The sequence below is a fragment of the Streptomyces sp. GL_148 genome, assembly GCF_057834205.1.
The window spans coordinates 2660766-3583511 of sequence record NZ_CM174396.1 but is presented as its reverse complement, the minus strand read 5'-3'; the positions used below and the strand labels follow the sequence as shown (position 1 = coordinate 3583511).

Annotated in this window: 750 protein-coding genes, 17 tRNA genes, 3 rRNA genes, 1 other RNA gene, 12 pseudogenes and 2 riboswitches (2 of these 785 running past the window's edge); of the genes and pseudogenes, 447 read left to right on the top strand and 336 right to left on the bottom strand. The window is 71.8% G+C overall.

Annotated elements, in window-relative coordinates; all coding sequences use genetic code 11:
• Both AC3IYI_RS16180 and AC3IYI_RS16175 read left to right on the top strand, forming a co-directional pair.
• Positions 1-304, top strand: partial view of a TetR/AcrR family transcriptional regulator gene (locus AC3IYI_RS16180; RefSeq protein WP_489410833.1) — the 3' portion only. 287 nt of this gene lie to the left of the window's left edge; the window shows 304 of its 591 coding nt (coding positions 288-591); the start codon falls outside the window, past its left edge; it ends in the stop codon at positions 302-304.
• Positions 305-447: 143 nt separating this feature from the next.
• Positions 448-2655, top strand: a complete 2208-nt coding sequence (locus AC3IYI_RS16175) for an MMPL family transporter (RefSeq protein WP_489410832.1) — start codon at positions 448-450, stop codon at positions 2653-2655.
• A gap of 123 nt (positions 2656-2778) precedes the next feature.
• On the opposite strand, the gene AC3IYI_RS16170 is transcribed toward AC3IYI_RS16175, so the two are convergent.
• Positions 2779-3231 carry an SsgA family sporulation/cell division regulator gene (locus AC3IYI_RS16170; RefSeq protein ID WP_489410831.1) on the bottom strand — a complete coding sequence of 151 codons (453 nt, stop codon included), beginning with the start codon at positions 3229-3231 and terminating at the stop codon, positions 2779-2781.
• A 183-nt stretch (positions 3232-3414) separates the two neighbouring features.
• On the opposite strand from AC3IYI_RS16170, the gene AC3IYI_RS16165 reads away from it, so the two are divergent.
• Genes AC3IYI_RS16165 through AC3IYI_RS16145 form a run of 5 tightly spaced genes read left to right on the top strand, consistent with a single transcriptional unit; the run spans position 3415 to position 7729 of the window.
• Positions 3415-4470 (top strand): energy-coupling factor ABC transporter permease, encoded by a 1056-nt coding sequence (locus AC3IYI_RS16165; RefSeq protein WP_489410830.1) that lies wholly within the window; start codon positions 3415-3417, stop codon positions 4468-4470.
• Between the two features lies 1 nt (position 4471).
• A complete protein-coding gene (gene cbiQ / locus AC3IYI_RS16160; RefSeq protein ID WP_489410829.1) occupies positions 4472-5233 on the top strand; it encodes a cobalt ECF transporter T component CbiQ in 762 nt (253 codons plus the stop codon).
• A complete protein-coding gene (locus AC3IYI_RS16155; protein WP_489410828.1) occupies positions 5221-6003 on the top strand; it encodes an energy-coupling factor ABC transporter ATP-binding protein in 783 nt (260 codons plus the stop codon). Before cbiQ ends, AC3IYI_RS16155 begins: the two co-directional genes overlap by 13 nt.
• Before the next feature lie 28 nt (positions 6004-6031).
• Positions 6032-7198 carry a serine hydrolase domain-containing protein gene (locus AC3IYI_RS16150; protein WP_489410827.1) on the top strand — a complete coding sequence of 389 codons (1167 nt, stop codon included), beginning with the start codon at positions 6032-6034 and terminating at the stop codon, positions 7196-7198.
• A 54-nt stretch (positions 7199-7252) separates the two neighbouring features.
• Entirely contained in the window at positions 7253-7729 is a 477-nt protein-coding gene (locus AC3IYI_RS16145) for a YbaK/EbsC family protein (RefSeq protein ID WP_489410826.1), read from the top strand.
• Between the two features lie 78 nt (positions 7730-7807).
• Here AC3IYI_RS16145 and AC3IYI_RS16140 read toward each other — a convergent pair whose 3' ends face one another.
• Together AC3IYI_RS16140 and AC3IYI_RS16135 are read right to left on the bottom strand one after the other, a co-directional pair.
• Positions 7808-9454, bottom strand: coding sequence for a penicillin-binding transpeptidase domain-containing protein (locus tag AC3IYI_RS16140; protein ID WP_489410825.1), 1647 nt, complete (start codon positions 9452-9454; stop codon positions 7808-7810).
• Positions 9455-9602: 148 nt separating this feature from the next.
• Positions 9603-11384 carry a dolichyl-phosphate-mannose--protein mannosyltransferase gene (locus tag AC3IYI_RS16135; RefSeq protein WP_489410824.1) on the bottom strand — a complete coding sequence of 594 codons (1782 nt, stop codon included), beginning with the start codon at positions 11382-11384 and terminating at the stop codon, positions 9603-9605.
• Positions 11385-11580: 196 nt separating this feature from the next.
• On the opposite strand from AC3IYI_RS16135, the gene rsmI reads away from it, so the two are divergent.
• From rsmI to AC3IYI_RS16070, 13 genes are all read left to right on the top strand, one after another.
• Positions 11581-12405 carry a 16S rRNA (cytidine(1402)-2'-O)-methyltransferase gene (rsmI, locus tag AC3IYI_RS16130; RefSeq protein ID WP_489411557.1) on the top strand — a complete coding sequence of 275 codons (825 nt, stop codon included), beginning with the start codon at positions 11581-11583 and terminating at the stop codon, positions 12403-12405.
• Positions 12406-12715: 310 nt separating this feature from the next.
• On the top strand, positions 12716-13084 hold the full coding sequence (locus AC3IYI_RS16125; protein WP_489411556.1) for a hypothetical protein: 369 nt from the start codon (positions 12716-12718) through the stop codon (positions 13082-13084).
• A 10-nt stretch (positions 13085-13094) separates the two neighbouring features.
• Entirely contained in the window at positions 13095-13973 is an 879-nt protein-coding gene (locus AC3IYI_RS16120; RefSeq protein ID WP_489410823.1) for a TatD family hydrolase, read from the top strand.
• A 495-nt stretch (positions 13974-14468) separates the two neighbouring features.
• A complete protein-coding gene (locus AC3IYI_RS16115; RefSeq protein WP_489411555.1) occupies positions 14469-15926 on the top strand; it encodes a resuscitation-promoting factor in 1458 nt (485 codons plus the stop codon).
• Entirely contained in the window at positions 15923-16861 is a 939-nt protein-coding gene (gene rsmA / locus AC3IYI_RS16110; protein ID WP_489410822.1) for a 16S rRNA (adenine(1518)-N(6)/adenine(1519)-N(6))-dimethyltransferase RsmA, read from the top strand. The genes AC3IYI_RS16115 and rsmA overlap by 4 nt, the downstream gene beginning before the upstream one ends.
• Positions 16858-17754, top strand: coding sequence for a 4-(cytidine 5'-diphospho)-2-C-methyl-D-erythritol kinase (locus tag AC3IYI_RS16105; RefSeq protein ID WP_489410821.1), 897 nt, complete (start codon positions 16858-16860; stop codon positions 17752-17754). The genes rsmA and AC3IYI_RS16105 overlap by 4 nt, the downstream gene beginning before the upstream one ends.
• A gap of 428 nt (positions 17755-18182) precedes the next feature.
• Positions 18183-19565 carry an acyltransferase family protein gene (locus AC3IYI_RS16100; RefSeq protein WP_489410820.1) on the top strand — a complete coding sequence of 461 codons (1383 nt, stop codon included), beginning with the start codon at positions 18183-18185 and terminating at the stop codon, positions 19563-19565.
• Positions 19566-19593: 28 nt separating this feature from the next.
• Positions 19594-21393, top strand: a complete 1800-nt coding sequence (locus tag AC3IYI_RS16095) for an ABC-F family ATP-binding cassette domain-containing protein (RefSeq protein WP_489410819.1) — start codon at positions 19594-19596, stop codon at positions 21391-21393.
• 163 nt (positions 21394-21556) lie between these two features.
• Positions 21557-23239: an outer membrane protein assembly factor BamB family protein gene (locus tag AC3IYI_RS16090; protein ID WP_489410818.1), complete on the top strand. Its 1683-nt coding sequence runs from the start codon at positions 21557-21559 to the stop codon at positions 23237-23239.
• Between the two features lie 70 nt (positions 23240-23309).
• Entirely contained in the window at positions 23310-25049 is a 1740-nt protein-coding gene (locus tag AC3IYI_RS16085) for an outer membrane protein assembly factor BamB family protein (RefSeq protein ID WP_489410817.1), read from the top strand.
• 153 nt (positions 25050-25202) lie between these two features.
• A complete protein-coding gene (locus tag AC3IYI_RS16080; RefSeq protein WP_489411554.1) occupies positions 25203-25892 on the top strand; it encodes a response regulator transcription factor in 690 nt (229 codons plus the stop codon).
• A 95-nt stretch (positions 25893-25987) separates the two neighbouring features.
• Positions 25988-26962, top strand: a complete 975-nt coding sequence (gene galE, locus AC3IYI_RS16075; RefSeq protein ID WP_489410816.1) for a UDP-glucose 4-epimerase GalE — start codon at positions 25988-25990, stop codon at positions 26960-26962.
• Between the two features lie 477 nt (positions 26963-27439).
• The gene (locus AC3IYI_RS16070; RefSeq protein ID WP_489410815.1) at positions 27440-28225 is read left to right on the top strand and encodes a LuxR C-terminal-related transcriptional regulator; all 786 of its coding nucleotides are present in this window, start codon (positions 27440-27442) and stop codon (positions 28223-28225) included.
• Here the strand turns inward: AC3IYI_RS16070 and AC3IYI_RS16065 are convergent.
• Positions 28184-28681, bottom strand: coding sequence for a MarR family winged helix-turn-helix transcriptional regulator (locus tag AC3IYI_RS16065; RefSeq protein ID WP_489410814.1), 498 nt, complete (start codon positions 28679-28681; stop codon positions 28184-28186). The genes AC3IYI_RS16070 and AC3IYI_RS16065 overlap by 42 nt on opposite strands.
• Positions 28682-28842: 161 nt before the next feature.
• Here AC3IYI_RS16065 and AC3IYI_RS16060 point away from each other — a divergent pair, with 161 nt between their 5' ends.
• Together AC3IYI_RS16060 and AC3IYI_RS16055 are read left to right on the top strand one after the other, a co-directional pair.
• Positions 28843-29721, top strand: coding sequence for a trans-aconitate 2-methyltransferase (locus AC3IYI_RS16060; RefSeq protein ID WP_489410813.1), 879 nt, complete (start codon positions 28843-28845; stop codon positions 29719-29721).
• Positions 29722-29723: 2 nt separating this feature from the next.
• On the top strand, positions 29724-30143 hold the full coding sequence (locus AC3IYI_RS16055) for a VOC family protein (RefSeq protein ID WP_489410812.1): 420 nt from the start codon (positions 29724-29726) through the stop codon (positions 30141-30143).
• A 75-nt stretch (positions 30144-30218) separates the two neighbouring features.
• Here the strand turns inward: AC3IYI_RS16055 and AC3IYI_RS16050 are convergent, their stop codons facing one another.
• From AC3IYI_RS16050 to AC3IYI_RS16040, 3 genes are all read right to left on the bottom strand, one after another.
• The gene (locus AC3IYI_RS16050; RefSeq protein WP_489410811.1) at positions 30219-31949 is read right to left on the bottom strand and encodes an FG-GAP repeat domain-containing protein; all 1731 of its coding nucleotides are present in this window, start codon (positions 31947-31949) and stop codon (positions 30219-30221) included.
• 256 nt (positions 31950-32205) lie between these two features.
• Positions 32206-32877 (bottom strand): TetR/AcrR family transcriptional regulator, encoded by a 672-nt coding sequence (locus AC3IYI_RS16045; protein WP_250737780.1) that lies wholly within the window; start codon positions 32875-32877, stop codon positions 32206-32208.
• Positions 32877-33857 carry an acyl-CoA desaturase gene (locus AC3IYI_RS16040; protein WP_489410810.1) on the bottom strand — a complete coding sequence of 327 codons (981 nt, stop codon included), beginning with the start codon at positions 33855-33857 and terminating at the stop codon, positions 32877-32879. Before AC3IYI_RS16040 ends, AC3IYI_RS16045 begins: the two co-directional genes overlap by 1 nt.
• A gap of 404 nt (positions 33858-34261) precedes the next feature.
• Between AC3IYI_RS16040 and ppc the strand changes: the two genes are divergently transcribed.
• Positions 34262-36985, top strand: a complete 2724-nt coding sequence (gene ppc / locus AC3IYI_RS16035) for a phosphoenolpyruvate carboxylase (RefSeq protein WP_489411553.1) — start codon at positions 34262-34264, stop codon at positions 36983-36985.
• Positions 36986-37049: 64 nt separating this feature from the next.
• Here ppc and AC3IYI_RS16030 read toward each other — a convergent pair whose 3' ends face one another.
• From AC3IYI_RS16030 to AC3IYI_RS16005, 6 genes are all read right to left on the bottom strand, one after another.
• Positions 37050-37820 (bottom strand): hypothetical protein, encoded by a 771-nt coding sequence (locus AC3IYI_RS16030; protein ID WP_489410809.1) that lies wholly within the window; start codon positions 37818-37820, stop codon positions 37050-37052.
• Between the two features lie 199 nt (positions 37821-38019).
• A complete protein-coding gene (gene pth / locus AC3IYI_RS16025) occupies positions 38020-38610 on the bottom strand; it encodes an aminoacyl-tRNA hydrolase (protein WP_489410808.1) in 591 nt (196 codons plus the stop codon).
• A 91-nt stretch (positions 38611-38701) separates the two neighbouring features.
• Positions 38702-39277 (bottom strand): 50S ribosomal protein L25/general stress protein Ctc, encoded by a 576-nt coding sequence (locus tag AC3IYI_RS16020; protein WP_489410807.1) that lies wholly within the window; start codon positions 39275-39277, stop codon positions 38702-38704.
• 206 nt (positions 39278-39483) lie between these two features.
• A complete protein-coding gene (locus tag AC3IYI_RS16015) occupies positions 39484-40461 on the bottom strand; it encodes a ribose-phosphate diphosphokinase (protein ID WP_112451977.1) in 978 nt (325 codons plus the stop codon).
• A 133-nt stretch (positions 40462-40594) separates the two neighbouring features.
• A complete protein-coding gene (glmU, locus tag AC3IYI_RS16010) occupies positions 40595-42043 on the bottom strand; it encodes a bifunctional UDP-N-acetylglucosamine diphosphorylase/glucosamine-1-phosphate N-acetyltransferase GlmU (RefSeq protein ID WP_489410806.1) in 1449 nt (482 codons plus the stop codon).
• 109 nt (positions 42044-42152) lie between these two features.
• Positions 42153-42224 (bottom strand) — tRNA-Gln (locus AC3IYI_RS16005).
• Positions 42225-42378: 154 nt separating this feature from the next.
• Here AC3IYI_RS16005 and AC3IYI_RS16000 point away from each other — a divergent pair.
• Positions 42379-43644, top strand: a complete 1266-nt coding sequence (locus AC3IYI_RS16000) for a sensor histidine kinase (RefSeq protein WP_489410805.1) — start codon at positions 42379-42381, stop codon at positions 43642-43644.
• Positions 43645-43688: 44 nt separating this feature from the next.
• Here the strand turns inward: AC3IYI_RS16000 and AC3IYI_RS15995 are convergent, their stop codons facing one another.
• Entirely contained in the window at positions 43689-44213 is a 525-nt protein-coding gene (locus tag AC3IYI_RS15995) for an SUKH-3 domain-containing protein (protein ID WP_489410804.1), read from the bottom strand.
• A 5-nt stretch (positions 44214-44218) separates the two neighbouring features.
• A complete protein-coding gene (locus AC3IYI_RS15990; protein WP_489411552.1) occupies positions 44219-44686 on the bottom strand; it encodes a YwqJ-related putative deaminase in 468 nt (155 codons plus the stop codon).
• A gap of 419 nt (positions 44687-45105) precedes the next feature.
• Here AC3IYI_RS15990 and AC3IYI_RS15985 point away from each other — a divergent pair, with 419 nt between their 5' ends.
• From AC3IYI_RS15985 to AC3IYI_RS15975, 3 genes are all read left to right on the top strand, one after another.
• The gene (locus AC3IYI_RS15985) at positions 45106-46167 is read left to right on the top strand and encodes an SMI1/KNR4 family protein (protein ID WP_489410803.1); all 1062 of its coding nucleotides are present in this window, start codon (positions 45106-45108) and stop codon (positions 46165-46167) included.
• Positions 46168-46174: 7 nt separating this feature from the next.
• A complete protein-coding gene (locus tag AC3IYI_RS15980; protein WP_489410802.1) occupies positions 46175-48685 on the top strand; it encodes an SUKH-4 family immunity protein in 2511 nt (836 codons plus the stop codon).
• Between the two features lie 159 nt (positions 48686-48844).
• On the top strand, positions 48845-49717 hold the full coding sequence (locus AC3IYI_RS15975; protein WP_489410801.1) for a DivIVA domain-containing protein: 873 nt from the start codon (positions 48845-48847) through the stop codon (positions 49715-49717).
• Between the two features lie 127 nt (positions 49718-49844).
• Here AC3IYI_RS15975 and AC3IYI_RS15970 read toward each other — a convergent pair whose 3' ends face one another.
• Complete coding sequence (locus AC3IYI_RS15970; protein ID WP_489410800.1) at positions 49845-50408, bottom strand: CGNR zinc finger domain-containing protein; 564 nt, start codon at positions 50406-50408, stop codon at positions 49845-49847.
• Between the two features lie 96 nt (positions 50409-50504).
• Here AC3IYI_RS15970 and AC3IYI_RS15965 point away from each other — a divergent pair, with 96 nt between their 5' ends.
• Positions 50505-51374, top strand: coding sequence for an alpha/beta fold hydrolase (locus tag AC3IYI_RS15965; protein ID WP_489410799.1), 870 nt, complete (start codon positions 50505-50507; stop codon positions 51372-51374).
• Between the two features lie 298 nt (positions 51375-51672).
• On the opposite strand, the gene AC3IYI_RS15960 is transcribed toward AC3IYI_RS15965, so the two are convergent.
• The 3 genes from AC3IYI_RS15960 to AC3IYI_RS15950 all read right to left on the bottom strand — a co-directional run bounded on the left by AC3IYI_RS15960 (position 51673) and on the right by AC3IYI_RS15950 (position 55850).
• Positions 51673-53232, bottom strand: a complete 1560-nt coding sequence (locus AC3IYI_RS15960; protein ID WP_489411551.1) for an IS1182 family transposase — start codon at positions 53230-53232, stop codon at positions 51673-51675.
• 90 nt (positions 53233-53322) lie between these two features.
• On the bottom strand, positions 53323-54132 hold the full coding sequence (locus AC3IYI_RS15955) for a hypothetical protein (RefSeq protein WP_489410798.1): 810 nt from the start codon (positions 54130-54132) through the stop codon (positions 53323-53325).
• Positions 54133-54209: 77 nt separating this feature from the next.
• A complete protein-coding gene (locus AC3IYI_RS15950) occupies positions 54210-55850 on the bottom strand; it encodes an MFS transporter (protein ID WP_489410797.1) in 1641 nt (546 codons plus the stop codon).
• Between the two features lie 345 nt (positions 55851-56195).
• Between AC3IYI_RS15950 and AC3IYI_RS15945 the strand changes: the two genes are divergently transcribed.
• From AC3IYI_RS15945 to AC3IYI_RS15930, 4 genes are all read left to right on the top strand, one after another.
• Positions 56196-56972 carry an ABC transporter ATP-binding protein gene (locus tag AC3IYI_RS15945; RefSeq protein WP_279345861.1) on the top strand — a complete coding sequence of 259 codons (777 nt, stop codon included), beginning with the start codon at positions 56196-56198 and terminating at the stop codon, positions 56970-56972.
• Complete coding sequence (locus tag AC3IYI_RS15940; RefSeq protein ID WP_489410796.1) at positions 56969-59542, top strand: ABC transporter permease; 2574 nt, start codon at positions 56969-56971, stop codon at positions 59540-59542. Before AC3IYI_RS15945 ends, AC3IYI_RS15940 begins: the two co-directional genes overlap by 4 nt.
• A gap of 245 nt (positions 59543-59787) precedes the next feature.
• A complete protein-coding gene (gene mfd / locus AC3IYI_RS15935; RefSeq protein WP_489410795.1) occupies positions 59788-63348 on the top strand; it encodes a transcription-repair coupling factor in 3561 nt (1186 codons plus the stop codon).
• Between the two features lie 180 nt (positions 63349-63528).
• On the top strand, positions 63529-64245 hold the full coding sequence (locus tag AC3IYI_RS15930) for an HNH endonuclease family protein (RefSeq protein WP_489410794.1): 717 nt from the start codon (positions 63529-63531) through the stop codon (positions 64243-64245).
• Positions 64246-64382: 137 nt separating this feature from the next.
• Here the strand turns inward: AC3IYI_RS15930 and AC3IYI_RS15925 are convergent, their stop codons facing one another.
• Positions 64383-65105 (bottom strand): Rv1352/Rv1906c domain-containing protein, encoded by a 723-nt coding sequence (locus AC3IYI_RS15925; RefSeq protein ID WP_489410793.1) that lies wholly within the window; start codon positions 65103-65105, stop codon positions 64383-64385.
• A 142-nt stretch (positions 65106-65247) separates the two neighbouring features.
• Between AC3IYI_RS15925 and AC3IYI_RS15920 the strand changes: the two genes are divergently transcribed.
• The 3 genes from AC3IYI_RS15920 (at position 65248) to AC3IYI_RS15910 (ending at position 69796) form a co-directional block, all read left to right on the top strand.
• On the top strand, positions 65248-67467 hold the full coding sequence (locus tag AC3IYI_RS15920) for an N-6 DNA methylase (protein WP_489410792.1): 2220 nt from the start codon (positions 65248-65250) through the stop codon (positions 67465-67467).
• 182 nt (positions 67468-67649) lie between these two features.
• Positions 67650-68291, top strand: coding sequence for a hypothetical protein (locus AC3IYI_RS15915; RefSeq protein WP_489410791.1), 642 nt, complete (start codon positions 67650-67652; stop codon positions 68289-68291).
• Positions 68292-68347: 56 nt separating this feature from the next.
• On the top strand, positions 68348-69796 hold the full coding sequence (locus AC3IYI_RS15910; protein WP_489411550.1) for a protein kinase domain-containing protein: 1449 nt from the start codon (positions 68348-68350) through the stop codon (positions 69794-69796).
• Here the strand turns inward: AC3IYI_RS15910 and AC3IYI_RS15905 are convergent.
• Complete coding sequence (locus AC3IYI_RS15905; protein ID WP_489410790.1) at positions 69784-72267, bottom strand: YfhO family protein; 2484 nt, start codon at positions 72265-72267, stop codon at positions 69784-69786. The genes AC3IYI_RS15910 and AC3IYI_RS15905 overlap by 13 nt on opposite strands.
• Positions 72268-72443: 176 nt before the next feature.
• Between AC3IYI_RS15905 and AC3IYI_RS15900 the strand changes: the two genes are divergently transcribed.
• Positions 72444-73064 carry a SurA N-terminal domain-containing protein gene (locus AC3IYI_RS15900; protein WP_489410789.1) on the top strand — a complete coding sequence of 207 codons (621 nt, stop codon included), beginning with the start codon at positions 72444-72446 and terminating at the stop codon, positions 73062-73064.
• Between the two features lie 42 nt (positions 73065-73106).
• Complete coding sequence (locus AC3IYI_RS15895) at positions 73107-74096, top strand: nucleoside triphosphate pyrophosphohydrolase (protein WP_489410788.1); 990 nt, start codon at positions 73107-73109, stop codon at positions 74094-74096.
• A gap of 67 nt (positions 74097-74163) precedes the next feature.
• Here the strand turns inward: AC3IYI_RS15895 and tnpB are convergent, their stop codons facing one another.
• Together tnpB and AC3IYI_RS15885 are read right to left on the bottom strand one after the other, a co-directional pair.
• Positions 74164-75621, bottom strand: a complete 1458-nt coding sequence (tnpB, locus tag AC3IYI_RS15890; protein WP_489410787.1) for an IS607 family element RNA-guided endonuclease TnpB — start codon at positions 75619-75621, stop codon at positions 74164-74166.
• A gap of 172 nt (positions 75622-75793) precedes the next feature.
• On the bottom strand, positions 75794-76978 hold the full coding sequence (locus tag AC3IYI_RS15885; RefSeq protein ID WP_489410786.1) for a globin domain-containing protein: 1185 nt from the start codon (positions 76976-76978) through the stop codon (positions 75794-75796).
• A 199-nt stretch (positions 76979-77177) separates the two neighbouring features.
• Between AC3IYI_RS15885 and AC3IYI_RS15880 the strand changes: the two genes are divergently transcribed.
• The 9 genes and pseudogenes from AC3IYI_RS15880 to AC3IYI_RS15840 all read left to right on the top strand — a co-directional run bounded on the left by AC3IYI_RS15880 (position 77178) and on the right by AC3IYI_RS15840 (position 85558).
• Positions 77178-78455: a cytochrome P450 family protein gene (locus AC3IYI_RS15880; protein ID WP_489411549.1), complete on the top strand. Its 1278-nt coding sequence runs from the start codon at positions 77178-77180 to the stop codon at positions 78453-78455.
• A gap of 511 nt (positions 78456-78966) precedes the next feature.
• Entirely contained in the window at positions 78967-79167 is a 201-nt protein-coding gene (locus AC3IYI_RS15875; protein ID WP_489410785.1) for a hypothetical protein, read from the top strand.
• Positions 79168-79243: 76 nt separating this feature from the next.
• Positions 79244-79417, top strand: a pseudogene (locus AC3IYI_RS15870) (cytochrome P450); the annotation flags it as partial.
• 143 nt (positions 79418-79560) lie between these two features.
• Positions 79561-80664, top strand: coding sequence for a transglycosylase family protein (locus AC3IYI_RS15865; RefSeq protein ID WP_489410784.1), 1104 nt, complete (start codon positions 79561-79563; stop codon positions 80662-80664).
• Between the two features lie 276 nt (positions 80665-80940).
• Positions 80941-81113: riboswitch (cyclic di-AMP (ydaO/yuaA leader) on the top strand.
• A gap of 2 nt (positions 81114-81115) precedes the next feature.
• The gene (locus tag AC3IYI_RS15860) at positions 81116-81808 is read left to right on the top strand and encodes a transglycosylase family protein (RefSeq protein ID WP_489410783.1); all 693 of its coding nucleotides are present in this window, start codon (positions 81116-81118) and stop codon (positions 81806-81808) included.
• Between the two features lie 312 nt (positions 81809-82120).
• The gene (eno, locus tag AC3IYI_RS15855; RefSeq protein WP_356513069.1) at positions 82121-83407 is read left to right on the top strand and encodes a phosphopyruvate hydratase; all 1287 of its coding nucleotides are present in this window, start codon (positions 82121-82123) and stop codon (positions 83405-83407) included.
• Positions 83408-83506: 99 nt separating this feature from the next.
• Complete coding sequence (locus AC3IYI_RS15850; RefSeq protein ID WP_489410782.1) at positions 83507-83995, top strand: FtsB family cell division protein; 489 nt, start codon at positions 83507-83509, stop codon at positions 83993-83995.
• Positions 83996-84035: 40 nt separating this feature from the next.
• Positions 84036-84620 (top strand): DUF501 domain-containing protein, encoded by a 585-nt coding sequence (locus AC3IYI_RS15845; protein ID WP_489410781.1) that lies wholly within the window; start codon positions 84036-84038, stop codon positions 84618-84620.
• Entirely contained in the window at positions 84617-85558 is a 942-nt protein-coding gene (locus AC3IYI_RS15840) for a Ppx/GppA phosphatase family protein (protein WP_489410780.1), read from the top strand. Before AC3IYI_RS15845 ends, AC3IYI_RS15840 begins: the two co-directional genes overlap by 4 nt.
• Before the next feature lie 73 nt (positions 85559-85631).
• On the opposite strand, the gene AC3IYI_RS15835 is transcribed toward AC3IYI_RS15840, so the two are convergent.
• Positions 85632-86753, bottom strand: coding sequence for a DNA polymerase III subunit beta family protein (locus AC3IYI_RS15835; RefSeq protein WP_489410779.1), 1122 nt, complete (start codon positions 86751-86753; stop codon positions 85632-85634).
• Positions 86754-87206: 453 nt separating this feature from the next.
• On the opposite strand from AC3IYI_RS15835, the gene AC3IYI_RS15830 reads away from it, so the two are divergent.
• Together AC3IYI_RS15830 and AC3IYI_RS15825 are read left to right on the top strand one after the other, a co-directional pair.
• Positions 87207-88589 (top strand): NAD(P)/FAD-dependent oxidoreductase, encoded by a 1383-nt coding sequence (locus tag AC3IYI_RS15830; RefSeq protein ID WP_489410778.1) that lies wholly within the window; start codon positions 87207-87209, stop codon positions 88587-88589.
• Between the two features lie 161 nt (positions 88590-88750).
• Positions 88751-90064: a class I SAM-dependent methyltransferase gene (locus tag AC3IYI_RS15825; RefSeq protein ID WP_489410777.1), complete on the top strand. Its 1314-nt coding sequence runs from the start codon at positions 88751-88753 to the stop codon at positions 90062-90064.
• Between the two features lie 97 nt (positions 90065-90161).
• Here AC3IYI_RS15825 and AC3IYI_RS15820 read toward each other — a convergent pair whose 3' ends face one another.
• Positions 90162-92714 carry an ABC transporter permease gene (locus tag AC3IYI_RS15820; RefSeq protein WP_489410776.1) on the bottom strand — a complete coding sequence of 851 codons (2553 nt, stop codon included), beginning with the start codon at positions 92712-92714 and terminating at the stop codon, positions 90162-90164.
• A 55-nt stretch (positions 92715-92769) separates the two neighbouring features.
• Positions 92770-93534 (bottom strand): ABC transporter ATP-binding protein, encoded by a 765-nt coding sequence (locus tag AC3IYI_RS15815; RefSeq protein ID WP_243335608.1) that lies wholly within the window; start codon positions 93532-93534, stop codon positions 92770-92772.
• A gap of 453 nt (positions 93535-93987) precedes the next feature.
• Between AC3IYI_RS15815 and AC3IYI_RS15810 the strand changes: the two genes are divergently transcribed.
• Both AC3IYI_RS15810 and AC3IYI_RS15805 read left to right on the top strand, forming a co-directional pair.
• Positions 93988-94069 (top strand) — tRNA-Leu (locus AC3IYI_RS15810).
• A gap of 194 nt (positions 94070-94263) precedes the next feature.
• On the top strand, positions 94264-95121 hold the full coding sequence (locus AC3IYI_RS15805; protein WP_489410775.1) for a Bax inhibitor-1/YccA family protein: 858 nt from the start codon (positions 94264-94266) through the stop codon (positions 95119-95121).
• A gap of 133 nt (positions 95122-95254) precedes the next feature.
• On the opposite strand, the gene AC3IYI_RS15800 is transcribed toward AC3IYI_RS15805, so the two are convergent.
• Positions 95255-95485 (bottom strand): DUF4287 domain-containing protein, encoded by a 231-nt coding sequence (locus tag AC3IYI_RS15800; protein WP_250736957.1) that lies wholly within the window; start codon positions 95483-95485, stop codon positions 95255-95257.
• A 106-nt stretch (positions 95486-95591) separates the two neighbouring features.
• On the opposite strand from AC3IYI_RS15800, the gene AC3IYI_RS15795 reads away from it, so the two are divergent.
• On the top strand, positions 95592-95969 hold the full coding sequence (locus tag AC3IYI_RS15795; RefSeq protein ID WP_489410774.1) for a hypothetical protein: 378 nt from the start codon (positions 95592-95594) through the stop codon (positions 95967-95969).
• A gap of 19 nt (positions 95970-95988) precedes the next feature.
• On the opposite strand, the gene AC3IYI_RS15790 is transcribed toward AC3IYI_RS15795, so the two are convergent.
• From AC3IYI_RS15790 to AC3IYI_RS15780, 3 genes are all read right to left on the bottom strand, one after another.
• Positions 95989-96807, bottom strand: coding sequence for a hypothetical protein (locus AC3IYI_RS15790; protein ID WP_489411548.1), 819 nt, complete (start codon positions 96805-96807; stop codon positions 95989-95991).
• A gap of 314 nt (positions 96808-97121) precedes the next feature.
• A complete protein-coding gene (locus tag AC3IYI_RS15785; protein WP_489410773.1) occupies positions 97122-98342 on the bottom strand; it encodes an acetyl-CoA C-acetyltransferase in 1221 nt (406 codons plus the stop codon).
• A 67-nt stretch (positions 98343-98409) separates the two neighbouring features.
• Entirely contained in the window at positions 98410-99489 is a 1080-nt protein-coding gene (locus tag AC3IYI_RS15780) for an SGNH/GDSL hydrolase family protein (protein ID WP_489410772.1), read from the bottom strand.
• A 167-nt stretch (positions 99490-99656) separates the two neighbouring features.
• Between AC3IYI_RS15780 and AC3IYI_RS15775 the strand changes: the two genes are divergently transcribed.
• A complete protein-coding gene (locus AC3IYI_RS15775) occupies positions 99657-101042 on the top strand; it encodes a cystathionine beta-synthase (protein ID WP_489411547.1) in 1386 nt (461 codons plus the stop codon).
• Between the two features lie 394 nt (positions 101043-101436).
• Here AC3IYI_RS15775 and AC3IYI_RS15770 read toward each other — a convergent pair whose 3' ends face one another.
• Entirely contained in the window at positions 101437-101826 is a 390-nt protein-coding gene (locus AC3IYI_RS15770; protein WP_489410771.1) for a hypothetical protein, read from the bottom strand.
• A gap of 9 nt (positions 101827-101835) precedes the next feature.
• Entirely contained in the window at positions 101836-103098 is a 1263-nt protein-coding gene (locus AC3IYI_RS15765; RefSeq protein WP_489410770.1) for an MFS transporter, read from the bottom strand.
• Positions 103099-103342: 244 nt separating this feature from the next.
• Here AC3IYI_RS15765 and AC3IYI_RS15760 point away from each other — a divergent pair, with 244 nt between their 5' ends.
• The gene (locus AC3IYI_RS15760) at positions 103343-104185 is read left to right on the top strand and encodes a MurR/RpiR family transcriptional regulator (protein WP_489410769.1); all 843 of its coding nucleotides are present in this window, start codon (positions 103343-103345) and stop codon (positions 104183-104185) included.
• 760 nt (positions 104186-104945) lie between these two features.
• Here AC3IYI_RS15760 and AC3IYI_RS15755 read toward each other — a convergent pair.
• On the bottom strand, positions 104946-106310 hold the full coding sequence (locus AC3IYI_RS15755) for a type III PLP-dependent enzyme domain-containing protein (RefSeq protein ID WP_489410768.1): 1365 nt from the start codon (positions 106308-106310) through the stop codon (positions 104946-104948).
• A gap of 104 nt (positions 106311-106414) precedes the next feature.
• On the opposite strand from AC3IYI_RS15755, the gene hutU reads away from it, so the two are divergent.
• The 8 genes from hutU to AC3IYI_RS15715 all read left to right on the top strand — a co-directional run bounded on the left by hutU (position 106415) and on the right by AC3IYI_RS15715 (position 116646).
• The gene (hutU, locus tag AC3IYI_RS15750) at positions 106415-108079 is read left to right on the top strand and encodes a urocanate hydratase (protein ID WP_489410767.1); all 1665 of its coding nucleotides are present in this window, start codon (positions 106415-106417) and stop codon (positions 108077-108079) included.
• Between the two features lie 35 nt (positions 108080-108114).
• Positions 108115-109305, top strand: a complete 1191-nt coding sequence (locus tag AC3IYI_RS15745) for an allantoate amidohydrolase (protein ID WP_489411546.1) — start codon at positions 108115-108117, stop codon at positions 109303-109305.
• Positions 109296-110654, top strand: a complete 1359-nt coding sequence (locus AC3IYI_RS15740; RefSeq protein ID WP_489410766.1) for a formimidoylglutamate deiminase — start codon at positions 109296-109298, stop codon at positions 110652-110654. Before AC3IYI_RS15745 ends, AC3IYI_RS15740 begins: the two co-directional genes overlap by 10 nt.
• A gap of 277 nt (positions 110655-110931) precedes the next feature.
• Positions 110932-112110: an imidazolonepropionase gene (gene hutI / locus AC3IYI_RS15735; protein WP_489410765.1), complete on the top strand. Its 1179-nt coding sequence runs from the start codon at positions 110932-110934 to the stop codon at positions 112108-112110.
• A gap of 231 nt (positions 112111-112341) precedes the next feature.
• Positions 112342-113064, top strand: coding sequence for an LPXTG cell wall anchor domain-containing protein (locus AC3IYI_RS15730; RefSeq protein ID WP_489410764.1), 723 nt, complete (start codon positions 112342-112344; stop codon positions 113062-113064).
• A gap of 17 nt (positions 113065-113081) precedes the next feature.
• Positions 113082-114131: a COG1470 family protein gene (locus AC3IYI_RS15725; protein WP_489410763.1), complete on the top strand. Its 1050-nt coding sequence runs from the start codon at positions 113082-113084 to the stop codon at positions 114129-114131.
• Between the two features lie 89 nt (positions 114132-114220).
• Entirely contained in the window at positions 114221-115330 is a 1110-nt protein-coding gene (locus AC3IYI_RS15720; RefSeq protein ID WP_489411545.1) for a neocarzinostatin apoprotein domain-containing protein, read from the top strand.
• On the top strand, positions 115327-116646 hold the full coding sequence (locus AC3IYI_RS15715) for a hypothetical protein (RefSeq protein ID WP_489410762.1): 1320 nt from the start codon (positions 115327-115329) through the stop codon (positions 116644-116646). The genes AC3IYI_RS15720 and AC3IYI_RS15715 overlap by 4 nt, the downstream gene beginning before the upstream one ends.
• Positions 116647-116740: 94 nt before the next feature.
• On the opposite strand, the gene AC3IYI_RS15710 is transcribed toward AC3IYI_RS15715, so the two are convergent.
• Positions 116741-118237: a peptide MFS transporter gene (locus tag AC3IYI_RS15710; RefSeq protein ID WP_489410761.1), complete on the bottom strand. Its 1497-nt coding sequence runs from the start codon at positions 118235-118237 to the stop codon at positions 116741-116743.
• A gap of 493 nt (positions 118238-118730) precedes the next feature.
• Between AC3IYI_RS15710 and AC3IYI_RS15705 the strand changes: the two genes are divergently transcribed.
• Positions 118731-119408 carry a response regulator transcription factor gene (locus AC3IYI_RS15705; protein WP_243335168.1) on the top strand — a complete coding sequence of 226 codons (678 nt, stop codon included), beginning with the start codon at positions 118731-118733 and terminating at the stop codon, positions 119406-119408.
• Positions 119409-119466: 58 nt separating this feature from the next.
• Positions 119467-120732, top strand: a complete 1266-nt coding sequence (locus AC3IYI_RS15700; RefSeq protein WP_489410760.1) for an ATP-binding protein — start codon at positions 119467-119469, stop codon at positions 120730-120732.
• Between the two features lie 37 nt (positions 120733-120769).
• On the opposite strand, the gene AC3IYI_RS15695 is transcribed toward AC3IYI_RS15700, so the two are convergent.
• Entirely contained in the window at positions 120770-121318 is a 549-nt protein-coding gene (locus AC3IYI_RS15695) for a GtrA family protein (protein ID WP_489410759.1), read from the bottom strand.
• 223 nt (positions 121319-121541) lie between these two features.
• Here AC3IYI_RS15695 and AC3IYI_RS15690 point away from each other — a divergent pair, with 223 nt between their 5' ends.
• The 4 genes from AC3IYI_RS15690 to AC3IYI_RS15675 all read left to right on the top strand — a co-directional run bounded on the left by AC3IYI_RS15690 (position 121542) and on the right by AC3IYI_RS15675 (position 125717).
• Positions 121542-122681, top strand: coding sequence for a 5-(carboxyamino)imidazole ribonucleotide synthase (locus AC3IYI_RS15690; RefSeq protein ID WP_489410758.1), 1140 nt, complete (start codon positions 121542-121544; stop codon positions 122679-122681).
• Complete coding sequence (gene purE, locus AC3IYI_RS15685) at positions 122678-123214, top strand: 5-(carboxyamino)imidazole ribonucleotide mutase (protein ID WP_351376099.1); 537 nt, start codon at positions 122678-122680, stop codon at positions 123212-123214. Before AC3IYI_RS15690 ends, purE begins: the two co-directional genes overlap by 4 nt.
• Positions 123211-124431, top strand: coding sequence for a dipeptidase (locus AC3IYI_RS15680; RefSeq protein WP_489410757.1), 1221 nt, complete (start codon positions 123211-123213; stop codon positions 124429-124431). Before purE ends, AC3IYI_RS15680 begins: the two co-directional genes overlap by 4 nt.
• Positions 124432-124637: 206 nt before the next feature.
• On the top strand, positions 124638-125717 hold the full coding sequence (locus tag AC3IYI_RS15675) for a membrane dipeptidase (protein ID WP_489410756.1): 1080 nt from the start codon (positions 124638-124640) through the stop codon (positions 125715-125717).
• Between the two features lie 7 nt (positions 125718-125724).
• Here AC3IYI_RS15675 and AC3IYI_RS15670 read toward each other — a convergent pair whose 3' ends face one another.
• Together AC3IYI_RS15670 and AC3IYI_RS15665 are read right to left on the bottom strand one after the other, a co-directional pair.
• Positions 125725-127023 (bottom strand): glycosyltransferase 87 family protein, encoded by a 1299-nt coding sequence (locus AC3IYI_RS15670; protein WP_489410755.1) that lies wholly within the window; start codon positions 127021-127023, stop codon positions 125725-125727.
• 156 nt (positions 127024-127179) lie between these two features.
• Complete coding sequence (locus AC3IYI_RS15665; protein WP_489410754.1) at positions 127180-128523, bottom strand: UDP-glucose dehydrogenase family protein; 1344 nt, start codon at positions 128521-128523, stop codon at positions 127180-127182.
• Between the two features lie 261 nt (positions 128524-128784).
• Between AC3IYI_RS15665 and AC3IYI_RS15660 the strand changes: the two genes are divergently transcribed.
• Both AC3IYI_RS15660 and AC3IYI_RS15655 read left to right on the top strand, forming a co-directional pair.
• Complete coding sequence (locus AC3IYI_RS15660) at positions 128785-129957, top strand: acyl-CoA dehydrogenase family protein (RefSeq protein WP_489410753.1); 1173 nt, start codon at positions 128785-128787, stop codon at positions 129955-129957.
• A 141-nt stretch (positions 129958-130098) separates the two neighbouring features.
• Entirely contained in the window at positions 130099-130749 is a 651-nt protein-coding gene (locus AC3IYI_RS15655) for a hypothetical protein (RefSeq protein ID WP_489410752.1), read from the top strand.
• Positions 130750-130942: 193 nt separating this feature from the next.
• Here the strand turns inward: AC3IYI_RS15655 and AC3IYI_RS15650 are convergent, their stop codons facing one another.
• Entirely contained in the window at positions 130943-132301 is a 1359-nt protein-coding gene (locus tag AC3IYI_RS15650; RefSeq protein WP_489410751.1) for a hypothetical protein, read from the bottom strand.
• 262 nt (positions 132302-132563) lie between these two features.
• Positions 132564-134633: a calcium-binding protein gene (locus AC3IYI_RS15645; RefSeq protein WP_489410750.1), complete on the bottom strand. Its 2070-nt coding sequence runs from the start codon at positions 134631-134633 to the stop codon at positions 132564-132566.
• 249 nt (positions 134634-134882) lie between these two features.
• On the opposite strand from AC3IYI_RS15645, the gene manB reads away from it, so the two are divergent.
• Positions 134883-135965 (top strand): mannose-1-phosphate guanylyltransferase, encoded by a 1083-nt coding sequence (gene manB, locus AC3IYI_RS15640; protein ID WP_489410749.1) that lies wholly within the window; start codon positions 134883-134885, stop codon positions 135963-135965.
• Between the two features lie 47 nt (positions 135966-136012).
• On the opposite strand, the gene AC3IYI_RS15635 is transcribed toward manB, so the two are convergent.
• On the bottom strand, positions 136013-137362 hold the full coding sequence (locus AC3IYI_RS15635; protein ID WP_489410748.1) for an LCP family protein: 1350 nt from the start codon (positions 137360-137362) through the stop codon (positions 136013-136015).
• 170 nt (positions 137363-137532) lie between these two features.
• On the opposite strand from AC3IYI_RS15635, the gene AC3IYI_RS15630 reads away from it, so the two are divergent.
• On the top strand, positions 137533-138075 hold the full coding sequence (locus AC3IYI_RS15630; RefSeq protein WP_489410747.1) for an acyl-CoA thioesterase: 543 nt from the start codon (positions 137533-137535) through the stop codon (positions 138073-138075).
• Positions 138076-138095: 20 nt separating this feature from the next.
• On the opposite strand, the gene AC3IYI_RS15625 is transcribed toward AC3IYI_RS15630, so the two are convergent.
• Positions 138096-139634 carry an LCP family protein gene (locus AC3IYI_RS15625; RefSeq protein ID WP_489410746.1) on the bottom strand — a complete coding sequence of 513 codons (1539 nt, stop codon included), beginning with the start codon at positions 139632-139634 and terminating at the stop codon, positions 138096-138098.
• 141 nt (positions 139635-139775) lie between these two features.
• Here AC3IYI_RS15625 and AC3IYI_RS15620 point away from each other — a divergent pair, with 141 nt between their 5' ends.
• A complete protein-coding gene (locus AC3IYI_RS15620) occupies positions 139776-140816 on the top strand; it encodes a glycosyltransferase family 2 protein (RefSeq protein WP_489410745.1) in 1041 nt (346 codons plus the stop codon).
• Positions 140817-140917: 101 nt separating this feature from the next.
• Here AC3IYI_RS15620 and AC3IYI_RS15615 read toward each other — a convergent pair whose 3' ends face one another.
• The 4 genes from AC3IYI_RS15615 to AC3IYI_RS15600 form a co-directional block, all read right to left on the bottom strand.
• The gene (locus AC3IYI_RS15615) at positions 140918-142594 is read right to left on the bottom strand and encodes an LCP family protein (RefSeq protein ID WP_489410744.1); all 1677 of its coding nucleotides are present in this window, start codon (positions 142592-142594) and stop codon (positions 140918-140920) included.
• A 102-nt stretch (positions 142595-142696) separates the two neighbouring features.
• Positions 142697-144433: an LCP family protein gene (locus tag AC3IYI_RS15610; protein WP_489410743.1), complete on the bottom strand. Its 1737-nt coding sequence runs from the start codon at positions 144431-144433 to the stop codon at positions 142697-142699.
• A gap of 222 nt (positions 144434-144655) precedes the next feature.
• Entirely contained in the window at positions 144656-145936 is a 1281-nt protein-coding gene (locus AC3IYI_RS15605) for an LCP family protein (protein ID WP_489410742.1), read from the bottom strand.
• A gap of 179 nt (positions 145937-146115) precedes the next feature.
• Positions 146116-146865 (bottom strand): TIGR03089 family protein, encoded by a 750-nt coding sequence (locus AC3IYI_RS15600; protein WP_489410741.1) that lies wholly within the window; start codon positions 146863-146865, stop codon positions 146116-146118.
• Between the two features lie 150 nt (positions 146866-147015).
• Here AC3IYI_RS15600 and AC3IYI_RS15595 point away from each other — a divergent pair, with 150 nt between their 5' ends.
• Positions 147016-148461 (top strand): peptidoglycan recognition protein family protein, encoded by a 1446-nt coding sequence (locus AC3IYI_RS15595; protein WP_489410740.1) that lies wholly within the window; start codon positions 147016-147018, stop codon positions 148459-148461.
• 1108 nt (positions 148462-149569) lie between these two features.
• Positions 149570-150469 carry a DNA-3-methyladenine glycosylase family protein gene (locus tag AC3IYI_RS15590; protein WP_489411544.1) on the top strand — a complete coding sequence of 300 codons (900 nt, stop codon included), beginning with the start codon at positions 149570-149572 and terminating at the stop codon, positions 150467-150469.
• A 199-nt stretch (positions 150470-150668) separates the two neighbouring features.
• On the opposite strand, the gene AC3IYI_RS15585 is transcribed toward AC3IYI_RS15590, so the two are convergent.
• Genes AC3IYI_RS15585 through AC3IYI_RS15575 form a run of 3 tightly spaced genes read right to left on the bottom strand, consistent with a single transcriptional unit; the run spans position 150669 to position 153532 of the window.
• Positions 150669-152003 carry a coenzyme F420-0:L-glutamate ligase gene (locus AC3IYI_RS15585; protein ID WP_489410739.1) on the bottom strand — a complete coding sequence of 445 codons (1335 nt, stop codon included), beginning with the start codon at positions 152001-152003 and terminating at the stop codon, positions 150669-150671.
• Positions 152000-152959, bottom strand: coding sequence for a 2-phospho-L-lactate transferase (cofD, locus tag AC3IYI_RS15580; protein ID WP_489410738.1), 960 nt, complete (start codon positions 152957-152959; stop codon positions 152000-152002). Before cofD ends, AC3IYI_RS15585 begins: the two co-directional genes overlap by 4 nt.
• Before the next feature lie 30 nt (positions 152960-152989).
• On the bottom strand, positions 152990-153532 hold the full coding sequence (locus AC3IYI_RS15575) for a cysteine dioxygenase (RefSeq protein ID WP_489410737.1): 543 nt from the start codon (positions 153530-153532) through the stop codon (positions 152990-152992).
• Between the two features lie 671 nt (positions 153533-154203).
• Here AC3IYI_RS15575 and AC3IYI_RS15570 point away from each other — a divergent pair.
• The 3 genes from AC3IYI_RS15570 (at position 154204) to AC3IYI_RS15560 (ending at position 159924) form a co-directional block, all read left to right on the top strand.
• Complete coding sequence (locus tag AC3IYI_RS15570) at positions 154204-154467, top strand: WhiB family transcriptional regulator (RefSeq protein WP_112450237.1); 264 nt, start codon at positions 154204-154206, stop codon at positions 154465-154467.
• 334 nt (positions 154468-154801) lie between these two features.
• Positions 154802-158437 (top strand): glycosyltransferase, encoded by a 3636-nt coding sequence (locus tag AC3IYI_RS15565; RefSeq protein WP_489410736.1) that lies wholly within the window; start codon positions 154802-154804, stop codon positions 158435-158437.
• The gene (locus tag AC3IYI_RS15560) at positions 158434-159924 is read left to right on the top strand and encodes a DUF5719 family protein (RefSeq protein WP_489410735.1); all 1491 of its coding nucleotides are present in this window, start codon (positions 158434-158436) and stop codon (positions 159922-159924) included. Before AC3IYI_RS15565 ends, AC3IYI_RS15560 begins: the two co-directional genes overlap by 4 nt.
• A 425-nt stretch (positions 159925-160349) precedes the next feature.
• Here the strand turns inward: AC3IYI_RS15560 and AC3IYI_RS15555 are convergent, their stop codons facing one another.
• Positions 160350-160844: a metallopeptidase family protein gene (locus AC3IYI_RS15555; protein WP_403719044.1), complete on the bottom strand. Its 495-nt coding sequence runs from the start codon at positions 160842-160844 to the stop codon at positions 160350-160352.
• A gap of 114 nt (positions 160845-160958) precedes the next feature.
• Between AC3IYI_RS15555 and AC3IYI_RS15550 the strand changes: the two genes are divergently transcribed.
• From AC3IYI_RS15550 to AC3IYI_RS15525, 6 genes are all read left to right on the top strand, one after another.
• Positions 160959-161333 carry a DUF3499 domain-containing protein gene (locus AC3IYI_RS15550; RefSeq protein WP_489410734.1) on the top strand — a complete coding sequence of 125 codons (375 nt, stop codon included), beginning with the start codon at positions 160959-160961 and terminating at the stop codon, positions 161331-161333.
• A 78-nt stretch (positions 161334-161411) separates the two neighbouring features.
• Positions 161412-162782 carry a phosphomannomutase/phosphoglucomutase gene (locus tag AC3IYI_RS15545; RefSeq protein WP_489410733.1) on the top strand — a complete coding sequence of 457 codons (1371 nt, stop codon included), beginning with the start codon at positions 161412-161414 and terminating at the stop codon, positions 162780-162782.
• Between the two features lie 254 nt (positions 162783-163036).
• On the top strand, positions 163037-163222 hold the full coding sequence (locus tag AC3IYI_RS15540; protein ID WP_243342091.1) for a Trm112 family protein: 186 nt from the start codon (positions 163037-163039) through the stop codon (positions 163220-163222).
• A gap of 95 nt (positions 163223-163317) precedes the next feature.
• Positions 163318-164451: an SIS domain-containing protein gene (locus AC3IYI_RS15535; RefSeq protein ID WP_489410732.1), complete on the top strand. Its 1134-nt coding sequence runs from the start codon at positions 163318-163320 to the stop codon at positions 164449-164451.
• A gap of 41 nt (positions 164452-164492) precedes the next feature.
• The gene (gene manA, locus AC3IYI_RS15530; protein WP_489410731.1) at positions 164493-165665 is read left to right on the top strand and encodes a mannose-6-phosphate isomerase, class I; all 1173 of its coding nucleotides are present in this window, start codon (positions 164493-164495) and stop codon (positions 165663-165665) included.
• Between the two features lie 93 nt (positions 165666-165758).
• The gene (locus AC3IYI_RS15525; RefSeq protein WP_489410730.1) at positions 165759-166703 is read left to right on the top strand and encodes a cation diffusion facilitator family transporter; all 945 of its coding nucleotides are present in this window, start codon (positions 165759-165761) and stop codon (positions 166701-166703) included.
• 69 nt (positions 166704-166772) lie between these two features.
• Here the strand turns inward: AC3IYI_RS15525 and lepB are convergent, their stop codons facing one another.
• Together lepB and AC3IYI_RS15515 are read right to left on the bottom strand one after the other, a co-directional pair.
• Positions 166773-167471, bottom strand: coding sequence for a signal peptidase I (gene lepB, locus AC3IYI_RS15520; RefSeq protein WP_489410729.1), 699 nt, complete (start codon positions 167469-167471; stop codon positions 166773-166775).
• Between the two features lie 119 nt (positions 167472-167590).
• Positions 167591-169645 (bottom strand): fructose-specific PTS transporter subunit EIIC, encoded by a 2055-nt coding sequence (locus AC3IYI_RS15515; protein ID WP_489410728.1) that lies wholly within the window; start codon positions 169643-169645, stop codon positions 167591-167593.
• A gap of 390 nt (positions 169646-170035) precedes the next feature.
• Here AC3IYI_RS15515 and ahcY point away from each other — a divergent pair, with 390 nt between their 5' ends.
• Both ahcY and AC3IYI_RS15505 read left to right on the top strand, forming a co-directional pair.
• Entirely contained in the window at positions 170036-171487 is a 1452-nt protein-coding gene (gene ahcY / locus AC3IYI_RS15510; protein ID WP_489410727.1) for an adenosylhomocysteinase, read from the top strand.
• Positions 171488-171584: 97 nt separating this feature from the next.
• A complete protein-coding gene (locus AC3IYI_RS15505; protein WP_243342097.1) occupies positions 171585-172205 on the top strand; it encodes a hypothetical protein in 621 nt (206 codons plus the stop codon).
• Here the strand turns inward: AC3IYI_RS15505 and AC3IYI_RS15500 are convergent, their stop codons facing one another.
• Complete coding sequence (locus AC3IYI_RS15500) at positions 172206-173135, bottom strand: RDD family protein (RefSeq protein ID WP_489410726.1); 930 nt, start codon at positions 173133-173135, stop codon at positions 172206-172208. It lies immediately after the preceding gene.
• A 115-nt stretch (positions 173136-173250) separates the two neighbouring features.
• Here AC3IYI_RS15500 and AC3IYI_RS15495 point away from each other — a divergent pair, with 115 nt between their 5' ends.
• The 6 genes from AC3IYI_RS15495 (at position 173251) to AC3IYI_RS15470 (ending at position 180728) form a co-directional block, all read left to right on the top strand.
• Entirely contained in the window at positions 173251-174258 is a 1008-nt protein-coding gene (locus tag AC3IYI_RS15495) for a stage II sporulation protein M (protein WP_489410725.1), read from the top strand.
• A gap of 604 nt (positions 174259-174862) precedes the next feature.
• Positions 174863-176387: ribosomal RNA gene (locus tag AC3IYI_RS15490) — 16S ribosomal RNA — on the top strand.
• Between the two features lie 286 nt (positions 176388-176673).
• Positions 176674-179797: ribosomal RNA gene (locus AC3IYI_RS15485) — 23S ribosomal RNA — on the top strand.
• A 74-nt stretch (positions 179798-179871) separates the two neighbouring features.
• Positions 179872-179989: ribosomal RNA gene (gene rrf, locus AC3IYI_RS15480) — 5S ribosomal RNA — on the top strand.
• The 16S, 23S and 5S rRNA genes sit together here, the layout of an rRNA operon.
• A gap of 92 nt (positions 179990-180081) precedes the next feature.
• Positions 180082-180327, top strand: coding sequence for a hypothetical protein (locus tag AC3IYI_RS15475; protein ID WP_489410724.1), 246 nt, complete (start codon positions 180082-180084; stop codon positions 180325-180327).
• A gap of 14 nt (positions 180328-180341) precedes the next feature.
• Positions 180342-180728: a PIN domain-containing protein gene (locus tag AC3IYI_RS15470; protein WP_489410723.1), complete on the top strand. Its 387-nt coding sequence runs from the start codon at positions 180342-180344 to the stop codon at positions 180726-180728.
• Between the two features lie 13 nt (positions 180729-180741).
• Here the strand turns inward: AC3IYI_RS15470 and AC3IYI_RS15465 are convergent, their stop codons facing one another.
• The 5 genes from AC3IYI_RS15465 to AC3IYI_RS15445 are packed head-to-tail and all read right to left on the bottom strand — an operon-like array spanning position 180742 to position 186433.
• Positions 180742-182052: a DUF58 domain-containing protein gene (locus tag AC3IYI_RS15465; RefSeq protein ID WP_489410722.1), complete on the bottom strand. Its 1311-nt coding sequence runs from the start codon at positions 182050-182052 to the stop codon at positions 180742-180744.
• A complete protein-coding gene (locus AC3IYI_RS15460; RefSeq protein ID WP_243337432.1) occupies positions 182052-183014 on the bottom strand; it encodes an AAA family ATPase in 963 nt (320 codons plus the stop codon). Before AC3IYI_RS15460 ends, AC3IYI_RS15465 begins: the two co-directional genes overlap by 1 nt.
• Complete coding sequence (locus AC3IYI_RS15455; RefSeq protein ID WP_489410721.1) at positions 183011-184531, bottom strand: DUF4350 domain-containing protein; 1521 nt, start codon at positions 184529-184531, stop codon at positions 183011-183013. The genes AC3IYI_RS15460 and AC3IYI_RS15455 overlap by 4 nt, the downstream gene beginning before the upstream one ends.
• Positions 184528-185196, bottom strand: coding sequence for a DUF4129 domain-containing protein (locus tag AC3IYI_RS15450; RefSeq protein WP_489410720.1), 669 nt, complete (start codon positions 185194-185196; stop codon positions 184528-184530). The genes AC3IYI_RS15455 and AC3IYI_RS15450 overlap by 4 nt, the downstream gene beginning before the upstream one ends.
• A 7-nt stretch (positions 185197-185203) precedes the next feature.
• Entirely contained in the window at positions 185204-186433 is a 1230-nt protein-coding gene (locus tag AC3IYI_RS15445; RefSeq protein WP_489410719.1) for a hypothetical protein, read from the bottom strand.
• Positions 186434-186678: 245 nt separating this feature from the next.
• Between AC3IYI_RS15445 and mtrA the strand changes: the two genes are divergently transcribed.
• The 6 genes from mtrA to AC3IYI_RS15415 all read left to right on the top strand — a co-directional run bounded on the left by mtrA (position 186679) and on the right by AC3IYI_RS15415 (position 194328).
• Positions 186679-187368: a two-component system response regulator MtrA gene (gene mtrA, locus AC3IYI_RS15440; protein ID WP_274552971.1), complete on the top strand. Its 690-nt coding sequence runs from the start codon at positions 186679-186681 to the stop codon at positions 187366-187368.
• A gap of 1 nt (position 187369) precedes the next feature.
• Complete coding sequence (gene mtrB, locus AC3IYI_RS15435; protein WP_489410718.1) at positions 187370-189466, top strand: MtrAB system histidine kinase MtrB; 2097 nt, start codon at positions 187370-187372, stop codon at positions 189464-189466.
• On the top strand, positions 189456-191297 hold the full coding sequence (locus tag AC3IYI_RS15430) for an LpqB family beta-propeller domain-containing protein (protein ID WP_489410717.1): 1842 nt from the start codon (positions 189456-189458) through the stop codon (positions 191295-191297). The genes mtrB and AC3IYI_RS15430 overlap by 11 nt, the downstream gene beginning before the upstream one ends.
• Positions 191298-191476: 179 nt before the next feature.
• Positions 191477-192259 carry a ComF family protein gene (locus AC3IYI_RS15425; protein WP_489411543.1) on the top strand — a complete coding sequence of 261 codons (783 nt, stop codon included), beginning with the start codon at positions 191477-191479 and terminating at the stop codon, positions 192257-192259.
• A 363-nt stretch (positions 192260-192622) separates the two neighbouring features.
• Entirely contained in the window at positions 192623-193330 is a 708-nt protein-coding gene (hpf, locus tag AC3IYI_RS15420; RefSeq protein ID WP_374323639.1) for a ribosome hibernation-promoting factor, HPF/YfiA family, read from the top strand.
• Between the two features lie 269 nt (positions 193331-193599).
• On the top strand, positions 193600-194328 hold the full coding sequence (locus AC3IYI_RS15415) for a response regulator (RefSeq protein ID WP_266878018.1): 729 nt from the start codon (positions 193600-193602) through the stop codon (positions 194326-194328).
• 243 nt (positions 194329-194571) lie between these two features.
• Here AC3IYI_RS15415 and AC3IYI_RS15410 read toward each other — a convergent pair whose 3' ends face one another.
• Both AC3IYI_RS15410 and AC3IYI_RS15405 read right to left on the bottom strand, forming a co-directional pair.
• The gene (locus AC3IYI_RS15410; protein ID WP_489410716.1) at positions 194572-195762 is read right to left on the bottom strand and encodes a winged helix-turn-helix domain-containing protein; all 1191 of its coding nucleotides are present in this window, start codon (positions 195760-195762) and stop codon (positions 194572-194574) included.
• Positions 195763-195771: 9 nt separating this feature from the next.
• Positions 195772-196353 (bottom strand): GNAT family N-acetyltransferase, encoded by a 582-nt coding sequence (locus tag AC3IYI_RS15405; protein WP_489410715.1) that lies wholly within the window; start codon positions 196351-196353, stop codon positions 195772-195774.
• Positions 196354-196580: 227 nt separating this feature from the next.
• On the opposite strand from AC3IYI_RS15405, the gene secA reads away from it, so the two are divergent.
• A complete protein-coding gene (secA, locus tag AC3IYI_RS15400) occupies positions 196581-199355 on the top strand; it encodes a preprotein translocase subunit SecA (protein ID WP_489410714.1) in 2775 nt (924 codons plus the stop codon).
• Between the two features lie 111 nt (positions 199356-199466).
• On the opposite strand, the gene AC3IYI_RS15395 is transcribed toward secA, so the two are convergent.
• The gene (locus AC3IYI_RS15395; RefSeq protein ID WP_489411542.1) at positions 199467-199808 is read right to left on the bottom strand and encodes an Rv3235 family protein; all 342 of its coding nucleotides are present in this window, start codon (positions 199806-199808) and stop codon (positions 199467-199469) included.
• Positions 199809-200533: 725 nt separating this feature from the next.
• Here AC3IYI_RS15395 and AC3IYI_RS15390 point away from each other — a divergent pair.
• The 3 genes from AC3IYI_RS15390 (at position 200534) to AC3IYI_RS15380 (ending at position 207196) form a co-directional block, all read left to right on the top strand.
• Positions 200534-201034, top strand: coding sequence for a DUF6912 family protein (locus tag AC3IYI_RS15390; protein ID WP_489410713.1), 501 nt, complete (start codon positions 200534-200536; stop codon positions 201032-201034).
• Positions 201035-201138: 104 nt separating this feature from the next.
• A complete protein-coding gene (locus AC3IYI_RS15385) occupies positions 201139-201816 on the top strand; it encodes an HAD family hydrolase (protein WP_489411541.1) in 678 nt (225 codons plus the stop codon).
• 397 nt (positions 201817-202213) lie between these two features.
• Positions 202214-207196 (top strand): NAD-glutamate dehydrogenase, encoded by a 4983-nt coding sequence (locus AC3IYI_RS15380; RefSeq protein WP_489410712.1) that lies wholly within the window; start codon positions 202214-202216, stop codon positions 207194-207196.
• Positions 207197-207441: 245 nt separating this feature from the next.
• Here the strand turns inward: AC3IYI_RS15380 and AC3IYI_RS15375 are convergent, their stop codons facing one another.
• Together AC3IYI_RS15375 and AC3IYI_RS15370 are read right to left on the bottom strand one after the other, a co-directional pair.
• Positions 207442-208224: an ABC transporter ATP-binding protein gene (locus AC3IYI_RS15375; RefSeq protein WP_489410711.1), complete on the bottom strand. Its 783-nt coding sequence runs from the start codon at positions 208222-208224 to the stop codon at positions 207442-207444.
• Positions 208217-209158, bottom strand: coding sequence for an ABC transporter permease (locus AC3IYI_RS15370; RefSeq protein ID WP_489410710.1), 942 nt, complete (start codon positions 209156-209158; stop codon positions 208217-208219). The genes AC3IYI_RS15375 and AC3IYI_RS15370 overlap by 8 nt, the downstream gene beginning before the upstream one ends.
• A 128-nt stretch (positions 209159-209286) precedes the next feature.
• On the opposite strand from AC3IYI_RS15370, the gene AC3IYI_RS15365 reads away from it, so the two are divergent.
• Positions 209287-209925 carry a TetR/AcrR family transcriptional regulator gene (locus AC3IYI_RS15365; RefSeq protein WP_489410709.1) on the top strand — a complete coding sequence of 213 codons (639 nt, stop codon included), beginning with the start codon at positions 209287-209289 and terminating at the stop codon, positions 209923-209925.
• A 210-nt stretch (positions 209926-210135) separates the two neighbouring features.
• Here the strand turns inward: AC3IYI_RS15365 and AC3IYI_RS15360 are convergent, their stop codons facing one another.
• The 5 genes from AC3IYI_RS15360 to AC3IYI_RS15340 all read right to left on the bottom strand — a co-directional run bounded on the left by AC3IYI_RS15360 (position 210136) and on the right by AC3IYI_RS15340 (position 220549).
• Entirely contained in the window at positions 210136-212385 is a 2250-nt protein-coding gene (locus AC3IYI_RS15360; RefSeq protein ID WP_489410708.1) for a bifunctional glycosyltransferase/CDP-glycerol:glycerophosphate glycerophosphotransferase, read from the bottom strand.
• A gap of 144 nt (positions 212386-212529) precedes the next feature.
• The gene (locus AC3IYI_RS15355; RefSeq protein ID WP_489410707.1) at positions 212530-213459 is read right to left on the bottom strand and encodes a carbohydrate ABC transporter permease; all 930 of its coding nucleotides are present in this window, start codon (positions 213457-213459) and stop codon (positions 212530-212532) included.
• Positions 213456-214721 carry a carbohydrate ABC transporter permease gene (locus AC3IYI_RS15350; RefSeq protein WP_489411540.1) on the bottom strand — a complete coding sequence of 422 codons (1266 nt, stop codon included), beginning with the start codon at positions 214719-214721 and terminating at the stop codon, positions 213456-213458. The genes AC3IYI_RS15355 and AC3IYI_RS15350 overlap by 4 nt, the downstream gene beginning before the upstream one ends.
• Before the next feature lie 209 nt (positions 214722-214930).
• A complete protein-coding gene (locus AC3IYI_RS15345; protein ID WP_489410706.1) occupies positions 214931-216310 on the bottom strand; it encodes an ABC transporter substrate-binding protein in 1380 nt (459 codons plus the stop codon).
• A 162-nt stretch (positions 216311-216472) separates the two neighbouring features.
• Positions 216473-220549 (bottom strand): FHA domain-containing protein, encoded by a 4077-nt coding sequence (locus AC3IYI_RS15340; RefSeq protein ID WP_489410705.1) that lies wholly within the window; start codon positions 220547-220549, stop codon positions 216473-216475.
• Between the two features lie 507 nt (positions 220550-221056).
• Between AC3IYI_RS15340 and AC3IYI_RS15335 the strand changes: the two genes are divergently transcribed.
• Positions 221057-222844, top strand: coding sequence for a serine/threonine-protein kinase (locus tag AC3IYI_RS15335; protein WP_489410704.1), 1788 nt, complete (start codon positions 221057-221059; stop codon positions 222842-222844).
• Positions 222845-223040: 196 nt separating this feature from the next.
• Positions 223041-224288 carry a serine/threonine-protein kinase gene (locus tag AC3IYI_RS15330; protein WP_489410703.1) on the top strand — a complete coding sequence of 416 codons (1248 nt, stop codon included), beginning with the start codon at positions 223041-223043 and terminating at the stop codon, positions 224286-224288.
• Positions 224289-224601: 313 nt separating this feature from the next.
• Here AC3IYI_RS15330 and AC3IYI_RS15325 read toward each other — a convergent pair whose 3' ends face one another.
• A complete protein-coding gene (locus AC3IYI_RS15325) occupies positions 224602-225660 on the bottom strand; it encodes an isopenicillin N synthase family dioxygenase (protein ID WP_489410702.1) in 1059 nt (352 codons plus the stop codon).
• A gap of 313 nt (positions 225661-225973) precedes the next feature.
• Between AC3IYI_RS15325 and prfB the strand changes: the two genes are divergently transcribed.
• Positions 225974-227083, top strand: a complete 1110-nt coding sequence (gene prfB / locus AC3IYI_RS15320; RefSeq protein WP_243337363.1) for a peptide chain release factor 2 — start codon at positions 225974-225976, stop codon at positions 227081-227083.
• 123 nt (positions 227084-227206) lie between these two features.
• Here the strand turns inward: prfB and AC3IYI_RS15315 are convergent, their stop codons facing one another.
• Positions 227207-227401, bottom strand: coding sequence for a hypothetical protein (locus AC3IYI_RS15315; RefSeq protein WP_489410701.1), 195 nt, complete (start codon positions 227399-227401; stop codon positions 227207-227209).
• Positions 227402-227626: 225 nt separating this feature from the next.
• Here AC3IYI_RS15315 and ftsE point away from each other — a divergent pair, with 225 nt between their 5' ends.
• The 5 genes from ftsE (at position 227627) to ssrA (ending at position 231571) form a co-directional block, all read left to right on the top strand.
• A complete protein-coding gene (gene ftsE, locus AC3IYI_RS15310; RefSeq protein ID WP_243337359.1) occupies positions 227627-228316 on the top strand; it encodes a cell division ATP-binding protein FtsE in 690 nt (229 codons plus the stop codon).
• A 17-nt stretch (positions 228317-228333) separates the two neighbouring features.
• Positions 228334-229257: a permease-like cell division protein FtsX gene (gene ftsX, locus AC3IYI_RS15305; RefSeq protein ID WP_489410700.1), complete on the top strand. Its 924-nt coding sequence runs from the start codon at positions 228334-228336 to the stop codon at positions 229255-229257.
• A 67-nt stretch (positions 229258-229324) separates the two neighbouring features.
• On the top strand, positions 229325-230551 hold the full coding sequence (locus AC3IYI_RS15300) for a S41 family peptidase (RefSeq protein ID WP_489410699.1): 1227 nt from the start codon (positions 229325-229327) through the stop codon (positions 230549-230551).
• Between the two features lie 18 nt (positions 230552-230569).
• Complete coding sequence (gene smpB, locus AC3IYI_RS15295) at positions 230570-231055, top strand: SsrA-binding protein SmpB (RefSeq protein WP_489410698.1); 486 nt, start codon at positions 230570-230572, stop codon at positions 231053-231055.
• 127 nt (positions 231056-231182) lie between these two features.
• Positions 231183-231571, top strand: a transfer-messenger RNA (tmRNA) gene (gene ssrA, locus AC3IYI_RS15290).
• Between the two features lie 73 nt (positions 231572-231644).
• Here ssrA and AC3IYI_RS15285 read toward each other — a convergent pair.
• From AC3IYI_RS15285 to AC3IYI_RS15275, 3 genes are all read right to left on the bottom strand, one after another.
• Positions 231645-231995 carry a type II toxin-antitoxin system PemK/MazF family toxin gene (locus AC3IYI_RS15285; protein WP_489410697.1) on the bottom strand — a complete coding sequence of 117 codons (351 nt, stop codon included), beginning with the start codon at positions 231993-231995 and terminating at the stop codon, positions 231645-231647.
• Entirely contained in the window at positions 231992-232252 is a 261-nt protein-coding gene (locus AC3IYI_RS15280) for a hypothetical protein (protein ID WP_489410696.1), read from the bottom strand. Before AC3IYI_RS15280 ends, AC3IYI_RS15285 begins: the two co-directional genes overlap by 4 nt.
• Positions 232253-232351: 99 nt before the next feature.
• Complete coding sequence (locus AC3IYI_RS15275) at positions 232352-233611, bottom strand: MFS transporter (protein ID WP_489411539.1); 1260 nt, start codon at positions 233609-233611, stop codon at positions 232352-232354.
• A gap of 285 nt (positions 233612-233896) precedes the next feature.
• Between AC3IYI_RS15275 and AC3IYI_RS15270 the strand changes: the two genes are divergently transcribed.
• The 8 genes from AC3IYI_RS15270 to AC3IYI_RS15235 all read left to right on the top strand — a co-directional run bounded on the left by AC3IYI_RS15270 (position 233897) and on the right by AC3IYI_RS15235 (position 244018).
• Positions 233897-234889, top strand: coding sequence for a LysR family transcriptional regulator (locus tag AC3IYI_RS15270; protein WP_489410695.1), 993 nt, complete (start codon positions 233897-233899; stop codon positions 234887-234889).
• Between the two features lie 167 nt (positions 234890-235056).
• Positions 235057-236427, top strand: a complete 1371-nt coding sequence (locus tag AC3IYI_RS15265; RefSeq protein ID WP_489410694.1) for a nitrate/nitrite transporter — start codon at positions 235057-235059, stop codon at positions 236425-236427.
• A 168-nt stretch (positions 236428-236595) separates the two neighbouring features.
• Positions 236596-237750, top strand: coding sequence for a uroporphyrinogen-III synthase (locus tag AC3IYI_RS15260; protein ID WP_489410693.1), 1155 nt, complete (start codon positions 236596-236598; stop codon positions 237748-237750).
• An 83-nt stretch (positions 237751-237833) separates the two neighbouring features.
• Complete coding sequence (locus AC3IYI_RS15255; protein WP_489410692.1) at positions 237834-238376, top strand: GNAT family N-acetyltransferase; 543 nt, start codon at positions 237834-237836, stop codon at positions 238374-238376.
• 138 nt (positions 238377-238514) lie between these two features.
• Positions 238515-239084 (top strand): CGNR zinc finger domain-containing protein, encoded by a 570-nt coding sequence (locus tag AC3IYI_RS15250; RefSeq protein WP_489411538.1) that lies wholly within the window; start codon positions 238515-238517, stop codon positions 239082-239084.
• Between the two features lie 128 nt (positions 239085-239212).
• The gene (locus AC3IYI_RS15245; protein ID WP_489410691.1) at positions 239213-241534 is read left to right on the top strand and encodes a HelD family protein; all 2322 of its coding nucleotides are present in this window, start codon (positions 239213-239215) and stop codon (positions 241532-241534) included.
• Positions 241535-241980: 446 nt separating this feature from the next.
• On the top strand, positions 241981-243405 hold the full coding sequence (locus AC3IYI_RS15240; protein ID WP_489410690.1) for an NAD-dependent malic enzyme: 1425 nt from the start codon (positions 241981-241983) through the stop codon (positions 243403-243405).
• Between the two features lie 331 nt (positions 243406-243736).
• The gene (locus AC3IYI_RS15235; protein WP_007264399.1) at positions 243737-244018 is read left to right on the top strand and encodes an HU family DNA-binding protein; all 282 of its coding nucleotides are present in this window, start codon (positions 243737-243739) and stop codon (positions 244016-244018) included.
• A gap of 196 nt (positions 244019-244214) precedes the next feature.
• Here the strand turns inward: AC3IYI_RS15235 and murA are convergent, their stop codons facing one another.
• Complete coding sequence (gene murA / locus AC3IYI_RS15230; RefSeq protein ID WP_243337326.1) at positions 244215-245558, bottom strand: UDP-N-acetylglucosamine 1-carboxyvinyltransferase; 1344 nt, start codon at positions 245556-245558, stop codon at positions 244215-244217.
• Positions 245559-245842: 284 nt separating this feature from the next.
• Between murA and AC3IYI_RS15225 the strand changes: the two genes are divergently transcribed.
• From AC3IYI_RS15225 to AC3IYI_RS15170, 12 genes are all read left to right on the top strand, one after another.
• Positions 245843-246403 carry a YqgE/AlgH family protein gene (locus tag AC3IYI_RS15225; protein WP_489410689.1) on the top strand — a complete coding sequence of 187 codons (561 nt, stop codon included), beginning with the start codon at positions 245843-245845 and terminating at the stop codon, positions 246401-246403.
• A 79-nt stretch (positions 246404-246482) separates the two neighbouring features.
• Positions 246483-246767: a DUF3039 domain-containing protein gene (locus AC3IYI_RS15220; protein WP_112448118.1), complete on the top strand. Its 285-nt coding sequence runs from the start codon at positions 246483-246485 to the stop codon at positions 246765-246767.
• 159 nt (positions 246768-246926) lie between these two features.
• Entirely contained in the window at positions 246927-248564 is a 1638-nt protein-coding gene (locus tag AC3IYI_RS15215; protein WP_489410688.1) for a beta-N-acetylhexosaminidase, read from the top strand.
• A gap of 414 nt (positions 248565-248978) precedes the next feature.
• On the top strand, positions 248979-249911 hold the full coding sequence (locus AC3IYI_RS15210) for an FAD binding domain-containing protein (RefSeq protein WP_374323622.1): 933 nt from the start codon (positions 248979-248981) through the stop codon (positions 249909-249911).
• Positions 249908-251959 carry a (2Fe-2S)-binding protein gene (locus AC3IYI_RS15205; RefSeq protein ID WP_489410687.1) on the top strand — a complete coding sequence of 684 codons (2052 nt, stop codon included), beginning with the start codon at positions 249908-249910 and terminating at the stop codon, positions 251957-251959. The genes AC3IYI_RS15210 and AC3IYI_RS15205 overlap by 4 nt, the downstream gene beginning before the upstream one ends.
• Positions 251956-254289, top strand: coding sequence for a xanthine dehydrogenase family protein molybdopterin-binding subunit (locus tag AC3IYI_RS15200; RefSeq protein WP_489410686.1), 2334 nt, complete (start codon positions 251956-251958; stop codon positions 254287-254289). Before AC3IYI_RS15205 ends, AC3IYI_RS15200 begins: the two co-directional genes overlap by 4 nt.
• A gap of 146 nt (positions 254290-254435) precedes the next feature.
• The gene (locus AC3IYI_RS15195; protein WP_489410685.1) at positions 254436-254936 is read left to right on the top strand and encodes a DUF2563 family protein; all 501 of its coding nucleotides are present in this window, start codon (positions 254436-254438) and stop codon (positions 254934-254936) included.
• Positions 254936-256441 carry a WXG100 family type VII secretion target gene (locus AC3IYI_RS15190; RefSeq protein WP_489410684.1) on the top strand — a complete coding sequence of 502 codons (1506 nt, stop codon included), beginning with the start codon at positions 254936-254938 and terminating at the stop codon, positions 256439-256441. Before AC3IYI_RS15195 ends, AC3IYI_RS15190 begins: the two co-directional genes overlap by 1 nt.
• A gap of 21 nt (positions 256442-256462) precedes the next feature.
• Positions 256463-257641: a type VII secretion-associated serine protease mycosin gene (gene mycP, locus AC3IYI_RS15185; RefSeq protein WP_489410683.1), complete on the top strand. Its 1179-nt coding sequence runs from the start codon at positions 256463-256465 to the stop codon at positions 257639-257641.
• 55 nt (positions 257642-257696) lie between these two features.
• Positions 257697-258122 (top strand): hypothetical protein, encoded by a 426-nt coding sequence (locus AC3IYI_RS15180; RefSeq protein WP_489410682.1) that lies wholly within the window; start codon positions 257697-257699, stop codon positions 258120-258122.
• A gap of 16 nt (positions 258123-258138) precedes the next feature.
• Positions 258139-260421 (top strand): hypothetical protein, encoded by a 2283-nt coding sequence (locus AC3IYI_RS15175; protein ID WP_489410681.1) that lies wholly within the window; start codon positions 258139-258141, stop codon positions 260419-260421.
• The gene (locus tag AC3IYI_RS15170) at positions 260421-260969 is read left to right on the top strand and encodes a hypothetical protein (RefSeq protein ID WP_489410680.1); all 549 of its coding nucleotides are present in this window, start codon (positions 260421-260423) and stop codon (positions 260967-260969) included. The genes AC3IYI_RS15175 and AC3IYI_RS15170 overlap by 1 nt, the downstream gene beginning before the upstream one ends.
• A 59-nt stretch (positions 260970-261028) precedes the next feature.
• On the opposite strand, the gene AC3IYI_RS15165 is transcribed toward AC3IYI_RS15170, so the two are convergent.
• Positions 261029-261100 (bottom strand) — tRNA-Cys (locus AC3IYI_RS15165).
• A gap of 201 nt (positions 261101-261301) precedes the next feature.
• On the opposite strand from AC3IYI_RS15165, the gene AC3IYI_RS15160 reads away from it, so the two are divergent.
• From AC3IYI_RS15160 to AC3IYI_RS15130, 7 genes are all read left to right on the top strand, one after another.
• Positions 261302-262774 carry an MFS transporter gene (locus AC3IYI_RS15160; RefSeq protein ID WP_489410679.1) on the top strand — a complete coding sequence of 491 codons (1473 nt, stop codon included), beginning with the start codon at positions 261302-261304 and terminating at the stop codon, positions 262772-262774.
• A gap of 222 nt (positions 262775-262996) precedes the next feature.
• The gene (locus tag AC3IYI_RS15155) at positions 262997-263194 is read left to right on the top strand and encodes a plasmid mobilization protein (RefSeq protein WP_053702279.1); all 198 of its coding nucleotides are present in this window, start codon (positions 262997-262999) and stop codon (positions 263192-263194) included.
• Positions 263191-263562, top strand: a complete 372-nt coding sequence (locus AC3IYI_RS15150; RefSeq protein WP_489410678.1) for a type II toxin-antitoxin system death-on-curing family toxin — start codon at positions 263191-263193, stop codon at positions 263560-263562. Before AC3IYI_RS15155 ends, AC3IYI_RS15150 begins: the two co-directional genes overlap by 4 nt.
• 10 nt (positions 263563-263572) lie before the next feature.
• Entirely contained in the window at positions 263573-263749 is a 177-nt protein-coding gene (locus AC3IYI_RS15145) for a hypothetical protein (RefSeq protein WP_243337306.1), read from the top strand.
• On the top strand, positions 263746-265530 hold the full coding sequence (locus AC3IYI_RS15140; protein WP_489410677.1) for a DEAD/DEAH box helicase: 1785 nt from the start codon (positions 263746-263748) through the stop codon (positions 265528-265530). The genes AC3IYI_RS15145 and AC3IYI_RS15140 overlap by 4 nt, the downstream gene beginning before the upstream one ends.
• Before the next feature lie 404 nt (positions 265531-265934).
• The gene (locus AC3IYI_RS15135; RefSeq protein ID WP_489410676.1) at positions 265935-266576 is read left to right on the top strand and encodes an IclR family transcriptional regulator; all 642 of its coding nucleotides are present in this window, start codon (positions 265935-265937) and stop codon (positions 266574-266576) included.
• Between the two features lie 91 nt (positions 266577-266667).
• Positions 266668-267465, top strand: coding sequence for a S16 family serine protease (locus AC3IYI_RS15130; protein WP_489410675.1), 798 nt, complete (start codon positions 266668-266670; stop codon positions 267463-267465).
• Here the strand turns inward: AC3IYI_RS15130 and AC3IYI_RS15125 are convergent.
• The 8 genes from AC3IYI_RS15125 to AC3IYI_RS15090 all read right to left on the bottom strand — a co-directional run bounded on the left by AC3IYI_RS15125 (position 267395) and on the right by AC3IYI_RS15090 (position 274039).
• On the bottom strand, positions 267395-268738 hold the full coding sequence (locus tag AC3IYI_RS15125) for an MFS transporter (RefSeq protein ID WP_489410674.1): 1344 nt from the start codon (positions 268736-268738) through the stop codon (positions 267395-267397). The two genes, AC3IYI_RS15130 and AC3IYI_RS15125, sit on opposite strands and share 71 nt — an antisense overlap.
• Positions 268687-268941 carry a hypothetical protein gene (locus AC3IYI_RS15120; protein ID WP_489410673.1) on the bottom strand — a complete coding sequence of 85 codons (255 nt, stop codon included), beginning with the start codon at positions 268939-268941 and terminating at the stop codon, positions 268687-268689. The genes AC3IYI_RS15125 and AC3IYI_RS15120 overlap by 52 nt, the downstream gene beginning before the upstream one ends.
• A gap of 50 nt (positions 268942-268991) precedes the next feature.
• On the bottom strand, positions 268992-269588 hold the full coding sequence (locus tag AC3IYI_RS15115) for an ArsR/SmtB family transcription factor (RefSeq protein ID WP_489410672.1): 597 nt from the start codon (positions 269586-269588) through the stop codon (positions 268992-268994).
• 90 nt (positions 269589-269678) lie between these two features.
• Entirely contained in the window at positions 269679-270674 is a 996-nt protein-coding gene (locus AC3IYI_RS15110; RefSeq protein WP_489410671.1) for a glycine betaine ABC transporter substrate-binding protein, read from the bottom strand.
• A complete protein-coding gene (locus AC3IYI_RS15105) occupies positions 270675-271541 on the bottom strand; it encodes an ABC transporter permease (protein ID WP_489410670.1) in 867 nt (288 codons plus the stop codon).
• On the bottom strand, positions 271538-272749 hold the full coding sequence (locus AC3IYI_RS15100; RefSeq protein ID WP_489411537.1) for a betaine/proline/choline family ABC transporter ATP-binding protein: 1212 nt from the start codon (positions 272747-272749) through the stop codon (positions 271538-271540). Before AC3IYI_RS15100 ends, AC3IYI_RS15105 begins: the two co-directional genes overlap by 4 nt.
• Before the next feature lie 91 nt (positions 272750-272840).
• Entirely contained in the window at positions 272841-273488 is a 648-nt protein-coding gene (locus AC3IYI_RS15095; protein WP_489410669.1) for an ABC transporter permease, read from the bottom strand.
• Positions 273489-273568: 80 nt separating this feature from the next.
• Positions 273569-274039: an Lrp/AsnC family transcriptional regulator gene (locus AC3IYI_RS15090; RefSeq protein WP_112448141.1), complete on the bottom strand. Its 471-nt coding sequence runs from the start codon at positions 274037-274039 to the stop codon at positions 273569-273571.
• A gap of 133 nt (positions 274040-274172) precedes the next feature.
• On the opposite strand from AC3IYI_RS15090, the gene hppD reads away from it, so the two are divergent.
• Positions 274173-275324, top strand: coding sequence for a 4-hydroxyphenylpyruvate dioxygenase (gene hppD / locus AC3IYI_RS15085; protein ID WP_489410668.1), 1152 nt, complete (start codon positions 274173-274175; stop codon positions 275322-275324).
• 141 nt (positions 275325-275465) lie between these two features.
• Here the strand turns inward: hppD and AC3IYI_RS15080 are convergent, their stop codons facing one another.
• Positions 275466-276896 carry a tetratricopeptide repeat protein gene (locus AC3IYI_RS15080; RefSeq protein WP_489410667.1) on the bottom strand — a complete coding sequence of 477 codons (1431 nt, stop codon included), beginning with the start codon at positions 276894-276896 and terminating at the stop codon, positions 275466-275468.
• 183 nt (positions 276897-277079) lie between these two features.
• Between AC3IYI_RS15080 and AC3IYI_RS15075 the strand changes: the two genes are divergently transcribed.
• On the top strand, positions 277080-278498 hold the full coding sequence (locus AC3IYI_RS15075; protein ID WP_489410666.1) for an FAD-binding oxidoreductase: 1419 nt from the start codon (positions 277080-277082) through the stop codon (positions 278496-278498).
• A gap of 1 nt (position 278499) precedes the next feature.
• Here the strand turns inward: AC3IYI_RS15075 and AC3IYI_RS15070 are convergent, their stop codons facing one another.
• Positions 278500-278979, bottom strand: coding sequence for an SsgA family sporulation/cell division regulator (locus tag AC3IYI_RS15070; RefSeq protein ID WP_266908420.1), 480 nt, complete (start codon positions 278977-278979; stop codon positions 278500-278502).
• A 277-nt stretch (positions 278980-279256) separates the two neighbouring features.
• On the opposite strand from AC3IYI_RS15070, the gene AC3IYI_RS15065 reads away from it, so the two are divergent.
• Both AC3IYI_RS15065 and AC3IYI_RS15060 read left to right on the top strand, forming a co-directional pair.
• Positions 279257-280912, top strand: coding sequence for an RDD family protein (locus AC3IYI_RS15065; RefSeq protein ID WP_489410665.1), 1656 nt, complete (start codon positions 279257-279259; stop codon positions 280910-280912).
• An 87-nt stretch (positions 280913-280999) separates the two neighbouring features.
• A complete protein-coding gene (locus AC3IYI_RS15060) occupies positions 281000-281770 on the top strand; it encodes an RDD family protein (protein WP_489410664.1) in 771 nt (256 codons plus the stop codon).
• A gap of 364 nt (positions 281771-282134) precedes the next feature.
• On the opposite strand, the gene AC3IYI_RS15055 is transcribed toward AC3IYI_RS15060, so the two are convergent.
• Positions 282135-282434 carry a hypothetical protein gene (locus AC3IYI_RS15055; protein WP_489410663.1) on the bottom strand — a complete coding sequence of 100 codons (300 nt, stop codon included), beginning with the start codon at positions 282432-282434 and terminating at the stop codon, positions 282135-282137.
• A 427-nt stretch (positions 282435-282861) separates the two neighbouring features.
• Here AC3IYI_RS15055 and AC3IYI_RS15050 point away from each other — a divergent pair, with 427 nt between their 5' ends.
• Both AC3IYI_RS15050 and AC3IYI_RS15045 read left to right on the top strand, forming a co-directional pair.
• Positions 282862-285267 (top strand): immune inhibitor A domain-containing protein, encoded by a 2406-nt coding sequence (locus tag AC3IYI_RS15050; protein WP_489410662.1) that lies wholly within the window; start codon positions 282862-282864, stop codon positions 285265-285267.
• A 111-nt stretch (positions 285268-285378) separates the two neighbouring features.
• Positions 285379-285714: a hypothetical protein gene (locus AC3IYI_RS15045; RefSeq protein ID WP_489410661.1), complete on the top strand. Its 336-nt coding sequence runs from the start codon at positions 285379-285381 to the stop codon at positions 285712-285714.
• 91 nt (positions 285715-285805) lie between these two features.
• Here the strand turns inward: AC3IYI_RS15045 and AC3IYI_RS15040 are convergent, their stop codons facing one another.
• Together AC3IYI_RS15040 and AC3IYI_RS15035 are read right to left on the bottom strand one after the other, a co-directional pair.
• Complete coding sequence (locus AC3IYI_RS15040; RefSeq protein ID WP_489410660.1) at positions 285806-286405, bottom strand: isochorismatase family protein; 600 nt, start codon at positions 286403-286405, stop codon at positions 285806-285808.
• A 262-nt stretch (positions 286406-286667) separates the two neighbouring features.
• Positions 286668-287996 (bottom strand): nicotinate phosphoribosyltransferase, encoded by a 1329-nt coding sequence (locus AC3IYI_RS15035; protein WP_489410659.1) that lies wholly within the window; start codon positions 287994-287996, stop codon positions 286668-286670.
• A gap of 81 nt (positions 287997-288077) precedes the next feature.
• Between AC3IYI_RS15035 and clpS the strand changes: the two genes are divergently transcribed.
• The 7 genes from clpS (at position 288078) to AC3IYI_RS15000 (ending at position 292858) form a co-directional block, all read left to right on the top strand.
• Positions 288078-288392, top strand: a complete 315-nt coding sequence (clpS, locus tag AC3IYI_RS15030; RefSeq protein WP_243337276.1) for an ATP-dependent Clp protease adapter ClpS — start codon at positions 288078-288080, stop codon at positions 288390-288392.
• A complete protein-coding gene (locus tag AC3IYI_RS15025) occupies positions 288392-289006 on the top strand; it encodes a DUF2017 domain-containing protein (RefSeq protein ID WP_489410658.1) in 615 nt (204 codons plus the stop codon). Before clpS ends, AC3IYI_RS15025 begins: the two co-directional genes overlap by 1 nt.
• A 378-nt stretch (positions 289007-289384) precedes the next feature.
• Positions 289385-290806 (top strand): amino acid permease, encoded by a 1422-nt coding sequence (locus tag AC3IYI_RS15020; RefSeq protein ID WP_489410657.1) that lies wholly within the window; start codon positions 289385-289387, stop codon positions 290804-290806.
• Between the two features lie 99 nt (positions 290807-290905).
• The gene (locus tag AC3IYI_RS15015) at positions 290906-291328 is read left to right on the top strand and encodes a M67 family metallopeptidase (protein WP_489410656.1); all 423 of its coding nucleotides are present in this window, start codon (positions 290906-290908) and stop codon (positions 291326-291328) included.
• A gap of 99 nt (positions 291329-291427) precedes the next feature.
• Complete coding sequence (locus AC3IYI_RS15010; RefSeq protein WP_385372366.1) at positions 291428-291535, top strand: putative leader peptide; 108 nt, start codon at positions 291428-291430, stop codon at positions 291533-291535.
• A gap of 85 nt (positions 291536-291620) precedes the next feature.
• On the top strand, positions 291621-291908 hold the full coding sequence (locus AC3IYI_RS15005; RefSeq protein WP_243337269.1) for a MoaD/ThiS family protein: 288 nt from the start codon (positions 291621-291623) through the stop codon (positions 291906-291908).
• Entirely contained in the window at positions 291908-292858 is a 951-nt protein-coding gene (locus AC3IYI_RS15000; RefSeq protein ID WP_489410655.1) for a PLP-dependent cysteine synthase family protein, read from the top strand. The genes AC3IYI_RS15005 and AC3IYI_RS15000 overlap by 1 nt, the downstream gene beginning before the upstream one ends.
• A 421-nt stretch (positions 292859-293279) precedes the next feature.
• On the opposite strand, the gene AC3IYI_RS14995 is transcribed toward AC3IYI_RS15000, so the two are convergent.
• Together AC3IYI_RS14995 and AC3IYI_RS14990 are read right to left on the bottom strand one after the other, a co-directional pair.
• Positions 293280-293567 carry a DUF488 domain-containing protein gene (locus AC3IYI_RS14995; RefSeq protein ID WP_489410654.1) on the bottom strand — a complete coding sequence of 96 codons (288 nt, stop codon included), beginning with the start codon at positions 293565-293567 and terminating at the stop codon, positions 293280-293282.
• Positions 293568-293611: 44 nt separating this feature from the next.
• A complete protein-coding gene (locus tag AC3IYI_RS14990) occupies positions 293612-294040 on the bottom strand; it encodes a hypothetical protein (protein ID WP_489410653.1) in 429 nt (142 codons plus the stop codon).
• A gap of 238 nt (positions 294041-294278) precedes the next feature.
• Here AC3IYI_RS14990 and AC3IYI_RS14985 point away from each other — a divergent pair, with 238 nt between their 5' ends.
• Complete coding sequence (locus AC3IYI_RS14985; protein ID WP_489410652.1) at positions 294279-295031, top strand: MBL fold metallo-hydrolase; 753 nt, start codon at positions 294279-294281, stop codon at positions 295029-295031.
• Between the two features lie 82 nt (positions 295032-295113).
• On the opposite strand, the gene AC3IYI_RS14980 is transcribed toward AC3IYI_RS14985, so the two are convergent.
• Both AC3IYI_RS14980 and AC3IYI_RS14975 read right to left on the bottom strand, forming a co-directional pair.
• Positions 295114-296379 (bottom strand): PTS transporter subunit EIIC, encoded by a 1266-nt coding sequence (locus AC3IYI_RS14980; protein WP_489410651.1) that lies wholly within the window; start codon positions 296377-296379, stop codon positions 295114-295116.
• Positions 296380-296807: 428 nt separating this feature from the next.
• Complete coding sequence (locus AC3IYI_RS14975) at positions 296808-298109, bottom strand: PTS transporter subunit EIIC (protein WP_489410650.1); 1302 nt, start codon at positions 298107-298109, stop codon at positions 296808-296810.
• A gap of 165 nt (positions 298110-298274) precedes the next feature.
• On the opposite strand from AC3IYI_RS14975, the gene AC3IYI_RS14970 reads away from it, so the two are divergent.
• From AC3IYI_RS14970 to rdgB, 4 genes are all read left to right on the top strand, one after another.
• Positions 298275-298628, top strand: a complete 354-nt coding sequence (locus AC3IYI_RS14970) for a PTS sugar transporter subunit IIB (RefSeq protein WP_489410649.1) — start codon at positions 298275-298277, stop codon at positions 298626-298628.
• A 154-nt stretch (positions 298629-298782) separates the two neighbouring features.
• On the top strand, positions 298783-299514 hold the full coding sequence (rph, locus tag AC3IYI_RS14965) for a ribonuclease PH (RefSeq protein WP_250741140.1): 732 nt from the start codon (positions 298783-298785) through the stop codon (positions 299512-299514).
• Between the two features lie 146 nt (positions 299515-299660).
• The gene (locus AC3IYI_RS14960) at positions 299661-300047 is read left to right on the top strand and encodes a hypothetical protein (RefSeq protein ID WP_489410648.1); all 387 of its coding nucleotides are present in this window, start codon (positions 299661-299663) and stop codon (positions 300045-300047) included.
• A gap of 40 nt (positions 300048-300087) precedes the next feature.
• Complete coding sequence (gene rdgB / locus AC3IYI_RS14955; protein ID WP_489410647.1) at positions 300088-300732, top strand: RdgB/HAM1 family non-canonical purine NTP pyrophosphatase; 645 nt, start codon at positions 300088-300090, stop codon at positions 300730-300732.
• A 55-nt stretch (positions 300733-300787) separates the two neighbouring features.
• Here rdgB and AC3IYI_RS14950 read toward each other — a convergent pair.
• From AC3IYI_RS14950 to bcp, 4 genes are all read right to left on the bottom strand, one after another.
• Positions 300788-300863, bottom strand: a tRNA-Leu gene (locus AC3IYI_RS14950).
• Between the two features lie 12 nt (positions 300864-300875).
• Positions 300876-301745 (bottom strand): HNH endonuclease, encoded by an 870-nt coding sequence (locus AC3IYI_RS14945; RefSeq protein ID WP_489410646.1) that lies wholly within the window; start codon positions 301743-301745, stop codon positions 300876-300878.
• Positions 301742-302365, bottom strand: coding sequence for an HNH endonuclease family protein (locus tag AC3IYI_RS14940; protein WP_489410645.1), 624 nt, complete (start codon positions 302363-302365; stop codon positions 301742-301744). The genes AC3IYI_RS14945 and AC3IYI_RS14940 overlap by 4 nt, the downstream gene beginning before the upstream one ends.
• Before the next feature lie 143 nt (positions 302366-302508).
• Complete coding sequence (gene bcp / locus AC3IYI_RS14935) at positions 302509-302976, bottom strand: thioredoxin-dependent thiol peroxidase (protein ID WP_422522673.1); 468 nt, start codon at positions 302974-302976, stop codon at positions 302509-302511.
• A gap of 138 nt (positions 302977-303114) precedes the next feature.
• Between bcp and AC3IYI_RS14930 the strand changes: the two genes are divergently transcribed.
• The 3 genes from AC3IYI_RS14930 (at position 303115) to AC3IYI_RS14920 (ending at position 304302) form a co-directional block, all read left to right on the top strand.
• Complete coding sequence (locus AC3IYI_RS14930) at positions 303115-303411, top strand: DUF3618 domain-containing protein (RefSeq protein WP_489410644.1); 297 nt, start codon at positions 303115-303117, stop codon at positions 303409-303411.
• A 46-nt stretch (positions 303412-303457) separates the two neighbouring features.
• The gene (locus AC3IYI_RS14925) at positions 303458-303799 is read left to right on the top strand and encodes a GroES family chaperonin (RefSeq protein WP_250741151.1); all 342 of its coding nucleotides are present in this window, start codon (positions 303458-303460) and stop codon (positions 303797-303799) included.
• 57 nt (positions 303800-303856) lie between these two features.
• A riboswitch (guanidine-III (ykkC-III) riboswitch) is annotated at positions 303857-303950 on the top strand.
• A gap of 31 nt (positions 303951-303981) precedes the next feature.
• On the top strand, positions 303982-304302 hold the full coding sequence (locus AC3IYI_RS14920) for a DMT family transporter (protein WP_030026576.1): 321 nt from the start codon (positions 303982-303984) through the stop codon (positions 304300-304302).
• A gap of 15 nt (positions 304303-304317) precedes the next feature.
• Here the strand turns inward: AC3IYI_RS14920 and AC3IYI_RS14915 are convergent, their stop codons facing one another.
• Positions 304318-306789: a transglycosylase domain-containing protein gene (locus AC3IYI_RS14915; protein ID WP_489410643.1), complete on the bottom strand. Its 2472-nt coding sequence runs from the start codon at positions 306787-306789 to the stop codon at positions 304318-304320.
• Positions 306790-307003: 214 nt separating this feature from the next.
• Here AC3IYI_RS14915 and AC3IYI_RS14910 point away from each other — a divergent pair, with 214 nt between their 5' ends.
• The 5 genes from AC3IYI_RS14910 to AC3IYI_RS14890 all read left to right on the top strand — a co-directional run bounded on the left by AC3IYI_RS14910 (position 307004) and on the right by AC3IYI_RS14890 (position 312102).
• Positions 307004-307828, top strand: a complete 825-nt coding sequence (locus AC3IYI_RS14910; protein ID WP_489410642.1) for an ABC transporter permease — start codon at positions 307004-307006, stop codon at positions 307826-307828.
• Between the two features lie 172 nt (positions 307829-308000).
• On the top strand, positions 308001-308768 hold the full coding sequence (locus AC3IYI_RS14905) for an ABC transporter permease (RefSeq protein ID WP_489411536.1): 768 nt from the start codon (positions 308001-308003) through the stop codon (positions 308766-308768).
• 2 nt (positions 308769-308770) lie between these two features.
• The gene (locus tag AC3IYI_RS14900; RefSeq protein WP_489410641.1) at positions 308771-309748 is read left to right on the top strand and encodes an ABC transporter ATP-binding protein; all 978 of its coding nucleotides are present in this window, start codon (positions 308771-308773) and stop codon (positions 309746-309748) included.
• 91 nt (positions 309749-309839) lie between these two features.
• A complete protein-coding gene (locus AC3IYI_RS14895) occupies positions 309840-310562 on the top strand; it encodes a DUF1707 SHOCT-like domain-containing protein (RefSeq protein ID WP_489410640.1) in 723 nt (240 codons plus the stop codon).
• Positions 310563-310692: 130 nt separating this feature from the next.
• Positions 310693-312102 carry a DUF445 domain-containing protein gene (locus AC3IYI_RS14890; protein WP_489410639.1) on the top strand — a complete coding sequence of 470 codons (1410 nt, stop codon included), beginning with the start codon at positions 310693-310695 and terminating at the stop codon, positions 312100-312102.
• An 18-nt stretch (positions 312103-312120) separates the two neighbouring features.
• Here the strand turns inward: AC3IYI_RS14890 and AC3IYI_RS14885 are convergent, their stop codons facing one another.
• The 3 genes from AC3IYI_RS14885 to AC3IYI_RS14875 all read right to left on the bottom strand — a co-directional run bounded on the left by AC3IYI_RS14885 (position 312121) and on the right by AC3IYI_RS14875 (position 313807).
• Complete coding sequence (locus tag AC3IYI_RS14885; RefSeq protein ID WP_489410638.1) at positions 312121-312834, bottom strand: class I SAM-dependent methyltransferase; 714 nt, start codon at positions 312832-312834, stop codon at positions 312121-312123.
• Positions 312835-313261: 427 nt separating this feature from the next.
• Positions 313262-313561, bottom strand: coding sequence for a hypothetical protein (locus tag AC3IYI_RS14880; RefSeq protein ID WP_328298863.1), 300 nt, complete (start codon positions 313559-313561; stop codon positions 313262-313264).
• Positions 313562-313630: 69 nt separating this feature from the next.
• Positions 313631-313807 carry a hypothetical protein gene (locus AC3IYI_RS14875; RefSeq protein ID WP_489410637.1) on the bottom strand — a complete coding sequence of 59 codons (177 nt, stop codon included), beginning with the start codon at positions 313805-313807 and terminating at the stop codon, positions 313631-313633.
• 202 nt (positions 313808-314009) lie between these two features.
• On the opposite strand from AC3IYI_RS14875, the gene AC3IYI_RS14870 reads away from it, so the two are divergent.
• The 5 genes from AC3IYI_RS14870 (at position 314010) to AC3IYI_RS14850 (ending at position 318162) form a co-directional block, all read left to right on the top strand.
• Complete coding sequence (locus tag AC3IYI_RS14870; protein ID WP_489410636.1) at positions 314010-314552, top strand: GNAT family N-acetyltransferase; 543 nt, start codon at positions 314010-314012, stop codon at positions 314550-314552.
• Between the two features lie 500 nt (positions 314553-315052).
• Positions 315053-316189 carry a hypothetical protein gene (locus AC3IYI_RS14865; RefSeq protein WP_489410635.1) on the top strand — a complete coding sequence of 379 codons (1137 nt, stop codon included), beginning with the start codon at positions 315053-315055 and terminating at the stop codon, positions 316187-316189.
• A gap of 20 nt (positions 316190-316209) precedes the next feature.
• Complete coding sequence (locus AC3IYI_RS14860; RefSeq protein WP_489410634.1) at positions 316210-316713, top strand: YDG/SRA domain-containing protein; 504 nt, start codon at positions 316210-316212, stop codon at positions 316711-316713.
• Entirely contained in the window at positions 316710-317561 is an 852-nt protein-coding gene (locus AC3IYI_RS14855; protein WP_489410633.1) for an IS5 family transposase, read from the top strand. The genes AC3IYI_RS14860 and AC3IYI_RS14855 overlap by 4 nt, the downstream gene beginning before the upstream one ends.
• Positions 317562-317589: 28 nt before the next feature.
• A complete protein-coding gene (locus tag AC3IYI_RS14850; protein WP_489410632.1) occupies positions 317590-318162 on the top strand; it encodes an HNH endonuclease in 573 nt (190 codons plus the stop codon).
• A gap of 36 nt (positions 318163-318198) precedes the next feature.
• On the opposite strand, the gene AC3IYI_RS14845 is transcribed toward AC3IYI_RS14850, so the two are convergent.
• The gene (locus AC3IYI_RS14845; protein WP_489410631.1) at positions 318199-319194 is read right to left on the bottom strand and encodes an SEC-C domain-containing protein; all 996 of its coding nucleotides are present in this window, start codon (positions 319192-319194) and stop codon (positions 318199-318201) included.
• Between the two features lie 47 nt (positions 319195-319241).
• On the opposite strand from AC3IYI_RS14845, the gene AC3IYI_RS14840 reads away from it, so the two are divergent.
• From AC3IYI_RS14840 to AC3IYI_RS14825, 4 genes are all read left to right on the top strand, one after another.
• A complete protein-coding gene (locus tag AC3IYI_RS14840) occupies positions 319242-320054 on the top strand; it encodes a class E sortase (RefSeq protein ID WP_489410630.1) in 813 nt (270 codons plus the stop codon).
• A 161-nt stretch (positions 320055-320215) separates the two neighbouring features.
• Positions 320216-320551, top strand: a complete 336-nt coding sequence (locus AC3IYI_RS14835) for a DUF6412 domain-containing protein (protein WP_489410629.1) — start codon at positions 320216-320218, stop codon at positions 320549-320551.
• Between the two features lie 118 nt (positions 320552-320669).
• The gene (locus AC3IYI_RS14830) at positions 320670-321557 is read left to right on the top strand and encodes a hypothetical protein (protein ID WP_489410628.1); all 888 of its coding nucleotides are present in this window, start codon (positions 320670-320672) and stop codon (positions 321555-321557) included.
• A 122-nt stretch (positions 321558-321679) separates the two neighbouring features.
• Positions 321680-322537: a fumarylacetoacetate hydrolase family protein gene (locus tag AC3IYI_RS14825; RefSeq protein ID WP_489410627.1), complete on the top strand. Its 858-nt coding sequence runs from the start codon at positions 321680-321682 to the stop codon at positions 322535-322537.
• 97 nt (positions 322538-322634) lie between these two features.
• On the opposite strand, the gene AC3IYI_RS14820 is transcribed toward AC3IYI_RS14825, so the two are convergent.
• A complete protein-coding gene (locus AC3IYI_RS14820) occupies positions 322635-323735 on the bottom strand; it encodes a Gfo/Idh/MocA family protein (protein ID WP_489410626.1) in 1101 nt (366 codons plus the stop codon).
• A 55-nt stretch (positions 323736-323790) separates the two neighbouring features.
• Here AC3IYI_RS14820 and AC3IYI_RS14815 point away from each other — a divergent pair, with 55 nt between their 5' ends.
• The 13 genes from AC3IYI_RS14815 to AC3IYI_RS14755 all read left to right on the top strand — a co-directional run bounded on the left by AC3IYI_RS14815 (position 323791) and on the right by AC3IYI_RS14755 (position 337367).
• Positions 323791-324903 (top strand): ROK family transcriptional regulator, encoded by a 1113-nt coding sequence (locus AC3IYI_RS14815; protein ID WP_489410625.1) that lies wholly within the window; start codon positions 323791-323793, stop codon positions 324901-324903.
• A gap of 692 nt (positions 324904-325595) precedes the next feature.
• Entirely contained in the window at positions 325596-326351 is a 756-nt protein-coding gene (locus AC3IYI_RS14810; protein WP_489410624.1) for a hypothetical protein, read from the top strand.
• Positions 326352-326375: 24 nt separating this feature from the next.
• Positions 326376-327149 carry a GntR family transcriptional regulator gene (locus AC3IYI_RS14805; protein WP_489410623.1) on the top strand — a complete coding sequence of 258 codons (774 nt, stop codon included), beginning with the start codon at positions 326376-326378 and terminating at the stop codon, positions 327147-327149.
• 148 nt (positions 327150-327297) lie between these two features.
• Positions 327298-328419, top strand: coding sequence for a TIGR03364 family FAD-dependent oxidoreductase (locus AC3IYI_RS14800; RefSeq protein WP_489410622.1), 1122 nt, complete (start codon positions 327298-327300; stop codon positions 328417-328419).
• Between the two features lie 5 nt (positions 328420-328424).
• Complete coding sequence (locus AC3IYI_RS14795) at positions 328425-329171, top strand: phosphonatase-like hydrolase (protein WP_489410621.1); 747 nt, start codon at positions 328425-328427, stop codon at positions 329169-329171.
• Positions 329168-330217, top strand: coding sequence for an ABC transporter ATP-binding protein (locus AC3IYI_RS14790; protein WP_489410620.1), 1050 nt, complete (start codon positions 329168-329170; stop codon positions 330215-330217). The genes AC3IYI_RS14795 and AC3IYI_RS14790 overlap by 4 nt, the downstream gene beginning before the upstream one ends.
• Positions 330210-331253, top strand: a complete 1044-nt coding sequence (locus tag AC3IYI_RS14785; protein WP_489410619.1) for a 2-aminoethylphosphonate ABC transporter permease subunit — start codon at positions 330210-330212, stop codon at positions 331251-331253. The genes AC3IYI_RS14790 and AC3IYI_RS14785 overlap by 8 nt, the downstream gene beginning before the upstream one ends.
• Complete coding sequence (locus tag AC3IYI_RS14780; protein WP_489410618.1) at positions 331240-332037, top strand: ABC transporter permease; 798 nt, start codon at positions 331240-331242, stop codon at positions 332035-332037. The genes AC3IYI_RS14785 and AC3IYI_RS14780 overlap by 14 nt, the downstream gene beginning before the upstream one ends.
• 59 nt (positions 332038-332096) lie before the next feature.
• Positions 332097-333185: a 2-aminoethylphosphonate ABC transporter substrate-binding protein gene (locus tag AC3IYI_RS14775; protein ID WP_489410617.1), complete on the top strand. Its 1089-nt coding sequence runs from the start codon at positions 332097-332099 to the stop codon at positions 333183-333185.
• 200 nt (positions 333186-333385) lie between these two features.
• Positions 333386-334951, top strand: a complete 1566-nt coding sequence (locus AC3IYI_RS14770) for an alkaline phosphatase family protein (RefSeq protein ID WP_489410616.1) — start codon at positions 333386-333388, stop codon at positions 334949-334951.
• A 197-nt stretch (positions 334952-335148) separates the two neighbouring features.
• On the top strand, positions 335149-335928 hold the full coding sequence (locus AC3IYI_RS14765) for an HAD-IIA family hydrolase (protein ID WP_489410615.1): 780 nt from the start codon (positions 335149-335151) through the stop codon (positions 335926-335928).
• Between the two features lie 92 nt (positions 335929-336020).
• A complete protein-coding gene (locus AC3IYI_RS14760; protein ID WP_489410614.1) occupies positions 336021-336692 on the top strand; it encodes a hypothetical protein in 672 nt (223 codons plus the stop codon).
• Positions 336693-336704: 12 nt separating this feature from the next.
• Complete coding sequence (locus AC3IYI_RS14755) at positions 336705-337367, top strand: class F sortase (RefSeq protein WP_489410613.1); 663 nt, start codon at positions 336705-336707, stop codon at positions 337365-337367.
• An 85-nt stretch (positions 337368-337452) separates the two neighbouring features.
• Here AC3IYI_RS14755 and AC3IYI_RS14750 read toward each other — a convergent pair.
• Positions 337453-337526: transfer RNA gene (locus tag AC3IYI_RS14750), tRNA-Lys, on the bottom strand.
• A gap of 249 nt (positions 337527-337775) precedes the next feature.
• Between AC3IYI_RS14750 and AC3IYI_RS14745 the strand changes: the two genes are divergently transcribed.
• The 5 genes from AC3IYI_RS14745 (at position 337776) to AC3IYI_RS14725 (ending at position 345064) form a co-directional block, all read left to right on the top strand.
• On the top strand, positions 337776-339137 hold the full coding sequence (locus AC3IYI_RS14745; protein ID WP_489411535.1) for a peptidoglycan-binding protein: 1362 nt from the start codon (positions 337776-337778) through the stop codon (positions 339135-339137).
• A complete protein-coding gene (locus tag AC3IYI_RS14740; RefSeq protein ID WP_489410612.1) occupies positions 339134-342268 on the top strand; it encodes an SPFH domain-containing protein in 3135 nt (1044 codons plus the stop codon). Before AC3IYI_RS14745 ends, AC3IYI_RS14740 begins: the two co-directional genes overlap by 4 nt.
• A 256-nt stretch (positions 342269-342524) precedes the next feature.
• Entirely contained in the window at positions 342525-343160 is a 636-nt protein-coding gene (locus tag AC3IYI_RS14735) for a lytic polysaccharide monooxygenase auxiliary activity family 9 protein (RefSeq protein WP_489410611.1), read from the top strand.
• A gap of 58 nt (positions 343161-343218) precedes the next feature.
• Positions 343219-344892, top strand: a complete 1674-nt coding sequence (locus AC3IYI_RS14730; protein ID WP_489410610.1) for an AMP-binding protein — start codon at positions 343219-343221, stop codon at positions 344890-344892.
• Positions 344893-344990: 98 nt separating this feature from the next.
• Positions 344991-345064 (top strand) — tRNA-Lys (locus AC3IYI_RS14725).
• Positions 345065-345151: 87 nt separating this feature from the next.
• Here the strand turns inward: AC3IYI_RS14725 and AC3IYI_RS14720 are convergent.
• Positions 345152-345910, bottom strand: a complete 759-nt coding sequence (locus AC3IYI_RS14720) for an IclR family transcriptional regulator (protein ID WP_243337173.1) — start codon at positions 345908-345910, stop codon at positions 345152-345154.
• 239 nt (positions 345911-346149) lie between these two features.
• Between AC3IYI_RS14720 and AC3IYI_RS14715 the strand changes: the two genes are divergently transcribed.
• Positions 346150-347298 carry an LLM class flavin-dependent oxidoreductase gene (locus tag AC3IYI_RS14715; protein WP_489410609.1) on the top strand — a complete coding sequence of 383 codons (1149 nt, stop codon included), beginning with the start codon at positions 346150-346152 and terminating at the stop codon, positions 347296-347298.
• A 261-nt stretch (positions 347299-347559) separates the two neighbouring features.
• The gene (locus tag AC3IYI_RS14710) at positions 347560-349251 is read left to right on the top strand and encodes a glycosyl hydrolase family 18 protein (protein WP_489410608.1); all 1692 of its coding nucleotides are present in this window, start codon (positions 347560-347562) and stop codon (positions 349249-349251) included.
• Positions 349252-349327: 76 nt separating this feature from the next.
• On the opposite strand, the gene AC3IYI_RS14705 is transcribed toward AC3IYI_RS14710, so the two are convergent.
• Complete coding sequence (locus tag AC3IYI_RS14705) at positions 349328-350494, bottom strand: serine hydrolase domain-containing protein (RefSeq protein ID WP_489410607.1); 1167 nt, start codon at positions 350492-350494, stop codon at positions 349328-349330.
• Between the two features lie 87 nt (positions 350495-350581).
• Entirely contained in the window at positions 350582-351160 is a 579-nt protein-coding gene (locus tag AC3IYI_RS14700) for a TetR/AcrR family transcriptional regulator (protein WP_489410606.1), read from the bottom strand.
• A gap of 120 nt (positions 351161-351280) precedes the next feature.
• On the opposite strand from AC3IYI_RS14700, the gene AC3IYI_RS14695 reads away from it, so the two are divergent.
• The 4 genes from AC3IYI_RS14695 (at position 351281) to AC3IYI_RS14680 (ending at position 354096) form a co-directional block, all read left to right on the top strand.
• A complete protein-coding gene (locus tag AC3IYI_RS14695) occupies positions 351281-352210 on the top strand; it encodes an NmrA/HSCARG family protein (RefSeq protein ID WP_489410605.1) in 930 nt (309 codons plus the stop codon).
• A 207-nt stretch (positions 352211-352417) separates the two neighbouring features.
• A complete protein-coding gene (locus AC3IYI_RS14690; RefSeq protein ID WP_489410604.1) occupies positions 352418-352921 on the top strand; it encodes a hypothetical protein in 504 nt (167 codons plus the stop codon).
• A 106-nt stretch (positions 352922-353027) separates the two neighbouring features.
• The gene (locus tag AC3IYI_RS14685; RefSeq protein WP_489410603.1) at positions 353028-353846 is read left to right on the top strand and encodes a helix-turn-helix domain-containing protein; all 819 of its coding nucleotides are present in this window, start codon (positions 353028-353030) and stop codon (positions 353844-353846) included.
• Entirely contained in the window at positions 353836-354096 is a 261-nt protein-coding gene (locus AC3IYI_RS14680) for a DUF397 domain-containing protein (protein WP_489410602.1), read from the top strand. Before AC3IYI_RS14685 ends, AC3IYI_RS14680 begins: the two co-directional genes overlap by 11 nt.
• A 1-nt stretch (position 354097) precedes the next feature.
• Here AC3IYI_RS14680 and AC3IYI_RS14675 read toward each other — a convergent pair whose 3' ends face one another.
• Positions 354098-356050, bottom strand: coding sequence for a putative bifunctional diguanylate cyclase/phosphodiesterase (locus AC3IYI_RS14675; protein WP_489410601.1), 1953 nt, complete (start codon positions 356048-356050; stop codon positions 354098-354100).
• Between the two features lie 441 nt (positions 356051-356491).
• Here AC3IYI_RS14675 and AC3IYI_RS14670 point away from each other — a divergent pair, with 441 nt between their 5' ends.
• Positions 356492-357685 (top strand): M6 family metalloprotease domain-containing protein, encoded by a 1194-nt coding sequence (locus AC3IYI_RS14670; RefSeq protein ID WP_489410600.1) that lies wholly within the window; start codon positions 356492-356494, stop codon positions 357683-357685.
• Positions 357686-357745: 60 nt separating this feature from the next.
• Here AC3IYI_RS14670 and AC3IYI_RS14665 read toward each other — a convergent pair.
• From AC3IYI_RS14665 to AC3IYI_RS14655, 3 genes and pseudogenes are all read right to left on the bottom strand, one after another.
• Positions 357746-357819 (bottom strand) — tRNA-Lys (locus AC3IYI_RS14665).
• Positions 357810-358392: pseudogene (locus AC3IYI_RS14660) on the bottom strand (bifunctional DNA primase/polymerase). The gene AC3IYI_RS14665 and the pseudogene AC3IYI_RS14660 overlap by 10 nt, the downstream one beginning before the upstream one ends.
• A gap of 123 nt (positions 358393-358515) precedes the next feature.
• Complete coding sequence (locus tag AC3IYI_RS14655; RefSeq protein WP_489410599.1) at positions 358516-358863, bottom strand: hypothetical protein; 348 nt, start codon at positions 358861-358863, stop codon at positions 358516-358518.
• A 169-nt stretch (positions 358864-359032) separates the two neighbouring features.
• Here AC3IYI_RS14655 and AC3IYI_RS14650 point away from each other — a divergent pair, with 169 nt between their 5' ends.
• Positions 359033-360295: a M20 metallopeptidase family protein gene (locus tag AC3IYI_RS14650; protein ID WP_489410598.1), complete on the top strand. Its 1263-nt coding sequence runs from the start codon at positions 359033-359035 to the stop codon at positions 360293-360295.
• Here the strand turns inward: AC3IYI_RS14650 and AC3IYI_RS14645 are convergent.
• Positions 360285-360848, bottom strand: coding sequence for an NADPH-dependent FMN reductase (locus AC3IYI_RS14645; protein WP_489410597.1), 564 nt, complete (start codon positions 360846-360848; stop codon positions 360285-360287). The two genes, AC3IYI_RS14650 and AC3IYI_RS14645, sit on opposite strands and share 11 nt — an antisense overlap.
• Before the next feature lie 114 nt (positions 360849-360962).
• Here AC3IYI_RS14645 and AC3IYI_RS14640 point away from each other — a divergent pair, with 114 nt between their 5' ends.
• On the top strand, positions 360963-361469 hold the full coding sequence (locus AC3IYI_RS14640; protein ID WP_489410596.1) for a MarR family winged helix-turn-helix transcriptional regulator: 507 nt from the start codon (positions 360963-360965) through the stop codon (positions 361467-361469).
• 9 nt (positions 361470-361478) lie between these two features.
• Here AC3IYI_RS14640 and AC3IYI_RS14635 read toward each other — a convergent pair whose 3' ends face one another.
• The 3 genes from AC3IYI_RS14635 to AC3IYI_RS14625 all read right to left on the bottom strand — a co-directional run bounded on the left by AC3IYI_RS14635 (position 361479) and on the right by AC3IYI_RS14625 (position 366574).
• Positions 361479-362822, bottom strand: a complete 1344-nt coding sequence (locus AC3IYI_RS14635; RefSeq protein WP_489410595.1) for an AAA domain-containing protein — start codon at positions 362820-362822, stop codon at positions 361479-361481.
• Positions 362819-364411: a hypothetical protein gene (locus AC3IYI_RS14630; protein ID WP_489410594.1), complete on the bottom strand. Its 1593-nt coding sequence runs from the start codon at positions 364409-364411 to the stop codon at positions 362819-362821. Before AC3IYI_RS14630 ends, AC3IYI_RS14635 begins: the two co-directional genes overlap by 4 nt.
• A gap of 1146 nt (positions 364412-365557) precedes the next feature.
• Positions 365558-366574: a phosphatase PAP2 family protein gene (locus AC3IYI_RS14625; protein ID WP_489410593.1), complete on the bottom strand. Its 1017-nt coding sequence runs from the start codon at positions 366572-366574 to the stop codon at positions 365558-365560.
• 167 nt (positions 366575-366741) lie between these two features.
• Between AC3IYI_RS14625 and AC3IYI_RS14620 the strand changes: the two are divergent.
• Together AC3IYI_RS14620 and AC3IYI_RS14615 are read left to right on the top strand one after the other, a co-directional pair.
• Positions 366742-367448 (top strand): annotated as a pseudogene (locus AC3IYI_RS14620) (RNA-guided endonuclease InsQ/TnpB family protein); the annotation flags it as partial.
• 134 nt (positions 367449-367582) lie between these two features.
• Entirely contained in the window at positions 367583-368179 is a 597-nt protein-coding gene (locus AC3IYI_RS14615; RefSeq protein ID WP_489410592.1) for a histidine phosphatase family protein, read from the top strand.
• Positions 368180-368266: 87 nt separating this feature from the next.
• On the opposite strand, the gene AC3IYI_RS14610 is transcribed toward AC3IYI_RS14615, so the two are convergent.
• Positions 368267-369880 (bottom strand): MSCRAMM family protein, encoded by a 1614-nt coding sequence (locus AC3IYI_RS14610; RefSeq protein ID WP_489410591.1) that lies wholly within the window; start codon positions 369878-369880, stop codon positions 368267-368269.
• A gap of 104 nt (positions 369881-369984) precedes the next feature.
• Between AC3IYI_RS14610 and AC3IYI_RS14605 the strand changes: the two genes are divergently transcribed.
• Positions 369985-370836, top strand: coding sequence for an IS5 family transposase (locus tag AC3IYI_RS14605; RefSeq protein ID WP_489409039.1), 852 nt, complete (start codon positions 369985-369987; stop codon positions 370834-370836).
• A gap of 265 nt (positions 370837-371101) precedes the next feature.
• Here AC3IYI_RS14605 and AC3IYI_RS14600 read toward each other — a convergent pair whose 3' ends face one another.
• On the bottom strand, positions 371102-372457 hold the full coding sequence (locus tag AC3IYI_RS14600) for an NsdA family TPR-like regulatory protein (protein WP_489410590.1): 1356 nt from the start codon (positions 372455-372457) through the stop codon (positions 371102-371104).
• Between the two features lie 303 nt (positions 372458-372760).
• Here AC3IYI_RS14600 and AC3IYI_RS14595 point away from each other — a divergent pair, with 303 nt between their 5' ends.
• On the top strand, positions 372761-373198 hold the full coding sequence (locus AC3IYI_RS14595) for a hypothetical protein (RefSeq protein ID WP_489410589.1): 438 nt from the start codon (positions 372761-372763) through the stop codon (positions 373196-373198).
• Positions 373199-373244: 46 nt separating this feature from the next.
• Positions 373245-374129, top strand: a complete 885-nt coding sequence (locus AC3IYI_RS14590) for a spermidine synthase (RefSeq protein WP_489410588.1) — start codon at positions 373245-373247, stop codon at positions 374127-374129.
• A gap of 7 nt (positions 374130-374136) precedes the next feature.
• Here the strand turns inward: AC3IYI_RS14590 and AC3IYI_RS14585 are convergent, their stop codons facing one another.
• Both AC3IYI_RS14585 and AC3IYI_RS14580 read right to left on the bottom strand, forming a co-directional pair.
• Positions 374137-375630, bottom strand: coding sequence for a class I adenylate-forming enzyme family protein (locus AC3IYI_RS14585; RefSeq protein WP_489410587.1), 1494 nt, complete (start codon positions 375628-375630; stop codon positions 374137-374139).
• Between the two features lie 56 nt (positions 375631-375686).
• Positions 375687-376223: a hypothetical protein gene (locus tag AC3IYI_RS14580; protein WP_489410586.1), complete on the bottom strand. Its 537-nt coding sequence runs from the start codon at positions 376221-376223 to the stop codon at positions 375687-375689.
• A gap of 79 nt (positions 376224-376302) precedes the next feature.
• On the opposite strand from AC3IYI_RS14580, the gene AC3IYI_RS14575 reads away from it, so the two are divergent.
• The 6 genes from AC3IYI_RS14575 (at position 376303) to AC3IYI_RS14550 (ending at position 380451) form a co-directional block, all read left to right on the top strand.
• Positions 376303-376992, top strand: coding sequence for a response regulator transcription factor (locus tag AC3IYI_RS14575; protein WP_489410585.1), 690 nt, complete (start codon positions 376303-376305; stop codon positions 376990-376992).
• A gap of 7 nt (positions 376993-376999) precedes the next feature.
• Positions 377000-378391 carry a sensor histidine kinase gene (locus tag AC3IYI_RS14570; protein ID WP_489410584.1) on the top strand — a complete coding sequence of 464 codons (1392 nt, stop codon included), beginning with the start codon at positions 377000-377002 and terminating at the stop codon, positions 378389-378391.
• Between the two features lie 68 nt (positions 378392-378459).
• A complete protein-coding gene (locus AC3IYI_RS14565) occupies positions 378460-378624 on the top strand; it encodes a DUF5993 family protein (protein WP_243337114.1) in 165 nt (54 codons plus the stop codon).
• Positions 378625-378635: 11 nt separating this feature from the next.
• Positions 378636-379277: a disulfide bond formation protein B gene (locus AC3IYI_RS14560; protein WP_489410583.1), complete on the top strand. Its 642-nt coding sequence runs from the start codon at positions 378636-378638 to the stop codon at positions 379275-379277.
• A gap of 124 nt (positions 379278-379401) precedes the next feature.
• Positions 379402-380076 carry an NADPH-dependent F420 reductase gene (locus AC3IYI_RS14555; protein WP_489410582.1) on the top strand — a complete coding sequence of 225 codons (675 nt, stop codon included), beginning with the start codon at positions 379402-379404 and terminating at the stop codon, positions 380074-380076.
• Positions 380077-380154: 78 nt separating this feature from the next.
• Positions 380155-380451: a hypothetical protein gene (locus AC3IYI_RS14550; protein WP_489410581.1), complete on the top strand. Its 297-nt coding sequence runs from the start codon at positions 380155-380157 to the stop codon at positions 380449-380451.
• Here the strand turns inward: AC3IYI_RS14550 and AC3IYI_RS14545 are convergent.
• Together AC3IYI_RS14545 and AC3IYI_RS14540 are read right to left on the bottom strand one after the other, a co-directional pair.
• Positions 380399-381724, bottom strand: a complete 1326-nt coding sequence (locus AC3IYI_RS14545) for an MFS transporter (protein ID WP_489410580.1) — start codon at positions 381722-381724, stop codon at positions 380399-380401. The genes AC3IYI_RS14550 and AC3IYI_RS14545 overlap by 53 nt on opposite strands.
• Before the next feature lie 131 nt (positions 381725-381855).
• Positions 381856-382356 carry a MarR family winged helix-turn-helix transcriptional regulator gene (locus AC3IYI_RS14540; protein WP_489410579.1) on the bottom strand — a complete coding sequence of 167 codons (501 nt, stop codon included), beginning with the start codon at positions 382354-382356 and terminating at the stop codon, positions 381856-381858.
• A 102-nt stretch (positions 382357-382458) separates the two neighbouring features.
• Here AC3IYI_RS14540 and AC3IYI_RS14535 point away from each other — a divergent pair, with 102 nt between their 5' ends.
• Together AC3IYI_RS14535 and AC3IYI_RS14530 are read left to right on the top strand one after the other, a co-directional pair.
• Positions 382459-383346, top strand: coding sequence for an NAD(P)H-binding protein (locus AC3IYI_RS14535; RefSeq protein ID WP_489410578.1), 888 nt, complete (start codon positions 382459-382461; stop codon positions 383344-383346).
• Positions 383347-383440: 94 nt separating this feature from the next.
• Complete coding sequence (locus tag AC3IYI_RS14530; RefSeq protein WP_489410577.1) at positions 383441-385159, top strand: FG-GAP repeat domain-containing protein; 1719 nt, start codon at positions 383441-383443, stop codon at positions 385157-385159.
• Between the two features lie 50 nt (positions 385160-385209).
• Here the strand turns inward: AC3IYI_RS14530 and AC3IYI_RS14525 are convergent.
• The 4 genes from AC3IYI_RS14525 to AC3IYI_RS14510 form a co-directional block, all read right to left on the bottom strand.
• A tRNA-His gene (locus tag AC3IYI_RS14525) sits at positions 385210-385282 on the bottom strand.
• A 95-nt stretch (positions 385283-385377) separates the two neighbouring features.
• A complete protein-coding gene (orn, locus tag AC3IYI_RS14520) occupies positions 385378-385980 on the bottom strand; it encodes an oligoribonuclease (protein WP_489410576.1) in 603 nt (200 codons plus the stop codon).
• 82 nt (positions 385981-386062) lie between these two features.
• Entirely contained in the window at positions 386063-387232 is a 1170-nt protein-coding gene (locus AC3IYI_RS14515) for a helix-turn-helix domain-containing protein (RefSeq protein WP_243337100.1), read from the bottom strand.
• Positions 387233-387608: 376 nt separating this feature from the next.
• Complete coding sequence (locus tag AC3IYI_RS14510) at positions 387609-387884, bottom strand: hypothetical protein (protein ID WP_489410575.1); 276 nt, start codon at positions 387882-387884, stop codon at positions 387609-387611.
• Positions 387885-388419: 535 nt separating this feature from the next.
• Between AC3IYI_RS14510 and AC3IYI_RS14505 the strand changes: the two genes are divergently transcribed.
• Both AC3IYI_RS14505 and AC3IYI_RS14500 read left to right on the top strand, forming a co-directional pair.
• Positions 388420-388950 (top strand): universal stress protein, encoded by a 531-nt coding sequence (locus AC3IYI_RS14505; protein ID WP_214951587.1) that lies wholly within the window; start codon positions 388420-388422, stop codon positions 388948-388950.
• A gap of 99 nt (positions 388951-389049) precedes the next feature.
• Positions 389050-389616: an acetate uptake transporter gene (locus tag AC3IYI_RS14500; protein WP_489410574.1), complete on the top strand. Its 567-nt coding sequence runs from the start codon at positions 389050-389052 to the stop codon at positions 389614-389616.
• A 77-nt stretch (positions 389617-389693) separates the two neighbouring features.
• Here AC3IYI_RS14500 and glmS read toward each other — a convergent pair whose 3' ends face one another.
• The 3 genes from glmS to AC3IYI_RS14485 all read right to left on the bottom strand — a co-directional run bounded on the left by glmS (position 389694) and on the right by AC3IYI_RS14485 (position 392892).
• A complete protein-coding gene (gene glmS / locus AC3IYI_RS14495) occupies positions 389694-391511 on the bottom strand; it encodes a glutamine--fructose-6-phosphate transaminase (isomerizing) (RefSeq protein WP_489410573.1) in 1818 nt (605 codons plus the stop codon).
• A gap of 62 nt (positions 391512-391573) precedes the next feature.
• Complete coding sequence (locus tag AC3IYI_RS14490) at positions 391574-391849, bottom strand: hypothetical protein (protein WP_214951593.1); 276 nt, start codon at positions 391847-391849, stop codon at positions 391574-391576.
• Positions 391850-391956: 107 nt separating this feature from the next.
• Positions 391957-392892 (bottom strand): DUF4429 domain-containing protein, encoded by a 936-nt coding sequence (locus AC3IYI_RS14485; RefSeq protein ID WP_489410572.1) that lies wholly within the window; start codon positions 392890-392892, stop codon positions 391957-391959.
• A gap of 52 nt (positions 392893-392944) precedes the next feature.
• Here AC3IYI_RS14485 and AC3IYI_RS14480 point away from each other — a divergent pair, with 52 nt between their 5' ends.
• Positions 392945-394546 (top strand): beta-N-acetylhexosaminidase, encoded by a 1602-nt coding sequence (locus tag AC3IYI_RS14480; protein ID WP_489410571.1) that lies wholly within the window; start codon positions 392945-392947, stop codon positions 394544-394546.
• A gap of 199 nt (positions 394547-394745) precedes the next feature.
• On the opposite strand, the gene AC3IYI_RS14475 is transcribed toward AC3IYI_RS14480, so the two are convergent.
• The 6 genes from AC3IYI_RS14475 to AC3IYI_RS14450 all read right to left on the bottom strand — a co-directional run bounded on the left by AC3IYI_RS14475 (position 394746) and on the right by AC3IYI_RS14450 (position 402837).
• Complete coding sequence (locus tag AC3IYI_RS14475) at positions 394746-395669, bottom strand: siderophore-interacting protein (protein WP_489410570.1); 924 nt, start codon at positions 395667-395669, stop codon at positions 394746-394748.
• A gap of 89 nt (positions 395670-395758) precedes the next feature.
• On the bottom strand, positions 395759-396793 hold the full coding sequence (locus AC3IYI_RS14470) for an ABC transporter substrate-binding protein (RefSeq protein WP_489410569.1): 1035 nt from the start codon (positions 396791-396793) through the stop codon (positions 395759-395761).
• A 126-nt stretch (positions 396794-396919) separates the two neighbouring features.
• On the bottom strand, positions 396920-398080 hold the full coding sequence (locus AC3IYI_RS14465; RefSeq protein ID WP_489410568.1) for an acyl-CoA dehydrogenase family protein: 1161 nt from the start codon (positions 398078-398080) through the stop codon (positions 396920-396922).
• Positions 398081-398088: 8 nt separating this feature from the next.
• The gene (locus AC3IYI_RS14460) at positions 398089-399021 is read right to left on the bottom strand and encodes a hydroxymethylglutaryl-CoA lyase (RefSeq protein WP_489410567.1); all 933 of its coding nucleotides are present in this window, start codon (positions 399019-399021) and stop codon (positions 398089-398091) included.
• Positions 399018-401204: an acetyl/propionyl/methylcrotonyl-CoA carboxylase subunit alpha gene (locus tag AC3IYI_RS14455; protein WP_489410566.1), complete on the bottom strand. Its 2187-nt coding sequence runs from the start codon at positions 401202-401204 to the stop codon at positions 399018-399020. The genes AC3IYI_RS14460 and AC3IYI_RS14455 overlap by 4 nt, the downstream gene beginning before the upstream one ends.
• A gap of 16 nt (positions 401205-401220) precedes the next feature.
• The gene (locus AC3IYI_RS14450) at positions 401221-402837 is read right to left on the bottom strand and encodes a carboxyl transferase domain-containing protein (protein ID WP_489410565.1); all 1617 of its coding nucleotides are present in this window, start codon (positions 402835-402837) and stop codon (positions 401221-401223) included.
• A 100-nt stretch (positions 402838-402937) separates the two neighbouring features.
• Between AC3IYI_RS14450 and AC3IYI_RS14445 the strand changes: the two genes are divergently transcribed.
• Positions 402938-403516, top strand: a complete 579-nt coding sequence (locus tag AC3IYI_RS14445) for an SACE_7040 family transcriptional regulator (protein WP_243337072.1) — start codon at positions 402938-402940, stop codon at positions 403514-403516.
• A 74-nt stretch (positions 403517-403590) separates the two neighbouring features.
• A complete protein-coding gene (locus AC3IYI_RS14440) occupies positions 403591-404388 on the top strand; it encodes a phosphatase (protein ID WP_489410564.1) in 798 nt (265 codons plus the stop codon).
• Between the two features lie 577 nt (positions 404389-404965).
• On the opposite strand, the gene AC3IYI_RS14435 is transcribed toward AC3IYI_RS14440, so the two are convergent.
• Genes AC3IYI_RS14435 through AC3IYI_RS14425 form a run of 3 tightly spaced genes read right to left on the bottom strand, consistent with a single transcriptional unit; the run spans position 404966 to position 408017 of the window.
• Positions 404966-405934 carry a cation diffusion facilitator family transporter gene (locus tag AC3IYI_RS14435; protein WP_489410563.1) on the bottom strand — a complete coding sequence of 323 codons (969 nt, stop codon included), beginning with the start codon at positions 405932-405934 and terminating at the stop codon, positions 404966-404968.
• A gap of 27 nt (positions 405935-405961) precedes the next feature.
• A complete protein-coding gene (locus tag AC3IYI_RS14430; protein WP_489410562.1) occupies positions 405962-406840 on the bottom strand; it encodes an acyl-CoA thioesterase in 879 nt (292 codons plus the stop codon).
• Between the two features lie 19 nt (positions 406841-406859).
• Positions 406860-408017, bottom strand: coding sequence for an acyl-CoA dehydrogenase family protein (locus tag AC3IYI_RS14425; protein WP_489410561.1), 1158 nt, complete (start codon positions 408015-408017; stop codon positions 406860-406862).
• A gap of 246 nt (positions 408018-408263) precedes the next feature.
• Here AC3IYI_RS14425 and AC3IYI_RS14420 point away from each other — a divergent pair, with 246 nt between their 5' ends.
• A complete protein-coding gene (locus tag AC3IYI_RS14420) occupies positions 408264-409136 on the top strand; it encodes a hypothetical protein (RefSeq protein WP_489410560.1) in 873 nt (290 codons plus the stop codon).
• Positions 409137-409158: 22 nt separating this feature from the next.
• Here the strand turns inward: AC3IYI_RS14420 and AC3IYI_RS14415 are convergent, their stop codons facing one another.
• The gene (locus tag AC3IYI_RS14415) at positions 409159-410634 is read right to left on the bottom strand and encodes a helix-turn-helix domain-containing protein (protein ID WP_489410559.1); all 1476 of its coding nucleotides are present in this window, start codon (positions 410632-410634) and stop codon (positions 409159-409161) included.
• A 130-nt stretch (positions 410635-410764) separates the two neighbouring features.
• Here AC3IYI_RS14415 and speB point away from each other — a divergent pair, with 130 nt between their 5' ends.
• The 4 genes from speB to AC3IYI_RS14395 all read left to right on the top strand — a co-directional run bounded on the left by speB (position 410765) and on the right by AC3IYI_RS14395 (position 416707).
• Positions 410765-411733, top strand: coding sequence for an agmatinase (gene speB, locus AC3IYI_RS14410; RefSeq protein WP_274553215.1), 969 nt, complete (start codon positions 410765-410767; stop codon positions 411731-411733).
• A gap of 46 nt (positions 411734-411779) precedes the next feature.
• The gene (locus AC3IYI_RS14405; protein ID WP_489410558.1) at positions 411780-413447 is read left to right on the top strand and encodes a thiamine pyrophosphate-binding protein; all 1668 of its coding nucleotides are present in this window, start codon (positions 411780-411782) and stop codon (positions 413445-413447) included.
• Between the two features lie 460 nt (positions 413448-413907).
• Complete coding sequence (locus tag AC3IYI_RS14400; RefSeq protein WP_489410557.1) at positions 413908-416055, top strand: hypothetical protein; 2148 nt, start codon at positions 413908-413910, stop codon at positions 416053-416055.
• Positions 416027-416707 carry a hypothetical protein gene (locus AC3IYI_RS14395; RefSeq protein ID WP_489410556.1) on the top strand — a complete coding sequence of 227 codons (681 nt, stop codon included), beginning with the start codon at positions 416027-416029 and terminating at the stop codon, positions 416705-416707. Before AC3IYI_RS14400 ends, AC3IYI_RS14395 begins: the two co-directional genes overlap by 29 nt.
• On the opposite strand, the gene AC3IYI_RS14390 is transcribed toward AC3IYI_RS14395, so the two are convergent.
• On the bottom strand, positions 416697-417104 hold the full coding sequence (locus AC3IYI_RS14390) for an ATP-binding protein (protein WP_489410555.1): 408 nt from the start codon (positions 417102-417104) through the stop codon (positions 416697-416699). The two genes, AC3IYI_RS14395 and AC3IYI_RS14390, sit on opposite strands and share 11 nt — an antisense overlap.
• 12 nt (positions 417105-417116) lie before the next feature.
• Between AC3IYI_RS14390 and AC3IYI_RS14385 the strand changes: the two are divergent.
• Both AC3IYI_RS14385 and AC3IYI_RS14380 read left to right on the top strand, forming a co-directional pair.
• Positions 417117-417560, top strand: a pseudogene (locus AC3IYI_RS14385) (GntR family transcriptional regulator); the annotation flags it as partial.
• Between the two features lie 75 nt (positions 417561-417635).
• On the top strand, positions 417636-421505 hold the full coding sequence (locus AC3IYI_RS14380; protein ID WP_489410554.1) for an ABC transporter ATP-binding protein: 3870 nt from the start codon (positions 417636-417638) through the stop codon (positions 421503-421505).
• 133 nt (positions 421506-421638) lie between these two features.
• Here AC3IYI_RS14380 and AC3IYI_RS14375 read toward each other — a convergent pair whose 3' ends face one another.
• Positions 421639-422073 carry a hypothetical protein gene (locus AC3IYI_RS14375; protein ID WP_489410551.1) on the bottom strand — a complete coding sequence of 145 codons (435 nt, stop codon included), beginning with the start codon at positions 422071-422073 and terminating at the stop codon, positions 421639-421641.
• Between the two features lie 230 nt (positions 422074-422303).
• Positions 422304-422738 carry a hypothetical protein gene (locus AC3IYI_RS14370; RefSeq protein ID WP_489410553.1) on the bottom strand — a complete coding sequence of 145 codons (435 nt, stop codon included), beginning with the start codon at positions 422736-422738 and terminating at the stop codon, positions 422304-422306.
• A 426-nt stretch (positions 422739-423164) separates the two neighbouring features.
• Between AC3IYI_RS14370 and AC3IYI_RS14365 the strand changes: the two genes are divergently transcribed.
• Entirely contained in the window at positions 423165-423932 is a 768-nt protein-coding gene (locus AC3IYI_RS14365) for a hypothetical protein (RefSeq protein WP_489410552.1), read from the top strand.
• A gap of 144 nt (positions 423933-424076) precedes the next feature.
• On the opposite strand, the gene AC3IYI_RS14360 is transcribed toward AC3IYI_RS14365, so the two are convergent.
• From AC3IYI_RS14360 to AC3IYI_RS14345, 4 genes are all read right to left on the bottom strand, one after another.
• Positions 424077-424511, bottom strand: a complete 435-nt coding sequence (locus tag AC3IYI_RS14360) for a hypothetical protein (RefSeq protein ID WP_489410551.1) — start codon at positions 424509-424511, stop codon at positions 424077-424079.
• 59 nt (positions 424512-424570) lie between these two features.
• The gene (locus AC3IYI_RS14355) at positions 424571-425005 is read right to left on the bottom strand and encodes a hypothetical protein (RefSeq protein WP_489410550.1); all 435 of its coding nucleotides are present in this window, start codon (positions 425003-425005) and stop codon (positions 424571-424573) included.
• Between the two features lie 298 nt (positions 425006-425303).
• A complete protein-coding gene (locus AC3IYI_RS14350) occupies positions 425304-425708 on the bottom strand; it encodes a hypothetical protein (protein ID WP_489410549.1) in 405 nt (134 codons plus the stop codon).
• 153 nt (positions 425709-425861) lie between these two features.
• Complete coding sequence (locus AC3IYI_RS14345) at positions 425862-426416, bottom strand: EF-hand domain-containing protein (RefSeq protein ID WP_489410548.1); 555 nt, start codon at positions 426414-426416, stop codon at positions 425862-425864.
• Positions 426417-426515: 99 nt separating this feature from the next.
• Between AC3IYI_RS14345 and AC3IYI_RS14340 the strand changes: the two genes are divergently transcribed.
• From AC3IYI_RS14340 to AC3IYI_RS14330, 3 genes are all read left to right on the top strand, one after another.
• Positions 426516-428102: an aldehyde dehydrogenase family protein gene (locus AC3IYI_RS14340; RefSeq protein WP_489410547.1), complete on the top strand. Its 1587-nt coding sequence runs from the start codon at positions 426516-426518 to the stop codon at positions 428100-428102.
• Between the two features lie 71 nt (positions 428103-428173).
• A complete protein-coding gene (locus tag AC3IYI_RS14335) occupies positions 428174-428587 on the top strand; it encodes a hypothetical protein (RefSeq protein WP_489410546.1) in 414 nt (137 codons plus the stop codon).
• A gap of 84 nt (positions 428588-428671) precedes the next feature.
• Positions 428672-430141 carry a S28 family serine protease gene (locus tag AC3IYI_RS14330; RefSeq protein WP_489410545.1) on the top strand — a complete coding sequence of 490 codons (1470 nt, stop codon included), beginning with the start codon at positions 428672-428674 and terminating at the stop codon, positions 430139-430141.
• A gap of 42 nt (positions 430142-430183) precedes the next feature.
• Here AC3IYI_RS14330 and AC3IYI_RS14325 read toward each other — a convergent pair whose 3' ends face one another.
• Positions 430184-432055, bottom strand: coding sequence for a glycoside hydrolase family 3 protein (locus tag AC3IYI_RS14325; protein WP_489410544.1), 1872 nt, complete (start codon positions 432053-432055; stop codon positions 430184-430186).
• 10 nt (positions 432056-432065) lie between these two features.
• Positions 432066-433020 (bottom strand): annotated as a pseudogene (locus AC3IYI_RS14320) (LysR family transcriptional regulator).
• Between the two features lie 144 nt (positions 433021-433164).
• Here AC3IYI_RS14320 and AC3IYI_RS14315 point away from each other — a divergent pair.
• The gene (locus AC3IYI_RS14315) at positions 433165-434124 is read left to right on the top strand and encodes an EamA family transporter (RefSeq protein WP_489410543.1); all 960 of its coding nucleotides are present in this window, start codon (positions 433165-433167) and stop codon (positions 434122-434124) included.
• 40 nt (positions 434125-434164) lie between these two features.
• Positions 434165-434929: a hypothetical protein gene (locus AC3IYI_RS14310; protein WP_489410542.1), complete on the top strand. Its 765-nt coding sequence runs from the start codon at positions 434165-434167 to the stop codon at positions 434927-434929.
• 6 nt (positions 434930-434935) lie between these two features.
• Here AC3IYI_RS14310 and AC3IYI_RS14305 read toward each other — a convergent pair whose 3' ends face one another.
• Positions 434936-435523 carry a DUF937 domain-containing protein gene (locus AC3IYI_RS14305; protein ID WP_489410541.1) on the bottom strand — a complete coding sequence of 196 codons (588 nt, stop codon included), beginning with the start codon at positions 435521-435523 and terminating at the stop codon, positions 434936-434938.
• Between the two features lie 316 nt (positions 435524-435839).
• On the opposite strand from AC3IYI_RS14305, the gene recD2 reads away from it, so the two are divergent.
• Together recD2 and AC3IYI_RS14295 are read left to right on the top strand one after the other, a co-directional pair.
• The gene (gene recD2, locus AC3IYI_RS14300; RefSeq protein WP_489410540.1) at positions 435840-438086 is read left to right on the top strand and encodes an SF1B family DNA helicase RecD2; all 2247 of its coding nucleotides are present in this window, start codon (positions 435840-435842) and stop codon (positions 438084-438086) included.
• Between the two features lie 183 nt (positions 438087-438269).
• Positions 438270-439559 carry a citrate synthase gene (locus tag AC3IYI_RS14295; RefSeq protein WP_489410539.1) on the top strand — a complete coding sequence of 430 codons (1290 nt, stop codon included), beginning with the start codon at positions 438270-438272 and terminating at the stop codon, positions 439557-439559.
• A 299-nt stretch (positions 439560-439858) separates the two neighbouring features.
• Here AC3IYI_RS14295 and AC3IYI_RS14290 read toward each other — a convergent pair whose 3' ends face one another.
• Positions 439859-442183 (bottom strand): heavy metal translocating P-type ATPase, encoded by a 2325-nt coding sequence (locus tag AC3IYI_RS14290; protein ID WP_489410538.1) that lies wholly within the window; start codon positions 442181-442183, stop codon positions 439859-439861.
• Between the two features lie 135 nt (positions 442184-442318).
• Complete coding sequence (locus tag AC3IYI_RS14285) at positions 442319-442552, bottom strand: heavy-metal-associated domain-containing protein (protein WP_489410537.1); 234 nt, start codon at positions 442550-442552, stop codon at positions 442319-442321.
• Positions 442553-442727: 175 nt separating this feature from the next.
• On the opposite strand from AC3IYI_RS14285, the gene AC3IYI_RS14280 reads away from it, so the two are divergent.
• Positions 442728-443975 carry a cation:proton antiporter gene (locus tag AC3IYI_RS14280; RefSeq protein ID WP_489411534.1) on the top strand — a complete coding sequence of 416 codons (1248 nt, stop codon included), beginning with the start codon at positions 442728-442730 and terminating at the stop codon, positions 443973-443975.
• Here the strand turns inward: AC3IYI_RS14280 and AC3IYI_RS14275 are convergent.
• Positions 443953-444663 (bottom strand): TetR/AcrR family transcriptional regulator, encoded by a 711-nt coding sequence (locus AC3IYI_RS14275; RefSeq protein WP_489410536.1) that lies wholly within the window; start codon positions 444661-444663, stop codon positions 443953-443955. The genes AC3IYI_RS14280 and AC3IYI_RS14275 overlap by 23 nt on opposite strands.
• A gap of 141 nt (positions 444664-444804) precedes the next feature.
• Between AC3IYI_RS14275 and AC3IYI_RS14270 the strand changes: the two genes are divergently transcribed.
• Positions 444805-447051, top strand: coding sequence for an MMPL family transporter (locus tag AC3IYI_RS14270; protein WP_489410535.1), 2247 nt, complete (start codon positions 444805-444807; stop codon positions 447049-447051).
• 45 nt (positions 447052-447096) lie between these two features.
• Here AC3IYI_RS14270 and AC3IYI_RS14265 read toward each other — a convergent pair whose 3' ends face one another.
• Together AC3IYI_RS14265 and AC3IYI_RS14260 are read right to left on the bottom strand one after the other, a co-directional pair.
• On the bottom strand, positions 447097-447297 hold the full coding sequence (locus AC3IYI_RS14265; protein ID WP_030297784.1) for a helix-turn-helix transcriptional regulator: 201 nt from the start codon (positions 447295-447297) through the stop codon (positions 447097-447099).
• The gene (locus tag AC3IYI_RS14260) at positions 447294-447572 is read right to left on the bottom strand and encodes a hypothetical protein (RefSeq protein ID WP_489411533.1); all 279 of its coding nucleotides are present in this window, start codon (positions 447570-447572) and stop codon (positions 447294-447296) included. The genes AC3IYI_RS14265 and AC3IYI_RS14260 overlap by 4 nt, the downstream gene beginning before the upstream one ends.
• On the opposite strand from AC3IYI_RS14260, the gene AC3IYI_RS14255 reads away from it, so the two are divergent.
• Positions 447486-447695 (top strand): hypothetical protein, encoded by a 210-nt coding sequence (locus AC3IYI_RS14255; RefSeq protein WP_489411921.1) that lies wholly within the window; start codon positions 447486-447488, stop codon positions 447693-447695. The genes AC3IYI_RS14260 and AC3IYI_RS14255 overlap by 87 nt on opposite strands.
• Here AC3IYI_RS14255 and AC3IYI_RS14250 read toward each other — a convergent pair.
• Together AC3IYI_RS14250 and AC3IYI_RS14245 are read right to left on the bottom strand one after the other, a co-directional pair.
• A complete protein-coding gene (locus tag AC3IYI_RS14250; protein ID WP_489410534.1) occupies positions 447686-448699 on the bottom strand; it encodes a Gfo/Idh/MocA family protein in 1014 nt (337 codons plus the stop codon). The genes AC3IYI_RS14255 and AC3IYI_RS14250 overlap by 10 nt on opposite strands.
• Before the next feature lie 43 nt (positions 448700-448742).
• Positions 448743-449657 carry a sugar phosphate isomerase/epimerase family protein gene (locus AC3IYI_RS14245; RefSeq protein ID WP_489410533.1) on the bottom strand — a complete coding sequence of 305 codons (915 nt, stop codon included), beginning with the start codon at positions 449655-449657 and terminating at the stop codon, positions 448743-448745.
• A gap of 66 nt (positions 449658-449723) precedes the next feature.
• Here AC3IYI_RS14245 and iolC point away from each other — a divergent pair, with 66 nt between their 5' ends.
• From iolC to AC3IYI_RS14225, 4 genes are read left to right on the top strand one after another with little or no spacing between them, the layout of a single operon-like run.
• Positions 449724-450698, top strand: a complete 975-nt coding sequence (gene iolC, locus AC3IYI_RS14240; RefSeq protein WP_489410532.1) for a 5-dehydro-2-deoxygluconokinase — start codon at positions 449724-449726, stop codon at positions 450696-450698.
• 7 nt (positions 450699-450705) lie between these two features.
• Positions 450706-451584, top strand: a complete 879-nt coding sequence (gene iolB, locus AC3IYI_RS14235) for a 5-deoxy-glucuronate isomerase (protein ID WP_489411532.1) — start codon at positions 450706-450708, stop codon at positions 451582-451584.
• Positions 451581-453467, top strand: coding sequence for a 3D-(3,5/4)-trihydroxycyclohexane-1,2-dione acylhydrolase (decyclizing) (gene iolD / locus AC3IYI_RS14230; protein ID WP_489410531.1), 1887 nt, complete (start codon positions 451581-451583; stop codon positions 453465-453467). Before iolB ends, iolD begins: the two co-directional genes overlap by 4 nt.
• Before the next feature lie 11 nt (positions 453468-453478).
• Positions 453479-454978, top strand: a complete 1500-nt coding sequence (locus AC3IYI_RS14225) for a CoA-acylating methylmalonate-semialdehyde dehydrogenase (protein WP_489410530.1) — start codon at positions 453479-453481, stop codon at positions 454976-454978.
• 108 nt (positions 454979-455086) lie between these two features.
• Here the strand turns inward: AC3IYI_RS14225 and AC3IYI_RS14220 are convergent, their stop codons facing one another.
• The 6 genes from AC3IYI_RS14220 to AC3IYI_RS14195 all read right to left on the bottom strand — a co-directional run bounded on the left by AC3IYI_RS14220 (position 455087) and on the right by AC3IYI_RS14195 (position 462217).
• Positions 455087-456301: a hypothetical protein gene (locus AC3IYI_RS14220; protein ID WP_489410529.1), complete on the bottom strand. Its 1215-nt coding sequence runs from the start codon at positions 456299-456301 to the stop codon at positions 455087-455089.
• 73 nt (positions 456302-456374) lie between these two features.
• Entirely contained in the window at positions 456375-457394 is a 1020-nt protein-coding gene (locus AC3IYI_RS14215; RefSeq protein ID WP_489410528.1) for a WxL protein peptidoglycan domain-containing protein, read from the bottom strand.
• Between the two features lie 158 nt (positions 457395-457552).
• A complete protein-coding gene (locus AC3IYI_RS14210; RefSeq protein WP_489410527.1) occupies positions 457553-458845 on the bottom strand; it encodes a hypothetical protein in 1293 nt (430 codons plus the stop codon).
• Between the two features lie 311 nt (positions 458846-459156).
• Positions 459157-460413, bottom strand: a complete 1257-nt coding sequence (locus AC3IYI_RS14205; protein ID WP_489410526.1) for a S8 family peptidase — start codon at positions 460411-460413, stop codon at positions 459157-459159.
• Positions 460414-460503: 90 nt separating this feature from the next.
• Entirely contained in the window at positions 460504-460917 is a 414-nt protein-coding gene (locus AC3IYI_RS14200) for a GNAT family N-acetyltransferase (protein ID WP_489410525.1), read from the bottom strand.
• A 139-nt stretch (positions 460918-461056) separates the two neighbouring features.
• Positions 461057-462217, bottom strand: coding sequence for an RNA-guided endonuclease InsQ/TnpB family protein (locus AC3IYI_RS14195; RefSeq protein WP_489410524.1), 1161 nt, complete (start codon positions 462215-462217; stop codon positions 461057-461059).
• Positions 462218-462242: 25 nt separating this feature from the next.
• Between AC3IYI_RS14195 and tnpA the strand changes: the two genes are divergently transcribed.
• Together tnpA and AC3IYI_RS14185 are read left to right on the top strand one after the other, a co-directional pair.
• Positions 462243-462659 carry an IS200/IS605 family transposase gene (gene tnpA / locus AC3IYI_RS14190; protein ID WP_489410523.1) on the top strand — a complete coding sequence of 139 codons (417 nt, stop codon included), beginning with the start codon at positions 462243-462245 and terminating at the stop codon, positions 462657-462659.
• A gap of 372 nt (positions 462660-463031) precedes the next feature.
• On the top strand, positions 463032-463802 hold the full coding sequence (locus AC3IYI_RS14185) for a nucleoside deaminase (RefSeq protein WP_489410522.1): 771 nt from the start codon (positions 463032-463034) through the stop codon (positions 463800-463802).
• Here the strand turns inward: AC3IYI_RS14185 and AC3IYI_RS14180 are convergent.
• A complete protein-coding gene (locus AC3IYI_RS14180; protein WP_489410521.1) occupies positions 463709-464254 on the bottom strand; it encodes a YbbD-related protein in 546 nt (181 codons plus the stop codon). The two genes, AC3IYI_RS14185 and AC3IYI_RS14180, sit on opposite strands and share 94 nt — an antisense overlap.
• 324 nt (positions 464255-464578) lie before the next feature.
• Here AC3IYI_RS14180 and AC3IYI_RS14175 point away from each other — a divergent pair, with 324 nt between their 5' ends.
• The gene (locus AC3IYI_RS14175) at positions 464579-465004 is read left to right on the top strand and encodes a phospholipase (protein ID WP_489411531.1); all 426 of its coding nucleotides are present in this window, start codon (positions 464579-464581) and stop codon (positions 465002-465004) included.
• A gap of 166 nt (positions 465005-465170) precedes the next feature.
• Here the strand turns inward: AC3IYI_RS14175 and AC3IYI_RS14170 are convergent, their stop codons facing one another.
• From AC3IYI_RS14170 to AC3IYI_RS14135, 8 genes are all read right to left on the bottom strand, one after another.
• Entirely contained in the window at positions 465171-466502 is a 1332-nt protein-coding gene (locus AC3IYI_RS14170; protein ID WP_489410520.1) for a metallophosphoesterase, read from the bottom strand.
• A 25-nt stretch (positions 466503-466527) separates the two neighbouring features.
• Positions 466528-468810, bottom strand: a complete 2283-nt coding sequence (locus tag AC3IYI_RS14165) for an MMPL family transporter (RefSeq protein ID WP_489410519.1) — start codon at positions 468808-468810, stop codon at positions 466528-466530.
• Positions 468811-468910: 100 nt separating this feature from the next.
• Positions 468911-470086 carry an alpha/beta hydrolase gene (locus AC3IYI_RS14160; RefSeq protein ID WP_489410518.1) on the bottom strand — a complete coding sequence of 392 codons (1176 nt, stop codon included), beginning with the start codon at positions 470084-470086 and terminating at the stop codon, positions 468911-468913.
• Positions 470083-471183 carry an NAD-dependent epimerase/dehydratase family protein gene (locus tag AC3IYI_RS14155; RefSeq protein WP_489410517.1) on the bottom strand — a complete coding sequence of 367 codons (1101 nt, stop codon included), beginning with the start codon at positions 471181-471183 and terminating at the stop codon, positions 470083-470085. The genes AC3IYI_RS14160 and AC3IYI_RS14155 overlap by 4 nt, the downstream gene beginning before the upstream one ends.
• The gene (locus AC3IYI_RS14150) at positions 471158-473467 is read right to left on the bottom strand and encodes an MMPL family transporter (protein ID WP_489411530.1); all 2310 of its coding nucleotides are present in this window, start codon (positions 473465-473467) and stop codon (positions 471158-471160) included. The genes AC3IYI_RS14155 and AC3IYI_RS14150 overlap by 26 nt, the downstream gene beginning before the upstream one ends.
• Positions 473467-475239: an FAD-dependent oxidoreductase gene (locus AC3IYI_RS14145; RefSeq protein WP_489410516.1), complete on the bottom strand. Its 1773-nt coding sequence runs from the start codon at positions 475237-475239 to the stop codon at positions 473467-473469. The genes AC3IYI_RS14150 and AC3IYI_RS14145 overlap by 1 nt, the downstream gene beginning before the upstream one ends.
• Complete coding sequence (locus AC3IYI_RS14140) at positions 475236-475913, bottom strand: HAD family hydrolase (protein WP_489410515.1); 678 nt, start codon at positions 475911-475913, stop codon at positions 475236-475238. The genes AC3IYI_RS14145 and AC3IYI_RS14140 overlap by 4 nt, the downstream gene beginning before the upstream one ends.
• A complete protein-coding gene (locus AC3IYI_RS14135) occupies positions 475910-476893 on the bottom strand; it encodes a ScbA/BarX family gamma-butyrolactone biosynthesis protein (protein WP_489410514.1) in 984 nt (327 codons plus the stop codon). Before AC3IYI_RS14135 ends, AC3IYI_RS14140 begins: the two co-directional genes overlap by 4 nt.
• A gap of 291 nt (positions 476894-477184) precedes the next feature.
• Between AC3IYI_RS14135 and AC3IYI_RS14130 the strand changes: the two genes are divergently transcribed.
• Positions 477185-478096, top strand: coding sequence for an AfsR/SARP family transcriptional regulator (locus tag AC3IYI_RS14130; protein ID WP_489410513.1), 912 nt, complete (start codon positions 477185-477187; stop codon positions 478094-478096).
• Positions 478097-478179: 83 nt separating this feature from the next.
• Here the strand turns inward: AC3IYI_RS14130 and AC3IYI_RS14125 are convergent, their stop codons facing one another.
• From AC3IYI_RS14125 to AC3IYI_RS14110, 4 genes are all read right to left on the bottom strand, one after another.
• Positions 478180-480333, bottom strand: coding sequence for an MMPL family transporter (locus tag AC3IYI_RS14125; protein ID WP_489410512.1), 2154 nt, complete (start codon positions 480331-480333; stop codon positions 478180-478182).
• A 100-nt stretch (positions 480334-480433) separates the two neighbouring features.
• Positions 480434-481039 (bottom strand): NADPH-dependent FMN reductase, encoded by a 606-nt coding sequence (locus AC3IYI_RS14120; protein ID WP_489410511.1) that lies wholly within the window; start codon positions 481037-481039, stop codon positions 480434-480436.
• A gap of 52 nt (positions 481040-481091) precedes the next feature.
• Entirely contained in the window at positions 481092-481886 is a 795-nt protein-coding gene (locus AC3IYI_RS14115; RefSeq protein ID WP_489410510.1) for an ABC transporter permease, read from the bottom strand.
• A complete protein-coding gene (locus tag AC3IYI_RS14110; protein WP_489410509.1) occupies positions 481883-482878 on the bottom strand; it encodes an ATP-binding cassette domain-containing protein in 996 nt (331 codons plus the stop codon). The genes AC3IYI_RS14115 and AC3IYI_RS14110 overlap by 4 nt, the downstream gene beginning before the upstream one ends.
• Before the next feature lie 288 nt (positions 482879-483166).
• On the opposite strand from AC3IYI_RS14110, the gene AC3IYI_RS14105 reads away from it, so the two are divergent.
• On the top strand, positions 483167-483739 hold the full coding sequence (locus tag AC3IYI_RS14105) for a hypothetical protein (protein WP_489410508.1): 573 nt from the start codon (positions 483167-483169) through the stop codon (positions 483737-483739).
• A gap of 20 nt (positions 483740-483759) precedes the next feature.
• On the opposite strand, the gene AC3IYI_RS14100 is transcribed toward AC3IYI_RS14105, so the two are convergent.
• The gene (locus AC3IYI_RS14100; protein WP_489410507.1) at positions 483760-484503 is read right to left on the bottom strand and encodes a thioesterase II family protein; all 744 of its coding nucleotides are present in this window, start codon (positions 484501-484503) and stop codon (positions 483760-483762) included.
• A 321-nt stretch (positions 484504-484824) separates the two neighbouring features.
• On the opposite strand from AC3IYI_RS14100, the gene AC3IYI_RS14095 reads away from it, so the two are divergent.
• Positions 484825-485400, top strand: coding sequence for a hypothetical protein (locus AC3IYI_RS14095; protein WP_489410506.1), 576 nt, complete (start codon positions 484825-484827; stop codon positions 485398-485400).
• Positions 485401-485414: 14 nt separating this feature from the next.
• Here the strand turns inward: AC3IYI_RS14095 and AC3IYI_RS14090 are convergent, their stop codons facing one another.
• On the bottom strand, positions 485415-486497 hold the full coding sequence (locus AC3IYI_RS14090; protein WP_489410505.1) for a MupA/Atu3671 family FMN-dependent luciferase-like monooxygenase: 1083 nt from the start codon (positions 486495-486497) through the stop codon (positions 485415-485417).
• A 248-nt stretch (positions 486498-486745) separates the two neighbouring features.
• On the opposite strand from AC3IYI_RS14090, the gene AC3IYI_RS14085 reads away from it, so the two are divergent.
• The 4 genes from AC3IYI_RS14085 (at position 486746) to AC3IYI_RS14070 (ending at position 525271) form a co-directional block, all read left to right on the top strand.
• On the top strand, positions 486746-501046 hold the full coding sequence (locus AC3IYI_RS14085; RefSeq protein ID WP_489410504.1) for an amino acid adenylation domain-containing protein: 14301 nt from the start codon (positions 486746-486748) through the stop codon (positions 501044-501046).
• 32 nt (positions 501047-501078) lie between these two features.
• Positions 501079-512112: a non-ribosomal peptide synthetase gene (locus AC3IYI_RS14080; protein WP_489410503.1), complete on the top strand. Its 11034-nt coding sequence runs from the start codon at positions 501079-501081 to the stop codon at positions 512110-512112.
• A complete protein-coding gene (locus AC3IYI_RS14075) occupies positions 512109-523853 on the top strand; it encodes an amino acid adenylation domain-containing protein (RefSeq protein ID WP_489410502.1) in 11745 nt (3914 codons plus the stop codon). Before AC3IYI_RS14080 ends, AC3IYI_RS14075 begins: the two co-directional genes overlap by 4 nt.
• 173 nt (positions 523854-524026) lie before the next feature.
• Positions 524027-525271, top strand: coding sequence for a cytochrome P450 (locus tag AC3IYI_RS14070; protein ID WP_489411529.1), 1245 nt, complete (start codon positions 524027-524029; stop codon positions 525269-525271).
• A gap of 133 nt (positions 525272-525404) precedes the next feature.
• Here AC3IYI_RS14070 and AC3IYI_RS14065 read toward each other — a convergent pair whose 3' ends face one another.
• The 15 genes from AC3IYI_RS14065 to AC3IYI_RS13995 all read right to left on the bottom strand — a co-directional run bounded on the left by AC3IYI_RS14065 (position 525405) and on the right by AC3IYI_RS13995 (position 539228).
• A complete protein-coding gene (locus AC3IYI_RS14065; protein WP_489410501.1) occupies positions 525405-526100 on the bottom strand; it encodes a 2-hydroxychromene-2-carboxylate isomerase in 696 nt (231 codons plus the stop codon).
• A complete protein-coding gene (fabG, locus tag AC3IYI_RS14060) occupies positions 526097-526855 on the bottom strand; it encodes a 3-oxoacyl-[acyl-carrier-protein] reductase (RefSeq protein ID WP_489410500.1) in 759 nt (252 codons plus the stop codon). Before fabG ends, AC3IYI_RS14065 begins: the two co-directional genes overlap by 4 nt.
• On the bottom strand, positions 526852-527334 hold the full coding sequence (locus AC3IYI_RS14055) for a 3-hydroxyacyl-ACP dehydratase FabZ family protein (protein WP_489410499.1): 483 nt from the start codon (positions 527332-527334) through the stop codon (positions 526852-526854). The genes fabG and AC3IYI_RS14055 overlap by 4 nt, the downstream gene beginning before the upstream one ends.
• Positions 527331-527732, bottom strand: a complete 402-nt coding sequence (locus tag AC3IYI_RS14050; RefSeq protein ID WP_489410498.1) for a 3-hydroxyacyl-ACP dehydratase FabZ family protein — start codon at positions 527730-527732, stop codon at positions 527331-527333. Before AC3IYI_RS14050 ends, AC3IYI_RS14055 begins: the two co-directional genes overlap by 4 nt.
• Entirely contained in the window at positions 527729-528841 is a 1113-nt protein-coding gene (locus AC3IYI_RS14045; RefSeq protein WP_489410497.1) for a beta-ketoacyl synthase N-terminal-like domain-containing protein, read from the bottom strand. Before AC3IYI_RS14045 ends, AC3IYI_RS14050 begins: the two co-directional genes overlap by 4 nt.
• Positions 528838-529845, bottom strand: coding sequence for an acyl-CoA thioesterase family protein (locus AC3IYI_RS14040; RefSeq protein ID WP_489410496.1), 1008 nt, complete (start codon positions 529843-529845; stop codon positions 528838-528840). The genes AC3IYI_RS14045 and AC3IYI_RS14040 overlap by 4 nt, the downstream gene beginning before the upstream one ends.
• 39 nt (positions 529846-529884) lie before the next feature.
• Entirely contained in the window at positions 529885-530646 is a 762-nt protein-coding gene (locus AC3IYI_RS14035) for an alpha/beta fold hydrolase (RefSeq protein ID WP_489410495.1), read from the bottom strand.
• A complete protein-coding gene (locus AC3IYI_RS14030; RefSeq protein WP_489410494.1) occupies positions 530643-531497 on the bottom strand; it encodes a beta-ketoacyl synthase N-terminal-like domain-containing protein in 855 nt (284 codons plus the stop codon). Before AC3IYI_RS14030 ends, AC3IYI_RS14035 begins: the two co-directional genes overlap by 4 nt.
• Positions 531494-532621 carry a beta-ketoacyl synthase N-terminal-like domain-containing protein gene (locus tag AC3IYI_RS14025; protein WP_489410493.1) on the bottom strand — a complete coding sequence of 376 codons (1128 nt, stop codon included), beginning with the start codon at positions 532619-532621 and terminating at the stop codon, positions 531494-531496. The genes AC3IYI_RS14030 and AC3IYI_RS14025 overlap by 4 nt, the downstream gene beginning before the upstream one ends.
• Positions 532618-533871 carry a beta-ketoacyl-[acyl-carrier-protein] synthase family protein gene (locus AC3IYI_RS14020; RefSeq protein ID WP_489411528.1) on the bottom strand — a complete coding sequence of 418 codons (1254 nt, stop codon included), beginning with the start codon at positions 533869-533871 and terminating at the stop codon, positions 532618-532620. The genes AC3IYI_RS14025 and AC3IYI_RS14020 overlap by 4 nt, the downstream gene beginning before the upstream one ends.
• 33 nt (positions 533872-533904) lie before the next feature.
• Positions 533905-534162: an acyl carrier protein gene (locus AC3IYI_RS14015; protein ID WP_489410492.1), complete on the bottom strand. Its 258-nt coding sequence runs from the start codon at positions 534160-534162 to the stop codon at positions 533905-533907.
• A 76-nt stretch (positions 534163-534238) separates the two neighbouring features.
• Complete coding sequence (locus tag AC3IYI_RS14010) at positions 534239-534457, bottom strand: MbtH family protein (RefSeq protein WP_489410491.1); 219 nt, start codon at positions 534455-534457, stop codon at positions 534239-534241.
• A gap of 626 nt (positions 534458-535083) precedes the next feature.
• The gene (locus tag AC3IYI_RS14005; protein ID WP_489410490.1) at positions 535084-535338 is read right to left on the bottom strand and encodes a LysR family transcriptional regulator; all 255 of its coding nucleotides are present in this window, start codon (positions 535336-535338) and stop codon (positions 535084-535086) included.
• A 100-nt stretch (positions 535339-535438) separates the two neighbouring features.
• Positions 535439-537544: an ABC1 kinase family protein gene (locus AC3IYI_RS14000; protein ID WP_489410489.1), complete on the bottom strand. Its 2106-nt coding sequence runs from the start codon at positions 537542-537544 to the stop codon at positions 535439-535441.
• A 73-nt stretch (positions 537545-537617) separates the two neighbouring features.
• Positions 537618-539228 (bottom strand): tryptophan 7-halogenase, encoded by a 1611-nt coding sequence (locus AC3IYI_RS13995; RefSeq protein WP_489410488.1) that lies wholly within the window; start codon positions 539226-539228, stop codon positions 537618-537620.
• Positions 539229-539335: 107 nt separating this feature from the next.
• Between AC3IYI_RS13995 and AC3IYI_RS13990 the strand changes: the two genes are divergently transcribed.
• Entirely contained in the window at positions 539336-539560 is a 225-nt protein-coding gene (locus AC3IYI_RS13990; protein WP_489410487.1) for a DUF6269 family protein, read from the top strand.
• A gap of 110 nt (positions 539561-539670) precedes the next feature.
• On the opposite strand, the gene AC3IYI_RS13985 is transcribed toward AC3IYI_RS13990, so the two are convergent.
• A complete protein-coding gene (locus AC3IYI_RS13985; protein WP_489410486.1) occupies positions 539671-541611 on the bottom strand; it encodes an AfsR/SARP family transcriptional regulator in 1941 nt (646 codons plus the stop codon).
• 253 nt (positions 541612-541864) lie between these two features.
• Between AC3IYI_RS13985 and AC3IYI_RS13980 the strand changes: the two genes are divergently transcribed.
• Positions 541865-542053, top strand: coding sequence for a hypothetical protein (locus AC3IYI_RS13980; protein WP_489410485.1), 189 nt, complete (start codon positions 541865-541867; stop codon positions 542051-542053).
• 6 nt (positions 542054-542059) lie between these two features.
• Here the strand turns inward: AC3IYI_RS13980 and AC3IYI_RS13975 are convergent, their stop codons facing one another.
• From AC3IYI_RS13975 to AC3IYI_RS13960, 4 genes are all read right to left on the bottom strand, one after another.
• Complete coding sequence (locus AC3IYI_RS13975; protein ID WP_489410484.1) at positions 542060-545044, bottom strand: AfsR/SARP family transcriptional regulator; 2985 nt, start codon at positions 545042-545044, stop codon at positions 542060-542062.
• 207 nt (positions 545045-545251) lie between these two features.
• Positions 545252-545470 carry an acyl-CoA carboxylase epsilon subunit gene (locus AC3IYI_RS13970; RefSeq protein WP_489410483.1) on the bottom strand — a complete coding sequence of 73 codons (219 nt, stop codon included), beginning with the start codon at positions 545468-545470 and terminating at the stop codon, positions 545252-545254.
• Between the two features lie 11 nt (positions 545471-545481).
• Positions 545482-547023 carry an acyl-CoA carboxylase subunit beta gene (locus AC3IYI_RS13965; protein WP_489411527.1) on the bottom strand — a complete coding sequence of 514 codons (1542 nt, stop codon included), beginning with the start codon at positions 547021-547023 and terminating at the stop codon, positions 545482-545484.
• A gap of 38 nt (positions 547024-547061) precedes the next feature.
• Positions 547062-548135, bottom strand: a complete 1074-nt coding sequence (locus AC3IYI_RS13960) for a polyprenyl synthetase family protein (RefSeq protein ID WP_489410482.1) — start codon at positions 548133-548135, stop codon at positions 547062-547064.
• Positions 548136-548412: 277 nt separating this feature from the next.
• Here AC3IYI_RS13960 and AC3IYI_RS13955 point away from each other — a divergent pair, with 277 nt between their 5' ends.
• Positions 548413-549141, top strand: coding sequence for a hypothetical protein (locus tag AC3IYI_RS13955; RefSeq protein ID WP_489410481.1), 729 nt, complete (start codon positions 548413-548415; stop codon positions 549139-549141).
• 36 nt (positions 549142-549177) lie between these two features.
• Here AC3IYI_RS13955 and AC3IYI_RS13950 read toward each other — a convergent pair whose 3' ends face one another.
• From AC3IYI_RS13950 to AC3IYI_RS13935, 4 genes are all read right to left on the bottom strand, one after another.
• Complete coding sequence (locus tag AC3IYI_RS13950; protein ID WP_489410480.1) at positions 549178-549588, bottom strand: hypothetical protein; 411 nt, start codon at positions 549586-549588, stop codon at positions 549178-549180.
• A 19-nt stretch (positions 549589-549607) separates the two neighbouring features.
• Entirely contained in the window at positions 549608-550363 is a 756-nt protein-coding gene (locus AC3IYI_RS13945; RefSeq protein WP_489410479.1) for an IclR family transcriptional regulator, read from the bottom strand.
• 209 nt (positions 550364-550572) lie between these two features.
• Positions 550573-551421, bottom strand: a complete 849-nt coding sequence (locus AC3IYI_RS13940) for a LuxR family transcriptional regulator (RefSeq protein WP_489410478.1) — start codon at positions 551419-551421, stop codon at positions 550573-550575.
• 173 nt (positions 551422-551594) lie between these two features.
• Positions 551595-552407, bottom strand: a complete 813-nt coding sequence (locus tag AC3IYI_RS13935; RefSeq protein WP_489410477.1) for a helix-turn-helix transcriptional regulator — start codon at positions 552405-552407, stop codon at positions 551595-551597.
• A gap of 431 nt (positions 552408-552838) precedes the next feature.
• On the opposite strand from AC3IYI_RS13935, the gene AC3IYI_RS13930 reads away from it, so the two are divergent.
• The 4 genes from AC3IYI_RS13930 to AC3IYI_RS13915 all read left to right on the top strand — a co-directional run bounded on the left by AC3IYI_RS13930 (position 552839) and on the right by AC3IYI_RS13915 (position 558011).
• Positions 552839-553618, top strand: a complete 780-nt coding sequence (locus AC3IYI_RS13930) for a 4'-phosphopantetheinyl transferase family protein (protein ID WP_489410476.1) — start codon at positions 552839-552841, stop codon at positions 553616-553618.
• Positions 553619-553720: 102 nt separating this feature from the next.
• On the top strand, positions 553721-556597 hold the full coding sequence (locus tag AC3IYI_RS13925) for an AMP-binding protein (RefSeq protein WP_489410475.1): 2877 nt from the start codon (positions 553721-553723) through the stop codon (positions 556595-556597).
• Between the two features lie 14 nt (positions 556598-556611).
• Positions 556612-557538, top strand: a complete 927-nt coding sequence (locus AC3IYI_RS13920) for an NAD-dependent epimerase/dehydratase family protein (RefSeq protein ID WP_489411526.1) — start codon at positions 556612-556614, stop codon at positions 557536-557538.
• On the top strand, positions 557535-558011 hold the full coding sequence (locus AC3IYI_RS13915; RefSeq protein WP_489410474.1) for a nuclear transport factor 2 family protein: 477 nt from the start codon (positions 557535-557537) through the stop codon (positions 558009-558011). The genes AC3IYI_RS13920 and AC3IYI_RS13915 overlap by 4 nt, the downstream gene beginning before the upstream one ends.
• Before the next feature lie 60 nt (positions 558012-558071).
• Here the strand turns inward: AC3IYI_RS13915 and AC3IYI_RS13910 are convergent, their stop codons facing one another.
• Complete coding sequence (locus AC3IYI_RS13910; RefSeq protein ID WP_489410473.1) at positions 558072-558428, bottom strand: hypothetical protein; 357 nt, start codon at positions 558426-558428, stop codon at positions 558072-558074.
• A 240-nt stretch (positions 558429-558668) separates the two neighbouring features.
• A tRNA-Arg gene (locus tag AC3IYI_RS13905) sits at positions 558669-558741 on the bottom strand.
• A gap of 332 nt (positions 558742-559073) precedes the next feature.
• Between AC3IYI_RS13905 and AC3IYI_RS13900 the strand changes: the two genes are divergently transcribed.
• From AC3IYI_RS13900 to AC3IYI_RS13880, 5 genes are all read left to right on the top strand, one after another.
• The gene (locus tag AC3IYI_RS13900) at positions 559074-560696 is read left to right on the top strand and encodes a dynamin family protein (protein WP_489410472.1); all 1623 of its coding nucleotides are present in this window, start codon (positions 559074-559076) and stop codon (positions 560694-560696) included.
• Positions 560697-560700: 4 nt separating this feature from the next.
• On the top strand, positions 560701-562527 hold the full coding sequence (locus AC3IYI_RS13895; RefSeq protein WP_489410471.1) for a YfjP family GTPase: 1827 nt from the start codon (positions 560701-560703) through the stop codon (positions 562525-562527).
• 135 nt (positions 562528-562662) lie between these two features.
• Positions 562663-563070: a single-stranded DNA-binding protein gene (locus AC3IYI_RS13890; RefSeq protein ID WP_489410470.1), complete on the top strand. Its 408-nt coding sequence runs from the start codon at positions 562663-562665 to the stop codon at positions 563068-563070.
• A 68-nt stretch (positions 563071-563138) separates the two neighbouring features.
• Positions 563139-564536: a thioester domain-containing protein gene (locus tag AC3IYI_RS13885; RefSeq protein WP_489410469.1), complete on the top strand. Its 1398-nt coding sequence runs from the start codon at positions 563139-563141 to the stop codon at positions 564534-564536.
• Positions 564537-564608: 72 nt separating this feature from the next.
• Entirely contained in the window at positions 564609-566099 is a 1491-nt protein-coding gene (locus AC3IYI_RS13880; RefSeq protein WP_489410468.1) for a bifunctional phosphatase PAP2/diacylglycerol kinase family protein, read from the top strand.
• A 93-nt stretch (positions 566100-566192) separates the two neighbouring features.
• Here the strand turns inward: AC3IYI_RS13880 and AC3IYI_RS13875 are convergent, their stop codons facing one another.
• Entirely contained in the window at positions 566193-566786 is a 594-nt protein-coding gene (locus tag AC3IYI_RS13875) for a hypothetical protein (protein WP_489410467.1), read from the bottom strand.
• A 195-nt stretch (positions 566787-566981) separates the two neighbouring features.
• Here AC3IYI_RS13875 and ettA point away from each other — a divergent pair, with 195 nt between their 5' ends.
• Genes ettA through AC3IYI_RS13860 form a run of 3 tightly spaced genes read left to right on the top strand, consistent with a single transcriptional unit; the run spans position 566982 to position 569854 of the window.
• The gene (ettA, locus tag AC3IYI_RS13870; RefSeq protein ID WP_489410466.1) at positions 566982-568646 is read left to right on the top strand and encodes an energy-dependent translational throttle protein EttA; all 1665 of its coding nucleotides are present in this window, start codon (positions 566982-566984) and stop codon (positions 568644-568646) included.
• 18 nt (positions 568647-568664) lie between these two features.
• Positions 568665-569144, top strand: coding sequence for an acyl-CoA thioesterase (locus tag AC3IYI_RS13865; RefSeq protein ID WP_489410465.1), 480 nt, complete (start codon positions 568665-568667; stop codon positions 569142-569144).
• A complete protein-coding gene (locus AC3IYI_RS13860; protein ID WP_489410464.1) occupies positions 569141-569854 on the top strand; it encodes a DUF8010 domain-containing protein in 714 nt (237 codons plus the stop codon). The genes AC3IYI_RS13865 and AC3IYI_RS13860 overlap by 4 nt, the downstream gene beginning before the upstream one ends.
• Positions 569855-569884: 30 nt before the next feature.
• Here AC3IYI_RS13860 and AC3IYI_RS13855 read toward each other — a convergent pair whose 3' ends face one another.
• Entirely contained in the window at positions 569885-570289 is a 405-nt protein-coding gene (locus AC3IYI_RS13855; protein ID WP_243334938.1) for a globin, read from the bottom strand.
• A 117-nt stretch (positions 570290-570406) separates the two neighbouring features.
• Here AC3IYI_RS13855 and AC3IYI_RS13850 point away from each other — a divergent pair, with 117 nt between their 5' ends.
• Genes AC3IYI_RS13850 through AC3IYI_RS13840 form a run of 3 tightly spaced genes read left to right on the top strand, consistent with a single transcriptional unit; the run spans position 570407 to position 572650 of the window.
• A complete protein-coding gene (locus AC3IYI_RS13850) occupies positions 570407-571396 on the top strand; it encodes a methyltransferase domain-containing protein (protein ID WP_489410463.1) in 990 nt (329 codons plus the stop codon).
• A gap of 43 nt (positions 571397-571439) precedes the next feature.
• The gene (locus AC3IYI_RS13845) at positions 571440-571778 is read left to right on the top strand and encodes a PadR family transcriptional regulator (protein ID WP_489410462.1); all 339 of its coding nucleotides are present in this window, start codon (positions 571440-571442) and stop codon (positions 571776-571778) included.
• Positions 571775-572650 carry a hypothetical protein gene (locus AC3IYI_RS13840; protein WP_489410461.1) on the top strand — a complete coding sequence of 292 codons (876 nt, stop codon included), beginning with the start codon at positions 571775-571777 and terminating at the stop codon, positions 572648-572650. The genes AC3IYI_RS13845 and AC3IYI_RS13840 overlap by 4 nt, the downstream gene beginning before the upstream one ends.
• Before the next feature lie 86 nt (positions 572651-572736).
• On the opposite strand, the gene AC3IYI_RS13835 is transcribed toward AC3IYI_RS13840, so the two are convergent.
• From AC3IYI_RS13835 to AC3IYI_RS13820, 4 genes are all read right to left on the bottom strand, one after another.
• Entirely contained in the window at positions 572737-573807 is a 1071-nt protein-coding gene (locus AC3IYI_RS13835) for an FHA domain-containing protein (RefSeq protein ID WP_489410460.1), read from the bottom strand.
• A gap of 90 nt (positions 573808-573897) precedes the next feature.
• On the bottom strand, positions 573898-575223 hold the full coding sequence (locus AC3IYI_RS13830; protein ID WP_489410459.1) for a vWA domain-containing protein: 1326 nt from the start codon (positions 575221-575223) through the stop codon (positions 573898-573900).
• 26 nt (positions 575224-575249) lie between these two features.
• Positions 575250-577109, bottom strand: coding sequence for a PP2C family protein-serine/threonine phosphatase (locus tag AC3IYI_RS13825; RefSeq protein ID WP_489410458.1), 1860 nt, complete (start codon positions 577107-577109; stop codon positions 575250-575252).
• A 288-nt stretch (positions 577110-577397) separates the two neighbouring features.
• Positions 577398-579722, bottom strand: a complete 2325-nt coding sequence (locus AC3IYI_RS13820) for a serine/threonine-protein kinase (RefSeq protein ID WP_489410457.1) — start codon at positions 579720-579722, stop codon at positions 577398-577400.
• Between the two features lie 10 nt (positions 579723-579732).
• On the opposite strand from AC3IYI_RS13820, the gene AC3IYI_RS13815 reads away from it, so the two are divergent.
• Positions 579733-579954: a hypothetical protein gene (locus AC3IYI_RS13815; protein ID WP_489410456.1), complete on the top strand. Its 222-nt coding sequence runs from the start codon at positions 579733-579735 to the stop codon at positions 579952-579954.
• Between the two features lie 187 nt (positions 579955-580141).
• Here the strand turns inward: AC3IYI_RS13815 and AC3IYI_RS13810 are convergent, their stop codons facing one another.
• The 10 genes from AC3IYI_RS13810 to AC3IYI_RS13765 form a co-directional block, all read right to left on the bottom strand.
• Complete coding sequence (locus AC3IYI_RS13810) at positions 580142-581479, bottom strand: hypothetical protein (RefSeq protein ID WP_489411525.1); 1338 nt, start codon at positions 581477-581479, stop codon at positions 580142-580144.
• A gap of 116 nt (positions 581480-581595) precedes the next feature.
• Positions 581596-582531, bottom strand: a complete 936-nt coding sequence (locus tag AC3IYI_RS13805; RefSeq protein ID WP_489411524.1) for a glutamate ABC transporter substrate-binding protein — start codon at positions 582529-582531, stop codon at positions 581596-581598.
• Positions 582532-582683: 152 nt separating this feature from the next.
• On the bottom strand, positions 582684-584087 hold the full coding sequence (locus tag AC3IYI_RS13800; RefSeq protein WP_489410455.1) for a hypothetical protein: 1404 nt from the start codon (positions 584085-584087) through the stop codon (positions 582684-582686).
• A 156-nt stretch (positions 584088-584243) separates the two neighbouring features.
• On the bottom strand, positions 584244-585257 hold the full coding sequence (locus tag AC3IYI_RS13795) for an N-acetylglucosamine kinase (protein ID WP_489410454.1): 1014 nt from the start codon (positions 585255-585257) through the stop codon (positions 584244-584246).
• Positions 585248-586513 (bottom strand): 6-phospho-beta-glucosidase, encoded by a 1266-nt coding sequence (locus AC3IYI_RS13790; protein WP_489410453.1) that lies wholly within the window; start codon positions 586511-586513, stop codon positions 585248-585250. Before AC3IYI_RS13790 ends, AC3IYI_RS13795 begins: the two co-directional genes overlap by 10 nt.
• Positions 586514-586518: 5 nt before the next feature.
• Positions 586519-587448: a carbohydrate ABC transporter permease gene (locus tag AC3IYI_RS13785; protein ID WP_489410452.1), complete on the bottom strand. Its 930-nt coding sequence runs from the start codon at positions 587446-587448 to the stop codon at positions 586519-586521.
• 5 nt (positions 587449-587453) lie between these two features.
• Entirely contained in the window at positions 587454-588404 is a 951-nt protein-coding gene (locus AC3IYI_RS13780) for a carbohydrate ABC transporter permease (protein WP_489410451.1), read from the bottom strand.
• Between the two features lie 4 nt (positions 588405-588408).
• Positions 588409-589743: an ABC transporter substrate-binding protein gene (locus tag AC3IYI_RS13775; protein WP_489410450.1), complete on the bottom strand. Its 1335-nt coding sequence runs from the start codon at positions 589741-589743 to the stop codon at positions 588409-588411.
• Positions 589744-589945: 202 nt separating this feature from the next.
• Positions 589946-591193 carry an ROK family transcriptional regulator gene (locus AC3IYI_RS13770; protein WP_489410449.1) on the bottom strand — a complete coding sequence of 416 codons (1248 nt, stop codon included), beginning with the start codon at positions 591191-591193 and terminating at the stop codon, positions 589946-589948.
• Positions 591194-591382: 189 nt separating this feature from the next.
• On the bottom strand, positions 591383-592480 hold the full coding sequence (locus tag AC3IYI_RS13765) for a mechanosensitive ion channel family protein (protein ID WP_489410448.1): 1098 nt from the start codon (positions 592478-592480) through the stop codon (positions 591383-591385).
• Positions 592481-592741: 261 nt separating this feature from the next.
• Between AC3IYI_RS13765 and AC3IYI_RS13760 the strand changes: the two genes are divergently transcribed.
• Entirely contained in the window at positions 592742-593296 is a 555-nt protein-coding gene (locus tag AC3IYI_RS13760; protein ID WP_243334920.1) for an HNH endonuclease, read from the top strand.
• A gap of 294 nt (positions 593297-593590) precedes the next feature.
• On the opposite strand, the gene AC3IYI_RS13755 is transcribed toward AC3IYI_RS13760, so the two are convergent.
• Positions 593591-596629, bottom strand: a complete 3039-nt coding sequence (locus tag AC3IYI_RS13755) for a glycoside hydrolase family 84 protein (RefSeq protein WP_489410447.1) — start codon at positions 596627-596629, stop codon at positions 593591-593593.
• 396 nt (positions 596630-597025) lie between these two features.
• Between AC3IYI_RS13755 and AC3IYI_RS13750 the strand changes: the two genes are divergently transcribed.
• The 6 genes from AC3IYI_RS13750 to AC3IYI_RS13725 all read left to right on the top strand — a co-directional run bounded on the left by AC3IYI_RS13750 (position 597026) and on the right by AC3IYI_RS13725 (position 602840).
• Positions 597026-597292, top strand: a complete 267-nt coding sequence (locus tag AC3IYI_RS13750) for a hypothetical protein (protein WP_489410446.1) — start codon at positions 597026-597028, stop codon at positions 597290-597292.
• Positions 597293-597307: 15 nt separating this feature from the next.
• Entirely contained in the window at positions 597308-599365 is a 2058-nt protein-coding gene (locus AC3IYI_RS13745) for a 4-alpha-glucanotransferase (RefSeq protein WP_489410445.1), read from the top strand.
• Between the two features lie 20 nt (positions 599366-599385).
• Positions 599386-599625, top strand: coding sequence for a hypothetical protein (locus AC3IYI_RS13740; RefSeq protein WP_489410444.1), 240 nt, complete (start codon positions 599386-599388; stop codon positions 599623-599625).
• 364 nt (positions 599626-599989) lie between these two features.
• Positions 599990-600949 (top strand): EamA family transporter, encoded by a 960-nt coding sequence (locus AC3IYI_RS13735; RefSeq protein WP_489410443.1) that lies wholly within the window; start codon positions 599990-599992, stop codon positions 600947-600949.
• Between the two features lie 42 nt (positions 600950-600991).
• Positions 600992-601927, top strand: coding sequence for a DMT family transporter (locus AC3IYI_RS13730; protein ID WP_489410442.1), 936 nt, complete (start codon positions 600992-600994; stop codon positions 601925-601927).
• Positions 601928-601937: 10 nt separating this feature from the next.
• Complete coding sequence (locus tag AC3IYI_RS13725) at positions 601938-602840, top strand: LysR family transcriptional regulator (protein WP_489410441.1); 903 nt, start codon at positions 601938-601940, stop codon at positions 602838-602840.
• 219 nt (positions 602841-603059) lie between these two features.
• Here the strand turns inward: AC3IYI_RS13725 and pepN (AC3IYI_RS13720) are convergent, their stop codons facing one another.
• On the bottom strand, positions 603060-605630 hold the full coding sequence (pepN, locus tag AC3IYI_RS13720; RefSeq protein WP_489410440.1) for an aminopeptidase N: 2571 nt from the start codon (positions 605628-605630) through the stop codon (positions 603060-603062).
• Between the two features lie 140 nt (positions 605631-605770).
• Between pepN (AC3IYI_RS13720) and AC3IYI_RS13715 the strand changes: the two genes are divergently transcribed.
• Positions 605771-606268 carry a DUF1203 domain-containing protein gene (locus AC3IYI_RS13715; protein ID WP_489410439.1) on the top strand — a complete coding sequence of 166 codons (498 nt, stop codon included), beginning with the start codon at positions 605771-605773 and terminating at the stop codon, positions 606266-606268.
• Positions 606269-606331: 63 nt separating this feature from the next.
• On the opposite strand, the gene AC3IYI_RS13710 is transcribed toward AC3IYI_RS13715, so the two are convergent.
• The gene (locus AC3IYI_RS13710) at positions 606332-607363 is read right to left on the bottom strand and encodes an aspartate-semialdehyde dehydrogenase (RefSeq protein ID WP_489410438.1); all 1032 of its coding nucleotides are present in this window, start codon (positions 607361-607363) and stop codon (positions 606332-606334) included.
• A gap of 251 nt (positions 607364-607614) precedes the next feature.
• Here AC3IYI_RS13710 and AC3IYI_RS13705 point away from each other — a divergent pair, with 251 nt between their 5' ends.
• Entirely contained in the window at positions 607615-609102 is a 1488-nt protein-coding gene (locus AC3IYI_RS13705; RefSeq protein WP_489410437.1) for a M28 family metallopeptidase, read from the top strand.
• A 115-nt stretch (positions 609103-609217) separates the two neighbouring features.
• Here AC3IYI_RS13705 and AC3IYI_RS13700 read toward each other — a convergent pair whose 3' ends face one another.
• Together AC3IYI_RS13700 and AC3IYI_RS13695 are read right to left on the bottom strand one after the other, a co-directional pair.
• Positions 609218-612535, bottom strand: coding sequence for a S8 family serine peptidase (locus tag AC3IYI_RS13700; protein WP_489410436.1), 3318 nt, complete (start codon positions 612533-612535; stop codon positions 609218-609220).
• Positions 612536-612808: 273 nt separating this feature from the next.
• Entirely contained in the window at positions 612809-613369 is a 561-nt protein-coding gene (locus AC3IYI_RS13695; protein WP_489410435.1) for a CGNR zinc finger domain-containing protein, read from the bottom strand.
• A gap of 119 nt (positions 613370-613488) precedes the next feature.
• Here AC3IYI_RS13695 and AC3IYI_RS13690 point away from each other — a divergent pair, with 119 nt between their 5' ends.
• The gene (locus AC3IYI_RS13690) at positions 613489-613947 is read left to right on the top strand and encodes a VOC family protein (RefSeq protein ID WP_489410434.1); all 459 of its coding nucleotides are present in this window, start codon (positions 613489-613491) and stop codon (positions 613945-613947) included.
• Positions 613947-614852, top strand: a complete 906-nt coding sequence (locus AC3IYI_RS13685) for a pyridoxamine 5'-phosphate oxidase family protein (RefSeq protein WP_489410433.1) — start codon at positions 613947-613949, stop codon at positions 614850-614852. Before AC3IYI_RS13690 ends, AC3IYI_RS13685 begins: the two co-directional genes overlap by 1 nt.
• Before the next feature lie 35 nt (positions 614853-614887).
• Here the strand turns inward: AC3IYI_RS13685 and AC3IYI_RS13680 are convergent, their stop codons facing one another.
• Both AC3IYI_RS13680 and pepN (AC3IYI_RS13675) read right to left on the bottom strand, forming a co-directional pair.
• Positions 614888-615847, bottom strand: coding sequence for a hypothetical protein (locus AC3IYI_RS13680; protein ID WP_489410432.1), 960 nt, complete (start codon positions 615845-615847; stop codon positions 614888-614890).
• 337 nt (positions 615848-616184) lie between these two features.
• On the bottom strand, positions 616185-618743 hold the full coding sequence (gene pepN / locus AC3IYI_RS13675; RefSeq protein WP_489410431.1) for an aminopeptidase N: 2559 nt from the start codon (positions 618741-618743) through the stop codon (positions 616185-616187).
• A 110-nt stretch (positions 618744-618853) separates the two neighbouring features.
• Here pepN (AC3IYI_RS13675) and AC3IYI_RS13670 point away from each other — a divergent pair, with 110 nt between their 5' ends.
• On the top strand, positions 618854-619501 hold the full coding sequence (locus AC3IYI_RS13670; protein ID WP_489410430.1) for a mycothiol-dependent nitroreductase Rv2466c family protein: 648 nt from the start codon (positions 618854-618856) through the stop codon (positions 619499-619501).
• Between the two features lie 15 nt (positions 619502-619516).
• Here AC3IYI_RS13670 and AC3IYI_RS13665 read toward each other — a convergent pair whose 3' ends face one another.
• Entirely contained in the window at positions 619517-621526 is a 2010-nt protein-coding gene (locus tag AC3IYI_RS13665) for a zinc ribbon domain-containing protein (RefSeq protein ID WP_489410429.1), read from the bottom strand.
• A 204-nt stretch (positions 621527-621730) separates the two neighbouring features.
• On the opposite strand from AC3IYI_RS13665, the gene AC3IYI_RS13660 reads away from it, so the two are divergent.
• Positions 621731-622459 carry a hypothetical protein gene (locus tag AC3IYI_RS13660; RefSeq protein WP_489410428.1) on the top strand — a complete coding sequence of 243 codons (729 nt, stop codon included), beginning with the start codon at positions 621731-621733 and terminating at the stop codon, positions 622457-622459.
• Positions 622460-622497: 38 nt separating this feature from the next.
• On the opposite strand, the gene AC3IYI_RS13655 is transcribed toward AC3IYI_RS13660, so the two are convergent.
• Together AC3IYI_RS13655 and AC3IYI_RS13650 are read right to left on the bottom strand one after the other, a co-directional pair.
• A complete protein-coding gene (locus AC3IYI_RS13655; RefSeq protein WP_489410427.1) occupies positions 622498-623154 on the bottom strand; it encodes a superoxide dismutase in 657 nt (218 codons plus the stop codon).
• A gap of 184 nt (positions 623155-623338) precedes the next feature.
• Positions 623339-624775: an amino acid permease gene (locus AC3IYI_RS13650; protein ID WP_489410426.1), complete on the bottom strand. Its 1437-nt coding sequence runs from the start codon at positions 624773-624775 to the stop codon at positions 623339-623341.
• 285 nt (positions 624776-625060) lie between these two features.
• Between AC3IYI_RS13650 and AC3IYI_RS13645 the strand changes: the two are divergent.
• Positions 625061-625642: pseudogene (locus tag AC3IYI_RS13645) on the top strand (biotin transporter BioY).
• 81 nt (positions 625643-625723) lie between these two features.
• Here AC3IYI_RS13645 and AC3IYI_RS13640 read toward each other — a convergent pair.
• Positions 625724-627163 (bottom strand): amino acid permease, encoded by a 1440-nt coding sequence (locus AC3IYI_RS13640; protein ID WP_489410425.1) that lies wholly within the window; start codon positions 627161-627163, stop codon positions 625724-625726.
• A gap of 220 nt (positions 627164-627383) precedes the next feature.
• Here AC3IYI_RS13640 and AC3IYI_RS13635 point away from each other — a divergent pair, with 220 nt between their 5' ends.
• The gene (locus tag AC3IYI_RS13635; protein WP_470750401.1) at positions 627384-627869 is read left to right on the top strand and encodes a ribose-5-phosphate isomerase; all 486 of its coding nucleotides are present in this window, start codon (positions 627384-627386) and stop codon (positions 627867-627869) included.
• A gap of 78 nt (positions 627870-627947) precedes the next feature.
• On the top strand, positions 627948-628757 hold the full coding sequence (locus AC3IYI_RS13630) for an Fpg/Nei family DNA glycosylase (RefSeq protein WP_489410424.1): 810 nt from the start codon (positions 627948-627950) through the stop codon (positions 628755-628757).
• Between the two features lie 28 nt (positions 628758-628785).
• On the opposite strand, the gene AC3IYI_RS13625 is transcribed toward AC3IYI_RS13630, so the two are convergent.
• Entirely contained in the window at positions 628786-630021 is a 1236-nt protein-coding gene (locus AC3IYI_RS13625) for a GNAT family N-acetyltransferase (RefSeq protein ID WP_489410423.1), read from the bottom strand.
• Positions 630022-630138: 117 nt separating this feature from the next.
• Here AC3IYI_RS13625 and AC3IYI_RS13620 point away from each other — a divergent pair, with 117 nt between their 5' ends.
• The 3 genes from AC3IYI_RS13620 (at position 630139) to AC3IYI_RS13610 (ending at position 635068) form a co-directional block, all read left to right on the top strand.
• A complete protein-coding gene (locus AC3IYI_RS13620; RefSeq protein WP_489410422.1) occupies positions 630139-631284 on the top strand; it encodes a SpoIIE family protein phosphatase in 1146 nt (381 codons plus the stop codon).
• Positions 631285-631652: 368 nt separating this feature from the next.
• The gene (locus AC3IYI_RS13615) at positions 631653-632648 is read left to right on the top strand and encodes an ABC transporter ATP-binding protein (RefSeq protein WP_489410421.1); all 996 of its coding nucleotides are present in this window, start codon (positions 631653-631655) and stop codon (positions 632646-632648) included.
• A complete protein-coding gene (locus AC3IYI_RS13610) occupies positions 632648-635068 on the top strand; it encodes an ABC transporter permease (protein WP_489410420.1) in 2421 nt (806 codons plus the stop codon). The genes AC3IYI_RS13615 and AC3IYI_RS13610 overlap by 1 nt, the downstream gene beginning before the upstream one ends.
• On the opposite strand, the gene AC3IYI_RS13605 is transcribed toward AC3IYI_RS13610, so the two are convergent.
• Positions 635055-635657: an AAA family ATPase gene (locus AC3IYI_RS13605; protein WP_489411523.1), complete on the bottom strand. Its 603-nt coding sequence runs from the start codon at positions 635655-635657 to the stop codon at positions 635055-635057. The genes AC3IYI_RS13610 and AC3IYI_RS13605 overlap by 14 nt on opposite strands.
• 252 nt (positions 635658-635909) lie before the next feature.
• Here AC3IYI_RS13605 and AC3IYI_RS13600 point away from each other — a divergent pair, with 252 nt between their 5' ends.
• The 3 genes from AC3IYI_RS13600 (at position 635910) to AC3IYI_RS13590 (ending at position 638087) form a co-directional block, all read left to right on the top strand.
• Complete coding sequence (locus AC3IYI_RS13600) at positions 635910-637310, top strand: pyridoxal phosphate-dependent decarboxylase family protein (RefSeq protein WP_489410419.1); 1401 nt, start codon at positions 635910-635912, stop codon at positions 637308-637310.
• Complete coding sequence (locus tag AC3IYI_RS13595; protein ID WP_489410418.1) at positions 637307-637762, top strand: HD domain-containing protein; 456 nt, start codon at positions 637307-637309, stop codon at positions 637760-637762. Before AC3IYI_RS13600 ends, AC3IYI_RS13595 begins: the two co-directional genes overlap by 4 nt.
• A gap of 130 nt (positions 637763-637892) precedes the next feature.
• A complete protein-coding gene (locus tag AC3IYI_RS13590; protein WP_243334860.1) occupies positions 637893-638087 on the top strand; it encodes a hypothetical protein in 195 nt (64 codons plus the stop codon).
• A gap of 164 nt (positions 638088-638251) precedes the next feature.
• Here the strand turns inward: AC3IYI_RS13590 and AC3IYI_RS13585 are convergent.
• Positions 638252-638322: transfer RNA gene (locus AC3IYI_RS13585), tRNA-Gly, on the bottom strand.
• Positions 638323-638523: 201 nt separating this feature from the next.
• Between AC3IYI_RS13585 and AC3IYI_RS13580 the strand changes: the two genes are divergently transcribed.
• The 5 genes from AC3IYI_RS13580 to clpX all read left to right on the top strand — a co-directional run bounded on the left by AC3IYI_RS13580 (position 638524) and on the right by clpX (position 643308).
• Positions 638524-638600, top strand: a tRNA-Pro gene (locus AC3IYI_RS13580).
• 188 nt (positions 638601-638788) lie between these two features.
• On the top strand, positions 638789-640183 hold the full coding sequence (tig, locus tag AC3IYI_RS13575; protein ID WP_388500445.1) for a trigger factor: 1395 nt from the start codon (positions 638789-638791) through the stop codon (positions 640181-640183).
• 309 nt (positions 640184-640492) lie between these two features.
• Entirely contained in the window at positions 640493-641110 is a 618-nt protein-coding gene (locus tag AC3IYI_RS13570) for an ATP-dependent Clp protease proteolytic subunit (protein WP_250739480.1), read from the top strand.
• Positions 641111-641196: 86 nt separating this feature from the next.
• Complete coding sequence (locus tag AC3IYI_RS13565; RefSeq protein WP_371615876.1) at positions 641197-641868, top strand: ATP-dependent Clp protease proteolytic subunit; 672 nt, start codon at positions 641197-641199, stop codon at positions 641866-641868.
• A 153-nt stretch (positions 641869-642021) separates the two neighbouring features.
• On the top strand, positions 642022-643308 hold the full coding sequence (clpX, locus tag AC3IYI_RS13560) for an ATP-dependent Clp protease ATP-binding subunit ClpX (protein ID WP_327252747.1): 1287 nt from the start codon (positions 642022-642024) through the stop codon (positions 643306-643308).
• 80 nt (positions 643309-643388) lie between these two features.
• On the opposite strand, the gene AC3IYI_RS13555 is transcribed toward clpX, so the two are convergent.
• On the bottom strand, positions 643389-644369 hold the full coding sequence (locus tag AC3IYI_RS13555) for a hypothetical protein (RefSeq protein ID WP_489410417.1): 981 nt from the start codon (positions 644367-644369) through the stop codon (positions 643389-643391).
• 127 nt (positions 644370-644496) lie between these two features.
• On the opposite strand from AC3IYI_RS13555, the gene AC3IYI_RS13550 reads away from it, so the two are divergent.
• The gene (locus tag AC3IYI_RS13550) at positions 644497-647118 is read left to right on the top strand and encodes a valine--tRNA ligase (protein WP_489410416.1); all 2622 of its coding nucleotides are present in this window, start codon (positions 644497-644499) and stop codon (positions 647116-647118) included.
• A gap of 89 nt (positions 647119-647207) precedes the next feature.
• Here AC3IYI_RS13550 and AC3IYI_RS13545 read toward each other — a convergent pair whose 3' ends face one another.
• Positions 647208-647771 (bottom strand): vitamin K epoxide reductase family protein, encoded by a 564-nt coding sequence (locus tag AC3IYI_RS13545; RefSeq protein WP_489410415.1) that lies wholly within the window; start codon positions 647769-647771, stop codon positions 647208-647210.
• A gap of 153 nt (positions 647772-647924) precedes the next feature.
• Here AC3IYI_RS13545 and AC3IYI_RS13540 point away from each other — a divergent pair, with 153 nt between their 5' ends.
• Positions 647925-649076: a sensor histidine kinase gene (locus AC3IYI_RS13540; RefSeq protein WP_489410414.1), complete on the top strand. Its 1152-nt coding sequence runs from the start codon at positions 647925-647927 to the stop codon at positions 649074-649076.
• A gap of 41 nt (positions 649077-649117) precedes the next feature.
• Here AC3IYI_RS13540 and AC3IYI_RS13535 read toward each other — a convergent pair whose 3' ends face one another.
• Positions 649118-650167: a rod shape-determining protein gene (locus AC3IYI_RS13535; RefSeq protein ID WP_489410413.1), complete on the bottom strand. Its 1050-nt coding sequence runs from the start codon at positions 650165-650167 to the stop codon at positions 649118-649120.
• A gap of 118 nt (positions 650168-650285) precedes the next feature.
• Between AC3IYI_RS13535 and folC the strand changes: the two genes are divergently transcribed.
• From folC to galE (AC3IYI_RS13430), 21 genes are all read left to right on the top strand, one after another.
• Positions 650286-651800: a bifunctional tetrahydrofolate synthase/dihydrofolate synthase gene (gene folC, locus AC3IYI_RS13530; RefSeq protein ID WP_489410412.1), complete on the top strand. Its 1515-nt coding sequence runs from the start codon at positions 650286-650288 to the stop codon at positions 651798-651800.
• Positions 651801-651803: 3 nt separating this feature from the next.
• The gene (locus AC3IYI_RS13525) at positions 651804-652145 is read left to right on the top strand and encodes a DUF4233 domain-containing protein (protein WP_489410411.1); all 342 of its coding nucleotides are present in this window, start codon (positions 651804-651806) and stop codon (positions 652143-652145) included.
• Between the two features lie 22 nt (positions 652146-652167).
• A complete protein-coding gene (locus tag AC3IYI_RS13520; protein ID WP_489410410.1) occupies positions 652168-652308 on the top strand; it encodes a hypothetical protein in 141 nt (46 codons plus the stop codon).
• Positions 652309-652357: 49 nt separating this feature from the next.
• Positions 652358-652768, top strand: coding sequence for a nucleoside-diphosphate kinase (ndk, locus tag AC3IYI_RS13515; protein ID WP_489410409.1), 411 nt, complete (start codon positions 652358-652360; stop codon positions 652766-652768).
• Between the two features lie 296 nt (positions 652769-653064).
• The gene (locus AC3IYI_RS13510; protein ID WP_069923827.1) at positions 653065-654084 is read left to right on the top strand and encodes a rod shape-determining protein; all 1020 of its coding nucleotides are present in this window, start codon (positions 653065-653067) and stop codon (positions 654082-654084) included.
• Positions 654085-654279: 195 nt separating this feature from the next.
• A complete protein-coding gene (gene mreC / locus AC3IYI_RS13505) occupies positions 654280-655227 on the top strand; it encodes a rod shape-determining protein MreC (RefSeq protein ID WP_489410408.1) in 948 nt (315 codons plus the stop codon).
• Between the two features lie 12 nt (positions 655228-655239).
• Positions 655240-655944 (top strand): rod shape-determining protein MreD, encoded by a 705-nt coding sequence (gene mreD, locus AC3IYI_RS13500; RefSeq protein WP_243334831.1) that lies wholly within the window; start codon positions 655240-655242, stop codon positions 655942-655944.
• Positions 655945-655957: 13 nt separating this feature from the next.
• Positions 655958-658138, top strand: coding sequence for a penicillin-binding protein 2 (mrdA, locus tag AC3IYI_RS13495; protein WP_489410407.1), 2181 nt, complete (start codon positions 655958-655960; stop codon positions 658136-658138).
• Positions 658139-658153: 15 nt separating this feature from the next.
• Positions 658154-659356 carry a rod shape-determining protein RodA gene (gene rodA, locus AC3IYI_RS13490; RefSeq protein ID WP_250739465.1) on the top strand — a complete coding sequence of 401 codons (1203 nt, stop codon included), beginning with the start codon at positions 658154-658156 and terminating at the stop codon, positions 659354-659356.
• A gap of 81 nt (positions 659357-659437) precedes the next feature.
• Positions 659438-660958 carry a CYTH and CHAD domain-containing protein gene (locus AC3IYI_RS13485; RefSeq protein ID WP_489410406.1) on the top strand — a complete coding sequence of 507 codons (1521 nt, stop codon included), beginning with the start codon at positions 659438-659440 and terminating at the stop codon, positions 660956-660958.
• A gap of 73 nt (positions 660959-661031) precedes the next feature.
• Complete coding sequence (locus AC3IYI_RS13480) at positions 661032-662957, top strand: TIGR03960 family B12-binding radical SAM protein (protein ID WP_266877609.1); 1926 nt, start codon at positions 661032-661034, stop codon at positions 662955-662957.
• Between the two features lie 166 nt (positions 662958-663123).
• The gene (locus tag AC3IYI_RS13475) at positions 663124-663354 is read left to right on the top strand and encodes a type II toxin-antitoxin system VapB family antitoxin (protein WP_243334822.1); all 231 of its coding nucleotides are present in this window, start codon (positions 663124-663126) and stop codon (positions 663352-663354) included.
• A complete protein-coding gene (locus tag AC3IYI_RS13470; RefSeq protein ID WP_489410405.1) occupies positions 663342-663773 on the top strand; it encodes a PIN domain nuclease in 432 nt (143 codons plus the stop codon). The genes AC3IYI_RS13475 and AC3IYI_RS13470 overlap by 13 nt, the downstream gene beginning before the upstream one ends.
• Before the next feature lie 51 nt (positions 663774-663824).
• Entirely contained in the window at positions 663825-664904 is a 1080-nt protein-coding gene (locus tag AC3IYI_RS13465) for a hypothetical protein (protein WP_489410404.1), read from the top strand.
• A 136-nt stretch (positions 664905-665040) separates the two neighbouring features.
• Entirely contained in the window at positions 665041-665832 is a 792-nt protein-coding gene (locus AC3IYI_RS13460) for a TIGR03936 family radical SAM-associated protein (protein ID WP_489410403.1), read from the top strand.
• A gap of 240 nt (positions 665833-666072) precedes the next feature.
• Positions 666073-670134, top strand: coding sequence for an Rne/Rng family ribonuclease (locus AC3IYI_RS13455; protein ID WP_489410402.1), 4062 nt, complete (start codon positions 666073-666075; stop codon positions 670132-670134).
• A gap of 437 nt (positions 670135-670571) precedes the next feature.
• Positions 670572-670892 carry a 50S ribosomal protein L21 gene (rplU, locus tag AC3IYI_RS13450; RefSeq protein WP_489410401.1) on the top strand — a complete coding sequence of 107 codons (321 nt, stop codon included), beginning with the start codon at positions 670572-670574 and terminating at the stop codon, positions 670890-670892.
• 13 nt (positions 670893-670905) lie between these two features.
• Positions 670906-671160 carry a 50S ribosomal protein L27 gene (rpmA, locus tag AC3IYI_RS13445; protein ID WP_048480572.1) on the top strand — a complete coding sequence of 85 codons (255 nt, stop codon included), beginning with the start codon at positions 670906-670908 and terminating at the stop codon, positions 671158-671160.
• Positions 671161-671340: 180 nt separating this feature from the next.
• Entirely contained in the window at positions 671341-672783 is a 1443-nt protein-coding gene (gene obgE, locus AC3IYI_RS13440) for a GTPase ObgE (RefSeq protein WP_489410400.1), read from the top strand.
• A gap of 131 nt (positions 672784-672914) precedes the next feature.
• Complete coding sequence (locus tag AC3IYI_RS13435) at positions 672915-674537, top strand: glycosyltransferase family 2 protein (protein ID WP_489410399.1); 1623 nt, start codon at positions 672915-672917, stop codon at positions 674535-674537.
• A gap of 45 nt (positions 674538-674582) precedes the next feature.
• Complete coding sequence (galE, locus tag AC3IYI_RS13430; RefSeq protein WP_489410398.1) at positions 674583-675572, top strand: UDP-glucose 4-epimerase GalE; 990 nt, start codon at positions 674583-674585, stop codon at positions 675570-675572.
• A gap of 111 nt (positions 675573-675683) precedes the next feature.
• Here the strand turns inward: galE (AC3IYI_RS13430) and AC3IYI_RS13425 are convergent, their stop codons facing one another.
• Together AC3IYI_RS13425 and AC3IYI_RS13420 are read right to left on the bottom strand one after the other, a co-directional pair.
• Positions 675684-676859, bottom strand: a complete 1176-nt coding sequence (locus AC3IYI_RS13425; RefSeq protein ID WP_489410397.1) for a glycosyltransferase — start codon at positions 676857-676859, stop codon at positions 675684-675686.
• The gene (locus AC3IYI_RS13420; RefSeq protein WP_489410396.1) at positions 676856-679735 is read right to left on the bottom strand and encodes a bifunctional glycosyltransferase/CDP-glycerol:glycerophosphate glycerophosphotransferase; all 2880 of its coding nucleotides are present in this window, start codon (positions 679733-679735) and stop codon (positions 676856-676858) included. The genes AC3IYI_RS13425 and AC3IYI_RS13420 overlap by 4 nt, the downstream gene beginning before the upstream one ends.
• 153 nt (positions 679736-679888) lie before the next feature.
• Between AC3IYI_RS13420 and AC3IYI_RS13415 the strand changes: the two genes are divergently transcribed.
• The 7 genes from AC3IYI_RS13415 (at position 679889) to AC3IYI_RS13385 (ending at position 686385) form a co-directional block, all read left to right on the top strand.
• Positions 679889-680890 carry a glycosyltransferase family 2 protein gene (locus AC3IYI_RS13415; protein ID WP_489410395.1) on the top strand — a complete coding sequence of 334 codons (1002 nt, stop codon included), beginning with the start codon at positions 679889-679891 and terminating at the stop codon, positions 680888-680890.
• On the top strand, positions 680890-681348 hold the full coding sequence (locus AC3IYI_RS13410) for a GtrA family protein (RefSeq protein ID WP_489410394.1): 459 nt from the start codon (positions 680890-680892) through the stop codon (positions 681346-681348). The genes AC3IYI_RS13415 and AC3IYI_RS13410 overlap by 1 nt, the downstream gene beginning before the upstream one ends.
• A gap of 115 nt (positions 681349-681463) precedes the next feature.
• A complete protein-coding gene (gene proB / locus AC3IYI_RS13405; protein ID WP_489410393.1) occupies positions 681464-682591 on the top strand; it encodes a glutamate 5-kinase in 1128 nt (375 codons plus the stop codon).
• Between the two features lie 82 nt (positions 682592-682673).
• On the top strand, positions 682674-683087 hold the full coding sequence (locus AC3IYI_RS13400; RefSeq protein ID WP_489411522.1) for a hypothetical protein: 414 nt from the start codon (positions 682674-682676) through the stop codon (positions 683085-683087).
• A 114-nt stretch (positions 683088-683201) separates the two neighbouring features.
• Positions 683202-684479 (top strand): glutamate-5-semialdehyde dehydrogenase, encoded by a 1278-nt coding sequence (locus AC3IYI_RS13395; protein ID WP_489410392.1) that lies wholly within the window; start codon positions 683202-683204, stop codon positions 684477-684479.
• 77 nt (positions 684480-684556) lie between these two features.
• Positions 684557-685117, top strand: a complete 561-nt coding sequence (locus AC3IYI_RS13390; protein WP_489410391.1) for an SCO2584 family spore wall biosynthesis protein — start codon at positions 684557-684559, stop codon at positions 685115-685117.
• 68 nt (positions 685118-685185) lie between these two features.
• Positions 685186-686385 carry an SCO2583 family membrane protein gene (locus AC3IYI_RS13385; RefSeq protein ID WP_489410390.1) on the top strand — a complete coding sequence of 400 codons (1200 nt, stop codon included), beginning with the start codon at positions 685186-685188 and terminating at the stop codon, positions 686383-686385.
• On the opposite strand, the gene AC3IYI_RS13380 is transcribed toward AC3IYI_RS13385, so the two are convergent.
• On the bottom strand, positions 686369-687493 hold the full coding sequence (locus tag AC3IYI_RS13380; RefSeq protein WP_489410389.1) for a M48 family metallopeptidase: 1125 nt from the start codon (positions 687491-687493) through the stop codon (positions 686369-686371). The two genes, AC3IYI_RS13385 and AC3IYI_RS13380, sit on opposite strands and share 17 nt — an antisense overlap.
• 141 nt (positions 687494-687634) lie before the next feature.
• On the opposite strand from AC3IYI_RS13380, the gene AC3IYI_RS13375 reads away from it, so the two are divergent.
• The 14 genes and pseudogenes from AC3IYI_RS13375 (at position 687635) to AC3IYI_RS13310 (ending at position 702398) form a co-directional block, all read left to right on the top strand.
• Positions 687635-687802 (top strand): hypothetical protein, encoded by a 168-nt coding sequence (locus AC3IYI_RS13375; protein WP_266877591.1) that lies wholly within the window; start codon positions 687635-687637, stop codon positions 687800-687802.
• Positions 687803-687891: 89 nt separating this feature from the next.
• A complete protein-coding gene (nadD, locus tag AC3IYI_RS13370; protein ID WP_243334788.1) occupies positions 687892-688509 on the top strand; it encodes a nicotinate-nucleotide adenylyltransferase in 618 nt (205 codons plus the stop codon).
• 24 nt (positions 688510-688533) lie between these two features.
• A complete protein-coding gene (locus AC3IYI_RS13365) occupies positions 688534-690285 on the top strand; it encodes an LCP family protein (protein WP_489410388.1) in 1752 nt (583 codons plus the stop codon).
• A 140-nt stretch (positions 690286-690425) separates the two neighbouring features.
• Positions 690426-690872 (top strand): ribosome silencing factor, encoded by a 447-nt coding sequence (gene rsfS / locus AC3IYI_RS13360; protein ID WP_250739445.1) that lies wholly within the window; start codon positions 690426-690428, stop codon positions 690870-690872.
• A gap of 32 nt (positions 690873-690904) precedes the next feature.
• Positions 690905-691603 carry a histidine phosphatase family protein gene (locus tag AC3IYI_RS13355; RefSeq protein ID WP_489410387.1) on the top strand — a complete coding sequence of 233 codons (699 nt, stop codon included), beginning with the start codon at positions 690905-690907 and terminating at the stop codon, positions 691601-691603.
• A gap of 111 nt (positions 691604-691714) precedes the next feature.
• Positions 691715-691787 (top strand) — tRNA-Ala (locus AC3IYI_RS13350).
• Positions 691788-691923: 136 nt separating this feature from the next.
• Positions 691924-692157, top strand: coding sequence for a hypothetical protein (locus AC3IYI_RS13345; protein WP_007264019.1), 234 nt, complete (start codon positions 691924-691926; stop codon positions 692155-692157).
• A 211-nt stretch (positions 692158-692368) separates the two neighbouring features.
• Positions 692369-692441 (top strand) — tRNA-Ala (locus AC3IYI_RS13340).
• A gap of 257 nt (positions 692442-692698) precedes the next feature.
• Positions 692699-695587: a leucine--tRNA ligase gene (leuS, locus tag AC3IYI_RS13335; protein WP_489410386.1), complete on the top strand. Its 2889-nt coding sequence runs from the start codon at positions 692699-692701 to the stop codon at positions 695585-695587.
• Between the two features lie 149 nt (positions 695588-695736).
• Positions 695737-696417, top strand: coding sequence for a hypothetical protein (locus AC3IYI_RS13330; protein WP_489410385.1), 681 nt, complete (start codon positions 695737-695739; stop codon positions 696415-696417).
• A gap of 549 nt (positions 696418-696966) precedes the next feature.
• A complete protein-coding gene (locus AC3IYI_RS13325; protein WP_489410384.1) occupies positions 696967-697812 on the top strand; it encodes a DegV family protein in 846 nt (281 codons plus the stop codon).
• 539 nt (positions 697813-698351) lie between these two features.
• Positions 698352-698918, top strand: a complete 567-nt coding sequence (locus tag AC3IYI_RS13320; RefSeq protein WP_489410383.1) for a ComEA family DNA-binding protein — start codon at positions 698352-698354, stop codon at positions 698916-698918.
• A gap of 248 nt (positions 698919-699166) precedes the next feature.
• Positions 699167-701380: pseudogene (locus tag AC3IYI_RS13315) on the top strand (ComEC/Rec2 family competence protein); the annotation flags it as partial.
• A gap of 136 nt (positions 701381-701516) precedes the next feature.
• A complete protein-coding gene (locus tag AC3IYI_RS13310; RefSeq protein WP_489410382.1) occupies positions 701517-702398 on the top strand; it encodes a YceI family protein in 882 nt (293 codons plus the stop codon).
• 18 nt (positions 702399-702416) lie between these two features.
• On the opposite strand, the gene AC3IYI_RS13305 is transcribed toward AC3IYI_RS13310, so the two are convergent.
• The gene (locus AC3IYI_RS13305) at positions 702417-702659 is read right to left on the bottom strand and encodes a hypothetical protein (protein ID WP_489410381.1); all 243 of its coding nucleotides are present in this window, start codon (positions 702657-702659) and stop codon (positions 702417-702419) included.
• A 74-nt stretch (positions 702660-702733) separates the two neighbouring features.
• On the opposite strand from AC3IYI_RS13305, the gene holA reads away from it, so the two are divergent.
• Positions 702734-703726, top strand: a complete 993-nt coding sequence (holA, locus tag AC3IYI_RS13300) for a DNA polymerase III subunit delta (protein ID WP_489411521.1) — start codon at positions 702734-702736, stop codon at positions 703724-703726.
• 553 nt (positions 703727-704279) lie between these two features.
• Here the strand turns inward: holA and AC3IYI_RS13295 are convergent.
• Complete coding sequence (locus AC3IYI_RS13295; protein WP_489410380.1) at positions 704280-705671, bottom strand: MFS transporter; 1392 nt, start codon at positions 705669-705671, stop codon at positions 704280-704282.
• Between the two features lie 92 nt (positions 705672-705763).
• Between AC3IYI_RS13295 and AC3IYI_RS13290 the strand changes: the two genes are divergently transcribed.
• Positions 705764-706396, top strand: coding sequence for a TetR/AcrR family transcriptional regulator (locus AC3IYI_RS13290; protein ID WP_489410379.1), 633 nt, complete (start codon positions 705764-705766; stop codon positions 706394-706396).
• A gap of 1073 nt (positions 706397-707469) precedes the next feature.
• Here AC3IYI_RS13290 and rpsT read toward each other — a convergent pair.
• A complete protein-coding gene (gene rpsT / locus AC3IYI_RS13285) occupies positions 707470-707736 on the bottom strand; it encodes a 30S ribosomal protein S20 (RefSeq protein WP_489410378.1) in 267 nt (88 codons plus the stop codon).
• A gap of 244 nt (positions 707737-707980) precedes the next feature.
• Here rpsT and lepA point away from each other — a divergent pair, with 244 nt between their 5' ends.
• From lepA to hemW, 3 genes are all read left to right on the top strand, one after another.
• On the top strand, positions 707981-709846 hold the full coding sequence (gene lepA, locus AC3IYI_RS13280; RefSeq protein ID WP_489410377.1) for a translation elongation factor 4: 1866 nt from the start codon (positions 707981-707983) through the stop codon (positions 709844-709846).
• A gap of 324 nt (positions 709847-710170) precedes the next feature.
• A complete protein-coding gene (locus AC3IYI_RS13275; RefSeq protein WP_489410376.1) occupies positions 710171-712063 on the top strand; it encodes an AMP-dependent synthetase/ligase in 1893 nt (630 codons plus the stop codon).
• A gap of 69 nt (positions 712064-712132) precedes the next feature.
• Positions 712133-713365 carry a radical SAM family heme chaperone HemW gene (gene hemW / locus AC3IYI_RS13270; protein ID WP_489410375.1) on the top strand — a complete coding sequence of 411 codons (1233 nt, stop codon included), beginning with the start codon at positions 712133-712135 and terminating at the stop codon, positions 713363-713365.
• A 316-nt stretch (positions 713366-713681) separates the two neighbouring features.
• On the opposite strand, the gene AC3IYI_RS13265 is transcribed toward hemW, so the two are convergent.
• Positions 713682-714479 carry a DUF3097 domain-containing protein gene (locus AC3IYI_RS13265; protein ID WP_489410374.1) on the bottom strand — a complete coding sequence of 266 codons (798 nt, stop codon included), beginning with the start codon at positions 714477-714479 and terminating at the stop codon, positions 713682-713684.
• A gap of 28 nt (positions 714480-714507) precedes the next feature.
• Entirely contained in the window at positions 714508-715233 is a 726-nt protein-coding gene (locus tag AC3IYI_RS13260) for an MBL fold metallo-hydrolase (RefSeq protein WP_489410373.1), read from the bottom strand.
• A 151-nt stretch (positions 715234-715384) separates the two neighbouring features.
• Between AC3IYI_RS13260 and hrcA the strand changes: the two genes are divergently transcribed.
• From hrcA to AC3IYI_RS13230, 6 genes are all read left to right on the top strand, one after another.
• Positions 715385-716401, top strand: coding sequence for a heat-inducible transcriptional repressor HrcA (hrcA, locus tag AC3IYI_RS13255; RefSeq protein WP_489410372.1), 1017 nt, complete (start codon positions 715385-715387; stop codon positions 716399-716401).
• Complete coding sequence (gene dnaJ, locus AC3IYI_RS13250) at positions 716402-717538, top strand: molecular chaperone DnaJ (protein ID WP_489410371.1); 1137 nt, start codon at positions 716402-716404, stop codon at positions 717536-717538.
• Positions 717539-717729: 191 nt separating this feature from the next.
• Positions 717730-718821, top strand: coding sequence for a nitronate monooxygenase (locus tag AC3IYI_RS13245; protein WP_489410370.1), 1092 nt, complete (start codon positions 717730-717732; stop codon positions 718819-718821).
• Positions 718818-719561, top strand: a complete 744-nt coding sequence (locus AC3IYI_RS13240; RefSeq protein WP_489410369.1) for a 16S rRNA (uracil(1498)-N(3))-methyltransferase — start codon at positions 718818-718820, stop codon at positions 719559-719561. The genes AC3IYI_RS13245 and AC3IYI_RS13240 overlap by 4 nt, the downstream gene beginning before the upstream one ends.
• 81 nt (positions 719562-719642) lie before the next feature.
• Complete coding sequence (locus AC3IYI_RS13235; protein ID WP_489410368.1) at positions 719643-720002, top strand: histidine triad nucleotide-binding protein; 360 nt, start codon at positions 719643-719645, stop codon at positions 720000-720002.
• Positions 720003-720005: 3 nt separating this feature from the next.
• The gene (locus AC3IYI_RS13230) at positions 720006-720914 is read left to right on the top strand and encodes a ribonuclease Z (RefSeq protein ID WP_489410367.1); all 909 of its coding nucleotides are present in this window, start codon (positions 720006-720008) and stop codon (positions 720912-720914) included.
• 321 nt (positions 720915-721235) lie between these two features.
• Here AC3IYI_RS13230 and AC3IYI_RS13225 read toward each other — a convergent pair whose 3' ends face one another.
• Complete coding sequence (locus AC3IYI_RS13225) at positions 721236-722630, bottom strand: MFS transporter (RefSeq protein WP_489410366.1); 1395 nt, start codon at positions 722628-722630, stop codon at positions 721236-721238.
• A 248-nt stretch (positions 722631-722878) separates the two neighbouring features.
• Here AC3IYI_RS13225 and AC3IYI_RS13220 point away from each other — a divergent pair, with 248 nt between their 5' ends.
• The 6 genes from AC3IYI_RS13220 to AC3IYI_RS13195 all read left to right on the top strand — a co-directional run bounded on the left by AC3IYI_RS13220 (position 722879) and on the right by AC3IYI_RS13195 (position 728235).
• Positions 722879-723979, top strand: a complete 1101-nt coding sequence (locus AC3IYI_RS13220) for a carbohydrate kinase family protein (protein WP_489411520.1) — start codon at positions 722879-722881, stop codon at positions 723977-723979.
• A 415-nt stretch (positions 723980-724394) separates the two neighbouring features.
• Positions 724395-725441, top strand: coding sequence for a PhoH family protein (locus AC3IYI_RS13215; protein WP_489410365.1), 1047 nt, complete (start codon positions 724395-724397; stop codon positions 725439-725441).
• Between the two features lie 13 nt (positions 725442-725454).
• A complete protein-coding gene (gene ybeY, locus AC3IYI_RS13210; RefSeq protein ID WP_489410364.1) occupies positions 725455-725952 on the top strand; it encodes an rRNA maturation RNase YbeY in 498 nt (165 codons plus the stop codon).
• A complete protein-coding gene (locus AC3IYI_RS13205; protein ID WP_489410363.1) occupies positions 725949-727256 on the top strand; it encodes a hemolysin family protein in 1308 nt (435 codons plus the stop codon). Before ybeY ends, AC3IYI_RS13205 begins: the two co-directional genes overlap by 4 nt.
• A complete protein-coding gene (locus tag AC3IYI_RS13200; RefSeq protein WP_489410362.1) occupies positions 727253-727615 on the top strand; it encodes an MmcQ/YjbR family DNA-binding protein in 363 nt (120 codons plus the stop codon). Before AC3IYI_RS13205 ends, AC3IYI_RS13200 begins: the two co-directional genes overlap by 4 nt.
• A gap of 263 nt (positions 727616-727878) precedes the next feature.
• Positions 727879-728235, top strand: coding sequence for a cytidine deaminase (locus AC3IYI_RS13195; protein ID WP_267753294.1), 357 nt, complete (start codon positions 727879-727881; stop codon positions 728233-728235).
• Positions 728236-728692: 457 nt separating this feature from the next.
• Here the strand turns inward: AC3IYI_RS13195 and AC3IYI_RS13190 are convergent, their stop codons facing one another.
• Positions 728693-730039, bottom strand: coding sequence for an MFS transporter (locus AC3IYI_RS13190; protein WP_489410361.1), 1347 nt, complete (start codon positions 730037-730039; stop codon positions 728693-728695).
• 71 nt (positions 730040-730110) lie between these two features.
• On the opposite strand from AC3IYI_RS13190, the gene AC3IYI_RS13185 reads away from it, so the two are divergent.
• From AC3IYI_RS13185 to era, 4 genes are all read left to right on the top strand, one after another.
• The gene (locus tag AC3IYI_RS13185) at positions 730111-731151 is read left to right on the top strand and encodes a GlxA family transcriptional regulator (protein ID WP_489410360.1); all 1041 of its coding nucleotides are present in this window, start codon (positions 730111-730113) and stop codon (positions 731149-731151) included.
• 132 nt (positions 731152-731283) lie between these two features.
• Positions 731284-732315 carry a hypothetical protein gene (locus AC3IYI_RS13180; RefSeq protein ID WP_489410359.1) on the top strand — a complete coding sequence of 344 codons (1032 nt, stop codon included), beginning with the start codon at positions 731284-731286 and terminating at the stop codon, positions 732313-732315.
• Complete coding sequence (locus AC3IYI_RS13175) at positions 732291-732722, top strand: WxL domain-containing protein (RefSeq protein WP_489410358.1); 432 nt, start codon at positions 732291-732293, stop codon at positions 732720-732722. The genes AC3IYI_RS13180 and AC3IYI_RS13175 overlap by 25 nt, the downstream gene beginning before the upstream one ends.
• Before the next feature lie 1328 nt (positions 732723-734050).
• Positions 734051-735001, top strand: coding sequence for a GTPase Era (gene era / locus AC3IYI_RS13170; RefSeq protein ID WP_374213701.1), 951 nt, complete (start codon positions 734051-734053; stop codon positions 734999-735001).
• 18 nt (positions 735002-735019) lie between these two features.
• Here the strand turns inward: era and AC3IYI_RS13165 are convergent, their stop codons facing one another.
• The 5 genes from AC3IYI_RS13165 to AC3IYI_RS13145 all read right to left on the bottom strand — a co-directional run bounded on the left by AC3IYI_RS13165 (position 735020) and on the right by AC3IYI_RS13145 (position 738663).
• Entirely contained in the window at positions 735020-735712 is a 693-nt protein-coding gene (locus AC3IYI_RS13165) for a class I SAM-dependent methyltransferase (RefSeq protein WP_489410357.1), read from the bottom strand.
• A 107-nt stretch (positions 735713-735819) separates the two neighbouring features.
• The gene (locus tag AC3IYI_RS13160; RefSeq protein ID WP_489410356.1) at positions 735820-736482 is read right to left on the bottom strand and encodes an SMI1/KNR4 family protein; all 663 of its coding nucleotides are present in this window, start codon (positions 736480-736482) and stop codon (positions 735820-735822) included.
• A complete protein-coding gene (locus tag AC3IYI_RS13155; protein ID WP_489410355.1) occupies positions 736479-737300 on the bottom strand; it encodes a GNAT family N-acetyltransferase in 822 nt (273 codons plus the stop codon). Before AC3IYI_RS13155 ends, AC3IYI_RS13160 begins: the two co-directional genes overlap by 4 nt.
• A gap of 27 nt (positions 737301-737327) precedes the next feature.
• Positions 737328-737597, bottom strand: coding sequence for a protealysin inhibitor emfourin (locus AC3IYI_RS13150; protein ID WP_489410354.1), 270 nt, complete (start codon positions 737595-737597; stop codon positions 737328-737330).
• Positions 737598-737607: 10 nt separating this feature from the next.
• Entirely contained in the window at positions 737608-738663 is a 1056-nt protein-coding gene (locus AC3IYI_RS13145; RefSeq protein ID WP_489410353.1) for a M4 family metallopeptidase, read from the bottom strand.
• Positions 738664-739039: 376 nt separating this feature from the next.
• Between AC3IYI_RS13145 and leuA the strand changes: the two genes are divergently transcribed.
• On the top strand, positions 739040-740803 hold the full coding sequence (gene leuA / locus AC3IYI_RS13140) for a 2-isopropylmalate synthase (RefSeq protein WP_489410352.1): 1764 nt from the start codon (positions 739040-739042) through the stop codon (positions 740801-740803).
• A 63-nt stretch (positions 740804-740866) separates the two neighbouring features.
• Here leuA and AC3IYI_RS13135 read toward each other — a convergent pair whose 3' ends face one another.
• On the bottom strand, positions 740867-741193 hold the full coding sequence (locus tag AC3IYI_RS13135) for an SDR family NAD(P)-dependent oxidoreductase (protein ID WP_489410351.1): 327 nt from the start codon (positions 741191-741193) through the stop codon (positions 740867-740869).
• Complete coding sequence (locus tag AC3IYI_RS13130) at positions 741133-741630, bottom strand: SDR family NAD(P)-dependent oxidoreductase (protein WP_489410350.1); 498 nt, start codon at positions 741628-741630, stop codon at positions 741133-741135. Before AC3IYI_RS13130 ends, AC3IYI_RS13135 begins: the two co-directional genes overlap by 61 nt.
• Positions 741631-741836: 206 nt before the next feature.
• Here AC3IYI_RS13130 and AC3IYI_RS13125 point away from each other — a divergent pair, with 206 nt between their 5' ends.
• Complete coding sequence (locus tag AC3IYI_RS13125; protein WP_489410349.1) at positions 741837-742532, top strand: TerB family tellurite resistance protein; 696 nt, start codon at positions 741837-741839, stop codon at positions 742530-742532.
• A gap of 84 nt (positions 742533-742616) precedes the next feature.
• Here AC3IYI_RS13125 and AC3IYI_RS13120 read toward each other — a convergent pair whose 3' ends face one another.
• Complete coding sequence (locus AC3IYI_RS13120; protein ID WP_489410348.1) at positions 742617-742979, bottom strand: alpha/beta fold hydrolase; 363 nt, start codon at positions 742977-742979, stop codon at positions 742617-742619.
• Here AC3IYI_RS13120 and AC3IYI_RS13115 point away from each other — a divergent pair.
• The 5 genes from AC3IYI_RS13115 (at position 742978) to AC3IYI_RS13095 (ending at position 747744) form a co-directional block, all read left to right on the top strand.
• Positions 742978-743493, top strand: a complete 516-nt coding sequence (locus AC3IYI_RS13115; protein ID WP_489410347.1) for an LmrA/YxaF family transcription factor — start codon at positions 742978-742980, stop codon at positions 743491-743493. The two genes, AC3IYI_RS13120 and AC3IYI_RS13115, sit on opposite strands and share 2 nt — an antisense overlap.
• A gap of 502 nt (positions 743494-743995) precedes the next feature.
• Positions 743996-745504, top strand: coding sequence for a nucleobase:cation symporter-2 family protein (locus AC3IYI_RS13110; RefSeq protein ID WP_489410346.1), 1509 nt, complete (start codon positions 743996-743998; stop codon positions 745502-745504).
• A 98-nt stretch (positions 745505-745602) separates the two neighbouring features.
• Complete coding sequence (gene recO / locus AC3IYI_RS13105) at positions 745603-746349, top strand: DNA repair protein RecO (protein ID WP_385381583.1); 747 nt, start codon at positions 745603-745605, stop codon at positions 746347-746349.
• Positions 746350-746360: 11 nt separating this feature from the next.
• Positions 746361-747185 (top strand): isoprenyl transferase, encoded by an 825-nt coding sequence (locus tag AC3IYI_RS13100; protein WP_489410345.1) that lies wholly within the window; start codon positions 746361-746363, stop codon positions 747183-747185.
• A gap of 28 nt (positions 747186-747213) precedes the next feature.
• Positions 747214-747744, top strand: coding sequence for a YcxB family protein (locus tag AC3IYI_RS13095; protein ID WP_489410344.1), 531 nt, complete (start codon positions 747214-747216; stop codon positions 747742-747744).
• On the opposite strand, the gene AC3IYI_RS13090 is transcribed toward AC3IYI_RS13095, so the two are convergent.
• The 4 genes from AC3IYI_RS13090 to AC3IYI_RS13075 are packed head-to-tail and all read right to left on the bottom strand — an operon-like array spanning position 747741 to position 750899.
• A complete protein-coding gene (locus tag AC3IYI_RS13090) occupies positions 747741-748172 on the bottom strand; it encodes a Fur family transcriptional regulator (RefSeq protein ID WP_327252681.1) in 432 nt (143 codons plus the stop codon). The genes AC3IYI_RS13095 and AC3IYI_RS13090 overlap by 4 nt on opposite strands.
• A 59-nt stretch (positions 748173-748231) precedes the next feature.
• Entirely contained in the window at positions 748232-749098 is an 867-nt protein-coding gene (locus AC3IYI_RS13085; RefSeq protein ID WP_489410343.1) for a metal ABC transporter permease, read from the bottom strand.
• Positions 749098-749889 (bottom strand): metal ABC transporter ATP-binding protein, encoded by a 792-nt coding sequence (locus AC3IYI_RS13080; protein WP_489410342.1) that lies wholly within the window; start codon positions 749887-749889, stop codon positions 749098-749100. Before AC3IYI_RS13080 ends, AC3IYI_RS13085 begins: the two co-directional genes overlap by 1 nt.
• 35 nt (positions 749890-749924) lie before the next feature.
• On the bottom strand, positions 749925-750899 hold the full coding sequence (locus AC3IYI_RS13075; RefSeq protein WP_489410341.1) for a metal ABC transporter substrate-binding protein: 975 nt from the start codon (positions 750897-750899) through the stop codon (positions 749925-749927).
• A gap of 157 nt (positions 750900-751056) precedes the next feature.
• On the opposite strand from AC3IYI_RS13075, the gene AC3IYI_RS13070 reads away from it, so the two are divergent.
• A complete protein-coding gene (locus AC3IYI_RS13070) occupies positions 751057-752439 on the top strand; it encodes a glycine--tRNA ligase (RefSeq protein WP_489410340.1) in 1383 nt (460 codons plus the stop codon).
• A 70-nt stretch (positions 752440-752509) separates the two neighbouring features.
• Here AC3IYI_RS13070 and AC3IYI_RS13065 read toward each other — a convergent pair whose 3' ends face one another.
• The 6 genes from AC3IYI_RS13065 to AC3IYI_RS13040 form a co-directional block, all read right to left on the bottom strand.
• Positions 752510-753238 carry a VC0807 family protein gene (locus tag AC3IYI_RS13065; protein ID WP_489410339.1) on the bottom strand — a complete coding sequence of 243 codons (729 nt, stop codon included), beginning with the start codon at positions 753236-753238 and terminating at the stop codon, positions 752510-752512.
• A gap of 123 nt (positions 753239-753361) precedes the next feature.
• Complete coding sequence (locus AC3IYI_RS13060) at positions 753362-753955, bottom strand: TetR/AcrR family transcriptional regulator (protein ID WP_489410338.1); 594 nt, start codon at positions 753953-753955, stop codon at positions 753362-753364.
• A 21-nt stretch (positions 753956-753976) separates the two neighbouring features.
• Positions 753977-755017, bottom strand: a complete 1041-nt coding sequence (locus AC3IYI_RS13055; protein ID WP_489410337.1) for an aldo/keto reductase — start codon at positions 755015-755017, stop codon at positions 753977-753979.
• A 125-nt stretch (positions 755018-755142) separates the two neighbouring features.
• Complete coding sequence (locus tag AC3IYI_RS13050) at positions 755143-755571, bottom strand: MarR family winged helix-turn-helix transcriptional regulator (RefSeq protein ID WP_489410336.1); 429 nt, start codon at positions 755569-755571, stop codon at positions 755143-755145.
• Positions 755571-755987: an SRPBCC family protein gene (locus AC3IYI_RS13045; protein ID WP_489410335.1), complete on the bottom strand. Its 417-nt coding sequence runs from the start codon at positions 755985-755987 to the stop codon at positions 755571-755573. Before AC3IYI_RS13045 ends, AC3IYI_RS13050 begins: the two co-directional genes overlap by 1 nt.
• A gap of 92 nt (positions 755988-756079) precedes the next feature.
• On the bottom strand, positions 756080-756424 hold the full coding sequence (locus tag AC3IYI_RS13040) for a DoxX family protein (RefSeq protein WP_489410334.1): 345 nt from the start codon (positions 756422-756424) through the stop codon (positions 756080-756082).
• Between the two features lie 90 nt (positions 756425-756514).
• On the opposite strand from AC3IYI_RS13040, the gene AC3IYI_RS13035 reads away from it, so the two are divergent.
• A complete protein-coding gene (locus AC3IYI_RS13035; protein ID WP_489410333.1) occupies positions 756515-756970 on the top strand; it encodes a MarR family winged helix-turn-helix transcriptional regulator in 456 nt (151 codons plus the stop codon).
• Between the two features lie 98 nt (positions 756971-757068).
• On the opposite strand, the gene AC3IYI_RS13030 is transcribed toward AC3IYI_RS13035, so the two are convergent.
• Positions 757069-758541: an MFS transporter gene (locus AC3IYI_RS13030; RefSeq protein WP_489410332.1), complete on the bottom strand. Its 1473-nt coding sequence runs from the start codon at positions 758539-758541 to the stop codon at positions 757069-757071.
• A gap of 63 nt (positions 758542-758604) precedes the next feature.
• Here AC3IYI_RS13030 and dusB point away from each other — a divergent pair, with 63 nt between their 5' ends.
• The 3 genes from dusB (at position 758605) to AC3IYI_RS13015 (ending at position 764431) form a co-directional block, all read left to right on the top strand.
• Entirely contained in the window at positions 758605-759747 is a 1143-nt protein-coding gene (gene dusB, locus AC3IYI_RS13025) for a tRNA dihydrouridine synthase DusB (RefSeq protein ID WP_489410331.1), read from the top strand.
• Positions 759748-760122: 375 nt separating this feature from the next.
• Entirely contained in the window at positions 760123-762831 is a 2709-nt protein-coding gene (gene ppdK, locus AC3IYI_RS13020) for a pyruvate, phosphate dikinase (RefSeq protein WP_489410330.1), read from the top strand.
• Between the two features lie 505 nt (positions 762832-763336).
• Positions 763337-764431: an ArsR/SmtB family transcription factor gene (locus tag AC3IYI_RS13015; RefSeq protein ID WP_489410329.1), complete on the top strand. Its 1095-nt coding sequence runs from the start codon at positions 763337-763339 to the stop codon at positions 764429-764431.
• A 207-nt stretch (positions 764432-764638) separates the two neighbouring features.
• On the opposite strand, the gene AC3IYI_RS13010 is transcribed toward AC3IYI_RS13015, so the two are convergent.
• On the bottom strand, positions 764639-765799 hold the full coding sequence (locus tag AC3IYI_RS13010) for an alkaline phosphatase PhoX (RefSeq protein ID WP_489410328.1): 1161 nt from the start codon (positions 765797-765799) through the stop codon (positions 764639-764641).
• A 278-nt stretch (positions 765800-766077) separates the two neighbouring features.
• On the opposite strand from AC3IYI_RS13010, the gene AC3IYI_RS13005 reads away from it, so the two are divergent.
• Entirely contained in the window at positions 766078-766551 is a 474-nt protein-coding gene (locus AC3IYI_RS13005) for a group III truncated hemoglobin (RefSeq protein WP_489410327.1), read from the top strand.
• Between the two features lie 113 nt (positions 766552-766664).
• The gene (locus tag AC3IYI_RS13000) at positions 766665-767072 is read left to right on the top strand and encodes a VOC family protein (RefSeq protein WP_489410326.1); all 408 of its coding nucleotides are present in this window, start codon (positions 766665-766667) and stop codon (positions 767070-767072) included.
• Between the two features lie 3 nt (positions 767073-767075).
• Here AC3IYI_RS13000 and nirD read toward each other — a convergent pair whose 3' ends face one another.
• From nirD to AC3IYI_RS12985, 3 genes are read right to left on the bottom strand one after another with little or no spacing between them, the layout of a single operon-like run.
• Positions 767076-767411, bottom strand: a complete 336-nt coding sequence (nirD, locus tag AC3IYI_RS12995; RefSeq protein ID WP_243334654.1) for a nitrite reductase small subunit NirD — start codon at positions 767409-767411, stop codon at positions 767076-767078.
• The gene (nirB, locus tag AC3IYI_RS12990) at positions 767408-770008 is read right to left on the bottom strand and encodes a nitrite reductase large subunit NirB (RefSeq protein ID WP_489410325.1); all 2601 of its coding nucleotides are present in this window, start codon (positions 770006-770008) and stop codon (positions 767408-767410) included. Before nirB ends, nirD begins: the two co-directional genes overlap by 4 nt.
• A 2-nt stretch (positions 770009-770010) precedes the next feature.
• Positions 770011-771411, bottom strand: coding sequence for an NAD(P)/FAD-dependent oxidoreductase (locus tag AC3IYI_RS12985; RefSeq protein ID WP_489410324.1), 1401 nt, complete (start codon positions 771409-771411; stop codon positions 770011-770013).
• 177 nt (positions 771412-771588) lie between these two features.
• Here AC3IYI_RS12985 and AC3IYI_RS12980 point away from each other — a divergent pair, with 177 nt between their 5' ends.
• From AC3IYI_RS12980 to AC3IYI_RS12965, 4 genes are all read left to right on the top strand, one after another.
• Entirely contained in the window at positions 771589-772890 is a 1302-nt protein-coding gene (locus AC3IYI_RS12980; protein ID WP_489410323.1) for a ferredoxin reductase family protein, read from the top strand.
• A 571-nt stretch (positions 772891-773461) separates the two neighbouring features.
• A complete protein-coding gene (locus AC3IYI_RS12975; protein ID WP_489410322.1) occupies positions 773462-774238 on the top strand; it encodes a sulfite exporter TauE/SafE family protein in 777 nt (258 codons plus the stop codon).
• 49 nt (positions 774239-774287) lie between these two features.
• Complete coding sequence (locus tag AC3IYI_RS12970) at positions 774288-775286, top strand: class I SAM-dependent methyltransferase (RefSeq protein WP_489410321.1); 999 nt, start codon at positions 774288-774290, stop codon at positions 775284-775286.
• On the top strand, positions 775283-775795 hold the full coding sequence (locus AC3IYI_RS12965) for a hypothetical protein (protein WP_489410320.1): 513 nt from the start codon (positions 775283-775285) through the stop codon (positions 775793-775795). Before AC3IYI_RS12970 ends, AC3IYI_RS12965 begins: the two co-directional genes overlap by 4 nt.
• 185 nt (positions 775796-775980) lie before the next feature.
• Here AC3IYI_RS12965 and AC3IYI_RS12960 read toward each other — a convergent pair whose 3' ends face one another.
• Complete coding sequence (locus tag AC3IYI_RS12960; RefSeq protein WP_489410319.1) at positions 775981-777390, bottom strand: MFS transporter; 1410 nt, start codon at positions 777388-777390, stop codon at positions 775981-775983.
• Between the two features lie 115 nt (positions 777391-777505).
• Here AC3IYI_RS12960 and AC3IYI_RS12955 point away from each other — a divergent pair, with 115 nt between their 5' ends.
• The gene (locus tag AC3IYI_RS12955) at positions 777506-778102 is read left to right on the top strand and encodes a helix-turn-helix domain-containing protein (RefSeq protein ID WP_489410318.1); all 597 of its coding nucleotides are present in this window, start codon (positions 777506-777508) and stop codon (positions 778100-778102) included.
• 40 nt (positions 778103-778142) lie between these two features.
• Here AC3IYI_RS12955 and AC3IYI_RS12950 read toward each other — a convergent pair whose 3' ends face one another.
• The 4 genes from AC3IYI_RS12950 to AC3IYI_RS12935 all read right to left on the bottom strand — a co-directional run bounded on the left by AC3IYI_RS12950 (position 778143) and on the right by AC3IYI_RS12935 (position 781867).
• Positions 778143-778775, bottom strand: coding sequence for a class F sortase (locus tag AC3IYI_RS12950; protein WP_489410317.1), 633 nt, complete (start codon positions 778773-778775; stop codon positions 778143-778145).
• Positions 778776-778916: 141 nt separating this feature from the next.
• Positions 778917-779480, bottom strand: coding sequence for a GVDTG sorting domain-containing protein (locus AC3IYI_RS12945; RefSeq protein WP_489410316.1), 564 nt, complete (start codon positions 779478-779480; stop codon positions 778917-778919).
• A 363-nt stretch (positions 779481-779843) separates the two neighbouring features.
• Positions 779844-781154, bottom strand: a complete 1311-nt coding sequence (locus tag AC3IYI_RS12940) for a sensor histidine kinase (RefSeq protein WP_489410315.1) — start codon at positions 781152-781154, stop codon at positions 779844-779846.
• The gene (locus AC3IYI_RS12935) at positions 781151-781867 is read right to left on the bottom strand and encodes a hypothetical protein (protein ID WP_489410314.1); all 717 of its coding nucleotides are present in this window, start codon (positions 781865-781867) and stop codon (positions 781151-781153) included. Before AC3IYI_RS12935 ends, AC3IYI_RS12940 begins: the two co-directional genes overlap by 4 nt.
• Before the next feature lie 202 nt (positions 781868-782069).
• Between AC3IYI_RS12935 and AC3IYI_RS12930 the strand changes: the two genes are divergently transcribed.
• On the top strand, positions 782070-782552 hold the full coding sequence (locus AC3IYI_RS12930) for a gamma-glutamylcyclotransferase family protein (protein WP_489410313.1): 483 nt from the start codon (positions 782070-782072) through the stop codon (positions 782550-782552).
• Positions 782553-782792: 240 nt separating this feature from the next.
• Positions 782793-782939, top strand: a pseudogene (locus tag AC3IYI_RS12925) (response regulator transcription factor); the annotation flags it as partial.
• Positions 782940-782989: 50 nt separating this feature from the next.
• Here AC3IYI_RS12925 and AC3IYI_RS12920 read toward each other — a convergent pair.
• From AC3IYI_RS12920 to AC3IYI_RS12900, 5 genes are all read right to left on the bottom strand, one after another.
• On the bottom strand, positions 782990-783775 hold the full coding sequence (locus AC3IYI_RS12920) for a hypothetical protein (RefSeq protein ID WP_489410312.1): 786 nt from the start codon (positions 783773-783775) through the stop codon (positions 782990-782992).
• Between the two features lie 299 nt (positions 783776-784074).
• Positions 784075-786015 (bottom strand): DNA primase, encoded by a 1941-nt coding sequence (dnaG, locus tag AC3IYI_RS12915; RefSeq protein ID WP_489410311.1) that lies wholly within the window; start codon positions 786013-786015, stop codon positions 784075-784077.
• 35 nt (positions 786016-786050) lie between these two features.
• Positions 786051-787325: an NAD(P)/FAD-dependent oxidoreductase gene (locus AC3IYI_RS12910; protein ID WP_489410310.1), complete on the bottom strand. Its 1275-nt coding sequence runs from the start codon at positions 787323-787325 to the stop codon at positions 786051-786053.
• A 93-nt stretch (positions 787326-787418) separates the two neighbouring features.
• Positions 787419-788762, bottom strand: a complete 1344-nt coding sequence (locus AC3IYI_RS12905) for a deoxyguanosinetriphosphate triphosphohydrolase (RefSeq protein WP_489410309.1) — start codon at positions 788760-788762, stop codon at positions 787419-787421.
• Between the two features lie 77 nt (positions 788763-788839).
• On the bottom strand, positions 788840-789589 hold the full coding sequence (locus AC3IYI_RS12900) for a sirohydrochlorin chelatase (protein WP_489410308.1): 750 nt from the start codon (positions 789587-789589) through the stop codon (positions 788840-788842).
• Between the two features lie 389 nt (positions 789590-789978).
• Here AC3IYI_RS12900 and AC3IYI_RS12895 point away from each other — a divergent pair, with 389 nt between their 5' ends.
• From AC3IYI_RS12895 to AC3IYI_RS12875, 5 genes are all read left to right on the top strand, one after another.
• Positions 789979-790935: a hypothetical protein gene (locus AC3IYI_RS12895; RefSeq protein ID WP_489410307.1), complete on the top strand. Its 957-nt coding sequence runs from the start codon at positions 789979-789981 to the stop codon at positions 790933-790935.
• 128 nt (positions 790936-791063) lie between these two features.
• Entirely contained in the window at positions 791064-791798 is a 735-nt protein-coding gene (locus AC3IYI_RS12890; RefSeq protein WP_489411519.1) for a SanA/YdcF family protein, read from the top strand.
• Between the two features lie 45 nt (positions 791799-791843).
• Entirely contained in the window at positions 791844-792635 is a 792-nt protein-coding gene (locus AC3IYI_RS12885; protein WP_489410306.1) for a glucose 1-dehydrogenase, read from the top strand.
• A 239-nt stretch (positions 792636-792874) separates the two neighbouring features.
• On the top strand, positions 792875-794986 hold the full coding sequence (locus tag AC3IYI_RS12880; RefSeq protein WP_489410305.1) for a molybdopterin oxidoreductase family protein: 2112 nt from the start codon (positions 792875-792877) through the stop codon (positions 794984-794986).
• Between the two features lie 95 nt (positions 794987-795081).
• Positions 795082-796203 (top strand): IS630 family transposase, encoded by a 1122-nt coding sequence (locus tag AC3IYI_RS12875; RefSeq protein WP_489410304.1) that lies wholly within the window; start codon positions 795082-795084, stop codon positions 796201-796203.
• A gap of 45 nt (positions 796204-796248) precedes the next feature.
• On the opposite strand, the gene cpt is transcribed toward AC3IYI_RS12875, so the two are convergent.
• From cpt to AC3IYI_RS12860, 3 genes are all read right to left on the bottom strand, one after another.
• Positions 796249-796782, bottom strand: coding sequence for a chloramphenicol phosphotransferase CPT (gene cpt, locus AC3IYI_RS12870; RefSeq protein ID WP_489410303.1), 534 nt, complete (start codon positions 796780-796782; stop codon positions 796249-796251).
• A gap of 105 nt (positions 796783-796887) precedes the next feature.
• The gene (locus tag AC3IYI_RS12865; protein ID WP_489410302.1) at positions 796888-797862 is read right to left on the bottom strand and encodes a nucleotidyl transferase AbiEii/AbiGii toxin family protein; all 975 of its coding nucleotides are present in this window, start codon (positions 797860-797862) and stop codon (positions 796888-796890) included.
• Entirely contained in the window at positions 797859-798461 is a 603-nt protein-coding gene (locus AC3IYI_RS12860; protein ID WP_489410301.1) for a hypothetical protein, read from the bottom strand. The genes AC3IYI_RS12865 and AC3IYI_RS12860 overlap by 4 nt, the downstream gene beginning before the upstream one ends.
• Positions 798462-798573: 112 nt before the next feature.
• Between AC3IYI_RS12860 and AC3IYI_RS12855 the strand changes: the two genes are divergently transcribed.
• Positions 798574-799731 (top strand): RNA polymerase sigma factor, encoded by a 1158-nt coding sequence (locus tag AC3IYI_RS12855; protein WP_489410300.1) that lies wholly within the window; start codon positions 798574-798576, stop codon positions 799729-799731.
• 223 nt (positions 799732-799954) lie between these two features.
• Entirely contained in the window at positions 799955-801928 is a 1974-nt protein-coding gene (locus AC3IYI_RS12850) for a transposase (protein WP_489410299.1), read from the top strand.
• A gap of 91 nt (positions 801929-802019) precedes the next feature.
• On the opposite strand, the gene AC3IYI_RS12845 is transcribed toward AC3IYI_RS12850, so the two are convergent.
• Together AC3IYI_RS12845 and AC3IYI_RS12840 are read right to left on the bottom strand one after the other, a co-directional pair.
• Complete coding sequence (locus AC3IYI_RS12845; protein WP_489410298.1) at positions 802020-803945, bottom strand: ABC transporter ATP-binding protein; 1926 nt, start codon at positions 803943-803945, stop codon at positions 802020-802022.
• Positions 803942-805675 carry an ABC transporter ATP-binding protein gene (locus tag AC3IYI_RS12840; RefSeq protein ID WP_489410297.1) on the bottom strand — a complete coding sequence of 578 codons (1734 nt, stop codon included), beginning with the start codon at positions 805673-805675 and terminating at the stop codon, positions 803942-803944. Before AC3IYI_RS12840 ends, AC3IYI_RS12845 begins: the two co-directional genes overlap by 4 nt.
• Positions 805676-805891: 216 nt before the next feature.
• Here AC3IYI_RS12840 and AC3IYI_RS12835 point away from each other — a divergent pair, with 216 nt between their 5' ends.
• Entirely contained in the window at positions 805892-806257 is a 366-nt protein-coding gene (locus AC3IYI_RS12835) for a cupin domain-containing protein (protein WP_489410296.1), read from the top strand.
• Between the two features lie 41 nt (positions 806258-806298).
• Here AC3IYI_RS12835 and AC3IYI_RS12830 read toward each other — a convergent pair whose 3' ends face one another.
• Complete coding sequence (locus tag AC3IYI_RS12830; RefSeq protein WP_489410295.1) at positions 806299-807738, bottom strand: FGGY family carbohydrate kinase; 1440 nt, start codon at positions 807736-807738, stop codon at positions 806299-806301.
• A gap of 160 nt (positions 807739-807898) precedes the next feature.
• On the bottom strand, positions 807899-808207 hold the full coding sequence (locus tag AC3IYI_RS12825; protein WP_489410294.1) for a YtxH domain-containing protein: 309 nt from the start codon (positions 808205-808207) through the stop codon (positions 807899-807901).
• Between the two features lie 146 nt (positions 808208-808353).
• Here AC3IYI_RS12825 and AC3IYI_RS12820 point away from each other — a divergent pair.
• From AC3IYI_RS12820 to AC3IYI_RS12760, 13 genes are all read left to right on the top strand, one after another.
• Positions 808354-808426, top strand: a tRNA-Asn gene (locus AC3IYI_RS12820).
• Between the two features lie 5 nt (positions 808427-808431).
• Positions 808432-808504 (top strand) — tRNA-Asn (locus tag AC3IYI_RS12815).
• A 188-nt stretch (positions 808505-808692) separates the two neighbouring features.
• A tRNA-Ile gene (locus AC3IYI_RS12810) sits at positions 808693-808769 on the top strand.
• A gap of 499 nt (positions 808770-809268) precedes the next feature.
• Positions 809269-810213 (top strand): hypothetical protein, encoded by a 945-nt coding sequence (locus tag AC3IYI_RS12805; protein ID WP_489410293.1) that lies wholly within the window; start codon positions 809269-809271, stop codon positions 810211-810213.
• 41 nt (positions 810214-810254) lie between these two features.
• Entirely contained in the window at positions 810255-811133 is an 879-nt protein-coding gene (locus AC3IYI_RS12800) for a diiron oxygenase (RefSeq protein ID WP_489410292.1), read from the top strand.
• The gene (locus AC3IYI_RS12795; RefSeq protein WP_489410291.1) at positions 811130-811378 is read left to right on the top strand and encodes an acyl carrier protein; all 249 of its coding nucleotides are present in this window, start codon (positions 811130-811132) and stop codon (positions 811376-811378) included. Before AC3IYI_RS12800 ends, AC3IYI_RS12795 begins: the two co-directional genes overlap by 4 nt.
• Complete coding sequence (locus AC3IYI_RS12790; protein ID WP_489410290.1) at positions 811375-812211, top strand: class-II aminoacyl-tRNA synthetase family protein; 837 nt, start codon at positions 811375-811377, stop codon at positions 812209-812211. Before AC3IYI_RS12795 ends, AC3IYI_RS12790 begins: the two co-directional genes overlap by 4 nt.
• Positions 812211-813194, top strand: a complete 984-nt coding sequence (locus AC3IYI_RS12785; RefSeq protein ID WP_489410289.1) for an NAD(P)H-dependent flavin oxidoreductase — start codon at positions 812211-812213, stop codon at positions 813192-813194. The genes AC3IYI_RS12790 and AC3IYI_RS12785 overlap by 1 nt, the downstream gene beginning before the upstream one ends.
• A gap of 7 nt (positions 813195-813201) precedes the next feature.
• Entirely contained in the window at positions 813202-814068 is an 867-nt protein-coding gene (locus AC3IYI_RS12780; RefSeq protein ID WP_489410288.1) for an alpha/beta fold hydrolase, read from the top strand.
• Entirely contained in the window at positions 814061-814312 is a 252-nt protein-coding gene (locus AC3IYI_RS12775) for a phosphopantetheine-binding protein (protein ID WP_489410287.1), read from the top strand. The genes AC3IYI_RS12780 and AC3IYI_RS12775 overlap by 8 nt, the downstream gene beginning before the upstream one ends.
• A gap of 80 nt (positions 814313-814392) precedes the next feature.
• Positions 814393-814899, top strand: a complete 507-nt coding sequence (locus tag AC3IYI_RS12770; RefSeq protein ID WP_489410286.1) for a 4'-phosphopantetheinyl transferase superfamily protein — start codon at positions 814393-814395, stop codon at positions 814897-814899.
• 128 nt (positions 814900-815027) lie between these two features.
• Entirely contained in the window at positions 815028-816482 is a 1455-nt protein-coding gene (locus AC3IYI_RS12765) for an NsdA family TPR-like regulatory protein (RefSeq protein WP_489410285.1), read from the top strand.
• A gap of 55 nt (positions 816483-816537) precedes the next feature.
• Entirely contained in the window at positions 816538-817869 is a 1332-nt protein-coding gene (locus AC3IYI_RS12760; RefSeq protein WP_489410284.1) for a hypothetical protein, read from the top strand.
• Between the two features lie 8 nt (positions 817870-817877).
• Here AC3IYI_RS12760 and AC3IYI_RS12755 read toward each other — a convergent pair whose 3' ends face one another.
• Entirely contained in the window at positions 817878-819368 is a 1491-nt protein-coding gene (locus tag AC3IYI_RS12755) for an MFS transporter (RefSeq protein ID WP_489410283.1), read from the bottom strand.
• Positions 819369-819470: 102 nt separating this feature from the next.
• Here AC3IYI_RS12755 and AC3IYI_RS12750 point away from each other — a divergent pair, with 102 nt between their 5' ends.
• A complete protein-coding gene (locus AC3IYI_RS12750) occupies positions 819471-820100 on the top strand; it encodes a TetR/AcrR family transcriptional regulator C-terminal domain-containing protein (RefSeq protein WP_489410282.1) in 630 nt (209 codons plus the stop codon).
• Here AC3IYI_RS12750 and AC3IYI_RS12745 read toward each other — a convergent pair.
• The 3 genes and pseudogenes from AC3IYI_RS12745 to AC3IYI_RS12735 form a co-directional block, all read right to left on the bottom strand.
• Positions 820090-820947, bottom strand: a pseudogene (locus tag AC3IYI_RS12745) (ent-pimara-9(11),15-diene synthase). The gene AC3IYI_RS12750 and the pseudogene AC3IYI_RS12745 sit on opposite strands and share 11 nt — an antisense overlap.
• A 68-nt stretch (positions 820948-821015) precedes the next feature.
• On the bottom strand, positions 821016-822527 hold the full coding sequence (locus AC3IYI_RS12740; protein WP_489410281.1) for an ent-copalyl diphosphate synthase: 1512 nt from the start codon (positions 822525-822527) through the stop codon (positions 821016-821018).
• A 37-nt stretch (positions 822528-822564) separates the two neighbouring features.
• Positions 822565-823932 carry a cytochrome P450 gene (locus tag AC3IYI_RS12735; protein ID WP_489410280.1) on the bottom strand — a complete coding sequence of 456 codons (1368 nt, stop codon included), beginning with the start codon at positions 823930-823932 and terminating at the stop codon, positions 822565-822567.
• Between the two features lie 285 nt (positions 823933-824217).
• On the opposite strand from AC3IYI_RS12735, the gene AC3IYI_RS12730 reads away from it, so the two are divergent.
• Both AC3IYI_RS12730 and AC3IYI_RS12725 read left to right on the top strand, forming a co-directional pair.
• On the top strand, positions 824218-825297 hold the full coding sequence (locus AC3IYI_RS12730; protein WP_489410279.1) for a polyprenyl synthetase family protein: 1080 nt from the start codon (positions 824218-824220) through the stop codon (positions 825295-825297).
• Between the two features lie 140 nt (positions 825298-825437).
• Complete coding sequence (locus AC3IYI_RS12725; protein WP_489410278.1) at positions 825438-826037, top strand: GNAT family N-acetyltransferase; 600 nt, start codon at positions 825438-825440, stop codon at positions 826035-826037.
• Here the strand turns inward: AC3IYI_RS12725 and AC3IYI_RS12720 are convergent.
• Complete coding sequence (locus AC3IYI_RS12720; RefSeq protein WP_489410277.1) at positions 826015-826722, bottom strand: alpha/beta hydrolase; 708 nt, start codon at positions 826720-826722, stop codon at positions 826015-826017. The two genes, AC3IYI_RS12725 and AC3IYI_RS12720, sit on opposite strands and share 23 nt — an antisense overlap.
• Before the next feature lie 438 nt (positions 826723-827160).
• Here AC3IYI_RS12720 and AC3IYI_RS12715 point away from each other — a divergent pair, with 438 nt between their 5' ends.
• Genes AC3IYI_RS12715 through AC3IYI_RS12705 form a run of 3 tightly spaced genes read left to right on the top strand, consistent with a single transcriptional unit; the run spans position 827161 to position 829704 of the window.
• Positions 827161-827382 carry an MbtH family protein gene (locus AC3IYI_RS12715; protein ID WP_489410276.1) on the top strand — a complete coding sequence of 74 codons (222 nt, stop codon included), beginning with the start codon at positions 827161-827163 and terminating at the stop codon, positions 827380-827382.
• Positions 827379-827879, top strand: a complete 501-nt coding sequence (locus AC3IYI_RS12710) for a winged helix-turn-helix domain-containing protein (protein ID WP_489410275.1) — start codon at positions 827379-827381, stop codon at positions 827877-827879. The genes AC3IYI_RS12715 and AC3IYI_RS12710 overlap by 4 nt, the downstream gene beginning before the upstream one ends.
• Before the next feature lie 55 nt (positions 827880-827934).
• The gene (locus AC3IYI_RS12705; protein ID WP_489410274.1) at positions 827935-829704 is read left to right on the top strand and encodes a non-ribosomal peptide synthetase; all 1770 of its coding nucleotides are present in this window, start codon (positions 827935-827937) and stop codon (positions 829702-829704) included.
• A gap of 49 nt (positions 829705-829753) precedes the next feature.
• Here the strand turns inward: AC3IYI_RS12705 and AC3IYI_RS12700 are convergent, their stop codons facing one another.
• The 6 genes from AC3IYI_RS12700 to AC3IYI_RS12675 form a co-directional block, all read right to left on the bottom strand.
• Positions 829754-830977: a cytochrome P450 gene (locus AC3IYI_RS12700; RefSeq protein WP_489410273.1), complete on the bottom strand. Its 1224-nt coding sequence runs from the start codon at positions 830975-830977 to the stop codon at positions 829754-829756.
• Positions 830978-831116: 139 nt separating this feature from the next.
• Positions 831117-831617 carry a winged helix-turn-helix transcriptional regulator gene (locus AC3IYI_RS12695; RefSeq protein ID WP_489410272.1) on the bottom strand — a complete coding sequence of 167 codons (501 nt, stop codon included), beginning with the start codon at positions 831615-831617 and terminating at the stop codon, positions 831117-831119.
• Positions 831614-832162, bottom strand: coding sequence for a flavin reductase family protein (locus AC3IYI_RS12690; protein ID WP_489410271.1), 549 nt, complete (start codon positions 832160-832162; stop codon positions 831614-831616). Before AC3IYI_RS12690 ends, AC3IYI_RS12695 begins: the two co-directional genes overlap by 4 nt.
• A 6-nt stretch (positions 832163-832168) precedes the next feature.
• Complete coding sequence (locus AC3IYI_RS12685) at positions 832169-833422, bottom strand: pyridoxal phosphate-dependent aminotransferase (RefSeq protein WP_489410270.1); 1254 nt, start codon at positions 833420-833422, stop codon at positions 832169-832171.
• A gap of 41 nt (positions 833423-833463) precedes the next feature.
• Positions 833464-834210 (bottom strand): SDR family NAD(P)-dependent oxidoreductase, encoded by a 747-nt coding sequence (locus tag AC3IYI_RS12680; RefSeq protein ID WP_489410269.1) that lies wholly within the window; start codon positions 834208-834210, stop codon positions 833464-833466.
• Positions 834207-834941 carry a thioesterase II family protein gene (locus tag AC3IYI_RS12675; RefSeq protein WP_489410268.1) on the bottom strand — a complete coding sequence of 245 codons (735 nt, stop codon included), beginning with the start codon at positions 834939-834941 and terminating at the stop codon, positions 834207-834209. The genes AC3IYI_RS12680 and AC3IYI_RS12675 overlap by 4 nt, the downstream gene beginning before the upstream one ends.
• Positions 834942-835093: 152 nt before the next feature.
• Between AC3IYI_RS12675 and AC3IYI_RS12670 the strand changes: the two genes are divergently transcribed.
• From AC3IYI_RS12670 to AC3IYI_RS12645, 6 genes are all read left to right on the top strand, one after another.
• A complete protein-coding gene (locus AC3IYI_RS12670) occupies positions 835094-836716 on the top strand; it encodes a (2,3-dihydroxybenzoyl)adenylate synthase (RefSeq protein WP_489410267.1) in 1623 nt (540 codons plus the stop codon).
• On the top strand, positions 836713-837462 hold the full coding sequence (locus AC3IYI_RS12665) for a tryptophan 2,3-dioxygenase family protein (RefSeq protein ID WP_489410266.1): 750 nt from the start codon (positions 836713-836715) through the stop codon (positions 837460-837462). The genes AC3IYI_RS12670 and AC3IYI_RS12665 overlap by 4 nt, the downstream gene beginning before the upstream one ends.
• A 79-nt stretch (positions 837463-837541) precedes the next feature.
• Positions 837542-839062: a tryptophan halogenase family protein gene (locus AC3IYI_RS12660; protein ID WP_489411518.1), complete on the top strand. Its 1521-nt coding sequence runs from the start codon at positions 837542-837544 to the stop codon at positions 839060-839062.
• A 13-nt stretch (positions 839063-839075) separates the two neighbouring features.
• Positions 839076-843632 carry a non-ribosomal peptide synthetase gene (locus tag AC3IYI_RS12655; RefSeq protein WP_489410265.1) on the top strand — a complete coding sequence of 1519 codons (4557 nt, stop codon included), beginning with the start codon at positions 839076-839078 and terminating at the stop codon, positions 843630-843632.
• Complete coding sequence (locus AC3IYI_RS12650) at positions 843629-847951, top strand: non-ribosomal peptide synthetase (protein ID WP_489410264.1); 4323 nt, start codon at positions 843629-843631, stop codon at positions 847949-847951. The genes AC3IYI_RS12655 and AC3IYI_RS12650 overlap by 4 nt, the downstream gene beginning before the upstream one ends.
• Positions 847948-849018: a Gfo/Idh/MocA family oxidoreductase gene (locus AC3IYI_RS12645; protein ID WP_489410263.1), complete on the top strand. Its 1071-nt coding sequence runs from the start codon at positions 847948-847950 to the stop codon at positions 849016-849018. Before AC3IYI_RS12650 ends, AC3IYI_RS12645 begins: the two co-directional genes overlap by 4 nt.
• Positions 849019-849155: 137 nt before the next feature.
• On the opposite strand, the gene AC3IYI_RS12640 is transcribed toward AC3IYI_RS12645, so the two are convergent.
• A complete protein-coding gene (locus AC3IYI_RS12640) occupies positions 849156-849302 on the bottom strand; it encodes a hypothetical protein (protein ID WP_489410262.1) in 147 nt (48 codons plus the stop codon).
• Positions 849303-849314: 12 nt separating this feature from the next.
• Between AC3IYI_RS12640 and AC3IYI_RS12635 the strand changes: the two genes are divergently transcribed.
• The 3 genes from AC3IYI_RS12635 to AC3IYI_RS12625 are packed head-to-tail and all read left to right on the top strand — an operon-like array spanning position 849315 to position 853386.
• On the top strand, positions 849315-850865 hold the full coding sequence (locus AC3IYI_RS12635) for an ABC transporter ATP-binding protein (protein WP_489411517.1): 1551 nt from the start codon (positions 849315-849317) through the stop codon (positions 850863-850865).
• Entirely contained in the window at positions 850862-852577 is a 1716-nt protein-coding gene (locus tag AC3IYI_RS12630; protein ID WP_489410261.1) for an ABC transporter ATP-binding protein, read from the top strand. The genes AC3IYI_RS12635 and AC3IYI_RS12630 overlap by 4 nt, the downstream gene beginning before the upstream one ends.
• Positions 852578-852585: 8 nt before the next feature.
• Positions 852586-853386, top strand: a complete 801-nt coding sequence (locus AC3IYI_RS12625; protein ID WP_489410260.1) for a thioesterase II family protein — start codon at positions 852586-852588, stop codon at positions 853384-853386.
• Positions 853387-853412: 26 nt separating this feature from the next.
• Here the strand turns inward: AC3IYI_RS12625 and AC3IYI_RS12620 are convergent, their stop codons facing one another.
• Complete coding sequence (locus AC3IYI_RS12620) at positions 853413-854096, bottom strand: TetR/AcrR family transcriptional regulator (protein ID WP_489410259.1); 684 nt, start codon at positions 854094-854096, stop codon at positions 853413-853415.
• Between the two features lie 167 nt (positions 854097-854263).
• Here AC3IYI_RS12620 and asnB point away from each other — a divergent pair, with 167 nt between their 5' ends.
• The gene (asnB, locus tag AC3IYI_RS12615; RefSeq protein ID WP_489410258.1) at positions 854264-856108 is read left to right on the top strand and encodes an asparagine synthase (glutamine-hydrolyzing); all 1845 of its coding nucleotides are present in this window, start codon (positions 854264-854266) and stop codon (positions 856106-856108) included.
• A 71-nt stretch (positions 856109-856179) separates the two neighbouring features.
• Here asnB and AC3IYI_RS12610 read toward each other — a convergent pair whose 3' ends face one another.
• The 3 genes from AC3IYI_RS12610 to AC3IYI_RS12600 all read right to left on the bottom strand — a co-directional run bounded on the left by AC3IYI_RS12610 (position 856180) and on the right by AC3IYI_RS12600 (position 860068).
• A complete protein-coding gene (locus tag AC3IYI_RS12610) occupies positions 856180-857490 on the bottom strand; it encodes a cation:proton antiporter domain-containing protein (RefSeq protein ID WP_489410257.1) in 1311 nt (436 codons plus the stop codon).
• 161 nt (positions 857491-857651) lie between these two features.
• Positions 857652-858257 carry a response regulator transcription factor gene (locus AC3IYI_RS12605; RefSeq protein WP_489410256.1) on the bottom strand — a complete coding sequence of 202 codons (606 nt, stop codon included), beginning with the start codon at positions 858255-858257 and terminating at the stop codon, positions 857652-857654.
• A 629-nt stretch (positions 858258-858886) separates the two neighbouring features.
• A complete protein-coding gene (locus tag AC3IYI_RS12600) occupies positions 858887-860068 on the bottom strand; it encodes a carboxylate-amine ligase (protein ID WP_489410255.1) in 1182 nt (393 codons plus the stop codon).
• Positions 860069-860230: 162 nt separating this feature from the next.
• Between AC3IYI_RS12600 and AC3IYI_RS12595 the strand changes: the two genes are divergently transcribed.
• Positions 860231-861565, top strand: a complete 1335-nt coding sequence (locus tag AC3IYI_RS12595) for an MFS transporter (protein ID WP_489410254.1) — start codon at positions 860231-860233, stop codon at positions 861563-861565.
• Positions 861566-861577: 12 nt separating this feature from the next.
• On the opposite strand, the gene AC3IYI_RS12590 is transcribed toward AC3IYI_RS12595, so the two are convergent.
• Both AC3IYI_RS12590 and AC3IYI_RS12585 read right to left on the bottom strand, forming a co-directional pair.
• Positions 861578-861874, bottom strand: a complete 297-nt coding sequence (locus AC3IYI_RS12590; RefSeq protein WP_489410253.1) for a hypothetical protein — start codon at positions 861872-861874, stop codon at positions 861578-861580.
• Between the two features lie 140 nt (positions 861875-862014).
• Positions 862015-862413: a cupin domain-containing protein gene (locus AC3IYI_RS12585; RefSeq protein WP_489410252.1), complete on the bottom strand. Its 399-nt coding sequence runs from the start codon at positions 862411-862413 to the stop codon at positions 862015-862017.
• Positions 862414-862462: 49 nt separating this feature from the next.
• Between AC3IYI_RS12585 and AC3IYI_RS12580 the strand changes: the two genes are divergently transcribed.
• Both AC3IYI_RS12580 and AC3IYI_RS12575 read left to right on the top strand, forming a co-directional pair.
• Positions 862463-863299: a helix-turn-helix transcriptional regulator gene (locus tag AC3IYI_RS12580; protein ID WP_489410251.1), complete on the top strand. Its 837-nt coding sequence runs from the start codon at positions 862463-862465 to the stop codon at positions 863297-863299.
• 140 nt (positions 863300-863439) lie between these two features.
• Complete coding sequence (locus AC3IYI_RS12575) at positions 863440-864522, top strand: esterase-like activity of phytase family protein (RefSeq protein WP_489410250.1); 1083 nt, start codon at positions 863440-863442, stop codon at positions 864520-864522.
• A 77-nt stretch (positions 864523-864599) separates the two neighbouring features.
• Here the strand turns inward: AC3IYI_RS12575 and AC3IYI_RS12570 are convergent, their stop codons facing one another.
• The 3 genes from AC3IYI_RS12570 to AC3IYI_RS12560 all read right to left on the bottom strand — a co-directional run bounded on the left by AC3IYI_RS12570 (position 864600) and on the right by AC3IYI_RS12560 (position 868875).
• Positions 864600-865952: a carboxyl transferase domain-containing protein gene (locus AC3IYI_RS12570; RefSeq protein ID WP_489410249.1), complete on the bottom strand. Its 1353-nt coding sequence runs from the start codon at positions 865950-865952 to the stop codon at positions 864600-864602.
• A gap of 293 nt (positions 865953-866245) precedes the next feature.
• Positions 866246-867841 carry a GAF domain-containing protein gene (locus AC3IYI_RS12565; RefSeq protein WP_489410248.1) on the bottom strand — a complete coding sequence of 532 codons (1596 nt, stop codon included), beginning with the start codon at positions 867839-867841 and terminating at the stop codon, positions 866246-866248.
• On the bottom strand, positions 867838-868875 hold the full coding sequence (locus AC3IYI_RS12560) for a rod shape-determining protein (RefSeq protein ID WP_385375603.1): 1038 nt from the start codon (positions 868873-868875) through the stop codon (positions 867838-867840). The genes AC3IYI_RS12565 and AC3IYI_RS12560 overlap by 4 nt, the downstream gene beginning before the upstream one ends.
• Positions 868876-869117: 242 nt before the next feature.
• On the opposite strand from AC3IYI_RS12560, the gene AC3IYI_RS12555 reads away from it, so the two are divergent.
• Positions 869118-869822 carry an esterase/lipase family protein gene (locus AC3IYI_RS12555; protein ID WP_489410247.1) on the top strand — a complete coding sequence of 235 codons (705 nt, stop codon included), beginning with the start codon at positions 869118-869120 and terminating at the stop codon, positions 869820-869822.
• Here the strand turns inward: AC3IYI_RS12555 and AC3IYI_RS12550 are convergent.
• Positions 869819-870424, bottom strand: a complete 606-nt coding sequence (locus AC3IYI_RS12550) for an RNA-binding protein (RefSeq protein ID WP_489410246.1) — start codon at positions 870422-870424, stop codon at positions 869819-869821. The genes AC3IYI_RS12555 and AC3IYI_RS12550 overlap by 4 nt on opposite strands.
• A gap of 79 nt (positions 870425-870503) precedes the next feature.
• Here AC3IYI_RS12550 and AC3IYI_RS12545 point away from each other — a divergent pair, with 79 nt between their 5' ends.
• Positions 870504-871262, top strand: a complete 759-nt coding sequence (locus AC3IYI_RS12545; RefSeq protein ID WP_489410245.1) for an SCO2400 family protein — start codon at positions 870504-870506, stop codon at positions 871260-871262.
• 34 nt (positions 871263-871296) lie between these two features.
• Here the strand turns inward: AC3IYI_RS12545 and AC3IYI_RS12540 are convergent, their stop codons facing one another.
• A complete protein-coding gene (locus AC3IYI_RS12540) occupies positions 871297-871719 on the bottom strand; it encodes a MarR family winged helix-turn-helix transcriptional regulator (RefSeq protein ID WP_489410244.1) in 423 nt (140 codons plus the stop codon).
• A gap of 104 nt (positions 871720-871823) precedes the next feature.
• On the opposite strand from AC3IYI_RS12540, the gene AC3IYI_RS12535 reads away from it, so the two are divergent.
• The 3 genes from AC3IYI_RS12535 (at position 871824) to AC3IYI_RS12525 (ending at position 874325) form a co-directional block, all read left to right on the top strand.
• Positions 871824-872846, top strand: a complete 1023-nt coding sequence (locus tag AC3IYI_RS12535) for an NADP-dependent oxidoreductase (RefSeq protein ID WP_489410243.1) — start codon at positions 871824-871826, stop codon at positions 872844-872846.
• A 66-nt stretch (positions 872847-872912) separates the two neighbouring features.
• Positions 872913-873335 carry an organic hydroperoxide resistance protein gene (locus AC3IYI_RS12530; RefSeq protein ID WP_489410242.1) on the top strand — a complete coding sequence of 141 codons (423 nt, stop codon included), beginning with the start codon at positions 872913-872915 and terminating at the stop codon, positions 873333-873335.
• Between the two features lie 126 nt (positions 873336-873461).
• On the top strand, positions 873462-874325 hold the full coding sequence (locus AC3IYI_RS12525; RefSeq protein ID WP_489410241.1) for an EI24 domain-containing protein: 864 nt from the start codon (positions 873462-873464) through the stop codon (positions 874323-874325).
• Here AC3IYI_RS12525 and AC3IYI_RS12520 read toward each other — a convergent pair.
• Positions 874315-874785: pseudogene (locus AC3IYI_RS12520) on the bottom strand (imine reductase family protein); the annotation flags it as partial. The gene AC3IYI_RS12525 and the pseudogene AC3IYI_RS12520 overlap by 11 nt on opposite strands.
• 466 nt (positions 874786-875251) lie before the next feature.
• On the opposite strand from AC3IYI_RS12520, the gene AC3IYI_RS12515 reads away from it, so the two are divergent.
• Positions 875252-875617 carry a winged helix-turn-helix transcriptional regulator gene (locus AC3IYI_RS12515; protein ID WP_489410240.1) on the top strand — a complete coding sequence of 122 codons (366 nt, stop codon included), beginning with the start codon at positions 875252-875254 and terminating at the stop codon, positions 875615-875617.
• Positions 875618-875731: 114 nt separating this feature from the next.
• On the opposite strand, the gene AC3IYI_RS12510 is transcribed toward AC3IYI_RS12515, so the two are convergent.
• Positions 875732-876553, bottom strand: coding sequence for a carbon-nitrogen hydrolase family protein (locus AC3IYI_RS12510; RefSeq protein ID WP_489410239.1), 822 nt, complete (start codon positions 876551-876553; stop codon positions 875732-875734).
• A 35-nt stretch (positions 876554-876588) separates the two neighbouring features.
• The gene (locus AC3IYI_RS12505) at positions 876589-877164 is read right to left on the bottom strand and encodes a TetR/AcrR family transcriptional regulator (RefSeq protein ID WP_489410238.1); all 576 of its coding nucleotides are present in this window, start codon (positions 877162-877164) and stop codon (positions 876589-876591) included.
• A gap of 186 nt (positions 877165-877350) precedes the next feature.
• Between AC3IYI_RS12505 and AC3IYI_RS12500 the strand changes: the two genes are divergently transcribed.
• Positions 877351-879810: a beta-glucosidase family protein gene (locus tag AC3IYI_RS12500; protein WP_489410237.1), complete on the top strand. Its 2460-nt coding sequence runs from the start codon at positions 877351-877353 to the stop codon at positions 879808-879810.
• A gap of 102 nt (positions 879811-879912) precedes the next feature.
• Here AC3IYI_RS12500 and AC3IYI_RS12495 read toward each other — a convergent pair whose 3' ends face one another.
• Positions 879913-880824, bottom strand: a complete 912-nt coding sequence (locus AC3IYI_RS12495; protein WP_489410236.1) for an SGNH/GDSL hydrolase family protein — start codon at positions 880822-880824, stop codon at positions 879913-879915.
• Between the two features lie 250 nt (positions 880825-881074).
• On the opposite strand from AC3IYI_RS12495, the gene AC3IYI_RS12490 reads away from it, so the two are divergent.
• Positions 881075-881569: a DUF3145 domain-containing protein gene (locus tag AC3IYI_RS12490; RefSeq protein WP_243329390.1), complete on the top strand. Its 495-nt coding sequence runs from the start codon at positions 881075-881077 to the stop codon at positions 881567-881569.
• Positions 881570-881644: 75 nt separating this feature from the next.
• On the opposite strand, the gene fabF is transcribed toward AC3IYI_RS12490, so the two are convergent.
• The 5 genes from fabF to AC3IYI_RS12465 all read right to left on the bottom strand — a co-directional run bounded on the left by fabF (position 881645) and on the right by AC3IYI_RS12465 (position 886561).
• On the bottom strand, positions 881645-882910 hold the full coding sequence (gene fabF, locus AC3IYI_RS12485; protein ID WP_489410235.1) for a beta-ketoacyl-ACP synthase II: 1266 nt from the start codon (positions 882908-882910) through the stop codon (positions 881645-881647).
• A 76-nt stretch (positions 882911-882986) separates the two neighbouring features.
• Positions 882987-883235, bottom strand: a complete 249-nt coding sequence (locus AC3IYI_RS12480) for an acyl carrier protein (RefSeq protein WP_489410234.1) — start codon at positions 883233-883235, stop codon at positions 882987-882989.
• Positions 883236-883297: 62 nt separating this feature from the next.
• The gene (locus tag AC3IYI_RS12475; protein WP_243329396.1) at positions 883298-884302 is read right to left on the bottom strand and encodes a ketoacyl-ACP synthase III; all 1005 of its coding nucleotides are present in this window, start codon (positions 884300-884302) and stop codon (positions 883298-883300) included.
• Positions 884303-884321: 19 nt separating this feature from the next.
• Complete coding sequence (locus tag AC3IYI_RS12470) at positions 884322-885254, bottom strand: ACP S-malonyltransferase (RefSeq protein ID WP_489410233.1); 933 nt, start codon at positions 885252-885254, stop codon at positions 884322-884324.
• Positions 885255-885343: 89 nt separating this feature from the next.
• Positions 885344-886561 (bottom strand): PucR family transcriptional regulator, encoded by a 1218-nt coding sequence (locus AC3IYI_RS12465; protein ID WP_489410232.1) that lies wholly within the window; start codon positions 886559-886561, stop codon positions 885344-885346.
• Positions 886562-886642: 81 nt separating this feature from the next.
• Here AC3IYI_RS12465 and AC3IYI_RS12460 point away from each other — a divergent pair, with 81 nt between their 5' ends.
• Positions 886643-887332, top strand: coding sequence for a pirin family protein (locus AC3IYI_RS12460; protein WP_489410231.1), 690 nt, complete (start codon positions 886643-886645; stop codon positions 887330-887332).
• A 14-nt stretch (positions 887333-887346) separates the two neighbouring features.
• Here the strand turns inward: AC3IYI_RS12460 and AC3IYI_RS12455 are convergent, their stop codons facing one another.
• Positions 887347-888174: a serine hydrolase domain-containing protein gene (locus AC3IYI_RS12455; RefSeq protein WP_489410230.1), complete on the bottom strand. Its 828-nt coding sequence runs from the start codon at positions 888172-888174 to the stop codon at positions 887347-887349.
• A 51-nt stretch (positions 888175-888225) separates the two neighbouring features.
• On the opposite strand from AC3IYI_RS12455, the gene AC3IYI_RS12450 reads away from it, so the two are divergent.
• Positions 888226-888654, top strand: a complete 429-nt coding sequence (locus AC3IYI_RS12450) for a MerR family transcriptional regulator (RefSeq protein WP_489410229.1) — start codon at positions 888226-888228, stop codon at positions 888652-888654.
• Entirely contained in the window at positions 888651-889673 is a 1023-nt protein-coding gene (locus AC3IYI_RS12445; RefSeq protein ID WP_489410228.1) for an aldo/keto reductase, read from the top strand. Before AC3IYI_RS12450 ends, AC3IYI_RS12445 begins: the two co-directional genes overlap by 4 nt.
• An 83-nt stretch (positions 889674-889756) precedes the next feature.
• On the opposite strand, the gene AC3IYI_RS12440 is transcribed toward AC3IYI_RS12445, so the two are convergent.
• The 3 genes from AC3IYI_RS12440 to AC3IYI_RS12430 all read right to left on the bottom strand — a co-directional run bounded on the left by AC3IYI_RS12440 (position 889757) and on the right by AC3IYI_RS12430 (position 892736).
• Positions 889757-890602, bottom strand: coding sequence for a DUF4429 domain-containing protein (locus AC3IYI_RS12440; protein ID WP_489410227.1), 846 nt, complete (start codon positions 890600-890602; stop codon positions 889757-889759).
• Between the two features lie 74 nt (positions 890603-890676).
• Complete coding sequence (locus tag AC3IYI_RS12435) at positions 890677-891816, bottom strand: alpha/beta hydrolase (RefSeq protein ID WP_489411516.1); 1140 nt, start codon at positions 891814-891816, stop codon at positions 890677-890679.
• A gap of 260 nt (positions 891817-892076) precedes the next feature.
• The gene (locus tag AC3IYI_RS12430; RefSeq protein WP_489411515.1) at positions 892077-892736 is read right to left on the bottom strand and encodes a TetR family transcriptional regulator; all 660 of its coding nucleotides are present in this window, start codon (positions 892734-892736) and stop codon (positions 892077-892079) included.
• 91 nt (positions 892737-892827) lie between these two features.
• Between AC3IYI_RS12430 and AC3IYI_RS12425 the strand changes: the two genes are divergently transcribed.
• Positions 892828-894444, top strand: a complete 1617-nt coding sequence (locus tag AC3IYI_RS12425) for an MFS transporter (protein WP_489410226.1) — start codon at positions 892828-892830, stop codon at positions 894442-894444.
• A 261-nt stretch (positions 894445-894705) separates the two neighbouring features.
• Complete coding sequence (locus AC3IYI_RS12420) at positions 894706-895218, top strand: peptidase inhibitor family I36 protein (RefSeq protein ID WP_489410225.1); 513 nt, start codon at positions 894706-894708, stop codon at positions 895216-895218.
• On the opposite strand, the gene AC3IYI_RS12415 is transcribed toward AC3IYI_RS12420, so the two are convergent.
• Together AC3IYI_RS12415 and aceE are read right to left on the bottom strand one after the other, a co-directional pair.
• Positions 895199-896056 carry a potassium channel family protein gene (locus tag AC3IYI_RS12415; RefSeq protein ID WP_489410224.1) on the bottom strand — a complete coding sequence of 286 codons (858 nt, stop codon included), beginning with the start codon at positions 896054-896056 and terminating at the stop codon, positions 895199-895201. The genes AC3IYI_RS12420 and AC3IYI_RS12415 overlap by 20 nt on opposite strands.
• Before the next feature lie 71 nt (positions 896057-896127).
• Positions 896128-898860, bottom strand: a complete 2733-nt coding sequence (gene aceE, locus AC3IYI_RS12410; protein ID WP_489410223.1) for a pyruvate dehydrogenase (acetyl-transferring), homodimeric type — start codon at positions 898858-898860, stop codon at positions 896128-896130.
• A gap of 437 nt (positions 898861-899297) precedes the next feature.
• Between aceE and AC3IYI_RS12405 the strand changes: the two genes are divergently transcribed.
• From AC3IYI_RS12405 to AC3IYI_RS12380, 6 genes are all read left to right on the top strand, one after another.
• Positions 899298-899723 carry a DUF3052 domain-containing protein gene (locus tag AC3IYI_RS12405; RefSeq protein WP_214957128.1) on the top strand — a complete coding sequence of 142 codons (426 nt, stop codon included), beginning with the start codon at positions 899298-899300 and terminating at the stop codon, positions 899721-899723.
• 184 nt (positions 899724-899907) lie between these two features.
• Positions 899908-900366: a peroxiredoxin gene (locus AC3IYI_RS12400; protein ID WP_243329422.1), complete on the top strand. Its 459-nt coding sequence runs from the start codon at positions 899908-899910 to the stop codon at positions 900364-900366.
• 158 nt (positions 900367-900524) lie between these two features.
• Positions 900525-901100 carry a TerD family protein gene (locus AC3IYI_RS12395; RefSeq protein WP_489410222.1) on the top strand — a complete coding sequence of 192 codons (576 nt, stop codon included), beginning with the start codon at positions 900525-900527 and terminating at the stop codon, positions 901098-901100.
• Between the two features lie 178 nt (positions 901101-901278).
• Positions 901279-901854: a TerD family protein gene (locus AC3IYI_RS12390; RefSeq protein ID WP_489410221.1), complete on the top strand. Its 576-nt coding sequence runs from the start codon at positions 901279-901281 to the stop codon at positions 901852-901854.
• Positions 901855-901879: 25 nt separating this feature from the next.
• A complete protein-coding gene (locus AC3IYI_RS12385; protein ID WP_489411514.1) occupies positions 901880-902992 on the top strand; it encodes a DUF475 domain-containing protein in 1113 nt (370 codons plus the stop codon).
• Between the two features lie 136 nt (positions 902993-903128).
• Positions 903129-903869 carry a TerD family protein gene (locus AC3IYI_RS12380; RefSeq protein WP_250745558.1) on the top strand — a complete coding sequence of 247 codons (741 nt, stop codon included), beginning with the start codon at positions 903129-903131 and terminating at the stop codon, positions 903867-903869.
• A gap of 43 nt (positions 903870-903912) precedes the next feature.
• On the opposite strand, the gene AC3IYI_RS12375 is transcribed toward AC3IYI_RS12380, so the two are convergent.
• Complete coding sequence (locus tag AC3IYI_RS12375; RefSeq protein ID WP_489411513.1) at positions 903913-904689, bottom strand: TerD family protein; 777 nt, start codon at positions 904687-904689, stop codon at positions 903913-903915.
• 193 nt (positions 904690-904882) lie between these two features.
• Here AC3IYI_RS12375 and AC3IYI_RS12370 point away from each other — a divergent pair, with 193 nt between their 5' ends.
• The 4 genes from AC3IYI_RS12370 to AC3IYI_RS12355 are packed head-to-tail and all read left to right on the top strand — an operon-like array spanning position 904883 to position 910296.
• Positions 904883-906049, top strand: coding sequence for an HpcH/HpaI aldolase/citrate lyase family protein (locus AC3IYI_RS12370; RefSeq protein WP_489410220.1), 1167 nt, complete (start codon positions 904883-904885; stop codon positions 906047-906049).
• 8 nt (positions 906050-906057) lie between these two features.
• Positions 906058-908790 (top strand): phosphoribosyltransferase, encoded by a 2733-nt coding sequence (locus AC3IYI_RS12365; protein ID WP_489410219.1) that lies wholly within the window; start codon positions 906058-906060, stop codon positions 908788-908790.
• Positions 908787-909617, top strand: a complete 831-nt coding sequence (locus AC3IYI_RS12360) for an HAD family hydrolase (RefSeq protein WP_489410218.1) — start codon at positions 908787-908789, stop codon at positions 909615-909617. Before AC3IYI_RS12365 ends, AC3IYI_RS12360 begins: the two co-directional genes overlap by 4 nt.
• A gap of 19 nt (positions 909618-909636) precedes the next feature.
• Complete coding sequence (locus tag AC3IYI_RS12355; protein ID WP_489410217.1) at positions 909637-910296, top strand: O-methyltransferase; 660 nt, start codon at positions 909637-909639, stop codon at positions 910294-910296.
• A gap of 15 nt (positions 910297-910311) precedes the next feature.
• Here AC3IYI_RS12355 and AC3IYI_RS12350 read toward each other — a convergent pair whose 3' ends face one another.
• The 3 genes from AC3IYI_RS12350 to AC3IYI_RS12340 form a co-directional block, all read right to left on the bottom strand.
• Positions 910312-910524, bottom strand: a complete 213-nt coding sequence (locus AC3IYI_RS12350; protein WP_489410216.1) for an FmdB family zinc ribbon protein — start codon at positions 910522-910524, stop codon at positions 910312-910314.
• A gap of 246 nt (positions 910525-910770) precedes the next feature.
• Positions 910771-911307, bottom strand: a complete 537-nt coding sequence (locus tag AC3IYI_RS12345) for a DUF4383 domain-containing protein (RefSeq protein ID WP_489411512.1) — start codon at positions 911305-911307, stop codon at positions 910771-910773.
• A 239-nt stretch (positions 911308-911546) separates the two neighbouring features.
• The gene (locus tag AC3IYI_RS12340) at positions 911547-912797 is read right to left on the bottom strand and encodes a hypothetical protein (RefSeq protein WP_489410215.1); all 1251 of its coding nucleotides are present in this window, start codon (positions 912795-912797) and stop codon (positions 911547-911549) included.
• A 112-nt stretch (positions 912798-912909) separates the two neighbouring features.
• On the opposite strand from AC3IYI_RS12340, the gene AC3IYI_RS12335 reads away from it, so the two are divergent.
• Positions 912910-912984, top strand: a tRNA-Val gene (locus AC3IYI_RS12335).
• Between the two features lie 63 nt (positions 912985-913047).
• Here the strand turns inward: AC3IYI_RS12335 and AC3IYI_RS12330 are convergent.
• Positions 913048-913437 (bottom strand): annotated as a pseudogene (locus AC3IYI_RS12330) (tyrosine-type recombinase/integrase); the annotation flags it as partial.
• Between the two features lie 56 nt (positions 913438-913493).
• On the opposite strand from AC3IYI_RS12330, the gene AC3IYI_RS12325 reads away from it, so the two are divergent.
• Positions 913494-914665, top strand: a protein-coding gene (locus tag AC3IYI_RS12325; RefSeq protein ID WP_489408176.1) for an IS3 family transposase whose coding sequence is annotated in 2 segments (ribosomal slippage) — positions 913494-913746 and positions 913746-914665 — 1173 coding nt in all. Because the reading frame shifts where the segments join, the coding sequence is not laid out codon by codon here.
• 42 nt (positions 914666-914707) lie between these two features.
• On the opposite strand, the pseudogene AC3IYI_RS12320 reads toward AC3IYI_RS12325, so the two are convergent.
• The 5 genes and pseudogenes from AC3IYI_RS12320 to AC3IYI_RS12300 form a co-directional block, all read right to left on the bottom strand.
• Positions 914708-915463: pseudogene (locus tag AC3IYI_RS12320) on the bottom strand (site-specific integrase); the annotation flags it as partial.
• The gene (locus tag AC3IYI_RS12315) at positions 915463-915660 is read right to left on the bottom strand and encodes a helix-turn-helix domain-containing protein (protein ID WP_489410214.1); all 198 of its coding nucleotides are present in this window, start codon (positions 915658-915660) and stop codon (positions 915463-915465) included. The pseudogene AC3IYI_RS12320 and the gene AC3IYI_RS12315, both read right to left, overlap by 1 nt.
• A gap of 166 nt (positions 915661-915826) precedes the next feature.
• Positions 915827-917077 (bottom strand): DUF3631 domain-containing protein, encoded by a 1251-nt coding sequence (locus AC3IYI_RS12310; RefSeq protein ID WP_489410213.1) that lies wholly within the window; start codon positions 917075-917077, stop codon positions 915827-915829.
• The gene (locus AC3IYI_RS12305; protein WP_489405701.1) at positions 917077-917430 is read right to left on the bottom strand and encodes a hypothetical protein; all 354 of its coding nucleotides are present in this window, start codon (positions 917428-917430) and stop codon (positions 917077-917079) included. Before AC3IYI_RS12305 ends, AC3IYI_RS12310 begins: the two co-directional genes overlap by 1 nt.
• Positions 917427-918347 carry a bifunctional DNA primase/polymerase gene (locus tag AC3IYI_RS12300; RefSeq protein ID WP_489405702.1) on the bottom strand — a complete coding sequence of 307 codons (921 nt, stop codon included), beginning with the start codon at positions 918345-918347 and terminating at the stop codon, positions 917427-917429. The genes AC3IYI_RS12305 and AC3IYI_RS12300 overlap by 4 nt, the downstream gene beginning before the upstream one ends.
• A gap of 137 nt (positions 918348-918484) precedes the next feature.
• Here AC3IYI_RS12300 and AC3IYI_RS12295 point away from each other — a divergent pair, with 137 nt between their 5' ends.
• Positions 918485-919483, top strand: a complete 999-nt coding sequence (locus AC3IYI_RS12295; RefSeq protein WP_489405703.1) for an SRA domain-containing endonuclease — start codon at positions 918485-918487, stop codon at positions 919481-919483.
• A gap of 30 nt (positions 919484-919513) precedes the next feature.
• Here AC3IYI_RS12295 and AC3IYI_RS12290 read toward each other — a convergent pair whose 3' ends face one another.
• From AC3IYI_RS12290 to AC3IYI_RS12270, 5 genes are all read right to left on the bottom strand, one after another.
• The gene (locus tag AC3IYI_RS12290; protein WP_489405704.1) at positions 919514-919693 is read right to left on the bottom strand and encodes a hypothetical protein; all 180 of its coding nucleotides are present in this window, start codon (positions 919691-919693) and stop codon (positions 919514-919516) included.
• Between the two features lie 11 nt (positions 919694-919704).
• A complete protein-coding gene (locus tag AC3IYI_RS12285) occupies positions 919705-920190 on the bottom strand; it encodes a hypothetical protein (RefSeq protein ID WP_489405705.1) in 486 nt (161 codons plus the stop codon).
• A 25-nt stretch (positions 920191-920215) separates the two neighbouring features.
• Positions 920216-920404 carry a hypothetical protein gene (locus tag AC3IYI_RS12280; protein ID WP_489405706.1) on the bottom strand — a complete coding sequence of 63 codons (189 nt, stop codon included), beginning with the start codon at positions 920402-920404 and terminating at the stop codon, positions 920216-920218.
• A gap of 231 nt (positions 920405-920635) precedes the next feature.
• Positions 920636-922705 (bottom strand): hypothetical protein, encoded by a 2070-nt coding sequence (locus AC3IYI_RS12275; RefSeq protein WP_489410212.1) that lies wholly within the window; start codon positions 922703-922705, stop codon positions 920636-920638.
• On the bottom strand, positions 922705-922746 hold the final stretch of the coding sequence (locus AC3IYI_RS12270; RefSeq protein ID WP_489410211.1) for a hypothetical protein. Its footprint extends 1563 nt past the window's final position; the window shows 42 of its 1605 coding nt (coding positions 1564-1605); its start codon lies off the right edge, out of view; it ends in the stop codon at positions 922705-922707. Before AC3IYI_RS12270 ends, AC3IYI_RS12275 begins: the two co-directional genes overlap by 1 nt.

Sequence of the window (922746 nt, the reverse complement as noted above, 5' to 3'; positions counted from 1 at the left end):
CGCCCAGATGGCGAAGGACACCGCGCTGATGCGGGGCCTGACCCACGCGGTGCACGAGAGCCCCGAGCTCCACAAGGCGCTGCGGGACCTGCTGGTCGATCCGGAGATCAACGGTCTGCAGCAGATGCTGCAAAGAGCGGTGGACCGGGGCGAGATCGCCCCGGACTGTCCGGCCGTGGCCTTCGTGCCGCACATGCTGATCGGGGCGTTCATCGCCCTTCCGCTCATCGAGGACCGGTCCGTCGACCGGACCTTCCTCGGTGACTTCATCGACGCCGTGGTCTTCCCCGCCCTCGGCGTCTGATCCCGCCCGGCTGCTCACCCGGCAGCCGCCGCCCGCGCTGTCCCCGCGCTCGATTCCTGCCTCTCCTGACACGCCGCTCTCGTCGTCGGAACGGCATTCCATGCCCTGATCCATCCCACGACCCGAACGGGAGAACCACCGACGTGGCCACCTTCCTTTACCGCCTCGGCAGAGGCGCCTTCCGGCGCCGCCGATTCGTCGCCCTCGTCTGGGTGGCGCTGCTGTTCGTCGCCGGCTTCGGCGCGGCAACCGCGTCCGCGCCCACCTCAGGCTCCTTCTCCATACCCGGTACGGAGGCCCAGAAGGCCTTCGACCTGCTGGACCAGCGCTTCCCGGGGATGGCCGCCGACGGCGCCACCGCCCGCATCGTGATCAAGGCCCCGGCCGGCGAGAAGGTCGACTCCGAGGCCGTCAAGCCCCAGGTCGAGAAGATCGTCAGCGAGCTGAAGGACGGTCCGGGCAAGGACCAGATCTCCTCGGTCACCAGCCCGTACGAGGCCAAGGCCGTCAGCCAGGACGGCTCCACCGCCTATGTGAGCGTCAAGTACAAGGTCAGCGGCATGGAGCTGACGGACGCCACGCGCGAGGCCCTTAACGAGTCCGCCACGGCGGCCAAGGCCGACGGCCTGAACGTCCAGATCGGCGGCGACGCCCTGCAGGCCGCCCCCGAGACGGGCTCCGGCGAGATCATCGGCATCGCGATCGCCGCGATCGTCCTCGTCATCACCTTCGGCTCGCTCATCGCCGCGGGGCTGCCGCTGCTGACCGCGCTGATCGGCGTGGGCATCGGCATCTCGTCCATCACCGCGCTGGCCAACGTGCTGGACCTCGGCTCCACCACCTCCACCCTCGCGATGATGATCGGCCTCGCGGTCGGCATCGACTACGCCCTCTTCATCGTCTCCCGCTACCGCGCGGAGCTCGCCGAGGGCCGCGAGCGCGACGAGGCCGCCGGACGGGCCGTCGGAACCGCCGGTTCCGCCGTGGTGTTCGCCGGTCTGACCGTGGTCATCGCCCTCGTGGGCCTGGCCGTCGTCAACATCCCGATGCTCAGCAAGATGGGCTTCGCCGCCGCCGGCACCGTGGTCCTCGCCGTCCTCGTCGCCCTGACCCTGGTCCCGGCCCTGCTCGGGTTCGCCGGCAAGAAGGTGCTGCCCGCCGGTACGAAGTCCCGCTTCCTCGGCAAGGCCAAGCCGGTCGCCGAAGGCGCCGAGCCCAAGCCCAACGGCGGTACCCGCTGGGCCCGCTTCATCCTGCGCCGCCCCGTCATGGTGCTGCTCGCGGGCGTGATCGGCCTCGGCATCATCGCGATCCCGGCGAGCAAGCTGGAGATGGGCCTGCCGGACGACGGCGCCCAGCCGGTCTCCACCACCCAGCGCCAGGCGTACGACATGCTCTCCGAGGGCTTCGGCCCCGGCTTCAACGGCCCGCTGATGGTCGTCGTGGACGGGGACAAGGCGCTCGCCGACCAGACGGTCGAGCGGATCAAGGGCCTGGACGGCGTGGCAGCGGTCATGCCGGCCACCCAGAACGAGGCCAAGGACGCCGCCGTCATCTCGGTCATCCCGAAGGACCGCCCGTCCTCCGTGCAGACCGAGGACCTGGTCCACGAGATCCGCGAGGGCAGCGACAGCGGCAAGGTGTTCGTCACCGGCGCGACCGCGATGAACATCGACTTCTCGCAGAAGATGAACGACGCGCTGCTGCCCTACCTGGCACTCGTCGTCGGCCTCGCCTTCCTGCTGCTGATGCTCGTCTTCCGCTCGATCCTGGTCCCGCTCAAGGCGGCCCTCGGCTTCCTGCTCTCGGTGGTCGCCGCCCTCGGCGCCGTCGTGGCGGTCTTCCAGTGGGGCTGGCTCGGCTCGCTCTTCGGGGTGGAGCAGACCGGCCCGATCATGTCGATGATGCCGATCTTCATGGTCGGCGTGGTCTTCGGCCTGGCCATGGACTACGAGGTCTTCCTGGTCACCCGCATGCGTGAGGCGTACGTCCACGGGGAGCGGCCGGGCCAGGCCGTCGTCACCGGGTTCCAGTACAGCGCCCGGGTGGTCGTGGCCGCGGCGGTCATCATGATCGCGGTGTTCTCCGGCTTCATGGGCGCCAGCGACCAGATGGTGAAGATGATCGGCTTCGGCCTGGCCATCGCCGTCTTCTTCGACGCCTTCGTCGTCCGCATGACCATCGTCCCGGCCGTCCTCGCGCTGCTCGGCCACAAGGCCTGGTGGCTGCCGAAGTGGCTCGACCGGATCCTGCCGAACGTGGACGTGGAGGGCGAGAGCCTGCGCAAGCACCTCGGGGAGTCCGACGGGGGCTCCGGTCCCGACAAGGACCGCGAGCTGGCCAACGTCTGACCTTTCTGACCTTTCGGTCGCCAGTAGCAGGCACGCAGTACGTACGCAGAACGGCCCCGCACCGAGAGGTGCGGGGCCGTTCCGCGTGACCGGGCCGCCCGGATCGGGCGGGCCCGGCTGGGCCTAACGGGTGGCCGCGGGCGCGGGCGCGTACGTACGGCGCAGGAAGCGGCGCAGCGCGGCGATGTCGAACTGGACCACCGCGACACCCTCCGGGGAGTGGAACTCGACGACGGCCTGGACGCGCCCGCAGGGCCAGACGCGTACGTCGCCGGTCCCGGTCGGGGCCTGGAGGCCGGCCTCCAGGAGGGCGCGGGGGAAGACCCACTCGTTGTCGGTGCCCTCGGGGGAGAGGTCGGCGGGGAAGACGATCCGTACGGCCAGCGGCTCGGCGGGGACGAAGCGCAGGACGACCGGGATGGCCCGGTAGAGCGGGTCGTCGGTGATCACTCGGGCGCGCACACGTTCTTCGACGAAGGGGGCCTCGGGGAAGGGGGCCTCGCGGAGGGGGGCCGTGGCGGTCGCGGCCCGGGTGGCGGTGGCACCTGCGGATGGATTCTCGGCGGCGGCTGACATCGACAAGACTCCTCGAATCGGAACATTTGCGTCCGTATTGCCCCCAGCCTCGCACATTCCCATGAATCCGCACGGAGCTACTTCTGTTCACACCGCTCTTGCCAACCATTCGCAAGAAGGCCCTATTCTTAAACGGTTAAAGACTTTTGCAGGTCAACGGACCGCAGGAAGCGGAGCAAAACCATGCATGTGCCCGACGGCTTCATCGATGCCCCCGTCTCCATCGCCGCAGGCGTCGCCGCAGCCGGAGCCGTGGCGGTCAGCCTCCGCGGCGCCCGCCGGGAGCTCGACGAGCGCACCGCGCCGCTCGCCGGCCTCGTCGCCGCCTTCATCTTCGCCGTGCAGATGCTCAACTTCCCCGTGGCCGCCGGAACCAGCGGCCACCTGCTGGGAGGCGCGCTCGCCGCGATCCTCGTCGGGCCCTACACAGGTGTGCTGTGCGTGTCCGTGGTCCTGCTCATGCAGGGCCTCCTGTTCGCCGACGGCGGCCTGACCGCCCTCGGCGTCAACATCGTCACCATGGGCGTCGTCACCGTGGTCGTCGCCTACGCCGTCTTCCGCGGGGCGGTCAAGCTGCTGCCCGCCGGCCGCGGCTCGGTCACCGTCGCCGCCTTCGCCGGAGCCCTGCTCTCGGTGCCCGCCGCGGCCGCCTTCTTCACCCTCCTCTACGCCGTCGGCGGCACCACCGACGTCCCGCTGGGCAAGGTGTTCGGCGCCATGGTCGGAGTCCACGTCCTCATCGGCATCGGCGAGGCCGTCATCACCGCCGCCACCGTCGGCGCCGTGATCGCCGTCCGCCCCGACCTCGTCCACGGCGCCCGCGGCCTGTCCGCCCCGCTGAAGCTGCGCGTCGGCGGCGAGCTGGTCGACGCCCCCGCCGCCCCGGTCGCCGTGCCGGTCGCGGCCCGCTCCACGAAGCCCGTGTGGATCACCGGCCTGGTCGCTGCGCTGGCCCTGGCCGGCATCGTCTCCTTCTACGCCTCCGCCAGCCCCGACGGACTGGAGAAGGTCGCCGCGGACAACGGCATCGACCAGAAGGTCACCGAGCACGCGGCCGCCGACTCCCCGCTCGCCGACTACGGCGTCAAGGACGTCTCCGACGCCCGCCTCTCCGGCGGCCTCGCCGGAGTCATCGGCGTCGGCGCGACCGTCCTCGTCGGCACCGGCGTGTTCTGGACCGTCCGCCGCCGCCGCGGCGCCGACCTGACGGCCGCCTCCACGGCCGTACCGGCCGCCTGACATGGGCGCGGGCCACGCACACAAGCTCTACCGGGCCGGGGACTCCCCGGTCCACCACCTGCCGCCGCACTGCAAGCTCGCCGCGACCTTCGGCTTCGTGATCGTCGTCGCGTCCACACCGCGCGAGGCGGTGTGGGCCTTCGGCCTGTACGCCGTCCTCATCGCGGCGGCCGCGGCCGTGGCCCGGATCCCGGCCGGCTTCCTGCTGCGCCGGCTCCTGATCGAGGTGCCCTTCGTCGCCTTCGCCGTCCTGATGCCCTTCGTGGCCCAGGGCGAGCGGGTGGAGGTTCTCGGCATGTCGCTCAGCGTCTCCGGCCTCTGGGGCGCCTGGAACGTCCTGGCCAAGGGCACCCTCGGCGTGGCCGCGTCCGTGCTCCTGGCCTCCACCACCGAGCTGCGGGCCCTGCTGCTGGGCCTGCAGCGGCTCAAGCTGCCCCCGCTGCTCGTCCAGATCGCCTCCTTCATGATCCGGTACGGGGACGTCATCAGCGACGAGCTGCGCAGGATGTCCATCGCCCGGCGCTCCCGCGGCTTCGAGGCGCGCGGGATCCGGCACTGGGGGGTCCTCGCGAAGACCGCCGGAGCCCTGTTCATCCGCTCCTACGAGCGCGGCGAGCGGGTCTACCTCGCGATGGTCAGTCGCGGCTACGCCGGCTCGATGCCGGTGATCGACGAGGTGACGGCCACCCGCACGCAGTGGGCGTACGCAGCCGCACTCCCGGTGACGGCGCTCGCCGTCTGTCTGATGGGATGGTCCTTGTGAACGCAGCCCCGGCTTCGGCCCCGATTCCGCCCTCGCTGGAAGTCTCCGGCCTCGCCTACGCCTACCCCGACGGCCACCAGGCCCTCTTCGGGGTCGACCTCGCCGTCGGGCGCGGGGAGCGGGTGGCGCTGCTCGGTCCCAACGGCGCCGGCAAGACCACCCTGGTGCTGCACCTCAACGGCATCCTGACCGGCGGCGTCGGCTCCGTGAACGTGGCCGGGCTGCCCGTGGAGAAGCGCAACCTCGCCGAGATCCGCCGCCGGGTCGGCATCGTCTTCCAGGACCCCGACGACCAGCTGTTCATGCCCACCGTCCGGGAGGACGTGGCCTTCGGCCCGGCCGCCGCCGGAATGCGCGGCGCCGAGCTGGAGGAGCGGGTGCGCGAGGCTCTGGAGCAGGTCGGGATGGCCGCCTTCGCGGACCGGCCCCCGCACCACCTCTCCTTCGGGCAGCGCCGCCGGGTCGCGGTGGCGACCGTACTGGCCATGCGGCCCGAGATCCTCGTACTGGACGAGCCGTCCTCCAACCTGGACCCGGCCTCGCGCCGCGAGCTCGCGGACATCCTGCGCTCGCTGGACGTCACCGTGCTGATGGTGACGCACGACCTGCCCTACGCGCTGGAGCTCTGCCCGCGCGCGGTGATCCTCAGCGAGGGGACCATCGTCGCGGACGGCAGGACCCAGGACGTGCTGTGCGACGAGGCGCTGATGCGGGCGCACCGGCTGGAGCTGCCCTTCGGCTTCGACCCGCGCTCGGTATCGGTGGCATAAGCACCGGTCGGAGGTTGTTGCACACCCCGTGGACATCAAGGGTGTGGTGGCGGAGGGCTTCGAGCCCGTCAGGGACGCGTTCGTGCGCAACTTCCAGGTGCTCGGGGACCGGGGCGCGGCGGTGGCCGTGTACCGCGACGGGCGCAAGGTCGTGGACCTCTGGGCCGGCACCAAGGACGCCGACGGCGGCGAGGGTACGGAGCCCTGGGCCGAGGACACCGTGCAGATCGTCCGCTCCGCGACCAAGGGCGTGGCCGCGGCCGTACCGCTGCTGCTCCAGCAGCGCGGACTGCTGGACCTGGACGCGCCGGTGAGCTCGTACTGGCCGGAGTTCAAGGCGGGCGGCAAGGAGCGGACCAGGGTGCGCGACCTGCTCGCGCACCGCGCGGGAGTCCCGGCCCTGGACCGCGGGCTGACGGTGGCCGAGGCCGCGGACGGGGTCTCCGGAGCGCGCGCGGTCGCCGCCCAGCAGGCCTTCTGGGAGCCCGGCACCGAGCACGGCTACCACGCGCAGACCTTCAGCTGGCTGCTCTCCGAGCTGGTGCTGCGGGCGACCGGCCGTTCGCTGGGGGGCATCCTCGCCGAGGAGATCGCGGAGCCGCTGGGCCTGGACTTCTGGATCGGCCTGCCGGAGTCCGAGGAGCACCGGGTGGGCCGGGTGGCGCCGGTCGATCCGCCGGAGAGCGCGGGCACGCTCAGGACCCGGCCGAAGCGAAACGTTTCCGCGGCCTACGCCGATCCGGACTCCCTCACCCGCCGCGCCTTCGCGGCCATCTTCCCGCTGCCGGACGAGAACGACCCCGCCTACCGGGCGGCCGAGCTGCCGGCCTCCGCGGGCATCGGCACGGCCCGCGCCCTGGCCCGCTTCTACGCGGCCACCATCGGCGTGGTGGAGGACGGCGCGCGGATCTTCACCCCGGCCACCACCGCGCTGGCCGGCAAGGAGTTCTCCTCGGGCCCCGACCGCGTGCTGGTGGTCAACACCCGCTTCGGCCCCGGCTACATGCTGCACGGCCCGGCCTCCCCGCTGCTGTCCCCGGCCTCCTTCGGGCACCCCGGCCGCGGCGGCTCGCTGGCCTTCGCGGACCCGGAGGCGGGCATCGGCTTCGGCTACGTCACCAACGCCCACGCCAAGTCGGTCACCGCCGACCCGCGCGCCCAGGCCCTGGTCCGGGCGGTCCGCTCGGCGCTGTAGCCGGGCCGCGAAAGGGCGTCGCGAAGGCCGGGCCGGGAGCGTTAGCGTGCCTCCATGACGACCACCACCGCGCACCCCCTCTTCGCCGAAGCCCTCGCCGCACTGGGCCTGGAGCCGGACGTACGGAGCTTCCCCGACGGGACCCGGACCGCCGCCGACGCGGCCGCCGCGATCGGCTGCGAGCTCAGCCAGATCGTGAAGTCGCTGATCTTTGCAGCCGACGGGGTTCCCGTCCTGGTGCTCATGGACGGGGCGTCCCGGGTGGACGTGGAGGCGGTGCGCCGCGAGCTCGGCGCGGGCGCCGTGACCCGGGCGGACGCGGCCCTGGTCCGGGAGACCACGGGCTACGCCATCGGAGGGGTGCCGCCCTTCGGGCACCGCACGCGCACCCGGGTCCTCGCGGACCGCTCCCTGCTGGCCCACGAGGTGGTCTGGGCGGCCGCGGGGACCCCGCACACGGTGTTCCCGATGGACCCGCGCGAGCTGATCCGGCACGCGGGGGCCGCGCTGGCCGACGTACGAGAGGGCTGACCGGGGCGGATTCCCCCGGTCAGCCCGCGCCCGTTCGGCCCGCGTTCGGTCGGCCCGCGCCGGCCCGCCCGCCTTCGGTCAGCCCGCGTTCAGGACGGCCGCCACGATCGGGCCCGCCGCGTCGCCGCCGTGGCCGCCGCCCTCGACCATCGCCGCGGCCGCCACGTCGCCGCTGAAGCCGGTGAACCAGCTGTCCGGGTTCTGCGCCCCGTCGACCTCCGCCGAGCCGGTCTTCGCGCCCTTGTCGGAGCCGTGGACCGCGGACATCGCGTTCTGGGCGGTGCCCGAGGTGGCCGTCAGCTTCATCATCCGCACCAGCTGCGCCGCCACCGAGGGCTTCATCTTCCGGGTGGCCCTGGCGAGCGTGCGGCCGTCCAGCGAAGCCTTCACGACGACCGGCTGGCGGAACACCCCGGTCCGGGCGGTCGCCGTGATCGAAGCCATCGTCAGCGGGTTCATCTGGATCTGGCCCTGGCCGATGTACGCGGCGGCCGCCGCGGGACCGGTCGCGGCCGGGACCTTGCCGTCGACGGTGGGCACGCCGACCTTCCACTCGACGCCCTCGCCGATGCCGAAGACCTCACGGGCCTCCTTCGGGAGCGCGTCGTCGTCGTCGACCGGCTTGATCTGCTTGATGAAGGCGGTGTTGCAGGACTGGGCGAAGCTCGTCGCGAAGGTCTTCCCGTCGAGCTTGAAACCCTTCAGGTTCGTGAAGGTCTTGCCCTCCCACGTCACCTCCGCCGGGCATTCGGCGACCTTGTCCGCCGCCACCAGACCCCGGTCGAGCAGCATCGCGCCGGTCACGATCTTCATCGTGGAGCCGGGTGCGCGGGCTCCGCTGAGGGACGCGGGGAAGCCGTCCCCGCGGTGGTCGGCGACGGCCAGGACGTTCCCGGTGCTCGGCTGGACGGCGACCACCGAGGCCTGCGGGAACTTCAGGACCGCCTTCTCGGCCGCCGCCTGGACGTCCGCGTCCAGGACGGTCTGGATCTCCCCCGCCTTCCCCTCGACCAGCGTCAGCAGGGTCCGCCGGGGTGCCTCCTGGGCGGCCGGCTCGATCCACAGCTCGGCGCCGACCTTGCCGCCCTGCCGCTCCCCGTATGTCGCGCGCAGGCTGTCGAGCACCGGGCGCAGTGACGGGTACTTCTCGGCCGTCAGCTCCCTGCCCTTGCGGTCGACGGCCTTGACCGGCGGGTTGGCCGGGGCGCCGCCGCGCAGCTTCTCGCCCTTCTGCAGCTCCGGGTGGAGCACCGAGGGCTCCCAGTCCACGAGCGGCAGCCCGGTGGTGTTGCCGCGGACCACGGTCAGCTTGGACGCGTAGGCGAGGGGCTTGGTGACCCCCTCGTAGGTGACCTCCGCCGCGACGGAGTACGCCACGGTGGTCCCGGTCTGGGTGCCGGGGGTGATCGCGACCTTGGACACGTAGGCCTTGGCCGTGAAATCACCGAGGGCGCCCTGCGCCTCCGCCGGATTGTTCGTCAGGTCGGCCCCCGCCCGGGAGTCCCCGGCCGCCCACGCCGCGAAGAACGCCTTGGCGGTCGCCGCGGCGTCCTTGTCGCTGACCGGCCCGCTGCCCTTGGCGGGCACCGCCGGTCCGGTCGCGCTCGTGCTCTGGCCGTCACTGTCGCCGGCGTCCCCCACCAGCGCGTACACCCCGTATGCGGCCCCGCCCATCATCGCGAGGAACGCCCCGCCGACGATGGCACCCTTTGCAGCCCCGTTCATCCCTCTCCCCGTTCCCGTGTGTCCCGCCCCCGGCCTTGAACGTTGAACGCGTTCAAGGAGGTCATGGAGTAGACCTTACGTCGAACAGACAAACGGTTCAGGGGTTTGGTTGTCTTGGCGACCGGGTTCACACCCGCCCCCGTCCGACCTACACCCAGGTGTCCAGCCACATGCGGTTCTGCCAGGAATCCATCGGGATGGTCTGGCCGGTGTAGATGGGCCAGAAATAGATGAAGTTCCACACGATCAGGAGCACCAGCACGCCCGCCGCCACCGCCCCCAGGGCGCGGCGGCGTTCCGAGGAGCCGGCCGGGCCCAGCAGGGCGCCGATCATCATGGCCACCGCCAGGCAGAGGTACGGGACGAAGACCACCGCGTAGAAGAAGAAGATGGTCCGCTCCTGGTAGTTGAACCAGGGCAGCAGGCCCGCGCCCAGCGCGCACGCGATTGCGCCCGCCCGCCAGTCGCGGCGGAAGAACCACCGCCACAGCACGTACAGCAGCGCGAAGCAGCCCGCCCACCACAGCAGAGGCGTGCCGAGCGCCAGCACCTCGCGCGCGCACTTGGCGGTCTCCGTCGCCGGGCAGCCGTCGGTGCCGGGCGCGGGGGACTCGTAGAAGTAGGAGACGGGACGGCCCAGGACCAGCCAGCTCCACGGGTTCGACTCGTAGGTATGGCCCGAGGTCAGGCCCACGTGGAACTTGTAGACCTCGGTCTCGTAGTGCCACAGGCTCCGCAGCCACTCCGGCAGGAAGGACAACGAGCTGTGCTGGTCGTTCTTGGCGGCCCAGTCGCGGAAGTAGCCGCCCTTGCCGTTGTCGGGGGAGAGGATCCAGCCGAGCCACGAGGCCACGTAGACGGAGATCGCCACGGGGACGAGGGAGAGGAAGCCGGGCCAGTTGTCGTGGCGCATCATCGCCGCGTGCGGGGTGCCCGCGCCCGCCGTGCGGCGCGCGGCCACGTCCCACATGACCATCATCACGCCGAAGAAGGCCAGCACGATCAGGCCGTTCCACTTCGTGCCGAAGGCGAGGCCCAGGCTGACCCCGGCCAGGATCCGGTACGGGCGCCAGCCCAGCTTCAGCGTCTCCGCGATCCGGGCGTCCGGGCGGGTCCGCCCCTCCTCGTCCACCGGTAGCGCCGCCGCGAGCCGGGCCCGCACCTTGTCCCGGTCGATCACCAGCGAACCGAAGGCGCCCAGCACGAAGAACATCAGCACCAGGTCGAGCAGCGCGGTGCGGCTCATCACCAGGTGCAGGCCGTCCACCGCCAGCAGGAGACCGGCCAGACAGCCCAGGAAGGTGGAGCGGAACAGCCGCCGCCCGATGCGGCACAGCATCAGCACGGACAGGGTGCCGAGCAGCGCGGTCATGAACCGCCAGCCGAACGGGTCGAAGCCGAACATCCACTCGCCCAGGCCGATCACCCATTTGCCGACCGGCGGGTGCACGACGTAGCCCGGGTCCAGCGGGAGGGAGACCCCGTCGGGATTGGCCAGGATCGACTTGTCGATGTCCTTGGGCCAGCTCGCCTCGTAGCCCTGCTTGACCGTGGCCCAGGCGTCCTTGGCGTAGTACGTCTCGTCGAATATCACCGCCTTCGGGCTGCCCAGATGGGCGAACCGCAGCACCCCGGCGACCAGCGCCACCAGCAGCGGACCGGCCCACGCCAGCACCCGCTCCCAGCGCTCCGCCGCGGCCGGCCCGATCCCCAGCTGCGCCCACAGCTGGGCGGAGGGCCGTGCGTACGGGGGCACCAGGCGGGTGCGCACGTCCGACTGCCGCTTCGCCCCGGCGGGCGGAACGTAGCCGAAGCCGCGCAGACGGCGCAGCCAGGCGGACGGCTGGTCGGCGGGGTCCGGGCCGGGCCCGTCCTCGGTGGCGGGCGGGGCCCCCGCAGGGCTGGGCGGCGGCGTCGCGGTACTGGTCACCGGCACATGGTAGGGAACGACCCTGTGCCGGACCCAGGGGGACGGGAGTGTGGGGCGCGGCGGTTGGGGCGGCTGAGAGGATGGGGCGGTGACCACTGACCAGCCCCGCTCCGCCGAAGCCCCCGCCCCGGCCCCCTCCACGGCGTCATATTCCGATGGGAACGGGGCGGGCGTCCTCGTCCTCGCCGGGACGCCCATCGGCGACCTCGCCGACGCCCCGCCGCGGCTCGCCTCCGAGCTGGAGCGGGCCGACGTGATCGCCGCCGAGGACACCCGGCGGCTGCGCAGGCTGACGCAGGGGCTCGGCGTGCACACCACCGGGCGGGTCCTGTCGTACTTCGAGGGCAACGAGTCCGCGCGGACCCCCGAGCTGGTCGAGGCCCTGGAGGCCGGCAAGCGCGTCCTGCTGGTGACGGACGCCGGCATGCCCTCGGTCTCCGACCCCGGCTACCGGCTTGTCGCCGCCGCCGTGGAGAAGGACATCAAGGTCACGGCCGTCCCCGGGCCCTCCGCCGTCCTCACCGCGCTGGCCCTCTCCGGGCTGCCGGTCGACCGCTTCTGCTTCGAGGGCTTCCTGCCGCGCAAGGCCGGCGAGCGCCTCGGCAAGCTCCGCGAGCTCGCCGCCGAGCGCCGCACCCTCGTCTACTTCGAGGCCCCGCACCGGCTCGACGACACCCTGGCCGCGATGGCCGAGGTCTTCGGCGCCGACCGGCGCGCCGCCGTCTGCCGCGAGCTGACCAAAACCTACGAGGAGGTCAAGCGCGGCGGGCTCGGCGAGCTGGCCGCCTGGGCCGCCGAAGGCGTGCGCGGGGAGATCACCGTGGTCGTCGAGGGCGCCCCGGCCGCGGCCCCCGGCGACGTGGACCCCGAGGAGCTGGTGAACCGGGTACGGGTGCGCGAGGAGGCGGGGGAGCGGCGCAAGGAGGCCATCGCGGCGGTCGCGGCCGAGGCCGGGGTACCCAAGCGCGAGGTGTTCGACGCGGTCGTCGCGGCAAAGAACGCGGCACAAAAGTCGCCGTGAGACGGTAAAGGGCTAACCTGAAAAGCAAAGCTCAGACCGCGCACCGGGCGCTTTGGGCATGACTCGCCCAAGGACCGTCCAACACTAGACAGGGCCTGATGCGCTCCCGCCCGAAGAGGCGTCCACTGGCAATGGCAGCAGTGGAACAAGAGGAGCTGGCATGAGTGAGATCGCCGAACCCCGACCCCGCCCCCAATCCGCCGGACCCATCGCTTCGACCGTCGCCGCACCGCCCGGCCCGGCCGTCCCCGTGACGGGCCCCGCTCCCGAGGCCGTGCCGACCGTGCACGAGGCGTACTCCTTCGCCTGCATGAAGTGCGGCTACGGCTGGGAGCAGGGGTACGAGATCGAGCACCACACCGACGGCAGGGGCCTGCCGTTCATCGTCTACACGGCGGACGGCGAGCGGGTCCCCTCACCCCTGTCCAACCCGACCTGCCACAACTGCGGCGGCCACGTGGTGCGGATCATGCGGGAGGGCCAGGTCAAGTCGGTCATCGGCATGCTCGACCAGCTCTACCACCACCGCGCGGCCCCCGGGATCGCCGGCCCGGTGCCCGCCGGGTACACCGAGAGGGCGCCGAAGCCCCGCAAGGCCGACCACGACGCCCCCGGGCCGGTCCATGTGGACCCCCCCGGCCTGATGGCCCGGCTGCTGGGGTTCTTCCGCCGGTCATAAGATCGGCCGCATGAGCCGTAGTACGTCGAACGACGCGCCGCCCCCGCTGCCCGAACCGCTCCGGGTGGCGGTCGCCGACTCCCACACCCACCTGGACATGCAGTCCGGCACCGTCGAGGAGGGCCTGGCCAAGGCCGCCTCCGTCGGGGTGACCACCGTCGTCCAGGTGGGCTGCGACGTGAAGGGCTCCCGCTGGGCCGCCGAGACCGCCGCCGCGTACGACAACGTCCACGCGGCCGTGGCCCTGCACCCCAACGAAGCCCCCCGGATCGTGCACGGGGACCCCGACGGCTGGTCGCGGCAGGGCGCCCGGACGGGCGGCGGCGAGGCCGCGCTCGACGACGCGCTCGCCGAGATCGAAGCCCTGGCGGCGCTCGCGCACGTGAAGGCGGTCGGCGAGACCGGACTCGACTACTTCCGGACCGGCCCGGAGGGCATGGCCGCGCAGGAGCGTTCCTTCCGCGCGCACATCGAGATCGCCAAGCGGCAAGGCAAGGCGCTGGTCATCCACGACCGCGAGGCGCACGCCGACGTGCTGCGCGTCCTGCGCGAGGAGGGCGCCCCCGAGCGGACCGTCTTCCACTGCTACTCCGGCGACGCGGAGATGGCCCGGGAGTGCGCCGCCGCCGGCTACTACATGTCCTTCGCCGGGACCGTCACCTTCAAGAACGCGGCGCCGCTGCGCGAAGCCCTCGCGGTGGCCCCGCTGGAGCTGGTGCTCGTGGAGACGGACGCCCCGTACCTCACCCCGGCCCCGTACCGCGGACGGCCCAACGCGCCGTACCTCATTCCGCTGACCGTACGGGCGATGGCCGCGGTCCGCGGCATCGACGAGGACGCCATGGCGACGGCACTGGCGGCCAATACGGCTCGCGCCTTCGCCTACTGAGGGCCCACGGGCGGCCGGCCGGGCCGTCGTCGATCCGGCTCACCCGTTCGCCACGTTCCGTAGCCATCCGGCTTTGTAGCGTGATGACCGCTCCGCTAGGGTGCCGTGCCCGAAGCAGCCGGACGGACCAGTGGAGCGAGCGCGATGAGCGATGTGGCCTGGCCGGCCGGTGGCCGCGACCCCTGGGCCGAGGCCCCGGACCCGACCACGGAACCGGGCCCCGGCCCGGACCTGGACCCGTACCGGGGCCCGGGCGTGGGCCTGGACCCGTACCCGGACCCGGGCGTGGATCCGGGCGTGGATCCGGCCCCGGAGCCGGGCGTGGAGCCGTACGGGGGCCCGTACCGGGGCCAGGGCGTGGATCCCGACCTGGACCTGGACCTCGACCTGAACCTCGACCCGTACCGGAGCCCGGGCCTGGACCCGTACCGGAGCCCGGACACGGACCCGTACCGGGGCCAGGGTGCGGACACGAACCGGGGCCGGGGCCCGGGCATGGACACGGACCTGCACCGGGGCCCGGCTGCGGACCCGGACCCGTACCGGGGTCAGGGCGTGGACGCGGACCCCTACCCGGCCTCCCCGGGCGCGCGCCCGGAGCCCGGGGTGCCGGCGCCCAGGGGCGGCGGCCGACGGCGTCGCAGCGTGCCGGTGGCGTCCTCGGACACCGACGCCGCCGCGGCCGGAGCGGCCCCCGCGGGGACCGGGCGGCGCAGGGGAGGGGGCGGACTCGGCACGGTGCCCGCACCGGCCGGCCCCGGCCCCGGCCCCGGCCCCGGCGTCGGCCCCGGCCCCGGCCCCGGCGTCGGCCCCGGCCCCGGCCCCGGTCCGAGGCGGCGCAGGAGCGCCGTCCCCGCCCCGCGCGACACCTGGCGGCGCATCGTGCCGCAGGCGCTGGTCGTCGCGTTCCTGGCGGGCGGCACCACCGCCTTCGTCGCCGCCGACAAGGCCGTACGCCTCACCGTCGACGGAGTACCGCGGACCCTGCACACCTTCGCCGACGACGTGGACGAGCTGCTCGCCGCCGAAGGGCTCGGCGTCGGCCCCCACGACCTCGTCGCCCCGGCCGGGGCGGAGGTCCTCGACGACGGGGACGAGATCGTCCTGCGCTACGGCCGCCCGCTGAGCCTGACCCTCGACGGACAGCGGCGCGAGGTGTGGACCACCGCCCGCACCGTGGACGGCGCACTGCGCCAGTTCGGCATCCGCGCCGAAGGCGCCTACCTCTCCGCACCCCGCACCGCCCCCGTCCCCCGGACCGGCCTGACCCTCGCCGTCCGCACCGAACGCAGCATCACCTTCATGGCCGACGGCCGCGAGCGGACGATCCGCACCAACGCCGCCACCGTCCAGGAGGCCCTCGACGAAGCCGGGATCACCCTCCACGGCCAGGACACCACCTCCGTGCCCGCCGGCTCCTTCCCGCGCGACGGCCAGACCGTCACCGTGCTCCGCATCACCGGCACCCGCGAGATCCGCGAGGAACGCATCCCGTACGCCACCGAGAGGGTCAAGGACCCCGCCCTCTTCGCCGGCACCGAAGTCGTCGAGCGCTCGGGGCGGCCCGGGGCGCGCAGGGTCACGTACAGCCTGCGCACCGTCAACGGGGTCCGGCAAAAGCCCCGCAGGCTCGCCGAGGAGACCGTCCGCGAGCCCGTCAGCCAGCTCGTCAAGGTCGGCACCAAGCCGCTGCCGACCTCCGTCCAGGGCGCGGACGGACTCGACTGGGGCGCGCTGGCCCGCTGCGAGTCGGGCGGCCAGCCCGGCGCCACGGACCCCTCGGGGACCTACGGGGGGCTCTACCAGTTCGACGTACAGACCTGGCAGGCCCTCGGCGGCAGCGGCCGCCCGCAGGACGCTCCGGGCCAGGAACAGACGTACCGGGCGAAGAAGCTCTACGTACAGCGGGGGGCGAGTCCGTGGCCACACTGCGGCCGTACCCTTTATCGGTGAGCACCGCAGAGCAGCAGCCCGAAACCTCCGCGCCGGAGACTTCCCCGTCCGAGACCTCCCCGCCCGAGACCTCCGCCCTCCTCGGCGCGGCCGACATCCGGGAGCTGGCCGCCGTACTCGGCGTACGGCCGACGAAGCAGAAGGGCCAGAACTTCGTCATCGACGCCAACACGGTGCGCCGCATCGTGCGCACCGCCGCGGTCCGGCCGGACGACGTCGTCGTCGAGGTCGGGCCCGGCCTGGGCTCGCTGACGCTCGCACTGCTGGAGGCCGCGGACCGGGTCGTCGCCGTGGAGATCGACGACATCCTGGCCGCCGCGCTGCCCGCCACCATCGAGGCGCGGATGCCGGAGCGAAAGGACCGCTTCGCGCTGGTCCACTCCGACGCGATGCTGGTCAAGGAGCTGCCCGGGCCGCCGCCGACCGCGCTCGTCGCGAACCTCCCCTACAACGTGGCCGTGCCGGTCCTGCTCACCATGCTCGACCGCTTCCCGAGCATCGAGCGGACCCTGGTCATGGTGCAGGCCGAGGTCGCCGACCGGCTGGCCGCCGAGCCCGGCAACAAGGTGTACGGGGTCCCCTCCGTCAAGGCCAACTGGTACGCGGACGTCAAGCGGGCCGGTGCCATCGGCCGCAAGGTCTTCTGGCCCGCGCCGAACGTCGACTCCGGACTCGTCTCCCTGGTCCGCCGGGCCGAGCCGGTCAAGACCACCGCGACCAAGGCCGAGGTCTTCGCGGTCGTCGACGCGGCCTTCGCCCAGCGCCGCAAGACGCTGCGCGCGGCGCTGTCCGGCTGGGCCGGATCCGCGGCGGGCGCCGAGGCGGCGCTGGTCGCCGCCGGTGTCTCCCCGCAGGCCCGCGGCGAATCCCTCACCGTCGAGGAGTTCGCGGCGATCGCCGAACACAAGCCCCCTGCGGAGAGGCCCGCGCTGTGAGCGGGACGGTCACCGTACGGGTCCCCGCGAAGGTCAACGTCCAGCTGGCGGTGGGCGCGGCCCGGCCGGACGGCTTCCACGACCTCGCGAACGTCTTCCTGGCCGTCTCCCTCTACGACGAGGTCACCGCGACCACCGCCGACGAGCTGACGGTGACCTGCGCCGGCCCGGACGCCGGCAAGGTGCCGCTCGACCGCACCAACCTGGCGGCCCGGGCCGCGGAGATCCTGGCGGAGCGGGCCGGGCTGAGCCCCGACGTCCACCTCCACATCGAGAAGCGGATCCCGGTGGCGGGCGGCATGGCCGGCGGCAGCGCCGACGGGGCGGCCGCCCTGCTCGCCTGCGACGCGCTGTGGGGTCTGAAGACCCCGGCCCCGGAGCTCCTCGCCCTCTGCGCGGAGCTGGGCAGCGACGTGCCGTTCAGCCTGGTCGGCGGGGCGGCGCTGGGCACCGGGCGCGGGGAGATCCTGACCCCGGTGGCCGCCGGAACCTTCCACTGGGTGTTCGCGGTGGCCGACGGCGGGCTCTCCACCCCGGCGGTGTTCCGCGAGTTCGACCGGCTCACCGCCGGTACGCAGGTGCCCGCTCCGCAGGCCTCCCCGGCCCTCCTCGCGGCCCTGGCCTCGGGTGACCCGGACGAGCTGGCCGCCACCCTGGCCAACGGGCTCCAGCCCGCGGCCCTTTCGCTGCGGCCGTCGCTGGCCGACACCCTCGCGGCGGGCACGGAGGCCGGGGCCCTGGCCGCGCTGGTTTCCGGCTCCGGCCCCACGACGGCCTTCCTGGTCCGCGACGCGGAGTCGGCGGCCAAGGTCGCGGCCGCCCTGGAAGCCTCCGGCACCTGCCGCAGCACCCACCTGGCCACGAGCCCGGCCCCGGGCGCGACCCTCCTCTGACGGCCCCGGGCCGCCCGGCGGGGCTTGCGGTGGCCGCTGTCGGCCCTGCCCGTGCGGGCCGGTGGCTCCGGGTGTGCCGCTGAGCGGTGCCGAGTCCCCTACCCGCCCTTCCCCCGTTCCCCGGGGCTCCGCCCCGGACCCGCTGCCGGGTGCGGCGCCGCTCCGGGGGCCAGCCCCCGCACCCCCGCTCCTCAAACGCCGGAGGGGCTGGATGCACCCAGCCCCTCCGGCGTTTGAGGAGCGGGGTCTGGGGCGGAGCCCCAGGAGGGGTCCGGGCGCAGCCCGGGGAACGGGCGAAGGGCGGGTAGGGGACTTCGCCCCGCGCAGCGGCACACGACAGGGGGCTCGGGGCGGAGCCCCGGGTACCTAGGGCGGACTGAGTATCCGCGCCCTGTTGCCGCGGCGGCCCGCGCGGGAGCGTAGGCACCATGGGAGCCAGCGCAAGCGACATCGCCGCCGTCACCCCCGCCACGCGGGACCGCTACGTCGACCTGCTCCGGGTCGCCTCGCTCGGGACCGTCATCGCCGGGCACTGGCTGATGGCCGCCGTCAGCGGCGACGGCATAGGGAACCTGCTCGCCGTCGTGCCGCCGCTCCAGGTGCTCACCTGGGCGCTGCAGGTGATGCCGGTGTTCTTCTTCGTCGGCGGGTTCTCGCACGCCCTGTCCTACCGGTCCCTCGCGCGGCGCACCGACGGCCCCGTCTACGCCGCCTTCCTGCGGGCCCGGCTCCGGCGGCTGCTGCGGCCCACCCTCGTGTTCGTCGCCGTCTGGACCGCGCTCGCCCTCGGCGCGCAGCTCCTCGGCGGGGGCGGCGGCCGGCTCTCGGGGGCCGCGTTCCGGCTGGTCACGCAGCCGCTGTGGTTCATCGGGATCTACCTCGCGATGGTGGCGCTCACCCCGCCCCTGCTGAAACTGCACGAGCGCTACGGCTGGGCCGCCTTCGGGGCGCTGGCAGCGGCCGCCGCCGCCGTCGATCTGCTGCGCTTCGCGGGCGGAGTCCCGTACGCCGAGTTCCTGAACTTCGCCTTCGTGTGGCTCGCCGTCCACCAGCTCGGCTTCCTGCGCGCCACCGGCCCTGGCCGTGGGCAGCTCCGCCGTCCCGGCGCCCTCGCCGCCGCCGGGCTCGCCGGGGCCGTCCTGCTGGTGGCGTACGGGCCGTACCCGCTGTCCATGGTCGGGATGCCCGGGGAGAAGGTCTCCAACATGGCCCCGCCCACCCTCGCCCTGCTCGCGCACGGGATCTGGCTCGTGGGCGCCGTGGAGCTGCTCAGGGGCCCCGCCGCCGCCTGGCTGGCCCGGCCCCGGGTCTGGCGCGGCGTGGTCGCCGCCAACGGGGTCGCCATGACGGCCTTCCTCTGGCACCTCACCGCGATGCTGGCCGTGTACGCCGCCCAGCTCGGGCTCGGCATCGCCCTGCCCGAGCCCGCCGGGGCGGCCTGGTGGGCCCAGGTCCCGGTCCGGTTCCTCGCCGCCGCCGCGCTGACGGGCGTACTCGTCGCGGTCTTCCGGCGCTTCGAGGCGCCGCCCGTCGCGAGCAACGCGCGCCCCGGCTCCGAGCCCGGCTCCGGGCCCGGCTCCGAGCCCGGCTCCGAGCCCGGTTCCGGCCCCCGCGCCGCCCTCGGCACCGCGCTCTGCCTCCTCGGCGTCCTCGGGCTCTCCACGACCGGCCTCGGCGGGCTCCTGGAGGGCCACAGCGCCACCCTGATCGCCCTCCCGGTCACCGCGCCCGCCGCGATCGGCATGGCGCTGGGCGGCTGGCTGCTGGTGGAACGGTCCGGCACTTCGCGGAGGGTTAGGCTGAGGGGCTGATCCACACCCCTTCCCTGGAGCGCTCCTGATGGCCGTCAACCTGGTCAATGTCGAGGCAGTCAGCAAGGTGTACGGCACACGTACCCTGCTCGACGGCATCTCCCTCGGCGTATCCGAGGGGGACCGGATCGGTGTCGTAGGCCGCAACGGCGACGGCAAGACCACCCTCATCCGCATGCTCGCCAAGCTGGAGGAACCCGACACCGGCCGGGTCACCCAGAACAGCGGTCTGCAGATGGGCGTGCTCACCCAGCACGACTCCCTCGACCCCAAGGCCACCGTCCGCCACGAGATCATCGGGGACATGGCCGACCACGAGTGGGCCGGCAACTCCAAGATCCGCGACGTGCTGACCGGCCTCTTCGGCGGGCTCGACCTGCCCGGCTTCGGGCAGGGCCTCGACACGGTCATCGGCCCGCTCTCCGGTGGCGAGCGGCGCCGCATCGCGCTCGCCCAGCTGCTCATCGCCGACCAGGACCTCCTCGTACTCGACGAGCCCACCAACCACCTCGACGTCGAGGGCATCTCCTGGCTGGCCAAGCACCTCCAGGAGCGCCGCTCCGCGCTCGTCTGCGTCACCCACGACCGGTGGTTCCTCGACCAGGTCTGCACCCGCATGTGGGACGTGCAGCGCGGTGACGTCCACGAGTACGAGGGCGGCTACAGCGACTACGTCTTCGCCCGCGCGGAGCGCGACCGCATCGCCGCCACGGAGGAGTCCAAGCGGCAGAACCTGATGCGCAAGGAGCTCGCCTGGCTGCGCCGCGGCGCCCCGGCCCGGACCTCCAAGCCGCGCTACCGCATCGAGGCCGCCAACGAGCTGATCGCCGACGTGCCGCCGCCGCGCGACAAGTCCGCGCTGATGAAGTTCGCCAACGCCCGCCTCGGCAAGACGGTCTTCGACCTGGAGGACGTGACCGTCCAGGCCGGCCCCAAGACCCTCCTCAAGCACCTCACCTGGCACCTGGGCCCCGGCGACCGCGTCGGTCTCGTCGGCGTCAACGGCGCCGGCAAGACCTCCCTGCTGCGCGCCCTCGGCGAGGCCGCCCGCACCCAGGGCGAGGTCCAGCCGGCCGCCGGCACCGTGACCGTCGGCAAGACCGTCAAGCTGGCCTACCTCTCCCAGGAGGTCGGCGAGCTCGACCCGTCCCTGCGCGTCCTGGAGGCCGTCCAGCGGGTCCGCGACCGGGTCGACCTCGGCCAGGGCCGCGAGATGACGGCGGGGCAGCTGTGCGAGCAGTTCGGCTTCACCAAGGAGAAGCAGTGGACGCCGGTCGGCGACCTCTCCGGTGGTGAGCGGCGCCGGCTGCAGATCCTGCGCCTGCTGATGGACGAGCCCAACGTCCTGTTCCTCGACGAGCCCACCAACGACCTCGACATCGAGACCCTGACCCAGCTGGAGGACCTCCTCGACGGCTGGCCCGGGTCGATGATCGTGATCTCGCACGACCGGTTCTTCATCGAGCGCACCACCGACACGGTCATGGCGCTGCTGGGCGACGCGAGCCTGCGGATGCTGCCGCGCGGCCTCGACGAGTACCTGGAGCGCCGCCGGAAGATGATCGACGCGGCCGCTCCGGCGCCCGCTCCGGCCGCCGCCGGAAAGTCCTCGGCCTCCGGGGACGCGCGCGCCGCGAAGAAGGAGCTGCAGAAGATCGAGCGGCAGCTCAACAAGATGACGGACCGCGAGAGCAGTCTGCACGCGCAGATCGCCGAGAACTCCACCGACTTCGACAAGGTCGCCAAGCTCGACGCCGAGCTGCGGGAACTCATCTCGGGCCGGGACGAGTTGGAGATGCGCTGGCTGGAGCTCGCCGAGGAGGCGTAGGGCACGCCGCGCCTTCGGGGCCCGCGCGGCCCAACTGGCCGATAATGGCGGCATCACGGGCCGGTCCTCCCTTGGGAACAGGGGTCGGACCGGCCCGGCGCGGTTCTCGTCGTCAGTGATAGAAAGGGCTTCCTCCCACACCCGAAGCCGAAGGTATGCGCTGATGACCGAGCCGCCCCAGCCGCCGAACCAGCCGCCGAACCCCTCCGGTTACGGGCACCTGCCAGGGCCCCCGCAGCCCGGTTACGGCTTCCCGCCGCAGGGCGAGAACCCGTACGCGCAGCAGCCCCAGCCGCAGCCCCAGCCGCAGGGGCCGTACGGCCAGCAGCCGCAGGGCCCGTACGGCCAGCAGCCGCCCGGGGGCTACGGCTTCCCGCCCCAGCCCCCGCACATGGCCCCCGGCATGCCGCCGGTTCCGCCCTCCGGGCCGAAGAAGAAGCTCACCGTGCTGATCGCGGCCGCCGTCGCCGGGGTCCTCGTCCTGGGCACCGGCGGGTACTTCCTGCTCTTCTCCGACAAGGACAAGGGCTCCGACAAGGTGATCGGGCAGGACACGACGCCGCCGCCCGCCGACGACAAGGCCTCGCCCTCCGCCTCCGTGGACAAGGGCGACGGCAGCGGCAACGGCGATGAGGAGGAGCAGGACCTCAACGCAGGCCGCAAGCAGGGCGAGGACAAGGTCCTCTGGCTCAAGAGCAGCAAGATCAACGGCCCCGGCTCGGGCGTCGACTCCAAGGGGCAGTGGATCGTCGGCGACACCGTCGTCAAGACCGTCTGGAAGTCGGTCACCGGCTACGGGGTCAAGGACGGCAAGGAGAAGTGGACCCTCACCCTCCCCACCATGATCTGCGGGGTCACCAACGACATGACCGCGGACGGCAAGACCGTCGTCATGTACAAGAACGGCGAGTCCGACACCGCCGACTGCAACCAGATGCGGATGATCGACCTCAAGGCCGGCAAGGAGGGATGGTCGAAGGAGGTCCCGAAGGAAGGCCTCTTCGACATCTTCTCCAACCCGGACCTCGCCCTCGCCGGTGACTCCCTCGTCGTCAACCGGATGGGCATGAGCAGCGCCTTCAAGGTCAGCACCGGGGACAAGCTCTTCGACAGCAAGGTGGAACAGGGCTGCCAGCCCGGCGACTTCGCCGCCATGAACGGCAAGATGCTCGCCATCGCGACCTGCCAGGACACCGACAAGACGGTCCAGGTCATGGACGCCGACCCGGCCACCGGCAAGACCACCTGGATCTACAAGCTCCCCAAGGGCTTCGAGGTCAAGAACGTCTACTCGCTGGACCCGATCGTCCTCGACCTCGGCAACGGGGCCAAGGAGCGCTCCATCGTGGTCCTCGGACCCGACGGCAAGCAGCGCGCCACCGTCTCCGGCGAGGGCAGCTTCCTGGTCGGCTGCGGCGGCCTCTTCAACCGCTCCATCCAGAGCTGTGGTTCCTCCTACGTGGACGCGAACACCCTCTACCTGCCCACCAAGGCCGACATCGGCCAGCCGAACGAGATCGTCGCCTTCGACCTCGGCACCGGCAAGGTGAAGTGGCGCACCCCGGCCGGCGAGGGCCGCACCCTGACCCCGCTGAAGGCGGCGGGCGGCCAGGTCGTCGTCTACCGCGAGGCGGAGAGCGAGAAGGGCGGCGAGGTCCTCACGATCCCGGCGGGCGGGGGCACGCCCACCGCGGTCCTGCGCAACCCCTCCGGCCCCGCCGCCCCGGTGGAGAGCTCCTTCTTCTCCCCGATCGTGGACTACGCGGACGGCCGGCTGTTCGTCTCCGCCTCCCATCTGAAGGCCGAGGACAAGAGCGAGAAGTTCCTGATGGTCTTCGGCAAGTGAGGGACCGCCCCGAGAACGAGCAGTCCGCCCAGCAGTCCGCCGAACCGCCCACCGAGAGGCAGTAGCACCGATGAGTACCCCGCCGCCCCCCAGCCAGCCGCCGTCCGGCGGTTTCGGCGCGCCGCAGGACCAGCCGCCGGGCGGCTTCGCCGCGCCCGCGCCCCCGGCCGCGCCCCCGGCCATGCCGCCCCTGCCGGCCGGGCCCCCGCCGCCGCCCCCGGCCCAGCCGCCGACGGTCCCGGCCGGGCCGCCCGCCGGGCAGGCCTCCTACGGCTACCCGCAGGAGCAGGCCTACGGCTACCCGCAGCAGCAGCCCGTCACCGCGCCCATGTACGCGGCCCAGGGCCCGGCGGTCCCCGCCGGCGGCAGCGGCGGCGGCAACGACGTACGCACCCAGCTGATGATCGTCGGCGCGGCCCTCCTGGCCATCGTCCTCATCGTCGGCGGCGGCATCTGGTACGTCTCCGGCGAGGACGAGGGCTCCGGCAACCAGCCCGTGGCCGGCGGCAGCGCGAGCCCCGACGGCGACAAGGCCCCGGGCGGCGGAGGCACCGAGAAGGTGCCGGCCAAGACCAAGTCGAAGACCCTGGTCAACGTCCCGATGCCGGAGTCGGCCGAGATCGTCCAGATCCCCGGCTCCTGGCTCACCGACACCACCTACGCCAAGTCCGACATGGGCAAGGTCGTCGGCTACAACCTGGCCGACGGCGCCAAGAAGTGGGAGATCCCGCTCGGCGCCAACGTCTGCGGGGCCAGCCGCTGGGTCTCGGACAACAAGACGGCGATCCTCTTCGACGAGGCCCTGCCGACGGCCGAGAAGAAGTACCAGCCGTGCAACCAGGTCGGCGTCATCGACCTGAACACCGGCAAGCTCCTGTGGAAGGCCAACGGCAAGTCCCAGAACGGCGGCGACAAGCCCATCACCTTCGGCGAGGTCACCGTCAGCGGCCAGACGGTGGCCGCGGGCGGCACGGGCGGCGGCGCCGCCTGGAACCTCGCCGACGGCAAGGTCCTGTGGTCGGCCAAGACCGACGCGGACCAGTGCGAGGACCTCGGCTACGCGGGCGGCCCGGCCCTCGCCGTGATCCGCCGGTGCGGCCAGTACAAGGGCTACACGCTGTCCGCCCAGTCCCTCGACCCGGTCACCGGCGCGCAGAAGTCCTCGTACAAGCTCCCCGCGGGCCTGGACTTCGCCCAGATCGTCTCCACCAAGCCGCTGATCGTCGCGGCGGACGTCAACGACACCTCCAAGAACGCCACCGGCGTCAGCGACCTCTTCGTCCTCGACGACGCGGGCCAGCTCAAGGCGCGCATCCCGCTCACCTCGGGCAACTACGACCCCGAGTGCGGGGCCACCGAGGTCGAGGACTGCGTCAACATGGTCGTCGGCAACGGCAAGCTCTACCTGCCGACCGAGGAGCACAAGGGCTCGACCGACTCCGGCCGCACCAACGAGATCGTCTCCTTCGACCTGGAGACCGGCAAGCTGACCGCCGACCGCGCCGACGCCGGCGAGCGCTACACCATCTACCCGCTGCGCATGGACGGCTCCAACCTCATCGCCCACAAGGTCCCGCCCTACGACGGCGGCGGCCAGATCGTCTCCATCGACGGCAAGACGATGAAGGAGACCGTGCTCATGCAGCACCCGGCGACCAAGGAGTCGCAGCGCGCCGAGACCCAGTTCCTGCCGGACTCCGCCGAGTACCGCTACGCCAACGGCAAGCTCTTCATCGCCCGCACCGCCGTGATGAGCAGGTCCTCGGGGTCCGACCCGTACTACTCCTTCGTCTCCTTCACGACGGGCTGACCCGTGGCGGGCTGACCCGCGGCGGCAGACGCCCAGAACACCCCGAAGCCCCCGGAAGGTCCGTCCTTCCGGGGGCTTCTGCGCGGTATCCGCACCGCGCCGTCGAACAAGCGTGTAGCTTGCCGGGTCAGAAGGGCGGGGGTGGGTGCCTCAATGGGCGTACGGGTCATGGTGGTCGACGAGCACCGGCTGCTGGCCGAGGCGCTCGCCTCGGCCCTGAAACTGCGCGGCCACCGGGTGCTGGCGGCCGCCGCCCCGGCCGCGGGCGCCGCCGAACTGGTCATCAGCCGCGCCCCGGAGGTCTGTCTGCTGGGCACCGCCACGCCCGCCGAGCCCGGGGTCTTCGAGCCGATCGTCCGGATCAAGCGGGAGCGTCCGCAGATCGCCGTGGTCGTCCTGGGCCCGGTGCCGAGCCCGCGCGGGATCGCCGCCGCCTTCGCGGCCGGCGCCTCGGGGTACGTACGCCACGACGAGCGCATCGAGGGCGTGGAGCGGGCCCTGGCCAAGGCCCGGGCGGGGGAAGTGGCCATCGCGCCGCAGCTGTTGCAGGGGGCCTTCGCCGAGCTGCTCAACCCCGCCGCCCAGCCCGACGACGAGGGCAGCCGGCTGCTGCGGATGCTCACCCCGCGCGAGGTGGAGGTGCTGGTCCGGGTCGCCGAGGGCGAGGACACCCGGCTCATCGCCGCCGGCATGGCCATCGCGCCGAGCACCGCGCGCACGCACGTCCAGCGGGTGCTGATGAAGCTGGGCGTGGGCTCGCGGCTGGAGGCGGCCGCGCTGGCCGCCCGTACCGGTCTGCTGGACCGGGCCGCACTGCCGCTGTCCGGGGGCGCCCGGCCCTGATCCGGGCCGGGGATTTCCCCGGCGGCGCGGATTCGGGTATGCCGGTGACCAGCACGCGCACGGTGCGTGCGTTCCCGGCGAGAGGCAGTAGGCACGTGAGCGAGACGGCGTCTTCGAAGTACCTGGTCACCGGCGGAGCCGGATACGTGGGCGGGGTGGTCGCCGCCCACCTCCTGGAGGCGGGCCACGAGGTCACCGTCCTCGACGACCTCTCCACCGGCTTCCGTTCGGGGGTGCCGGCCGGCGCCGCGTTCATCGAGGGCCGCATCCAGGACGCCGCCGAGTACCTGGACCCCTCCTACGACGGGGTCCTGCACTTCGCGGCCTCCTCGCAGGTCGGCGAATCCGTGGCGAACCCCGGCAAGTACTGGGAGAACAACGGCGGCGGCACCCTGGCCCTGCTGGCCGCGATGCGCGGGGCGGGCGTGCGCAGGCTGGTCTTCTCCTCCACCGCGGCGACCTACGGCGAGCCCGGCGACGGCCCGTTGACCGAGTCCTCGCCGACGGCCCCCACCAACCCGTACGGGGCGTCGAAGCTGGCCGTCGACCACATGATCGCGGGGGAGTGCGTGGCGCACGGCCTCGCGGCGGTCTCGCTGCGCTACTTCAACGTGGCCGGGGCGTACGGGCCGTTCGGCGAACTGCACGACCCCGAGACCCACCTGATCCCGCTGGTGCTGCAAGTGGCCCTCGGCGAGCGGGAGTCGATCTCCGTGTTCGGCGAGGACTACCCCACCCCGGACGGCACCTGCGTACGGGACTACATCCACGTCGCCGACCTGGCCGAGGCCCACCTGGCCGCGCTGCGGGCCGCCGCCGAGGGGGAGCACCTGGTGTGCAACCTCGGCAACGGCAGCGGGTTTTCCGTCCGCGAGGTCATCGAGGCGGTCCGCAAGGTCACCGGGAAGGAGATTCCCGAGATCGTGGCCCCCCGCCGGGCCGGCGACCCGGCCTTCCTCGTCGCCTCCGCCCGCACGGCCCACGAGCGCCTCGGCTGGACCCCGACCCGCTCGGACCTCACGGGCATCGTGACGGACGCCTGGAACTTCACCCGCGCCCGGCGCGGCTGAGCCCGCAGGCACCTCCCGCACCACCCCTGCCCCGCGCGCCCCCGCTCCTCACCAGAGCGGGGGCGCGCGTGCGTTCCGGGCGCGCCCCCGCCGGGCGCTGCGCGCGGGCGCCCGGCGTGCGCACGCCGAGTGAAATACCCCTCGTGCAACTGCCCGCGGCACACGACCGCACGGAACGGGACTTCCGGGGGCGGGAAGCAGTCGATTTCAAGCCACCCCGGAGCCACTCGGGAAGCGCCTCGCCGGAAAATCGCTCGGAAAACTTCTGCAATTCGGCCAACCACGAGCCGACCCCGGCCCTACGCTGATGCGTGACACCGGTGGGGGCCGGTGTTGATTCAGGGGTCGAGACAAGTCGGGTACGACGTCCGGTCCGGGGTAGTGCAGAGATGTCACGGCGGCGGCCGCGGCGCCTGCGGATCACCCGGTCCGGGCGTCGTACCCGCAGTCGTCCGTTCCCCGACCCTTGGGGGTTTTGTGGTCCGTATCCGGGTACTCGTGGTCGACGATCACCGCATCTTCGCCGAATCTCTCGCCGCTGCGCTCGCGGCCGAACCGGACGTGGACGTCTCCGCGGCCGGCAGCGGCCCCGCCGCGCAGCGCTGCCTCGAACGCGCGGTGGCCGAGGGCCGCCGCTTCGACGTCCTGCTGGTCGACTCCGACCTGGCCGCCGTCGCCGCGGGCGTTCCGGCCCAGCGGGAGTCCGGCTCCGCCCCACCCACCGCCGACGGGATCGCGCTGGTGGCAGGCGTACGGGTATCCCATCCCGAGCTCCGTACGGTCGTACTCGCCGAGCGCGACGACGCACGCCGGGCCGCCCTCGCGCTCCAGGCGGGAGCCTCGGGCTGGGTGGCCAAGGACAGCTCGCTCTCGCGGCTCCTGGCCGTCATCCGCGGAGTCCTGCGCGAGGAGACGCACCTGCCGCCCGCGCTGCTCACGGGAGTGCTCCGCGAACTGACCGCGGCGCGCAAGCACCGTACCGACAGCGAACGGCTGGTGGAGTCCCTCACGCCCAGGGAGCACGAGGTGCTGCGCTGCATGGTGGCGGGGCTGGGCCGCAAGGACGTGGCCGCGCGGCTGTTCCTCTCCCCGCACACCGTCCGCACCCACATGCAGAACGTGCTGGGCAAGCTGGGCGTGCACTCCACGCTCGCGGCGGTCGCCCTGGCCCGCCGGGCCGGCGTACGGCCCGCCGACCTGCCGGGACTGCCGGGGCAGGGGCTAGCCGGGGACGTTGTCGAACGGAGCGGTCAACTGGCGTAGCAGCCCGGCGAGATCGCCGCGCTGCGTCCGCGAGAGCTGGGCCAGGATCGCCCGTTCCTGGGCCAGCAGCCCGGCGAGCGCCTGGTCGGCGCGGTCGCGGCCCTCGGGGCTGAGGCGCACCAGGACCCCGCGGCGGTCGTTGGGGTCCGGCAGCCGTTCGACGAGGCCCTTCTTGGCGAGCCGGTCGATGCGGTTGGTCATGGTCCCGGACGTCACCAGGGTCTGCGTCAGCAGCTGGCCGGGGGAGAGCTGGTAGGGCGCGCCGGCCCGCCGCAGCGAGGTCAGGACGTCGAACTCCCAGGGCTCCAGGCCGTGCTCGGAGAAGGCCAGTCGGCGGGCGCGGTCGAGGTGCCGCGCGAGCCTGCTGACGCGGCTGAGTACCTCGAGTGGTTCCACGTCGAGGTCAGGGCGTTCCCGCCGCCATGCCGCGACCAGTCGGTCGACCTCGTCCTCCATGCGGATCAGTGTAAAGGGTCTGTCGATGTGAAGTCTCTTTAAATCGAGCATCTCGATCTCAAGTATCTTGACGTCGAGATATATTTTCCGCCACCATGGGGCATGGAGGGGGCCGGAGCAGCTTCCGATTCCGACCGCACCGCCAGCAGGGAGGCTCGAACATGCATTCCGATACCGCGCCGGCCAGGATTCCGGCGTCGCACACGACCACCACCACGACGACGGCGCCCCCAGCCCCCACCTGGGACCCGCAGCAGTACCTCCGGCACGCCGGCCACCGCGCCAGGCCCTTCCTCGACCTCCTGGCCCGCATACCAGAGCTTCCCTCCCGGGCCGCCCGGATCGCCGACCTCGGCTGCGGCCCCGGCAACGTCACCGCGCTCCTCGCGGACCGCTGGCCCGAAGCCCACATCACCGGGTACGACCTCTCCCCGGAGATGCTCCACCGCGCCGACGCCGAGTACTCCGGCCCCACCGGCGGCGGCGGCCGGCTCGACTTCCGCCACGGGAACCTCGCCGACTGGCTCCCGGAGGAGCCCTACGACCTGATCGTTTCCAACGCCGCCTTCCAGTGGGTCCCCGGCCACGCCGGCTCCTTCGCCCCCTGGATCAACGGACTGCGTCCCGGCGGCACCTTCGCCTTCCAGATTCCCGGCAACTTCACCGCCCCCAGCCACCGGATCCTCGCCGAGCTGTGCGACACCCCGCGCTGGCGGGCCCGGCTCGCCGGACACGGAGCCCGCTACATCCACATCCTCGAACCCTCCGGATACCTGGAGCGGTTCACCGAACTCGGCTGTGCCGCCGACGTCTGGGAGACCACCTACCACCAGCTGCTCCAGGGACCCGACCCGGTGCTGGACTGGGTCAAGGGCACCGCGCTGCGGCCCGTGCTCACCGCGCTGGCCGACGACGACGAGGCCGCGGAGGCCTTCCTCGCCGAGTACCGCACCCTGCTGCGCGAGGCCTACCCCACGGGCCCCCGCGGCACCGTCTTCCCGTTCCGCCGGATCTTCGCCGTAGCCCGCAGGGAGGCCTGAGCATGCCCGTCGGGCTCGCCGCCGTCGACCACGTCCAGCTCGCCGCCCCGCCCGGCTCGGAGGAGCGGCTGCGCGCCTATTACACCGAGGTCCTCGGCATGACCGAGATCCCCAAGCCGCCGGTGCTCGCGGCGCGCGGGGGCTGCTGGTTCGCCGCCGGGCCGGTCCAGCTCCACCTGGGCATCGAGGAGGACTTCCGCCCCGCCCGCAAGGCCCACCCGGGACTCCGGGTCGACGGCATCGAGGCCTACGCGAGCAGACTTCAGGAGCGGGGCGCGAAGGTCGTCTGGGACGACGGCCTGCCGGGGCACCGCCGCTTCTACTCCGAGGATCCGGTGGGCAACCGGCTGGAATTTTTGGAACAACACGGCTTGGAACCGCACGGCCTCTCACCGCACACCCCGGAACGCGTCGGCCGCTGAACCGCCACGGCGCACACGAAGGCGCCCCGCCACCGGAGATCCGGTGACGGGGCGCCTTCGTGCGTGCGGGACCGGTCAGAGCAGGTTCACGTAGGCGTTCCAGCCGCCACCGAGGGAGGTGCTGCCCTTGAAGGTGCTCAGGCCCTTGAGGCCCGTCGCCTTGTACAGGTACGCGGTACCGGCGGAGTTGACGCCGACGAGGTCGGTGCGGCCGTCACCGGTGATGTCGCCGACCGCGGCCAGCTTCTTCAGGGTGTTCCAGCCGCCGTCGCCGATCTTGACGCGGTCGCCGAAGCCGGCGGTGCCGTTGCCCGGGTAGGCCCACAGCGTGCCGTCCGTACCGCGGGCGAGCAGGTCGGCGCGGCCGTCGCCGGTGATGTCGCCGGCGCCGAAGAGCTTGTTGTAGGAGCCCCAGCCGCTGCCGAGGCGGACACGGTCACGGAACTGGTAGCCGTTGCCGTAGCTCGGGTAGAGCCACAGCACGTTGTACTTGTCGCGGGCCAGCAGGTCGCCGTAGCCGTCGCCGTTGATGTCGCCCACACCGACGAGGGAGTTGTAGATGCCCCAGCCGGCGCCCAGGTCGTGGTCGCCGATGTAGAGCTTGCCGCCACCCCAGAAGAGCCAGCTGGTCTCGTTCTGGGAGTCGAACGAGGACGCCACGGCCATGCCGACCTGGTCGACCGGCGCCTGGCCGTTCCCCAGAGCCTCCCGGCGGTCGCCGAAGCCACCGTCCTGCCTGCCGTAGTAGTAGTAGACGGCGCCGCCGCTGGTGCGGGCGACCAGCTCGGAGCGGCCGTGCGCGGGCACGCCGCCCTGGCCGGAGATCAGGTCGACGGAGCCCCAGCCGCGACCCATCTCCACACGGTCGCCGAGACCGGCAGCACCGTTCGAGGGGTAGCTCCACTGGGTGCCGGCCGCGTCACGGCCCACGACCCAGGTGCCGCCGGTGTTGTTGGTCAGCACCTGGAGCTGGTTGTACATGTTCCAGCCGGTGCCGCGCTTGACCCGGTCGCCGAAGCCGCCCGCGCCGTTGCCCGGGTAGACGTAGAGCGAGCCGCCCGGCGTGGCCACCAGGAGGTCGGACTTGCCGTCCTCGTTGAAGTCGCCGCCGCCGACGATCTGGGAGTAGATGTCCCAGCCGCCGCCGAGCGCGATCCGGGAGCCGTACGGGCTGCTCGTACCGGCCGTGCCCTTGCCCGGGTACAGGTACAGGGCGCCCGAGTACGTGCGGGCCAGCAGGTCCGCCTTGCCGTCGCCGGTCAGGTCGCCGACGCCGGTGACCTTGTTGTAGATGTTCCAGCCGCTGCCGGACCAGCCGGTGCGCGAGGCGTCGACCTTGCCCGCCGTCAGCAGCGACAGCCTGCCGGTGACGGAGAGCGTCAGAAACTCCGGGTGCCCGCTGCCGTCGAGGTCGCCGGCCGGGATGACGTCCTTGAAGTCCTCGCCGTAGGCGGGGCCCTCGCCGGCGTCGGCGCCGGGTACGGCGTACACCGGGTCCTGCTCTTCGTGGAAGGTCTTCAGGAACGTCCTGCCGCTGAGGCCGCGGTACAGGATGTCCGACCAGCCGTCACCGTCCACGTCGAGCAGCGGCGCCACCGGGGCCGCCGCACTGCGGGTGCTGTTCTCGGCCTTGGGCGCCGGGGCCTGCGGGCGGGTGCCCGTGGCGCGCTCGTCGGTCGTGGGCCGCTCGGCCTTGGCCGTGGGGAACGGCTTCTCGGCGGCCGAGACCGGACCGGAAAGGAGCATGCCCGCCGCGACGGCGAGGGCGGTGCAGGCCGCGATGCGGCCGGAGCGCGTGGAGCGCATGAAAGACAAGAGGTCTCCCTGGTAGTCAGGCGAAACCGGGTTGAACGATCTCGTCTCAGGGCGCGCGGCAGTACTGCGCTGCACGTGAGACGGCATTCCCCCCCGGGAGTCACCGAAGACTACCCGTGTGGCGCGCGTTGTCTAGACATTAAGCAAGCCGTTTTGATCACGTTCAGAACGCAGCGGTGCCCGGGGCCTGTGGCCCCGGGCACCAGGTGCGACGTACCGCTCACGCACCGCGAACGGACGGGCGCACTCACTTCTTGCGGTGGCCCACCAGTCGCGGCTTCGCTTCCAGGTTCTCCAGTCCGTGCCAGGACAGGTTCACCAGGTGCGCCGCCACCTCGGCCTTCTTCGGCTGGCGCGTCTCCAGCCACCACTGCCCGGTCAGCGCGACCATCCCGACCAGCGCCTGCGCGTACAGCGGGGCCAGCTTCGGGTCGAAGCCGCGGGCCTTGAACTCCAAACCGAGGATGTCCTCGACCTGCGTGGCGATATCGCTGATCAGCGAGGCGAAGGTGCCCGTCGACTGGGCCACGGGGGAGTCACGGACCAGGATCCGGAAACCGTCCGTGTAGTTCTCGATGTAGTCCAGGAGCGCGAACGCCGCCTGCTCCAGCAGCTCCCGCGGGTGCCCGGCCGTCAGCGCGCCCGTCACCCCGTCCAGCAGCTGGCGCATCTCACGGTCCACGACGACCGCGTAGAGGCCCTCCTTGCCGCCGAAGTGCTCGTAGACCACCGGCTTGGAGACTCCGGCCTTCGCCGCGATCTCCTCCACCGACGTGCCCTCGAACCCCTTCTCGGCGAACAGGGTGCGGCCGATGTCCAGCAGTTGCTGACGCCGTTCGGCGCCCGTCATCCGGACCCGGCGGCTGCGCCTGGGCTTCTCGCTGCTGGAACTGCTGCCGTCGTTTCCCACACCCCCCATCATGCCGCGTTCGACACTTCTTCCTTGCGCCGGGCGTCGATGCGGGCCTCGGACGGCCAGCGGACGTCGGACGCCCAGCCCAGCTGTTCGAACCAGCGGATCAGCCGCGCACTGGAGTCGACCTGGCCGCGCAGCACACCGTGCCGGGCCGAGGTCGGGTCGGCGTGGTGCAGGTTGTGCCAGGACTCGCCGCAGGACAGCACCGCCAGCCACCACACGTTGCCGGAGCGGTCGCGCGACTTGAAGGGGCGCTTGCCCACCGCGTGGCAGATCGAGTTGATCGACCACGTCACGTGGTGCAGCAGCGCGACCCGGACCAGGGAGCCCCAGAAGAACGCCGTGAAGGCACCCCACCACGACATCGTCACCAGACCGCCCACCAGCGGCGGCAGCGCCAGCGAGAACATCGTCCAGAAGACGAAGTCGCGCGAGATCCGGCGGATCGCCGGGTCCTTGATCAGGTCCGGGGCGTACTTCTGCTGGTCGGTCTGCTCCTCGTCGAAGAGCCAGCCGATGTGCGCCCACCACAGGCCCTTCATCAGGGCCGGGACCGTCTCGCCGAAGCGCCACGGCGAATGCGGGTCGCCCTCGTGGTCGGAGTACTTGTGGTGCTTGCGGTGGTCGGCCACCCAGCGCACCAGGGGTCCTTCGACCGCCATCGAGCCCATGATCGCCAGGACGATGCGCAGCGGCCGCTTCGCCTTGAAGGAACCGTGCGTGAAGTAGCGGTGGAAGCCGATGGTGATGCCGTGGCAGGCCAGGAAGTACATGAACACCATCAGGCCCACGTCCAGCCAGCTCACCCCCCAGCCCCAGGCGAGCGGAACGGCCACCAGCAGTGCGAGGAAGGGCACGGTGATGAACAGCAGCAGCGCGATCTGCTCGACGGACCGCTTGCTCTCACCGCCGAGGGTCGCGGACGGCACGGACGCGCCGGAAGACGCCGAGGCGTCCTCGATCACGTCGGGACTGATGGTCATAGGTGTGTCCCCTGAGGGTGAGGGAGTCGGCAGGCGCGCCGCCCGGCCACACATCCCTACGGGTGCGTAACCTACGGCAACGTAAGTATGGCAAAGGTCCCCCGCGGGGCAAGAGGAGCGCGCCCGCGGCAGGGTCCATCGGCCCGAGCCGCACGGCCGTCGTCCCGCCTGGTGACACACGGGCCTGGTCACCGGTACAGGCCGCCTATCCTGGTGTCGTCGGACAGCGCGGTCCGCACGGGCAGCCCGGGCTGCGCATCAGGAGCGGTGGCACCGCCGGACCCAGGTCCGGGAGGGCACCACCGCGCGCAACCGGAGCCCACCTCCCAGTAGCGCTCGAAACACTGCAAGGAGCCGCACCTGTGAGCAGTGCCGACCAGGCCCACTCGACCACCGCCACGGCGATGTCCCCCGCCGGCGCCGCCAACGCCGAGCTGCGCGCGGACATCCGCCGCCTCGGCGACCTCCTCGGCGAGACCCTCGTACGTCAGGAGGGCCAGGACCTCCTCGACCTGGTCGAACGCGTCCGAGCCCTCACCCGCACCGACGGCATCGCGGCCGCCGAGCTGCTCGGCGACACCGACCTGGAGACCGCCGCCAAGCTGGTGCGTGCCTTCTCCACCTACTTCCACCTCGCCAACGTCACCGAGCAGGTGCACCGCGGCAAGGAGCTGCGCGCCCACCGCGCCGCCGAGGGGGGCCTGCTGGCCCGCACGGCCGACATGCTCAAGGACGCGGACCCCGAGCACCTGCGCGAGACGGTCAAGAACCTCAACGTCCGCCCCGTCTTCACCGCGCACCCCACCGAGGCGGCCCGCCGCAGCGTCCTGAACAAGCTGCGCCGCATCGCGGCCCTCCTGGAGGAGCCCGTCGCGGGCGCCGGCGAGCGCCGCCGCCACGACCTGCGCCTCGCGGAGAACATCGACCTCGTCTGGCAGACCGACGAGCTGCGCGTGGTCCGCCCGGAGCCCGCCGACGAGGCGCGCAACGCCGTCTACTACCTCGACGAGCTGCACGCCGGCGCCGTCGGCGACGTCCTGGAGGACCTCGCCGCCGAGCTCCAGCGCGTCGGCATCGAGATCCCGGCCGGCACCCGCCCGCTCACCTTCGGCACCTGGATCGGCGGCGACCGCGACGGCAACCCCAACGTCACCCCCGAGGTGACCCGGGACGTGCTGATCCTCCAGCACGAGCACGGCATCACCGACGCCCTGGAACTCATCGACTTCCTGCGCGGACTGCTGTCGAACTCCATCCGCTACACCGGCGCCACCGAGGAACTCCTCACCTCCCTCCAGGCCGACCTGGAGCGCCTCCCGGAGATCAGCCCGCGCTACAAGCGGCTGAACGCCGAGGAGCCGTACCGCCTCAAGGCCACCTGCGTACGGCAGAAGCTCCTCAACACCCGCGAGCGCCTCGCCAAGGGCATCCCGCACGAGGAAGGCCGCGACTACCTCGGCACCGCCGAGCTGCTCACCGACCTCACCCTCATCCAGACCTCCCTGCGCGAGCACCGCGGCGCGCTCTTCGCCGACGGCCGCATGGACCGCACCATCCGCACGCTGGCCGCCTTCGGCCTCCAGCTCGCCACGATGGACGTACGCGAGCACGCGGACGCCCACCACCACGCGCTGGGCCAGCTCTTCGACCGGCTCGGCGAGGAGTCCTGGCGCTACGCGGACATGCCCCGCGACTACCGCGGCCGGCTCCTGGCCAAGGAGCTGCGCTCGCGCCGCCCGCTGGCGCCCACCCCGGCCCCGCTCGACGCGGCCGGCCTGAAGACCCTCGGTGTGTTCGGCGCCATCAAGGACGCCTTCGAGAAGTTCGGCCCCGAGGTCATCGAGTCCTACATCATCTCGATGTGCCAGGGCGCCGACGACGTCTTCGCCGCCGCCGTCCTCGCCCGCGAGGCCGGTCTCATCGACCTGCACGGGGGCTGGGCCAAGATCGGCATCGTCCCGCTCCTGGAGACCACGGACGAGCTCAAGGCCGCCGACGTCATCCTCGACGAGATGCTCGCCGACCCCTCCTACCGGCGCCTCGTCTCGCTGCGCGGCGACGTCCAGGAGGTCATGCTCGGCTACTCCGACTCCTCCAAGTTCGGCGGCATCACCACCTCCCAGTGGGAGATCCACCGCGCCCAGCGCCGGCTGCGCGACGTGGCCCACCGCTACGGCGTGCGCCTGCGCCTCTTCCACGGCCGCGGCGGCACCGTCGGCCGCGGCGGCGGCCCCTCGCACGACGCGATCCTCGCGCAGCCCTGGGGCACCCTGGAGGGCGAGATCAAGGTCACCGAGCAGGGCGAGGTCATCTCCGACAAGTACCTCGTCCCCTCGCTGGCCCGCGAGAACCTGGAGCTGACCGTTGCGGCCACCCTCCAGGCCTCCGCCCTGCACACCGCCCCGCGCCAGTCCGACGAGGACCTGGCCCGCTGGGACGCGGCCATGGACACCGTCTCGGACGCCGCGCATGACGCGTACCGCGAGCTCGTCGAGGACCCGGACCTGCCGGCGTACTTCTTCGCCGCCACCCCCGTGGACCAGCTCGCCGACCTGCACCTGGGCTCGCGCCCCTCGCGCCGCCCCGACTCCGGCGCCGGCCTCGACGGCCTGCGCGCCATCCCGTGGGTGTTCGGCTGGACCCAGTCCCGCCAGATCGTCCCCGGCTGGTACGGGGTCGGCTCGGGCCTGAAGGCCCTGCGCGAGGCCGGCCAGGGCGACGCGCTGGCCGAGATGGGCGAGCGCTGGCACTTCTTCCGCAACTTCCTGTCCAACGTCGAGATGACGCTGGCCAAGACGGACCTGCGGATCGCCCGCCACTACGTCGACACCCTGGTGCCCGACGAGCTCAAGCACGTCTTCGCCCGCATCGAGGCGGAGCACGAGCTCACCGTCCGCGAGGTCCTGCGGATCACCGGCGGCGAGAAGCTCCTCGACTCCAACCCGGTCCTGCAGCAGACCTTCTCGGTCCGCGACGCCTACCTGGACCCGATCTCCTACCTCCAGGTCTCCCTGCTGGCCCGCCAGCGGGCGGCCGCCGAGCGCGGCGAGGAAGCGGACCCGATCCTGTCGCGGGCCCTGCTCCTCACCGTCAACGGCGTCGCGGCCGGCCTGCGCAACACCGGCTGACCCACCCGGACGACGAGGAAGCCCCCGCACCGACGACGGCGCGGGGGCTTCCTCATGCGCGCTCCTACTGGGCGGCGCGACGGCGACGCATCACCAGGAAGCCACCCGCGGCGATCAGCGAGGCGGCCAGCACCGAGAGCAGCGCCACCGGCATGCTCGAACCGGTCGTGGCCAGGCCACCACCGCTCGTACCCCCCGACACCGGAGCCGAGGAGCTCACGGACGGGCTCGGCGTACCCGAACCCGACGGCGAGGCGCTGCCGCTCGGGCTCGCCGACACCGACGAGCTCGCGGAGGCCGACGCGGACGCCGAAGCCGACGCGGACGCCGAGGCGCTGGTCGACGGGGAGGCCGACGTGGACGGGGAGGCCGACGTGGTCACCGACGCCGACGGACTCGGGCTCGTCACCGGCTTGGCGGGGCAGACGTGGGACAGGTTGAACCAGTCCTGCTTGCCGCCCTCGACCACGGCCTCGGCCGCCTTCAGCGTGGCGCCGGGCGCGGAGCCGACGTAAGCGTGGTTGTCGTTCGGAACATCGAAGACCGAGATGGTCTGCGTCCCGCCGGGCTCGAAGGTGACCTTCAGCTCCACGAACCTGGCTTCAGCGGGGTTCCCGGGGAAGATGAAGTGCCAGCCGTCCTGCGTCGCGGGGATGCCGGTGCACGACTTCTCGACGTCGACGCCCGCGTTCGCGACCGTGAGCGGCAGAGTCTGGTGGATCGGGACGGTGCGGGTGTCGCCCGCGGCGAAGGCCGGACCGGCACCGGCGAGGAGAACGAGAGAAACCGCCGTGGGAACCACGGCAGCGGCCCAACGGGATCTGGAAACGAGCATGGTGATACCTCTGACGCTGATGAGGGGACGATGCCGTGGGGGTGGCGGCTCAGCATGCTGACGCCCGGCCGTCAAGGTCAAGAGGTACTCCGTAGTATTCGTACGGACTTGAGAACTGACGCTCCGTTTGTCCTGTATAGCGATCCCCGCGCGCAAGCGCCCCAGAGCGGATCCGCTACGGGGATCGCCGTACGCGCCGTCAGGAGTTGTACGTCGACTGGGCGCGCTCCAGACCGTCCGCGATCAGGCACTCCACCGCGTCGGCCGCCCGGTCCACGAACCAGTCCAGCTCCTTGCGCTCCGTGGAGGAGAAGTCCTTCAGCACGAAGTCGGCGACCTGCATCCGGCCGGGCGGGCGGCCGATGCCGCAGCGCACCCGGTGGTAGTCGGGGCCCATCGACTTGGTCATCGACTTCAGGCCGTTGTGGCCGTTGTCCCCGCCGCCCAGCTTCAGCCGCAGCGTCGGGTAGTCGATGTCCAGCTCGTCGTGGACCGCGATGATCCGGTCCAGCGGCACCTTGTAGAAGTCCCGCAGCGCCGTCACCGGGCCGCCGGACAGGTTCATGAACGACATGGGCTTGGCCAGCACCACGCGCCGGTTCGCCGGTCCGGGCGGTCCCATGCGGCCCTCGACCACCTGCGCGCGGGCCTTGTGCGCCTTGAACTTGCCGCGCATCCGCTCCGCCAGCAGGTCGGCCACCATGAAACCGATGTTGTGGCGGTTGCCCGCGTACTCCGCACCCGGGTTCCCGAGACCCACGATCAGCCAGGGCGCCGCGTCGTCCGACATCAAAAGCTCCTTATACGAAGACGACCGCCGTCCCGCTCCAGTGGAGCCGGACGGCGGTCGTTCAGCAAGTGCTGAGGGGGAGGGGCGAGGCTCAGGCCTCGGCGCCCTCGGCGGCCGGCTCCTCCGCCGACGCGCCGATGACCTGCAGGACGGCGATGTCGCCGTCGACGGCCAGGGTGGTGCCCGCCGGGAGGACCAGGTCCTTGGCGGTGATGGTGGCACCGGCCTCCAGGCCCGCGATCGAGACGGTGACCTCGGTCGGGATGTGCGTGGCCTCGGCCTCGACGGAGATGGTGTTCTGGAGGGTCTCCAGCATGTTGCCGCCCGGGGCCAGCTCGCCCTCGGTGACGATCGCGACGTCGACGGTGACCTTCTCGCCCTTCTTGACGATCAGGAAGTCGACGTGGGAGATCGAACGCTTCAGCGGGTGCTTCTGAACGGCCTTCGGGATGACCAGCTCGGTGCCGGCGCCCTCGATGTCCAGGGAGAGCAGGACGTTCGGGGTACGCAGCGCGAGCTGGAGCGCGTGGGCGTCCACGTTGACGTGCTTCGGGTCGGTGCCGTGGCCGTAGATGACCGCGGGGGTCAGGGCGTCACGACGGGCCTGGCGGGCAGAGCCCTTGCCGAAGTTTTCGCGGACCTTCGCGGCAAGCTTGATCTCGGACATGCTCACTCCTCGTGGGGTGACGGAAATGGACGACAGTCACCCGGCCGGAACACGGCCTGCTACGAAGAGCGCGTCGATAACGGAGCATCCATACCCGTGAAAACAGGTACGGCCTCCCTCGCCGAGCAACTCAAGGAGTGTACCCGGCGGGGAGGCCGTACCCAAAAATGATCTAACTCCAGGGAGTCAGCGCAGTGCGGACGTGCTTACTGCTGCTCTTCGAACAGGCTGGTGACCGAGCCGTCCTCGAAGACCTCGCGCACGGCGCGGGCGATCATCGGGGCGATGGAGAGCACCGTGATCTTGTCGAGCTCCAGGTCGGACGGGTCCGGCAGGGTGTTCGTGAACACGAACTCGCTGACCTTGGAGTTCTTCAGACGGTCGGCTGCCGGGCCCGACAGGATGCCGTGCGTGGCCGTCACGATGACGTCCTCCGCGCCGTGCGCGAAGAGCGCGTCGGCGGCGGCGCAGATGGTGCCACCCGTGTCGATCATGTCGTCGACCAGGACGCAGACGCGGCCCTTGACCTCACCGACGACCTCGTGGACGGTCACCTGGTTGGCGACGTCCTTGTCGCGGCGCTTGTGCACGATCGCCAGGGGGGCGTCCAGGCGGTCGCACCAGCGGTCGGCGACGCGTACGCGGCCGGCGTCCGGGGAGACGATCGTCAGCTTGGAGCGGTCGACCTTGGCGCCGACGTAGTCCGCGAGGACCGACAGGGCCGAAAGGTGGTCGACCGGGCCGTCGAAGAAGCCCTGGATCTGGTCGGTGTGCAGATCGACCGTGAGGATGCGGTCCGCACCCGCGGTCTTCAGCAGGTCCGCGACCAGGCGGGCCGAGATCGGCTCGCGGCCCTTGTGCTTCTTGTCCTGGCGGGCGTACCCGTAGGACGGGACGATCACGGTGATGGAGCGTGCCGACGCGCGCTTGAGCGCGTCGATCATGATCAGCTGCTCCATGATCCACTTGTTGATCGGAGCCGTGTGGCTCTGGATCAGGAAGCAGTCCGCGCCACGCGCCGACTCCTGGAATCGGACGTAGATCTCGCCGTTCGCGAAGTCGAAAGCCTTGGTCGGCACGAGGCCGACACCGAGCTGGTGCGCGACCTCCTCGGCCAGCTCGGGGTGGGCGCGGCCGGAGAAGAGCATCAGCTTCTTCTCGCCGGTCGTCTTGATCCCGGTCACAGCACTGTCTCCTCAGACGTGGGAAAGCTGCTCGCCCCCATGTGCGTCCGTCCCGCACACGGTGAGCCAGCCGAATTGCGTTCACCTATCACGGTACGCGCTCTCGGGCGTAGCCGTTTCCGGTCAGTTCACCTCAGCGTTCGTCGGAGTCCTCGTGGACCGCCGACTGAGCCGCCGTTGCGGCTGCGCTTCCCGGACGCTTGCGGGCCACCCAGCCCTCGATATTCCGCTGCTGGCCACGGGCCACGGCCAGGGCGCCGGGCGGCACGTCCTTCGTGATCACGGAGCCGGCGGCCGTGTAGGCGCCGTCCCCGATGGTGACGGGAGCCACAAACATGTTGTCCGAACCCGTCTTGCAGTGTGAGCCGACGGTCGTGTGGTGCTTGTGCTCACCGTCGTAGTTCACGAACACGCTGGCCGCGCCGATGTTCGTGTACTCGCCGATCGTCGCGTCGCCGACGTAGGACAGGTGCGGGACCTTGGTGCCCTCGCCGATCGTGGCGTTCTTCATCTCCACGTACGTGCCGGCCTTGGCCTTCGCGCCCAGGTTCGTGCCCGGACGCAGGTAGGCGAAGGGGCCCACACTGGCCGAGGCGCCGACGACGGCGGTGTCCGCCACCGTGTTGTCCACGCGGGCGCCGACGCCGACGTGCGTGTCCTTCAGGCGGGTGTTGGGGCCGACCTCGGCCTGCTCGGCGATGTGCGTGGTGCCGAGCAGCTGGGTGCCGGGATGCACGATCGCGTCCTGGCCGAAAGTCACCGTCACGTCGACGAGGGTGCTCGCCGGGTCGACGATGGTCACGCCGGCGAGCATGGCGCGCTCCAGCAGACGGGCGTTCAGCAGTGCGCGGGCCTCGGCGAGCTGGACCCGGTTGTTGATCCCGAGGATCTGCCGGTGGTCCGCGCCCACGGCGGCGCCGACGCGGTGGCCGGCCTCGCGCAGGATGCCGAGCACGTCGGTGAGGTACTCCTCGCCCTGGCTGTTGTCGGTGCGGACCTTGCCGAGGGCGTCCGTGAGGAGGGCGCCGTCGAAGGCGAAGACCCCGGAGTTGATCTCGCGGATGGCGCGCTGGGCGTCGGTGGCGTCCTTGTGCTCGACGATGGCGGTGACCGCCCCGTCGGCGCCGCGGATGATCCGGCCGTACCCGGTGGAGTCGGGGACCTCGGCGGTCAGCACGGTGACGGCGTTGCCGTCGGCCTCGTGCGTGGCCGTCAGCGCGGCCAGGGTCTCGCCGGTCAGCAGCGGGGTGTCGCCGCAGACGACGACCACGGTGCCGGCCGGGCGGTCGCCGCCCAGCTCTTCGAGGGCCATCCGGACGGCGTGCCCGGTGCCGTTCTGCTCGTACTGGACTGCCGTGCGGACGTCGGCGTCGATCGCGGCGAGGTGCGCGGTGACCTGCTCGCGGGCGTGCCCGACGACGACGACGAGGTGGGTGGGGTCCAGCTCGCGGGAGGCGGCGACGACGTGACCGACGAGCGAGCGCCCGCTGATCTCGTGCAGAACCTTGGGTGTGGCCGACTTCATGCGGGTGCCTTCACCCGCTGCGAGTACGACGACGGCTGCCGGGCGGTTGGCGCTCACGGGTGTGCCCTTCGGCTTCGGGTGGTGGACCCGTGAAGGATACCGGTGGGTTTCAGGCCCTAAACGAGGGTGGGTCCCGACTGTGAAAGTCAGGACCCGGACCGTGGAGCTCCCCTGTCAGGACTCGAACCCGAACATAAGGCACCAAAAGCCTCAGTGCTGCCAATTACACCACAGGGGATTAACCGGCTAAACCAGACATTACGCCCTGGCGGTTGAGCCGACGGCACCTACTATGCCGCACCAGGTGCCCTGAATGCGACGGTACAAATCCGAGCCCTTCAGCGGGATTTCCGGTCGCCTCCCGACCGGGGCCGCTGCGTAGGCTGGACCGTATGACCAGTACGGGGGAAGAGCAGGGAGAGGCGGGGGCCGGGCGGGACGGGCCCCTGTGGTGGGAGCGGCGCAGGTCGGCCGTGTGGGACGTGGGGCTCGGCGCGCTGTCCGCCGCCGAGTGCGGGGTGCTGGGCGTCGGGTTCGCCCACGAGGCCGGGATCCCGGTCTTCGCCGGGGTGCTGTTCGGGGTGCTGGTCGGGTCGGTACTCGTGCTGCGGCAGCGCTGGCCCATCCTCGTGGTGCTGGTCGGCATCGCGGTGTCGCCGGCGGCCATGGGCTTCCTGCTCGGCGTGGTCGGGCTCTACACGCTGGCCGCCTCCGAGGTGCCCCGGCGGATCACCGCGACCCTGGCGTCGATGTCGCTGGCCGCGACCTTCGTGGTGATGTACATGAGGACCCGGGCGCAGGACCCCGAGGTCACCCTCACCCTCGCCATCACCCTGTCCGTGTTCGTGGCGGTGGCGCTGACCGTGCCGCCGGTGCTGTTCGGGCTGTACACGGCGGCCCGCAGACGGCTGATGGAGAGCCTGCAGGAGCGGGCGGACTCGCTGGAGCGGGAGCTGTCGCTGCTCGCGGACCGCGCGGAGGAACGGGCCGAGTGGGCCCGTACGGAGGAGCGGACCCGGATCGCGCGGGAGATGCACGACGTCGTGGCGCACCGGGTGTCGCTCATGGTGGTGCACGCGGCGGCGCTCCAGGCGATCGCCGCCAAGGACCCGGTGAAGGCGGCGAAGAACGCCGCGCTGGTCGGGGACATGGGACGCCAGGCGCTGACGGAGCTGCGCGAGATGCTCGGGGTGCTGCGGGCGCAGTCCCCGAAGCCGGCGGCCGTGGCCGCGCCGGCGGCGCTGGTGGGGAGCTTCGACGACGGGCCGACGCTGGGCGAGCTGGAGGCGCTGGTCGGACAGTCGCGGGCGGCCGGGATGGCCGTGGAGCTGGATGTGCGCGGCGAGTACTCCGCGTACGTGGCGGAGGTGGAGCAGACCGCCTACCGGGTGGTGCAGGAGGCCCTGACCAACTGCCACAAGCACGCCGCGGGCGCACGGGTCGTCGTACGGCTGGCGCACCGGGAGGGGGAGGTGGCCATGCAGGTGGAGAACGGCCCCTGCGACGGCAAGGCGGCCGAGCCGGGGCTGCCGAGCGGCGGCAACGGCCTGGTCGGGATGCGCGAGCGGGTGCTCCGGCTGGGCGGGGTGTTCGTGTCCGGCCCGACGGACGGGGGCGGCTTCAAGGTGTCGGCGGTCCTGCCCGGCGAGCGCGGGTAGGGCCGCTGCCCGCAGGGCGGGGAGCGGCTCCCGGAGCCGGCGGGTCAGCCCGTCGTCAGGCGCGTCGGCTGGAGGCCGGTGAGGAGGAGGGTGAGGGCCTCGTCCAGGCTCGCGCCCAGGTACCAGTCGCCCGTGTGGTCCACGCAGTAGACGCGGCCCTCGCGGTCCAGGGCGAGGTGGGAGCCGCCCCCGGCCTGGTCCGTGTCGGCCTCGACGCCGAGCGGGCAGAGCTGGGTGGACAGGGCCCGGCCGAGGTCCGCGAAGGTGCGGGCGAGGTGCAGGCCCGTGAGGGGGTCCAGGCGTATCGCGACGGGCGCGATCTGGCGGCCGGGGCCCGGGGCGGTGACGGTGAGGTTCCCGAACTCCGCCCAGGCTTCGACGGCGGCCGGGAAGACGGTGTGCCGGTGCCCGGCGGGGGTGGTGTGGTCGCGCAGGGCGTCGGCCCAGTACTCGGCCTGCTTGATGTCCCAGCGGCCCGGCTCCCAGCCGGCGGTGCGCAGGGCGGAGTCCACGGCGACGGGGAAGCGGGTCGCCGAGGAGCGGGCGTACGAAGCGGAGGTGGTGGTCATGGCGGCTACTCGGGGTGGGTGAGGTCGACGGGGCGTACGCCGAAGTGGGCGAGGAGGGCCTCGCAGGAGCGGCAGGGAGGTGCGTAGCTGCCGTGGAGCGGGTCGCCGTCCTCGCGGATGCGGCGGGCGGTGATCTTGGAGTGCTTCAGCGAGCGGCGCGCCTCGCTGGGCGTCAGGGGCTTGCGCGAGGCGCGCTTGCTGCGGGCGCCCTCGACGGTGGCGAGGTGGCGGGAGAGCAGGATCGCCTCCGGACATCGGCCGGTGAAACGTTCGCGCTGGCCGCTCGTGAGGGTGTCGAGGAAATCCTGTACGAGGGCGTGCAGTACGGGGGGCAGGTCGGCCTTGCCGGCGGTCCCGGTGAGGGTTTCGCCGCGCACGGACAGGGCGGCGGCCACGGTGGGCAGGATCCCGTCCCGGCGGAAGCGGAGCGTGGGCACGGCGGGGCGGCCGTCCCCGCCGCCGCCCCAGCGCAGCCGGGGATCGCCGGGGCCCTGCTCGGACGTGGCGCGGGCCTGCGCGGGGACGGCCGCCGGGCCACTGGTTCCCGTAGGACCGGCGGGATCCGCAGGTCCGCGGGCGCCCGCGGGGCCCGCGGACCCCTGGGCTCCCGCGCCTCCTGAGTGGGCGTCGGCCGCTTCTGTGCGTGTTGCCGTGTTCTGCATGGTTGCGCTTTCCCTCCCGTGGCCGCGGCGCCGGCCGCTGTCGCGCACGCCCCCGTGCTGTGGGGACAGCCTGTCAAATGTCCCGTGGCATGTGGAAGCGGGGTCGAATATTCGTATCAATTCGGATCTTCCCGGCCGTCCCGCGGGGTCCCCACGCGCGGGCGGGTGACGCCCTTGCCGGAACGCATAGGCTGTGGTGAACCAGCCAGATCCAGCAGGGGGCTACCGCCATGACGACAGGTCGGCTCGGGCATCAGGCCGCGCCACCCAACGCCGCTTATTCGGGGCAGGTCGTGCATTTCCCGGACCCCGTCCGGGCCGCGCGCCATCCCCACGGAGTCCGCATCGACGCGAACGGACACCCCGACTTCGCGCTGTACGCCCGTGCGGCCGTCGAGATCGCCGAACCCCCGGAGGGCTTCGGCGTGGACGAGCTGCGCCTGACGGACTGCGTGTCCGCGAACGCCGCCATGCGGGCCACCGGCCACGAACTGTGGGACACGGTCGGCCCGGTGTCGACCCCGCACGGCTGGACCTGGCACCACGTGTCCGGGACGCGCCGGATGGAGCTGGTCCCGGTCGAGGTGAAGTCGCTGCTGAGGCACCACGCCGGTCTGGCGACGGCGGCGGTGGACCACAACAAGCGCGGGACGCGGTCGTTGCAGGAGGTGCGCCCGGTGCACCTGGGGCTGCCCAAGACGGTGGTCTCGGTGTCCGAGCAGCAGGTCCAGGGCGTCGAGGAGGACCTCGGCTACCGGCTCCCGGAGGCGTACCGCTCCTTCCTGAAGGCGGCGGGCGGCTGCGCGCCGGTGGGCACGGGGCTCGACGTGGAGCTGGGACTGCTGGTGGACCAGCCGTTCTTCACGGTGCGCGAGGAGGCGGCGGTCAACGACCTCGTCTACGTCAACAAGTGCCTGCGGGACCACCTGACGAAGGACTACCTGTGCGTGGCCTTCGTGCAGGGCGGGCTGCTCGCGGTGAAGGTGCGCGGTGAGGCCGTGGGTTCGGTCTGGTTCTCCCCGTACGACGATGCGCGCGACCAGGACGGCTGGTCGGTACAGGAACGCGTGGAGCGGTTGCTGCTGCCGTGCGGTGCGGATTTCGACGCCTTCCTGGAACGGCTGGCGGGCAATCCGCCGGAGCTGGAAACGGTGGCCGGTCTGATGGTGGACGGCGGATTCGCGCGCTCGGTTCCCGTGACCGGTCAGGGTTCGGGTACGGGTTCGAGTGCGGGTTCGGCGGAGCGTTCGGTTCCGGGTGCCGGGCAGGCATCGGGACCGGTGGAAGGGTGACGGCGCGATGGTGACGTTTGCGCAGGCGCAGGAGCGCGCCGAAGAGTGGATCAACGGGGACGTGCCCGCGTACCAGCACCGCGAGGTGCGCGTACGGGAGTTCGGACTCGGTTTCGTGGTGTGGGCGGAGGACCGCCCGGCGGGTCCGGTGTCCGGGGGTGGCCGGCAGCGGCTCGTCATCGCGCGGGACAGCGGGGAGGTGACGCTCTGGCCCGGCCTGCCGGTGGGTGAGGTGATCCGCCGCTACGAGGAGGAGTACGGGGCGTCGGCCGCGCAGGCCGAGGCTTCGGTGCCGGTGCCGCGCATCGACTCGGAGCAGACCTCGTTCATGCTGAGTCCGCCCGAGTGGCTCCAGGAGGCGGCGGACCGGGCGGGGATCCCGGCGGCTCCGGCCTCTCCGGCGGCTCCGGCGGCTCCTTCGGCTCCGGTGATGTCCGCCGCCGTGGAAGCCCCGGCGGCGGCTCCGGCCGCTTCTTTCGATGCGGGCGCTTCGGAGCCGGCGGCGCAGCCGGTGCCGCTGCGGCGCGGGGGAGAGGTCCCCTACGAGCCGACCGCGAACGACGGCGTGCCCGCCGCGGTCCCGGCCGGGGCCACGCCCTGGGCCGGTACCGACGTGAACCCCGGTGCGGACTCCGTGTCCGTACCGCTGCCGGCGACGGTGTTCGCCCCGCCGCTGTCCGGGACGGACCTGGACGACGCCCCGGCGCCGTCGGGGCCGGGCCCGGAGGCGCGCACGACCCTGATGCCCAGGGGCAGTGAGCTGCCGAAGACCGCCGTCGTGCCCGCGCTGGACCCGGAGTCTTCCGGGGCGGGGCAGGGTGCGGCCTGCGGTCCCGGGCCGGCGTCCCGTGGGGACATCGCCGACGCGCCGACGAGCAAGGCCCGGGTCAACCGGCCCGGGGCCCCCGCGCCCGTGAATCCGCCGGGTCCGCCCGGTGCGCCCGGTGCGCCGGGTGCGCCGGGCGGCGGCGAGTCGCCTTCGTACGCCGCCACCATGCTGGCGGGCCCCGGCGGTCCGCAGCAGCCGGGTCCGCCCGGTCCGCCTGGAGCTCCCGGCGGCGGGCTGGATCATGCCGCGACGATGCTGGCGGGTCCGGCCGTGACCGGGCAGCCGCCCGCGCCTCCCGGTCCGCCGGGGGCTCCCGGGTCCTCCGGCGGGCGCGGAGACGCGTATGCCGCCACCATGCTGGCCGGTCCCGGTGGACCGCAGCAGCCCGGCCCGCCCGGACCTCCCGGGGTTCCGGGTGCCGGGCAGCCGCCCGCGCCGCCCGGTCCCCCCGGCGTGCCCGGGGGCGGGCTGGACCACGCCGCCACGATGCTGGCGGGTCCGGCCGTGACGGGACAGCCCGCGCCTCCCGGCCCGCCGGGAGCTCCCGGGGCCTCCGGCGGGCGCGGAGACGCCTACGCCGCCACCATGCTGGCCGGTCCCGGCGGACCGCAGCAGCCCGGCCCGCCCGGTCCGCCCGGGGCGCCGGGTGCCGGGCAGCAGGCACCCGTACACGCGCCGCAGGCACCCGCGCCGCAGGCCTCCGCTCCCGGGGCGCCCACGGTCGGCCCCGGCTACCAGGCCGTGCTGCGCTACCGGGCTCCCGACGGCTCCGAGCAGCAGCTCATCCGCCGTTCCGCGCCCGGCACCCCGCACCCGGAGTGGCAGATCCTGTACGAGCTGCGCGCGATGAACGTGCCTCCGCAGCAGGTGCTGGAGCTGCACACCGAGCTGGCCTCGTGCGAGCTGCCCGGCGGCTACTGCGCCCGCATGATCCGGGAGACCTGGCCGCAGGTCCGGATCACGAGCGTGGCCCCGTACGGGACGGACCACGCGGGCCGGCAGCAGGGCATGCGGCACCTGCTGACCCACCAGGGCGAACTGCACCAGGTGGCGGACGGTCCGGCGCGGCCCGCGCCGGTGCGCGCACCGCTGCCGCAGGTGCCGTTGCAGCCGGCGATCCCGCTGGACGCGATCGCGCAGGAACTGGCGGGCGCGTTCGGGCCGCAGGGGGTGTTCCGCTTCGAGCAGCGCGCGGTGTCCCGGCAGGGTGTGCCGGAGATCGTGGCGCAGACGCTGATGTGGTCGGGTCTGCCGGTGGACTTCGGGCCGTTCTTCTGGGCCCAGGCCGTACCGGGTGCCCCGCTGCCGACGCTGGCCGAGATGGCGGCGCAGCGGCAGGTGCAGCCTGCCTCGGACGCGGGCTCGTACCTGGTGGTGGGCAGCGACTTCGGCAAGGCGCTGTGCGTGCAGTACGGGACCGCGCACATCGTGGCGGTGCCGGTGGAGAGCGGTCCGGGCGGGGCGCCGGTGCCCCCGCAGTTCGTCAACTCCTCGCTGCCGCAGTTCGTCCGGTCGCTGGCGATGCTGGGTCACATGTGGCGGCTGCGCCAGCATCTGACGCCGGAACAGGCGGGCCGCTGGACCGTCGATTTCCAGGCGAATCTGGCGGGCCTGGACAGTGCGGCGCTGGCGTCGCCGGAGAACTGGTGGTCGGTGCTGCTGGAGCAGATGTGGGACGGGCTCCTCTGACCGGTTTCTGCTGATCTCGCGCGGATCCTCCATGGGTTCACCGCTCATCCGGATGGCCGGGTCGTGACCCCCGAACGGGGTCTCGGCCCGGCCATTCGGGCTTCTGGGAGCAAATGACGCATCCTTGACAGGAACCCCCGCGAGAGAGGCGCTTCCAGGATGAGTGCACCCTTTACGACCGTGCGTGGCCGTGGCTACCGGGCGGAAGAGGTGGACCGGTACCTCGCCCGGCTGTCGGGCAGCCGGGACGAGGCCTGGGAGCGGGTGGCCCGGCTGACCGTCCTGGCCAGGGACATGGAGGCGGAGGCGGAGCAGCTGCGCGTGGAGGTCTCCGGACTGGCCCCGCAGACGTACGACGAACTCGGCGAGCGCGCCCGCCGGATCCTGCTGCTGGCCGAGGAGGAGTCCGAGACCCTACGGGGTGACGCGCGGGCGGACGCGCTGGCGGCGGCGGGAGCCGCCGAGGCACACGCCGACCGGGTGACGGAGCTGGCGCGCGGCGACGCGGAGGCGGTGCGCGAGCAGACCGAGGTCCGGGCCCGGCAGGGGCTGCTGCGGGCGGGGCGCGAGGCGGACGACGCGCGGACGGCGGCGCGGGACGACGCGGCGGCGTGGCGGGCGGAGGCGCAGGCGGCGCTCGCGGACACGGCCCGCCGGGCGGACGCGCTGCTCGCTGAGCGCGAGCAGGAACACGCGGAGCGCTGGGACGCGGCGGAGCGGGAACTGGCGGCGCGGCAGGCGGAGCTGGAGTCCCGGCACGCCGAGCTGGAGCGGTACGCGGAGTCCCGGCTGGCGGAGGCGAAGCGGGGGTTCGCGCAGGCCCAGGAGATGGCGCGGCACGGTCAGGAGGACGCGGAGGCGAAGGCGGCGGAGCTGATCGCGGAGGCGCGGGTGCGGGAGGAGCGGGTCGGGCGGGAGACGGAGCGGATCCTGCGGGAGCACGGGGAGTCCCAGGACGAGATGCGGGCCCATATGAACCACGTCCGCTCCAGCCTGGCCGCGCTGACGGGCCGGGCGCCGGCGGAGGGTTGACACCCCGGGGCCCGCGGTCCGGGGCCGGCCTCGCGTACCGGCCCCCGGCCTCGCGTACCGGGCCCCCGGCCTCGCGTACCGGGCCCCCGGCCTCGCGGTCCGCAGCCCCGCGGAGCCCCGGCCCGGGCTACGGGGTGGGCTTGTGGCGGGCGTAGTAGCGGGCGACGCGTGCGCGGTTGCCGCAGAGCGAGGCCACGCACCACCGGCGCCGCGGGTGCGCCGGGAGGAACATCAGCGTGCACCCCGCGCCCTCGCAGTCGCGGAGCTCCTCGACCCGCCCCCCGAGCAGCAGTTCCGCCACGGCCTCCGCGAGTTCTGCCGCGAGCCTGCGGGCCGCGGGCGCCGCCTCCGGCCGGACGGTGGCCGCCGTCAGCCCGGCTTCAGGGGTCCAGGCGAGCTCCTGGTGGGCCGGGGCGCCGGCCAGCGCGGAGTTCAGCACGCGCATTGCCGCCGCCGGGGGCTCCGCGCCGTTCCGGGCGGCGGTCAGCGCGGCGCGCGCGGCCTCCCGTACGGCATGCACCGCGGCCACCTCCGCCGCGCCGACCGGCGGTACGTGCGCGAGCCGGCCCTCCTGCGTCGCCAGCCAGTCCGCGAGGCCGGCCGGGTCGGCGACGAGGTCGCCGACCGCGCAGTCGGTGTTGAGGAGGTCCAGTGCGAGGGGCTCGCCGGTGAGCGGGAAGAACGCTGTCATGCCCTCACATTACCCGTGGCTAATGGGAGTTGGGACCCTTGACACGTTAGTGATCTTCGGTGAAGCTAATGGAAACAATGCCACAGGGGGAATGTGATGACCGTCGTACCCGCCATCCGGCACAACAGCGTCGACGTAGCCGGCGTCCAGGTCGCCTACCGCGAGAGCGGCCCGGCCGACGCCCCCGTCCTGCTCCTCCTGCACGGCTTCCCGACCGCCTCGCACCAGTTCGCCCGGCTGATGGAGGCCCTTGGCTCCACCCCGTACCGGCTGATCGCCCCGGACTACCCGGGCTTCGGCCGTACCCAGGCCCCGGACGGGTTCACGTACACCTTCGACCGGCTCGCGGACGTCGTGGAGGGCTTCACCGACGCCCTCGCCCTGGAGAGCTACGCCCTCTACGTCTTCGACTTCGGCGCCCCCGTCGGCCTGCGCCTCGCCGAGCGTCGCCCGGACCGGGTGAGCGGCCTGATCGTGCAGAACGGCAACGCGTACGAGGAGGGCCTCTCCGACATGGCCCGGGAGTTCTCCGGGCTGCGGCGCGAGGTCCCGGGCAACGAGGAGCAGGTGCGGGGGCTGTTCGGCGAGGACGGCACCCGCTTCCAGTACGAGGCCGGAGTTGCCGACACCTCCCTGATCTCCCCGGACGGCTGGACGCTCGACGTCCACTACCTGGGCCTGCCCGGGCGCGCCGACGCCCAGGCCGACCTCGCCTTCGACTACCACTCCAACTTCGCCCACTACCCGGCCTGGCAGGCGTGGCTGCGCGCCGCGGACATCCCGGTCCTCGTCGTCTGGGGCGAGGGCGATCCCTTCTTCCTCCCGGCGGGCGCGAAGGCGTACCAGCGCGACGTGCCGGACGCCGAGGTCCACCTCTTCGCGGGCGCCGGTCACTTCGCGCTGGAGACCCACCTCTCGGAGATCGCCCCGCTGATCGAGGACTTCCTGGCGAAGCTCGGCCAGTAGGTGGGCGCCTGAGGGGCGGGGTGCTCGTCGCACCCCGCCCCTTCGGCGTGCCAGACGCCCTAGGGCCTGTCGTCAAACTCCCGTCTGCCTCGCGACGCCTGGCACGCGCTCTCGCCGCACCGGGCGAAAGCCCGAGTACGTCCAGTACGCGTACTTTCGCCCGGCGCGCCGAGAGCACGCACCAGACGCCGCGCGGCCGCCCTTCGGGCGACGACGGGAGTTTGACGACAGGCTCTAGAAGGCTGATGAAGATCTTGTTGAGGGGCTGTCCGGCCGGAGGCCGGGCAGCCGCTCGCGTTCATGTGCCGGCTGGGGCGAGGTGCCAGGTGCCGTTGGTGTTGGTGAGTCCGAGGTTGATCAGTCTGCGGAGGTTGAGGGCGGCTGCTCGGGTGTGGAGCCAGGTGTCGTTCTTAATGGTGCCGATGTATCGGAGTCGGCGGTTGCCCCGGTGGACGATCCAGGCGACGGCGCGTTCGACGGGTGGTCGCCAGCGGCGGTAGGCGGCTTGCCAGTCGGGATCGGTGGCGGCCTGGTGGCGGGCAGCCGCCTGCTGGTCGTGGTGGGGGCGGATGGTCAGGATCCGGCCTGCTTTGGCTTTGGTGCACCGCTCGCGCAGGGGGCATCCGGTGCACAGATCCTTGAAAGTGGCTCTGCGCTGATGGTGCTGTCCGCCGGGATCGGAGAGCGGGACGGTGTGTCCTTGGGGGCAGGTCACGGTCGCCGAGGTGGTGTCGATGGCGAAGTCCTCGAGGGTGAAACCGCCGGGAACGGCCGCCCGCAGCGGGGCGGGTTTGAGGAACAGCCGGTGACCGGCCCCCTCCAGAACCTTGCAGGCGTCGCCGGTGGAGTAGGCGGTGTCGCCGAAGGCGTGAACCGGCTGTTCCTCATCGGCGAGCAGATCCAGGCCGACGGCTGCCTCGTGGTTTTCGGCCCCCGAGCCGGGACGCAGTGCGACGGCGGTGAACAGGCCGGTCTCGGGCTCGACCGCGAGGTGTGCCTTGTATCCGTCCTGCTGATGACTGCGGGTCTTGTGGACGTGGCGGGCTTCGGGATCGACGGTGGAGACGATGCGGCCCGGGGCGGTCCCTCGCGTGATGCGCCACCGTCCGTCGCGGCCGTCGGAGCCGTCGGCGGGCTCGACGTCCTGCCCGGCGACCAAGGCCAGCAGGCCGACCGCGCCGGCGGCCTTCTCGCCGAGCTGCTGCTCGGGCAGGTGCCCCAGCAGCCGCAGTGCGTCCGCGACCAGGCAATCCACCAGGTCGGCGCGGGCCTGGACGTCGTTCCAGGCGATGCGGGGTTTGCCCGGGTCGGTGTAGTCGTGGGCCGTGCACTGCACCGCGGCCACCTCGGCGGCGCCGGGGACCGCCCGGATCACCGCCCGGATCGCAGAGACGATCTGGGTGACGGTGTCCTGGGTGGCGACCGCGTCGTCCAAAACCGTGGAGTCCAGTGCCCGGCGGTGCTTGCCCTTCAGTGCCCCGGTGGCCTTCACGACCTCGCGGACCGCTTCGAACACGCGGTTCGGGCGGGCCGAGCGGGCCAGCCGGCGGCGGAAGTACGCCAGAAGCGACGGATTGAACGCCATGTCGTGCAGACCGAGCCCGCACGCGGCCTTCCACCGCAGGTCACAGCGTAATTCCTGGACCGTCTCGAAGTCCGACAGGCCATGCAGGGCCTGCACCGTGATCGCGGCGGCCAGGATCTGCGGCGGCATGGACGGCCGCCCGTTCGCCGACGGATACATATCCGCGAACATCTCCGCGGGAAACAACCGGCCACGGTGCTCGGCCAGGAACGCGAACACACTCCCAGCCGGAATCAACTCCCGGCACGTCGCCCACACATCGGGCCCGACCAGCTCTCCGACCCACTCCCCTTGAACCACAACAACGAGTCTGGCCCCGCCGCTGACGCGGCGGGGCCAGAACCCAACATCTTCATCAGCCTTCTAGGCGGCGCTTGTGTATCGGTAGGGGTCGCTGCGCAGGCCGCGGGTGGTGACCACCACAGTGAACGCGGCCGGCGCCGGTGTCGGGAGGGGAGCCGTCAGGGCTCCCGTCGGGTCGGCGGACGTCGAGAGCGCCGTTCCGTCCAGTTCGACGCGCGGGTCGTCGCCGAAGCCGCCGCCTTCGATGGCCAGGAGCCCTTCGGTCACGGATACGTGCGTGATCACCGGGTTCGCGCGCGTCGCCATCTTGTTCACCAGGTACGCCCCGGCCGGCGCCCCGGTCAGCGCCCACATCTCGGCCGGCAGCTTCGGCAGCCCGCCGCCCACGTCCGTCAGGAAGAACGCCACCACGTACAGCATCGTGACCGCGCTCAGGGCGACGTACTGCAGGTCGACCAGGTCGGTCCGCCCGCCGTCGTTGGAGATCAGGTCGTACATCGGGCGTCGCTCCGTGCCCTTCGGCGCCGGTTTGGCCATGGAGCCCCGCTCCACCCGCATGCCGACGACCGCCTTCGCCGCGATCAGGGCGGCGTACGGGCCTCCGAGCAGCGGGAGGTAGACGGTCGTGAGGGAGGAGAGCGGGCCCTCGGGGCCCTGGAACCAGTCGACGCCGCCGCCCGCGGTGAGCCCGTAGCCGAGGGTCGCCAGGAGCAGCCAGACCAGGATCACCGTCCAGGCCAGGGCGAGCGTGGTCGAGGTGGAGAGGCGCCCGTCGCGGCCGGTGACGAAGCCTGGGTGGCGGAGCAGGCGCAGGGTGATCGGGCCCGCCAGGGCGGCGAGTAAGGCGAGGGTGAGGAGTGCGGACGTCATGTGGGTCCCCCCGGGAGAGTGTGTGGCGTCTCCGAAGAGGGTTACCTTCTCGGCCCGAGCATGACAAGCGCCCGCCCTCAGCCCTCCCGCTGTTCCGGCAGCAGCGGGAACCGCCGCGGCGCCACCAGCAGCAGCACCAGCGCCGACGCGACCGCCGCCAGGGTCGCGCCGAGGAAGATGTGGTCCCCGGCGGCGGCCACAGCACGGCGCAGGTACTCGCCGGCCTCCGGGGGGAGGAGGCCGGGGTCGGTCAGGGCCTTGGAGACGTCGTCCAGGGTCGTGGGGAGCCCGGGCACCGGGGCCTGTGCCAGCCGGCCGGCGATGGTGGCGTTGGCCACGGCTCCCAGCAGCGCCGCTCCGACGCTCTGCCCGACGTTGCGGCAGAACAGCACCGAGGCCGTCGTGGTTCCGCGTTCCTCCCAGCCCACCGTGGACTGGACCCCGACGATCAGCGGGAGCTGGAACAGGCCGAGGGCCGCGCCCAGGAGCAGCATGATCAGTACGGGCTGCCAGACCGGGGCGGGGTAGGGGAGCAGGGTGAAGGAGCCGAGGATGAGGGCGGCCAGAGCGACCCCGGTGGCGGCGGTGTTGCGGAAGCCGATGCGCCGGTAGACGTGCTGGGCGCAGGCGGCGCTGATCGGCCAGCTCAGGGTCATCGCGGAGGTGACCAGGCCGGCGCCGGTGGGGCCGAGGCCGAGCACGGACTGGGCGTACGTCGGCATGAACACCATCGGGGCGACCATCAGCAGGCCGAGCCCGGCCATGGCCAGGTTGACGGCGGCGATGGTGCGCCGGCGCCACACCCAGCCGGGCAGGATGGGCTGCTCCGCCCGGCGTTCGATCCAGACGACGAGCACGCCCAGCACGGCGGCGGCTGCGAACAGTCCCAGCGAGGGCGCCGAGAGCCAGGGCCAGGCGACCCCGCCCTGGACCAGCGCGAAGAGCAGCAGCCCCCCGCAGGCGAAGACGGCGAGGGCTCCCGCCCAGTCGACGGGGCCGGTACGGCCGGGGGCCCGGGTGGGCTCGACCAGGTGGCGGCTGATGATCCACAGGGCGGCGGCGGCCAGTGGCAGGTTGATCAGGAAGATCCAGCGCCAGTCGGTGTACGTGGCGATCAGCCCGCCGAGCGCGGGGCCGGCCAGTGCCGCGGTGGCCCAGACCGTGGACATCCGGGCCTGGATGCGCGGCCGGTCCTTGAGCGGGTAGAGATCGGCGGCCAGGGTCTGGACGGTGCCCTGCAGGGCACCGCCGCCCAGGCCCTGGAGGATCCGGAAGGCGATGAGGGCGGCCATGTTCCAGGCGGCCGCGCACAGCAGCGAGCCGAGCAGGAAGAGGCTGATGCCGAGGAGCAGGACGGGCTTGCGGCCGTAGGTGTCGGAGAGCTTGCCGTAGACGGGCAGGGTGACCGTTGCGGCCAGGATGTAGCCCGAGAAGATCCAGGAGAAGACGGCGAAGCCGCCGAGGTCGCCGACGATCTGCGGGACGGCGGTGGCCACGACGGCGCTGTCGAGGGCGACGAGGCCCATGGTCAGCATCAGGGCGGCGACGACGGCCGTCCGGGGCCGGCCGGGCGGGGAGGCCGCCTGTCTACCCGTACCCGTACCCGTACCTGTACCCGGCTTGGCGGAGGCATGGCCTCCGGGTCCTGCCGGGGCGCTCCCGGGTATGCCTCCGGCGCTGTCGTCGGTACTCGCGCCCGTGCTTTCCCCTGAGCCCATGAAAAACCCTTCCCCCCGTCCGTACCTGCGCGGACACCATCTCACTGCGGCATGCCGGGGTGGTATCCCCTCAGGGCGCCTCGTCCCAACGGGCGAGATCCCCTAGGGGTTGGTCCTCACAAGGATCCAGGGACGCTTCGTCCTGGGGGAGGAGGAGGAAGGGCCGCGGAAGTCCTTAACTGGTTTCTACAGGGCGGGAGTCCGGGGGGGTGGGGCTAGCACCCCTATGGATACGGCGATTGGCACCAGGGCGCCGCGGCACCCCCGGCCAGCAGACTTCGGATGAAGCGCATCACGTGCTTCGCACCACGCATCGACACGAGGGGAAACACCGTGACAACGGCTATGACCGAAACCAGGCACGGGGGTACTGGAGGGCATGAGGCCGTCGCGGCGCGGGCGCGGAAGGTCGTCAAGGCCTACGGCTCCGGCGAGACGCGGGTCGTCGCCCTCGACGCGGTGGACGTGGACATCCAGCGCGGCCAGTTCACCGCGATCATGGGGCCCTCGGGCTCCGGCAAGTCCACGCTGATGCACTGCCTGGCCGGTCTGGACACGGTCACGAGCGGCCAGATCTTCCTGGACGACACCGAGATCACCGGTCTGAAGGACAAGAAGCTCACGCAGCTGCGCCGCGACCGGATCGGCTTCATCTTCCAGGCCTTCAACCTGCTGCCGACGCTCAACGCCCTGGAGAACATCACGCTCCCCATGGACATCGCCGGCCGCAAGGCCGACGCGGAGTGGCTGAACCGGGTCGTGGAGACCGTGGGTCTGGCGGGCCGCCTCAAGCACCGTCCGACCGAGCTCTCAGGCGGCCAGCAGCAGCGCGTGGCGGTCGCCCGCGCACTGGCTTCCCGGCCCCAGATCATCTTCGGTGACGAGCCCACCGGAAACCTCGACTCCCGGGCCGGCGCGGAGGTCCTCGGCTTCCTGCGCCGTTCGGTGAACGAGCTGGGCCAGACCATCGTCATGGTCACCCACGACCCGGTCGCCGCCTCCTACGCGGACCGCGTCATCTTCCTCGCCGACGGCCGGATCGTGGACGAGATGCACAGGCCCACCGCCGACCAGGTCCTGGACCGCATGAAGGACTTCGACGCCCGTGGGCGGACGTCATGACCGTCATGAAGACCGCGCGGCGCAACTTCGTCGCGCACAAGGGCCGCATGGCGCTCTCCGCCGTGGCCGTCCTGCTCTCCGTCGCCTTCGTCTGCGGGACGCTGGTGTTCACGGACACCATGAACACCACCTTCGACAAGCTGTTCGCGGTCACCAACTCCAATGTCACGATCACCCCGAAGGAGGCCGAGAACAGCGGGGAGACCCCGGACACCGGCAAGCCGCCGGCGCTGGCCGGCTCGGTCGTCGACCAGGTGAAGAAGGCGGAGGGAGTGAAGTCCGCGGAGGGCGGCGTCTCCTCCATGGCGGTCACCGTCGTCAACTCCAAGAACGAGAACCTCGGCTCGTCCACCGGAGCCCCGACCTTCGCGGGCAACTGGACCGAGAACGAACTGCGGTCGATGAAGATCATCGAGGGGCAGGCCCCGCGCGGCCCCACCGACGTGATGATCGACGCCGACACCGCGAAGAAGCACCACCTGAAGCTCGGTGACGACATCCGCACCATCGCCGTCACCGGCGACATCCGCTCCAAGATCACCGGCATCGCCGCCTTCACCGTCACCAACCCGGGCGCGACCGTCGTCTACTTCGACACCGCCACCTCGCAGCAGAAGCTGCTCGGCTCCCCGGACGCCTTCACGCACGTGAACGTCACCGCCAAGAACGGGGTGAGCGACGCCCAGCTCAAGCAGAACGTCGCCAACGCCGTCGGCGCCGACACCTACAAGCTGCAGACCGCCAAGGAAGCCGCGGACGCCAACCGCAAGAGCATGGACTTCCTCGACATCATGAAGTGGGTGATGCTCGGCTTCGCCGCGATCGCCTTCCTCGTCGGAATCTTCCTGATCTTCAACACCTTCTCGATGCTGGTCGCCCAGCGCACCCGTGAGATCGGCCTGATGCGGGCCATCGGCGCCGACAGCGGCCAGGTCCTGAAGTCGGTGGTCATCGAGGCCCTGCTGCTCGGCGTGGTCGGCTCGATCCTCGGCGTCGGCGCCGGCATCGGCCTGGCCGTCGGCCTGATGGAGCTCATGAGCGGGCTCGGCATGAGCCTGTCCACCGAGGACCTGACCATCGCCTGGACCACCCCGGTCATCGGCATCGTCCTCGGCGTCGTCGTCACCGTCGTCTCCGCCTTCATACCGGCCCGGCGGGCCGGCAAGGTCTCGCCGATGGCCGCCCTGCGCGAGTCGGGCACCCCCGGCGACAAGAAGGCCGGCCGGATCCGCGCCGCCCTGGGCCTGGGCCTCACCGGCATCGGCGCCGCGGCCCTGTACCTCGCCGGTACCGCCGACGCCGCCGGCACCGGAGCGCAGTGGCTGGGTCTGGGCGTGCTGTTCACCCTCATCGGGTTCATCGTGATCGGCCCCCTCCTCGCGGGCGTCGTGGTGCGTGCCCTGTCCGCCCCGGTGCTGCGGCCCTTCGGCTCCATAGGCCGCCTCGCCGAGCGCAACGCGCTGCGCAACCCGCGCCGCACCGGTGCCACCGCCGCCGCGCTGATGATCGGCCTCGCGCTGGTCGCCTGCCTGTCGGTGGTCGGCTCCTCGATGGTGGCCTCGGCCACCGACGAGCTCGACAAGTCGGTCGGGGCGGACTTCATCGTCCAGTCCCAGACCGGGCAGCCGGTCGTACCGCAGGCCGAGGACGCGCTGCGGGCAACCCAGGGCCTGGCGCACGTCACCGCCTACCGGGAAGTGGACGCCAAGATCACCGCCCCCGACGGCACCACCGAGATCGACGGGCTCGGGGTCCAGGACCCCACCTACGCCAAGGACATCCGCCGCAAGATGATCGCCGGCGAGCACGCGGACGCGTACAAGCCGGGCTCGATGTCGGTGGGCTCCGACTTCGCCACGAAGCACCGGGTGAAGCTCGGTGACGAGCTGACGGTCGCCTTCACCGGCGGCAAGACCACCAAGCTCAAGGTCGCGGCGATCACCAGCGACGAGGGCAACCTCGACAAGGACATGAAGTACGTCAGCACCGCCGTCGCCGAGGCGAACCTGCCCGCCGACAAGATGCCCAGGCCCTTCATGGTCCTGGCCACCGCGAAGGACGGCCAGGACGACGCCGCCTACGCGGCGGTCAAGTCGGCGCTGGCCGAGTACCCGCAGTACCAGGTGCTCAACCAGACGGACTACAAGCAGGCGCTGAAGGACCAGGTCGGCCAGTTGCTGAACGTGGTCTACGCACTCCTCGCCCTCGCGATCATCGTCGCGGTCCTGGGCGTGGTGAACACCCTGGCCCTCTCGGTGGTCGAGCGGACCCGCGAGATCGGCCTGATGCGCGCCATCGGCCTCTCCCGCCGCCAGCTGCGCCGCATGATCCGCCTGGAGTCGGTGGTCATCGCCCTGTTCGGCGCCCTGCTCGGCCTCGGCCTGGGCATGGGCTGGGGCGCCACCGCCCACCAGCTCCTCGCACTGCAGGGCATGAAGATCCTCGAGATCCCGTGGCCCACCATCCTCGGCGTGTTCGCCGGCTCCGCCCTGGTCGGCCTGCTGGCCGCACTGGTCCCGGCCTTCCGGGCGGGCCGGATGAACGTCCTGAACGCGATCGCCAGCGAGTAGTCGCCGGGCGGTCGTACGGGGGAACGCCACGGCCCCGCCTCACCCGTTCGGGTGGGGCGGGGCCGCGGTCGTCCCGGGGAGGACCGGGTGCCGCGCCGCCGCCGCCACCGACGTCCCGCATCCCACGCGCGGCTGTCGGACCCGCGTCGTAGGGTGGGAACCCCCGGCCCGTTCGACGTGTCGGGTCCTTCGCGTTGCCGCCCCGCGGGAACTCGCCGCACCTCACCGGACGGAAAGCCGACTTCATGAGCCTGCACGGACTGCTCGACGCCGTCACCCGGGACCCCGCACTCGCAGAGGCGGTCACCGCGGCCGGGGACGGCAACCGCATGCACGTGGACCTCGTCGGCCCGGCCGCCGCGCGGCCCTTCGCCATCGCCGCGCTGGCCACCCGCACCGGGCGCACCGTGCTCGCGGTGACCGCCACCGGGCGGGAGGCCGAAGACCTGGCCGCCGCGCTGCGCTCGATGCTTCCCCCCGACGAGGTCGCCGAGTACCCGTCCTGGGAGACGCTCCCCCACGAGCGCCTCAGCCCGCGCAGCGACACCGTCGGCCGCCGCATCGCCGTGCTGCGCCGCCTCGCGCACCCCAGCAAGGACGACCCCGCCACGGGGCCCGTGTCCGTGGTCGTCGCGCCGATCCGGTCCGTTCTCCAGCCGCAGGTCAAGGGGCTCGGGGACCTGGTCCCAGTGAGCCTGCGCCAGGGCGAGAGCGTGGACCTCGGCGCGGTGACGCAGGCACTCGCCGCCGCCGCGTACGCCCGCGTGGAGCTCGTCGAGAAGCGCGGCGAGTTCGCGGTGCGCGGTGGGATCCTCGACGTGTTCCCGCCCACCGAGGAGCACCCGCTGCGCGTGGAGTTCTGGGGCGACGAGGTCGAGGAGATCCGGTACTTCAAGGTCGCCGACCAGCGCTCCCTGGAGATCGCCGAGCACGGCCTGTGGGCCCCGCCCTGCCGGGAACTGCTGCTCACCGACGAGGTGCGCGAGCGCGCCGCGGCCCTCGCCGAGCTCCACCCCGAGCTCGGTGAACTGCTGCACAAGATCGCCGAAGGGATCGCCGTCGAGGGCATGGAGTCCCTGGCCCCGGTCCTGGTCGACGACATGGAGCTGCTGATCGACGTACTGCCGACCGGTTCGATGGCCGTCGTGTGCGATCCGGAGCGGGTGCGGACGCGGGCCTCGGACCTGGTGGCGACCTCGCAGGAGTTCCTGATGGCCTCCTGGGCCGCCACCGCCGGCGGCGGCGAGGCCCCCATCGACGTGGGCGCGGCCTCGCTCCGCGGGATCGCCGACGTACGGGAGCACGCGCGCGAGCTCGGCATGATGTGGTGGTCGGTGTCCCCGTTCGCCGCCGACGACACGCTGACATATGCCGGTGCCGCGGCGGGGGCAGTGGGCCGCGACACCCTCACCCTCGGCATGCACGCCCCCGAGGCCTACCGCGGCGACACCGCCCGCGCCCTCGCCGACACCAAGGCCTGGCTCGCCGACGGCTGGCGCACCGTCTTCCTCACCGAGGGCCACGGCCCGGCCGCCCGTACCGTCGAGGTGCTCGGCGGCGAGGGCATCGCGGCCCGCCTGGAGGCCGATGTCACCGCGCTGGAGCCGTCGCTGGTCCACGTCTCGTGCGGCTCCCTCGACAACGGCTTCGTCGACCCGGTGCTCAAGATCGCGGTCCTCACCGAGACCGACCTGACCGGCCAGCGCACCGCCACCAAGGACCTGGGCCGGATGCCGACCCGGCGCCGCAAGACGATCGACCCCCTCACCCTGGAGGTCGGCGACTACATCGTCCACGAGCAGCACGGCGTCGGCCGCTACATCGAGATGGTGCAGCGCACCGTGCAGGGCGCCACCCGCGAGTACCTCCTCGTCGAGTACGCGCCGGCCAAGCGCGGCCAGCCCGGCGACCGCCTCTACATCCCCACCGACCAGCTGGAGCAGGTCACCAAGTACGTCGGCGGCGAGGCCCCGACCCTGCACCGGCTCGGCGGCGCCGACTGGACCAAGACCAAGGCGCGCGCGAAGAAGGCGGTCAAGGAGATCGCCGCCGACCTGATCAAGCTCTACAGCGCCCGCATGGCGGCCCCCGGCCACACCTTCGGCCCCGACACCCCCTGGCAGCGCGAGCTGGAGGACGCCTTCCCGTACGCGGAGACCCCCGACCAGCTCACCACCATCGCCGAGGTCAAGGAGGACATGGAGAAGTCGGTCCCCATGGACCGCCTGATCTGCGGAGACGTCGGATACGGAAAGACCGAGATCGCGGTCCGCGCCGCCTTCAAGGCCGTCCAGGACGGCAAGCAGGTCGCCGTCCTCGTCCCCACCACGCTGCTGGTGCAGCAGCACTTCGGGACCTTCTCCGAGCGGTACGCGCAGTTCCCGGTCAAGGTGAAGCCGCTGTCCCGGTTCCAGAGCGAGTCCGAGTCCAAGGCCACCCTGGAGGGCCTGCGCGAGGGCTCCGTCGACATCATCATCGGCACGCACCGGCTGTTCTCGCAGGAGACGAAGTTCAAGGACCTGGGCCTGGTCATCGTCGACGAGGAGCAGCGGTTCGGCGTCGAGCACAAGGAGCAGCTGAAGAAGCTGCGCGCCAACGTCGACGTGCTGACCATGTCCGCGACCCCCATCCCGCGCACCCTGGAGATGGCGGTGACCGGCATCCGTGAGATGTCCACGATCACCACCCCGCCCGAGGAGCGCCACCCGGTCCTGACCTTCGTCGGCCCCTACGAGGAGAAGCAGATCGGCGCCGCGATCCGCCGCGAGCTGCTCCGCGAGGGCCAGTGCTTCTACATCCACAACCGGGTCGAGTCCATCGACCGGGCGGCCGCCAAGCTCCGCGAGATCGTGCCCGAGGCGCGCATCGCGACGGCGCACGGCCAGATGTCCGAACAGGCCCTGGAACAGGTCGTGGTGGACTTCTGGGAGAAGAAGTTCGACGTCCTCGTCTCCACGACGATCGTCGAATCCGGCATCGACATCTCCAACGCCAACACCCTCATCGTCGAGCGCGGCGACAACTTCGGCCTCTCCCAGCTGCACCAGCTGCGCGGCCGCGTGGGCCGTGGCCGCGAGCGCGGGTACGCGTACTTCCTGTACCCGCCGGAGAAGCCGCTGACCGAGACCGCGCACGAGCGGCTCGCGACGATCGCCCAGCACACCGAGATGGGCGCGGGCATGTACGTGGCGATGAAGGACCTGGAGATCCGCGGCGCGGGCAACCTGCTCGGCGGCGAACAGTCCGGCCACATCGCGGGCGTCGGCTTCGACCTCTACATCCGGATGGTCGGCGAGGCCGTGGCCGACTACCGGGCCCTCGTCGACGGCGGAGTGGAGGAGGAGCCGCCGCTGGAGGTCAAGATCGAGCTGCCGGTCGACGCGCACGTCCCGCACGACTACGCGCCGGGCGAGCGGCTGCGCCTGCAGGCGTACCGGTCCATCGCGGCGGCCAACTCCGAGGAGGACGTCAAGGCGGTCCGCGAGGAGCTCACCGACCGCTACGGCAAGCTGCCGGAGCCGGTGGAGAACCTGCTGCTGGTGGCCGGACTGCGGATGCTCGCCCGCGCCTGCGGGGTCGGCGACATCACGCTCCAGGGTCCCAACATCCGCTTCGGACCGGTGGAGTTGCGCGAATCGCAGGAGCTGCGGCTCAAGCGGCTCTACCCGGGTTCGGTGATCAAGCCGGCCGCCTCGCAGGTGCTGGTGCCGCGGCCGAAGACGGCCCGGGTGGGCGGGAAGCCGCTGGTCGGCCGGGAACTGCTGGGCTGGACCGGGGAGTTCCTCGCCACGATCCTCGGCTCGTAGGTGCGGCGCCCGTAGACACGGCGACGGACACGGCGACGGCCGCGGCGGGGGACCTTCCCGGTCCCCGGCCGCGGCCGTCCTTCCTTAATCCCGTTTGCGACGGGTGCGCGCGTTGATGGCGATTCGCCCGCTGGAGGGTCGGAACGTCCCGTAAGGGCATGGAGTTTATGATCTTGTCCTATGCGTCCCCACCTGCCGCTTCCCGCCCTCCTGCTCGCCTCGGCCGTCGCGCTCTCCGGCTGTACGGTGCTCCCCGAGCCCGGCTCCGGTGCGGTTGCGAACGCCCCCGGTCCGGCGAACGGGCCGGTGGCCCTGGCCTCGGTGGACGGGCTCGCGGTCAAGGGGCGGGCGCCGAAGACGGGTTACGCGCGCGAGCAGTTCGGCAAGGGCTGGCTGGACACGGACGGCAGCGGCTGCGGGACCCGCGAGGACATCCTCAAGCGGGACCTGGCCAAGGCCACCTTCAAGGACGGCTGCAAGGTGCTGACCGGGGTGCTGGAGCAAGACCCCTACACCGGCGCCCGCATCACGCACGAGCGGGGCCGCACCGGCGTGGACATCGACCACATCGTGGCCCTGTCGGACGCCTGGCAGAAAGGGGCCGGAGACTGGGACAAGGGCAAGCGGATCGCCTTCGCCAATGATCCGCTGAACCTTTTGGCGGTCGACGCGGCGGCCAACCGCAAGAAGGGGGACGGTGACGCGGCCACCTGGCTCCCGCCCGACCGCGGGTACCGCTGCCGCTACGTCGCGGCCCAGATCGCGGTGAAGCAGAAGTACGGCCTGTGGGTCACGGCCGGCGAGCGCGACGCGATGAAGCGGGTACTGGCCGTCTGCCCCGGGGAGCGCCTGCCGACCGGGGGGAACCCCACGCGCCCGCCGGAGAGGCTGCGCTGATTCCACCCCCTGGGTCGGGTCCCGGGCCGCCGCCGTTCGGGCAGGGCCCTGGACCACCCCCCTGCATCAGGTCCTGGGCCACCCGTGGGGCCGGGCCCGGACCACCCCCTGCATCAGGCCTTTGATCAGGCCTTTGATCAGCTCTTCTTCCAGTCCTGGCAGTCGGCGGTCTTGAAGAAGCCGTCCCCGGCGGCGATCGTCACGACGGCCTGGCCCTCGGGGTTGTCGTTGGCGATGATCGTCTCGATGCTGCCGGTCGCGTCCTTGGTGCGCTCCCAGTAGCAGCTGCCGTCTTCGGTGGAGCCGGCGGACTTGTAGGTGCCCGGGGCGACGTCGACGCCGACCTTGAGCATGCCGGCCTTGCCGGAGATCTCGGCCTTCGGCGTGCCCTTGGCCTTCGGGTCCACGAGCTGCCAGCCCTTGCAGCCCTCGGTCTTGAAGATCTTGTCGGTTGCGGCGATCGCAGCGTACGTGGAGCCGACGGCGTTGTCGTTGTCGATGATCGAATCGGCCTCGCCCTTGGAGTCCTTGGCGCGCTCCCAGTAGCAGTTGTCGTCGGCCGTGTTGCCCGTCGAGCGGTAGAGGCCCGGCTGGACGTCGGAGCCGACCTGGAAGGTGCCGCTGCCCTTGATGGCCGACTTCGCCTTGCCCGCGTCGGCGGCGGGGGCGCTGCTCTTCCCGGCCGGGGCGCTGCTCGCCGCTGCCGGCTTCGAGGCGCCCGCGGCGGCGCCCTTGTCGGTGGTGGTCTCGGCGCCGCTGCACGCGCTGAGGGCCACGAGGGCGATGGCCGCGCCGCAGCCCGTGAGGACCTTGTTGCGGGAGTTGCGGGCGATCCAACTGGTGTGCGTGGTCTGGGACATGTGTGGCTCCTGCCTGATCTGACGTCCTGGTCGGTGCGATCATCACAGCAGAGCTTGTGAACCGAGTCAACGAGTTTCTGAGAGATTGTTAAATTCACACTGTGAATGGGTCTCTCCTCTTTGCAGCGGTATGCTCGCGCACATGCCGGAGCAGAAGCCCCCCACCAAGGCCCCAGCCACCCCATCCACCCCTGACACCCCATCCGCCCCCGACGCCCCCACTCCCGACGCCGTCACTCCCGAAGCCACCGCCCCCGAAGTCACCGCCGCCGAAGTCACCGCCGCCGAGATCGCCCGCCTCGCGGGAGTCGGTCGCGCCGCCGTGAGCAACTGGCGCCGCCGGCACGCCGACTTCCCCCGCCCCGTCGGCGGCACCGAGACCAGCCCCTCCTTCGCGCTGACCGACGTCACCGACTGGCTCCGGGCCCAGGGCAAGCTCGCTGAAGTCCCGCTGCGCGAACGCGTCTGGCAGTACGTCGCCGCCCATCCCGGCGGTTCCGTGGCCGCGCTCGTCCAAGCCGGGAGCGCGCTGCTCCTCGTACGGGACCGGCCCATGGAGTGGCTGGAGGCCTCGGCCGTCTCCGACGCGCGGATGGTCACCCTGCTGGCGCCCGCCATCGACCGGGTGCTCGCCGTGCGGTTCGGGCCCGCGCACCCGCTCGGAGCCACCGGCCCCCTGCGGCCGGCCTCGGTGCCCTTCCTGCGGGCCGCCGCCGAGCTCGCCGCCGAACTCGGCACCAGGGGATCCTTCGAGTTCCTGCTCGGCCGCCACCTCGAAGCCAACCCCCGCCAGTACACGCTCACTCCCGACGGACTCGCCACCCTCATGGCCGCCCTCGCCGGGCCCGGTCCCGGTGCGGGCACCGGCTCCACCGGAGCGGCCGGCGCCGCGCCCTTCACGGTCCTGGACCCGGCCTGCGGTACCGGCACCCTGCTGCGGGCCGTCCCCGGAGCCACCACCCGCTACGCGCAGGACAGTTCGCCCGAGCTCGCCTCCCTCGCCGCCCTGCGCCTCGCCCTGCAGTCGGACGCGCCGGTCCGCGCGGCGGCCGCCGACAGCCTGCGCGCCGACGCCTTCGCGCGCCCCGCCGCCGAACCGGTCGACGCCGTGCTCTGCCACCCGCCGTTCAACGAACGCAACTGGGGCCACGAGGAGCTGGCCTACGACCCGCGCTGGGAGTACGGGCTGCCGGCCCGCGCCGAATCCGAACTCGCCTGGGTCCAGCACGCCCTGGCCCACCTGCGCGAGGGCGGCACCGCCGTCCTGCTCATGCCGCCCGCCGCCGCCGCCCGTCGCTCCGGCCGCCGCATCCGGGCCGACCTGCTGCGCCGGGGCGCGCTGCGGGCCGTCGTCGCGCTCCCCGCCGGCGCCGCGCCGCCGTACGGGATCCCGCTGCACCTGTGGGTGCTGCGCAGGCCCGTCCCGCACGCGGCGCCCCCCTCCGGGCTGCTCCTCGTGGACACCGCCGCACTCGCCGACGGGCCCGGTCCCGGGCAGGGACCCGGGCGGGCCGGGTGGGCCGCCGTGCACAGCGCGGTGGAGGAGGCCTGGACGGCGTACGAGCGCGGCGGCCCGGCCCCGGACGTCCCGGGCGTGCGCCGCGTGGTGCCCGTCGTGGACCTGCTCGACGACGACGTGGACCTGACCCCGGCCCGTCACCTGCCACCGCCCGCCGCGGGCGGCGGCGTGGCCGAGCTGACCGCCGTACGGGACCGGCTGGACTCGACGCTGACCCGCGCGGCCCGGCTCACCCCGCCGGCCCCGCCCGCCGGCTCCCCGGACCGGCCCGCCGCGGCGCCGGCCCGGCCGCCCATGACCACCGTCGGCGAACTCGCCCGCGCCGGAGCCCTGCTCCTGTACACGGGCACCGGCAGCGGCACCGGCCGGGCCCCCGTCCTGACCGAGTACGACGTGAGCGCCGGCACCGGACCCTCCGGCACCCTGGCCGCCGCCACGGAGCCGGCGCTGCTCACCGCACCCGGCGACGTGGTCGTCCCGCTCACCGGAGGCGCGGGCGTGGCCCGCGTGGTCGACGCGGCCACCGCCGGGGCGGCGCTCGGCCGGGGCCTGCAGCTGCTGCGGCCCGATCCGGCCGCGCTGGACCCCTGGTTCCTGGCCGGCTTCCTGCGCGCCACCGCCAACAACCGCCGCGCCAGCAGCCACGCCTCCACCACGACGCGGCTCGACGTGCGCCGCCTCGAACTGCCCCGGCTGCCACGGACCGAGCAGGAGGTCTACGGGGCGCGCTTCCGGGCGCTCGCCGAGTTCGAGGACGCCCTCAGGCTGGCCGCCCGGCTCGGGGAGCAGCTCGTGCAGGGGCTGTACGACGGGCTGTCGGACGGTACCGTCCGGCCGGAATGAGCGCGCGGCGGCCCGGCCGGGCTGCGACCGTACAACGGTTGAGCGCATCCCCTCACTCCCGGCCGGGAACGCTGTATACCCTCAGACCCGGAATCCTCCGCACGTCTCAGCCCCACTCAGCCCCACTCAGTCCTTCTCCGCCCCTCTCCGCCCTTCCTCCGCACGGCCCGTCAGGAGCAGCGATGCACGGCCCCGGCACCCCGCCGCCCCACGGCCACCAGCCCAGCACCGGGGGCGTGGTGGCGCTCCGCGTGCTGTTCGCGCTGCTGCCCATCCTGAGCTGCGGGTTCCTCGCCTGGGGGACGATGCTGCGGCTCGCGCTGGTGACCCGTAAAGCCCGGGACTGGTGGCTGTTCGGGGCCTCCGGCGCGGCCGAGGTCCTGTCGCTGGCGCTGATCGGCGCGGACCCCACGCCCGACGCCAGCGGCTGGCAGGGCAACGCGGGGGCCTTCGGCACGCTCCTGAACGGCCTCGTGGTGTGCATCTACTACCTCGTCGCCGAGATCCGGCACTTCGAGGCGCTCAAGGCGCAGCCCGCCGCGGCCGGCTGGTACCCGCCGCCCGCCTCCTCGTACGTACCGCCCCAGCAGCAGGCCGGGCCCGCCTACGGATACCCGCCGGTGGCCCAGACCGCCCCGCAGCAGCAGCCGCAGCACCAGCAGCAGCCGCAACAGCCCCAGCAGCCCGTCCCGCAGCAGGCCCCCGAGTCCGCGCCCGCCCCGACCCCGCCCCCGCGCATCGGGCAGGTCCGCGCCGAACTCGACGAGCTCAGCGAGCTCCTGCGCCGCCAGCAGCCGCCCCACAACGAGGGCCCCCGCCCGTGACGGACCGGCTCATCGGCGACCGCTACCAGCTCGCCACCATCCTCGGCCAGGGCGGCATGGGCCAGGTCTGGACGGCGTACGACCGGCGCCTGGACCGCCGCGTCGCGGTCAAACTCCTGCGCCCCGACAAGGTGGCCGGCCCCGGCTCCGTGGCCGAGGAGCTGCGCCGCCGCTTCGTGCGCGAATGCCGGGTCACCGCGCAGGTGGACCACCCCGGGCTGGTCACCGTCCACGACGCGGGCAGCGACGGCGACGAGCTCTATCTCGTCATGCAGTACGTCGAGGGCGCCGACCTCGCCGACCACCTCGCCGAGCACGACCCCTACCCGTGGCCCTGGGCGGTTTCGGTGATCGCGCAGCTGTGCTCGGTGCTGTCGGCCGTGCACGCGGTGCCGATCGTCCACCGGGACCTGAAGCCGCGCAACGTCATGGTCCGCCCCGACGGGACCGTGCTGGTCCTGGACCTCGGTGTCGCCTCCGTGATGGACACCGACACCACCCGCCTCACCAGCACCGGTTCACCGATCGGCAGCCCCGCGTACATGGCACCCGAACAGGCCATGGGTGGGGCCGTCGGCCCGCACACCGACCTCTACGCGCTCGGCGTGGTCCTGTACGAGCTGCTGTCCGGCAACGTCCCCTTCGCCGGCTCCACCGCGCTCGGGGTGCTCCACCGCCACCTGTACGAACCCCCGCTCCCGGTGCGCCAGTTGCGTCCCGAGGTCCCGCAGCAGCTGGAAGCCCTCCTGCTGAACCTGCTGGCCAAGGACCCGCAGGACCGGCCCGCCTCCGCGCAGGCGGTGTACGCGTCCCTCGCGCCCCTGCTGCCCCACCACGGCTCGGGCGCCCCCACCGGCCCCCTCGACCCGACCCGGCCCTTCCTGCGCCCGCAGGCCCCCTGGCCCGACCGCGCCACCGTGATCCCGCCCCGGCCGGCCACCCCGCCCCCGCCGGCGAGGCCGGACGTCCCGGCGGCCGTGGAGGAGGCCAAGAAGCTCCTCGACCAGGGCATGCTCACCCAGGCCGTGGACATCCTCGGCGGCATCCTCCCGGCGGCGGCCGAGCAGCACGGCGCGCACTCGCCGGTGGTCCGCTCCCTGCGCAAGCAGTACGCGGCCACGCTGATGGACGACGGCCAGTACCGCCGCGCCCTGCCCGAACTGCGCCGGCTCGCGGAGGAGTTCCCGGCCGGCGACCCGCAGTCCCTGCGCTTCCGCTACGACGCGGCCCAGTGCCTGGAACAGCTCGGCGAACCGGCGGCCGCCCTCGCCGAGTACCGCGCGCTGCTGCCGCTCTTCGAGAACCACTACGCGAACCCGGACCCGGGCCTCCCGCTGGAGGTCCGCCGCCGGATAGCGCACCTGCTGCTCTCCCTCGGCGACCGCCCGGCGGCCCACGACACCCTGGCCCGCCTCCTCTTCGACGCGGAGCGCCTGCACGGCCCGAACCACCCCTTCTCCGAGGAGGTCCGCCGCACCCTGCTCTGGCTGGGTCAGGTGCGCTGACGCTCCGGCCGGGGCAGGTCCGCCGCCGACGCCGGCCGGGGCAGGTCCGCCGACGCTGCGGCCGGGTCGGGCCGCCGAGGCCGTCGACGCCGCCGAACCCGCCGACGCGGCCGGCCCGTCGCGAGCGGGCCGGGCCGGCCGGGCAGTCCCAGCAGGGCGGCCAGGACCAGCAGGGCCGCCCCCGCGACCGCCGCGCCCGCCGCGAGGCCCGGGGGCCGGAAGGTGCACGTCAGGCTGGTGGTGCGGCCGTCCAGCGGGACCGAGACCAGGCCCAGCCGGCCGGCGGCCGGGCGGCCGTTGCAGGTCCAGCCCGCGATCGCGGGGGCGGCGAGCACCGCCGTGCCCGTGCTGCCCGGCGGGAGCACCGCGCGGACGCCCGAGGAGCCGACCCGTACGGACACCGCCGCCGTGGCGCGCAGCCGGGTGACGGCCTCCGCCAACAGGGAACGGTCCAGGCAGGACAGCTGCCCGTGCGCCGCCGGAGCCGCCTGCTCGAAGACCAGCGCCGAGGCCGGGCCGCGGGAGACCCCCAGGGGCTGCAGGGCGGCCCTGTTCCGCGGCGGGTTGGCGTTCAGCCGGAAGGCCGGTCCGTCCGCGAGGCGGGCCGTCCCGTTGTACTCCGGGGCCCACAGGAAGGCCTCCGTCCCCGCCCGGCAGACCCCGGGGGAGAGCGGATCCTCGTACACCCGCGCGCCCAGCAGCAGCTCCTGGTTGGCGAAGGGCGAGGCCCCGTACGCCGGTTCCGGGCCCCCCGGGCGGACGGTGACCAGCGGCGGGACCTCGGCCCGCGCCACCGTGCCGTCCGGCCGCAGCCGGGCGCCGACGGAGAACACGGCGTCCGTCACCGGGTTGTCCAGGCTCTGCACGTTGCGGCCGCGCGAGGTCCAGCCCGCCCCCAGGGCCACCATGGTCCGCGTGAACAGGTCCGGGGTGTGGCTGCTGTAGTACGCGCCGCCCTCCCCGCCCAGCAGCATCGGGTCGTTGCCGGTCAGCGCCGGCCGCCCGGCGTCCGTGCGGTACGCGGGCCAGCCCTCGGCGCCCCGCAGGGCCCCGGCGCGCGCGGTGTGCGCCGCGCCCCACACCGGGTAGTCGTCCAGGCCCGCCAGCTTGCCCCGCTGCCCGTGGGCGGTGGTCGCCGCCGCCTGGGCCAGCAGGACCAGCGCCAGCACGGCCGCCGCCGGCAGGACCAGGCGCGGGTGGCGCAGCGCCCACCAGGCGGCGCCCGCCAGGGCCAGGCCGCCGCCGAAGAGGGCGAGGCCCCACGGGGTCGAGAGCGTGCTCCCGCTCGCCGCGAGCAGTACGGCCGCCAGGACGGCGGCGCCGCCCGCCAGCGCCCACGGCCGGGGCGGACCGGCCGACAGCCCCGCCCAGGCGGCCATCACCACGATCCCGGCCAGCACGAAGGTCTGGCGGTACGGGCTGCCGTTGGGCGTCGCGAAGAGGTGCCAGGCCAGGTGGGTCGGTGTCCACTGGAAGGACAGCAGGACCAGCAGCACGAGCCCCGTCCACACCAGCCGCTCCCGCCCCGCCACCGCCCGGTGGAAGGGCAGGGCCGCCGCGAGCAGCAGGGTCCCGGTGCCGATGAACAGGGCGGGGGAGGAGAAGGAGTAGGTGGCGGGCAGCACCCGGGCCAGCAGGTCCTCGGTCGCCACCGGCCGGAACGGCTTGAACCACCCCGGGTAGGCCTGCTTCGAGCTGAGGAAGAGGGGGACGAGCACCGGCGCCGACAGGGCGACGCCCAGCGTGGTGGTCAGGGCCGCCCGCAGGAGGACCCGTAGCCGATCCCTCGCGCCCTCCCTCGCGAGCAGCAGCCGGACCAGCAGCACCAGGACCGCGCCCAGCGTCGCCATGTAGGCGGTGTAGAAGTTCGCCGTCCAGCAGAGCGCCACCACCACGACGGCCGCCACCGGCCGGCGCGAGCGCAGCGCCCACTCACCCGTCAGACACAGCAGCGGGAAGGCGATCAGGCCGTCCAGCCACATCGGGTTGTAGGAGGCCTCGATCACCGACCAGCCGCACAGCGCGTACGAGGCCCCGAGCAGCCCCGCCGCCCACGCCGGCCCGCGCCGCTGGGTGCGCAGCAGCCAGGCCATCGCCGCCGCGGCGGCCGCCGTCTTGAGCACGGTGACCACGTACACCGCGAGGTCGATGTCCTGGCGCGGGAACAGCCCCACCAAGGCCGCGAACGGGCTGGCCAGGTAGGTCCCGAAGTCGGGCAGGAAGCTGGTCCCGTACCCGGACTGCCAGTTCAGCAGCAGCCCGCCCCCGGCGCGCCCGTGCAGCAGGTCCCACAGGTGCGCGTGGAAGGGCACGAACTGATTGCCGAGGTCGTTGATGCTGCGGTGGCGCGGACCGTACGGGAAGACGCGCGCCACGGCGTCTCCGGCGCACACGGCCACCACCGTGACAAGGGCGGCGAGCGCCGAGCCGGACAGACCGGGGCGGCGCGGGGAGCGGTGCGGTGTCGACATGGTGGGCCGACCCTGGCACTCCCGGTGGGCCGAAGGGTGGCCATCGGTGGACGCGAACCCCAACACCCCCGGAATCGTTGGTCGAACCGGTGGCTCTGATCACCTCGACTGCATAACATCGATCACCGCACGGCCCTTGTGCACCGAAGCACAATCTCCCGGCCCTGGAGGCTCCTTTGCACCGTCGCACAGCGCTCTCCGTTTCCGCCGCCCTGCTCCTGGCGGCCCCTCTGCTGTCCGCGTGCTCGGGCGAAGCCCGCCCCGGCACCGCGGCCGTGATCGGCGGCGAACGGATCACCACCTCCGCGCTCCAGGCCCAGGTGAACGACGTCCGCACCGCACAGAACCGCTCCGAACACGCGGCCGAGCTCATCGCGGCCGTCCCTCAGCTCGACCGGGTCAAGCTCAGCACGATGCTGCAGAGCCGGATCCTCGACCGGATGGCGAAGGACGCCGACGTCACCGTCACCCCCAAGGAGCTCCAGGAGGCCCGCAAGGCCTACGACGAGGGCAACCGCGGGGCCGCGGCGTTCGAGGAGGCGATCCTGCAGAAGGCCGCCGTCGCCCCCGACCAGATCGAACGCTGGGTCCGTGACCAGGTGCTCTTCGAGAAGCTCAACGCGAAGTACGGCGAGGGCAAGCTCGCCGAGCCCGCCGCGAAGGCCGCGGCCGGCCTCGGCATCGAGGTCAACCCGCGCTACGGCGTCTGGGACCCCCAGCGGGTCACCCTCGGCGAGCACACCACCCCGTGGATCACCCAGGTCACCCGGCCCGAGCAGCCGCCGGCCGGCGCCTAGGCCGACGGCCCGGGCGGTCCCGCCGGGAGGTAGGTTCGGAGGGTGACTGACGACGTGTCCTCCGAGCCCACCGGCCGCATCGTGCTGCTGACCACGAGCCACCGGGTCGCCCCCGGCATGCTGTCCTGGCCCGCCTGGCAGACCCTGCACGCCGCGGACCGGGTGCTGTGCGCCGACCCGGGCCACGTCCAGCTCCCCTACCTCCGCGAGGCGGGCGTCGACGTGGCCCTGGAGACCCCCGACGCCCAGGCGCTGATCGAGGAGTGCGCCGGCGGCCATACGGTCGTCGTCCTCCTCAGCGGCGAGGGCGACCGGCGGCTCACCGACGGGCTGGCCCGCTTCGCCGGCTCGGGCCGCGTCGCCGTACCGGACCTGGAGCTGCTGCCGGGCTCGTACGACCTGCCGGGCGCACGCCTGCTCGACCTCGTCCAGGTCATGGACCGGGTCCGGCGCGAATGCCCCTGGACCTCGGAGCAGACCCACGAGGGACTGGCGAAGTACGCCATCGAAGAGGCCTACGAGCTGGTCGAGGCCATCGAGGCCGGGGACCGCGAAGAACTGCGCGAGGAGCTCGGCGACGTCCTGCTCCAGGTGGTCTTCCACGCGCGCATCGCGGAGGAGGGCGGCCCCGGTGAAGAGGACGAACCGTTCTCCATCGACGACGTGGCGGGAGCCCTCGTCGAGAAGCTGATCCACCGGCACCCGCACGTCTTCGGCGACGCGACCGCGGAAACCCCGGAGGACGTGCACGCACACTGGCAGCGCACCAAGCAGGTGGAGAAGCAGCGGGAGTCGGTGACCGACGGGATCCCGCTCGGCCAGCCCGGTCTCGCGCTCGCGGCCAAGCTGGCGGGCCGCGCCCGTGCGGGGGCGGTGCCCGTGGAACTGCCCCGCGGGGAGGGCGTCGGATACGAACTGCTGGATCTGGCGGCGCGCGCCGAGGCGGCGGGGACCGACCCCGAGACCGCACTGCGCGCGGCGGCCCGGACCTACCGGGAGGCCATCCGTACGGCCGAGGGCGTCGGCGAGTAGCCGTTGCTTTGATCATCAAGTGATCTCAGCAACCCCGGCGTTTCCGCCGGGATGGTCCGTAGCGGTGTCACCAGAGTGCGAGTTGCGCGCCGGCGTCCTGTTGACGGTCTCCCGTTTCCTTCCCTGCCCGGGGGCTGGGGATTGTGCCACCTGCCCGCCCCGTCCCGGCCTTGCGGCGCGGGAGGGTGGTACGGGTCTTGCGGTCGGCTCCACGGGGTTTCGGCTCCGCCTCGGCGGGGTCCAGGTCTCCGGCCACTCCGGTACCTGTCGTGCGGGCCGCGAGGGCGACCAGATTATGTCCCGCGTTCGCGTCCCGGTCAAGGACCAGGCCGCAGTTGTTGCACTCGAAGACGCGCATGCTGAGGGGCAGCTTGGCTTTCACCACACCGCAGCGGGAGCAGATCTTCGAGGAGGGGTACCAGCGGTCGGCCACGATGAGTCGCGTGCCGTGCCGACGGGTCTTGTAGGTGAGCTGGCGTCGGATCTCGCCGAACGCGGCGTCCGTCATGCGGCGGGACAGGCGGCGGTTGCGGCCCATGCCGGCGACGTTGAGGTCTTCGACGACGATCGTGCCGTACTGGCAGGCGAGGCGGGTCGTCATCTTGTGGAGGGTGTCCTCGCGGAGGTTCGCGACCCGGTGATGGATCTTGTTCCGAGCCTGGTTGGCCTTCTCCCAGCGCTTCGACGCCTTCTGCCCGGTGTGCCGGTCGGGGCCGCGCCGGCGGGAGGAGATCCGACTGGCGCGGCGCAGCTGTTTTTGTACGCGGTCGAGGTGGCGTGGGTTGGGTTCCTCGCTGAGGACACCATCGCTGTCCGCGAGGACGGCCAGCGTTTTGATGCCGAGGTCGATACCGACCGCCGTGTCCGGACGGGCCACTTTCACCGGTTGGTGCTTCTGCTCGACCTGGAGGGAAACGAACCAGCGGCCCCTGTCCAGGCATGCGGTCGCTGACAGGATCCGCATGTCCCCCGTGTCGATGAGGGCCCGCAGGTCAGCCCGGTTCTCGTGGAGGCGGACGGTGCCGATCCTGGGCAGGGTAACGTGCCGGCCGTCAGGCTCGATGCGGATCGTGCCAGTGGTGAACCGGCAGGTCAGGCGTGCTTTCCGTTTCGATTTGAAGCGGGGGATACCCATCTTGGGGCCCCTGCGCTTACCGCTCTTCGACCTCGCGTAGTTGTCGAACGCCGCCGATGCGTTGGCCAGGCCGGTGTTGTACGCCTCCTTGGAGTTCTCCTCCCACCAGCAGGTGAAGCGCGCGTTGGTGCGCTTGTCCTCGTTGAACGCCTTCCGCAGCGAGGGCAGCGACCATGATCGCCACGGAGTCAGCTCGTCCTCGGGGATGCCGTACGACTGCTCGGCCTTGCGCTGCCACCACACGGCGGTGATGTGTGCGACCGCCCAGTTATACGCGGTCCGCGCCCCACCTCCGTGCGAGTACAGGTGACGGTTGGTCGTGGCATTCGGGTCTAGCGCGATCTTGTGTGCGAGGACGGTGAAGCCCGGACGTGGCTCGAACGTCTTCATCCGGCCGTCTCCAGGCCGGTGGCGGTCCACGCGGTCTGATCGTGCGCACGGTTGCGTGCCGCCCACTCGGAAAGCTTCACCATGTCAGGTTATTCACTGAAGATATGAGATATCTACTGAAAGAAATAGGAACTGTTGTTCAGTTCTCGTCGCGCTGGGAAGCGTCCGCCGCTCAGTGTTCCCGGGGCGCCCGGCCCGACGGGTTGTGCCAGTGCGGGTCGGGGCGGTTCAGGAACCACTCGCCGAAGCCCATCGGGCGGCTTCCGTCCTCGTGGCTCTTGCCACTGGCAGGTACGGAGTCGTAGAAAATCCGGTCGGGGCGCGCGCCGAGCCCTTCCAGGAGGTGCGAGGTCTCCCGGATGAACTGCGGCGGACCGCTGAGGTAGACGTCCTGGTCGGGCCAGAGCCCGCGGTTGCTGAGCGCGGTCGCCAGCCGGTCGGTGGCCTGGTTGCGGTGCTGGCCGGGGGCGGGGGTGATGTAGGTGACGCTCAGCCAGCCGAGGCAGGCCGCGTACTCGTCGATGAGCGGGCGGTCGTAGAGGTGGGCGGCGTCGCGTGCGACCACGAAGAGCCGTACGTCCTGATCGGGAGGGTGTTCCGCCAGGTCCTCCAGCATGGCGCGGACCGGGGCCCAGCCGGTGCCGGCGGCTATGAAGCTGACCGGTCGGTCCTCGCGGCGGAAGGTCATCTGCCCGCCGGCCGCGCCGAGCCGCAGCACGTCCCCGGGCTGCGTCTCACGGATCAGGGCGGTGCTGAGGCGGCCGCCCTCGATCCGGCTCACGTGCAGGTCGAGCGTTCCGTCGGCGCGTGGCGCGTTGCCCAGGGAGTAGGTGCGCCAGGTCGTCGGCACCCGGTCGCTGCTCACGCTCGTGTACTGGCCGGGGAGATGGGGGAAGGGGATCTGCGGGCGGAGGGTGAGGACGCCGATGTCCTGCCCGTACAGCAGGTGGCGTACGACTTCCGCGTCCCACCAGGGTGGGTCGTCGCTGGCGGCGGCGCCGGCCATCATCGCGTCGGCGATCACCTGGTACGCCTCTGACCAGGCCTTTTCTGCCTGGTGATGCCAGGCGGACCCGGAGGCCTCGGCGAGCGCGGCGATGAGGCTGGCGCCCACGGCCGCGTAGTGCTCGGGTCCCGCCAGGAACTTGCGGTGGTCGCGGCCGAGGTCGCGGAGATAGGGGACGAGCGTTTCGTTCTCCAGGTGGGCGATCACATGCGTGAGCGCGGCGAAGAGCCGGTCCCGCTGTCGTTCCATGTCTTCGGAAGAGGCCGGGAAGAGATCACGGACTCCGGGGTTGTGCCAGAACAGGTGGGTGTAGAAGAACTTGACCGCATGCTCGGCCCGTCTCTCCACCACCGCGAAGCTGCTTTTCAAGATCCTCACATCCACAAAACCGAAAGTAGGAACGCCGGGGAACGTGAGGTCAAGCCAGAGCCGATCTACGGACAGCCGCGATAAATAGCCCATATGGGGTGATGGGTGGCGGGCGGGATACGGTCTCCGGGTGCACGAGCAGACCCCCGCAGCCCCCGAAGAGCCCGCCGCCGACCAGTCCGTGGACGGATCCGTGGACGGATCAGCCCCACCGCCGACCCTGTTCGACTGGGAGTTCGCGACCGACCCGTACCCGGCGTACGCCTGGCTGCGCGAGCACGCGCCCGTGCACCGCACCACGCTCCCCAGCGGGGTCGAGGCCTGGCTCGTCACCCGGTACGCCGACGCCCGCCAGGCCCTCGCCGACCAGCGGCTCAGCAAGAACCCGGCCCACCACGAAGGCTCCGCGCACGCCAAGGGCCGGACCGGGATCCCGGGGGAGCGCAAGGCCGAGCTGATGACCCACCTCCTCAACATCGACCCGCCGGACCACACCCGGCTCCGGCGCCTGGTGTCGAAGGCGTTCACCCCGCGCAGGGTCGCCGAGTTCACCCCGAGGGTCCAGGAACTGACCGACCACCTCATCGACCGGTTCTGTGAGAAGGGTGAAGCCGACCTCATCCACGAGTTCGCCTTCCCGCTCCCCATCTACGCCATCTGCGAGATGCTCGGCGTACCGCGGGAGGACCAGGACGACTTCCGCGACTGGGCGGGCATGATGATCCGGCACGCGGGTGGCCCGCGCGGCGGGGTGGCTCGCGCGGTCAAGCAGATCCGCAGCTACCTCGTCGAACTGATCCACCGCAAGCGCGACGATCTGGGCGACGACCTGATCTCCGGCCTGATCCGGGCGAGCGACCACGGCGAACACCTCACCGAGAACGAGGCCGCCGCGATGTGCTTCGTGCTTCTTTTCGCAGGTTTTGAAACGACGATCAACCTCATCGGCAACGGGGCCTACGCCCTGCTGCAGAACCCGGACCAGCGTGAACGTCTCCAGTCCTCCCTTGCCGCCGGAGACACCGACCTGCTGGAAACGGGCATCGAAGAGCTGTTGCGCTACGACGGCCCCGTGGAAATGGCCACCTGGCGGTACGCGACGGAGCCGCTGACTCTGGGGGGCCAGGACATCCCCGCCGGCGACCCGGTCCTCGTCGTGCTCGCCGCTGCCGACCGCGACCCGGAACGGTTCAGCGATCCGGACACGCTCGACCTTGCCAGGACCGACAACCAGCATCTCGGGCTCGGCCACGGCATCCACTACTGCCTGGGAGCCCCCCTGGCCCGCCTTGAAGGCCAAACGGCCCTCGCTGAGCTGCTGACCCGGCTGCCCGACCTGGAACTTGCCGTGGACCCCTCAGAGCTGCGCTGGCGGGGCGGTCTCATCATGCGGGGCCTGCGCACCCTCCCGGTCCGCTTCACCCCGATCCCTGCCCCGGACGCGAGGAAGGCCACCTGACGGGTTCTTGCTGAGCTGCCGGTCGGCGGTGGCCTGACGGGCATTGGCGCACAAGGCGGGCGAAGGGCCGATTTCCCTCACGGACACCTTCAGAGGGGGGTCTTCGCGGAGGGCTCGTCCGGGCCGGAAAGGTCGATCTGGCCATCGCACAGAAGCTGGACCGGTACGGCCGCACTGCCCGGGTCATCAGTGACTGGGTTCGGGAGATGGTCGACAAGGGCACTCGCGTAGTCACCTCAGACGGCCGGATCGACTCGGACGACGCTGATCGATCTCGAGCTGAACTACTCCGCAAGTACGGAGATGCCGTCAAGATCCCCATGCCGGAGGCCTTCGACGCGGCACGTCGCGCGCAGCTCCGTTCCGCCGAAACGTCCGTGGATGTGACGACGTATATCTGAACGCAGACGAGGTCGAGAACGAGGTCTGGGAACTCCTCACTGAGTTCCTCGGTGAGGAGTGCTCCCAGGAGCGGCTTCTCGGTACGCGACTGCGCCCGGGGACTCCCGGCTTGGAAGAGAAGGCGGAACTGTTCAGCCTGTTCGCGGTCCGGGTCGAGACGGAGAGCCACCGCTTCAAGAAGAAGGCCGGCACGCGCTGCCCAGTGACGCAATGGCACGTGGCCGCGAAGCAGGATGTACCCGCCGACGTGGCGGAGGAGGAGCGGACCGGCGTGCGGAGCGTCAGCAGGGGGCATGGCCGCTGCTGGTGACGCGGCTGAACGAGCAGCGCGCGGGGACACCGGTGTACGTCAGGCCGACGATCCCGCCGCTGCGAGTGACGGTGCGTGTGGCGGAGACCCTGAGAGTCGTCTCCGGCTCGCGACGCTGCTGACGCGGCTGCCCGATCTGGAACTGGCCGTGCCTGTCGAGGAGCTGCGGTGGCGCGGGGGGCTCATCATGCGGGGGCTGCGGACGCTTCCGGTCCGCTTCACGGCCGAATCAACCGCCCAAAACGCCTGAAACCCGCCTGACCGGAAGTCAGTTCGCTGCCCAAACTTGTGACTGGCGTTCGAAGGCCGCTAGGTTCTGCCGTTACCCCGCCGTTATGCGAAAGGTGCAGCCTCATGCGTTCCGGGAACGGCCGCCACAGACGCCCCCGACAAGTGCCCGCACTTGTCGTCACCGCCGGAATCACCGGCACCGCACTCGCCCTGCCGCTGCTCGCGGCCACCGGCGCGAGCGCCGCGGAGACCTCCACGTGGGACAAGGTCGCCGAGTGCGAGAGCGGGGGTACGTGGAGCGCCAACTTCGGCGGCGGCGCGTACGGCGGGCTGCAGTTCAGCCAGGAGGAGTGGAAGAGCGCCGGCGGGCTCGACTTCGCCGAGCGCGCCGACCTCGCCAGCCGCTCCCAGCAGATCGCTGTGGCCGAACGGGTCCTGGCCTCCCGGGGCCCCGTGGCGTGGCCGCTGTGCGCGGTGCAGGCCGGTCTGACGCAGGACGCGCCCGCCGCCGAGGTGGACCCGGGCCTGCCCGGCGGTTCCGGATCCGCCGCCCCCGCCCCGTCCCGCCCGGACGACTCCGTGCCGCACACCGGCTCGGGCAAGCCGTCCACGGACTTCGGGGCCCCGTCGCAGAAGGGTCCGGGCCCGTCGGCCTCGGTGCTGCCCGACTATCCGATCGGCGTGCCCGGCGAACTGCCCGTCATGCCCCCGCCGGACCCCCAGACGTCGCCTCCCGGCCTCCCGGGCGACCCGACGCCTCCCACGAGCCCGACGGACCCCACGGCGCCGGCGGACCCCACCACTCCCGCACCGCCGTCCGCGGATCCGACCCTGCCGGTGGGTCCGACCCTGCCGGTGGACCCGACGGCTCCGGTGACCCCGTCCGACCCGGGGAACTCGACGAAGCCGACGAACCCGGGCAATTCGGGGAACCCGTCAAACCCGGTCAACCCGGTTGATCCCACGGCCCCGACGACTCCGGCCGCACCCGGCGAGTCCGCCTCCCCGACCGCTCCGGCGACCCCCGGTGCGTCCGAGGGCGGCGGCAAGCACCGCGGCCCGGCCGCCGTCGAGACGCCCGCCGCGCCTGACGCCGCGTCGGACCCGACGTACACCGTGAAGGCGGGCGACAGCCTGATCGCGATCGCGGACGCCAACGGAGTGAAGGGCGGCTGGAAGGGTCTCTATGAGGCCAACGAGCAGGTCATCGGCGGCGACGCGGACCTGATCAAGCCCGGCCAGAACCTGGATCTAACGCATCAATAAGGACACTTGAGGCGCCCGGAACCAGCTGATTGTCCGTTTTCTGTAAGTGAGACATGTGTCTCTTCAGGTCAACTGGCGTGTCCCGCCCGCAGGGTTCCGCAAACCCCGCCCTCACCTGCGCAAACGCCCTTCCGGGGAGCGCAAGTAGGCACCGTCTCCCCCCGATGTCGCTCGTTGAACATCGGGGGGAGACCTGTCTACCTTCTGAATCGCTCGCCACCGCGGGCTCCTTCGACCGCATCGCCGAATCCTGCCGGCGGACGGAGGGAACACTCGTCGCGTAAAGCGCCGAAGGCAGGAGCGGGGGAACCAAGGTAGGCGCCGGTGGCGGCCGTTGAGAGACGGTCACTTCAGCCGGCTAGGGGTTAAGCCAAGCGCTAGGTCGCTCGGCCGGGCACTCACTCGCCCGAACCCGACAGCTCACCTCGTAGGCGTCGGTGAGGAGAACTCCATGCTGCTTTCCGGCAAGGGCAAGCACCGTCGCGGCTCCAAGGCCGTCCGCATCGTCACGCTGGCCGGTGTCGCGGGTGTCGCCGTCGCGGCTCCCCTGATGGCTGCGGGCACCGCTTCCGCCGCGACCGCTGGCGAGTGGGACCGCGTCGCCTCGTGCGAGTCCGGCGGCAACTGGTCCATCAACACGGGCAACGGCTACTACGGTGGCCTGCAGTTCTCGTCCTCCACGTGGGCCGCGTACGGCGGCAAGACGTACGCCGCGCAGGCCAACCAGGCCTCCAAGTCGCAGCAGATAGCCATCGCCGAGAAGGTCCTCAAGGGCCAGGGCAAGGGCGCCTGGCCGCACTGCGGCGTGGGCCTGTCGAACTCCTCCTACACCGGCGGCTCGGCCCAGACCCCCACCAAGCCGAAGACGCAGCCGAAGCAGGAGAAGAAGACCGAGGCTCCGAAGAAGGAGACCAAGCGCGTCGAGGCTCCGACCACCCGCTCCGAGCGTCCGGCCGCCGCGCCGAAGACCGAAGCCCCCAAGACGGGCAACGGCTCCTACGCGGTCAAGTCCGGCGACACGCTGGGTGCGATCGCCGACGCGAACAACGTGTCCGGTGGCTGGGAGAAGCTCTTCGAGCTCAACAAGGACATCGTCTCGGACGCCGACCTGATCTTCCCGGGCCAGAAGCTGAAGCTCAGCTGAAACCTGTGAGAACGGTCGTGGCTACTTTCGCGACGACACGCAGTAGTTCCACCACGTAATTCCACCGCCCGGCGCGCAACACCCTGCGTGCCGGGCGGTGCTGTGTGCAGGTGTCTCCGGCCTGACGGACCCTCCGGAACGACCGGTGATCAAGAGCCCTATGTCCTGTAAGAGGGGCATTCAGGCCCTTTTTCGTCCCAGGACCCGGGCGGTCGGCTGGCCGAGTGCCCCGAGGCGGTTAGGCTCTAAGCGGCAAGGCCATCCCACGGCCTGACATGCCACCGCACACCCAGCGTCACATCCCAGAAGGAGATGCTCGTGCCGTCCATCGACGTCGTCGTAGCCCGGGAAATCCTGGACTCCCGAGGCAACCCCACGGTCGAGGTCGAGGTGGGCCTCGACGATGGCAGCACCGGCCGTGCTGCAGTCCCGTCCGGCGCCTCCACCGGAGCGTTCGAAGCCGTAGAGCTCCGTGACGGTGACCCCAACCGCTACATGGGCAAGGGCGTGGAGAAGGCCGTCCTCGCCGTCATCGAGCAGATCGGCCCGGAGCTCGTCGGCTACGACGCCACCGAGCAGCGCCTGATCGACCAGGCGATGATCGACCTGGACGCCACCGAGAACAAGGGCTCCCTCGGAGCCAACGCCATCCTCGGTGTCTCCCTCGCCGTCGCGCACGCCGCGTCCGAGGCCTCGGACCTGCCGCTCTTCCGCTACCTCGGCGGCCCGAACGCGCACCTGCTGCCCGTTCCGATGATGAACATCCTGAACGGTGGGTCGCACGCCGACTCCAACGTCGACATCCAGGAGTTCATGATCGCCCCGATCGGCGCGGAGTCCTTCTCCGAGGCCCTTCGCTGGGGTGCCGAGGTCTACCACACCCTCAAGAAGGTCCTGCACACCAAGGGCCTCTCCACCGGCCTGGGCGACGAGGGCGGCTTCGCGCCGAACCTGGAGTCGAACCGCGCCGCGCTCGACCTCATCGTCGAGGCCATCAAGCAGGCCGGCTACGTCCCGGGCACCCAGATCGCGCTCGCGCTCGACGTCGCCGCGTCCGAGTTCTACAAGGACGGCAACTACGAGTTCGAGGGCAAGTCCCGCTCGGCCGCCGAGATGACGGACTACTACGCCGAGCTCGTCGAGGCGTACCCGCTCGTCTCCATCGAGGACCCGCTGTTCGAGGACGACTGGTCGGGCTGGAAGACCCTCACCGACCGCCTGGGCTCCAAGGTCCAGATCGTCGGCGACGACCTCTTCGTCACCAACCCCGAGCGTCTCGCCCGCGGCATCGAAGAGGGCTCGGCGAACGCCCTGCTCGTCAAGGTGAACCAGATCGGTTCGCTGACCGAGACCCTGGACGCCGTCGAGATGGCCCAGCGCAACGGCTTCAAGTGCATGATGTCGCACCGCTCCGGTGAGACCGAGGACGTCACCATCGCCGACCTCGCCGTCGCCGTGAACTGCGGCCAGATCAAGACCGGCGCCCCGGCCCGCTCGGACCGCGTCGCCAAGTACAACCAGCTGCTGCGCATCGAGGAGATCCTCGACGACGCCGCGGTGTACGCGGGTCGCAGCGCGTTCCCGCGCTTCAAGGGCTGATCAGTCCTTCAGGGCGCAAGCCTCCCTACGTCCCCGCACTCGGTCCCGTACCGTGTGCGGGGACGTAGTGCGTCGTGCGCATATAGGGGAGGCGGATCAATGGCCGGGAACCGGGACCGGTTCGCCACGTTCTCGACCGCGACCAGGCTCAAGCAGCTGGGTGAGCGGACCGCGGCGCACGTGTACCGCTCGCAGTCCCGCCGGCAGGTCCGCCGCAGCCGGCTCACCGGCCGGGCCGCCCTGCTCGTCCTCGTCCTCTGTACCCTGGTCGTCGCCCTCGCGTATCCGATGCGCCAGTACGTGTCCCAGCGCTCGGAGATCGCGAAGCAGCAGAAGGACGCCGTCACCGCGCGGGACCGGCTGGAACGACTGCGCGACGAGAAGGCCCGCTGGCAGGACAACGCGTACGCCGAGCAGCAGGCGCGCAAGCACCTGCACTTCGTCCGGCCGGGGGAGATCAGCTACATCATGACCGACCCCGGAGCCGGCGGCGCCGAGCAGCGCCGCAGCGGACAGGCCGCCACCGACCGGCCCTGGTACTCCAACGTCTGGGACGGCGTCGACAAGGCCGACCGCCCGGGCGACTGAGTCCCACCCATCCACGAGAACGAAAAGACTTCCTCCAGGCATGCAGACGCCCCCGCCCCAGACCGACCGGACCGAGCCGACCGCCGCCGACATCGAGGCGTTCGAACAGCAGCTCGGCCGCCCCCCGCGCGGGCTGCGCGCCATCGCGCACCGCTGCCCCTGCGGGCAGCCGGACGTGGTGGAGACCGCGCCGCGGCTCCCCGACGGCACCCCCTTCCCGACGCTGTACTACCTGACCTGCCCGCGTGCCGCCGGTGCGATCGGCACGCTGGAGGCCAACGGCGTGATGAAGGAGATGCAGGCCCGTCTCGCGGTGGACCCGGAGCTGGCCGCCGCCTACCGGGCCGCGCACGAGGACTACATCACCCGCCGCGACGCCATCGAGGTGCTCCAGGGCTTCCCGAGCGCCGGCGGCATGCCGGACCGGGTGAAGTGCCTGCACGTGCTGGTCGGCCACTCCCTGGCCGCGGGCCCGGGCGTGAACCCGTTCGGCGACGAGGCCCTGGCGATGCTGCCCGAGTGGTGGGCCAAGGGTGCCTGCGTCACCCCGTGCGGCGAGAAGAAGGCGGACGAGAAGGCCGCCGAGAAGGCCGACGAGAACGTCGCAGAGGAGGCGGGCGCGTGACCCGGGTCGCGGCCGTCGACTGCGGTACGAACTCCATCCGGCTCCTCGTCGCGGACCTCGACCGCGCCACCGGCGAGCTGATCGAGCTGGACCGCCGGATGATCGTCGTCCGGCTCGGCCAGGGCGTCGACAAGACGGGCCGGCTGGCCCCGGAGGCCCTGGAGCGCACCTTCGCGGCCTGCCGCGAGTACGCGGCGGTCATCAAGGAGCTCGGCGCGGAGCGGGTGCGCTTCGTGGCGACCTCGGCCTCCCGGGACGCCGAGAACCGCGACGAGTTCGTCCGGGGCGTCCTGGACATCCTGGGCGTCGAGCCCGAGGTGATCAGCGGCGGCCAGGAGGCCGAGTTCTCCTTCACCGGCGCCACCGGTGAGCTGACCGCCCACACCGGCCTGGAGCGGCCCTTCCTGGTGGTGGACATCGGCGGCGGCTCCACGGAGTTCGTGGTCGGCACCGAGCACGTCCGGGCGGCCCGCTCCGTCGACGTGGGCTGTGTCCGGATGACCGAGCGCCACCTGACGGTGGACGGGGTCGTCACCGACCCGCCGACCGGGGAGCAGGTGGCCGCGATACGGGCCGACATCGAGGCGGCGCTGGACCTGGCCGCCGAGACCGTCCCGCTGGCCGAGGCGCGCACCCTGGTGGGCCTGGCCGGTTCGGTGACCACGGTCGCCGCGATCGCGCTGGGCCTGGAGGCGTACGACTCGGCGCGGATCCACCACTCCCGGATCCCGTACGAGACGGTCCGCGAGATCAGCGAGCGGATGCTGACGCTGACGCACGCCGAGCGCGCGGCCATCCCGGTGATGCACCCGGGCCGGGTCGACGTGATCGGCGCGGGCGCCCTGGTCCTGCTGGCGATCATGGAGCGGGTCGGCGCCTCGGAGGTCCTGGTCTCGGAGCACGACATCCTCGACGGAATCGCCTGGTCCATCGCCTGACGACCGACTCGAACGCACGGCACGGTGCCCCCGGCGGATCCATCCCGCCGGGGGCACCGTCACGTCCGGATGGTCACCCGTCCAGCCGGACCGGCATCAGGATCGAGAACGACTCCTCGTCGTCGGGCCGGCGGACCACCACGGGGGCCTTCGGGGCGCCGAGCTCCAGGATCAGCCGGTCCCGGGCCCCGGCGGCGAGCGCGTCCAGCAGGAACGCGCGGTTCAGGCCGACGTCGGCCGGATCGTCGTCGCCGTCGGCGCCGAGGGACACCGCGCCCTCTCCGGTCACCCTGAGCACGCTGAGCTCACCGGTCGCGCCGCCCTCCTCGCGCTCGGCCGGGCGGACCGGGCCGGTCTCCAGGGCCTCGCGGAAAGCCGGTACGTCGACCAGGACCCGGCGCCCCGCGGGCAGGCTGACCAGGCGGCGGTAGTCGGGGAACTCGTGGCCCAGGCAGCGGCCGGCCGCCTGGCGCTCCCCGGTCTGCGTCTCCAGGGCCACGCGGTCGCCGTCCACGATCATTAGGACGGGTGCGTCGTCGCTCAGCAGCGCGCGCATCGCGTCCGCGAGCGGGGCGGGTACGAGCAGCTGGAGGCGGGGTCCGGTGTGTCCGGTGGTCCAGGCGCGGGCGACGGCCAGGCGGTACCGGTCGGTGGCCACGACCCGCAGCGCCCCGTCCTCGATGTCGAAGAGGATGCCGCCGAGCACCGGCAGCCCGGGGTCGGAGCCGACGGCGAACCGGACCGCGTCCAGCGCGGCGGCCAGCTCGCGCGCCGCCAGGGTGAGCCGGGCGGTCGTGACGGTGGTGGCGGCGAGGGTGGTGGCGGGGGCGGTGGCACGGGTCGTGCTCATGGGGTTCTCCCTGCGTTCGAGTAGGGCGCGGATCGCGGAGAGCTCGCTGCGGGCATCGGACAGGCCCTGTTCCAGCCGGAGCAGGTGCGCCCGGAGCAGGCCGCGGACCAGATCGGTGTCCGCGCCGGCCCAGCCGGCCAGCACGAGCCGGATGTCCGCCAAGGGCATGCCGGTACGCCGGAGCCGGGCCAGCAGCCGGGCCTCCTCGACCTGCTCGGCCCCGTACCAGCGGTACCCGCTCGCCGGATCCACCCGGACGGGAACCAGCACGCCGGCCCCGTCGTAGAACCGCAGGGCACTCACGCTCAGGCCGCTGTCGAGGGCCGTCTCGCCGATACTGCGCATCTCGTTCTCCACGCCCTGAACCCTGGGCCCTCGACCAGGTCGAGGGTCAACAACGGGGGTCGACGGCGGTCTCGGAGGGCCGTTCGGGGGTCTTAGGTCCCGTCGTCCACATGAACTTCGTGAAGTTCTTCACAAGGAAAAGATGCCTGTGAGGGCTCTGGAGGAGCCTTTTGGGCGAGTCCGGAGCCTCATGGACCTTCTTTTTGCTCGCGTTCGTGCGAATGGCGGACTCAGCGAGCCTCTGGCGGTAGGTATCCACGAAGCCGGTGGTCTACTCCGCTTAAGGGCTTGGAGGCCAGTTCAGGACTGGTGTTCAACGACTCCCGTTACACCCTGGTTCCCGCTTCGCGCCATGACCTCGATCACGTGGGCCGCGGAGTGTAGCAGAGGGTCTCCAGGTCCTTGTGAAGGGGCTCACGAGCGTCACCCCTTGGGGTGCTGGATACTCGTTCCATGAGCACCACGGAGCGTCCCAGGATCCTCGTTGTAGGAGGTGGGTACGTAGGCCTGTACGCAGCCAAGCGCATCATGAAGAAGATGCGTTACGGCGAGGCGACCGTCACGGTCGTCGACCCGCGCTCGTACATGACCTACCAGCCCTTCCTCCCTGAAGTGGCCGCAGGCAGCATCTCGCCTCGGCACGTCGTCGTACCGCTGCGACGCGTGCTGCCCAAGGCTGAGGTTCTCACCGGCCGGGTCACGAACATCGACCAGGACCGCAAGGTCGCCGTCGTCACGCCGCTGGTCGGCGAGGCGTACGAGCTGCCCTTCGACTACCTGGTGATCGCGCTCGGCGCCATCTCCCGCACCTTCCCGATCCCCGGCCTCGCCGAACAGGGCATCGGTATGAAGGGCGTGGAAGAGGGCATCGGCCTGCGCAACCACGTACTCGAGCAGCTCGACAAGGCCGAGTCCACGACGGACGAGGACGTCCGCCGCAAGGCCCTCACCTTCGTCTTCGTCGGCGGCGGCTTCGCCGGCGCCGAGACGATCGGCGAGGTCGAGGACATGGCCCGCGACGCCGCGAAGTACTACACCAGCATCAAGCGCGAGGACATGCGCTTCATCCTGGTCGACGCGGCCGACAAGATCCTTCCCGAGGTCGGGCCCAAGCTCGGCACCTGGGGCAAGGAGCACCTCGAGTCGCGCGGCATCGAGATCTACCTGAACACCTCCATGGACTCCTGCGTGGACGGCCACGTGGTGCTGAAGAACGGCCTCGAGGTCGACTCCAACACCCTCGTGTGGACCGCCGGCGTGAAGCCCAACCCGGTGCTGGCCCGCTACGGCCTGCCGCTGGGCCCCCGCGGCCACGTGGACGCCGAGCCGACCCTCCAGGTCAAGGGCACGGACTACATCTGGACCGCCGGCGACAACGCCCAGGTGCCCGACCTCGCCGCCCGCAAGGCCGGCGTGGAGAACGCCTGGTGCCCGCCGAACGCCCAGCACGCGCTGCGTCAGGCCAAGGTCCTCGGCGACAACGTCATCTCCGGGATGCGCGGCTTCCCGCAGAAGGAGTACGCGCACGCCAACAAGGGTGCGGTGGCGGGCCTCGGCCTCCACAAGGGCGTGGCGATGATCGTCATGGGCGGGATGAAGATCAAGCTCAAGGGCCGGCTCGCCTGGTACATGCACCGTGGCTACCACGGCATGGCCATGCCGACCTGGAACCGCAAGATCCGCGTCTTCGCCGACTGGACCCTCGGCATGTTCCTCAAGCGCGAGGTCGTCTCCCTCGGCGCCCTGGAGACCCCCCGCGAGGAGTTCTACGAGGCCGCCAAGCCGGCTCCGGCCGCCGTCGCCCCGGCCCCGGCCGAGAAGGCCAAGGCTTCCTGACCCCGTAGGACCAGCAGGACCAGCAGGACCGGTACGACCCAGCGTGTCCCCGAAGGGGCCGCCCGCCATCCGTGGTGCGGGCGGCCCCTTCGGCATATTCGGGGCCGGAACCGGGTATGCCGTGCGGTCGGAACTTGTCGGAGCTGGTTGGAGGGTCCTGCATGAACGACGCCGCGCCGCGGCTGGCCGCTCTCACCGAAACCCTGCTGGGGGTCCCCCTCCCCGTCCGGATCCGGGCCTGGGACGGCAGCGAGGCCGGCCCGCTCGGTGGTCCCGTCCTGGTCCTGAACAACCGGCGCGCCCTGCGCCGGATCCTGTGGAAGCCGGGCGAGCTCGGCCTGGCCCGCGGCTGGGTCGCCGGGGACCTCACCGTCGACGGGGACCTGTTCGAGCTGCTGGACCGGGTCGGCGGGCTGCTCTGGGAGCGGGACCGCGAGCCCGAGCCGGCGGCCGCCGAGGACGCCCGGCCCGCCGCCCTGCTGCGCGATCCCCGCGCCCGGGCCGCCGTACGCAGCCTCGTGGGCCTGGCGCGGCCGTGGACCAAGCCGGCCCCGCCGCCCGAGGAGGCCGGCCGCCGCGGGGGCCCGCGGCACACCAAGGGCAGCGACCGGCGGGCCATCAGCCACCACTACGACGTGGGCAACGCCTTCTACGAGCGGGTGCTCGGCCCCTCGATGGTGTACTCCTGCGCCTACTGGACCCCCGGCGGGAGCCTGGAGGACGCCCAGCGGGACAAGCTGGACCTGGTCTGCCGCAAGCTCGCGCTGGGCCCCGGGGACCGGCTCCTGGACGTCGGCTGCGGCTGGGGCTCGATGGCCCTGCACGCGGCCCGGGAGTACGGGGCCAAGGTCACCGGGATCACGCTCTCGCGCGAACAGGCCGCCTACGCCCGCAAGCGGGTCGCGGAGGAGGGCCTGGCCGACCTCGTCGAGATCCGGGTCCAGGACTACCGGGACGTCAAGGACGGTCCGTACGACGCCATTTCCTCCATCGGGATGGCCGAACACGTCGGCGCCGACCGCTACCGCACGTACGCCCACACGCTGCAAGGCCTGCTGCGGCCGGGCGGGAGACTGCTGAACCATCAGATCGCGCGGCGCCCCGAGCCGGACGAGGAGGCCTACCGGATCGACGCGTTCATAGACGCCTACGTCTTCCCCGACGGCGAGCTGTCCCCGCTGGGCACCACCGTCGGCGAGCTGGAACGGGCCGGCTTCGAGGTCCGCGACGTGGAGGCGCTGCGCGAGCACTACGCGCTCACCCTGCGGGCCTGGGTGGCCCTGCTGGAGGAGCACTGGGAGGAGGCGGTACGGCTGACCTCGCCCGGTCGGGCCCGCGTCTGGCAGCTGTACATGGCCGCCTCGGCGCTCGCCTTCGAGCACAACCGGCTCGGCGTCAACCAGGTGCTCGCGGTGCGCACCGGGACCCGCTCGGCCTCCGGGATGCCGCTGCGCGCCCGGGAGTGGCCGCAGTAGCCCGTAGGGGCAGGGGCAGGGCGGGGGGACGGCGAAGGGCCCCGTGACCGGGGAGGTCGCGGGGCCCTTGGCGCTTCGTACGGGTGGGGCCGTACGGCTACTCCGTCTTGATCGCGGTCAGCATGTTCAGCCGGGCCGCGCTGCGGGCGGGCCACATGGCCGCCAGGGCGCCGACGACGCCGGCCAGCAGCATGAAGATCGCGATCCGGTCGAAGGGGATCACCAGGGCGTAGTTCGGGATCGAGCCCTTGACGGTCTCGCCCACGGCCCAGGCGACGAAGGTGCCCAGGGCCACGCCGATGACCGCGCCGAAGAGCGAGATCACGATGGCTTCCAGCCGGATCATGTTCTTGACCCGGCCGCGGTCCAGGCCGATGGCCCGCAGCATGCCGATCTCCTGCGTCCGCTCGTACACCGACATCGCCAGGGTGTTGACGACGCCGAGGACCGAGATGATCAGCGCCATGGCGAGCAGGCCGTACATGATGTTCAGGGCGGTGTTGATCATGCCGCCCATCTCGTTGCGGATGTCCTGCTGGGTGGCGAAGGTGATCGCCGGATTCTTGCCGAGGGCGTCGACGAGGGACTGCTCGGCCTTCTCGGAGGGCCCGCCGTCCATCTTGACGAGGACCTCGCGCAGGTACGGCTTCTCGCTGTGCTTGTCGAGGATGCCGGAGTCGATCACGTAGGGGGAGAGCATGCCCTCCATGTCCTTGTAGACCGCGCCGACCTTCAGGTTCGCCTTCTTGTTGTCCGGGAAGGTGACCTTCAGGGTGGAGCCGACGAGAAGGCCCTCCGTCTTCGCGGTCTTCTCGGAGACCGCCACCTCGCCCTTGGCGAGGCTGGTCAGCTGCCCGCTGACCACGTCGAAGTTGAGGAGCTGGCCGATGGTCGCCGGGTTGACGCCGGAGACGGAGCGGTAGGAGTCGCCGTCGCCGACCCGGAAGTCACCGGCCTGCTGCGGGGAGACCGCCTTGACGCCCGGGGCCTTCTCCAGGGCCGGGATCACGGAGGCGTCCAGGCTGCCGAAGCTCTGGCCCATGGAGACCGTGTAGTCGGCCTTGAGGTTGTCCGTCGTCATCCGGTCGATGGCCTTGCCCATCGTGATGCCGAGCACGGACAGGGCGGTGACCAGGGTCAGGCCGATGGCCAGCGAGGCGGCGGTGACGGCGGTGCGGCGCGGGTTGCGGACCGCGTTCTGCGCGGCCAGCTTGCCGGCGACGCCGAAGACCTTCTCCAGCAGCGGGCGGACCGCCGCGATGACCGGGCGGGAGAGGGCCGGCAGCAGGATGATGATGCCGATCATCGTGAGGAAGGCGCCGGCGCCGATCAGCATCTTGCCCTCCTTGCCGGTCATCGCGCCGCCGAGGATGCCCAGCAGACCGAACAGGGTGATGGCGCCGCCGATGCTGTTGCGCAGCACCAGGGACTTCGCGGTGGCCGGCAGGTGGGCGCTGCCCATGGCGGCGACCGGGGAGATCTTGGCGGTGCGGCGCGCGGGCAGCCAGGCGGCGAGCATCGTGACGACGATGCCGATGCCGATCGCCGCGGCGATGGTGACCGGGGCGACGACCAGCGGACCGGCCGGGATCTTGACGTCGAAGGCGTTCATCGCGGAGCGCATGCCGACGGCGAGCCCGACGCCGGCGAGCAGGCCGATGGCGGAGGAGATCACGCCGACGACCAGGGCCTCGGCCAGGACCGAGCGCTTGACCTGACCGCGGTTGGCGCCGACGGCGCGCAGCAGGGCCAGCTCCTTGGTGCGCTGGGCGACCAGCATGGTGAAGGTGTTGTAGATCAGGAAGATGCCGACGAAGAGCGAGATCAGCGCGAAGGTCAGCAGCATCTGGTTCATGTTGCCCATGCCGGCCTCGATGTCCTTGGCCTGCTTGGCGGCGAGCTGTGCGCCGGTCTCCGCCGTGACGTCCTTACCGACGAGCGGCTTGATCTCGGTGAGCAGCTGGTCGGCGGAGGCACCGGCCTTGGCGCTGACCGCGAGCTCGTCGTAGAAGCCGGGCTCCAGGTAGAGCCGCTGGGCGGTCGGGGTGTCGAACAGGACGAGCGAGCCGCCCGCGTTGACCGCGCCGTCCTCGGTGGTGAAGACGCCGGCGAGGGTGTACTCCTTGGCCGGGCCGTTGTCGGCCACCCGGACCTTGTCGCCCACCTTGTACTTGCCGCGCTCGGCCGTCTCCTCGTCGAGGGCGATCTCGCCGGCCTTGGCCGGGCCGTTGCCCTCGGTGAAGGTGTAGCGGGGGTCCTTGCCGTCCTTGTGGGGGACGAAGTTGGCGCCGGTGTTGGACCAGCCGTTGCCGATCAGTTTTCCGTCCTGATCGCCCACGGCGGCGAAGCCGTGGACGCGGCCGGAGACGGCGTCCACGCCGCCGAGCGCCTTGACCTTGTCGAGGGTCCGCTGGCTGATGCCCGGCTCGCCCTCCTTGACGCCCTCGTCGTTGCGGGCGGGGCCGTAGGAGGTGACCGAGACGGCCACGCCGTCGAAGCTCTTGGCTGACTGGTTCGACATCGCCTTGCCGACGGTGTCGGTGAAGACGAGCGTGCCGGAGACGAAGGCGACGCCGAGGACGACGGCGAGCACCGTCATCAGCAGCCGGGCCTTGTGCGCGAGCACGTTGCGCAGGGCGGTACGGAACATGGTGGAGGAGTCCAGGTCTAAGGGGTCAGCGGGGACGGGGGGCGAGGGGCGTCCCTCAGCTGGTGCGGCCCTTGGCGTCGAAGGCCTTCATGCGGTCGAGCACGCCGTCCGCGGTGGGCTGGATCATCTCGTCGACGATGCGGCCGTCGGCGAGGAAGATGACGCGGTCCGCGTAGGAGGCGGCGACCGGGTCGTGGGTGACCATGACGACGGTCTGGCCGAGCTCGCGCACGGAGTTGCGCAGGAAGCCGAGGACCTCGGCGCCGGAGCGCGAGTCGAGGTTTCCGGTGGGCTCGTCACCGAAGATGATCTCGGGGCGGGAGGCCAGGGCGCGGGCCACGGCGACGCGCTGCTGCTGGCCGCCGGAGAGCTGGGTGGGGCGGTGGGAGAGGCGGTCGGAGAGGCCGACCATGGTGATCACCGAGTCCAGCCACTGCTTGTCGGGCTTGCGGCCGGCGATGTCCATGGGGAGCGTGATGTTCTCCAGGGCCGTCAGGGTCGGCAGCAGGTTGAAGGCCTGGAAGATGAAGCCGATCTTGTCCCGGCGCAACTGCGTGAGCTGCTTGTCCTTCAGGGTGGACAGCTCGGTCTCGCCGATGCGGACGGACCCGGCGGAGAAGGTGTCCAGTCCGGCGACGCAGTGCATCAGCGTGGACTTGCCGGAGCCGGAGGGGCCCATGATCGCGGTGAACTGGCCCTGCGCGAAGTCCACGGAGACGTTGTCCAGAGCGACCACCTGGGTCTCGCCCTGGCCGTACACCTTCGAGAGGCCGGAGGCGCGCGCGGCGACGGCCTGGGCGGTGTGCGGGGCGTAGTTCATGGTGGTCACGGGGGCGACTCCTCGGGGGGCGGACCGGGCTCACGGTCCGCGGTTGGCGGGACTCCTCCATGGTTGCCGCGCCCGCCCCGCTCCGGATCAGCCGCGATGCCCGTTCTCCTGACCACTGGAGTCTGACCACGGAGGGCCGCGCCTCCTCCTTTGGTATGACAGCCGCCCGGAGGCCGGAGGCCGGACGGGGGCGGAAACGGAGCCGGGCCGAGGGGGTGGCGCACGGGGTGGCGTGCGGGGTGGCGCGGGCCATCGAAATCCCGTCAATCCCGCGGCGGCCATGATCGACGCCCGGAACGTGCCGACCGTGGCTTCTGTCCACTGACGGGTCATCAAGCGCCAATAAAATAAGACAACATCGGTGAGACGCCCAGGTGAGGGGGCAAGTGTTCCGGATAGGCTCGGCGCAGCGTTCAAGGCTTTTCCACGGGGCCGCTACGCCCTGCCCGGATGGTGGAATGCAGACACGGCGAGCTTAAACCTCGCTGACCCTCGGGTCGTGCCGGTTCAAGTCCGGCTTCGGGCACGCTGATGTTGAGGACGTTCCGTTTCAGGCCGGAACACGTGGACGGCGGGGGCGCCACGGGTACCCCCGCCCGTCCCGCGCAGCGGGCCCGTACCGGCGGGGAAAGATCCTCCTCCAGCAGTAGGGCGATTTCTTTGCGTTCGCATTACTCTTGACTCCAAGGCCGCGCACGGTGGCCGCCATGGAGGAGTGAGATGAGGAGCAGCAACCCGGTCTTCTCGCGACGGGGATTCAGCCGCGACAACGGTGCTTATGCGGGCTTCGGCACGCAGCAGCCCCAGGCCCAGGCCGGGACCGCCACCAACCCGTACGCGACCAACCCCTACGCGACCGACCCGGCCACGGGTATGCCGCAGGCGCCGGTCCGCGGCAACGCGATGACCATCGACGACGTCGTGAGCCGTACGGCCATGACGCTCGGCACGGTCGTCCTGACGGCGGCCATCTCCTGGATCGCGCTTCCGGTCGACCCGGCCAACATCAACAAGTCGTACGGCATCGCCTTCGTCGCCGGACTCATCGCGTTCGTCTTCGCGATCGTCCAGTCGTTCAAGCGCAAGCCGGTCCCGGCGCTGATCCTGGCCTACGCGGCGTTCGAGGGTGTCTTCCTCGGCGTCATCAGCTCGGCCGTCAGCACCTACGTCAGCCCCGGAACGGTCGTCCAGGCCGTCATGGGCACGATGTGCGTCTTCGCCGGCGTGCTGATCGCCTACAAGATGCGCTGGATCAACGTCAACCGGCGCTTCGTCGGCTTCGCGACGGCGGCCGGCATCGGCTTCATGCTGCTGATGGTCGTCAACATGCTGTTCTCCGTCTTCGCGGGCGGCGACGGCCTCGGCTTCCGCAGTGGCGGCCTCGGCATCCTCTTCGGTGTCATCGGCATCCTCATCGGTGCCGCCTTCCTCGCCATCGAATTCAAGACGGTCGAGGACGGCGTGACCTACGGCGCCCCGCGCGAGGAGTCCTGGCTGGCGGCCTTCGGCCTCACCGTGACCCTGGTGTGGATCTACATGGAGATGCTGCGCCTGATCTCCATCCTCAAGGGCGACTAGTTCGCCCTGGCGCCCACGCGCTGAGGTGAGGAAGGCCCCGCGAGCACACGCTCGCGGGGCCTTCCCGCATGTCGGGGGTCAGCAGATCGGGTGGTCGTGGAGTCGGGGGCTACGGACAGGGGCAGGGGCCGGCTCAGCCGAACTTGCGGGCGGCCCTGCGCAGGTCGTACTCGTGGATGATCGCCTTGGCCTGGCCGTACGACAGCTCGTGCGCGCCGAGCAGCCAGCTGACCTTCTCTTCGAACCGGACGAGGGAGGGACCGTCGTCCACGGCCCTGAGCCAGTCGGAGAGTTCACGACCGGTGGTCTGGGGGATTCTGTCGATCATGTTGCGGTGGGTCTGCTCGGAGAACTCTACGGACATGGGCGCCTCCGGAGGTATCGCCTTGCTGTGCTGTTCTCTTCACGCCACCGTGCCGGAGAGTTCGCCCGTTGGCAATGGCGCCGCGGCGGCGCGTAAGGTCGGCCGGGTGCTCGATACCTCACCCTTGACCGCCGCCGTGGAACGTTTCGCCGACCGGCTGCGGGCGGCTCCGCAGAGCCGGCTCCAGCAGGGCGCCGCCGAGGTGGCGCTGGACCTGGCCCGGGAGCTCTCGCTGCGGGCGCAGCGGCTGGAGGCGGCCGCTGAAGGCGCCGCGGGCGGCACGGGGGCGGCTCCGGCGCGGACGATGCCCGACGCCGGGATCTTCGTCGTCGGGGACCAGCTGGCCGTGGCCGGGCTGGACCTCGCCGAGGCCCTGCACGCCGCGACGGACACACGGGGCGAGGACATGGCGAAGGCCCCGTCCGAGATGCTGGACGAGGCCGTTCGACTGGTGGATCAGGCGGAAGCCAGGGCGCTGCGATGACTCAGGGCGCTCTGACGGCTCAGAGCGATGCGATGACGCGGTCGGCGAGGATGTAGACGTTGCTGTCCGGGTCCTCGGAGTCGCCGCAGGAGAAGGTCAGGGCGTAGGCGCCGGAGATGCCCGAGCCGCCCAGCAGGACCGGTGCGCTGCCCGAGCGCAGGGCGTCGGCGAGCCGCTCGGCGGTCTCCCGGTGGCCCGGGGTCATGCAGAGCGTGGTGCCGTCGGTGAAGACGTACACGTCCAGGGTGCCCAGCGGGCCGGGGCGGACGTCCGCGAGGGCCGTACGGGCCTCCGCGAGCTCCTCCAGGCGGTTGACCGTGCGCTCGTGGTCGGCGCCGGGGTGCGAGGCCTGCACGGGGACGAAATCGGGGTGCGAGGGGTGGCGTCGGCGGGCGGCGGCCAGCTCGGCCGAGTCCTCCGGGTATGCCGGGTATTCGTCGGCCCCCTCGGCGCCGTCGCCCAGGAGCGGCTCCAGGCCGACCATGTCCGCCTGCCGGGGCAGGAAGACGGGGCTCTCCTCGCCGAGGCCGGACAGGCCGCCCAGCAGCGAGGGGGCGTCGGCGGCGTCACGCGCCTCCTGAGCGGCCCAGAAGGCACGCGCCTCGGCGAGCTCGCGCTCGCGCTCCTCGGCGAGGGCCTCGGCGACGGCGGCTCGTATCTCGGCGGCGGGGGACTCCACGGCGCTGCGGGCGTGCGGGACGGTGACACCACGGGGGTGCGAAACCGTCAGGTCACCGCGCAGTGCGGTGACCTGCTTGCGCAGGCCGTGGACGGCGTGCAGCGCAGCAGCGCCGACGGCCGTGGCAGCGGCCGTGGTCAGCAGTAGGGCAAGAGACATGGCGCTCACTGACTAACTCCTGATTGATTCGATCCCCCGACTTCCTACATCAGCTTGTCCCGTCCTGGGAATGGGCAGCAGTGCATTACGTCATGAATTGGACAGGCCTTTCGTCCCGATCTCCCCGCTGGGAACCGGCCTGACCTGCGAAAACAATGATCCCCCAGGACGAAGGTCACATCCTGGGGGACATTTGGTCACAGAATGGCCGCGACAGGATTAGATTCGGTGTCAGTACGCCGTACGGGATCAAGCGGATCCCGTACGGCGTCTGGCCTCGGCTCTTGATCCCGACGGCCCCGCTCGCTTCGGACCTAGCTGAGGCGCTCGATGACCATCGCCATGCCCTGGCCGCCGCCGACGCACATCGTTTCGAGGCCGAACTGCTTGTCGTGGAACTGCAGGCTGTTGATCAGCGTGCCGGTGATGCGCGCGCCGGTCATCCCGAACGGGTGACCGATGGCGATGGCCCCGCCGTTGACGTTCAGCTTCTCCAGCGGGATCTCCAGGTCCCGGTAGGAGGGGATCACCTGGGCCGCGAAGGCCTCGTTGATCTCGAACAGGTCGATGTCGCCGACGGTCAGGCCCGCCCGCTTCAGCGCCTGCTTGGAGGCCTCGACCGGGCCCAGGCCCATGATCTCGGGGGAGAGGCCGGTGACGCCGGTGGAGACGATCCGGGCCAGCGGGGTCAGGCCCAGCTCGCGCGCCTTGGTGTCGCTCATGACGACCAGGGCCGCGGCGCCGTCGTTCAGCGGGCAGCAGTTGCCGGCCGTGATCAGGCCGTCGGGGCGGAAGACGGGCTTGAGGCCCTGGACGGCCTCCAGGGTGACCCCGGCGCGCGGGCCGTCGTCCTGCGAGACGACCGTGCCGTCCGGGGTGGTGACCGGGGTGATCTCGCGGGCCCAGAAGCCGTTCTTGATGGCTTCCTCGGCCAGGTTCTGCGAGCGCACGCCGAACTCGTCCATGTCGGCGCGGGTCACGCCCTTGAGCCGGGCCAGGTTCTCTGCGGTCTGCCCCATCCCGATGTACGCGTCGGGGGTCCGGCCGTCCTCGCGCGGGTCGTGCCAGGAGGACCCGGTGGACTGGGCGACCTCGAGGGTGCGGGCCTCGGAGTCGGCGAAGAACGGGTTGTGGGTGCCCGGGATGCCGTCGGAGGAGCCGTTCACGGACCGGGAGACCATCTCGACGCCCGCGGAGATGAAGACGTCGCCCTCGCCCGCCTTGATGGCGTGCAGCGCCATCCGGGAGGTCTGCAGCGAGGAGGCGCAGTAGCGGGTGATCGTGGTCGCGGGCAGGTGGTCCATGCCCATCTGCACCGCGACGATCCGGCCCAGGTTGTGGCCCTGCTCGCCGCCCGGGAGGCCGCAGCCCAGCATCAGGTCGTCGATCTCGCGCGGGTCCAGCCCGGGGACCTTGGCGAGGGCGGCCTGGATGACCGTGGCCGTCAGGTCGTCCGGGCGTACGTCCTTGAGGGATCCCTTGAAGGCGCGCCCGATCGGCGAACGGGCGGTCGAAACGATGACGGCTTCGGGCATCGGGGCTCCAAGGGAGGTGGTGTCGTACCGGGACCGCATGCGAAGTTACCGCCCCGTACCGTCGAAATCACTGCCCATGCGATGTGACTCCGGTCGCTCTGGACGCGTCCGCGGCGGCGCCCGCCGCGCCCGCCGCGCCGGCAGGCGCCGCTTCTCCAGTCTGCTCCGTGAGGTCCTCACCCGGCACCCGGCGCCTGCGCCGGTACTTGAGCAGCGCCCAGGCGCCGCGGGCCCCGGTCACCTCCGTGCCGGCCTGGCCCGCCGCCGCCGAGGCCGCCTTGGCCAACGGGAGCATGTCCTCGTTGCGCGACACGTCCAGCCGGTCCGACTCGGGCCAGACGCCCAGGGCCGCGCACAGGGTCGGCAGTATGGCCATCGCGGCGGTCGCGTACCCCTCCGCCGACGGATGGTAGGAGTCCGGCCCGAACATCTCGCGGGGGTTCGCCGCGAACTCCGTCCCCATCAGGTCGCCGATCGAGACCGTACGGGCGCCCAGCGCGAGCACCCCGATCGTCTGGGCGGCCGCGAGCTGGCGCGAGACCCGGCGGGCCAGCCACCGCAGCGGCTGGTACACCGGCTCGATGGTGCCGAGGTCCGGACAGGTGCCGACCACCACCTCGGAGCCCGCGAGCCGCAGCCGGCGTACGGCCGCGGTCAGCAGCCGCACCGACTGGGTCGGCGGCATCCGGCGGGTCACGTCATTGGCGCCGATCATGATCACGCACACGTCGGGGGCCGGGGCGTCACCGTCCAGCAGCAGCCCCGTCTGGCGGTCCAGGTCGTCCGACATGGCACCCGAGAGCGCCACGTTGCGCAGCTCGACCGGCCGCTCGGCCACGGCCGCCAGCCCCGAGGCCAGCAGGGCGCCCGGAGTCTGTCTGGCCCGCCGCACCCCCAGCCCGGCGGCCGTGGAATCGCCCAGCACGGCGAACCGCAGCGGGCCCGGACTCAGCTCCGGGCCGCCGAACTCGCTCCCGTACAGCCCGTCCGCGCGCGGCGGATCCGGCAGGCCGGTACCGACCGTCCGCTTCGCGAACTGCATCTCCGCCACGACCAGCCCCACCGCGGCGGCCCCGACGAGCCCGATCCCGCCACCGCCGTACGCCGCTCCCGCCGCGATGCGGCGGGCCGTCCTCGCCCTGGACACCTTTCAAGCCACCTTCTCGGTCCCGTGGCCGGATCCCTGCGCCGTCCTTGCAGACCCCGCCGTCCTGTTGACCTACCTGCCCCGTACGGCCGGTCGGCCAATCCCTTTCCGCATAGTCTGGCGGTGCCTCCCGGAGAACCCGTGGAGTCCCCTCCTTGGAGAACATGGTGCAATTCCACGACTCGATGATCAGCCTCGTCGGCAACACCCCGCTGGTGAAGCTCAACCGTGTGACCGAAGGCCTCCAGGCCACCGTCCTGGCCAAGGTCGAGTACTTCAACCCCGGCGGATCCGTGAAGGACCGGATCGCCGTGCGGATGATCGAGGCCGCCGAACAGAGCGGAGCACTCAAGCCCGGCGGCACCATCGTGGAGCCCACGAGCGGCAACACGGGTGTAGGACTCGCCATCGTGGCCCAGCAGAAGGGTTACAAGTGCATCTTCGTCTGCCCTGACAAGGTCTCGGCGGACAAGATCAACGTCATGCGCGCGTACGGCGCCGAGGTCGTGGTCTGCCCGACCGCTGTCGACCCCGAGCACCCGGACTCGTACTACAACGTGTCCGACCGCCTCGTCCGCGAGACCCCGGGCGCCTGGAAGCCCGACCAGTACAGCAACCCGAACAACCCGCGCTCGCACTACGAGACCACCGGTCCCGAGCTCTGGGAGCAGACGGCCGGGAAGATCACCCACTTCGTCGCCGGCGTCGGCACGGGCGGCACGATCTCGGGCACCGGGCGGTACCTCAAGGACGCCTCCGACGGCCGCGTGAAGGTCATCGGCGCGGACCCCGAGGGCTCGGTCTACTCCGGCGGCTCGGGCCGCCCGTACCTCGTCGAGGGCGTCGGCGAGGACTTCTGGCCCACCGCCTACGACGCCACCGTGACCGACGAGATCATCGCGGTGTCCGACAAGGACTCCTTCCAGATGACCCGCCGCCTCGCGAAGGAGGAGGGCCTGCTCGTCGGAGGCTCCTGCGGCATGGCGGTCGTCGCCGCACTGCGGGCGGCCGAGGGCCTCGGCCCGGACGACGTGGTCGTCGTCCTGCTCCCGGACAGCGGGCGCGGCTACATCAGCAAGATCTTCAACGACGAGTGGATGGCCGGACACGGCTTCCTGGAGGACGCGGGCCCCTCCGCCCGCATCCGGGACGTGCTCGCGGACAAGTCGGGCGGCATCCCCTCGCTGGTCCACATGCACCCCGAGGAGACGGTCGGCGAGGCCATCGAGGTCCTGCGCGAGTACGGCGTCTCGCAGATGCCGATCGTCAAGCCGGGCGCCGGCCACCCCGACGTGATGGCGGCCGAGGTCATCGGCTCCGTCGTCGAGAAGGAGCTGCTGGCGGCGCTGTTCGCGGGCGGCGCCTCCCTCGGCGACCCGCTGGAGAAGCACATGAGCGCGCCGCTGCCGCAGGTCGGCTCGGGCGAGCCGGTCGCCGAGCTGATGGCGGTGCTCGGCGAGGCCGACGCGGCGATCGTGCTGGTCGAGGGCAAGCCGACCGGTGTGGTGAGCCGTCAGGACCTGCTGGCGTTCCTGGCCAAGGGCGCCAAGTAGCGCGGACGGGGCTGCGTACGGGACTGCGTGCGCGGCTGTGTACTGGGCCGGGTGACGGGCCGGGTACGTGGCCGCGTGCGCGCGACGCGCAAACGGTACGGGCCCGACACGTGAGCGCAGCACCGGCTTAACACGGCTCCGGCACAGTGGTGGTTGTCGGCAGGGAACCCCGGGAAACCGGGACCCGGCCGGCAACACGAACGGCGTCGGCGCACCTCCGGAGCGGCTCCCGGACTGCGTTGGACGCCACGGACGCGCGGACGGCCCTGACCCGGCCCGTGTCCTGCGCGGGGACCGCCGTCGTCCCGCCCCCGGGAAACCGGGGTGCGGCGGTCCCCGCGCATGTTCGTGTGTGCACGCCCGCGGGCGACCCGCCGGCCCTCCTGCCCGACCGTCAGTCCAGCGGATCGGGGCGCTGCTCGCCCCGGTGGCCCCGGCGGAACTTCGCCGCGTGGACGTAGTTGACGCCCAGGATGCCGAGCCAGGCCACGACCAGGCCGCTGAGATGGGCCTGTGCGGCGCCGATCGCGGAGAGCGGGATCGCCAGCACCAGGGTGATGATCGCGAAGCCGAAGCGCTCGCCGAAATTGCCGTCCGGGGAGTCCGCCGCGCCCGGGTGGGTGCCGCGGGCCGCGGAGAGCCGCTCCTCGGCGAGGCGCCGGCGCACCTGCGTGTCGACCTTCTCCACGAACGAGTCCACCAGCGCGGCCTCGTACTCCGCCCCCAGCTCCCGCCGGGCGTCCAGCGTGGCGGAGAATTCCTTCTTCAGCTCCTGGGACTCCATCCCGCCACCCTAGGAGCCGTCGTCCTCGCCGGCACTGGGGCTAGCCCCCGTATCGCGCCGCACGAGTCCGCGGACGGGGCGGACGACGATCAGGGCGAGGGCGCAGCCGAGGCTGATCGCGGCGCCGGCCAGCAGGAGCGGGCGGACGCCGAAGAGGCTGCTCGCCGGGCCCGAGAGGACCTGGCCGAGGGGGATGGCGAGGATCGAACCGCCCACCTCGTACGCGGTCACGCGGTTGAGCCGGTCCTCGGGGATCTGGGTCTGCACCGTGGTGGACCACTGGACGCCCCAGAACGCCCAGCCCACGCCGCTGATCGCGTAGCCGAGCATGAGCAGCGGCAAGGCCGGGACCAGGGCCGCGGCCAGCGGCATCATCGGGAACAGGAACATCGCGAAGCCGCCGCCGAGCAGCGGGCGGGCCGGGCGGATCCGGAGCGCGACGAGGCCGCCGAGGACGCAGCCGGCCCCGAAGGCGCCCTCCGCGTACCCGAAGGCGGCCTTGCCGTGCTCCTCGATGATCGAGGCCGCGCCGAGGGGGGTGAGCGGGCCCCAGACGAAGACCCCGAGCACCCACCAGATCAGGATCACGGCCCACAGCCAGGACCTGGAGCGGAACTCGTCCCAGCCCTCCCGCAGGTTCGTCAGCGTGGACTGTGAGCGGTCGGGTGCGAAGCGGGGGAGCCGCAGCGCGAGCAGGCAGATCCCGCTGATCGCGAAGGTGGCGGCGTCGATCACGAACACCCAGGCCGTCGAGGTGGCGGCGACGAGGACGCCGGCGAGCGCCGGCCCGGCCATCGTGGCCATCCCCTGGCTCACCCGCAGCACCCCGTTGGCCTGGGTGGGGTCGGTGGAGACCTGGGGGACGAGGCTGGAGGTGCCCGGCTGGAACATCGCGGTCGCGATGCCGCCGAGGACCGATCCTGCGATGACGAACCACAGGCCGGGGTGGCCGAGCCAGAGGTAGACGGCGAAGGAGCCCTGCGCCACGCACCGGACGGCGTCGGCGCCGATCATCTGCGGCAGGGGGTGGAAGCGGTCCGCGATCACCCCGCCGAAGACGATGAAGAGGGCGAAGGACCCCATCCAGGCGCCCAGCGCGTACCCGATGCCGCTCACCCCGTAGCCCAGCGAGATCATGGCGACGGCCAGGGCGACCGGCATCATCATGTCGCCCAGCATCGACACGATGCGGGCGGTGAAGAACAAGCCGAAGTTCCTGGTCCACAGGCGGGTTCCGGGCAGGGGCGGGGCGGAGACGGACGTAGACACCATGGGGGCCAATTCGCTTGAACTCGGCGGGGGTTGGCCGGGCGGATCCCGGCGGCCGGCCCTTGAGGATCAAGCGCCGGCCGAGGGCCGGTCAAGCGAATTGATCCGGGTCCGCGGCGGCGGGGGGAAGGTCTCGGATCGCGGGCGCGGGTTGCCGTCCTGCATAACCGCATGCAGAGTGCTCGGTGACTGAATATCCCGTCGGTGGCCGCCCGGCCGCCCGGCGGAGGGGACGGAGGGGAACGGGATGAGCGAGAGCCCTGCGGCCCGGCTGCAGAAGCTGTTCGAGGGGCACCGGCTGACGCCGACCCAGCGGCGCATCGCGCACTGCATGGTGCGCGGGGCGGCGGAGGTGCCCTTCCTGTCGAGCGTGGAGCTCGCCGAGCTGGCCGGGGTGAGCCAGCCGTCGGTGACCCGGTTCGCGGTGGCGCTGGGCTTCGACGGCTATCCCGCGCTGCGCCGGCACCTGCGGGAGGTGGCCCCCGCCGAGCGGGCCGGGGGCGGGGACGAGGACGCGTACAACGAGTACCAGCAGGCCGTGCAGGGCGAGATCGAGAACCTGCGGCAGCTCTCCTTGATGCTCGCCGACCCGGCGCCGGTGCGGGAGGCCGGGCGGCTGCTGGCCGGGTCCAGCCCGCTGCCCGTACTGGGGCTGCGCGCGGCGTCCTCGCAGGCGCGCGGGTTCGCGTACTTCGCCGCGAAGGTCCACCCCGACGTACGGCTGCTCGACGAGGGCGGCTCGATGCTCGCCGACCGGATCGACGCGGCCGCGGGCGCCGGGGCCTCGGCCCTGCTGTGCTTCGCGCTGCCCCGCCATCCGAAGGAGGTGGCGGAGGCCCTGGAGCACGCGCGGGGGGCCGGGCTGACCGTGGTGACGGTCGCCGACTCGGCCTTCGCGCCGGTGGCCCGCAACTCCGACCTGCTGATCCCGGCGCCCGTCGGCACCGGCCTGGCCTTCGACACGGCGTGCGCGCCGATGCTGCTGGGGCGGGTGCTGCTGGAGGCCATGGCTGACGCGCTGCCGGACGCGCAGGCGCGGCTGGAGGCCTTCGACGCGCGGGCCGCTGCGCGAGGGCTGTTCGTGGAGTAGCCGGGGGCGGCGGCCGGTCCTAGCGGGTGCGGCGCCGTTGCCGGGGAACGGTCCCCGGGCCCCTGCGCCTCAAACGCCGGCGGGGCTGGATTTTGGCTGGCGTCGGCCTGTACGTGGCGGTGTGTGGGCCGGGGCTGCGGGGGTGGGCCGGTGCCGGGGTCGGGGTGGGGTGTCGGCCTGGACTGCATGATTTAGGCGCCCTCTGCTCTGCTCCGACAGGGCGCGGGGTGTACCTGCGCCACAAATCACGCTTTACGTCCAGGCCAACACCCCACCCCGCCCCCGTCCCCGGCCCGGGCCGCCTCTCCGGCCCCGCCGACGGGCCGCCTCTCCGGCCCCGCCGACGGGCCGCCTCTCCGGCCCCGCCGACGGGCCGTCTCTCCTGCCCCGACGATGGGTGGGCTTTTCAACTCCGTCGGCGGATGGGCTTTTCAGCTCCGTCGACGGGTGGGCCTTCAGCTCCGCTGGCGGGTGGGCTTTCAGCTCCGCCGGGGTTTGGTCTTTCAGCCGTCCGGCGTTTGAGGACCGGGGTCCGGGCGGAGCCCGGGGCCTCTTCCCGGGCGGAGCCCGGTGGTGTCCCCTCAGCCTCGCCGGCGTTTGAGGCGCGGGTCCGGGCCGGCCCGGGGAACGGAGGAAGGGCGGGTCGGGGACTTCGCCCCGCAGGGCCGCGCCTCCGCGCAGCGGGTTCGGGGGACTTCGCCCCGGAGGGCCGGGCCTCCCGCATCTGCGCACGGCTTCGCGCAGCGGGTTCGCGGGGGTGCTAGAGGAGGGCGTTCGGGGTGGCTGCGCCGGCTTCTGCCGGGATCGTGGAGACGGGCTGGGCCGCGCGGGCCAAGGCGAAGCGGACCCCGCCCGAGGGGTCGACGGTGTAGCCGTGCACCGCCGGCCGCGGCAGGCTGTTGTACCCGTAGTGCGCGGTGAAGGCGTACGCCCCCGTGTCGGGCACGCAGACCAGGTCCCCCGGGGCCAGTAGCGGCAGCTCCCGCGCCACCGCCAGCAGGTCACCCGCGAAGCAGGCCGGCCCGGCGATGTCCTGGGCGACGACCGGCCCCGTCAGTGGAGCCCCCTTCGCGGAGTACGGCAGGATGCGGAGCGGCCAGGCCGCCGGGGCGTACACCGTGCGGGTGGCCAGCTGGACCCCCGCGTGCGTGAGCGCGATCGCCCGCCCGCCGGTGGTCTTCGTGTACTCGACGCGTGACAGCGCCAGCCCGTGCTTGGCCGTCAGGGACCGCCCGAACTCCGTGACCAGCCCGTACGCCCCCGAGAAGAGCCCCGGGGCGGCCGAGCGCAGCGCGCTCACGTACTCCGTGTAGGTGGGGGTGACCTCGTCCGAGGTGAAGTTCACCGGCAGGCCGCCGCCGATGTCCAGGGTGTCGACCTGTCGCCGCCCGGCCGCCTCGTTGATCTCCTCGGCCAGGGTGTACAGCTCCCGTACTCCTTCGGCGATGAGGGGAAGCGGCACCCCCTGGGACCCCGAGTGGGTGTGCAGCCGGGTGAGCCACGGCCGGTCCAGGTACGCCCGTACGAGCCACTCGCGCGCGCCCGGATCGCGCAGCGCGATGCCGAACTTCGAGGTGGCCGTGGCGGTGGAGAGGGCGTCGATGGTGCCGGCGCCGGTCTGCGGGTTGATCCGTACGCCGATCGGGGAGGCGGTGGCCGCCGTCGTGAGGAGCGCGTCGAGGCGTTCCAGCTCCTGGCGGTTGTCGGCGTTCAGCGCGACGCCCAGGGCGAGGGCCTCCCGCAGTTCGGCGGCCGTTTTCGCGGGGGAGTCGAGGACGATGCGGTCCGGTGATACCCCGGCCGCGCGGGCCAGGGCCAGCTCGCCGGGGCTGGCCACCTCGCAGCCGAGCCCGGCGTCGGCGAGCAGCCGCAGCACCGGGACCAGCGGGGCGGCCTTGACGGCGAAGGCGTGCAGGACGGGGGTGCCGGGGGCGAGGGCCGCCGCGAAGGCGCTGGTCAGGGCGGCGGCGGAGGCGCGGATGCCGGCCGTGTCGAGCAGGCAGAGGAGGGGCGAGTCCTCGTCGATCAGGCCCTGCTCCACGGCGGCCCGTACGGCCAGGTCCCGTCGCCCGGCGGGGATCGCGGCGGAGTCTGTGGCGGCGTGCGCGTGTGCGTCGGATGCCATGTCCGCCATCCCATCATCCGGCGCGCCCGCCCGCAGCTGTTGACTGAACCTATTCAGGGAGTGAAGATGTGAATAGATTGACCAACACCGGAGGAGGCACCGCCATGTCAGGACCCCGCCCCGTACGTGCCGCGCGAGGTAACGAGCTGAGCACCCTGGGATGGCAGCAGGAGGCCGCGCTGCGGATGCTCCAGAACAACCTCGACCCCGAGGTCGCCGAGCACCCCGACAAGCTCGTCGTCTACGGCGGCACCGGCAAGGCCGCCCGCGACTGGCGCTCGTACGACGCGATGGTCCGCACCCTCCAGACCCTCAAGCAGGACGAGACGATGCTCGTCCAGTCCGGCCGCCCGGTCGGCGTCATGCAGACGCACGAGTGGGCGCCGCGCGTGCTGCTCGCGAACTCCAACCTGGTCGGCGACTGGGCCAACTGGGAGGAGTTCCGCCGCCTGGAGAACCTGGGCCTGACCATGTACGGCCAGATGACGGCCGGTTCGTGGATCTACATCGGCACCCAGGGCATCCTGCAGGGGACGTACGAGACCTTCGCCGCCGTCGCCGCCAAGAAGTTCAACGGGACGCTGGCGGGCACCATCACCCTCACCGCCGGCCTCGGCGGCATGGGCGGCGCCCAGCCGCTGGCCGTGACGATGAACGACGGCGTCGCCATCTGCATCGACGTGGACCCGCGCGCCATCGACCGTCGCATCGAGCACCGCTACCTGGACGTCAAGGCCGACAGCCTGCGGCACGCGCTGCAGCTCGCCGTCGAGGCGCGCGACGCCCGCAAGCCGCTCTCCATCGGCCTGCTCGGCAACGCCGCCGAGCTGCTCCCGCAGATGCTCGCCGAGGGCGCGCCGATCGACATCGTGACCGACCAGACCTCGGCCCACGACCCGCTCGCCTACCTGCCGGTCGGCGTCGACTTCGACGACATGGCGGACTACGCGGCCAAGGACCCGGCGGGCTTCACCACCCGCGCCCGCGAGTCCATGGCCACGCACGTCGAGGCCATGGTCGGCTTCATGGACGCGGGCGCCGAAGTCTTCGACTACGGCAACTCCATCCGCGGCGAGGCCCAGCTCGCCGGCTACGACCGCGCCTTCGCCTTCCCCGGCTTCGTCCCCGCCTACATCCGGCCGCTGTTCTGCGAGGGCAAGGGCCCCTTCCGCTGGGCGGCCCTGTCCGGCGAGGCCTCGGACATCCACAAGACCGACAAGGCGATGCTGGAGCTCTTCCCGGAGAACGAGTCCCTGCACCGCTGGATCAAGATGGCCGGCGAGCGCGTCCACTTCCAGGGACTGCCCGCCCGCATCTGCTGGCTCGGCTACGGCGAGCGCGACAAGGCCGGCGAGCGCTTCAACGAGATGGTCGCCGACGGCACCCTGGCCGCCCCGCTCGTCATCGGCCGTGACCACCTGGACTGCGGCTCGGTGGCCTCCCCGTACCGCGAGACCGAGGCCATGCTCGACGGCTCCGACGCGATCGCCGACTGGCCGCTGCTCAACGCCATGGTCAACGTGGCCTCCGGCGCCTCCTGGGTCTCCATCCACCACGGCGGCGGCGTGGGCATGGGCCGCTCCATCCACGCGGGTCAGGTCACGGTCGCCGACGGCACGAAGCTCGCGGGCGAGAAGATCCGCCGCGTCCTGACCAACGACCCCGGCATGGGCGTCATCCGCCACGTCGACGCGGGCTACGACATCGCCGAGACGGTCGCCGACGAGCGCGGCGTCCGCATCCCGATGCGCGAGGGCGACGACGCGTGAGCGAGGACGCCGCCGCCGGAGCCTCGTTCCACTCCATGTGGGCCGAGCTCCGGCCCATCGGCCGCCACGCGGACTCCGGCGGCTACCGCCGCTACGCGTGGACGGGCGCCGACGCCGACTGCCGGACCTGGTTCCAAGCGCAAGCGCAAGCGCGCGGGCTCGCCTACGAGACCGACCGCAACGGCAACCAGTGGGCCTGGCTCGGTGACCCCCTGGCCGGTGACGCCGTCGTCACCGGCTCCCACCTGGACTCCGTCCCCGACGGCGGGGCCTTCGACGGCCCCCTCGGGGTGGTGTCCTCCTTCGCGGCCCTGGACGAACTCCGCAGGAGGGGAGCGGAGTTCTCCAGGCCCCTGGCCATCACCAACTTCGGCGACGAGGAAGGGGCCCGCTTCGGCCTCGCCTGCGTCGGCTCCCGCCTCAGCGCCGGGCAGCTGACCAAGGAGAAGGCGTACGAGCTCCGCGACGCGGACGGCGTCAGCCTGCCCCGCGCCATGGAGACGGCCGGCTACGACCCCGAGACCATCGGGGCCGACCCCGAACGCCTCGCCCGCATCGGTGCCTTCGTCGAACTGCACGTGGAACAGGGCCGCGCCCTCGACCTGTCCGGGGACCGGGTCGGCATCGCCTCCGCGATCTGGCCGCACGGCCGCTGGCGCTTCGACTTCCGGGGCGAGGCCAACCACGCCGGCACCACCCGGCTGGCCGACCGCCGCGACCCGATGCTCACCTACGCGCAGACCGTGCTCGCGGCCCGCGCCGAGGCGGCCCTCGCCGGGGCCGTGGCCACCTTCGGGAAGATCTCCGTCGAGCCCAACGGGGTCAACGCCATCCCGTCCCTCGTACGCGGCTGGCTCGACTCCCGCGCCGCCGACCAGGCCACCCTCGACACGGTCGTGACCGCGATCGAGAAGGCCGCACGCGAGCGCGCGGACCAGGAGGGCATCGACCTGGACGTGGTCCGGGAGTCCTTCACCCCGGTCGTCGAGTTCGAGCACGCCCTGCGCGAGGAGATGAACCGCATCCTCGGCGGTTCCGTCCCCGTGCTCGGCACGGGCGCGGGACACGACGCCGGAATCCTCTCGGCGGCCGTCCCGACCGCCATGCTGTTCGTACGCAACCCCACCGGGGTCTCCCACTCCCCGCGGGAGTTCGCCGCCGAGGACGACTGCGTGGCAGGCGTCCTCGCCCTCGCCGACGTACTGGAAGGCCTCGCGTGCCGCTGAAGACGTACTGGCTGGAGCACGCCTGGCTCGGCACCCATGTCGAGCCGGGCGTCGCCCTGGACGTAGGAACGGACGACGGGCGGATCTCCGCCCTGCGGACCGGGGTCGAGACCCCGCCCCCGGGAGCGGAGGTCCTGCGCGGCCTGACGGTCCCGGGCCTGGCCAACGCGCACAGCCACGCCTTCCACCGGGCCCTGCGCTCCACCGTGCAGGTCGGCAGCGGCACCTTCTGGACCTGGCGCGACTTCATGTACAAGGTCGCCCAGAACCTCACCCCCGACAGCTACTTCGCGCTCGCGCGGGCCGTCTACGCAGAGATGGCGCTGGCCGGCATCACCGCGGTGGGCGAGTTCCACTACGTCCACCACGCCCCGGGCGGAGCCCCGTACGCCGATCCCAACGCCATGGGCGAGGCCCTGATCGCGGCCGCCGCCGAGGCCGGCATCCGCATCACGCTCCTCGACACGGCGTACTTGTCCTCGGGAATCTTGAATGAGCACAGCGGGAAGGCCCCCGAGCCCCACCAGCTGCGCTTCTCCGACGGCACCGCGGACGCCTGGGCGGAGCGGGTCTCGGCCCTCAAGCCCCGCGAACACGCCCTGATCGGCGCCGCGATCCACTCGGTCCGCGCCGTACCGGCGGGGCAACTGGCCACCGTGGCCCGCTGGGCCGAGGAGCGCCGGGCTCCGCTCCACGTCCACCTCTCGGAGCAGACCGCCGAGAACGAGGCCTGCCTGGCCGCCCACGGCCGCACCCCGACCGAGCTGCTCGCCGACCACGGGGTGCTCGGCCCGCGCACCACCGGGGTGCACAACACGCACCTCACCGACGGGGACATCGCCCTCCTGGGCTCCACCACCACCGGCACCTGCATGTGCCCCACCACCGAACGCGACCTCGCCGACGGCATCGGCCCGGCCGTACGCCTCCAGCGCGCGGGCAGCCCGCTCTCGCTGGGCAGCGACAGCCATGCGGTGATCGACCTGCTCGAAGAGGCGCGGGCGATGGAGCTCAACGAGCGCCTGAGCAGCCGGACCCGGGGCCACTGGACGGCGAACGCCCTGCTCACCGCCGCCACGGAAGACGGGCACGCGGCCCTCGGCTGGTCCGATTCCGGACGCCTGGAGGCGGGCGCGCTCGCGGACTTCACCACCATCGCCCTGGACTCCGTCCGCACGGCGGGCGCGCTGCCTCGCCTCGGCGCGGAGACGGCCGTCTTCGCGGCGTCCGCCGCCGATGTCCGCCACACGGTGGTGGGCGGCCGCCACATCGTCCGCGACGGGTCGCACACCCTGATCGAGGACGTCCCGTCCGCCCTGGCCACCACCATCGCCGCCCTCCGCGGCTAACGACTCCGCCTGCGGCGGGCCTTCCCCCACCCCGCCCCTTCCCGAAACCGGGGCCTGGCGGCCCCGGCCCCCGCCCCCGGGGCTCCGCCCCGGACCCGGGCGGGGGCTCCGCCCCCGAATCCAGCCCGCGCGGCGTTTGAGCGCACCGGGCGCGCAGCGCCCGGAACGGGGCCGGGCGAAGCCCGTGCCCCGGCGGGGGCCGGGGCCGCAGGCCCCGGTTTCGGGAAGGGGCGGGGTGGGGTGGGGAAACGAACCGTCCCGACCACCCCGAGGAACCATGTCCACGACCACGATCACCAACATCGGCAGCCTCGTCACCAACGACCCCGCCCTGGGCGACGGCACCCCCCTCGGCCTGATCCAGAACGCCGCAGTCGTCATCGAGGACGACCAGATCACCTGGGTCGGCCCCGCCGACAAGGCCCCCGCCACGGACACGGCGTACGACGCCGAGGGCCGCGCCGCGATCCCCGGCTTCGTCGACTCCCACTCCCACCTCGTCTTCGCGGGCGACCGCACCGCGGAGTTCAACGCCCGCATGTCCGGCCACAGCTACTCCGCCGGAGGCATCCGCACCACCGTCGCCGCCACCCGCGCCGCCTCCGACGCCGAGCTCGAGGCGAACCTGCTGCGCCACCTCCACGAGGCCCGCCGCCAGGGCACCACCACCTTCGAGACCAAGTCGGGCTACGGCCTCACGGTCCAGGACGAGGCACGCGCACTGCGCATCGCCTCCGCGCACACGGAGGAGGTCACCTACCTCGGCGCGCACATCGTCTCCCCGGACTACGCCGACGACCCGGCCGCCTACGTGGACCTGGTCACCGGCGAGATGCTGACCGCCTGTGCCCCGTACGCCCGCTGGGTGGACGTGTTCTGCGAGAAGGGCGCCTTCGACGGCGAGCAGGCCCGGGCGATCCTCACCGCCGGCGCCGCCGCCGGGCTGATCCCGCGCGTCCACGCCAACCAGCTCTCCCACGGCCCCGGCGTGCAGCTCGCCGTCGAGCTGGAGGCCGCCTCCGCCGACCACTGCACCCACCTCACCGACGCCGACGTGGACGCCCTCGCCCAGGCGGCCGGGACGACCGTCGCCACCCTGCTGCCCGGCGCGGAGTTCTCCACCCGAGCGCAGTGGCCCGACGCCCGTCGGCTCCTCGACGCGGGCGTCACCGTGGCGCTGTCGACCGACTGCAACCCGGGCTCCTCCTATACGAGTTCGATGCCGTTCTGCATCGCCCTCGCCGTCCGTGACATGGGGATGACCCCGGACGAGGCCCTGTGGTCCGCCACCGCCGGCGGCGCCCGCGCCCTGCGCCGCTCCGACATCGGCACCCTCACCCCCGGCGCCCGGGCGGACCTGGCCCTGCTCGACGCCCCCAGCCACGTCCACCTCGCCTACCGGCCGGGCGTTCCGCTGGTCTCGGCCGTCTGGCAGAAGGGCCGCAAGACGGCCTGAAACAGCCGGAATCCGGACGCCGCAGACCGCCCCGGGTGCGGATCGCGGCCTAGGGGCGGCCTGCGCACGGCCTAAGGACGGCCTGCGGACGGCGTGCGCACGGCCTATGGACGGGCTGTTGATACGGCGCTGTCCTTTGTCTTCCCTCCGTAAGGCCCCGGGGCTACCTTGAGCCACCAATCTGATGTGCCGTCAGTAACTTGTGGCCCAAGGTTCGAGGGGAAGACGAAGGTGTCCGACCGGAAACGCTCCACCGCGCTCGCGCTGGCCTCCGCGCTGGCGGGGGCGGCGGTACTGCTGGCCGCCCCTGCAGCCCATGCGGCCGTTGTCGACGTCCAGTACGACTGCAAGACCCCCATCGGGGACAAATCGGCGGTCTCGCCGATCGAAATCAAGGGAGTCAAGGAGGGCAACGGGTACAAGCTGACGATGTCCTTCCAGAAGGGCGTCTCCTCCAGCCCCATCGAGCTCGGCAAGGGCGCGATGACGCCCAGTGCCGTGATCATGGTCGGCGGCGCGGAGAAGGTGTCGGTGCCGGTCTCCGGTCCGCCCAACCCCGAGGCCATCCCGGCCAACACCCCCATCAAGATCACCGACCTCGCGGGCACGTACACGCCCAAGAAGTCCGGCAAGGTCACCCTGACCGCGGGCGTTCTCACGATCAAGGCGATGGGGACCACCACCACCTGCACCCCGGGCAACAGCCCGGGGCCGTCCCTCGAACTCGATGTGACGGCCCCCGGCGGCGGCAGCGCCACCGGATCGACCGGATCGACCGGATCGACCGGGTCGACCGGATCGACCGGCTCCACCGGCTCCACCGGGGGCAGCCTCCCGCAGACCGGCCCCGAGGACTCCGCCATAGCCCTCGGCACCCTCGGTGCCACCGTGATCCTCTCCGGCGCCGCCGGCGTGCTCTGGCTGACCCGGCGCGGCCAGCGGGCCCGGTCCTGAACGGAGCGCACCCGGTCATGCCCGTGCTCCACTCGCCCCGAAGGTCCGGCGGGCTGCTCCTCGCCACCGTCGCCGCCGTGGCCGCCGCCGTGCTCTCCTGCACGATGGCGGCCCCGGCCGCCGCCGACGGGCCCGGCTGGACCGCCGAGCCCGTCGCCGGGAGCGCCCCGGCGGCGGCGAAGGCCGGGGCCCGCCCGTACGTCGCCCGCCCGTACTTCTACGTCGCGGGTCCCTCCGGCACGGTGCTGGAGGACCGCCTCGCCCTGGCCAACACCAGCGACCAGGAGCACACCATCACCCTGCGCGGCGCCGACGCCTACAACACGGCGGCCGGCGCCTTCGCGGTGCGCTCGGACAAGGAGTCCACCGGCGCGGGCCGTTGGATCAGCTTCGGCGCGGGTGCCACGGTCAAGGTCCCGGCGCACACCCGCGCCGTGGTCCCCTTCACCGTCACCGTGCCGCCCGGCTCCCCGCCCGGCGACCACCCGGCCGCCGTCGTCGCCACCGAGGCCGGCCGTGAGGTGGGCGTACGGGTCCACCTGCGCGTCGGGGGCCCGGCGCTGGCGGCGCTCACGGTCGAGGACGTCTCCGTACGGGGCAAGGGCGCGACCGCGCGCGTCGCGTACACCCTGGTCAACCGCGGCAACGTGGCCCTGGCCCCCGAGCTCGTCATCCGCGCCGAGGGCGCCCTCGGCAAGGTCGCGGGCCGCAGCGCCCGCACGCTGCCGGTCGAGGTGCTGCCCGGCCAGCGCGTGGAGCTGACCGAACCCTGGCCCGGCGCGCCCGTGTTCGACCGGGTCGCCCTGACCCTCACCGTCACGGCCCCCGGCGGCGCCCGCGCCACGGGGAGCGCCTCGGCCTGGTTCGTGCCCTGGGGGATCGCGGGTGCGACCGGCCTCGGGCTGCTGGGCCTCGGCGCCGTCGCGGCGGCCGCCCTGCTCCTCGAACGCAAGTGGCGGATCCGGTCCGGCAGGTCTGGACCGGGGTCCGGGCCCGCGCCGCACGGGAGCGCCGTACCCGAAGAAGCCCCAGCGCCGGAACACGAGTTGACGGGAGCACCCAGGTGAGCGCCAAGGCCGGTGGGAGAAACGGCGGCAAGGTCAGGGCCCTGGTCGCGGCGGGACGCGCGGGCCTGGCAGCAGGTCTGACGGCGGGTCTGGTGGCGTGCGCGCTGGCGCTGTCCGCGGCAGCCCCGGCCGCCGCGGACGACGGGGTGAAACCCGCCGTGGCCCTCTCGCTCAAGGAAGCGGCCAAAGGCACGGAGATAGCCGTCACCGGCACGGGCTGGCGGCCCAAGACCATGGTGATGCTGCTGGTCTGCGGACAGAACATGATCGGCGGCACCAACAGCTGCGCCAACGCCGACGGCGTGGCCGTCTCGGTCGCCGACGACGGGCACTTCTCCGCCCAGGTCCCGGTGGTCGCCCCGCCCAAGCCCTGCCCCTGCGTGGTCAACGTGACCTCCGTCAACGGCGACCAGTCCACCGTCGGGGCCCCGCTGAAGATCACCGACCACCCGGTGGCCGACCTGCCCGCCGAGGGCGGCACGGCCCGGCTCGCCCTGCTCACCGGGGTCCAGCTCAAGGGCGAGGACGGGGTGCTGACCTGGTTCGGGGCCCCGCCCGGCCGGAAGTTCACGGTCACCGTCGGCAATCTCGGCTCCGCCGCGGTCAAGGACCCGGTCTTCCAGCTCGGCACCGCCCAGGGGGTGTTCGCGCCGACCTGGGAAGAGGTCCGCTGGAAGGGCACCATCCCGCCCGGGGGCAAGGCGGAGATCTCCCTCGACGCCACCCTGACGGCCGGCGCCCACGGCGACTACGCCCTCTCCCTCAAGTACGGGGAGACGGTCCTGGCCACGCAGCCCTGGGGCGTCGCCCGCCCGTACGGGGTGCTGCTGTTCTGGGGCCTGCTCCTCCTGGTGATCCCGGCCGGGATCTTCCGGATCGGCATGGCCGTCGTCGACAAGGTCCGCCCGCGGGAATCGGGCCGCCACCGCGGCCACCGCCCGCAGCCCGACCCGGCGGCGGCGGTGACCGCCCGGCTGCCGCGGATCCCGGCGGTACGGGGGCCCGCGCGAGGTCCCGTACGAGGACCGCTGGCCCGCTCCGCACCGGCGGCCGAACCCCCACAGACCACCACGGCGGTACTGCCGTGGTTCACCCCGGACAGCGCGCCGGGGACACCGGAAACAGAAACAACAGAAACATCCGCACCACAGACGTCCGCACCGTCTGAGAACAGTCCGACGACGAAGGGACCTCAGTGAATACCCAACGGAGGGCGAGCGCGGCCGCGGTCGCGCTGCTGCTCGGCGGCGCGGGCATCGCCATGGGGGCCACGCCCGCTCAGGCGGACGTGGTCGACGTGAAGTACGACTGCAAGACGCCGATCGGGGACAAGTCGGCGGTCTCGCCGATCGACATCAAGGCCGTGAAGGAGGGCAGCGGGTACAAGCTGACGATGTCCTTCCAGAAGGGCGTCTCCTCCAGCCCCATCGAGCTCGGCGCGGGCGCGATGACCCCGAGCGCGAAGATCGTCCTGGGCGGCGCGGAGACCGGCGCGGTCGACGTGACCGGCCCGGCCAACCCCGAACCCATCCCGGCCAACACCCCCATCAAGATCAGCGACCTGTCGGGCACGTACACGCCCAAGAAGTCCGGCAAGGTCACCTTCACGGCCGGCGTCCTGCTGATCAAGGCGATGGGGACGACCTCCACGTGCACCCCGGGCAACAGCCCGAAGCCGTCCCTGGAACTGGACGTCACGGTCGGCGGCCCCACTCAGCCCCCGACGAGCCCGCCGCCGAGCAGCAAGCCGCCGACGAGCGCGCCGCCGAGCAGCCAACCGCCGACGAGCGCGCCGCCGAGCAGCCAACCGCCCACCAGTCAGCCGCCCACCAGTCCCGCGCCCTCCCCGTCCCCGTCCGGCGGCGGCCAGAGCGACTTCCCGGGCCAGACCGTCGACGTCACCTTCGACTGCGGGGCCTTCATCCAGGGTGGCCCCCTGAAGGGCAAGGTGACGATCAACGCGAAGAAGAACGGCGGCAGCTACGACCTGACCGCCACGACCGCCAAGGGCGTGATGAACAGCCCCATGGACCTCCCGGCGGGGGCCCTCCAGCCCGCGATGGACATCAAGCTCGGCGGCGCCGACAGCGGCATCGTCAAGGTCAGCGGCCCGGGCAACCCCGAGGCGATCAAGGGCGGCGCGCCGGTCAGCCTCAGTGACATGAAGGGCACCTACAAGCCGGGCAAGACCGGCAAGACCACGCTGACCCCGGGCCAACTGACGATCAACGTGGTCATGGCCCCGGGTGCCAAGCCGATCGTGGTGCCCTGCGTCGCGACCAGCAGCGCGGTGTCGCTCACGCTCGACACCGCCGCCCAGCCGGGCGGCTCCGGCACCTCGGGCTCCGGCACCTCGGGCAGCACCTCCGGCAGCACCTCGGGCGGCCTCGCCCAGACCGGAGCCTCGGACGACGGCGGCATCAAGGCCCTGGCCCTGGTCGCCGGCACGGTCATGCTGCTCGGCGCGGCCGTCTTCACCTTCACCCCGTGGCGCCGCCTGCGCGGCCAGCGGTAACGGCACCCCGCAGGAACAGCAGCGGCCCGCAGAAACGGCAACGGCCCGGCACACCTCGCGGTGTGCCGGGCCGTTCGCCCTGTCGGGGGGTGCGTCAGTGCACGCCGCCCATGAGGGGCTGGACCTTCTTGCGGTACATGTAGATCGCGATACCGGCGAGGACCGCGAGCACGCCCTGGGTGGCGAACCAGCCCTGGGTGTCCGTCGGGGCGCCGAGCAGCTGGAGCAGCGCGATCGTGGAGTCACCGGCGGTGACCGCGAGGAAGAAGACACCCATCATCTGGGAGCCGTACTTCTGCGGCGCCAGCTTGGTGGTCAGCGACAGGCCGACCGGGGAGAGGGTGAGCTCGCCGACGGTCTGGATGAAGTAGACGCCGACCAGCCACATCGGGCTGACCTTCGTGTCACCGGTGGCCAGGCCCTGGGCGATCATCATGACGCCGAAGGAGACGCCGATCATGACCAGCGCGAAGGAGAACTTCGCGAGGGTGGTGGGCTCCTTGGAGCGACGGGCCAGCGCCACCCACAGCATCGCGAAGAGGGGCGCGAGCGCCATCACGAACAGCGGGTTGAGCGACTGGAACCAGCTCTCCGGGAAGTTGAAGCCGAACAGCGTGCTGTCCGTGCTGTCCTTCGCGAACAGGGCCAGCGTGGAGCCGGTCTGGTCGTAGATCGCCCAGAAGATCGCGGCGGCGGCGAAGAACCAGACGTACGCCGACATGCGCGAGCGCTCGACACCCGAGAGGTCCTTGTCGCGCTTGATGCGCAGGATCGCCCAGGCGGGCAGGACCAGACCGGCGATGGTCAGCGGCCACAGCGCGTAGTTGATCGTGAAGATGCCGGCCAGGCCGATGATCGCGTAGGCGGCGGCGGCGACGCCGAGCCAGATCAGGCCCTTCTTGAGGACGGAGGACTTCTCGGCGGCGCTCAGCGGGCTCGGAACCTGGTTCGAGACCGGGTTCAGGTGGCGGAAGCCGAAGAAGTAGAAGGCGAGGCCCAGGGCCATGCCGACACCGGCCATGGCGAAGCCGAGGTGCCAGTTGATCTCCTGGCCGACGTAGCCGATGGTCAGCGGCGCGACGAAGGCACCGAGGTTGATGCCCATGTAGAAGATCGTGAAGCCGCCGTCACGGCGGGGGTCGTTCTTGTCGGTGTACAGCTGGCCGACCATCGTGGAGATGTTGGCCTTGAGGACACCCGAACCGGCGGCGATGAGCGCCAGGCCGATGAAGAACGAGATGGACGAGGGCACCGCCAGCAGGAAGTGACCCGTCATGATCACGACGCCGGCGACGGCGACGGCCTTGCGGGCGCCCCACACGCGGTCACCGAGCCAGCCGCCCGGGAGGGCGAGGAGGTAGACCATCGCGTTGTAGACGGAGTAGATCGCGACCGCGGTCGCGTCGTTCATCCCGAGACCACCGTCGGCCACGTTGGTGGCCAGGAAGAGCACGAGGAGCGCGCGCATGCCGTAGAAGCTGTAGCGCTCCCACATCTCCGTCATGAAGAGGAAGGCGAGGCCGCTGGGGTGTCCGAGGAAGGTCTTCTCGGTCGAGGTACCGGCCGAGTCCTTCGTCAGGCTGGAAGCCATGGTCGATCCTTGCTTGCTCGGGACGCGCGGCTTCGTGAGCTCAACGGCGCCCGGGGAGGGGTGGCCGGTACCGGCAGCGGGTGTTCCGGACCCCACGCCCGGGGGTCTCGCTCCGCGGGGGCGAAGACGAAAGGAACATCCGTAACCGGGATCCACGCCCGTCGCGCTCCATCGCGCGAAGGGCCCGGCCCATAGGTCATTCACTGTCATCCGGCCCGGAACGGGCGTCCGACAACAATGCCTGCCCGATCAGGGCAGAAATAGAGACTTTCGGCTGGTTTTCGCTCGAAAGTCTCGTGGAGGTAGTGCATCAGGCGTCTCGACACCATACGACACGACAGTGCCGCATATGAAAGCACTTGAGATATGGATCACAGGTTGCAGTGGAACCAACTGGGTACATTCGAAGGCCGTTAGTAGTTCATGAGCCCAGATAGACAGGGGTCTGCAGGCAGGCCTCTTCTTTCCCCCGCCGCGGACTACCATCACCCACATGACGCGTGTACTGCTCGCCGAGGACGACGCATCCATCTCGGAACCCCTGGCCCGCGCCCTGCGCCGGGAAGGGTACGAGGTCGAGGTCCGGGAGGACGGCCCCACCGCCCTGGACGCGGGACTGCAGGGCGGCATCGATCTCGTCGTCCTGGACCTGGGCCTGCCGGGCATGGACGGTCTGGAGGTCGCCCGCCGGCTGCGCGCCGAGGGCCACGGCTTCCCGATCCTGGTCCTGACCGCCCGCGCCGACGAGGTCGACACGGTCGTGGGCCTGGACGCCGGCGCCGACGACTACGTGACCAAACCCTTCCGGCTCGCCGAGCTGCTCGCCCGCGTCCGGGCCCTGCTGCGGCGCGGCGCCACCGAGGCCTCCCAGGCCCCCGCCACCCACGGGGTGCGCATCGACGTCGAATCGCACCGCGCGTGGATGGGTGAGGAGGAGCTCCAGCTCACGGCGAAGGAGTTCGACCTGCTGCGGGTCCTCGTCCGCGACGCCGGCCGGGTCGTCACCCGCGACCAGCTCATGCGCGAGGTCTGGGACACCACCTGGTGGTCCTCCACCAAGACCCTCGACATGCACATCTCCTGGCTGCGCAAGAAGCTCGGCGACGACGCGGCCAACCCCCGCTACATCGCCACGGTCCGTGGAGTCGGCTTCCGCTTCGAGAAGAGCTGAAACCGCCCCGCACCACCCCGACCACCCCGGACCGCACATCTAGGGCACCCTCGGAGCCATGCGCCGCCGTCTGATCAACTCCACGCTCGCCGTGGTGCTCGTCGTCATCGCCGTCTTCGGGGTCTCCCTCGTCATCGTCGAGACCCGCACCATCACCAGCAGCGCCCAGGACCGCATCGAGTCCGAGGCGCTGCGGCTGGTGGGCATCGTCGAGAGCGACGTCCTGGAGAAGAAGCCGGTCGACCCCGGCGCACTCGCCGAACAGCTCGACCCCGGCCGGTACGCCCGGATCACGATCCCGGGCCGGGAGCCCGTCGAGATCGGGACGCGGATCACCGACAGCGTCATCCGGGGCACCGCCCGCGGGGAGCAGGGCGAGACCGTGGTCGTCGAGGAGTCCCGCTCCACCGTGACCCGCGAGGTCGGCCGGACCCTGGCCGTGGTCGGCGCCGTCGCCCTGCTCGCCGTCGTGGCGGCCGTCCTGCTCGCCGTACGCCAGGCCAACCGGCTGGCCTCCCCGCTGACCGACCTCGCCGAGACGGCCGAGCGCCTCGGATCGGGCGACCCGCGCCCCCGCCACAAGCGGTACGGGGTCCCCGAGCTGGACCGGGTCGCGGACGTACTGGACTCCAGCGCCGAGCGGATCGGCCGCATGCTCACCGCCGAGCGGCGCCTGGCCGCGGACGCCTCGCACCAACTGCGCACCCCGCTCACCGCCCTGTCGATGCGGCTGGAGGAGATCACCGTCACCGACGACCTGGAGACCGTACGCGAGGAGGCGACGATCGCCCTCACCCAGGTGGAACGGCTCACGGACGTGGTCCAGCGGCTCCTGACGAACTCGAGGGACCCGCGCACGGGCTCCGCCGTCCCCTTCGACCTGGACGAGATCGTCAAACAGCAGCTGGAGGAGTGGCGACCCGCCTACCGCAGCGCCGGCCGGGCCGTCGTCCGCTCCGGGAAGACCGGCATCCGCGCCGTGGGCACCCCGGGCGCCGTCTCGCAGGTCCTGGCGACCCTGGTGGAGAACTCCCTCATGCACGGCGGCGGCACCGTGGCGCTGCGCACCCGTGTCATCGGCAACCAGGCCGTACTGGAGGTCACGGACGAGGGGCCGGGCGTCCCGCCGGACCTCGGCAACCGGATCTTCGAGCGGGCCATCAGCGGCCGCAACTCCACCGGCATCGGCCTCGCCGTGGCCCGGGACCTCGCGGAGGCCGACGGCGGCCGCCTGGAACTGCTCCAGACCCGGCCGCCGGTGTTCGCCCTGTTCCTCAGCCGGACCGCGCCCGAGCGCTCCGAACCGGAGCAGACGGTCCGCTGAGGAGACGTCCGTCGAGAGCAGCCGGAGGCGAGAAGCCTCAGTTTGCTGCGGTCTCCGGGGTCCGCGCCGGCGGGGCCGGTATGTCCGCCGGGACCTGCCCGTCACGCTGCTCGACGACCAGGGAGGCCGCGGCCGGCACGGGCAGGGCCTTGAAGACCCAGGTCCGGTAGGACCAGAAGCGGAACACGGTGGCGATGCCGATGCCGGTGAACTTGAAGAAGTTCGAGGCGAGCGGCCCGTCCCAGTGGAAGCCGTAGGTGGCCGTGAACAGGATGCCGTTCTCGATCACGAGCCCGATCGCGCTGAACGCGAGGAAGAGCACGAGCTCACGGGTGCGGCCCGCTCCGGTCCGGTCGGCCCGGTCCCGGTAGGCGAAGTAGCGGAAGCCCAGGTAGTTCGTGACGATGGCCACCAGGGTGGCTATCACGCTCGCGCGCACCACCTGGAGGTCGGTGACCTGCCTGATCAGGTTGAAGACACCCAGGTTGACCAGGACTCCCAGCCCGCCGACGGCCCCGAACCTGGCGATCTCGCGCGCGAGCCCGCGCACGCGATCGAGGACGGATCCGTTCTCCGGCTTGCTCATATGAGGCTCAGTCCTGTCTTCGGGGCCCCCGTATGAGGCGTCACACGTTTCCATCACACGTTTACCTGTGCGCGCCCATGCTAAGTGTCGCCCCATCGGTACGTCTGCGCCTTCGGACACCGTGCGACACACGGCACACCCGCCACCGGCGAGCACCGGGTACCGGCCAAGGGCGTCCCCATGCGGGTCCAGATGGCGGAATACCGCCGGATACCCTGGAGGAGTGACGTTCCCGGTAGTCGGCATGGTCGGCGGCGGACAGCTCGCCCGCATGACCCACGAGGCGGGTATCCCCCTCGGCATCAGATTCAAGATCCTCAGTGACACCCCACAGGACTCGGCGGCCCAGGTCGTGAGCGACGTCGTCATCGGCGACTATCGCGATCTGGAGACCCTGCGCGCCTTCGCGCGCGGCTGTGACGTGATCACCTTCGACCACGAGCACGTGCCCATCGCGCACCTGCGGGCCCTGGAAGCCGACGGCATCCCCGTCCGCCCGGGGCCCGACGCGCTGGTGCACGCCGCGGACAAGGGGGTGATGCGCGCCAAGCTCGACGAGATCGGCGCGCCCAGCCCCCGCCACCGGATCGTGAGCGATCCGGCGGACGCGGCGGCCTTCGCCGAAGAGGTCGGCGGGTTCCCCGTCATCCTCAAGACGGTGCGCGGCGGGTACGACGGAAAGGGCGTGTGGTTCGTCCGTACGCAGGCGGACGCCGAGGCCCCGTTCAAGGCGGGCGTCCCGGTCCTGGCCGAGGAGAAGGTGGACTACGTCCGCGAGCTCGCGGCCAACATCGTCCGCTCCCCGCACGGCCAGGCCGTGTCCTACCCCGTCGTGGAGTCGATCCAGGTGGACGGGGTCTGCGACACGGTCATCGCGCCCGCCCCGAACCTCTCGGAGGCCCTGGCCGGCGAGGCGCAGGCCCTGGCCCTGCGCATCGCCAAGGAACTCGACGTGACCGGCCACCTGGCCGTGGAGCTCTTCGAGACCACCGACGGCCGGATCCTGGTCAACGAGCTGGCGATGCGCCCGCACAACAGCGGCCACTGGACCCAGGACGGTGCCATCACCTCCCAGTTCGCCAACCACGTGCGGGCCGTCCTGGACCTCCCCCTCGGCGACCCGCGCCCCCGCGCCCGCTGGACGGTCATGGCGAACGTGCTCGGCGGGGACTACCCCGACATGTACGGGGCGTACCTCCACTGCATGGCCCACGACCCCCAGCTGAAGATCCACATGTACGGCAAGGACGTGAAACACGGCCGCAAGGTCGGCCACGTCAACACCTACGGCGACGACCTGGACGATGTGCTGGAGCGAGCACGTCACGCAGCCGGCTATCTCAGAGGATCCATCACCGAATGAGCACCTCCGCAGCAGCTCCCGTCATCGGCATCGTCATGGGCTCGGACTCCGACTGGCCCGTCATGGAGGCGGCCGCCCAGGCACTCGACGAGTTCGAGATCCCCTACGAGGTGGACGTGGTCTCCGCCCACCGGATGCCGCGCGAGATGATCGCGTACGGGGAGCGGGCCGACGGGCGCGGCCTCAAGGCGATCATCGCGGGCGCGGGCGGCGCCGCCCACCTGCCCGGCATGCTCGCCTCCGTCACCCCGCTGCCCGTCATCGGCGTTCCGGTCCCGTTGAAGTACCTCGACGGCATGGACTCCCTGATGTCGATCGTCCAGATGCCGGCCGGGATCCCCGTCGCCACCGTCTCGATCGCCGGTGCCCGCAACGCCGGTCTGCTCGCCGTACGGATGCTGGCCGCGCACGACCCGGAGCTGCGGGCCCGCATGAACGACTTCCTCCAGGACCTGAACGACCAGGCCACGGAGAAGGGCAAGCGGCTGCGCAGCAAGGTCGCGGGCCAGGAGTCGTTCGGATTCGGCAAGTGAGCACGGCGGGCACGGCGGGCACGGCGGGCGGGACGGGCGCCGTCCGGCACCTGGACGCGGCGCGCGAACTGCTCGCCGAGCACCCGGTCGTCGACGGACACAACGACCTGCCCTGGGCCCTGCGCGAGACCGTGCGCTACGACCTGGACCGGCGCGACATCGGCCGCGACCAGAAGGGCCACCTGCACACCGACATCCCCCGGCTGCGCGCCGGCGGGGTCGGCGCGCAGTTCTGGTCGGTCTACGTGCGCTCCGACTACGCGGGGGACGACGCGGTCAGCGCCACCCTGGAGCAGATCGACGTCGTCGCCCAGCTGATCGACCGTTACCCGCGCGATCTGGTGCGGGCGCTGACGGCCGACGACATGGAGGCGGCGCGCGCCGAGGGCCGGATCGCCTCGCTGATGGGCGCCGAGGGCGGGCACTCCATCAACAATTCGCTCGCCACCCTGCGCGCCCTGCACCAGCTCGGCGTGCGGTACATGACGCTCACCCACAACGACACCATCGACTGGGCGGATTCGGCGACCGACGAGCCCCGGCACGGGGGCCTCAACGAGTTCGGCCGCGAGGTCGTCCGCGAGATGAACCGGATCGGCATGCTCGTCGACCTCTCGCACGTCGCCGCGACCACGATGCGCGACGCGCTCGCGGTCACGGCCGCGCCGGTGGTGTTCTCGCACTCCTCGGCGCGGGCGGTCTGCGACCACGTACGCAACATCCCCGACGACGTGCTGGCGCTGCTGCCGGCCAACGGCGGGGTCGCGATGGCCACCTTCGTGCCCAAGTTCATCCTGCCGGCGGCCGTCGAGTGGACGCTGGCCGCCGACGAGAACCTGCGCGCGCACGGCCACCACCACCTCGACACCACCCCGGCGGCGATGGCCCTGCACCGGGCCTTCGAGGAGGCGCGCCCGCGCCCGGTGGCCACGGCCGCCACGGTCGCCGACCACCTCGACCACATGCGCGAGGTCGCCGGCGTCGACCACATCGGCATCGGCGGGGACTACGACGGCACGGCCTTCACCCCGGCCGGGCTGGACGACGTGGCCGGGTACCCCAACCTGGTCGCCGAGCTGCTGGCACGCCGCTGGTCCAAGGCCGACCTGGCCAAGCTGACCTGGTCGAACGCGGTACGGACGCTGCGCGACGCCGAAGCGGTGGCGCGCGAGCAGTCGGCCTCCCGGGGGCCGTCCAACGCGGTGCTCCCGGTGTGAGGTCGAGGAGCCCCGCCCCTTCCTGACCGGCCCCGCCCGGCGGATCCGGTGCGCGGGCTGTGACCAGCGAACACCTGCTGGTTACACCCGAACGCCACATCCGCCGGGCGCCTCCGGCGTCCCACATGTCACGGTGGCAACATCTTTCCTGCTTCTCTCCCGCTGCTTTTCGCAACGACACAGCCGCCGAGACCGGAGCGCACGCCATGGCCGACCTGCAGGACGAACCGAACACGAACCCGGTGACCCCCGTGGGCCCCGGCTCCCTAGGAGTCGAGGATCCCACCGGCACATTGCTCCCGGGCGCCCTGGACCGGGCCGCCGCACTGCTTTGCGTCCATCCCGTCGCGGATGGCTGCAACACCCTCGTCTGGACCCTTCGGACCAGTCCGTACCACGACATCGACACCTCGGACACGGGCGTCGACACCGACATCCCGCGGCTGCGCGCCGGGGGAGTGGGTGCCCAGTTCTGGTCGCTGCTCATGCCGCGCGAGGCCGGGGCCACCGACCAGGTGGTGTCCGACACCCTCGAACAGATCGACGCGGCGCTGGCCCTGATGCGCCGCTACCCCGACAGCCTCACCCTCGCGCTGACCGCCGACGACCTGGCGGACGCCCGCAACCGGGGCCGCATCGCCTCCCTCCTCGGCCCCGTCCCCGGCCGCACCCTGACGGACTCGCTGGGCACGCTGCGCGCCTTCCACGCGCTGGGCGTACGGATCCTCGCGCCGGCCGGGGCCCCCTGGGCGATGGAGGGACTGACCGCCTTCGGCCACGAGGTGGTCAAGGAGATGAACCGGCTGGCGATGCTGGTGGACCTCAAGGGCTGCACGCCGGCGGCGGCCTGCCAGCTCGCCGCGGCCTCCAAGGCGCCGGTGATCATCTCGCACACCGGGGCGACCGCCCTCAATGCGCACCCGGACAACGCGACCGACGAGGTGCTGCTCGCGCTGCGCGCGGCGAACGGCCTGGCGATGGTCAGCTTCGACACCGCGCTGACCGGGGACTCCCTGCACGCGGTCGCGGACCACGTGGACCACGTACGAGCCGTCGCGGGCGTCCACTGCGTGGGCCTGGGCGCCGGCTTCGGCGCCGAGCCGGGAGTCCCGCGGCCGGCCGGCCTGACGGACCCCTCGGGCTATCCGCGGCTGATCGCGGAACTGATGGAGCGGGGCTGGCCGGAGACCGACTTGGCGCTGCTGACCTGGGGGAACGCCCAGCGGGTGGTGCGCGACGCGGAGTTCACGGGCCGCGCGGCGCAGCACCGTAGGGCAGCGTCCTGAACGGGAGTCAGACGCGCGCCGGCACTTCGGAGCCGGCCTTGGGCGCCGGGGCCGTCGCGGTCCCGGCGTCCTTCCCGTTCCCGGTGTCGGGTACGGGGCTCACGCTCGCCCGCCACAGGCGCAGGCAGGACCAGACGGCGGCCCAGCCCAGGAGGCCGTTGCGGAGCACCAGGAGGAACGTGCCGAAGCCGGTGCCCGGGAGGATCTCCGAGCCGTAGGTCAGCGGGTAGATCATCGTGCTGAGCGCAGTGGAGGCCACGATCAGCCAGGCCACCGGCCGCTGCGTGGTGTGCTTGCAGGTCAGGCAGACGGCCGCGAGGCCGACCAGCCAGATCAGGTACTGCGGGCTGAGCACGCGGCTGGTGATGGTGAAGACGAGGATGGCGCACAGCGCGGCGTCCAGCGGGGTCGCGGTCGTCCAGCGCCGGGCCTTCACCCGCCACAGCAGCAGCCAGGCGAACCCGACGACCGTGAGGCCGACGGAAAGCAGGGCGACGCTGGAGACGTACGGGCCGAGGTACTCGTAGGCGCCGTAGCGGACTTCGACCTTCCCGGACCAGGCGCCGACGAGCTTGCCGAGCATCAGGGCGGAGCCGCCGAGGGACTCGACCTGGATGCCGCGGTTGCCCTGGTTGCCCAGGAAGCCGAGGGTGTCGCGGAAGAACAGCGCGAGCACGGCGAGCAGGACGGCCCCGGCCGCGACGGCCGACAGGACGGCGTCGCGGGTGGTGCGACCGCGCGGGGTGCCGATCAGCGTGAGCAGCGGCCAGACCTTGACCAGGGCGCCGACTCCGGCGAGGACGCCGCCGAGCTTGCGGCGGAAGCGCAGGCACAGCAGCGAGCCGACGGCGAGCAGGGTGACCTGGAGGTCGTAGCGGCCGAAGGGCAGCGACAGCAGCAGCGGCAGCGTGGTCAGCCACAGCACGGCGCCGGCCAGGCTGCCGTCGGCGCGGCGGGCGGCGCGGACCAGGCCGATGGCGATCAGCGCGTCGCAGATGACGGTCAGGGCGACGAAGGCCTGGAAGTAGCTGAGGAAGGGGAGCAGGTCGGGCGACAGGAAGATCGCCGCCGCGGCCGGCGGGTACTGCCACATGACGTCGTCGTGCGGCATGGTCCCCGTGACGAGGACGTCGTACCAGTTGTTGTAGGTCTGGGTGATCTCCACGCGCACCGAAGAGGTGCCGTGCAGGTTCACGACGAGGAGGACCACCATCAGCGTCCGGGTGGCCAGCCAGAAGCCCGCCATGGCCAGGCGGCCGGCGCGCCCCCGGAGTGCGGAGTCGATGGTCGTGCTCGTACTGGTCATCGGCCGTGAGTCTAGCGATCGCTTGTGCGCGGTCCCGGCTGCTCTGGCCAACGATCAGGTGACGAGATGTGAAACCACGCATTCCGCAACGAAGCGGATCAAGGGCTGCCGGGGGGCGGGGCGGAGGGTCGCGGTTCGGCGGTCGCGGGTCGCGCGTCAGGCGCGGGGGCGGCCCATCGCGCGGTAGGTCCAGCCGGCGGCGCGCCACCGGTCGGGGTCGAGGGCGTTGCGGCCGTCGAGGACGAGCCGGTCGGTGACGACCTCGCCCAGGGCGGCGGGATCCAGGTCGCGGAACTCCCGCCACTCGGTGAGGTGCAGGACGACTTCGGCGCCGCGGGCGGCGTCCAGGGCGGTGTCGGCGTACCCGAGGGTGGGGAAGACGCGGCGGGCGTTGTCCATGCCCTTGGGGTCGTAGACGGTGACCTGGCCGCCCTGGAGGTGGATCTGGCCGGCCACGTTCAGCGCGGGGGAGTCGCGGACGTCGTCGGAGTCCGGCTTGAAGGTGGCGCCCAGGACGGCGACGCGCTTGCCGAGGAAGGAACCGCCGACGGCATCGCGGGCCAGCTCGACCATGTGGCCGCGGCGGCGCATGTTGATGGAGTCGACCTCGCGCAGGAAGGTCAGGGCCTGGTCGGCGCCGAGCTCGCCGGCCCTCGCCATGAACGCGCGGATGTCCTTGGGCAGGCAGCCCCCGCCGAAACCGATGCCGGCGCGCAGGAACTTCTTGCCGATGCGGTCGTCGTGTCCGATGGCCTCGGCCAGCTTCGCCACGTCTCCGCCGGCGGCCTCGCAGACCTCGGCCATGGCGTTGATGAAGGAGATCTTCGTGGCGAGGAAGGAGTTGGCGGCGGTCTTGACGAGCTCGGCGGTGGGGAAGTCGGTGACGACCAGCGGCGTGCCCTCGCCCATGGGGGTCGCGTAGACCTCCCGCAGGACCTTCTCGGCGCGTTCGCCGTCGACCCCGATGACGATCCGGTCCGGGTGCAGGGTGTCCTGGACGGCGAAGCCCTCGCGCAGGAACTCCGGGTTCCAGGCGAGCTCGATCTCCTCGCCGGCCGGGGCGAGGTCGGCCAGCTTCGCGGCGAGGCGCTCGGCGGAGCCGACGGGCACGGTGGACTTGCCGACGACCAGGGCGGGCCGGGTCAGGTGCGGGGCGAGCGATTCCACGGCGGAGTCGACGTAACTCATGTCGCAGGCGTACTCGCCGTGCTTCTGCGGGGTGTTCACGCAGACGAAGTGGACGTCGCCGAAGGCGCCGACCTCCTCCCAGGAGGTGGTGAAGCGCAGCCGGCCCGTTGAGCCCGGCAGTCCGGCCACGTGCGAGGCCAGCAGTTCCTCCAGCCCCGGCTCGTACATGGGCACGCGCCCGTCGGCCAGCATGGCGATCTTCTCCGGCACCACGTCCAGTCCGAGCACCTCGAACCCCAGCTCGGCCATTGCCGCGGCGTGCGTGGCGCCGAGGTATCCGGTGCCGATCACAGTGATCTTGAGGGGGGCCATGAGTGCTCCTGGAGGTGCGGGGCCGTTCGCGGCAACCGAGCATAGTCGGGCCGGTGGCCGGGGATGCATTCCGGAGTCCGTCACCGGGCAGCCGCCCCGCGGTCACCCCGTCGGCGCCTGCCCGACGCGTGCCCGGCGCCCGCACCGGCCCCGCTGTCACGCAACTCACGTGCGACGGCCGTGTCGCGGTCGGCGGCCGGACACTAAGCTGGGCTACTTAACGGTAGTTAACACCACGCACCACCTGGGGAGTGAGAGATCTTGGCGGGTTCTGCCGACTTCGACCTGTACCGCCCGGCCGAGGAGCACGACATGCTCCGCGAGTCCGTCCGCGCGCTCGCCGAGGCGAAGATCATGCCCTTCGCCGCCGCGGTCGACGAGGAGTCCCGCTTTCCGCAGGAGGCCCTGGACGCCCTCGTCGCCAGCGACCTGCACGCCGTCCACGTGCCCGAGACCTACGGCGGCGCGGGCGCCGACGCCCTCGCCACCGTGATCGTGATCGAGGAGGTGGCCCGCGTCTGCGCGTCCTCCTCCCTCATCCCGGCGGTCAACAAGCTCGGCTCGCTCCCGGTGATCCTCTCCGGTTCCGAGGAGCTCAAGGCCAAGTACCTCGGCCCGCTGGCCAAGGGCGACGCGATGTTCTCGTACGCCCTCTCCGAGCCCGACGCGGGCTCGGACGCCGCGGGCATGAAGACCCGCGCCGTGCGCGACGGGGACTTCTGGGTGCTCAACGGCGTCAAGCGCTGGATCACCAACGCCGGCGTCTCCGAGTACTACACGGTGATGGCCGTCACCGACCCTTCGATGCGCTCCAAGGGCATCTCGGCCTTCGTCGTCGAGAAGTCCGACGAGGGCGTCTCCTTCGGCGCCCCGGAGAAGAAGCTCGGCATCAAGGGCTCCCCGACGCGCGAGGTCTACCTCGACAACGTCCGCATCCCCGCCGACCGCATGATCGGCGCCGAGGGCACCGGATTCGCCACCGCGATGAAGACCCTCGACCACACCCGCATCACCATCGCCGCCCAGGCGCTGGGCATCGCCCAGGGCGCCCTGGACTACGCCAAGGGCTACGTCCAGGAGCGCAAGCAGTTCGGCAAGCCGATCGGCGACTTCCAGGGCGTGCAGTTCATGCTCGCGGACATGGCCATGAAGATCGAGGCCGCCCGCCAGCTGACCTACTCGGCCGCGGCCCGCTCGGAGCGCGTCTCCGGCGGCGGCCCGCACGAGGACCTCACCTTCTTCGGCGCCGCGGCCAAGTGCTTCGCCTCCGACGTGGCCATGGAGGTCACCACGGACGCGGTCCAGCTCCTCGGCGGCTACGGCTACACCCGGGACTACCCGGTGGAGCGCATGATGCGCGACGCGAAGATCACCCAGATCTACGAGGGCACGAACCAGGTCCAGCGCATCGTCATGGCCCGCAACCTGCCGTAACGCACCGCTGACCTGCACGAACACGCGCCCCCCGGCATATGCCCGGGGGTGCCGCGTGGGCCCCGCACGGCGTGGCTAGGCTGTGCGCCCGGCCGGTTCTCGGTACGGGATTCTGTGCGGGGCTCTGGGCAGGGAACAAACGTGTTCGAAGAACGTGACATAGCGGGACTGCTCAAGCAGATCGCCCGGCAGGACGTCATCGAGATCGGTGCCGAGGGCGCCACCGGGGCCGCGCGGGGGGCCGCCCTGGCCCACATCGCCGAGAGCTACGGCTTCGAGTACTACGAGACGCTGCGCACCGGGCACAAGAAGGCGTGCGTCCTGGTCCGGATGTACCGCGACCCGCGCCCCGAGGCCCGGGCCCGCGAGGCGGCCACCATCGCCGCCCACCCGCAGGCGGGCAACGGCGGGACGGTGCCGGGGATGCGGCAGGGCTCGCTCAAGCCCCTGCCCGAAGCGGCCGAGGCCGTCGCCCGGATGAAGGACCGGATCCTCTTCGACACCATGGCCGCCGCGGCGGACAAGCGCCAGCAGATGACCGCGTACGGATCCTGCGCGTTCCTCGTCCTCTTGATGCTGGTCGTCGGAGAGCCGGTCCTCGCGCTGGTCGTCGGCGGCGCCCTCACCGCCTTCCTGGTCGGCGCCTTCCGGTTCGGCGCGGTCCGCCGGACCCGGATCGCACAGCGGCTGCAGGACGCCGGGTACTTCCACGTACGGGACGAACAGGGAACGCAACGCTTCCTGCGCCCCGGCCAGCAGCTGCCCGGCCACGCCAACCCCTTCGCCTCCTGACCGCCCTGAGCAGCGCCCCAGACGGCCGCACACATCGCGCACCGGCCCCCGAGGACGTACGTCCCCTTCGCGGGAACCGTCCCGGGGCATGGCCGATCTCTGCATCGGCGGCCCGCTGAAACCGGCCGTGTCACGACCCCCGGCATTCCGCCGGGGGTCGTTGGCGTGCTCGGTCAGGGTTGCTGATGCGGGGCTACGGACGGGCCAGGATGTCGCTGACGCGGTGGGCGTAGACCACCCGGCCGCAGGGGGAGCCCGTGTCGGTGCAGCCGGGGGCCGTGGGGTCCGCGCGGTGCTCGGTCAGCGACCAGAGGTACTGGGTGCCCGTCCCCGCGGGGAGGACGCTCTGGGCGTGCTCGAAGGACAGGTCCTCGGGCCCGACCGCGTTGGTGATGTTGGCGCCGTAGTCCACTAGGCGCCCGCCGGAGACGTTGGCCCGCCGCAGGCTGCCGCTGTTGTCGAGCCAGCTGCGGTTGAAGTAGTACATGCCGTTGTAGCGGGCCGCGCCCTGGGTGAGGTCGCGCGGCAGGTAGTACGCGCTCGTCGCGCCGACCACGCCGTTGGTCGCCTTCAGGAGTCCGGTGACGTCGTCGATGGGGAGTGCCCCGACCCGCCCCTTCTCGGGGTGCGTGGGGTCGGAATCGCAGTACTCGCCCATGATCAGCGCCGGAGCGGCGGTGTCGCTGCGGTCGATCGAGATGTAGGACGCCTTGGGGGCTCCGGTCGCGACGCAGGTCCCGGCGGACGAGTTGCCCTGGGCGCTGACGAACTTGTACGAGGCCACCTGCGGCATCACGTAGCGGTACGTGTGGGCGTAGTAGACGTTGTCCTGTCGGCCGATCTTGGTTTCGTCCCTGACGTTGCTCTTCAGGCCGTCGAGCGTGGTGTCGTCCACCGAGGCGTCCTGGTCCGGGTTGAGGTCCAGGATGGATCGCATGTCGAAGACCCGCAGGCCGTTCATGGTGTCCGTGACGTACAGGTAGTACTTGTACCAGGCGATGCCGCCGGCGTGGACGTTGATCGCCTTGTAGGAGATGTGGCCGTACGTGTTGTAGTACGGCTCGACCAGGAGGACGTGACGGTACCGCCGACCATCGGGGTCGCCCGGTACCGCGGTCTCCGGGTCGAGGAAGGACAGCCGCACGCCCTTGTCGGCCGTGTCGTACCAAGCGGTGACCAACGGCTTCCGGGTACCCCAGAGTTCGTCGGCCTGGGCATCCGAAACGCCGGTGATGCCCTGCGGTATCCATTCCCGGGTGTCCGAGTCGCCGGGGTCCCAGCAGAACTTCTTGGCGGGCGCCAGCACGTTGTCGTTGTCGCCGGTGCCGAAGGGGTCCGTGGTGCAGGAAGTGCCCGTCTTCGCAATCCGGTTGCCCTGGTCGAGCAGGTCCTGGACGCCCTGTGCCGGCAGGGCCGCCTTCAGGTCGGCCACGTGCCCGCTCAGGTCCGGTCCGGACTTGAGGTTGAAGGAGGACGCGGTCGCCGGGTCGCCGGGAGCCGCCTGCGCGGGGGCGCCGAGTGCGGGGATCGAGAGCACTGCCGTGGCGAGCACGGTGGCGATCCGACAGGCACGCCGGAAGAGGGGTGTACGAGATGGAGTATGAGATGTCGTCATTTCTGACCCTTACTCACGGGGGAGGGGGAAACCCGTGATCATCTCAATGCGCCTGCCGTCGCGTCCAGGGCGGTGGGCGTCTTGGCGTACTTCGTCACCGAGTACGCGAATTGGGCGTGTCGGGATGTCGACACGCCCAACGCCGAGGCCCGGCTCCGTACGGCGGAGCCGGGCCTCGGCGGTGTGAGAAGAGGGTCGGTCAGGGGCAGCTGATGCGGATGTCGCCCAAGTCCGTGGTGCAGGTGTCGGTGTTGTAGCCGCCGTTGGCGGTGTCGTTGGCGGAGACGCCGTCGACGGTGTTGAGGCGGTCGTTGCCGAAGTTGCCGATGAGGTTGTCGGTGCCGGGACCGCCGATGAGGTGGTCGTCGCCGTAGCTGCCGTCGACGCGGTCGTTGCCGGGGCCGGCGTGAACCGTGTCGTTGCCGAAGGAGGCGTTGACGGTGTCGTTGCCGCTCAGGGCGCAGATGACGTCGTTGGCGTAGCCGCCGTTGATCGTGTCGTTGCCGCTGGTGCCGATGATCGTGCAGCCGCGGGTGTTGTTGACGGTGGTGGTGACGCTCGCCGTGTTGTCCGCGGGAGTCGGGTCGCTCTGGGGTGCGCTCGCCTTCGCCGTGTCGGTGAGGGTGCCGACGCGTGAGGGCTCGGCAGTGATCGTCACCGTGGCCGAGGCGTTGGGGGCGAGGCTGCCGAGGGCGCAGGTGGCCTGGGACGGGGTGGTGGTGCAGCTGCCCTGGGTGGTGGTGGCGGAGAGGATCGTGCCGTTACCGGTGCCGGTGAGGGAGTCGGTCAGCTGGACGCCGGTCGCCGCAGTGGTCGACGTGCTCTTGTTGGTCACCTGCACGGTGTACGTCACCGCTTCACCGAGGGCGACCATGGTGGGCGCGCCCGTCTTCGTTACCAGCAGGTCCGCGGTCGCCGGGGGTGGCGGCGGAGGCGGGGTGATTCCCGAGACCTCGTAACGGATCACACCGCGCGCGGTGCTGTCCTCCGTGACGCCGGCCACGACGAGCTTTCCGTCCGGCTGGATGACGAGGGCCTGGCCCTGCTCCCAGTCGTCGTCGTAGAACGGGCCCACGTCGGTCGTCACCTTGCCGTCGCTGCTGAAGGTGCTGTCCAGGCTGCCGTCGGTGTTGTACCGGACCACTGCGAAGTCGTGGGGGTCCCCGGTTCCGGCCCCGCCTCCGGCGGCGACGATCTTGCCGTCCGACTGGAGTGCCACGTCATTGGCGGTGCCGGAGCCGGCCTCGAAGGTCGCGCCCACCCGGCCGTCACCGCCGAAGGTGGTGTCCGGAGTGCCATTGGTGTTGAAACGGGCCGTCGTGAAGCCCTCCGAGCTGTAGCCCGACACCACGATCCTATTGTCCGCTTGCAGCACCACGCCGTTCGCGGCGTCGATCGAGGTTCCCCAGTCGAGGAGCAACTGCCCGTCGCCGTCGAAGCCGGTGTCGGGGCTGCCGTCCGGGGTGTAGCGGGCCAGGACCGCGTCGGTGCTGTAGGCGGGGGGCACGTACCCCGCCGTGCCCACGGCGACGATGGTCCCGTCGGACTGCAGCGCCAGGTCCTGGACCGATGCCCCGCTGGTCGCGAACGTGCTCGTCACCCGGCCGTCCCCGCCGCCGAAGGTGTTGTCCAGGCTGCCGTCGGGCATCAGGCGCGCCAGCGCGAAGCCGCCCTGGGCCCCTCCGCCGGCGAGGATCCTGCCGTTGCCCAGCACCCGCACCGCGGAAGCCGAGGAGCCCTGACCGAAGTCCGGGAACGCCCGGCCCGCGTCGCCGAAGGTCAGGTCCAGGGTGCCGTTCGGGAGGTAGCGCAGCAGTGTGAACTGGCCCCAGGCGATGCCGTTCTGCTCGACGATGCTGGAGCCGGCCACGACGATCTTCCCGTCCGGCTGGAGCGCCAGCGCCTGGCCCGAGTCGCCGGAGCTGATGGTCGTCGCCACCGCGCCGCCGTCGCCGAAGGTGGTGTCCGGGGAGCCGTCCGCGTTGTAGCGGAGCAGCGAGAAGGCGCTGTCGCCGCCCTCGGCTGGTGTCAGGGTGCCGACGGTGAGGATCTTGCCGTCGGGCTGCAGCACCATGTCCGGGCTGTCCTCGTAGTAGGCGAGGTCGGTGATGACGATCCCGTCGCCCTGGCCGAAGGTCGGGTCGAGATCGCCCGACGCTCCCAGTGCCGTCCCCGGCCCGGCGACCGTGAGCGCCACGGCCGCGACGGTCGCCGTACAGGCCAGGCGGAGTCTTCTTCGCAAACCGGGGAGGGAAGTGGGCATGCGCATGCGGCGACTCCTTCAGGTGGGGCCGGAGGGTGGTCGCGGTCCGCTCCCGGACGGTCTGGTCGGGGGCCCGCGCGAAGGATCGTAGGAGTCAAGATCGACGACTGGGCCAGGTCATTTCGTGACACGCCGGGCGCTACGGCTGTACGGGTGCACGCGCCACCGGCGCCGGTCCGCCTCGGGCGTTTGAGTGCCACCCGGATGGGCTAAATTTGGACCTTCGTACGCCGGAACCGGTTGGGGAGAACGCAAATGACGGAAGCGATCCTGCTGGTCGGTGGACAGGGGACGCGGCTGCGCCCCGTCACGGTGAACACGCCGAAGCCGATGGTCCACACGGCAGGTGTTCCCTTCCTCGCCCACCAGATCGCCCGCGCCGCCGCCGCCGGCGTCACGCACATCGTGATGGCCACCTGCTACCTCGCCGAGGTCTTCGAGCCCTACTTCGGGGACGGGTCCGACTTCGGCGTCCACCTGGAGTACGTGGTCGAGGACGAGCCGCTGGGCACGGGCGGCGCCATCCGCAACGCGGCGCGGCTGCTCACCGGCGGCCCGGACTCCTCCGTGCTCGTCTTCAACGGAGACATCCTCACCGGCCTGGACATCGCCGGGCTCGTCGAATCGCACAAGGCGGCCGACGCCGACGTCTCCCTGCACCTGGTGCGGGTCGACGACCCGCGCGCCTTCGGCCTGGTCCCCACCGACGCCCACGGGCGGGTGCTGGCCTTCACCGAGAAGCCGCAGACGCCCGAGGAGATCATCACCGACCAGATCAACGCCGGCTGCTACGTCTTCAGGCGCAGCGTGATCGACACCATCCCGGCCGGCCGGTCCGTTTCCGTGGAGCGCGAGACCTTCCCCGGGCTGCTCGCCTCCGGGGCCACCCTGCACGGGGTCACCGAGAACACGTACTGGATGGACCTCGGGAAGCCGGAAGCCATCATCCAGGCCTCCGCCGACCTGGTCCGCGGCGTCGTCCCCTCCCCGGCCGTCCCCGGACGCCGCGGCGAGTCCCTCGTCCTGCCCGGCGCCCACGTGGCGGCCGGAGCCAAGCTGTCGGGGGGCACCGTCGTGGGCGCCGGAGCCCGCGTCGAGGCCGGCGCGGTCGTCCAGGGCTCCATCGTGCTGGCGGACGCGGTCATCGGCCCCGACGCACAGGTGTCCGCCAGTCTGATCGGCGCCGGCGCCTCGGTGGGCGCGCGGACCGTACTGGACGCCGCCGTCATCGGTGACGGAGCCGCCGTGGGGGCCGACAACGAGCTCCGCGCCGGCGCCCGGGTCTGGTGCGGGGCGCAGCTGCCCGACGCGGCGATCCGGTTCTCCTCCGACGCCTGAGCCGGGCGCCGGGTGCCCCGGCGAGGGGCGCCCGGCGGCGCGCGTGATCAGTTCCCGCGGACGGTGACCTTCTCGTCCTTCTGGATCTGCTGGACCAGCTGCTGCACCTTCGCCTTGTCCCAGACGAGGTTGCCGCCGCGCTGACCGGAGATCGGCATGTTCATGGACACGCCGTCACCGCCGCTGATGCCCTTCATCGCGAAGAACATCGACCCCATGTCGTACAGGCCCATGTCCTTGTCCACGATCAGCGTGTCCAGACCGGCGCCCAGCACCGGGTACAGCGCGAACGGGTTCAGGATCGTCGACGGGGTCGCCGCCTGGCTGGCCAGCGCCGACAGGAACTTCTGCTGGTTCTTGGTCCGCTGCAGGTCCGACTCGGCGAAGGCGTACCGGGTCCGTACGTAGGCCAGCGACTGCTCGCCGTTCAGCGTCTGGGTGCCCTCCTTGAAGTCGGCCCCGGACTTCTCGTCCTTGAACCCCTTCTCGATGTTCAGCTCCACCCCGCCCAGCGCGTCCACGATGTTCGCGAAGCCGGCGAAGCCGATCTCCGCGTAGTGGTCGATGCGCAGGCCGGTGTTGAACTCCACCGTCCGCACCAGCAGCTCCGGGCCGTCCTGCGCGTACGCCGCGTTCAGCTTGGTCCGCTTGCCGGTGCCCGAGAACGTCTTGCCCGACTCGGAGCCGACGAAGGACGGGATCTCCACGTCGGAGTCGCGCGGCAGGGAGATCATCGTGTTCCCGCTGGAGCACTTGGCGAGGATCATCATCGAGTCGGTGCGCTTGCCCTCGGCCGAGCCGGTGTGGAGCTTCTTCTTGTCCTCGGCGGACATGCCCTCACGGCTGTCGGAGCCCACGATCAGGTAGGTCGTGCAGTCGCCCTCCTTCGGGCGCTCGATGACCTTGGAGAGGTCCACCTCGCGGCGCACGTTGGAGTCGGCCCAGAAGTACGTGCCGATGCCCGTCACGAGCAGGCCCGAGACCAGCACGATCGAGCCGATCTTGATCCGCTTGCGCCAGTCCGGGGCCGGTCCCGCCGGCCGGGCCGTGCCGCCGGGGCCACCCGGTCCGCGCCCGCGCGGCCCGGCCGGCGGGTGGCCGCTGCCGCCGCCGTAGACCTGGCCGGTGTTGTAGCCGCTGTCGTAGCTGCCGCCGCTGTACGAGCCGTCCTGCTGCGGAGGCACGTAAGCGGGCCCGGCCGGCGGCTGAGCCGGGCGGCGCGGGGGCTGCGGCGGCTGCTGCGGCTGCCGGGACGCCTGGGGGCCGGGGCCGGGCCGCTGGACGTGCCTCATCCGCCGTGCGCCTTCCGGCTCCGCCTGGCCGCTGCCGCGGCCGTACCCGTCATCGCGGCGCCCGCGCTGGTCCTGCTCGCCGCTCCACCCGTCCCAGTCACTCATGTGCCCAAGAATGCCTGGCAGGCAGGGTCGCCCAACACCCCCGGCGGCTGTTCGTACCGGTGCTGTTGCAGAGCTGACACCGCCGGGCCGCACTTAGGCTTGCGATGCACGGCACCGGGCACCGCGGGCTGACCCGGCCTGATCCAAAAGACACGCCCTAAGCTGTCTCCATGACAGAGATACCGGGCGAGCTGCGGGGGAAGCCGATCTCGGCTTCCCGCACCACCCTGAGCCACATCATGACCGCCAACGACACCAACCTCCTCGGCACGGTGCACGGCGGCGTGATCATGAAGCTGGTGGACGACGCGGCGGGCGCCGTGGCCGGCCGCCACTCCGAGGGCCCGGCGGTCACCGCCTCCATGGACGAGATGGCCTTCCTCGCCCCCGTCCGCGTAGGCGACCTCGTCCACGTCAAGGCGCAGTGCAACTGGACCGGCCGCTCCTCCATGGAGATCGGCGTACGCGTCCTCGCGGAGCGGTGGAACGAGTCCACCCCCGCCACCCAGGTCGGCAGCGCCTACCTCGTCTTCACCGCGGTCGACGCCGAGGGCAAGCCCCGCGAGGTCCCGCAGGTGATCCGGGAGACCGAGCGGGACGAGCGCCGCTACCAGGAGGCCCAGATCCGCCGCACCCACCGGCTCGCCCGCCGCCAGGCCATCCGCGACCTGCGGGAAGAGCGGTCCGCACAGGGACTGGACGCCGACGTCTAGGCGGTCCACGCCGGGTCCGGTCAGGAGCCGCCGCAGACCACCTGGTCCCCGGTGACCACACCGAATTCGCCCTGGTACGGGTCCTCCGCGCGCACGGCCACCACCTTGCGGTAGTCGGCGCCCGCGATCACCACGACCGTCCGCCCCTGCCCCCGCACGGCCCGCATCTCACTGCCGGGCAGCGCGGTGGACACCGTACGGGCCGACCGGTCCCAGCGCGGGTCGTACGTGATCACCGTGCGCTTGACCTCCCGGCTCGCGCCGTTCCCCGGAGCCCGGGTGGTGTCGAAGCCGGTGGCGCGCAGCGCCGAGTCCACCCGGGTGCCCAGCCCGTCGATCCGGGTGCCGTTCTCCACCTGGACCCGGACCTGCCCCGGGGGCACGTCCACCGGCACCGCCGGCTGCCGGCGCACCGGCTTGCCGGGTGCGGGGGCCGGGGACAGCGGGCGGTCGTCGCGCAGCGCCTGGAAGAGCTTCGCGGCCTTCCCCTCGTCCCACTTCACGGTGGAGCCGATGCCCTTGACCGGGAAGGAGGGGTTGCCGACCGGCACGGAGGCGAACTCCGAGGAGGACGGGGTGAAATCGCGCATCGCCTGCCCGAGCGCCAGCATCTGCTCCGAGCCGAAGCCCCTGTCGGCCCGGACCGAGCTCAGCAGGGTGGAGCTGACCTGCTTGAACTTGACGGGGTTGAGCAGCACCCCGCCCCCGGTGGCCTGCTTGATCAGGGCGGCGATGAACCGCTGCTGGCGCTGCATCCGGCCCAGGTCCGAGGCCCCGTCGACATGGCGCGAGCGCACGTACTGCAGGGCCTGGCCGCCACTGAGCCGGTGGGTGCCGGGGAGCAGGTCGAGGCCGGTGTTGGGGTCCTTCATGGTCTTGGCGGTGCAGATCTCCACGCCACCCATGGCGTCGACCGTCTTCATGAAGCTGGTGAAGTCGACCTCCAGGTAGTGGTCGATCTTCACGCGGGTCATGCTCTCCACGGTGCGCACGGTCAGCTGGGGCCCGCCCTCGGCGTAGGCGGCGTTGAGCTTCACAGGGTGGGCCCCGTGCGGTTTGCCGCTGGAGCCGTCCACGTGCGCGGGCAGCTCCACGAAGCTGTCTCGGGGGAGGCTGACCACACTCGCCCGCGTCCGGTCCGCCGAGAGGTGGACCAGCATGACGGTGTCGGTGCAGTGGCAGGGCGCACCGCCCAGGCGGTACTCGCGCTTCTCCTCGGCGGTGATCTTGTCGCGGCCGTCGGTGCCGACGAGCAGGAAGTTCACCCCGTGCCCGGCCTGCGGGCGGTTCTTCATGTCCTTGAAGGGGTCCACGCGCTGGATCCCGGTGTCCAGCCCGGTCATCACCGCGTGCCCGAGGGCTCCCGAGCCCAGGACGAGCACCGACAGCCCCGCGGCGAGCCGGACCCCCCAGCGGGGTCTGTCCGCAGGCCGGTTCCCGCCGGACGGCCGGATCCCGCTGGGGGGTCCGGCCGGACCGCCTGGCCGCGGCGCGCGCTGCGACGGCCGGGCGGACCGGGCGGGCAGGGCGGGTCGGGTGGGACGGTGCGGCTGGGGCACGGGGGACACCTCGCACGTTCGGCAGATTCGTCAGAACAGTAGGTCCATACGATCAGCCGCTGTCCGTACTGCTGATCCGGCGCGCACCCGGTTCCCCCGTACGCGGTAACGTGACACCGATACCCGACCTTGAAGGACCACATGCCCGTCCAGCAGCCCGCAGTCTCGGTGATCATGCCGGTACTCGACGAGGAGCGCCATCTGCGCGACTCGGTCCACCACATCCTCGGACAGGAGTACGGGGGTGAGATGGAAGTGGTGATCGCCCTCGGGCCCTCCAAGGACCGTACGGACGAGATCGCCGCCGAGCTGGTGCGCGAAAATGCGTCCAATGACCGAGCCCGGGTGCACACCGTCCCGAACCCCACCGGCCGCACCCCCGCCGCCCTCAACGCGGCCATCCAGGCCTCGCGCCACCCGATCGTGGTGCGCGTGGACGGCCACGGCATGCTCTCCCCGAACTACATCGCCACCGCGGTCCGCCTCCTGGAGGAGACCGGCGCGCAGAACGTCGGCGGCATCATGCACGCCGAGGGCGAGAACCCCTGGGAGGACGCCGTCGCCGCCGCGATGACCTCGCGGATCGGAGTCGGCAACGCCGCCTTCCACACCGGTGGCAAGGCCGGCCCCGCCGACACGGTCTACCTCGGGGTGTTCCGGCGGGAGGCCCTGGAGGCCGCCGGCGGGTACAACGTGGAGTTCATCCGCGCGCAGGACTGGGAGCTGAACTTCCGCATCCGCGAAGCCGGCGGGCTGATCTGGTTCTCGCCGGAGCTGAAGGTCCAGTACCGGCCGCGGCCCTCGGTGCGCGCGCTCGCCAAGCAGTACAAGGACTACGGGCGCTGGCGCCACGTGGTGGCCCGCTACCACGCGGGCTCCATCAACCTGCGCTACCTCGCCCCGCCGGCCGCCGTCTGCGCGGTCGCCGCCGGCCTGATCGCCGGAGCGGCGCTCACCCCGTGGGCCTTCGTCCTCCCGGCGGGCTACCTCGCGGCGATCACCGCCGGCTCCGTCCCGGCCGGCAAGGGCCTGTCGCTGAAGGCCCGGCTGCAGATCCCCGTCGCCCTGGCGACCATGCACATGTGCTGGGGCTACGGCTTCCTGACCAGCCCGCGCTCCCTCGCGGCCAAGGTCATCGCGAGCCGCCGCCCGTCGGTGAGCCGGGACGCCGCCGAGCTCTGAGCCCGATTGCCCGAAAGGGGTGACCCGGTCCTCGTCGGACCAGGTCACCCCTTTCGGTGTGTGGAGGCGTCAGCCCGTCGGCGAGCCCGTGCTTCGGTCTCTCACTTCCATTGGTACGGCCCGTAGATGTCCATGCAGCTGGTGTCCGTGCCGTTGAGCACGTCGGCGGTCTCCGGGACCGAGCCGGCCTCGGGCGGTGCCTGCTGCGGGTAGACGGTGCCCTCGCGCCAGTCCGCACCCACCAGGACCGTGATCTTGGCTGCCGCGGCCGACTTCTGCACGGAGGTGCCCGGGATCCCGAGCGCCGCGGCCACGCTCTGCGCGTCGGCGGCCTGCGCGTCCGTGGCGTAGCGGACGACCGTCGCCTTCTCCGGGATGAGGGCGCTGTCCGCCTTGGCCAGCGCGAACCCCTTGGCGACCAGCTGGCCGGCGATGGCCGTGGCCCGCTTGCCCACCGGCTGCGCCCCGACACCCGTGCCGTTGATCACCTGTACGGCGATCTTCGCGGGGTCGGAGGCCGGCTGCGAGCTCGGCGCGGACGAGGGCGCGGGCGGCGAGGGCGATCCGCTCGCGGCCGCCGCCGGGGCGCCGTTCTTGTCCATGGCGACGTCCTCGCGGATCAGCTTCCACACCTTCGGGGCGTCCGTCGGGTTGAGGATCAGCCGGTCCTTGTCGCTCGGGGCCTGCAGCACCGGGATCGTGGCCGTCGTGATGCGGTTGACCGGCACGTCCTTGAGCAGCAGGGCGAGGTCGAGGAGCTTCTTGACCGACCCGATCTCCTCCGAGACCTTCAGCGCCTTCGTGGCCGCCTCGGCCAGGCCCGTGAGGCGGGGGAGGTCGGTGAAGGCGTTCTGGCTCTTGAGCCCTCGCATCATCGAGTTCATGTACATGTGCTGCGCCTTGGCCCGGCCCATGTCACTGCCGAAGGCGTGCCGCGTTCGCAGCCACTGGAGCGCCTGCTTGCCCTGGATCCTGGTGGTGCCCGCCTCCAGCTTGAGGCCCGAACCGCCTGTCCCCGACCCCGGCTTCGACTGGTCGAAGACGTTCTGGTTGACGCAGACGTCGACGCCGCCGATCGCGTCGGCCATGCTCACGACACCGACGAAGTCGATCAGCATCCAGTGGTCGATGTAGACGTTGGCCATCTTCTCCCAGGTGGCCAGGGTGCAGCCGGCACCCCCGCGCGCGAAGCTCTCGTTGATCATCATCTTGGTGGCTTTGTACTTGGTGCCCGTCGCGGGATCGGTGCACTCCGGGATGTCCACGATCGTGTCGCGCGGAACAGTGGTGATCGAGGCGTTCTTCCGGTCGGCCGATATATGGACCAGCATCTGCACGTCGGCCCGCACGGGGCCGCCGATCATGTCCCAGCCGCCGCCGAGTTTCGCGTTCGCCTCGTCGCGCAGGTCGGAGCCGAGCATCAGGATGTTGATCGGGCGCCGGCCCGCTGCGTCGGCCTCGCTCTTGGCGACCCCGCTGTCGCCGCTCAGGCGCTGGCCGCTGCGGATGTTGCCGTTGAGGTGGCGGTAGTAGAGGTAACCGGCCGCCGCCGTCACGAGTATGAGCAGCGCCACGATGGAGGCCGTCCAGCGCAGGACGCGCCGCCCGCGCCGGTTCGGGCGTCTGCCGCCGCCGCTCCCGCGGCCGGCGCGGCGGTGGCCGGAACCCGACCTCGGCGCCGGTACGGAACCGGTGGCCTCCGGACGGGTGCCGGCGCCGGATATGCCGTCGCCGGCCCGGCCCGGCGCCCCCTCCCCTTGCACGCTGCTGTGCCTCACGCGTCCCCCATCACGATCACTTTGTGTCGGTATTGTGCCGGTCCGACACGTTCCGGCATGTCATTTCGTGACCGTGGAGGGCCGGTCGGCCCGCCTGTCGGGTCACTTGGCGCAGACGGCCTTGTCCGCCTCGACCCGCTGGACGCCTTCGGGCGCCTGCTGAGGCGCGGTCATGGAGACCCCCGCCCCCTTGAAGTCCGCGCCGAGCGTCAACTTCATCGGCGTCTTGGGCGCGGCGTCGGCCGTGCCCGGCTTCAGAGCCGTCGCGGGAAGCCCCATCATGTCCGCCAACGCCCTGGCCTGATCGGCCTGATTGGGTGCGTACTCCAGCTGCGTGGCCTCCACCTTGGCGGGCGCGTTGCCCAGGTTGCTGGACTTGAGCACCCCCTTGGTGTTCTGCAGCCAGTTGAGCGTGCCGGACGCGGATCCGGCCGGGCCGCCGCCGTTGAGGACGTCCACCCGGACGTCATGGGCCGCCGCGCGGGGGCCCTGCAGCAGGGCGTCCAGCTGGGCCTTCGCGTCCGAGGCCGCCGCGTCCTTCGCGGCCTGTTCCTTCTTCTCGACCTCGGTGAGCGAGACGTCCCCGCGGATCATCTGCAACAGCGGTTCGGCCTGAGCCTGGTTGACCACCACGGTGGCCTTGACCTTCTCCGCCGGATTGTCGAGCACCGGAAGCGTGGTGAAGGTGATGTTCTTGAGGTCTATGCTCTTCAACTCGCCCGCGAGATCGGTGAGTTTCCTGATCGAACCTATCCCCGAATCCACGCTCAGCGACTTCGTGGCGGCTTCCGCGAGGGACAAGAACTTCTTCGGACTCGTCAGCGTTTCCTTGGACTTCATCTCGCGCATCATCGAACCGAGGAACTGCTGCTGGGTCTTGATGCGGTCGAGGTCGCTCTCGTTGCCGAAGGCGTGCCGGGTCCGTACGAAGGCCAGCGCCTGCTCGCCCTGCAGCCGGTGCTCGCCCGCCGTCAGCTTGAGCTTGGAGTCCTTGTCGTTGACGTCCTTGGCCACGCAGACCGGCACCCCGCCGACCGCCGTGCTCAGGTTCTTCACCGCGTTGAAGTCGGCCATCATGAAGTGGTCGACCTGGATCCCGGTGAGCTCCTTGACCGTGCGCATCGTGCAGCCCGCGTCGCGGCCCGACTGCCCGAGACTGGTGTTGAAGCGGGCCCCGCGCTCGCCGGGGATGTCCTTCGTCGAACCGTCCGGCTGCTTCGTGGGACAGACCGGCAGATTGGTGATCAGGTCGCGCGGGATGGACAGCGCCGTGGCGTTGGAGCGGTCCTTCGAGACGTGGAAGAGGATCGTCGTATCGGCGTGGCCGACGCTGCCGGCGTCCCCGTACCCCTCGTTGCCCGCGCCGCTGCGCTTGTCCGTGCCGATGACCAGGATGTTGATCGGCTGGTCCTTGCGGAAACCGCCGCTCGTGCCCGCGTCCCCGACGTCGGTGACCACGATGTTGTCGTTCAGGTGCTGGTAGTAGAGGTATCCCGTCACCGAGCCGCCGATCAGCAGCACGGCCAGGGTCCCGCCGGTGATGGTCAGGGCCCGTTTGCGGCCCCCGCCGCCGACTTTGCGCGAACGCGCGCCGCGCCGGCCGCCGCCGGGCGGAGGACCGTCACCGCGACGCGGTCCGGGGACCGCGGGGGACGGGGCCGCGGGGGAGCGGGGCGGAACGGGAGCCCTACGGGGCGCCGCGCGGGGGACGGACCGCTGCGAGGGTGCTTGCGCAGCGGAATCTTCCAGTCGCAGCTCGTAGTTGCCGGTGCGGGGGTTGAGTACCCACTGGTCTGCGGGGTCGATCTCGTCGGCCCGTCCACGGCTTTGCGCATCCACGGTTTGCTCGAATCCTCCGTCGGTGCTTCGCGACGCGCCTCCCCCAGGCGCACGGTCAACGATCCGGCTGCTGGCACACGGCCTCTGTGCTGGCCGGGCGCCGGATCGCTCACCTTATCCGGACACGTTCGCCGCAAACCATGCTGGTGATGAATTCCACGCACTTACAACGGGGCAATCGCCCCAACAAGCTCGGCCCGGGCACCGGCTTTTGAGATTGCTTTACCGGCAGTCGGCCACACCGGCCGTGGTGCCGGTGAAAGTGGGGGCGGGAGTGGAGGGCTGCTCCGCGGTTCCCGGGCCGTCCGCCGTGGCGCGCGCCGCGTCGCCGGCCGCCGCCTCGTCCCGCTGCCCGTCCCGTTCCCCGTCCCCGTCCCCGTCCCCGTCCGGCCGGGAGGCCGGAGCGGGCGTGGGCGTGGGCGTGGGCGTGGCCGCGGGCGGGGCGATGGTCAGCGGCTGGTCCGCCCGCAGCCGCTGGAAGAGCTGGGTCGCGTCCGGCTGGCTCAGTTCGTCCCGGTTGCGGTCGGCGGCGTACGGCCGGCGCGGCACCGTGAGGAACTTGATCTGGTCGGTCGGGATGTCGCGTACGCCCCGGACCAGTTCGTACAGCCCCCGCAGCGAGGCCAGCCCCGGGTCGGTGGTCACCGAGGAGGTCGCCGCGTCCAGCAGCGGGTACAGCCGTGCCGGATTGAGCAGCACCCCGTTGCTCTGCACCTTCTTGACGAGCGACCCGAGGAACGCCTGCTGGCGCTCCATGCGCTCGGTGTCGCTGCCGTTGCCCAGGCTGTAGCGGGCCCGTACGAAGCCCAGTGCCTGCTCACCCTGCAGGGTCTGCCGGCCCGCCGGCAGCTTCAGCTTGGCCTCGGTGTCGTCCACCGGCCGCCGCAGGCACACCTCGACCCCGCCGATGGCGTCCACCATCTTCTTGAAGCCGTTGAAGTCCAGCACCATGTGGTGATCGACCCGGATCCCGGTCAGCGCCTCGGCCGTGCGGATCGTGCACGCGGTCCCGCCCCACTCGAAGGCCCAGTTGAACTGGGCGAACTGCTCCCGGGTGCGGCTGCCGTCCGGCGTCAGGCACGCCGGTATCTCCGCCATCAGGTCCCGCGGTATCGACACCGCCGTCGCACTCTTCCGGTCCGCCGGCAGGTGCAGCAGGATCGTGGTGTCCGAGCGCTGGGTGCCCTCGTCCTGTCCGTACGGGGCGTTGCCCGCGCCGGTGCGGGAGTCCGAGCCGATCAGCAGGATGTTCTGTGCGCCGCCCGCCAGGTGTGCCGGGCGCTCCTTGTCGTAGCGCCGCAGCTCGGCGGCGGCCGAGGTGTCCTCGGCGATGTTCCCGTCGAGCTTGGAGTAGATCCACCAGCCCGTGCCCGCCCCGACGGCGACGAGCAGGCCGGTCCCGAGCCCGGCCCAGCGCAGCAGCCGGCGCCGCCTGCGGCCACTCGGAGGCTTCTCGCCTCCGGCCGCATCGGTGCCGCCCGGTATGCCCGCGCTGTCCGTCACTCGAGTTCCGTCCCCTCACCCGAACCGGTACGGGCCGTACGGGTGAGTACGGCCTGTGCCGATACTGCCCCCGGGTGATCGATGCGGCCCGGGGGCGCGACCGTGTATAGGGCCATGTGGGTGACAAATGGCCGATATCCGGCATTGGGCGGTGTGGGTGACGGCGGGGTGGGGCCGGGTCAGGCCGTGTGGGTGACCCGCTCGCTCTCGATCCGCTGCGCCAGGGCCCCCTCGGCCAGCCCCTCGGCGTTGCGGCACAGCACCACGGAGCCGCCCGTGGCCAGGGCCGCGTAGAGCCCGGCCGAGAGCCCCTCCCAGCTGTCGTAGCCCTGCCGGGACAGCACCCGCGCCCCCTCGCCGAAGCCGAGCTTCGCCGCGTCCTCGCGGGCCCGCTCGCAGATCCGCGCGTACGAGAGCTCCTCGCCGCCGACCACCAGCCCCGGGCCGTCCGCGTCCACGGGCTGGAAGGGCGCGAACCGGTCGCCCTGCCCCGGCACCTCGACGGCGTAGTCGGCGAACCCGGCCGGCGGCTGCGGGAAGCGCCCGCCCAGCGGCCGCAGCGCGAGCGCCACCCGCTCGCCGGAGCACGCGGAGGCCTCCTGAAGCGTGTCCGGGCCGCTCACCACGAGATCGGCGCCGCCCGGATCCCCGCCCACCTCCACCACGACCCCGACGGAGGCGCAGGCGAGCAGCCACACGGCGCTCTGCCAGTGCGCGGGCAGCAGCAGGGCGAGCCGGTCGCCGGGCTCGGCGCCCAGGTCGCCCTGGAGCAGATTGGCGGTCTTGGCCACCCAATTGGCGAAGGTCGCGACGGACAATTCGACGCGCTCGCCCGTGGCGTCGTCGTAGAAGGTGACGAGCGGGCGGCCGGGATCGGCGGCGAGCGCGGATCGCAGCAGGTCGGCAGGGGTGCGGTCAGTGGCGTTCACGGACCAGAGCCTACGCGGGGCAGCCCGCGCCCCTCCTCCGTACGGCCGCAGCACGATCCCCCGTACGGAGGAGGGGTATCGCCGCCCGGACCGGACGGCGCGTCAGTTCTCGGATGGCGCCGGCCCCCGGCAGTCCCCAGCATCCTTTCCATGCGTGCATTCCTTGCTTCCTCGATCGGCGTCGCGACGGCTGCCGCACTGGCCCTGCCGCTCGCGCTCTCCTCCACGGCCCTCGCCCACCCGGCAGCGACGCAGCCATCGGCCGCGGCGGGCTCGGCAGCCCCCGCGGCCCCCGCCGGATCCACCCAGTCCCTGCCGCTCGCCCCCGTGGGACCCGCGGCGGACCGCACCACCGGGGTCCCCGGCATGAGCACCTCGCCCCGGCTGCCCGAGACGCGGGGCCTGTCGGCGCGCGAGGTCAAGACCTTCTCGCTGGTCGGCGTCGTCTGGGACGACGCGAGCACCCAGCTCGACGGCCGCGTCCAGGTCCGCACCCGCTCCGTGGACACCTCGGCCTGGTCCGAATGGCAGGACGTCGACACCCACAACAGCGAACACGCCGCCGACCCCGACACGGTCGAACGCGGCTCCGGCCGGGTCCGCGGCAGCACCGCCCCCCTGTGGGTAGGGCAGTCCGACGGCATCGAGGTCCGCGTCCAGGCGGAACCGGGCGGCCGCGTGGTGAGCAGCGGGCTCCCGACGGGCATGCGCATCGAACTGGTGGACCCGGGGGGCTCGTCCCGCCCCGGATCGGACGCCAAGAACGCCAACACGTCCGAAGAGGCCACCCCGGACCGCCCTTCCCCCGTCGATGACGACGACAAGGGGGAGCTGGCCCTCCTCCCCGGCATGACGATGGAGATGGCGGAGTCCTCCTCCGTCAACGTCCCGATGGCCCCCCTGGGCGCCCAGGAGATCCCCGCCCTCAACAAGGCCGACTCCACCGCCGACGCGGTCCTCGCCGACGAGGCGCTCGCGGCCGCCCCGTACATCGGCCCCCGCCCGAAGATCGTCACCCGGCTGGGATGGGGCGCGGACGAGAGCCTGCGCGAAAAGGGCTTCGTCTACACGAACAAGGTCAAGGCCGCCTTCGTCCACCACACCGCCTCGGGCAACAACTACGCCTGCAAGGACGCCCCGGCGGTCCTGCGCAGCCTGTACCGCTACCACGTGGTCAGCAGCGGCTGGCGCGACATCGGCTACAACTTCGCCGTCGACAAGTGCGGCACCGTCTACGAGGGCCGGGCGGGCGGAGTCGCCAAGGCGGTGCTCGGCGCGCACACCATGGGCTTCAACACCGACAGCATGGGCGTGGCGGTGATCGGCACCTTCGCGTCCACCTCTCCCCCCAAGCCCGCGGTCGACGCGGTGGCCCGCCTCACGGCCTGGAAGCTGGGCCTCTTCGGAGCGGACCCCCGCGCGAAGACCACCCTCCGCTCGGGCGGCGGCAACCTCTACGCGAAGGGCAGCAACGTCCGCCTGAACGTCATCTCGGGCCACCGGGACGGCTTCGCCACGGAATGCCCCGGCCGCCACCTCTACACCCAACTCCCCCCCACCCGAACCGCCTCAGCCAAACTCCAGGGCCGCCCGTAGCCGCACTCCCTTTTTTGACGCGCCGCTCGCGCGGTGCGGCCCTGGCGGGCCTTACCGGCTTCGCGCCGCTGCGCCGGACTCCGTCCGGGCGGTGGCCGGTCGGGGTGCCCGCCACCGCCGTCCCGGCGTGGGGCCGGTGGGCGGGTGCGGCTGATTGGGCCCTGCGGGGCGAAGTCCCCTACCCACCCTTCGCCCGTTCCCCGGGCTCCGCCCGGCCCCGTTGCCGAGTGCGGCGCCGCTGCACGGGGGCCCACCCCCGGCCCCCCGCGCCTCAAACGCCGGCGGGGCTGGAATGACCCTCCGGTCCCTCCAGCCCGTGGGCGTGCAGGTGCCGGCTGACGCTGCCCCAATCCAGCCTCGCCGGCGTTGGCGGCGCGGGGTCTGGGGCTTTTCAGCCGTCCGGCGTTTGAGGACCGGGGTCTGGGGCGGAGCCCCAGGGAGTCCGGGCGCAGCCCGGCACCCCTCCAGCCAGTCCGGCGCTTGAGGACCGGGTCCGGGCGGCGCCGGGTGGTATCCCCAGCCCCCGCCGGCGGAGGACCGGGTTCGGGCGGCGCCGGGTGGTATCCCCAGCCCCCGCCGGCGGAGGACCGGGTCCGGGCAGCGCCCGGTGGTATCCCCAGCCCCGCCGGCGTTTGAGGCGCGGGTCCGGGCCGGCCCGGGGAACGGTGGAAGGGCGGGTAGGGGACAGCCCCCGCAGGGCTACGCTCAAGGCATGCCCGGCCGCTACGACCCCCTCACCCGCACCGCGATCCGCGGCGGCCGCACCACCGTGCCCGAACCCACCGGCCAGGGCTCCGGCCCGGACACGGGCCCGAGCGGCGGCCCCGCCTCTGGCCCAGTCTCCGGTCCGGCCCCCGCTTCGGGCGCCGCCCCGGATTCCGCCCCGGACTCCGGCTCGGGCGGCGGCCCTGCTTCCGGCCTAGCCGCCAGCCCGGCACCCGCCTCGGGCGTCGGCCCGGTCTCCGGCTCGGGCGCCGGCCCGGCACCCGCTTCGGGCGCCGGCCCGGACTCCGACACGGGCGTCGGCCCAGCCCCCGGCACGGGCACACGCACCGCCCCCACCCCCGGCACCCCCCGAGCCCGCTCCTGGACGCCACCCACCGGCACGGTGGACCTGGGCCTCACCCTCGGCCCCCTCAGACGGGGCCCCGCCGACCCCACCTTCCGCGCCACCGCGGGAGCGGTCTGGCGAGCGACCCGGACCCCCGCCGGCCCGGCCACGCTCCGCGTCACGCGGGACGGGTCCGGGGTGACCGCCACCGCGTGGGGCCCCGGCGCCGACTGGATCCTCGACGGCCTGCCGGAACTGCTCGGCTCCGCCGACGACCCGGCCGCCTTCGTCCCCCGCCACCGCCTCCTGCACGCCAGCCACCGCCGCCGCCCCGGCCTGCGCCTGACCCGCACGGGCCTGGTCCTGGAGTCCCTGATCCCCACGGTCCTGGAACAGAAGGTCACCGCCGACGAGGCGTACCGCGCCTGGCGCCGCCTCGTACGCCAGTACGGCGAACCGGCCCCGGGCCCGGGCCCGGGCCCCGACGAAGGCGGCAGCGGCCGCGACCGCGCCCTCTACGTGATGCCCGACCCCCGCACCTGGACCCTCATCCCGTCCTGGGACTGGCACAAGGCCGGGGTCGACTCCAAGCGCTCCGCCACCATCGTCCGCGCGGCCCGCCTCGCAGCCCGCCTCGAAGAGGCCGCCGCGATGGACCTGCCGGCGGCCACCGCCCGCCTGGAGGCGGTCCCCGGCATCGGCCCGTGGACCTCCGCCGAAGCCCTCCAGCGCAGCAACGGCGCCGCGGACGCCGTCACCACCGGCGACCTCCACCTACCCGGCATCATCGGCTACGCCCTGGCCGGAGACCGGGACGCCGACGACGCCGCCATGCTGGAGCTCCTCGCCCCGTACGCCGGCCAGCGCCACCGCGCGGCCCGCCTCATCCTCCTGGCCGGCGCCGCCCCGCCCCGCCGAGCCCCCCGGATGCCCCGGAGCGACATCGGCAGGCTCTAGGGCCTGTCGTCAAACTCCCGTCTGCCTCGCGACGCCTGGCACGCGCTCTCGGCGCACCGGACGGAAGCCAAGTACGTCCAGTACGCGGGCTTCCGCCCGGCACACCGAGAGCACGCACCAGACGCCGCGAGGCCGCCCTTCGGGCGACGACGGGAGTTTGACGACAGGCCCTAGGCCCAAGCCGGGTCACCCCGCAGGGTCACCGCACCTCGATGAACGCCTCCGCCGCCCGCCCCGCCCGCTCCGCCGGAGCGACCGCGGCGTGCCCCACGGCCACCGCCCCCATGGGGTCCCAGTCCTCCGGAAGCCCGAGCACCTTGCGGACCACGTCCCGGCAGAACATCGTCGAGGACACCCACGCGGAGCCCAGCCGTTCACCGGCCAGCGCGACCAGGAAGTTCTGTACGCCCGCGCCCATCGCGACGACGAACATCTCCCGCTCCGCCGCGTCCCGCCTCGCGTGCCCGTAGTCGTGCGCGCCGTCCGTGACCAGGCAGGGCACCACCAGATAGGGCGCGGCCCGCAGGACGTCGCCCCGCCGGACCCGCTTCGCGATGGACTCCTCGGACTTGCCGTCCCGCCGCAGGTCCTCGATCCAGGCGTCCCGCATCGCGTCCAGCAGTTCCAGCCGGGCGCCCGCCGACTCCAGCAGGACGAACCGCCACGGCGTCGTGTGGTGCGGGGCCGGGGCCGTCACGGCCGCCGCCACCGCGCGTCGCACCGCGCCCGGGTCCACCGGCTCGGCCGTGAAGGCCCGTACGGTACGCCGCTGCGTCACGGCTTCCCGTACCGCCTCCGAGGTGCCCAGCCGGAACATGTCGTCGGCCGGCGAGCGGACCAGGTCGGCCGCCGAGGACCCCTCGCCCAGTACGTGCTGCAGCCCGCGCACGATCGCCACCGGCAGGCCCAGGGCCTTGCCCTTGACCAGGTCGCCGGCGGCGGCCAGCTCGTCGGCGGTCGCGACGACCGTCGCGCTCAGCGGGTTCCCGTGGGCGTCGGCGCCTCCGCGCAGGTCGTCCAGGACCTGTACGCCGGCCGAGCCGATCGCCACGTCCGTGAGCCCGGTGCGCCACGGCCGTCCGAAGGTGTCCGTCACGATCACGCCCACGTCCACGGAGCGCAGCTCCCGCAGCCGGGCCCGGATGGCGGCGGCCGAGGCGTCGGGGTCCTCGGGCAGCAGCAGGACGGTGCCGGCCTCGGTGTTCGAGGCGTCGACCCCGGCGGCCGCCATGACCAGCCCCTGCCGGTTCTCCACGATCCGCAGCGTTCCCCGGCGCGCGACGACCCGTACGGTCTCGGCGTCGATCGCCTCTTCGCGCGAATCGGCGCGGACGATCCGGCCCTCCGCCTTGGAGACGATCTTCGAGGTGACGAGCAGGATGTCGCCGTCCCGCAGCCGCGAGTGGGTGCCGGATCCGGCGGGGACGTCCGTCGCGGTGGCGATCAGCGCCGCCAGGTCGTCGCCGGGCCGTACCTCGGGGATCCCGCGGACTGCCTGCACCAGGTACTGGTGCAGGGGGTTCTCGGGGATCACCGGGAGGCCTCCGCCAGTTCCAGCGCGGCCCGCGCCATCTCCGCGGTGGCGGCCAGGTCGGTCATCATCAGCGGCACCGCGCGGCAGGTGATGCCGGCGGCCTCCACTTCGGCGACGGCGTCCGCGTCGGCGGTGTCGACGAGCCAGCCGTCGAGCAGTTCGGTGCCGTAGTGCCGGGCGACGGCCGCGGCGGTCGACTCGACGCCGACGGCGGCCAGCACCTTGTCGGCCATCCCGCGCACGGGAGCTCCCCCGACGATGGGGGAGAGGCCCACCACGGGGGCCGCGGCGGCGGCCACGGCCTCGCGGATGCCGGGTACGGCGAGGATGGTCCCCACCGACACCACCGGGTTCGACGGTGGGAAGAGGATCACGTCGGCGGCCTCGATGGCCTCCAGGACGCCGGGCGCGGGCTTGGCCTGCTCGGCGCCCACGGGGACGACGGCCTCGGCGTCCACCGCGGCGCGCATCCGCACCCAGTACTCCTGGAAGTGGATGACCCGGCGCTCGCCGCTCTGGGAGTCGGTGATCGCGACGTGGGTCTCGACCCGGTCGTCGGACATGGGGAGCAGCCGGACCCCGGGCTGCCAGCGGTCGCAGAGGGCTTCGGTGACGGCGCTGAGCGGGTAGCCCGCGCCGAGCATCTGCGTACGGACGATGTGGGTGGCGAAGTCGCGGTCACCGAGGCCGAACCAGGTGGGTCCGACCCCGTACGCGGCGAGTTCCTCCTTGACGGTGAAGGACTCGTCGGTGCGGCCCCAACCCTGGTCCTCGTTGATGCCACCGCCGAGGGTGTACATCACGGTGTCCAGGTCGGGGCAGACCTTGAGCCCGAACAGGTGAATGTCGTCACCGGTGTTGCCGATGACCGTGATCTCCGCGTCGGGAACCGCGGCCTGGAGACCGCGAAGGAAACGGGCGCCGCCGATGCCGCCGGCCAGAACAACAATGCGCATACCGCGAAGTCTGTCAGGCGGCGTCGGGGATCAGACGGACAGGGCCTCGGGCCGGGCCGGAGAGCAGCTGTGCATCGGCATCTCGGTCAGGCCGGGGAAGTACACGTGCAGGCTGACGGCCCCGTCGAGGCTGTCGTTCTGCACCTCGTGGGCGTAGCCGGGGGCGAAGACGCGCTGGGAGCCGGCGCCGAGGGCGAGCGGGCCGCGAGCGGTGTGCTCGGTCAGTTCGCCGTCCAGGACGGTCAGCACGCCGGAGGAGGCGCCGTGGTCGTGCAGGCCGCTGCCCTGGCCGGGGACCCAGCTGAGCAGCCAGACCTCGTAGCCGGGGCCGGTGCGCAGCCGGTGGTACCAGCGGGTCGTGGCGTCGTACCGGACCAGGTGCTCCCACTCGGAGCGGTCGGCGGCGATGGAACGCGCGAGGCCCACGAACTCGGCGACGGTGGCCGGGTGCTCGCGGGCGGGCTGCAGGAGGTGCTGGACGGAGAGGATGTCGCCGGCGATCTGGAGGTCGCTCTCGACCCTCGCCGGGGCGGTGGCTGCGGGGGTGGCGTTCAGGGTGCTGGTGCTGTTCATCGGGGGGTTCCTCGACAAATGTCAGTCGTGCGGCGGTTGCTGTGGGGGGCGAGCTGGAACTCAAGGGAGCCGGAGCTCCCGAGTTGCATCAACAGCTGCAACAGCAACAGCGAACCTGGGCAGCGCACAGGAACCCACGAATGGGGGTCCGGGTGGCGGCTGAGGGCGCTGACATGGCTACAAGAAGACCGGGTGGGGGGCCGGACTGTCAACCCAATGTCCGATTTGATAGAAAAGTTTCACCTCATCCGGTTAACGTGCCCGGAGAAAGGTTTGTGCAGTCGGCACCAGGGGATGTGGCGCTTCGAGTCGCGCTGCAGACCGCTGTGGCGGCTCTCAAACCCGTAGAGCCGTGCGATGTCTCTCTGTGGCTGAAATGTGATCTACGCCGCTCCTTCGGCTGGATCGGAACCCCACCACAGAGTGACGCGTCGACCACGGGGGAGGGGGTCCCACAAGCGGTACGTGTGGCATGTGTGGCATGTGTCACGATTTTTGGCGATATGAACACTTTCTGCATAGGCTTGGTTCCGCAGAGTGAATAAGGGGCCCAATAGCAGATCTCGGCTTGACTGCGCTGGAGCCCCGCACTTGTAATTTCACTCGTGTCGTTACGTAGCGATGAGTGACGGCATGACCACGGGGACGCACAGACAGAGCGAGGGGCGCACATGACCGAGCTGGTTCAGGAACTGCTGGTCGAGGAGGCGGACGAAGAGCTCGGATGGCAGGAGCGAGCTCTCTGCGCCCAGACCGACCCCGAGTCCTTCTTTCCCGAGAAGGGCGGCTCGACCCGCGAGGCCAAGAAGGTCTGCCTCGCCTGCGAGGTCCGCTCCGAATGCCTCGAGTACGCCCTCGCCAACGACGAGCGATTCGGCATCTGGGGCGGCCTGTCCGAGCGCGAGCGACGACGCCTGAAGAAGGCCGCCGTCTGAAGCGCCCTCGGCGCGCACCGAACGGCGCCCACGGCAGGGCCCGCGGCACGGCCCGCGGCACGGCCCACGACATATCCGACGGCCCACCCGAAGGCATAGCCGCCTGTGCACCCGGCCTCACGCACGGCAGCGGCCGCAGTGCACGCATCGGCACAAAACGCAGTACAGCGAACGGCACGAACAGCACGGCATCGAGCAGAGCAAACGGTCCGCCTCCCGCACCTTCCCCGCAGGAGGCGGACCGCTGTGTTCCCAGCCGTTAGGGTGGGGCGCTGTCCAGCAGCCTCCGAGGGCACACCACCCCCGGACCCCCGGCCGGAGGGCCCGTACCGCGATGTCCCTGCACAGCCAGTCGAGCGCCTCCTACCAGGCTGCCGCCGCACCAGAGTTCCCCCGGCACGTCGTCACCGCGGTCCTCGTCGCCCACGACGGCTCCCGCTGGCTGCCCCGGACCCTCGCCGGTCTCCTCGGCCAGGAACGCCCCGCCCAGAGCCACATCGCCGCCGACACCGGCAGCGCCGACGACTCCGCGCGCCTGCTCGGCGAGGCCCTCGGTGAGGACCGCGTCCTGCACCTCGCCCGCCGCACCGGCTTCGGCGCCGCCGTCGACGAAGCCGCCCGCACCGCCGGCACCCTGACCCCCGAGGAACTCCCGTACCTCAAGCGCCCCTCCGGCTGGGATCCCGTCAGCCGCACCTGGCGCGACGACACGTACGACCTCCCCGACCTGCCCCACGGCGAACCCGTCCAGTGGCTCTGGCTGCTCCACGACGACTGCGCACCCGAGCCCGACGCCCTCGCCGAACTGCTGCGCGTCGCCGACGAGAACCCCGAAGCCGCCGTCATCGGCCCCAAACTGCGCGGCTGGTACGACAAGAAGCAGCTCCTCGAAGTCGGCGTCACCATCGCCCGCAGCGGCCGCCGCTGGACCGGCCTCGACCGGCGCGAACAGGACCAGGGCCAGCACGACCAGGTCCAGCCCGTCCTCTCCGTGTCCAGCGCCGGCATGCTGATCCGCCGCGACGTGTACGACGCCCTCGGCGGCTTCGACCGCCGCCTGCCCCTCATGCGCGACGACGTCGACCTGTGCTGGCGCGTCCAGAGCGCCGGCCACACCGTCCTCGTCGCCCCCGACGCCGTCCTGCGGCACGCAGAGGCCTCCGCTCGCGAACGCCGCACCGTCGACTGCGTCGGCCGCTCCGCCGCCAGCCCCCACCGCGTCGACAAGGCCGGCGCCGTCTACACGATGCTGGCCAACAGCCCCGGCCGCGCCCTCCCGTACGTCCTGCTGCGCATCCTCTTCGGCACCGTCCTGCGCACCCTCGCCTACCTCGTCGGCAAGGCCCCCGGACAAGCCGTCGACGAGATCACCGGCCTCCTCGCCACCCTGCTGCGCCCCGGCCGGATCCTCGGAGCCCGCCGCCGCAGAGGCCGCGCCGCCGTCACCGCCAAGGAACTGCGCCCCCTCTTCCCGCCGCCCGGCGCCAGCCTGCGCGCCAACGCCGAACAGCTAGCCGGCTACTTCGGCGCCGACGGCGACACCGAGACCAACACCGCCGGCCGACACGGCGGCGCCGTCGAATCGGGACCCGGCGGAGACGACGCCGACTACCTGGACATCGAACAGTTCGCGCGCCTCAAGCGGATCGCCCGCAAGCCCGCGCCCGTCCTCTTCGCCCTCCTCCTGCTCGTCTCCGTCATCGCCTGCCGCTCCCTCCTCGGCGGCGGCTCCCTCATGGGCGGAGCCCTGCTCCCCGCCCCCGACGGCGGACTCGACCTCTGGCGCGTCTACGCCGACGACTGGCAGCCCGTCGGCACCGGCACCACCGCCGGAGCGCCGCCCTACCTCGCCGTCCTCGGCGCCCTCTCCACCCTGCTCCTCGGCTCCACCGACGCCGCCCTGACCCTGCTGCTCGTCTGCTCGGTCCCGCTCGCCGGCCTCACCGCCTACTTCGCCTCCCGGCCGCTGGTGGAATCCCGGCTGCTGCGCGCCTGGGCCGCCGTCGCCTACGCCTTCCTGCCCGCCGTCACCGGGGCCCTCGCCGGCGGCCGGCTCGGCACCGCCGTCCTGGCGATCCTGCTCCCGCTCATCGCACGCTCGGCCGTCACCGCCTTCGGATTCGGCGAGGGGGAGGGCAGCTGGCGCTCCGCCTGGACCCACACCCTCCTGCTGACCCTGGCCACCGCCTTCACCCCCGTCGTCTGGCCGCTCGCCGCCGTCCTCGGAACCACCGCGCTGGTCCTGCACCGCGCGCAGTGGAAGACGTACGGCCCGCGCCTCCTCGCGACGCTCGGCGTCCCCCTCCTCGTCCTCGCCCCCTGGTCGCTGAGCCTGCTCACCCACCCGGCGAGCTTCCTGCGCGAGGCCGGACTGCCCTACGGAGCCGGCTCGGCCACCGCCCTGGACCTGCTCGGCATCAGCCCCGGCGGCCCCCGCACCGCCGGCGGCCTGATCCTCCTCGGCGTCGTCCTCGCCGCCCTGGCCGCCCTGCTGCGCGCCGACCGGCAGTTCGCCGTACGGGCCGCCTGGGCCACCGCGCTCGCCGCGCTCGTCCTTGCCGTACTCGTCAACCGCACCACCTGGGCCGGCCCCGCCACCCTCGTCTACGGACTCGCCCTGCTGTCCGCCGCCGTCATCGGCGCCGACGGGGCCAAGGAACGCGTCGCGGCCCGCAGCTTCGGCTGGCGCCAGCCCCTCGCCGCCCTGATCGCGCTCGCCGCCGCCGTCGGCCCGCTCGTCGGCGCGGCCGGCTGGATGCTCAGCGGAGCCGCCGGACCGCTGGAGCGCCGCGACCCCGTCCAGGTCCCCGCCTTCGTCGCCGAAGAGAGCGGTACCCGCGACCAGGCCCGGACCCTCGTCATCGGCGCCGACACCCCGGCCGCCCTCTCGTACAGCCTGGTCCGCGGTTCCGGCGGCCGCCTCGGCGACGCAGAACTCGCCGACCGGGCCGGCAGCGACGCCCGCCTCGACAAGGTCGTCTCCAGCCTCGTCGCCGGCTCCGGCGCCGACCAGACCGACCAGCTCGGCGGCTTCGCCATCCGCTACGTCCTGGTCCGCGACGGCGCCCCGCAGGAGATCGGACGCGTCCTCGACGCCACCCCCGGCCTCAGCCGCCTCAGCAAGCTCGAAGGCAGCGCCCTGTGGCGCGTCGACCGGCAGGTCGCCCGCACCGTCATCGTCTCCGGCAAGCCCGGCGAGGCACCCATCCCCGTCGCCTCCGGCCCCGTCGAGGCCCGCACCAAGATCCCGGCGGGCGAGGCCGGACGCGTCCTGCGCATCGCCGACCGGGCCGACCCCGGCTGGCGGGCCACCCTCGACGGCAAGCCGCTCAAGGCCAAGACGCTCGACGGATGGGCGCAGGGCTTCGAACTGCCCGCCGCCGCCGGCGAGCTCGACCTCGTCCACGACGACGCCCTCACCCGGACCGCCTGGCACTGGGCCCAGGGCCTGCTCGCCCTGGTGCTCCTGGTGATGGCCCTGCCGGGCCGCCGCGCCCGCCTGGACGACGACCTCCCCGAGGACGAGGCCCCCGCCGCCGAGGAGCCCGGCGCAGGCCGCCGGGCCCGCCGCCTGCGCGAGCAGTCCGAGCCGGAAGCCCAGACCGGGTCCGCCCCCGCCGAGGCGGCCGTCGCGGCCGACCCGTACGCGCAGATCCCTGCGCAGCAGGCGTACGGGGAGGACGCGTACGCCTACCAGCAGCCGGCGTACGGAGACCAGAGCGGCTACGCGTACGGCGGCCAGGAGCAGCAGCCGCCGCAGCAGCAGTACGACCAGTACCCGTACGAGCAGCAGCAGTACACCGGCCACGACCCGGGCACGCAGTACGAGCAGCCGTACCCGCCCCACCAGCCGTACGAGCAGCCGTACCCGTCCTACGAACAGCAGCCCGACCCCCACAACGGCTACGACGCCTACGGCCAGCACGACGGACAGCACGCCCCGCGTCCGGACGGGAGCCCCCACCAGTGAAGCAGCGCGTACCCCTCACGCTCGCCGCGGTCACGGCCGCCCTGGCCGCCGTCACCGGCCTGGCCGCCCTCACCGCACCGGCCGCCGACGGGGCCTCCAAGGCCGCGGCGGGCAAGCCGGCGGCCCGGATGCCGGTCGAGCGGTCCCTGCTGGTGTGCCCCGCGCCCAGCACCTCCGACATCGCCGAGACCCTGTACACGGCGATCACCCCGGGTGCGGCCGTCGCGGGAGGCAAGGGCACGGCCCGGCTGCTGGGCGCGACCAAGGAAGCCAAGCCCGTCCTGGAACTCAAGGAGCCCGGCAAGCCCGTGGCCGCCAAGGCCTCCGGCGCCGGGGCTCCGGCGCTCACCGGCGTCGCCGACGGAGTCCTGGCCCCCGGCTGGAGCGCGCAGCAGACCACGGTCGTCTCCGTCGGCCGCATGCGCGGCATGCTCGGCACCGGGTGCACCTCACCCGGCACCGACTTCTGGTTCCCCGGCGTGAGCACCGCCAAGGGCCGCGAGGACTACGTCCACGTGACCAACCCCGACGACACCGCGGCCGTGGTGGACATCAAGCTGTTCGGCCCGGACGGCGCGGTCAAGGCCGAGGCGGGCACCAGCGAGAACATCCGCATCGACCCGAAGTCCAGCAAGGCCATCTCCCTGGCCTCCCTCGCCCCCGGCGCACAGCTCGCGGACGTCACCGCCCACGTGACCACCCGCGCGGGCCGGGTCGGGGCCACTGCCCAGGCGGGCGAGGAAGGCGTCGGCGCCGACTGGCTGCCCGCCTCCGTGGACCCGGCGGGGACCCTGGTCCTGCCCGGCATCCCGGCCGACGCCACCTCCGTCCGGCTGGTCGCCTTCGCCCCCGGCGACGAGGACGCGGACCTCCAGGTGAAGCTGGCCGGGCCGACCGGCTCGATCAGCCCCGCGGGCAGCGAGCAGCTCCACGTCAAGGCCGGCATGACCGCGAGCCTCGACCTCAAGGACGTCACCCGCGGCGAGCCGGGCTCCCTCGTCCTGTCCCCGGCCGACGTCAAGAAGTCCGTCGTCCCCGTGGTCGCGGCCCTCCGGGTGGTCCGCGGCAGCGGCGCCAAACAGGAGATCGGCTTCATCCAGGCCTCCGCCCCCGTCGGCGCGCGGGCGACCGTCGCCGACAACCGCCCCGAGGCGAACGCCACCCAGCTGTCGCTGACGGCCCCGCCCGGAGCCGACGCGACGGTCAAGGTGACGGCCTCGCCCGGCACGGAGGGCGGCGAACCCGCCTCCCAGGACGTGACGGTCAAGGGGGGCACCACACAGACCCTGACCCTCGCCCCGGCCGGCGGCAAGGGCGCCTACGCCCTCACGGTGGAAACCGTCTCCGGCGGCCCCGTCCACGCGTCCCGCACCCTGACGATCCCGCGCGACGGCATCCCGATGTTCACGACCCAGACCCTCTCGGACGACCACTCCACGGTCTCGGTCCCCAAGGCGGCCCAGGACCTCTCGGTCCTCACCCAGTAACCCACCGACGGAGCCTTTCCCAGCCGTCCGGCGTTTGAGGACCGGGGTCTGGGGCGGAGCCCCAGGTCCTTTCAGCCCGTCCGGCGTTTGAGGACCAGGTCCGGGCGGAGCCCGGGGAACGGTGGAAGGGCGGGTAGGGGACGGCCCCGCAGGGCCCGCCTCCCGCACCGCCGGCGCACGCCGTAACGATGCGGGCGGGCCGGGACGCCCCGGGGACCTAATCCGACCCGGGACCTGGTCCGACCGGGACCTAGGGCCTGTCGTCAAACTCCCGTCTGCCTCGCGACGCCTGGTGCGTGCTCTCGCCGCACCGGGCGAAAGCCCGAGTACGTCCAGTACGCGGACTTTCGCCCGGCGCGCCGAGAGCACGCACCAGACGCCGCGCGGCCGCCCTTCGGGCGACGACGGGAGTTTGACGACAGGCCCTAGTCCGACCCGTACCGCGGATCCACCGTCTCGGGCGACAGCCCCAACAACTCCGCGACCTGCTCCACCACGATCTCGTGCACCAGCATCGCCCGCTCGTCCCGAGACTTCGCCCGGATTTCCACCGGCCGCCGGAACACCACGATCCGCGCCGGCCGCCCACCACCGGCCTCCGCCAGCGCACCCAGCGGCACCGCCTCATCGTTCCAGCCGGTCTCCGCACCCCCCGGCGGGCCGGGCACGTCGCCGATCATGAACTCCACCTCGGCCAGCTGCGGCCAGCGCCGTTCCAGCCGCTCCACGGAGTCCCGTACGAGGTCCCCGAAGAGCTCCCCCCGGCTCGCCGACAGCGGTACCTGCGGAGGGGCCACCGGCCCGCGCATCCCGCGCCCGTGCCGGTCGCGCCGCCGCACCCGTGGCTCACCGGCGGGGGAGCCGCCGGGCAGGGAGGCGGCAGGGGGCACGGGAGGGGGAGGCAGAGTGCTGTCCGTCACCCCCGCAGGGTAGCCCGCACATCCGCACCGGGGCGGGGGAGATCCGACGACACGGGGGAGCGGCCGGGGGAGAGTCGTCGCGGCCCGGTCAAGAGTGCGGTACCGTCCAACGTCGTGAGCCTTGTACGTCGCTGTTCGCGCACCGCGTGCGGCCGCCCTGCCGTCGCGACTCTGACGTACGTCTACGCCGATTCGACCGCAGTTCTCGGCCCGCTCGCCACCTACGCCGAACCCCACTGCTACGACCTCTGCGCCGAGCACTCGGAGCGCCTGACCGCCCCGCGCGGCTGGGACGTCGTACGCCTCACCGATGGGTCGGCGCCCTCGCGTCCCACGGGTGACGACCTCGAAGCCCTCGCCAACGCCGTTCGCGAGGCGGCCCGTCCGCCGGAGCGCGCGGCCGGGGCCGGCCGCGCCGGTCAGGGCGGTCCCACCACCGGGGAGACCCGTCGTGGACACCTGCGCGTCCTGCGTTCGCCGGATTCCTGACATTCGGTTGATCTGAAAAGCCACGCTGTGTCCACGGTAGGTTTGCCTCACCGCACATCACCTTCAGGGGGGCAGGCAGTGGCCACCGATCTTTCGAACATCGTCAAGGCGTACGACGTACGGGGCGTCGTGCCGGACGAGTGGGACGAGCACCTGGCCGAACTGTTCGGTGCCGCCTTCGTCGAGGTGACCGGTGCCCCGGCCATCGTCATCGGCCACGACATGCGGCCCTCCTCCCCGGCCCTGTCGGGCGCCTTCGCCCGCGGCGCGGCCGCCCGCGGCGTCGACGTCACCCTCATCGGGCTCTGCTCCACCGACCAGCTGTACTACGCCTCCGGCAAGCTGAACCTGCCCGGCGCGATGTTCACGGCCTCGCACAACCCGGCGCAGTACAACGGCATCAAGCTCTGCCGGGCCGGCGCCGCCCCGGTCGGCCAGGACACCGGCCTCTCCACCATCCGCGAGCTCGCCGAGAAGTGGAGCGACGAGGGCGCCCCGGCGATCCCCGCCGGCACCGTCCCGGGCGCCGTCACCGAGCAGGACACCCTCACCGGTTACGCCGACCACCTGAAGGGTCTGGTCGACCTCACCGCCATCCGCCCGCTCAAGGTCGTCGTCGACGCGGGCAACGGCATGGGCGGGCACACGGTCCCCACCGTCTTCACGGGCCTCCCGCTGGACGTGGTCCCCATGTACTTCGAACTGGACGGGACCTTCCCGAACCACGAGGCCAACCCCCTCGACCCGAAGAACATCGTCGACCTCCAGGCCCGCGTCCTGGCCGAGGGCGCCGACCTCGGCATCGCCTTCGACGGCGACGCCGACCGCTGCTTCATCGTCGACGAGCGCGGCGAGGGCGTCTCCCCGTCCGCCATCACCGCCCTGGTCGCCGCCCGCGAACTGGCCCGCAACGGCGGCACCGGCACCGTGATCCACAACCTGATCACCTCCTGGTCGGTGCCCGAGGTCGTCCGCGAGAACGGCGGCACCCCCGTCCGCACCCGCGTCGGCCACTCCTTCATCAAGGAGGAGATGGCCAAATCCGGCGCCATCTTCGGCGGCGAGCACTCGGCGCACTACTACTTCAAGGACTTCTGGAACGCGGACACCGGCATGCTCGCCGCGCTCCACGTCCTCGCGGCCCTCGGCGGCCAGGACGGCCCCCTCTCCGACCTGGTCTCCTCCTACGACCGCTACGCGGGCTCAGGCGAGATCAACTCGACCGTCGCCGACCAGACGGCCCGCCTCGCCGCCGTCAAGGCCGCCTACGGCTCCGCGGAGGGCGTCACCCTCGACGAACTGGACGGCCTCACCGCGACCACCGCCGACTGGTGGTTCAACGTCCGCGCCTCCAACACCGAGCCCCTCCTGCGCCTGAACGTGGAAGCCCGCGATGAGGCCACCCTCGCCAAGATCCGCGACGAGGTCCTGGCCCTCATCCGCGCGTGAACGCCGCGGGCGGGGCCGGACCGCGCTCCGCGCAACCCCGGCCCCGCCCGCGCCCTCGGGTCCCGGCCGGCAAAATCCAGCCCCGCCGGCGTTTGAGGCGCGGGGTCCGGGGCGGAGCCCCGGCAGCGCCGCTGCACCCGATGTCCGCCGTGCCGCCGTCGACCCCTCACCAGAGGTCCTCCTCCACCCGTCACCAGAGATGACTCGGCGGTAGGCTGACCTGGCCCGATCCACATCCCGAAGGGAAGCACCCCATGCCGCTCGAAGCCGGCCTGCTGGAGATCCTCGCCTGCCCCGCCTGCCACTCGCCCCTGGAGGACAAGTCGGCGGACGAGACCACCCCCGAGCTGATCTGCACCGGCCAGGACTGCGGTCTCGCCTACCCGGTCCGCGACGGCATCCCGGTCCTCCTCGTCGACGAGGCACGCCGACCCGCCTGAGCCTCCTACCGCCACCCCGCGCAAACGCTGAGACTGGTTCCGTCACACACGTTCCGTCACCGCTGGACACGTCACAGACCTAGCCGGAGGCCGCCATGCTCGACGAGTCACTCCTCGACGCACCTGACGATCTGGCCCGCGCCGACCGCCGCGGCCTGCTCCGCGGCGCCGCCGATGCCGGCGCACGGGTACGCACCGCGGCCCGGCACGCCGCCGAGGCCGGTCTCGCCGACCTGCGCCCCGACGGCCGCCCCCGCGCGGTCCTCATCGCCGGGCCCGGCACCGCCGCCACCGGGGTAGCCGACCTGCTCGGCGCGCTCGCGGGTGCCTCCGCGCCCGTCATCCGGCTGCACCCGACCGGCGTCGCGCACGCCGCCGGGGCGCTGCGCTGGGCCCTGCCCGGCTGGGCCGGCCCCGTCGACCTGCTGCTCATCGCCACCACCGACGGAACCGAGCCCGGCCTCGCCGTCCTCGCCGAGCAGGCCTACCGGCGCGGCTCCACCGTCGTCGCCGTCGCCCCCGAGCGCTCGCCGCTGAGCGAAGCGGTGGACGGCGCGCACGGGCTCCTCGTACCGATGGCCAAGGCCCCGTACCAGGAGTACGACGAGTCGGCCGCGGCCGGCCCCGGCGCCCTCTGGGCCCTGCTGACCCCGCTGCTGGTGCTCCTCGACAGGGTCGGCCTGATCACCGCCGCCCCGCAGACCCTGCAGCTCGTCGCCGACCGGCTGGACCGCACGGCCGAGCGCTGCGGCCCCGCCATCGCCACCTACTCCAACCCGGCCAAGACCCTCGCCTCCGAGCTCGCCGACTCCCTCCCGCTCATCTGGAGCGAGGGCGCCGCCGCGGGACCCGCCGGGCGCCGCTTCGCCGCCACCCTCGCCGAACTCGCCGGCCGGCCCGCACTCGCCGCCGACCTTCCCGAGGCGCTCCCGGCCCACGGGGTCCTGCTCGCCGGCGGTTTCGCCGCCGGCGCCGACCCCGACGACTTCTTCCGCGACCGAGTGGAAGAACCGCAGGCCCTTCGCGCACGCATCGTCCTGTTGCGCGACAGGCCCGCAGGCGGACTGACAGCCGCCCCTGCCGCACGAGAGCTCGCCCTCAGCCACGACACGGCCATCAGCGAGCTCGAACCGGAGGAGGGCACAGAGCTGGAACAGCTCGCCGAACTCCTCGCCGTCACGGATTTCGCCACCGCCTACCTGGCGTTGGCCTCCGGGGGACACAGCTGAGGCGCACGCACGCGCGCGCCTCTCACCCAGGAAGACGACCGATGGACCGCCTCACGAACACGATCCGCCCCTACGCCTGGGGATCGACCAACGCGATCCCCGAACTCATCGGAGTGCCGCCCACCGGCGAACCCCAGGCCGAGCTGTGGATGGGCGCCCACCCCGGCGCCCCCTCCCGCCTCGACCGCGGAGCAGGCGAGGGCGCCCTCTCGGACGTCATCGCCGCCGACCCCGAAGGCGAACTGGGAGTCGCCGCCGTCCGCAAGTTCGGCCCCGGGCTCCCCTTCCTCTTCAAGATCCTCGCCGCCGGCGCCCCGCTCTCCCTCCAGGTCCACCCCGACCTCGCCCAGGCGAAGGCCGGGTTCGAGGACGAGGAGCGCCGCGGCGTCCCGATCGACGCACCGCAGCGCAACTACAAGGACGCCAACCACAAGCCCGAGTTGGTCTGCGCCCTCACCCCCTTCGAGGGCCTGTCCGGATTCCGCCCGCCGCTGGAGGCCGCCGCCCTGCTGGAGGGCCTCGGCGTCAACTCTCTGAAGCCCTACGCCGACCTCCTGCGGGCACATCCCGAGGAGGCGGCCTTGCGCGAGGTGCTCACCGCCGTCCTGACCGCCGACCGCGCCGAGATGGCCCGTACGGTCACCGAGGCCGCGGCCGCCGCCGAGCGGCTCGGGGGGCCGTACGCCCCGTACGCCGGACTCGTCCACCACTACCCGGGCGACCCCGGCCTCATCGCCGCGATGCTCCTCAACCACGTGCAACTCCAGCCCGGCGAAGCCATGTTCCTCGGCGCCGGCATTCCGCACGCCTACCTCGATGGCCTCGCCGTCGAGCTCATGGCCAACTCCGACAACGTCCTGCGCTGCGGACTCACCCCCAAACACGTCGACGTGCCGGAGCTGCTGAAGGTCACCCGCTTCGAGCCCGGCGACCCCGGCATCCTGCGCCCGGAGGGCAACGGCGAGGAGGTCTACGAGACCCCCATCGACGAATTCCGGCTCTCCCGCTTCGTCCTGGCCCCCGGCGGCGCACCTCGGGCGGTCCCCGACACCACCGCGCAGATCCTGCTGTGCACGGCGGGCTCCCCGAAGGCGCAATCCGCGAAGTCGGGCGAACTGGCGCTGGCACCCGGCGAATCGGTCTTCGTACCGGCAGGCGAAAAGGTCGAACTGTCCGGAACCGGCACCGTCTTCCGTGCCACTGTGGTGGTCTGACGTACCGTCCCTCTCGGTGGCTGTGAGAATCTGCGGCCGTAGCGCGGCGTCCCGGCCCGGGGCGCCGCACCGAGGAAGGGACACATCGCAACCATGAGCGCGTCGGGCGGTACCAAGGCGATCGTGGCGGCACTCGCCGCCAATCTGGCCATCGCGGTAGCCAAATTCGTGGCCTTCGCCTTCAGCGGCTCGTCGTCGATGCTCGCCGAAGGCGTCCACTCACTGGCGGACTCCGGAAACCAGGGCCTGCTCCTCCTCGGCGGCAAGAAGGCCCAGCGCGAGGCGACTCCGCAACACCCCTTCGGGTACGGGCGCGAACGCTACATCTACGCCTTCCTCGTCTCCATCGTGCTGTTCACCGTCGGTGGCATGTTCGCCATCTACGAGGGCTACGAGAAGATCCACGACCCGCACGAGATCACGCACTGGTACTGGCCGGTCGGCGTCCTCGTCTTCGCGATCATCGCGGAGTCCTTCTCCTTCCGCACCGCGATCAAGGAGTCGAACGAGATCCGCGGCAGCCTCACCTGGGCCCAGTTCATCAAGCGCGCCAAGGCCCCCGAGCTCCCCGTGGTCCTCCTGGAAGACCTCGGCGCCCTCATCGGCCTCGTCCTCGCCCTCGCGGGCGTGGGCATCGCCCTGCTGACCGGCAACGGCGTCTGGGACGGCATCGGCACCCTGTGCATCGGCATCCTGCTGATCATCATCGCCATCGTGCTCGCCGCCGAGACCAAGTCCCTGCTGCTCGGCGAGGCCGCCGGCACCGAGGACGTCGAGAAGATCAAGGCCGCGTTGGTCGACGGAGACGTCGTGACCGGCGTCATCCACATGCGCACCCTGCACCTGGGCCCCGAGGAGCTCTTGGTCGCCGCGAAGATCTCCGTCCAGAGCGACGACACCGCGACGGAGGTGGCCAACGCCATCAACGCCGCCGAGGCCCGCATCCGCGAGGCGGTCCCGATCGCCCGCGTGATTTACCTCGAGCCGGACATCTACAACGCCGAGGCCGCGGCCAAGGGCACCAACCCGGGCCACTGACCGCGTAACGCACCGAGGCCCCCCTGCGCCTGCGCCGGGGGGCCTCGTCGTGCCGCCGGACCGGCCGGGTCAGTCGTTCGCGGCCTCGTACGTCCACGTCAGCTGTCCGGGCCCGGAGCCCACCGCGTTCCGCGCCGCCTTCGCCGCCCGCCGCCGCGCCACAAGCGAGCCGATGCCGAGCCCGCCACCGACGAGGAAGGCCGGCACGCCCAGGAAGGCCGTCAGCCCGGCAACGGCCGCCGCGTCGGGCAGCTCGGCCAGCGGGACCCCCCATACGGCCGACACCGGCACGGTTCCCTGGCCCTGGTCGCGGGCCCGCAGATGGGAGTCGAAGGAATTCCAGCGGTTGTCGCCCATCAGGAACATCCGCCCCTCGGGCACCGTGACATCGAAAGGAACCGTCGCCGGCACGGCAGGGTCTTTGAGGTACGGCTCGACGAGCGGCTTCCCGTTCAGCATCAGACTCGCCTGACCCGCTGCCCACGAGATGCGGTCCCCACCCAGGGCCACCACCCGCTTGAAGACCTGCTGGCCCTCCTTCATCCCTGCCCCGTTCACCCACGAGGAAGGGGCCGCGAAGACCACGGCGTCCCCGTGCCGGACCTCCTGCGGAGCGACCCGAGCGAACCAGACCCGGTCCCCGGGGGAGTATGCGGGCCTCATCGACTCCGACGGGATGACCGTCATCCGGTAGTCGTCCGCGAGGACGTACCTGGTCCAGCTCGCCGCCCCCGCGAACAGCACCGCGCCGAGCACGACGAGCACCACCGCCCAGATCCCTCTTCCCCACCCGACACCGTCTGGAGCGCGAAGCGTACGCAGCGCCCTCGGGCCCCGTACCACCGAGGTGGAGTACGGGGCCCGAGGGTGCTGTAAGGGGGCCGGGGCTACTGGATCTCGCGCAGCACGTCCAGGATCGCGGCCTTGCCGGGCGCGGCCTGCAGCCGCTCCCGGAAGCCGGTGTCCATCAGCTTGCGCGACAGCAGCGCCAGGATCCGCAGGTGCTCGTCCCCGGCGGCGGCCTCCGGCACGGAGATCATGAAGACCAGCCGGGCCTTCGTCCCGTCCAGGGCGCCCCACTCGATGCCCTCGTCGGACCGGGCGAAGCCCACCGTCGGGCGGGTCACCGCGTCCGTCTTGGCGTGCGGGATGGCGATCGACTCGCCGAGACCCGTCGTGCCCTGCGCCTCCCGGGCCAGGGCGACCCGTACGAGCTCGTCCACGTCGGTGACGTTGCCGGTCGTGGCCAGCATCTCCGCCATCTCGCGGATCGCCGCCTCCTTGGAGTCCGACGCCAGCTCCGTCTTCACCGTCTGCTCGGTGAGGTACCCGGACAGCACCTCGGGCGGCCCGCCCGCGGCCACCGGAGCCGCGGCCGCGGGCTGCCGTGTCCGTACGGCCGTCCCGGCTGCTCCCGCACCCACGGCGGCAGCCGCACCGCCGCCACCGGCGCCCACGGCGGCACCCACGCCGACCAGGGCCGGCTCGGGCGCGAGGACCGCGGCGGACCCGCCGCCGGTCCCGCCCTCCCGGCGCAGCTTGAACTCGATCAGCGCGTTGGTCGTCAGCGCGGTCACGACCGCACCGGCGGCGATGGCCACGAAGAACATCGCGACGCCGCTGATCGCACCGAACAGCGAGACGATCGGACCGCCGTGCGGCACCGAGTCCTGGACCCCGGCCACACCGGCGATCGCACCGGCCACCGCGCCACCGAGCATGTTCGCGGGGATGACCTGGGCGGGCCGGGCCGCGGCGAAGGGGATCGCTCCTTCGGAGATGCCGAAGAAGCCCATGAACAGGGCCGCGAGGCCGGTTTCCTTCTCCTCGTCGCTGTAGAGCTTGCGGCGCAGCAGCGTGGCCAGACCCTGGCCGAGCGGCATGACGGGGATGGCCGCGGCGGCCATGCCCATGACGTGGTTGTTGGTGCCGATGAGGCCGACGGCGACGAGGAAGGCGGTCTTGTTGACCGGACCGCCCATGTCGAAGGCGATCATCAGGCCGATCAGGGTGCCCAGCACGATCGCGCTGGAGCCGGTCATGCCGTTCAGCCAGTTGGTCAGGTTCGTGAAGACCCAGGAGATCGGCTTGCCGATCACGTAGATGTAGAACAGGCCCAGGGCCACGGTCGACACGATCGGGATCACGATGATCGGCATGATCGGCTGGATGACCTTGGGGACCTTGACCTTCTTGATCCACATGACCAGATAGCCCGCGATGAAGCCCGTCGCGATGGCACCCAGGAAGCCGGCGTTCGCGTCGGCCCCGTAGATGTGCACGGCGTCCGCGGCGAGGAAGCCGCCGATCATGCCGGGTACGAGGGCCGGCCGGTCGCCCAGCGAGTAGGCGATGTAGCCGGAGAAGATCGGCAGCATCAGGGAGAAGCCGGTCACGCCGAGCTTGTTGACGTAGAACCAGAAGGTCCCGTCGGGAATGACCAGCCCGCCCTTGGCGTCCGCGTGCCCGCCGAGGGACAGCGAGACGGCCAGCAGCAGACCGCCCACGACCACGAACGGGATCATGTGGGAGACGCCGTTCATCAGCGCCTTGTACGCCTGACTGCGCTGCCCGCCGCCCCCGCCGGCGCCGCTGCCGGCGGCCGCCACGGTCCCGGCCTGCACCGGAGCGCTCTGCGCGCGCCGGATCAGCTCCTCCGGCTTGTGGATGCCGTCCGCGACACCGGTGGACAGCACCCGCTTGCCGGCGAACCGGTCGAGGTGGACCTCCTTGTCGGCGGCGATGATGACGGCGTCCGCCTGCCTGACATCGTTGTCAGAGAGCACGTTCTCGGCCCCGATGGAACCTTGGGTCTCCACCTTGATCGTGACGCCGAGGCGGTCGGCGGCCTGCTGCAGCTTCTCCGCGGCCATGTACGTGTGCGCGATACCGGTGGGGCACGCGGTGACGGCGACGATCCTCACGGGCTGCCGCCCGCTCATGTCCCCGCCTTCGGGAGGGCCTGCCGGACTGGTCACTGGAATCTCCTCACGACACATGCGTTGTCCTGCGGGATCGCGCGTACTACCCGACCCACCGGCATCCTTCCGCATGTAAGGGGTGGATCAAAAGTCCGAAAGGCCCCCAATTCTCCGCCGGAGGCCCCGAACTCCAGCCGAGACTTGCCCTCAGGTCACCTGGGCCGCGCTCCGCCGATCGGTGTAGATTCGTCATCAGTGTCAGGCGTCGCTGCTGATGGCGGTCGGGCGGTCTTCGAGACCGGCCGAGGGGAGAGAGGACCCCCGACGGACTGAGCGCCATGTGCGCCGTCTTGACGACGGTGCGCGGCTCAGCCGTACCCACCTCTCCACATCACGAGGAGCAGCACCCACATGACTGCCGCTTTCACCGACTTCAAGGTCGCGGACCTCTCCCTCGCCGTCTTCGGACGCAAGGAGATCACCCTCGCCGAGCACGAGATGCCGGGCCTCATGTCGATCCGCCGGGAGTACGCGGCCACCCAGCCGCTCGCCGGCGCCCGCGTCACCGGCTCCCTGCACATGACCGTGCAGACCGCCGTCCTCATCGAGACCCTCGTCGCCCTCGGCGCCGACGTCCGCTGGGCCTCCTGCAACATCTTCTCCACCCAGGACCACGCGGCCGCCGCCATCGCGGTGGGCCCGAACGGCACCGCGGAGAACCCGCAGGGCGTCCCCGTCTTCGCCTGGAAGGGCGAGACGCTGGAAGAGTACTGGTGGTGCACGGAGCAGGCGCTGACCTGGCCGAACACCCCCACCGGCGGCCCGAACATGATCCTCGACGACGGTGGCGACGCCACCCTCCTCGTCCACAAGGGCGTCGAGTTCGAGAAGGCCGGCGCCGCTCCGGACCCGTCGACGGCGGACTCCGAGGAGTACGCCAACATCCTGACCCTCCTCAACCGCACCCTGGGCGAGAACCCGCAGAAGTGGACGCAGCTCGCGTCCGAGATCCGCGGCGTCACCGAGGAGACCACCACCGGCGTCCACCGCCTCTACGAGATGATGGCCGAGGGCACCCTGCTCTTCCCGGCGATCAACGTGAACGACGCCGTCACCAAGTCGAAGTTCGACAACAAGTACGGCTGCCGCCACTCCCTCATCGACGGCATCAACCGCGCCACCGACGTCCTCATCGGCGGCAAGACCGCCGTGGTCTTCGGCTACGGCGACGTCGGCAAGGGCTGCGCCGAGTCGCTGCGCGGCCAGGGCGCGCGCGTCATCGTCACCGAGATCGACCCGATCTGCGCCCTGCAGGCGGCGATGGACGGCTACCAGGTCGCAACCCTGGACGACGTCGTCGAGACGGCCGACATCTTCATCACGACCACCGGCAACAAGGACATCATCATGGCCGCCGACATGGCCAAGATGAAGCACCAGGCCATCGTGGGCAACATCGGCCACTTCGACAACGAGATCGACATGGCCGGCCTCGCGAAGATCGAGGGCATCGTCAAGGACGAGGTCAAGCCCCAGGTCCACACCTGGAAGTTCCCCGACGGCAAGGTCCTCATCCTCCTGTCCGAAGGCCGCCTCCTGAACCTGGGCAACGCCACCGGCCACCCGTCCTTCGTGATGTCGAACTCCTTCGCGGACCAGACCCTGGCCCAGATCGAGCTCTTCACCAAGCCGGCCGAGTACCCCACCGACGTCTACGTGCTCCCCAAGCACCTCGACGAGAAGGTGGCCCGCCTCCACCTCGCCGCCCTCGGCGTCCGCCTGACCACCCTGCGCCCGGAGCAGGCCGCCTACATCGGCGTGGACGTCGCGGGCCCGTACAAGCCGGACCACTACCGCTACTGATCCCCACGGATCAGCGGCACCCACGCGTCAGGTCAGGCCCCCGGCATCCGTGCCGGGGGCCTGCCCCGTACCCGCCCGAAACCCAGGAAGACGCCCCATGCCCCGAGGCCGCTACGCGCTCCACGACCCGCACGACCACACGCCCCTCGGCGAGGAGCACTTCCACTGCGCCCCGGGCCCCTCAGGCTGGCGCTACGTCTCCCAGCTCACCGCACCCGACGGTGCGCACCGCGGCTCCGTCGACCTGGCCGTCGACGAACTGGGCCGCCCCATCCGCCTCGAGGTCAACGCCTCCAGCTGGCAGGTCCGCGGCGCCGCCATCGACGGGATCACCTGGGTCCGCACCGATCCCGCCGGAGCCGAAGCCACCGAGGGCAACGTCCCCGGGGCCGCCGGCTTCACCGGCACCTCCCCGGCCTTCCTCGTCGCCACGGCCCGGCTGCTGCGCCTGGCCCCCGGCGCCCCCGCCACCCGCGTCCGCCTGGTCGCCCTGACCGACCCCGTCCTGGCGGCCCGTACGACCGACCAGGCCTGGGCCCTGCTGCACCGCGCGGAGCACCCCACGGACAGCGGCCCGCTCCTGGTCGACGAATACCGGGTCACCGCCCTGGACACCGGCGAGGTCCACACGGTCCACATCGCCGGGGACGTGGTCCTCTCGGCCCCCGGCATCGAACTCGAACACCTGGAAACCCCGCCCTCCGCCTTCACCGACTAGCTAGGCGGGCGGCGCGAACCCGGTCGCCTTCGGCGGCTCCGGGGGTACGGGTACGGGCACGGGCGCCACCGGAACCACGGGAGCCGCGACGGGCATCACCACCGCCGGCGCCGCCACGGCCGGCATCACCACGGGCGCGGGCTGCTGCCCGTACGCAACCGGAGCCGCCCCGGGAGCGGGCTGCTGCCGGAAGGCCCGCGCGGCGTCCCGCGACTGCCGCTCGTGCACCACGGCCATCAGGAACGCGGCGGCGGGCACCCCGACCGGCGGCTGAGCCCCCGTACGCGCCACCAGATCGTCCGCGAGCCGGGCCGCCATCGAGGCGCCCACCTGCGGATCGAGCTGGTCCATGCGCGTCAGGTACTGCCGGATCGCCAGCCACAGCCCGTCCGGCACCGCGGACAGGTCCAGCCCGCCGAACCGCCCGGCCAGCCATGGAGGCGGCGGCGGCACCGGCATCACCCGCGCCCCCGGTACCCGCTCCCGGATGACCAGCGTCCCCGCGAACACGTCCCCGAGCCGCCGCCCCCGCTCGGAGAACAGCGACGCGATGCAGGCCACGGACCCGAAGGTCATCAGCAGTTCGAAGACCCCGAAGGCCCCGCGCACCATCGCGTGCCGGAAGCGGATCGGCCCGCCGTCGTCGCGCACCACGCGCAGCCCGCACGCGAGCTTGCCCAGCGAGCGCCCGTGGCTCATCGTCTCCACCGCGATCGGTACGCCGACCAGGACGAGGACGAAGGAGGCCACCGACACGGCCGCCCGGGCCGCCCCGTCCATCGAAGCGGTGGCCAGCACCAGCCCGACGGTGATCAGCACGTACCCGGCGACGTACACGACCAGGTCGAGCAGGATCGCCAGCGCCCGGCTCGGCAGTCTCGCCGGCCGCAGCCCCAGGACGACCGCGTCCCCCGTCACCAGATCGCTCACCGCTGCACACCCTTCACCTGACCTGCCCCGCCCCATCGGCCTCCAGTCTGCCAAGCTGACGAAGCAAGCAGTAGGAGAAACCGGTAGGGACCAGGGGCAGGGGAGCGCCAACCGCATGGATCTCGACGTCTTCGTTGCGGCCCACCAGACCGAGTGGGCCCGCCTGGAACAGCTGCTGGGCCGGGGCCGGCGCCTCACGGGGGCCGAGGCCGACGAGCTCGTCGCGCTCTACCAGCGCACGGCCACCCACCTCTCCCTCGTCCAGTCCAGCACCCCCGACCCGATGCTCACCGGCCGCCTGACCCAGCTCGTCGCCCGCGCCCGCGCCACGGTGACGGGCACCCGCCGGTCCGGCTGGCGCGACGCTGCCCGCTTCTTCACGTCGGGCTTCCCTGCCGCCGTCTACCTCAGCCGCCGCTGGTGGATACCCACTGCACTGATCTCCACCGCAGTCGGCGTGCTCGTCGGATGGTGGATAGCCACCCACCCGGAGATCCAGAACGCCATCGGGGCCCCGGAGGACCTGAAGGCGATGACGAAGCCGGGTGGCGGGTACGAGACGTACTACTCCAGCCACCCCGCGGCCTCCTTCGCGGCCCAGGTCTGGACGAACAACGCCCAGGCGGCCGCGATCTGCCTGGTCCTGGGCGGCTTCCTGGGCCTGCCGGTCCTGTACATCCTGTGGCAGAACATGCTGAACCTGGGCGTCGGCATCGGCCTGATGTCCTCGGCCGACCGCCTCGACGTCTTCCTGGGCCTGATCCTCCCGCACGGCCTGCTCGAACTGACCGCCGTCTTCGTGGCCGCCGGTACGGGCCTGCGCCTGGGCTGGACGGTCATCGACCCCGGCCACCGCACCCGCCGCGTGGCCCTGGCCGAACAGGGCCGCGCCGCCCTCGGCATGGCCATCGGCCTGGCGGCGGTCCTCTTCCTCTCCGGCCTGATCGAAGGCTTCGCCACCCCCTCCGGCCTGCCCACATGGGCCCGCATCAGCATCGGCGTGGCCGCCGAGGCGGCCTTCCTGCTCTACGTCTACGTCCTGGGCGGCCGAGCGGCCCGAGCCGGCGACGTGGGCGACGTGGAGCAGGCAGACCAGACGGCGACGCTCCCTACCGCGGCCTGATGTGCGTACGACCCTGCTGAGCTGCTAGTCTCCTCGTCGTCCCGCAAACACCGTTGACACGGCGGCTGTGGGGAGGTAGATTCGAACGGTTGCCTCGAACTGGACAAGTTCGGCAGTGATGGTTTAAAATCTCTCTCGCCCCAGGAATTGAATTCCAAGCGGGCACAACCGACTCTTCATTCAGGAAACTGACCCCGGGAAATCCGGTGGAAATCTTCTGATAGAGTCGGACTCGCCGGAAAGGGAAACGCGAAAGCGAAGAACTGGAAAGCGAAACCCGCTGACTGGGAATCGGACACGAAAGAGTCTGATAGAGTCGGAAACGCAAGAACAGAACGAAAGCCCGGAGGAAAGCCCGAGAGGGTGAGTACAAAGGAAGCGTCCGTTCCTTGAGAACTCAACAGCGTGCCAAAAATCAACGCCAAAAAGTTGATACCCCGTCCATTTCGGTGGATGAGGTTCCTTTGAAAAAAGACCTGTGAGGTCGCGGCTTCGGCCCTGACACTTGCAGGCAATTACACAGCGAGGACGCAGTGGACGGTCGGTCTTATTCCGACATGACTGTCCCGCTCTAAGTGCGTGTGCACCGGATAACCGGTAAACATTCATGGAGAGTTTGATCCTGGCTCAGGACGAACGCTGGCGGCGTGCTTAACACATGCAAGTCGAACGATGAAGCCCTTCGGGGTGGATTAGTGGCGAACGGGTGAGTAACACGTGGGCAATCTGCCCTTCACTCTGGGACAAGCCCTGGAAACGGGGTCTAATACCGGATAACACTCCTGCCTGCATGGGCGGGGGTTAAAAGCTCCGGCGGTGAAGGATGAGCCCGCGGCCTATCAGCTTGTTGGTGGGGTAATGGCCCACCAAGGCGACGACGGGTAGCCGGCCTGAGAGGGCGACCGGCCACACTGGGACTGAGACACGGCCCAGACTCCTACGGGAGGCAGCAGTGGGGAATATTGCACAATGGGCGAAAGCCTGATGCAGCGACGCCGCGTGAGGGATGACGGCCTTCGGGTTGTAAACCTCTTTCAGCAGGGAAGAAGCGAAAGTGACGGTACCTGCAGAAGAAGCGCCGGCTAACTACGTGCCAGCAGCCGCGGTAATACGTAGGGCGCAAGCGTTGTCCGGAATTATTGGGCGTAAAGAGCTCGTAGGCGGCTTGTCACGTCGGATGTGAAAGCCCGAGGCTTAACCTCGGGTCTGCATTCGATACGGGCTAGCTAGAGTGTGGTAGGGGAGATCGGAATTCCTGGTGTAGCGGTGAAATGCGCAGATATCAGGAGGAACACCGGTGGCGAAGGCGGATCTCTGGGCCATTACTGACGCTGAGGAGCGAAAGCGTGGGGAGCGAACAGGATTAGATACCCTGGTAGTCCACGCCGTAAACGTTGGGAACTAGGTGTTGGCGACATTCCACGTCGTCGGTGCCGCAGCTAACGCATTAAGTTCCCCGCCTGGGGAGTACGGCCGCAAGGCTAAAACTCAAAGGAATTGACGGGGGCCCGCACAAGCAGCGGAGCATGTGGCTTAATTCGACGCAACGCGAAGAACCTTACCAAGGCTTGACATATACCGGAAAGCATTAGAGATAGTGCCCCCCTTGTGGTCGGTATACAGGTGGTGCATGGCTGTCGTCAGCTCGTGTCGTGAGATGTTGGGTTAAGTCCCGCAACGAGCGCAACCCTTGTCCTGTGTTGCCAGCATGCCCTTCGGGGTGATGGGGACTCACAGGAGACCGCCGGGGTCAACTCGGAGGAAGGTGGGGACGACGTCAAGTCATCATGCCCCTTATGTCTTGGGCTGCACACGTGCTACAATGGCCGGTACAATGAGCTGCGATACCGTGAGGTGGAGCGAATCTCAAAAAGCCGGTCTCAGTTCGGATTGGGGTCTGCAACTCGACCCCATGAAGTCGGAGTTGCTAGTAATCGCAGATCAGCATTGCTGCGGTGAATACGTTCCCGGGCCTTGTACACACCGCCCGTCACGTCACGAAAGTCGGTAACACCCGAAGCCGGTGGCCCAACCCGTAAGGGAGGGAGCTGTCGAAGGTGGGACTGGCGATTGGGACGAAGTCGTAACAAGGTAGCCGTACCGGAAGGTGCGGCTGGATCACCTCCTTTCTAAGGAGCACAGTACCGATTGCAGACAAACGTTCTGCACGGTCAGCTCAGGGTGGAACGTTGATTAGTTGGCACGGTTTCCTGGATGGATCACAAGTACTGCTTCGGCGTGGAAAGTGACTCACTGACGGGGGATCGTGCTTGGCACGTTGTTGGGTATCTGAGGGTACGGCCGTAAGGCTTTATCTTCGTGATGCCGGCCCCAGTGAACTCGCCAGCTTGTCTGGTGGGGTGATGGGTGGCTGGTCGTTGCTTGAGAACTACACAGTGGACGCGAGCATCTGTAGGCCAAGTTTTTAAGGGCGCACGGTGGATGCCTTGGCACCAGGAACCGATGAAGGACGTGAGAGGCCGCGATAGGCCCCGGGGAGCTGCCAACTGAGCTTTGATCCGGGGGTGTCCGAATGGGGAAACCCGGCAGTCGTCATGGGCTGTCACCCGCTGCTGAACACATAGGCAGTGTGGAGGGAACGCGGGGAAGTGAAACATCTCAGTACCCGCAGGAAGAGAAAACAACCGTGATTCCGGGAGTAGTGGCGAGCGAAACCGGATGAGGCCAAACCGTATGCGTGTGATACCCGGCAGGGGTTGCGCATGCGGGGTTGTGGGAATTCTTTTGATCGGTCTGCCGGCCGGTCGGCGAGTCAGAAACCGTTGATGTAGTCGAAGGACATGCGAAAGGTCCGGCGTAGAGGGTAAGACCCCCGTAGACGAAACATCAGCGGCTTGCTTAAGAATCTCCCAAGTAGCATGGGGCCCGAGAAATCCCGTGTGAATCTGGCGGGACCACCCGCTAAGCCTAAATATTCCCTGGTGACCGATAGCGGATAGTACCGTGAGGGAATGGTGAAAAGTACCGCGGGAGCGGAGTGAAATAGTACCTGAAACCGTGTGCCTACAAGCCGTGGGAGCGTCGCCGTTATTCTTCGGAATAACGGTCGTGACTGCGTGCCTTTTGAAGAATGAGCCTGCGAGTTAGCGGTGTGTAGCGAGGTTAACCCGTGTGGGGAAGCCGTAGCGAAAGCGAGTCCGAATAGGGCGATTGAGTTGCACGCTCTAGACCCGAAGCGGAGTGATCTAGCCATGGGCAGGTTGAAGCGGAGGTAAGACTTCGTGGAGGACCGAACCCACCAGGGTTGAAAACCTGGGGGATGACCTGTGGTTAGGGGTGAAAGGCCAATCAAACTCCGTGATAGCTGGTTCTCCCCGAAATGCATTTAGGTGCAGCGTCACGTGTTTCTTGCCGGAGGTAGAGCACTGGATAGGCGATGGGCCCTACCGGGTTACTGACCTTAGCCAAACTCCGAATGCCGGTAAGTGAGAGCGTGGCAGTGAGACTGTGGGGGATAAGCTCCATGGTCGAGAGGGAAACAGCCCAGAGCATCGACTAAGGCCCCTAAGCGTACGCTAAGTGGGAAAGGATGTGGAGTCGCAGAGACAACCAGGAGGTTGGCTTAGAAGCAGCCACCCTTGAAAGAGTGCGTAATAGCTCACTGGTCAAGTGATTCCGCGCCGACAATGTAGCGGGGCTCAAGCGTACCGCCGAAGTCGTGTCATTGCAGCAATAGGGCCAACGCCCGCTGTGATGGGTAGGGGAGCGTCGTGTGCCGGGTGAAGCAGCAGCGGAAGCTAGTTGTGGACGGTTCACGAGTGAGAATGCAGGCATGAGTAGCGATACACACGTGAGAAACGTGTGCGCCGATTGACTAAGGGTTCCTGGGTCAAGCTGATCTGCCCAGGGTAAGTCGGGACCTAAGGCGAGGCCGACAGGCGTAGTCGATGGACAACCGGTTGATATTCCGGTACCCGCTTTGAAACGCCCAATATCGAATCAGGCGATGCTAAGCCCGTGAAGCCGTTCCGGACCCTTCGGGGAAAGGAAAGTGGTGGAGCCGGTGACCCAGACTTGTAGTAGGTAAGCGATGGGGTGACGCAGGAAGGTAGTCCAGCCCGGGCGGTGGTAGTCCCGGGGTAAGGGTGTAGGCCGAGGGGTAGGCAAATCCGTCCCTCATATAAGGCTGAGACCTGATGCCGAGCCGATTGTGGTGAAGTGGATGATCCTATGCTGTCGAGAAAAGCCTCTAGCGAGTTTCATGGCGGCCCGTACCCTAAACCGACTCAGGTGGTCAGGTAGAGAATACCGAGGCGTTCGGGTGAACTATGGTTAAGGAACTCGGCAAAATGCCCCCGTAACTTCGGGAGAAGGGGGGCCATCACTGGTGATCGGATTTACTCCGTGAGCTGGGGGTGGCCGCAGAGACCAGCGAGAAGCGACTGTTTACTAAAAACACAGGTCCGTGCGAAGCCGTAAGGCGATGTATACGGACTGACGCCTGCCCGGTGCTGGAACGTTAAGGGGACCGGTTAGTCACATTTCGGTGTGGCGAAGCTGAGAACTTAAGCGCCAGTAAACGGCGGTGGTAACTATAACCATCCTAAGGTAGCGAAATTCCTTGTCGGGTAAGTTCCGACCTGCACGAATGGCGTAACGACTTCTCGACTGTCTCAACCATAGGCCCGGTGAAATTGCACTACGAGTAAAGATGCTCGTTTCGCGCAGCAGGACGGAAAGACCCCGGGACCTTTACTATAGTTTGATATTGGTGTTCGGTTCGGCTTGTGTAGGATAGGTGGGAGACTTTGAAGCGGCCACGCCAGTGGTTGTGGAGTCGTCGTTGAAATACCACTCTGGTCGTGCTGGATGTCTAACCTCGGTCCGTGATCCGGATCAGGGACAGTGTCTGATGGGTAGTTTAACTGGGGCGGTTGCCTCCCAAAAAGTAACGGAGGCGCCCAAAGGTTCCCTCAGCCTGGTTGGCAATCAGGTGTTGAGTGTAAGTGCACAAGGGAGCTTGACTGTGAGACCGACGGGTCGAGCAGGGACGAAAGTCGGGACTAGTGATCCGGCGGTGGCTTGTGGAAGCGCCGTCGCTCAACGGATAAAAGGTACCCCGGGGATAACAGGCTGATCTTCCCCAAGAGTCCATATCGACGGGATGGTTTGGCACCTCGATGTCGGCTCGTCGCATCCTGGGGCTGGAGTCGGTCCCAAGGGTTGGGCTGTTCGCCCATTAAAGCGGTACGCGAGCTGGGTTTAGAACGTCGTGAGACAGTTCGGTCCCTATCCGCTGTGCGCGTAGGAATATTGAGAAGGGCTGTCCCTAGTACGAGAGGACCGGGACGGACGAACCTCTGGTGTGCCAGTTGTCCTGCCAAGGGCATGGCTGGTTGGCTACGTTCGGGAGGGATAACCGCTGAAAGCATCTAAGCGGGAAGCCTGCTTCAAGATGAGTATTCCCACCTCCTTGAGAGGGTAAGGCTCCCAGTAGACGACTGGGTTGATAGGCCAGATGTGGAAGCCCGGTAACGGGTGGAGCTGACTGGTACTAATAGGCCGAGGGCTTGTCCTCAGTTGCTCGCGTCCACTGTGTTAGTTCTGAAGTAACGAACTGTGTCATATCCGGTTTGGTTAACTTCATAGTGTTTCGGTGGTCATAGCGTTAGGGAAACGCCCGGTTTACATTCCGAACCCGGAAGCTAAGCCTTTCAGCGCCGATGGTACTGCAGGGGGGACCCTGTGGGAGAGTAGGACGCCGCCGAACAATCATTGTAGAGAGCCCCGTACCAGGGAACTGGTACGGGGCTTTTCTGCGTTTACCCTCACGCGGTGTTTACGCGGCCGTATACTCGGAGCATGTCTGATGCCATGATCCGTGTGCCGGCCGAGGTGAGAGACCGCCTTGCCGTCATCGCTGAGTCCCGTGGGACGTCCATCCGGTCTCTGGTGCAGGAGTTTGCGGAGACGACGCTGACCGCAGAGGAGCGGCGGGAGAGGGCAGAGCGCGCTCGGGTCTACATGGCTGAGCACTTCGGGGTTGAAGTGACCGACGAGGAGAGCGAGGCCATGGGGCGCAAGCTCCGTGAGGCCTTCGCTCAGTAGCAGGACGCTGCCGCGTGATCCAACACCACCTCATCCTGGACACGCCATCCTTGCTTGCGCTGTCTGGGAATCGGCAGGTGTCCGCACTGATTCACCGCGCCTATCTGGATACCGACACGCGTCTGTGGGTGCCGGTCCTGTCGGTCCTTGAGGCTGACGTGGTTCTCGCGGGGATCGCCGAGCATATCGGCCAGCTCGACGTCATCCACATGCTCGACCTCGACTATCCGGCCGTGCTGGCTGTGGCGCGGATGTGCCGTGACGGGGTTCCGGCCGGTATCGCGGCGGCCGTCCATGCCGCGCGTCATCTTCCCGAGTGGGGCTCCCAGGCACTGGTCGCCACGGTCGAGCCGAAGGCCTATGCGGGTCAGGACGTAGGTGTCCTCGATCTGAATCGCTGAGCCTCGCGTTTGCTTAGAGGCGGCCGGCGGCTTTGAGGGCGAGGTAGGCGTCGGCCAGGGCGGGGGCCAGGGTGTCCGGGGTGGCGTCGACCACGTGGACGCCGTGGCGGGTGAGCTGTTCGGCCGTGCGGCGGCGGGCCGACTGGGACTGGGTGCCTGCCGCGGCTTCGTAGACGGCTTCCACGGTGCCGCGGGACTTCGTCATCTCCGCCACGTGGGGGTCCGCGACCGAGGCCAGCAGGACCGTGTGGCGCTGGGTGAGGCGGGGGAGGAGCGGGAGCAGGCCCTCTTCGATGGGGGCGGCGTCCAGGCTGGTTAGGAGGACCACCAGGGAGCGGCGCGGGGCGCTGCGCAGGATGGTGGAGACCAGAGTGCGGGAGTCGGTTTCGACGAGCTCCGGCTCCAGGGTGGCCATCGCGTTGACGAAGGCCGGGAGGGTGTCGGCCGCCGAGCGGGCCTGGACCTGGGCGCGGAGGCGGCGGTCGTGGGCCAGGAGGTCCACGCGGTCGCCCGCGCGGGTGGCCAGGGCGGTGAGGAGCAGGGCCGCGTCCATCGCCGAGTCGAGGCGCGGGGCGTCGCCGACGCGGCCGGCCGCGGTGCGGCCGGTGTCGAGGCAGATCAGGATGTGGCGGTCGCGTTCCGGGCGCCAGGTGCGGACGGCGACCTTGTTCTGGCGGGCGGTGGCCCGCCAGTCGATGGAACGGGTGTCGTCGCCGGGTACGTAGTCGCGCAGGCTGTCGAACTCCGTGCCCTCACCGCGGGTCAGGACGCTGGTGCGGCCGTCGAGTTCGCGCAGGCGCGCGAGGCGGGAGGGGAGGTGCTTGCGGCTGGTGAACGGGGGGAGGACGCGGACCGTCCAGGGAACCGTGTGGTGGCCCTGGCGGGCCAGCAGGCCGAGCGGTCCGTACGAGCGGATCGTGACGCGGGCCGCCTGGCGGTCGCCGCGGCGGGTGGGCCGCAGGCGGGTGGTGAGGCGGCGGCGTTCGCCGGGGGGAACCTTCAACGCGTGCCGGGAGCCCGTGACTTCCGTTCCCGGGATCCAGCTGCTGGGGGGCCAGGCGTCGCGGATCCGGGCGCGGAGCGTACGGGGGGAAGGGTTCGTGATCGTCAGGTGGACGTCGGCGGATTCGCCGAGGCGCAGTGACGTGTCGCCGGAGCGGGCCAGTTGGAGCGTGCGGACCGGGGCCGCGAGGGCGTAGTCGACCGCGCAGGCCAGGGCGATGGGGGCGTTGACCGCCAGCATCCCCGCCCAGCTCGGTCCGAGGATGCCGACGGGGATGCTGCCGAGGGCCGCGAGCAGGGCGGCGCGTCCGGTGAACGCCATCAGCGCGGGACGGGGACGTGGGTGAGGATCGCGGTGATGACCGCGTCGGCCGTGACGCCCTCCATCTCGGCCTCGGGGCGCAGTTGGACGCGGTGGCGCAGGGTCGGCAGGGCGAGGGCCTTCACGTCGTCGGGGGTGACGTAGTCGCGGCCCACGAGCCAGGCCCAGGCGCGGGCGGTGGCCAGCAGGGCGGTCGCACCGCGGGGGGAGACGCCCAAGGTGAGGGAGGGGGATTCGCGGGTGGCGCGGCAGATGTCGACGACGTACGCGGTGATCTCCGGGGAGACGCTGGTGGCCTCGACGGCCTTGCGGGCGGCGTCGAGCTCGGCGGGACCGGCGACCGGGCGGATGCCGGCGGAGTGCAGGTCGCGGGGGTTGAAGCCGGCCGCGTGGCGGGTCAGTACACCGATCTCGTCCTCGCGGGAGGGGAGGGGCACGGTGAGCTTGAGGAGGAAGCGGTCGAGCTGGGCCTCGGGGAGGGGGTACGTGCCCTCGTACTCGACCGGGTTCATGGTGGCGGCGACGAGGAACGGCTCCGGGAGCTTGCGGGGGGTGCCGTCGACGGTGACCTGGCGCTCCTCCATCGCCTCGAGGAGGGAGGACTGGGTCTTGGGGGGCGTGCGGTTGATCTCGTCGGCGAGGAGCAGGTTGGTGAAGACCGGGCCGTTCTGGAACGAGAACTCCGCGGTGCGGGCGTCGTAGACGAGGGAGCCGGTGACATCGCTCGGCATCAGGTCGGGGGTGAACTGGACGCGCTTGGTGTCGAGTTCGAGGGAGGCGGCGAGGGCCCGTACCAGGAGGGTCTTCGCGACTCCGGGGACGCCTTCGAGGAGGACGTGGCCGCGGCAGAGGAGGGCGACGACGAGACCGGTGACGGCGGAGTCCTGGCCGACCACGGCCTTTCCGATCTCGGTGCGGAGCGCCTCCAGGGCGGAGCGGGCGCTGTCCGTGGTGGCCGTCATGAGGTGCGGACCTCCCTTTCGAGGGCGTCGAGGTGGTCGGCGAGCGCGATGAGCGCCGCGTCGGTGGTGGGGGCGGTGCCGAAGAGCAGGGTGTCCGGGTCGTGCGGGGGCCGCCCGGCCGTGAGGCGGGCCGCGACCGCGGGGACCAGGGACGCCGGGTCGTGGGCCCGGGCGGCCGGTACGCCGACCAGCGCGGCCAGGCGTTCGCGGGAGGCGGCGCGCAGCACCGTGGCGGCGCGGTCGCGGGCGTCGGCCTTGCGGTACAGGCGGGCGCGGCCCTCGGTGGCCTCGGAGGCGCGGACGAGGACGGGCAGCCGTTCGGTGACGAGCGGGCCGAGGCGTTGGGCGCGCCAGAGGGCGGCGACGGCGGCCGCGAGGAAGAGCTGGAGCAGGGCCCAGCTCCAGCCGGCGGGGATCAGGTCGAGGAAGCTCTGCTCCTCGCCGCTTCCTTCGGCGTCGGGGTTGCCGTCGGCGAGGGACGGCAGGTACCAGACGAGGGTCGGGCGGGAGCCGAGGAGCTGGAGCGCGAGGGAGGCGTTGCCCTCCTTGGCGAGGGTCTTGTTGAGGAAGATGCCCTCGGAGCCGAGGAGGACGGTGTCGCCGCCGCGGATGCCGGTGGGCAGGACGAGGAGGGTGAGGGTGGGGTCGCCGGAGCTGGGGTAGCAGCCGGTGGCTCCGGGGGTGCCGGTGGTGTAGCGGAGGCCGCCGCCGGTCGCGGCGCGGCCCGCGGTGGTGGCGGCGGGGAGGGTGCAGGTACTGCCCGGGTCGAGGTTCGTGTCCGGGGCGGCGGAGTCGTCGGGGGTGCGGGTGCGGGTGCCGGGGGCCAGAGCGGGGAGGCTGAGGGCGCTCGGCGCGAGCAGGACGGTCCGGCCGCCGGAGAGGTCGATCGCGGAACGGATGTCGCGGAGCTGGGTCTCCCCGAGCCGGTCGGGGTCGGTGACCAGCAGGGTCGTGTCGGGGCCGGCGGCGTCGGCGGCCTGCTCGGCGGTGGTGACGACCCGGGTGGTGACCCCGCGGGCCCCGAGCAGCTCGGCCACGGCCCGGCTGCCGTAGGGATCGGCGGAGCGGGGGTCGAGGTAGCCGTGCCGGGCACCGGAGTTCAGGGCGGCGAGGGCCAGCCCGGCGGCGAGGAGCACGGCGAGCGCGACGAGGAACCCGCGGGCGCGGGTCCAGAGGTCCCGGGGTGAAGTGCCTCCGGCGGTTGTACGGGGAGGGGTGGCGGGCTCGCCCGACGCCGTGGAGGGGGCTCCGCCCGGGGCTGCGGGTGCCGTGGCCCCGGCGGAGCCGGGCGTGCCGGTCGCTGCCGCGTGGACGGGGGGCGTGGGGGCTGCGCCCGGGCCCAGGGTGGGGTGACCCGTGCCGGGGGCTGCGCCTGCGCCTGGCGGTGCCGTGGGCCCGGCGGGGTGGTTCGTGCCGGGGGCCGCGTACCCGGTGGGGGGCTGCGTGCCGGGGACGGGGGCCGTGCCGGGGGGCTGCGTGTCGGGGGGGTTCTTTGGGTTCGGGGGGGTGTGGGTCATGGGGTGGGGCCTGTCAGGAGGGGCTTGGTGCGGGACAGGGCCTGGTCCAGGGTGGTGAGGGTCGCGTACATCTCGGGGGTGGCCGGGTGGGCGCCGTAGGTGACGTCGTCGAAGGTGCGGGCCGCCGTGCGCAGGGCCGTGGCGTGGGACGGGAGGGAGACGGCGGCTTCGGCCGCCGCCTCGTCCGCGGTGCGGCCGGGGCGGGGGTCGAGGAGGGTGCGCTCCTCGAGGGAGCGGACGACGGCGCGCATGCGCTCCTGGACGGCTTCGCTCCAGCGGCCCTCGCCGGCCAGGGTCTCGGCGGCGGCGCGGTGGTCGGCGGCGCTGCGGATGCCGTCGTCGAAGAGCGTGCCCGGGGAGCGGGAGGACGTGCGGCTCGGGGCGCCCAGGCGCCACCACAGGGCGGCGATGAGGAGCAGGGCGAACAGGGCGATCGCCAGCAGGCCCAGCGTGCCGCCCGGGGTCGCGCCGGAGGCACGGTCGAAGAGGTCCCCGACCCACTCCCAGAAGCGGTTCAGGGCCCTTTGGAGCAGCCCCGGGTCGTGTCGGTGGTAGGCGGGCTTGGACAGCTCGCGGCGGGCCGCCTCGCGGGCGGCCTCACGGCCGATGGTGATCTGTGGCGTGGGCGGTGGTGTGTGGGTGAGCAGGCCCCCCGTGCTCCTCATTCCCGCGTCAGCCTCCGGTCGGCGCAGTGGTGGTGCCGTAGTTCTCGATGCCCGCCGCCCGCGCGAGCTCCAGGTCGAGGGCCTCGCGGCGGATGCGCTGGTCGACGTAGAGCAGGACGGTGACGCCCGCCTGCATCGGCATGGTGATCGTCAGGCCGATGACCCCGCCGATGGCCACCACGATCAGGAAGCCCCAGCTCGTGGGCCCGGTGCCCTCGGCCATGCCGGCGAGGCCGCCGCCGAACAGCAGCGCGCCGACGAGGGTGAGGGGGAAGACGATGAGGGCGGCCACGAAGCCGGTGATGATCTGCGTCAGGAGGGTGATCCCGAAGATCCGCCACCAGGAGCCCTTGACCAGCTTCGAGGAGCGGACGAGGGACTTGCGCACCGTCGCCTTCTCCAGCATCAGCGCGGGCGAGGCCAGGGAGAACCTGATCCAGAGCCAGAGGACCAGGCCCAGGGCGATGAATCCGCCCAGGACGGCGAGGCCGATCTGTCCGGCGAGGGCGCCCGGCAGGACCAGTACGGCGAAGAGGAGCGCCGCGCCGATGCCCAGGAGGAGGGTCAGGCCGAACAGCCGGGCGAGCTGCGGGCGGGCCTCGCGCCAGGCGGCGCCGATGGAGGAGCCGTGGCCGAGCACCGCGCGGCTGAAGATCATGGTGAGCATCGCGGTGGCCACGATGGCTCCGATGAGCTGGATGAAGCCGTCCGCCGCGGACAGGCCCACGAAGGAGCCGAGGGCGTCGATCTGCTCGTCCAGGGGCGCGTCGCTCGACTGGTCCAGTACGACGTCGTCGAACGCGTACTTCTGCATGAGCACGCTCGCCAGCTGTACGACGACGGCCACGACCAGGGTGATCGGCAGTACCGCGCGCCAGTGCTTGCGCATGGTGGTGACGGCCCCGTCGAGGATCTCGCCCATGCCGAGGGGCCGCAGCGGGATCACGCCGGGCTTCACCGCCTGGGTGTGGTGGCCCCAGCCGCCCTGGCCGCCGTTCGGGGTCGGGTAGCCGCCGCCACCCCAGCCCGCGCCCGGCTGCGGAGCCGCGGGCGGCTGCTGCTGCGGGTTCGGCGGGGTCTGGCCCGGGGTCGGGCTCGACCACTGGCCGGGGGGCGGCTGCTCGGCGGACCACTTGGAGTCGCCGGTGCCGCCCGCGGGCGGCTGCGTACCGTGGGAGCTGTCCTCACCGTCGGACGGGGAGGATCCGGGCGTAGCCCAGCCCGGAGAGTCGTTCATCGTCGCTCCTTCACGTGCACGCGGGGTGCTTGGTCCGGCTGCCATCGTGCCATGTGACAACCTCGAACGGACCAGCCGTCCCGAACGGACCAGGGGCCTCCTGGATCCCGGGCCGTTCGCGCCTTCGTGCGCCGGGCGGATCCGGGGCACACTGGGCGCCCTGATCTCCACGCAGGTCCGAGGGACGATTTCCAGCCCCTTTGGCTGTGGGACAGCTCACCGCCGGGTAACGATTAGCTAATGGGATGATGTCAACCATGAAGGGACGCGTCCTTGTCGTCGACGACGACACCGCGCTGGCCGAGATGCTCGGCATTGTGCTGCGTGGAGAAGGTTTTGAGCCGTCGTTCGTAGCGGACGGCGACAAGGCACTGGCTGCCTTCCGGGAGGCGAAGCCGGATCTCGTGCTGCTCGACCTCATGCTGCCCGGTAGGGACGGCATAGAGGTGTGCAGACTGATCCGCGCCGAGTCGGGCGTACCGATCGTCATGCTCACCGCCAAGAGCGACACCGTGGACGTGGTCGTGGGCCTGGAGTCCGGGGCCGACGACTACATCGTCAAGCCGTTCAAGCCGAAGGAGCTGGTGGCCCGCATCCGGGCCCGCCTGCGCCGCTCGGAGGAGCCCGCGCCCGAGCAGCTGACCATCGGTGACCTGGTCATCGACGTGGCCGGGCACTCGGTCAAGCGGGAAGGCGCCTCGATCGCCCTGACCCCGCTGGAGTTCGACCTGCTGGTCGCGCTCGCCCGCAAGCCCTGGCAGGTCTTCACCCGCGAGGTGCTGCTGGAGCAGGTCTGGGGCTACCGCCACGCGGCCGACACCCGCCTGGTCAACGTGCACGTCCAGCGGCTGCGCTCCAAGGTCGAGAAGGACCCGGAGCGCCCCGAGATCGTCGTGACGGTGCGCGGGGTCGGCTACAAGGCCGGACCGAGCTGACATGACACCCGGCAAGCCCCGTGGCCGCTCCCGCTGGGGAGCGCTGCGGGGCGGCCGGCTGCTCCCTGATGGAGCACCCGGCGGCCCCGTGCTGCGGCTGTTCGTGCGCCTCGTACGCCGGCCGCTGCTTCCGGCTGTCCGGCTGTGGCGGCGCAACATCCAGCTCCGGGTGGTCGCCGCGACCCTGCTGATCTCCCTCGCCGTGGTCCTCGCCCTCGGGTTCGTGGTCATCGCGCAGGTCAGCAAGGGCCTCCTCGACGCCAAGGAGGAGGCAGCGCAGAGCCAGGCCGCGGGCGGCTTCGCGGTCGCACAGGAGAAGGCCAACACGCCCTATACGGCGGACGGGCCCGACGCCTCCGACAACAAGGTCGGCCGGGATGCCAGTACCTGGATGAACTCCCTGGTCAAACAGCTCGCCAGTGGCGGGCAGAGCGCCTTCGAGGTGGCGGCGCTGGGCGCCGGCACCGGAACCGGTGAGGAACAGCCGGCCCGTGGCGCCATCGGCGGCGTCCGCGGAGCCCGCGCCTCCGGCAACGTGGACCCGACCGCCAGCGTCCCGCCGGCGCTGCGCCGCAACGTCAACCACGCGACCGGCGCCTTCAAGACCTTCTCGCAGATCCGCTACACCGACGCCGGGGACAAGCTGCCCGAGCCCGCGCTCGTCATCGGCAAGCGGCTCACCGACATCAACGGCGACCCGTACGACCTGTACTACCTCTTCCCGCTCACCCAGGAGGAGGAGTCCCTCAACCTGGTCAAGGTCACCATCGCCACCGCCGGGCTCTTCGTGGTGGTCCTCCTCGGCGGGATCGCCTGGCTGGTCGTGCGCCAGGTCGTCACGCCCGTCCGGATGGCCGCGGGGATCGCCGAGCGGCTCTCGGCGGGGCGGCTCCAGGAGCGGATGAAGGTCACCGGCGAGGACGACATCGCCCGTCTGGGCGAGGCCTTCAACAAGATGGCCCAGAACCTCCAGAACAAAATCCAGCAGCTGGAGGACCTCTCCCGGCTGCAGCGCCGCTTCGTCTCGGACGTCTCCCACGAGCTGCGCACCCCGCTGACGACGGTACGCATGGCGGCGGACGTCATCCACGACGCCCGCGCCGACTTCGACCCGGTCACCGCGCGCTCCGCCGAGCTCCTCGCCGGGCAGCTGGACCGCTTCGAGTCCCTCCTCGCCGACCTGCTGGAGATCAGCCGGTTCGACGCGGGCGCCGCCGCCCTGGAGGCGGAGCCGATCGACCTGCGGGACGTCGTGCACCGGGTCATCGGCGGGGCCGAGCCGCTCGCCGAGCACAAGAACACCCGGATCCGCGTCCTCGGAGACACCCAGCCGGTGATAGCCGAGGCCGACGCCCGGCGCGTGGAGCGGGTCCTGCGCAACCTGGTCGTCAACGCCGTCGAGCACGGCGAGGGCCGCGACGTGGTGGTGCGGCTCGCCTCGGCGGGCGGGGCCGTCGCCGTGGCCGTACGGGACTACGGAGTCGGGCTCAAGCCCGGCGAGGCCACCCGGGTCTTCAACCGCTTCTGGCGGGCGGACCCGGCGCGGGCGCGCACGACCGGCGGTACCGGCCTCGGCCTGTCCATCGCCGTCGAGGACGCCCGGCTGCACGGAGGCTGGCTCCAGGCGTGGGGCGAGCCCGGCGGCGGCTCGCAGTTCCGCCTGACGCTGCCGCGCACCGCCGACGAGCCGCTGCGAGGATCGCCGATCCCGCTGGAGCCCGAGGACTCCCGGGCCAACCGGGCCAGGGCCGCAGCGGAGGCCGCGGGGGCCGCGGCGGGCTCCGCGGCGGCCGGGCAGCGGGCGCAGCAGGCGGGGCGCGGCGACCGGTCGCCGATACCGCCGAGGTCCCCCGTCGCGGGTGCGGTGCCGGTACCGGCCGACCCGACGGCGCTGCCGGGCAACGGGGCGCGGGTCGTGACCCGGCCGGGGCCGGCGGAGCAGGGGTACGGTTCCGGCGGCGGGGCGGCGAACACGCGGTCCGGCGGGACGGCGGGAGCAACCGACCGAGAAGGTGGAAGCAGCGGTGGAGAGGGCCGGACGGGCGGGACGGGCGGGACGGGTGGAACCGGCGGAGCGGGTGGGTCGCGTGGGCGCTGAGCCGGGCCGGGCGCGGTCGCGACGGCGCACGCCGCGCGCCGTCAGGGGCTTCGCCCTCGGCGCGGCCGGGCTGCTGCTCGCCGGCTGCGCCTCCATGCCCGACCACGGCGAGGTCCGTCCCGTGGAGGCCTCCCAGGGCGTCGACTCCCAGGTCCGCGTCTTCGGCGTGCCGCCGGCCGACAAGGCCAGTGCGCAGGAGATCGTCGACGGCTTCCTGGAGGCCATGACCAGCGATGATCCGCAGCTCCAGACCGCCCGCAAGTACCTCACCGAGGAAGCGGCGAAGAACTGGAAGCCCGGAGCGGCGGTCACCGTGCTCTCCGCCGGCCTCGACCGGGGCTCCGTACCGGGCGAGAAGGACCCGGCGGCCCCCCGGTTCAAGATCGCGGGCAAGATGCTGGCCACGGTGGACGAGCGCAGCGCGTACCAGCCGGAGACCGGGGACCGGCGCTACGAGGAGTTTCTCCAGCTGGTGAAGAAGGACGGCCAGTGGCGGATCGCGACCCCGCCCAGCAGCCTGGTCCTGAGCGAATCCGACTTCCAGCGCATCTACATGCCGGTCAACAAGTACTACTTCGCGGGCGCCACACTCGTGGCCGACCCCGTCTACGTGCGTCAGCGCAGCGACCCCGACTCCCGGATGGACCCCACCACCCAGACCGTCACCTCGCTGCTGGCCGGCCCTTCCAAGTGGCTCGGGCCGGTGGTAACTTCCAGCTTCCCGACCGGTACGGAACTGCGGGAAGGCACCAAGTCCCTCTCGATCGACGGTCAGAACACGCTGCGCGTGCCCCTGAACAAGAACGCGGACGACGTCGAAGAGCGGCAGTGCCAGCGGATGGCGACCCAACTCCTGTACACGGTCAAGGATCTGACGGGTTCCCGGGTCGACCGGGTCGACATCGTGCGCTCCGACGGCACCACGCGCTGCCAGGTGTCCGAGGTGGCCGCGGCCGTGCTCGCCAACCGGCCGCTCTCGCCCGGCCACCAGTACTACGTGGACGCGGAGAACCGGCTGCAGCGGTTGAACCTCGACCCCAACCGCGAGGACCAGCAGAACCCGCCGACACCGGCGCCCGGGCCACTGTCCGGGAACCCGGCCTTCAAGGTGGGCTCCGCCGCGGTGTCCTACGACGAGAAGCGTGCCGCGGTCGTCTCCGAGGACGGGCACGGGCTGTACGTGGTCAACCTGACCACCGCCGGAGCGATGCCGCAGCCGCTGCTGACGGGCAAGGGGGGCAAGCCCAACGGGCTCGCCACCCCGACCTGGGACGCGGCGGGCGATCTGTGGGTCGCGGACCCCGACCCGCAGGACTCGAAGCTGTGGCGGCTGCCCGGCGGCACCGGTACCCCCGAACGGGTCGAGGTGTCCGGGCTGGGCGGCGGGCGGATCACGGGGCTGAAGGCCTCGCCCGACGGGGTGCGGATCGCGCTGCTGGTGCAGCGGGAGAGCCGCAAGTACTTGTACATCGGGCGGATCGAGCGGCCCGACGCGAAGGGCGACGTCTCCGCGGTCTCGGTGCGCGAGCTGCGCCCGGCCGCTCCGCAGATGGCGGACGTGACGGCGATGAGCTGGGCGCCGCGGGGCCGGCTGCTGGTGGTGGGCCGGGAGAGCGGCGGGGTCGTACAGGCCCGCTACATGCTGGCCGACGGCTCGATGGTCGGGGCCGGGCTGCCCGGGGCGACGGGGCTGGTGGCGGTGGCCGCGAGCGAGGACGAGAAGAAGCCGGTGGTCGCCGAGTCGCTGGAGGACGGGATCGTGTGGCTGCCGCCGGGGGCGCAGTGGCGCACGGTGGTGGCCGGCGGGCGGGCTCCGGTCTATCCGGGCTGAGGGCTGGCTGAGGGTTGGCTGAGGGTTGGTTCAGGGCGGGCTGAGGGCTGGCTGGAGGTTGGCCGAGGGTGGCCGACCGGGGCCGGTCGGCCGGCCCGGGCCGGGTGGTGTGACCTGCTTTTTTCGTGGTTGTCCACAGGGGTGGTGGAGTGCTGTCCCCGCCCGGCAGAGTGGACGTCATGCGGGAGTGGTGGTGGCGTGGGCTGACCGGTGAGCTTGCCGGGCTGGTGCTGCCGGTCGGGTGCGCCGGCTGCGGGGCAGGCCGCGCGGTGCTGTGCGCAGCCTGCCGGTCGGCGCTCAGCGGGGCCGGGGCGGGCCTGGTACGGCCGTCTCCGTGCCCCGAGGGGCTGCCCGCGGTGTATGCGGCCACCGTGTACCGGGAGGCCGTACGGGCCGTCGTGCTGGCCCACAAGGAGCGCGGCGCGCTGCCGCTGGCCGGAGTCCTCGGCGGCGCCCTGGCGGCGGCGGTCCGCGCGGGCGGGGCGGGGGGCGGGGGAGTGGCCCTGGTTCCCGTGCCCTCGGCGCGGCACCGGGTGCGGGCGCGCGGGCACGACCCGGCGCGCAGGATCGCGCTGGCCGCCTCGGCGCGGCTGCGGCGGGAGGGCGTGCCCGCGCGCGTGACGCCCGTACTGCGGCTGCGGCGTGCGGTGGCCGACCAGGCGGGCCTGGGGGCGGTGCAGCGCCGGGAGAACCTCGCGGGGGCCCTGGAGGCGCGGCCCGGCGCCGGGCGGGTGACGGTGGGGGCGGCCCGGATCGTGCTCGTGGACGACCTCGTCACCACCGGATCCACCCTGGTGGAGGCGGCGCGGGCGCTGCGTGCGGCCGGGATCGGGGTGCCGGGCGGGGCGGCCGGGGCGGCGGCTCTGGCGGCGGCCGTGGTGGCCGCGCCGGCGGACTCCTTCGTGCGGTCCGGCGGCGGCCCGGTGTGGCGGCGCAACTCGTGCAGAGCAAAAAAATCGTGAATAGATTTGGAACTGGAAGGGAAGGCGCATCGTTGCAGGTAGTAAGAGGGAACGGCCACCTGAACGGAGGTAGGTGCCGGTAGCGGGTGCCGACAACCGGCATAGAGGGATATGTTCGGTTGTAAGGAATTGGCGAACCTTGGGCCCCACGCATCGGAGCGCAGGTTTCGAGCGTCGTGACGTTTCGGAAACTTCGTGTCAGAGGTTGTCCCTCGACTCCGAAGTCGGTGGGGTGTAGATCTTGCCGATGGGGGAGGAGGAGGTGGAAGTCGCCAAGTCCGAGGCTCCGGTGTTCACCGGGGTCTGGTGCGAAAGGGAGACGCTTCGCCCCTGAGGCGGAGCTATCCGGGAACGGAGTTCTGCGTGGACATCGTCGTCAAGGGCCGTAAGACCGAGGTGCCCGACCGGTTCCGCAAGCACGTGGCCGAGAAGCTGAATCCGGAGCGGATCCAGAAGCTCGACGCCAAGGTGATCAGCTTGGACGTCGAGGTGTCCAAGGAGCACAACCCGCGCCAGGCCGACCGTTCCGACCGCGTGGAGATCACCCTGCGTTCGCGGGGCCCGGTGATTCGTGCCGAAGCCGCCGCCGCCGACCCGTACGCGGCGCTCGACCTCGCTCAGGACAAGCTGGAGGCCCGGCTGCGCAAGCAGCACGACAAGCGCCACACCCGTCGTGGCAGTGGACGGCTCTCGGCGGCAGAGGTCGCCGACGTGGTCCCGAACGCCGCGACCCTGAATGGCAACGGAGAGCCGGTCAACGGGGAGAAGGCGGACGCGGACGCGATTCCGACCACCCGGATCGGATCGCTGGAAGTGCAGGGCGAAGGCCCGCTCATCGTTCGCGAGAAGACCCACTCGGCCGCACCCATGTCGCTCGATCAGGCCCTGTACGAGATGGAACTGGTCGGTCACGACTTCTATCTGTTCGTCGATTCCGACACCAAGATGCCGAGCGTCGTCTACCGGCGCCACGGTTACGACTACGGCGTGATCCACCTCGACTCCTCTGACGCCGCCTCCAGCTCGGGTGAGCTCGACGGCGCGGGAGCGGGTGGCGCGCTCGGAGGCTGAGCCGCTGATTCCGGCCTGATTTCGGACTGATTCCGGGCCGGATCCGGACGGTCGTGCGGTGCCGGTGTGGTGCCCCCGCGTTCGCCCAGGCGGGCGCGGGGGCACTCGTATGAGGTCATGGCTGCGAAACGGTGGCTTGTATGGGTCGGCCTGTAATCGTCGGCCCCCGTTCGGCCGCGTGGGCATGGAATCATGTCGGGCAGTCAGCCGGCGGCCGCTCTCGTCGGATTGACCCAGCAGCTCAGCACCGTGGTGCAGGGGGAGGAACGATGGCGGACAGCTTCGGGCCGGTGCGTGATGACAACGGTGCGGGCTGCCGTGACGAGGACCGGGTGGCAGAGCCGATCCGGGTGCTCGTGGTCGACGACCATGCGCTGTTCCGGCGCGGGTTGGAGATCGTCCTCGCGCAGGAGGAGGACATCCAGGTCGTCGGCGAGGCGGGTGACGGGGCGGAGGCCGTGGACAAGGCGGCGGATCTGCTGCCGGACATCGTGCTGATGGATGTGCGGATGCCGCGGCGCGGCGGGATCGAGGCCTGTACCTCGATCAAGGAGGTGGCGCCCTCCGCGAAGATCATCATGCTGACGATCAGCGACGAGGAGGCGGACCTCTACGACGCGATCAAGGCGGGCGCCACCGGGTACCTGCTGAAGGAGATCTCCACGGACGAGGTCGCGACGGCGATCCGGGCGGTGGCGGACGGGCAGTCGCAGATCAGTCCGTCGATGGCGTCGAAGCTGCTGACGGAGTTCAAGTCGATGATCCAGCGGACGGACGAGCGGCGGTTGGTGCCGGCGCCGCGGCTGACGGATCGGGAGCTCGAGGTCTTGAAGCTGGTGGCCACCGGGATGAACAACCGCGATATCGCGAAGGAGTTGTTCATCTCCGAGAACACCGTGAAGAACCATGTGCGGAACATTCTGGAGAAGCTGCAGTTGCACTCCAGGATGGAGGCGGTGGTGTACGCGATGCGGGAGAAGATTCTCGAGATCCGGTAGGGGACCGTCCCTGTCCCTGTCCTGTCCTGTCCCGGGTGCGGGTGGTCTGCCCTGCGGGGCGAGGTCCCCTACCCGCCCTTCCTCCGTTCCCCGGGCCGGCCCGGACCCGGTCCTCAAGCGCCGGACGGGCTGGAGGGGTGCCGGGCTGCGCCCGGACCCCCTGGGGCTCCGCCCCAGACCCCGGTCCTCAAACGCCGGACGGCTGAAAAACGCCGGCGGGGCTGGGTGCGGCGGCGATGGGCTTCAGAGGGTGGAGAGTTCTGCGGTTACCGCTGCCGCTTCCGCGGGGGACGTCGCGCGGTCGATGCGGATCGTGTCGCAGCCGACCCAGGAGGCGGCCTCGCGGAGGGCTTCGGCCATGGGGCGGGCTGCCTTCGGGGTGGTCAGGGAGAGCTGGCGGGCCACCAGGGTGGTGCCCTCGCGGGCCGGGTCCACGCGGCCCTGGAGGCGGCCTCCGGCCAGCAGGGGCATCGCGAAGTAGCCGTGGATCCGCCGGGGCTTGGGCACGTAGGCCTCCAGGCGGTGGGTGAAGCCGAAGATCCGCTCCGTGCGCGGGCGCTCCCAGACCAGGGAGTCGAAGGGGGACAGGAGCGTCGTGCGGTGGCGGCCCCGGGGGACGGAGGCGAGGGCCGACGGGTCCGCCCAGGCCGGCTTGCCCCAGCCCTCCACCTCCACCGGGACCAGGCCCGAGTCCTCGACCACCGCGTCGAAGTCGGGGCCCTTGAGGCGGTGGTAGTCCGCGATGTCGGAGCGGGTGCCCACGCCCAGGGACTGCCCCGCGAGGGCCACCAGACGGCGCTTGCACTCGCGGTCGTCCAGGTCGTCGTGGAGCAGCGCCTGGGGGACGGCCCGCTCGGGGAGGTCGTAGACCCGCTTCCAGCCGCGCCGCTCGGCGCAGACCACCTCGCCGATGTCGAGGAGCCACTCCACCGCGATCTTCGTCTCGGACCATTCGAACCACTCGCCGCCGTTCTTGGCGCCGCCCAGTTCGGTGGAGGTCAGGGGGCCTTCGGCGGCGAGGCGGTCCAGGACCGTCTTCGTCGAGCGGTGCTTGTCTTCCAGGACGTGCCAGCGGTGGCCGCGGGCCTTGTTGGCCCGGCGGCGGAAGGCGAAGTGCGGCCATTCCTCGATCGGCAGGATGCAGGCCGCGTGCGACCAGTACTCGAAGGCGTGGTTCTGCGACCAGTACGAGGCTTCGACCTCGGAGCGCCCCACCGCGCCGAGGCGCGCGTACGGGACGAGCTCGTGGGAGCGGGCCAGGACGGAGATCGTGTCGAGCTGGACGGCGCCCAGGTGGCGCAGGACGCCGCGGACACCGCCGCGCCGGTCCGGGGCGCCCAGGAATCCCTGCGCGCGCAGCGCGATGCGGCGGGCCTCGTCGGCGGACAGGGTCACGGTCGGCCGCGGCCGCGGCTCGGGTGTGGCGGTCGTCATGACCGCACCCTAGGGCGTGGCACTGACAGCGGGCAGGTACGGAAGTGAGGATGCCAGGCCGAGGTCGCTCGGGAGCAGGGAGCCGATCCAGGAGTCGCGCACGGTGCCGTTCTTGTGCACGGCGGCGCGCAGGAGGCCCTCGACGCGGAATCCGGCCTTCTCCGCGACGGCTCGGGAGCCCGCGTTGCCGACTTCGGCGCGCCATTCCAGGCGCACGGCGCCGACCTCGGTGAAGGCCCAGCGGGCGACGGCCTCCACGGCCTCGGTCATGTAGCCGTGACCGCGGTGTTCCTTGGTGGCCCAGTAGCCGATCTCGTATTCGTCCGTCCCGCGGACGTGGATGCCGAGGGCCGCGACCAGCGGGCCGTCGGCGCCGAGGCGGGCGGCGAAGCTGTATCCCGTGTCCTCGCGCCAGCCGCTGGGGACGATCTCGCCGACGAAGCTCCGCGCGTGCCCGCGCTCGTACGGGGAGGGCACCGTCGTCCAGCGCTGGATGTCGGGGTCTTGGGCGGCCGCGTACACCTCGTCCTCGTCGGCCGGGACGAAGGGGCGCAAGGTCAGCCGGGCCGTGTGCAGCGTGCTGGGTTCCATGAACGAATACTGGTGCCACCCCACCCGGCGGGGTCAACAGTTTTCCGGAGCACCGGCACCTTCGGTGCCCCCCGCACGTTCTCATTTCGGGCACTCGTGCCCCGACGACAGTCCGGACCTCCCGACGCGACCGCGTCCTCGCTTACGATGGCCGTTGCGGTGGGGCCCACCCTCCGTGCCCGTGCACGAAACAGTGCCAGGCCCGACCGGCAAGGAGACAAACCTCGGTGTCCGTCTTCAACAAGCTCATGCGTGCAGGCGAAGGCAAGATCCTCAAAAAACTGCACCGCATCGCGGACCAGGTCAACTCCATCGAAGAGGACTTCGTCAACCTCTCCGACGCCGACTTGCGTGCGCTCACGGACGAGTACAAGCAGCGCTTCCAGGACGGCGAGAGCCTGGACGACCTGCTGCCCGAGGCCTTCGCGACGGTCCGCGAGGCCGCCAAGCGCGTCCTCGGCCAGCGTCACTACGACGTCCAGATGATGGGCGGCGCAGCCCTGCACCTCGGCTACGTCGCCGAGATGAAGACCGGTGAGGGCAAGACCCTCGTCGGCACGCTGCCGGCGTACCTGAACGCGTTGTCCGGCAAGGGCGTCCACCTGATCACGGTGAACGACTACCTCGCCGAGCGCGACTCCGAGATGATGGGCCGGGTGCACAAGTTCCTCGGCCTGGAGGTCGGGTGCATCCTGGCGAACATGTCTCCGGCGCAGCGCCGTGAGCAGTACGCCGCCGACATCACGTACGGCACGAACAACGAGTTCGGCTTCGACTACCTCCGCGACAACATGGCGTGGTCGCAGGACGAGCTCGTCCAGCGCGGCCACAACTTCGCCGTGGTCGACGAGGTCGACTCGATCCTCGTCGACGAGGCCCGTACCCCGCTGATCATCTCGGGCCCGGCCGACCAGGCCACCAAGTGGTACGCGGACTTCGCGAAGCTGGTGACGCGCCTGACCAAGGGCGAGCCCGGCCAGCCCCTCAAGGGCATCGAGGAGACCGGCGACTACGAGGTCGACGAGAAGAAGCGCACCGTCGCCATCCACGAGACGGGTGTCGCGAAGGTCGAGGACTGGCTCGGCATCGAGAACCTCTACGAGTCGGTGAACACCCCGCTCGTCGGTTACCTCAACAACGCCATCAAGGCCAAGGAACTCTTCAAGAACGACAAGGACTACGTCGTCATCGACGGCGAAGTCATGATCGTCGACGAGCACACCGGCCGCATCCTGGCCGGCCGCCGCTACAACGAGGGCATGCACCAGGCGATCGAGGCGAAGGAAGGGGTGGACATCAAGGACGAGAACCAGACCCTCGCCACGATCACCCTCCAGAACTTCTTCCGCCTGTACTCGAAGCTGTCGGGCATGACCGGTACGGCCATGACCGAGGCCGCCGAGTTCCACCAGATCTACAAGCTCGGTGTCGTCCCGATCCCGACCAACCGGGACATGGTCCGCAAGGACCAGGCGGACCTGATCTACCGCACCGAGGTCGCGAAGTTCGCCGCCGTCGTCGACGACATCGCGGAGAAGCACGAGAAGGGCCAGCCGATCCTCGTCGGTACGACGTCGGTCGAGAAGTCCGAGTACCTCTCGCAGCAGCTCTCCAAGCGGGGCATCCCGCACGAGGTGCTGAACGCGAAGCAGCACGACCGTGAGGCGACGATCGTCGCCCAGGCGGGCCGTCGCGGCGCTGTCACGGTCGCCACGAACATGGCCGGCCGCGGTACCGACATCAAGCTCGGCGGCAACCCGGACGACCTCGCCGAGGCCGAGCTGCGCCAGCGCGGTCTGGACCCGGAGGAGCACATCGAGGAGTGGGCGCACGCCCTTCCCGAGGCGCTCACGCGGGCCGAGGCGGCCGTGAAGGCGGAGTTCGAGGAGGTCAAGGACCTCGGCGGGCTGTACGTGCTGGGTACCGAGCGCCACGAGTCGCGCCGCATCGACAACCAGCTGCGCGGCCGCTCCGGCCGACAGGGCGACCCGGGCGAGTCCCGTTTCTACCTGTCGCTCGGCGACGACCTGATGCGGCTGTTCAAGGCGCAGATGGTCGAGCGCGTCATGTCGATGGCGAACGTGCCGGACGACGTGCCGATCGAGAACAAGATGGTCACGCGGGCCATCGCGTCGGCCCAGTCGCAGGTCGAGACCCAGAACTTCGAGACGCGCAAGAACGTCCTGAAGTACGACGAGGTCCTCAACAACCAGCGCACGGTCATCTACGCCGAGCGCCGGCGGGTCCTGGAGGGCGAGGACCTCCAGGAGCAGATCCGTCACATGATGGACGACACGATCGACGCGTACATCACGGCCGAGACGGTCGAGGGGTTCGCGGAGGAGTGGGACCTGGACCGGCTGTGGAGCGCCTTCGGGCAGCTCTACCCGATCAAGGTCACGGTGGAGGAGCTGGAGGACGCCGCGGGCGACCGCGCCGGCATCACCGCCGAGTTCATCGCGGAGTCCGTCAAGGACGACATCCACGAGCAGTACGAGGCCCGCGAGGCCACGCTCGGCTCGGACATCATGCGCGAGCTGGAGCGGCGCGTGGTGCTGTCGGTGCTGGACCGCAAGTGGCGCGAGCACCTGTACGAGATGGACTACCTGCAGGAGGGCATCGGCCTGCGGGCGATGGCCCAGAAGGACCCGCTGGTCGAGTACCAGCGCGAGGGCTTCGACATGTTCAACGCCATGCAGGAGGGCATCAAGGAGGAGTCCGTCGGCTACCTGTTCAACCTGGAGGTCCAGGTCGAGCAGCAGGTCGAGGAGGTCCTGGTGTCGGACTCCGGTCCGTCGCTGACCAAGCCGGAGATCCGGGCGAAGGGTCTGGACGCCCCGCAGCGGCCGGACCGCCTGCACTTCTCCGCGCCCACGGTGGACGGTGAGGGCGGCGTCGTCGAGGGCGACTTCGAATCGGATTCCGGTGACGACTCCGGGATGACGCGCGCGGAGCGCCGTAAGGCCGCGAAGGCCACGGGCGGCCGTCGCCGCAAGAAGTAACCCGCGGGCTGCTCGCGGTATCGCCGCCGGGGCCGGACACCACGCCGTGCGTGGGGTCCGGCCCCGGCGGCGTTCGCGTGCGCGGGCAGGGGCGGTGTCCCGTGGCGGGGGTCACGGGCGGGGGCCGTGGAGTTCCACGGCGGCGCAGCGCCAGCGCAGGTCGGGGCCCTGTTCCAGGCGGAAGGCCAGCGCGGTGAGGCGGTCGCCCGTGGCGATGCGGGCGAAGGCCTCGATGACCCCCGGACCGGGGGTGAAGCGGCCGCATCCGTGCAGGACGGGGCTGAGCCGGCGGGCGTCGTACGCGCGCTCCTGCGGGGGATCGGCGGGGGCGAGGGTGATCAGCTGGTCGTAGGCCGGGCCGATGGTGTGGCCGATCAGGGAGTGCACAGGGCGGCGCCCGCTGAGGACGGCGAGCAGCCGTTCGGCGAACCAGTGGTGGGGGCCGCGGTGGATCCCGGCGGACGGCCGGCGCCGGTCGTGGCGGCGGCCGGGCCCCGCGGCGGCGGGCCCGGTGCTTGCGGGCCTCGCGGTGCCGCGGCCGGGGCCGGTGCCGGCCCCGGCGCTGCCGGCCGTTCGGGGGGTCCCGCTTCCGGTGGCGCCGGTGGCGGTGGTCCCGGCCGCGGTGGTGGTTCCGAGGCGCCCGGTGCTTCCGGTGGTTCCGGTGGTTTCCGTGGTGCGGGGGGTGCTCGTGGTCATGGTGGTCGTCCCCGGGGGCCGGGCCCGGCGTGAGTACCGGGCAGTAACTTGGTAGGGGACCTTCTACGGGGCTGCGAACACGCTCCGCAACGGCGCCGCGGGGCCGCCCCGGACCCGGCGCGTCTTCACCTATCCGGGTCGCTCACCGGCCGCCCCGGGCCCCCGGGGGCGCCCCGACGGGAGCGGAGTGGACGCCGCCGGGCCTCGTCGCGGCACCCCGAAAGGGGACGAGGGCCGTCACGGACGGAGTCCGTGGCCCCGCCCGGACCCCGCGTCACGGCTCCGGGTCGGCCCCTGGGCACCCGCGGGTCCCCCGGGGCGATCCGCCCAGCGCCCCGGGGGGTCACCGGACGGAGTCCGGTGCAGCCCGCCGAAGGCCGCGCAGGCCCCTGGGGCCGAGGCGTGCGAGGGGGGCGTCGCGAAGGAGTGGCGGCGGCCCGGTCGTATCCTGGGGGCGTTTCCGACTACCGAAAGCAGCGGCCATGCGCGTGTATGTCCCCCTGACCCTCCCCGGGCTCGCCGAGGCGCACCAGGCGGGTGAGCTGGGCCCGGCTCCGCTGCGGGCGTACGCCGTCACGCCCGGGCTGCGCGAGTGGTACGTGTCGGACGACATCGAGGAGCTGGAGTACGCCGCCCTGACCAGGGCCGCCGCCGCCTCGCTGCGGATGATCGCCGAGGACGGGTCCGCGCCCCGCAAGCGGGTCGTGGTGGCCGTCGACGTGGACGACAACGCCGCCACCGCCACCCCCGGCGCCGACGAGGCCACGCTGGGCCAGGTGGCCCTCGCCGGGGCCGTACGGCTCTCGGTGGCGGCCGCGGTGCACGTGGACGCGGAAGAGGCCCTGGAGGACGTGAGCGCCGCCGTGGCGGCCGTCGCGGCCGCGGACGGGGGCGACGAGGACGCGCGGTTCACCGTCGACGGAGCCGAGGACCACGAGCTGCTGTGGTTCGGGGTCCAGGAGATTGAGGGGCTGCTGAAGTGAGCGCGGCACCCGGGAACCCGGCGCCCCAGGGCACCCCGCTCGTGGTCCCGACACCCGAGGGCCCCGCGCTCGCGGCGGCGGCGCCGGCGGTCGCGGCAGCCCCGGTGGCCGTCCCCGCGCCCGCGGCCCCGCACATCGTCTGGGACTGGAACGGCACGCTGCTCCACGACATCGACGCCGTGATAGCCGCCACCAACGCCTCCTTCGCGGAGCTCGGCCTCGCGCCGATCACCCTGGAGCGGTACCGCGAGCTGTACGTCGTACCGGTGCCGAAGTTCTACGAGCGCCTCATGGGCCGCCTCCCCACGGACGCCGAGTGGCTGGTCATGGACGAGGCCTTCCACCGCCACTACTGGGTGGCCGCCGAGGACGCCGGGCTCGCCGAGGGGGCCCGCGAGCTCCTGCGGGGCTGGCAGGCGGAGGGGCTGACGCAGTCGCTGCTGTCCCTCGCGCCCCACGAGCAGCTCGTGCCACTCGTACAGGCGCACGGGATCCACGGGCACTTCCTGCGCGTCGACGGGCGTACCGGGCCCTCCCACACCACCAAGGCGGGACACCTCGTACGTCATCTGGCGGCCCTGGACGGGACGGGAGTGACGGCAGGCCGTACGGTCCTCATCGGAGACGCCGTGGACGACGCGCTGGCCGCCGCGCACGTGGGCGCGCGGGCCGTCCTCTACACGGGCGGTTCGCACAGCCGCGGCAGTCTGGAATCAGCCGGTGTCCCCGTCGTGGACAGCCTGGCGGAGGCCGTACGCACTGCTCGCGAGCTGGCCGGATAGCGACCGTCCGGATGAGCGGAGAGCGACTGCACCCCGGTCCGGCACGCACGGCCGGGCCAGTCGCTATCCAGAGTGTCAAAGTTACCCCCCCTCTTTTGTACACATACAGCTCATGACGAGCCGGGGGTGGAGCGAGATAGCCTGGTACCCGTGATCAGCGCGATAGTTCTCGGAGGCACTGAAGCCTCCACCCCGCGCCCGGCGCACCACCGTGCCCGGGCCGTCGCTGATCCCCGCCCCCGGGACCTCCTGCCGATCATGGCCGATTTCCTCCCGGTGGCCTCTCTCGACGGCATAGCGTCGATCCCGAACGGAAACCGACATCCCGCCTCGCGGTGCTATGCCATTCCTTCCTTCACCTACGTCACGCAATGGCGCGCGACAGGAGCCAGAGGACATGCAGACCAAGCTGGACGAAGCAAAGGCCGAGCTGCTCGCGCGGGCGGCACGGGTAGCTGAGAACAGCCCGGCCGGGGGGCTACTTCCGACTGGGGCCGAGCAGGGGGAGCGTCCCGACCGGGACACGACTCTCGCCTACCTCCAGCGCTACTACCTGCACACCGCCCCGGAGGACCTCCTCGACCGGGACCCGGTCGACGTGTTCGGGGGCGCGCTCTCGCACTACCGGCTCGCGGAGAACCGTCCGCAGGGCACGGCGAACGTGCGGGTGCACACGCCCACGGTGGAGGAGAACGGCTGGACCTCCAGCCACTCCGTCGTCGAGGTGGTCACCGACGACATGCCGTTCCTCGTGGACTCCGTGACGAACGAGCTGTCCCGCCACGGGCGCGGCATCCACGTCGTGATCCACCCGCAGGTCGTCGTCCGCCGCGACGTCACCGGCAAGCTGATCGAGATCCTCGGCCCCGACTGCGACGCGCACGGTCCCCGCACCGCACGCCCCCACGACTCCCTCGTCGAGTCCTGGATCCACGTCGAGATCGACCGCGAGACCGACAAGGCAGACCTCAAGCAGATCACCGCCGATCTGCAGCGCGTCCTGTCCGACGTACGCGAGTCCGTCGAGGACTGGGAGAAGATGCGCGACGCGGCGCTGCGCATCGCGCAGGAGCTGCCCGAGGAGCCGACCGCCCCCGACCTGCGCGAGTACGAGCTCGAAGAGGCCCGCGAGCTGCTGCGCTGGCTCGCCGACGACCACTTCACCTTCCTCGGCTACCGCGAGTACAACCTCGTCGACGGCGACTCCCTGGCCGCCGTGCCCGGCACCGGCCTCGGCATCCTGCGCTCCGACCCGCTGCACCACGGCGACGGCGAGGCGCACCCCGTCTCGCCGTCCTTCAACCGGCTGCCGGCCGACGCCCGCGCCAAGGCCCGCGAGCACCGCCTGCTGGTGCTGACCAAGGCCAACAGCCGCTCCACCGTGCACCGCCCCTCGTACCTCGACTACGTCGGCGTGAAGAAGTTCGACGCCGAGGGCAACGTCGTCGGCGAGCGCCGCTTTCTCGGCCTGTTCTCCTCCGCGGCGTACACCGAGTCGGTGCGCCGGGTCCCGGTCATCCGCCGCAAGGTCGCCGAGGTCCTCGAGGGCGCCGGCTTCGCGCCGTCCAGCCACGACGGCCGCGACCTGCTGCAGATCCTGGAGACGTACCCGCGCGACGAGCTGTTCCAGACCCCGGTCGACAAGCTCCAGGAGATCGCCACCTCCGTGCTGTACCTGCAGGAGCGCCGCCGGCTGCGGCTGTACCTGCGCCAGGACGAGTACGGGCGCTACTACTCCGCGCTCGTCTACCTGCCGCGCGACCGCTACACCACCGGTGTGCGGCTGCGGCTGATCGCGATCCTGCAGGAGGAGCTCGACGGCATCAGCGTCGACTTCACCGCCTGGAACACCGAGTCGATCCTCTCCCGCATCCACTTCGTGGTCCGCGTCCCGCAGGGCACCGTGCTGCCCGTGCTGACCGACGCCGACGTCGAGCGGATCGAGGGCCGCCTGGTCGAGGCCGCACGCTCCTGGGCCGACGGCTTCGGCGAGGCGCTCGTCGCGGAGCTGGGCGAGGAGCGCGCCGCCGAGCTGCTGCGCAAGTACACGAACTCCTTCCCCGAGGGCTACAAGGCCGACCACTCGCCGCGCTCCGCCGTGGCGGACCTGGTCCACCTGGAGCGGCTGTCCGCCAGCGACCGCGAGTTCGCGCTGTCGCTGTACGAGCCGGTCGGCGCGGGCCCCGGCGAACGCCGGTTCAAGATCTACCGCACGGGTGAGCAGGTCTCGCTCTCCGCGGTCCTGCCGGTCCTGCAGCGCCTGGGCGTCGAGGTCACCGACGAGCGGCCGTACGAGCTGCGCTGCACCGACCGCACCAACGCGTGGATCTACGACTTCGGTCTGCGGATGCCGCTCGCGAGCGGCAACGGCGACTTGGCCGGAACCGCCAGCTACCTCGGCGACGACGCGCGCGAGCGGTTCCAGGACGCCTTCTCGGCGGTCTGGCAGGGCGACGCCGAGAACGACAACTTCAACACCCTGGTGCTGAGCGCCGGACTGACCTGGCGTCAGGCCGTGGTCCTGCGCGCGTACGCCAAGTACCTGCGCCAGGCCGGTGCCACCTTCAGCCAGGACTACATGGAGGACACCCTCCGCAACAACGTCCACACCACCCGGCTGCTGGTCTCCCTCTTCGAAGCCCGGATGTCGCCGGGCCGCCAGTCCGCGGGCACCGAGCTCGTCGACGCGATGCTGGAGGAGCTGGACGGGGCCCTGGACCAGGTCGCCTCGCTGGACGAGGACCGGATCCTGCGTTCCTTCCTCACCCTCATCAAGGCGACGCTGCGCACGAACTTCTTCCAGCTCAACGCGGCGGGCGAGCAGCACTCCTACGTGTCGATGAAGTTCGACCCGCAGGCCATCCCCGACCTGCCGGCGCCGCGCCCGGCGTTCGAGATCTGGGTCTACTCCCCGCGCGTCGAAGGCGTCCACCTGCGCTTCGGCAAGGTCGCCCGCGGCGGCCTGCGCTGGTCCGACCGCCGCGAGGACTTCCGTACGGAGATCCTCGGCCTGGTCAAGGCGCAGATGGTCAAGAACACCGTCATCGTGCCCGTGGGCGCCAAGGGCGGCTTCGTCGCCAAGAACCTCCCCGACCCGTCGGTGGACCGCGACGCGTGGCTCGCCGAGGGCATCGCCTCGTACAAGATCTTCATCTCGGCGCTGCTCGACATCACCGACAACATGGTCGGCGGCGAGGTCGTGCGGCCCAAGGGCGTGGTCCGCCACGACGAGGACGACACCTACCTCGTCGTCGCCGCCGACAAGGGCACCGCGACCTTCTCCGACATCGCCAACGGGGTCGCCGAGTCCTACGGGTTCTGGCTGGGCGACGCCTTCGCCTCGGGCGGCTCGGCGGGCTACGACCACAAGGGCATGGGCATCACCGCCCGCGGCGCCTGGGAGTCCGTCAAGCGGCACTTCCGCGAGCTCGGGCACGACACCCAGACGCAGGACTTCACCGTCGTCGGCGTCGGCGACATGTCCGGCGACGTCTTCGGCAACGGCATGCTGCTCTCCGAGCACATCCGCCTGGTGGCGGCCTTCGACCACCGGCACATCTTCATCGACCCGAACCCGGACGCGGCGACCTCCTTCGCCGAGCGCCGGCGCCTCTTCGAGCTGCCGCGCTCCTCGTGGGGGGACTACGACACCTCGCTGCTCTCGCAGGGCGGCGGGATCCACCCGCGCAGCGCGAAGGCGATCCCGGTCAACGCGCAGGTCCGCGCGGCCCTCGGGATCGACGCGGGCATCTCCAAGATGACCCCCGCCGAGCTGATGCAGGCCATCCTCAAGGCCCCCGTGGACCTGCTGTGGAACGGCGGCATCGGTACGTACGTCAAGGCGACGGCCGAGACGCACGCCGACGTCGGCGACAAGGCCAACGACGCCATCCGCGTCAACGGCTCCGACGTGTGGGCCAAGGTCATCGGCGAGGGCGGCAACCTGGGCCTGACCCAGCTCGGCCGCATCGAGTTCGCGCGCAGCGGCGCCGGCGGCGAGGGCGGCAAGGTCAACACCGACGCCATCGACAACAGCGCGGGCGTGGACACCTCCGACCACGAGGTGAACATCAAGATCCTGCTGAACTCGGTGGTCGCCGACGGGGACCTGACCGTCAAGCAGCGCAACAAGTTCCTCGCCGCGATGACCGACGAGGTCGGCCGTCTGGTGCTGCGCAACAACTACGCGCAGAACGTGGCACTGGCCAACGGCGCCGCCCAGGCGCCCAGCCTGCTCCACGCCCAGCAGCGCTTCATGCGCCGCCTGGGCCGTGACGGCCTGCTGGACCGCGCCCTGGAGTTCCTGCCCAACGACCGGCAGCTGCGCGAGCTGCTGAACAACGGCAAGGGCCTGACCCAGCCGGAGCTGGCCGTCCTGTTCGCCTACACCAAGATCACGGTGGCGGAGGAGCTCATCCACACCGGGCTGCCGGACGACCCGTACCTCGACCGCCTGCTGCACGCCTACTTCCCGGGCGCGCTGCTCGCGAAGTTCCCCGAGCAGGTCGACGGGCACGCGCTGCGCCGCGAGATCATCACCACGGTGCTGGTCAACGACACCGTCAACAGCGGTGGCTCGACCTTCCTGCACCGCCTGCGCGAGGAGACCGGAGCCTCCCTGGAGGAGATCATCCGGGCGCAGCTCGCGGCCCGCGAGATCTTCGGCCTGGCCGGGGTGTGGGACGCGGTCGAGGCCCTCGACAACGAGGTCGCCGCCGACGTCCAGACCCGGATCCGGCTGCACTCGCGGCGGCTGGTCGAGCGCGGTACGCGCTGGCTGCTGAACAACCGGCCGCAGCCGCTCGAGATCACCGAGACCATCGAGCTCTTCACCGAGCGGGTGACGCAGGTCTGGTCGGACCTGCCGAAGCTGGTGCGCGGCGCGGACCTGGAGTGGTACGAGGCGGTCATGGCGGAGCTGATCGGCGAGGGCGTGCCGGAGGAGCTGGCGGCCAAGGTGGCCGGCTTCTCGTCCGCCTTCCCGACGCTGGACATCGTCGCGATCTCGGACCGTACGGACGTCGAGCCGCTGGCCGTCGCCGAGGTGTACTACGACCTCGCCGACCGGCTCGACATCACCCAGCTGATGGACCGGATCATCGAACTGCCGCGGGCCGACCGCTGGCAGTCGATGGCCCGCGCGTCCATCCGCGAGGACCTCTTCTCGGCGCATGCGGCGCTGACCGCGGACGTGCTGGCGGTCGGGAACGGGACCTCGACTCCCGAGGAGCGCTTCAAGGCGTGGGAGGAGAAGAACGCGGCGATCATCGGGCGTGCGCGGACGACTCTGGACGAGATCCAGGGGTCGGACGACTTCGATCTGGCGAACCTGTCCGTCGCCATGCGGACGATGCGCTCGCTGTTGAGGGCGCACGCGTAGCCCTGCGGGCGGCTGTACGAGTACGGGCCGGGCCCGGGACCCTCTGGGGGGTTCCGGGCCCGGCCCGTACTCGGTGCGGTCCGTCGTGGGCGGGTGCGGCGCCGTTGCCGGGGGCGCTGCCCCCGGACCCCCGCTCCTCAAACGCCGGAGGGGCTGGATTTGGCCCGGCTGCGTTGGATTGGGCCCGGCGGCGTTGGATTGGGCCCGGTGGCGACGGATTGGGCCGGCGGCGGTGGTCCGGGAGCTCAGTGCTTGTTGGTGAATGCTTCGTACGCGTCGCAGACCTCTTTCGAGGGGCCGTCCATGCGCAGGACGCCTGATTCGAGCCAGATCGCGCGGTCGCATGTTTCGCGGACCGTGCCGATGCCGTGGCTGACGAGGAAGACGGTGCCGGCCCGTTCGCGGAGTTCCTCGATGCGGGCCTGGCTGCGGCGCTGGAAGGCGGCGTCGCCGGTGGCCAGGGCCTCGTCGATCATCAGGACGTCGTGGTCCTTGGCGGCGGCGATGGAGAAGCGCAGCCGGGCACCCATGCCGGAGGAGTAGGTGCGCATGGGCAGGGAGATGAAGTCGCCCTTCTCGTTGATGCCGGAGAAGTCGACGATCTCCTGGTAGCGCTCGCGGATCTGCCGCTTGGACATCCCCATGGCGAGGCCGCCGAGGACCACGTTGCGTTCGCCGGTCAGGTCGTTCATCAGGGCGGCGTTCACGCCGAGCAGGGACGGCTGGCCGTGCGAGAAGATCCGGCCGCGCGCGACCGGCTGGAGGCCGGCGATGGCGGACAGCAGGGTGGACTTGCCGGAGCCGTTGGTGCCGATCAGGCCGATGGCCTCGCCCTTGTAGGCGGTGAAGCTGACGCCCTTGACGGCGTGCACCTCGCGGATGCCGGTGGCGGGCTTGCGGGAGAACATCCGGCTCAGGGCCGCGGTCGCGCCGCCCTTGCGGCCGCCCGAGCCGTGCACCTTGTAGATCACGTGGACGTCGTCGGCGATGACGGTCGGGGTCCGGGTCTCGGTTGCGGTGTCAGCCACGGCCGTACTCCTCCTCTGCCTTCCAGAAGAAAACGAACCCGCCGACGCCGGCGAGCAGCGCCCAGCCCAGGGCGACCGGCCAGACGTGGGGCGGGAGCTGGTGCGCCGTGTACGAGTCGATGAGCGCGAAGCGCATCAGGTCGATGTAGACGGCGGCGGGGTTGAGCTTGAGGGCCATCGAGACCCAGCCCGGCAGGTGGTCCGTCTTGAGCATCTGGTCGATCGACCACATGACGCCCGAGGCGTACATCCAGGTCCGCAGGATGAACGGCATCAGCTGGCTGATGTCCGGGCTCTTCGCTCCGACCCGCGCCATGACCATGGCGCAGCCGGCGCAGAAGACGGCCATGAGCGCGAGGGTGGGGAGGGCGAGCACCCAGCTCGGGGCGGGGGTCTGGCCGAAGACCAGCAGCAGGATGATCAGCGCGCCCATGGTGATCAGTAGCTGCTGGAAGAGCTGGACGACGGTGGACAGCGGCAGCGAGGCGCGGGGGAAGTGCAGGGCGCGCACCAGGCCGAGGTTGGACTGGACGGCGCGCGTGGAGGCGTTGATGCAGCTTCCGATGAAGTCCCAGACAAAGACACCTGTGATCAGGAACACGATGTAGTCCGGTACGCCGCGCTGGGCGTGCATGACGATGCCGAAGATGAAGTAGTAGACGGCCGCGTTGAGCAGTGGGGTCATCAGGTGCCAGACCTGGCCGAGGCTGGCCTGGCTGTACTGGGAGTGCATGCGGGCGGTGGCGTACGCGGTCACGAAGTGGCGCCGGCCCCAGAGCTGCGCGATGTAGCGGGGGAGGGTGGGGCGGGCCCCGCTGAGGGTCAGGTCGTGGGCCGTCGCCAGGTCGGCGATGGGGTCCGGGGCCTTGCCCTTGGCCCTGACCTGGTGATTCGTCGGGGCGGGGGCCGGGGGTGGCGCGGTGGTCGCAGTCACTGGGTCGCTTTCGACGGGGTGCGGGGCGTCGGCGGGCGATGGAACGGGTCCGTATCGTCGCTACGGTGAGGTTAGGTCGTTCGACGTCGGAACGCAACCGTATCGTCGTCGCGGGATATGCTCTGCGTATGACTCGTGAGCCTGCCGCCGCCCCCGCCCCCGCCCCCGCCGCCGCCCGAAGAGCCCCCGCCGGGGCCGCCGTTCTGCGCGAGGACGTGACCGAGGCGATCCGGGCGGCCGTCGTCGAGGAGCTGGCCACCGTCGGCTTCGCACGGATGTCGATCGAGGGCATCGCACGGCGGGCCGGCGTGGGGAAGACGGCCGTGTACCGCCGGTGGAAGTCGAAGCTGCACCTGGTGCTGGACCTGGTCGGCGCCTTCGCTACGGACGGCCTGCCGGTGCCGTCGACGGGGTCGCTCTACGGGGACGTACGGGCGCTGCTGGAGGTGATGACGCACGTGCTGCGGCATCCCGTGGCCTCGGCGGTGATCCCCGACCTGCTGGTGGAGGCGGCGCGGAATCCCGAGATCGCGGACGCGGTGCGGGGGGCTCTGCTGGAGGGGCAGCGGCGGATGGCGGAGGGGATCATCTCCGAGGCGGTGTCGCGCGGCGAGCTGCCCGTGGGGGTGGATGCGGGGAGGGCGCTCGATCTGGCGATCGGGCCGCTGTACTGGCGGCAGGTGGTGGTGCGGGACGCGGTGTCGCGGGGCTACCTGGACGACCTTGCGCGGTCGGTCGTCGCCGGGTTGACGGCCGGGCCGGCCTAGGGGCTTCCCCTGCGGGGCGGAATCCCCTACCCGCCCTTCCTCCGTTCCCAGGGCTCTGCCCTGACCCGGTCCTCAAACGCCGGACGGGCCCCAGGGGTGCCGGGCTGCGCCCGGACCCCCTGGGGCTCCGCCCCAGACCCCGCGCCTCAAACGCCGGCGAGGCTGGATTTGGCTCCGCCCCGGGCTGGATGTGCCGACGGGTGAAAAGGGTTACGGCCAGCGGGACGTGGCCAGGTGGGCCAGGGTGGGTTCCGGGGTGGCGGAGGGGGCCGCGGGGGTGGGGCGGCGGTCTTCCAGGGGGGTGATGGGGGCGGTCGGCTGGCTCAGGAAGACGTGGCGAACCACCCGCTCCGCCGCCTGGCCGTCGTCGTGCGTGCAGAACCGGGTCCGGAAGGACGCGCGGAGCTGCGCCGAGCGCGAGCCCTGCCAGTGGCCGGTGGAGAAGATGTCCACCAGCTCGTCCTCGGTGCGGGCGATCGCCCCCGGGGGGAAGGCCCGGAGGTCGAAGTACGTGCCGCGGGAGGCCTCGTACGCCTCCCAGTCGTCCGCGTGGATGACGATCGGACGGTCCAGGGACGCGTAGTCGAACATCAGGGACGAGTAGTCCGTCACCAACGCGTCTGAGGCCAGGCAGAGTTCCTCGACGGAGGGGTGGGAGGAGACGTCGAGGAGGCGCGGGTGCGGCTCGGGGGAGGGCGAGCCCGCGTAGGTGAGGTGGGTGCGGGTCAGGATCGTGTAGCGCGGGCCCAGGTCGCGCAGGATCCGGTCGAAGTCCGGGTGGGCGGGGCGGCTGCGGCGGTAGTCGCGGTGGGTCGGCGCGTACAGGATCGCCGTGGAGCCCGGCGGGATGCCGAGGCGTTCGCGCAGCTCCAGGACGTCCGCCTGGGTGGCCCGGTGGAACACGTCGTTGCGGGGGTAGCCGTATTCGAGGGTGGTGTACGAGGAGGGGACCGCCTTTTCCCAGACGAGGGTCGAGTGGCGGTTCGAGGAGAGCAGGTAGTCCCACTGGTCCGCGCCCCGCAGTAGGCCCGCGAAGTCCGTCGTGGGGGTGGCCGCAGGGCGGTCCTGGAGGTCGAGGCCGACCCGCTTGAGCGGGGTGCCGTGCTGCGTCTGCACGAGGATCTGGCCGGGACGCTTGACCAGCGCACGGTCGAAGTTGACGTTCGTGACGAGGTAGGTGGCGCGGGCCAGGGCCGTCCAGTACGCCGCCGAGCCCGGGCGGAGGGGGGTGGTGCCGCGGGGGAGGGTCGAGGCGTGCGCCGGGTCGCAGATCCAGGCCGTCCGCATGCGCGGGGCCAGTTCGCGCAGCTTGGCCTCGATCGCCGCCGGGTTGCAGGCGTAACCGCCGTGCCAGTACGCGGAGAAGACCGCCAGCTCCGGGCGGAGCGGGAGCAGGCGCTGCGCGCGGTAGTGCAGGCGCAGGCCGGTCTCGCGCAGGCCCCGCCCCAGGACGACCCCGGCGCGGCCCGCCGCGAGCGCGGCCGAGCGCAGGAGGGAGAGGAGGCGGTACGTGCGCCTCGTGCCCAGGCGCATCAGGAGGTGGCGGGTGCGGTCCGTGCGGCTCAGGGACAGCGGCCGGGGGCCCGGCACCCGGTAGCGGCGCAGCAGGGCCGAGGCCCGGGCGAAGAACTCGGACCGGGCGGCGCGCGGGAGCCGGCGCGGGTCCGCGTACAGGGCGCAGAAGTGCTCGGCCATCCGCCGGTGCACGGCGGGCCGCCAGCGCTCCAGCTCGGGGCGGGTGGCGAGGTAGCCGAAGACGCGGTCGTACTGGTCGAAGACGTCCAGGTGCCGGCGGGTGGACGTGGTCAGGATCGAGCCCGTGCGGCGCTGGCGGTAGTGCACGCAGACCCGGTCGAGGACAGCGACCGACTCCGCCGCCAGCAGGGCCGGGTAGGTCCAGGGCGTGTCCTCGTAGAAGCCGGGCGGGAAGGAGAGGCCCTCGCGCTCCACGTACTCGCGGCGGTAGGCCTTGTTCCACACCACCATCAGCATGCCGAGGAGGGCGGGGCGGTCGGCGAGCCGGAAGCTGGCCGGTCCCTCCTCGCACAGGCGGTGGGAGAGGCTGTTGCGGACCGTCTCGCCGCTCCAGTAGGTGCGCGCGTAGTCGTAGACGAGGACGTCCGGGGAGCCGGTGGCCTTCAGCCGGTCGGTGATGGCCTGCAGGGCGCCGGGGGCCAGGGTGTCGTCGCCGTCGAGGAAGAGCACGTAGTCGCCGGTGGCGCGGGAGAGGCCAGCGTTGCGGGCCGGGCCCAGCCCGAGGTTGTGCGCCAGGTGCACGGCGGTGACCCGGGGGTCGCGGGCTGCGCAGTCGTCGATGATCGGACCGCAGGCGTCCGGGGAGGCGTCGTCGACCACGATCAGTTCGAGATCCGGATACGACTGGGTCAGGACCGAGTCCAGACTCTCCTGGAGGTACGCCTGGACCTTGTACGCGGGCACGATGACGCTGAACCGGGGCACGGCACATCCAGGGGTCGGCGCGGGCATATGGCCCAGGAACCCCCGGCGTGGTGATCGGGTTACGCAGGGTGCGGCATTCGGGTTACGGAGCGTCAACCCGGCACGTCAACACCATGATCAGGGGCTGATGCCCTGCCCGATCGACTACTTGATCGCTCCCGCCATCACCCCCGAGACGAACTGCCGCTGGAAGGCGAAGAAGACGACGAGCGGCACCACCATCGACAGGAAGGCGCCGGGCGCCAGCACGTCGATGTTGTTCCCGAACTGCCGTACCTGCTGCTGGAGCGCGACCGTCACGGGCGGATGCGCCGAGTCCGCGAAGACCAGGGCGACCAGCATGTCGTTCCACACCCAAAGGAACTGGAAGATGCCGAGCGAGGCGATCGCCGGACCGCCCAGCGGGAGCACCACCCGGGCGAACAGCCGCAGTTCGCCCGCTCCGTCGAGGCGGGCCGCCTCCAGCAGCTCGCGCGGGATCTCCGCGAAGAAGTTGCGCAGCAGGAACACGGCGAACGGCAGCCCGAAGGCGGTGTGGAAGAGGACCACCCCCGCCGTGGTCTCGAACAGGCCGATGGAGCCGAAGAGTTCGGAGACCGGGATCAGCGCCACCTGGACGGGTACGACGAGCAGCGCGACCACGATCAGGAACAGCCAGTCGCGGCCCGGGAACTCCAGCCAGGCGAAGGCGTATCCGGCGAACGCCCCCAGCACCAGGACGAGCAGGGTCGCCGGCACGGCGATGGCCGCCGTGTCGATCAGCGACCCCGTGACGGTCTCGTTGGCCAGCAGCCGCTCGTAGTTGTCGGCCGTCAGCCGGGAGGGCGCCGTCAGCACCTGCCACCAGCCGCGGTCGTTCAGCGCGGTGGGGGAGAGGAAGGAGGAGATCAGCAGCCCGAGCGTGGGCAGCAGCCAGAACAGGCCCGCGAGGACCAGGAAGACGCGCAGCGCCCCGCCGGCCGCCCGGGCGGAGAGGGACCGCGCGGTGGGCGGGATGCGGGGAGGGGCGGGGAGCGAGGCGGGGGACGGGGTACGGGAGTGCGTACGGGACGGGGTGCGCGGCGCTGTGCTCATCGGCGGGCCTCCCGGCGCATTCGGCGGATGTTGTAGGCCATGACGGGAGCCACCAGCACCAGCAGCAGCACCGCGATGGCGCTGCCCAGCCCCGGATCGGCGTCGGTGCCGAAGGACGTCCGGTACAGCTGGAGCGCCAGGACGTTGGCGTCGTCCTGCACCGCGCCCGGGGCGATCACGAAGACCAGGTCGAAGACCTTCATGACGTTGATGACGAGGGTGACCAGCACGACGGCCAGGACGGGCGCCAGCAGCGGCACCGTGATCCGCCGCAGCACCTGCCACTCGCTCGCCCCGTCCACCCGCGCCGCCTCCAGCAGCTCGCGCGGTACGGCGGCCAGCCCGGCCCCGATCAGCACCATCGCGAACCCGGCCCACATCCATACGTAGGCCCCGATCACCGCCGGGGTCACCAGGGTCGGGCCGAGCCACTCGACGCCCCCGTACGCCTCCCGGAAGTTCGAGGCGGGCAGCCGCAGAGTCGCGCCGTCGGCCGCGGCGGACAGGGTGAAGGTGCCGTCGGCCCGCGTCCTCGCCGAGTCGACCACCCGGCCGTCCTTGACCGCCTCGACGCGCAGCCCCGACAGCGCGGACTCGGTGGCGTCGACCGTGTTCGTCGTGCCGCCCCCGCCCCGGGTGAAGTCCTGCCAGGCGGTGCCGGTGACCTTCCCGGGCTCGGTGGCGGCCGGCCGCGCCGTGCGCGTTCCCGGGGGGAGGGCCTCGGGGGCGATGCCGACCAGCGGGAGCGGCGCGGGCACGCCCGCCCGTACCGGATCGCGGGTCACGTACGCGCCCCCGTCCGCCGGGACCAGCGGTGAGTCCCGGCCGGGGCGGGCCTTGGGGAAGGCGGAGGACTCGGCGAAGGTGTCGTGGACGCCGACCCAGACGGCGTTGGCCACGCCCCGGTCGGGGTCGGCGTCGTAGACGAGCCGGAAGATGATGCCCGCGGCGAGCATCGAAATGGCCATCGGCATGAAGACGATCAGCTTGAAGGCCGTTCCCCAGCGCACCCGTTCGGTCAGCACGGCGAAGAGCAGGCCGAGCGCGGTGGCTGTGACCGGGGCCAGCACCACCCAGATCGCCGTGTTTCCCAGCGCGGTGCGGATCGTGTCGTCGCGCAGGATCTCCCCGTAGTTCCCGGCGCCCACGAACTCCTCGCCGGAGCGGTCGAAGAAGCTGCGGTAGAGCGAGTAGCCGATGGGGTGCACGACGAGCGCGCCGAGCAGGACGAGGGCGGGGAGCAGGAACGCCGCGGCGGTCAGGCGGCGGCGCCGGGTCTCCTTGCTCCTCGGGGAGCCGGGGCCCGTGGCCGGGCCCGTGGCGAGGCCCGCGGCCGGCCCCGTCGCCGGGGAGGCCGACGGGCCGGTCGTGGGGCCGGTCGTGGGGGAGGTCGCGGGGGAGGTCGCGGGGGATCCCGTAGGGGGTCCCGTAGGAGAACCCGCGGGGGATCCGGTGGGGGACGCCACCGGGATCAGTTCCCGTAGGCCTTGGCCGCGTCCGCCTCCAGCCTCGCCTGTGTCCCCGCCACGTCGGCCGGGTTCGCCAGGAAGTCCTGGAGCGCCTTCCACTCGCCCGCGCCCGGGGTGCCGCCGAAGGCCGCCGGGGCCTGGTCCGACATGTCGAAGCGGAAGTTGTCGCCCGCCGCGATCAGGGCCTCGGCGATGCCGCGCTGGATGTCGTTCGGGTACGCGGCCGGTTCGAGTGCCTTGTTCGGGGAGAGGAAGCCGCCCTCACGGGCGTGGATCCGCGCCGAGTCCACCGAGGCCAGGAACGTCAGCAGCGCCTGCGCGCCCTTCGAGTCCTTCAGTGCGACCGCCACGTCACCGCCCGAGACCACCGGGGCCGTGGAGCCGACCGCCGGGAAGGGGAAGACCAGCGCGTCCGTGCCCACCTTGGCCTGCGTCTGCGCGATGTTCACCGCCACGAAGTCGCCCTCGAAGACCATCGCGGCCGCCGGCCGGTCGCCGCCGGTGAAGGTCTGCGTCACCGACTTCGGGAACTCGGTCGCCAGCGCCCCGCTCTGGCCGCCCGCCAGGAAGTCCTTGCGGCCGAACAGCTCGGCCAGCGTGGTCAGCGCCTGCTTGACGCTGTCGTCCGTCCACTTGATCTCGTGCTTCGCCAGCTTGTCGTACTTCTCCGGGCCCGCCTGCGAGAGGTAGACGTTCTCGAACCAGTCGGTCAGGGTCCAGCCGTCGGCCCCGGCCACCGAAACCGCCGGGGTGCCGGACGCGGACAGGGTGTCGGCGGCCGTGAGGAGTTCCTTCCAGGTCGCCGGGGGCCGTACGCCCGCCGCCTCGAAGGCCTTCGCGTTGTACCAGATCAGCGACTTGTTGGCGGCCTTGTAGTACACGCCGTACTGGGTGCCGTCGACCGCGCCCAGCGTCTTCCAGCCGGGCGAGAAGTTCTGGTCGAGCTGGGCCTGCGCCTCGGCGCCCACCGGCTTCGCCCACTTGTTCTTGACCGCCGAGACCAGCGCCCCGACCTGCGGGAGCAGCGCCACGTCCGGCGGGGCGCCGCCCGCGATCTTCGAGCCGAGGAAGGTGACGATCGGGTCCTGCGCCGGGACGAAGGTGACCGTGGCGCCCGTGCGCCGCTCGAACTCCTTCAGGACCTTGAGGAAGTTCGCCTGCTCCGCGCCCGTCCAGACGGCCGCGACCTCCAGCTTCTCCCCGTCGAGACGGGGTAACGCGACGACCGGCCCGCCCGAGGTGGTGGGGCCGTCCGTGCCCTTCGCGGGCTCCTTGCCGTCGCTGCCGCAGGCGCTCAGCGCGAGCGCGCCGGCCACGGCCAGAGCGGCCCACGTGTGGTGCGTACGAAGGGATGTCGTGCGGCTCGTTCCGTGCTTGCGCATGGCGGTGCCCCCGATGCCTCGCTGGCGATGGTGTGTCCCGTGCCACAAGGTCTACGCCGACCCGCGCACCCCCGCAATACCGCCTCGCGGGGTACGGGGGTGTGCGCTGGGCCGCTCGGGGGTCTGCCCGAGGGTCGGTCAGGGGTCGGTTCAGTGGTCGGTTCAGGGGGCCGGCGGGAAGAGCACCGGGACCGCCGACACCAGGTGCGAGGCCCGGTCCAGGGCGCTGGCCAGCAGCGCCAGGTCGGTCGGGCCGTTGCCCAGCTCGCGGACCGGGCGACGGGCCGGCGGATCGCCCATCCGCTCCCACTCCACCGGCACCACCGTCGGCCGCAGCGTCGCCGTCCGGGGGATCCGGCCGGTGACCCGGCCGCCCTGGAAGGGGACCGTGCGCCCGTCGGCGTACCGGAGCACGCCCCGGCCGGGGCCCGGCTGGTCGGGGGCGTCGAGCTCCACGCGCAGGGTCGTGAGCCGGGCCAGCTCGGTGTCGGCCGTCCGGTCAGGGCGGGCGCTGGTGGCCACCAGGTGCACCCCGAGGCGGGCTCCCTCGCGGGCCACCGCCTCCAGCGCGCGGACCACCGAACCGGCGGCGGGCCGGCCCGTGCTGCCCAGGCCCGGCGCGACCAGCGCGTCGAAGTCGTCCACGAGCACGACGAGGCGGGGCAGCGGGCTGGGCCCGGCCGCCGGATCGGTGCGGGTGGCCGAGGAGCGCAGCCGCAGGGTGCCGGAGCGCTGGGGTTCGAGATCGCCGCGCAGCTCGCCGGGGGTGGGCTGGCGGGGCGAGACCATCCGGTCGGAGACCTCGCGCACGGCGTGCCACTCGGAGAACGGCACCCCGTCCAGGAGCTCGGCCCGCCGCTTCAGCTCCGCGCCCAGCGCCTGCGCGAACTCCCGCATCCGCAGCGGGTCCGAGGCGACCAGGTGCGCCGAGACGTGCGGCAGCTCCGTGCAGGGCAGCAGGCCGTCGCCGCGCTCGCCGCCGGCCCCGTCGAGCAGGACCAGGCCGAGCCGGTCGGGCCGGGCGGCGGCCGACAGGGAGGCCGCCACGGAACGCAGCAGCTCCGTACGGCCGCTGCCGGCGGGCCCCTCGATCAGCACGTGCGGCCCGTCGGTGACCAGTTCGGCGCCCACCGGCCCGCGCCGGCCGGTGCCGAGGACTATCTCCGCGAGCCCGCCGACGCGCTGCCCCTGGTCGGTGGCGGCGGCCCAACGGGCCATCAGGGACGCCGGGGTGGCCCGGGCCAGCCCCAACTCGTCCAGCAGCCGGGAGGTCTGGGGCAGGTTGGCGGCGGCCGGCCGGTAACCGCCCTCCACGGCGGGGGAGTCGGCCTTGAGGGGGGCCAGGGCGCGGGCGAACCGCTCCGCCCAGGCCGCCGACACGGCGTCCGCCGTGGCCGTACCGCCGGAGGCGGCCGGTTTGCCGCCCGAGACCGCGAAGGTCCGTACGGCCGTGGCCACATCACCGCTGAGCAGGGCGACGGCCCCGCAGTCCCGGAAGGCGGGGGCGGCCGCGCAGGCCGCCTCGTAGGTCTCGGTGACGGGCGAGGCGGGCGTCGCGGCGGGCGCCTCGGCCAGGGCCAGCACGTGGATCCCGGCGGCCGGCCCGTGCGAGGCCAGCCGGCTGGTGACGTCCCGGAGCGGCCCGGGACCGGGGTCCCCGTCGAGCACCAGGAGGGTGAACGGGCCCCGGTAGCCGTACGAGGCCTCGCGGACCGCGTCCGGGCCGGCGGCGGCCCAGTGCGTGCCGAGGGGGCCGTCGTCGAGCCGCCGGGTCAGCTCCCCGGCGCGGGCGGCCGCCTGATCGCGGTCGTACGCGAGCAGCAGCCGACAGTCCTGACCATGCGCGGGGCGTACGTGGGGCAGCCAGCCGAGCCAGCCCCAGTCGCGGCGGCGTTCGGCGAGCGGGCGGGCCCGGTCGGTGGAGATCAGCACGATCTCCAGGCGCTGGCCGGGGGCGTGCAGGGCCGCGAGCCGCGCGATGACGGAGCGGGCCACACCGGTCAGCCGGGCCCGGGGGCCGGCGATGCCGAGCGCGCCGGTCTCGCGGAGCGCGACCTCGCTGCCCGCGCCGAGCGTGACGTCGAGCCCTGCGGGCCCGGCCCACAGCCGCGGGGCCGGCCCGAGGGCGGTGAGCAGCAGGGTCGCGGGATCGTCGGAGCCGGGCCGCACGGCGACGGCGGCCGCGGTCTCGGCGACGACCTCCACCTCGGCGGCCTCCGCCCCGCGCACCCACTTCCGCGCCCAGGCCCCGATCCCGCGACGCGCTCCGCGGCGGGGTTCGCCCCCGGTCCCGGCCGAACGGGCCGGCTCGGGCTCCTCCCAACCGGCCGCGCCGTGGTGCTCGACCCCGGTCCGCGGCGACGATCCCGACCCGGCGTGCCCGTACGGCCCGGCGGCTCCGCCGCCGGCTCCGTGCTCTGCTCCGGCGTGGGGGCTTGAGGCTCCGCCTCCGGCGTACGGCCCGGCGGCTCCGGCTCCGGCTCCGGCGTAGGGGTCTGAGGATCCGGCCTGGTGCGGCGGTCCGGAGTGCCGGCCGGGGGCCGAGCCGGGGTGTGCCGGTTCCCCGTACTGGGCGGGCGTGCCGCCGGGGTGCGCTGTTCCGTCGTACGGGCGCGGGGCTGCGGCCGGGCGTGCCGCTCCGGCGGGCTGCCCGGGGGCGCCGCCCCCGTGTGCCGCTCCGGGGTACGGGTCTGAGGCCCCGCCTCCGTGTGCCGCTCCGCCGTACTGCCCTGCGCCGGGCCGGTCGGGGAGCGAGTGGTGTCCGGCACCCGGGGCGCCGGGTCCTGACCCGGGCCCGGGCCTGGCGATCCGGCCGGTGCGGCGCGGGTCGGCGTCGCCGTTCTGGCCGGCCTCGCCGTACGGCCAGGGGTCCGGGGAAGCTGAGGCGGCCCGGCCGCCTCCGGTGTGATGCTCGGTGCCCCGGGCGGCGGGGGCCGCTCCGGCGCTGCCCTCCCAGTGCCCCGCGGGCGCGCCCGGGGTTCCGTAGCCGGGGCGGACGGGGTCGAGGGCGGAGCCCCCGTTTCGGGAAGGGGCGGGGTGGGGGATCTGTCCCTGCGCTCCCCGGTCCCCCGCGTCGGGGTACGCCCCACCGGCCCGGGCTCCGCCGGAGCTACCGCCCTCGGGGTACGACCCGGCCGCACTGCCGGGCGTAGCGCCGCTCCAGGCCTGGCCGGAGGCGCCGCCGCCGGGGTGTGATCCGGCCGGGGTGCCGGGCGTGGCGCCGCTCCAGGCTCCGCCGGAGGCGCCGCCGCTGGGGTGTGACCCCGTCGGAGTGCCGGGCGTAGCGCCGGTCCAGGCCTGGTCGGAGGCTCCGCCGCTGGGGTGTGACCCCGTCGGGGTGCCAGGCGTGGCGCCGCTCCAGGCTCCGCCGGAGGCGCCGCCGCCGGGGTGTGACCCCGTCGGGGTGCCGGGCGTGGCGCCGGTCCAGGCTCCGCCGGAGGTGCCGCCCTCGGGATGCGACCCCGCCGGGGCACCCGGCGTAGCGCCGGCGCGGACGGGGTCGGGGTGGCCGGGGGCCGCGTCGGGGTGGGGTCCCGGGAGGGGGACCGAGAGGTGGCCCTCCAGGTCAGGGGTGAGGGGGAGGGGGGCGGGGGCCGGGCCCACGGCCAGGCGGAGCGTGGATTCGCCGACCCGCAGCAGCGCCCCCGGCGCGAGCGCCACCCGCTCCGCGCCGACCACCGCGCCGTCGAGCGTCGTACCGTTCGTCGACCCGAGGTCGGCCACCGCCACCCGCCCGTCGGGCAGCACCGTCACGGTGCAGTGCAGGCGCGACACGTCAGGATCGTCCAGCGGGACGTCCGCGTCGGCCGAGCGCCCGATCCGGATCGCCCCCGGGTGCAGCAGGTGCACCCCGCCGGCGTCCGGCCCGGCCACGACGTGCAGTTGGGGGCCGTCCCCGATCCCGGTGCCGGTCCCGTCCGTCCGGACGTCGGGGCCGGGCACGTTCAGCGACAGCACCGCCCCGTCCACGAGCGGCGGCTCGCCGAGCGCGCACCGCGCGGGGTCCAGGCGCTCCGTACCGGCGTACAGCACGACCGTGCCCCCGGTGTCGGGTCCGCCGACGGTCGCCGCGAGCCCGGAGGCCACCGCGGACAGCGCGGTACCGGCGGGCGCGGTGACGAGTACGTCACAGCTCGCCGGCGCGCCTCCTCCGCCGGTACCCCCGCCGGAGGCGGTCGCGGTGGCGGTCTGGTGGCCGCTGCGCGACCCCGACCCAAGGACGGTCAGCCGGATCTGCATCGCCGTCAGCGGTCCCTTCTGCGCGGTGCGCGGTGAGTGCGCCCGGCAGGGACCCGCGGGACGCTCACCCACATGCCGTTCGCATGCCGTGCCCGTCCGCCCGCCCCCACCCGGCACGGACGCGTCGTCCGGTCAGGTCTGCCCGGAAGGCGGGGCTCCCGTCCCGGCCGTTCCGTACGGGTGCATCCTCGCACCTGTCGTCCTCAACACGCCCGCCACCCACCGGCAAGTGATCTTGATCGGTCGCGGACCGGCACCGGACCTGCAAGCGCGCCGATCGGATATCGACATGATGGCCGGGAAAATCGCCCCCGGCATACGCCGCAAACATCACCCTTCGCGCATATGTGCGGCAACCAACCTCCCTCACCCCGCGTCTTCCCTCGGGACAAGCCCTAGAGTGGGCCGGAAAACCATTTCGCAGATCAGGCGTGAAACAAACGTGGACCAGGCGTGGATCACGCGCGGACCACACGCCGGAATCGACGACAGCAGGGAGCGCGAGACGTGCGGCCAGTCGGCAGCAAGTACCTGCTCGAGGAGCCGCTCGGGCGCGGCGCCACGGGCACCGTCTGGCGCGCCCGCCAGCGTGAGGCGGCCGGTGCGGAGGCGGCGGTGGCCGGCCACCCCGGCGAGACCGTGGCCATCAAGGTCCTCAAGGAGGAGCTGGCCCAGGACCCGGACATCGTCATGCGCTTCCTGCGCGAGCGCTCCGTCCTGCTGCGCCTGACCCACCCCAACATCGTCCGCACCCGCGACCTCGTCGTCGAGGGCGATCTCCTCGCCCTCGTCATGGACCTCATCGACGGCCCGGACCTGCACCGCTACCTGCGCGAGAACGGCCCCTTCACCCCGGTCGCCGCGAGCCTGCTCACCGCCCAGATCGCGGACGCGCTCGCCGCCAGCCACGCCGACGGCGTGGTCCACCGCGACCTGAAGCCCGCCAACGTCCTGGTCGACGAGCGCGACGGCCAGATGAAGCCGATGCTCACCGACTTCGGCATCGCGCGCCTGGCCGACTCCCCGGGCCTGACGCGCACGCACGAGTTCGTCGGCACCCCGGCCTACGTCGCCCCCGAGTCCGCCGAGGGCCGCCCGCAGACCTCCGCCGTCGACATCTACGGCGCCGGCATCCTGCTCTACGAGCTCCTCACCGGCCGGCCGCCCTTCGCCGGCGGCACCGCGCTGGAGGTCCTGCACCGCCACCTCAGCGAGGAGCCGCAGCGCCCGCCGAACGTGCCCGAGCCGCTGTGGACGGTCATCGAGCGCTGCATGCGCAAGGAACCGGGCGAGCGCCCGAGCGCGGAGACCCTGGCGCGCGGCCTGCGCGTCGTCGCCTCCGGCATCGGCGTGCACTCCACGGCCGCCGAGGTCGAGGCCGCCCTCGGCGTCGGCGCGCTCCTCGCCCCCGACCCCTCGCCCGCGCCGGTGCCCGAGACCCCGGGCGCCGCGGACGCCACGCAGATGCTGCCCGGCACGGCCGGGGCCTCCCCGATGGGGGCCTACGACCCCAACGCCATGACCAGCGTGATGCCGCCGGTCGGCGCGGCCGACGCCACGTCCGTGCTCCCGAGTACGGGGGCGGCCGGGGCCGACCCGACCTCCGTGATGCCGCCCGTGCAGCGGCCGGACCAGCCTCACCCGTGGCAGTCGCAGATGCAGGCCGCCCGCGACCGCAACGAGCAGACGCAGGTGCACTACCTGGACCCGAGCGAGGACCCCCTGCGCCGCCGGCCGCAGCGCCAGGGCCCGCCGCAGCAGCAGCAGTACCAGCAGCCGCAGCAGTCGCAACGGCCCCAGCAGCAGCCGCAGCGACCGCAGCAGCCGCAGCCGTACCGTCAGGCTCCGCCGCCGCAGCAGTACCAGCAGCCCCAGCAGTACCCGCAGCAGCAGTACGCGCCGCAGCCCCCTCCGCAGCACTACCAGCCGCAGCAGCAGCCCCAGCAGTACCAGCAGCCGCAGGGGCAGCCCCAGTACCGCCAGCCCCAGCAGCAGCCCCAGCAGCAGCCCCCTCAGGGTCCGCCGCCGCGTCAGCAGCCGCCGCAGCGGGAGCCCCGTGAGCCGCGTCGCCGCAGCGCGAACCCGGTGAGGATCCCGGGGCTGGGCTGCCTCAAGGGCTGCCTGGTCATGATCCTGCTGTTCTTCGTCGCGGGCTGGCTGATCTGGGAGTTCACCGGACTCCAGGAGTGGGTCGGCACCGGCCGGGGCTGGTGGGACCAGGTGTGGACCTGGGGCTCGGACGTCGTGGACTGGGTCACCACGATCGGCGACGCCGCGGGCGGTACGGGCTCCTGAGCCTTTCCGCCCCAACCAGGCGCGCTGCACCGGCGCAATCCGCCCGAACCGGGCCTTGTACCGGTGACTTCGTGGATTTGTCGACTTCCAGGACGTGATTTCGCCCGCAGAAGTGAAGGTCGCCGCGATCCGTGGACTCCAACACCCACCTGGCCGCGTAGCTTTGGTGCGTACGCCAGCCGCTGAGGGAGCAGTTGTGGCACGGAAGATCGGCAGCCGGTACACCGCGCACCAGATCCTGGGACGCGGCAGCGCGGGCACGGTGTGGCTGGGCGAGGGGCCTGACGGCCCCGTCGCCGTCAAACTGCTGCGCGAGGACCTCGCGTCCGACCAGGAACTCGTCGGACGGTTCGTCCAGGAGCGCAGCGCGCTCCTGGGCCTGGAACACCCGCACGTCGTCTGCGTCCGCGACCTCGTCGTGGACGGCAACGACCTCGCCCTCGTCATGGACCTCGTCCGCGGTACGGACCTGCGCACGCGGCTCGACCGCGAGCGGCGGCTCGCCCCCGAGGCGGCCGTCGCCATCGTCGCGGACGTCGCCGACGCGCTGGCCGCCGCGCACGCGGCCGGGGTCGTCCACCGGGACGTGAAGCCGGAGAACGTCCTGCTCGACATGCAGGGCCCGCTCGGGCCGGGCGGCGCGCATCCGGCGCTGCTCACCGACTTCGGCGTGGCCAAGCTCATCGACTCGCCGCGGCGGGCCACCGGCGGCCGGGCCTCGGCCCCCACCACCCGGATCATCGGCACGCCCGACTACCTGGCGCCGGAGATCGTGGAGGGGCTGCCGCCGCGCGCGGCGGTGGACATCTACGCCCTGGCGACCGTGCTGTACGAACTCCTCGCCGGTTTCACGCCGTTCGGCGGCGGGCATCCCGGGGCGGTGCTGCGGCGCCACGTGACGGAAACCGTCGTCCCGCTGCCCGGCATCCCCGACGAGCTGTGGCAGCTGATGGTCCAGTGCCTGGCGAAGGCCCCCGCCTCGCGGCTGCGGGCCTCGGAGCTCTCCCTGCGGCTGCGGGACCTGCTGCCGCTGCTGGCGGGGATGCCGCCGCTGGACGTGGACGAACCGGACGAGCCGGAGCAGGCGGAGTTCCCGGAACCGGAGGCGGTCGCCGCCGATCCGGTGCGGCGGCGGGGCGTGGTTCCGCTGGTCCCCGGCTCCTCCACCGACTCCAACCGGGACACCCACACCTCGATGCGGGTGCCGGGGCCGGACGAGCTCGCGGGCGGGGCACTGGGTACCGCCCGTGTGCCGCGGCCCGCCGGCGGGCACCGGCCGGGCTCGGCGCGGCACCGGGCGGAGACCGTCCGCAAGCGGCGGCTCGCGCTGTCCGCGGCCGCGGTCGCCCTGGTCGCGGCCGTCGGTGTCGGCGGCTGGCTGGCCGTCTCCTCCGACTCGGCGCCGCCCCAGGACAGCAAGCAGTCGGGCTCCACGGCCCCGTAGCCGGGGGCGCGGGTGGGTTGCCCTGCGGGGCGAAGTCCCCGACCCGCCCTTCCCCCGTTCCCCGGGCTGCGCCCGGACCCCCTGGGGCTCCGCCCCAGACCCCGCGCCTCAAACGCCGGCGGGGCTGGATTTTCGCCGGCGTCAGCCATATCCAGCCCCGCCGGCGTTTGAGGCGCGGGGGCGCGGGGGCTGGCCCCCGGAACGGCGCCGCACGCGGCAACGGGTCCGGGGCGGAGCTCCGGGGAACGGTGGAAGGGCGGGTAGGGGACAGGCGCCGCGCAGCGGCCCGGGGTCGACCCGCAGGGCTGCGCGCCTACGCCCCAGCCAGCTCGGGGTGCCAGCGCCGCGCCACCGCCGGGTGGGCGCGGACCCAGCCCTTCAGTTCGTTGCGCCCGTACTCCGCGTGCAGCGGGTTCGACGCGTCGTGCGCTATCCCCGGCGCCGCGTCCAGGTAGTCGCCCGGGACCGTCTCGATGACGGCGTCCAGGCGCGGGTTGTAGAAGAACGGCACCGAGAACCGCTCCACGGCCCCCGCCGGGCTCACCACGCGGTGGTCCGTCGCCGTCAGGTACCCCTCCGTAGCGATCTCCAGCAGCTCGCCCAGGTTGACCACGAAGGCCCCCGGCATCGGAGGGACGTCCAGGAAGGCCCCGTCCCGGACCACCTGGAGCCCGCCCACCGAGTCCTGGAGGAGGAGGGTGAGGAAGCCGTAGTCCTTGTGCGCACCGACCCCCTGGTCGGTGCCCGTCGGGGCGGATCCCGGGTAGCGGATCAGCTTCGTGTGCAGGTGGGGCCGGTCCGCGAAGGCCGCGTCGAAGAAGTCCGGCGGGGCGCCGATCGAGGCGAGCAGCTCCTGGAGCAGGCGGTGGGCCACCGCCGCCAGCCGGGACTGCCACTCCAGCACCACGTTCCGCAGTTCCGGCAGCGCCGCGGGCCACTGGTTCGGGCCTTCCAGCCACAGGTACGCCGGGTCGTCCGGTCCGACCTGCGGCGCAGCCCGCTCCGCACCCACGTCGAGCTGGTCGCGCCAGTCGGAGGCGCCGCCGGTCAGCTCGTGCCCGATGCGGGTGTAGCCCCGGAAGTGCGGGGAGTTGAGATTGCTCACGGCCAGCCGGTCCGCCTCCGGGAGGGCGAAGAACTCCCTGGTCAGCTCCAGCATGCGGGCGGTCTCGGCGCCGGTCACCCCGTGCCCGGTGAGGTGCAGGAAGCCGCTGTCCCGGGCGGCCGCGTGCAGCTCCTTGCGGAAGGAATCGCGCAGCGCCGGATCGTCGGCCTGGGAGAGGTCCAGGACCGGGAGCGAGGGCGCCTCGGGCGCAGCTGAGGAGAAAGGAGAAGAAGAAGCAGCAGAAGAAGAAAGGTGCGCGGACGGCATGACGGCTCCGTTTCGGGATGTCACGGGGTCCTGTCCCCAAGGGTGGCGGGGGCCGCGGCTGGGGAGGGCCGCCGGCAGGGTTGGCGCCGGGACCGCGAGACCGCGTACAGGACCAAGTCGGATCGGGGTGGATCAGGCTTGGAGATGGTCCGGCGGCAAACAGCTCGTTGTCGTGACACGCATGTGGTCCACATGGCGGCGCTTGACGAGGAAGACGGTCATAGCGTGAGCGTACGCCCGTACGACCCGCCATTAGTACGGGTGATTCGGCCTGGCCGGAGAGCGCCCCCCGGGGACCGGCTACGCTGGACCCGTGGCAGTCGTCGATGTTTCCGAAGAGCTGAAGTCCCTCTCCTCGACCATGGGGTCGATCGAGGCCGTCCTGGACCTCGACAAGCTGAGGGCAGATATCGCCGTGCTCGAGGAGCAGGCCGCCGCGCCGTCCCTGTGGGACGACCCGGAGGCCGCCCAGAAGATCACGAGCAAGCTTTCGCACCTCCAGGCGGAGGTCCGTAAGACCGAGAACCTGCGCGGGCGCATCGACGACCTCGCGGTGCTGTTCGACCTCGCCCAGGAGATGGACGACGCGGACACCCTCGCCGAGGCGGAGATCGAGCTGGTCTCCGTGCGCAAGGCGCTGGACGAGATGGAGGTCCGCACCCTGCTCTCCGGCGAGTACGCCGAGCGCGAGGCGCTGGTCAACATCCGTGCCGAGGCCGGCGGCGTGGACGCCTCCGACTTCGCCGAGCGCCTCCAGCGGATGTACCTGCGCTGGGCCGAGCGCCACGGCTACCCGACGGAGATCTACGAGACCTCGTACGCGGAAGAGGCCGGCATCAAGTCGACCACCTTCGTGGTCAAGGCTCCGTACGCCTACGGCACGCTCTCCGTCGAGCAGGGCACGCACCGCCTTGTCCGAATCTCGCCCTTCGACAACCAGGGCCGCCGCCAGACCTCCTTCGCGGGCGTCGAGGTGCTGCCGGTCGTCGAGTCCAGCGACCACGTCGAGATCGACGAGGGCGAGCTGCGCGTCGACGTGTACCGCGCCTCCGGCCCCGGCGGCCAGGGCGTCAACACGACCGACTCCGCGGTGCGCATCACGCACCTGCCGACCGGCATCGTGGTCTCCTGCCAGAACGAGCGCTCGCAGATCCAGAACAAGGCCAGCGCGATGAACGTCCTCCAGGCCAAGCTGCTCGAGCGGCGCCGCCAGGAGGAGAAGGACAAGATGGACGCCCTCAAGGACGGCGGAAGCTCCTGGGGCAACCAGATGCGCTCCTACGTCCTGCACCCGTACCAGATGGTCAAGGACCTGCGGACGGAGTTCGAGGTCGGCAACCCGCAGGCGGTGCTCGACGGTGAGATCGACGGCTTCCTGGAGGCCGGGATCCGCTGGCGCAAGCAGCAGGAGCAGACCGCCTAGGCACGCAGCGGGTACGTAGGAAAACGCTGGTCAGAGCAGTCGGAAGGGCCCGGACGCCGTCAAGGTGTCCGGGCCCTTCCGTATGTGCTTCTGTCGCCTGATCGGGACGTGGCGGCTGAGGAACTACGCCGTCTGCTGAGCCACCAGTGCCAGCGCGGCCACCAGGATCACCAGCAGCGCGATGAGCGCCGCCGGGTTGAAACCGCCGGAGAAGGGGTCCTCCTGCTGGAGGCGCCCCCGGTTCGCCCGGCACACTCGGCAGCGGCCCTGGCTGACGGGTCCGGCGCAGTTCGCGCACACGAGCCGGTCATATGTCATGCGCTCCTCCTTTCGTCCCCTCGGTTACAACGGTCGCGGGAACCGGTCCGTTCCCCCTCCCACTGTGCCAGCTTCGATGACATTCGGCGCGGCCCCTCCGGGCAATCGCGGTCGCGCACCTCTCGGACCAGGGGATATATCGGGCAACTCCGGACGCCGGGTCCACACCTCGCGCCTGTTCGCGTATGGTCACGCACACCTACTCCCGGCGACCGTGGTGCACCCGTGATCCGATTCGACAACGTCTCCAAGTCCTACCCGAAGCAGAGCCGCCCCGCACTCAGAGATGTCTCCCTGGACATCGCGAAGGGCGAGTTCGTCTTCCTGGTCGGCTCCTCCGGCTCCGGCAAGTCCACCTTCATGCGGCTCATCCTGCGCGAGGAGCGGGCGAGCCACGGCCAGGTGCACGTCCTGGGCAAGGACCTCGCCAAGCTCTCCAACTGGAAGGTCCCGCAGATGCGGCGCCAGCTGGGGACCGTCTTCCAGGACTTCCGCCTGCTGCCCAACAAGTCGGTGGCCGACAACGTGGCCTTCGCCCAGGAGGTCATCGGCAGACCGCGCGGCGAGATCAAGAAGGCCGTTCCCCAGGTACTGGAACTCGTCGGCCTCGGCGGCAAAGAGGACCGGATGCCCGGCGAGCTCTCGGGCGGTGAGCAGCAGCGCGTGGCCATCGCCCGTGCCTTCGTCAACCGGCCGGCGCTGCTGATCGCGGACGAGCCCACCGGCAACCTGGACCCCCAGACCTCCGTCGGCATCATGAAGCTGCTGGACCGGATCAACCGGACCGGCACCACCGTGATCATGGCGACCCACGACCAGCAGATCGTCGACCAGATGCGCAAGCGCGTCATCGAACTCGAGCAGGGCCGTCTCGTCCGCGACCAGTCGCGCGGCGTCTACGGCTACCAGCACTGAAAGGCTCCTGAGACGCGATGCGCGCCCAGTTCGTCATGTCGGAGATCGGGGTCGGTCTCCGCCGCAATCTGACCATGACCTTCGCGGTCATCATCTCCGTGTCCCTGTCGCTGGCCCTGTTCGGCGGTTCCCTGCTCATGCGCGACCAGGTGAGCAAGATGAAGGGGTACTGGTACGACAAGGCCAACGTCTCCATCTACCTCTGCAACAAGAACGACGCGGAGGCCGAGGGAGGGTCCGCCTGCTCCAAGGGAGCGGTGACCCCGGAGCAGAAGCAGGCCCTGGAGACCGAGCTCAAGGGCATGGACCTCGTCAAGGGCGTCACCTACGAATCCTCCGACGAGGCCTTCAAGCACTATCAGGAGCAGTTCGGCAAGACCGCCCTGGCGGCCTCCATCACCCCGGACCAGATGCAGGAGTCCTTCCGGGTGAAGCTGAAGCAGCCCGAGAAGTACAAGGTCATCACGACCTCCTTCTCCGGCCGTGACGGCGTCCAGTCCGTCGAGGACCAGCGCAGTGTGACGGACAACCTCTTCAAACTCCTCGGCTACCTCAACTGGGCCGCCCTCGGCATCATGCTGATCATGCTGATCGTGGCCCTGCTGCTGATCGTCAACACGGTGCGCGTCTCGGCCTTCAGCCGTCGGCGGGAAACCGGGATCATGCGCCTGGTGGGCGCCTCCAGCTTCTACATCCAGGTGCCGTTCATCATGGAGGCGGCCTTCGCCGGCCTGATCGGCGCACTGCTCGCCTGCGGGATGCTCGGCGCGGGCCAGTACTTCGTGATCGACCACGGCGCCGCGCTGCGCGAGAAGATGGAGCTCATCAACTTCATCGGCTGGGACTCGGTCCTGACCAAGCTGCCGCTGGTCCTGGTCATCGGCGTACTGATGCCCTCGCTCGCCGCCTTCATCGCGTTGCGCAAGTACCTGAAGGTGTGACGAGCGCCCCGCGAGCGGTACGGCCAACCACCCGTGCCGCCGCGGGCCTTGTCCTAGACTCGGCGCCATGCCGGGACTGCCCGCCCTCTGTCTCCGGCCCCGCGACGTCCGTCGCGGGGCCGTTTTGACGCTGGCCTTCCTCGCCGCCGTGGGCGTCGGCGCGTGCACCGGGAGCTGGGACCACTCCGGCCCCGGGCGATCCGCGGACGCCGCCGCCCTGGTGGCGCGTACGGAGCCCTCCGCACCCGGGGCCGTCCCCGGGCCGCGGGCATCGGCGCCGCCGCACCGCGAGGCGGGCACCGCCGACCGGGACGCGGTGGCCCGTGCGGCCGCCGAGGCCGTCGCCGAGGGCAAGTCCGGCAAGTCGGCGGCCCAGGACGTCGTCAGCCGCAGCGGGGACCGCTGGGCCTCGGTGTACGACCAGGGCGAGTACGAGGCCTTCGCCGACGACCTGGACGGCCACTGGACGGGCGTCGGCCTGTGGGCCGGGCGGCTGCGCGACGGCCGCATCGAGATCGACCGGGTCCAGCCCGGCAGCCCCGCGGCGCGGGCCGGGATGCGCGCCGGGGACCGGCTGCTCAGCGTCGACGGGCAGGGCGTGACCGGGCTCAGGGTCGCCGAGGTGGTGGCCCTGCTGCGCGGCGAGGCCGGCACCCCCGTGGTCCTGAAGGTGACCCGCGGCGGGGCCGACCTCACGCAGACCGTGCGGCGCGAGCAGCTGCGCAGCGAGCCGGTGACGGTACGCGAGCTGCCCGGCGGGATCACGGTGATCAAGGTCGCCTCCTTCACCCGGGGTTCCGGCGACCGGGTCCGCTCCGCGGTCCGCGCCGCTCCGCCCGGCGGCGGGGTCATGCTCGACCTGCGCGGCAACACCGGCGGCCTGGTCACCGAGGCGGTGACGGCCGCCTCCGCCTTCCTGGACGGCGGGCTGGTGGCGACGTACGACGTACGCGGAGCGCAGCGCGCCCTCTACGCGACCCCGGGCGGCGATACGGCCCGGCCGCTGGTGGCGCTGATCGACGGCGGCACGATGAGCGCGGCCGAGCTGGTCACCGGCGCCCTCCAGGACCGCGGCCGCGCGGTGGCGGTCGGCACCCGCACCTTCGGCAAGGGCTCGGTGCAGATGCCCACGGAGCTGCCGGACGGATCGGTGGCGGAGCTGACGGTGGGTACGTACCGCACTCCGGCGGGCCGCAGCCTGGACGGCGCGGGCATCACACCGGACCTGGCGGCGGCGGACCGGGTCGAGGAACGGGCCCGCACGGTATTGAGTGGCATCGGGGTGGGTCCGTAGTGCGAAAATGACCGCACTATGGCTAAGGAAACAGGGCGCAAGCTGATCGCCCAGAACAAGAAGGCGCGGCACGACTACACGATCATCGACACCTACGAGTGCGGCCTCGTGCTCACGGGTACCGAGGTCAAGTCCCTGCGTCAGGGCCGTGCCTCGCTGGTGGACGGCTTCGTGTCGATTGAGAGCGGCGAGGCCTGGCTCTACAACGTGCACGTGCCGGAGTACAGCCAGGGCACCTGGACGAACCACAGTGCGCGGCGCAAGCGCAAGCTCCTCCTGCACCGCGAGGAGATCGACAAGCTGGACTCGAAGACGGGGGAGACGGGCAACACGATCGTGCCGCTCGCCCTGTACTTCAAGGACGGCCGGGCGAAGATCGAGATCGCGCTGGCGAAGGGCAAGAAGGAGTACGACAAGCGGCAGTCGCTGCGCGAGAAGCAGGACACGCGCGAGACGAACCGGGTGATCTCGGCCGTGAAGCGCAAGGAGCGCGGCCAGCTTTAACCTCCTGGCACACCGTGGTCCACTTCGCGTACCATGGCGTCAGCACCACACGCTTGCGGGTGGCGCCGGTCGAGCAGGACGCATGGAGAGCGCCGGCTGGATCTCATAACTGAACAGCGTGAAACATGGGGATGATCGGTTTCGACAGCGGATGTCGATGTAGGGGAAGCGAGCCGAGAAAGCGGCAATGATCTCGTTAACCATATGTCGCAAACAATAATCGCCAACTCCAAGAGCGATAACTCCCGCTTCACCCTCGCTGCCTAATAACAGTGAGCTGAAGCCTCTGTGAGGAGCGTCAGCCCGGAAGTGGTCCCGGTCCGGATCCTGGCGTCAATTAGGGATCTAAACCTCTAACTCCGGTCACGGGGGATAGAGGGAAATCAAACAGTGACTGAGCCCGTCGGAGACTTGTCCGTGTGATCTCCGGGGCTGAGAAAAGCGCAGCGGAATGCGCTCGGAGAAGCCCTACTTCTGCACCGTTGGACGCGGGTTCGATTCCCGCCATCTCCACAACCCCATGTTGAGCAAAGACCCTCTGACCTGCGAGCACATCGCCAGGGCGGGGGGTCTTTCTCATGTCGGGGATTCAGAGGTCGAGCATGAGTCGCAAGTAGAGGCGGACCTCGTTGCGTTCCTTGTCGCTGACGATGCCGACGGGGGTGCGGCCGACGAGTCGTTGCTCGGAGATGGAGCGGATGTCGTCGGTGCGGGCCCAGCTCGGCCGGTCGAGACCGGATTCGGGTGAGTTGATGGGTACGTGGTGGTCCAGGCCCCGGGTCTTGGTGGTGAGCGGCACGATGATCGTCATGGGGATCGGGAAGGCCGCGTGAGTGGGGGAGGCGACGACGAGGACCGGGCGGCGGCCTGCCTGTTCGCTGCCGATTACGGGGGAGAGATCGGCGAACCAGACCTGCCAGGGACGTGCGAGACGACTCACTTGCCGGCCTCCCAGGAGTCGCCGGAGAGGCCGTCGCCTGCGAGACCGTCCCACTCGCCCAACTCGGCCATGTAGTCCGACCATGTGTCCGGGTCGGCCTGGAGGCGGGTGTACTGGTCGAGGATGCGCTGGCGGCGGTGGTCGTCGAGGAGGCGTTCCAGGGCGGAAGCCATCGTCCCGCCTATTTCGGCTGCCACCTCGCTGATCCTGTCGCGGAGGTCTACGGGGACTTTCATGGTGGTGATCGCTGTGGCCATACGCGCAGCATACCTGGGAGGTATCCCTAAAGGTATCCCGTCAAGGGTCCCTTGTTGGGATCCGCCCGCCCTCGCCCAGACGGTCGCTGACGGTACGGCCTATCGTGCCGAGCTCGTGCCCCAAGCTCGTACCGTTGCTGTCGTGCTCAGGAGCAGGGCCAGCAGCGCCGCCGCCGCCGGGAGGGCGTACGGGGCCGTCGTGCCCCAGTGGTCGATCGCGGAGCCGGCCGTCGCCGAGCCCGCCGCGATGCCTGCGAAGAGGGCGGTGACGGCGAGGGTCATGCCCTCGTTGAGGCGGCCCGGCGGGGTCATCGCGTGGACCCGGGACATCGCGGTGACCATGACCGGGGCCGTGGCCATGCCGGCCAGCAGCAGGGCCAGGGCCAGCGGGAGCAGGGAGCCGGTGGCGGCCGCCGCCCAGGGCAGTGCCATGGCGGCGGCCAGGACGCCGAGGCAGGCCGGGAGCGTGCGCGGGCGCAGGGTGCCGTAGAGCAGGCCGGCCGCGAAGGAGCCGGCCGCCTGGAGGGCGAGGACCGGGCCCGACAGCGCGCCGAGGCCGTGGGCGCCGAGGTGGGCGATGGAAGTGATCTCCATGGAGCCGAACATCGCGCCGAGGGCGAGGAAGAGCGGCAGCATCCCTCCCAGGGCGCGGAGCGGGGACGGCCCCCGGACCGCGGGCGCCGACGGGGGCTCGGTGGCGCGGTGGGCCGTGAAGACCAGCATCCCGGTGAGGAGCAGTACGGCCCCGGTGAGCGTGCCCGCCTCCGGGAAGGCGGCGGTGCACAGGAAGGCGGCGGCCACCGGCCCGAGCATGTACGCCAGTTCGTCCGCGGCCTGCTCGAAGGACATCGCGGTGTGCCGGGAGGCCGGGTCGTCCCGCAGCAGGTGGGTCCAGCGGGCGCGGGACATGCCGCCGATGTTGGGGGTGGTCGCGGTGGCGGCGTAGGAGGCGAAGAGGGTCCACGCGGGGGCCCCGGTACGGACGCACGCGATCAGGGAGAGCGAGCCGAGGACCGCGATCAGGGCGGCGGGCACGGCGACCCGGGCCTGCCCGTGCCGGTCGACCAGCCGGGCCGTCCAGGGCGCCACGAGGGCGGTGGCGGCCAGGCCCACCGCCACGATCGCGCCGGCGAGGGCGTAGGAGCCGCGCTGCCCGGCGATCATCATGACGGCGCTGACTCCGAACATGCCCATGGGGAGCCGGGCGATGAGGTTCCCGGCGGTGAACCCGCGGGTGCCGGGGAGCGCGAAGAGCCGGCGGTACGGGCCCGGCGCGCGGGTCGGCTGCGCCGCGCGGGCCGGGTGCTCCTGCCGCGCCGGGGCGGCGGCGAGCACCAGTGTGGCGCCGGAGACGGCCATGAGCGGGCCGCGCGCGGCGGGCGCGGCGCGGCGCGCGCCGCCGCCGGACCGGGCAGACGACGGGGTGCCCGCGACGGGGACGGCGGACGGAACGGCAGACGGCGGGGCGGCGACGGCCGGGCCGGCGGACGGGGTGGCGGCGGCCGGGCCGGCGGACGGGGTGGCGGCGACCGGGCCGGCGGACGGCGGGGTGGTGGGCATGGGTCAAGGCTCGGGCCGGGGGCCGTCGGCGGTCCAACACCTGTTCGGGGGTGATTCACCGCTCCGTGTTGTTAGTCTCCGCAGGTGACGCCCCGAGACGTGGAACCCCGCCTGCTGCGCGCCTTCCTCGCCGTCGCCGAGGAACTGCACTTCACCCGTGCCGCCGCCCGGCTCTACGTGGCCCAGCAGGCCCTCAGCCGTGACGTGCGCCGGCTCGAACAGATATTGGGTGCGGCCCTCTTCGTCCGTACCACCCGCGCCGTGGAGCTGACCCCGGACGGGGAGCGGCTGCTGCCCCTGGCCCGGGGCGTGCTGCGGGCGCACGAGGAGCTGGCCGGGGTGTTCGCGGGGCCCCGGCCGCTGCTCGTCGACCTCAACACCGACGGCCCCGGCACCGCCCGCAGCGTCCTGGACCGGGCTCGCGAACTCGCCCCCGACTGCGAGCTGATGGCCCGCTTCGAGTCCGGGCTCACCCACGCCGCCGCCGAGATCGCCGCGGGCCGCCTCGACGTCTCCTTCGGGTACGCCGACGGCCTCGACCCGGCCCTGCGGGCCCGCCTCGCGCGGTTGCCCGTACGGTACGAGCCGCTCGCGGTGCTGCTGCCCGAGGGGCACGCGCTGGCCGCGCTGGACGCCGTACCGCTGGACGCGCTGCGCGGCGAGACGGTGTACACCGGGGCCGGGAACCCGCGGACCGTGGAGTGGACCGGGCTGGCGCGCGAGCTGTTCGCCGGGCGGGGCATCGAGCCCGCGCCGCCCGCGCCGGTGGCGGTGGGCAAGGAGGAGTTCCGCCGGGTCATGGTCAAGACGGGCCGTCCGGTCCTGGCCACCGTGGGCTTCGTCGACATGCCCGGCTGCGTCAAACGGCCGCTGACCGCCCCGGTGCCGCTGTCGCCGCTCTCGATGGTGTGGCGGAAGGGAATGAGCCATCCCGGGCTCGACGCCCTGCGCCGCGCCGCCGCGGAGCTCGGGGCGGGGCGCGGCTGGCTGGAGGTGCCCCCGGACAGTTGGCTGCCCGCGCTCACACCGACTGCGCTCACACCGACTGCGCTCACACCGGACGTGGGCGGCGGGTGAGTGCAAGGTTTCCCGCCGGTCATCCGGCGGGGACCGGGGCTGAAACGAGCCCTTCCTACGGTCGTCACCACGGACGAGACGCGGCGAGCCCGACCAGGCCGACGAGCGCGGCAAGGCCGACGAGCGCGACGAGCGCGACGTGATCGCAGCAGCTGTGGAGGCGTGTGATGACCAGTACGACCGCACCGCGCAAGGGTGGCCGCTGGATCGAGCGGTGGGATCCCGAGGACGAGACCTTCTGGCGGGAAACGGGTGAGAAGACCGCCCGCCGCAACCTGATCTACTCGGTGCTCTCCGAGCACATCGGGTTCTCGATCTGGTCCCTGTGGTCCGTGATGGTGCTCTTCATGGGCCCGCAGTACGGGATCGACCCCGCCGGGAAGTTCTTCCTCATCGCCACCGCCACCTGCGTGGGCGCCCTGGTCCGCGTGCCCTACACCTTCGCCGTGGCCCGCTTCGGCGGCCGCAACTGGACGGTCGTCAGCGCCCTGCTGCTGCTCGCGCCGACGGTCGCCGCCTGGCTGGTGATGGAGCCCGGGACCTCGTACAACACGTTCCTGCTGGTGGCCGCGCTGACCGGGGTCGGCGGCGGGAACTTCGCCTCGTCGATGACGAACATCAACGCCTTCTTCCCGCTGCGCAAGAAGGGCTGGGCGCTCGGCCTCAACGCGGGCGGCGGCAACATCGGCGTCCCCGTCGTCCAGCTCGCCGCCCTGCTGGTCATCGGTACGGCCGGGGCCGGCCACCCGCGGCTGCTGCTCGGCGCCTACGTCCCGCTGATCGTGATCGCGGCGGTGCTCGCCGCGGTGCGGATGGACAACCTGGCGCCCGTGCGCAACGACACCGGAGCCGTCCGCGACGCGGCCCGCGACGGGCACACCTGGATCATGGCGTTCCTGTACATCGGCACCTTCGGCTCCTTCATCGGCTACAGCTTCGCCTTCGGGCTGGTGCTCCAGACGCAGTTCGGCCGCACCCCGCTCCAGGCGGCCTCGCTCACCTTCATCGGACCGCTGCTCGGCTCGCTGATCCGGCCGGTCGGCGGGGCCCTCGCGGACCGCTTCGGCGGCGCGTGGATCACCCTGGGCACCTTCGTGGCGATGGCGGCGGCGACCGGAGTGGTGATCCTGGCCTCCGTACGGGAATCCCTGCCGGTGTTCCTGGTCGGCTTCGTGGGGCTGTTCGTCCTCAGCGGGCTCGGCAACGGCTCCACCTACAAGATGATCCCCGGCATCTTCCAGGCGAAGGCGCTGGCCCGCGGGATGAGCGGCGAGGACGCGGCCGCGTACGGTCGGCGGCTGTCCGGCGCCTCCATGGGACTCATCGGCGCGGTCGGCGCGCTCGGCGGGCTCGGCATCAACCTGGTGTTCCGGGAGGCGTTCTTGAGCTCCGGCTCGGGCACGGCGGCCTTCGTGACCTTCCTCGGCTTCTACGCGGTGTGCTGCGCCGTCACCTGGGCGGTATACCTTCGCCGGCCCGCCCAGGTGATGATCCCTACGGCCGGTGCGGAGGCGAAGCCGCAGCTCACCTCGGTGTAACGACGAGCACACGCCGGTTAACGGCACCGAAATACGCGTGAACCGAGCCTGATACGCCCCCAGGGCAGGCTCGGTTCACGCGACCGTCACGACTGCGTGTGACCGCGACACCGGACCCCGATATCGGACCCCGACACCGGACCCGACCACTGCGCGAGGCAGGTCACCATGCACGACACCCACCCCGGTCCGCCGGCCGGCCCGCTCGCCGGATTCACCGTCGGGGTCACCGCCGCCCGGCGGGCCGACGAGCTCATCGCCCTGCTGCGCCGCCGCGGGGCCACCGTGCTGCACGCGCCCGCCCTGCGGATCGTGCCGCTCGCCGACGACGCCGAACTGCTGTCCGCCACGAAGGAACTGATCGGCTGCGCGCCCGACGTGGTGGTGGCGACCACCGCCATCGGCTTCCGCGGCTGGATCGAGGCCGCCGACGGGTGGGGGCTCGGCGAGGAACTGCTCGGGCGGCTTCGGGAGACCGAACTGCTGGCGCGCGGACCCAAGGTCAAGGGTGCGATCCGGGCCGCCGGGCTCGTGGAGACCTGGTCCCCGCGCTCCGAATCGCTCGCCGAGGTACTGGACCGGCTGCTCTCGGCCGGGGTGGCCGGCCGGCGCATCGCCCTCCAGCTGCACGGGGAACCGCTGCCCGGGTTCATCGAGGCCCTGCGGGCGGGCGGGGCCGAGGTGGTCGGCGTACCCGTCTACCGGTGGATGGCGCCGGAGGACCTCGGGCCGCTGGACCGGCTGCTCGACGCGGTGGCCGCGGGCGGAGTGGACGCGGTGAGCTTCACCTCCGCGCCGGCGGCGGCCTCCCTGCTGACGCGGGCCGCGGAGCGGGGCGTACGGGAACCCGTGCTCGCGGCACTGACCGGCGGGTCGGTCCTCTCCGCGTGCGTGGGGCCGGTGACGGCCCTGCCCCTGCAGGCGGAAGGGGTGTCCACGGTGCAGCCCGAGCGCTTCCGGCTCGGACCCCTCGTGCAGCTCCTGTGCCAGGAGCTCCCCGGCCGGGCCCGCGTGTTCCCGGTGGCCGGACACCGGCTGGAGCTGCGCGGCCACGCGGTCCTCGTCGACGCCGAGCTGCGCCCCGTCCCGCCCGCCGGCATGGCCCTGCTCAAGGCCCTGTCCCGGCGCCCGGGCTGGGTCGTGGCCCGCTCCGAACTCCTGCGCGTCCTGCCCGGCGCGGGCCGCGACGAGCACGCGGTGGAAACGGCGATGGCCCGCCTGCGCGTGGCCCTGGGCGTCCCGAACCTCATCCAGACCGTCGTCAAGCGCGGCTACCGGCTGTCCCTGGACATGGCCGCGGACACGAAGTACGCGGACGCCTGACACCCCCCTTGCGGCCGGACCGGGCCGGAAGCCGGCGGGGCACTGGTCTGGCCGGGGCCGGGTCCGTCCGTTAGCGTTCCCGGATGATCATTGACGGTGTGGAGATGAGGGAGATCCGGGAGGCGGACGCCGCCGGGCTCGCCGAGGTGCTGGACCGGAACCGGGCGTACATGGCCCCCTACGAGCCCCTGCGGGCTGCGCGCTTCTACACCGAGGCCGGGCAGCTGGAGCGCATCGGGACGCTGCTCGCCGACCGGGACGCAGGGCGGGTGCGGCCGTACGTACTGATCGGGGACGGGGCGCCGATCGGGGCGATCAACCTGGGCTCCATCATGCTCGGGCCGCTGCGCAGCGGCGGCATCGGCTACTGGGTGGACCAGGCCTGGGCCGGCCGGGGGGTGGCCACCGCCGCGGTGGAGGAGATCTGCCGGATCGCCCGCGACGAGGTCGGGCTGCACCGGGTCGAGGCGGGGACCCGGGTCGAGAACCTGGCCTCGCAGCGGGTGCTCGCGAAGGTGGGCTTCGAGCAGTACGGGCTCGCGCCCCGCTACCTGCACGTCGGCGGGGACTGGCAGGACCACCGCCTCTTCCAGCGGCTGCTGGGCGACGACCCGCCCGCCTTCTAGCCGCCCGGCCTCTAGGGCCTGTCGCCACCTTCCCGTCTGCCCCGCGGGCGACGATGGGAATGTGGCGACAGGCCCTAGCCGCCGGCCCGCGGGACGGGCACTCTGGGGGCACGCCCCGACAGGGAGGCGGTGACGGGTATGTGGTTCGACTCCGGGCGGGTCTGCCTGGACCTGGTGGCTACTTTTGCGCCTCTCGCGAAGACCGAGGGCATCCGGGACGGGGACGGGCTGCGGCTGTGGCTCACCGGAGCCGGGCTGGTGCCCGACCGGACGCCGCTCAGCCGCGTCGGGGACGACTGGGTGCGGGCCTTCCGGGTGCTGCGCGCCGACGTCGAGAGCCTCGTACGGGCCGAGCTCGCCGGAGCCGCACCGCCCGCGGCCGCGCTGGCACGGGTCAACGCGGCGGCCGCCGGTCCACCCCCGGGACTGTGTGCAGTGCAGGACCAAGAAGGGCACCTCGTGCGGGAGTTGTGCGGCGGCGTCGAATGCGCCGGACTGCTCGCCGCCGTGGCCCGGGACGCAGTCGAACTGCTCACCGACCCCGGCGAACGGGAGCTGCTGCGGGCCTGCGAGGGCGACGGCTGCGCCCGCGTCTACCTCGACACCTCGCGCGGACACCGCCGCCGCTGGTGCTCCAGCGAGCTCTGCGGCAACCGCGAGCGCGTGGCCCGCCACCGGCGGCGCGTCCTGGAATCCCGCCCCGGCTGACCCCGCCCGCGGCGCCCGCCGGGCGTGATCTTCGTCCTGATCCGCGAGCCGTCCCGGAAGGGGCGTGCGCGGACGGGCCCCTTGGCGTACGGTTGACGGCTGCCCATGCACGTCAGAAAGGGGCCTTGGTGGCCGCGCAGAATGCCGCTGTCGACAGCACGGCGGATTCCGTCCGCGATCGGGAGATCGCGGTCGAGCAGACGCATCTCGATCACGTGTACCGACGCCTTGAGGAGAAGATCCACGAGGCGGAGTTCCTGATGAACGACGCCGCCAAGCGTGGCCAGGTCGGCACGCCCGGCGCCCTCGCGGAACGGGACGCGCAGGTGTTCCGTGCCGGGATCCACCTCAACCGTCTCAACAACGAGTTCGAGGACTTCCTGTTCGGCCGCGTCGACCTGGTCCTCGGCAAGGACGGGGAGCGGGGCCCCGACGGCGCCTTCACCTCCGTCGAACCCGCCGACGACGCGATCCGTACCGACCTCACGGCCGATATCGCCGAGACGCTCCACATCGGCCGCATCGGGGTCCTCGACTCCGACTACGCGCCGCTCGTCATCGACTGGCGCGCCCCCGCGGCGGCGCCGTTCTACCGCTCCACCCCCAAGGAGCCCGGCCGCGTCGTGCGCCGCCGGGTCATCCGCTCCAAGGGCCGCAAGGTGCTCGGCGTCGAGGACGACCTGATGCGCCCCGAGGTGACCGCCTTCCTCGACGGGAACGAGCTGCCCGTCATCGGCGACGGCGCGCTGATGGCCGCCCTCGGGCGGGCCCGCACCCACTCGATGCGCGACATCGTCTCCTCCATCCAGGCCGAGCAGGACCTCGTCATCCGGGCGCCCGCCGCCTCGGTCGCCGAGGTCGCGGGCGGGCCGGGCACCGGCAAGACCGCCGTCGCCCTGCACCGCGCCGCCTACCTGCTCTACCAGGACCGCCGGCGCTACTCCGGCGGCATCCTGATCGTCTCCCCGACCCCGCTCCTGGTCGCCTACACCGAGGGCGTACTACCCTCCCTCGGCGAGGAGGGACAGGTCGCCATCCGGGCGCTCGGCTCGCTCGTCGACGGCGCGGAGGCGACCACGTACGACGACCCGTCCACCGCACGCATCAAGGGCTCGTCCCGGATGCTGAAGGTGCTGCGCAAGGCCGTACGGGGAGCCCTGGAGTTCGGCGGCCCCGGCGGGGCCCCCGCCCCCGACCGGCTGCGCGTGGTGGCCTTCGGGCGCCGCCAGGAGCTGGAGGCCCCCGACCTCGACCGGATCCGGCAGAACGTCCTGTCCGGCACGGCCCCGGTCAACCTGCTGCGCCCGCGCGCCCGCAAGCTCCTGCTGGACGCGCTGTACTCCAAGTCCGGCGGGGCGGGCCGGCACAGCGACCCGGAGCTCGCCGCCGAGCTGCGCTCCGCCTTCGACGAGGACATCTCGACGGAGGACGCCTTCATCGACTTCCTGAACGCCTGGTGGCCCGAGCTGACCCCGCGCGGGGTGCTGGCCTCCATGGCGGACGAGCGGCGCCTGTCGCGCTGGTCGCGCCGGGACCTGAACCCGCGCGAGACCCGTCAGGTGGCGCGCTCCCTGCGCCGGGTGGGCCCGGACGGCAAGGGCGCCCTGTCGGTGCACGACGTGGCGCTGCTGGACGAGCTCCAGCAGCTGGTGGGCGCGCCCGCGCGGCCCAAGCGGAAGCGGGAGCACGGCCCGCTGGACCAGCTGAGCGGGCTGGAGGAGCTGATGCCCACCCGCGAGGAGACCCAGTGGGAGCGGGCCGAGCGGCTCGCGGCGGAGCGCACCGAGTACGCGCACGTCATCGTCGACGAGGCGCAGGACCTGACGCCGATGCAGTGGCGGATGGTCGGCCGCCGCGGCCGGGGCGGCACGTGGACGGTGGTCGGAGACCCGGCGCAGTCCTCGTGGACCGATCCCGAGGAGGCGGCCGCCGCGCGCGACGAGGCGCTGGGGACGCGGCCGCGGCGCAAGTTCACCCTGACGGTGAACTACCGCAACCCGGCCGAGGTCGCCGAGGTCGCCTCGCGGGTGCTGAAGCTGGCGGCGCCGGGCACGGAGCCGCCGACGGCCGTGCGCTCCACGGGCCTGCGGCCGCGCTTCACGGCGGTGGCCGGCGATCTGCGCTCCACGGTCGTGGAGGAGACCCGGCGGCTGCTGGAGCAGGTGGACGGCACGGTCGGCGTGGTCGTGGCCATGGACCGGCGGGCGGAGGCCGCGGGCTGGCTCGCGGACCTGGGGGAGCGGGCGGTCGCGCTGGGCAGCCTGGAGGCGAAGGGCCTGGAGTACGACGCCACGGTGGTCGTCTCCCCGGCGGAGATCGCGGACGAGTCCCCGGCCGGTCTGCGGGTGCTCTACGTGGCCCTGACCCGTGCGACGCAGCAGCTGACGGTGATCTCCACCGACCGGGACGCCCCGGACGCCGAGGGGGTCGCGGCGCTGCTCCAGCCCTAGGAGCGTCATAGGGCCGGTTGGTCGGCGGCCAAGGGTGTGGTCCCCGCAACCGGTCACCGGTGGGGGGATCACTTCCGGCGAACCTTTGTTAGCCTGGGTTACGGCACCGACTCGATCCAAGCCCCCGGGCCCAACCTTAGTCGCCTAGAGCGACCACTTGCCGCGAGGCGAGCATGGCGGGTCGGTGTCATAGACGTATGAAGCACCAGGTCCGCGCCCTCCACCCAGTGGAGGGCGCGGACCTTTTTTGTAGGGGCCACCCATTCCCCAGGCACCACTTATCTCGTATGGTGGAAGAGTTCTTCCGAAATTTGTAGCTGGTTACCTTGTACTGGCTGGTAGGTGGGACGATCGGACAACAGGTCCTGCCAGTCCTGCCATGTTCTCGGCGGCGCAGCGCGGGGCCCTGTGTGTACAAGAACCAGGGACAGAAGAGGAACACGGCCATGGCAACGGCGCCCAGCGTCTCGTACTCGATGACGGTCCGCCTGGAAGTGCCCGCGAGCGGTACCGCGGTCTCCCAGCTCACCACCGCCGTGGAGTCCTCCGGTGGCTCGGTCACCGGCCTCGACGTGACCGCATCCGGTCACGAGAAGCTCCGTATCGACGTCACCATCGCCGCGACGTCCACGGCACACGCGGACGAGATCGTCGAGAAGCTCCGCGGGATCGAGGGCGTCAGCCTCGGCAAGGTCTCCGACCGCACCTTCCTGATGCACCTCGGCGGCAAGATCGAGATGGCGTCCAAGCACCCCATCCGCAACCGCGACGACCTCTCGATGATCTACACCCCGGGCGTGGCCCGGGTGTGCATGGCGATCGCCGAGAACCCCGAGGACGCCCGCCGTCTGACCATCAAGCGCAACTCCGTCGCAGTCGTGACGGACGGAAGCGCCGTGCTGGGCCTCGGCAACATCGGCCCGATGGCCGCGCTGCCCGTCATGGAGGGCAAGGCCGCCCTCTTCAAGCGCTTCGCCGGCATCGACGCCTGGCCGATCTGCCTGGACACCCAGGATCCCGACGAGATCGTCGCCGTCGTCAAGGCGATCGCCCCGGGCTTCGCGGGCATCAACCTGGAGGACATCTCCGCGCCGCGCTGCTTCGAGATCGAAGCCCGGCTGCGCGAGGCCCTCGACATCCCCGTCTTCCACGACGACCAGCACGGCACCGCCATCGTGGTCCTCGCCGCCCTCACCAACGCACTGCGCGTGGTGGGCAAGGCCGTTGGCGACGTCAAGGTGGTCATGTCGGGCGCCGGCGCCGCCGGTACCGCCATCCTCAAGCTGCTCCTCGCCGCCGGCGTCAAGAACGCCGTCAGCGCCGACATCCACGGTGTGGTGCACGCGGACCGCCCCGACCTCGTCGACGCGGCCGCGGACTCCCCGCTGCGCTGGATCGCCGACAACACCAACCCCGAGGGCTACACGGGCACCCTGAAGGAGGCCGTGGTCGGCGCCGACGTGTTCATCGGCGTCTCGGCCCCCAACGTCCTCAGCGGCGAGGACGTGGCCGCCATGGCGGAAGGCGCGATCGTGTTCGCGCTCGCGAACCCGGACCCCGAGGTGGACCCGGCGATCGCCCGCCAGACCGCCGCCGTCGTGGCCACCGGCCGTTCCGACTTCCCGAACCAGATCAACAACGTGCTGGTCTTCCCGGGCGTCTTCCGCGGCCTGCTGGACGCCCAGTCGCGCACGGTGAACACCGACATGATGCTGGCCGCCGCGAGCGCCCTGGCCGACGTGGTCGGCGAGGACGAGCTGAACGCGAACTACATCATCCCGTCGGTCTTCAACGACAAGGTCGCGGGCGCGGTCGCCGGAGCCGTCCGCAAGGCGGCCTCCGCGGCTGTGACGCCGCCCACCTCCGCCTGATCCCCGGCGCGTCGCGGGATGCGGGCCCCCCGGGCCGCCCATAGGGTTGCGGGGATGCCCGCGTGGCCCGCGGTCCGCGCCTGCGGAAAGCATTCCGGACACCATCCGGACGCCTTCCGGTGCGGACGGAGCGTCACCGCGGCGTGACTGTGGCGCTTTTCGTGTGACCCCGGCGGGTGCCGGATTGGCTTTCCCGCCGGTGGTGGGGGCAGGATGCGTAACCGGGCGAGAGGGTCTGACGTCAGACCCGGGTCCGGGGACTGTCCTAGGGCCCTGGCAGCATCGGCTTCGATCTCACGCCTCTAAGGCACGTTGAACACGGGAGTACAACATGAACCGCAGTGAGCTGGTGGCCGCTCTGTCCGAGCGCGCCGAGGTGACCCGCAAGGACGCCGACGCCGTTCTGGCCGCGCTCGCCGAGACCGTCGGCGAGATTGTCGCCAAGGGCGACGAGAAGGTCACCATCCCCGGCTTCCTGACCTTCGAGCGCACCCACCGTGCCGCTCGCACCGCGCGCAACCCGCAGACCGGCGACCCCATCCAGATCCCGGCCGGCTACAGCGTGAAGGTCTCCGCGGGCTCCAAGCTCAAGGAAGCCGCCAAGGGCAAGTAGTCCGCCCTTGTGCCGAGGGCCGCACCGGCCCCCGGGACGGCAGTAGTACGTAGTACGCCAGAGGCGGCCACCCGGCACCGGGTGGCCGCCTCTCGGCGTTCCCGACGCCCCGGTGGCTCCGGGAGCCAGAACGCCCCCACAGGCCCTGTACGGGGCCTGTGGGGGCGTTCTGGGACGGTCTGGGTGGATCTCTCGGTCAGACGAGGTCGCCGCCGGGGAGTTCGACCTTGGCGCCCAGTTCCACGAGCTTCTCCATGAAGTTCTCGTAGCCCCGGTTGATCAGGTCGATGCCGTGCACCCGCGAGGTGCCCTCGGCGGCGAGCGCCGCGATGAGGTACGAGAACCCGCCGCGCAGGTCGGGGATGACCAGGTCGGCGCCCTGGAGCTTGGTGGGCCCCGAGACGACGGCCGAGTGCAGGAAGTTGCGCTGCCCGAAGCGGCAGGCGCTGCCGCCCAGGCACTCCCGGTAGAGCTGGATGTGCGCACCCATCTGGTTGAGCGCGGAGGTGAATCCCAGACGGGATTCGTAGACCGTCTCGTGGACGATCGACAGGCCCGTGGCCTGGGTCAGCGCCACGACCAGCGGCTGCTGCCAGTCGGTCTGGAAACCGGGGTGGACGTCCGTCTCCAGCGCGATGGCGTTGAGCGGGCCGCCCGGGTGCCAGAAGCGGATGCCGTCGTCGTCGATCTCGAACGCCCCGCCGACCCGGCGGAAAGTGTTCAGGAAGGTCATCATCGAACGCTGCTGCGCGCCGCGCACGTAGATGTTGCCGCCGGTGGCCAGCGCCGCGGACGCCCAGGAGGCGGCCTCCAGCCGGTCCGGGAGCGCCTTGTGGTTGTAGCCGCCGAGGCGGTCGACACCGGTGATCCGGATGGTCCGGTCGGTGTCCATGGAGATGATGGCGCCCATCTTCTGCAGTACGCAGATGAGGTCCTCGATCTCCGGTTCGACGGCGGCGTTGCTGAGCTCGGTGACGCCCTCGGCCAGGACGGCCGTCAGCAGCACCTGCTCGGTCGAGCCGACCGACGGGTAGGGCAGGCGGATCTTGCAGCCGCGAAGGCGCTGCGGGGCCTCCAGGTACTGACCGCCCTCGCGCTTCTCGATGGTCGCGCCGAACTGGCGGAGCACCTCGAAGTGGAAGTCGATCGGCCGGCCGCCGATGTCGCAGCCGCCCAGGCCCGGGATGAAGGCGTGGCCGAGGCGGTGCAGCAGCGGGCCGCAGAACAGGATCGGGATCCGCGAGGAGCCCGCGTGCGCGTCGATGTCGGCGACGTTCGCGCTCTCGACGTGCGAGGGGTCGAGCACCAGCTCGCCCGGTTCGTCACCGGGGCGGACGGTCACCCCGTGCAGCTGGAGCAGCCCGCGCACGACCCGGACGTCCCGGATGTCGGGAACGTTGCGCAGCCGGCTGGGCTCACTGCCGAGCAGGGCCGCGACCATCGCCTTGGGTACGAGGTTCTTCGCGCCGCGGACACGGATCTCGCCCTCGAGCGGGGTTCCGCCGTGGACAAGCAGTACATCGTCACTGATGCCGGTCATGAATCTCGCGTTCCGGAGAGGGGTGGGCAGGGGGCCAGTGAAAAGGGTAAGGGGCATGACCCCCCTGTTCGTAAGGCTCACGGGGCCATAGGACTGTCATGAATTCGGTACAACACCCTGGGTGCCCGCCAGGTGGCGGAGCGTCTCCTTCCGGCTGGGTTCCGGCCGGGGGCCGGCCGGTGGCCCGTGCGCGCCCCGTACTGCCGCCGTGCGCCCTGAGCTGCGTACGGTCCGGACGTGCCGCCCACTCCCCCTCGCGGGCGAATGTGCGAGATCATGTGGCCATGACCGAGGTGTCCTCCCTCACAGGGCGGCTGCTCGTGGCCACCCCCGCCCTCGCGGACCCGAATTTCGACCGCGCGGTGGTGCTGCTGCTCGACCACGACGAGCAGGGCTCGCTCGGCGTCGTCCTCAACCGCCCCACCCCGGTGGGCGTCGGTGACGTCCTGCTGCCCTGGGCTCCACTGGCCAAAGACCCCGGAGTCGTCTTCCAGGGAGGCCCGGTGGCGATGGACTCCGCGCTGGGCCTGGCCGTCATCCCGGGCGAGGAGGGCCCCCTGGGCTGGCGCCGGGTGCACGGGGCGATCGGCCTGGTGGACCTGGAGGCGCCGCCCGAACTCCTCGCGGCGGCCCTGGGGGGCCTGCGCATCTTCGCCGGGTACTCGGGCTGGGGCCCGGGGCAGCTGGAGGAGGAACTGGGCGTGGGCGCCTGGTACGTGGTCGACTCCGAGCCGGGCGACGTCTCCTTCCCGGACCCCGAGCGGCTCTGGCGCGCGGTGCTGCGGCGCCAGCGCAGCGAGCTGGCCATGGTGGCCACGTACGCGGACGACCCGTCGCTGAACTGAGCCCGGGGCCGGGGCGCCCGGGGCCGGGGCGGCCGCCGCGGAGTCCCTCGCGCGCGAGGGACTCGGTACCCTGGCAGTCATGAGCACTCTTGAGCCCGATCGCGGGACTGGTACGGGGACCCTCGTAGAGCCGACGCCGCAGGTGTCCCACGGCGACGGCGACCACGAGCGCTTCGCCCACTACGTCCAGAAGGACAAGATCATGGAGAGCGCGCTCGGGGGCACCCCCGTCGTCGCGCTCTGCGGCAAGGTCTGGGTTCCGGGCCGGGACCCGAAGAAGTACCCGGTCTGCCCCATGTGCAAGGAGATCTACGAGTCCATGGGCCCCGGCGGGGACAAGGACAAGGGCGGCAAGGACAAGTAGTCCGGCCCGCTGCGAGCAGGACCAAGGCCCTCGGTGCGCTGAAATGCGCCCGGGGGCCTTTGCCGTGCCTTCGGGGCGGGCTAGGGTCGGCCCGACGAGCGCTCTGCGGAACAGGTGTTGCGCAGAGCGCAACGATCTGTCGCGAAGGACTGCCGCCACATGGACCTGATCCCCGTACCCCAGGTTGCCGTCTTCGACGAGGGCGGGCGCCGTTACTCGTTCGGGCCCGAGCCTGTCCTCGCGGCCGGACCCGGCACCGAGGGCGTGGCGCTTCTGCTGCGCCGGGAACTGGGTGCGGCCACCGGCTGGAGCCTGCCGGCCGCCGGGCCCGGCGCGACCGCGGACGTCAGGCTGCGCCTGGAGGCGGAGTACGGGGAGCGGCTGGGGCCCGAGTCGTACGGGATCACCGTTGACGCCACGGGAGTCGAGCTGGTCGGCGCGAGCGCGGCCGGGTTGTTCTGGGGCTTCCAGACGCTGCGGCAGCTGATGGGGCCGGACGCGTACCGCAAGGCGCCGCTGCCCGGGCGCGCTTGGAACCTGCCGTACGCGGGGGTCGCGGACAGCCCGCGCTTCGGCTGGCGCGGGCTGATGCTCGACGTGGCCCGGCATTTCGTGCCCAAGGACGGGGTGCTGCGGTACATCGACCTGCTCGCCGCCCACAAGCTCAACGTGCTGCACCTGCACCTGACGGACGACCAGGGCTGGCGCGTGCAGATCGAGCGCTACCCGAAGCTCACCGAGGTCGGCGTCTGGCGGGCCCGCAGCCGGTGGGGCCACCGGTCCTCGCCGCTGTGGAACGAGACCCCGCACGGCGGCTTCTACACCCGGGACGACATCCGCGAGATCGTCGCCTACGCCGCCGAGCGGCACGTGCGGGTGGTGCCCGAGATCGACGTACCGGGGCACTCGCAGGCCGCGATCGCCGCGTACCCGGAGCTCGGGAACACGGACGTGGTGGACACGGCCGCGCTCGGGGTGTGGGACGACTGGGGCATCAACGAGAACGTCCTCGCGCCCACCGAGGCCGTCCTGCGGTTCTACGAGGGGGTCTTCGAGGAGCTGCTGGAGCTGTTCCCGGCCGAGGTCTCGCCCTTCGTGCACATCGGCGGCGACGAGTGCCCCAAGGCGCAGTGGAAGGCGTCCGCGGTCGCGCAGGAGCGGATCCGCGAGCTGGGGGTCGACGACGAGGACGGTCTGCAGTCCTGGTTCATCCGGCACTTCGACGGCTGGCTCGCCGAGCGCGGCCGCCGGCTGATCGGCTGGGACGAGATCCTGGAGGGCGGGCTGGCCCCGGGAGCGGCCGTGTCCTCCTGGCGCGGCTACGCGGGCGGCATCGCCGCCGCCGAGGCCGGCCACGACGTGGTGATGTGCCCCGAGCAGCAGGTGTACCTGGACCACCGTCAGGCGGGCGGCGAGGACGAGCCGATGCCCATCGGGTACGTACGGACATTGGAGGATGTGTACCGGTTCGAGCCGGTACCGCCGAAGTTGTCCGACGAGGCCGTCGCCCATGTGCTGGGCGCGCAGGCCAACGTGTGGACCGAGGTGATGGAGGACCAGAGCCGCGTCGACTACCAGGTGTTCCCGCGCCTCGCCGCCTTCGCCGAGGTGGTCTGGTCCCGGCTGCCCCGGCCCGAGGAGCGGGACTACGCGGACTTCGAGGCGCGGATGACGGCGCACTACCGGCGCCTGGACGCCCTCGGGGTCGAGTACCGGCCGCCGGGCGGCCCGTTGCCTTGGCAGCGCAGGCCCGGAGTGCTCGGACGCCCGATCGAGGGAGCGCCCCCGAACGTGTGACGAGCCCCCCGCGGGGATGAGCCCCGGCGGGGGCGCTGCGGGGGTGCCGCGGTGGCGCTGCGTCGGCGCCGGGGCGGCGCAGCGGCGGCGCACCGGCGGGAACGCGGCGCCGTCGGCGCGGGATCGAGGCCGCGGCGTTGCCGGAGCGAGACCCGGTCACGGCCGGATCGCAGCGGGGTCGCGGCCGGATCACGGCGGGGTCGCCGTGGGATCGCGCGGGTGGTGCGGGGGCCGTACGGGGGGCGGTTCGGGGGGCTTTGCGGGGGTGGTGCGCCGGTGGTGCGCGGGCGGTGGACCCTCGCGTCCGGTGCTCCGGAAGATGTGCCAGAGTTGCCACGTCCCGGCGGTGAGGACGTACCGTACGGCGGACAGGCGTGAGCGCCGGGACCGGGACATCGGGAAGGGGCAGCTGGGTTGACCACGCACGCACCGCACGCACCGCAGGCACGGGACTCGTCCCAGGGGCCCCGCAGCGACCCGCGGGCGGGGAACGCGGAGCAGTCCGTGACGCTGCCGGCCTCGCTCGACGAGGCCGTGGCGGCGCTCGCGGCCATGCCCGCCGCCGTCCCCGTGGCGGGCGGCACCGACCTCATGGCCGCCGTCAACGCGGGACTCCTGCGCCCCGCCGCCCTCGTGGGCCTCGGCCGGATCAACGAGATCCGCGGCTGGCAGTACCAGGACGGCCACGCGCTGCTCGGCGCCGGCCTCACGCACGCGCGCATGGGCCGGCCCGACTTCGCCGCCCTGATCCCGGCCCTGGCCGCCGCCGCGCGCGCCGCGGGCCCGCCGCAGATCCGCAACGCCGGCACGCTGGGCGGCAACATCGCCACGGCCGCGCCGACGGGTGACGCGCTGCCCGTGCTGGCCGCGCTGGAGGCCGTACTCGTCATCGTCGGGCCCGGCGGATCGCGGCGCGAGATCCCGGTCTCGCACCTGCTGGCCGGCCGGGAGATGCTCCGCCCCGGAGAGCTCATCGGCTTCGTGCGGGTGCCGTTGCTGCACGCGCCGCAGGTGTTCCTCAAGGCCACGGGCCGTACGGGACCGGGGCGCGCGGTGGCGTCCGTAGGGCTCGTACTGGACCCCGCGCGCCGGGGTGTGCGCTGCGCGATCGGCGCGGTCGCCCCGATGCCGCTGCGGCCGCTGGAAGCCGAGCAGTGGGTTGCTTCGTTGATCGACTGGGACGGGGACCGCAGTCTGGCCCCCGAGGCGCTGGAAGCCTTCGGCGAGTACGTCGCGGCGGCGTGCGTGCCCGACCAGGGGGAGCCGGTGGCTCCCGCAGTACTGCATTTGCGGCGGACGGTGGCCGTGCTGGCACGGAGGGCCCTGGGGAGGGCGCTGAGCTCATGAGTGAGAACGAGAACACGGGTGCGGCGGATCCCACGGGATCCGCGGGACCCCATTGGGGCTGGGAGCCGGTGCCGCACGGCGGCGAGTACGACTCCGACGCGACGGCCTTCGTGAAACTGCCGCAGGACATGCTGGACGCGCTCGGAACCGGGGAGCCCCTCGCCGCCCCCGGGCACGGCTACGTGCCGCCGCCGATGATCGTGCCGCTGGGTACGGGCAGTACGGATCCGGCGGCCACGGGCACGTGGACGATCCCGGTGCAGTGGCCGGAGGCGGGTGCGGCGGCTCCGGCGGACGCCGGTGCCGGTGCCGGTGTCGGTGCGGGAGCTTCGGGGGCCGCGGCGCGGGCGCCGATCCCGGCGTCGGTGCCGATTCCGGCTTCGGTGGCCGCCGCGTTCGCGGATCCGGCGGCGGATCCGGTGGCCGAGCCCGTCGTGGAGCCCTTCGGGCAGCCCCACGCGGAGCCTTTCGCGGGGTCCTACGCGGAGCCCCTCGGCGAGTCCTACCCGGAGTCCTTCGGTGAGTCCTTCGGCGAACCCTTCGCGGGGGGCCGGACTGCCGGGCACGAACCGGGGTCCACCGCCGAGTGGCGGTTCCCGGAGGCGGTGGCGAGCGACGTGTGGACCCCGGGCGGCGCAGGCGACACGGGCAGCTTCGGGCAGCTCGCGGCCTCGGCCGACTGGAGCCAGGCCCCCGCGACGCTGCCCGGCGGGGCGGCGGCCCCGTGGGCGGCCCATCCGGACTTCGAGGGTGCCCGCGGGTACGTGGCGCAGCAGCCGGGCGGGGACGGGACGGGCTCCGACGGGCTCGGCTTCGACCCGCTGGGCTCCGGGGTGCTTCCCGGGGTTTCCGCACCGGCCGGCGCACCCTTCGGCTCCGGCTCGGCTCCGGGGCGCGGACCGCGCGTGCTGGGCGGCCCGGGGGTCGGCACGCCGCTGGACGGGGAGCCGGGCTACCCGGCCCCGCACGACATCGAAGCCGCCCACGGTCCGGCGCAGGTCCCGGACTCGGGGGAGCGGCCGCATCCGGGGAACGAGGGTGACGCCCGGGGTGCTGACGAAGCCGACGCTGCCGACGGGGCCGGGGCTGCGGGCGAAGCCCGGGGCGTTGCGGCGGAGCAGGGGTTCGGCGCGGGCGTGCCGGGCCCGGGCGGAGCCGCGGACCAGGACGGGGCCGGAGCCGCGGAGCACGCCGGAGCCGGGGCCGTGGGGGCGGAGCAGGGTGACGGCGCAGCCGTGCCGGCCGCCGGCGGAGCCGGGGCCGCGCCCGCGCCGGGTACGGACGGCGCCGACCCGGCTGTCGAGACGGCTGCGGCGGTCACGGCCGAAGGGGCTCCGGGCGAGGGGGCGACGTACGAGGAAGAAGCCGCCGACGGAGCGGACGCCGCGGCCGTCGCCCAGCACGAGCACCCGTCGGCCTCCTACGTCCTGCGCGTCAACGGGGCCGACCGCCCCGTCACCGGCGCGTGGATCGGCGAGTCCCTCCTCTACGTACTGCGCGAGCGCCTCGGCCTCGCCGGCGCCAAGGACGGCTGCTCGCAGGGCGAATGCGGCGCCTGCGCCGTGCAGGTCGACGGCCGGCTCGTCGCCTCCTGCCTCGTCCCGGCGGCCACCGCGGCGGGCAGTGAGGTCCGCACCGTGGAAGGTCTCGCGACCGACGGGGAACTGTCGGACGTGCAAGAGGCGTTGTGCAGGTCGGGTGCGGTGCAGTGCGGGTTCTGCGTGCCCGGCATGGCCATGACCATCCACGACCTGCTGGAAGGCAACCACGCCCCCAGCGAGCTGGAGACCCGCCAGGCACTGTGCGGCAACCTCTGCCGCTGCTCCGGCTACTCGGGCGTCATCGACGCCGTGCGCGAGGTCGTGGCCGAGCGCGGGTCGGCGGCGGAAGCGGCCGCCACGGCCTCGGCCGAAGCCCGGATCCCGCACCAGGCCGCGCCGGGCGAGGGCGGCGTCCACGGGATGCAGGGCCATCAGGGGAACCAGGGGAACCACGGGATGCAGGGGATGCAGGGGATCCACGGCGACCACGACGGAGGCACGGCGTGAGCGCCCACGACGCGGCGACGGTCCCGGCAGCGGTCACGACACCGCTCCCCGAGGGCGCGGAGCCGTCGGAGCCGGCGGTCCCGCGCGGCATCGGCGCGTCCGTCCCGGCCACCGACACCCGGGCCAAGACCGAGGGCACCTTCCCCTACGCCGCCGACCTGTGGGCCGAGGGCCTCCTGTGGGCCGCCGTGCTGCGCTCCCCGCACGCCCACGCCCGCATCCTCTCCATCGACACCTCCGCCGCCACCGACATGCCCGGCGTGCGGGCCGTCGTCACCCACGCCGACGTCCCCGGCGCCACCACGCACGGCCGCCGCATTGCCGACCGGCCCGTCTTCGCGCACGACGTGGTCCGCCACCACGGCGAGCCCATCGCCGCCGTCGCCGCCGACCACCCGGACACCGCACGCCTCGCGGCCGCCGCGATCGCCGTCGAGTACGCGCTCCTCGACCCGGTCACCGACCCCGAACAGGCCTTCGGCGCCCCCGACCTGCACCCCGACGGCAACCTGATCCGGCACATCCCGCTGCGCTACGGCGACCCCGAAGCCACCGGCGAGGTCGTCGTCGAGGGCCTCTACCGCATCGGCCGCCAGGACCCCGCCCCCATCGGGGCCGAGGCCGGGCTGGCCGTGCCACGCCCCGACGGCGGCGTGGAGATCTACACCGCTTCCACCGACCCGCACACCGACCGCGACCTGGCCGCCGCCTGCTTCGGCCTCGAACCGGACCGCGTACGGGTCGTGGTCACCGGGGTCCCGGGCGCGACGGCCGACCGCGAGGACGCCGCGTTCCAGCTCCCGCTGGGCCTGCTCGCCCTGCGCACCGGCTGTCCGGTGAAGCTGGCCGCCACCCGCGAGGAGTCCTTCCTCGGCCACCCCCACCGCCACCCGACGCTGCTGCGCTACCGCCACCACGCGGACGCGGACGGCCGGCTGGTCAAGGTCGAGGCGCAGATCCTGATGGACGCCGGCGCCTACGCCGACGCCTCCTCGGAATCCCTCGCCGCGGCGGTGGCCTTCGCCTGCGGCCCGTACGTCGTCCCGCACGCCTTCGTGGAAGGCTGGGCGGTACGCACCAACAACCCCCCGTCCGGCCACGTGCGCGGCGAAGGCGCCCTGCAGGTCTGCGCGGCCTACGAGGGCCAGATGGACAAGCTGGCGGCCGCCCTCGGCATCGACGGCGCCGAACTTCGCCTGCGCAACGTCCTGGCCACCGGCGACCTGCTCCCGACGGGCCAGACCGTCACCTGCCCCGCCCCCGTGGCGGAACTCCTGCGCGCGGTCCGCGACCACGAGCTGCCCGCCCTCCCCAAGGACACCCCGGAGGAGGAGTGGCTGCTCCCGGGCGGCCTGGAGGGCGCGGGCGAGCCGGGCGCGGTACGGCGCGGGGTCGGGTACGGGGTCGGCATGGTCCACATGCTCGGCGCGGAGGGCACCGACGAGGTGTCCACGGCCACCGTGAAGATCGTCGGCGGCGCGGCGACCGTCATCTGCGCGGCCGTCGACACCGGCCAGGGCTTCTCCACGCTCGCCCGCCAGATCGTCCAGGAGATCCTGGGCGTGGACGAGGTCGTCACGGCCCCGGTCGACACCGACCAGCCGCCGGCCGGCCCCTCCGCCCACGGCCGCCACACCTGGGTCTCGGGCGGCGCCGTGGAACGCGCCGCGAAGATGGTCCGTACGCAGCTCCTCCAGCCGATGGCCCACAAGCTCGGCATGTCCACCGAACTCCTCCAGATCGCGGATGGCCGGATCACGTCGTACGACGGAGCCTTCTCCACGACCGTCGCGGAGGCGATGGAGGGCAAGGAGCTCTGGGCCACGGCCCAGTGCCGCCCCCACCCGACGGATCCGCTGGACGGGGACGGCCAGGGCGACGCCTTCGTGGGCCTCGCCTTCTGCGCGATCCGCGCGGTGGTCGACGTGGACATCGAGCTCGGCTCGGTACGCGTCGTGGAACTCGCGGTCGCCCAGGACGTCGGCCGCGTCCTCAACCCCCGCCAGCTGGCGGCCCGTATCGAAGCGGGCGTCATCCAGGGCGTGGGCGCGGCCCTGACGGAAAACCTCCGCACGGCCTCCGGCCTGATCCGCCACCCCGACCTCACGGGCTACGCCCTGCCCACCTCCCTGGACGCCCCGACGGTCCGCATCGTCAAACTCGTCGAGGAACGCGACGTGGTGGCCCCCTTCGGTGCCAAGCCGGCGAGCGCGGTCCCGGTGGTCACGGCCCCGGCGGCGATCGCCTCGGCGGTCCGGGCGGCCACGGGCCGCCCGGTCAACAGGCTCCCGATCCGGCCATCGGCGGCAGTGGCGGCGCCCAACTCGTGACCTTGTGACCCTGATTGCACCTGCAACCCGGAACTTGGGCCTGTCGGCGTCTCTCGATAGAGTGTTTGTGGACACTGGCGACGTGCGTGTGCGAATGCGCGCGAAGCGGGTGTAAACGGGGATGACGGGGAGTCGGGGAGGCCATCGTGGCAGTGGACTATGGGCCGGGCGTGTTCGGAGTGGACTTCGGCGTGGGCGTGGCCTCGCCGGCGGCTCTGGGCGCGCTCCAGATCGAATACGAATCGCTGACGGACTACAAGAAGCGGGTCGACGGTCTGCTGGCGAAGCTGGACGGCTCTCCGGCGAGCGACAAGAAACTGGCCGACGGCACCCTCCCGGAGACCTCCCTCGGCGAGGGCTTCGCGGAGGCCAAGCGGCTGTTCACGGCCTACTCGAACGTGCACACGCAGTTGCTCGCGCTGTCGAAGGGGCTGGCTGACCAGATCGAGGGGCTGGGGATCGCGATCCAGACGGCGGGACGGGGCTTCGGGGGCGTGGACGAGGACACGAAGCGGCGGATGCTGGCTATCAGCGAGCAGGCGAAGGCCAACTACGTCCCCGAACGGGACCCGCTCGCACCCCCGCCGCCGCACAGTTCTGCCTCGCAGGGTGCAACTCCCGGTGCGACGCAGGGCGGTGGCTTCTGATGGCGACGAACTTCGAGAGCCACACGCACCAGCAGCTGCTGGCCATGCTCGCCTCGGCCAACGCGGAAACCCTCAAGGCGCGCGGCGCCCAGCTGACGGACGCCGCGGCGATCATCAAGGAGATCGGCGAAAGCCTCAAGGACCACCGGGTGACCGGCTGGGAAGGCGAATCGGCCACGGCCTTCCAGGACTGGGTCAGTCGTACGGGCAATGCGACGCTGCGCCTGAGCGAGTACAGCGCCGAGGGCGGCAAGCAGCTGACACAGGCCAGCCAGGTCGTGATCGAGGTCAAGGCCAACATGCCGACCTACGACTCGTCGGCGGCCGCCAACCTCGAAGCGGCCCGTGAGTACCACAACGACCCGGACGCGCAGCAGATCGGCCAGCAGGCGCACTCGAAGCTGAGCGGCGACCGGCAGCAGGCGATCCAGCAGATGACGAAGCTGGCGCAGGGGTACGAGGCTTCGGCTACTGGGATGGAGATGGCGGAGATCCCGACGTTTCCGGCGCCGCCCAAGGCGTTCATTCCGCCGAAAGTCTCTGAGTATGGGGATGACGAACGCTCTGGAGGAGCTCCTCAGGGGGCAACCGGCGGGGCTGCTCAGGGGGTAGCTGGAGGAGCCTCGCAGGGGGTAATTGGGGCAGGCGGCTCGTCGTATGCCCCGTCACCAGCGGGTCCTGGCGGTTCGCCGCCTGGCTCCGGTTCTGCGCCCGGCCCGCAGCCGTCGCCGGTACCCATTCCTACGCCCCCGGACCGCAACATTGGTACCGGTCTCGACACCGTGGGCCCGGCGCCGAGTACGACCCTTCCCCCGGCCCCGGGAGTGCCCGGAGGCCCCGGTCCGGTCGGACCGGGCGGTGGCGGTCCGGGTGTTCCCCCCGGTGGGTTCGTCCCGCCCCTGACGCTGCCGCCGGGCGGTGGCGCACAGAAGCCGATCGGTGGTGTCGGCCCGGGCGGCTTCGGTCCCGGCGGGCCCCTTCCCGGTGCGGGCGGGGTCGGCGGGAAGGGCGGCGGACTAGGAGGTGTTGCCGGGCTGCCCCCGCGCGACAGCGGGATCTCGGGCGGCCGGCCGGTGACGCCCAGTGGGCCGGGCGCGAGCATTCCCCGTGGCACGGTCATCGGTGGCGAGGGTGCGCAGACGGCTGGGCGCGGTATGGGCATGGGCGGCGGTATGGGTATGGGTGGTGGCGGAGCGCAAGGCGGTCTCGGCAGTCCCATGGCCGGTCGTCGTCTCGCCACCGAACCGGGCGGCGTCGTCGGTGGGCGCCAGCCGGGTGTAGGTGGTCGCTCGATCGCTGGTGGGCAGCCGTTTACCCAGGGCGGTTCCGGCCTGGTTCGTGGTGGAGCGGGCTCTGGTCCGATGGGTGGTCCCATGGGTCACGGTGGCGCGCAGGTTCCAGGTCGACGGGGTGATGGCCGGCAGGGTGAGCGCCCCGACTACCTGGCTGAGGACGAAGAGACGTGGCAGGGCGATGGTCGTGTCGTCCCGCCGGTGATCGACTGAGTGGAGCGGACGTTGCACGGGATGCGTATGCGTAAGGCGACGGCGACCTTGGCAGGATTTCTGCTGGTCGGGATTGCCGCAACCCCAGCCCATGCGGAGAGCATCAGGTCCCGGCAATGGCATCTCACTTCAATGAAGGCCGAAGAGATCTGGAAGGCCAGCACGGGGGCAGGTGTCACCGTTGCGGTCATCGACGGTGGTGTGGCGCGCATTCCTGAGTTGGAGGGGCAGGTAGTCCCCGGCAAGGATTTCGCCACGACGTACAGTGGGGATGAGCGGACAGACTCGAATCAACACGGCACAGCGATTGCTGCGTTGATCGCGGGGACAGGGAAACATCCCAGTGGCGATGGCGCGTTTGGGCTCGCGCCAGGGGCCAAGATTCTTCCGATCCGTGTACCGGAAGCTGTAGACGTCAAAAACGCAGCCTGGACTGCGGCGATTCGCTACGCGGCGGATTCAGAGGCGAAGATCATCAATATCTCTTTGGCTTCGTCTCCTGACGATCCAGAGCGGCTTGATGCGGTGAGGTATGCCCTTTCTAAGGGGAAGTTGATTTTTGCTGGTGTCGGTAACGATGGGGAAACCACAAATGACGTTCTCTACCCGGCTGCAACACCTGGAGTGGTGGGCGTTGGTGCTGTGGATCGTGACGGCAAAGCTGTCGCGGAATCGCAGCACGGCACGCAGGTCGATCTGACGGCACCTGGTGGTGACATCGTCACGGCTTGTTCTGGCAAGACGGGGGTCTGTAAGGGCACGGGCACAAGCAACGCCACCGCCCTCGCCTCCGCCTCTGCCGCGCTGATCTGGTCCGCACACCCCGACTGGACCAACAACCAGGTACTCCGGGTCATGATGAAGACGGCGGGCAAGCCCGTCGACGGCGCCGAGCGCAGTGACTTCATCGGCTACGGCACTGTCCGCCCCCGCATCGCGGTGCCCAACCCCGGCGACCCCGGCCCCGCGGACGTCTACCCGCTCCCCGACCTCGCCGCAGCCGGCGGCGGTACCGGGACCAAGGCCCCATCGGCGCCCTCCTCCACCGCTCCCTCCGGCCAGGCCGCGGCCCCCGCTCCCCAGGCCGAGGCGAAGGCAGAGGACAGCGGCAGCCTCCCCTGGCTGGCCCTCGGCCTCGGTGCATGCCTGCTCATCGGCGGAGCCGTCACCGCCGTTGTCGTCCGGCGCCGGAGCCGCTGACTCGCGCGAAACTGCGGAACCGCACACCACCAGAGTCAGATGGGAAGCCCACGGCATGTCGTTCGACGAGGAATGGTCCACGGCCCGGAGCGCTGCCGCCGCCAACGTCTCCACGCGACTCAACAGCGTCCCGGCCGCGCCCGGCCCGGGCACCGGCAGCGCCGATCTCGAGCTCGACCAGGACCGCATCGGCGAGGTCGGCTCCGAGGCCTACAAGCTCCATACCCGGCTCTCCGCCGACGGCAAGCACGCCGCCGCCTCCACCACCGAAGCGGCCGGCGCGCTCACGCGCGAGGGCTTCGCCAGTGGCGCGGCCCTGCTTAAGGTCAACACCCGCTGGGAGAGCCAGCTCAAGACGCTCGTTGCCGCCTGCGCGAACATCTCCAACGGCCTGAACTACTCCCTCTCCTCGCACAGCAAGGAAGAGCAGCAGCTTCACGCCGATTTCACGGCCTCCAAGATCGACCAGCTCCTCAAGTAGCGAAGGCAGCGGACACGTGCTGACGTACGAGAACGTGATGAACGCGCCCCTGGGCCCGCTCCAGACCGCGATCAACGACTGGGCCGCGATGGTCAAGAAGCTGGATGAGCTGGCGGAGTCGGCCCGCAACGGGATGAAGGCCAAGTCGGACAAGGCCCAGTGGAACGGCGTCACGGCGGGTGTCGCCCGCCCGCTCGTCGACAAGACGGCCAAGGAATTCGACGACGCGGCCCGGCAGGCCAAGGGCATCCACCTCCTGCTCACCGACGGCCACGCCACCCTCAAGGCGGTCCAGGAGCAGATCAAGAAGCTGGTGGCGGACGCCCCGGCCGCCGGTTTTCGGATCGACGAGAGCGGGCGGGTGTCCGCGATCCCGCTCGCTGATGCGCAGGACAGATACGCGGCCCAGCACGATCCGGACTACCAGGCCTCGCTCCGCAAGAATCAGGGCCTGTGGCAGGACCGGGTCAACCGGGCCGTCGAGGACGCCCAGGACGCGGACGACTCCCTCGTCCGCGCGCTCCAGGCCAATGTCACGGACGACAACAACTTCACCGCGCCGAAGTACGGCACGCTCGACGCCGAACAGGCGGATCGGGCGGCCGCGTTGATGAAGCAGGTCGCGGGCGCGGGCGGCACGGCCCGCAACCCTGGGGCGCTGCGCGAGCTGGAGGACCTGCTCGACGACAACCGGGAGGACCCCGAGTTCGCGACGGGCTTCTACCGGACGGTGGGCGCCGAGGGCACGTTGGAGATGTACGCCACCATGTCCCTGGACGCCACGAGCCTCGGCGTCGCGGGCAGGGACCGTGCGCTGATGGTCGCGAACATCCAGAGCGACATGGGCGCGATGCTCGGCCTGGCCACGCACAAGGACGTGCCGAACCACCTCGACGCCGCGTGGACGACCCAGCTGATGAAGGCCGGCCGCAAGGAGATGCAGGTCACCGGCGGCGTGACGACGATCTACGGCTACCAGGCGCTCGGTGCGTTGATCCGCGAGGGCACGTACGACACGGAGTTCCTGACCTCGGTCGGCCGCGACATGGTCGCCATGGACCGCAAGGATCCGAAGGCCTGGGAGTACCACACCCCGTACGGCCTGGACCCGGTCCTCAACCAGGGCGAGGGGGGAGGGCGCGGCTTCTACCCGCTGACGGGTCTGATGGAGGCGCTCGGCAACAACCCGGACGCGGCGACGGCCTTCTTCAACGAGCCGGTCCGCGAGGACTCCAACGGCGACGGCATCGTCACCAAGGACGACAAGCCGGTCAAGGGCCAGCACGGCAAGGAACAGGGCATGGTCGACTACATGCTCGACAAGAAGCCGTACATGGACAGCTTCGACTTGGCGAAGGCGGGCGACCCGCACGCGGCCCAAGAGGCGCTGGGCGGCGCCCTGGAAGCGGCGGTGTCGGGTCGCGCGGCGGGCGACGAGGAGGCGAAGCCCGTACCGCACACGGGCCCGATGACGGACGTCATGGAACGCGTCGTCGAGAAGATCGGCGACAAGCCGGAGCTGGTCGTGGCGAAGCCGGGCGAGGACGGACCGCTCAAGGGCCTGTCCGGGCACTTCGGGCAGATGGCGGCCGAGTACATGCCGGACCTTCAGGCCTCGGCGGAGAACGGCAGCCGGACGATCAAGGTGAACGGCGAGATGGCCGAGTTCCACAAGGCCGACATGTCGGCCTTCATCGGGGTCGTGGGCCAGGACCCGGACGCCTACGGTGCGATCACCAACTCTCAGCGGGCGTTCACGACCACGCTCATCCACGATGTCATCGCGCACCGGAGCGAGTACGAGGACGTGGATGCGGCGATCAAGGTTGCCGTGCACCCGGGCGGCCAGATCGCGGGCATTCTCTCCGAGGCCAGGGCCGAGGGCAGTTTCGCGGAGAGCGGCCACAAGGCCGAGGAGTACGTCAAGGGCGTCGAGGACAACGCCAAGTGGATCAACCGCGGCATCAGTGCGGTGGGCGGCAAGTACCTGGAGCTGGTGCCGGTGGCCGGAGACATCGTGGAGTGGCTCCAGGAAGACATTACGGAGGGCGTGGTCGAGCGGGCGACGAAGGATCAGGCGGAGAAGAAGGGCGAGGTCGATCACAAGGCGGTGATCGACTATACGGATGCACAAAGCCAGGCCGGTGAGTCCGCGGCCCAGTCGGTGCGCAAAGCCGTGGAAGGTACCGGCATGAGCCAGAGGAGTATCGACGCGCTTGCCGGTGTGGCATCGACCGAGACGGCGAACGCCCATGCGGTCGGCCGAGGCCAGGTCGCCACGTCCAACGGAGGCTCCTGATGCGGAACGCCCTCAACTTCCTCGTGCTCACCGTCACGCTGGTCGCGGTTGGAGCGCTGGCGGGCTGCTCCGAAGAGAAGGAGTCGGCGGCCGCGAAGCTGCCGGAACGCTCCTGTTTCGGGGTCTTCAGCCGATCCGACCTGGCGCCTCTGATGGGTCCCGGCGAAGAGGTGAAAGACGCCTCGCCGACCGATCTCCGGCTGAACGCGGTGCGCCGTGGGGCCACGTGCAACATCTACGTGGACGGTCAGGGACGGGTTCTCGTCTCTGCCACGCGCCAGCCTCTGGGGCAGAGCTTCTTCTGGCTCCCCAACGACGCGATTCAGCCCGCGCCGGAGCCGTTGGCCCTTGGGGACAAGGGGCGTGTGTGGGACACGGGTGCCGAGGTCGTCCTCACCTGCAGGGGATCCACGGACTCCTTCGAGCTCCAGCTGACGATCGGCGGCTCCGTGGAGCACATGAAGCCCGCCGCCTGGCGCCCGCTGTTCACCGAGCTCATGAAGAAGTACTTGGAAGTCGCCAAGCAGCAGACCCAGTGCGGCGTGTAGCGCGGACATGGCGAAGGCCGCTCAGGGGAGTGTTCTCCCCTGAGCGGCCTTCCGCGTAGAAGCCGTGACCGGAATCGAACCGGCGTAACTCGCTTTGCAGGCGAGTCCCTCAACCACTCGGGCACACGGCTGGGTGGTGGTGATGTGCACACCGTACGAGGGTGCGGGAGGGCGGGGAAGGCGTGCGGGGGCGGTGCAATGTGACTGCCATGCCGCGTTCACAGAGGGAGGGGGAGGCGGCGGGCAGGACCTTTGGCCTAGGGCTGGAGGAGGGGGTGGGATCGGTCGGAATGACAGGGTCGAAAGAGCAGTACGGGCCTTACTCTTGGGCGATGAGCGTCCTCCCACAGCGAGCTGCTGCACCGGCTGCCCCGATACCCGACGACCCGAAGGGCGGGATCCTCGGGCCTGCGTACCGGACGCTCAGCATCGGGATCATCTCCGTCGTTTTTCTGATCGCCTTCGAGGCGACCGCCGTCGGGACCGCCATGCCCGTGGCCGCCCGGGAGCTGGACGGGATCGGGCTGTACGCCTTCGCCTTCTCCGCCTACTTCACGACCAGCCTCTTCGGGATCGTGCTCTCCGGGCAGTGGGCCGACCGGCAGGGGCCGCTGCGGCCGCTGACCGTGGGGATCGGGTCCTTCGCCGCCGGGCTGGTGTGTTCCGGGACCGCCGGGGCGATGTGGATGTTCGTGCTCGGCCGGGCCGTCCAGGGGTTCGGGGGCGGGCTGGTCATCGTCGCGCTGTACGTGGTGGTGAGCCGGGCCTACGAGGAGCGGCTGCGGCCCGCGATCATGGCGGCCTTCGCGGCGAGCTGGGTCGTGCCCTCGATCGTCGGACCGCTGGCCGCGGGCACGGTGACCGAGCACCTCGGGTGGCGCTGGGTCTTCCTCGGGATTCCCGCGCTGGTCTTCGTACCGCTGGCGGTGGCGCTGCCCGCGATACGGCGGAGCGCCTCCGGGCCGGTGGATCCCGAGGCCCCACCCGTGGCGTTCGACCGGCGGCGGATCCGGCTCGCGCTCGGGATCTCGGCCGGTGCGGGGCTGCTGCAGTACGCCGCCCAGGCTGCGTCCAATCCAGGCGCGAGGTGGCTGTCGTTGCTGCCGGGGCTCGCGGGGGCGGCCCTGCTGGTGCCCGCCGTGCTGGGGCTGCTGCCGCGCGGGACCTACCGGGCACGGCGCGGGCTGCCGTCGGTGGTGCTGCTGCGGGGCGTGGCGGCGGGGTCGTTCATCGCGGCGGAGAGCTTCGTACCGCTGATGCTGGTCACCCAGCGGGGGCTGAGCCCGACGCTGGCCGGGTTCTCGCTCGCGCTGGGCGGGGTGACGTGGGCGGCCGGCTCGTGGGTGCAGTCGCAGGGGCGGGTGGAGCCGTACCGGGAACGGCTGATCGTGCTCGGCATGATCATGGTCGCGGCGGCCATCGCCGGGGTGCCGGCGGTGCTCGTGGAGTGGGTGCCGGTGTGGATCCTGGCGCTGGTGTGGGCGGTGGGGTGCCTGGGGATGGGGCTCGTCATCGGCTCCACGAGCGTGCTGCTGCTGAAGCTGTCGGCGCCGGAGGAGGCGGGGGCGAACTCCGCGTCGCTGCAGATCTCGGACGCGCTGGCGAACGTGGTGCTGCTGGCGGCGGGCGGGGCGGCGTTTGCTGCGCTGGGCGGGGGAGCGGTGGGTGCGGCGCACTCCGTGGCGGAGGGGGTCGGGGCTTCGCACCCCGGTGCGTTCGTCGTGGTGTTCCTGCCGATGGCCTGCGTGGCCCTGGTGGGGGCGTGGGTGGCCACTCGGCTGAATGCGGAGCCCCGGCGAGGCTGAGGGTGGTGGTCCGGCGCGGCGCCGTTGCCGGGGGCCAGCCCCCGGGCCCCCGCTCCTCAAACGCCGGAGGGGCTGGATTTGGCTGCGCCGGGCCTGTGTGTGCGGGCCGGTGGAGCACGGAGCAGCCCGGTGGTGCCGGGGTGTCCAGTGGGGCGGCTTCCCGTCGCGGGCGGGGTGGGGAGAGGGCTGACACCGATTGGTACCGCGCGGTACCATCGAGTCATGGCTGGTCTCAACGTCAGGTTCACCGAAGAAGAGCTGGATGCCCTGCGCGAGCGCGCCGAGGCGGAGGGCCGCAGCATGCAGTCCTTCGCGCACGAGGCGGTGATCAGGGCCATAAACGAACATTCCCGGCTGTTCAACGAGGCGGCCGAGCACGTCCTGAAGGTCAGCGGTGAGCTGAACCGGAGGCTTGCGTGACCCATTACCTGACCCTGCCCGAGGTGCTGAACCTCGCGGAGCGGATCGGGACCAGTGAGGTGCGCGACTACGGGCTGCTCGATTCGGCGCTCGCGCGCCCCCAGTCGAGCGTGTTCGGTCAGGACGCCTATCCGGACATCTGGGAGAAGGCTGCGGCCCTGATGGAATCGCTGGCCCGCAACCACAGCCTGGTGGACGGGAACAAGCGCATCGCCTGGTACGCGACCTGGGTCTTCCTGCACATGAACGGCCACCCGCTGGATGCCGGCTTCGACGTCGACGAGGCCGAACGCTTCGTGCTGGACGTGTGCCAGGGCGCGCTGGACGTCCCCAAGATCGCGGCTCAACTGCCGAGGTTCGCGCGCTGACCCGGCGAATGTGACGCTCGCCGCACGCGCCGAGGTCACGGGCCTGTCCCTCCGCGAGGGGTGGGCCCGGGCCGGTAAGGTGGCCCGGTTGTCCTACGTACGACTGCCCGTACCGCTGGCCGTACCGATGCCCGGAATGCACGCCCGGAACGGATACGCCGCCGAGAGCCCGAACCGGAGACCGTGACTACTACCGCCTCCCACCACCTCTCACCCGCCTTCCCCGGCCGCGCGCCGTGGGGTACCGCCAGCGCCCTGCGAGCTTGGCAGCAGGGTGCGCTGGACCGGTACCTGGAGACCCAGCCGCGCGACTTCCTCGCCGTCGCGACCCCCGGCGCCGGAAAGACCACCTTCGCCCTGACGCTCGCGTCCTGGCTGCTGCACCACCACGTGGTGCAGCAGGTGACCGTCGTCGCGCCGACCGAGCACCTGAAGAAGCAGTGGGCGGAAGCGGCCGCCCGGATAGGGATCCGGCTCGACCCGGAGTACTCCGCCGGCCCGCTCAGCAAGGACTACCACGGGATCGCCGTCACCTACGCGGGTGTCGGCGTGCGCCCGATGCTGCACCGCAACCGGTGCGAGCAGCGCAAGACCCTGGTGATCCTCGACGAGATCCACCATGCCGGTGACTCGAAGTCCTGGGGTGAGGCCTGCCTCGAGGCCTTCGACCCGGCGACCCGGCGGCTCGCCCTCACCGGCACGCCCTTCCGGTCCGATACGAATCCGATTCCCTTCGTGGCTTACGAGGAGGGGAACGACGGGATTCGGCGGTCCTCCGCCGACTACACGTACGGCTACGGGAACGCCTTGGGTGATGGGGTCGTGCGGCCCGTCATCTTCCTTTCCTACAGCGGCAACATGCGCTGGCGCACCAAGGCGGGCGACGAGATCGCCGCCCGCCTCGGCGAGCCGATGACCAAGGACGCCATCTCGCAGGCCTGGCGCACGGCGCTCGACGCGCGCGGCGACTGGATGCCGAACGTGCTCCGCGCCGCCGACCAGCGCCTGACCGAGGTCAGGAAGGGCATCCCGGACGCGGGCGGGCTGGTCATCGCCGCCGACCAGGACTCCGCGCGCGCCTACGCCAAGCTGATCCGGGAGATCACGGGGAGCAAGGCCACCGTCGTACTGTCCGACGACACCGGGGCCTCGAAGCGGATCGACGAGTTCGCCGCGAGCAACGACCGGTGGATGGTCGCCGTCCGCATGGTGTCCGAGGGCGTCGACGTACCGCGCCTCGCGGTCGGCGTGTACGCCACCACCATCTCGACCCCGCTGTTCTTCGCGCAGGCCGTCGGGCGCTTCGTGCGCTCGCGCCGGCGCGGCGAGACGGCCTCGGTGTTCCTGCCGACCATCCCCTACCTGCTGGGCTTCGCCAGCGAGATGGAAGTCGAGCGCGACCACGTCCTCGACAAGCCGAAGAAGCAGGGCGAGGAAGACCCGTACGCCGACTCCGAGAAGGAGATGGAGGAGGCGAACAAGCAGGAGGACGAGGACACCGGCGACGAGGAGCAGATGTCCTTCGAGGCGCTGGAGTCCGACGCCGTCTTCGACCGGGTGCTGTACGACGGCGCCGAATTCGGCATGCAGGCACACCCGGGCAGTGAAGAGGAGCAGGACTACCTCGGCATCCCCGGGCTGCTGGAGCCCGACCAGGTGCAGATGCTGCTCCAGAAGCGGCAGTCGCGGCAGATCGCGCACAGCAAGCGCAAGCCGGACTCGGAGGCGGACCTGCTGGAGCTGCCGGCCGACCGGCGGCCGGTGGTCTCGCACAAGGAACTGCTGGAACTGAGGAAGTCGCTGAACACGATGGTGGGCGCGTACGTCCACCAGAGCGGCAAACCGCACGGGGTGCTCCACACCGAACTGCGCCGAGTGTGCGGCGGACCCCCGAGCGCGGAAGCCACGGCGGGACAGCTGCGCGAGCGGATCAAGAAGGTCCAGGAGTGGGCCACCCGGATGCGGTGATTTCATACGGAATCCGGCGCGGGGGGCGGGGGGAGTTTCGTACGGTCCCCGCCCGCCCGGGCCGTCGTAGCGGTGTCGCCGCACCCATGGTGGGAGGCCCTGCGGGGCCGTACGGGGCCGTGCGCAGACATGAGCCGCCGTCAGGGGCCGAAGGTCACGAATTGACAGCGATGCGCGTTTTCAACCGGCATAAAACGGCAGTCGGCGCCCGGATTCTGGACGAGCCCTTCCGCTGAGCGAACCCGCTCGCTACTGTCCCCGCATCGAACGCCCCGTGGCAGCGCCGCCGCGGGAGCGCAGCCGGTGCCATGGCCGCTACCGGCGGCCTCTCCGTGCGTCGCCGAGGGACCGGCGGCGCTATCCCCAGAGAGTCACCGCCGCCCACCGAAAGAGGGAGAGGCGTCGTGACCGCGGAAACCTCCCAGACTCTCGACCGAGGACTCCGAGTTCTCAAACTGCTCGCCGACACCGACCACGGTCTGACCGTCACCGAGCTCTCCAACCGCCTCGGTGTGAACCGCACCGTGGTCTACCGCCTCCTGGCCACCCTCGAACAGCACGCCCTGGTCCGCCGTGACCTCGGCGGCCGCGCCCGCGTCGGGCTCGGAGTGCTGCGCCTGGGCCGCCAGGTGCACCCGCTCGTGCGCGAGGCGGCGCTGCCCGCGCTGCGCTCCCTCGCCGAGGACATAGGCGCCACCGCGCACCTGACCCTCGTGGACGGAACCGAAGCGCTCGCCGTGGCGGTCGTGGAGCCGACCTGGACCGACTACCACGTGGCCTACCGGCCCGGCTTCCGCCATCCGCTGGAGCGCGGGGCAGCCGGCCGGGCCATCCTGGCCGCCCGCCAGGGCACGCTCGTCGAGCCCGGGTACACGCTCACCCACGGGGAGCTCGAAGCGGGCGCCAGTGGTGCCGCGGCGCCGCTCGTGGGCATCACCGGGCTGGAGGGCAGCGTGGGCGTCGTCATGCTGGCCGACGCCGTGCCCGAGCGGGTCGGACCGCGCGTCGTGGACGCCGCCCGAGAGGTTGCCGACGCCCTGCGCTGAGCCGCCGAGCACCTGTGGACACCGAGCCGCGCCCCCGACCACAGGGGGCGCGGCTCGACCCGTTCGGGGGCGCCCGCGCTAGATTGACCCGGTGCTCTCTCGCCTCACACGTCTGCCGCGCCCCGCCGCCCTCGCCGTCTGCGCCGTGCCCGTGCTCGCGCTGTTCGCCGTCGCGGCCCTCGCCCCGCTGCCCTTCGTGATCGCGCAGCCGGGCCTCACGGCCGACGTGCTCGGCTCCCGTGACGGCAAGCAGGTCATCTCCATCACCGGGGCCCCCACCCGCGAGACCACCGGGCAGCTGAGGATGACCACCATCCAGGCCACCGGCCCCTCCACCTCCGTCACCCTCCCCGCGCTGGTCGGGGACTGGTTCGACACCACCCGGGCGGTCCTGCCCAGGGAGTCGGTGTACCCCTCGGGCGGAAGCGACAAGGAGATCGCGGAGCACAACCTGGAGGAGATGACCACGTCGCAGGACATGGCCTCCGAGGCCGCCCTCGGCTACCTCCACAAGGACCCGAAGGACGTCAAGGTCGAGCTGAACCTCGCCGACGTCGGCGGCCCGAGCGCCGGACTGCTCTTCTCGCTGGGCATCGTCGACAAACTCGACGGGAACGGCAGCGGCGGCGATCTCACCGGCGGCAAGACCATCGCCGGTACGGGCACCATCACCGCGGCCGGCGAGGTCGGCGCGGTCGGCGGGGTGGCCCTGAAGACTCAGGCCGCGCGGCGCGACGGGGCGAGCGTGTTCCTCGTACCGGCGAAGGAGTGCTCGGACGCCGAGTCCGAACTCCCCGAGGGGCTCCGGCTGGTCCCCGTCACTTCGCTGACGGATGCGGTGAACGCGCTGCGGGCTCTGCAGAAGGGCGAACCGGTTCCGTCCTGCTGAGCCCGGAGGCCGACTCCATGCTCCGCCAGGACGGGAACACCAGCGGGGAGAGCGTGACGAGGAAGTACACGCCGTCGAACGCCAGCAGCGCCCGCGTCGCCCCGAAGCCGTCGACCAGCAGCCCCGCGGCCAGCCCGCCCAGTGGCATCGTCAGCTCGCAGCCGGCCGTGGTCACGCCCGCGACCCGGCTGCGCAGGGCGTCGGGGACCTTCTCCAGCATCACGGTTGTCAGGATCGGGTTGAGCACGCCCGCGCCCAGCCCGGACAAGGCCATCGTCACCGCGAGCGGCAGCGGGGTGTCGGTGAAGGCGGCGACCACGAAACGCGGTGCCCCACACAGCAGGAACGCCGCGGCGAACACGGCCCTACGGGAGAACCGCTCGCCCCAGGCTCCGTAGAGCAGGGCACCCAGCAGCGCGAACCCGCCGAAGAGGGCGATCATCAGGCCGAGCGCGGCGGCTCCGCCGAGGACGTCACGGCCGTGCACGGGCAGCAGGACCGAGGCCCAGCCCTGGTCGAGGCCGTTGGTCATCATCACCATCACCGTGATGCCCAGCAGCAGCCGGGCCCGGGTCAGGAACCGCCAGCCCTCGGCGAGTTCGGCCCGGTAGCCGGCCAACGACACCTTCCCGGCGGCGCGCTGCGGCTCGGCCGCGGGTATGCCGCGCAGGAACGCGGTGACCAGTAGCGCGGAGGCGCCGAAGGTGGCCGCGTCGAGGAGCAGGACCGACTCGGCGCCGATCGTGGCGATCAATACGCCGGCCAGCGCGGCCCCGATCATGCGGGCTCCGCGCGAGACGGCGTCGTAGAGGCTGGCGGCGCGGGCGACGGTGGTGCCGGCGTGCTCGGCGAGATGGGGGAGCAACACGTAGCGCGCGGTCAGTCCGGGGGTGTGCACGAGGCCGCCGACGGCCATCAGCGCGCACAGCATCCAGAACTCCAGCAGCCCGGCGTAGTGCAGCAGCGGGATCGCGCCCACGGACAGCCCGCAGACCAGATCGGAGACGGCGGAGACCCGGCGGCGGCCGAGCCGGTCGATGACCGGGCCCCCGACCAGGGCGGCCACCACGACGGGCAGGGTGGCGCAGAATGCGACGATCCCGGCCCGGCCGGCACTGTCCGTGGTCTTGAGCACGAACCACGGGACCCCGATGAGGGTCAGCGAACTCCCGGCTATCGAGATGGTGTTGGCGAGCAGGACGGCGATGAAGGGGCGACGGCTCACGCGATGCCGCCGTGCGGGCGCGAGGTTCGGGTGGTGCGGCTGATGCATGCGTGCAGGTGCGCGGGCTGGATCAGGCGGATGCCGAGCGCGATCAGGCTCTCGCCGAGCCGGTTGCGCAGGGCGGGGGCGCGCAGGTGGGGAACGTAGGAGACGTGAGGTGCGGCCTCCCTCGCGAGGCGCCAGGCGGCGACCTCGGCGGTGCGGGTGGCGTGGATCTCGGCGTGGTTTTGGGCATGGCTGAAGGCGTGCACGGCAGGACTCCTTCTGCGAAAGGTGGTGTGGAGGGTGCTGCTGGGTGGCGCTACTTGGTGTGGACCGGGAAGGCGTGCGTGTGGAAACGGACCGTCTCGGTGCCCTCCGAGGCCGGCAGATCCCGGTAGCTGTTGATCAGCTCGTGGACCTTGTTGACCAGTTCGAGGTTCTGCCCGGGGGTCAGGTGCAGGGTGAAGTCGCTGAGTTCGGAACTCCGGCGCCACTCCACCGACCAGGTGTGTGCTTCGCCGAGCCAGGAGGACAGCTCCTGTTCGTGGATCTTCACGATCTCCGCGAGGAAGACCTCCGCGGCGCCGCGCGTGGCGGGGTCGGTGTCGTAGATCAGCGCCTCGTCGGCGATGGTGCCGTCCTGGGACGTCCGCCACCAGCGCTCACGGCCCTTGCCGTGCTCGGGGGCGTCCTCGACGAACCCGTGCGCGGCGAGCTGGCGCAGGTGGTAGCTGGTGGCCCCGCTCGATTCCCCGAGCCGCTCCGCGAGTTGCGAGGCGGTGGCCGGCCCGTGCAGGCGCAGGCTGCTCAGCAGGCGGATGCGCAGCGGATGGGCCAGGCCGCGCAGGGAGTGCGGGTCGAGCTTGCGGACCTTCGGTTCGGTCGGGTTCTGGGAATCTGCGTTCTCATCGGGCATGCCCCAACAGTAGAGTTGCAAAGAAGCTTATGCAAGAGGTTCTTTGCAACTACTTCTTTGCATCCACTCCTTTGGAATGATGCCCGTGCGTCACCCCTCCTTGATGAACCCCTCCGCCACCAGCCAGTCCTTCGCCACCTCGTGCGGATCCTGCCCGTCCACATCCACCAGTGCGTTGAGCCGCTGCGCCGTCTCCGTCGTCAGCCGCTTCGACAGGGGGTCCAGCAGGCCGGCGATCGCCGGGTACTTCTCCAGCGTTTTCGCGTGCAGTTCCGGCGCCGCGTTGTAGTTGGGGAAGAAGTGCCGGTCGTCGGTGAGGGTGTCCAGGTCCATGGCCTTGATCCGGCCGTCCGTGGTGAAGGCCTCGCCCAGCAGGCAGGAATCGGACTTCGAGACCTGCGTGTAGATGATCCCGGCGTCCATCTTCATGACGTTGCCCGCCGGGATCTTCATCCCGTAGGCCTTCTCCATCCCCGGCAGCCCGTCCTCCCGCGAGGCGAACTCGTTCTCCACGCAGACCGTCACCGCCTTGGGGTCGCGCTGCGACAGCGCCGCCACGTCCGACATGGTCTTCAGCCCGTACTTGGCGTTGTTCTTCTTGCTGATGGCGAGCGTGTAGGTGTTGTTGAGCGTGGACGCGGGCAGCCAGGCCACGCCGTTCTTCACGTCCGCGTCCCGGACCGCCTCCCACTGCGCGTACGGGTCCGTGATCGGCTTGTCGTTGCCCAGGTAGGTGATCCACGCCGTGCCCGTGTACTCGTACATGGCGTCCGCGTCGCCCTGGACGATCGCCTCGCGGGCGCTGATCGAACCGGGCAGGTTGGTGCGGTCCAGCACCTCCGCGCCGGCCGCCTTGAAGATCAGGCCGATCATCTGGCCGAGCACGATGTTCTCGCTGAAGTTCTTCGAGGTGACCGTGAGCGAGGCGCCCTTGAGGGGCTGCCCCTGGCCGACCGAGCCCGGCAGGACGTCGTCGACCATCGGGGACCCGCTCTTGAGCCCGCAGCCCCCGAGCGCGAGCAGGGGCAGCAGGGCCGCGCAGGCCGCGGCCGTCCGTACGGCGGGGGAGAGGGAGAGCTTGGCCATCTACGCCTCCAGCCCGCGCGGGGTCAGGACCGTCTCGGCCAGGGAGGCCAGCCAGTCCATGAACAGCGCCAGCTCCACCGTCAGTACCGAGCCCAGCACCAGCACCGGCATCCGCTGGGTCTGGATCCCGGAGGTGATCAGGTCGCCCAGGCCCCCGCCGCCCCCGAAGGTGGCCAGGGTCGCGGTGCCGACGTTGAGGACGAGGGCCGTCCGTACGCCCGCCAGGATCAGCGGGACGGCCAGGGGCAGTTCCACCTTCATCAGGGTCCCCATGGAGGACATCCCGATCCCGCGCGAGGCCTCCACCAGCTGCGGGTCGATCCCGCGCAGCCCCGCGACGGTGTTGGACAGCACGGGCAGGGCGGCGTAGGCGACCATGCCGATGATCGCCGTCGAGGGACCGATGCCGAGCCAGATGACCAGCAGGGCCAGCAGTCCGATGGCCGGGGTGGCCTGGCCGATGTTGGCGACGGCGGTGACCAGCGGGGCCGCCCGGCGCAGGCCGGGGCGGGTCAGGGCGATGCCGAGCGGGATCGCGATGACCAGCACCCAGAAGGTGGAGATCGCGGTGAGCTGGACGTGCTGCCACAGCCGGAGCTGGACGTTGCCGTCCTTGAGGGAGTTCTCGGCGATCGTGTCGAGGGTGGCGTTGGTGATCCACAGGTACGTGGCCAGCAGCATCAGCGCCAGCACGATCGGCAGGGTCACCAGCCGGGCCCAGGTGAGGCGGCGCCCGGGGCGGGGCGGCGCGATGGAGGTCATCACCTCCTCGCCGGGCTCGGGCTCCTCGGGATCGCGGAAGACGTGGCCCCCCAGCTCGTGCTCGCCGGGCGGGCGTTCGGGGGAGACCGGGTTGCGCGGGCTCATGAGCCCTCCGCAGGGTCCCGGAGCCCCTCAAGGTCCCGCTCGACGCGGTGGTGGCGCAGCTCCTCCAGGTCGTGCGCGTGCTCGGCGGCCGTCAGCCGGTCGGCCTCCAGCATCTCGTGCACGGAGTTCATCAGGGTCTCCATGTCCACGACGCCGATGTACTCGCCGCGCCGCCCGGTGACGGCCACCCGGCCTCCGCTGTCGGTGAGTACCGCCTCCAGGGCGTCGTGCAGGGTCGCGTCCCGGGTCACCGTGTCGTGCACGAGCTGGCCGACCCGGGCGAGGGAGCCCTTGGCGCGCATCAGGTCCCCGCGGCGCAGCCATTTGTACGGGCGGCCGCGCCGGTCCAGCATCAAGAGCTCGTTGCCCTGACCGGCGCGCAGGGTGTTGAAGATCTGCTGGAGCGGGTCGTCCACGGACACGGTCGGGAACTCGGCGATCTCCACGTCCCGCACCCGGGTGAGGTTGAGCCGCTTGAGTGCCGCTCCGGCGCCGACGAAGCCGGAGACGAAGTCGTCGGCGGGGTTGGTGAGGATCGCCTCGGGGGTGTCGAACTGCGCGATGTGCGAGCGCTCCCGCAGGACGGCGATCCGGTCGCCCAGCTTGATGGCCTCGTCGAAGTCGTGGGTGACGAAGACGATCGTCTTGTGCAGCTCGTGCTGGAGCCGGATCAGCTCGTCCTGGAGGTGGTCGCGGGTGATGGGGTCGACGGCGCCGAAGGGCTCGTCCATGAGCAGGACGGGCGGGTCGGCGGCGAGCGCCCGGGCCACGCCCACGCGCTGCTGCTGGCCGCCGGAGAGCTGGCGCGGGTAGCGGCCGTGGAACTCGCGCGGGTCCAGGCCGACCAGGTCGAGCATCTCCTCCACCCGGTCCTTCACCCGGGACTTGGACCAGCCGGTCATCTTCGGGACCAGGGCGATGTTCTCGGCGACCGTCATGTGCGGGAACAGCCCGGAGGACTGGATCGCGTACCCGATCTTGCGGCGCAGTTTGACCGGGTCCATGTCGGTGACGTCCTCGTCGCCGATGCGGATCCGGCCCGAGGTGGGCTCGATCAGCCGGTTGATCATCTTGAGGGTGGTGGACTTCCCGCAGCCGGAGGGGCCGACGAAGACCACCAGCTCGCCCGCCTTGATCTCCATCGAGACGTCGTCGACGGAGGGGTTGGGGCTGCCGGGGTAGCGCTTGGTGAGGTTCTCCAGCTGGATGGTGGCGCCGGAGGCGGCGGCAGGCTGAGGGCTCGCTGCAGGCTGAGGGCTCGCCGCGGGTAGCGGGCTGTGCGTCGGCTCGGACGTCGGCTCAGACACGGATTCCCCTCGGGATGGTGAGACGGCCGAGCAGGACGTACGCGGCGTCGAAGAGCAGGGCGAGGATGACGACGCCGAGCGTCCCCGCCAGCACCTGGTTGATGGCGTTGGCGCTGCCGAGCGAGGCGATCCCGCGGAAGATCTCGTTGCCCAGGCCCGGCCCGGAGGCATAGGCGGCGATGGCCGCGATGCCCATCAGCATCTGCGTGGAGACCCGGATGCCGGTCAGGATCGGCGGCCAGGCGAGTGGCAGTTCCACCTTCAGCAGCTGGGCGGTGCGCGACATCCCGATGCCCTTGGCCGCGTCGACCAGGGCCGGATCCACTCCGCGCAGCCCCACGATGGAGTTGCGGACGATGGGCAGCAGTCCGTACAGCGTCAGGGCGATCACGGTCGGCGCGACGCCGAGGCCGACGATCGGGATCAGCAGGCCGATCATGGCGAGGGAGGGGATGGTCAGCACCGTGGAGGTGGAGGTGACCGCGAGGTTCCCGGCCCAGCCGCTGCGGTAGGTGAGGACGCCGATGGCGACGCCGAGGGCGGTCGCGATCACCATGCACTGGAAGACGATGCTGGCGTGCTGGAAGGCGTCGGTGAGGAGCTGCTGGTGGCGGTTGGACAGGTAGGCCCAGAAGCTCACGCCACGTCACCTCATCCGTCTCATCCGTCTCGTCCGCCGTTTCCGCGGGTCGGTCGGCGCATCAGTCGGCGCATCAGTCGTCAGTCGTCCTCGGCTGCCTGTTCGACCAGGGGGATGATCCGCAAGGGCACGGGATTCTCCATGACAATCGCCGTCGAAGCCCGAACAATGCCATCAAACGCGACAACTCGGTCGATCACCCGTTGAAGGTCCGCGTTCGACCGGGCCACCAGCCGGCACAGCATGTCCCCGTGCCCGGTCGTCGTGTGCAGTTCCAGCACCTCCGGCACCCCGTCCAAGTGGGCCCGTACGTCCGCGCCTTGCCCCTGTTTGATCTCCAGCGTGGCGAAGGCCGTCACCGGGTATCCCAGGGCCGCCGGATCCACCTGCGGACCGAACCCCCGGATGACTCCGTTCGACTGAAGCCGGTCCAGCCGGGCCTGCGCGGTACCGCGCGCCACGCCGAGCCGGCGCGAGACCTCCAGGACCCCGATCCGGGGCTCGCGGGCGAGCAGGACGATGAGCCGGCCGTCGAGTTCGTCGATTCCCATGGGTGCCTCCGGGGTGGTCGATCGGTGGTCATAGTGCACAGATATCCCAGCCATGGTCGGCTCAGAGTGGGCAGTCTGTACAGCGGAAATGGAAACTATTGCGCAGCTTGTGGAACGGCGGGACTCTGCCGTCATGACTGAGACCCAGCCGCTCGACGCCGCACCCAGCACCGCCGCCAAGGCCGATCCCTTCCCCGTGAAGGGCATGGACGCGGTCGTCTTCGCCGTAGGCAACGCCAAGCAGGCCGCGCACTACTACTCGACCGCCTTCGGCATGAAGCTCGTCGCCTACTCCGGACCGGAGAACGGCACGCGCGAGACGGCCAGCTACGTCCTGACCAACGGCGGCGCGCGGTTCGTCCTCACCTCCGTCATCAAGGCCTCCACCGACCGAGGCCGCTTCCTCGCCGAGCACGTCGCCGACCACGGCGACGGCGTCGTCGACCTGGCCATCGAGGTCCCGGACGTGAAGGCGGCCTACGCCTACGCCGTCGAGCACGGCGCGCGCGGCCTGGACGAGCCGTACGAGCTCACCGACGAGCACGGCACGGTGCGGCTGGCGGCGATCGCCACCTACGGCCAGACCCGGCACACCCTCGTCGAGCGCGGCGACTACACCGGGCCCTACCTGCCCGGCTTCGTCTCCGTCGCCCCGATGGTCGAGCCCCCGGCCAAGCGCACCTTCCAGGCCATCGACCACTGCGTGGGCAACGTCGAGCTCGGCCGGATGAACGAGTGGGTGGCCTTCTACAACAAGGTCATGGGCTTCACGAACATGAAGGAGTTCGTGGGCGACGACATCGCGACCGAGTACTCGGCGCTGATGTCGAAGGTCGTCGCGGACGGCACCCTGAAGGTGAAGTTCCCGATCAACGAACCGGCGATCGCGAAGAAGAAGTCGCAGATCGACGAGTACCTGGACTTCTACGGCGGCGCCGGAGTCCAGCACATCGCGCTCGCGACGAACGACATCGTCAGCACGGTCCGGGCGATGCGGGCGGCCGGTGTGGAGTTCCTGAACACCCCGGACTCCTACTACGACACCCTCGGCGAGTGGGCGGGCGAGACCCGGGTCCCCGTCGAGACCCTGCGCGAGCTGAAGATCCTCGTCGACCGCGACGAGGACGGCTACCTGCTGCAGATCTTCACCAAGCCGGTCCAGGACCGCCCGACGGTCTTCTTCGAGATGATCGAGCGCCACGGGTCGATGGGCTTCGGCAAGGGCAACTTCAAGGCCCTGTTCGAGGCGATCGAGCGGGAGCAGGAGAAGCGGGGCAACCTGTAGGTTGCGGAGCTCGGGCTCCCGGCCCGGCGGAGCCGGGGTTCCTGGGGCTCCGCCCCAGACCCCGCGCCTCAAACGCCGGCGGGGCTGAAATGGCGCTGCGCGCCATCCAGCCCCGCCGCAGGGCACGGGAAGCACCTACGGCTACGGCTTCGGTTTCGGCTTGGCGACCGGCTTCGCCTTCGGGAGTTCCGGGGCCACCCACGGGCTGGTGGGCTGCATGTTCTCCGGGCCGCCCGCCGCGGGCTTGCCGATCGTCGCCAGGGCCTCCTTCGCCAGCGGCGCCCGTACCGGGGAGAACCGCGGGTTCGTCCGCAGCGCCTCCTCCAGGTGCCGCCGCGCCCCGGCCACGTCGCCCAGGCCGCGCTCGATGACCGCCCGGTGGTACGAGAACTCCGCGAGCCGCAGTCCCTGCTCGGTGGCCTTCTTCGCGTACTCCAGCGCCGCCGCGTCGTCGCCCGTCTTGTGCAGCGCCCATCCCAGCGCGTCCGCCACCGGCAGGCTCTTGTGCCGGGCCCACTCCGCCGTGAGGCGCCGTACGGCCGCCGTCGGGTCGCCGTGGTCCGCCTCGAACCGGCCCAGGAGCAGCTCCTCGTTCACCCCGCTCCGGGCGGCCTGCGCCGCGAGCCCGTCGTACACCGCCTTCGCCTCGTCGCCCCGGCCCAGCGACTCCAGCAGCTCGCCCAGCTCCAGCGACAGCGCCGGCACCGCGGCCCGCCCCAGTGCCATCCGGTAGTCCCGTACGGCCTCCCCGCCGCGGCCCAGCGCCGCCAGCACCCGCGCCCGGCCGCCCAGCGCCTGCGCCTGCGCCGGATCGGTGCGCAGCGCGGCCTCGTACTGCTTCAGCGCCTCCGCGTCGTCGCCGCGCTCCCACGCCAGCTCCCCGAGGCGGAACAGCACGTACGCCTTCTCCGCCGGGGCCTTCGCCGCGCCGCCCGCGTGCTCCATGGACATGGCCGCGTCCTCGCGCCAGCCCCGGTCCCGGTACACCTGCGAGGCCTTCATGAAGGCCGCCAGCCCCGGCCGCAGGTCCACCAGGCGCTCCATCGCCTTCTCCGCGGCCTTGTAGTCGCCGAGGCCGCCGTACGCGTCCACGAGCACCGGGTACGCCGTCCACCGCTTCGGCGCCTGCGCCCGTACGAGCTCGCCCCACTTCTTCCCGGTCCCGAAGTCCCGCCGGGCGTTGGCCAGCGTGCCCATGCCCGTCATCGCGTCGAAGTTGCCCTTCTCGGCCGGGCGCAGCTCCAGCGAGCGCTTGAGCGCGCCCTCCGCCTTCGGGTACCAGGCGGGGTCGGCCGTCCGCCGAGCCTGCTCCAGGTACGCCGATCCCAGCACCGCCCACGAGGCCTCGTCGTCCGGGTGCCCCGCGACCCAGTCCTCCCGGTCGGCGACCAGCGCCGACAGGTCCACCGCCGCCACCGGCGCCCCCATGCCGACCGCCGCCCGGGCCCGATCGCTGGGCCCCGGCGGGCGCGCGTCGTCGCCCGTGCGGGCCGGCCGGATCAGCAGGGCCCCGGCGATCAGGACCACCAGGGCCGCCGCCGCCACGAGCGTCTTGCGGCCGGTGAAGGTCACGGGCGGGGCAGCCTGCTGATGCCTCTCATGGGAGAGGGGGGCCTGGGAGAGGGGGGCTGCCTCACGCAGAGGGTCCATAGGGTCCATGGGGTCACTGTGCGTCAATATGAAGAGCGCGCCGAGGTGTCCGAAGAAGGTCGCGGGCGTGTTCACACCGATGGCCCCGACTGTCACGCTGGCACCATGGCTGACGATGTTGACGACGTTTCCGCCCCGCCCCGCGCCGCGCTGGACACCTCCCGGCTCCACGCGCTGCTCCTGGAAGGCCTCCCGCCCGAGGCCCTGCTCACGGACCCGCAGGTGACCGCCTCCTACGCCACCGACATGGCCAGCTTCTGCGCCGCGGGCACCCCGGCCGCCGTGGTCCTGCCCCGCACCGTCGAACAGGTCCAGCACGTCCTGCGCACCGCCCACGCGCTCCGCGTGCCCGTGGTCCCCCAGGGCGCCCGTACCGGCCTGTCGGGCGCGGCCAACGCCTCCGACGGCTGCGTCGTGCTCTCCCTGGTGAAGATGGACCGGATCCTGGAGATCGACACCGTCGACCGGATCGCCGTCGTCGAACCGGGCGTCGTCAACGCCGTCCTCTCGCGCGCCGTCGCCGAGCGCGGACTGCACTACCCGCCGGACCCCTCCAGCTGGGAGCAGTGCACCATCGGCGGGAACATCGGCACCGCCGCCGGCGGTCTGTGCTGCGTCAAGTACGGGGTCACCGCCGAGTACGTCCTCGGCCTCGACGTGGTCCTCGCCGACGGCAGGCTCCTGCAGACCGGCCGACGCACCGCCAAGGGCGTCGCGGGGTACGACCTCACCCGCCTGTTCGTCGGCTCCGAAGGCAGCCTCGGCGTCGTCGTCCGGGCCGTCCTCGCACTGCGCCCGGCCCCGCCCCGCCAGCTCGCGCTCGCCGCCGAGTTCCCCTCCGCCGCGGCCGCCTGCGCAGCCGTCTGCGCCGTCATGGAGGCCGGTCTGACGCCCTCGCTGCTGGAGCTGATGGACCGTACGACCGTCCGCGCCGTCAACGCGCTCGGCAAGATGGGCCTGCCCGACACCACCGAGGCCCTGCTGCTCGCCGCCTTCGACACCCCGCACGCGCCCGAGGACCTGGCCGCCGTGGGATCGCTCTGCACCGCCGCCGGGGCGAGCGCCGTCGTACCGGCCGAGGACGCGGCGGAGTCCGAACTGCTCCTCCAGGCCCGCAGGATGGCCCTGCCCGCCCTGGAGGCCCTGCGGCCCGCGACGATGATCGACGACGTGTGCGTCCCGCGCACCCGGCTCGCCGAGATGCTGGACGGGACCGCCGCCATCGCCCGTACGCACGACCTGCTCATCGGGGTCTGCGCGCACGCCGGCGACGGGAACACCCACCCCATCGTCTGCTTCGACCCGGCCGACGAGGACGAGACCCGGCGGGCCCGCGCGTCCTTCGAGGAGATCATGGCGCTGGGACTCGAACTGGGCGGGACCATCACGGGCGAGCACGGGGTCGGCGTCCTGAAGAAGGACTGGCTCGCCCGCGAACTCGGCCCGGTGGGCCTGGAGATGCAGCGTGCCGTCAAGCACGCCTTCGACCCGGAGGGACTGCTGAACCCGGGCAAGCTCTTCTGAGTCACAGCTCTCCGTCCGCCGACTCGTCCGACGGCCACGGGTCGCGCATCCACAGCTCGTCCGCCGGCGTCGGGGCGAGCAGCTCGGCCAGCGCCGCGTCCAGGCCGAGCCGGTCCGCCTCGGTGCCGGGCGGCACGATCCGCAGGGTCCGCTCCAGCCAGGCCGACACCGACACGGCGGGGGCCTCCAGCAGGGCGTCGCCGTCGGGGGAGCTGAGCGCCATGCACAGGACGGCCTGCTGGCCGACCTTCGTGGGCCAGATCCGCACGTCGCCGTGGCCGCACGGGCGGAACACCCCCTCGACCAGCAGCTCGCGGGCGAAGGTCCAGTTGACCGGGGTGCTGGAGCCGGTGTGGAAGGTGATGTGCACGGCGTACGGGTCGTCCGTCAGGTACAGCAGGCGGGCGGGGACGGGGACGCTGCGCTCGGGGGACAGGACCAGCTTCAGTTCCAGCTCGCGCTCGACGACGGGGTGCTGCATGGCGGCCTCACTTCGGTACGGGGTACGTGTTCGGGTGGTGCGCGGGGCCGGAGTGCCGGCCCACACCCGCAGAGAGCGCCGAAGTGCCCGGGTATGACGCGACTTCGCGAGGCACATCGAGGATTGGCCGAAATCAATCGGCTGACCGAAATCTTCCGTACGGGACCGCGTTCGCCCGAACGCTTGGATTCTCCCGTTACCGGACCTGTCGGGGGGCGGTTCTTGGCTATGGTCCACCCCTGCAAGAAGCCTCAAGCCACGATCGGAGTTGGGGACATTGACGGCCTCCCCTGGTGACGGCGAGCACGCGGCCCGCGAGGGCTACTACCCCGATCCGTCCATCCCCGGGTACGTCAGGTTCTGGAACGGCCTGAACTGGGTTCCCGGTACGAGCCGCCCCGCGGCCCCTGCCGACGAGACGGGTCCCGTGTTCCTCGACCAGACGGGCATGAGCGAGGCGCTGCGCGAGCCGGAGCGATGGCCGCAGCCCGAGCCGCGGCCTGCTCCCCGCCCGGCCCCCGAGCCCTGGCCGGAGCCGGCGGCCTCCGGGCCGGAGACCACCTCGTGCCCGCAGCCGGGGACCTGGCCGGAGCCCGCCGCTTCCCGGCCGGAGCCCGCTTCCCCGTCGGGGGTCGAGTCCTGGGCCCAGTCCGTTTCCCGGTCGGAGCTCGAGTCCTCCACGGAGCCCGTTCCCCCCGCGGGGTCCGGGCAGCAGTCGTGGGCGGAGCCCGATGCCGAGGCCGCGGGATGGCAGGCCGACCCGCTCCACCAGGCCGGTTTCGGCGGGCCGCGCGACCGGCGGGTGTCCTGGGGCCACGAGCCGGCCGCCGCGCCCCGCCCCGCCGGGATCTCCCTGGCCCGCACGCCGGCCCCGGCCCCCGCTCCCCACCCGGTGCAGGCGCACGGCCAGGCGCAGGCTCCGGCCCACCACTCGGCCCAGGCGCAGGCCCAGGCGCAGGCCCAGGCGCAGGCGCAGGCTCACCACTCGGCCCAGGCCCAGGCGCAGGCGCCGGCTCACCACTCGGCGCAAGCTCCGGCCCCGGCTCACCACTCGGCCCCGGCCCAGGCCCAGGCGCAGGTCCCTGCCCCGGCCCGGCACTCGGCCCCGGCCCCCGGGTCGGCGGTCCTGCCCGGGCAGGTGTCCGGCTCCGCCGCCCCGGGCGGGCTCGGCATCCTGTCGGCGCCCTCCCCGGTCGGCGCGGCCGCGGCCCGTGCCGCCGCTCCGGCCCCCGTGCGGCCCGCCGCCCCGGCTTCGCCCGGCTCGCCGGGCCGGGACGCGGACCCGGCGCAGCGCGTGCGGCCGGCGGAGCGCCCGGCCCCGGCCGCCGCGGCGGAGCCCGCCCGGCGCGTGGCCCCCGTAGAGCCGGCGGACCGTGCGGAGCAGGCGGAGGCCGCCCTGCCCCCGCACCGTGCGGAGCGTCCCGCGAGGACCGGACGCGCGGTGTTCGAGCGGATGGCGGAGCGGGCCGTGCGCCCCGCCGGGCTCGTGCGGCGCGGGGTGGCCCGGCTGCTGGACTGCCTCGTGTACGCGGCCGTCGCGACCGGGGTGGCGCTGCCCCTGGTGCCCGCCTCGACCGCGCACGTCCAGGCCAAGGTGGACGCCGCCCGAGCGGCCGGCCGGACCACCACCGTGTGGCTGCTCGACGGGACCACCGCGGGCTCGCTGGGCCTCGTACTGGGCGCCGTCCTCCTCTTCGGCGTCTTCTACGAAGCCCTGCCCACCGCCCGTTGGGGCCGCACCCCGGGCAAGAAGCTGCTCGGCGTACGGGTCCTGGCGACCGCCACGCTGCGCCCGCCACGCTTCGGCGCGGCGCTGCGCCGCTGGCTCGTGTACGCCCTCCTGGGCCTTCCGGGGGCCCTGTGGGCCCTCGCGGACCGCCCGCGGCGCCGGACCCTCCACGACCGCGCCGCGGGCACGTACGTGGCCCGCTAGGCCGTCTCTGCCTGTCGTCACTCCCGTCGTCCCCCGAATGGACGCGTCCCCGTTGCGGGCCGCTCCGGGCCGGGTTCGACTCGGGCCATGAGCACCGACCAGCCGCCGCCGGGCCAGCCGCCCGAGGACGACCCGTTCCTCAAGAAGCCCCAGGAACCGACGCCTCCGCCGTCGGGTGGTTCGCCGTACGGCTCACCGCCCGCAGGCGCCGGCGGAGGCTTCCCGCCGCCCCCGCCCGGAGGGGGAGGGGGCTATCCTCCGCCGCCCCCGCCCGGGGGAGGGGGCTACCCGCCCCCGCCGCCCCCGTACGGAGGCGCGGGCGGTGGTGACCCGTACGGCGGTGGTGGTGGCTACGGCATGCCCGACCCGCTCGCCGGGATGCCGCCGCTGGCCGACTTCGGCAAGCGGCTGGCCGCCCGTGTCATCGACCTGCTGATCATCGCCGTCCCGCTGTTCCTCATCCAGCTGGCCGTCGGCGACCGCAACCGGTACACCGTCGAGACGAACAACGGCGAGGACGTCACCGAGGTCATCACCAAGTCGTACAGCGGCAGCGGTCTGATCATGACGCTGATCTCGATCGTCGCCTACGTGGGCTACGACTGGTGGTTCGTCAAGAAGAACGGCCAGACCCTCGGCAAGAAGTGGATGGGCCTGCGCGTCGCGATGCTCAACGACGGCAGCGTCCCGCAGTCCAACGCCGCCCTCAGCCGTTCGGCCGTGCTCTGGCTGCCGACGCTGATCTGCTGCTTCTGCCTGTGGCCGATCGCGCTCGTCATCTCGATGCTCGTCGACAAGCCCTACAAGCAGGGTCTGCACGACAAGGTGGCCAAGACCGTGGTGGTCCAAGCCGCCTAAGAGTCGTTCCGTAATTCCGGTACGATCGTCAAGTCCCGCAAGGGATAGGGCGAGAAGACGCCCTGTGGGAGTCAACCGCATCGTGTCTGTCCCCGGTTTTCCGGTACGGATCACGCGGCAGCACAACGTCTGACCTGTGCCTCTGCTCCCCGAATGCCGGACCAGCGCCCTGAGCGACCCCGGATGAGCCGCCCCCGGGCGACCACGCCGGACAGCCCAGGAACCGCCCCGGCTGCAATCCGTCATCCCTGCGGGAATAACGGATCAAGTCTTAGAGGTACTCGGTCCGGTGCGCGCGGGCGGTCTCCCCACGGGGGAGGCCGCCCGCGCACCTCTGTGCGCGGGCCGGGTCGGTGGCGCCGGGTCAGTGGTGCACGGGGTGTTCGACCGGGGCCGGGGCCTGCGCCGGGGCGCCCGCCGCCACGTCCTGTGGCACGGTGTCCGGCACCGGCGATGCGGTCCTCGTACGGGTCGCCGCGTGCCGCCCGCGCCGGCGGGGCAGCGGGACGGTGAGTGCGACGAGGAGCCCGAGGGCGAGGGCGGCGGCGGAGATGACCGCGACGCCGAGTCCCGTACTCGTCTGCGAGAGCAGCAGCATGGCGATCGTCGACACGATGACGGTGGCGGACCCGTAGGCGAGCTGTGCGGCAGTCGGACGCGGCATGGCGATATCCGTCCTCGAAGCGGGAGGGGGAGTCGGCTCGGACCAGGTCTGGCGCCGAGTGACTCTACGACGGTGGATGCCCGAGCGGAACTGTCGGTAAGCGTGACCTCACTCATGCGACGGGAAGCAGCGGAGCACAGGGGGCGCACAGGGGGCATCCCCGGGGCCCGGGGGCGGGGAGGGGCGGGTGGGCCGATGGGGTGCGCCGGGGGCCGTAAGTGCGGTTCGTCCCTTATGGCTGCGGAACGTCCGAATAGCGGAACTGGGTGACCGCATAGTGCAGTTGTAAGGAACAAGTCAAGGTCTGTCTTTTCTTGCGACTCTCCGGTCAAATGTCGTCACTTGAGACGCGCGCCGCACGGAACCCCCCACTCCTACGGAGAAGTTCCGCACCACCTTCGCGGCCGCGGGAGGGGAACGACATCAAGTGACCAGCAACTCGGCCAGAAGACGAGCGCTTCGCGCCGCCGCAATCGGCGTGACCCTGGCAGCGACGGCGGCCACCGGCGCCGCCTTCACGATGGCCACGGCAGACCCGGGTGCGAAGGTGTCTGCCGCGGACCGCCAGGACCCGACCGCTCCCTCCAAGGAGCAGGTCAAGCACAACCTCGAAGGCCCGTACAGCAAGCAGCAGGAGCAGGCCCGCAAGGCCGCCCTGGAGCAGGTGCTGAGCGGCAAGAAGGACGTCGAGCAGCGGGGCGCCTCCAAGGTCGTCAAGCTCGACGACAAGAAGTACGTCGAGCTCGGCCGCGAGAAGACCGACAAGATCTTCACGATCCTCGTCGACTTCGGCGACCAGGTGGACAACACCACCACGTTCGACCCGGACGGCCCCGGCCCCAAGCCGCCGGTGCCCAAGTACGGCGGCAACCCGGGCCCGATGCACAACCAGATCGCCCAGCCCGACCGTGCGGTGAACAACAGCACGGCGTGGCGCAAGGACTTCAACCGCGCGTACTTCCAGGACCTGTACTTCGGTACCGGCAAGGGCAAGAACTCGCTGAAGACCTACTACGAGAAGACCTCCTCGGGCCGTTACTCGGTCGAGGGCGAGGTCGCCGACTGGGTCAAGGTCCCGTACAACGAGGCCCGTTACGGCTCGAACTACTGCGGCCAGACCAACTGCGGCAACGTCTGGGACACGGTCAAGGACGGCGTGACCGCCTGGGCCGAGGCCCAGAAGAAGGCCGGCAAGACCGACGCCGAGATCAAGGCGCAGATGGCCCAGTACGACCTCTGGGACCGCTACGACTTCGACGGCGACGGCAACTTCAACGAGCCCGACGGCTACATCGACCACTTCCAGATCGTCCACGCGGGCGAGGACGAGTCGGCCGGCGGCGGCGTGCAGGGCACCAACGCCCTGTGGGCCCACCGCTGGTACGCCTACGGGACCGAGGCCGGCAAGAACGGCCCCGCGAACAACAAGGCCGGCGGCACCCAGATCGGCAACACCGGCATCTGGGTCGGCGACTACACGATGCAGCCCGAGAACGGCGGCCTCGGCGTCTTCGCGCACGAGTACGGCCACGACCTGGGCCTGCCCGACCTCTACGACACCTCCGGTGGCGGCGAGAACTCGGTCGGCTTCTGGTCCCTGATGTCGGCCGGCTCCTGGCTCGGCAACGGCAAGGACTCCATAGGCGACCTCCCGGGCGACATGACCGCCTGGGACAAGTTCCAGCTGGGCTGGCTGAACTACGACAAGGCCAAGGCCGCGACGAAGTCCACCCACAAGCTGGGCGTCTCGGAGTACAACACCAAGGACAAGCAGGCGCTGCTCGTCGACCTTCCGAAGAAGAAGGTCACCACCGACATCGTCGCTCCCGCCGAGGGTGCTTCGCAGTGGTGGAGCAACATGGGTGACGACCTCAAGAACACCCTCACCCGCTCGGTCGACCTGACCGGCAAGTCCTCCGCGGCCCTGTCCCTCAAGGGCTGGTGGGACATCGAGGCGGAGTACGACTTCCTGTACACCGAGGTCTCCACCGACGGTGGCGCCACCTGGACCGCGCTCGCCGGCACCGCCGACGGCGTGGCCATCCCGGTCGACGCTTCCAACAGCCCGTCGCTCACCGGCGTCTCGGGCAGCTGGAAGAACCTGAACTACTCGCTGGACGCCTACGCGGGCAAGAAGGTCGACCTCCGCTTCCGCTACCAGACGGACGGCGGCGCGGGCGGCAAGGGCTTCACGGGTGACGCCCTCGCCATCACGGCGGACGGCGCCACGCTCTTCACCGACGGTGCGGAGAACGGCGACAACGGCTGGACCGGCAAGGGCTTCTCCCGCGTCGGCGCCGGCTTCACCAAGGAGTACGCCCAGTACTACCTGGCCGAGAACCGCCGCTACGTCTCGTACGACAAGACCCTCAAGGTCGGTCCGTACAACTTCGGCTTCGCCAACACCAAGCCGAACTGGGTCGAGCACTACGCCTACCAGGACGGCCTCCTGATCTGGCAGTGGGACACCTCCCAGAAGGACAACAACACCAGCCAGCACCCCGGCTCCGGTCTGATCCTTCCGATCGACGCCAACGCCAAGCCGATGAAGTGGTCGGACGGCACCCTGCTGCGCAACAAGATCCAGCCGTACGACGCCGCCTTCAGCGCGTACAAGACGGACGCGATCACCCTGCACAAGAACGGCCAGGAGCTCTTCCTGAAGCCGAAGCCCGCGCAGCTCGTCTTCGACGACCACAAGGGCACGTACTTCTACGACGAGAACCCGACCGGCTCGGTGAAGGTCACTGACACCAACACCAAGATCAAGATCGTGAAGGAGACCTACGACGGTCTCGTCATGACGGTCGAGGTCGGCCCCTCCGTTAAGTAATTCAGTAAAATCGCAGGTCAAAGCATGATCGGCCGTCGCCCTCTAGCGGGCGGCGGCCGATCGCGTTTAGATGCGTGGGCTGAGTTTCTTATTGACGGGGGAGATGAAGACATGCCCGGTGGAGGTTTCGTCCGATTGCCAGGCGGCAGCGTGGTCGTCGCGCTCACGCTGCCCAGACCGTCCGTGGAAGGTGCCGTCGAGGGCGGCATCGAAGGCGGCACCGACGGTGGAAACGTCCGCGTGCTGGTGCACGCGGCGAACCGGGCCCGCGCCCTGACCAGGCTGCGGAACCTCGGACTGCGCGCCGTCTACCTCCGCGGCAACGCCCAGCCGCCCACCCCGGACGAGATCACGGCCGTCCTGCACCACCCCGACGGCCTGCTCTGGCGCTGCGCGCCGGACCGGGCGGCGGAGCTGTGGCACCCGATCCGGGCCCTGCTGGGGTGAGCGGGCGGGGCCGAGCCGCCCGGCGGCGCCCCGCAGGAGCCCCGTAGACGGCCCGTAGGTGGCCCGTAGGCGGCCCCCAGGTGCCCGGCTGTCAGCCGGCCACCACCGGGGTCCCGCTCAGCTCCACTCCGGCATCCCGGAGCTCGGCCAGCGCACGCGTCGTGGTGTGCGGGGCCACCCCGGCCGTCAGGTCCAGCAGCACGTGGGTACGGAACCCCGCGCGAGCCGCGTCCAGGGCGGTGGCCTTGACGCAGTGGTCGGTGGCGATGCCGACCACGTCGACCTCGGTGACCTGCCGGTCGCGCAGCCACTGCGTGAGCCCGAGGCCGTTCTCGTCCGCGCCCTCGAAGCCGCTGTACGCCGCTTCGTACGCCCCCTTGTCGAAGACGGCGGCCACGGCCCCCGAGGCGACGGCGGGCGCGAAGTTCGGGTGGAAGCCCACGCCCTCGGTCCCGGCGACGCAGTGCACCGGCCAGGAGGTCTCGTAGTCCGGCCGGGCCGGGGGGTGCGCGAAGTGGGACCCGGGGTCGATGTGGTGGTCGCGGGTGGCGACGACGTGCCGGTAGCCGGCGGTGGCCTGGCCGATGAGCTCGGTGATGGCGGCGGCGATGTCGGCTCCGCCGGTGACCGCGAGGCTGCCGCCCTCGCAGAAGTCGTTCTGTACGTCGACGACGATCAGTGCGCGGTGCATGACGATGTCCTTCGGCTCGGTGGTGCGGTGCGGCGGCGGGGCCCTGCGGGGGCTTTTCCCCCACCCCGCCCCTTCCCGAAACTGGGGCTGCGCCCCAGACCCGCTACGGGCGCTGCGCGCCCAGGCCTCTGCGGGCGCTGCGCGCACGTGCAGGCTGACGTCGGCCAAATCCAGCCCCGCCGGCGTTTGAGGCGCGGGGTCTGGGGCGGAGCCCCAGGGGCCCCGGCTGCGCCGGGCTTGCGGCCCCGCCCCGCCCCCGGAGCTACGCGTACTCGGTCGGGATCACGGCCTCGCCGCGCGAGAGCTGCGTCGCGGAGAGCGGGAGACCCGCCAGGGCCTCGCGGTGGCGGTCGCGGACCGCCTCCAGGGACTCGCGGGCCACCACCTCGCCCGCCTTGACCAGCTGGACCAGGAGCTGCGTGTCGGCCAGCGCGGCCGGCACCGGCCCGGTCCCGAGGACCTCCGCCTCCGCGACTCCCTCGGAGTCGGTCCGCCGGGCCGCCCACTTGCGCCCCCCGACGGAGGTCTTGCCGCCCGAGGACTTCTTCGCCACCGACACCAGCGGCGCCTTCGGATCGGCCGAGGCGGCCCGCGCCACCAGCTTGTAGACCATCGAGCACGTCGGGTGCCCGCTGCCCGTCACCAGCTGGGTGCCGACCCCGTACGCGTCCACCGGAGCGGCCGCCAGCGAGGCGATCGCGTACTCGTCCAGGTCCGAGGTCACCACGATCTTGGTCTCCGTGGCTCCCAGCTCGTCGAGCTGCTGGCGCACCCGGTGCGCGACCAGCAGCAGGTCCCCGGAGTCGATCCGGACGGCGCCGAGGCCCGTCCCGGCGACCTCCACGGCCGTGCGGACCGCCTCCGCCACGTCGTAGGTGTCCACCAGCAGCGTGGTGCCGCTGCCCAGCGAGGCGACCTGGGCCGTGAAGGCGTCCCGCTCGCTGTCGTGCAGCAGGGTGAAGGCGTGCGCGCTGGTGCCGACCGTCGGGATCCCGTACCGGAAGCCGGCCGCCAGGTCCGAGGTCGAGGTGAAACCGCCGACGTACGCGGCGCGCGCCGAGGCGACGGCCGCCAGTTCGTGCGTGCGCCGGGCGCCCATCTCGACCAGCGGCCGGCCGCCTGCCGCCGTGGCCATCCGGGAGGCGGCCGCGGCGATCGCGGAGTCGTGGTTGAGGATCGACAGGATCACGGTCTCCAGCAGCACGCACTCGGCGAAGCTGCCCTCGACGCGCAGGACCGGCGAGCCGGGGAAGTAGACCTCGCCCTCCGGGTAGCCCCAGATGTCGCCGGAGAAGCGGTACGAGGCGAGCCAGTCGAGGGTGCGGGCGTCGATGACGCTGCGCTCGCGCAGGAACTCCAGTACGGCGCCGTCGAAGCGGAAGTTCTCCACCGCGTCGAGCACCCGGCCGGTCCCCGCGATCACCCCGTAGCGGCGCCCCTCGGGGAGCCGCCGGGTGAACACCTCGAAGACCGAGCGGCGGTCGGCCGTGCCGTTGGCCAGCGCGGCCTGCAACATCGTGAGCTCGTAATGGTCCGTGAAGAGCGCTGTCGACGGCACGTCCACCGGCAGGCCCAGGTCCGCAGGGTTCATGCGACGGATGCTAGCGTACATCTCGTCAAAGTGACGAGATGTAGGGGCCTGTTTGTGCGACAGGCCCCTGTCAGTGGCAGCATGGGACAAGTGAGTGTTGCTCCCATTGAGATCGAACGCACCGAATCGGCCGAAGAGACCTTCGCGGTCCCCGAACCCGACGTCCCGTGGGTGACCCTGGTGCACAACGACCCGGTCAACCTCATGAGCTACGTGACGTACGTGTTCCAGGCCTACTTCGGCTACTCCAAGGACAAGGCGAACAAGCTGATGATGGACGTCCACCACAAGGGTCGGGCGGTCGTCTCCAGCGGCAGCCGCGAGGAGATGGAACGGGACGTGCAGGCCATGCACGGCTACGGCCTCTGGGCGACCATGTCCCAGGACCGCAACTGATGGGCGGCGTGTTCGAGCCCCTGAAGGGCGGCGGCGCCGCCATCGCGCTGGACGAGATCGAGATCTCGATCCTGCGCTCCCTGGCCGTGCAGCTGCTGGAGCTCATCGGCCCCGGCGAGCCGGAGCCCGATCCGGACGCCGACCCGCTGGCCGCGCTCTTCGCCGCCTCCGACGGCCCCACCGAGCCTCCGTCCGACCCGGCCCTGGCCCGGCTCTTCCCCGACGCCTACGGCGGCCCGGAGACCCCGGCGAACGCCGACACGGAGGAGCTGCGGGCCCACTCGGCCGAATTCCGCCGCTTCACCGAGAACGACCTGCGCAGCCGCAAGCGGGAGGACGCGCTGGCCGTCGTACGCAGCCTGGACGGGCTGAGCCCGGCAGCCGACGGCTCGGCCGTCCTGGAGGTCGACGGGGAGCTGCGCCTGCGCTGGCTGGGCGCCCTGAACGACCTGCGGCTCACCATCGCGGCCCGCCTGGACATCACGGAGGACGACGAGAGCGCCGTGCTGTTTCGGTTGCCGGACGACGATCCGCGCAAGCCGATGGTGATGGCGTACCTCTGGCTCGGCGGTCTCCAGGAGACCCTCATCGAGACGCTCGCCGGGACCCTCTGAGGGGTGCTCCGCGGGGTGCTCTGAGGGGTGCTCCGCGGGGTGCTCCGCGGAACCCTCTGAAGATCCTCAAGCCGGTCGCCCGTTCGCTCAGCGGACGCTCAAATCCGGATAACGATCAGATCACCGCGATGTGGTGATCTGATCCATTTCAGGACCTCTGTCCTGATTTTTTTATGCCCTGGGTCACATTTTCTTCCCTCAGGGACCCGTAGGCACGTGATAGATCTTCACGACCGCCGACGGGGCGCCACCCATGCCCCCGGCCTGCTTGAACCGGCTGACCGCCGGCGTGCAACTCCATCCGTATCCGGGGGGATCGAGGACCCGATCCGCAGCCAGTCATGGCGCGGGTCGGCGTGGAGAAAGGCGCACCAAGACATGACCTCCGTACAGGTCGACGAGCAGCAGCACGACACCACCGAGGGCGACGGCTACCACCGCGCGCTCGGAGCCCGCCAGATCCAGATGATCGCGATCGGCGGCGCCATCGGCACCGGCCTCTTCCTGGGCGCCGGCAAGGCCATCTCCAAGGCCGGCCCCAGCCTGATCCTGGCCTACGCCATCGCGGGCCTGGTCATCTTCTTCATCATGCGGGCCCTGGGCGAACTGCTCATGTACCGCCCGGTGTCCGGCTCCTTCTCGGACTACGCCCGGGAGTTCCTCGGCCCCTTCTGGGGATACGTGACCGGCTGGACCTACTGGCTCTTCTGGGTGGTCACCGGCATCACCGAAGTCACCGCCGCGGCGCAGTACATGTCGTACTGGACCCATGACAGCTTCCCGCAATGGGCCTACGCGCTGATCTTCACCGTCATCCTCTACGGCGCGAACCTGATCTCCGTGAAGCTCTTCGGTGAGCTGGAGTTCTGGTTCTCCATGGTCAAGGTCACCGCCATCGTCGGCATGATCCTGATCTGCGCCGGCATCCTCACCATCGGCTTCTCCGACGCCGCGGACACCGCCACCGTCTCCAACCTGTGGAACGACGGCGGCTTCTTCCCCAAGGGCATCGGCGGCACGCTGATGACCCTGCAGATCGTGATGTTCGCCTTCCTCGCCGTCGAGCTGGTCGGCGTCACCGCCGGCGAGTCCAAGGACCCCGAGAAGACCCTGCCCAAGGCCATCAACACCGTGCCGTGGCGCATCGCCGTCTTCTACGTCGGCGCGCTCATCATGATCCTGTCGGTCGTCCCGTGGCACGAGTTCCAGCCCGGCGTCAGCCCCTTCGTCGCCGCCTTCGAGAAGATGGGCCTCGGCGTCGGCGCCGCGATCGTCAACTTCGTCGTCCTGACCGCGGCCCTGTCCTCCTGCAACTCGGGCATGTACTCCACCGGCCGCATGCTGCGCGACCTCGCCCTCAACGGCCAGGGCCCGAAGTTCTTCACCAAGCTCACCAAGAGCGGCACCCCGCTGATCGGCACCACCTTCTCGGCGGCCCTGATGCTGGTCGGCGTCTGGATCAACTACGTGGCCCCCGGCAAGGCCTTCGACTACGTCGTCTCCTTCGCCACCATCTCCGGCATGTGGGCCTGGATCATGATCCTGGTCTGCCAGATCCGCTACCGCGCCGCCTCCGACCGCGGCGACCTCCCCAAGTCCCCGTTCCGCGCCCCCGGCGCCCCGTACACGAGCTACTTCGCCCTCGCCTTCATCGGCATGGTCATCGTGATGATGGGCGTCGACAAGGACGCCCGGGTCTCGCTCTACTGCGCGCCCCTGTGGGGCCTGCTGCTGGGCGTCTGCTACCTGGTCATGAAGTCCCGCGACCCGCGCGGCGCCGCCTTCACCAAGGCCTCCTAACGACCACGAGCCCCTGCACGCAGGGGCTCGTGTCCATCATCCGGGCCCTCCCGTACCAGCCCTCGGTACGGGAGGGCCCGTCTGCTTATCCTGTCGCTCATGCTGACCATCACCCAGGCTCTCCACGACCAGATCGTCGCGCACGCCCGTCAGGACCACCCCGACGAGGCCTGCGGCGTGGTGGCCGGCCCGGCGGGCACGGACCGCCCGCAGCGGTTCGTACCGATGCTGAACGCGGCCCGGTCGCCCACGTTCTACGAGTTCGACTCGAAGGACCTGCTCAAGCTCTACCGCGAGCTGGACGACCGGGACGAGGACCCCGTCGTCATCTACCACTCGCACACCGCGACCGAGGCCTACCCCTCGCGCACGGACCTCACGTACGCGAACGAGCCCGGCGCGCACTACGTGCTGGTTTCCACGGCGGACAAGGACGGCCTGGGGGAGTTCCAGTTCCGGTCATACCGGATCGTCGAAGGCGTGATCACGGAGGAAGAAGTGCAGGTCGTAGCGGCCTACTGAGGCACGCCAAGAGGGCTACTTCTCAGTATGTGAGCGATATCCGTCCACGATGCGGGATCACACTCCAAACCAGGGACCGGGAATCGTTAACATGACCGCATGGTTTCCCACGACGTGAGCATCGAGACGCCCAGCAGGCTGCTGCTTGTGGCGCGGCTGCACGTCGATCTGTGCCGCCTCGCCAGCGCCATCTGTACTGCCGCCTGAGCCCCGACGGCCCCCTCGCGGGGCCGCGTGCTCACGCCCGCTCCGCATCCCCGCCTTCCCTTCACCATCCTGACTGGAGCCCGCCATGGCCATCGAGGTCCGCATCCCCACCATCCTCCGCACCTACACCAACGGCGAGAAGGCCGTCACGGGTGAGGGCGCCACGCTGGCCGACCTCTTCACCGACCTGGAGACCCGCCACAAGGGCATCCAGGAGCGCATCATCGACGAGGCCAAGGGCGGCGAGCTGCGCCGCTTCGTCAACGTCTACCTCAACGACGAGGACGTCCGCTTCCTCGACGGCATCTCCACCGCGCTCAAGGACGGCGACAACGTCACCATCCTCCCGGCCGTAGCCGGCGGATCGAAGTAATGCGCTACGACTCCCCCCTGGCCGCGGTCGGCAACACGCCGCTGGTACGCCTGCCCCGGCTCTCGCCCTCGGACGACGTCCGCATCTGGGCGAAGCTGGAGGACCGCAACCCGACCGGCTCGATCAAGGACCGCCCCGCGCTCCACATGGTCGAGCAGGCCGAGAAGGACGGCCGGCTGTACCCCGGCTGCACGATCCTGGAGCCCACCTCGGGCAACACGGGCATCTCCCTCGCGATGGCCGCGAAGCTCAAGGGCTACAAGATCGTGTGCGTCATGCCGGAGAACACCTCTCAGGAGCGGCGCGACCTGCTGGCCATGTGGGGAGCCGAGATCATCCCGTCGCCGGCGGCGGGCGGCTCGAACACGGCCGTCCGCGTCGCGAAGGAACTGGCCGCGCAGAACCCCTCCTGGGTGATGCTCTACCAGTACGGCAACCCCGACAACGCGGGCGCCCACTACGCCACGACCGGCCCGGAGATCCTCACGGACCTCCCCTCGATCACCCACTTCGTGGCGGGCCTGGGCACCACCGGAACCCTCATGGGCGTGGGCCGCTACCTGCGCGAGCACGTCCCCGGCGTCAAGATCGTCGCGGCGGAACCGCGCTACGACGACCTCGTCTACGGGCTGCGCAACCTCGACGAGGGCTTCGTCCCCGAGCTGTACGACGCGTCGGTCCTGACGACCCGCTTCTCGGTGGGCTCGGCGGACGCGGTCACCCGCACCCGGGAGCTCCTCCAGCAGGAGGGCATCTTCGCGGGCGTCTCCACCGGCGCGGCCCTGCACGCGGCGATCGGCGTCGGCCGCAAGGCCGTGGCGGCGGGCGAACCGGCCGACATCGTCTTCGTCGTGGCCGACGGCGGCTGGAAGTACCTCTCCACGGGCGTCTACACGGCGGCCACCACCGAAGAAGCCATCGAAGTCCTCCAGGGCCAACTCTGGGCGTAGCCCCCGGCGACGGAGGCGACACGATCCCAGCGGCCCGACCGCCCCGGGGCGCCGCTGCGCGGCACGGAGCCCCGGCCGCGGCGCCGCTTCCGGGGACCAGCCCCCGGACCCCCGCTCCTCAAACGCCGGAGGGGCTGAATTTTCCGGACCGTTGGCGTTCACGTGCAGGCTGACGTCGGTCAAATCCAGCCTCGCCGGCGTTTGAGGCGCGGGGTCTGGGGCGGAGCCCCAGGGGGGTCCGGGCGCAGCCCGGTAACCCTTCCAGCCCGTCCGGCGTTTGAGGACCGGGGTCCGGGCGGAGCCCGGGGAACGGCGGAAGGGCGGGTAGGGGACAGCCCCGCGAAGCGGCACCCCGGCGGGCACCCGCAGGCGGGCCGGGCCACCCCCGCGGCCGCGCCCCGGCGAGCAGCCCAGACGGGGGTCAGGCCAAGAGCGAGGCCAGCACGCCCGCGTGACTGCTCCCCGGATCCTTGACGGCAGTCAGCAGGGTGACCGGCCCGGCCGCAGCCACGGCCCGCAGCCGCGCCAGCTCCGCCTCCGCCTCCTCCGAGCGAAGCTCCACCGCATACCGCTCCCGGAACTCCGCCACCGACCCACCCCCGTGGAACCACTTCCGCAGCTCCCCCGACGGGGCAACCGCCTTCGCCCACTCGTCGACCCCCGCCGCCTCCTTCGACAGCCCCCGCGGCCACAGCCGGTCCACGAGCACCCGGACCCCGTCCAGCCCCGGCTCCGGGGGATCGTAGACCCGCTTCAGCCGGACGACCCGGGTCCCCCGAGCCCCCCGAGCCCCTTCACCTCGTCCCACACCGCCGGATCCACCGTCCCCAGCGGCCGCGCCCTCGCGAACTCCCATACCGACACCTCCACCACCCGGTCCGCCTCCAGGAACGCGCCCCGCGCCCCCACCACCCCCGGCGGCAGCGGGATCACCCCGGCCCGCCGGTCGTCGTACTTCCCGGTGATCCGCGCGATCCGCGCCCGGTGCCCCCGTACGCCCAGCACCAGGACGGGCCGCCCGTCCTCCAGGGACCACAGCTCTCCGGCCTCCGGCCGCGGCAGCGGTCCCGGTCCGTGCGGCGGATCCGCGGCCCGCCCCACCCGCCGCGCCCGCCGGGGGAGGAGCACCAGCAGGATCACGACCACCACCGCGGCGACCGCCGGCCACCACGACGTGTCCATACTCCGACCGTAGCCCCGCCCGGCGCCCCCGGCATGGCAGCAGCAGCACGGCAGCAGCACGGCAGCGGCACGCCGAACGGCAACGCGAGTCCACCCCGTCGCTCCCCCGGGTGACAGCTCAGGTGATTCGCCCCACAACGGCCCGCCGCGGAGGAGCGACCGGACGTTTCGCGCCTTACGCTCGACCCACGCACGGCCCGCATTCCGTCCACGGACCGTCCACGGAGGTTCACGCTCCATGAAGCTCACCGTCGTCGGCTGTTCGGGCTCGTTCCCGTCCGCGGAATCGGCCTGTTCGAGCTACCTCGTCGAGGCCGACGGCTTCCGGCTGCTCCTCGACATGGGCAACGGCTCCCTCGGCGAGCTCCAGCGGCACATCGGGCTCTACGATCTCGACGCGATCTTCCTCAGCCACCTGCACGCCGATCACTGCATCGACATGTGCGCGTACTTCGTCGCCCGCTTCTACCGCCACGAGGGCGGCCGCTGCGGCACCATTCCCGTCTACGGCCCCGAGGGCACGGAGAAGCGGCTGTCCACCGCCTACGAGGACGTCCCCGACGAGCGTTCCATGAGCGAGGTCTTCGACTTCCGGACCCTGAAGTCCGGCACCTTCGACATCGGCCCGTTCCAGGTCCGCACCGAGAAGGTCTGCCACCCCGTCGAGTCCTACGGGATCCGCGTCGAGCACGGCGGCCGCTCGCTGACGTACTCCGGCGACACCGGCGTCTGCCCCGAACTGGGCTTGCTCGCCGAGGACACCGACCTGTTCCTGTGCGAGGCCTCCTTCACGCACGGCAAGGAGGACATCCCGGACCTCCACCTCAACGGGCGCGAGGCCGGAGAGTTCGCCGCGGCCGGCCGCGCCGGCCGGCTCGTCCTGACCCACATCCCGCCGTGGACGGACGCCGAACGCAACCTGGCCGACGCCCGCGCGGTCTACGACGGCCCGGCGGAGCTGGCGTACACGGGCGCGGTGTACGAGGTCTGAGGCCCGGAACCCGGCACACGAAGAAGCCCCCGCTCTCCCTTCCGGGAGAGCGGGGGCTTTCTCGTGGTGTGGGGCGGGAGACCTACTTGGCCTCGGCCTTCTCCATCTCGGCGAGCTCCTCGTCGGACTCGCGGCCCGGCGTCGGAAGGTTGAACTTGGTGATCGCGAAGCGGAAGCCGAAGTAGTAGACCGCCGCGAAGACCAGGCCGATCGGAAGGATCATCCAGGGCGAGGTCGCCTTGTTCCAGCCGAGGCCGAGGTCGATCAGGCCGGCGGAGAAGGTGAATCCGGCGTGCACCCCGAGCGCCCAGGTGACGGCCATGGACACGGCGGTCAGGACCGCGTGGATGGCGTACAGGACCGGGGCGATGAACATGAAGGAGAACTCGATCGGCTCGGTGACACCCGTGACGAACGAGGTGAGGGCGAGCGAGACCATCATGCCGGTGACCGCCTTGCGGCGCTCCGGACGGGCGCTGTGGGCGATGGCCAGGGCGGCGGCCGGCAGACCGAACATCATGATCGGGAAGAAGCCGGTCATGAACTGTCCGGCGCTCGCGTCACCGGCCCAGAAGCGGTTCAGGTCACCGTGCACGACCGCGCCGGCGGCGTCGGTGAAGTCACCGATCTGGAACCAGGCGACGGTGTTGACGAACTGGTGCATGCCGATCGGGATCAGCGCGCGGTTGATGAGGCCGAAGAGGCCCGCACCGATGGAGCCGAGGCCGGTCATCCACTCGCCGAAGTTGGCGATGAGCTCGCCGATCGGCTCCCAGGCCAGGCCGAAGAAGACACCGACGAGGACGCCGACGAAGGCCATGATGATCGGGACCAGGCGGCGGCCGTTGAAGAAGCCGAGCCAGTCCACCAGCTTGGTGCGGTGGAAGCGCTGCCACAGGACCGCGGCGAGCAGACCCATGATGATGCCGCCGAGGACGCCGGGGTTGTTGTACGTCGCGGCGACGTCCACACCCTTGTTCTCGGTGGTGTTGACGATCGTCTCGGTCACCGGGAAGGCGGTGAGGACGTTCTTGTAGACCAGGAACCCGACCAGCGCGGCGAGGGCGGTGGAGCCGTCCGCCTTCTTGGCGAAGCCGATCGCGACACCGATGCAGAACAGCAGCGGCAGGTTTGCGAAGACGGCGTCACCGGCGGTGGCGAACACCGTGGCGACCTTGCCCCAGCCGAGGCCGTCCTTGCCGAAAACGTCGGGCTGGCCGAGGCGCAGGAGGATACCCGCGGCCGGCAGGACGGCGATCGGCAGCTGAAGGCTGCGGCCGACCTTTTGCAGACCCTGGATCAGGCCGGAGCCCCGCTTCTTGGCGGGAGCGGCGGTGGCCGTACTCATCAACTTCCTCCAGTGGACAAGACGCTGCCTGGGGACATGGCAAAGGGGGGTGGCGGCGTCTCAGGAAAGGGGAGGACCCCGGGCCGAAAGGCCTACGTGGTCTACACCACTCAGTGGTGTAGACCAGTTGTAGCACGGTGAGGTCCGCGTAAGGAACCCACCAATTCAGTGGTGGAAGACACACTGGGGCATACACGGCAAAGGCCTCCGGACCCTGTGGGTCCGGAGGCCTTCGTCTCGTATTCATCTGCCCTGACCAGGGCTTATGGCGCCAAGCGGGAGGACGTTCGACGGGCCCCGGAAGGGGGCCGTCGGCGGGGTCCGGCAGGGCCCTTCGGCGGGTCCGAGCAGGGCCTTCGGCGCGGTTCAGAGGCGCTTCGGGCCCCTTCCCGCCCGCGGCTCGCACGGGTCGGAAGTCCCTGCGCGGCTCACGCCTTGGTGTTCTCCGCCTGCATCACCGCGATCTCCTCGTCGGACTCCCGGCCGGGCGTCTTGATGTCCCACTTGGTGATCGCGAAGCGGAAGATGCCGTAATAGATGACCGCGAAGCAGAGGCCGATCGGAACGATCAGCCAGGGCTTCGTCGCCAGGCTCCAGTTGATGACGTAGTCGATCAGGCCTGCCGAGAAGCTGAAGCCGTCCTTGGCCCCGAAGGCCCAGGTCACCGCCATCGACACACCGGTCAGCACCGCGTGGACCGCGTACAGCATCGGCGCCAGGAAGAGGAACGAGTACTCCAGCGGCTCCGTGATGCCGGTGACGAAGGAGGTCAGGCCGACCGACAGCATCAGACCGCCGACCTCCTTGCGCCGGGCAGGCTTCGCGCAGTGCGTGATGGCCAGCGCCGCCGCCGGCAGGGCGAACATCATGATCGGGAAGAAGCCGGTGAGGAACTGTCCGGCGTTCGGGTCCCCCGCCAGGAACATCGGGATGTCACCGTGCACGGTCTGGCCGCCCGGCTTGGTGTAGCTGCCGAACTGGAACCACACCGGCACGTTCAGGAACTGGTGCAGGCCGATCACCAGCAGTGCGCGGTTCGCGATGCCGAAGATGCCGGCGCCCACCGAGCCCAGGCCCACCAGCCAGTCCGAGAAGCTCTCCAGCGCGTCGCCGATCGGCGGCCAGATCCACAGGCAGAGCACGGCGAAGGCGATCGCCACGAAGGTCATGATGATCGGGACCAGGCGGCGGCCGTTGAAGAAGCCCAGCCAGTCCACCAGCTTGACCCGGTGGTAGCGCTGCCAGAACCAGGCGGCCAGCAGGCCCATGATGATGCCGCCGAACACCCCCGGGTTCTGGAACGTGTACTCGGCGAGGGTCTGGTCGGGCCCCAGGCAGCCGCCCCCGATGTCCTTCGTCCCCGTCGGGCAGGGCTGGGGGAAGGCGCGCAGCACGCTGCGGTAGACGAGGAAGCCGACCACCGCCGCGAGCGCGGTCGAGCCGTCCGCCTTCTTGGCCATGCCGATCGCGACGCCGACACAGAAGAGCAGCGGCAGGCCGAGGTCCGCGTTGAGCAGGGCGCCGCCCGCGGCGGCCATGACCCTGGCGACGTTCGTCCAGCCCAGGCCGTCCTTGCCGAACACGTCGTCCTGGCCCAGCCGGTTCAGGATGCCGGCCGCCGGCAGTACAGCGATCGGCAGTTGCAGGCTCCGGCCCATCTTCTGCAGCCCTTGGAACAAGCCGTTCCACCACTTCTGCTGTGGCACTGCTGCGGCGCTGCTCGCGCTCATCCGCGTCCTCCCTGACCGGCCCGTTTTTGGCAGTCGCGACACTTGCGGCACACTGGTGTAGACCACTTGTGTTGCGGTCGCATTTCACCTGTCCTGAGGGCAGGTTGGTGCTGATCGTCATCATTCGACAGATACCGGGCATGTGCCCGTGTAACTGGGCCAATCGTGGGCTACCGTGACGAAACGGACCGCCCTGGTTGGTCGGTCGGTCAGGCGGCAGGCGTCTCGACGCCGGACGCCGGATGTCAGTCGGACTCGTTCTTCGTAGAACTCAGGGAGAAACACATGGCCACCAAGGCTGAGAAGATCGTCGCCGGGCTCGGCGGCATCGAGAACATCGAAGAGGTCGAGGGCTGCATCACCCGCCTGCGCACCGAAGTCATCGACCCGAGCAAGGTCGACGAGGCCGCGCTCAAGGCCGCCGGCGCCCACGGCGTCGTCAAGATGGGCACCGCGATCCAGGTCGTCATCGGCACCGACGCCGACCCGATCGCCGCCGACATCGAAGACATGATGTGAGCTGAGCCCACCGGCTCACACGCGCGCCCGTACGTACAAGTACGCATACCCGCACGCGCACCCGTACGTACGACAGGACCCCGACCGGACGCACCCGGACGGGGTCTTCTCGCAGCGACACGGGCCTGCGCCCGCACCGGATAGGCTCGGTGCCATGTCTCGCATCGACGGCCGTACGCCCGAACAGCTCCGCCCGGTCACCATCGAACGCGGATGGAGCAAGCACGCAGAGGGCTCCGTCCTCGTCTCCTTCGGAGACACCAAGGTCTTCTGCACCGCCTCCTTCAGCGAAGGCGTCCCGCGCTGGCGCAAGGGCAGCGGCGAAGGCTGGGTCACCTCCGAGTACTCGATGCTGCCCCGCGCCACGAACACCCGCGGCGACCGCGAATCCGTACGCGGCAAGATCGGCGGCCGCACCCACGAGATCTCCCGCCTGATCGGCCGCTCGCTGCGCGCCGTCATCGACTACAAGGCCCTCGGCGAGAACACCATCGTCCTGGACTGCGACGTCCTCCAGGCCGACGGCGGCACCCGCACCGCGGCCATCACCGGCGCCTACGTGGCCCTCGCCGACGCCATCTCCTGGGGCCAGGGCAAGAAGCTCATCAAGGCCGGCCGCAAGCCCCTGACCGGCACCGTCGCCGCCGTCAGCGTGGGCATCGTCGACGGCGTGCCGCTCCTCGACCTCTGCTACGAGGAAGACGTGCGCGCCGAGACCGACATGAACGTGGTCTGCACCGGCGACGGCCGCTTCGTCGAGGTCCAGGGCACGGCCGAGGGCGAGCCCTTCGACCGCAAGGAACTCAACGCCCTCCTCGACCTGGCCGCCGGCGGCTGCGCCGACCTGGAGGCCCTCCAGCTCGGCGCCCTGGAGCTCACGCTCTAAGCGCCGGCTGCGGCAACCGCGCGGCCCGTCCGCGCGTCTCTCGTTGTACGGGTGCACGGCGTCGAAGCCGTGCGCCCGTCCACGTATCCGCGCATCCGAACGTTCTGCATCCACATCCTCTGATCCACATCCTCCTGGGGGCCGAAGTGAAGCCGAAGTACCGCCTGGCAGCCGTCGCCCTGACGGCAGCGCTCGCCATACCCGCGATCACCTCCTGCGACGCCATCTCGACGGCGATGGACTGCGCGAGCACGGCGGTCGCCATCACGGACGGCGCCAACGACCTCCAGCAGGCCGTCTCGCAGGCCGGCAACAGCCCGCAGGACGCCCAGAACGCGCTCAACGCGATCGAGGAGAACCTCAAGAAGGTCGGCGACCAGACGGACAACGCCGACCTGAGCAAGGCCATTTCCTCGATGAACACGGCCGTCCAGAACGTCCGCACCTCCATCGAGAGCGGCACCACGGCCCCCGACGTCACCCCGGTCGCGGACGCGGCGAAGGAAATCTCGAAGGTCTGCACCCCGGGCTGACCCCGGCCGGGGCCCGAGCCAGGCCCGGGATAATGACGTCATGACCTCGACGACGACGCCGACGACGCCCTCCGCCAGCTCTCCCAGCCGCCTGATCCTCGCCACGCGCAACGCGGGCAAGGTCACCGAACTCCGCGCCATCCTGTCCGCCGCCGGCCTGCCGCACGAGCTGGTCGGCGCGGACGCGTACCCGGAGATCCCGGACGTCAAGGAAACCGGCGTCACCTTCGCCGAGAACGCCCTCCTCAAGGCCCACGCCCTCGCCCAGGCCACCGGCCTGCCGGCCGTCGCCGACGACTCGGGCCTCTGCGTCGACGTACTGAACGGCGCCCCGGGCATCTTCTCGGCCCGCTGGGCCGGCGCCCACGGCGACGACGCCGCCAACCTGGCGCTGCTGTTGTCCCAGCTCGGCGACATCGACGACGCCCACCGAGGCGCCCACTTCTTCTGCGCGGCCGCCCTCGCCCTCCCGGACGGCACGGAACGCGTGGTCGAAGGCCGCCTCCTGGGCACCCTGCGCCACGCCCCGGCCGGCACGGGCGGCTTCGGCTACGACCCGATCCTCCAGCCCCTGGGCGAGTCCCGCACCTGCGCGGAACTCACCCCGGCAGAAAAGAACGCCATCTCCCACCGAGGCCAGGCCTTCCGAGCCCTGGTCCCGGTGGTACGGGAGCTGCTGGGCTGACGCCGCCGACATACCGACGGCCGGTGTCCATCAGGATGGACACCGGCCGTTGCTGTGGGCCCGGTGGGACTCGAACCCACGACATACCGGATCTAAACCGGCATCCTCTTTACCAGCTGGGATACGGGCCCGTTGCGCCTACCTTACTGGTCGATGGCAGTTCGTTGCGATGGGATGGCCGTCCTTGATCGCTTGGCAAAGGTCGGAGTCTGGCTGTGGCAGGAGGGGCACAAATAGCGGAGGTTCTCCCGGCGGTTGTCCAGCCAGTCACCGTTCACGTGGTCGATCTCCAGGACAAGCCTCCGGCCGCGCCAGACGTCCCCGACGCCGCACTCCGTGCATGCGTGCGGCACTCCGAGATCGTCGAGGGCCCGGCGCAGCGTCGCCGTCTTGGTGCGAGAGGAGCCGACTTCAAGTCGCCTCAGGATCTCTGGCGACGACAAGCGTGCAGGTGAGGGGCGGCCGATGGTGTGGCCCTGGCCCGTGAAGTGGTCTGTGGACAGCTCGTATTCCTCGATGCTCCGCCTGGCCTTGGCGCGTGCGGCACCGTCGAAGGGGTGGTGGCCGAGTGCGCGCATGACCCCCGCCATGCTCTTCGAGTCGGCGACCGCCGGTGTGATCTCCTCACGGACGAAGAGGCGGCGCGACGAGGGAGTACCTCGGCGGGGGAAGTGCGACGTTTCTATCCCGAACCGTTCGAGGAGCTTGGCGATGTGGACTTGGGCGCTGTTGTACGGTTCGACGCCCATGTAAGCGAGCATTCCCGCGATGCTGTCCGAGTGGGCGGCCGCTTCGCGGAGCCGCTCCTCCGTGTAGCGCTGCCGGACTCGTTCAGGGAGTGGTTCGTCGGCGAAGTGGGACGTATCGATGCCGTAGTGAGCCAGCCTGTCGCGCAGATATTGGCGAGGGCCGGCCAGCAGCGGGGTGTCCAGGAGTCTCATGAAGTCGACCAGACTGGTGGCCAGTGGCGCGGTTCGGCTCAGCAGGTCACGCGTGTACCTGACCTCGCTCATGCAGCCCTCCTCGCCTTGCGGCCCCGGTATGTGTCCGTAGCTGCATGGCAGTTGGGGCAGAGGATCCGAAGGTTCTCCTGCCGGTTGTCCCACCACTCGCCATTGATGTGATCGACCTCGTGTCGGAGCGGTTTGCCGTTCCACACCGTGCCGACGCCGCACTCGGCGCATTCCTCGGGAACGCCGACCTTCAGCAGCTCTCGTCGCAAGCGCTGCCCAGGGACCCGGCCGTCCTGCGGATCCCTCAGCGAGAGCGCCGGTCCGAGAGAACCCTTGGGGCGCCTCCGGGTGGCGACGAAGTGCGATGTGTCGATGCCGAGAGCCGCGATCCGCCGCGAGATGCGTGTCTGGTTGCCGCCGACGTTGCTGATGCCGAGCCGGCTGACCACCTCCGAGATGGATGTGGACTCGGCCACCAGCTCCCGGAGCAGCTCCTCCGTGTGCCGTGCCCATTTCGTGGGGAAGTGAGAACAGTCGATTTCCGCTTCCCGCATCTTCGTCCGCAGATAGCGCCTGCTGCCACTGCTCGGCGTGCCGCCGCACCATCGGACTGCGTCGTCCCAGTTGCTTGTCTCGCGGGCCGCTGCTTCCAGTAGCTCTCGCGTGTATCGGACCGCCATCACTTCCCCCTATCGGCCGCGTGTGCGGCCCTCGCATGGAGTAACGGACCGATAGTCGGACAGTTACGGCCGATTCCGTCCGATAAACGGAACGGCCCGCACCGTTTGTGGGGTGCGGGCCGTTCCGGAAGGAGGGGGCGGGGTCAGATGCCCAGGTCCTTGATGATCTTGGCTACGTGGCCCGTGGCCTTGACGTTGTACAGGGCGCGTTCGACCTTGCCCTCCTCGTCGACGATCACCGTGGAGCGGATGACTCCGGTGACGGTCTTGCCGTACAGCTTCTTCTCGCCGAACGCCCCGTACGCCGTCAGGACCTCCTTGGAGGGGTCGCTGACCAGGGTGACCTTCAGGTGCTCCTGCTCGCGGAACTTCGCCAGCTTCTCCGGCTTGTCCGGGGAGACGCCGATGACGTCGTAGCCGGCCGTGGCCAGGACGGCCAGGTTGTCCGTGAAGTCGCAGGCCTGCTTGGTGCAGCCCGGCGTCAGGGCGGTCGGGTAGAAGTACACGATCACCTTGCGGCCCTTGTGGTCGGCGAGCGAGATCTCGTTGCCGTCCGCGTCGGGCAGGGTGAAGGCGGGGGCGATGTCGCCCGGCTCAAGTCGCTCGCTCATGTCAGGAGGCTCCTCGGGAGGGGATCGGTACGGTGTCGAGACTAAGCTGCTGACTGACTGTTCATGGCGGGCTACACCCGCCATGGGACCGACCATGACGACGGAGGCAGCGCGGTGCCGGAAGCCAGGACCCCCGCAATGATCGAGGCGGACATCGTCCGCCGCCGCGAGCAGCTCGCCGAGACGCTCGACGAGATCGGGGTGCGCCTGCACCCCAAGACGATCGTCGGGGACGCCAAGGCGAAGGTGGTCAGCAACGTCGACCACGTCGTCGGCCGTGCGGTGGCGACGGTGAACCGCCTCGTCACCGACGCCCGCGACGGGCTGCGTCACTACGACGGCACGCCGCGCGTCGAGCGGATCGTGCCGGTCGCGCTGCTCGCGGTCGGAGTCGTGGGTCTGGTGGTCGTGTCGGCGGCGCGACGCAAGCGCTGATGACCCTGCGGGGTGCGGGGCGGGTGTGGGCGGGTAGGTTCGGGGCGTGAGCGAGAACACCACCACCCACGACAAGCTGCCCATCCGCATGCTGCACGACCGCGTGCTCGTGAAATCCGATTCGCCGGAGGGTGAGCGCCGCTCGGGCGGCGGCATCCTGATTCCTGCGACGGCCGCGGTCGGCAAGCGGCTGGCCTGGGCCGAGGTGGTCGCGGTCGGGCAGAACGTACGGACGGTCGAGCCGGGGGACCGGGTGCTGTACGACCCCGAGGAGCGGGCCGAGGTGGAGGTGCGCGGGGCGACGTACCTGCTGATGCGGGAGCGGGACCTGCACGCCGTGGCCGCCGAGCGGCTGGGGTCGGAAGACTCGACGGGGCTTTATCTCTAGCCCCCGCAGAGAGCGGGGAAAGGGCCGGTGACCATCGTCACCGGCCCTTTTCGTTCTGTTTTGCTACGGTGGTGGGGAACCCCCGACGAGACGCGCCGTACCGGGTCGCCCTTGGCCAGTGGCCAGTGGCTGCATGACAAGACGACGCACCCCGTTCCGCTCTCGTTCCGGAGGTGCCTGTCATGGCCTGGGTTCTGCTTCTTCTCGCCGGTCTGCTCGAAGTCGGCTGGTCGATCGGTATGAAGTTCACCGAAGGGTTCACGCGGCTGTGGCCGAGCGTGTTCACGGGTGCCGGCATCGTGGCGAGCATGGTGCTGCTGTCGTACGCGGCCAAGACCCTGCCGATCGGTACGGCCTACGGTGTGTGGGTCGGTATCGGCGCGGCCGGGGCGGCGGTGCTCGGTATGGCGGTGCTGGGTGAGCCCGTCACCGCCGCCCGGATCTTCTTCATCTGTCTGCTGCTGGTCGCCGTGGTGGGGCTGAAGGCGACCTCCGGTCACTGAGACCGGGGTGTCGTCCTACTCCAGTAGGTCCGCCGGTGGGCGTAGGCCCTCGGTGGCGCCGCCGCCCTGTGTGCCCGTCGTGGTGCCGGTCGTGGTGCCGGTCGTGGCGCCGCCGTCGGTCTGGCCGCCGGTGTTCTGGCCTCCGTCGGTCTGGCCGCCTGTGGTGTCACCGCCGGTGGTTTGGCCTCCCGTGTTCTGACCCCCGTTCGTCTGGCCCCCGTTCGTCTGCCCGCCGTTCGTTTGGCCTCCGTTCGTTTGGCCTCCGTTCGTCGACGGGCTCCGCGTCGGGCGGCCCGGCCGGTTCGAGGGGCGGTCGCCCGGGGTTTCCTCCGGGGAGGGGGTCGGGTCCGGGTTCACGGTCGGGGGCGGCGGGGGCTGGTTGGCGCCCGGCATGAGTTCCAGGTCGAAGTCGACGGGGTCGCTGTCGGTCAGAGCCGTCTTCGTGTATTGGGCCCAGATCCGGGCCGGGTAGCCGCCGCCCCCGATGCGGGCCTCGCCCAGGGCTCCGTAGAGGGATTCCAGGGCGCCGGTGTCCGGGTCCTGGCCCATCATCGAGACGACCGTGACCAGGTCCGGGGTGTACGCCGCGAACCAGGCCGAGCGGTCCAGTTCGCCGGTCCCCGTCTTGCCGGCGGCCGGGTGGCCGGCGGCCAGGGCGGCCGTACCGGTGCCGTTGTCCACGACGCTGACCAGCATGGACGTGGTGGTGTCGGCGGCTTCGCGGCTGACGGCCTGGGCCGGGTCGCGCTTCGGGAGGGGGACGGTGTCCCCCTCCTTGGTGATCTTCTCGACGAAGGTGTACGGGGTGCGGCGGCCGTGGTCGGCCAGGGTCGCGTAGGCCTGGGTCATGTCCAGGACGCTGGCCTGCATGGTGCCCAGCGCCATGGCCGGTCCCGGGTCGAAGTTCGGGGTGTTCGCGGGGATGCCGAGGGCGATGGCGGTCTGCTTGACCTTGTCGGTGCCGACGTCGACGACCATCTGGGCGAAGACGGAGTTGACGGAGAGGTCGGTGGCGGTGTTGACGGTGATGTTGCCGTAGCTGAGCTGTCCCTCGTTCTCGGGGTTGTAGGGGATGCGGCTGCCGACGACGGGCCGCTTGTTGTCGCCGTTGTAGATCGTGTACGGGGTGATCGTGCGGCCGTCCTGGGTGTGCGAGCCGTTCTGGACGGCGGAGGCGAAGACGAACGGCTTGAAGGTGGAGGCCACTTGGTAGTCGTGCCGGGTGGCGTTGTTGACGTACTGCTTGGTGTAGTCGATGCCGCCGTACAGGGCGACGACCTTGCCGGTGGCCGGGTCGATGGAGACGGCTCCGGTGCGGACGTTGCGGTCCGCCTTGTTCTTCGCGGGGTCGAGCTTGCTGACCATCTTGTCGTTGACGGCGTCGACCATGGCGGTCTGGCGGGTCTTGTCGATGGTGGTGGTGATGCGGTAGCCGCCCTCGGCGAGGGTCTTGTCGTCGAGGATCTTGTTCTCGGCGATGTAGTCCTTGACGGCCTCGACGAGGTATCCGCGCTGTCCGGAGAGGCCGGCGGCCGGGCGGATCTTGCCGGGCTCGGGGAACTGGGTGGCCGCGCGTTCGGCGGGCGTCATCCAGCCCTTCTTGACCATGCCGTCGAGCACGTAGTTCCAGCGGGCGAGGGCGCGGCCGCGGCCCTGGGGGTGGGCGACCACGTCGAAGGCGCTGGGGGAGTTGAGGAGGGTGGCGAGGTAAGCGCCCTCGGCGGGGTTAAGTTTGCCGACGTCCTTGCCGTAGTAGGCCTGGGCGGCGGCCTGGATGCCGTAGGCGTTGCGGCCGAAGTAGCTGGTGTTCAGGTACCCCTCGAGGATGTAGTTCTTCGACTTCTCACGACCGAGCTTGATCGCGATGAAGAACTCCTTCACCTTCCGCTTGATCGTTTGTTCTTGGCCCAGGTAGTAGTTCTTGACGTACTGCTGGGTGATGGTCGATCCGGACTGGGTGCCCTTGCCGGTCGCGGTGTTCCAGGCGGCGCGCAGCATCGCCGCGGGGTCCACCGCCCGTTCGGAGTGGAAGTCGCGGTCCTCGGCGGCCAGTACGGCTTCCTGGACGCTCCGGGGGATCTGGGAGAGCGGCACGTTGACGCGGTTGACCTCGCCGTCGCGGGCGAGCTGGGTGCCGTCGGTGTAGAGGTAGACGTTGGACTGCGCCGTGGCGGCCGCGTTGGCGGGCGGGATGTGGACCAGCAGGTAGCCGGCCACGAGGGCGCCGCCGATGAGCAGGGCGAGCAGGAGGAGGGCGCCCAGGACCATGCGCCAGGTCGGGAGGAGGCGGCGCCAGCCGGTGCGCTTGCGATTGGCCTTCTTGGCCGCCTTCGCCCGCTGCTTCTCCGCCTTGTCCGCCTTCTTCGCATCCTTGGCCGTGGGTGGGGTTCCGGGTTGCGGGGCCGCGCCGGCGCCGGTGGCCTGCTGCCCGTCGGGGGTGTCGGGATCGCGAGGCGTCCAGCCGGGCGGTGGTGACGGGTCGCTCATCTCCGGGACTCCTCGGCGCCGTACGAAATATCCACATCTGTACCTCATGCTGTCTACCCGATGGCCGCCGGTTCCGCTCCGGACGGGCGTAATTCGTTCGCGTGGATCGCCCCTCCGCACTAAGCTCGCGCGCTTTGGCCGACGTAGGAACGACGCAGCAACGGAACGACGCAGCAACGATTCGGGAAACGGAGGGGATGGGGTGCGCCAGCCGATGGCCGGGCGAGCAGGGCTCTACGGGGCGGTCGCCGCCGGGGGGTTTCGCAGGTACGCCACCTACGGGACGGCCACCGCGGCCGGGGTGTTCACCAACACCGTGTTCGGCTTCATCCTGGCCTATACGTACATCGCGCTCTGGGACGAGCGGCCCGGGCTCGGGGGCTACGACCAGTCCGAGGCCCTCACGTTCATGTGGGTCAGTCAGGCGCTGCTCGCCGCCGGGGCGCTGATCGGCGGCGGCTTCCAGGAGGAGTTCCAAGAGCGCGTCCGTACGGGTGACATCGCCGTCGACCTGTACCGTCCGGCCGATCTCCAGGCGTGGTGGCTCGCGGGTGACTTGGGCCGGGCGGGGTTTCAACTCCTGGGCCGCGGCGTAGTACCGCTGGTCGTCGGCGGGCTCGCCTTCCAACTGGCGCTGCCCACCGCCCCGCTGCGCTGGCTGCTCTTCCTGGTCTCCGTGTTCCTCGGGCTGGTGGTGAGCTTCGCGCTGCGCTACCTGCTGGGGCTGGCGGCCTTCTGGCTGATGGACGGGGCGGGGATCAACCTGATGGCCACGGTCGTCTCCATCTTCTTCTCCGGGATGCTGCTGCCGCTGACCGTGTTCCCGGGCGCTTTCGGGGAGTTCGTCCGCGTCCTGCCCTGGGCGGCGATGCTCCAGGTGCCGGTGGACGTGCTGCTCGGCCGGGGTGGGGGCGTCGCGGGGGCCGCGGGTACGGCGGGGGCGCTGGGCTTCCAGGCCGCGTGGGCGGTGGTGCTGCTCGGGCTGGGGCGGCTGGTGCAGTCGGCGGCGACGCGGAAGGTGGTGGTTCAGGGTGGCTGAGCGGGTGGTGGAGGGCGGGGCCGGGGGAGCGGCCGGAGGCGCGGCCGGCGGAGCGCCCGGGGGAGCGGCCCGGGGGACTGCGTTGGCTGAAAGGGCGGTGGAGCCCGGGCTCCTCGTCCCGCGGCGCAGCCGCGTCCTGGAAGGGCTGCGCGGCTACGGGCTGATCGCCGCGATGTGGATCCGGTCGACGATGACGTACCGCACGTCCTTCTTCCTCTCGACCTTCGGCAACGCGGCCATCACGCTCCTCGATTTCGTCGCGATCACGATCATGTTCTCGCACGTGGATGAGCTGGGCGGCTTCACGCTGCCCGAGATCGCCCTGCTGTACGGGTCCTGCTCGGCCTCTCTGGGCCTGGCCGACCTGCTGCTCGGCAACACCGACCGGATCGGCACCCGGATCCGCGACGGCTCCCTCGACACCATGCTGGTGCGCCCGGTCCCGGTGCTCGCCCAGGTGGCGGCCGACCGGTTCGCGCTGCGCCGGCTGGGTCGGATCGTGCAGGGGCTCGCCGTGCTGGGGTGGGCCGTCTCGGAGCTGGACCAGCTGCACTGGACCGTCGGGAAGGTGCTGATGGTGCCCGTGATGATCACGGCCGGGGCGGCGATCTTCGGCGCGGTGATGGTGGCCGGGGCGGCCTTCCAGTTCCTCGCCGGGGACGCCGCGGAGGTGCAGAACAGCTTCACCTACGGCGGCTGCACCATGCTCCAGTACCCGCCGACCATCTTCGCGAAGGACCTGCTGCGCGGGGTGACCTTCATCGTGCCGCTCGCCTTCGTCAACTGGCTGCCCGCCCTGTACGTGCTGGGCCGGCCCGATCCGCTGGGGCTGCCGGGGTGGGTGGCGTACGCGAGCCCGCTGGTGGCCTTCGTGGTGTTCCTCCCCGCGTCGCTGGCCTGGCGCGCGGGGGTCCGTTCGTACCGCAGTACGGGGAGCTAGCCGTGTCGGATGCACTCGTTTCATTGCACGAGGTCGAGAAGGTCTTCGACGTACGGCGCCGGGTGGGCCTGGTGCGCCGGGAGAAACGGCAGGTCAGAGCCGTGAACGGGATCAGCTTCGAGGTGGCTCGGGGCGAGATGGTCGGCTACATCGGCCCCAACGGCGCCGGCAAGTCGACCACCATCAAGATGCTGACCGGCATCCTGACCCCGAGCGGCGGCCGGCTGCGGGTCGCCGGCATCGACCCGGCGCGGGAGCGGATGCGCCTCGCGCACCGGATCGGCGTGGTGTTCGGGCAGCGCACGACGCTGTGGTGGGACCTGCCGCTGAAGGACTCGTACGCGCTGATGCGGCGGATGTACCGGATCCCGCCTGCGCGGTTCGCGCAGAACATGGAGCGCTGCGTGGACCGGCTCGACCTCGCCGAGCTGCTCGACGTACCCGTACGGCAGCTGTCGCTGGGGCAGCGGATGCGCGGGGACATCGCGGCGGCGCTGTTGCACGACCCCGACGTGCTGTACCTGGACGAGCCGACGATCGGGCTGGACGTGGTGAGCAAGGCGAGCGTACGGGGCTTCCTGCGGCAGCTGAACGAGGAGCTCGGCACCACGGTGCTGCTGACCACGCACGACCTCCAGGACATCGAGCAGCTGTGCGAGCGGGTGATGGTGATCGACCACGGGCGGCTGGTGTACGACGGCTCGCTGGGCGGGCTGCACACGGCGGGCGGCGCGGACGGTGCGGCGGCGAGCGAGCGGACGCTGGTGGTGGACCTGGAGCGCGAGCTCCCGCCGATCGAGGTGGCGGGGGCGCGGGTGGTGAAGGTGGAGGGTGCGCGGCAGTGGCTGGCGTTCCCGGCGCGCGCTTCGGCGGCTCCGCTGGTGGCGGCGGTGGCGGCGGAGTATCCGCTGCTGGACCTGTCGGTGCGGGAGCCGGACATCGAGGACGTGATCGCGCGGATGTACGCGGGGCGGGGGTGAAGCGGGGGCGGGGATAAATCAGGGACAACCCTGAGCAGGAGCGGGGTCGAAGCCGTACAACTCCTCGGGGCTACTGCTTAGGCTGGTCCGCATGAGTGACGAGCGGCCCGAGAAGCCCTTGCCTGAGAAGAACGTGCTGCCGGAACTGAGGGCGTCGGACGCCGACCGGGAGCGGGTGGTGGACCGGCTGCGGGACGCCGTCGCCGAGGGCCGGCTCGACATGGAGGAGTTCGAGGAGCGGCTGGACGCGGCCTACCGGTCCCGGACGTACGCGGAGCTGGAACCGCTGACGCGAGATCTGCCCGCGGTCGGCGCGACGGCCCCGATCGCGGCCGCCCCGGTGGCTCCGGTCGGGCTGACGAAGGCGGCGGCGACGGGATCGGAGGCCGACTGGCCGGCCCGGATCGTGGGCGGCGGCGGGGCGGCGGGCGGCCCGGCCATGGCCGTGGCGGTCATGTCGGGTTTCCAGCGCAAGGGCAACTGGACCGTGCCCGCCCGGTTCCACGCGGTGGCGTTCTGGGGCGGCGGTGAGATCGACCTGCGCGAGGCGAACTTCGCGGAGCGGGAGGTGGTGATCAACTGCGTCGCCATCATGGGCGGCATCCAGATCACCGTGCCGCCGGGCATCGAGGTCGACGTACGCGGCATCGGCGTGATGGGCGGCTTCGACCAGCGCGACAGCCCCGGCCCGGTGGAGCCGGGGGCTCCGCGGGTGGTCGTGACGGGCCTCGCCTTCTGGGGCGGGGTCGAGGTGAAGGTGAAACCGCCGAAGCAGCGGGCGGTCTCGAAGCGGAAGCCGCGCAAGGAGCTGTAGGGCGACGCGGTCCAAGGGGGCGCGGTCCACGGGCCGCGGTTCACGAGACGTGTCCACAGGCCGCGGTCCACGGCCGGGGGACGAGTACGGCGCGCCGGGAACTCCCCGGGCGCCCCGGGAGTCGGATGCTATGAAGTCGGACGCTTTGCGGACGAAACCGTCGCCCGGGGGAAGGCAGGAGCACGTGGAGCAGGGCAGCACGACGGCTACGGCGGAGGCTTCGTCGGCATCGGCATCGGCATCGGCGCCATCGCCGTCGTCATCGACCGGACGGGGCGGCTTCGTGTTCAGCGAGGCGGACGAGGAGCGCCGGCGCGGCGTCCGCCGGATGAAGCGGACCGCCACCGGCCTGCTGGCCTTCGTCGCGCTGGTCTACGTAGCGGCGAAGTGGGCGGAGCACGCGGGCGCGGGCGGCTGGGCCGGGTACGTCGCGGCCGCGGCCGAGGCGGGCATGGTCGGCGCGCTCGCGGACTGGTTCGCCGTCACCGCGCTGTTCCGGCGGCCGCTCGGCCTGCCCATCCCGCACACCGCGATCATCCCGACGAAGAAGGACCAGCTGGGCGTCTCGCTCGGAGAGTTCGTCGGGGAGAACTTCCTCTCCGCCGACGTGGTGCGTACGAGGCTGCACGCGCTGGGCATCGGCGGCCGGCTCGGCGCCTGGCTGGCCGAGCCCGCGCACGCCGACCGGGTCACCGCCGAGCTGGCCACGGCCCTGCGCGGGGCGCTGACGGTCCTGCGGGACTCCGATGTGCAGGCCGTCGTGGGCGAGGCGATCACGCGGCGGGCAGAGACGGCGGAGATCGCGCCGGGGATCGGCAAGACGCTGGAGAAGGTCGTCGCGGACGGCGGCCACCGCCGGGTCGTGGACCTGGTGTGCGCGCGGGCGTACGACTGGCTGGTCACCCACGCCGAGTCGGTGGAGGCGGCGGTGCAGGGCGGGGCGCCGGGCTGGACCCCGAGGTTCGTGGACCGCAAGATCGGCGACCGCGTCTACAAGGAACTGCTCCGCTTCGTCCAGGAGATGCGGGACATGCCGGAGCACCCGGCACGCGGGGCGGTGGACCGCTTCCTCGCGGACTTCGCGGCGGACCTCCAGTCGGACACGGAGACGCGGGCGCGGGTGGAGCGCCTGAAGTCGGAGCTCTTGCAGCGCGAGGAGATCCAGGACGTGATCGCCTCCACCTGGACGGCGGTCCGCTCGATGATCATCTCGGCGGCGGAGGACGAGCGGAGCACGCTGCGCCTGCGGGTCCGTTCCTCGCTGATGTCCCTGGGCGCCCGGCTGGCCACGGACGGCCGCCTCCAGGACAAGGTGGAGGGCTGGATCGAGGGCGCGCTGGTGTACGTGGTCACCACGTACCGAGCGGAGATCACCTCCCTCATCACGGACACGGTGGCGGGCTGGGACGCGGAACACACCTCGCGCAAGATCGAGGCCCACATCGGCCGCGACCTCCAGTTCATCCGCATCAACGGCACGGTGGTCGGCGCGCTGGCGGGCCTCCTGATCTACACGCTGTCGCGGGCCTTCGGCGCGTAGCGGCGCTGCTTGGCGGTGCTACGCCTCGTAGCGCCGACGTGCGAGATGGGCGGTGATGTCGGCGACGATCTCGACCCTCGCCGGCAGGACCTGCATGATCTGGCGGAACACCCGCTGCCTCGCCGAGGCCGGCAAGACGAGATAGGCCGAGACGGTGGAGAGGTGGCCGATGTAGTCGCTGGCACTCATTGTCAGGCGGCGTTCGATCACAGCCTGTTGAACACCGGTGAACCAGTCGGACCGTTGGAGTTCGGTGCCCGGCCACTGCACGTCGTACTCGGGTGGCGTCCCGTCCGGGGAGGGAATCTCGTCGCTCTCCAAGAACGGTGCCCGCGCCGCACGGACGACCTCCTCCACGGCCGGATCGGCCAACCGAACCGGCCCGCCGAACGAGGCGAACACGCCACCGGGCTCCAGCAGCGAGGCCACCCGCGCCCACCGCCCCTCCGGGGCGGTCCAATGCAGCGCCGCTGCCGCGTAGACCAGCCCGTACCCCCGGCCGTACCGTCGGCCGGGTCGCACGTCCTCGAAGGCGGCTTGCACCGTCCTGACGCCGGCTGCCGGCACGTGCTTGCGCAGCTCGGCGAGCATGGCTCCATCAGGCTCGGTCGCGGTGACCGCGACCCCCTGCAGGGCGAACAGGCGGGTCGCTTTGCCCGTCCCGGCACCGATTTCGAGGGCGGTCCGAACCGGACGGCCCGCGTACTCCCTCACCAGGTCGACGAGCTCCACGGGATACCCCGGCCGGAACCGTTCGTACGCTTCCGCCATCGCTCCGAAGCTCAGCGCGCGATCAGACATACCGCAGATCCTGGCACGAACCGCGAACCGCGAACCGCGAACCGCGAACCGCGAACCGCGAACCGCGAACCGCGAACCGCGAACCGCGAACCGCGAACCGCGAACCGCGAACCGCGAACCGCGAACCGCGAGCCGCGAGCCGCGAACCGCGAACCGCGAGCCGCGAGCCGCGAGCCGCGAACCGCGAACCGCGAACCGCGAGCCGCGAGCCGCCGGGGTTCGGGCTCCGTGGGCGCGGCCGTCCGTTCATGGGCTTCGTACTTGGTCCGGGGCCACGCCAGGGCCCACCTCACGGCCCACGCCAGGGCCCAGGGCTGAGGTGGGCCCTGGGTTCCGATCCGCGGCCCGGGGAGGGGAGTCAGCCGCGGTCGGCGACGGCCCAGGACGCCGCGGCGACCACACTCGCGGCGCCGATGACCGCCGGCCAGGCGCCGACCTTCTTCGCCAGCGGGTGCGCACCGGCGAACCCGGCGAGGTACAGCGCACCGAGCCCGGCCGCGGCGGGGGCGCCGCCGCGCTTGTGCCACTCGCGTCCGGCCACGACGCCCGCGGCGCCGAGGACGACACCGCCGAGCGGCCGCTTCTTGGTCCACCGCGCGACGGCGTAACCCCCGACCAGACCGGCGGCCGCCACCACAGAACTCGGTACCCGTGCCATGCTGTCCAACTCCCTCACCTCATCGGTTCATCGGTTCATACGCGCACACCTACTCGCCCCCGAGGCTAACTATCCAGACCCCTTGACCACCCGTCGGGCCCCCACCGCGCCCAACACCAGTACGGCGCCGCCGATCACCGGATCCGGCACCGCGTCCCGTATACCGCGCGGCAGCAACGCCACCACGCCCAACACGAGCAGAAACGCGAGCCCGCACCAGCCGGCGGCCCGAATCAGTCTGTCCACGTGCTGCTCAACGCGGCCGCACGGCCGCCCGACACGGACCGTGCCGAGGGGATTTGTCGCACACTCGCCGGATCCGTGCGATGTCTGCTCAGGGAACCGGATGGGCATAAATTCAATCTCCCACCCAAAGGGGCAAACCACCTCGCCCCCTTCCGCCCACCCCGCCCCACCCCTCCCATCCCACATCAGGAGCCAGGACATCGTGATCTGCTACGGACAGGCCGTCCTCGACCTCGCGGACGAACTGGTCGACGCCTACGCCGACGTCTTCTCCGCCCCGCCGTGGAACGAAGACGAAGAAACCATTCGTCAGTTCGCCACCCGCCTCCCGGCCGACGCCCGGCGCCGTGGTTTCCGTACGGCCTTCATCCAGTCCGCCACCGGCATCGACGGCTTCGCCACGGGTTGGATCACCCCGGCGACCTTCCCGAAGAACCGCGCGTACGCCCAGGTCGCGGCGCAGCTCGGCTCGGCCCGGGTGAAGGAACTCCTCACCGGGGCGCTGGAGATAGACGAACTCGCGGTACGCCCTTACGCGCGCGGCCGCGGCACCGCCCGGGACCTCCTCACCGAGATCACCACCGACGCCCCGGACCGCCGCGCCTGGCTGCTGACCAGCCGGCTGGCCAAGAACACGGTGGCTACGTACCGCCGCCTGGGCTGGCACGAGGTCGCGGCCCTGCCCGGCACGGAGACGGGCGTCATCGTCTTCTTGTCCCCGGACCACCCGAACCGGTCGGCGTAACCGGGCCTGCCCTCCGGGGCCTCTTCTGGACAGCCCCCGCACCCCCGCACGCCGCGCCCTGCGCGGCGCGGAGACGGGCCCCGTCGACTCCGGGTCCCCGCCTGTCCCGGACCGGGCGGCGTAGCCCCGCCGCCCGCCGGGAACGGCACGCATCCGGACGGCGACCGCCGAGAGGTGCCCCCTGCCTTCACGAGCACCCGAGCACGTCCCTCACGCCTGGCTGACCGCCTGACCGCCTGACCGACCAACAGGCGCACAGTCACAGGCACAGGCACAGGCACAGGCACAGGCCCACCGGCCGGGGATCCGGGGAGACTCGGGGCCTCGTTCGCGTTCCTCTTCCTCCAGCGTGACCGGACCCGTCCGCCACGCGAGCGACGGGTCTCGCGATGCGAAGCGTCAATGGACGGTGCAGGACACACCGTGAGAGCGCCCAAAGGCTGCTCCGAAACATCGCCCAGAGGGGCGTCCGAGCCACGCGGGCGGGGCATACCGCGCCCATGAACCCCACCACACGCGCCACACGCACCACACACGCCAGGCACGCCCCGCACGCGGGGCACACGGCGCGGGCCACAGACCAGGCACACCCGGCGCACGGCACGCACCAGGCGCACTCGGCGCAGCCCAGGCCGGCCACCCGGCCCAGGCATGCCTCCGAGGCCACCGCGCGCCGCCAACTCAACCTGGCCACGCGCCACCAACTCACCACCACCGCCGGCATCCCACCCGGCACGATCACCTCCCGCACCCGCCCGGGCGGCCCCTGGCAGCGGCTGCTGCCCCGGGTCTACCTCCTCCAGACCGGCCCCCCGGACCAGCGTCAACGCGCCCTCGCCGCCGTCCTCTACGCCGCCGAGCCCGGCTCCGACCCGCTCTCCGGCGACACCGCCGCCCTCACCGGCGGCGCGGCCCTCGCCCTGCTCGGGATCCGCGAAGCCCCGTACACGCCGGCCGACGTCCTGATCCGCGCCCCGCGCCGGCTTGCCGGCTCCCCGGACGTACGCCCGTACCCCACCACCCGCTGGCCCCGCACCATCACCGTCTCCGGCATCCCGAGCACCCGCCCGGTGCGCGCGGCCGCCGACTTCGCGGCCCGGACCGACGAGCCGGCGGACCGGATCCGTTCGGTCCTGGCCCAGGTCGTCCAGTCCGGCTGGTGCCACCCGCAGGACCTCCACACCGAACTCCGCGCCGCTCGCCTCCTGACCCGCCCCGCGATCCGCGCGGCGGCGGCGGAACTCCTCGCCGGAGTCCGCTCCGTCGCCGAGGCCCTGGCCCGCGACACCCTCTCGGTCACGGATCTCCCGACGCCCCTGTGGAACGCCCGCCTCCACACCCCGGACGGCACGTTCCTGGCGAGCCCGGACGCCTACTGGCCCGACGAGGGCGTGGCCCTGGAGATCGACTCGGCGGAGTACCACTACAACCGCGACTCCTGGCACGCCACCCTCCACCGCCGCCTCCGCCTGGAGTCCCACGGCATCCTGGTGGTCAGCGCCACCCCATCGATGATCCGCGACACCCCGGCCGAGGTGATCGCAGCCCTCCGCACCCTCCTCACCCTGACCACCACCCGCCCCGCCCCACCCAAAGTCCTCGCCCGCGGCCATCAACAGCTCCTCCTGCCGCTGTAGTTGGTGATAAAAGACGACCGGTGTTGATCGAGCACGACTATGCTGACCTGATGACAGTTGAGCGAGTTTTGGGTCATATTGTCGGAACTGAGCTCGGTTCTGTGCTTCGGCGTCGTCGGGACGTCTTTGATGCGCGTCTCCACAGCAATCTTCAGCGGGGAATCTCGACGCTGAAGGATTCGGACGGCGCCTACGTCTCCGATGCGATCGTCCTCAATGGTGGATATCTCGACGACGACGATTCTTGGCACGAGATTCTCTATACGGGAGCCTCGCCCGGTGTGGATCGTGATCCGCAGACTAAGCAGCTCAAGGCGGATCAGAGTTGGGACTATGAGGACAATGCCGCGTTGAAGCTCAGCTATGAGCGCGGGTATCCGATCAGGATCCTTCGTGGATACGAGGGTGATGATCGGTACTCTCCTCGTGAGGGATATCGATACGACGGCCTTTATCGGATCACTCAGACCGCGTTTGAGATCTGGCGTTGCGGCGGCGGGACTGGCTCGTTGAGTGGTGCATGAGCGCTGTCGGGGAGGGCTACCCGTCGGATCTGACGGATGAACAGTGGGCACTGATCGATGAGTTGCTGCCGCCGCCGCGGACCGGGCCGAAGGGTGGACGGCGGGAGAAACACCCCAGACGCCGGGTCGTGGACGCGATCTTCTACGTGGTGCGGACGGGCTGCTCCTGGAGGCAGTTGCCGAAGGACTTTCCCCCGTGGGAGACGGTGTACTGGTACTTCAGCAGGTGGCATGACGGGGGCACGGTGGAGAAGATCCACGACACGCTGCGTGCAAAGGTTCGCGAGGCGGACGGTCGGGACGCGGAACCGTCGGCCGCTCTGATCGACTCGCAGTCCGTGCGGGCCGCCGACACCGTGCCGAAGGAGACCAGCGGTTACGACGCGGGCAAGAAGACCAAGGGCCGCAAGCGGTTCATCGTCACCGACACCCTCGGCCTGCTGCTGGCCGTGCACGTCGTTGCAGCGAGTGTCCAGGACCGGGACGGCGCCAAGCGGCCATTGCTGTGGACCCGCCTGGACCACCCGACGGTACGGCTGATCTGGGCAGACCAGGGATTCGCCGGCCGCCTCGTGGTCTGGGCCCAGGAGATCCTCGGCCGCACCGTGGGGATCGTCCGTAAACAGCCCGGACAGCGCGGCTTCCAGGTCCAGCCCAAGCGGTGGGCGGTAGAGCGTACGTTCAGCTGGATCACCATGCGCCGGCGCCTGGCCTGCGACTACGAACGCAGCCCGGCCCACTCCGAAACCATGATCCGCTGGGCCATGACCGACGTCATACTGCGACGGCTCACACGCGGCAGGCCCGTCGTCCGGACCGGACGACGACCACTGCAACGCATCCGCTGACAGATCTCAAACGCGGTCTCAGGCACGCATGGCCACTTCCGGCATGCCGGGCCTGTCCGGTGAGCCGATTGCCATTTGCCAGTTCATTCTCGAGCGTCTTCCGGAATCCGATCAGGAACCCACGGTGCTGGAACGCGCTTTGGACGAACTGCCTGGATTCGGAGATGCAGAAGAGCGAGAGCCGGAGACGCGGACGCTGGAGGTTCAGCGCACGATTCGTGATACGGCGGCCGCCCGCCGCATCAAGGATCTGTACGGCGGGCAGTGTCAGATCTGCGGTCTCCAACTAGTGGGCGCTAACTCGCAGCCCTATTGCGAGGGGGCTCACCTCAAGCCCCTGGGTGCACCGCACAAGGGCCCCGATGTCGAGCGCAACATCTTGTGCCTCTGCCCGAACTGCCACGTTCGATTGGACATCGGGGCGATCTCGATCGGTGATGACTGGAATGTGATCGAGCGCGTTTCTTCAGCTGGACCGCGCGCGACCCTGCCACGGATCCTGCTGAAGAAGGGCCACGGCCTGCACCCGGCCTATGCCACGTACCAGCGCGACTGGTGGGACTCTGTCGAGCGAGACCGTGCAGGAAATCAGCCCGACTAGGCCCCTGGGCCCCGACGTCGGCAACCGAGCCCCTTCCTAGCCGTGGCACTCCCCGTACGGACGGCCCGACGTGCACCAGCACGGGTTTGTGGGGGTTGGGGGCCAAGGGGTGGCTTTGCCTCGGGCGGCCAGGGTGGTGGCGTATTCCGCCAGGAGGGACGGGGAGGACGGGGAGGTCTTCTCCGAGGCTGCGAAGGCTTCGTAGGACGGGACGCTGGCCGTGACGATGCCGAGGTTCGTCGTGCCCGAGGCGGCCAGGGCGCGGAGGGAGGCTTCCACCTGGGCCAGGTGGGCGTCGTGGGAGGGGTACTCCGCCGAGAGGGTGGGGTAGCTGGTGAGGAGCTCCGCCAGCTCGCGCGCCGGCCAGTGGAGGATGGCCACTGGGAAGGGGCGGGAGAGGGCGGCGCGCCGGTCGCCGAGTTCGGCGCGCAGGCGGGCGATCTCGGCGCGGAGTTCGGCGGGGTCGTCGGAGCCGAGGGCCCAGATGCGCTTGGGGTCGTGGAGTTCGTCCAGCGGGATCGGGCCGATGTGGCGGGTGTCCGCGACCATGTCCCAGTCGTCGTGGGGGAGCCCGAGGAGGCGGCGTACGCGGTGGCGGCCCGTGAGGAGCGCCGTCGTGGCCGGGGTGAGGGGGGCGTTGTCCGGGGCCAGGAGGGTGGCCGCCTCCGTGAAGCACGCGTGGGAGGCTTCGAGTTCGTCGTGGGCTTCCAGGGCCTCGGCGATGACCTCCCAGGGGGCGGGGTCCGAGGGGGCCGCCGCGCGGATGCCCTGGATGAGGGCGCGGGCCTCGGGCTCGTGGCCGTACTCCCAGAGGTTGGCCGCCTGGAGGGCCTTGATGAGGGAGGGGTCGTCCGTCGTGTCCGCGGCCAGGAGTTGGTCGTAGAGGGCGCTCGCCCGTTCGCGTTCGTCGGCCAGTTCGAGGTGGGCCGCGGCCTGGAGGAGCAACGGCTCCTGGTCCTCGGGGTAGCGGGTCGCCGTGCGGATGAGGCGCTCGGCTTCGGCGATGTGCTCGGCAGGCGTGTCGGGGCGCATGGTTTGCAGCGTACTGCCGCTGGTCAGTTGAGGGGGGAGGACTTAGGGTGCCGCCCGTGCGAGATCGCGTGCGGGTCGTGGTGCAGGGGCAGGGCCGGCGGTCGCGCCGGGCCGGTATCGCGGGGGCGTTGTGGGCGGCCGGTGAACTGGCGGTCACCGTAGGCGTGGTGGTGATGTTGCTGGTGGTGCACCAGGTGTGGTGGACCAACCGGCAGGCGCTGAGTGCCGCGCACGAGGTGGTCCGGGAGCTGGAGGGTGGCGGGTGGCCCGCCATGCCCGCGGCGGGGGATCAGGAGGGGGCGGACGGCGAGGATTCCGTCGGGCCGTCCGATGGGCCGTCCGATGGGCCGGACGGTGACGGGGCCTCGGGCGATGCAGCCGCGGGGAACTCCGGGCCGCGCACCGCCAAGCCGCCGCCGCGGGAGTCCGCGTACGGCGTCCTGCGCATTCCGCGTCTCGGTGTCGCCGTGCCCGTCGCGCAGGGCGTGGGCAAGCGGTCCGTGCTCGACAAGGGGTACGCTGGGCATTACACCGGGACCGCGCAGCCCGGCGCCGAGGGGAACTTCGCGCTCGCCGGACACCGCAACACGCACGGGGAACCCTTCCGGTACATCAACCGGCTCAGGGCCGGGGACGAGTTGATCGTGGACGTGCGGGGGAAGAGGTACGTGTACCTGGTCGGGCAGACGCTGGCGGAGACGACCGAGCGCGACACCGGGGTGATCGCGCCCGTCCCGCGCAGCACCGTCACGCCTGGGGCCGGGTACAGCGAGCCCGGTGCGTACATCACGCTGACCACCTGCACGCCCGAGTACAGCTCCAAGTACCGGCTCGTGGTGTGGGGGACCCTCAAGCGCTGACGCGTGGACCGTACGGGTGGGGCGGTGTGTCTCGGGGATCAAAACGAGGTCCCGTCCGTTGTCGGTGTGCGCGGTTAGTATCGATCGCGAGTACGAGTACGAGTACGAGTCAGGGTGCGAGTACGGGAGTTCGTGCGCCGGAGCGGGAGGGGGCGGTTCGTATGGCAGAGCACAGCGGGCTTCGCCCCGTGCGCTTCGCGGTGCCGTCCGTGCGGCTGTTGGCCGTGCTGGCCCCGCTCCTGCTGCTCGGCGGTTTCCTCGGGCTGTTCGCCGGGGAGGGCGGGCTCGGCTCGGTCGTGGTGGTCCTCGCGGCGAGCTTCGCCGTGGGCGCCTCGGCCCTGGCCGCCCGGCTGGTCCGGCCGGTGCCGCCGCACCGAATACGTACCGCGATCCGTGATCGCGAGCAGCGCACGGCGTTCTTGCCGCAGCGCGATCCCGACGCTTCGGGCCGGTCGCGGCCCAGGGCGCCCGGCTGTCCCCTTCCGGCGGCCGCGTAGGGGCGCGCAGCTCCTTCCTCCTGATCACTTCTGATCGCTTCACCTTGCCGCCCCTCGCGGGTCGTCACGCCGAAACGCATCTCTTTCGACGTTCGACGAGTCCCTTCGGAGGGCCCACGTGTCCGTTTTCATCGATCTCGTTTCTGGGCTGGGCCGGCTCCTGGAGCCGGTGCTGGCCGAGTCCGCGACCGCTGCCGCGATCGTGCTGTTCACCGTGCTCGTGCGGCTCGCGCTGCACCCGCTGAGCCGGGCCGCCTTCCGCGGGGCGACCCCGGTGGCGGGCCTGCTGCCGGTGCTGCTCCAGTTGCCGGTGTTCTTCCTGATGTACCGGGCGTTCTCCTCCGCGGAGATCGGCGGGGCCGCCAACGGGCTGCTCGGGCACCGGCTGTTCGCCGCGCCGCTCGGGGACCGGTGGGGCGACGCCCTCGGGGAGGGCGGTCTCTTCGGGGAGCGGGGGCTGGTGTTCCTCGGGCTGTTCGCGGTCGTCGCGGTGGTGGCCGCGTGGAGTGCGGTGCGCGGACGCAAGGCGGTGGCGCTGGCCGCTGCGACGGGCGGAGTCGGGGCTTCCGCGGCCGAGGCGGGCAGGGCCGGCGGGGCGGGCAAGGCTGGCGGGGCTTCCGGGGCCAAGGCGGGCGGGCTCAAGGCCGGCCGGGCCAAGGTTGGCGGGGGTACCGGCGGCCGGGCCAAGGCCGACACGGGTAAGGGTGGCAGGGCCAAGGTCGGTGGGGGTGTGCCCGGGGGCAAGGGCTTGGGGGTCGGTGGGGTCGGGGCGGTTGCCGGGTTGAGTGCCGAGCAGCAGGAGGTCATGCGCAAGTTGGGCGGCGTACTGCCCCTGCTGTCCTTCGGGACGCTGATCACGGCTGCCCTGGTGCCGCTGGCGGCCGGGCTGTACCTGGTCACCACCACCGCGTGGTCGGTGGCCGAGCGGGCCTGGCTCCAGCACCGGAAGGACCGGGCGGCGCGTGCCGGGCGGGCGGTCAGCGGAGCTGAGCGTTCCGCCATGTGAACAGGGTCTTGCGGATGAGGTCGAGATCTTGGAGGATCGACCAATCCTCCGATGGCCGCAACCCATCGTCCGGCCCGGGGCATGCCCATGGGCCGACCACCCTCGACCACGGGAGAATGCCCATGAAGCTGCTGCGTGTAGGACCCGTCGGGTCGGAGCGCCCCGCGCTGCTCGACCAGGACGGGACCCTGCGGGACCTGTCCGGCCTGATCACGGATGTGGACGGCGCGCTGCTCGCCGACGACTCCGTGCTGTCCCGGGTACGGGACGCGGCCGGGTCCGGTGAGCTCCCGGTGCTGGACGCCGAGGGTCTGCGGATCGGGTCCGCCGTCGGCCGCATAGGCAAGGTCGTGGGCATCGGCCTGAACTACCACGGGCACGCGGCCGAGGTGGGCGCCGAGGCGCCGGCCGAGCCGATCGTGTTCCTCAAGGCCCCGGACACCGTGGTCGGCCCCGACGACACCGTGCTGATCCCGCGCACCAGCGTCAAGACCGACTGGGAGGCGGAGCTCGGCGTCGTCATCGGCGCCACCGCCCGCTACCTGGCCTCCCCCGAGGAGGGTCTCGCGCACGTCGGCGGGTACGTGCTGGTCAACGATGTGACCGAGCGCGCCTTCCAGAACGAGCGCGGCGGCACCTGGGACAAGGGCAAGAACTGCGAGACCTTCACCCCGCTCGGCCCCTGGCTGGTCACCGCGGACGAGCTCCCGGACCCGCAGGTGCTGGACGTCAAGCTGTGGGTCAACGGTGAGCTCAAGCAGGACGGCAACACCTCCGACCAGATCTTCGCGGTCGGCGAGGTCGTGCGGTACGTCAGCCAGTTCATGACCCTGTACCCGGGCGACGTCATCGTCACCGGCACCCCGGCCGGTGTGGCCGCGGGCCAGGCGGAGCCTAAGCCGTTCCTGCGGGCGGGCGACGTCGTGGAGCTGGAGATCGACGGGCTCGGCCGTCAGCGCCAGGAGTTCAAGGACGCTTAGCAGGTCCTCGCGGATCGACAGGGAGGGGCGGTGCCGTCGTCGACGGCGCCGCCCCTTTCCCTTTCCCGTTCCCGTTCTCCGGTAGAGCCCGGCCGGGTCAGACCTTCACCGTGCACCCGTCCCTCGACGACCGGCGGGCCGCCTCCAGTACGTCCAGGCAGTGCGCCGCCTCCAAGGCCGTGACGGGGGCCGGGCCGCCGTCGCGCAATGCCGCCGCCACGGCCGCGTAGTACGCCGGGTAGTCGCCCGGCGCCGTCCGTACGGGCGTGCCGCCGCCGGTCAGCGGTGATTCCCCGGAGCCCAGCCGGCCCCACAGGTGCTCGGGCTCCTCGCCCCAGGTCCGGTCGGCGTCGCCGGGGCGCAGGCCGTCGCGCAGTGCCCCTTCCTGCGGGTCAAGGCCGTACTTGACGTAGCCCGCGCGGGAGCCCAGTACGCGGAAGCGCGGGCCCAGCTGGGCCGTGGTCGCGCTGACGTAGAGGTGGGAGCGGACCCCGCTCGCGTGGGTGAGGGCGATGAAGGTGTCGTCGTCCGCCTCGGCGCCCGGGCGGCGTACGTCGGTCTCCGCGTAGACGCGTACGACCGGGCCGAAGAGCACCAGCGCCTGGTCCACCACGTGGCTGCCGAGGTCGTACAGCAGGCCGCCGATCTCCTCGGGGGCGCCGGACTCCCGCCAGCCGCCCTTGAGCTGCGGACGCCAGCGCTCGAAGCGGGATTCGAAGCGCTGGACCTCGCCCAGCTCGCCGTCGGCGAGGAGGCGGCGCAGGGTGAGGAAGTCGTTGTCCCAGCGGCGGTTCTGGAAGACCGAAAGGAAGGTCCCGGTCCGGTCGGCGAGCGCGGCCAGCTCGCGGGCTTCCGCGGCGGTCGCGGCGAGCGGCTTGTCCACGACGACCGGGATGCCGGCGGTGAGGGCGGCGGTGGCGAGCGGGACGTGCGTCCTGTTCGGGGAGGCGATGACGACGAGGTCCGGGGCGGGGCTCTGGGCGAGCAGCTCGGTGGCGGTGGCGGCGATCCGGACGTCCGGGTAGGCCTCGCGGGCCTGGGCGGCGCGGCCCGGGTCGGAGGTGACGACGGTGTCCAGGACCAGGCCCTCGGTCGCGGAGACGAGCGGGGCGTGGAAGACGGAACCGGCCAGTCCGTAGCCGACGAGTCCGACGCGGAGGGGGGTGGGAGGGGTGAGGGGGGAGGCGGGGGCGTTCATGGGTCCACTTTGGCAACAGTGTTGCTTAAGTGCAAGGAGGGTGGACAATGGGCAGGTGGACAGGGGTAGCAGGGGCGACACGGGTGGCGGCAGCGGCGTGAACCTGCCGGTGCTGCGCGGGCACAACGACGCACTGGTACTGGACCTCCTGCGCGGAGCCGGCCCCGCAGGGCTCGGCCGCGGTGACCTCGCCGCGCGTACGGGACTCACCCCGCAGGCCGTCAGCAAGATCGCGGCGCGGCTCCGGAGCGAGGGCCTGGTGGCCGACGCCGGACGCGAGGCTTCCACGGGCGGCAAACCGCGCACGCTGCTGAGGCTGGTACCGGAGGCGCGGTACGCGGTGGGGGTGCACCTGGACCGCGACGAGCTCACGGCGGTACGGGTCGACCTGGCGGGCCGCGTCGTCGCCGACGGGCGGGTCCCGCTGGACTTCGGGGCCGGTCCGGACGTGGTGGTGGAGGAGGTCGTACGGGCCGTCGCGCGGGTGTGCGGTGACCGCGGTGGCGGTGACCGGCCCGTCGTAGGCGTCGGCGTGGCCGCGCCGGGGCCGCTGGACTGGCGGACCGGGGTGCTGGGGCGGGTGACGGGGTTCCCGGAATGGGAGGGGTTCCCGTTGCGCGAGGTGCTGGAGGGGCGGTTGGGGGTTCCCGTGCGGGTGGACAAGGACACCAACGCGGGGGTTTCGGCCGGGGCCGGCTTCGGAGAGGCCGCCTTCGGGGAGGCCGTGGCGTACGTGCACGTCGGCACCGGACTGGGGGCGGGGCTCCGGCTGGCCGGCGGCGGAGAGGTCTACCGGGGGCGGCGCTCGGCGGCGGGGGAGTTCGGGCACCAGGTGCTGCGGCTGGACGGGCCGGCCTGCCGGTGCGGGGGGCGCGGGTGCGCGGAGGTGTTGTGCCTGGACGCGGTGGCCGAAGGCCGGCTGGAGGAGGCGGCGCGGATCGTGGGGGAGGCGGCGGCGAACCTGGTCGCGCTGCTGGATGTGGACCGGGTGTTGCTCGGGGGGCGGGTGGTGGCGGCTGCGCCGGGGGTGTTCCTGGCGGGGGTGCGGAAGGTTTTGGGGGCGCGGGCGTTTGTGGGGGGTGCGGTGGGGGTTGAGCTTGCTGAGGGGGGTGTGGCGGAGGGGGCGGCGGAGTTGGTGCTCGGCCCGTTGTTCGGGCGGGGGGTGTGAGGGGCCCTTGGCCTCCGGCCCCGGCTGGGGGTGTGGCTTGTGGCGTGCCGTCGGGCTGGCCGCTCTGCCCTCCTGGCTGAGGCGCGGCTGCGGGTGTGCCGCTGCGCGGGGCGGAGTCCCGCAGCAACCCTTGCCGCTGCGCGGTGCGGAGTCCCCGCAGTAACCCTTGCCGCTGTGAGGGGTGAAGTCCCCTACCCGCCCTTCGCCCATCCCCCAGACTCCGTCCGGGGGGACCCCCAGCCGGGCGCTGCCCGGACCCGGTCCTCAAGCGCCGGACGGGCTGGAGGGCGGTGCCGGGCTGTGCCCGGACCCGCTGGGGCTCCGCCCCAGACCCCGGTCCTCAAACGCCGGACGGCTGAAGAGCCAGACGCCGGACGGCTGGGGAGGCGGACCCCGGAGGGCTGGAGAGGTGGACCCTGCACGGCTGGAGAGCCAGACGCCGGACGGCTGGAGAGGCGGACCTCGGACGGCTGGAGAGGCGGACCCCGGCTTCGAGTTTCGGCGGGTTCGGTGTCCGCCGAATGGGGGGAAATGGGGAGAACTTGGGCGTGGTGCTGGACATGGGGTCGGGCGTGCGTGGGAGGGTGCGGGCAAGGCCGGGGTGATTGTCGGCTTGTACGGCAATCGGTTTTGAGTCGTTCGGTTGGTCGTTCGTTGTTCGTTGTTCTGTCATCGGCGAGTAGGGGTTCTCCATGCGACTGCGCAAAGCCCTTGCCCTCGCAGCCGTCTTCCTGGCCACCACCGCACCCACCGCGTCCGCGGACATCGGTACCGGTGGCGGAGCCCGTCCCGCGCCCGCGTTGCCCTCGCGGGTGGAGGCCGTCTGCGGTGACGGGAAGAGCACGCAGTTTCCGATCGGCGCCCGGATCCGCGGTGGACCGGCCGTCTACCGGATCGGCGGCGCGGCGCAGACCTGGTACCTCGACCTGACCAACACCACCGCCGCCGCGTGCACGGCGATCCACCCCGTCGTCGTCTTCACCGACCCGGCCCGCGCCCTGCGACCCGCCCATTTCCGGATGGAGTTCGACGCCCCGGGCGGCACCTTCCCCGTCAGCCTGGAGCGCACCGACCGGGACGAGATCGTCGCCGTCTTCGACGGTGGCGACGCCTTCTCCGGCTTCGCCGTCGGCCCCGGCGGTTCGGTGACCGTCACCGTCCGGCTCGCCTTCGCCCCCGGCGCCCCGCGCGGCGAAGTCGTCGCCGACGCCGCGCTGGTGCAGCGCAAGGGTGACGACGGCGACTGGATCGGCGAGGCGGGCGGCTACCGCTTCGAGGTCCAGGGCCCGGACGCGCAGACCGGCGAGGCCGGAGCGCTGGCCGAGACCGGCCGCACGGCGGGGGCCTGGGCGTACGGGGCCGGCGCCGCGGCCGCCCTGGCCGGCGGCGGCGGACTCCTGCTCGGGGCCCGCCGGCTGCGCAAGGGGCCCGGGCCGCAGTCCACGTAGGGCCGGTCCACGTAGAGTCCGAGGGTGGAAGAACCGACCGCCTACGCGCACCACCACCAGCCCGGCCTGCCCGTCCGCTCCGGCATCCCCGAGCACGGCCGCATCCCCAAGTACTACGCCGTCAAGGCCCGCATCGCCGGGCTGCTCGACGAGCTCAGCGAGGGGGGACTGCTCCCCACCGAGCGCGATCTCGCCGAGCAGTACGAGGTCTCCCGCGAGACCGTCCGCCAGGCCCTGCGCGAGCTGCTGCTGGAGGGCCGGCTGCGCCGCTCGGGCCGCGGCACCGTCGCCGCCGGGCCCAAGCTCGAACAGCCCCTGTCGCTGGCGAGTTACACCGAGGGCGTACGCCGCCAGGGGCGGACGCCCGGCCGTCACCTGATCGGCCTGGAACGCTTCCCCTGCCCGGCCCCCGTGGCCCCCGGCATCGGCGCCGAGCCCGGCGAGCCGGTCTGGCACCTGGAGCGGGTGCTGCTCGCCGACGAGGAGCGGGTCGGGCTCGAGAGCACGTACGTCCGGGTCGCCCGCGCACCCCGCCTCGACATCGATTTCCAGCCGGACTCCTCCTTCTACGGGTACCTCCACGACAGCCTCGGCATCTCCTTCGGCGACGCCGACGAGAAGCTGGAAACGGTCCTCGCCACCCCTCGCGAAGCCCTGCTGATCGGCACCCCGCCCGCGCTCCCGATGCTGCTCATCCACCGTTTCTCCCGGGACCGGGACGGCAGGCCGCTGGAGCGGGTGCGTTCTCTCTACCGTGGTGACCGGTTCAGCTTCACGACCCACCTGCAGCCCGAATAGTCTCGCCCGAAACCCGCCGTAGGCACTGAAAGAGGACGAATGAGCATCACGGAATGGTAACGGGTCTAGTCCAAGCGTTGGAGGCTGTTCACCGGAGCGTTGCCCGGGGGATCCTCCCGGGTCACGGGCCGCCGTCACCTTGGAGCACGTGAGAGTCATAGTCGTCGGAGGCGGCGTGGTAGGCACCATGCACGCCTGGCAAGCAGTGGAACGCGGCCACGAGGTCGTCCAGATCGAGCGAGAGGCGGAGGCCCGCGGAGCGTCGTTGCGCAATTTCGGCCAGATCTGGGTCAGTGGACGGGCCGGGGGCGAGGAGCTCGACACCGCCCTGCGGGCCCGCGAGCTCTGGGAGGCGATCGGTGAGCGCGTGCCCGGCCTGGGCTTCCGCGCCATCGGCTCCCTGACCCCGGTACGCAACCCCCGCGAGCACGCCGTCGCCGAGGCCGCCGTGGCCCGCGCCGACGCCGCCGCCCGCGGCTACAAGCTGGTCACCGCCGCGGAGGCCAGAGCGATCAACCCCGCCCTGCGCGGCGCGTTCGAGGCCGCCCTGTGGTGCGAGCGGGACGCGGCCGTGGAACCGCGCACCGCCCAGCTCCACCTGCGCGAAGCCCTGGGGGCGTCGGGCCGCTACACCTTCCTCCCCGGACGGGAAGTGCGCGAGGTCGTCGGGAACGGAGCCGTCCGCGACGACCACGGAGACGTCCACCAGGGCGACGCCGTGATCCTGGCCACCGGCGCCTGGCTCTCCGGCCTCGTCCGCGAACTGGTCCCCGACCTGCCCGTACGCCGTGTCCGGCTGCAGATGATGCAGACCGCCCCGCTCGGCGAGACCCTGACGACCTCGGTCGCCGACGCCGACAGCTTCCGCTACTACCCCGCCTACAAGAGCGAAGCCCTCGACGAGCTCAACGCCGAACAGGCCCAGGCGCCGATCGCCGCCGCGCACAAGATGCAGCTCCTGATGGTGCAGCGGCAGGACGGCGGACTGACCATCGGCGACACCCACGAGTACGAGCACCCCTTCGCGTTCGACACCCTCGAAGACCCCTACGCGCACCTCACCGAGGTCGTCGAGTCCTTCCTGGGCCGCCCGCTGCCGCAGATCCGGCGCCGCTGGGCGGGCGTGTACGCGCAGTGCACCGACACCACCCGCGTCGTCCACCGCCAGCAGGTGGCCGACGGCGTCTGGCTGGTGACCGGGCCCGGCGGCCGGGGCATGACCTGCTCGCCCGCCATAGCCGAGACCACCGCGAACGAACTGGGCTGGTAAGCGCCATGACCGACACCAACACCCCCCACACCAACACCCACGCCCCCCGCACGCACCGGCTGATCGTCCTCGACATGGCCGGCACCACCGTCGCCGACGGCGGCCTCGTCGAGCGCGCCTTCGAGCGGGCCGCCGAGCGCCTCGGCGTCGAGCCGGGCAGCGCCGACCACGCCACCAAGCTCCAGTACGTACGCGACACCATGGGCGAGTCGAAGATCTCCGTCTTCCGCCACCTCTTCGGCGCCGAGGACCTCGCCCAGCGCGCCAACTCCGCCTTCGAGGAGGCCTACGGGGAACTCGTGGACGGCGGCCTCATCGCCCCGATCCCCGGCGCCCGCGAGGCCATCGAGAAGCTCCGCGCCGACGGCCGCACCGTGGCCCTCACCACCGGCTTCGCCCGCATCACCCAGGACGCCATCCTCGACGCCCTCGGCTGGCAGGACCTGGCCGACCTCACCCTGTGCCCCGCCGACGCGGGCGGCCGCGGCCGGCCCTACCCGGACATGGTGCTGGCCGCCTTCCTGCGCACCGGCGCCGTGGCCGACGTACGCGACACCGTGGTCGCCGGCGACACCTCGTACGACATGCTCAGCGGCGTCCGCTCCGGCGCCGGGATCGTGGCGGGCGTCCTCACCGGCGCCCACGACCGCGCGGCCCTGACCGAGCACGGCGCCACCCACGTCCTGGCCTCCGTCGCCGACCTCCCCGCACTCCTGGAGCACGCGGACCAGGAGCGGGAGCCCGGCGCGTGAGCGGCATCCGCTTCGACTCCGTCTCCGTCGCCTACGGCGGCAACACCGTCCTGGACTCCCTCGACCTGACCGTCGAGCCCGGCGAGGTCATGGCGCTGCTCGGCCCCTCCGGCTCCGGCAAGACCACGGCCCTGCGCGCGGTCGCCGGCTTCGTCCGGCCCGCCTCGGGCCGGATCCTGATCGGCGGCCGGGACGTCACCGCGCTCCCGCCGCACAAGCGCGGCATCGGCATGGTCGTCCAGCAGTACGCGCTCTTCCCGCACATGCGCGTCGCGGACAACGTCGCCTTCGGCCTGCGGGCGCAGAAGGCGCCCAAGGCGGAGATCCCCGGCCGCGTCGCCGAGGCGCTGGAGATGACCGGGATGGCGGCCTACGCCCAGCGCTACCCCCGCGAGCTCTCCGGCGGGCAGCAGCAGCGCGTGGCCATCGCCCGCGCCCTCGCCATCCGCCCCGGGGTACTCCTCCTGGACGAGCCGCTGTCCGCGCTCGACGCGCAGCTGCGCTCCGGGATGCTCGCCGAACTGGCCCGGCTGCACCGCGAACTGCCCGACGTGTCCATCCTCTACGTCACCCACGACCAGGTCGAGGCGCTGACCCTGGCCGACCGGATCGCCGTCATGGACCAGGCCCGCCTCCAGGACTGCGGCACCCCGCAGGAGCTGTACCGGGCCCCGCGCACCGAGTTCACCGCCTCCTTCGTCGGCAACGCCAACCTCCTGCCGGTCACCGTCGCCGACGGGGGCGCGCTCTTCGCCGGGCACCCCCTCACCCTCGACCCCGGCCGGGCGGCCGTCGGCGCCGGCGCCACCCTGTGCGTACGCCCGCACCTGCTCGGCCTCGGCGCCGGCCCCAACGCGCTGAGCGGGACCATCACCGAGGTGCAGTGGCGCGGTTCGACCCACCGGCTCTACGTGGACATCGAGGGCCACCGGGTCAAGGCGGACCTGCCCGAACTGCGCGAGACCCCGGCGCTGGGCGACCACGTCACCCTGCACTTCGAGCCGCGGGACGCGGTGCTGCTGGCCGCAGGGGTGTCCGATGCCTGAGGCCGCGCCGCGCACAGGGGCCATCCCGGCCCAGAGCGCCGCCGAGTCAGCCGGCTCCGCCGAGTCAGCCGGCTCCACCGGCTCCGCCACGCGCGGAACCTCGCGGAGCGGGCCGCACGAGCCCGGGCAGGGCGCCGGCCCGGCCGGCGACTCCGGCTGGGCGGACCGTGCTCCCTCCGTGCGCCCCACCCCGGAGGGGCCCACACGTGAGTCCGGTAGCGTCCCCCGCTGGCTGTGGACCGTGCCTCCCGTCGCCGTCCTCGCGGTGGTCTTCCTCTACCCCCTCGCGCTGGTCGTCCAGCAGTCCCTGTCCCCCGAGAACGGGGGCGGCACCTTCGACGCCTACGCCTCCGTCTTCGCCTCGCACTCCTTCCGCGAGGCCCTCGGCACCACCGTCTGGCTGGCCGTCGGCGCCACCGCGGGCTGCCTGGTCCTCGGCTTCGCGCTCGCGCTGGTCATCGCCTTCGTCCCGTTCCCCGGGGCGCGCGCCGTGGCCAAGTTCATCGACGTCTTCCTCTCCTTCCCCTCCTTCCTCATCACCCTCGCCCTCCTCTTCATCTACGGCACGGTCGGCATGGCCAACGGCCTGTGGACCGACACCTTCGGCGTCCGGGAAGGGCCCTTCCACTTCCTGACCACCCCGTGGGGCGTCCTCCTCGCGGAGATCACCTACTTCACGCCCTTCGTGATGCGCCCGCTGCTCGCCGCCTTCTCCCAGCTGGACACCGCCCAGCTGGAGGTGGCCTCCTCGCTCGGCGCGAAGCCCGGCCGCATCATCCGGCGGGTGATCCTCCCCGAGGCCCTCCCGGCCCTCGCCGCCGGCGGCAGCCTCGTCCTGGTCATGTGCCTCAACGAGTTCGGGATCGTCCTGTTCACCGGAGCCAAGGACGTCACCACGCTCCCGATGCTCATCTACGGCAAGGCGATCCTCGAATCCGACTACGCCGCCGCCTGCGTGGTCGCCGTCGTCAACATCGTGATCTCCGTCGGCCTGTTCGGCCTCTACCGGGTGGTGAGCAAGCGTGCTGGTGCATAGCAAGAGCGGCCGCTGGGCCGCCTGGAGCCTCTTCGGCATCCTCTTCCTGCCCCTCTTCGCCCTGCCCCTGCTCGTCGTGGTCGCCGCGTCCTTCTCGACGCACTGGTCCGGGGCCTTCCCCTCCGGCCCCACCACCGAGAACTACGCCGCCGCCGTCCGGGGCGAGTCCCTCCAGGCGCTGACCACCTCGCTGCTCACCGCACTGGCCGCCAGCGTGATCGCGCTCACCGTCGGGACCTGGGCGGCGCTCGCCGCCGCCGGGCTCCGCAGGCGCGCAAAGAGCTCCCTGGACGCGCTGTTCATGCTGCCGGTCGCCGTGCCGTCCGTGGTCGTCGGCCTCGCCGTGCTCGTCGCCTTCAGCAAGCCGCCGCTGCTCCTCAACGGCACCAGCTCGATCGTGATCCTGGCGCACACGATTCTTGTCACGGCGTTCGCCTACCAGTCGGTTTCGGCTGCCATCGTGCGTCTCGACCCCGCGTACGAGCAGGCCGCGGCTTCCCTGGGCGCCCGCCCCGCGTACGTGCTGTGGCGGGTCAAGCTCCCCCTCCTGCTGCCGTCGCTCACCGCGGCGGCCGGGCTCTGCTTCGCCCTGTCCATGGGCGAGCTGAGCGCCACGATGATGCTCTACCCGCCGGACTGGATGCCCCTGCCCGTCCGCATCTTCACCGCCACCGACCGCGGTTCGCTCTTCAGCGGATCCGCCGTCGCCGTGGTCCTGATGGCCACCACCCTGCTGGTCCTGCTGGCCGTCTCGCGTGTCCGCACCAAGGCCACGTACCGCTAGACCCGCTGCCAGACCCCGCTGATTCCCCTGCTGACTCCCTTTCCCCGTGAGGAAGTTCCATGCCCAGCAACAAGTACCTCCGTCTCACCGCCGCCGTCACCGGCAGCCTCGCCCTGGCCGCCGGCCTCACCGCCTGCGCAGGCTCCTCCGACGCGGCCGACGCCTCCGGCGGCAAGGGCGGCGGCGAGAAGGTCGTCACCGTCTACAGCGCCGACGGCCTCAAGAGCGACAAGGGCGACGGCTGGTACGACAAGGTCTTCGCCGACTTCACCAAGAAGACCGGCATCGAGGTCAAGTACGTGGAGGGCGGCTCGGGCGAGATGGTGCAGCGCGCCGTCCGCGAGAAGACCAACACCCAGGCCGACGTACTGATCACGCTGCCCCCGTTCATCCAGCAGGCCGACGGCAAGGGCCTCCTCCAGGCGTACACGCCGCAGGGCGCCGACAAGGTCAACGGGGCGAACAAGTCCTCCGACGGCAAGTGGACCTCGGTCGTGAACAACTACTTCGGCTTCATCTACAACAAGAAGGAGCTGGCCGCGGCCCCCAAGACCTGGGAAGAGCTGCTGGACCCGAAGTACAAGGGCAAGCTCCAGTACTCCACCCCCGGCGTCGCGGGCGACGGCACCGCCGTGCTCATCAAGGCGATGCACGACTTCGGCGGCAAGGAGCCGGCGAACGAGTACCTGAAGAAGCTCCAGGCCAACAACGTCGGCCCGTCCTCCTCCACCAGCAAGCTCGCGCCGAAGACCGACAAGGGCGAGCTGCTCGTCGCCAACGGCGACGTCCAGATGAACTTCGCGCAGTCCAAGTCCATGCCGAACATCGGCATCTGGTTCCCGGCCAAGGACGGCGGCAAGCCCACCACCTTCTCCCTCCCGTACGCGGCCGGCCTCGTCGAGAAGGCCCCGCACACCGAGAACGGCAAGAAGCTCCTCGACTACCTGCTCAGCGAGGACGCCCAGAAGCTCGTCAGCGGTGTCGGCGGCGGCTTCCCGGCCCGCACGGACGTCAAGCCCACCGACGCCAACGCCGTCGAACTCACCAAGCTCATGACCGGAGTCGAGATCTTCGAGCCGGACTGGGCCGACATCGACAAGAACCTCACCGGCTACGTCGACGCGTGGAAGTCGGCCACCGGAAGCTGACTGGTCGCCTCCCGGTCACCCACGACCGGGATAGTGACGCACAGATAACGGGTCTGGACCGAGTCTCGCCTTCGGTCCGGACCCGCCGTACGCTCGCACGCGCTGCCGCACGACCGTACGCCCGCACCACGGCATGCCCGCACGACCGCATGCCCCGTACGTCCCCTGCGCCTTCCCCACGATTACTCCCGGAGGAGTACGTGCCCACTGTCCTGTCCGGACGGACCCTCGCCGTGGCCGCCACCGCCACCGCCCTGCTCGCCACCGGCCTCGCCGCCCACGCCGCGACCGCCGACGAAGCCGCTGCCCCCGCTGCAAGCAGCGGCTCCACCGGAGCGGCCGCGCCCCTTTCTGTGAACAAGGTGCTCGTCATCGGCCTCGACGGCGCGGTCCTGGACCGCGTCAAGGTCGCCAACGCCCCGAACCTGAACGGCCTGATGGCCCAGGGCCTGACCGCCAAGAGCACCCTGTACGCGAACCCGATGGCCGCCACCTCCTCGGGCCCGGGCTGGTCCACGATCGCCACCGGAGTCTGGCCCGACAAGCACGGAGTGAAGGACAACTCCTTCACCGGCAAGAACTACACGGCCTACCCGGACTTCCTGACCCGCATCGAGAACGCCAAGCCGGCGCTCAACACGTACGCGGCCGCCGACTGGGAGCCCATCACCTCCACCGACCAGAACGGCCCGATCTTCTCGGCCAAGGTCGACAAGCGCCTCTCCCTCAAGGGCGACCGCGACGGCTACCACACCGAGGACCCGAAGATCGCGGCCGCGGCCTCCGCCGAACTGCAGGGCCAGAACCCGGACGCCGCCTTCGTCTACTTCGGCGACATCGACCACGCCGGTCACTCCTACGGCGCGGCCAGCCAGCAGTACCTGGACACCATCGCCGAGTCCGACGCACTGGTCGGCAAGCTCCTCGCGGCCGTCCAGAACCGTCCGACGTACGCCCAGGAGAGCTGGAAGATCCTGGTCACCACCGACCACGGCCACACCAACACCGGTGGCCACGGCGGCTCCAGCATCCAGGAGCGCGGAACCTTCGTCCTCGCCAAGGGCGCGGGCATTCCCGCTGGTTCGGTCCGGGGCGACGTCAAGCTCGTCGACGTCGCCGCGACCGCGCTCGCCCACGTCGGCGTCGCGGCCGGCTCCGCGATCGACGGCCTGCCGCTCGACGCTCCGGACGACGACCCCTTCGACACCCTGCGCCCGAACCTCCAGGCCCGCGTGGACGAGACGGGCATCCCGGTCGCGACCAAGGGCTTCACGCACTCCCCGCCGGCCGGCTGGTCCGTCGACAACTCCAAGATGGGCACGGGCGGTGTCACCGAGTGGGCCGGATGGGCCTTCGCGACCGACGAGTTCTGGACCCAGGCGCAGCGCGACCAGTGGCGCGAGCTGAACGTCCGCTCCCGTGACGTGTTCGCCGTCGCCGACTCCGACGAGTGGGACGACAAGAGCCACACCGGCTCCTACGACTCCACCCTCATCACCCCCAAGTGGGCGGTCACCGGCGGCACCACGCGCAACCTGACCTTCCAGACCCACTACCACCACGAGGCCGGCCAGAGCGCCCAGGTCCTGGTCTCCTACAACGGCGGTACCCCGGCGGTCGTCAAGAGCTACACCGCCGACGCCGTCGCCCGGTCCGAGTCGATCGCGCTCCAGGTCCCGGCCGGCGCCACCGACGTCCAGATCCGCTTCCGCTACGCCGGCAGCAACAACTGGTACTGGACCGTGGACAACGTCAAGCTCGGCTGAGGTCGCTTTCGGCGGGTACGGGACCTTTGGTGCGGGGCCCCGACGGGCCTTCGCGGCGACCCGTTCCGCCGTACGGTCCGGGCCGTGGACGCCCCACGCGTCCACGGTCCGGCCCGGATAAGGTGGTAGAGACCAGAGGTCGCGGACGTCGCAGACGTCACAGACGTCAGACGCCACCGAGAGCGGAGAACAGTCCAGTGGCAGAGCGCAAGCCGATCGAATCCTGGCTCACCGACATGGACGGGGTCCTCGTCCACGAGGGCATCCCGATCCCCGGCGCCGACGCCTTCATCAACCGGCTGCGCGAGTCCGGCAAGCCCTTCCTGGTGCTGACCAACAACTCCATCTACACCCCGCGCGACCTTCAGGCCCGCCTGAGCCGGATGGGTCTGGAAGTGCCGGTGGAGAACATCTGGACCTCGGCCCTGGCCACCGCGAAGTTCCTCGACGACCAGCGCCCCGGCGGCACCGCGTACGTCATCGGCGAGGCCGGCCTGACCACCGCCCTGCACGACATCGGCTACATCCTGACGGACCACGAGCCGGACTACGTGGTCCTGGGCGAGACCCGGACGTACAGCTTTGAGGCCATGACCAAGGCGGTCCGCCTGATCAACGCGGGCGCCCGCTTCATCTGCACCAACCCGGACGAGACCGGCCCCTCCGCCGAAGGCCCGCTGCCGGCCACCGGCGCCGTCGCCGCACTGATCACCAAGGCGACCGGCAAGCAGCCGTACTTCGCCGGCAAGCCCAACCCGCTGATGATGCGGACCGGCCTGAACGCCATCGGCGCGCACTCCCACAGCAGCGCGATGATCGGCGACCGGATGGACACCGACATCCTCGCCGGGCTGGAGGCGGGCATGCAGACCTTCCTCGTGCTGACCGGTCTGACGTCGGTCGAGGACACCGAGAAGTTCCCGTACCGCCCGACCCACACGTTCGACTCCATCGCTGATCTGGTCGATCTGGTTTAGCGCGTACGGCTGACACGTACGGGCCAAGAGGGCGCCGCTCCGGATGCGGAGCGGCGCGCCGCGCGTGAATCTCCTTGTTGAGGAGGTTCACCATGCGCAGTGATGTGCTCGCTCTCCGTGTCACCGGGGTGGCCGTCGCCCTGACGGCCCTGTCCGCCGTGACCGCCCCCTTCGCCTTCGCGGAGGAGGACCGGAACCGTGACCGCGGCAGCGTCTCGGCCGACCCCAATCCGGCGGAACCGGGGGCGCAGGTCAAACTGCGCGTCCGTGGCTGTGAGGACGACTGGGCCGTCGCCTCGTCCGTCGTCTTCGTCTCCGAGGTCCGTCTCTCCACCGGCCGCGACGACCGCCGCACCCTGTGGGGCGACGCGATGATCCGGTCCTGGGCCGAGCCCGGCCGCCACGACATCAAGATCAAGTGCGGCGGCCGCGGCGGCGAACGCGAGTGGGGCACGATCGAGATCGAGCGCCGCCGGGAACACCGCCCCAACCCCCACCACACCCCCGTCTGGCCGGTCCACGCGGGCGGCGGCGGCATGTCCGAGGAGATCGCCGCGAAGTCGAAGGCGGCGGGCGCGGCCGAGGCCGCCAAGGCCGCCAAGACCGCCGATTCCGCGCAGCTCGCCGCGGCGGCGAAGAAGAGCGGCGCGGGCGACGGCCCGGGCCTGCCGCACACGGTGATCGGCGCGGTGCTCGCCGCCGCAGCCACTCTCGCGGTCGCCGGCCGGGCGCTGGCCCTACGCCGCCGCCGCAGCGGCGAGTGACCGGGTGATCGGGTGAGCGGCGAGCCGAGGAGCTCCGGCGGCTCCCGGCTGCTGACCTTCGCCGCCTGGTCGGTGCTGGTCCTCGGCCTGTGGCTGTGGGGCCGCGAGATCACCGGCGTCGCGATACCCCCGCCCGGCCAGGCCGGTGGACCGGCCGCCCCGGGCATGCCCGCGGCGCACACCCCGCTGGGGCCGGCCGCGCCCGCGCGGGTGGACGTACCGTCCCTGGGCGTCCAGGCCCCGGTGATGGTCCGGGACCTCGACGCGCAGGGGGCGATCGAAGCGCCCCCGTACGAGAACCCGGGCACGGTCGGCTGGTGGCGCGGCGGCGCCCAGCCCGGCGCGGCCGGGACCGCGCTGCTGGTCGGGCACGTGGACACGCGGTCCAAGCCCGCGGTGTTCTACGGCCTGAGCTCGGCGAAGAAGGGCGACAAGGTGCGCGTGCTGCGGGCCGACGGCTCGGTGGCGGAGTTCACGATCGAGGACGTACGGGTCCACGAGCGCGCGGACTTCGATCCCGCCAAGGTCTACGGCCCCAAGGTCCGCGGCCGGGCCGAACTGCGGCTGGTGACCTGCGGCGGCAGCTACGACAAGGCGGCCAAGCAGTACTCGGCGAACGTGGTCGTGTCGGCGTACCTGACGGGCGTCGGAGTCCGCCCCGGAACGGCGGTCTGAACGCACCCCGCACCCTGCTGCCCGCGCCGGGCGCACACGAAGAAGCCCCTCGCAGTTCTCACTGCGAGGGGCTTCTTTGCGTCTGTGCGCCGCCAGGGACTCGAACCCCGGACCCGCTGATTAAGAGTCAGCTGCTCTAACCAACTGAGCTAGCGGCGCTTGGTGACAGGGAAAACTCTACCGCACCGCTGCAGGTGCTCGTGACAAGCCGCGCGCGTTCTGTCCGATTAACCCATGTTTAGGGGTTATGTCGTGCACGATATGTCTGGGCCGTGCCGGATCTGATGCCCCGCCAGATGCGGTCCCGGGCCGACCAGTGACGAGCAGGGGAGTGGACGGAACCGCATGACGATGCAGCCTCCGACGCATGTGTACGAAGTGAAGCCGACGGCCGAGGCGATGCCGCCGATGCCGCTGCCCTCCTTCGAGGAGTACGAACCCGCCGGCGACTGCCCGTGCCGAGGCTGCGCCCAGCGTCGTCGCACGCTCGCGCGCGCTCGGGCCATACCGCTGCGCGACGGCGGACACCCTGCCGCGCGCGGAGCCCGCCGGGCGCTGGTCCTGGCCACGGCTGCGGGGGTGGTCCTCGGCGGCGGGGGAGCGGCCGTGGCCACGGCCGCGCCGGGCCCCGGCGGCCGGGTGGCCCTGGACGACCCCGGCTCCCCGCAGGGCGGCCGGGCCCCGCTGCACGGGCCGAAGGGAGCGAAGGGAGCGAAGGGCACGCCGGCCAAGCCGGCCGGGCTGCCGGGAGCGCCCTCCGCGGTGAAGCGGACCGACCGGGCGACGATCATCAACCGGGCGAAGCTGTGGCTGGACGCGCAGGTCCCGTACAGCATGTCCGAGTACTGGTCGGACGGGTACCGGCAGGACTGCTCCGGCTTCGTCTCGATGGCCTGGAACCTCGGCACGAACGAGTGGACCGGCAGCCTCGACAAGTTCGCGACCCGGATCACGAAGGAGGAGCTGCTCCCCGGAGACATGCTGCTCTTCCACAACCCGGCCGACCCCAACAAGGGCTCGCACGTCGTCCTCTTCGGCGGGTGGGGGGACGAGACGCGCACGCACTACGTCGCCTACGAGCAGACGCGGCCCACGACGCGGAAGCTGGCCACGCCGTACGGCTACTGGAACAACGCGGTGAAGTACATCCCGTACCGGTTCAACGGGGTGGCGGGCGGAGTCGTTCCCGAGCCCCCGGTCACGGGCGAGCCGCCCGCGCCGGGCGGCACGCCGGCCGTCTCGGCCACCTTCCCCGGTACGTCGAAATTCGGGCCGGGCAAGGACAACGCCCACGTCGCGCAGCTCGGCCGGATGCTGTCCGACCGCGGCGGGCTGCGCTTCTACCCGAAGGGCGTCAGCACGAAGTGGTCCGACGCCGACCGGCAGGCGACCGAGGCCTTCCAGCGCGCCCAGGGCTGGACGGGCGCGGACGCCGACGGCGTCCCGGGCGCGCAGACCTGGCGGCTGCTCGCCCGCCACCAGGGCAAGGACATCCCGCCGCTCACGGACGGCGCACCGGGCCCGGCGGGCAAGCCCGCCTTCCCCGGGGCGTCCGTCTTCCGGCCGGGCGCGTCCCACCCGTCCATCACCGCCCTTGGCCGCCAGCTGGTGAAGAAGGGCTTCGGCAAGTACTACACGGCCGGACCGGGCCCCCGCTGGGGCGAGGCCGACCGCCGCAACGTCGAGGCGTTCCAGCGAGCCCAGGGCTGGCGCGGCGCCGAGGCCAACGGCTACCCGGGCCCGGAAACCTGGCGCCGGCTGTTCGCATGACGGAGGCAACGATGTACCCCACGCGCACGACATCGACCACAGGCACCTTCGAGATCCCCCCGCACCCGACCCCCCGAGCGACGCCCCCGCCTCCCGCCACCCCCGCCCCGGCCGAACCGGCACGCTCCACGCCGTTCCAGCCCGAGGCCGCCGCACCGGGCGGTGCCGTGTCGGCCGGGGCCGCAGCAGGCGGTGCCGTGTCGGCCGGGGCCACGTCGGCCGGCGCCGCACCGGCAGCTGCCGCGCCCCGGTGGGTTGTTCCGGCCGAGGCCGAGGCCGCGCCGACCGAGGCCGGGTGGGCAGGTGCCGGGTCCCGTACCGACCGGGGCTCGCACTTCTCGGGCGCGCCCGGAACCACGTCCGTGCCGGCTGCCGCAGGGTGGGCGGCGGCCGACGCGGGTACCGAGCGGGGCTCGCACCTGTCGGCCACGCCTGACCCGGCCACGCCCGCACCGGTCGCAGCCGTGCCGAACACCGCCGGGCGGGTCCCGGCCGCCGCTGACGCCGAACGGGGCTCAGACATGCCGGCCGAGCACGACCGGGCCACGTCCGTACCGGCCGCCGCAAGGCGGGAGCCGGCCGAGGTCGGCGCCGAGCGGGGCTCGCGCAGGGCGGCCGGGCACAACCGGGCTGCATCCGCGGAGTCCGCGCCCATGCCGGACGCGGCAGGGCGGGCACCGGCCGAGGTCGGCGCCGAGCGGGGCTCGGACCTGCCGGCCGCGCCCGCCCAGGCCGCAGCCGTGACGGCTGGCGCAGGGTGGGCGGCGGCCGAGGCCGGTGCCCAGTGGGGCTCGCGCAGGGCGGCCGGGCACGACCGGGCTGCATCTGCGCAGGCCGCGCCCATGCCGGACGAGGCAGGGCGGGTCCCGGCCGAGGTCGGCGCCGAGCTGGGCGCACACCTGCCAGCCTCGCTTGACGGGGCCGCGCCTGACAGGGTCGTGCCCGCCCCGGCCGCAGCCGTGACGGCTGGCGCAGGGTGGGCGGCGGCCGAGGGCGGCACCGAGCGGGGCTCGCGCAGGGCGGCCGAGCACGACCGGGCCGCATCCGCGCAGGCTGCGCCCGCGCAGGCCGCGCCCGTGCCGGTCCCTTCGGGGCGGGCCGGGGCCTCCGTGGCCATGGCTTCCGGCGCGGGGCCTGCCGCAGCCTCCGTGCCCGCGGCGGCGGCTACCGAGTGGGCCGCGCCCACCGGCTGGGCCCTGGCGGCCGAGCCGTCGACCGGGCCCGCGCACGACGGGGCCGCCCCCCGGCCGACTCCGGCAGGGGCCCACCCGGACACGGGCGGGCTCGTCGCCGTGGGTGCGGCGGCGCAGCCCACGGCCGTCGCCCCGCACGGGCCCGCCGGACGGGCGGGCGAGGCCGCGCGCAGCGACGTACCGGCGGCGCGGGCCCAGGCCGAGCCGGGGGTGGACATCCCGCATCCCCTGGACGAGGCGACCCACGCCGGTGCGGCCCAGGCCCGGCTGCGGAACCCCGACACCGAATCCGCCCGCCCGCACCCGCAGGACGAGGCCTGGCCCCCGGCTGCCTCCCTCGCCGCCGTGGTGCGGACCCCGTCGGGCGAGGGCCCGTACGCGGCAGCGGACCACGCTCCACGGCACGCGGGTCCGCCCGCCGCCTGGGACCTGCCGGGACAGGGCGGCTCGTCCGCCGAGCAGGGCCGCGCTCCGCAGCACGCGGTCCCGGGCCCCGCCCCGGAGGCCGAGTACGTGGATCGGTACCCCGTACTGGACCTGCCCGAGCCCGAAGACGCCGATCCGGCCGACCCGACCGGCGGGCGGGAGGTGACGTGGTCCGTGCCCGCCCCGGGCGGCGCCGGTGACGGTGGCTCCCTCGGCAACGGCCCCGTCGGTGACGGCCCCGTCGGCGACGGCGGACCCGGACGGGAGGCCGCGGACGGCGAGGCCACGGACGGCGAGGCCGCCACCGCCCCGCAGCCCGCGACCAGCGGCGGCGGCGCCGTGCCCGGGCCCGAGGCCGCCGAGGTCGCCGAGGTCGTCGCGCGGGCCGTGGCGCGGATCGCGGAGGACGATACGCAGGACCTGCCCCTGGTCACTGCGGTGCGCGGGGTCGCGGTGACCGAGGTGCCGGTGCACCTGCCGTTCCGCGGCGCCGCCCAGCCCCAGCCCCAGCCCGAGCCCCAGCCCGAGCCCCAGCCCGAGCCCGAGCAGCCGACGCCGACCCCGAAGTCGCCGAAGGCCACCGCCCCCCGGTCCGCCCCCGGCCGCCGCGTGCCCCGTGGCGACGACCGGCTCCACGAGCACCGCGGCCCGGTGCTGCCCGGCTGGATCGCGGTGGCCGTCGGCGGGATCGCACTCGCCGGCTGCGCGGTCGTGCTCTGGCGGGCAGGGGCCGTCCCCGACTCCCTCGCGCTGGCGTTCGGCGCGGAGCCCCGCCCCTACCGGGGACTGCAGGCGCGCTTCTGGCCGCCGCTAGCCTTCCTCGGGATCGTCGCCCTCCTCGCCCTCGGCGGGCTGGGCCGCGGCCGGGCCGGCCACGCCTGGGTGCTCACCCTCTTCGGCCGCTACCGCGGCACCGTCCGCCGCTCCGGCCTGACCTGGATCAGCCCCCTGCTGCTGCGCCGCCGGGTCGACGTCCGGCTGCGGCACTGGCGCAGCGACCCGATGCCCGCCGTGGACTCCGGCGGGCTCGCCCTCCAGGTCGTCGTCCAGGTGGTCTGGCAGGTCAAGGACACCGCCCGCGCGACCCTGGCCGTGGAAGACCACGTCGACTACCTCGCCGAGCAGGTCGAATCGGCGATGGCCCGGGTCCTGTCCCAGCTTCCCGCCGACGCCTTCCACGAGGCCGCCCCGACCCTGCGCGACGCCGAGGCCGTCGGCGACGCGCTGACCCGGATGCTGGCGGCCGAGACCGAGGCGGTCGGTGTGGAGGTGTTCTCGGCGCAGCCCACCCGGATCGAGTACGCCCCCGAGGTCGCGGACGCCATGCGCCGGCGCCGGGTCGCGGCGATCGACGCCAAGCACCGGGACACCGTGCTGACCTCGGTGGTCGACGCGGTGGACGACACCGTCCACCGCCTCACCTCGCGCGGGCTCGTCGAGCTCGACGACTACGAGCGCAAGACCCTGGTGAAGGACCTGACCGTGGCGTTCTACACGGGCCGCGCCGAGTAGCCCCCACCGGCCGATGCCGGGCCGATGGCCCGCCGACGCCGGGCCGACGGGAGAACGGGTGGAATCCGGATGGTCCGGACCACCCGTTCTTCCGTTGGTCTGGACATGGCCAACTCCCGTCAATACTGTGGAACTTGGTCTAGACCTAAAACCAGAACTCGCGAACGGGCCGTACCGCCGACACCGGTACGGCCCATCCCCACGCGTGCGCACGCGCTCTCCGGACATCCCCCCACGTTCAAGGAGCAACAGCATCATGCGTTCCTTCCGCATGCCCAGAACCACCGGAACCAAGCGGGCCGCCGCCACGGCCACCGCCACCACCGTCGGCCTCGGCGTCGTCGCCGCACTCGCGCTCGTCACGGCCCCCACGGCCAGCGGCCACGGGTACACCGACACCCCGATCAGCCGCCAGAAGCTCTGCGCCAACAGGACCGTCTCCGACTGCGGCCCCATCCAGTGGGAGCCCCAGAGCGTCGAGGGTCTCAAGGGGTTCCCCGCCGCCGGTCCCGCCGACGGCCGCATATGCGCCGGCAACCACACGGAGTTCGCCCAGCTCGACGACCCGCGCGGCGGCGCCTGGCCGGCCACCCCGGTGACCAGCGGTCAGAGCTACGGCTTCCGCTGGCAGTTCACCGCGAACCACTCCACCACCGACTTCCGGTACTACGTCACCAAGAACGGCTGGGACCCCACCAAGCCCCTCACCCGCGCCGCCCTCGACCCGCAGCCCTTCCTCACGGTCGCCTACAACGGCGCCCGCCCCGCCATGACCACCGTCCACCAGGGCGCCATGCCGAGCGGCAAGACCGGCCGGCACCTGATCCTCGCCGTGTGGACCGTCAACGACACCCCGATGGCCTTCTACTCCTGCTCCGACGTCCAGTTCTGACGGCTGCGGCCCACCGCGGCGTTCATTTCTGACGGAACGTCAGCTATTCTCCGGCGGCATGCGGACGACGACACCCGAAACCGTCGCGGAGCTCATCGCGAGCCAATGGGGCGACCACCGGCCCGGTCTGAAGTACGCCGACGGCGTCCTCAGTCACCACCGGACCGCCCGGGAGGCCGCGGCGCGCGCCGCGCTCCTCGTCGACCTGCTGCCGCCGGGGGCGGAGCCGCACATCGGGGTGCTGCTCGACAACACCCCCGAGTTCCCCTTCTGGCTCGGCGCGGCGGCCCTCGCCGGGGCCGCCGTCGCCGGGATCAACCCCACCCGGCGCGGTCCCGAACTGGCCCGCGACATCCTGCACACCGACTGCCGGATCCTGGTGACCGAGCGGACCCACCTGCCGCTCCTGCGCGGCCTCGACCTGCCCGGCGTGCGCCTCCTCGTCACGGACACGGAGGAGTACGAGGCCCTGCTCGCCCCGTACGCCGGCGCGAAGCCCGGCGACGCGACGCTCGGCCCCGGCCCGGCCCCGGCCTCCCGGCTGCTCCTCTACTTCACCTCCGGCTCCACCGGCGCCCCCAAGGCCGCCATCTGCACCCAGGGCCGTCTGGCCGGCGCCGGCTCTTCGCTCGCACGTCACTTTTCGGTCACCCCGGACGACGTCCACTACATCTGCATGCCCCTCTTCCACGGCAACGCCGTCATCGCCGACTGGCTCCCCGCCCTCGCGGGCGGGGCCGCCGTGGCCCTGCGCCGCCGCTTCTCGGCCTCCGCGTTCCTGGACGACGTACGGGCCTACGAGGCGACGTACTTCAGCTACGTGGGCCGGGCCGTGCAGTACCTCCTCGCCACCCCGCCCCGCCCCGACGACCGCGCGCACACCCTGCGCCTCGGCTTCGGCACCGAGGCGGGTGCGGTCGACGCGGCGCGCTTCGCCGAGCGCTTCGGGGTCCGCCTCGTCGAGGGCTACGGGGCCACCGAGGGCGGCGCCTCCGTCCAGCGCACCCCCGACACCCCGCCGGGCGCCCTCGGCCGCGCGGGCGCGGGCGACGACCTGGCCGTCATCGACCCGGAGACGGGCCGCGCGTGCCCGCCGGCCGTGCTCGACCCGCGGGGCCGGCTCCTCAACGGCGCCGAAGCCATCGGCGAGCTGGTCAACAAGGGCAGGAACCTCTTCGAGGGCTACTGGCGCAACCCCGACGCGGAGGCCGCCCGCACCCGCGACGGCTGGTACTGGACCGGGGACCTCTTCTTCCGCGACCCCGAGGGCTTCCTCTACTTCGCCGGCCGCACCGACGACCGGCTGCGCGTGGACAGCGAGAACCTGGCCGCCGCGGTGATCGAGAACATCCTGGCCCGCTGGACCCGGGCGGCCGCGGTGGCCGTCTACGCCGTACCGGACGAAGTGGCGGGCGACCAGGTCATGGCCGCCGTGGCCCTGCGCGAGGGGGCCGCCTTCTCCCCGCAGGGGTTCGCGGCCTTCCTCGCCGCCCAGCCCGACCTCGGCACGAAGATGGCCCCGCGGTACGTGCGCATCGTCGACGCCATGCCGACCACGGCGACCAACAAGGTCCACCGGGTCTCCCTGCGCGGCGCGGCCTTCCGCACCACCGACCCGGTCTGGTGGCGGCCGCCGGGCGAGGACGCGTACCGGCGGCTGGAAGCGGAGGATCTCGCGGGGCTCCTGGCCGCCTACGAGGCCCAGGGGCGGGCCGACCTGCTGGGCCGCTGACCGGGGCGCCGACCGGGCCGCCGAGGGGGCGCCGCGTGCGGATCCGGAAGCGGTTTTGAGCACTCCGGAGGAGCAGGTAGTATTTTCTCTGTCAGCAGGCGCCGCTAGCTCAGTTGGTTAGAGCAGCTGACTCTTAATCAGCGGGTCCGGGGTTCGAGTCCCTGGCGGCGCACCTGTCCGTCGGGCGGTTTCCGGTTCACCGGGAACCGCCCGAAGTGTTTTCCGGGCCCGTCCGGGGTCGGGCCGCCCACCCCCCCCGTCAGAGGGTGAGCGAGAGCAGCAGCGGCGCGGCCTTGCGGTTCAGCACGTCGGCCGCGGCCCGCAGCCGGTGGGCGTGCTCCACGGGCAGGGACAGGGCCAGGCAGCCGACCGAGGCTCCCGCCGTGATCGGGACGGCGGCGCAGACCGTGCCGACGGCGTACTCCTGCAGGTCGAGCGTGGGCACCGTGGCCGGCTGGCTGTCCAGCTTCGAGAAGAGGATCCGCTCGTTCACGATGGTCTTCGACGTCAGCCGGGCGATCTTGTGCCGGGACAGGTGGTCGCGCCGGCCGTCGAGGTCGAGCTGGGTCAGCAGGCACTTGCCGACCGCGCTGGCGTGCGCCGCCGAGCGGAAGTCGACCCACTCGTGCACCTTGGGCGTGCGCGGGCTGTCCGCGAACTGCGTGATCCGGACCTCGCCGTCCACGTACCGGCTGATGTAGACCGCGGCGCCGACGGAGTCCCGCAGCCGGTCCAGGGTGTCCTGGAGCTTGTCCTGCAACGCCTGCTGGCGGTCGACGCCGGAGCCCAGGAGGACGAGGGAGTCCCCTATGGCATAGGCGCCGTCGGACACCTGCAGGACGTACCCCTCACGGCGCAGCATGAGGAGCATGGGGGCGAGATGGACCGCGGGCAGGCCGGTCTCACGCGCGATCTGCACATCGGTCACGCCGCCGGTATGGCGGGCGACCGTTTCGAGTACGCGCAGGGCGTACTGCACCGAGTGGAACGGCGCGGTCGGCTCGGGCTTCAGCGCCACGGTTTTCCCCCTAGCAGGTTGTTACCGCTTGCTCTCACACGATAGCCATCAAGAGGCCCGTGTGGAGCGCCTGTTGATGAGATTGATGGCTCGATCACACCGCGCTGCCTGGATCTAATCCACTGGCATATGCCTAGGTCATGGGCGGTGTCCGAGAGTGCCGGGAATGCCCGGACCGGCCGCGCGGTTCGGGTTCTTCGTACGGACGGGACGGACGGACGAGCGGAGCGGGAGAGACGATGAGTGACATCGCGGACGCGGGGGACGCTGAACGCCGGGGAGGCGACCGTCCGGACGGCGGACCGGGCGGCGGAGGGATCCGCGGGACGGCACTCGGCCGGGCGCCGGTGCCGCTCTCGGTGCTCGACCTCGTCACCGTCGGCGCAGGCAGCACGGCCCACGCCTCCCTGCGCACCAGCGTCGCCATAGCCCGGCTCGCCGAGTCCCGTGGCTACCACCGTCACTGGGTCGCCGAACACCACTCCATGCCCGGGGTCGCCAGCTCCTCCCCGGCGGTGATCCTGGCCCACCTCGCGGCCCACACCTCCCGGATCCGGCTCGGCTCCGGCGGGGTCATGCTGCCCAACCACGCCCCGCTCGCCATCGCCGAGCAGTTCGGCACCCTGGAGGCCCTGGCCCCGGGCCGGATCGACCTCGGCCTCGGGCGCGCCCCCGGCACCGACGGGCAGACCGCCGCCGCGCTGCGCGGACCCGGGCGGCGCGACGAGGCCGTGGACGAGTTCCCCCGGCAGCTCGCGGAGCTGATCCGCTTCCTCGACGACGACTTCCCCGACGGGCACCCGTACGCCCGCGTGCACGCGGTGCCGGGCCCCGTGCAGGGCCCCGCCGGGCGGCCGCCGGTGTGGCTGCTCGGCTCCTCCGGCTTCAGCGCACGCCTCGCCGGCGGACTCGGGCTGCCCTTCGCCTACGCGCACCACTTCGCCCCGGCCGGAACCCTGCCCGCCCTCGACCTCTACCGGCAGTCGTTCCGCCCCTCGGCCGTCCTGGACGCCCCGTACGCCGTCATCGGAGTCGCGGCCCTCGCCGCCGACACGGCCGCGGAGGCCCGCGCGCAGGTCCTGACCGGCGCGCTGTCGATGCTCCGGCTGCGCAGCGGGCGCCCCGGACTGGTCCCGACGCCCGAGGAAGCGGCCGCGTACCCGTACACGCCGCTGGAGCGGGAGTTCGTGGACGACCGGCTCGCGAGCGTGGTCCACGGCACCCCCGACGAGGTCACCACGGGCCTGGACGACCTGGCGAAGCTGACGGGCGCGGACGAGCTGATGCTGACCGCCAACGCCCACGACGGGCAGGCCCGGTTGCGCTCGTACGCCCTCGTCGCGGATGCGTACGGCATGCCGGCCGCGGACGGGCAGGCCTCCGCCTGAGCTTGATCGGCCGGCATCCGGAGATTGGCTGGTTTGTTGCCGAAACCTTGCCGGAGAGTGAATGAAGGCAGCCTTAAATCGCTCGTCACCAAGGGTGGCGGGCGATTTTTGGTGTGGTCCCACGCCCCTGACGTGGGCTTCTGGGCGGCGACTGGTCTAGTCCTTCTTTGGTCCAAACCATTGACTCGGGACCGGAGTGATCGCTATCACTATCCCCACCTGAAGTCTTGCCTTCCCCTCCCACTTCCCCGGAGGCAGTTCATGCACATCCGTAAATCCCTCATCGCGGCCGCCGCCACGGCCGCGCTGGCCGGCGGGACGCTGGCCGCCTTCGCGGGACTCACCACCGCCTCGGCCGCCGAGGCCGGGACCACCGCGTCGGCCGGCAACGTCAAGATCGCTTACTACGACCAGTGGAGCGTGTACGGGAACGCGTTTTATCCCAAGCACCTCGATACCCGTGGCATAGCGGGCAAGCTGGACGTCATTAACTACTCGTTCGGCAACATCCACCCCACCAACCTCACCTGTTTCGAGGCGAACAAGGCGGCGGGCGACGACAACAACCCCAGCGCCGGTGACGGTGCGGGCGACTCGTACGCCGACTACCAGAAGTCCTTCAGCGCGGCCGACAGCGTCAGCGGCGTCGCCGACAAGTGGGACCAGCCGATCGTCGGCGTGTTCAACCAGTTCAAGCAGCTCAAGGCGAAGTACCCGAACCTGAAGATCAACATCTCGCTCGGCGGCTGGACCTACTCGAAGTACTTCAGCGACGCGGCCAAGACCGACGCTTCCCGCAAGAAGCTCGTCTCCTCCTGCATCGACCAGTACATCAAGGGCAACCTGCCCGTCGAGGGCGGCTACGGCGGCGCGGGCAGCGCGGCCGGCATCTTCGACGGCATCGACATCGACTGGGAGTACCCGGGCTCGTCGGGCGGCCACCTCGGCAACCACTACGCCCCCGAGGACAAGCAGAACTTCACGCTCCTGCTCAAGGAGTTCCGCACCCAGCTCGACGCCCACGGCGCGGCCAACGGCGGCAAGAAGTACCTGCTGACCTCGGCCCTCCCGGCCGGCCAGGACAAGATCAAGTACATCGAGACGGACAAGATCGGCGCGTACCTCGACTACGCGAACATCATGACGTACGACATGCACGGCGCCTGGGACTCGGACGGTCCGACGTACCACCAGTCCCCGCTGCTGCCCTCGTCGGCCGACCCGACCGACGCGATCGCCCCGGGCACCGAGAAGTACAGCATCAAGAACGCCATCGACTCCTGGCTCGACGGCAACGCGGCCTACGGGATCACCGGCGGCTTCCCCGCCAACAAGCTGGTCCTGGGCTACGAGTTCTACTACCGCGGCTGGAAGGGCGTGCAGCCCGGCACCACCAACGGTCTCGCCCAGCCCGCCACCCTGGCCTCCGCCGCCCGTCCGACCAGCCAGCAGGCCGGCATCGCGCTCTACAAGGAGCTCGGCGGCATCGTCGACAACCCGGCGACCACCTTCTGGGACGACCAGGCCAAGGCCTCGTACTTCTTCAAGGACGGCGAGTTCTTCACCGGCCTGAACCAGAAGTCCATCCAGGCCCGGGTCGACTACGGCAAGCAGCGCGGCCTGGCCGGCGCGATGATGTACTCCCTGCTCGGCCTGGACGCCAACGCGACCCTGCTGAACCAGATCTCGGACTCCCTGGGCGGCACCACGCAGCCTCCGGTCACCCCGACCGCCACGCCCACCGCGACCCCGACCGCCACCCCGACGGCGACCCCGACCGCCACGCCCACCGCGGGCTGCACGGCTCCGGCGTACGTCGCGGGCACCGTCTACACCGGCGGCAGCGAGGTCTCGTACAACGGCCGCACGTACAAGGCCCAGTGGTGGACGCAGAACGAGGTGCCCGGCACCACCGGTGAATGGGGTGTCTGGAAGGACCTCGGCGCCTGCTGATTCCCCCCACCCCGCGCCGAGCGCCGGCAGCCCCCGCACCCCTCTCCCAGGGTGCGGGGGCTGCTGTGTTGCCTGGTCAGCAAAGGGCGTGGTCGATGAGGTCGCGCACCGCCTCCTCCTGGCGGGCTGCGGTCTGCGGGTCCGCGGAGCGGCTGTGTGCGGAGACGGTGACGGTGCGCAGACCGTCGGTGGTCGTCGCCGCCCGGATCTCGTACCCGAAGCCGTTTCCGCCGTGCCCGAGGTAGCCGCCACCGCAGGACAGGGGCGTGAAGAACAGGCCCAGGCCGTCCCCGCTGCCTTCCGGGTGGCCGCTGTCCGGCGTCACCGGCACGGTGTCGCGCATGGCGGCGAGTTCGGCGGGCTTCAGCAGCCGTCCACCCGCCAGTGCGGCGAAGAAGCGGTTGAGGTCGCGGGCCGTGCCGGTCATCGAGCCGTCGGCCCCGCTGTCGAAGGGGCGGTAGGGGATCGTCGTGTCGACCAAGGGGCCGTTCGCGGTGAACTGCTGGTAGTTGGACGTGTGTGGACGCGGAAGGAAGGGCCACGTGCCGGGGGTTGCGGTCTGCCGGAGGCCGAGCGGGCGCAGGATGCGGTCGTGGACCTGCTGTTCCCAGGTGCGGCCCGTGACCTTCTCGATGATCATTCCGGCCAGCACGTAGTTCGTGTTGGAGTACGCCCAGCCGGTGCCCGCCGGGAAGGCGGGTTCATGGCGCATGGCCAGGGCGACCAGCTCTTCGGGCGCGTAGGCGCGCCACCGGTTGGACAGGTAGGTCCGGGCGCTGGGGTCGGGGAAGACGTCGGAGATGTACTCGGGCAGGCCGCTGGTGTGCTGGAGCAGATCTCGGAGCGTGATGGTCCGGCCGTCGTTGCCGGCTCCGGACACGACTCCGGGCAGCAGCTCCTCCACCGTCTGGTCGAGGGAGATCCGCTTCTCGCCCACCAGTTGCAGCACGACGGTGGCGACGAACGTCTTGGTGGTACTGCCCAGCCGCAGGTGGCCGTCCTCCGGAACCGGGCGGCGAGTGGCGATGTCCGCCACCCCGGAGCGGGCCGTGACCGTCCCGCGCGGGGTATCCAGCCGTACCGCCACCCCGGTGACCCCGGTGTCCCGCAGCGCGTCGGCGTCACGCTGCACGGACCAGGCCGTGTCGGAGGGGCGTGGCGCGGCCGAAGCCGCGACGGACGGCAGGGAGGACACGGTCAGCGCCAGCACGGCAGTTGATAACCAGAAGCGACGAGAGATCATCAACCGAGGCTAGGAACAGCCGAGGGCTGCCAACCATCCGGCACGCGCCCCTTGTCGAACGGGTGCCAGCCGGATGGACGACCCGGGTCAGCGCGTGCGTACGCCGTCGATGGCGATCGCCAGCAGCAGGTCGGCCTCGGCCGGTCCCTCGGCCATGTGCTCGGTGGCCAGCGCGATGGCGCCGACGAGCGTCAGTAGCTGGGCGATGGTGATCCCGGCTCGTACGGCGCCCGCCGTCCGGGCGCGTGCGAGGAGCGCTTCTCCGGCATTGGTGATCATGTCGTGGCAGCTCTCGCCCAGGGCCGGGTCCCCGTCCTGTACCAGCGAAGCCCCCAGCCCGCGGTTGGTCACGGCGTGCGCACCGACGGCGTGAAGCCAGGTGGCCAGCGCCCGGCCCGGGTCCGGTTCGGCGAGGAGGTCCTCCGCCTTCGCGCACAGGGCCGCCACCCGGTCCTTGAAGACCGCCTCCAGCAGCGACTGCCGGGACGGGAAGTGCCGGTGCAGGGTGGCCGAGCCGACCCCCGCCCTGCGGGCGACCTCCTCCAGGGAGGCTTCGGCGCCGTGCTCGGCGATCAGGGCGCCGGCGGCGGCCACGATCTTCTCGACGTTGCGGCGGGCGTCGGCGCGCAGCGGCCGACGGGGCGGGGTGGCGGCGTCCTTCGGCACGGGTGGCTCCTGAGGGCTTGATAAGTGGGGTGGTCCTCCATATCGTAGCGAACGAGAAATGGGGGGCCACCCCACTTAGGTTTGGCTCCGCTTCCGCATGCACGCGATGGAGGAGAACACGTGACGCCGACGCACCGGAAGACCGTCGTGGTGGTGGGCGCGACCGGCCTGCAGGGCAGGGCGGTGACCCGTCACCTGCTCCGCGACGGCTGGCAGGTGCGCGCGCTGACGCGCGACCCGGACGGGCCGCGGGCCGCGGCGCTGGCGCGGGCCGGCGCGCAGGTGGTGCGGGCGCGGATGGAGGACGTCGAGTCCCTGACCGCCGCGGCCGAGGGCGCCTGGGGCCTGTTCAGCGTCCAGCCCACCGTCGGATCGCCCGGAACCGGGCCCGACTTCACCGCCGACGAAGAGGTGCGCTGGGGGGTGAACGTCGCCGAGGCCGCGCACGCCGCGGGCATCGGGCACTTCGTCTTCACCTCGGTCGCCGAAGCGGACCGGCACCTCGAGGAGAACCTTCCGGTGAATCTGGTCAGCAAGTGGCGCATCGAGCAGCACATGGCCTCCCTGGGCCTGCCCGCGACGATCCTGTGGCCGGTCTCCTTCATGGAGAACTTCACCGGTGGATACGCCCTGCGGAACGGAAACCTGTCCACCGGCCTCGCCCCGGAGGTCCCCCAGCAGATCATGGCCGTGGACGACGTCGGCGCCGTCGCCGCACTGGCGTTCTCCCGGCCCGGGGAGTGGATCGGACGGGCCGTCTCCCTGGCCGGGGACGAACTAACGCCGGTCCGGATCGCGGCAGCCATCGGCCGGGCGCTCGGCATACCGCTGTCCTACGTTCAGATCCCGATCGACGCGATCCGGGCCCTGAGCGAAGACTTCGCCCACGCCAACGAGTGGCTCAACGAACACGGCTACCGTGCGGACATCCCCGCCACCCGCAGGATCCACCCCGGCACGATGGACCTCCCCACCTGGCTGGAGCGAACCGGCGCCGCCCGGATCGCCGCGTTCCTCGACTCCGCTCGCACCGCCGTGCAGGACGCGTGAGCGCCCGTACCCACGGTCTCGGCCGCGTCGGGATCTGGGCGACGCACTTCGACGACCTCTCCGCGACCGAGGTCCGCAAGGCTGCCGCCGCGGTCGAGGGCCTCGGCTTCGGCGCCCTGTGGTTCCCCGAGACCACGGGGCGGGAGGCCATGGCGCAGGGCCGCGTTCCTCCTGGCGGCCACCCGGCGCATCACCGTGGCCTCCGGCATGACCGACATCTACGCCCGCGACCCGGTCACGGCGGCCGCCGCACAGCGCACCCTGGAGGAGGCGACCCCCGGACGGTCCCCCGACATGCTCGCCCTCGCGGCCGAACGCGCCCTGGGCGCAACGGTTCTGGGCATGCCCGTCGAGTACACCCGCGTAGCCAGGACCGTCCTCGGAGACGACGCCCTGTTGGCCGTCACACAGCTCTGCGTGCTCGGCCACGACCACGCGGACACGACCGAACCGGCCCGCACCACGGCCGCGGCCGCCCTGCCGAACCGCCGCGACCTGCTGCGTGGACTCGGATACGAGAACCCGGACGCGCTCGGCAGCCGGCTGGTCGACGCGCTGGTGGTCCACGGCGGAGCCGAGAGCATCGCTGACCGGGTCCAGGAGCACTTCGACGCCGGAGCCGAACACGTCAGCCTCCACCTGGTGACGACCGGGTCCGACTCCCCGTCCGAACGGCAGTGGGAGCAACTCGCCATGCACCTGATCGACTGACCCGGCGCGTCTGCGCATTGCCGGATTTTCCGTACCGGAGCGTGCGGAGGTCGTTACGCTCGGCGATGAGTTGGATCCGTACGCGTTCTCACAGGGGTGGCCGCCCATGGTCAACGTCCGTGCTCTCGATCCCAGCGCCTCGCCGCTGGACTACTACGCCTACGAACTGTGCCGCCTGAGGGAGGCCGCTGGGCTGAAACAGGCGCAGCTGGGCGACATCATCTATTGCTCGGGCTCGCTGATCGGCATGATCGAGAACACGAAACGGGTGCCGACCCGGGACTTCTCGGAACGGCTCGACGCTGCGCTGGGTACGGATGGGCACTTCTCCCGGCTGGTGGGGTTGGTCCTACGGAGCCAGCTGCCCCACTGGTTCCAGGCGTACGCGGAGATGGAGGCCCGGGCGACATATATCTCCACGTTCCAGTGCCAGTTGGTGTACGGGCTGCTCCAGACGGAGGCCTATGCGCGAGCGGTGCTGGGCGTCGAGAACCCCGACGCGCTCGATGCTGGCGTTGCTGCTCGCATGGACCGGCAGCGCATTCTGGCCCGCGAGGGGCCGCCTGTGCTGTGGGTAGTGCTGGACGAGGCCGCTCTCCTCCGGGAGATCGGAGGCCCCAAGGTCATGCGGGAGCAGCTCGCCCACCTGCTCAGCCTCCGAGACCGGCCGTGGTTGGAGATCCAGGTGCTGCCGTTCAAAGTCGGCCAGCACACGGCAATGATGGGGTCGTTCAATCTCCTGCGCTTCGACGGTGACCCGGACCTCCACTACAGCGAGAGCTACGACTCAGGGCACATGACCGCCAATCCCCAAGTGATCAAAGAGCGTTCGGTCGGTTACGCTCGCCTGCAAGCCGAGGCCCTCTCTCCCCGGGCATCGGCAGAGCTGATCGCTCGCGTGATGGAGGAACGCTATGGGAAGTAACCAGGACCTGGCGGGCGCGCAGTGGCGTAAGTCCACTTACAGCGGCGGAACCGGCGGCGACTGCGTCGAGTGCGCCCCGCTCGGCACCGCCGCCTGGCGCAAGGCTTCGTACAGCGGCTCCAGCGGCGGCGACTGCATCGAGATCGCCGCCCAGCCCTGCCGCGTGGCCGTCCGGGACTCCAAGCGTCCCGACGGCCCTGCCTTCACCGTCGCCCCTGAAGCGTTCGGCGTCTTCGTCCGGAGTCTCTGACTCAGATCTCGGGATGCGGCGCGGGTCCCTCCGGCTGGTCGGGGCCCGCGGCCGCTTGGCGGCTGATGATGGCTGCGATCGCCTCCGGGGCCACCGCCCGGGAGTACAGCCAGCCCTGGCCGGTGTCGCAGCCGACGCGCCGCAGGCGGGCCGCCTGGCCGGCGGTCTCCACGCATTCGGCCGTCACCGTCAGGCCCAGCCGGTGCGCGAGCTGCACCAGGGCCTCGACGATGGTCTCGTCGGCCGGGTTCGGGTGGGAGCCCTCCTCGTAGCGGAAGCCGCGGACGAAGGAGCCGTCCAGTTTGAGGACGGAGACCGGCAGGCGGCTGAGGTAGGCCAGGTTCGAGTAGCCGGTGCCGAAATCGTCGATGGCGATCCGCACCCCCATGTCGCTCAGCGCCTGGAGGGCCTGGAGCGGGCGGCCCGCCGAGCCCATGACGGCCGACTCCGTCAGTTCGAGCTGGAGGAGCTGGGGGGCCAGGCCGGTCTCCGCGAGGATCTCGGCGACGTCGCCGACCAGGTCGGAGTCCCAGACCTGGCGCACGGCCACGTTGACGGAGACGAAGACGGGGGAGTCGCTGGGCTGCTCGATCTGCCAGCGCCGGGCCTGCCGGCAGGCGGTCTGGAGGACCCAGCGGCCCAACTGGACGATGGAACCGTCCTCTTCGGCAATTCCGATGAACCGATTCGGCGTCAGCAGGCCGAACTGCGGGTGGTTCCAGCGCACCAGGGCCTCCACCCCGCGCACCGCACCGCTCTCCAGGTCCACCAGCGGCTGGTACTCCACGGTGAACTCGCCGCGCTCCACGGCCGGCCGCAGCGTCGAGGACAGGGCCTGGCGGGTCATCCGGTGCGCGTTGCGCTCCGGGTCGAAGAGGGTCCAGCGGGCCTTGCCGTCCGCCTTGGCCCAGTAGAGGGTCGTGTCCGCGGCCTGCATCAGGCAGGTCGCCGAGGTCCCGGCCGCCGCCCGCTCCACCACCCCGATCGACGCGGAGACCGACAGCCGCTGACCGGCCAGGTCGAAGGGCTCCTGTACGGCGGCCAGGACGCTCCGCGCCAGGTCCGCGAGCTGCTCGGTGCCGGTGGACTCCTCGACCAGCAGGGCGAACTCGTCGCCGCCGAGACGCGCCACCAGGTGCCCGCCGGTGCGCCCGTAGCCGGACTGGTCGGCGCACTGGGTGAGCCGCTGGGCGACAGCGGTCAGCAGCCGGTCGCCGACCCGGTGGCCGAGGGTGTCGTTGACGGCCTTGAAGCCGTCCAGGTCCAGGTAGCACAGCCCGATCCGGCCCGTGCCGCTCTGCCCGTACGAGGAGGCCTCCAGGGCGGCGGAGAGCCGCTCGAAGAACAGCGCGCGGTTGGGCAGCCGGGTCACCGGGTCGTGCATCTGGAGGTGGCGCAGCCGGGCCTGGAGGTCGCGCCGGTCGCTGATGTCGGCGACGGAGAGCAGTACGTCACCGGTGTCGGTGCCGGGTACGGGGCCGAGGGTGATCTCGGTCCACAGGGAGTGTCCGTCGGGGTGCTTGAGGCGGCGGGTGCAGCGGAGCCGGGCCTGCCGGCCGCGCAGCACCTCCTGGTAGGCGTGCCAGGTCCGGGCCTCGGAGGCCAGGTCCACCAGCTCGGCGGCGGACTGCCCGGCGAGGAGGTGCGGCTCGGAGCCGAGGAGTGCGGCGAGGGCCTCGTTGGCTCCGGCGATGTGGCCGGTGCGGTCGACGACGGCCATGGGGAGATGGGCCGCGTTGAAGGCGGCCCGGTAGTCGGCCCGGTAGCCGGCGGCCTGGCTACCGGCGGCCTGATGACCGGCGGCCTGGCTACAGGCGGCCTGGTGACCGGCCCGGTGGTCGGCTTCGTGGCCGGCTTGCTGGTCCGCTTGGTGGCCGGGCCCGTACTCGGCCCGGCGATCGGCACGGTCCGGGGTTGCCGTCGTCGCCGGCGCCGCCGGGTGACGCTGCGTCATGGCCGGTCGGATGCTGTCGGCCGCCGAACCGGTTCCATCTGGGGTTCCGCTCACCGTTGGCTCCCGCAGTGCGTGTGAGTGTCCGTGCAGGAAAGTGTGCCGATCATAGAGGCTGCCGGACGGCCCTATCCAGCGGCGACGCCGTGCGGGGCGCGGGAGTTCGGCGTGATGACGGATCGTCGGCCTGACGGCGACTGATCGTTTCCGCACGGCTGTGAACATCCGGCGCCCACCACTGATCCGACCTGATCGGTCGTGACTTTCCGTAGGCGAATGTGCGAAACCCGGCGTCACCGGCTTGCCCTAGTGCTCACTCGTGTGGGGCAGCGGAACAGGGCATTAGTAAGACAATCGCCCCAAGGTGGATGAAGAGGTACTAATCCACCACCGGAGGTCGATGTGCCGCGACAGCAGACACCCGGGGGAGTGGACCGCTCCCGCATGCGAACCACGGCGGCGGCGCTCACTTCCCTGACGGCGCTCGCCGCCATGTCGCTCGTCGCGGGACCCGCGGTCGCCGCCCCCGGAGCCGGACCCTGCGCGCTGACCCGTACCACGGCCCACCACTCCCTGGGCCTGGACAGCTGGAACGGCGCCTATCCCAAGCCCGAGCGCACCCTCAACGCGGTCATGGTCTTCCTCTCCTTCCCCGACCACCGCCCCACCCTGACCACCGAGGAGCTCACCGCCGACTACTTCCCGGCGACCAGCGAGTTCTTCGAGCGGGCCTCCTACGGCCGCTTCCGCCTGGTCCCGCACCCGCAGAAGCGGTGGATCCAGATGCCCAAGCCGTCCGCCGCCTACGGGATACAGCGCGACTGGGCCCCGGCGGACCGGGCCGCCTACCTGCGCGACGCGGTGGCCGGGGCCGACCCGGCGCTGGACTTCGGCCGGTACGACGTCGTCTACTTCGTCGCCGACCCTGACGCGCCCGGCGTCGACTCCGATGCCACCAAGGTCGTCAACTTCGAGCAGCCGATCCGGGCCGACGGCGCCGACCTGCGCCGCATCGTCACGGTCTTCGAGAAGCACCCGCCGGACCGCAACGTGCTCGCCCACGAGACCGGACACGTCTTCGACCTGCCGGACCTCTACCACCGGCCCTCGGACGGCAAGGGGGACTGGGACACCTACGTCGGGGACTGGGACGTCATGGGCAGCCAGTTCGGCATGGCCCCGGACCTCTTCGCCTGGCAGAAGTGGAAGCTCGGCTGGCTGGACGCCTCCCAGGTCGACTGCGTGGGATCCGGCTCCTCCCTGCACACCCTCCAGCCGCTGTCCGAGGCCCCGCGCCCGGGCGGTACGGGGGGCACCCGGCTCGCGGTGATCCGTACGGGCGCCGGCAGCGCGATCGCCGTCGAGGCGCGGGGCTCCGCGGGCAACGACGGGGACACCTGCACCGAAGGGGTCCTCGTCTACCGGGTCCGCAACGAGGCGGCGTCGGGCGGCGGGCCGATCGAGGTCGTGGACGCACACCCCGACACCGAGGCCTGCTGGGACCGGTCGGTGTACCCGCCGCTGGCCGACGCCCCGCTGGAGGTGGGGGAGGCCTTCACCGTCCCGGGTGAGGGAATCACCGTAGAGGTGGCGGACCGCACGCAGTCGGGCGCGTACACCGTGAAGATCACGCGGTAGCCGAGAGGTGCGAGGCGTACGAAAAAGACCCCCACTCGCGTGGGGGTCTTTCTCCGTCTGTGCGCCGCCAGGGACTCGAACCCCGGACCCGCTGATTAAGAGTCAGCTGCTCTAACCAACTGAGCTAGCGGCGCTTGGTGACGAGGAAGACATTAGCACCCCGACCGGCGATCGGAAAAATCGATATCCGCAGCTCGGGTGGCACGGACGAAGGCCCACAGCAGCGCCTCCGGTCCGGGCAGCCAGGGCAGCCGGGTGTCGGGCGCCACGAGCCAGCGCGAGGGCCCCCCGCCGGCGGCCAGCGGGGGCACGGTGACGGCGTCGCCGCGGCCGTGGCAGAGCGGGGCCGGCACGGGGGTGGCCCACTCCTCCCAGGCCAGCAGGGCGGGGAGTCGATGGGCGGTGCCGGGGGCGGCGAAGAGCAGGGTCCGCCCGCGGTGCACGGCGGCCGGCCCGGAGCCGGGGCCTTCGGCCCAGAGCAGGTCGAGCATCCGGCGTCCGAGGACGAGGGGAACGTTGACGACGTCGAAGGCGGTCCCGCAGGGCAGCACGGCGGGCGCGGTGGGCCGGGCCTGCCAGGCGGCCAGCGTGCCTCCGGGCTGGGCGGAGGCCGAGGCCAGCCAGGCGGCGCCGGCCGGGGTGACGTGGGTCGCGGAGGCGGTCGTCGTCCGCAGGTCGAATGCGGGACAGCCGGTCAGGGTCGTCATGCGTTCAGGTCTACCTGGGGTAGCGGACCGGTCTCCGGGAGTTACGGGAAACCGGGACAGGCCGGGTGGGACTGGGGTATGTTGCGCCCCGCATATGCCAGTGGTCGCGGCCCGGGCGTGTCCTCAGGCGCCCTCGGGGGTGGTGCCGCGCAGCAGGGACTCGCCGAACTCGATCATCTTGCGGGCGTAGTCCTCGGTCCATTCCGCCTGCTCCGCGATCGCCGCCGCCGACAGCCGGTCGAAGCGCCGGGGATCCGCGAGCTGCGCCGCCGCCACCGCCTGGAACTCCACCGCCCGCTCCTGGGCGGCACGGAAGGCCAGCGTCAGCTCCGTCGCCCGGACCAGCAGTTCCCGCGGGTCGTCGATCGATTCGAGGTCGAAGAAGTGCTCCGGGTCCGTGACGGTCTCCGACGGCTCGAAGAGCAACTGCGCGGGCCGCAGCCTCCGCTCGGTCCGCTCGGGCTCTGCCATGCGTGTCCTCCTGCTGGACGTGGGGGGAGCTTCCGGGCCGGAAAGCCCCCGGGGTGGAAAGCCTCCGGGTCGCAAAGCCCCCGGGTCGAAAAGCTTCCGGGCCACCGTCCATTGTCCAGCTTCACGCAAGGGCGCCCGAGGGTCCCGGTCCATGGGTTAGAACGTGCGTATGACCGATGGTGTGCACGAGGAGCTGGACAAGCTCTGCGACGAGGGCATCGAGCAGGTGATCGGCTGGCGCCGTCACCTCCACCGGAATCCGGAGCTGCCCAACCGTGAGGCCGCCACCGCGCGGCTCGTGGCGCGGGAGCTCGGCGCGTTCGGACTGGACGAGGTGCGGACCGGCATCGCCGGGCACGGCGTGGTCGGGGTGCTGCGCGGCGGCCTGCCCGGGGACCGGGTGGCGGCGCTGCGGGCCGACATGGACGCGCTGCCCGTCCCCGACCGCTGCGGCGCGGACTTCGCCGCCACCGGCCAGGCCTCGCACGCCTGCGGCCACGACTGCCACACCGCGATGCTCCTCGGAGCGGCGCGCGCACTGGCCGACGTACGGGTACGGGAGCGGCTGCCCGGGACCGTGCTGTTCGTGTTCCAGCCCGCCGAGGAGGGTCCGCCCGTAGGCGAGGAGGGCGGGGCGCGCCTGATGGTGGCCGAGGGGGCCTTCGCGGACCCCGTCCCCACGATGGCCTTCGGCATGCACGTCACCCCGCACCCCAAGGGCTGGGTGGGCTACAAGTCCGGCCCGATGTACGGGGCCTCCTGCCTGGTCCGCGTCACCGTCACCGGCCGGCAGTCCCACGCCTCGTCCCCCTGGCACGGCATCGACCCGATGCCCGCCGTCGGGGCGCTGCTGACCGGGATCGGCCAGCTCTACCGGCAGGTGTCGGCGTTCTCCCCGGTCACGGTCTCCATCGGCCACATCGAGGACGTCGGCCGGTACAACGTCATCGGTGAAACCGTCACCCTGTGGGGCACGATCCGCTGCGCCGAGGAGCGGGACATGCCCGTGGTGAAGCGCCGGCTGACGGTGCTGGCCGAGCACACGGCCGAGGCCTACGGGGCCTCCGCGACCGTCGAACTGCTCCAGGACGTGCCCGCCGTACGCAACGACGCGGCCTGGGTCGAGGCCGCACTGCCCACCCTGCGCCGGGTCGCGGGCGCGGACCGGGTGGTGGAGGTCGGCGGCACGCTCGGCTACGACGACGTCTCCGAGCTCATCACCCGCTTCGGCGGGCTGTACGTGATGCTCGGCGTCCAGGACACCGCCCTGGACCCGGCGAGCGGCGAACCCGTGGCCGTCCCCGGCGGCCGGGGCCTGGTCGGCAACCACCACCCCGGCTTCTACGCCGACGACGCCACCCTGATCACAGGCGTACGGCTGCACGCGCACGCGGCGTACGACCACCTGACCGGGGCGCTCCTCACGCGCTGACCGGAGTCCTCGCCAGGGCGGCGAGCTCGTCCAGTACGGCCGCGAGCTCGCCCGCCAGGCCCTGCGGGGCCCGGAATCCGTCCGCGGTGACCAGCCCGGTGATGCCCGGGACGGCCGCCGAGGCCTCGGTGGGCACCATGCCGACGGCCTCCAGCACCGGCCGCAGCATCCGGCCGGCCGGGGCGCCGCCGGAGCCGCCCGCGCTGTAGGAGAGCAGGCCGGCCGGCTTGCCCTGCCATTCGCGGTAGAGGAAGTCGATGGCGTTCTTGAAGGGGGCGGTGAAGCCGCCGTTGTACATCGGCAGGACGAAGAGGAAGGCGTCGGCCGAGTCGACCAGGGCGCTCCACGCGCGGGTGTGGGGATGGGTGTAGATCCCGGTGGAGGCGTATTCGGGCTCGTCCAGGAAGGGCAGGGCGATCTCGGCGAGGTCGACGGGGGTGACCTCGAAGCGTCCCTGCGCCTGGCCGGCGGCCCAGCGGGCGAGGGGGCGGGCGGCGGAGGTGGGGCGGACGGAGGCGGAGATCACGTGCAGGCGGATCGGGTGCGGGTTCACGGGGGCTCCTCGGGGCCGGGGCGGTTTTGTTGACGTGTCACCCATGAGAACGCGAGAGTGGGTGACGTGTCAACTAGGTAGGTGACGTGTCACGTACCGGTCTAGACTTCGACCATGACCGCGAACGAGGCCGCGAACGAGGCCGGGAACGAGAGCGGGCCGCGCTGGCTCAGCGAGCCCGAACAGCAGGCCTGGTACGCCTGGCGTCGGATGTTCCCGCTGGTCAACGCCGATATCGCGCGCGACCTGACCCAGGACAGCGGGCTCTCCGAAGCCGACTACGACGTCCTGTCCGTCCTCGGCTCCACCGACGGCCACCGCATGCGCATCAGCGCCCTCGCCGTCCTCATGCAGTGGTCCCGCAGCCGGCTCTCCCACCAGCTCACCCGAATGGAGCAGCGGGGCATCGTCCGCCGCGAAGAGGTGGCCGACGACGGGCGCGGCGCCGAAGTGGTGCTCACCGAGCAGGGCGTCACCGCGATCATGACGGCCGCCCCGCTCCACGTGGAATCGGTGCGCCGCCACCTGATCGACATCCTGACCCCGGAGCAGCTGCGCACCTTCGCCGAGGTGGGCGAACTGCTCCGCACCCGCCTCGGCGTCGAGCGCAAGACCCGCTGAGCCGCCGGGCTACGGCCGCCAGACCACCCGGTGCTCCGCCAGGTGGGCCAGCACCGAGTGGTTGGCCTCCCACCCGTCCGGGAACTTCATGGTGACGCCCAGCTGCACCGGTTCCGAAGACGGGTGGGCGTCCAGGAGCTCCGCTATCCCCGCCCGGGCCACCACCACGCAGGCGTGCCGGTGCCGTGAGGCCAGGACGCAGAGGCGGCCCGTCTCCAGGTGGAAGGCGGTCGCGTCCGGGCGGCCCGACAGGGGGTGCAGGACCACGGTGAGGTCGTACTCGCGGCCCTGGAGCCGGTTGGCCGTGTCCACGGTGACCCCCGTGACCCCGAGCGCGGACAGCGCCGCCCGGACCGCCGCCGCCTGGTCCCGGTGGGCGGTACCCACCGCGATGCGGTCCGCCGTCAGCGGGGACGGGCCGCCCGCCTGCTCGTCCACCGTCACAGCGCCCCGGTCCAGCGCCCGGCGCACCACCAGGGCCACCGACCGGACCGCCTCCGGGTCGGTGCGCGGGGTGTGCCGGGCGGGCAGCTCCAGCAGCCCCCACCCCGACTCGGCGGCCTCGTCCAGCACCCGGTCGGGGCCCGAGCCGTCGCCCGCGACCCCGTAGGACATCCGCCGCTCGCCCGGGCCCGTACCGCTGCGGAACCGCGTGTACGGGTAGAAGGCGCGGGAGACCAGGGGCGCGGCCGAAGCCGGCAGCCGCCAGGACACCGGCAGCCGGTGCTGCGGCAGGTCCGGGTTGTGCGCGAGGAGGGTGGACACCGCCGAGGCGGAGGGATCGTAGGACAAGCCCGCCCACTGCTCGGCCCCGACCACGCTGAAGGGATCGAGCTGCCCCGGGTCGCCCACGAACAGCGCCCGGTCGAACAGCCCGGCCACGGCCAGCAGCGCGTCCGAGCGCATCTGGTACGCCTCGTCCACGATGGCGTGCTCCCAGGGCTCCACGTCCTTGACCCACGCCCACTTGGCCGCCGTCGAGATGGTCACCGGCAGCCCCGCGAGGTCCGCCGGCTTCGCCGAGAGGACCACCGAGTCCAAGTCGCGCAGCGCCGGATCGTAGGAGTCGCCCTCGCTGCTGTGCAGCCGGCCCACCTTCAGCTCCGGGTCCTTCGCGTGCAGCCGCAGCACCAGGTCGTCGACCTGCGCGTTGGTCTGCGCGACCACCATCAGCCGGCGCCCCGCCGCCGCCAGGTCCCGGGCCGCCCGCACCACCAGCGTGGACTTCCCGGCCCCGGGCGGGGAGTCGACGACCACGCCCCGGGCCCCGCCGTGCAGGGTGTCGCGCAGGATGGCGTCGGTGGCCCGGCCGGCGGCCGCGCCCGGATCGAAAGCGGTGCTCGCGGTGCTCACAGGAGGTCCTCGGCGGTCACGGGGTCGGGCAGCGGCAGCATCGGGGCGTCACGCGTCAGGTGCTCGGGCGGCCCGCCGTGGGTCCACGGCGTCTGCTCGGCGTCCGGCAGCTTGGGGCCGCCGCGCGCATCGTGCTCGAACAGCGTCCAGCACACCCGGTCGCCCTTCTCCGGCACCGAGCCCGGCTCCGGATCCCTGCCGCGGCCCATCTTGTCGAGGACGCGCAGCACCAGCCGGCCGTCCTCCTCCCGGCGTACGAACTGCGCGCTCTGCGGGCGCCCCTCCAGGGAGCGGTACACCTTCGGGCCCCCGCCACCGCCGTCCTCGGTGAGCTGTGGCCGGTCCTCCGTGGCCACCCACACCAGCGGGCGCGGGCTCGGCCGCTTCGACTCCGTCCACTCCATGACCACCTCGGTGACCTCACCGGCGAAGGCCTCGCCCGCGAGCCGCCGGCCCGCCATCACCAGCAGGTCGTCCAGCGCCTCCTGGGCGTCGAGCCGTACCTGCTCGGTCTCCCGCGTCGCGAGCTTGCGCGCGGCCGTCACCGCGTCGTCGCGGCGCGGCTGCGGGCCCTCGCCCGCCCGGACCCGGTCCCGGTGGCCGGTGTACGACCAGCGGTCACCGGTCCAACGGTCCTCGGTGCGCTCGCCCGCGGGCAGTTCGCGCATCAGGTCCAGCGCGTGCCACACGGCCCCCCAGGTGCTCTGCATCTGGTCCACGACCAGCCGCCGCAGCGCCCGCTCGGCGAACCGCGGACCGTCCCCGTCCCCGGGCTCCGCCGCGCGCGCCGCGTCGAACTTCGCGATCGCCGGGGCCAGCAGCTTGTTGTCGAAGGCCGGATCGGTGGCCGGACCGGCGGGCGGGAGCAGCAACTGGCCGTCCTCGCCACGGCCGAGCTCGGCGCGCAGCGCCAGCTCGGCGCCACAGGCCCCCTCGGGCGGGTCGATCCACGCCAGCAGCGCCTGCAGGTGCTGGTCCTCCAGGTTGCTCTGGCCGGTCGCCCAGTGCCGGGACAGCAGGTCCGTCGCGGACAGCAGCATCGAGGACCCCGGTACCCGCGAGCGCTCGGCGAAGTGGGTGAACCAGCGGCCCAGCAGCGGCACCTGTGCGGGCACCGGATACGGGTTCTCGGGGTCCTCCTCGGCGGTCCGCCGGAACCGCATGGACCGCCCCAGCAGCCGGACGTACTCGATGCCCGCGCGGCTCGGCACGATCAACTGCGGTGCGTCCAGGCAGAGCTCGGCCTCCACCTTGACCCGCTTGCCCGTCTCCGGGTCGGTCTCGGTGCGCTCCACCGGCTCGACGGCGTCCGCGTAGCCGTCGATGTACGGCATCAGGTTCCGGGCGAGCTCGGCCAGGAACTCCCACCGCAGGTCCCGGTCGCGCGGCTGCGGAACGACCAGGATCCGGGGGTCCTGCGGGTCGGTGCCGAACATCGCGCCCAGTGGGGCCCCGGCCTCACCCGCAGTCGTCAGCGGTACGAAGACCAGCGGCTGCTCACCGAGATGCCGGTGCCGTACGGTCGCCAGCGGCTGGGCTCGCCCGGCGCGGACGGCCTCCAGTCGGGCCAGGGTGTTCAGCAGGGACATTCGACGGCCTTCGGGCGGATGCGGGCAGGGGCTTGCTCCAGCGCCTCGGCGCGCAACCGGGCGGCGTACCGCAGTGCGACCGCGGTGGGGTCCTCGAAGGCGACGTCGGAGGCCGGGCCGGTGCCGGTGCCTCCGGTGCCGCCTGGGGCTCCGCGACCCGCGGCGGCCGCGAGGGCGGCCTCGACCGTGGTCAGCCCGCCCAGCTCACCCCGTACGGAGCGGCCGAGCGCGGTCACCTCGTCGGCCCCGCGCGCCCGGTCCCGGCAGTGGAAGGCCAGCTCGCAGGCGGCCAGGCACTCGGGGGCGTAGGCGGCGGACACGGCCGACACGGCCTCGGTCAGCTCCTCGCAGGAGCGCGCCGGATCGAAGCTGAGGCCTTCGGGCAGGGCCCCGGCCAGCTCCTCGACCCGGGTGAGCCGCTCCAGCTGGCGCCGGGTCACCGAGCGCTCGCGGCGGATGTCGACGGGGGCCGCGGTGGGCAGGTTGGAGAAGTCCTTGGGGCAGACGAGCAGCACGGTGTGCCCGACCTCGGCGCCGGCCACCTTCGCGGCGGTCGTCTCCAGGGCCAGGACGTAGACGGCGGCCTGGCGGGCGGCGGCGCCCACCTTCGCGGCGTCGGCGGCCCCGTCGATCATCGGGAACGACTTGATCTCCACCACGGTCCAGCGCCCGTCGGGGTGCACGACGACGGCGTCCGGCTCCAGATAGGCGGGGGAGCCGGCCACCTCCAGCGCGAGCATGGGGTGGTCGAGCAGGGTCCAGGCCCCGGCGGCGGTCGCCTCGCGCAGTGCGAGCGCGGTGCGGGCGGCGCGGCCCTGGGGGCCGGCGGCGGTGAGGTCGGGGGTCAGGGCGTCCGGTCCGGGCGGGCCGGCCGCGCCGCCGGATCCCGCGCCGAGGTGCTCGTACACCAGCCGCAGCAGCTCGGCTCCGCCGTCGCCCTTGACCTTGGCCTCGAAGGAGTTGCCGCGCACTATGGCGAACTGCGACTGGCCGAAGGCGGCGGGGGAGCCGAGGGCCGCCGCGAGGACGGTCTTGTCCACGCCGGCGCCGTCGAGCAGGGCGCGTCTGCCGCAGCCGGGGTTGGCGGCGAGGGCCGCCAGCGCGCGGGCGTCGAGCGGGCGCGGCGCGACGTCGGGGCCGCGTAGATCAGCGAGCCGCTGCCGGAGAGTCTTCGGGGGCGTCGTCGGCTGAGTGGCCTGCCATGCCGCCGGCTGCGCCGTCGGCGCGGGGGACCGCGGCGGGGTCTGCGGCGGCTGACCGCTGGACGGGTAGGAGCTCACCCGCGGAAGTCTCCCATCCGCCACTGACAATCGTGGACTTACCGCGGAAACCGGCTGTTCGGGTGGTGTGCGGGGCGGGCTCGGCGGACCCGCCGGACGCGGGGAGTCCGGCCCCGGCGATCCCGGCGATCCTGGTGATTCCGGCGATTCCGGCGATTCCGGTGATCCCGGCGGGCAGGGCGCGGGCCGCGAGGTAGCCGGCCCCCATCACGGCGGCCCCGGCGGCGGCGTCGAGGAAGTAGTGGTTGGCCGTGCCCATGACCACCAGGGTGGTGACGGCGGGGTACGCGGCCCCCAGCGCCCGGACCAGCGGCCGGCGCGCGCAGCACCACAGCACGACCCCGCACCACAGGGCCCACCCCACGTGCAGGCTGGGCATGGCCGCGAACTGGTTGGTGAAGGAGCCGAGCCCGCGCGGCGCGCTGGCCTCCCCGCCCCACCAGCCGTAGGAGCTGTACCGGGCCATCGTGTCGGTGAACCCGTACGAGGCGTCGAGCAGCCGGGGCGGGCAGGTGGGCACCAGAGCGAAGCCGACGAGTCCGAGGAGGGTGGAGAGCATCAGCCAGGTGCGGGCGAATCGATACTGCTGGGGGCGGCGCCGGTAGAGCCAGACCAGCACCGCGGGGGTGACGAGGTAGTGCAGGGAGGCGTAGAGGAAGTCGGCGGATATGCCGAGGACCGCCTGGCCGGTGAAGAGCCGGTTGAGCGGCCGCTCCAGGTCGATGGCCAGGAGCTCCTCCAGGCGCAGGATCGCGAGCCCGTGGTCCACCGCCAGCCCGACGTCGCCCCGGGCGAGGAGTCTGCCACCGGAGTACGCCGCGTAGACGAGTCCCAGGAGCAGCAGTTCTGCCCACCATCGCGGAGGCTGCCGCCTATTAGTCATACGGCGTATGACGTGTGTGAAGACGCAAGGGTTGCTTGGAGTTCATCGGAGGTTTCCGAGAAAACCTGCCCTTCAGGGCGGGGAGGAATCGGACTTCTGCGGTCCGGGGCAAGGCTGGGATTCGGTGCCAGGGCGGATCGCAGTGCACTGACCCGCAGGTTTGGTGCTTCAAGTCGCGGAAGAAGTCCCGCAAGTCCGCCGAATACACCTCCAGCGCGTTCCGCTACCGGGATGGTGCGCTGACCTTGGCGAAGATGGCGGACCCGCTGGCGATCGTGTCGTCGCGACCGCTGCCCGAGGGTGCGACGCCCACCACGGTGACCGTGTCGCAGGACGCGGCCGGGCGCTGGTTCGTCTCCCTGCTGTGCGACGACATCCCCGCGCCCATGCCCGCGACCGCCAAGGCTGTCGGGATCGACGCCGGTATCACCAGCCTGGTGACGCTCTCCACCGGGGAGAAGGTCACCAATCCGAAGTTCGAACGCGAGGACCGCGCCCGTCTGGCCAGGGCTCAGCGGATCCTGTCCCGTAAGGCCAAGGGCGACGGCGCCAACCGGGCCAAGGCCCGGCGCGAGGTCGCCAAGATCCATGCCCGGATCGCCGACCGCAGGTGTGACCACCTGCACAAGCTGACCACTCGGCTCGTTCGTGAAAACCAAACGATCGCGGCACCATCGCGGGCAAGATGCCGCTGCACGTCCGTGAGTGGACGTGCGGCTGCGGTGTGACCCACGACCGTGACGTGAACGCGGCGAAGAACATTCTGGCGGCCGGGCTGGCCGTGTCTGCCTGTGGAGCCGGTGTAAGACCTCAACGGAGTTCTCCGGGCGGGCAGTCGGCGACGAAGCAGAAAACCCCACGGCGCGAGCCGTAGGAACCCCCTCCCTCGAGGGAGGGGAGGATGTCAACTGATGGATGATGGAGCGGCGACGTAACCCCGCAAAGCAGTGCGAATGGTCGGGTCCGTCGGTGTTGGCCCCACTCGCCCCCTCGACCGGGAGAACTCATATGGCCCCCCGCATCCTCCTGGCCCGCCACGGCCAGACGGCGTGGTCCCAGCTCGGCAAGCACACCGGACGCACGGACGTGCCCCTGCTGGAGGAGGGGAAGCGGGGTGCGAAGCTGCTCGGCGAGCGCCTCGCCCGCGACCCGTGGGCGAGCCTGCGCGGGCTGGAAGTGCGCACCAGCCCCCTGGTGCGGGCCAGCGAGAGCTGCGACCTGGCCGGCTTCGGCATGCAGGCGGAGCCGTGGGACGCGCTGATGGAGTGGGACTACGGCGACTACGAGGGCATGACCCCGGCCGAGATCCAGGCGATCCGGCCCGGCTGGCTGATCTGGCGCGACGGGGTCCCGGGCGGCGAGTCCGTCGCGGACGTCTCGGCCCGCGCGGACGAGGTCGTCACCTGGGCCCGCTCGGCCGAACGCGACGTCCTCGTCTTCGCGCACGGACACATCCTGCGCACCCTGGCCGCCCGCTGGCTCGGCTTCGACGCCTCCTTCGGCGCCCGCATCCGGCTGGAGCCGACCTCGCTGTCGGTCCTGGGCTGGGCGTACGGGGCCCCCGCGCTGGAGCGCTGGAACGACACGGGGCACCTGGACGGCTGACTCGACGGCGGGGCAACGACACAGCGCCCGACGCGTGGTTCGCGTTGGGCGCTGTCGGCTGTGGGTCAGCTCACGGGAGCATCAGGCTCACGGGTCGATGACGACCGTGCACGTGTACGTACCGGGCTGCAGGTCCGAGAACACCTCGGTGTTGTCGTCGTACGCGGCCGGCGTGCCGTCGGGGGTGTCCGCCGTCTGTCCGGTGCAGCTGATCTTGGCCGCGGTGGCGTCCGGGTCGGTCACCTGGGAGTCGAAGTCGACCGTGATGCGCGACAGGGGCGTGTTCGTGAAGGTGATCCGCTCGCCTGCGAAGCCGTTGATCGGGCCGTTGGGGGCCGGGCACGATGCCGCGTTGTTCACCGTGAGCGTGTCGTCGGCGTCGTCGCTCACGGACGTGTAGTTGGCGGGGGTGTTCTCGGTCACCAGGTAGTCACCGAACAGCAGGCCGTCGAAGCAGGCCTGGCCGTGGGAGTCGGTCGTCTTCGTCACGCCGTTGACCGTGAACTCGATACCCACGTGGGGCTCGGAGACCTTCGACTCGCCCATGGGCGGGTGGCGCAGCTTGTTCTTGGTGACCAGGATCGCGCCCGTCTGGCGGGGGTTGACGAGCGGGACGTCGACCCTCTCGTTGGCTACGACCTCGATGGCCGTCTCGGGCGCCGCCGTGTGGCCCGCCGGGACACCGGTCTCGACGACCCAGTAGAAGCCCTTCGGAACGTTGGGGATGGTGCAGGTGCCGTCGGCGGCGGTGGTGCACGTGAAGGTGGTGATCGGGTCTTCCGAGGCGGGACCGCGGGTGCCGCCGACCGGAGTGCCGTCGGTGTAGAGCGTGAACGTCGCCCCGGCCAGCGCCCTGTCGGCGTCGTCGGTCTTGATGATCTTGACGCTGCCGCAGTTGGTGATGTTGATGTTCGCCGGCGCGATGAAGTCCTTCATCGTCGACGTGAACGAGTCCGAGGCGCGGCTCTTGACGAAGGCCGAGCCGAGCGAGGTGCAGCCGCTCGTGCCGAAGATCGCCCGCAGGTCGATCGAGGCCTCGCCGAAGGTGCGGGCGTTGAGCGCGCCCAGGCCGTCGGAGTCGCCGACGAGGATGGGGCTTGTGTTGATCGAACCCGTGGCCAGGCCCGCGTCGGTCAGGTTGGTGGGCGTGCCCCAGGAGCCGGAGGTCGCGTTGCCCACCCACCTCCGCAGGCGCAGGACGGGACGGGTTCCGCCCCGGGTCAGGTCGTAGCTGATCAGCAGGTCGCCGGCCGAGCGCAGCGGCGTGACGCCGTTGGTGCCGGGCGTCTGGCTCTTGTTGAATTCGAAGTCGTAGTTCGTGGTGCCCGTGTCGTTGTCCTGGCCACGTGTCCAGTACATGTGGAGGAATCCGCCGTTGGCGCCGGTCTCCTGGAACACGCCGAAGTTCTTCAGGTCGCTCTTGTCCGGGACGCCGCCGAAGCCGACGGTCGTATTGACGTCGTCTTCCTTGCTGCCCCCGCTGAACGAGCTGTCCGTGGCGTTGCCGGACGGGGTGTCGGCCCTTCTCACCTGCGCGACGTTCGCCCAGTCGAGCTCCCCGGCGTTACCGGGGAAGTCGACGCGCAGGTTGGCGTCAGTGTCGATCTCGAAATTGCTGCCCGTCAGGCTGGGCGGCGGGGCCTGGGCCGACGCGAAGGCCGGAATCAGGCCGACGGAGATCACTGCGGCTGCCGCCGCCACTCGAATGCCTACGGACGTTCTGCTGCTTCGACGCTTTCCCGTTTGCCTGAGACCGCGTTTGAGATCTGGCGTTGCGGCGGCGGGACTGGCTCGTTGAGTGGTGCATGAGCGCTGTCGGGGAGGGCTACCCGTCGGATCTGACGGATGAACAGTGGGCACTGATCGATGAGTTGCTGCCGCCGCCGCGGACCGGGCCGAAGGGTGGACGGCGGGAGAAACACCCCAGACGCCGGGTCGTGGACGCGATCTTCTACGTGGTGCGGACGGGCTGCTCCTGGAGGCAGTTGCCGAAGGACTTTCCCCCGTGGGAGACGGTGTACTGGTACTTCAGCAGGTGGCATGACGGGGGCACGGTGGAGAAGATCCACGACACGCTGCGTGCAAAGGTTCGCGAGGCGGACGGTCGGGACGCGGAACCGTCGGCCGCTCTGATCGACTCGCAGTCCGTGCGGGCCGCCGACACCGTGCCGAAGGAGACCAGCGGTTACGACGCGGGCAAGAAGACCAAGGGCCGCAAGCGGTTCATCGTCACCGACACCCTCGGCCTGCTGCTGGCCGTGCACGTCGTTGCAGCGAGTGTCCAGGACCGGGACGGCGCCAAGCGGCCATTGCTGTGGACCCGCCTGGACCACCCGACGGTACGGCTGATCTGGGCAGACCAGGGATTCGCCGGCCGCCTCGTGGTCTGGGCCCAGGAGATCCTCGGCCGCACCGTGGAGATCGTCCGTAAACAGCCCGGACAGCGCGGCTTCCAGGTCCAGCCCAAGCGGTGGGCGGTAGAGCGTACGTTCAGCTGGATCACCATGCGCCGGCGCCTGGCCTGCGACTACGAACGCAGCCCGGCCCACTCCGAAACCATGATCCGCTGGGCCATGACCGACGTCATACTGCGACGGCTCACACGCGGCAGGCCCGTCGTCCGGACCGGACGACGACCACTGCAACGCATCCGCTGACAGATCTCAAACGCGGTCTGAGTGGTTGCACGGATTCCATCACTGAGGGTCCTCCCGTGGGTGCCAGCCGCTGCTGAATGCGCGAACCGGCCGAACGACAATGTCGGACGGCGGTTGCTGCGCATCAGAAATAACACACAGAAGAGGGCTTTTCGGGCATTTATCGCGCGTGGCGGTTCGATGGCATGAAGCATTCTCCGGCAGATTATTAGCGCGTTATTCGGATGATCTGCGGGGGCTTTTCATGTTTGCATTTATCGCTCGATTACGCCTCACTGAGCGTGTGGCGCGTCAGGAACGCGCCCACGCGCGGGGAGCGCTGGTGCGGGACCAGGGTGCGGGCGGTCGCCGCCAGCATGGACTGGATCCGGGTGGACTGGACCTCCTCCAGCAGCTCCAGCACCCGGCCGCCCGCCCATGCGGCCTCATCGGGGGCGCCCGCGTGGGCCAGGTTGTCGGCGAGCTCGGCGGTGTAGAGGGCGACGTTGCGGGCGAAGTGCGGATCCTGGAGGTCGGCCGCCCGGCGGGCGTGCCGGGCCGCCCGGGCGTGCTCGCCGAGCGCGGCCCAGCAGCGGGACTCCAGGGACTCCAGCTCGGCCTCGCCGAAGAAGGACATCCACTCCGGGTCCGCCCCCGCCTCACCGCGCGAGAACTCCGTGTGCGCCCGGGTCAGCGCCTCCTCGCAGGCCTTGCGGTCGGACAGGCCCGCCCAGCCGCCGGCCTCCCGCAGGGCGAGCAGCGACAGGAGCCGCGGGGAACCGAGCGAACGGGCGGCCCGGCGGCCCGCCTGGGCCGCCCGTACCGACTCGCGGGGGCGCCCGCAGTCCCGGGCGAGGAACGCCATGTTGCTGAAGGCGTGCGCCTCCAGGCCGGAGTCCCCGGAGACCCGGGCCGTGGCGAGGGCCTCCGCGTAGTGCGAGCGGGCGTCGTCGAACCGGCCCGAGTCGTGCGCGAGCCAGCCGACCGAGATGGCGAGCTCGCCCGCGCCCGCGTGCAGCCGGTCCTCGGTGGACTGCCGGGTCGCCCCCGCGTCGAGCAACGCGTAGGCGGTGCGCAGGGGTTCGGCGGCCCGCCGGTACAGGGCGTCGGCTCCGTGCCGGTCGTCCAACAGCCGGATCTGGCGTACGGCGTCCTCGACGGCGGCCGCCTCGGACTCGCCGGCGCGGGAGGGGAGCCGACGGGTGTCGCCGAGCAGGGTGAGGCTGAGGGTCGCGGCCGCCACGGTCGCGGAGCCCCCCGCCATGAACGCGCGACGCAGCACGTCGCTCTCCTTGGAACGCGAAGGGGCAGGGGAGCCGGTGGGGTGGGGTCGCTTGGCGAAGGCGGAGAAGGACGCGGCCTGTTCGCGCTGCGCGAGCCGGCCCCGTACCGTCTCGCGCGGCGAGAACCCCAGGTCGGCCAAGGTGCGGCCGGGGAACATGTGGAGGAAGACCCGCTCGTAGGCGTAGTTGGGGCAGCGGATCTCGCCGGACTCGACCCGGCCGATGTAACGGGCGTCGCAGGAAACCGTTTCTCCGATTTCCTTCGCCGCCCTGCGCACCAACGCGGCGAACTCGGCCGGGGAGTGCTGACCGCGCAGCCGCCGGAAGGGGGTGTTGGGTGAGTGGGGGGACGCCGCCATGGACGTGGCCTCTCTGGGCAAGTGATTGCGCTGCCGGTGACTGTGTGGTGCCTGTGACGCGCTGCCCGGCGGGCATGAACGTACCGCCAGCGGTGGAGGGTTGACTCGGTGTTTGGCTACAAAACGGATATCTCACCCGCGATCCGCCATGAACTGCCATCCTTTGCAGCGTCTTGCCACCGCACCTGTTGACGTTCCCGTGCGTTGAACTTATGCGGAGTGGGAGGAAGCCCGCCGGCTTCGGGACCGCTCACGCGATGCTCGTACGCGGATCGAGGAGGGGTTCCCTTGGTGGAGGGCGGCATGGAGAGCACGGATACGAACACCGCGCCCGAGCCCGGAGCGCCCCTGATGACGGGTGGAGCGTCCCTGGCCCTGGGCGCCCCCGACCTGGTCACCGTGCCCACCCGGCAGGGGCTGGAGGCCGTCGACATCATCCAGCGGGCCGCCGGCCAGGCCAGTCACGCGTGCGGCGTCGGCCCGGTCCTGCACGACGGCTCCGGCAGCACCCTCGGCTTCCTCGTCCCGCCCGGTACCGCCGACGCCTGGGACCTCCCGGGCAGCGCCTGTACGCACACCAACGGGCGCGGCATGCGCTTCGGCGACACCTCGCCCACCGCGGGCGACACCGGCTGGCTGCTGCCGCCGGAGGCCGTCGGGCCGGTCACCGACCCGGAGGTGCTGCGGGCGGCGCTCGGCGAGGCGGCCCGGCTGATCGAGGCCGCCGACAACTGCCGGTAATGCCTGCCGGACCCCGCCCCCGGCCCTGACCAGCCATAATGAGGGCGTGGCGAGTAAGGGCAAGGGCAAGGGAAATGACAAGCGGCGCGGGCGCGAGACCTCCGAGGCGCCGGCCGGGCCGGTGGACGGCGGTCACGCCGCGCTGGAGCCCGACCGGGAGCGGCCCGGCGCCTGGACCCTGCTGATCGACGGAGCCCCGCAGTCCCACGTGGACCTGGACGACCCAGGGCACCTGGACTTCTCCTACCAGCGCCGGATCGGTCACCTGATCGACCTCTTCGCCCCGGCCCGCCAGCCCCTGAACGTGCTCCACCTCGGCGGCGGCGCCTTCACCCTCGCCCGCTACACGGCCGCCGCCCGCCCCCGGTCGACGCAGCAGATCGTCGAGATCGACGCCGGGCTCGTGGCCTTCGTACGCGAACACCTGCCGCTGGACCCGCAGGCCCGGGTCCGGGTCCGCGCGGTCGACGCCCGGGCCGGGCTGGCGAAGATCCCGGACGGCTGGGCCGACCTGGTGATCGCCGACGTGTTCAGCGGGGCCCGCACCCCGGCGCACCTGACGAGCGCCGAGTTCCTGGACGACGTACGCCGGGCCCTGGCGCCGGGCGGCTGGTACGTGGCGAACCTCGCGGACGGTCCGCCGCTCTCCCATCTGCGGGGCCAGATCGCCACGGCCGCGTCCCGATTCGCGGAACTGGCGCTGGCCGCCGACCCCGTGGTGTGGCGGGGGAAACGCTTCGGCAACGCCGTGCTGGTGGCCGCCGACCGGGAGCTCCCGGTGGCGGAGTTCACCCGACGGGTGGCGAGCGATCCGCACCCCGGCCGGGTCGAACACGGCCGGGCCCTCGTCGACTTCGCGGGCGGCGCCGTCCCGGTCTCGGACGCCTCGGCGGTGGCCTCGCCGGAGCCCCCGCCGTCCGTCTTCCGCTGACCCGCGGCTACTCCTGTGAAGCCGCGGCCAGCTCCCGCAGGCGCCGCTTGTCCGGCTTGCCGCGGTCCGTCAGCGGGAGCGCCGGCAGCCAGAACACCGCCGCCGGGCGCTGCCCCGGCGCCAGCTCCGCCGCGACCAGCGCGCACGCCCCGTCCGCCGCCTCCTGTGTCGGGGCGTGCCCGGGGGCCGCGACGAGGAAGGCGCAGACCGCTTCCCCGGTGACCGGGTCGGTCCGCCCCACGACGGCCGCCCGGGCCACGGCGGGGTGCCGGGTCAGGGCCGTCTCGATCGGGCCGCAGTAGATGTTGGCCCCGTGCACCATGACCACGTCCTTGACCCGGTCGTCGAGGTACAGGTACCCGTCGGCGTCGACATGCCCGACGTCGCCCGTGCGCAGCCAGCCGTCGTGCAGGACCTCGGCCGTCAGGGCGGGCCGGCCCAGGTAGCCGGCCATCACCATCGGGGAGCGCACCCACACCTCCCCGGTCGCCCCGGGCGCGGAGCCCCGTACCTCGACCTCCACGCCGGGCGCCGGACGGCCCACGGATCCGAGCAGGTGGGGGCGGTCGGCGGCCGCCGCGTCGTGGTCGGCCGGGGAGAGCCGGCTGAGCACCCCGGCCTCGTTCATCCCGTAGCCCTGCGTCCAGCGCACCTGCGGACCCCACCGGGTCAGCGCCCGCCGCAGCCGCTCCGGGTGGACGGGGGAGTCGCCGTAGGAGATCCGTACCAGGCCGGGTACGCCGTCGGCGGTCTCCGGGTCGTCGAGCAGCCGGTACAGCATCGAGGGCGTCAGGTACGTGGACGCGGGCCCGAGTCGCAGGCAGGCCTCGGCGAACTCCCGGGTGCCGAAGGGGTGCAGGATCTCGGAGCGGCCGCCGGCCCGCAGCTGCTCCAGGCACCGGCCGCCCGAGCGCTGGGAGAGGGAGTCGGTCGATACGAACGTGAGCGGCGCCGGGTCCGGGGAGTCGGTGCGACTGGCCGTACGGGCCGCCATGGCGGCGAAGGTGGAGGCCACCCCCTTCGGGCGGCCCGTCGTCCCGCCCGTGTAGGTCACCCGGGCCACGTCCCCGTCGCGCGCCGCCACCGCGACGGGCAGGGCCTCCCGGGCGGAGGCCAGCTCCAGCAGTGCGGCCAGCCCGATGCGGGCCGCGGGGCCCGGCGGCACCGGGGTGTCGTGGACGACCAGGGCGGGCTCGCAGTCCCGTAGGAGGTGGTCGAGTCCGTGGGTCGTGGGGCCGACGCACACCTGGGTCAGCCGGGCCCCCAGCACGTGCGCGGCCAGCCGTACGAGCAGGGTCTCGGGCGGATTGCCCGCCGATACGCAGGCCAGCCCGGAGCCGCGCCGGATCCCCAGGTCGGCCAGGGCGCCCGCCAGCCGGTACGTATGGGCCAGCACCTCGGAGTGGGTCAGGACCCAGGGGCCGGATCCGAAGGCGGGCCGGTCGCCGTACCGCTCGCAGGCGTCGATCAGGTCGGTGACGTACCGCGCGCCGGTGCTCATGGCGCCACGGTATCCGGCGGGCCGGGCCGGGAGGACGGGCCCTACGGGGCGGCCGGCTACGGGTCGACGATCTCCACCAGCGGCGGGTGGTCGTGCCAGGTGCAGAACACCGACACCTCGCGGCCGTCACGGGTGAAGGTGACGCGGATCCAGGACGGCTGCTTCCAGACCTGCATCCGCCAGCCTGCCAGCGGGGTCGCCGAGACCAGCTCGGCGGAGGTGGCGCCGAGACTGAAGACGACCCGGCCGCCCGAGACGCTGTACGCCTTCACGTTCGCGCTCGGGGGACCCTGCCGCTGCGAACGGGGGGTGGGCGGCCCGGAGGGCTTGGCGGAGGCGGAGGGGGATGCCGACGCGGTGGACGCGGACGGGGAGGAGGACGGCGACGGCGAGGGCGTCGGCTCCGGCGGCTGCGCCCGGTGGGTCGAGGAGGAGAGGGGCTGCGTGGCCAGCGGCACCGCGAGCGGTGGATCGTAGGCGGTACCGGACATGACCGAGTGCACGCCCCACCACGACAGCGTCACCGCCGCCCCGGTCGCCAGGGTCCAGGCCCCCGCATGGCCGACTGCTCTACCGACAAGTCCTCGTCGCATCGGGGGACATACTGCACCACCCGTCCCAGAGCAGGCCCGGCACCCCTCGGCGTCCCCCGAATGGGCTACGGTGCGGGCCATGGCTAGTGTGCTCGTGGTCGAGGACGACCAGTTCGTACGTTCCGCCCTCATCCGGCACCTGACCGAGGCCTCGCACACCGTGCGCAGCGTCGGCACCGCCCTGGAGGCGCTGCGCGAGGTCGCCCACAACCGCTTCGACGTGGTGATCCTCGACCTCGGACTGCCCGACCTGGACGGGGCCGAGGCGCTCAAGATGCTGCGCGGGATCACCGACGTGCCCGTCATCATCGCGACCGCCCGCGACGACGAGGCGGAGATCGTCCGGCTGCTCAACGACGGCGCCGACGACTACCTGACAAAACCTTTCTCCGTGGAACACCTGTCCGCCCGGATGGCCGCCGTCCTGCGCCGCGCCCGCTCCGCGGCCGGGGCCGAACCGCCCTCCCGCGTGCTGCGCGTCGGCGGCCTCGCCATCGACCCGCTGCGCCGGCAGGCCGAGCTGGACGGGGCGGTACTGGACCTCACGCGGCGGGAGTTCGACCTGCTGGCCTTCCTCGCCGGGCGGCCGGGCGTGGTCGTGGCCCGCCGGGAGCTGCTCGCCGAGGTCTGGCAGCAGTCGTACGGCGACGACCAGACCATCGACGTCCACCTGTCGTGGCTGCGCCGCAAGCTCGGCGAGACCGCCGCCCGCCCGCGCTACCTGCACACGTTGCGGGGTGTGGGCGTCAAGCTGGAGCCGCCGCAGTGACGCGCCGATGAGGTGGGCGCTGGTCAAGGTGTGCCTCGCGGTCACCGTGATGGTGGTCGTGGCCTTCGCCGTACCGCTCGGGCTGGTCGTCCAGGAGATGGCCAGCGACCGGGCGTTCTCCAACGCCGAACGGCAGGCCGCCACCATCGGGCCGACGCTGTCCATCACCACCGACCCGGTGCAGTTGCAGAAGGCCGTGGAATCCACGCAGATGGGCGCCGACCGGCGGATGGCCGTGCACGTGCCGGCCGTCGGGGACACCCCGCGCGTGGACATCGGCGACGGCTGGGCCGGTGAGCGCGCCGTCTCCGAGACCCGGCGGATCGGGCGGGCCGCGACGGTCCCGGTGGCGGGCGGCGGCTCCGCACTGCTCCAGCCCGTGGCGCTCGGCTCCGGGGACATCGCCGTGGTGGAGATCCTCGTTCCGGAGAGCGAGGTCAGCAATGGCGTCGCCACCGCCTGGGTGGTCCTCGCGGGCGTCGGCCTCGCCCTGGTCGTGGGCTCGGTGGCGGTCGCGGACCGGCTCGGCGCCCGCCTGGTGCGGCCGGCCGAGCGGCTCGCGGACGCCGCGCACCGGCTGGGCGAGGGGCGGCTGGGGGCGCGGGTCCCGGAGGAGGGGCCGAAGGAGCTTCGCTCGGCCGCCGTCGCGTTCAACTCCATGGCGGACCAGGTGGTGGAACTCCTGGCCAACGAGCGGGAGCTGGCCGCCGACCTGTCGCACCGGCTGCGGACCCCGCTGACGGTGCTGCGGCTCAACGCGGCCTCGCTCGGCGACGGCCCGGCCGCGGAGCAGACACGGGCGGCCGTGGAGCAGCTGGAGCGGGAGGTCGACACGATCATCCGTACGGCCCGCGAGCAGCGGCCCGCCGCCGCGCAGGGGCCGGGCGGCGTGCAGGGGGCGGGCGCCGGCTGCGACGCCTCCGAGGTGATCCGCGACCGGATGGCCTTCTGGTCGGCGCTGGCGGAGGACGAGGGCCGCGAGGTGCGGCTCGCGGGGGTCGACCGTACGGTACGGATCCCCGTGGCCCGGCCGGAGCTCGCCGCGGCGCTGGACGCCATGCTGGGCAACGTGTTCCGGCACACCCCCGAGGGCACCCCCTTCGCGGTGGACGTCCACGACGCCGGGGACGCGGTCATCGTGCTCGTCTCGGACGCGGGGGGCGGCATCGCCGATCCGGACGCGGCCCTGCGGCGCGGCAACGACGGCGGCCGCGACGGGTCCACGGGCCTCGGGCTGGACATCGTCCGGCGGGTCGCGGAGTCGACGGGCGGGGACGTGCGGCTGGGGCGTTCGGTGCTCGGCGGCACCGAAGTGCGGGTGTGGATCGCGCTGGACGGGCGGGGGCGGGGCGAGTCCGCCCGCGCCGGACGCGGCCGACGCAAGCGGCGACGCAACTGACGTAACCCTGAGGCCGGCGGGGGCGCGCCGCGCGCCCGGCATGTCCCCCTGTCGGTACGGTCCGCGCCATGGACACCCTCATCTTCGGCGGCCTCCTCGCCACGCTGATCGCGATGTACCGGGACGCCCCGCGGTTCGTCGTGCTCGGCGCCTGGTGGCTGATGCTCTTCGCCGTGATCCTGCTGATGGCGCACCACATCACCAGCAGCCTCGCCCTCACCTTGAGCTACTGACCGTGGCCGCGATGTCCAGCCTCCTCCCGGAGGCGCCGCTGGAGGGCGGTCTGCTGGGCCGGGTCCAGTTCTGGTTCGCGTGCGCCTTCGCCATCGGCTGGACGGGGGTGGTGTGCGGCGGGCTCTTCTACCAGTTCGGCATGTGGGAGTACCCGTGCCCGCTCTGCATGGTGCAGCGGATGTTCATGCTGATGGCGGCGATGGGGGCGGCCCACATCATCCGGACCGCGCTGTCGCGCGGGGCGGTGACCGGGCGCGACTACATGATGGGCTGGGGCCTGTCCCTGGTCGCGGTGATCGCCGGCTCGTTCGCCTCGTGGCGGCAGACGATGCTGCACGTCCTGCCCGGCGACAAGGGGTACGGGAGCGAGGTGTTCGGCCTGCACCTCTACGTCTGGGCGTGGATCCTCTTCCAGGCCTCGGTCGTCGCCGTCGGCATCGTCCTGGCCTTCGCCCACGCCACCGCGGACCGGGCCGTCCCGGCGGAGGGCCCGGGGGCGTACCGCACGGTGGGGATGGTCGCGCTGTGGTTCCTGGGGCTGGTGCTCGCCGTGAACATCGTGGCCGTCTTCCTGGAGGAGGGCTTCCACTGGTTCCTGCCGGACGACCCGACGCGCTATCAGTTCTTCTACGACGTGGGGATCCTGGACTAGCTGAGGTTGGCGCGGAGTTGACGCCTCCCGCGCGAGAATCCGTACGACCTGCTTGAGTGGGTCCGCCCCTCCCCTCTCGTTGATTCCTTTCCTTGATTCCTTCCGTATGCGATGGGAAGCCGTCATGCGCTACGCAGTTCTCGGCACCGGGATCGTCGGCCGTACGGTGGCCGCCCGGCTGCTCTCCCTCGGACACGAGGTCGTCATCGGCACCCGGGACCCCGGGGCCACCCTCGAGCGCAGCGAGTACGCCGCGTGGCAGCAGGCGCATCCGGCGGTGGGCCTCGCCCGCTTCGCGGAGGCGGCGCGGCACGGCGAGACCCTCGTCAACGCCACGGGCGGGCAGGTCAGCGTGGCCGCGCTGACGGAGGCGGACGCCGCGCACCTGGACGGCAAGATCCTGATCGACATCGCGAACCCGCTGGACTTCTCCCGCGGCTTCCCGCCCGGGCTCGACCCGGTCGACAGCGACAGCCTGGGCGAGCTGATCCAGCGGACCTTCCCGGGGCTGCGCGTGGTCAAGACGCTGAACACGATGAACTGCCAGGTCATGGTCGACCCGGCCAGGGTCCCCGGCGACCACACCGTCTTCCTCTCGGGTGAGGACGCCGAGGCCAAGAAGGCCGTACGGGAGCTCCTGTACTCCTTCGACTGGCGCGAGCACACCGTCATCGACCTGGGCGGCATCGAGACGGCGCGCGGTACGGAGATGCTGCTGCCGATCTGGCTCCGGCTGATGGGGTCCCTCGGGCACACGGACTTCAACTTCCACATCCAGGGTGCGAACCGGACGGAGTAGCGCGCGCCCGGACGGAGGCGGAGATGTTGCCGCCTCCCGCACCCGCGCTCAGGGTGGCCGTGACGAAAGGAGCCGCGCATGAGAGTCATGCTCAGGGCCCATCTGGACACGGCGACCACCAATGAGGGCATCAAGAGCGGGGCCCTGACCCAGGGGATGCAGGGGCTGCTGGAGAAGGTCAAGCCGGAGGCTGCCTACTTCGGGCTGCATGAGGGCGTGCGCTCCTGCTGGATCGTCTTCGACCTGAAGGAGAACACCGATGTGCCGGCCATCGTGTGGGATCTGTTCATGCTCTACAACGCTGAGATCGAGGTCGCTCCGGTCATGAACGCGGCGGAGATGCAGAAGGCGCTGGGAGCGCTGATGTCGGGGTAGCCGAGGGTGGGCCGAACCAGCCCTTGCCGACGGCCGCCCACACCAGCACGGCGGAGGCGGCCGCCGCGCCGCAGGACAGGGCGAAGGCCGCCCGGTACCCGTAGGCCGCGGCGAGCGGACCGGCGGCCGCCGCTGCCAGCGCCTGGCCGATGATCAGACCGCTGCCGACCAGGGTCATGGCCTCGCCCATCCGCCGCGCGGGACCGGCCCGTTCCACGAGGCCGAACAGCGCGATCAGGTGCGGGGCGACGGCCAGTCCGATGCCGGCGAGGGCGAAGGCCGCGCCCCACAGGCCGGAGACGGCCAGCAGCGGAAGCGTCAGCAGTGCCTGGGCGGCGATGCTCCAGCGCAGCCGGACGGTCAGCCCGGCCGACCCCGGCCGGGCCACGGTCACGAAGCCGGCCACCGAGCTGGTCACGGCCATGGCGGGCCATACGAGCCCGGCGGCCCCGGGGGAGCCGACCGCCACGGCGAGCGCGTTGACCCCGGTATTGGCCCCGCTCCACGCGGCGCCCTGCAGGACGGCCACGACGAAGAGCAGCGCGAGCCCCGGAGACCACAGGCGTACGTCGCCCCGCGCTGCGGCGCCGGGTCCCGTGGGGCCGGGCGCGGTGGGGCCGGGCGCCGTGGGATGCAGGGCGAAGAGCGTCCCGAACACCAGGCCCAGGGCGGCCGCGAGGAGCAGCGCCGACGCGGGATGGACGGTCACCGCGAGGATCCCGGCCAGCGCGGGCCCCACCATGAAGCCGACCTCGTCGAGGGTGGCGTCGACGGAGAGCGCGGCCCCGACCAGGGCCTTGTCCTCTCCGGCCAGCCGCGCCCACCGGGCCCGGGCCAGCGGCCCGACCTGCGCCGCCGTGAGGCCGGCGGCGACGGCGAGCGCGATGCGGGCGGCGAGCGGCAGCCCGCCGAGGACGGCGGCGACGAGGGCGAGGAGCACGGCGGCGTTCGCGGCGCCGGCGACGAGCAGGACGGGCCGGTGTCCGCGCCGGTCGGCGAGCCGGCCGATGACCGGGCCCCCGAGGGCCTGGCCGAGCCAGAGGGCGGCGGCGATGGTCCCGGCGTCGCCGATGCCGTCGCGTTCGTTGATGAGCAGCAGCGTCCCGATGGGGCACAGCGCGGCGGGGAGCCGGGCGAGGAAGCCGTAGACGGGAAGGGCCGGGCCGCCGAGGGCGAACACCGCGCGGAAGCCGGCGGGGGTGGGGGCGGGGGCGGACGTGGGGGTGGACGTGGGGGTGGACGTGCGGGCGGACTTGGGGGACGGCATGGGCATGGACAACCTCCAGCCGCACGCCGACCCTCCCGTTTCTCCGGCGCGCGCTGTTGCCCGTTGGGCCGGAGGCTAATGCCGGAGCGCCCGGTTCGGTAGTCGTTCCGGCCGTTCTCGGGAGGCGTGGGCCCGTCTCAGCCGGTTTCGCCGGAGTTCAGCCGCTTGGCCTGGGCGCGGCCGACTTCAGCGGCGCGGTGCAGGTAGTCGGCGATGACGGCCAGTTCGGTGTCGGAGTAGCTCACCAGCACGGCGCCGAAGGCGCGGCCGGGGGTCTCCCAGGCGGCGCCGATCCGGTCGCGGGCGGAGGGGGAGAGGGCGACGAGGGAGCGGCGGCGGTCGTTCGGGTCGGCGTGCCGCTCGACGACGCCGGCCTTGACCATGCGGTCCACGAGGCGGGTGGCGGATCCGGAGGTCAGGCCGGTGAGGCGGGCGATGTCACCGGTGCTGACCGGGTCGGGCTCCATGTCGAGGAGGGCCACACACTGCATGTCGGTGGGGTGCAGGCCGACGTGGTCGGCCATGGCCTGGTTGAAGAGCGAGTAGTCGGCGTAGTGCCGCTGGCTCTCGGTGACGATGCGCGCGAGCAGCTCGGCGCGGGTCCACTCATCACTCGAACGAGCGTAATCGGTTGACATCGGCTTCTCCGTGGTCCAAATTTATCTGTGTGGCGCAGAGAGTGCGCCACACAGAATCTGCGTCACGTATTCAGTCTAGAACAGGAAGAGCAGGAATCCGCCATGTCGAACATGTCGAAGGTGCCGAACATCTCGAACATGCTGAACGTCTCGAAGGTGCCGAACGTCTCGAAGGTCCTCGTCACCGGTGGCCGCGGCTCCGTCGCCCGAGGTCTCTCGTCCCTCCTCACCGCCCACGGCGTCCCGCACCGCCTCGCATCCCGCGAGCCGGACACACCCGGCACCGCCCACTGCGACCTCACCGACCCCGCGACCTTCCCCGAAGCCCTCGCCGGCGTCCGCTCCGTCTTCCTCTATGCCGAGGCCGCCGCCATCGATGCCTTCGTGAAGGAGGCCGTCAGCGCCGGAGTCGAACACGTCGTCCTCCTGTCCTCCTCCTCGGTCCTCGCCCCCGACGCCGCCGACAGTCCCCTCGCCGCCTCCCACCTGGCGGTGGAGCAGGCCCTCCTCGCCTCCCCGCTGCGGACGACTCTTCTGCGCCCCGGATCCTTCGCGAGCAACGCCTTCGGCTGGGCCTGGCCGATGAAATCGGGCCGCCCGGTCCATCTGCCGTACCCGGGTGCGTACAGCGACCCGGTCCACGAGACCGACCTCGCCGAAGCCGCCTTCGCGGTCCTCACCGACCCCTCGCTCGGGGGGCGCGCGTACACCCTGACCGGTCCGCGGACGCTCACCTTCGCCGCCCAGCTGGTCATACTGGGCGACGCTGTCGGCCATCCCATACCCTTCGAGGCCGTCTCGCGCGAGCAGTGGAAGTCCGAGGTCGACGGCTACATACCGGGCCCGTACGCGGAGGCCCTGCTCGATTTCTGGTCCGCCTCGGACGGCCTCCCGGTCGGCCTCACCGACGACCTCGAACGCCTCACCGGCCACGCGCCGCGCACATTCGAGACGTGGTCAGCGGACCATGCGGACGCCTTCCGGGCCTAGCGACTCAGAGGGGCCCCGACCACGTCCACTGGCCATGGTGCGTGCTAGCGTCCGCCGGTTGATCGATTTGCCAGGGGGGAATATGCGAAGGTTTTTGGGTGCTGGTGTCGCGGTTGCGACGCTCGTCGCCGGCGGCGTCGCGAGTGCGGGAACGGCCGTGGCGGCCGGGGACCCGACGTTCTACTTCGACCCGGTCAGAGATGTGGCTCTGATGCCGGGTGAGGGGTGGGCCGAGCTGGCGCCGCGGAGCACCGGCGGACAGAACGACGGGCAGCCGGACGGCACGTACGTCTACGCGCTGAGCAAGAAGCCGCTCACGGATGCCGGCTGGTCCGGCGCGGGGGTGCCGGCCGGGCTGAAGGTAACCCTGACGGAGAGCTGCGCGCCGAAGGCCGGCATTGCCGGTGTGTACCTGTGCGACGTGAAGGAATGGAACAACCCGGGGCCCGAGATATCGGCGGCGAGCACCGCGGCGAACGGCACGACGGTCTACTACGGCCTCGTCTACGTGCCGCGCGGGGCGAGCATCAGCGCGGGCATCAAGGAGGCGCAGACCGCGGGATCGAAGTCCATAGGCCCGCGGCGGTCGCACGCGACGGTCACCGCGAAGACCAAGGCCCACGTCGCGCAGAACACGGTGACGTTGTCGACGCCCACGCTGCCGGCCGGTGGTTCGGTGAAGCACACGGTGAAGCTGCACGCCGTCGACAAGGGGTGGCTCAAGGTAGGTCTGGACAGGGCGCCGGACTACCGGCGCTGGGACGAGGGTGAGCTGAAGGTCGTCGTCGAGGGTGCGGAGGCGTTCGGCACCGTCCCTGTCGACTGCAGCCACACGCTTGGCGAGCTCGGCTACGGTCAGGACGTGACGTGCGAGATCGCGACGCCGGGCGACTACACGATCACCTACAAGCTGGCGGCCGAGGCTGCTGCGCCGGCATGGAAGCTCCGGAGCACCGCGACCTACGAGGTCTACGAATGGGGCACGGGTAACCCGGAGAAGGCATCCGACTTCGCGGTCAGCAGCACGATCCCGGTGACCCAGCGCTTCCGGCTCGTGGGCCGGGACGCCGCGGGCGAGCTGTGGGACTTCAAGGGCACGGGCAAGACCGCCCGGCTGTTCGATCCGGTCGATCCGGTCGGCGGCAGCTTCGACTGGAACCAGTACACCGCGCTGACCCGGCTGGGGCCGGTGACCGTGCAGAGCACCGGGCGGGGTGCGGTGGGCCGGGACAGGGCCGGGGTGCTGTGGCTCCACCCGACGTCCGGTGACGGCTCCATCTACAAGGACCGGATACGGGTCGGCGGCGGCTGGAACATCTACAACACGCTGGTCGGTGTCTCCGACGTGACCGGCGACAAGAGGGCGGACCTGCTGGCGCGGGACGCCGAGGGCGGCCTGTGGCTGTATCCGGGCACGGGCCTGAACGCGACGCCGTTCGGGAGCAGGGTGAAGGTCGGCACCGGCTGGAACATCTACGACCAGCTCGTCGGCGGCGTCGATCTGACCGGTGACGGCAAGGCCGACCTGGTGGCCCGGGACAAGGACGGCAAGCTGTGGCTGTACCGCGGCACGGGGTCGGCGACGAACCCGCTGGCGAGCAGGCAGCAGATAGGCACCGGCTGGCAGATCTACAACTCGATCGTCGCGCCGGGTGACCTGACGTCCGACGGCAAGGCCGACATGGTGGCCCGGGACAAGTCCGGCGTCCTGTGGCTCTACAAGGGCACGGGAACCGCGGCGCAGCCGTTCGGCTCGCGGGTGAAGGTCGGTGTCCTCGGTACCGGCTTCGGCACGTACAACCTGCTGTTCTGAGAAACGCGGAAGGCCCCGGTCCGCTTTCGCGGATCGGGGCCTTCCCACAGGGTGAGTGACGGGACTTGAACCCGCGGCCACCTGGACCACAACCAGGTGCTCTACCAACTGAGCTACACCCACCATGTCCGGTCGGAGAACCGACCGGCCGAAGAAAAGGGTACAGGGTCCGGGAGGGTGCTCGCTCCCCCCTTTTCCCGCACCCCTCTCCGGTGGTGTCAGGCGCCGGGGACGACGTACTTGGCGGCGATGGTGCGCGCCGTGTCCGAGTCCGGACCGGGCTGCGGTACGAAGACGGCCTCCCGGTAGTAGCGCAGCTCGGCGATGGACTCCTTGATGTCCGCGAGCGCCCGGTGGTTCCCGTTCTTCGGCGGGCTGTTGAAGTAGGCGCGCGGGTACCAGCGGCGTGCCAGCTCCTTGATCGAGGACACGTCCACGATCCGGTAGTGCAGGTAGCCCTCCAGTGCGGCCATGTCGCGCAGCAGGAATCCGCGGTCGGTGCCGACCGTGTTTCCGCAGAGCGGGGCCTTGCGGGGTTCCTTCACGTGTTCCCGTACGTAGGCCAGGACCTGTGCCTCCGCATCCGCGAGGGTGGTCCCGCCGGCCAGCTCGTCGAGCAGGCCGGACGCCGTGTGCATCTGGCGCACCACGTCGGGCATGGTTTCCAGGGACGCGTCCGGCGGGCGGATCACAATGTCCACGCCTTCGCCGAGCACGTTGAGCTCCGAGTCGGTGACCAGTGCGGCCACCTCGATAAGTGCGTCGTCCGTCAACGAGAGCCCGGTCATCTCGCAGTCGATCCACACCATGCGATCGTTCATGCGCCCCACCTTATGCGGAAGGTCCCCCGCATCGGTGACCACCGAGGTGACCACTGGTACGGGGGACCTTCCCGGGACCTTGTTACGCGTGCTCGCGCAGCACCCGGCCCGGGGCGTACAGCTCCGTCACCGTGGGACCGGACGCGGCCAGTGCCGCGGCCGCCCGCTGCGGCTGCGGAGTGCGCTGGTGCGGAACCGGCGAATCCGACAGCTGTGCCACCTGGACCACGTCCGCCTGCGGGCGGCGGGCCCGGTAGGCGGAGCGGTAGGCGGCCGGGGAGGACCCCAGCTGGCGGCGGAAGTGCCCGCGCAGCGCCACCGGCGAGCGGAACCCGCAGCGTCCGGCGACCTCGTCGACCGAGTAGTCGGAGGTCTCCAGCAGCCGCTGCGCCTGAAGCACCCGCTGGGTGATCAGCCACTGCAGCGGCGCACTGCCGGTGAGCGAGCGGAACCGCCGGTCGAACGTGCGCCTGCTCATGTAGGCGCGCGCGGCCAGCGTCTCCACGTCGAACTGCTCGTGGAGGTGCTCCAGCGCCCAGGCGACGACCTCGGCCAGCGGGTCGGCGCCGATCTCCTCCGGCAACGACCGGTCGAGGTAGCGTTCCTGGCCACCCGTGCGGCGCGGCGGGACGACGAGCCTGCGGGCCAGTGCTCCCGCCGCCTCGCTGCCGTGGTCCGTGCGCACGATGTGCAGGCACAGGTCGATTCCGGCCGCGGTGCCCGCGGACGTCAGCACGTCGCCGTCGTCAACGAACAGCTCGCGCGGATCGACGTGGACGGACGGGTAGCGCTTGGCCAGCGTCGGCGCGTACATCCAGTGCGTCGTCGCGGGCCGGCCGTCCAGCAGACCGGCGGCGGCGAGCACGAATGCCCCCGTGCACAGTCCGACGATCCGGGCCCCCTCCTCGTGCGCCAGACGCAGTGCGTCGAGCGCCTCCGGCGGCGGCGGCGAGGTGATGGAACGCCACGCGGGAACGACGACCGTGCCTGCCCGGGCGATCGCCTCCAGCCCGTATGGCGCGGTCAGTTCGAGTCCGCCGGTGGTCCGCAGCGGACCGTCCTCACCGGCGCACACGAGCAATCGGTAGCGTGGAACTCCCGCGTCCTGCCGGTCAATGCCGAACACGGAAAGTGGAATGGAGCTCTCGAAGATCGGTCCGCCGCTGAAGAGCAGCACCGCGACGATCTCCCTGCGGCGACGCCCCGCGAGCTTCCTGCCGTCAACGACGACGGCGGTGGAATCCTGGCTCATGGCGCTAAGCCCCCCTTGGGTGTCGCGACTCCTTGGTCTGGTCGCACCTGCACGTATCCCCTCGGCCTTGCACGTGGCTCCCCCGCCGTAAATACATGATCGAATCTACTGCGTCCCGTGGTGTCGGCGTGACAAGTTCAGCACGCAGCGCTATGTCGACTTGGCAACTTGGCGAAAAGCATTCGATCAGGAAGCGTTCCACTCCGCTACCCGGGTGGAAAGCGCACTGTCCGGCCATGGCCAGTACTCGTAGGGTCAAAGACGCCCTGTGGTGCCGTAGTCGCTGATGGTGAGGGGGTCGGGGGGACATTCCGGCAAGGGGGGTGACCTGCCGGGAAGTTGGCCGAAAACATGCGGGTGTGGGTGTGCGAATAAGTCAGTCTTGCGGGGACATCCCTGAGGAAACCTGGCATCCGCGCCGGCCCCCGGCCCCGCCGCGCGAGTGCCGGCCCCGATGCGTGGGCGTCAACCGGTCCTCCGTGAGGACCCGGGCGGCATTCCGCTCCGTCTGCTCGGAGTGGCGCAGCAGCGCCCGGCAGGCCGCCGTGACGGCCGCGAGGCCCAGGGTGGCGACGGCGGCCCCGCCGAAGGAGGTCCCGTAGACGACGAGGACCACGGGGACGAGCAGGCAGCTGAAAGCCGCCCAGCGCACCACGTCACCCGCGGGGTCCTCGTGGGGCCGTCGGGCGGCCTGCCCGGACGAGTGAAGAGGAGGGGGTGGCATGTGGACGGACTGCGTCGACTGAGCGGGCGACTGAGCGGGCTGGACGGGGCCAAGACCTCGATGGCCTCGCGGATGACCGGGCACGGTGTGCTCCCTGCGGGCTCTTCCTGGACGGTCGGACTCGTGTCCAACGGTGTGCGACGCGGCTCGGTCACTGCGCGCACGGGTGGCGCACACCCGATGGGGTGCTCCTCGTCACTGGCTGTAGGGGGCAGCGGACATTGCCAAGGAGGCGTGGCTGCGGCATGCTCCCTGGGACGCTCTCCAAGGGCGGCATGACCTGTGCAGTGCAGGAGTGTCGCCGTACCCTGGTGGGTATGGGCTTGGGAAGATGCTTCCCGGACAGAGCTCGGTCACACTGAGTTGTCGTTTTCTGGAATCGTCCCGCTTGAATCGTCGCTTCCGCCTACTGGCGCCCCGTCCCCTTGTCCCTTCCCCTGAGGACCTCTTCGCCGAGACACCCATGGCCGGTCACGAATTCTCCGAACCCGCGGACCGTAAGCGCAAACGCCTCGCCGACCCCGAATCGGCCGACCTGCGCGCGGTGGAACAACCACGCCATCCCTGCGACCCGGCCTTCCGGCACGGGGTCGTGGTGGGCTTCGACGGATCCACGTCCAGTGAGCGCGCTCTCGCGTACGCGATCGGGATGGCCCGTCGCTCAGGCTCCGGTCTGATCATCGTCCACGTCGCGAACCGGCTGCCCACCACCGTGTGGGCGGGCTGCGAGCCGCCGGTCTTCGTGGACGTGCCGGACCACCGCACCGAGGTGCTGGGGCTGGAGCTGGCCTGCGCGGACTACCTCTCCGAGGTTCCGTGGATCCTCGTCGAGCGGGGCGGGGACATCTGCCACGAGCTGGAGGAGGTCGGCCGGGAGTACTCGGCGGACGCCATCGTGGTCGGCTCCACGCACGGCATCGTCGGCCGGATCTTCGGATCGGTGGCGGGCCGGCTGGCGAAGCGGGCGCAGCGACCGGTCGTTGTCATCCCGTAACCGACTGTATGTCGATTGTGCGGTTGTGCACCCCCATGTAAGGGGTAGATAAAGGCTGCTGGGACGCAGCAAACAACTGCAGATCGAAGGGAGCCCGCCGTGGACAATGGTGTCTCTGCGGGAAGCACGGCCTCGACTTCGACCCTCGGGCACATCGCCCTGGGTCTCACCCTTCTCGCGTTCGGTATCGGCAACACCGGCATCATCGACGGTGTGACCGCGGCCAACTCCGTGTCGCTCGCGATGTACCTCGGCGGGCTCGCCCTGTTCGTCCTCGGAGTCCTCGAGTACCGCGGCGGCAACGGCTTCAACGGCACGGCCTTCGCGGGCATCGGCACCTTCTGGTTCACCTGGGCCAACGGGGCCGACGGAAAGGTTTCGGCAGACGCGGCCGGAATGTTCCTCGTGCTGTTCGCCATGCTGGCACTGACCCTCACCGCCGCGGCCTCGGGCGGACTGTTCGGTCAGGGCGTGTACGGCCTGTTCACCCTCTCCCTGCTGCTCCTGGCGATAGGCACCTTCGCCGAGAGCGACGGGCTGGCCAAGGCGGCCGGCTGGGTGGCGGCGCTCTCCGGACTGCTGGCCTGGTACGGGGCCACCGCGGCGCTGGCGAGCTGGCCGATGGCCTTCGGCAAGGGTTCGCGCGGCGCGGTCGCCGCGAGCTGACGGATCACGCACGCAGCACCACGCACCGCACGAAAAGGCCCCCGGGGGATCCCCGGGGGCCTTTTCGTGCGCGAGACCTACTCGACCGTGACGGACTTCGCCAGGTTGCGCGGCTTGTCGATGTCCCGGCCCATGGCCAGGGCCGTGTGGTACGCCAGCAGCTGCAGCGGGATGCCCATCAGGATCGGGTCCAGCTCGTCCTCGTTCTTGGGCACGAGGATCGTGTGGTCGGCCTTCTCCTGCTTGGTGTGGGCGACCGCCAGGATCCGGCCGCTGCGGGCCTTGATCTCCTCCAGCGCCGCGCGGTTCTTCTCCAGCAGGTCGTCGTCCGGGACGATCGCGACCGTCGGCAGCGAGGGCTCGATGAGGGCGAGCGGACCGTGCTTGAGCTCGGAGGCCGGGTAGGCCTCGGCGTGGATGTAGGAGATCTCCTTGAGCTTCAGGGAGGCCTCCAGGGCCACCGGGTAGCCCCGGACGCGGCCGATGAACATCATCGACTTGGCCTCGGCGTACTCCGCGGCCAGCTTCTTGATGTCCTCCTCGCCGTCCAGGATCTCCTGGATCTGCGCGGGCAGCTTGCGCAGGCCGTCGATGATCCGCTTGCCGTCGGTGACGGACAGGTCGCGGATGCGGCCCAGGTGCACGGCGAGCAGCGCGAAGGCCACGACCGTGTTGGTGAAGCACTTGGTGGAGACGACGCAGACCTCGGGGCCGGCGTGCACGTACACGCCGCCGTCGGCGGCGCGGGCGATCGCGGAGCCGACCACGTTGACCACGCCGAGGACGCGGGCGCCCTTGCGCTTGAGCTCCTGCACGGCCGCCAGCACGTCGTACGTCTCACCGGACTGGGAGACCGCGATGTAGAGGGTGTCGGGGTCCACGACCGGGTTGCGGTAGCGGAACTCCGAGGCCGGCTCGGCGTCGGCGGGGATGCGGGCCAGGCTCTCGATGAGGCCCGCACCGATCAGGCCGGCGTGGTACGAAGTGCCGCAGCCCAGGATCTTGACCCGGCGGATGCCGCGCGCCTCGCGCGGGTCCAGGTTCAGGCCGCCCAGGTGGACGGTGTTGAAGCGGTCGTCGATCCGGCCGCGCAGGACGCGGTCGACCGCGTCGGCCTGCTCGGAGATCTCCTTGTGCATGTACGTGTCGTGGCCGCCCATGTCGTAGGAGGCGGCCTCCCACTCCACGGTCTCGGGCGTGGCGGTGGTCGTCGTACCGGAGGTGGTGTAGGTCCGGAAGTCGTCGGCCTTCAGGGTCGCCATCTCGCCGTCGTCGAGGGTGACGATCTGGCGGGTGTGGGCGACGAGCGCGGCGATGTCCGAGGCGACGAACATCTCCTTCTCGCCGATGCCGAGGACGACCGGGGAGCCGTTGCGGGCCACGACGATGCGGTCGGGGAAGTCGGCGTGCATGACGGCGATGCCGTAGGTGCCCTCGACGACCTTGAGCGCCTCGCGGACCTTCTCCTCCAGGGTGTCGGCCTGGGCGCGGGCGATGAGGTGGACGAGCACCTCGGTGTCGGTCTCCGAGAGGAAGACGACCCCGTCGGCCTCCAGCTTGGAGCGCAGCTCGGAGGCGTTGTCGACGATGCCGTTGTGGACGACGGCGACCTTGTTGTCGGCGTCCAGGTGAGGGTGGGAGTTGAGGTCGCTCGGGGCGCCGTGGGTGGCCCAGCGGGTGTGGGCGATGCCGGTGGTGCCGGCGAAGCGCTTGGGTACCCGGGACTCCAGCTCGCGTACGCGGCCCTTGGCCTTGACGACCTTCAGGGCCGCGGCCTTCGGGCTGTTCACGACGATGCCCGCGGAGTCGTATCCGCGGTACTCCAGTCGCTGCAGTCCCTCCAGCAGCAGCGGTGCCACGTCACGCTTGCCGATGTAACCCACGATTCCGCACATAAGGTCTTTCCCCTCCTGAAGTTCGGTTGCTCTTGCCGCTGTCCGGATCCCCGGCAGGTGTCTCAGCCGTAGACGATGCGGCGCAGTTGCCGGAGCGAGAGCTCCGGCGGTGCCACGGCGCGGTGCGGCAGTTCGGCCGCGATCCGCTCGAAGATGTCCGCGTTGACCGCGCCCCCGGACTGGAGCTCTCGGTGGCGCCGGCGGACGAACTCCTCGGTGCTCTCGTCGAAGTACGCGAGAACGTCGAGCACCACTCGGGCGGCTTCGCCCCGCTGGAGCGAGGTGCTGCGCACCAAGTGGTCGACGAGGTCGTCGTGCGACGGGCGGCGGTCGGGCATCCGTCGATATTGGCGGTACGAGCCGCAGAACGCAAAAATCCTGCCCGAAATCGGGCAGGATCGTGCTGGTCTGGACCAGAGGAGGGGTTAATTCCGGTCTTTGGTGCTCAGAAACGTCCCAAAACTGCCGCTTTAGCCGTCATGAACTCCTCGGCCGTGAGGATCCCCGCCTGATGCAGCTCTCCCAGCTCGCGCAGCCGGCGCAGCAGGGCGTCGTGGTCCTCCGCCGGGTCGGTGGCAGGGGCCGGGGCCGGAGCAGGGCCCGGCACGGCCCCGGGCTGGAGCGGGAGCGGGGGCGGGAGCGAGGGCGAGGGCGGGAGCGAGGGCTCGGGCGCGATCGCCGCCGGGTGCGGCATGCGGACCGCGACGGCAGCCGCGACCAGCGCCATCAGGTGGGACTTCTTGGCGCTGAACTGCACCACCGTGTACGGGTCGTACTTCGGCGGCGCGCTCTGGGCGGGGGCACCCGCCAGGGCGAAGCGGATCCACCCATTCTCCAGCCCCCGGGCCGGGGTCCACTCCACCGACCGCAGGTCCGCAACCCGGAACTCCCGGGCCCCGCCGGACCGTTTCGCCTCCTCCGCCGTCCAGTTCCACTCCAGGGACACCCGGTCCCCGTCGAAGGCCACCGTCCCCTCGCCCGAGTCGACCGTGATCGGCACCGCGGGACCCGGCAGGAGGTAGGAGTCGGCGGGCCCGGCATCCACCTGGTCCAGCAGCAGGGCGCGCCGCACCTCGTCCACGAAGTACTCCGCCACCCCGCCGCGGTCCGGCTCCACGGTCAGCCGGTACGGATCGGAGGCCTCCGGCAGCCGGCCGCCCGTCACCTGGAGCAGCGGGTCGGCGCCGTCACGCAGCCGCAGGCGCAGCCGGCCCGCCTTGCGCCCCGGTTCGTAGGAGATCCCGGCCAGCGCGCGCAGCGGGACGAGCACCTCGCCCAGCGTCTGGTGCAGCGGCCCCACCCCCTTGTCGCGGCCCGGCACGATGCGCACCGCGTCCCCGTCGAAGGTCCATGTGCCGTCCTTCTGGATGATTTCCGCCATCCTTGGATTCTTGCATCGGCCCCACGAGCCCGGTTGGCCTATACCTATGCCCATGAGAGTCCCGCGACGCACGCTCGCCGCCCTCCTCGTCCTCGCCGCCGTCCCCGCGGCCGCTTCCTGCGGCGGAGCCGCCAGAGGGGACGACGCCCGCCCCCGTCGGGCAGCCGCCGAGCCCTCCGTCGCGCTCGCGCCCTACGAACGGCTCCTGCCGGCGCCCGTCTCCGCGCACGCCGAAGGCCCGGGGTACGCCTTCGGCCCGGGCACGGTCATCCGTACCGGCCCGACCGACGACGAGGAGGTCCGCAAGGTCGGCGAACTGCTCGCCGAGCAGCTGCGCGGCCCCAGCGGGCTGCCGCTGCCCGTGGTCGACGGCGTGGCGGGCGACGGGATCCGGCTGCGGATCGACGGGGAGACCGAGGGGGCGGGGGAGGAGGGCTACCGGCTGGAGTCCGGGCCCGGCGGGGTCACCCTCACCGCCCGCACCCCCGAAGGCCTCTTCCACGCCGGTCAGACGCTGCGCCAGCTCCTGCCGGTGTCCGGTCCGGGGACGGTGCCGGGCGGTACGGTCACCGACGCGCCGCGCTTCGCTTACCGGGGGGCGATGGTGGACGTGGCCCGCCACTTCTTCACGGTGGAGCAGGTCAAGAGGTACGTCGACCAGCTCGCCCAGTACAAGGTCAACACCCTGCACCTGCACCTGACCGACGACCAGGGCTGGCGCATCGCGATCGACTCCTGGCCGAGGCTGACGGAGTACGGGGGCGCGAGCGAGGTCGGCGGCGGACCCGGCGGGCACTGGACGAAGGACGAGTACCGGGACCTGGTGGCGTACGCCTCGGAGCGGTACGTGGACGTGGTCCCGGAGATCGACATGCCCGGCCACGTGAACGCCGCGCAGGCCGCCTACGCGGAGCTGAACTGCGACGGCAAGGCGCGCGAGCGCTACACCGGGATCAAGGTCGGCTTCAGCTCGCTCTGCGTGGGCAAGGAGCGGACCTACGAGTTCATCGACCAGGTGCTGGGGGAGATCGCGGAGCTGACCCCCGGCACGTACCTGCACCTCGGCGGCGACGAGGCGCACTCCACGCCCGCGGCGGACTACGCGGCCTTCATGGACCGGGCGCAGGCGGTGGTGGCCAAGCACGGCAAGACGGTGGTGGCCTGGCACCAGCTCGCCACGGCCCGGCCCGCCCCGGGGACGGTGCTCCAGTACTGGGGCCACGACCGCACGGCGGCCTCCGAGAAGGCGGCCGTGGCCGCTGCGGCCAAGGCCGGCAACCCGGTGATCCTGTCCCCGGCGGACCGGCTCTACCTGGACATGAAGTACGACAAGGAGACGAAGCAGGGGCTGGCCTGGGCCGGGTACGTGCCGGTGCGCCGGGCCTACGACTGGGATCCGGGGTCCTACCTGACGGGTCTCCCGGAGTCCTCGGTCCTCGGGGTGGAGGCCCCGCTGTGGACGGAGACCATCGCGACGCGCCCCGACCTGGAGCACATGGCCTTCCCGAGGGTCCTGGGCCTCGCGGAGCTGGGCTGGTCCCCGGCCGCCACCCGCGACTGGACCTCGTACCGGCTGCGCCTGGCCGCCCAGGGCCCGCGCCTGGACGCCCAGGACGTCGCCTACCACCGGGCGCCGGACGTGCCCTGGCAGTAGGACCGCCTCCGGGCCGGGCGGGAGTCGGCGGGGGGTCGCTAGTGCTGTGACCGGAAAGGTTCACCGGGTCGCGACGCCCGGCACGGCACCTCGCCGCGTTGTCGGACCACGCCGGTACGTCCAGTACGAGGCGCGGTCCTCCGCCTTGCGATGCACCGCACCGAACGCCGCGACCCGGCAAACCTTTCCGGCCACAGCACTAGAGCGCCGCCGTCGGCTCCTCGCTGGGCGCCCGGCCCGCGTAGGCCTCCGCGAGGAGTTCCTCCTCGCTGGCGCCGAGGCGCCAGTAGCCCGTGAAGCGCACCGCGCGCCGGTCGACGCCGCAGTCCTGGACGAAGTGCCTGCGGACCGCGCGGATCGTCGCGGACTCGCCCGCGATCCAGACGTACGGGGCTCCGGCGGCGGGCCGTCCGGCCGCCCGGAGCGCCTCCAGCACCCGGCCGGTGCGTTCCCGGCCGGCGCCCGGCTCCCGTACGACCCAGGTGACGTCCGCGTCGGCGGGCGTCGGCAGGTACAGCCGGTCCTCCTCGTGCGGGACCTCGAACCAGGCCCTGACCGGGGTGCCCCCGGGGAGCCGGTCCAGGATCGCGGCGGCCGCGGGCAGGGCGGTCTCGTCGGCGTACAGCAGGATCGCGTCGGTGGCGGCCGGTGGCTGGAAACGTACGGACTTGTTCTCCGCGACGGCCGGGCCGATGGCCATGATCCGGCGGCCGGTCACCGCGCGGCCCGCCCAGGACGAGGCGGGGGAGGAGGATCCGTGCAGGACGAAGTCGATGTCCAGCTCGTCCACGCCGCCCGGGGTCCGGCGCTGTTCGCGGACCGTGTACGAGCGCATGACCGGGCGTTCCTCGTCCGGCATCGCGCGCCAGTGGGCGAACCAGGTGTCCTCGCCCGTGGACGGCAGCACCGTGTGCTCCCGGCCGGCGGGCGGCAGGAAGAGGGACAGGCTCTGGTCGTAGCCGCCCGAGCGGAAGTCCGTCAGGGACGCGCCGCCGAAGGTGATCCGCAGGAAGGAGTGGCCCAGGCGCCGCGTGCGGAGCACTTCGAGCGCGAAGAACCGGAAGTGAGGGATCGATTCCTCGGGTGCGGTGTCGGCGTCGGCGTCGGCGGCGTTGGCGGTCATGCGGAGGGTCCCCCCGGGCTCGGTGCGGTGACGGGCGAAGCAGAAGGCCCCGGCGCCTGGGTGAGGCGCCGGGGCCGGACGGTCAGGGGTCAGCTGACCTTCTTGGCGTTCTGGATGGCCTTGGTGAGCTCTTCGACGATCTGCGCGCACTTCTCGTAGGAGTAGATCGGCTCGGTCACGCGGGGGGTGATCTGACCGGCCTTGACGGCGGGCATCTCGGCCCAGGTCGGCTTGGCCTTCAGCTCCTGCGGCTGGAGGGTGCCGGTGCGGTTGTCGAGGAGGACCACGTCGGCCTTGTACTTGCCGGCGTTCTCCCAGCTGAGGCTCTCGAAGAAGCCGCCCTCGACCTTGTCCGGGGTGACGAACTCGACGCCGAGCGACTGGAAGTACTTCAGGTCGGCGGAGGTGGCCGGGGTGGAGACGTAGAACAGGTCGGCGGCGCCGGAACCGACGAGCACCTTGATGCCGGGGTTCGCCTTCGTGGCCTCGCGGAGCTTCGCGGAGGCGGCCTCGAAGCGGGCCTTGGCGTCGACGGTCTTCTTGGTGTTCAGGTCGGCGCCCAGGGTATTCGCGAGGTCCGCGGTGCGGGCCAGGGCCTTGTCCATCGTGACGTCGCCGCCCACGCCGATCGCGGCGGCCGGGGCCAGCTTCAGGATCTTGTCCTTGGAGGCCTCGGGCAGGTACCAGTAGCTGTCCTTCTCCCAGGTGTTGGTCACCAGGAGGTCGGGCTGGAGGGACGCGTACTTCTCGACGTTGAACTCGTCGTAGACGTTGCCGATGATCTCGACCTTGGAGATGTCCATGGAGCCGGCCTGCACGTCGGCCTTGCCGTCGGCGGTCTTCGTCGGGCCGAACACGCCCTTGACGTTCACCCCGTAGTCGTAGAGCGCGGCCGCGGTGCCGGTGAAGGCGACGATGTTCTTCGGCGTGGACTCGGCGGTGACGTTCTTGCCCATGTCGTCCCTGAAGCTCCACGCGCCCGAAGCGGAGCCCGTGCCCTTGTCGCCCGAACCCTTCGCGGAGTCGCTGCCACCGCAAGCGGTGAGCGCGGCCACGAGGCCGAGGGCGCCGCCTGCCGCGATGAGACCGCGGCGGGTGAGGAGGGAGGAACGGGACTTGGGCATGGGGATGTCCACTTTCGTACGTACCGGGGCGACTCGGGTGTTCGATAGGAAGGTTAGCCTAACCTTGGCTGAAAACGACAAGGGGCCCTCCTCGCGGAAGGCCCCGGACCGCACCACCGACTGCCGCTAGGAGGAAAGCCCCAGCTCACGGGCGATCAGCATGCGCTGCACCTCGCTCGTGCCCTCGCCGATCTCCAGGATCTTGGAGTCGCGCCACATGCGGGCCACCGGGTACTCGTTCATGAACCCGTAGCCGCCGTGGATCTGCGTGGCGTCGCGCGCGTTGTCGACCGCCACCGTCGAGGAGTACAGCTTCGCGATGGCCGCCTCCTTCTTGAAGGGCTCCCCGGCCACGAGTCGGGAGGCCGCGTCGCGCCAGCCGATCCGGGCCATGTGGGCGCGCATCTCCATGTCCGCCAGCTTGAACTGGATGGCCTGGTTGTCGCCGATCGCCTTGCCGAAGGCGTGCCGCTCCTTGGCGTACTTCACCGACTCGTCCACGCAGCCCTGCGCCAGGCCCGTCGCGAGCGCCGAGATGGCCACGCGGCCCTCGTCGAGGATCCGCAGGAACTGGGCGTAGCCGCGGCCCTCTTCGCCGACCAGGTTGGCCAGGGGGACCCGTACGCCGTCGAAGGACAGCTCGCGGGTGTCCGAGGAGTTCCAGCCGACCTTGGAGTAGGGGGCGGCCACCGTGAAGCCGGGGGTGCCCGACGGGACGATGATCGAGGAGATCTCCGGGCGGCCGTCCGCCTTGCGGCCCGTCACGGCGGTGACGGTGACCAGGCCGGTGATGTCCGTACCGGAGTTGGTGATGAAGCACTTGGAGCCGTTGATCACCCACTCGTCGCCGTCCCGGACGGCGGTCGTGCGCGTGCCGCCCGCGTCGCTGCCCGCGCCGGGCTCGGTCAGGCCGAAGGCGCCGAGGATCTCGCCGGAGCACATCTTCGGCAGCCACTGCTGCTTCTGCTCCTCGGTGCCGAAGAGGTAGAGGGGCATCGCGCCGAGCGAGACGCCGGCCTCCAGGGTGATGGCGACCGAGGAGTCGACGCGGGCCAGCTCCTCCAGGGCGATGCCGAGAGCGAGGTAGTCGCCGCCCATGCCGCCGTACTCCTCCGGGAAGGGCAGGCCGAACAGGCCCATGCGGCCCATCTCGCGGACGATCTCGTACGGGAACTCGTGCCGCTCGTACAGGTCGCCGATCTTGGGCGCCACCACATCGTGCGCGAACGCCTCGACGGTGCGGCGGAGTTCCTCGTGCTCGGGGGTGAGCCGGTGGTCGAGGGCCATGGTCTTCGTTACTCCTTGTGGGAGAGGGCGCGGACGGTACGGGAGGGGCTGGGACGCCCCAGCTGTTCGGCCATCCACACGCTCGTGGCGGTGAGGGCGGCCAGATCGACCCCGGTCTCGATGCCGAGGCCGTCGAGCATCCAGACGAGGTCTTCGGTCGCGAGATTGCCGGTGGCGCTCTTGGCGTACGGGCATCCGCCGAGGCCGCCCGCGGAGGCGTCGACGGTGGTCACGCCGTGCTGGAGCGCGGCGAGGGTGTTGGACAGGGCCTGGCCGTAGGTGTCGTGGAAGTGCACGCCGATCAGGTCGGTGCCCACGCCCTCCTCGTTGAGCGCGGACAGGAGGGTCCGCACGTGCCCCGGGGTGGCGACGCCGATGGTGTCGCCGAGGCTCAGCTCGTCACAGCCGAGGTCCAGGAGGGCCTTGGCGACGCCGACCACCTGGTGGACCGGGACCGGCCCCTCCCAGGGGTCGCCGAAGCACATGGAGATGTAGCCGCGGACGTGTGCCTTGTGCTCCTTGGCGCGGGCCACGACGGGCTCGAACATCGCGAGGGACCCGGCGACGGTGCGGTTGAGGTTGCGGGAGGCGAACGTCTCGGTGGCCGAACCGATCACGGCCATCCGGGTGGCACCGAGCGCGAGCGCGCGGTCGAGGCCGCGCTCGTTGGGGACGAGGACGGGCAGCGCGGCCGGCACGTCGGCGAGGAGGGGGAACAACTCGTCGGCGTCGGCCAGCTGGGGGACCCACCGGGGGTGCACGAAGCTGGTGGCCTCGATGGTGGTGAGCCCGGCGGCGGCCAGCCGGTGCACGAACTCGGCCTTCACGTGGGTCGGGACGGCCGTCTTCTCGTTCTGCAGCCCGTCGCGGGCGCCCACCTCGTGGATCCGGATCCGGGCCGGGAGGCCCTCGTCCGCGAAGCTCATCGGAAGCCCGTTCATGCGCCTTCCTCCTCCTCGTCCGGGGTGACCACGGCCAGGACCTGGTCCATGGCCACCGTGGTGCCGGGACGGACGTCGAGTTCGGTGACGGTGCCGGCGTGCGGGGCGGAGATGACGTGCTCCATCTTCATGGCCTCGACGACGAGCAGGCTCTGGCCGGCGGTCACCTTCTCGCCGACGGTCACCTTCACCACCGTGACGGTGCCGGGCATCGGGGCGGCGAGGGTGTCCGCGCCGCCGCGGCCCGCGCCGCGGAGGTTGGCCTCGACCGGGTCGTGCGCCTGCACGTGCCAGGAGTCGCCGTCGCGGCCCAGCCAGGTCCCCTCCGGGGAGGCGGCGTGGCTGAACCGGTGGGTGACCCCGTCGAGTTCCACGGTGAGGTGCTCGGGGGTGAGCTCGACGATCCGGCCCCGGGCCGGGGTGCTGGGGCTCCGCCCCAGACCCCGCGCCTCAAACGCCGGCGGGGCTGGATTTCGGCCGGCGCCGCCGTCGGGTGCGGGCACGGGATGTGGCTGCGTCGCGGAGGCGGCCGGAGCCGGCGAGTCCGTCCGCGTCGCGGATTCGGCCGAGTCCAGGAGAAGCTCCGTGTCCGATCCCGTCCCGGCCGGCCGGGTGCGGACCGTCACCGGGTCCTGGCCCGGGAGGCGGAAGTGGTGGACCGTCCAGGCGGGGGTACCGCCCAGGCGCCAGCCGTTGGCGGAGTCGAAGGGGTCGATCCAGCCCCCGGCGGGGTTTCGGGAAGGGGCGGGGTGGGGGAACGAGCCACCGGCCAGCAGCGCAGCGGCCGTGTACACCTCGTCCGGGACCCCCTCGGGGAGGAGCGCGGCCAGGTCCCGCTCGACCAGGCCCGTGTCCAGGTCGCCCGACACGACATCCGGGTGCGCGAGCAGCCTCCGCAGGAAGCCGGTGTTGGTCTGGACGCCCAGGATCACGGTGTCCGCGAGCGCACCCCGCAGGACACGGAGCGCCGCCGCCCGGTCGGGACCGTAGGCGATGACCTTCGACAGCATCGGGTCGTACGTGGACCCGGTGTCGACCCCCGCCGCCAGCCCGGAGTCCGTACGGACGGAGCCGCCGGACGGCTCCGACAGGGCCAGGACGGTGCCGCCGGACGGCAGGAAGCCCCGCGCCGGATCCTCCGCGCAGACGCGGGCCTCGATCGCGTGCCCGGTCAGCCGGACCTCCGACTGGCCGAAGCCCAGCTCCGCGCCCGCCGCGACCCGGAGCTGCTGCTCCACCAGGTCCAGTCCGCCCCCGGCGATGGACACGACGAGCTCGGTGACCGGGTGCTCCACCTGGAGCCGGGTGTTCATCTCCATGAAGAAGTACGAGGAGGGATCCCCGCCCGGGACGATGAACTCCACCGTCCCCGCGCCGACGTACCCGCAGGACCGCGCCGCCTCCACCGCCGCCGCGCCCATCGAGGCCCGCAGCTCCGGCGTCAGCAGGACCGACGGCGCCTCCTCGATGACCTTCTGGTGGCGCCGCTGGAGCGAGCACTCGCGCTCCCCGAGGTGGACCACGTTCCCGTGGGCGTCCGCCAGCACCTGGATCTCGATGTGCCGGGGCCGGTCCACCCAGCGCTCCACGAGGAGGGTGTCGTCGCCGAAGGAGGACTTCGCCCCGCGCCGGGCCGACGCGATCTCCTCGCCGAGCAGCGCGGAGTCCCGTACCAGCCGCATGCCCTTGCCGCCGCCGCCCGCCGAGGGCTTCAGCAGCACCGGCATGCCGATCTGCTCGGCGGCGGCGACCAGTTCGGCGTCGGACAGCCCGCTGCCCGAGGAGCCGGGGACCACGGGCACGCCCGCGGCCCTGACGGTCTCCTTGGCGCGGATCTTGTCGCCCATCAGGGAGATCGCCGAGGCGGGCGGCCCGATGAAGGCCAGGCCCGCGTCCGCGCAGGCGGCCGCGAAGGCGGCGTTCTCCGCGAGGAAGCCGTAGCCGGGGTGGACGGCTTCGGCGCCCGTCCGGCGCGCCGCGTCGAGCAGCCGCTCCACCGACAGGTAGCTCTCGGCGGCCGCCGCCGGGCCGATGCGGACGGCCGTGTCGGCCTCCCGTACGTGCCGGGCGTCCGCGTCGGCGTCGCTGAAGACGGCCACGGAACGGATGCCGAGCTCCCGCAGCGTGCGGATGACGCGGACCGCGATCTCGCCCCGGTTGGCGACCAGAACAGTGCTGAACATCAGTGAGGTCCTCACGTCACATACGGAAGATGCCGAAGCCCGAGTCGCTCAGGGGAGCGTTCGCGCATGCGGTCAGGGCCAGTCCCAGCACCTGCCGGGTCTCCATCGGGTCGATGACCCCGTCGTCCCACAGCCGCGCCGTGGCGTAGTAGGCGTTGCCCTGTTCCTCGTACTGCGCCCGGACCGGGTCCTTGAAGGCCTCCTCGTCCTCGGCCGGCCAGTCCTGGCCCGCGCCCTCGATCTGGTCGCGCTTGACCGTCGCCAGGACGGAGGCCGCCTGCTCGCCGCCCATCACGGAGATCTTGGCGTTGGGCCACATCCACAGGAAGCGGGGGCTGTAGGCCCGCCCGCACATCGAGTAGTTGCCCGCGCCGTACGAGCCGCCGACCACCACCGTGAGCTTCGGGACCCGGGTGCAGGCCACGGCCGTGACCATCTTGGCGCCGTGCTTGGCGATGCCGCCCGCCTCGTAGTCCCGGCCGACCATGAAGCCGGAGATGTTCTGGAGGAAGAGCAGCGGGATGCCGCGCTGGTCGCACAGCTCGATGAAGTGCGCGCCCTTCTGGGCCGATTCGGAGAACAGGATGCCGTTGTTGGCGACGATCCCGACCGGGTGGCCGTGGATCCGGGCGAAGCCGGTGACCAGGGTCTGCCCGAACTCCGCCTTGAACTCCTGGAAGCGGGAGCCGTCCACGATCCGGGCGATGATCTCGCGGGCGTCGTAGGGGGTGCGGGAGTCGACGGGGACCGCGCCGTACAGCCCGTACGGGTCCACCTTGGGCTCCTGCGGCGCCTCGACCGACCAGGGCAGCGCCTGGCGCTCGGGCAGGGTCGCCACGATGTTCCGTACGATCCGCAGCGCGTGGGCGTCGTCCTCCGCGAGGTGGTCGGTGACCCCGGAGGTCCGGGAGTGGACCTCGCCGCCGCCGAGCTCCTCGGCCGTGACCACCTCGCCGGTGGCGGCCTTCACCAGCGGCGGGCCGCCGAGGAAGATCGTGCCCTGGCCGCGGACGATGACGGCCTCGTCGCTCATGGCCGGTACGTACGCGCCGCCCGCCGTGCAGGAGCCGAGGACGGCGGCGATCTGCGGGATGCCGGCCCCCGACATGCGGGCCTGGTTGTAGAAGATGCGGCCGAAGTGGTCCCGGTCGGGGAAGACCTCGTCCTGCATGGGGAGGAAGGCGCCGCCCGAGTCGACCAGGTAGAGGCAGGGGAGACGGTTCTCCAGTGCCACCTCCTGGGCGCGCAGGTGCTTCTTCACGGTCATCGGGTAGTACGTGCCGCCCTTGACGGTGGCGTCGTTCGCGACGATCACGCACTCGCGGCCGCTGACCCGGCCGATGCCTGCGATCACCCCGGCGGCCGGGGCCGCGCCCCCGTACATGCCCTCGGCGGCCAGCGGGGCCAGCTCCAGGAAGGGGGACCCGGGGTCGAGGAGGGCGTCCACGCGGTCGCGCGGCAGCAGCTTCCCGCGGGCGGTGTGGCGGGCGCGGGCCTTCTCGCCGCCGCCGAGCCGGGCGGCCTCCAGCCGGGCCCGCAGGCCCTCGGAGAGCTCACGGTGGGCGGCCTCGTTGGCCCGCCAGGCATCGGACGCCGGGTCGGCGGCGCTCGTCAGCACTGGTGCCTGCTGCATCGGTCGAGCTCCCTTGCTCGGTGCGCTCGTGTTAATGAGCGTTAACGCATGTGGGACTTAGGTTAACGACCGCTAACGGCCCTGTCTAGAATGGATTCCCATGAGCACCAGAGCGGCCGCCCCGACCCGGCGCGAGCAGATCCTCGGCGAGGCTGCGCGCCTCTTTGCCGAGCGCGGTTTCCACGGCGTGGGCGTGGACGAGATAGGGGCCGCGGTGGGCATCAGCGGCCCCGGCCTGTACCGGCATTTCGCGGGCAAGGACGCGATGCTCGCCGAGCTGCTCGTCGGCATCAGCGAACGGCTGCTCACGGGCGGCCGCCGCCGGGTCGAGGAGGCGGCCGGCGACCCGTCCGGCGTACTGGCCTCCCTCATCGACGGCCACATCGACTTCGCGCTCGACGACCGGGCGCTGATCACCCTCCACGACCGGGAGCTGGACCGGCTGCGCGAGGCCGACAGGAAGCTCGTGCGGCAGCTGCAGCGCAAGTACGTCGAGCTGTGGGTCGACGTCGTACGGGAGCTGCACCCCGAGGTGGGCGAGGCGGAGGTACGCGTCTCCGTACACGCGGTCTTCGGCCTGCTGAACTCCACCCCGCACCTGGCGGCGCTCGGCCGGGACGCGACGGAATCGCTGCTGCGCCGGCTCGCGAACGGAGCCTTCGGGGCGCTGTCGGGATGACGCGGCGCGGCCGGGGTGTCCGGGGGGCGGGATGGAAGGGACGGCTCCGGGCGCGCGGCGGCAGAATGGGCCGCATGCCGAAGCCGATAGAGACGCCTGTCCCCAGCCGAGCCGAACTCATCGACCACTTGGTCCGCACGCGGATCGCGGGGGAGGTGGCCACGCCGCGCGACAATAACCTGTCTCATTATCGAAAGCTCGCCAACGGTGACCGGCACTACTGGCTGGGCCTGGAGCTGGGCGACCGCTGGACGGACGAGCAGGACGTGCTCGCGGTGATGGCCGAGCGCTGCGGTGTCGTGGACGACCCCGCGCACCGCGTCGGCCAGGACACCATCGACCCCGAACTCACCGTGTCCGCCCTGGACCGGATGGCCGCGCGACTGCGCAAGGCCGCGCTCGACCGGCAGAGCGTGCTGCTGGCCACGGGGCACCCGGGCGGGCTGCTGGACGTGCACCGGGCCACGGCCGACGCGTTGCGCGCGGCGGGCTGCGAGATCGTGGTGATCCCGCCGGGGCTGGTCGCCGACGAGGGCTCGGTGTGGCAGTTCGCGGACGTCGCGGTCCTGGAGCGGGGTGCGACGCTCTGGCACACCCACTCCCCGGAGCCGATGGCGGCGATCCTGGACGCCCTGGCCGCGTGTGGCCGCCCCCAGCCCGACCTGGTCGTCGCCGACCACGGCTGGGCGGGCTGCGCGGCGCAGCGCGGGCTGGACGCGGTGGGCTACGCCGACTGCAACGACCCCGCGCTCTTCCTGGCCGAGGCCGAAGGCACCCTCCAGGTGGCGGTCCCCCTGGACGACCACGTCCGCGACCCGCGCTTCTACGACCCGATGGTCGCGTACCTCCTGGCGGCGGCGGGGCTGCTGTAGCCCCGGAGGGTGCGGCGCCGTTGCCGGGGACCGGTCCCCGGGCCCCTGCGCCTCAAACGCCGGCGGGGCTGGGGTGTGGCCGGCGTGGGCTGTGGCTGCGGGGGTGGGCCGGTGCCGGGGTCGGGGTGGGGTGTCGGCCTGGACTGCATGATTTAGGCGCCCTCTGCCTTGCGTTCGACAGGGCGCGGGGTGTGCCTGCGCCACAAATCACGCTTTACGTCCAGGCCAACACCCCACCCCGCCCCCGTCCCCGGCCCGGCCGAGTCGCCGGGTGCTTTCAGCCGTCCGGCGTTTGAGGACCGGGGTCTGGGGCGGAGCCCCAGGGGTCCGGGCGCAGCCCGGGACCCCCTTCCAGCCTGTCTGGCGCTTGAGGACCGGGTCCGGGCAGCGCCCGGGGAACGGTGGAAGGGCGGGTAGGGGACTTCGCCCCGCAGGGCCGACCCAGCCGCACCCGCCCACCGGGCCTCACGCCGGGGCGGCGGTGGCGAGCACCCAGCCAGGCCACCGCCGGACGGAGTCCGGCGCAGCGGCGCGACGCCGGTAAGGCCCGCCAGGGCCGCACCGTGCGAGCGGCGCGTTAAGAAGGAGTAGGAGTAGGAGTCGGGTCCAAGTAGACCCGGCGGACAGCCGGGAAGCGGTCGCGGAGCTGCGCCTCGGCGACCTCGCACGCCGCCTCCACCTGCGCAGCAGACGCCAGATCGTGGAAGTCGATCTTCGCGGCGATCAGCACCTCCGACGGCCCCTGCACCAGTGTGGTCAGCTCGAGCACGCCCTCGATGTGCAGGACGGACAGCAGCTCCTCACGGACCTCCGCCCGCATCCGCTCCGGCAGCGGCCGCCCGATCAGGTACTGCGCGTTCGAGCGCCCCAGCTCCCACGCCACCCACACCAGCAGTAGCCCGATGAGGAGTGAGGCCACCCCGTCGTAGACGCCCGATCCCGTGAGCTGCGCGCCGAGCAGGCCGCCGGCCGCCAGTGCCAGCCCGATCAGTGCGGCCACGTTCTCCAGGAGGACGGCCTTCACTGCCGTGTCCGGAGTGTGTTTCACGTACAGCCCCAGCGGCGCCCGCATCCGCGCCGCCTCGCCCTTGACCTGCCGCCAGGCGACCAGGAGGGAGTAGCCCTCCAGGAGGGCGGCGACGGCCAGGATGATGTAGGAGAGCGTCGGGTTGCCGGGGTCCTCCCCGTGGACCAGTGTGTGGATGCCGTCGTAGACGGCGAACACCGCGCCGCCGACGAAGGTGGCGATCGATGCGAGGAGTGCCCAGATGTAGCGCTCCGGCCCGTAGCCCAGCGGGTGCGCCTCGTCCGCCGGCTTCGCGCTCCGCTTGAGGGAGGCCAGGAGCATCACTTCGGTCACCGTGTCGGCCACCGAGTGCGCCGCTTCGGAGAGCATCGCGCTCGATCCGCTGACGATCCCGCCCACCGCCTTGGCGGCGGCGATGCCGAGGTTCGTGACCACGGCGGCGATGACCGTGCCGACGCTCTCGTCCTCACCCTGGCCGCCGGTTCCGCTTCCGCTCACCATCGCATCGCTGCTGGACATGGTGTGACGTTACGTCGGACGGCCGTACTACGCGCGCGGGACGCGCACCACGCCCTCCTGGATGACCGTCACGGCGAGCCTGCCGTCCTGGGTCCAGATCCGTGCCTGGCCCAGGCCCCGGCCGGCGGCCGCCGAGGGCGACTCCTGGTCGTACAGCAGCCATTCGTCGGCGCGGAACGGCCGGTGGAACCACATCGCGTGGTCCAGCGAGGCGCCGACCACGTCGCCGACCGCCCATCCGCCCTTCCCGTGCGCGAGCAGCACCGAGTCGAGCAGGGTCATGTCGGAGACGTACGTGGCCAGGCAGGTGTGCAGGAGCGCGTCGTCGCTCTCCAGCTTGCCGGCGGTACGGAACCACACCTGCGAGCGCGGTTCGACCGGTTCGCCGACGCTGCCCCAGGGCGGGACCGTCGCGTACCGCAGGTCCACCGCGCCGCGCGCCTCGATGAGCCGTTCCACCGTGCCGGGGTCGCGGAAGATCTCCCGGTAGAGCGGGAGGGATTCGGCGGCCGTCGGGAGGGTCTCCGGATCGGGGGCGTCGGGCATCGCGGTCTGGTGGTCGAGGCCCTCCTCGTACGTCTGGAAGGACGCGGAGAGGTGGAAGATCGGCTGGCCGTGCTGGACGGCGACGACGCGGCGCGTGGTGAAGGAGCGTCCGTCGCGGATCCGGTCGACCGAGTACACGATGGGCGCGCCGGGGTCGCCGGCGCGCAGGAAGTACGAGTGCAGCGAGTGCGCGGTGCGGTTCGCGGGGACGGTCCGGCCCGCCGCTACCAGCGCCTGGGCCGCGACCTGGCCGCCGAAGACCCGCGGTACCAGCGCCGAACGGCTGGTACCGCGGAAGATGTTCTCCTCGATCTGCTCAAGGTCGAGCAGGTCGAGGAGAGTTGTGAGTGCCTCGTTCATGGAGTGAAGGCTAGGTGCCTTACAGGCCCATCGACTTGGCGATGATGGACTTCATGACCTCGCTGGTGCCGCCGTAGATGCGGTTCACGCGGTTGTCGGCGTACAGGCGGGCGATCGGGTACTCGTTCATGTAGCCGTAGCCGCCGTGCAGCTGGAGGCACTTGTCGATGACGCGGTGCGCGACCTCGGTGCAGAACAGCTTCGCGGAAGCGGCCTCGGCGGCGGTGAGCTCACCGGCGTCCAGGGCCTCCAGGGCGCGGTCGGCGACGGCCTCGGCGGCGTCCACCTCGGCCTGGCAGGCGGCCAGTTCGAACTTGGTGTTCTGGAAGTGCGCGACCGGCTTGCCGAAGACGGTGCGGTCCGTCACGTACTGCTGGGCGAACCGGACGGCGGCCTTGGACTGCGCGTACGCGCCGAAGGCGATGCCCCAGCGCTCGGACGGCAGGTTGGCGCCGAGGTAGTAGAAGCCCTTGTTCTCCTCGCCGAGCAGGTCCTCGACCGGGACCTTCACGTCGACGAACGCCAGCTCGGCGGTGTCGGAGGTGCGCAGGCCGAGCTTGTCGAGCTTGCGGCCGATGGAGTAGCCCTCGGACTTGGTGTCCACGGCGAAGAGGGAGATGCCGAAGCGGCGGTCGTCCTCGCTGGGGGCGGAGGTGCGGGCGCAGACGATCACGCGGTCGGCGTGCACGCCGCCGGTGATGAAGGTCTTGGAGCCGTTGAGGACGTAGTGCGTGCCGTCCTCGGAGAGCTTGGCGGTGGTCTTCATGCCCGCGACGTCGGAGCCGGTGCCGGGCTCGGTCATCGCCAGGGCCCACATCTCCTCGCCGGAGACGAACTTCGGCAGGAAGCGCTTCTTCTGCTCGATGTCGGCCAGCATCTTGATGTAGGGCAGGGCGAGCAGCACGTGCACGCCGGAGCCGCCGAAGTTGACGCCCGCGCGGGAGGTCTCTTCGTAGAGGACGGCCTCGAACTTGTGGGTGTCCAGGCCGGCGCCGCCGAATTCCTCGGGGACGTTGATCCCGAAGATGCCGAGCTCGCCGAGCTTGTAGTAGAAGTCGCGCGGGGCCTGGCCGGCCGCGAACCAGTCGTCGTAGACCGGGACGACCTCGGCCTCGATGAAGGCGCGGATGGTCTCGCGGAACGCCTCGTGGTCCTCGTTGAAAACGGTACGGCGCACGGCCGGCTCCCTTCGGTCGCGGCGGTCCGCCGCTTTCATAGCTAAGCGCTTGCTCATACCTAAGTTACCCGGCGGTCACTCGGGCTGTCCAGGGCGGGGCGGTGTGACCCGGGACCCTTCCGCTCAGCGGGCCCGGGGTGAGCGATGTGGCCAATGGCGACTGGCCGGATACCCCCTTCTGCCGCCACCGCTCCCGCGGCTTGACTCGTGCCTCCAGAGCGCGCCCCCGACAGAACAGGAATCGACATGATCAGGAGGCTGTTGAGCCTTACGGCGGCTCTCGCCGCCACCGCGGTGCTCGGCGCGGGTACGGCAGGCGCCGCGGTGCGGGAGCCGGTGGCGGCGCCCCGGCAGGAGAAGCGCGTGCACAACGCGATGCAGATCGCCTTCGACCCCGCCCGCCCCGAAGCCTTCTGCACCATCGGGGCCGTCGGCAACGACGACTACGGGCGGAAGATCGCGATCTCGGCCGGGCACTGCATATCCGGCGCCGCCTACGCCGACCGGGAGATCCGCGAGGACGTCATCCCCGTCTACCACCGGCAGGACATCGGCTACGGACCCATCGGGTACGTCCGCTGGTTCAAGGACGCGGAGGGCTCCATGACCGGACACCTCACCAAGGACTACATGGTCATCGAGCTGGCGGCGGACGTGACGCTCTCGTCCCAGGGGCCGCACCTGAAGCAGACCGGCGTGATGGAGGTGCCCGGGGGGAACCCCAGTCCCAACGCGCTCACCCCCGCACTGGACAGCGAACGGCTGCTCGGCGCGGCCTGGTTCAACAACAACGAGCTGCTCGTCTCCGGCCAGCTGGGCGTCTGGTACGGCCGGATCACCAACAACGACCGGGGCATCTACCAGGCCCACACGCGGCACAAGGCCGGCGACTCGGGCGGTCCCACGATCTGGCACGTGCCGGGTTCGGCCTACCCCTCCGAGGCCAACGGGTTCCAGGCCGAGGGGCCCTGGGCGGGCATCACCAAGGCGATCATCATCGGTTTCCCCGCATACGTGTACACCAGCTCGGCGAACATCATGGCCGACCTGCGCGCCCGTGACGCGGCGGACCCCGCCGACGTCTTCGGCGCCGGCTTCGAGGTGACCGCCAACCCGTGACGGGTCCCCCCTGACGACAGGCTCAGGGCAGCAGGCGCAGGGCGAACCACAGCTCCATCCGGGTGTCCGGGTCGTCCAGGTCGGCCCCGCCCAGCAGGTCGGCGGCGCGGGCGATGCGCTGGCGGACGGTGTTGCGGTGGATGCCGAGGGCGGCCGCGCTGCGGTCCCAGCTGCCGTGGTGGGCCAGCCAGCCGCGCAGGGTGTCCCGGAGCGCGGGGGAGAGGGGGCCGAGGAGGGCCTCGGCGTGGGCGCGCGCCTCGGCCGCGCCGACCAGGCCCGCGAAGCCGGGGTCCGTGTGGTGGGCTAGCGGGGTTCGGGCCGCCTCGGCGCGCTCCAGGGCCCGCCCGGCCTGCGCGTCCGCGCCGGGCAGGCCCCCGGGCAGGGTCGCGGCGCTCACCCCGAGGCGCCAGCCGGGCTGCGGGGTGGGCTCGCGGTCGGTGAGCAGGCGTACGGATTCCCCGCGCGGGTCCAGCAGTACGGTGCCCAGCGCGGCCGCCAGGGCCCGCGGGTCCCCGGTGCCGCGGGCGTGGACGGCGTACCAGGGCCCGGGGCCCAGTGCCCCGGCCGGGTCCCCGCCCAGCAGCAGCCGGGTCAGGGCGGCGGCCTCCGCCCCGGCCGGGCGGTGCACGGTGAGCAGGGTCAGCAGTACGGCCGCCACCGAGGCGACGGTGTGGTCCCCGGGGGCCCGTGAGGGGGTCGCCAGGGCCAGGACCCGGCCGCCGCCGAGGGCGTGGACGCCGAGGTGGAACTCCCCGTGGGCCCCCGTGGCGGTGACCGCGGCACCCTCCCCGACCCGCCGCGCGAGCGCCCCGAGCGCGTCCAGCACCCCGGCATCCGGCACGGGCCCGGCCCAGTCGCCGGGGTCCGCCGGGCCGGCCGGTGCGGGTGCCTGCGGCGGGTCGGCGGGCAGGAGGCCGGCCCAGCCGCCCAGGGTCGCCGCGAGTCGGCGCAGCACCGCCGGGACCGGGTCCGGGCGGGCGGCGGCCGCCGCGAGGGACTGCTGGGCCTCGGTCACCCGGCGGAGCTCGGCCGTCCGGGCCCGGGCCATCAGCCGCCAGACGCTCCGGCCGACCGCCGTGAACGGGGTCCCGGGCGGCACCTCGACCAGGGGCAGCCCGTACTGCTCGCAGGCCTCGACGAGGGATCGCGGCACGGTCGTGTACACCGGGGTCACCCCGAAGCCGACGGCGCCGACCCCGGCCCGGACCAGCCCGGCGACGTAGGGCCCGGCGTCTGCCTCCGGCGCCTGCCCGGCCTCCGGGGCCTCCCGGGCCTCCGCGCCTGCGAGGCCCGTGCCCGCGACACCCGCCCCCGCGAGGCCCGCCCCCGCCGTCAGGAGGAGTTCGCCGCCCAGCAGGTACGGGGACGGGTCCGCCATCTCGGAGGCGTGCACCCCGTGCAGTTCGGCCTCGGCGGGACCGGCCAGGTGGCGCAGCCCCAGCTCGTGGTCGGCGAGCAGCCGGCCGAGCGCGACCGGCGGGGTGGGAGGGGCTTCCATGGGTGGATGCTCCGTACACATCGGGGGAGTCTGATGGATGAAACGTACACTTCGCCCTCCCGGGGTGTCCGTTTACGCTCGAAGGACCGCACCAGCAGACCCAGCAGGACCTCCGGAAGGGCACCCCCTCATGAGCACGCAGCCGCGCGGCCCCGTCGACTCCTCCCGCATCCCGCGCTACGCGGGCCCCGCGACCTTCGCCCGGCTGCCCCGCCTCGACGAGGTCGGCGGCAAGGCCGACGTGGCCGTCGTCGGCGTGCCGTTCGACTCCGGAGTCTCGTACCGCCCCGGCGCCCGCTTCGGCGGCAACGCCATCCGCGAGGCCTCCCGCCTGCTGCGCCCGTACAACCCGGCGCAGGACGCCTCCCCGTTCGCGCTCGCGCAGGTCGCCGACGCCGGCGACATCGCGGCGAACCCCTTCAACATCAACGAGGCCGTCGACACGATCGAGGCCGCCGCCGACGAGCTGATCGGCAACGGCTCCCGCCTGATGACCCTCGGCGGCGACCACACCATCGCGCTGCCCCTGCTCCGCTCGGTGGCGAAGAAGCACGGCCCGGTCGCGCTGCTCCACTTCGACGCCCACCTGGACACCTGGGACACCTACTTCGGCGCCGAGTACACGCACGGCACCCCGTTCCGCCGCGCCGTCGAGGAGGGCATCCTCGACACCGAGGCCCTGTCCCACGTCGGCACGCGCGGCCCGCTGTACGGCAAGCAGGACCTGGACGACGACGCCAAGATGGGCTTCGGCATCGTCACCTCGGCCGACGTCTACCGCCGCGGCGCCGACGAGGTCGCCGACCAGCTCCGTCAGCGCATCGGCGACCGACCGCTGTACATCTCCATCGACATCGACGTGCTGGACCCGGCGCACGCCCCCGGTACGGGCACCCCGGAGGCGGGCGGCATGACCTCCCGCGAGCTGCTGGAGATCATCCGCGGGCTTTCCTCCTGCAACCTGGTCTCGGCGGACGTCGTCGAGGTCGCCCCGGCGTACGATCACGCGGAGATCACCTCGGTCGCGGCCTCGCACACCGCGTACGAGCTGACCACGATCATGAGCCGCCAGATCGCTGCCGCCAGGCAGGGTCGATAAGCACAGTGCTGCGGCGAAGGCGAACCCGAAGGGCGAGTAAGCGCACGTGACGCACGACCACGACCTGGTACTCCGTCCCACCGAAGCCCAGAAGGCGGCCGCGCTCGCGCCGCCGCCGGGGCGCACGGGCGGGGACCTGGTCGTGGAGACGCTGCGCTCGCTCGGCGCGACCACCGTCTTCGGGCTGCCCGGCCAGCACGCGCTCGGCCTCTTCGACGCCGTCGGCCGCTCGGACCTGCGCCTCGTGGGCCTGCGTACGGAGAACAACGCCGGGTTCGCCGCCGACGCGTACGGCCGGATGACCGGCGAGGCGGCGCCGCTCCTCCTGTCCACGGGCCCGGGCGCGCTCATGGCGCTGCCCGCCCTCGCCGAGGCGGCGGCGGCGTCCGCGCCCGTCCTCGCGATCTCCTCGCAGGTCCCGACCCCGGGCCTGGGCGGCGGCCGGCGCGGTCACCTGCACGAGCTGCGCGACCAGTCGGCCTCCTTCCGCGACGTGGTCAAGTCCGTGCACGCGGCCCGGACCCCCTCGCAGATCCCGTCCGTGATCGCCGAGGCCTGGGAGTCGGCGCTGACCGCCCCGCACGGGCCCGTGTGGGTGGAGATCCCGGAAGACGTCCTGCGCGCGGAAACCGTCGTCCCGCAGGTCACGGGCATGGACGCGACCCCGCACGAACTGGCCCCGCGCCCGGAGCTCACCGCCCTGGCCGCGCACTGGCTGGAGAACGCCGAGCGGCCAGTGATCATCGCCGGCGGCGGGGTGATCCGCTCGGACGCGGCGGGCAAGCTCAAGCAGCTCGCGGAACGCCTGAACGCGCCCGTCGTCACCACCTTCGGCGGCAAGGGCGCCTTCCCCTGGACCCACCCCCTCTCCCTCCAGTCCTGGCTGGAGGACCGCCACATGACGGACTTCCTGGAGGACGCCGACGTCGTGCTGGTGGTCGGCTCGGGCCTGGGCGAACTGTCCTCGAACTACCACACGTTCTTCCCGGAGGGCCGGGTCGTCCAGATCGAGGCGGACCTCGGCAAGCTGGAGTCCAACCACGCGGGCCTCGGCATCCACGCGGACGCCCGCCTCGCCCTGCAGGCACTCCTGGAAACGGTCGCCGAACGCCCCGACCCGCAGGCCCCCGAGCGCGTCGCCCTGCTCCTCGCCGACATCGCGGCCCGCCTGGCCTCCCAGGACCTGACCCTGGAGCAGCAGCTCCTGACCTCGATCCGCCAAGCCCTCCCGCCCCGCTCCCCGTGCTTCTGGGACATGACGATCCTGTCCTACTGGGCCTGGTCGGCCTTCGACGCCAAGCACCCCAACACCATGCACTCGGCGCAGGGCGCGGGCGGCCTCGGCTACGCCTTCCCGGCGGCCCTCGGCGCGGCCGTGGCGGAGCCGGACTCCCCGGTCCTCGCGGTCTCCGGCGACGGCGGCGCGATGTACTCGATCGCCGACCTCGCCACCGCCCGCCAGCACGACCTGGACGTCACCTGGCTGATCGTGGACGACGGCGGCTACGGCATCCTGCGCGAGTACGGCTGCGAGACGGGCACGACCCTGACCCGCCCCGACTTCGTGGCCCTGGCGGCCTCCTTCGGCATCCCGGCGACCACGACCACCCCGGAAACCCTCCGCGAGGACCTGGCCAAGTCCCTGAAGACTCCGGGCCCTTCACTCCTGCTACTTCCGGCCGAGCTGAAGATGTTCGCACCCACCCACGTCTGAGGGGTGCGCGGGCCGGGTTGGGTTGGTGCCGATCAGTCCCGGTCGCAAATCTTTGGTCGCAGATCTTTGGGGGAGCGGTGTCGTTCGAGCAGCAGTGGGCCCAGCAGAGGCAGTCCGCGACGCCGCCGGGCACCGGAGTCCTCGCAACGGCCCCGCCCGAGAAGAAGAAGGCGGCCGACACCATCGAGAACGTCCTCCAGCCCGGGACGACGAAGGCCGCCGACGCCGCCGACGAGCGCGGCGGTCAAGGCCTTCGCGGGCTGGGAGACGGCGACCGGTCTGGCGAAGGCGCACACGCACTGGGACGACCAGGTCAAGCGACTGATGGGGCGGCTGAGCTCGGAGAAGACGGCCCTGCGCGGCGCGTCGAACCTCTTCACCGGAAACGACCAGCTGACGGGCCAGGGCTTCCAGCCGGTCACGTCCAAGCTCTCGGGCCTGTAGGGGAGACGGAGACGCGATGCCGAACTACCAGGAGATCGTCACCACCGACCTCGGGGCGCTCGTCACGGCCGCCGACGGCTGGAAGTCGATGGCGACGCAGTTCAAGACGCTCGAGGACGTCTACGAGAAGGAAGTCCAGAGCGTCTCCACCGGATCCGGCTGGATGGGCAGCAGCGCACAGACGGCGAGCAACAACGCCGCCATCACGCGTCGGGAGTTCGACGCGGCGCAGACGCAGGCGCTTGCCATGGAGTCGCTGCTCCGCGACGCGCACGCCCGCTTCACGGACCTCAAGGGCCGGGTCACCTCCGCCGTTGCGGACGCGGTGAAGGCCGGCATGAAGGTCTCGGACGCCGGCATCGCGAGCTACGACTTCTTCAAGGAGGACGCGGCCACCGCGAACGCGATCCGCCACGACCCCGACCTCCCGGAGGTCGAGCGTTCCTGGACGCAGCGCATCGCGGACACCGTCAAGGCGGTCACGGAGTTCGACGAGGACGTACGGATCGCCCTCCTCAACGCGTCCGGAGCCGACGGCACTTCCCTCTTCGGCTTCAACTCCCAGGCCGTCGGCGACGTGGAGGCGGTGGAGGCCCTGGCCCTCACCCACAAGATCCAGTCGGGCGACGCCTCCCCGGACGACCTCAAGCACTACGACGAGCTGCTCCGCCAGAACGCGAAGGACAGCCACTTCAGCCAGGCGTACCTGCACTCGCTGGGCGCGAAGGACACCCTGCACCTGGCCGACCAGCTCAACCTGGCCTCCAACGAACGCGGCGCCTCGGCGGCCGACAGGAAGCTCTACGAGTCCATCAGCACGGGCCTCGCCGGAACCATCGCCTCGGGCACGAAGGACCCGGAGAGCTACGCGTACAAGCCCTTCATGGCGGGCCTGAAGGAACAGGGCCCGGAACTGGTCGCCAAGGGCCTGCGCCCGACGTACGGCTACCAATCCCTCGTGACCCTGATGCAGCAGGGGGACGGCTACGGCAAGCAGTTCCTCAACGACCTCGGCGACGGCATGATCGAGGCCGAGAAGTCGAAGCCCCACATGTACGACCACGCCTACGACTCCCAACGCCCGAACCTGGTCTCGGACCCGCTGGACGGCCTGCTGGGCATCATGGCCAAGGACCCGGACGCGGCGACGCACTTCCTCGACCCCGAGGCCCCCGGCAATAAGAACGAGCACCTGAAGTACCTCCTCACCGACCGCGACATGCCGGACCCCTGGATCTCGACGGGCGTAGGCCCGCCGATCGAAATGCAGGGTGACAAGACGGCCGGCCTCGGCGCAGCCATCCAGGCGGCGGCCACGGGCCACGTCGACGGCGAGAAGCTCGGCCCGCCGGGCCCGCACACGGAGGGCCAGGCCCGGGTGATGCACGACGCGATCCGCCTCCTGGACAAGGAAATGGGCGGCGACGAGTTCCCGAAGGACCTGGAAGGCCTGCGCCAGCCGATGGCGAAGGCGCTGGTCGACTACGTCGCGGACACGCACGAGATCCTCGGCGGCCAGAACAGCAACCTTGGTGGCACTGGCGGCCAGGACTCCATTCACGGCTCGGGTGACCAGGCCCAGGTCGCGGTCGGCCAGAGCAGCCTGATCCGCGTGATGCGCGGCGTCGCGGACGACGGCCCGGCATTCGCCCTGCTGGTCGAGGCGGAGCGGTCGTACTCGGCGGAGCAACTCGCGAACGCCGCTCCGTACAAGGGCGACCTGCATGGGGCGAGCGCGGACTGGGACAACCGCGCTCACGACATCGGTGTGGCCAACGGCGCGCTCAACGGTATCGGGGCCGACGTCTACAAGGACAAGGAAGACGACAAGGTTGAGTGGGCGGAACGCACATCCGAGCACACGTCTTCCGTCGCGAACGGGCTGATCGGTGAGATCCCGGTGGTGGGCACGGTCGGTGGCTCACTGATCGACTCGGTCAAGTACGAGTGGGTTGAAGACATCAAGAGCGAGGCCGAAGCAACGAGCAAGAAAGATTCCAGCAACAACTACGGGGCGGGCGTGGGGGGAACCAACCGCTTGTTCGATGAATGGGGCAGGCAGCGGGAGATCGGCGCTGATCCTGCTTTCGACCACGCGAAGGACGCGGCGGGCAATGGGTACACCACCGGACGGGATGCTGCTCGTGCATACCTCAGGCCTTGACGTGCTGAAAACTCTTGGACATTCGGCGGCTGCGTTCACCTGCGTGCTCATGCTGGCGTCGTGCACCTCGGGCGGCTCCGAGGCGAAGGCTGCGAACGTGTGCGGGATTAGCGCCTCCTCCGAGGAGGAAGCGCTCGTGCGGGAGATCCTCGCCACCGAGGACTTCGAGACGAAGGCCTCCAGGTCCACGAGCGCGCTGGTGGAAAAGATGAAGTGGGCATTGCAGAACATGCAGCCTGGAAAGAACTCGTACTCCAGCCAGGCATGCCGGTACAGCACGGACGAGGAAGAACGAGGAGCCCACGCGACCTTCCAATTCGGTTGGTCCCCTCGGGCCGCCTCCGCGGTGCCGCCTCGCGCGGGTGAGTCGGCCTACGAATTGAATGGTGCGCGTGGAGTGACGGACACAACCGGGTCTACGCTGCTGGCCCAGTGTGATGTGCCTGGCGAACTCGGTGCGCAGTCGCGGGACGTGTGGCTCTCGGCCGATGTCTCCTGGTCCAGTCCGTCCGAGTCACCCTTGCGCCAGGCGGCCAAGGGCCGGCGCATGACCCTCACCTACCTCATGGGGCAGCGCGTCGCCGAAGCCCTCGGCTGCGAGAACAAGCCGCTGGCTCAGCCCCCCGTGGTGAAGGCGCTGCCTACTCCCTGACCTCGGCCCAGATCGCCTTGCCGATGCCGTGCCGCCGGGGGCAGCTGCCCCAGCGTTCGGCCAGGGCGGCGACGATCGCGAGGCCGCGGCCCCGCTCGTCGGTGTCCGCCACCACCTGTGGCGTGAGTTTCACGGCGGGGCCGGCGTCGGCGACCTCTACGCGCAGCAGCCCCTCGTAGCGGGCGAGCCGGATGCCGATGTCCCGGCCCTGCGGTGCGCGGGAGTGCCGTACGGCGTTGGTGACCAGCTCGGAGAGCAGTAGCTCCGCCGCCTCGGCGGGCTGCGTTCCGATGCCCCACTCGGTGGCCTGCTCGCGCAGCAGCGCGCGGGCCCGGCCCGGTGCGCGGGTGTTGCGGGGCACGAGCCAGTAGATCTCGTCGGCAGAGGACAGTGTCATGGCGGCAAGGGGCGGGAACCCGTCGTCGAGTTCATCGGGGTCACCGAAGAGCCCGCCCCCGGCCCCGTCGCCGACGTGCTCGGGCTCTCCGACGGCGCGCCCGCGTGCGTCCGGCGCCGCAGGTTCCTGCTCGACGGGAAGCCCGTCATGTTCGCGACCTCCTATCTCGACGCCGCACTCGTGGCGGGCACGCCCATCGCCGAGCGCGACACCGGTCCCGGCGGGATCTACGCACGCCTCGCCGAGCTCGGCCACAAGCCCGCGCGGTTCCGGGAGGAGGTCCGGTCGAGGATGCCCGCCTCCGACGAGGCCGCGAGCCTCGGGCTGGCTGCCGGGACGCCCGTCGTGCTGGTGGCCCGTACCGCCTTCGACGCCGACGGGCGGGTCGTCGAGGTCAACGAGATGGTGCTCGACGCCTCCGCCTACGTACTGGAGTACGAGTTCGACGCCCCGTAGGTCCCCCGTAGACCCCCCGTAGGCCCAGCACCGCGCGCGGGATGCGCGCAACCCAGTTCGAATTGTTGCGGCGGGATGAAATCCGCCGGTCGGAGCGTTGGCGCTTCCGGTAGGGCAGGACGAACGGGGAGGCAGTACGTGGCTACGGCGACGGCGGAAACGGCGGCTGGAAGCAAACAGGGGTGGGGGAGGCGGCTCGCCGCCTACACCTGGCGGTACAAGGCCAACGTGCTGCTGGCCCTCGGGTCCTCGCTCGGCGGCATGGCCGTCATGGCGCTCGTTCCGCTCGTCACCAAGGTGATCCTCGACGACGTCATCGGCGACCGGAGCAAGCCCATGGGGCCCTGGGCCCTGATGCTCATAGGCGCCGCGGTCCTCGTGTACGTGCTGACGTACATCCGCAGGTATTACGGCGGGCGGCTCGCCCTCGACGTGCAGCACGACTTGCGCACCGACATGTACGACACCATCGCCCGGCTCGACGGCCGCCGCCAGGACGAGCTGTCCACCGGGCAGGTCGTGGGGCGGGCCACCACCGACCTCCAGCTGATCCAAGGGCTGCTCTTCATGCTGCCCATGACCATCGGCAACTTCCTGCTCTTCGGGATATCCCTCGGGATCATGCTGTGGCTCTCGCCGCTGCTGACCGTCGTCGCGCTGCTCATGGCCCCGGCCCTCTGGTTCATCGCCAAGCGCAGCCGCAAGAAGCTCTTCCCCGCCACCTGGTACGCCCAGAGCCAGGCCGCCGCCGTGGCCACCGTCGTCGACGGGGCCGTCACCGGTGTCCGCGTCGTCAAGGGCTTCGGCCAGGAGGAGCAGGAGACCGGCAAGCTCCGCGAAGCCGGCCGCCGGCTGTTCGCCGGGCGGATGCGCGGTATCCGGATGAACTCCCGCTACACCCCGGCGCTGCAGGCCGTACCGGCCCTCGGCCAGGTCGCCATGCTGGCCCTCGGCGGCTGGATGGCCACCAAGGGGCAGGTCACCCTCGGTACCTTCGTCGCCTTCTCCACCTACCTCGCCCAGCTCGTCGGCCCCGTCCGCATGCTCGCCATGGTGCTCACCGTCGGCCAGCAGGCCCGCGCCGGCGTGGAGCGGGTCTTCGAGCTCATCGACACCGAGCCGGTGATCCAGGAGGGGAAGCAGGTGCTTCCCGCGGACGCGCCCGCCACCGTCGAGTTCGACGGCGTGCGGTTCGGGTACGACCCCGAGCGGCCCGTGCTCGACGGGTTCAGCCTGTCGATCGCCGAGGGGGAGACCGTCGCCCTCGTCGGTTCCTCGGGCAGCGGGAAGTCCACCGTGTCGCTGCTGCTGCCGCGGTTCTACGACGCCGACCGGGGCACCGTCCGCGTCGGCGGCCATGACGTGCGCGAGCTGACCTACGATTCCCTGCGCGACGCCATCGGGCTCGTGCCGGAGGATTCGTTCCTCTTCTCCGACACCATCCGCGCCAACATCGCCTACGGACACCCCGGCGCCACCGACGAACAGGTCCGCGCCGCCGCCCGCGCCGCCCAGGCCGAAGGGTTCGTCGAGGCGCTCCCCGCCGGCTACGACACCACGGTCGGCGAGCAGGGCCTGACCCTCTCCGGCGGCCAGCGCCAGCGCATCGCGCTCGCCCGCGCCATCCTCACCGACCCCCGCCTGCTGCTCCTCGACGACGCCACCTCCGCCGTCGACGCCCGCGTCGAGCACGAGATCCACGAGGCGCTGCGCGCCGTCATGGCCGGCCGCACCACCCTGCTCATCGCCCACCGCCGCTCCACGCTCGGGCTCGCCGACCGGATCGCCGTACTGGACCACGGGCGGCTCTCCGACGTCGGTACGCACGAGGAGCTGGAGCGCCGCTCCGCCCTGTACCGGCGGCTCCTCACCGACCCCGACGCGCTCGGGGCGGGCTCCCCGCGGACGCCCGAGGCGCCTGCCATGGAGGAGTTCGAGCGAGCTCTGGACCGGGACATGGAGCGGGGCATCGAGCTCGAAGCCGAGATCGACTCCGAGCCCGTCAACGCCAAGCGCCGGGTGGCCGGCGGGATCACCCCCGAACTCTGGCAGCGCCAGGAGGAGGCGGACGAGAAGAGCACCGCTCCCGCGGGGATGTCCGCCACCCCCGAGCTGCTCGCGCAGGTGGCCGCGCTGCCGCCCGCCGACGACACCCCCGACGTGGACGAGACCCGCGCCGCGTCCGCCGAGGACAGCTACAACCTGGGCCGCCTGCTGCGCGGCTTCTGGGCCCCGCTCGCGATATCCCTCGGCCTCGTCGCCCTCGACGCCGGCTCCGGACTGCTCCTGCCCATCCTGATCCGGCACGGCATCGACCAGGGCGTCGAAGCGGCCGCCCTCGGCGCCGTCTGGGCGGCGTCCCTCCTGGCGCTCGGCGTGGTCCTGGCCCAGTGGGCCGCGCAGTTCGCCGAGACCCGGATGACCGGCCGCACCGGCGAGCGCGTGCTCTACGCCCTGCGCGTCAAGATCTTCGCCCAGCTCCAGCGCCTCGGCCTCGACTACTACGAGCGCGAGCTGACCGGCAAGATCATGACCCGGATGACCACGGACGTGGACGCCCTGTCCAGCTTCCTGCAGACCGGGCTCGTCACCGCCGTCGTCTCCGTCCTCACCTTCTTCGGCATCCTGGTCGCCCTGCTCGTCCTGGACGTGGAGCTGGCGCTGATCGTCTTCGCCACGCTGCCCGTGCTGATCATCGGCACCGTCTTCTTCCGCCGGAAGTCGGTGGCCGCCTACGAGCTCGCCCGCGACCGGGTCGGACTGGTCAACGCCGACCTGCAGGAGTCCGTGGCCGGACTGCGCATCGTCCAGGCCTTCCGCCGCCAGCGCGCCGGCGCCGTCCGGTTCGCCGAGCGCAGCGACTCGTACCGCGAGGCCCGGGTCCGCGGCCAGTGGCTGATATCCGTCTACTTCCCCTTCGTCCAGCTGCTGTCCTCCGGGGCGGCCGCCGCCGTGCTGATCGTCGGCGCGGGCCGGGTGGAGGCCGGCACGCTCACCACGGGCGCGCTGGTCGCGTACCTGCTGTACATCGACCTGTTCTTCGCTCCCGTCCAGCAGCTCTCGCAGGTCTTCGACGGCTACCAGCAGGCCACCGTCTCCCTCGGCCGGATCCAGGGCCTGCTGCGCGAACCCACCAGCACGCCCCGCCCGGCCGACCCCCGCCCGGTCCCCGAGCTGCGCGGCGAGATCGCCTTCGAGGGGGTCCACTTCTCGTACGGCACGGCCGAGGAGCGCGGGGAGAAGGAACCGGCGCTCACCGGGATCAGCCTGCGCATCCCCGCCGGGCAGACCGTCGCCTTCGTCGGCGAGACCGGAGCCGGCAAGTCCACGCTGGTCAAGATGGTGGCCCGGTTCTACGATCCGACCTCCGGCCGGGTCACCGCCGACGGGGTGGACCTGCGCGAGCTGGACCTGTCGGGCTACCGCCACCGCCTCGGCGTCGTCCCGCAGGAGCCGTACCTCTTCCCGGGGACGGTCCGCGACGCCATCGCCTACGGGCGGCCCGAGGCGAGCGACTCGGAGGTGGAGGCCGCCGCGCACGCGGTGGGCGCCCACGCCATGATCGCCACGCTGGACGGCGGCTACCTGCACACCGTCACCGAGCGGGGCCGCAACCTCTCCGCCGGCCAGCGCCAGCTGATCGCGCTGGCCCGCGCCGAGCTCGTCGACCCCGACGTCCTGCTGCTCGACGAGGCCACCGCCGCCCTCGACCTGGCCACCGAGGCCCTGGTCAACCAGGCCACCGACCGGCTCGCGGGCAAGCGCACCACCCTGGTCGTGGCGCACCGGCTGACCACGGCCGCACGGGCCGACCGGGTCGTGGTCATGGACCGCGGCCGGGTCGCGGAGGACGGCACGCACGCCGAGCTGCTGGCGCGCGGCGGCCGGTACGCCGAGCTGTGGCGCACCTTCGCCGGCGAGGACGAGCCGGTCGCTGCGGCGTAGGGCGGACGGGTCCGACCGCATAGGAGGGCGGCGGAGGGGCTCTGGGCCCTCTCCGGCGCTCGTGGCACGCGACGGCGCCCCCGGGATTCCCGGGGGCGCCGTTCTGCTGGGTGGGGACGGGTGTGTGCTGGGTTCACTTGCCGAGCTGGGCCTTCAGGTCCTTCTTGAGCTGGTTCTTGACCGTCTGCTTGTTGACCTTCTTCAGGTTTCCGCCCTTGCCGTTGCCGTCGCCGCCGACTGCGGTGGCGTCGCCGGTGTTGATGGCGTCGGCGCTGGAGTCGCCGCCCGTGGCGTCTCCGGTGGTGATCGTGCACTTGCCCTTGCAACTACCGACGCCGCTGGTGGCGTCGCCGCCGCGGGAGTCGCCGCCGACGGTGGTGTTGTCGGCGGTGGCGTCGCCGCCGGTGCCGATGCCGTCGGCGCTGTCGTCCTGGAGGAGGGACACCGCGTGGTGGGGGGCGGTGGTGGGGGCGGCCATGGCGGTGGCGGGGAGGGCTATGCCACCACCGAGGAGGGCGACGGAAGCGGAGGCGAGGACGATGCGGCGGGTCGAGAGGATCTTGAACATGGTCGTTCTCCATTCGGAAAGGAAAGGGGATTCGAGGATCTTCCGGTGAAATGATCCGGGGTGATTCTCTGTCTTCTGGATTCTTCGGGTGAGTCCCGGTGAGGGCGTACTTCAAATAAACCCGATGGCGGGATTCACGTCACGCCACTCACTTTCGGGGCTTGACGCAGATGGTCGATCTTGGTAATTCCCGTGGGTGGCCGGGAACGCACAGGGGACGCGTGCTGGGTTCACTTGCCGAGCTGGGCCTTCAGGTCCTTCTTCAGCTGGTTCTTGACCGTCTGCTTGTTGACCTTGTTCAGGTTTCCGCCCTTGCCGTTGCCGTCGCCGCCGACTGCGGTGGCGTCGCCGGTGTTGATGGCGTCGGCGCTGGAGTCGCCGCCCGTGGCGTTGCCGGTGGTGATCGTGCACTTGCCCTTGCAGTTGCCTACGCCGCTGTCGGCGTTTCCGCCCTGGGAGTTGCCGCCGACGGTGGTGTTGTCGGCGGTGGCGTCGCCGCCGGTGCCGATGCCGTCGGCGCTGTCGTCCTGGAGGAGGGACACCGCGTGCTGCGGGGCGACGGACGGGGCGGCCATGGCGGTGGCGGGGAGGGCGATGCCACCGCCCAGCAGGGCGACGGAGGCGCTGGCGAGGACGATGCGGCGGGTCGAGAGGATCTTGAACATGGTCGTTCTCCATTCGGAAAGGAAAGGGATTGGAGAATCTTCCGGTGAAATGATCCGGGGTGATTCTCTGTCCTCTGGATTCTCCGGGTGTTTCCCGGTGAGGGCGTACTTCAAATAAACCCGATGGCGGGATTCGCGTCACGCCACTCACTTTCGGGGCTTGACGCACATGGTCGATCTTGGTAATTTCCGGTCGCCCCACCCGTGATACCCGGGGCGGCCCGGCGAGTCATCGAGGGTGTGACAACACGCCGTGTGTAGACGAATCCGTACGGTGGCGGGATCGGCGCGATAGCGTCGGCCCCGACCAAACCCCAGGGGATCCCCGCGTCCGTATGTCAGCGGACGTATCTGACCGGCGGCCTCGGCGCGCGCACGCTTGGCCACAGTCGAATTGCTCCGCACGAGAATCCCGGAGAATTTCCGATGAACGAGCGTTCCTGGACCCGTCGCATCGTGCTGGCCACGGCTTCCGTGGCACTGGCCGGCGGCATCGCCCTGCCCGCGACCGCGATGGCCGCGCCGGCAGTCCCGAACTATGGCCACAGCGGCATCAGCGCCCTCCTGGGCAGTACTTCTCCCGGAGCCTGTGAAGGGTTCTGCACGGGGAGCAACAACATCGCCACGGGCGAGGGCGCCTCCGGCAGCTGTACGGGCCTGTGCCGCGACAGCACCAACACCGCCGTGGGCGACCATGCCTCCGGCCTGTGCACGGGCCTATGTGGCGACAGCGCCACCACCGCGGTCGGGGCGGGTGCGTTCAACGAGTGCACGGGCCTCTGCGGCACCAGCACCAACACCGCCGTGGGTGACGGCGCCTCCAACCGTTGCAACGGCCTCTGCTTCGACAGCGTCAACACAGCCGTGACCGCCGACGTGCTGAGCCGTAGCAGCCACGCGGCCGCGAGCTCGACCGGGAAGACCGTGCGGGGCGGGGACGGGGGCGGGGGCGATCAGGGCGACCGCAGGGGCGGTGACGCCAGCGCCGTCAGCGGCTCCGCCACCGCCACGAACACCACCACCGGCGGCACGGCCACCTCGGGCTCTGCCGCCTCCGGTGTGGGCACCTGTATCGGCCGGTGCACGATCACCACCGGGAACGCGACGAGCGGAAACGCGAGTGCCGACGCGCTCAACACCGGTGACGCGACCGCAGTGAGCGGTAACGCGACCGCCACGGGCGGCAACGCCTGATAGCGGGGGCGAACGCCCGACGCTACGGAAACACGACGCGGACGCCGGAGAGGCTGGGCCTCTCCGGCGTCCGTGGCACGCGACGGCGCCCCCGGGATTCCCGGGGGCGCCGTTCTGCTGGGTGGGGACGGGTGTGTGCTGGGTTCACTTGCCGAGCTGGGCCTTCAGGTCCTTCTTGAGCTGGTTCTTGACCGTCTGCTTGTTGACCTTCTTCAGGTTTCCGCCCTTGCCGTTGCCGTCGCCGCCGACTGCGGTGGCGTCGCCGGTGTTGATGGCGTCGGCGCTGGAGTCGCCGCCCGTGGCGTCTCCGGTGGTGATCGTGCACTTGCCCTTGCAACTACCGACGCCGCTGGTGGCGTCGCCGCCGCGGGAGTCGCCGCCGACGGTGGTGTTGTCGGCGGTGGCGTCGCCGCCGGTGCCGATGCCGTCGGCGCTGTCGTCCTGGAGGAGGGACACCGCGTGGTGGGGGGCGGTGGTGGGGGCGGCCATGGCGGTGGCGGGGAGGGCTATGCCACCACCGAGGAGGGCGACGGAGGCGCTGGCGAGGACGATGCGGCGGGTCGAGAGGATCTTGAACATGGTCGTTCTCCATTCGGAAAAGAAAGGGATGAGAAAGGGGGAGGGGCGGTGTGCTGGGTTTACTTGCCGAGCTTCGCCTTCAGGTCTTCCTTGAGCTGGTTCTTGACCGTCTGCTTGTTGACCTTGTTCAGGTTTCCGCCCTTGCCGTTGCCGTCGCCGCCGACTGCGGTGGCGTCGCCGGTGTTGATGGCGTCGGCGCTGGAGTCGCCGCCCGTGGCGTTGCCGGTGGTGATCGTGCACTTGCCCTTGCAGTTGCCTACGCCGCTGTCGGCGTTTCCGCCCTGGGAGTTGCCGCCGACGGTGGTGTTGTCGGCGGTGGCGTCGCCGCCGGTGCCGATGCCGTCGGCGCTGTCGTCCTGGAGGAGGGATACCGCGTGGTGGGGGGCGGTGGTGGGGGCGGCCATGGCGGTGGCGGGGAGGGCGATGCCACCACCGAGGAGGGCGACGGAGGCGCTGGCGAGGACGATGCGGCGGGTCGAGAGGATCTTGAACATGGTCGTTCTCCATTCGGAAAGGAAAGGGGATTCGAGGATCTTCCGGTGAAATGATCCGGGGTGATTCTCTGTCCTCTGGATTCTCCGGGTGTTTCCCGGTGAGGGCGTACTTCAAATAAACCCGATGGCGGCATTCGCGTCACGCCACTCACATTCGGGGCTTGACCTGTGGAGCCCCTTCGCGTAAAAGCGCGGCCCGGGTGTCCTCGTACACGCACCGGAGCCCCGGGTCCGTCGTGCGGACCCGGGGCTCCGGTGTAGGTGTCCCCCTCGGGTGGCGTGGATCGCGGTCGGATCCTCACGTCCTCGCATGCTGGGAAACGACCGCGTCTCCCTCGGTCCCTCCGTCGGGGACCCCTTCGGGCGGCCCGCAGGGGGCGGTCACGCACTGCCACTCCGGCTTGCCGGGAGCCTGGAAGACCGGGCCCTCGGGAGAGCCGTGCTTGCCGGGGCCCTTGCCGTGCTTTCGGTTGCCCCACTTGCCCGGGCCGTCCTTGGCGGGCCGGTCCTTGCCGATCACGGTGTCGTCGGGGCCGGTGCGGAGCAAGAGGGTGGACTCGTTGCCGGTGTCGTCCGCCCTGACCGCGTGCGAACTGGCGGGGGTGGCGGCGAGTGCGGTCGCGGGCGCGAGCACGCCGCCCGCGACGATGGCTGCCGATGCGGCGAACAGGACGAGGCGCGGCTTCCTGGAAACCTGGTTCATGACGGCTCTCCTCTGGTGAGCGAGGCGGATGGGGGTTCGCCCCAGTACGCCCCGCCACCCGCGCGGTGTCACGACCCGAAATCTCGCGGCTTGACGGAATTCGGCTCCCCGGTTACGCCGCTCCTCATGCCGGGGCCGGGGTGGGAGCCAGGGCTAGAGCTCGCCGAAGAGCAGGTTGCCCGGGGCGTCCTCCTCGGTGCCGGTGTAGTACTCCCGCACCGCGCCGAGGAGCTCGTCCACGGACAGGAACCCGTCGTGGTCCGCGTCGATCCGGGCGAAGAGCGCCTCCGCGTCCGCGTGGCTCAGCTTCGTGTCGAAAGCCGTCTGGGCCTTCTGGAACTCCTCGGGGCTGATCCGGCCGTCGTCGTCCTTGTCGACGACCAGGAGCATCGCGTGCGCCATCGGCCGGAACGACTTGTCGTACGCCGCGCTGTCGTCCTTGAAGAGGCGCGTCATGCCCTGCCTGTACTCCTGCGGCGTGACCTTCCCGTCCCGGTCCATGTCGAGCTCGGTGAAGAGCTCCTGCCAGAAGTCGACCAGCCCGCCCATCACCTGGGTCGCTTTGGGAGAGGTCGCAGGCTCGCCGAGGGCCGCCAGCAGGCGGGAACCGAGCCCGATGATGTCGTGCTCGTCGATCACCTGGTCCTCGTTGACGTCGAGGTGGGCGAAGGCGCGGTCCAGCTTGCGGTCGAGCAGGTCGTTCGTCATATCGGTTGCCTTTCACGGCTACGGTGCGAGGCCTCTCGCTCACCTAGCGTAATCTCCGGCGTGATCGCGAAATCCCGTTATCCCGTTAGGAAGTTGTGGATGCACTCTTACGAGGTATGGGTCAACGGCGTCGAGGAGCCGGGCACCCGATGGATCTACTGGCCACGGGTGGGTCAACTCCTCCGAGAGCCCTTCGAGGTGCTCGGGCTCAAGGCCCGGCTGGAGCGTGGCGAGGACCTGCCGTACGACGACCGGCTGCTGGCCGGCCGCGTCGCCATGTCCACCCCCGAGCAGGGTCTGCGCGCCCTGGCCGCCGCCCGCGCCGCCCAGCCGGGATGGGCGGGGGTCCCGCTCGCCGACCGGCTGGAGCTGCTGAACGGTGTCCACCGGGCCGTCGTCGAGCGCCGCGAGGAGCTGACCGGGCTGCTCGTCGCCGAAGGCCACCCCGTACGGCTGGCCGGCTGGGAGCTGGACTCAGTGGCCGCCTCCTTCCATCCGGACTCCGTCGCCGACTTCGCCGGCCGGCTGCGGGAGCCCGAGCGCACCGCGGCCGGCCGGCGGACCCGCATGGTGCGCAAGCCGGACGGGGTGGTGTGCCTGAGCCCGCCGCGCAACGCCCCCACCTCCAATTCCTTCTACGGGGCGCTGGCGCTCGCCGCGGGCAACAGCCTGGTCGTCAACGCGCCGCCCACCGCCCCGCTGGGTGTCGGCTTCGTCTACCGGGAGATCGTGGCCCCGCTCCTGGAGGGGCTCGGCGCGCCGCGCGGCACCCTGAACGTGGTCTGCACGCACGCCCGCGCCGTGGTCCGCCAGTGGCTGGACAGCCCCGACTGCGACGACCTGGTCTTCTTCGGCGGCTCCGAGCAGGGCCTCAAGCTGGAGCGGGAGTGCGTGGCCGCGGGGAAGAAGCCCGTACTCGAGCTGTCGGGCAACGACGGGGTGCTGGTGTGGCACGACGCCGAGGCCGGTCTCGCCGCGCGAGCCCTGTGCGAGCGGTACTACGGCTCCGGGCAGATCTGCATGACCCCGAAGTTCGCCATCGTCCACCCCGAGGTGGCCGACCGGCTGCTGAAGGAGCTGATGGAGCAGGTGCGGGAGATCCGGCCCGGTCCGCCGGAGGATCCGCGCACGGTGCTGAGCCCGGTGGTCAAGCGGGCGGAGTTCACCGAGGTGCTCGGTGAGGTACTGGCGGCCGGCGGGCAGCTGCTGTGCGGCGGGGAGTTCGTGGACGTGGACGACGAGCCCTCGGCGGCGGGGCCGTTCATCCGCCCGGCGGTCGTCCGGGTGGACGGGCTGGCCGAGGCCGCCCGGCTGCGCGCCTTCCGCGAGGAGACCTTCTTCCCGCTGCTGTGCGTGGTCGTGCCCGAGGCGCCGGTCCGGCTGGAGGAGGCCATCGGTTTCCTGAACGCCAACCGCTACGGCCTGCGCAACTCCCTGTGGGCCCAGGACGAGCGGGTCGTCGAGCGGTTCTGCGAGGAGGTGGTCAACGGCGGCATGCTGAAGGTCAACGACTCGCACATCGGCTGCCTGCCGGGGATTCCGTACAACGGCGGCACGGGAGCGACGGGCGGGATCTTCGGCGAGGCCAACCTGCCCGCCGTGCGCACCACTCACCTCCAGTCGATCGCCGTGGCCACCCTGGTCCGGCCGCGGGAGTCCGTCTTCGATCACGGCTCCACGGGCTGAGTTCTTGTTCCACGCAACCAATCGAGGGGGCGGGGCGTCGTACGAACGTACGCACGTTGTACGTACGGCCGATGGGGGACAGGGTGTTGAAGGCGCGGAACCGGCAGGGGCGATGGGCCGCCCGCACGGTGGTGGTCACGGTGACGCTCTGGCTGGGCGCCGCCGGACTGCTGACGGCGCAGCCGGCGCAGGCGGCGACCGGCGGGTGCGCGGGGAACCTGGTGCGGACGCTGCCCTTCTCCACGGGGGAGGTGCGCGTGTACAAGACCCGCGACCGGGCCTGTGCGGTGACGGTCGCCCGGGAGCCCGGTCCGCGGCGGCCGATGTCGGTGAGCATCCAGCCGCGCGGCGGCTACCCGGTGCCCGATGCGGGGCGATTCACCCGGTACGCCGGACCCGTCAGCGTCCACGCGATCAACCGCTGCGTGTATGTAAAGGGGAGCGTGGGGGCCGGATCCGTCGATTCCGGCTGGATCCTTTGCTGAGGGAGCGGCCCAACTAGGTCTGTTCAGCTGCGTGTTCTCCCGGCTAGGTTCACGGCGACCGATGTGAACTCATGGGGAGTGTGAATGCGCAAGAAGCTCGGATGGCTGCTGTCGCTCGCGGTGCTGATCGGCACCGCGGGTGCGGCCGGCACCACGGCGCAAGCGGCCACCGCCGCGGAACCGTCCGCCGTCACGGATGCCACCGCCACGGATGCCAGGGCCGCCACGGAAGACATCAAGGACCGGATCCTCGCGATCCCGGGGATGAGCGTGATCGAGGAGAAGCCGTACCCCGGCTACCGCTTCTTCGTACTGACCTACGAGCAGCCGGTCGACCACCGCGCGCCGTGGAAGGGCACCTTCAAGCAGCGCCTGACCCTGCTGCACAAGGACGTCACGCGGCCCACGGTGTTCTTCACCTCCGGCTACAACGTCAACACCAACCCGCGCCGCAGCGAGCCGACGACCATAGTCGACGGCAACCAGGTGTCGCTGGAGTACCGTTTCTTCACCCCGTCCCGGCCCGACCCGGCCAACTGGGCGAACCTCGACATCTGGCAGGCCGCCAGTGACCAGCACCGCGTCTTCACCGCCCTGAAGAAGGTCTACAAGAAGAACTGGCTCGCCACGGGCGGCAGCAAGGGCGGCATGACCGCCACCTACTTCGAGCGCTTCTACCCGCGCGACATGGACGGCGTCGTCGCGTACGTCGCCCCCAACGACGTGGTGAACAAGGAGGACTCGGCCTACGACCGGTTCTTCGCCAAGGTCGGCACCAAGGAGTGCCGCGACAAGCTGAACGGGGTGCAGCGCGAGGCGCTCGTACGCCGGGACGCGCTGGAGGCCAAGTACGCGGTCGCCGCCGCCGAGAACGGCTGGACCTTCACCACCGTCGGCAACCTCGACAAGGCCTACGAGGCCGTCGTGCTCGACTACGTGTGGGCCTTCTGGCAGTACAGCCTGCTCGCCGACTGCGCCTCCATCCCAGCCGCCGCCACTGCGACCGACCAGGAGATCTGGGACACGATCGACGCGATCTCCGGCTTCTCGGCCTACGCCGACCAGGGCCTGGAGACGTACACGCCGTACTACTACCAGGCGGGCACCCAGCTCGGTTCCCCCGACATCAAGCAGCCCCACCTGGACGGCCTGAGCCGCTACGGCTACCAGGGCCCGCGCAACTTCGTGCCCCGCGACATCCCGATGACCTTCCAGCCCGCGGCGATGCGGGACGTGGACACCTGGGTGAAGAACAACGCGAACCAGATGCTCTTCGTCTACGGGCAGAACGACCCGTGGGGTGCCGAACCGTTCCACCTCGGCTACGGGGCCCGCGACAGCTACGTGATGACCGCTCCGGGCGCCAACCACGGGGCCAACGTCTCCAAGCTGATGGAGGCCGAGAAGGCGCTGGCCACCGAGAAGATCCTCAAGTGGGCCGGAGTGGCCCCGGCCACCGCGCCCACCGGCGCCGCGAAGGCCACGCCGCTGGCGACGCCGGACGCGCAGCTCGACCAGCGCGACATCGAGCGCGAGCCGATGCTGCGCCCGTAGTGCCGTAGGAGGACCCGAGGGGCCGCGGGAGGGTTACGGGGACTACCCGTACGCCAGCCCGTGGCCCAGCGGGTACCGGCCCGGCACCGGGACCGGCAGGCGCCCCGTGGGGCGTACGGTCCCGGTGACCACCCGGGCCGCCGCCCGCAGCTCCACGTCCGTCCAGGTGTAGGTGGCCAGTTCGGCCGCGCAGACCGGCAGCCGGGCCGGGTCGTAGGGGTTGCGGATCGCCACCAGGACCACCGGCACCCCCGTGGCCAGCAGCCCGGTCACCAGCTCGCGCTGCGGGCTCTCCCCTTCGGGGACGTTGTACGTGCACACGAGCACGGCCGCGTTGCCCGGGGCGGCCGCCACCGCACGCGCGGGCGGCAGGGCCGTCGCCCGGCAACCCAGCGCCGACAGCTCCCGGGCCAGTACCGCGGTAGGGGGCCCCGTCGTACCCGTGGGGGAGACCGGGTCGGTCCCGGTGACCAGGAGCAGCGGCCGGTCCGCCGGATCCAGCGGCAGCAGCCCCACCGGATTGGCCAGCAGGGTCGTCGTACGGTCCGCGATCTCCCCGGCGGCCGCCAGGTGCGCCGGGATGCCGACGGCCGCATCCACCGCGTCCGCGGCCCGCGCCGGATCCTCGGCCCGCGCCGGTGCGTCGAACAGGCCCCGGCGGGCCTTCAGTTCCAGGATCCGCAGCACCGACTCCTCGATCCGGGCCCGCGTCAGCTCGCCCGACTCCACGGCCGCCAGCACGCTGCGGACGGCCAGCCCCAGGTCCGGCGGGTTCAGCAGCTGGTCGCAGCCCGCCTTCAGGGCCAGCACCGGGACCCGGTCGTCCCCGTACTTCTGGCGGACCCCGGCCATGTCGAGGGCGTCGGTCACCACCACCCCGCCAAAGCCCAGGCGTTCGCGCAGGATCCCGGTGACGATCGGCCGCGAGAGCGTCGCCGGATCCCCCGAGGGGTCGAGCGCGGGGAAGACGATGTGCGCCGTCATCACCACGTCCACGCCCGCCTCCACGGCCGCCCGGAACGGCGGCTCGTCCAGCTCCTCCCAGCGTGCGCGCGTGTGGGTCATCAGCGGCAGCCCGACGTGGCTGTCGGTGCCGGTGTCCCCGTGCCCCGGGAAGTGCTTCGCCGTGGCGGCCACCCCGGCGCCCTGGTAGCCGCGGACCTGGGCGGCGACCAGGGCCGCCACGGCCTGCGGGTCGGCGCCGAAGGACCGTACGCCGATGACCGGGTTGGCGGGGTCGGTGTTCACGTCGGCCACCGGGGCGTAGTTGTGCCGGATGCCCATGGCCGCCAGCTCGGCGCCCGCGATGCGCGCGGCCCGGCGGGCCTCGGCGGTGGAACCGCCGGTCCCCAGGGCCAGGGCCCCCAGCGCCATGGCCCCCGGGAGCAGGGTCGCGGGCCGGCCCACGCGGGCCACGGCGCCGTGCTCCTGGTCGATGGAGAGCAGCAGCGGGATGCCCGCGACTCCGTTCACGGGGGCCGTGGCCGCCCGCTGGAGCCCGGCCGACAGCTCGGCGATCTGGCGCGGGGAGCGGGTGTTGTGCGCCCAGCCGAAGTAGACGATCCCGCCGAGGTGGTAGCGGGCGACCAGCTCGGCGGGGGTGCGGACCCCGAACAGCTGCTGGTTGAGTGCGGCGTCCCCGGGGTCGGGCTCGGTCGCGGAATGCCCGTACGCCCGCGACACGAAGAGCTGCCCGACCAGTTCGGCCAGGCTCATCCGCGCCATCGTCTCGCGCGGCCGGACCCGGGGGGCCGGGGTGTGGCCCGGTGCGCGGTCGCCCGGCCGGGCGTCGTCGGGGGCCGGGCCGCCGGGGTCCCGGGAGGGGCCCACCGAGGCGGACGCGGCCCCCGCGGCGGTGACGGCGGCCACGGCGGCCACGGTGAGCAGGGTCCGGCGGGAGGCGTGGTTCGGCACGCGCCGGACGCTACTGCGGGGCGGGGCCTTCGGAGCGGGGGACACTCGCGGGGTCCCCCGTACGGGGGGAGACCCGGGGCCAGTGCTCGCGCAGGGTCCGTACGGCCTCGGTGATCGCCGGCCGGCGGGCCGCCCCGGTCCGCCACAGGGCGTACAACCGGCGTACGGGGCCCGGCTCGAGCGGTACGGCCACCGCGCCGGGTGGCAGCGTCCCGGTGCCCAGCCGCGGTACGACGGCCACCCCGAGCCCGGCCGCGACCAGCGCGACGAGGGTGTGGTTCTCCTCGGCGACGTGCGTGATGTCCGGCTCGAACCCGGCCGTGCGCAGGGTTCGTACCAGCCAGTCGTGGCAGACCCGGCCGGGCGGCTGGCAGACCCAGCGCTGCCCGCTGGTCCGATCGGTGGATGACGGTGCGGGAGGTGAAGGGGTGCCCGGCGGGCACGAGGAGGTCGCAGCGGTCGTCCCCGATCACCGCCTGCTCCACGCCCTCGGGGGCGGGCAGCGGGGCGATGTCCCAGTCGTGGGTCACGGCCAGGTCGGTGACCCCGCGCGTGACCAGGTCCATCGAGAGGTGCGGATTGATCTCGGTGAGCCGTACCTCCAGGGCCGGGTGACGGTGGGCCAGGTCCGCGAGGACCCCGGGGAGCAGGCCGCGGGCGGCCGAGGCGAAGGCGGCGACCCGCAGCCGGCCGATGGGCTGGCCGCGGGACTCCTCCAGCGCGGTCTCGGCCTGCTCCGAGATGTCCATCAGCTGCTGGGCCGTCGTGGCCAGCAGCTTGGCCTCCTCGGTGAGGGCGACCCCGCGGCCGTGGCGTTCGAGCAGGGTGGTGCGGGTTTCCCGTTCCAGCTTGGCGATCTGCTGGGAGACGGCGGAGGGGGTGTACCCGAGGGCGGCCGCGGCCGCGCCGACCGAGCCGTGGACGGAGACGGCGTGCAGGGCGCGCAGCCGGGAGAGGTCGAGCATGCCGGTCAGCTTAGGGGCGTGCCGTTCGGATCGGGCCGGGCCCGCGTCGGCTGGCACGGCGGATCGCTGGATGAAGCATTGCTACATCCGACCCTGAAGACATCTGTGCTGGTGCTAAACGGTTGATGAGCCGATGCTCGGATCATGCGCCCCGTCCACACAGCCCTCGCGGTCCTCGTAGCCGCGGTCTGGGGCTTCAACTTCGTCGTCATCGAGTTCGGGCTCGGATCGTTCCCTCCGCTGCTGTTGTCCGCCCTGCGCTTCCTCGTCGCGGCCCTGCCGGCGGTGTTCTTCGTCGGGCGGCCCAAGGTGGCCTGGAAGTGGGTGATCGCGGTCGGCGTGGTCCTCGGCATCGCCAAGTTCGGGCTGCTGTTCTCCGGGATGGACAACGGGATGCCGGCCGGGCTGTCCTCGCTGGTCCTCCAGGCGCAGGCCGTGTTCACCGCCGTGTTCGCGGCCGTCGTGCTGGGGGAGCGGCCGGGCCGGCTGCGGATCGCGGGCATGGCCGTGGCCTTCGCGGGGATCGCCGTGGCCGCCGTGGACGAAGGCGCCTCCGGGCCGGTGCTGGGCTTCACCATGGTGATCGCGGCCGCCGCGTGCTGGGGCGTGTCCAACGTGCTGACCCGCAAGGCCTCCCCGCCCGACGCCCTGAACTTCATGGTGTGGGTGAGCGTGGTGCCGGTGCTGCCGCTGGCGGGGCTCTCGCTCCTGCTGGAGGGCCCGGAGCGGGACGTGGCGGCGCTGCGCGGGCTCGACTGGAGCGGGGCCGGGGTCATCCTGTACCTCGCCTGGGTCACCACGGTGTTCGGCTTCGGGGCGTGGGGGTTCCTGCTGCGCACCTATCCCGCTTCCTCGGTGGCCCCCTTCTCGCTGCTGGTGCCGGTCTTCGGCATGAGCTCCGCGGCCCTGGTACTGGGGGAGGGCGTGAGCGGGCTGCGCTGGGTGGCGGCCGTGCTCCTGGTCGGCGGGGTGGCGGTGACCTCGCTGGTGCCCTCGAAGCCCCGGCCCGCGGCGGCGCGGGAGGCCGACGCCACGGAGGTGCCCGTACCCGGCCCCGGCTCGGCTCCGCTTCCGGCCACAGCACTAGCGGGAAGCCCTGAATGAGCAGTTGGACGATGGCTCCACGAACGTGAGGACACAGAACATGACCACGGGAACGAACAGCGGCAGCGGTCAGTGGCGGGTCGACTTCGACGCGGAGGTCGTCTTCAGCAACGGAGGCGCCCTGCAGATGCAGGGGTTCCGCCTGGACATCCCCGGAGACGACATCGCCGACGGGGAACTGGGCGAACTGATCGTCCGCCACCTCGGACTGCTGATGGTCGGCAGTACGAAGATCACCCGCCGGGAGCTGATCCAGGAGCCCCACAAGGGCTCGCGGAACACCGGCTCTGGGAACCCCGGATCCCGGAACCCAGGCTCCCGGAACCCCGGCTCCGCCGGCTCGGGCCGCACCGCGACGGACCTGACCGGCCCCGCGACCCGGGCCGCCTGGCCGACGGGCGCGGCCGGCGGCGCACCGGGCCTGGCCGGCCTGGTGGACCTTCCCGTGGTCCTGGTCCGGCTCCTCGGAGCCGGACAGCCGGTCGCCGACCGGCTCGCGCTGGCGCCCTTCGACCTCGCGGGGCACGCCGTCGTCGTGCAGACCGGCCGCGCGGCCGGCCCGTACCTCACCGAGGACGCCGTGGCGCTGCTCGCCGGGCAGGGTGCGCTCCTCGTGGCCACGGACAGCCCCGAGGGCGCCGGGCCGGTGGCGGCGGCGCTCGCCGCCGCCGGCCTGCCCGCCCTCACGGGCCTGACCGGTCTGGAAGCCCTCCCGGCGACCGGGGTCCGGCTGCACGCCGTGCCCTTCCCCGGCCGGGACGACTCATTGATCAGGGTCTACGGAGTGATTCGTCCGAACGGGTGAGGGGCGCTACTTCTTGCCGCCGCCGAGGATCTGGCCGAGCAGGTCGCCGAGGCTGCCGCCGGCCGCCGGGGCCGCGCCCGTGGGGGCGGCGCCCGCCGCACCCGGTACCGCTCCCGGCGACGGGATCGGGGACTCGCCGCCGGCCGCCGTCGGGGCTCCGCCGCCGCCCTTCCGGGAGGCCGCGCGCTTGGCGAAGACCGCCAGCAGGACCGGGATCAGCAGCTCGATGACCCGGGCGACGGTGGGCGCGGGGATGCCGGTCTTCTTCGAGACGGCGTTGGCCACGGGCTTGCTCACCTTGGCGAGCACGCCGGCCATCATTCCGCCGCTGAGCATGCCGCCGAGGCCGCCGCCGAGGGTGGCCACGCCTTCCAGTGGGGCCTGGGTGACCTCGGCGAAGGCCTGGCGGACCTCGTTGCCGTCGTCGTCATCGGCGTCGGCCTTCTGCTGGAGGTCGCCGGTCATCGCCCCGACCGTGGTCGCGACGGTGTCACGGGCGCCGTTCGTGTCGGTGCCGAGGAGGCCGGCGATCTCGGTCAGCCGGTCGTCGCCGAGTTCGTTCAGCACGTCGTCCTGGAGGGAAGGTTCGCTCATGCCCGAAACGCTACTTCCGTGCCGATTCGGCGGCACCTCGGATGGCGTCCGGAACCCCCTTGAGTAATGGAAAGGTAAAGTTCCGGATCTGCGTGCAACCACGGGCAGGGGCCGCGGGTCGTATGGTGCGTCGGGACTTCCGGGGGGGATCCGGGGGGATCGGGAAGTCCGATGAGGGAGGGGTAACCGTGAGGGGGTCCGGCCGAAAGGCGGGACCCCCTTTTGGTTGTCCCCTTGGGGTCGGCCGCTCCCGGTCGGCCGCCTGTTTTTCCACAGGCCCTGCGGGCCTGTCGCACCCGGGCTGTAGCTTCGGGCCATGACGACGAACGCGGCCGTGGCGCCGGCGGTGGTCGAGGGGGTGCTGGAGCGCATCACCTACGCCAACGAGGAGAGCGGATACACGATCGCCCGGGTGGACACCGGCCGTGGCGCCGGCGACCTGCTCACGGTCGTCGGATCCCTCCTCGGGGCGCAGCCGGGTGAATCGCTGCGCATGGAAGGCCGTTGGGGCTCGCACCCCCAGTACGGCCGCCAGTTCACCGTGGAGAACTACACGACGCTGCTGCCCGCGACCATCCAGGGCATCCGGCGCTACCTCGGCTCCGGCCTGATCAAGGGCATCGGCCCGAAGATCGCCGACCGGATCGTGGAGCACTTCGGCCTCGACACCCTCGACGTCATCGAGGAGCAGCCGAAGCGGCTGATCGAAGTGCCCGGCCTCGGCCCCAAGCGCACCAAGCTGATCGGCGCGGCCTGGGAGGAGCAGAAGGCCATCAAGGAGGTCATGGTCTTCCTCCAGGGGGTCGGCGTCTCCACCTCCATCGCGGTGCGCATCTACAAGAAGTACGCCGACGCCTCCATTTCGGTGGTCCGGAACCAGCCCTACCGGCTCGCCGCCGACGTCTGGGGCATCGGCTTCCTGACCGCCGACCGCATCGCGCAGGCCGTGGGGATCCCGCACGACAGTCCGGAGCGGGTCAAGGCCGGGCTGCAGTACGCCCTGTCCCAGTCCACCGACCAGGGGCACTGCTTCCTGCCGGAGGACCGGCTCATCGCCGACGGGGTCAAGCTGCTCCAGGTGGACACCGGGCTGGTCATCGACTGCCTGGCCGAGCTCGCCGCCGATCCGGAAGGGGTCGTACGGGAATCCGTGCCGGACCCGCAGGGCGGCCCGGACCCCCTCACCGCCGTGTACCTGGTGCCGTTCCACCGCGCCGAGCTGTCCTTGGCCGGTCAGGTGCGCCGCCTCCTGAACGCGGACGAGGACCGGCTGCCCGCCTTCCGGGACGTGGACTGGGACAAGGCCCTGAGCTGGCTCGCCGGCCGGACCGGAGCCACGCTGGCCCCCGCGCAGCGGGACGCGGTCCGCCTCGCGCTCACCCGCCGGGTCGCGGTCCTCACCGGCGGGCCCGGCTGCGGGAAGTCCTTCACCGTCCGCTCGATCGTGGAGCTGGCCCGCGCCAAGAAGGCCAAGGTCGTCCTCGCCGCCCCCACCGGCCGGGCGGCGAAGCGGCTGGCCGAGCTCACCGGGGCCGAGGCCTCCACCGTGCACCGGCTCCTGGAGCTCAAACCGGGCGGGGACGCGGCGTACGACCGGGAGCGGCCGCTCGACGCGGACCTGGTCGTCGTGGACGAGGCCTCGATGCTCGACCTGCTGCTGGCGAACAAGCTGGTCAAAGCGGTGGCACCGGGTGCACACCTGCTGCTGGTCGGGGACGTGGACCAGTTGCCCTCGGTCGGGGCGGGCGAGGTGCTGCGCGATCTGCTCGCCGAGGGCGGGCCGGTCCCCGCCGTCCGGCTGACGACCATCTTCCGGCAGGCCCAGCAGTCGGGCGTGGTCACCAACGCCCACCGGATCAACACCGGCCTGCCGCCGATCACCGACGGTCTGCCCGACTTCTTCCTCTTCGCCGAAGAGGACACGGAGGAGGCCGGAAAGCTCGCCGTCGACGTCGCCGCACGGCGCATTCCGGCCAGATTCGGCCTCGACCCGCGGCGGGACATCCAGGTCCTCGCCCCCATGCACCGCGGCCCGGCCGGCGCCGGAAACCTCAACGCGCTGCTCCAGCAGGCCATCACCCCGGCCCGGCCGGGCCTGCCGGAGAAGCGGTTCGGCGGCCGTGTCTTCCGGGTCGGCGACAAGGTCACCCAGATTCGAAACAACTACGACAAGGGGGCCAACGGGGTCTTCAACGGCACCGTCGGCGTGGTCACCGGCCTTGACCTGGAGGAACAGCGGCTGACGGTGCGCACGGACGAAGACGAGGAAGTGGCCTACGAGTTCGCGGAGCTCGACGAGCTGGCCCACGCGTATGCCGTCACCATCCACCGCTCCCAGGGGAGTGAATATCCGGCGGTGGTGATCCCGGTCACGACCGGCGCTTGGATGATGCTCCAGCGGAACCTGCTCTACACGGCGGTCACCCGGGCGAAGAAACTGGTCGTCCTGGTCGGGTCCCGCAAAGCCTTGGGGCAGGCGGTGCGTACGGTTTCCGCAGGCAGGAGGTACACGGCTGTCGCACCCAGGCTGTCCGGCCGTATACCGGTGGGAAACATCACCTAGATGATCGATCATTTGGGGTTCCTACAAGGTTGCGGAGCGGGCAGGATGTGCAGGCTGGGCGGCACTGAGTGCCGTCAAAAACACCAAAGCTCGACCCCGAGTGCACTCACCTGCGCCAAATGGGGGAAGGTAGAGGCAGTCAGGGCACCTCGAAGAAGAGGCACTACGTCGGTGAGGGATGACGTGAGCGACAACTCTGTAGTACTGCGGTACGCGGACGGTGAATACACCTACCCGGTGGTCGAGAGCACCGTCGGTGACCAGGGCTTCGACATCTCGAAGCTCAGGGCTCAGACCGGGCTGGTCACCCTGGACAGCGGCTACGGAAACACCGCCGCCTATAAGTCCGCCATTACTTATCTCGACGGTGAGCAGGGCATCCTGCGCTACCGCGGTTACCCGATCGAGCAGCTGGCGGAGCGCTCGACCTTCATCGAGGTCGCCTACCTGCTGATCAACGGGGAGCTGCCGACCGTCGACCAGCTCGCGTCGTTCCGCAACGAGATCACCCAGCACACGCTGCTGCACGAGGACGTCAAGCGTTTCTACGACGGCTTCCCGCGTGACGCGCACCCGATGGCGATGCTGTCCTCCGTGGTCAGCGCGCTGTCGACGTTCTATCAGGACAGCCACAACCCGTTCGACGAGAAGCAGCGCAACCTCTCGACGATCCGGCTGCTGGCCAAGCTCCCGACGATCGCGGCCTACGCGTACAAGAAGTCGGTCGGCCACCCGGTGGTCTACCCGCGCAACGACCTCGGCTACGTCGAGAACTTCCTGCGCATGACCTTCTCCGTGCCGGCCCAGGAGTACGACCTGGACCCGGTCGTGGTCGCGGCGCTCGACAAGCTGCTGATCCTGCACGCGGACCACGAGCAGAACTGCTCGACCTCCACCGTGCGTCTGGTCGGCTCCTCGCAGGCGAACATGTTCGCCTCGATCTCCGCCGGCATCTCGGCCCTGTGGGGTCCGCTGCACGGTGGCGCCAACCAGTCGGTTCTGGAGATGCTCGAGGGCATCAAGAACGACGGCGGCGACGTCGACGCCTTCATCCGCAAGGTGAAGAACAAGGAAGACGGCGTCCGCCTGATGGGCTTCGGGCACCGCGTCTACAAGAGCTTCGACCCCCGGGCGAAGATCATCAAGGCGGCGGCGCACGATGTCCTCTCGGCGCTCGGCAAGGACGACGAGCTCCTCGACATCGCGCTGAAGCTGGAAGAGCACGCGCTGGCCGACGACTACTTCGTCGAGCGCAACCTCTACCCGAACGTGGACTTCTACACCGGTCTGATCTACCGGGCCATGGGCTTCCCGACCGAGATGTTCACCGTGCTCTTCGCGATCGGCCGCCTGCCCGGCTGGATCGCCCAGTGGCACGAGATGATCAAGGAGCCCGGCTCCCGCATCGGCCGCCCGCGCCAGATCTACACCGGCGAGGTCCTGCGCGACTTCGTTCCGGTCGAGTCCCGCTGACCCGAGGGTCGAGCCGCAGTACCCGCAGGACTCGTAGGACTTGTAGGACCCGTAAAGGAAAAGCGCCCCGCCATCGATCCCCCCACGGGTCGAAGGTCGGGGCGCTTTCCTTGCCCCGGAACGGATTCCCCCCACGGGACCCGGACCGGGTGTCTGCGTGCCGGCGAAACGTGTAGTCGTCCCAACACGTTTCCGGCATCGCCCCATTAGACCCACGCGCCTGCCCGAAGGTTACGTCGGGGTCGCTGTGATCTGCGTCTCGTGTGAAGGTGGTGTGCGCGAGACGTGAAGGGTGATCACTAGCGGAAGGAGCGCAGCCGCAGGCTGTTGGTGACCACGAAGACCGAGGAGAAGGCCATCGCGGCCCCCGCGATCATCGGGTTGAGCAGTCCGGCGGCGGCCAGCGGCAGCGCCGCGACGTTGTAGCCGAAGGCCCAGAAGAGGTTGCCCTTGATGGTGGCCAGGGTCCGGCGCGAGAGCCGGATCGCGTCCGCCGCGACCCGCAAGTCGCCCCGTACGAGGGTCAGGTCGCTCGCCTCGATCGCCGCGTCGGTGCCGGTGCCCATGGCCAGCCCCAGGTCGGCCTGGGCCAGTGCGGCCGCGTCGTTGACCCCGTCGCCGACCATGGCGACGGTACGGCCCTCGGCCTGCAGCCGGCGTACGACGTCGACCTTGTCCTGCGGGAGGACCTCGGCGATGACCTCCTCGATGCCCACCGCGCGGGCCACCGTCTGCGCCACTGCCTTGTTGTCGCCGGTCAGCAGGACCGGGGTCAGACCCAGGGCCCGCAGCCGGGACACGGCCTCGGCGCTGGTCTCCTTGACGGCGTCGGCCACGGTCAGGACCCCGCGGGCCTCCCCGTCCCAGGCGACCAGGACGGCGGTGGAACCCTCGGCCTCGGCGGCGGCCTTGGCCTCGGCGAGGGCGGCGGGCAGCACGATCGACCAGTCGGCGAGCAGCTTCTCGCGGCCCACCAGGACCGCGTGTCCGTCGACCAGGCCCTGGACGCCGAGGCCGCCGTGGTTCGCGAAGTCCTCCGGGACCGACAGGCCGCCGGGGAGCTCCGCGGCGCCGGCCGCGATGGCCCGGGCGATCGGGTGCTCGGAGGCGTGTTCCAGCGAGCCGGCCAGGCGCAGCAGTTCGGCCCGGTCCACGCCCTCGGCGGGGTGGGCGGCGGTCAGGGTCATCCGGCCGGTGGTCACGGTGCCGGTCTTGTCCAGGACGACGGTGTCCACGCGACGGGTGGACTCCAGCACCTCGGGGCCCTTGATCAGGATGCCGAGCTGCGCGCCCCGGCCGGTGCCGACCATCAGCGCGGTCGGGGTGGCCAGGCCCAGGGCGCACGGGCAGGCGATGATCAGGACGGCCACGGCGGCGGTGAAGGCGGCCGTCGGGTTGTCGGTGATCAGCAGCCAGGTGACCCAGGTGCCCAGCGCCAGTACGAGCACGATCGGGACGAAGACCCCGGAGATCCGGTCGGCGAGGCGCTGCACCTCGGCCTTGCCGTTCTGCGCGTCCTCGACCAGCTTGGCCATCCGGGCGAGCTGGGTGTCCGAGCCGACGCGGGTGGCCTCGACGACGAGGCGGCCCGAGGTGTTGACGGTGGCTCCGGTGACGGTGTCGCCCACGGTGACCTCGACCGGGACCGATTCGCCGGTCAGCATGGCGGCGTCCACGGCGGAGCTGCCCTCGACGACCGTGCCGTCGGTGGCGATCTTCTCGCCGGGCCGGACGAGGAAGCGGTCGCCCACGGCGAGCGCGCTCACGGGGATGCGCACTTCGGTCCCGCCGCGCAGGACCGCCACGTCCTTGGCGCCGAGCCGCATCAGGGCCTTGAGGGCCGCGCCGGCCTTCCGCTTCGAGCGGGCCTCCAGGTACCGGCCGAGCAGGATGAAGCTGACGACTCCGGCCGCCACCTCCAGGTAGATCGCCGAGGAGCCGTCGGTGCGGGAGACGCTGAAGTCGAAGCCGTGCCGCATGCCGGGCATTCCGGCGTGGCCGAAGAACAGGGCCCACAGAGACCAGGCGAAGGCGGCCCCGGTACCCACCGAGACCAGGGTGTCCATGGTGGCGGCGCCGTGCCGGGCGTTGGTCCAGGCGGCCTTGTGGAAGGGGAAGGCGCCCCAGACGACGACGGGGGCGGCGAGGGTCAGCGAGAGCCACTGCCAGTTGTCGAACTGGAGGGACGGGACCATCGCGAGCAGGACGACGGGCAGCGACAGCGCCACGGAGACCAGGAGGCGCTGGCGCAGCGCGGCCAGTTCCGGGTCGCGGGCTTCCTGCGGTGCGGCGTCCTGCGTCTCGGGCCCGGTCTCGGGCTCCGGCTCCGGCGGCGGGGGCTCCTCGGCGGTGTAGCCGGTCTTGACGACCGTCGCGATGAGGTCGGCGACCTGCACGTCGGAGCCGTAGGAGACCTTGGCCTTCTCGGTGGCGTAGTTCACCGAGGCGGTGACCCCGTCCATCCGGTTCAGCTTCTTCTCGATGCGGGCCGCGCAGGAGGCGCAGGTCATCCCGCCGATGGTCAGCTCGACCTCGGCCGTGGGCTCGGCGGCGGCGGTGGTGCCGGTCGCGCCGGTCGCTCCGGCCGCCGCTATGGGTCCGTCGTGCACAGTGCTGCTGGTCATGATCCTGGCTCCAGGGGGTGGGCCGGGCCGTACGGAACCAGTATGAGCTGGCCGGTACGGCCCGGCGGGGCTGTGCCTGAGAGATGCGTGCCTGAGAGATGCGTGCCGCTAGATGCCTGCCGAAGGGGAGGGTGCTCAGGCCTGGCCGGCGAACTCGTAGCCGGCCTCGTCGACGGCGGCGCGTACGGCGGCCTCGTCGAGCGGGGCGGCCGAGACCACGGTGACCTCGCCGGTCGCGGCGACGGCCTTGACCGAGGTGACGCCGGCCAGGGCGGAGAGCTCGGTGGTCACCGCACCCTCGCAGTGTCCACAGGTCATGCCGGTCACCCGGTAGACGGTGGTGGTCTGGGTGTCCGTGTCGGCGCTCATGTCGTTCTCCTCTTCAAGGGCGTTTCCGGGGGGCCGGAAGGCAGCGGATCGCTCGTGGAGGGTCCACCGTTCATCCCGACACTTCGAGACTATACCCCTAGGGGGTATCAATGCGAGCGCTCGACGAGATCTTTTGCGGTGGACAATCGCCGCGAACCATATGTAAATGGCACGCATGGCGCACTCGGGGACCACTCTCATCCTGATCATGTCGATCGCCGTGCTCGCGCCCCTGCTGGCGTACGGGGTCTCGCGCTGGCTCCCCGTCCCGCTGGTGATCTTCGAGATCGTCCTGGGCGTCCTGGTCGGGCCCGACGTCCTCGGCTGGGCGCACTCCACCGAGGTCATCGACGTACTCAGCGAGCTCGGCCTCGCGATGCTGATCTTCCTGGCCGGCTACGAGATCCAGTTCGCCCAGGTCAAGGGCGACACCCTGAAGCGGTCGGTGTGGGCCTGGGTGGCCGCCCTGGCGCTGGGGCTCGGGCTCGGCCTGCTGCTGTCGGGCGGCGGCTTCGAGAAGGGCGTCTACATCGGCACCGCACTCACGAGCACCGCCCTCGGCACGATCCTGCCGGTCCTGCGGGACTCGGGGGACCTCCAGAGCCGGTTCGGCTCGGTGATGATGGCGATGGGCGCGGTCGGCGAGTTCGGGCCGATCATCGCCATGTCCCTGCTGCTCAGCGGGCGGGCGCCGGGGCAGTCGGCGGCGCTGCTGATCGGCTTCGCCGTGCTCACGGCCGCCGCCGTGTTCTGGGCGATGCGGCCCAAGCCGCCCTGGTTCGCCCGGGTCATCTCCAAGACCCTGCACAGCAGCGGGCAGTTCGCGGTGCGCCTGGTGGTGCTGATCCTCGTGGCGTTCCTGGCGCTGTCCGAGGTGCTCGGCCTCGACGTCCTCCTCGGGGCCTTCGCCGCCGGGCTGATCACCCGGCTCGTGCTGCACGGGGCCGCCCCGGAGAGCAGTGAGGCCGTGCTGTCGAAGGTGGAGGCCATGGGCTTCGGCTTCCTGGTGCCGCTGTTCTTCGTGGTCACCGGGATCGAGTTCGACCTTGCCGCACTGCTCGGGGGCGGGCGGGCGCTGCTGTTGCTGCCGGTGTTCCTGCTGCTCTTCCTCGTGGTGCGGGGGCTCCCGATGTGGCTGCTGGCCCCCCGGGACCTCGGACGCCGGGACCGGTCGGCGCTGGTGCTGTTCGGCTCCACGGCGCTGCCGCTGGTGGTGGCGATCACCACCCTGGGCGTGCAGGAGGGAAAGCTGGGGTCGGGGGAGGCGGCGGCGCTGGTCGGGGCCGGGATGGTGTCCGTACTGGTCTTCCCGCTGGTGGGGCTGCGGTTGCGGGCGGGATCCGGAGACGGGTCCGGCCCGGGTGCCGGCTCCGGCGGACCCGGGGGCGTCGGGGAGATGGTCAGCGAGGAGGAGGCGTGGTGATCATCGGGTCCAGGTAGCGGAACAGGACGGTCTTCAGCTCCGCGATGTACGCGGCCCGTTCCGTGCCCTCGCTGGCCAGGATCAGTTCGAGCGAGGTCTGCACGATCCCGAGCACCATGTGGGCGACGTGGGTGAGCTCCGTGTCGGTGGCGGGGGCGCCGGAGGCGGCCGGGGTGACGCAGGTGCGCAGCAGCCCCTCGACGCGGGTCTGCATGCCGACGTGCAGCTCGTCGTGTTCCTGGGCGATGCCGGGGACGCCGGAGCCGTGCATGAGCGCCCAGAAGGCCGGATTCTCGCAGTTGAAGGCGATGACCGGATCCAGGACGGCGTCGAGCAGCTCGGGCAGCGGCCGGTCCAGGTTCTCGGGGAGGAAGGCCCGGCCGTGCGCCTCGTGGGCGCGCTGGAGGAGGTGGCCGCCCAGCTCGACGGCGATGGCCTCCTTGTTCGGGAAGAACTGGTAGAGCGTGCCCGGGGACACGCCGGCCTCGCGGGCGATGGCGTTGGTGCTGGCCGCCGCGTAACCCGTACGGCAGAACACCCCGGCGGCGGCTGTCAGGAGCTGGGCGATCCGGCGCTCGCCGCGGGCCTGACGGCGGCGGGGGGCGGTTTCCGTCACGGCTCCCGGCGCTGCCTCCGTGGTGAATTCACCCGCTTCGTCCGCGCTCTTCGTCCGAGAGGTCTCCTGCATGTCCAATCCCTTGCTTCCCGTTGATCCCCGTGGGTGATTGACAAACACGAGAGATCGCTCGCATTCTTGAGGAACGCGAGCGACTGCTCGTGTTTGCCAGTCTAAGTGGCCTGGCAACCACGGTGAAGGGGACACCGAGACATGTCCGAAATCAAGAAACCGCCGTCGCCTGGGGAGGGCGGCCGGTGGACCGGGTTCGTCACCACACGGCCGAGGCTCTCGCTCCTGCTCGCCCTCGTGGTCACGGCCCTGGCCGTCTTCGCCGGCGGAGACGTCGCCGACCGCCTCGGAAGCGGCGGCTTCGAGGATCCCGCTGCCCGCTCCACCTATGCCACCAAGGCGCTGGAGCGCGAGTTCCCCGGCTCCCAGCCCAATCTGCTGCTGCTCGTCGACGCCGGAGCCGCCGCCGGGACGGCCGGGGTGGACGACCCCGCCGTCGCCGCCGAGGCGGAGCGGCTGACGGTGCGGCTCGCAGCCGAGCAGGGGGTGACCGGCGTGGGTTCGTACTGGCGGACCGGGCTGCCCACCCTGCGCTCCAAGGACGGCCGGCAGGCCCTGATAGCCGCCCGGGTGCTGGGCGACGAGAAGGCGGCCAATGCCGTCCTGGACCGGATCGTCCCGAGCTACCGCGGCGAGCACGGACCGGTGAAGGTCTCCCTCGGCGGTCCGGCAGCCGTCCAGCGCGAGGTGACCTCCACCATCCAGGAGGACCTGCTGCTCGCCGAGCTGATCGCCCTGCCCGTGACGCTCGTCCTGCTCGTCCTCGTCTTCGGCAGCGCCGTCGCGGCCCTGCTGCCCCTCGGTGTCGGCATCGTCGCCATCATCGGAACCAATGCCGTGCTGCGCGGGCTCACCGAGATCACCGACGTCTCCGTCTTCGCGCAGAACCTGACTACCGCCCTCGGGCTCGGACTCGCCGTCGACTACGCCCTGTTCATCGTGCGGAGGTTCCGCGAGGAGCTGGCCGCCGGGCGCGACCCGGTGGCGGCCGTCGGAGTCACCCTGCGCACCGCCGGGCGGACGGTCCTGTTCTCGGCACTGACCGTGGCCGTCGCCCTCTCGGCCATGCTCTTCTTCCCGATGTACTTCCTGCGCTCCTTCGCCTACGCCGGAGTCGCGGTGGTCCTGCTCGCCGCGGCGGCCGCGCTGATCCTGCTGCCCGCAGCGCTGGTGCTGCTGGGTGAGCGGGTCAACTCCTTCGACCTGCGCCGGCTGTGGCGCCGTGCCGGGCCGGCCGGGAGCGACCCGGGCCGGGCCGGGGGCGGGCGGGGCTGGGCCCGGCTGACGGACCTGGTCATGCGCCGCGCCCCGGTGTTCGCCGTGGCCACCACCGCCGGCCTGCTGCTCCTCGGACTGCCCTTCCTCGGATTGAAGTTCGGCACCGTGGACGACCGGCAGCTGCCGGCGACCGCCGAATCGCACGTCGTGCAGCAGCACATCCGCGAAGGCTTCCCCGGCAGCCCCGGCGGAGCACTGACCGTACTGACCGAGGGAGCCTCCGGCGCCGCCGATCTCGACGCCTACGAGCGGCGGGTGGCAGCCCTGCCCGGAGTGCTGGGGGTGGAAGGGCCGGTGAGTTCGACCACCGGCACCGGATACGCCTACTTCTCGGTGCTCACCGAAGGCGAGGAGGTGGGGGAGCAGGCCCAGAACCTGGTGGGCCTGGTCAGAGCGGTGGACGCGCCCTTCGACACCGCCGTGACCGGACAGGCCGCAGTGCTCGTCGACGCCCGCGACGCCATAGCCGAGGAACTGCCCCTGGCCCTGGCCGTCGTGGTGCTGGCCACGCTGCTCCTGGTCTTCCTGCTCACCGGGAGCCTGCTGATACCCGTTCAGGCCGTGCTGCTCAACGCGCTGAGCCTGACCGCGATGTTCGGAGCGGTGGTGTGGGTCTTCCAGGAGGGTCACCTCTCCGGACTGCTCTCCTTCACCTCCACCGGAGACATCGAGACCACCCTGCCCGTGCTGATGTTCTGCATCGCCTTCGGACTCTCCATGGACTACGGGGTGTTCCTCATATCCAGGATCAAGGAGGAGTACGACCGGACCGGAGACCACGAGGGGGCGGTGCGCACCGGGCTGACCCGCACGGGCGGACTGATCACCGCGGCGGCCGTGATCCTGGCGGTGGTGATGGTAGCCATCGGCAGCTCGCGGGTGACCAACACCAAGATGCTCGGCCTGGGGATCGCGCTGGCCGTGCTGATGGACGCGATGGTCGTGCGGAGCCTGCTGGTGCCGGCGGTGATGAAGCTGACCGGGAAGGCCACCTGGTGGGCGCCTGCGCCGCTGCGCAGACTGCACGAACGCTTCGGGCTGAGCGAGGGGGAGCCGGCGCCGGCCGCCGAGCGGGCCGAGCCCGAGGCGGTGACTGCCGGGAGCCGCTAGCGGACGGGGCCCCTGGAGGGTCCCGTCCCTGGACCGGACGCCGTGTCAGTCCTCGCGGCGTCCGCGGTTGCCCGGCCGGCGCGCCACCCAGGTGCGGATGGTGTCGGCGTACCAGTAGGGCTTGCCGCCCTCCACGTGGTCGGGTGCGGGCAGCAGCCCGTGCTTGCGGTAGGAGCGCACCGTGTCCGGCTGGACCCGGATATGAGCGGCGATCTCCTTGTACGACCACAGCTGTCGGTCGCTCATCCTCGACACCTCCTTGTCCACGCCGCGGGGCCGGCCGGGAGGCCGTCGGGGGAGCCGGCGCGTGGACACTGACGATCACTCGGTTCTGCCCGGGGAACGACGCAGGGTGAGGCCAGGGGAGGGGCTGTCGTCCGCCTGTGACGGAAGACCCGCGTATTGCGGACACCCGTGACACAAGGGCGACCCCCGTGACACGGGTGGCACAGGGGGAGCAGGCGGAAGGCGTGGTCGAGTGCGGCCGCGACGACGAGCCGGGCCAGACCGCGCCCCCGCACGTCGGGTGCGACGGCCACTCCTCCGACGCCCACCACCTCCGCCTCGGCGGCGCCGATCGCCACGGGCAGCCGGAGCGCGGCCGAGGGGTGTGCCCCGCGGCCGGTCGGGCGGATCAGCGGTAGAGGGCCGGGCGTTGGGCCAGCTCCACCGGGGTCCGTACGCCGCTGCGTGCCGCGGTGAGGCCCGCCTCGGAGACGGCCGCAGCCGCGTAGCCGTCCCACGCGTCGGGACCGTCCACCCGGCCCAGCGCGGCGGCGGCGACCCAGCGGCGGAGCTGGCGGTCGTAGGCGTCGGCGAACCGCACCGTGAAGTCCTGGTCGATCTCCCCGCCCCACCGGCCCGCCGACTGGACGACCATCGCGTGGCCGTCGCCGATCCGGGCAGTGCCCCACTCGCCGACCGCCTCGCACTGCACTTGGTAGCCGAAGCCGCAGTTGACGAAGATCTCCACGTCGACCACGGCACCTCCGGAGGTCTCCATGAGGACGAACCGGGGATCGCGCAGCCCCTCGGGGGCGGCCGAGGCGGGCGTCGGGGAGAGCACGGTCACCGCGGTGATCTCCTGGCCCAGCAGCCAGCGGGCCGCGTCCACCTCGTGCACCACCGAATCGCTGATCAGCATGTCGCTGGTGAAGAACGACGGCGAGGCGGCGTTGCGGTGCCGGCAGTGCAGGAACAGCGGCCGCCCGATGCCGCCCGCGTCGAGCAGCTCCTTGAGCCGCGCGTACTCGGCGTCGTAGCGCCGCATGAAGCCGACCTGGACGAGCCGACGGCCCAGCCGCGCCTCCGCCTCCATGATCCGCAGGGCGCCCGCCGGATCGGGGGTCAGCGGCTTCTCGCAGAGCACCGGAAGCCGCCGCTCCAGTGCGTGCAGGATCGCTTCCTCATGGGCGGGCCCGGGCGAGGCGATCAGTACGGCGTCCACCCCGGGCGCCGCTATCGCGGCCGCCGGATCGGTGTGCGCGCTCGCCCCCTCCAGCCCGGCCGCGACCTCCTTGACCCGGTCCCCGTCCGGGTCGGCCACGGCCACCACCCGGGCCCCGCCGACCGTCCGGCCGAAACGGCGGACGTGGTCGGAGCCCATCTTCCCGGTACCGATGACGGCGATGCCGAGCGTGCTGGTCATGTTGTGTTCCTCCACGAGGGTTCGTACGGCCGGGGGATCCGGTTCAGCGGGCGCCGCAGGAGCGCAGGTGGGCGCGGGTGCGGCGGGCGATCGGGAGCGGCTGGTCGGGCGGGCACGGGTACATGTCCTGCTCCACGATGGCGAACAGGTCCACGCCGAGCCGCTCGGCGGCCGCCAGCACCGGTTCCAGCGCGGGCACCCCGGCCGGCGGCTCGCACATCACGCCGCGGGCCACGGCCGGCCCGAAGGGGACCTGGTCCCGGACGACTTCGGCGAGGATCCGCGGATCGACCTGCTTGAGGTGGAGGTAGCCGATCCGCTCGCCGAAGGTCTCGATCGCCCGGACGCTGTCGCCGCCGCAGTACGCGTAGTGCCCGGTGTCCAGGCAGAGGGAGACCAGCGCCGGGTCGGTGGCGTCGAGGAAGCGCGCCACGTTCTCGGGGGTGTCGATGTGCGTGTCCGCGTGCGGGTGGACGACGATCCGCAGCCCGTACTCGTCCTGGACCCGCTTCCCCAGCCGCTCGGTCTGCGTGGTCAGTTCGCGCCAGGCCCCGGGGGTGAGGGTGCGGTCCTCCAGCACCTCGCCCGTCTTGTCGTCCCGCCAGAAGGACGGGATCACGACGAGGTGCGCCGCGCCCATGGCCCGGGTGAGCTCCGCGATCCGCGACACGTGCTCCCAGGTGTCCTCCCACACGGCGGGCCCGTGATGGAGTCCGGTGAAGACCGTTCCCGCGGAGACCCGCAGGCCGCGCGCCCCGACCTCGTCGGCGAGCCGGACGGGATCGGTGGGGAGATAGCCGTAGGGACCGAGCTCGATCCACTCGTACCCGGCTTCGGCGACCTCGTCGAGGAACCGCTCCCACGGGGTCTGCCGGGGATCGTCGGGGAACCAGACCCCCCAGGAGTCCGGAGCCGAACCGACGCGGATACGGGTCAACGCGGGTGGTGAGGACGTCATACGGCCACCTTAGGGTGCGAGGCTCTTGGGTACGGGGAGCACTCGGTCGGGAGGAATGGTGTGGTGATGGCTGCGGATCCGTTGGCGTTCGACCTGATCACGATGGGGCGGATCGGGGTGGATCTCTACCCCCTGAAGACGGGCGTACCGCTCGGCGAGGCGGACACCTTCGGGAAGTTCCTGGGCGGTTCCCCGACCAACGTCGCCGTCGCGGCGGCCCGGCTGGGCCGGCGGACGGCGGTGATCACCCGGACCGGCGCGGACCCCTTCGGCGCGTATCTCCGGGCGGAGCTGCGCGGGTTCGGCGTGGACGACCGGTGGGCCGGGGAGGTGGCGGCCTATCCGACGCCGGTGACCTTCTGCGAGATCTTCCCGCCGGACGATTTCCCGCTGTACTTCTACCGGTACCCGAAGGCGCCCGACCTGGAGATCACCGCGGACGAGCTCGACCTCGACGCGGTGCGGGCGGCGCGGGTGTTCTGGATGACCGGTACGGGGCTCAGCGCGGAGCCGAGCCGGACGGCCACGCTGGCTGCGCTGGAGGCGCGTGGGAGGAGCCCGTTCACGGTGTTCGACCTGGACTGGCGGCCCATGCTGTGGCCCTCCGGGGGCGGGGCCGCCGGGCCGGGGGAGTGGTACCGCCGGGCGCTGTACCTCGCCACGGTGGCCGTGGGCAACGCCGAGGAGTGCGCGATCGCCACCGGCGAGACCGAGCCGTACGCGGCGGCGCGGGCCCTGCTCGGCGCCGGAGTGGAGCTGGCGGTCGTGAAGCGGGGCCCGGCGGGGGTCCTGGCCGTCCACCGCGACGGGACCGTGGCGGAGCTCCCGCCGGTACCGGTGACGGTCGTCAACGGGCTGGGCGCGGGGGACGCCTTCGGCGGGGCCCTGTGCCACGGGCTGCTCGCGGGATGGGAGTTGAAGCGGGTGATCGGCTACGCGAACGCGGCCGGGGCGATCGTGGCCTCGCGGCTGGCGTGCTCGACGGCGATGCCGTTCGCCGGGGAAGTGGAGGAGGTGCTCGGCCGTGCCGGTGGTGTCTGAGTGGGCGATGGAGTGGACGAGGCTGCGCGTGCTCGAGCTCGGGCCGGGGGAGGTGCACGCGCACGCGTGCGGGGAGTCGGAGTGGATCGTGCTCCCCCTGGCGGGTGGCTGCGAGGTCCGCTGCGCGGAGCCGGCTGGCGCCGGCGAAAATTCAGCCCCTCCGGCGTTTGAGGAGCGGGGTCCGGGGCGGAGCCCCGGGAGCGGACCGCAGGTTTTCCGACTGCGCGGGCGGACCGGGGTGTTCGGCGGCCCCACCGACTTCGCCTACCTCCCCCGCGACGGCCACGCGGAGATCCGGTCGGCCGGCGGCGGCCGCTTCGCGCTGGTCGGCGCCCGCTGCGAGCGCCGCCTGCCCGCCCGGTACGGGGCCGCCGCCGGGGTCCCCGTAGAGCTGCGCGGAGCCGGGCAGTGCTCCCGCCAGGTCAACAACTTCGCCGCCGCCGGGGTCTTCGACTGCGACCGGCTCATCGCCGTGGAGGTGCTCACCCCCGGCGGCAACTGGTCCTCGTACCCGCCCCACAAGCACGACGAGCACCATCCCGGCGTGGAATCCCGGCTGGAGGAGATCTACTACTACGAGATCGCCCCGCACGGGGACACGCCCGGCCTCGGCTACCAGCGTGTCAGCCCCTCCCCGGCGGGGAAGACCGACATCCTCACCGAGGTGAGGACCGGTGACGCGGTCCTCATCCCGGACGGCTGGCACGGCCCCTCCATCGCCGCGCCCGGCCACGACATGTACTACCTCAACGTCATGGCGGGACCCGGCGCGACCCGGGAGTGGCTCATCCGGGACCACCCCGACCACGGGTGGATCCGTTCCACCTGGACCGGCCGGGACACCGACCCCCGGCTGCCCTTCCACCGAGCGGAGGACCCCGCGTGAGCACCTCGCCGACCGTCCGGCTCACCGTCGCGCAGGCCCTCGTCCGCTTCCTCTCCCGGCAGTACACCGAGCGCGACGGGCACCGGCAGCGGCTGATCGCCGCCACCTGGGGGATCTTCGGGCACGGGAACGTCGCCGGGATCGGCCAGGCCCTGCTGGAGGCCGGCCGCGAGGAGATGCCGTTCCTCCAGGGCCGGAGCGAGCAGGCCATGGTGCACGCCGCCGTCGGGTTCGCGCGCCAGAGCGGGCGGCTGTCCGCGCACGCCGTCACCACCTCCATCGGGCCGGGCGCCACCAACCTCGTCACCGGGGCCGCCCTCGCCACCATCAACCGGATCCCGGTGCTCCTGCTGCCCGGTGACGCCTTCGCGACCCGGCCCGCCGACCCCGTCCTCCAGCAGCTGGAGGTCCCCCATGCGGGTGACGTCTCCGTCAACGACACCCTGCGCCCCGTCTCCCGCCACTTCGACCGCGTCACCCGTCCCGAAGCCCTGATCCCCGCCGCGCTGCAGGCCGTACGGGTCCTCACCGATCCCGTGAGCACCGGCGCCGTCACCCTCGCGCTGCCGCAGGACGTACAGGCCGAGGCGTACGACTGGCCGCAGGAGTTCTTCGCCGAGCGGGTGTGGGGCGTACGCCGGCCCCGCCCCGACCGAACCGAGCTGGCGGCGGCCGCCCGCGCCGTACGGGGCTCCGCGCGGCCGCTGATCATCGCCGGCGGCGGGATCCGGCACAGCGCGGCGGGGGCGGCGCTGGCGGAGTTCGCCGAGGCCACCGGGATCCCCGTGGCCTCCACCCAGGCGGGCAAGGGCGCCCTGCCGTGGGACCACCCCGCCGACGTGGGCGGGATCGGGCACACCGGCACTGCCACCGCCGACGCGCTGGCCCGCGAAGCCGATCTGGTGATCGCCGCCGGGACCCGGCTCACCGATTTCACCACCGCCTCCGCGACGCTGTTCCAGGACCCCGGTGTGCGGTTCCTCGGGCTGAACCTCGACCCGTACGACGCCCACAAGCTCGCCGCCCGCCCCCTGGTCTGCGATGCGCGGGCCGGCCTGGAGGAACTCCGGGCCGAGGTCGCCGGGTACCGGGTGGACCCCCCGTACGAGGCGGCGTACAAAGAAGGGAAGAGGGCGTGGGAGCGGCTGGTCGACCAGGCGTACGCGGCTCCCGACGAGGACGCCGTCCCGACGCAGGCACAGGTGCTGGGCCTGCTGGACGGCCTCGTCGACGGTGACGACATCCTGATCAATGCCGCCGGTTCGCTCCCCGGGGACCTGCACAAGCTGTGGCGCGCCCGCTCCGCGGACCAGTACCACGTCGAATACGGGTACTCCTGCATGGGCTACGAGATCCCCGCCGCGATCGGCACCGCGCTGGCCGCCCCCGGCCGGCCGGTGTGGGCGCTGGTCGGCGACGGGACGTACCTGATGAACCCGACCGAGATCGTCACCGCCGTGCAGGAGGGGATCCCGGTCAGGCTGGTGATCCTCGACAACCACGGATACGCCTCGATCGGCGGGCTCTCGGACGCGGTGGGCGCCGAGGGGTTCGGTACCGCCTACCGCTTCCGGGCGGTGGACGGTTCGTACAGCGGTGCGCCCCTGCCGCTGGACCTGGCGGCCAACGCGGCCTCCCTCGGGATGGCCGTCATCCGCGCCCGCACCCTCGGTGACCTGCGCAAAGCCCTCGCCGAGGCGCGGGCGGCGGACCGTCCCGCATGTGTCTACACGCAGACCCGAACACCCGACACTGTGTCGGGCCCACCCCCCGCACAGGCGTGGTGGGATGTACCTGTGGCCGAGACCGCGACCCGTACGTCGGCGGTGGAAGCCCGAGAAGAGTACGACCGGCAAGCCGCGCAGCGACGTCGCCATCTGTGAAGGAGTTAGGCATGAAGACCGTCAACCACTGGATCGGTGGCAAGACCGTCGAGGGCGCGTCGGGCAACTACGGCCCGGTCACCGACCCGGCCACCGGCGAGGTCACCACGCAGGTCGCCCTCGCGTCCGCCGACGAGGTCGACGCGGCCGTACAGGTCGCCAAGGAGGCGTTCCTGTCCTGGGGGCAGTCCTCGCTGGCCGCCCGCACCAAGGTGCTGTTCGCCTACCGCGCCCTGCTGGACGCCAACCGCGACGCGATCGCCGAGCTGATCGTCGCCGAGCACGGCAAGGTGCACTCCGACGCGCTGGGCGAGGTCGCCCGCGGCCTGGAGATCGTCGAGCTGGCCTGCGGCATCACCGTGCAGCTCAAGGGTGAGCTGTCCACCTCGGTGTCCAGCCGCGTGGACGTCTCCTCGATCCGCCAGCCGATCGGCGTGGTCGCGGGCATCACCCCGTTCAACTTCCCGGCGATGGTGCCGATGTGGATGTTCCCGCTGGCCGTGGCCTGCGGCAACACCTTCATCCTCAAGCCGAGCGAGAAGGACCCCTCGGCCTCCACGCTGCTGGCGCAGCTGGCGAGCCAGGCCGGTCTGCCGGCGGGCGTGCTGAACGTGGTCCACGGTGACAAGGTCGCCGTCGACGCGCTCCTCTCGCACCCCGACGTCGCGGCCGTGTCCTTCGTGGGCTCGACCCCGATCGCCCGCCACATCCACACCACCGCCTCCGCCAACGGCAAGCGCGTACAGGCCCTGGGCGGCGCCAAGAACCACATGCTGGTGCTGCCGGACGCCGACCTCGACGCCGCCGCCGACGCGGCGGTCTCGGCCGCCTACGGTTCGGCCGGCGAGCGCTGCATGGCGATCTCCGCCGTCGTGGCCGTCGGCTCCATCGCCGACACCCTCGTGGACAAGATCCGCGAGCGCGCCGAGAAGATCAAGATCGGCCCCGGCAACGACCCGACCTCCGAGATGGGCCCGCTGATCACCGCCGCCCACCGCGACAAGGTCGCCTCGTACGTGACGGGCGCGGCCGCGCAGGGCGCCGACGTGGTCCTGGACGGCACCGGCTACACGGTGGAGGGCAACGAGAACGGCCACTGGATCGGCCTCTCGCTGCTGGACAACGTCAAGACCGACTCCGACGCCTACCGCGACGAGATCTTCGGTCCGGTGCTGTGCGTGCTGCGCGTCGAGACCTACGAGGAGGGCGTGGCGCTCATGAACGCCTCGCCGTTCGGCAACGGCACCGCCATCTTCACCCGCGACGGCGGCGCCGCCCGGCGCTTCCAGCTGGAGATCGAGGCGGGCATGGTCGGCGTCAACGTGCCGATCCCGGTGCCGGTGGGCTACCACTCCTTCGGTGGCTGGAAGGACTCGCTCTTCGGCGACCTGCACATCTACGGCAACGACGGCATCCAGTTCTACACCCGGGGCAAGGTCGTCACGACCCGCTGGCCCGACCCGTCGGACGCCCCCGCCGGCGTGGACCTCGGGTTCCCGCGGAACCACTGACCGCCAGGCTCCGGCGGCAGCCCTCGCACGCCCCGTAAGACTGCTCGCCCCCCGCAACCCTCACCGCGGGGGGCGAGCCCGTTTCCGGCCGGGCCTTCCCGGCCGCGCTCAGAACAGCGACCAGACGTCGGCCGCCGCCGTCTGCGACCAGACGGGGTCGCCGTGCCCGTAGCCCGGGACGACGGTGAAGCGGACCCGCCGGTTGCCGCCCGCCCGGATCAGCCGGGGGCCGCGCGTGTGGTCGCCGCGGCCCAGCTCGGTGTTGATCCACACCACTTCGGCGGAGATCCGCTCCCAGTCGATCGCGTACGTCTTCTCGTCGCCCGCCCAGACCGCGGCCAGGTCCCGGGCCAGGGCGGTCGGGACCAGCCCGCTGCCCAGGGCCGCGGAGGCCTCGTGCCAGGTGGCGAGCGGGGTGTGGGTGAGGCCGAAGCGGTCCTCGGCCGGGGTGGCCCCGAAGGCGTACGAGCCCGCGGCGTGGCCCTGGGTGTGGATCCAGTTCGCCGGGCCGGGCAGCAGGGACGTGCGGACCAGCGCGAAGTGGGCGAGCCCGGCATTGGTGAAGCGGAGTGCCGGGTCCGGGGGCCAGGGGACCTCCGAGGGGCCCGCCGGGTGGGTGACGGCCCGCTCGACCAGCGCCGCCAGGCCCGGGTCCGTCGCGTACGAGCCCCCCGCGAGCAGGGCCTCGTACGCGTCCCGGGTCTGGGCCGCCCGCACGGCCAGGTCGCCGGAGTAGGGGCCGGTCGTGTCCAGGGCCACCACTCGGGTCAGGCGGGGCGAGTCGTCGTGCGCGGCCGCGTCCAGGGCGAGCAGGGCCCCGGCGGAGTGGCCGACGTACTGGTACGGCAGCCCGAGCGCCCCGTCCAGCGCCTCCACGACCGCGGCCAGATCCCGGCGGTGCGCGGCGAGCCCCCAGTGGGGGCCGATGTCCTGCGCGGTCGCGGCGTCCTCGCGCGGGGTGACGCCGACGACGAGGAGGCCCTCGCGGTGCAGCCGGTGGGCGAGGTTCAGGTCGGACGGGGTGAAGAACGCGGAGCCGAAGTTCAGCCCCCCGCCCGGCAGGAGGTACGCGATCCCGTGCGGGGTCCGCCGGGTGTCCGCGACCACGTCCACCGTGACCGGGGCCGGACCGCCGTCGTCGAGCGGGAGCGTGAGCCGGATCCAGCCGTCCGCCGGGACGTACACCGCGGTGCCGGTGCCCAGCGTCCGCTCGACGAGGGCCAGCAGCCCGATCCCCGCGTCGGCGGGATCCGCGGGCCGGCCTGCGGGGACGGTTCCGTGCGCGGGCCGGCCGGGCTCCGCTTCGCCGTGCTGTCGTGCCATGTGTGGTGCCTCCCGGCGCCTGCCCCTGACCGGGGATGGCCGAATGCCGTCCCCTGGGGGACACCTTTGCCGATCAGCGCACTTCGGCCAAGTCCGGTACCGGTTCCGGCTGTTCGGCGGCGGCCCGGCGGCGCCGGCGCAGTACCCGGGCGCCGACGGTGGCGCCGGCCAGGACCAGCAGGGCGCCGAGTGCGGGCCACGGCACGGCGAGGAACTCCGTGGCGGAGGAGGAGACGAGGTCGGGGTAGGCCGAGGCGCCGGCCGTGATGTCGACGGTGACCCAGTCGGACTGGGGTGCGTCCGCCCACTCCTCGGTCAGCTCGATCCGCTGGCCCGGCAGCAGGACGAGCTTCAGCTCGCGGGCCGGCCGGTCGAGCACCCGGCGGCCGAACAGCCCCTCGGCGGAGACGGTCACCTTCGGCTCGACGACCACGTTGCCCCGGTTGACCAGGGAGTACGTGATCGTGGCGCGGGCGTCCTTGACCCAGGGCAGCAGCGGCGCCGCCCGGCTGATCTTCACGTCCTCCACGCTCAGCCCGGGGGTCACCGGCCCCGGGACCCGGAAGTACAGGCGGGCGCCGACCTGGCGCTTCACCCCGACCTGGACCTTGCCCTCCTGCTGGATGCCCTCCACGGCGGTGTTGAGGGCGACGATCCCGCCCACGTGGTCACCGGGCGTCGCGTCCGCCGGAACCTTCACGGAGAACGGGAAGTCCTTGCGGCCCTTGGGCGGCACGGTGACCGTGGTCCTGGTCTCGGGAGGCAGCGCGACCCACGTGCCCACGTCCTTGGGCTTCGTCTCCACCGGCAGCAGCGCGAAGCCGCCGCCCACCGGGGTGTTGACGGCGTCGGTGGCGAATATCTGGAACGTCAGCTCCTTGTCGGAGGAGTTCACGATCGTCGCGCTGTCGCTGATGGTGGTGCCGGCCTCGCCCTGGTGGAAGAAGTACGCGCGGTCGGTCATCGCCGCACCGGCCGCGGGCGTCGGGAAGACGCCCCAGGTGCCGTTGTCTGCGGCCGTCGCGGGGAGGGCCGGGAGCAGCAGGGCGGCGAGGCCGAGGAGCAGGCCGAGGAGGAGGGTGCGGGTGCGCATGGGCGGTTCTCCAGTCGGGCCGGACGGGGAGGGTGTGAGGTTGGGGGTCCCTGGTCGAGGGGTGGTGCGCGGAAGGGTGGTGCGCGGAAGGGTGGTGCGCGGAAGGGTGGTGCGGCGCCGGAGCGCCGCACCACCCGGGTGGAGCGGGGTCGTACGGGTCAGGCGATCGAGAAGGTGACGACCGACTGGTAGCTGTCCGCGAACATGAACGGCGGGAGCTGGATCATTCCGGCTCCGCCGATCTCGAACTCGCCACCGGTCAGGTCTTCGCCGCCCGCGGCCGCCGAGGCGACCTTCATCGGGACGTCGGAGATCGCACCGGGCGTACCGGTGGTGCATACGCTCGGGCTGGCCGGGTTGGTCACCTTGCAGGTCGGCTGGATGCCGATCTGCGCCGTGGCCATGGAGTGGCCGGTGACCGAGTTCAGGAACGGCGTCCGGGTCGCCGAGACGTCCCAGCCGAGGGTCCCGCCGCGGAAGTCCTGGACGGCCATCGCGGTGAACTGGCCGACGACCGACTGGGACTTGCCGTTGATGGTGACCGAACCGAAGCTGACGGCGGGGTTGCCCGCCTGCGGGCCGATGGCCAGCGGGCCGGGCAGGACCTCGACGTCGACCGGGTTCTGCACGCCGGGCTGCGGAACGATGAAGATGTAGCCCTTGTACGGGAGGATCGAGCCGTCGATCTTGATCGCGTCGGCGGGCAGGTTGACCGTGATGTTGCAGGTCGCGACGCCGGCCGCGGTGGCCGTGCCGGCACCCGTGTCACCCGTGGCCGTACCGTTCTTGAGCGCGGAGCAGGTGACCGGGCCCGCCGGGAAGTTGGCGCCCGTGACGACGACCGCGGTGCCCGCCTCGCCGCTGTTGGGCGTCAGCTTGGTGGTGATCGGGTCCTTGGGCAGGGCTTCCACGACCACCGAGCCGAGCGAGGCGCTCGGGCGCGGGTTCGGGGTACAGGTGGTGGTGAAGACCGAGCCCATGAGGCTCGCGTCGGTCACCGCCAGGTCCAGGGCAACCTGCACCGTGGTGCCCTCGGAGCCGTCCGGGATCTTGATGGTGCCGGAGAAACCGGAGGGGTCGAGCGGCGTACCGGCAACCACGTCGACGGTCTCGGGCGGGCTGACGACCGTCTGGAGGGTCGACCCGACCTTGAGGGTGATCTTGGAGACGTTCGTGGTCGTCACCGAGAAGCTGGGGACGACCGGGCTCGGACCCGGGTCGATGGAGACCGGGACCACGTCGCCGGCCTTGGCGCCGTCGGGCAGCGTGATCGTGTAGTTCTGAGTGCCCGAACCACCCGGCTGCGGCGCGGGCGCGACGCAGTCCATCGGGACGGGCGTCGTCTTGGTCGCGGCCTGCGCGGTGCCCGACAGACCCACCACGGCGCCCGTCAGGGCCAGGGACAGAGCGCCAGCCCCGGCCAGAACTCTTCGTCGAAACGTTGTACTCACTGGGTCGCGACTCCTTCGTCATACGAACCCTCCCCCCACCCGCTGTGTGGGGGAGGTCGAGCCGGTGCGGTGGCCGACATTGACGCGTCGCGGGATTAAGAAGTCAATGACTTGCTTTCGCCCGAAGCACACAGAAATTGATGTGCCATCAGGCCGGGTGGAGCGGAGGGGTGGATACCCGTTGGCCGGTGGCCCGCGCGGGTGGGGCGGGTGGGGTTCCGGACGGGCCGGTCGGACCGGGCTTTCGCGCTGGTCCGGCCGGGGTCCGCCGGGGGCGGGGCAGGCGCCGCCGGCGGAGGACCCCGTACGGACTACCGACCGGTCGGGACGTGCAGCAACAGGTTCGGTGTCCCGGCCGGCAGGGCGGTGATCCGGTCCCGCACGGAGTCCCGTACGAGGGTTTCGGCCACCTGTGCGGGCGTCTGGCGCGGACCGCCGGCCGCCAGCCCCCGAGCCAGCACCAGCGCGGCGGCGCCCGCCACGTGCGGGGCCGCCATCGAGGTGCCGGAGGCGCGGGCGAGGGCCGTGGTGGAGCCCTTCCAGGCGGAGGTGACGGCCACGCCGGGGGCGGAGAGGTCCACGCAGGCGCCGTGGTTGGAGAAGGCGGGCCGCCGGTCCGTTGCGTCCGTCGCGCCCACGGTGAGCGCCTGCGGGACGCCGCCGGGGGAGCCGGTGCAGGCGTCCTCGCCGGAGTTGCCCGCCGCCACGGCGAAGGTGATCCCGGACGCGACGGCCCGCGTCACCGCCCGGTCGAGGGCGAAGCTGCGGCCGCCGCCCAGGCTCATGTTGGCCACGGCCGGGGTGGCCGGCGACTTGAGGGCGTCCCTCACCATCCAGTCGATGCCGCGCGTGATGGCCGACAAGGTCGCGTCCCCTCGGCAGTCCGCCACCTTCACGGCGACGAGCGAAACCCCCTTCGCCACCCCGTAGGCGGCTCCGCCGACGGTCCCGGCGACGTGCGTGCCGTGGCCGTTGCAGTCCGTGGCGCCTTCCATGAACACCGCGTTGGCGCCCCAGCGGGCCCGGCCGCCGAACTCCTGGTGCAGGGTGTTGATCCCGGTGTCCACGATGTACGCGGTGATTCCCTCGGCCTTGGCCGGGTACGTGTACGAGCCGTCGAGGGGCAACTCGCTCTGGTCGAGCCGGTCCAGGGCCCAGGGCGCGGGGGTCTGGACGAGGGGAGCGGCGGGGGCGACGGCGTCGCCGAGAGGGGTGTCGCCGAGTGGAGTGTCGTCGTCGATCCGGAAGACCGTGTCGGGCTCCACGGAGGCAACGCGGGGATCGGCGGCGAGTTCGGCGGCGCGGGCGGCGGTGGTACGGACGGCGAAGCCGCTCAGGGCGGTGTCGTAGACGGTCTCGACGCGGTCGCCGACGGCCTCGGCCTCGGCGGCGAGGGCGCGGGCGGTGGCGGCCGCGGCGGCGCGGGTGGTGGTGTCCTTGAGGACGACGACGTAGGCGGAGGTGGGGGCGGCGTCGGTGGCGGCTGAGCCGGTGGCGGCGTACGGCGGCAGGGCGGTGGCCACCGCCAGCAGGGCGGCGGCCGGGAGCAGCGCGGTGAATGCGGTCATGCCGCCGATGCTCGGCGAGCCACGGGCCGCCCGCGCGGAGGGTGCGCCGACTGGCCCCACGACACGCCGCCCCAGGGGGCGCTGGGGGGGCTACCGGGCGAAGGGCCAGCCGAGCATCCTGAAGACGCCCTCGTCACGGGCGCCAGCCGCCCCGTACGTGGCCAGCGCGGCCTCGTTGTCGGTGTCGACGCCCACCCACATGCCGTAGCAGCCGCGCGACTCGGCCTCGACGGCGAGCGCCTCGGTCAGGGCCCGGCCGAGGCCGCGCCGGCGGTGGGCCTCGTCGACGGAGAGCTCGTAGAGGCACATCTCGGTGCCCTTGTCGGGGTGGATCATCTCGATGCCGGAGACCATGCCGACGGGCGCGCCGTCCACGTAGGCGATCAGCATCAGGTGTCCCGGGGCGGAGAGGAACCGCTCTGACCAGTCCGCGCGGGCGGGCCCGTCGAGGAGGGCTTCCGCGGCGTGGAGTTCGGCGACGGTGCGGGCGGGGCGGATGTCCATGGCGGCGACCTTGACTCTCTCCCCGGTAAACGGGGGAGATTCCCACTGGGCCGCCGCTGTTGAGCGGTGGTCGTAGGTGGTTCCTGTTTCATCACCCGTTGCCCGGCATGCCGGGTCTTGCACAGGCTCCGCAGGCATTTTACGTGTCCGGGAGTCCCTCGGCCACGATGCGTCGTCCTTCACGTCGGAGATTGGTCTCAGCGTTTTCGTCCCGGTCGTGCACGGCTCCGCAGTCGCATGTCCAGCGGCGGATCTTGAGCCCTTCGAGTCCTCTGGGGCCGGTGAGGGCGCCGCATCCGGGAGCGGAGCACAGTTGGGTGCTGGGGAACCACCGGGACACCTTCACGAACGTCCGTCCGTAGCGGGCGCACTTGGCTTCCAAGGTGCGAGTGAACTGCCCCAGGGCTTGATCGTGTACGGACTTGGCTCGCTTGCCCTTGCGGTGGCCCATGGCCTTCACGTTCAGGTCTTCCACGTACACGGCTTGGCTCTCGCGCGTGATGCGGGTGGTTTCCTGCTCGATGAAATCGCGTCGCTGGTCAGCGACGCGTGCATGGGTCTTCGCTACGGCCAGCTTGGCTTTGTGCCGGTTGCTGGAGCCATTCTCACAGCGGGAAAGCTTGCGCTGGGCACGCCGGAGCTTCTTCTCCTGACGGCGGAAGAACTTCGGCGTGTTGACCTTTCGGCCCCGCAGAACCGCATACGTGGACAGACCCAGATCGATGCCGGTATCCGTGTCCTCCACGTCCAGCTCGGGGAGCAGCTTCTCCTCGACTTCGACGACGAACGATACGAAGTACCGTCCGGCCGAATCCTTGATCATCGTCACGGACGACGGATCAGGGGGAAGCTGCCTTGACCAGCGGACTTCCACATCACCGATCTTGGGGAGACGGAGCCTTCCCCCGCTGGTGATGGAGAAGCGGGCGGCTTTGGTGAACCTCACGGACTGACGGCTGGTCTTCTTCTTGAAACGCGGCGGCCCCATCTTCGGGCCCTTACGGGTACCGTTCTTCGACGAGATGAAGTTGCTGTAGGCCGTCTGGAGATCCCGCAGGGAGGACTGGAGCAGGACCGCCGACACGTCGGCCAGCCATGCCCTCTCCTCCGTTTTCTTGGCCTCGGTGATGAGCTGCTTGGCCAAGCCCACGATCGAGGGAGACGAACCATCCTTCTTGTAGGCGTCCTGACGGATGCGCAACGCGTCGTTCCACACGACACGGGCGCATCCGAACGCCCTCGCAAGTTCGATTCTCTGCGGGACGCTCGGGTACGCACGGAACTGGTACCTGAGCTTCATGCCGATCACCATACATACTTGGTTTATGAGTGACTACACGAACATCCGCACTGGTAGACATTGTGCGTTTCTCATGCACACCCACTTGGTTTTCGTGACCAAGTACCGGCACAAAGTCTTCACCGACGCCCACCTCCGACGCATGCAACAGATCATGCGGGACGTCTGTGCCGACTTCGAATGCGAGCTGGTCGAGTTCAACGGCGAGAACAACCACGTACACCTCCTCGTGAACTTCCCGCCCAAGGTGGCCATCTCCAAACTGGTCAACAGCCTGAAGGGCGTCAGCTCACGCAGACTCCGTCAGGAATACCCCGAACTCATCCGCCACTACTGGCGGGCACAAAGACTCTGGTCCGGCTCCTACTTCGCCGGATCAGTCGGCGGAGCCCCGCTCTCAATCGTCCGTCAGTACATCGAGCAGCAGAACCGGCCCGCATGAACTGACCCTCACGACAGGAGCGAAGCGATCTCCGGCGCTTCGCGCCTCCGGGCCAAGGATGCGCTTCACCTCCGCCCTAAAGGGCGGAGTACTGCGCAAGAACTCGGATAGCGGTGCCGAGAGCGGCGACGAATGAGGCGCCCATGGCGATGAGGATCACGTCGCCGCCAGCCGTGACGAGTGAGGCGCCGCCGACGGTGACGAACGGGGTGACCCCAGGGTCGACGAACAGGGACGAAGCAGAGGCCAAGGCAGTGCCGGGGCGGCCGCGAAGGTGCTGGCGAAGGCGAAGACGGTGGGCAAGGCGAGGCGGCGGGGAAGGCGAGGTGAGGGTTCAAGGGGCGGTGTGACGGCGGTGGCGATAATGGCCGGATGGCCCACGGGGAGCACGATGTCGACACGGAGTGGCGCGCCGCGCCGGAGGCTCTGCGCAGGGTGCTCACCCTCGCCTACGCGTCGCTCGCGGCCGGAGGCCTGGCGGTCGGAGCGGTCCTCACGGACGCCGACGGGAAGCCGGTCGCCGAGGGGCGCAACGAGGCGTACGAGGACGGCCCGGGCACGGGGCCGCTGCGCGGGACGCCGCTCGCCCACGCTGAGATGAACGCGCTGGGGGCCGCCCGCACGGGCCGGGACCTGGGCACGACGACGCTGTGGAGCACCCAGGAGCCGTGCTCGATGTGCGCGGCGGCGGCCGAGTTCACCGGCGTCGGGCGGGTGCGGTACCTGGCCCCGGACCCGTGGGCGCTGTCGAGCGACAACGGCTCCGGCGCAGGCGCCGACCCCGGCCGGACGCACTGGCTGCTGGTGGCCAACGCCATGTTCCTGCGGAGCGTGGCCGTGGCCTCGGACGGCCCCGGGGAACCACGGATCCTGACGCACCACCGGGCCGTCGAACCGGAGACCGCCGCCTTCCACGACAACCTGCCGGCGGGTCTGCCGACGGCCGCCTCACCGGAGGACTGGCTGCGCCCCCACTGGGCCCGTCTCGCGGAGCTCTCGGCGGCCCGCGAGCTGCGCACGCTCGCCGACACCCGCGGGCTCACCCGGGATCAGGGGGTCGTGGCCGACACCTGCCGGACCGGGGTGCCACCCCGCGTACCCGCCCCTGCCCCGGGAGACGGGGTGCCGTCGGTCCAGGCGTAGACCTCCTTGCCGCGCACCGTGACCTGGTACTGGTAGCCGTCACGGCATTCGGGCCGCTCCTCGGACCCGGTGCCCGCCGGCCACCACTTGGCCTCCAGCGCCGTCCCCGCGTGCTTGCTCGGCGTGCCCGCCGAGCACTGTGGGCCGTCCAGCGGGGTCGCGCCCAGCGTGAAGCGGAGCAGCCGGGCCTCACCGTCGGTGCGCGCCATTATTCGCACGTCGGTCGCGTCCTTCGGTACCCAGCGCGGCAGCACCCAGGTCGCCTCTCCGTGCGCCCGTTCCCCACGCGTCGGAGCGTCGGCGGCCGTCGCGAAGCGCATGCCCTTCTCCTTGAACACCCGGTCGTTGATCGTATCGGTCAGGGGGTTGGGCGGGAGGTTGGGCAGGGCGATGGCAGCGGTGGCGAGGACTCCCACGGTGGCGGCGGCGATGACGAGAGGACGGCGGTTCATGTCTACGAGTATTCGCGGCGGCGGCCGTAGTCCGCGTCCCTCCCGAGGCTGAACCGACTCTCTGCCGGAAGGGTGACATCGGCTCATACCTGAGTACCGGTCCCGAGCTGACCACCGGCAGAGATCCGGATCCCTCGCGAGGCGGAAAGCAAGCCGGGCGCCCGCGCGTGCACCCCGACACCCGTGGGGGCAGCCCTCGTTAGAGGATGCGTGCCCCGCCGCCCCGCTCCCACCCCCGCTCCCACCCCTGCACCAGCCGTTCCGGCCCCGGTCCCGGCCCCCGCCCGGACCGGAGCCCGGGTGTCCGCCCTCGTCACCGGCGCCGTGGCCGCCGTACTGGCCTTCGCGCCCCCGGCGTCCGCGGCCCGGCAGGCCCCGCAGGTTCCCCAGGACAAGCCGCAGGTGCTGAACGGCTGGACGCAGCCGGGCACCGCCAGCCAGACCGCGTGGGCCGCGGCGCGCGGGAACCGGGGCGAGTGGGAGCCGTACGGCTTCGACTGGACCACGGACTACTGCACCACGTCCCCGGACAACCCCTTCGGCTTCCCCTTCCGGACGGCCTGCGCCCGGCACGACTTCGGCTACCGCAACTACAAGGCCGCGGGCGAGTTCCCGGCGGCGAAGCCCCGGCTGGACGAGATGTTCCACTCCGACCTGAAGAGCGTCTGCGCACGCTACTCGGGTGCCCGCAAGGCCTCCTGCGACGGCACCGCGTGGACCTACTACCAGGCCGTCAAGGCCTTCGAGTAGCCCTCCGGACCGATTCCACAGTCCGCCGGCGAACGCGGCGGCAGCCGCGGCGCCTTGAGCCTGCCCCTGCCCTGCCCCTGCCGCACCAGCCGGGCCAGGACGAAACGCCGGAACCGGCCCCGGCGGAGATCGCCGGGGCCGGTCCTGGGGCATGGTGCTGCGCGGGCTAAGACAGCGGGGAGCGCAGTTCCAGCAGGGTGATGTCCGCCGGGGCGCCGACCCGGACCGGTGGGCCGAAGAAGCCCGCCCCGTTCGTCACGTACACCTTGGTGTCGTCCACCGTGCCGAGCCCGGAGTTGACCGGATTGGCGAGCTTCGTGATCGCGGTCAGGGGAAACATCTGGCCGCCGTGCGTGTGTCCGGACAACTGGAGGTCCACCCCGTGCCGGGCCGCCTCGTCGGCGAACACCGGCTGGTGGGCGAGCAGCACGACGGGACGCGACAGATCCCGTCCGCCCAGGGCCTTCCCGAGGTCGGGCCCCCGGCCGTAGTCCTCCCCGGCGAGGTCCTCGACCCCGGCCAGGTCGAGGTAGGCCCCGTTGTGCCGGATCTCCACGCGTTCGTTCACCAGAGGGCGGACACCGACGTTGCGCATCTCGTCCAGCCAGTCCTCGACGCCGTCGTAGAGGTACTCGTGGTTGCCGGTGACGAAGAAGTTTCCGTACCGCGATTCGAGACCCTTCAGCGGCCGGGCCGCAGGCCCCAGCTGGGCCGCCGTTCCGTCGGCGAGATCGCCGACGATCGTCACCAGGTCGGCCTGCAGCCCGTTGACCATCCGGACGATCCGCTCGGTGTGGGAGCGCCCGAGGAGCGCTCCCAGGTGGATGTCGCTGACGACGGCGATCCGCAGACCGGCCAGGCGCGGGTTCACCTTGGAGAGGGTGACCGGTACGCGCTTGATCAGCGGGTCACCGAGCGCCGAGGACATGCCGTAGCCCACGGTGCCGAGGGCGGTGGCCCCGGCCAGGGTGCCCACCGCCCGGCCGAGGAAGAGCCGGCGGCCGACCAGGCGGTCCTCCGCCTCCGCCGGGGCGGGTACCGGCGGCGGCTGGGCCGCCGGCCCGGCGGCCGGTGCCGAGGCCGACGCCGAGGCCGAGGCCGACGACGGGGCCGACGACGGCGCCGAAACCGACGCCGACACGGGGACCGGTACCGCCGTCGCATCCGCCTGCTGCCCGGCGCGCCGCCACCTGCGCAGTGCGAGCGCCCGCGGCAGTTCGAGTATCACGAGCGTCGGCAGCAGGTAGAGCAGCACTCCGATCAAGACGTAGCCGGGCCACGCCAGGAACCGGCCGCCCCCTCCGTCCGAGGGATCGAACAGCGGGGTGAGGATCCGGGTCCCGGGAGCGAGCAGCGCCGACAGGACCACCCCCCACGTGCCCAGCCGCCGCACGGACGTCCCCGGCCTGGTCGTGTCACGGACCAGGCGGATCCACAGGTAGTAGTGGACGGCGGCGGAGCCCACCAGCATGAGCGCCGTCACTCCGAATCCCAGCATGTCTCTCTCCCTCGCGCCGGATGGATCAGGCGCGGTCGGCGCGGACGCCGACCCCTGCCGTGTCGGGCTGCCCGGAGGCAGTGGCAGTGGCACTGGCGGCGGGTGAGGCCGGGGCCGACGACTCGGAGATGCCGAACCGGTCGTGGAACGCGCGCAGGGGCGCCGGGGCCCACCAGTTGGCCTTGCCGGCGAGCCGCATGGAGACCGGTACGAGGACCGCGCGGATCAGCGTGGCGTCGACCAGGATGACCACGACCATGCCGATGCCGAGCATCTTGAGGAAGACGATCTCGGACGAGGCGTACGTGGCGAACGAGGCCGCGAGGATGACCGCCGCCGAGGTGATCAGCGGGCCGCTGCGCTCCAGGCCCGCGGCCACCGCGCCCGCGTTGTCGCCGGTGAGGTCGTACTCCTCCTTGATCCGCGACAGCATGAAGACCTCGTAGTCCATGGACAGGCCGAAGGCCACGCAGAACATCAGGATCGGGATGCTGGGCTCGATCGAGCCGCTCGGGGTGAAGCCGAACAGGTCGGCCAGGTTGCCCTCCTGGAAGATCCACACGAGGACGCCGAACATCACGCCCATGCTCAGGGTGTTCAGGAGCATGGCCTTCGCCGGGAGGAGCAGGCTTCCGGTCATCAGGAACAGCACGAGGAACGTGGTCACCAGGATCAGCCCGAAGACCAGCGGCAGCCGGTCGACCAGCTCGGAGCGGAACTCGCTCAGTTCGGCGGGGTAGCCGCCGATCTTCACCGAGCCCGGCTCGGCGCCCTTGGCGGCGACGGAGCGGATCTCGGAGTGGGCCCGGTCGATGTCCTGGGCGACGGTGCGGTGCGTGGCGACCACCGAGTACCAGGTGCTGCGCTCGCTGGCGAACCGGCGGGAGGACTCACCGGGTTCGGCGATCTTCCGGCCCTTCGCGTACGAACCGGTGAGGGCGTCGACCTGATGGATGCCGTCGACCTGGGACAGCTCGGTGGCCGTGGCCTCGATCGAGGACCGGTTGGCGTCGGTCCCGGCCTGGCCGGTACGCAGGACCTTGATCGCGCTCGTTTCCTCGGCGGCGAAGTTGTCGAGGATCTGCTGCTGGACCACCCGGCTGGACACGTCACTGGGCAGCACCTGCGCACCCGGCACGCCGAAGGTGAGACCCAGCGCCGGCGAGGCCAGCCCCAGCAGCACCACCAGCGCCGGGATTCCGTACAGCAGCGGGCGGCGCATCATGCGCAGCGCGGTGTGGTGCCACCAGCCCTGCTCGGGGCGGGTGTTCTCGTTCTTGCGGGCGACCTTGTGGCCGAGGCGGGCCAGCGAGGCGGGCAGGATCACCAGGGCCGCGAAGACCGAGGTGAGGACCGTGGCGATACCGGCGTACGCGAACGAGCGCAGGAAGGGGAACGGGAAGAGCAGCAGGGCGGCCAGCGACAGGATCACGGTGAGGCCGCTGAAGGCGACGGTGCGGCCGGCGTTCGCGACGGACTGTTCGACGGCCTCGGGGACGGACCGGCCGGCCCGCAGCTCCTCGCGGAACCGGTTGATGACGAAGAGGCTGTAGTCGACGCCGAGCCCGATGCCCATCACCAGGGCCAGGTTGGCGGCGAAGGTGGAGACGTCGGTGATGTACGTGACACCGCGCATCAGCGCCAGTGTGGTGATCACCGAGAACAGGCCCATGCCCAGGGTGAGGAAGGCGGCCGAGAACCGGCGGTAGATGGCGAACAGCAGGAGCAGCACCAGGGGCAGGACGATCATCTCGGCCCGCAGGAAGTCCTTGCGGGACTGCTCGGCGGCCTGCCGGAACACCTCGTCACCGCCACCGACCTGGACCTTCACCTGGGCGCTGTCCCGGGTGAAGGCCGGTGAGATGTCCGCCAGCCTGGTCCGGGCCTCGGTCACGGTGCCCGACAGGCGGGCGATGATCAGGGCCTGCTTGCCGTCCGTGCCCCGCATGGTGGGCGAGTTGCCCCGCGACCAGTACGAGAAGACTTCGGCCACTCCGGCCTGCCCGGCGAGCTCCCGCTCCAGGGCGCGGCCCTCGGAGGCGACGGTGGCATCGTCCACGCCGCCCTGCTTGGCGGTGACCATCAGCAGCACGCTGGGCGTGCCCGCCTTGAACTCCTTCTCCAGGACGGCGCGGGTGGTGACCGACTCGGATCCGGGGGTCTCGAAGCGGCTGAGGACCAGGCGGTTCATGGTGCCGGCGGCCAGGACCAGGCCCAGTACGGCCAGGCCGATGCCGACCCAGACCACGAGCCGGGACCGGGCGGCCGTCACCCGTCCCCAGCGCTGCAGTGCGGGGGGATGTTCCACGGGGTTGTTGCGAGGGGACTGCTGTGTTCTCGGCATTTTCAGCTCTCTGGATGAAGGGGGAACTGTGGGGGGCAGGGGCGAAGAGGGGGCAGGGCAGGGGTCACAGACCGCGGGCGTCGAGCCAGGAGTCGATCCGGTCGAAGGTGGCGGGCGCCGAGCGGGCCATCGTGGCGTAGTGCCCGGCTCCCGGGATGGTGACGAGTTCGCTCTGGGCGCCGGTGAACAGCCGCTGGTGGGCGGCGCCTCCGGTGACGCGGGCGTCGTCGTCCCCGTACACGAGGAGGACCGGGACCTTGACCGAGGCCAGGTGCTTCAGGTCCGTGAAGACGGAGTCGAGCTGTGAGCTCATGTCGCCGCAGGGGTGACGGTTCTGGTGCGGGGCCGCGGCGTCCATGACGCGCTCCTCCGTGTCGTGGAAGTTGCCCCGGCGGAACTGGTCGGGCCCCAGGTCGTAGTAGACGTAGCCGCTCGGGTCCGAGGGCTCGCGGCTGGGCTGTCCGCCGGCCATGCAGCTCTGGAGGGCGCTGAAGAAGCGGGTGTTGGCCTCGGGGGTCAGGCCCCGGTCGGTCCAGTCCATGATCATCAGGCCGTCGATGTCACCGAACGAGTAGGCCTCGATCTGGGCGACCTGCCCGCCGTTGGACTGCCCGGCCAGGGTGACCGTGTCGAAGCCCTGCGCCGTCGCGGGGCCCTCGGCGGGCTTGCCCTCGAGGGCGTACGCCCCTGCGCGCAGCTGCTGCACGATCTGGTGCGCGATGTCGGCCTCGGCGCCGATGCAGGTGTCGAAGCCGTCGGGGCGGTCGCTGGCCCCGTAGCCGAGGCGGTCGATGGTGACGGAGGCGTGGCCGCGCTTGGCGAGCTCCTCGGCGTAGTGGTAGCCGGGCACGTCGAGGCGCCAGTACCACTCGCCCGCCGCGATCCCGTGCTGGTAGAGCGTGACCGCCCGCTTCCCGCCGGAGAGCACGGAGGCGGGCGCGGTCAGGTGGCCGCTGATCCGGTGGGTTCCGCCGCTGGTGCGGCAACCGGTCTTGCTGCCGTTGGTGTTGCGCACGGTGAAGGAGACCGGCACGTCCACGATGTGCTGAGCCGCGAGCCGCGCAGCGGTCTCCTTCGCGGCCGCCTCGGCCTCGGCGGGGGACGGCGCAGCGGATACGTTCACCGATGCGCCGGCGGCGGCCGCGGCCGGGGTGTCGGCGGCGGTCACGGCCGCCAGCACCGGACTCGCCAGCAGTGCTGCGGCCGCGCCCAGTACGGCGACCCGCTTGATGATGCTCATGAACTCCTCGCCTCTCGTACCGGCGCCGCAGTGGCGGCCGGCAGTTCTCCTCGTGCGCGGAGCCAGGCGGCCTGGTCCGTGACGGTCTGTTCCAACGGTCGGAAACTCGCGCCGAGTTCGCGGACGGCGCGGGCGGAGGAAACCCTCCGGTGGTGTCCTTCGAGCAGCGTCCGCATGCCGGTCCGGGTGGCGATGGGCGCCGCCCCGCGCGCCTTCGCCTGCCACTCCAGGACCGAGGCGATCGCCATCGCGGCCGGCGGGGGCAGCTTGCGCGGCACCGTCCCGGTGCCGGTCGCCCGCACCACGGCGGCGCAGATCTCGTGCAGCGGATACCAACTGCCGCCCGCGATGTAGCGCCGGCCGCCGGTTCCGAGCGCGGCCGCGGAGACACAGACGGCCGCCACGTCGCGGGCGTCCACCACGTGGTTGCCCGCCGTGGGCAGCGCCTTGATCTCACCGCGCGCCACCGCCAGGAAGAGCCGCCCCGCCGAGGTGGGTCCGGAGTCACCGGGGCCCCACATCCAGCCGGGCAGTACGAGCGGCACGCGCAGCCCGTACTTCTCGCCGAAGCCGTCGATCATCCGCTCCGCACGGATCTTGCTCGCGCGGTAGTGGTTTCCCCGGTCGGGGTCCCCGTTCGGGGTCTGCTCGTCCGCGGGCGAGCGGACGTCGCCGCCGCCCAGCACGGCGATGGAGCTCGTCTGCACCACCGTGGGCACCTCGGCGTCGACCGCCGCCTTCAGCAGCTCCTCCACCGCGTCCACGTTGGTGCGGTACAGCAGGTCCAGGTCGTGGCCCGGCTGGTAGTACTCGCGGAAGTACGCGGCCGTGTGGATCACCGCGTCCATCCCGTGCAGGGCGCCGGCGTAGCTGTCGATGTCGGTGACGTCCCCGACGACCAGCCGCAGCGCGGGATGCCGCGGCAGCAGCGACGCGGCGCGCTCCGGGTCCCGGACCACCGCGGTCACCTCGCACCCGGCGGCGAGCAGCCGGGCGACGACGGCGTGGCCGAGCAGCCCGGTGGCTCCGGTGACCAGCACGGCGCCCAGCGCCGGGTACTGCGGGGCCGGCTCAGAGGGCGGCGGGTTCGCGGTCATGCGAGGTCCTTTCAGGGCCGTCCGGTGATGCCGGGGATGCAGGTGACTCCGGTGATTCCGGGGCGAGCGCCTCGGGCTCCTCGCGCAGCCCGAGGCGGCGGTGGATCCGGCGCAGCGGGGCGGGTGCCCACCAGGCGCGACGGCCCAGCAGCGCCAGCACCGCCGGGACCAGCAGGGTCCGTACGACGAGGGCGTCCACCAGCACGGCCAGGGCGACACCGAGGCCGAGCATCTTGGTGTTGGTGATCCGCGACAGGCCGATGGACACGAACACCACGCTGAGGACCACGGCGGCCGCGGTGATCAGCCCGCCGGTGGTGCGCATGCCGTGCAGCACCGCCTCCCGGTGGTCGCCGGTCCGGTCGAAGTGCTCCTTGATCCGGGCGACGAGGAAGACCCCGTAGTCCATGGACAGGCCGAAGGCCACGCAGAACATCAGGACCGGAAGGGTCGCCTCCACATCCCCGGTCGCGGTGAAGCCCAGCAGCCCGGACAAGCCGCCCTCCTGGAACACCCACACCACCGCACCGAACATGGCGGTCAGGCTGAGGCCGTTGAGCGCGATCGTCAGCAGCGGCAGCGCCAGGCTCCCGGTCATCAGGAAGACCAGCACCAGAGTGCCGACCAGGATGAAGCCGAGGGCGGGGACCAGGCCCCGGCCGATGGCCGCCTTGCTGTCCACCACCTCGGCCGCCGGACCGCCCACGGAGGCGCCGTCGGACCCGGCCGCCTCGCGCAGCTGCCCCACGAGCTCCTGGTGGGCGGCCGAGGTCGCGGCCGTGTCGTCCTCGGCCACCACCGTCAGCAGGTCGTAACCCGCCGTCCGGCGACCGGAGTCGGCGGGCGAGGGGACCTCCGAGCGGACGCCGTCGCGGTAGGTGCCGGCCGAGGACTCGACCCGGGTCACCCCGGCGAGCGCGGACAGCTTCCCGGCGATCCGGTCCGCGGTGGCCCGCGCATCAGTGGAGGAGGCTCCGCCCGTACGCAGCAGGACCGGGATCGAACCCTCGGGCAGGTCGTCGAAGTCCTCGCGCAGGGTCTCCTGGGCGATCCGCGATTCGCTCGCGGCAGGCAGCTGACGGTGGTCGGCGGTGCCGAACCGGGCGTTCAGGAACGGCAGTCCCAGCACCAGCAGGATGCCCGTCACCGCCACCGTGACCAGCGGCGCACGGCGCATCACCAGCTCCGTCACCCGCCCCTTGGGCGGCGGCGTGGCCGCACGGCCCCGGCGGCGCACGGTCAGCGCGTCCACCCGGCGTCCCAGCAGCGCCAGCACCGCGGGCAGCACCGTCAGCGCGGTGAGGGCCGAGACCAGCACCACCGTGATCCCCGCGTAGGCGAGGGAGCGCAGGAAGTAGAGCGGGAAGACCAGCATCGCCGCCAGGGCGACCGCCACGGTCAGCGCCGAGAACAGGACGGTCCGGCCGGCCGTGCGCACGGTGCGCAGCACGGCCTCCCCGGGGACCAGCCCGGCGTCCAGCTCCTCGCGGAACCTGCGCACGATCAGCAGCGCGTAGTCGATGGCGAGGCCGAGTCCCAGTGCCGTGGTGAGGTTCTGTGCGAAGACCGACACCTCGGTGAAGCCGGTGATGATCCGCAGCACCGCGCCCGTGGCGAGGACGGTGACCAGGCCCACCAGGACCGGCAGCGCCGCGGCGAGCACTCCGCCGAAGACCCAGACCAGGACGATCAGGGTGAGCGGCAGGGCGATCAGCTCGGAGCGGGCCAGGTCCTCGGCCACGGTGCTCTGGATCTCGTTCTGCACGGCGAGCTGGCCGGTGATCCGTACGGTGAGTCCGCCCTTGTCGCCGCTCTGACCCTTCTCGCCCTGCTCGCCGCGGAACCGGGGTGCCAGTTCCTCCAGCGCCGCGCGGGCCTGCTTCTCGTCGCCCTCGATGCGGGCGGCGACCACCGCCTGCCGGCCGTCGTGGGAGCGCAGCTCGGCGAGCCCGGTCTGCCAGTACGAGACGACACCGACGACCGGCCTCTCGAAGGCCAGCCGCTCGGCCAGCGCGGCGCCCTGCGCGGCGAACGCGCGGTCGTCGACCTGCGCGCCCTCCGGCACGGACACCAGCAGGACGAGATTGGGCTGCTGCTCCGGGTAGTGCGCCTCCAGTACGCGCTGCACGCGTGCCGATTCCGAACCGGGGTCCGTGGTGCCGCCGTTGCCGAGCCGGTCGGGGAGGTCCGCCCCGAGCAGGAGGGCGTCCAGGACCAGCACGAGGGCCGCCACCAGGAACAGCCATGGCCGGCGCACGATGTGCGCGCCGAGGAGCCTCAGCATCACGCCACGCTTTCCACGGTGGCGCCGAGTACGGACACCCCGGCCGTCAGCAGCGTCAGATCGGGGTGTGAGGACCACGCGCCGACCGCGCCGTCAGGGCGTACGTAGATGACCAGGGGGCGCTGTTCGGCTTCGGCCAGTGCGGTCAGCTTCCGTCCGACGTCGACGGCCCGGGCGTACGGGGCCGAGGTGTCCCATCCGCCCCGGGGCCGGTGGTCGGTGAGCAGCACGACGTCCGTCCGGGACCCCACCGACGAGCGGGCCGCCAGCTCGGCGGCCTCCCGGGCGGTGGCTTCGGCGAGGTCGGCGCTGCCCCCCTGGACGACGAGCAGGGCGTGCCGGCCGGCCGCGAGGAACTCGTGCAGCGACGGCGCCCCGGTGCCGTGCAGCGGCTGCCACGGGCTGTCGGGCAGCCGCGCCCCGGGCCGCAGCAGGCGCGGACGCCTGGCGCTCTTGGTGCCCGTGGTGCTGCTCGTGCCCGTGGTGCTTGTGGTGCCCGTGGCGCCCGTGGCGCCCGTGGCGCCCCGGGGGTCCGCCTTCGGCAGCGCGCCCGGGACCGCCGGGCTCGTTTCCAGACCGGGATCGAGCTGGGCGAGTTCGGGAACGATCTTGCGGTCCAGTGCCCCGGTGGCCGTGGCCACCTTCAGCAGGGTGTCGCGCAGCACCCGCTTGGGGCCGCTGCGCAGCATCCACAGCCGGGTCTGGCGGTCGGAGTTGCGCAGCGCCCGCAGGGCGGCGGGCCGCCGCTCCGCCTCGTAGCTGTCCAGCAGTTCCGGATCCGCGCCGTGGATCACCGCGGCCAGCTTCCAGCCCAGGTTGAAGCCGTCCTGCACCCCGGTGTTGAGGCCCTGCCCACCGGCCGGGCTGTGGCAGTGGGCGGCGTCCCCGGCGAGGAAGACCGGACCGGCGCGGAACGTCCCGGCCACCTTGGTGTGGACCCGGAAGGTGCTGCGCCACCAGGTCGAGTCGACCTTCCAGCCCTTCGGCCCGCGGGCCGTCAGCAGTTCCTGGAGGTCCTCGTCGGACGGCGGCCGCACCTCGCCCGTGGCGTCGCGGTCGAAGAAGACGCGGTGCCCGCCGCCGGGCAGCGGTACGACGACCAGCACCCCCTCGGGGGTGAGGTGGTACTGGGCCTCGCCCTCGGGCAGGCCACCGCTGAACTCGCCGTCACCCAGCAGGAAGTCACGTGCGTACGTACTTCCCTCGAAGGAGATCCCGGCGGCCTCGCGCACCTTGCTGTGCGTGCCGTCGGCGCCCACCAGCCAGTGCGGCGAGAAGGGGGCGGGGGAGCCCGTACCGGGAACCGAGAGCGTGACCGAGACGTTGGAGGGGGCGAGTCCGCCGCCGCGCTCGGACGGGGCGGGGTCGGTGATCTGGACCTCGGCGAGCTCGGTGTCCCACTCGACGTCGCCGCCCAGCCTGAGCAGCCGGTCGTACAGCACGCCCTCGGTGACCGACTGCGGTACGCACAGCGGGTGGGGGAACGCCGTGTCGGCCAGCGCGCCGAAGCGGACCCCGCCGGTGCGCCGGCCGTTGGACCAGTACGACGCGCCGGACAGGGGCAGCGAGCGCTTCTCCAGCGCGTCGGCGACATCGATGCGCCGCAGCACCTCCAGCGCGCCGCTCCACAGGATCAGGGCCTTGGGCTCGCTGGCCGGGCCCTTCCTGCGGTCGATCACCCGGCAGTCCACTCCGTGCTGGAGCAGCGTGCAGGCCGTGGTGAGGCCGGTGGGCCCGGCCCCCACGATCAGAACGGTGTCGGTCTGCGTCATACGAGGCTCCTGGCATAGGAGCCGCCGCGCGAACGCAGCAGGTCCACGATCTGGTCGATGGCCTCGTCGGTGCTGGTGAAGTGGACCGCGAGCATGCCGAGGTCCGCGGCTGCCTGGCAGTTCTCGTCGAGGTCGTCGAGGAACAGGCACTCGTGCGCCGCCGCGGGCAGCCGCTCCAGCAGCCGCCGGTAGATCAGCGGATCGGGCTTGCGCACCCCTTCGGCCGACGAGTCGACGACGGCGTCGAAGAGCTCGTCCACCGGGAGCTGGGCGCGCCAGCGCGGGCCCCATTCCACGACGTTGTTGGTGAGCAGGGCGGTTCGGTAGCCGTTGCGGCGCAGTTCGCGCAGGAACCGCACCAGCCGCTCGTTGACGGTCCGGGCGCGGAACCACACCTCGCCGAACTCCTGTCCGCCGAGCAGCTCCGCGTACGTCCTGTGGCCGGGCAGCTCGACGAGTATCCGCTCGACCATCTCGCGCTCGGTGCACGAAGCGGTCTCCAGGTCCGCCATCGGGCTGCGGCCGTGGCGCTGTGCCGCCCGCGCGAAGGCCCCCTGGAGCTCGGGGAGCGGCACGTTCACGGCCTCGGCGAAGGCCGCGAAGGTGTCGTGCAGCGGATTGGTCAGGACGCCGCCGTAGTCGACCACGACGGTGGTGATGTGGCGGGAGGTCACTGCGCCACCTCCAGGCGGAACGAGGCGACGACGCGGCCCTGCTGGAGGATGTCCACGACGACCGGGACGACCAGCCTGCCCAGCGACTCGTTCAGCCGGAACTGCTCCACGCGGGCCACGGCACGGGTCTGGAGGTCGAGTTCCGCGAACTCCTGGAACTGCGCGTCCATCGAGGTCACCTGGAGACCGTGCGCCGATATGGCGTGCAGCGAGGACACGGAGGCCGCGGCCAGCTGCCGGGCGGCCTCCAGCAGGAGGTTGCCGGGAACGTGGTCGAGCTGGTGGTCGAAGAGGTGGGGATGCGTCGTGTCGGAGAGCACGGTGGCGGCGAACGCACTCTCCCCGGTGGCGATGGGCTGGGTGATCACCACGTTGTACGGGTCGCGACGGCCCACCGAGGCGGGGGCGGCGGCCACGTGGGTGGGGAGGACGCCGATGGTGTCCGCCAGAGTGCTGCGGCGGCGCTCGCGCAGCGCGCGGTAGACGCCGCGGGTGAAGAAGGCCAGGCCGCCGCTGCACCGGAGCGCGTCCCGGTCCTCGATGGCCAGCGAGCCGGAGAAGTCGATGGCCTGCACCCGGCCGTTGCGCTTGCGCTGCGGGAGGACGGTGAGGGTGGCGACCGCACGGGCCGGCCGGTCACCGGTGCGCAGGGCCGACTGGTCGCGCACCTCGGTCTGCAGGTGGCGGAAGATGAAGGACTCGTCCAGGGGGACGTCCTCGTAGGTGTGGGCGAGGAACACCCCGGCCTGCCGCAGCATTTCGATCAGCAGGAGGAAGTCGTGGGTGCCGGACTGCTCGCCCATGATGTGGGCGCGGGGCAGCTGGGCCGCCACCTCGTACGTGTCGGTTTGATCCGGCACCCGGCGGGAATCGGTCAGAAAGACCTCGGCGATCGCGGCGCGGTGGACCATGGCACGGGGGACGGTGCTGTCGTATCTGAGAGCGGAACGGAGCTCGTCCTGCTGCGCTGGACCGGTCATCGATTTCTCCAAAGAGACGAGAGCGGGGACCGGTCCACCTTGGAGGACGGGGTTTGACTGCCCGCTGGAGTAATCGCTGACCGTCCACGGGAGGGCCTTCGGGCGACGTCGGCCGAGCTCGGGACGGGCCCTGGGAGCGCCGTCGTCGCGGACGCTCTCCCTCCGTGTTTCTCAAATACCGGACGCCGTCAAGACGTCGGGTGATGTGAGCTCCCTCTCATCCGGATTTCGGGCGGTGAGAACCAGTCGGTAATACCTAGCCTTACGAAGGTTTTACTTGGGGGAGTAGAAATGTCTGGTGTATTGCTGCGCGAGCGCGGCTTCAAGGGAGGCGACGGAGGCTCGTCGCGACTGCGGTTCCGTCTCCTCGGGCCATTACAGACCAACCGGGGAACGAAGGTGCTGGAGCTGGGCCCGCCCAAACAACGGGCCCTGCTGGCAGTGCTGTTGCTCAGACCAGGGCTGGAGACCGGTGTCGACCAGCTCATCGAGGCCCTCTGGGGGGAGGATTATCCGGCCTACGCGAAGAACCTGATCCAGAAATCCGTCTCGGGCCTGCGGGGCCTCCTGTCGACCAACGGGAGCGACGGCGGGGGAGTCTCCCTGGAGTGGTCGTCCGGCGGCTACCGGATGGACATCGGGGACTCCGAAGTGGACCTGTACGACTACGAACAGCTGGCGGCCGGCGGCATCGCCGCCGCGCGCAAGGGCGAGATCCTGCAGGCTGTCGGGCTGCTGGAGAAGGCGCGCACGATGTCCACGGGGCCGCTGGTGGAAGGGCTCGAGGGGCCCATGCTCGACCGTGAACGGCTCTACCGCCAGGAGCGTTTCCTGGCGGACATGGAGGTGCGGGCCGAGCTGGAACTGGAGCTGGGCAGGCACCGCAACGCCGTTCCGTACCTGTACTACGCGGTGGACAAGTACCCGCTGCGGGAACGCTTCCTGTGGCTGCTGATGCTCGCGCTCTACCGCTCGGACCGCGGCAACGAGGCGCTGTCGGTGTACGCCGTCCAGCGCGCCCGTGTGATCCAGGAGCTCGGCGTGGAGCCGGGCTCGGCCCTGCGGGCACTCCACGCGCGACTGCTGCTCCAGGACCCGCAGCTGATGGTGCTGTCGGCCCTGCGTCAGGACAGTGGGGCGGCGGAGGACGATTTCGTCCCGACTCCGCGCCTCCCGCTGGCCCGCCGCGGCCCGTTCGGCTGAGCGGGCCGGGAAGCACCGGGTACAACGCCGTGGGCGGATGGTCGCTGCTGCGACCATCCGCCCACGGATCAGGCTGAGTCCGTTCAGTTCTTGCCGCTGAGCACCCGGGGATTCTCGTCCTGCGCGGTCTGCGAGGGCACGGACGGGGACGGGCCCTCGACCGTCAGGCGCGGCAGGAGCCGGTCCAGCCACGAGGGCAGCCACCAGTTGGAGGCGCCGAAGAGGTGCATCAGAGCGGGCACCAGCATCGTGCGCAGCACGAACGCGTCGAGTGCGACCGCGGCCGCCAGGCCGATGCCGAACATGGCGATGGTGCGCTCGCCGGCCAGGATGAAGGCACCGAACACCGCGATCATGATGATGGCCGCGGCGTTGATGACACGGCTCGTCTCGGCGAGGCCGGTGCGTACCGCGCGGGTGTTGTCCGCGCTGCTGACCCACTCCTCGTGCATGCGACTGACCAGGAAGACCTGGTAGTCCATGGAGAGGCCGAACAGCATCGACAGCATGATCACCGGGAGGAAGGCCTCGATCGGGCCCTTGCCCACGCCGAGCAGGTCCGAACCCACGCCCCACTGGAAGATCAGGACGAGGACACCGAAGGACGAGGCGACGGCGATCAGGTTCATCGCGGCCGCGGTGGCCGGGACCACGAAGCTGCGGAAGGCGAGCATCAGCAGCAGGAAGCCGAGCGCGACGACCACGGTGATGAACAGCGGCAGCTTGGCCGAGAGCACCTCGGCGAAGTCGTCGGCGATCGCCGTGGCGCCGCCGACGTACACGTCCAGCGAACTGCCCTCGACCGCTCCGGGGATGACGTCCTCGCGCAGCGTGGTGATCAGTTCGGAGGTCTCCTCCGACTGCGGAGAGGTCGTCGGTACGACCTGCACGATGCGTATGGGGGCACCGGGCACCGGCGGCAGTGCCACCGCCTGGGCCACGCCCTCGGTGTCGCGCACCTTGGAGACCAGCGAGTCGAGCGCGCTGCCGTCCGACGGGTTCCCGGGCACGACGACGAGCTGCAGCGGGCCGTTGGAGCCCGGGCCGAAGCCCTCGGCCAGCGTGTCGTAGGCCTTGCGCACGGTGGTGGCGGTCGGGCTGTTGCCCTGGTCGGAGAAGCCCAGCCGCAGCGACATCGTCGGGACGGCGAGGGCGACCATGACGACGAGGGCGGCCGCGGCCAGGGCCTTGGGTCGGCGCTCCACGAGCAGCGACCAGCGCTCGGCGAGGGTGGCCTTCTCCTCGTTCTGGGAGGAGGCCTGCTCCATCCGGCGCCGCTGACGGCGGTTGAACACCTTGACCTTCATCAGGCCCAGCAGCGCGGGCAGCAGGGTCACCGCGGCCGCCATCGTGGCCAGCACGACGATGGACGCCGCGACGGCCACCCCGTTGAGGAAGCTCAGATTGAGGACGAGCATGCCGAGCAGCGCGATGCACACGGTGCCGCCCGCGAACAGCACGGCGCGGCCGGAGGTGTTGATCGACTGGACCGCGGCCTCTTCCGGAGCGAGCCCGTTGCGGATGCCCGTGCGGTAGCGGGTGACGATGAAGAGGGCGTAGTCGATGCCGACACCCAGGCCGATGAGCGTGCCGAGCATGGAGGCGAAGGCCGGCACGTCGGCGGTGTGGGTGAACAGTGCGATGGCGCTCATACCGAGGCCGACGCTGAAGATCGCCGTGACGACCGGGAGCAGCATGGCCAGGAAGGAGCCGAAGGCGAGGTAGAGCACGATCGCGGCCACGAGGACGCCGACGATCTCACTGATGTTGGCCGGGGCCGCGTCCGCCAGCGTGATCACGCTGCCGCCCAGCTCCACCTGGAGGCCGTCGCCGCGCGCCGCCTTGGCGGCGTCGAGGAGCGGTTTGACGTCCTGCGCCTTCAGCTTGTCGAAGGACTGGGTGAAGGTGACCTGCGCGTAAGCGATCTTTCCGTTCTCGCTGATCTGCGCCGCGCCCTCCGGCGCGTACGGGCTGACGACCTGCCCCACCCCGGGAAGCTTCGCCACGTCCCCGAGGAGCTTCGACATCTTCTGCTCGACCTGTCCGTCGCGGACCGACGACGAGGCCTTCCACACGATGGTGGCGGACTCGCCCGACTGCTGCGGGAACGCCTCCTTCATCAGGTCGAGCGCCTTGGTCGACTCGTTGCCCGGCAGCGAGAACGAACTGGAGTATTTGGCTCCGCCCGCGGCCGAACTGGCCATGGTGACGCCCGCGAAGGCGACGATCCACAGCATGATGACGATCCACCGGTGCCGGAAGCACCAACGGCCTAGTGTGCCCACAACTGCTCCACTCTCGTTTCCACTGCCTGTCCTGTTTTCTGATCAGGCGCTGTCAGCCGGCGGCTGACGCGCCGACGAGCCGCGCCGACTCCAGCGCCTCGTACATCTGGGCGAACTCCACGACCTGGTCGCCCAGGGTCTCCAGCTGGGCCTCGATCCGCGGGTCGCTGCACCGTTCGGAGCCGCGGAAGACCCCGGTCTCGGTGTTGACCGGCACGCCGAGCGGGGTCGGCCACCCGCGCAGCGCGTGCGTGGTCGTCCGCAGCCCCGCCAGTGCGGTGACCGCGCCCTGCCAGCCCTGACCGACGGCGAGGCAGCCCACGGCTCGCCCGGTGAAGTACGGCCGTGCGTCCTCCCGCAGGTCCTCCACGTAGTCCAGGACGTTCTTCACCAGTCCGGACACGGTGCCGTGGTAGGCCGGCGTCGCAAGGATGATTCCGTCGGCCGTGGCGATCTGCTGGACCAGGTGCTGGGCGCGGGAGGTGCGCAGCGGGGTCCGCGGGTCGTACAGCGGCAGGTCGAGTTCCGGTCCGGTGATCAGTTCGACGCGGGCGCCTCGGCGTTCGGCCGCTTCCAGGCTGATCCGCAGCGCCCGCTCGGACGTCGACCCCGCCCGGGGCGATCCGCCGATGCCGAGCACCGTGATGCGATTGGTCATGTCACACTCCGTTCTTTGCGTACGTACGGCCGTGCCGCGACGTGTGATCCGGTCAGGCGGCCACCGCGCGGCGGTAGGCGCGGTTGGCCAGCGGCACCATGACGGCGAGCAGCAGGACCGAGCCGATCAGCGCGAAGGGGAGCGGGTGCCTGAGCGCGAAACTGCTGTCCGCGGTCACCGCGGTCGGGTTGCCCCACAGCTCCCGGACGGCACTCACGACGGCGCTGATGGGGTTCCACTCGGCGATGACCTGGAGCCACGTGGGCAGGTTGTTGAGCGGGATGAACGCCGCCGAGAGGAACGACAGCGGCATCGAGATGAACACGGAGATCGAGTTGACCGCCTCCGGATTGCGCACGACCAGGCCGATGAGCACGCCGAGCCAGGAGACGGCGAAGCCGAGAAGGAGCAGCAGCCCGAAGCCGGCGAGCGTCTTCAGGAACCCGCCGTGGGTGCGCCAGCCGATCAGGTAGCCCACGACGGTGATCCCGATGCAGGACACGAAGGTCAGGACCAGGTCGGAGGCGGTACGGCCGATCAGCACGGCCACCTGCGACATCGGCAGGGACCGGAACCGGTCCACCAGGCCGTTGTTGAGGTCGTCGGCCACGCCGATCGCGGTGGTGCCGATGCCCGCCAGCATCATCTGTACGAAGATGCCCGCCATGATGTATTCGTGGTAGTCGCCGCCGCCGGGGACCGACATGGCGCTGCCGAAGAGGTAGCCGAACACCAGCACCAGGGCGATGGGCATGACGGTGACGCCGATCAACTTCTCGGGCACACGCGTCAGATGGCGCATGTGACGCCCGATGAGCGCGGCCGAGTCGTTCAGTGCCTCATTCATCGTGACGCGGCCTCCGAGCCTTCCTGCATGTCTTGTTCGGTCTCTGCGGCCTGCTTGCCCTGCTTGCCGGTCAGTTCGAGGAACACGTCGTCCAGTGACGGCTTGCGGACCGAGAAGTCGGCGACGGCCAGGCCGAGTTGGTCGAGGGTGGTGGACGCGAGGGCGATGCCCGCGAGTCCGGTCTCCAGCGGAGCGGAGATCCGGTGCAGGGCCTGGACCGCCAGGGAGGGGGTGAAGCCGGCGGCGCGCAGGGCCTTCGCGGCGACCGTTGCCGTCTCCGCCTCGGTGAAGGTGATCTCCAGGCGCTCGCCGCCGACCTTGCTCTTGAGCTCGTCGGGCGTGCCCTCGCCGACCGTGAGCCCGTCGTTGATGACGGTGATCCGGTCGGCGAGCTGGTCGGCCTCCTCCAGGTACTGCGTGGTCAGCAGTACGGTCACACCGTTGCGGACCTGCTCGCGGACCATCTCCCACAGCACGTTGCGGCTCGCGGGGTCGAGTCCCGTGGTCGGTTCGTCCAGGAAGACGACCGGCGGGCAGGCGATGAGGCTGGCCGCGAGGTCGAGCCTGCGCCGCATGCCTCCGGAGTACGTGCCGACCCGTCGGCCCGCGGCTTCCGTGAGGGTGAACTGCTCCAGCAGTTCCTGTGCCCGGCTCCGGGCCGCCGCCCGCCCGATGTGGAACAGCCGGCCGATCAGCTCCAGGTTCTCGCGGCCCGTCAGGCGCTCGTCGAGAGCCGCGTACTGGCCGGTCAGGCCGATCCGGCGGCGCACCTCGCGGGGCTCGCGGGCGACGTCGTACCCCGCCACGACGGCTTGTCCGGCGTCGGCCTCGATGAGCGTGGCCAGGGTGCGCACGATCGTCGTCTTGCCGGCGCCGTTGGGGCCGAGCAAGCCCAGTACGGTGCCCTCTTCGACCGTGAGGTCGACGCCCTTGAGGGCCTCGTGGTCTCCGTAACGCTTGCGCAGCCCTTGTGCGGAAATAGCGATGCCCACAGGCCCTCCTCAGCTGATGGTCGGCGCCACTCCGGAATGATCGGAACAAGAGCGGCATTCGGCGAGTCGAATGTATCGTCGAGACCTGCGTGGGCCCAGACTGATTTCAATTCTTCGAAATGCCGGAGGTGTGCCCTCCGGCATGTTCTCAGGGGACTGGCGCTGGTCCATGATGAACTTGTTTCATCGTGTCAGGAATGTGTGAAGGGGTGCGGAATGAGTGCAGTCAGGTCCGGGAGGGCAGCCGGCCGGTGGGGTTTCGGTCTGGCCGTCGGATATGCTGTCCTGGTGCGTTTCTATCAGGCTGCGGGCGGCACCATAGGTGTTCCCGGAAGCTTCACGGAGGAGAGCCTCGACGTCTGGTACATGGCCAATTACGTGGCCGGGCTGATCATCCTGGTCGGCGGGGCGGCCTGCCTCTTCCTGACCGAGCCGCAGGTGCGAACTCTCCCCCGATGGTCCCCTGTCCGTGCAGGTCAGGAGTTTCCGCGGGGGCTGATGCTGGCCGGCTGCGTAGCCCCGGTACTGGTCGGCGGGGTCTTCGCCGTGGCGCACGGGGCCGCCGGTGTCATCACCCAGCTCCTGGAACTCCTGGGATTCTATGACATCGATTATCCCAGCGATTGGGTCACGCTGGACGTGACGGCTCTGAACCTCTGGAACATATTCTTCTACGAGCCGTGGTTTGTGGCCATGGGAATCTGTCTGATTCTCTCGGCCCGACGCTATTTCAAGGACGCCGGAATCCGGGAGGCCGCCGTGCGGCGGATCTCCCGGATCTGTCACGCGTCGATCTGGGTGCTGACCGTTCTGATGTCGCTTTCCGTCATTCTCAAATGGAATGTCACCATCGGTGGATGATGCCGCCTGTGGTCGCTCGGTCAGCCCATGCGCCGCATCAGGTCCGAAATGACCTGGGGGCGCTGATCGGCGAGATAGAAATGGCCGCCCGGGAACACCGACAGGTCGAAGTCCCGTGTGGTGACATCGGACCAGGCCCGCATGTCCGCCTCACAGACCCCGGGGTCGCCGGCCCCCAGGTAGGCGGTGATCGGGCAGTTCACCGGCAGCGGGGCACGGGGGCCGTACCCCTGCACGATCCGGAAGTCGGCGCGTATCGCCGGCAGGACCAGTTCCCGCAGATCGGGGTCCGCCAGCAGCGCGGTGTCCGTGCCGCCCAGCCGCCTCACCTCCTCGGCCACCACCCGGGGGTCGTCCAGGTCGAGCGAGCCGGGCGTGACGCGGTGCGGCGCCTTGCGGCACGACACGTACAGGGCGTCGGGCCGGATTCCGTGCACGTTCTCCAGCCGCAGCGCCACCTCGTACGCCAGTGAGGCGCCCATGCTGTGCCCGAACAAGGCGACGGGCACGTCGAGGAAGGGCAGCAGCGCGCCGGTGACGGCGTCCGCGAGCGGCTCCATGGCCTCGATGAAGGGGTCGCCGATCCGGTCCTGCCGGCCCGGGTAGCGCGTCACCAGGACCTCCGTCGACGGGTCGAACCCCTGGCCCCAGGCGTGGAAGTAGCCGGCCGTGCCGCCCGCGTGCGGCAGGACGACCAGCCGACGGCGCGGAGCCGCACTCCGTGCGTACCGCCGGAACCACGTGCTCTCGGTGTCAGCAGACACAGTCTTGATCCTTCGTGTATCTCGTGCGGCAATCCTGGGACGCCGCCCTGTCTAGTGGGGTTGCCGGGCAGCGGACAACGCGGTCGGCAGGAAGCTGCAGGTCCCGTCGGGGCCTGGTGGCAGCTTCCTGCGGCCGGCCCCGGCCGGCCCCGGCCGGCCCCGGTCAGCCCGGGTCGGTCTCGGGTGCCGGTGCCTCTCCCCCATCCGGGGGAGAGGGCCCGGTCTGCAGGCGGACGCGGGGCGGGCGGGTCCGCCGCGAGGATCGTGAGCGGGAACTCCCGGTTGTAGCCGGTCCGTTTTGCAGGTGAGAGGAAGCCAGAGATGAACGCCACCACTGTCACGCCGGCCGAGACCGGTGTCCGCAGGGTCGGGGGCCCCGCCGGGGCCGCGCTCGAAGTGCCGCGCGGCATCAGGTGGGCGGCAACCGCGATCCCGCTGTGCGCGCTGCCGTCGGGGCTGTGGCGCATCGCGCTCGTGGTGGGCTGGCCGGACTGGTACGCGGGCCACGAGTGGCTGCCGGGGGAGCGGCCGTACGTCGTGTCACTGTCGCTGGTGGCCGAGTGCCTGGCGTTGCTCACCCTGGGGCTGGTCCGGCCCTGGGGCGAACGGCTGCCCGCCTGGGTGCCGTTCGTCGGGGGCCGTGCGGTGTCGGTCCGTGCGGCCGTCGTGCCGGCCTCGATCGGCGCCTTCCTCGCCACGGCACTGGGCGCGTACGCGACCCTGAACTACTTCTTCCACTTCGTCCCGCCGCTGAACGACAACGGCGAGGCGTTCCCGACCAGCGGCCCCGGCGCCTGGGCGCTGTGGGCCTGCTACCTGCCGATCCTCGCGTGGGGTCCGCTGCTGGCCGTGGTGACCCGGGCGTACTACCTGCGCCGCACCCGCGCCGCGCGATAGCCGCCCGGGCAGGATCACGCGGCCGGGGCCTCTTGTGCCCGCCAGGTCTCGTGCAGCCGGGCCAGCTCGGTGAAGCCCGACACGACGACGTCGGTGGCCACGCCGAAGTCGACGAGACAGGCGACCTCGTCGACACCCGCGTCCTTGAGCTGCTTGAGCATGATCATGCACTCGTCCACGGTGCCGAACATGCCGCTGCTGTCGAAGTACCGGTCGAAGGCCTGCCCGACGAGGAACTCCACGTCCTCGGGGCTCATGTTCTTCAGCTCGCGGGACACTGCCGCTCCCTCGGCGCCCGCCGCCTCCGCCGCACGGATCACCAGGTCGAACGAGCTCGCGAGGTAGCGCGAGAAGGGCCCTCGGACGGTCTCGCGCACCGTCTCGCGGTCGGTGCCGACGAACGTGTGCAGCATCAGCGCGACATGACCCTGACCGGCCGCGTCCGGGTGGGCCTCCCGGTAGGCGCGACGGTACTCCGCGATGCGCTGTGCGAGGACGTCCACCTCCTGGCCGAGGAGGTGGGTGAGCATGCCGACGCCCTCGCGGCCCGCCAGCGTGAACGTCTCCGGCGTTCCGGAACTCGTCAGCCACACCGGCAGTTCGGGCTGCACCGGCGGCGGGAACATGGTCAGCTCGACCGGCTCGCCCGCGCCGTCGGTCAGCTGGACGGACCCCCGCCGCCACAGCTCGCGCACCGTGTTGATGGTGTTCATGAGCTCGGACTTGCGGGTCTCGTAGTTCTCCGGGCGCAGCGCGAAGTCGGCCGCGTGCCAGCCGGAGGCGAAGGCAACCCCGGCCCGTCCGTTGGAGAGGTTGTCGACGACCGACCACTCCTCGGCTATCCGCATCGGGTGGTGCAGCGGCGCCACGACGCTGCCCGCCCGCACCGCGACCCGCTTGGTCACGGCCGCGACCGCCGCGCCCGTCACCGCCGGGTTGGGGTAGAGCCCGCCGAACGGGTGGAAGTGACGCTCCGGCGTCCAGACGGCGGCGAACCCGTTCTCATCGGCGAAGCGTGCGCCGTCCAGCAGCAGGCGATAGCGGTCGTGCTCTTCGGAATCGTTGTTGGCGAAGTAGAAGAGACTGAAATCCATCATGGTCTCCGGTCGGTATTTCAGGTGGCTTCGGCGTTCATTTGCGCGATGACGCTACCGGCTTCCGCGGCCGTGATTCCCGGTGCTGTGAAAACGCTTATATCGAATTCCTTGATATGAAGGCCGCCCTGCCCGGCGCCTGCTGATCGCCCTGGCCGCAGAGGTGTATCGAAGTTTCTTCAGTGCCATGGCCCGGCACCTGCCGCCCTCCCTACGGTGCTGTGGACCACCTTTCTCGGGCAGGGAGTGAAATGATGTTTGACCAGGAGTCCTGGCTGTCCCTGACGGCAGGACAGACGGGCATCTGGTTCGCGCAGCAATTGGCGCCTGAAAGCCCCGTCTTCAGCCTCGCCGAGCGAATCGACATCGACGGCGCCATAGACGGTGAGCTGTTCGGGACGGCAGTGGCGCAGGTGGTGGCCGAGGCCGACGCCCTGCGCGTACGCCTCGCCGACGACGGCAGCGGCCGGGGCCCCCGCCAGCGCGTACTGCCGCCCGCCGACGGACTGCGGCTCCACACCGTCGACCTGAGCCGCGAGGCGGACCCGGATGCCGCGGCCGAGCGGTGGATCCAGGAGGACCTGGGCCACCCCGTCGACCTGACCGGCGACCGGCTGTCCACGCTCGCCTTGCTGCGCCTGGGCGCAGACCGGTACACCTGGTACTTCCGCTGCCACCACATCGTCCTCGACGGTGTGGGCGCCGGACTGGTCACCCAGCGCGTGGCCGAGGTCTACACCGCCCTCGCCGAGGGCCGTCCCGTGCCCGCGGCGACGTTCGGCCGGCTGGCCGAGCTGGTCGCCGAAGAAGAGGCGTACCGGTCCTCGGAGCGTCACGCGCAGGACCGCGAGCACTGGCTCGAACACCTCGCCACCCTGCCCGAGGTCGCCGGTCTCGCCGCCCAGCCCCAGCGGATGCCGCAGGACATGCTGCGCTCCTCCGCTCGCGTCGACGCGTCCGTGATGGAGGGCCTGCGCGACCTGTGCCGTGAGGTCGCGGTGCCCTGGCCCGCCGTGTTCGTCGCCGCGCAGGCCGCGTACGTCCACGCGCTGACCGGGCAGCAGGACGTCGTCCTCGCGATGCCGGTCGCCGCCCGTGCGGCCGCCGTCCGGCGGATCCCGGGCATGGTCTCCAATGTCGTCCCGCTGCGGATCGAGGTCCGTCCCGGGGACACGCTGGCCGAACTGCTCGGCCACGTCCGGAGCGCGATGCGCGCGTCCCTGCGCCACCAGCGCTACCGGTACGAGGACCTGCGCCGGGAGCTGAGCGCACTAGCCGCGAACCGCCGCCTGGTCGGCCCCCGCGTGAACATCGTGATGTACGACTCCGCCGTGTCGTTCGGCGGACACGCGTGCACCTCCCGCACCCTGGCCGGCGGCCACGACGACGACCTGATGACGGTCGTCGACAGCCGCACCGGGGACGGCTCCGCGCGCATCGACGTCTCGGCCAGTCCGCTGCTGTACTCGGACACCGATGTCGAGGACCACACCCGCCGGCTGGCCCGCCTGGTACGGGCGTTCGCCGGTGCCCGGCCCGACAGCAAGGTCGCGGGCCTGCAGCTGCTGTCCGCAGAGGAGCGCCACCGCGCCCTCGTGGAATGGAACTCCGGCGAACAGGGCGGCGACGACGTGGCCGCGCACGACGGCGGGGACACCCTGGCCGGGCTCTTCGAGGCGCGTGCGGCGGCCACCCCCTCGGCCGTCGCCGTCACCTGCGAGGACGAACACCTCACCTACGCGCAGCTCAACGAGAAGGCCAACCGGCTGGCGCGGCTGCTCGTCGCGCAGGGCGCGGGGCCCGAGGAGTTCGTCGCCGTCGCCCTGCCGCGCTCCCTCGACCTGGTCGTCGCCCTCCTGGCCGTCGTGAAGTCCGGCGCCGCCTACATCCCGGTCGACCCCGGCTACCCGGTGGAGCGCATCGAGTTCATGCTCGCCGACGCCCGGCCGCCGCTGCTGCTCACCTCCGCCGGTTTCGGCACCGAGGTCCGCACCGAGGCCCGGCCGGTGTTCCTGGACGCGCCGGAGACGGCCGCGCTGCTGGCCGGGCAGCCGGGCACCGATCTGACGGACGCCGATCGCCCGGCGCCGCTGCGCGCCGACAACTCCGCCTACGTGATCTACACCTCGGGGTCGACCGGCCGCCCGAAGGGCGTGCTGATCCCGCACGCCAACGTGGTGCGGCTGTTCCGCTCCTGCGAGCACTGGTTCGGCTTCGGTGCGGACGACGTCTGGACCCTCTTCCACTCCGCCGCCTTCGACTTCTCCGTCTGGGAACTGTGGGGCCCGCTGCTCCACGGCGGGCGGCTGGTCGTCGTGCCCTTCGACGTCTCGCGCTCGCCGGGCGAGTTCCTGCAGCTGCTGGCCCGCGAGCGGGTCACCGTCCTCAACCAGACCCCCTCCGCCTTCTACCAGCTGATCCAGGCCGACGCCGACGACCCGCACAGCAGCGCCGAACTCGCCCTGCGGTACGTGGTCTTCGGAGGCGAGGCGCTCGACCTGTGGCGACTCGGCGAGTGGTACGCCCGGCACGCCGACGACGCGCCCGAGCTGGTCAACATGTACGGCATCACCGAGACGACCGTCCACGTGTCGTACCTCGCGCTCGACCGGGCCGCGGCCGCGGCGGGCGCCGGCAGCCTGATCGGCCGGGGCATCCCCGACCTGCGGGTCTACGTACTGGACGAGGCGCTGCGCCCGGTCCCCCCGGGTGTCGCCGGTGAGATGTACGTCTCCGGCGCGGGCCTCGCCCGCGGTTACGCGGAGCGGTTCGCGCTGACGTCGGAGCGGTTCGTCGCCGATCCGTTCGGTGGGGCGGGGTCCCGGATGTACCGCACGGGCGACGTGGCGCGGTGGACGGCGGACGGGGTGCTGGAGTACCTCGGGCGGGCCGACGACCAGGTCAAGATCCGCGGTTTCCGGATCGAGCTCGGCGAGATCGCCGCGGCCTTGGACCGGTCGGAGGGCGTCGGCCAGTGCGCCGTGATCGTCCGCGAGGACACCCCCGGTGACCAGCGTCTGGTCGCCTACGTGGTGGAGGATGCCGCCCAGCCGCGGCCCGAGGCCGAGCGGCTTCGCGGGGAGCTCGCGGAGGTGCTGCCGGGGTACATGGTGCCGTCGGCCTTCGTGTGGGTGGCGGAGCTGCCGTTGACGTCGAACGGGAAGCTGGACCGTCGGGCGTTGCCGGCGCCGGAGGCCGCGCTGCCGCCGGCGGGCCGCGGCGCGCGATCGGCGGTGGAAGCCGTGCTGTGCGGGCTGTTCGCCGAGGTGCTGGGGCTCGACAGCGTCGGTATCGACGACGGCTTCTTCGATCTGGGCGGGCATTCGCTGATCGCGACGCGGTTGGTGAGCCGGATCCGGGCGGAGCTGTCGGTCGAGCTGGCGATGCGGGACCTGTTCGACCGTCCGTCGGTGGCGCAGCTGGCCGAGGTGCTGGGTGAGGTGGGGCCGGTGCGGCCCGCGCTGGTGGCGGTGGAGCGGCCCGGGACGGTCCCGTTGTCGTACGCGCAGCGCCGCCTGTGGTTCCTCAACCAGCTCGAAGGCCCCAGCGGCGCGTACAACATCCCGTTCTCGCTGCGGCTGACCGGTGCGCTCGACCAGGAGGCCCTGCGAGCCGCGTACGCCGATGTCCTCGCCCGGCACGAGAGCCTGCGCACCGTGTTCCCGGAAACCGACGGAGTCCCGCGACAGCAGGTCCTCCACGTCGGGGCGACGCCCGTCGAGCTGCCCGTACTGGAAGTGATGCGGCCCGACCTGGCCGCCGAGGCGACCCGCCCCTTCGACCTGGCCGCCGAACTCCCCGTACGGGCGCGGCTGTACGCGCTCGCCGAGGACGAGTACCTGCTCCAGATCGTGCTGCACCACATCGCCGGTGACGGCGCCTCGATCGGCCGGCTCGTCGCCGACCTCGCGGCTGCTTACGGTGCGCGTGCGGCGGGTGGTGCGCCGCAGTGGGAGCCGCTGCCGGTGCAGTACGCCGATTTCGCGGTGTGGCAGCGGGAGTTGCTGGGCGACGAGAGCGATCCCGAGAGTGTGATCGCCCGGCAGGTGGGGTTCTGGCGGGAGGCGCTGGCGGGTGTGCCGGCGGAGCTGGAGCTTCCGTTGGACCGGCCGCGTCCGGCGGTCGCGGGGACCGAGGGCGCCACGGTGGCGTTCGAGGTTCCGGCGGATCTGCACGAGCGGGTGGTGGAGCTGGCGCGCGAGTCGCGTTCCAGCGTGTTCATGGTGGTGCAGGCGGCGGTCGCGTCGCTGCTGTCGGGTCTGGGTGCGGGTACGGACATTGCGCTGGGGACGGTCGTGGCCGGGCGCGGCGACCGGGCGACGGAGGACCTGGTCGGGTTCTTCGTGAACACGCTGGTGCTGCGCACGGACGTCTCGGGCGATCCGAGTTTCCGGGAGCTGCTGGGCCGGGTCCGGTCGGGGAACCTGAGTGCGTACGCGCATCAGGACGTGCCCTTCGAGCGGCTCGTCGAGGCGCTGAACCCCGAGCGGTCCCTGGCCCGCCACCCCCTCTTCCAGACCATGCTCACCATGCAGAACGTCCCCGAGGCGGAGGTCCCCTTCGCCCCGCTGCGCGCCGAGATCGTGCCCGGCGAGCGGGTGACCGCGACCACCGACCTGTCCTTCGACCTGCTGGAGCGCCACACCGCCGACGGCGCTGCGGCCGGGGTCGGGGGCTACGTGGAGTACCGCACCGACCTGTTCGAGCGCGGCACCGTCGAGCGGATGGCCCGTCGCCTGGTCCGGGTGCTGGAGCAGGTCACCGCCGCCCCCGACGCGCCCCTCCACGAGCTGAGCCTGCTCACCGGGGACGAGCGCGAACAGATCGTGGGCGAGTGGAGCCTGGGCGAGTGGAGCGGCACGGATACCGGATTCGAGCCGGGGACGATCGTCGCCCAGTTCGAGACGCAGGCCCGCCGCACCCCCGACGCGGGTGCGCTGGTGTTCGCCGACGTCCGGTTCACCTTCCGCGAGCTGAACGAGCGCGCCAACCGGCTGGCCCACCAGCTGATCGCTCTCGGCGCGGGCCCCGAGCGGGTGGTCACCGTCGCACTGCCCCGCACCGAGGACGCCCTCGTCACCCTCTGGGCGGTCCTGAAGGCGGGCGCGGTCCACCACCCCGTGGATCCCAACGGGCCTGCGGACCGACTGGAGTTCATGCTGTCCGAGGCTGCCCCGGCGGTCGTGGTGACGCTCCGCGGGCACGCGGACCGGTTCACGGCCCCGGCCGGCACGGAGCTGCTCCTGCTCGACGACCGGGAGACCGCGGACGCGGTCGCGGCCCGCCCGGCGACCGACCCGCAGGACCGGGACCGCCGCGCGCCGCTGCTGCCCTCCCACCCCGCGTACCTCCTCTACACCTCGGGCTCGACGGGCCTGCCCAAGGGCGTCCTGGTCGAGCACCGCAACGTGCACGCCCTCTTCCACCACCACCAGGCCGAGTTCGTCCGCACCTCCGCGCAGGCCGTGGCCGCCCGCGACGGGCAGGACGGGCCGATCCGGGCCGCGCTGACGGCTTCGATGACCTTCGACACGTCGTGGGACGCGATGATGTGGCTGCTCGACGGCCACGAGCTGCACCTGATCGAGGACGACGTCCGCTGGGACGCCGGACGGCTCGCCGCCTACATCGCGGACCGGCGCATCGACATGCTGGACCTGACGCCCTCCTTCGTCGAGCAGCTCGTCCGTGAGGGCCTGCTCGACAACGAGCGACACCGGCCCGCCCTGATGATCGTCGGCGGCGAGGGCATGAGCGCCGGGCTGTGGTCCGCGCTGCGCGCGGCGCCCGACACCCGCAGCCTCAACTGCTACGGACCCACCGAGGCGACGGTCGAGACCGTCTACTGGCCGGTCGCCGACGCGGCCGTGCCCACGCTCGGCCGGGCCGTGTGGAACACCCGTACCTATGTCCTGGACGAGTGGCTGCGCCCCGCCCCCGCGGGTGTCGCGGGAGAGCTCTACCTCGCGGGCGCCCAGATCGCGCGTGGTTACGCGGAGCGGTTCGGGCTGACGGCGGAGCGGTTCGTGGCCGATCCGTTCGGTGCCGCGGGGTCGCGGATGTACCGCACGGGTGATGTGGCGCGGTGGACCGGGGACGGGGTGCTGGACTACCTGGGCCGGGCCGACGACCAGGTGAAGATCCGCGGCTTCCGCATCGAGCTCGGCGAGATCGCGGCCGTGCTGGACCGGTCCGCGGGTGTGGGCCAGTGCGCCGTCGTCGTCCGGGAGGACGTGCCCGGCGATCAGCGCCTGGTGGCCTACGTGGTGCCCGAGGCCGGCACGGACGCGGGGGCCGAGGAGCTGCGCGGCGAACTCGCCGCCGCCCTGCCCGCGTACATGGTTCCGTCGGCCTTCGTGTTCGTGCCGGAGCTGCCGCTGACCTCGAACGGGAAGCTGGACCGCAAGGCGCTCCCGGCGCCCGAGGCAGCCGTGGTCACGGCGGGGCGTGCTCCGCGCACGGCGGTCGAGGCGGCTCTGTGCGGGCTGTTCGCGGAGGTTCTGGGCCTGGCCGAGGTCGGTGTCGAGAGCAACTTCTTCGATCTGGGCGGCCACTCGCTGATCGCCACCCGTCTGGTGAGCCGTATCCGTGCCGAGCTGTCGGTGGAACTCGCGGTCCGCGACCTCTTCGACCGCCCGTCGGTGGCGGAGCTGGCCGAGTCCCTCGGCGAGGTCGGGCCGGTGCGTTCCGCCCTGGTGCCGGCCGAGCGCCCCGAAGCGGTGCCGCTCTCGTACGCCCAGCGCCGGCTGTGGTTCCTCAACCAGCTCGAAGGCCCCAGCCCCAGCTACAACCTGGGCGAATCGCTGCGGCTGACCGGACGGATCGACCGTGCGGCGCTGCGCGCGGCGCTCGGCGACGTGGTCGCCCGGCACGAGAGCCTGCGCACCCTGTTCCCCGAGCGCGACGGCGTGCCGTACCAGCACATCCTGCCCGTGGAGCAGGCCGCTGCGGTGTTCACGGCCGAGCGGAGCACCGAGGGCGAACTGCCCGCCGTGCTCGCCCGCGAGGCCGCCCGGGGCTTCGACCTCGCGACCGAACTCCCCCTTCGCGCCCATCTGGTGGAGCTCGGCGACGACGAGCACGTACTGCTGCTCGTGCTGCACCACATCGCCAGCGACGGCTGGTCGGCGGAGCCCCTGCTGCGCGACCTGTCCGAGGCGTACACGGCGCGTGCGTGCGGCGCGGCCCCGCAGTGGGAGCCGCTGCCCGTCCAGTACGCGGACTACGCGATCTGGCAGCGCGAGCTCCTCGGCGACGGGGAGGACCCGGACAGCATCATCGCCCGGCAGGTCGCCCATTGGACCGGGGCGCTGGCCGGAGTGCCCGCCGAGCTGGAGCTGCCGCTGGACCGGCCGCGCCCGCCCGTCGCCGGGACCGAGGGCGCCACCGTGCCCCTCGACCTGCCGGCCGAGCTGCACCAGCGGCTGGCCGAGCTGGCCCGAGACTCCCGCTCCAGCGTCTTCATGACCCTCCAGGCCGCGCTCGCCGCACTGCTCTCCCAGCTGGGCGCCGGGACCGACATCCCGCTGGGCACGGCCGTGGCGGGCAGGACGGACCGGGCGACCGAGGACCTCGTCGGCTTCTTCGTGAACACGCTGGTCCTGCGCACGGACGTGTCGGGGGACCCGACCTTCCGTGAGCTGCTGGACCGCGTTCGCACCGGGAACCTGAGCGCGTACGCCCACCAGGACGTGCCCTTCGAGCGGCTGGTGGAAGCCCTGAACCCCGAGCGCTCCCTGGCTCGGCACCCCCTGTTCCAGGTCATGCTCACCATGCAGGACATCGCCGACGCGCATCTCGCGCTCGACGGGGTCCAGGTGCGCTCACAGCCCGTGGAACTGACCTCCACCAAGGTCGACCTGTCGTTCGTGCTGTCCGAGCAGTCCGCCGAAGGCGCTCCGGACGGCATCACCGGCTTCATCCAATACCGCACCGACCTGTTCGAGCGCGGCACCGTCGAGCGGATGGCCGAGCGCCTCGCCCTGCTCCTGGAGCAGGTCACCTGGGCTCCCGACGCGCCGCTGCGGCACACCGCGGTGCTCCTCGATGACGAGCGGGCGCTGCTCGCCGACGCGGGGGTCCGCACTGCGGATCACGTTCCGGCGGGCGACTTCCTGCGGTTGTTCGGGGAGTGGGTCGTGCGTGATCCGGATGCCGTGGCGGTGATCGCGGGTACGGGTCAGCTGTCGTACGGCGAGCTCGATGCGCGGGCGAACCGGTTGGCTCACGTGCTGGCGGGTCGTGGTGCGGGGCCGGAGACGTTCGTGGCGCTGTCGTTGCCGCGTTCCGCGGATCTGCTGGTGGCGCTTCTCGCGGTGCTGAAGACGGGTGCGGCGTACCTGCCGTTGGATCCGGAGTATCCGGCGGAACGTGTGGCGTACATGGTGGAGGACAGCCGTCCCGTTCTCGCCGTGACGACGTCCGGTACGGCCTTGAGCGCGGGTGTCGAGGAGATCGTGCTCGACGACCCCGCGGTGGTGGCGTTGGTCGAGGCGGCGCCGGCCGAGGTGCCGGTGGTCGCGGTGGACCCCGCGCATCCCGCGTACGTGATCTACACGTCGGGTTCGACGGGCAAGCCCAAGGGCGTGGTCGTGCCCCGGTCCACCCTGGTCAACTTCCTGTGCTCGGTGCGGGAACGCTTCGCACCGGCGCCGGGCGACCGGCTGCTGGCCGTGACGACGATCGCCTTCGACATCGCGACGCTGGAGCTGTACCTGCCGTTGATCAGCGGTGCCGGGGTCGTGGTGGCTTCGCGCGATGCGGTGCGTGATCCCGCGGAGCTGGCCGCGCTGGCGACGGCGCACGGGGCGACGATGCTCCAGGCGACGCCTTCGTTGTGGCAGGCGCTCACGGCCCAGGAGCCGGAGGCGGTGCGTGGTCTGACGATGCTGGTCGGTGGTGAGGCGCTGCCGGCCGGTCTCGCGGCGACGATGGCCGGTCTGGGTTCGAGTGTGACGAACATGTACGGGCCGACGGAGACCACGGTGTGGTCGTCGATGTCGGAGGTACGTGATGACGGGCGGGCTCCGGCGATCGGCCGTCCGCTGTGGAACACACAGCTGTACGTCCTCGATGAGCGCCTGCGGCTGGTTCCGCCGGGTGTCGCGGGCGACTTGTACATCGCCGGTGATGGTGTGGTGCGGGGTTATCTGAACCGTGCCGCGCTGACGGGTGAGCGGTTCGTGGCCGATCCGTTCGGTGCGCCGGGCGTGCGGATGTACCGCACGGGCGACATCGCGCGGTGGCGGACCGATGGTGAGCTGGAGTTCCTGGGGCGGGCCGACCATCAGGTCAAGCTGCGCGGTCACCGCATCGAGCTCGGCGAGATCGAGACGGTCCTGGCATCCGTCGAAGGTGTCGCGCAGGCCGCCGTAGTGGTGCGCGAGGACACGCCGGGGCTCCAGGTCCTGGTGGGCTATGCGGTCCCGGCCGCCGGTAAGACCGCTCCGGATGCGGCGGGTCTGCGGGAGGCGCTGGCGGCGGAGCTGCCGGAGTACATGGTCCCGGGTGCTTTCGTGACCCTGGAGGCGCTGCCGCTGACTCCGAACGGGAAGCTGGACCGCAAGGCGCTGCCCGCGCCCGCGTTCACGGCTTCCGCTGCGGGACGCGGTCCGCGGACCCCGGCCGAGGAGGTCCTGTGCGGCCTGTTCGCCGAGGTGCTGGACCTGCCCAAGGCCGGCATCGACGACAACTTCTTCGACCTCGGCGGGCACTCGCTGCTCGCCACCCGCCTGATCAGCCGCATCCGTGCGGCGCTCGCCGCCGAACTGTCCGTACGCGATCTGTTCGACCGGCCCACCGTGGCCGGTCTCGCGCAGATCCTCGGCGACCGAGGAGCCGCCACGCGCAGCCCGCTCGCCGTGCGGGAACGGCCCGAGCTGATCCCGCTGTCCTACGCCCAGCGACGGCTGTGGTTCCTGGGCCAGCTCGAAGGACCCAGCCCGCTCTACACCATCCCGTTCTCGCTGCGGCTGACCGGCCCGCTGGACCGGACCGCGCTGGAGACCGCCTTCGGCGACCTGCTGGACCGGCACGAGGTGCTGCGCACCCGGTACGCCGAGATCAACGGCGTACCCCACCAGGAGATCCTGGCGCCCGGCGCGGCCCGTATCGAGCTCGTCGTCGCCCCCTCGACCGAGGAGGCCCTCGCAGAGGATCTCGCCGCCGCGGCGGCCACCGGATTCGACCTCGCGGCCGACCTTCCGCTGCGTGCCGTGCTGTTCGAGCTCGGCCAGGACACCCACGTGCTGCTGGTGGTCACCCACCACATCGCCTCGGACGGCTGGTCCGTCGAACCGCTGGTGCGCGATCTGTTCGACGCCTACGGCGCACGGCTGGACGGCGCCGCGCCCGTCGCGGAGCCGCTGCCGGTGCAGTACGCCGATTACACCCTGTGGCAGCGCGAACTCCTCGGCGACGAGGACGACCCGGCCGCGCTGCTCGCCGAGCAGGAGCGGTTCTGGTCCGGGCAGCTCGCGGGCCTTCCCACCCAGCTCGACTTGCCCACCGACCGGCCGCGTCCGCTCGTCGCCGGCCACGAGGGCGGCTTCGCCGATCTGCGGCTGGAGCCGGAGCTGCACCGCGCCCTGGTGCGCCTGAGCCGGGAGCTCGGCTCGACGCTGTTCATGGTGATGCAGGCCGGACTCGCGGCGACCCTGTCGCGCCTCGGCGCCGGCACCGACATCCCGCTCGGCACGGTCCTGGCGGGCCGTACCGACCAGGCCACCGAGAACCTCGTCGGCCTGTTCGTCAACACCCTGGTCCTGCGCGCGGACGTCTCCGGCGACCCGGACTTCCGGGAACTCGTGGAGCGCGTCCGGGGCGTCAACCTGGCCGCCCACGCCCACCAGGACCTGCCGTTCGAGCGGCTGGTGGACGTGCTCAAGCCGGAGCGCTCGCTCTCCCGGCACCCCCTCTTCCAGGTCATGCTCAGCTTCCAGAACATGTCCGCCGACGCGCCCGTCCGCCCGGAGCTGGACATCCGGCTGGACCACGTGACCTCCGCCGGGGCCAAGTTCGACCTCCAGTTCGCCTTCGGGGAGCAGTTCACCGAGGGCGGCGAGCCCGACGGACTCCTCGGCCAGATCGAGTACGCCGCGGAGCTCTACGACCCCGGCACGGTGCAGCTCATCGGTGAGCGGCTGATCCGGCTGCTCACCGCAGCCGTCGCCGACCCCGGCCGCCCGGTCGGCGAACTGGAGATCCTCACCGGGGACGAGCGGAACTTGGTCCTGGACGGCTGGAACGACACGTTCCACGATGTCGCACCGGACACCCTGCCCGGCCTGATCCAGCACCGTGCGGCCGTCGCCCCCGACGCCACGGCCGTGGTCTTCGAGGGCGAGGCACTGACCTACGCCGAGCTGAACGCGCGGGCCAACCGCCTGGCCGCGTTCCTGGCCGGGCGCGGCGCCGGACCCGAGCGGTTCGTCGCCCTGGCCGTGCCGCGCTCCTTCGAGCTGATCGTCTCGCTGCTCGCGGTCCTCAAGACCGGCGCCGCGTACGTGCCGGTCGACCCGGACTACCCGGCCGACCGGATCGCCTACCTCCTGGGCGACTGCGGTGCGCAGCTGCTGCTGACCACCGAGGAGACCGGACGCCGGCTGCCCGGTGAGGCCGTGGCCGGGCACGAGGTCGTCGTGCTCGACGCCCCGGACACCGTGGCGGAGCTCGCCGGCCGGGACTGCGGCGACCTGCCCGGCACGGAGCGGATCGCGCCCGAGCACACGGCGTACGTGATCTACACCTCCGGCTCCACCGGCCGCCCCAAGGGCGTGATGGTGCCGCACTCCGGCATCGTCAACCGGCTGGCCTGGATGCAGTCCGAGTACCGGCTGACCGAGGGCGACCGGGTCCTGCAGAAGACCCCGTCCGGCTTCGACGTCTCGGTGTGGGAGTTCTTCTGGCCGCTGATCGAGGGCGCCACCCTGGTCGTGGCCCGGCCCGAGGGCCACCGCGACCCGGCCTACCTCGCGGCGCTGATCGACGAACAGCGGGTCACCACGGCCCACTTCGTGCCCTCGATGCTCCAGGTGTTCCTGGCCGAGCAGACCGCCGGGCGCTGCACCTCGCTGCGGCAGGTCATGTGCAGTGGTGAAGCGCTGCCCGTGGAAGCGCAGAACCGGTTCGCCGAGGTGCTGCCCGGAGCCCGGCTGCACAACCTGTACGGGCCCACCGAGGCATCCGTCGACGTGACGTACTGGGAGTGCAGCCCCGAACCGGACGCCGTCACGGTCCCCATCGGACGGCCCGTCTGGAACACGGCGCTGTACGTGCTCGACGCCGCCCTGCGCCCGGTCCCCGCAGGCGTGCCCGGCGAGCTCTACCTCGCCGGCACCCAGCTCGCCCGGGCCTACCTGGGCCGGCCGGGCCTGACCGCCGAACGCTTCGTGGCAAGCCCGTACGGTCAGCCCGGCGCCCGGATGTACCGTACGGGCGACATCGCCCGGTGGACGGCCGACGGGGTGCTGGAGTACCTCGGGCGGGCCGACGACCAGGTCAAGATCCGCGGTTTCCGGATCGAGCTCGGCGAGATCGACGCCGTACTCGGCCGCTGCGGCGGCGTCGCCCAGTCCGCCGTGGTGGTCCGCGAGGACCAGCCGGGCGCCCGCCGGCTCGTCGCCTACGTCGTCTCCGAGGCGGGCATCGAGCCGGACACGGCGGTCCTGCGCAAGCAGCTCGGCGCCGAACTGCCCGAGTACATGGTCCCGTCGGCGTTCGTCGTGCTGGACACGCTGCCGGTCACGGCGAACGGCAAGCTCGACCGCAAGGCGCTGCCCGCGCCCGTCCACGAGGCGGTGCAGGGCTCCCGGGGCCCGCGCGACCGCACCGAGGAGATCCTGTGCGGGCTGTTCGCCGAAGTCCTCGGCCTGGAGCGGGTCGGCATCGACGACAGCTTCTTCGAGCTGGGCGGCGACAGCATCGTCTCCATCCAGGTCGTGTCGGCGGCCCGCCGGGCCGGTCTGCTGATCTCGGCGAAGGACATCTTCGCCTGCAAGACGGTCGCCGCCCTGGCCGCCGTGGCCACCGAGGCCGACGACAGCGCACCGGTGGAGCCCGACGTCGCCACCGGCGAGCTGCTCCCGCTGCCCATCGCGCACTGGCTGCGCGAACGCGGCGGCAGCATCGACGGGTTCAGCCAGTCGATGCTGATCCAGGTGCCCGCGGGCCTGGACGCCGGCCGGCTGGCGGACGCACTCCAAGCGGTGGTCGACCACCACGACGCGCTGCGGCTGCGGCTGACGCAAGACCCGGCGGGCGCGTGGCGGATGGAGATCCCGGCGCCCGGCACCCTGCCGGCCGCCTCCTTCCTGACCCGCCGCGACATCGGCGCCGTCGAAGGTGACGGGCTGCTGCCGGTGCTGCAGGAGGAGGCCGAGGCCGCCTGGCGGCGGCTGGCGCCGCGCGACGGATCGATGCTCCAGGCCGTCTGGTTCGACGCCGGTCCGGACCGCCCCGGGCGCCTGCTGCTCACCCTGCACCACCTCGTGGTCGACGGCGTGTCCTGGCGGATCCTGCTGCCGGACCTCAAGGAGGCGTGGGAGCAGCTCGATGCGGGCGGCGAGGTCCGCCTCGCCCCGGCCGGCACTTCCCTGCGCCGCTGGTCCGAGCTGCTGCACGCCGAGGCCCGCAGTCCGCGGCGGCTCGCCGAGCTGGAGCACTGGAACCGGACCCTGGCCGGGCCCGACGCGCCGCTGGGCGGGCCCCTCGACCCCGTCCGCGATGTCGTGGGCACGGTCCGCAAGCTCACCCTCACCCTCCCGGCCGCGGCCACCGAGCCGCTGCTCACCCGGGTGCCGGCCGCCTTCCACGCAGGCGTGGACGATGTCCTGCTGGTCGCCATGACGGTGGCCGTCACCGACTGGCGGCGCCGGCGAAGTGGCACCGACCTGCCAGTTCTGATCGGACTGGAGGGCCACGGCCGCGAGGAGCTCGCCCCGGGCGCGGACCTGAGCCGCACCGTCGGCTGGCTCACCAGCCTGCACCCGGTGCGGCTGGACCCCGGCACCGTCGACTGGCCCGAGTTCTGGGCCGGCGGTCCGGTCGCGGGCCGTGTCGCCAAGCGGATCAAGGAACAGTTGCAGGTTCCTGACGGAGGCATGGGATTCGGCCTGCTGCGCCACTTGAATGAGGACACCGGGGGCGTGCTGGCGGAGCTGGCCACACCCCGGATCGGCTTCAACTACCTCGGCCGGTTCGCGGTTGCGGAGCCGGGCTCCGAGGTTGCGGACTGGTCTGCGGCACCCGAAGGGGAGCACCTGGCCGACGGTCAGGACGCGGACCTGCGCACGCCGTACGGGCTGGAACTCAACGCCGTGACCTTGGACCGCCCCGGCGGACCCGAGCTGGTGGCCACCTGGTCGTGGCCCGCGGCGGTGATGGGCGAAGCCGATGTCCAGGAGCTGGCACAGAGCTGGTTCCGGGCGCTGGAAGCACTCTCCGTGCACGTGGACACCCCCGAGTCAGGCGGCTGGACGCCGTCCGACCTGGCGCTCGTGGCACTGGACCAGGACGAGATCGACCTGCTGGAAGACGAATGGAGAACGCTGTGACGGCCAAGTCGGGTTTTGAAGATGTTCTGCCGATGGCCCCCCTGCAGGAAGGTCTGCTGTTCCACTCCCTATACCAGGATCAGTCGCTCGACGTATACGTCGCCCAGCTCGTCGCCGAGCTGGAGGGGCCCCTCGACTACCCGACGCTTCAGGCCGCGATCCGCACCCTGCTGCGCAGGCACGCGGGGCTGCGGGCCGGCTTCCGCTTCGAGAAGCTGAGCAAGCCGGTCCAGGCGATCGCCCGTGACGTCGGCCTGCCGCTGCGCCGCATCGACGCCACCGGCCGCAGCCCGCAGGAGCAGCAGGAGGTGCTCGCGGACGTCCGGCGGCAGGATGCGGCCGAGCGCTTCGACCTCACCGCTGCGCCCCTGCTGCGCTTCTCCCTCGTCACGGACGCCGGGGACAGGCACCGGCTCGTCGTCACCAACCACCACATCCTCCTCGACGGCTGGTCGACCGGCCTGATGCTGCTCGAGCTGTTCGAGCTGTACCGGCGCGGCGGCGACGACGCCGGCATGCCCCGGGTCACGCCGTACCGCGATTACCTCGGCTGGCTGGCCCGGCAGGACCGGAGCACCGCGGAGGGCGCATGGCGGCGCGTCCTGGAGGGGGTCGAGGAGCCGACCCTGCTGGCCGGTCCGGGGGCCGCCGGCACGGCCCCGGCAGCGCCCGAGCACCTGATGGTCACCGTCCCCGATGAGCTCACCGCCCGGCTCACCGAGACCGCCCGCGCGCACGGCGTCACCCTCAACACCGTGCTCCAGGGCAGCTGGGCCGTGGTCCTGGGCCGGACGACCGGCCGGGACGACGTGGTGTTCGGCTCGACCGTCTCCGGCCGCCCCGCCGAGGTGCCCGGCATCGAGACGATGATCGGCCTGTTCATCAACACCGTCCCGGTCCGGGCCCGTCTCGCACCCTCGCTGTCGTTGGTCGCGCTCATGCGCGACCTTCAGGACCAGCAGGCCGGACTCCTGCCGCACCAGTACCTGAGCCTGCCGGACATCCAGCGGCTGGCCGGGGTGGGCGAGCTGTTCGACACCCTCACCGTCACCGAGAACTACCCGGTCGAGGAGAGCGACTTCGAGCGGCAGGCAGGCTCGCTGCGCCTCGCTGGCATCGACGCCGCCGACGCCAACCACTACCCACTGAGCATCGCGGCGATCCCCGGCGACTCCCTCCTGCTGCGTCTCGGCTTCCGCCCGGACCTCATCGGCCCGGACGGCGCCGAGGCCGCCGCCGCCCGGCTGCTGCGCGTCTTCGAGGCGTTCGCCGCCGACCCGGACCGGCTCATCGGACGCATCGACGTGCTGGGCGCGGACGAGCGGGCCGACATCCTCACCCGCGGCGAGGGTCCGGCCTGGCAGCACACGGGCGAGGTGATCCCCGAGCTGTTCGAGCGCCAGGTCCGCCGCGACCCCGAGGCCGTCGCCGTCCGCTACGAGGGCGCCACCCTGACCTATGGCGAGCTCAACCGGCGGGCCAACCGGCTGGCACGGCTGCTGACCGCTCGGGGCATCGGCCCCGAGCGGGTGGTCGCCCTCGCGCTGCCCCGCTCGCCCGAGCTCGTCGTCTCGCTGCTCGCGGTCCTCAAGGCGGGTGCCGCGTACCTGCCCGTGGACACCAACTATCCGGCCGACCGCATCAGTTACCTGCTCGCAGACTCGGTCCCCGCGCTGCTGATCGCGGATGGCGAATCCGCCGCGCACCTCCCCGACGCCGCGGCCCTGGACCTGCTGCTGCTCGACGACCCCGAGGTCGTGGCGCGGCTCGCCGGCGCCGTGGACACCGACCCCACCGCGGCCGAGCGCGTCGCGCCGCTCACCCCGGCCGCCCCCGCGTACGTCATCTACACCTCCGGCTCCACCGGCAAGCCCAAGGGCGTGCTGGTCACCCACGCCGGTGTCGCGGGCCTGGCCGCCACCCAGCGGGACCGGCTCGAAGCGGGCCCCGGCAGTCGGGTCCTGCAGATGGCCTCGCCCAGCTTCGACGCCGCGTTCTGGGACGTCTGCATGGCGCTGCTGAACGGCGCCACGCTGGTCGTCGCCCCGGCCGCCCGGCTGCTGCCCGGACAGGGCCTGGTCGATGTGATCAACGAGCACGGGGTCACCCACGCCCTGATCCCGCCGGCCGCCCTCGCCGTCCTCGCACCGCAGGACCTGCCCTCGCTGAGCACCCTGATCGTGGGCGGCGAGGCCACCCCGGGCGAGCTCGTCGCGGTCTGGTCCAAGGGCCGCCGGATGGTCAACGCCTACGGCCCCACGGAGGCGACCGTCGCCGCCACCCTCAGCGGCGCCCTGTCCGGCTCCGGCACCCCGCCCATCGGCGTCCCCGTGGACGCCGCCCGGCTGTACGTCCTGGACGGATCCCTGCAGCCGGTGGCCCCCGGTGCCGGCGGCGAGCTGTACATCGCAGGCACCTGCGTGGCCCGCGGCTACCTGGGCCGCCCCGGCCTGACGGCCGACCGGTTCGTCGCCGACCCGTTCGAGGCCCGCGGCGGGCGCATGTACCGCACCGGCGACCTGGTGAAGTGGCTGCCGGACGGCACGCTGGACTACCTCGGCCGGGCCGACGACCAGGTCAAGATCCGCGGCTTCCGGATCGAGCTCGGCGAGATCGAGTCCGTCCTGGCCCGCCACGCGGACATCGACCAGGCGGTCGTGGTGGTCCGCGAGGCGGAGGACGGCGACAAGCGCCTCGTGGCCTACCTCGTCGCGGCCACGGGCTTCACCGTGCCCGGCCCGGCGGAACTGCGCGAGTACCTGGGCGCCGAACTCCCCGAGTACATGGTCCCCTCCGCCTTCGTGGCCCTCGACGCCTTCCCGCTGACCCCGAACGGCAAGCTGGACCGCAAGGCGCTGCCCGAGCCGAGCCTGACCGGCATGGTGGCGGCCCGCGCGCCGCGCACGCCGCAGGAGGAGATCCTGTGCGCGCTGTTCGCCGAGATCCTCGGCGTGGCGAAGGTGGGCATCGACGACAGCTTCTTCGACCTGGGCGGCCACTCGCTGCTCGCGACCCGGCTGATCACCCGCGCGCGCGCCGTCTTCGGCATCGAGCTTTCGCTGCGCAGCCTCTTCGAAACACCCACCGTCGCCGGCCTCGCCGGCCAGGTCCGCGAGCAGGACGGCGGCCGGCCCGCCCTGGTGGCGAGGGAGCGGGCCGGGGCACCGCCGCTGTCCTTCGCCCAGCGCCGGCTGTGGTTCCTCGGCCGCTTCGAGGGCCCCAGCCCGACCTACAACGTGCCGATGGCCCTGCGTCTCGCCGGGGAGGTGGACACCGCCGCCCTCCAGGCCGCCTTCGGCGATCTCGCCGGACGCCACGAGAGCCTGCGCACGGTCTTCCCCGAAATCGACGGCAAGCCGGTGCAACTGGTCACCGACCGGCTGCCGGTGCTGGAGACCGCCTCCGTCACCGAAGACGCAGTGGACGAGGCGCTCGGCGCGTTCGCCGCCGAGGGCTTCGACCTGACCGCCGATCTGCCCGTCCGCGTACGGCTGTTCACGTACGGGCCGGACCGGCACGTCCTGCTGATGGTGCTGCACCACATCGTGGCCGACGGCTGGTCGATGGCCCCCCTCGGCCGTGACCTGTCCGTCGCGTACGCGGCCCGGCTGGAGGGCGAGGCGCCGCGGTGGGAGCCGCTGCCGGTGCAGTACGCCGACTACACCCTGTGGCAGCGCGAGATCCTCGGTGACGAGGACGACCCCGACAGCGCCATCTCCCGCCAGCTCGGGTACTGGCAGCAGCAGCTCGCGGACCTCCCCGCCGAGCTGGCGCTGCCCACCGACCGGCCGCGCCCGGCCGTCTCCACGTACCGCGGCGGTACCGTGCCGCTCCGCCTGGACGCGGCGCTGCACCAGCGGCTGCTGAAGATCGCCCGGACCAGCCAGGCGAGCCTGTTCATGGTCCTGCAGGCCGGACTGGCGGCGCTGCTGTCCCGGTCCGGCGCCGGTGAGGACATCCCCGTCGGCACGCCGATCGCGGGCCGGACCGACGACGCGCTCGACGAGCTGGTCGGCTTCTTCCTCAACACCCTGGTGCTGCGCACCGACGTCTCCGGCCGGCCCACGTTCCGCGAACTCGTCGCCCGGGTCCGGGACACCGACCTGGAGGCGTACGCCCACCAGGACCTGCCGTTCGAACGGCTCGTCGAGGCCGTCAACCCCGAGCGCTCGCTGGCCACCCACCCGCTGTTCCAGGTCATGCTGACGCTGCAGAACAACCCCGAGGCCACCCTGGCCCTGCCCGGCCTGCGTGCCGAGCCGCACGAACTGGGCAGCGGCATCTCCAAGTTCGACCTCTTCTTCGCGCTGGGCGAGCAGCGGTCCGCCGACGGCTCGCCGACCGGCATCGAGGGCACGCTGGAGTACAGCGCCGACCTGTTCGACGCCGCGACCGCGCAGCGCCTGGCCGACCGCCTGGTGCGGCTGCTGACCCTGGCCGCGGCCGACCCGCGGCTGCCCGTGGCGAGCCTCGACATCCTCGACCCGGTCGAGCGCCACGGCATCCTGGTCCGGAACAACGACACCGACCGGGCACTGACGGCCACGACCCTGCCCGGGATGTTCGCCGCCCGGGTCGCCCGTACGCCCGACGCCCCGGCCGTCGTCGTGGAAGGCGACACCCTCGACTACGCCGAACTCGACGCCCGCTCCAGCCGGCTGGCCCGCCTGCTGATCGGCCGCGGCATCGGCCCGGAGTCCGTCGTCGCGCTCGCGCTGCCGCGCTCGGCCGACCTGGTCACCGCCATCGTCGCGGTGCTCAAGGCGGGGGCCGCCTATCTTCCCGTCGACCCGGAGTACCCGGCCGACCGCATCGCCTTCATGCTCGCCGACGCCGCCCCCGCGCTCGTCCTCAGCGCCACCGGGACCTGGGCCGGCCACGCCGGTGCCCCGGTCCTGCTGCTGGACGAGCCGGCGGTACGGGACGAACTCGCCGCGCTGCCCGCGACCACCGTCCAGGACGCCGAGCGCACAGCCCCGCTGACCCCCGAGGCGCCCGTCTACGTCATCTACACCTCCGGTTCCACCGGCCGCCCCAAGGGCGTCGTCATGCCGGCCCGCGCCATGCTGAACCTGCTGGCGTGGCACGAGTCGGCGATCTCGTCGGACGCGCCCGCGGAGGCACCCGCCGCCCGGGTCGCCCAGTTCACCGCGATCAGCTTCGACGTCTCGGCGCAGGAGATCCTCGGCACCCTGATGGCCGGCAAGACCCTGGTCGTCCCCGCCCAGGAGATCCGTCGCGACGCCGCCGCCTTCGCGCGCTGGCTGGACGCCCACCAGGTGGGCGAGCTGTACGCGCCGCAGCTGGTCGTCAACGCGGTGGCCGAGGCCGCCCTCGAACAGGGCCTGGAACTGCGGTCGCTGACCCACACCGCCCAGGCGGGCGAAGCCCTGGTCCTCACCCGGGACATCCGCTCCCTGCACTCCGGCGAGGTCCCGCGCAGCCTGCACAACCACTACGGGCCCACCGAGACGCACGTCGTGACCGCCTGGACCCTCCCGGCCGACCGGGCGCACTGGCCGGCCACCGCTCCCATCGGCGGACCCATCTGGAACACCCAGGTCTACGTCCTGGACGCCGGTCTGAACCCGGTGCCCGCCGGAGTCCCGGGCGAACTCCACCTGGCGGGCACCCAGCTGGCCCGCGGCTACCTGGGCCGCCCCGGCCTGACCGCCGAACGGTTCGTCGCGAACCCCTTCGGCGCCTCCGGGAGCCGCATGTACCGCACCGGCGACCTGGTGAAGTGGCTGCCGGACGGCACGCTGGAGTACCTCGGCCGGATCGATCACCAGGTCAAGATCCGGGGCTTCCGGATCGAGCTCGGCGAGATCGAGTCCGTCCTCGCCCGGCACCCGGCCCTTTCGGCGGTCGCCGTCCTCGCCCGCGAGGACCGCCCCGGCATCCGCCGACTGGTGGCCTATCCGGTCACCGCCGCGGGCCGCGAGGTACCCGACGCCGACGAGCTGCGCGCCTTCTGCGCGCAGACCCTGCCCGAATACATGGTCCCGGCCGCGTTCGTCGCCCTCGACGCGCTGCCGCTGACGCCGAACGGCAAGCTCGACCGGCGGGCCCTGCCCGCGCCGGACCCGGGCGAGACCTCCCGCGCCCCGCGCACTGCGCTCGAGACCCAGCTGTGCGCCCTGTTCGCCGAGGTGCTCGAACTGCCCGGGGCGGGCATCGACGACAGCTTCTTCGCCCTGGGCGGCCACTCGCTGCTGGCGACCCGGCTGATCAGCCGGATCCGTGCCGTACTGGGCGCCGAGATCACCGTGCGGAGCATCTTCGAGGCACCCACGGTCGCCGCCCTGGCGGCCCTGGTGGACACCGCGGGCACCGGCCGCACGGCCCTGACGGTCCGCGAGCGGGACGCGGAACTGCCGCTGTCCTTCGCCCAGAGCCGGCTGTGGTTCCTGGGCCGCTTCGAGGGCCCGAGCTCCACGTACAACCTGCCGCTGGCCGTGCGCCTGCGCGGGGCCCTGGACCTCCCGGCGCTGCGCGCGGCCCTGGCCGACATGGCCCTGCGTCACGAGAGCCTGCGCACCGTCTTCCCCGAGAACGACGGCAGGCCGCGGCAGCTGGTCACCGACCGGCTGCCGGAGCTGGACACCGTCACGGTCCCCGCCGACGGCCTCGACACCGCCCTCGGCGCGTTCGCGGCCCGCGGCTTCGACCTGACGACCGATCTGCCGCTGCGGGTCCGGCTGTTCACGACCGGCCCCGACGAGCACGTCCTGCTGATCGTGCTGCACCACATCGTGGGCGATGGCTGGTCGATGGCCCCCCTCGGCCGTGACCTCTCCGCGGCCTACGCGGCCCGGCTGGAGGGCGAGGCGCCGCGGTGGGAGCCGCTGCCGGTGCAGTACGCCGACTACACCCTGTGGCAGCGCGAGATCCTCGGTGACGAGGACGACCCCGACAGCGCCATCTCCCGCCAGCTCGGGTACTGGCAGCAGCAGCTCGCGGACCTCCCGGCCGAGCTGGCGCTGCCCTCCGACCGGCCGCGCCCGGCCGTGGCCGGCCACCGCGGGGACACCGTCCCCTTCCAGCTCGGCTCCGAGCTGCACCGCGGCCTGGCCGACCTGGCCAGGGAGCAGGGGGCAAGCCTCTTCATGGTGCTCCAGGCGGCGGTGGCGACGCTGCTGTCCCGGCTCGGGGCGGGCGACGACATCCCGGTGGGAACCGCCGTCGCGGGCCGCACCGACGCCGCCCTCGACGAGCTGGTCGGCTTCTTCATCAACACCCTGGTGCTGCGCACCGACGTCTCGGGAGACCCGACCTTCACCGAGGTGCTGCGCCGGGTCAAGGACACGGATCTGGACGCGTACGCGCACCAGGACCTGCCCTTCGAACGGCTCGTCGACGCCCTGCGACCCGAGCGCTCGCTGTCCCTGCACCCGCTGTTCCAGGTCATGCTGACCCTGGAGAACACGGCCGACGCCGCCGTCGACCTGCCCGGCATCACCGTCGAGCCCCACCCCGTGGGCCTGGACATCGCCAAGTTCGACCTGATGTTCGGCCTCAAGGAGAGGCACACCGGCGAGGGCGAGCCCGCCGGCATCGAGGGCGGCATCGAATACAGCGCCGACCTGTTCGACGCCGACACCGCCGCTTCCTTCGCCGTCCGGCTGGAACGCCTGCTGGCCGCCGTCGTCGCCGCCCCGGGCCGTCCGGTCCGCGAGATCGATCTGCTGGCCGCCGACGAGCGCGCTCTGCTGCTCGGCGGCACGGACGCCGACAGCGAGCACGAACCCCGCCGCCACGCCCCGTCCATCGCCGCCCGTTTCGCCGAGCAGGCGGCCCGGACCCCGGACGCGACCGCCGTCAGCACCGCCGGGCACACCCTCACCTACCGCGAGCTCGACGCCCGCGCCAACCGGCTCGCGCACCGCCTGATCCGCACCGGTGTCGGAGCCGAGTCCTCCGTCGCCGTCCTCATGGACCGCTCCGAGCACCTGCTCGTCGCCACCCTCGCGGTCCTCAAGGCGGGCGGGGTCTACGTACCGCTCGACGCCCGGAATCCGGGCGCCCGTCTGCGCCGCACCATGGTGGAGACCGCAGCGGTGGTCCTCCTCACCGACAGCGCCGCCGACGTGCCCGAACTGCCCGAGGGCACCGCGGTGATCACCGTCGACACCGACGCCACGCTCGCGGACGAGCCGTCCGCGGCCCCCGGCGTCACCGCCCGCCCCGAACAGCTCGCGTACATCATGTTCACCTCCGGCTCGACCGGCCTCCCCAAGGGCGTCGCCGTCACGCAGGCGGACGTGCTCGCCCTCGCCGCGGACCACAGGTGGCAGGACGGCGCCCACCAGCGGGTGCTGCTGCACTCGCCTTACGCCTTCGACGCCACGACGTACGAGATCTGGGTGCCGCTCCTGAGCGGCGGCGAGGTCGTCGTCGCCCCGCCCGGCCAGCTGGACCTCACCCGGCTCGGCGAGCTGGTCGCCGCACGCGGCGTGACCGGCCTGTGGCTGACCGCCGGCCTGTTCCGGCTGCTGGCCGAGGACCACCCGGCGGCCCTGTCCGGAGTCGCAGAGGTGTGGACCGGCGGAGACGTCGTACCGGCCGAGGCGGTCCGCAGGGTCCTGGAGCACTGCCCCGGACTGGTCGTCACCGACGGGTACGGCCCGACCGAGACCACCACCTTCGCTACCAGCCACTCCGTGGACCGTGCCGATGACGTCCCCGCCGTCATGCCGATCGGCCGGGCCCTGGACGGCATGCGGACGTACGTCCTCGACGAGCGGCTGCAGCCGGTGCCGGCCGGGGTGCCCGGCGAGCTCTTCATCAGCGGCGAAGGCCTGGCCCGCGGCTACTTCGGCCGCCCCGCCGACACGGCGGCGGCCTTCGTCGCCGACCCGTACGGCCCGTCCGGCACCCGGATGTACCGCACGGGCGACACCGTGCGCCGCCGGGGCGACGGCCGGCTGGAGTTCCTCGGCCGCGCCGACGATCAGGTCAAGCTGCGCGGCTTCCGGATCGAGCTGGGCGAGATCGAGGGCCTGCTGCTGCGCCGCCCGTCCGTGGGCGCGGCCGCCGTCGTCGTACGCGAGGACCTGCCGGGCGGCAAGCGGCTGGTGGCCTACGTGGTCCCGGCCCGCGGGGAGGCGGCGCAGGACCACGACGCGCTCCGCCTGGCCCTCGCGGCCGAACTGCCCGACTACATGGTCCCGTCGGCGTTCGTCACCCTCGACGCGCTGCCCCTGACCGGCAACGGCAAGCTCGACCGCGCGGCGCTGCCCGCGCCCGCCGCCCCGGAACCCGCCGAGGCCCGGCAGCCGGGCACGGCCGCCGAGCGCGTGCTGTGCTCGCTCGTCGCCAATCTGCTGGGTCTGCCGGAGGTCGCCGCCGACCAGAGCTTCTTCGACCTCGGCGGCGACAGCATCACCTCGATCCAGCTGGTGTCGCGGGCCCGCGAACGCGGCCTGGTCTTCACGCCCAAGGACGTGTTCCAGCTGCGTACGGTCGCCGCGCTCGCCGCCACGGCCACGACCCTCGCCGACACCGAGCGCGAGGACCCGCTGGCGGGCACCGGAGAGCTCCCGCTCACCCCGATCGTCCACTGGCTGCGCGAACGCGGCGGCGCCATCGACCGGTTCAACCAGTCACTGCTGCTGCAGACCCCTGCCGAGCTGACCGCCGAGCGGCTCGCCGCCACGCTCCAGGCGCTGCTGGACCACCACGACGCCCTGCGTCTGCGGCTGTCCCGGCACGCGGGGGAGTGGGACCTGGAGGTCGTACCGCGGGGCAAGGTCGTCGCCGAGGACTTGATCCGGCGGATCGACGTCACCGGTCACGACGACGAGCGGCTGCGCGCCACCATGGCCGCCGAAGGCGAGCAGGCCTGGGCCCGGCTCGACCCCGACGCCGGCGTGATGGTCCAGGCGGTCTGGTACGACGCCGGGCCGGCGCGCCGCGGCCGCCTGCTCCTGGCCGTCCACCACCTCGCCGTCGACGGCGTCTCCTGGCGCATCCTCCAGTCCGACCTGGCCGCCGTCTGGCAGGCCGTGTCGGCGGGCCGGACCCCGGAGCTGATGCCCGTGGGCACCTCGCTGCGCCGGTGGGCCCAGCGGCTGGAGGAGGCCGCCGCGGCACCGGAGCGCACCGCCGAGCTCGCCGCCTGGCAGCGTCGGCTCGACCACCCGGACCCGCTGATCGGCCGCTCGCACGTGGACCGGGAGCGAGACCTGGCCGACACGGTCACCTCGTACAGCCTGACCCTGCCGGTCGCCACGACGGAGGCACTGCTCACCACCGTTCCCGCCGCGTTCCACGCCGGCGTCAACGACGTGCTGCTCACCGGTCTGGCGCTCGCCGTCTCCGACTGGCGCCGCCGCACCACCGGAGAGCAGAGCAGCTCCCTCCTGCTCGACCTGGAGGCCCACGGCCGGGAGGAGTTCCTGGCCGGCGTGGACCTGTCCCGCACGGTCGGCTGGTTCACCAGCCTCTACCCGGTGCACCTCGACCCCGGCCCGGTCGACCACCAGGAGGTCTCGGCGGGCGGCCCGGCCGCCGGCCGGGCCCTGAAAGCGGTCAAGGAGCAGTTGCGGGCGATCCCGGACAACGGCATCGGCTACGGCCTGCTGCGCCACCTCAATCCGGCCACGGCACAGTCCCTCGGGTCCTTCCCCGCACCGCAGATCGGCTTCAACTACCTCGGCCGCTTCGATACGGGAGCCTCGCGGGAGCTGGCCGACTGGGCGCCGGCCCCCGAGGGCGGCGCGTACGGCGGGGACGACCCGCGGATGCCCGTCGCCCACGCGCTCGAGCTGAGCGCCACCACCGAGAACCACCCCGAAGGGCCCCGGCTGACCGCCATCTGGCAGTGGCCGCAGGAGCTGTTCGAGCGGGAAGCGGTGGCAGACCTGGCCGAGAGCTGGTTCCGGGCCCTGACCGGGCTGGCCACGCACGCCGAGGGCCCGGGCACCGGCGGTCTGACCCCGTCCGACCTCGGACTCAACTCGCTGGCCCAGGACGAGATCGACGCACTGGAAGACGAACTGGCCGACGAGCTCGCCGATGAGCTCGACGACGACCTGAACGGTGAATGGGGTACGCAGAAGTGAGTCGCACACGGATCGAGGACATCCTCCCGCTTTCGCCGTTGCAGGAAGGCATGTACTTTCACGCCCGGTTCGACGAGGAGGAACTGGACGTCTACACCGTCCAGTTCGTCTTCGACCTGACCGGGCCGGTCGACTCGGACAGGCTGCAGGCGGCCGCCCAGGCCCTGGTGCAGCGGCACGCCAACCTCCGCGCGAGCTTCCGCCAGCGCAAGACCGGCGAGGCCGTCCAGGTCATCCACCGCCAGGTACCGGTGCCCTTCAGCCGGCTGGACCTGTCGGGGCTGGACGAGCAGGACCGGCAGGCCGAGCTCGACCGCCTCATCGCCGAGGACCGCTTCCGCCGCTTCGACCTCGCCAAGGCGCCGCTGCTGCGCTTCACGCTGATCGACCTCGGCGGAGGCGAGCACCGGCTGCTGTTCAGCAACCACCACATCCTCCTCGACGGCTGGTCGATGCCGCTGGTCGTGGGCGAGCTCCTGGAGCTGTACCGCAAGGGCGGCGACCCGGCCGGCCTCCCCGCGCTCCCCCCGCTGCGCCGCTACTACGACTGGCTGGGCGCCCAGGACCGTACCGCGGCCGAGCAGGCCTGGCGCGAGGTGCTGGCCGGACTCACCGAGCCGACCCTGCTGGTGCCGTCCGGCCAGACCCGGGAAGCCGTCGCCCCCCGGCAGCTGCGGGTCACCGTGCCGGGCGCCCTCGCCGAGCGGCTGCGCCGGCGGTCCCAGTCCGCCGGGCTGACGCTGAACACCCTGGTCCAGGGCGCCTGGGCGGTCCTGCTGGGGCGGCTGACCGGGCGCCGGGACGTGGTCTTCGGCGCCACGGTGGCCGGCCGCCCGCCGGAGGTGCCGGGCATCGAGTCGATGGTCGGTCTGTTCATCAACACCCTGCCGGTGCGCGTGGCGATGGACGCCGACGAGCCGCTGCTGGGCATGCTGAGCCGCCTGCAGGAGCAGCAGTCCGGACTCATCGACCACCAGCACCTGAGCCTGTCCGCCGTCCAGGGCCTGACCGGCCTCCCGGAGCTGTTCGACACCCTCGTCGTCTTCGAGAACTTCCCGGTGTCCGCCGCGGCACCCGAGGCGGACCCGGGCAACGCGCTGAACGTCGCCTCGTTCCAGGGCGAGGACTCCACGCACTACCCGCTCACCCTGATGGTGATGCCGGGCGAGGACCTCGCCCTGCGCGTCGGCTACCGCCCCGATGTGATCGACGACGCGGCCGCCCGGTCGCTGACCCGTCAGTTGGAGCGCGTCCTGGCAGCCGTGGCGGACACTCCCGAACTGCCGGTCCGCGCGGTGGACATCCTCGACCCCGCCGACCGCGAGCAGGTCCTGACCCGGTGGAACGACACCGCCCGCCCGCTGCCCGCCACCGACTTCCTGGAGCTGTTCGGCGCCCGGGTCACCGAGGCGCCGGACGCCCTCGCCGTGACCGACGGCGCCGGCGGCCTGAGCTACGCCGAGCTCGACGAGCGCGCCCGGCAGCTCGCGCACCACCTGGCGGCGCACGGCGCGGGCCCCGAGCGCTTCGTCGCCGTCGCGCTGCCCCGCACGCCGGATCTGGTGGTGGCGCTGCTCGCGGTCCTGAAGACCGGTGCGGCCTACCTGCCGCTGGACCCGGAGTACCCGGCCGAACGCGTGGCCTACATGGTCGAAGACGCCCGCCCGGCCCTCGCGCTGGCCACCACCGACACCGCCGGACTCTTCCCGGCGGACGGCCCCCGGGTCGTCGTCCTCGACGACCCCGCCACCACGCGGGCCGTTGCCGAGGCCCGCCCGGTGGCACTGCCCGCGAGCGACCCCGCCCACCCGGCGTACGTGATCTACACGTCCGGCTCCACCGGCAAGCCCAAGGGCGTGGTCGTCCCGCGCGGCGCCGTCACCAACTTCCTGTGCGCCATGCGCGAGCGGTTCGCACCGGAGCCGGCCGACCGGCTGCTGGCGGTCACCACGATCGCCTTCGACATCGCGGTGCTGGAGCTGTACCTGCCGCTGATCAGCGGCGCCGGGGTGATCGTGGCGCCCCGTGATGTGGTGCGTGATCCTTCGGCGTTGGCGGGGCTGGTCCGTGGCAGTGGTGCCACGGTGATGCAGGCGACGCCTTCGTTGTGGCAGGCGTTGACGGCCCAGGAGCCGGAGGCGGTGCGTGGTCTGACGATGCTGGTCGGTGGTGAGGCGCTGCCGGCCGGTCTCGCGTCGACGATGGCCGGTCTGGGTTCGAGTGTGACGAACATGTACGGGCCGACGGAGACCACGGTGTGGTCGAGCATGTCGGACGTGCGTGGGGACGGTCGGGCTCCGGCGATCGGGCGTCCGCTGTGGAACACGCAGGTGTACGTCCTCGATGAGGGCCTGCGTCCGGCGGCGCCGGGTGTCGCGGGTGATTTGTACATCGCCGGTGATGGTGTGGTGCGGGGGTATCTGAACCGTGCTGCGCTGACGGGTGAGCGGTTCGTGGCGGATCCGTTCGGTGTTCCGGGTGTGCGGATGTACCGCACGGGTGACATCGCGCGGTGGCGCACCGATGGTGAGCTGGAGTTCCTGGGGCGGGCCGACCATCAGGTCAAGCTGCGCGGTCACCGCATCGAGCTCGGTGAGATCGAGACGGTCCTGAGCGAGGTCCGCGAGGTCGGCCAGACCGCCGTCGTCGTCCGCGAGGACTCCGCCGGCACGCAACAGCTCGCCGCCTACCTAGTGGCCGAGCGCGGCGCCCCGGCCCCCACCGCGGCAGCACTGCGCGCCCACGCGGGTGAACGCCTTCCCGAGTACATGGTGCCCGCCGCGTACGTGGTCCTGGACGCGCTGCCGCTGACCCCCAACGGCAAGCTCGACCGGGCGGCCCTGCCCGCACCCGAGTTCGGCACCGCGGCCGGACGCGGACCGCGCACGCCGCGCGAGGAGATCCTCGCCGGCCTCTTCGCCGAACTCCTCGGCCTCGCCCCCACGGCCTTCGGCATCGACGAAAGCTTCTTCGAGCTCGGCGGCAACTCCCTGCTCGGCACCCAGCTCATCAGCCGCATCCGCACCACCTTCGCCGTGGAGACCCAGCTGCGCGTGCTGTGGGACGCCCCGACGGTCGCCCAGCTCGCGGCCCGGCTGGAGGCGGGTGCCTCCGGCGCCGCATCCGGCCGCCCGGCCCTGACCGCGGCCGAGCGCCCGGAGCAGGTACCGCTGTCGCTGGCTCAGCTCAGGCTCTGGTTCCTCAGCAGGCTGGAAGGCCCGAGCCCCACGTACAACATCCCGCTGCCGCTGCGCCTGTCCGGCCCGCTGGACCCCGAGGTGCTCCAGGCCGCGATCAGCGACGTGGTGCACCGCCACGAAAGCCTGCGCACGGTTTTCCACGAGGCCGAGGGCAAGCCGTACCAGGTCGTCCTCGGCACCGTCCCCGAGCTCGTGGTCACCGAGACCGACGAAGACTCACTGGACGCGGACCTCGCGCGCAGCGTCGCGTACGCCTTCGACATCGCGACCGAACACCCCATCCGCGCCGAGCTGCTCCGGCTCGGCGCGACGGACCACGTGCTGCTGCTCCTCATCCACCACATCGCCGGCGACGGCTCCTCCCTGGCGCCCCTGGGCCGCGACCTGTCGGCCGCCTACGCCGCCCGGACGCGCGGCGCGGCCCCCGACTGGGAGCCCCTGCCCGTGCAGTACGCCGACTACACGCTGTGGCAGCAGCGGGTCCTCGGCGACACCGACGACGAGAACAGCACCGTCGCCCGCCAGCTCGCCTACTGGCAGGGCCAGCTCGCCGGCCTGCCCGAAGCGCTCGACCTCCCGTCCGACCGGCCGCGCCCGGCCGTGGCCAGCTACCGGGGCGGCTCCCTGCCCGTACGGTTCGCCCCGGAGCTGCACCGCAAGCTCGCGGACGTCGCCCGCCGCGAGCGAGTGACGCTGTTCATGGTGGTCCAGGCCGGCCTGGCCGCACTGTTCCACCGGCTGGGGGCCGGCGAGGACATCCCCATCGGCTCGGCCATCGCCGGCCGTACCGAGGAGCCCCTCGACGACCTCGTGGGCTTCTTCGTCAACACCCTGGTGCTGCGCACGGACGTATCCGGCGACCCGACCTTCGCCGAGCTGCTCCACCGCGTCCGCGAGACGGACCTGTCCGCCTACGCCCATCAGGACCTGCCGTTCGAGCGGCTCGTCGAGGCGGTCAACCCGGAGCGCTCGCTCTCCCGACACCCCCTGTTCCAGGTCATGCTGGCCTTCCAGAACGTGGCCGCCGCCAGCCTCGACATCGACGGCCTCGCCGTCGGCGTGCAGCGCGTCGACTCCCACGCGGCCAAGTTCGACCTGTCCTTCAGCCTCACCGACCGCTACACGGCCGACGGAGCGGCGGACGGCATCGGCGGTGTCGTCGAATACAGCAGCGACCTGTTCGACGCGCCGACCGTCTCCGCCCTGTGCGACCGCCTGGAGCGGCTGCTGACCGCCGTCGCGGACGACACCTCGGCCCCGCTGAGCGGCGTCGAGATCCTCTCCGCCGACGAGCGGCGGCAGGTGCTGGGCGAGTGGAGCGGCACGGTACGGGACCTCGCCGACGGCACCTTCCCGGAGCAGTTCGCCGGCCAGGTGGCCCGTACGCCGCACGCACCGGCCGTCACCTTCGCCGCGACCACGCTCGACTACGCGGAACTCGACGCCCGCGCCAACCGGCTGGCCCGCGAGCTGATCGCCCGCGGCGCCGGCCCCGAGCAGCGGGTCGCCATCGCGCTGCCGCGCTCCGTGGAGCTCGTCGTCGCGATCATCGCGGTCGCCAAGTCCGGCGCCGCGTACGTCCCGGTCGACATCGACTACCCGGCCGACCGCATCGCGTACATCCTCGCCGACGCCGCCCCGGCGCTGCTGCTGAGCACCTCGGCCGCAGGCGTCCCGGCCGCCGGCACACCCGTACTGCTGCTGGACGACGCCGAGGTGGCCGAGGCGGTCGCGGCCCGCGCCGGGACCGCCGTCACCGACGCGGAGCGCCACGCTCCGCTGTCCCCGGACCACCCCGCCTACGTCATCTACACCTCCGGCTCCACCGGCAGGCCCAAGGGCGTCGTGGTCGGCCACCGCGGCATCGCCGGTCTGCACGCCGCGGCCACGGAGGCCTTCGGGGTCGGCCCGTCGGACCGCGTGCTGCAGTTCGCCTCGGTCAGCTTCGACGCCGCCTTCGCCGAGATCGCCGTCGCCCTGCTGACGGGTGCCGAGCTGGTGCTCGCGCCCAAGGAGCGGCTGATGCCGGGTGAGCCGCTGGCCGAGCTGCTCGCCGAGCACGCCATCACGCAGGTGACGCTGCCTTCGGCCGCCCTCGCCGCCATGCCCGACGGCGCCCTCCCGGAAGGGATGTCACTCGCCGTCGCGGGTGAGGCGCTGCCGCCGGAGCAGGTGCGCCGCTGGTCGGCGGGCCGCCGCATGGTCAACGGCTACGGCCCCACGGAGACCACCGTCGCAGCCTCCTACGCCGTCCTGACCCGCGGCGGCGCCGACAGCGAGCCCTGGCAGGAAGAGAACGCGCCGCCCATCGGACACCCCGTGGTCAACGCCCGGGCCTTCGTCCTCGACGGGTCGCTCCGCCCGGTGCCGGTGGGCGTACCCGGCGAGCTGTACGTGTCCGGGCCCGGCCTGGCCCGCGGCTACCTGGGCCGCCCCGACGTCACCGCGGAGCGCTTCGTCGCCCTGCCGTTCGGCGGCGAGGGAGCCCGGATGTACCGCACCGGCGACGTCGTGCGCTGGCGCTCCGACGGTCTGCTGGAATTCGTCGGCCGCGCCGACGACCAGGTCAAGCTGCGCGGGTTCCGGATCGAGCCGGGCGAGATCGAGGCGATCCTCGCCCGCCGCCCCGACGTCGGCCAGGCCGTGGTGGTCCTCCGCGAGGACACCCCGGGCGTCAGGCGCCTGGTGGCCTACCTCGTCCCGGCGGTCGGTGCAGAGCACGCCGACGCCGAGGCCGCACGCGAGGAACTGGCCGCCGCAGTGCCGGACTACATGGTTCCGTCCGCGTTCGTCACCCTGGACGCGCTGCCGCTGACGCCCAACGGAAAGGTGGACCGCAGGGCGCTGCCGGCGCCGACGGCCGACCGCGCCCGCACCGTCCGTGCCCCGCGCACCCCCGCCGAGCGCACCCTGTGCGGGCTGTTCGCCGCACTCCTGGGCCTGGCGGAGTCCGAGGTCGGCGCCGACGACAACTTCTTCCACCTCGGCGGCGACAGCATCGTCTCCATCCAGCTCGTCGCCCGCGCCCGCAACGCCGGACTCGTCATCACCGCCCAGGACGTGTTCCAGCACCGCACCCCGGCGGGCCTGGCAGCCGTCGCCACCACCGAGGACGCCACCCCGCTGGAGGAGGCCGGCGCGGGAACCGGCGAGATTCCGCTGACGCCGATCACGGCATGGCTCCGGGACCGGCAGGCGCCCATGGAGGGCTTCAGCCAGTCCATGGTCCTTCTGTCCCCGGCCGGCCTGACCCGCCCGCAGCTGTTGGCCGCCCTCCAGGCGCTCGTCGACCACCACGACGCGCTGCGACTGCGGCTGACCGTCACCGGCGAGCGGAACCCCGACTGGCACCTGGAGACCCTGCCGCACGGAGCGGTCGACGCGGACGCGCTGATCGAGCGGATCGACGTACGCGGCCTCGACGAGGCCTCGTTCGGGGCGGCTCTCGCCGAGCACGGCGGCCGGGCCGTCGGGCGACTCGACCCGCAGGCGGGCACCGTCCTGCGCGCGGTCTGGCTCGACGCGGGCAACGAGCGGCAGGGCCGGCTCGCGGTGGTCGTCCACCACCTGGCCGTCGACGGGGTCTCCTGGCGCATCCTGCTGCCGGACCTGGTGGCCGCCTGGCAGGCCGTACGGGCCGGGGAGCGGCCCGCGCTGGAGCCCGTGCGAACCTCACTGCGCACCTGGGCCGGGCGGCTGTACGAGGCCGCCCGGGAACCCGCCCGGGAGGCCGAACTCGACGCCTGGCTCGGCCGCCTCACGGGACCGGACCCGCTGCTCGGCTCCGAGGCACCCGACCCGGCGCGGGACGTGGCGGCCACCGTGCGCACGGTGGAGGTCACCCTGCCCGCAGAGCTGACCCGCGGCCTGATCACCACGGTCCCGGCCGCCTTCCACGCCGGTGTGGGAGACGTGCTCACCACCGCGCTCGCCCAGGCCGTGGCGGCCCATCGCCGCAGCACCGACCCGGACGCGCCGACCGGCGTGCTGGTGGCCCTGGAGGGCCACGGCCGCGAGGACGTCGTGCCGGGAGCGGACCTGTCCCGCACCGTCGGCTGGTTCACCTCGGCCTACCCGGTCCTCGTGGACGCGGGCGAGCCGGATCCGGCCCGCGGTCCCCTGGCCGGAGCGGCCGCCGGGGCCGCGCTCAAGCGGGTCAAGGAGCAGCTGCGGGAGATCCCGGACCACGGCATCGGCTACGGCCTGCTGCGCCACCTCAACGAGCGCACCGCACCCGTCCTCGCCGCCGCGGCGGCCCCGCAGATCTCGTTCAACTACCTCGGCAGGTTCACCGCCGGGACGGGCGAGGAGAACGCGGACTGGGGCCCGGCGCCGGAGGAGGTCCTCATCGGCGGCGACGACCCGCGGATGCCGGTGGCGCACGCCCTGGACATCCTCGCGTCGACCGCCGACGGGCCGGAGGGTCCGCGACTGACCGCCTTCTGGCGCTACCCGGAGGCCCTGTTCTCCGAGCAGGAGATCCGCGGCCTGGCCGAGAGCTGGACCGAGGCGCTCGCGGCACTGGCCGCGCATGCCGAGCACCCCGGCTCCGGCGGGCGCACGCCCTCGGACCTGGATCTCGTCACCGTCGGCCAGCAGGACATCCACGAGCTGGAGGCGGACGACCCCGCCTCGGTCGAGGACGTCCTGCCGCTCGCCCCGCTCCAGGAGGGACTGCTCTTCCACTCGGAGCTGGACCAGAGCGAACTGGACGTGTACACCGTCCAGTTCGAGATAGGCCTGGAGGGGGAGGTCGACGCGGAGGCACTGCGCGAGGCCGTCGCCGGCCTGCTGCGCCGCCACGCCAACCTGCGCACCGGCTTCCGCCGGGTCCGCTCCGGTGCGGCCGTCCAGGTCGTGCGGCGCGAGGTCGAACTGCCGTGGACCGAGATCGACCTGCGCGCCATGGACGAGCCGGCGCGCACCGCCGAGCTGGAGCGGATCGTCGAGCAGGACCGCTTCCGCCGCTACGACCTCACCCGGCCGCCGCTGCTGCACTTCACCCTCGTACGGCTGGCGGACGAGCGGTACACACTGCTGTTCAACAACCACCACATCGTGCTCGACGGCTGGTCGATGCCGCTGCTGATGACCGAGCTGTTCGCCCTCTACCAGGCGCGCGGCGACGACACGTCCCTGCCCGCCGTCACCCCGTACCGCACCTACCTCTCCTGGCTCGCCCGGCGGGAGCGGGGCGCCGCCGGGCAGGCCTGGAAGCAGGCCTTGGACGGCGTCACCGAGCCCACCCTGCTCGTGCCCGCCGACCCGAACCGGACTCCGGTGGCACCGGTGCAGCTGAGCCTGGACCTGCCCGACGCACTGCACGAGCAGCTGCGCGCCCTGACCAGGACCACCGGTCTGACCCTCAACACGCTGATCCAGGGCGCCTGGGCGGTCCTGCTGGGGCGGCTGACCGGGCGCCGGGACGTGGTCTTCGGCGGCACGGTCTCCGGCCGCCCGCCGGAGGTGCCGGGCATCGAGTCGATGGTCGGCCTGTTCATCAACACCCTGCCGGTGCGCGTGACGACGGACCCGGACGAATCGCTGCTGGAGCTGCTGGGCCGCCTGCAGGACCAGCAGTCCGCCCTCATCGAGCACCAGCACCTGGGCCTCTCCGACGTGCTCGGCGAAACCGGCCTCACCGAACTCTTCGACACGCTGGTGGTGTTCGAGAACTACCCGTTCGACGCCGCCGGACTCCAGGAGAAGGCCTCCGGGCTGCACGTCGCGGACGTGGCCGGCGAGGACTCCACCCATTATCCGCTGACCCTGATGGTCACGCCCGGCACGGGCCTGCAGATCCGCGTGGGCTACCGGCCCGACCTGATCGAGGCGGGGACGGCCCGCGCCCTGGTGGCCCGCCTCGAGCGGGTGCTGGACGCCATCGCCCGGACCCCGGACCTGGCCGTGGGTGCACTCGACGTCCTGACGCCGCAGGAACGGCGGCAGGTGCTCGTCGAGTGGAACGACACCACCCGCGAGGTTCCGGCCCCGGACTTCCTGCGCCTGTTCGAGGAGCAGGTGGCCCGTGACCCGCACGCCCCGGCCGTCCTGGCGGGCGCGAGCGAACTCTCGTACGGGGAGCTGGAGGTGCGCGCGAACAGGCTGGCGCAGCTTCTGGCCACCCGAGGTGCGGGGCCCGAGACCTTCGTGGCCCTGTCCCTGCCGCGCTCCGCGGACCTGGTGGTCGCGCTCCTCGCGGTCCTGAAATCCGGTGCGGCCTACCTGCCGCTGGACCCGGAGTACCCGCGGGACCGGATCGCCCACATGGTCGAGGACAGCCGTCCCGTCCTCGCGCTGACCACCACCGGTACCGCGCTCGACGCCGGCGTCGAGGAGATCGTGCTCGACGACCCGGCGGTGGCGGCCCTGATCGAGCAGCAGCCGGCCGTCACGCCCCGCCCCGCGGGCGACCCCGCCCACCCGGCGTACGTGATCTACACGTCCGGCTCCACCGGCAAGCCCAAGGGCGTGGTGGTGCCGCGCGCAGCCCTGGTGAACTTCCTGTGCGCCGTGCGCGAGCGGTTCGCACCGGGCCCGGGCGACCGGCTGCTGGCGGTGACGACCATCGCCTTCGACATCGCGGCCCTGGAGATGTACGTACCTCTGATCTCGGGTGCGGCCGTGGTGGTCGCCGAACGTGATGTGGTGCGTGATCCGGCGGCGTTGGCGGGGCTGGTCCGTGGGAGTGGTGCCACGGTGATGCAGGCGACGCCTTCGTTGTGGCAGGCGTTGACGGCCCAGGAGCCGGAGGCGGTGCGTGGTCTGACGATGCTGGTCGGTGGTGAGGCGCTGCCGACGGGTCTTGCGGCGACGATGGCCGGTCTGGGTTCGAGTGTGACGAACATGTACGGGCCGACGGAGACCACGGTGTGGTCGTCGATGTCGGAGGTGCGTGGGGACGGGCGGGCTCCGGCGATCGGGCGTCCGCTGTGGAACACGCAGGTGTACGTCCTCGATGAGGGCCTGCGTCCGGCGGCGCCGGGTGTCGCGGGTGATTTGTACATCGCCGGTGATGGTGTGGTGCGGGGGTATCTGAACCGTGCCGCGCTGACGGGTGAGCGGTTCGTGGCGGATCCGTTCGGTGTGCCGGGTGTGCGGATGTACCGCACGGGTGACATCGCGCGTTGGCGGACCGATGGTGAGCTGGAGTTCCTGGGGCGGGCCGACCATCAGGTCAAGCTGCGCGGTCACCGCATCGAGCTCGGTGAGATCGAGACGGTCCTGAGCGAGGTCCGCGAGGTCGGCCAGGCCGCCGTCGTCGTCCGCGAGGACACCCCGGGGCTCCAGGTCCTGGTCGGCTACACGGTCCCCGTCGCCGGCGCGGCCGTACCCCCGGCGGCACACCTGCGGGAACTGCTCTCCGCGGAACTGCCCGAGTACATGGTGCCCGCAGCCTTCGTGGTCCTGGACGCGCTGCCGCTGACCCCCAACGGCAAGCTCGACCGGGCGGCCCTGCCCGCACCCGAGTTCGCCGCCGCGGCGGGACGCGGACCGCGCACCGCCCGGGAAGAGGTCCTGTGCGGGCTGTTCGCCGAGGTGCTCGACCTGCCCAAGGTGTCCATCGACGACAACTTCTTCGAACTGGGCGGCAACTCGATCCGCTCGGCCCTGCTGGTCAACAGGGTCCGTGGGACCTTCTCGGCCGACATCCCGCTGCGCGTCCTGTGGGACGCGCCGACGGTCGCCCAGCTCGCCGAGCGGCTCGCCGACACGAACGCCGACGGCGCCGACGACCAGTTCGGCGTCCTGCTGCCCCTGCGCACCGGCGGCGAGGGCACCCCGCTCTTCTGCCTGCACCCCGTCGGCGGCCTGAGCAGCGTCTACGCCGGCCTGCTGAGGTACGTCACCGGACACCCGGTCTACGGGCTCCAGTCGCGGGGCCTGGGCGCCGCGGAGGAACTCCCGGACACCATGGAGGACATGGCGGCGGACTACCTGGCCCAGATCCGCGAGGTCCAGCCCCAGGGCCCCTACCACCTGCTCGGCTGGTCGATGGGCGCGAACATCGCGCACGCCATCGCGCACCTGCTGGAGCAGGAGGGGGAAGAGGTCGCGGTGCTGATCTCGCTGGACAAGGTCCCGGTCACCGAGGCGCCTGCCGGAGACGAGGCCGCCATCGACGAACAGGACGTCTACGCCGGTCTGCTGTCGATGGTCGGGGTGGACCCGGCCGGGCTCGGCGAAGGCCCGCTGACCGCGGACCTGACCTGGGAGATCCTCGAACGCGAGGGCAGTGCGCTGGCCGGCATCGAACGCGGCCACGTCTCCCGGTTCGCCGAGGTGGCCGCGAACAACCGCCGGATCGAGGTGAGCTGGCGTCCCGCGCCGGTCCGCACCACGGTCCTCGCGTTCGTCGCCACCCCCGACCCGGTTGCCGACCGGCACCTCGTACGGCAGGCCGCCGAGGCGTGGCGCCCGTTCGTGACCGGCCAGATCGAGACGTACCAGGTGACCGCGACCCACGCGGAAATGACCAGGCCGGAGCCGATCGCCGAGATCGGCCGGGTGCTCGCCGACCGCCTCGCCGACTTCAAGTGACACGGGTTCCCGCGCAGTGACGACGGCCCGGCCGGTCTCCATGACCGGCCGGGCCGTCGTCACCCCTGATGTGACACAAACCGTTCACGACCACGCCCATGACCATGACCACGCCCATGACCATGACCACGACCACGCCCATGACCACGACGAGACGAGACGAGAACCGACGCATGAAGACCCTCACCCGCTTCCCCGCCGAGGACCTCGGCACGGTCAACCTGGCCGACCCGGGGACCTATCACTCCCACGACCTGGCGGAGTACTGGCGCACGCTGCGCACCGAGCGGCCGGTCTTCCGGCACCCGGAGTCCCCCCAGGGCCCGCCCTTCTGGGTGATCTCCCGATACGCCGACGTCATGAACATCTACCGCGACGGCGAGCGCTTCATCTCGGCCAAGGGCAACCTGCTGACCACGCTCCTCAACGGCGGCGACTCGGCCGCCGGCAAGATGCTCGCGGTCACCGACGGCGCCCGACACCGTGAGGTGCGCAAGATCCTGCTGAAGGCTTTCTCGCCGAAGAAGCTCGACCAGGTGGCCGAGCGGGTGCGCCGCAACACCCGCTCCCGCATCGCCTCGGTGGTCGAGCGCGGCTCCTGCGACTTCGCCGCGGACGTCGCCGTACACATCCCGATGACCACCATCTGCGATCTCCTGGGTGTTCCCGAAGGGGACCGGGACATGCTGCTCAAGCTCAACAAATCGGCCCTCAGCTCCGACGACCCGGACTCGACCGAGGACGACGAGCGCATGGCCCGCAACCAGATCCTCATGTACTTCTCCGAGTTGGCCGAGGAACGCCGTGAGGACCCGCAGGACGACGTGATCAGTGTGCTGGCCACGGCGACGATCGACGGCAGGGAACTCACCGAGGACGAGATCGTCTTCAACTGCTACAGCCTCATCATCGGCGGTGACGAGACCAGCCGCCTCTCCATGATCGGCGGGGTGCAGGCCTTCACGGAGTTCCCGGACCAGTGGGAGGCCCTGCGTACCGGCGCGGTCAGCGTCGAGTCGGCGACGGAGGAGATCCTCCGCTGGGTCACGCCCACGATGCACTTCGGCCGGGTCGCCCGCTACGACACCGTCCTGCACGGCGAGCTGATCAAGGCCGGCGACCCGGTGACGCTCTGGCACAGCTCGGCCAACTTCGACGAGGAGGTCTTCGCCGACCCGTACACGTTCGACCTTGCCCGGACCCCGAACAAGCACATGACCTTCGGCTACGGACCGCACTTCTGCCTCGGGTCCTACCTGGCCCGGGTGGAGATCGGCGCGCTGCTGACGAACCTGGTCGAGATGGTCGACCGGATCGACCGGTCCGGCGACATCGTCAAGATCCACTCCAACTTCCTGACCGGGATCAGCCGGCTCCCGGTCACGTTCACCCCCTCGGCCGCGTTCCGCGGCGCCTGAGCGCGTTCCGTCGCCCGCCGACAGCGGCCCGGCCCCCACGGGGCCGGGCCGCTCCCGGTTTTCCCGCCCCGTACGCACGAGTGCGCCCCGCCCGGTGGAATCCGGGCGGGGCGCACAGGGAGCAGGCGCGGTCCTACGCGCTCTTGGCCGACGGGACGAGCCGGGTGAAGGGTTCGTCGCTCAGGCCGTCCCACTCGACGCCTCGTACCGACGCCGCGAAGGCGGAGACCCGCTCCGCACCCCAGAAGGCATCCCGGCCGTGGCGGAAGAACGGCACGCCGAACGCGTCGTCGTGGTAGGCCGAGATCAGGCATTCGGCGCCCCTGGCCCGCAGCCTCGGGTCGTCGGCCGAGTCGGCGAGCGCCGCGGGCAGCCCCAGCTCGTCGGCGATCGAGGCGATCGTCTCGCGCAGGGCCAGGTCGCGGCCCTCGTTCCAGCGGGCCCGGTAGGCCAGCGCGACGAACTCCCGCCCCAGACCGGCCTCCTCGGCGGCCAGGTAGGCGAGGTGCGAGATCTCCCAGTGCGGGGCGCGGTCGACCGGCCAGGAGACCTGCCAGCCACGGGCGTGCGCCCAGCGGCGGGCGTCGCGCAGGATGTAGAAGTTCTTCGACCGGTGCATGTCGCGGACCGGCAGTTCGACACGGGCGGCGGTGAGCAGGGCCGTGCTCTGCTCGTCCGGCTCCCAGTACGGGATCCACTCGGTCTGGTCGAGGACGTCGGGGTACTTCTCCGTCAGATCGCGATAGGCGAACCAGGAGTACGGGCTGCGCAGCGAGAAGTACCAGCGCGGGTGCTTGTCCCCGCGGGCGGTCGGACGAACGGGACTCACAGCGAGATGCCTCCGTCGATCTGGAACACCGCTCCGGTGACGTAGGCCGACCGGTCGCCGGCCAGGAACGCGACCATTTCGGCAACCTCCTCGGCCGTGCCCATCCGGCCCAGTGACACGCCCTTGAGGGCGTCGTCGCGCATCCGGTCGGACACCACGGCCACCATGTCGGTGTCGATGAAGCCGGGGGCCACGCTGTTGACGCGGATGCCGTAGCGGCCGACCTCCTTGGCCAGCGAGCGGGAGAAGCCGATGATCCCGGCCTTGGAGGCCGAGTAGTTGGTCTGGCCGGCGTTGCCGTACACACCCGCCACCGACGAGATGTTGACGATGGAGCCGCGGCGGCGCTTCATCATCGCGAAGGCCGCCGCGCGGCAGACGTGGAACACGCCGTCGAGGTTGGTGGCGAGCACGGACTTCCAGTCCTCGTCGGACATCACCACGAGCGGCTTGTCGCGGGTGATGCCCGCCGAGGTGACCGCCGTCTCGATCGGTCCCAGGTCCCGCTCGGTGGCGTTGATCCAGTCGCGGACCTGGCCGGCGTCGCTGACGTCGACGCGCCGGTACAGCACGCGCGCGCCCAGGGCGTCGACCTCCTTCGCGAGGATCTCCGCCGCCTGCTCCGCGGAGTGGAAGCAGAAGCTGATGTCGTAACCGTCGGCGGCGAGTTTGAGTACGGTGGCCCGGCCGATGCCCCGGGAGCCGCCGCTGATCAGGGCCACGGGCCGGGTGTCGGGCTTGTTGTCGGTGGTCATCGGAGCGTTTCTCCTTCACTGGGGCGGAGCAGTTCGGCGGGACGGAAGGCCATCACCATGCGGGACACGGTCATCACGGTCTCCTCGCCCCGGTGGCTGGTGCCTTCGAAGATCACCGAGTCGGTGAGGGCGCGGCTGATGCGCACGCGGTGTTCGATGACCTCGCCGGGGAGCACGGGGGAGTGGAACTCCGCGTCGGCAACCGACCCGAAGAGCATGATCTGGCCCGTGGGCGCGCCGCCCGCCGCCGATGCGAGCAGCCCCGCCGACTGGCCCCAGGACTCGATGAGCAGCGAGGGCGGGTAGGCCAACGAGGTCTCGGGCGTCAGGGACCGGTACCAGGGCTCGCCCAGGGTGACGGCCTTGACGGCGCGGATGCTCTCCCCGGGGACGAGGTCCAGGACCTTGTCCACGAGCAGCATCGGATAGCGGTGCGGCAGCAGGTCGGTGACCCTGGGCAGGACCGTGGGGGCGGTCACAGCGCACCTCCGGGAAAGGCGAAGCGGAGCCGGACCTTCGCGGCCTTGCCCCGTTCCGTCGCGGCCGTGGCGTCGCAGCGCAGGCCCGAGTCGGTCCGGCGCCACGTGAGGGCCAGGGAAAGGGTGTCCCCGGGGTAGACGGCTCCGGCGAACCGCGCCGATTCCACGGCGGCCAGTTCGGTGGGGCCCGGGATGCCGTCGCCCTGGGTGGTGGCCGCGCGCTGGACACACTCCAGCACGCACACCCCGGGGAAGATCGGGAAATCTGGGTAGTGGCCGGCGAACACGGCTTCGTCGGCCCGGATCTCGGCCAGCGCCGAGGCCGGCAGGCCCTCGTCGGTCCAGGTCAGTACGCGGACTTCGGCGGCGACGGGGCTCACCCGCACGGAAGCCGTCATTGCGCCACCATCCGCAGGACGGCACAGGCCAGGGAACCGTCGCGGTCGGCCGACGTGACCACCGCGATGCGGCCGGGCGGCGCCGGGTCCGCGTCCGCGGCGGCCAGCAGGAGCGCGATCTGGAAGGTCGCCGAAGCGGCGGAGACGTCGCCGAGCCGGCCGACGGCCGGTACGCGCAGGCGCGCCTCGGCTCCGCAGACCGCGGTCAGCGCCTCGTGCTCCAGCTCGCCCAGCAGTCCGGGCGCGTCGCCCGCGCTCGCCGCCCAGACCTCGTCCGGCCGTACGCCGGCGGAGTCGAGCGCGTCGCGGACACAGGCCTCCAGCGCCGGCCGCACCTGGTCGCCGGTGGCCACCCGGGTACGGATGGCCAGGACCTCGGCCAGCGGCGGCCGTTCGGGCACCGCGGACGCCGGGAACCCCGCGGGCTGTACGAGCAGGACGGCGGCGCCCTCGCCGAGCGGCACCTCCGGGCTGCCGGCGCCGCGGCTGTGGTGCTCCAGCCAGTGGCGGGCGGCGGAGTACTCCTCGGCGGCGGCGCACAGCACGGTGTCGGCCCGGCCGGAGGCCAGCAGCCGGCCCGCGTAGTTGAGCGCGAGCAGCCCGGCCGCCCGGCCGCCGGCGAGGGTCGTGTTCGGCCCTCGCATGCCGTACCAGATGGCGCACTGCCCGGCCGCGCAGTTCATCACCGCGTTGGGCATGACCGCCGGGTCGACGTCGTAGGGGCGCGCGCCCACCAGCGAGCTGCGGGTGAAGTCCATCATGCTGGCCACGCTGCCGGTGGTGGTGGCCAGCACCAGAGCGGCGCGATCGCCGGTCTCCGACTCCTTGAACGATCCCGGCTGGTCGAGCAGCGAACCGACCGCGGCCACGGCGAGCCCGGTGACCCGGTCCATGGACCGGGTGCCCTTCTTGCCGAGGACCTCACGGGTCTCGAAGCCGGGCACGAGGTGCGCCCGGCCCGCGGGCACGTTCCAGCGGTCGGTGTCGACCGGGGCGCCGGTGGCCCGCCCGCTGCGCACCCCCTCGGTGAGCGCTTCTGCCCCGATGCCGTACGGGGAGACGGCCGACCAGCCTGTGATCAGCGGCCGGTTGAGTACGGGGGTGCTCATGCCTCCGCCTTACTGGGGGTGGAGAGCGCGTCGAGGGTGGCCTCGTCGAGCGTGGCCATCTCCCAGCGGTTGGGGGCGGTCTCGTGCAGGTAGCCGTGGGTGATGTTGCCCGTGGCGGTCTTCACCAGCAGGCCATCGCGCACGACGTAGCAGTCCATGCGGTGGGTGTAGAGGAGGCTCTTGAAGATCTGCTCGACCGTGTAGACGGTGTAGAGCTCCTCCTCCATCCGGGCCTCGTCGAGGATCTCGATGCGGGAGTTGGTGACGACCGGGATCCAGCCCCGCCCGTCGAGGACCTCCTTGATGGCCAGGCCGCGGTCGGCCAGGAACAGGTCCTCGACCTCCTCCATGATCCGCAGGTAACCGGACATCTGGAGGCGCTCGTTGAAGTGGCAGTAGAAGTACGGGATCCGCCAGCGCCAGCCGAACGCGTTCTGCTCGCCGACCAGTTCGGTCAGCACCGGGTCGTGGCTCGTGCCGCGGCCCGCGGTGAGCTCGGGGTACGGCCGCGGGCTGGCCGCGAGTTCCAGCTGCTCGCCCGTGCCGAGGCGCTCGGCGGCGAACCGCTCCAGGCCCGCCGGATACGGCTCGTGATCCGTGATGTGGTCGTCGACGCGCAGGGCGACCCGGACCGTGGAGCTCGCACACTTGATCCGGTCGCCGTCGCGCTCGACGAACAGCGCGACCTTGAAGCGGAAGCGGTCCTCGCCGGCCTTGGCCGTCGGGGTGACGACCGCCTCGACCTCGTCGTCGACGGCCAGGAGGGCGCCGAGCCGGGTGTTGATGTCGACCACGTCGAAGCCGAGCCCGTACCTCTGGTAGAGCTCGCCGGCGGGCAGTCCGGCCTCCCTGAAGTGGCCTAGCACCGCTGCCTCGGCCACGTAGTTGATCTGCTTGAAGCCGATGGCGTAGCTGATGTTGTTGCCCTCGAAGACGGGCCGCAGGCGCGTCGTGGTCGAGGTCTCCAGCAGCGCGGTCACTGCAGGATGGGGCGTGGGGCCCATCAGGGACTCCTTAATGCGTACGTGAATCGGATGTCGGACTCAGACGCCGGCCGCGGGACCCACCCGGTCGGGTAGCCGCAGCCGGTCCAGGAATGCGCGCACCGTCCCGGCGAACCAGCCGGGGTGCTCCAGCATCGGGAAGTGGCCGCAGCCGGGGTGGATCAACGCCTGGGCGGCGGGCAGCCGGCCGGCGAGGTCGAGCGCCTGTTCCGCGGGCGCGGACAGGTCCGTCCCGCCGCCGACGACCAGCGCCGGGGTCTCGACCAGATCCACCGGGAACAGCGGGGTCCGCAAGTACATTTCGAAGAACCGCAGCCAGCCGTAGGGGCCGACCCACTCGGTCATCCGCCGGGCCATGTCGTCCCGCAGCTCCGAGTCGATGGGACGGCTGCGGGTCCGCAGCCGGATCGACTCGGACATGGTCCGGGGAAAGTCGTCCAGCGTGGGCGCGATCATGTCCCAGTGGAACGCGTCCGCGTCGCTGCGGTAGAAGGGGTTGACGAGTACGACGGCCGGCAGCGGCAGCGGACGGCCCTCGGCGGCCCGGCGGCTGAGCAGGTCGAGCAGCACGACCGAGCTGAACGAGTGGGCCACCACCAGGTCGGCGCCGCCGGGCACTGCATCCAGCACCTCTTCGAGCCGCCCGGCGGAATCCGTCTCGTGCCGCCACTGCGCGATGCCGCCGCTGTGCCACGGCAGCTGCGGGGCGTGGACCGTCACGTCCGCGCCCCACAGCCCGGAGACCTCCGACCAGACCTGCTCGTTGTTGCCGAGGCCGTGGAGCAGGACGAGGTTCCTCACGGCCGTGCACCCGCCCCGGGGGCGTACAGCACGGTCCCGGCGCCGCCGCACACGGCGGGCACCGGTTCGGTGCCGCCCGCGGCGAAGTGACCGGCCGCGGCGGCGCATTGGACGACGCCGAGGGCGCCGGAGAGTTCGCCCCAGCCCTCCAGGGGCAGCGCGCCCGCGGTCTCGGAGACCTGCGCGGATGCCGGGCCGCGGACCACCGGGCCGAGCAGAGCCCGAACGGGTCCGGCTCCGCCGCCCGGTGCGCTCAGCACGAGGGCGGCGCCGCCGTCGGCCACCGGCCCGCCGGTCAGCGCGCGGGTGAACTCGTTGTCGGGCTCGACCCCGATGACGAGCATGTGGTCCGCACGGCCGGAGCGCAGCAGCAAGGAGGCCCAGCGGACCGCGTCGAGCCCGGCACCGGCGCCGCTGCAGACGGTCAGGTTGGGGCCGCGCAGGCCGTACCTGATCGCCGTCTCCGAGGCGATGATGTTGCTGGAGGCGTTGGGGGTGTCCATGGGACTCAGCCCGCCGGTCGTCTCCTTGGCGATCGTCTCGACGGCGCGGCAGACGGTGTCGATGTTGCCGAGGTTGGAGCTGACCACGACGCCGATGCGGTCGCCGCCCTCTGCACGGGCCGTCCCGGGAGCGCCCTCGGGGAGGAGGCCGCCGTCCACGAGTGCCGCGTACGCCAGGTGCAGGCCGAGCTGCGTCGCCCGGTCCTTGAACCGCAGCCCCTTCCGGCCGATCAGCGCGGCGGGGTCCGGTGCGGCCGCGCCGGCCGGAGCGGGCCGCAGCAGCGCCGCGGGACTGTCGGCGCCGGGCAGGGCGACGGCGATTCCGGTGATCTCCGGGTACGTGGTCATGCGGCACCTGCCACGACGGCGACGGCGTTGACGCCCCCGAATCCGAAGCTGTTGACCTGCGCGAGGTTCACCGGCGCGGCCAGCGGCCCGCCGGCCACCAGCCGCAGGTCCGCGCCCTCGGGCAGCGGCTCGGTGAGACCCCCGATCGGGGGCACCAGGCCGGCGTCCAGTGAGCGCAGGGCCACGATGAGGCTGAGCAGGCCCGCCGAACCCGAGGTGTGGCCGGTCAGCGACTTGATGCCGGTCAAGGCGGGCCGGCTGTCGCCGAAGACCCGCGCGGTCACGGTGGCCTCCGTGCTGTCGTTGAGCGGAGTGCCGGTGGCGTGCAGCACGACCAGGTCGATCTCGGCGGGCGAGACGCCCGCCCGCTCCTGGGCCTGGCGTACCGCGGCCTCGACGCCCGCCGGGTCCGGCGCGGTCTGGTGGCCGGCGTCGCAGTTGACGGCCACCGAGCGGAGCAGGCCGTGCACCGGCCGGCCCGCGGCCGAGCGGCTGAGCACGATCGCGGCCGCTCCTTCGCCGAGGATGGTGCCCTGACGACGGGCGTCGAACGGCCGCACGGACTGCGGCGGGTCGAACTGGACCCGGTCCGCCTGCCCGTGCATGCTCTCGGCCACCACGTCGCAGCCCGCGACGATGACGGTCTCGGCCTCGCCGAGTTCCAGCAGGTCCCAGGCGAGCGCGAGCGCGTACAGGGAAGCGGAGCAGGCCCCGGCGAGCGTATGGGTGTCCGTGGCGCCGAACCGCTCCCGCAGCGCGCCGCCGAAATCCAGCCCGTCGGTGTCGAACGGGACCCCGTCGCGCCACCACAGTTCCAGGGAGCGAAGCTCCCGCAGGCCGGTGCCGACCAGGACGGGGATGCCGCCGAGGTCCTCGGGCAGCCCGGCGTCCGCGGCCGCCTGCCGGACGGCCTCCACGAGGAACCGGGTGGCGCGGCCGGGCTCGTCGACGCCCTCGGCCTGCCGGTCGTCGATCTCGAACAGCAGCTGCGCCTTGTAGCGGGACCGGTCGAAGGCGCGCAGCGGGGCGATCCCGCTGCGGCCCTCGCACAGGCTCGCGAAGATCTCGTCCGGGTCGGCCCCGATGCTCGCGACGGCGCCCATGCCGATGATGGGGTACGTCATGCCGTGTGCTCCTCGTACTTGCCGAGGATCACGATGGCGTTGTTCCCGCCGAAGGCGAGCCCGTTGTTCTGCACGATGCGCAGATCGGCCTCGACGGCGTGGTTGGGCACGCAGTCGATCTCGCACTCCGGGTCGGTGCGGTTGTGGTTGATGGTCGGCGGGATGAAGCCGTGAGTGATGGCCAGACCACACGCGATGGCGCCGAGCGCGCTGGCCGCACCCATGGTGTGGCCGAGCATCGACTTGAGCGAGATGGTGCGGGGGGTGGCGGCGCCGAAGACCTTGCGGATGGCGCCCGCCTCGGTGATGTCGTTCGCCTTGGTACCGGTGCCGTGGGCGGAGATCAGGTCGACCTCCTCCGCCTTCACGCCGGCGTTCTCCAGCGCGATGCTCATGCACTGCGCCACGCTGTCGCCGTTCGGCGCCACCTGGTGGTACGCGTCGCAGTTGAGGCCGTAGCCCAGCACTTCGGCGTAGATGGTGGCCCCGCGGGCGAGCGCCGAGTCCAGGCTTTCCAGGACCAGCAAGCCGGCACCCTCACCCGTCAGGATGCCCTTGCGGTCGGCATCGAAGGGCTGGCAGCACTCCGGGGCGATGGTGCCCAGGCGGTAGAAGCCCGTGAAGGTCTTGCGGCACATCGCGTCCGCGCCACCGCACAGCGCGAACTCCACCTCGCCGGAGCTGACCGCGTCGAAGCCGTACCCGATCGCGTAGTTGCCCGCGGAGCAGGCCGTCGCGATCGTGGGCGCCTCGACGTCGGTCAGCCCCAGCTCGTGGGCGATGGCCGTGGAGAGCCGAGCCGGTGAGACCCTTCGGACGATCTGCTCGTCCATCTGTTCCGGGCCGTCGGCGAGTTCGGCAGCGACCAGCTGGTCCAGTTCGTAGGACTCGCCGTCCGTGGTGCCGACGGAGATCAGACCCCGTCGGCCGGCGAGTTCCACGGGGTCCAGGCCGGCGTCCTGCAGTGCCATCCGCGCCGCCGCGACGGCGAAGCGGCTGGCCCGCCCCAGCTCCTGCACCGGGGTGCGGGAGATCCACTGCTCGGGTTCGAACCCCTTGACTTCGCAGCCGTTGACATGGGCGAAGCCTTCGACGTCGAACACCGATATGGGGCTGACGCCACTGCGTCCGGCCCGCAGACTCTCGGTGAACTCCTCGGCACCGATGCCGATGCTGGAGATCACTCCGAAGCCGGTGAGGACCACCCGGCGTTTCCCGGAATCAAGGCCGGGGCGTACTGAGGACACGATGTCTCTCCTTCAGTTCGGCGTACGGGGAGCGGGTCAGCGTGCGGGCGCCTCCGCGACGACCTCGAACACGGACTGCAGGTTGACCATCCGGCTGAGCTCGGACTGGTCGATCGTGATGCTGAACTCCTTCTCCAGGGAGGCGAGGATCTCGATGGCGCGCAGCGAGTCGGCGTCGTGCTCCTCGATGAAGAGGCTGGTCTCGGTGACCTCGTTCTCCTCCAGCTCGAGGATGTCGCAGATGATTTCCTTGATGGTCGAGCGGCGTTCGGCGGTGATGGTGGTGGTGGACACGGTGTCCTCTTCCTCTGTTTCTGTCGGTTGTGCGGAAAGGGAAAAACGGAGAGCGGAAAGTGGAGAGCGGCGAGCGTCAGGCGGCGTCGGCGGCCATGGCCACCGCGAGGCTGCGCGGGCGCATGTCGACCCAGTTCTCGTTCACGTAGTCCAGGCATTCCTGGCGGCCTGCCTTGCCGTGCACCGGGTTCCAGCCCGCCGGAATCTCGGCGAAAGCGGGCCAAAGGGAATGCTGGCCCTCTTCGTTCACCAGAACGTAGTACTCGGCGCTGTCATCCTCGAACGGGTTGGCCATCGAAATGTCCTCCTGGTGCTGTGGCTCGATTCGCTCGACCATAAGCAGTCGCCAATGTTCCCGACAAGTGCCTTCGGGGATATGTGCCGCCACATGCCAGAGAGATTCCAATGAGAAGAATTCGATATCGCATTGCGCGGCGGCGGCCCGGCCCTCCGCAGGGGGCGCCGGACCCCGGAAACACCGGCATTCGGTGGCGCGCCGGCCGGAGAGCGGCGGCATCCGTCGCCCGCCGTGCGCGGTCCCGTACGCGGTGTCACTTCCCCGCATACAAGAACTTGTCAGCCGGCCACGGCCCCGGCCCGCCACGGGGGACGGGGAACAGAAAAGGGGGAACAGAAAAGGGCGGACCACGCGATGGTGGTCCGCCCTCTTCGGCGGTGCTCGCCGGACCCCGGCAGGCGGGTGGCATGCGAATGCCCCGGCCGATATCGCGGACGGGGCATTCGGTCGTGCGGCCGTACAGTCAACGGGGGATATCCTGTCCGGCCGGACGACGGGAGCCGGTGACGTGCTCCTGCATGACCGATACTGCCATCCGGCGTGCGGGTCCCCAAGCCCGCAGAGAATCTTTTGATTCCCGCTGGCAGCAATCCTGTTCTGCGATTAACGTAATTCTGACCGCCTCAGACGGCGACAACACCCCGCATGCTCTCGATGAGAGTCAGTACGGCGCGCGCGGACGGAAGGATCATCCGGCCTTCCCGGGTCAGTCGGGCGCCGGTGGAATCACGAGTGAAGAGCTTGGTGCCCAGCATCTGCTCAAGGCATTTGATCTGGTAGCTGATGGCCGGCTGTGAGTAGCCCAGCTCTCTCGCCGCCTGGTCCATGCGGCCGATGTCGGCTACGGATACAAATGCGCGGAACTCTCGCTCGTGCACGCTTCCCCCTGTTGTTGAGACATCCTCAATTGCATCTCACTATCAAGGCAATTGAAGTACAGGGGCAAGTCGCCCTGCAGGAAGCTGCAGCCGCGGCCGGCTACACGCTCCGCCGCATCGCCGTGTACAGCGCCCGGAGCATCAGGATCGCGCTGACGATGAGCACGTGGTACCCGGCGAGCGGGTAGAGCTCCAGCCGGTCGGTGACCCGCGGGCCGCGACCCGTGCCGAACACCACCAGCAGGACGCCCATCATCCCGGTGAAGGCCGCCAGCAGCGTGACCGTGATCTGGTGGATCAGCCCGGACAGGAAGCGCCGCTCCCGCTCGTCGGCGAGGAACCGCACGCGCACGCCCAGCCGCCCCTCCTCCAGCGCGGCACTGATCCGTTCCGCCCGCCGCGGCAGCCGCCGCAGCATCGGCAGAACGGACAGGGCCTCCTGTGCGGCGGTGTGGAGGGTGTCGGGCAGGTACCCGGCCAGTGACCAGGGGTCGGACGCGGCCGCGGCGTCCTCCTCCCCGCCGCCCGGCTTCCGGGGCCGGTGTGGGGAGGTGAACCGGAACCGGTCGGTCATCATCCCGACCGCGAAGGCCCGTGCCTCGTCCAGCAGATTGAACCCGGGGGCCAGCTGGGCCAGTGTGCCCTCGATCGTGGCCAGGGCACGGAAGACGGCCGCGACCTCCGGTGGCACGGCGAGCCCGAAGCGGGCCAGCATGCGGAACAGGGCGGTGAAGGTATCCGTGTCGGGCTGCGCACCCGCTCCCAGGTGCCGGGCCATGAACCGCCCGAGCTCCCGCTCCAGCACCATGGGGTCGGGCATCAGGTCCTCGTTGGTCGTCGCCCGCGTACCCAGAAGCATGATCAGTGCGTCGTGCAGCCCCGCCGGGTCGCCCCGGTCGATGGACACGAGCAGCTCCTGGATCGCTACGCGCACCGACGGGTCGATCCGGCCCACCGACCCGAAGTCGATGAAGGCGATCCGCCCCTCCTGCAGGAGCAGCATGTTCCCCGGATGCGGATCGGCGTGGAACACGCCCACCCGGAGGATCTGATGGAGCATGCTGGCGAACGCGGTCCTGGCCAGCGCCTGAGGATCGAGTCCCCAGCGCTGGGCGGCCTCGGCGGCCCGCTCCAGTGTGACGCCGTCCAGCCAGTCCTGGACCAGTACGCGGGCCGACGTGCAGTCGTCGTGGACCTTGGGTATGCGCACCGGGGCGTCCGGACCGTATCCGTCGCACCCGGCCCCGACCGCGGCGGAGTTGCGTGCCTCGATCCGGAAGTCCAGCTCCTCGCGAACGGATTCGGCGAAGCCGTCGCCCAGCTCCCGCAGGCCGAGCGCCTGCGTCGAGCGGGCCCGGCCCTGCAGTCCCCGGGTGATCGCGAGCACGATGTCGAGGTCGCGTTCGACGGTCTTGCGTATGCCCGGCCGTTGCACCTTCACCACGACGGTCCGCCCGTTTCGCAACCGGGCGCGGTGGACCTGGGCGATGGAGGCCGCGGCGAGGGGCACGTGCTCGATCCAGTCGAAGACCTCGTCGACGGGCCGGCCCAGCTCCTCGCGCAGGACGGCCTCCACCTCCGGCCAGGGGGCCGGCGGAACACTGCTCTGGAGCCGGCTCAGCTCGTCGATGAAGTGCGGCGGCAGCAGATCACGTCGGGTGGACAGCACCTGCCCGAGCTTGATCAGCGCACCCCCGCACTCCTCGAACGCGATCCGCAGCGAACGGGCGGACTGCTCGCCGAACTCTCCGGGACGCAGGGCCCGGTCCAGGTGCGTACGGCCGCGCAGCAGCCGGGTCAGGCCGTTGCGCATGAAGATCCGGCTGATCTGCGAGTAGCGGCGGGCGCGTCGCTTGCGGTCGCCGATGCCGCGCAGCCACTGCCGGGAGCGCGACCAGCTCCCGTAGGGAAGGAACACCTCGACCACGACGAGCGTGCTCATCGCGGCCAGCAGGGCGAGAGCGATCTGCAGGACGGAGAGCGCGGCCCGGCTCTCCTCGTCCCGGACCAGCTGCCCGAACGCGGCCAGCGTCCCCAGGCCCACCAGTCCCGACAGGAGGGAGCGCAGCGGACCCACCGAGACGCCGAGCAGCCGGCGGGAGGCGATGGACACGCCGAAGACGAGGCCGCCGAGCGTACCCAATGTCACCAGGACAAGGACCGCGAGAGGGATGTCGCTGGTGCCGGGCGATGCCAGATCGGTCATGGCGGGACTCCCTCGGTAGGTCGCGGGCCACCCTAGGCCGGGGACCTACCGGGAACGGAGCGCTGTGGCAGCTTCATGCAGAAAGGGCTTCGTGGAGCCGGCCCAAGTAGGCCTGCGCGGAAGGCAGGGATTCCAGCAGGAGGATCTGCTGGCGCCGGATCCGGACGAAGTGCTCGTCCGCCGTGCGCCGTAGTGCCGGGCGCGCCGCGAGACCGGGCTGGGGCGCGGCCGGCCCGCCGTCCGCGCCGGGTGCCGAGTCGGCCAGCGAGGACAGTACGGCGAATCCGGCGGCCTGGCCGGGTTCCGGGGGAAGGCCCTTGCGGTGGGCGTCCAGGAGTTCGTGCAGGGCGTCGGAGAGCGGCCGGGTGTTGCGGGCCCGCCAGAAGGCCGTGTCCCTCCGGGGCGCTGCCGCGTAGTGCAGTCGCGCGAGGTCCCGGGTCCGTGCGTGGCGCTGGCGGGCGGCGCGGTCGAAGCGCGCCGCCGGGGCCTGCGGAGCCGCGCGGGACGGCAGATCGCGGATCACCAGCTCGACTGCGGCGAGCACGTCTCCCAGATCGTCGCCCGGCCCGTCGGCGGCGAGGGGTTCGGCGACCGAGGCGGCCGCTCCCAGGGCCACACAGTTGTGCACCCATGTACGGGCGCTGCGCCCGGGGCGCAGACGGTGCGTGCGCACGGTGGTGTCCTCGGGCCGCAGCCCCCACAGCGCGCACAGGTCCCGGGCGGCGCCGTCCGGCTCGTGCAGCGCGCTCGGGAAGACGAGCCCGGCGCCGAAGCGGCCGGGCAGCGGCGTCTTCCAGGCCCAGCCGCCGGGCAGCGCGATCGCGGTTCCGAACGGTTCGATTCCTTCGGCCTCGGCCTCGGCCTCGGCCTCGTCGTCGTGGGCGACGGTGATGGTCACGGCGCTGTCGCAGGCCGGCTCGCCCGGCGCGCCGTCAGGGAGGAAGGGTTCGTCCAGAATTCCGTGGAACAGCCGGCTTTCCTGCCCTGTGCAGTCGAGGAAGAGGTCACCCGGAACGGCTGCGCCGTCCTCGGTGACCAGTGCGGTCACCCGGCCGGCCGCATCGTGACGGGCACCGGCCGCCAGCCCCGTCACGCACTGGACGCCGAGCTCGCGGATCGCCAGGGCGCGGACGAAGTCCCGGAGCATGCGCAGATCCACGTGCCACGCGTAGGGAAGGACGGCCCGGCCGTCCAGCAGACGCGGCGACCTCCGCGCGTCCATCAACGGCGGTTCGCGAAAGCACGCGTAGTCGAACGGTCCGGTCGCCGCGTCCTCGCCCGCCCGGAACCGCCAGAAGTCTCCCAGGGGTGCGTCCTCGCACCGGGGCATGTCCGCGTACGGCCGGTAGAAGTGGTCGGGACGCCCGGTGCGGAGCACACGGGCAGCGGATTCCGCAGGCCCTTCCGTACGCCAGTTCACGAATCGTGTGGCGACGCGGAAGGACGCGCAGCAGGCCCGCATCCACACGTGCTCGGGCACTCCCACGTGGTCGAAGAAGTCCCGCTGGAGGCCGGGCGGGACGCTGCCGATCCCGTGGGGCTGGGAAGCCCGCGCCGACCGGGCCGGCTCCTCCAGCACGGTCACGGACACCGTGGCGCGGAACGCGGCGGCCAGGCGTGCGGCCGCGATCCAGCCTGCGGCCGACCCGCCGGCCACGACGATCGAGCAGATGCTTCCGTTCATGGCGCACACGCTGCTTCCGGGGCCTGTACGCCGCCCCTGCGAAAGCTGTATCCCCGGCCGGAGGAGCGCCGGAGATCGCGTACAGGCGCGGGTCCGAACGTGGCCCCATGACCGACGCCATAGTGAAGCACCCGCTGGAATACCTCGACGAGATCGACCTGCGACAGGCGCAGACGCAGGAAGCCCTGCTCCGTGAGAGCCCGAACCCCTGGGCCGAGATGCTGGTGGAGTACGTCGACCAGTTGGCCGCACTCGTCGACGACGGTCCGTACACCGAAGGTCCCGAGGAACTGTGCGGGATCGAGGACGGGCACGCCGGAGGCTGCGGCTGACCGGCCCGTGCCGGGTCCGGTTCCGGACCCGGACCCGGCCCCGGACATGACGGTGCGGCCGGTCGCGGAGAACGCGAGCGGCCGCACGGCGGTCACCGCGGAGGCCGGACTCAGGCCGCCGCGAGTGCGGGAACGGGAGGCGGCACGGCGGGGGCCGGGACGGAGCCCCGACGCTCGCCGGCGAACAGCCGGACGAGCGGGCTGAACCGGTAGCGGGGCCACGGATCGCCGGCGCCGGCCGGCGCGGCCGCGGCCACCGTCCCGGGCAGTACGTCCGCCAGCCGCGCATCGGCCAGCCGGTCCAGCACGGCCTCCGCCTCGCCGGGCAGGATGCCCAGCAGAGCCGCGGCTTCACGGGCGGTCATGCCGGCCGGCCCGGCCGCCGCGGCCAGTCGGCCGAGCGCGTCCGTGGTCCGGGAATCGAGCGAGTCGGCCGCGGTCCGCAGAGCGGCCCGGACGTCGAGGCCGCCCAGGCGCAGTTCGTCCAGGCGGATCTCCTCCCGGGCCAGCCGAGCGGCGAGCCGGCCGGCCGGCAGGTGCGGATGGGCCGCGAGGCGGGCGCCGGCGATCCGCAGCGCCAGCGGCAGCAGGTCGCAGTACTCCGCGATCAGTGCGGCCGCCTCGGGGTCGTCGGTGAGCCGGCGGTCCCCGGCGATCGCGGCGAGCAGCCCGCCCGCCTCGCCGGGGGCCATCGCGTCCAGCCAGACCAGCCGGGCACCCTCCAGGGATGCGAGGGTGGCGTGCACGCCGGTGACGACCGCCCGACTCGGCCCCACACCCGGCAGGAGCGGCCGGACCTGCGCGTCGTCGGCGGCATTGTCCAGGACGATCAGCGCGCGGCGCTTGGCCAGCAGGGTCCGGTAGAGCTGGGCGCGCTCGTCGAGCGAGGCGGGGATCTGCTGCGGCGCGGTGCCGAGGGCGTACAGGAACCCGCGGAGCACCTCGCCGGGTTCGCGCGGGCGGGCACCGTCGGGTCCGCGGAGGTCCGCGTACAGCGAGCCGTCCGGGAAGTCCCCGCGGCACCGCTCGGCGGCCCGCAGGGCGAGCGCGGACTTGCCGGTGCCCGGTGCTCCGGTGACCACGACGTCCCGGTGCCCGCGCAGGGCGTCGAGGATGTCAGTGGTCTCGGCTCCGCGGCCGGTGAAATCGCCGGGGGCAGCGGGCAGTTGGGCGGGCACGGCGTCGGGCGCGCCACCGTGCCGGGCGGCAGGAGAGGCAGGGGCGGCAACGGCCGCAGGAACGGCAGCGGCGGCAACGGCCGCAGGGGCGGCAGGAGGGACAAGGGTGCCCGCCGACGCCGGCTCGGGTGCGGCGGGGCCCGCGAGCGTGCCCCTGAGGATCTCCTGGTGGAGGCCGCGCAGCTCTAGCCCGGTGTCGATGCCCAGGTCGTCGGCGAGCGCCCGGCGGCCCTCCTCGTACACCGCGAGGGCGTCGGCCTGGCGGCCGCAGCGGTACAGCGCGGTCATGAGCTGGCCCCGCAGCCGTTCCCGTACGGGGTGGGCGGTCACCAGCCGGGTCAGCCCGGGCACCGTGTCGTGGTGGCGGCCCAGTGCGAGCGAGGCCTCGTACCAGCCCTCCCGGACGGCCAGCCGGCTCTCCTCCAGCCGGGGGCCCTCGGCCCGGGCGAGCTCCTCGGTGACATCCGTGAGCGCGGGCCCGCGCCACAGCGCGAGGGCGTCCGCCAACTGCCGCTCGGCCTCGGCGTAGCGTCCGGCGCGCAAGTCGGCCCGTCCGGTCTCGGCCCGGCGGCGGAAGTCGGCCCAGTCGAAGGCGGAGCCGCCGATGTCCAGGTGGTAGCCGGGGCCGGTCCGCTTCAGGATCACGCCGGGGCCGAGGCGCGTACGCAGCCGCGACATGTACGTGTAGAGCTGATTGGTGCTGGTGGCGGGCGGGTCCCAGCCCCAGAGCAGAGCGGTGAGCCGTTCCTGCGGCAGGCGCGCGCCTTCGGCGAGCAGCAGGGCCGCCAGGGCGGCGCGTTGCTTGGACCCGTCGAGCGGGACCGGACGGCCGTCCGCGCCGGCCGAGACGGTGCCGAGAATCGTGAAGTCCATGCGGTCCTCCGGGTTGCCCGGGCCCGCCGTCACCGGTGGTCGGGCCGTATCCCGCGGACGCTACGGACCTGCTGTTACGCGCCGTGATCGATGCTCTTTCCCGCGGTCCTCAGGGTGATTTCGCGGTGGCGAAAGCGGTTCGAAATCGCTTCGGAACCGCCGTGACAGGGCCCTTCCGTAGCGTCGTTGACATGCCGAGGGGTCAACCGGTCCCCGCCATCGGACACCGCGTATCCACCAGGAGGCCGCCGCCATGATCAATTCCCTGCACTCGGGCCCGTCGTACGTCGTCGGAGCCTTCCTGCTGTCCGCCGTGGCGGCCTCCGTCGCCCCGGCGCTCGCCGCGCAGCAGCCCGTCCGCGACCCGGCCCCCGTGGTGGCGGCCGCCCCGTGGCAGGCGGTCCCGCAGCAGGGCCTCCTGGCGGACGACCCCTGGGTGTGACAGGCCCTAGTGCTGGACGAGCGCGAACAGTTCCGCGGAGCCGGGGGTCTTCCCGCTGCCGACCAGGTCCAGCAGCCGGACGGCCCGTGCGCGCAGGCCGGTGTCGCCGACCTGGGCGAAGAGCTCGGCCGCGGCGCGCAGCAGGCCCATCGCGCCCGCGTGGTCCGCTCGCAGCGACAGCACACTGCCGAGCACGACCGACGCGCGTGCCTCCAGATGGCGGTCCGGGACCTTCGAGGCCGTCAGGTGCGCCTCGCGCAGGATCGCCTCGGCCTCCTCGGTGAGCCCCTGGCACCACAGGGCCTCGCCCAGGGTGCACAGCGCGTGCGCCTCACCGCGCCGGTCACCGGCCGCCCGTACGAGATCCAGCGCGCGGCGGCTCGCCTCCTCGGCCTGTTCCCCGTCGCCCTGGTGGAGCAGTGCCTCGGCGAGCCTGACCGTGCTCTGCGCCTCCCCCCGGGTGCTGCCCAGGCCCCGGCTGCGCGCCACGGCCTCCGACGACAGCAGGAGACTCGTCTCCGGCCTGCCGCGCTCCAGTTCGATCCGGGCCAGGATGCCGAGCAGATACGTCTCCGAGTACCGGTCCCCGACCTTGCGGAACAGCTCCAGGGACCGCTGGCCGAGCTCCCGGGCGCGGTCGATGTTCCCGGCCTGGCGTTCGCACAGTGCCAGGTTCCGCAGCACCAGCGCGCGGCCCTGGTCCTCGTCCAGCTCCTCGAACAGCCCTAGGGCGCCCGTGAGATGGTCCAGCGCCGCGCGGTGGTTCCACTGGACGATCTCCAGGGTGCCGAGGGACTGCAGCATGGCTGCCTCGCCGAGCACGTCGCCCGAGCGGCGGACCGCGGTCAGGGAGCGGTCGACGCAGTGCCGCCAGTCCTCCAGGTAGTTGCGGCTCTGGAAGAGCGTGACGCTGGTCAGGGTCAGATCCCACGCGTACGCGGACTCGTTCTCCCGCACCGCCTGGTCGACCAGCCCGGTGATCGCCGGGCACTCGCTCTCGAACCACCCCATGGGGTCCTTCAGCAGGCCCTCCATCAGCGGTTGCGGCAGGGGAAACCGCGGCGCCGGTCCGTGGATCACCGTGAAGTCGCCGCCGTAGACGCGCCGGTGGGCCTCCGTGGCGAGACCGAGCCAGGCACCCAGCGCCCGGCGGAGGGCGGCCCGCCGCTCCTCCTCGGACTCCTCGGCCAGGGCGCACTCGCGGGCGAAGAGCCGGGGCAGTTCCTGGAACCGGTAGCGCACCTGGCCGTCCGGGGTGTTCAGCGGGACCAGCATCTGCGCGTCGACGAGCTCCTCGATGAGGTCCTCGGCGTCGAAGAGGCCGATGTCCAGCACCGCGGCGCCGGTCCAGGCGGCGAAGTCGGGAACGTTGAGTGTGCTCAGGAGCCGGAACATCCGTGCGGCGGCCCGCAGGTCGCGGTAGCTCAGCCGCAGACCGGCCCGCACGCCGCGCTCGTCCGGGCTGAGCTCGTCGAGCCTGCGGTGCTGGTCCTCCAGCCGGGACACGAGTGTCCGTACCGACCAGTGGGGCTTGGCGGCCAGGCGCGCGGCGGCGATGCGCAGCGCGAGCGGCAGCCGGTCGCACAGGATGCTGAGCCGGGCGGCGGCGGCCGGGTCGGCCGCGATCCGGTCGTTCCCGGCGGCCCGCGCGAGGAGCGCGATGGCCGCGTCCTCCCCCAGGGCGCCCAGGTGCAGCTGTACGAGTCCGTAGTCGCCGGCGAGCGAACTGCCCATGCTGTCACGGCTGGTGACCAGGACGCAGCAGCGCCCGCTCCCGGGCAGCAGTGGCCGGATCTGCCGGAAGCTGCGGGCGTCGTCGAGCACGATCAGTACTCTGCGCCCGTCGAGCGCGCTGCGGAACAGCTCGGCGCGCTCCTGGAGGTCGGCCGGGATCTGCGTGGAGGGCACACCCATCGCCCGCAGGAACCGGTCCAGCACGGCGCCGGGCTGGCGGGGGGTCTCCTCGGGATCGTAGCCGCGCATGTCGGCGAAGAGCTGGCCGTCCGGGAACCGGCCCGCCACCTGGTGGGCCCAGTGCACGGCGAGCGCGGACTTGCCGACGCCGGCGATGCCGGTGATCGAGCCCACGGCGAGCGCGCTGCCGTCCAGCTTGTCCAGCAGCCGGTCCAGAGCGGCGAGTTCGTCCGCGCGTCCGGTCAGGGCGGCGACCGAGGAGGGCAGGTGGGCCGGGACGAACGCGGGGGAGGAGGCGACCACCGGTTCGGCGGGGAGGCTGAGCACGGGGGCGTCCGCCAGGATGTCCTGGTGGAGCTGCTGGAGGGCGCGCCCGGGGTCGATGCCGAGGCGCTCGGCGAGCACCTCGCGGCCGACGCGGTAGGACTCCAGCGCCTCGGCGCGCCGGTCCGACCGGTACTGCGCGAGCATCAGGCAGTACAGCGCCTGTTCGCGCAGGGGGTGTTCACGGACGAAGGCGGTGAGCTCGCCGATGGCCTCGCGATGGCGGCCGCGCTCCAGTCGCAGCTCCATGTACTCCTCGTACACGGCGAGCCGCAGTTCCATCAGCCGGTCGGACTCGGCCTCGACGGGCTGGGCCGTGATGCCCTCCAGCGGCCGCCCGCGCCACATCGCGAGAGCCTCCTCGAAGTGGGCGCACGCCTCTTCCAGGCGGCCGCCGCGGGCCGCCTCCCGGCCCTCGGCCACGCTCTGCCCGAACTCCACCGCGTCGATGCGGTGTTCGCCCTGGAGCAGCATGTAGCCGGGGTGGCTGGTGACCAGGAGGTCTCCGGTGCCGCCGGCGGCCTTGAGGGCTTTGCGCAGGGCGGACACACAGATGGCCACCTGGTTGCGGGCGGTGGCCGGGGGGCAGCCGTCCCAGACGGCGTCGGCGAGCGCATCGATCGAGACGACGCGGTTGGGCGCGAGCAGCAGCATGGACATGATCGTGCGCTGCCGGCCGCCCTGCAGGACGACGGGCACGGTGCCGGAGTCGATGTTGAGCGGCCCGAGGATGCGGAATACCACCTGCGGCACGTACGCCTCCCTAGGTCACAGCCACTGCCGGTGTCCGAGGAGCCGATTCATACCGTTCATGACGCTCCGATAGTGATTAACAGGGGTCTGGCAAGTGGCTGCAACGCAGGTGGCAGGTTGCTGCCGCGGACCTCGCGGGACCGGCACCGCAGCCGGCCGACACCGCCGTCGGCCGGCACCGCCGTCGGCCGGTGCCCGCCGTCGCTGTCAGGGGCGGGCCATCCAGCACACGGGCGAGACCGCCTCCGCCCGGCCCCAGTCCGCGGCTTCGGCCGCCGCGGACGGCTGGGTGTGCTCCGGTCCGCCGGTCGCCGCCAGTGCGGTGAGCAGGGCCGTGACCACGGCCAGCTCCTCGGCCGAGGGCGTCCCCCGGATGATTGTGAAAAGGGTGGGGCCGAGCGGGCCCTCGAACGCTGACACCTGCATCGCGGTACGCCTCACATCGGGGGGTTGCCGTGCTTGCGGGACGGGATCGGGGCGTGCTTCGCGCGCAGCATGGCCAGGGCCGAGATCAGCGCGCCGCGGGTGCCGGCAGGGTCGATCACGTCGTCGACCAGGCCGCGCTCGGCCGCGTAGTAGGGATGCATCAGCTCGGCCTTGTACTCCTTGACCAGCTGCTGCCGGGTGGCCTCCGGGTCCTGCGAGGCCTGGATCTGCCGCCGGAAGACGACGTTCGCCGCACCCTCCGCCCCCATGACCGCGATCTCGTTGGTCGGCCAGGCGAGCGAGATGTCGCAGCCGATGGAGCGGGAGTCCATGACGATGTAGGCGCCGCCGTACGCCTTGCGCAGGATCACCTGGACCCGCGGGACGGTGGCGTTGCAGTACGCGTAGAGGAGCTTCGCGCCGTGACGGATGATTCCGCCGTGCTCCTGGTCGACCCCGGGCAGGAAGCCGGGCACGTCGACGAGCGTGACCAGCGGGATGTTGAACGCATCGCACATCTGCACGAAACGCGCGGCCTTCTCCGAGGAATGGATGTCGAGGACGCCGGCGAAGGACTGCGGCTGGTTGGCGACGATGCCGACCACCTGGCCGTCGAGCCGTGCCAGCGTGGTGATGATGCTCGTGGCCCAGCGCTCGTGGACCTCCACGTGCTCGCCGTCGTCGACCAGTTCCTCGATCACCCGGCGCATGTCGTACGGGCGGTTGCCGTCGGTCGGCACGAGCTCCAGCAGGGCGTCGGAGCGCCGCTCCGCGGGGTCGCCGGCCGGTACGGCCGGCGGCATCTCGCGGTTGTTGGAAGGCAGCATCGACAGCAGGTAGCGGACCTCGGCCAGGCACGTCTCCTCGTCGTCGTACGCGAAGTGCGCGACGCCCGAGACGCTCGAGTGCACGTCCGCGCCGCCGAGCCCGTTCTGGGTGATCTCCTCTCCGGTGACCGCCTTGACCACGTCGGGGCCGGTGATGAACATCTGTGAGGTGTCCCGCACCATGAACACGAAGTCCGTCAGGGCGGGGGAGTATGCGGCGCCGCCCGCGCACGGGCCCAGCATCACACTGATCTGCGGGATCACCCCCGACGCGCGCGTGTTGCGCTGGAAGATGCCGCCGTAGCCGGCCAGCGCCGAGACGCCCTCCTGAATGCGGGCCCCGGCGCCGTCGTTCAGGGAGACCAGCGGCGCCCCGGCGGCGAGGGCCAGGTCCATCACCTTGTGGATCTTGGTGGCGTGGGCCTCGCCGAGCGCACCGCCGAAGATCCTGAAGTCGTGGGCGAAGGCGAAGACCGTGCGGCCGTCGACCGTGCCCCAGCCGGTGATGACGCCGTCCGTGTGCGGTCTGCGGTCCTCCAGTCCGAAGCCCGTCGCCCGGTGGCGCCGCAGCTGTTCGATCTCGGTGAAACTGCCCTCGTCGAAAATCAGCGCCAGCCGCTCCCGGGCCGTCAGCTTGCCCTTGGCGTGCTGCGCCTCGGTGGCCTTCGCCACGCCGCCGAGGACGTCTGCGCGTATGCGCGTGAGCTCCTCGATCCGGTCCTGCATGGTCATGCTCAACTCCTTTGTCGTCTCTGACCCGTGCGTCAGTTGCTGTGGAACGCCACGTAGTCGCAGAGTGCGTCGAGCGCACGCCGCGCCGGGAGCGGCGGGAGGACGGCCAGTGCCGCCCGGGCCCCGGCCAGGCGCTGGTGCATGATGCCCCGGCACCGGTCCAGTGCTGTGGAGGTGCGGAACAGCTCCAGGGCGCGGCGGTGCGTGGCGGGGTCGGACACGGGGCCCTCCCGCAGCAGTTCCCGCAGCTCGATGTCGCCCGGTGTGTCCCGGCAGCCCTCGGCTCCGCCCTCCGCGCGGGCGAGGAGGACCGGCAGGCTGGGCACCCCCACCATCAGGTCCTTGCCCTGCTGCTTGCCCGTGCGCTCGGCCGGCGCCGTCAGATCGAGCAGGTCGTCGGCGATCTGGAAGGCGGTGCCGAGCAGTTCGCCGTACTCGCGCAGGGCCCGGGCGTAATGGTCGGGGGCGCCGGCCTGGAGGGCGCCGATGCCCAGGGACATCGACAGCAGCGCCGCGGTCTTGCCCGCGGTCACCTGGAAGTAGTGGGACACCGCATCCTCGTCGGGTGCGGGCCCGGTGAGCTCCAGAAGCTGTCCGGACACCAGCCGGCCCGCGGTCTGCGCGTTCAGGCGCAGCGCCTCCTGGCCGAGGCCGGCGGCGAGTTGCGTCGACCGGGCCAGCAGCCAGTCGCCGCCGAACACGGCCAGGCGCTCGCCCCAGAGCGAGTTGGCGCTGGGCAGCCCGCGCCGGGTGGCCGCCCGGTCCATCACGTCGTCGTGGTACAGCGAGGCGACGTGGACCAACTCCGCCACCACGGCCGCCAGGACCACATCGCCGGTCCACGGCTCCCCGAACTCGGCCCCGAGCAGTACCAGGAGCGGACGCAGCCGCTTGCTGTCGGCCGCCACGAGGTGCGCGGCGATCTCGGCGACGCGGGGGTCCGGTGCACTGCTCACGCAGTCCCGCAGCCGCTTCTCACTGGCGGACAGCCCCTCCCGGAGCGAACGTTCGAGCTCCGGCTCCTCCAGGGCCAGCTGTCCCAGGACGCTGTGGGCCGGAGCCGCCGCCTCGGATATGGAATGCGAGGGCAGTTGCTGGGCACCCATGAGAAACCTCTCTGCCGGTCTGACGGAAGCCATCTGAATTCACGAATGGCGAGGAGCGGTGGAACTCTCCCACCCGGGGCTCACGGAGAAGAACGGCTTTGACAGGAAGGTGCCACTACCTGCGAGTTGAGGCCTGCACAAGCACCGTGCCACCTTCCTGCCAACCTGCTTCCGGCGGCCTTGACGAGCCTTCTCGCCGATACGCTTGCACCGAAAATCTTGTTGATCAGCTGCTGCGGCAGTGAAGTATCTGTAAGTCGAAGGCAGGAAAAGTAAATTGTTCAAGCGTATTGCGGCCGTCGCCGTAAGCACGGTCTCCCTGGTCTGCGTCCTCGGCGGTTCGGCAGTGGCCGCGCAGCCCGGTCAGCCCGCGGACAACGGACAGCGGCAGGCCTGTGCGGGTGTGAAGTTGTCGGGTTCGCTGCCCGCGCCGCCCGCCGGCATGGCCGTCCGGCAGGAGGTCACCATCGGCGAGGACTGCAAGCCGAAGCTGGGCCCGGTCAGCTACGTGCCCGCCTCCGCGGCGGCCCCCGTCGCCGCTCCTTCCAAGGGCCGGGCCACGACCCTCGCCGCCCGCACCGATGAATCGGCGGCCACGACCGTGACCGGCGTGCGCGGGCTGCGCACGTGGAACGAGATGTACGACTGCTGCAACATCCGCATGACCGGCCTGTACACCACCTCGTCCTGGGACACGGCCTCCGGCCGCGTCACCCACGCGGTGACCGAGGCCCGGCAGGAGGGGAACCGTGAGCCGTGGAACGCCGGCTGGTCGCTGCAGTCCTCCGACCACCAGGCCGACTGCGTCACCGACTGCGCGGTGGTGAACTCCGAGGCGCGCGCCGACTTCACGTACAAGGGGATCTTCGACCCGTTCGGCAGCTGGTACGCCAACACCCACCGTTCCTACATCCAGATCAACGCCGACTCCTCGGCCAGCTGCCGCTTCGACGTGGAGCTGAAGCACACCTTCATCGGCTGGAACTGGCAGCGCGGCTGCGAGTGACACCCGGCAGGAGGCGCCCGGCAGGAGGCACCCGGCTCAGTGCCAGATCACGCGCACCGCGGGATCCAGCACCCAGCCCGCCACCTCCTGCCGGTCGGAGATCCTCAGTCCGGGACGCAGTGGGGCCTGCTCCAGGTCCCGCTGGGCCAGTGAGAAGCGATCGGCGGCCAGCAGCCCGCCCTCCTGCTGGAACCGGTCCAGGTCCGGGTCGCTGGCCGGTGCTGCCAGAGCCACTCCGTCCTCGACGAGGAACAGCAGGACGGCGCTCCCCGTCGTCAGGTGGGTCACCGCGTCACGGCGGAAGCCGTCCGGGGCCGCGTCCCGCCCCTGCGTCTCCACCAGCAGCAGCCGGCGCGCACTGCCGCACCGGTGCTCCCACTTCCCGCTCTTCCCGTTCTCCCCGATCACGCCCACCGGGCCGGGTGCCCTGCCGTCGTCGTCGTCCACCGAGGTCACCGCTCACCGGTCAGCACGCCGACGGCTGCGGCACCGCGCCGGTACGCTGCGCCGCGTCACCGAGCTCCATGGATGCGTCGATCACCGCGCCGAGCAGCAGCCTGCTCGGCGCGGCCGGCATGCGGGCCGGCGGGCCCGACAGTGCCAGCGCGGCCACCACCGGGCTGCCGTACCCCCGTACCGGAACCGACACGGTGACATGGCCCGGCACCATCGGGTCCGGGCCGTGCGCCCAGCCCTGACGGCGTACCACGGTCAGTTGCGCCGAGGTGAACCGCGCATGGCGCAGCCCCTCGCGCATCTCCTCGGGCTCCTCCCAGGCAAGCAGCGTCTGCGCCACCGGGCCTACGGTCACCGGGCGGGTCCGCCCGGCCGGCGGCAGGCCGGTGAGGGCGGCGCCGGCCGACATGGACACGCACATTTGCACACCGCCCCGGCGCCGGTACAGGCGGGCATCGAGCCCGGTCAGCTCCTGCAGGTCGTTGAGGATGTGCAGGGCCAGCCGCCCGAGCCGGTCCGGTTGCGTCCCCTGGGTGTGGCTGCCGATCCGGGGGCCGGGCACGAACCGGCCGTGCAGATCGCGGCCGAGCAGCTGGAGCCGCTCCAGCGCGACGGCGATCCGGTGGGCCGTGGGCCGGGACAGACCGCTGGCCGTGACGAGTCCCTGGAGGGAGACCGGCCCTTGTTCCACCACGTCCAGCACGACGGACGCCTTGTCCAGGACGCCGATGCCGGTCAGCCGCTGCGGCCTGTGTTCCGCGGCCACGCTCACGGGGTGGCCGCCCGAAGTGTGTGCGACGCGTTCAGCGCCGCGGTCGAGCTGTGCTTCCTGTGGTTCATGGACCCGCCCTCCGCGTGGTGTTCACCGCCGGCCTCAATCGGAAGGGAGGGCCCCGGCCGACTGAGGGGAAGCCGGCCGGTGCCCGTCCCTCACCCCATCCAACTCGGGCGGCGGAACGGGCCGCAATGAACCCTTCAGGAAGCTGCCAGCTGCCCGCCCGGCGGATCGGCCGGCTCCGCCGTTGCCTGGGCGCCCTCGGAGGGTCCGAACTGTGCAGGGGGCGGCAGCAGGCCGAGTTCGGCGGCCCGTACCCCGGCCTGGAAGCGGGAGTTCGCGCCGAGCAGTGCCATGATCTCGGCGACGTAGCGCCGGTAGGTGCGTACGGAGACCAGCAGCTCGCGTGCGGCGAACTCGTCGGTGACACCGGCGCGCAGGGCGCCGAGGATGCGCCGGGCCAGCAGGGCTTTGGTCCGGTCACCGAAGACGATCCGCTCGCCGGCCGGCACGGAATTGGCCCACACGCTGTCGAAGAGGGTGTGCAGGCTGTGCAGTACCTCCGGTAGCCGGATCAGGGAGGCCCGGCGCCCGGCCGCGGACTCGGCCACGACCAGGGCGGCCCGGTCGTCGACGATCAGCGCCTGCAGCGGGGGGACCCGGGCGACGCGGATCGCCGTCGGGTGCTTACGGCCGACCTGCTCGCGCACGTACGCCTCGTCGAGCAGGGTGGGAGTGGTCAACAGCCGTACGGAGACGCGTTCGTTCGCCTCGTATATCAGCTCCCGCTCGGGTTGCTCCCCGCGGTCCTCGGCGACGACGTGCCGCTCGTCGGCGGCCGGCCGGCGCGCGTGCACGATGTCGATGCTCTTGGTGGCGCCGCGGATCAGCTGATTGGCGGTGTCGAGCACGACGGCGTAGCTACCGCCGAGCGAGGTGATCAACTGCTCGTCGGTGGTCCGGTCCCGCTGGATGGCGACCGTCGATTCAATGAGTGCTTGCACGTGGAGCAGCGCCTGCTCCAGTTCGCTCTCCGGTCCTGTGGACACGTGAAAATCCGTTCCCCGTTGGCTTCTCGGCATGGTGGACAGCCGACCGCCCGTATCGGCGGTCGGCGGCGGTGGCCGGTCGCGATGGTCAGTCGCGGTGGCCGGTCGCAATGGGCGGTGGTCAGCGGTGGTGGCCGCTCGCGGTGGTCAGCCGCGATGGCCGGCCGCGACGGTCAGCCGTGCCGGCCGGTCGCGGTGGTCGGCCGTGCCGGCCGGTCGCGACCGGCCAGCAGGCCGACCTCGACGGCCCGGACGCCCGCCTGGAAGCGGGAGTTCGCGTCCAGTTCCCGCATGATCTCGGCGACGTACCGCCGGTAGGTGCGCACGGACACGTTGAGTTCCCGCGCGGCGGTCTCGTCCGTGTCGCCCGCGCTCAGCCGCTCCAGGATGCGGACGACGAGCTCGGAGCGCAGTTGCGGGCTGACCGCCATGGCCTCGTCGGGCGTACGTCCCCGGGACCAGGTGCCGGCGAACAGCAGTTCCAGCGCGCGGACCGCGGCGGTGTCGTGCACGACGGCGGCCTGGCCGTCGGCCGAGGCTGCGGCGCGCACGAGCGCCGCCGTGCCGTCGACGACGACGGTCTCGCGCAGTTCGGAGTCGGAGATGCGGACTTCGAAGCCGGGGTCCGCCACGTCACGCAGCAGCGCGAGGGTCGCGTCCATCGACGGGTCGGCGCCGCACAGCACGCGGACCGCGGCGCGCTCGGGAATGCGAGGCAGCAGCCGCAGCACGATGTTGGTCAGCTCGCCCGGCGCGGTCAGCACGATGCCCACGGAGTGGCGTGCCTGGTGGGTGAGCTGGTCGAGTGCGTTGGAGAGCAGTCCGGGGTCGGTGCGCACGACCGGAGGCGTGGCTCCCGCCTGCCTGCGGTGCAGCGAAACGGTCGATTCGATCAGAGCGTGGGCTTGCAGCAGCGCCTGTTCCAGATGTGTGGCGTGGCTGCGTGCAGCGGCGGCAGCGGCGCCATCCGGGGCCCTGGTGTCCACGTCGACGGGTGTACTCAACCTGCCAGCCCCCGTCTGCTGCTCAGGCTCCACCCGCGTCGCGCGCGTGCGTACGGCAAAACTCTCGATGTCACGGAAATCCCCCGATAATCCTGACTGCGCTATTTGGTTGAATCGCTGACTTTCGCCGAAGCGGTGCTGATCCGGTCGGCTTCAATGTAGGTCGAGCCATGAGAATCGGTCAAATAGCTTGACTCGTCGACAGCATGGCCGAACGGGGCCAGTCGAGCGCTCCGTTTCGACGGGGCCGATCGGCCGGCCGCGGCAGGAACCTGCACCGCGGACGTGAATTGAGGCACTCGACTTCTGCTTGAGGTGCGCTGGGTGACGGCTCGATGACGCTCTGTGGTCGACCTCGTCCACTTGCGGTCAGCCTCGAGGTGGCGAGTCCGGTCGCTACCTACGATGCGCAGGTGACCACAGTTTCTGTACCCACTTCACCGGCCATCAGCGCCTTTACACCCTTAAGGCGAGATCCCGCGGATGTCCTGCTGTGGTGGTGGAGCCTTCCGGCCGAGCCGTGCGACGCGGATGATGCGGCGTTGCTCAGCAGCGCCGAGCTCGCCCGTGCGCGACGCTACAAGTCGCCTCGAAAGGCGGCCGAGTTCATCCGCTGCCGTGTGGTCATACGGCGTATCCTTTCCGGCCTGCTGGAGGTTCCGCCGGAGCGTCTGGAGCTCGGTCGCAGGCCGTGTCCGGAATGCGGAGCAGAGGAACACGGTCCACCCGCCATTCTTCGTCCGGAATCCGGATTCAGTATCAGCATTTCCCATGCGGCGGGGTTGGGGATGCTGGCGCTCGCCCCATTCCCGGTCGGAATTGACGTGGAGTCGAACAAGGAAATCCCCGTCGGGGAACTGGCCGACGTGGCGTTGACCGAGCGCGAGCGCGAGGCCGTGCTGTCCCTGGCGCCCGGCCCCGGCCGAACCCGCGCGTTCCTGCGCTGCTGGACGCGCAAGGAGGCCGTACTCAAGGCCGTCGGGACCGGAATCACCTCCAACCTCAATGCGCTGGAGAGCCACGCCTGGCGACCGGGTCCGGCCGAGATGACCACAACCGGCCTGGGTGCGCCAGCCGCTTGGTGGGTGGCTGACGCCGAGGTGCCGGCCGGGTGGACGGCGTCGGTAGCCCTGCCCGCCGCGGTTGCGGGCAGCTCCCGCGGAAGCGTCACCTCGCAGCGCTACGAGCACTGACCTGCGCTCGGCTCGCCGACGGCGAGCTCCCCTACCTCCCCGACTGCCCTCATATCCACGGCGGCCACAGGCCTGCCGTCCCTCAAGGAGACGGAGACAACGGTGGAATCCGTGCACCCCGCACCCCCCTCTGACGTGCAGACCATCGCCGGTCTGCTGCTCCGCGCCGCCGACGAGCACGCCGGATCCGGCATCCGCTACTGCCCCGGCTCCGCCGACGCTCCCCCTCAGGACCAGAGCCACGCCGAACTCCTGGCCGACGCCCAGCGCGTGCGCGCCGGGCTGCGGGCCCGGGGCCTGCGCCCCAAGGACAAGGTGATCCTGCTCCTGGAGCGGCCCAGGGAGTTCATCGCGGCATTCTGGGGCGCGGTCCTCGGGGGGTACGTGCCCTGCCCGATGTCCCCGCTGAAGGGCGACGCCGACCGCTGGGGCGCCCAGCTCGGCCATGCATACTCCTTGCTGGAAGACCCCCTGGTCGTCACCACCCGGGCACTGGCGGCCGAGCTGCCGGCGGCGGCGGGCCTGACGGTCGCCGAGTTCGAGGGACTCGCCGCCGGGCCGGCCGGGGACGAGCCCGCCGCCGAGCCGGCCCACGTCGCCCACCCGCAGGATCCGGCCGTTCTCGTGATGACCTCCGGCTCGACGGGCGCCGGGAAGGCAGTCGTCCTCACGCACGCCAACCTGCTCGCCGCGATGGCAGCCAAGAACGCCCACCACCGGCTCACCGCGGCCGACACCACCCTGAACTGGGTCTCCTTCGACCACGTGGCCGCACTGCTGGAGTGCCACCTGCTCCCGTTGGCCCACGGAGCCCGGCAGGTGCACGCCGAGCCCCAGGCCGTCCTCGGCGACCCCCTGGAATTCCTGCGGCTCGTCTCGCGGCACGGCGTCAGCGTCACGTTCACCCCGAACTTCCTGCTGGGCCTGCTCAACGCGGCGGCCGGCGGACTGCACACCGGCCCGGCCGAGGACGGTGAGCCGCCGCTCGACCTGAGCCGTCTGCGGCACATCGTCAGCGGCGGCGAGGCCGTGGTGACCGCGACCGGCGAGGAGTTCCTCGACCGCTTCGCCCCGTACGGGCTGCGCCGCGGGGCCCTGTGGCCCGCCTTCGGCATGACCGAAACCTGTGCCGGAAGCGTGTACTCCCAGGAATTTCCCCAGGCGGACCGCCGGCAGGAGTTCGCCTCCCTGGGTACGCCCGTCCCGGGGCTGCGCCTGCGCATCGCCGACCCGCGGGACCCCTCGGGCACCCGGGAGGTGCCGGAGGGCCGGGCGGGCGAGCTCCAGTTCAGCGGCCCCATGGTGACGCCGGGCTACTACCGCAACGAGGTCGCCACCCGCGACGCCCGCACGGCCGACGGCTGGTTCCGCAGCGGCGATCTGGGCCGCCTCGACGAGGCGGGCCGGCTGACTCTCGTCGGCCGGAGCAAGGACAGCGTCATCGTCAACGGCGTCAACTACTTCAGCCACGAGATCGAGACCGTGCTGGAGGGCCTGGACGGGGTGGCCCCCTCCTACGTGGCGGCCTTCCCGACCCGCTCCGCCGGCAGCGACACCGAACAGCTGGTGATCGCCTTCCACGCGGAGGTCCCGGAGGGCGACGAGACCGCGCTGTACCGGCTGATGACCGCCGTGAGCAGCGGAGTCGTGCTGCACTGGGGCTTCCGCCCGGCCATCGTCCTGCCGCTGCCCAAGGACGCCTTCCCCAAGACCAGCCTCGGCAAGATCCAGCGCAGCCTCATGCGAGGACGGCTGGAGTCCGGCGCGTACGGCAGCGTGGTACGGCTCCGCGACGAGCTCACCGCACGCATGCTCGGCGGACACGAGGCGCCCGTCGGCGAGGCCGAGACCGCCCTCGCGGAGATCTACGCGGAGATGTTCGACACCGATCCGTCCGCGATCAGCGCCACCGCCGGCTTCTTCGATCTCGGCGGCACGTCGCTGGACGTGCTCCAGTTGCGCAGCAAGGTCATGCGGCGGTTCGGCATCCCCGAGCTGGAGCTCGTCACCATCCTGAAGGCGCCCACCGTCCGGGCCCTCGCCGCCCGGCTGACCGCCCCCGCCGCGCTGCCGGGGGAGGCCGACACCGCCTACGACCCGGTCGTGTCGATGCAGACCGGCGGAACCAAGACCCCGCTGTTCTGCGTCCACCCCGGCGTGGGTGAGGTTCTCGTCTTCGTCAACCTCGCCAAGTACTTCGTAGGTGACCGGCCGTTCCACGCCTTGCGGGCCCGCGGCTTCAATGAGGGAGAGAAGCCGTTCGCCACGTTCGAGCAGATGGTGGACAGCTACGTGGCGGCCGTACGTGCCCGCCAGCCGCATGGCCCGTACGCCCTGGCCGGGTACTCCTTCGGGGCGGCCGTGGCCTTCGAGATGGCCAAGATCCTGGAGGCCGAGGGCGAGCGCGTCGACTTCCTCGGCAGCTTCAACCTGCCTCCGCACATCAAGTACCGCATGGAGGAGCTGGACTTCGCCGAGACGGCCGTCAATCTGGCCTTCTTCCTGGCCCTGATAGACAAGCGCCAGTCGCTGGAACTGCCCGCGGTGCTGCGGGGCCTGCCCCGGGAGGAGCAGCTCCGGCGGCTCCTGGAGGCCGCCCCGCCGCAGCGGCTGGCCGAACTGGACCTGAACCTGGGGCGGTTCAGTGCCTGGGCCGAGCTGGCCGACCGGCTCACCGACCTCGGGCGGGGTTTCGAGCCGGAGGGCACGGTGCGGTCCATGGCCGTGTTCCACGCGCACCCGCTGCGCGGCACCCGGAAGAAGTGGCTCGACACCGAGCTGCGCCGCTGGGACGAGTACACGACCGAGGAGAACACGTACGTCGAGGTGCCCGGCGAGCACTACACCTTGATGGGTCCCCGGCATGTGGCCGCCTTCCAGGCCATTTTGCGCCGGGAGCTGGACCGGGCCATGGCAGAGGGGGACCGGGCCGCCGTGGCCCGGGCCGCAGCACAGGAACAGGGGAGAGAGAGCAAGTGATCGACGGGGAGCCGATGAAGGGCAAGAAGATTCTGGTCACCGGTGGCACCGGGCAGGTGGCCCGGCCGGTGGCGGAGGCCCTGGCGGAGCACAACGAGGTGTGGTGCATCGGCCGGTTCGCCGCGCCCGGTGTCGAGCACGAGCTGACGGGGCAGGGCATCACCACGTGGCGCTGGGACATGGACGACCTCTCCGGTGACGCGCTCAAGGGGCTGCCGGAGGACTTCACGCACGTCATCCACTCCGCCGTGCGTCGTGGTGACGACGGAGACTTCAACGCGGTGGTGGAGGTCAACTCCACGGCCACGGGACGGCTGATGAACCACTGCCGGACGGCGGACGCCTTCCTGTACGTGTCCACCGGAGCGCTCTACGCCCGGCAGAGCCTGGACCACCTGTACACCGAGACCGATCCGGTCGACGGCGTCGCCGACTGGCTCCCGGCCTACCCCGTCGGCAAGATCGCCACCGAGGGAACGGTCCGGGCCTTCGCCCAGGTGCTCGGGCTGCCGGCCACGATCGCCCGGCTGAACATCGCGTACGGCCCCGGCGGCTACGGCGGCGTCCCGATGCTGTACTTCCAGCGGATGCTCGCGGGCCAGCCCATCCCCGTACCGCTCACCGGCCAGAACTGGCTCTCGCCGCTGTACACCGACGACCTGGTGGCCCAGGTGCCGCAGCTGTGGCGGGCCGCGTCCGTCCCCTCGACGCTGGTCAACTGGGGCGGCGACGAGTCGGTCGGAATGACCGACTGCGTGCGCTACCTGGAGGAGCTGACCGGCATCGAGGCGAAGCTGGTGCCCAGTGAGGTGACTCGGGAGACGTACAGGTTCGACCCGGCCCGCCGCCTGGAACTCACGGGCCCCTGCCGGATCGGCTGGCGCGAGGGCATCCGCCGCACGCTTGAATCCCTGTACCCCCAGCACCTCGTCCGCCGGTGAAGGGCGCACTCCTGTCCCCGGTCCCTGCCCAGGCCCCGACCCTGGTCCAGAACACCACTACCACCGCCCACCTGGACGTCATCCACGCCGCATACCGGGCCTTCCGCAGCCGTGACGTGGACGCGCTGCTGGCGAACTTCGACCCCGACATCGAGTGGGTCCACCCCGAGGGCATGGCACGGTACGGACTGGGCGGCGTCCGCCGCGGTCACGCCGGGGTCCTGGCCTTCCTGGCCCGCGTGCCGAGCGTCATCGCGGGGATGCGGCTGGAGCCGGAGGAGTTCGTGGCGGCCGGCGACCGCGTGGTGGTTCTCGGCCACCGGCAGGTGACCTCCCTGCACGGCCACACGCAGACTCTGGGCTTCGTCCATTCCTGGACCCTGCGCGACGGCAAGGCCGTCCGGATGGAGGACGTCTTCGACACGGTCCTGTTCCACCGGCTGATAGAGGGCGACCCGGTGGCGTCCGCCTGACACGTGAGGCGGCTCCCCTCCGTCGCTGACGGAAGGGAGCCGCCGGTTTCGCGGTGGGCTTCAGCAGGTCACGAGGCCCTGGAACTTGTACTGGCCGGCCGTGATGGCGGGGACGATCGTCTTCATGTAAACCGCCTGCTGGCCGGGCTGGAGTTCGTAACAGGTGGGCTCCGGCGTGAAGGTGTAGTTGAAGGACGACCTGACGCGCTGGACGTCCGCACAATTGTTGGTCATCTCGGTGCGGAGAAAACCGAAGAAGTTGTTGGCCCAGTAGACGGAGTTGACGCAGCTCGGCGCGGGCTGGCCCACGACCGCCACGACCTGTTCACTCTGCGTGGCGGCACCGGCCGGGCCCGCTCCGAAGACCACGGCGCCGGTGATGGCGGCACCGACGGCTGCCCAGGCAATCTTGCGCATGTTGGGTTCCTCTCGTTGCTTTCAAGACGCCTTCATCCAAGAGGGCCGGGACAGACGCCTCAATACCGTATGAAAATTTCAAATGCCGGTATACGACTCGAAAACAGCCCAGTCGGACGGTGCCGGATCCGGAGCAGGGCCCGTGCGGGCTTACGCCGTCGCTACGGCGTCGGCGCTAAAGTGCCCTGACCTGCACGAAAGCCCTCCGCGAGGGAGGGCTTCGGGGTGGGACGGGAAGAGTGCCCCCGGCAGGACTCGAACCTGCGGCCAAGTGCTTAGAAGGCACCTGCTCTATCCACTGAGCTACGGGGGCCGGAAGGTGGCCGTGGTGGCCTGGAGCCCCTGGGTGGGGGTGGGGCTTTGGTCCGTGCCGGGTCAAGGATAGGGCTCCGGTTGCCTTGTCCCGGTTGCTTCGCTCGCGTGCCACGATGTGGAGGTTCGGTGAAGCGGTCCCGATAATCGCAGGCAGGTGCGATTCTCGCACCGCTTTTGCGCCGTGGCGCCCTGGGCGTTGTGTACTCGTTATGCCTGCGCCCCACTCGTCCGCTGTGTCCGGGATGTGCCGCCGGAGTAGCGCTCGGCGCGCAGAGGACGTATAAGCTTCAAAAATGCTCCTAAATTGGGCATTCTTCGCATGTGGTGACCTTGGATGTTCGGCCTCAGCTGCTCGATGCCCTGTCCGCCCTGCGCGACCGGGTCGCGTCCGTGCGTCTGCCGCTGCCCCTGCCCGGCGCCCCCCGCGCCCGCCAGACCAGAGCGGAGCTGCTCGCGCAGCTCGACGACTATCTCGTACCCCGGCTGAAGGCGCCGGAGGCGCCGCTGCTCGCCGTCGTCGGCGGGTCCACCGGGGCCGGTAAGTCCACCCTCGTCAACTCCCTCGTGGGGCGCCAAGTGAGTGAAGCCGGGGTACTCCGGCCCACGACGCGCACCCCCGTCCTCGTCTGCCATCCGGATGACCACCACTGGTTCGCCGGGGTGCGGGTGCTGCCCGATCTGATGCGGGTCTGGGCCCCCCAGGACGACGAGGACACCCCCGCGTCCGCCCGGAAGCCCCACCGGGGCGGCAACCACGGGCACGGGTACCCGCCCGCCACCCGCGAGGTGCGGATCGAGACCGTCTCCACCCTGCCCCGCGGCCTCGCCATCCTCGACGCCCCCGACATCGACTCCCTCGTGGTCGACAACCGGACGCTCGCAGCCCAGCTCATCTGCGCCGCGGACGTCTGGGTGATGGTCACCACCGCCTCGCGGTACGCCGACGCCGTGCCCTGGCACCTCCTGCGCACCGCCAAGCAGTACAAGGCCACCCTCGTCACCGTCCTCGACCGGGTCCCGCACCAGGTGCTCGCCGAGGTCTCCCGGCAGTACGGCGCCCTGCTGACGCGGGCCGGGCTCGGCGAGGTGCCCCGGTTCACGGTTCCCGAGCTGCCCGAATCGGCCGGCGGGGGCGGGCTGCTGCCCGCCAGCGCCGTGGCCCCGCTGTTCGCCTGGCTCGCACACCACGCTCAGGACCCGGCCGCCCGCCAGTACGCCGTCGGGCGCACCGCGCTCGGCGCGCTCGACTCCCTCGGGCGCCGGATGCCGGAGCTCGCCTCGGCCGTCGCGGCCCAGCACGCCGCCGCCGTACGGCTGACCTTCGCCGTCGAGGACGCCTACAAGCGGGAGGGCAAGCGGGTCCGGGGCCGCCTGGACCGGGGCGCCGTACTCGCCGGGGACGCGCTGACCCGCTGGCGCGGCTACCCGCTCGACACCAGCGCCGACGAACTGCTCGACTCCCTCGCGGAATCCCTCGCGGCGCTGCTCCAGTGCGCCGTCGCCGCCGCCGACGAACGCATCGCGGAGGCCTGGCGGCGCGAGCCCGCCGCGGGCGCCGTGTCCCTGCCCGCCCCCGACCGGGAGGCGGCGGAACGTATCGGCATGGCCGTACGCCGCTGGCGGCGCGTGCTGGAGGAACTCGCCGAGGAAGAGGTCGCGGCGCTCGACAAGCAGCCCGCGCCCCACCCCGACGGGGTCGCCGCCCTGCTGGTCGCGGCCCTCCTCGGCGGCAAGCGGGCCCGGCCGGCCGGGGAGAAGCTCGCCGAACGGATCGGCGTACAGGCCGCCGTACGCCTGCGAGACCGCGGCGGCGAGCTCGTCGCCGAGCACCTCGACCAGGTGCTGCGGGCCGAACGCGACCGCCGCCTCGCCCCGATCGAAGCGCTCGAAGTGAGTCCCGAACCCCAGGCCGAGCTGATCGCCGCGCTGTCCGTACTGCAGAAGGAGAGGTGACGCGGTGACCGCCCTGACCGACCGCACCGACGACCGCTGGGACGACGGACTGATCGCCCGCTCGCGCCCCCGGACGAGCGAGGACGACTGGCCCGCGAGCGGTGACGAGGAGGGCGACGAAGCACTCGTACGGGCGGTTTCCGGCGCCGGAAGCGACGGCGGCAAGGCCCCCGCGCCCCCGCTCAGCCCCGAGGCGCAGGCCCTGCGCGTCCGCCTCGACGCGCTGCGCCAGCTCATCGGGCTGTCCCGGACCAGGATCCTCGACGGAAAGACCCTCGCCGAAGCCGGACGTGTGCTCGACGAAGCGGCCGCGCGCCGCGGGCTGTCGGCGCAGCACACCGTCGTCGCCATCGCCGGAGCCACCGGAAGCGGCAAGTCCACCCTCTTCAACGCACTCGCCGGGGTACAGATCTCCGAGACGGGACTGCGCAGGCCGACGACCGCCGCACCCATCGCGTGCAGCTGGTCCGACGGCGCCGCGGGACTGCTGGACCGCCTCGAGATCCCCGGACGGCTGCGCCGCCGCCCCCGCGAGACCTCGGAGGCCGAGGTGCTGCGCGGCATGGTCCTCGTCGACCTGCCGGACCTGGACTCGGCCGTCGGAGCCCACCGCGACCACGTGGACCGGGTCCTGGCCCTGGTCGACGCGGTGGTGTGGGTGGTGGATCCGGAGAAGTACGCGGACGCCGTCCTGCACGAGCGGTACCTGCGCCCGCTGGCCGGGCACGCCGAGGTCACCTTCGTCGTGCTGAACCAGGTGGACCGGCTGCCCGGGGAATCCGCCGATCTCGTCCTGGACGACCTGCGCCGGCTCCTCGACGACGACGGGATCGCGCTCGGCGAACACGGCGAGCCCGGAGCCACCGTCATCGGACTTTCCGCCCTTACGGGTGAAGGCGTCGGGGAACTGCGCGAGATGCTCGGACAGTTCACCCAGGAGAAGGGCGCCGCGACCCGCCGCATCTCCGCCGATGTCGACAAGGCCGCGGCCCGACTGCGGCCGCTCTACGTGGCCGACGGCCACCCCGGGCCGGAGATCGGGGAGACCGCGCGCGCCGAGTTCGAGGACCGGCTCGCCGAAGCGGTCGGCGCGTACGCGGCCGGGCTCGCCGCCGAGCGGGCCTGGCGGCGCAACGCCGGAAAGGCCTGCGGCACCCCGTGGCTGCGCCTGTGGCGGTGGTACGAGAGCCGGCGCTCCCCGCGCTCGCTGGCCGGTCTCGCCGCCCTGGCGGCGATCGGGCGTTCCCCGGCGGCCTCCGAGCCGCCGGTCGAGGAAGAGGTGACGGCCCGCCAGCGGGTGGAACAGGCCGTACGGACCGTCGCCGACGAGGCGGTCCGGGGCCTGCCCGACCCCTGGGCACAGGCCGTACGGGAGACCGCGGTCCGCGGAGCCGAAGGGCTGCCCCAGGCGCTGGACGAGATCGCGGTGACCCTCGGCCCGGCGGTCGCGGTGCCCAGCGCCCGGCCGCCGCGCCCCTCGTGGTGGCCGGCGGCGGTCCTGGCACAGGCGGCCATGACCCTGCTCCAGATCTTCGGCGGGCTGTGGCTGGCCGGGCAGATCGTCGGGGTCCTCGAGCCGAGCCTGATGCCGCCGGTCCTGTTGATGGTGGCCGGGATCATCGGCGGACCGCTGGTGGAGTGGGCCTGTTCGATCGGGGCCCGGGGGCCGGCGCGGCGCTACGGGCAGGACGCGGAGCGGCGGCTGCGGCAGGCCGCGGCCGGCTGCGGGCGGGCCCGGGTACTGGAACCGGTCGCGGCCGAGCTGCTGCGCTACCGGGAGGTGCGCGAGCAGTACGCGACGGTGGCGAAGTTGTCCACAACCCGTCAGTAGTCCACAGCCTCCGGCGGGTTCCGGCGGCCCCGGCCAGCATGGTCGTACCCCGTGCGGATGGTCCGGGCGGGTACGGAACGCGGGTCGGGCGGCGCGTGGTCGAGCGCGCCGCCGGGCCCCGGAAGGACGGCCGGGATGAATGACACCCAGGTGACGCTGGTGGGCTACGTGGCCACGCAGATCGACTACAAGGACACGGCGAGCGGCCCGGCGGCCCGGTTCCGCTTCGCGGTCACCCCGAGGTTCTACGACCGCAAGAAGGAGACCTGGGCGGACGCGCCCACCAGCTTCTACACGGTGTGGGCCCGGCGCGGCCTCGCCGTGAACCTCGCCGGATCCGTTTCCGTCGGTGAACCACTGGTGGTCCACGGAAGGCTGCGGGTGCGGGAGGACCCGCCCGACGGGGAGGGCAACCGGTGGTTCTCGGCGAACATCGACGCGACCGCCATCGGGCACGACCTGAACCGCGGCACGGCCGCCTTCCGGCGGGTCGTCAGGACGGACGTGCCGCTGATGGGCAATCAGAAGGCGGCGGTGGTCTGAGTGTTCGAGGAGGCTAGGATTCCCCGGTACTCACGGGCACCTGGGCCTTCGGCCCGAAGGGGAAGACTGTGTCGATTGCCGTTCCCGCACCCTCCACTCCTGCCGCCGCCGGCGCTGCTCCCGCCGGCGCCCCGGGCGGTGTTCCGGTTCCCGCTGCTGCCGCGCAGCCCTGCGACGCACCGGCGACGCGCACCACGGTCGCCGCGGCCATACGGGGCTCCGTGCGGCGGCCGATCGCGCTGGCCCTGCTCGCCGCCGCGCTGGCCGGGGCCCCGGGTGCGGTGGCCGCCGCCGACGCCGGTCCGGCCGCACCCCGGACGCCGGAAGGAGCGAGCGCCGTCCTGGACGGGCTGAAGACCTACGGGCAGGCCGTCCTGCACGGCACGGACGGAACCGTGCGGCAGATCCCGGCGGGCCTGTACGAGATGCGGGTCGACGGTGGCGGCATGCTCCAGACGTACGGAGTCGGCGTCACGGGCGCCGCGCAGCCCCAGGCCCGGTTCACGGAGATCGGGTGGAAGGGCACGCCGCTCGCGGAGAAGGGCGACGCGGGCCGGATCCGCTGGGTACTGGAGCACTCCTACCCCCAGCTGAACGACCTGGCCGGGCTCGCCAAGGCGGCCGGAGCGGCGGCGCTCACGGCGGAGAGCGCCGCGGCCGGGACCCAGGTGGCCATCTGGCGGCTGGCCGAGGGCGTTTCCGTGGAGGCCGTCGACCCGGCGGCGGAGAAGCTCGCCGACTACCTCCAGCGGGAGGCGCGGCGGCTGCCCGAACCGCCGGCGTCACTCGCGGTGGATCCCGGCGAGGTGTCGGGGCCGCTGGGTACCCGGATCGGGCCGGTCACCGTGCGGACGGGCGCGCAGAGCGTGAGCGTGACCCCGGACGCGGCGGCCGTGGCCATGGGGGTGCGGGTGGTGGACGCCCGGGGCCTGCCGGTCACCTCCGCCGTCAACGGCGGCAAGCTGTTCTTCGAGGTACCGGAGGGGACACCCGACGGCAGCGCCGAGGTCACCCTCCGCGGGTCCACCCGGGTGCCGGTCGGCCGGGTCTTCACCAGCGGGGTCCCGGCGCAGGTCCAGATCGTGGCCGGCTCCAGCGAGTCCGCCGCCGTGGCCACGGCGACGGCGAAGTGGCGGCACCCCGCCGCCCAGCCGGCCGACGGCGCGGCGCCGCACGGGGCGATGGCCGCGCCGGGCGCGGCGGGCGAGCAGGGCGCGACGGGCGCGCAGGGACCGATGGGTGCCCTGGGCGCCCAAGGCGCCCTGTCGGAGTCTTCGTCTTCCCCGGCCGGGGATCCGGACACCTCGCAGGAGCGGCTGGCCGCCAGCGGCAGCTCGGCGGCCACCCCGGTGATCGCCTCCCTGGCGGTGGGCCTGGTCGTCCTGGGCGGCCTGGTCGTCCTCCTCCTGCGCAAGCGCCCCCTGGAAGACGGCCCCGGCCCGGAACGGTCGGCGGAACCGGAGTAGGACGCACGCGGGAGCCTGGGCTCCTGCTCTGGGGCCCTGGTTCGGATGCGGGGGTTCGGGTAGGGACAAGGGATGGCCGATCAAGAGCTGACCTGGCGGGGCGCGGTCGCACGAGGGGACCGGTGGCTGTTCGACGTGGTGGCCCGGCGGCATTGGCCGGGGGCCGACCGGGTGCTGCCGCGGCTCGGGCGGGCCGCGAACCACGGGCTGCTGTGGGGCGGGGCCGCCGTCGGGATCGCCGTCCTCGGCTCGGCCGGGGCCCGCAAGGCGGCCGTGCGCGGGGCCGCGTCGCTGGCACTGGCCTCCGCGACCATCAACACCGTCGGCAAATGGTCCGTGCGCAGGCAGCGCCCGGTGCTGGACGGGGTTCCCGCCGTGCGGCAGCTCGCCATGCAGCCGCGGACCACCTCCTTCCCCTCGGGGCACGCCGCGTCGGCGTTCGCCTTCACCGCCGGAGTGGCGCTGGAATCCCCGGTCTGGGGCGCCGCACTGGCCCCGGTCGCCGCCTCCGTCGCCTTCTCCCGCGTGTACACCGGGGTCCACTACCCCTCGGACGTGCTCGCGGGCGCCGCGTTCGGGGTCGCGGCCGGATTCGTCGTGCGCCGCCTCACCCGGGACGCCGTGGAGGCCCGGATCGCGCCGGGCGACGAGCGGGCCGCCGCGGGGGCACCCGCGCTGCCCGACGGGGCCGGGCTCACGGTGGTGGTCAACACCGGGTCCGGCACGGCCGCCACGGCGGGCCTCGACGTACTGCGGGAACGGCTGCCGAAGGCCGAGCTCATCCTGTGCGAGGGCCCGGAGCTCGCCGCCGAACTGGCCTCGGCCGCCGAGCGGGCCACCGTGCTCGGCGTGTGCGGCGGCGACGGCACGGTCAACGCCGCCGCCACCGCCGCGCTGCGCGCCGGGATCCCCCTGGCGGTGTTCCCCGGCGGCACGCTCAACCACTTCGCGCTCGACCTCGGCCTCGTGGGCTGCGAGGACACCTGCCGGGCCGTGGCGGCCGGCCACGCCGTCCACATCGGCGTCGGCCGCTTCACCCCGGGCCCCGGCCCCGACCCCGAGGACACCAGGGCCGGGTACTTCCTGAACAACTTCAGCATCGGGGCCTACCCCGAGCTGCTCGGCCACCGGCTCCGCTGGGCCCCCCGGATCGGCGGCGGCCCCGCCGCCCTCCTGGCGGCCTGGCGGGTGCTGCGCGCCGAGCGCCCGGTACGGCTCAAGCTCGCCGGGAAGCCGCGCAGCGTCTGGCTGCTCTTCGCGGGCAACGGCACCTACCAGGGCACGGGCCCGGCTCCCCGCTACCGCAAGAGCCTGGGCGAGGGCCTGCTCGACGTCCGGCTCGTCCACGGCGGCGGCCGCCCCGGCCCCCGCCTGCTCGCCGCCGCCCTCGCGGGCCCGCTGACCCGCTCCCCGGTCCACGCGGCCACCCGGCTGCGCAGCCTGCGCCTCGGCGACATTCCCGCCGGCACCCCGCTCGCCTACGACGGCGAATACGCCCAGGCCCCCACGGCCCTGGTCCTGGACGACCTCCCGGACGCCCTCACGGTCTACCGCCCCCGCTGAGGCACGGCAGCCCCGCCCGGCCGCGCCGGAACCGCCGTCCAGCCCCGCCCGTCCCCGCCCGTCCCCGCCGCGCCCCGCCCCGGCCGGCAGCCGTCACGGCCCCGGGGGCAGGACGGGCGGGGACGGCGGCCGCGCCACCGGAGCGGCGCCAACGCCCAGATCGGCCCGCATCACGCCCCGCATGACGTCGGCGCGCGTCGTGAGCTCGGTGAGACGGGTGTGGATCTCCTCGAAGGAGCCGTCCGGCTGCGGGGTGCCCTCCGCCAGCCGCATCGTGCGGGCGTACGCCCCCGCCATGCCCCGCGTCATGATGTCCAGCTGGGCGAGTACGGCCTCGGAAGCGATCATCTGGGCCTCCGCGAAGGCGGTGTGATGGACGTTGCGGACCTCCTCCAGCGCGGCCCGCTCCTCCGGGGTGACCTGCGACCTGTGGGCGAGCCACAGGAAGGACATGAGGCCGATCCGATAGCGCCGGTACGCGGCGTTCGCCGCCGCGTAGCACTCGCGCCGCCGGGCCAGCTCCGCCAGCTCCTGCTCCCGCAGCCACCGCGTGCGGTCCACACGCTGCTCCCGCTCGAACTGCGCCGCCTGCACCCGCGCCAGCATCCGCTGCGAAAGCACCGTCGCCAGCAAGGTCCCGGCCACGCCGACCACGGCCGCGCCGAGCGCGATCAGTCCGCTGTCCATACGTCCCCCCACCTCGGCCGCAGCCCCCCGGCCGCGTCCTCGTCGATGGCATCCTGCCGTGCGGCACAAGGCCTCGGGGCGGTTTCGCAGACCCCGGTCGGGTGGCCTCGGGGCCGAACGGGTTTCCCCCCGGGGGTGGACCTCAGGCAAGATGGGGTGTATCTGCCCACCCATCGATCTGCCGGACGGTTTCTCTTGGCTGAGTTCATCTACACCATGCGCAAGACGCGCAAGGCGCACGGCGACAAGGTGATTCTTGATGACGTCACCCTGAACTTCCTGCCCGGCGCGAAGATCGGTGTGGTCGGCCCGAACGGCGCCGGTAAGTCCACCGTCCTCAAGATCATGGCGGGGCTGGAGCAGCCGTCCAACGGCGAGGCCTACCTGTCTCCCGGCTTCACCGTCGGCATCCTCATGCAGGAGCCGAAGCTCGACGAGTCCAAGACGGTCCTGGAGAACGTCCAGGACGGCGCGGCCGACATCATGTCGAAGCTGAAGCGCTTCAACGAGGTCGCCGAGGAAATGGCGACCGACTACACCGACGCGCTGCTGGACGAGATGGGCAAGCTCCAGGAAGTCCTGGACCACGCCAACGCCTGGGACCTCGACGCCCAGCTCGAGCAGGCCATGGACGCCCTGGGCTGCCCGCCCGGCGACTGGCCCGTCACCAACCTCTCCGGTGGCGAGAAGCGTCGCGTCGCGCTCTGCAAGCTGCTGATCGAGGCCCCGGACCTGCTCCTCCTCGACGAGCCCACCAACCACCTCGACGCCGAGTCGGTGAACTGGCTGGAGCAGCACCTTTCGCAGTACAAGGGCGCCGTCGTGGCCGTCACCCACGACCGGTACTTCCTGAACAACGTCGCCGAGTGGATCCTCGAGCTCGACCGAGGCCGCGCCCACCCGTACGAGGGCAACTACTCCACCTACCTGGAGAAGAAGGCCACCCGTCTCAAGGTCGAGGGCCGCAAGGACGAGAAGCGCCAGAAGCGCCTCAAGGAAGAGCTCGAGTGGGTGCGGTCCAACGCCAAGGGGCGTCAGACCAAGTCCAAGGCCCGCCTCGCCCGCTACGAGGAGATGGCCGCCGAGGCGGACAAGATGCGGAAGCTGGACTTCGAGGAGATCCAGATCCCGCCGGGCCCGCGTCTGGGCTCGATCGTGGTCGAGGTCAACAACCTCTCCAAGGCGTTCGGTGACAAGGTCCTGGTCGACGACCTGTCCTTCACGCTGCCGCGCAACGGCATCGTCGGCATCATCGGCCCGAACGGCGCCGGCAAGACCACGCTCTTCAAGATGCTCCTGGGCCTGGAGGCGCCGGACTCCGGCGCCGTCAAGATCGGCGAGACCGTCAAGATCTCGTACGTCGACCAGAGCCGCGCCAACATCGACCCCAAGAAGTCCCTGTGGGCCGTCGTGTCGGACGAGCTGGACTACATCAACGTCGGCCAGGTCGAGATGCCGTCGCGCGCGTACGTCAGCGCCTTCGGCTTCAAGGGTCCGGACCAGCAGAAGGCCGCCGGCATCCTGTCCGGTGGTGAGCGCAACCGCCTCAACCTGGCGCTGACGCTCAAGGAGGGCGGCAACCTGCTGCTCCTCGACGAGCCCACCAACGACCTCGACGTCGAGACCCTGTCCTCGCTCGAGAACGCGCTCCTGGAGTTCCCGGGTGCGGCCGTGGTCATCTCCCACGACCGCTGGTTCCTGGACCGAGTCGCCACGCACATCCTGGCGTACGAGGGCGAGTCCAAGTGGTACTGGTTCGAGGGCAACTTCGAGTCGTACGAGAAGAACAAGGTCGAGCGGCTCGGCGCGGACGCGACCCGTCCGCACCGTGCCACGTACAAGAAGCTCACCCGAGGCTGAGGGCCGGGGAAACGGGCCATGGCCAGACACCACTACCGATGCCCCCTCCGCTGGGCGGACATGGATGCCTTCGGGCACGTCAACAACGTCGTCTTCCTCCGCTATCTGGAGGAGGCGCGGATCGACTTCATGTTCCGCCTCGCGCCGGGGGAGGGCAGTGAGTCCTTCACGGGCGGCTCCGTCGTGGCCCGTCACGAGATCGACTACAAGCTGCCCCTCGTGCACCGTCACGAGCCGGTCCTCATCGAATCCTGGGTGACCCGGATAGGCGCCGCGTCCCTGACCATCCGCTACGAGGTCAAGGACGAGGCGACCGAGGACGCGCCCGAGACGGTGTACGTGCGCGCCGAGACCGTGGTCGTGCCCTACAACCTCGCCGAGGGGCGGCCCCGCCGCATCACGGCCGAGGAGAAGCTCTTCCTCCAGGAGTACCTGGACGAGCCGAAGGCACGGCCCAAGACCGGAGCCGGTGCTCCTGCCGGGGGCATCGCGGCATGAACGAGCAGCTGCACTTCGCCGACTCCGGGGAGGCGGCGGACCTCGCCGCCTTCCTGGGCCGGCTGGTGCACTACGACCGCGCCGCCGCCGTCCGCCTGCAGGTGCAGGCCGGCGGCGGCGCGCTCGCCGTTTTCGGGCGGCCGCCGTCCTTCGACGTGCTGGCCGTCCGCACGGTGCGGCTCGCCGCGCCCCTCTCCGCTCCGCTCGACCTGACCGTCTCGGCCGGGGAGCTGCTGGAGTCCGTGGACGAGGGCGAGCGGGCCGGCGCCGTCGTCCCCGCGGCCGTCACCGGACCGCCCTGGGCGGGCGTGCTCCCGCCCCGTGGCGGCTGGACCCCGGTGCCGGGGCTGCCCGGGCCCGAGGCGATGGCCAAGGCCCTGGCGGCCGCCGTCGCCGAGTTCCGGGCCCGCGACGAGGCCCTGCCCCCGCAGCACCGGACCCGCTCCGAGCGCGACCGCATCGGCCGCGAGATCTGGTCCCGCACGCTGGGGGACACCGAACTTCCGCTGCGCGCCGTGCACGCCGCGCAGTCCCTGGGCTTCCTGCGGCCCGTACGGTCCACCGTGCCCGCCGCGCCCACCCCGCCCGGCGCCCCCGAGCCCGTGGCGCTGTTCGCCTCCGGGGGCTGGCTGCGGCTGCGCACCCCGTACGGGTCCGTGGCCACGCGCCGCCCGGGCGGCCTCGGCACCCTGCTCGTCCGGCCGGTCTAGCCGGCCGCGCCGTACGGGATCCCGTACGGGCTAGCCCGCGGTGTTGATCATCGATGCGGCGGCGTACGTCAGGTACCGCCACAGCTGCGCCTCGTGCTCCGGCGCGAGGGCCAGCTCGTCCACCGCCACCCGCATGTGGGCCAGCCACGCGTCGTGCGCGGCGGCGTCCACCTGGAAGGGCGCGTGCCGCATGCGCAGGCGCGGGTGGCCGCGGTTCTCGCTGTAGGTGTTCGGGCCGCCCCAGTACTGCATCAGGAACAGTGCGAACCGCTCCTCGGCGGGACCGAGGTCCCCCTCCGGGTACATCGGGCGCAGCAGCGGGTCCTCGGCGACCCCCTGGTAGAAGCGGTGGACCAGACGGCGGAAGGTGTCCTCGCCGCCCACCAGTTCGTAGAAAGTCTGCTCCTGGACCGTGCCCCGCGGAATCTCGTTCACCCGACCATCGTCTCAGACGCCCGGACGGAGGACCCCGGTCCTAGGACCCGCTCCTCGGGCCTCCCCCGGGGCCGCGGCGCGGTCGCATCCGGGCGGTGTGCGCAGGACAGTGGAGACATGGGCGCACACGCCGAGGTACGCGACGTGCGGGAGACCGCGCACGCCGCCCAGGTGCGGGAGCTGACCGCCGCCGGGGCGCTGGAGGATCCGCGCTGGCGGGCGGCCTTCGCCGCCGTGCCCCGGCACGTGTTCGTCCCGTACTACTACACCGGCCGCGGCGCCGGACACGAGCGGCTCTGGGCCGAGGACCCGGACCCCGAACAGCGGGCCCGCTGGCTGCGCGGGGTCTACACCGACGCCCCGCTCGCCACCCGGCTGCGCGACGGCGAGCTGGTCTCCTCCAGCAGCCAGCCCTCGCTGATGGCGAAGATGCTGGAGGCCCTGGAGGTGCGCGACGGGGACAACGTGCTGGAGATCGGCGCGGGCACCGGTTACAACGCCGCCCTGCTGTGCCACCGGCTCGGCGACGGGCTGGTCACCACCGTGGACCTGGACGAGGAGATCACCGAGTCGGCGCGCGCACACCTGGCCGAGCTCGGCTACCACCCGGTGGTGGTCACCGGCGACGGGGCGCGCGGCTGTCCCGCCCGCGCTCCCTTCGACCGGATCCTGGTGACCTGCACGATCCCGCTGATCCCGCCCGCCTGGCTGGGCCAGTGCCGGCCCGGGGCCCGGATCCTGGCCCCGCTGTCGACCGGGCTGATCGCGCTCACGGTGCGGGACGCCGGCTTCGCCGAGGGCCGCTTCCTGCACACCTCGGCCTACTTCGTGCCGCTGCGCGGGGCCACGGCCGCGCCGCCGGGCACGTACGGGATGCCGCAGGGGATCCCGTACGAGCTGGTGGAGAACGAGCGCTTCCAGTTCATGCTGGTGCTCACCTCGGGCGCGCTCCACCCGAGGGAGGCTTTGGACCTGTGGCGGCGCGAGGACCGGCCGGGGCGCGAGCGCTTCGGGGTGACGGTCGGCGAGGCGGGGCAGTGGTCCTGGCTGGACGATCCCCAGGGGCCCTACGTGTGGCCCCTGGGGGAGAGGGAGGAGAAGTCATAGGTCGGCCATCGACATATGTCGGTTGCCGAGCTATGGTCGGGGTGTGAATGATCAAGCTCTCCGCGAGCCGACCCTGCTGATCCTCACGGCGATCGCCGATGCCCCACGGCACGGATACGCGATCGCCCAGGAGGTCGAGAAGATTTCGCAAGGCCGCACCAAGATGCGCACCGGAACGCTCTACGGAGCCCTGGAGCGGCTCCTGGAACAGGAACTCATCGCCGTCCACGAGGAAGAGGTGGTCGACGGACGCAGGCGGCGCAGCTACGCGCTCGCCCCACGCGGGCGGGAGACCCTGGCCGCCGAGGCGGCCAGGCTCGCGCGCACCGCGCAGGAGGCCACCCGGCGGCTGGGACTCGGCGGGGCGGTGACGGCCTCGTGACCGCGCTCGTGAGGCTCTACCCCGCCGCCTACCGGCGGGAGTTCGGCGACGAGATCTCCGACGCGTACCGGGAGGCCACCCGAGGGGCGGGCGCCCTCGCCCGGGTGGGCGAGAGCGCCGACGTCCTCGGGCACGCCCTGCGCATGCGCCTCGGGCTGGGCTCCGGCCGGCGCGCCGGTCGGCTGCTGGCCGCACTGGGACCGTTCGCCCTGGTCGCGGTCGCGGCGGCCGCGTCGAGCTGGGCCGGAGTGTTGCGCCACGCGCTCTTCGTCGGGGGACCGGACCAGGTCGGTCCGGGCTTCGTGGCGCTGGTCGCGGCGTACCTCGTCACCGTGTTCGGCGTGTTCCTCGCGCTGGCCGGGCGGTGGTCGGCGGGCAGCTGGACCGTGCTGGCGGGGATGGCCGCGGTGCTCGCGGTCAGTACGGTCCGGGCGGGCATCGGCGGTGTCGGGATCTCGGCGCTCTCCACCGGGCCGATGCTCGTCCTGGCCCTGGTGGCGCCGGCGTGCCCGCCCGACCTGCGGCCGGTGCCGCGGATCCGCACGCGGGCCGGGGTGAGCGCCGTGATGGCGTGGACGGTGGTGCTGGTGGGCGCGGCGCTGATGGTCCCGCTGGCGTACCCGCTCACCCAGCTGCGCTTCGTCGTGCCGGTGGCCGCCGGACTGCTGCTGGCCGGACGCCCGGCGTTCGCCCGGCTGCGCACCGCACCGGCCGTCCTGCTCGCGGGACTGCCGTTCCTGTACTTCGGCGTCATGCCCGGGACGCTGCTCGTGCTCGCGCTCGCCCTACTGCTGGTCCTGCTGCTGGTCACCGCGGTGGTGGTGAGCGTACGGCGCAGGCGGGACGTGCGGGACCCTCTGGTCGGCGGCTAGGCGGGCCGGGCCGGCCGGCGGCACCCGAACACGACGAAGGCCCCCGGTGACACCGGGGGCCTTCGTCGCATCGTGTTCGGGGAACCTCAGCCGCGCCGGACGGTGATCGTGGTCCAGGCGCCGACGTGGACGCGGTCGCCGTCGGCGAGCGGCACCGGAACGTAGGGCTGGATCGATTCCTCGCCGCCGTTGATCGTGGTGCCGTTGGTGGAGTTCTGGTCCACCACGGCCCAGCTGCCGTCGGGCTGCTGGACGAGCACCGCGTGCTGGTGCGAGACGCCCGGGTCCTCCGGGGGCACCGACAGGTCGATGTCGGGGGACTCGCCCGTCGAGGCGCGGCGGCGGCCGATGGTGATCTGGCCGCCGGAGAGCGGAAGGTGCTGCTCGGGGGAGTAGGCGGGCAGGTCGAGCCCTGCCGCCTCGGGGCCGCTGCGGTGCATCATCGCCATGAAGTACGTGCGGTCAGGACCGATGGTCGCGGTCCAGGAGCCGCCGCCCTGGGGCTGGTAGGGCTGCTGCTGGTACGACTGCTGGGGCGCGGGCGCCTGCTGCTGGTGATGCTGCTGCTGGTGGTGCGGGGGCTGCTGGGGCGGCTGGTACTGCCCGGTCCGCGAAGGCTGCTGCTGCGGGTACCCCGGCGGGGCCTGCTGCGCCTGCGGCTGCTGGTGCTGCGGCTGCGGCTGCTGGTGCTGCTGCGGGGGCGGCGGCTGCTGCTGGTACGGGGGCTGCTGGTAGTCCTGGCGCCCCGGGGGCGGCAGCATCCAGTCGTCCTCGCGCTGCAGCGGCTCGGCCGGGCGGTTCACCCGGGAGGGCCGCGAGCCCTGGTAGTCGAAGTGGTCCTGGGAGTACGCCTGCGGAGCCGCGGGCATGCCCGGCGGCGGGGGCGGCTGGGGCATGTCCGGGGAGAGCGGGGTGTACGAGGTCGCCGTACGGGTCAGGAAGTTGTACCGGCACTCCTCGCAGAACGGGGCCATGGCCTCGCGCGGGGTCCGGCACTGCGGGCAGAGCTCGGCCTGTGCGGTCGGCTCGCCGGTGGGAGGGTAGCCGTAGCCGTAGGAGGGCGCCCCGGGGGTGCCCGTAGGGGCGGCCATGCGGTGACCGCAGACCTCGCACCAGTCGTCGGAGGCGGACTGGTGCCCGTTCGGGCAGGTCGGCATCGCGGCGCTTCCTCCTTCTTCCTGCGTCTACGAGGCAGGGTCTTCTGATTCGCGTCTGATGCGCGTCTGATCAGAGCGTCAAGCTGTACGTCAAGATTTTCGCACTCGAACGGTTTGAGTGGAACGCGTTTCTAGTGTCATCTCGTCCGCGTCGGCGACCTTTGCCTTCAGTCGCACAGTACCCGCCGCCGCATCGACGACGTCCACCACCTTCGCGAGCAGCTTCGCGGTGTCGGCGTTGCCCGAGGAACTCGCCAGCTGCACGGCCCGGCCGAGCTTGGCCGTGGCCCCGCCGACATCCCCCAGTTTGCGGGCCTCCAGGCCCTGCTGGATGGCCTGCGCGAGCTCCGCCTGCCCGGTGTAGTGGGCCACCTGCGGGTTGATGGCGGTGGACGCGGCGAGATCGTCCGTCCAGACGGCGCGGACCAGGCCCTGGGCGAGGACGGCCGGGTCCTCACCGGGTGCCCCCGGCATGAGCAGGGCGGCGCGGGCGGCGAGCATCTCCTGGCCGATGGAGGCGCCGGGGACCCGTACGCACACGTGGTACTCGCGGGACTCGTCGCCCCAGGAACCCGTCGGGTAGTCCCCGGCGCGCGGGGTCGCCTCCGTGCGGCGGCCGGTCAGGTCCTGCACGGCGGGAGCGACCTGCTTGACGTACAGGACCTCCGCGCCCACGGGGGTCCACAGGCGCAGTGAGACGTCCGCCACTTCCTTGCCCATGACCTTCTCCATCATGTGCGTGAAGTCCTCGGTCAGCCGGGCCGGATCGGCCACGATGTCGGCGGTGCCGAGCAGCGCGCTCGCGATGCCGGTGACCTCCTTGACCTCCCAGTCGGTTCCCACGCCGCGGGCGTCACAGGTGAAACGGCCCGCGCAGGCGTCGAGCGTCGCGCGGAGCACGGCCGGGTCCTCGTGCTCGTTGCGGCCGTCGGTGAGCAGGATCCCGTGCCGGATCGCCGCGGTGGACCCGCGCAGCAGGCCGTCGGCGAGCCGCAGCCAGGTGCCGATGGCGGTGCCGCCGCCGGAGGTGAGGCCGCGCAGGGCCTCCTTGGCCTGGGCGCGGGTGGCCGCGTCGGCGATGGCGAGGCGGCCCCGGCGGGGGAACACCTCCTTGGCCACGTGGGTACCGGCGATCACGGCGAAGGCGGTGCCGTCGCGGAGGGTGTCGACGGCGGCGGCCGTCGCCTCGCGGGCGCCGCGCATCTTGTCGGGCGGGTACTCCATGGAGCCCGAGCAGTCGACCATGATCACCACGGCGGCGCCGCCGGGGGCGACGGCCGTCCGGGTGGCGGTCGCCCCGCCGGTGGAGGTGACCGTGACGATGGCGTGGACGTCGCGGGCGCCCTCGGCGAGGAACTCGTTCTGGTACACCTCCACGCTGAAGCGCGGGGCGCTCGGCTTGGCGAAGTTCGCCATCGGTCGCTACTCCTCGGGGACGGGGATCAGGCCTGGGCCTGCGGGGCGGCGGGGCCTGCGGTGCCTGTTGGGCCTGAGGTGCCTGTGGGGCTTGCGGGCTGAGCCGGCTGGGTCGACGGGGTCGGCGGGGTCGCCGCGAAGGGGACGACGGCGACGGTGACGTTGTCGTGCCCGCCGCCGTCGAGGGCGTGCCCCACCAGGACCTGCGCACTGTGCAGGGGCCGGACGGCGGCGTCGTACGGGAGCACCTGGGCCATGTCGCGCGCGGACTCGGCGTAGTTCCACAGTCCGTCGGTGCAGACCACGACCACGCCGTCGTGGTCGGGCTTGAAGGTGGCGGTGTGCGGTTCCAGGTCGTACGCGTCGGCCCCGAGCCAGCCGGTGATGGCGTGCGCGCGGACGTCGGCGTAGGCCTCGGCCTCGCCCATCAGGCCCGCCGCGACCATCTGGGCGGCCCAGGAGTCGTCCTCGGTGAGGCGGCGGGGCAGGGCGGCGCGGTCGTCGGGGACCCAGTACGCACGGCTGTCGCCGACCCAGCCGATGGTCAGCAGGCCGCGGCTGACGACGGCGCCGACCAGGGTGCAGGCGGGGGCGTTCTGGGCGCCGGGCACCTCGGGGGCGAGGGCGTTCACTGCGGCGGCGGCGGCCAGGATCGCCTCGTGCATGGCCTCCTGGGGGTGGGCGCCGCGGGGGAGGGCGTCGAGCAGCGCCTCGTTGGCGGCACCGGCGGCGGCCGCGGAGGCTTCGTCGGGGCGGCTGGCGGAGGAGACGCCGTCGCAGACGATGGCCACGGTGGCGGCGGAGCCGTCGGGCAGCGCGGTGGCCGCCACGGCGAAGGAGTCCTCGTTGCGGTGGTGGCGCAGCCCGCGGTCGCTGACGGCGGCGACGCTCCCGAGCTCCTCTTCGAGGTGGTCCCGCTCCCGGGGCTGCGCGTGGCCGCAGTGCTCGCAGTACCCGTCGGTGTCCACCCGCCCGGCGCGGCAGGCCACACAGGTCTTCCCACCGGCCTCCCCCTGCGGGGCGGGCCCTTGGGGGGCGTCGCCCCCCGGGCCGTGGCCCGCGGCGCCACCGCCGTACGGGGCTTCCCCGCCGGGGCGCCCACCCTGCGGGGCGGGGCTGCCGTACGGGGCTTCGCCCTCGGGGGTGTGTGCCTGTGGGGCGGGGCTGCCGTACGGGGCTTCCCCGCCGGGGCGCCCACCCTGCGGGGCGGGGCTGCCGTACGGGGCTTCGCCGCCGGGGTGCTGTCCCTGCGGGCCGGTGCCGCGCTGGGCGGGGTCGTGCCCGCCGGTCGGGCTGCCGTACGGGGTTCCACCCTCGGGGGTGTGCCCCTGCGGGGCCCGGCCGCCGTACGGGGCTTCGGCGCCGGGGTGCTGTCCCTGCGGGGCGGCGTGGTCGTAGGGGGAGGCGTGCTCTCCCGGGCCCGGGGTGCCGTACGCGTCGTAGCCGTCGTGGCCGGATCCGCCCGCGGAACCCGTGCCCTGTGCGCTCGCGCCGTAGGGGGAGGTGTCCGCCGGGTGCCGGCCCTGAGGCGGTGCGGCGTACGGGCCCTCGGGGGCCGGAGGCGTGCCGTGGGAGTCGGCCGGGGAGGCGGGGTCGGACCAGCCGGTGGGTCCCGACACCAGGGTGGGCGCGGCGGTGGAGACGCTGCCCCAGCCGGGCGCGGCCTCGCCGGCGTACCCGGGGGCCGCCGGTTCGGCGTAGCCGCCGGAGCGGCGGGGTGCGGGGGCTTCGTCGGGCGAAGGGCGCCCGCGGGTGGCCGGGATCCCGCCCGCAGGGGTGGCCCGGCCGGTGGTGCCCGCGTGAGCGGCAGCCGTCGCCGGGGTGATCGGCGCAGCCGGATCCGTCCCGGCCGGAGCGGGCGGGGCTGCCGGCGTCGCCGGGGCCACCGGCGCGGCCGGATCCTGCGCGCCCGGGCCCGTCGGGCCAGGACCCGCCGCAGCCGGACCTGCCGCGCCCGGACCCGCCGCAGCCGGACCCGCCGCGCCACCCGGGATCACGGGCGGTGCGCTCATCGGGGGCGCCGGGGGTGCGGGGGGCGTCGTTCGTTCCGGGGCTCGGGGCTCCGTGGGGGCGGCGGTGGTGAGGGCGTAGCCGCAGAGGCCGCAGAAACGATCACCCTCTTCCAGTGGTTCCGCGCAGCTGGGGCAGCCCGACAGCCGATGCATCGACATCAATCACACCCACGTCCGGGGACGGAAACGGTTTGCCCGCTCCACCAGTTCGATCCTCTCCTCGCCCCGCTGCGCCAGCCGTGCCAGCACGCGGAACGAGCGCTCCAGGCCGAAGCGCAGCCCCCGCTCGTCCAGTTGGCAGCCGAGCAGCGAGGTACGGCCGGGGTCGGAACCCCGGCTGCCCGACAGTACCCAGTCCAGCGCCGAGCCCAGAACTTCCGCCCTGAGCCGCTCGTGGCGCACCGAGTCCAGGCCGAACCGCCCCAGCGCCTCCACCTGCGCCGCGGCCGCCGACAGATCGGCCAGCAGGGCCTCCTGGGGAGACCGGTCGCGCAGGCGTGCCCGTACGGCCGCCACCCGCGCGGCGGTGTGGTGGATCGAGGCCTCCGGTACGGATTCCAGCGTGCGCACCGCTCCGGCCCGGTCCCCGGCGGCCAGCTGCACCCGGGCCAGCCCGAACGCCGCCCCGACGAACCCGGGGTCCGTGGCCCACACCAGCCGGTAGTACTCGGCGGCGTTGTCCAACTGCCCCAGCACCTCCGCGCACAGCCCCAGCGCCAGCTTCGGCGCCGGCTCGCCCGGGAAGGCGTCGTAGACGGCGTCGAAGGACAGGGCGGCCGTCTCGTCCTCCCCGACGGCCAGCGAGGCGATGCCCCGGGCCCACACCACGCGCCAGTCGTCGGGGTGCCGCGCCTCCAGCCGGGTCAGCGCCTCCGCGACGAGCGGCGCGTCGGCCCCGCCCAGTTCGATCCGGGCCCGCAGCTCCCGCAGCCGCAGCTCCGCGGATTCGGCCGGCGCCGAGCCCAGCGCGGCCAGCAGGTCGGCCGGCGCGGAGGCCAGCAGGCCCGCCAGGAAACCGGCGTTGGGATCCCCGGCGTCGACCAGCGGCACGGGCAGCGCCAGCGCCGCCTCACGGGTGTCCAGCGTGGACAGCTCCGGCCGCCGCGAGGCGGTGATCCCCACGGGTGGCAGGGGCGCGGCCGCCGGGGCCCGGCGCGGGGCCGGCACGCCGGGACCGGCGGCCCGGTGCGTCGCCGTGGTGACCAGCCCGGTCGTGCCGTACCCCGTGATCGGAGAAGCCGAAGGAGGCGCGGCGGGAGCCCCCGCCGCAGCGGAGGCCGGATCAGGAGCCGGGGCCGGTCCGGGGACGGCGGCCGGGACCCGCGCCGGGGCCGGACCCCGGCCCGCCCGCCACCGCTTCACGGTCCGCTCGCCCAGCTGGGAGACGTGCCCGCCCGACCTGTCGTCGATGAACAGCCGGTCGTCCGGAACCCGCAGCTCGGGCCCGAAGAGGGTGGAGACCTGGGGCCTCGGGCGGCCCGTCTGGAGCGCGACGACCTCCCGCAGCACCCCCGTCAGCTGGTCCGCCATCTCCTGCGCGGACGCGAACCGCCGCCCCGGATCCGGGTCGGTGGCCCGTACCAGCAGCCGGTAGAAGGACTCGTACCGCCCGAAGACCTCGATGTGCTGCGGGTCGGGCAGCGAGTCCACGAACACGTTCGTGTAGCCCTGGAAGTCGAAGGTCAGCACGGCCAGCGTGCGCGCCACCGTGTACAGGTCGGAGGCGACCGACGGGCCGAGCTCCGCGACCTCCGGCGCCTGGTAGCCGACGGTGCCGTAGATGGCCGACTCCTCGTCGTCCATCCGCCGGACCGCGCCCATGTCGATCAGCTTCAGCTGGTCGGCCTGCTGGATGGCGTTGTCGACCTTGAAGTCGCAGTACAGGAGGTTCCTGCTGTGCAGGTGGCCGAGCGCCTCCAGCGCCTCGATGCCGTACGCGCAGGCCTGCTCCACGGGCAGCGGGTCGCGGCGGCCGTCCGGCCGGCGCCGCTCGTTGGCGATCTCCTTGAGCGATTTGCCGCCCACGTACTCCATCACGATGTACCCGTCCAGCGAACCGGTCCGCTGGTCCAGGTGCTCCACGAAGTTGTAGATCCGCACGATGTTGGAGTGCTCGATCTCCGCGAGGAAGCGCCGCTCCGAGATCGCGGCCGCCATCGCGTCCTGGTCCCCGGTGTCCAGCAGGCCCTTGAGGACCACCCACCGGTCCGACACGGCCCGGTCCACCGCGAGGTAGACCCAGCCCAGCCCGCCGTGCGCGAGACAGCCCGCGACCTCGTACTGGCCGTGGACGAGGTCGCCCGCGCGCAGCTTGGGCACGAAGGAGTACGGGTGCCCGCACTTGGTGCAGAAACCTTCTGTCCGCCCCGGCCGGTCCCCGCGGGCCCGGCCCACGGGCGCCCCGCAGTCCGAGCGCGAGCAGAACCGCTTGCGCTCCGGGACCTCCGGGTTCTCCAGCACCGCCGCCGAGGGATCCGGACGAGGCACCTCCGGTACGTTGACCAGCCCGGCTCCCAGCCGGCTGCGGCCCGACACCGAGGCGGCCGAACCCGAACTGCGCACCGACACCGACCGGGTGGACGCGGCCCCCGAGAGCGCGCGCGAGAGCCGTCCCGAGACGGAGCGCCGGGAGGAAGACGACCGCGACGACCGCGCCGAGCGCGAAGCCCGTGAGGAGGAGGACGAGGAGGAGGACCGCCCGGACCCGTGCGAGCCCTGAGACCCCTGCGAGTCCCCGTGGCGGGCCGCGCTCGTCATTGCCGTCGGCACCGACACCAGCTCCTCGGCGCCCGCCGCGACGGCGCCGGCCGGCGCCAGCCCGCAGGTGCCGCAGTAGACCTCGCCGCCGCCCATGTCCTCGTACGTCCCCGGGCAGCCGGGGCGCATGCACGCCGTTCCGATCAGACTCACGCGTCCCCCTCCCTCGGCCCGTCGGGCCACTCACGCACCGGTCGGTGCTTTTGCTGATCCCGCTGGTCCTGCTGGTCCTGCTGATCCCGTTGGTCCCGCTGATCGTGCTGCTGCTGTGCCGGCAGCGCCTCGGCCGTCGCCCACTGGTAGCGCAGCACCGCCTGTTCGGCGGCCCGCAGATCGCAGGGCGCGCTCCACAGCATCCGCCGGGCGGTGTCGTACCGCTCCGTCAGCAGCGGATCCTCCGCCATGCCCAGCCGGGCCACCTTCGCCTTGTAGGCGTCGAGCCGTCCGCGCAGCTCCGCCCGTACCGCCAGCGGGGCCGTCACCGCGGTCAACGATTCGCGGGCCCGTCGCAGTTCCTCCTCGGCCCGCTCCTCCAAGGACTCCAGCAGCGGCGACAGCCGGTGCCACTGGGCCCGACGCCGGTACTCGGCCGCCGTCGAGAGCTGCTCCTGCAGCGCCGTCGGCGGGCCGCTCACCGCGGGCACCTCGGACGCCGCGATCTTCGCCAGCACCTCACCGCGCGCCAGCCGGGCCTCCGCCAGGGTCCGGTCGGCCCGCGAGAGCACGTCCCGCAGCCCGATCAGCCGCTGCTCGGCGTCCTGCCGGACGGCGAGCACCGCCTCGACCTCCCGGCGTACGTCCTCCAGCGCGAGCGCGGCCCGGTCGTAGCGCCCGGTGTCCGGACGGCCGCCGCCCGGAGCGGAGCTCCCGGCCACCGCGAACCAGAACGCCAGCGGGTCCTCGATCACCCGGGCCCGCAGGTCCGCCAGCTCGGCCGTGATGGCCTCCAGGTCGTCCCCCGAGGGGTGTTCCCCCGGCCGGACGCCCACCGAGTGGGCGAGGGCGCGGGTGCGGTGCAGTTCGGCGGAGAGGAGGTCGATCCGGGCGGGCAGCGCCGACCAGACGGAGTCCGCGGCGACCACCACGTCCAGGGAGCTCGCGTAGAGCTCGTTCATGCGGGACACCAGCTCGGCGAGGGAGAACCGCTCCGCGAGCGGGGCCCCCTCCACCGCGGCGCCGGAGATCAGCACCCCGGGCCCGCGCAGCCGGTCCGTCAGCTCGACCAGGTCCTCGCGGCTCGGCCAGCGGCGCCGCTCGCGGATCCCCCGGGCGGCGCCCAGCGCCCCGCTGTAGGCGTCGAAGTACCGCCACAGCCGGGTGATGGCCGCGTCGGCCTCGGCCCACCGCTCCTTGGTGACCCCTGTCAGCCCGGCGCCCTCCAGGAGCCGCCGGCCCGCGTGGTCCTGGAGCGCGAGCAACGAAGTCTCGACGGCCTCGTGCTCCGCGCCCAGCCGGGCCAGCGCACGGTCCACACCGTCCCGGTCCATCACAGCGGGCTGCACCCCCCAAGGCTGTGCCCCCAAAGGCTGTGCCCCCCCAGGATGTGCCTCCACCGATCCCGCCTCCGGTCTCGTGACATCGGGCTCAGAATCCGCCACCGGCCTCAGTCCCGGTACTTGGGAACGGGCGGGCCGCCCACGCCGGGCAGCACGGGCTCCAGATGGGCCTTGTAGGCCTTCATCCAGGAGCTGTCGCCACCGCCCGCGCGGTAGTCCTCCAGCACCTTGTTGACCCGGCGCACCAGGTCGCCGGCGTCCTTGTTCATGGCCACCCCGTAGAACTCCCTGGTGAACGGGGAGCCGACCAGCGCGACCGAGGGGTCCTGCGCGGCCTGGCCGGCGGCGAGGGCGTTGTCGGTGATGATGCCGTCCACCTCGCCCAACTGGAGCCGGACCAGGCAGTCGAGCTGGTTGGGCACGCTGACCGGGACGGCGCCGTAGGACTGGGCGGCCAGGGCCGCCTCCGCCGTGGAGCCGGCCGCCGTGCAGATGCGGCGGCCCTTCAGCGAGGCGTCGTAGCCGGTGATCTTCGAGCCCTTGGGGGCCAGCACCTGCTGCCCGGCCTCGAAGTACGCCGTCGAGAAGGCGACTTCCTCCAGCCGCTTGCAGTTGACGGTCATCGTGCGCACGACGATGTCGACCGTGCCGTCCTTGAGCGCGGGGATGCGCTGGCTGGTGGGGATGGCCCGGTAGATGACCTTGCCGTCCTCGCCGAATATGTCCTTCGCTATGGCCTTGACCAGGGCGATGTCGAAGCCGTCGAGCTCCCCGGCCGGGTTGCGGTAGCCCCATTTGAAGCTGTTCTGGTCCACGCCCGCGACGAGATGGCCCGCGGCGCGGATCCGCTGGATGGCGGAGCCGTCCAGCCCGTTGGGGCGCAGGCTCGCCTCCGGGTTCTCGCAGGTGTCCCCGGGGGTCTGCGGAGCGACGGCCATCCTGGCCGGCTCGCGCACCAGCGAGGAGGGTCCCGGGCCGCCCGGGGCCGCCTGGGCCAGCGGCAACAGCACGGCCGCCGCCGTCAGCGCACAGGCCACAGCCATCGCCCCGACCCCGCCCCAGCCGCGCAGCCGGCCCGTCAGCCGCCGCAGGCCTCGTACCTCCTGAACCTCCACGGCGCCCTCGGAGGCCCCATCAGGCGTCAGGGCCCCCTCGGAAACCCCGCCCGCGCGCTTCACCCGTCCCGGCATCGCTCTCACCTGTACTCCGAAAGCCTGCGCCCGATGCCGAGCAGGGCGGCCGCCGCGCCGACGACCGCCAGGGCCGCCGTGCCTGTCACCAAACCGTCGAGCGCGCCGAGCCCGTCCCGCGCCGCCCGGGTGAACTCACGCTGCTCGTGGGCCACGGCCTCTTCCAGCGAGGCGTCCACCGTGTCGAAGGCGGTCCCCGTGGGCTTCGTGTGGTTCTCGTCCCCGATGACCTGCCCGACGGCGCCCTGGTAGTCGCCCTTCAAGTCGGTCTCCCGGGCCGCCGCGTGGAGTTCCTTCCACTGCTTCACGCCTTCCGCGGCGCGGGACACGGGGTCGCGGCCGGCCGTGTCGTCGGCCAGCTGCGCCGCTGTCGCCAGGCCCGCGTCCAGGTCCTTCATGTCGTTCGAGTAGTCGACGTCGTACTTGTCGGACTTCTTGTCCTCGGCCAGTACGGCGCCGCGCGAGACCAGGGTCAGGTTCTCGTTGGCCCGCGCCTGGAGCGAGGCGATCCGCGCGTCGTTGAGCACCTTGAGCGACTCCTGCCCGTCCGTGCGGGCCTCGCTCAGCCCCGACCGGGCGACCGTGTGCCCCGCGGCCAGCCACAGCAGCAGCACCAGCGAGGCGGTGGTAGCGGCGACGAGCCCGTGGTTCAAGACGCGGTTCGTACGCCGGTAGTTGCGCCGCTGGGCCCAGATCAGGGCGGCGAGTGCGAGCAGACCCGCCCCGAGCGAGGCCAGGGGTAGCGCACGGGCCTCGTCGTAGTCCGTGTAGAGCCGGCCGGTCTCCGCCTCGTAGAGCCGCTGCGCGGCGGGCAGCAGCTGGGTGCTCATCTGCTCGTTCGCGTACCGGAGGTAGGCGCCGCCGAGCGGCAGGCCCTGCTTGTTGGTGGCCCTGGCCTGCTCGATCAGGCCGGTGTAGCGGGGGAGCTGCTCGCTCAGCAGGGTGATCTGCCTGCGGGAGTCCTCGCCGGCCGTGGTGCTGGCGGCCGCGTTCACCAGCAGCCGGGACGCGTTGGCGATGTCCTTCTCGTACCGGCTGCGGACCTCGCGGGGCTCTTGGCCGCCCGCGAGGAAACCGCTGGAGGAGGCGGTGTCGGCGTCCGCGAGGGAGCGGTAGATGCTCGCCGCGTCGGCGCTCAGCGGCTGGCTGCGGCCCACGACGTCGTCGGCCGCGGTGACCCGGCCGGAGATCTCCCAGACGGCCACCGCACCGAACAGCAGGACCAGCGCGGCCAGGGCCGCGCCGACGATCCGCAGCCGGCCGGGCTCGGTGGTGGCGGCCGCGCGCAGCCGCTCCACGCCCTCGGCCCAGGCGGTGCCCCGCCGGGGCAGCCCGTCGGGCGGCGGCGCCGGCGGCCCGGAGGGCGCCGAGACGCCGCCGGGCGCGGGCGCGCGTGATGTGATGGCCACCCTGACCTCCCCCTCGGTCCTTCGTGCTTCGCAGCAGTATGGCCTTAGTGGCGGTCGTCCACAGCACCCGGTGCTGGATCAGTCACGATCCGCCCCGGTCCGTCCCCCAGTCCTACTACGCCCCACGAGCCGGGATGGTTCCGGCGCGGGCGCGGTTCACCCGAAATGGGCACGCAGCTTCCCGTAGGCCTCGGGCCCCGCCCCGAGCGCGTCCAGCCCCAGCAGTCCGGCGCCCAGCACCGGTGGCGCCGTCACCACCGAGACCCGGGCGTGCGGGGCCCGGTCGGCCAGCAGGGCCTCCACCCGGCCGTTCAGCTGCGGGTGCCGGGCGGCCAGGACGCTGCCGCCCAGCAGGACGGGCGCCTCCTCGGCCAGCAGCCCGAGCCGCTCCAGCGCCACCGAGGCCAGTGCCACGACCTCCTCGGCCTGCCGCTCGACGAGGGCCGCTGCGACCGGATCACCGGCCGCGGCCACCACGAACAGCACCGGCACCAGCTCGTGCATCCGTACGGGATCGACGGCGCCCAGGTGCACCGCCTCGATCAGCGCGTACACGGAGTCCAGCCCGAAGTGCCCCGGCAGGGCACCCGCGAGTTCCGTGGGGCCGCCGCGCCCGTCCTCGGCGCGGGCCGCCCACCACATGGCCTCGGCGGCCAGTCCGCCGCCGCCGCCCCAGTCGCCGGAGATCTGTCCGAGCGCCGGGAACCGGGCCGTGCGCCCGTCGGGCAGCATGCCCACGCAGTTGATGCCCGCCCCGCACACCACCGCGACCCCGCGCGGCCCCCCGGCGTCCTCGCCGAGTCCGGCCCGCAGGATCGCGAAGGTGTCGTTGCGGACCTCGGTGGCCGTGCCCCAGCCGCGCGCGCCGATGGCCTGCGCGAGCCCGAGCTCCTCCACCGGGAGGTCCGCGTTGGCCAGACAGGCCGAGACCTGCACGGCGTACGGTGCTCCGGCCGCGGGCCCCGGCAGTCCCGCGGCTGCGGCCGCTTCGGCCACGGCCTGCCCGAGGACGTCCAGCGCCGCCTCGACCCCGACGCGCGGGGGCTGGAAGCCGCCCGCGCGCCCGGTACCGAGGACGCGGCCGTCCGCGGCGATCAGCGCCACGTCCGTCTTGCTGTTGCCCGCGTCGACGGCGAGGACGGCTGCCTCCGGGGGCCGGCTCACGCCCATGCCAGGTGCTCCTTGTTGTGCGCGAGGAGCCGGTCCGTCAGCCCCTCGGCGAGGTCGAACTGGCCCACCAGCGGGTGTGCCAGCAGCGCCTTGAAGACCCGCTCGCGGCCGCCCCGCAGCGCGGCGTCCAGCGCGAGGTCCTCGTACGCCGTCACGTGGGAGATGAGCCCCGCGTACAGCGGGTCCAGCCGGGGCACGGCCAGCGGCGACGGTCCCGCGCGGTCCACCCGGGCCTGCACCTCGACGACGGCGTCGTCCGGGAGGAACGGCAGGGTGCCGTTGTTCAGCGTGTTGACCACCTGTACGGCGCTCCCGCCGTCGCCCAGCAGGGCCGCGGCCAGGTCCACGGCCGCCTCCGAGTAGAAGGCACCGCCCCGCTTGGCGAGCAGTTCCGGCTTCTCGTCCAGCGCGGGATCCCCGTACAGGCCGAGCAGTTCCTTCTCCATCGCGGCGACCTCGGCGGCCCGCGAGGGCTTGGTGCCGAGCTCCCGGACCACCTCGTCGTGGGCGTAGAAGTAGCGCAGGTAGTACGAGGGGACGACCCCGAGCCGGTCCAGCACCGCGCGCGGCAGGTGCAGGTCCGCGGCGATCGCCTCGCCGTGGCGGGCGAGGAGCTGCGGCAGCAGGTTCTCGCCCTCCGGGCCGCCCTTGCGCACCCCCAGCTCCCAGGTGAGGTGGTTGAGGCCCACGTGGTCGAGGTGGATGTCGGCCGGCGTCAGGTCCAGCATCGCGGCGAACCTGCGCTGGAAGCCGATGGCCACGTTGCACAGCCCGACCGCCTTGTGCCCGGCCTGGAGCAGGGCGCGGGTGACGATCCCGACCGGGTTGGTGAAGTCGATGATCCACGCGTCCGGGTTGGAGCGCCGGACCCGCTCGGCGATGTCGAGGACCACCGGGACCGTGCGCAGCGCCTTGGCGAGGCCGCCGGCTCCGGTGGTCTCCTGGCCGACGCAGCCGCACTCCAGCGGCCAGGTCTCGTCCTGGAGCCGGGCCGCCTGCCCGCCGATGCGCAGCTGCAGCAGGACCGCGTCCGCGCCGGCGACGCCCGCGTCGAGGTCGGAGGTGGTGGTGATGAGACCGGGGTGCCCCTGCTTGGCGAAGATCCGCCGGGCCAGGCCGCCGATCAGCTCCAGCCGGTCGGCGGCCGGGTCGATCAGCACCAGCTCGCTGACGGGCAGGGTGTCGCGCAGCCGGGCGAACCCGTCGATCAGCTCGGGGGTATAGGTGGAACCGCCGCCCACCACTGCGAGTTTCATGGTCACTAGCCTTTCACTCCGGTCAGGGTGACGCCTTCGACGAACGCCTTCTGGGCGAAGAAGAAGAGGACGATCACCGGGGCCATGACCAGCACGGTTGCCGCCATGGTGAGGTTCCAGTTGGTGTGGTGGGCGCCTTTGAAGGACTCCAGTCCGTAACTGAGGGTCCAGGCGGCCGGGTTGTCCGAGGCGTAGATCTGCGGGCCGAAGTAGTCGTTCCAGGCGCAGAAGAACTGGAACAGCGCCACGGCCGCGATCCCGGGCTTCGCCATCGGCAGCACCACCCGCAGCAGGGTGCGCAGTTCGCCGCAGCCGTCGACCTTCGCCGCGTCCAGGTACTCGTCGGGGATCGTCAGCAGGAACTGGCGCAGCAGGAAGATGGAGAAGGCGTCGCCGAAGGCCATCGGGATGATCAGCGGCCACAGGGTGCCGGACAGGTCCAGCTGCTTGGCCCAGAAGAGGTACATCGGGATGACGACCACCTGGGGCGGCAGCATCATCATGGCGATGACCAGCAGCAGGGACAGCCGCCGGCCGCGGAAGCGGAACTTGGCGAGCGCGTAGGCGACGGGCACCGAGGAGACCACGGTCAGCAGGGTGCCGAGGCCCGCGTACAGCAGGGTGTTGCGCCACCAGGTCAGGAAGCCGGGGGTGTCCCACACCTTCGCGTAGTTGCCCCAGTCCCAGCTGCGCGGCCACAGGTCGCGGGTCAGCGCCTGCTGGTCGCTCATCACCGAGGTCAGGAAGAGGAACACGAAGGGGAGGACGAAGAACAGCGCCGCCGCGACGCCGAGGGAGTGCACGGCCACCCAGTGCAGGGCGGCCCGGCGGCGTGCCGTGCGTACGGCCCGCGCGGAATCGGGCGCGGGGGACGCGGCCGGACGCGGGGTCCGGCGCGGGCCGCGGGTGAGGGTCTGGCTCTGGTTCTGGCTCATGGCCGTCAGTCACCTGCCTCGATCAGGCCGCCGCGCCGCCGCATCAGCAGTGCGGTGAAGGCCATGGAGAGGGCGAACAGCACCAGGGCGACCACGCAGGCGGTGCCGTAGTCGAAGCGCTGGAAGCCGACGTTGTAGATGACCTGGGGGAGGGTCAGCGTGGACTTGTCGGGGTACCCGGGCTCGGTCGGCTGGCCCGAGCCGCCGATCACGCCGGACGCCACCTTCCCCGCCACCAGGGGCTGTGTGTAGAACTGCATCGCCTGGATGACCCCGGTGACCACCGCGAACAGGATGATCGGCGAGATGTTCGGCAGGGTGATGTGGCGGAAGCGCGCCAGCGCCCCGGCCCCGTCCAGCTCGGCGGCCTCGTACTGCTCGCGCGGTACGTCGAGCAGCGCGGCCATGAAGATGACCATCAGGTCGCCGACCCCCCACACCGCGAGCGCGGTCAGCGCCGGCTTGGACCAGTCGGCGTCCGTGAACCAGCCGGGCGTGGGCAGCCCGACCGCGTCCAGCAGGGTGTTCACCGGGCCGGTGCCCGGGTTGAGCAGGAAGACGAAGGCCAGGGTCGCGGCCACCGGTGGGGCCAGGTAGGGCAGGTAGAACAGGGTGCGGAAGACGCCCGTACCCAGCTTGATCTTCGTGATGAGCAGGCCGATGCCGAGACCGAAGGCGACCCGGCAGGCGACCATCACCACGACCAGCCACAGGGTGTTGCGCATGGCCGGCCAGAACATCGGGAGGTCGGAGAAGACGTAGGTCCAGTTGTCCAGACCGTTGAAGACGGGCGGGCGGAAGCCGTCGTACTTGGTGAAGGAGAAGTAGACGGTGGAGACGAGCGGGTAGGCGAAGAAGACGCTGAACCCGATCAGCCAGGGCGACATGAAGGCCGCCGTGCGCAGCGCCGACCTGCGGCGCTTGGTGCGCAGTTCGGGGGAGAGGGTGCCGTCCATCGGGCTACTTGGCCTTCGCGATGTCCGTGTCGATCTGCTGGTCGGTCTTGGCGAGACCGGCCGCGATGTCCGCGACCTCGCCCTTCTCGACCGCGTACGCGAAGTCCGTGAAGGTCAGCTGGTAGGTGCCGCCGTCCACCTGCGCCGGGGTGGTGGTCGACTTCGGGTGCCTGGCGATGTCGATGAACGTCTTGAACTCCGGGCTGACCTGGAGCTTCGGCGACTCCAGGGCGGCCAGGGTGGAGGGCACGTTGTGGATGGCGTTGGCGAACTCCACGACCGCCTCGGTGTCGGTCGTCATGTACTGCGTCAGCTCCCAGGCGGCGTTCTGCTTCTTGCTGCCCGAGGCGATGCCCATGATCGTGCCGGCGAGGTAGCCCTTGCCGTACTCGGCGATCCGGTCGTCGGGGACGGGCATCGGCGCGGTCCCGATCTCGAACTTCGCCCCGGCCTCCTTCGCCATGGCGGGCCGCCACTCGCCGTCGATCTGCATGGCCACCAGGCCCAGGTGGAAGGGGTGCTCGGCGCTCCACTCGTCGCCGAAGGTGGTGCGGAACCTCTCCAGCTTCTCGTACCCGCCGAGCTTGCCGACCAGGTCCTTCTGGGCCGTCAGCATCTGCGCGAAGCCGGGGTCCTTGGCCAGGTTGGACTTGCCGGCGGCGTCGAAGTAGGCAGGGCTCCACATCGCGGCGAGGCGCTGGGGGGCGGTCTCGTAGCCGTGGTAGGTGGGCATGATGCCGAGCTGCTGGTACGAATCGCCCTTGGGGATCGTGAGTTTCTGCGCGGCGGCTTCGAACTGGCTCCAGGTCTTGGGCGGTTCGGTGATCCCCGCGGCCTCGAAGGCGGTCTTGTTGTAGACGAGGCCGTAGGCGTCGTTCAGCAGCGGCAGCGTGCACTGGTTGCCGTTGAACTGGGTGTACTCGAGCAGGGTCTTGGGGAAGACCTTCTCCTTGTCGACCCCGGACTTCTTCAGGAAGGGGTTCAGGTCCGCGAAGGCGCCGGTGTTGCAGAACTTGCCGACGCTGTCGGTGGTGAAGGACGAGACCACGTCGGGGGCCTTCTCCCCGCCGGCGCGCAGCGCCTGGTTGATCTTGTCGTCCGTCATGTTGCCCGTGACGTTCACCTTGATGTTCGGGTGCGCCTTCTGGAACCGGGCGATGTTGTCCTCGATGGCCTTGATCTCGCTGGGGGCGGACCAACCGTGCCAGAAGTTGAGGGTGACGTCTTTGTTCGGGCCGTCGGCGGCCGTGTTGGAGGCGGAGCCCGTACACGCGGTGGCGAGTACGGATATCGCGGCGACGGCGGTGGCGGCGACGGTCAGGCGGCGGATTCCGGGCATGGCGGAGTCACTCTCTGCGCGGGGGGACTTCCTGGAGGGGTGGGGAGGAGCGGTGTGGGCTCACGCGGGGGAAGTGCAGTGCAGGTGGTGCAGGTGGTGCAGGTGGTGCAGGTGGGGTGTACGGGGCTGCGTGCGCCGGGGGCTCGTGCGGGGGAGGTGCGGTGCGGGCTTGCGCGGGGTGGTGCGGTGCGGGTGGTGCGGTTCAGCGGCGGGAGGTGTCGAAGACCTCGTCGCGGGTCGCGGCGAGGGCGCTCTCCAGCGCCCCGCGCAGCACGGGCCGTTCCCGTACCTCGCCGGTCACCAGGCGGGGCCGGGACGGGGCGAGGTCGGCGAGCTCGGCTTCGAGGAGCTCGCGCAGCGGCTCCCCGCCCGCGATGGTCAGCGCGCCGGAGAGGATCACGATCTCCGGGTCCAGTACGGCGACCAGCGAGGCCAGACCGGTGGCGAGGGCGGTGGCGTACTCCCGCAGGAGTTCCAGGTGGGCCCCCTCGGGCGCGGCGGCGGCTTGGGCCAGCAGCGCGGCCGCCGCTTCGACCATGGCCCCGGACTCGGCCCCGTGCACGGCGCCGTGCACCGAACCGGCCCCGGCCGCGGCGGCCGGCGGTGCTTCGACCCCGAGCCGGGCCGCCATCGCGGGCAGTACCTGTGCGCCGGCCAGCTCCTGGTAGCCGCCGGAGTTGACCCGGGTGACCTGGCGCACCAGCGGGTGCCCGGCGACCGGCAGGAAGCCGATCTCCCCGGCGCCGCCGGTCCAGCCGCGGTGCAGCCGGCCGCCGAGCACGAGGGCGGCCCCGAGGCCTTCCTCGTTCCACAGCAGGACGAAGTCCTCGTGGCCGCGGGCGGCGCCGAGCCACTGTTCGGCGACGGCGGCGAGGTTCACGTCGTTCTCGTACTCGACCGGCATCGGCAGGGCCGCGGCGAGCTCGTCGAGGAGCGTGGGGGACTGCCAGCCCACCAGGTGGTCGGCGTAGCGCAGCACCCCGGTGCGGGGGTCGAAGGAGCCCGGGGTCGCGATGACGACCCGGTGGATGTCGGCGAGGTGCAGCCCGGCGTCCTTGACGGCCTCGCCGAGGGCGCGGGTGACCTGCTCGACCGGTCCGGTGCCCTCCGCGTACGGGAGCTCGTGGCTGCCGATCACCTCGCCGGTCAGGTCGGCCACGGAGGCGAGGATCCGGCCCGGGGTGACGTCGAGCCCCGCGACGTGGGCGGCCCGCGCGTTGACGGCGTAGAGCTGCGCGTTGGGGCCGGGGCGGCCGGTGGCGGTGCCGGTGGCGACGACGAGCCCGGCGGCCTCCAGGCGGGCCAGCAGCTGGGAGGCGGTGGGCTTCGAGAGGCCGGTGAGGTGCCCGATCCGGGTCCGGGACAGTGGACCGTGCGTCAGCAGGAGCTCGAGCGCGGCCCGGTCGTTCAGGGCGCGCAACAGGCTGGGCGTACCGGGTGTGGCGGGCATGGGGTGACTTCTCTCTCACCGGGGTGAACTGTTAGGTAAGTTTCCTATTGGTGGGTCGCTCGTGTCAATGGTGGTGCGTACGCCACTGCCTGCTGCATACGACCCCATACCCGCGTACGCCGCTGCCCCCGCAGGTTGGACCTGCGGGGGCAGCGGCGTACTCATGTACGGGGTCGTGTGGGGCGGGTGCTACTTCGTGATGCGGGGACCGGAGACCGAGCCGCCCACGGCCGGCGGCGGGATCTCCGCGGTGGCCAGGGACTGCGGCGACGTCGGGTTCGCCAGCGCCGACGGCGGGGCGACGGACGCCGAGGGGTCGGCCGGGGCCGCTTCCTCCTCGGGCGCCGGCAGGCCCCCGACGATCCCGATGCCCGCGGCGTCGAAGGCGTCCTTGATCCGCCAGCGCAGCTCGCGCTCCACGGAGAACTGCTGGCCCGGCATCGTCTTCGCCGACACCGACACCGACATGGAGGCCAGCAGCACCTCGTCCAGTCCCAGCACCTCCACCGGACCCCACAGCCGCTCGTCCCACGGGGACTCCTTGGCCATGGTGTCGGCGATCCCCTTGATCACCTCGCGGATGCGGGAGAGGCTCTCGGTCGGCTTGACCTGCACCGCCACGCTCGCCGTGGCCCAGCCCTGGCTGAGGTTGCCGATCCGCTTGATCTCGCCGTTGCGGACGTACCAGATCTCGCCGTTGTCGCCGCGCAGCTTGGTGACGCGCAGGCCCACCTCGACGACCTCGCCGGAGGCCACACCGGCGTCGATCTTGTCGCCGACGCCGTACTGGTCCTCAAGGATCATGAACACGCCGGAGAGGAAGTCCGTGACCAGGTTCCGGGCGCCGAAACCGATCGCCACACCCGCCACACCGGCGCTCGCCAGCAGCGGTCCCAGGTTGATGTCGAGCGCGCCGAGCACCATCAGGCCCGCCGTGCCGAGGATCAGGAACGAGGCCACCGAACGCAGTACGGAACCGATGGCCTCGGACCGCTGCCGGCGTCGCTCGGCGTTGACCAGCAGCCCGCTCAGGGCCGTGCCCTCGACGGCGTCGGCGCCGCGGTTCATCCGCGTGATCAGCTTGGTCAGCGATTTGCGGACCACCGAGCGCAGGGCGAAGGCGATGACCAGGATGAGGAGGATCCGCAGGCCCAGATACAGCCATCCGGCCCAGTTCTCCTCTATGAAACTGGCAGCCTGGGTGACGTTCTCGTGCGTCTCTCTGATCGTTTGGGACGCGTCCGGGGTGTCGGCTGCGAGCGGGAGCAGTGCGGCAGGCCTGGGCACGGCGGGTACCTCCAGATATAGCGTCCTGCCCGCGGAAGGGGTGGGGCGGGCAGACCATCCACCCTAACGGGGCACTCGGCCTGACTTGTTGCCGTGTTCGAGGGAGAGACCAGACTCACGCGGGGATGAAGCAGGTGTGGTCGAAAACACCTCGGACCCGTTACGGGCGCGTGGTGGCGCTTCGACCAGCCGTAAGGGGAGACTGGAAAGCAGATCGTCCCGGCGCGAGCCACGCGCCGCCGGCGTTATAGGAGGCAGTCCGTGCCGCACGTCCTGGTCCTCAACGCGTCGTACGAGCCCCTCGGCGTCGTACCGCTCCGTCGCGCGCTCGTCCTCGTCCTGGAGAACAAAGCCGTCTCCCTGGAAGAATCCGGCGCCTTTCTGCACAGCGCGACAAGGGCCGTCCCCGCGCCCAGCGTGGTTCGGCTCAAGCGCTTCGTGCGGGTCCCCTACCGGGGGCCCGTTCCACTCACCCGCCGCGCACTGTTCGCCCGGGACGGCGGCCGCTGCATGTACTGCGGGGCCGTCGCCACCAGTGTCGACCACGTCGTCCCGCGTAGCCGGGGCGGGCAGCACGCCTGGGACAACGTCGTCGCCGCGTGCCGTCGCTGCAACCACGTCAAGGCCGACCGGCACCTCGTGGACCTCGGCTGGCGGCTGCGGCACCAGCCGGCTCCGCCGTCCGGGCTGGCCTGGCGGATCATCGGGACGGGGCACCGGGATCCGTGCTGGATGCCGTATCTCCAGCCGTACGGGGCGGAGGATGCGCTGGATCGCATCGGGGTCCCCGTCGCTGCCGCGGCGGTCGCGTCGTAGCCCCCTGAGCGGGGCCCCGCCTGCGGACGCGCCGCTGCGCGGGGCGAAGTCCCCGACCCGCCCTTCGCCCGTTCCCCGGGGCTCTGCCCCGGACCCCGCGCCTCAAACGCCGGCGAGGCTGGAATTGCCCTACGGGCAATCCAGCCCCGGCCGGGCAAAATCCAGCCGCTCCGGCGTTTGAGGAGCGGGGGTCCGGGGGCTGGCCCCCGGGAGCGGCGCCGCACGCGCAACGGGTCCGGGGCGGAGCTCCGGGGAACGGGCGAAGGGCGGGTAGGGGACTGCCCCGCAGGGTCCCTAAGGGGCCACCGCGAAGGCTTCCGCGCCCAGCAGGCTGCAGCCGTAGCGGGTGGCGCGGATCTCGCAGGTGACCCGGACGAAGCGGGCCGGGGCGGTCGCCGGGTCCAAGTGGACGGAGTCCACCCCGCCGCGGGAGGCGACCGTCGCCGACGGATGCCAGGCGACACCGTCCGCCGAGGTCTCCACCCGGAACCGGGACGGGTACGCCTCCTGCCAGCGCAGCCGCAGCAGCCCGATCCGCGCCGGAGCCGGCAGCTCCGCCTGCCACCAGGCCCCGTCGGCCGCGGGCGAGGACCAGCGGGTGGCCGGGGAATCGTCCAGCGCCCCCGACGCGGGGAACGCAGGGGTCTCGTCGCCCGAGGACGAGGCCACGGCGGAGCGCAGCAGGTTCGGGCCGGCCGTGCGCGGATGGGCGCGGACCGTCAGCGTGTGCGTCTCGGAGCCGAAGGTGACCGGAACCTCGTAGCTGCCCGGCGCGGTGCCCGCGGCGACCGTGACCTCCACCGGGACGGTCGCCGTCGTACCGCGGGCGGCCGCGGCCGTCTCCGGCAGGCGCACCGAGATCCCCGGCGGCGGCGTCGCCGACAGGGGCCCGCGGACCTCGCCGGGACGCAGCGCGGACAGCTGCGCCGGGATCCGCTGCGCGGCCCCGCCGATCTCCGCGTCCACGCTCTGCGCCAGCTCGAAGCGGGCCTCCGGGCCGTCCGCCGTCCACGGGACCACGCTGTGCACGACCGGAGCCGGGCCCGACCAGACGAGCCGGACCGCGTCGGCCCGTAGACCGCCCACGTCCGCCTGGGTCCAGCCCGACGCCGCCGCCTGCGCGACCTTGCGCCAGCCCTCTCCCGGTACGTGGGCCTCGATTGCGGCGCCCCGGCTGGCGGGCGGCAGCGGGTCGGTCATCACGGTCACCACCGACACCGGCCGGGCACCGGACAGCTCGACCGTCCACGCGTCGGTCTGCCGGGTCACCGTGCCCGGCGTGCGGGCCGCGCCGGTCCAGGCGTCGGCCTCGGCGGCGGCCCGCGCCAGGAAGGGGTCCAGCACCGCCTTGTCGACCCGGGCGGCTTCCGCCCCGGACAGCGCCGCGCGGGCGGCGGTGAAGGCCTGCGAGGCCCGCCAGGCCGCCGCCCCGTCTCCGCGGGCCTGCGCCTGGAGGACGTCGAGCGCCAGTTCTCCGGCGGCCCCGTAGCGCGCGAGCCGCGACAGCCAGGGCCCCGCCTCTCCGGCGAGCGCGGGCAGCCGGTCCGGGGCCTCGCGCAGCACGCGGAAGGAGGAGCGCAGCCGCTCGCCCGCCGCCGGGTCGCCGGAGCTCCGGGCCCGCCAGAACTCCTCCATCAGGGGGACCAGGTAGGCGGACTCGGGCTGGGCGAGGCCGGAGGAGGCGTTGTTCGCGGCCAGCGCGGCCAGGGCCTCGCGGGCCTTGGGGTCGGGTCCGGCGAGCGAGGCCACGGCCGCCGCCCAGGAGTCGGCGGCCCGGTAGCCGCGCGGGTTCCACGTGAAGTCCGCCGCGGTGAACAGCGGGATGCGCGACAGCGTGCCCTGGGGCATCGCGTTGGCCAGTACGGCCGCCGAACCGCCCGCGACCACCGGGTCCCGTCCCGCGTAGGGGCCGAGGAAGATCCGGCCCGGATCCCAGTCGTTGACCGGGTAGTTGTCCATGGTGACCAGCGGGTGCTGCCCGAGCGCCGAGCGCGCCCCGTTCATCTCGCTGCCGGTGATCGTGCGCGGCACCACGCCGACGCCCGTCCAGGCCACTTCCACCCGGCCGTCCAGGGCCGCGGCCAGCGCGGTCCGGTAGGGCGTCGCGCCCTCCTGGTAGTACTCCGTCGGCAGCAGTGACAGCGCGGGCGCCCCCGGATAGCGCCGGGCCAGGTGCGCGGCGAGCTCGCCCGCGACCTCCGCGTGCGCCTTCGCGGCCGCCGCCGGGCCCTTGCCGTAGCGCTCCCGGTCAGCGCGACAGCCCCACTCGGTGTAGCTGACGTCCTGGAACTGCACCTGGAACGCCCGGAATCCGAGGTTCCACATGGCGTCCAGCTTGCGGGCGAGCGCCGCCCGGTCGGCCGAGGAGGCCAGGCACATCGACTGCCCGGGCGCCACCGCCCAGGCGAGCACCACCTTGTTGGCGCGCGCCCGGTCGGCCAGCTCCCGCAGTTCCGCCGCCTGCGGCGCCGGGTAGTCGCGGCGCCACTGCGTGGTGCGGTACGGGTCGTCGCCGGGCGCGAGCAGCAGCCGGTTCAGCTTGGTGCGGCCCATGAACTCCACCTGCGCGAGGCGCTGGGCGGCCGTCCACGGAGTGCCGTAGAACCCCTCCGTGATCCCGCGCACCGGGGCGGACGGCCAGTCCCGTACGAGGACCCCGGGCGCCTTCCCGCCGCCCTGGGCGAGCAGGTGACGCAGCGTCTGCGCCGCGTGGAACAGCCCGTCCTCGCCCACGCCCGCCAGCGCGACCGTGTCCCGCCCCTCGGCGCGGCCCACCGCCAGCCGGTAGCCGCCGGCCGGCAGGTCGCCGGCCGCGTCCGCGCCCAGGGCCCGCAGCGCCCGCTCGGCGTTCCCGTCGTCCGGCCCCTGGAGCCGTACGACGGGTCCCGCACTGGGCAGGGGTTCCGCGTCGGTCCGCTCGTGCAGGGTCCGTACGCCCGCCCCGCGCAGGGCGTCGCGCACCAGCTGGGCGGCGTACGGGTCCACGCCGGCGGGCAGCACCAGTACGGCCTCGGCGCCCAGCGGCACCGCACGCGCCGGGTCGAAGGCCATCGACTGCGGCCGGGGATGCACCGCGGGCCCCTCGGTGGCGGCGCGCGCCGGATCGGAGCCGGGGCCGAGCACGGGGGCGGACACGGGGGCCGGGTCGCGCAGCGCCGCGGGAGCCGCGGCAGCGCCCGGCGCGGGAGCGTCCGGTGTGTCCGGTGCGTCCGGCGAGGTGGGCGCGGCGAAGGAGGTGGGGGGACCCACCACCGCCGAGCCGCTCAGCAGTGCACCGATGACGGCGACCGCCGCGGCGGTGGCCGTGGCCCGCTTGCTGCCCCTGATCTGCACGGAGCCACCCCGTCCCGAGTCGTTCCCCGCTCGTACGAACGAGCCAGAGCCCACCATCCGTACGGCCGGGGTGTCAACGGCGGCGGGTGATCTGACCGGGATCGGCCAGGAATGCGGTGCCGCCGACTGGGTAGGGCTGGGATGTTCTCCGGGCGGCGCGCCGGAGGGTGTTCCCGACGATCCCGCACGCCAGGGCGAAACCTCCCGACTGCGGTGATCGGCGCGGAGCCCCGCAACACCTCCCGCGCACGGCCCGGACACAGGCATTTCTGACGGATTCACGGACCACGCAGGAGGATTTCCGCTGTCGGTGGTGCGCGAACGGCGCACGGACCGACACAGTGGGAGCCGTCCACGGGTCCTGATCGATCCTCACGTACGAAGGAGTGCCTGCCGATGAACACCAAGGCCGCGAAAACCGAGACCACCACCGTCGCAGCCATCGCCACCACCGTCATATCCGCGGTGTCCACCCCGAAACGGCGTCCGCCGCTCGCCCACCTGCCGGCGCAGTCCGGACCCGACGAACTGCCCCTCACCAGCGAGCCGTCGCTCGCCGACGCCGCGCACGCGCCGTTGACCAGTGAGCCCCCGCTCGCCAGCGAGGCCCCGCTGACCAGCGAGCCGACCACCCAAGCCGCGGCGGCCGCCGCGGGTGACTAGAGGACAAGGAACCTGATGGACGACCTCGCCCGGCTCGCGGCCCTGTACGGAGTCGCCACCACCTACCAGCCCGCCGAGGACGTCACCCTGCGGGTCCCGGAGGCCACCGTCGCCGCCGTGCTGCGGCAGTTGGGGGTGAACACGGACACCCCGGAGTCCGTGCGGACGCACCTGGCCGCAGCCGAACACGACGCGGCGCACCGGCTGTTGCCGCGCGTGCTGGTGTGGTGGGCCGGGTCCCGGCCGCCCGTGGAGCTGGGCACGCTCCCGCCGGGGACCCGGACCCTGCTGGAGGCGGAGGAGGACGGCCGACCGTCTGCGGCGGGCCGTGCGGTCCCCCAGGAGCCGCCGGTGGCCTGGAGCGCGGCCGGCGCGGGGGAGCCGCCGCTGGGCGTGCACCGGATCCACGCGCAGGCCCCCGACGGCCGCACCGCCACCGCCACCCTGATCGTGGCCCCCGACCGGGCGCCGGCGGCGCCCGAACGCACCCACGGGCTGCTCGTCCAGCTTTACTCGGTGCTCTCCGAACGCTCCTGGGGCATGGGCGACCTGGGCGACCTGGCGGAGTTGGCGCGCTGGGCGGGCCGCGTCCACGGAGCCGGCTTCGTCCAGGTCAACCCGCTGCACGCGGCCGTCCCCGGCACGCCGACCGACCCCTCCCCCTACCGGCCGTCCTCGCGCCGCTTCCCCGACCCGGTGCACCTGCGGATCGAGGACGTCCCCGAGTACGCCGACTGCCCGGACCGGGCCGCCCTCGCGGAACTGGCCGACCGGGGAGCCCAGTTGCGGCGCGAGGTGCTGGAGAAGGGGGCGCTGATCGACCGGGACGCCGTCTGGTCCCTCAAGCAGGCCGCCCTGGAGCTGCTGTACGCAGTTCCGCGCAGCCCCGAACGGGAGGCGGCCTACCGGGATTTCCGCGCCGCGCAGGGCGAGGAGCTGGACCGGCACGCCGTCTGGTGCGCCGGGCACGCCGGGGAGGACCCGAAGGCGCGGGCCGACTTCCACCGCTGGCTGGTCTGGCTCACCGACGCCCAGCTCGCCGCCGCCCAGCGGGCCGCGAAGGAGGCCGGGATGGCGGTCGGCATCGTGCACGACCTGGCCGTCGGGGTGCATCCGGACGGCTCGGACGCCACCGGAGCCCCCTTCGGGGCCGCCCCCCACTACGCCCGGGGCGTCTGCGTCGGCGCCCCGCCGGACGCCTTCAACGCGCGCGGCCAGGACTGGGGGCTGCCCCCGTGGCGGCCGGACCGGCTGGCCGCCACCGGGTACGCGCCGCTGCGGGCCCTGCTGCGGGGGGTGTTCCGGTACGCCGGCGCCCTGCGCATCGACCACGTCATGGGACTGTTCCGGCTCTGGTGGATCCCCGAAGGGGCCCCGCCCGCCGAAGGCGCGTACGTCTCGTACGACGGGGAGGCGATGCTCGCCCTGCTGGTCCTGGAGGCCCACCGGGCGGGGGCCCTGGTCATCGGCGAGGACCTCGGCACCGTGCAGCCGGGGGTCCGTCAGGCGCTGGCCCGGCGCGGGGTGCTGGGCACCTCGGTGCTCTGGTTCGAGCGGGACTGGGGCGGGGATGGGGAGCCGCTGGAGGCGGAGCGCTGGCGGGCCGACTGCCTGGCCACCGTGACCACCCACGATCTGCCCCCCACGGCCGCCAAACTGGCCGGCTCCCACGTGGAACTGCGCGACCGGCTGGGCCTGCTGACCCGCCCGGCGGAGCGGGAGCGCGCCGAGGACGCGGCCGACACCGCGCGCTGGCTGGACGTACTGGAGGACCTCGGGCTCGACACCAAGGGCGAGGAGGCCGCCGTACGGTCCCTCTACGGGTTCCTGCTGCGCACCCCGGCCCGGCTGGTCGGGGTCTGGCTGCCCGACGCGGTGGGGGACCGGCGGCCGCAGAACCTGCCCGGCACCTGGGACCAGTACCCCAACTGGCGGCTCCCGGTCGCCGACGCGGAGGGACGGCCCCTGACCCTGGAGGCACTGGCCGCCTCGCCGCGGGCGAACGCCCTGCTGGGGGCGGTGCGGGGGGCGGCGGGAACCCGTACGGCACCCCCGGGCGCGCGCGGCGTTTAGGTGTTCGCTACGTTTGCTCCGTGGACAAGAAGAACGCTCTGCGCGCCGGCGCCGTCACGGCCGGAACGACGCTGATGATGCTGCTGATGACGTCTCCCGCCCTCGCGCTCACCCGTGACGACGGCGACGACCCGGGTCCGGGCCTGAGCGTCGCGGAGACGCTCGGCCTCTACGTGGCCACGCCGATCGTGCTGTTCCTGGTCATCGCCGGTCTGGTGATGGTCGGCGACAAGTCGCGCACGACGCAGAACGAAGGCTGAACCCAGCCGCACGAAGTCGAACGGCCGAACGGGCCCGACCCCTTCCGGGGGTCTCCCCGCTCGATCCGATTCTTCCGGGGCGCCGGGGGTCCATGAGGACCCCCGGCGTCTCGTCGTACCCGGGCCCGAATACGGGACCCCTGCCCTCACCTTGCGCAGCAGGCCGGTGAGCGCCACCCGGAGAGCCCGCCGGTCGTCTGGATCGACGTCGAACTCCCCGCGCGCGATTCCGTAGCGCGCGTAGGTCTTCTCCCTCGCGTCGCCCATGGCCTTGGAGATCCGCAAGGAAGTTGCTTGCAGGAAAGTGGCTTAGTGCTAAGCTACTTTCAAGTGAGCTACTCGTCCCTGCCGGAGGAGCACCGCCGTGAAGCGCGTCATCACCATCGCCCTGACCGCCCTCGCCCCCATCTCCTGGGGCTCGACCTACTTCGTGGCCTCCGAGCTGCTGCCGCCCGACCGGCCGCTGTTCACCGGGGTGATGCGCGCACTGCCCGCCGGGCTGCTGCTCACCGCCCTCGCGCGGAAGCTGCCCACGGGGCGGTGGTGGTGGAAGGCGGCCGTCCTGGGCGGGCTCAACATCGGCGCCTTCTTCCCGCTCCTGTTCCTCTCCGCCTACCGCCTGCCCGGCGGGGTCGCGGCCGTACTGAGCTCCGCGGGACCGCTGTTCGTCGTGGGGCTGGCCGCCCTCCTGCTGGGCGAGCGGGCCCGGCTGCGGACCGTGCTCGCCGCCGTCGTGGCGGCCTTCGGCGTCAGCATGGTGGTGCTGACCGCGCAGGCGCAGCTCGACCTGGTCGGAGTGGTGGCCGGCATCGTCTCCTCCGCCTCGATGGGCGCGGGCACCGTCATGACCAAGCGGTGGGGGCGCCCGGAGGGCGTCGGCCCGCTGGCCATGACCGGCTGGCAGCTCACCGCGGGCGGCCTCATCATCATCCCGGTCGCCGCGCTGGTGGAAGGGGCGCCGCCGGCGCTCGACGGCAAGGCCTTCCTCGGCTACGGCTACATGATGCTGATCAACACCGGCATCGCGTACTGGCTCTGGATCCGCGGCATCGGGCAGCTCACCGCCACCTCGGTCACCCTCCTCGGCCCGCTCTCGCCGCTCACCGCCGCCGTCATCGGGTGGGCCGCCCTGGGGCAGGCGCTGTCACCGGTGCAGGTGCTGGGCATGGCGATCGCCTTCGGCGCCACCGTCGCGGGGCAGCTCGCGGCGGGATCGGCGGGCTCGGCGGGCGCGGCGCGACCGAAGGCCGGACCGTTCAGTTCTGCTGAAGGAACCGATCGAAATGTTTCGATGGACCTGACGGGTGACCCGGTGCGACGGTAGACCAACGAACCGACACTCCGAACCCCGAGGGGGAGACACACCGTGGCCGTCATGGACCGAGTCCGCACCGTCCCGCAGGAAGCACTGCAAGCACTGCCCGGCAAGGCGAAGAAGGGGGCCGCCGGACTCGGCGTCCTCCTCGCCCTGCTCGCGACGGTCGTCTGGTCCGGCAGCTTCGTCGCCACCCGGGGCATGGCCGACAGCATCCCGCCCGTCCAGGCCGTCTTCTGGCGCTGGGTCATCGCCACCGTGGCCGTCGCCCCCTTCGCCGCCCGGCAGGCCTGGCAGCAGCGGGCCCTGATCCGCAAGCACTTCGGCTACATCGCCCTGGCCGCCCTCTTCGGCGTCGCCCTCTACAACACCCTCGTGCACCAGGCCGGACTGACCACCTCCGCCTCCAACATGGGCATGATCATGGCCGCCTCGCCGGTCGTCATGGCCCTGTACGCCCGCCTCGGCGGCGAACGGCTCGGCGCCCGGCGCACCTTCGGCCTGGCCCTCGCAGCCCTCGGCGTGCTCCTCCTGGTCGGCAAGGGATCGATCCGCTTCGACTTCGCCGCCGGCGACCTGTGGATGTTCGGCGCCGCCCTGTCCTTCGCCACGTACAGCGCGCTCCTCAAGCGCAAGCCCGCCGAACTGGGCGGCCTCGCCTTCCTGCTCACCACCTTCGTCCTCGGCGCCCTGATGCTCGCCCCCGTCTACGCCGTGTCCGTCGGAGTCCAGGGCGGCTTCCAGGTCACCCCCTCCACCGCCGGAATGCTCCTGTACGTCGGCGTCTTCTCCTCCGCCGTCGCCTTCTTCGCCTGGAACAAGGCCGTCGCGATGATCGGCGCCGCCCGCGCCGGAGTCGTCTACTACCTCCAGCCGGTCTGCGTCGCGGGCCTCGGCCTGCTGCTCCTCGGCGAGACGACCGGACCGGCGCAGCTCCTGTGCATGGCGCTGATCCTGGGCGGCGTGGGTCTGGGTGCCCGGCGGTAAGTTCGGTCCCATGATCGAGTGGGACATCAAGAAGCTGCGGATCCTGCGGACCCTCGCGGAACAGGGGACCGTGACCGCGACGGCCGAGGCGCTGCACATGACGCCCTCGGCCGTTTCGCAGCAGCTCACCAACCTGGCCAGGATGCTGGGGGTCCCGCTGCTGGAGGCACAGGGCCGCCGGGTCCGGCTCACCGACGCCGCCCACCTCGTACTGCGGCACGCGGAGGCCGTGTTCGCGCAGCTGGAGCGGGCCGACGCGGAACTCACCGGATACCTCGCGGGGGAAGCGGGGGAGGTCCGCATCGGAGCCTTCTCCACCGCCGTACCGGTCCTCGTGGTCCCGGCGGTCGCCGCCCTGAGGCGCTCGCACCCCGGCGTGGAGGTCCGCGTACGGGAGACCGAGGCGGCCGAGTCCTACGAGCTGCTGTCCGCCGGGGTCGTCGACCTCGCGCTCTCCCTCGCGGCCCACGCACCGACCGCCCGCGATCCCCGCTTCACCCGCAGGACCCTGCTGGAGGACCCCCTCGACGTGGCCCTGCCCCCGGAGCACCCGCTGGCCGGCGCCGCGGAGCTGCGGCTCGCGGACCTGTCCGGGGACCCGTGGATCTACGGCGGCTCCGGGCCCTGGTCGGAGATCACCCGCAATGCCTGCGAGGCGGCGGGGTTCGTCCCGGAACAGGCGCACTCGGCATCCGGCTGGACCGCGATCCTCGCCATGGTCGAGGCGGGCATGGGGGTGGCCCTGGTCCCCCGGATGGTGGCGAGCCGCGCGTCGGGCGTCGCCGTCCGCGTGCTCTCCCACGACCGGCCCACCCGCCACGTCATCGCGGCCCTGCGCCGCGGCTCGGAATCGGCCCCGGCGGTGGCCCACGCCCTGGCGGCCCTGCGGTCCGTGGCGGCGGCGCGGGGGTAGCCGCTGCGCGGCGCTTGTCCCCTACCCGCCCTTCCACCGTTCCCCGGGCTCTGCCCGGACCCGGTCCTCAAACGCCGGACGGGCTGGATTTTCCGGCTTCGCCGGGAAAATTCAGCCTCGCCGGCGTTTGAGGCGCGGGGGTCCGGGGGCTGGCCCCCGGCAACGGCGCCGCACGCGGCAACGGGTCTGGGGCGGAGCCCCAGCAGCGGCGCGAGCCGGTTACGCCCGGGCGTCGGCCGCCTGGGCGGTCAGCGCGCGCTCGACGCCCGCGCGGGACTCCGAGACCAGGCGGCGCAGGGCCGCGTTCGGCTCGGCCGAGGCCAGCCAGGCGTCCGTCGCCGCGAGGGTCTCCGCGGAGACCTGGAGGGACGGGTAGAGCCCCACCGCGATCTGCTGGGCGATCTCGTGGCTCCGGGTCTCCCAGACCTCCTTGACCGCCGCGAAGTACTTCGCCGTGTACGGGGCGAGGAGCTCGCGCTGGTCGGTCTGGACGAAGCCCCCGATCACCGCTTCCTGCACCGCGTTCGGGAGCGCGTCGCCCTCGACGACCGAAGCCCACGCCTCGGCCTTGGCCTCCGCCGTCGGACGCGCCGCGCGGGCGGTCGCCGCGTGCCGCTCGCCCGCCGCGGTCTTGTCCCGCTCCAGCTCGGCCGCGATCGCCGGCTCATCGGCGACACCGGTGGCGACCAGGCGCTCCAGGAACGCCCAGCGCAGCTCGGTGTCCACGGCCAGGCCCTTGACCTCCGCGGAGCCGTCCAGCAGCGCCGACAGGTAGGTCAGCTGCTCGTCGGTACGGGCCGTCGCCGCGAAGGCGCGGGCCCACGCCAGCTGGTGGTCGCTGCCCGGCTCGGCCGCGCGCAGGTGCTCCAGCGTGGCCTCCGTCCAGACGGCCAGGCCCTGGTCGCGCCACGCCGGGTCGGCGTACAGGTCCACGGCCAGCTTGACCTGGCGGTGCAGCGACTGCACGACGCCGATGTCCGACTCCTTGCCGATGCCCGACAGGACGAGGGCGAGGTAGTCGCGGGTGGCCAGTTCGCCGTCGCGGGTCATGTCCCAGGCCGAGGCCCAGCACAGCGCGCGCGGCAGCGACTCGGTGAAGTCGCCCAGGTGCGCGGTGACGTTGGCGAGGGACACCTCGTCGAGACGGACCTTGGCGTACGACAGGTCGTCGTCGTTCAGCAGGACCACGGCCGGACGGGTCCGGCCGATCAGCTCCGGCACGGCGGTGAGGTCGCCGTCGATGTCCAGCTCGATCCGCTCGCCGCGCACCAGCTTGCCGTCGGCCAGGTCGTACAGGCCGACCGCGATGCGGTGCGGGCGCAGGACCGGCTCGCCCTTGGCGCCGGCGGGCAGCGCCGGGGCCTCCTGGCGGACGGCGAAGGCGGTGACGGAGCCGTTCTCGTCGGTCTCGATCTCCGGGCGCAGGATGTTGATGCCGGCCGTCTCCAGCCAGGCCTTCGACCAGGCGGTCAGATCGCGGCCGGAGGTCTCCTCCAGGGCGCCGAGCAGGTCCGACAGGCGCGTGTTCCCGAAGGCGTGCGCCTTGAAGTACGCCTGCACGCCCTTGAAGAAGGCGTCCTGGCCGACGTAGGCCACGAGCTGCTTGAGGACCGAGGCGCCCTTGGCGTACGTGATGCCGTCGAAGTTGACCAGGACGTCGTCCAGGTCACGGATGTCGGCCATGATCGGGTGCGTGGAGGGCAGCTGGTCCTGCCGGTACGCCCAGGTCTTCATGGAGTTGGCGAAGGAGGTCCAGGCGTGCGGCCACTTCGAGCCCTCCGCGTACGCCTGGCAGGCGATGGAGGTGTACGTGGCGAACGACTCGTTCAGCCACAGGTCGTTCCACCACTCCATGGTGACGAGGTCGCCGAACCACATGTGCGCGAGCTCGTGCAGGATCGTCTCGGCGCGCGTCTCGTACGCCGCGTCCGTCACCTTCGAGCGGAAGACGTACTGGTCGCGGATGGTGACCGCGCCCGCGTTCTCCATCGCGCCCGCGTTGAACTCCGGCACGAAGAGCTGGTCGTACTTCGCGAAGGGGTAGTCGTACGCGAACTTCTCCTGGAACCAGGTGAAGCCCTGCCGGGTCACGTCGAAGATCGCGTCGGCGTCGAGGAACTCGGCGAGCGAGGGACGGCAGTAGATGCCGAGCGGGACGGACTGCCCGTCCGGGCCCTCGTAGGAGCTGTGCACCGCGTGGTACGGGCCGACGATCAGGGCCGTGATGTACGTGGAGATGCGCGGGGTCGGCTCGAAGCGCCAGACGTTGTCGGCGGGAGCCTGCGGCGTCGGGGAGTTCGAGATGACCGTCCAGCCCGCGGGGGCCGTAACGGTGAACCGGAACGTCGCCTTCAGGTCGGGCTGCTCGAAGCTCGCGAACACGCGGCGCGCGTCCGGGACCTCGAACTGGGTGTACAGGTAGGCCTGCTCGTCGACCGGGTCGACGAAGCGGTGCAGACCCTCACCGGTGTTGGTGTAGGCGCAGTCGGCGACGACGCGGAGCTCGTTGGCCCCGGCGGCGAGGTGCGCGAGCGCGATCCGGGAATCCCGGAAGACGGCGGCCACGTCGAGGGACTTGCCGTTGAGGACGACCTCGTGCACGGTCGGAGCGACCAGGTCGATGAAGGTCTCGGCGCCGGCCTCCGCGGACTGGAAGCGCACGGTGGTCACGGAGGGGTACGTGCCACCCTCCTGCGCGCCGCTGAGATCGAGCTCGATCTCGTACGAGTCGACACTGAGCAGCTTTGCGCGCTGCTGAGCCTCTTCACGGGTCAGATTCGTGCCTGGCACGCGGTCATCTCCTTCGATGGTGACGTTCCGGCCCATCCTTCCACGCGGGCCGGGGCAGCGCGCCGGAGTAACCCACGGGCGAAACTCGACGTCCGATTTCCGCCAGCTCCGACCGGTCCGCCGGGGGCACCCTGGACCCCATGACCACCCACACCGTGCTCGCCATCGCCCCTCCCGTCCTCGCCCGCCTGCGCACCCTCGACGACGCCGGACGGCCCTGCGCGCCCTACGAGGACCCGGAGGGCGGCGCCCCGCTGCGCTGCTGCTTGCGCCGCAGCGCCCCCGGCGAACGGATCGCCCTCGTCGCGTACGCCCCGCTGCGCCGCTGGGCCGCCGAGGCCGGCGTCGACCCGGGGGCCTACGACGAGCAGGGACCGGTGTTCATCCACGCCGCCGACTGCGGCGGACCGGCCCCGGAGACCGGCCTCCCCTTCGCGCACCCCGGCGCCCTGCGCACGGCCCGCCGCTACGACACTGCGGGCCACATCCTCGGCGGGCGCGTCCTCGACCTCGCCGAGGACCCGGAGGCGGTGGTCGGGCAGGCGCTGACGGAGGCCTTCGAGGACCCGCGGACCGCGCTCGTGCACGTCCGCGCGGCCGAGTTCGGCTGCTACCTCTTCGAGGTCCGCCGGGCGTAGGGAGGAACGCCGAAGGGCGGCACCGCCACGGTGCCGCCCCCCCACACGTGCGCGCGACCGGCGTCAGCCCTGGCGCAGCTCCTCCGCGACCAGCTCCGCGATCTGGACCGCGTTCAGCGCGGCGCCCTTGCGGAGGTTGTCGTTGGAGAGGAACAGCGCGAGGCCGTTCTCGGTGGTCTCGTCGACGCGGATGCGGCCCACGTACGAGGCGTCCTTGCCGGCGGCCTGCAGCGGGGTGGGGATCTCCGAGAGCTCGACGCCCGGGGCGTCCTTCAGCAGCTCGTAGGCGCGCTCGACGCTCAGCGGACGGTCGAAGCGGACGTTGACCTGGAGGGAGTGGCCGGCGAAGACCGGCACGCGCACGCAGGTGCCCGAGACCTTGAGCTCCGGGATCTCCAGGATCTTGCGGGACTCGTTGCGGAGCTTCTGCTCCTCGTCGGTCTCGAAGGAGCCGTCGTCGACGATCGAGCCCGCGAGCGGGATCACGTTGTAGGCGATCGGCCGCTTGTAGACGGCAGGCGCCGGGAACTCCACCGCGTCGCCGTCGAAGGTCAGCTGGTCGGCGGCCTCGGAGACCGCGCAGGCCTGGCCCTTGAGCTCGGCGACGCCCGCCAGGCCCGAGCCGGACACGGCCTGGTAGGTGGTGGCGATCAGCGCGGTCAGACCGGCCTCGTCGTGCAGCGGGCGCAGCACCGGCATCGCGGCCATCGTGGTGCAGTTCGGGTTCGCGATGATGCCCTTGGGGCGGTTCGCGATCGCGTGCGGGTTGACCTCGGAGACGACGAGGGGGACCTCGGGGTCGCCGCGCCAGGCGGAGGAGTTGTCGATCACGACGGCGCCCTGCGAGGCGACCTTCTCGGCGAGGGCCCTGGAGGTGGCGCCGCCCGCGGAGAACAGCACGATGTCCAGGCCGGAATAGTCGGCCGTGGAGGCGTCCTCGATGGTGATCTCCCGGCCCTCCCACTCGAGGATGGAGCCGGCCGAACGGGCCGAGGCGAACAGCCGCAGCTCGTCCACCGGGAACTTGCGCTCGGCCAGGATGCCGCGCATGACTCCGCCGACCTGTCCGGTGGCTCCGACGATTCCGACCCTCACGGTGACTCCTCTGATACGTACGACGCGGGCGCGCGTGAAGCCATCATGCGTTCGACCCCACGAGCCTTGTCCAATCCATTGTCCGAGGAGCGGACGGTGTTCTGCGTGTGAACCCCCGTGACAACTCCGTGGCGGCCGTGTTGCACCGCTGCCCGGCGGGCGTTTCGCCTGGTCGAAGCCGATTACGGTCCCGTCTGTCGCGTCCGGAATCCGGACCGGCATTCCGTCATCCGAACTCGGGGAGAACCACCGTGCGCGCCATCCGCCACCGCCGCCGGTCCATACCGGCGCTCGCCGCCCTCGCGGCCGCCGCCGTCGCCGCACCCGTCCTGCTGGCCGCCGCGCCGGCCGCCGCCCACCCGCGCGAGGGCCGCCTGGCCCGGGAGCTGGTGGAGGAGGTCACCGCTCGTGGCGCCTACCGCCACCTGGCGAAGTTCCAGCAGATCGCCGACGCCAACGGCGGCAACCGCGCGGCCGGCACGCCCGGCCACGCGGCCTCCGCCGCCTACGTCCACGACACGCTGAAGAAGGCCGGGTACGAGGTCTCGTACCAGGACTTCGACATCTACGAGGCGCACACGAAGACGGAGAGGACCACCGTCCTGGGGACCGGTGGCCGCGAGCTGGCCACCGCCGCCTTCACCTTCACCAAGTCGACCCCGGCCGGCGGTCTGACCGCGCCGCTGGCCCTCGCCCGGGTCGACGAGAGCCCGGGGTGCGACGCCGCCGACTACCCGGCCGGGGCCTTCACCGGGAAGATCGCGCTGGTCAAGCGCGGCACCTGCACCTTCGTGGAGAAGCAGCGGGCCGCCGCCGGGGCCGGAGCCCTCGGGGTGATCGTCTACAACCACAGCGGGACCACTCCGGTGCGCGGCACCTTCTCCTCGCCCGCCGAGGGGATCATCCCGAGCGCCGGGATCACCCTCGCCGACGGGGAGGCGCTGACCGCGGCCGCGGCGAAGGGCGAGGTGAGCGTGCGGCTGGAGCTGGAGCAGGAGCACGTGCAGAAGACGACCCGCAATGTCATCGCCGAGACCCGCGGCGGCCGCGCCGACCGCGTGGTCACCGTCGGCTCCCACCTGGACTCGGTCCCCGAGGGCCCGGGCATCAACGACAACGGCTCCGGCTCGGCCGGCCTGCTGGAGGTGGCCCTCAAGCTCGCGGAGGAGGGCGCCAACAAGAAGGGCAAGGGCAAGCAGACCGCCAACAAGGTCCGCTTCGCCTGGTGGTCGGCGGAGGAGCTCGGCCTGCTGGGCTCCGAGCACTACGTGGCGCAGCTGTCGGAGCGGCAGAAGAAGGACATCGCGCTGTACCTGAACTTCGACATGATCGCCTCGCCGAACCCGGCGCAGTTCGTCTACGACGGAGACGACTCGGACCAGACGGGCGCGGGCGCCGGTCCGGCCGGCTCGGCGCAGATCGAGGCGCTGATCAACGGCTTCCTCGACACGAAGGCCAAGCCGCACGAGGGCAGCGACTTCGACGGCCGCTCCGACTACGGCCCCTTCATCGCGAACGGCATCCCGGCCGGCGGCACCTTCACCGGAGCCGAGGGCATCAAGACGCCGGAGCAGGCCGAGCGGTACGGCGGCACGGCCGGGGCCCCGTACGACCCGAACTACCACGGGGCGGGGGACACCCTGAAGAACATCGACCTGGGGGCCTTCGACACCAACCTGGACGTGATCGCCCACGCGGTGGGCACGTACGCACAGGACCTGAGCGCGCTGGGGAAGTAGTCCGCACCCGAGGGGAAAGCCGGAGGGGGAACCGGCGGGGGAAACAGACGGGGGAAACAGGCGGGGGCGGTGCTCTGACGAGCACCGCCCCCGCTGTGTTCAGGCTCCTACCGGGTTACGGCAGGACCTTCTCGATCTGCACGCTGCCGGTGCCGGCGGCGGTGCCGCGGGCGTTGAGCAGCTTGACCTCGCCGAAGAACTGGCGGCCTTCCGGAGCGGCGCTGTTGACCAGCACGTTCGCGGAGACGGTCGCCGAGGCGCCGTTGGCGAGGTTGACCGCGGCGGCCTCGTCGACCTGGACGGTGCCCAGGGCGGCCGAGAAGAAGACGTCGCGGTAGTCGTACGTGGTGGAGCCGGACGGGATCGCGTAGCCGAACACCTCGATGGTGTAGGTGCCCGCGGCCGGGTTGACGAGGCTCACGGCCTCCTCGGAGTCGCCGTCGGCGGAGGAGCCGACCTTGACGCCGTCCTTGTACACGTCCAGGTCGAGGTCGGCGGCGGTGTCGGACACCTTGCCGATCGCGATGTCGAGGCGGGAGACGCCCTCGCCGATCGTGACCTCGGTGGTGTGGGTCTCACCGGCGGCGATGGTCGGGTTGGCGACCTTCGCGGAGCCGAGGGGACCGCCCTGGAGCTTGCCGCCGGTGATGGCGGCCCCGTCGTTCTTCACGGTCCACTGGACCGGCGCCGGCGTGCCCTGCTTGACCTCGGGCAGGACCTGGACCGCGGGGTCGAAGGCCGCGCCGAGCACGGAGACGTCCAGCTTGTACGGGTTGTCGAGCAGCGGCGACGTGCGGCGCGACTCGACCTCGATCTCCCAGACGCCCGGCTGCGGGTTCGGGTACGAACGCAGGTCGGGGCGGCACAGGTTGGCCGGGTTGTCGTAGTTCGGGTAGCACTGGGTCGTCGCGCTGTCCTCGACGCCCACGCCGTACGGGTGGATCGAGATGAAGCGCGTCTGGCTGCCCGCGTTCAGACCGCCGAGGGCGACCTCGAGGGTCTTCGCGCCCGCCGGGACGGTCACGAAGTACGACTTGTGGCTGTTGCGCTGCACGGAGGAGGTGTCCGAGTAGCTGTACGAGGGCTTCGCCAGCGGGGTCGAGACGACGACCGTGGAGAGGATCTGCTTGTCGATGCCCTCGGTGGAGGGGTCGTCGAGCTGCAGGATGCCGCTGTGGACGCCGGCCGTCTTGGCGATGGCCTGGACCTTGATGGTGACCGGCTTGTTCAGGGGCAGGGTGACGTAGTCGTAGCCGCCGATGACCTTGAACGTGCCGTCGTTGTTGCGCCAGCTCAGCTCGTGCGGGGTGCCGTACTTGACGCCCGTGGTGCGGGTGACGACGACGTCGTACACCTTCTTCTGGCCGACCTTCAGGCCGCCCTCACGGTCGTAGACGCCGGTGCCGAAGCCCGGGGTCTTCAGGAACTGGTCGATCGCGGTGTCGACCGGCGCCTTGACGGTGAACTCGTTGGCCTTCGCGCCGCGCTGGATGGACTCCCACGCGCCGGGGATGTTGATCAGGCCCGCGCCCTGGGCGTGCGCCGGAACGTCCGCGATCTTCTTCGCGCTGCTGGTGAGCGCGATGCGCAGGTTCGCCGGGGTGAGGGCGATGTTCTGCTGCTTGGCGGCCGAGATCAGCAGGGCGCTGGCGCCCGCCGCCTGCGGCGAGGACATCGAGGTGCCCTGGAGCATGCCGTAACCGGCCGGCAGGGTGTAGCCGGCCTCCTTCACCGGCATGCCGGGCAGCCAGGTCTGGATGGTGTTGATCGACGCGCCGGGGGCGGTGATCGTCGGCGTGAAGCCGCCGTCCTCACGCGGACCGCGCGAGGAGAAGGGGAACATGTTGTAAGCCTTGGTCACGCCGGAGCCGTAGTTGGCCGCCCAGGTCTCCTTGGAGACCGCCGCACCAACGGAGATGACCTTGTCCGCGAGACCGGGGTCGCCGATGGTGTTGATGCCGGGGCCCTCGTTGCCCGCCGAGATGACGAGCTGGACACCGTAGGTGTCGATGAGGTTCTTGTAGAGCTCGGAGCGCGCGTTGTTGCCGTCGTTCAGGGCCGGCAGGCCGCCGATCGACATGTTGACGATGTCCACGCCGCGGTTGACGACGAGGTCGATCATGCCCTCGGTCAGCGCGATGTTGGTGCAGCCGCCGGACCAGGAGCAGGCGCGCGAGGAGACGAGCTTGGCGCCGGGCGCCTCGCCGTTCATCGCGCCGCCGAACAGGCCGTTGGCGGCCGTGATGCCGGCGACGTGCGTGCCGTGCTCGGACTCGATGATGCCGACGTTGACGAAGTCGGCCTTCTTGCCGATCCAGTCACCGCCCAGCGGGTCCATCGGGACGTCCTTGCGGATCTCGATCACGAACGGGATGCGCTCGGCGACCTCGGTCGCCGGGTTGTCCGTGCCGAAGTAGCCGATCTGGTAGCCGTCCTTGTACGGCTTCATCGGCTCGTTGTTCGTGAAGTCGTTGTCCTGGTCGGTGTCGACGCGGACGGTCCCGGCGACCGGGTCGTAGAGCAGGCCGAACCGGTCGGTGGTGTCCCCGTCCCGGTTGACGTCGCCCTTCATGTCACCGTTGGCGGTGATCGACTCGGTGAAGCGGCTCCACTGGAACGAGCCCTCCGGAGCCTTCCAGCTCGCGCCGGCCGCGGTGAAGGTGCCACCGGCGACCGGGGTGATCTGCGCGCGCCAGGTGGCGTCGCTGTCGGTGATCGGGTCGGTAGCGGTGACCCAGTCGACGATCTTGCGCTCGCCGGTGGTGGTCTTCTGGAGCGCGGGGTGGCCGAGGTCGACGCCCGAGTCCATGATGCCGATGGTCACGCCGCGGCCGTCGGCCTTCGGGTTGTTCTTGAGGAAGTCCAGCGCACCGGTCTCGAAGGACGGGTTGTACGGGTTCTTCGCCGGGGTGTTCTTGTCCGGCCCGGGGTAGGTCTCGGCGGCGGTCCGCTTCACCGTCCCCGTCTCGCGGTCCGCGTCCGGACGGGGGTCCGGGAGCTGGATCTCGTGCCGCAGGTCGATGCCGTGCACGGAGGACAGCTTGGCGGCCGCCTTCAGCGCGGCCTCCGCCTTGTCGGTCGGCAGGGTGGCGCGCACGTAGCCGAGCTTGTCGTACGTCTGGCCCACCGAGGCGCCCTGGACGTCGTCGAGCTGCTTGGCCACCTGCTGGGTCTCGCCGGGTGCCGTCGCGACCATGACCGTGACGGTCTTCTCGCCCTTGGTCTTGGCTTCCTGGAGCAGTTCGGCGTCGGCCGAGCCGAGCTTCTGGTCGGCCGACTTCACCGCGGGGTTGGGCGCGGGGGTATTCGTGCCGGTCGCCGCGAAGACGGGCATGGCGCCGGTGGCCGCGAGAGCGGCCACCAGGCCGGCCGCGGCCGCGACGCGCGCGGCGCGTCGGGCCCCGGGTATGGAGCTGGGGGAGTCGAGGGTCATCAGCATCCCTGGCTAAGTGAAAGGTACGGTCCGGATTTCGGTGCCGGATGACCGGTCAGCCTCGCGTAAATGACAGCTCTTTGGGGAGAGTTGTCACGGACCGATACCTGCCGTGGCGGACTCCCGCCAGCTCGGGGTGTACGCCAGAAGGCCCGTACCGGACCGAACCGGTGCGAACCTTCGGGGTTGAACATGGATTTGTAGACTTCCCGACCGTGTGTCAGAGGTCGGGCGGGCCCCGGTCTCAGATCGGGTGTGACAACTTCCGGGTGTTCAGCGCTCGCGCGTGCGCGCGTAGTGGCGGGAGGCTTTCGCCCGGTTTCCGCAGGCCGACATCGAGCACCAGCGCCGGGTGCCGTTGCGCGAGGTGTCGTGGAAGTGCAGCACGCAGGTTTCGGAGGCGCACTTGCGGATCCGGGCGGGGTCGGAGCCCAGCAGCTCCAGGTAGTCGCGGGCGGCCGTCCAGGCCGGGCCCCAGGTCGGATCGTCGAACTCGGTCCGCTCGCCGGGCCCTTCGGCGGTCAGGGTGGCCCGGATGCGTCCGTACTCCAGGACGGCGTCGACCAGGGTGCGGGCGCTCTCGTCGGCCGGGTCCGCGACGGCGCGCGCCAGTGCCTCGCGGGCGGTGAGCAGGTGGACCAGGGTCGAGGCGTCGGCGTGGAAGCGGCCGGCCAGCCCGGCGCTCTCCAGCCAGAGCGCGAGCCCTTCGACGCGGGTGAGCCCGAAGGCCCCAGCGAAGAGGTCGACGGGTTCGCCGTCCTGGACCCACCGGGTGTTCAGCAGGTCCAGGGCCACCGGTTCCCCGGTCAGGGGTCGTGGGTCCGCCGTCGTCATGTCCGCCTCCTCGTGGCACTAACCCCTCAAGGGTACGTGAGCGGTTGACTCCTCCTGCTCTAACCGTTAATCTCGATTTAGAAGGTTAGGGATTACGTAGTTCTGGGGAAGGAACCGTTGTGACGACCGTCATCAGCAAGCTGCGCACCGGCCACGTGGGCCTCAATGTCACGGACCTCGCCCGGTCGCTCGTCTTCTATCGCGACGGCCTCGGCTTCGAGCTGCTCGGCGAGGGCAAGGAAGAGGAACGGCGCTTCGCCTTCCTCGGCCAGGACGGCGAGCTCGTGCTCACCTTGTGGCAGCAGGCCGAGGGGGCCTACGCACCCGGCGCGGCCGGACTGCACCACCTCGCGCTGTCCGCGGACGCCATCGAGGAGGTCAGGGAGTACGAGGAGCGGCTGCGCGGCCTGGGCGTCGATTTCGCCTACGAAGGGGTCGTCCCCCACGGCGAAGGGGCGGCCTCGGGCGGGATCTTCTTCCACGACCCCGACGGGACCCGTCTGGAGATCTCCGTGCCGAGCGGCGCCGAAGGCGCCGAGGCTCCCACCACAGGGGCCCCGACCTGCGGGTTCTTCTAATGTCCGGGTATCGCTGGGGCTCGCTGGCCGTCCAGGAGCGGGTCGGTGTCCGCGAGCACGCCGTGCACGTCGGCCGGTCCGTCACCCCGCACATCAAGGAGGTGGCGGCGGCCTTCCTGGGCCTGCAGCCGCACCTGGTCGTCGGCGCGGCCGATCCCGGGGGCCGGCTCTGGGCCTCACTGCTGACCGGCGCCCCCGGGTTCGTACGGGCCACCGGGCCGGACCGGATCGCGGTCAAGGGCGGGATCCCCGAGGGCGATCCGCTCGCCGAGGCGCTGGCCACCGCCGGCACCCGGGTCGGGACCATCTCCCTCGACCCGCGCACCCGGCGCCGGATGCGGCTGGGCGGAACCCTGGAGGTGACCCCCGGCGGGTTCGCGCTGGCGGCCGAACGGGTCTTCGCCAACTGCCCCAAGTACCTCCAGAAGCGGCAGCCTGTCCAGCTCGCCGCCGAAGGAGCCGGTGTCGTGTGGCGCGGGGACGCGCTCACCCCCGACCAGGAACGGGCCGTCCGCGCCGCCGACACCTTCTTCGTCGCCACCTCCGCGGGGGCGGACGGGGCCGACGCGAGCCACCGGGGCGGAATGCCGGGCTTCGTCGAGGTGCTGTCCCCGACCGAACTGGCCTGGCCGGACTACGCGGGCAACGCGATGTTCCTGACGCTGGGAAACCTGCTGGCGGACCCGCGGGCCGGGCTGCTGTTCCCGGACTGGGAGAGCGGGGCGCTGCTCCAGCTCAGCGGGCGGGCGGAGCCCGAGTTCGGGGCGGGCGGGGAGCGGCGGGTCCGCTTCCGGGTCGAGTCGGTGGTGGAGAGCGTGCACCCGGGGCGGCTTCAGTGGAGCGCCCCGGAGTACTCGCCGGCCAATCCGGCGCTGCCCGCGCCGCCTTGGCGGCCTGCGCGGTAGGGCCCCCAGTGGTAGGGCTCCCGGCGGCAGGTCCCTCACCTGGGCAGGACGACGAGGTAGGCGGCGGGCTCGCGGTCGGCGGACGCCGTCAGGGCGGTCCGTACGACCGCGGCCTGCTGCTCGGGCCAGTCGCGGAGCTTGCGCGGGGTGATGTGCAGGACGGTCACCCCGCACCGCTCCAGGGTCTCCCGCTTGCGGACGGACTCCGTCCACTCCTCGTCCTCGCCCTGGCGCGGGGCCCGCGTGTCGATCTCCACGGCCACCGCCTGCTCCGGCCAGTACGCGTCGACCCCGCCCAGGTGCGGGCCGCCGGGCAGCCGCAGGTCCACGTTCCAGACGGGCTCGGGGAGCTCGTAGCCCCGTACGAGCTGGTACAGCCGGTCCTCGGCGATGGCCCGGCCCTCGGCGAGCAGTGATTCGACGGCGTCCACCACGTGCGGGCGGTTCAGCAGCCGGGCCACCGTCAGCTCCCGCACCACGGCGGCCGGTTCGCAGTGCCCGCCGCGGACGGCTTCGCTGAGCAGACGGCGGACCGTACCGGCGTCGGAGAGGTGGACGACGGCGTCGGCGACGGCGCGGGCCACGGGGGCGACGGGCAGCCCGGTGACCTCCGCCGGCCGGGGCGGGGTGTGCGTCCGGACGATGCGGACCTGTCCGGCGGAGCGCAGTCGGCGGGTGTTGGGGACGAGCACGTCGATCTGGGGGAGGCCGAGCAGGGCGGGGGCGGAGGAGAACCGGTACAGCGCGAGGGCGGCCAGCCCGGTGATCATGACCTCGTCCCCGCGGCGCCCCGCGTAGAGGAGCGCCGCGTGCAGCCGCTCCTCGCTGGTCGCGGGACCGGCGTGGAGCAGGAACACCCCGGGCAGGATCTGCTGCCAGGACCGCTCGGCGGCGTCGGAGGCGGTGACCCCGTGCTCGCGGAGCTGGGCCAGCGACAGCACGCGGGGGCGGTTGTCGGTGAGGTGGGCGAGGGGGAGGGGTGCGTTGTGGTTCATGACGCAGGGATTCCCTCAGGCCATGGCCTTGCTAACCCCTGTTACACATCCGTCGGCAAATCGGGACAAGCCGGGGCTAAAGTACGGACGTTCGACTGCCGATGGAGTGCGCCGGTCCGGCCCCGTTTCCTGGGGCTCCGCCCCAGACCCCGCGCCTCAAACGCCGGCGGGGCTGGATTTTGACTGGCGTCAGCCAAGACGTGCGCGCAGCGCAATCGCCTGGCGGGGCTGGATTGCCCGGAGGGCAATTCCAGCCCCGCCGGCGTTTGAGGCGCGGGGTCCGGGGCGGAGCCCCGGGACACGGCGAAAGGGCGGGGCGGGGAGAAGCCCCGCAGGGTCAGCCCGCCGCCGCCACGTCGCAGGCCTGCGCCCGCAGCGCCCGCGCCAGGTCGTCCCGCGCCTCAAGGACCAGCCGTCGCAGCGCCGGCGCGGCCGACTCGTGCGCCGAAAGCCACGCGTCGGTGGCGTCCAGGGTCGCCTGGGAGTCCTGGAGCGACGGGTACAGCCCCTTCACCACGTCCATGCCGATCTGGATCGACCGGTCGGCCCAGATCCGCTCGATCGCGGCGAAGTAGGGCTCCGCGTACGGCGCCAACAGCCCCCGCTGCGAAGACTGCTGCATCCCCGCGATCGTCGCCTCGACCAGCGCGTTCGACAGCGTGTCCGACTCCACCACCGCGGCCCACGCCTGGTCCTTGACCGCCGCCGACGGCCGCGCCGCCAGGCACCGCACCTGGTGCCGCTTGCCCGACGCCGTGTCGTCCCGCGCCAGTTCGGCCGAGAGGACCTCCTCGCCGATCGCCCCGTGCGCGGCCAGCGGCAGCAGGAAGTCCCAGCGCACCTCCTGGTCGATCTCCAGCCCGTCGATCCGCGCCGATCCCTCCAGCAGCCCCAGCAGCAGCTGGAAGTCGCCCTCGGTCGCCGCGCCCGCCGCGAAGAAGCGGGCCCAGGTGAGCTGGTGCTCCGACCCCGGCTCCGCGAACCGCAGTTCCTGCAGCGCACACGCCGCCAGGACCTTGCCGCCCTGCTCCCGCCAGTCGGGCGCCGCGTAGTGGGTGACCGCGGTCAGTGCCTGCGCGTGCAGCATCTGCAGGACGCCGACGTCCGTCTCCCGGCCCGCGTGGGCCAGTACGAGCGAGATGAAGTCCCGCGCCGGCATCAGCCCGTCGCGCGTCAGGTTCCACAGCGCCGACCAGCACAGCGCGCGGCTCAGCGGGTCCGCCACCGAGCCCAGGTGCGAGCGCAGCGCGGCCAGCGACGCCTCGTCGAAGCGGATCTTGCAGTACGTCAGGTCCTCGTCGTTGACGAGCACCAGCGCGGGCTTCTCCTGCCCCGCCAGCTCGCCGACGACCGTCCGGGCCCCCGCCACGTCCGCCTCGGCCCGCGCGTAGCGCACCAGCGCGCCGTCCGGGTCCAGCCGGTACAGGCCCACCGCGACCCGGTGCGGGCGCAGCTCGTCGCCGTCCTGGACCACCGCCAGCTCGGTCACCCGGCCGCCCGCGTCGCAGGTCACCACCGGGGTCAGCGCGTTAACGCCGGCCGTCTGCAGCCAGGCCCGCGACCACTCGGCCATGTCCCGCCCGGACACCTCCGCGAGCACCGACAGCAGGTCGTCCAGGGTGGTGTTCCCGTAGGCGTTCGCCTTGAAGTAGCGCCGCGCGCCCTCCAGGAAGGCGTCCCGTCCCACGTACGCCACGAGCTGCTTGAGCACCGCCGCGCCCTTGGCGTAGGTGATGCCGTCGAAGTTCAGCTTCGCGTCCTCCAGGTCACGGATGTCGGCCGTGACCGGGTGGGTGGACGGCAGCTGGTCGGCCCGGTAGGCCCACGCCTTGCGGCTGTTGGCGAAGGTGACCCACGCCTGGTCGAAGCGGGTGGCCTCGACCAGCGCGAAGGAGCCCATGAAGTCCGCGAAGGACTCCTTCAGCCACAGGTCGTCCCACCACTTCATGGTGACCAGGTCGCCGAACCACATGTGCGCCATCTCGTGCAGGATCGTGTTCGAGCGCCGCTCGTACGAGGCCTGCGTGACCTTCCCGCGGAAGATGTACTCCTCCCGGAAGGTCACCATCCCCGGGTTCTCCATCGCGCCCAGGTTGTACTCCGGCACGAAGGCCTGGTCGTACTTCCCGAAGGGGTACGGGTAGTCGAAGATCTCGTGGAAGAGGTCGAAGCCCTGCTTCGTCGTGAGGAAGATCTCGTCCGCGTCGAAGTGCTTCGCGAGCCCCTTGCGGCACATCGCGCCGAGCGGGATCGTCAGGTCCCCGCGCGTGTAGGAGTCCGTGACGTAGTGGTACGGCCCCGCCACCACGCAGGTGATGTACGTGGAGATCGGCGCGGTCTCGGCGAAGCGCCGCGTCTGCCCCTCGCGGGACTCCTCGACTCCGTTGCTCCAGACCTGCCAGCCCTCGGGCGCGGTCACCTCGAAGCGGTACGGGGCCTTGAGGTCGGGCTGCTCGAAGTTCGCGTACACCCGCCGGGCGTCGGCCGGCTCGTACTGGGTGTAGAGGTAGACCTCGCCGTCCTCCGGGTCCACGAAGCGGTGCATGCCCTCGCCGGTCCGGCTGTACGCGCAGTCGGCGTCGACCACGAGCACGTTCTCGGAGGCCAGCCCGTCCAGGGCGATCCGCGCGCCGTCGAAGACGACGGCCGGGTCCAGCTCGCGCCCGTTGAGGGTCACGCTGTTCACCGAGGGCGCGATGAGGTCCGCGAAGCTCGCGGCTCCCGGTGCGGCGGCGCGGAAGCGGACGGTGGTCACCGAGCGGAAGGTCCTTGGGCCTTCGGCCGGTTCGGCCTCGTCCACCGCGGACCTCAAGTCGAGGACCACCTCGTACCCGTCGACGGACAGCAGCTCGGCCCGCTCGCGGGCCTCGTCACGGGACAGATTCTCTCCGGGCACGTGCACTCCTTCGTGCGTGATCGCGATACCTGACCGAATCCTCCCACGGGGGAATGCGTGTGCGGTCGGAGCGGTTGGGCAGGGAGGAACGTTCCGATCTGAGGAGAGACATGGCTGATACCCAGGTGCGCGAGAAGACCGCTGTCGACTTCTGGTTCGACCCGCTCTGCCCCTGGGCCTGGATGACGTCCCGCTGGATGCTGGAGGTCGAGAAGGTCCGTGACGTAGAGGTCCGCTGGCACGTGATGAGCCTCGCGGTCCTGAACGAGAACAAGCTCGACGAACTGCCCGAGCGCTACCGCGAACTGCTCGGCCCCAAGGGCTGGGCCCCCGTGCGCGTGGTCGTCGCCGCCCAGCAGAAGTTCGGCGACGAGATCACCGGCAAGCTCTACACCGCCCTCGGCACCCGCTTCCACAACGAGGACCGGGGCGCGACCCGCGAGGCGATCGCCGACGCCCTGAACGAGGTGGGCCTGCCCGCCGAGCTGATCCACTACGCGGACTCCGACGAGTACGACGAGGTCCTGCGCGACTCCCACAACGACGGCATCAACCGTGTCGGCCAGGAGGTCGGCACCCCGGTCATCTCCGTGCCCGGCGCCGACGGCGAAGAGGTCGCCTTCTTCGGCCCGGTCGTCACCCCCGCCCCGCGCGGCGAGGCCGCGGCCCGCCTCTGGGACGGCACCCTGCTCGTCGCCTCCACCCCCGGCTTCTACGAGATCAAGCGCACCCGTACACAGGGCCCGATCTTCGACTAAGACTTGGTCCGTAGTTCACCAGAGGGTGAGCTGCGGGTTGCGGCCGGGGCGGGGTCCGGGCTTTCCGGCGTGGTCACGCTTGGGGCGTGGCTCATCCGGGGTCGCTCGGTCCCGCCGTCCGGCGGTTCGGGGAGCAGAGGTCCCACGGCGTTGCCGTGGCACTGCCACGCGACCAGCACCGCGAGCGGTGGTCTGGCACGGTGTGGTTGACTCCCGCAGGGCTTCTTCCAGCCCTTCTGCGAAGGTGATCTGTGCGTTCCGGGACGCGGTGGTGTCCAGATGTGCGGTCTTGGGGTCGTCCACGTCGGTGAAGCGGACGAACAGTGCGAGGGCGGCGGATACGAGGTCCCGCTTCCCGGTGAGGCCGCAGGCGGTGCAGTTGTGCTCCCGGTCCCGCAGCGTCTTGGAAACGCGCTCGCCGCACAGGCAGTGCTGTGACAGCGCGGTGGACCATGTGGAGGCCCGTACGAGCCGCCCGCCCGCAGCCTGGCATTCACGGTCAAGTGCTGAGATGAGCAAGCCGGGGGTGGTCTGGGAGAGGCGCTTGCCCCACAGCCGGTACCAGGTGCGGATGTCACAGTCCTCCACCACCAGCGTGGGACCGTGGGCGGCGATGATCTGCCGGGCGACCTGGCGGGCACGGAAGCGGCGGTGCTCTGCCATCGACGAGGCGTGTTCGGCCTGGCGGGCGCGCTGTTCCCGGTAGTTCACCGACAGCCGGTCGCGGCGGAACGCCTGCTTCGGCACCCCATCGACGCGGGCAGCGCGGGCACCACCGGGAACGGTGACGGTCTTGGACGTCAGGCCCTCGGCCGCCCGGCGCCCGGCGCGTCGGGCCTGCTTCTTCGACAGTCCGTACTGCGAGGTGTTCGTGGCCCGGCGGGAGCGCTCCAAAGCCCGCGCACGACCGCGCCGCTTCTTTGCTTCCCGCGCCAGCAGCGCTCGTTCCCCGGGGCTGAACGTGATCTCGGTGGACTGCAGCCTGCCGTAGACGGGGTCCAGGCTGGCGGGCAGGGAGACGACGGAGAGGTTGGAGACGTTTCCGTCCACGCCGCCGATCCGGTCCAGGGCGGCGGCCTGCTCGCGCATGGCCCGCACGGCTGGGGAGGTGTAGCCGGGGCCGAGGATCATCAGATGCGCCTCGTACACCCAGCCGCACGGCGCGGACGCCTTCCGGCAGCGCACGAGGTCCACCTTGTGCCAGCGGCCGGGGTTGGCCAGGAAGTATTCGACACGCGCCCACTGGCCGGGCCGCTGAGGGATACGCACGGGCAGTACGAGGTCACCGCGGCCGGATTCGGGGCCGCCTGCGAACACCACGGCGAGCGGGCCGGTGTGGTCCCACCAGGTCGCTTTCCGCGTGCCCGGCTCGCCGAACGCGGTCGTCTTGCCCGTGGGCACGGTGCCGGACGGCGCCGCCGGCACTTGCATCCGGCGCGGCTGCATCAGGGTGTGCCGACCGCCATCGGTATAGGCCATGACCTGACCATGGAGGGTGCCGGCCAGGCGGAAGGTCTCCCACTTGCGGTCGGCGGTGTGGGAACGGGCGCGGCCGGGGATGCGGGTGAAGTCGTGCCAGTGGCCCGTCTTCGGACGGCCGTGCCGCTTGCCGGTGGCGTCGGCGAACAGGTGGCGCTGGACGCCGTTCCACACCTCATCGGCCATGTGCATGGCCAGGGCCTTCGAGACGTGATGCTTCAAGTGCCCGGACGCTTCGAGGTGTTTGTACGCGCAGCGCTCCAGGGCCTCACGGGACAGGCCGAGGCGCTGCCGGACCGTCTTCGCGCCGTGCTCATCGCGCTCGCGCTCCGCGGCCCAGTAGGCATCGACCCTGGCGCGGGCATCACCCTGGACGGCACGCTTGATCGACCACATGGAACCGAACAGCTTCCCTAACCGGGCCAGGTCGGCGGGATCGGTGACGGCCAGCGGCAGCACCATCACCGACACCTGCCCGTCGTCAGGCTTCTTCCACCTCGGAGCCTTGTTCTTCCCCCGGAACCTGCGCGTCTGAACAGTCCGCACCGCTGTCACCCCCGTCACAGATTAACCGACCACCAGCACGGTAAGTGAGGGGTTGGCGACTCTTGGTAGGTAGCGCCACGGCTCGAGGCCACCATCCAGCATTACCAGCCTCAACACGGGCCGTGCCGACTTCCCCGCCCCCGTTTACTTCTGGAGGACTCTTCCCGGGAGGCGGGCGCCGTCGTCCTCCTTTAACGTCCCGGTATGGGGACCAGCTCGACGCACGAGAGCATCCGCGAGGAACCGATCGGCCGCAGCGGCGGCCGGGCGGAGCCCGCGATAGCGAACGACAACGCCGAGCACGCCAGTCTGCCCGCACGCCCCCGAGACCGGGTGCTGCGGGCAGCTTGCGTAGCGGTGCCCCCGCTGTGGGCGGCCCTCGGGGTCCGTCAGGCCGCCGGCACCCTGCGCCACTACCTCCGGGGCACGGGACGCCCGTACCGGGCCGACGCGCGTGCCCTGCTCGCGGTGCCCGCCGTACGGGAGGACGTGGACCGGCGCCTGGTCGAGTGGCGGGAGGCCGCGCGGGCGCTCGGCGAGCCCGGAGCGTACGCGGCGGACAGCGGCTGGCGCGGGGTGCTGATCACCCGGCGCGCCCGCGAGGGGGGCAGCGCGGACTGGTGGCTGGCGCTGCGCGGCGCCCAGTACCGGATCAGCGGCACGGTACGGGTCCACGGGGACGGCTCTGTGGTGAGCGATTACCGGTACCAGGTGCACAAGAGCTGGAACTTCGACCGCGGGGAGTCGGAGTTCGGCATCCCCTTCACTCCGTTCGCGCGGCTGCACGAGACCGGGCTGGCGCGGGAGTTCACGGTGGTCGGCGAGGTGGACGGGCTCGTCGACGCCACGGACGCCGCGGGAAGCGCAGAAGGCCCCCGCGAGTCACGTCCTCACGGGGGCCTTCTGGTGGACACGCCCGCGAGTGAAGGTTGAGAAGACGATCACGAGTCGGACGGGCTGGGTGGTGCTGATCAGCCCTTGGCGGGGATCAGCAGCGGGGTGTTCGCTTTGGCGTCGGCGTAGCGCCTCGCCACGTCCTGCCAGTTGACGACGTTCCACATCGCCTCGATGAAGTCCACCTTCTGGTTCTTGTACTGAAGGTAGAAGGCGTGCTCCCAGGCGTCGAACACCAGGACCGGGGTGCTGGCCACGCCGACGTTGCCCTGGTGGTCGTAGATCTGCTCGACGATCAGACGGCCGCTGACGGGCTCGTACGCGAGCACGCCCCAGCCGGAGCCCTGGGTCGCGGACGACGCGAAGGTCAGCTGCTTCCTGAACTTCGAGAAGGAGCCGAAGGACTCGGTGATCGCGTCGGCGAGGTCGCCCAGACCGTCGGCCGCCGTGGGCTCGCCGCCGCCCTCGCCGGTCTTCGGGCTGGCCATGTTGTGCCAGTAGATGCTGTGCAGGATGTGGCCGGAGAGGTGAAAGGCGAGATTCTTCTCCAGGCCGTTCAGCGCGCCCCAGTTCTCCTTGTCGCGCGCCTCCTCCAGCTGCTCCAGCGTGTTGTTGGCGCCCGTGACGTAGGCCGCGTGGTGCTTGTCGTGGTGCAGCTCGATGATCTGCGGGTTGATCACCGGCTCAAGAGCCGCGTAGTCGTAAGGAAGCTCAGGAAGCGTGTAAATGGCCATGCGTGTGTCCGGTCCCCTCGGCGTGCCAACTGCTTATTGCAATCAATGCGCAACTGCACGCTAGCAGTATCTATTCCTTGATCCTCATAAGGGTCACCTCACTTGGACGGACCTCGGGAACGCCGAAGGCCGGGCCCATGCGCTCGCATGGGCCCGGCCTTCGCGGCCTGCGTCCGGCGGAGTGCTACGCGGCTTCGCGCGCCCGGGCTTCCCGGATCTCCCGGATCCACGCCACCAGCAGCACGGCGGCCGCGGCCCCCGAGGACCACAGCAGCTGCGGCCGCGCCGAATCGTCGAACAGCATCAGGACCAGCACCGCGGCCATCCCGATCAGCGCCGCCCACGTCGCGTACGGGAACAGCCACATCGGCAGCGTCAGCCGCTCCGGCATGTCCCGCTCGATCTTCGCCCGCAGCTTCAGCTGCGAGACCGCGATCAGGATCCACACGAAGATCAGCACCGCGCCGACCGCGTTGAGCATGTAGAGGAAGATGGTGTCCGGCCACAGCAGGTTCAGCACCACCGAGACGAACCCGAAGGCCACCGACGCGAAGACCGCCCGGCGCGGCACCCCGCCGCCCGACACCTTCAGCAGCGACGTCGGCGCCTCGCCCCGCTCCGCCAGTGAGAACACCATGCGCGAGGACCCGTACAGGTTCGCGTTGAGCGCCGAGAGCAGGGCCACGAAGATGACGACGTCCATGATCTGGCCTGCGTGCGCGATGCCGATCGAGTCGAGGACGGCCACGTAGGGGCTCTGGCCCGGCGTCAGCGAGTCCCACGGCAGCAGGGTCACGATGACCAGCATCGAGCCGACGTAGAAGAAGAGGATGCGCCACACGGCGCTGCGCACCGCGCGGGACACGGACCTGGCCGGGTCGTCCGACTCGGCGGCCGCGATGGTGACGACCTCCAGGCCGCCGAAGGCGAAGACGACGGCCAGCATGCCGGCGACCACGCCGCCGGCGCCGTTCGGGAAGAAGCCGCCCTGGCCGGTCAGGTTGGCCATGCCGACCGGATCGCCGGAGGAATTGGACGCCGTGGGGAGCAGGCCGAAGACGGCGAGCGTGCCGAGGATCAGGAACAGCACGATCGCGCCGACCTTGAGGGCCGCGAACCAGAACTCGAACTCGCCGAAGTTCCGCACGGCGGCCAGGTTGCTCACGGTGAAGACCACCATGAAGAGGAGCACCCAGACCCACTGGTCCACCGAGGGCAGCCAGCCGTTCGCGATCTTCGCCGCGGCGGTCGCCTCCACGGCCAGCACCACGACCAGCAGGAACCAGTACAGCCAGCCGGCCGAGAAACCGGCCCAACGGCCGAGCGCCTTCTCCGCGTAGACGGAGAAGGAGCCGGAGGCGGGCATCGCCGCCGACATCTCACCGAGCGCCCGCATCACCAGCATCGCGAGGATGCCCGCGAGCAGGTACGAGCAGATGATCGCGGGACCGGCGATGGTGATGCCGGCTCCGGAGCCGACGAACAGCCCGGCGCCGATCACGCCGCCGAGGCCCAGCATGGTCAGGTGGCGCTGTTTGAGGCTGTGGCTCAGGGGCTCGGGCGGGAGCTCGTCCGGGAGCTCGTCCGTGGTGCCGGGAGGGGCGGGCGGCAGGTCGCGCATGAGGGGTGCTCGTACTCTCTGATGGCCTGGCGGCGGTGGGGGCTCCGCGACAGTTGGAGGGACCCTACAGTCTCTCCGGAGAGCGCCCATCCGCGCAAAACGGACGTGTCAGCTGTCATTGCCCGTGATGCGGATCACTCCCGCTGGGGCGCTGAACGGGGTCTTTGTGTACTCCCCACCAAACCGGGGAGTACGGCTTTGTCCCGGGCCACCCTGATGGGGCCCCGGACCCGGCACTAACGTCGGTGATCGTCCCTGTCGACCCCACCTCCCGCGGAGTCTCCGATGAGCACTGCTTCCGTCTCCTTCCGGCCCGGCGCCGTCCTCGCCGACCTGCTGCCCGCGAGCCGCGTCCGCGACATCGCGCTCGTGGCCGGCGGAGCCGCGCTCACCGGTCTGGCCGCGCAGATCGCCGTCCACGTCGACGGCCTGGCCGCTCCGATCACCGGATAGACCTTCGCCGCGCTGCTCGTGGGCACCGCGCTGGGCGCCGGACGGGGCTTCCTCTCCCTGGCCCTCTACACCCTGGTCGGCATGGCCGGCGTGCCGTGGTTCGCGGGCGGCTCTTCCGGCGCGGGCGGCGCGACCTTCGGGTACGTCCTCGGCATGCTCCTGGCCTCCACGGTCGTGGGCGCCCTCGCGCGGCGCGGCGCCGACCGCTCGGTCCTTCGTACGGCGGGCGCGATGGTGCTGGGCTCCGGACTCGTCTATGCCGTCGGCGTCCCGTACCTCGCACTGGCCACCGGGATGTCCTTCGGTGCGGCCGTCGCGGGCGGTCTGACCCCGTTCCTGATCGGCGACGCGCTCAAGGCGGCGCTGGCGATGGGCCTGCTGCCGGCCGCCTGGAAGCTCCTCGGCCGGGCCTGAGCGCTCGTACTCCACACGGAAGCCCCGGACCGCGAAGTGCGGTCCGGGGCTTCCGTCGTCTTGGGAGGTACTACGGAGGTGCTACGCGGAGGCCTTCGGGGCGGCCTTGCGGCGGAGCTGGCGTGCCACGCCGATCGCGATCACCACGGCCGCGACCAGCAGCGACAGCAGGACGGTCTCGCGGTTGTCCTTGTCGTAGACCATGTAACCGAGGACGAAGGTGATCATCGCGGCGGTGGCCCAGGTCAGGTACGGGAAGAACCACATCTTCACCGTCACCTTCTCCGGGGCCTCGCGCATGAGGATCCCGCGCATCCGCAGCTGGGTCAGGCAGATGACCAGCCACACGAACAGCGCGATCGCACCCGAGGCGTTCAGCAGGAAGCTGAAGACCGTGTCCTTGAAGGCGTAGTTGAAGTAGACGGCGGCGAAGCCGAAGACGACCGAGCCGAGGATGGCGGCCATCGGCACGCCCCTCTTGTTCACCTTGGCGAGGGCCTTGGGCGCGTCACCGCGCTCGCCCAGCGAGAAGGCCATGCGGGAGGCGGTGTACAGGCCCGAGTTCAGGCAGGACAGCACGGCCGTCAGGACGATCACGTTCATGATCTGGCCGGCGTGCGCGATGCCGATCGAGTCCAGGGCGGCGACGTACGAGCCCTTCTCCACGATCGACGCGTCGTTCCACGGCAGCAGGGTCAGCACGATGAAGATCGAGCCCAAGTAGAAGACGCCGATCCGCCAGATCACCGAGTTGGTGGCCTTGGTGACCGCGCGCCGCGGGTCCTCGGACTCGCCGGCGGCCAGCGTGACGATCTCGCTGCCCATGAAGGAGAAGACGACCATCAGCACACCAGTGAGGACCGAGCCCCAGCCGTTCGGCATGAAGCCGCCCGTATCGGTGAGGTGGGCGAAGCCCGCACCCGGGTTGTCCGAGCCCGGCAGCACGCCGAAGACGGCCAGCATGCCGACGATCACGAAGCCGCCGATGGCGACCACCTTGATGCCGGCGAACCAGAACTCGAACTCGCCGTACGAGGCGACCGAGCCGAGGTTGGTGACCGTCAGCACCGCCATCACGATCAGCGCCCAGGCCCACTGCGGGACGGCCGGCACCCAGCCTTCGAGGATCACCGCGCCGGCGGTGGCCTCCACCGCGAGCACGACGACCCAGAAGAACCAGTACAGCCAGCCGATGGAGAAACCGGCCCAGCGGCCGAGCGCCCGGTCGGCGTAGGCCGAGAAGGAGCCGGAGTTCGGGCTGGCGGCGGCCATCTCGCCCAGCATCCGCATGACGAAGACGACCATCGCGCCGACCAGCGCGTAGGACAGCAGGATGGCGGGACCGGCCTTGGCGATACCGCCGCCGGAGCCGACGAAGAGCCCGGCGCCGATGACACCGCCGATGGCGATCATGGACAGGTGGCGGTTCTTGAGACCGGCCTTCAGGCCGTCGGAGGGCTGGCCGTCACCGGGATTGCCGGTGGGCGCGCCTTCCTTCTGAAGGGTCGTCGTGGAACTCATGAACGGATCCTTAGGTTCTCGGGTGTCGAGCCCCGGCATTCAAACCTGAGATGAACGCAGGGCGGAAGACCCCAATCCGGATCGTTGCTTCGGGGCGAACGTCCAGGACCTAGGTCCCGCGGTGTCCCATCTGCGTTCTTTGGGTTTACTTGAGCTTTAGAAGTGACTTACGCGACACCCCGCGGCGGGTCCCCGGCCCGGCTCGTGCCACACTCGGACCATGCGCGTGTACCTCGGATCCGACCATGCCGGCTTTGAGCTCAAGAACCACCTGGTGGACTGGCTCAAGAACAACGGCCACGAGCCCGTCGACTGCGGGCCCCACATCTACGACGCGGTGGACGACTACCCGCCGTTCTGCCTGCGGGCAGCGGAGAAGACCGCCGCGGACGCAGACTCCCTCGGCATCGTGATCGGTGGCTCCGGCAACGGCGAGCAGATCGCCGCGAACAAGGTCAAGGGCATCCGCGCCATCCTCGCGTGGAGCGTCCAGACCGCGGAGCTCGGCCGTGAGCACAACAACGCCAACGTCATCTCCGTCGGCGGCCGGATGCACACCCAGGACGAGGTCGTCAGCTTCATCGACGCGTTCCTGAAGACCCCGTACTCCGACGAGGAGCGCCACACCCGCCGGATCGACATGCTCTCCGCCTACGAGACCACCGGCGAGCTCCCCCCGATCCCGGCCCACCACCCGCAGGGCTGATCCCGCTTCCGGCCGCGGCGCCCTCCGGGGCGGCGCGGCCGGTTTTTCTTTTCCCGCCGCTTGCCGAGGAGTACCGCCGTGCCCGAGGGGCATACGATCCACCGCCTCGCCGAGGACCACCTCCACCGGTTCGCCGGATGGGAGGTAGCCGTCAGCAGCCCCCAGGGCCGGTTCGCCGAGAGCGCGGCCCTGCTCGACGGACGGATCCTGGACGGCGTCGACGCCCACGGAAAGCACCTCTTCCTGGGATTCAAGGAGAGCGGCTGGGTCCACATCCACCTCGGGCTCTTCGGCAAGTACGCGATCGGCCCCGCGCCGGCCCCGCCGGCCACCGACACGGTCCGGCTGCGGATCGCCAACGACGACTACTTCTCCGACCTGCGCGGCCCGACCACGTGCGCGTGGATCACGGACGAGGAGAAGCGGGCGATAAGCGACCGGCTCGGCCCGGACCCCCTGCGGGGCGGCGACGACCCGGACACCGCCTGGGCCCGGATCTCCCGCTCCCGCACCACCGTGGCCGCCCTGCTCATGGACCAGAAGATCGTCTCGGGCGTCGGCAACGTCTACCGTGCCGAGGTCCTCTTCCGGCACGGCATCGACCCCTACCGCGCGGGCAAGGACCTGACCCGCCGCGAATGGGACGCGATCTGGGCCGACCTCGTCCTGCTGATGCGCGAGGGCGTGCGCAACAACCGCATCGACACCGTCCGCGACGAGCACCTGCCCGAAGCCATGGGCCGCCCGCCGAGGGTGGACGACCACGGCGGCGAGGTGTACGTCTACCGCAGGGCGAACATGCCCTGCCACATCTGCGGCGGCGAGATCCGCACCGCCGGTCTCGCCGCCCGCAACCTCTTCTGGTGCCCGGGGTGCCAGAGCCGCTAGGCCGTCTCTTTCGGATAACGGGGTCGGCCTAGAAGCCGTGCGGCAGCCATGGGGCCACGTCTCCCGCGAAGGCGCGGGAGGTACGGGCCAGCGCGCCCGGCCGCACCTCGCGCACCAGGCCGGCCGCGGCCAGCGAGTTCAGGGTGACGCCGCCCAGGTACGCCGCGCCGAGCTCCCGTACCGGCAGCTCCAGGTCGGCCGGGGCCTCCGTCCGGGTGCAGACCGCGGCCCCGTCCGCGCCGACGGCCAGCCGCCAGCGCCCCGCGTTCCACGGGCAGAACGCGTCCTCGACCTCCAGCACCACGTCCAGCGGAGCCCCGTAGGCCCGCGCGGCCAGCGCCGCCGGCAGGTCCACGAGCCGTACGTGCATCGAGTCGCGCAGCCGCACCTGCGTCCGGCGGACATCGGTGACCAGGTGCAGCAGCGCATCGTCCGCCGGCCGCTTGAAGGCCCGTACGGTCCAGGTCAGGTCGATGGAGAACACGTAACGCCACAGCGCCGCGTACGCCGCCGGGTCGAGCGCGTCGAGGTCCGCCACGTCCACCCGGCCGTCCGAGCCGGTCAGGTCCCACTCGGGCTTAACCCGGTAGCGGGCGTACCCGACCACCTCGCCGTCCGCCCGCTCGGCGACCACGCACTTCAGGGGGGAGGCGCCGTTCCTCATCGACTCCGGGTCGAGCAGCGCCTGCAGCTCCCAGCCCGGCTGCCGGGCCGGCATCCCGGGACGGCCCGCGACCAGCGCCGCGTAGACCCGCTCGCAGTCGGCCAGCGCCTTCTGCGGATCGACCAGCCGCAGCCGTACGTCGTCGGTCCCCGGCGGCACGGAGAGCCGCACGCGGGTCGTGTCGATCTCCACGGACATCGAGTACGCGGCGGTGCCGTAGCCGAAGCGCCCGTAGATCGCCGGGTCCGAGGCCGTCAGCACGGCGATCTGTTCACCACCCGCCCGGACCTCGTCCAACTGGCGGCGCATCAGCGAGGTCAGCACACCCCGCCTGCGGTGCGTGGGGGAGACCCCCACCATCGTGACCCCGGCGGCGGGAACGAGCGCTCCGCCCGGCACCGAGAGCCGGAAGGAGAAGGCCCCCGCCGTGCCTACGCAGGTGCCGCCGTCCCAGATACCGAGGGACCGCTCCGTCTCCGTCAACGACCTGTAGAGCTCCCGCTCCTCGGGAGATTCGGGCACTCCGCCGAACGCCAGTTCCAGCTGGTCGTACCAGACGTCCCACTCAGAGGCCTGCAACACGCGCGTCTCAAGAGCCATACGGCCATCCCTATCAAGGCAATCCGTCTCCGGTCGATCTCTTTTCGGTTGCCGATGGGCCCATCTCAGGGGGTACCCCTGCGCGCGCACAGCCAGGATGGATAGGGTCCCGAAGCAATGGCCGGAGCACACGTGGAGTCCCTCCTGGCCCGGACCCGCATGATGTGGCACCGGGCGCGCACGGCGCTGCGCAAATCCGCCGTCGACTACTTCCGCGGCGACGCCTCCGACTGGCTGGCCTTCGGCGGCCTGATCCTGACCATCCCGGCCATCGCCTGCGGCACGCTGATGCTGCCCGTGTGGTTCTCGCCCGCAGCCCTCGTCCTGCCCATCGTGGCCGGCGGCCTGCTGCTGCGCCCCGCCAGCCTGCTCGCCCTGTACGGGGCCTCCGCGGCCGCGCTCATCGTCGAGGCCCTCGTCCTCGGCCCGTACACCCAGGGCCCGGCGCGGGTCACTCCCGGCACCGTCCTCGTCGTCGCGGCCTGCGGGTTCTTCGGCCTGGTCATCGCCCAGTTCCGCAGCCGCGTCGGCGTGCCCTGGCGGCGCGGCGGCACCATGCTCTTCGACCTGCGCGAACGCATCCGGGTCCAGAGCAAGCTGCCCGCCCTGCCGCGAGGGTGGCACCGGGAGATGGCCCTGCGCCCGGCCGGGGGCCAGTCCTTCTCCGGCGACTTCGTCGTCGCCGCCCGCACGAACGGCGGCCGCACCCTGGAGATCGTCCTCACCGACGTCTCCGGCAAGGGCATGGAAGCGGGCTCCCGAGCCCTCCTCCTCTCAGGAGCCTTCGGCGGCCTCCTGGGCGCGCTCCCCCCGCACGGCTTCCTGCCCGCCGCCAACGGTTACCTGCTCCGCCAGGACTGGGACGAGGGCTTCGCCACCTCCATCCACCTCGTCCTGGACCTGGAGACCGGCGACTACGAACTCCTCTCCGCCGGCCACCTCCCCGCCCTCCAGCTCTCCGCCGGCACCGGCCGCTGGCAGGAGATGACCGGCGAGGGCCCGCTCCTCGGCGTCTACGACGGCGCCGAATTCACCCCCGCCCGCGGCAACCTCCGCCCCGGCGACGTCCTGATGCTCTTCACCGACGGCCTCGTCGAAACCGCCGACCGGGACCTCAGCGAAGGTATCGACCGCCTCACCGGCGAGGCCGACCGCTACGTCGCCGCCGGCTGGGAGGGCGCGACCTGGCACCTCATCGAAAAGGTGGCCAAGGACGTCAACGACGACAGGGCCCTCCTCCTGATCCGCCGAGCGCCCTACTAAACGCGCCGCCCACCTTTCCGACGCGCCCCTGGCCCCGCTCCGCCGGGCACCTGGGCGATGCGCCCCTGGCACCGCTCCGCGGGCTTCGTGCGGATGCGTCGGGCACCTTTTCGACGTGCCCCCGAACCATGGCCAGTGCCGCCCGAACCATGGCCGGTGCGGCCCGAACCATGGCCGGTGCGGCCCGCGCCTGGGCTGGTGCCGCCGGATGCCGCGGCCGGCAGGCCCCGTCCGACCCCCGGGCGGTGGTCGGGTTACCCCCACCACCGGTCCGCCAGCTCCCGTCATGGTCCCGACCACCGCACCCTCCGTAGCGTCGGAGACACGATCACCACCGGGTGGTCGACCGGCACGGAAGGCGGCACACCATGAGGCTCCGGCGCAGCAAGCGGCAGGCCGAACAGCAGACGCAGCAGGCCGAGCAGCCGGTGCACACAGGGCAAGCGGGCCGGCCGAGTCAGTCGGTACACGCAAGCCAGCCGGGCCGGCCGGGCCAGGCCGAGGCGGCCTACGACGCCACCCCCGCCGTCGAGCTGCGCTCGGTCCGCCGCCAGTACGGCCGCGGCACCACCGCCGTACACGCCCTGCGCGGCATCGACCTCACCCTCCCCCGCGGCAGCTTCACCGCGGTGATGGGCCCCTCGGGCTCCGGAAAGTCCACCTTCCTCCAGTGCGCCGCCGGGCTGGACCTCCCCACCGAGGGCTCCGTCCGCCTCGGCGGCACCGAGATCACCGGCATGAACGAGAACGAGCTCACCGAACTGCGCCGCAGCCGCCTCGGCTTCGTCTTCCAGGCCTTCAACCTCCTCCCCTCCCTCACCGTCGAGCAGAACGTCCTGCTCCCCATGCGCCTGGCCGGCGGCCGCGGACGCACCGCCTCCCAGGGCCAGGCCCGCGCAGCCGACCTGCTCGCCCGCGTCGGCCTGGAGGGCAAGGGCCGTCGCCGCCCCGCCGAACTCTCCGGCGGCCAGCAGCAGCGCGTGGCCATCGCCCGAGCCCTGGTCACCCGACCCGACGTGGTCTTCGCCGACGAGCCCACCGGTGCCCTCGACACCACCACCGCCACCGAGGTCCTCGGCCTGCTCCGCAGCGCCGTGGACACCCTCGGCGCCACCGTCGTCATGGTCACCCACGACCCGGCCGCCGCCGCCCACGCCGACCAGGTCCTCTTCCTCGCCGACGGCCTCATCGCCGACCGCCTCCCGCGCAGTTCCGCCGCCACGATCGCCGCCCGCATGACGGCCCTGACCGCGCCCGGGCCCGCATCCGCTGCGCCCACCGCGCCCACCGCGCCCACCGCGCCCACCGCGCCCACCTCGCCCACCTCGCCCACCGCTCCCCGGTACGCGGGAGCAGTCGCCTGATGTCGCTCCGCCCCCGTTCCAACGGCCTGGCCCGCGCCGTGATCCGGTTCCGGCCCGCCGCCTTCGCCGGCACCTTCGTCGCCCTGTTCCTGGCCGTCGCCATCGTCTCCGCCTGCGGGATCCTGCTGGAGACCGGGGCCCGCGCGAGCACCCCGCCGACGCGGTACGCCGAAGCCCCCGTCGTCGTCGCCGCCGATCAGCAGGCCCGCCTGCGGATGGGCCGCGGCGACGGCGCCTACGAGGTCGCGGCCCCGCTCCCGGACCGGGCCCGGGTGGACGCCGCCCTGCTGGAGCGACTGGCTCCGCTGGGGCGGGCGGTGCCCGACGTGGTGTTCCCCGTACGGGACGCAGCGGGCCGCACGCTCGACGCCTCCGGCTGGGGCTCCACCGCCTTCAGCCCTACGGGGCTCCGCGCGGGCCGTGCTCCGGCCGCCCCGGGCGACGTCGTCCTGGGCGGGGCCGACGGCCCGGACCGGGTCACGCTCGACACCCCCGCCGGGCCCCGGGAGTTCCGCGTCGTCGGCCGCGCCGACCGGCCCGGAGCCTGGTTCGCCGACACCGAAGCGCGGACCCTGTCCGGACACCCCGACGCGCTCGACGCCATCGTGCTGTTCGGGGCCGACGCGGCGCAGGCCCGGGCGGCCGTCGACGGCCGCGCCCAGGTGCTGACCGGCGATGCCCGCGCCCTCGACGCCCGGCTCGAGGGGGCCAAGGGGGTGCTGACCGGCCTCGGCGGCTCCTTCGGCGGGATCGCCACGCTCGTCGCCGTCTTCACCGCCGCGGGCACCGTCGCCCTCTCCGTCGGGCAGCGCTCCCGCGAGTTCGCCCTGCTGCGCGCCGTCGGAGCCACCCCGCGCCAGATCCGCCGTACGGTCGCCACCGAAGCCCTGCTCGTCGCCCCGGTCGCGGGCGCGCTGGGCTGCGTACCCGGCATCGCCCTCGCATCCTGGTGGTTCGGGCAGCTCAAGGCGAAGGGCGCCGTCCCGGCCGGGATCGACCTCGCCGTCTCCTGGATCCCCCTGGTCAGCGCCACCGGCCTCGCCCTGGCCGCCGCGCTGATCGCCGGCTGGGCCGCATCCCGCCGCCCCGCCCGCATCCGCCCCGGCCTGGCCCTCGCCGCGGCCGCCGTGGAACGGCTGCGGCCCGGGTGGATCCGTACCCCGCTCGGCCTCGCCGCCCTGGCCGGCGGCGCCGCCTGCACGAGCCTGGCCGCCACCAGCAGCGGCCCGGACGCCGCCAACGCCGCCCTCGGCGTCGTCATGCTCTTCATGCTCGCCGTCGCCCTGCTCGGCCCGCTGATCGCCCGCGCCTGCGCCGCCCTCTTCGGGCTCCCGCTCCGCGCGGGCGGCGCGCCCGGCGAGCTGGCCGCCGCCAACTCCCGTACGCACGCCCGCCGTCTCGCCTCCGCCATGACCCCGATCGTGCTCGCCATGGCCTTCTCCTCCACCCTGGTCTTCCTCCACACCAGCGAGGACCGGGCCGTACGGCAGCAACAGGAGGCCGGACTGCTGGCCGACCACGTCGTGCCCATCGGCGGGGCCGGCCCGCACGGCGCCACGGACCGGGCGGCCGTCGACGAGGCGGCCGTCGACCGGGCCGTCGCGGCAGGGGCCGTCGCCCTCACCCGTACCTCCGTCCTCACCGTCGTGGGCTCCGGCGGCGACCGGACCTTCCACACCGCCTCCGCGCAGGGCGTCGCCGGGGACCTCACCAAAGTCCAGGACCTGGGCGTCCGTTCGGGGGACCTCTCCCGGCTCGCCCCCGGCGCGGTCGCCATCGACCGCACCCTGGCCGAGGCCACCCACACCGGGACCGGCGACCGCATCGACCTGCGCATGCCCGACGGAACCCGGGCCTCCCCCGAGATCGTGGCCGTCTACACCCGAGGCCTCGGCCTCGGCGAGGTCACCCTCCCCGCCACCGACCTGGCCGGCCACACCACCGCCGGCCGCCCGACGGAACTCCTGGTCCGCGGCCCGGCCCCCGAAGGCCTCGGCCCCGTCCTGTCCGCCGCCGCCTGGACTTCCGAGCGGAGCGTGGACCGCCGGCTCAACGCCTGGGCCAACACCACCATGGCGGCCGTCCTCGGCGGCTTCGCGGCCGTCGCCGCCGCCAACACCCTGGTCATGACCGTCCTGGACCGCAGGCGCGAGCTCCACCTGCTCCGCCTGATCGGCTCCACCCGCCGCCAGATCCTGCGGATGCTCTGCTGGGAAGCCCTCCTGGTCAGCGGCGCGGGCATCGCCCTGGGCTCGTCGATAGCCCTGGCCACCCTGTTCCCCCTGACGAAAGCGATGACGGGCACGGCCCCCTACGTCCCGCCCGCGCTCTACGCCTCCTTCGCGGCAGCCGCCATCACCCTGACCTTGGCCGCCACAACCCTCCCGGCCCGCCGAGCCCTGCGCCTCAGTCGAACCTGATGTGCCGTACGCCGACCAGCGCGCGCCGGATCCGCCCCCGGAGCGCGCCGTCGGTGTCCGGCGCCAACGCCAGCCCGGCGCAGGCGCCAACCCGCTCGGCCACCTCGGCCACCCCGATCCGGTCGGTGTCCACCCGCTCCGCGAACTCCGGCGCCCGCAGCGCCTCCAGACACCCGTCCAGCCGCGCCACCGCGAAGCTCTCCCGCTTCAGCCCGCGCCCCAGCCCCCGCTCGCGCAGCCGCCTCAGTACGGTCGCCCGCTCGGCCAGCAGCGCGAAGTGGCGCACGTCGTGTCCGCGTTCGCGCAGCCGCCCCACCGTCTCGGCGAAGTACCCGGCATCGGTGACGGTCATCGGCACGATCACCACACCGGGATGCTCCCGCGCCGCCAGGTCCAGCACCTCGAACACACCCTGCCGCCACGCCGGAAGATCCTGGAAGTCCCCGCGCAGCGCGGGCGGCATCATCCGGTGCAGCCCGAACCCGACGTGCTCCGGATCGCACACCACGCTCCCGGGCACCCGCCGGTGCAGGGCGTACGCGGTCTGCGTCTTCCCACCGCCAAAGGGCCCATTGAGCCACACGATCACCGCCGCACCACCGTCCACAAGCCGATCCCGAGCCTCCGCACCACCCGACCCTGCGGGCCCACTTTCCCAGGGCTCCCACCCCCGCCACCCGGCCGCGCAGGGCCGCGCGGCCCGCGCGCACAGGCTGACGCCGGCCGAATCCAGCCTCGCCGGCGTTTGAGGCGCGGGGTCGGGGGCGGAACCCGAGGGCCCCGGGCCACTCGCCCCCGATTGGCCGGTCCGCCGGGGCGCGGCGACCCCTACCGTGCCCCCATGGACCGCACCCTCGCCGCCGACCTGGCCCGCCTCCCCGAGCTCCTCGACGCCACTCGCGACGCCGCCGCCGCAACCCTCGCAGCACTCGACGCGCGTCCGGTCGTACCGGTACCGCCGCCCCACCCGGCGGCAGAGCCGACCCCGCCGCTCCCCGAGCACGGCGCCGGCACGATGGCCGCCCTCGCGGCCTTCGCGGAGCGCTGGGAGCCGAGGCTGTCGGCCTCCGCCGGCCCCCGCTACCTCGGCTTCGTCACCGGCGGCGCCACCCCCGCCGCCCTCGCGGGCGACTGGCTCACCGCGGCCCACGATCAGAACTCCAACTCCGCCCTGGACGGCGGAGGCCAGGACCTCGAACGCGAAACCGTCACCTGGCTCCGCGAGCTCTTCCACCTCTCCGCCGCCCACACCGGCACCTTCGTCAGCGGCGCCACGATGTCCAACACCACCGGCCTGGCCATCGCCCGCGAATGGCTCGGCGAACGCCTCGGCGTCTCCCCGGCCGAGGACGGCGCGGCCGCCCTCGGTCCGGTCCGCGTCCTCTCCGGCGCCCCGCACTCCTCCATCGCCAAGGCCCTCTCCGTCCTCGGCCTCGGCCGCGCCTCCCTGGTACCCGTACCGACCCTGCCCGGCCGCGAGGCCGTCGACCCGGCCGCCCTGGACCGCGCCCTCGCCGATGCGCCCGGCCGGCCCGCCGTGGTCGTCGCCAACGCCGGCACCGTCAACACCGTGGACTTCGACGACCTCCGCGCCATCGCCGCCCTGCGCGAACGCCACGACTTCTGGCTCCACACGGACGCCGCCTTCGGCGCCTTCGCCGCCCTCTCTCCGGCCCACGCCCACCTCACCGAAGGACTCGACGCCTCCGACTCCGTCTGCGTCGACCTGCACAAGTGGCTCAACGTCCCCTACGACAGCGCCGTCCAGTTCACCCGCCGCCGCGACCTGCAGGCCCGCGTGTTCCAGAACGCCGCCGCCTACCTCGGCCCCCTCGGCGAGGACCCCGACCTGGTGCACCTCACCCCGGAGAACTCCCACCGGCTGCGCGCCCTCGCCGCCTGGTTCACGCTGCGCGCCTACGGCCGCGAGGGCCACCGCGAGATCGTGGAACGGGACATCGCCTGCGCCCACTCGCTCGGTGAATCCCTCACACAGGACCCGTACTTCACGGTGCTCGCCCCGGTCCGCCTGAACGTCGTCTGCTTCACCCTCACCCGTTCCCCCACCCCGGCCCGCCTCACGGCCCTGCGCGAAGCGGCCGGACCCGAGGTGTTCGTCACCCCCACGACGTACGCGGGAACCCCCGCCCTGCGCGCGGCGTTCTCCAACTGGCGCACCACACAGGCGGATGTGCGCCGGATCGCCCAGGCGCTCCATACGGCGGCGAAGGAGCTCGGATGACCAGCGACCCACTCACCCTCATCGAGGTCGAGGCCCTCGCCCGCAGCGCGCACGAGGGCCAGACCGACAAGGCCGGCCGGCCGTACGCGGAACACCTCGCCGCCGTCGCGGAGGGCGTCCGCGCCCGCGGCGGCACCGCCGAACAGCAGGCGGCGGCCTGGCTCCACGACGCGATCGAGGACGAAGCCCTCACCCCGGCCTGGCTGGAATCGGCCGGACTCCCGCAATCCGTCAAGGACATGGTCCTGGCCGTCACCAAACGCCCCGGCGAACCGGTCGAGGCGTACACGGCCCGGATCCTCGCCACCCCCGGCGCCCTCCTGGTCAAGGAAGCCGACCTGGCCCACAACGCGGACCCCGCCCGCCTCGCGGTCCTCGACGGCCCCACCCGCGACAGATTGTCCGCAAAGTACAGATACACCCGCTCCCTCCTGGGCCTCACCGCGCCCTGACGCAAAAGCGCCACCGTCTCTTCGTCACGAGACGGATAGCCGGGGCGCGTTGGTGGGAGGATGGACCATGTGGGGGTGCGCACGGCCGTGCCCCGGGCCGACCAGGGGACGACCGAAGGTGTGATCAGAAGTGGCCATTTCGCTGTCAGTGGTAGTCCTGTTGGCGATCATCCTCGTGGTGCTCATCCGCGGAGGCCACCTCAAGGCCGGCCCCGCGATCGTCGCGGTCCTCTTCGGCTTCTTCCTCGCGTCCAGCTCCATCGCCCCGGACGTCAACCGCTTCCTGAACTCCCTCGCGGACACGATCGCAGGCATCAAACTCTGACCCGGCGCCCCCGGGAAACACATCAGGGCCAGGCCCGAGGAAACATCCTCGGCCCTGGCCCTGAGCCGTCCGCGGCGCCTGACGGGAACCGGCATCGCAGAGCACGGGAACGACGAAGGGCCAGGTCGAGGAAACATCCTCTGACCTGGCCCTTTGCGTCTCTGAGCGGGTGACGGGAATCGAACCCGCGTAGCTAGTTTGGAAGACTAGTGCTCTACCATTGAGCTACACCCGCAGCACGTGCGACGCAGGTCCGGGGACCGCGGCACGAACAGCATCCTAGCGGGTCCCAGCGGGGGATCGCACACAGCATTTCGCGCCCGCGTGTGGCTGAGCCCCGCACCGTGACGGCATCGCAGCGGCCCCCGGCCGCCCCTTTCGCCGAAACTCCGCACGGCGGAGGGTCCTCGGGCATGTACCCTACGTGTCGCACCGACGGGGTGTGGCGCAGCTTGGTAGCGCGTCCGCTTTGGGAGCGGAAGGTCGTCGGTTCGAATCCGGCCACCCCGACCAGCAGGAGGATCGCGCGATCCCCTCTCCGGGACCGCGTCGATGATCGCGTTGTGGGCTGATTGCCGCTTGCGGCTACTATGCAAGCTGCGTGCCCGTGTGTCTGATGTACCGGGCCCGATCCGCTGAGAACCGCTAGACCGCGGCGATGAGCGGAGACCCCCAGCAGTCAGCCACAAGGAGACCGAACCGTGAAGAGCGCCGTGGAGACCCTGAACCCGACTCGGGTTCGGCTCACTGTTGAGGTGCCCTTCGAGGAGCTCAAGGACAGCCTCGACGCGGCCTACAAGAAGATCAACCAGCAGGTCACGGTGAAGGGCTTCCGCAAGGGCAAGATCCCGGCCCGCGTCATCGACCAGCGCTTCGGCCGCGGTGCGGTGCTGGAGGAGGCCGTCAACGACGCCCTCCCGAAGTTCTACACCGAGGCCGTCAACGAGGCCGACCTGAACCCGCTGGGCCAGCCCGACGTCGACATCACCGAGCTGAAGGACGGCGAACTGCTGGCCTTCACCGCCGAGGTCGACATCCGTCCCGCGATCGAGATCCCGGACTACTCCGGCATCGAGGTCACCGTGGACGCCGTCGAGGTCTCGGACGAGGACGTCGAGAAGTCCGTCGAGCAGCTGCGCGGCCGCTTCGCGTCCACCAAGGACGTCGAGCGCGCGGCTGAGGACGGCGACGTCGTCACCATCGACCTCGAGGCCAAGGTCGACGGCGAGGTGCTGGAGGACGGTGTCGCCCAGGACGTCTCCTACACCATCGGCTCGGGCGAGCTTCTCGAAGGCATCGACGAGGCCGTCAAGGGCCTGGAGGCCGGTGGCGAGGCCACCTTCACCTCCCAGCTGAAGGGCGGCTCCGCCGAGGGCAAGGACGCCGAGGTCACCGTCAAGGTCACCAAGGTTTCCGCCCGTGAGCTGCCGGAGCTGGACGACGAGTTCGCCGGCATGGCGAGCGAGTTCGACACCCTCGAAGAGCTGAAGGCGGACAGCCGCAAGCGCCTCGAGAACATGAAGCAGTACGACCAGGCCACGCAGGCCCAGGAGCGCGTCCTGGAGAAGCTGCTGGAGCTCGTCGAGGTCCCGATCCCCGAGAAGCTCCTCGCGGACGAGGTCCAGACCCGCAAGCACAACCTCGAGCACCACCAGCTCGGCCAGATGGGCCTCACCATCGAGAAGTACCTGGAGATCCAGGGCAAGACGGTCGAGGAGTTCGACGCCGAGACCGCCGAGCAGGCGATCAAGGGCATCAAGACCCAGTTCGTCCTCGACGAGCTGGTCAACAAGGAGAAGCTGAACGTGAACCAGGAGGAGCTCACCGAGCACCTCATGCGTCGCGCCGCCTCCTCCGGCATGTCCCCCGACCAGTTCGCCCAGGCCGTCGTCGAGGGTGGCCAGGTTCCGATGCTCGTCGGCGAGGTCGCCCGCGGCAAGGCCCTCGCGGCCGTCGTCGAGGCCGCCAAGGTCACCGACACCAACGGTGAGGTCGTCGACCTCTCCGACGACGAGGACGAGCTGGAGACGGCCGCCGAGACCGTCGAGAACGTCGTCGAGGCCGACGGCGAGATCGCGGCCGACGAAGCCAAGTAACACCCGGGGTCACCCCCACCGAGCAGCACCAGAGCACGGCCCGGAGGGCCCGTACGCCATCGCGTCCGGGCCCTTCGGCCTTCCCGCGGGCCCCCCTCCGGGAGGCCTTCCGGGAAGGGCCTGTGACCTTGCGCTCCGAGCGAACAGTTCGGGAAGCGGGATGGCGTTGTCCTAGCTGCGCGTTAGGGTCCATGAATACGAGGGCACGGGAGTACCCGACGCCGGTGGACATCGTCCGCACGGCAGGTCCGCGCCCCAGAACGAGACGCTGAGACGGCACATGGCCGTCGGAGACGAGCAGGTGGATACGTGACGAATCTGAAGCCTTACGCCGCGGGTGAGCCGTCCATCGGTGGCGGCCTCGGCGACCATGTCTACAACCGGCTGCTCGGCGAGCGCATCATCTTCCTCGGCCAGCAGGTCGACGACGACATCGCCAACAAGATCACTGCGCAGCTCCTGCTCCTGGCCGCCGAGCCGGAGAAGGACATCTACCTGTACATCAACAGCCCCGGTGGCTCGGTGACGGCGGGCATGGCGGTCTACGACACCATGCAGTACATCCCGAACGACGTCGTCACCATCGGTATGGGCATGGCGGCCTCGATGGGCCAGTTCCTGCTCACCGGCGGCACCCCGGGCAAGCGCTTCGCGCTCCCGAACACCGACATCCTGATGCACCAGGGCTCCGCCGGCATCGGCGGCACCGCCTCGGACATCAAGATCCAGGCCCAGTACCTGCTGCGCACGAAGCAGCGCATGGCTGAGATCACCGCGCACCACTCCGGCCAGACCGTGGAGACGATCATCCGCGACGGCGACCGCGACCGCTGGTACACGGCGGAAGAGGCCAAGGCCTACGGCCTCATCGACGAGATCATCTCCGCCGCGTCGCTGGTCCCGGGCGGCGGCGGCACCGGGGCCTGATCCCGGCCCCGGCGTACGGGGTCCCGTACGGGGACCCCTGCGCCCGCCCGCACCAGGCAAGCCTCAGCCCGCAGAACGCCACCAGGATGGTGAACACCCAGATGCACATGAACAACCTCTCTCCCGCGAGCGGCCTCTACACCGGCGCGCCGGTGGACAACCGCTACGTCATCCCGCGCTTTGTCGAGCGCACCTCGCAGGGCGTCCGCGAGTACGACCCGTACGCGAAGCTCTTCGAGGAGCGCATCATCTTCCTCGGCGTGCAGATCGACGACGCCTCCGCCAACGACGTCATGGCGCAGCTGCTGTGCCTGGAGTCGATGGACCCGGACCGCGACATCTACCTGTACATCAACAGCCCCGGTGGCTCCTTCACCGCGCTGACGGCGATCTACGACACGATGCAGTTCGTGAAGCCGGACATCTCGACGGTCTGCATGGGCCAGGCGGCCTCCGCCGCCGCGGTCCTGCTCGCCGCCGGCGCGCCCGGCAAGCGCATGGCGCTGCCGAACGCCCGCGTGCTGATCCACCAGCCCTCGGGCGGCACCGGCCGTGAGCAGCTCTCCGACCTGGAGATCGCGGCCAACGAGATCCTGCGCATGCGCGACCAGCTGGAGAACATGCTGGCCACGCACTCCTCGACGCCGATCGAGAAGATCCGCGACGACATCGAGCGCGACAAGATCCTGACGGCCCAGGACGCGCTGGCGTACGGCCTGATCGACCAGGTCGTCGCGACCCGTAAGACTTCGAACTGATCCTTGCCGCCAGTTGGCGCGGGCACGTCGCCGCATTGGGCGATGTGAACCACGTCAAGGGGGCCCCGCACGGGGCCCCCGGCAAGGTACCGTCGGATATGAGGCACCAGGAGCGCTGAACCAGGCGTCTCCCAGGCGAAGGGGAAGCACCTCGTGGCACGCATCGGTGACGGCGGCGACCTGCTCAAGTGCTCGTTCTGCGGAAAGAGCCAGAAGCAGGTGAAGAAGCTCATCGCGGGACCCGGTGTGTACATCTGCGACGAGTGCATCGACCTCTGCAACGAGATCATCGAAGAGGAACTCGCGGAGACCTCCGAGGTCCGCTGGGAAGAACTTCCCAAGCCCCGCGAGATCTACGAGTTCCTGGAGAGCTACGTCGTCGGCCAGGAGCCGGCGAAGAAGGCGCTCTCCGTCGCGGTGTACAACCACTACAAGCGCGTCCAGGCCGGCGAGAACGGCGGCGCGCAGGGCAAGGACGACGCGATCGAGCTCGCGAAGTCCAACATCCTCCTGCTCGGCCCCACGGGCTCGGGCAAGACGCTGCTGGCCCAGACGCTGGCCCGGATGCTCAACGTCCCGTTCGCCATCGCGGACGCGACGGCGCTCACGGAGGCCGGGTACGTCGGCGAGGACGTCGAGAACATCCTGCTCAAGCTGATCCAGGCGGCCGACTACGACGTCAAGAAGGCCGAAACCGGGATCATCTACATCGACGAGATCGACAAGGTCGCCCGCAAGAGCGAGAACCCGTCGATCACGCGCGACGTGAGCGGCGAGGGCGTGCAGCAGGCCCTCCTGAAGATCCTGGAAGGCACGACCGCTTCCGTACCGCCGCAGGGCGGCCGCAAGCACCCGCACCAGGAATTCATCCAGATCGACACGACGAACGTGCTGTTCATCGTGGGCGGCGCCTTCTCCGGCCTGGAGCGGATCATCGAATCCCGCGCCGGCGCCAAGGGCATCGGCTTCGGGGCGACCATCCGCTCGAAGCGCGAGATCGAGGCGAGCAACCAGTTCCAGGAGGTCATGCCGGAGGACCTGGTGAAGTTCGGGATGATCCCCGAGTTCATCGGCCGTCTGCCCGTCATCACCTCCGTGCACAACCTGGACCGCGAGGCCCTGCTCCAGATCCTCATCGAGCCGCGCAACGCGCTGGTCAAGCAGTACCAGCGGCTGTTCGAACTCGACGGCGTCGAGCTGGACTTCGAGCGCGAGGCCCTCGAAGCCATCGCCGACCAGGCGATCCTCCGCCAGACCGGCGCGCGCGGCCTGCGCGCCATCATGGAAGAGGTCCTGATGTCGGTGATGTACGAGGTCCCGTCCCGCAAGGACGTGGCCCGCGTGGTCATCACCTCGGACGTCGTCCGCTCCAACGTCAACCCGACGCTGGTCCCGCGGATCGTCCCGAAGGACCAGGGCCCGCACGAGAAGTCGGCGTAAGCATTCGGCAGACGTGCCACATGAGGAAGGGCGCCCCCGCTCCGGGGGCGCCCTTCCTCATGTGTGGTGGGTGCCGGCGGCTAGTTCTTGGCGCGCGCCGTGTTGTAGAGCTTCGCGTCCAGCTCGGCGGTCTGGGCCAGGGTGTAGCCCTTGCCGCCGGTCATCATCTTGGCGATGTCGATGGTCGTGGTCACGCCCATGGTGCTGTAGTCGGTCCAGATGCACACCGGGAAGGTGATTTCCTTGGGCTCCAGCGGGTTGGTGGAGGGCTTCTTGGAGACGATCTTCATCTCCTGGCACTTCATCAGCGCGCCGCTGAACCCGGCCGGCTGGAAGGTCTCCGGGGAGCCGATGAACTGGACGTCGGCGTCCTTGTCCTTCTCCTGCGTGCTGGAGGCCTTGAACATCGCGAACGAGGAGTCGAGGGTCTTCGCGGGGTCCGCGATCTCGCCGTAGAACCCGGAGAAGCTGAGCTGCTTGCTCTCCAGCGGCTTGGCCGGGTCGGAGATCTCGTAGTCCTGGGCGACCTTGGTCGGGTTCTTGATCCCGATCGCCTCGATCCGCGTCTTCTCCTCGTCGTCCATCTTCTTGGACGGGCCGGGCTTGGTGGGCTTCTTGAAGTCGTTCACCGACGCCGGCGGGACGATCTTGTAGCCCTTGGTGGAGGCGGAGACGTCACCGTTGCCGGCGCCCGAGCCCAGGAACCAGTACGCGCCGCCGCCGATCACGGCAACCGCCAGGAACACGCCGATGATGACGCCGGCCTTCGACTTCTTCGGGGGCTGCTGCGGGGGCATCCCGCCGCCGTACGGAGGCTGCTGCTGGTAGCCGCCGTACGGGGGCTGCTGCTGGGGGAAGCCGGGCTGCTGCTGCGGGTAGCCCTGCTGGGGAACTCCCTGGGGGGCCTGCTGCGGGTATCCGTAGCCGGGCTGCGCGCCGGGCTGCTGGCCGTAGGGGCCGGGCTGCTGGCCGTACGGGTTCGGCTGCTGCGGCTGCTGTCCGTAAGGCCCCGGCTGCTGCGGCTGCTGGCCCCCGTACGGTCCCGGCTGGTTGTAGCTCATCCCACGTCCCCCCATGAGGTTGTTTATGCGTCCCACACATCCTGACGGAAGCCGGAGGCGCTCAGGGCGCCGGGTCCTGGGAAAGCCGGTTTCATGACTGGACTGTTACCGCTCTAAACTGTGCCCCGTGACCGAGAACACGCAGACACCCAGCAGCCCCTACTCCGAACTGCCGACTTCGTACGCGCCGGCCGATGTAGAGGGGAAGCTCTACGAGCGCTGGGTAGAGCGTGGGTACTTCGAGGCGGACGAGAAGAGCGACAAGCCTCCCTTCGCCATCGTCATCCCGCCGCCGAACGTCACCGGAAGCCTCCACCTGGGGCACGCCTTCGAGCACACGCTCATCGACGCCATCACCCGCCGCAAGCGCATGCAGGGCTACGAGACCCTGTGGCAGCCCGGCATGGACCACGCGGGCATCGCCACCCAGAACGTCGTCGAGCGCGAGCTCGCGAAGGAGGGCAAGTCCCGCCACGACCTGGGCCGCGAGGCCTTCGTCGAGCGCGTCTGGCAGTGGAAGGGCGAGTCCGGCGGGCAGATCTCCGGCCAGATGCGCCGCCTCGGCGACGGCGTCGACTGGTCGCGCGAGCGCTTCACCATGGACGAGGGCCTGTCCGAGGCCGTCCAGACCATCTTCAAGAAGCTCTACGACGACGAGCTGATCTACCGCGCCGAGCGCATCATCAACTGGTGCCCGCGCTGCCTCACCGCGATCTCCGACATCGAGGTCGAGTACCAGGACGACGAGGGCGAGCTCGTCTCCATCCGGTATGGGGAAGGTGACGCGTCCATCGTCGTCGCGACGACCCGCGCCGAGACGATGCTGGGTGACACGGCTGTTGCCGTCCACCCCGACGACGAGCGCTACAAGCACCTCGTCGGCACCGAGATCGAGCTGCCGCTCACCGGCCGCCGCATCCCGGTCGTCGCCGACGAGCACGTCGACCCCGAGTTCGGCACCGGCGCCGTCAAGGTGACCCCGGCGCACGACCCGAACGACTTCGAGATCGGTCAGCGCCACGGCCTGCCCAACCTCGCCGTCATGGACGAGCACGCCGTCATCACCGTCCACGGCCCCTTCCTGGGCCAGGACCGGCTGGAGGCCCGTTCCGCCATCGTCGCCGCGCTGCGCGCCGAGGGCCGGATCGTCGCCGAGAAGCGCCCGTACACGCACTCCGTCGGCCACTGCTCGCGCTGCAAGACCACCATCGAGCCCCGCCTGTCGCTCCAGTGGTGGGTCAAGGTCGGTCCGCTCGCCAAGGCCGCCGGTGACGCGGTCCGCGACGGCCAGGTCAAGATCCACCCGCAGGAGATGGAGAAGCGCTACTTCGACTGGGTCGACAACCTCCACGACTGGTGCATCTCGCGCCAGCTCTGGTGGGGCCACCGCATCCCCGTCTGGTACGGCCCGAACGGCGAGATCGTCTGCGTCGGCCCCGACGAGCAGCCGCCGAGCGGCGAGGGCTGGACCCAGGACACGGACGTCCTGGACACCTGGTTCTCCTCTGGCCTGTGGCCGTTCTCCACGCTCGGCTGGCCGCAGCAGACCGACAGCCTGGCGAAGTTCTACCCGAACGCCGTCCTGGTCACCGGCTACGACATCCTCTTCTTCTGGGTCGCCCGGATGATGATGTTCGGCCTGTACGCGATGGACGGCACCCCGCCGTTCCACACCATCGCCCTGCACGGCATGGTCCGCGACGAGCGCGGCAAGAAGATGTCGAAGTCCTTCGGCAACGCGGTCAACCCGCTGGACTGGATGGACAAGTACGGCTCCGACGCGGTCCGCTTCACCCTGGCGCGCGGCGCCAACCCGGGTGTCGACGTCCCGATCGGCGAGGACTGGGTCCAGGCCTCCAGCAAGTTCGCCAACAAGATCTGGAACGCCACCCGCTTCGCGATGATGAACGGCGCCACGATCGAGGGCGAACTGCCGCCGGTCGAGAAGCTGTCGGCGACCGACCGCTGGATCCTGTCCCGGCTGAACGAGACGGTCGCGCAGGCCGACGCCTTCTACGAGGACTACCAGTTCTCGAAGCTCAGCGAGGCGCTCTACCACTTCGCGTGGGACGAGGTCTTCGACTGGTACGTCGAGCTGTCGAAGACGACCTTCTTCGCGGGCGGCGAGCCGGCCAAGGCCTCCGCCCGGGTCCTCGGCGAGGTCCTCGACGTCATGCTGCGCCTCCTGCACCCGGTGGTCCCCTTCGTCACCGAGACCCTGTGGACCACGCTGACCGGCGGCGAGTCCCTCGTGATCGCCGACTGGCCGAAGGACAGCGGCTTCCGCGACGCGGCCGCCGAGGCCGAGATCGAGGGCGTCCAGAGCCTGGTCCGCGAGGTCCGCCGGTTCCGCAAGGAGCAGGGCCTCGACGACAAGCAGAAGGTCCCGGCCCGCCTGGACCTGTCCGCCACCACGCTGGCCGCCCACGAGGCCGCCATCCGCCAGGTGCTGCGCCTCCAGCCGGAGGGCGACGCCTTCAGCGCCACCGCGACCCTGCCGGTCGCCGGCGCCACCGTCGCGCTCGACCTGTCGGGCACGATCGACATCCCGGCGGAGCGCAAGCGGCTGAGCAAGGACCTGGCCGCCGCCGAGAAGGAGAAGCAGCAGGCCGAGGCGAAGCTCGGGAACGAGGCGTTCATCGCCAAGGCCCCCGACAACGTCGTGGACAAGATCAAGGGTCGCCTGACCAAGGCGGAGGACGACATCGTCCGCCTCCAGGCCCAGCTGGCAGCGCTGCCCGAGGGCTGACGGCTCCCGTAGGACGCAAGCGAAGGCCCCCACGCCGTCGGTCGACGTGGGGGCCTTCGCGGTATCTGTTCCCCGGAGGGGGCCCGGCGTCACAGCAGCCGGGCGGCGAACTTCGTCAGGATGAGCGCCGCGACCACCCCGTAGGCGGCCAGCGGCACCAGCCAGTGCGGGATCGCCCGCAGCCGGGAGCCGGCCGGGGCCAGGTGGCGGGTGACGTACCAGAACAGCGGGATCATCACCGCCCAGACGACCATGCACCACGGGCACAGCGCCCCGATCACGTACAGGCACTGGCTGATCAGCCACACCGTGAAGGCGAACCCGGCCGCGATCCCGGCCCACAGCCCCCGCCACAGCCACTGGGGGAACAGCGCCCCGGCGACCAGGGCCGTGCCCAGCCCGGCGAGGGCCGCGAAGCCGGCGAGGCCGAGCAGCATGTTGGGGAAGCCCAGCAGGTTGCCCTGCCAGGTGGTCATCACGTCGCCGCAGCTCAGCACCGCGTTGACGTTGCAGCCCGGGGTGAAGAGCGGGTCCTCCAGGGTGCGGATGCGGTCGTAGGTGAGGACGCCGGAGGCCAGGGTGCCGATGAGGCCGCCGATCAGCAGGAGCAGGGCGGTGCCCCGAGGGGTGGCGGTGCCCCGATGGGTGGTCATTCTCCCGACGCTACGAGCGTCCGGGCAGCCCCGGGTAGAGCGGGAAGGCCTCCGGGCCGGGGGACCTCCGGCCTGTCCGAAGTGCCCTAAATCACGCGTTCTCGGGTCCTGGCGCCCCGGATTCGAGGGTGCCGACCACGGATGATGGAGGGCATGCACGTCACGCCCGCCCCCTCGGCGCCCCACCGGCTCCTGGCCTTCGGCCGCCGGCTCGCGCAGGGCTGGGCCGGTTCCCCGCGCGCGATGGACCTGCTCGCGGCCCTCAGCTGCCTGGGCCTGATGGCGCTCGACCTGCCGGGCCTGGCGGCCGCCGACAACTCCCTGAGCGGGCCCGCCGCGGCGGTCGTCCTGGCGCTCGGCTGCTCCACCCTGCTGGTGCGGCGCCGGCTGCCCTGGGTCTCGTACCTCGCCGCGCTGCTCTTCATCGGCTGGCTGCACGAGCTGACCCTGATCCAGTTCGCGCTGTACTCGGTGGGCCGCTTCCGCGGGCGCCGGGCCGGGGTCCTCGCGACCCTCGGCTACCTCGCCTTCGTGGTGTGCCTGTTCTTCTGCGTGCCGGGCTGGCCGCTGTCCCGGGCCGAGACGCTCAGCTCCTTCCTCAGCCTCGTCGTGCCCATCGGGGTCCTCGCCTCGGCCGTGGGCATCGCCGCCTACCGCCACGACCTCGTGCGCGAGCTCGACACCCGGCGCGCCGAATCCGCCGTCCTGCAGGCCGTCCAGCAGGAGCGGACCTCCGTCGCCCGCGACGTCCACGACTTCGTCGGGCGCGAGCTGACCCTGCTGACGGTCCGCTCCGAGGTGCTGTCGATGCGCTCGCGCGAGACGGCGTACGGATCAGACTTCGAGGAGCTCGCCGACACCGCCCGCCGGGCCCACCTGGTGCTCAACGAGATCATCGTGCAGCGCGGGGAGCGGACGGCCACCCCGGGCGTGGAAGGGCTGGCGGCGCTCGCGGAGGAGAGCGGGCGTGCCGGTTCGCCCGTACGGCTCGACCTGGATCCGGACGTGCACGGCCTGTCGCCGCTGCGCCAGGCGGCGGTCTACCGGGTGGTGCAGGAATGCCTCACCAACGCCGCCAAGCACGCGCGCGGCGAGACCATCGAGGTGTCCATCGCGGCGGACGGGCCGCAGCTGCGGATCGCCGTCCGCAACGGGCTGGCGCGGCGCAACCCGGCCAGGGCCCCCGTCTCGGCGGGCTCGGGCACGGCGAGCATGTGCGAGCGCGTGCGCAGCCTGGGCGGCACCCTGACGGCCACGCGCACGCAGGACGCGTACGAGGTCCTCGCGACCCTCCCGAAGGGCTGAGCCCACAGCCCCCCGCTGCTGCCCCTAGGCCCGCGCCGGCGCTAGGCCCGCGTCGGCGCCAGCAGGCTGCTGAGCGCGTCCATGTCCTCCACACAGCGGCCCGAGCCCAGGGCCACGCAGTCCAGCGGGTCGTCCGCGACGAAGACCGGGATCCCCGTCGAGGAGGCCATCCGCAGGTCCAGGCCGGGCAGTAGCGCGCCGCCGCCGGTCAGGACGATGCCGTGCTCCATGACGTCGCCGGACAGTTCGGGCGGGCACTCCTCCAGGGTGGTGCGGACCGCCGCGATGATCGACTCGACCGGCTCGTCGAGGGCGGTCCGGATGTCGCGCGCGTCGAGCCGGAGCGTCTGGGGCATGCCGCCGACCTTCTCGCGGCCCCGCACCGTGAAGGTGGCCGTCTCCAGCTCCGGCCGGTCCGGCACCGGCCACGCCGAGCCGATGGCGATCTTGACGTCCTCGGCGGTGCGGTCGCCGATGAGCAGGGAGTGTTCCTTGCGGACCCAGTCGGTGATCGCGGCGTCCATCCGGTCGCCGGCGACCCGCAGCGACTGCGAGGTGACGATGCCGCCCAGCGAGATGACGGCGACCTCGCAGGTCCCGCCGCCGATGTCGACGACCATCGAGCCGCGCGGTTCGGAGACCGGGAGCCCGGCGCCGATCGCCGCGGCCATCGGCTCCTCGATCAGGTGCACGGTCTTGGCACCGGCCCGGGTGGAGGCGTGGATGATGGCCCGCCGTTCCACCTGGGTGACGCCGGACGGTACGCAGACCACCATGCGGGTGCGGACCCGACGGCCGGGGACGGCCTTGCGGACGAAGTGCCGGATCATCTCCTCGGCGGCCTCGTAGTCGCAGATCACGCCGTCCCTGAGGGGGCGGATCGCGGTGATGGAGCCGGGGGTGCGGCCGATGGTCTCCTTGGCCTCGGTCCCCACGGCCAGTGCGGTGGTGGTGCCCGCCTTGACGGCCACCACGGACGGCTCATTGAGGACGATGCCGTGCCCCCGTGCGTAGACGAGGGTGTTGGCGGTTCCCAGGTCTATCCCTATGTCGCGGCTGGAAGCTGTCTTGTTGATGCTGGCCTGCGGCATTTGTTCCCCAATCTCCTGTCCGCAAGGCTTGCATAACGATCAGGTCGCCCCGGCAGCCGAAGGTCCCGACACGACCGGGCCGAAAGTCCCCCCGGCCCTCGTCCGTAGACTGGGTCCTGTGAGTGAGCAGCAGCCCGAGAGCCACGATGACAGCTTCGACACCTTCGACAAGATCGTGGCGGAAGAGTCCGACCGCGACCCCGACCTGGCGGTGATCGAGGCGGGCAGCCGCACCCTGCGCACGCAGGCCGGTCCGCTCCAGGGCGACCCGGTACCCGAAGAGCCCGCCGACCCCGAGGTGGCCAAGGCGCTGCGGGAGGTGGAGCAGGAGCTGGCCGGGCGCTGGGGCGAGACCAAGCTGGAGCCGTCCGTCACGCGCATCGCCGCACTGATGGACCTCCTGGGCGAGCCGCAGCGCGCGTACCCCTCCATCCACGTCACCGGCACCAACGGCAAGACGAGCACGTCCCGCATGATCGAGGCCCTGCTGAACGCCTTCGAGCTGCGCACCGGGCGTTACACCAGCCCGCACGTGCAGTCGATCACCGAGCGGATCAGCCTGGACGGGGCTCCGATCACCGCCGAGCGGTTCATCGAGGCCTACGACGACATCAAGCCCTACGTGGACATGGTCGACGCGGCCGAAGAGATCCGGCTGTCGTTCTTCGAGGTCCTCACCGGCATGGCCTACGCGGCCTTCGCGGACGCCCCCGTGGACGCGGCCGTGATCGAGGTGGGCATGGGCGGCGCCTGGGACGCCACCAACGTCATCGACGGCGCGGTCGCCGTGGTCACCCCGATCAGCCTGGACCACACGGACCGGCTCGGCTCCACCACCGGCGAGATCGCTCAGGAGAAGGGCGGCATCATCAAGCAGGGCGCCACCGTGATCCTGGCGCAGCAGCCGGTGGACGCGGCGCAGGTGCTGCTGAAGAAGGCCGTGGAGGTCGACGCGACCGTGGCCCGTGCGGGCATGGAGTTCGGCGTCGTCACCCGCGAGGTCGCGGTGGGCGGGCAGCAGCTGACGCTGCGCGGCCTGGGCGGCGAGTACGACGGCATCTTCCTGCCGCTGTACGGCGCCCACATGGCGCAGAACGCGGCGGTGGCGCTGGCGGCGGTCGAGGCCTTCTTCGGGATCGGCGCCGACCACGCGCGGGTCCTGGACGTGGAGACCGTGCGCAAGGCCTTCGCCGCGGTGACCTCGCCCGGCCGCATGGAGGTCGTGCGGCGCAGCCCGACGGTGGTCCTGGACGCGGCGCACAACCCGGCCGGGGCGCAGGTCACGGCGGAGGCGGTGACCGAGGCCTTCGGCTTCAGCCGGCTGGTCGGGGTCGTGGGCGCGAGCGAGGGCAAGGACGCGCGCGGGGTCTTCGAGGCCTTCGAGCCGATCTTCGCGGAGGTCGTGATCACGGAGAACACCAGCCACCGGGCGATGTCCGCCGACGATCTGGCGGCCATCGCGGTCGAGGTCTTCGGCGCCGACCGGGTGCAGGTGGAGCCGCGGCTGGACGACGCCCTGGAGGCGGCGATCACCCTGGCGGAGGAAGAGGCGGAGTACGGAGGGGCCGGGGTCCTGGTGACCGGGTCCGTGATCACGGTGGGCGAGGCCCGCATGCTGCTGAAGAGGGGCTGAGGGATGCGCACGCTGTGTGCTTCGACGCTGATCGCCGAGTTCTTCGTGATCGGCTTCGCCGGGCTGGTCGCGATGAAGGGCGATCTGAGCCAGGCCACCGTCTGGACGGTGTGCGGGATCGCGATGCTGGTGTCGGTCCTGCTGTGCGGGATGCTCTCGCGCCCCGGGGCCGTCCAGATCGGCTGGGCCCTGCAGATCGGGCTCGTGCTGAGCGGCTTCGTCGTGCCGATGATGTTCATCCTGGGCGTGGTGTTCGCCGGTCTGTGGTGGTGCTCGATCCACTACGGCCGCCGCATCGACGTGATCAAGGCCCGCTGGGCCGCCCAGAGTGAGGCTTCGGCCTGAGCTCGCACGGTGTGCTGACCGGGTGCTTGACTGGCACCTGGTCGGCGCCCGCCTCCCCGCCGCTGCGGGGGTGAACCCCGACCTTGCCCTTGCGCTCGCCGTACTGGGCGTCCTGCTCCCCGCCGCTGCGGGGACCCGGGGGCGAGGCGCCGGCTGCACCTGACCCCTGTAGCCTCGGGTTACCGCACCCGTATGCCGCAAGGAGTTACAACATGACCCAGCGCACGCTCGTCCTGCTCAAGCCGGACGCGGTCAGGCGTGGCCTGGTGGGCGAGATCGTCGGCCGCATCGAGCGCAAGGCCGGTTGGACGATCTCGGCGCTGGAGCTGCGTACGCTCGACCGGAGCATTCTGGAGCAGCACTACGCCGAGCACGTGGGGCGCCCGTTCTACGAGCCCCTCATGGGCTTCATGGCCAGCGGCCCGGTCGTGGCCCTGGTCGTCGAAGGGGAGCGCGTGATCGAGGGTGTCCGCCAGTTGGCCGGACCCACTGACCCGATTGCCGCCGCACCCGGCTCCATCCGGGGCGACTTCGGTACCGTCACCCGGGAGAACCTGATCCACGCCTCGGACTCCGAGGAGTCCGCGGAGCGGGAGCTGAAGCTGTTCTTCCCGGCGCTGTGATCACTCTTTTCTGACGCAACATCAGCCGAATAGCGCTCATGACCTGGGGCGACCGAAGTAATTTCGGTCGCCCTCCGGTATTACCGGGCACATTCGGGAACGCATAGACAGGACACGACGTCACCACTATGGGGGCGGATATCCGTTCCGGCGGGCTTGCCGGAGTCCCGTCGCGCGGTGCCCGTACTCGCGGCACTACGATGGGGCTTCCACCCACACACCCACCTCGCCGACCTGACAGCAGCCGCTATCAACTGGAAGGCCAGACGCTCCTCATGGGGAACAAGGGGAACAACATGTCGTTCATCGGCCGTGACATGGCGATCGACCTCGGGACCGCCAACACGCTGGTGTACGTGAGGGGCCGGGGAATCGTCCTGAACGAGCCGTCCGTGGTCGCCATCAACACGAACACCGGTGGCATCCTGGCGGTCGGCTCCGAAGCCAAGAAGATGATCGGGCGCACGCCCGGCAACATCGTCGCCGTTCGGCCCCTCAAGGACGGCGTCATCGCCGACTTCGAGATCACCGAGCGGATGCTCCGGTACTTCATCCTCAAGATCCACAAGCGCCGTTACCTGGCCCGCCCGCGCGTCGTGGTCTGCGTGCCCTCCGGCATCACGGGAGTGGAGCGCCGCGCCGTCATCGAGGCGTCCACGCAGGCCGGTGCCCGCCAGGTGCACATCATCGAAGAGCCGATGGCCGCCGCCATCGGCGCGGGCCTGCCCGTCCACGAGGCCACCGGCAACATGGTCGTGGACATCGGCGGCGGCACCACCGAGGTGGCCGTCATCTCCCTCGGCGGAATCGTCACGGCACAGTCCATCCGGGTGGCCGGCGACGAGCTCGACAACGCGATCATCCAGCACATCAAGAAGGAGTACTCGCTCCTCCTCGGTGAGCGCACCGCTGAGCAGATCAAGATCACCATCGGGTCGGCCTACGACCTCGACAAGGACGAGCACACCGAGATCCGCGGCCGCGACCTGGTCTCGGGCCTGCCCAAGACCGTCGTGATCTCGGCCGCCGAGGTCCGCAAGGCGATCGAGGAGCCGGTCAACGCCATCGTCGACGCCGTCAAGACCACCCTCGACAAGTGCCCGCCGGAGCTCTCCGGCGACATCATGGACCGCGGCATCGTCCTGACCGGAGGCGGCGCCCTGCTCCGCGGCCTCGACGAGCGGCTGCGCCGCGAGACGGGCATGCCGATCCATATCGCCGAGGACCCGCTCGACTCCGTCGCGCTCGGATCCGGCAAGTGCGTAGAGGAGTTCGAGGCGCTCCAGCAGGTCCTGGACGCCCAGCCGCGACGCTGATCCGGCCCGCCGCGCGGCGGTGGAACACCAAATGATCCGCCGTACGGGTGCTACCGGGCCCGTGCGGCGGATCGTTGATATACAGGCAAGGTCCGGTGCGAGCCCCGGCTCCACCGGAGCGGCTTCGCCGCACGGGTGACTATCCGGAGCGGCTTCGCCGCACGGGTATCTACGAGGAAGGCACGGCCGCCGCACGTGAGGGACACACGAGAAAGCCGGCTGCTCCTGGTGCTTCTGATCGCCATCGCGTTCGCTTTGATCACGGTGGACATCAGGACGGGTGAGGAGTCTCCGGTCGACGGTGCCCGACAGGCCGCCGCAGCGGTCTTCGGACCGGTCGAGAAGGGCGTGGCGAAAGGCGTCGACCCGGTCGCCAACGCCATAGGGGCGGTACGGGACTCCGGCGAGCGGCACAACCGCATCGCGACGCTGGAGCGCGAGAACGCGGCGCTCAAGGCCAAGCTGGGCAGCGACGACCAGACCCGCAGCCGGATCCGCGAGCTCGACGAGATGCTCAAGCGGGCGGGCGCGGGCCAGTACGCCATCAAGGGCGCCGAGGTCATCGCCATAGGAGCGGCCCAGGGCTTCTCCTGGACCGTCACCATCGACGCGGGCAGCAAGGACGGCATCGAGCGCGACATGACCGTCCTCAACGGGGACGGACTCGTCGGCCGCGTCGCCACCGTCGGCCCCGACACCGCCACCGTGGTCCTCGCCAACGACCCCGACTTCACGGTCGGAACCCGCCTGGAGAAGACCGGCGAACTCGGCTTCGCCACCGGTCAGGGCGACCGGGAGCTCTCCGTGCAGATGCTCAACGGCAAGGCCAAGATCAACACCGGCGACCGGCTCGTCACCTTCGGCTCGCGCGGCAACAAGCCCTTCGTGCCCGGCGTCCCGATCGGCGAGGTGATCAAGGTCGACCCCTCGCGCGGCGACCTGACCCGGACCGTCTGGGTCCGCCCCTTCGTCGGCTTCTCCCGGCTGGACATCGTCGGCGTCGTGGTGATGCCCCCGCGCGAGGACCCGCGCGACGCGGTCCTGCCGCCCAAGCCCGAAGCGCCCAAGCCCACCCCGACGGTCACCGTCACGGTCACCCCGTCTCCCGGCGCGTCCGCGTCCGGCAAGCCGGACGAGGACTAGGAGCCGATCATCATGCGTTTCAACCGGATCCTGCTCTCGGGCACGCTCGTCGTGGTCGCCCTGGTCGTCCAGGTCTCCATCCTGGGCCGCCTCCAACTCCCCGGAGCCGTCCCCGACCTGGTCCTGCTCACGGTCGTCGCCCTCGCACTCGTGTACGGGTGCGTCAGCGGCGCCCTCATCGGCTTCGCCGCCGGACTCCTCACCGACCTGGCCCCGCCCGCGGACCATGCCGCCGGCCGGTACGCGCTCGTGCTGTGCGTCATCGGCTACGTCGCCGGCCTGGTCCGTCCCGACACCGGGCGGTTCCGCTCCGCCTGGGGCCCGATGCTCACCGTGGTCGGCGCCGCCTTCGTCTCCACCCTGCTCTACGCCGGCGTCGGCGCCCTGGTCGGCGACACCGCCGCCCGCCACGTGGGGCTGACCGGACTGGTGTTCACCGCGGTCCTCTACGACCTGCTGCTCGCCCCCTTCACCGTGCCGTTCATCATGGCCCTGGCCCGCCGTGCGGAGAACGACCCGATGGCCGTCGAGGCCAACGGCGGCCCGCCCGCGGGCAAGGACATCGCCTCCGGCTGGCTGGCCGGCGGCACCGGACTGCGGATCGGCAGCCAGCGAGGCGGCCTGCGGATGAAGACGGCCCGCAGCCGGGCCAACCGGGCCGGCCGGATAAAGGGCGTCAAGGGAATCAAGGGTGTGAAGAGCGTCAAGAAGCTGTGAGGGAGGAGTCCACGTGACCAACATTGCGGAGACCGGCCGTACGTCCCGGGTGCAGATCCGGCTCGTGATCATCCAGGTTCTCGTCTGCTCGATGTTCCTCACCCTCGGCGGCCGGCTCTGGTACCTCCAGATCCGCAACGGCGCGGAGTACTACCACGAGGCGAAGAGCAACCACGTCCAGCGGGTCGTCCAGCCCGCCGTGCGCGGGACGGTCCTCGACGCCCGGGGCGTCGCCCTCGCCGACAACGAAACCCGCCTGGTCGTCTCCACCAGCCGCACGGCGCTGATGAAGATGAAGGACCGCGGCAGGGCCGTCATGACCCGCCTCGCCGGCGTCCTGGACATGACCCCCAAGGAGGTCATGGAGAAGGTCCGCCTCTGCGACTCCCAGACCCCCGCGCCCTGCTGGAACGGCTCCCCGTACCAGCCGATCCCGATCACCCTCGACGCCACCACGCAGCAGGCGCTGCAGCTGCGCGAACGCCCCGAGGAGTTCCCCGGGATCACCGCCGAGCCCACCGCCGTCCGCCGCTACCCCGCCCCCGGCGGGGCCCGTACCTCCCAGGTGCTCGGCTACCTCTCGCCGGTCACCGACGAGGAGATCCAGAAGGCCAAGGACACCGACTCGCCGCACCTGCGCTCCGACCAGGTCGGCCGCTCCGGGATCGAGCGCACCTACGACAAGTACCTGCGCGGCAAGGCGATGGTCACCTCCTACGAGGTGGACAACCTCGGCCGGGTCATGCACCAGACCGAGTCCGACCCGGGCGTGCCCGGATCCACCCTCGTCACCAGCATCGACGCCCGGGTCCAGTCCGTCGCCGAGTTCGAGCTCCAGCAGGCGATGAAGACGGTCCGCCAGGAGACCGACAAGATCACCGGCCGCAAGTACGAGGCCGACTCGGGCGCCGTCGTGGTCATGGAGGCCAAGACCGGCCGTGTCGTCGCGATGGCCTCCCAGCCCGACTACGACCCCAACGCCTGGGTCGGCGGCATCGCCGCCAAGGACTACGCCAGTCTCACCAGCGATGCCTCCAACTACCCGCTGCTCAACCGGGCCATCCAGGGGCAGGCCCCCGCGGGCTCCATCTTCAAGGTGGTGTCGGCGAGCGCGGCCGTCCGGGCCGGCTACGCCTTCGACGACAAGTACAACTGCAGCGCCTCGTACAGCATGGGCAACCGGAGCTTCGCGAACTTCGAGTCCAAGGGCCACGGCCCCATCACCCTCGCCGAGGCCCTCAAGTTCTCCTGCAACACCGTCTTCTACGCACTCGGGCACAAGGAATGGAACCGCGACGGCGGCCTCAAGCCCAAGAAGGACGCCCACGACTGGTTCTACCGGACCGCCCGCGAGTTCGGCCTCGGCTCCGAGACCGGGATCGACCTGCCCAACGAGGTCACCGGCCGCATCCCCGACCGCGGATGGAAGAAGAGCTTCTGGGCGGCGAACAAGGACTCCTGGTGCAAGCAGGGCAAGAAGGGCGGCACCTACGTCGAGCAGATCGCCTACGAGAGCTGCCTCGAAGGCAACCAGCTCAAGGCGTTCGACAGCATCAACTTCGCCATCGGCCAGGGCGACGTCCTCGTCACCCCCATCCAGATGGCCACCGCCTACTCCGCCATCAGCAACGGCGGCACCCTCTTCGACCCCACGGTCGGCAAGGCCGTCATCAGCCCCGACGGCAAGCACATCGAGTGGATCAAGCCCAAGTCGCACGGCAGGCTGCCGATCGACGCCAAGACCGTCAAGGACCTCGACAAGGGCCTGCGCATGGTCGTCGAGCCCGGAGGCACCGCCGCCTGGCGCTTCGGCGGCTGGCCGCTGGACAAGATCCCCATGCGGGCCAAGACCGGCACCGCCCAGGTCTACGGCAAGCAGACCACCTCGTGGCTGGCGACCTACACCGACGACTTCACCATCGTCATGACCATCTCCCAGGGCGGCACCGGCTCCGGAGCCTCCGGCCCCGCCGTCCGCAACATCTACAACGCCATCTACGGCCTCGACATGGCGGGCAACCAGGACCTGAAGAAGGCACTCCTGCTGGGTCCGGAGAAGAAGCTGCCCAAGATCCGCCCCGACGGCGGCATCGATTCCCCCGAGATCCGGCCGTACGTCCCGCCGTCCCCGGAAGAACCGGCGCCGCCCGCGCTTGCCGGCCCGCCCGCCCAGCGCCCCGCGCAGCACGACTGAGTACCGAGGACCGACATGCAGACCGCCAACAAATTCTCCGTAGCCCGGTACGCGCCGGAGCAGCGGGGAGCGATGGCCAAACTCACCGCCCGCGACTCCGTGGTGCGCCGGCTCGACTGGCCGATACTCCTCTCGGCGCTCGCCCTCTCCCTCATCGGCGCCCTGCTGGTGTGGTCGGCGACCCGCAACCGGACCTCGCTGAACAACGGGGACCCGTACTACTTCCTCTTCCGGCACGCCATGAACACCGGCATCGGCCTCGTGCTGATGATCGGCACCATCTGGCTCGGCCACCGCACCCTGCGCGGCGCCGTACCGATCCTCTACGGGCTCTCCGTCGTCCTGATCCTCGCCGTGCTCACCCCGCTCGGCGCCACCATCAACGGAGCCCACGCCTGGATCGTGGTCGGCGGCGGCTTCTCGCTCCAGCCCTCCGAGTTCGTCAAGATCACGATCATCCTGGTCATGGCGATGCTGCTCGCCACCCGGGTGGACGCGGGAGACCTCGCCCACCCCGACCACCGCACCGTCGTCAAGGCGCTCTGCCTGGCCGCCTTCCCCATGGGCATCATCATGCTGATGCCCGACCTCGGCTCCGTCATGGTCATGGTCGTCATCGTCCTCGGCGTCCTGCTGGCCTCCGGCGCCTCCAACCGCTGGGTGCTCGGCCTGCTCGGCTCGGGCGTCGGCGGGGCCATCCTGATCTGGCAGCTCGGCATCCTCGACGAGTACCAGATCAACCGCTTCGCGGCCTTCGCCAACCCCGAGCTCGACCCGGCCGGCGTCGGCTACAACACCAACCAGGCGCGCATCGCCATCGGCTCCGGCGGCCTGACCGGCTCCGGCCTCTTCAAGGGCTCGCAGACCACCGGCCAGTTCGTGCCGGAGCAGCAGACCGACTTCGTCTTCACGGTGGCGGGGGAGGAGCTGGGCTTCGTCGGAGCCGGGCTGATCCTCGTGCTGCTCGGGGTCATCCTGTGGCGCGCCTGCATGATCGCCCGCGAGACGACCGAGCTGTACGGCACGATCGTGTGCGCCGGGATCATCGCCTGGTTCGCCTTCCAGTCCTTCGAGAACATCGGCATGACCCTCGGGATCATGCCCGTGGCCGGCCTCCCGCTGCCCTTCGTGTCCTACGGAGGGTCCTCGATGTTCGCCGTGTGGGTGGCCATCGGGCTGCTCCAGTCGATCAGGGTGCAGCGGCCGATGTCGGCCTGATCCGCCGGTTCCCGGGCCGGTTTTCCGCCGCACCCGCCGTTTCCCTTCCCGCCGTCTTCCGTTCAGGGTTACGTTCGATTCATGGCGGACACGAAGCGCGAGATCGAGCGCAAATTCGAGTTCAGGACCACCAAGGCCGGACGGCGCGGGGTACCCGACCTGACGGGCACGGCCGGCATCGCGGCCGTGACCGACCAGGGCACGGCCGAGCTCGACGCCGTCTACTACGACACCCCCGACCAGCGGCTCGCCGCCGACGGGCTCACCCTGCGCCGCCGCACCGGCGGCAAGGACGCCGGCTGGCACCTCAAACTGCCCGTCGCCCCCGGCGTGCGCGACGAGATCACCGCCCCCCTCGGCGACACCGTCCCGGACGCGCTGACCGCACTGCTGCGCTCCCGCGTCCGCGACACCCCGCTGGAACCACAGGTCAGGCTCCTGTCCTCGCGCAGGCTCAGCCACCTCCTCGACGCCGACGGCGCCCTCCTCGCGGAGCTGTCCACGGACGAGGTGCGCGCCGAGCGCGCCGACGCCACCGCCGCCTGGACCGAGGTGGAGGTCGAGCTCGCCGACGGCGCCGACCCGGCGCTGCTCGACGCCGTGGAGAAGACCTTCCGCAAAGCCGGACTCCAGGTCAGCGACGCCCCCTCCAAGCTCGCCCGGGCGCTGGCCGAGACCGGCGGGGAACCCCCGGCCCGGACGGCCGGCCCCGGCCCCGCCGAAGGCACGGCCGGCGCGCACGTGCTCGCGTACCTGCGCGAACAACGCGACACCCTCATCGCCCAGGACCCCGCCGTACGCCGGGGCCTGCCCGACTCCGTCCACCAGATGCGGGTCGCCACCCGGCGGCTGCGCAGCGCCTTCAAGACCTACCGCCGGGTCCTGGACCGGGCAGGGACCGACCCGGTCGGCGAGGAGCTGCGCTGGCTCGCCGCCGAGCTCGGCGTCGACCGCGACCGGGAAGTACTGCTGGAGCGGATTCAGACCCGGCTCGACGAACTCCCGCGCACCCTGCTGCTGGGCCCGGTCCGCGGCCGCCTCAAGATCTGGAACACGGCCCGCCGCACCCGTTCGCGGCGCGCGGCGCTGGCCGCGCTCGACAGCAGGCGCTACGTGGCCCTGCTGAACGCCCTCGACGGCCTGCTCGCCGACCCACCGCTCGGCAAGGCCGCCGACCGCCCGGCCGAGAAGGTCCTCTCCGAGGCCGTCCTGCGGGACTACGAACGCCTCACCGGCCGGATCGAGGGCGCCCTGTCCATGGACCCGGGCGAAGGCCGCGACCTGGCCCTGCACGAGGCCCGCAAGGCCGCCAAGCGCACCCGGTACGCGGCCGAGGCGGCGGCCCCGGCCCTCGGCAAACCCGCACGCAAGCTGGCCAAGGCGGTGAAGGCGGTCCAGACCCTGCTCGGCGACCACCAGGACGCGGTCGTCGCCCGGGAAGCCCTGCGCGGCCTCGCCGTCCAGGCCGCCGGCGCGGGGGAGTCCTCCTTCACCTGGGGCCTGCTCTACGGCCGCGAGGAGGCCCTGGCCGAGCGCCGCGAGCGGGAGCTGCCGCAGGTGTGGGCGGCCACCGCGGGCCCGGCTGCGGTGGTGCGCGGCTGATCGTGCGGGCGGGGGTGCTCCGGGCCCCGGGGTACGCTTGAGAGTCGCCCCCTGCCCGCTTCACGAAAGTCGCGTGATGACCGAGTCGGTCTTCCCTCAGCTTGAGGCCCTGCTTCCGCACGTCCAGAAGCCGATCCAGTACGTCGGCGGTGAGCTCAACTCCACGGTCAAGCCGTGGGAGAGCGCCGACGTCCGCTGGGCGCTGATGTACCCGGACGCGTACGAGGTCGGGCTCCCCAACCAGGGCGTCATGATCCTGTACGAGGTGCTCAACGAGCGCGAGGGCGTGCTCGCGGAGCGCACGTACAGCGTGTGGCCGGACCTCGAAGAGCTGATGCGCGAGCACAAGGTGCCGCAGTTCACCGTGGACAGCCACCGCCCCGTCTCGGCCTTCGACGTCTTCGGGCTCTCCTTCTCCACCGAGCTCGGCTACACCAACATGCTGACGGCGCTGGACCTCGCGGGCATCCCGCTGGAGGCGAAGAACCGTACGGTCGACCACCCCATCGTGCTCGCGGGCGGCCACGCGGCCTTCAACCCCGAGCCGATCGCGGAGTTCATCGACTGCGCGATCATCGGCGACGGCGAGCAGGCCGTCCTCGACATGACCGAGATCATCCGCGCGTGGAAGGCCGAGGGCCGCCCGGGCGGGCGCGAAGAGGTCCTCCTGCGCCTCGCGAAGACCGGCGGCGTCTACGTCCCGGGCTTCTACGACGTCGAGTACCTGCCGGACGGCCGCATCGGCCGCGTCGTCCCGAACCGCTCCGGCGTGCCGTGGCGCGTGTCCAAGCACACCGTCATGGACCTCGACGAGTGGCCCTACCCCAAGCAGCCCCTGGTCCCGCTCGCCGAGACCGTCCACGAGCGGATGTCCGTGGAGATCTTCCGCGGCTGCACCCGCGGCTGCCGCTTCTGCCAGGCCGGCATGATCACGCGTCCCGTACGGGAGCGAAGCATCACCGGCATCGGCGAGATGGTGGAGCGCGGGCTGAAGGCGACGGGCTTCGAGGAGGTCGGCCTCCTCTCGCTCTCCTCGGCGGACCACACCGAGATCGCGGACATCGCCAAGGGCCTGGCCGACCGCTACACGGACGACAAGGTGGGCCTGTCCCTCCCGTCGACCCGCGTGGACGCCTTCAACGTGGACCTGGCCAACGAGCTGACCCGCAACGGCCGCCGCTCCGGTCTGACCTTCGCGCCCGAGGGCGGCTCCGAGCGCATGCGCAAGGTCATCAACAAGATGGTCTCGGAAGAGGACCTGATCCGTACGGTCGCCACGGCGTACGGCAACGGCTGGCGCCAGGTGAAGCTGTACTTCATGGTCGGCCTGCCGACCGAGACCGACGAGGACGTGCTCCAGATCGGCGACATGGCGGTCAACGTCATCGCCAAGGGCCGCGAGGTCTCCGGGCAGAACGACATCCGCTGCACCGTCTCGATCGGCGGCTTCGTCCCCAAGCCGCACACCCCCTTCCAGTGGGCCCCGCAGCTGTCGGCCGAGGAGACGGACGCCCGCCTGGGCAAGCTCCGCGACAAGCTCCGCGGCGACAAGAAGTACGGCCGCTCCATCGGCTTCCGCTACCACGACGGCAAGCCCGGCATCGTCGAGGGCCTCCTGTCCCGCGGCGACCGCCGCATCGGCGACGTCATCCGCGCCGTGTACGAGTCGGGCGGCCGCTTCGACGGCTGGCGCGAGCACTTCTCGTACGACCGCTGGATGCAGGCGGCGGAGAAGACCCTCCCCGCCTACGGCGTCGACGTGGCCTGGTACACGACCCGCGAGCGCACCTACGAGGAGGTCCTGCCCTGGGACCACCTCGACTCCGGCCTGGACAAGGACTGGCTCTGGGAGGACTGGCAGGACGCCCTCGACGAAACCGAGGTCGAGGACTGCCGCTGGACGCCTTGCTTCGACTGCGGTGTGTGTCCTCAGCTCTCGACGGAGATCCAGATCGGCCCGACGGGCAAGAAGCTGCTGCCGCTGTCGGTCGTGAAGTGACCTGCGGCTGAGGCCGGCCGGCCGCCCCTGTCTATGCCCTCCACCGGGAACGGTGGGGGGCATATTCATTCGACCGCCGGATAATCGTTCCTGTGATTGACGCTACGGATATCCTTGAAGGGTGCTCGGGGGAATACTCCGGGCTTGCTGCCAGGAGGTGGCCGGTATGGCCAAGACCGTGATCGACATCAACGAGGAAGCCCTCGCGCTCGCGATGGAAGCCCTCGGGACCACGACCAAGAAGGACACGGTCAACGCGGCGCTGGAGGAAATAGGAGCACGGCTCCGCAGGCAGCGAGCTCTGGAAGCCCTCATCAAGCTCGACGAAGAGGGCGCCTTCGACAAGGGGCGGGAGCCCGGATTCAAGGCGGAGGTGCGTGGGCCGTGGGGGAGCTGACCGAGGGCGACTTCCTGATCGACACCTCTGCTGCGCACCGGATCACCCTCCCGGGGCCGTTCTCCACATGGCGTCCGGCACTGGCCGCCGGACGCATCGGCATGTGCGCGGTAACCGAGGTCGAGGCCCTGTACTCCGCCCGCTCGTCGGCCCAGTACACGCAGATGCGGCAAGCGTTCACGGACCTGTACGTGTGGCACGAGATTCCGGACGACGTCTGGGCGAGGGTCGGCGCCGCGCAGAGCGCCCTGGCCGAAGCCGGGTGCGTGCGCTCCGCGGGAGTCGTCGACCTGGTCGTGGCGGTCACTGCCGCGCGCCACCGCCTGACGGTGCTGCACTACGACCGGGACTTCGAGACGCTCGCCAAGCACATCGAGCTGCGCACCCGTTGGCTCGCAGAACCGGGTTCCATCGACTGACGGCCTGCCCTGTGGCGCAACGGTCTCGGGCCGTGGTGTGTCCTTAGCGGTATGGAACTGGAGAAGGCGCTGCCCGCGCCGCAGGGGGACGGCTGCCTGGTGGGGGTCGTGCGGATTCCCGTGAAGGTTGTAGCGGTGCTCGTCGTGCTGCCCCTGAGGGTGGTCTGGGATCTGCTCGTCGCCTTCGCGCGGATGCTGAACCGGACCGTCCTCGGGCCGCTGGGGCGGGGGTTGCGCTGGTTCTGCGAGCGGGCCGTGCTGCCGGTGCTGCGGGGGACCGGGTGGCTGATCGGGGCCCTGTGCAAGCTGGTCTTCTACTGGCCCTGGGTGGGCCTCTGGCGGTACGTCATGTTCCCGGTGGGGCGGGCCGCGTACGCGTATCTGCTGCGGCCGGCCGGCGTGGGGATCTGGCGGTACCTGCTGGTCCCGGTCTGGGAGTACGGGCTGCTGCCCGTCGGCCGGGGCATCGCCTGGCTGCTCGTGGGCGCGGTCCGGTACCTGCTCGTGCTGCCGGGCGGCGCGCTGTACCGGTACGTCCTCGCCCCCGTCGGGCACGGACTGCGATGGCTGGCCCGGGGGTTCGCGGTCGGTGTGGTCTGGCTGGCCAAGGCCCTGTTCGTCTGGCCTTGGGTCGCGCTGTGGCGGTATCTCGTACGGCCCGTGGTGGTGGGGGCGTGGCGGTACCTGCTGGCGCCGGTCGGGCGGGGGGTGTGGGCGTACCTGCTCGTGCCGCTCTGGGAACTGCTCGTCGGGGCATGGCACCTCGCGGGGCGGGTCAGCCGGGCGCTGGGGCGCGGGCTGGTGTGGCTGTGGCGGTGGGCCGTCGTGCGGCCCGCCGGATGGCTGCGCCGGCACGTGGTCACCCCCGTCGGGAACGCGCTGCGCGCCGGGTGGGCCGTCGTCCGCCGGGTCGCCCGGTCGGTGCACCAGCAGGCGATCGCTCCCGTCGGCCGCGCGGTGCGCGACGTGTGGCGGACCTCCCGCCTCGCGGTGCGCGAGGCGCGGGCCGACGTGCGGCGGGCACTGTTCGGGGGGCCGCCCCGGGAACCGGCGAGGTCACAGGCGCGTACTCTGGGTAGTAACAGAGCCGCAGGCGACGCGCCCGCCCCCGAGATCTCCCTGCGTAAATAGGCAGGGGTGAGCCGGAGGGCAGGCGTGGCCGGCAGGCTCCACAGACCTCAGGGCGACGCGCGAGCCGCGGAGCCCCGCACAAGGAGATGAACCACTGGGCAAGCGACAGCCCGAAGGCCCGCCTCCCGCACCGGTAGTGCAGCGCATCCGTCTGCGCTACACCAAGCGCGGCCGCCTCCGGTTCACCAGCCACCGGGACTTCCAGCGCGCCTTCGAGCGGGCCCTGCGCCGCTCCGAGGTGCCCATGGCGTATTCGGCGGGATTCACCCCGCACCCGCGCGTCTCGTACGCGAACGCCGCCCCGACCGGGACCGGCAGCGAGGCCGAGTACCTGGAGATCGCCCTCGCCGAGCGCCGCGACCCCGCGGTGCTGCGCGAGCTGCTCGACGAGTCGATGCCCGTCGGCCTCGACATCATCGACGCCGTGGAGGCACACACCTCCGGTCTCGCCGAGCGGCTGACGGCCTCCGTGTGGGAACTGCGCCTGGAAGGCGTGGAGCCCGGGGACGCGGAGAAGGCGGTCCGGGCCTTCCTCGCGGCCGAGGCCGTGGAGGTCCAGCGCCGCACCAAGAACGGCATGCGGACCTTCGACACGCGCGGCGCCGTGGTCAGCCTGGAAGTGGTTCCCGTTACGGCAACCGCAGAGGCTGATAGGCCGCTGGACAATGCTTGTGCGATACTGCGGCTGGTTGTTCGGCATCTGACACCTGCCGTGCGACCCGACGACGTCCTGTCCGGTCTCCGAGCCGTGGCCGACCTAACGCCGCCGGTCCCCGCTGCGGTGACCAGGCTGGCGCAGGGGCTCTTCGACGAGGAGTCCGGCACGGTGACCGACCCGCTCGCGCCCGACCGCGAGGCTGTCACGACCGCCCCACCCACGGCGGCCGTAACCGCCGACGCGAAGGCGCCGGAAGGTCCCGCCGCGTAGGGATCGTCGTCGTCGCGCAGCCCTGGGACTCGGGAGCCACCTGGGTCGGGCCGCGCACAGACTTGAAGACTTGAAGACTTCCGCCAGGCCGTACGGACCACACGTACGGAACCGGCGGCCATTGAACTGAGCTCCCGTGTGGCGAACGCGCCCCGGAGGCCGGTTCCGCGCTCATTACGCGGAGCCGTGCCGGACCGGAAGTCAGCCGCGGCGCCCGGGAGCGTGACGGGAGAACCCCGCATGCTCAACAACGAAAACGACAACATCAACGCCGCCGACAGTGGCAGCCCGAGCGGCAGCCTGCCGCCGCGCAGGCGCCGGCGCGCCGCGTCGCGGCCGGCCGGCCCGCCCGGCGGTGCCGTAGCCGAAGCCGCTCCCGCGCCCGTGGCGGCCGCTGCTCCCGCCGAGGAGGCCGCTCCGGCCGCCGCCCCGGCCCGTACCCGCCGCCGTGCGACCCGCGCCGTGGCCGCCCCCGAGGCGCCCGTTGCCGAGGCCGTCGTCGAGGCTCCGGCCGCCCCGGCTCCCGTTGCCGAGGTCGCCCCGGTCGTCGAGGAGTCCGCTGCTCCGGCGCCGCGTGCCCGTCGCCGTGCGACCCGCGCTGTGACCGCCTCCGAGGCGCCCGTCGTCGAGGCTCCGGTCGCCGCTCCGGTTGCCGAGGCCGTCGAGGAGTCCGCTGCTCCCGCCCCGCGTGCCCGTCGCCGTGCCACTCGCGCCGTGACCGCCCCCGAGGCACCCGTCGCCGAGGCTCCGGCCGCCCCGGCTCCCGTCGCCGAGGTCGCCCCGGTCGTCGAGGAGTCCGCTGCTCCCGCCCCGCGTGCCCGTCGCCGTGCCACTCGCGCCGTGACCGCCCCCGAGGCGCCCGTCGCCGAGGCCCCGGTCGCCCCGGCTCCCGTTGCCGAGGTCGCCCCGGTCGTCGAGGAGTCCGCTGCTCCCGCCCCGCGTGCCCGTCGCCGTGCCACTCGCGCCGTGACCGCCCCCGAGGCGCCCGCCGCGGAAGCCGCCGAGGCCGTCGTCGCCGAGGCTCCGGCCGCGGCCGCCAAGGCCACCGTCACCGTCGCCGACGCCGTGGACTCCCCGAAGCGCGGCGGCCGCCGCCGCGCCACCCGTTCCACCACCGCTCCGGCCACCACCGCTCCGGCCGCTGCCGCGCAGCCGGTGGCTCCGGCCGCCGAGGCGCCCGCCGCCGAGGCGCCCGCCGCCGAGGCTCCGGCCCGTGGCCGCCGCGCCGGGCGTCCCGCCGTCGCCGTGTTCCAGGCCCCGGTGTTCGCCGAGCCGATGTTCCAGACTCCGGAGACCGCGGCCATGATGGCCGCGGCCGCTGCCGCCGCCCCTGCCGAGGAGGTCGAGGAGGAGGAGCTCGACCTCGTCGAGGCCGAGGCCGAGGTCGAGGCCGCTCCGGCCCCGCAGCCGGCCGGCCGTCGCCGCCGCCGTGGCCGCGGCGCCGCCGCCGAGACCGCCGCGCCCGTGGCCCCGGCTCCGGCCGCCGCCGCGCCGTCCGGCCCGGTCACGCTGGCCGACGTAGAGCTGGTCGAGGAAGAGGCCGAGACCGAGGCCTACGAGGACGAGACCGACGAGTCGGGCGACCGCCCGTCGCGCCGTCGCCGCCGTGGCGGCCGTCGCCGCCGTCGCGGTGAGGCCGCCGACCTCGACGAGTCCGCCGAGGAAGAGGCCGAGGCCGAGTCCGCCGAGGAGGCCGACGAGGAAGAGGCCGAGGACGACGAGGAGAACGGGGCCCTCGGCTCCAGCTCCAGCCGTCGTCGCCGGCGTCGTCGCCGTCGCAGCGGTGACGGTGGCACGGACGCCGACGCGGCCGAGGGCGACGGTGTGCGCACGGTCGTCAAGGTCCGCGAGCCGCGCCCGGCGCGCGAGCGCGCGGAGTCCGTCGCCGGCCTCGGCTCCACCTCCTCCGACGAGGTCCAGTCCATCAAGGGCTCGACCCGCCTGGAAGCCAAGAAGCAGCGCCGCCGCGAGGGCCGCGAGCAGGGCCGCCGCCGCGTCCCGATCATCACCGAGGCCGAGTTCCTGGCCCGCCGCGAGGCCGTCGAGCGCGTCATGGTCGTCCGCCAGTCCGGCGAGCGCACCCAGATCGGCGTCCTCGAGGACAACGTGCTCGTCGAGCACTACGTCAACAAGGAAGAAGCCACCTCGTACGTCGGCAACGTCTACCTGGGCAAGGTCCAGAACGTGCTGCCGTCCATGGAGGCCGCCTTCATCGACATCGGCAAGGGCCGCAACGCCGTCCTGTACGCCGGTGAGGTCAACTTCGAGGCGCTCGGCATGGCCAACGGGCCGCGCCGCATCGAGGCCGCCCTCAAGTCCGGCCAGTCGGTCCTGGTGCAGGTCACCAAGGACCCGATCGGCCACAAGGGCGCCCGCCTGACCAGCCAGGTCTCACTGCCCGGCCGCTACCTGGTCTACGTGCCCGAGGGCTCGATGACCGGCATCAGCCGCAAGCTGCCCGACACCGAGCGCGCGCGCCTGAAGACCATCCTCAAGAAGATCGTCCCCGAGGACGCGGGCGTCATCGTGCGCACCGCCGCCGAGGGTGCGAGCGAGGACGAGCTGCGCCGCGACGTCGAGCGCCTGCAGGCCCAGTGGGAGGACATCCAGAAGAAGTCGAAGCAGATCTCGACCTCTTCGCCGAGCCTCCTGTACGGCGAGCCGGACATGACCGTCCGCGTCGTCCGCGACATCTTCAACGAGGACTTCACCAAGGTCATCGTCAGTGGTGACAGCGCCTGGGAGACCATCCACGGCTACGTGAACCACGTGGCCCCGGACCTGGCCGACCGGCTGAAGCGCTGGACCTCCGAGGTGGACGTCTTCGCGACGTACCGGATCGACGAGCAGCTCGCTAAGGCGCTCGACCGCAAGGTGTGGCTGCCCTCGGGCGGTTCCCTCGTGATCGACAAGACCGAAGCGATGATCGTCATCGACGTCAACACCGGCAAGTTCACCGGTCAGGGCGGCAACCTCGAAGAGACCGTCACCAGGAACAACCTGGAGGCGGCCGAGGAGATCGTGCGTCAGCTGCGGCTGCGCGACCTCGGCGGCATCGTGGTCATCGACTTCATCGACATGGTCCTGGAGTCCAACCGCGACCTGGTCCTGCGGCGCATGCTGGAGTGCCTGGGCCGCGACCGCACCAAGCACCAGGTCGCCGAGGTGACCTCGCTGGGTCTGGTCCAGATGACCCGCAAGCGGGTGGGCCAGGGTCTGCTGGAGTCCTTCTCCGAGACCTGCGTCCACTGCAACGGCCGCGGCGTCATCGTGCACATGGAGACCCCGACCGTGGTCGGCGGCGGTGGCAACGGCAAGCGTTCCAAGCGCCGCGGCGGCCAGGCCGGACACGAGCACGACCACGAGATCGAGGCCGTGGACACCGCCGAGGGCGATGACTACGAGATCGAGTCCGAAGCGGAGGTGGCTGCCGAGGCCGCCGCCCCCGTGGCGCTGCCCGAGCCCCCGTTCATCGCCGACGAGGAGCTCTACAGCAGCCCGGCCGAGGCCGAGGCCGCTGCCGGAGTGAGCGGGCGCCGCAACCGCCGTCGTGCCACCCGCAAGGCGACCGCTCCGGCGGGCGCCCCGCGCGGTGCGGCGACGGACCGTGCCCCGGCGGCTCCGGCCCCCGTGGCCGAGCCGGTGGCCGAGGCCGAGCCCGAGGTGGAGCTCGTCGAGGTCGTCGAGGCGCCGGAGCCCGAGATCGTCGAGGCCGTCGTCGCGGAGCCGGTCGTGGAGGAGGCCCCCAAGGGCCGCACCCGTCGCCGTGCCACCCGTAAGGCGACCGCTCCGGCGGGCGCCCCGGCCGAGGCGGCCCCGGCCCCGGAGCCGGTCGTGGAGGCCCCCGTGGCCGAGCCGGAGCCCGAGGTCGTCGTCGAGGCCGAGCCGGTCGTCGTGGAGACCCCGGCCGAGCCCGTGGCCGAGGCCGCGCCGGCCCGTCCGCGTCGCCGTGCCACCCGTAAGGCCACCGCTCCGGCCGGTTCCCCGGCGGGCGCGGAGGCGGCCGTACTGGTCGTCGAGACGCCGGTGGAGACCCCGGCCGAGGCCGTCCTCGAGGAGGAGGCCGCCCCGGCGGCTCCCGCCAAGAAGGCGGTCCGCAAGACGGCCGCCAAGAAGACGGCCACGACCGCGGCGAAGAAGGCCCCGGCCAAGAAGGCGGCGGCCGTGAAGAAGACCGCGGCCAAGAAGACGACGACCGCGAAGACGGCCGCGAAGAAGACGGTCACGAAGCGGGCGACGAAGAAGACCGCGGCGGCCGAGCAGCAGACGCTGCCCTCCGTCTCGGCTCCGACCGAAGGCTGATCCAGCTGATCCGCGGATCCCGCGGATCCCCCGGATCCCGCTCCACCGGCCCCCGCCCGGCACCCTGGTGCCGGGCGGGGGCTTTGGCCTTCAGGGCCGCGAGGAGCCGTGCTCCCGGCCCTGCGGCGCGACGGCGGACCCCGGCCGTCCGGATGGCCGACGGGAGCCGTGCGGGGGTGTCGGCGGCACCGTACGGCCCTCCCGGCGGGCCTCGCCCGGTGCCCGGTGCCCGTCTCCAAGGCCCCGCGGGACCCCGGTTTGACCCCTCCGACCGGGCCCCGTAACCTAGGGCGCTGGCGTGTCTATGCGCACGCCAATCCACTGAGCACCTCACCTCCCGGACCGCCTCGCGGCTGGATCGGGGGAGGCCGGCCTGCGGTTGACGCGGGGCCGGCTGGCTTCAGGGGTTCCCGAACTCGAGTGAGAGAGAGATCCGCGTGTACGCCATCGTGCGCAGCGGTGGTCGCCAGCACAAGGTTGCTGTCGGCGACATCGTTGAAGTTGACAAGATTCCCACTGCCAAGGTTGGCGACACGGTCGAGCTCTCGACCCTGCTCGTTGTCGACGGCGAAGCCGTGACCAGCGACCCGTGGGTCCTGGCCGGCATCAAGGTCCAGGCCGAGATCGTGGACCACCACAAGGGTGAGAAGATCGACATCCTTCGGTACAAGAACAAGACCGGCTACCGCCGTCGCCAGGGTCACCGCCAGCAGTACACGGCGATCAAGGTCACCGGTATCCCCGCGGCTGCGAAGTAAGAGGGACTGAGACATGGCACACAAGAAGGGCGCATCGTCCACCCGGAACGGGCGCGATTCCAACGCTCAGCGGCTCGGCGTGAAGCGCTTCGGCGGTCAGGTCGTTTCCGCTGGTGAGATCCTCGTCCGCCAGCGCGGCACCCACTTCCACCCGGGTTCGGGTGTCGGTCGTGGTGGCGACGACACGCTGTTCGCGCTGCAGGCCGGTGCGGTCGAGTTCGGCACGCACCGTGGCCGCAAGGTCGTCAACATCGTTCCGGCTGCCTGATTTCAGCTCCTGCTGAATCGGTAGTCCGAAGCATCCCGAGGGCGGATCTCAACTCTTCCCGGCGCGAGCCGGGAAGAGAGGTCCGCCCTCGGCGCGTTGTCACATAGACACGTTTAATGGGTAGCAAGGCCTACCCCCCGGGCTTTCCGGGATATTCCCGCTGTATCTGGAGGAACAACCATGACCACCTTCGTGGACCGCGTCGAGCTGCACGTCGCCGCGGGTAACGGGGGCCACGGCTGCGCCTCCGTTCACCGGGAGAAGTTCAAGCCGCTCGGCGGCCCCGATGGCGGCAACGGCGGCCGTGGCGGCGACGTCATCCTGGTGGTGGAGCAGTCGATCACCACCCTGCTGGAGTACCACCACAGCCCCCACCGCAAGGCCACCAACGGCAAGCCCGGCGCGGGCGACAACCGTTCCGGCAAGGACGGCGAGGACATGATCCTGCCGGTGCCGGACGGCACCGTCGTCCTCGACAAGGAGGGCAACGTCCTCGCCGACCTCGTCGGCCAGGGCACCACCTACGTGGCCGCCGAGGGCGGCCGCGGCGGCCTCGGCAACGCGGCGCTCTCCTCCGCCCGCCGCAAGGCGCCCGGCTTCGCGCTCCTCGGCGTACCCGGCACCGGCGGCGACGTCATCCTGGAGCTCAAGACCGTCGCCGACGTGGCGCTGGTCGGCTTCCCGAGCGCCGGCAAGTCCTCGCTGATCTCGGTGCTCTCCGCGGCCAAGCCGAAGATCGCCGACTACCCCTTCACCACCCTCGTCCCGAACCTGGGCGTCGTCACCGCCGGCTCGACGGTCTACACGATCGCCGACGTCCCGGGCCTCATCCCGGGCGCCAGCCAGGGCAAGGGCCTCGGCCTGGAGTTCCTGCGCCACGTCGAGCGCTGCTCGATCCTCGTGCACGTCCTGGACACCGCCACCCTGGAGTCCGACCGCGACCCGCTCGCCGACCTCGACGCCATCGAGGAGGAGCTGAAGCTCTACGGCGGCGGCCTGGAGAAGCGTCCGCGCCTCGTCGTCCTCAACAAGGTCGACATCCCCGACGGCAAGGACCTCGCCGACATCGTGCGCCCGGACCTGGAGGCCCGCGGCTACAAGGTCTTCGAGGTCTCCGCGGTCTCCCGTACGGGTCTCAAGGAGCTGTCCTACTTCCTCGCCGAGGTCATCGCGAAGTTCCGCGCCCGTACGCCGAAGCAGGAGGCGACCCGCATCGTCATCCGTCCGAAGGCCGTTGACGACTCGGGCTTCACCATCGCCTACGACGAGGCCGAGGACGTGTACCGCGTGCGCGGCGAGAAGCCGGAGCGCTGGGTCCGCCAGACCGACTTCAACATCGACGAGGCCGTCGGCTACCTCGCCGACCGGCTCAACCGCCTCGGTGTCGAGGCGGCACTGAAGAAGGCCGGTGCCCGCGCCGGTGACGGCGTCGCGATCGGTTCCGACGAGGACGCGGTCGTCTTCGACTGGGAGCCGACCATGATGGCCGGCGCCGAGATGCTGGGCCGCCGCGGTGAGGACCACCGTCTGGAGGCGCCGCGTCCGGCGACCACGCGCCGCAAGGAGAAGGAAGCCGAGCGGGATTCCGCTCAGAAGGAGTACGACGAGTTCCGTCCCTTCTGACGGGTGCCGTAGCCGAGGGCGACGGCCGGGTCTCCGGCCGTCGTCACAGGCGCCTCACAGGATTCCGTTTGTCCCCCGTGAGGGTGACGCGTCTTAAGGCCGCGTTTACCCGGGTGGCCTAGGATCCATGGGTGACGAGCACCCATACCCCCACTGTTGCCGTCGTCGTGATCGCGTACAACGATGCCGAGCTCGTCGGGCAGGCCGTTTCCTCGGCTCTCGCCCAAGGCCCGGTCGTCGCCGAGGTCATCGCGGTCAACGACGCGTCCAGCGACGGCACCGCCCAGGTGCTCGACGAGCTGGCGGCCCGCCACCCCCGTGTGAAGGTCGTGCACCGCACGGAGAACAGCGGAGGCTGCGGCACCCCCCGCAACGACGGGATCGCGGCCGCGACCGCCCCGTACGTCATGTTCCTGGACAGCGACGACGTCCTGCCCGCCGGGGCGATCGACGCCCTGGTGCGCGCGGCCGGGGAGCACCGCTCGCCGGTCACGGTCGGCTCCTGCGTCCGCCGTGAACTGCCCGAGAGCCGCGACGTGCCCTGGGTGCCCGGCCTGTACACACCGGGCGAGGTCATCGACCGCCCGGCGGACCGGCCGGAGCTGGTCCGTGACACCCTCTGCGTCAACAAGCTGTACGAGCGGGCCTTCCTGGACATGCACGGGATCCGCTTCCCGGACGGCCGGTTCATCTACGAGGACTTCGTGTTCACCGCCCGCGTGCTGGCGGCCCGCCCCCGCATCGCGGTGATCGGCGACCTCGTCTACGTGTGGCACGTGCGCCGCAACGCCGCCCAGGTGTCCATCTCCCTGGACCGCAAGGACGTCGGCAACTTCAGGGCCCGCGTGGAGGCCCACCGCGTGGCCTCCCGCCTCATGACCGTCTCTTCTCCCGAGCTGGGCCGGGCCTGCCAGGTCAAGTTCCTGGAGTACGACCTGCGCATGTACCTGCGCGAGCTCGGCCAGGACCCCGGCTACCAGGCCGCCTGGTGGACGCTGACCCGTGACTACGTCGCCGGGTTCTCCGACGCCGACATCGAGGCCGCCGGGGCGCACGCCCGCTGGATCGTCCGGGTGCTGCTCGCCACCGAGGCGCCGCCGGCCCCCGCCGACCTGCGCCGGCTGACCCGCTTCGCCGCCGACCCGCCCCGCCTGCTGCCCCCGTACGCGACCGGCCCCCGCGGAGTGCCGGTCTGGAGCGACACGCTGCCGGTGGAGCTGGACGGGATGGACCAGCTGGAGACGGCCGAGCTGCCCATCACCGCCGACGCCGAACCGAACGGCTACGCAGGGCTCCGGATCCAGGTGCACGACCTGTACGGGCGCCTCGCCGCGGCCGGCCCGCGCACCGTGCAGCTGCGCTTCCAGCCCCGGGGCGACCAGGGAGAGCCGCTGGTCTCCGAACCGGTGGAGCTCACCCCCGCCGGGGACGGCGACCGGTGGACCGCGGACCTGCCCTTCCGGCTCACCACACTGGCGGGCATCGGGCGGGGCGAGGGCAGGCGGGGCCTGCAGGCGTGGGACGTGAAGCTGAGCGTGGAGTGCGCCGACGGGAGCTCCGTCCTCACCTCCCCGCGCCCCCTCAGCCGCCTGCTTCACCGGCGGGTGCTGCCCAGCAGCCGGTACGGTGTGCTGTTGGCGCAGCCTTACCGCACGACCGGCGGATCGCTGGCGCTGAGGCTCGCGCCCGGTGCCACGGGCGTCATGAGCCTGGCCCGCCACCGGTTCAACCGGGCCCGCATAGTCCGCGGCTAGGGCGGGACCCTGAAGAGAAGCACGAACGGGACTGAGGAGACACGCATGACGTTTCTGATCACTGGTGGTGCCGGTTACATCGGGGCGCACGTCGTCCGCGCGATGCTGCTTGCGGGTGAGGAGGTCGTGGTTCTGGACGACCTCTCCACCGGCAACGCCGACCGCGTCCCGAAGGGCGTCCCGCTGGTGGTCGGTTCCGTGCTCGACCGGCAGGTCCTGGACGAGACCTTCGCCCGCCACCGCATCACCGGCGTGGTCCACCTCGCGGGCAAGAAGCAGGTCGGCGAGTCCGTCGAGAAGCCGCTGCACTACTACGAGGAGAACGTGGGCGGCCTCACCGTCCTGCTCCAGGCCGTGGCCGCCGCGGGCGTGCGCAACTTCCTCTTCTCCTCCTCCGCCTCCGTGTACGGGATGCCGGACGTGGACCTCGTCACCGAGGACACCCCGTGCCTGCCGCTGAGCCCGTACGGCGAGACGAAGCTCGCGGGCGAATGGCTGGTCCGCGGCGCGGGCAGGGCCCACGGCATCTCCACCGCCTGCCTGCGCTACTTCAACGTGGCGGGCGCCGCGACCCCGGAGCTCGCCGACACCGGGGTCTTCAACCTGGTCCCGATGATCTTCGAGCGGTTCGACAAGGGTGAGGGCGCCCGGATCTTCGGCGACGACTACGAGACCCCGGACGGCACCTGCATCCGCGACTACATCCACGTCGCCGACCTCGCGGAGGCCCACGTGGTGGCCGCCCGCAAGCTCGTCGAATGGGGCGCGCAGGGCGAGTACAAGGACCTCACCGTCAACATCGGCCGCGGCGAGGGCGTCTCCGTCCGCGAGATGGTCGAGCTGGTGAACGAGGCCACCGGGCACACCGATGCCGCCTACGCGCCCGCGGTCTCCCCGCGCCGCGCCGGCGACCCGGCGAAGGTCGTCGCCTCCGCGGACCGGATCTCGGCGGAGCTGGGCTGGAAGGCCCGCCACGACGTGCGCGAGATGATCACTTCGGCCTGGGAGGGCTGGGAGGCCCACCGCACGGCCTGAACCGGTCGCCGGTACCACGTACGAAGCCGCCCGCCCCGGTCGATTCCGGGGCGGGCGGCTTCTTCGTACGTACGGTGCGGGGCTCGGTCCGTCGGACTCAGCCCGCCGGGCTCAGCGCTCCAGGAAGGAGAACAGCTCCTCCCACCGGTCGGTGATCTCCACGCTGGAGTAGCGCTGCACGTTGTGGAAGGCGGCGTCGCCGAGCCGGTCGCGCAGTTCCCGGCTCGCCATCAGCCGGTCCAACTGCCCGGCCAGCTCCATCGTGTTGCCGAGCCGGGCCAGCAACCCGTCCTCGCCGTGCGTCACGATCTCCCGGACACCCGGCGCGCAGTCGAAGGCGGCCACCGGCACACCCGCGGCCATCGCCTCCAGCAACGTGATCGGGAACCCTTCGGCGCGCGAGGCCTGGGCGAAGACTGAGGCTCCGTTCAGCGCGCCCAGCACATCGCCGGTGCTGCCCATCCACTCCACGGAGTCCTCCAGGCCGAGCCCGGCGGCGTGCGCCCGCAGGGTCGCCTCCTCCACGCCGGCCCCGTAGATCCGCAGGACCCAGTCGGGGTGGTGCGGGGAGGCGTCCGCCCACGCGTCGAGGAGCAGGTCCATGCCCTTCTCGAACGCGAGGCGGCCGACGCTCGCCACGACCTTCCCGGTGCGCGGGGCGGGGGAGGCGGGCATGAACGGCAGCGGGTTCGGCATGCTGGAGACGTTCTCCATGCCCGAGCGGATCCAGAGGTCCGCGTCCTCGGGGGTCAGCACGAGCATCCGGTCGACCTCCCGGTAGTACCGGCGGACCCGCTGGCCCCGGGAGGACTTGCTGCTGGCCTCGAAGGACTCGTGGCTCATGCCGATGACCGTGCACCCCTTGGTGTCGGCGAGGGCCACCCACTCCATCGCCCAGACCTGAGTGACGATCACCACGGCGCCGGGGCGGGCCGCGCGCAGCAGCTCGCCCAGCTGGTCCGCCTTGGCCCGCATCGTCGCCCGGCGGGCCGCCTGGCGGCGCCGTTCGGGCGCGTTGAGCCGGCCCTTGATGCCGTGCAGCCGGCGGGCCGCCGCCGGGTGGGATGCGTAGAGCGTGGTCACCGCGTAGGGGAGGTCCGCCGGGAGGTGCTGGCGGAGCTCCTCGGCGACGGGGGTGATGCCGATGACGTGGACCCGGTGTCCGCGGTCGCTGAAGAGCCGGGCCATCTGGTGCGACCAGGTGGTCACGCCGCCGAGCTCGTCCACGCTGTTGGAGACGAGGAAGACGTCACGGCCGTCCGGGGCGGTGGAAGTCTGCTGGCTCACTTGCCGCTCCTGGTGAAGAACTTCTCGACGATCCGACGGGCCGCGTCCCCACGGTCGTACTCGCCGGTCTCGGCGAGGAAACGCCGACGCGCCTCGGCGTACTTGGCATCCGCCTCGTCGAAGGCGGCGAGGGCCTGGAGCAGTTCGTCCGCGGTGGCGACCACCGGGCCGGGGGCCTTCTCCTTGAGGTCGAAGTACGTGCCGCGGATGTCGTTCGCGTACTTCTCGTAGTCGTACGCGAAGAACAGCATCGGCCGGTCCAGCACCGCGTAGTCGAACATCACGGACGAGTAGTCGGTGATCAGACCGTCGGCGAGCGCCAGCAGGGGCGTGATGTCGTGGTGCCGGGACACGTCGATGACCCGGCCCGCGACCGACGGCGGCAGCGTGACGCTGTTGAGGTAGTGGGTGCGCACCAGCAGCGTGAAGCGGTCGCCGAGCCGGTCGGCGAACTCCTCCACGTCGAAGGGGAACGTGAAGCCCTCCACCGTGCCGTCCGCCCTCGCCCGGAAGGTCGGCGCGTACAGCAGCACCTTCTTCTCCGGGTCGATGCCGAACTCGCCCGCCAGGGCGCCGCGGATCCGCTCGCCGCTGTCCGCCTCGGCGCGGTGGGCCGCGACCAGGGCGTCGTTGCGCGGGTAGCCGGTGCGCAGCAGCACCTCGTCACGCAGCCGGAAACCCTTGGCGAGGGTGCGGGCGTCGTGCTCGGAGCGGATCAGGAAGTGGTCGAAGCGGTCGACGGCCGCCTGGAAGCGGCCCTGGCCGGCACGGTCCTGGGCCTTGGTGCGGGGCTCGTGGAAGCCCATCCGCTTGAGCGCCGAGCCGTGCCAGGTCTGGATGTACGTGGTCCCCGGGCGTTTGGTCAGCGCCAGCGGGAAGCCCTGGTTGTCGATCCAGTACTCGGCCTGCGCCAGCGCCCGCAGGTAGGCCCAGCTCCACCGCTTGACCAGGGTGGCCTCCTTGGGGAAGCCGGTGGGTTTGGCGCCCGCGTACGACCAGATCGCCTCGAACTGCGCGCCGGAGCGCACCAGCTCCTCGTAGATCGCCTTCGGGCTGTCGCTGTACTGCTTGCCCATGTGGCTCTCGAAGACGACCGTGCCCTTCTTGACGGGCAGCTTCGAGAAGACCTCGTGGTAGACCTTCACCTTCTGCTCGCCCGAGCCGAAGTTGCGGCGGGCCCGCAGGGCCTTGCGCAGGCTTCGCTTGACCAAGCCGGCGGCCTTGCCGTGCATCGCACCGTCGATCAGCGTCTGGGTGCGCACGGCGGCGGCGCCCTCGGCGGTCAGGACGTAGGAGAGGTTGCCCTTCTTGGTCATCTCCGGCTCGAAGCGGTCGGAGACCAGCCGGGTCAGCCTCGGGCGCACGCGCAGCCGGGCCGCCTTGTCCAGGTCGACCCCGCCGACGGAGACGCGGGTGGTGAGGCGGTCGTCGCCGGCCGTCAACTTCAGGCGTACGTCCCAGACCGCGTCGATGATGCCGAGCGGGCGGACGGTGCTGCCGATGTCGGCCGTGATCTTCCACTCGATCGTGTCGCCCGCGTGCCGCACGGTTGCCACCGGGAAGGTGAAGGAGCGGACGCCGATCTGCCGGCGGGCACGGAACTCCAGCGAGGCCTTCAGCTGTACGTCCGGGTGGATCCGGCCCAGCGGGTTGACCACGGCACCCGACAGGGTGACGGTGCCGCGGCCGTCGTCCTCGTACGCGGTGAGGCGGTTGCCCAGCGTCAGGGAGGCGAGCGGCGCGCCGACGTAGGGCTGGTCGGTGACGTCCAGTATCCGGCGGGCCGTATCGGCGTCGGGGCCGTCGATGTGCCGGTCGCACCAGTAGACGCGCCCGTCGCGCTCGGCGAGCGGGGAGGTCAGCCGGCCCTGGTTGGTCATGGCGTCGGCGGCGGGCAGGAGGTTGTCCCAGTCCTCCTTGCCGAGCAGGTAGGCGCAGATGGTCTGGAGGTCGCTGACGTTGTCGTACGCGGCCGGGTCGATGCCGGCCAGATAGCCGTTGGCGAGCCGGGCGAACTCCTGGCGGTAGGTGTCACCGAGCAGGGGCAGGTCCCGCAGGTGGAGCACCAGGTCGTGCTTGAGGAACTTGATGTCCTTCGCGGACTTGATCTCCGCGTGGCCCTTGGCCGCCAGTAGTTCGTCGACGCGGCGGTGGATCTCCATCCGGTGGACGAAGTTCTCGATCTCGTGGCGCCGGTTGCTGATCGACTTCGCCGAGGCCTTCTCGATCACGTTCCAGTAGTAAACGTGGTTCGGGATGAGCGTGATGCGGCGGGCGGCGACGTAGGCCTGCGCGGAGAAGAGCAGGTCCTCGTAGTGGATGCCCACCGGGAACTCCAGGCCCTGCTCCAGCAGGAACGCGCGGCGGTAGCACTTGTTCGTGGAGAGGGTGTCGTAGACCAGCAGGTCCGGGTACTCGGTGATCGACTCCAGCGTGCGGGTGCGCGCGTAGATCCACGGGTACCACTCGGTGGTCTTGCCCGAACGGCTGTCGAGGTGGACCCGGACGCACATGCCCGAGACCAGGTCGGACCCGGTCCGCTCGGCGGCGTCCAGCATGTTGCGGCAGGCGTTGCGTTCCAGCACGTCATCGCTGTCCAGGAACATGACGTAGGTGCCGGTGGCCTGCTTGATTCCGTGATTGCGCGGGGCGCCGCAGCCCCCGCTGTTCTCCGGCAACCGGAAGGCGCGTACCCTCCCCGGATGCGCGGTCTCGAGCTTCTGGGCGACCGCGTAGGACCCGTCCTTGCTGCAGTCGTCGACGATCACGACTTCGACCCCGTGCAGGGTCTGGTCCAAAGCCGACTGGACTGCTGCCGGGAGACGCTCTGCGTCGTTGTAGACGATGACGACCACGGAGACGTCAGGCACGTGCACCTCGATCCCTCGTTTTCATTGCGCTTATCCCGTCAAAGCTAGCGTGCGCCGCCCTCGCCCCCGGAGCGCTTCCACCGGCGTGCATACTTCTATGAGAGGTGAGTGGCAGGTCCGGTCGCCGTAATCCACCCGTTCGGACCGCAGGAAGTGTTCATGAAGCTGTCTGTAGTAGTCCCTTGCTACAACGAGGAAGCTGTCATCGACAGCTTCGACACGGAGATCCGCAAGGTTCTGGATGCCCTGCCCGTCGAGTACGAGGTCTGCTACGTCGACGACGGCAGCCGCGACGGGACCCTGGAAAAGCTCCGAAAGATCGCGGCGCAGTTCACCGACCAGACCCGCTACGTCTCCTTCAGCCGGAACTTCGGCAAGGAGGCCGGCATGCTCGCGGGCCTGCGCGAGGCGACCGGCGACGCCGTGGTCATCATGGACGCGGACCTCCAGCACCCGCCGGAGCTCATCGCCACCATGCTCGACTACTACCGGCAGGGCCACGACCAGATCATCGCCCGCCGCACCCGCGAAGGGGACAAGAAGCTCCGCAGCGCGCTGAGCCGCCTCTACTACCGTGGCGTGAACCGCTGGGTCGACGTGGAGCTCACCGACGGCGTCGGCGACTTCCGGCTGCTGTCCCGCCCGGCCGTGGACGCGCTGCTGTCGCTGCCCGAGTACAACCGCTTCTCCAAGGGCCTCTTCTCCTGGATCGGCTTCGACACGGTCCACTTCGACTACCGCAACGCGCAGCGCGAGGCCGGCGAGACGAAGTGGAAGTTCGGCGCCCTGCTGAACTACGGCATGGACGGGCTCATCTCGTTCAACAACCGGCCGCTGCGCATCGGTATCTGGGTGGGCGTGTCGCTGGTGGGCCTGACGGGTCTCTACGCCCTGTGGATCACCGTCATGGCGATGACCAACGGGGTGGAATCCCCGGGATACGTCACCATCGTCGGGCTGATCGCGGGCCTGGGCGGCGTTCAGATGATCATGCTGGGTCTGATCGGCGAGTACATCGGCCGCATCTACTACGAGACCAAGCGCCGGCCGCACTTCCTGGTGAAGGAGTCGCACGGCACGGACCGGACGGGCGCGCCCACGGACATCCGGGACGCGCAGGTGCCGACGGACCAGGCCGTGATCGCGGAGCGAAGCAACTGATGTCACGCACGGGGAACGGGCAGCCGGCGACCGACCGGAAGACCCAGCTCGGCCAGATCGTCCGCTTCGGTCTGGTGGGCGGGGTCAACACCGGAACCTTCTACGTCCTCTACCTGCTCCTGCACCCGTGGATGCCGTACTTCGCCGCCTACTCCCTCGCCTTCGTGCTGGCGATGGTCGGCTCGTTCTTCATGAACACCTACTTCACCTACCGGACCCGGCCGACCTGGAAGAAGTTCCTGCTCTTCCCGCTGACCAACATCACGAACTACGTGATCCAGTCCGCCGGCCTGTACGCCCTGGTGAGCTGGGCGGGCATGAACACCAAGATCGCGCCGCTGGTCGCGGCCGTCGTGGCGATCCCCTTCACCTTCGTCCTCTCCCGCAAGATCCTCATTCCGGGGAAGGCCGGCGCGGCCGAGGAACCGGAGCAGGCCCCCAGCGCGTCCACGGTCTGAAACCGGAGGGCGGCCCCGCCCGGGCACCCCGTAGATTGGGCGGGCGGGTCCGCAGCTTCGTGCGCGCGCTCGTACCGGTGTGTGTTCGGCGAGGTTCAAGGGTCAGGGGACAGAAGTGTCAGCGGCTAGGCAGGGTGTGCTCGACGCGCGCAGGATCGTGGTCAAGGTCGGCTCCTCCTCCCTGACCACGGCCGCCGGCGGACTCGACGCCGACCGGGTGGACGCGCTGGTCGACGTACTGGCCAAGGCGCGCAGCGGTGGCGAGAAGGAGATCGTCCTGGTCTCCAGCGGAGCCATCGCCGCCGGACTCTCCCCGCTGGGCCTGCGCCGCCGTCCCACCGACCTGGCCCGCCAGCAGGCCGCCGCGAGCGTCGGCCAGGGCCTGCTCGTCGCCCGCTACACGGCCTCCTTCGCCCGGTACGGCGTCCGCGTCGGCCAGGTGCTCCTGACCACCGACGACACGAGTCGGCGCGCGCACTACCGCAACGCCTACCGGACCCTGGACCAGCTCCTGGCCATGGGGGCGCTGCCCGTGGTCAACGAGAACGACACCGTCGCCACCGACGAGATCCGCTTCGGCGACAACGACCGCCTCGCCGCACTCGTGGCCCACCTGGTCCGCGCCGACCTCCTCGTCCTGCTCTCGGACGTGGACGGCCTCTACGACGGGGACCCGTCCCAGCCCGGCACCAGCCGCATCGACGAGGTGCGCGGCCCCGCGGACATCGCCCACGTCACCATCGGCAGCGTCGGCAAGGCGGGCGTCGGCACCGGCGGCATGGCCACCAAGATCGAGGCGGCGCGCATCGCCGCGGCGGCCGGCATCCCGGTCGTCCTGACCTCGGCCAGCCAGGCGGCGGACGCCCTCGCCGGGCGGGAGACCGGCACCCTCTTCCACTCCACCGGACGCCGCTCGACCGACCGGCTGCTCTGGCTGCAGCACGCATCCGCCCCTCAGGGACACCTCGTCCTGGACGAGGGAGCCGTCCGCGCGGTGACCGAACGCGGCAGCTCGCTGCTGCCCGCCGGCATCGCCGCGGTCGAGGGCGACTTCGTCGCCGGGGACCCCGTGGAACTGCGCTCGGCCGACGGCCGGGCGGTGGCGCGCGGCCTCGTCAACTTCGACGCCAAGGAGCTCCCGCAGCTCCTCGGCCGCTCCACGCGCGAGCTCGCGCGGGAACTCGGACCCGAGTACGAGCGGGAGGTCGTCCACCGCGACGATCTGGTCCTGCTGCAGGGCTGAGGTTCGGTAAAACCGCCGCGCGGTGAGCCGAGGACTGGTCAACTGTGAGGGGCGGACACGCGTAGCGCAGACAAGGAGGCGGCTGGTGAGACGAGCGCTGACCAGCGTCGGCACCGGGGACGGTGACGTCGGAGGGACCGGGGAGGACCGGGACGCCTCCCGTCTCTGGCACATCACGCTGAGCGTCTCCGGGAAGCCCGCGCCGCTGTCCGACGTACGCCGTGGGCTGGAGCAGCTCGCCCATGACCACCCCTTCCTGCTGACCAGCCGCTACGCCGACGACCACGCGGAAATCCGCTACTGGGAGGAAGCCCGCGACCTCCACGACGCGGCAGCCGTCGCGCTGCGGCTCTGGGGGGAACACCGGTCCTCGGCGAAGCTCCCGGCCTGGGAGATCGTCGGCCTGGAGGTCATCGACCGCGCCACGTACCACCAACGCGTGGCCGAAGGCTACGGCCCACCCCCGGCCCACCCCATGGGCGTGCACCCCTACTAGACGCACCGCTCGCACCACTCGGCCCTGGCGGGCCGCGCGAGCGGCGCGTCAAAAAGGCGTCTCGGGGGGTGGAACCCCATCGGGGCCGGGCCTGGCGGGGATTACCCTGGCCGCATGACCTCGCTCGATGCCACGACCTCGCCCGTGATCGCCACCGCGCAAGCGGCCCGCACCGCCGCCGCGGCCATCGCCCCCCTCCCGCGGTCCGCGAAGGACAAGGCCCTGCTGGCCATCGCGGACGCGCTGGAGGCCCGTACGGCCGAGATCGTCGAGGCCAACGCCGTCGACACGGCGAAGGCGGCCGCCGCCGGGACCAGTGAGACCGTCATCGACCGTCTCACCCTCACCCCCGACCGCATCGCGGCCATCGCCTCCGACGTCCGCGACGTCGCGGCCCTGCCCGACCCCGTCGGCGAGGTCGTCCGCGGCTCCACCCTCCCCAACGGAATCGACCTCCGCCAGATCCGCGTCCCGCTCGGCGTCGTCGGCATCATCTACGAGGCCCGCCCCAACGTCACCGTCGACGCCGCCGCCCTCTGCCTGAAGTCCGGCAACGCCGTCCTCCTGCGCGGCTCCTCCTCGGCCTACGCCTCCAACACCGCCCTCGTCGCCATCCTGCGCGACGCCGTCGCATCGGCCGGCCTCCCCGCCGACGCCATCCAGCTCGTACCGGGCGAGTCGCGCGACTCCGTCCGCGAGCTGATGCGCGCCCGCGGCCTCGTCGACGTCCTCATCCCGCGCGGCGGCGCCTCGCTCATCAAGACCGTCGTCGAGGAGTCCATCGTCCCGGTCATCGAGACCGGTACCGGCAACTGCCACGTCTACGTGGACGCCCAGGCCGACCTGGCCATGGCCGTGGACATCCTCGTCAACTCCAAGGCCCAGCGCCCCTCCGTCTGCAACTCCGCGGAGACCCTGCTCGTCCACCGGGACATCGCCGACGCCTTCCTGCCGCTCGCCCTGGACGCCCTCGCCGACGCCGGCGTGACCGTCCACGGCGACGAGCGGGTGCTCGCCTACGCACAGGACTCCAAGGTCACCGCCCTCCCCGCCACCGACGAGGACTGGGCCGCCGAGTACCTCTCGTACGACATCGCCGCCGGTGTCGTGGACTCCCTCGACGAGGCGGTCGCCCACATCCGCCGCTGGACCTCCGGCCACACCGAGGCGATCGTCACCACCTCGCAGGCCGCCGCGCGCCTCTTCACCCAGCTGGTCGACTCGACCACGGTTGCCGTGAACGCCTCCACCCGGTTCACGGACGGTGGCCAGTTCGGCTTCGGCGCGGAGATCGGCATCTCCACGCAGAAGCTGCACGCCCGGGGCCCGATGGGCCTTCCCGAGCTCACCTCGACCAAGTACATCGTCACCGGCGACGGTCACGTTCGGTAGTCGACCGCTGAACACGGTGTGGCCGGATTTCGGCTTACACCCTGCCCAAAGGTGTCCCTCAGGTCTACGCTGGTCTCGTGCCGGACGACGTGGGGGGCAAACCGTTCCCGGACGACGGGGAGCCCGACGACGACCGCGGAGGCGCGGACAAGGACTTCGCCTCCGTGGTGTTCGACGAGGACTTCGTCCGGAACGCCGAGATCCGTGAACCGAGCGCCGCAGAGCGCCAGCGGGCCGGCGACCGGGCGCGCGCCGAGGCGGCCGAGGCCGCCCGCGCCGCCTTCGCCGGCGGCTGGACGGGCGACGAGGACTACGACGCGTACGCCTACGGCGGCGCCGACGGGTACCACTCCGAGGACTCCGGCTGGGAGCACGGCCACCCAGCCGCCTCCGCGGAGGGCCCGTACGGTGCCTACGGCGGCAGCCTGCGCCCCTACCGCGGCCGCTCGCCGTGGCTGCGCCCGGTGGCCTGGGTGCTCGCCTTCGTGATGGGCCTCGGCATGATCGCGCTCGCTTTCAGCGCCGTGTACCGCAGCGCGGCGAGCGACGCCGAGCAGGCTCCGGCCCCCGCCAGCACCCCGATGGGTGAAGTCACCGGTGCCGGAGCGTTTATGGACCGCGTCGGCCGCCAACCCTGAAGGTACGACCCCGCTCCGCATCGCCGGAGCCGGGGGCTTCTCTGGAGCGGGGACGGCGGGGAGAAGCGATGGCCATGCCAGGAGATCCGCCCAACGGCACCCCCGAGGGTGCCGGCGGGGCCGACGACGAGTTCCGGGCCGACGAGTACCGGTCGGTGGTGTTCGACGAGGACTTCGTCCGGGCTGCCCGGCTCCAGGAGTTCTCCGCACAGGAGCGCATGGGCGAGCACGCCCGCGCCGTACGGAGCCGGTCGATCTGGTCGAGCGGCGGAGTCCATCCGGGCCCCCGCAGCGGCTCGGGCGGCGGGGCGGCCCGGCAGGGCCGGATCATCGTGCTGTGCATCGCCCTGGCGCTCGCCGGCGCCGTCTACATGGGGCTGCGCAATCCCTACGTGCCGCCCGCCGGGGACCCGGCCGAGGCGATGAGCAGCACCGTCGTCCCGCTCGCGCCCTCCGAGGCCGTGCCGGGCGGCCGGCCCGCCGACCTGTACGCGCACAGTCCGGCGGCCCAGTACCGCGTCGGGGCGGCCGGGATCGCCTTTCCCGGCGTGCGCCGTACCCGGCACTTCAGCGATGAGCAGGTCCAGACCGCGCTGACCATCGCCAAGGACTACCTGGTGCAGTCCTCGCTGGACCCCGACGTCCTGTCCGGCGAGGCCTCCCGGCCGGTGCGCGTGCTGCTCGACCCCGACCAGCTGATGCAGTTCGACCAGAGCATGCTCGCGCCTGCCGGCAACGGGCGGCACGCCGTCACCGGCTGGCTCGTCCGCTTCGACCCGGCGACCGCCGTGGTGGCCGACACCAGGGTCCGGGTCAGCGGGGTCCTCGCCTTCGCGGAGAGCGCCCCCAACGCGCTGGAGGTGACCTCCGACCACACCTTCGTCTACGCCGTGCGCCCGGCCACCGGCCAGCCGGCCGTGGCGGACGGCGCCTCGCTCTTCACCGTCCGCCGGGAGCTGAGGCTGCGCTTCGACCGCGACGACCTCACGGCCCGGCGGGCGGAGCTCGTCTCGGCCTACGTGATGGCGGGCCCGCAGGCCTGCTCGGCCGATCCGGCCGGAGGCTTCCGCCCGCTGCTGGCCGGCGCCGGGCCTTCCACCAGCGGCCCGGCGGCGACCGACCCGTACGCCAGCGGCAGTCCGCGCCGGACGGCCGGGCTGTGCGGGATGCTCGCGCCGACGGCCACCCCGGAGCCGCCGGAGCCACCGCAGTCGCAGTCCCCGGCGTCCCCGGCCGCTTCGGGGCAGCGTGTCAGCCCTGCTCCGTAGCACCGCCCTTGCCGGTGTCCTTGTTCTCGCCGCTGCCGCTGCCGCTGCCGCCGCTGGTGCCCGAAGCGCCGCTCGCAGCCGTGGCACCCATACCCGAAAACTTGTCCCGCAGCTTGCCGCCCAGGTCCGCCGTACCGCCGGCGATGTCGCCGACCAGCTTCATCAGCGGGTCCTTGCTCGTGCGCACCGTGTCGGCGTAGTGCGCGGCGGACTGCCGGAAGGAGTCGGTCACCGAGGTGTCCTTGTCCTCCTCGCGCCGCGGGTAGTGGCCGTCCATGATCCGCTGGTGGTCCCGGGTCTGTGACCACTTTTTCAGCTCGGCCGCCCGCACCGTGGTGAAGGGGTGCGTCCGGGGCAGCAGGTTGAGGATCTTCAGGACGGAGTCGCGCAGGTCGCCGCTCTTCTCGTACTCCTCGGCCTGGGCGAGGAACGCGTCGACATTCATCTCGTGGAGGTGGTTGCCGCCCGCGAGCTTCATCAGCCCGCGCATCGAGGCGTGCAGGTCCTGCCCCACGAGCAGGCCCGCCCGGTCCGCGGACAGCTCCGACTTGCGGAACCACTCGCGCAGCGCCGTCACGAGCCCCATGATCGCCACATTGCCCAGCGGGATCCACGCGACCTTGAGCGCCAGGGTCGTCAGGAACAGCAGGATCGTGCGGTACACGGCGTGCCCCGACAGTGCGTGGCCCACCTCGTGGCCCACCACCGCCCGCATCTCCTCCTCGTCGAGGAGCTCGACGAGGCTCGTGGTGACCACGATGATCGGCTCGTCCAGCCCGATGCACATGGCATTGGGCTTCGGGTCCTGCTGGACGTACATCTGCGGGACCTTCTCCAGGTCCAGGATGTAACAGGCGTCCAGGAGCATCGCGTGCAGATGCGGGAACTGCGTCTCCCCCACCCGGACGGAGTCCGACAGGAAGAGCAGTCTCAGACTGCGTTCCGGCAGCAGACCGCTCAGTGTCTTGAAGACCGTGTCGAAGCCGGTCAGCTTGCGCAGGGCCACGAGCGCGGACCGGTCCGCCGGATGCTCGTACGCCCGTGAGGAAATACCGGGGAACCTCTTGCGGTCCCGCGCCGGTGCCTTCTCGAATCCCGTCCCCGTCATAGCGCCCTCCCCGTTGATGTGTGCGGCTGGCCGCCCGTCTATCCTCTCCAACGCCTGAGTCGGCGTGAGCGTGCCCCAGGCCCCCGCATACGATGTGAGCGAAATCTCCGCCCGCTCCCCGACCCGATAGGTACCTGCCTGATGAGCCTCGCCTCCACCGCCCACAACCTGGTCGTCCTCGCCTCCGAGGGAGCCGAGAAGCACGGCGGCAACCACGACAGCCTGAGCCCGTACCTGACCGGTGGCGCCGCCTTCGGCATCCTCCTGCTGATGCTGTGGGTCACCACGCGCCTGAACCGGGACCGCTGAAGCCCAGAACGCCCAGTCCGTCGAGTACGTCGCGTACGCACCCGTAGGCGGGTCCCTGCCGCGCCACCGGGCCAGTAGGCTCTGCGCTCATGGGAGAGCAGGAAATGCCTACCGGCCCGGTCAAGCGCAGGCTCGGGGTGATGGGCGGGACATTCGACCCGATCCACCACGGACACCTGGTGGCCGCCAGTGAGGTGGCCGCGCTGTTCCACCTCGACGAGGTGATGTTCGTACCGACCGGCGAGCCGTGGCAGAAGTCGCAGCGGGCCGTGTCGTCCGCCGAGGACCGGTACCTGATGACGGTCATCGCGACCGCCTCGAACCCGCAGTTCTCGGTGAGCCGCATCGACATCGACCGCGGCGGCCCGACGTACACGATCGACACCCTGAGGGACCTGAGCGCCCTCAACGACGACGCCGACCTGTTCTTCATCACCGGCGCCGACGCCCTTGCACAGATCCTGACCTGGCGGAACGCCGAGGAGCTCTTCGCCCTCGCGCACTTCATCGGCGTCACCCGGCCGGGCCACGTGCTCACCGACGACGGCCTGCCCGAGGGAGGCGTCTCCCTCGTCGAGGTTCCGGCGCTGGCCATTTCGTCCACGGACTGCCGTGCCCGTGTGGCCAAGGGGGATCCTGTCTGGTACCTCGTGCCCGACGGCGTGGTCCGCTACATCGACAAGCGTGAGCTGTACCGGGGAGCCTGAGCTTCCGGAGAGAGGGGCCCCGCGGTGAACGACCGACACGAGCCGTACGACCCGTATGCCGGCCAGGAGCAGCAGCTCGTCGGCTACGACGCGTACGGGCGGCCGGTGTACGGCCAGGTGCCCGCGCAGCCCGCCCCCGAACCCGGGCCCCCCTACGGGCAGCAGCAGTACGAGCAGGGCTACGGCTACGACTACCAGGGGTACGGCGGGCAGCAGGCCCAGCATCCCCAGCAGCCGGCCCCGCAGTACTACCCGCAGCAGCCCCAGCAGCCCCAGCAGCCCCAGCAGCAGTACCCGCAGACCCCCCATGCGCCGCAGTACGGGTACGACACCCAGTCCACGCCGCAGTACGACACCCAGGCCACCCAGCAGTGGATCCCGCAGCAGGCCGCTCCCGAGGCTCCGGCGCAGGCGCCCCTGCGGGCCCCCGCGCCCGAGCCGGAGTTCCGTCCCGCCGCGCAGGTCCCGGAGCCCCGCCGGGCGGGCGACGGGCCGGGCGCGCAGGGGCAGGGGCCCGGGTACCAGACCGAGCAGTTCGCCTTCATCGACCAGCCGGACGAGGACTCCGAGGACGTCATCGACTGGCTCGCCTTCACCGAGAGCCGGACCGAGCGCCGCGAGGAGGCCCGCCGGCGCGGCCGCAACCGGGTGGTGGCGCTGATCGTCGTCCTGGCGCTCTTCGTCGTCGCGGGCCTCGGCTACCTCTGGTACGCGGGCAAGCTGCCGTTCCTGGAGGCCCCCGGCAAGGCGTCGAACGGCGCGGCCGTCACGGGCCCGCAGAAGCGCGACATGATCGTCGTGCACGTGCACAACACCAAGAAGGGCGGCACCTCCACGGCGCTGCTCGTCGACAACGTGACCAGCAAGAAGGGCGCCACCGTCCTGGTGCCGAACACGCTGAACGTCTCCAAGGACGACGGCACCACGGCCCAGCTGGGCAAGGCCGTCGAAGACGGCGGTCTGGGCGTACGGGAATCCCTCGACTCCGTCTTCGGCACCCGCATCGGCGGCACCTGGCGGCTGGACACCCCCTTCCTGGAGAACTTCGTCGAGCTGGTCGGCGGCATCGAGGTCGACACCGACGTGGCCGTCCCGGCGGACGACGCGGCGAAGGTGCCCGCCGTCGGCCAGGGCCCCAAGCAGAGCCTCAGCGGTGCGATGGCCGTTGCCTACGCCACGTACCGGGCGCAGGGCGAACCGGAGGCCAAGCAGCTGGACCGGCTCGGCAAGGTCCTGCTGGGCCTGCTGCGCAAGGTGCCCGGCGATCCGAAGTCGGCGGCGATGACCGTGGAGACCACCGGCCAGATCCTGGACCCGGCGCTGAACGCGCAGACGCTGGGCGCGCTGCTGGCCAAACTCGGCGAGCACGCCAAGGTGGGCGCGTACCGCACCGACGTGCTCGGGGTGAAGCCGGACGGCGGCCTCACGGACGAGGCCAACAAGAAGGTGGTCAAGGAGGTCCTCGGCGGCTCCGTCACCGAGGCCCAGCCCGGCGCCCTGCCGAGGGTCGGTCTGAAGGACGCGACCGGCGACGACAAGACCAACACGGCGGCGAAGGCGGCCCTGCTCAACGGCGGCTACACCCTGGTGGACGGCGGCAAGGCCGACAAGACCGCGCCCACGTCGCAGATCACGTACCAGGACGACGCGCAGCGGGAGAAGGCGATCGAGGTCGCCAAGACGCTGGGGCTGCCCGAGACGGCCGTGAAGAAGGCCGAGAACGCGGTGAACGCGGACGTCGTGGTGACGCTGGGCAAGGATTACAAAGCGTCCTGAGCCCTCGGAGGCCTACTGCGGCCTACTCCGGCGGCGCCCCTCGGGCGCGGCTCCGCCCGCGCGGCACGCTGCGCGCGGGCGGTGTCGGCGGTACATGAGACCCTTGTAAGGATCTGCCCGCCAACCCGAAAGCATGGCCAGTGACCGCCACGGACCGCTCCATCGAGCTCATCACCGCCGCCGCCCAGGCCGCGGCCGACCGGCTCGCGCACGACATCATCGCGTACGACGTCAGCGATGTGCTGTCGATCACCGACGCCTTCCTGCTCGCTTCGGCCCCCAACGACCGCCAGGTCAAGTCGATCGTCGACGAGATCGAGGAGAAGCTCCTGAAGGAGCTGGGCGCCAAGCCGGTGCGCCGCGAAGGCGACCGCGACGCGCGCTGGATCCTGCTCGACTACATCGACATCGTCGTCCACGTGCAGCACAGCGAGGAGCGCGTCTTCTACGCGCTGGAGCGCCTGTGGAAGGACTGCCCCGAGATCGACCTCCCCGAGGACGCCAAGCTCACCAAGGGCAAGGCCGAGGAGCACGCCGCGCTGCGTGCCGCGCAGGGCGATGACGAACTGGACGGTGATCTGTTCTGAGCGCGACCCACGACGGCACGACCCCTGAGGGTGTGACCCGCGAAGGCACGGCCGCCGACGGTACGGCCGGCGGCGGTACGACCAGCGGCAACGGCCGGACCAGCCGCAAGATCGTCCTGTGGCGGCACGGTCAGACCTCGTGGAACCTGGAGCGCCGCTTCCAGGGCTCCACGGACATCGAGCTGACCGAGGCCGGTGTGGCGCAGGCGCGCCGTGCCGCCCGGCTGCTCGCCTCGCTCAAGCCCGATGCCATCGTCGCCTCGGACCTGATGCGCGCCTCCGCCACGGCTTCCGAGCTGGCGGCCGTCACGGGTCTGGCGGTGACGCACGACGAGGCGCTGCGCGAGACGTACGCCGGCGAATGGCAGGGCCTCACGCACGACGAGATCCTGGACAAGTACGGCGACCAGTACGCGGCGTGGAAGCGCGGCGAGGCGGTCCGCCGCGGCGGCGGCGAGCTGGAGACCGAGGTCGCCGACCGGGCCGCGCCGGTGGTGCTGGAACACGCCGACCGGCTGCCCCCCAACGGCACACTCGTTGTGGTCAGCCACGGCGGCACCATCCGTACGACGATCGGCCGCCTGCTGGGCCTGGAGTCGTACTACTGGGAGGGCCTGGGCGGGCTCTCCAACTGCTGCTGGTCCGTCCTGGGCGAGGGCGCGCGAGGCTGGCGGCTGATGGAACACAACGCCGGCACGCTGCCCGAACCGGTGCTCGGCGACGACGACTGAGCCCACTCGGAGCGGCTCCCACCCGGATTTCACTTTCCGGCTGGTCACAGGCTAGAGTTCTTCTTGTTCGCAGCGCAGAACACCGGAAACGGGGGGAGCGTCGCGGAGAGCGGGGCTATAGCTCAGTTGGTAGAGCGCCTGCATGGCATGCAGGAGGTCTGGAGTTCAATTCTCCATAGCTCCACAATCAAGATCCCGTCCCCAACAGGGGGCGGGATCTTTGCTTTTGTCCACAGCTGCCCGAGCGAGCACCGGCATGGCAGAATCGGACGGCCGGAGGGGGACGACGACGGCCCGACGCGGGAGGGAGTCGCTGACGGATGGGTGCACACCGGCGGCGGTGCGACTGGTGCAACAACGGCACGCCGATCGTGCGGGACATGGAGCCGGTCAACCCCGACTACCAGTACTGGTGCGAGGAATGCGCGCGGGCGCTGATCATAAAAGGCGACCCCATCGAGACGTACCGCGAACTGGAGGGCGAGCCGATCTACGGGCGGCTGCTCGACGAGCACTGCACGCTGAAGCGGTTCTACCAGTTCGCCCGGGCGTGACGCCGGGCGGGCGGCGCGCAGGGCGTGTGGTGCGCAGAGGTGTGTGGTGCGCGGGATGCGCAACGAGCCGGGACATGTAACGAATCGCCATGAAACGGACATGGCCCGGGACTCGCGGAAACCGATTTTTGGACCAGGCCCATCACCGTGTAATGTTTGGGATGTCGCCAAGGGGAACCGGAAACGGGCCACGAAGCGGCAGGCAAGACGAGGGGCTATAGCTCAGTTGGTAGAGCGCCTGCATGGCATGCAGGAGGTCTGGAGTTCAATTCTCCATAGCTCCACAGTGAAGAAGCGGGCCACCGGAAACGGTGGCCCGCTTCTCGTTGTGCGTCCACCGGCCGGAAGGGCAGAGCGCCCCTCGAGGCCGCTGCGGTACCCTGACGCCATGCGTGCCGTACGCCTTCTGCTTACCGAGCCGCGCTGAACAGTTCCGACCCCACGAAGCGGTCGGCCCCGGCGCGGCGCCCCCTCCTGTGCGAGGGGTTTTTTCGTTTGGGCAGCAGAACCGGCAGAGACGATCGATGGAGCTTCAGGAATCATGAGCGAGACGAACACCCCGGCCCCCGAGGCGGCCGAGGCGCACCGTTACACGGCTGCCATGGCCGCCGACATCGAGGCACGCTGGCAGGACGTATGGGACGCGCAGGGCACGTACGAGGCCCCGAACCCGACCGGTGACCTGGCCGGCACCGAGTCTTCTCAGGCTGCGGCCGTCGTGGCGCGCCCGAAGAAGTTCATCATGGACATGTTCCCGTACCCCTCGGGCGCGGGCCTGCACGTCGGCCACCCGCTCGGGTACATCGCCACCGACGTCTTCGCCCGCCACCAGCGGATGACCGGCCACAACGTCCTGCACACCCTGGGCTTCGACGCCTTCGGCCTGCCGGCCGAGCAGTACGCCGTGCAGACCGGTACGCACCCGCGCGTGTCGACCGAGGCGAACATCGAGAACATGAAGGTCCAGCTGCGCCGGCTGGGTCTGGGCCACGACAAGCGCCGGTCGTTCGCGACGATCGACCCGGACTACTACAAGTGGACCCAGTGGATCTTCCTGCAGATCTACAACTCCTGGTACGACGTGGACGCCGCGAAGGCCCGGCCCATCGCCGAGCTGGTCGCCGCCTTCGAGGACGGCTCCCGTGAGCTGCCCGGCGGCGCCTCCTGGGCCGCGCTGAGCGCGGGCGAGCGGGCCGACGTACTGAACGAGCACCGGCTGGCGTACGCCTCGGACGCGCCCGTCAACTGGTGCCCCGGGCTGGGCACCGTACTGGCCAACGAGGAAGTCACCGCCGACAACCGGTCCGAGCGCGGCAACTTCCCCGTCTTCAAGTCCAAGCTGAGCCAGTGGAACATGCGGATCACGGCCTACGCCGACCGCCTGATCGACGACCTGGACGCGCTGGACTGGCCCGAGGCCATCAAGCTGCAGCAGCGCAACTGGATCGGCCGCAGCGAGGGCGCGCGCGTGGACTTCGCGGTCGGCGACGGCGACGCCATCACCGTCTTCACCACCCGCCCCGACACGCTGTTCGGCGCCACCTACATGGTGCTGGCGCCCGAGCACGAGCTGGTCGGGAAGATCGTCCCGGCCGAGTGGCCCGAGGGCACCCACCAGCTGTGGACCGGCGGCAACGCGACCCCCGCCGAGGCCGTGGACTCGTACCGCAAGCAGGCCGCCTCGAAGTCCGACGTCGAGCGGCAGGCCGAGGCCAAGGACAAGACCGGTGTCTTCACCGGCGCGTTCGCGGTCAACCCGGTCAGCGGCGACCTGGTCCCGGTCTTCATCGCGGACTACGTGCTGATGGGCTACGGCACCGGCGCGATCATGGCCGTTCCGGCGCACGACAGCCGCGACTTCGAGTTCGCGCGCGCCTTCGAGCTGCCGATGCGCTGTGTCGTCCAGCCGACGGACGACCGCGACGCCGACCCGCTGGAGTGGGAGGACGCGTTCTCCTCGTACGACGGCACCATCGTCAACTCCACGGGCGAGGGCGTCTCGCTGGACGGTCTGGGCGTGATCGAGGCCAAGACCGCGATCACCGACTGGCTGGCCTCGCGCGGCATCGGCGAGGGCACCGTCAACTTCCGGCTGCGCGACTGGCTGTTCAGCCGCCAGCGCTACTGGGGCGAGCCCTTCCCGATCGTCTACGACGAGGACGGCGTCGCCCACCCGCTGCCCGAGTCGATGCTGCCGCTGGAGCTGCCGGAGGTCGAGGACTACTCGCCGCGCACCTTCGAGCCGGACGACGCCACCTCCAAGCCGGAGACCCCGCTGTCGCGCAACGCGGAGTGGGTCAACGTCGAGCTGGACCTGGGCGACGGGCGCGGGGTGCGCTCGTTCCGGCGCGAGACCAACACCATGCCGAACTGGGCCGGCTCCTGCTGGTACGAGCTGCGCTACCTGGACCCGAACAACGGCTCGGCCCTGGTCGACCCGGAGATCGAGCGGTACTGGATGGGCCCGCGCGAGGGCCAGCCGCACGGCGGCGTCGACCTGTACGTGGGCGGCGCCGAGCACGCGGTGCTGCACCTGCTGTACGCGCGCTTCTGGTCCAAGGTGCTGTTCGACCTGGGACACGTCTCCTCGGTGGAGCCTTTCCACAAGCTGTTCAACCAGGGCATGATCCAGGCGTACGCGTACACCGACTCGCGCGGTGTGTACGTCCCGGCGGCCGAGGTCGAGGAGCGGGACGGCGGCTACTTCTACCAGGGCGAGCCGGTGAAGCGCGAGCACGGCAAGATGGGCAAGTCCCTGAAGAACGCCGTCACGCCGGACGAGATCTGCGAGGAGTACGGGGCGGACACCCTGCGCCTGTACGAGATGGCGATGGGCCCGCTGGACGTCTCGCGTCCCTGGGACACCCGTGCCGTGGTCGGCCAGTACCGGCTGCTGCAGCGCCTGTGGCGCAACGTGGTGGACGAGGAGACGGGCGCCGTGACGGTCGTCGACGCGGAGCCGGACGAGGCCACCCTGCGCGCGCTGCACAAGGCGATCGACGGGGTCGGCGGCGACATGACCGGGCTGCGCTTCAACACCGCCATCGCGAAGATCACCGAGCTGAACAACACCCTGACGAAGGCGGGCCGGCCGCTGGAGCGTTCCGTCGCGGAGCGGCTGGTGCTGCTGGTGGCCCCGCTGGCGCCGCACATCGCGGAGGAGCTGTGGCAGCGGCTGGGCCATGGCGAGTCGGTCGTCCACCAGGACTTCCCGGTCGCCGACCCGGCGTACGTCGTGGACGAGAGCGTCACGTGCGTCGTCCAGATCAAGGGCAAGGTCAAGGCCCGCCTGGAGGTGTCCCCGACGATCTCCGACGCAGAGCTGGAGCAGCTGGCGCTGGGCGACGAGGCGGTCGTGGCGGCGCTGGGCGGGGCGGAGATCCGCAAGGTGATCGTGCGCGCGCCGAAGCTGGTGAACATCGTCGTCTGATGTCTCCGTCTGACGTCTCCGTCTGAGGCGTCCGTCTGACGCGTCTAGGGGTATTCCCGTACGGGCAGGTTGGGGGTTCGATTGGAACCCGCGGCCTGCCCGTGGCGTTTACGGTGGAAGGGACGTAATCGGCTGGGGAAGGGACCCTCATGGAGGCGGCATTTATCATCGTGGCCCTAGTGCTGCTGTTCGCCTTTCTGGGGCTCGGTGTCTACGTGACGACGAAGGTGGTCAAGGCTGCCGCGCGCGGCGTGGACCGGACCATCACCCAGGCCCGCCGCACGGTGGAGGACACCACCCTGAAGGCCCGCAGCTTCGGCCAGGTCGGTGTCGCGGGCGCGCTGGCCACGCTGCGGCTGGATCTGCGCAACTCGATGCGGGCGACGCAGCAGGCGCTGCACGACGGGGTCCAGACGGATGCCTCGCTGAAGGAGTCGATCGGGCTGTTCGAGCGGCTGAGCGTGCACGGGCACGAACTCGACGACGAACTGAAGCGGCTGGAGGCGGAGCCCGACCGGCAGCGGATCGCGGCGGTCCTGCCGGACCTGCGGGAGCGGACGGCGCAGATCACGCAGGCGGCGGACTCGCTGCGCTGGGCGGCGCGCGACCGCGCCCGGCGCTTCGCGGAGGACGACCTGTCACACCTGTCGGCCCAGATCGACGTCGAGTCGGGCGCCCTGCGGGACTGGTCCCGCGCACCTGCCGACGACCTCCCCCAACCGCCTCACACATGGAACACCCCCGAGCCCGAGCCCCCGGCCCTCTCCGAACCCACCCCGACTCCCCAGTACCCCTGGCAGAAGACCCGCCGCCCGGAAGCTACGACCTGAGCCGGGTCCGGGCCCGAGTCCGGCGGTCTCCTCAGCCCCGCCGGTGCTTGAGGCGCGGGCCGGGCGGAGCCCGGTGGTATCCCCAGCCCCGCCAGCCTTTGAGGTGCGGGTCCGGGCGGAGCCCGGCGCTCTCCGCAGCCTCGCCGATGCTTGAGGTGCGGGTCCGGGCGGAGTCTGGTGGCCTTCTCAGCCCCGCCGGCGTTTGAGGCGCGGGTCCGGGCAGCGCCCGGGGAACGGTGGAAGGGCGGGTAGGGGACCCAGCCCCGCAGGGCCGATCACCTGTTGCCGGAGTCCGGCCGCCGGAGCCTGGGGCGGCCCGCCCGTGGACTGCTCGCAGCCCGGCGACACCGCGACGGCAGCCCAGCCACAGCCGGGCGCGAGCCCAGCCACAGCCGGGCGCCAGCCCAGCCACAGCCGGGCGCCAGCCCAGCCACAGCCGGGCGCCAGCCCCGCCGGAGCCCGGCGGCAGCCCACTCGGAGCCGGGCGCCCGAGGCCCACCGGCAGTCCCGGGCTGCCGGAACACCCCCACTGCCGGTAACCTCCGCCTCATGTCCCGCCATGTCGCGATCGTCACGGATTCCACGGCCTACCTGCCCCCACCGGCCATGGCGCGGCACGGAATCACCTCCGTCCCGCTGACCGTGGTCCTCGGCGACGAGGCCCTGGAAGAGGGCACCGAGATCTCGGCCAGGAGCCTCGCCCTGGCCCTGCAGAAGCGCCGCTCGGTCACCACGTCCCGTCCCAGCCCCGAGGACTTCGCCCGGGCGTACCGCGCGGCCGTGGAGGCCGGTGCGACCGCCATCGTCAGCCTGCACCTGTCCGCGGAGTTCTCCGGCACCTACGACGCCGCCGTCGTCGCCGCGAAGACCGCCCAGGTGCCCGTCCGCGTCGTCGACACCGGCATGGTCGCCATGGCCCTGGGCTTCTGCGCCCTGGCCGCGGCGGAGGTGTCCGAGGCCGGCGGTTCCCTCGACGAAGCCGTCGCCGCAGCCGAGAAGCGGGCCGCGGGCATGTCCGCGTACTTCTACGTCGACACCCTCGACTACCTCCGCCGCGGCGGCCGCATCGGGGCCGCACAGGCCCTCCTCGGTTCGGCGCTCGCGGTGAAACCGCTGCTGACGCTGGACGGCGGGCGGATCGAGATGCTGGAGAAGGTGCGTACGGCATCCAAGGCCATAGCGCGCCTGGAGGAGCTGGCCGTCGAGCGCGCCGGGTCCGGCCCCGTCGACGTGGCCGTGCATCACCTCGCGGCCCCCGAACGCGCGGAGAAGCTGGCGCAGAGGCTTCGCGAGCGGGTCCCCGGGCTGGTCGAGCTGCACGTCAGCGAGGTCGGCGCGGTGATCGGCGCACACACCGGACCGGGGTTGCTGGCGGCGGTCATCTCGCCGCGCTGATCACCGGACCGAGTGAGGGAGATATCCACAACGGTCCGGCCATCCACCGGAATTGAGGCTTCCGAACGCGCGCCGCGGCGCGGCCCTACCGTCGTGCCATGACTCTTCGTACGCGCACCTCAGGTCCCGCCGGCGCCACCAGTGGCCCCGGCCGTCCCCGCCTCTCCGACAGCCGTCTGCGGCATCGCCGCGGACAGCGACCGGGCCGCCCGGATCCCGCGGTGGTGCGGCGCCGGGCCGAGGCCCTGCTCGGAGGGGGCCGCCCCCCGGGCGCTCCGCCGCCGCCAGACGGCACCCCGGCCGGGGCAGCGCCGCCCGGCGTCCGTTCCGTCGGGGCGGCGGCGGAGCCCGAGGCCGCGGTCCGGCCGGAGTCGCGGGCCAGGCCCGGGGCGGCGGTCCGTGTCGGGGCCCCGGACCGGGGTGAGGTGGTGGCCGCGCCCGAGAGCCCTGAGGTGCCAGGCGGGGCCTTACGGTGGCTCGCGGTGCGGGAGCGGCTGCCCCTGTGGCTGCAAACCCGCTGTGGGGTGGAGCCGCGGACGGTGGCCGCCGTCTCGGTGGTGCTGGTCGTCGCGGTCGGGTTCGCAGCTCAGCAGTACAAGGCGGCCAGGCCCCGGCCGGTGACCGCACCCGCCGTGGTGGCGCCCGCGGCGGCTGCCCTGCCGGCCCCGACCGCGGTGCGGGCGGGTCCCGGCGCCGGTCCCATCCTGGTGGACGTCAGCGGCAAGGTCCGTGACCCGGGAGTGCGCAAGCTGCCTCCCGGCTCGCGCGTGGAGGATGCCTTGGCCGCCGCCGGGGGAGTGCGGCCCGGGACGGACACCACCGGGCTGAACCGGGCCCGCGTCCTGATGGACGGCGAGCAGGTACTGGTGGGCGCTCCAGCCCCGCCGCCGACGGGCCGGGCAGGTCCCGCCGCCGGGCCGCTGAGCCTGGGCACGGCCACGGCCGAGCAACTGGACGGCTTGCCGGGGGTCGGCCCGGTCCTCGCCCAGCACATCGTGGACTTCCGCACGGTGCGCGGGGGCTTCCGCTCGGTGGAGGAGCTCCGGCAGGTCAACGGGATCGGTGAGCGCCGATTCGCCGATCTGCGCGAGCTGGTGCGGCCGTGAGCCGGGTCGGCGGAGCGGGGCCGGGGCCGACCGGGCGGGGGCCGGCGGGACGGGGTCCGCGTGCGCCGGGTCCGGCCGGGCGGGAAGCGGTGGGGCGGAGTTCGGCCGGACGGGAGGAGGGGCCCCTGGACGTGCGGCTGGTGGGGCCGGCTCTCGCCGTGTGGGGGGCGGCTGCCGTGGGCCTGGGGGTACCCGTCGGCCGGAGTGCCGTGGCGGCGGGGCTGGGAGTGGGTGCGGCGGGGCTGCTGATGCTGGCGGGCCGGAGGCGCCCGGTGCCGTTCCGGACGGCCGTGGCGGCGGTCCTGCTGTGCGCGGCCGCCGGAGCCGGGGTGGCGGGCCTCCAGCGGGCCGAGGCGCGGGCAGGGCCGGTCCCGGAGCTGGCCCGGGACCATGCCCGGGTGCTGGTGGACCTCACCGCGGGCTCCGATCCGCGGACGGCACGCACCGGGAGCGGGCCGCCGGTGGTGGTGCTCGACGCTGTGGTGACCCGGGTGACCGGGCCCGACGGTGCCCGGACCCGGGTGTCGACCCCGGTGCGGGTGCTGGCGGGGCATCCGGGGTGGGCTCGGTTGCAGCCCTCGACGCGGATCGCGGTGGTGGCCCGGCTGGCCCCGGCGCGGGACGGGGAGCGGGCCGTCGCCCTGCTCCGTCCCGCCGGGGACGCCCCGCCACGGGTGACCGGCGGTCCGGACACCGTGCAGCGGATCGCCGGGCGGCTGCGGGCCGGGCTGCGCGAGGTCACCGACGGGCTGGCCCCGGACGCCAGGGCCCTGCTGCCGGGGCTGGTGGTCGGGGACACCTCCCGGGTGGAGCCCGATCTGCACGAGGCGTTCCGCGCCACCGATCTGCTGCACCTGCTGGCCGTATCCGGCTCCAACCTGACCGTGGTGCTGTTCCTGCTCATCGGGGCCCCGGCCCGCGCGCAGCAGGCCGAGCGGGGCGGGCTGGCCCCGCGCCTGGGGCTCTCGCTGCGGGCGACGGCCCTGTGCGGGGTGGCGCTGACCCTGGCCTTCGTGGTGGTGTGCCGGCCGGAGCCCAGCGTGCTGCGTGCGGCGGCCTGCGGCACGGTCACCCTGCTGGCCATCGCCACCGGGAGGCGCAGGTCCCTCATCCCGGCGCTGGCCGCCGCCGTCGTGCTGCTGGTGCTCTACGACCCCTGGCTGGCCAGGAGCTACGGCTTCCTCCTCTCCGTCCTGGCCACCGGGGCCCTGCTGACACTGGCTCCCCGGTGGAGCGAGGCCCTGGTGCGGCGCGGGATGCGACCCCGCTGGGCCGAGGGGCTGGCGGCCGCGGCGGCGGCCCAGGCGGTGTGCGCGCCGGTCGTCGCGGTGCTGTCGGCCCGGGTGAGCCTGGTGGCGGTGCCCTGCAACCTGCTGGCCGAGCTGGCGGCGGGACCCGCGACCGTCCTGGGGTTCGCCGCGCTGGCGGCGGCCCCGGTGTGCCGGCCGGTCGCCGAGGTGCTCGCCTGGTGCGCGGGCGTGCCCGCCGGGTGGATCGCCGCCGTGGCCCGGGGCGGTGCGGGACTGCCCGGGGCGGAGCTGGGCTGGCCCGGCGGGGTGGGCGGAGGGTTGCTGCTCGCCGCGGCCACCTTGGCGGTGGTGGTGCTCGGCAGGCGGTTCGGCCGTGGGCGATGGCTCGCCCCCGCCCTGGCCGTGGTGCTGCTCCTCGCCGTGCTGAGGCCGCCGCTGGTCACTCGTACGCTCAAGGGCTGGCCGCCGCCCGACTGGATCTACACCCAGTGCGCGGTGGGCCAGGGGGACGCCGCCGTACTCGCGGCCGGCCCGGGTACGGCCGTGGTGGTGGACGCGGGGCCCGAACCGGGGCCGGTGGACGACTGCCTGAGGGAACTGGGGGTGAGCCGGGTGCCGATGGTCCTGTTGACGCACTTCCACGCCGACCACGTGGGCGGGCTGGCGGGGGTGTTCAGGGGCCGCTCGGTGGGTGTGGTGCAAGTCACCGGACTGGAAGAGCCGCCGGGGCAGGCCGCGTTCGTGCGGCGGACGGCGGCGGCCGCGGGGGTGCCCGTCGTCCGTGCCGTGGAGGGGGAGCGGCGGCGTGCCGGGCCGCTGGAGTGGCAGGTGCTGTGGCCGTCGGCCGTGGGCGCTCCCCCCGAGGGCCCCAACGACGCGAGCGTGGCCCTGCTGGTGCGCGGCGCCGGCCTGACCCTGCTCCTGCTGGGCGACCTCGAACCGGGCTCCCAGCAGGCCTTGCTGAGGAACCATCCGGAACTGGGGCCGGTCGACGTCCTCAAGGTCGCGCACCACGGCAGCGCCCATCAGGATCCCGGGCTGTACGGGCAGATCCGGCCGCGCCTCGCGATCGTCCCGGTGGGTGCCGGGAACAGGTACGGGCACCCGGCGGCGGGTACGCTCGCCCGGCTGGGGGAGCTGGGCGCGGTCGTGCTGCGCACGGACGAGGACGGTTCGGTCGCGGTCACCGGCGGCGGCTCGGGGCTGCGGGCTTTCCCGGCCATTCGGCGACGGGCCCGGCACGGGCATACCAGGAGTGACCACTCCGTTTGCCCACAACCCGGCAGCATGATCGAATGCGTTTTCGCCAGAGCGGTCCAGGCCCACACAGCACGGGGGTGCATTAACCATGTTCAGTCGCAGACGGGGGATGGAGACGGCGGGAAGCGCCAGTCCCCAGACATCCGCGACACTGACGCTTCCTCATACCGCGCGGCTGCTCAGCTGCCGGGTCCTCGACACGGTCCACCAGCCGGTCCGGCAGGCCACGTTCGAGGTGACCGACCCGATAGGCCGACGGATCGTCAGCGGGGAGACCGACCCGTACGGCGGGTTCACGGCGACGGTGCCGGCGGGCGAGTACCGGCTGGCCGTCACGGCCGAGGGATACGCGCCCTTCCACGGGACGACGCTGGTCGGGGACCCGGCGCAGCCCGGCACAGGGGAGATCGTCCTGGACCCGGTGGATCCGCCGCTGCTGCCGCAGCCGGGCCACTGGGAGCTCGATCCGGGGCATTCGTCGATCGGGTTCTCGGCCCGGCACATCGGCTTCGCCCGGATCAACGGCCGGTTCAAGACCTTCGCCGGCGCCGTGCGGATAGCCGAGCGCATGGAGGACTCCTCCATGCACGTGATCATCGACGCGGCGAGCATCGACACCGGGCTGCGGATGCGGGACGACCACCTGCGCTCCGCGGACTTCCTGGACGCGGCCCGCCACCCGACGGTGGAGTTCTACAGCGAGCGGTTCATCCACCGCAGCGGCAGCCGCTGGTCCGTGGCGGGCGCTCTCACCCTCCACGGCGTCAGCCGGTCCGTCACCCTGGACACCCAATACCTGGGTCTGGGCACGGGCCTGGAGGGCGAGCCGAGGGCGGCCTGCCGGGCGACGGCCCAACTGAACCGCGAGGACTTCACGCTGAACTGGCAGTCGATGCTGGCGCACGGGATCGCGGCGATCGGTTCGAGCGTGGAAGTGACCCTGGACACGCAGGTGGTGCACAAGGCCTGACCGGTTGCGGCCCGGTGGCTACGGGGCTTCGAGCCAGCCGTCGTACTCGGCGGCGAGCTCGTCCAGGGCCGTGGCGTCCAGCCGTTCGCGCGGGTCCTCGACGACCACCAGCCACTGGGCGTCCTCGGCGTCGTCCTCGCCGGCGAGGGCGTCGCGGACCAGCTGCGGTTCCTCCGGGAGGCCGAAGCGGTCGACCACCTCCCGCGCCACCTCGTCGGCGGTGTCGCGGTCGGGCAGGACCAGTACATGTCGCACGTTCACCCGGACATTCTCGGGTACGGGGGAGGGGGCCGGGGCGCGAGGGTCTGTCAGTGCGGCGTGGGATGCTGGAGGCGATGGCCACCAGGAAGAATTCCACCGACGATCCGCTCGCCCCGATCACCCTCGCGGTGGGGCAGGAGGACCTGCTGCTCGACCGCGCCGTGCGGGAGGTCGTGACGGCGGCGCGAGCCGCCGATGCCGACACGGACGTGCGTGACCTCGCCTCGGAGCAGCTCCAGCCCGGCACGCTGGCCGAGTTGACCAGCCCTTCGCTCTTCTCGGAGCGCAAGGTGCTCGTCGTGCGCAATGCGCAGGACCTCTCGGCCGACACGGTCAAGGAGGTCAAGGCGTACCTCGACGCGCCGTTCGAGGAGATCGCCCTCGTCCTCCTGCACGCCGGCGGGGTCAAGGGCAAGGGCCTGCTGGACGCCGCGCGCAAGGCGGGTGCCCGCGAGATCGCCTGCCCGAAGATGACGAAGCCGGCGGACCGGCTGGCGTTCGTGCGGGGAGAGTTCCGGACGCTGGGCCGCTCGGCCACGCCGGAGGCCTGCCAGACGCTGGTCGACGCGATCGGCAGTGACCTGCGGGAGCTGGCGAGCGCGGCGGCGCAGCTGTGCGCGGACGTCGAGGGCACGATCGACGAGGCCGTGGTCGGCCGCTACTACACGGGCCGGGCCGAGGCTTCGAGCTTCACCGTCGCCGACCGGGCGGTGGAGGGGCGCGCCGCGGATGCCCTGGAGGCCCTGCGCTGGTCGCTGTCCACCGGGGTGGCCCCGGTGCTGATCACCAGCGCGCTGGCCCAGGCGGTACGGGCGATCGGGAAGCTGGCCTCGGCCCCGCGGGGGGCCCGTCCCGGGGACCTCGCGCGTGACCTCGGCATGCCGCCGTGGAAGATCGACCGGGTCCGGCAGCAGATGCGGGGGTGGTCGGCGGATGGTGTGGCGGACGCCTTGCGGGCGGTGGCGGATGCCGATGCGGGGGTCAAGGGCGGGGGCGATGACCCGGAGTACGCGCTCGAGAAGGCGGTCGTCGCGGTCGCCCGCGCGGCGCGGACCCGCCGGGGCTAGCCCCGGGGCCCCCGGAGCTGGGCCCCTGGCCCCGGAGCCTGGCCACCGGCCCCAGAGCCGGGCCCCTGGTCTCCGGAGCTGAGCCCGTTGTCCCCGGAGCCGGGCCCCAGCCCCCGGAGCTGAGCCCCTCGTCCCCGGAGCCGGGCCCTGAGCCTCGGTTGCCGGGCCGCTGGCCGTGATGTGGGGGCCGGTCTGGCGACGCCGGTGTGAGGCTGCGGGTGGTGGGCCCTGCGGGGGCTGTCCCCTACCCGCCCTTCGCCCGTTCCCCGGGCTCCGCCCGGACCCGGTCCTCAAACGCCGGACGGGCTGGGTTGGTGGTGCGCGGGCCCGGTTTTCCGGCGTTGGACGGGGTGGGTTGGTGGTGTCCGGACTCGGTCTTCCGGTGCTGGACGGGGTGGGTTGGTGGTGTCCGGACTCGGTCTTCCGGTGCTGGACGGGGTGGGTTGGTGGTGCCCGGGTCCGGCTTTCCGGTGTGGGGTGGGTTGGTGCCGCCCGGGCTGGTCTTCGTGTGTTGGGCGGCCTGGGGTGTCCCCGAGCCGTATGCAGGGGTGGGTCAGTGGGCCATTGCGTGGGGGGAGGCGGGGTCGGGGTGGCCCGGGGGGAGGAGGAAGGGGGTGGCCAGGGCCAGAGCGAGGGCCGGGTAGGCGAGGGTGGTGAAGTCGGCTGAGGCCAGGGCGGCTATGGCGAGGGCCGCGCCCAGTTCGTGCGAGGTGCCGACCAGGCCGGAGGCCAGGCCGGTGTGGGCCGGGGCCACCTCGGAGAGGGCCGAGGTCGTGGCGCACACGAACGCCGCGCCGAGCCCGAGGGCCAGCAGGGCGAAGCCGGGGACCAGGCCCGACCAGAGGCCGCCCAGCGAGGTGAGGGCCGCGCCCGCGGCGGCCAGGGTGAACGCCGCCGCGCCGACCGGGCGCCAGCCGAATCGGGGGAGCAGCCGGGAGCCCAGGTGTGCGCCCGCGGTGGCGGCCACCGCCGCCGGGAGGAAGGCCAGCCCGGTGACCAGGGGGCTCCGCCCGAGGGATTGCTGGATGTGCAGGGAGCTCAGGTAGAACCCGGTCACGAGCAGACCCGCCGCCCCCAGCATCACCGCGCTGCCGCCCAGCAGGGAGCGTCGGCCCGGCATGGAGGGGGGCATCAGCGGGTTGGTGGAGCGGCGTTGCGTCGCCACCAGGAGGGCCACCGCGGCCAGGGCGCCGATGGTCGGGAGCAAGGAGCGTTCGGTCAGCCCGTAGACGAGTGCGGCCGCGGCCAGGGTCGGCAGGAGGATCGCGGGCACGTTCAGCGGTGTCCGGCGGCCGGGATCCACCACGCCGGCGGTGCCGCGGAGCGAGCGGCCGAGCAGGAGGGGGACCCCGAGCAGGGCGAGTAGGCCGACGGGCAGGTTGAGGTAGAAGATCCAACGCCAGCCGGGCCCGTCGGTGAGGATCCCGCCGAGCAGGACCCCGAGGGCCGCGCCGGTGCCGCCGATCGCCGCCCAGGCGCCGAGGGCCCGGTGCCGGGACGGGCCCTGGAACAGGGTCCTGACCAGGGACAGAGCGGCCGGCGAGAGCAGGGCCGCACCGACGCCCTGTGCGGAGCGGGCCGCGATCAGCGTGGCTGCGTCCGCCGCGAGCCCGGAGGCTGCCGAGGCGGCGGTGAAGAGGGCCAGCCCGGTCAGGAACGTCCGCACCGCACCGAACCGGTCCGCGAGTCGCCCGCCGACGAGCAGGAGGGCGCCGAAGAACAGGGTGTACGCCGTGACGACCCAGGTCAGGCCTGGGCCGGAGAGGGAGAGGTCGGTGCCGATGGCGGGGAGGGCGACGTTCACGACGGTGACGTCGGCGATGAGCATGAACTGGGCCAGGCAGAGGAGGACGAGGAGAGGGCCTCGGCGTGGGTGGGGGTGCGGGTCAGGGTGGGCGTCCTTGTCCCGGTTCTGGTCCTGGGCGTGCGGGGCGGGCGAGGGCATGGCGAGGCCGCTCCTAAAGTTAACAGGGGTGTTAGGGATTGAGTATGCGGCTTCGGCTGGGGAATGTGAACAGTGGTGTTAAGTTTGCCGGCATGGTCTCCGACGCACCCCGCCCCCGCCGCGCAGACGCCGAGCGCAACACCGCCGCGATCGTCGACGCGGGCCTGGACTGTTTCCTCGCCGACCCGCAGGCGAGCATGGCCGCCGTCGCCCGCGCTGCCGGAGTCAGCCGCGTCACGCTCTACTCGCACTTCCCGACCCGGGAAGCCCTCCTCGACGCCGCCCTCGACCGGGCCGTCGACGAGGCCGCAGCCGCGTTGGAGGGGCTCGACGGCGAGGGCGGGGCGGCGGAGGAGGGTGGCGTGGGGGTCGGTGTGGGGGGCGGCGTGGAGGAGGCCCTCGGGCTCCTCATCCGCAGCTCGTGGCGGATCCTCGACCGGCACTCCGCGGTGTTCGCGGCCGTCTCCGCGGCGCTGCCGCCCGAGCGGCTGCGCGAGCGCCACGACCGGATCCTCGCTCCCGTCCGCCGGCTGATCGGCAGCGGCCGGGAGAGCGGCGAGGTGCGTGGCGATCTGTCCGCCGACTGGCTGGTCGCCGTCGTCTACAGCCTGGTCCACGCGGCCGCCGCCGAGGTCCAGGCCGGGCGGATGACCGCCGTCGAGGCGCCGGAGATCCTCACGTCCACCGTCCTTGCCGCCGTCACGGCCCGCCCCGCCGCCCCCTGAAGGCCCCCGGGCTGGTGTGAGGGGCCGCCGCCCTTGCGGCCCGGAGTTTCCGTACGGCCCGGCCTCCGTGCGGCCCGGAGTTCCAGTACGGCCCCGGTGCCCCGTGGGGCCCGTAGATCGGCGGCTCTGTATGGCCGGGGCGCCGTAGGGCCGGGGCCGTATACGGGCCGGGGCCCTGTACGGGCCGGGCCACTGCACCGGCCGGGCCCTGTGCGGGCCGGTGTGGCCCGGAGGCTCCGTCCGGCCCAGTGCTCCGTACGGCTGGTAGGTCGGGGGCCTTGAGCTGCCCGGTCCCGGAGTGGCCCGGGCTCCTGAGCGGCCCGGGATCCTGGGTTGCTTCGACTCGGAGTGGCCCGGCCCTGAAGTGACCTGTGGCCGGAGCGGCCCCGGGCTCGGAGTTGCCCCGGGCTCGGAGTGGCCCGGTCTCCCGGAGGGGACCGCCCCCGAAGCGGCCCGGGGCTCGAAGTGGTCCCGGCCCCGAAGTGGCCCAACCTCGGAGGGGCCCCGTACTGGAGCGGCCCGGTCGTGGAGTGGGACCGATCCCGAGTGGGGCGGGTCCCGTACGGTGCGGGGCTCCCGTACGGTGCGGGGCTCCCGTACGGTGCGGGGCTCCCGTACGGCGCGGAGTCCAGTACGGTGCGGGGCTCCCGCACGGCGCGGAGTCCCGTACGGGATGGGGTCCAACACGGCGCGGGGTTCAGTACGGCGCGGAGTCCCGTACGGCGCGGAGTCCAGTAATGCACGGGGCCCCGAGGCGGCGCGGGGCTCCCGTGTGGCCTGGGGCGCCCGTCTGGCCCAGGGGCTTCGTGCCGCCTCGGGGCCGCCGTACGGCTTCGCCCCCGTGTGCCCAGGGGCTTCGTATGGCCCGGGCCGGTCCCGCACGCCCTCCCCGGGCCCCGCGCATGCCGAAGGCCCCGGCTGCTGCCCTGGGGAAGGGTGGCTGCCGGGGCCTTCGGTTACTTCTCGAGTTGCACCGCACCCGCGTGGCGAACGCTTCGTGTGCGGCGCGGAGTGCCGGTCGGGAGCGGGAGAGAGGGCCCGCTGGATCCCTGCCCGGCGATCACATCAGGGGCTCAGCCCTGAAGGGAGCCGACCTTGATCGCCAGCGCCGACTTCTTGTTGGCGGCGGCGTTCTTGTGGATGACACCCTTCGAGACGGCCTTGTCGAGCGCGCGGGCAGCGGCGCGGGAAGCCACGGTGGCCTTCTCGACGTCACCGGCGACGACGGCCTCACGGGCCTTGCGGATGGCGGTCTTGAGCGAGGACTTGACGGCCTTGTTGCGAAGGCGAGCCTTCTCGTTCGTCTTGTTGCGCTTGACCTGGGACTTGATGTTCGCCACGAAAGAGCCTTTGCAGGTTCAGAGATTTGATCTTCGGATTGCGTCCCGTAGAGCTAGAGGGCACACGAGACACAGCTGCTCAGGCTACCAGCTGCCGTTCGACCGGCCCAAACCGAGCGCACTTCCCGGTTCATGGGACGATGGGAGCCTGCGTATAGATCCGACTAGACCCGAACAGATCTGGTTTCGCGCAGACCGACGCCCACACTTCGTTCCGACTGCGACCCGAGAATCAGGACACTGCGTGCCCGCGATCCCCAGCCACGTGCCCGAGCCGAGCCGTACCGACCCGGCGCTGATCCGCAATTTCTGCATCATCGCGCACATCGACCACGGCAAGTCGACCCTTGCCGACCGGATGCTCCAGCTCACCGGTGTGGTGGACTCGCGGCAGATGCGCGCCCAGTACCTCGACCGCATGGACATCGAGCGTGAGCGCGGCATCACGATCAAGTCCCAGGCCGTCCGGCTGCCCTGGGCGCCGAACACGGGCGAGGACGAGGGCAAGACCCACATCCTCAACATGATCGACACCCCCGGGCACGTCGACTTCACCTACGAGGTCTCGCGGTCGCTGGCGGCGTGCGAGGGCACGGTCCTCCTGGTGGACGCGGCCCAGGGCATCGAGGCGCAGACCCTCGCCAACCTCTACCTGGCGATGGAGAAGGACCTGGCGATCGTCCCGGTCCTGAACAAGATCGACCTGCCGGCCGCCCAGCCGGAGAAGTTCGCCGAGGAGCTCGCGAACCTGGTCGGATGCCAGCCCGAGGACGTCCTGCGCGTCTCGGCGAAGACCGGTCTCGGCGTGGACGTGCTGCTCGACAAGATCGTCGCCACGGTCCCGGCCCCGGTCGGTCCCAAGGACGCCCCGGCCCGCGCGATGATCTTCGACTCCGTCTACGACTCGTACCGCGGTGTCGTCACGTACGTGCGTGTGGTCGACGGCCAGCTCAACAAGCGCGAGCGCATCCGGATGATGTCGACCGGCGCGACGCACGAGCTGCTGGAGATCGGCGTCTCCTCCCCGGAGATGACCCCGGCCGACGGCATCGGCGTCGGCGAGGTGGGCTACATCATCACCGGCGTGAAGGACGTCCGTCAGTCCAAGGTCGGTGACACCATCACCAGCCTGAACAACGGCGCGACCGAGGCCCTCGGGGGCTACAAGGACCCGCGTCCGATGGTCTTCTCGGGCCTGTACCCGCTCGACGGCTCGGACTACCCTGACCTGCGCGAGGCGCTGGACAAGCTCCAGCTCAACGACGCCGCGCTCGTCTACGAGCCGGAGACCTCGGCGGCGCTCGGCTTCGGCTTCCGCGTCGGCTTCCTCGGCCTGCTCCACCTGGACGTGGTGCGCGAGCGCCTGGAGCGCGAGTTCGGGCTCGATCTGATCGCCACCGCGCCGAACGTGGTCTACCGCGTCGTCATGGAGGACGGCAAGGAAGTCACCGTCACCAACCCGAGCGAGTTCCCCGAGGGCAAGATCAGGGACGTGTTCGAGCCGGTCGTACGGGCCACCCTGCTCGCGCCCTCCGAGTTCATCGGCGCGATCATGGAGCTCTGCCAGCAGCGCCGCGGCACCCTCCTGGGGATGGACTACCTCTCCGAGGACCGGGTCGAGATCCGCTACACGCTCCCGCTCGCGGAGATCGTCTTCGACTTCTTCGACCAGCTGAAGTCCAAGACGCGCGGTTACGCCTCCCTCGACTACGAGCCCACCGGCGAGCAGTCCGGCAGCCTGGTCAAGGTCGACATCCTGCTGCACGGCGACAAGGTCGACGCCTTCTCCGCCGTCTGCCACAAGGACGCCGCCTACGCCTACGGCGTGCGCCTGGTCGCCAAGCTGCGCGAGCTCATCCCGCGGCAGGCCTTCGAGATCCCGATCCAGGCGGCCGTCGGCTCCCGCGTCATCGCCCGCGAGACCATCCGCGCCATCCGCAAGGACGTCCTCGCCAAGTGCTACGGCGGTGACATCTCCCGTAAGCGGAAGCTGCTGGAGAAGCAGAAGGAAGGCAAGAAGCGCATGAAGATGGTCGGCTCCGTGGAGGTCCCGCAGGAGGCCTTCATCGCCGTCCTCTCCAGCGACGAGTCCGGCAGCAAGAAGAAGTAGCCGCCGCGACGGTCGTCGGTTTTGTGAAGCAGGCCCCCGTGCTCCGGCGCGGGGGCCTGTTTCGTCCCGGCGTGCGGGCGTGCTTCGTCCCGCCGGCGCCCGCGCGCCGTGGGGCACGGCTTCCGCTTCGTTATGAATCGGCGCCCCAAGGGCTCTTACGCGCCAGGCGGAGGGCCCCTAGTCTGATCACTGCTCGTTGGTTACTCGCCAGTTTTTCTTGGTCGGATGCGGCCAAGCCCTGACTCAGCCACCCACCCCGACTCGTCACCCCGTCAGTCCCGCCTTGTGACGAGACAGGCCTGCCGCGTGGTCCGGAGGATGTCCGTGAGCGACACACAGACCTTGATCGAGAACCGTCCGCCCACCGTGGCGACCCTGTTCCTGGAGCGTGTCGCCGCCACGCCGAACGGCGAGGCCTACCGCTATCCCGTCCCCGCCGCGGACGGGCAGGGCGGCCCCGACGACTGGAAGTCGCTCAGCTGGGGCCAGGCCGCCGAGCGCGTCTTCGCCATCGCGGCCGGGATCATCGACCTCGGGATCCAGTCGGAGCAGCGCGTCGCGCTCGCCTCCAACACCCGGGTGGAGTGGATCCTCGCCGACCTCGGCGTGATGTGCGCCGGCGGCGCCGTGACCACCATCTACCCGAGCACGAACGCCGAGGAGTCGGCGTTCATCCTCTCCGACTCCGAGAGCCGGATACTGATCGCCGAGGACGCCGCGCAGCTGGCCAAGGCCCGCGAGCGGCGCGCCGACCTGCCCCACCTCGCCCACGTGGTGGTCCTGGAGGCTGCCGACGCCGTCGCCGTCGACGGCGACCCCGAGGGGTGGGTGCTGTCCCTCGCCGACCTGGAGGCGCGCGGCCGCGAGTACCTGGCCAAGCACCCCGAGGCGGTCAAGGAGCGGATCGCGGCCATCACCGCCGGCCAGCTCGCCACGCTCATCTACACCTCCGGCACCACCGGGCGCCCCAAGGGCGTGCGGCTGCCGCACGACAACTGGTCCTACATGGCCAAGGCCACCGTCGCCACCGGCCTGATCACCAAGGACGACGTCCAGTACCTCTGGCTGCCGCTCGCGCACGTCTTCGGCAAGGTGCTCACCTCCGGCCAGATCGAGGTCGGTCACGTCACCGCCGTCGACGGCCGGATCGACAAGATCATCGAGAACCTGCCGATCGTGCAGCCGACCTACATGGCGGCCGTTCCGCGCATCTTCGAGAAGGTCTACAACGGCGTGGCCGCCAAGGCCCGGGCCGCCGGCGGAGCCAAGTACAAGATCTTCCAGTGGTCCGTCGGCGTGGCCCGCGAGTACGCCAAGGTCACCCAGGACAACTTCCGCCGCACCGGCAACGCCACCGCCCCGCTCGGCCTCTCCACCAAGCACAAGATCGCCGACGCGCTCGTCTACTCCAAGCTCCGCGAGGCCTTCGGCGGCAACCTGCGCGCCGCCGTCTCCGGCGCCTCCGCCCTCGCCCCCGACATCGGCTACTTCTTCTCCGGCGCCGGCATCCACATCCTGGAGGGCTACGGGCTCACCGAGTCCAGCGCCGCCTCCTTCGTCAACCCCGGCGAGGCCTACCGCACCGGCACCGTCGGCAAGCCGCTCCCCGGCACCGAGGTCCGCATCGCCGACGACGGCGAGGTGCTGCTGCGCGGCCCGGGCATCATGCAGGGCTACCACGGGCAGCCCGAGAAGACCGCCGAGGTGCTGGAGGCCGACGGCTGGCTGCACACGGGCGACATCGGCGAGCTCTCCGCGGACGGCTACCTGCGGATCACCGACCGCAAGAAGGACCTGATCAAGACCTCGGGCGGCAAGTACGTCGCCCCGGCGGAGATCGAGGGCCAGTTCAAGGCGCTCTGCCCCTACGTCTCCAGCATCGTCGTCCACGGGGCCGACCGGAACTTCTGCTCCGCCCTCATCGCCCTCGACGAGCCCTCCATCCTGGTGTGGGCCGCCGAGAACGGCCTGGAGGGCAAGACGTACTCGCAGGTCCTGGCCGCCTCCGAGACGAACCGGCTCATCGAGACCTACGTCCAGACCCTCAACGAGGGCCTCCAGCGCTGGCAGACGGTCAAGAAGTTCCGTCTCCTGCCGCGCGACCTCGACGTGGAGCACGGGGACCTCACGCCCAGCCTCAAGCTGAAGCGGCCGGTCGTCGAGCGCGAGTTCAAGCACCTCATCGAGGAGATGTACGAGGGCTCCCGGGAGGCGTAACGCCGGGCGCGCTCCGGGGCGCCGCGCGGGACCGTAAACGACCTTGGGGCAGTGCGGGACAATGGGCCCATGCCTTCCGCACTGCCCGACGGTGAACCCATGCCCGAAGACGGCTCGCTGCCGCTCCACGCCCTGGCGGGAGCGGGGGACCGGCCGCTCGGGTTCTACCTGCACGTTCCGTACTGCGCCACGCGCTGCGGGTACTGCGACTTCAACACCTACACGGCCACCGAGCTGCGGGGCACCGGCGGTGTGCTCGCCTCCCGGGAGAACTACGCCGACACCCTGATGGACGAGGTCCGGCTCGCGCGCAAGGTGCTCGGGGACGACCCCAGGGCCGTACGGACCGTCTTCGTGGGCGGCGGCACGCCCACGCTGCTGCCCGCCGGCGACCTCGTACGGATGCTCGCGGCGATCCGCGAGGAATTCGGGCTGGCCGAGGACGCCGAGGTCACCACCGAGGCCAACCCGGAGTCCGTGAACCCCGAGTACCTGGCGGAGCTGCGCGCGGGCGGCTTCAACCGGATCTCCTTCGGCATGCAGAGCGCGAAGCAGCACGTCCTGAAGGTGCTGGACCGTACGCACACCCCCGGGCGGCCGGAGGCCTGCGTCGCGGAGGCGCGGGCGGCGGGCTTCGAGCACGTGAACCTGGACCTGATCTACGGGACGCCGGGGGAATCGGACGAGGACTGGCGGGCTTCGCTGTCCGCGGCGCTCGGCGCCGGGCCCGATCACATCAGCGCCTACGCGCTGATCGTGGAGGAGGGCACCCAGCTCGCGCGGCGGATCCGGCGCGGCGAGGTCCCGATGACGGACGACGACGTCCACGCGGACCGGTACCTGATCCTCGACGCGGTGATGGCCGAGGCGGGGTACTCCTGGTACGAGGTCTCGAACTGGTCCACCTCCGAGGCCGGGCGGTGCCTGCACAACGAGCTGTACTGGCGCGGGGCCGACTGGTGGGGGGCCGGGCCCGGAGCGCACTCGCACGTGGGCGGGGTGCGGTGGTGGAACGTGAAGCACCCGGGCGCCTACGCCGCGGCGCTGGCCGAGGGGCGCTCGCCCGGGGCGGGGCGGGAGCTCCTCTCGGAGGAGGACCGGCGGGTCGAGCGGATCCTGCTGGAGCTTCGTCTCGTGGACGGGGTGCCGCTGTCGCTGCTCGCGGCGGCGGGGTTGGCGGCCTCTCGCAAGGCCCTCGCGGACGGGCTCCTGGAAGCCGGCCCGTACGCGGCCGGGCGGGCCGTTCTGACGCTGCGTGGCCGCCTCCTGGCCGACGCGGTGGTCCGCGACCTGGTCGACTGACCCCGTCCGGGGTGGGGGAGCCCTGCGGGGCCGTCCCCTACCCGCCCTTCCCCCATCCCCCAGACTCCGTCCGGGGGGACCCCCAGCCGGGCTCTGCCCGGACCCGTTGCCGCGCGCGGCTCCGCTGCACGGGGGCCAGCCCCCGGACCCCCGCTCCTCAAACGCCGGAGGGGCTGGAATTGGCCGGTGCGGGCTGGATGGCGCGGAGCGCCATTTCAGCCTCGCCGGCGTTCGAGGCGCGGGGTCCGGGGCGCAGCCCCGGGGAACGGTGGAAGGGCGGGTAGGGGACTTCGCCCCGCAGGGCTGTCGTGCCCGGCTATGCCGTCACGTGGTCGATCAAGTGCTCCACCGCGCCCAGGAGGGTGGGCTCCAGGTCCTTGTACGAGGTCACGCGGGACAGGATGTGCTGCCAGGCGGCTCCGGTGTTCTCCGGCCAGCCCAGGGCGCGGCAGATGCCCGTCTTCCAGTCCTGGCCGGGCGGGATCACCGGCCAGGCGCGGATGCCGAGGGCCGAGGGCTTCACCGCCTGCCAGACGTCCACGTACGGGTGTCCCACGATCAGGACGTGCGGGGAGGTCACCGAGGCGGCGATGCGGGACTCCTTGGAGCCGGGGACCAGGTGGTCCACCAGGATGCCCAGGCGGGCGTCGGCCGCGGGGGCGAAGTCGGCGACGACGGCCGGGAGGTCGTCGATGCCCTCCAGGTACTCCACCACGACGCCCTCGATCCGCAGGTCGTCGCCCCAGACCCGTTCGACCAGTTCGGCGTCGTGGCGGCCCTCCACGTAGATCCGGCCCGCCCGTGCCACCCGCGCCCGGGCCCCGGGGACGGCGATGGAGCCTGAGGCCGTACGGGCCGGGGCGGCCGGCCCCCGGGCCGGGCGGGTCAGGGTCACCACCGCGCCGTCCAGGAGGAAGGCGCGGGGTTCGAGGGGGAAGACGCGACGCTTGCCGAAGCGGTCCTCCAGGGTGACCGTGCCCGCCTCGCAGGCCACCACCGCGCCGCAGAAGTCCGTACCCGCCACCTCGACCACCAGATCGGGATCGGCCGGCACCTCCGGGACGGGCTTGGCGCGCTTCCACTGCGGGGTCAGGTCGGGGGAGTACTCACGCATCCGGCCGAGGGTAGGAGAGCGGGCCGTCTCAGGTGTCCGACACGCCGAAACGGGCCGCCAGTGTGTCGCGTTGGGCACGCACGAAGGCCGCGTCGACCACCGCTCCGTGACCCGGCACGTACAGAGCGTCGTCCCCGCCCAGGGAGAGGAGCCGGTCCAGGGCGGCCGGCCACTGCCCGGGCACCGCGTCCGGACCCGCCTGCGGCTCGCCCGATTCCTCGACCAGGTCGCCGCAGAAGACCACCTCGCGCGCTCCGGGTACGAAGGCGGCCAGATCGTGCCCGGTGTGCCCGGGCCCCACGTTCGCCAGCAGCACCTGCACCCCGCCCAGGTCGAGGGTCCACTCGCCCGACACCAGGTGCCGGGGGACCACCATGAGGTCCGCCGCCTCGGCCGCCTCGGCCGCCGGCAGGCCCTGGCGGACCGCGTCCTCGCGCAGCTCCTCACGGCCCGCCGAGAGCACGGCGTCCAGCCCGACCGGGCCGTAGACCTCCGCCCCCGCGAACGCCGCACCACCCAGTACGTGGTCGAAATGTCCGTGTGTGAATGCGAGATGGGTCACGCGCCGGCCTGCCAGCCGCTCCGCTTCGGCCCGCACCAGCGAGCCCTCCCGCAGGGAGGACCCGGGGTCGATCAGGAGGGCAGAATCCTCGCCCACCACCAGTCCCACGGTGCAGTCCCACACCGGCAGCCGCTTGCGGCCGGCCCGTTCTGTGAGCCGTTCCCAGCCCGCCTCTTCCCAACGCACGTCCATGCCGCGACGCTACCTTGACGGGCCGCCCTTGCTACCGGTGTACCACCCCGCCGTACACTGACCGGGGGATCTCTGGCACTCGAACGCTCAGAGTGCCAGTAGGCGGGGCCTGACGAAGCCGCGAACGACGGAAACGATGGAGGTGTGCGCGATGCTCAGCGAACGCAGACTCGAAGTGCTGCGCGCCATCGTCCAGGACTACGTCGGGACGGAGGAGCCGGTCGGCTCCAAGGCGCTCACCGAGCGGCACCGGCTCGGCGTCTCGCCCGCCACCGTGCGCAACGACATGGCCGTGCTGGAGGACGAGGGCTACATCGCGCAGCCCCACACCAGCGCCGGCCGGATCCCCACCGACAAGGGCTACCGCCTCTTCGTCGACAAGCTGGCGGGGGTCAAGCCGCTGTCGACGCCCGAGCGCCGGGCCATCCAGAACTTCCTCGACGGGGCCGTGGACCTCGACGACGTCGTCGGCCGTACGGTGCGGCTGCTCGCGCAGCTCACCCGGCAGGTCGCCGTCGTCCAGTACCCGTCGCTGACCCGGTCCACCGTCCGGCACGTGGAGCTGCTCTCGCTGGCCCCGGCCCGCCTGATGCTCGTCCTCATCACGGACACCGGCCGGGTCGAGCAGCGGCTCGTCGACTGCCAGACCCCCTTCGCGGACACCTCGCTGGCGGACCTGCGGGCCCGCCTCAACAGCCGTGTCGTCGGCCGCCGGTTCACCGACGTGCCGCCGCTGGTGAAGGACCTTCCGGAATCCTTCGAGAGCGATGACCGGGTGACGGTGAAGGCCGTCCTCGACACCCTTCTCGAAACGCTGGTCGAGGACGCGGAGGAGCGGCTGATGATCGGCGGCACCGCCAACCTCACCCGCTTCGGACACGATTTTCCCCTGACGATCAGGCCGGTGCTCGAAGCGCTGGAGGAGCAGGTCGTGCTCCTCAAGCTGCTGGGCGAGGCCAGTGAGTCGGGAATGGCCGTAAAGATCGGGCATGAGAACGCCTACGAGGGACTGAACTCCACGTCCGTCGTCTCGGTCGGCTACGGTTCGGGCGGCGAAGCAGTCGCCAAACTCGGCGTGGTCGGACCGACCCGCATGGACTACCCCGGAACGATGGGAGCGGTACGCGCAGTGGCACGTTACGTCGGACAGATCCTGGCGGAGTCGTAAGTGGCCACGGACTACTACGCCGTTCTCGGCGTGCGCCGCGACGCATCGCAGGACGAGATCAAGAAGGCATTCCGGCGGCTCGCGCGCGAGCTGCACCCGGATGTGAACCCCGATCCCAAGACGCAAGAGCGTTTCAAGGAGATCAACGCCGCCTACGAGGTCCTCTCGGACCCGCAGAAGAAGCAGGTCTTCGACCTCGGCGGCGACCCGCTGTCCTCCTCGGGCGGCGGCGGAGCCGGCGGCTTCGGAGCGGGTGGCTTCGGCAACTTCTCCGACATCATGGACGCCTTCTTCGGCCAGTCCTCGCAGCGCGGACCGCGCTCGCGGACCCGCCGCGGCCAGGACGCCATGATCCGCCTCGACCTGGAACTGGACGAGGCCGCCTTCGGCACGACCAAGGACATCCAGGTCGACACGGCCGTCGTCTGCACCACCTGCTCCGGCGAAGGCGCCGCCCCCGGCACCTCGGCGCAGACCTGTGACATGTGCCGCGGCCGCGGTGAGGTCTCGCAGGTCACCCGGTCCTTCCTGGGCCAGGTCATGACCTCGCGCCCCTGCCCGCAGTGCCAGGGCTTCGGCACCGTCGTCCCGACCCCGTGCCCCGAGTGCGCGGGCGACGGCCGGGTCCGCTCCCGCCGCAGCCTCACCGTCAAGATCCCGGCGGGCGTCGAGAACGGCACCCGGATCCAGCTCGCGGGCGAAGGCGAGGTCGGCCCCGGCGGCGGCCCCGCCGGCGACCTGTACGTGGAGATCCACGAGCTGCCGCACCCGACCTTCCAGCGGCGCGGGGACGACCTGCACTGCACGGTCACCATCCCGATGACCGCGGCCTCCCTGGGCACCAAGTGCCCGCTGGAGACGCTGGACGGCCTGGAGGAGATCGACATCCGGCCCGGCACGCAGTCCGGCCAGGCGATCCCCCTGCACGGCCGGGGCGTCACGCACCTGCGCGGCGGTGGCCGCGGCGACCTGATCGTCCACGTCGAGGTCACCACCCCGAGCAAGCTCGACCCGGCGCAGGAGGACCTGCTGCGCCAGCTCGCGAAGCTGCGCGGCGAGGAGCGGCCGCTCGGCCAGTTCGCGCCGGGCCAGCAAGGCCTGTTCAGCCGACTGAAGGACGCCTTCAACGGGCGCTGAGCCGCGCGCGGAGCAGCGTACGGGCAGCGTACGAGAACACCTGCGAGCCCGGTCCGGGGATGCCCCGGACCGGGCTCGCGGCATGCGGGACGGCAGGGCGGCGGCGGTATTCAGGCACCCCGGTGAAGGGGACTATGCCAGGCGAATGCCGTGATTCGGTCCCGTGAGCGGGACATGGCACGATGCAGCTCATGTCCTCCGCACCGAACGGTCTCTTCGCGTACCCGATCGTGCAGGCGCCCATGGCGGGCGGCGCGTCCTGTCCGCCGCTCGCGGCCGCCGTGTGCGAAGCGGGCGGACTGGGCTTCCTCGCCGGCGGCTACAAGACCGCCGACGGCATGTACCAGGAGATCAAGCGGCTGCGCGCGCTCACCCGCCGCCCCTTCGGCGTCAACCTCTTCCTGCCGCAGACCGGCCACGTGGACCCGGCCGCCGTGGAGGCCTACCGCGGGCACCTCGCCAGTGAGGCCTCCTGGTACGAGATCTCCCTCGCCGACGAGGACATCATCGGCACCAGCGACGACGGCTACGACGCCAAACTGGCCATTCTCATCGAAGACCCGGTACCCGTGGTCTCGTTCACCTTCGGCCTGCCCTCACCCGCGGCCTTCACCTGCCTGCGCAAGGTCGGTACGTACACGATCGCCACCGTCACCTCCGTCGAGGAGGCCCGCGCCGCGCAGGCGGCCGGCGCCGACGCCGTCTGCGTCCAGGGCATGGAGGCGGGCGGCCACCAGGGCACCCACCGCGACGACCCGCAGGGCGACGGCACGGCCGGAGTCGGCCTGCTCGCGCTCGTCGCGCAGGTGCGCGAGGCCGTGGCCCTCCCGATCATCGCGGCGGGCGGCCTGATGCGCGGCTCGCAGATCGCCGCGCTGCTCGCCGCGGGCGCGGAGGCGGCGCAGCTCGGCACGGCCTTCCTGGCCTGCCCGGAGTCCGGCGCCCACGCCCTGCACAAGAAGGCGCTGACCGACCCGCTGTTCGTCCGGACGGAGCTGACCCGGGCCTTCTCGGGGCGCCCGGCCCGCGGGCTGGTCAACCGGTTCATGCGCGAGCACGGCCCGTACGCCCCGGCCGCGTACCCGCAGGTGCACCACCTGACCGCGCCGCTGCGCAAGGCCGCCGCCGCGGCCGGGGACCCGCAGGGCATGGCCCTGTGGGCGGGCCAGGGGCACCGGCTGGCGCGGGCCCTGCCGGCCGGGGAACTGGTGGAGGTGCTTGCGGCGGAACTCGGCGCGGCACAGGACGTGTTGAAGACAATGCAGATGAGGAGTGCGTCATGACCGCCCCGGTGTTCGTGGTCGAAAAGGTTCCCGCGGGGCCGGAGTTCGTCCTGGACGGCCCCGAAGGCCGCCACGCGGTCTCCGTGAAGCGGCTGGGCCCAGGCGAGGCCCTCGTGCTGACCGACGGCCGGGGCGGCTGGGCCGAGGGCGTGGTGACGGCCGCCGAGGGCAAGGACCGCCTCGTCGTCTCCGTGTCCGGGGTCTTCGAGGAGGCGGAGCCGGCCGTCCGGATCACCGTCGTCCAGGCCCTGCCCAAGGGCGACCGGGGCGAGGTCGCCGTCGAGACCATGACGGAGACCGGCGTCGACGCGATCGTGCCCTGGCAGGCCTCGCGCTGCATCACCCAGTGGCGCGGCGACCGCGGCGCCAAATCCCTCGCGAAGTGGCGGGCCACCGCCCGGGAGTCGGGCAAGCAGTCCCGCCGGGTGCGCTTCCCCGAGGTCGCGGAGGCGCTGTCGACCAAGCAGGTCGCGGCGCTGCTCGCCGAGGCGGACCTCGCGGTGGTGCTGCACGAGGACCGGGACGCCCCCTCGGGCGCACTGGCCACCGCGGAACTGCCCGCCGCCGGCTCCATCGTCCTGGTCGTCGGACCCGAGGGCGGGGTCTCCCCGGACGAACTCGCCGCCTTCGCCGCGGCCGGGGCGCACCCGTACCGGCTGGGCCCCTCGGTGCTGCGCACCTCCACGGCGGGCACGGCGGCCGCGGCGGTCCTGCTGGCGAGGACGGGCCGCTGGTCCTGACGGGCCGCCGGTGCTGACCGATCCGGCCGCGGCGGTGGATACGATGCCGGAACCGATCACCCGTCACGAAGGGCTCAGTACATGGCCGGGGAACCGCAGGCCGACTGCCTGTTCTGCAAGATCATCGCGGGGAACATCCCCGCGACGGTGGTCCGGGAGACGGACACGACCGTCGCCTTCCGCGACATCAACCCGCAGGCGCCCACCCACATCCTCGTCATCCCGAAGGTGCACTACCCCGACGCCGCCTCCCTCGCGGCCGCGGAGCCGGGGATCGCCGCCGACGTCCTGACCGAGGCCGGACGGGTCGCCGCCGACGAGAAGATCGTCGAGCACGGCTACCGCATCGTCCTCAACACCGGCGCCGGCGCCGGCCAGACCGTCTTCCACGCCCACGCGCACGTCCTCGGCGGGCGCGGGCTCCAGTGGCCCCCCGGGTAAGACGTGTCCGTACGCGAACTCGTGGTGCTGGGCACCGCCAGCCAGGTGCCCACCCGCCACCGCAACCACAACGGCTACCTGCTGCGCTGGGACGGCGAGGGCATCCTCTTCGATCCCGGCGAGGGCACCCAGCGCCAGATGCTCCGCGCCGGGGTGGCCGCGCACGACATCAACCGGATCTGCGTCACCCACTTCCACGGGGACCACAGCCTCGGCCTCGCCGGGGTGATCCAGCGGATCAACCTCGACCGGGTCCCGCACCCCGTCACCGCCCACTACCCGGCCTCCGGGCAGAAGTTCTTCGAGCGGCTGCGGTACGCCACCGCCTACCGCGAGACCGTGCAGCTCTCCGAGGAGCCGGTGGCCGAGGACGGGATCCTGGCGCGCGGGGACGCGTACACCCTGGACGCCGTACGGCTCTCGCACCCGGTGGAGTCCTTCGGCTACCGGCTCACCGAGCCCGACGGGCGCCGGATACGGCCCGAACTGCTCGCGCTCCACGGGATCAAGGGGCCGGACGTGGGCCGGATCCAGCGCGAGGGCAGCCTCGGCGGGGTCACCCTCGACGAGGTCAGCGAGGTGCGCGCCGGACAGCGGTTCGCCTTCGTCATGGACACCCGGCTCTGCGAAGGCGTCGAGGTGCTCGCGGCGGGCTGCGACCTGCTGGTGATCGAGTCGACCTTCCTCGACGAGGACGTCCGACTGGCCACCGACCACGGGCACCTCACCGCCGGTCAGGCCGCCCGGGTGGCCCGGGACGGGGGCGTACGTCACCTCGTGCTGACGCACTTCTCACAGCGCTACGGCGACCCGTCGGAGTTCGAACGCCAGGCCCGCGCGGCCGGTTTCGAGGGTGAACTGACGATCGCCGCCGACCTCCTACGGGTTCCCGTGCCCAAGCGGGCCGGATAGCGGGCCCCGGCGGCGGGGGCGGGACGCCCGCCGCCGATGACGCCGCTCAGGGCGACCACGGCAGGGAGCAACCCTGGGCGCACGGCCCTGCGGGGCTGTCCCGTACCCGCCCTTCGCCCGTTCCCCGGGGCTCCGCCCCAGACCCCGCGCCTCAAACGCCGGTGGGGCAAAATCCAGCCCCTCCGGCGTTTGAGGAGCGGGGGTCCGGGGGCTGGCCCCCGGGAGCGGCGCCGCACCCGGCGAAGGGTCCGGGCGGAGCCCGGGGAACGGTGGAAGGGCGGGTAGGGGACCTCGCCCCGCAGGGCAGTCACCGCCGGCGGCCTAGACGCCGGTGCGGATCCGCCTGCGGGCGCGGTCCCGGCCCCGGCGGGCGGCCGCCGGGGAGAGCAGCAGCACCCGGAGCGGAGGCAGGCGCAGCGGTCGGGCGCGGAGCTGCGGCAGCTCCACGACCTCCAGCTCCTGCGCACCGACCCTCGGCACCGAGCCGGCCGGCGTCCCGGCTCCGGCGGCGAGCAAGGCCGCCGGGGCCCCGCCGCGCCGGCGCACCGAGCCGGGGGTCAGCGGGCGTCCGCCGACGTGCAGGGCGACCGCGGCCATCGGCCCGGCCACCGCCAGCAGCAGCCCCCCGAGGACCAGGCCCATGCCGGGGAAGCCCGCACCCTCGGCGAGCAGGCTCCCGGTGAGGGGCCCGCAGGCCACGCCGAGCGAGGACGCGGAACCGACCAGGACCGCCCAGCGCCCGCGCGGGTCGAGGGCGGCGGCGAGGCCGATGGCGTAGGAGAGCACGACGGGGTAGACGGCGTTCCACAGGATCTCCCCGGCCGCGAAGGAGCCCAGGTCCCGCGCGTGCGAGGCCAGCACCACGCAGCAGGCGATGACCGCCGTGCCCACGCCCACCGGGACAGCCCGCCCGAGCCGGGCCCCGAGCGCGGAGGCGGCGGTGACCCCGAGCAGCCCGGCGCCGAGCGCGGCCGCGAAGACGATCCCGAGGGTGACCTCGGACAGGCCCGCCTGCTGCGCGCCGATGCGGCCGCTGACGCCCCACAGGGCGTTCTGGGCCAGCGACCACACCATCAGGGCCCCGGCGAGCACCATCCCGGCGCGCGGGTACGGCAGCCGCCGCCCGGAGGTCCGTACGGCCCGGCCGGCGTCGTCGGCGAGGCGGGTGCGGTCGGCCCCGTCGAGGCGGCCCGTCGCCGGCCAGCACACCAGCGCGACCAGGGCGATCGCCGCGAACGGCAGCCCGTGCCCGCCGCCGAGCCGGGGCAGGGTCAGGTACAGGGCCCCGGCCGTCGCCGACACCGACAGCAGCCCCAGCGAGGAGGTCCGGTGCGGGTCGCGCTGCGCCGCGATCCCGGAGGCGGCCACGGCGGTGGCCGTCCCCGAGCCGAAGCCGCCGAGGACGGCGCCCGCGATGACGAGGGGCAGCTGCGCGCTGGCGGCCGCCGTGCCGTACCCGAGGACGGCGAGCAGCAGTCCGAGCCGGGCCAGCGGGCGCGGCCCGTGGCGCGGGATGCGGGAGGCGAGGGTGAATCCGGCGGCGGCCGAGCCGAGCAGCAGGACCGAGCCGATCAGTCCGGCCTGTGCGGGGCTCAGCGGGAGGTGCGCGTCGAGCCGGCCGACGACGGTCGGCAGCAGGTACGGGGCGACGTAGCCGGAGGTGAAGAGTGCGACGAGCGGCCAGGCGGCGGGCGGCGCGGGGGTGCGGTCGGGCACGGGTGTTCCAGGTGGTGCAGGTAGTGCGTGAGATTCCGCAAGACCGCGGGGCTCATATCTATCAAGCGGCCCGATCTTCCGAGAAGGGCGTTCAGGCGGTGATCTGCGTCACACTGTAGGCCGGGTCCCCCCGGGCGGGAGGACCCGATGGCGGAGGTGGGTTGAGCCGAGTGGGACACGTCGCTCAAGCCTGGTGAAGAAACGACCCGCCAAGATGAAGTACGTGCGCCGAACCGAACGGGGAGTACATCGTGACCAGTCGCAGCAGCCGGGACAGCCTCGACTCCGCCGTGGATCCGCTCGGGCCGCTGCGCGACCCCCAAGAACCGGGCTGCGACGTCTTCCTGACGGGCACGGTCTTCCTCGACATCATCCTCACCGGCCTCGACTCGGCCCCCGTGCGCGGCACGGAGTCCTGGGCCCGCGGCATGGGGTCCAGCCCCGGCGGCGTCGCCAACATGGCCACCGCCCTCGCCCGGCTCGGCCTGCGCACCTCCCTGGCCGCCGCCTTCGGGGACGACCACTACGGGGAGTACTGCTGGGACGCTCTCGAACAGGGCGAGGGCATCGACCTGTCGATGTCACGGACCGTGCCCGGCTGGCACAGCCCCGTCACGGTCTCGATGGCGTACGAGGGCGAGCGCACGATGGTCTCCCACGGCCACGAGGCCCCGCCCCCGGCGGGCCCCGGACCGTTTCCCCAGTGCCCGCCCCGCGCCCGCGCGGCCGTGGCGTCGCTCGGCCCGGGCCGCGGCGAGGCCTGGGTCGCCGAGGCGGCCCGGCGCGGGGCCCGCGTCTTCGCCGACGTCGGCTGGGACGACAGCGGGCGCTGGGACCTGGGGGCGCTGGCCGACCTGGAGCACTGCGAGGCCTTCCTGCCCAACGCGGGGGAGGCGATGGCCTACACGCGCACCGACTGCCCGCGCGCGGCGGCCCGGGCGCTGGCCGAGAAGGTGCCGATCGCGGTGGTGACGATGGGCTCCGAGGGCTCGTACGCGGTGGACGGGCGGACCGGGGAGACGGCCGAGGTCCCCGCGATCCAGGTCGAGGCCCTGGATCCGACCGGGGCGGGTGACGTGTACGTGGCGGGCTTCCTGACCGGCACCCTCGCGGAGTGGCCGCTTGCGGACCGGCTCGCCTTCGCGGGCCTGACGGCCGCCCTGTCGGTGCAGGAGTTCGGCGGCTCCCTCTCGGCCCCCGGCTGGCCGGAGGTGGCCCACTGGTGGCGCACCGCCCCGGAGGCCCTGCGCGGGCGGTACGGCTTCCTGGACGACCTCGTTCCGCGGGCCGCCGCCCCGGCCAGCCGCCGCCGGGCGGTCCCCACGATCGGCTTCCGCCAGTCGGCGTAGGCCTGGCCGGCCGGGGAACGGGGGCATGCAGGGCCGCGCCCCCGGCCCCGGAGCCCGCGTCCCGGACGGTCCGGGCCCTCGCCCCCCCCAGCGGTCTGGCCCCCGGGCGGTCCGGCCGGGGGCGGCGCCGTTCCCGGGGCCGGCCCCCGGACCCCCGCTCCTCGAACGCCGGAGGGGCTGATGTCGGTCGGCGCGGCCCGCAGTGCCTGCCGGGGACCGGGCCGCGCGCCTGCCGGGCCGGGCCCTGGCCGCCCCGGATGGGCCGGGCTTTCGGACCGCCCGAGCGGGGCCCCGTACGGGACCCCGTAAAACCCCTCGGGGGATGGCGGGGTGGCGTCGTAGGCTTGGAAGTCCGGAGGCCGTCGATCGGCGCGGCCCCTCAGTGGGAGGTATGCGCAGGCCACAGTGCCGGCCCATGACTCAGACACCGACAGCCCAGACCCCGACGCCGGGACAGGCGCGAGCCCACTTCACCGTCCCGGCCACCCACCCGATGGTGTCCGTCCTCGGCTCGGGCGACGCCCTTTTGCGCGTGATCGAGAAGGCCTTCCCGAAGGCCGACATCCATGTTCGGGGAAATCAGGTCAGCGCGATCGGCGCGGCGGCGGAAGTCGCTCTGATCCAGCGCCTGTTCGACGAGATGATGCTGGTGCTCCGCACCGGGCAGCCGATGACGGAGGACGCAGTGGAACGCTCGATCGCCATGCTCAGGGCGAACGGCACCGGTGGCGGTGACACGGAGACCCCCGCCGAGGTGCTCACCCAGAACATCCTCTCCAGCCGCGGCCGCACCATCCGCCCCAAGACCCTGAACCAGAAGCGGTACGTCGACGCGATCGACAAGCACACGATCGTCTTCGGCATCGGCCCCGCCGGTACCGGCAAGACCTACCTGGCCATGGCCAAGGCGGTCCAGGCCCTGCAGTCCAAGCAGGTCAGCAGGATCATCCTGACCCGCCCCGCGGTGGAGGCCGGCGAACGCCTCGGCTTCCTCCCCGGCACCCTCTTCGACAAGATCGACCCGTACCTGCGGCCGCTCTACGACGCCCTGCACGACATGATCGACCCGGACTCGATCCCGCGGCTGATGGCGGCGGGCACGATCGAGGTGGCGCCGCTGGCTTATATGAGGGGTCGCACCCTTAATGAGGCATTTGTCGTCCTCGACGAGGCGCAGAACACCACCCCCGAGCAGATGAAGATGTTCCTGACCCGGCTCGGGTTCGACTCGAAGATCGTCGTCACCGGTGACGTGACCCAGGTCGACCTGCCGGGCGGCGCCAAGAGCGGTCTGCGGCAGGTGCAGGACATCCTCGAAGGCGTTCCGGACATCGCCTTCTCGCGGCTCACGTCCGAGGATGTCGTCCGGCACAAGCTGGTCGGCCGTATCGTCGACGCGTACGAGAAGTACGACGACAGCCAGGACGCGAAGCAGTCGCGGAACGGCTTCCAGCGGAAGTAGAAATCAGCGCACCATGTCGATCGACGTCAACAACGAGTCCGGAACCGAGGTCGACGAGCGGGCGATCCTCGACATCGCCCGCTACGCGCTCGCCCGGATGCGGATCCACCCGCTCTCGGAGCTCTCCATCATCGTCGTCGATGAGGACGCGATGGAGCAGCTCCACATCCAGTGGATGGATCTGCCCGGACCCACCGACGTCATGTCCTTCCCGATGGACGAGCTGCGTCCGCCGAAGAAGGACGAGGAGGAGCCCCCGCAGGGGCTCCTCGGTGACATCGTGCTCTGCCCCGAAGTCGCCAAGAAGCAGGGCGAGGACGCGCCGACGCAGCACTCCATGGACGAGGAGCTCCAACTCCTGACCGTCCACGGGGTGCTGCACCTGCTCGGGTACGACCACGAGGAGCCGGACGAGAAGGCCGAGATGTTCGGCCTCCAGGCGGCCATCGTGGACGGCTGGCGCGGCGAGAACGGCGTGACCGGCCCGTCCCCGGCGCCGACCGTCTCATGACCGGTGGCCTCCAGCTGATCACCGGGGCCGTCCTGCTGGTCGTGGTGGCCTGGTTCGCCGCGTGCGCGGAGTCCGGGATCGCCCGGATCTCCGCCTTCCGCGCCGAGCAGGCCGTACGGGAGGGCCGGCGCGGCAGCGCGAAGCTGGCCCAGGTCGCCGGCGACCCCACCCGCTACGTCAATGTCGCGCTGCTGGTCCGGGTCACCTGCGAGATGGCGGCGGGCGTGCTCGTCACGTACGTCTGCCTCGACGAATTCGGGGAGAACTGGACCGCGCTGCTCGTGGCCATCGCCGTGATGGTGCTCGTTTCCTACGTGGCGGTCGGCGTGTCTCCGCGCACCATCGGCCGCCAGCATCCGCTGAACACGGCGACGGCGGCGTCCTACGTCCTCGTACCGCTCGCCCGGATCATGGGGCCCATCCCGCAGCTGCTGATCCTCCTCGGCAACGCGCTCACGCCCGGGAAGGGCTTCCGCAAGGGGCCCTTCGCCTCCGAGGCGGAGCTGCGCGCGATGGTCGACCTGGCGGAGAAGGAATCGCTGATCGAGGACGACGAGCGCCGCATGGTGCACCAGGTCTTCGAGCTGGGCGACACGCTCGTGCGCGAGGTCATGGTGCCGCGCACCGACCTGGTCTGCATCGAGCGGTACAAGACGGTCCGTCAGGCGACCACGCTCGCGCTGCGGTCCGGCTTCTCGCGGATCCCGGTGACCGGGGAGAACGAGGACGACATCGTCGGCATCGTGTACCTGAAGGACCTGGTCCGCAAGACGCACATCAGCCGGGACGCGGAGAGCGACCTCGTCTCCACGGCGATAAGGCCCGCGGTGTTCGTGCCGGACACCAAGAACGCGGGCGACCTGCTGCGCGAGATGCAGTCGGTACGCAACCACGTGGCGGTCGTCATCGACGAGTACGGCGGCACCGCCGGCATCGTCACCATCGAGGACATCCTGGAGGAGATCGTCGGCGAGATCACCGACGAGTACGACCGGGAGATCGCGCCCGTGGAGGACCTGGGCGAGGACCGCTACCGGGTCACCGCGCGGCTGGACATCACCGACCTCGGCGAACTGTTCAAGGTGGACTCCTTCGACGACGAGGACGTGGAGACGGTCGGCGGACTGCTCGCCAAGGCGCTCGGCCGGGTGCCGATCGCCGGCGCCTCGGCGATGGTGGACCTGCCGGACGGGCGGCCGCTGCGGCTGACGGCGGAGTCCCCGGCGGGACGGCGGAACAAGATCGTGACCGTGCTGGTGGAGCCGGTGGCTCCGGCGGACGGCCAGGACGGGGAGACGGAGTGACACCGGCGGAGCTGCGCGACTTCTGCCTGGGGTTCAACGCGGCGGTGGAGGAGTTCCCCTTCACCCCGGAGACCTCGGTGTTCAAGGTGCTGGGGAAGATGTTCGCGCTGAGCGCGCTGGACGCCGACCCGCTGAAGGTCAACCTCAAGTGCGACCCGGAGCAGGCGGTGGCGCTGCGGGCGGAGCACGAGGCGGTCGTGCCGGGCTGGCACATGAACAAGCGGCACTGGAACACGGTGACCGCGGGCGGGCCGGGGGCGCTGCCCGACGCGCTGGTCCGGGAGCTGGTCGAGGACTCGTACGACCTGGTGGTCGCGGGCCTGCCGAGAGCGGAGCGGCTGCGACTCGACCGGCCGTAGCGGCCGTAGCAGCCGTAGCGGCCCTGGCGGATGGTTCCCGGCGTTCCCGGTGTTCCCGGCGCTCCCGGCGTTCCCTTCCGTGGAATCCGGGAGGGGTCCAAAGTCATCGATCACGGGACCTTCGGGGCCGTGGATCCGCTTACGCAGCGCTTAGTTTTGTCCCTGCGCCACCAAGATCCCGGGGGGACACCGGGGGTGGAGGGGAGAGCGCGTCTGCGGGGTCGTCGTGCGGCCCCGCCGACGCGCTCCATATGCTTCGGGCTATGACCGACAGCACCGGGATCGACCCCGAAGACACCAAGATCATCACGTTGGCGCGCAGCGCCCGGGCCCGCAACGGCGTGCCCGAGGGGGCGGCGGTCCGGGACGAGACCGGCCGTACGTACGTCGCCGGAACCGTGGCGCTGGACTCCCTGAAGCTGAGCGCGCTCCAGACGGCCGTCGCGATGGCCGTGGCCAGCGGCGCCCAGTCCCTGGAGGCGGCTGCCGTCGTCAGTGCTGCGCAGGCACCCTCCGACGCCGACCGCGCGGCGGTCCGTGACCTCGGCGGCCCGGACACCCCGGTCCTCCTGGCGGGCCCGGACGGCACCCTGAAGTCGACCACTCCGGCCGGCGCCTAGCCCCTGCCGGGGGCGGGGCGGGGTAGGTCCGGTTGCGACCCGGCGGCCCGCCTCTCGCCCGGCCTGCGGGCACCGGCTCCGCTCCGCAGGAGGTCCGCCGTCCACGGCGTCGCGGAGTAACCGGCGGAGCCGGGGGCAGCCGCTGGGCGGGGCTGTCCCCTACCCGCCCTTCCCCCGTTCCCTGGGCTCCGCCCCCGAACCCGCGCCTCAAGCGCCGGCGGGGCTGAAATTGCCCCTGCGGGGCAATGCAGCCGCGCCGAGTCACATGCTCCGCAGCCTGCACGTGGCTGCGCGCACGTGCAGGCTGACGCCGGGCAGAATCCAGCCCCGCCGGCGATTGAGGCGATCTTTCAGCCCCGCCGGCGTTTGAGGCGCAGGGATCCGGGGGCTGGCCCCGGCAGCGGCGCCGCGCCCGGCAACCGTTGCGCCGGAGACCCCGGGCGGGCCGTCGGGCCGGTCAGGCCGGGGCGGACTCCGCCGCGGCGGTCCGGCGGCGGATGACCATCGCCATCAGGGCGGCCATGGCGCACAGGGCGCCCGAGGCGTACCAGACCGGGTCGTACGAGCCGAAGGCGTCGCGGGCCAGGCCGCCGAGGAAGGCCACCAGCGCCGCGCCGATCTGGTGCGAGGCCAGGACCCAGCCGAAGACGATGGCGCCGTCCTCTCCGTAGTGCTCGCGGCACAGCGCGATCGTCGGCGGGACCGTCGCGACCCAGTCCAGGCCGTAGAAGACGATGAAGAACACCATCGGCGGGTGCACGGTCGGGGCCAGCAGCATCGGGAGGAAGAGCAGCGAGATCCCGCGCAGGGCGTAGTAGACGGCGAGGAGGCGGCGGGATTCGAAGCGGTCCGTCAGCCAGCCGGAGAACACCGTGCCGACGATGTCGAACACGCCGATCACGGCGAGGAGTCCGGCCGCCGCCGTCACCGGCATGCCGTGGTCGTGGGCCGACGGGACGAAGTGGGTCTTCACCAGCCCGTTGGTCGAGGCCCCGCAGATCGCGAAGGTGCCCGCCAGCAGCCAGAAGGGGCCGGTCCGGGCCGCCTTGGCCAGGACGGACAGGGCCCGGCGGGCGGCGCCGGGGACGGGTGCGGGCTTGGGCGTGTACGTGCCCCCGTACGGGGTGGTCCCGATGTCCGCCGGGTGGTCGCGCAGCAGCAGCCAGACGAAGGGCACGACGGCCAGGGCCGCCAGCGAGACGGTGACCGCCGCCGGGCGCCAGCCGTGGTTCTCGACCAGCCAGGCCAGCAGCGGCAGGAAGATCAGCTGTCCGGAGGCCCCGGCGGCGGTCAGGATGCCGGTGACCAGGCCGCGCCGGGCGGTGAACCAGCGGTTGGTCACCGTCGCGGCGAAGGCCAGGGCCATCGAGCCGCTGCCCAGGCCGACCAGGACGCCCCAGTGCAGGATCAGTTGCCAGGAGGTGGTCATCCACACCGTGGCCACGGAGCCGCCGGCTATGACGGTCAGCGCGAGGGCGACGACCCTGCGGATGCCGAAGCGGTCCATCAGCGCGGCGGCGAACGGCGCGGTGATCCCGTACAGCGCGAGGTTCACGGAGACGGCGAGGCCGATCGTGCCGCGCGACCAGTCGAACTCCTCGTGCAGCGGCTCGATGAGCAGCCCGGGGAGCGAGGCGAAGCCGGCGGCGCCGATGATCGTCACGAAGGCGACGGCCGCGACGAACCAGGCGCGGTGGACGCGGTGCGGCCGCCGGGGCGGCACGGGCGCGTCGGCGGGGGAGCCGGTCCCGGAGGCGGGCGTCGGTGCGGGGGAGGGGCCGGGGCCCGGGTCTGTCTGCGTCACGTCGACAGTTTCCGGCCGCCGGGGACCCGTACGACAGTGGCCTGACCGACACCCTTCGATATGATCGGGCCATGGAGACTCGCGCGCACCGTGGCCACCGTGTTGTCGTACTCGCCCTCTCCGGCCTGCTGCCCTTCGAGCTCGGGATCCCGCACCGGATCTTCGGGCGGGCGAAGGATTCCGCAGGGCGGCTGCTGTACGAGATCCTCACCTGCGGGCTCGCCCCCGGCCGGGTCCTCACGGACGCCGACTTCGACATCCACGTCGAGCACGGTCCCGAACTGCTGGCCACGGCCGACACGGTGGTCGTCCCCGCCTCCTACGAGCTGGGCCCGGTCCACGACGAGGGCCGGCTCACCCCCGAACTGGCCGCCGCCCTCGCGCACATCAGGCCCGGCACCCGGCTCGTCTCCATCTGTACGGGCGGCTACGTGCTGGCCGCCGCCGGGTACCTGGACGGCCGCCGGGCCACCACCCACTGGTCCGCCGCCGAGCACTTCCAGCAGATGTTCCCGGCCGTCCTGGTCGACCCGGGCGTGCTCTACACCGACGACGGGGACGTGCTCACCTCCGCCGGAGTCGCCGCCGGGATCGACCTGTGCCTGCACATCGTGCGCCGCGACCACGGCGCGGCCGTCGCCAACGACGTGGCCCGGCGCACCGTCGTACCGCCGCACCGCGAGGGCGGGCAGGCCCAGTTCATCGAGCGCCCGGTGCCGCAGTCGCAGCGGCCGGCCACCACCGCGGCCCGCGCCTGGGTACTGGACCGGCTGCACGAACCGCTGCGGCTGACCGACCTGGCCCGGCAGGAGGCGATGTCCGTACGGACCTTCACGCGCAGGTTCCGCGAGGAGTCGGGGCTCAGCCCGGGCGAATGGATCGTCGGGCAGCGGGTGGAGCGGGCCCGCGCGCTGCTCGAGCAGACCGACCTGCCGATGGAACACGTGGCCCGGGAGGCGGGCTTCGGGACCGCGCAGTCCCTGCGCAAACACGTGCAGGCGGCGCTCGGCGTGAGCCCGACGGCCTACCGGCGGACCTTCCGGGCCGCCGCACCGGGCGCCACCCTGCCATCTCCTGATGGGACATCAGTTGTTGCCGGGTCCGTGCATTGACTTATCCCCCCGCCCGCTCGTGAATGGCCCCCTGGCGGGGTACGGGATCCCAGGGGGCGGTCAGTGCGGACTTCGGCGAGAACGGCGGCGCGGACTACGGCGCGGCACAGAGGGTGGTCGGCTGCCGTCGGCATGGCGGTCCTCGCCGCCGCGACCGGGGGCGCGCTGAGCGCTCCCGCCGCCGCGGAGGGGGAGACGCCTTCCGGGCAGGTCGAGTTCCCCACGCACTGCCTGCCGCCGCAGGAAGCCGGCCTGCCACCGGCCGACGGGCCCACCACCGCCCGGATCACCGTCGACGACTCCACGCCGCGCGTGGGCGACACCGTCACCGTCACCTACCAGGTGACCCGGACCCCCGCCGTGAACCCGCTCTCCGTCGCCCTGCCCGCCGACGTCCTCACCCCGACCGGGCGGATCGTGCTCGGAGGCGTGCAGCAGGGCGAGGTCACGGTCGTCGGGGCCAAGCGCAACGATCCCGTCGAGGCGGGCGGCGCGCTGCCCGCCGTCACCATGACCGGCACCTTCACCGTCACGGCTCCCGGTGAGATCACCCTGGCCCCGGGCGGCTACACCCTGCACACCGGCCACCTGCTCGAACTGGACACCGTCTGCGCCGCCGCCTCCGGGAGCGTGCCGCCGGGGCCGGGGCCGGGGCCGTCCGCGGAGCCCTCCGCGTCCGCTTCGGGCTCCGCTGCGCCGTCCCCGTTGCCGTCCCCGTCCCTGCCGCCCGCGTCCCCGGCCCCGTCCTCGTCGGCGTCCCCCTCCCCGGCCGGGCCGCCGGTCGCACAGCGGATCACCGCGAGCCCGCTGCCGACGGCCAACCTGCGCGCCGTCGCGCTCGCCACCGCCGCGGGAGCCCCGGGGGCCAGGGTCAAGGTCACCGGAGCCGGCTTCGTCCCCGGCGCGGAGGTCACCGTGGCCGGCCGGGCGGGCACGGCGGAGACCGCCGACCGGGTCACGGCGAAGGCCGACGATCTGGGCGTGGTCCTCGCGGAGCTGCCGGTCACGGACCGGGCGACCACCGCCGTCGTGGCGTACGAGGGCGAGGCGTGGACTCCGGAGCGGGGCTCCGGCCCGTCGGCGTACACGGTGATCGCCGCCGCCCGCCGCCGCCGGGCAGCCAGACGATCACGGCGGTCGTGGCGCCGGGCGAGCTCGGCATGACCCAGGAGGGCGACGCCGTGACCCTGGCCGCCGTCCCGTACGGGGACGGCGGAGCGGCGGCCGGACGGATCGGCACAGTTACCGTCAAGGACGCCCGCGGCGGGCCGGCCGGGTGGTCCCTGATCGGTAAGGTCACCGATTTCACCGGCTCCGGCGGGGTCCGCATCCCCGGCGCCTCCCTGAACTGGACCCCGACGTGCGCGGCGGCGCCCGGCAGCCCCAGCGCGTGCACGCCGGGCAGTGCGGGCACCGTCGGGCCGGACGGGGCGGTCCTGGCCTCCACGGGTGACGCCGCGCTCGTCGGCGGCACCTTCACCGTCGACGCGGCCGTCACCCTCCAGGTGCCCCCGTACACCGCGCCGGGCGCCTACACGGCGGTGCTGACGCTGACGCTGACGTTGTCGTGACCGGCCCCGGCCTCCCCGCCGCCCCTGTGCCGCTGCGCGGGGCCGTCTCCCCGCCCCGCCCTTCCTCCGTTCCCCGGGCCGGCCCGGATCCCGGTCCTCAAGCGCCGGACGGGCTGAAAGGCCCTGGGGCTCCGCCCCAGACCCCGCTCCTCAAACGCCGGAGGGGCTGGATTCTGGCCGGCGTCGGCTCGCACGTGCGGGCAGTTCCAGCCCCTCCGGCGCCGCACCCGGAAACGGGTCCGGGGCGCAGCCCCGGGGAACGGGGGAGGGGCGGGGCGGGGAGAGAAACCCTCCGGGACCGCCCCGCGCGGGCACGGCGGCTCCTCGCCGCAGCCGTGTCAGCGGCACCGGTCACGCGGGCACGGCGGCGCCTGGCCGGGTCGACGACCGCAGCTGTGCTCGTCGGGCTCGGCATCCTTCTGATCGGCGGGGCCGGACCCGCCGCCGCCGCGGACAACGGGCAGTGGTCCGTCCTGCCCGCCGCCAACACGCTCGGGCAGCGCCCGTACTTCTACCTCGCCGCCGCCCCCGGCCAGGCCGTCACCGACTCCGTCACCATCGCCAACCGCACCGACCGGCCCCGCACCTTCCGCCTCTACGCCGCCGACGCCTACAACACCGCCCGCGACGGCGGCTTCGCGCTGCGCGGGCCCGAGGAGCCGCGCACCGCCACGGGTGCCTGGACGGCCCTGGTGCGGGAGCGGATCACCGTCCCGGCGAAGACGGCGGTCGACGTCGGCTTCACCCTCACCGTCCCCGACCGGGCCGAACCGGGGGACCACCCCGGAGCCGTCGTCGCCCTGGAGGACCGGCCGGCCGTCGCAGGTCAGGGCATCGACGGTCAGGGAATCGCCAGACAGGGAATCGCCAGACAGGGAATCGGGGTCCAGCAGGCCGTCGCGGCCCGCCTCTACCTCAGGGTCACCGGTCCCACCGCCCCCGCCCTGGCCGTCGAGGACCTCCGCACCGACCGCGGCGGCGCCACCGGCACGGAGATCTCGTACACGCTCCACAACCTCGGCAACGTCACCCTGCGCCCCCGTGCCACCCTGACCGCCTCCGGGGCCCTCGGCCGTGGCCTCCTCTCCCGCCCCCTCACCGGCCTGCCCGCCGAGCTGCTGCCCGGGCAGCGGGTCCGGCTCACCGCGCGCTGGGCGCAGGCGCCCGCCCTGGAATGGGCCGAGGTCGCGGTGGTGGCGCGGGCCGACGGCGCGGCCGCCCGGGCCGCCGCCGGACACGCCGCGCACCCCGCGCTGAACGCTCTGCTGGCGGCCGCTCTGGCCCTCGTGGCGGCGGCCTGGTCGGCGCTGGGAGCCGCATCGGGGAGAATGGCCCGTATGAGCGATCGTTCCCCCGAGACCACCAGCCCGCACCGTGCGGGTTTCGCATGCTTCGTCGGCCGTCCCAACGCGGGGAAGTCGACCCTGACCAACGCGCTCGTGGGTACCAAGGTCGCGATCACCTCCAACCGGCCGCAGACCACCCGCCACACGGTCCGCGGCATCGTGCACCGCCCCGACGCCCAGCTCGTCCTGGTCGACACGCCCGGCCTCCACAAGCCGCGCACGCTGCTCGGCGAGCGGCTGAACGACGTCGTGCGCGCGACCTGGTCCGAGGTCGACGTGATCGGCTTCTGCCTGCCCGCGGACCAGAAGCTCGGCCCCGGTGACAAGTTCATCGTCAAGGAGCTCGCGGGGATCAAGAAGACCCCCAAGATCGCCATCATCACCAAGACCGACCTCGTCGAGTCCAAGGTGGTGGGCGAGCAGCTCATCGCGGTGCACCAGCTCGCAGAGGAGCTGGGCTTCGAGTGGGCCGAGATCGTCCCCGTCTCGGCGGTCGGCGACACCCAGGTCCAGCTGCTGGCGGACCTGATCGCGCCGATGCTGCCGAAGAGCCCGCCGCTGTACCCGGAGGGCGACCTCACCGACGAGCCCGAGATGGTGATGGTCGCGGAGCTGATCCGCGAGGCCGCGCTGGAAGGCGTACGGGACGAGCTCCCGCACTCCATCGCCGTGGTCGTCGAGGAGATGATCCCCCGGGAGAACCGCCCGGCGGACCGTCCCCTGCTGGACATCCACGCCAACCTCTACATCGAGCGGCCGAGCCAGAAGGGCATCATCATCGGCCCGAAGGGCGCCCGCCTGAAGGAGGTCGGGATGAAGTCGCGCAAGCACATCGAGGCGCTGCTCGGCACCCCGGTCTTCCTCGACCTGCACGTGAAGGTCGCCAAGGACTGGCAGCGCGACCCCAAGCAGCTCCGCAAACTGGGCTTCTAGACGGGGGCGCGCCGGTTCCTACGGGAGCCGCCGCACCCGCCGCACCTTCACCGCGTTGTCCGTACGGGTCCCGGGCCGGCCGTCAGGCTGGTTCTGGACCCGTACGTGTTCCTCCGCCAGCAGGACCTCCCAGGCGCCGGCCTCCAGTTCCAGCTGGGCGATGACCTCGTCCGGGGTCGGGAAGTCCACCTCCGGTCGGTCCTCCTGCCAGGACGCCCAGCCCGCGTGGCCGACGACGAGCAGGATCCCGCCGGGGGCCACGGCCGCGGCGGCCCGGCGCAGGATCCGCTCGCGCGGGAACTCCCCGAAGGTGTGCAGGAAGCACGCGGAGACCAGGTCGTACTCCCCGGCCGGGAAGGACTCCGCGAGGTCGTGCCGCTCCCACGCGGTGCGGTCCGCGACCCCGGCGTCGGCGGCGTGGGCCGCAGCCCGCTCCAGGGCGACCCCGGAGATGTCCGTCCCGGTGACGTGCCAGCCCTGCCGCGCGAGCCACACGGCGTCGCCGCCCTCTCCGCAGCCGAGGTCCAGGGCGCGGCCGGGAGCGAGCGGGGCGGCCTCCCGGGCCAGCACGGCATTGGCGTCGCCGCTCCAGATCCTTTCGCCCTCGCGGTAGCGGGAGTCCCAGAACTCCTCGCCCGCGAAGCCGGTCTCGAAGCCGCCCTCGGAGCCGGTCTCGGGGGAGTGGGGGGCGTGGTCGTGCGCGTGCGCCATTTCGGCCTCTTTCCGGTCGGTACGGGTACGGGTGCCCGCGCCTTCGATGCTCCGCCCGGACCTCCGGACCGGCCAAGCGTCCTTGCCGTTCCCGCAAAACACCGGGCTCAGAATTGCGCGGGAGGCCCCCAGTCCGGCGGCAACAGGTCCGAGAGGTCGCCCAGGCCGCGCTCCCGCCACTGCCCGAAGGTCAGCGGGGGCGCGCCGCCCGGGTGGTCGAGCGACAGCGGCACGATCCGCTCGCAGGTGGCCCGGCCGTCCCACCACACCGTCCCGGCCAGCGGCCCCGTGAGCGCGAGCAGCGTGGCGAAGCCGCAGCCGTTGTCCCGCAGCACCACGGAGCCGGCCGTCTTGCGGTCCTCGAACTCGTCGCCCTCGGCCTCGTTCCAGGCCTGCCGGGCCGCCCGGCAGGCGGCCTCGTCGGGGTAGTCCTCCTCGCGCGGATACCGGTCCCACAGCGCCGCATCCGCCTCGACGTAGGAATCGGGGTGCGGGAAGGGCACGGGCAGCAGATCGAGCCTCGTGTGGGGGTTCCCCACCCACCACCAGCCGGCCGGACCGTTCTCCAGCCGGTGCAGCCGGCCGCCCGCGCTCACGTCGAGGAGGTACGAGCGGTACGCGGGCGGGAAGCGGATGCCGAGCTCCGCCTCCGCCTGTGCCACCTCGGCGCCGGTCAGCGGCGGGTGAACCGGCGGCGGTGGCGCGGCGGGCCACCGCCCGGCCGGGCCCCGCGGCCGCATGAGGAGGCGGACCAGCAGCCGGCCGATCACAGCGGCCGGTCCGCGATCAGGGCCGTGCCCACGGAGCGGAAGCCGAGGCGGGCGTAGAGGCGGGCCACGTCCTCGTCGCCGGCCGACAGGAAGACCGTGCGGGCTCCGCGGGCCAGGGCGTCGGCGACCAGGGCCGCCGTCACCGCGAGGGCCAGGCCCTGGCGGCGGGCCGAGGGGAGGGTGCCGACGCCGACCACCTCGGCGACGTCGCCGACCGGGATGTACTGGCCGGAGCAGAGCACCTCGCCGTCCCGTACGGCCGCGGCCAGGGCGGTGCGGCCCGACTCGATCATTCCCGCGACCCGGACCCGGCGGCCTTCCGAGGCCGGGTCCTTCTCCGCCACCGCGAGTTCCGCCGGGCCCGCCTCGCCCACCGCCGTGCCGGGCGCGGAGAAGGCCAGCATCGGTACCGTCACCGCGGGACGCAGGAGCGGGTCGGCCGCGCCGAACACGCGTACGTCCGGATGCGCGGGGGGCCGTACCGCCGTGGGGTCGAGCACCATCAGCGGGTGCGCGTGGACGGTCAGCCCGGCGGCCTCGGCGGCGGCCCGCAGGGAGGGGGTGGTTTCGGCCACCCACTCGAAGGCCTCGGGGACCTTCAGCTCCCGCTGCCGGGCCAGCACCCGCTCGACGTCGGCCACGCGGACCCCGTCGGCCGAGGGGGCGGCGAGGGTGGGCCGCGCGTAGTAGGGCCAGCCGTCGCTCTCCTGGACGAACAGGGTCAGCGGGCCGAAGTCCTCGGCCCGCGCCCCTCCCGCCCGGGGTGCCGCGTCGTAGTAGCGCTCGAGCTCGGGCAGGCATGCGGACGTCGTGGTCATCCGGTCATCAAAGCAAGTGAGCCCTGGTCAGGCACCTTCTTTAAGGACGCGGGAGATCAGCGAACGCTGCGCCTCGGAGAGGTTCGGGTCCTGGCAGAGCACCGTCCGCCCGTCCACCGTGATCCGGTACGAGAAACCGTCCCGGACCCGGTCCGCCGGATGCCCCGGCGGACCGGGCCGCAGGGCCAGCTGGGCCAGCGCCTGCCACTCCTCCTCGTCGGGCAGGCCCGAGGTGTCCACCTCGCCCCGCCGCTCGATCCCCGCGAAGCCGCCCGTCCGCACCACCTGAATCCGCATGACCGCCCTTCTACCCCAACCCGACGGTCGACCACGCCTTCTGCAGCGCCTGGTGTTCCGCGCCGCCGTCGCCGTACCGGGTGACGGCGGCGGCGGTCGTCAGGGCGGCGAAGCGGGCGAAGTCCGCCTTCGGGCCCAGTTCCCCGCCGGTCAGGGTGTCGTACCAGATCCGTCCGGCCCGCTCCCATGCCTTGCCCCCGAGCTCGGTCGCGACGAGGTAGAAGGCGTGGTTGGGGATGCCGGAGTTGATGTGCACCCCGCCGTTGTCGCGGGAGGTGCGGACGTAGTCGTCCATCGTCGCGGGCTGCGGGTCCTTGCCGAGCTCGTCGTCCTCGTACGCCGTCCCGGGGGCCTTCATCGACCGCAGGGCGAAGCCGCGGTCCACGGAGGGGCCGAGGAGTCCGGCGCCGATCAGCCAGTCGGCGTCCTCGGCCGTCTGGTCCAGGGAGTACTGCTTGATGAGGGAGCCGAAGACGTCGGACACGGACTCGTTGAGCGCGCCGGACTGGCCGTAGTACTCCAGGTCGGCGGTGTGCTGGGTGACCCCGTGGGCAAGCTCGTGCCCGATGACGTCCACGGAGACGGTGAAGTCGAGGAAGAGGTCCCCGTCTCCGTCGCCGAACACCATCTGGCTGCCGTCCCAGAAGGCGTTGTTGTACAGGCGGTCGTAGTGGACGGTGGCGTCCAGCGGCAGCCCGGCGTCGTCGATGGAGCGGCGCCCGAAGGCCTTGAAGAAGAGCTCGAAGGTGGCCCCGAGCCCGGCGTAGGCGCGGTTGACGCTGGCGTCCTGGCCGGCGTCCTCGCCCTCGCCGCGGACCTTCTTGCCGGGCAGCCGGGTCTGGTGCTGGGCGTCGTAGATGGTCCGCTCGGGGGCATCGGACGGGGTCGCCCCGGCGGGCGGGAGCACCGCCATCAGGCGCCGGACCCGGTGGGAGGCGTCCAACTCGAGGGTCCGCCGCGCGGCGGCGGCCCGGGCGGGGTCCTCCGAGCGGGCGATCTTGTCCAGGAGGTGCGGCGGCACCACGGTGCAGAAGACGGGGTGGCGGGGGGCGCGGAAGGCATCCATGCCCGGCAATGTGGCAGCGCGTGACGTCCGTGTCACTAGCGGCGACCATGATTCATTCGGTCGTCTGAAAGTGTTCGCGGCGCATTGACGGTTCGACCGGACATCCGGCCGGGCGGACAAGAGGGAAAGAGGCTTAGCTCACAAAAGGTGCAAAACGGACCTGCGGGTCTTGCATACTGAAACAGGTCCCGCATTACGGGGCGGCTCGGTTAGGCTCGGCCCATCATGCGTTTCGGGCTGCTCCTCCTTAGCTGCCGCGGCGAGGGCCTGTAGTCGTAGGCCGACCCCCTCCCCGCGGAGTTTGGTGTTGCGGTTTTGCGACCGTCCGTCGGCCGTCCCAGCGAACTACACGCGGACACGCGAGGAGCCCTACGCCATGAGCCAGCACACTTTCGTCGGTCGCCCCACGCCCATCACGAACGCGACCCACACCCAGAAGCCCTCCGGGATGCCCATCCACAAGTACGGCTCGTACGAGCAGGTGGACATCCCCGACCGGACCTGGCCCCAGGCCCGCGTCACCAAGGCGCCCCGCTGGCTGTCCACGGACCTGCGCGACGGCAACCAGTCGCTGATCGACCCGATGACCCCGGCCCGCAAGCGCGAGATGTTCGACCTGCTGGTGCGCATGGGCTACAAGGAGATCGAGGTCGGCTTCCCGTCCTCCGGTGAGACCGACTTCAACTTCGTGCGCTCCATCATCGAAGAGGGCGCGATCCCGGACGACGTGACCATCTCCGTACTGACCCAGGCCCGCGAGGACCTGATCGAGCGGACCGTGGAGTCGCTGGTCGGCGCCAAGCGCGCCACCGTGCACCTGTACAACGCGACCGCGCCCACCTTCCGCCGGGTCGTCTTCCGCGGCTCCAAGGAGCAGATCAAGCAGATCGCCGTCGACGGCACCCACCTGGTCATGGAGTACGCCGACAAGCTGCTGGGCGCCGACACCGTCTTCGGCTACCAGTACAGCCCGGAGATCTTCACCGACACCGAGCTGGACTTCGCCCTCGAGGTCTGCGAGGCCGTCTGCGACGTGTGGCAGCCGTCCGAGGGTCGCGAGATCATCCTGAACCTGCCCGCCACCGTGGAGCGCTCCACGCCCTCCACCCACGCGGACCGCTTCGAGTGGATGGCCCGCAACCTGACCCGCCGCGCGCACATCTGCATCTCCGTGCACCCGCACAACGACCGCGGCACCGCCGTGGCGGCCGCCGAGCTGGCCCTGATGGCCGGCGCCGACCGCATCGAGGGCTGCCTGTTCGGGCAGGGCGAGCGCACCGGCAACGTCGACCTGATCACGCTGGGCATGAACCTGTTCTCCCAGGGCATCGACCCGCAGATCGACTTCTCGCAGATCGACGAGATCCGTCGCACGAGCGAGTACTGCAACCAGATGGAAGTACACCCGCGCCACCCCTACGCGGGCGATCTGGTCTACACCGCCTTCTCCGGCTCCCACCAGGACGCCATCAAGAAGGGCTTCGACGCCATGGAGGCCGACGCGGCCGCCCAGGGCAAGACGGTGGACGACATCGAGTGGGCCGTCCCGTACCTGCCGATCGACCCGAAGGACGTCGGCCGCTCCTACGAGGCGGTCATCCGGGTCAACTCGCAGTCCGGCAAGGGCGGCATCGCCTACGTCCTGAAGAACGACCACAAGCTGGACCTGCCGCGCCGCATGCAGATCGAGTTCTCGCGGATCATCCAGGCGAAGACCGACTCCGAGGGCGGCGAGGTCACCCCGGCCGCGATCTGGGACGTCTTCCAGGACGAGTACCTGCCCAACCCCGAGAACCCGTGGGGCCGGATCCAGCTGCGCTCCGGCTCGACGGCCACCGACAAGGACGGCACCGACACGCTGACCGTCGAGGCGGTCGTGGACGGCGTCGAGGCCGTACTGAACGGCACCGGCAACGGTCCGATCTCCGCCTTCTTCGACGCGCTGGCCGCCATCGGCATCGACGCCCGCCTGCTGGACTACACCGAGCACACGATGAGCGAGGGCGCCTCCGCCGTCGCCGCCTCGTACATCGAGTGCGCGATCGACGGCCGCGTCCTGTGGGGCATCGGCATCGACGCGAACACCACCCGCGCCTCCCTGAAGGCGGTCATCTCCGCCGTCAACCGCGCGGGCCGCTGACCGCTCGTCCGTGAACCCCGCTCCTCCTCCCGGAGGGGCGGGGTTCCGCCGTTCCCGGGGGCCTCAGCGGGCCAGGTAGCCGCCGTCGACCGGCAGGACGACGCCCGTCACGAACGAGGCCGCGTCCGAGGCCAGGAAGGCGATGACGCGGGCCACCTCCTCCGGTTCGCCGAGCCGGCCCATCGGGTGGGCCGCCGTGATCTCCTCGAGGTACTCGGGCCCGCCCGGCTCGTGCGTCAGCGCGAGCACCCGCTCCGTACGGATGGTCCCGGGGGCCACGGCGTTGACCCGGACGCCCCGCGCGGCCCACTCCACCGCCAGGTGCTTGGTCAGCCCCGAGGCCACGAACTTCGCCGGCCCGTACGCGGCCTGGCGCGCCTGCCCGGCCACCCCGGAGATCGAGGACACGCAGACCAGCGCCCCGCCCCGCCGGGCCGCGGCTGCGCCGTCATTGCCTCGATGGCGTACTTGCAGGTCAGGAACATGCCCCGGCCGTCGATGGCCATCACGCGGTCCCAGTCCTCGGGGCTGGTCTCCCGTACATCCGAAAGAGGGATCACCCCGGCGTTCGCCACGGCGACGTCGAGCCGCCCGTACGCGCCGACCGCGGCCTGCACCATCGCGCGGTTGGCCTGTGGATCGGACACGTCACCGGTCACCGCGGTGACCTCGTGCCCCTCACCGGCCAGCTGTGCGCGCAGGGTGTCCAGGCCGGGGCCGTTGACGTCGGACGCGGTCACCAGGGCCCCGGAGCGGGCCAGCAGCAGGGCCGTGGCCCGGTCGATGCCGCTCGCGGCGCGGGTCACCAGACAAGACTTCTCGTTCATGGGGGCGAGAGTGGGGAAGCCGGGGCGGTCGCGGGGACGGGCGCGCAGGTGGGGCCGGGTGCGGGGCCGCCCGCGGGCAGGGGCGCAGATCGGCCAAGTACGACGGCCGCGCGATGTTGTCTTGTCACACGGCTGACGCATCCTCACCGATGTGGCTAACATCACGCCAACCCGGCGATGTTGCCGGAAGGTGACGGAGGTGCGACGTGCTGCCAGTTCGGGGTGGGGACGGCCGGAAGCTGACGGTCTGGGGTATCCGCACCACCTGGAGCACCGTGGGGGACGGGGAGTTCTTCTGCCCCGACTGCGGTGGCGACCGCAACTACCGCCGGCGCACGGGGCGCCGCCGCTTCACGGTCCTCGGTGTGCCGCTGCTGCCCCGCGGGCAGGCGGGCCCCGTCGTGGAGTGCCAGGGCTGCCGCGAGCGCTTCGGCACCGAGGTCCTGGACCACCTCACCACCACCCGCTTCTCCACGCTGCTGCGCGACGCCGTGCACACCGTGACCCTGGCCGTACTGGCCGCCGGCGGGACCGCGTCCCGCAGCGCGCTGGAGGCCGCCGTGGGCGCCGTACGGTCCGCCGGTTTCCAGGACTGCACCGAGGAGCAGTTGGAGTCCCTCGTCGAGGGGCTGGCCGCCGAGGAGGGGCGGCTCGGGCTCTACGACGGCCCCGACTGCTACGGCGCCGCGCTCTCGATCGAGCTGCACGAGGCCCTGGAGCCGCTGGCCCCGCACCTCGCCGGGCCGGGCCGCGAATCGATCCTGCTGCAGGGCGCGCGCGTCGCGCTGGCGGACGGCCCGTACATCCCCGCGGAGCGCGAGGTGCTGGCGACCGTGGGCGCGGCGCTGCGGATCGACGCGGACGAGGTCGCGCGGCTGCTGTCGGCGGTCCGGGCGCCGTAGGGGCCCGGACATGTATCGGGTCTCGGGCCTCGGGTCTCGGCCTAGTACGGGACCTCTGCGGGACCCCTGCGACCCCCTGCGGTCTCAGGCGGCGGCGCGCATCACCGGGGCGGGATGCGCCGCGATGAAGCGGCGCAGGGCCTCGCACAGCCCCCGCGGGTTGTCGAACGGGATCAGCGTGCGGGCGTCCGGGACCTCCTCGCAGGCGCCGTGCGGAAGCAGTTCGGCGAGCCGGCGACCGGTCCGCGGCGGCATCATCCGGTCCTCCGCGCCCCAGAGGACGAGGGCGGGGCGGTCGAAGGAGCGCAGCCGCTCGGCGGCCTCGACGTAGGTGTCCTTGCGGGTGGCGTGCAGGAACGCGCCGAGGTCGCGGCGGATCGCCGGGTCGGTGAGCAGCGGGCCGTACCAGCGCAGGACCAGATCGTGCGGGATCGGCCGCTTGGCCATGCCGCCGAGGGAGGTCCGCATCCCGGCGAGGAAGGCCCAGCTGGGGGAGGAGGTCCTGCGGACCTCCGGTGCGGCCTATCTGGCACTGATCGGCGAGCTCTTCGGGCCGGGTGCCGGTCATCACGACGACCCCGCCTTGGCGACGCGGGACGCCTTCACGGGTGCGGCCGTGACGCTGGAGGAGCTGGACTTCGCCGACCCCTGCCCCGTCGCCACGGTCGCACTGGAGGTGGCGAGCACCCACGAGGGGCTGCGTCTGACCACCTCCGAGATCTTCGCTTCCTGGACCGACGCACTGGCCGCGTACTACGCCGGCCACGGCATCGGAGCCGCTCACGACACGGCGGGCTCGGTGCTCGCGCTGCTGGAAGGCGCCTTCATGCTGGGCCGCGCCCACCGCCGGACGGATCCGGTGCTTGCCGCGGCGACGGCGGCGCAGGCGATCGTTTCGGCCGCGCTGGCGGGTTCGGGCGCGGCCGCGTCTCACGGTGTGGTCGAAAGCGGCACATTCTGAGGTAACGATCGGGCCTCGCACCCTCGATTCGGAGATCCTTCCGCGTGCTGTGAACCGCGGAGGCGTGCCATCCGTACGGGGTGTTTCAACGAGGTGGACGCACGGAGGGGCGTCTTCTTCTTTGCGTGGCCGAACGGCTCGTGGAGTGTTAACCCGCACGTCATCGGGTGTGGCCTTCGCGTTCGCGCAGCGGGAAGCGGGCTTTCCCCGAAGCGTTGGCCATAGCCGAATCGGAGGGTCTCCACCACTGGCGAAACCTCCAGAGCCAGCAGGCCCCGAGGTCAACATTTTGTAGAAGTCGACGATATCTGTGAGCGGCCCCACAGGCGTTCAATTCCGGTCACACGAGGAGACGCCGCCGGTAACACCGCGGAGCTTCGATTCACGTGGACGCAACGACAACCCTGACGGATCAACGGGCTAACGACCCACTTCGGCCAGGGACAACCCGCTTCCTATCGCTTCCTCTCAGTTACCTACCTCATTGAAGGGCAAGGCAGAGATGGCACGTGTCGCCGCACCGCTTTCCGCCACCGGAAAGCAGAGCACGCACCCGGTCGACGAGGTGCTCCCCCTCCCCAAGCTCGCGCTGTACGGCTTCCAGCACGTACTCGCGTTCTACGCCGGTGCGGTGATCGTTCCGATCATCGTCGGTGGCGCCCTCGGGCTCTCCACCGAGCAGCTGGTCTACCTGATCAATGCCGACCTCTTCACCTGCGGTATCGCCTCGATCATCCAGGCGTGGGGCATCGGAAGGATCGGCGCGAGGCTGCCCCTGATCCAGGGCGTCACCTTCACCGCCGTGTCCCCGATGATCGCCATAGGTCTCGGAGCGGGCGGCGGAACGGCGGGCCTGCTCGTCATCTACGGCGCGGTCATCACGGCCGGTATCGCCACCTTCGCCTTCGCCTGGCTGCCCCCGAAGGCCTTCCGCATGATCATGCGGCTCTTCCCGCCGGTCGTCACCGGCACGGTGATCACGGTCCTCGGCATCGTGCTGATCCCGGTCGGCCTGAACGACGCCGCGGGCGGCCTCGGCAGCCCCGACTTCGGTGACCCGAAGCACTTCGCCTACGCCGGCGGCACGATGCTCTTCATCCTCATCCTGATGAAGCTCGGCAAGCCCTTCCTCAACAGCATCTCCATCCTGCTCGGCCTGGTCGGCGGCACCGCCGTCGCCTTCCTGCTCGGCGACGCCAAGTTCGGCAACGTGAGCAACTCCGACTGGATCGGCATCACCACGCCGTTCTACTACGGTGCGCCGAAGTTCGAGTGGTTCCCGATCGTCCTGATGCTCATCGTCATGCTGATCACCATGGTCGAGACCACCGGTGACACCTACGCCGTCGGTGACATCGTCGGCAAGGACATCGACAGCGAGACCGTGGCCCGCGCCCTGCGTGCCGACGGAGCGGCGACCGCCCTCGGCGGTGTCCTCAACTCCTTCCCGTACGTGGCCTTCGCCGAGAACGTCGGCCTGGTCCGCATGACCAAGGTCAAGAGCCGCTTCGTCGTGGTCGCCGCGGGCGTCTTCATGATCGTGCTCGGCATGATCCCCAAGGCCGCCGCGATCGTCGCCGCCGTTCCGCACGGAGTGCTCGGCGGCGCCGCGACCGTGATGTTCGCGATGGTCGCCCTGGCGGGCATCCAGACCCTGGCCAAGGTCGACCTCAAGGAGGAGAAGAACGCGCTCGTCGTGGGTGTCTCCCTGGCCTTCGCGCTGCTCCCCGCCACCGTCCCGGTCCTCTTCAAGGACCACATGGACGCGGACCTCTCCTCGCTCCTCAACAGCGGTGTGACGCTCGGTGCCACGGCCGCCATCGTCCTGAACCTGATCTTCAACGGTCTGGGCAAGGACGGTGCGCACGACGCCCCGGCCGAAGCCCCGCAGGCCGAAGCCCCGCAGGCCGAAGCCCCGGCGGCCGTCGCCGCGGCCGCGGACGACGAGCCCACGGCAGCCATTCCGGCCCAGTCGGGCGAGGGCGAGCCCGCCCCGGCGCCGACCGCCTGATCCTCCCAAGGGGTGTCCCCCGCCGGGCCTCGTGCCCGGCGGGGGACGCTGCCGTTCCGGGGGTCCGCCTTGTCGGTGGGGTACAGGACAATGGGTCCATGAGTCTGTTCCGCGACGACGGCATCGTGCTGCGCACCCAGAAGCTGGGTGAGGCGGACCGCATCATCACGCTCCTGACCCGGGGCCACGGCCGGGTCCGGGCCGTCGCCCGCGGCGTCCGGCGCACCAAGTCCAAGTTCGGCGCCGGGCTGGAACCTTTCTCCCACGCCGACGTCCAGTTCTTCTCGCGCGGCGGCGAACTGATCGGCCGCAGCCTGCCGCTCTGCACGCAGACCCAGATCATCGCCCCGTACGGCAACGGCATCGTCACCGACTACGCCCGCTACACCGCCGGCACCGCGATGCTGGAGACCGCCGAGCGGTTCACCGACCACGAGGGCGAGCCCGCCGTACAGCAGTACCTGCTGCTCGTCGGCGCCCTGCGCACCCTCTCGCGCGGCGAACACGCGCCGAACCTCATCCTCGACGCCTTCCTGCTGCGCTCCCTCGCCGTCAACGGCTACGCGCCCAGCTTCGACGACTGCGCGAAGTGCGGACTCCACGGCCCCAACCGGCACTTCTCCGTCGCCGCCGGCGGGGTCATATGCGGCGACTGCCGCGTTCCCGGCAGCGTCGTACCCTCGTCGGAGGCCATCGCCCTGCTCAGCGCGCTGCTGACGGGCGACTGGGGACATGCCGACGCGTGCGAGGCGCGTCACGTGCGGGAGGGCAGCGGGCTGGTCTCCGCCTACTTGCACTGGCATCTGGAGCGCGGGCTACGCTCCCTTCGGTACGTCGAGAAATAGGAGCTGGGCACATGGCACGACGCGGGATTCTGGGACGCTCTCGCCGCGAGTACAAGGTTCCCGAGCCGCACGCCTCCGGTGAGCGGCCGCCGAAGATCCCCGGCGAGTTGGTCCCGAACCACGTCGCGATCGTCATGGACGGCAACGGCCGCTGGGCCAAGGAGCGCGGACTGCCGCGCACCGAAGGCCACAAGGTGGGCGAGGGCGTCGTACTCGACGTGCTCAAGGGCTGCCTGGAGATGGGCGTCAAGAACCTCTCCCTGTACGCCTTCTCGACGGAGAACTGGAAGCGCTCGCCCGACGAGGTGCGCTTCCTCATGAACTTCAACCGCGACGTCATCCGGCGCCGCCGCGACGAGATGAACGAGCTGGGCATCCGCATCCGCTGGGTCGGCCGCATGCCGAAGATGTGGAAGTCGGTCGTCCAGGAGCTCCAGGTCGCACAGGAGCAGACCGTCGACAACGACGCGATGACCCTCTACTTCTGCGTCAACTACGGCGGCCGCGCCGAGATCGCCGACGCTGCGCAGGCCATCGCGCGCGATGTCGCGGCGGGGCGGCTCGACCCGTCGAAGGTCAACGAGAAGACCTTCGCGAAGTACATGTACTACCCGGACATGCCGGACGTGGACCTCTTCCTGCGCCCGAGCGGCGAGCAGCGCACGTCCAACTACCTGCTCTGGCAGAGCGCGTACGCCGAGATGGTGTTCCAGGACGTCCTGTGGCCCGACTTCGACCGCCGCAACCTCTGGCAGGCCTGCTACGAGTACGCCCAGCGCGACCGCCGCTTCGGCGGCGCGGTCCCGAACCAGGGGGAGCCGGGCACCTCGGCCTGAGCCTCGTCTACGCTCCCGTGTCATGCACATGGGCGGAGATCAGACGCAGCGGACGGGACAGGTCGTGTTGGCGTACAGGCCGACGCTGGCGGACGTTCGGGGGGCCGTCCGGGCCCGCGCCCGGCGGACGGGAGCGGGCCGGGCGGAGACGGCCGCGATCCCGCTGATGACGGCCGTCCTCGTGACGGTGTTCGGCCTGGTCCGCGGAGTCCTGCCGGTCGTCCTCGTGGGCGGCGCGGTGGTGTCGCTGGGCGTCGGGCTCATCGGTGCCCGGTTCGTCCGGCGCAGTATGGCCCGCCAGATCCACAGCGTCGTGGGGCAGTACGGGGAGTGCCGCACGACGGCCGACGACCGGGGCGCCGTGACCACGGGCGAGACCATGTCCTTCTCGGCCGACTGGAAGCTCTTCCCGCGGTACGTCGAGACGCCCGAGCTGTTCGTCCTCATCGGGGGCACGCGCGCGGCCGCCATCGGGGTGCTCCCGAAGCGGGGCGCCCAGCACCCCGGCGACATCGACCGGCTGCGGGCGATCCTCGACCGGAACCTGGAGCGGCTCTAGGCCGCGGCCGCCGCGCAGTCCGAGCAGGTGCCGAAGATCTCCACGGTGTGGGCGACGTTCACGAAGCCGTGCTCCGCCGCGATCGCCTCCGCCCACTTCTCCACTGCCGGGCCCTCCACCTCGACGGCCTTGCCGCACTTGCGGCAGACCAGGTGGTGGTGGTGGTCACCGGTGGAGCAGCGCCGGTAGACGGACTCGCCGTCGCTGGTCCGCAGCACGTCCACCTCGCCGGCGTCCGCGAGGGACTGCAGGGTGCGGTAGACGGTGGTCAGACCCACGGAATCACCGCGGTGCTTGAGCATGTCGTGGAGTTCCTGGGCACTGCGGAACTCGTCCACCTCGTCCAGCGCCGCCGCTACGGCGGCCCGCTGTCGGGTGGATCGTCCTCGTACTGGCGCGGTGTTCATCTCGCCAGGCGCAGTCGCCACCGGTTCCTCCTCGTCTCGGTCTCGGCCCATTGTGCCAGGCGGCCGACTCCCCGAGGTCTTCAGACCTTTACGTCTTCCCGCGTGCAGCCTTCTTCGGCGGCGCGGGCGGCCCTGGCCCGGCGCCGGGCCAGGGGGGTGGACACCGCCGTCATCACCATGAAGACGGCGATGGCGAGCAGCACGATCGTGCCGCCGGACGGTGCGTCGATGTAGTAGGTGGCGGCCGTGCCGGACAGCGAGACCAGCACGCCGATCACCATGGCCACCGTGAGGGTGGCGGTGAACCCGCGAGTGACGCGCTGGGCGGCCGCGACCGGGATCACCATCATGGCGCTGACCAGCAGCAGACCGACGATGCGCATCGCGACGGTGACGGTGACGGCTGCGGTGACGGCCATCAGCAGGTTCAGGAAGCGCACCGGCAGGCCGGTGACCCGGGCGAACTCCTCGTCCTGGCAGACCGCGAACAGCTGCCGGCGCAGGCCCAGGGTGACGGCGACGACGAACAGGGCGAGGATCACGACCGCGGTGATGTCCTCGGCCGAGACCGTGGTGATGGAGCCGAAGAGGTAGCTGGTCAGGTTGGCCGTCGAGCCGCCCGGAGCCAGGTTGATGATCATGACGCCGCCGGCCAGGCCACTGTAGAAGAGCATGGCCAGCGCGATGTCCCCGCTGGTCTTGCCGCGGGAGCGGATCAGCTCCATGCCCACCGCGCCGATGACGGCGACGAGGGTGGCCATCCACACCGGGCTCGTGTTGAGCAGGAAGCCGAGCGCGACACCGGTCATGGCCACGTGTCCGATGCCGTCGCCCATGACGGCCTGGCGGCGCTGCACGAGGTACGTGCCGATCGCGGGGGCCGTGATGCCGACGAGGGCGGCGGCGATGAGGGCCCGCTGCATGAAGGCGTAGTCGAGGAGGTCCATCAGCTCAGCAGTCCCGTCCGGAGGGGCTCGGCGTCGTGCGCGGAGTGGGGGTGTACGTGGTCGTGGCCCGGCAGCGCGTGCTGTCCCAGGGCCTCCGGGGGCGGGCCGTCGTGCGTGACGCAGCCGTCGCGCAGGACGACGGCGCGGTCGATGAGCGGCTCCAGCGGGCCCAGCTCGTGCAGGACCAGCAGCACGGTGGTGCCGGCGGCGACCTGGCTGCGCAGGGCGTTCGCGAGGACCTCCTGGTTGGCCAGGTCCACGCCGGCCATCGGCTCGTCCATGATCAGCAGCTCGGGTTCGCCGGCGAGCGCGCGGGCGATGAGCACCCGCTGGTGCTGGCCGCCGGAGAGGGCGTTCACGGAGGCGTCGGCGTGGGAGCTCATGTCGACCAGGTCCAGCGCGCGCTCCACGGCGGCCTTGTCGGCCTTGCGCAGGAACCCGAAACGGGTCCGGGCGAGCCGGCCGGCGGAGACGACCTCGCGGACGGTGGCGGGGACCCCGCTGGCGGCGGTGGTGCGCTGGGGCACGTACCCGATGCGCGACCAGTCGCGGAAGCGCTTGAAGTCGGTACCGAAGAGGGAGAGCGCACCGTCGCTCAGCGGAACCTGGCCGACCACGGCGCGGACGGCCGTGGACTTGCCGGAGCCGTTGGCGCCGAGCAGGGCGACGACCTCACCGCTGCGGACGGTGAGGTCGATGCCGCGCAGCACGGGGCGCGAGCCGAGCGAGGCCGTGGCCCCGCGCAGGGATATGACGGGCTGGTCCAGGGCCTGGGTGGGCGTGGACTCCATGGCTCGCGCCTCCGTTGCTGCTACTGCTGTCGCCATTACTTGCTGCCGAGTGCCTTCTGGAGGTTCTTCAGGTTGGCCCGCATGACCTCGAAGTAGTCAGCGCCCTGGGACTTGTCCGTGATTCCCTCCAGGGGATCCAGGACGTCGGTCTTCAGGCCGGTGTCGGTCGCGAGGGTCTTGGCCGTCTTGTCGCTGGCCAGGGTCTCGAAGAACACCGTGGTCACATTGTCCTTCTTCGCGATGGCCTGGAGGTCCTTCATCCGGGCCGGGCTCGGCTCGGACTCGGGGTCGACGCCGGAGATGCCCTCCTGGTCGAGGCCGTAGCGCTCGGCGAGGTAGCCGAAGGCGGAGTGGGTGGTGATGAAGGTCTTGGAGGCCGTGTTCTTCAGGCCGTCCTTGAACTCGGTGTCGAGCGCGCTCAGCTTGGCGACGAGGTCGTCGGTGTTCTTCTTGTAGTCCGCCGCGTGGTCGGGGTCGGACTTCTCCAGGGCCGCTCCGACGCCCTTGGCGACCTCGGCGTACTTCACGGGGTCGAGCCAGATGTGCGGGTCAGCGCCGGCCTCGCCCTCGTGGGCTTCTTCGCCTTCGTGCGCCTCCTCGCCCTCGTGGCCTTCGTGGCCGGAGGTGCCGTGCTCCTCCAGCGTGGTGAGGGTGCCGGCGTCGACGATGTTCTTCACGCCGGACTGGGCGACGGCCTTGTCGACGGCGGGCTGCAGCGTCTTGAGGTAGAGGACCACGTCGGCCTCGCCGAGCTGCGCGGTCTGCTTCGGGGTGATCTCCAGGTCGTGCGGTTCCACGCCGGGCTTGGTGAGGGTGTCGACCTTCACGTGGTCCTTGCCGATCTGCTCGGCGAGGAACTGCATCGGATAGAACGACGCCATCACGTCGAGCTTGCCGTCCTTGGCCCCGGCGGCTCCGGCCGTCCCCGAGCAGGCGGTGAGGGCCGTGGCGGCGAGGGCGACGGTTGCGGCGAGGGCGGCGGTCGGTATGAGGCGTCGTCGTACGTTCATGACATCCATTTTCATCAAAGATGGAAACGATTGTCAAAAACCCTGGTGGGAGGGGTCGGGAAGGGCCCGTGGGAGGCGGCCCCGATTTGAAAGGGGGGGTGCGGGCGCCGGTAACCTTGAGGCTTCGCCGTTCGTCCTCGTAAATGAAGAGAGCACCGTGGCCGCCGACAAGATCGAAACCATCGTCAGCCTGAGCAAGCGCCGTGGCTTCGTTTTCCCGTGCAGTGACATCTACGGCGGCTCTCGGGCTGCCTGGGACTACGGCCCGCTCGGTGTCGAGCTCAAGGAGAACATCAAGCGCCAGTGGTGGAAGGCGATGGTCACCGGGCGTGAGGACATCGTCGGCCTCGACTCGTCCGTGATCCTGGCTCCCGAGGTCTGGGTGGCCTCCGGCCACGTCGGCACGTTCTCGGACCCGCTGACCGAGTGCACCTCCTGTCACAAGCGCCACCGCGCCGACCACCTGGAAGAGGCGTACGAGGCCAAGCACGGCCGCGTGCCCGCCAACGGTCTCGCGGACATCAACTGTCCCAACTGCGGCGTGAAGGGCCAGTTCACCGAGCCGAAGCAGTTCTCCGGCATGCTGGAGACCCACCTCGGCCCGACCCAGGACACCGGCTCCAAGGCGTTCCTGCGCCCCGAGACCGCCCAGGGCATCTTCACCAACTTCGCCCACGTGATGACCACCTCGCGCAAGAAGCCCCCCTTCGGCATCGCGCAGATGGGCAAGTCCTTCCGCAACGAGATCACCCCCGGCAACTTCATCTTCCGCACCCGCGAGTTCGAGCAGATGGAGATGGAATTCTTCGTCAAGCCGGGCGAGGACGAGCAGTGGCAGGAGTACTGGATGCAGGAGCGGTGGAACTGGTACCGCGACCTCGGCATCCGCGAGGAGAACATCCGCTGGTACGACCACCCGAAGGAGAAGCTGTCCCACTACTCGAAGCGCACCGCCGACATCGAGTACCGCTTCAACTTCGGTGGCAATGAGTTCTCCGAGCTCGAAGGCGTGGCCAACCGCACCGACTTCGACCTCAAGGCCCACTCCGCCGCCTCCGGCCAGGACCTCGTGTACTTCGACCAGGAGTCGAAGGAGCGCTACACCCCGTACGTCATCGAGCCGGCGGCCGGTGTCAACCGCGCCATGCTCGCCTTCATGCTCGACGCGTACAACGAGGACGAGGCCCCCAACGCCAAGGGCGTCATGGAGAAGCGCACCGTGATGCGCCTCGACCCGCGCCTGGCCCCGGTCAAGGTCGCCGTCCTGCCGCTGTCCCGCAACCCGCAGCTGTCGCCGAAGGCCAAGGGCCTCGCCGCCGACCTGCGCAAGTTCTGGAACATCGAGTTCGACGACGCGGGCGCCATCGGCCGCCGCTACCGCCGCCAGGACGAGATCGGTACGCCCTTCTGCGTCACCGTCGACTTCGACACCCTCGACGACAACGCGGTGACCGTGCGCGAGCGCGACACCATGAAGCAGGAGCGCGTCTCCCTGGACCAGATCCAGAGCTACCTCGGCAGCCGTCTGCTCGGCTGCTAGGTTCCCGCCGCGTCAGCGGCAGTGGCCCGGTGCGCATCGCGCACCGGGCCACTGCCGTCTTGCGGGCCGCTTACGCGGGTGCCGGACTGCCGTCCTCGGCCGCCGCGGCCTCGGCCTGGGCCGCGGCCCTGGCCTCGCCCTCGGCCTGGGTGCGCTTCGAGAACCGGATGGTCCAGAAGATCAGCGAGACCAGGAAGCCGTAGATCAGGACGGGGCTGACCCAGACCATCGTGTCGACGCTCAGCGCGTACGCCAGCACCACCCGCAGCGCGGCCTCCACCAGGTACGCGACGCCCCAGACGGTGGTCATCCGCCGCATCGCGCTGCGGAAGCCGGGGTACTGCCAGAGCCCGTTGAAGTACGCCACGCCCTCCTTGGTCCCGTCGGTCCCGAACTTGCGGCCGAAGTAGAACATCAGCGGCCGGGGCGTGAACAGGGTGGCGACGCAGAGCGCGCCGAACAGACCCGTCACCCCCGAGTCCTTGATGAGCAGGGCGCGCGCCGAGTGCGTACCGATCAGGGCGACGAGAGCGGTGATCACCAGGAAGACCAGGGTGACCACGGCGAACTCGTCGACCTTGCGGCGCCAGGCGAGGTGGACGACGGAGTCGACCACCGGCCAGACGCCACTGACCAGCAGCGCGGCGAACTCGCTCCAGCCCCGGTCGGTGAGCATGTTGTACGTGAGGATGGGCGCGACCACGTTGAACGCGATGGTCAGGATCCAGCCGATCGCGGCGGCGGCTCCGGACCGGGCCGGCGGCCTGGACGGTGCGGCTGGTTGTTGCTGAGTGGACAAGGTTCCCCCTGAAACAGACCTGATGGTGTGCGGTAAGGGGAACGTAGGAACAGGGTGGGTGCGCGGCAAGGGCCCGCCGCCCAAAATGATGATCAAGCTGTCCGGACTGGCCGGTTCCAGCCGTCAGGCGCGCAGGCCCCGGATGACCAGGGCGGTGACCGCCTCGAACTCGGCGGTGATGGTCGGCCCCAGCCAGTCCGCCGCGTACTGCGGATCGTGGAAGCGGCCGGTGGCGTCGAACACCGCGCGCGCGGCGGCGGGTACGTCGGGCGCGCTGAGCGAGCCCGCCGCGACCCCCTCGCCGATGATCCGGGACAACTGCTCGATCAGCGCGGTCAGGTGGTGCTCCACCACTCCGCTGTTCTCGCCGAGCAGCACGATGTACGTCGCGAAGAGCTCCGGGTCGTCGCCCGCCTTGTGGCGCTTGGCCTCGAACAGCGCCTCCAGCCACGACTCCAGTTTGGAGGGGGCCGGCTCGGCCGGCGCCGAGGCGATCTCCTCCAGCATGACCACGCTCTTGGCGAGCCAGCGGTCCGTGACGGCCTCGCGCAGCGCGGCCTTCGAGGGGAAGTGCCGGTACACGCTGCCGTGGCTGACGCCCAGGGCACGCGCCACGTCCACCACGGTCGCCTTGGTCGGGCCGAAGCGGCGCAGCACCTCCTCGGTGGTTTCGAGGATGCGCTCGGGGGTCAGGGGCTCGGCGGCTGCGGGTGGCATGAGTACGACCGTACAGCCGGATCAGTGTTCGCTGTCCAGGTGGGCCATCTGGGCTGCCGGGTACCGGTCGCCGGCGGCCGCACCGGCCGGGACCGCGTCCTCGATGGCCGCGAGGTCGGCCGGAGTCAGGGCGACCTGAAGGGCACCCAGTGCCTCGCCGAGCCGGTCGCGGCTGCGGGCGCCGACCAGCGGCACGATGTCCTCGCCCTGCGAGAGCACCCAGGCGATGGCCGTCTGGGCGACGGTGACGCCCTTCTCGTCGGCGACCTTGCGCAGGGCGTCGACCAGGTCGAGGTTCCGGTCGAGGTTGCCGCCCTGGAAGCGCGGGCTCATCCCGCGGAAGTCGCCCGGAGCCAGTGCCCGGTCGCGGGTGAAGTGGCCGCTGATCAGGCCGCGGGACAGCACCCCGTACGCCGTGACGCCTATGCCGAGCTCGCGGGCGGTCGGCAGGATCTCCGCCTCGATTCCGCGCGAGATCAGGGAGTACTCGATCTGGAGGTCGGCGATGGGAGCCACGGCGGCGGCGCGGCGCAGGGTGTCCGCGCCGACCTCGGAGAGCCCGATGTGCCGGACGTGCCCGGCGGTGACGGCCTCGGCGATGGCGCCGATGGTTTCCTCGATCGGCACGCCGGGGTCCACGCGGGCGATGCGGTAGATGTCGATGTGGTCCCGGCCGAGCCGCTGGAGCGAATAGGCCAGGAAGTTCTTGACGGCCTCCGGCCGCCCGTCATACCCGGTGAAGCCGCCCTCGACCGTGCGCAGGGCGCCGAACTTCACGCTGGTCAGCGCCTTCTCGCGGCTCGCGGCGGGGGCGGTGCGCAGGGCTTCGTTGATGAGGAGCTCGTTGTGTCCCATGCCGTAGAAGTCGCCGGTGTCGAGGAGGGTGACCCCGGCGTCGAGGGCGGCGTGGATCGTGGCGAGGGACTCCGCGCGGTCGGCTTCGCCGTAGAGGGCGGACATCCCCATGCAGCCGAGCCCCAGGGGGAAGGCCGTGGGTCCGGTGGTGCCGAGGGTGCGGTGCGAAGAGGTGCCGGTCTCCGAGGTGCTCTGGTTCGTCGTCATGGAACGAGAATGGCATGACGGCTGACAGATTTCAATATCTGTCACTCGTTCGGATGGGGGAGCCCCGCCCGCAAGGCGGACGGGGCTGCATGGGGGGAGGAAGGGGAGGGGGGAGGGGTCGGGAATCAGGGCTCGGGGTGGGCCAGGCGGCTCAGCAGGGTGACGGCGTCCCCGCGCGGGACCGGTCGGAAGAACTCCTCGTCGACCCCTTCGACGGCGGCGATCGCCCGCGGCGCCAGCTCGGCCCCGGCCGCGGTGACGCGCAGCCGCTTGGCGCGGGTGTCGGCCGGATCGACCTCGCGCGCGAGCAGCCCCTTCTGTTCCAGGGTGCGCACCACCTGCGAGGTCATCTTCACGTCGGTGCCCGCCTGCCGCGCCAGCGCCTGCTGGTTGGGCTGCTCGCCCTGCTCGTTGAGCCACCAGGCGCAAGCGAGGAGGACGAACTGCACGTGGGTCAGGCCCAGGGGGCCCAGTGCCGCGGAGATGCTCCGCTGCCAGCGCAGGGTGGCGTGCCAGAGCAGGAAGCCGGGACTCTCGCCGGGGGTCAGGGGCATCAGCCCTGGGCCGTCCGGACCAGCGAGGCCATGGTGTCTGGCCAGTCGGCCGTGATGGCCGGGCCGATCTGCGGGCCCGCTTCGGCTGCGCCCTCGCCGCTGATCTCCATCCGGTACACCACCCGGCTGAGCGCCGGGCCGAGCCGGTCGATCCGGTGGGTGGTCCGCAGGACCAGGCCGGCGAAGCGCGCCTCGTCGACGAACGCATCGCCCTCGGTGGCCTCGGCGACGAGCAGTTCCACCGGGTCCTGGCCGGCCGGGGTCATGGTGATCTTCGCGCCCGCCGCGAAGGCGCCCCGAAGCTCGATCTTCTCGATGTCGGCGTTCCAGGCGCCCCAGTTCTCGACGTCGGCCCACAGGGCCCAGATCGCCTCGGGTGCGGCGCTGGTCTCGATGCCGTGCTCGTACTCCCACATGGGGGCCTCCCGGGTGGATGTTCTTCGTGCAGATTATCTGCGCGGAGATTAACTGTCCAGTGGGGTGAGGTGGGAGTCGCGGCGGATGGCCGTCAGGCCATCGCGCGCAGGACCAGGGCCGCTGCCGCGACGAGGGTGAGGACGGCTGCGGGGGCGAAGTTGTAGTCCTTCGCGCGCAGGTGGGTGACGATCGCGCCGAGGAAGTAGAGGGTCACGCCGACGGCGGCGGCCACGCCCAGCGGGGTCAGCCACAGGCCCGCGACCAGGCCGATCGCGCCGGCCGCCTTGAGGGTGGCCAGTCCGGGGAGCCAGGAATCGGGCACTCCGACCTTCGTCATGCTCTCCGTGATCGCGGGGTTGCGCTGGAGCGTGAAGGTCGCGGACGCGGCGAGGGCGAGGGCGAGCAGTCCGGCGACGACGGCATAGGCGATGAACATGGCGGGCTCCAACGATCGGCGATGTAGAATCATTGAATACCATCAACGATCGGCAGAGCGCAATCATTTCCCGGTTGTTACGATGTGGACATGACGGCGCCTCAGGACACCACGCACCCGCCGCAGCGGCTGGGCCTGCTGCTGGCCTGGCACGGATCGGTCACCCAGGCCCGCATGAAGAAGGCCCTCAGCGCCGCCGGACTCACCCCGCGCCACGCGATGACCCTGACGTACCTGGACGGCGGGCCCATCGGCCAGCGCGCACTGGCCGAGCGACTGGAAGTGGACCCGAGCGTGCTCGTCGGCATCCTCAACGACCTGGAGGGCGACGGACTCGTCGAGCGCCGCCGGGACCCGGCCGACCGCCGCCGCCACAACGTGGCCATCACCGACGCGGGCACCGCGGCCCTCGCGAAGACGAACGCGGCCCTCGACGCGGTGGAACTCGGACTGTTCGCCCGCCTCTCGGACCGGGACCAGGACGCGCTGCGCGGCCTGCTGGACCGGATCGACTCGCACCGCGAGGACTTCGCCTGCGACGAGTAGGCGGGTGGGCGGGCCGGTGGCCGGGTGGTCAGCGGGTCAGCCCGTCGGCGGGTCGGCGGCCAACCCGGTGGCCGGGCGGTCCGGCAGCCGCCCCCGGCTCAGTGCCGCGGTGACGCGCCCGTACGCGCGGGGCCGTCCTTCGGCTCCAGGGCGCGAGCCGTGCGCAGGGCCGTCTCCCGGGCCCAGCTGCCGCTGGTGGCGAAGCCGACGCACAGGACGAGCAGTCCACACACGGTGATGATCCACCAGGCGGGCCGGGCCGCGGCCACGAACGCGGCGGCGGAACCGGACCCGCCCGCCATCCCGCCCGCCATCCCGGCGGCCAGGACCGCGCCCACGACCGCCACGCCCAGCGCCCCACCGGTCTGCCGACTGGTGGACGCCACCGCCGCGGCCACCCCGGCCTGGGCGCGCGGCATCCCGGAGACCGCGGTGTTGGTGATCGGTGCGTTCACCAGGCCGAACCCGATGCCGAAGAGCACGTAGCCGCAGAACAGCATCGGCGTCGAGCTCTCGGCCGAGAACGCGGCGAACAGCAGCCCGCTCGCGCTCATCGTCACGCCCGCGACCAGCAGCGGAAGCCGTGGCCCCCGGGTGGCGACGAGCCGTCCCGACACGGGTGCGCACAGGAAGGCGAAGGCCGCCATCGGCAGCATGTACAGGCCGGCGTCCAGGGCGCCCTGCCCCCGTACGTCCTGGAGGTACAAGGTGTTCAGGAACAGGAACCCGGACAGCGCGGCGAAGGCGCTGACCGCGATCACCGTGGCCCCGCTGAAGGGGGCGCTACGGAAGAACCGGGGGTCGATCAGGGGCTCCGCCCGCCGTGACTCGTAGGCCACCAGCCAGGCCAGGCACGAGACGGCGACGAGCGCGCAGCCCAGGATCAGCGGGGAACCCACTCCGGCGGCGGGGGCCTCGATGATCCCGAAGGTGACCGAGCCGAGCAGCCCCATGATCAGCAGCTGCCCCACCGGGTCCGGGCGGCGCGGGTGGTCGGCCCGGGACTCCGGGATGTAGCGCAGGGTCAGGATCAGGGCGAGGAGGCCGACGGGGAGGTTGATCCAGAAGATGGACCGCCAGCCGACCGAGTCCACGAGCAGGCCGCCGATCAGCGGGCCCGCGGCCATGGAGATGCCGACGACCGCCCCCCAGACGCCGATGGCGCGGGCACGCTCGCGCGGTTCGGTGAAGGTGTTGGTGATGATCGACATGGCGACCGGGTTGAGCATGGAGCCGCCGACGGCCTGGATCATCCGGAAGGCGATCAGCCAGCCCAGGCTCGGCGCGAGCGAGCAGAGCACCGAGCCGGCGGTGAAGAGCACGACGCCGGCCGTGAAGACCTTGCGGCGGCCGATGCGGTCCGCGGTGGAGCCGGCCAGCATCAGGAGCGAGGCCAGGACCAGCGTGTACGCGTCGATCGTCCACTGCATGCCGGCCACGGTGGCGTCCAGATCGCGGCGCATGGCGGGCAGGGCGACGTTCAGGACGGTGTTGTCCAGACTGACGATGAGCAGGCTCATGCAGCAGATCGTCAGGATCAGCAGGCGCCGCCGCTGGGTCAGCTCGTCCATGGGCCGATAGTACGCCTAACTAACGACATGCGATCAACGGCACGACTGAGCCACAATGGTGGGATGACCACGCTCCCCCCGCCTCTCGCGATCGGCCCGCACACCGTGCAGCCCCCGGTGGTGCTCGCGCCGATGGCCGGCATCACCAATGCCCCGTTCCGTACCCTGTGCCGCGAGTTCTCGGGCGGCAAGGGGCTGTTCGTGAGCGAGATGATCACGACCCGGGCCCTGGTCGAGCGCAACGAGAAGACCATGCAGCTGATCCACTTCGACGAGACCGAGAAGCCCCGCTCGATCCAGCTGTACGGAGTCGACCCCGCGACGGTCGGCAAGGCGGTCCGCATGATCGTCGAAGAGGACCGCGCCGACCACATCGACCTCAACTTCGGCTGTCCGGTGCCCAAGGTCACCCGCAAGGGTGGCGGCTCGGCCCTCCCGTACAAGCGGAACCTGCTGCGCGCGATCCTGCGCGAGGCCGTCGCGGGCGCCGGCGACCTGCCGGTGACGATGAAGATGCGCAAGGGCATCAACGACGACCACCTCACCTACCTCGACGCCGGCCGGATCGCCGTCGAGGAGGGCATCACCGCCATAGCCCTGCACGGCCGCACCACCGCCCAGCACTACGGCGGAACCGCCGACTGGGAGGCCATCGCACGGCTCAAGGAGCACGTGCCGGAGATCCCGGTGCTCGGTAACGGCGACATCTGGTGCGCCGAGGACGCGCTGCGGATGGTCCGCGAGACCGGCTGTGACGGTGTCGTCGTCGGGCGCGGCTGCCTGGGGCGTCCGTGGCTGTTCAACGACCTGGTGGCGGCCTTCGAGGGCCGTCCCGAGGACTTCCACAAGCCCACGTTGCGGGAGGTCGGGCAGACCATGCTCCGCCACGCCCAGCTGCTGGGGGAGTGGATCGGCGACGAGGCGCGCGGGGTGATCGACTTCCGTAAGCACGTGGCCTGGTACACCAAGGGCTTCTCGGTGGGTTCGGAGATGCGGCAGAAGCTCGCCGTCACCTCCTCCCTGGCCGAGCTGGATGCTCATCTGAGCGAGCTGGATTTGGATCAGCCCTGGCCGGACAGCGCGGACGGCCCCCGGGGCCGTACGTCCGGAAACAACCGGGTTGTCCTGCCCGAGGGCTGGTTGAAGGATCCGTACGACTGTGCGGGTGTGAGCGAGGGCGCCGAACTGGACACGTCCGGAGGCTGAGAAACTGCTGGCAAAACGTGCCATGCGTGGCGTGACATACGCCACGCATGGGTGAGGTTTCGCTCAGATGAGCGCAATAGTCACGGGTAAGACTTTCAAAGGGTGGCACTGGGTGCCACCCTTTGTGCGTTCAAGTCTTGAACGCAAATGTATCGATGATCGCTCATCGGAGCGGAAACAAGCCTCAGTGAGCACCTCATCCTTCGGGAGGTGAAGGGTCTTGGTAGGTTTTGGCTACTCGCTAGTTACATTCGATTGGCTGGCACCCAGGTGGTTACGGCCACATGACCGCCAAGTGGACGTACCCATAAGCCTTCGATCTGGGTATGTTCCTGGCCGTCAGGGCAGCCACCGAGCCTCGAGGAGTCGAGACCCGTGTCGGAAAACAAAGATCAGAAGTTCGTCTACGACTTCACGGAGGGCAACCGCGACCTCAAGGACCTTCTCGGCGGCAAGGGTGCCAACCTCGCCGAGATGACCAACCTGGGTCTGCCGGTCCCTCCCGGCTTCACCATCACCACCGAGGCCTGCAAGGTCTACCTCGACAGCGGCGAGGCCCCGGCCGAGCTGCGCGAAGAGGTCAGCGCGCACCTCGCCGCCCTCGAGGCGAAGATGGGCAAGAAGCTCGGCCAGTCGGACGACCCGCTGCTGGTCTCCGTGCGCTCCGGCGCCAAGTTCTCGATGCCGGGCATGATGGACACGGTCCTCAACATCGGCCTCTCCGACGAGTCCGTCACCGGCCTCGCCACCCAGGCCGGCAACGAGCGCTTCGCGTGGGACTCGTACCGCCGCCTGATCCAGATGTTCGGCAAGACCGTCCTCGACGTGGACGGCGAGCTGTTCGAGGAAGCCCTCGACGAGGCCAAGGCCGCCAAGAAGGTCACCGTCGACACCGACCTCGACGCCGCCGACCTGAAGAAGCTGGTCACCCGCTTCAAGAAGATCGTCGCCAAGCAGGCCGGCCGCGAGTTCCCGCAGGACGCCCGCGAGCAGCTCGACCTCGCCGTCGAAGCGGTCTTCAACTCCTGGAACACCGACCGCGCCAAGCTCTACCGCCGCCAGGAGCGCATCCCGAGCGACCTGGGCACCGCGGTCAACATCTGCTCCATGGTCTTCGGCAACCTCGGCCCCGACTCGGGCACCGGCGTCGCCTTCACCCGCGACCCGGCCAGCGGCCACGCGGGCGTCTACGGCGACTACCTGCAGAACGCCCAGGGCGAGGACGTGGTCGCGGGCATCCGCAACACCGTGCCGCTCGCGGACCTGGAGACCATCGACAAGGTCTCGTACGACCAGCTCATGACGATCATGACGACGCTGGAGACCCACTACAAGGATCTCTGCGACATCGAGTTCACCATCGAGCGCGGCCAGCTGTGGATGCTCCAGACCCGCGTCGGCAAGCGCACCGCCGGCGCCGCCTTCCGCATCGCCACCCAGCTCGTGGACCAGGGCCTCATCGACGAGGCCGAGGCCCTCCAGCGCGTCAACGGCGCCCAGCTCGCGCAGCTGATGTTCCCGCGCTTCGACGAGAGCGCCAAGACCACGCTGCTGGGACGCGGCATCGCCGCCTCCCCGGGCGCGGCCGTCGGCAAGGCCGTCTTCGACTCCTACACGGCCGTCAAGTGGTCCCGCTCCGGCGAGAAGGTCATCCTGATCCGCCGCGAGACCAACCCGGACGACCTCGACGGCATGATCGCCTCCGAGGGCATCCTGACCTCCCGCGGCGGCAAGACCTCGCACGCCGCCGTCGTGGCCCGCGGCATGGGCAAGACCTGTGTCTGCGGCGCCGAGGACCTCGAGGTCGACACCAAGCGCCGCCGCATGACGGTCGGCGGAACGGTCGTCGAAGAGGGCGACGTCGTCTCCATCGACGGCTCCACCGGCAAGGTCTACCTCGGTGAGGTACCCGTCGTACCGTCTCCGGTCGTCGAGTACTTCGAGGGCCGCATGCACGCCGGGGCCGACGACGCCGACGAACTCGTCGCCGCCGTGCACCGGATCATGGCCTACGCCGACCGCGTACGCCGCCTGCGCGTGCGCGCCAACGCCGACAACGCCGAGGACGCGCTGCGCGCCCGCCGCTTCGGCGCCCAGGGCATCGGCCTGTGCCGCACCGAGCACATGTTCCTCGGTGAGCGCCGCGAGCTGGTCGAGCGCCTGATCCTCGCGGACACCGACAAGGAGCGGGAGGAGGCACTCAGTGCCCTCCTGCCGCTGCAGAAGAAGGACTTCGTCGAGCTGTTCGAGGCGATGGACGGACTGCCCGTCACCGTCCGCCTGCTCGACCCGCCGCTGCACGAGTTCCTCCCCGACATCACCGAGCTGTCGGTGCGCGTCGCCCTCGCCGAGTCCCGCAAGGACGCCAACGAGAACGACCTGCGCCTGCTCCAGGCCGTGCACAAGCTGCACGAGCAGAACCCGATGCTGGGCCTGCGCGGCGTCCGCCTCGGCCTGGTCATCCCCGGCCTGTTCGCCATGCAGGTGCGGGCCATCGCCGAGGCCGCGGCCGAGCGCGCGAACGCCAAGGGCGACCCGCGGGTCGAGATCATGGTTCCGCTCGTGGGCACCGTCCAGGAGCTCGAGATCGTCCGCGAGGAGGCCGACGCGGTCATCGCCGAGATCGAGGCCGCCACCGGCACCAACCTCAAGCTGACCATCGGCACCATGATCGAGCTGCCCCGCGCCGCCCTCACCGCCGGTCAGATCGCCGAGGCCGCGCAGTTCTTCTCCTTCGGCACGAACGACCTGACCCAGACCGTGTGGGGCTTCTCCCGCGACGACGTCGAGGCCAGCTTCTTCACCGCCTACCTGGAGAAGGGCATCTTCGGGGTCTCGCCCTTCGAGACCATCGACCGCGACGGCGTCGGCACGCTGGTCCGCAGCGCCGTCGAGGCCGGCCGGGCCACCCGCCCCGACCTCAAGCTCGGCGTCTGCGGAGAGCACGGCGGCGACCCCGAGTCCGTCCACTTCTTCCACGAGGTCGGCCTGGACTACGTCTCCTGCTCGCCGTTCCGGATCCCGGTCGCGCGCCTGGAAGCCGGCCGCGCCGCCGCCGAGGCGAAGGGCAGCGACAGCCGCTGACCGCTCCGCGGCCCCGATGCCGGGGCCCCCTTGACCGCGCCTGCCCCCGGGTTCCCTGACGTCCGGCGGCAGGCGCGTCTATTTCCCCGGCCTTGGCCGCTGTCGCCCGCTGTCGCCCGCTGTTCCCCGGCGTTCCGCGGCGTTCCGTCGTGTTCCCCCGTGTTCGTGGGCGTTCCCCCGGGCTCAGATTTGGTTCAATGTTGTTCCAGATGCCTTAACGGCAACAGGCGGTGGACGGATCCCCACCCGTCCACCGCCTGTCGCCAATCCGCCGGACACGTCGGCGCTTCCCGGTGCGACCGACCGCCAGGCCCCGCAAAGCCCCCCACGGCCTTCGCGGAGCGTTTCGGTCGCGCCGGAGTGTGCCCGGCGGAGTACAGGATTTCGGTTGTCACACCCTCGCCGAAAGGGGTTTCAACTGTGGCTGAAAGGCCATGGTGACCACGTGTGACGGCGTGCATACTCAAGGGGCGGGGGGATTGCGGTTGCACAGGTGGGGGTTCGGGTGCTGCGTATCCATTTCACGGGAGTGGACCTCGCGCGCGTAAGGATGGCAGGGCGTCCGGATGCGTTGTGGGAAACGATTCTGAGTTTTCACCGCTTACGAGAGCGGCGGGATACCCGGCTCTTCGGCGATTGGCGTGCGGAAACACGCACCAGGTTGAATGGTGAAACACGACTTCTCGGTGCGCTGATACCGAGCCGCGGGTATTTCCCCGATTTCCTGACCCCCGTGGAGGGGCAGTACGGGTGGGACGTGGGCCTCGACGCACTGCGCGGGATCCGCCCCGAGCGGCTGCGGCGCGAGCTCCTGCTGCTCGGCCGGGGCGTGGAGTCGGGCTCCGGCATGGCCGCGGCCTTCGGGATGCCGACGGTTGCGGGCAGGGCCGGCGGGGGCGCGTACCGCGGCTCCGAGGCCCTGGTGCCCAGGCGGCTGCGGGACTTCATGGAGGGGGACACCGCGCACCTGCCCCGGCTGATGGGGGAGCTGCGCGGGTACCACCGGGCGGCCGTGGAGCCGTACTGGAGCCACATCCAGGCGCAGATCGAGGCCGAGCGGGCCGCGCGGGGGCGGGCGCTGCTCGACGGGGGAGCGGACGAACTGCTGGCCTCGCTGCCGCCGATGCTGCGGTGGCGGGCGCCGGTGCTGGAGTGCGACTACCCCGTGGACCGGGACGTACGGCTACGGGGGCGCGGGCTGCTGCTCCAGCCCTCCTTCTTCTGCCGGCGCACGGCGGTGACCCTGCACGATCCGGAGCTGCCGCCCGTGCTGGTGTATCCGGCGGCGGCCGAGCTGTCCTCGGCGCAGGTCGGCGGCGAGGCGGCCCGGCCGGCGGAGGAGCGGCGCCGGCAGCGCCAGCACACCCTGGGCAAGCTCGTCGGGCACACCCGGTCGGTGGTGCTCCAGGCGATCGGCGACGGGGCCACCACGAGCGAGCTGGCGCGGCGGGCCGGGGTCTCGCTGGCCTCCGCGAGCCAGCACGCGGGGGTGATGCGGGAGGCCGGGCTGGTCACCACGCTGCGGCGGGGCAACGCGGTGCTGCACACGGTGACGCCGTTGGGAGCTGCGCTGCTCAAGGGCGGGGCCGTGGTGTCGTGACCGGCCGCGCCCCGGCGGGTTCGTGACCCCGCCGGGGTGCGGTCGGTGGTGACCTGCGGCGCCGTTGCCTGGGGCTCCGCCCCCGGGCCCCCGCGCCTCAAACGCCGGCGGGGCTGGATTTGGCCCCGGCCGGTGGTGACCTGCGGCGCCGTGTCCTGGGGCACTGCCCCAGACCCCGCGCCTCAAACGCCGGCGGGGCTGGATCGGTCAGGTGCGGAACGGGCCCGTGACCTCGTACGTGATGCCGCCCGTGGAGCTGCCGCTCGTGCCGCGCTGGCTGCTGAAGTAGAGGCGGTTGCCGGCGGGGGAGAAGGCCGGGCCGGTGATCTCCGAGGAGGACTGGCCGGTGACCCGCAGGAAGGGGGCGACGATGTCGTCCGGGGTGATGACGCAGATCTCCAGGTTGCCGCCGTCCTCGGCGACGTACAGGTCGCCGTACGAGGAACCCGTGACGTTGTCGACGCCCGTCAGGGGCGCGCCGCCGCCGGAGACCAGGGAGTCGTCGTAGGCGAGCTCGTAGGTGCTGTTCGCGAGGTTGAGCTGCCAGACGCGGTTGTCGCCCTTGGTGGTGAACCAGACCGTGTCGTTGGCGTAGTGGCAGCCCTCGCCGCCGTTGAACTTCTTCGACCCCGAGACCTGGGTGCGGGTGGTGGTCGGCGAGCCGTCCGGGTCCGGGACGTTCTGCCAGGTGAAGGAGCCGGAGGTGGCGGTGCCGGCGACGAGCACCTGGAGGGTGCCCGAAGAGAGGTTGCCCCAGGTGGTGGGGATGAAGCGGTAGAAGCAGCCGCTCGACTCGTCCTCCGTCATGTAGATCACCTGGCGCACGGGGTCGGCGGCGGCCGCCTCGTGCTTGAAGCGGCCCATCGCGGAGCGCCGGACGGACGCGTTCACCCCGTACGGGTCCGCCTCGTAGACGTAGCCGAGGCTGACCTCCTCGCAGGACAGCCAGGTGTTCCACGGGGTCTTGCCGCCCGCGCAGTTCTGGCGGGTGTTGGAGAGGATCCGGTAGGCGCCGGTGACGGTGCCCGCGGAGTTGAACTTCACCGCGCTCGCACCGCCGGAGGGGTTGATCTCCGAGTTCGACACGTAGATCCAGCCCGTGCCGTCGGCGAAACAGGCGCCGCCGTCGGGGGCGCTGTGCCAGGTGTACGAGGTGCCGGGGACCGTCTGGCTGGAGCGGGCTATCACCCGGCTGCTGAAGCCCGCGGGCAGCATGATGCCGTTGGCGTCGGCGGCGCCGAGCGCCCCGTAGGGTCCGGCGCCGGGCTGGGCGGGGGCCGCGTAGGCCGCGCCGTGCATCAGCGTGCCGCCGAAGGCGGCGGCGGAGGAGCCGATGACGGCCCCGCGAAGGAAGGTACGACGTTCCACGGTCACTCCTGTGGGAGGAGGGGCTCCGCGCCCGGTCGGGCGAGGAGTCACGCACGCGTCGAGGAACTTAGAACCGTCGAGTTGACGTGACGTCAATTCCATATGACGCGGGAGCGACCGGCGTGAGGTCAATCCTCCCGGAGGGATTTCCTGAAATCGGAGAGGGGTGAGGAGAGGGGTGAGGAGGGCGAGAGGAGAGCCGTCGAAGCGGGCCGGGACGGGGTGATGCAGGACTTTCTGCCCTGGGGAGGGGGCCGGTGCGGGAGGATGGTGGAGTGATGAACCCCCACGCCGCCAACGCCGCCGACGCCGACATCACCGGCCGCGCCGACCTCGACGTCGTGCTGCGCCGCTTCTACACGGCGGCCTTCGCCGACCCGCGGATCGGGCCCTTCTTCACCGAGATCGCCGGTACCGACCTCGACGTGCACCTGCCCCGGATCACCGACTTCTGGGAGCGGGCGCTCTTCCGCAGCGCCGACTACCGGCGCGACGCCTTCGCCCCGCACGCGGCCCTCCAGTCGGTCCGCGAGATGACCGCCGAGGACTTCGGGCGCTGGGTGCAGCTGTGGCGGGCCACGATCGACGGACTGCACCGGGGGCGGAACGCGGAGCGGGCCAAGGCCCAGGGCGAGCGGATCGCGCTGGCCCTGCACAAGCGGCTGGCCGGCGTCGACGCCTCGCTGGAGAGCGCCGATGGGCTGGGCTTCGTACCGCTGGCGGCCCTGGAGCTGCGCTCGACCATGGGCTGACCTGCGGTTTCTTGGATCCTGGAAAAACTTTCGCGGGGAGCGATGAGTTTCCCGGAGGGCTCCGGTCTACCTCTCGAAAGCAACGCCAACGCACCGAGAGAAGAGAGACCGCGATGTCCTCCACCATGATCTTCGTCAACCTGCCGGTCAAGGACCTCGAGGCCACCAAGACCTTCTGGGGCAAGCTCGGTTACGGCTTCAACGCCCAGTTCACCGACGAGAACTGCGCCGCGATGCCCATCACCGACTCGATCGTGGCCATGTTCCTGACCGAGGCCCGGTACAAGGACTTCACCCACAAGAGCATCGCGGACGCCACCACCACCTCCGAGGTGCTGCTGTGTCTGAGCGCCGAGAGCCGCACCGCCGTAGACGAGTTCGTCGACGGGGCCCTGGCGGCCGGCGCCACCGAGCCCCGCCCCGCCCAGGACCACGGCGTCATGTACGGCCGGGCCTTCGACGACCTCGAGGGCCACACCTGGGAGATCATGTGGATGGACCCGTCGATCGTTCAGGCCTGAGCCTCACCCCGAGGTCGCGGCGGTCCGTACCGGGTACGTCCGGACCGCCACCTCCTCGTCGTCCAGGCAGTGCCCCGACTCCAGGTCGAAGCGCTGCTTGAGCAGCGGCGAGGCCACGAAGAGCCGTCCCGCGGCCGAGCCGACCAGCCCGCGCGAGAGCACCTGCGCCCCGGTGAAGGGGTCCCGGTTGCCGATGGCGTACGGGCGCCCCGCGCGGTCGACGAACACGGCGGCCTGGCTGCCGTCGGGCAGCAGCGCCGCCACCCCGCGCCCGGGGATCAGCGCCGACAGCTCGCACACGGTGAGCCATCCCTCCGCCACCTGCAGTTCCACGGTCATCGGGTGCCTCCCAGGGGCTCCAGGGTGAGGATGGCCAGGTCGGGCTTGACCTGACCGCGTTCGGGGACGAACTTCACGCTCGGGTCGGGTGCGCCCGGGGCGTTGACGAAGGACACGAACCGGCGCAGCCGCTCCGGGTCGTCCAGGGTCTCGGCCCACTCGTCGCGGTAGTGCGCCACGTGGTCGGCCATCAGCGATTCCAGCTCCGCGCACAGCCCGAGCGAGTCGCGCACGATCACGTCCCGCAGGTGCTCCAGGCCGCCCTCCAGCCGGTCCAGCCAGGTGGAGGTCCGCTCCAGCCGGTCGGCGGTGCGGATGTAGAACATCAGGAACCGGTCGATGAGCCGGACCAGTTCGGCGTCCGACAGGTCCTGGGCCAGCAGGTCGGCGTGGCGCGGGGTGGCCCCGCCGTTGCCGCCGACGTAGAGGTTCCAGCCGCTCGCCGTCGCGATGATCCCGAAGTCCTTGCTCTGTGCCTCCGCGCACTCCCGGGCGCAGCCGGAGACCGCCGACTTGAGCTTGTGCGGGGCGCGCAGGCCGCGGTAGCGCAGCTCCAGGTCGATGGCCATCCGTACGGAGTCCTGGACCCCGTAGCGGCACCAGGTCTGGCCCACGCAGGACTTCACCGTCCGCAGGGCCTTGCCGTACGCGTGCCCGGACTCGAATCCGGCCTCGACGAGCCGGGCCCAGATGAGGGGGAGCTGGTCGATGGCGGCGCCGAAGAGGTCGATGCGCTGGCCGCCGGTGATCTTCGTGTAGAGGCCGAAGTCGCGGGCGACCTCGCCGATCACGATGAGCTTGTCGGGGGTGATCTCGCCGCCGGGGATGCGCGGGACGACCGAGTACGAGCCGTTGCGCTGCATGTTGGCGAGGAAGTGGTCGTTGGTGTCCTGGAGGGCGGCCTGCTCCCCGTCCAGGACGTAGCCGCTCGCGCCCAGGGTGGGGGCGAGTGAGGCGATGATCGAACCGACGGTGGGCTTGCAGACCTCGCAGCCTTCGCCGCCGCGCGCCTCCTCGCGGCCGTGGCTGTCGAGGAGCTTCTCGTACGAGGTCACGCGCAGGGTGCGGACGATCTCGTAGAGCTCGGCGCGGGTGAAGGGGAAGCAGTCGCAGAGCCCCTTGTCGGCGGCGGGCGGCATCAGCTGGCCGATCACCTTGAGGCAGCTCCCGCACCCGGTGCCCGCCTTGGTGCACTTCTTGACCTCGGGGACGGTGCTGTGGGCGGTGATGGCCTTCTTGGTGACGTTGTGGCAGGAGCAGATGACCGCGGTGTCGGGGAGCGAGCCGGGGCCGAGGGCGACGGGTGCTCCGGCGCCGGCGGGCATCACCAGCTGCTCGGGGGTGACGGGCGGTACGGAGCCGGTGAGCGGGCGCAGCAGGCCGTAGGAGTCGGCGTCGCCGACCAGGACGCCGCCGAGCAGCACGCCTTCGGCGGAGACGACCACCTTCTTGTAGACGCCGGAGCGGGAGTCGGAGTAGACGACGTCGAGGCTGCCGGCGGTGGCGCCGTGCGCGTCGCCGAAGGAGGCCACGTCCACGCCGAGCAGCTTGAGCTTGGTGGAGAGGTCGGCGCCGGTGAACTCCTTCCCGCGGCCCAGCAGGTCGGCCGCGGCCGTCTCCGCCATCTCGTAGCCGGGGGCGACGAGCCCGTAGACGCGGCCGTCTGAGGCGAGCGCGCACTCGCCGATGGCGTAGACGTGCGGGTCGGAGGTGCGGCAGCGGGCGTCGACGGAGATGCCGCCGCGTTCGCCGACGGCCAGTCCGCTCTCGCGGGCGAGCTGGTCGCGGGGGCGGACGCCCGCGGAGAAGACGACCAGGTCGGTGGCGACGCTGGAGCCGTCGGACAGCTTCATGCCGCTGACCGCGCCGTCCTCGCCGGTGAGCACTTCCTGGGTGCCGACGCCCGTGTGGACGGTGAGCCCCATGTTCTGGATGGTGCGGAGCAGGGCCGCGCCGCCGCCCTCGTCGACCTGGACGGGCATCAGGCGGGGCGCGAACTCCACGATCTGAGTGGTGAGTCCGAGGCCCTGGAGCGCGCCGGCGGCCTCCAGCCCGAGCAGGCCGCCGCCGACCACGGCGCCGGTGGTCCGGGTCTTCGCGTACTCCTCGATCGCGAGGAGGTCCTCGATGGTGCGGTACACGAAACAGCCGGGGGCGTCCTTGCCGGGGACGGGCGGCACGAAGGGGTAGCTGCCGGTCGCGAGCACGAGCACGTCGTACGGGAACACCCGCCCCGTGCGGGAGGTGACGGTGCGGGCTTCGCGGTCGATGCTCTCGGCGGGGTCGTCGAGGTGCAGGGCGATCCCGTGCTCCTCCATGAAGGAGGCTGGGGTGAGGGAGAGGTCCTCGGGGGTGCTGCCGGAGAAGTACGAGGTCAGGTGCACGCGGTCATAGGCGGGGCGGGGCTCCTCGCAGAGCACGGTGATCCGGTGCGTGGCGGTGGCGCCGAGTTCGGCGAGCGCCTCCAGGTAGCGCTGGCCGACCATGCCGTGGCCGATGAGCACGAGGGCGGGCTTCCGGGTCCCGGGGGTCTGGGCGGTGGCCTGCGTGGTGGCCTGGGCGGTGCCCGGGGCGGGCGTGGGCGTGGCTGCGGCCATGATCAGGAGCCTCCGTCGTCGGTGAGCAGGTGGTGCAGGTCGAAGAGACCGTGCTGGTCGGTGAGGGGGGCGCCGTCCTCCCAGCTGCGGGCGAGGGCGCCCACGCTGGAGAGTTCACCGAGCAGGACCCCGCCGACGAGGCGGTCGCCTCGGACGACGACCTTGCGGTAGGTGCGGCGGGTGGCGTCGGTGAGCCGGACCACGTCGTCGCCGGGGAGCGGGGTTGTCTCGCCGAAGGCGGCGAGGTCGAGGGGCCGGTCGCCCCCGGCGGTGAGGGTGAGGCGGGTGAGGGCGCGGGTGCCGGCGTAGGCGGGGTCCGCGACGAGCCCCCCGCCGGTGCCGAGCAGGACGTCGGCGAGGGCGTCGGCCTGTTCGAGGGCGGGGCCGGCCAGTCCGTACACCCGGCCCGCGTGCTCGGCGCAGTCGCCGATGGCGTGGATGCGGGGATCGCTGGTGCGGAGCTCGTCGTCGACGAGGATGCCGGTGCGGACGTCGAGGCCGGCGGCCTGGGCGAGGCCGGTGCGGGGGCGGACGCCGCAGGCGAGGACGACGAGGTCGGCGTCGAGGCGGTAGCCGACGGCGAGGTCGACGCCGGTGACCTGGCGGTGGGCCTGGGCGGGGTTGGTTCCCGGGCGCCGGCCCGGGGTGCGGGCGGGGGCGGCGGCTGCGGGAGTGGCGGCCCTGCGGGGCGTTCCGGGCTCTGCCCGGACCCGCTCCTCAAACGCCGGAGGGGCTGGATTTTGGCTGATGCCGCCGGCAGGGTGCGTCGTCGAGAGGCCTCGGACTCGGCATTCCGTGTGGATCTCCACGCCCAGGGTGGCCAGGTGGGTGCGCAGCAGGGCCGAGGCTTCCGCGTCGAGTTGGCGCTCCATCAGGCGCTCGCCCTGCTGTGCCAGGACGACCTGGGCGCCGCGCTCGGCCAGCGCGCGGGCCGCCGAGACGCCGAGGAGGCCGCCGCCGATCACCACCGCGCGCACGCCGGGACGTACGGCAGCCGACAGGGCCAGGCAGTCGTCCATGGTGCGGAACGCGTGGACCCCGGCGGGGAGTTCCCGCCCTTCGGGTTCGAAGAGGCCGCGCAGCGGAGGGAGGACCGGGTTCGACCCCGTGGCCAGGACGAGGGTGCCGTACGGCTCGACGGTGCCGTCGTCGCAGTGCACCACCTGCTCCGCCCGGTCGATCCGTACCGCCCGCACGCCCCGGCGCAGCGCCGGCCCGGGGGCCGGGAGGGCCGTCACCTCCGGCGCGTACCGGCCGGCCAGGACCTCCGCGAGGAGGACCCGGTTGTAGGGGGCGTGCGCCTCCTCGCCGAGGACGCGTACGTCCCCGCCCAGCCGGGCGGCGAGCCGCAGGCCGGCGAGGCCGCCGCCGATCACCACCACGCGTTGCTGTTCCGAGGTCATGACACGAGAGTGCGGGGCCGCTGTTTCCCCACGGCATCGCCGTTGTTTCCCTGACGGAACGCCGACCTCAGCGTGTGGGTTAAGGGTCCGTGAGGCGTCGCTCAAGGCCGCCTTAAGGATCACCAAGGATCACCGGGAGGGCCCGGGAGCCCGCCGGACCGCCCTTAGCGTGACCGTATGCGAGAGCGAGACATGGCGGTTCGGGTCAAGGGCGGGATGCTCGGCGGGGCGGGGACCGTGGCCCTGCTGTGGGCCGCCCAGGTGCGGCCCTCGGCCCGGCTCGACGCGCTGTTCGCCACCGCCGCGCACCTGACCGGCCTGCTCGCCGGGTACGGGGTGCTCGTTCTGCTCTTCCTCATGGCCCGGGTCCCCGCCGTCGAGCACGGGGTGGGCGCGGCCCGGCTCGCCCGCTGGCACGCGCTGGGCGGCCGCCACGTCCTGCTGCTCTGTTTCGGGCACACGGCCTTCGCGCTCTGCGGCTACGCCGTGCACGAGGGGGTCGACGTGCTCTCCGCCGTCCGGGAGCTGCTCGGCTACCCGGCGCTGGCCGCCGCGGCGATCGGGACCGTCCTCCTGGTCGCCGTCGGCATCACCTCCGCCCGCTCCGTACGCCGCCGGGTCAGCCACGAAACCTGGCGGGGGGTCCACCTCCTGGTGTACCTCGCCGCCGCCCTCGCCTTCGGCCACCAGCTCGCCGGGCCCGACCTGGCCCTCGTCGCCTGGTTCTGGGCCCTCGCCCACGCGGTGGTCGCCGTCCTGCTGCTCTGGTACCGGGCCGTGGTCCCCGTACGCCAGGCCCTGCGGCACGCGCTGCGCGTCGCCGAGGTCCGCGTGGAGGGGCCCGGGGTGGTCTCCGTCCTCGTCTACGGGGAGCACCTCGCGGAGCTGCGCGCGGAGCCGGGGCAGTTCCTGCGCTGGCGGTTCCTGCAGCGCCGGCTGTGGCACACCGCGCTGCCGTTCTCGCTGTCGGCGCCGGTCCGCGGGAACACCCTGCGCATCACCGTGAAGGCCCTCGGAGGCCACTCCCGCCGGATCCGCCGGCTGCGCCCCGGCACCCGCGTCCTCGCCACCGGCCCCTTCGGGGCGCTCACCGCGGCCCGGCGGACCCGGACCAAGGTGCTGCTGATCGCCGGCGGGGTCGGGATCACCCCGATGCGGGCGCTGTTCGAGACGCTGCCCGGCGGGCCGGGGGACATCACCCTGCTCTACCGGGCGGGCGCCGAGGAGCACCTCGTCCTGCGCTCCGAGCTGGAGGCCATCGCCGCCGAACGGCAGGCCGGGCTGCACTACCTGCTCGGGCCGTCGGGCGCCGCCTTCGACCCACTGGCTCCGCAGGCGCTGGCCGCGCTGGTCCCGGAGCTGGCCGAGCACGACGTGTACCTGTGCGGGCCGCCCGGGATGGCGGACGCCACCCAGTCGGCGCTGCTGCGGGCCGGGGTGCCGGCGGGGCGGATCCACGCCGAGTGCTTCGGGTTCTGAACCCGCCGCCGGGTCCGCTGCCGCCGTCGAGCCCGCTTCCGTTTCCGCCCCCCCGAGGCCCCCGAGAGGTCGCCGCACCATGCGTCACCCGCTGCACGTGGCCCTGCCCGTGTCCGTTCCCGCTGCGCGGGGCTTGTCCCCTACCCGCCCTTCGCCCATCCCCCAGACTCCGTCCGGGGGGACCCCCAGCCGAGCTCTGCCCGGACCCGGTCCTCAAACGCCGGACGGGCTGGAGGGGGCTCCGGGCTGCGCCGGGACCCCCTGGGGCTCTGCCCCAGACCCCGCGCCTCGAACGCCGGCGGGGCTGGAGGTGGCCGCAGGTCGGCACCGTAGGCCCCGTACCTCCGCGGCGCGCGCGGTGCTGGCCGCGCTGGTCTCCCTGCCGCCCGCCCGGCGGCTGGCGGCAGGGCTCGGGCTGGCCAGTGTGCTGGTGGCGAGCGTGCTGACGGCGGCGGTGGATCCGTCGGCCCCCGTGGCCCCGGACCGGGCTCCGGCCCGGCAAAGCTCAACCTTTGCGCAAGTTTCCGGGGATTGATGGCCACTGCACCCAACCCCTCCATAAGGTCGGGCCGTGCCTGACATATCGACAACCATGATCATCGTGCTGTGTGTGGCCGCCGCCGCGGCCGGCTGGATCGACGCCGTCGTGGGCGGCGGCGGCCTGCTGCTCCTGCCCGCCCTGCTCCTCGGCCTGCCGAACGCCCACCCCGCCACCGTCCTCGGCACCAACAAGGCCGTGGCCATCGTCGGGACCTCGGGCGCGGCCGTGGCGTACCTGCGCAAGACCCCGGTGGACGTGAAGCTCGCCGTCCGCATCGGCCTGGCCGCGCTCGTCGGCTCGATGGGCGGGGCCGCCCTGGCCGGCGGCATCAGCAAGGACGCCCTGCGCCCGCTGATCATGGTGGTCCTGGTGGTCGTCGCGGCCTTCGTCCTCTTCCGCCCCGGCTTCGGCGTCGCTCCCGGAGCCGCCCCCGTCAGCCGCCGGCGCGTCCTGCTCACCATCGCCCTGGCCGGCCTCGGCATCGGCTTCTACGACGGGCTCATCGGCCCCGGCACCGGCACCTTCCTGGTCCTGGCGCTGACGGCCCTGCTCCACCTCGACCTGGTCACGGCCTCCGCCACGGCGAAGATCGTCAACGTGTGCACCAACGCCGGAGCGCTCGCCATGTTCGCCTACCAGGGCATGGTGCTGTGGCAACTCGCCGCCCTGATGGCCGTGTTCAACCTGGCCGGCGCCATGATCGGTGCCCGGATGGCACTGAAGAAGGGCAGCGGCTTCGTCCGCGGAGTGCTCCTGACGGTCGTCGGCGGCCTAGTGGTGAAGCTGGGCTTCGAACAGTGGGGCTGATCTTGGACGCGCATGGGCGGGCCCGCCGCCGGGGGATAAAGTTGCCGACGTGCCCCACCTTGAGATATCCGACCTGATCACCGTCACCGATCCGCTCAGCGGGGCGCGACTGCCGGTGCACCGCGGTGACGTGGTCCGCCGGCTCGACGAGGCGGGGGATCCGCGCGGCGCCCGGATCGTCGCCGGGCTGCCGGCCGGGCCGGACGACGTGCTCGACCCGCTCGCCGTGGACCGCCTGATGATCGGCGTCCACACCGAGCTGCAGCGGCTCAGCGAGGAACTGCGCATCGGGGAGCGGCTGGTGCACGTACTGGACCCGCTGTTCGAGGCCATCCGCGAGATCGCGGGCCGCCGCGGCCGGTTCCGCCTGGTCGACATCGGCTCCGGGCTCGGCTACCTCGTCCGCTGGCTGGCGTCCACCGGCGCCCTCGGCCCGAACGTCGAGCTGATCGGCGTCGACCTCGACGCCGCGCTCGTCGCCGAGGCCGACCGGCTGGCCCGCGCCGAGGGACTCGACTGCCGGTTCGTCCACGGCAACGCCTTCGACCTCCCGGAGGTCGCCACCGTCTACGTCTCCACCGGGCTGCTCCACCACTTCCGCGGCCCCGCGCTCGCGGATTTCTTCGAGGCGCAGGCCGACTCCCAGGCACTCGCCTTCTGCCACTTCGACATCGCCGCCACCCGGCTGGCACCCTTGGGCGCCTGGATGTTCCACCGCGCCCGGATGCGCCATCCGCTCGGCCGCCACGACGGGGTCGTCTCCGCCCGGCGCGCCCACTCGGACGAAACCCTGCTGCGTGCCGCGACCGTACCGGGCATCCGGCCGCTGCTCTACGAACCCCGGGGCCTGTCCAACCCCTTCTGCACCACCGTGCGCCCGGTCCTCGGCATCCGCCCCTACCTGGAGGACCCGCTGCGCCAGGCCCTCGGCCGTGCCTCCCGCCGGCTCGTGGGCGCGGAGCACCTGACCCGCGGCGGACCGCCGGGGCACGACGCCGCGTCCTGGGCCGCCTCCGCCTCCGGGACCGCTTCCGGGGCCGCGCGATGAACCCGGTCCTGCCGCTCGCCGCCCTCGGCCTCGTCGACGCGGCGTTCAGCGGCTTCCGCGCCTACGCCGGCCGGGACGCCCGGATCCGCAAGCACCGCGCCGTCCTGCGCGCCTCCCTGCGCGGACTGGCGGTGGGCTCCGTCCTGCTGCTCGCCCCCGCCCTCACGGCCGGCGCCGTCCTGCTGCTCGCCGAGGACACCGACCGGGCGTACGGGACCCTCGCCGACGGCGGCATCGGCTTCCTCGTCCCGATCGGGGCCTACGCCCTCGCCGTCGGGCTCTCGCTCGCCGCCTACTTCACGCTGCCGCACCGGGCCGGCACCCTCGCCGTGGTCGTCGGGCTCGGCCCGCTGACCCTGGTCCGGCCGCTGGTCGTGGCCGCCGCCTGCGCCGGTGCGCTGGTCGCCGGGGGCGGCTGGACCTCGCTCCTGGTGGGAGTCGTGGCGGCCGTCGCGGTCCTGTGCGTCGAGCCGTACGTCCACCGCCGCTGGTACGCGTTTCCCGCCTAGTGCTGTGGCCGGAAAGGTTTGCCGGGTCGCGGTGTTCGGTGCGGTGCCTCGCAAGGCGGAGGGCCGTGCCTCGTACTGGACGTACTTGCGCGGTCCGACAACGCGGCGAGGTGCCGTGCCGGGCGCCGCGACACGGTGAACCTTTCCGGTCACAGCACTAGGCCGTCTCTTGTGGACCGGACGCCCTAAGGGGTGTCTTGCCGTTTCCCGGAGGCCCAGGCCACCACGAGGAGGAACAGTCCGCAGGCCGTCACGAGCAGCCAGCCCGGCCGGGACGCCCGGGCGAGGCCGTCGGGGCCGGCGCCCGCGGCCAGTGCCCCCGCGACGGCGATGCCGACGGCCGATCCGACCTGGCGGGCGGTGGAGGTGACGGCCCCGGCCACCCCGGCGCGGGACGGCGGGAGTCCGCCGACCGCGGTATGGGTCAGCGGGGCGTTGGCGAAGCCGAACCCGATGCCGATGAGCAGGTGGGCCAGCAGGAGCAGCGGCACGCTCGTGTCCGGGCCCAGGTCCACCACGCAGAGCCCGCCCGCCGCGGTGAAGCCGCCGGCGAGGAGCAGCGGACGCCGCGGCCCGAGGCGCCCCGTCAGGCTGCCGGACCACGGCGCGCACACCGTCGCCCCGAGTGCCATGGGCAGGGTCGCCGCACCGGCCGCGAGCGGGGTCCAGCCGCGGGCGTTCTGCAGGTACAGGGTGGTGAGCAGCAGGCTCACGCTCAGCGCGGCGAACACCGCCACCGCCCCCAGTACCGCCGAGGCGAAGGGCGGCCGCCGGAACAGCCCGAGGTCGATCAGGGGCTCGGGCCGGCGGAGCTCGACCCGGACGAAGGCCGTCGCCGCCGCCGCGACGACGGCGTAGCAGGCCAGGGCCGAGGGGGAGGACCAGCCGATGCGGGGGCCTTCGATCAGGACGCCGACCGAGACGCACAAGGCGGTCGTGAGGAGCAGCTGGCCGGGCAGATCGAGCCGCCGGGCGCGCTGACCGCGGGACTCCGGCACGAACACCGCGACCAGGACGAGCGCGCCGACGACCACCGGGGCGTTGATCCAGAACACCGACCGCCAGCCGAAGGCCGCGATGAGGGCCCCGCCGACGACCGGTCCCGCGGCCATGCTGAGCCCGAAGACGGAGGCCCATATGCCGATGGCCCGGGCCCGCTCCCGCGGGTCGGGCATCGCGTTGACGACGATCGCCAGGGCCACCGGGCTCAGCATCGAGGCCCCGACCCCCTGGACGGCCCGCGCCGCGACGAGGAAGCCGAGCGACGGGGCGAGCGCGCAGGCGAGGGAGGCGAGGCCGAAGACGGTCAGCCCGCACCGGAACACGCGACGGCGTCCGAAGCGGTCCGCGAGGGCGCCGGAGGCGATGAGGAGGCTGGCCAGGACCACGGTGTAGGCGTCCACGACCCACTCCAGACCGCGGGTGCCCACCCCCAGGCCGCGTCCGATCGCGGGCAGGCCCACGTTGACGATGGTGGTGTCCACTCCGATGAGGAACATGCTCAGCGCGCAGACGGCCAGTACCGTCCACCGGCAGCGCGGGCCGAGGGCGGGCCCGGGCCCCGCTGCCGTCCCGGCCGGGATCGTCGTGGTCATGGGTCCGCCTTCGGTCCGCGACGGCCTGTCGGCCGGCTGCTTCGGATGTCGGCCCATGCTCGTTCCGGGGAGTGGCCGCGGCCCAGGAAATTTGCCGATACCGCAAAATGGCCCCATGGACAGCGATGCCGAACGCGCCGAACACGCCGAACACGCCGAACTCACCCGGACCCTCGACGCCATCGGACCGCGGCTACGGGCGCTGCGGCGCGAGCGAGTCCTCACCCTGGAGGCCGTCTCCGAGGCCACAGGGATCTCCGTGAGCACGCTCTCCCGCCTGGAGTCGGGCAAACGGCGTCCGACGCTCGAACTGCTCATCCCCCTCGCGCGCACCCACCGCGTGGCCCTGGACCAACTCGTCGCGGCCCCGGTCACCGGTGACGCGCGCGTCCACCTCACGCCCCGCCGCCGGGACCACGGGAGCGTCCTGGTCCCCCTGACGCAGTACCCGGGCCGGGTCCAGGTCTTCAAGCAGGTGCTCGCGTACCGGGAACCGAAACGGGTGACCCACGCCGGCTACGAATGGCTCTACGTGCTCGCCGGCGAGCTCCACCTCGTCATCGGCGAGCGGAGCCTGACCCTGCGCCCCGGCGAGGTCGCCGAATTCGACACCGGTGAACCCCACTGGTTTGGCCCCGCCGAAGGCGAGGTGGTGGAGATCCTGCACCTGTTCGGACCCCACGGCGACCAGGCCGTCGTCCGCACCGGCTAGCCGTGCTGGTCCGGGTCGTGCCCGTCTGGGCCCTGCCCGTCTAGTACGTGCCCGTCAGGTGGGCGAAGACGACCACGTTGCCCCGGTAGCCGGTGCGCGGGGAGAAGCCCCCGCCGCAGGTGATGACGCGGAGCTCGGCGCGCGGTGACGACCCGTACACGCGGGAGTCGGGGAAGGCCTTGGCGTCGTAGACCTCCACCGCGTGGACGGTGAACACGGCCGTACGGCCATCAGCGCGGGCGACCTCGATCTGGGCCCCCCGGCGCAGCGCGCCCAGGTGGTAGAAGACCGCGGGCCCGGCGGCGTCGTCCACGTGCCCGGCGACGACGGCCGTGCCGGTGGCGCCCGGGGTGGTGCCCTCGCGGTACCAGCCCGCCAGGTCCCGGCGGGCGGGCGGCGGTACCTCGAGACTGCCGTCGGCCTGCAGGCCCAGCCCGGTGAGCGGGGCGTCCACCCGGATGGACGGGATCCGGATCCGGGTGGGCGGGGAACCGGGGAGCGCGGCGATGGCCCCGGGGAACCGGGCCTGGGCGCTCAGCGCCTCACCGGGGGAGGGCAGCGGGGGCCGGACGGGCTCGCCGGAGCCGCTGCCGATGAGCCAGACGCCGATGCAGGCGGCGAGTGCGACGAGCCCGCCGGCGCGGGCGCGGGCGCGGCGTGCCTCTGCCTCCATGCGGCCCCCTCGGCTCGGCTTGGTGACGTGGTGATGTGGTGACTGGCCGTCGCCCGGCCCCGCGAACGGGGGGGACCTCGCGGGGCGGGCGACGGGGGACGGTACCGGTCGGACCGCGGCCGGGGCCGCGGTGGGCGTCCGTCAGTTCCGCGTGCCGCTCGCCCGGCGACGCAGGAACCAGGTACCGCCGACGGCGGTGGCGGCCAGCACTGCCACTCCCGCCGCGATCTTGGTGGGGTCGGTGGTGGTGGTCGTGCCACCGCCCACCCCGGTGCGCACGTGGCCCTGGGGGGCTCGGTCGTGCTCGGTGACGATCAGGTCGCCGGTGGCGAACTTGCCGTTCGCGCAGGTGGCGCCGATCGAGTGGGTGCCGGGGTGGGTTCCGCGGGCGACCTGGAACTGCCCCACGACCACCTCCTTGTGGGTGCCCGGGGTCAGCTTGAAGCGGCCGCCCCCGACGGTGGTGGCGTCGCCCTCGGCGTGACTGCCCGGGCCGCAGGCCTTCGTGTTCACCGTGACGGTGGTGCCGGGGGCGGCGGACTTGGGCCACACCTCCAGCGGGGCGAAGTCGCCGGCCGCGAAGCCCGTCATGCCGAAGCCCGTCATGCCCAGGTCCGCGGCGGCGACCGCGCCGGCCACCGGGCCGGTGAACGCGGCGGCGGTCAGCGCGGTGGCGGTGAGCGCGTGGGCGGTGCGTCGGCGCATGGGGGGTCTCCTGTGGGCACGGGGTCGTGTTTCCGAGGTAACCCCGGAGCGGTGGCCTGCGCCTGCTGATGTGGTGTCAGATTGGCGGTGGGGGGTGGGATGGTGAGGCGTCGTCGCAGGTGGGGCGGGGTGAGGGGCCACCTGTGGGGCACCACCCCGTCCGGGTGACGGTGGCCTCGCGGGTGCGGGTTGCCGCTGCGCGGAGCTTGTCCCCGCCCCGCCCTTTCTCCGTTTCCCGGGGCTCCGCCCCGGACCCCGCGCCTCAAACGCCGGCGGGGCTGGAAGGGCGTGCTCCGTCCCGGACCCCGGGCCTCGAAGGTCGGCGGGGCTGGAAGGGCTGTGTTCCGCCCCGGGCCCCGCGCCTCAAACGCTGGCGGGGCTGGTGGGGCTGGTGGGGTCAGGGCGGGGGAAGGTGAGGGTGGCTGCGGCGCCGGTGGGGGTGGGGTTGGTGAGGGTGATTCGGGCGCCTATGACCTGGGCCTGGCCCAGGGCGATGGTCAGGCCCAGGCCCGTGCCCTGGCCGCGTTCGGCCGCGCCCGTCAGGAAGCGCTGCGGGCCGTCCCGCAGCAGGGTCTCCGGGAAGCCCGGACCGTGGTCCCGGACGGTGACCGTGTTCTCGGCCACCGTCACGGTGATCGGGTCCCGGCCGTGCCTTCGGGCGTTGACCAGCAGGTTCGTCAGGATGCGCTCGAGGCGCCGGACGTCCGTGCGGACGCGGGTCCTGCCGTCGGCGGCGCCCAGGACCCGCGCCTCCACCCCAGAACGCCGGGTGACTTCTTCCACCAGCGGCCCCAGGGGGTGGACGTCCAGCTGGGCCACCTCCCGGTCCCCGTCCAGCCGGGCCACCTCCAGGAGGTCCTCCGTCAGACCGAGCAGGGCTGCGACCCGGTCGCGCACCAGCTCGGTGGGCCGCCCCGGAGGGAGCAGTTCGGCGGCGGTGTGCAGCCCGGTCAGCGGGGTCCGCAGCTCGTGCGCCACGTCCGCCGTGAACCGCTGCTCCGCCACCAGCCGCCGCTGCAGGCTCGCCGCCATCGTGTCGACCGCCGCGGACAGTTCGGCCACCTCGTTGCGCGTCCCCGGTACGCCCGACGGGCCGATCCGCGCGTCGAGTTCACCCGTGCTGATCCGCCGGGCGGTCTCGGCTGCGGACCGCAGGTCCTTGCTCAGCCGGCTGGCCAGCGCCGCTCCGCCGATCGCCGCGAGGGAGACGACGACCACCCCGAACGCCATCAACTTCTGGTCCAGTTCCCACAGTTCCGCCTGTTCCTCCACCAGCGGCTGGCGTACGGACAGCACTTGGTCGGCGCCGACGGGCCGGGCGGCCCACACCGCCGGGTGGAGGCCGTCCAGGTCGAGGTAGGTGGTGCGGTGCCCGGAGAGGGCGGCCTGCCGCAGCGGCTCGGGCAGGCTCGGACAGTTGAGGCGCGCGTCGGCCTCCCCGACCTTGTCGAAGTCCAGCTGGCCCGTGAGCTCGTAGACCTGCCGCACCCGGACGAGCTGCGCGAGGGCGCTCTTGCGCGCCGCGTCGGCCACCTGGTCGGCGCGTGCCTCGTGGATCAGGATGCCGATGGTGAGCGCGACGAGCGAGCAGCCGACGGCGAGCAGGACGGCGATCTTCCAGCGCAGGCCGAGGGAGTGCAGGAGGAGACGGCAGCGGAGCAGGGTGCGCTTCACCGGGCGGCCCGGTTCGCGGGGTCGGGTGCTTCGGAGTCGGTCGGCCGCGGGGCCGGGCACTGGCCGGAGCCCGGGACGGATATGGCGTTGCCGAACTTGTGCTCGTCACTGAGCACGCTCATCCGCTGGCCGTCCCAGTGGTAGCGGATGTCGTGCGCGGATCCGTCGTCGTCGGTGGTGCGGACCAGCAGGTCGGTGCCGAGGATCTCGGCGGTCATCCGCCGGCCGCTGGTGGCCAGGATCGGGACGATCTTCCCGCCGGCCGCGGTGTAGACGCTCAGCACCGAGCGCCCGGTCGGGCTGTCGGCGGCGACGATCAGCTCGGGTTTCCCGTCGCCCGTCAGGTCCGCGAACCGGGCCGGCCGTACCCCGGCCTTGCCCGGGCCCTCGATCTTCTTCCCGTCGCCGAAGCGCTTCATCGTCTTGTCCGCGCGGAGCACGGCCATCACGTCGACCTTCTCGATCCCCTCCGGCCCCACGGCCGGGGCGCTGTCGAGCGGCCGCGGCGGCGGTACCCGGCCGGCCACCGCCGTACCGCTGGAACTCGGGGACTCGGTCCACGAGGGCCACAGCGACTTCGGCCGCGGCTGGGGGGACACCGGCGGCGCGACCTCGTCGTGCCCGAGACCCCCGGGTGCGGCGCAGCCGCCGAGGCCGAGGCCGATGCAGAGCAGGGCGGCTGCGGTGAGGCTGCGGAGGGTCGGTCGAGTCATGGAGGGAAGAACCGTCGGGTGGTGGGGGAGGGCGGGGCGGGGGGAGGCAGACTGACGGTAGACGGCGCCGGTCACGGGGACCGGGCGGTTGTGTAACGGCGGTGCGTAGGCGGGCTCCCGCGGCCGAAGTCGGGACCTTCGGCCCGTCCCGCGGTCGGTGGGAGTCCGGCTCGCAGCTCAGCCTGAATCGAGGGAGGCCCGCATGACATCGGCCGATCGGCCGGAAGGCCACGGCGAAGGAACGGTTCCGCAGGCGGAGGAGCTGGAAGAGTTGGAAGAGCTCCCGTTCTTCGTCTACGGCACCCTGCGCCCCGGAGAGGTCAACCACGACCTGTTCCTGCGCGGCCGCACGGCCGCCGAGGAGCCCGCCCGCCTCGCGGACGCGGCCCTGTACGACGGCCCCGGCTACCCGTACGCCGTGGACCGCCCCGGCTCCGCCATAGCCGGGGAGCTGATCACCCCGGCCCCCGGGGCGTACGGGGAACTCCTCGCGGCGCTCGACCTGCTGGAGGAGTACGCGGGCCCCGGACACCCCGCCAACATCTACGACCGCACCGCCCGCCAGGCCCTGCGCCCCGACGGCACCCCCGTCCGCGCCTGGGTCTACCTGGCCGCCCCGTCCCTGGCCCACCACCTGGCCCGCTCCGGCACCCGGATCCCGGGCGGAGACTGGCTGCGCCGCTAGGTCGTCTCTGCCGTCCGGCACCGCCGCGCGGCCGCCCCCGAGCTTCCCCCGGGCCGCGCGGCGGTACCGGCCGTGCGGCCACCCGTCCCCCGCGGGCGGGCGGACGCACGGCCGAAAGAGACGGCCTAGTACCAGCCGGTACAGCGCACGAGGCCGGTGCTGTCGTTCCAGGCGCAGGCCCGCATCACGTAGCCCGCGTCGTTGTAGGGCGCGGTGTGCGTGTCGCTGCCGGACTGCACGGAGATCGCCGAGCAGCTCTTCATCAGCGAGGCGACCGTCAAGACCCACCTCAACCGGACCATGAACAAGCTGGCCCTGGACAGCCGGGCCCAGGCGGTCGTCGTGGCATACGAGACGGGGCTGGTCGTCCCGGGGTCACAGCACTAGCCGCATGCGGCAGGCCTGAGGCACGAGACGGCCCCGTCGGCACCTCCCTACTACCCTTCGAAGGCGACGACCTCGTCGGCGGGCGGCGGGTAGAGCTGGGTGGGGGTCTCGAAGTCGGAGTAGGTGAGCTCGGACAGCACCTCTCCTGCCTTCGTCTCCGTCCGCCTCAGCAGGTAGGGGCGGCCCTGCGCGGCGATGTAGTCGGTGACGGTGACGCCGTCCGGCCCGGGATAGGTGAGGGTGGCGGCGCCCTGGCCGTCGACGGTGGCGTCGGGACCCCTCTTGATGCCGGGCTCCTCGTTCGTGCCGACCAGCGCGAGAGGGTTACCCAGGCCGCAGAAGGCCGAGACAGCCTTGGCGCCCTTGTCGTCGGCCGGCTGCTTGATCCAGTGGTCCGCGTACCGGGTGGTCATCGCATCCACCCGGTCCTTCGGAAGGCCCGTGAGATACGTGCGCCAGGCCACCGCGTCGCGCTTGCTGTAGATGTCCTTCGTGCCGGCATGTACCTCGGCCTTGCCCGCGCCGGGCGTGGTGAAGGTGCCCGCGCAGTTCAGGTCGCGGTCGAAGGCGACGTCGATCGATGTGGTCGAGCCGTCCTGGGTCAGCCGGCCCCGGAGCTTCTTGAGCCGGGTGGCCCGGGTGATGTCGTACCCGCTCCTGCGGATCTCAGCAGGGGTCTTGCCCGCGAAAGGGTCCGTTGCGGACGTGGGCTGCGCGGACGGGGAGTGGCTCGCCGCACCGGCCTTCGGTGCCGAGGGACCACACGCGGTCACGGCCAGGGCCAGGGCAAAGCAGGCGCCGATGGGCAGCACGATGGAGCGGTTGTACAAGGTCATCCCCCCGGAAGCGAGTCAAGTCCGCGCAGGCTACATGCGCCCTTTGACACCGCTCCCGGCGGGGCGTCGGCGTGGGGACGGCCCGTGACAGCCAGCGGCCGGACCGGCTTCGTTCAGCCCGGGCCGAACGAAGAAGTGGCGCAGCTGCTGGGGGCCGCCCCCGTGCGCTGTCGCTATGAACGGTGATGGTGCTGGTCATGCAGACCGATGCATCGTTCTGGAACTCGCTGGTGTTCGAGGGGATCGACGGCCCAGAGGCCCAGAGGCCCAGAGGCCCAAAGGTGCAGAGGCCCGGACGTCTAGAGGCCTTCCGCGCCGCGGTTGCGCAGGCGCTGGCCGTACTGCTGCAGCACCCACAGCTCCTCCTGGACCGCCGCCAGCTGCTCCGGCGCGTCCTGGTGGCCGAGGCGGGACAGGGTGCCCTGGATCTCGTGGATCCGGCGGTCGACCGCGCGGAGGCGGACCTGGACCAACTGGACCCCGGCGTAGACCTCGTCCACGGTCTTCGCGTGAATGGCCTCGACCACGAGCTCGGTGACCAGCGCGCGGACGGTGTCGTTCGGCGCGGCGTCCCGGACCCGGGTGACGTAGTCCTCGGTGCCGAGCGAAGCGCCGCCGGCGTCCAGGATGGCTTGGCGGACCGCCGCGTAGGGCCGGGCGGTGAACTCGTCCATCCCGTACGCGTCGAAGGCGGGCGAGACCAGGGCGGGGCGCTGCAGCGCCAGCTTGAGCAGCTCGCGCTCGGTGATGTGCGCCGGGCTGCGCAGGTTCAGTGCGGGGCCCGTGGGGCCGGCGGACGGCGCCTGGATGTCTTCGTACGAGTGGCTGGAGTGGCTGGAGTGGCTGGAGTGACCGGCGCCGCCGGACTGGCCCCGGCGCTGCTGCTGGGGCTGGTTGCCGCGCTCCCGGGCCCAGCGGTCGAGCTGGGCGATCCGCTTGACGACGAACTGCTCGTCGCGCATGCCCAGCATGCCCGCCAGCTGGACCGCCGACTCGTGCTGGATCGCGACGTTCTTGATCTTCTTGATGATCGGGGCGGCTTCTTCCAGCGCGGCCGCCCGCCCCGCCGGGTTCTCCAGGTTGTGCCGGGCCACGATGTGCTTGAGCGCGAACTCGAACAGCGGGGTGCGGGCCTCGACCAGGCCCGACACAGCCGCGTCGCCCTTGGCCAGGCGCAGGTCGCAGGGGTCCATGCCGCCCGGGGCGATGGTGATGGAGGTCTCCGCGGCGAACTTCTGGTCGTCCTCGAAGGCCCGCAGCGCGGCCTTCTGCCCGGCCGAGTCCCCGTCGAAGGTGAAGATCACCTCGGCGGTCGCGTTGTCCATGAGGAGCCGGCGCAGGATCTTGATGTGGTCGCCGCCGAAGGCGGTGCCGCAGGTGGCGATCGCGGTGGTGACCCCGGCCATGTGGCAGGCCATCACGTCGGTGTAGCCCTCGACCACGACGGCCCGGGAGGTCTTGGCGATCTCCTTCTTGGCCAGGTCGATGCCGTACAGCACCTGGGACTTCTTGTAGATCGCCGTCTCGGGGGTGTTCAGGTACTTGGGGCCGTTGTCGTCGTCGCGCAGCTTGCGCGCGCCGAAGCCGACGACCTCGCCGCTGATGTCGCGGATGGGCCACATCAGCCGGCCGCGGAAGCGGTCGATGGGCTTTCCGCTGCGGCTGTCCTGGGCCAGGCCCGAGGTGATCAGTTCCTTGTCGCTGAAGCCCTTGCCGCGCAGGAAACGCGTCAGGTGGTCCCAGCCGGCCGGGCTGTAGCCGACGCTGAAGTGCTGGGCGGCGGCCTGGTCGAAGCCGCGCTCGGCCAGGAACTTGCGGCCGATCTCCGCTTCGGCGCTGCCGAGCTGGTCCATGTAGAAGTCGGCCGCGGCCTTGTGCGCCTCGACCAGCCGGATCCGCTCGCCGCGCCCGCTGCTGCCGGCGGTGTAGCCGCCCTCTTCGTACCGCAGGGTGATGCCGGCCAGGCCGGCGAGCCGCTCCACCGCCTCCGAGAAGGAGAGGTGGTCGATCTTCATGACGAAGTCGAGGGTGTCCCCGCCCGCCTGGCAGCCGAAGCAGTGGTAGAAGCCCTTGCTGGGGCTGACCTGGAAGGACGGGGACTTCTCGTCGTGGAAGGGGCAGAGGCCCTTGAGGTTGCCGCCGCCCGCGTTGCGCAGCTGGAGGTACTCGGAGACCACGGCGTCGATCGGGACCGCGTCCCGTACCGCCTTCACGTCGTCGTCGTTGATCCGTCCTGCCACACGCGCCAGTCTACGGCCGGGCGGCGACTATCCCGTCAGGCCCCCTCCGCCGGAACCAGGGCCGAAAGCGGAATCGACGGATCCGCCAGTTTCTCGCGGTCCACGGGCGCCTTCGACCTGATCAGGGCCTGGATGTCCTCGGTGACGTCCCACACGTTCACGTTCATCCCGGCCAGGACCCGGCCGTCCGAGAGCCAGAAGGCGATGAACTCCCGCTTGCCCGCGTCCCCGCGGATCAGCACCTGGTCGTAGCCGCCCGCAGGGGCGTACCCCGAGTACTCCAGGCCCACGTCGTACTGGTCGGAGAAGAAGTACGGCACCCGGTCGTACGAGACCTCCTGCCCCAGCATCGCCCGCGCGGCGGCCGGACCCCCGTTCAGCGCGTTCGCCCAGTGCTCCACCCGCAGCCGGGCCCCCAGCACCGGGTGGTGCGCGGCCGCCACGTCGCCGACCGCGAAGACGTCCGGATCGGAGGTGCGCAGCGAGGCGTCCACGGCGATCCCGCCCCCGTGCTCACGGTCCACCAGGGCCAGACCCGAGGTCTCCGCCAGCGCGGTCCGCGGCGCGGCCCCGATCGCCGCGAGGACCGCGTGCGCCGGATGCTCCTCCCCGTCGTCCGTACGGGCCGCCAGCACCATGCCGTCGTGCCCGACGATCTCCGTCAGGTGGGACCCGAAGTGGAAGCGGACCCCGTGCTCGGTGTGCAGGTCGGCGAAGAGCCGGCCGACCTCCGGACCGAGCACCGCGTGCAGCGGGGTCGGCGCCGGCTCGATCACGGTGACCTCGGCCCCGTACCCGCGGGCGGCCGCCGCGACCTCCAGGCCGATCCAGCCGGCGCCCGCGATCAGCAGGTGCCCGTTGTCCCGGCCCAGGCTCGCCAGGGCCTTCCGCAGCCGCTCCGCGTGCGAGAGCCGGCGCAGGTGGTGCACCCCGACCAGCTCGGTGCCCGGGATGTCCAGCCGGCGCGGTTCGGCGCCGGTGGCGAGCAGCAGCTTGTCGTAGGGCAGCGCCGTGCCGTCGCCGAGGACCACCTTCTTGGCGTCCCGGTCGAGCTGGACCGCGGGCTGGCCGAGGTGCAGCTCGATGTCGGAGGCCGCATACCAGGACGGCTCGTGCACGAAGACGCTGTCGCGCTCCTCCTTGCCCGCCAGGTACCCCTTGGAGAGCGGGGGCCGCTCGTAGGGATGCTCACGCTCGTCGCCGATCAGGATCACCCGCCCCGTGAACCCCTCGGACCTCAGCGTTTCGGCCGCCTTAGCCCCGGCGAGCCCTGCGCCGACGATGACGAACGTCCGGTGTGCGTCGACCACCTGATGCCTCCTCATAACCTCTGCGCCACATGCGGGCACATGCGAGCGTCCCGCACCGAGCCTGCCGCGTGAAGGGGGAGTGGCCCGATCGGCTCACCCTTCGGCGCGTCGCGCGCGCTGGGTGAGGCGGGCGTGCAGGGAGCGGGCGGAGGCGTCCGTGAGGGCCGCGAGCTGGTCCACGACCGCCCGCTTCCTGGCCCGGTCGTCCGGGGCCTCGTCGAAGATCGCGCGGAACTGCGGGTCCAGACCCTCGGGTGCGCGGGCGCTGACGGCCTCCGCGAGTTCGGCCAGGACGATGCGCTGATCGGCGCGGATCCGCTCCTGCTCGTCGCGCTGCATCACGTACAGGTCGGCCACCGCCTTCAGCACCGCGCACTCGTTGCGGGCCTCGCGCGGCACCACCAGCTCCGCCGCGTACCGGGTCAGCCGGCCGGTCCCGTACGCCTGCCGGGTGGCGCCCTCGGCGGCCAGGCAGAAACGGCCGATCAGCTGGCTGGTCGCGTCCTTCAGCCGGGCCTGGGCCACGGCCGAGCCGTCGTACCCGTGCGGCCACCACTCCTGCTCCATCAAACGGTCCAGCGCCTCGCGCAGCTCCTCCGGCTCGGTGCCGGCGGGCACGTACCGGCCGATGGCCACCCGCCAGATCTCGGCGCGCTCGGGCTCGGCGAAGAGCAGGTTCGGGTCGAGGTGGCCGGCGTGCAGGCCGTCCTCGAAATCGTGCACGGAGTACGCCACGTCGTCCGACCAGTCCATGACCTGCGCCTCGAAGCACTTGCGGTCCGCGGGCGCGCCGCGGCGCAGCCACTCGAAGACCGGCAGGTCGTCCTCGTAGGCACCGAACTTCACCGAGCCGGGGTCGGTGGGGTGGTCCCCGCGCGCCCAGGGGTACTTGGTGGCGGCGTCCAGGCAGGCCCGGGTGAGGTTGAGCCCGACGCTGACCAGCTCGCCGCTCGCCGGATCGGGGACGAACCGCTTGGGCTCCAGCCGGGTCAGCAGGCGCAGCGACTGGGCGTTGCCCTCGAAACCGCCGCAGTCCTTGGCGAACTCGTTGAGCGCTTCCTCGCCGTTGTGGCCGAAGGGCGGGTGCCCCATGTCGTGCGACAGGCAGGCGGCTTCGACCAGATCGGGATCGCAGCCGAGCGCTGCGCCGAGCTCGCGGCCGACCTGGGCGCATTCGAGGGAGTGCGTCAGCCGCGTACGAGGACTCGCGTCCCAGTCGTACGAACGCGTCCCCGGCGTCACCACCTGGGTCTTCCCGGCGAGCCGGCGCAGGGCGGCGGAGTGCAGCACGCGGGCGCGGTCGCGCTGGAAGGCGGTCCGCCCGGGCCGTTTGTCGGGCTCGGTGGCCCAGCGCTCCGTATCGGCGGGCTCGTACGGCTCGCCGGGCAGGTCGAGGCCGGGTCGGACAGGTGCGGTGGTGCCTTCCATGCCTTCCATGGCCCAAACGGTAACCGCACGGGCCGACAAGACGAGTCAAGAGGAGCAATCCGAGCGTTTGGGAACCAATCCGGTCGTTACGCGGTGGCCAGTTCGAGCGGCTGCTCCCGCGGCAGCTCCCGTCCTACGGGTCCTGCGAGCGCGGCGGCGGCTTCGTCGTAGCGCTGGAGCACCAGCCGGGCCAGCGCCGGATGGGCGCCCAGCGGGGCGGCGGCCGGACCCGGCGCGGCCGCGGCGCTCGCCGCGGCGAAGCGGCCCGGGGCGGTGAAGTAGGAGGCGACCGCGACCCGGTGGAGGCCCCGGGCGGCCAGGGACCGTACGGCGGCGGGCACTGAGGGCGCGGTGCCCGAGGCGTAGGCGGCCACCACGGGCACCCCGCCGAGCCGTTCCGAGAGCAGGTCGGCGGTGGCCCGCACATCGACGGCGGAGTCGGGGTCGCGGGACCCGGCGGCGGCCAGCACCACCGCCGACCCGGCGCTCCAGCCGGCCTCCACGAGCCGCTCGTACAGGGCCTCGACGAGCAGCGGATGCGGCCCGAGCGGGGCGGCGAGGCGGGTCCGCAGGTGCCCGGCGCGGGCGGCGGCGGCCGGCAGGTCCCGCTTGACGTGGGTCCCGCGGCCGAGCAGCAGCGGCACCAGGACGGCGGCCCCGGCGGCCCGGTCGAGCGTGTGGTCCAGCAGCGGGTGGTTCAGCTCGATGTGACCGAGCCGGACGTCGAGGCGGGGGCGGAGCTCGCGGACCCGTTCGAGCAGGGCTTCGACGGTGTGGAGGGCGCGCGGATCGCGGCTGCCGTGGGCCACGGCGACGAGGGCGGGCTGCTGCTGCATGGGGGGACTCCTGCGTGGTGTCGGGGGCGCAGACCGCTGAGCTGCGTACCGAGCTGGGCGGTGATCCGGGTCAGCAGCTCCGCCGTGGTCGCGGGCGGCAGCGGGAACGGCAGCGGGAGGAGGGGCAGGGGCAGGGGCAGGGGCGGGGGCGGGGATTCGGGAGGATGCGCCGGCTCCGTCATGAACCGATCCTGCGCGCGGCAGGTTGCCGGTGCGTTGCGCGGGCGTGACGGGTGTTTTCCACCTGCTCACAGGGGGGGGTGCACGGCGGGGGTGGGTCCGCGGCGTGCTTCGCTGTGCGCGTGAAACGGGCGCCGGCCGTCGCGCGATCGCGTGGCGCGGGGGACCGGAGGACCGGGGGACCAGGTGGGGGATGTGTGGACGGGGCCATGAAGTGGGCGGTCCGCGGCTGTGCGGTGCTGTCCGGCGGCGCGGCCGCCGTCGCCTGCGTGCTGTGGCTCGGCGCCTGGGGGACGGGTGACCTGCTCGGACGGGTCGTCCTCTGGGGCTGGGTGGCGGCCGGCGCCGCCGTCGTACGGACGGCCCTGGCGGCGGCCTGGGAAGCGCGGGAGGCCCGGGCGCGGGCGCTGGACGAGTGGTGGGAGCCGGGCAGGAAGCCCCGGCCCCGAACGGCCGGACCCGGCTCCGCGGCCCTCTGGGTGCGCACACGGGAGGCGGCGGTCTGGCTGCTCACCGCCCTGATGTCCGCGACGCTGCTCGTCGCGCTGTTCCAGCAGCACCACCGCGAGGCGGAGCCCGAACTGCGGCGGGCCGGCGCGGAGGTGACGACCGCCGTGGTCGCGGGCGAGCCGACGGGGGTGCACGCGCACACCAGCGAGGGTCAGGTCCTGGGGTGGACCGCATGGCTGGAACTGACCGTTCCGGGAGCAGGGGAGCGGGTGCGGGCGTCGGCCTACACCTACCGGAAGCCCAAGGCGGGAGACCGCGTACAGCTGCTGTGGGCGCCCTCCGAGCCCGCCCTGGAGGGGCGGGTCGACGAACGCAAGGACCTGCGGTCCGTGGCCGGGCCGGCCTCCTGGGATGTGTTCCCGCAGGCGGACGAGGCGCGCAAGGCGAGCCTCCTGGCCGCGTTGCTGACCCTGTTCCTGCTGGTGGCCGGGCTGGCCGGCACGGCGGTGATGGACACGGACGAGCTGAGGGCCCTCCCGTGGTCCGGGCGAGCCCAGCTCTGCTGGACCGGCTCGCTGCTGCTCGCCTTCGCCCTTCACCTGCCCGCCCTGTACGGACACCCGCACCCGGTGGTGGGCGCGGTGGCGTGGATCTCCTTCCTGCTGCCGGCGCTGGGGCGGGGAGCGGCGTACGCCGTGGTGCGGTGCCTGCCGTGAGGCCCTGGGCGGGGAACGGCCGGCCACTGTGGCGACCTGGGGAAACCGCCGGGACCGCCCATGCGTCCGTAGACGACGGGACCGACAGTGGAACCAACAGCAGGACCGACAGCACGACCAACAGGGGGATCGCATTGAGGCGCGCAACGGTACGAGGTCTGCCAGGGGCGGCGTGGGAGCGGCTGAAGGCCGTACGGGTCACGCCGCCCCGGACCGTACGGGCCAAGCGGCGGGCCGTACAGGTGGTGATGGCGGGCTGCGTGCTGGCCCTGCTGCCCTCGGCGTGGACGCACGCGTCCGCCGGGCCCCGGCTGCGGACCACCGCCGACGCGCCCGCCGCCGAGGTGGCCGTGGTCTTCGGTGCCGGGCTGTGGAACGGCCGGCCCACCCCGTACCTCGCGCGCCGGCTCGACGCCGCCGTAGAGCTCTACCGGGCGGGGAAGGTCAAGGTCGTCCTGGTCACGGGCGACAACAGCCGGACCGATTACGACGAGCCCGACGCGATGCGCGCGTACCTGACGGGCCACGGGGTGCCCGACGCCCGTGTCGTCAGCGACTACGCCGGCTTCGACTCGTGGGACTCCTGCGTCCGGGCCCGGGAGGTCTTCGGCGTGCACCGGGCCGTACTGATCAGCCAGGGCTTCCACATCCGCCGGGCGGTCGCACTGTGCCGGGCCGCGGGCGTGGATTCGTACGGGATCGGGGTGTCCGACGTGCACGACGCGACCTGGTACTACGGCGGGGCCCGCGAGGTCTTCGCGGCGGGCAAGGCGGCGCTGGACGCGGTCTTCGAGCCGGAGCCGCGGTTCCTGGGGCCGAAGGAGGAGGGGGTGTCGCGCGCCCTGGCCTCTCTGGCAGACTGACGCCGCGATCGGTGTATTCCGATTAGTCATATAGCTCATAGGCCTATGTGTCAGGGGTGTGGAACCGTGGCTGTTGTGGATCTGAGCGGCAAGGTCGTCGTCATCACCGGTGGGGCCCGCGGCCTCGGCGCGGCGGCCGCGCAGGCCGTCGTGGACGGCGGCGGCCAGGTGCTGATCACCGACGTCCTGGAGGCCGAGGGCGCCGAGACGGCGGCCAAGCTCGGCGACGCGGCGCGCTTCCTGCGCCACGACGTGACCAGCGAATCCGACTGGGACGCGGCCCTCGCCTTCGCCCTCGCCGAGTTCGGCCGGATCGACGGGCTGGTCAACAACGCCGGCATCGCCACCGGCCAGTTCCTGGAGCACGAGAGCGTCGAGCACTTCCGCAGGGTCGTCGAGATCAACCTCGTCGGCGTCTTCATCGGCATCAAGGCCGCGATCCCGCTGATGCGGGAGAACGGCGGCGGCTCCATCGTCAACATCTCCTCCGCCGCAGGCCTCACCGGCCTCGCCCTGACCGCCGGCTACGGAGCCTCCAAGTGGGGCGTGCGCGGACTGTCGAAGATCGGCGCGGTGGAGCTCGCGGAATCCCGGATCCGCGTCAACTCCGTACACCCCGGCATGACGCTCACCCCGATGACGGCCCCGGTCGGCATCCAGGCGGGCGAGGGCAACTACCCCGGCGCCCCCCTCGGCCGCGTCGGCCTCCCCGAGGAGATCGCCGCCGCCGTGGCCTTCCTCCTCTCGGACGCCGCGGGCTACGTGACCGGCGCCGAGCTCGCGGTCGACGGCGGCTGGACGGCCGGCCTCACGGTGAAGTACCTGACGGGCCAGTGACCCGGAGGCGGTGACCCGGCGGGCAGTGATCCGGAGGCAGTGACCCGGCGGCGGTGACCCCGCCCCGGCGCCCCGGCGGACATTCGGGTGCCCGCCGCCGATCGTGTACGCCGAGATCCTCGACCGCCCCCCGATGCGCAGGGCCTCACCGGAGCCGGCGGGCCGCGCTGAGGGGGAGCACGCGGACTTGTAACGGGAGGCGGCGGCCCGTGTAACACCGCCGACGCACGCTGGGCTCCATGCACACCTCGGACTCCGTCACCGCCACGCACTGTCCGTACTGCGCGCTGCAGTGCGGCATGAACCTCCGCCCCGAGCCCGGCGGCGCGGGCGTGACGGTGGAGGAGCGGGCGGACTTTCCCGTGAACCGGGGCGCGCTGTGCGGCAAGGGCCGCACCGCCCCCGCCGTGCTCTCCTCCCGGGTGCGCCTCACCGAGCCGCTCGTCCGCACCCACGCCGGGCGGCTGGAGCCGGCCACCTGGGAGGAGGCCCTCGACGCCGTCGCCGAGGGACTCGCCCGCACGAGGCGGTCGTACGGGGCCGACGCGGTCGGGGTGTTCGGCGGCGGCGGGCTGACCAACGAGAAGGCGTACGCCCTCGGGAAGTTCGCCCGCATCGCGCTGGGGACCTCGCAGATCGACTACAACGGCCGGTTCTGCATGTCCTCCGCCGCCGCCGCGCACCAGCGGGCCTTCGGGCTCGACCGGGGGCTGCCCTTCCCGCTGGAGGACATCCCCCGGACCGGCTGCGTCATCCTCGTCGGCTCCAACCCCGCCGACACCATGCCGCCCGCCCTGCGCTTCTTCCGGGAACTCCGCGAGAACGGCGGCACGCTGATCGTGGTGGACCCGCGCCGCACGCGCACCGCCGAACAGGCCGACCTGCACCTGGCCCCGCGCCCCGGCACGGACCTGGCGCTGGCGCTCGGCCTGCTGCACCTGGTGGTGGCGGGCGGGCACACGGACGAGGAGTTCATCGCCGAGCGCACCACGGGCTGGGAGGAGGCCCGGGCCGGCGCGATGGCGCACTGGCCGGAGCTGGTGGAGCGCATCACCGGCGTGCCCGTGCCGAAGCTCCGCGAGGCGGTGGCGATGTTCTGTGCCCCCGACTCCGCGATGGTGCTCACCGCACGCGGCCCCGAGCAGCAGTCCAAGGGCACCGACACCGTCGGAGCCTGGATCAACCTCTGCCTCGCCACCGGCCGGGCCGGCCGCCCGCTCTCCGGCTACGGCTGCCTCACCGGCCAGGGCAACGGCCAGGGCGGCCGCGAACACGGCCAGAAGGCCGATCAGCTGCCCGGCTACCGCAAGCTGACCGACCCGGCGGCGCGGGCCCACGTCGCCGGGGTCTGGGGCGTCGACCCCGGCTCCCTCCCCGGCCCGGGCCGCAGCGCGTACGAACTCCTCGACGCGCTCGGCTCGGACGTCAAGGCCCTCCTCCTGATGGGCTCCAACCCGGTGGTCTCGGCGCCCCGCGCCGCCCACGTCGAGGAACGCATCCGCTCCCTGGACTTCCTGGCCGTCGCCGACGTGGTCCTGTCCGAGACGGCGGCCCTGGCCGACGTGGTCCTCCCGGTGACCCAGTGGGCGGAGGAGACCGGCACCACCACCAACCTGGAGGGCCGCGTCCTGCTCCGCCGCCAGGCCCTCACCCCGCCGCCGGGGGTCCGCTCCGACCTGGAGGTCCTGCACGGCCTGGCCACCCGCCTCGGCATGCCGAAGGCCTTCCCGACCGACCCCGAGGAGGTCTTCGAGGAGCTGCGCCGCGCCTCGGCGGGCGGCCCGGCGGACTACTCGGGGATCACCTACGCCCGCATCGCAGCGGAACAGGGCGTCTTCTGGCCCTGTCCCTCGTCGTCGCGGTCGGCGGAGCCCGGCTCCGCCGCGGAATCCCACCCCGGCACCCCGCGCCTCTTCCTGGACCGCTTCGCCACCGACGACGGCCGGGCCCGCTTCGTGCCCGTCACCCACCGCGCCGCCGCCGAGGTCCCGGACGCCGAGTACCCGCTCTTCCTCACCACCGGCCGGGTCGTCGCCCAGTACCAGTCGGGCGCGCAGACCCGCCGGGTGGACGAGCTCAACGAAGCCGCCCCCGGCCCCTTCGTGGAACTCCACCCCCGCCTCGCGGCCCGCATCGGCGCGGTCGACGGAGCCCCCCTCGCGGTCACCTCCCGCCGCGGCCGCGCGGTCGCCCCGGCCCGCATCACCGACACCATCCGCGCGGACACCGTCTTCATGCCCTTCCACTGGCCGGGCGAGGGCCGCGCCAACACCCTGACCAACCCGGCGCTGGACCCGGTGTCCCGGATGCCGGAGTTCAAGGTCTGCGCGGTCCGCGTCGAGCCGGCCTAGTGCTCTGACCGCATAGGTTCACCGGGTTTCTGCCCGCGCTGAGGCTGGGGCCGATTGGATGGGGGCTGACATCCCGGTCAGCGTGTGGAGGCGTGGTGGCAGATCCGGTCAAGGTCCGCAGACTGACTGATCAGGAGGGGCAGCGGCTGCAGCAGATCGTGCGTCGGGGCAGCACCAGTTCGGTGCGCTACCGGCGGGCGATGATGCTGCTGGCCTCGGCCGGCGGGAACCGCGTGCCGGTGATCGCCCGGTTAGTGGCGGCCGACGAGGACACGGTGCGCGACGTCATTCACCGCTTCAACGAGATCGGCCTGGCCTGTCTGGACCCTCGATGGGCGGGAGGCCGTCCCCGCCAACTCAGTCTTGAGGACGAGGATTTCGTCGTTCAGACGGCCACCACCCGCCCGGTCAAGCTCGGCCAGCCCTTCACCCGCTGGTCGATCCGCAAGCTCGCCGCCTACGTCCGTAGGGTCCACGGCCGGGTGATCCGCCTCGGCCGCGAGGCCCTGCGCTGCCTGCTCGCCCGACGCGGCGTCACTTTCCAGCGGACCAAGACCTGGAAGGAGTCCACCGACCCCGACCGCGACGCCAAGCTGGACCGGATCGAGCACGTCCTGGACTGCTTCCCCGACCGCGTTTTCGCGTTCGACGAGTTCGGTCCGCTCGGCATACGCCCGACCGGCGGATCCTGCTGGGCCGAGCAAGGCCGGCCCGACCGGATCCCGGCGACCTACCACCGCACCCACGGCGTGACCTACTTCCACGGCTGCTACTCCATCGGCGACGACACCCTCTGGGGCGTCAACCACCGCCGCAAGGGCACCGCCAACAGCCTGGCCGCGCTCAAGTCCATCCGCGCCGCCCGCCCCGACGGCGCCCCGATCTACGTGATCATGGACAACCTCTCCGCCCACAAGGGTGCCAAGATCCGCCAGTGGGCCCGGAAGAACAAGATGGAGCTGTGCTTTACCCCGACCAACGCCTCCTGGGCCAACCCCATCGAGGCGCACTTCGGGCCGCTGCGGCAGTTCACCCTCGCCAACTCCCACCACCCCAACCACACGGTCCAGACCCGTGAACTGCACCGATACCTGCGCTGGCGCAACGCGAACGCCCGTCACCCCGACGTCCTGGCCGCGCAACGCCGCGAACGCTCCCGCATCCGCAGCGAGAAGGGCATCCGCTGGGGAGGCCGCCCCAGCACCGCCGCAGCCTGAGCGGACTGCGGCTGCCGACCGGGCAGCCGGGATCCGATCCAGCGATCAGCTGACGCGGGCGGCGATGGTTCGCGCACAGACCAGGGACTCGGTATGCGTCGTGTCCACCTCCAGGTCATAGATCACGGCCTCGTGCACCACATCCGCCTGCGACGCGGCCATCCCCTGGATGCGATCTCCTCGTGCGACCTCACGGCCTGCGGCGACCGCACTCTCACACCTGACGCCGACCCACAGCACGGCCAGTCCGCCAAGAGCCTTCTGCCACCGCTGCTGGGACCCTGCTCCGCCGAGGAAGACGTCATCGATGATGACCCTGGCGCCTGCACGGGCCATCGCCACGACGCCGTCCATCCAGGCAGCCTCCAGCGCCCGGAAGTCCGCCCCGACGCTCACCCCGCCGTCCACCGCGAACACGATCCCTCCGTCCGACGCCCGCATCTTCGCGGGCAAAGCGTCGACGAACGAGTCGCACCCGAACGCCAGCCACGGATCCGGCAGTACTGACTGCAGACACCGTACGATCCCGGACTTCCCCGAGCCGGAACCACCGTTGAGAATGATCATCTGAATCGTCACCGCGCCACGGTAAGGCGCGTAACCCACGGCACGAAACAAATATCGGCACACACTGCTCTGCTGCCACAACCCGGTGAACGTTCCCGGTCAGAGCACTAGGGCCGTCTAGCCGTTCTCCGGAGCTCCGGCGAAGCAGGGCGCCAGCGCCGCCAGCAGGCGCCGGGCGTACTCCTCCTCCGAGCCGGGGAGGTGCGGGTACTCGGCCGTGAAGTGCTTCCACTCGTGGCCCACGTTCCCGTAAGCGGCGATGTCCTCCATGGTCACTCCCGGGTGCCGCAGCGGCTGCTCGGGTGCCAGCCGGAACACCCGGTCGAGCAGCGCGTAGGGCAGCGGATACCGCTCCGCCAGCAGCACGGCGTCGTAGAGGTCCTTCCCCTGGGGGTGGGAGTCGCTCAGCAGCCACAGCAGCTTCCAGGCCAGCGAGAGGGCGGGAGAGGCCGCCAGGACCACGGCGCCGCAGGCGAGTTCGACCCGCTCGGGCTCCTCGGGTAGCCGCTCGTTGAACACGAAGTCGAGCTGGACCTGCCCGGCCGGCAGCCCCGGCACCTGCCAGGGCAGCACCATCCGCGTTCCGGGCACCCGGTCGTACGTCCAGATGCCCTCGCAGACCGCCCCGGAGTCCTTGATCCCGGCCCGGCCGGCCGCGCCGGCGGCGATCTCCTCCAGCATCCGGGCCGTCCGCCCGTCGCCGATGTCCCAGCTCTGCGGTACGACCACGAAGTCCAGGTCGCCGGGCTCCCGCGCGGCGCCCCCGAACCAGTCCGCGAGCAGCACGCTGCCGCGCAGCACCAGCGAGTCCCCCCACGGGGAGTCCGACACCGCCAGGAGTACGGCGTCCAGCGCGGCCCGCCGTGCCGTCAGCCATGCGCGCGTCCGCGCCGGGTCGTCGAAGACCGGGTCGCCGGCCCGGTAGGCGTTCGGGTAGTGCTTCATCGACGGATCGAAGACGGACCGTTGGCGGACGTCCTCCCCGGCCACCGCCCCCAGCGTCAGGGGCAGGTCGCGGTCGCCGCGCGTCACGTCGTCCAGCGGCTCCCTCGGCAGCTCCTCGTTCCGCCAGCCGAACTCCTGCCAGGTCATGGCGCGTCCCCCTCCTCGATCCACCCGTCGTCCACCGACGGGTCGCTGTCGTACAGCACGAACTCCCGCTCCTCCGAGCAGATCTCGTACCCGGCCCCCGCCAGCGCGGCGACCAGCGCATCGCACGCCGCCCCCGCCCCCTGCGCCGTGCCCCGGAACCTTTGGGTCACGAAGCGTTCCTGCCGCCCCTCGGGCAGGACCCGGCGGGCGTTCCACGACACGTGCGCCGCGTGCGGGACCACGAGGGACTCCAAGGCGGCCCGGTCGTGGTCGGCGGGCAGCCGCAGCTTCACGTGGTGCTCGAAGTAGCCGCCGCCCGGCCCCGGGGGCTCCGTGGTCCACGGGACCGTCTCCACCTTGACCCGGACCGGGTCGAAGCCGGCCGCGCGCAGCCGGGGCACCAGCGCCTCGTGCCCGTCCCGGTCGGGCAGCGTCAGCATCGGCTGCGAGGCCATCCGGCCCCGGGCCAGCACGATGTGCGTCACCTTCAACTCCCGCTCCGCCGACCACGATTCGAGTCGTTCCAGCTCCGCCGGATGCGGGCAGCGGACGGTGACGTGGGTTTCGTACACGGACATGAGGACGATCATCTCGGACATGCGTCCGATCCGCATCGGGGTTCTGGTCCGGGGGTAACCATGGGTCACGCACCGGACCCAGAAAGTGGTCGCACGCCCCTCGTGGCAGCGATGTGTCGTACCCCACACTGAGGTGCGGTGCACCCGTCCTCGGAGCCCTGTGGAGGTCGCCCCCGTGCAGACCCAGAGCTTGACCGTCACCGTCAGCCCGCCCGCCGAAGTGCCCGCGGCCGATGAGCCCGAGCCCGAGGCCGGGGCCGACGCCATGCACGAGGAGGAGGCCGAGGAGGCCGAAGAGGCTGAGGAGTTGGAGGGCCCGGAGCTGCTGGAGAAGGTGCCTCCGCCGCGCAAGCGTCCGGCGGAAGGCTCCGGCGGAGCGGGACCGTCCGCCGACCTCTTCCGGCAGTACCTGCGCGAGATAGGCAGGATCCCGCTGCTCACCGCCGTCGAGGAGGTCGACCTCGCGCGGCGCGTGGAAGCGGGCCTGTTCGCGGAGGAGAAGCTCGGCAGCGGGGCCACGCTCGACCTGCAGCTCACGCTCGACCTGGACAAGCTCGTCGTCATGGGCCGGATGGCCAAACGCCGCCTCATCGAGTCGAACCTGCGGCTCGTCGTCTCCGTGGCCAAGCGCTACGTCGGCCGTGGACTGACCATGCTCGACCTGGTCCAGGAGGGGAACCTCGGACTGATCCGCGCCGTCGAGAAGTTCGACTACGCCCGCGGCTACAAGTTCTCCACCTACGCCACCTGGTGGATCCGCCAGGCCATGTCCCGTGCGCTGGCCGACCAGGCCCGCACCATCCGCGTCCCCGTCCACGTCGTGGAGCTGATCAACCGCGTCGTGCGCGTCCAGCGCCGCATGCTCCAGGAGCGGGGGTACGAACCCACGGCCGAAGAGGTCGCCGCCCACCTGGAGCTGACCCCCGAGCGGGTCCTGGAGGTGCTGCGCCTCGCGCAGGAGCCGGTCTCGCTGCACGCCCCCGTCGGCGAGGAGGACGATGTCGCGCTCGGCGACCTCATCGAGGACGGGGACGCCGCCTCCCCGGTCGAATCGGCCGCGTTCTTCCTGCTCCGCGAGCACCTCGAAGCGGTGCTCTCCACCCTCGGGGAGCGGGAGCGCAAGGTCGTCCAGCTCCGCTACGGGCTCGCTGACGGGCGGCCGCGCACCCTGGAGGAGATCGGGCGGATCTTCGGGGTGACCCGTGAGCGGATCCGCCAGATCGAGTCCAAGACCCTCAACAAGCTCCGCGACCACGCCTTCGCGGACCAGCTGCGCGGCTATCTCGACTGAGCACGAGAATCAGGTAAGGGCGTACGTGGACGGGTGCGGGGGAGCCGGCGCGGCTGCTGTTGCGGTCGCAGGCGTACTGGACGGTGATGGTGAGTCGCGCCCCTGCCTGTCGGGCGTCTTGACGTCCAGGAATCGTGAAGGCCGTGGATCCCTTTTCTGCCTTTATTGCCATAGCTCAACCACCCAACTATCGTCTCGTAGGGTAATTGAGAAGTGACGAGGGGTGATGGTCCTGCGGGCTGCCCAGGCGCAGCGGAAGTTCCGGGGCAAGAACAAGGCCCCGAGGTGGAAGAAGCCCGAGGACGGGCAGGTGTCGGTGATGGTGCTGCCTCTGTCCGTCACCGACCCCGCCGGTCTGGCCCGGCTGGAGAGGCTGTTCGGCTCCATGTGGTCGATCAAGCGGGCCGTCCAACGTGATGCCCGTGCCATGGTCGATGTCTACTGGACCGCGTTCCACGAGCGCGAGCAGCACGGAGCGAAGGCCGTACGGCAGCGCCTCGGCCTGTCCCGTGAGGCCCTGGAGCGGTGCGCGTACAAGCACCTCGAAGACTCCGGGCATCTCAAGCACCACGCCTCGAATGCTCTGGCCATGCACATGGCCGACGAGGTGTGGAACGGCGTGCAGCGTCACCTGTTCGCCGACGTCACCGGTAGGCGGCACGGCCGCCCGAAGACGGGCCGCTGGTACGACTTCACCCGCATCCCCGGCCGAGCCCGTTCCCACACCACCGAACGCAAGTGGGAGACCTTCCGCCTCGTCGGCACCCTCCACGGCCACACGATGGCCTATACCGGCGGCTGGCACACCCTTCAGCAGCCTCGCCGGATGGGAGTGCCGGCCGCGCCGTCCGGAGTCGTGCCCACCGGCAACGCCACCGCGTCGGGAAAGCCGGGCACCAGGAAGGCGACGTGGTGGGACTACACGGGCCCGCTCGTTGTGGCGTTCGCGGGTGGCTCCGACGGGAGCCGGGGCGACCTGGTGCTCCCGGTGCGGGTGCCGCAGCAGCCTGGCCAGTGGGCTCGCGTGGAGCACTTCCTTGCCAACCCCGGCCGCTGGCACAAGGTCGATCTCGTGCGGCGCCGGAAGGCGTCCGCGCCGGGCGGCTGGGTGTACGAGGCGCACCTGATGATCCTCGGCCCCGGCTACACCGCCCCCGCCGTACGGAAGATGCGAGAGCAGGCCGCAGCCCTGGACCGGATCGGCGGCGTGGACGGCAACGTCTCCAACCTCTCGATCATCTCCCTGCCGGCCAGCCTGGACCCCGCTGACGGTGCCCCGGCCTCCACCGAGATCACCCTCAGCCCCGAGGAACAGGCGCTGCTGAAGCGCGAGGTGAAGAAGCGGCGCGGCCGTGCGCGGGCGCTGGAGCGCTCCCGCCGGGCGACGAACACCGCGCAGTACGGCCTGTCGAAGAAGCAGGCCCGACTTGCCGAGCGCCGGGCCGCCAAGGGCCTCACGCCGAAGGCCGTCAGCGTGCCCGGCGGTGCCCGTGCCGCCCGCGTCGATGGGGTGCCGAAGCAGGCGTTCCGCCGCGACCGGCTGTCGGTGAACTACCGGGAGCAGCGCGTCCGCCAAGCCGAGCACGCCGCCTCGATGGCGGAGCACCGCCGTTTCCGCGCCCGTCAGGTCGCCCGCGAGATCATCGCCGCCCACGGCCCCGTGCTCGTGGTCGAGGACTGTGACATCCGCGCCTGGTACCGGTTGTGGGGCAAGTGCCTCTCACAGACCACCCCCGGCCTGCTCATCGCCGCACTTGACCGCGAGTGCCAGGCCGCAGGCGGCCGACTCGTACGGGTCTCCACCTGGTCCACCGCACTGTCTACGGGTCTCCACCTGGTCCACCGCACTGTCACAGCACTGCCTGTGCGGCGAGAGGGTCTCCAAGTTGCTGCGGGACCGCGAGCACAAGTGCATCGCCTGCGGCCTCACCGGAAAGCGGGACCTCGTATCCGCCGCCCTGGCCTCCTTCGTCCGATTTCACGACGTGGACGACCCCAAGACCGCGTACCTGGACACGACCGCGTCCCGGCACGCACAGATCATCTTCTCCGAAGGGCTGGAAGAAGCCCTGCGGGAGTCAACCACACTGTGCCAGACCACCCCTCGGGGTGCTGGTCGCGTGGCAGTCCCACGGCAACGCCGTGGGACCTCTGCTCCCCGAACCGCCGGACGGCGGTCCCGAGCGACCCCGGATGAGCCACGCCCCAAGCGTGACCACGCCGGAAAGCCCGGACACCGCCCCGGCCGCAGTCCGCAGCTCACCCTCTGGTGAATTGCGGATCAAGTCTTAGTCGACCTCGGCCACCGCCTGCGCGAACTGCGCCGCGTACAGCCGCGCGTACGCGCCGCCCGAGAGCAGCAGTTCCTCGTGGGTGCCCTGTTCCACGATCGAGCCGCTCTCCATGACCAGGATCAGGTCGGCGTCGCGGATCGTGGACAGCCGGTGTGCGATCACGAAGGACGTCCGGCCGTGCGCGAGGCGCGCCATCGCCTTCTGGATCAGGACCTCGGTGCGGGTGTCCACCGAGCTGGTGGCTTCGTCGAGGACCAGGATCACCGGGTCGGACAGGAACGCCCGCGCGATGGTGATCAGCTGCTTCTCGCCCGCGCTGACGCCGGCGCCCTCGTCGTCCAGGACCGTGTCGTAGCCCTCGGGCAGGGTGCGGACGAACCGGTCGGCGTGGGCCGCCCGGGCGGCGTCCTCGACCTCGGCGCGGGTGACCTCGCGGGTGGCTCCGTAGGCGATGTTCTCCGCGATGGTGCCGCCGAACAGCCAGGTGTCCTGGAGCACCATGCCGATGCCGCCGCGCAGTTCCTCGCGGGTCATCTTCGCGATGTCCGCGCCGTCGAGGGCGATCTCCCCGCCGGTGACCTCGTAGAACCGCATCAGGAGGTTGACCAGGGTGGTCTTGCCGGCGCCGGTGGGGCCGACGATCGCGACCGTCTGTCCGGGGTCGACGCTCAGCGAGAGGTTCTCGATCAGCGGCTTGTCGGGCTCGTAGCGGAAGGCGACCTTGTCGAAGGTGACCTGGCCGCGCAGGTTCTCCGGACGCTCCGGAACCTCCGCGTCGGCTTCCTGCTCCGGCGCGTCCAGCAGCTCGTAGACCCGCTCCGCGGAGGCGACGCCGGACTGCACCAGGTTCGCCATGGAGGCGACCTGGGTGAGCGGCATCGAGAACTGGCGCGTGTACTGGATGAAGGCCTGGACGTCGCCGATCGACAGGGTGCCCGAGGCCACCCGCAGACCGCCGACGACCGCGACGAGCACGTAGTTGATGTTCGAGATGAACAGCATCACCGGCTGCATGATCCCGCTGACCAGCTGAGCCTTGAAGGAGGCCCGGTACAGCGCCTCGTTCTGCTCGGCGAACAGGGCCGCGGACTCCTTCTGCCGGCCGAAGACCTTGACCAGCGTGTGGCCCGAGTACATCTCCTCGACGTGCGCGTTCAGGGCGCCCGTGGTCTTCCACTGCGCCACGAACTGCGGCTGCGACTTCTTGCCGATCTTCGCGGCCACGTACGCGGACACCGGGATGGTCACCAGCGCGACCAGTGCCAGCACCCACGAGATCCAGAACATCATCGCCAGCACGCCGACGATCGTCAGGATCGAGTTGAGCAGCTGACCCATCGTCTGCTGGATCGTCTGCCCGATGTTGTCGATGTCGTTCGTGGCCCGGCTGAGGACCTCGCCGCGCTTCTGCTGGTCGAAGTACGACAGCGGCAGCCGCGACAGCTTCGCCTGGAGCTCCTCGCGCATCCGGTAGACGGCCGCGTTCATGATGTGGTTCGACAGCCGCGTGGCGACCAGCATCAACAGACCGGCGAGCGTGAAGACGAGCAGCGCCCACAGCGCCACCGACCCGACCGCGCCGAAGTCGATGCCCTTGCCCGGGGTGAAGTCGGTGCCGGACAGCATGTCCGCCATCCCGCCCTCGCCCCTGGCGCGCAGACCGTCCAGCGCCTGCTGCTTGCTGAGGCCCTTCTCCATGTTCCGGCCGACGATCCCCGCGAACACCAGGTCGGTGGCCTCGCCGAGTATCTTCGGCCCGGTCACCGACGCGGCGACGCTGCCGACGACCGCGAGGATCATGCCCCACAGCTTGGCCCGGTCGCGCGCCAGCGCGGCCAGCAGCCGCTTGCCCGAGCCCTTGAAGTCCATGGACCGCGTCGTCGGCGGTCCCATCATCATCCGTCCTCCGGGCCCGCTCACGCCGCCTCCGCTTCCGTCAGCTGGGAGAGCACGATCTCCCGGTAGGTCTCATTGCCGGCCATCAGCTCGTGGTGGCGCCCCTCGCCCACCACCTGCCCCTCGTCGAGGACGATGATCCGGTCCGCGTCGCGGATCGTGGAGACCCGCTGGGCGACGATGACCACGGTCGCCTCCTCGGTCTCCCGGGCGAGCGCGGAGCGCAGCGCGGCGTCCGTGGCGTAGTCCAGGGCCGAGAAGGAGTCGTCGAACAGGTAGATCTCCGGGCGCTGCACGAGCGTGCGCGCGATCGCGAGCCGCTGGCGCTGGCCGCCGGAGACGTTGGTTCCGCCCTGGGTGACCGGCGCGTCGAGCCCGCCCTCAAGCTCGGACACGAAGTCCTTGGCCTGCGCGACATCCAGCGCGTGCCAGAGCTCCTCGTCGGTGGCGTCGGGGCGCCCGTAGCGCAGGTTGCTGGCGACCGTCCCGGAGAAGAGGTACGGCTTCTGCGGCACCATGCCGACCGTCCTGGCGAGCAGGCCCGGGTCGAGGCGCCGTACGTCCTCGCCGTCCACGAGCACGTCGCCGCCGGTCGCGTCGAACAGCCGGGGGATCAGCCCCAGCAGCGTGGACTTGCCGCTGCCGGTGGAGCCGATCACCGCGGTGGTCTCGCCGGGGCGGGCCACCAGGTCGACGCCGCGCAGCACGGGGGCCTCGGCGCCCGGGTAGCGGAAGTCGGCGCCGCGCAGCTCCAGGCGGCCGCGGCTGCGCAGCTCGCGGACCGGGTCGGTGGGCGGGACCACGCTGGAGTCGGTGTCCAGGACCTCCTGGACGCGCTCGGCGCAGACCTCGGCGCGCGGCACCATCATGAACATGAAGGTGGCCATCATCACGGACATGACGATCTGCATCAGGTAGGCGAGGAAGGCCGTCAGCTGGCCGATCTCCATACTGCCGGCGTCGATGCGCATCGCGCCGAACCAGACGACGGCGACGCTGGAGATGTTCACGACCACGATCACGGTCGGGAACATCAGCGCGAGCAGCTTGCCGGCCGCCAGCGAGACGCCGGTGAGGTCGGCGTTGGCCTCGCGGAAGCGCTCCTTCTCGTAGTCGTCGCGGATGAAGGCGCGGATCACCCGGTTGCCGGTGATCTGCTCGCGCAGGACCCGGTTGACCGTGTCCAGACGCGTCTGCATCGCACGGAACAGCGGGCGGGTCTTCAGCACGATCGCGCCGACCGCCAGGCCGAGGATCGGGACCACCGCGAGCAGCACGCCCGACAGCTTCACGTCCAGCGAGAGCGCCATGAAGATGCCGCCGACGCACATGATCGGCGCGGAGACCATCAGGGTGAAGGTCATCAGCACGAGCATCTGGATCTGCTGCACGTCGTTCGTCGTACGGGTGATCAGCGAGGGGGCGCCGAAGTGGCCGAGCTCGCGCGCGGAGAAGCTCTGCACGCGGTCGAAGACGCCGGCCCGGAGGTCCCGGCCGAAGGCCGCGGCGGTGCGGGCCCCGTGGTAGACGGCGCCGACGTTGCAGACGAGCTGGACCAGCGAGACGCCGAGCATCAGCGCGCCGAAACGCAGGATGTAGCCCGTGTCGCCGTTGACGACACCGTTGTCAATGATGTCGGCGTTCAGCGTGGGCAGGTAGAGGCTCGCGCTGGTCTGCAGCAGTTGCAGCAGGACCAGCACGGCGATCGGTTTCCGGTACGGACCGAGGTGGGTCCGCAGAAGTCGTATGAGCACGCGCAGGCTCCGGTCGGCATGATCGAGGGGGTTCAGTCCATCTTCTGCCAACGGGGGGCCGGAACCCACCGGTTTTCGTAAAGGCCGGTCAAAAGGAGTAGGCACCCTCCCCCTCGAGTCCTGGGCCGCGGGCCCCGCCGGCCGCGCCGACCGCGGGCGCCGGGAGGAGCATGGGAGACGGGGGAACTCTCGGGACGGAACGGCCGTGGAGGAACCATGACGGGAACCACACGGGAGCAGACGCCCATCGCCTTCGAGGGCAACGGTGCCGAGCTGCGCCTGCAGGAGATCGGCGGGGGCTTCACCGTCGCGTTCGGACGCTTCGACAAGGGTGTGGACATGACCCCGGCGTTCAAGGGGCTGCCGGACGACCTGTGCACGTGCCCGCACTTCGCCTACGTGCTCAAGGGCAAGCTCCAGATGCACACGAAGGACGGCGACAAGGTCTACTCGGCCGGGGAGGCCTGCTACTGGGCGCCGGGACACGCTCCGGTTGCCCTCGAGGACACCGAGTACCTCGACTTCTCGCCGACCGAGGAGTTCCAGCGGGTGGTCGACCACGTGAAGGCGCAGCTGGGCTGACGTCCGGCGCCGGCCCCGGAACGCCCCGGGGTCTAGGGCGTCTAGAACGCCCCCGGGTGGATCTGGTCCCGGGTCGCGATGTACTGCTGGCGCGCGCCCTGCCAGGCCGCGTACTCCTCATCCGGCTCGAACAGCTGCGCCGCGGGCGCCGGCCACACCGGCGGGGTGTTCGGGGCCGCGCTGCCCTGCGCCACGCCGAGCGCCCACGCGGCCTGCCGGGCCGCGCCCAGCGCCGCGTAGTCGGCCGGCGCCGGTACCAGGACCTGGGTGCCGAACAGCCCCGGCGCGAAGGCCTGTACGGCCGGCAGCTCGGCGGCGGCGCCGAGCAGGAACACCCGGCGGATCTCCACGCCGCGGCTGCGCAGCACGTCGAGCGCGTCCACCAGCCCGCACAGCATGCCCTCGAAGGCGGCCCGCGCGAGGTGCTCCGGCTTCATGGAGTCCCGGCGCAGCCCCGACAGCGTCCCGGCGCTGTGCGGCAGGTTCGGTGTCCGCTCACCCTCCAGGTACGGCAGGAGTACGAGTCCGTGCGCGCCCGGGGTCGACTTCAGGGCGAGCTCGCTCAGCCCCTCCAGATCGGTGCCCAGCAGCTCTGCGGTGCCGCGCAGGGCGCGTACGGCGTTCAGGGTGTTCACCACCGGCAGGTGCAGCCCGGTGGCGTCGGCGAGAGAGGTGATCAGCCCGCCCGGCTCCGACAGTGCCTCGTGGTGCACCGCCATCACCGATCCGGACGCGCCCAGCGAGACCACGGCGTCGCCGGGTCCCATGCCCAGTCCGAGCGCGGCCGCCATGGTCTCGCCGGTGCCGGCGGAGATCAGCAGCCCCTCGGGGGTGGTCCCGGCGGCTTCGGCCGGGCCGAGCACCTCGGGCAGCAGCGCGCGGTGCCCCAGCGCGAGCTCGACCAGGTCGGGTCGGTAGGCGCCGGCGGCCGCCGACCAGTAGCCGGTGCCGGAGGCGCCGCCGCGGTCGGTGGTCCGCCGGGCCGGGCGGCCCAGCAGCTGCCACACCAGCCAGTCGTGCGGGGACATCAGCACGGCCACCCGCCGGGCCGCCTCGGGCTCGGTACGGGCCAGCCAGGCGAGCTTCGCCACGGGCTGCGCCGCGTGGGGGACGGAGCCGACGGCCTCGGCCCAGGCCTGCCGGCCTCCGAAGGACTCGATCAGCTCGGCGGCGGCGACCTGGCCGCGCTTGTCGTTGCCGATCAGGGCGGGACGGACGAGGCCGCCCTGCGCGTCCAGCGGCAGCAGCCCGTGCTGCTGCGCGGAGACCCCGATGGCCTGCACCCCTTCGAGGAGCCCGCCGCCGGCGGCCTCCCCGAGCGAGAGCAGCCAGGCCTGTGGATCGGTTTCGTGCGGCACCGCCTCGCCGGTGGGCTGCGGATGCGGGGCGTACCCCTGGCGCAGCACGGCGCCCGTCTCAGTGTCACAGACGACGATGCGTGTGAACGCGGAAGAGCTGTCCAGCCCGGCGACTATCCCCATGCGGAGAATTCTGCCGCACGCGGGGGCGGACTCGACCGCCCCGGCGTGCCCGGGACCGGCCCGTCCCCTCTGTGGGGCCGGGCGGGACCCCGGGCACGCGACCGGGCGGGACCCCGGCGCGGGGCCCGCGCGGGAGGATCCGCACTCCGGGGCGGGTCGGTCAGGTGTTGCTGGTGCCCCAGTCGTCCTCGGCCGCGCCACCGCCGCCGACCCGTGCCCGCAAGCCCCGTACCCGTCCGGCCAGGGCGTCCGGCACCGCGTCGCCCACCTTGTCGCTCACCGCGGCGAAGGCCTTGCAGGCGTACTCCCGGCCCGTCTGACCAGCGCTCTCGGCGGCGTTGCGGACCGCGGGGTTCTGCGCGAACTCCCGCGCGGACTTCTTCAACTGTTCATACCGCTCGCGTCCGGCCCGGGTCCCGAGCACGTACCCGAGGGCCAGCCCGACCGCGAACGTGACCTTGTACCGCATGCCTGTCACCCTTCGTCGTGTGGTGCCCGGCCCGCTGGCGATACCGATTGGCGGAGCACCCCCCTGCTTGCGCTAATCTATGACTCGCAACGGGCGCTCGCCCCCCGGCCAAGGCCGGAGGTGGGCTGTTCGGTGCAACGCAGCAATCCCCTGTAGCTCAATTGGCAGAGCAGCCGACTGTTAATCGGCAGGTTACTGGTTCGAGTCCAGTCGGGGGAGCGCGGTCCCCTGTAGCTCAATTGGCAGAGCAGCCGACTGTTAATCGGCAGGTTACTGGTTCGAGTCCAGTCGGGGGAGCAAGAAGGAACGAGGGCCCCTGGTGGGTCCTCTTTCTTTTTTCTGCCCTCCGCGCGCAACCGGGCAGGGCCCTGCGCGGTCTCTCTGGGCAGGCGAAGCCGATCATGCGAGGCATCCGAGGCAGGAGATCGTATGAGCGGCTATGCTGCGGCAGACGGCGCGCACACATGTACGCGCCACGCCGTGAAGGGGCGGTAGCTCAGCCGGTTAGAGCAGCGGACTCATAATCCGTCGGCCGTGGGTTCGAGTCCCACCCGCCCCACCACGCACCACATGCGCAGAAACGATCTGACCAGGTGTCTCACTGGTCGCGCGAGTCAATACAGTGATCCTGGCGGCCCCGAGGGGCCGCTTTTCGCGTTCCAGGGGACACCCGGGGGCCACGACGGCGATGCGTGCGCCGACCGGCACGCCGTCATCGGAGCGGGCCTGGAGGCTGCCGCCGGGCCGTACGCCCGCCCACCCCATGGCCCGCGAGCCGGAGCCGGAGCCGGAGCCGGCGGAGGTCGGCGGCGGAGGTCGGCGTCCGCTTCGGCGGCCCGCGCGTCGGCTGCATCTTCGAACAGAAGCCTTTGAGTTTCGGATATGGGAAATCCATAGGGGGTCGTGGAGAAACAATCTGTCGTGCGGGATCCCAGGTCGGTATTGTCAGGCTGTCCGCAGATTTACCGTGACCTCGCGTCTTTGATGACGGGCGCCGAGCCGTCGGTGCGGTCGTTCTGTCTGGGGGATAGACTGTGTCGCGTCAAAATGCAACCGAAAATGTGGCCTGGGAAAAGGTGGCGAACTCCATCGAGTTCGTTCCGGCCGAGTATTCCAGCAAGACCCAACCGGAATCCGTTGCCCAGGAAATGCTGCGCTGCGAACCGGTGGAGATCGACAGACTCGTAGACGCGGGCCTTCCGGCCGAGCTCCGATCCGGGGTGCGCTATTTCGATGCCAACGATCTGTACAACCTCGGCATGTACTCGAACAGCGCGAGGACGCAGCCGGAACTCACGTTCCGCCTGCTCTTCCGGTTCGCTCAGCGGCCGGTGGACGATCTGCTGCGTGCCAAGGCATGGGATTTCCGGGTCCGGCTGGAATGTCCCGGCTGCCCGGAGGCGGCTCCATGGCGTCTGGAAGAACCGGATGTCCTCCGGTTCGGAGGAAGCGTCGCCGGTGTGAAGGCGCCGGCGGCGAGCCGGGGGTCGGCGCAGTACGCGGCCACGGTGACGACGACCGGCGCGCGGACTCCCGTGGTCTCGCCCGTGCTGCGACGGCTGACCCGTGCGTACCTGGACGCCGGCTACCGCTGGCAGATGATCCCCGTCCCCCTGCAGGCGCACCCGGAGAAGGTGCACGCCATGGGCGCCACGAGCTGCATCGCGGCGAGTCTGTCCCTGGCCGAGAGCTTCCGCGAGGCCGGGTACCGGGCCGAGGCGAAACGAGGCTGGTTCTGCGGAGTGCTGGGCGGCGCCCTCGACCTGCCGCACGCGTGCGTGGAGGTCGAGGACGACGACGGTGTGGTCAAGACCGTCGACATCGCCAAGGCCCAGCTGGCCGCCCGGCTCTCGCCCGACACGAAGGAATTCCAGGAGCTGTGCCTCGGATCGATCTATAACAAGGTCATTCCGTCCACGGCCTCCGGAAATGCGCCCTTCGGCTACCACGACTGCGGTGCGCAGCTGCCGATCCAGGTGCACACGGACATCCAGGCAGTGCGTTGAAAACGGAATCCAGAGTCACCCTACGGGGAAGATGAGAACACATGGCTGTACGAGAAATTGAGCCGATCTCACTGGACCTGGATCGGCTCGAGCAAATGGCCGAATCCAGCTACTACAATCCGTACACGATTTTCGACTGGCCCGAGGCGATCGAGCCCGGAAAGCCGTGGATGAGCGAGAGTCTGACCACGCTGGCGGGCACGCCGATGTGGGACGAACTGAGCCGTGATCAGCAGCTCGCGCTGACCAAATACGAGGCCATCAACTTCTTCAGCCTCAACATCCACGGCATCCGCGAGCTGATGAGCGACGTGGTGATGCGTATCCATGAGCGCGCCTATGCGGACGTCTCGGAGTTCCTGCATCACTTCATCGGCGAAGAAAACGAGCACATGTGGTTCTTCGCGCGGTTCTGCCTGCGCTACGGCGGCAAGCTGTATCCGGCGCAGCCGACCCTGCAGGCCGATTCGGTGGCACACCTCTCCACGGTGGCCCGTGAGGCGATCATCTTCGCGCGCATCCTGATCTTCGAGGAGATCGTCGACTACTTCAACGCGTACATGGCGACCGACCAGTCGCTGCCGCACATCGCCCGCGAGATCAACCGGGTGCACCACCAGGACGAGAGCAGGCACGTCGCATTCGGCCGGATGGTCTTCACCGACCTGCTCGGCCAGGTGGCCAAGCGCGATCCGGCCGAGGTGCCGGCGGTCGCCGCGTACCTCGAGAACTATCTGCAGTACAGCATCGCCACCCTCTACAACCCCGCCGCCTACCGTGACGCGGGCATCCCGGACGCGCTGGCGCTGCGGCGTCGTGCGCTCGAGCACCCCGCCCGGGTGGAGGCGCACGAGCAGATCCTGAAGCGGACGAGGAAGTTCCTGACCAAGGCGGGCGCGGGAAAGGAACTGATCACATGACGGCCGATCCGATGCAGGACGTCCGGGACTTCATCCTGCGCCGCAACCCGAAGATCGGCGAGCTGGCTCCCCAGATGGACCTGATCGACAGCCGGGCCATCAACTCGCTGGCCTTCGTCGAGTTCATCTTCCTGCTGGAGGAGCTGACCGGCGAGGCGATCGATCCCGAAGACCTGGACCTGGACGACTTCCGCAGTCTCCACGCGATCGAAGCCCGATTCTTCAAGCAGAAGGCAGCGCAATGACCACGACGACCGACAACGGCTTGAGAGTCCTCGACGGTGGCCAACTGCGGTTGCTGCGGGCGATCGACGCGGTGTTCCTGCGCATGGCCCAGACCTGGCAGGCCCCGGAGTTCAGGTTCCCGTTCCTGATCGGGTGCCAGGACCTCGACACCTTCGACTACTTCGACAACTTCCCCCATCTGGGACTGGCGGCCACCCGGCTGGATCCGAAGCGCCTGGGCACCCTGCTGGCCGATACGTCCCGGCCGCTGGACCGGATTCCGGCCGAGGTGATGGAGCCGACCGCGTTCGCGCTGCCGTCGGCGGCCTGCTACGCGATCTACCTCGATCTGGCCGGTTCCGAGCTGCCCGCGGACGGGACGATGCGGACCACGCTCGGAACGTGCTTCCGCAACGAGGACCACTACGACGGTCTGCAGCGGCTCCTCGGCTTCTCCATGCGGGAGATCGTCTTCATCGGACCCGAGGACGGGGCGAAGCAGCACCTGCTCCGGGCCAAGGAAGCCGTGACGGCCCTGTGCGCCGAGCTCGGGCTGGACTTCCGACTCGAGGTCGCCACCGATCCGTTCTTCGACAAGAACGGCGGCAAGGCCAAGATGCAGCGCCTCTTCCCGGTCAAGGAGGAGTTCGTCGTCAACGGCCTGGCGATCGGCTCGGTGAACTACCACCGGAACTTCTTCGGCGAGCGGTGCTCGATCCAGGCCGGCGATGACATCGCGCACACCAGCTGCCTCGCCTTCGGCCTGGAGCGCTGGGTGCACGCCTTGACGGAGCGGTTCGGCAGCACCGAGGCCGCCCTGTCCGCCCTGACCGCGATGGAGACCCTGGGCTGATGCGACACACGCTGGCCGGGGTGCTCGGAATCGAAGTGAGCCTGCTTCAGTCGGGCATGGGGGGTGTCGCGGGGCCGGAGCTGGCGTGCGCGGTGTCCAACGCCGGCGCGGCAGGCTGCGTGGGCGGCTACAAACTGGTCGGCGACGCGCTGTCGGCCGTGCTCCACCGGCTGACGGCGGGGACCGACCGGCCTGTCGGCGTGAACCTGATTCCGGAGGTGGTCGGGCCGCAAGAGCTGGACCGGCAGCTGACGCAGGTGCTCGACGAGACGCCCCGGCACGTGTACCTGTCCCTGTTCGGCATGCCGCAGGACGCCGTGTTCGATCGGATCACCGCGGCGGGACGGCACGTCGTCGTCCAGGTCGGGACCGTCGAGGACGGCGTGCGAGCCGCCGAACGGGGCTCCGTGGTGGTGGCGCAGGGCGTCGAGGCGGGCGGCCATCTCCTGGGCGAATCGAGCCGGGACGCCATGGTCACCGCGCTGCGCGAAGAACTGCCGGAGGCCTGCATCGTCGCCGCGGGCGGAATCGGATCGCCGGCCCAGGCCGGCAGGGCCCTCGCGGCCGGCGCCGATGGCGTGCTGCTCGGTACCGCCTTCGTCGTCGCGCACGAATCGCAGGCCCACCCCTACTTCAAGGGAGCCGTGAGCACCGCCGACGAGACCGACACGGTCATCAGCGATGCCTACGAGATCGGGTGGCCGGGCCGGCGGCACCGCGTCCTGGAGACGGCCGCCACCCGCGACGTGAAGCAGGCCAAGAAATTCATCGGCCGGACCGTGGTCGAAGGAAAGACGTACCTGATACCGCGGTTCAGCGCCGCGGCACCGACCGAGGCGACCACCGGCCGGATCGAGGAAATGGCGATGTACTGCGGCTTGTCCTGCGGCGCCATTTCCGGTGGGCAGCCGGCGGCCGAAATCGTCGCCGAGTTCGCCCGCATCCTTCGCGGCATCGAGATCTTCGAAACAGGAACAGGATAGAGATTCCATGTCAATCATCGAGAACATGTCCCGGCTGGATCTGTCATACCGCGACGACGCGCCGCGGATTCGCACCAGGGAGGGCGTGGAACTCTACTGCGAGTCCCGCGGTGAAGGCACCGCCATCATCCCCCTCAGCAACCTCGTGGCGACCGCTCCGATCTGGCGGGGGTTCACCGAGGAGCTCGCGCAACACCACCGTGTCCTGGTCTACGACCTGTGCAACCACGGAGCCTCCTCGCGGGTAGAGAAGGAGCCGACCTGGGAAGAGCACGCCGCGGATCTGATAGCGATGCTCGATGCGCTGGAGATCGAGTCGACGTACCTGATCGGCTCGTCGACCACCACGGTCTTCGCCCGGGACATGGCCCTGTGGCACCCGGACCGCGTCAAGGGCCTGGTGCTGTCGGGCCCGGTCTTCGGACCGCAGGGCATGCGGCGCCAGAAGCAGCTGCAGCGGAACTGGCTGAGGACCCTGGAAAGCCACGGCCTCGCGGCGGTGTTCGACCACCTCTACCCCGAGATGTTCAGCTCGGAAATGAACCAGGCACTCGGTACCCCCGGCTACCTGGGTCTGCGGGAGGCCTTCATGGCGGTCTCCGACCCCGAGGAACTGGCCCAGAGCTTCAGGAGCGCGGCGAACGACAACCACAGCCCCGATCTGCCGCCCCGCATCGCCGCACCCACGCTGGTCGTCGTGGGCGACGACGACATCCTGCTGAGCCCGACGGGTGCCAGGGAGCTGGCCGACCAGTTCCAGGACGGTACCTGCCGGATCATGCCGAAGGCCGGGCACCAGCCCTTCTTCGACGACGCCGGAGCCTTCCAGGAGATCATCCTGGAATTCATCAAGGACGTGGAATCGCGTGTCTGACACGGCACTCGAGGTCCGGCAGCGCATCCGGGGGCTGCTCATCGACCTGTTCGGCAACGACCGTCTCGTCGGCAACGTGTCGGACGCCGAGTCCCTCCGGCAGGCCGGAATGTCCTCCACCGCGTTGGTCAGCCTGCTGGTGGCGATGGAGGACGCGTTCGGCTTTGAATGGGACGAGGACGTCCGTCCCGAGGCGCTGCGCTCGATCGGGTCGCTGGCCGACCACGTCGTTTCCCTCTCTTGACCAAGGCGCACGCGGCGGCCGCCGGACCGGGGGTTCCCGCCGGCGCCGCCGCAGCGGGCGTGTGGACCGGATGGTGCCCGGTGCGCGAGCCGTTCGGGCCGCACCAGCAGTTCACGGCGGGCCGCCGGGCGGCCGCGGCGGCGCTGGCGGCGGCCGGGGCAGCCGATCGGACCGTGCCCCGTGATCCCGACGGCCGGCCGCGCTTCCCGCGAGGATTCCCCGGTTCGATCGCCCACACCGACCGTCTGGCGGTCGCGGCGGTGGTGCCCGGTGCCGCGGCGGTCGGTGTGGACATCGAAAGCGCGGCCATCAGCCCTCGCGTGGCCAGATTCGTCCTGCGCGGGGAGGAGCGGCTGAGCCTGCTGCCGCCCACCGGGAAATACACTCCGCGGGAGCTGTTCGCCGCCAAGGAAGCGGCATTCAAAGCCCTGTGCGGCATGGGGACCCCGGACGATTTCCTGTTCTGGCGGATCGAACTCAGCCCGTCCGACGGCGCTCTGACCGCGTCCTACCGCGGAGTGTCGGTCACGGTGTGGATCAACTCCGACGAAGACCTTTCGCTCGCCCTGGCCATTTCGCCCGGGTGAGTTCTCCGCACCTCACGATCACGGGTGAAGCCATCACTTATTTCCGCATCAACTAGATCGGCAGCCTCCGAATCCGCCAACGGAAGGCTCGGGAAATACGCGGCGATCGTGGGGGGCTGGAGCGCGTCATGACGAAGCCAAAGGTGCCGAACAGGCTATTGCGGGGCCTGCTGGCCGAGGCGGGCTGGACCGAGGACTTCCTCGCCCGGCAGGTCAACGCGGTGGCCGCCGAGTCCGGCGTGATGATGCGGCTGGACCGGCGGTCGGTGACGCACTGGCTCGCCGGCCGGCGTCCCAGACCGCCGGTGCCCGAGCTGATCGCCGAGGCGATCTCCCGCGGGCTGCGCCGTTCGGTCGGTCTCGCCGACATGGGTCTGGGCGGGCCGGCCGCCGAGCCGGCCGTCCGCGAGGAGTGGGATCCGAGACGTCGTTCCCCTGCGGCGGCAGAGGGGCCCGCGGACGCCGACGTCCAGCCCCCGGACGTCGCCCGGCTGCTGACCGGCCTGGCCCAGTTCGGCGAAGGCCGGCGCCGGACGCTGTCCGCCACCGCCTACCGCGTGGCCGCTCTCGCGGTGCCCGAGTGGGCGCAGGCCGCGGCCCGTTCGACCGGCCTGCAGCCTTGGCCGGACGCGTCGTGTGCGCAGCGGCTGGAGCCGGGCCAGGTGGCCGCGGCCGAGCAGATGACACGGTTGTTCTCCGACCTCGACGACTCCTTCGGGGGAGGCCACGCGCGGGCGGAGCTGTCCTGTTATCTCGCCTTCGACATCGCGCCCAGGCTGCGTGCCGCCGGGACTCCGGCGCTGAGGCGCAGGCTCTTCACCGCCGCCACGCAGCTCACCTACCTGGCCGCGTTCATGTGCTTCGACGACGGTTGCCACGGGCTGGGGCAGCGCTATTACCGGGCCGCTCTGATGCTGGCCGGCGAGAACAACGACCCGGCCGGATACGCCGTCACGCTGCGGAGCCTGTCGGTTCAGGCGCAGAGCCTGGGCCACCACCAGCACGCCGTCGACCTCGCCGAATCCGCGGCGAGGATCAGCAAGGGCGCCACGGGCCCGGCCCGCCAGGCGTTCTTCCTGGGACAGGTCGCGGTCGCGGCCGCCGCCGCGGGGAACCGGCAGCACGCACTGACCACGCTCTCGGCCGCGGAGCGGCGCCTGGACCAGGCCTGCTCCCAGACGGTGCAGGACCCGGCGGCGCAGGGCAGTACCGCCATGGGCAGGTACCACCCCGCGTCGCTGGCGAACCAGGAGGCCGCTGTCCGGGCGCTGCTCGGTGACAGGAAGGGGGCGATCGCCACGCTCACCGAAGCCGCCCGCCACCGTCCCCAGCAGGAGCGGCGCTCCCGCGCCCTCGTCCATGCCCGCCTGGCCGGGTTGCACCTGGATCAGGGCGATCTCGACCAGGCCGTCACCATCTGGCACGCCTTCCTCGACGACTCCGCCTTCCTGACGTGCGGGCGCGCCACCACCGCGATGAACGCCCTGCGATCCCGGCTCCATCCGCAGCGCACCCACCATGCCGTCAGGCAGCTTCTGGTCCGCACCGCCGGCACCTGGACTCCGGACCGGGTGGCCTCGTGAGTGCCGACGCCAGCCAGTTCAGCCCAGTCAGTTCAGCCACGTGAGGTGAGTGATCATGAATCGTACGATGCGGGTGGAACGGCTTTCCGTGAGCGGGGTCCGGCCGGGGGAGATCCTGGTGGCCTCCGCGATGACCCATCCCGAGCGGGGGACGGTCATCTCGCCGGCGGCGCCGCTGCTGGCCGCGGCGCTGGGACGCGGCGAACCCGATCCGGGCCGGCGGCGGGTCCGTATCCATCCGGTGGACGGGACGGCAGGGGTCCGCGGCACCGGCGGCGCGGTGCTCGTGATGGCCTCCTACCTCGACCTGAACGGCCGGGCCGTCGGCCTGGGCGCAGCCGCGCACGCGGGTGATCGCGAAGCGGTGGACGTGTGCGCGGACCTCATCGCGCAGTGGGCCGGGCTGCTGCGGTCGCGCCGCCTGCTGGTGGCGGAAGCCGATCCCGACTGTGCGGGCGCCCGGGCGGGTATCGAGGCCACCCTCCGGGCGGCCCGCGACGTGCCGCCGGAGGTGCCGGTGCAGGTGTACGGCCGGCCCGTCGCCACGGTCGGCCGGATCGCGCAGCTCACCGCGGCCGGTGTCACGATCACCGATGATCTGGACGCCGTACCGGACACGGGAGTGGTGGTGTTCCCGCCGCACGGGGTGCCCTTGCCGGTGCGGGCGGAAGCAGCCGCACGCGGGCTCACGCTGGTGGACACGACCTGCCCCCTCGCCACCCTGACGCACCGCGATGTCGAGGCGTACGCCCACCGCGGCGACACGGTGGTGCTGATCGCCGGGGCCCGCGACACCGCGGCGGAGCAGGTGTCGGTCTCGCAGGCGCCGGAATCGGTGATGACGATGCGCAATGCCGCACAGGTGTCCGATCTCCAGGAGTCCGGGGCCGACCCGGACAGGCTTTCCCTCGTGGTGCAGACCGGGGTCTGCGTGGACGACGCGGCTGCGGTGATCACTGCCCTGCGCGAGCGCTTCCCGCGGGTGCGCGGGCAGCATTACGACGCGCTCTGCTACGCCGCCACCGACCGGGCCGCGGCCGTCCGCACGGTCGCCGAGAGCTGCGACCTCACGCTGGTCCTCGGGGCCGCCGACGACCCGGACGCCGAACACATGCAGGCGGAGGCCGTCGCGGGCGGCCGGACCGTCCGCCGCCTGGCGGCTGCGGGCGACGTCGCAGCCGCCTGGCTGACCGATGTGAACACGATCGGCGTGGTGCCCGCCCGGTCGGCCCCCGAGGAGCTGATGACCCAGGTGCTCGGCACCCTGGCGGGCCTGGGACCGCTGTCCGTGGCGACCCGGCAGGTGCGGACCGGCCTTCGCCCGGGACGGGCGGGCTCGGCACTCGCTGACCCCGCCCTGCCGGGCGGGGCCGTCGTCGACGTGTGACATCCGGTTCATGACGCTGCGTTCGCCGACCGTTCTTCGCTGACCGGTTCGTCGGCCTCCGGCCTGGGTGCCTTGATGTTCGGCAGGGCCAGCGCGATCAGGGCGGCGGCGACCATGACGCCCGCGCAGATCAGGAACGCGATGCGGTACCCGTGGACGAGCGCCTCGATGGGAGGGGAGTCGCCGACGGCGTTGGTGGTCACGGTGGCGGCGATGGTGGTGAGCACGGCGAGGCCCACGGCCCCGCCGACTTGCCGGGAGGTGTTGAGCAACCCGGAGGCGGCGCCGGCGTCCTTGGGATCGACGTCGGAGGTGCCGGTGAGGGTGATCGACAGGAGCAGGAAGCCCAGGCCGACCCCGACCACCAGGGTGGGCCCGAGGATGTGGGCCAGGAAGACCGGGGGACGGGCGGGCACTCCGGTCAGCCAGGCCATGCCGGCTGCCACGATGAGCGCGCCGACGATGATCAAGTTGCGGGGGCCGAAGACGAGGACGAGCTTGCGGGAGGCGAAGCCGCCGACGATGACGATGAGGGTCACCGGCACCATGGCCATGCCGGTCCGCAAGGCGCTGTAACCGATGGCCTGTTGCAGGTACAGGGAGATGAAGAAGAAGGACGCGTTCAGGACCACCCCCAGCAGGAGCATGACCAGGTTTCCGAGCGCCAGGGTGCGCAGCCGGAACAGGGTCCGCGGGATGAGCGGCTGGGAGCTGGTGATCTGGACGGCCACGAAGCACGCGATGAGGACCGCGGCCGCGCCAAGGGCGATCAGGACCTTCGACGACCCCCACCCGTCGGCGGACGCCTGCGAGAGCCCGTAGGTGAGCGCCCCGATCCCCAGCGTCACGCTGAGGGTGCCGGGAAGATCGAGCCGGACCTGCTTGGAGCCGACACGGGCGGGGAGCAGGCACCAGAGGGCCGCGGCGAACAGTGCGATGCCGGGGGGGATGTTGATGAACAGCACCCACCGCCAGTTCAGTTCGCTGGTGAGCACGCCACCGAGGAGGACTCCGGCGGTGCCGGCGAACGCGATGGTGATGCTCCACAGGGACAGGGCGCGCTGCCGCTGGGTTTCGTCGGTGTGACTCGTGACGATGAGGCTCAGGCTGGTGGGCGTGAGCGCGGCGGCACCGATGCCCTGGATGAACCGGGACACGATCAGCATGGCCGGATCGGTGGCCAGGCCGCCTACCAGGCTGGCGGCGGTGAAGACGATCATGCCGAACAGGAACACTCGCTTGTGGCCGAACAGGTCACCCGCTCTGGCGGCCAGAAGCAGGAAACCGCCGAGGGTGACCAGATAGCCGGTGACGACCCACTGCTGCTCGCTGACCGACATGTCCAGGGCGTCGTGCATCTGCGGCAGGGCCAGCGTGACGATCGTCGTGTCGAGCACGACCATGAAGAGCGCCACGCAGGAAATGGCCACCACGACGCCGAGCGGCAGGTTCGGTCGAAGGACCGCGGGGGTGGGTGGTGAGGCTGGTAATTCGGACATTGTGCGCCTCCTGGTGAACGACGTTCACCGTGAACGCCGTTTACTGTGAACAGCGTTTACGTTAGCTATATGATTCGGGGGTTGTCAACGATGGAGCGACGCATGCTGCTGCGAAAGGCCGACGTGGTCGACGGGGCCCTGAGGTTCCTCGACACCGACGGGCTCGAAGGTCTGACGATGCGCAAGCTGGGTGCTGCGCTCAACGTGCACGGAGGTGCCCTCTACCGGCACTTCCCGAACAAAGCCGCCCTGCTCGAGGCGATGGCCAACAAGCTCACCGAGGGGGTCGGAGCCCCGCTGCCCGAGGCTCCCTGGCGCGACCAGATCTACGTCCTGGGCCAGCGGTTCCGGACGGCCATGCTCTCGCACCGCGACGGCGCGCGGCTGGTGAGCGGCACCCACGCCACCGGCGCCAACTCCGTCACGGCCGGCAGCCTCGTCGTCGACGTTCTCTGCAGAGCCGGCCTGGCCCCCGCGCAGGCCGGCTCGCTGGCCTTCTCCCTCTACTACTACGTCCTCGGCCACACCATCGACGAGCAGAACCAAGCCCACTCGCCGGCCGAGGAGTGGGAGGGCCGCGGCGACCAGCTGGCGAACGTGCTGTCGCCTCAATACGCCGAGGCCATCGGCTCCCTGATGAAGACCGATCCGGCGGAACGGTTCGCCTATGGACTGAACACCTTCATCGAGGGCGTCGCCAGCCGGATCCCGCCGGCGCCCGCTACCCGGTGAGGTCGCGGTCCGACCCCCATCCGCGGAAGTCGGCGCCGCTGTAGAACGTGACCGACCAATCGAGCAGGCGGAGTAGTTCGACGGCGGGCGCGACCCCGGCGGTGACCAGCGGGTTCAGCTGATCCTGCGCCGTGCGGGCATGCCGGGCGAGTTCGCTGTGCACCCACTCGGGTGAGGCGTCGTACATCAGGATGTTGTTCTGGCCGGGCTCGGCCCGTTCCCGCTCGAAGGTGGCCAGGTCGTTGGAGAGGCGGACGGCGACCTCGATCGCCTCGAGGGCGCTGTCGAGGACGGGCAGGCTGTCGAGGATTTCGTCCCGATCGCTGGTCGCCCAGCGCGGGAAGTGGGTCATCCATGCGTTGGAGCTGGCGGCGTAGGTCAGGTACTCCTCCGGATCGGAAGGGCCCTCTCCACGGTCCCTGGCGCGTCCGGCGGTCCAGTCGTACCGCTCACCGCGCAGGGCCTCGGCGAACCTGTCGGCCCACAGGCCGGCCAGCCGCGGGTAGAGCGGAGCGCGCTCCAACGCGGACTGCCAGCCGGACAACGAGGCCAGCAGGGGGTGGCTGTCGTCCCGGCCGCCGCTCTGGACGACCGCGTTGCAGCGACCGAACAGGTCGTCGAGTTCGTCGAGGCTCCGGACGTTCTGCTCGACGTGGTCGTCCAGGGCGTAGGCCCACACGTACATGCGAGCCGACAGCCGCAGTTCGTCCGCGCCGCGCCACGGACTGATCGCCGCGGCGGAGATCGCCAGGGCTTCGATGGGCGTGGCTTCGAGGACCTGCGGGTGCTGCGTCGCCCAGGACCGCAGGTCGGCCAGGATGCGCAGTGCCAGCACGCTGACCGGCACACATTGCGCCGCGGAGGGAAAAGAGAGGTCGCTCAGGGGCTCGGGCTGGGGCAGGGGCAGGGGCTGGGTCACGGCCGTCCTCCGTCGTGGACCTCGGCCAGGTGGCGTGTCGCGGCCAAGGTGGCGAGTATCTCGGCGCGGATGACCCGGACCGGCGTGTACAGGTCCTTGTCGTGCCACAGCGGCGGATTATCGCCGCCGTCCTCGACATGGCCCGACAGGAACGCCCGACCGTCGCGGATCGCATGGACGACCGGCCGGTCGGGGGCGGCGCGGTGATTCAGTATCTGAAGGGCGTAGGCGGTCTCCTCGCCGGTGCCCTCCCACCGCCCCCACGACCCGTCGGCGTGCTGTGTCGAGAGCACCCAGCGGATGGCGTTGTCCAGGGCGGCGGATGCCTGCGGCCCGTCCAGGCGGGCAACGGCGGCAGCGCCGCAGGCGGTCGCGTAGTAGGCGGAAGCGTGCCACTTGTCGGTCCAGTAACCGGTCGGGTGCTGCTGCTCGATGAGCCAGCCGCCCACCCGCTCCGCGGCGAGGTCGCAGCGCCGGTCGCCCTGTCCGCGGCGGTCCGCCAACGCCACGAGGATGTGCGCGTTCGTCGAGGTGGAAGGGGTTCGTTCTTCGAGGAAGCACTTGAAGTAGAGGCCGGTGTCGTATTCCCACAGGCAATCGACCGATTCCGGCTTCCCGAGGAGCGCGAGGGCGTGCAGGGCGGCCGACGTGTCGTCGGAGTCGGACGGAAGACCCGGGCCGGCGGCGAGGCCGTTCGCCTGCAGAGCGGTCCGCAGGGTGTCCGCGACCCGGGCGGGGATCCCCACGTCCAGGCTGGCGCCGCACAGCGCCGTCGTCACCCAGGCATGCTCGAAATAGGTGATCGAGGTGATCCCCGAGACCGGGCCTCCATGACGTGCCTGGGTTCGGTGCAGATAGTCCAGGGACGCTTTCGTGGCGTCCGCATGAGGGGGATCGCCCAGCCAGGCGGCGGTCGCCGCAGGAGAGGCGCCCACCGCCCCGCCCACCGGTATCACCGTGCGGGACCGGACGGCCGGGGCGCCGAGGGCTTCCAGCGAGTGCCAGGTCTTCTCCGGGATGCCGGCGTGATCGCGCAGGAGCGTGCGGATCCGGTTCAGCGTTCCCGTGTCGGCCTGGAGGTCCAGCCGGCCGGGCACATCGCCCCGGCCGGCCGTCCGGGTGAGCCGCTGGTCGATCTGTTCGACCAGCCAGGGCACCAGGAGCTCCACGGCGATGGTGTCCGGCAGCCGGACGTCCCGGGGGAACCGGCCGGCCAGCGCGGCCAGCCCCGATTCCACGGCCTTGGCGACCCGCTGCGCGTCATGCGTCCCCGCGAGGGACAGCAGGGCGTCGACGGCGCTGAGCGTGGGCAGCAGCCCGTAAGCCCCGGGCCCGCCCCAGGTTCCGTCCTTGTGCTGGTCCGACAGCAGGAACTCCACGCGCTGTTGGTGGCCGTCCAGCCAGGATGCGGACGCCACCAGCCGCGCGGTCTCGTAGACCGATGGTGAGGTGAGTCCGTAGGGATCGGCGATCATCTCATCGACGATGTCCTGAGCCGATGCGCGCATGGCTGCAAGGGAGGTCACGTTCATGATCTGCCTGCCTCTAGTTTCGAAGATCGGTGATCGTCGCTTTCCGGGCCGGTGCGTGCCGGCGTTCCCGGAGCCTCATCGGGAGCGGGCCCGGTTTGAGCGTGGCCCGGGCGACGGGCCGCATCGGCCGGTCGTTGACCGGGCTCAGGTTCCAGCGGCCCGCGATCCCCGCGATGGCCAGCAGCGCTTCGTTGAGCGCGAACTGGTCGCCGATGCACTTTCTGGCGCCCGAGCCGAAGGGGAGCACCGATCGGCGTGCCTCCTCGCTCATCGCGCCGGGCTGCCAGCGATCCGGATCGAAGGTTTCGGGGCTGGGGAACAGATCCGGACGGTGGTGCAGGATGTAAGGGCTGAGCAGGAACGTCGTCCCCTCGGGGAACTCGTGACCGCCGAGTTCGCAGGCCGTGGTGGTGGCACGGGTGAACATCCACGCCGGCGGATAGAGGCGAAGGCTCTCCATGAGCACCTGCCTCGTGAACGTCAGACCGGGGAGATCCTCGAAGCGGGGTGCGGCCCGGCCGTCGAGCAGGCCGTCGACCTCGTCCCGGAGGCGGGCGCCGACCTCGGGGTGTGCGCCCAGCAGATGGAAGGTGAACCCCAGCGCCGTCGCGGTGGTCTCCGAGCCGGCGATCAGAAGGATGAGGACCTGATCGAAGATCTCCTGCGTTCCGAGCGGGGCTCCGGTCGCCTCGTCGCGCGCATGCATCAGGCTTGCGAGAAGGCCGGGGTCCTCGCCCTTAGTGCGCCGCACCTCATCGATTATCTCTTCGGTGAGCTTTCGCATCTCGGCGATCGCGCGGGGATACTGCCGGTTCATCTTCGTGGGAACGAGCGACAGCAGCCGTGCCGGGACGAACATGCGCCGGAAGAAGCCGTCCATGAGAACCGGGAGCCATTTCTCCACCTGGGTCACCAATTCGTGGTCCGCAGGCACCGAGAACAGGGATCTGGTCGTGATGCGAAGGGTCAGGGTCGCCATCGCCCTGTCCACGTCCACGACTTCGCCTGAGCGCCATGTGCGCGTCAGCACGTCTATTTCGTCGGCCATGAGCTCGGCGTAGTGGCTGATGTGCTTGTGGTCGAACGAGGGCTGCATCAGCGGGCGTTGTCGGCGATGGTCGTCCCAACGGCTGGTGACCAGGCCGTTTCCCACGGCTTCGCGTCCCCGGTCGTAGAACAGGCCGCCCTTGTCGTACACGCGGGCGTCTTTGAGTATCTTCCGGAACAAGCCGGGCTCGCAGGGCACGTAGGCATCGCCGGGACCGATCCGGACTTTCACGAGGTCGCCGAATTCCGGAAGTGTCTTCAGGAATTCCAGCGGCCGGATGAGCAGCGGCAGGGCATGGCCTGCTAAAGGCAGGCTTCGGGGGGCAGTTCTCATGACAGGTTGCTCCGGCATGGCTCCAAGTACCGCAGATCGGCGTCGTCCCCAACAAGGGCCGAAGACGCGCAACGTGTCGCGCTTCGGCCCCGTGTCGCGCTTGCCGACGAAAGGCGCGACACGGGGCCGAAGCGCGACACGTCAGTCGGTCTGTGGCTCTTGCCGGTGGGGCCCCCGGGCGGTGCAAATAGATGTCGTACACGTACGGAAACCTATTCCCATTCCCCTTGAAGAAGCGCTGCGCATCACCGCGTCCGACACCTCAGAGACCACGGAGGACATCCTGTGACCGGGACTCTCACCTCACCTGCCGGCCTGGACCTCGACTCCTACCGGATCCGGGTGGAATCGCACCTGGCGGCGTTCCTCACCGGGAAGATCCACACCGCACAACCCCACGCCGTTCCCGCGGTCGAGGGTCTGCGCACGTTCCTTGCCGCCAGCGGCAAGCGGATCAGGCCCCTGCTCTGCGCGTGCGGCTGGTATGCCGCCGGGGGCGGGCCCGAGGAAGCCGGTCTGGTTCCGGCCGGGGCCGCTCTCGAGATGTTCCACGCCTTCGCCCTGATCCACGACGACGTCATGGACCGTTCCGACGTCCGCCGCGGCCTGCCCACCGTCCACCGGGCCATGGCCACCGAATTCGCCCTGACCCACTCCGACGCCGAAGCGGAGCAGTTGGGCATCGGCGCCGCGATCCTCATCGGCGACCTCGCGATGACCTGGTCCGACGAACTCCTGCGCAGCATAGGCCCGTCGCCGGACCGACTCGCCGCCGTGTTCTCGCTGATCGACGAGATGCGTACGGAGGTCATGTACGGGCAGTACCTCGACCTGACGGGCGGCGGGCAGCTGGAGGCCTCCACCCGCCGGCCGCTCACCGTCATCAGGTACAAGACCGCGAAATACACGATCGAGCGGCCCCTGCAGATCGGGGCGGCGCTCGCCGGCGCGGACGGGCGGCTGCTCGATGACCTCAGCGCCTTCGCGATCCCGCTCGGCGAGGCGTTCCAGCTGCGCGACGACCTCCTCGGGATCTTCGGCGACCCGGGCGAGACCGGCAAGTCCCGCTCCGACGACCTGCGAGAGGGCAAGCACACCGTCCTCGTCGCGCTCACTCTGGCCGCCGCCGACAAGGGGCAACAGGCCGACCTGCGCGAGATCCTGGGAGACCAGGCGCTCACGGAGGACGCGGCCGAGCGCGCGAGGGAGATCATGACCGCGACCGGCGCCGCCGCGGGCGTCGAGCAGATGATCGGGGAGCGCTACCGCCAGGCCATGGACGCACTCGAGGCCGCCCTCTTGCCCGAACCCGTCGAGCACGCGCTGCGCACCATCGCGCAGGCGGCCGCCTGGAGGACCTCGTGAGCCCGGCGCGGCATGCGTGGATGTCCGCAAAGAAGCCGATATAGGCATCGACTTTTTCCGTACCCGTTGAATTGCTCAAGTATTCACGCAATGATCGAGCGGAATCGAATATAGTCGGTGATTGCATCCTGGAGGTTGAAGTGAGCGATGTGACCGTGCGGCCGATTTCTGCCGCCGAGTTGGAAGTCGCGTGTCGAATAGTCGGACTCGCCTTCGCCGATAATCCGAGCAATCTGGCCACCGTGCGCGGTGACCAGGACAAGGCCACCCGGGCGATGGAACAGGGAACGCGCATCATCAAGCTCGGGAGCAGTTTCAGTCACGCGCTCGGCGCCGAGCGCAATGGCCGGCTCGTCGGCGTGCTGAACGCCGCACAGTGGCCGCACTGTCAGATGACGATGGGCGAGAAACTCAAAACGGCGCCGATGATGATCCGGACGATCGGCTTCAACCTGCCTCGCGCCTTCAAGGTGATGAGTTCGAGGGCCAAGCACGAGCCCCGCGAGACCCACTGGCACATCGGGCCGGTCGCCGTCCACCCCGAGGAGCAGGGGCACGGGGTCGGGACGGCGCTGCTCAGGGCGTTCCTCGACGAGGTCGATCAGCAGGGGACCCCCGTCTTCCTGCAGACGGATGTCGACCGCAACGTCGTTCTCTACTCGAAGTTCGGCTTCAAGGTGGTCTCCCAGGAGGAGATCCTCGGCGTCAACACCCGCTTCATGTGGCGCGAGGCGCGCTGAGCGACCGCAGCACCGCGTGCAGCTCCTCGATGACCCGCAGGCTGCACGCGGCCGCTGCCGGCACCGTGTCCTGCATCAGGAAATAGCCGTGGACGAGACCCGGCCCGGGTACGGCGCTCACGGACACGCCCGAGGCGTCCAGCTTCTGGGCCAGCAGCACTCCCTCGTCGTGGAGCGGGTCGAACTCGGCCGTGGCGAGAACCGTCGGCGGCAGGCCCCGCAGGTCGGCGTTCAGCAGGTCGACGGCGGGATCGCTGCGGTGCCTCGGGTCGGGGACGTACATCGCGTAGTTCCAGACCATGTCGTCGACGGTCAGCAGATAACCCTCGGCGTGGTCGCAGGCCGAAGCGATCCGCAGACTCGGATCCACGGGCGGGTACACCAGCAGCAGCGCGGCGAGGTCCAAGTCGCCGGTGTCGCGCGCGTCGAGGGCGACGCCCAGCGACAGGCTGGCGCCGGCGCTGTCGCCGGCGATCACGTGGTCGCGGCCCGGGAAGGACCGGGCCGTCCAGCGGGCCGCGTCGACGGCATCGCGCAGCGGAGTGGGGTAGGGGAACTCCGGGGGCCGCCGGTATGCGGCGGAGACGACGACCGCGCCCAGTGATGCCGCGAGGATCCGGCAGGCCCCGTCGTGAGTGTCGAGGTCACCCAGGACCCATCCGCCACCGTGCAGATAGGTGATCACCCGGCGCTCATCCGATTCCGGGGTGTACACCCTGCACCGGATCGAGGATCCGTCCGCGGTGTCGATCGTCTGATCGACGGAGGTGACGGCCGCGCGGGGGAGGCCGCCTCCCCGGTGAGGGGGGCGCAACGCACTCGCCCGGTACCGCTCACGGGCCTGCTCGACGGTCAACGCGCGATCAGGGACAGGAGGATCGCCGGCGCTCTGCCAGGCGATCAAGCTGCGCAAAAACCGGTCCAAAGGCATCGGGGCCCCCCGCGGGCTGGTTCGTGGAATCAACGATTAACGGTAAATGGTTCGTTCTGTAAGAACCAGGGTGAGGATCGCTCAAAAGTAAATGCGGATTGCATAGGCGTATATGGAAAATCAATCCTTCTCTGGTTCGGGACGCTGCTGTACCGTCGAGTGGTGGTTCCAGCTCGGGGGAAGGTTGCCATCATGTCCAATCCATTCGAGGAAGACGGCCGGGACTACCTGGCACTTTGCAATGACGAGGAGCAGTATTCGCTCTGGCCGCAGGGTGTGGATGTCCCGGCCGGCTGGCGTGTCGTGTATGGGCCGGCCGCCCGGGAGAAGGTCCTTGACCACGTCGAACGGTTCTGGACGGATATGCGGCCGAAGAGCCTGCGGGACGCCATCGGGCAGGGAGACTGTCGGTGACGGCCGATCTGAAGAGCTGGGTGAGATTCGTCCGCTGGCCCGCGGAGAGCAGTATCCGCGAGGAGTGCAAGGCACGGCGGCACCTCTGTCTGCTGGTCGTGGAGCACGGCGCTCCTCCGCCCGAGCGGATCGGCCTCTACGAAGACTGGGTGCGCCCGCCCATCGTTCCGGAGGATCTCCAGGCCCGGGTCAGCCAGTTGGAGGCCCGTGCCGTCCTCAACGAGAAGCCCGTGCTCGACCCGGCCGGCGTCCTCTGCTTCCGGGACTCGTCCGTCACGCTCTCCACGCTCCAGTGCGAGATCCTGGCCCCGCTGGTAGCCCGGTACTGCCAGGTGGTCTACCGCAACGAGCTGGGGAAGATCCTCGAGCAGTGCGGTGCCAGCGCCTCCAGCAACGCGATCGACCTGCACGTGCTCCGGCTGCGCCGACGCCTTCAGCCCGTCGGCCTCGCGCTGCGCAACGTCTGGGGACGCGGCTTCACCATCGAGCCGAACTAGCGCCGCGCACCACTTTCCGTACCCATCACGCTGGAAGTCTGCGCCGGAGGCGAAGTTGAGTGTTTTCCCGGATTTCTTCGAGACCAAGGTCGCCGAGTCGGCCGATGCGCCGGCGGTCGTCTTCGCGGACACCGTCGTCGGCTACGCGGAGCTGAACGCACGGGCGAACCGGCTGGCCAGGCGGCTGATCGCGTCCGGCGTCGGCCCCGACCGGCTGGTGGCGATCGCGGTGCCGCGTTCGGTGCAGCTGATCGTCGCGGTGCTCGCCGTGCTGAAGGCCGGCGGCGCCTACCTGCCGCTGGACCCGGCCTACCCGGCCGACCGGCTGACGCACATGATCACGGACGCGAAGCCGGTCATGTCGCTGCGGACGCAGGACGTCACCCTGCTGCAGCTGGACGTGCCCGAAGTCGTGCTCGACGACCCGTCCTTCGAGGCCGCCTGCGCGCAGGAGAGCGGCGCCGACGTCACCCAGGACGAGCGCCTCGCGCCGCTGCGCCCGGCCCACCTGATGTACGTCATCTACACCTCCGGTTCGACCGGCGTGCCCAAGGGCGTCGCGGTCACCCACTCCGGCGTGGCCGACCTGGTCTCGACCCAGGCGAGGGTGTTCGAAGTCCGTCCCGGCGAGCGCGTGCTGCAATGGGCGTCCTTCAGTTTCGACGCCTGGTTCTGGGACTTCACGCTGGCCCTGCTGAACGGTGCGGCCCTCGTCATGGCCGAGCAGCACGACCTGATGCCGGGTGAGTCGCTGCGCGACACCATGCTGAAGCACGGTGTCGACCACGCCGTCCTGCCGCCGGTGGCGCTGGGCATCACCGACAGCGAGGGGCTGCTGCCCGGCGGCACGATCACCTCCACCGGCGACGTCTGCACGAGGTCCCTGGCGGCGGAGTGGTCCAAGGGCAGGCGCCTCTACAACGGCTACGGCCCGACCGAGGTGACCGTGGGCGCGTCGATCGGCGGGCCGATCGACGGCATCCAGGAGGAAGTGTCCATCGGGACGCCGTGGGACGGCAGCGCGGTGTACGTGCTCGACGGGTCGCTGAACGACCTGCGCGACGGCACGGACGGCGAGCTGTACCTGGCGGGGTCAGGAGTGGCCCGGGGTTACCTGAACCGTCCGGGCCTGACCGCGGCCCGGTTCGTCGCGGATCCGTACGGCCCGCCCGGCAGCAGGATGTACCGGTCGGGCGACAAGGGCAGGCGCGAGGCCGGCGGCGAGCTCTTCTTCACCGGCCGGGTCGACAACCAGGTCAAGGTGCGCGGCTTCCGCGTCGAGCTGGGTGAGGTCGAGGCGCGGCTGGAGAGCCACGAGGCCGTGGAGATCGTCGTCGCGGTCATGGGCGGTGACGACGCCTCCTCCCAGCACATCGTCGCCTACGTCAAGCCCTCGCCGCGTCACGAGGCGACGGAGGAACAGCTGCGCGAGCACGTTCGCGGCGCCCTTCCCGAGCACATGGTCCCGTCGGCCGTCGTCATGCTCGAGCGGTTCCCGACCCTGCTGAACGGGAAGATCGATCGCAGGGAACTCGAGGAGCGGGCGGCGCGCACCGCGCCCGAGACAGTGGTGCCGCCCGTCGCCGCGGGCGGCGGGGGATCGTACGAGCAGATCCTCTGCGGCATGGTGAGGGAGACGCTGAAGATCAGCGAAGTGGCCCCCGAGGACAACTTCTTCGATTTGGGCGGCCATTCGGTGCTCGCCGCGAAGCTGGCCGGGCGGGTGCGCAAGGAGCTCGGCGTGGTCGTGCCGATGCGCGACATGCTCGCGGCCGAGAGCATCGCGGAGCTGGCGAAGATCATGGAGCGGGCCGAGCGCGCCTGATCCGAGCGCGCGCCCGAGCGCGCCTGATCCGAGCACGTCTGACCCGGCCTCAGCGGCCTTCGAAGCGGACCGGCAGGTCGTCGTAACCGTTGAGGAAGTTCGAATAGACCGGCCGGGGCGTGCCGCACAGCTCCATCCGGTCGACGTGGTCCACCAGGGCGGTCAGCAGCATCCTCAGCTCCGCGCGGGCGAGGAACGCACCCAGGCAGTAGTGCGGGCCGTGGCCGAACGAGAGGTGCTTGTTGGGCGAGCGGGACAGCGTGAACCGGCGCGGCTCGTCGAAGACCGCCTCGTCGTTGTTGGCGGAGACGGTCCACAGGGTGACGATGTCGCCGGCCCGTACCGTGTTGCCGCTGATCTCCATGTCCCGGACGGCGGTGCGGGCCAGGTGGAAGGAAGGCGTCGACCAGCGAAGGACCTCTTCCACGGCCGACTCGACGGAGACCTCGCCGGTCCGCAGGGCCTGCCACTGGCCGGGATGGTCGATCAGGGCGAGCACCCCGGAGATCGCCGAGACCCGGGACGTCTCGTCGCCGCCGAGGATCAGGCTGTAGCAGTTGACCGCGAGTTCCTCGACGGTGAGCGGGCGGCCCTCGACCTCGGCGGCGGCGAGCAGGCTGATGACGTCGTCGCCGGGGTTGTCGCGGCGCTCCTGCGCCAGATCCATGAAGTAGAGGACGATCTCGTTGCGCGCGCTGAGCGCGTCGAGCTCATCGTGCTCGGCGTGGACCGAGGAGAGCGCCATCTTGTTCCAGCGCAGCAGGTCCTTGCGGTCCGCCGCGGGAACGGACAGCAGATCGCAGATCGTGTTCATCGGGATCCGGTCGGCGATCTCGGCGGCGAAGTCGAACGGGCCCCGCCCGACGACCGAGGACACGAGCTCGGTGGTGCGCTGCCCGACCTTCTCGACGACCTTGCCGAGGACCCGCGGCGTGAAAGCACTGAACAGCAGGCCCCGCAAGGGCCGGTGGCGCGGGGCGTCCGTGACCGCCACCATGCTCCCGCCGGCGGAGTCGTCGCCGCGCAGGACGACGTCGAGGACGTTTCCCCGAGCGGAGATCAGGGCCTCGTCGGTGTGCAGCGGTTGCACGTCGGCGTAGCGGGACACCACCCAGAATCCGGGGTTCCGAGCCGTGGGCTCGTGCCAGTAGACGGGATTGCGGGCACGCACGGCGCGCCAGAACGCGTGGACGTCGTTGTTCACGAACGTGGCCGGATCGGTGAGGTCCAGAGCGAGGTCCACAGAACGTGCACCGGGATCGGTCCGGGTCATGGCTGACGGTTCCTTCTCGCTGGGTGGAGCGGCTGGGGGAGCTCGGGCCAAGCCTGTCGGCCGCACGCCGAGGCGTGCGGCCGACAGGGAAAGGAACCACCGGCCCGGCAGAGGATGGAAGGGCCGGTGGCCGTATGTGTCACCGCCGCACCGGGACCTCCGGATAGCGGGCGATGAGGGCTTCGCTGGCCTTCGGGCCGCGGGCGAAGACGTAGCCGGGGGTGTCGAGCCGGCGGCCGGTCAGCCGGTCGACCACGACCGGGTCCACCCGCGCGCCCGTCTCCTTGTCGACCAGGACGACGCTGCGGTCCTCCGGAGCCAGCCGGTGGTTGCCCACGGCCGTCATGACCAGGAGGAGCGGGCGGAGCGAGCGGCCCAGATCGGTGGGCCGGTACGCCGGGTCACCGGGCTCCGCAGCGTCACCGGGCTCGGCGGCGTCGTCGGGCTCGAGGAGGCCTTTGGCCGTCAGTACGGCGATCCGCTCCGCCAGGACGTCGGCGGGGGTCTCGAGGTTCCGGCGGATCGATGCGAACCGGGTGTGGCCGTCGAGGACCTCGTGCAGGATCTCCAAGGTCCACCACTGGTCGATCACCCCGGCCGTGCGTGCCAGCGGGCAGTCGTGGATGCGCGCCCGGGTCATCGTCCGCTCCCGTCGTCCGTCGAAGCCGGCAGGGACCAGTACCGGCGCATTCCGTACAGCAGCGGATTCACCGGCCGGGTCGCGTGGGCCGCCACCCGCAGCACGTGCCCGAAGACCACGACGTGGTCACCGACAGGCAGCGTCGTGCTGACCCTGCAATCCGCGATCGTGTGGGCGTCCTCGGTCAGGTGCGGGACGCGGGACTCCGGGTCCCGCACCCATTCGACCTTCTCGAACCGGTCCGGCGCACCGGAGGAGAACAGCTGCGCCACCGGTTCGGCCCGGTCGTGCAGGAGGTTGACGGCGAACGCCGATGCTTTGAGCAGCGCCGACAGCGTCGGGCTCTGCGCACGCAGGCAGACCAGCAGGGTGGGCGGCTGGAGCGAGACACCGGCCAGCGAGGAGCAGGTCATGCCCCACGGCTCGTCATCGGGTCCCACGGTGGTCACGATCGTCACGCCGGCCGGGTGCGCCGTCATGAGGGAACGGAAGGCCGCCGGGTCGACCATCGCCCGCGTTGCCGTGCCGGCCAGGGAATCCGCCATGCTCGGTCACCCCCTCGTTTCGGCGGCGCATTCCTCGACGAACTCCACGATCCGCCGCACGCCGGTCTCGAGTGCCGCCGGATCGACGCAGAACGCGATCCGGATCAGGTGCCGTGCCCAGGGCGCGTAGTCGTGGGAACGGATGCGGCCCTTGTCGTCGACATCGGGGCGCATGGCGAACCCGTTGCCCGCCACCACCGCGACGCCCTTGCGCTCGAGCAGCCGCATCGCGAACGACTCGGCGTCCAGGCCGGACCTGCTCACGTCGAGCATCGCGTACCAGCCGCCGGCGGGCAGCTCGTGCAGCAGCCCGGCCTTGATCAGCGGCGGCAGCGAGACGTCCCGGTTGCGCTGCACCAGCTTGCGGTTGGTCGCAGTCGAGTCCGCCCGGCTCTTCAGCGCGGCGATGCCCGCGTGCTGCACCGGGGTCGAGGTGCCGATGATGCCGGCCTCCTGGACGACCCTCATGACGTCGGCGGCGCGATCGGTGGCCGGAGCCACGTAGCCCAGCCGGTAGCCGGTCATCGCGAAGCCCTTGGAGAAGGTGAAGACGCTGTGCACGATGCGCTCGGCGACCGGGACGTCGCGCTCGAAGGAGGCGACCGAGATGTGCTCCCCCTCGTAACAGAAGTGCTCGTAGGCCTCGTCGCTGATGACCTGCCAGCCGTTCCTGCGGGCCAGGTCCAGCAGGGTGCGGAGCTCGTCGCCGTCGAGGACCGCGCCGGTGGGGTTGGCCGGAGAGTTGATCAGAAGGACCCGGGTACGGGGCGTCGCGGCGGCCGCGATCCTGTCGGGATCGGGCCGGAAGCCCGGGCCGAGCGGGTACAGGACCGGCCGGAAGCCCGCGAGCAGGCTCTGCTGCAGGTGGACCGGCCAGTGCAGCTCCGGCAGCAGGATCTCGGCGCCGGGCTCGGCGAGCGAATGCAGCAGGCCGGTCAGCCCCTGGGCCGAACCGGGCGAGATCAGCAGCCTGTTGACGTCACTGTCCAGCCCGTTGTCCGTGCGCAGCTTGTCGGCCGCCGCCTCGCGCAGAGCGGTCAGGCCCTCGACACCGGTGTACTTGGTGTCACCGCGCCCCACGGCATCCACGAAGGCCTGGGCGACGTCCTCGGACGGATGGAAGTACGGGTCGCCGACGTGCAGCTTCACCACGTCGATACCGGTCTCCTTCTCCAGCTTCTCCGCGGCCCAGAAGATGCTGACCAGGCACGACGAAGGAATGGAACCGGCGACGGACACGTTCTCTGGACTCACGCTCATACCCCTTTGTTCGGCGAGAGAGTTCTCGGGCAGCAGGTCGGTCATGCGGTGCGACCACCGTCGACGGGCATCAGGGCACCGGTGACCCAGCCCGACACCTCCGTGTCGAGCAGCAGGCAGACCCACCGGCCGATCTCCCCGCCCTCCCCGAACCGCCCCATCGGGGTCGACTCGAGCAGGCCGGCCCGCAGCCGTTCGGCGCCCGCCGCGTCCAGGCCGGTCTCGTCCCACATCGGCGTCAGCACCGGTCCGGGCAGGATGGCGTTCACCCGTACGTCCGGCGCCAGTTCCACCGCCAGGGAACGGGTGAGGCTGTTGACGGCCGCCTTGGTCGCACCGTAGAAAGCCCGCCCCGGCATGGACAGGACGCCGCCGACCGACGAGATGTTGACGACGCTGCCCCGGCGGGCACGAAGGTGCGGCAGGGCGCACCGGATCAGCTCGGCCGGCGCACGGACGTTCACGGCGAACATCGCGTCGAACAGTGCGGGGTCGGCCGTCTCCAGGCTGGCGAACCGGGCCAGGCCCGCGTTGTTGACCACGGCGTCGACTCCGCCGAACCTGGCGGTCGCCGCCGCGACGATCCGTTCGGCGGCCCCGGGCGCGGCGACGTCCTGGACGACGACGCACACGGCGTCCCCGTACGGCTCCGCCAGCTCCCGCAGCGGTTCCTCGCGGCGGCCGACCACCGTGATGCCGGCGCCCTCCTTCAGCACGCATTGCGTGATGCCCCGGCCGATGCCCGTGGCCGCGCCGGTGACGATGACGGACTTTCCGGCAAGGGTCATGGCAGGGTCGCGCCTTCCAGGAGGACTCCGACGATCTCGGCGATCAGTTCCGAGGGCTCGGCGAGGAGCCCGAAGTGCCCGCCCGGCCAGGCCCGTACGCTGGTCCGGCCGGTGGTGACCGCGGCCCAGGGCGCGACCCGTGCGGGGTCGACCAGCGGATCCTCGGTGTTGTAGTGGCAACGGACCTGGCAGCGAAGCGGCTGCGCATGCGCCGTGGGCCGGTAGGTCTCGTTGAGCCCGATGTACGCACGAAGCGTCGGGAGCAGCAGATCCCGTAGGTCTTCGTCGTCCGCGATCGACGGGTCGATTCCGCCGAAATCCCGCAGGGTGGACCACAGTTCCGCGTCACCGGCCCGGTGCATCGTGCCGCCGTGGGCCCGCCCCGGTGCGAGCGACCCCGAGACGACCAGCCCGTGCACGGGGCGTCCGTCCGCCTGCAGCACCCTCGCGGTCTCGTACGCGGCCAGCGCGCCCAGGCTGTGCCCGAACAGGACGCAGCGGGCCGGATCCAGCCGCGAGAGCTCCGCGGCCACGCACGACGCGATCTCGGCGATGCCGCCCGCGGGCGTCTCGCGGATCCGGTCCGCCTGGCCCGGGTACTGCACTGCGCACAGCTGGGTGCCCGCCGGCATCGCCGACGACCAGTCACGGTAGGCCGCCGCGGTACCGCCGGAATGGGGGAAGCAGACCAGCCGCGCCGTCGGGCGCTCCTCGCCGCTGATGACCCGCACCCAGCTTCGTCCATGAGTTCGCACTCGGTTCACGACATCAGGTTCACCAAGCCGTCGGCCTCTTCGGCCAAAACTTTCAGAGCTCTGTTGGGGACTGATGCGGCAGCGGAGACCCTGCCCGACTCTGATGGCGTCGCAACCGAGGAGGAAGCATGCTGGACGGGTTCGTGCCGTGGCCACCCGACTTCGCGGAGAGGTACCGGCGAGTCGGCTACTGGACGGGTGTCTCCCTCCACCAACGGGTGGCCGACAGTGCGCAGCGCCACCCGGACAAGGTCGCCGCGGTGGACATGAAACGCCGGGTCACCTACACGGAGTTGCTCGACGAGGCCGACCGCATCGCGTCCGGCTTCCTGGATCTCGGCGTCCGCAGGCACGACCGGGTCGTGCTGCACCTGCCGAACGTCATCGAGTTCCTGTCCACCATGATCGGGCTGCTGCGCATCGGGGCCATCCCCGTGATGGCGCTGCCCGGACACCGCCGGGACGAGATCCTCCACCTGGTACGCGCCTCGGAGGCGGTGGCCTACGTCGGCCCGGACCGTTTGCAGGGGTTCGACCACCGGCAGCTGGCCCGCGAGGTTCGCGCCGACGCACCGGGGCTGCGGCACATCGTGATAGCCGGCGAGGCGCAGGAGCACACACCGTTGTCCGAGCTGGCCGCTTCCGAGCCGCGGGACCTGCCGGTGGTCGACGCCTCCGAGGTGGCGCTGCTGCTGCTGTCGGGCGGGACCACGGGGGTGCCGAAGCTGATCCCCCGGACCCACGACGACTACGTCTACAACGTGCTCGCGTGCGCCGAGGCGACCGGGTTCGACGAGAACGGTGTGTACCTCGCCGCGAATCCGGTGCCGCACAACGCGGCGCTCGGCTGCCCCGGCGTGCTGGGCGCGCTGATCGTCGGCGGAAAGGCCGTCCTGGCAGCCAACCCCAGCCCCGGCCTGGTGTTCCCGCTCATCGAGAAGGAGGGCGTCACGCTCACCGCGCTGGTGCCCGGGATGGCGCTGCTGTGGGCGGAAGAGGCGCTCGGCAGCCCGGTCGACATGACCGGCATGACCATTCAGGTGGGCAGCTCGAAGTTCGGGCCGAACGCGGCGGAGCGGGTCAGCAAGAACCTCGGGTGCCGGATCATGAACGTGTTCGGCACCGGTGAGGGACTGATCACGCACACCCGGCTCGACGATCCGCAGGAGGTCGTCTTCGGCACCGAGGGCAAGCCGCTCTCGCCCGACGACGAGATCAGGATCGTCGACGCCGAGGACCCCGACGACGCCGACGTCGCCCCCGGCGCGACCGGCGAGCTGCTCACCCGCGGCCCGTACACGATCCGGGGCTATTTCGCCGCGCCGGAGGCCAACCAACGGGCTTTCACCGCCGACGGGTTCTACCGCACCGGCGACCTGGCCCGCATGACGGCGGACGGGAACATCGTCATCGAGGGCCGGCTGAAGGACATCATCCATCACCTCGGCGAGAAGGTCTCGGCCGAGGAGGTGGAGGGCCACGTGCTGACCCACCCGCTGGTCCGGGACGCAGCGGTGGTCGGCGTGCCGGACGAGGAGCGGGACGAGCGCGTCTGCGTGTTCGTCGTCCTCGCCGCGGGAACGGACGACGCGGCGCCGCCGCTCTCGCTGCGCGCGATCAGGGAGCACATGCAGGGCCGCGGGCTGGCGGCCTACAAGCTGCCGGACGACCTGGTCATCGTGCCCGACTTTCCCCGCACTCCCGTCGGGAAGATCGACAAGAAGCTCCTGCGTGAGGGGCAGTTGCAATGAACGATCAAGCAGACATCGAGCACTGCCCGGCGTACGGGGAAAGGCTCAGGCTGGACGAACTCCTCGAGATCGCCCGCGTGCACGACACCCCGGAACGCGCCCTGTTCTTCGGGGCCCACCAGGCGTGCGAGATCTGGTTCGCGGTCATCCTGCGCCACCTGGAGTCCGCACGCCGGGCACTGACCGAGGGCAAGGGCGCCGAGGCCTGCGTCCATCTCGAGCGGCTGCCCCAGATCATGCTGGTGGTCACCCAGCACTTCGATTCCTTCCGTGCGTTGACGCCGGACGAGTTCAACGACATCCGGGTGACGCTCGGGACTTCGAGCGGCTTCCAGTCCGTCCAGTTCCGCGAGATCGAGTTCCTTTGCGGGGTCACGGACCGCCGGCTGCTGAACATCGCCGGGCTGACCGACCGCGACCGGGCCCGGATGCTCGGGCGCCTCGAAGAGATGTCGCTGGACGCCGCGTTCGCCGAGTACCGGGACCGTGCCGGTGCGGACGCCGACCGGGTCCACGACGCGATGGCCGCCTTCGACGCCTCGATGCGCTCCTGCAGGGGGCGGCACGCGGCCGTGGCGGAATTGTTGCTCGGCGGCGAGGCGGGCACGGCCGGCTCGTCCGGCGCCGCGTATCTGTGGCGCGCGGCGGAACGAACCCTTTTTCCAGAACTCTTGGCGGCCGAAAAGCCGACGTCACCCGAATTTGGTCAGTGTTGTGATGAAGGAGTACGCAGTGACGACTGTTAGTGGCGTGGACAACCAGCAGGCGAAGGACCCGGGCAAGACGAAGCGGGTCGTGATCGTCGGTGGCGGTACGGCGGGATGGATGACGGCGTCCTACCTGGTGGCCGCGTTCGGCGACCGGATCGACGTGACCGTCGTGGAATCGGCCCGGATCGGCACCATCGGCGTCGGTGAGGCGACCTTCAGCGACATCAGGCACTTCTTCGAGTACCTCCAGCTGGCCGAGTCGGACTGGATGCCGGCCTGCAACGCCACGTACAAGCTGGCCGTGCGCTTCGAGAACTGGCGGGAACCGGGTCACCACTTCTACCACCCGTTCGAGCAGCTCGGCTCGGTCGACGGGTTCCCGCTCAGCGACTGGTGGCTGCGCCACCCGACCACGAGCCGGTTCGACAAGGACTCCTTCGTGATGGCGTCGCTGTGCGACGCCGGGCGCTCGCCCCGCTATCTCGACGGAAAGCTGATCGACCAGGGATTCGTCGAGCACGAGCGCGAGGAGAACTCGGCCCGCTCGACGATCGTGGAGTACCAGGGGACGCAGTTCCCGTACGCCTACCACTTCGAAGCGGCCCTGCTGGCGAAGTACCTGACGGCCTACTCCACCCAGCGCGGCGTCCGGCACATCACCGACGACGTCACGGACGTCTCGGTCGACGGGGACGGATTCATCTCGCACGTGCGGACGGCCGAGCACGGGGAGCTCGAGGGCGACCTGTTCGTGGACTGCACGGGATTCCGCGCGCTGCTGCTGAACAAGGCGCTGGGCGAGCCCTTCGAGTCGTACCAGGACACGCTGCCCAACGACAGCGCGGTCGCACTCCAGGTGCCGATGGACATGGACCGCGACCCGATACGGCCCTGTACCACCGCGACGGCCCAGGCGGCGGGGTGGACCTGGACCATCCCGCTGATCGAGCGCATCGGCACCGGCTACGTCTACGCCAGTGACTACGCCACGCCCGAGGAGGCGGAGCGCACGCTGCGCGAGTTCGTGGGACCCGCGGCAGCGGACGTCGAGGCGAACCACATCAAGATGCGCATCGGCCGCAGCCGCCGTTCCTGGGTGAAGAACTGCGTGGCCGTCGGGCTGTCGAGCGGGTTCGTGGAGCCGCTGGAATCGACCGGCATCTTCTTCATCCACCACGCCATCGAGCAGATCGTCAAGTACTTCCCGTCCGGCCGCGACGACCACCACCTGCGGAACCTGTACAACGACTCGATCGCGCACGTCATGGACGGTGTCCGCGAGTTCCTGGTGCTGCACTACGTGGGCGCCAAGCGTGCCGACAACCAGTACTGGAAGGACACGAAGACGCGCAAGATCCCGGACGCGCTGGCCGAGCGCATCGAGGGCTGGAAGCACAAGGTGCCGGACGCGCAGACCGTCTTCCCGTACTACCACGGGCTTCCGCCGTACTCGTACAACTGCATCCTGCTGGGCGCCGGCGGCATCGAGGTCCGTCACTCGCCCGCACTCGACCTGGCCGACGAGCGGGCGGCGCTGGCCGAGTTCGAGCGCATCCGCCTGAAGGCGGAGAAGCTCGTCCAGGAACTCCCGACCCAGAACGAGTACTTCGCGAGCATGCGCGCCCGCGCGCTCTGAGGGGAGCTTCGAAATGGACCGGCAAACAGCCCTGCGCGAACTGGTGTCCGACGTCCTCGGCATCGAGCTGACCGCGGCGGACGACGACTGCAATCTCTTCGAGCTCGGCCTACAGTCCATGAGCCTGATGCGGCTGGTGAGCCGGCTCAACCGCGCCGGCCTCGACGCCTCGTTCGCGGAGCTGGCCGACGACCCGCGGCTGTCTGCCTGGTCCGAGATGGTGCCCCCCCTCGAAGGCGGGGAACCGGCGCCGGAAGCCGTCGGGGAGCACGCGGCGAACACGGCGAACGCGGCGTACGAGGAGCACAGCGACGAGGCGGACCGGAGCTTCCCGCTGACCGCGGTGCAGCAGGCGTATCTGATCGGCCGCGGAGAAGGCCAGCCCCTCGGCGGCGTCGGCTGTCACAACTACGTGGAATTCGATGTGGTCCGGCCGGTCGAGCCGGACCGCCTCGAGCGGGCCGTGCGGGCGCTGCTCGCACGTCATCCGATGCTCCGGGTGCGCTTCACCGACGACGCGACCCACCATGTCCTGCCCCAGTCGCCGTGGCCCGGCCTGACCGTCAACGACTTCCGCGCTCGCGCGGTCGCCGAGGCGCAGGCCGCGGCGCTGGACCTCCGCGACCGGCTGTCACACCGGGTCCTGGAGGTCGGCCGCGGAGAGGTCATCGACGTCCAGCTGACACGGCTGCCCGGCGGGGTCGACAGGATCCACTTCAACACGGACCTCCTGGTCGCCGACCTGGCCAGTTTCCGGCTGATGCTCGTCGAGCTGGCCGCCCTGTACGAAGACCCGGAGAGCCTCGGCGAGATCGGCTACACGTTCGGCCGGTATCTCGCGGACCAGGCCGCCGGCCGCCGTGTGGAGAGCGAGCGGGCACGCCCGTACTGGCAGCAGCGGGTCCCGTCGCTGCCGGGCGGGCCCAAGCTGCCCTTGGCGATCGACCCCCTGGCCGTCGCCGCCCCGCGGTTCGTCCGCCGGTACTTCGATCTCACGGCGGACGAGTGGCTCACCTTGGAGCGGCGGGGCAACAAGGCGGGCCTGACGCCGTCGGTGGTGCTGGCCACCGCGTACTCCATGATCCTGAGCCGGTGGTCCGGCGACGAGCGCTTCCTGCTCGGCCTGCCGCTGTTCGACCGTGACCTCGGCGCGCACCCCGAGATCGAGCGCATCGTGGGCGACTTCACGGGTCTGGTGCTGCTCGAGGTGGACCTTTCGGGATCCGGCTTCGAGGAGTGCGCCCGTGCCGTTCAAAAGCAGGTGCACGAGGACATCGGGCACGCGGCCTACAGCGGCGTGGACGTCCTGCGTGACCTCGCCCGCGCCGACCTCGACTCGCCCCGCAGCGCGCCCGTCGTGTTCTCCCTCGACCTATCGGCGCCGCTGATCCCGGACGAGTTCGCGGAGCGCTTCGGCGATGTGAGCTGGATGATCTCCCAGACGCCGCAGGTCTGGCTCGACCATCAGATCTACCGAACCCGGGAAGGCAGCGTGCGCATGGTCTGGGACGCCGTCGAGGAACTGTTCCCGGACGGGGTCCTCGACACGATGATGGCGGCCTACGAGGCATTGGTCCGCGATCTGCTCGACGGCGAGTGGGAGGCCGCGCCACCGGAGATACCGTTGCCGGCCGCGCAGCGGACGACACGGGCGGCGGCCAACTCCCAGGTTCGTACGGTCACCGAGAACCTTCTGCACACGGCGTTCTTCGAGCGCGCCGCCGAGCGCGCCGGGCAGCCCGCCCTGCTGTGGGGCGAAGGCGAATCGACGGCTCACGACGAGCTCGCTCAGCGCGCGCTCCGCATCGCGGGTGCGCTGGCGCAGCGCGGAGTCGGCCGCGGATCGTACGTGGCCGTGGTCGCGCCCAAGGGCGCGCAGCAGATCGAGGCGGTGCTCGGGGTCCTGGCCGCGGGCGCGGCGTACGTGCCGGTCGGCGTCGACCAGCCGGCGGAGCGGCGCGCCCGCATCCTGGAGCTCAGCGGCGCCGAGGTCGTCCTCGACGGCAGCGGGCTCCTGGGACCGGCCGATGCCGGTGTCGAGGTGCTCTCGATCGACGCGGCGGCGCTCGCGCGGCCGCTGAGCGCACCGGTGCCGGCCGAACCGGAGGACACCGCGTACGTGATCTTCACCTCGGGCTCCACGGGTGTGCCCAAGGGGGTCGAGGTCAGCCACCGCGCCGCGGTCAACACCGTCGAGGACCTGGGCGAGCGGTTCGGGATCGGGGCCGAGGACCGGGTGCTGGCGGTGTCCGCGCTGGATTTCGACCTCTCGGTGTGGGACGTCTTCGGGTTCCTCGCCGCCGGCGGCTCCGCCGTCCTGGTGCCGGAATCCGGGCGGCGCGACGCCACCGAGTGGCTGACGCTGTGCCGGCGGCACGGGGTGACCGTCTGGAACACCGTCCCGGCCCTGCTCGAGATGCTGCTGACCGCGGCGGACGGGTCTGCGCTCCCCGGCACGCTGCGCCTGGCCCTGCTGTCCGGCGACTGGATCGGGCTCGACCTGCCCGAACGACTGGCCCGGGCGACGGACGGCCGGTGCCGGTTCATCTCGCTCGGCGGCGCCACCGAAGCGGCGATCTGGTCGAATGCGTACGAGGTCACCGAGGTGCCGGCGGGCTGGCGGTCGATCCCGTACGGGAAGCCGTTGCGGAACCAGAAGTTCCGGGTGGTGGACGGGCGGGGCGGGGACTGCCCGGACTGGGTGCCCGGTGAACTCTGGATCGGCGGCGCCGGTGTCGCTCTCGGCTACCGGGGCGATCCCGAGCTGACCGCGGCACGCTTCCCCGAGCACGAGGGCGAGCGCTGGTACCGCACCGGCGACCTCGGCCGCTACCGGCCCGACGGCAATCTGGAGTTCCTCGGGCGCCTCGACCATCAGGTGAAGATCAACGGCTTCCGGGTCGAGCTGGGGGAGGTCGAAGCCTGCCTGCAGGGGCATCCCGAGGTGGCTCAGGCCGTCGCCGTTGCGGTCACCGAAGGACGCCGGGAACTGGTCGCCGCCGTGGTCGAGCGTTCGTCGGCGCCGGACCGGGTACGGGAGGACGCGGATCACACCGGGAACGCGTTCCTGCCGCCCGACGCCCCGGCCGCGAACGATCCGCATCTGCACGAGCACCGGCTGGTGGAGGTGCTGCTGGCCGAAGTCCTCGCACCGCTGGTCGGGACCGACGGCGTCCACCCGCCGGTCTGCGCCGAACAGCGTCCGGTGGCGGACATCTGGCTCGCGTACCTCGGCGACCGCCGCGTGCTCGTCCGTGGCGCCGGTGGGGCGTACGCGCACGGTGCCCGATGGGACGAGGTCACGAGCCCGGTGTGGATCGGCCAGGTTCGCGAGGCCGCCAAGGGGACGTGCTTCGAGGCCGTCGCCGCCGCGCTGGAATGGGCCGGGCCGCTCCTGTCGGCCATCATGTCCGGCGACGCCGACGCCACCGCCCTGCTGGACGATCCGGTCCTGGCGCCGGAGGCACTCGGCGATCTGATGCCGGCGACGGCAGCCTGTCTCGGGGCCGTCGCGCAGGACCTGCGGGCACGCAGCGGCGGCGCCGCGCGGCCGCACGTCGCGGAGTGGGACGTGGCCGGTGGCCGTGGCGCCGCGCGACTGCTCGCCGCACTGGGCTCCGACGCGGTCGAGTACACCCTGCTCGGCTCCTCGAAACCGGCGCTGGCCAGGACCCAGACCCTGTTGGAGGAGCGGGGGCACCACACCCGGACCGCCCTGCAGGGCGCCGACGCCGTCGCGGTGCAGCACCTCCACGCCTACGACGCCGTCGTGGCCAACAACGTCCTGCACCGCATGGCGGACCCGGAAGTGGCCGTGGCCACCCTGGCCTTGCTGCTCGCTCCCGGCGGACGCCTCTACCTGCTCGAACGCGCACATCCGACGCCGCTCGGGCTGGTGACCGCGCTGCCGTTGGAGGCGCGTGCGGGGAGGTTCGAGGCGGGCCGTCCCCCAACCCCCTGGCTGTACGACTCCGACCGCTGGCGGCAAGCCTGCGCCGGGGCCGGCCTGTCCGATGTCCGGGTCCTGCGCACCGAGGCCGGCGGCGAGATCCTGCTCCGCGCGGACCGGCCCGAGACGGCCGGCGGGTTCGATGCGGCCGGACTGCGCCGCTGGGCGGCCGACCGACTGCCGGAACACATGGTTCCGGCCCACTTCGCCGTGCTGCCCTCCTTGCCGCTCAGCGCCAACGGAAAGATCGACCGGCGGCAGGTGCAGATCATCCTCGAACAGTCCGTCGACCGGCCGCGAGACGTGGGCGATCCGCCGCAGGGCGCCACCGAGAGCTTCGTCGCCGAGCGGTGGATGAAGCTGGTCGGGCTGGAATCGGTGGGCCGGGACGAGAACTTCTTCAGGCTCGGCGGCGACAGCCTGATCGCGACGCGCTTCGTCGCCGAGGTGCGCGGCGCCTGGGGCGTCGAACTGCCCATGCGCGACCTCATCCGGACACCGACCGTCGCGGGGCTGAGCGCGCTGATCGACGAGCTCCGTGCAGCCGACGCGCACGAAGACGCATACGAAGACGCATACGAAGACGCGTACGAAGACGCGTACGAAGAGGGTGCGGTGTGAACGCCAACGACCTGCTCGAAGAGTTCTCCGGCGCCGGGATCCGCCTGTGGCGCGAGGGCGGGCAGCTGCGGTTCCGCGCGCCCCAGGGCGCCATGAACGACCAGCGGCTGGCGGAGCTGCGCCGCCACAAGGCGGAGCTGCTGACCCTGCTGGCCGACACCGGAGCGAGCCCCCAGGACGATCCGGTGTGGCGGGCCCGGCCCGACGAGCGGGAACAGCCCTTCCCGTTGACCGACATCCAGTCCGCCTACCTCTTCGGCCGCAATCCGGCCTTCGGCTACGGCGGCGTCTCCTGCCACATCTATCAGGAACTCGACTATCCGGCCGGCCTGGTTCCGGACCGGCTCCAAGAGGCCTGGGACGGTCTGGTGCGGCGCCACGACGCCCTGCGGATGGTCATCTGCGAGGACGGTACGCAGCGCGTCCTGCCCGAGCTGAAGGACACCCGCATCGCGGTCGCCGACCTTCGCGGAGCCTGCGCCGACGAGGCCGAAAGGGCGATCACCGGGGTGCGCGACGAGCTGTCGCACGCAGTGCACCCCACGGGCGAACGCCCCATGTACGAGCTGCGCCTGACCCTGGCCGCCGATCGCAGCGTCCTGCACCTGTCGGTGGATTTCATGGCGCTGGACTGGCTCAGCATGCAGCAGGTGCTGACCGAGCTGGACTGTCGCTACGAGCAGCCCGACTGCGAACTGCCCGAGATCGACGCCACCTACCGGGACTACGTTCTCGCCGAGCGCCGGCTGCGTGACACCGGCCGGTACACGCGCGACCGCGCGTACTGGTGGAACCGCATCGACGAGCTGCCCGGGCCGCCCGTGCTGCCGCTGCGCGACGACCAGGACCCGGCCACGACCCCGCCGCGCTTCCGCCGCCTGACGACGACGCTGAACAACCGCGTGTGGCAGTCGTTGAAGGCCCGCGCCGCCGAGCAGGGCATCACACCGGCCAATGCGGTGCTCGCCGCATACGTGGAGACGATCGGCCGCTGGAGCAGCACCGAACGGTTCAGCATCGGGCTGCCCGTACTCAACCGCATGCCGTTGCACCCGCACGTGGACCGGCTGCTCGGCGACTTCACGTCGCTGAGCCTTCTCGCCGTCGACCGCGAGGGCAGGACGAGCTTCACCGAGCGCGCCCGCGCCCTGGGCGAGCGGCTCTTCGACGACCTCCATCACCGGCTGTGCAGCGGGGTCGAGGTGCTGCGCGAGATCGCCCGGCGCCGCGGGCGCGAGGAGGCGATGCTCCCGGTGGTGTTCACCGGCAGCATCGGTGTCGGGGGCGGCGCGGTGTCGGTGGCGGGCAGGAAGCCGCGTCCGTCGTACGGGATCAGCCAGACGCCGCAGGTGTGGATCGACTGCCAGGTGGGCGACCAGTTGGGCGGCCTGGACGTGAACTGGGACCTGCGGGAGGGGATCTTCCCCGACGGCATGGTGGACGACATGTTCGCCGCGTTCGAGTCGTTGCTGCACCGGCTGGCCGAGCGCGCCGAGCCGTGGACCGCGGTGGAACCGCAGCCCTTGCCGGAACGGCAGCGCACCCTGCGCGCCGCGGTGAACGGGACGACGGTGCCGGCGCCCGAGGGACTGCTGCACGAGCCGCTCGTCGCCTACGCGCGCGAATTCCCCGACCGGGTCGCCGTGATCGACACCGCCGGGTCGCTGACGTACGGGCAGTGGTTGGGAGGCGCCGCCGCGGTGGCCGAGCAGCTGCGGGCCGCGGGGTGCGCCCCCGGTGACTTCGTCGGTGTTCTGATCGACAAGTGCCGGGCCCAGGTCGTCGGGGTGCTCGGTGTGCTGCTCGCGGGCGGCGTGTACGTTCCGGTCGACTCCGGCCAGCCCAGGGTCCGGCGTGATCGCATCCTCACCGACAGCGGCGCCCGGTTCGCGGTCGTCGCCGATGCCGCGACCGGCGAACTCCCGGAGGGCGTCCGGGCGGTGGCCGTGTCCGGGGTGCGGCCGGTCCCGGTGGCCGAGATCCCCGCAGGCCCCCGGGTGGCACCCGGGGAACTCGCCTACGTCATGCACACCTCGGGTTCGACCGGCGTGCCCAAGGGGGTGATGATCAGCCACCGCGCCGCGCTCAACACGGTGCTCGACATCAACCACCGCTTCGGCGTCGATGGCTCCGACCGCGTCCTGGGGCTGGCGGCGCTGAGCTTCGACCTGTCCGTCTACGACCTGTTCGGGCCGCCGGCCGTCGGCGCCGTCCTGGTGCTGCCGGACCCCGCACGCCGCGGTGACCCCTCGCACTGGGCCGAGATGGTGGCCGAGCACGAAGTGACGCTGTGGAACTCGGTCCCCGCGCAGCTGCAGATGCTGTTGCACTACCTCGACGGCGAACCCGCCCGGCCCGCCGGCCTGGAGGGGCTGCGGCTGGCACTGCTGTCGGGCGACTGGATTCCGCTGACCCTGCCCGGCCACGCCGGTCGGCACCTGCCCGACACCGAGCTGGTCAGCCTGGGCGGGGCGACGGAGGCGGCGATCTGGTCGATCTACCATCCCGTCAAGACCGTCGAACCGCACTGGCGCAGCATTCCGTACGGGATCCCGCTGGCGAACCAGCGTTTCCACGTGCTCGACACCGCACTGCGCGACCGGCCCGACCTGGTCGCCGGCGAGCTGTACATCGCGGGCATCGGCCTGGCGACCGGCTATCTCAACGACCCCGAGCGGACCGCGGAACGATTCGTCCGGCACCCGGAATCGGGGGAGCGGCTCTACCGCACCGGCGATCTCGGCCGCTACCTGCCGTCCGGCGAGATCGAGTTCCTCGGCCGCGCGGACCAGCAGGTCAAGATCCGCGGACACCGGATCGAACTCGGCGAGATCGAGGCGGTGCTCGGCGAGCACCCGATGGTGGGCACGTCCGTGGTCCTGGCGACCGGCAGCAGCGCGTTCGAGCGGGCCCTGGTCGCCTTCGTGATCGCACGGCAGCAGTCCGGATCCGTCGAGGCCGCGGAACTCATCGGATGGGTGGCCGACCGGCTGCCTTCGCACATGGTTCCCGCGCAGGTGCGTCTCGTCGAGACGCTGCCGCTGACCCCGAACGGCAAGGTCGACCGCACGAGGCTGCTCGCGTCGGCGCCGGCGCCCACCGCGCCGCAGAACGAGTCCTGCGAGCCGCCCCGTCCGGGCTGCGAGCAACGGATCGCCGAACTGTGGGCCGAGGTCCTCGGCGGCGAGCCGCCGAGCCGCGAAACGGGCTTCTTCGACGTCGGCGGGGACTCGCTGCTGGCGGCCCGGTTCGTCGGACGGGTCCGCGAACTCGTCCCGGAGGCCGCACACGTCACCTTCGATACGCTGCTGCGCGCCCTGCTGGACACCCCCACGGTCGCCGGCCTGGCCCAGTGGCTGCAGTCGGGCGCCGCGCCGGAACGGGCCACGGAGCCGGCCGCGGCGGCCCGGACGTCGTCGTTGATCCCGTTGGCCGGATCCGGGGCGGGACCGGTCCGGCTGCTGGTGCACGACGGATCGGGCAGCCTGGTGCCGTACCAGGCGCTGATCGCCGAACTCGGTTCCGGCGCACCCCTGCTGGGGCTCGCCGCCTCCGACAGCGATCGCTACCTCGGCCTCGCCGCACCGGACCTCATCGAGGAACTGGCCGTGGGATACGCCCGGGAGGTGCAGGCCGCCGGGCTCGACGACGTCGAGATCATCGGCTACTGCCTCGGCGGCCCGATCGCCCTGGAGCTGGCCCGCGCCCTGAGCGAGGCGGGCGTGACGGTGCGGCGGCTGACCCTGGTGTCCAGCTACCGCATCCCCTACCTGCTGCACGACGACCTCGTGGTCGACTACGCCTTCACCCGGACGATGGGCGCCGACCCGGAGGCCTTCGGCTGGCCCGCCGAGGAGGCGGTCGGCCGGGCCCTGGCGGCCGCGCTGGCCGGTTCGCCGGCCGTCCTGGCCGAGGGCGCCATCGGGCGGCTGGCGGGCGACGAGCAGCTCGAACCGGTCGCCGCACGGTTCCGCGCCCTCGGGCAGTGGGACAGCGCGGGGCGGCGAGCGGAACTGCATCGTGCGCTGGGCGACCCCGGCCAGGTGGCCGCGATGCATGCCGTCTTCGCGCGGATCCTCGAGGCGGTGGCGTGCTACGAGCCGCTCCCGTACGCAGGGGACGTCACCTTCCTGCGCCCCGTCGGGCCCGCGCACCTCCTCCCCGGCCTGCGGGACGACACGAGCGAGTTCTGGCGCGGGGTGTGCCTGGGGGACGTGACGGTGACCGACGTTCCGGGCGATCACTTCAGCTGCCTCCGGCCACCGCACGTGACGCACCTGACGGACGTTCCCACCGCGCAGCCGGTGGAGCGCCGATGACCCGCCCGATGCGCGTCGTCGTCTGCGGCACGCGCTTCGGACAGGTGTATGCCGAGGCCTTCGCCCGTGCGCCCGAGCGCATCCGGCTCGTCGGCATCCTGGCACGGGGCAGCGCCCGCTCCGCGGCGCTCGCCGAGGAGTACGGCGTCCCGCTGTACGACGCGGTCGAGCAGCTGCCCGGCGACGTCGACGCGGCCTGTGTCGTGGTGTCGACCGCGGTCGGCGGCGGGCGGGGCGCCGAACTGGCCAAGGCCCTGCTCGAACGCGGCATCCATGTGCTGCAGGAACATCCGGTGCACCCGGACGAGCTGGCGGACTGCCTGCGGGTGGCGCGCAGGACCGGGACCCAGTACCTGCTGAACACCTTCTACCCGCATCTCGAACCGGTCCGGCGGTTCACCTCGGCCGCTCGCTCACTGGTCCGGCTGCGCAAGCCGGTGTTCGTCGACGCCATGTGCGCGGTGCAGGTCTCCTTCGATCTGCTCGACATCCTCGCCGGGATCTTCGACGGGCTGCGGCCGTGGTCGCTCGATCCGGTCGACGGCCAGGCCGGCCGTCCGCTGGTCGGCGTGAACGCGCAGATCGCGGGTGTTCCGCTGACGCTGCGGGTGGAGAACCGGATGCAGGCGGGGGACGACAGCACCAGCCTGCTCCTGCACCGGATCACCATCGGCACCGACGCGGGCAACCTGATGCTGGCCAACACCCACGGTCCGGTGATCTGGAGCCCGGTGCTGCGCGTGCCGTCGAACCCGCAGGGACGGTTCTTCCCGAGCCGGGCGGACTCCGGGGAGGCGTGGTCGGACGACCTCGGTCCGACCGGCGCCTATGTGGGTGCGGCCGAGACGCCCACCTGGTCGGCCGCCGTCCACGAGGTGTGGGGGGACGGGGTGCTGGCCGTCATGGACGAGTTGCGCGAGCGCATGGAAGCGGGGGTGGACCCGTTGCACGGTCAGCAGCGCCATCTGGCCGTCGCCCGTGCCTGGAAAGAGCTGACGGAGACCCTCGGTTATCCCGAGGTCGCCGTACCGGAACCAGGGGAGGCGCTGACAATCGCGGATCTCTAGCCCACCTGGCCCGCGGCCAAGTACAGTAATATTTGTACGCGTACGATTGGAGAGGGATGAACACGATCGACGCTGTTGGAGCGGGGGAGCGGTCCTCACCACCGTTGGATTCCGACTCCGCGGGGGAGCAGAGCCTGTCAAGGCTGCTGCGTCCTCATGTCCGGGTCTTCGCGGCCGTTGCGATCCTGCAGGTGGTCGGCGCTCTCGCCGGTTTGGCGCCACTGCTGGCGGTCGTCGAACTGGGTCGCACCCTGCTGGCGCCGGGCCCGATCGATGAAGATCACGTCTGGTTGGTCGTGATCGCGGGCGCGGCGGGCCTGTTCGTGCGGCTGCTGTTCACGGCCGCGTCCTCGGGGCTCGGGCACGTGCTCGACGGCCAGGTGCAGCTCACGTTCCGCCGGCAACTGGCCGCGCGGCTGGGGCGCGTGCCGATCGGCTGGTTCTCCCGGCGCAGGACCGGCGAGCTGGCCAAGGTGGTGGGGGAGGACGTGAGTGCCGTGCACCCCCTCATCGCCCACGCACCCGGTGAGATCGTCTCCGCGTTCGTGGTACCGCTGGTGTCGCTGATCTACCTGTTCACCATCGACTGGCGGCTGACGCTGATCACGCTGATCCCGGTGGTGATGGCCATCGCGCTGGTCCCCTTGCTGATGCTCCCCGCCAGGACGCGCGAGCAGGAGGAGTTCGACGCGGCCATGGGACGGATCGCGAGCTCCGTCGTCGAGTTCGTGCAGGGCATCTCGGTGGTCAAGGCGTTCGGCGGATCCGAGCGCGCCCACGGGAAGTTCCTCTCGGCCGTGGACGATTTCGTCGGCACCTTCTTCCGGTGGGTGCGCGGCATGTCCCTCGTCGCCGCCGGGATGCAGCTGGCGCTGTCGCCGCCGTTCGTGCTGCTGGTCGTCCTGATCGGCGGTACGTCTCTGATCACGTCCGGCAGCATGACCCCGGCCGACCTGCTGCCCTTCCTGCTGCTGGGCCTGGGACTGACCGCTCCGGTGGCGGCACTGGGCCACGGTTTCGACGACATGCAGGCCGCCGGCCGCGCGGTCGGCCGGATCAAGGAAGTGCTCGAGGTCGAGTCGCTTCCCGAGCCCGCGCACCCGGTGGCGCCCCAGGGCCACAGGGTGGAACTGCGTGACGTCCGCTTCGGCTACGAAGACGACCACGAGGTGCTGCGCGGGATCGACCTGGTGCTCGAGCCCGGGACCTTCACGGCGCTCGTCGGGCCGTCGGGAAGCGGGAAGTCGACGCTGGTCCAGCTACTGCCGCGGTTCTTCGACCCGAACCACGGCTCGGTCGTCCTGGGCGGTGTCGATCTGCGCGAGATCGGCAGCCGGCAGCTCTACCGGATGGTCTCCTTCGTCTTCCAGGACGTCCGCCTGCTGCGCGCGTCGGTCGCGGACAACATCGCGCTGGCGGTGCCCCACGCCGAGCGCGACGACGTGGTGCGCGCAGCCCGGCTGGCCAACATCCACGACCGGATCCTCGAGCTGCCGCACGGCTACGAGACGGTGATCGGAGAGGGCGTCAAGCTGTCGGGCGGCGAGGCCCAGCGGCTCTCTCTCGCCCGCGCACTGCTGGCCGACACGCCCGTCCTGGTACTCGACGAGGCGACCGCCTTCGCCGACCCGCAGACCGAACTGGCGATCCGCCAGGCCCTGGCGACGCTGGGCGGCGACCGGACCATCCTGGTCATCGCCCATCGCCTAGAAACGGTCGCCGACGCCGACACCGTCGTGATGCTGGAGAACGGGTCGATCGTCGAGCGCGGCAGGCCTGCCGAACTGCTCGCGCAAGACGGAAAGTTCGCCGAGTTCTGGCGGTCCCAAGGAGGCGTGCCCCGATGATTCGAACGCTGCTGCGCGTGCTCGGACCCGAGTACGCCCAGGCCATGCGCCGCACCGTGGCCCTGATGACGATCACCGCGGTCGTCGAGGGTCTTTCCTACGCGCTGCTGGTTCCGGTGCTGCGCGAACTGTTCGGCAGCACGCCCGACGACGCCGTGCCGTGGCTGATCGCGTTCGGCGGGGCGGTCGCGGTCTACGCCGTGCTGCGCTACTTCAGCGACCTCTCCGGCATGCGCGTCGGGACCAAGATGCTGCACGGCATGTACTACCGGCTGGGCGAGCATCTGGCCCGGCTGCCCATCGGCTGGTACAACGCCGGACGGGTCGGCGAGGTGTCCGTCATGGCCAGCCGCGGCCTGCTGCAGGCGATGGGCGTGGCCGCGCACCTGCTGGCACCGTTCATCTCCGCCCTGGTGACCCCCCTGACGATCGTCGCCGTGATGATCACCTTCAACTGGCAGCTGGGGGTGGCCGCGTTGATCGCCGCTCCCGTCGTGGCGGCGATCCAGGCCTGGACCGCACGCTCGATGGCCGGCACCGACGTGGAGCGCCACGAACGCGACAAGGAGGCCTCGGGCCGCGTCATCGAGTTCCTCCAGGCCCAGCCGGTGCTGCGCGCCGGCGGCCGGACCGGAGAACGCTTCGAGCTGCTCGACGACTCCTTGCAGGAGGTCCAGCGCCAGTCCCGCCGTACGGTGCTGGCGATGCTGCCCGGTGCGGTGGGCCTGACGCTGACGGTGCAGGTGAGCTTCACCGCAGTGCTGGCCCTGGCCACCTCCCTCGCGCTCGGCGGGAGCATCGGTGCGGCGGAGGTCCTGACGATCCTGGTGCTCGCCGCCCGCTGCGCCGATCCGCTGCTGTCGCTGTCGGACATCGGCGGCAAACTCCGCGGCGCGCAGTCAGAGCTGGAGAGGCTCGACGAGGTCCTGCGCACCGCGCCGCTGCCGGAACCGCGCGAACCCGTCCAGCCGGTCCACCACGACCTGGCGTTCGAGTCCGTCACCTTCCGGCACGGCGAACGCACCGTGTTCGACGACGTGTCGTTCTCCGTGCCCCAGGGACAGCGGCTCGCCGTCGTCGGACTGTCGGGTGTGGGCAAGAGCACGCTGCTGCAGCTGCTCGCGCGGTTCTACGACGTGGACACGGGCGCGGTGCGCGTGGGCGGCGTCGACGTGCGCGAGATCGACACGGAGGTGCTGATGGCGCAGATCGCCATCGTCTTCCAGGACGTCTACCTCTTCGACGGCACCATCGAGGAGAACGTGCGCCTGGGTCGTCCCGACGCCGACGAAGCCGACGTCCGGGCGGCGGCGACCGCGGCACGGCTGGACGAGGTGATCGAGCGGCTGCCCGGCGGATGGGCGGCGAACGTCGGCGAGGGCGGCGCACTGCTGTCGGGCGGCGAACGCCAGCGCGTCTCGATCGCCCGGGCGTTGCTGAAGAACGTGCCCGTGGTCCTGCTGGACGAAGTGACCTCCGCCCTTGACCCGGTGAACGAGGCAGCCGTCCACGAGGGCATCGAGCGCCTGATGGCGGGGCGGACCGTGGTGATGGTCGCGCACCGGATGCGGACCGTGCAACGGGCCGACCGCGTCCTCTTCCTGGAAGGCGGCCGCATCGTGGAGGAGGGAAGCCACGACGAGCTCCTTGACCGAAGTGGCCGGTACGCCGACTTCTGGAACATTTCCATGGCACCGGTAGCGAGTGAATGAGTGACGGTATGCTGATCGATCCTTTGTCGCGGGACCGGCGGGTCGGCACATTCCGCCGGCTCGCGGCCCGGCCCTATGCACGAGCCCGAGTGCTTTTGTTTCCCCATGGCGGCGGCAGCGCGAGCTATTACCGGTCGTGGGCCCCGTCGGCGCCCTGGGACATAGAATTCTTCGCCGTTCAGTACCCGGGCCGAGAGGACCGGTATGCCGAACCGGTCCCGGACGATATACAGCGCCTCGCCGCCGTATTGGCGGCCGATTTACCGCTCGACGGGCCGCCTGTCCCGACGATTCTCTTCGGGCACAGCATGGGGGCCATCGTCGCGTACGAGATCGCCCGTCACCTGACGGCGGCGGGTGACCCGCCGATGGGGCTGGCCGTGTCCGGGCATCCTGCGCCGGCGCTGACACGGCCGGGACGGATCCACCTCGGCAGCGACGAGGAGCTGATCGAGGAACTGCGGCGCACTGACGCGACGCGGCTCGACATCCTCGACAACGCCCCGCTCGTGCAGACCTTCCTGCCCATGATCCGGAGGGACTACCGGTTGAGCGAAACCTATCGGCCATCGCCCGGCGCGCGTCTGCAGACTCCGGTCACGGTGCTGTACGGCGATCGGGACCCCGAGATCACTTCGGCCGAAGCCCAGGGATGGCGCGAGGTCACTGACGGCGCGTGCGCGCTCCAGACCTTCGAGGGCGGGCACTTCTACCTGGACGAGCACCGCGACTCGGTCATCGAACTGCTCACGGCGTACGCACGGAGGGCGTCCGAGAAATCGTCGGTCCCCTGGCCGTCCGCGCCGTGACCTGTCGAACGCCGTGACCTGTCGAACTACTTGTCTTCCGCGATCTCGTCGGACCGCAGCAGCCCGTCGATGATCGCTGTCAGGCCCTGCCGATGCGTGTCACGGGCGTTGAGTTCGGCCCATCGACCGGCGAGCGCCGCCAGGTGGGGGTGCGTGCCACTCATCAGGCCGGCGACGACCTGGTCCTCGTAGACCGGTCCTTTGGTCCGGCTGCGTCGGTGCTTGCCGTTCACGCGGATGATCAAGTCGCCCACGATCGAGTACCAGATCGTGCGGTAGATGTACACGGCCTGTTCCGGAGTGTGGCCGCAGTCCACCGTGGCGCCGATCATCTCCTCGACGAACCAGAGGGCCGAGGGGGCGACGAGGTCGTCACCGGCCAGCACCTGGATGATCCACTGCCGGTCGGCGAGCAGCTCGTAGAGCATGATCGACACCGCGATCAGCCGCTCGCGGGGATCCTCAGGCAGTTCCGGGCGGGGTATGCGCTGAGCCTGGGTCTCCATCAGGAGCAGGAGCAGTTCATTCTTGTCGCGCACATGGTAATAGAGCGCCATCGGTGCGCTGTTCAATTCGTCCGCCAGGCGGCGCATCGAAAGCTTTCCGGCACCCTCGGTCTGCAGAATGTGATCCGCCGCCGCGATGATGGCCTCGAGGGACAAATGAGGTGGCCGGCCGACGGCCTTGGCGCGGGGCTGTTCTGCGGGCATCTCATCCTCCATATGGGTGCGTCGATTCTAGCACTCCACGGCTATGGAAAATCCACACGGGCCGGGGGGAAACGAACATTGTCGGGTAAAAACTTCGATGCTAGCTTGGCCGTATTCGTGCGTTCTGGGTTTATTTGAAAAAGGTGTCATGGAAAAGAGGACGTGAGATGTGCGGGATTGCAGGCTGGGTGTCGTTCGACGCCGATCTGACGCACCGGGGCGACGTGCTCGATGCGATGACCGAGACGATGGCCTGTCGCGGGCCGGACGGTCGCGGCACGTACGTGCGCACACATGTCGGGCTGGGGCATCGGCGCCTCGCCGTCATCGACCTGCCCGGCGGAACGCAGCCGATGGGCGTGAGCACACCGACCGGTGACATCGTCCTGGTCTACTCCGGGGAGATCTACAACTTCCGGGAACTGCGTGATCAGCTCAAGGCGTTGGGCCACCCGTTCCGGACGGACAGTGACACCGAGGTCGTGCTCCGCAGTTACCTGCAGTGGGGCGGGAGCGTCGTCGACCACCTGGACGGCATGTACGCGTTCGCGATCTGGGACGAGCGCAGTCAGGAACTGCTTCTCGTGCGCGACCGCATGGGGATCAAGCCGCTCTTCTACTACCCGACGCCCGACGGAGTGCTGTTCGGCTCCGAGCCCAAGGCGATCCTGGCGAACCCCCTGGTACGGAAGGCGGTCGACACCGACGGGCTGAGGGAGCTGGTCGCGCAGACCAAGACCCCGGGCTGGGCGCTGTGGAAGGGCATGCGCGAGGTGGTGCCCGGCACTCTGATCAAGGTGGACCGCGGTGGGTTGCGGGAACGGACCTACTGGACCCTGCGCGCGGTCGAGCACACCGACAGCCGCGAGGACACCGTGGCCCGGGTGCGGGAGCTGCTCACCGGCATCGTCGACCGGCAGCTGATCTCGGATGTGCCGCAGTGCGTCCTGCTCTCGGGCGGTCTGGACTCCAGCGCGATCACCGGGCTGGCGGCGGAGCGGCTGGGCAGGCGGGGCGAGCAGGTCCGCAGTTTCTCGGTGGACTTCGTCGGCCAGGAGAAGAACTTCGTCCCGGACGAGATGCGCGAGACCCCCGATTCGCCGTTCGTCCGTGACGTCGCGGCACACGTCGGGTCCGCACACCGGGACGTGATGCTCGACCCTTCCGACATCTCGGACCTTTCGGTGCGCCGGGCAACGGTCGGCGCCCGGGACATCCCCAACGGGTTCGGGGATCTCGACAGTTCCCTGTACCTGCTGTTCAAGGCGATCCGGCAGCACTCGACGGTCGCGCTGTCGGGCGAGTCGGCCGACGAACTGTTCGGCGGCTACCCCTGGTTCCATCACCCGGCGGCGCTGCGCGGGGACACCTTCCCGTGGATGATGTTCATCCCCCCGATGAGTCTCGCGGCGCGGACCGATCACATCGAACCCGGCCTGCGGGCGCGGCTCGATGTGGCGGCCTACACCGCCGACCAGTTCGCGACGGCGCGCGCCGCGGTCGAGCACCTCGACGGGGAACCCGAGATCGATCGGCTCATGCGTACGACGAGCCATTTGCATCTCACGCGATTCGTTCGCGCGCTGCTGGACCGCAAGGACCGGCTGTCGATGGCCGTCGGGCTCGAGGTGCGCGTGCCCTTCTGCAGCCATGAGCTCGTCGAGTACGTCTACAACACGCCCTGGGCGATGAAGACGTTCGACGGCCAGGAGAAGAGCCTGCTCCGACAGGCCGCGGCGCACGTGCTGCCACGGTCGGTGTTGGACCGGGTCAAGAGCCCGTTCCCCTCGCCTCAGAATCCCGGGTACGCCGCTCACCTGCAGCAGCAGGTGAAGGAGATCGTGGCGGAACCGGACGCTCAGGTGTTCGCGCTGGTCGACCGCGCGTGGGCGCAGCAGATCGGGGCACAGGACCCGGCGGCCATGTCGATGGCCGTACGGTCCAACCTCGAGCGCATGCTCGACCTGCACGTCTGGCTTGAGCTGCACTCGCCCGAACTGTTGCTGGACTGACCGCTCGGCTTTCGTTCTGCGCATCGCCGCCATGGCATCACTGCCATGGCGGCGATCGCCTTTTGGGCTGGCTACACCGCCGGCGTCGCCGCGGCCAGCTCCTCCGGGCGGGCGCGGGGTCCGACCTGGTCGACGCGTACCGGAGCCTTCGGAAGGAACGGTCCGGTGAGCGCGGTCGTGAACAGCGCCATCACGACCATCATGGTGAACAGCCGGCTGTCCAGGACGCCGAGGCTGACGCCGGCGTTCAGGATGATCAGTTCGGTGAGGCCGCGCGTGTTCATCAGGATGCCGAGGGTGCCGGCCTCCCTCCACGGCAAACCGGCCAGTCTGCCGGGAATTGAAGCGCCGAGCAGTTTGCCGGCGGAGGCGACGATGATGATGGCGATCAGCTCGAGCAGGTCACGTCCGGACAGCGCGCTGATGTCGACGTTCAGTCCGGTGACGATGAAAAAGACCGGCAGCAGCACCAGGCTTATCCCACCAAACGGCCGTTTTACTGCTTCGCTGAGCACGCCGCGCGAGTCTCTCGGCATGACGAAGCCGAAGGCGAACGCACCGAATATCGCGTGGATCCCGATCAATGTCGTCGCATAGGAAGACAGGAACAGCCCGGCGACGAGTACCACGATGAACTGTGGAGGCATTCGGTCGCTGACCCAGCGGCGTACGAGGAATGACAGAAGCGGGCGTACGACGAACAGCATCGCCGTGACGTAGAGCACGGACAGGATCACTGTTTGCGCGAAATCTCCGGAACCGCCGGACGCGCTCACGATGGCCGCCACGAGGGCGAGCAGGCACCAGGCGAGGACATCGTCGATGGCAGCACTGGCAAGTGCCAATGCGCCGACGCGCGTTCCCATCATCCGGTGTTCGGTCAATATGCGGGCCAGTACGGGGAAGGCGGTGATCGACATCGCCGCGCCCATGAAAAGAGCGAACGCCGTAAAGGAAATGTGCTTTCCGTTGACGCTGTCGTGCCGGCTGTACAGCAGCACCGCGAGCCCGACAGCCAGGACGAAGGGGACCACGACCGAGGCGATCGAGACCGCTGCCGCGGTCCCGCGCCGACCCTGCAGTAACCTTTTGTCGAATTCCCAGCCGATGCCGAACATGAAGACGAGCAGCCCGAGGTGGGCTATGGCCGACAGGTACGGTCGTACCTCGCTCGGGAAGATGCGGGAAGGGAGATCTCCGGGCAGCAGGCCGAGGAGGCTCGGACCCAAAGCGATACCGGCAATGATCTCCCCGACGACGGGCGGCTGGCGTACGTATCGGACCAGCCGGCCCAGGATCGATCCGGCGACGAGGATGATGGCGATATCGGCCATCGTGATGGCGATGATCAGTTCTGAACTCCGAGCAGAGACATCCGCCATGATCGGCCCTCCGTAAACATTGATGGGAACTCTAACGGTCCGCCCACCGCAACACATCGTTGCAGGTCAGCGCCGTGCACAGGAGAGCCGCCGAGAGTTCTTCCACCCATGAGAGCTGGAATGTCCTGCCGTAGGCCCCACGTCGAGAGGTGGCGTACGCGTCAGATCCAGTGCGATTCCTGCGCGATGCGCAGTGCGTCGATTCGGTTGCGCGCACCCAGTTTGGTCACTGCGGACAGGAGGTAGTTCCGCACGGTTCCATCGGAGATGTGCAACTGCGCCGCGATCTCGCCGAGCGTGTCGCCCTGGGAGAGCTGTTCGAGTACGGAGAGTTCTCGCTGAGACAGCGGACAGTCGCTGTTTCCCAGCACCGCCACCGTTAACTCCGTGTCGAAGACCCTTTCGCCCTGGTGCACCCGGTGAACGGCCTCGAAGAAGCGGTACGGGGAGGCACTCTGCTGCACCATTCCGGCGATGCCGCCGGTGAATGCCTGGCGTACGACTGACCGGGTGAATGATTCGGCGAGCAGAAGGCATCGGCATCCCGGCAGGCCGGTGATCTTCTCGGCGACGGTGATGACGTTGCCGTCGGCGCCGTCGAAGCTGAAGACCACGACATCCGGCTGATGTGTGTCGGCGTACTCGAGCGCATCGAGATTGCCGCTCACCGATCCGACGACCTGGATCCCCTTTCCTTGTTCAAGCAGGGCGGTGAGCGCGTAACGGGACACATTCTTCTTATCGGATACCAGTACCTTGATTCCCATTTCTTCCCCCTGGTTGCTGATGCTGCGGCAGAATTTCTTGACTCTGGCTGAGCACGCGCATGATTCGGGGCCGGGCCGGCTCCTGGCGCGGTCCGGCTAGGACGCGATGGGAGCTACGCGGTGTAGGAGAATGTTGAAAATTGAAGAGCGTCGTGGGCATGCGCAGACGGCGCTACGCCGCTTCCCGCTGCAGTGCCCCTTACCCGACGCCAGGACTCCCCGTCGTGATCTCCCTGAATCCCCGTAATCAGACGATCAAACTGGAAACAGATACTACAATGATCATTCGGAAACTCAAAGCTCGACATCGCCATGCTGGAGGACGCTGCACATTGACGCGTTCTCGCCTCTTGACATCCTTGTTGTCATCACAATCGCCACAAGTGTGAACCCGGATTCCGAAAGGCGCAGGGGCGCTACGGAACTTGATGGGGCCTTGCCGCGAGCCGGGGAAGCGGTTGCGCACATCCGGCTCGGCGGTCCGATCGCGGGGGCGGGCGCTCGGTTCGAGTCTCGCCGCGCCCGCAACGCTCTGAGCCGCAGGTGAAGAAACGATCTCACCTGCGGCTCTGGCATTTCCTGGGCGGGCTCCAGCGGGCTCCAGCGGGCTCCAGCGGATCCGACGGAGGTCAGGAGGCCTCGGTCTCGTCCGCCAGGTGGCGTAGGACGTCCTTCAGGTCGCCGCGGCGGGCGAAGGCCGTGCGCTGGCGGTGGGCGCCCGATCCGTCGCGCAGGAGGCCGGCCAGGGTTCTCGCCGCGTGGTCGAGGTCGCCGGACGCGGCCAGTTCGGGGGCCACCAGGTCGAGCAGGGCCTCCGCCAGGTCCGCCGCCGGGAGTTCGACGCCCGTGTACGGGTCCAGCCCGAAGCCCTCCAGGCCGTCGTGGGCCGCCCGCCAGCGCGCGAGACGCAGTACGTCCTCCCGTACGGGTGGGTCGGGGCGCTGCTCGGCGATCTCGCGCAGGGCCGTCGCGACGAGGGCGCGGGCCAGCTCGGCCTGGAGGATGGCGGAGTCGATGTCCGGGGACATGTCGGGGGCCCGCAGTTCGAGCGTCGGCCAGTTCCCCGAGGGCCGCAGGTCCCAGTAGACCATCTTGGTGTCGAGGGCCGCCCCGGAGCCGAGCAGGGTTTGCACGGAGCGCCGGAAGTGGGCCGTCGAGCCGAAGTGCGGGGGCAGGCCCGCCGAGGGCCAGCCCGCCCAGGCCATCGCCCGCCAGCTGGCGTGCCCGGTGTCGCGGCCGCCCCAGAAGGGGGAGTTGGCCGCCAGTGCGATCAGCGTGGGCAGCCACGGCCGGACCCGGTTGGAGACGGCCACCGCCGTGTCCACGTCGAGGGTGCCGATGTGGATGTGCCGGCCGCAGCTGACGAGGGTGTCGGTGAGCGCGCCGAAGCGCCGGGCCTGCTCGCGCTGGCGCGGCTCGTCGTCGGTCAGGTGGAGCGGGCCCTCCACGGCGAGCACCGGCGAGGGAGCGGCCAGCAGCCGGCAGCCGTGCGCGCGGGCGGCCCGCGCGAGGGTGCGCCGCAGGCCGGCGAGCTCGCTGCGCAGGGTCGCGGCCGAGTCGGCGACGGGGGTGGAGATCTCCACCTGGTAGCGGGTGCCCTCGGGGTGCAGTTCGTGGGGGAGCCCCGCGGCGGTGGACAGGACGAGCGGGGCGGCCGGGACCACCCGCAGGGTGCGGGCGTCGACGAGGAGGAATTCCTCCTCGACCCCCAGGGTGAGGGGGAAGACCGGACCGGTCGCGCTCGGTGCCGCTGCCTCGGTCTCTGTCTTCGTGGTGCCGGTGCTCGTGGTGCTGGTGCCAGGTTCGATCACTGCGCCTCCCTGGACATACGAGTCTTTTCATCATGAGCTGAACTCCAGGCGAGGAGCGCACGTCTATTCGGTCAAATGTCCGGTGATAGTGGCGAGTTAGCGGCAAGGACGGTTCTGTCGCGGGGCCCCGGTTCCGGGTGGGGTGAGTGGTGCGCGTGCGGGATGGCGGAGTCCGCTCGGCCGGGCCCCGAGCGAGGGCCGAGCCGGGGCGGCCTATCATCCGTTGTGACCCGTACGACCGCTTCGCCCCCGCCCACCCGCCCCCGGCGCCGCATACTGGCCGACCTCACCCCGCTGAGAACCTCCCCGGACTTCCGGCGGCTGTGGGTCGGCGGGATCATTTCCTGGCTGGGCCAGGCGATGACGGCCCTGGCCATCTCGCTGCAGATCTACGAGATCACCGGCTCCAGCTTCTCCGTCGGACTGGTCGGGCTCTGCTCGCTCGTCCCGCTGGTCTCCTTCGGGCTCTACGGCGGGGCCATCGCCGACACCGTCGACCGCCGCAAACTGGGCCTCGCCAGTGCGCTCGGCCTGACCGCCCTGTCCTTCGCCCTGGCCGGCGCCGCGCTCCTGGACTACCACCGGGTCTGGCTGCTGTACGCCGTCGTCGCGCTCCAGTCCCTCTGCGGGGCGCTCAACGGGCCCGCCCGGTCGGCGATGATCCCGCGGCTGCTCCCGGCCGAGCAACTGCCCGCCGCCAACGCGCTGAACTCCGTGGTCCTGACCTTCGGGATGACGGCCGGCCCGGCGCTGGGCGGGGTCATCGTCGGCTGGTGGGGTTACCAGGCGGCGTACCTGATCGACGCCTTCACCTTCGGCGCCGCCCTCTACGCGATGTGGCGGCTGCCGTCGATGAGGCCCGAGGGGGCGGGCGGCCGCACGGGGCGCGCCTCCGTACTCGACGGCCTGCGCTTCCTGGGGACACGGCCGAACATCCGGATGACCTTCTTCTCCGACCTGGCCGCCATGGTGCTGGCCCAGCCGAAGGCGCTGTTCCCGGCCGTCGCCGTGCTCTGGTACGGCGGCGACGCCAAGACGGTCGGGCTGCTCGTGGCCGCCCCCGCCGTCGGCGCACTGCTCGGCGGGCTGTTCTCCGGCTGGCAGGGCCGGATCCGCCGGCACGGCGTGGCGATCCTGCTCTCCGTCGCCGCGTGGGGGCTGGCCATCGCGGTGTTCGGGCTGACCCGCGACCTCTGGCTCGGGCTGCTCTTCCTGGCCCTGGCGGGGTGCGCCGACAGCATCTCGATGGTGTTCCGCACCACCATGCTCCAGTCCGCGACCCCGGACGAGATGCGGGGCCGCCTGCAGGGCGTCTTCATCGTGGTCGTCGCCGGCGGGCCCCGGCTCGGGGACTTCCTCGCAGGGGCCACCGCCGAACTCACCTCCCCGACCGTCGCGATCACGGGCGGCGGCCTCGGCTGCGTCCTCGTCCTGGCCCTGCTGGCCGCGCGCTGGCGGGGCTTCGCCCACTACGACGCACGGTCGCCGCAGGCCTGAAGCGGACGCGGGCTAGAACCAGCCCAGAGCCCGGCCGACGACGAAGGGAACCGGGACCAGCACGGTCATGCCGAGCCACCTGTGCATGCGCCAGCCCTCTTGCCTTGGCATGAGGACGTCCACCAGCAGGATCAGCCCCAGGACGAACATGCCGCCGAGCACGGCACCGGCCGCCATGACGGGCGTGGGTTCGGCCGCATCCGGGTCGCAGCCCCTGTCGCTGCATCGCAGCAACGGGTACTGCGTCACGAGCCACCAGACGCACCAGCCCGGAATGACGGCGACCACCCCGATCAGGAGATTCGCCACCGCCGGCGCCCACAAGCGACTGCCGGGCCACCCCCTGCAGCCCGCACCTTCCTCGAAGCCGCGCACGGCCCACCCCTCCCTAGTGTCCCGCTGCGGGAGACGCACAGGGGGGACCTCGGGGTTCCGTCGCCGGGCAACCGCTACGCGTCCACCGGCTCGCGGGTGCGGTCGCTGAGCTCTCCGCCGGTGTTGGTGGTGCCGGCGGGCTCGAACAGCAGGATCGCCGTCTCCCCGTCGGCCCGCGGGCAGTGTTCCACCCCGCGCGGGACCACGTAGATCTCCCCGGGGTTCAGTACGACGTCCCCGGCGCGCAGCCGGATCGTCAGGGTGCCGCTGACGACGAGGAAGAGCTCGTCGGTGTCCTCGTGGGTGTGCCAGATGAACTCGCCCTGGAGCTTGGCGATCTTGACCTCGTAGTCGTTGACCCGGGCGATCCGGTGCGGAGCCCACTGCTCGGTGAAACCGGCCAGCTTCTCCGCGATGTTGACCATGGCCGGCGCCGGGTGAGCGTTCTCGTGCGTGCTCTCGGGTGTCGTCATGCGGACAGGCTGCCGGGGTGCGAGGCGACCGGTCTTGTACGTTCCTGACATGTCAGCCGCGATACGTCCGCACAGCACGGTCTCGGCCTGGCAGCCGCCGGTGCCGGGGATCGCCGAGGTGTTCCACGCCCGGTTCACCGATCACGCCTACCCCGCCCACGTCCACGACACGTGGGCGCTGATGATCCTCGACGGCGGCCGCGTCGACTTCGGGCTCGACCGCGAACGGCACGGCGTGGGCGGTTCGCAGACGGTGGCCCTGCTGCCGCCCGGGGTGGTCCACGACGGGCGGACCGTCACCGAGGCGGGCTTCCGCAAGCGCGTGCTGTACCTCGACGCGTCCGTGCTCCCGGAGTCGCTGACCGGGGCCGCCGTCGACGCGCCGCTGCTGCTCGACGCCGCCCTGCGCGACCGGATCCACGGACTGCACCGCGCGCTGGGCCCGCGGGAGTTGCCCGCCGGCGCGGTCGAGCGGCTGGAGGCGCAGTCGCGGCTCGCCTTCGTCCAGGAGCGGCTGCGCACATGGCTGGAGGGGCGTCAGGTGGTCCCGTACGGGGTTCCGGGCCCGGATACGGCCGTACGACTGCGCGAGCTCCTCGATGCGCGGGTCCTCGGCGGGATCACCTTGGAGGAGGCTTCCGCGCTTCTGGGACACGCCCATCCCACCCACCTGATCCGCAGCTTCCGGAAGGCGTTCGGGCTCCCTCCGCACGCCTACCTCACCGGCCTGCGTGTCGCGAAGGCGCGGCGGCTGCTGCTGTCGGGGATGCGGCCGGCCGACGTCGCAGTGGAGGCGGGCTTCTACGACCAGGCGCACCTGGCACGGCACTTCGGGCGGCACGTGGGGATCAGCCCGGGGAAGTTCGCCCGATCCGGACGGGTGTGAAGGGAAGTTGGCGGGTTCGTTGCCATTGCGTTGCCGGGTCTTCCGTTTTCTTTCGGTTAGCCATATGACAGTTAGGAAGTTGACTCCAGCCCCCCGCCCCCCGCCTCGCAGCTCCCCTTTGATCCAGGAGGAAGGCCTTCATGCGCCTTCGTACGCTCGTCACCACCGCCGTGGCCACCGCCGCGCTCTCCGGAGCCCTCGTTCCGCAGGCCCTCGCGGGCCCCGCGGTCCGGTCCTGCTCGCCGTACCTCTCGGTCGCCGGCTACTCGGACTCCCTCGACAAGACCCTCATCGACGGGAAGCTGGTCGGCGGGCTCTCCGGGCTCTCGGTGGACCGGGACGGCAGCATCGCCGCCATCTCCGACAAGTCGGCCCTGTACAAGCTGAACGTGGGCCGCGGCGACACCCCGACGGCCACGGCGGTCGCGCGGCTGCCGCTGACCGACGGAGCGGGCAAGGCCCTCGACTCCGAGGGGATCGTCGTCGACCGTGACGGCACCTACCTGGTGACGGACGAGACCTCCCCGGCGATCCGGCGCTACTCCCGCACCGGTGAGGTGCTGGGCTCGCTGCCGGTCCCGGACGGGTTCAAGCTCGCGCCCGCGGGCCGGGCCACCGTCAACCAGACCTTCGAGTCGCTGACCCTGCTGCCCGGCGGACACACCCTCGTCGCCGGAGTCGAAGGCGTGCTGGCCGGCGACGGCAAGGACGCGCAGGGGCGGACGCTCCAGCGGATCCAGACCTGGGAACGCCGCGGCCGGGACGGGGAGTTCGTCCTGGGGCGGCAGTACGCGTACCCGGTGGACGCCGGGCACGGGCTGGTGGAGCTCGCGCCGACGCGCGACGGCCGCCTGATCGTGCTGGAGCGCGGCTTCACGCAGCAGTTCAAGATCACGGTGCGGCTGTACGTCGCCGACCCCCTGGGCGCCACGGACACCTCGAAGGTGGCGGCCCTGGTGGACGGTCCCGGTCTGCGGACCGCGCGCAAGACGCCGATCGGGGACCTCGACGGCTGCCCGACGCTGGGCGCGCCCTCCAAGCTGCCGCAGAACCACCCGCTGGTCGACAACGTCGAGGGCATGGTGGTCACCGACGACGACGGGCGCGACGGGTTCGGACGGGTCCGGCTGCTGCTGGTCAGCGACGACAACGAGTTCCCGCAGGAGATCACCCGGCTGTACCGGATGGACGTGAAGTTGCCGGCGCGGAGCTGGGGACGCTAGGGCCTGTCGTCAAACTCCCGTCTGCCGCGCTTCGGGCGACGACGGGAGTTTGACGACAGGCCCTAGGCCATCTCGGCCTAGTCCATTGCCTTCGCGGGGGAGACGATGCCGCGGGCGACCCCCAGGGCGACCAGGTCCTGGGGGCGGACGCGCAGTTGGTCCGCCGTCGCCGGGGCCGACTCCGGGGGGCGCTTGAGGATGGCCGCCGCCAGTTCGGGGGCGATCACCGAGAAGTAGCTGTCCGGGGTGACCCAGGTGTTGCCCGGCGCCGCGAGGGCGAGGGCGCCCCCCGAGCCGCCCTCCCCGATGAGGAGGGTGGTGAGGGGGACCCCGGCCGAGGCGAGCGCCGCGAAGGCGTCCGCGATGGCTGCTCCCGCGCCCGCGTGCTCGGCGGCGGCGTCGTTGGCGGCGCCGGGGGTGTCCACGAGGGTGAGCACCGGGATCCCGAGCCGGTCCGCGAGCCGGATCACCCGGGCCGCCGTGCGGTACCCGGCCGGGCGGGTGGCGGTGCCGCACTGGGCGGCGTAGGCCACGGCCCGGCCCTCGTGGAGCCCGAACCCGCACAGCATCCCGGGGTCGGCGGCGCCCGCCCGGTCGCCCGAGAGGGGGAGGCGGAGCTCGAAGTACGCGTCCAGGTACCGCCCCGCGCGCGGTCGGCCGGGGTGACGGGCCTGCCGGACGGCGTCCCATCCCGTGGGCGGCAGCTCTACGTCGGCCAGCGCGGCGGGGGGTTCCACGGGCTCGGCGGACCGGGGCGCGGCCAGCACCCGGAGCCAGGCCGCCAAGGTCGCGGGGAGCTCCGCGGCGGGGACGACGGCGTCCACGTGCCCGGCGGCGTACTGCCCTTCGGCGGTGTACGCGGCCGGATCCGCGTCCGGCGGCCGTACCCGGGACCCGGCGAACCCGACCTGCGCACCGGGCAGCGCGAGGATCACGTCGGCCCCCGCCCCGAGGGTGGCCCAGCCGCCGCCGGTGGTGGGGTCGCGCAGGACGGCGACCTGCGGGAGGCCGGCGGCGCGGGTGAGGGCGGACTGGCGGGCCACGCGCTGCAGTTGGGTCAGCGCGAGCATGCCCTCCTGCATGCGGGAGCCGCCCGTGGCGATGAAGGAGACCAGGGGGAGGCGGTGGGTGCGGGCGTGGGTGTAGGCCGCCTCCAGGCGGTCGCCGGTGCGGTGGCCCAGGGACCCGCCGAGGAAGCCGAACTCGAAGGCGATCACGGTGGCTTCGTGGCCGCCGATGAGGGCGGTGCCGGTGACGACGGACTCGTCCTCGCCGGTCCGCAGGGCGGCGCGGGCGCGGGAGTCGTCGTAGCCGGCCCAGCCGAGGGGGCCGTCGGGGGCGGAGTCCCCGGGCGGGGTGGGGAGTTCGGTGAAGCTGCCGGGGTCGGTGGCGGAGGCGATGGCGGCGCGGGCCGAGGGGCGGGTCGTCACGGCGACACCCTATGGGGCGAAGCCTGGCGCGGCCTCGTGCGGGGCTCGTGCGGGTGGGTGGGCCCCGCGGGGCGAAGTCCCCTACCCGCCCTTCCACCATCCCCCAGACTCCGTCCGGGGGGACCCCCAGCCGGGCGCTGCCCGGACCCCCTGGGGGTCCGGGGGGCCGGCCCCCGGGAACGGCGCCGCACCCGGCAAGGGGGTCCGGGGCGGAGCCCCGGGGAACGGGCGAAGGGCGGGTAGGGGACCTCGCCCCGCAGGGTCGCCCCAGCCGCACCCACCCACCCACCGGGTCAGAGCGGGGCTTCCCAGGTCAGGGTGGTGCCCCGGGTGCCCGATTCCGTGCGGCCGTCGTCGGAGACGGTGAGGCGGACCCGGGCGGGGACCGCGTCGACTTCGACGTCGATGGAGGTGACCTCCGCACGGCGGTGTGCCGCGGCCAGCGCACCGCGCAGCGCGGCGAGGAGCTCGTCCGCGACCGGTTCCGGCAGCAGCGCGTCCACCGTGCCGGCGAAGTGCACCGACGGCTGGAAGCCCAGCAGGACCGCGGCCCCGCCGGTCTCCCGCAGGACCCGGCCGCGGAAAGTGGTCGGGGCGTCGGTCGGGGGCTGCTGGAGGGCGAAGATGGCCGTGCGGACCTCCTGGATGGTGGAGTCGAGCTCGTCCACGGCGCGGCCCAGCTCCTCGCCGACGGTGTCCCCGGCGGGTGCCTTGGCGGAGCGCCGCCGGGTGCTCTCCAGCATCATCTCCGTCGCGAACAGCCGCTGGACCACCAGGTCGTGGAGGTCGCGGGCGATGCGGTCCCGGTCCTCGTAGACGGCGAGCTGCTCGCGGTCGTGCTGCGCGTCCGCCAGGACCAGGGCCAGCGCGGCCTGGGAGGCGAACTGCGAGGCCAGCAGCCGGTCGACCGCGTCGTAGGCGGGGCCGCCGCGGCCGCGCGGCAGGGCGAGCGTCCCGATGAGCTGGCCGCCGCTCTGGAGGGGCAGCATCATGCTGGGGCCGAAGCGCTCCCGTACGTGCGTGGTCATCCGGGGGTCCGTCGCCGAGTCCTCGATGAAGACCGGCTCACCGCCCAGCAGTTGTTCCAGGACCGCCGAGCCCGGAGCGATGGCCGTGCCCACCAGGTCCCCGGGGTCCCCGTGCGTGGAGGCGGCCACGATCTCCATGCCGCCCTCGGGGGTCGGCTGGAGGACGACCCCGGCCGCGGCGTCGGCCAGCAGCCGGGCCCGTTCGGCCACGCACATCAGCGCGTCCGCCGCCGGCCGGCCCGCCAGCAGGGTGGTGGTCACGGCGGCGGCGCCCTCGATCCAGCGCTCCCGGCGGCGCGCGGTCTCGTACAGCCGGGCGTTGCCGATCGCTATCCCCGCCTGCGAGGCCAGGACGCGCAGCAGCGCGAGGTCCTCGTCGGTGAACGGGCCGCCGCCCCGCTTGTCGGTGAGGTAGAGGTTGCCGAAGACCTCGGTGTGGACCCGGATCGGGACGCCGAGGAACCCCTTCATCGGGGGGTGTCCCGGCGGGAAGCCCACCGCGCGGGGGTCCTCGTTCAGGTCCTCCAGCATGAGCGGGCGCGGATCGGTGATCAGGGCGCCGAGCAGGCCGGAACGGCCGTCCGGCAGCCGGCCGATCGCGGTCTTCTCCTCCTCGGTCATACCGGAGGTGAACAGCCCGGTCATCCGGACGCGCTCGGGGTCGACGACCCCGAGCGCTCCGTACCGTGCCGCGCACAGCTCGGTCGCCGAATCCACGATGTGCTGGAGGGTGGTCCGCAGTTCGAGTTCGGAGCCGACGCTGAGGACCGCCTCCAGGAGGACGGGCAGGCTGGCGGCCTGGCGGGCGGCGACGCCCTTCCCGTCCCCGGGAGCCGGCAGGGGCGACTCGGAGTGCGTCATTCGGCCAGGGGGTTCAGAACCATGGGGGAGATCTTCCCTTCGATCATCATGCCGAGGCCCAGCACCGCGCAGACGTCAGGCCGTTCGGCGATGGCCACGGGCATCCCGGTGGCGTCGCGGAGCATCTGGTCCAGGCCCGGCAGCAGGGCGCTGCCACCGACCATCATGATCCCTCGGTCCGTCAGGTCCGCCACCAGGTCCGGCGGGCAGTCGCGCAGCACCTTGCCGATGCCGTCGAGCACGGCGGTCAGCGGGGTGTAGATGGCGTCGCGGACGGCCGCGGTGTCCACGTTCACGGAGCGGGCCAGCCCGGTGGATACGTCGCGGCCGTGGATGAGGGTGGAGGCAGGGCCCTCGGCGGTGATGCCGTTGCCGTGCAGGGCCAGCTGGAGCGGGCGGACGGCCTGGCTGGGCAGCATCAGCTCGTGCGCGTGGCGCAGGTGCTGGACGACGGCGTGATCGATGGCCTCGCCGCCGACCGGGATCCGTACGGCGGTGACGATCGAGCCGAGGGAGAGGACGGCGACCTGGGTGGCGGCGGCCCCGCACACCATGATCATCGTCGCGGTCGGCTGTTCCACGGGCAGTCCGCAGCCGACGGCCGCCGCGATCAGGGTGTCGACGAGTTCGACGCGCCGGGCTCCGAGGCCGACCATCGTCTCGACCGCCGCGCGCTGGGCGAGCGGGTCGGCGTCGTGCGGGGTGCAGGCGGCGGCCCGGAGCCGGGGCTTGCGGCGCAGGGCGCGCCGCAGCTTCTCGCCGAGGAGGTGGCGCAGCATGCGCTGGGCCATCTCGATGTCCACGACGGTGCCGCCGGAGACGGGCCGGACGACCCGGATGTAGTCGGGCGTGCGGCCGGTCATCCGCTCGGCGAAGGTGCCGACGGCGATGAGTGCACCGGTCCGCGTGTTCACGGCGGCGACACTGGGCTCGTCCACGACCAGGCCGACGCCCTTGACGTAGACGCGGGTCCTGGCCGCTCCGAGGTCGACGGCCACGTGGCAGCGGCGCAACTGCTCAAGACTGACGGTCACGGCAGATCCTCCCGAGAGCGCTGACGCAAGAAGACCGGCGAGTGCCGGTCACACTTCGTATCTTCTCGGGTGAATTACCCGTATTGCCCGATTTGATGCTCCGGGTGGGGGGTGTCGTGAGATACGGAAGGGTCACGAGGGGTGCGGGTGGGTGCTGCACGGGGGTGGAATTCTGCGACGCCAGGCGCGACCATGCCCGCACCCATCGTGCTACTCGTGCGTAACAAGGTAAAGGGGACTCGATGCTGACGGTCCGCCAGAGGCTGCTCGCCCTCCTGACGCTCTGCCTGGCCCTGCTCGCCGCGCCCGCGCTCCCGGCCCAGGCCTCCGGCGCGCCCTCCGGACTGGCCGGAGCGCGCAATCCGGTGGTCTTCGTGCACGGCTACAACGCCGACCCCGGCGTCTGGGGCTCCCTGCGCGAGGACCTGCGCGCCGACGGATACACCGACTCCGAGCTCTTCTCCTTCGGCTACGACACCCACCAGTCGGTCAACGAGGTCCTCTCCGGACGGCTCGCCGCCTATGTCGACGAGGTCCGCCGGCAGACCGGCGCCGCCCGGGTGGACCTGGTCGCCCACTCCTTCGGCTCGCTGGTCACCCGCTGGTACGTGAAGTTCGGCGGCGGCAGCCCGTACGTCGACCGCTGGGTCTCCCTCGCCGGCCCCAACCGCGGCACCTCCACCGCCTGGGCCTGCGCCCTGTGGGACCAGGCCTGCCGGGACATGACCCCCGGCTCCTACGTCGTGAAGAACCTGACCTCCGGTGACGAGACCCCCGGCACGGTCCGGTACGCCACCTTCTGGTCCGGTTGCGACGAGGTCATCAACCCCGACGACAGCGTCCCGCTCACCGGAGCGACGAACACCCCGGTCGGCTGCCTGAAGCACAACGACCTACTCGGGGACGACCCCACCTCGGCGGGCGTACGGGCCTTCCTGCGCTCCTAGACCGTCCCTGCGGGCGCTCCTTCTACGGACACCGTCTGGAGCAGGCCGTACGTGAACTCCGCGACGCAGGCCCGCCCCGACGCGGTGAACGCCAGCCGCCACCGCGTCGGCGCGGTCCCCTCCATCGGGCGGACGGGAGCGAAGGCCCGCGCCACCTCGTCGACCGTCGCCGACCAGGGCAGCAGGTCCCCCAGCGACTCCAGTACGGGACCGGGCGCGCCCGGGGCCCGGACCAGCCATTCGTTCCAGACGGCCCCGTCCGGCGCGGCGAGCACCTCGAAACGCAGATCGGGCCAGAGCGGCACCGGCCACAGCAGGGCCTCGCACGTCAGATCGCCGATCGTGCGGGAGGAGACGGCCTCGGGCGGGCCGAGCACGGAGCGGTAGCGGGTCAGGGCGCCCCGGGACCGCGGAGAGCGCACCATGGCCTGCCAGCGCTTGTTGGCCTCCCGCTGCTCGGCGAGGGAGGCGCCGAGCAGTCGGCGGGCCTCCTCCGCGAGTCCCGGCTGGAAGTCCGCCATCCGGCGCAGCAGCACCAGTTGGAAGCCGGCGGGGCCGAAGGGGCCCGGGGTGAGGGGTGGTGTCCCCGGTGTCCTCGTCATGGACCCGAACCCTTCCACACAAGATCCTCACGATCCCGGTATACGGCCGTTGTGGGCGAACGCGTAGCCTGCGGGCGCCATGGACTATTGCATCGCCTGCCGCAGGTACCTCAACGGCGCGCTGGCGTGCGCCGGATGCGGGACCCCGGCAGAACACCTGACATACGCCGCACCCGCCGCGCCCGCCCCCGGCTCCGCCGCCGGGTTCGGAAGCGACCCGGCCGCGCTCGCCGACGTGTACGCCGACTCCCTCGTCGTGCTGTCCGGGGAAGGGGGGCAAGGCCGGGGTCGGGCTCGGGGCCGCGCCGCCGACCGCCGCCGCGCCGGGCACCGCAGACGCCGCCGGACCGCGCTCACCGTGGGGCTCGGGCTGGTGCTCGCCGCCGGAGTCACCCTGGGCCTGGCCCGGCTGGCGACCGACGGACAGCGCACCGACCGGGCGGCGACGGTGGTGCTGACCGACGACGCGGGTCCCGCGGAGCCGGCTCCGCTGCCGGGCCTCACGGGGGATCCGGCCGCACCCTCGGGCACGGCTTCGGCGAACGGTCCGGCCGCCGGCTCCGGGAAGGGCACGGCCGGGGGGAGCGCCGAGGGCTCCACGGCCGGTTCGTCGGGCTCCGCCTCCGGGGCCGGGCCGTCGCGGAGGGCTTCCAGGACTCCGACGCCCACTGGTCCGACCTCATCGGGTGCGGGCGGCTCCACGACTCCCAGCGAGAGCGCGAGCTCGAAGGGGCCCAAGGGGAAGGCCAGCAAGAAGCCGTCCGCGTCCCCGTCCGAATCCCCCTCCCCGTCTCCGTCTCCGACGCCCACCCGCGACTGCTGGTGGATCTTCTGCTGACGGCCTACGGACGACCCGCGGGCCGTCCGTAGGTTCAGCCCAGCATCCGCCTGAGCAGGTCCCGCAGGACCGCGCGCTCGGCCGCGGTGAGCCCGGCCAGCGGCTCCCGGGCGAAGTCCAGCGACTCGCGCAGCCGGTCGGCGGTCTGCAGGCCGTCCTCGGTGGGCGCGGCCAGCTTCACCCGGCGGTCGGCCGGGTCGGGGCGGCGCTCGACGAGCCCGCGGCTCTCCAGGCGGTCCACGATGCCGGTGATGTTCGACGGCTCGCACCGCAGCTTCTGCGCGATCTTGCGCATCGGCATCGGCTCCAGGGAGAGCAGGTTCAGTACGCGGGCCTGGGCGCCGGTGAGCTGGTGGCTGGAGGCCGCGTGCTCGTACTCCTGGTGGTAGCGGGTCACGACGTCGCCGATGAGCTCGACGACTTCGAGGGTCAGGGGATCTGCGCGACGGCTGGACATGGATCCAGCGTACCCACTTACTTGACAACATGAAATATCCAGGCGCATGGTTGTTTCACGTCCTGAAGCATTTTGCACTTCTCCCCCTCCCCAGGAGTGACGCCATGTCCGAGATCCCCGCCGTCAGCCGTGAGTGGCACCTCGTCCGCCGCCCGCAGGGCTGGCCCGTCGCCGAGGACTTCGCCCTGCGCGAGGTACCGGTCAACGCCGAGCCCACCGCCGGCCGGATTCTGGTGCGCAACCTCCACATGTCCGTGGACCCGTACATGCGCGGCCGGATGAACGACGTGAAGTCGTACATCCCGCCCTTCCAGCTCGACCAGCCCATGGACGGCGGCGCGGTCGGCGAGGTCGTGGCCTCGGCCGACGAGCGCTTCGCGGTCGGCGACCACGTGCTGCACGGTCTGGGCTGGCGCGAGTACGCGGACGTCGACGCCCGGCACGCCACCCCGGTGGACGCCTCGCTCGCCCCCCTCTCCGCCTACCTCGGCGTCCTCGGCATGCCGGGCCTGACCGCCTACGCCGGGCTCCTCGAGGTCGCCTCCTTCAAGGAAGGCGACTCCGTCTTCGTGTCCGGCGCCGCCGGCGCGGTCGGCAGCCTCGTCGGCCAGTTCGCGAAGATCAAGGGCGCCTCCCGGGTGATCGGCTCCGCCGGCTCCGACGAGAAGGTGACGCTCCTCACAGAGAAGTACGGCTTCGACGCCGCCTTCAACTACAAGAGCGGCCCCGTCGCCGAGCAGCTGAAGGAAGCCGCCCCCGAGGGCATCGACGTCTACTTCGACAACGTCGGCGGGGACCACCTGGAGGCCGCCATCTCCTCCCTGAAGGTCCACGGCCGGGCCACCCTGTGCGGGGCCATCGCCCAGTACAACGCCACCGAGCCCGTGCCCGGTCCGCGCAACCTCGCCCTCGTCATCGGCAAGCGCCTGCGCCTGCAGGGCGTGCTGGTCGGAGACCACGCGGGACTGCAGCCGCAGTTCGTCCAGGACGTGGCCGGCTGGCTGCGTTCCGGGCAGCTCGTCGCCGACGAGACGGTCGTCCGGGGAGTGGAGAACGCCTCCGACGCCTTCCTCGGACTGCTGCGCGGTGACAACACCGGAAAGATGATCGTTTCTTTCACCGGTTAGGCTCACTGCACACCGCCGTGACGCGTGGGCGCGAGTCCCGGCGATTTACCAGGAGGATTTCCTTACATGTCCATCCAGCAGTCCGACGTCGCGTACACCGCCATTGCCACCGCCGAGAACGGCCGTGACGGTCGCGTCGCCACCAACGACGGCCGCCTCGAGGTCGTCGTGAACCCGCCGAAGGAGCTCGGTGGCAGCGGCGAGGGCACCAACCCCGAGCAGCTGTTCGCCGCCGGCTACAGCGCCTGCTTCCAGGGTGCGCTCGGCGTCGTCGCCCGCAACGAGAACGCCGACATCACCGGCTCCACCGTCACCGCCGAGGTCGGCATCGGCAAGAACGACGACGGCTTCGGCATCATCGTGAAGATCTCGGCCTCCATCCCGAACGTGGACGCCGCCACCGCCAAGGACCTCATCGAGAAGGCCCACCAGGTCTGCCCGTACTCCAAGGCGACCCGCGGCAACATCACGGTCGAGCTCGCGGTCTGATCTCCGACCCGCTCGACTGGTTCGGCCGGTTCATCCGGTACGTCGAAGGCCGCACCCAGGCACCGGGGTGCGGCCTTCGCCATGCCCGGCGTCCGCCTGCCCGGGCGCCCGCCCTAAACTGGAACCATGCGTGATCTTGCGGGGGGATTCGGCTATCTGCTGGCCGGACAGCGATGGGTACTGCGCCACGGACGGTGGCTGGGCTTCGGGCTGCTGCCCGGGCTCGTCTCCCTGGTGCTGTACGCGGGCGCGCTCATCGGCCTCGGCTACGGCGCCGACGACATGACCGCCTGGGCGACCCCCTTCGCCGACGACTGGTCCTCCCCGTGGCTCGGGCTCTTGCGCGGCTTCCTGACCGCCCTGGTCTTCTGCCTCGGACTCTTCCTCGCGGTGATCACCTTCACCGCCGTGACCCTGCTCGTGGGCCAGCCCTTCTACGAGTCCCTCTCGGAGCAGGTCGACCGCACCGAGGGCGGCGAGGTCCCGGAGTCGGGCCTCACGCTCCCTCAGGAGCTGTGGATCTCCGCCCGCGACAGCCTGCGGATCCTCGGCCGGGTGCTGCTGTTCGGCATCCTGCTCTTCGGGCTCGGCTTCGTCCCGGTGATCGGGCAGACCGTGGTCCCGGTCCTCGGCTTCTGCGTCTCCGGCTTCTTCCTCGCCCAGGAGCTCACCTCCGTCGCCCTGATGCGCCGCCGGGTCCAGCTCACCGAGCAACTCGCGCTGCTGCGCGGGCGGCGGATGCTGGCCCTCGGCTTCGGGGTGCCGCTCGTCGTGTCCTTCCTGGTGCCGCTCGTCGCCGTGTTCCTGATGCCGGGCGCGGTGGCCGGGGCGACGCTCATGGCCCGTGACCTGGTGGGCGAGGACGCGGAGCAGGGACCGGAGCAGGCTGAGGGTCAGGGCCGGGGCCAGGATCAGAGCCACGGCCACAGCCAGGCTCAGAGCCAGGCTCAGGCTCAGGGCCAGGCTCCGGGCAAGCAGCTCAGCGCCTGAGCAGAGTGATCGCCCCGGCGGTGTCTTCCCCGGCGTGGGCCGCCGGGTCGGCCGCCAGCCGTTCCCGCATCAGGTCCAGGTACGGACTGATCAGCTCGGGGCTGACCCCCTGCTCCGCGGCGGTCCGCAGATAGGTGGCGCTCGCCGTGACCTGCATGGCCAGGTTCGATTCGACGCCCGTGGTGAAGTCCCCCGAGACCAGCCGCTCGGCGGCGGCGCCCGCGAAGAAGCCCATCGCCCCCAGCCACTCCGTCAGCAGCGGAGCCAGGTCCTTGGGGGAGATGTCCTCGCCCTCGATCAGCGCGTAGGCGTGCGAGATCCCGGCGAAGAGCCCGGTCATCGCGCTCAGCAGGGCCACGTCGTGCAGGGCCGCGTGGCCGGGGTCGGAGCCGACGAAGCGGGCGCCGGCCGGGACCTCCAGGGCCGCCCGGTGGGTGTCGAAGAGTCCGGGCGGGCCACTGCAGGGCGACACGGTGAGAGGTTCTGTCGTGTTGTCGGTCATGCCGATTAGCGTCACGGATGAGCTTAGGTTTTCCTGGGCGGGCTCGAGTTTTCAGGCCTGCTGGAAAGGCGGCGTGTGGTGCTGGGCAGGGTGTGGACGCCTGCGGTGTGCCGCGTGCCCGTGCCGCTGGATGCGGCCGGGTGCTCATCGTGTGCGGTGCCTGCCGCCTGTGCCGCCGCTGGGTGCGGCGATTCGGTGGCTACAGCTACCGCCCCGCCGGACGCTTTCCGCCCGGTGTGGACCCGGGCGGGGCGGGGACCCCGCGTCGCTTCCTGGGCACGGGGCGGATTCTCATGGGCCCACCTCAATGCGGCAGGCCGTTCTGCTCCGTACAACGAGGGCCCGGCCACCAGGACACGGCCGAAGTTGCGATCAGCAGATCAGCGGATCGCCCGTGATGTCCAAGCCAGTCGGGGAGGACGCGATGGCAATGACACAGCGGCCGGGCGCGGATCACTGCGGGATCGCCGCGGCGATGTCCGTGATCGACGGCAAGTGGAAGGTGTCGGTCCTGTGGGAGTTGGAGCAGTGCCCGCGCCGGTTCGGCGAACTGCGCCGACTGGTCCCGGGGGTCTCGGAGAAGGTGCTCGCGGCCCAGCTGCGCGAGCTGGAGACGGACGGCATCGTCCACCGCGAGGTCTACGAGGAGGTCCCGCCGCGCGTGGAGTATTCCCTGACCCCGCTCGGCCACGAGCTGAACGAGGCCCTGGAGGCCCTCGGTGCGTGGGGCACGAAGCGCCTGCTCCCGGGCTTCTCCCAGACCCTGGTGAGCGGATCCGTCTCTCCGTGAGACGGAGTCGGGCCGAAGGGCCCGGCCCTCACTCCGGGCGGCCTTCGAGGCCGGCCCTGCCGTAGAACTCCGCATCGGGCAGCTCGGAGCCCATCGCGCCCGAGGCGAAGCAGGTCAGGCCGGGACCTGCGCCGTCGGCACGCCCGGCTCGTCCGCCCGGCGCGTGCTCGCGCCCTCGGTCCGGCCCTCGGTCCGGCTCTCCGCCGATGCCTCCGCCGGTACCTCCATCGGCACCTCCGCCACGGCGACCGACGGCGTGTGCGCGTCCGCCTCGGCCAGCAGGGTCCCGTCCGGCGCCCAGACGGCCGCGCCCCCGCAGCCCGTCCACGGCCCGGCGGGTCCGACGTGGTTGGCGAGGGCCACGTACATCCCGAACTCCCGGGCGATCCCCGGGTGGACCGCCGCACGCTCGGCGACGCCGTCGCCCGTGCCGTAGAGCGAGCTCGCCAGGTGGACCCGGCAGCCGGCCGCGGCGCCCGCTGCGGGCACGTCCGCGAAGTGGTTGTCGAAGCAGATGCCCAGGGAGAAGCGGATCCCGCCGAGCTCGAAGCGGCCCGGGACCGTCCCCGCGGCGAAGACCTCCTGCTCGTGGCGGAACAGGTGCTGCTTGGCGTACGTGGTCACGTGCGCGCCGTCCGCGTCGTGGACCAGGGTCGCGATGACGGGCCGGGGGCCGTCCGTGCGCAGCGCGACGTTGACGGCGGTGGCGATCCCCGTGGAGCGGACTGGGTCCAGTCGGGGATCCTCGGCGTCGGCCAGCCACAGGCCGGGGTCGGCTACGAGCGCGGGCAGCTCGTAGCCGGTCAGGGTGAACTCGGGGAACACCACCAGCCCGGCGCCCTCCTCCCGCGCCCGCACGGCGAGCGCGGCCGCCCGTACGGCGTTGGCGGACACGTCGGCGGGGGCGCAGCTCAACTGCGCGGCAGCGATCTTCACCCGGCCCAGCATGCCAGCCCCGCCGCTCGGTGGCGTCAGGCCGGGGATCCCTGGAGGAGAGTCAGGAAGGAGCGGAACGCGGCCGCCATGTCGAGGGATTCGGGGTCGAGCAGCCACTGGTACTGCAGGCCGTCCAGTACGGCGACCAGCAGGGGCGCCACCTGTTCGGGGGTGAGGCCCGAGGGGAGCCGGTCGCCGAACTCGCCGCGCAGTACGGCGGCCATCTCGGAGCGCACCTCCGTGTACCGCTCGGTGAAGAACTCCCGCGCGGGGTGGCCGTCGGTGACGCTCTCGCCGAGCAGCGCCGAGAAGGTCTGCACGATGCCCGGACGCATGGAGTTGTAGTCCACCAGCGAGGCCAGGAGGTCCAGCCGCCACTCGCCGGCCGCGGGGCGGCTCCCGCCGCCGGTGTCCCAGCGGTCGCGCTCCTGCAGGACGGCGACGAGCAGCGCCTCCTTGGTGGGGAAGTAGTGCAGGAGCCCCTGCTGGGTCAGGCCCACGCGCTCGGCGACCACACCCAGCGAAGCGCCGCGGTAGCCGCGTTCCGCGATGACCTCGACGGCCGCGCGGACGATCTCCGCGCGCCGTTCCTCACTTCTGGCCCTGGCCATCGCCCCGCCACCCCTTCCGCTCCACACCTGCCAGCAGGACCGTACGGCATCCGAAGATTACGAACAGATTACGAACCCTACCGCTCTACAGGTAGCGGGTCCACCATGGGGTCACCGCACAGCGCCGCACCGCACAGCACGGCGCCGCACCGCACCGCACCGCGCACCCGCACTCAACGAGGAGGCATGGCCGTGACCGATGCCGATCAGGTCCGCAACGACGCCGTAGAGACGGCCCTGGGCAAGCTGGACCTCGACACCAAGGCCCGGCTGCTGGCCGGCCAGGACATGTGGTCCCTGCCCGCCGTCCCCGAGATCGGGCTGAAGTCGCTGGTCATGTCCGACGGCCCCATCGGGGTGCGCGGCGTGCGCTGGACCGCCGACGACCCGTCGATCGCGCTGCCCTCCCCGACCGCGCTCGCCGCCGCGTGGGACCCCGAGCTCGCCCGCCGGGCCGGCCGCCTCCTCGCCCAGGAGGCCCGCCGCAAGGGCGTCCACGTGCTCCTCGCGCCCACCGTCAACCTGCACCGCTCCCCGCTCGGCGGCCGGCACTTCGAGTGCTACTCCGAGGACCCCTACCTCACCGGCGCGGTCGGCAGCGGCTACGTGAACGGCGTCCAGGACGGCGGCGTCGGCACCACCGTCAAGCACTTCGTCGGCAACGACGCCGAGACCGAGCGCTTCACCGTCGACAGCGTCATCGCCCCGCGCCCGCTGCGCGAGCTGTACCTGGCACCCTTCGAGGCCATCGTCGCCAACGCCCACCCGTGGGGCATCATGACCGCCTACAACCGGGTCAACGGCACGACCATGACCGAGCACCGCTACCTCGTGAACGAGGTCCTGCGCGGCGAATGGGGCTTCGACGGCTACAACGTCTCCGACTGGATGGCCGCCCGCTCCACCACCGGCGACATCCTCGGCGGCATGGACGTGGCCATGCCCGGCCCCGTCACCGTCTACGGAGCTCCGCTCGCCGAAGCCGTCCGCGCCGGCGAGGTCCCCGAGTCCGCCGTCGACGACGCCGTCCGCAACGTCCTGCGCCTCGCGGCCCGCGTCGGCATCCTGGAGGGCGCCCCCGCCGCGGTCGGCGAGGTCCCGGCCCCCATCGACGGCCAGGCGCTCGCCCGAGAGCTGGCCGCCCGCGGCTTCGTCCTCGTACGCAACGAGGCCGCCGCCGACGGCAAGCCCGTGCTCCCGCTCGACACCGCACCCGGCCACACCGTCGCCCTCAGCGGCGCCGCCGCCCGCGACGCCCGCGTCCTCGGCGGCGGCAGCGCCACCGTCTTCCCGGAGCGGATCGTCTCCCCGCTGGACGGACTGACCGCGGCCCTCCCCGACGGCGCCCTCACCTTCACCGTCGGCGCCGACCCCAGCGACGAACTGACCCCGGCCGACAAGGGCTTCCAGCTCCGCGCGGTCTGCCGGGACGCCTCCGGCGCGGTCCTCGGCACCGGTTCGCTGCCCACCGGCCAGGTCCAGTGGATCGGCGACGACCTGCCCGAAGGCGTCACGTACGGGACCATGGCGAGCATCGAGGTCACCGGTACGTTCGTGCCGCGCGAGAGCGGCGAGCACGCCTTCGGCACCCGCGGACTCGGCGCCTTCACCCTCGCCGTCGGCGGTGAGACCCGCTTCGACGGGGTCCAGCCGATGGGCGACGAGGCCGACCCCTTCGAGGCGTTCTTCGGCGCTCCCCAGGTACGGACCCGCCTCACCCTCACCGAGGGCGAAGCCGTCGAGGTGTCGCTGACCTACCAGGTCCCCGACATGACGACCCTGCCGCTCAAGGCGATCATGTTCTCCTTCCTCCACCTCGGTCCTCAGCGCTCCCCCGACGAGCTCATCGCCGAGGCCGTGGAGGCCGCGCGCACGGCGGACACCGCCGTCGTGGTCGTCGCCACCACCGAGCGCGTGGAGTCCGAGGGCTTCGACCGCAAGGACCTCACCCTCCCGGGCCGCCAGAACGACCTGGTGCGCGCCGTCGCCGCCGTCAACGCGAACACCGTGGTCGTCGTCAACGCGGGCTCCCCGGTGGAACTCCCGTGGCGCGACGAGGTCGCCGCCGTGCTGCTGACCTGGTTCCCCGGGCAGGAGGGCGGGGCCGCGCTGGCCGACGTACTGCTCGGCGAGGCCGAGCCGGGCGGGCGGCTGCCCACCACCTGGCCCGTCGAGTTCGCCGACGCGCCCGTCACCGACGTCACCCCCACCGAGGGGCGTCTGGAGTACACCGAGGGGCTCTTCATCGGCTACCGGGCCTACGAGAAGCACGGGATCGCCCCCGCCTTCCCCTTCGGGCACGGCCTCGGCTACACGGACTGGGCCTACGAGTCCCTGGAGGTCACCCCCACGCAGGCCAAGGTCCGCGTCACCAACACCGGCACCCGGCCGGGCCGCGAGACCGTACAGGTCTACCTGGCGCCCGTCGCGGACACCGTCGAGCGCCCGGCGAGCTGGCTGGCGGGCTTCGCGAGCGTGACCGCCGGCCCCGGCGAGAGCGTCGAGGTGGAGATCCCCCTGCCGGAGCGCGCCTTCGAGATCTGGGACCAGCCCTCCCGCTCCTGGCAGCGGATCGGCGGCGGGTACGAGGTCCGCGCGAGCCGCTCGCACGGCGACACGCGGCTGACGGCGGCCCTCGACCTGTAATGGCCGGAAATCACCCGTACTGATCGAAAGTCGTGGTGATTGAAAAAAGCTGGACCGGGGGCGGGCCCTGACACCCGCCCCCGGTCCGTTCCACTCACCGCGTCAACGCGGAGGCTCGGCGGAGGTCACCTGTCGGTGCGCCAGTTCCGCGAGCCGCGCCTGCCCGTCCTTGCCCGGATGGAACCAGTCCCAGCGGCTCAACTGCTCCGCCGAGAAGGGGTACTGAAACACCGCGCCGCCGTCGTAGCGGCACAGCTCGTCCTTCGCGCAGACCTCGCGCAGCACCTCGTTGTACTCGACCACGCGCGCCCGCACCTGCTCCCGCCGGGCCGTCGCACCGGTGGCCGCCGAGGTCGGATCGGCGAGCATCGACTGACAGATGCCCAGCTTCCAGATCCGGCGCACCATCGGGTCGTCCTTGCCCTGCTCCCACAGCCGCTGGAGGTCCGGGATGCTGGAGACGTACACCTGCGAGGCCGGTGAGGCCGCCCGCAGGCCGGCCAGCGCCTTCTCGAAGCCGGAGCGGAAGGCGGTCACCGGAGTCATCGACGAAGCCGAGGGCCGGCAGGCGTCGTTCGAGCCCACCATCACCGTGACCAGGCCCGGCTTGTGTCCGGCCGCCGAGGCGAGCTGCCCCGGCAGGTCCGCCATCCGGGAGCCGGTCACCGCGTAGTTCCAGCTGCGCGCGGGCACCTCGGCCTCGCCGAGCAGCCGGGCGGCCAGGGAACGCACCGCGGGGTCGCCGCCGGTGGCCCAGGAGGCCTCCGGGCAGTCGGCCAGCACCGAACAGGCGTCGAAACCGCGCGTGATGGAGTCGCCCACGGCGGCGACCGAGGCCGGCGCGGTGTTCCACCGGGGGGCCGCCTGCGCCCCGCGCTCGCCCCCGGTCGTCGCCCCGTCCGCCGAACACCCGGTCAGCGCACCCGCCGTCAGGAGCAGCAGGGCGGCCGCCGCGGCCGCGCCCGCGCCCGCGGAGGTCCGACGCGCGCGGCGGCGTGGGGCGGTGGAGCGCATGCGGACGGTCCCTCCTCGTCGCCCCCGCGTCATTCGGTGGCGTCCTGCTGAGTGAATGCTCTGTGTTTACGGGCCTCGGAGCGACCGTACGTCACACCATGACCCCCGGCGCACGGTAGCTTTTTCCCGTGGCGTTTCGGCCGCAAGTCCCGCAACGCAATGTCAAATAATTTCCGTTACATTACATCACGTCACATACTGTCCGTTTTCTGGAGTTTATTCCCGACCTCGTCCCACACTGGAGGTCCCGGTGACGACACGTGGAGTCCTGTACGTGCACTCCGCACCGCGCGCGCTCTGCCCGCACGTGGAATGGGCTGTTGCGGGGGTGCTCGGGGTGCGGGTGAACCTCGACTGGATCCGTCAGCCCGCCTCCCCGGGCACCTGGAGAGCCGAGTTCTCCTGGCAGGCCGAGGCGGGCACCGCCTCGAAACTCGCCTCCGCGCTGCGCGGCTGGCACCTGCTCCGCTTCGAAGTGACCGCGGAACCCTGCCCGACCGCCGAGGGCGAGCGCTACAGCTCCACCCCGCACCTGGGCATCTTCCACGCCGTCACCGGCATGCACGGCGACATCCTGATCCCCGAGGACCGGCTGCGCGCCGCCCTCGCCCGGTCCGCGCACGGCGAGACGGACCTGGAAGCGGAGATCGCCAAACTGCTCGGCAAACCCTGGGACGACGAGCTCGAACCCTTCCGCTACGCGGGCGAGGGCGCCCCGGTGCGCTGGCTCCACCAGGTGGTCTGAGGTCCCGGACACGCCGAAGGCCCGCCCGGGGATCCCGGGCGGGCCTTCTACGCGTCAGCGTGTCGGCTGCTGGTCTCAGATGCTCCTGAAGGCCAGCGAGACGTTGTGGCCGCCGAAGCCGAAGGAGTTGTTGATCGCGGAGATCGGGCCCTGTGCCGGGAGCTTGCGGGGCTCGTCGCGCACGATGTCCGCGTCGATGTCCTCGTCCATGTCGTCGAGGTTGATCGTCGGCGGGGCGAGGCGGTGGTACAGCGCCAGCACCGTCGCGACGGTCTCGATGCCGCCCGCGCCACCCAGGAGGTGACCGGTCATCGACTTCGTGGCCGAGATCGCGATGTGGTCGAGGTCGTCGCCCAGCACCTTGCGCAGGGCCTTCAGCTCGGCCGTGTCACCCTGCGGGGTGGACGTGGCGTGCGCGTTCACGTGGACCAGCTCGGCCGGGTCCAGACCCGTGTTGTCGAGCAGGTTCTGCAGGGCGGCCGAGACGCCGCGGCCGGTGGGCTCCGGCTGCGCGATGTGGTGGCTGTCCGCGGACAGGCCCTGGCCCAGCACCTCGCAGTAGACGCGGGCGCCGCGCGCGGCGGCGTGCTCCGCGGACTCCAGGACCACGACGCCCGCACCCTCGCCGAGGACGAAGCCGTCGCGGGCCTTGTCGTACGGACGGGAGGCCGTGGTCGGGTTCTCGTTGTTCTTGGACATCGCCATCATGTTGGCGAACGCCGCGATCGGCAGCGGGTGGATCGCCGCTTCGGTACCGCCGGCGACGACCACGTCGGCACGGCCGGTACGGATCATCTCGACGGCGTAGCCGATGGCCTCGGCGCCGGAGGCGCAGGCGCTGACCGGAGTGTGCACACCCGCGCGGGCGTTGACCTCCAGGCCGACGTTGGCCGACGGGCCGTTGGGCATGAGCATGGGGACGGTGTGCGGGGAGACCCGGCGCACACCCTTGTCCTTCAGTACGTCGTACTGGTCGAGCAGGGTGGTCACGCCGCCGATGCCGGAGGCGATGACGGTGCCCAGGCGCTCGGGCGAGATGGCCTCGTCCTCGCCGGCCGGGGCGGTGTAACCGGCGTCGGCCCACGCCTCGCGGGCCGCGATGATCGCGAACTGGGCCGAGCGGTCCAGCTTGCGGGCCAGCGGCCTGGGGAGCACCTCGCTCGGGTCCACGGCGGCGGTTGCGGCGATGCGGACCGGGAGTTCGGCGTAGCGCTCGCCCTCGAGGGGCCTTACGCCGGAACGGCCGGCAAGCAGACCTTCCCAGGTCGAAGCGCTGTCGCCACCCAGCGGAGTGGTTGCGCCGATACCGGTGACGACCACGGTGCGATTGGTCGGGCTCACAGGAATTCTTTCTCCACGTTTCAGGGGGTGAATTGTCACGGCGCCACCGCCAGGTGGCGACAAACGCTCGTCAGGCTCAGGCCTGGTTGGCCAGGATGTACTTCGCGGCGTCGCCGACGGTCTTGAGACCCTTGACGTCCTCGTCCGGGATCTTCACCTCGAAGCGCTCTTCGGCGGCGACGACGACCTCGACCATGGACAGCGAGTCGACGTCCAGGTCGTCGGTGAAGGACTTCTCGAGCTGGACGTCCTCGGTCGGGATGCCGGCGATCTCGTTGACGATCTCCGCGAGACCTTCGACGATTTCTTCCTGGGTGAAGGCCATGTTGGCGCTCCTTCTATAGCTAGCTGGGGGTCAAACGGAGTCCGGGATGTGGATCCCGGGTCCTAGGGGAGGGTAACGACCGTGGCGGCGTAGACGAGCCCCGCCCCGAAGCCGATGACGAGCGCGGTGTCGCCGCTCTTCGCCGCTCCGGTCGCCAGGAGCCGCTCCATTGCGAGCGGGATCGAGGCGGCCGAGGTGTTGCCGGTGGTTTCGATGTCACGGGCGACCGTGACGTGCTCCGGCAGCTTCAGAGTCTTCACCATCGAGTCGATGATCCGCATGTTCGCCTGGTGCGGAATGAAGACGTCCAGGTCATCAGCGGTGATCCCGGCTGCGTCGAGCGCCTGCTGGGCCACCTTGGCCATCTCGAAGACGGCCCAGCGGAAGACCGCCTGGCCCTCCTGCGTGATGGCGGGAAACTTTTCGCCGCCGTCCTTGCCGAGGTACTCGTCCCACGGCACGGTCTGCTTGATGGTCTCCGACTTGTCGCCCTCCGAACCCCACACCGTGGGGCCGATGGCCGGCTCGTCCGAGGGGCCGACGACCACGGCGCCCGCGCCGTCACCGAACAGGAAGGCCGTCGCGCGGTCCTCCAGGTCGGTCAGGTCCGAGAGCCGCTCCACGCCGATGACGAGGACGTACTCCGCGGAACCCTCGACGACGAGTCCCTTGGCCAGGGTCAGGCCGTAGCCGAACCCGGCGCAGCCCGCGGAGATGTCGAAGGCGGCGGGCTTGCCCGCACCGATGCGGTGCGCGATCTCGGTCGCCACGGCCGGGGTCTGCTTGAAGTGCGACACCGTCGAGACGATCACGGCGCCGATCTTCTCCGGAGCGATCCCGGCGTCGGCCAGGGCCTTGCCGGAAGCCTCCACCGACATCGCGGCGACGGTCTCCTGCGGGGAAGCCCAGTGCCGCGTCGCGATACCGGAGCGGGAGCGGATCCACTCGTCGGAGGAGTCGATGGTTTCGAGGATGACCTCGTTCGGCACCACGCGGGTCGGACGGTAGCCGCCGACACCGAGGATGCGGGCGTACGGGGAGCCCTTGGCAGGCTTGATCTTCGACATGCTGAGTGGGCTCCTTCTCTCAGACCGCGTGCTCGGCGACGAGCTTCGCGGCCTTGTCGAGATCGTCCGGGGTCTTCAGCGCCACGCTCGGTACGCCCTTCAGCGCGCGCTTGGCCAGACCCGTCAGGGTGCCACCGGGGGACAGTTCGACGATCCCGGTGACGCCCAGTGCGGCGAACGTCTCCATGCACAGGTCCCAGCGGACCGGGTTGGCCACCTGGCCCACCAGCCGGGCGACGACATCGGCGCCCGTGGTCACGACCTGACCATCCTTGTTCGATACGTACGTCAGCGCCGGGTCGGCCGGGGAGAGGGCCGCCGCGGCCTTCTCCAGGCCGGCGACCGCCGGAGCCATGTGGTGCGTGTGGAAGGCGCCCGCGACCTTGAGGGCGACGACCTTCATGGAACCTTCGGGCTTCTCGGCCTCCAGGGCCGCGATCTGCTCCATGGTCCCCGCGGCCACGACCTGGCCCGCGCCGTTGACGTTCGCCGGGGTCAGCCCCAGCTTCTCCAGGTGCGCGAAGACCACGTCCTGGTCCCCGCCGAGAACAGCTGCCATGCCGGTCGCGGTGATGCCCGCGGCCTCGGCCATGGCGAGCCCCCGGGTGCGTACGAAGGACAGCGCGTCCGTGTCGGACAGGACCCCGGCGTACGCGGCGGCGGTGATCTCGCCGACGCTGTGGCCCGCCACGGCGCCGAAGGCGGCCGGGCCGATCGCGGGGATTGCGGTGAGCTCGGCCGCGGCGAGCAGGCCGGCGGCCACCAACAGGGGTTGTGCGACGGCCGTGTCGCGGATCTCGTCCGCGTCGGCCTTCGTGCCGTAGTGGGCAAGGTCGAGCCCGATGGCGTCCGACCAGCCGGCGACGCGGTCAGCAGCGCCGGGCAGTTCGAGCCAGGGAGTCAGGAAGCCGGGCGTCTGTGCGCCTTGGCCGGGAGCGACGAGTACGAGCACCCTCACACTCTCTCTTGTGTTCGGTCCTCGCCGCCCGTGGGGACAGGGACGAAGAACCATCGGGGTAATTGTTGATGTCCGACAAAAGCTTAGGACTGAGGATCGCCGTCGGCCAGACGCCCGAGGATCAAAGCGATCCTCAGCGTGAACGCGGAACGGACATCGGAGGGCGACCAGCCGGTGACGTCCGTCACACGTCGCAGCCGGTAGCGCACGGTGTTGGGGTGCACGAACAGCATCCGGGCCGCGCCTTCGAGACTGCTCGCCTGCTCCAAATAGACACTCAGCGTTTCCAGCAGGGCCGAGCCGGCCTCTTCGAGCGGTCTGTAGATCTCCTCCACCAACTGCTCTCGGGCCGAAGGGTCGGAGGCGATCGCACGTTCGGGCAGGAGATCGTCCGCGAGGACCGGCCTGGGAGCGTCCTGCCACGCCGTGCAGGCCTTGAGCCCGGCCGCGGCCGCCTGCGCCGATTTCGTGGCGTTCAGCAGGTCCGGGACCACCGGTCCGGCGACCACCGCACCCGCCGCGAACGGCCCGATCAGCGACTTCGCCACCTGCATCGGATTGTCGCTGCCGCCCGCGATGACCACGAGCCGGTCGCCCAGCACACCCGTGAGGACCTGCAGCTTGTGGTGGCGGGCGGCCCGCCGGATCGCCTCGACCGTCAGCTCGCTGTCGCCCTCCGGAGCCGTTCCCAGCACCACGCACACGTGCTCGGGGGAGTTCCAGCCGAGGGCCGCGGCCCGCGACAGCGCACCCTCGTCGGCCTCTCCGGACAGCACCGCGTTGACCACGAGGGACTCCAGCCGGGCGTCCCACGCGCCCCGCGCCTCGGCGGCCTGGGCATAGACCTGGGCGGTCGCGAAGGCGATCTCCCGGGCGTACACCAGCAGGGCCTCGCGCAGGATCGACTCGTCGCCGGGCGCCGCGACCTCGTCGATCGCGGTCTCCATGACCTCGATCGTGGTGCGCACCATCTCGACGGTCTGACGCAGAGTGATCGCCCGGGTCAGCTCGCGCGGAGCCGTCCCGAAGACATCGGTGGAGATCGCCTGCGCGGTATCCGGATGCCGGAACCACTCGGTGAACGCGGCGATGCCGGCCTGGGCGACCAGACCGATCCACGACCGGTTCTCCGGCGGCATCGCCCGGTACCACGACAGCGTCTCGTCCATGCGCGCGATGGCGTTGGCGGCGAGCCGGCCGGAGGACTTCTCCAGCCGTCGCAGCGTCGCGGCGTGCGGATGGGGCGGAGCCGGATGCGCGGGGTGGGCCGCGGGTGAATGCTCACGTTCGGGTTGGGGCACGTGACAAGACTGCCTTATCGGGACGGCTGTGCGGAGTCCGGTCCCATCCCGGGCCGCGCCCCGGGGGCTACGGTGGCCCCCATGATTGATGTACGCCGAGGCTCCGACCGGTACGAGGGCGGGGACCCCGGTGCCGGGATCACCACCCGGCACGCCTTCTCCTTCGGCGCGCACTATGACCCGGACAACCTGCGGTTCGGCCCGGTCATGGCGTGCAACGAGGAAAGCCTCGCCCCCGGCGCCGGCTTCGACGAGCACCCCCACAGCCACACCGAGATCGTGACCTGGGTGGCCGAGGGTGAGCTCACCCACCGGGACGCCACGGGCGCCGCCACCCTGGTGCGGCCCGGTGACGTACAGCACCTCGGCGCGGCGTCCGGGACCCGGCACGTGGAACGCAACGACGGCCCCGGGCCGCTGCGCTTCGTCCAGATGTGGCTGGCCCCGGCCGACCCGGCCGGGGAGCCCACGTACGCGCTGGTCAGGGGGATCGCCGACAGCACGCCCTACGCCGTGCCCGCGGCCGGTGCCGTACTGCACGTACGGCGTCCGGGCGCGGGCGAGCGGGTGGCCGTACCGGCCGCCGCGCGGGTGTACCTGCACGTCGTACGGGGAGACCTGCGGCTGGACGGCGGGGCCGCCCGGGAGGACGGGGCCGCCGGGGAGGACGGGGAGCTCAGCCCCGGGGACTCGGCGCGGATCACCGGCGAGGGGGAGCTGGAGCTGGTCGCCGGATCCCCGGCCGAGGTGCTGATCTGGGAGTTTTCGTAGGCGGGCCGGTGGCCTCAGCGGGTCCTGAGCTCCGCGAGCACCGCGTCGGTGAACGGGGGCCAGGCCTCCACGGCCCACGGGCCGAAGGCGCGGTCCGTCAGCGCCACGCAGGCGGCGCGGGCGTCCGGGTCCACCCACAGGAAGGTCCCGGCCTGCCCGAAGTGCCCGAAGGTGCGCGGCGAGGAACCGGCGCCCGTCCAGTGCGGGGCCTTCCCGTCGCGGATCTCCAGGCCGAGCCCCCAGTCGTTGGGGGACTGGTGGCCGTAGCCGGGGAGGACGCCCTTGAGCCCGGGGTGGACCACGGAGGTGGCCGCGGCGACGGTGCGCAGGTCCAGCAGCCGCGGCTGCTGCAGCTCGGCGGCGAAGCGCAGGAGGTCGGAGACGGTGGAGACCCCGTCCTTGGCGGGAGACCCCTCCAGGCTGCTCGACGCCATGCCCAGCGGCTCGAAGACGGCCTCGGCCAGGTACGCGGCGAAGGGGATTCCGGTGGCCTTCGCGATGTGGTCGCCGAGCTCTTCGAAGCCGGCGTTGGAGTACAGCCGGCGCTGCCCGGGAGGGGCCGTCACCCGGTGCTCGTCGAAGGCCAGGCCGCTGGTGTGGGCGAGCAGGTGGCGCACGGTGGAACCCTGGGGCCCGGCCGGCTCGTCCAGCTCGATCGCGCCCTCCTCGTAGGCGACGAGGGCGGCGTAGGCGGCGAGCGGCTTGGTGACGGAGGCCAGCGGGAAGCGGTGGTCCACCGGGCCGTGGGCGCCGAGCACGGTCCCGTCGGCGTGGACGACGGCCGCGGCGGCGGTCGGAACCGGCCAGTTCTCGATGATGCGCAGACTCTGCAAGCTCTCCATGCGGCCGAGGGTACTTGCTTGGAGTGCACTCCAAGGATTTAGCGTGGAGCCATGAGCCCGACGCAGACCCCCCTGCAGGCCCCCCTGCAGACGCAGACGCGGTACACGATCAGCGAGGTCGAGGCCCGGACCGGTCTGACCCAGCACACCTTGCGCTGGTACGAGCGGATCGGCCTCATGCCGCACGTGGACCGCTCCCACTCGGGGCAGCGGCGGTTCACCGACAAGGACCTCGTCTGGCTGGGCTTCGTCGGCAAGTTGCGCACCACCGGCATGTCCGTGGCGGACATGGTCCGGTACGCCGAACTCGTCCGTCAGGGCCCGCACACCGCCGACGACCGGCGCGAACTGCTGGAGCGCACGCGCGACGAGGTGCGCACGCGGATCGCGGAACTGACCGACGCGCTCGCGGTCCTGGACTACAAGATCGATACGTATGCGATGTGCACCGCCGTCGCGGGAGAGGGAGACCGGACATGACCGGTGGCACCGTTGGGCTCGAGCAGGCCGAACTGGGCAAGGGCGGCCCGCTGGTGGGCGTCCAGGGGCTCGGCTGCATGGGCATGAGCGAGTTCTACGGGGACACCGACGAGGCGGCCGCCCGGCAGACCCTGGACGCGGCGCTGGCCGCCGGGGTCACCCTCTTCGACACCGCCGACGTCTACGGACGGGGAGCCAACGAGGAGTTCCTCGCGCCCTTCGTGGCCGCGCACCGCGACCGGATCACCCTCGCCACGAAGTTCGCCATCGAGCGGACGGACGACCCGCTGTACCGGGGGGTCCGCAACGACCGCGCGTACCTCCGCGGCGCGGTCGAGGACAGCCTGCGCAGGCTGGGCACCGAGGTCATCGACCTCTACTACATGCACCGGCGCGATCCGGCCGTTCCCCTCGCCGAGTCGGTGGGCGCGATGGCGGAGCTGGTGCAGGAGGGCAAGGTGCGCCACCTCGGGCTCAGCGAGGTGACCGGAGCCGAGCTGCGCGAGGCGCACGCGGTGCACCCGATCGCGGCGCTCCAGTCGGAGTGGTCGCTGTTCAGCCGGGACGTGGAGCGCAGCGCGGTGGGCGCGGCGGCGGAGCTCGGCGTGGCCTTCGTGGCGTACTCCCCGCTCGGCCGCGGCTTCCTGACCGGGGCGTTCGCGGACGCGTCGGCGGACCTGACGGCCGATGACTTCCGGCAGTACCAGCCCCGGTTCACGGGGGACAACGCGAAGGCGAACGGGGCGCTGCTGACGCCGGTACGGGAGATCGCGGCGGTCCGCGGGGCCACGCCGGCGCAGATCGCCCTGGCGTGGGTGCACCAGCGGGCGTCGGTCCACGGCCTGACGGTCGTCCCGATCCCGGGCACCCGCAAGCCCTCCCGCCTCGCGGAGAACACCGCGGCGGCCCGCATCACGCTGACGCCCGCGGAACTCGCCTTGCTGGAACCGATCGCCGCGGGGGTCGCGGGCGACCGCTACCCGGACATGAGCTCGACCTCGGCGGCGCGCGAGGGGTAGTCCTTTCAGCCGTCCGGCGTTTGAGGACCGGGGTCTGGGGCGGAGCCCCAGGGGGGCAGGGGTGCGGGGAAAGCCCCGCAGGGTCAGGCCCCGGCTGTGAAGCGGTCGCGTAGGGCCCGGTACTCGGCGTCCGTGAGGAGCCCCGCACTGTGCAGCTCGGCAAGGTGCTGGATCCGCTCCCAGGATCGAGGCCCGGGCACCCCCGCGCCGGAGGCGACCGGCGCCCGCGCCCGCAGCGCCGCGAGGAGCCCCGCCGCGAACGGCAGCGACTCGTGCACGGCTCCGTACCCCACGCCGAAGACCGCGGAGGCGAGATCGTGGTCCGGCCGGGGATCCCCGGCGCCCTCGCGGGGCACCAGCCGCAGGTGCCCGCCGGGCCGTTCCGGGGAGTGCCAGACCAGCCCGGTCAGGGCGGCCACCGGATACCGCTGGTCGCCCGCCTTCCACTTGGCGCTGGTGGCCCCGGTGCGCGACCAGCGGAAGGTGACGGCGCCGCCGTCGAAGGCGAGCCGGGCGTCGTACGCCTTCAGCGTGGCCGGCGGCTCCGGGACGCAGACCAGGAACCGCTCGGCCGGCCCGGCCGGCCCCAGCCGCTCGCGCAGGGCCTCGGTGAAGGCCGCGGCCCGCCCGGACCCGCCGCCGCCTCCCGGCAGCACCAGCCGGTACGGATCGCAGGCTTCTCTCAACTGCCCCGCCGCGGCCTCCATCAGCGGGTCCGCTCCCACCCGCACGCGGGCGTGCAGCACCACGGTGTCCCGCCGTCCCACGGTCAGGCCCACCCCGGACAACGCCTCGAGGGGAATCCGTCGTTCCCCCAGGGCGTGCCAGAGTCTGGGCGTTCGCATCCCCCGTGCGAAGCGGATGATGAGCGAGTTCGTGGTGCGGTCGAACTCCCAGACGGCATGGTTTCCGGCCAGTACGTCACCCATGCGGCACATCGTAAAGGGACGCACCCCCGTGCGTCCCCCCGCTGTGAGGTCCGATTTCGGGTCGGCCGAGCGGGTCAGGAGCCTTCCGTACCGGATGTACCGCGTCGGCACGTGTCGTCCCCGGCGGCGCACACCGTGGAACCGAACGCACCGGTTCCGATTTTGGCGAAGTTGTCCAGGGATTCGGTCCCTGGCTCGAAGTAGCCGGTGTGGCTCTTGGCTCCGGCCGCCGAAAGGACCCGCGCGCCGAACTCCTCGGAGACCGGATCCGCGCCGTGGCCCAGGCCCCCGAACTCCAGGTGGGGCACGTCGGCGATCCAGTCACCGGCGTCCCGCATCGCCCACACTCGCGCCGGGGTGTCCAGCTCGGCGGCGTTCGAAGCGCGCATTCCGGGGCTGCCCGCCACCACGATGTCCGTGACCCGGTGCGGCAGTTCGTGCGCGGCCACCCCGCACACCACCGAGCCGTAGCTGTGGCAGAACAGCGCCACGCTCGCCCGTCCGGGCAGCGCGGAGGTCAGCGAACGCAGCCGGGCCGCGCCGTCCATCGCCAGCCGCCCGGTCGCCGCGTCCATGCCGACCCCGGTCGGGGCGGTGTAGCCGGCCCAGGCGATGACCGCGGTCCGGCCGGCCGGGTCGGCCGCGCGCTCGGCTTCGTAGAGGGACTGCGCCATGCCGACGGGGGAGGTCAGCCGGCGCACCGTGCGCTCGAAGGTGAGCGCGTCGGTGTCGACCCCGGGGACGATCACCGAGATCCGGCGGGCCTCGCCGAGGTCGCCGAAGACCTCGGCGACGAGGGCGCCGCCGGTGGGGTCGAAGACGAGGATCTGCCGGCCGGGCTCGGCGAGGGACTCGAATCGGTGGGAGCGGCGGGCCGCGGTGGCGCGGTCGGCGGGAGCCAGCGTGATGTCGTGCGCGTGGGTGGCCTCGACCCGCGCGGCCTGCTGCAGGGCCATCCGGTTGGCCCGGTAGCGGACGCCGGGCGGCGCGCCGTCGAGGTTGCCGACCACGAGCGGGTGGCCCTCGGTGAGCCGGGCGCGCTGGGCACCGTCGAGGCGCGCGAAGAAACGTGCCACCACGGGTGCCGGGGCATCGGCGGCGGGCAGGGCCCTGCCCTCGAAGCGCGCCCCGGCCCAGGAGGCGAGCGCGGCCTCGCGCGGGGACGCCTCGCTCGCGGGCCGGTAGACGGCGGTCCAGCCCGTGGTCGTGAGCATCAGGAAGACCACCGCCAGCGCGAGCAGGGCGCGCAGGGCGGCCGGACGCGCGGGGGCGTCGGCGGAGAGGGTGGGGGCGGGGCCGGGCAGGTTCACTGCGTCCAGCCTAGGAGACCGCGGCGGCTGCATGCGCGCCGGGTGACGGGAGTCACCGCCGACCGTGGGACGCCCCGCCGGCGGGTGCGCCCGTACGGCACCTGCGCGCGCGGGCGCCCGTGCCCGTACCGGATCTCGGCCCGGCCGGGAGACGGCCGCGCAGGTCAGGCGGGCCGGCGCCAGTCGGCGGCCAGCGCCGGGCCGATCTGGTCGAGGTAGACCTCGGTCATCCGCCGGATGGTGGCCACGCTGATGTCCTCGCCCTGTCCCCAGAGCCGGCCGGTGACGCGCATCACGCCCGTGAAGGCGGCGACGGCCACCCGGGGGCGCGGGTCGGCGTCCACGTCCAGGCCCTCGCGCTCGGCTATCAGCCGGGCGATCTGTTCCTCCAGCTCGGTGGAGCGGCGCAGGTGCACGGCGAGCAGGGCCGGGGTGGACTCGATCAGCCGGTAGCTGCGCATGTACAGGTCGATGGGGACCAGGTCCGAAATGGCCTCGTCGACGGTGTCCCAGGCGTCGAGCACGGCCGAGCGCATCGCCTCGAAGGGGCCCTCGGCGGGCGGGCGGGAGCGCAGCGCCGCGACGAAGTGCGATTCGACCAGGTCCTGGACGGCGAAGGCGACCTCTTCCTTGTTGGCGAAGTAGCGGAAGAAGGTGCGCTGGGAGACGTCCACGGCGTCGGTGATCTCGTCGACGGTCGTCTCCTCGTACCCCTGGGCGATGAAGAGGAGGAGGGCCGCGCGCAGCAGTGCGTCGCGCGTGCGCTGTTTCTTGCGCTCGCGCAGTCCGGCCGGCGGTGCGGACGCGGGCCGCTGATCGGTCATCACGGCGGTCAGGGTACCTGTGACGGACCTGACAGTGGCTGTCTGACGAACCGGCCTGTGAAGTGTCAGTCGCTGTCACTAGCCTGTCCGTATGACTAGTCAGATCACCGTCGACGGCGAGGACGCGCTCTCGCTCAGCAAGGAACCGGACCCCTCGCCGGTCCGTACGGGCCTCCGGGGCCACCCGTGGCTCACCCTGTTCGCCGTCGCGATCGGCGTCATGATGGTCACCCTCGACGGGACGATCGTCGCCGTCGCCAACCCGGCCATCCAGAAGGACCTCGGCGCCTCGCTCGCCGACGTCCAGTGGATCACCAACGGCTACCTGCTCGCCCTCGCGGTCTCCCTGATCACCGCGGGCAAGCTCGGCGACCGCTTCGGCCACCGCCAGACCTTCCTCATCGGCATCGCCGGTTTCGCCGTCTCCTCGGCGGCCATCGGCCTCTCCAGTGGAGTCGAGCTCGTCATCGGCTTCCGCGTCGCGCAGGGCGTCTTCGGAGCGCTGCTGATGCCCGCCGCGCTGGGCCTGCTGCGCGCGACCTTCCCGGCCGAGAAGCTCAACATGGCCATCGGCATCTGGGGCATGGTCATCGGTGCCTCGACCGCCGCCGGGCCGATCGTCGGCGGCCTGCTCGTCGAGAACGTGAGCTGGCAGTCCGTCTTCTTCATCAACGTGCCCGTCGGCATCCTCGCGCTCGCCTTCGGCCTGTTCATCCTGGTCGACCACCGGGCCGAGAACGCCCCGCGCTCCTTCGACGTACTGGGCATCCTGCTGCTGTCGGTGGGGATGTTCTCGCTGATCTGGGCGCTGATCAAGGCCTCGGAGTGGGGCTGGGGCGACACCAAGACGCTCGCCTTCCTCGGCGGGTCCGTGCTGTGCTTCGTGGCCTTCGCCCTCTGGGAGAACTCCGTCTCCGAGCCGCTGATCCCGCTCGGGATGTTCCGCTCGCTGCCGCTGTCCGCGGGCACGGTGCTGATGGTCCTGATGGCCTTCGCCTTCATGGGCGGGCTGTTCTTCGTCACCTTCTACCTGCAGAACGTCCACGGCATGAGCCCCGTCGACAGCGGCCTGCACCTGCTGCCGCTGACCGGGATGATGATCGTCGGATCGCCGCTGGCGGGCTTCGCCATCACCAAGGTCGGCCCGCGGCTGCCGCTCGTCGCGGGCATGGTCGCCACCGCCGTCGCCTGCTTCGGGATGTCCCAGCTGACCCCGGGCACCTCCACCCTCACCATGTCGCTCTGGTTCGCCCTGATGGGCCTCGGGCTCGCGCCCGTCATGGTCGGCGCCACCGAGGTCATCGTCGGCAACGCCCCGCTGGAGCTCTCGGGCGTGGCCGGCGGGCTCCAGCAGGCCGCCATGCAGGTCGGCGGCAGCCTGGGCACGGCCGTGCTCGGCGCGGTCATGGCGAGCAAGGTCGGCAGCGTCTTCGAGGACAACTGGGCCGGGGCCGGGCTGCCGCCGCTCACCCCGGAGCAGGCGGACCTCGCGGAGAAGGGCATCCAGGTCGGCATCTCCCCGATCCCGCCGGACGCTCCCGAGCGCCTCGCGGCGACCATCACGGGGGTCGCCAACGACACGTTCGTGTCAGGGATGAGCACCGCCTTCACCGTCGCGGGCGTGGTCGCGGTACTCGCCGCGGTCGTGGCCGGCTTCACGAAGCGCGGCGAGAACGCGGAGGCGGGGGCGGGCGCGGCCCACATCTAGCCCCGCCCCGGCCGCCCGGCCCCGCACAGTGCCCCGCTGGCGCTGTGCCGCGGACCGGGCGGTCGTGGCGGTCACGGTGGTCGCGGAGGCGTCAACTCCGGGGCCGCAGCAGCCCCGCCGGGGGATCCGGCGGGGCTGTCGCCTATCAGGGTGGACCCGCTCGCGACCCCTTCCGCCGGGACGTCCGCGCAGGTCAGCGTGGTGCCGACGGAGCTCCGGAAACGGTCCGGGGCCCATACGTCCACCAGGAGTTGACCCGTCATGCGTACGTGGAACACCACTTTCTCCGGGCGCACCGCCGCCACGGCCACCGTTCTCGCCGCCACCCTGCTGATCCCGGGCACCGCGGAATCCGCCCACGCGGCGGGCCGGCCCCCGGTACAGGCCCCTTCCCGCGCCCAGACCCCTTCCCGCGCCGACGCTCCGGCTCCGGTACGTGCCTCCGGGCGGACGAAGGGGCGGACGAAGGGGCGGGCCGCCGGGCCGCCCGCGCTCGGGGCCTGCGCCACCGGGCAGCTGTGCCTGTGGGCGAAGCCGGAGTTCAAGGGCGCCCGCACGACCCACGAGCTCAGCACCCTCGACATCAACAGCTGCACCGCCCTGCCCGCCGGGACCACGGCGCAGTCCCTCACGAACCGGACCGGCCGCCCGGTCACCACCTACCAGTCGGCCGAATGCGCCGAGACCGGTGAGTTCCAGACCTACCCGGGCGACGGGGTGTGGCTGCCCCAGTCGCCCTACCAGGTCAGGGCGTTCAAGGTGTGGGAGCGCTGACGGCGCCGCCGCCCGTCTGGACCGGCCCGTCCTGGGTGCCGATGCCCGCGCCCGGGCCGGGCTCCCGGGCGGGCCCGGCGGGCGCGGGGACTGCGCCGAGCCCGGCGGCTCCGCCGGGGCCGCCGAGCCGGGCGACCTCGGCGCGCAGCGCCCGTACCTCTGCCGTCAGTTCGGAGATCGCCGCCGTCTGGGCGCGCTCCACTTGGTCGTCGCGCTCGAAGCGGGAGATGAACCAGGCCGCGATGTTGGCGGTCACCACACCCAGCAGCGCGATCCCGGACAGCATCAGCCCCACCGCCAGCAGCCGGCCGAGCCCGGTGGTGGGGGAGTGGTCCCCGTACCCGACCGTCGTCATCGTGGTCACCGACCACCACAGGGCGTCCCCGAGGTTCCTGATGTTGCCGTCGGGGGCGTCCCGCTCCACGCTCAGCACCGCGAGCGAGCCGAACATCAGCAGCCCGACCACCGAGCCCGCCACGTAGGTGGTGAGCCGGATCTGCGGGGCCATCCGCGCCCGCCGGCCCACCAGCATCAGGGTGGAGACCACGCGCAGCAGTCGCAGCGGCTGGACCATCGGCAGCACCACCGCCACCAGGTCCAGCCAGTGGGTCCGTACGAAGCCCCTCTTCGACCGCGCCAGGCCCAGCCGGACCAGGTAGTCGGCGGCGAAGGCGGCCCACACCACCCACTCGGCGTGCCGGCAGGCGCTGTGCACGGCCGGGCTCGCGTCGGGCAGGACGATGGGCACCGCGTAGGCCACGGCGAAACCCAGGGCGAGCACGAGCAGCGGGGTCTGCGTCCGGCGCTCCCACCGCGCCTGGGGAGAGGGTTGCTTCATGCGGAGCATCGTAAGGAATGAGTAAGGGGCGCCGGGACAGGTGTCCCAGCGCCCCTCACCGGAAGTGACGGCTACGCGTCGCCCCCGGCCGCGCCCGGGTCGGCCGCCCGGACGTCCAGCAGCTGGTACCGGTCGATCGCCTGCTTCAGCGCCGAGCGGTCGATCTTGCCTTCCTTGGCCAGCTCGGTCAGCACCGAGAGGACCACCGACTGCGCGTCGATGTGGAAGAAGCGCCGGGCCGCGCCCCGCGTGTCCGCGAAGCCGAAGCCGTCCGCGCCCAGCGAGGTGTACTTGCCGGGAACCCAGCGCGAGATCTGGTCCGGGACCGCCCGCATCCAGTCGGAGACCGCCACGAACGGACCCTGCGCGCCCGACAGCTTGCTGGTCACGTACGGGACGCGCTGCTCCTCCTCCGGGTGGAGCAGGTTGTGCTCCTCCACGGCGACGGCCTCGCGGCGCAGCTCGTTCCAGGAGGTCGCCGACCAGACGTCCGCCTTGACGTTCCACTCGGCGGCCAGGATCCGCTGCGCCTCCAGCGCCCAGGGCACCGCCACGCCCGAGGCCATGATCTGCGCCCCGACGGCTCCCGAGGTGCCCTCGGAGATCCGGTGGATACCGCGCAGGATGCCGTCCACGTCCACGCCGGCCGGCTCGGCCGGGTGCTGGATGGGCTCGTTGTAGACCGTCAGGTAGTAGAAGACGTCCTCGGCGTCGGGGCCGTACATGCGCCGCAGACCGTCCTTGACGATGTGCGCGATCTCGTACCCGTACGCCGGGTCGTACGCCACACAGCCCGGGTTGGTCGAGGCCAGCAGCTGGGAGTGGCCGTCGGCGTGCTGCAGGCCCTCACCCGTCAGGGTGGTCCGGCCGGCGGTCGCGCCGAGGACGAAACCGCGCGCCAGCTGGTCCGCCATCTGCCAGAACTGGTCACCCGTGCGCTGGAAACCGAACATCGAGTAGAAGACGTAGACCGGGATCAGCGGCTCGCCGTGCGTCGCGTACGCCGAACCCGCGGCGATCAGCGAGGCCGTGCAGCCCGCCTCCGAGATGCCGTCGTGCAGCATCTGGCCGGTCGGCGACTCCTTGTACGCGAGCAGCAGGTCGCGGTCGACCGCCTCGTACTGCTGGCCCAGCGGGTTGTAGATCTTGGCGCTCGGGAAGAACGCGTCCATGCCGAAGGTGCGGTACTCGTCGGGGGCGATCAGCACGAAGCGCTTGCCGATCTCCTTGTCCCGCATCAGGTCCTTCAGGATGCGGACGAAGGCCATGGTGGTGGCGATCGACTGCTGGCCCGAGCCCTTCTTGGCGGCCGCGTACGTGGCGTCGCCCGGCAGCTGGAGCGGCTTCGCGCGCACCACGCGGGTCGGCACGTAACCGCCGAGCGCGCTGCGGCGGTCGTGCATGTACTGGATCTCGGGGGAGTTGCGGCCCGGGTGGTAGTACGGCGGCGCGCCGTCCTCCAGCTGGGCGTCCGTGATCGGGATGTGCAGACGGTCGCGGAAGCGCTTGAGGTCGTCGGCCGTCAGCTTCTTCATCTGGTGGGTCGCGTTGCGGCCCTCGAAGTTCGGGCCCAGGGTCCAGCCCTTGACCGTCTGCGCGAGGATCACCGTCGGCTGGCCCTTGTGGGCCTTGGCCGCCGCGTACGCCGCGTAGACCTTCTTGTGGTCGTGGCCGCCGCGGCCCAGGTGCTGGATCTGCTGGTCGGTCATGTTCTCGACCATCGCGCGCAGCCGGTGGTCGTCGCCGAAGAAGTGGTCGCGGATGTACGCGCCGGACTCGGTCGCGTACGTCTGGAACTGCCCGTCGGGCGTGGTGTTCATCTTGTTGACCAGGATGCCGTCGCGGTCCTGGGCCAGCAGCGGGTCCCAGGAGCGGTCCCAGATCAGCTTGATGACGTTCCAGCCGGCGCCGCGGAACTGCGACTCCAGCTCCTGCATGATCTTGCCGTTGCCGCGGACCGGGCCGTCGAGGCGCTGCAGGTTGCAGTTGACGACGAAGGTCAGGTTGTCGAGGTGCTCGCGGGCCGCGATCGAGAGCTGGCCGAGCGACTCGGGCTCGTCCATCTCGCCGTCGCCGAGGTACGCCCAAACGTGTGACTTGGACGTGTCCGCGATCCCGCGGGCCTCCATGTACCGGTTCATCCGGGCCTGGTAGATCGCGCCGAGCGGGCCGAGGCCCATCGAGACGGTCGGGAACTCCCAGAAGTCCGGCATGAGCCGCGGGTGCGGGTAGCTGGAGAGGCCGTACGGGGCCTTCGACTTCTCCTGGCGGAACGCGTCGAGCTGCTGCTCGGAGAGCCGGTCCAGGAGGTAGGCGCGGGCGTAGATCCCGGGCGAGGCGTGGCCCTGGAAGAAGATCTGGTCGCCGCCGTCGCCCTCGTCCTTGCCCCGGAAGAAGTGGTTGAAGCCCACGTCGTAGAGGGAGGCGGAGGAGGCGAAGGTGGCGATGTGACCGCCGACGCCGATCCCCGGGCGCTGGGCGCGCGAGACCATGACGGCCGCGTTCCACCGGGTGGCGTTGAGGACCTTGCGCTCGATCTCCTCGTTGCCGGGGAAGAAGGGCTCGTCCTTGGTGGCGATCGTGTTGACGTAGTCCGTGGAGCGCATCTCCGGCACGGCCACGCGCTTCTCGCGGGCCCGCTCCATCAGCCGCAGCATCAGGTAGCGGGCACGCTCACGGCCCCGCTCGTCGACCGCGGCGTCCAGGGAGTCGAGCCACTCCTGCGTCTCTTCCGGATCGAAGTCCGGTACCTGACTCGGCAGGCCACCAATGATGATCGGATTGCGATCGGATGCGGAAGCCACGCTGTTCCTTCGCTGTCGGGGGAGTCGTGCCTTGGGGTTCGCCGCCTCCCATGGTCTTACGCTCGGAAGAAATCGTCATCTTTACCGCTGGGTAATCCCTGGAGTGTGGAGGGATTGTGCCGGCGGTGGCGACGACAACGCCCAAACCGCAACCTTACGCCCAAGTCGATCACCCCCTTCGCAAGGTCGTTCGTCCCTCAAACAGGTGCGAAAGTCCCGAGGCCGTGCCGAATGAGGTGGAATGGTGTGGGATGAATCACCAGGGGTACATCCGGAAGGGCTGAAAGTTGCGGCGAGACGGCCGCAATCGTCACCGTTTCGACGGTCTCGGCGGCCGGGTACTTGCGCGATCCGCCGCGCCCGTGTGGACTACGCCCAATGCTGCGCGTACGCGCGCCGCCGAAGAACATTCACCGAACATGAGCAGGAGGCACCCCGTGAGCGCGACCGCGGACCACGCGGAGAACCTGGCCGCCAGGCTGGGTTTCCAGTCCGAACAGGTGGTCCAGGAGATCGGCTACGACGACGACGTCGATCAGGAATTCCGTGATGCCGTAGAGGGTCACGTCACCGAACTCGTCGATGAGGACTACGACGATGTCGCAGACGCGGTTCTGCTGTGGTTCCGGGAGGACGACGGCGACCTGACGGACGCCCTGGTCGATGCGACCGAGCTGGTCGAGGACGGCGCACTGATCCTGCTGGTGACTCCCAAGACCGGCAAGGACGGTTTCGTCGAGGCCAGTGACATCAGCGAGGCCGCCGAGACCGCCGGCCTCTCGCTGGCCAAGGGTCTCCCCGTCGGCAAGGAGTGGACCGCCACCAAGCTGGCGACTCCGAAGACGGCCAAGTCCAAGCGCTGAGCCGCGCCCCGCAGCCATGCGGACACACGCACCCCGTTCGCCGGATGCTTCCCGGTGGGCGGGGTGCGTGCGTTGCGCGGCGGGCCGACCGGGGCCGGACGCGCGGAGGACCCACGAGCGGACCCATAAGCTGGGATCACCCGAACAGCCCAACGCAGGGATGCGGGACGAAGGGATGCGACAGATGGCGATCGAGGTCGGCAGCAAGGCCCCGGACTTCGAGCTCAAGGACAACCACGGCAGGGTCGTGCGGCTCTCCGACTTCCGGGGGGAGAAGGCCGTCGTGCTGCTCTTCTACCCCTTCGCCTTCACCGGTGTCTGCACCGGCGAGCTCTGCGAGCTGCGCGACCAGCTGCCGCGCTTCCAGAACGACGACGTGCAGCTCCTCGCGGTCTCCAACGACTCCGTACCGACCCTGCGCGTCTTCGCCGAGCAGGAGGGGCTGGAGTACCCGCTGCTGTCGGACTTCTGGCCGCACGGGGAGGCCTCCCGCGCCTACGGGGTCTTCGACGAGGAGAAGGGCTGCGCGGTGCGCGGCACCTTCGTCATCGACCGGGACGGCATCGTGCGCTGGACCGTCGTCAACGGGCTGCCCGACGCGCGTGACCTGAACGAGTACATCAAGGCTCTCGACAGCCTCTGAGCCGGCCGATCCGGCCACCGCGTCCGTGCCGCAGGCTCGTGGCACGTTCGCGTCGAATAAGCCCGTACAGGCGGGAACCCGTCACTAGGATCGAAACGTTGATCCGGTAGCAACCGCACGACGGGGCCCCGCCCCACACAAAACCTTATGGAGGACCCGTGGGAGTCAGCCTCAGCAAGGGCGGCAACGTCTCGCTGTCCAAGGCCGCGCCGAACCTGACCGCGGTCATCGTCGGTCTGGGCTGGGACGCTCGCACCACCACCGGCGTCGACTTCGACCTCGACGCCAGCGCGATCCTGGCCAACGAGCAGGGCAAGGTCACCGGCGACGCGAACTTCGTCTTCTTCAACAACCTGAAGAGCCCCGACGGCTCGGTCGAGCACACCGGTGACAACACCACCGGTGAGGGCGAGGGCGACGACGAGGCGATCAAGGTCAACCTCGCCGGCGTGCCCGCCGACGTGGCCAAGATCGTCTTCCCGGTCTCGATCTACGAGGCCGAGAGCCGCCAGCAGAGCTTCGGCCAGGTCCGCAACGCGTACATCCGCGTCGTGAACCAGGCCGACAACACCGAGCTCGCCCGCTACGACCTGTCGGAGGACGCCTCGACCGAGACCGCCATGGTCTTCGGCGAGCTCTACCGCAACGGCGCCGAGTGGAAGTTCCGCGCCATCGGCCAGGGCTACGCCTCGGGCCTGCGCGGCATCGCGCAGGACTTCGGCGTCAACGTCTGAGCCTGCTCGACCAGAGCAGTCGTTCCATCCGTCCGGCGCCGTGCACTCGTGTGTACGGCGCCGGACCGGCTTTACGGCCCCACCGGGCCCGCACGGCCGCACCGCCGCAGGGCCATACCGCCGCAGGGCTACACGCCGTACCGCCACATCGCCACCGTCGTCCGGGGAGGACCACAACATGGGCGTCACACTCGCCAAGGGGGGCAATGTCTCCCTCTCCAAAGCCGCACCGAACCTCACCCGGGTTCTGATCGGCCTCGGATGGGACGCGCGCTCGACCACGGGCGCCGACTTCGACCTCGACGCCAGCGCACTGCTGTGCAGCAACGCCCGGGTGCTCGGGGACGAGTACTTCGTCTTCTACAACAACCTGACGAGCCCCGAGGGCTCTGTCGAACACACGGGTGACAACCTCACCGGCGAGGGTGACGGCGACGACGAGTCGATCATCGTCGACCTCAGCAAGGTCCCGGCCGGCGTGGACAAGATCGTCTTCCCCGTCTCGATCCACGAGGCCGAGGCCCGCCGGCAGAGCTTCGGCCAGGTCAGCAACGCCTTCATCCGCGTGGTGAACGAGGCGGACGGTCAGGAACTGGCCCGCTACGACCTCTCCGAGGACGCCTCCAGCGAGACCGCGATGATCTTCGGCGAGGTCTACCGGTACGGGGGCGAATGGAAGTTCCGTGCGGTGGGGCAGGGGTACGCGTCGGGGCTCCGCGGCATCGCTCTAGACTTCGGGGTCAACGTTTCGTAAAGCCGTACAACACGATGGGATGCCAGTGGTTCTGAAAACCTTCGGCTGGTCGTTCGCAGTCACTGCGCTCGGACTGGTCGCAGCGGTGCTCTACGGGGGGTGGGAGGCCTTCGGGATCGTTGCGATCCTGTCCATCCTGGAGATCTCGCTGTCCTTCGACAATGCGGTGGTCAACGCCGGAATCCTGAAGAAGATGAATGCCTTCTGGCAGAAGATCTTCCTCACGGTCGGTGTCCTCATCGCCGTGTTCGGCATGCGCCTGGTCTTCCCGATCGTGATCGTCGCGATCAGCGCCAAGATCGGGCCGATCGAGGCCGTCGAACTCGCGGTGCGCGACCAGGACATGTACAAGCAGCTCGTGACGGACGCCCACCCGTCCATCGCCGCCTTCGGTGGCATGTTCCTGCTGATGATCTTCCTCGACTTCATCTTCGAGGACCGCGACATCAAGTGGCTCGCCTGGCTGGAACGCCCGCTCGCCAAGCTCGGCAAGATCGACATGCTGTCGGCGTGCATCGCGCTGATCGTCCTGGTCATCACCTCGATGACCTTCGCCGTTCATGCCCACCAGTCCACCGGCCACGAGGACAAGGCGCAGACGGTCCTCATCTCCGGCATTCTCGGTCTGATCACTTACATGATCGTCGGTGGCCTCTCCGGCTACTTCGAGAACAAGCTGGAGGAAGAGGAGGAGCAGGAACACGAGGCCGAGGAAGCGGCGAAGAAGAGCGGCAAGCCCGTCTCCGCCGTCGCCATGGCCGGCAAGGCCGCGTTCTTCATGTTCCTCTACCTCGAAGTCCTCGACGCCTCCTTCTCCTTCGACGGGGTCATCGGCGCCTTCGCCATCACCAGCGACATCGTGATCATGGCCCTCGGCCTCGGTATCGGTGCCATGTACGTCCGGTCGCTGACGGTCTACCTGGTCCGCCAGGGCACCCTCGACGACTACGTCTACCTGGAGCACGGCGCGCACTACGCCATCGGCGCGCTCGCCGTCATCCTGCTCGTCACGATCCAGCACGAGATCAACGAGGTCGTCACCGGCCTGGTCGGCGTCGTGCTGATCGGATGGTCCTTCTGGTCCTCGGTGCGCCGCAACAAGCGCCTGGAGCTGGAGGGTTCCACCGCCGACGCATGATCGCGGCGGTAATGCGGAACGCTCAAGTGCGGGGCGGTCCGGAAGGTCTACGGGCCTTCTGGACCGCCCCGTCCGCATGTCAGCCGGCGTGTCGGCAGGGGACCGGGCGCGCCAAGGAACCAGGGGGGTTGTGGGGATGGGATTCTTCGACGGCATCAGGGGCAGCCGCGGCACGCAGTTCCAGTCGGGCAGTGCCTCGTCGAACGCGATCGAGCTGACCAAACGCCATCCGACGGTATCGCTCACCAAACAGGGGGCGGTGCACGGAAATCTGCGCGTGAACCTCTCCTGGCGGATGCGGACCTCGGACATAGGCGGCCGCAGTGCCGGCCAGAGCGGGCAGCTCTTCCGGCATCCGTTCAAACTGTTCAAGCCGGACATGGTGCAGGCGCACACCCAGGGCATGGTCAATGTCGACCTCGACATCGGCTGCCTCTACGAGCTGACCGACGGCACCCGGGGCGTCGTCCAGCCGCTGGGGAACCTGCACGGGGACATCAACAGTCCGCCGTACGTGAAGCTCAGCGGGGACGACCGGTTCGGGGCGCCCTCCGGCGAGACGATCTTCGTCAATCTCGACCACGCCGAGGAGATCAAGCGGCTGCTGGTCTTCGTGTACATCTACGACCAGACCCCGGCCTTCGACCGGACGCACGCCCTGGTCACCCTCTACCCGATCACCGGGCCGCGGATCGAGATCCCGCTGGAGGAGCGCCACCCGCACGCCCGCTCCTGCGCGGTCGTCTCCCTGGAGAACGTCAAGGGAGAGCTGATCGTGCGGCGCGAGGTCACCTTCGTGTACGGGTTCCAGGCCGAGCTGGACCGGCTGTACGGGTGGGGCCTCCAGTGGGGACGGGGCTACAAGACGAAGACCTGACGGGCCCGGCCGGGCCGGCCGGGTCGGCTTGACCCGGCCGCTGTCACCGGCGGATGAACTGCGGGCCCTGCGCCGGCAGCCGGAAGGCCGCGTCCGGGGCCGGCGCCGGGACCGGCGCCGGTGCCTGCGATACCGGCTGCGGGTAGCCGTAGGCGGGCTGGGAGACCGGCGGGGCCTGGGTGGGCGGCGCCGGGGTCGCGGGGGAGGCCGACGGGGCCTGCCCCTGCCCCTGCCCCTGCTCCTGTTCCTGGGCCTGCCCCTGGGCCTCGGGGGCGTTCTCGTCCACGGAGATCCCGTGGTCGGTGGCCAGGCCGACGAGCCCGTTTGAGTAGCCCTCGCCGAGGGCGCGGAACTTCCACGCGTCGGCCCGCCGGTACAGCTCCCCGCAGATCAGCGCCGTCTCGGCGCCCGTCTCCGGCCGCACGTCGAAGTAGGCCAGCGGTTCGGAGCCGCCGGTCGCGGTGGCGTCGTAGAGCAGGATCCGCAGGTCGCGGACCCGCTCGAAGGGGACGTCCTCGGCGGAGGCGACGACGAGGATCCGGTCCACGGCCGGGGTGACGGCCCTCAGGTCCGCCTGGACGGCGTCGGTGATCCCGTCGCCGAGCTGCTTCTTCCCGAGCCGCCAGACGGCTCCGGAGGGGTGCCGGGGCTGGTTGTAGAAGACGAAGTCCTCGTCCGAGCGCACGCGCCCGTCCGCCCCCACGAGCAGCGCGGAGGCGTCCACGTCGGGCACGTCGGGCCCCCCGGTCCAGCGCAGCACCGCGCGGACCGCCAAGGCGGTCACGGGGATGTTGGAGCCCTTCTGCATCGCGTGCGTCATGGCGGTCATCCTGCCCTCCCGGGCCGGAGCGGGACAATGCGGCCCCCCGTAGACCTTGTCCGGATCGCGAGACCTGGGCATGGTGCAAGAGGGTTACCTGGATTTCATGTGCTTGAGGAACTCTTGACTCACGTTCGTACGTACTATTACCGGCCATGCCAGATCGGCCGCCGAGCCTGTACGGGGGAAGCACATGCGTCACTTCGGGCACGTATCGCCCACTGTCCGCAAGGACCTCTTCCACCAGGAGCCGGCCGAGTTCACCGCCGCCTCCCCCTCCGCCACGCTCGCGGCCGCCCTGGGGGCCACGCTCTACAGCCCGGCCACCCGGCCCCAGCTCGCCCGTGACATCCGCAAGCAGGCCGGCCTCGGGGTCGTCTCCATGGTCCTCTGCCTGGAGGATTCCATCAGCGACGCCGACGTCGCGGGCGGCGAGGAGAACCTCGTCCGGCAGTTCGCCGCCCTCCACGAGGACCCGGCGGAGCTCCCGCTGCTCTTCATCCGCGTCCGGGAACCCGAGCAGATCCCCGACCTCGTGCACCGGCTCGGCGGCTCGGCGGCGCGGCTGGCCGGATTCGTGCTCCCCAAGTTCAGCGAGAACCGGGGCATCGCCTTCCTCGACGCCGTCGCCCAGGCGGAAGCCGCGAGCGGACAGCCCCGGCTGTACGCGATGCCCGTCCTGGAGACCCCCGAGCTGCTCCACCTGGAGACCCGGGTCGAGGCCCTCGCCGGGATCTCCCGCACGGTCAACAAGTACCGCGAGCGGGTCCTGGCGCTGCGCCTCGGGGTGACCGACTTCTGCTCCGCGTACGGGCTGCGGCGCACCCCCGACATGACCGCGTACGACGTCCAGATCGTCGCCGGGGTGATCGCCGACGTGGTCAACGTGCTCAGCCGCGCCGACGGCACCGGCTTCACCGTCACCGGGCCCGTCTGGGAGTACTTCCGCAGCCAGCAGCGCCTCTTCAAGCCGCAGCTGCGCCGCAGCCCCTTCCTGGAGGAGGGCGTCGAGGAGCTGCGCACCGCGCTGATCGAGCACGACCTGGACGGGCTGCTGCGCGAGATCGAGCTCGACCGGGCCAACGGGCTGCTGGGCAAGACCTGCATCCACCCCGCCCACGTCACCCCGGTCCACGCGCTCTCGGTGGTGTCGCACGAGGAGTTCAGCGATGCTCAAGACATCCTGCGCCCCGAGAGCGGAGGCGGCGGAGTGATGCGTTCCGCCTACACGAACAAGATGAACGAAGTGAAGCCCCACCGGGCCTGGGCCGAGCGCACCATGCTGCGCGCCGAGGTCTTCGGTGTGGCGAAGGAGGAGGTCGGCTTCGTCGATCTCCTCACGGCCGGGCTCCAGGTGTGAGCGGGCCGTTGACTGCGAAGAAGGGCAAGAAGATCGAAGCGGTGTGGTCGGGAACGTGGGTCGCGGACCGGCTGGGCGTGAGCCTGCAGGAGGGCGCGGGTGAGGGCCCGCGGCTGGACGAACTCCTCGGGCTGGCGCTGCGGCGCAACCCCAAGCGGGCGCACCTGCTGGTCTCGCGTGTGCTGGGCAAGCACGTCCCGCAGTCCCCGGCGGCCGTGTACGCCGCCGGGTACGGGCTCGGCGAGCGGGTCCGGGAGCTGCTGGGTGAGGAGGAGGCCGCCACGGCGGTCGTCCTGGGGTACGCGGAGACCGCGACCGGGCTGGGCCACTGCGTGGCCGACGGCCTGGGCAGCGCCCCGTACCTGCACTCCACCCGCCGCCCCGTGCCCGGCGTGGAGGCCGCAGGCGGCTTCGAGGAGGCCCACTCCCACGCCACCTCGCACCTGCTGCTGCCCGAGGACCCGAAGCTGCTGGCGGGCTCGGGCCCGCTGGTCCTCGTCGACGACGAGTTCTCCACCGGCAACACCGTCCTGAACACCATCGCCGACCTCCACGCCCGCCACCCGCGCGGCCACTACGTGGTCGTCGCCCTGGTCGACATGCGCTCCCCGGCCGACCGCGCCCGCCTGACGGCCTTCGCCGCCGAGCTGGGCGCCCGCGTGGACCTCATAGCCCTCGCCTCCGGCACGGTCTCCCTCCCGGAGGGCGTCCTGGAGAAGGGCCAGGCGCTGGTGGAGCAGTACGAGGCCAAGGCCGCCGCGATGGCTGCCGCGGCCTCTCCCGCCACCGCCGGCTCTCCCGCTGGTCCCGCCGCTGCCGCTTCCGTAGCCACTGCCGCGGTCGCGTCCGCGTCGGCTTCCGCCGCAGCCGCTCCCGCCGCCGCTGCCGGATCTCAGTCCGCGGCCGCCGAATCGCAGCCCGGGGGTGGGCAAAATCAGCCCCTGCCGGGGGTCCCCCCGGACGAAGTCTGGGGGAGTTTGAGCAGCGAGGTCCGGGGCGGCGCCCCGGCAGCCGGCGCGCAGGTGACCACCGTGGAACTGGGCTGGCCGGCCGGGATACCCGACGGCGGTCGCCACGGCTTCACCCCCGCGCACCGCGCAGCACTGGACGCGGCGCTGCCCGCCATGGCGGACCGGCTCAAGACCGCGCTCGGCGCGGTCCCCGCCAGGGTCCTCGTACTCGGCAACGAGGAGCTGATGTACGCCCCGCTGCGCCTCGCGCAGGCCCTGGAGGCGTCCGGCGCCGCGGCCGAGGTCCGCTTCTCCACCACCACCCGCTCGCCGGTGCTTGCCGTGGACGACCCCGGCTACGCGATCCGCACCCGCCTCGTCTTCCCCGCCCACGACGACCCGGCCGACGGCCCCGGAGACCGGTACGCGTACAACGTCGCCGGCACGGCAGGCACCGGCTTCGACGCCGTGGTCGCCGTCGTGGACTCGGCCGGGGACACCAAAGAGCTCCGTACCGGCCTGCTCGCGGCCCTCGCTCCGCACACCGGCCGGGTCGTGCTGGCGGTCATACCTTCGTACGTACCCGACCGGCAGGAGCCGATCATGACCGAGCCCCTGCGCGAACCCCTGCCTGAACCACTGCGCGACCCACTGCGCGACCCACTGCGCGGTCCCGCCTTCTCCTCCTACGCCGCCGAGGACGTCGGCTGGCTGCTCCAGGACCTCTCCGACGTGGAGCTGGAAGCCCCGACCGAGGAGCGCGAGGAGGCCATCCAGGCGGGCGGCGCGCACTACGCGGAATCGCTGCCGGTGGAGTTCCAGCCGTCCCCGGAGTACCAGCAGCTCTACCAGAGCGCGCTGACCGCCTCCGCCGCCCGGATGGCCCGCGCCGTCGGCACCGTCACCGAGACGGTCCTCGCCGAGCGCTCACAGTCCCCCGTCCTCGTCTCCCTGGCCCGCGCCGGCACCCCCGTCGGCGTGCTGATGCGGCGCTGGGCGCAGGCCCGCCACGGCCTGGACCTGCCGCACTACGCCGTCTCCATCGTGCGCGGCCGCGGCATCGACGCCAACGCGCTGCGCTGGCTGGCCGCCCACCACGATCCGGCCGACGTCGTCTTCGTCGACGGCTGGACCGGCAAGGGGGCGATCACCCGCGAACTGCGGGAGGCCCTGGGCGAGTTCGAGGGCTTCAACCCGGAGATCGTGGTCCTCGCCGACCCCGGCTCGTGCGTGGAGACGTACGGCACGCGCGAGGACTTCCTGATCCCCTCCGCCTGTCTCAATTCCACTGTTTCCGGACTGGTCTCGCGTACGGTGCTCAGGTCCGACCTGGTCGGACCCGCCGATTTCCACGGCGCGAAGTTCTACCGGGAGCTCGCCGGGGCGGATGTCTCCGTCGCGTTCGTCGACACCGTCTCCGCACACTTCGAGGAGGTGGCCGAGGCCGTGGACGCCGAGGTCAAGGAGCTCCTCGCCGCCGACCGCACGCCTACCTGGGTGGGCTGGCGGGCGGTGGAGCGGATCAGCGAGGAATACGGCATCCACGACGTGAACCTGGTGAAGCCCGGCGTCGGCGAGACCACGCGGGTGCTGCTGCGCCGGGTGCCGTGGAAGATCCTCGCGCAGCGCGGCGCCGGGGCCGACCTGGACCACGTACGTCTCCTCGCGGAGCAGCGGGGGGTGCCGGTGGAAGAGGTCGACGGCCTCCCCTACAGCTGCGTAGGACTCATCCATCCCCGATTCACGCGCGGCGCCACGGGCGCCGACGGAAAGGCTGTGGCCACCAAGTGACCGTTCTCGTAGCCAGTGACCTCGACCGTACGCTCATCTACTCGGCGGCCGCGCTCGGCCTGACCATGCCCGACCCGGTGGCCCCGCGGCTGCTGTGCGTGGAGGTGCACGAGAGCAAGCCGCTGTCGTACATGACGGAGACGGCGGCGGGGCTGCTGGCGGAGCTGTCCGCCGACCCGGACGCGGTGTTCGTGCCGACCACCACCCGGACCCGCAAGCAGTACCAGCGCATCCGCTTCCCCGGACGGCCGGCGAAGTACGCGATCTGCGCCAACGGCGGCCAGCTCCTGGTGGACGGCGTCCCGGACCGGGACTGGCGCCGCCAGGTCGCGGCGCGGCTCGCCGCGGAGTCCGTCCCGCTGGAGGAGATGCACGCGCACCTGATGTCCGTCACCGACCCGGCGTGGCTGCGCAAGGCGCGGGTGGCGGAGGACCTGTTCGCGTACCTGGTCGTGGAGCGGGCGCTGGTCCCCGTGGAGTGGATCAAGACGCTGACGGAATGGTCCGAGGCGCGCGGCTGGACGGTCTCGCTCCAGGGCCGGAAGATCTACGCCGTACCGCGGCCGCTGACCAAGAGCGCGGCCATGCACGAGGTGGCCCGGCGCGTGGGGGCCACGAGCACGCTGGCCGCCGGGGACTCGCTGCTGGACGCGGACCTGCTGCTCGCGGCGGACACGGCCTGGCGGCCGGGCCACGGGGAGCTGGCCGACGCCGGCTGGACGGCGCCGCACGTGACGGCGCTGGCCCAGGCGGGCGTGCTGGCCGGTGAGGAGATCGTGCGCGCGTTCACGCGCGAAGTGACGCGACTGGGCACACCGGCCGCCTGACCTTGGGCACACTGGGCCCATGACCAAGGGCAACAGCACCAAGATCACAGACGAGCTCTACCAGTACATGCTCGCGCACAACCCCCCGCTGGACGAGGTCCAGCGGGGGCTGGTGGCGACGACGTACGAGGTCTTCCCGGACTCGGCCGGAATGCAGTCGGCGGAGGAGCAGGGGCCGCTGCTGGCCTTCCTGGTCCGGCTGACCGGCGCGCGGCACATCGTGGAGATCGGCACCTTCACCGGCTTCTCCTCCCTGTCGATGGCCCAGGCCATGCCGGCGGACGGACGCCTCATCGCGTGCGACGTCTCGCAGGAGTGGACGGCGTACGCGCGCGAGGCCTGGGCCAAGGCCGGCGTCGCGGACCGCATCGACCTGCGGATCGCGCCCGCGCTGGAGACGCTGCGCGCGATGCCGGCGGAGCCGCACATCGACATGGTGTACATGGACGCGGACAAGCAGAGCCAGATCGCCTACTGGGAGGAGCTCGTACCGCGCCTGCGCCCGGGCGGTCTCCTCGTCACGGACAACACGCTGTACCACGGCATGGTGCTGGACCCGGCGGCGACCGGCGGGGCGGCGGGGGTCCAGGCCTACAACGACCACGTCGCGGCGGACCCCCGCATGGAGTCGGTGCTGCTGGCGATCTCCGACGGCATCACCCTCTCCCGCAGGCGCTAGGCCGTCTCTTTCGCCCTAGCCGCAGCCGCCCCCACCACAGCAGCCTCCGCCACCGCCCATGGGCGCGGCGGGGGCTGCGCTGCTCCCGCCGACGGCGACGGCGGAGAGCAGCTTGACGGTATCGGCGTGCCCGGCGGGGCAGTCGGCGGGCGCGGAGGACTCGGCCATGGGCCGGCTGACCTCGAAGGTGTCTTCGCAGGTCCGGCAGCGGAATTCGTAACGGGGCATGCGGACAGGCTACGCAGTTCGGACCCCGCACCGGAATCCCCGGGTACGGTGCGCGGCGCCGTCGCCGGGGGCCAGCCCCCCCCGGACCCCTGCTCCTCAAACGCCGGAGGGGCTGGTTTTTGGCCGACGTGGCCCGCACGCAAAACCGGACGCTGGTCGAATCCAGCCCCGCCGGCGTTTGAGGCGCGGGTCCGGGCAGCGCCCGGTCCGGGCAGCGCCCGGGGAACGGAGGCGCCGGCTACGTCCCTACGCCGGCCTGCCGGCGGGCCTCCCCCTCGTACGTGCCCGCTGCTCACGAGCCGCCTGCTCGGGGTGGCGGGCACGCCAGTACGGATTGTCGTGCGGCAGGGCGCTGCCCACCCGCCCGTACATCCCGAACCACATCAGCATCACGCCCACCACGAAGCTGAACAGCACGTTGGGGATGTGGAAGGCCAGGAAGTTCATCTGCGTGTCGAGCAGGGCGAGATTCACGAACCCGCTCGCGATGAACAGCACACCCAGCACGATGTTGAGCGTCGAGGCGAAACTGCCGCCGATGACCATCCCGACGAACAGCAGCAGCCCGATGCAGATCGACAGGACGCTCAGCGCGCCGTTGGTGTTCAGCGCGAGCACCGTGTCCCCGCCGGTGTCGAAGAAACCGATCCGGTCGATGAGCCCCAGGATCCCGAAGGCCACCAGCAGCAGTCCGGTCAGGCCGGCGCCCACCCGGTAGACCTTGCTGAGCCGGTGATCGCTGGGCAGGTGCTCGTCGAGGCGCGCGTTGACGGGACGCATCATGCGATGCAGGATCCCGGGGGAGTTCCGGGGCGGTGCTGCCGTCGCGTACGGCTCGTGGGCCACGTAGGGCGCGTAGTTCTCGTGCGGCTCGTGGCACCCGTAGAGCGCGTGGGGCGCGTACGACTCCTGCGGTGCGGGTGAAGCGTGGGCGGCCATGGCGCCCTCCTCTGCTCCGTTCCTGGCCCCTCCAGCATCCGCCGATGCCTCCACCCGGACAAGTCCGGTCCGCGGGCGCCCCCTCAGGCGTGTCCGCGTTCGGTCCGGATGTCCGTCACCACCCGCTGAACGGAGGACCGTACGGCCTCCATCTCCTGGAGGAAGGCCCAGTAGTCCGGGTGGCGGTCCTCCAGCGCGGCCAGCGCCCGCGACACCCGGGCCACCGCCTCGTCCAGCGGGCGGGCGTGCCGGTCCTCGGGGACCGTGCGGCCCTCCATCGCCAGGCGCTGCGCGTCCCGGATCGCGAACCGGGTGCGCTGCACCTCGGCCTGCGGATCCCGCGCCACCGCTTCCAGCCGGGTCAGCCGGTCCTGCGCCGCCGACACCGCCTCGTCGGTGGCGTCCAGCGAAGCCCGTACCGCCTCGACCAGGGCCGCTACGACGGCCCACTGCTGCAGGTCGCGCGCCCGGCCGGCCTCCGCGAGCCGGTCCTCCGCCTGCGCCACGTCCCGTACCGCCTGCTCCGGCACCTGCTGGAGGTCCTGCCAGCAGGCCGCGCTGAAGCGCCGGCGCAGCTCGCTGAGCACCGGATCCACCCGGTCCGCCCGGTTGCGCAGGGCCTGCGCCCGGGTCCGCAGGCTCACCAGCCGCCGGTCGATCTCCGCGGCCCGCTCCGGGAGCCGCGCCGCCTCGGCCCGTATCGCCTCGGCGTCGCGCAGGATCCGGTCGGCGCGCTGCACGGTCTCCTGCACCCCGTGCTGCGCGGCGCCCTGGTTCAGTTTGGTCAGCTCCGGCCCGAGCGCGGCCAGCCGGGCGGCCAGGTCGTCGGCCCGGATCCCCTTGCCGCGCACCTCGTCCAGCGCCGTGCTCGCCGCGAGCAGCGCGGCCCTGGCCCGCTCCCGGGCCGGCGCCACGCGGGCCAGCTGCGTCTCGGCCCGGTCCAGCAACGGCTGCAGCCCGAGCGCGAACCGGTCGAGCTCGCCCTTGACCCGTACCAGCTCCTCCTTGGCCCGGGTCAGCTCGTCCCGGGCCCGCGTCGCGGCGGACGCCTCCAGCTCCACCCGATCGAGATCGTGAGCGTCGACGGCATTGATGTACACGTGGCTGACCTGGTCGATCCGCTGCCCGAGCGCGACGAACCCCTCACCCACCCGACGCGCCTCCGGCGAGCCGTCCGCGGCCGCGATCGTCTCGATCGAGATCCGCAGATCCCGCTGTGCGGAGTCCAGCTCGTAGAACGCCGCCGCGGCAGCGTCCTTCGCCGCCTGCGCGTCCGCCCGCCGACTCTCGTCCCGCCCGCCGCCGCCGAACCACCGCCGGGGTGCCGTCGTCACAGTCGCCTCTCCCGTACCCGGTCCGCAATGCCCCTGCCCCGGCCCATTCTCCCCCACGGGAACGGGTTTGCGTGGGGGGTGTGCCCTGCATGTAGGCTGTCCACTCATCCACGGGTGCGTAGCTCAGGGGTAGAGCGCTGCTCTTACAAAGCAGATGTCGGCGGTTCGAAACCGTCCGCGCCCACCAGCAAAAAGGCCCCCAGCCGATCATGGTTGGGGGCCTTTGACGGCTCTAAGTGACGGCAGTCGCCTACTCGGCCGGCCGCCGACGGCGCAACATCCGGTCCATGTGCCCCATGGCCTCGCGCCTACTGCCGTCGGTCACGTGGGTGTAGATGTTCATCGTGACGGCGATCTGGGAGTGACCCAGGATCTCCATCACCACGCGCGGCGGTACCCCTGCTGCGAAGAGCAGCGTGGCGCACCCGTGCAGGCGGATGCGCGGCAGCCCGGCGTCCTCGCCGATGCGCTCGAAGGAGCGGCTGAGGTTGCGCGGCTCGACAGGCCGACCCGAGCGGGTGGTGAAGACGTAGTCGCTCTCATCCCACTGCTTGGCAGCGGACCGCAAGGCCGTCTGTCGCATGCGCTGCCAGCGCAGAGGTGCCACGCACATCTGAGGGATGGGGATTGAGGTGCCCCGAAGTTCGCGGACTCCCGCCATGCAAGAGATACTTACCTTGACCAAAGGATAGGTAAGTGGCAAAGCGCACGACCCCGTACTCGGCAGAACTCAAAGAGCGAGTAGTGCGGGAAGTACTCGACAAATCACGCCCCCACGCGGATGTCGCCAAGGAGTTCGGTGTCACCGAGAGCTCGTTGAGTCGTTGGGTCGCCCAGTACCGGAAGCGGCACCTCGCAGGCGAACCGATGGCAGATTCCATCGCCGCGGACGAGCGTGTCCGCGAGTTGGAGAAGAAATTGCAGGAGGTCACCACCGAACGGGACTTCCTAAAAAAAGCGGCAGCCTTCTTTGCCCGCGACCATCGGTGACCGAGAAGTATGAGTTCATCGACGGCGAGAAGGACAATTTCCCGATCACGGGCATGTGCACCTGGCTTGACGTTTCCACCTCTGGTTTCTACTCCTGGAAAATGCGACCGGCTTCGCCCACTTTCGAGCGGCGTGAAAAACTGAAGCTCATCATTCGTCATGTCTTCGACGAATCCGATGGCACCTACGGATACCGCCGAGTTCACGCCGCCCTCGGCCGCAAGGGCGTCGAGGCAGGGCCCGAGCTGGTGCGTCTCCTGATGCGGGACCTGGACCTGGTCCCCTGCCAGCCAAGGCCCTGGCGGATCACGACCGTGTCAGACAATGATCAGCCGGCACTCCGGGACTTCCTCGGACGCGACTTCACGGCCGCCGCTCCCGGACAGAAACTGGTGGGAGACATCACATACATCCACACCTGGGACGGCTTCCTCTACCTGGCGACGGTGATTGACTGCCACACCAAGGCCGTTGTCGGCTGGTCCATGGCGAACCACATGAAGACATCCCTCATCTCGGACGCCGTCGACATGGCAGCGGGCAATATCAAGCTCGCTGATGGATGCATATTTCACTCTGACAGAGGAAGCCAGTACACTTCACAAGAGTTCCGAACGAAACTTCAAAGGATGCAAATGCGGCCCTCGGTCGGCAAGACCGGAGTCTGCTGGGACAACGCCATGGCCGAGTCTTTTTTCGGAGCCCTGAAGAACGAACTCGTGTATCGCACTACCTTCCCGTCCCGGGAACACGCACGCAAGGCGATAGTGCGGTACATAGAAGTCTTCTACAACCGTAGACGCCTGCACTCGGGACTTGGGTACAAGACCCCGCAAGAGGTTCACCGCGAATACGAGAAGATACAGCTCGCAGCGTAAGTTTCTCGCGCAAGCACAGTCCGTTTTCTGCGGTGCCCCTCAGATGGCCCTAGTCCGCCGGTTCTTGGTGGAGTCCGCATACAGCTCCTTCTGCACACGCTGAATCTGGTTCCGCACGGTGAGCGTCCGGCGGTCGAGGTCGATGTCCGACCAGCGGAGCCCGAGGACTTCGCCCCGTCGGAGCCCGAGGGCGATGGCGAGCACGAAGGCCGCGTACAACGGGTCGCGCCTGCCGGCCTCCAGGAACGTGAGTGTCTCGTCGAGGTCCCAGGGCTTGAGCTCCCGCTGGACGACGCGCGGGGCCGGTACGAGCATCACCACGTTCCGACTGATGAGCTCCTCCCGATTCGCCGCGGTGAGTGCGCTGCGAAGCACTCGGTGCGACTCCTTTGCCGTCGCGGCGGAGGTCTGCGCGGTCACGTCGGCGAGCATGCGCCTCACGTCGGGCACGCCCAGGGTCTCAAGGCGCTTGGAGCCCAGTTGCGGGATCAGGTACAGACGGACGTGGGTCTCGTACTTCGCGTACGTCGTCTTCTTGCGGTCGTTCCTGACGAACGTCTCCAGCCAGAACGGCAACCACTCGGAGAGCTTGGCCGAGCGAGTGGGCGTCGGGATGCCCTGGCGGTCTCGCAGGACAAGCTCCTGGCGCTTGGCGTCGCATTCGGCCCAGGTCTTGCCGTACACGGTCTTCCGCCGGCGAGTACCGTCGGGCTGGATGACGTAGACGCGGGCTTCGTAACGACCGTCGCTCCGCTGCCAGATGCTGCCAGCGCCGTTCGGGTTCCTCTTGCGTGCCATCAGGCGGCTTCCTCCAACTTGGTCTGCATGAAGGTGTGAAGGCAGTCGGCCGGCACGCGGCGCGCCCGACCGATCGTGATGCTTCGAAGCTGTTTCGTGCGGATGAGGTCGTAGACCTTGAAGCGGCTGAGACGCAGCGCGGTCATGACCTCGGGAACGGTGAGTGCCTGGTGGGTGGTGGGCAGATCCGAACTCACTGAGACCTCCGTGGCGGGGGAGGGGCTTCCTTCGGCCTGGGGATCCGCAACAGACGCAACACCGCAACACGCCTGGTCAGAGGCATGGATCTGTTGCGGATCGCGGGTCTGTTGCGGATGGGTGCCGCCACACCTTGGTGCGGCGGCACCCATCCGAAGGTGCGAATCAGCCCACGATGTGGAGCGGGGGTGTGGCGGGTTCCGTCGAACTGTTGCGGATGCCGATCGGGCCATCCGCAACAAATTCACCCCCTGTGACCTGGGGTGTTGCGGGTGTTGCGGATGTTGCGGACCTGAGCGGGGGGAGGGGGCAGTAGCGGGTCCAGGCGTCGGACAGGTCGTCGGCGAAGTAGCCCTTGGGCGTTCCGGAGGGCATTCGAAAGGTGCGGGGCTTGATGGGCTTGTTCGCCGGGGTGACGTACTGGCTGAGCATCTTGGCCAGGGCCCGGGAGGTGATCGGCTTGTCGTCGAGGTCGGCCCACGGGGAGTCGTCCAGGGTGAGGAGGCATTCGAGGATCACGGCGGTGGGCATGCGGTCGGCTCCGCAGAACACTTTGTCCCGCAGGTCGGTGAGCAGCCGGATGCCGAGGGACGCTTCCTCGTTGTCGTGTGCAGCGTTGATCAGTTCGACGCAGGCGGCGCGGGCCCGTTCGGGCCAGTTCCCCCCGGCGGCGTCCGCGACGGCGAGGAGGGGCTCCCAGACGTCGGCGGGCCGGTCGGTGACGCCTTCGGGCATCTCGGGCCAGGCTTCTGCGACTTGGTCGCGGACGGTGTCGGCCCACTCCGCGAGACGATCGCGCAGGACGTGGCCCTGCCTCTCGTGCTGGCGTCGGCGGTAGGGCTCGCAGGTCTCGTTCGGTGCGCGCTTTCGCATGCGGATGATGACCGAGCGGGTCAGGATCGTGTCGGGCAGGGAGCCGAGCCCGGCCATGGCGACCGCGCAGAACGAAGAGAACCACCCGGCAGTCTGGTTGGCACCTTCGCCGACACAGCGCAGGGAGTTGCCGCCCCGGCGGTAGCCGGAGTTGAGGAACCCGCGGACGGCTTCGTTGTCTCCGGCTTTGGGGCCGAAGACGGTGTCGATCTCGTCGAAGAGGAGGGTCGGGGGTCCTTCGGGGGCGTCGACCAGGCGGAAGAGCGCGTTCGGGGACGCGTTGACCGTGGTCGCTGCTCGGGGGGTCAGCGTCTCGATGATCTCCAGTGCACGGGACTTCCCCGACCCTGGTTCGGGGGACAGGAACGCGATGCGGGCGGTTCCGTCGAAGGCGTCGATGAGATGGGCGTGTGCGTCCCACAGGGCGACCGCGACGTAGGCGGCTTCCCGCGGGAAGACGTTGAATCGCCGGTGGAAGGTCTCCACCTCGTCGAGGAGTGCGGCCCCGTCGATGTGCGCGGCCTGCGGTTTGGGGTCGCTCATCAGGCGGCCTTCCCTTCCTGGGATACGAGCTGGGGGCAGACGGTGCGGTGGCGCACGTGGTCGTCGATCAGTGCGAGCGCGCGGCTCTGGCCGGCGGCGAAGAGGTCGCGTCCGCACGAGCACCACGAGCGGGCCGACGGGGTGGCGCCGCGGCCGGGGGCGCTGATGTGGAGCCATGCGACGGGCCGGCGTCCGTCGTCGAAGCCCGGGTTCGAGCGAACAGATGAAGGGACGCCTTCGGCGACGACCTTCGGCGCGCCATTGCCGTCCGTGGCCGGTGCCGGTTCGGCGGAGCTGGGGCCGGTAGGCGCCAGGGTGGGGCCTTCCAAGCGGGGATGAGGTCGGGTGCTCATGCCGCATCCCGGGCCCGGACCGTACGGGCGGAGCTGTCCAGGGCGCTGCGGATCGTGGAGCGGCACTCGGCAGCGGTGAGTCCCCGCTCCTCCCCCGCTCCTTGGAAGGCCACCTCCACCTCGTCCCGAGGCAGGTCGCCCCACGCGACGAAGCGCCCCACCTTGAAGGCGCACCGGTTGAGCGTGTTGTTTGCCTGCCCTGCCGGGGCGGTACGGACGACGTTGCACTCGGCGTCCAGCGCGGCGCGGGCCGAGCTGGTGCCGCTGACGGCCGGCGCCACGAGCCGACGGGCCGGGAGCGGGGCGGGCGGTTGGAGCAGGGGCAGCAGCCAGCCGGGGAGCTCTGCGACCGGGGCGGGGTCGGTCACCTCGTAGGCGCCGGCCGGGGTGGTGCTGCCGGGGGCGACGATGTAGCCGCCGTGGGCGCGGGTGTCGATGAGCGGGCCGAGCTTGCCGGCCGTGTTCCCCAGCCGGAGTCCGGCCGGGGCGGTGAAGTACAGGTGGGCTCCGCCGGAGGGGGTCCGGGTGCGGTAGGTGGTGGGGACGGCCTGCCCGGCGCGCTCGCAGAGCGCCGTAAAGGTCTCCGCGCCGCCAGGCGCGTCCTGACTGCTGTTGGGCTTGGGGGCGTCGAGGTCGATCACGATCAGTCCGGCGGGGCCGGTGGCCAAGCCGATGTTGTACGGCTTGTGCGTCCAGCAGCGGACGATCGTGGCTCCGTCGGTGGTTGCGCGCTGTTCCCACTTCAGGTGCCCGTCGGCGCAGCCGTCGGTGTGGGGGCAGCGGTCTTCTCCGTGGAGAGCGGGCGTCTTGGAACCGGGCCGGAGCGGGAAGATGGGCCAGCCGCGGGCCGCGAGGCTCAGTGCGTCAGCGAGTAGCTGTGCCTGTCGGTCTCGCGGTAAGGGGGCGGGTTGGGTCATGCTGGTGACCTCCATAGGTCTGTTGAGGGCTGGTGGATCGAAGGCGGCCCCGGTCTTTTGCCGAGAGAGGGGCCGCCTTTGTGGTCTCCCGAAAACTGAGTAACGGGATGTCAGTGGGGGTGCTTAGGGTCGTGGCTATGACGACGACCTTTGAGCTTGTGCCGGGCCGGCTGACGACGCGGGATGAGGTAGCCGCGATCTTCGGCTGCGGGAAGTACCAGGGCATCGAACCGGGTGTGGACGCCAAGAAGGTATTTGTGTACTCCGACCCTTCCGCCGGCGCCGAGTTCGGCTACACCTTCGACGGGCGGGCCGAGGACGACGAGTACGGTCCGCTGTACCTCTACACCGGCTACGGCGCGAACGGTGACCAGGAGATGAAGAGCCGCAACAAGTCCCTGCGCTACCACGTCGAGGACGGGCGGGAGCTCCACCTGTTCGTCGCCCACGGCACGGTGGAGGGCTCCGGCACGGTCCAGCAGCGCTACATCGGGCAGATGACCGTGGACCCGATCAACCCGGTCGAGGTGCACCGCGGTCTCGGCAAGGACAACAAGATGCGCAACGCCCTGGTGTTCCGGCTTCGGCCGGTACCGGGCTCTAAGCCGGCGTGGACGGCCGAGGACCGGATCCAGCCGGCGCCGGTGACCGTGATCGAGGACATCGACCTCAGCACGCCGATTCCGGCGCAGACCAGCGTCAAGGACAAGAACTCCGAGACGCACACGACTGCGGAGACCATCGCGGATATCCCGGGCGGACCGCGGAAGGTCCAGCGTCGCGAAGGCCTGCTGATGGAAGCCTTCAAGAAGCACCTGCAGGCGGCCGGCCACGCGCACAAGTCGTTCGACATGACCATCGCCGGCGAAGTCAGTGTGCTCACGCCGGACCTGTACGACATCGCCGAGCATGTGCTCTACGAAGCCAAGGGGCAGACCACCCGCACCAACGTGCGGATGGCCATCGGTCAGCTTGCCGACTACCGGCGCCACGTCCCCAAGTCCGAGGGGCTCAGGGTCGCCGTACTGCTGCCGAGCGAGCCGAGCAAGGACATCAAGGAGCTGCTCGCCTCACAGAAGATCCACCTCGTCTACCAGACCGAGGACGGCTTCGTCGGCTTCCCCCTGGGCACCTGACCCCATCCGTGAGGGGCACGCCCGCAGCGTTCAGTGGCGGGCGTGGTCCACGGCGATGTCGGTGAGGCGTTTGGCCTCGTCGGGGGTGACGAAGCCGTACCGGACCTGGATGAGGCAGCCCGGGTAGGGGCAACGGACCGTGTGCCGGCCCGCTACGAGCCGAAGAGCGTCGCGGATCCGGTCGGTCAGGGGCAGTGTGGAGCGGTTCATCGAGTGACTCCTCAGCGGTGATTGATGGTGCCGTTGGCGCGGCCGAACATTCCGGACGCGCTGATGTTCTGGGTGACGTGCTGGACGGGCCCCGCACCCCGGCCGCCCGACGCGCGTCCGGCGCGGAGGAGGAGCGGGGCGATGACGCCGGCGGCGATGAGGGCGATGGCGGCCCAGAGGGCTTCGGTCATGGCGATCAGTCCCGGGGCGGCGTAGGAGATCCCGAATCCGGCCGCGGCGATTCCGCCGCCAATGGTCGGGGCGAGCAGGGCGGTGGTCTTGGCCCACGCCGGTAGCGGCTGCGCGGCCGGGACCGTGGTGGGGGCCGCGGGGTGGGTGTAGGCGAGGGTGCGGTAGCCGCCGGGGAGGGTGACCATCTCGACTCCGGGCGGGAGTTCAGCGAGCGGCATGGCCGGGTGCTGGATGGTGGCGGGGTAGTAGATGGGGTCGCCGTAGCGGGCGGGCGGGGTGGTGCTCGTGCGGGTGGGCTCATGCACAGCAGGCTCCTTGGCACGGGGGTGGTCAGGTTCCGGATATGGCTGTGAGGGCGGCGCTGATGAAGTCGTTGATGGGGGCGGCTGCGCCGGTGGCGGCGAGGAAGAACCCGAAGCCGACGGCAACGAGCGCGCTGCCAGCGCCGAGGGTTCTGGTCCGGAGCAGGACGCCGAGGATGACGCCGAGCAGGACGACGAGGGAGATGGTCACGGGCATGCGGGAAGGTCCCCGTTCGGGGCGGGCGGGCGGCCCCGCAGCGGGTGCCGCCCGCGGGCGGAGGGGCGGGCGTGCGGGTGCGGAGTTACTGCCTACTGCCTAGTGGCTACTGCCTACTGCCTACTGCCCAATCCGCAGATGAGAGAGGGTTTCAGGGGTGGCAGGTGGGCAGTAGAGGCCTGCCTACTGCCGACGGCGGGCAGTAGGCAGTAACCGGTTGGGTAGCGGTGTTCAGGCGTGGTCGGGGTGGACGTAGACGGAGTGCGGGCCCCGGTCGCGGTAGACGAGCTCACCGCGTTCAGCGGCGGCCTTGAGGGCCTTGCGGACCGACTCCCGGCCCCGGCTGACCGCGTCCGCGATGGCCGCGGGCTTCAGCCCGTCGGGCCCTGCGGTGTAGAGGGCGGCGATTGCTTCGGGCAGCCAGTCCGGGCCGCCTTCCCCGTCGCGCAGCGCCGACAGGTTCAGACCGGGGCGCTCCTTGCGGGATTCCGGTTCCTGCTCTGGCTTGGGGGTGTTGAACTCGATGTCGATGAGCCGCTGGAACTCGATGTCCACTCCGTCGACCTCGGTCACCGCGGGTTCCTGCTTGCGGTGCGCGGACAAGTTCAGCCCACCGGCCGCAGGTGCCGAGCTCGGCCCGCTGGAGGTGGGGTAGTCGGCCTGCTGGTGATCGGTGATCCATGCGGTGCGGCCGTGGTCCCACCGGCGGGCGTAGTCCGCGCCGGCCGCCTTCGCCGAGACAGCATCCAGCCGGGGGTGCCGGTCGGAGGTGGCGTGGACGATGTCGCGGATCTGCGTGGGCAGGATCCGCCATGTCCCGAAGAGCGCAGCGGGCGATTCGGGCGTGCCCATGAAGCCGGTGCCCTTGTCCGGAGCCTGCTCGATCCGTAGCCCGGTCCCGCCGGGGAACAGCTTCGACAGGTCCATGCCCTCGGTCGCGCCACCGGTGAGGGCGACGCGGGTCTTGGCTTCGCGGCGGATCATCATGTTGCCCAGCACGGAGCCGGTGGCGCCGAGCGCGGTGAGGACGGTGCGGATGCCCATGGCGCGGAGCATCCGGATCACTTCGAGGATCTTCTTCGCGAGCTTCTTCTTCTCGGGCTCGCTGCTGACGAGGATCTCGGCACCCTCATCAATGACCAGCATGATCTGCGGAATCTCCGCGCTGACCGGCAGGAGATCGGTGTTGGCCTTGGCCATCAAGTCCTGGTAGGCCCGCTTGCGGTACAGCCCGATCCGCAATGCCGCATCGAGCATGAGGAGCGCCTCCTCGTGGGAGGCGGCCAGCCAGTCAATGCCTGGCCGGACTGCGGTTCCCTGTCCGGAGCCGTCCATGGCGGGGCGGATCCAGGGCAGGCCGGCCGATCCGGCGTTGAGGTCGATGACCCAGGTCAGGATGTCGTCGGCGCGGGCGAACCCGGCCAGGATGACGTGGACCATGTTCGTCTTGCCGGATCCGGTGGGGCCGACGACGAGGGCGCACTGCTCGCGGAGGTAGGTGAGGATCGCGTCCGCGTTCGTCCGGTACCCCCACGGGATGCCGGTGTGGATCGACAGGGGGCTGTAGTCGGACGGGTAGGGGACTTCGGCGGCCAGCACGTTGACCGTGGTCACGTCGATGAGGACGCGGCCCTGATCGATCCCGGGGGAAGCGGCAGCAGTGCAGCCGTGCGGCAACCGAGCGTCCGCGGGAAGGCGGGCGTTCTCCTTGGCGATGCGGTCGTATGTGGTGCCGCCGGCGGGGAGTTCAGCGTCGATGGTGAACCCGGTGTTCGTCGGCCACATCTCCACCGCCACGACCCGCAGCGTGATCCCACACACCCGCTGAACGCGGTCGACCCACTCGGCAGCGATGGCCCGCCGGTCCGCGGACAGTTCCCGGGCCACCTGCCGCTCAGCGGCAGCGATCGCTTCGAGTTCGCGGGCCTCCTCATAGAAGCCGACGGAGCGGGCAGCGGCGCCCATACTGACGCCGATCACCGCGAGGGAGCCCAGCGCGGTCCAGTTGAGAGGGCCGGTGGCCAGCGCCCACGTGGTCCAGCCGGAGCCCACGAGCCAGGAGGCAGCGCGGGCGCTGATGGTGCGGGCGGCGAGCTTCTGCCGCAGCCCCGACGCGGTGTGGCCGATCGCGCCGACGGTGCCGATTGCGAGGGCCCAGGTGGGGGGCATGTGGGCGAGGGTTCCGACGGTGGAGACGGCGTACATGCCGGTCGTGGCGGATAGGGCGCCGGTGACGGGTCCGTGGCCGGCGGCCCAGTCGAGGGCGAGTCCGTTGTGGGTGACGGTGTTTGTGGTGGTCATCAGACGTTCCAGCCCTTCTCGGCCTCGGGGCCGTTGCGGGG

What these genes read in the sequence shown, in the direction of transcription:
- AC3IYI_RS15860 (WP_489410783.1), top strand. Translation starts at nt 81,116, where the DNA reads ATGCTGCTTTCCGGCAAGGGCAAGCACCGTCGCGGCTCCAAGGCCGTC.
- mtrA (WP_274552971.1), top strand. Translation starts at nt 186,679, where the DNA reads ATGATGTCAACCATGAAGGGACGCGTCCTTGTCGTCGACGACGACACC.
- AC3IYI_RS16115 (WP_489411555.1), top strand. Translation starts at nt 14,469, where the DNA reads ATGGACACGGACCTGCACCGGGGCCCGGCTGCGGACCCGGACCCGTAC.
- AC3IYI_RS13260 (WP_489410373.1), bottom strand. Translation starts at nt 715,233, where the DNA reads ATGGACGTGCGTTGGGAAGAGGCGGGCTGGGAACGGCTCACAGAACGG.
- AC3IYI_RS13095 (WP_489410344.1), top strand. Translation starts at nt 747,214, where the DNA reads ATGGGCGGAGATCAGACGCAGCGGACGGGACAGGTCGTGTTGGCGTAC.
- AC3IYI_RS15060 (WP_489410664.1), top strand. Translation starts at nt 281,000, where the DNA reads ATGAGCACCGACCAGCCGCCGCCGGGCCAGCCGCCCGAGGACGACCCG.
- AC3IYI_RS15235 (WP_007264399.1), top strand. Translation starts at nt 243,737, where the DNA reads ATGAACCGCAGTGAGCTGGTGGCCGCTCTGTCCGAGCGCGCCGAGGTG.
- rph (WP_250741140.1), top strand. Translation starts at nt 298,783, where the DNA reads ATGTCTCGCATCGACGGCCGTACGCCCGAACAGCTCCGCCCGGTCACC.
- AC3IYI_RS15010 (WP_385372366.1), top strand. Translation starts at nt 291,428, where the DNA reads ATGGTTTCCCACGACGTGAGCATCGAGACGCCCAGCAGGCTGCTGCTT.
- AC3IYI_RS15055 (WP_489410663.1), bottom strand. Translation starts at nt 282,434, where the DNA reads ATGCCGCGTCCGACTGCCGCACAGCTCGCCTACGGGTCCGCCACCGTC.
- AC3IYI_RS14275 (WP_489410536.1), bottom strand. Translation starts at nt 444,663, where the DNA reads ATGCAGGAGACCTCTCGGACGAAGAGCGCGGACGAAGCGGGTGAATTC.
- AC3IYI_RS12555 (WP_489410247.1), top strand. Translation starts at nt 869,118, where the DNA reads ATGCTGACGGTCCGCCAGAGGCTGCTCGCCCTCCTGACGCTCTGCCTG.
- AC3IYI_RS12965 (WP_489410320.1), top strand. Translation starts at nt 775,283, where the DNA reads ATGAACCCGGTCCTGCCGCTCGCCGCCCTCGGCCTCGTCGACGCGGCG.
- AC3IYI_RS15260 (WP_489410693.1), top strand. Translation starts at nt 236,596, where the DNA reads ATGCACGACACCCACCCCGGTCCGCCGGCCGGCCCGCTCGCCGGATTC.
- AC3IYI_RS13850 (WP_489410463.1), top strand. Translation starts at nt 570,407, where the DNA reads ATGGGCGCACACGCCGAGGTACGCGACGTGCGGGAGACCGCGCACGCC.
- AC3IYI_RS14975 (WP_489410650.1), bottom strand. Translation starts at nt 298,109, where the DNA reads ATGAGCGCGAGCAGCGCCGCAGCAGTGCCACAGCAGAAGTGGTGGAAC.
- AC3IYI_RS14625 (WP_489410593.1), bottom strand. Translation starts at nt 366,574, where the DNA reads ATGACTAATAGGCGGCAGCCTCCGCGATGGTGGGCAGAACTGCTGCTC.
- tnpA (WP_489410523.1), top strand. Translation starts at nt 462,243, where the DNA reads ATGAGTGACTACACGAACATCCGCACTGGTAGACATTGTGCGTTTCTC.
- AC3IYI_RS14760 (WP_489410614.1), top strand. Translation starts at nt 336,021, where the DNA reads ATGCGCAGTGATGTGCTCGCTCTCCGTGTCACCGGGGTGGCCGTCGCC.
- AC3IYI_RS15170 (WP_489410680.1), top strand. Translation starts at nt 260,421, where the DNA reads ATGCGGAACGCCCTCAACTTCCTCGTGCTCACCGTCACGCTGGTCGCG.
- AC3IYI_RS13215 (WP_489410365.1), top strand. Translation starts at nt 724,395, where the DNA reads ATGACTCAGACACCGACAGCCCAGACCCCGACGCCGGGACAGGCGCGA.
- AC3IYI_RS13380 (WP_489410389.1), bottom strand. Translation starts at nt 687,493, where the DNA reads ATGACGGGGACGGGATTCGAGAAGGCACCGGCGCGGGACCGCAAGAGG.
- AC3IYI_RS15225 (WP_489410689.1), top strand. Translation starts at nt 245,843, where the DNA reads ATGACCGAGGTGTCCTCCCTCACAGGGCGGCTGCTCGTGGCCACCCCC.
- AC3IYI_RS14185 (WP_489410522.1), top strand. Translation starts at nt 463,032, where the DNA reads ATGGCCCACGGGGAGCACGATGTCGACACGGAGTGGCGCGCCGCGCCG.
- AC3IYI_RS12425 (WP_489410226.1), top strand. Translation starts at nt 892,828, where the DNA reads ATGACTAGTCAGATCACCGTCGACGGCGAGGACGCGCTCTCGCTCAGC.
- AC3IYI_RS16050 (WP_489410811.1), bottom strand. Translation starts at nt 31,949, where the DNA reads ATGCGCTCCACGCGCTCCGGCCGCATCGCGGCCTGCACCGCCCTCGCC.
- AC3IYI_RS14115 (WP_489410510.1), bottom strand. Translation starts at nt 481,886, where the DNA reads ATGAATGAGGCACTGAACGACTCGGCCGCGCTCATCGGGCGTCACATG.
- AC3IYI_RS12920 (WP_489410312.1), bottom strand. Translation starts at nt 783,775, where the DNA reads ATGACCTTGTACAACCGCTCCATCGTGCTGCCCATCGGCGCCTGCTTT.
- bcp (WP_422522673.1), bottom strand. Translation starts at nt 302,976, where the DNA reads ATGAGCGAGCGACTTGAGCCGGGCGACATCGCCCCCGCCTTCACCCTG.
- AC3IYI_RS13485 (WP_489410406.1), top strand. Translation starts at nt 659,438, where the DNA reads ATGGCGGACACGAAGCGCGAGATCGAGCGCAAATTCGAGTTCAGGACC.
- AC3IYI_RS16095 (WP_489410819.1), top strand. Translation starts at nt 19,594, where the DNA reads ATGGCCGTCAACCTGGTCAATGTCGAGGCAGTCAGCAAGGTGTACGGC.
- AC3IYI_RS12280 (WP_489405706.1), bottom strand. Translation starts at nt 920,404, where the DNA reads ATGCCCGTGACCATCTCCCTCGTCGTCCTGCTCGGCGTCATCCTCGGC.
- AC3IYI_RS15570 (WP_112450237.1), top strand. Translation starts at nt 154,204, where the DNA reads ATGACCGAGCTGGTTCAGGAACTGCTGGTCGAGGAGGCGGACGAAGAG.
- AC3IYI_RS13080 (WP_489410342.1), bottom strand. Translation starts at nt 749,889, where the DNA reads ATGGAGTCCACGCCCACCCAGGCCCTGGACCAGCCCGTCATATCCCTG.
- AC3IYI_RS14785 (WP_489410619.1), top strand. Translation starts at nt 330,210, where the DNA reads ATGCCTGAGGCCGCGCCGCGCACAGGGGCCATCCCGGCCCAGAGCGCC.
- AC3IYI_RS15340 (WP_489410705.1), bottom strand. Translation starts at nt 220,549, where the DNA reads ATGCAGATCCGGCTGACCGTCCTTGGGTCGGGGTCGCGCAGCGGCCAC.
- AC3IYI_RS14865 (WP_489410635.1), top strand. Translation starts at nt 315,053, where the DNA reads ATGAACCCCACCACACGCGCCACACGCACCACACACGCCAGGCACGCC.
- AC3IYI_RS12495 (WP_489410236.1), bottom strand. Translation starts at nt 880,824, where the DNA reads ATGCGCTCCACCGCCCCACGCCGCCGCGCGCGTCGGACCTCCGCGGGC.
- AC3IYI_RS12955 (WP_489410318.1), top strand. Translation starts at nt 777,506, where the DNA reads ATGGACAGCGATGCCGAACGCGCCGAACACGCCGAACACGCCGAACTC.
- AC3IYI_RS14600 (WP_489410590.1), bottom strand. Translation starts at nt 372,457, where the DNA reads ATGGCGGCGTCCCCCCACTCACCCAACACCCCCTTCCGGCGGCTGCGC.
- AC3IYI_RS14195 (WP_489410524.1), bottom strand. Translation starts at nt 462,217, where the DNA reads ATGAAGCTCAGGTACCAGTTCCGTGCGTACCCGAGCGTCCCGCAGAGA.
- AC3IYI_RS12515 (WP_489410240.1), top strand. Translation starts at nt 875,252, where the DNA reads ATGGCAATGACACAGCGGCCGGGCGCGGATCACTGCGGGATCGCCGCG.
- AC3IYI_RS13795 (WP_489410454.1), bottom strand. Translation starts at nt 585,257, where the DNA reads ATGGGCGTGAGCCGGCCCCCGGAGGCAGCCGTCCTCGCCGTCGACGCG.
- AC3IYI_RS12575 (WP_489410250.1), top strand. Translation starts at nt 863,440, where the DNA reads ATGCGCCTTCGTACGCTCGTCACCACCGCCGTGGCCACCGCCGCGCTC.
- AC3IYI_RS14705 (WP_489410607.1), bottom strand. Translation starts at nt 350,494, where the DNA reads ATGATCTCTCGTCGCTTCTGGTTATCAACTGCCGTGCTGGCGCTGACC.
- AC3IYI_RS15115 (WP_489410672.1), bottom strand. Translation starts at nt 269,588, where the DNA reads ATGCCCGATGAGAACGCAGATTCCCAGAACCCGACCGAACCGAAGGTC.
- AC3IYI_RS13620 (WP_489410422.1), top strand. Translation starts at nt 630,139, where the DNA reads ATGGCCGGAGCACACGTGGAGTCCCTCCTGGCCCGGACCCGCATGATG.
- AC3IYI_RS14225 (WP_489410530.1), top strand. Translation starts at nt 453,479, where the DNA reads ATGAAGACCGTCAACCACTGGATCGGTGGCAAGACCGTCGAGGGCGCG.
- AC3IYI_RS15005 (WP_243337269.1), top strand. Translation starts at nt 291,621, where the DNA reads ATGGCCATCGAGGTCCGCATCCCCACCATCCTCCGCACCTACACCAAC.
- AC3IYI_RS14475 (WP_489410570.1), bottom strand. Translation starts at nt 395,669, where the DNA reads ATGACCGCCAACGCCGCCGACGCCGACGCCGACACCGCACCCGAGGAA.
- AC3IYI_RS13100 (WP_489410345.1), top strand. Translation starts at nt 746,361, where the DNA reads ATGGCACGACGCGGGATTCTGGGACGCTCTCGCCGCGAGTACAAGGTT.
- AC3IYI_RS14685 (WP_489410603.1), top strand. Translation starts at nt 353,028, where the DNA reads ATGGTCAACGTCCGTGCTCTCGATCCCAGCGCCTCGCCGCTGGACTAC.
- AC3IYI_RS13120 (WP_489410348.1), bottom strand. Translation starts at nt 742,979, where the DNA reads ATGGCCAAGCGGCCGATCCCGCACGATCTGGTCCTGCGCTGGTACGGC.
- AC3IYI_RS12700 (WP_489410273.1), bottom strand. Translation starts at nt 830,977, where the DNA reads ATGACCCGGACCGATCCCGGTGCACGTTCTGTGGACCTCGCTCTGGAC.
- AC3IYI_RS16165 (WP_489410830.1), top strand. Translation starts at nt 3,415, where the DNA reads ATGCATGTGCCCGACGGCTTCATCGATGCCCCCGTCTCCATCGCCGCA.
- AC3IYI_RS14265 (WP_030297784.1), bottom strand. Translation starts at nt 447,297, where the DNA reads ATGAGCGACCGACAGCTGTGGTCGTACAAGGAGATCGCCGCTCATATC.
- AC3IYI_RS14910 (WP_489410642.1), top strand. Translation starts at nt 307,004, where the DNA reads ATGGCCGGGCGAGCAGGGCTCTACGGGGCGGTCGCCGCCGGGGGGTTT.
- AC3IYI_RS13685 (WP_489410433.1), top strand. Translation starts at nt 613,947, where the DNA reads ATGTCCGGGTATCGCTGGGGCTCGCTGGCCGTCCAGGAGCGGGTCGGT.
- AC3IYI_RS13375 (WP_266877591.1), top strand. Translation starts at nt 687,635, where the DNA reads ATGAGCCTCGCCTCCACCGCCCACAACCTGGTCGTCCTCGCCTCCGAG.
- asnB (WP_489410258.1), top strand. Translation starts at nt 854,264, where the DNA reads ATGTGCGGGATTGCAGGCTGGGTGTCGTTCGACGCCGATCTGACGCAC.
- AC3IYI_RS13890 (WP_489410470.1), top strand. Translation starts at nt 562,663, where the DNA reads ATGAATGACACCCAGGTGACGCTGGTGGGCTACGTGGCCACGCAGATC.
- AC3IYI_RS16065 (WP_489410814.1), bottom strand. Translation starts at nt 28,681, where the DNA reads ATGGAGGACGAGGTCGACCGACTGGTCGCGGCATGGCGGCGGGAACGC.
- AC3IYI_RS14835 (WP_489410629.1), top strand. Translation starts at nt 320,216, where the DNA reads ATGGCAGAGCACAGCGGGCTTCGCCCCGTGCGCTTCGCGGTGCCGTCC.
- AC3IYI_RS12355 (WP_489410217.1), top strand. Translation starts at nt 909,637, where the DNA reads ATGACCAAGGGCAACAGCACCAAGATCACAGACGAGCTCTACCAGTAC.
- AC3IYI_RS13555 (WP_489410417.1), bottom strand. Translation starts at nt 644,369, where the DNA reads ATGAGCTACAACCAGCCGGGACCGTACGGGGGCCAGCAGCCGCAGCAG.
- AC3IYI_RS14330 (WP_489410545.1), top strand. Translation starts at nt 428,672, where the DNA reads ATGCGCAAGAAGCTCGGATGGCTGCTGTCGCTCGCGGTGCTGATCGGC.
- AC3IYI_RS15070 (WP_266908420.1), bottom strand. Translation starts at nt 278,979, where the DNA reads ATGCAGCACCCCGTCGTCGAGCGCGAGCTGGAACTGAAGCTGGTCCTG.
- AC3IYI_RS15180 (WP_489410682.1), top strand. Translation starts at nt 257,697, where the DNA reads ATGTCGTTCGACGAGGAATGGTCCACGGCCCGGAGCGCTGCCGCCGCC.
- AC3IYI_RS14335 (WP_489410546.1), top strand. Translation starts at nt 428,174, where the DNA reads ATGGGGGACAGGGTGTTGAAGGCGCGGAACCGGCAGGGGCGATGGGCC.
- AC3IYI_RS12690 (WP_489410271.1), bottom strand. Translation starts at nt 832,162, where the DNA reads ATGGCGGATTCCCTGGCCGGCACGGCAACGCGGGCGATGGTCGACCCG.
- AC3IYI_RS15665 (WP_489410754.1), bottom strand. Translation starts at nt 128,523, where the DNA reads ATGGCCCCCCTCAAGATCACTGTGATCGGCACCGGATACCTCGGCGCC.
- AC3IYI_RS13980 (WP_489410485.1), top strand. Translation starts at nt 541,865, where the DNA reads ATGATCAATTCCCTGCACTCGGGCCCGTCGTACGTCGTCGGAGCCTTC.
- AC3IYI_RS13715 (WP_489410439.1), top strand. Translation starts at nt 605,771, where the DNA reads ATGACCACCCACACCGTGCTCGCCATCGCCCCTCCCGTCCTCGCCCGC.
- rodA (WP_250739465.1), top strand. Translation starts at nt 658,154, where the DNA reads ATGCAGACCGCCAACAAATTCTCCGTAGCCCGGTACGCGCCGGAGCAG.
- glmS (WP_489410573.1), bottom strand. Translation starts at nt 391,511, where the DNA reads ATGTGCGGAATCGTGGGTTACATCGGCAAGCGTGACGTGGCACCGCTG.
- AC3IYI_RS14605 (WP_489409039.1), top strand. Translation starts at nt 369,985, where the DNA reads ATGAGCGCTGTCGGGGAGGGCTACCCGTCGGATCTGACGGATGAACAG.
- AC3IYI_RS12605 (WP_489410256.1), bottom strand. Translation starts at nt 858,257, where the DNA reads ATGGGAATCAAGGTACTGGTATCCGATAAGAAGAATGTGTCCCGTTAC.
- AC3IYI_RS13115 (WP_489410347.1), top strand. Translation starts at nt 742,978, where the DNA reads ATGCCGCCGAGGGAGGTCCGCATCCCGGCGAGGAAGGCCCAGCTGGGG.
- AC3IYI_RS12980 (WP_489410323.1), top strand. Translation starts at nt 771,589, where the DNA reads ATGCGAGAGCGAGACATGGCGGTTCGGGTCAAGGGCGGGATGCTCGGC.
- AC3IYI_RS13055 (WP_489410337.1), bottom strand. Translation starts at nt 755,017, where the DNA reads ATGACGACGAACCAGAGCACCTCGGAGACCGGCACCTCTTCGCACCGC.
- AC3IYI_RS13780 (WP_489410451.1), bottom strand. Translation starts at nt 588,404, where the DNA reads ATGGACGGCACCCTCTCCCCCGAACTGCGCACCAAGCGCCGCAGGTCG.
- AC3IYI_RS14505 (WP_214951587.1), top strand. Translation starts at nt 388,420, where the DNA reads ATGGCCGGTCACGAATTCTCCGAACCCGCGGACCGTAAGCGCAAACGC.
- AC3IYI_RS13245 (WP_489410370.1), top strand. Translation starts at nt 717,730, where the DNA reads ATGTCCTCCGCACCGAACGGTCTCTTCGCGTACCCGATCGTGCAGGCG.
- AC3IYI_RS12290 (WP_489405704.1), bottom strand. Translation starts at nt 919,693, where the DNA reads ATGAACCGCTCCACACTGCCCCTGACCGACCGGATCCGCGACGCTCTT.
- AC3IYI_RS14580 (WP_489410586.1), bottom strand. Translation starts at nt 376,223, where the DNA reads ATGCGACGAGGACTTGTCGGTAGAGCAGTCGGCCATGCGGGGGCCTGG.
- AC3IYI_RS14220 (WP_489410529.1), bottom strand. Translation starts at nt 456,301, where the DNA reads ATGGCACGACAGCACGGCGAAGCGGAGCCCGGCCGGCCCGCGCACGGA.
- AC3IYI_RS14455 (WP_489410566.1), bottom strand. Translation starts at nt 401,204, where the DNA reads ATGTTCAGCACTGTTCTGGTCGCCAACCGGGGCGAGATCGCGGTCCGC.
- AC3IYI_RS13990 (WP_489410487.1), top strand. Translation starts at nt 539,336, where the DNA reads ATGACCGACGCCATAGTGAAGCACCCGCTGGAATACCTCGACGAGATC.
- AC3IYI_RS15955 (WP_489410798.1), bottom strand. Translation starts at nt 54,132, where the DNA reads ATGACGTCCGCACTCCTCACCCTCGCCTTACTCGCCGCCCTGGCGGGC.
- AC3IYI_RS13640 (WP_489410425.1), bottom strand. Translation starts at nt 627,163, where the DNA reads ATGAGTTCCACGACGACCCTTCAGAAGGAAGGCGCGCCCACCGGCAAT.
- AC3IYI_RS16140 (WP_489410825.1), bottom strand. Translation starts at nt 9,454, where the DNA reads ATGAACGGGGCTGCAAAGGGTGCCATCGTCGGCGGGGCGTTCCTCGCG.
- AC3IYI_RS13595 (WP_489410418.1), top strand. Translation starts at nt 637,307, where the DNA reads ATGACCAGCGACCCACTCACCCTCATCGAGGTCGAGGCCCTCGCCCGC.
- era (WP_374213701.1), top strand. Translation starts at nt 734,051, where the DNA reads ATGGCCCGTATGAGCGATCGTTCCCCCGAGACCACCAGCCCGCACCGT.
- AC3IYI_RS13725 (WP_489410441.1), top strand. Translation starts at nt 601,938, where the DNA reads ATGATCGAGTGGGACATCAAGAAGCTGCGGATCCTGCGGACCCTCGCG.
- AC3IYI_RS15705 (WP_243335168.1), top strand. Translation starts at nt 118,731, where the DNA reads ATGACGCGTGTACTGCTCGCCGAGGACGACGCATCCATCTCGGAACCC.
- AC3IYI_RS15825 (WP_489410777.1), top strand. Translation starts at nt 88,751, where the DNA reads ATGAACGACGCCGCGCCGCGGCTGGCCGCTCTCACCGAAACCCTGCTG.
- AC3IYI_RS15390 (WP_489410713.1), top strand. Translation starts at nt 200,534, where the DNA reads ATGCGCGTGTATGTCCCCCTGACCCTCCCCGGGCTCGCCGAGGCGCAC.
- AC3IYI_RS14485 (WP_489410572.1), bottom strand. Translation starts at nt 392,892, where the DNA reads ATGGCGGAAATCATCCAGAAGGACGGCACATGGACCTTCGACGGGGAC.
- AC3IYI_RS12830 (WP_489410295.1), bottom strand. Translation starts at nt 807,738, where the DNA reads ATGGGGATAGTCGCCGGGCTGGACAGCTCTTCCGCGTTCACACGCATC.
- hutI (WP_489410765.1), top strand. Translation starts at nt 110,932, where the DNA reads ATGTCCACGACCACGATCACCAACATCGGCAGCCTCGTCACCAACGAC.
- AC3IYI_RS14355 (WP_489410550.1), bottom strand. Translation starts at nt 425,005, where the DNA reads ATGTTCAAGATCCTCTCGACCCGCCGCATCGTCCTCGCCAGCGCCTCC.
- AC3IYI_RS12585 (WP_489410252.1), bottom strand. Translation starts at nt 862,413, where the DNA reads ATGACGACACCCGAGAGCACGCACGAGAACGCTCACCCGGCGCCGGCC.
- AC3IYI_RS12655 (WP_489410265.1), top strand. Translation starts at nt 839,076, where the DNA reads ATGGACCGGCAAACAGCCCTGCGCGAACTGGTGTCCGACGTCCTCGGC.
- AC3IYI_RS13290 (WP_489410379.1), top strand. Translation starts at nt 705,764, where the DNA reads ATGGTCTCCGACGCACCCCGCCCCCGCCGCGCAGACGCCGAGCGCAAC.
- AC3IYI_RS12450 (WP_489410229.1), top strand. Translation starts at nt 888,226, where the DNA reads ATGAGCCCGACGCAGACCCCCCTGCAGGCCCCCCTGCAGACGCAGACG.
- AC3IYI_RS14170 (WP_489410520.1), bottom strand. Translation starts at nt 466,502, where the DNA reads ATGCTGGGATTCGGAGTGACGGCGCTCATGCTGGTGGGCTCCGCCGCC.
- AC3IYI_RS13835 (WP_489410460.1), bottom strand. Translation starts at nt 573,807, where the DNA reads ATGCCGACCTGCCCGAACGGGCACCAGTCCGCCTCCGACGACTGGTGC.
- AC3IYI_RS13195 (WP_267753294.1), top strand. Translation starts at nt 727,879, where the DNA reads ATGACCGACAGCACCGGGATCGACCCCGAAGACACCAAGATCATCACG.
- AC3IYI_RS13155 (WP_489410355.1), bottom strand. Translation starts at nt 737,300, where the DNA reads ATGACCACGACGTCCGCATGCCTGCCCGAGCTCGAGCGCTACTACGAC.
- purE (WP_351376099.1), top strand. Translation starts at nt 122,678, where the DNA reads ATGAGCACCTCCGCAGCAGCTCCCGTCATCGGCATCGTCATGGGCTCG.
- iolC (WP_489410532.1), top strand. Translation starts at nt 449,724, where the DNA reads ATGGCTGCGGATCCGTTGGCGTTCGACCTGATCACGATGGGGCGGATC.
- AC3IYI_RS14350 (WP_489410549.1), bottom strand. Translation starts at nt 425,708, where the DNA reads ATGAACCAGGTTTCCAGGAAGCCGCGCCTCGTCCTGTTCGCCGCATCG.
- AC3IYI_RS12540 (WP_489410244.1), bottom strand. Translation starts at nt 871,719, where the DNA reads ATGTCCAGCCGTCGCGCAGATCCCCTGACCCTCGAAGTCGTCGAGCTC.
- rpmA (WP_048480572.1), top strand. Translation starts at nt 670,906, where the DNA reads ATGGCACACAAGAAGGGCGCATCGTCCACCCGGAACGGGCGCGATTCC.
- AC3IYI_RS15975 (WP_489410801.1), top strand. Translation starts at nt 48,845, where the DNA reads ATGAGTGCACCCTTTACGACCGTGCGTGGCCGTGGCTACCGGGCGGAA.
- AC3IYI_RS14270 (WP_489410535.1), top strand. Translation starts at nt 444,805, where the DNA reads ATGTCCGAAATCAAGAAACCGCCGTCGCCTGGGGAGGGCGGCCGGTGG.
- AC3IYI_RS14920 (WP_030026576.1), top strand. Translation starts at nt 303,982, where the DNA reads ATGGCCTGGGTTCTGCTTCTTCTCGCCGGTCTGCTCGAAGTCGGCTGG.
- AC3IYI_RS13865 (WP_489410465.1), top strand. Translation starts at nt 568,665, where the DNA reads ATGGCCAGACACCACTACCGATGCCCCCTCCGCTGGGCGGACATGGAT.
- AC3IYI_RS14430 (WP_489410562.1), bottom strand. Translation starts at nt 406,840, where the DNA reads ATGAACGAGGCACTCACAACTCTCCTCGACCTGCTCGACCTTGAGCAG.
- AC3IYI_RS14795 (WP_489410621.1), top strand. Translation starts at nt 328,425, where the DNA reads ATGACCGACACCAACACCCCCCACACCAACACCCACGCCCCCCGCACG.
- AC3IYI_RS13970 (WP_489410483.1), bottom strand. Translation starts at nt 545,470, where the DNA reads ATGCAGGTGTCAGCGTTCGAGGGCCCGCTCGGCCCCACCCTTTTCACA.
- AC3IYI_RS12620 (WP_489410259.1), bottom strand. Translation starts at nt 854,096, where the DNA reads ATGCCCGCAGAACAGCCCCGCGCCAAGGCCGTCGGCCGGCCACCTCAT.
- AC3IYI_RS13525 (WP_489410411.1), top strand. Translation starts at nt 651,804, where the DNA reads ATGCGCACGCTGTGTGCTTCGACGCTGATCGCCGAGTTCTTCGTGATC.
- AC3IYI_RS13535 (WP_489410413.1), bottom strand. Translation starts at nt 650,167, where the DNA reads ATGCCGCAGGCCAGCATCAACAAGACAGCTTCCAGCCGCGACATAGGG.
- AC3IYI_RS14245 (WP_489410533.1), bottom strand. Translation starts at nt 449,657, where the DNA reads ATGACGTCCTCACCACCCGCGTTGACCCGTATCCGCGTCGGTTCGGCT.
- AC3IYI_RS15785 (WP_489410773.1), bottom strand. Translation starts at nt 98,342, where the DNA reads ATGCCCGAAGCCGTCATCGTTTCGACCGCCCGTTCGCCGATCGGGCGC.
- AC3IYI_RS14390 (WP_489410555.1), bottom strand. Translation starts at nt 417,104, where the DNA reads ATGACACTGTCCTCTGCCGACGAGATCTACTGGCTCGTGCCCCGCAAC.
- AC3IYI_RS15595 (WP_489410740.1), top strand. Translation starts at nt 147,016, where the DNA reads ATGCGTGCATTCCTTGCTTCCTCGATCGGCGTCGCGACGGCTGCCGCA.
- AC3IYI_RS13790 (WP_489410453.1), bottom strand. Translation starts at nt 586,513, where the DNA reads ATGAAACTCGCAGTGGTGGGCGGCGGTTCCACCTATACCCCCGAGCTG.
- AC3IYI_RS12295 (WP_489405703.1), top strand. Translation starts at nt 918,485, where the DNA reads ATGACGACGACCTTTGAGCTTGTGCCGGGCCGGCTGACGACGCGGGAT.
- AC3IYI_RS15835 (WP_489410779.1), bottom strand. Translation starts at nt 86,753, where the DNA reads ATGCGCAGTATCGGCGAGACGGCCCTCGACAGCGGCCTGAGCGTGAGT.
- ppc (WP_489411553.1), top strand. Translation starts at nt 34,262, where the DNA reads ATGTCCCCCGCCGGCGCCGCCAACGCCGAGCTGCGCGCGGACATCCGC.
- AC3IYI_RS14215 (WP_489410528.1), bottom strand. Translation starts at nt 457,394, where the DNA reads ATGCGCACCCGCACCCTCCTCCTCGGCCTGCTCCTCGGCCTCGCCGCC.
- AC3IYI_RS14810 (WP_489410624.1), top strand. Translation starts at nt 325,596, where the DNA reads ATGCGACTGCGCAAAGCCCTTGCCCTCGCAGCCGTCTTCCTGGCCACC.
- AC3IYI_RS12430 (WP_489411515.1), bottom strand. Translation starts at nt 892,736, where the DNA reads ATGACCGATCAGCGGCCCGCGTCCGCACCGCCGGCCGGACTGCGCGAG.
- AC3IYI_RS14465 (WP_489410568.1), bottom strand. Translation starts at nt 398,080, where the DNA reads ATGGCCCTCGACCACCGGCTCACCCCCGAGCACGAGGAACTCCGCCGC.
- AC3IYI_RS14575 (WP_489410585.1), top strand. Translation starts at nt 376,303, where the DNA reads ATGGCTAGTGTGCTCGTGGTCGAGGACGACCAGTTCGTACGTTCCGCC.
- AC3IYI_RS12630 (WP_489410261.1), top strand. Translation starts at nt 850,862, where the DNA reads ATGATTCGAACGCTGCTGCGCGTGCTCGGACCCGAGTACGCCCAGGCC.
- AC3IYI_RS16045 (WP_250737780.1), bottom strand. Translation starts at nt 32,877, where the DNA reads ATGGGGGGTGTGGGAAACGACGGCAGCAGTTCCAGCAGCGAGAAGCCC.
- AC3IYI_RS14715 (WP_489410609.1), top strand. Translation starts at nt 346,150, where the DNA reads ATGAGTGACATCGCGGACGCGGGGGACGCTGAACGCCGGGGAGGCGAC.
- AC3IYI_RS13050 (WP_489410336.1), bottom strand. Translation starts at nt 755,571, where the DNA reads ATGCCCCTGACCCCCGGCGAGAGTCCCGGCTTCCTGCTCTGGCACGCC.
- AC3IYI_RS14655 (WP_489410599.1), bottom strand. Translation starts at nt 358,863, where the DNA reads ATGGCAGAGCCCGAGCGGACCGAGCGGAGGCTGCGGCCCGCGCAGTTG.
- AC3IYI_RS15505 (WP_243342097.1), top strand. Translation starts at nt 171,585, where the DNA reads ATGCCCCGAGGCCGCTACGCGCTCCACGACCCGCACGACCACACGCCC.
- AC3IYI_RS15365 (WP_489410709.1), top strand. Translation starts at nt 209,287, where the DNA reads ATGACTCGTGAGCCTGCCGCCGCCCCCGCCCCCGCCCCCGCCGCCGCC.
- mtrB (WP_489410718.1), top strand. Translation starts at nt 187,370, where the DNA reads ATGACACCCGGCAAGCCCCGTGGCCGCTCCCGCTGGGGAGCGCTGCGG.
- AC3IYI_RS12880 (WP_489410305.1), top strand. Translation starts at nt 792,875, where the DNA reads ATGCACACCTCGGACTCCGTCACCGCCACGCACTGTCCGTACTGCGCG.
- AC3IYI_RS14380 (WP_489410554.1), top strand. Translation starts at nt 417,636, where the DNA reads ATGAAATCCGCCGGTCGGAGCGTTGGCGCTTCCGGTAGGGCAGGACGA.
- recO (WP_385381583.1), top strand. Translation starts at nt 745,603, where the DNA reads ATGAGTCTGTTCCGCGACGACGGCATCGTGCTGCGCACCCAGAAGCTG.
- AC3IYI_RS15015 (WP_489410656.1), top strand. Translation starts at nt 290,906, where the DNA reads ATGCTGACCATCACCCAGGCTCTCCACGACCAGATCGTCGCGCACGCC.
- AC3IYI_RS16155 (WP_489410828.1), top strand. Translation starts at nt 5,221, where the DNA reads ATGGTCCTTGTGAACGCAGCCCCGGCTTCGGCCCCGATTCCGCCCTCG.
- AC3IYI_RS13775 (WP_489410450.1), bottom strand. Translation starts at nt 589,743, where the DNA reads ATGCCCGGAATCCGCCGCCTGACCGTCGCCGCCACCGCCGTCGCCGCG.
- AC3IYI_RS13695 (WP_489410435.1), bottom strand. Translation starts at nt 613,369, where the DNA reads ATGACGACGGCGGACCCACGACCCCTGACCGGGGAACCGGTGGCCCTG.
- AC3IYI_RS13205 (WP_489410363.1), top strand. Translation starts at nt 725,949, where the DNA reads ATGACCGGTGGCCTCCAGCTGATCACCGGGGCCGTCCTGCTGGTCGTG.
- AC3IYI_RS15850 (WP_489410782.1), top strand. Translation starts at nt 83,507, where the DNA reads ATGGCCGGGAACCGGGACCGGTTCGCCACGTTCTCGACCGCGACCAGG.
- AC3IYI_RS14850 (WP_489410632.1), top strand. Translation starts at nt 317,590, where the DNA reads ATGGCCACTTCCGGCATGCCGGGCCTGTCCGGTGAGCCGATTGCCATT.
- AC3IYI_RS13805 (WP_489411524.1), bottom strand. Translation starts at nt 582,531, where the DNA reads ATGGCTGTGGCCTGTGCGCTGACGGCGGCGGCCGTGCTGTTGCCGCTG.
- AC3IYI_RS13995 (WP_489410488.1), bottom strand. Translation starts at nt 539,228, where the DNA reads ATGAACGGAAGCATCTGCTCGATCGTCGTGGCCGGCGGGTCGGCCGCA.
- AC3IYI_RS15635 (WP_489410748.1), bottom strand. Translation starts at nt 137,362, where the DNA reads ATGAGTGACTGGGACGGGTGGAGCGGCGAGCAGGACCAGCGCGGGCGC.
- AC3IYI_RS12370 (WP_489410220.1), top strand. Translation starts at nt 904,883, where the DNA reads ATGCGTCACTTCGGGCACGTATCGCCCACTGTCCGCAAGGACCTCTTC.
- AC3IYI_RS15155 (WP_053702279.1), top strand. Translation starts at nt 262,997, where the DNA reads ATGGCTGGTCTCAACGTCAGGTTCACCGAAGAAGAGCTGGATGCCCTG.
- rdgB (WP_489410647.1), top strand. Translation starts at nt 300,088, where the DNA reads ATGACCTCGACGACGACGCCGACGACGCCCTCCGCCAGCTCTCCCAGC.
- AC3IYI_RS15515 (WP_489410728.1), bottom strand. Translation starts at nt 169,645, where the DNA reads ATGAGCGGGCGGCAGCCCGTGAGGATCGTCGCCGTCACCGCGTGCCCC.
- murA (WP_243337326.1), bottom strand. Translation starts at nt 245,558, where the DNA reads ATGACCGGCATCAGTGACGATGTACTGCTTGTCCACGGCGGAACCCCG.
- AC3IYI_RS14160 (WP_489410518.1), bottom strand. Translation starts at nt 470,086, where the DNA reads ATGAGCATCATCAAGCGGGTCGCCGTACTGGGCGCGGCCGCAGCACTG.
- AC3IYI_RS15700 (WP_489410760.1), top strand. Translation starts at nt 119,467, where the DNA reads ATGCGCCGCCGTCTGATCAACTCCACGCTCGCCGTGGTGCTCGTCGTC.
- AC3IYI_RS15940 (WP_489410796.1), top strand. Translation starts at nt 56,969, where the DNA reads ATGACCGTCATGAAGACCGCGCGGCGCAACTTCGTCGCGCACAAGGGC.
- AC3IYI_RS14145 (WP_489410516.1), bottom strand. Translation starts at nt 475,239, where the DNA reads ATGACGCAGACCGACACCGTTCTGATCGTGGGGGCCGGGCCCACCGGC.
- eno (WP_356513069.1), top strand. Translation starts at nt 82,121, where the DNA reads ATGCTCGTGCCGTCCATCGACGTCGTCGTAGCCCGGGAAATCCTGGAC.
- AC3IYI_RS15040 (WP_489410660.1), bottom strand. Translation starts at nt 286,405, where the DNA reads ATGCACCGCGCACTGATCGTCGTCGACGTACAGAACGACTTCTGCGAG.
- AC3IYI_RS13910 (WP_489410473.1), bottom strand. Translation starts at nt 558,428, where the DNA reads ATGCGCAAGATTGCCTGGGCAGCCGTCGGTGCCGCCATCACCGGCGCC.
- AC3IYI_RS16060 (WP_489410813.1), top strand. Translation starts at nt 28,843, where the DNA reads ATGCATTCCGATACCGCGCCGGCCAGGATTCCGGCGTCGCACACGACC.
- AC3IYI_RS13075 (WP_489410341.1), bottom strand. Translation starts at nt 750,899, where the DNA reads ATGAACGTACGACGACGCCTCATACCGACCGCCGCCCTCGCCGCAACC.
- manA (WP_489410731.1), top strand. Translation starts at nt 164,493, where the DNA reads ATGGACCGCCTCACGAACACGATCCGCCCCTACGCCTGGGGATCGACC.
- AC3IYI_RS14180 (WP_489410521.1), bottom strand. Translation starts at nt 464,254, where the DNA reads ATGAACCGCCGTCCTCTCGTCATCGCCGCCGCCACCGTGGGAGTCCTC.
- AC3IYI_RS16170 (WP_489410831.1), bottom strand. Translation starts at nt 3,231, where the DNA reads ATGTCAGCCGCCGCCGAGAATCCATCCGCAGGTGCCACCGCCACCCGG.
- AC3IYI_RS13165 (WP_489410357.1), bottom strand. Translation starts at nt 735,712, where the DNA reads ATGGCGCACGCGCACGACCACGCCCCCCACTCCCCCGAGACCGGCTCC.
- AC3IYI_RS12960 (WP_489410319.1), bottom strand. Translation starts at nt 777,390, where the DNA reads ATGACCACGACGATCCCGGCCGGGACGGCAGCGGGGCCCGGGCCCGCC.
- AC3IYI_RS13145 (WP_489410353.1), bottom strand. Translation starts at nt 738,663, where the DNA reads ATGGATGCCTTCCGCGCCCCCCGCCACCCCGTCTTCTGCACCGTGGTG.
- AC3IYI_RS13635 (WP_470750401.1), top strand. Translation starts at nt 627,384, where the DNA reads ATGCGCGTGTACCTCGGATCCGACCATGCCGGCTTTGAGCTCAAGAAC.
- AC3IYI_RS12305 (WP_489405701.1), bottom strand. Translation starts at nt 917,430, where the DNA reads ATGAGCACCCGACCTCATCCCCGCTTGGAAGGCCCCACCCTGGCGCCT.
- AC3IYI_RS15670 (WP_489410755.1), bottom strand. Translation starts at nt 127,023, where the DNA reads ATGACCAGTACGAGCACGACCATCGACTCCGCACTCCGGGGGCGCGCC.
- hppD (WP_489410668.1), top strand. Translation starts at nt 274,173, where the DNA reads ATGACTGAGACCCAGCCGCTCGACGCCGCACCCAGCACCGCCGCCAAG.
- AC3IYI_RS12795 (WP_489410291.1), top strand. Translation starts at nt 811,130, where the DNA reads ATGACGGCCGATCCGATGCAGGACGTCCGGGACTTCATCCTGCGCCGC.
- leuS (WP_489410386.1), top strand. Translation starts at nt 692,699, where the DNA reads ATGAGCGAGACGAACACCCCGGCCCCCGAGGCGGCCGAGGCGCACCGT.
- AC3IYI_RS14570 (WP_489410584.1), top strand. Translation starts at nt 377,000, where the DNA reads ATGAGGTGGGCGCTGGTCAAGGTGTGCCTCGCGGTCACCGTGATGGTG.
- smpB (WP_489410698.1), top strand. Translation starts at nt 230,570, where the DNA reads ATGGCTAAGGAAACAGGGCGCAAGCTGATCGCCCAGAACAAGAAGGCG.
- AC3IYI_RS15995 (WP_489410804.1), bottom strand. Translation starts at nt 44,213, where the DNA reads ATGACCACCACCTCCGCTTCGTACGCCCGCTCCTCGGCGACCCGCTTC.
- AC3IYI_RS14945 (WP_489410646.1), bottom strand. Translation starts at nt 301,745, where the DNA reads ATGAGCGAGGTCAGGTACACGCGTGACCTGCTGAGCCGAACCGCGCCA.
- AC3IYI_RS12660 (WP_489411518.1), top strand. Translation starts at nt 837,542, where the DNA reads ATGACGGCGTCCTACCTGGTGGCCGCGTTCGGCGACCGGATCGACGTG.
- AC3IYI_RS14990 (WP_489410653.1), bottom strand. Translation starts at nt 294,040, where the DNA reads ATGGACACGTCGTGGTGGCCGGCGGTCGCCGCGGTGGTGGTCGTGATC.
- AC3IYI_RS14360 (WP_489410551.1), bottom strand. Translation starts at nt 424,511, where the DNA reads ATGTTCAAGATCCTCTCGACCCGCCGCATCGTCCTCGCCAGCGCCTCC.
- AC3IYI_RS15275 (WP_489411539.1), bottom strand. Translation starts at nt 233,611, where the DNA reads ATGGCCGTCTCCGGCGCCACACTGGTGCTCGCCGCCGCCCCGGCGCGG.
- AC3IYI_RS12865 (WP_489410302.1), bottom strand. Translation starts at nt 797,862, where the DNA reads ATGACCTGGCAGGAGTTCGGCTGGCGGAACGAGGAGCTGCCGAGGGAG.
- AC3IYI_RS15315 (WP_489410701.1), bottom strand. Translation starts at nt 227,401, where the DNA reads ATGACATATGACCGGCTCGTGTGCGCGAACTGCGCCGGACCCGTCAGC.
- AC3IYI_RS12420 (WP_489410225.1), top strand. Translation starts at nt 894,706, where the DNA reads ATGCGTACGTGGAACACCACTTTCTCCGGGCGCACCGCCGCCACGGCC.
- AC3IYI_RS13750 (WP_489410446.1), top strand. Translation starts at nt 597,026, where the DNA reads ATGAACACCAAGGCCGCGAAAACCGAGACCACCACCGTCGCAGCCATC.
- ybeY (WP_489410364.1), top strand. Translation starts at nt 725,455, where the DNA reads ATGTCGATCGACGTCAACAACGAGTCCGGAACCGAGGTCGACGAGCGG.
- AC3IYI_RS12670 (WP_489410267.1), top strand. Translation starts at nt 835,094, where the DNA reads ATGCTGGACGGGTTCGTGCCGTGGCCACCCGACTTCGCGGAGAGGTAC.
- AC3IYI_RS15950 (WP_489410797.1), bottom strand. Translation starts at nt 55,850, where the DNA reads ATGGGCTCAGGGGAAAGCACGGGCGCGAGTACCGACGACAGCGCCGGA.
- AC3IYI_RS12500 (WP_489410237.1), top strand. Translation starts at nt 877,351, where the DNA reads ATGGCCGTGACCGATGCCGATCAGGTCCGCAACGACGCCGTAGAGACG.
- AC3IYI_RS14435 (WP_489410563.1), bottom strand. Translation starts at nt 405,934, where the DNA reads ATGTCCAGCAGCGATGCGATGGTGAGCGGAAGCGGAACCGGCGGCCAG.
- AC3IYI_RS14735 (WP_489410611.1), top strand. Translation starts at nt 342,525, where the DNA reads ATGCGTTCCTTCCGCATGCCCAGAACCACCGGAACCAAGCGGGCCGCC.
- AC3IYI_RS14470 (WP_489410569.1), bottom strand. Translation starts at nt 396,793, where the DNA reads ATGCCCAAGTCCCGTTCCTCCCTCCTCACCCGCCGCGGTCTCATCGCG.
- AC3IYI_RS14535 (WP_489410578.1), top strand. Translation starts at nt 382,459, where the DNA reads ATGTCGAACATGTCGAAGGTGCCGAACATCTCGAACATGCTGAACGTC.
- AC3IYI_RS12610 (WP_489410257.1), bottom strand. Translation starts at nt 857,490, where the DNA reads ATGGCGGATGTCTCTGCTCGGAGTTCAGAACTGATCATCGCCATCACG.
- AC3IYI_RS12440 (WP_489410227.1), bottom strand. Translation starts at nt 890,602, where the DNA reads ATGGGTGACGTACTGGCCGGAAACCATGCCGTCTGGGAGTTCGACCGC.
- AC3IYI_RS14980 (WP_489410651.1), bottom strand. Translation starts at nt 296,379, where the DNA reads ATGAGTACGGCCACCGCCGCTCCCGCCAAGAAGCGGGGCTCCGGCCTG.
- AC3IYI_RS12535 (WP_489410243.1), top strand. Translation starts at nt 871,824, where the DNA reads ATGTCCGAGATCCCCGCCGTCAGCCGTGAGTGGCACCTCGTCCGCCGC.
- AC3IYI_RS16120 (WP_489410823.1), top strand. Translation starts at nt 13,095, where the DNA reads ATGAGCCGTAGTACGTCGAACGACGCGCCGCCCCCGCTGCCCGAACCG.
- AC3IYI_RS14375 (WP_489410551.1), bottom strand. Translation starts at nt 422,073, where the DNA reads ATGTTCAAGATCCTCTCGACCCGCCGCATCGTCCTCGCCTCCGCTTCC.
- AC3IYI_RS15790 (WP_489411548.1), bottom strand. Translation starts at nt 96,807, where the DNA reads ATGTCTCTTGCCCTACTGCTGACCACGGCCGCTGCCACGGCCGTCGGC.
- nadD (WP_243334788.1), top strand. Translation starts at nt 687,892, where the DNA reads ATGGGAGAGCAGGAAATGCCTACCGGCCCGGTCAAGCGCAGGCTCGGG.
- orn (WP_489410576.1), bottom strand. Translation starts at nt 385,980, where the DNA reads ATGAACGATCGCATGGTGTGGATCGACTGCGAGATGACCGGGCTCTCG.
- AC3IYI_RS12565 (WP_489410248.1), bottom strand. Translation starts at nt 867,841, where the DNA reads ATGACGCACTCCGAGTCGCCCCTGCCGGCTCCCGGGGACGGGAAGGGC.
- AC3IYI_RS14120 (WP_489410511.1), bottom strand. Translation starts at nt 481,039, where the DNA reads ATGACCAATCGCATCACGGTGCTCGGCATCGGCGGATCGCCCCGGGCG.
- AC3IYI_RS15020 (WP_489410657.1), top strand. Translation starts at nt 289,385, where the DNA reads ATGACCTCCGTACAGGTCGACGAGCAGCAGCACGACACCACCGAGGGC.
- AC3IYI_RS14670 (WP_489410600.1), top strand. Translation starts at nt 356,492, where the DNA reads ATGCGAACCACGGCGGCGGCGCTCACTTCCCTGACGGCGCTCGCCGCC.
- AC3IYI_RS14315 (WP_489410543.1), top strand. Translation starts at nt 433,165, where the DNA reads ATGCGCCCCGTCCACACAGCCCTCGCGGTCCTCGTAGCCGCGGTCTGG.
- AC3IYI_RS13040 (WP_489410334.1), bottom strand. Translation starts at nt 756,424, where the DNA reads ATGTTCATCGCCTATGCCGTCGTCGCCGGACTGCTCGCCCTCGCCCTC.
- AC3IYI_RS13985 (WP_489410486.1), bottom strand. Translation starts at nt 541,611, where the DNA reads ATGGACTTCACGATTCTCGGCACCGTCTCGGCCGGCGCGGACGGCCGT.
- AC3IYI_RS14820 (WP_489410626.1), bottom strand. Translation starts at nt 323,735, where the DNA reads ATGAACGCCCCCGCCTCCCCCCTCACCCCTCCCACCCCCCTCCGCGTC.
- AC3IYI_RS15110 (WP_489410671.1), bottom strand. Translation starts at nt 270,674, where the DNA reads ATGGCCAAGCTCTCCCTCTCCCCCGCCGTACGGACGGCCGCGGCCTGC.
- AC3IYI_RS14135 (WP_489410514.1), bottom strand. Translation starts at nt 476,893, where the DNA reads ATGACCGGTCCAGCGCAGCAGGACGAGCTCCGTTCCGCTCTCAGATAC.
- mycP (WP_489410683.1), top strand. Translation starts at nt 256,463, where the DNA reads ATGCGTATGCGTAAGGCGACGGCGACCTTGGCAGGATTTCTGCTGGTC.
- mfd (WP_489410795.1), top strand. Translation starts at nt 59,788, where the DNA reads ATGAGCCTGCACGGACTGCTCGACGCCGTCACCCGGGACCCCGCACTC.
- AC3IYI_RS14085 (WP_489410504.1), top strand. Translation starts at nt 486,746, where the DNA reads ATGATGTTTGACCAGGAGTCCTGGCTGTCCCTGACGGCAGGACAGACG.
- AC3IYI_RS14585 (WP_489410587.1), bottom strand. Translation starts at nt 375,630, where the DNA reads ATGAGCACCGGCGCGCGGTACGTCACCGACCTGATCGACGCCTGCGAG.
- ahcY (WP_489410727.1), top strand. Translation starts at nt 170,036, where the DNA reads ATGACTGCCGCTTTCACCGACTTCAAGGTCGCGGACCTCTCCCTCGCC.
- cbiQ (WP_489410829.1), top strand. Translation starts at nt 4,472, where the DNA reads ATGGGCGCGGGCCACGCACACAAGCTCTACCGGGCCGGGGACTCCCCG.
- AC3IYI_RS13085 (WP_489410343.1), bottom strand. Translation starts at nt 749,098, where the DNA reads ATGGACCTCCTCGACTACGCCTTCATGCAGCGGGCCCTCATCGCCGCC.
- AC3IYI_RS14285 (WP_489410537.1), bottom strand. Translation starts at nt 442,552, where the DNA reads ATGAGCGCCGACACGGACACCCAGACCACCACCGTCTACCGGGTGACC.
- AC3IYI_RS15525 (WP_489410730.1), top strand. Translation starts at nt 165,759, where the DNA reads ATGAGCGCGTCGGGCGGTACCAAGGCGATCGTGGCGGCACTCGCCGCC.
- AC3IYI_RS12665 (WP_489410266.1), top strand. Translation starts at nt 836,713, where the DNA reads ATGAACGATCAAGCAGACATCGAGCACTGCCCGGCGTACGGGGAAAGG.
- AC3IYI_RS12680 (WP_489410269.1), bottom strand. Translation starts at nt 834,210, where the DNA reads ATGACCCTTGCCGGAAAGTCCGTCATCGTCACCGGCGCGGCCACGGGC.
- AC3IYI_RS14370 (WP_489410553.1), bottom strand. Translation starts at nt 422,738, where the DNA reads ATGTTCAAGATCCTCTCGACCCGCCGCATCGTCCTCGCCAGCGCCTCC.
- hutU (WP_489410767.1), top strand. Translation starts at nt 106,415, where the DNA reads ATGTCAGGACCCCGCCCCGTACGTGCCGCGCGAGGTAACGAGCTGAGC.
- mreD (WP_243334831.1), top strand. Translation starts at nt 655,240, where the DNA reads ATGCGTTTCAACCGGATCCTGCTCTCGGGCACGCTCGTCGTGGTCGCC.
- AC3IYI_RS15415 (WP_266878018.1), top strand. Translation starts at nt 193,600, where the DNA reads ATGGCGGACAGCTTCGGGCCGGTGCGTGATGACAACGGTGCGGGCTGC.
- AC3IYI_RS16040 (WP_489410810.1), bottom strand. Translation starts at nt 33,857, where the DNA reads ATGACCATCAGTCCCGACGTGATCGAGGACGCCTCGGCGTCTTCCGGC.
- AC3IYI_RS15045 (WP_489410661.1), top strand. Translation starts at nt 285,379, where the DNA reads ATGCCCGGTGGAGGTTTCGTCCGATTGCCAGGCGGCAGCGTGGTCGTC.
- AC3IYI_RS14070 (WP_489411529.1), top strand. Translation starts at nt 524,027, where the DNA reads ATGAAGACCCTCACCCGCTTCCCCGCCGAGGACCTCGGCACGGTCAAC.
- AC3IYI_RS14200 (WP_489410525.1), bottom strand. Translation starts at nt 460,917, where the DNA reads ATGGACATCCGCCCCGCCCGCACCGTCGCCGAACTCCACGCCGCGGAA.
- AC3IYI_RS13465 (WP_489410404.1), top strand. Translation starts at nt 663,825, where the DNA reads ATGGAACTGGAGAAGGCGCTGCCCGCGCCGCAGGGGGACGGCTGCCTG.
- AC3IYI_RS12935 (WP_489410314.1), bottom strand. Translation starts at nt 781,867, where the DNA reads ATGACTCGACCGACCCTCCGCAGCCTCACCGCAGCCGCCCTGCTCTGC.
- AC3IYI_RS12785 (WP_489410289.1), top strand. Translation starts at nt 812,211, where the DNA reads ATGCGACACACGCTGGCCGGGGTGCTCGGAATCGAAGTGAGCCTGCTT.
- AC3IYI_RS12900 (WP_489410308.1), bottom strand. Translation starts at nt 789,589, where the DNA reads ATGCAGCAGCAGCCCGCCCTCGTCGCCGTGGCCCACGGCAGCCGCGAT.
- AC3IYI_RS15985 (WP_489410803.1), top strand. Translation starts at nt 45,106, where the DNA reads ATGACGACAGGTCGGCTCGGGCATCAGGCCGCGCCACCCAACGCCGCT.
- AC3IYI_RS15575 (WP_489410737.1), bottom strand. Translation starts at nt 153,532, where the DNA reads ATGAACAGCACCAGCACCCTGAACGCCACCCCCGCAGCCACCGCCCCG.
- AC3IYI_RS12760 (WP_489410284.1), top strand. Translation starts at nt 816,538, where the DNA reads ATGAATCGTACGATGCGGGTGGAACGGCTTTCCGTGAGCGGGGTCCGG.
- AC3IYI_RS14155 (WP_489410517.1), bottom strand. Translation starts at nt 471,183, where the DNA reads ATGACCGCGAACCCGCCGCCCTCTGAGCCGGCCCCGCAGTACCCGGCG.
- AC3IYI_RS12895 (WP_489410307.1), top strand. Translation starts at nt 789,979, where the DNA reads ATGAAGTGGGCGGTCCGCGGCTGTGCGGTGCTGTCCGGCGGCGCGGCC.
- AC3IYI_RS14050 (WP_489410498.1), bottom strand. Translation starts at nt 527,732, where the DNA reads ATGACGGCTTCCGTGCGGGTGAGCCCCGTCGCCGCCGAAGTCCGCGTA.
- AC3IYI_RS12985 (WP_489410324.1), bottom strand. Translation starts at nt 771,411, where the DNA reads ATGACCTCGGAACAGCAACGCGTGGTGGTGATCGGCGGCGGCCTCGCC.
- AC3IYI_RS15250 (WP_489411538.1), top strand. Translation starts at nt 238,515, where the DNA reads ATGTGGTTCGACTCCGGGCGGGTCTGCCTGGACCTGGTGGCTACTTTT.
- AC3IYI_RS12685 (WP_489410270.1), bottom strand. Translation starts at nt 833,422, where the DNA reads ATGAGCGTGAGTCCAGAGAACGTGTCCGTCGCCGGTTCCATTCCTTCG.
- AC3IYI_RS12790 (WP_489410290.1), top strand. Translation starts at nt 811,375, where the DNA reads ATGACCACGACGACCGACAACGGCTTGAGAGTCCTCGACGGTGGCCAA.
- AC3IYI_RS14905 (WP_489411536.1), top strand. Translation starts at nt 308,001, where the DNA reads ATGTGGATCCGGTCGACGATGACGTACCGCACGTCCTTCTTCCTCTCG.
- AC3IYI_RS14250 (WP_489410534.1), bottom strand. Translation starts at nt 448,699, where the DNA reads ATGACCAGCACGCTCGGCATCGCCGTCATCGGTACCGGGAAGATGGGC.
- cofD (WP_489410738.1), bottom strand. Translation starts at nt 152,959, where the DNA reads ATGCGCATTGTTGTTCTGGCCGGCGGCATCGGCGGCGCCCGTTTCCTT.
- AC3IYI_RS12695 (WP_489410272.1), bottom strand. Translation starts at nt 831,617, where the DNA reads ATGACCCGGGCGCGCATCCACGACTGCCCGCTGGCACGCACGGCCGGG.
- AC3IYI_RS14680 (WP_489410602.1), top strand. Translation starts at nt 353,836, where the DNA reads ATGGGAAGTAACCAGGACCTGGCGGGCGCGCAGTGGCGTAAGTCCACT.
- AC3IYI_RS15475 (WP_489410724.1), top strand. Translation starts at nt 180,082, where the DNA reads ATGTCTGATGCCATGATCCGTGTGCCGGCCGAGGTGAGAGACCGCCTT.
- AC3IYI_RS15265 (WP_489410694.1), top strand. Translation starts at nt 235,057, where the DNA reads ATGACCAGTACGACCGCACCGCGCAAGGGTGGCCGCTGGATCGAGCGG.
- AC3IYI_RS14305 (WP_489410541.1), bottom strand. Translation starts at nt 435,523, where the DNA reads ATGAGCGAACCTTCCCTCCAGGACGACGTGCTGAACGAACTCGGCGAC.
- AC3IYI_RS15425 (WP_489411543.1), top strand. Translation starts at nt 191,477, where the DNA reads ATGCGGGAGTGGTGGTGGCGTGGGCTGACCGGTGAGCTTGCCGGGCTG.
- AC3IYI_RS15970 (WP_489410800.1), bottom strand. Translation starts at nt 50,408, where the DNA reads ATGACAGCGTTCTTCCCGCTCACCGGCGAGCCCCTCGCACTGGACCTC.
- AC3IYI_RS13510 (WP_069923827.1), top strand. Translation starts at nt 653,065, where the DNA reads ATGTCGTTCATCGGCCGTGACATGGCGATCGACCTCGGGACCGCCAAC.
- AC3IYI_RS14310 (WP_489410542.1), top strand. Translation starts at nt 434,165, where the DNA reads ATGACCACGGGAACGAACAGCGGCAGCGGTCAGTGGCGGGTCGACTTC.
- AC3IYI_RS14690 (WP_489410604.1), top strand. Translation starts at nt 352,418, where the DNA reads ATGACCGACATCTACGCCCGCGACCCGGTCACGGCGGCCGCCGCACAG.
- AC3IYI_RS12750 (WP_489410282.1), top strand. Translation starts at nt 819,471, where the DNA reads ATGCTGCTGCGAAAGGCCGACGTGGTCGACGGGGCCCTGAGGTTCCTC.
- AC3IYI_RS12460 (WP_489410231.1), top strand. Translation starts at nt 886,643, where the DNA reads ATGATTGATGTACGCCGAGGCTCCGACCGGTACGAGGGCGGGGACCCC.
- AC3IYI_RS12580 (WP_489410251.1), top strand. Translation starts at nt 862,463, where the DNA reads ATGTCAGCCGCGATACGTCCGCACAGCACGGTCTCGGCCTGGCAGCCG.
- AC3IYI_RS15565 (WP_489410736.1), top strand. Translation starts at nt 154,802, where the DNA reads ATGTCCCTGCACAGCCAGTCGAGCGCCTCCTACCAGGCTGCCGCCGCA.
- AC3IYI_RS13600 (WP_489410419.1), top strand. Translation starts at nt 635,910, where the DNA reads ATGGACCGCACCCTCGCCGCCGACCTGGCCCGCCTCCCCGAGCTCCTC.
- AC3IYI_RS14010 (WP_489410491.1), bottom strand. Translation starts at nt 534,457, where the DNA reads ATGGCCAACCCGTTCGAGGATGACAGCGCCGAGTACTACGTTCTGGTG.
- AC3IYI_RS16100 (WP_489410820.1), top strand. Translation starts at nt 18,183, where the DNA reads ATGGGAGCCAGCGCAAGCGACATCGCCGCCGTCACCCCCGCCACGCGG.
- AC3IYI_RS12735 (WP_489410280.1), bottom strand. Translation starts at nt 823,932, where the DNA reads ATGAGAACTGCCCCCCGAAGCCTGCCTTTAGCAGGCCATGCCCTGCCG.
- AC3IYI_RS15620 (WP_489410745.1), top strand. Translation starts at nt 139,776, where the DNA reads ATGCCCGTCCAGCAGCCCGCAGTCTCGGTGATCATGCCGGTACTCGAC.
- AC3IYI_RS16145 (WP_489410826.1), top strand. Translation starts at nt 7,253, where the DNA reads ATGACGACCACCACCGCGCACCCCCTCTTCGCCGAAGCCCTCGCCGCA.
- AC3IYI_RS14095 (WP_489410506.1), top strand. Translation starts at nt 484,825, where the DNA reads ATGAACGCCACCACTGTCACGCCGGCCGAGACCGGTGTCCGCAGGGTC.
- AC3IYI_RS15695 (WP_489410759.1), bottom strand. Translation starts at nt 121,318, where the DNA reads ATGAGCAAGCCGGAGAACGGATCCGTCCTCGATCGCGTGCGCGGGCTC.
- AC3IYI_RS12715 (WP_489410276.1), top strand. Translation starts at nt 827,161, where the DNA reads ATGTCCAATCCATTCGAGGAAGACGGCCGGGACTACCTGGCACTTTGC.
- AC3IYI_RS16000 (WP_489410805.1), top strand. Translation starts at nt 42,379, where the DNA reads ATGACCAGTACGGGGGAAGAGCAGGGAGAGGCGGGGGCCGGGCGGGAC.
- AC3IYI_RS14080 (WP_489410503.1), top strand. Translation starts at nt 501,079, where the DNA reads ATGGCCCCCCTGCAGGAAGGTCTGCTGTTCCACTCCCTATACCAGGAT.
- galE (WP_489410398.1), top strand. Translation starts at nt 674,583, where the DNA reads ATGACGTTTCTGATCACTGGTGGTGCCGGTTACATCGGGGCGCACGTC.
- AC3IYI_RS15830 (WP_489410778.1), top strand. Translation starts at nt 87,207, where the DNA reads ATGAGCACCACGGAGCGTCCCAGGATCCTCGTTGTAGGAGGTGGGTAC.
- AC3IYI_RS14595 (WP_489410589.1), top strand. Translation starts at nt 372,761, where the DNA reads ATGGAGAGCACGGATACGAACACCGCGCCCGAGCCCGGAGCGCCCCTG.
- AC3IYI_RS15190 (WP_489410684.1), top strand. Translation starts at nt 254,936, where the DNA reads ATGGCGACGAACTTCGAGAGCCACACGCACCAGCAGCTGCTGGCCATG.
- obgE (WP_489410400.1), top strand. Translation starts at nt 671,341, where the DNA reads ATGACCACCTTCGTGGACCGCGTCGAGCTGCACGTCGCCGCGGGTAAC.
- AC3IYI_RS14090 (WP_489410505.1), bottom strand. Translation starts at nt 486,497, where the DNA reads ATGATGGATTTCAGTCTCTTCTACTTCGCCAACAACGATTCCGAAGAG.
- AC3IYI_RS14280 (WP_489411534.1), top strand. Translation starts at nt 442,728, where the DNA reads ATGGCGCACTCGGGGACCACTCTCATCCTGATCATGTCGATCGCCGTG.
- AC3IYI_RS12645 (WP_489410263.1), top strand. Translation starts at nt 847,948, where the DNA reads ATGACCCGCCCGATGCGCGTCGTCGTCTGCGGCACGCGCTTCGGACAG.
- dusB (WP_489410331.1), top strand. Translation starts at nt 758,605, where the DNA reads ATGACCACGCTCCCCCCGCCTCTCGCGATCGGCCCGCACACCGTGCAG.
- hemW (WP_489410375.1), top strand. Translation starts at nt 712,133, where the DNA reads ATGCCTTCCGCACTGCCCGACGGTGAACCCATGCCCGAAGACGGCTCG.
- AC3IYI_RS13615 (WP_489410421.1), top strand. Translation starts at nt 631,653, where the DNA reads ATGAGGCTCCGGCGCAGCAAGCGGCAGGCCGAACAGCAGACGCAGCAG.
- AC3IYI_RS15220 (WP_112448118.1), top strand. Translation starts at nt 246,483, where the DNA reads ATGAGCACTCTTGAGCCCGATCGCGGGACTGGTACGGGGACCCTCGTA.
- AC3IYI_RS16020 (WP_489410807.1), bottom strand. Translation starts at nt 39,277, where the DNA reads ATGTCCGAGATCAAGCTTGCCGCGAAGGTCCGCGAAAACTTCGGCAAG.
- AC3IYI_RS14640 (WP_489410596.1), top strand. Translation starts at nt 360,963, where the DNA reads ATGACCGCGAACGAGGCCGCGAACGAGGCCGGGAACGAGAGCGGGCCG.
- AC3IYI_RS15930 (WP_489410794.1), top strand. Translation starts at nt 63,529, where the DNA reads ATGCGTCCCCACCTGCCGCTTCCCGCCCTCCTGCTCGCCTCGGCCGTC.
- AC3IYI_RS14555 (WP_489410582.1), top strand. Translation starts at nt 379,402, where the DNA reads ATGCGCTACGCAGTTCTCGGCACCGGGATCGTCGGCCGTACGGTGGCC.
- AC3IYI_RS12445 (WP_489410228.1), top strand. Translation starts at nt 888,651, where the DNA reads ATGACCGGTGGCACCGTTGGGCTCGAGCAGGCCGAACTGGGCAAGGGC.
- AC3IYI_RS15025 (WP_489410658.1), top strand. Translation starts at nt 288,392, where the DNA reads ATGGGCGGCGTGTTCGAGCCCCTGAAGGGCGGCGGCGCCGCCATCGCG.
- AC3IYI_RS13660 (WP_489410428.1), top strand. Translation starts at nt 621,731, where the DNA reads ATGGGGACCAGCTCGACGCACGAGAGCATCCGCGAGGAACCGATCGGC.
- AC3IYI_RS13000 (WP_489410326.1), top strand. Translation starts at nt 766,665, where the DNA reads ATGTCCTCCACCATGATCTTCGTCAACCTGCCGGTCAAGGACCTCGAG.
- AC3IYI_RS13565 (WP_371615876.1), top strand. Translation starts at nt 641,197, where the DNA reads ATGGTGAACACCCAGATGCACATGAACAACCTCTCTCCCGCGAGCGGC.
- AC3IYI_RS14845 (WP_489410631.1), bottom strand. Translation starts at nt 319,194, where the DNA reads ATGCGCCCCGACACGCCTGCCGAGCACATCGCCGAAGCCGAGCGCCTC.
- AC3IYI_RS15205 (WP_489410687.1), top strand. Translation starts at nt 249,908, where the DNA reads ATGAGTGAGAACGAGAACACGGGTGCGGCGGATCCCACGGGATCCGCG.
- AC3IYI_RS13130 (WP_489410350.1), bottom strand. Translation starts at nt 741,630, where the DNA reads ATGAACGAGAAGTCTTGTCTGGTGACCCGCGCCGCGAGCGGCATCGAC.
- AC3IYI_RS13655 (WP_489410427.1), bottom strand. Translation starts at nt 623,154, where the DNA reads ATGGCCATTTACACGCTTCCTGAGCTTCCTTACGACTACGCGGCTCTT.
- AC3IYI_RS15465 (WP_489410722.1), bottom strand. Translation starts at nt 182,052, where the DNA reads ATGGCGTTCACCGGACGCGCCGCCCTGCTCGCGGCCCTCGGCAGCATC.
- ndk (WP_489410409.1), top strand. Translation starts at nt 652,358, where the DNA reads ATGACCCAGCGCACGCTCGTCCTGCTCAAGCCGGACGCGGTCAGGCGT.
- AC3IYI_RS12435 (WP_489411516.1), bottom strand. Translation starts at nt 891,816, where the DNA reads ATGCTCACGACCACGGGCTGGACCGCCGTCTACCGGCCCGCGAGCGAG.
- AC3IYI_RS14650 (WP_489410598.1), top strand. Translation starts at nt 359,033, where the DNA reads ATGACCGATGGTGTGCACGAGGAGCTGGACAAGCTCTGCGACGAGGGC.
- AC3IYI_RS12400 (WP_243329422.1), top strand. Translation starts at nt 899,908, where the DNA reads ATGGCGATCGAGGTCGGCAGCAAGGCCCCGGACTTCGAGCTCAAGGAC.
- AC3IYI_RS14000 (WP_489410489.1), bottom strand. Translation starts at nt 537,544, where the DNA reads ATGACCGATCTGGCATCGCCCGGCACCAGCGACATCCCTCTCGCGGTC.
- AC3IYI_RS15460 (WP_243337432.1), bottom strand. Translation starts at nt 183,014, where the DNA reads ATGACGGCCACCACGGACAGCGCCCGCTCCGCCCTGGAGGCGCTCCGC.
- AC3IYI_RS13005 (WP_489410327.1), top strand. Translation starts at nt 766,078, where the DNA reads ATGAACCCCCACGCCGCCAACGCCGCCGACGCCGACATCACCGGCCGC.
- fabG (WP_489410500.1), bottom strand. Translation starts at nt 526,855, where the DNA reads ATGACCACCGACAACAAGCCCGACACCCGGCCCGTGGCCCTGATCAGC.
- AC3IYI_RS14710 (WP_489410608.1), top strand. Translation starts at nt 347,560, where the DNA reads ATGCACATCCGTAAATCCCTCATCGCGGCCGCCGCCACGGCCGCGCTG.
- AC3IYI_RS13395 (WP_489410392.1), top strand. Translation starts at nt 683,202, where the DNA reads ATGACCTCGCTCGATGCCACGACCTCGCCCGTGATCGCCACCGCGCAA.
- AC3IYI_RS13150 (WP_489410354.1), bottom strand. Translation starts at nt 737,597, where the DNA reads ATGCGGATTCAGGTGGTGCGGACGGGCGGCTTCGCGGGGATCGAGCGG.
- AC3IYI_RS13880 (WP_489410468.1), top strand. Translation starts at nt 564,609, where the DNA reads ATGGCCGATCAAGAGCTGACCTGGCGGGGCGCGGTCGCACGAGGGGAC.
- AC3IYI_RS14545 (WP_489410580.1), bottom strand. Translation starts at nt 381,724, where the DNA reads ATGCCCATGCCGTCCCCCAAGTCCGCCCGCACGTCCACCCCCACGTCC.
- AC3IYI_RS14290 (WP_489410538.1), bottom strand. Translation starts at nt 442,183, where the DNA reads ATGACCAGCAGCACTGTGCACGACGGACCCATAGCGGCGGCCGGAGCG.
- AC3IYI_RS15805 (WP_489410775.1), top strand. Translation starts at nt 94,264, where the DNA reads ATGAGGAGCAGCAACCCGGTCTTCTCGCGACGGGGATTCAGCCGCGAC.
- AC3IYI_RS12765 (WP_489410285.1), top strand. Translation starts at nt 815,028, where the DNA reads ATGACGAAGCCAAAGGTGCCGAACAGGCTATTGCGGGGCCTGCTGGCC.
- AC3IYI_RS15325 (WP_489410702.1), bottom strand. Translation starts at nt 225,660, where the DNA reads ATGCCGTCCGCGCACCTTTCTTCTTCTGCTGCTTCTTCTTCTCCTTTC.
- AC3IYI_RS13540 (WP_489410414.1), top strand. Translation starts at nt 647,925, where the DNA reads ATGCACGTCACGCCCGCCCCCTCGGCGCCCCACCGGCTCCTGGCCTTC.
- AC3IYI_RS13875 (WP_489410467.1), bottom strand. Translation starts at nt 566,786, where the DNA reads ATGGACAGCGGACTGATCGCGCTCGGCGCGGCCGTGGTCGGCGTGGCC.
- AC3IYI_RS15410 (WP_489410716.1), bottom strand. Translation starts at nt 195,762, where the DNA reads ATGACGACCGCCACACCCGAGCCGCGGCCGCGGCCGACCGTGACCCTG.
- AC3IYI_RS14395 (WP_489410556.1), top strand. Translation starts at nt 416,027, where the DNA reads ATGCTGCTCGTGCATACCTCAGGCCTTGACGTGCTGAAAACTCTTGGA.
- AC3IYI_RS15815 (WP_243335608.1), bottom strand. Translation starts at nt 93,534, where the DNA reads ATGAACTACGCCCCGCACACCGCCCAGGCCGTCGCCGCGCGCGCCTCC.
- AC3IYI_RS14940 (WP_489410645.1), bottom strand. Translation starts at nt 302,365, where the DNA reads ATGGCGGTCCGATACACGCGAGAGCTACTGGAAGCAGCGGCCCGCGAG.
- AC3IYI_RS12475 (WP_243329396.1), bottom strand. Translation starts at nt 884,302, where the DNA reads ATGTCGAAGATCAAGCCTGCCAAGGGCTCCCCGTACGCCCGCATCCTC.
- AC3IYI_RS12595 (WP_489410254.1), top strand. Translation starts at nt 860,231, where the DNA reads ATGGCGGAGTCCGCTCGGCCGGGCCCCGAGCGAGGGCCGAGCCGGGGC.
- AC3IYI_RS15645 (WP_489410750.1), bottom strand. Translation starts at nt 134,633, where the DNA reads ATGCGCATGCCCACTTCCCTCCCCGGTTTGCGAAGAAGACTCCGCCTG.
- AC3IYI_RS13700 (WP_489410436.1), bottom strand. Translation starts at nt 612,535, where the DNA reads ATGACCCTCGACTCCCCCAGCTCCATACCCGGGGCCCGACGCGCCGCG.
- AC3IYI_RS13670 (WP_489410430.1), top strand. Translation starts at nt 618,854, where the DNA reads ATGGCTGATACCCAGGTGCGCGAGAAGACCGCTGTCGACTTCTGGTTC.
- AC3IYI_RS12455 (WP_489410230.1), bottom strand. Translation starts at nt 888,174, where the DNA reads ATGGAGAGCTTGCAGAGTCTGCGCATCATCGAGAACTGGCCGGTTCCG.
- AC3IYI_RS13045 (WP_489410335.1), bottom strand. Translation starts at nt 755,987, where the DNA reads ATGTGGGAGTACGAGCACGGCATCGAGACCAGCGCCGCACCCGAGGCG.
- AC3IYI_RS14540 (WP_489410579.1), bottom strand. Translation starts at nt 382,356, where the DNA reads ATGTCAACCGATTACGCTCGTTCGAGTGATGAGTGGACCCGCGCCGAG.
- AC3IYI_RS14890 (WP_489410639.1), top strand. Translation starts at nt 310,693, where the DNA reads ATGAAGTCGGACGCTTTGCGGACGAAACCGTCGCCCGGGGGAAGGCAG.
- AC3IYI_RS13610 (WP_489410420.1), top strand. Translation starts at nt 632,648, where the DNA reads ATGTCGCTCCGCCCCCGTTCCAACGGCCTGGCCCGCGCCGTGATCCGG.
- AC3IYI_RS14365 (WP_489410552.1), top strand. Translation starts at nt 423,165, where the DNA reads ATGAACGAGCGTTCCTGGACCCGTCGCATCGTGCTGGCCACGGCTTCC.
- AC3IYI_RS13680 (WP_489410432.1), bottom strand. Translation starts at nt 615,847, where the DNA reads ATGAACCACAACGCACCCCTCCCCCTCGCCCACCTCACCGACAACCGC.
- AC3IYI_RS15710 (WP_489410761.1), bottom strand. Translation starts at nt 118,237, where the DNA reads ATGGCTTCCAGCCTGACGAAGGACTCGGCCGGTACCTCGACCGAGAAG.
- AC3IYI_RS16085 (WP_489410817.1), top strand. Translation starts at nt 23,310, where the DNA reads ATGAGTACCCCGCCGCCCCCCAGCCAGCCGCCGTCCGGCGGTTTCGGC.
- AC3IYI_RS12345 (WP_489411512.1), bottom strand. Translation starts at nt 911,307, where the DNA reads ATGATGCGTCCCGTCAACGCGCGCCTCGACGAGCACCTGCCCAGCGAT.
- AC3IYI_RS15240 (WP_489410690.1), top strand. Translation starts at nt 241,981, where the DNA reads ATGGCAACGGCGCCCAGCGTCTCGTACTCGATGACGGTCCGCCTGGAA.
- AC3IYI_RS15800 (WP_250736957.1), bottom strand. Translation starts at nt 95,485, where the DNA reads ATGTCCGTAGAGTTCTCCGAGCAGACCCACCGCAACATGATCGACAGA.
- AC3IYI_RS13785 (WP_489410452.1), bottom strand. Translation starts at nt 587,448, where the DNA reads ATGAGCCAGAACCAGAGCCAGACCCTCACCCGCGGCCCGCGCCGGACC.
- AC3IYI_RS13770 (WP_489410449.1), bottom strand. Translation starts at nt 591,193, where the DNA reads ATGCCCGCCACACCCGGTACGCCCAGCCTGTTGCGCGCCCTGAACGAC.
- AC3IYI_RS15300 (WP_489410699.1), top strand. Translation starts at nt 229,325, where the DNA reads ATGCCGGGACTGCCCGCCCTCTGTCTCCGGCCCCGCGACGTCCGTCGC.
- nirD (WP_243334654.1), bottom strand. Translation starts at nt 767,411, where the DNA reads ATGACCGTGGAACTGCAGGTGGCGGAGGGATGGCTCACCGTGTGCGAG.
- AC3IYI_RS15450 (WP_489410720.1), bottom strand. Translation starts at nt 185,196, where the DNA reads ATGAGGAGCACGGGGGGCCTGCTCACCCACACACCACCGCCCACGCCA.
- AC3IYI_RS14125 (WP_489410512.1), bottom strand. Translation starts at nt 480,333, where the DNA reads ATGCTGTGGATCGTCGCCTTCGCGGGCGTCACCATGGCCAGTTCGGCC.
- AC3IYI_RS12530 (WP_489410242.1), top strand. Translation starts at nt 872,913, where the DNA reads ATGTCCATCCAGCAGTCCGACGTCGCGTACACCGCCATTGCCACCGCC.
- AC3IYI_RS12860 (WP_489410301.1), bottom strand. Translation starts at nt 798,461, where the DNA reads ATGTCCGAGATGATCGTCCTCATGTCCGTGTACGAAACCCACGTCACC.
- AC3IYI_RS13410 (WP_489410394.1), top strand. Translation starts at nt 680,890, where the DNA reads ATGTCACGCACGGGGAACGGGCAGCCGGCGACCGACCGGAAGACCCAG.
- AC3IYI_RS13960 (WP_489410482.1), bottom strand. Translation starts at nt 548,135, where the DNA reads ATGGGTGCCCAGCAACTGCCCTCGCATTCCATATCCGAGGCGGCGGCT.
- AC3IYI_RS14345 (WP_489410548.1), bottom strand. Translation starts at nt 426,416, where the DNA reads ATGACGAACGACCTGCTCGACCGCAAGCTGGACCGCGCCTTCGCCCAC.
- AC3IYI_RS12930 (WP_489410313.1), top strand. Translation starts at nt 782,070, where the DNA reads ATGACATCGGCCGATCGGCCGGAAGGCCACGGCGAAGGAACGGTTCCG.
- AC3IYI_RS14440 (WP_489410564.1), top strand. Translation starts at nt 403,591, where the DNA reads ATGCCGAAGCCGATAGAGACGCCTGTCCCCAGCCGAGCCGAACTCATC.
- AC3IYI_RS12885 (WP_489410306.1), top strand. Translation starts at nt 791,844, where the DNA reads ATGTGTCAGGGGTGTGGAACCGTGGCTGTTGTGGATCTGAGCGGCAAG.
- AC3IYI_RS14915 (WP_489410643.1), bottom strand. Translation starts at nt 306,789, where the DNA reads ATGAGCGACCCGTCACCACCGCCCGGCTGGACGCCTCGCGATCCCGAC.
- AC3IYI_RS13830 (WP_489410459.1), bottom strand. Translation starts at nt 575,223, where the DNA reads ATGGCGAACTTCGCCAAGCCGAGCGCCCCGCGCTTCAGCGTGGAGGTG.
- AC3IYI_RS13385 (WP_489410390.1), top strand. Translation starts at nt 685,186, where the DNA reads ATGGCCATGCCAGGAGATCCGCCCAACGGCACCCCCGAGGGTGCCGGC.
- AC3IYI_RS12835 (WP_489410296.1), top strand. Translation starts at nt 805,892, where the DNA reads ATGACGGGAACCACACGGGAGCAGACGCCCATCGCCTTCGAGGGCAAC.
- AC3IYI_RS12380 (WP_250745558.1), top strand. Translation starts at nt 903,129, where the DNA reads ATGGGATTCTTCGACGGCATCAGGGGCAGCCGCGGCACGCAGTTCCAG.
- AC3IYI_RS13545 (WP_489410415.1), bottom strand. Translation starts at nt 647,771, where the DNA reads ATGACCACCCATCGGGGCACCGCCACCCCTCGGGGCACCGCCCTGCTC.
- AC3IYI_RS15035 (WP_489410659.1), bottom strand. Translation starts at nt 287,996, where the DNA reads ATGAACCCTGCGGACCTGGGCCTGCCGGTGGACGTGCCGTCGACAGCG.
- AC3IYI_RS15540 (WP_243342091.1), top strand. Translation starts at nt 163,037, where the DNA reads ATGCCGCTCGAAGCCGGCCTGCTGGAGATCCTCGCCTGCCCCGCCTGC.
- AC3IYI_RS14565 (WP_243337114.1), top strand. Translation starts at nt 378,460, where the DNA reads ATGGACACCCTCATCTTCGGCGGCCTCCTCGCCACGCTGATCGCGATG.
- AC3IYI_RS15760 (WP_489410769.1), top strand. Translation starts at nt 103,343, where the DNA reads ATGAGCGAGAGCCCTGCGGCCCGGCTGCAGAAGCTGTTCGAGGGGCAC.
- AC3IYI_RS12550 (WP_489410246.1), bottom strand. Translation starts at nt 870,424, where the DNA reads ATGACGAGGACACCGGGGACACCACCCCTCACCCCGGGCCCCTTCGGC.
- tnpB (WP_489410787.1), bottom strand. Translation starts at nt 75,621, where the DNA reads ATGAAGACGTTCGAGCCACGTCCGGGCTTCACCGTCCTCGCACACAAG.
- AC3IYI_RS14630 (WP_489410594.1), bottom strand. Translation starts at nt 364,411, where the DNA reads ATGTCCCTGCTGAACACCCTGGCCCGACTGGAGGCCGTCCGCGCCGGG.
- AC3IYI_RS14400 (WP_489410557.1), top strand. Translation starts at nt 413,908, where the DNA reads ATGCCGAACTACCAGGAGATCGTCACCACCGACCTCGGGGCGCTCGTC.
- AC3IYI_RS14615 (WP_489410592.1), top strand. Translation starts at nt 367,583, where the DNA reads ATGGCCCCCCGCATCCTCCTGGCCCGCCACGGCCAGACGGCGTGGTCC.
- AC3IYI_RS14895 (WP_489410640.1), top strand. Translation starts at nt 309,840, where the DNA reads ATGAGTGACGAGCGGCCCGAGAAGCCCTTGCCTGAGAAGAACGTGCTG.
- AC3IYI_RS14825 (WP_489410627.1), top strand. Translation starts at nt 321,680, where the DNA reads ATGAAGCTGCTGCGTGTAGGACCCGTCGGGTCGGAGCGCCCCGCGCTG.
- AC3IYI_RS16055 (WP_489410812.1), top strand. Translation starts at nt 29,724, where the DNA reads ATGCCCGTCGGGCTCGCCGCCGTCGACCACGTCCAGCTCGCCGCCCCG.
- AC3IYI_RS14420 (WP_489410560.1), top strand. Translation starts at nt 408,264, where the DNA reads ATGATCAGGAGGCTGTTGAGCCTTACGGCGGCTCTCGCCGCCACCGCG.
- AC3IYI_RS13330 (WP_489410385.1), top strand. Translation starts at nt 695,737, where the DNA reads ATGGAGGCGGCATTTATCATCGTGGCCCTAGTGCTGCTGTTCGCCTTT.
- AC3IYI_RS13110 (WP_489410346.1), top strand. Translation starts at nt 743,996, where the DNA reads ATGGCACGTGTCGCCGCACCGCTTTCCGCCACCGGAAAGCAGAGCACG.
- manB (WP_489410749.1), top strand. Translation starts at nt 134,883, where the DNA reads ATGACGGAAGCGATCCTGCTGGTCGGTGGACAGGGGACGCGGCTGCGC.
- AC3IYI_RS13475 (WP_243334822.1), top strand. Translation starts at nt 663,124, where the DNA reads ATGGCCAAGACCGTGATCGACATCAACGAGGAAGCCCTCGCGCTCGCG.
- AC3IYI_RS13235 (WP_489410368.1), top strand. Translation starts at nt 719,643, where the DNA reads ATGGCCGGGGAACCGCAGGCCGACTGCCTGTTCTGCAAGATCATCGCG.
- AC3IYI_RS15090 (WP_112448141.1), bottom strand. Translation starts at nt 274,039, where the DNA reads ATGGGAATCGACGAACTCGACGGCCGGCTCATCGTCCTGCTCGCCCGC.
- AC3IYI_RS14130 (WP_489410513.1), top strand. Translation starts at nt 477,185, where the DNA reads ATGTCTGGTGTATTGCTGCGCGAGCGCGGCTTCAAGGGAGGCGACGGA.
- AC3IYI_RS13325 (WP_489410384.1), top strand. Translation starts at nt 696,967, where the DNA reads ATGTCCCGCCATGTCGCGATCGTCACGGATTCCACGGCCTACCTGCCC.
- AC3IYI_RS15675 (WP_489410756.1), top strand. Translation starts at nt 124,638, where the DNA reads ATGGCCGACCTGCAGGACGAACCGAACACGAACCCGGTGACCCCCGTG.
- AC3IYI_RS12800 (WP_489410292.1), top strand. Translation starts at nt 810,255, where the DNA reads ATGGCTGTACGAGAAATTGAGCCGATCTCACTGGACCTGGATCGGCTC.
- AC3IYI_RS15965 (WP_489410799.1), top strand. Translation starts at nt 50,505, where the DNA reads ATGACCGTCGTACCCGCCATCCGGCACAACAGCGTCGACGTAGCCGGC.
- AC3IYI_RS12740 (WP_489410281.1), bottom strand. Translation starts at nt 822,527, where the DNA reads ATGCGCGCATCGGCTCAGGACATCGTCGATGAGATGATCGCCGATCCC.
- AC3IYI_RS12480 (WP_489410234.1), bottom strand. Translation starts at nt 883,235, where the DNA reads ATGGCCTTCACCCAGGAAGAAATCGTCGAAGGTCTCGCGGAGATCGTC.
- hrcA (WP_489410372.1), top strand. Translation starts at nt 715,385, where the DNA reads ATGCTCAGCGAACGCAGACTCGAAGTGCTGCGCGCCATCGTCCAGGAC.
- AC3IYI_RS15905 (WP_489410790.1), bottom strand. Translation starts at nt 72,267, where the DNA reads ATGTCGACACCGCACCGCTCCCCGCGCCGCCCCGGTCTGTCCGGCTCG.
- AC3IYI_RS16080 (WP_489411554.1), top strand. Translation starts at nt 25,203, where the DNA reads ATGGGCGTACGGGTCATGGTGGTCGACGAGCACCGGCTGCTGGCCGAG.
- leuA (WP_489410352.1), top strand. Translation starts at nt 739,040, where the DNA reads ATGAGCCAGCACACTTTCGTCGGTCGCCCCACGCCCATCACGAACGCG.
- AC3IYI_RS13455 (WP_489410402.1), top strand. Translation starts at nt 666,073, where the DNA reads ATGCTCAACAACGAAAACGACAACATCAACGCCGCCGACAGTGGCAGC.
- AC3IYI_RS14930 (WP_489410644.1), top strand. Translation starts at nt 303,115, where the DNA reads ATGATCGAGGCGGACATCGTCCGCCGCCGCGAGCAGCTCGCCGAGACG.
- AC3IYI_RS13060 (WP_489410338.1), bottom strand. Translation starts at nt 753,955, where the DNA reads ATGCCACCCGCAGCCGCCGAGCCCCTGACCCCCGAGCGCATCCTCGAA.
- AC3IYI_RS15910 (WP_489411550.1), top strand. Translation starts at nt 68,348, where the DNA reads ATGGGCCAGGTCTGGACGGCGTACGACCGGCGCCTGGACCGCCGCGTC.
- AC3IYI_RS14675 (WP_489410601.1), bottom strand. Translation starts at nt 356,050, where the DNA reads ATGACGCAGCGTCACCCGGCGGCGCCGGCGACGACGGCAACCCCGGAC.
- holA (WP_489411521.1), top strand. Translation starts at nt 702,734, where the DNA reads ATGGCCACCAGGAAGAATTCCACCGACGATCCGCTCGCCCCGATCACC.
- AC3IYI_RS15405 (WP_489410715.1), bottom strand. Translation starts at nt 196,353, where the DNA reads ATGGAACCCAGCACGCTGCACACGGCCCGGCTGACCTTGCGCCCCTTC.
- AC3IYI_RS15980 (WP_489410802.1), top strand. Translation starts at nt 46,175, where the DNA reads ATGGTGACGTTTGCGCAGGCGCAGGAGCGCGCCGAAGAGTGGATCAAC.
- AC3IYI_RS15920 (WP_489410792.1), top strand. Translation starts at nt 65,248, where the DNA reads ATGCCGGAGCAGAAGCCCCCCACCAAGGCCCCAGCCACCCCATCCACC.
- AC3IYI_RS12375 (WP_489411513.1), bottom strand. Translation starts at nt 904,689, where the DNA reads ATGACGCACGCGATGCAGAAGGGCTCCAACATCCCCGTGACCGCCTTG.
- AC3IYI_RS14205 (WP_489410526.1), bottom strand. Translation starts at nt 460,413, where the DNA reads ATGACCGCATTCACCGCGCTGCTCCCGGCCGCCGCCCTGCTGGCGGTG.
- AC3IYI_RS15215 (WP_489410688.1), top strand. Translation starts at nt 246,927, where the DNA reads ATGGACCTGATCCCCGTACCCCAGGTTGCCGTCTTCGACGAGGGCGGG.
- AC3IYI_RS12390 (WP_489410221.1), top strand. Translation starts at nt 901,279, where the DNA reads ATGGGCGTCACACTCGCCAAGGGGGGCAATGTCTCCCTCTCCAAAGCC.
- AC3IYI_RS14880 (WP_328298863.1), bottom strand. Translation starts at nt 313,561, where the DNA reads ATGGCACGGGTACCGAGTTCTGTGGTGGCGGCCGCCGGTCTGGTCGGG.
- AC3IYI_RS15075 (WP_489410666.1), top strand. Translation starts at nt 277,080, where the DNA reads ATGGCTGACGATGTTGACGACGTTTCCGCCCCGCCCCGCGCCGCGCTG.
- AC3IYI_RS16030 (WP_489410809.1), bottom strand. Translation starts at nt 37,820, where the DNA reads ATGCTCGTTTCCAGATCCCGTTGGGCCGCTGCCGTGGTTCCCACGGCG.
- AC3IYI_RS14560 (WP_489410583.1), top strand. Translation starts at nt 378,636, where the DNA reads ATGTCCAGCCTCCTCCCGGAGGCGCCGCTGGAGGGCGGTCTGCTGGGC.
- AC3IYI_RS15495 (WP_489410725.1), top strand. Translation starts at nt 173,251, where the DNA reads ATGGATCTCGACGTCTTCGTTGCGGCCCACCAGACCGAGTGGGCCCGC.
- AC3IYI_RS15280 (WP_489410696.1), bottom strand. Translation starts at nt 232,252, where the DNA reads ATGGCCACAGCGATCACCACCATGAAAGTCCCCGTAGACCTCCGCGAC.
- AC3IYI_RS14040 (WP_489410496.1), bottom strand. Translation starts at nt 529,845, where the DNA reads ATGGGCCCCACGCCCCATCCTGCAGTGACCGCGCTGCTGGAGACCTCG.
- AC3IYI_RS16125 (WP_489411556.1), top strand. Translation starts at nt 12,716, where the DNA reads ATGAAGTGCGGCTACGGCTGGGAGCAGGGGTACGAGATCGAGCACCAC.
- AC3IYI_RS13650 (WP_489410426.1), bottom strand. Translation starts at nt 624,775, where the DNA reads ATGCGCGACCTGCCGCCCGCCCCTCCCGGCACCACGGACGAGCTCCCG.
- AC3IYI_RS14045 (WP_489410497.1), bottom strand. Translation starts at nt 528,841, where the DNA reads ATGAGCACCCCCGTACTCAACCGGCCGCTGATCACAGGCTGGTCGGCC.
- AC3IYI_RS12310 (WP_489410213.1), bottom strand. Translation starts at nt 917,077, where the DNA reads ATGAGCGACCCCAAACCGCAGGCCGCGCACATCGACGGGGCCGCACTC.
- AC3IYI_RS15345 (WP_489410706.1), bottom strand. Translation starts at nt 216,310, where the DNA reads ATGCGCAAGCACGGAACGAGCCGCACGACATCCCTTCGTACGCACCAC.
- AC3IYI_RS12625 (WP_489410260.1), top strand. Translation starts at nt 852,586, where the DNA reads ATGCTGATCGATCCTTTGTCGCGGGACCGGCGGGTCGGCACATTCCGC.
- AC3IYI_RS14855 (WP_489410633.1), top strand. Translation starts at nt 316,710, where the DNA reads ATGAGCGCTGTCGGGGAGGGCTACCCGTCGGATCTGACGGATGAACAG.
- AC3IYI_RS13265 (WP_489410374.1), bottom strand. Translation starts at nt 714,479, where the DNA reads ATGCGTGAGTACTCCCCCGACCTGACCCCGCAGTGGAAGCGCGCCAAG.
- AC3IYI_RS13920 (WP_489411526.1), top strand. Translation starts at nt 556,612, where the DNA reads ATGAAGGGCAAGAAGATTCTGGTCACCGGTGGCACCGGGCAGGTGGCC.
- AC3IYI_RS13310 (WP_489410382.1), top strand. Translation starts at nt 701,517, where the DNA reads ATGTTCAGTCGCAGACGGGGGATGGAGACGGCGGGAAGCGCCAGTCCC.
- AC3IYI_RS13415 (WP_489410395.1), top strand. Translation starts at nt 679,889, where the DNA reads ATGAAGCTGTCTGTAGTAGTCCCTTGCTACAACGAGGAAGCTGTCATC.
- AC3IYI_RS15255 (WP_489410692.1), top strand. Translation starts at nt 237,834, where the DNA reads ATGATCATTGACGGTGTGGAGATGAGGGAGATCCGGGAGGCGGACGCC.
- ftsX (WP_489410700.1), top strand. Translation starts at nt 228,334, where the DNA reads ATGCGCGCCCAGTTCGTCATGTCGGAGATCGGGGTCGGTCTCCGCCGC.
- AC3IYI_RS13180 (WP_489410359.1), top strand. Translation starts at nt 731,284, where the DNA reads ATGGCGGTCCTCGCCGCCGCGACCGGGGGCGCGCTGAGCGCTCCCGCC.
- AC3IYI_RS14730 (WP_489410610.1), top strand. Translation starts at nt 343,219, where the DNA reads ATGCGGACGACGACACCCGAAACCGTCGCGGAGCTCATCGCGAGCCAA.
- pth (WP_489410808.1), bottom strand. Translation starts at nt 38,610, where the DNA reads ATGTCGGACGACGCGGCGCCCTGGCTGATCGTGGGTCTCGGGAACCCG.
- AC3IYI_RS15445 (WP_489410719.1), bottom strand. Translation starts at nt 186,433, where the DNA reads ATGAACGACTCTCCGGGCTGGGCTACGCCCGGATCCTCCCCGTCCGAC.
- AC3IYI_RS14340 (WP_489410547.1), top strand. Translation starts at nt 426,516, where the DNA reads ATGCACTCTTACGAGGTATGGGTCAACGGCGTCGAGGAGCCGGGCACC.
- AC3IYI_RS12545 (WP_489410245.1), top strand. Translation starts at nt 870,504, where the DNA reads ATGGACTATTGCATCGCCTGCCGCAGGTACCTCAACGGCGCGCTGGCG.
- AC3IYI_RS12950 (WP_489410317.1), bottom strand. Translation starts at nt 778,775, where the DNA reads ATGGAGGCAGAGGCACGCCGCGCCCGCGCCCGCGCCGGCGGGCTCGTC.
- AC3IYI_RS15630 (WP_489410747.1), top strand. Translation starts at nt 137,533, where the DNA reads ATGACAGAGATACCGGGCGAGCTGCGGGGGAAGCCGATCTCGGCTTCC.
- AC3IYI_RS13965 (WP_489411527.1), bottom strand. Translation starts at nt 547,023, where the DNA reads ATGCAGGACCGGATCGAGGAGCTCACGCGCATACGCGCAGACGTCCTC.
- AC3IYI_RS14480 (WP_489410571.1), top strand. Translation starts at nt 392,945, where the DNA reads ATGAGAGTCCCGCGACGCACGCTCGCCGCCCTCCTCGTCCTCGCCGCC.
- AC3IYI_RS12300 (WP_489405702.1), bottom strand. Translation starts at nt 918,347, where the DNA reads ATGACCCAACCCGCCCCCTTACCGCGAGACCGACAGGCACAGCTACTC.
- AC3IYI_RS13185 (WP_489410360.1), top strand. Translation starts at nt 730,111, where the DNA reads ATGGAGACTCGCGCGCACCGTGGCCACCGTGTTGTCGTACTCGCCCTC.
- AC3IYI_RS13240 (WP_489410369.1), top strand. Translation starts at nt 718,818, where the DNA reads ATGACCGCCCCGGTGTTCGTGGTCGAAAAGGTTCCCGCGGGGCCGGAG.
- AC3IYI_RS12945 (WP_489410316.1), bottom strand. Translation starts at nt 779,480, where the DNA reads ATGCGCCGACGCACCGCCCACGCGCTCACCGCCACCGCGCTGACCGCC.
- AC3IYI_RS14985 (WP_489410652.1), top strand. Translation starts at nt 294,279, where the DNA reads ATGAAGCTCACCGTCGTCGGCTGTTCGGGCTCGTTCCCGTCCGCGGAA.
- AC3IYI_RS15725 (WP_489410763.1), top strand. Translation starts at nt 113,082, where the DNA reads ATGCCCGTGCTCCACTCGCCCCGAAGGTCCGGCGGGCTGCTCCTCGCC.
- AC3IYI_RS12275 (WP_489410212.1), bottom strand. Translation starts at nt 922,705, where the DNA reads ATGACCACCACAAACACCGTCACCCACAACGGACTCGCCCTCGACTGG.
- AC3IYI_RS15925 (WP_489410793.1), bottom strand. Translation starts at nt 65,105, where the DNA reads ATGTCCCAGACCACGCACACCAGTTGGATCGCCCGCAACTCCCGCAAC.
- nirB (WP_489410325.1), bottom strand. Translation starts at nt 770,008, where the DNA reads ATGGCCGCAGCCACGCCCACGCCCGCCCCGGGCACCGCCCAGGCCACC.
- AC3IYI_RS16090 (WP_489410818.1), top strand. Translation starts at nt 21,557, where the DNA reads ATGACCGAGCCGCCCCAGCCGCCGAACCAGCCGCCGAACCCCTCCGGT.
- AC3IYI_RS15355 (WP_489410707.1), bottom strand. Translation starts at nt 213,459, where the DNA reads ATGAGCACAGCGCCGCGCACCCCGTCCCGTACGCACTCCCGTACCCCG.
- AC3IYI_RS15125 (WP_489410674.1), bottom strand. Translation starts at nt 268,738, where the DNA reads ATGCATCAGCCGCACCACCCGAACCTCGCGCCCGCACGGCGGCATCGC.
- AC3IYI_RS15765 (WP_489410770.1), bottom strand. Translation starts at nt 103,098, where the DNA reads ATGGTGTCTACGTCCGTCTCCGCCCCGCCCCTGCCCGGAACCCGCCTG.
- AC3IYI_RS14450 (WP_489410565.1), bottom strand. Translation starts at nt 402,837, where the DNA reads ATGCAGCAGGCACCAGTGCTGACGAGCGCCGCCGACCCGGCGTCCGAT.
- AC3IYI_RS14030 (WP_489410494.1), bottom strand. Translation starts at nt 531,497, where the DNA reads ATGACCACGTACCCGGAGATCACCGGAATCGCCGTCGCCCTGCCCGGC.
- AC3IYI_RS14025 (WP_489410493.1), bottom strand. Translation starts at nt 532,621, where the DNA reads ATGACGTACCCCATCATCGGCATGGGCGCCGTCGCGAGCATCGGGGCC.
- AC3IYI_RS15915 (WP_489410791.1), top strand. Translation starts at nt 67,650, where the DNA reads ATGCACGGCCCCGGCACCCCGCCGCCCCACGGCCACCAGCCCAGCACC.
- recD2 (WP_489410540.1), top strand. Translation starts at nt 435,840, where the DNA reads ATGACGACGAACGCGGCCGTGGCGCCGGCGGTGGTCGAGGGGGTGCTG.
- AC3IYI_RS13035 (WP_489410333.1), top strand. Translation starts at nt 756,515, where the DNA reads ATGACGGCGCCTCAGGACACCACGCACCCGCCGCAGCGGCTGGGCCTG.
- AC3IYI_RS15770 (WP_489410771.1), bottom strand. Translation starts at nt 101,826, where the DNA reads ATGGAGTCCCAGGAGCTGAAGAAGGAATTCTCCGCCACGCTGGACGCC.
- AC3IYI_RS12755 (WP_489410283.1), bottom strand. Translation starts at nt 819,368, where the DNA reads ATGTCCGAATTACCAGCCTCACCACCCACCCCCGCGGTCCTTCGACCG.
- AC3IYI_RS12525 (WP_489410241.1), top strand. Translation starts at nt 873,462, where the DNA reads ATGCGTGATCTTGCGGGGGGATTCGGCTATCTGCTGGCCGGACAGCGA.
- AC3IYI_RS15745 (WP_489411546.1), top strand. Translation starts at nt 108,115, where the DNA reads ATGTGGGCCGAGCTCCGGCCCATCGGCCGCCACGCGGACTCCGGCGGC.
- AC3IYI_RS12350 (WP_489410216.1), bottom strand. Translation starts at nt 910,524, where the DNA reads ATGCCCCGTTACGAATTCCGCTGCCGGACCTGCGAAGACACCTTCGAG.
- AC3IYI_RS13295 (WP_489410380.1), bottom strand. Translation starts at nt 705,671, where the DNA reads ATGCCCTCGCCCGCCCCGCACGCCCAGGACCAGAACCGGGACAAGGAC.
- AC3IYI_RS15820 (WP_489410776.1), bottom strand. Translation starts at nt 92,714, where the DNA reads ATGTTCCGTACCGCCCTGCGCAACGTGCTCGCGCACAAGGCCCGGCTG.
- AC3IYI_RS12905 (WP_489410309.1), bottom strand. Translation starts at nt 788,762, where the DNA reads ATGGAAGGCATGGAAGGCACCACCGCACCTGTCCGACCCGGCCTCGAC.
- AC3IYI_RS14740 (WP_489410612.1), top strand. Translation starts at nt 339,134, where the DNA reads ATGACGGAGGCAACGATGTACCCCACGCGCACGACATCGACCACAGGC.
- speB (WP_274553215.1), top strand. Translation starts at nt 410,765, where the DNA reads ATGAGCACGCAGCCGCGCGGCCCCGTCGACTCCTCCCGCATCCCGCGC.
- AC3IYI_RS15455 (WP_489410721.1), bottom strand. Translation starts at nt 184,531, where the DNA reads ATGACCCACACCCCCCCGAACCCAAAGAACCCCCCCGACACGCAGCCC.
- AC3IYI_RS13345 (WP_007264019.1), top strand. Translation starts at nt 691,924, where the DNA reads ATGGGTGCACACCGGCGGCGGTGCGACTGGTGCAACAACGGCACGCCG.
- AC3IYI_RS14460 (WP_489410567.1), bottom strand. Translation starts at nt 399,021, where the DNA reads ATGAACGGGCTTCCGATGAGCTTCGCGGACGAGGGCCTCCCGGCCCGG.
- AC3IYI_RS14415 (WP_489410559.1), bottom strand. Translation starts at nt 410,634, where the DNA reads ATGGAAGCCCCTCCCACCCCGCCGGTCGCGCTCGGCCGGCTGCTCGCC.
- AC3IYI_RS12415 (WP_489410224.1), bottom strand. Translation starts at nt 896,056, where the DNA reads ATGAAGCAACCCTCTCCCCAGGCGCGGTGGGAGCGCCGGACGCAGACC.
- AC3IYI_RS14445 (WP_243337072.1), top strand. Translation starts at nt 402,938, where the DNA reads ATGAGCACCAGAGCGGCCGCCCCGACCCGGCGCGAGCAGATCCTCGGC.
- AC3IYI_RS13030 (WP_489410332.1), bottom strand. Translation starts at nt 758,541, where the DNA reads ATGGACGAGCTGACCCAGCGGCGGCGCCTGCTGATCCTGACGATCTGC.
- AC3IYI_RS14745 (WP_489411535.1), top strand. Translation starts at nt 337,776, where the DNA reads ATGCCGCTGCCCTCCTTCGAGGAGTACGAACCCGCCGGCGACTGCCCG.
- AC3IYI_RS12825 (WP_489410294.1), bottom strand. Translation starts at nt 808,207, where the DNA reads ATGCGGTACAAGGTCACGTTCGCGGTCGGGCTGGCCCTCGGGTACGTG.
- AC3IYI_RS12505 (WP_489410238.1), bottom strand. Translation starts at nt 877,164, where the DNA reads ATGGCCAGGGCCAGAAGTGAGGAACGGCGCGCGGAGATCGTCCGCGCG.
- AC3IYI_RS13810 (WP_489411525.1), bottom strand. Translation starts at nt 581,479, where the DNA reads ATGGACCGGGACGGTGTGGACCGTGCGCTGGCCCGGCTGGGCGCGGAG.
- AC3IYI_RS15845 (WP_489410781.1), top strand. Translation starts at nt 84,036, where the DNA reads ATGCAGACGCCCCCGCCCCAGACCGACCGGACCGAGCCGACCGCCGCC.
- AC3IYI_RS14515 (WP_243337100.1), bottom strand. Translation starts at nt 387,232, where the DNA reads ATGAGCCAGGATTCCACCGCCGTCGTCGTTGACGGCAGGAAGCTCGCG.
- AC3IYI_RS15000 (WP_489410655.1), top strand. Translation starts at nt 291,908, where the DNA reads ATGCGCTACGACTCCCCCCTGGCCGCGGTCGGCAACACGCCGCTGGTA.
- AC3IYI_RS14550 (WP_489410581.1), top strand. Translation starts at nt 380,155, where the DNA reads ATGAGAGTCATGCTCAGGGCCCATCTGGACACGGCGACCACCAATGAG.
- AC3IYI_RS13625 (WP_489410423.1), bottom strand. Translation starts at nt 630,021, where the DNA reads ATGGCTCTTGAGACGCGCGTGTTGCAGGCCTCTGAGTGGGACGTCTGG.
- AC3IYI_RS12780 (WP_489410288.1), top strand. Translation starts at nt 813,202, where the DNA reads ATGTCAATCATCGAGAACATGTCCCGGCTGGATCTGTCATACCGCGAC.
- AC3IYI_RS14150 (WP_489411530.1), bottom strand. Translation starts at nt 473,467, where the DNA reads ATGCTGAGGCTCCTCGGCGCGCACATCGTGCGCCGGCCATGGCTGTTC.
- clpS (WP_243337276.1), top strand. Translation starts at nt 288,078, where the DNA reads ATGGGACAAGTGAGTGTTGCTCCCATTGAGATCGAACGCACCGAATCG.
- AC3IYI_RS13745 (WP_489410445.1), top strand. Translation starts at nt 597,308, where the DNA reads ATGGACGACCTCGCCCGGCTCGCGGCCCTGTACGGAGTCGCCACCACC.
- AC3IYI_RS15160 (WP_489410679.1), top strand. Translation starts at nt 261,302, where the DNA reads ATGAGCGTCCTCCCACAGCGAGCTGCTGCACCGGCTGCCCCGATACCC.
- AC3IYI_RS15380 (WP_489410712.1), top strand. Translation starts at nt 202,214, where the DNA reads ATGCAGACCAAGCTGGACGAAGCAAAGGCCGAGCTGCTCGCGCGGGCG.
- AC3IYI_RS15945 (WP_279345861.1), top strand. Translation starts at nt 56,196, where the DNA reads ATGACCGAAACCAGGCACGGGGGTACTGGAGGGCATGAGGCCGTCGCG.
- AC3IYI_RS15755 (WP_489410768.1), bottom strand. Translation starts at nt 106,310, where the DNA reads ATGGCATCCGACGCACACGCGCACGCCGCCACAGACTCCGCCGCGATC.
- AC3IYI_RS15105 (WP_489410670.1), bottom strand. Translation starts at nt 271,541, where the DNA reads ATGAGCCCGCGCAACCCGGTCTCCCCCGAACGCCCGCCCGGCGAGCAC.
- AC3IYI_RS15535 (WP_489410732.1), top strand. Translation starts at nt 163,318, where the DNA reads ATGCTCGACGAGTCACTCCTCGACGCACCTGACGATCTGGCCCGCGCC.
- iolB (WP_489411532.1), top strand. Translation starts at nt 450,706, where the DNA reads ATGGAGTGGACGAGGCTGCGCGTGCTCGAGCTCGGGCCGGGGGAGGTG.
- AC3IYI_RS14490 (WP_214951593.1), bottom strand. Translation starts at nt 391,849, where the DNA reads ATGCCCGACCGCCGCCCGTCGCACGACGACCTCGTCGACCACTTGGTG.
- AC3IYI_RS14775 (WP_489410617.1), top strand. Translation starts at nt 332,097, where the DNA reads ATGCCCAGCAACAAGTACCTCCGTCTCACCGCCGCCGTCACCGGCAGC.
- AC3IYI_RS13860 (WP_489410464.1), top strand. Translation starts at nt 569,141, where the DNA reads ATGAACGAGCAGCTGCACTTCGCCGACTCCGGGGAGGCGGCGGACCTC.